At 72.3% G+C, this 922,746-nt stretch carries 761 protein-coding genes, 14 tRNA genes, 1 other RNA gene, 1 pseudogene and 1 riboswitch; of the genes and pseudogenes, 312 read left to right on the forward strand and 465 right to left on the reverse strand.

Going from position 1 to position 922,746, the window contains the following annotated elements; genetic code table 11:
• Window positions 1-77: 77 nt before the first annotated feature.
• From EV372_RS01475 to EV372_RS01560, 17 genes are all read right to left on the reverse strand, one after another.
• Entirely contained in the window at window positions 78-584 is a 507-nt protein-coding gene (locus tag EV372_RS01475) for a MarR family winged helix-turn-helix transcriptional regulator (protein WP_130394505.1), read from the reverse strand.
• A gap of 246 nt (window positions 585-830) precedes the next feature.
• Complete coding sequence (locus EV372_RS01480) at window positions 831-2,057, reverse strand: aminotransferase family protein (RefSeq protein ID WP_130394507.1); 1,227 nt, start codon at window positions 2,055-2,057, stop codon at window positions 831-833.
• Window positions 2,058-2,569: 512 nt separating this feature from the next.
• Window positions 2,570-5,056 (reverse strand): phenylalanine--tRNA ligase subunit beta, encoded by a 2,487-nt coding sequence (pheT, locus tag EV372_RS01485; RefSeq protein WP_130394509.1) that lies wholly within the window; start codon window positions 5,054-5,056, stop codon window positions 2,570-2,572.
• Window positions 5,056-6,174: a phenylalanine--tRNA ligase subunit alpha gene (gene pheS, locus EV372_RS01490; protein WP_071622441.1), complete on the reverse strand. Its 1,119-nt coding sequence runs from the start codon at window positions 6,172-6,174 to the stop codon at window positions 5,056-5,058. Before pheS ends, pheT begins: the two co-directional genes overlap by 1 nt.
• A 186-nt stretch (window positions 6,175-6,360) precedes the next feature.
• On the reverse strand, window positions 6,361-7,584 hold the full coding sequence (locus EV372_RS01495; RefSeq protein ID WP_130394511.1) for a sensor histidine kinase: 1,224 nt from the start codon (window positions 7,582-7,584) through the stop codon (window positions 6,361-6,363).
• Between the two features lie 536 nt (window positions 7,585-8,120).
• Window positions 8,121-8,972, reverse strand: a complete 852-nt coding sequence (locus EV372_RS01500) for a TrmH family RNA methyltransferase (RefSeq protein WP_130394512.1) — start codon at window positions 8,970-8,972, stop codon at window positions 8,121-8,123.
• A gap of 10 nt (window positions 8,973-8,982) precedes the next feature.
• The gene (gene rplT / locus EV372_RS01505; protein ID WP_061082711.1) at window positions 8,983-9,354 is read right to left on the reverse strand and encodes a 50S ribosomal protein L20; all 372 of its coding nucleotides are present in this window, start codon (window positions 9,352-9,354) and stop codon (window positions 8,983-8,985) included.
• Window positions 9,355-9,515: 161 nt separating this feature from the next.
• Window positions 9,516-9,710, reverse strand: a complete 195-nt coding sequence (gene rpmI, locus EV372_RS01510) for a 50S ribosomal protein L35 (protein WP_013154086.1) — start codon at window positions 9,708-9,710, stop codon at window positions 9,516-9,518.
• Window positions 9,711-9,890: 180 nt separating this feature from the next.
• On the reverse strand, window positions 9,891-10,475 hold the full coding sequence (gene infC, locus EV372_RS01515) for a translation initiation factor IF-3 (RefSeq protein ID WP_081461740.1): 585 nt from the start codon (window positions 10,473-10,475) through the stop codon (window positions 9,891-9,893).
• Between the two features lie 400 nt (window positions 10,476-10,875).
• Window positions 10,876-11,712, reverse strand: coding sequence for a shikimate dehydrogenase (locus EV372_RS01520; RefSeq protein ID WP_197044347.1), 837 nt, complete (start codon window positions 11,710-11,712; stop codon window positions 10,876-10,878).
• Window positions 11,713-11,724: 12 nt separating this feature from the next.
• Window positions 11,725-14,283 (reverse strand): endolytic transglycosylase MltG, encoded by a 2,559-nt coding sequence (gene mltG, locus EV372_RS29315; protein ID WP_253794414.1) that lies wholly within the window; start codon window positions 14,281-14,283, stop codon window positions 11,725-11,727.
• Window positions 14,283-14,768, reverse strand: coding sequence for a Holliday junction resolvase RuvX (ruvX, locus tag EV372_RS01530; RefSeq protein WP_130394514.1), 486 nt, complete (start codon window positions 14,766-14,768; stop codon window positions 14,283-14,285). The genes mltG and ruvX overlap by 1 nt, the downstream gene beginning before the upstream one ends.
• Window positions 14,769-15,370: 602 nt before the next feature.
• Window positions 15,371-18,037, reverse strand: a complete 2,667-nt coding sequence (alaS, locus tag EV372_RS01540; RefSeq protein ID WP_130394518.1) for an alanine--tRNA ligase — start codon at window positions 18,035-18,037, stop codon at window positions 15,371-15,373.
• Window positions 18,038-18,349: 312 nt separating this feature from the next.
• Complete coding sequence (locus EV372_RS01545) at window positions 18,350-18,976, reverse strand: hypothetical protein (protein WP_130394520.1); 627 nt, start codon at window positions 18,974-18,976, stop codon at window positions 18,350-18,352.
• A 110-nt stretch (window positions 18,977-19,086) separates the two neighbouring features.
• Window positions 19,087-19,542, reverse strand: a complete 456-nt coding sequence (locus tag EV372_RS01550) for a hypothetical protein (protein WP_486484082.1) — start codon at window positions 19,540-19,542, stop codon at window positions 19,087-19,089.
• Window positions 19,543-19,776: 234 nt separating this feature from the next.
• Window positions 19,777-20,055, reverse strand: a complete 279-nt coding sequence (locus EV372_RS01555) for a hypothetical protein (protein WP_130394524.1) — start codon at window positions 20,053-20,055, stop codon at window positions 19,777-19,779.
• Window positions 20,052-20,444 carry a DUF948 domain-containing protein gene (locus EV372_RS01560; RefSeq protein ID WP_130394526.1) on the reverse strand — a complete coding sequence of 131 codons (393 nt, stop codon included), beginning with the start codon at window positions 20,442-20,444 and terminating at the stop codon, window positions 20,052-20,054. The genes EV372_RS01555 and EV372_RS01560 overlap by 4 nt, the downstream gene beginning before the upstream one ends.
• A gap of 384 nt (window positions 20,445-20,828) precedes the next feature.
• On the opposite strand from EV372_RS01560, the gene EV372_RS01565 reads away from it, so the two are divergent.
• Complete coding sequence (locus EV372_RS01565; RefSeq protein ID WP_130394528.1) at window positions 20,829-22,421, forward strand: serine/threonine-protein kinase; 1,593 nt, start codon at window positions 20,829-20,831, stop codon at window positions 22,419-22,421.
• 96 nt (window positions 22,422-22,517) lie between these two features.
• On the opposite strand, the gene EV372_RS01570 is transcribed toward EV372_RS01565, so the two are convergent.
• From EV372_RS01570 to EV372_RS01585, 4 genes are all read right to left on the reverse strand, one after another.
• Window positions 22,518-23,861 (reverse strand): replication-associated recombination protein A, encoded by a 1,344-nt coding sequence (locus EV372_RS01570; RefSeq protein ID WP_130394530.1) that lies wholly within the window; start codon window positions 23,859-23,861, stop codon window positions 22,518-22,520.
• Window positions 23,862-23,891: 30 nt separating this feature from the next.
• Window positions 23,892-25,922, reverse strand: coding sequence for a SpoIIE family protein phosphatase (locus tag EV372_RS01575; protein ID WP_130394532.1), 2,031 nt, complete (start codon window positions 25,920-25,922; stop codon window positions 23,892-23,894).
• 679 nt (window positions 25,923-26,601) lie between these two features.
• Window positions 26,602-28,356, reverse strand: coding sequence for an aspartate--tRNA ligase (aspS, locus tag EV372_RS01580; protein WP_026338622.1), 1,755 nt, complete (start codon window positions 28,354-28,356; stop codon window positions 26,602-26,604).
• A gap of 278 nt (window positions 28,357-28,634) precedes the next feature.
• Window positions 28,635-29,312: an MBL fold metallo-hydrolase gene (locus EV372_RS01585; protein ID WP_013154107.1), complete on the reverse strand. Its 678-nt coding sequence runs from the start codon at window positions 29,310-29,312 to the stop codon at window positions 28,635-28,637.
• Window positions 29,313-29,764: 452 nt separating this feature from the next.
• On the opposite strand from EV372_RS01585, the gene EV372_RS01590 reads away from it, so the two are divergent.
• Window positions 29,765-30,997 carry a DUF349 domain-containing protein gene (locus tag EV372_RS01590; RefSeq protein WP_130394534.1) on the forward strand — a complete coding sequence of 411 codons (1,233 nt, stop codon included), beginning with the start codon at window positions 29,765-29,767 and terminating at the stop codon, window positions 30,995-30,997.
• A 55-nt stretch (window positions 30,998-31,052) separates the two neighbouring features.
• Here the strand turns inward: EV372_RS01590 and EV372_RS01595 are convergent, their stop codons facing one another.
• The 14 genes from EV372_RS01595 to pyrR form a co-directional block, all read right to left on the reverse strand.
• Entirely contained in the window at window positions 31,053-32,018 is a 966-nt protein-coding gene (locus EV372_RS01595) for a DUF11 domain-containing protein (protein ID WP_130394536.1), read from the reverse strand.
• 178 nt (window positions 32,019-32,196) lie between these two features.
• Window positions 32,197-33,390: a methionine adenosyltransferase gene (gene metK / locus EV372_RS01600; protein ID WP_013154110.1), complete on the reverse strand. Its 1,194-nt coding sequence runs from the start codon at window positions 33,388-33,390 to the stop codon at window positions 32,197-32,199.
• 256 nt (window positions 33,391-33,646) lie between these two features.
• Window positions 33,647-34,840 (reverse strand): bifunctional phosphopantothenoylcysteine decarboxylase/phosphopantothenate--cysteine ligase CoaBC, encoded by a 1,194-nt coding sequence (gene coaBC / locus EV372_RS01605; RefSeq protein WP_130398702.1) that lies wholly within the window; start codon window positions 34,838-34,840, stop codon window positions 33,647-33,649.
• 229 nt (window positions 34,841-35,069) lie between these two features.
• A complete protein-coding gene (gene rpoZ / locus EV372_RS01610; RefSeq protein WP_013154112.1) occupies window positions 35,070-35,336 on the reverse strand; it encodes a DNA-directed RNA polymerase subunit omega in 267 nt (88 codons plus the stop codon).
• Window positions 35,337-35,458: 122 nt separating this feature from the next.
• Window positions 35,459-36,046: a guanylate kinase gene (gene gmk / locus EV372_RS01615; RefSeq protein ID WP_013154113.1), complete on the reverse strand. Its 588-nt coding sequence runs from the start codon at window positions 36,044-36,046 to the stop codon at window positions 35,459-35,461.
• Between the two features lie 466 nt (window positions 36,047-36,512).
• Window positions 36,513-36,836 carry an integration host factor, actinobacterial type gene (gene mihF / locus EV372_RS01620; RefSeq protein WP_017565056.1) on the reverse strand — a complete coding sequence of 108 codons (324 nt, stop codon included), beginning with the start codon at window positions 36,834-36,836 and terminating at the stop codon, window positions 36,513-36,515.
• 409 nt (window positions 36,837-37,245) lie between these two features.
• Window positions 37,246-37,962 carry an orotidine-5'-phosphate decarboxylase gene (gene pyrF, locus EV372_RS01625; RefSeq protein WP_130394538.1) on the reverse strand — a complete coding sequence of 239 codons (717 nt, stop codon included), beginning with the start codon at window positions 37,960-37,962 and terminating at the stop codon, window positions 37,246-37,248.
• Window positions 37,963-38,279: 317 nt separating this feature from the next.
• Complete coding sequence (locus EV372_RS01630) at window positions 38,280-39,221, reverse strand: dihydroorotate dehydrogenase (RefSeq protein WP_019610768.1); 942 nt, start codon at window positions 39,219-39,221, stop codon at window positions 38,280-38,282.
• A gap of 53 nt (window positions 39,222-39,274) precedes the next feature.
• The gene (locus EV372_RS01635; protein ID WP_130394540.1) at window positions 39,275-40,174 is read right to left on the reverse strand and encodes a dihydroorotate dehydrogenase electron transfer subunit; all 900 of its coding nucleotides are present in this window, start codon (window positions 40,172-40,174) and stop codon (window positions 39,275-39,277) included.
• Between the two features lie 296 nt (window positions 40,175-40,470).
• Window positions 40,471-43,773: a carbamoyl-phosphate synthase large subunit gene (gene carB, locus EV372_RS01640; RefSeq protein WP_130394542.1), complete on the reverse strand. Its 3,303-nt coding sequence runs from the start codon at window positions 43,771-43,773 to the stop codon at window positions 40,471-40,473.
• A 16-nt stretch (window positions 43,774-43,789) separates the two neighbouring features.
• Entirely contained in the window at window positions 43,790-44,926 is a 1,137-nt protein-coding gene (carA, locus tag EV372_RS01645) for a glutamine-hydrolyzing carbamoyl-phosphate synthase small subunit (RefSeq protein ID WP_130398703.1), read from the reverse strand.
• Between the two features lie 53 nt (window positions 44,927-44,979).
• Window positions 44,980-46,281 (reverse strand): dihydroorotase, encoded by a 1,302-nt coding sequence (locus EV372_RS01650; protein WP_130394544.1) that lies wholly within the window; start codon window positions 46,279-46,281, stop codon window positions 44,980-44,982.
• A 167-nt stretch (window positions 46,282-46,448) separates the two neighbouring features.
• Window positions 46,449-47,357, reverse strand: a complete 909-nt coding sequence (locus EV372_RS01655; RefSeq protein ID WP_130394546.1) for an aspartate carbamoyltransferase catalytic subunit — start codon at window positions 47,355-47,357, stop codon at window positions 46,449-46,451.
• Complete coding sequence (gene pyrR / locus EV372_RS01660; RefSeq protein ID WP_130394548.1) at window positions 47,357-47,992, reverse strand: bifunctional pyr operon transcriptional regulator/uracil phosphoribosyltransferase PyrR; 636 nt, start codon at window positions 47,990-47,992, stop codon at window positions 47,357-47,359. The genes EV372_RS01655 and pyrR overlap by 1 nt, the downstream gene beginning before the upstream one ends.
• Before the next feature lie 499 nt (window positions 47,993-48,491).
• On the opposite strand from pyrR, the gene bldD reads away from it, so the two are divergent.
• Entirely contained in the window at window positions 48,492-48,986 is a 495-nt protein-coding gene (bldD, locus tag EV372_RS01665) for a transcriptional regulator BldD (protein WP_013154123.1), read from the forward strand.
• A gap of 339 nt (window positions 48,987-49,325) precedes the next feature.
• Window positions 49,326-49,940, forward strand: coding sequence for a GNAT family N-acetyltransferase (locus EV372_RS01670; RefSeq protein WP_197044348.1), 615 nt, complete (start codon window positions 49,326-49,328; stop codon window positions 49,938-49,940).
• On the opposite strand, the gene metF is transcribed toward EV372_RS01670, so the two are convergent.
• The gene (gene metF / locus EV372_RS01675) at window positions 49,873-50,781 is read right to left on the reverse strand and encodes a methylenetetrahydrofolate reductase [NAD(P)H] (protein ID WP_130398705.1); all 909 of its coding nucleotides are present in this window, start codon (window positions 50,779-50,781) and stop codon (window positions 49,873-49,875) included. The genes EV372_RS01670 and metF overlap by 68 nt on opposite strands.
• 294 nt (window positions 50,782-51,075) lie before the next feature.
• On the opposite strand from metF, the gene EV372_RS01680 reads away from it, so the two are divergent.
• The 4 genes from EV372_RS01680 (at window position 51,076) to EV372_RS01695 (ending at window position 55,751) form a co-directional block, all read left to right on the forward strand.
• Window positions 51,076-52,158, forward strand: a complete 1,083-nt coding sequence (locus EV372_RS01680) for a polyprenyl synthetase family protein (RefSeq protein WP_130394550.1) — start codon at window positions 51,076-51,078, stop codon at window positions 52,156-52,158.
• Between the two features lie 115 nt (window positions 52,159-52,273).
• On the forward strand, window positions 52,274-53,602 hold the full coding sequence (locus EV372_RS01685; protein WP_130394552.1) for a DUF418 domain-containing protein: 1,329 nt from the start codon (window positions 52,274-52,276) through the stop codon (window positions 53,600-53,602).
• A 100-nt stretch (window positions 53,603-53,702) separates the two neighbouring features.
• On the forward strand, window positions 53,703-54,596 hold the full coding sequence (locus EV372_RS01690) for an SDR family oxidoreductase (RefSeq protein ID WP_130394554.1): 894 nt from the start codon (window positions 53,703-53,705) through the stop codon (window positions 54,594-54,596).
• Window positions 54,597-54,746: 150 nt separating this feature from the next.
• Window positions 54,747-55,751 (forward strand): zinc-binding dehydrogenase, encoded by a 1,005-nt coding sequence (locus EV372_RS01695; protein WP_130394556.1) that lies wholly within the window; start codon window positions 54,747-54,749, stop codon window positions 55,749-55,751.
• On the opposite strand, the gene thiE is transcribed toward EV372_RS01695, so the two are convergent.
• Both thiE and EV372_RS01705 read right to left on the reverse strand, forming a co-directional pair.
• A complete protein-coding gene (gene thiE, locus EV372_RS01700) occupies window positions 55,748-56,419 on the reverse strand; it encodes a thiamine phosphate synthase (RefSeq protein ID WP_130394558.1) in 672 nt (223 codons plus the stop codon). The two genes, EV372_RS01695 and thiE, sit on opposite strands and share 4 nt — an antisense overlap.
• A gap of 79 nt (window positions 56,420-56,498) precedes the next feature.
• Window positions 56,499-56,852: an Rv2175c family DNA-binding protein gene (locus EV372_RS01705; protein WP_019610781.1), complete on the reverse strand. Its 354-nt coding sequence runs from the start codon at window positions 56,850-56,852 to the stop codon at window positions 56,499-56,501.
• A gap of 82 nt (window positions 56,853-56,934) precedes the next feature.
• A riboswitch (TPP riboswitch) is annotated at window positions 56,935-57,046 on the forward strand.
• Between EV372_RS01705 and thiO the strand changes: the two genes are divergently transcribed.
• The 7 genes from thiO to thiI all read left to right on the forward strand — a co-directional run bounded on the left by thiO (window position 57,015) and on the right by thiI (window position 65,291).
• Window positions 57,015-58,211 carry a glycine oxidase ThiO gene (gene thiO / locus EV372_RS01710; protein ID WP_156095255.1) on the forward strand — a complete coding sequence of 399 codons (1,197 nt, stop codon included), beginning with the start codon at window positions 57,015-57,017 and terminating at the stop codon, window positions 58,209-58,211. It overlaps the preceding riboswitch by 32 nt.
• Window positions 58,212-58,216: 5 nt before the next feature.
• Window positions 58,217-58,423 carry a sulfur carrier protein ThiS gene (gene thiS, locus EV372_RS01715; protein WP_130394562.1) on the forward strand — a complete coding sequence of 69 codons (207 nt, stop codon included), beginning with the start codon at window positions 58,217-58,219 and terminating at the stop codon, window positions 58,421-58,423.
• Window positions 58,424-58,425: 2 nt separating this feature from the next.
• Entirely contained in the window at window positions 58,426-59,184 is a 759-nt protein-coding gene (locus EV372_RS01720) for a thiazole synthase (RefSeq protein WP_130394564.1), read from the forward strand.
• Window positions 59,185-59,628: 444 nt separating this feature from the next.
• Complete coding sequence (pknB, locus tag EV372_RS01725; RefSeq protein WP_130394566.1) at window positions 59,629-61,665, forward strand: Stk1 family PASTA domain-containing Ser/Thr kinase; 2,037 nt, start codon at window positions 59,629-59,631, stop codon at window positions 61,663-61,665.
• Between the two features lie 169 nt (window positions 61,666-61,834).
• Complete coding sequence (locus tag EV372_RS01730; RefSeq protein WP_013154136.1) at window positions 61,835-62,491, forward strand: response regulator; 657 nt, start codon at window positions 61,835-61,837, stop codon at window positions 62,489-62,491.
• Window positions 62,492-62,663: 172 nt separating this feature from the next.
• Complete coding sequence (locus tag EV372_RS01735; protein ID WP_013154137.1) at window positions 62,664-63,689, forward strand: 6-phosphofructokinase; 1,026 nt, start codon at window positions 62,664-62,666, stop codon at window positions 63,687-63,689.
• Window positions 63,690-64,001: 312 nt separating this feature from the next.
• Window positions 64,002-65,291, forward strand: a complete 1,290-nt coding sequence (thiI, locus tag EV372_RS01740; RefSeq protein ID WP_130394568.1) for a tRNA uracil 4-sulfurtransferase ThiI — start codon at window positions 64,002-64,004, stop codon at window positions 65,289-65,291.
• Between the two features lie 76 nt (window positions 65,292-65,367).
• Here the strand turns inward: thiI and aroF are convergent, their stop codons facing one another.
• A complete protein-coding gene (gene aroF / locus EV372_RS01745) occupies window positions 65,368-66,414 on the reverse strand; it encodes a 3-deoxy-7-phosphoheptulonate synthase (RefSeq protein ID WP_130394570.1) in 1,047 nt (348 codons plus the stop codon).
• Window positions 66,415-66,765: 351 nt separating this feature from the next.
• Here aroF and EV372_RS01750 point away from each other — a divergent pair, with 351 nt between their 5' ends.
• The gene (locus EV372_RS01750) at window positions 66,766-67,407 is read left to right on the forward strand and encodes a molybdopterin-dependent oxidoreductase (protein ID WP_130394572.1); all 642 of its coding nucleotides are present in this window, start codon (window positions 66,766-66,768) and stop codon (window positions 67,405-67,407) included.
• A 14-nt stretch (window positions 67,408-67,421) separates the two neighbouring features.
• Here the strand turns inward: EV372_RS01750 and macS are convergent, their stop codons facing one another.
• From macS to EV372_RS01765, 3 genes are read right to left on the reverse strand one after another with little or no spacing between them, the layout of a single operon-like run.
• A complete protein-coding gene (gene macS, locus EV372_RS01755) occupies window positions 67,422-68,612 on the reverse strand; it encodes a MacS family sensor histidine kinase (RefSeq protein WP_275101543.1) in 1,191 nt (396 codons plus the stop codon).
• Between the two features lie 3 nt (window positions 68,613-68,615).
• On the reverse strand, window positions 68,616-69,536 hold the full coding sequence (locus tag EV372_RS01760; protein WP_130394575.1) for a hypothetical protein: 921 nt from the start codon (window positions 69,534-69,536) through the stop codon (window positions 68,616-68,618).
• A complete protein-coding gene (locus EV372_RS01765) occupies window positions 69,533-70,330 on the reverse strand; it encodes an alpha/beta hydrolase (protein ID WP_013154143.1) in 798 nt (265 codons plus the stop codon). The genes EV372_RS01760 and EV372_RS01765 overlap by 4 nt, the downstream gene beginning before the upstream one ends.
• Before the next feature lie 389 nt (window positions 70,331-70,719).
• On the opposite strand from EV372_RS01765, the gene EV372_RS01770 reads away from it, so the two are divergent.
• Window positions 70,720-71,574 (forward strand): lysophospholipid acyltransferase family protein, encoded by an 855-nt coding sequence (locus EV372_RS01770; protein ID WP_130394576.1) that lies wholly within the window; start codon window positions 70,720-70,722, stop codon window positions 71,572-71,574.
• Between the two features lie 84 nt (window positions 71,575-71,658).
• Here EV372_RS01770 and EV372_RS01775 read toward each other — a convergent pair whose 3' ends face one another.
• Both EV372_RS01775 and EV372_RS01780 read right to left on the reverse strand, forming a co-directional pair.
• Window positions 71,659-72,606 (reverse strand): ROK family glucokinase, encoded by a 948-nt coding sequence (locus EV372_RS01775; RefSeq protein ID WP_013154145.1) that lies wholly within the window; start codon window positions 72,604-72,606, stop codon window positions 71,659-71,661.
• 149 nt (window positions 72,607-72,755) lie between these two features.
• Window positions 72,756-73,202 (reverse strand): hypothetical protein, encoded by a 447-nt coding sequence (locus EV372_RS01780; protein WP_130394577.1) that lies wholly within the window; start codon window positions 73,200-73,202, stop codon window positions 72,756-72,758.
• A 415-nt stretch (window positions 73,203-73,617) separates the two neighbouring features.
• Between EV372_RS01780 and EV372_RS01785 the strand changes: the two genes are divergently transcribed.
• Window positions 73,618-75,417 carry an AMP-dependent synthetase/ligase gene (locus EV372_RS01785; RefSeq protein ID WP_130394578.1) on the forward strand — a complete coding sequence of 600 codons (1,800 nt, stop codon included), beginning with the start codon at window positions 73,618-73,620 and terminating at the stop codon, window positions 75,415-75,417.
• 145 nt (window positions 75,418-75,562) lie between these two features.
• Here the strand turns inward: EV372_RS01785 and qcrB (EV372_RS01790) are convergent, their stop codons facing one another.
• From qcrB (EV372_RS01790) to ctaE (EV372_RS01825), 8 genes are all read right to left on the reverse strand, one after another.
• Window positions 75,563-77,218: a cytochrome bc1 complex cytochrome b subunit gene (gene qcrB, locus EV372_RS01790; protein ID WP_130394579.1), complete on the reverse strand. Its 1,656-nt coding sequence runs from the start codon at window positions 77,216-77,218 to the stop codon at window positions 75,563-75,565.
• A gap of 3 nt (window positions 77,219-77,221) precedes the next feature.
• A complete protein-coding gene (gene qcrA / locus EV372_RS01795; RefSeq protein ID WP_486484083.1) occupies window positions 77,222-78,421 on the reverse strand; it encodes a Rieske (2Fe-2S) protein in 1,200 nt (399 codons plus the stop codon).
• A complete protein-coding gene (gene qcrC, locus EV372_RS01800; RefSeq protein ID WP_130394580.1) occupies window positions 78,414-79,349 on the reverse strand; it encodes a cytochrome bc1 complex diheme cytochrome c subunit in 936 nt (311 codons plus the stop codon). The genes qcrA (EV372_RS01795) and qcrC (EV372_RS01800) overlap by 8 nt, the downstream gene beginning before the upstream one ends.
• 17 nt (window positions 79,350-79,366) lie before the next feature.
• Complete coding sequence (gene ctaE, locus EV372_RS01805) at window positions 79,367-80,089, reverse strand: aa3-type cytochrome oxidase subunit III (RefSeq protein ID WP_486484084.1); 723 nt, start codon at window positions 80,087-80,089, stop codon at window positions 79,367-79,369.
• 368 nt (window positions 80,090-80,457) lie between these two features.
• The gene (qcrB, locus tag EV372_RS01810; RefSeq protein ID WP_130394581.1) at window positions 80,458-82,104 is read right to left on the reverse strand and encodes a cytochrome bc1 complex cytochrome b subunit; all 1,647 of its coding nucleotides are present in this window, start codon (window positions 82,102-82,104) and stop codon (window positions 80,458-80,460) included.
• Between the two features lie 3 nt (window positions 82,105-82,107).
• Window positions 82,108-83,229: a cytochrome bc1 complex Rieske iron-sulfur subunit gene (qcrA, locus tag EV372_RS01815; protein ID WP_130394582.1), complete on the reverse strand. Its 1,122-nt coding sequence runs from the start codon at window positions 83,227-83,229 to the stop codon at window positions 82,108-82,110.
• Window positions 83,222-84,157, reverse strand: a complete 936-nt coding sequence (gene qcrC, locus EV372_RS01820) for a cytochrome bc1 complex diheme cytochrome c subunit (protein WP_130394583.1) — start codon at window positions 84,155-84,157, stop codon at window positions 83,222-83,224. Before qcrC (EV372_RS01820) ends, qcrA (EV372_RS01815) begins: the two co-directional genes overlap by 8 nt.
• A gap of 17 nt (window positions 84,158-84,174) precedes the next feature.
• Window positions 84,175-84,801, reverse strand: a complete 627-nt coding sequence (gene ctaE, locus EV372_RS01825) for an aa3-type cytochrome oxidase subunit III (protein WP_013154151.1) — start codon at window positions 84,799-84,801, stop codon at window positions 84,175-84,177.
• Window positions 84,802-85,279: 478 nt separating this feature from the next.
• Between ctaE (EV372_RS01825) and EV372_RS01830 the strand changes: the two genes are divergently transcribed.
• Window positions 85,280-85,720: a response regulator transcription factor gene (locus EV372_RS01830; RefSeq protein WP_130394584.1), complete on the forward strand. Its 441-nt coding sequence runs from the start codon at window positions 85,280-85,282 to the stop codon at window positions 85,718-85,720.
• A gap of 208 nt (window positions 85,721-85,928) precedes the next feature.
• The gene (gene trpD, locus EV372_RS01835; protein ID WP_130394585.1) at window positions 85,929-87,041 is read left to right on the forward strand and encodes an anthranilate phosphoribosyltransferase; all 1,113 of its coding nucleotides are present in this window, start codon (window positions 85,929-85,931) and stop codon (window positions 87,039-87,041) included.
• A gap of 94 nt (window positions 87,042-87,135) precedes the next feature.
• Here the strand turns inward: trpD and EV372_RS01840 are convergent, their stop codons facing one another.
• From EV372_RS01840 to EV372_RS01855, 4 genes are all read right to left on the reverse strand, one after another.
• On the reverse strand, window positions 87,136-87,567 hold the full coding sequence (locus tag EV372_RS01840) for a protein-tyrosine phosphatase family protein (protein WP_130394586.1): 432 nt from the start codon (window positions 87,565-87,567) through the stop codon (window positions 87,136-87,138).
• A 6-nt stretch (window positions 87,568-87,573) separates the two neighbouring features.
• Window positions 87,574-87,849: an Lrp/AsnC family transcriptional regulator gene (locus EV372_RS01845; RefSeq protein WP_130394587.1), complete on the reverse strand. Its 276-nt coding sequence runs from the start codon at window positions 87,847-87,849 to the stop codon at window positions 87,574-87,576.
• Between the two features lie 76 nt (window positions 87,850-87,925).
• Window positions 87,926-88,690, reverse strand: coding sequence for a rhomboid family intramembrane serine protease (locus EV372_RS01850; protein ID WP_013154156.1), 765 nt, complete (start codon window positions 88,688-88,690; stop codon window positions 87,926-87,928).
• On the reverse strand, window positions 88,668-90,455 hold the full coding sequence (locus EV372_RS01855; protein WP_130394588.1) for a DEDD exonuclease domain-containing protein: 1,788 nt from the start codon (window positions 90,453-90,455) through the stop codon (window positions 88,668-88,670). Before EV372_RS01855 ends, EV372_RS01850 begins: the two co-directional genes overlap by 23 nt.
• Window positions 90,456-90,586: 131 nt before the next feature.
• Between EV372_RS01855 and EV372_RS01860 the strand changes: the two genes are divergently transcribed.
• The 5 genes from EV372_RS01860 to EV372_RS01880 all read left to right on the forward strand — a co-directional run bounded on the left by EV372_RS01860 (window position 90,587) and on the right by EV372_RS01880 (window position 96,423).
• Window positions 90,587-90,868 carry a hypothetical protein gene (locus EV372_RS01860; RefSeq protein ID WP_130394589.1) on the forward strand — a complete coding sequence of 94 codons (282 nt, stop codon included), beginning with the start codon at window positions 90,587-90,589 and terminating at the stop codon, window positions 90,866-90,868.
• The gene (locus tag EV372_RS01865; protein ID WP_130394590.1) at window positions 90,865-92,316 is read left to right on the forward strand and encodes an NYN domain-containing protein; all 1,452 of its coding nucleotides are present in this window, start codon (window positions 90,865-90,867) and stop codon (window positions 92,314-92,316) included. Before EV372_RS01860 ends, EV372_RS01865 begins: the two co-directional genes overlap by 4 nt.
• A gap of 367 nt (window positions 92,317-92,683) precedes the next feature.
• Complete coding sequence (locus EV372_RS01870) at window positions 92,684-93,688, forward strand: C40 family peptidase (protein WP_013154160.1); 1,005 nt, start codon at window positions 92,684-92,686, stop codon at window positions 93,686-93,688.
• A 401-nt stretch (window positions 93,689-94,089) separates the two neighbouring features.
• On the forward strand, window positions 94,090-95,136 hold the full coding sequence (locus EV372_RS01875) for a C40 family peptidase (RefSeq protein WP_130394591.1): 1,047 nt from the start codon (window positions 94,090-94,092) through the stop codon (window positions 95,134-95,136).
• Window positions 95,137-95,268: 132 nt separating this feature from the next.
• Window positions 95,269-96,423: a glycosyltransferase family 4 protein gene (locus tag EV372_RS01880; RefSeq protein ID WP_130394592.1), complete on the forward strand. Its 1,155-nt coding sequence runs from the start codon at window positions 95,269-95,271 to the stop codon at window positions 96,421-96,423.
• Here the strand turns inward: EV372_RS01880 and EV372_RS01885 are convergent.
• The 4 genes from EV372_RS01885 to ctaC form a co-directional block, all read right to left on the reverse strand.
• The gene (locus tag EV372_RS01885; protein WP_130394593.1) at window positions 96,420-97,718 is read right to left on the reverse strand and encodes a L,D-transpeptidase; all 1,299 of its coding nucleotides are present in this window, start codon (window positions 97,716-97,718) and stop codon (window positions 96,420-96,422) included. The genes EV372_RS01880 and EV372_RS01885 overlap by 4 nt on opposite strands.
• Window positions 97,719-98,012: 294 nt before the next feature.
• Entirely contained in the window at window positions 98,013-98,438 is a 426-nt protein-coding gene (locus EV372_RS01890) for a cytochrome c oxidase subunit 4 (protein ID WP_013154164.1), read from the reverse strand.
• A gap of 6 nt (window positions 98,439-98,444) precedes the next feature.
• Window positions 98,445-100,121 (reverse strand): aa3-type cytochrome oxidase subunit I, encoded by a 1,677-nt coding sequence (ctaD, locus tag EV372_RS01895; protein WP_130394594.1) that lies wholly within the window; start codon window positions 100,119-100,121, stop codon window positions 98,445-98,447.
• Window positions 100,118-101,179, reverse strand: coding sequence for an aa3-type cytochrome oxidase subunit II (ctaC, locus tag EV372_RS01900; protein WP_436894845.1), 1,062 nt, complete (start codon window positions 101,177-101,179; stop codon window positions 100,118-100,120). Before ctaC ends, ctaD begins: the two co-directional genes overlap by 4 nt.
• A 372-nt stretch (window positions 101,180-101,551) precedes the next feature.
• Between ctaC and EV372_RS01905 the strand changes: the two genes are divergently transcribed.
• Entirely contained in the window at window positions 101,552-101,800 is a 249-nt protein-coding gene (locus EV372_RS01905) for a sulfurtransferase TusA family protein (RefSeq protein WP_019610950.1), read from the forward strand.
• Between the two features lie 257 nt (window positions 101,801-102,057).
• Here EV372_RS01905 and rpsD read toward each other — a convergent pair whose 3' ends face one another.
• From rpsD to EV372_RS01945, 8 genes are all read right to left on the reverse strand, one after another.
• Window positions 102,058-102,669 (reverse strand): 30S ribosomal protein S4, encoded by a 612-nt coding sequence (gene rpsD, locus EV372_RS01910; RefSeq protein WP_047872013.1) that lies wholly within the window; start codon window positions 102,667-102,669, stop codon window positions 102,058-102,060.
• A gap of 332 nt (window positions 102,670-103,001) precedes the next feature.
• Window positions 103,002-103,973, reverse strand: a complete 972-nt coding sequence (locus EV372_RS01915; protein WP_130394595.1) for a carbohydrate kinase family protein — start codon at window positions 103,971-103,973, stop codon at window positions 103,002-103,004.
• A 351-nt stretch (window positions 103,974-104,324) separates the two neighbouring features.
• Window positions 104,325-104,672, reverse strand: a complete 348-nt coding sequence (locus EV372_RS01920; RefSeq protein WP_013154170.1) for a HesB/IscA family protein — start codon at window positions 104,670-104,672, stop codon at window positions 104,325-104,327.
• 381 nt (window positions 104,673-105,053) lie between these two features.
• Window positions 105,054-105,923 carry an ABC transporter ATP-binding protein gene (locus EV372_RS01925; protein ID WP_130394596.1) on the reverse strand — a complete coding sequence of 290 codons (870 nt, stop codon included), beginning with the start codon at window positions 105,921-105,923 and terminating at the stop codon, window positions 105,054-105,056.
• The gene (locus tag EV372_RS01930) at window positions 105,916-106,800 is read right to left on the reverse strand and encodes an ABC transporter ATP-binding protein (RefSeq protein ID WP_071622464.1); all 885 of its coding nucleotides are present in this window, start codon (window positions 106,798-106,800) and stop codon (window positions 105,916-105,918) included. Before EV372_RS01930 ends, EV372_RS01925 begins: the two co-directional genes overlap by 8 nt.
• Window positions 106,790-107,779: a branched-chain amino acid ABC transporter permease gene (locus EV372_RS01935; RefSeq protein ID WP_130394597.1), complete on the reverse strand. Its 990-nt coding sequence runs from the start codon at window positions 107,777-107,779 to the stop codon at window positions 106,790-106,792. The genes EV372_RS01930 and EV372_RS01935 overlap by 11 nt, the downstream gene beginning before the upstream one ends.
• A gap of 11 nt (window positions 107,780-107,790) precedes the next feature.
• Window positions 107,791-109,347, reverse strand: coding sequence for a branched-chain amino acid ABC transporter permease (locus EV372_RS01940; protein ID WP_165435951.1), 1,557 nt, complete (start codon window positions 109,345-109,347; stop codon window positions 107,791-107,793).
• Between the two features lie 403 nt (window positions 109,348-109,750).
• A complete protein-coding gene (locus tag EV372_RS01945; protein WP_197044480.1) occupies window positions 109,751-110,314 on the reverse strand; it encodes an ANTAR domain-containing response regulator in 564 nt (187 codons plus the stop codon).
• Window positions 110,315-110,457: 143 nt separating this feature from the next.
• Here EV372_RS01945 and EV372_RS01950 point away from each other — a divergent pair.
• From EV372_RS01950 to EV372_RS01960, 3 genes are all read left to right on the forward strand, one after another.
• A tRNA-Leu gene (locus EV372_RS01950) sits at window positions 110,458-110,541 on the forward strand.
• Between the two features lie 120 nt (window positions 110,542-110,661).
• Complete coding sequence (locus tag EV372_RS01955) at window positions 110,662-111,456, forward strand: transcriptional regulator (protein ID WP_130394599.1); 795 nt, start codon at window positions 110,662-110,664, stop codon at window positions 111,454-111,456.
• Between the two features lie 209 nt (window positions 111,457-111,665).
• Window positions 111,666-112,655 (forward strand): DUF1266 domain-containing protein, encoded by a 990-nt coding sequence (locus EV372_RS01960; protein WP_130394600.1) that lies wholly within the window; start codon window positions 111,666-111,668, stop codon window positions 112,653-112,655.
• Window positions 112,656-112,779: 124 nt separating this feature from the next.
• Here EV372_RS01960 and pyk read toward each other — a convergent pair whose 3' ends face one another.
• The 5 genes from pyk to gltB form a co-directional block, all read right to left on the reverse strand.
• Entirely contained in the window at window positions 112,780-114,213 is a 1,434-nt protein-coding gene (gene pyk / locus EV372_RS01965) for a pyruvate kinase (protein ID WP_130394601.1), read from the reverse strand.
• A 215-nt stretch (window positions 114,214-114,428) separates the two neighbouring features.
• The gene (locus tag EV372_RS01970; protein ID WP_130398708.1) at window positions 114,429-115,328 is read right to left on the reverse strand and encodes a prenyltransferase; all 900 of its coding nucleotides are present in this window, start codon (window positions 115,326-115,328) and stop codon (window positions 114,429-114,431) included.
• Window positions 115,329-115,402: 74 nt separating this feature from the next.
• Window positions 115,403-115,786: a DUF2784 domain-containing protein gene (locus EV372_RS01975; RefSeq protein WP_130394602.1), complete on the reverse strand. Its 384-nt coding sequence runs from the start codon at window positions 115,784-115,786 to the stop codon at window positions 115,403-115,405.
• A gap of 190 nt (window positions 115,787-115,976) precedes the next feature.
• On the reverse strand, window positions 115,977-117,431 hold the full coding sequence (locus EV372_RS01980; RefSeq protein WP_130394603.1) for a glutamate synthase subunit beta: 1,455 nt from the start codon (window positions 117,429-117,431) through the stop codon (window positions 115,977-115,979).
• 19 nt (window positions 117,432-117,450) lie between these two features.
• On the reverse strand, window positions 117,451-122,001 hold the full coding sequence (gene gltB, locus EV372_RS01985) for a glutamate synthase large subunit (protein WP_130394604.1): 4,551 nt from the start codon (window positions 121,999-122,001) through the stop codon (window positions 117,451-117,453).
• A 588-nt stretch (window positions 122,002-122,589) separates the two neighbouring features.
• Here gltB and EV372_RS01990 point away from each other — a divergent pair.
• Window positions 122,590-124,419 carry a bis-aminopropyl spermidine synthase family protein gene (locus EV372_RS01990; protein ID WP_130394605.1) on the forward strand — a complete coding sequence of 610 codons (1,830 nt, stop codon included), beginning with the start codon at window positions 122,590-122,592 and terminating at the stop codon, window positions 124,417-124,419.
• 143 nt (window positions 124,420-124,562) lie between these two features.
• Here EV372_RS01990 and EV372_RS01995 read toward each other — a convergent pair whose 3' ends face one another.
• The 14 genes from EV372_RS01995 to hisI all read right to left on the reverse strand — a co-directional run bounded on the left by EV372_RS01995 (window position 124,563) and on the right by hisI (window position 136,832).
• Complete coding sequence (locus EV372_RS01995) at window positions 124,563-125,624, reverse strand: hypothetical protein (protein WP_486484085.1); 1,062 nt, start codon at window positions 125,622-125,624, stop codon at window positions 124,563-124,565.
• A 160-nt stretch (window positions 125,625-125,784) separates the two neighbouring features.
• The gene (locus tag EV372_RS02000; protein WP_130394606.1) at window positions 125,785-127,029 is read right to left on the reverse strand and encodes a hypothetical protein; all 1,245 of its coding nucleotides are present in this window, start codon (window positions 127,027-127,029) and stop codon (window positions 125,785-125,787) included.
• A gap of 94 nt (window positions 127,030-127,123) precedes the next feature.
• Entirely contained in the window at window positions 127,124-128,236 is a 1,113-nt protein-coding gene (gene lgt, locus EV372_RS02005) for a prolipoprotein diacylglyceryl transferase (RefSeq protein WP_130394607.1), read from the reverse strand.
• Window positions 128,237-128,291: 55 nt separating this feature from the next.
• Complete coding sequence (locus EV372_RS02010; RefSeq protein ID WP_130394608.1) at window positions 128,292-129,272, reverse strand: DsbA family protein; 981 nt, start codon at window positions 129,270-129,272, stop codon at window positions 128,292-128,294.
• Between the two features lie 45 nt (window positions 129,273-129,317).
• Window positions 129,318-129,830 (reverse strand): MauE/DoxX family redox-associated membrane protein, encoded by a 513-nt coding sequence (locus EV372_RS02015; RefSeq protein WP_130394609.1) that lies wholly within the window; start codon window positions 129,828-129,830, stop codon window positions 129,318-129,320.
• Window positions 129,831-130,452: 622 nt separating this feature from the next.
• Window positions 130,453-131,271 (reverse strand): tryptophan synthase subunit alpha, encoded by an 819-nt coding sequence (gene trpA, locus EV372_RS02020; RefSeq protein ID WP_130394610.1) that lies wholly within the window; start codon window positions 131,269-131,271, stop codon window positions 130,453-130,455.
• A complete protein-coding gene (trpB, locus tag EV372_RS02025) occupies window positions 131,268-132,485 on the reverse strand; it encodes a tryptophan synthase subunit beta (protein ID WP_019610966.1) in 1,218 nt (405 codons plus the stop codon). Before trpB ends, trpA begins: the two co-directional genes overlap by 4 nt.
• 240 nt (window positions 132,486-132,725) lie before the next feature.
• Window positions 132,726-133,532, reverse strand: coding sequence for an indole-3-glycerol phosphate synthase TrpC (trpC, locus tag EV372_RS02030; protein WP_130394611.1), 807 nt, complete (start codon window positions 133,530-133,532; stop codon window positions 132,726-132,728).
• A 222-nt stretch (window positions 133,533-133,754) separates the two neighbouring features.
• Window positions 133,755-134,090 (reverse strand): CD225/dispanin family protein, encoded by a 336-nt coding sequence (locus tag EV372_RS02035; protein ID WP_130394612.1) that lies wholly within the window; start codon window positions 134,088-134,090, stop codon window positions 133,755-133,757.
• Between the two features lie 85 nt (window positions 134,091-134,175).
• Window positions 134,176-134,679 carry a DUF2752 domain-containing protein gene (locus EV372_RS02040; protein ID WP_130394613.1) on the reverse strand — a complete coding sequence of 168 codons (504 nt, stop codon included), beginning with the start codon at window positions 134,677-134,679 and terminating at the stop codon, window positions 134,176-134,178.
• A 118-nt stretch (window positions 134,680-134,797) separates the two neighbouring features.
• The gene (locus EV372_RS02045; protein ID WP_071622474.1) at window positions 134,798-135,199 is read right to left on the reverse strand and encodes a CD225/dispanin family protein; all 402 of its coding nucleotides are present in this window, start codon (window positions 135,197-135,199) and stop codon (window positions 134,798-134,800) included.
• A gap of 267 nt (window positions 135,200-135,466) precedes the next feature.
• The gene (locus EV372_RS02050; RefSeq protein WP_013154194.1) at window positions 135,467-135,799 is read right to left on the reverse strand and encodes an HGxxPAAW family protein; all 333 of its coding nucleotides are present in this window, start codon (window positions 135,797-135,799) and stop codon (window positions 135,467-135,469) included.
• Complete coding sequence (locus EV372_RS02055) at window positions 135,799-136,491, reverse strand: Trp biosynthesis-associated membrane protein (RefSeq protein ID WP_130394614.1); 693 nt, start codon at window positions 136,489-136,491, stop codon at window positions 135,799-135,801. The genes EV372_RS02050 and EV372_RS02055 overlap by 1 nt, the downstream gene beginning before the upstream one ends.
• The gene (gene hisI / locus EV372_RS02060; RefSeq protein ID WP_013154196.1) at window positions 136,488-136,832 is read right to left on the reverse strand and encodes a phosphoribosyl-AMP cyclohydrolase; all 345 of its coding nucleotides are present in this window, start codon (window positions 136,830-136,832) and stop codon (window positions 136,488-136,490) included. Before hisI ends, EV372_RS02055 begins: the two co-directional genes overlap by 4 nt.
• Before the next feature lie 209 nt (window positions 136,833-137,041).
• Between hisI and EV372_RS02065 the strand changes: the two genes are divergently transcribed.
• Entirely contained in the window at window positions 137,042-138,037 is a 996-nt protein-coding gene (locus tag EV372_RS02065; protein WP_130394615.1) for a phosphoheptose isomerase family protein, read from the forward strand.
• A 188-nt stretch (window positions 138,038-138,225) separates the two neighbouring features.
• Here the strand turns inward: EV372_RS02065 and EV372_RS02070 are convergent, their stop codons facing one another.
• The 10 genes from EV372_RS02070 to hisD form a co-directional block, all read right to left on the reverse strand.
• Complete coding sequence (locus tag EV372_RS02070; protein ID WP_130394616.1) at window positions 138,226-140,073, reverse strand: ABC transporter ATP-binding protein; 1,848 nt, start codon at window positions 140,071-140,073, stop codon at window positions 138,226-138,228.
• Entirely contained in the window at window positions 140,070-142,091 is a 2,022-nt protein-coding gene (locus tag EV372_RS02075; RefSeq protein WP_130394617.1) for an ABC transporter ATP-binding protein, read from the reverse strand. Before EV372_RS02075 ends, EV372_RS02070 begins: the two co-directional genes overlap by 4 nt.
• A 330-nt stretch (window positions 142,092-142,421) precedes the next feature.
• Window positions 142,422-143,003, reverse strand: a complete 582-nt coding sequence (locus tag EV372_RS02080) for a peptidoglycan-binding domain-containing protein (RefSeq protein ID WP_019610974.1) — start codon at window positions 143,001-143,003, stop codon at window positions 142,422-142,424.
• Between the two features lie 380 nt (window positions 143,004-143,383).
• Window positions 143,384-144,157: an imidazole glycerol phosphate synthase subunit HisF gene (gene hisF, locus EV372_RS02085; RefSeq protein WP_130394618.1), complete on the reverse strand. Its 774-nt coding sequence runs from the start codon at window positions 144,155-144,157 to the stop codon at window positions 143,384-143,386.
• Entirely contained in the window at window positions 144,154-144,915 is a 762-nt protein-coding gene (priA, locus tag EV372_RS02090; RefSeq protein ID WP_130394619.1) for a bifunctional 1-(5-phosphoribosyl)-5-((5-phosphoribosylamino)methylideneamino)imidazole-4-carboxamide isomerase/phosphoribosylanthranilate isomerase PriA, read from the reverse strand. Before priA ends, hisF begins: the two co-directional genes overlap by 4 nt.
• A gap of 76 nt (window positions 144,916-144,991) precedes the next feature.
• On the reverse strand, window positions 144,992-145,651 hold the full coding sequence (hisH, locus tag EV372_RS02095; RefSeq protein WP_130394620.1) for an imidazole glycerol phosphate synthase subunit HisH: 660 nt from the start codon (window positions 145,649-145,651) through the stop codon (window positions 144,992-144,994).
• A 17-nt stretch (window positions 145,652-145,668) separates the two neighbouring features.
• Window positions 145,669-145,830: a hypothetical protein gene (locus EV372_RS28955; protein ID WP_013154204.1), complete on the reverse strand. Its 162-nt coding sequence runs from the start codon at window positions 145,828-145,830 to the stop codon at window positions 145,669-145,671.
• On the reverse strand, window positions 145,831-146,424 hold the full coding sequence (gene hisB, locus EV372_RS02100) for an imidazoleglycerol-phosphate dehydratase HisB (RefSeq protein WP_026338663.1): 594 nt from the start codon (window positions 146,422-146,424) through the stop codon (window positions 145,831-145,833). It lies immediately after the preceding gene.
• An 87-nt stretch (window positions 146,425-146,511) separates the two neighbouring features.
• The gene (locus EV372_RS02105) at window positions 146,512-147,594 is read right to left on the reverse strand and encodes a histidinol-phosphate transaminase (protein ID WP_130394621.1); all 1,083 of its coding nucleotides are present in this window, start codon (window positions 147,592-147,594) and stop codon (window positions 146,512-146,514) included.
• A 108-nt stretch (window positions 147,595-147,702) separates the two neighbouring features.
• Complete coding sequence (gene hisD, locus EV372_RS02110; RefSeq protein WP_197044349.1) at window positions 147,703-148,998, reverse strand: histidinol dehydrogenase; 1,296 nt, start codon at window positions 148,996-148,998, stop codon at window positions 147,703-147,705.
• A 248-nt stretch (window positions 148,999-149,246) separates the two neighbouring features.
• Here hisD and EV372_RS02115 point away from each other — a divergent pair, with 248 nt between their 5' ends.
• The 4 genes from EV372_RS02115 to EV372_RS02130 all read left to right on the forward strand — a co-directional run bounded on the left by EV372_RS02115 (window position 149,247) and on the right by EV372_RS02130 (window position 153,334).
• Window positions 149,247-149,807: a ferritin gene (locus EV372_RS02115; protein WP_019610981.1), complete on the forward strand. Its 561-nt coding sequence runs from the start codon at window positions 149,247-149,249 to the stop codon at window positions 149,805-149,807.
• A 100-nt stretch (window positions 149,808-149,907) separates the two neighbouring features.
• Window positions 149,908-150,684: an LON peptidase substrate-binding domain-containing protein gene (locus tag EV372_RS02120; protein ID WP_130394622.1), complete on the forward strand. Its 777-nt coding sequence runs from the start codon at window positions 149,908-149,910 to the stop codon at window positions 150,682-150,684.
• A 221-nt stretch (window positions 150,685-150,905) separates the two neighbouring features.
• Entirely contained in the window at window positions 150,906-151,391 is a 486-nt protein-coding gene (ybaK, locus tag EV372_RS02125) for a Cys-tRNA(Pro) deacylase (protein WP_082166789.1), read from the forward strand.
• A 74-nt stretch (window positions 151,392-151,465) separates the two neighbouring features.
• The gene (locus EV372_RS02130; RefSeq protein WP_130394623.1) at window positions 151,466-153,334 is read left to right on the forward strand and encodes an AMP-dependent synthetase/ligase; all 1,869 of its coding nucleotides are present in this window, start codon (window positions 151,466-151,468) and stop codon (window positions 153,332-153,334) included.
• A gap of 20 nt (window positions 153,335-153,354) precedes the next feature.
• Here the strand turns inward: EV372_RS02130 and EV372_RS02135 are convergent, their stop codons facing one another.
• Entirely contained in the window at window positions 153,355-154,068 is a 714-nt protein-coding gene (locus tag EV372_RS02135; RefSeq protein ID WP_130394624.1) for a hypothetical protein, read from the reverse strand.
• 80 nt (window positions 154,069-154,148) lie between these two features.
• Here EV372_RS02135 and EV372_RS02140 point away from each other — a divergent pair, with 80 nt between their 5' ends.
• Complete coding sequence (locus EV372_RS02140) at window positions 154,149-154,688, forward strand: DinB family protein (protein WP_130394625.1); 540 nt, start codon at window positions 154,149-154,151, stop codon at window positions 154,686-154,688.
• Between the two features lie 221 nt (window positions 154,689-154,909).
• Here the strand turns inward: EV372_RS02140 and EV372_RS02145 are convergent, their stop codons facing one another.
• Window positions 154,910-155,758: a PadR family transcriptional regulator gene (locus EV372_RS02145; protein ID WP_130394626.1), complete on the reverse strand. Its 849-nt coding sequence runs from the start codon at window positions 155,756-155,758 to the stop codon at window positions 154,910-154,912.
• Window positions 155,759-155,918: 160 nt separating this feature from the next.
• Window positions 155,919-159,479: a DNA polymerase III subunit alpha gene (gene dnaE / locus EV372_RS02150; RefSeq protein ID WP_130394627.1), complete on the reverse strand. Its 3,561-nt coding sequence runs from the start codon at window positions 159,477-159,479 to the stop codon at window positions 155,919-155,921.
• 747 nt (window positions 159,480-160,226) lie between these two features.
• Between dnaE and EV372_RS02155 the strand changes: the two genes are divergently transcribed.
• Window positions 160,227-161,537, forward strand: a complete 1,311-nt coding sequence (locus tag EV372_RS02155; RefSeq protein WP_130398711.1) for an HNH endonuclease signature motif containing protein — start codon at window positions 160,227-160,229, stop codon at window positions 161,535-161,537.
• 462 nt (window positions 161,538-161,999) lie between these two features.
• Here EV372_RS02155 and EV372_RS02160 read toward each other — a convergent pair whose 3' ends face one another.
• From EV372_RS02160 to EV372_RS02170, 3 genes are all read right to left on the reverse strand, one after another.
• Window positions 162,000-163,268, reverse strand: a complete 1,269-nt coding sequence (locus EV372_RS02160; protein WP_130394628.1) for a globin domain-containing protein — start codon at window positions 163,266-163,268, stop codon at window positions 162,000-162,002.
• A 246-nt stretch (window positions 163,269-163,514) separates the two neighbouring features.
• Window positions 163,515-163,946: an RrF2 family transcriptional regulator gene (locus EV372_RS02165; protein WP_130394629.1), complete on the reverse strand. Its 432-nt coding sequence runs from the start codon at window positions 163,944-163,946 to the stop codon at window positions 163,515-163,517.
• Window positions 163,947-163,973: 27 nt separating this feature from the next.
• The gene (locus tag EV372_RS02170; RefSeq protein WP_486484086.1) at window positions 163,974-165,587 is read right to left on the reverse strand and encodes an MFS transporter; all 1,614 of its coding nucleotides are present in this window, start codon (window positions 165,585-165,587) and stop codon (window positions 163,974-163,976) included.
• A 459-nt stretch (window positions 165,588-166,046) separates the two neighbouring features.
• Here EV372_RS02170 and panB point away from each other — a divergent pair, with 459 nt between their 5' ends.
• The 5 genes from panB to EV372_RS02205 all read left to right on the forward strand — a co-directional run bounded on the left by panB (window position 166,047) and on the right by EV372_RS02205 (window position 170,620).
• Window positions 166,047-166,916, forward strand: coding sequence for a 3-methyl-2-oxobutanoate hydroxymethyltransferase (gene panB, locus EV372_RS02180; RefSeq protein ID WP_130394631.1), 870 nt, complete (start codon window positions 166,047-166,049; stop codon window positions 166,914-166,916).
• 187 nt (window positions 166,917-167,103) lie between these two features.
• Entirely contained in the window at window positions 167,104-168,144 is a 1,041-nt protein-coding gene (locus EV372_RS02185; protein ID WP_130394632.1) for an LLM class F420-dependent oxidoreductase, read from the forward strand.
• Window positions 168,145-168,775: 631 nt separating this feature from the next.
• Window positions 168,776-169,321, forward strand: coding sequence for a hypothetical protein (locus EV372_RS02195; protein ID WP_130394634.1), 546 nt, complete (start codon window positions 168,776-168,778; stop codon window positions 169,319-169,321).
• 35 nt (window positions 169,322-169,356) lie between these two features.
• Window positions 169,357-169,974, forward strand: a complete 618-nt coding sequence (locus tag EV372_RS02200) for a hypothetical protein (RefSeq protein ID WP_130394635.1) — start codon at window positions 169,357-169,359, stop codon at window positions 169,972-169,974.
• A gap of 43 nt (window positions 169,975-170,017) precedes the next feature.
• The gene (locus EV372_RS02205; protein ID WP_130394636.1) at window positions 170,018-170,620 is read left to right on the forward strand and encodes a hypothetical protein; all 603 of its coding nucleotides are present in this window, start codon (window positions 170,018-170,020) and stop codon (window positions 170,618-170,620) included.
• 201 nt (window positions 170,621-170,821) lie between these two features.
• On the opposite strand, the gene npdG is transcribed toward EV372_RS02205, so the two are convergent.
• Window positions 170,822-171,517, reverse strand: coding sequence for an NADPH-dependent F420 reductase (gene npdG / locus EV372_RS02210; protein WP_130394637.1), 696 nt, complete (start codon window positions 171,515-171,517; stop codon window positions 170,822-170,824).
• An 82-nt stretch (window positions 171,518-171,599) separates the two neighbouring features.
• A complete protein-coding gene (locus tag EV372_RS02215; protein ID WP_013154223.1) occupies window positions 171,600-171,791 on the reverse strand; it encodes a hypothetical protein in 192 nt (63 codons plus the stop codon).
• A gap of 144 nt (window positions 171,792-171,935) precedes the next feature.
• Between EV372_RS02215 and map the strand changes: the two genes are divergently transcribed.
• From map to EV372_RS02250, 7 genes are all read left to right on the forward strand, one after another.
• Entirely contained in the window at window positions 171,936-172,787 is an 852-nt protein-coding gene (gene map, locus EV372_RS02220) for a type I methionyl aminopeptidase (RefSeq protein WP_081642986.1), read from the forward strand.
• A gap of 91 nt (window positions 172,788-172,878) precedes the next feature.
• The gene (locus EV372_RS02225; RefSeq protein WP_130394638.1) at window positions 172,879-173,712 is read left to right on the forward strand and encodes a M55 family metallopeptidase; all 834 of its coding nucleotides are present in this window, start codon (window positions 172,879-172,881) and stop codon (window positions 173,710-173,712) included.
• Window positions 173,713-173,866: 154 nt separating this feature from the next.
• Window positions 173,867-175,273 (forward strand): M20/M25/M40 family metallo-hydrolase, encoded by a 1,407-nt coding sequence (locus EV372_RS02230; RefSeq protein ID WP_130394639.1) that lies wholly within the window; start codon window positions 173,867-173,869, stop codon window positions 175,271-175,273.
• Between the two features lie 168 nt (window positions 175,274-175,441).
• Complete coding sequence (locus tag EV372_RS02235) at window positions 175,442-176,419, forward strand: S66 peptidase family protein (protein WP_130394640.1); 978 nt, start codon at window positions 175,442-175,444, stop codon at window positions 176,417-176,419.
• 115 nt (window positions 176,420-176,534) lie between these two features.
• Window positions 176,535-176,822 carry a helix-turn-helix domain-containing protein gene (locus tag EV372_RS02240; RefSeq protein ID WP_094804110.1) on the forward strand — a complete coding sequence of 96 codons (288 nt, stop codon included), beginning with the start codon at window positions 176,535-176,537 and terminating at the stop codon, window positions 176,820-176,822.
• Between the two features lie 120 nt (window positions 176,823-176,942).
• Complete coding sequence (locus tag EV372_RS02245) at window positions 176,943-178,913, forward strand: acyl-CoA dehydrogenase family protein (protein ID WP_130394641.1); 1,971 nt, start codon at window positions 176,943-176,945, stop codon at window positions 178,911-178,913.
• Between the two features lie 162 nt (window positions 178,914-179,075).
• Entirely contained in the window at window positions 179,076-179,696 is a 621-nt protein-coding gene (locus tag EV372_RS02250; RefSeq protein WP_130394642.1) for a PadR family transcriptional regulator, read from the forward strand.
• Window positions 179,697-179,705: 9 nt separating this feature from the next.
• On the opposite strand, the gene EV372_RS02255 is transcribed toward EV372_RS02250, so the two are convergent.
• Window positions 179,706-180,527 (reverse strand): VOC family protein, encoded by an 822-nt coding sequence (locus EV372_RS02255; RefSeq protein WP_130394643.1) that lies wholly within the window; start codon window positions 180,525-180,527, stop codon window positions 179,706-179,708.
• 218 nt (window positions 180,528-180,745) lie between these two features.
• Here EV372_RS02255 and EV372_RS02260 point away from each other — a divergent pair, with 218 nt between their 5' ends.
• Both EV372_RS02260 and EV372_RS02265 read left to right on the forward strand, forming a co-directional pair.
• Window positions 180,746-182,035 (forward strand): MFS transporter, encoded by a 1,290-nt coding sequence (locus EV372_RS02260; protein WP_130394644.1) that lies wholly within the window; start codon window positions 180,746-180,748, stop codon window positions 182,033-182,035.
• A gap of 86 nt (window positions 182,036-182,121) precedes the next feature.
• On the forward strand, window positions 182,122-183,456 hold the full coding sequence (locus EV372_RS02265; RefSeq protein WP_130394645.1) for a GH1 family beta-glucosidase: 1,335 nt from the start codon (window positions 182,122-182,124) through the stop codon (window positions 183,454-183,456).
• A 12-nt stretch (window positions 183,457-183,468) separates the two neighbouring features.
• Here the strand turns inward: EV372_RS02265 and EV372_RS02270 are convergent, their stop codons facing one another.
• The 6 genes from EV372_RS02270 to EV372_RS02295 form a co-directional block, all read right to left on the reverse strand.
• Window positions 183,469-184,038 (reverse strand): hypothetical protein, encoded by a 570-nt coding sequence (locus EV372_RS02270; RefSeq protein WP_130394646.1) that lies wholly within the window; start codon window positions 184,036-184,038, stop codon window positions 183,469-183,471.
• A 96-nt stretch (window positions 184,039-184,134) separates the two neighbouring features.
• The gene (locus EV372_RS02275; RefSeq protein ID WP_130394647.1) at window positions 184,135-184,749 is read right to left on the reverse strand and encodes a TetR/AcrR family transcriptional regulator; all 615 of its coding nucleotides are present in this window, start codon (window positions 184,747-184,749) and stop codon (window positions 184,135-184,137) included.
• Window positions 184,750-184,808: 59 nt separating this feature from the next.
• Window positions 184,809-185,981: an acyl-CoA dehydrogenase family protein gene (locus EV372_RS02280; RefSeq protein ID WP_130394648.1), complete on the reverse strand. Its 1,173-nt coding sequence runs from the start codon at window positions 185,979-185,981 to the stop codon at window positions 184,809-184,811.
• Window positions 185,978-188,077 (reverse strand): ATP-binding protein, encoded by a 2,100-nt coding sequence (locus tag EV372_RS02285; RefSeq protein WP_130394649.1) that lies wholly within the window; start codon window positions 188,075-188,077, stop codon window positions 185,978-185,980. The genes EV372_RS02280 and EV372_RS02285 overlap by 4 nt, the downstream gene beginning before the upstream one ends.
• 7 nt (window positions 188,078-188,084) lie before the next feature.
• On the reverse strand, window positions 188,085-189,683 hold the full coding sequence (locus EV372_RS02290) for a carboxyl transferase domain-containing protein (protein WP_130394650.1): 1,599 nt from the start codon (window positions 189,681-189,683) through the stop codon (window positions 188,085-188,087).
• A gap of 58 nt (window positions 189,684-189,741) precedes the next feature.
• Window positions 189,742-191,514, reverse strand: coding sequence for an acyclic terpene utilization AtuA family protein (locus EV372_RS02295; RefSeq protein ID WP_130394651.1), 1,773 nt, complete (start codon window positions 191,512-191,514; stop codon window positions 189,742-189,744).
• A 150-nt stretch (window positions 191,515-191,664) separates the two neighbouring features.
• Between EV372_RS02295 and EV372_RS02300 the strand changes: the two genes are divergently transcribed.
• Both EV372_RS02300 and EV372_RS02305 read left to right on the forward strand, forming a co-directional pair.
• Window positions 191,665-192,249, forward strand: coding sequence for a hypothetical protein (locus tag EV372_RS02300; protein ID WP_130394652.1), 585 nt, complete (start codon window positions 191,665-191,667; stop codon window positions 192,247-192,249).
• Between the two features lie 51 nt (window positions 192,250-192,300).
• Complete coding sequence (locus EV372_RS02305) at window positions 192,301-192,858, forward strand: hypothetical protein (protein WP_253794501.1); 558 nt, start codon at window positions 192,301-192,303, stop codon at window positions 192,856-192,858.
• 819 nt (window positions 192,859-193,677) lie between these two features.
• Here EV372_RS02305 and EV372_RS02320 read toward each other — a convergent pair.
• The 11 genes from EV372_RS02320 to EV372_RS02370 form a co-directional block, all read right to left on the reverse strand.
• Complete coding sequence (locus EV372_RS02320) at window positions 193,678-194,265, reverse strand: hypothetical protein (protein WP_130394653.1); 588 nt, start codon at window positions 194,263-194,265, stop codon at window positions 193,678-193,680.
• Between the two features lie 232 nt (window positions 194,266-194,497).
• Window positions 194,498-195,793 (reverse strand): thymidine phosphorylase, encoded by a 1,296-nt coding sequence (locus EV372_RS02325; RefSeq protein ID WP_130394654.1) that lies wholly within the window; start codon window positions 195,791-195,793, stop codon window positions 194,498-194,500.
• Window positions 195,794-195,887: 94 nt separating this feature from the next.
• Window positions 195,888-196,316, reverse strand: a complete 429-nt coding sequence (locus tag EV372_RS02330) for a cytidine deaminase (RefSeq protein ID WP_130394655.1) — start codon at window positions 196,314-196,316, stop codon at window positions 195,888-195,890.
• Complete coding sequence (locus EV372_RS02335; protein WP_130394656.1) at window positions 196,295-197,557, reverse strand: ABC transporter permease; 1,263 nt, start codon at window positions 197,555-197,557, stop codon at window positions 196,295-196,297. The genes EV372_RS02330 and EV372_RS02335 overlap by 22 nt, the downstream gene beginning before the upstream one ends.
• On the reverse strand, window positions 197,554-199,140 hold the full coding sequence (locus tag EV372_RS02340; protein ID WP_130394657.1) for an ABC transporter permease: 1,587 nt from the start codon (window positions 199,138-199,140) through the stop codon (window positions 197,554-197,556). The genes EV372_RS02335 and EV372_RS02340 overlap by 4 nt, the downstream gene beginning before the upstream one ends.
• Window positions 199,137-200,735 carry an ABC transporter ATP-binding protein gene (locus EV372_RS02345; RefSeq protein WP_130394658.1) on the reverse strand — a complete coding sequence of 533 codons (1,599 nt, stop codon included), beginning with the start codon at window positions 200,733-200,735 and terminating at the stop codon, window positions 199,137-199,139. The genes EV372_RS02340 and EV372_RS02345 overlap by 4 nt, the downstream gene beginning before the upstream one ends.
• 183 nt (window positions 200,736-200,918) lie before the next feature.
• Complete coding sequence (locus EV372_RS02350; protein WP_130394659.1) at window positions 200,919-201,974, reverse strand: BMP family lipoprotein; 1,056 nt, start codon at window positions 201,972-201,974, stop codon at window positions 200,919-200,921.
• A gap of 351 nt (window positions 201,975-202,325) precedes the next feature.
• The gene (locus EV372_RS02355) at window positions 202,326-203,057 is read right to left on the reverse strand and encodes an alpha/beta fold hydrolase (RefSeq protein ID WP_253794503.1); all 732 of its coding nucleotides are present in this window, start codon (window positions 203,055-203,057) and stop codon (window positions 202,326-202,328) included.
• 134 nt (window positions 203,058-203,191) lie between these two features.
• Window positions 203,192-203,536: a biotin/lipoyl-containing protein gene (locus EV372_RS02360; RefSeq protein ID WP_130394660.1), complete on the reverse strand. Its 345-nt coding sequence runs from the start codon at window positions 203,534-203,536 to the stop codon at window positions 203,192-203,194.
• A gap of 7 nt (window positions 203,537-203,543) precedes the next feature.
• Window positions 203,544-204,563 carry an alpha-ketoacid dehydrogenase subunit beta gene (locus EV372_RS02365; protein WP_130394661.1) on the reverse strand — a complete coding sequence of 340 codons (1,020 nt, stop codon included), beginning with the start codon at window positions 204,561-204,563 and terminating at the stop codon, window positions 203,544-203,546.
• A complete protein-coding gene (locus EV372_RS02370; protein WP_130398714.1) occupies window positions 204,560-205,558 on the reverse strand; it encodes a thiamine pyrophosphate-dependent enzyme in 999 nt (332 codons plus the stop codon). Before EV372_RS02370 ends, EV372_RS02365 begins: the two co-directional genes overlap by 4 nt.
• 883 nt (window positions 205,559-206,441) lie before the next feature.
• Here EV372_RS02370 and EV372_RS02375 point away from each other — a divergent pair.
• On the forward strand, window positions 206,442-206,933 hold the full coding sequence (locus EV372_RS02375; protein ID WP_013154257.1) for an Lrp/AsnC family transcriptional regulator: 492 nt from the start codon (window positions 206,442-206,444) through the stop codon (window positions 206,931-206,933).
• Window positions 206,934-206,942: 9 nt separating this feature from the next.
• On the opposite strand, the gene EV372_RS02380 is transcribed toward EV372_RS02375, so the two are convergent.
• The 5 genes from EV372_RS02380 to deoC all read right to left on the reverse strand — a co-directional run bounded on the left by EV372_RS02380 (window position 206,943) and on the right by deoC (window position 212,925).
• Complete coding sequence (locus EV372_RS02380) at window positions 206,943-208,613, reverse strand: phospho-sugar mutase (RefSeq protein ID WP_130394662.1); 1,671 nt, start codon at window positions 208,611-208,613, stop codon at window positions 206,943-206,945.
• Between the two features lie 11 nt (window positions 208,614-208,624).
• Entirely contained in the window at window positions 208,625-209,422 is a 798-nt protein-coding gene (locus tag EV372_RS02385; RefSeq protein WP_013154259.1) for a purine-nucleoside phosphorylase, read from the reverse strand.
• A gap of 164 nt (window positions 209,423-209,586) precedes the next feature.
• The gene (locus EV372_RS02390) at window positions 209,587-210,549 is read right to left on the reverse strand and encodes an aldehyde dehydrogenase family protein (RefSeq protein WP_130394663.1); all 963 of its coding nucleotides are present in this window, start codon (window positions 210,547-210,549) and stop codon (window positions 209,587-209,589) included.
• On the reverse strand, window positions 210,542-211,972 hold the full coding sequence (locus tag EV372_RS02395) for an aldehyde dehydrogenase family protein (RefSeq protein ID WP_130394664.1): 1,431 nt from the start codon (window positions 211,970-211,972) through the stop codon (window positions 210,542-210,544). Before EV372_RS02395 ends, EV372_RS02390 begins: the two co-directional genes overlap by 8 nt.
• A 5-nt stretch (window positions 211,973-211,977) precedes the next feature.
• Window positions 211,978-212,925, reverse strand: coding sequence for a deoxyribose-phosphate aldolase (gene deoC, locus EV372_RS02400; protein ID WP_013154262.1), 948 nt, complete (start codon window positions 212,923-212,925; stop codon window positions 211,978-211,980).
• A gap of 409 nt (window positions 212,926-213,334) precedes the next feature.
• Between deoC and EV372_RS02405 the strand changes: the two genes are divergently transcribed.
• A complete protein-coding gene (locus EV372_RS02405; RefSeq protein WP_130398715.1) occupies window positions 213,335-213,919 on the forward strand; it encodes a GNAT family N-acetyltransferase in 585 nt (194 codons plus the stop codon).
• 151 nt (window positions 213,920-214,070) lie between these two features.
• Entirely contained in the window at window positions 214,071-214,757 is a 687-nt protein-coding gene (locus EV372_RS02410) for a hypothetical protein (protein WP_130394665.1), read from the forward strand.
• Here EV372_RS02410 and EV372_RS02415 read toward each other — a convergent pair.
• The 5 genes from EV372_RS02415 to EV372_RS02435 form a co-directional block, all read right to left on the reverse strand.
• Entirely contained in the window at window positions 214,735-216,033 is a 1,299-nt protein-coding gene (locus EV372_RS02415; RefSeq protein WP_130394666.1) for a heparan-alpha-glucosaminide N-acetyltransferase domain-containing protein, read from the reverse strand. The genes EV372_RS02410 and EV372_RS02415 overlap by 23 nt on opposite strands.
• An 87-nt stretch (window positions 216,034-216,120) precedes the next feature.
• On the reverse strand, window positions 216,121-218,124 hold the full coding sequence (locus tag EV372_RS02420) for an acetoacetate--CoA ligase (RefSeq protein WP_130394667.1): 2,004 nt from the start codon (window positions 218,122-218,124) through the stop codon (window positions 216,121-216,123).
• Between the two features lie 329 nt (window positions 218,125-218,453).
• Window positions 218,454-219,128 (reverse strand): HAD family hydrolase, encoded by a 675-nt coding sequence (locus tag EV372_RS02425; RefSeq protein ID WP_130394668.1) that lies wholly within the window; start codon window positions 219,126-219,128, stop codon window positions 218,454-218,456.
• 83 nt (window positions 219,129-219,211) lie between these two features.
• Window positions 219,212-219,907, reverse strand: a complete 696-nt coding sequence (locus EV372_RS02430) for a DUF4126 domain-containing protein (RefSeq protein ID WP_130394669.1) — start codon at window positions 219,905-219,907, stop codon at window positions 219,212-219,214.
• A gap of 116 nt (window positions 219,908-220,023) precedes the next feature.
• On the reverse strand, window positions 220,024-220,269 hold the full coding sequence (locus tag EV372_RS02435) for a DUF2630 family protein (RefSeq protein WP_130394670.1): 246 nt from the start codon (window positions 220,267-220,269) through the stop codon (window positions 220,024-220,026).
• Window positions 220,270-220,562: 293 nt separating this feature from the next.
• Here EV372_RS02435 and EV372_RS02440 point away from each other — a divergent pair, with 293 nt between their 5' ends.
• A complete protein-coding gene (locus tag EV372_RS02440) occupies window positions 220,563-220,853 on the forward strand; it encodes a metal-sensitive transcriptional regulator (RefSeq protein ID WP_047869300.1) in 291 nt (96 codons plus the stop codon).
• Window positions 220,854-220,953: 100 nt separating this feature from the next.
• On the opposite strand, the gene EV372_RS02445 is transcribed toward EV372_RS02440, so the two are convergent.
• Entirely contained in the window at window positions 220,954-222,330 is a 1,377-nt protein-coding gene (locus EV372_RS02445; protein WP_130394671.1) for an FAD-dependent oxidoreductase, read from the reverse strand.
• Window positions 222,331-222,633: 303 nt separating this feature from the next.
• Here EV372_RS02445 and EV372_RS02450 point away from each other — a divergent pair, with 303 nt between their 5' ends.
• On the forward strand, window positions 222,634-222,936 hold the full coding sequence (locus tag EV372_RS02450) for a hypothetical protein (protein ID WP_130394672.1): 303 nt from the start codon (window positions 222,634-222,636) through the stop codon (window positions 222,934-222,936).
• A gap of 183 nt (window positions 222,937-223,119) precedes the next feature.
• On the opposite strand, the gene EV372_RS02455 is transcribed toward EV372_RS02450, so the two are convergent.
• Both EV372_RS02455 and EV372_RS02460 read right to left on the reverse strand, forming a co-directional pair.
• Window positions 223,120-223,719, reverse strand: coding sequence for a molybdopterin-dependent oxidoreductase (locus EV372_RS02455; RefSeq protein WP_130394673.1), 600 nt, complete (start codon window positions 223,717-223,719; stop codon window positions 223,120-223,122).
• A 176-nt stretch (window positions 223,720-223,895) separates the two neighbouring features.
• Window positions 223,896-224,480, reverse strand: coding sequence for an SACE_7040 family transcriptional regulator (locus EV372_RS02460; protein ID WP_130394674.1), 585 nt, complete (start codon window positions 224,478-224,480; stop codon window positions 223,896-223,898).
• A 125-nt stretch (window positions 224,481-224,605) separates the two neighbouring features.
• Between EV372_RS02460 and EV372_RS02465 the strand changes: the two genes are divergently transcribed.
• The 5 genes from EV372_RS02465 (at window position 224,606) to EV372_RS28960 (ending at window position 230,836) form a co-directional block, all read left to right on the forward strand.
• The gene (locus EV372_RS02465; RefSeq protein WP_130398716.1) at window positions 224,606-226,216 is read left to right on the forward strand and encodes a carboxyl transferase domain-containing protein; all 1,611 of its coding nucleotides are present in this window, start codon (window positions 224,606-224,608) and stop codon (window positions 226,214-226,216) included.
• Window positions 226,217-226,223: 7 nt separating this feature from the next.
• Window positions 226,224-228,332: an ATP-binding protein gene (locus tag EV372_RS02470; RefSeq protein ID WP_130394675.1), complete on the forward strand. Its 2,109-nt coding sequence runs from the start codon at window positions 226,224-226,226 to the stop codon at window positions 228,330-228,332.
• Entirely contained in the window at window positions 228,329-229,486 is a 1,158-nt protein-coding gene (locus EV372_RS02475) for an acyl-CoA dehydrogenase family protein (RefSeq protein WP_130394676.1), read from the forward strand. Before EV372_RS02470 ends, EV372_RS02475 begins: the two co-directional genes overlap by 4 nt.
• 452 nt (window positions 229,487-229,938) lie before the next feature.
• Complete coding sequence (locus EV372_RS02480; protein ID WP_130394677.1) at window positions 229,939-230,583, forward strand: hypothetical protein; 645 nt, start codon at window positions 229,939-229,941, stop codon at window positions 230,581-230,583.
• 91 nt (window positions 230,584-230,674) lie between these two features.
• Window positions 230,675-230,836, forward strand: a complete 162-nt coding sequence (locus tag EV372_RS28960) for a hypothetical protein (RefSeq protein WP_165435952.1) — start codon at window positions 230,675-230,677, stop codon at window positions 230,834-230,836.
• Window positions 230,837-230,902: 66 nt separating this feature from the next.
• Here the strand turns inward: EV372_RS28960 and thrS are convergent, their stop codons facing one another.
• Window positions 230,903-232,876: a threonine--tRNA ligase gene (gene thrS, locus EV372_RS02485; RefSeq protein WP_130394678.1), complete on the reverse strand. Its 1,974-nt coding sequence runs from the start codon at window positions 232,874-232,876 to the stop codon at window positions 230,903-230,905.
• Window positions 232,877-233,394: 518 nt separating this feature from the next.
• Between thrS and EV372_RS02490 the strand changes: the two genes are divergently transcribed.
• On the forward strand, window positions 233,395-233,733 hold the full coding sequence (locus EV372_RS02490) for a PGPGW domain-containing protein (protein WP_130394679.1): 339 nt from the start codon (window positions 233,395-233,397) through the stop codon (window positions 233,731-233,733).
• Window positions 233,734-233,871: 138 nt separating this feature from the next.
• Here EV372_RS02490 and EV372_RS02495 read toward each other — a convergent pair.
• Window positions 233,872-233,945, reverse strand: a tRNA-Val gene (locus EV372_RS02495).
• 474 nt (window positions 233,946-234,419) lie between these two features.
• On the opposite strand from EV372_RS02495, the gene EV372_RS02500 reads away from it, so the two are divergent.
• Window positions 234,420-234,842, forward strand: a complete 423-nt coding sequence (locus tag EV372_RS02500) for an SsgA family sporulation/cell division regulator (RefSeq protein ID WP_013154284.1) — start codon at window positions 234,420-234,422, stop codon at window positions 234,840-234,842.
• A 103-nt stretch (window positions 234,843-234,945) separates the two neighbouring features.
• Here EV372_RS02500 and EV372_RS02505 read toward each other — a convergent pair whose 3' ends face one another.
• On the reverse strand, window positions 234,946-235,788 hold the full coding sequence (locus EV372_RS02505; RefSeq protein ID WP_130394680.1) for an aminotransferase class IV: 843 nt from the start codon (window positions 235,786-235,788) through the stop codon (window positions 234,946-234,948).
• A 385-nt stretch (window positions 235,789-236,173) separates the two neighbouring features.
• Between EV372_RS02505 and EV372_RS02510 the strand changes: the two genes are divergently transcribed.
• The 6 genes from EV372_RS02510 (at window position 236,174) to EV372_RS28965 (ending at window position 237,603) form a co-directional block, all read left to right on the forward strand.
• Entirely contained in the window at window positions 236,174-236,605 is a 432-nt protein-coding gene (locus tag EV372_RS02510; RefSeq protein ID WP_013154286.1) for a roadblock/LC7 domain-containing protein, read from the forward strand.
• Window positions 236,606-236,761: 156 nt separating this feature from the next.
• Window positions 236,762-236,834: transfer RNA gene (locus EV372_RS02515), tRNA-Gly, on the forward strand.
• A 70-nt stretch (window positions 236,835-236,904) separates the two neighbouring features.
• A tRNA-Gly gene (locus EV372_RS02520) sits at window positions 236,905-236,977 on the forward strand.
• A gap of 47 nt (window positions 236,978-237,024) precedes the next feature.
• Window positions 237,025-237,096 (forward strand) — tRNA-Cys (locus EV372_RS02525).
• 30 nt (window positions 237,097-237,126) lie between these two features.
• A tRNA-Val gene (locus EV372_RS02530) sits at window positions 237,127-237,200 on the forward strand.
• 232 nt (window positions 237,201-237,432) lie between these two features.
• A complete protein-coding gene (locus tag EV372_RS28965; protein WP_165435953.1) occupies window positions 237,433-237,603 on the forward strand; it encodes a hypothetical protein in 171 nt (56 codons plus the stop codon).
• A gap of 51 nt (window positions 237,604-237,654) precedes the next feature.
• Here EV372_RS28965 and EV372_RS02535 read toward each other — a convergent pair whose 3' ends face one another.
• Window positions 237,655-238,386 (reverse strand): GntR family transcriptional regulator, encoded by a 732-nt coding sequence (locus EV372_RS02535; RefSeq protein ID WP_130394681.1) that lies wholly within the window; start codon window positions 238,384-238,386, stop codon window positions 237,655-237,657.
• 125 nt (window positions 238,387-238,511) lie between these two features.
• Between EV372_RS02535 and EV372_RS02540 the strand changes: the two genes are divergently transcribed.
• Window positions 238,512-239,894 (forward strand): MFS transporter, encoded by a 1,383-nt coding sequence (locus tag EV372_RS02540; RefSeq protein ID WP_130394682.1) that lies wholly within the window; start codon window positions 238,512-238,514, stop codon window positions 239,892-239,894.
• A 39-nt stretch (window positions 239,895-239,933) separates the two neighbouring features.
• On the opposite strand, the gene EV372_RS02545 is transcribed toward EV372_RS02540, so the two are convergent.
• Window positions 239,934-241,166 (reverse strand): RNA-guided endonuclease InsQ/TnpB family protein, encoded by a 1,233-nt coding sequence (locus EV372_RS02545; protein WP_197044350.1) that lies wholly within the window; start codon window positions 241,164-241,166, stop codon window positions 239,934-239,936.
• Window positions 241,167-241,288: 122 nt separating this feature from the next.
• Here EV372_RS02545 and EV372_RS02550 point away from each other — a divergent pair, with 122 nt between their 5' ends.
• The 5 genes from EV372_RS02550 (at window position 241,289) to eda (ending at window position 246,801) form a co-directional block, all read left to right on the forward strand.
• A complete protein-coding gene (locus EV372_RS02550; protein WP_130394683.1) occupies window positions 241,289-242,326 on the forward strand; it encodes an L-idonate 5-dehydrogenase in 1,038 nt (345 codons plus the stop codon).
• Between the two features lie 74 nt (window positions 242,327-242,400).
• A complete protein-coding gene (gene manD, locus EV372_RS02555) occupies window positions 242,401-243,612 on the forward strand; it encodes a D-mannonate dehydratase ManD (RefSeq protein WP_130394684.1) in 1,212 nt (403 codons plus the stop codon).
• A complete protein-coding gene (locus tag EV372_RS02560) occupies window positions 243,609-244,574 on the forward strand; it encodes a PfkB family carbohydrate kinase (protein ID WP_130394685.1) in 966 nt (321 codons plus the stop codon). Before manD ends, EV372_RS02560 begins: the two co-directional genes overlap by 4 nt.
• The gene (locus EV372_RS02565) at window positions 244,571-246,025 is read left to right on the forward strand and encodes a mannitol dehydrogenase family protein (RefSeq protein WP_130394686.1); all 1,455 of its coding nucleotides are present in this window, start codon (window positions 244,571-244,573) and stop codon (window positions 246,023-246,025) included. The genes EV372_RS02560 and EV372_RS02565 overlap by 4 nt, the downstream gene beginning before the upstream one ends.
• Before the next feature lie 47 nt (window positions 246,026-246,072).
• Window positions 246,073-246,801 (forward strand): bifunctional 4-hydroxy-2-oxoglutarate aldolase/2-dehydro-3-deoxy-phosphogluconate aldolase, encoded by a 729-nt coding sequence (gene eda, locus EV372_RS02570; RefSeq protein WP_130394687.1) that lies wholly within the window; start codon window positions 246,073-246,075, stop codon window positions 246,799-246,801.
• Here the strand turns inward: eda and EV372_RS02575 are convergent.
• Window positions 246,788-247,348, reverse strand: coding sequence for a hypothetical protein (locus EV372_RS02575; protein WP_130394688.1), 561 nt, complete (start codon window positions 247,346-247,348; stop codon window positions 246,788-246,790). The two genes, eda and EV372_RS02575, sit on opposite strands and share 14 nt — an antisense overlap.
• A gap of 178 nt (window positions 247,349-247,526) precedes the next feature.
• Between EV372_RS02575 and EV372_RS28970 the strand changes: the two genes are divergently transcribed.
• Window positions 247,527-247,673, forward strand: coding sequence for a hypothetical protein (locus tag EV372_RS28970; protein WP_165435954.1), 147 nt, complete (start codon window positions 247,527-247,529; stop codon window positions 247,671-247,673).
• A 31-nt stretch (window positions 247,674-247,704) separates the two neighbouring features.
• On the opposite strand, the gene EV372_RS02580 is transcribed toward EV372_RS28970, so the two are convergent.
• Complete coding sequence (locus EV372_RS02580; protein WP_130394689.1) at window positions 247,705-248,187, reverse strand: hypothetical protein; 483 nt, start codon at window positions 248,185-248,187, stop codon at window positions 247,705-247,707.
• A gap of 357 nt (window positions 248,188-248,544) precedes the next feature.
• Here EV372_RS02580 and EV372_RS02585 point away from each other — a divergent pair, with 357 nt between their 5' ends.
• Window positions 248,545-249,879, forward strand: a complete 1,335-nt coding sequence (locus EV372_RS02585) for a helix-turn-helix domain-containing protein (protein WP_130394690.1) — start codon at window positions 248,545-248,547, stop codon at window positions 249,877-249,879.
• Window positions 249,880-249,901: 22 nt separating this feature from the next.
• On the opposite strand, the gene EV372_RS02590 is transcribed toward EV372_RS02585, so the two are convergent.
• From EV372_RS02590 to EV372_RS02600, 3 genes are all read right to left on the reverse strand, one after another.
• On the reverse strand, window positions 249,902-250,711 hold the full coding sequence (locus EV372_RS02590; protein WP_253794519.1) for a MerR family transcriptional regulator: 810 nt from the start codon (window positions 250,709-250,711) through the stop codon (window positions 249,902-249,904).
• Complete coding sequence (locus EV372_RS02595; protein WP_130394692.1) at window positions 250,704-251,249, reverse strand: VOC family protein; 546 nt, start codon at window positions 251,247-251,249, stop codon at window positions 250,704-250,706. Before EV372_RS02595 ends, EV372_RS02590 begins: the two co-directional genes overlap by 8 nt.
• 166 nt (window positions 251,250-251,415) lie before the next feature.
• Window positions 251,416-252,381 (reverse strand): LLM class F420-dependent oxidoreductase, encoded by a 966-nt coding sequence (locus EV372_RS02600; RefSeq protein WP_130394693.1) that lies wholly within the window; start codon window positions 252,379-252,381, stop codon window positions 251,416-251,418.
• Between the two features lie 298 nt (window positions 252,382-252,679).
• On the opposite strand from EV372_RS02600, the gene EV372_RS02605 reads away from it, so the two are divergent.
• From EV372_RS02605 to EV372_RS02620, 4 genes are all read left to right on the forward strand, one after another.
• Entirely contained in the window at window positions 252,680-253,210 is a 531-nt protein-coding gene (locus tag EV372_RS02605; RefSeq protein ID WP_130394694.1) for a YbhB/YbcL family Raf kinase inhibitor-like protein, read from the forward strand.
• A 281-nt stretch (window positions 253,211-253,491) separates the two neighbouring features.
• Window positions 253,492-254,544 (forward strand): ATP-grasp domain-containing protein, encoded by a 1,053-nt coding sequence (locus tag EV372_RS02610; protein WP_130394695.1) that lies wholly within the window; start codon window positions 253,492-253,494, stop codon window positions 254,542-254,544.
• Window positions 254,541-255,350, forward strand: a complete 810-nt coding sequence (locus tag EV372_RS02615; protein ID WP_130394696.1) for an inositol monophosphatase family protein — start codon at window positions 254,541-254,543, stop codon at window positions 255,348-255,350. The genes EV372_RS02610 and EV372_RS02615 overlap by 4 nt, the downstream gene beginning before the upstream one ends.
• Before the next feature lie 115 nt (window positions 255,351-255,465).
• Window positions 255,466-256,005 (forward strand): DUF1707 SHOCT-like domain-containing protein, encoded by a 540-nt coding sequence (locus EV372_RS02620; protein WP_130394697.1) that lies wholly within the window; start codon window positions 255,466-255,468, stop codon window positions 256,003-256,005.
• A 67-nt stretch (window positions 256,006-256,072) separates the two neighbouring features.
• On the opposite strand, the gene EV372_RS02625 is transcribed toward EV372_RS02620, so the two are convergent.
• A complete protein-coding gene (locus tag EV372_RS02625; protein ID WP_013154305.1) occupies window positions 256,073-256,567 on the reverse strand; it encodes a DUF3145 domain-containing protein in 495 nt (164 codons plus the stop codon).
• Window positions 256,568-256,874: 307 nt separating this feature from the next.
• On the opposite strand from EV372_RS02625, the gene EV372_RS02630 reads away from it, so the two are divergent.
• From EV372_RS02630 to EV372_RS02640, 3 genes are all read left to right on the forward strand, one after another.
• Window positions 256,875-257,522 carry an RNA polymerase sigma factor gene (locus EV372_RS02630; protein ID WP_130394698.1) on the forward strand — a complete coding sequence of 216 codons (648 nt, stop codon included), beginning with the start codon at window positions 256,875-256,877 and terminating at the stop codon, window positions 257,520-257,522.
• Window positions 257,519-257,947 (forward strand): hypothetical protein, encoded by a 429-nt coding sequence (locus EV372_RS02635; protein WP_130394699.1) that lies wholly within the window; start codon window positions 257,519-257,521, stop codon window positions 257,945-257,947. Before EV372_RS02630 ends, EV372_RS02635 begins: the two co-directional genes overlap by 4 nt.
• 248 nt (window positions 257,948-258,195) lie before the next feature.
• The gene (locus EV372_RS02640; RefSeq protein ID WP_130394700.1) at window positions 258,196-260,265 is read left to right on the forward strand and encodes a CHAT domain-containing protein; all 2,070 of its coding nucleotides are present in this window, start codon (window positions 258,196-258,198) and stop codon (window positions 260,263-260,265) included.
• A gap of 5 nt (window positions 260,266-260,270) precedes the next feature.
• On the opposite strand, the gene EV372_RS02645 is transcribed toward EV372_RS02640, so the two are convergent.
• The 4 genes from EV372_RS02645 to EV372_RS02660 form a co-directional block, all read right to left on the reverse strand.
• Window positions 260,271-260,924: an MBL fold metallo-hydrolase gene (locus EV372_RS02645; protein ID WP_019609671.1), complete on the reverse strand. Its 654-nt coding sequence runs from the start codon at window positions 260,922-260,924 to the stop codon at window positions 260,271-260,273.
• A gap of 91 nt (window positions 260,925-261,015) precedes the next feature.
• Window positions 261,016-261,837, reverse strand: a complete 822-nt coding sequence (locus EV372_RS02650; RefSeq protein ID WP_130394701.1) for an enoyl-CoA hydratase-related protein — start codon at window positions 261,835-261,837, stop codon at window positions 261,016-261,018.
• A 312-nt stretch (window positions 261,838-262,149) separates the two neighbouring features.
• Entirely contained in the window at window positions 262,150-262,728 is a 579-nt protein-coding gene (locus tag EV372_RS02655) for a DUF5998 family protein (RefSeq protein WP_019609669.1), read from the reverse strand.
• A gap of 86 nt (window positions 262,729-262,814) precedes the next feature.
• The gene (locus tag EV372_RS02660; RefSeq protein ID WP_019609668.1) at window positions 262,815-265,535 is read right to left on the reverse strand and encodes a bifunctional acetate--CoA ligase family protein/GNAT family N-acetyltransferase; all 2,721 of its coding nucleotides are present in this window, start codon (window positions 265,533-265,535) and stop codon (window positions 262,815-262,817) included.
• Between the two features lie 300 nt (window positions 265,536-265,835).
• Here EV372_RS02660 and EV372_RS02665 point away from each other — a divergent pair, with 300 nt between their 5' ends.
• Window positions 265,836-266,771: a carbohydrate kinase family protein gene (locus EV372_RS02665; protein ID WP_019609667.1), complete on the forward strand. Its 936-nt coding sequence runs from the start codon at window positions 265,836-265,838 to the stop codon at window positions 266,769-266,771.
• A 262-nt stretch (window positions 266,772-267,033) separates the two neighbouring features.
• On the opposite strand, the gene EV372_RS02670 is transcribed toward EV372_RS02665, so the two are convergent.
• Window positions 267,034-269,205: a RecQ family ATP-dependent DNA helicase gene (locus EV372_RS02670; RefSeq protein ID WP_130394702.1), complete on the reverse strand. Its 2,172-nt coding sequence runs from the start codon at window positions 269,203-269,205 to the stop codon at window positions 267,034-267,036.
• 402 nt (window positions 269,206-269,607) lie between these two features.
• Between EV372_RS02670 and EV372_RS02675 the strand changes: the two genes are divergently transcribed.
• The 5 genes from EV372_RS02675 (at window position 269,608) to cds1 (ending at window position 277,651) form a co-directional block, all read left to right on the forward strand.
• The gene (locus EV372_RS02675) at window positions 269,608-272,430 is read left to right on the forward strand and encodes a glycosyl hydrolase (RefSeq protein ID WP_130394703.1); all 2,823 of its coding nucleotides are present in this window, start codon (window positions 269,608-269,610) and stop codon (window positions 272,428-272,430) included.
• Window positions 272,431-272,716: 286 nt separating this feature from the next.
• A complete protein-coding gene (locus EV372_RS02680) occupies window positions 272,717-275,203 on the forward strand; it encodes a DNA gyrase/topoisomerase IV subunit A (RefSeq protein ID WP_130394704.1) in 2,487 nt (828 codons plus the stop codon).
• 84 nt (window positions 275,204-275,287) lie between these two features.
• Window positions 275,288-275,815: a beta-class carbonic anhydrase gene (locus EV372_RS02685; RefSeq protein ID WP_130394705.1), complete on the forward strand. Its 528-nt coding sequence runs from the start codon at window positions 275,288-275,290 to the stop codon at window positions 275,813-275,815.
• A 202-nt stretch (window positions 275,816-276,017) separates the two neighbouring features.
• The gene (locus EV372_RS02690; RefSeq protein ID WP_017565283.1) at window positions 276,018-276,344 is read left to right on the forward strand and encodes a tetratricopeptide repeat protein; all 327 of its coding nucleotides are present in this window, start codon (window positions 276,018-276,020) and stop codon (window positions 276,342-276,344) included.
• Between the two features lie 164 nt (window positions 276,345-276,508).
• Window positions 276,509-277,651 (forward strand): L-cysteine desulfhydrase Cds1, encoded by a 1,143-nt coding sequence (cds1, locus tag EV372_RS02695; RefSeq protein WP_130394706.1) that lies wholly within the window; start codon window positions 276,509-276,511, stop codon window positions 277,649-277,651.
• A gap of 8 nt (window positions 277,652-277,659) precedes the next feature.
• On the opposite strand, the gene EV372_RS02700 is transcribed toward cds1, so the two are convergent.
• Window positions 277,660-279,765, reverse strand: coding sequence for a DNA gyrase/topoisomerase IV subunit B (locus EV372_RS02700; protein ID WP_013154320.1), 2,106 nt, complete (start codon window positions 279,763-279,765; stop codon window positions 277,660-277,662).
• Window positions 279,766-280,120: 355 nt separating this feature from the next.
• Between EV372_RS02700 and EV372_RS02705 the strand changes: the two genes are divergently transcribed.
• Entirely contained in the window at window positions 280,121-280,339 is a 219-nt protein-coding gene (locus EV372_RS02705) for a DUF7455 domain-containing protein (protein ID WP_013154321.1), read from the forward strand.
• 46 nt (window positions 280,340-280,385) lie between these two features.
• On the opposite strand, the gene EV372_RS02710 is transcribed toward EV372_RS02705, so the two are convergent.
• Window positions 280,386-281,063 (reverse strand): GNAT family N-acetyltransferase, encoded by a 678-nt coding sequence (locus EV372_RS02710; RefSeq protein WP_130394707.1) that lies wholly within the window; start codon window positions 281,061-281,063, stop codon window positions 280,386-280,388.
• A 157-nt stretch (window positions 281,064-281,220) separates the two neighbouring features.
• Here EV372_RS02710 and EV372_RS02715 point away from each other — a divergent pair, with 157 nt between their 5' ends.
• Both EV372_RS02715 and yaaA read left to right on the forward strand, forming a co-directional pair.
• Window positions 281,221-281,949 (forward strand): hypothetical protein, encoded by a 729-nt coding sequence (locus EV372_RS02715; RefSeq protein WP_130394708.1) that lies wholly within the window; start codon window positions 281,221-281,223, stop codon window positions 281,947-281,949.
• A 45-nt stretch (window positions 281,950-281,994) separates the two neighbouring features.
• Window positions 281,995-282,735 (forward strand): peroxide stress protein YaaA, encoded by a 741-nt coding sequence (gene yaaA / locus EV372_RS02720; protein WP_130394709.1) that lies wholly within the window; start codon window positions 281,995-281,997, stop codon window positions 282,733-282,735.
• 486 nt (window positions 282,736-283,221) lie between these two features.
• On the opposite strand, the gene EV372_RS02725 is transcribed toward yaaA, so the two are convergent.
• Complete coding sequence (locus EV372_RS02725; RefSeq protein WP_130394710.1) at window positions 283,222-284,937, reverse strand: RNA polymerase sigma factor; 1,716 nt, start codon at window positions 284,935-284,937, stop codon at window positions 283,222-283,224.
• Window positions 284,938-285,303: 366 nt separating this feature from the next.
• Window positions 285,304-287,382, reverse strand: a complete 2,079-nt coding sequence (locus EV372_RS02730) for a SpoIIE family protein phosphatase (protein WP_130394711.1) — start codon at window positions 287,380-287,382, stop codon at window positions 285,304-285,306.
• Window positions 287,383-287,951: 569 nt separating this feature from the next.
• On the opposite strand from EV372_RS02730, the gene EV372_RS02735 reads away from it, so the two are divergent.
• Both EV372_RS02735 and EV372_RS02740 read left to right on the forward strand, forming a co-directional pair.
• On the forward strand, window positions 287,952-288,239 hold the full coding sequence (locus EV372_RS02735; protein ID WP_130394712.1) for a hypothetical protein: 288 nt from the start codon (window positions 287,952-287,954) through the stop codon (window positions 288,237-288,239).
• Window positions 288,240-288,438: 199 nt separating this feature from the next.
• Window positions 288,439-290,055, forward strand: a complete 1,617-nt coding sequence (locus EV372_RS02740; protein ID WP_130398718.1) for a hypothetical protein — start codon at window positions 288,439-288,441, stop codon at window positions 290,053-290,055.
• 40 nt (window positions 290,056-290,095) lie between these two features.
• Here EV372_RS02740 and EV372_RS02745 read toward each other — a convergent pair whose 3' ends face one another.
• From EV372_RS02745 to EV372_RS02760, 4 genes are all read right to left on the reverse strand, one after another.
• Window positions 290,096-290,893, reverse strand: coding sequence for a tyrosine-protein phosphatase (locus EV372_RS02745; protein WP_130394713.1), 798 nt, complete (start codon window positions 290,891-290,893; stop codon window positions 290,096-290,098).
• A gap of 47 nt (window positions 290,894-290,940) precedes the next feature.
• Entirely contained in the window at window positions 290,941-291,675 is a 735-nt protein-coding gene (locus tag EV372_RS02750) for a nucleotidyltransferase family protein (protein ID WP_130394714.1), read from the reverse strand.
• A 41-nt stretch (window positions 291,676-291,716) separates the two neighbouring features.
• Complete coding sequence (locus EV372_RS02755; protein WP_130394715.1) at window positions 291,717-294,188, reverse strand: AAA family ATPase; 2,472 nt, start codon at window positions 294,186-294,188, stop codon at window positions 291,717-291,719.
• 192 nt (window positions 294,189-294,380) lie between these two features.
• Entirely contained in the window at window positions 294,381-295,079 is a 699-nt protein-coding gene (locus EV372_RS02760; RefSeq protein WP_130394716.1) for a ribonuclease HII, read from the reverse strand.
• Between the two features lie 206 nt (window positions 295,080-295,285).
• Here EV372_RS02760 and EV372_RS02765 point away from each other — a divergent pair, with 206 nt between their 5' ends.
• The 3 genes from EV372_RS02765 (at window position 295,286) to EV372_RS02775 (ending at window position 296,994) form a co-directional block, all read left to right on the forward strand.
• Window positions 295,286-295,858, forward strand: a complete 573-nt coding sequence (locus tag EV372_RS02765; RefSeq protein WP_130394717.1) for a DoxX family protein — start codon at window positions 295,286-295,288, stop codon at window positions 295,856-295,858.
• Window positions 295,859-295,936: 78 nt separating this feature from the next.
• Entirely contained in the window at window positions 295,937-296,593 is a 657-nt protein-coding gene (locus EV372_RS02770) for a hypothetical protein (RefSeq protein ID WP_130394718.1), read from the forward strand.
• A 209-nt stretch (window positions 296,594-296,802) separates the two neighbouring features.
• Window positions 296,803-296,994, forward strand: coding sequence for a hypothetical protein (locus EV372_RS02775; protein ID WP_013154335.1), 192 nt, complete (start codon window positions 296,803-296,805; stop codon window positions 296,992-296,994).
• A gap of 145 nt (window positions 296,995-297,139) precedes the next feature.
• On the opposite strand, the gene EV372_RS02780 is transcribed toward EV372_RS02775, so the two are convergent.
• Together EV372_RS02780 and EV372_RS02785 are read right to left on the reverse strand one after the other, a co-directional pair.
• Complete coding sequence (locus tag EV372_RS02780; protein ID WP_130394719.1) at window positions 297,140-298,615, reverse strand: SPFH domain-containing protein; 1,476 nt, start codon at window positions 298,613-298,615, stop codon at window positions 297,140-297,142.
• A complete protein-coding gene (locus EV372_RS02785; RefSeq protein ID WP_130394720.1) occupies window positions 298,616-300,412 on the reverse strand; it encodes an SPFH domain-containing protein in 1,797 nt (598 codons plus the stop codon).
• Between the two features lie 287 nt (window positions 300,413-300,699).
• On the opposite strand from EV372_RS02785, the gene EV372_RS02790 reads away from it, so the two are divergent.
• Entirely contained in the window at window positions 300,700-301,005 is a 306-nt protein-coding gene (locus EV372_RS02790; protein WP_130394721.1) for a hypothetical protein, read from the forward strand.
• 64 nt (window positions 301,006-301,069) lie between these two features.
• Here the strand turns inward: EV372_RS02790 and EV372_RS02795 are convergent, their stop codons facing one another.
• Together EV372_RS02795 and nrdR are read right to left on the reverse strand one after the other, a co-directional pair.
• A complete protein-coding gene (locus EV372_RS02795) occupies window positions 301,070-305,119 on the reverse strand; it encodes a vitamin B12-dependent ribonucleotide reductase (RefSeq protein WP_130394722.1) in 4,050 nt (1,349 codons plus the stop codon).
• Window positions 305,120-305,226: 107 nt separating this feature from the next.
• Window positions 305,227-305,730, reverse strand: a complete 504-nt coding sequence (gene nrdR / locus EV372_RS02800) for a transcriptional regulator NrdR (protein WP_026338404.1) — start codon at window positions 305,728-305,730, stop codon at window positions 305,227-305,229.
• Window positions 305,731-306,385: 655 nt separating this feature from the next.
• On the opposite strand from nrdR, the gene lexA reads away from it, so the two are divergent.
• Together lexA and EV372_RS02810 are read left to right on the forward strand one after the other, a co-directional pair.
• Window positions 306,386-307,105: a transcriptional repressor LexA gene (gene lexA / locus EV372_RS02805; protein WP_013154341.1), complete on the forward strand. Its 720-nt coding sequence runs from the start codon at window positions 306,386-306,388 to the stop codon at window positions 307,103-307,105.
• 108 nt (window positions 307,106-307,213) lie between these two features.
• Window positions 307,214-308,302, forward strand: a complete 1,089-nt coding sequence (locus tag EV372_RS02810) for an alpha/beta hydrolase family protein (RefSeq protein WP_130394723.1) — start codon at window positions 307,214-307,216, stop codon at window positions 308,300-308,302.
• Between the two features lie 13 nt (window positions 308,303-308,315).
• On the opposite strand, the gene EV372_RS02815 is transcribed toward EV372_RS02810, so the two are convergent.
• From EV372_RS02815 to leuS, 3 genes are all read right to left on the reverse strand, one after another.
• On the reverse strand, window positions 308,316-308,942 hold the full coding sequence (locus EV372_RS02815) for a hypothetical protein (protein ID WP_130394724.1): 627 nt from the start codon (window positions 308,940-308,942) through the stop codon (window positions 308,316-308,318).
• Window positions 308,943-309,262: 320 nt separating this feature from the next.
• Window positions 309,263-309,853: a hypothetical protein gene (locus EV372_RS02820; protein ID WP_130394725.1), complete on the reverse strand. Its 591-nt coding sequence runs from the start codon at window positions 309,851-309,853 to the stop codon at window positions 309,263-309,265.
• Between the two features lie 86 nt (window positions 309,854-309,939).
• Complete coding sequence (leuS, locus tag EV372_RS02825; RefSeq protein ID WP_130394726.1) at window positions 309,940-312,435, reverse strand: leucine--tRNA ligase; 2,496 nt, start codon at window positions 312,433-312,435, stop codon at window positions 309,940-309,942.
• Window positions 312,436-312,802: 367 nt separating this feature from the next.
• Between leuS and EV372_RS02830 the strand changes: the two genes are divergently transcribed.
• Window positions 312,803-314,362, forward strand: a complete 1,560-nt coding sequence (locus tag EV372_RS02830) for a long-chain-fatty-acid--CoA ligase (protein WP_130394727.1) — start codon at window positions 312,803-312,805, stop codon at window positions 314,360-314,362.
• Between the two features lie 49 nt (window positions 314,363-314,411).
• Here the strand turns inward: EV372_RS02830 and EV372_RS02835 are convergent, their stop codons facing one another.
• Complete coding sequence (locus EV372_RS02835) at window positions 314,412-315,311, reverse strand: carbohydrate ABC transporter permease (RefSeq protein ID WP_130394728.1); 900 nt, start codon at window positions 315,309-315,311, stop codon at window positions 314,412-314,414.
• Window positions 315,312-315,474: 163 nt separating this feature from the next.
• On the opposite strand from EV372_RS02835, the gene EV372_RS02840 reads away from it, so the two are divergent.
• Window positions 315,475-315,774, forward strand: coding sequence for a hypothetical protein (locus EV372_RS02840; RefSeq protein ID WP_130394729.1), 300 nt, complete (start codon window positions 315,475-315,477; stop codon window positions 315,772-315,774).
• Window positions 315,775-315,797: 23 nt separating this feature from the next.
• Here the strand turns inward: EV372_RS02840 and EV372_RS02845 are convergent, their stop codons facing one another.
• The 5 genes from EV372_RS02845 to EV372_RS02865 form a co-directional block, all read right to left on the reverse strand.
• The gene (locus EV372_RS02845) at window positions 315,798-316,703 is read right to left on the reverse strand and encodes a carbohydrate ABC transporter permease (RefSeq protein WP_130398719.1); all 906 of its coding nucleotides are present in this window, start codon (window positions 316,701-316,703) and stop codon (window positions 315,798-315,800) included.
• A 112-nt stretch (window positions 316,704-316,815) separates the two neighbouring features.
• A complete protein-coding gene (locus tag EV372_RS02850; RefSeq protein ID WP_130394730.1) occupies window positions 316,816-318,099 on the reverse strand; it encodes a sugar ABC transporter substrate-binding protein in 1,284 nt (427 codons plus the stop codon).
• A 195-nt stretch (window positions 318,100-318,294) separates the two neighbouring features.
• On the reverse strand, window positions 318,295-318,780 hold the full coding sequence (locus EV372_RS02855) for a hypothetical protein (RefSeq protein ID WP_130394731.1): 486 nt from the start codon (window positions 318,778-318,780) through the stop codon (window positions 318,295-318,297).
• Window positions 318,781-319,020: 240 nt separating this feature from the next.
• The gene (locus tag EV372_RS02860) at window positions 319,021-320,307 is read right to left on the reverse strand and encodes an SAM-dependent methyltransferase (RefSeq protein ID WP_130394732.1); all 1,287 of its coding nucleotides are present in this window, start codon (window positions 320,305-320,307) and stop codon (window positions 319,021-319,023) included.
• Window positions 320,308-320,376: 69 nt separating this feature from the next.
• Window positions 320,377-321,822: an FAD-binding oxidoreductase gene (locus EV372_RS02865; protein ID WP_130394733.1), complete on the reverse strand. Its 1,446-nt coding sequence runs from the start codon at window positions 321,820-321,822 to the stop codon at window positions 320,377-320,379.
• 253 nt (window positions 321,823-322,075) lie between these two features.
• Here EV372_RS02865 and EV372_RS02870 point away from each other — a divergent pair, with 253 nt between their 5' ends.
• Window positions 322,076-322,861, forward strand: coding sequence for a glutamate racemase (locus EV372_RS02870; RefSeq protein WP_197044351.1), 786 nt, complete (start codon window positions 322,076-322,078; stop codon window positions 322,859-322,861).
• Window positions 322,862-322,980: 119 nt separating this feature from the next.
• Here the strand turns inward: EV372_RS02870 and EV372_RS02875 are convergent, their stop codons facing one another.
• Window positions 322,981-324,498 carry a hypothetical protein gene (locus tag EV372_RS02875; protein WP_130394734.1) on the reverse strand — a complete coding sequence of 506 codons (1,518 nt, stop codon included), beginning with the start codon at window positions 324,496-324,498 and terminating at the stop codon, window positions 322,981-322,983.
• Between the two features lie 227 nt (window positions 324,499-324,725).
• Between EV372_RS02875 and EV372_RS02880 the strand changes: the two genes are divergently transcribed.
• Window positions 324,726-325,073 (forward strand): hypothetical protein, encoded by a 348-nt coding sequence (locus EV372_RS02880; protein WP_019609630.1) that lies wholly within the window; start codon window positions 324,726-324,728, stop codon window positions 325,071-325,073.
• A gap of 183 nt (window positions 325,074-325,256) precedes the next feature.
• Window positions 325,257-325,784 carry a DUF6315 family protein gene (locus EV372_RS02885; protein WP_013154357.1) on the forward strand — a complete coding sequence of 176 codons (528 nt, stop codon included), beginning with the start codon at window positions 325,257-325,259 and terminating at the stop codon, window positions 325,782-325,784.
• A gap of 36 nt (window positions 325,785-325,820) precedes the next feature.
• Here EV372_RS02885 and EV372_RS02890 read toward each other — a convergent pair whose 3' ends face one another.
• The 4 genes from EV372_RS02890 to EV372_RS02905 form a co-directional block, all read right to left on the reverse strand.
• Complete coding sequence (locus EV372_RS02890; protein WP_130394735.1) at window positions 325,821-327,908, reverse strand: ATP-dependent DNA helicase; 2,088 nt, start codon at window positions 327,906-327,908, stop codon at window positions 325,821-325,823.
• Window positions 327,909-327,997: 89 nt separating this feature from the next.
• A complete protein-coding gene (locus tag EV372_RS02895; protein WP_130394736.1) occupies window positions 327,998-328,471 on the reverse strand; it encodes an SRPBCC family protein in 474 nt (157 codons plus the stop codon).
• Window positions 328,468-328,815: an ArsR/SmtB family transcription factor gene (locus EV372_RS02900; RefSeq protein ID WP_130394737.1), complete on the reverse strand. Its 348-nt coding sequence runs from the start codon at window positions 328,813-328,815 to the stop codon at window positions 328,468-328,470. The genes EV372_RS02895 and EV372_RS02900 overlap by 4 nt, the downstream gene beginning before the upstream one ends.
• A gap of 340 nt (window positions 328,816-329,155) precedes the next feature.
• Window positions 329,156-329,228 (reverse strand) — tRNA-Ala (locus tag EV372_RS02905).
• Window positions 329,229-329,386: 158 nt separating this feature from the next.
• On the opposite strand from EV372_RS02905, the gene EV372_RS02910 reads away from it, so the two are divergent.
• Window positions 329,387-329,602, forward strand: coding sequence for a hypothetical protein (locus tag EV372_RS02910; protein ID WP_130394738.1), 216 nt, complete (start codon window positions 329,387-329,389; stop codon window positions 329,600-329,602).
• A 403-nt stretch (window positions 329,603-330,005) separates the two neighbouring features.
• On the opposite strand, the gene EV372_RS02915 is transcribed toward EV372_RS02910, so the two are convergent.
• Window positions 330,006-330,078: transfer RNA gene (locus EV372_RS02915), tRNA-Ala, on the reverse strand.
• A gap of 154 nt (window positions 330,079-330,232) precedes the next feature.
• Here EV372_RS02915 and EV372_RS02920 point away from each other — a divergent pair.
• A complete protein-coding gene (locus tag EV372_RS02920; RefSeq protein WP_017568462.1) occupies window positions 330,233-330,526 on the forward strand; it encodes a GroES family chaperonin in 294 nt (97 codons plus the stop codon).
• A gap of 66 nt (window positions 330,527-330,592) precedes the next feature.
• Here EV372_RS02920 and EV372_RS02925 read toward each other — a convergent pair whose 3' ends face one another.
• On the reverse strand, window positions 330,593-331,192 hold the full coding sequence (locus EV372_RS02925) for a TetR/AcrR family transcriptional regulator (protein ID WP_130394739.1): 600 nt from the start codon (window positions 331,190-331,192) through the stop codon (window positions 330,593-330,595).
• A 138-nt stretch (window positions 331,193-331,330) separates the two neighbouring features.
• On the opposite strand from EV372_RS02925, the gene EV372_RS02930 reads away from it, so the two are divergent.
• Both EV372_RS02930 and EV372_RS02935 read left to right on the forward strand, forming a co-directional pair.
• Window positions 331,331-333,109, forward strand: a complete 1,779-nt coding sequence (locus EV372_RS02930; RefSeq protein ID WP_130398721.1) for an ABC transporter ATP-binding protein — start codon at window positions 331,331-331,333, stop codon at window positions 333,107-333,109.
• A gap of 160 nt (window positions 333,110-333,269) precedes the next feature.
• On the forward strand, window positions 333,270-334,433 hold the full coding sequence (locus tag EV372_RS02935) for an alpha-hydroxy-acid oxidizing protein (RefSeq protein ID WP_130394740.1): 1,164 nt from the start codon (window positions 333,270-333,272) through the stop codon (window positions 334,431-334,433).
• 71 nt (window positions 334,434-334,504) lie between these two features.
• Here the strand turns inward: EV372_RS02935 and EV372_RS02945 are convergent, their stop codons facing one another.
• Genes EV372_RS02945 through EV372_RS02955 form a run of 3 tightly spaced genes read right to left on the reverse strand, consistent with a single transcriptional unit; the run spans window position 334,505 to window position 337,616 of the window.
• A complete protein-coding gene (locus tag EV372_RS02945) occupies window positions 334,505-335,404 on the reverse strand; it encodes a carbohydrate ABC transporter permease (RefSeq protein WP_130394741.1) in 900 nt (299 codons plus the stop codon).
• The gene (locus EV372_RS02950) at window positions 335,401-336,249 is read right to left on the reverse strand and encodes a carbohydrate ABC transporter permease (RefSeq protein ID WP_130398722.1); all 849 of its coding nucleotides are present in this window, start codon (window positions 336,247-336,249) and stop codon (window positions 335,401-335,403) included. The genes EV372_RS02945 and EV372_RS02950 overlap by 4 nt, the downstream gene beginning before the upstream one ends.
• Window positions 336,250-336,305: 56 nt before the next feature.
• Window positions 336,306-337,616: an ABC transporter substrate-binding protein gene (locus EV372_RS02955; RefSeq protein WP_197044352.1), complete on the reverse strand. Its 1,311-nt coding sequence runs from the start codon at window positions 337,614-337,616 to the stop codon at window positions 336,306-336,308.
• A 223-nt stretch (window positions 337,617-337,839) separates the two neighbouring features.
• On the opposite strand from EV372_RS02955, the gene EV372_RS02960 reads away from it, so the two are divergent.
• Together EV372_RS02960 and EV372_RS02965 are read left to right on the forward strand one after the other, a co-directional pair.
• Window positions 337,840-338,859, forward strand: coding sequence for a LacI family DNA-binding transcriptional regulator (locus EV372_RS02960; RefSeq protein WP_197044353.1), 1,020 nt, complete (start codon window positions 337,840-337,842; stop codon window positions 338,857-338,859).
• A 19-nt stretch (window positions 338,860-338,878) separates the two neighbouring features.
• Window positions 338,879-340,501 carry a glycoside hydrolase family 13 protein gene (locus EV372_RS02965; RefSeq protein WP_130394742.1) on the forward strand — a complete coding sequence of 541 codons (1,623 nt, stop codon included), beginning with the start codon at window positions 338,879-338,881 and terminating at the stop codon, window positions 340,499-340,501.
• 261 nt (window positions 340,502-340,762) lie between these two features.
• On the opposite strand, the gene EV372_RS02970 is transcribed toward EV372_RS02965, so the two are convergent.
• From EV372_RS02970 to nadD, 4 genes are all read right to left on the reverse strand, one after another.
• Window positions 340,763-340,835 (reverse strand) — tRNA-Ala (locus EV372_RS02970).
• A 79-nt stretch (window positions 340,836-340,914) separates the two neighbouring features.
• Window positions 340,915-341,538, reverse strand: coding sequence for a histidine phosphatase family protein (locus tag EV372_RS02975; protein ID WP_013154370.1), 624 nt, complete (start codon window positions 341,536-341,538; stop codon window positions 340,915-340,917).
• Between the two features lie 34 nt (window positions 341,539-341,572).
• On the reverse strand, window positions 341,573-341,971 hold the full coding sequence (rsfS, locus tag EV372_RS02980) for a ribosome silencing factor (protein WP_047870575.1): 399 nt from the start codon (window positions 341,969-341,971) through the stop codon (window positions 341,573-341,575).
• Between the two features lie 17 nt (window positions 341,972-341,988).
• Window positions 341,989-342,642, reverse strand: coding sequence for a nicotinate-nucleotide adenylyltransferase (gene nadD / locus EV372_RS02985; protein ID WP_308210315.1), 654 nt, complete (start codon window positions 342,640-342,642; stop codon window positions 341,989-341,991).
• Window positions 342,643-342,873: 231 nt separating this feature from the next.
• Here nadD and EV372_RS02990 point away from each other — a divergent pair, with 231 nt between their 5' ends.
• A complete protein-coding gene (locus EV372_RS02990; protein ID WP_130394743.1) occupies window positions 342,874-343,929 on the forward strand; it encodes a M48 family metallopeptidase in 1,056 nt (351 codons plus the stop codon).
• A gap of 204 nt (window positions 343,930-344,133) precedes the next feature.
• Here the strand turns inward: EV372_RS02990 and EV372_RS02995 are convergent, their stop codons facing one another.
• The 3 genes from EV372_RS02995 to EV372_RS03005 all read right to left on the reverse strand — a co-directional run bounded on the left by EV372_RS02995 (window position 344,134) and on the right by EV372_RS03005 (window position 347,595).
• The gene (locus tag EV372_RS02995) at window positions 344,134-344,865 is read right to left on the reverse strand and encodes an alpha/beta hydrolase family protein (protein WP_130394744.1); all 732 of its coding nucleotides are present in this window, start codon (window positions 344,863-344,865) and stop codon (window positions 344,134-344,136) included.
• Between the two features lie 175 nt (window positions 344,866-345,040).
• Window positions 345,041-346,012 carry a hypothetical protein gene (locus tag EV372_RS03000; protein ID WP_130394745.1) on the reverse strand — a complete coding sequence of 324 codons (972 nt, stop codon included), beginning with the start codon at window positions 346,010-346,012 and terminating at the stop codon, window positions 345,041-345,043.
• Window positions 346,013-346,320: 308 nt separating this feature from the next.
• Window positions 346,321-347,595 (reverse strand): glutamate-5-semialdehyde dehydrogenase, encoded by a 1,275-nt coding sequence (locus EV372_RS03005; protein WP_130394746.1) that lies wholly within the window; start codon window positions 347,593-347,595, stop codon window positions 346,321-346,323.
• Window positions 347,596-348,225: 630 nt separating this feature from the next.
• Here EV372_RS03005 and EV372_RS03010 point away from each other — a divergent pair.
• The 3 genes from EV372_RS03010 to EV372_RS03020 all read left to right on the forward strand — a co-directional run bounded on the left by EV372_RS03010 (window position 348,226) and on the right by EV372_RS03020 (window position 351,068).
• Complete coding sequence (locus EV372_RS03010) at window positions 348,226-349,434, forward strand: phenylacetate--CoA ligase family protein (RefSeq protein ID WP_130394747.1); 1,209 nt, start codon at window positions 348,226-348,228, stop codon at window positions 349,432-349,434.
• Between the two features lie 107 nt (window positions 349,435-349,541).
• Entirely contained in the window at window positions 349,542-350,504 is a 963-nt protein-coding gene (locus EV372_RS03015; RefSeq protein WP_130394748.1) for an aldo/keto reductase, read from the forward strand.
• Window positions 350,505-350,603: 99 nt separating this feature from the next.
• Window positions 350,604-351,068, forward strand: a complete 465-nt coding sequence (locus tag EV372_RS03020) for a MarR family winged helix-turn-helix transcriptional regulator (RefSeq protein ID WP_013154379.1) — start codon at window positions 350,604-350,606, stop codon at window positions 351,066-351,068.
• 284 nt (window positions 351,069-351,352) lie between these two features.
• On the opposite strand, the gene EV372_RS03025 is transcribed toward EV372_RS03020, so the two are convergent.
• The 4 genes from EV372_RS03025 to EV372_RS03040 form a co-directional block, all read right to left on the reverse strand.
• Window positions 351,353-352,408 carry a 3-oxoacyl-ACP synthase III family protein gene (locus EV372_RS03025; RefSeq protein ID WP_130394749.1) on the reverse strand — a complete coding sequence of 352 codons (1,056 nt, stop codon included), beginning with the start codon at window positions 352,406-352,408 and terminating at the stop codon, window positions 351,353-351,355.
• Between the two features lie 85 nt (window positions 352,409-352,493).
• Window positions 352,494-353,243 carry an HAD family hydrolase gene (locus EV372_RS03030; RefSeq protein ID WP_130394750.1) on the reverse strand — a complete coding sequence of 250 codons (750 nt, stop codon included), beginning with the start codon at window positions 353,241-353,243 and terminating at the stop codon, window positions 352,494-352,496.
• Window positions 353,244-353,278: 35 nt separating this feature from the next.
• Window positions 353,279-354,382: a ScbA/BarX family gamma-butyrolactone biosynthesis protein gene (locus EV372_RS03035; RefSeq protein ID WP_130394751.1), complete on the reverse strand. Its 1,104-nt coding sequence runs from the start codon at window positions 354,380-354,382 to the stop codon at window positions 353,279-353,281.
• 175 nt (window positions 354,383-354,557) lie between these two features.
• Window positions 354,558-356,030, reverse strand: a complete 1,473-nt coding sequence (locus EV372_RS03040; RefSeq protein WP_253794529.1) for an MFS transporter — start codon at window positions 356,028-356,030, stop codon at window positions 354,558-354,560.
• 220 nt (window positions 356,031-356,250) lie between these two features.
• On the opposite strand from EV372_RS03040, the gene EV372_RS03045 reads away from it, so the two are divergent.
• The 3 genes from EV372_RS03045 to EV372_RS03055 all read left to right on the forward strand — a co-directional run bounded on the left by EV372_RS03045 (window position 356,251) and on the right by EV372_RS03055 (window position 361,068).
• Window positions 356,251-357,912 (forward strand): FAD-dependent monooxygenase, encoded by a 1,662-nt coding sequence (locus EV372_RS03045; protein WP_130394753.1) that lies wholly within the window; start codon window positions 356,251-356,253, stop codon window positions 357,910-357,912.
• A gap of 573 nt (window positions 357,913-358,485) precedes the next feature.
• Complete coding sequence (locus tag EV372_RS03050; protein ID WP_130398725.1) at window positions 358,486-359,649, forward strand: AMP-dependent synthetase; 1,164 nt, start codon at window positions 358,486-358,488, stop codon at window positions 359,647-359,649.
• Between the two features lie 606 nt (window positions 359,650-360,255).
• On the forward strand, window positions 360,256-361,068 hold the full coding sequence (locus tag EV372_RS03055; protein WP_253794533.1) for a cyclase family protein: 813 nt from the start codon (window positions 360,256-360,258) through the stop codon (window positions 361,066-361,068).
• Between the two features lie 115 nt (window positions 361,069-361,183).
• Here the strand turns inward: EV372_RS03055 and EV372_RS03060 are convergent, their stop codons facing one another.
• From EV372_RS03060 to EV372_RS03140, 17 genes are all read right to left on the reverse strand, one after another.
• Window positions 361,184-361,630 carry a type II toxin-antitoxin system PemK/MazF family toxin gene (locus EV372_RS03060; protein ID WP_130394755.1) on the reverse strand — a complete coding sequence of 149 codons (447 nt, stop codon included), beginning with the start codon at window positions 361,628-361,630 and terminating at the stop codon, window positions 361,184-361,186.
• Between the two features lie 37 nt (window positions 361,631-361,667).
• Window positions 361,668-362,558, reverse strand: a complete 891-nt coding sequence (locus EV372_RS03065; RefSeq protein WP_197044354.1) for an alpha/beta hydrolase fold domain-containing protein — start codon at window positions 362,556-362,558, stop codon at window positions 361,668-361,670.
• Between the two features lie 72 nt (window positions 362,559-362,630).
• Window positions 362,631-363,788, reverse strand: coding sequence for a glutamate 5-kinase (gene proB / locus EV372_RS03070; protein WP_130394756.1), 1,158 nt, complete (start codon window positions 363,786-363,788; stop codon window positions 362,631-362,633).
• A gap of 81 nt (window positions 363,789-363,869) precedes the next feature.
• Window positions 363,870-365,234 (reverse strand): GTPase ObgE, encoded by a 1,365-nt coding sequence (gene obgE, locus EV372_RS03075; protein WP_130394757.1) that lies wholly within the window; start codon window positions 365,232-365,234, stop codon window positions 363,870-363,872.
• A 121-nt stretch (window positions 365,235-365,355) separates the two neighbouring features.
• Entirely contained in the window at window positions 365,356-365,616 is a 261-nt protein-coding gene (gene rpmA, locus EV372_RS03080; RefSeq protein WP_019609598.1) for a 50S ribosomal protein L27, read from the reverse strand.
• Window positions 365,617-365,630: 14 nt separating this feature from the next.
• Entirely contained in the window at window positions 365,631-365,942 is a 312-nt protein-coding gene (rplU, locus tag EV372_RS03085) for a 50S ribosomal protein L21 (RefSeq protein WP_019609597.1), read from the reverse strand.
• 356 nt (window positions 365,943-366,298) lie between these two features.
• The gene (locus tag EV372_RS03090) at window positions 366,299-369,337 is read right to left on the reverse strand and encodes a ribonuclease E/G (protein ID WP_130394758.1); all 3,039 of its coding nucleotides are present in this window, start codon (window positions 369,335-369,337) and stop codon (window positions 366,299-366,301) included.
• Window positions 369,338-369,495: 158 nt separating this feature from the next.
• The gene (locus EV372_RS03095; protein ID WP_019609595.1) at window positions 369,496-370,272 is read right to left on the reverse strand and encodes a TIGR03936 family radical SAM-associated protein; all 777 of its coding nucleotides are present in this window, start codon (window positions 370,270-370,272) and stop codon (window positions 369,496-369,498) included.
• Between the two features lie 670 nt (window positions 370,273-370,942).
• Window positions 370,943-372,880: a TIGR03960 family B12-binding radical SAM protein gene (locus EV372_RS03100; RefSeq protein WP_130394759.1), complete on the reverse strand. Its 1,938-nt coding sequence runs from the start codon at window positions 372,878-372,880 to the stop codon at window positions 370,943-370,945.
• 281 nt (window positions 372,881-373,161) lie between these two features.
• On the reverse strand, window positions 373,162-374,334 hold the full coding sequence (rodA, locus tag EV372_RS03105; RefSeq protein WP_130394760.1) for a rod shape-determining protein RodA: 1,173 nt from the start codon (window positions 374,332-374,334) through the stop codon (window positions 373,162-373,164).
• A gap of 2 nt (window positions 374,335-374,336) precedes the next feature.
• Window positions 374,337-376,487: a penicillin-binding protein 2 gene (gene mrdA / locus EV372_RS03110; protein ID WP_130394761.1), complete on the reverse strand. Its 2,151-nt coding sequence runs from the start codon at window positions 376,485-376,487 to the stop codon at window positions 374,337-374,339.
• Window positions 376,488-376,495: 8 nt separating this feature from the next.
• Window positions 376,496-377,056 (reverse strand): rod shape-determining protein MreD, encoded by a 561-nt coding sequence (gene mreD / locus EV372_RS03115; RefSeq protein WP_130394762.1) that lies wholly within the window; start codon window positions 377,054-377,056, stop codon window positions 376,496-376,498.
• Entirely contained in the window at window positions 377,053-377,949 is an 897-nt protein-coding gene (gene mreC / locus EV372_RS03120; protein ID WP_130394763.1) for a rod shape-determining protein MreC, read from the reverse strand. The genes mreD and mreC overlap by 4 nt, the downstream gene beginning before the upstream one ends.
• 3 nt (window positions 377,950-377,952) lie before the next feature.
• Window positions 377,953-378,987, reverse strand: a complete 1,035-nt coding sequence (locus EV372_RS03125) for a rod shape-determining protein (protein ID WP_013154400.1) — start codon at window positions 378,985-378,987, stop codon at window positions 377,953-377,955.
• 220 nt (window positions 378,988-379,207) lie between these two features.
• Complete coding sequence (ndk, locus tag EV372_RS03130) at window positions 379,208-379,612, reverse strand: nucleoside-diphosphate kinase (RefSeq protein WP_130394764.1); 405 nt, start codon at window positions 379,610-379,612, stop codon at window positions 379,208-379,210.
• Between the two features lie 154 nt (window positions 379,613-379,766).
• Window positions 379,767-380,162: a DUF4233 domain-containing protein gene (locus EV372_RS03135; RefSeq protein WP_130394765.1), complete on the reverse strand. Its 396-nt coding sequence runs from the start codon at window positions 380,160-380,162 to the stop codon at window positions 379,767-379,769.
• 31 nt (window positions 380,163-380,193) lie between these two features.
• Window positions 380,194-381,546: a bifunctional folylpolyglutamate synthase/dihydrofolate synthase gene (locus tag EV372_RS03140; RefSeq protein WP_130394766.1), complete on the reverse strand. Its 1,353-nt coding sequence runs from the start codon at window positions 381,544-381,546 to the stop codon at window positions 380,194-380,196.
• 120 nt (window positions 381,547-381,666) lie between these two features.
• Here EV372_RS03140 and EV372_RS03145 point away from each other — a divergent pair, with 120 nt between their 5' ends.
• Window positions 381,667-383,034: a folylpolyglutamate synthase/dihydrofolate synthase family protein gene (locus EV372_RS03145; protein ID WP_130394767.1), complete on the forward strand. Its 1,368-nt coding sequence runs from the start codon at window positions 381,667-381,669 to the stop codon at window positions 383,032-383,034.
• A gap of 483 nt (window positions 383,035-383,517) precedes the next feature.
• Here the strand turns inward: EV372_RS03145 and EV372_RS03150 are convergent, their stop codons facing one another.
• The 3 genes from EV372_RS03150 to EV372_RS03160 form a co-directional block, all read right to left on the reverse strand.
• Window positions 383,518-384,933, reverse strand: a complete 1,416-nt coding sequence (locus EV372_RS03150) for an LVIVD repeat-containing protein (protein ID WP_130394768.1) — start codon at window positions 384,931-384,933, stop codon at window positions 383,518-383,520.
• A gap of 151 nt (window positions 384,934-385,084) precedes the next feature.
• Window positions 385,085-386,497: a hypothetical protein gene (locus EV372_RS03155; RefSeq protein ID WP_130394769.1), complete on the reverse strand. Its 1,413-nt coding sequence runs from the start codon at window positions 386,495-386,497 to the stop codon at window positions 385,085-385,087.
• A 193-nt stretch (window positions 386,498-386,690) separates the two neighbouring features.
• Entirely contained in the window at window positions 386,691-388,067 is a 1,377-nt protein-coding gene (locus EV372_RS03160; protein ID WP_130394770.1) for an LVIVD repeat-containing protein, read from the reverse strand.
• 309 nt (window positions 388,068-388,376) lie between these two features.
• Between EV372_RS03160 and EV372_RS03165 the strand changes: the two genes are divergently transcribed.
• Window positions 388,377-389,090: a DUF305 domain-containing protein gene (locus EV372_RS03165; protein WP_130394771.1), complete on the forward strand. Its 714-nt coding sequence runs from the start codon at window positions 388,377-388,379 to the stop codon at window positions 389,088-389,090.
• A 215-nt stretch (window positions 389,091-389,305) separates the two neighbouring features.
• Here EV372_RS03165 and clpX read toward each other — a convergent pair whose 3' ends face one another.
• The 5 genes from clpX to EV372_RS03190 form a co-directional block, all read right to left on the reverse strand.
• The gene (gene clpX / locus EV372_RS03170; protein ID WP_013154409.1) at window positions 389,306-390,580 is read right to left on the reverse strand and encodes an ATP-dependent Clp protease ATP-binding subunit ClpX; all 1,275 of its coding nucleotides are present in this window, start codon (window positions 390,578-390,580) and stop codon (window positions 389,306-389,308) included.
• A gap of 285 nt (window positions 390,581-390,865) precedes the next feature.
• Window positions 390,866-391,525 (reverse strand): ATP-dependent Clp protease proteolytic subunit, encoded by a 660-nt coding sequence (locus EV372_RS03175; protein ID WP_047872141.1) that lies wholly within the window; start codon window positions 391,523-391,525, stop codon window positions 390,866-390,868.
• Window positions 391,526-391,573: 48 nt separating this feature from the next.
• Window positions 391,574-392,206 carry a ClpP family protease gene (locus EV372_RS03180; RefSeq protein ID WP_013154411.1) on the reverse strand — a complete coding sequence of 211 codons (633 nt, stop codon included), beginning with the start codon at window positions 392,204-392,206 and terminating at the stop codon, window positions 391,574-391,576.
• A gap of 217 nt (window positions 392,207-392,423) precedes the next feature.
• Entirely contained in the window at window positions 392,424-393,884 is a 1,461-nt protein-coding gene (gene tig, locus EV372_RS03185) for a trigger factor (protein ID WP_130394772.1), read from the reverse strand.
• Window positions 393,885-394,110: 226 nt separating this feature from the next.
• A tRNA-Pro gene (locus EV372_RS03190) sits at window positions 394,111-394,185 on the reverse strand.
• Window positions 394,186-394,302: 117 nt separating this feature from the next.
• Between EV372_RS03190 and EV372_RS03195 the strand changes: the two genes are divergently transcribed.
• The 3 genes from EV372_RS03195 to EV372_RS03205 all read left to right on the forward strand — a co-directional run bounded on the left by EV372_RS03195 (window position 394,303) and on the right by EV372_RS03205 (window position 397,544).
• Window positions 394,303-394,376, forward strand: a tRNA-Gly gene (locus EV372_RS03195).
• A gap of 633 nt (window positions 394,377-395,009) precedes the next feature.
• On the forward strand, window positions 395,010-395,513 hold the full coding sequence (locus EV372_RS03200; RefSeq protein ID WP_130394773.1) for an adenylyltransferase/cytidyltransferase family protein: 504 nt from the start codon (window positions 395,010-395,012) through the stop codon (window positions 395,511-395,513).
• Window positions 395,514-395,681: 168 nt separating this feature from the next.
• Window positions 395,682-397,544, forward strand: a complete 1,863-nt coding sequence (locus EV372_RS03205; protein WP_130398727.1) for an ABC transporter ATP-binding protein — start codon at window positions 395,682-395,684, stop codon at window positions 397,542-397,544.
• A 108-nt stretch (window positions 397,545-397,652) separates the two neighbouring features.
• Here EV372_RS03205 and EV372_RS03210 read toward each other — a convergent pair whose 3' ends face one another.
• From EV372_RS03210 to EV372_RS03245, 10 genes are all read right to left on the reverse strand, one after another.
• A complete protein-coding gene (locus EV372_RS03210; protein WP_130394774.1) occupies window positions 397,653-398,234 on the reverse strand; it encodes a (2Fe-2S) ferredoxin domain-containing protein in 582 nt (193 codons plus the stop codon).
• Window positions 398,235-398,271: 37 nt separating this feature from the next.
• Complete coding sequence (locus EV372_RS03215; protein ID WP_130394775.1) at window positions 398,272-399,219, reverse strand: M23 family metallopeptidase; 948 nt, start codon at window positions 399,217-399,219, stop codon at window positions 398,272-398,274.
• 46 nt (window positions 399,220-399,265) lie between these two features.
• Entirely contained in the window at window positions 399,266-399,508 is a 243-nt protein-coding gene (locus EV372_RS03220; RefSeq protein WP_130394776.1) for an Rv0909 family putative TA system antitoxin, read from the reverse strand.
• Between the two features lie 94 nt (window positions 399,509-399,602).
• The gene (gene mgtE, locus EV372_RS03225) at window positions 399,603-400,946 is read right to left on the reverse strand and encodes a magnesium transporter (RefSeq protein ID WP_130394777.1); all 1,344 of its coding nucleotides are present in this window, start codon (window positions 400,944-400,946) and stop codon (window positions 399,603-399,605) included.
• A gap of 304 nt (window positions 400,947-401,250) precedes the next feature.
• The gene (locus EV372_RS03230; RefSeq protein WP_013154419.1) at window positions 401,251-402,354 is read right to left on the reverse strand and encodes a PP2C family protein-serine/threonine phosphatase; all 1,104 of its coding nucleotides are present in this window, start codon (window positions 402,352-402,354) and stop codon (window positions 401,251-401,253) included.
• Window positions 402,355-403,164: 810 nt separating this feature from the next.
• Window positions 403,165-403,632: a ribose-5-phosphate isomerase gene (locus EV372_RS03235; RefSeq protein WP_130394778.1), complete on the reverse strand. Its 468-nt coding sequence runs from the start codon at window positions 403,630-403,632 to the stop codon at window positions 403,165-403,167.
• Window positions 403,633-403,717: 85 nt separating this feature from the next.
• The gene (locus EV372_RS28975) at window positions 403,718-403,867 is read right to left on the reverse strand and encodes a hypothetical protein (protein ID WP_165435955.1); all 150 of its coding nucleotides are present in this window, start codon (window positions 403,865-403,867) and stop codon (window positions 403,718-403,720) included.
• 188 nt (window positions 403,868-404,055) lie between these two features.
• Window positions 404,056-405,477: an aldehyde dehydrogenase family protein gene (locus EV372_RS03240; RefSeq protein ID WP_130394779.1), complete on the reverse strand. Its 1,422-nt coding sequence runs from the start codon at window positions 405,475-405,477 to the stop codon at window positions 404,056-404,058.
• An 85-nt stretch (window positions 405,478-405,562) separates the two neighbouring features.
• Window positions 405,563-405,718 carry a hypothetical protein gene (locus EV372_RS28980; protein ID WP_013154423.1) on the reverse strand — a complete coding sequence of 52 codons (156 nt, stop codon included), beginning with the start codon at window positions 405,716-405,718 and terminating at the stop codon, window positions 405,563-405,565.
• A gap of 140 nt (window positions 405,719-405,858) precedes the next feature.
• A complete protein-coding gene (locus EV372_RS03245; protein WP_130394780.1) occupies window positions 405,859-406,494 on the reverse strand; it encodes a mycothiol-dependent nitroreductase Rv2466c family protein in 636 nt (211 codons plus the stop codon).
• A 213-nt stretch (window positions 406,495-406,707) separates the two neighbouring features.
• On the opposite strand from EV372_RS03245, the gene pepN reads away from it, so the two are divergent.
• The gene (pepN, locus tag EV372_RS03250; RefSeq protein ID WP_130394781.1) at window positions 406,708-409,254 is read left to right on the forward strand and encodes an aminopeptidase N; all 2,547 of its coding nucleotides are present in this window, start codon (window positions 406,708-406,710) and stop codon (window positions 409,252-409,254) included.
• 173 nt (window positions 409,255-409,427) lie between these two features.
• On the opposite strand, the gene malQ is transcribed toward pepN, so the two are convergent.
• A complete protein-coding gene (gene malQ / locus EV372_RS03255) occupies window positions 409,428-411,461 on the reverse strand; it encodes a 4-alpha-glucanotransferase (protein WP_130394782.1) in 2,034 nt (677 codons plus the stop codon).
• A 195-nt stretch (window positions 411,462-411,656) separates the two neighbouring features.
• On the opposite strand from malQ, the gene EV372_RS03260 reads away from it, so the two are divergent.
• The gene (locus tag EV372_RS03260) at window positions 411,657-412,976 is read left to right on the forward strand and encodes an MFS transporter (RefSeq protein ID WP_130394783.1); all 1,320 of its coding nucleotides are present in this window, start codon (window positions 411,657-411,659) and stop codon (window positions 412,974-412,976) included.
• 91 nt (window positions 412,977-413,067) lie between these two features.
• On the opposite strand, the gene EV372_RS03265 is transcribed toward EV372_RS03260, so the two are convergent.
• A complete protein-coding gene (locus EV372_RS03265; protein WP_130394784.1) occupies window positions 413,068-414,528 on the reverse strand; it encodes an amidase in 1,461 nt (486 codons plus the stop codon).
• A 169-nt stretch (window positions 414,529-414,697) separates the two neighbouring features.
• On the opposite strand from EV372_RS03265, the gene EV372_RS03270 reads away from it, so the two are divergent.
• Together EV372_RS03270 and ilvD are read left to right on the forward strand one after the other, a co-directional pair.
• Window positions 414,698-415,525, forward strand: a complete 828-nt coding sequence (locus EV372_RS03270) for a nuclease-related domain-containing protein (protein WP_275101084.1) — start codon at window positions 414,698-414,700, stop codon at window positions 415,523-415,525.
• A gap of 242 nt (window positions 415,526-415,767) precedes the next feature.
• Window positions 415,768-417,630 carry a dihydroxy-acid dehydratase gene (gene ilvD / locus EV372_RS03275; RefSeq protein ID WP_130394785.1) on the forward strand — a complete coding sequence of 621 codons (1,863 nt, stop codon included), beginning with the start codon at window positions 415,768-415,770 and terminating at the stop codon, window positions 417,628-417,630.
• Window positions 417,631-417,684: 54 nt separating this feature from the next.
• Here the strand turns inward: ilvD and EV372_RS03280 are convergent, their stop codons facing one another.
• Together EV372_RS03280 and EV372_RS03285 are read right to left on the reverse strand one after the other, a co-directional pair.
• A complete protein-coding gene (locus EV372_RS03280; protein ID WP_130394786.1) occupies window positions 417,685-417,888 on the reverse strand; it encodes an FmdB family zinc ribbon protein in 204 nt (67 codons plus the stop codon).
• 120 nt (window positions 417,889-418,008) lie between these two features.
• Window positions 418,009-418,509 carry an HNH endonuclease gene (locus tag EV372_RS03285; RefSeq protein WP_019611059.1) on the reverse strand — a complete coding sequence of 167 codons (501 nt, stop codon included), beginning with the start codon at window positions 418,507-418,509 and terminating at the stop codon, window positions 418,009-418,011.
• Between the two features lie 378 nt (window positions 418,510-418,887).
• Here EV372_RS03285 and EV372_RS03290 point away from each other — a divergent pair, with 378 nt between their 5' ends.
• Together EV372_RS03290 and EV372_RS03295 are read left to right on the forward strand one after the other, a co-directional pair.
• A complete protein-coding gene (locus EV372_RS03290) occupies window positions 418,888-420,981 on the forward strand; it encodes a prolyl oligopeptidase family serine peptidase (RefSeq protein ID WP_130394787.1) in 2,094 nt (697 codons plus the stop codon).
• Between the two features lie 136 nt (window positions 420,982-421,117).
• Window positions 421,118-421,561 carry an acyl-CoA thioesterase gene (locus tag EV372_RS03295; RefSeq protein WP_130394788.1) on the forward strand — a complete coding sequence of 148 codons (444 nt, stop codon included), beginning with the start codon at window positions 421,118-421,120 and terminating at the stop codon, window positions 421,559-421,561.
• A 49-nt stretch (window positions 421,562-421,610) separates the two neighbouring features.
• Here EV372_RS03295 and EV372_RS03300 read toward each other — a convergent pair whose 3' ends face one another.
• From EV372_RS03300 to cobC, 9 genes are all read right to left on the reverse strand, one after another.
• On the reverse strand, window positions 421,611-422,132 hold the full coding sequence (locus tag EV372_RS03300; RefSeq protein ID WP_253794541.1) for a globin: 522 nt from the start codon (window positions 422,130-422,132) through the stop codon (window positions 421,611-421,613).
• 138 nt (window positions 422,133-422,270) lie between these two features.
• Window positions 422,271-423,935 carry an energy-dependent translational throttle protein EttA gene (gene ettA / locus EV372_RS03305; protein ID WP_130394789.1) on the reverse strand — a complete coding sequence of 555 codons (1,665 nt, stop codon included), beginning with the start codon at window positions 423,933-423,935 and terminating at the stop codon, window positions 422,271-422,273.
• 162 nt (window positions 423,936-424,097) lie between these two features.
• Window positions 424,098-425,321, reverse strand: coding sequence for a DUF4192 domain-containing protein (locus EV372_RS03310; protein ID WP_130394790.1), 1,224 nt, complete (start codon window positions 425,319-425,321; stop codon window positions 424,098-424,100).
• Window positions 425,322-425,406: 85 nt separating this feature from the next.
• Window positions 425,407-426,783, reverse strand: coding sequence for a GGDEF domain-containing protein (locus tag EV372_RS03315; RefSeq protein ID WP_130394791.1), 1,377 nt, complete (start codon window positions 426,781-426,783; stop codon window positions 425,407-425,409).
• A 562-nt stretch (window positions 426,784-427,345) separates the two neighbouring features.
• On the reverse strand, window positions 427,346-429,754 hold the full coding sequence (locus tag EV372_RS03320; RefSeq protein ID WP_130394792.1) for a GTPase: 2,409 nt from the start codon (window positions 429,752-429,754) through the stop codon (window positions 427,346-427,348).
• The gene (locus EV372_RS03325; RefSeq protein ID WP_130394793.1) at window positions 429,751-431,646 is read right to left on the reverse strand and encodes a dynamin family protein; all 1,896 of its coding nucleotides are present in this window, start codon (window positions 431,644-431,646) and stop codon (window positions 429,751-429,753) included. The genes EV372_RS03320 and EV372_RS03325 overlap by 4 nt, the downstream gene beginning before the upstream one ends.
• A 70-nt stretch (window positions 431,647-431,716) precedes the next feature.
• Window positions 431,717-432,997 carry a uroporphyrinogen-III C-methyltransferase gene (cobA, locus tag EV372_RS03330; RefSeq protein WP_094804281.1) on the reverse strand — a complete coding sequence of 427 codons (1,281 nt, stop codon included), beginning with the start codon at window positions 432,995-432,997 and terminating at the stop codon, window positions 431,717-431,719.
• Window positions 432,998-433,212: 215 nt separating this feature from the next.
• Window positions 433,213-436,179, reverse strand: coding sequence for a nicotinate-nucleotide--dimethylbenzimidazole phosphoribosyltransferase (gene cobT, locus EV372_RS03335; RefSeq protein WP_130394794.1), 2,967 nt, complete (start codon window positions 436,177-436,179; stop codon window positions 433,213-433,215).
• Between the two features lie 359 nt (window positions 436,180-436,538).
• A complete protein-coding gene (gene cobC, locus EV372_RS03340) occupies window positions 436,539-437,564 on the reverse strand; it encodes an Rv2231c family histidinol phosphate aminotransferase CobC (RefSeq protein ID WP_130398730.1) in 1,026 nt (341 codons plus the stop codon).
• Between the two features lie 204 nt (window positions 437,565-437,768).
• Between cobC and EV372_RS03345 the strand changes: the two genes are divergently transcribed.
• Window positions 437,769-438,869, forward strand: a complete 1,101-nt coding sequence (locus tag EV372_RS03345; protein ID WP_130394795.1) for an N-acetylmuramoyl-L-alanine amidase — start codon at window positions 437,769-437,771, stop codon at window positions 438,867-438,869.
• Window positions 438,870-439,070: 201 nt separating this feature from the next.
• On the forward strand, window positions 439,071-439,622 hold the full coding sequence (locus EV372_RS03350; RefSeq protein WP_197044484.1) for a GNAT family N-acetyltransferase: 552 nt from the start codon (window positions 439,071-439,073) through the stop codon (window positions 439,620-439,622).
• Window positions 439,623-439,862: 240 nt separating this feature from the next.
• Here the strand turns inward: EV372_RS03350 and EV372_RS03355 are convergent, their stop codons facing one another.
• A complete protein-coding gene (locus tag EV372_RS03355) occupies window positions 439,863-440,153 on the reverse strand; it encodes a DUF6504 family protein (RefSeq protein ID WP_013154448.1) in 291 nt (96 codons plus the stop codon).
• A gap of 303 nt (window positions 440,154-440,456) precedes the next feature.
• On the opposite strand from EV372_RS03355, the gene EV372_RS03360 reads away from it, so the two are divergent.
• Both EV372_RS03360 and EV372_RS03365 read left to right on the forward strand, forming a co-directional pair.
• Window positions 440,457-442,769 carry a serine/threonine protein kinase gene (locus tag EV372_RS03360; RefSeq protein ID WP_130394797.1) on the forward strand — a complete coding sequence of 771 codons (2,313 nt, stop codon included), beginning with the start codon at window positions 440,457-440,459 and terminating at the stop codon, window positions 442,767-442,769.
• A gap of 39 nt (window positions 442,770-442,808) precedes the next feature.
• Entirely contained in the window at window positions 442,809-443,774 is a 966-nt protein-coding gene (locus tag EV372_RS03365; protein ID WP_130394798.1) for a quinone oxidoreductase family protein, read from the forward strand.
• Between the two features lie 131 nt (window positions 443,775-443,905).
• Here the strand turns inward: EV372_RS03365 and EV372_RS03370 are convergent, their stop codons facing one another.
• The 3 genes from EV372_RS03370 to EV372_RS03380 form a co-directional block, all read right to left on the reverse strand.
• Window positions 443,906-444,991, reverse strand: coding sequence for an SPFH domain-containing protein (locus EV372_RS03370; RefSeq protein WP_130394799.1), 1,086 nt, complete (start codon window positions 444,989-444,991; stop codon window positions 443,906-443,908).
• 44 nt (window positions 444,992-445,035) lie between these two features.
• Window positions 445,036-445,476, reverse strand: coding sequence for an NfeD family protein (locus EV372_RS03375; RefSeq protein ID WP_013154452.1), 441 nt, complete (start codon window positions 445,474-445,476; stop codon window positions 445,036-445,038).
• 164 nt (window positions 445,477-445,640) lie between these two features.
• Window positions 445,641-448,568, reverse strand: coding sequence for a penicillin acylase family protein (locus EV372_RS03380; RefSeq protein WP_130394800.1), 2,928 nt, complete (start codon window positions 448,566-448,568; stop codon window positions 445,641-445,643).
• Between the two features lie 497 nt (window positions 448,569-449,065).
• Between EV372_RS03380 and EV372_RS03385 the strand changes: the two genes are divergently transcribed.
• Window positions 449,066-449,581 (forward strand): hypothetical protein, encoded by a 516-nt coding sequence (locus EV372_RS03385; protein ID WP_130394801.1) that lies wholly within the window; start codon window positions 449,066-449,068, stop codon window positions 449,579-449,581.
• Between the two features lie 139 nt (window positions 449,582-449,720).
• On the opposite strand, the gene EV372_RS03390 is transcribed toward EV372_RS03385, so the two are convergent.
• Window positions 449,721-450,608 (reverse strand): cobalamin biosynthesis protein, encoded by an 888-nt coding sequence (locus tag EV372_RS03390; RefSeq protein ID WP_130394802.1) that lies wholly within the window; start codon window positions 450,606-450,608, stop codon window positions 449,721-449,723.
• Between the two features lie 543 nt (window positions 450,609-451,151).
• Between EV372_RS03390 and EV372_RS03395 the strand changes: the two genes are divergently transcribed.
• Window positions 451,152-451,227 (forward strand) — tRNA-Arg (locus EV372_RS03395).
• A gap of 657 nt (window positions 451,228-451,884) precedes the next feature.
• Here EV372_RS03395 and EV372_RS03400 read toward each other — a convergent pair.
• The 4 genes from EV372_RS03400 to EV372_RS03415 form a co-directional block, all read right to left on the reverse strand.
• On the reverse strand, window positions 451,885-452,757 hold the full coding sequence (locus tag EV372_RS03400; protein WP_197044355.1) for a hypothetical protein: 873 nt from the start codon (window positions 452,755-452,757) through the stop codon (window positions 451,885-451,887).
• Window positions 452,758-453,637: 880 nt separating this feature from the next.
• A complete protein-coding gene (locus EV372_RS03405; protein WP_165435956.1) occupies window positions 453,638-456,859 on the reverse strand; it encodes an N-6 DNA methylase in 3,222 nt (1,073 codons plus the stop codon).
• Between the two features lie 894 nt (window positions 456,860-457,753).
• Window positions 457,754-459,232: a site-specific integrase gene (locus tag EV372_RS03410; RefSeq protein ID WP_130394804.1), complete on the reverse strand. Its 1,479-nt coding sequence runs from the start codon at window positions 459,230-459,232 to the stop codon at window positions 457,754-457,756.
• Between the two features lie 2,637 nt (window positions 459,233-461,869).
• The gene (locus tag EV372_RS03415; RefSeq protein ID WP_130394805.1) at window positions 461,870-462,607 is read right to left on the reverse strand and encodes a hypothetical protein; all 738 of its coding nucleotides are present in this window, start codon (window positions 462,605-462,607) and stop codon (window positions 461,870-461,872) included.
• A gap of 445 nt (window positions 462,608-463,052) precedes the next feature.
• On the opposite strand from EV372_RS03415, the gene EV372_RS03420 reads away from it, so the two are divergent.
• On the forward strand, window positions 463,053-464,372 hold the full coding sequence (locus tag EV372_RS03420) for an NsdA family TPR-like regulatory protein (RefSeq protein ID WP_370013079.1): 1,320 nt from the start codon (window positions 463,053-463,055) through the stop codon (window positions 464,370-464,372).
• Here the strand turns inward: EV372_RS03420 and EV372_RS03425 are convergent.
• From EV372_RS03425 to EV372_RS03435, 3 genes are all read right to left on the reverse strand, one after another.
• Window positions 464,366-465,313, reverse strand: a complete 948-nt coding sequence (locus EV372_RS03425) for a phosphotransferase enzyme family protein (protein WP_486484142.1) — start codon at window positions 465,311-465,313, stop codon at window positions 464,366-464,368. The two genes, EV372_RS03420 and EV372_RS03425, sit on opposite strands and share 7 nt — an antisense overlap.
• Window positions 465,314-465,578: 265 nt before the next feature.
• A complete protein-coding gene (locus tag EV372_RS03430) occupies window positions 465,579-465,962 on the reverse strand; it encodes a hypothetical protein (RefSeq protein WP_130394808.1) in 384 nt (127 codons plus the stop codon).
• 14 nt (window positions 465,963-465,976) lie between these two features.
• Entirely contained in the window at window positions 465,977-469,123 is a 3,147-nt protein-coding gene (locus tag EV372_RS03435) for a GDSL-type esterase/lipase family protein (protein WP_486484410.1), read from the reverse strand.
• A gap of 1,077 nt (window positions 469,124-470,200) precedes the next feature.
• On the opposite strand from EV372_RS03435, the gene EV372_RS03440 reads away from it, so the two are divergent.
• On the forward strand, window positions 470,201-473,851 hold the full coding sequence (locus EV372_RS03440) for a hypothetical protein (RefSeq protein WP_130394810.1): 3,651 nt from the start codon (window positions 470,201-470,203) through the stop codon (window positions 473,849-473,851).
• A gap of 157 nt (window positions 473,852-474,008) precedes the next feature.
• Here EV372_RS03440 and EV372_RS03445 read toward each other — a convergent pair whose 3' ends face one another.
• Both EV372_RS03445 and EV372_RS03450 read right to left on the reverse strand, forming a co-directional pair.
• Entirely contained in the window at window positions 474,009-475,487 is a 1,479-nt protein-coding gene (locus tag EV372_RS03445) for a site-specific integrase (protein ID WP_130394811.1), read from the reverse strand.
• A 2,663-nt stretch (window positions 475,488-478,150) separates the two neighbouring features.
• On the reverse strand, window positions 478,151-479,047 hold the full coding sequence (locus tag EV372_RS03450) for an FkbM family methyltransferase (protein ID WP_130394812.1): 897 nt from the start codon (window positions 479,045-479,047) through the stop codon (window positions 478,151-478,153).
• 24 nt (window positions 479,048-479,071) lie between these two features.
• On the opposite strand from EV372_RS03450, the gene EV372_RS03455 reads away from it, so the two are divergent.
• Window positions 479,072-479,593, forward strand: a complete 522-nt coding sequence (locus tag EV372_RS03455) for an ATP-binding protein (protein ID WP_486484089.1) — start codon at window positions 479,072-479,074, stop codon at window positions 479,591-479,593.
• On the opposite strand, the gene EV372_RS03460 is transcribed toward EV372_RS03455, so the two are convergent.
• The 6 genes from EV372_RS03460 to EV372_RS03485 all read right to left on the reverse strand — a co-directional run bounded on the left by EV372_RS03460 (window position 479,547) and on the right by EV372_RS03485 (window position 484,486).
• Window positions 479,547-480,440, reverse strand: a complete 894-nt coding sequence (locus tag EV372_RS03460; RefSeq protein WP_130394813.1) for a glycosyltransferase family 2 protein — start codon at window positions 480,438-480,440, stop codon at window positions 479,547-479,549. The genes EV372_RS03455 and EV372_RS03460 overlap by 47 nt on opposite strands.
• Window positions 480,425-481,642 (reverse strand): glycosyltransferase family protein, encoded by a 1,218-nt coding sequence (locus tag EV372_RS03465; protein WP_130394814.1) that lies wholly within the window; start codon window positions 481,640-481,642, stop codon window positions 480,425-480,427. The genes EV372_RS03460 and EV372_RS03465 overlap by 16 nt, the downstream gene beginning before the upstream one ends.
• Window positions 481,639-482,337 (reverse strand): hypothetical protein, encoded by a 699-nt coding sequence (locus EV372_RS03470; RefSeq protein ID WP_130394815.1) that lies wholly within the window; start codon window positions 482,335-482,337, stop codon window positions 481,639-481,641. Before EV372_RS03470 ends, EV372_RS03465 begins: the two co-directional genes overlap by 4 nt.
• The gene (locus EV372_RS03475) at window positions 482,334-483,491 is read right to left on the reverse strand and encodes a glycosyltransferase (RefSeq protein ID WP_130394816.1); all 1,158 of its coding nucleotides are present in this window, start codon (window positions 483,489-483,491) and stop codon (window positions 482,334-482,336) included. The genes EV372_RS03470 and EV372_RS03475 overlap by 4 nt, the downstream gene beginning before the upstream one ends.
• 32 nt (window positions 483,492-483,523) lie before the next feature.
• Window positions 483,524-483,742 carry a BldC family transcriptional regulator gene (locus EV372_RS03480; protein ID WP_130394817.1) on the reverse strand — a complete coding sequence of 73 codons (219 nt, stop codon included), beginning with the start codon at window positions 483,740-483,742 and terminating at the stop codon, window positions 483,524-483,526.
• Window positions 483,743-484,021: 279 nt separating this feature from the next.
• Window positions 484,022-484,486, reverse strand: a complete 465-nt coding sequence (locus tag EV372_RS03485) for an ATP-binding protein (protein ID WP_130394818.1) — start codon at window positions 484,484-484,486, stop codon at window positions 484,022-484,024.
• 330 nt (window positions 484,487-484,816) lie between these two features.
• On the opposite strand from EV372_RS03485, the gene EV372_RS03490 reads away from it, so the two are divergent.
• The 4 genes from EV372_RS03490 to EV372_RS03505 all read left to right on the forward strand — a co-directional run bounded on the left by EV372_RS03490 (window position 484,817) and on the right by EV372_RS03505 (window position 487,893).
• Window positions 484,817-485,689: a helix-turn-helix domain-containing protein gene (locus tag EV372_RS03490; protein WP_465819421.1), complete on the forward strand. Its 873-nt coding sequence runs from the start codon at window positions 484,817-484,819 to the stop codon at window positions 485,687-485,689.
• Window positions 485,689-485,874 (forward strand): DUF397 domain-containing protein, encoded by a 186-nt coding sequence (locus EV372_RS03495; protein WP_130394819.1) that lies wholly within the window; start codon window positions 485,689-485,691, stop codon window positions 485,872-485,874. Before EV372_RS03490 ends, EV372_RS03495 begins: the two co-directional genes overlap by 1 nt.
• 249 nt (window positions 485,875-486,123) lie before the next feature.
• Window positions 486,124-487,062 carry a YaaC family protein gene (locus EV372_RS03500; RefSeq protein ID WP_130394820.1) on the forward strand — a complete coding sequence of 313 codons (939 nt, stop codon included), beginning with the start codon at window positions 486,124-486,126 and terminating at the stop codon, window positions 487,060-487,062.
• A 108-nt stretch (window positions 487,063-487,170) separates the two neighbouring features.
• A complete protein-coding gene (locus tag EV372_RS03505; protein WP_130394821.1) occupies window positions 487,171-487,893 on the forward strand; it encodes a DUF429 domain-containing protein in 723 nt (240 codons plus the stop codon).
• A 103-nt stretch (window positions 487,894-487,996) separates the two neighbouring features.
• On the opposite strand, the gene EV372_RS03510 is transcribed toward EV372_RS03505, so the two are convergent.
• Window positions 487,997-488,638, reverse strand: a complete 642-nt coding sequence (locus tag EV372_RS03510) for a hypothetical protein (RefSeq protein ID WP_130394822.1) — start codon at window positions 488,636-488,638, stop codon at window positions 487,997-487,999.
• 547 nt (window positions 488,639-489,185) lie between these two features.
• On the opposite strand from EV372_RS03510, the gene EV372_RS03515 reads away from it, so the two are divergent.
• The 7 genes from EV372_RS03515 to EV372_RS03545 all read left to right on the forward strand — a co-directional run bounded on the left by EV372_RS03515 (window position 489,186) and on the right by EV372_RS03545 (window position 497,775).
• On the forward strand, window positions 489,186-490,304 hold the full coding sequence (locus EV372_RS03515) for an ABC transporter permease (protein WP_486484090.1): 1,119 nt from the start codon (window positions 489,186-489,188) through the stop codon (window positions 490,302-490,304).
• Window positions 490,301-491,008, forward strand: coding sequence for an ABC transporter ATP-binding protein (locus EV372_RS03520; RefSeq protein ID WP_130394824.1), 708 nt, complete (start codon window positions 490,301-490,303; stop codon window positions 491,006-491,008). Before EV372_RS03515 ends, EV372_RS03520 begins: the two co-directional genes overlap by 4 nt.
• A gap of 14 nt (window positions 491,009-491,022) precedes the next feature.
• Complete coding sequence (locus tag EV372_RS03525) at window positions 491,023-491,619, forward strand: TetR/AcrR family transcriptional regulator (protein ID WP_130394825.1); 597 nt, start codon at window positions 491,023-491,025, stop codon at window positions 491,617-491,619.
• A 344-nt stretch (window positions 491,620-491,963) separates the two neighbouring features.
• On the forward strand, window positions 491,964-492,923 hold the full coding sequence (gene ccsB / locus EV372_RS03530; protein WP_130398734.1) for a c-type cytochrome biogenesis protein CcsB: 960 nt from the start codon (window positions 491,964-491,966) through the stop codon (window positions 492,921-492,923).
• Between the two features lie 1,189 nt (window positions 492,924-494,112).
• Entirely contained in the window at window positions 494,113-495,297 is a 1,185-nt protein-coding gene (locus tag EV372_RS03535) for an FAD-dependent oxidoreductase (protein ID WP_130394826.1), read from the forward strand.
• An 87-nt stretch (window positions 495,298-495,384) separates the two neighbouring features.
• Window positions 495,385-495,939, forward strand: a complete 555-nt coding sequence (locus EV372_RS03540) for a TetR family transcriptional regulator (RefSeq protein ID WP_130394827.1) — start codon at window positions 495,385-495,387, stop codon at window positions 495,937-495,939.
• Between the two features lie 480 nt (window positions 495,940-496,419).
• Window positions 496,420-497,775 (forward strand): FAD-dependent oxidoreductase, encoded by a 1,356-nt coding sequence (locus EV372_RS03545; protein ID WP_130394828.1) that lies wholly within the window; start codon window positions 496,420-496,422, stop codon window positions 497,773-497,775.
• A 397-nt stretch (window positions 497,776-498,172) separates the two neighbouring features.
• Here EV372_RS03545 and EV372_RS03550 read toward each other — a convergent pair whose 3' ends face one another.
• The 3 genes from EV372_RS03550 to EV372_RS03560 all read right to left on the reverse strand — a co-directional run bounded on the left by EV372_RS03550 (window position 498,173) and on the right by EV372_RS03560 (window position 501,491).
• Window positions 498,173-499,726 (reverse strand): MFS transporter, encoded by a 1,554-nt coding sequence (locus tag EV372_RS03550; protein WP_486484091.1) that lies wholly within the window; start codon window positions 499,724-499,726, stop codon window positions 498,173-498,175.
• Window positions 499,723-500,280, reverse strand: a complete 558-nt coding sequence (locus EV372_RS03555; protein WP_130394829.1) for a TetR family transcriptional regulator — start codon at window positions 500,278-500,280, stop codon at window positions 499,723-499,725. The genes EV372_RS03550 and EV372_RS03555 overlap by 4 nt, the downstream gene beginning before the upstream one ends.
• A 344-nt stretch (window positions 500,281-500,624) precedes the next feature.
• Window positions 500,625-501,491: an aminoglycoside phosphotransferase family protein gene (locus tag EV372_RS03560; protein WP_197044357.1), complete on the reverse strand. Its 867-nt coding sequence runs from the start codon at window positions 501,489-501,491 to the stop codon at window positions 500,625-500,627.
• Window positions 501,492-501,803: 312 nt separating this feature from the next.
• Between EV372_RS03560 and EV372_RS03565 the strand changes: the two genes are divergently transcribed.
• Genes EV372_RS03565 through EV372_RS03580 form a run of 4 tightly spaced genes read left to right on the forward strand, consistent with a single transcriptional unit; the run spans window position 501,804 to window position 504,652 of the window.
• Window positions 501,804-502,448 carry a HemK2/MTQ2 family protein methyltransferase gene (locus EV372_RS03565; RefSeq protein WP_130398737.1) on the forward strand — a complete coding sequence of 215 codons (645 nt, stop codon included), beginning with the start codon at window positions 501,804-501,806 and terminating at the stop codon, window positions 502,446-502,448.
• The gene (locus EV372_RS03570; protein WP_130394830.1) at window positions 502,441-502,656 is read left to right on the forward strand and encodes a CDGSH iron-sulfur domain-containing protein; all 216 of its coding nucleotides are present in this window, start codon (window positions 502,441-502,443) and stop codon (window positions 502,654-502,656) included. The genes EV372_RS03565 and EV372_RS03570 overlap by 8 nt, the downstream gene beginning before the upstream one ends.
• On the forward strand, window positions 502,653-503,654 hold the full coding sequence (locus tag EV372_RS03575; RefSeq protein ID WP_130394831.1) for an iron-containing redox enzyme family protein: 1,002 nt from the start codon (window positions 502,653-502,655) through the stop codon (window positions 503,652-503,654). Before EV372_RS03570 ends, EV372_RS03575 begins: the two co-directional genes overlap by 4 nt.
• A complete protein-coding gene (locus EV372_RS03580) occupies window positions 503,651-504,652 on the forward strand; it encodes an L-histidine N(alpha)-methyltransferase (RefSeq protein ID WP_130394832.1) in 1,002 nt (333 codons plus the stop codon). The genes EV372_RS03575 and EV372_RS03580 overlap by 4 nt, the downstream gene beginning before the upstream one ends.
• A gap of 79 nt (window positions 504,653-504,731) precedes the next feature.
• Here the strand turns inward: EV372_RS03580 and EV372_RS03585 are convergent, their stop codons facing one another.
• Window positions 504,732-506,555: a calcineurin-like phosphoesterase family protein gene (locus EV372_RS03585; protein WP_130394833.1), complete on the reverse strand. Its 1,824-nt coding sequence runs from the start codon at window positions 506,553-506,555 to the stop codon at window positions 504,732-504,734.
• Window positions 506,556-507,845: 1,290 nt separating this feature from the next.
• On the opposite strand from EV372_RS03585, the gene EV372_RS03595 reads away from it, so the two are divergent.
• From EV372_RS03595 to EV372_RS03655, 12 genes are all read left to right on the forward strand, one after another.
• Window positions 507,846-508,370, forward strand: a complete 525-nt coding sequence (locus EV372_RS03595) for a PadR family transcriptional regulator (RefSeq protein ID WP_130394834.1) — start codon at window positions 507,846-507,848, stop codon at window positions 508,368-508,370.
• Window positions 508,367-509,083, forward strand: coding sequence for an ABC transporter ATP-binding protein (locus EV372_RS03600; protein WP_130394835.1), 717 nt, complete (start codon window positions 508,367-508,369; stop codon window positions 509,081-509,083). The genes EV372_RS03595 and EV372_RS03600 overlap by 4 nt, the downstream gene beginning before the upstream one ends.
• Window positions 509,080-511,395, forward strand: coding sequence for an FtsX-like permease family protein (locus tag EV372_RS03605; RefSeq protein WP_130394836.1), 2,316 nt, complete (start codon window positions 509,080-509,082; stop codon window positions 511,393-511,395). Before EV372_RS03600 ends, EV372_RS03605 begins: the two co-directional genes overlap by 4 nt.
• Before the next feature lie 590 nt (window positions 511,396-511,985).
• Window positions 511,986-512,270 carry a hypothetical protein gene (locus EV372_RS03610; protein ID WP_130394837.1) on the forward strand — a complete coding sequence of 95 codons (285 nt, stop codon included), beginning with the start codon at window positions 511,986-511,988 and terminating at the stop codon, window positions 512,268-512,270.
• The gene (locus tag EV372_RS03615; RefSeq protein ID WP_130394838.1) at window positions 512,263-513,315 is read left to right on the forward strand and encodes a polyprenyl synthetase family protein; all 1,053 of its coding nucleotides are present in this window, start codon (window positions 512,263-512,265) and stop codon (window positions 513,313-513,315) included. The genes EV372_RS03610 and EV372_RS03615 overlap by 8 nt, the downstream gene beginning before the upstream one ends.
• Before the next feature lie 17 nt (window positions 513,316-513,332).
• Window positions 513,333-514,496 (forward strand): oxygenase MpaB family protein, encoded by a 1,164-nt coding sequence (locus tag EV372_RS03620; protein WP_130394839.1) that lies wholly within the window; start codon window positions 513,333-513,335, stop codon window positions 514,494-514,496.
• A gap of 318 nt (window positions 514,497-514,814) precedes the next feature.
• On the forward strand, window positions 514,815-515,792 hold the full coding sequence (locus tag EV372_RS03630; RefSeq protein WP_130394840.1) for a PfkB family carbohydrate kinase: 978 nt from the start codon (window positions 514,815-514,817) through the stop codon (window positions 515,790-515,792).
• Between the two features lie 316 nt (window positions 515,793-516,108).
• Window positions 516,109-516,942, forward strand: a complete 834-nt coding sequence (locus tag EV372_RS03635; RefSeq protein WP_486484092.1) for a MurR/RpiR family transcriptional regulator — start codon at window positions 516,109-516,111, stop codon at window positions 516,940-516,942.
• A gap of 83 nt (window positions 516,943-517,025) precedes the next feature.
• Window positions 517,026-518,192: a type 2 periplasmic-binding domain-containing protein gene (locus EV372_RS03640; protein WP_130394842.1), complete on the forward strand. Its 1,167-nt coding sequence runs from the start codon at window positions 517,026-517,028 to the stop codon at window positions 518,190-518,192.
• 33 nt (window positions 518,193-518,225) lie between these two features.
• Window positions 518,226-520,004 (forward strand): ABC transporter permease, encoded by a 1,779-nt coding sequence (locus EV372_RS03645; protein WP_130394843.1) that lies wholly within the window; start codon window positions 518,226-518,228, stop codon window positions 520,002-520,004.
• Window positions 520,005-520,042: 38 nt separating this feature from the next.
• The gene (locus EV372_RS03650; protein ID WP_486484093.1) at window positions 520,043-521,155 is read left to right on the forward strand and encodes an ABC transporter ATP-binding protein; all 1,113 of its coding nucleotides are present in this window, start codon (window positions 520,043-520,045) and stop codon (window positions 521,153-521,155) included.
• Window positions 521,152-521,787 carry a histidine phosphatase family protein gene (locus EV372_RS03655; protein WP_130394845.1) on the forward strand — a complete coding sequence of 212 codons (636 nt, stop codon included), beginning with the start codon at window positions 521,152-521,154 and terminating at the stop codon, window positions 521,785-521,787. Before EV372_RS03650 ends, EV372_RS03655 begins: the two co-directional genes overlap by 4 nt.
• Before the next feature lie 284 nt (window positions 521,788-522,071).
• On the opposite strand, the gene argG is transcribed toward EV372_RS03655, so the two are convergent.
• Window positions 522,072-523,520: an argininosuccinate synthase gene (gene argG, locus EV372_RS03660; RefSeq protein ID WP_013154492.1), complete on the reverse strand. Its 1,449-nt coding sequence runs from the start codon at window positions 523,518-523,520 to the stop codon at window positions 522,072-522,074.
• Between the two features lie 529 nt (window positions 523,521-524,049).
• Between argG and EV372_RS03665 the strand changes: the two genes are divergently transcribed.
• A complete protein-coding gene (locus tag EV372_RS03665) occupies window positions 524,050-524,790 on the forward strand; it encodes a class I SAM-dependent DNA methyltransferase (protein WP_130394846.1) in 741 nt (246 codons plus the stop codon).
• A 207-nt stretch (window positions 524,791-524,997) separates the two neighbouring features.
• On the opposite strand, the gene EV372_RS03670 is transcribed toward EV372_RS03665, so the two are convergent.
• On the reverse strand, window positions 524,998-526,077 hold the full coding sequence (locus tag EV372_RS03670; protein WP_130394847.1) for an RNA ligase (ATP): 1,080 nt from the start codon (window positions 526,075-526,077) through the stop codon (window positions 524,998-525,000).
• A gap of 207 nt (window positions 526,078-526,284) precedes the next feature.
• Between EV372_RS03670 and EV372_RS03675 the strand changes: the two genes are divergently transcribed.
• Together EV372_RS03675 and EV372_RS03680 are read left to right on the forward strand one after the other, a co-directional pair.
• Window positions 526,285-526,692, forward strand: coding sequence for a MerR family transcriptional regulator (locus tag EV372_RS03675; RefSeq protein ID WP_019611193.1), 408 nt, complete (start codon window positions 526,285-526,287; stop codon window positions 526,690-526,692).
• A 546-nt stretch (window positions 526,693-527,238) separates the two neighbouring features.
• Window positions 527,239-528,738 carry a SulP family inorganic anion transporter gene (locus EV372_RS03680; RefSeq protein ID WP_130394848.1) on the forward strand — a complete coding sequence of 500 codons (1,500 nt, stop codon included), beginning with the start codon at window positions 527,239-527,241 and terminating at the stop codon, window positions 528,736-528,738.
• Window positions 528,739-528,876: 138 nt separating this feature from the next.
• Here the strand turns inward: EV372_RS03680 and EV372_RS03685 are convergent, their stop codons facing one another.
• From EV372_RS03685 to EV372_RS03700, 4 genes are all read right to left on the reverse strand, one after another.
• Window positions 528,877-529,077: a ferredoxin gene (locus tag EV372_RS03685; RefSeq protein WP_130394849.1), complete on the reverse strand. Its 201-nt coding sequence runs from the start codon at window positions 529,075-529,077 to the stop codon at window positions 528,877-528,879.
• Window positions 529,074-529,766: a TetR/AcrR family transcriptional regulator gene (locus tag EV372_RS03690; RefSeq protein WP_130394850.1), complete on the reverse strand. Its 693-nt coding sequence runs from the start codon at window positions 529,764-529,766 to the stop codon at window positions 529,074-529,076. Before EV372_RS03690 ends, EV372_RS03685 begins: the two co-directional genes overlap by 4 nt.
• On the reverse strand, window positions 529,760-530,980 hold the full coding sequence (locus tag EV372_RS03695; RefSeq protein WP_130394851.1) for a cytochrome P450: 1,221 nt from the start codon (window positions 530,978-530,980) through the stop codon (window positions 529,760-529,762). The genes EV372_RS03690 and EV372_RS03695 overlap by 7 nt, the downstream gene beginning before the upstream one ends.
• Window positions 530,981-531,130: 150 nt before the next feature.
• Window positions 531,131-531,895: an SDR family NAD(P)-dependent oxidoreductase gene (locus EV372_RS03700; protein WP_130394852.1), complete on the reverse strand. Its 765-nt coding sequence runs from the start codon at window positions 531,893-531,895 to the stop codon at window positions 531,131-531,133.
• Window positions 531,896-532,132: 237 nt separating this feature from the next.
• Between EV372_RS03700 and EV372_RS03705 the strand changes: the two genes are divergently transcribed.
• Entirely contained in the window at window positions 532,133-532,675 is a 543-nt protein-coding gene (locus EV372_RS03705) for a zinc ribbon domain-containing protein (protein WP_130394853.1), read from the forward strand.
• 198 nt (window positions 532,676-532,873) lie between these two features.
• The gene (locus tag EV372_RS03710; RefSeq protein ID WP_130394854.1) at window positions 532,874-533,509 is read left to right on the forward strand and encodes a TetR/AcrR family transcriptional regulator; all 636 of its coding nucleotides are present in this window, start codon (window positions 532,874-532,876) and stop codon (window positions 533,507-533,509) included.
• Between the two features lie 191 nt (window positions 533,510-533,700).
• On the opposite strand, the gene EV372_RS03715 is transcribed toward EV372_RS03710, so the two are convergent.
• The 4 genes from EV372_RS03715 to EV372_RS03730 form a co-directional block, all read right to left on the reverse strand.
• Window positions 533,701-535,035, reverse strand: coding sequence for an MFS transporter (locus tag EV372_RS03715; protein WP_253794725.1), 1,335 nt, complete (start codon window positions 535,033-535,035; stop codon window positions 533,701-533,703).
• 142 nt (window positions 535,036-535,177) lie between these two features.
• Complete coding sequence (locus EV372_RS03720) at window positions 535,178-535,711, reverse strand: LeuD/DmdB family oxidoreductase small subunit (protein WP_130394855.1); 534 nt, start codon at window positions 535,709-535,711, stop codon at window positions 535,178-535,180.
• Window positions 535,708-536,976, reverse strand: a complete 1,269-nt coding sequence (locus EV372_RS03725; RefSeq protein WP_253797500.1) for a 3-isopropylmalate dehydratase large subunit — start codon at window positions 536,974-536,976, stop codon at window positions 535,708-535,710. The genes EV372_RS03720 and EV372_RS03725 overlap by 4 nt, the downstream gene beginning before the upstream one ends.
• A gap of 2 nt (window positions 536,977-536,978) precedes the next feature.
• Entirely contained in the window at window positions 536,979-537,851 is an 873-nt protein-coding gene (locus tag EV372_RS03730) for an isocitrate lyase/PEP mutase family protein (RefSeq protein ID WP_130394856.1), read from the reverse strand.
• Window positions 537,852-538,078: 227 nt separating this feature from the next.
• On the opposite strand from EV372_RS03730, the gene EV372_RS03735 reads away from it, so the two are divergent.
• Window positions 538,079-539,689, forward strand: a complete 1,611-nt coding sequence (locus EV372_RS03735) for a long-chain-fatty-acid--CoA ligase (protein ID WP_165435957.1) — start codon at window positions 538,079-538,081, stop codon at window positions 539,687-539,689.
• A gap of 110 nt (window positions 539,690-539,799) precedes the next feature.
• Entirely contained in the window at window positions 539,800-540,624 is an 825-nt protein-coding gene (locus EV372_RS03740) for an IclR family transcriptional regulator (protein ID WP_130394858.1), read from the forward strand.
• A 121-nt stretch (window positions 540,625-540,745) separates the two neighbouring features.
• On the opposite strand, the gene EV372_RS03745 is transcribed toward EV372_RS03740, so the two are convergent.
• The 4 genes from EV372_RS03745 to EV372_RS03760 all read right to left on the reverse strand — a co-directional run bounded on the left by EV372_RS03745 (window position 540,746) and on the right by EV372_RS03760 (window position 546,120).
• Window positions 540,746-542,983, reverse strand: a complete 2,238-nt coding sequence (locus EV372_RS03745) for a rhamnogalacturonan lyase (RefSeq protein ID WP_197044359.1) — start codon at window positions 542,981-542,983, stop codon at window positions 540,746-540,748.
• A 347-nt stretch (window positions 542,984-543,330) separates the two neighbouring features.
• Window positions 543,331-544,356: an NAD(P)-dependent alcohol dehydrogenase gene (locus EV372_RS03750; protein ID WP_019611206.1), complete on the reverse strand. Its 1,026-nt coding sequence runs from the start codon at window positions 544,354-544,356 to the stop codon at window positions 543,331-543,333.
• Window positions 544,353-545,108 carry an iron-sulfur cluster assembly protein gene (locus tag EV372_RS03755; RefSeq protein WP_130394860.1) on the reverse strand — a complete coding sequence of 252 codons (756 nt, stop codon included), beginning with the start codon at window positions 545,106-545,108 and terminating at the stop codon, window positions 544,353-544,355. The genes EV372_RS03750 and EV372_RS03755 overlap by 4 nt, the downstream gene beginning before the upstream one ends.
• A 1-nt stretch (window position 545,109) precedes the next feature.
• Window positions 545,110-546,120 carry an amidohydrolase family protein gene (locus EV372_RS03760; protein WP_130394861.1) on the reverse strand — a complete coding sequence of 337 codons (1,011 nt, stop codon included), beginning with the start codon at window positions 546,118-546,120 and terminating at the stop codon, window positions 545,110-545,112.
• Window positions 546,121-546,328: 208 nt separating this feature from the next.
• On the opposite strand from EV372_RS03760, the gene EV372_RS03765 reads away from it, so the two are divergent.
• The gene (locus tag EV372_RS03765) at window positions 546,329-547,810 is read left to right on the forward strand and encodes an AAA-type ATPase lid domain-containing protein (RefSeq protein WP_253794735.1); all 1,482 of its coding nucleotides are present in this window, start codon (window positions 546,329-546,331) and stop codon (window positions 547,808-547,810) included.
• A 564-nt stretch (window positions 547,811-548,374) separates the two neighbouring features.
• On the opposite strand, the gene EV372_RS03775 is transcribed toward EV372_RS03765, so the two are convergent.
• Together EV372_RS03775 and EV372_RS03780 are read right to left on the reverse strand one after the other, a co-directional pair.
• The gene (locus EV372_RS03775) at window positions 548,375-548,959 is read right to left on the reverse strand and encodes a hypothetical protein (RefSeq protein WP_130394862.1); all 585 of its coding nucleotides are present in this window, start codon (window positions 548,957-548,959) and stop codon (window positions 548,375-548,377) included.
• Between the two features lie 143 nt (window positions 548,960-549,102).
• Window positions 549,103-549,414 carry a hypothetical protein gene (locus tag EV372_RS03780; RefSeq protein WP_130394863.1) on the reverse strand — a complete coding sequence of 104 codons (312 nt, stop codon included), beginning with the start codon at window positions 549,412-549,414 and terminating at the stop codon, window positions 549,103-549,105.
• Between the two features lie 368 nt (window positions 549,415-549,782).
• Between EV372_RS03780 and EV372_RS03785 the strand changes: the two genes are divergently transcribed.
• The 3 genes from EV372_RS03785 (at window position 549,783) to EV372_RS03795 (ending at window position 555,263) form a co-directional block, all read left to right on the forward strand.
• A complete protein-coding gene (locus EV372_RS03785) occupies window positions 549,783-550,034 on the forward strand; it encodes a hypothetical protein (RefSeq protein ID WP_130394864.1) in 252 nt (83 codons plus the stop codon).
• Window positions 550,035-550,969: 935 nt separating this feature from the next.
• Entirely contained in the window at window positions 550,970-552,616 is a 1,647-nt protein-coding gene (locus EV372_RS03790) for a family 10 glycosylhydrolase (protein ID WP_130394865.1), read from the forward strand.
• Between the two features lie 211 nt (window positions 552,617-552,827).
• Window positions 552,828-555,263 carry a GH92 family glycosyl hydrolase gene (locus EV372_RS03795; protein WP_130394866.1) on the forward strand — a complete coding sequence of 812 codons (2,436 nt, stop codon included), beginning with the start codon at window positions 552,828-552,830 and terminating at the stop codon, window positions 555,261-555,263.
• 85 nt (window positions 555,264-555,348) lie between these two features.
• Here the strand turns inward: EV372_RS03795 and EV372_RS03800 are convergent, their stop codons facing one another.
• Both EV372_RS03800 and EV372_RS03805 read right to left on the reverse strand, forming a co-directional pair.
• Window positions 555,349-557,865, reverse strand: a complete 2,517-nt coding sequence (locus EV372_RS03800) for an ABC transporter permease (protein WP_486484143.1) — start codon at window positions 557,863-557,865, stop codon at window positions 555,349-555,351.
• A 307-nt stretch (window positions 557,866-558,172) separates the two neighbouring features.
• Complete coding sequence (locus EV372_RS03805; RefSeq protein ID WP_130394868.1) at window positions 558,173-558,940, reverse strand: ABC transporter ATP-binding protein; 768 nt, start codon at window positions 558,938-558,940, stop codon at window positions 558,173-558,175.
• A gap of 364 nt (window positions 558,941-559,304) precedes the next feature.
• Here EV372_RS03805 and EV372_RS03810 point away from each other — a divergent pair, with 364 nt between their 5' ends.
• On the forward strand, window positions 559,305-560,225 hold the full coding sequence (locus EV372_RS03810) for a carbohydrate kinase family protein (RefSeq protein WP_130394869.1): 921 nt from the start codon (window positions 559,305-559,307) through the stop codon (window positions 560,223-560,225).
• 236 nt (window positions 560,226-560,461) lie between these two features.
• Window positions 560,462-561,256 carry an SDR family NAD(P)-dependent oxidoreductase gene (locus EV372_RS03815; RefSeq protein ID WP_130394870.1) on the forward strand — a complete coding sequence of 265 codons (795 nt, stop codon included), beginning with the start codon at window positions 560,462-560,464 and terminating at the stop codon, window positions 561,254-561,256.
• 68 nt (window positions 561,257-561,324) lie between these two features.
• On the opposite strand, the gene EV372_RS03820 is transcribed toward EV372_RS03815, so the two are convergent.
• Window positions 561,325-562,293 (reverse strand): helix-turn-helix transcriptional regulator, encoded by a 969-nt coding sequence (locus EV372_RS03820; RefSeq protein ID WP_130394871.1) that lies wholly within the window; start codon window positions 562,291-562,293, stop codon window positions 561,325-561,327.
• Between the two features lie 370 nt (window positions 562,294-562,663).
• Here EV372_RS03820 and EV372_RS03825 point away from each other — a divergent pair, with 370 nt between their 5' ends.
• On the forward strand, window positions 562,664-563,032 hold the full coding sequence (locus EV372_RS03825; protein WP_165436055.1) for a hypothetical protein: 369 nt from the start codon (window positions 562,664-562,666) through the stop codon (window positions 563,030-563,032).
• A gap of 214 nt (window positions 563,033-563,246) precedes the next feature.
• Here the strand turns inward: EV372_RS03825 and EV372_RS03830 are convergent, their stop codons facing one another.
• Window positions 563,247-564,749, reverse strand: a complete 1,503-nt coding sequence (locus tag EV372_RS03830) for a nitrilase-related carbon-nitrogen hydrolase (RefSeq protein ID WP_130394873.1) — start codon at window positions 564,747-564,749, stop codon at window positions 563,247-563,249.
• Between the two features lie 379 nt (window positions 564,750-565,128).
• Between EV372_RS03830 and EV372_RS03835 the strand changes: the two genes are divergently transcribed.
• Together EV372_RS03835 and EV372_RS03840 are read left to right on the forward strand one after the other, a co-directional pair.
• Entirely contained in the window at window positions 565,129-566,295 is a 1,167-nt protein-coding gene (locus EV372_RS03835) for a sensor histidine kinase (RefSeq protein WP_130394874.1), read from the forward strand.
• Window positions 566,286-566,930 (forward strand): response regulator transcription factor, encoded by a 645-nt coding sequence (locus EV372_RS03840; protein ID WP_019611223.1) that lies wholly within the window; start codon window positions 566,286-566,288, stop codon window positions 566,928-566,930. Before EV372_RS03835 ends, EV372_RS03840 begins: the two co-directional genes overlap by 10 nt.
• Window positions 566,931-567,078: 148 nt before the next feature.
• On the opposite strand, the gene EV372_RS03845 is transcribed toward EV372_RS03840, so the two are convergent.
• Entirely contained in the window at window positions 567,079-567,777 is a 699-nt protein-coding gene (locus tag EV372_RS03845; RefSeq protein WP_197044360.1) for a lytic polysaccharide monooxygenase, read from the reverse strand.
• Window positions 567,778-568,691: 914 nt separating this feature from the next.
• Between EV372_RS03845 and EV372_RS03850 the strand changes: the two genes are divergently transcribed.
• The 4 genes from EV372_RS03850 (at window position 568,692) to EV372_RS03865 (ending at window position 573,334) form a co-directional block, all read left to right on the forward strand.
• On the forward strand, window positions 568,692-570,467 hold the full coding sequence (locus EV372_RS03850; RefSeq protein ID WP_130394875.1) for a glycoside hydrolase family 6 protein: 1,776 nt from the start codon (window positions 568,692-568,694) through the stop codon (window positions 570,465-570,467).
• 144 nt (window positions 570,468-570,611) lie between these two features.
• Window positions 570,612-571,784, forward strand: coding sequence for an N-methyl-L-tryptophan oxidase (gene solA, locus EV372_RS03855; protein ID WP_130394876.1), 1,173 nt, complete (start codon window positions 570,612-570,614; stop codon window positions 571,782-571,784).
• A 125-nt stretch (window positions 571,785-571,909) separates the two neighbouring features.
• On the forward strand, window positions 571,910-572,716 hold the full coding sequence (locus EV372_RS03860) for an SDR family NAD(P)-dependent oxidoreductase (RefSeq protein WP_130394877.1): 807 nt from the start codon (window positions 571,910-571,912) through the stop codon (window positions 572,714-572,716).
• 186 nt (window positions 572,717-572,902) lie between these two features.
• Window positions 572,903-573,334, forward strand: coding sequence for a VOC family protein (locus EV372_RS03865; protein WP_130394878.1), 432 nt, complete (start codon window positions 572,903-572,905; stop codon window positions 573,332-573,334).
• A gap of 92 nt (window positions 573,335-573,426) precedes the next feature.
• On the opposite strand, the gene EV372_RS03870 is transcribed toward EV372_RS03865, so the two are convergent.
• The gene (locus EV372_RS03870) at window positions 573,427-574,524 is read right to left on the reverse strand and encodes a winged helix DNA-binding domain-containing protein (RefSeq protein ID WP_130394879.1); all 1,098 of its coding nucleotides are present in this window, start codon (window positions 574,522-574,524) and stop codon (window positions 573,427-573,429) included.
• Window positions 574,525-574,741: 217 nt separating this feature from the next.
• Here EV372_RS03870 and EV372_RS03875 point away from each other — a divergent pair, with 217 nt between their 5' ends.
• Window positions 574,742-575,116, forward strand: a complete 375-nt coding sequence (locus EV372_RS03875) for an antibiotic biosynthesis monooxygenase family protein (protein WP_130394880.1) — start codon at window positions 574,742-574,744, stop codon at window positions 575,114-575,116.
• Between the two features lie 40 nt (window positions 575,117-575,156).
• Here the strand turns inward: EV372_RS03875 and EV372_RS03880 are convergent, their stop codons facing one another.
• Window positions 575,157-575,918 (reverse strand): class I SAM-dependent methyltransferase, encoded by a 762-nt coding sequence (locus tag EV372_RS03880; protein WP_130394881.1) that lies wholly within the window; start codon window positions 575,916-575,918, stop codon window positions 575,157-575,159.
• Between the two features lie 95 nt (window positions 575,919-576,013).
• Between EV372_RS03880 and EV372_RS03885 the strand changes: the two genes are divergently transcribed.
• Window positions 576,014-577,456 (forward strand): benzoate/H(+) symporter BenE family transporter, encoded by a 1,443-nt coding sequence (locus tag EV372_RS03885; protein WP_130394882.1) that lies wholly within the window; start codon window positions 576,014-576,016, stop codon window positions 577,454-577,456.
• Window positions 577,457-577,767: 311 nt separating this feature from the next.
• Entirely contained in the window at window positions 577,768-578,709 is a 942-nt protein-coding gene (locus EV372_RS03890) for a GNAT family N-acetyltransferase (RefSeq protein ID WP_130394883.1), read from the forward strand.
• Window positions 578,710-578,901: 192 nt separating this feature from the next.
• On the opposite strand, the gene EV372_RS03895 is transcribed toward EV372_RS03890, so the two are convergent.
• Window positions 578,902-579,675: a nucleotidyltransferase domain-containing protein gene (locus EV372_RS03895; protein ID WP_130394884.1), complete on the reverse strand. Its 774-nt coding sequence runs from the start codon at window positions 579,673-579,675 to the stop codon at window positions 578,902-578,904.
• Window positions 579,676-579,943: 268 nt separating this feature from the next.
• Window positions 579,944-581,140 carry a DUF418 domain-containing protein gene (locus EV372_RS03900; protein WP_130394885.1) on the reverse strand — a complete coding sequence of 399 codons (1,197 nt, stop codon included), beginning with the start codon at window positions 581,138-581,140 and terminating at the stop codon, window positions 579,944-579,946.
• A gap of 96 nt (window positions 581,141-581,236) precedes the next feature.
• On the opposite strand from EV372_RS03900, the gene EV372_RS03905 reads away from it, so the two are divergent.
• Both EV372_RS03905 and EV372_RS03910 read left to right on the forward strand, forming a co-directional pair.
• Window positions 581,237-581,944, forward strand: a complete 708-nt coding sequence (locus EV372_RS03905; protein ID WP_130394886.1) for a TetR/AcrR family transcriptional regulator — start codon at window positions 581,237-581,239, stop codon at window positions 581,942-581,944.
• A gap of 188 nt (window positions 581,945-582,132) precedes the next feature.
• On the forward strand, window positions 582,133-583,035 hold the full coding sequence (locus EV372_RS03910; protein ID WP_130394887.1) for an aminoglycoside 3'-phosphotransferase: 903 nt from the start codon (window positions 582,133-582,135) through the stop codon (window positions 583,033-583,035).
• Window positions 583,036-583,084: 49 nt separating this feature from the next.
• Here the strand turns inward: EV372_RS03910 and EV372_RS03915 are convergent, their stop codons facing one another.
• From EV372_RS03915 to EV372_RS03930, 4 genes are all read right to left on the reverse strand, one after another.
• A complete protein-coding gene (locus EV372_RS03915; RefSeq protein WP_130394888.1) occupies window positions 583,085-584,761 on the reverse strand; it encodes a BCCT family transporter in 1,677 nt (558 codons plus the stop codon).
• A 433-nt stretch (window positions 584,762-585,194) separates the two neighbouring features.
• On the reverse strand, window positions 585,195-586,076 hold the full coding sequence (locus tag EV372_RS03920; protein ID WP_130394889.1) for an alpha/beta fold hydrolase: 882 nt from the start codon (window positions 586,074-586,076) through the stop codon (window positions 585,195-585,197).
• 278 nt (window positions 586,077-586,354) lie between these two features.
• Window positions 586,355-587,173, reverse strand: a complete 819-nt coding sequence (locus tag EV372_RS03925; RefSeq protein WP_130394890.1) for an aldo/keto reductase — start codon at window positions 587,171-587,173, stop codon at window positions 586,355-586,357.
• An 87-nt stretch (window positions 587,174-587,260) separates the two neighbouring features.
• On the reverse strand, window positions 587,261-588,271 hold the full coding sequence (locus EV372_RS03930; protein WP_130394891.1) for an MDR family NADP-dependent oxidoreductase: 1,011 nt from the start codon (window positions 588,269-588,271) through the stop codon (window positions 587,261-587,263).
• 100 nt (window positions 588,272-588,371) lie between these two features.
• Here EV372_RS03930 and EV372_RS03935 point away from each other — a divergent pair, with 100 nt between their 5' ends.
• The 3 genes from EV372_RS03935 (at window position 588,372) to EV372_RS03945 (ending at window position 591,445) form a co-directional block, all read left to right on the forward strand.
• The gene (locus EV372_RS03935; protein WP_253794779.1) at window positions 588,372-589,328 is read left to right on the forward strand and encodes a LysR family transcriptional regulator; all 957 of its coding nucleotides are present in this window, start codon (window positions 588,372-588,374) and stop codon (window positions 589,326-589,328) included.
• A 123-nt stretch (window positions 589,329-589,451) separates the two neighbouring features.
• A complete protein-coding gene (locus EV372_RS03940; protein ID WP_130394892.1) occupies window positions 589,452-590,498 on the forward strand; it encodes an endonuclease/exonuclease/phosphatase family protein in 1,047 nt (348 codons plus the stop codon).
• Between the two features lie 110 nt (window positions 590,499-590,608).
• Entirely contained in the window at window positions 590,609-591,445 is an 837-nt protein-coding gene (locus EV372_RS03945; protein ID WP_130394893.1) for a TIGR03619 family F420-dependent LLM class oxidoreductase, read from the forward strand.
• A 64-nt stretch (window positions 591,446-591,509) separates the two neighbouring features.
• On the opposite strand, the gene EV372_RS03950 is transcribed toward EV372_RS03945, so the two are convergent.
• Entirely contained in the window at window positions 591,510-591,746 is a 237-nt protein-coding gene (locus EV372_RS03950; protein ID WP_130394894.1) for a hypothetical protein, read from the reverse strand.
• A 176-nt stretch (window positions 591,747-591,922) separates the two neighbouring features.
• Between EV372_RS03950 and EV372_RS03955 the strand changes: the two genes are divergently transcribed.
• Together EV372_RS03955 and EV372_RS03960 are read left to right on the forward strand one after the other, a co-directional pair.
• Window positions 591,923-592,552 (forward strand): HAD-IA family hydrolase, encoded by a 630-nt coding sequence (locus EV372_RS03955; RefSeq protein ID WP_094804453.1) that lies wholly within the window; start codon window positions 591,923-591,925, stop codon window positions 592,550-592,552.
• Between the two features lie 141 nt (window positions 592,553-592,693).
• Window positions 592,694-593,152: a GNAT family N-acetyltransferase gene (locus EV372_RS03960; RefSeq protein WP_130394895.1), complete on the forward strand. Its 459-nt coding sequence runs from the start codon at window positions 592,694-592,696 to the stop codon at window positions 593,150-593,152.
• A 169-nt stretch (window positions 593,153-593,321) separates the two neighbouring features.
• On the opposite strand, the gene EV372_RS03965 is transcribed toward EV372_RS03960, so the two are convergent.
• A complete protein-coding gene (locus tag EV372_RS03965) occupies window positions 593,322-594,269 on the reverse strand; it encodes an AraC family transcriptional regulator (protein WP_130394896.1) in 948 nt (315 codons plus the stop codon).
• A gap of 275 nt (window positions 594,270-594,544) precedes the next feature.
• Between EV372_RS03965 and EV372_RS03970 the strand changes: the two genes are divergently transcribed.
• Complete coding sequence (locus EV372_RS03970; protein ID WP_130394897.1) at window positions 594,545-595,369, forward strand: NAD-dependent epimerase/dehydratase family protein; 825 nt, start codon at window positions 594,545-594,547, stop codon at window positions 595,367-595,369.
• A gap of 58 nt (window positions 595,370-595,427) precedes the next feature.
• On the opposite strand, the gene EV372_RS03975 is transcribed toward EV372_RS03970, so the two are convergent.
• The 3 genes from EV372_RS03975 to EV372_RS03985 form a co-directional block, all read right to left on the reverse strand.
• Window positions 595,428-596,423 (reverse strand): LuxR C-terminal-related transcriptional regulator, encoded by a 996-nt coding sequence (locus EV372_RS03975; protein ID WP_486484094.1) that lies wholly within the window; start codon window positions 596,421-596,423, stop codon window positions 595,428-595,430.
• 187 nt (window positions 596,424-596,610) lie between these two features.
• Complete coding sequence (locus EV372_RS03980; RefSeq protein WP_130398744.1) at window positions 596,611-597,180, reverse strand: hypothetical protein; 570 nt, start codon at window positions 597,178-597,180, stop codon at window positions 596,611-596,613.
• A 5-nt stretch (window positions 597,181-597,185) separates the two neighbouring features.
• A complete protein-coding gene (locus EV372_RS03985) occupies window positions 597,186-598,523 on the reverse strand; it encodes an MFS transporter (RefSeq protein WP_130394898.1) in 1,338 nt (445 codons plus the stop codon).
• 70 nt (window positions 598,524-598,593) lie between these two features.
• On the opposite strand from EV372_RS03985, the gene EV372_RS03990 reads away from it, so the two are divergent.
• Window positions 598,594-599,589: a GlxA family transcriptional regulator gene (locus EV372_RS03990; protein WP_130394899.1), complete on the forward strand. Its 996-nt coding sequence runs from the start codon at window positions 598,594-598,596 to the stop codon at window positions 599,587-599,589.
• Window positions 599,590-599,685: 96 nt separating this feature from the next.
• Here the strand turns inward: EV372_RS03990 and ectA are convergent, their stop codons facing one another.
• The 8 genes from ectA to EV372_RS04030 form a co-directional block, all read right to left on the reverse strand.
• Window positions 599,686-600,210 carry a diaminobutyrate acetyltransferase gene (ectA, locus tag EV372_RS03995; RefSeq protein ID WP_130394900.1) on the reverse strand — a complete coding sequence of 175 codons (525 nt, stop codon included), beginning with the start codon at window positions 600,208-600,210 and terminating at the stop codon, window positions 599,686-599,688.
• Between the two features lie 78 nt (window positions 600,211-600,288).
• A complete protein-coding gene (locus tag EV372_RS04000; RefSeq protein ID WP_130394901.1) occupies window positions 600,289-600,693 on the reverse strand; it encodes an ectoine synthase in 405 nt (134 codons plus the stop codon).
• A gap of 38 nt (window positions 600,694-600,731) precedes the next feature.
• Window positions 600,732-600,989 (reverse strand): acyl carrier protein, encoded by a 258-nt coding sequence (locus EV372_RS04005; RefSeq protein WP_130394902.1) that lies wholly within the window; start codon window positions 600,987-600,989, stop codon window positions 600,732-600,734.
• A 90-nt stretch (window positions 600,990-601,079) separates the two neighbouring features.
• Window positions 601,080-602,597: a class I adenylate-forming enzyme family protein gene (locus EV372_RS04010; RefSeq protein ID WP_130394903.1), complete on the reverse strand. Its 1,518-nt coding sequence runs from the start codon at window positions 602,595-602,597 to the stop codon at window positions 601,080-601,082.
• Between the two features lie 122 nt (window positions 602,598-602,719).
• Window positions 602,720-603,190 (reverse strand): 3-aminobutyryl-CoA ammonia lyase, encoded by a 471-nt coding sequence (locus EV372_RS04015; RefSeq protein WP_253794785.1) that lies wholly within the window; start codon window positions 603,188-603,190, stop codon window positions 602,720-602,722.
• Complete coding sequence (locus tag EV372_RS04020; RefSeq protein ID WP_130394904.1) at window positions 603,174-603,608, reverse strand: holo-ACP synthase; 435 nt, start codon at window positions 603,606-603,608, stop codon at window positions 603,174-603,176. Before EV372_RS04020 ends, EV372_RS04015 begins: the two co-directional genes overlap by 17 nt.
• A complete protein-coding gene (locus EV372_RS04025) occupies window positions 603,605-604,873 on the reverse strand; it encodes a type III PLP-dependent enzyme domain-containing protein (protein ID WP_130394905.1) in 1,269 nt (422 codons plus the stop codon). The genes EV372_RS04020 and EV372_RS04025 overlap by 4 nt, the downstream gene beginning before the upstream one ends.
• A 359-nt stretch (window positions 604,874-605,232) precedes the next feature.
• The gene (locus EV372_RS04030) at window positions 605,233-605,547 is read right to left on the reverse strand and encodes a hypothetical protein (protein WP_130394906.1); all 315 of its coding nucleotides are present in this window, start codon (window positions 605,545-605,547) and stop codon (window positions 605,233-605,235) included.
• 175 nt (window positions 605,548-605,722) lie between these two features.
• Here EV372_RS04030 and EV372_RS04035 point away from each other — a divergent pair, with 175 nt between their 5' ends.
• Window positions 605,723-606,331, forward strand: coding sequence for a hypothetical protein (locus EV372_RS04035; RefSeq protein ID WP_130394907.1), 609 nt, complete (start codon window positions 605,723-605,725; stop codon window positions 606,329-606,331).
• Between the two features lie 230 nt (window positions 606,332-606,561).
• Complete coding sequence (locus EV372_RS04040; RefSeq protein ID WP_130394908.1) at window positions 606,562-608,052, forward strand: VWA domain-containing protein; 1,491 nt, start codon at window positions 606,562-606,564, stop codon at window positions 608,050-608,052.
• Here the strand turns inward: EV372_RS04040 and EV372_RS04045 are convergent.
• The 8 genes from EV372_RS04045 to EV372_RS04080 form a co-directional block, all read right to left on the reverse strand.
• Window positions 607,979-608,854: a cytochrome c oxidase assembly protein gene (locus EV372_RS04045; protein ID WP_130394909.1), complete on the reverse strand. Its 876-nt coding sequence runs from the start codon at window positions 608,852-608,854 to the stop codon at window positions 607,979-607,981. The two genes, EV372_RS04040 and EV372_RS04045, sit on opposite strands and share 74 nt — an antisense overlap.
• Window positions 608,855-608,857: 3 nt before the next feature.
• Window positions 608,858-609,358: a DUF2243 domain-containing protein gene (locus EV372_RS04050; RefSeq protein WP_130394910.1), complete on the reverse strand. Its 501-nt coding sequence runs from the start codon at window positions 609,356-609,358 to the stop codon at window positions 608,858-608,860.
• Window positions 609,359-609,567: 209 nt separating this feature from the next.
• On the reverse strand, window positions 609,568-610,053 hold the full coding sequence (locus EV372_RS04055) for a YciE/YciF ferroxidase family protein (protein ID WP_130394911.1): 486 nt from the start codon (window positions 610,051-610,053) through the stop codon (window positions 609,568-609,570).
• Window positions 610,054-610,124: 71 nt separating this feature from the next.
• Window positions 610,125-610,907: a putative hydro-lyase gene (locus tag EV372_RS04060; RefSeq protein WP_130394912.1), complete on the reverse strand. Its 783-nt coding sequence runs from the start codon at window positions 610,905-610,907 to the stop codon at window positions 610,125-610,127.
• A 147-nt stretch (window positions 610,908-611,054) separates the two neighbouring features.
• Window positions 611,055-611,981: a 5-oxoprolinase subunit C family protein gene (locus EV372_RS04065; RefSeq protein ID WP_130398746.1), complete on the reverse strand. Its 927-nt coding sequence runs from the start codon at window positions 611,979-611,981 to the stop codon at window positions 611,055-611,057.
• Window positions 611,982-612,067: 86 nt separating this feature from the next.
• Window positions 612,068-612,685, reverse strand: coding sequence for a 5-oxoprolinase subunit B family protein (locus EV372_RS04070; protein ID WP_130394913.1), 618 nt, complete (start codon window positions 612,683-612,685; stop codon window positions 612,068-612,070).
• 46 nt (window positions 612,686-612,731) lie between these two features.
• Window positions 612,732-613,499 carry a LamB/YcsF family protein gene (locus tag EV372_RS04075; RefSeq protein ID WP_130394914.1) on the reverse strand — a complete coding sequence of 256 codons (768 nt, stop codon included), beginning with the start codon at window positions 613,497-613,499 and terminating at the stop codon, window positions 612,732-612,734.
• Window positions 613,500-613,612: 113 nt separating this feature from the next.
• Window positions 613,613-614,863 (reverse strand): NRAMP family divalent metal transporter, encoded by a 1,251-nt coding sequence (locus EV372_RS04080; RefSeq protein ID WP_130394915.1) that lies wholly within the window; start codon window positions 614,861-614,863, stop codon window positions 613,613-613,615.
• A 335-nt stretch (window positions 614,864-615,198) separates the two neighbouring features.
• On the opposite strand from EV372_RS04080, the gene EV372_RS04085 reads away from it, so the two are divergent.
• Window positions 615,199-615,909, forward strand: a complete 711-nt coding sequence (locus EV372_RS04085) for a GntR family transcriptional regulator (protein WP_130394916.1) — start codon at window positions 615,199-615,201, stop codon at window positions 615,907-615,909.
• Window positions 615,910-615,968: 59 nt separating this feature from the next.
• Here EV372_RS04085 and EV372_RS04090 read toward each other — a convergent pair whose 3' ends face one another.
• Complete coding sequence (locus EV372_RS04090) at window positions 615,969-616,562, reverse strand: DUF4232 domain-containing protein (RefSeq protein WP_253794793.1); 594 nt, start codon at window positions 616,560-616,562, stop codon at window positions 615,969-615,971.
• A gap of 353 nt (window positions 616,563-616,915) precedes the next feature.
• On the opposite strand from EV372_RS04090, the gene EV372_RS04095 reads away from it, so the two are divergent.
• Window positions 616,916-617,500, forward strand: a complete 585-nt coding sequence (locus EV372_RS04095) for a class I SAM-dependent methyltransferase (protein ID WP_130398747.1) — start codon at window positions 616,916-616,918, stop codon at window positions 617,498-617,500.
• A 113-nt stretch (window positions 617,501-617,613) separates the two neighbouring features.
• A complete protein-coding gene (locus tag EV372_RS04100) occupies window positions 617,614-618,402 on the forward strand; it encodes an aminotransferase class IV family protein (protein ID WP_130394918.1) in 789 nt (262 codons plus the stop codon).
• Between the two features lie 94 nt (window positions 618,403-618,496).
• On the opposite strand, the gene EV372_RS04105 is transcribed toward EV372_RS04100, so the two are convergent.
• The 3 genes from EV372_RS04105 to EV372_RS04115 form a co-directional block, all read right to left on the reverse strand.
• Window positions 618,497-620,671 carry an MMPL family transporter gene (locus EV372_RS04105; protein WP_130398748.1) on the reverse strand — a complete coding sequence of 725 codons (2,175 nt, stop codon included), beginning with the start codon at window positions 620,669-620,671 and terminating at the stop codon, window positions 618,497-618,499.
• A gap of 315 nt (window positions 620,672-620,986) precedes the next feature.
• The gene (locus EV372_RS04110; protein ID WP_130394919.1) at window positions 620,987-622,483 is read right to left on the reverse strand and encodes an SDR family oxidoreductase; all 1,497 of its coding nucleotides are present in this window, start codon (window positions 622,481-622,483) and stop codon (window positions 620,987-620,989) included.
• Window positions 622,480-622,977 (reverse strand): DUF4383 domain-containing protein, encoded by a 498-nt coding sequence (locus tag EV372_RS04115; protein ID WP_130394920.1) that lies wholly within the window; start codon window positions 622,975-622,977, stop codon window positions 622,480-622,482. Before EV372_RS04115 ends, EV372_RS04110 begins: the two co-directional genes overlap by 4 nt.
• Window positions 622,978-623,068: 91 nt before the next feature.
• Here EV372_RS04115 and EV372_RS04120 point away from each other — a divergent pair, with 91 nt between their 5' ends.
• The gene (locus tag EV372_RS04120; protein WP_130394921.1) at window positions 623,069-624,100 is read left to right on the forward strand and encodes a MerR family transcriptional regulator; all 1,032 of its coding nucleotides are present in this window, start codon (window positions 623,069-623,071) and stop codon (window positions 624,098-624,100) included.
• On the opposite strand, the gene EV372_RS04125 is transcribed toward EV372_RS04120, so the two are convergent.
• Window positions 624,066-625,292 (reverse strand): lycopene cyclase family protein, encoded by a 1,227-nt coding sequence (locus EV372_RS04125; protein ID WP_130394922.1) that lies wholly within the window; start codon window positions 625,290-625,292, stop codon window positions 624,066-624,068. The genes EV372_RS04120 and EV372_RS04125 overlap by 35 nt on opposite strands.
• 59 nt (window positions 625,293-625,351) lie before the next feature.
• Between EV372_RS04125 and EV372_RS04130 the strand changes: the two genes are divergently transcribed.
• Together EV372_RS04130 and EV372_RS04135 are read left to right on the forward strand one after the other, a co-directional pair.
• On the forward strand, window positions 625,352-626,143 hold the full coding sequence (locus EV372_RS04130) for a class I SAM-dependent methyltransferase (RefSeq protein WP_130394923.1): 792 nt from the start codon (window positions 625,352-625,354) through the stop codon (window positions 626,141-626,143).
• A complete protein-coding gene (locus tag EV372_RS04135) occupies window positions 626,130-627,785 on the forward strand; it encodes an FAD-dependent oxidoreductase (protein WP_130394924.1) in 1,656 nt (551 codons plus the stop codon). The genes EV372_RS04130 and EV372_RS04135 overlap by 14 nt, the downstream gene beginning before the upstream one ends.
• A 22-nt stretch (window positions 627,786-627,807) precedes the next feature.
• On the opposite strand, the gene EV372_RS04140 is transcribed toward EV372_RS04135, so the two are convergent.
• The 4 genes from EV372_RS04140 to EV372_RS04155 form a co-directional block, all read right to left on the reverse strand.
• Entirely contained in the window at window positions 627,808-628,818 is a 1,011-nt protein-coding gene (locus EV372_RS04140; RefSeq protein ID WP_019607964.1) for a DUF5914 domain-containing protein, read from the reverse strand.
• A 50-nt stretch (window positions 628,819-628,868) separates the two neighbouring features.
• Complete coding sequence (locus EV372_RS04145; RefSeq protein WP_130394925.1) at window positions 628,869-629,846, reverse strand: phytoene/squalene synthase family protein; 978 nt, start codon at window positions 629,844-629,846, stop codon at window positions 628,869-628,871.
• Window positions 629,843-631,303 carry a phytoene desaturase family protein gene (gene crtI, locus EV372_RS04150; protein ID WP_130398749.1) on the reverse strand — a complete coding sequence of 487 codons (1,461 nt, stop codon included), beginning with the start codon at window positions 631,301-631,303 and terminating at the stop codon, window positions 629,843-629,845. The genes EV372_RS04145 and crtI overlap by 4 nt, the downstream gene beginning before the upstream one ends.
• 116 nt (window positions 631,304-631,419) lie before the next feature.
• Complete coding sequence (locus EV372_RS04155; RefSeq protein ID WP_130394926.1) at window positions 631,420-632,562, reverse strand: polyprenyl synthetase family protein; 1,143 nt, start codon at window positions 632,560-632,562, stop codon at window positions 631,420-631,422.
• A 178-nt stretch (window positions 632,563-632,740) separates the two neighbouring features.
• Here EV372_RS04155 and EV372_RS04160 point away from each other — a divergent pair, with 178 nt between their 5' ends.
• The 7 genes from EV372_RS04160 (at window position 632,741) to EV372_RS04190 (ending at window position 639,524) form a co-directional block, all read left to right on the forward strand.
• On the forward strand, window positions 632,741-633,262 hold the full coding sequence (locus EV372_RS04160) for a MarR family winged helix-turn-helix transcriptional regulator (protein ID WP_130394927.1): 522 nt from the start codon (window positions 632,741-632,743) through the stop codon (window positions 633,260-633,262).
• 220 nt (window positions 633,263-633,482) lie between these two features.
• A complete protein-coding gene (locus EV372_RS04165) occupies window positions 633,483-635,186 on the forward strand; it encodes a BCCT family transporter (protein WP_275101093.1) in 1,704 nt (567 codons plus the stop codon).
• A 31-nt stretch (window positions 635,187-635,217) separates the two neighbouring features.
• Complete coding sequence (locus tag EV372_RS04170) at window positions 635,218-635,691, forward strand: Hsp20/alpha crystallin family protein (protein ID WP_130394928.1); 474 nt, start codon at window positions 635,218-635,220, stop codon at window positions 635,689-635,691.
• Window positions 635,692-635,853: 162 nt separating this feature from the next.
• Window positions 635,854-636,474 carry a copper chaperone PCu(A)C gene (locus tag EV372_RS04175; RefSeq protein ID WP_130394929.1) on the forward strand — a complete coding sequence of 207 codons (621 nt, stop codon included), beginning with the start codon at window positions 635,854-635,856 and terminating at the stop codon, window positions 636,472-636,474.
• Window positions 636,474-637,679, forward strand: a complete 1,206-nt coding sequence (locus tag EV372_RS04180) for a Dyp-type peroxidase (protein WP_130394930.1) — start codon at window positions 636,474-636,476, stop codon at window positions 637,677-637,679. Before EV372_RS04175 ends, EV372_RS04180 begins: the two co-directional genes overlap by 1 nt.
• 174 nt (window positions 637,680-637,853) lie before the next feature.
• On the forward strand, window positions 637,854-638,414 hold the full coding sequence (locus EV372_RS04185) for a hypothetical protein (protein ID WP_130394931.1): 561 nt from the start codon (window positions 637,854-637,856) through the stop codon (window positions 638,412-638,414).
• A 417-nt stretch (window positions 638,415-638,831) separates the two neighbouring features.
• Window positions 638,832-639,524, forward strand: a complete 693-nt coding sequence (locus EV372_RS04190) for a sigma-70 family RNA polymerase sigma factor (RefSeq protein ID WP_130394932.1) — start codon at window positions 638,832-638,834, stop codon at window positions 639,522-639,524.
• A 90-nt stretch (window positions 639,525-639,614) separates the two neighbouring features.
• Here the strand turns inward: EV372_RS04190 and EV372_RS04195 are convergent, their stop codons facing one another.
• The 4 genes from EV372_RS04195 to EV372_RS04210 all read right to left on the reverse strand — a co-directional run bounded on the left by EV372_RS04195 (window position 639,615) and on the right by EV372_RS04210 (window position 645,162).
• Complete coding sequence (locus tag EV372_RS04195; RefSeq protein ID WP_019607974.1) at window positions 639,615-640,949, reverse strand: M16 family metallopeptidase; 1,335 nt, start codon at window positions 640,947-640,949, stop codon at window positions 639,615-639,617.
• 113 nt (window positions 640,950-641,062) lie between these two features.
• Complete coding sequence (locus EV372_RS04200) at window positions 641,063-643,375, reverse strand: polyribonucleotide nucleotidyltransferase (RefSeq protein WP_130394933.1); 2,313 nt, start codon at window positions 643,373-643,375, stop codon at window positions 641,063-641,065.
• Between the two features lie 305 nt (window positions 643,376-643,680).
• Window positions 643,681-643,950, reverse strand: coding sequence for a 30S ribosomal protein S15 (gene rpsO / locus EV372_RS04205; protein ID WP_013154592.1), 270 nt, complete (start codon window positions 643,948-643,950; stop codon window positions 643,681-643,683).
• A 264-nt stretch (window positions 643,951-644,214) separates the two neighbouring features.
• Window positions 644,215-645,162 carry a bifunctional riboflavin kinase/FAD synthetase gene (locus tag EV372_RS04210; RefSeq protein WP_130394934.1) on the reverse strand — a complete coding sequence of 316 codons (948 nt, stop codon included), beginning with the start codon at window positions 645,160-645,162 and terminating at the stop codon, window positions 644,215-644,217.
• 500 nt (window positions 645,163-645,662) lie between these two features.
• Between EV372_RS04210 and EV372_RS04215 the strand changes: the two genes are divergently transcribed.
• The gene (locus tag EV372_RS04215; protein WP_130394935.1) at window positions 645,663-646,007 is read left to right on the forward strand and encodes a hypothetical protein; all 345 of its coding nucleotides are present in this window, start codon (window positions 645,663-645,665) and stop codon (window positions 646,005-646,007) included.
• A gap of 79 nt (window positions 646,008-646,086) precedes the next feature.
• The gene (locus EV372_RS04220) at window positions 646,087-646,935 is read left to right on the forward strand and encodes an alpha/beta fold hydrolase (protein ID WP_130394936.1); all 849 of its coding nucleotides are present in this window, start codon (window positions 646,087-646,089) and stop codon (window positions 646,933-646,935) included.
• Between the two features lie 10 nt (window positions 646,936-646,945).
• On the opposite strand, the gene truB is transcribed toward EV372_RS04220, so the two are convergent.
• The 7 genes from truB to rimP form a co-directional block, all read right to left on the reverse strand.
• Window positions 646,946-647,833, reverse strand: coding sequence for a tRNA pseudouridine(55) synthase TruB (gene truB, locus EV372_RS04225; protein WP_130394937.1), 888 nt, complete (start codon window positions 647,831-647,833; stop codon window positions 646,946-646,948).
• A 54-nt stretch (window positions 647,834-647,887) separates the two neighbouring features.
• Entirely contained in the window at window positions 647,888-648,331 is a 444-nt protein-coding gene (gene rbfA, locus EV372_RS04230; RefSeq protein ID WP_130394938.1) for a 30S ribosome-binding factor RbfA, read from the reverse strand.
• Between the two features lie 2 nt (window positions 648,332-648,333).
• Window positions 648,334-648,630, reverse strand: a complete 297-nt coding sequence (locus EV372_RS04235; protein WP_013154599.1) for a DUF503 domain-containing protein — start codon at window positions 648,628-648,630, stop codon at window positions 648,334-648,336.
• Between the two features lie 103 nt (window positions 648,631-648,733).
• Window positions 648,734-651,808, reverse strand: a complete 3,075-nt coding sequence (gene infB / locus EV372_RS04240) for a translation initiation factor IF-2 (protein WP_130394939.1) — start codon at window positions 651,806-651,808, stop codon at window positions 648,734-648,736.
• Between the two features lie 212 nt (window positions 651,809-652,020).
• Window positions 652,021-652,344, reverse strand: coding sequence for a YlxR family protein (locus tag EV372_RS04245; protein ID WP_081461755.1), 324 nt, complete (start codon window positions 652,342-652,344; stop codon window positions 652,021-652,023).
• A gap of 13 nt (window positions 652,345-652,357) precedes the next feature.
• A complete protein-coding gene (nusA, locus tag EV372_RS04250) occupies window positions 652,358-653,371 on the reverse strand; it encodes a transcription termination factor NusA (protein WP_130394940.1) in 1,014 nt (337 codons plus the stop codon).
• Window positions 653,372-653,395: 24 nt separating this feature from the next.
• The gene (gene rimP / locus EV372_RS04255; protein WP_130394941.1) at window positions 653,396-653,878 is read right to left on the reverse strand and encodes a ribosome maturation factor RimP; all 483 of its coding nucleotides are present in this window, start codon (window positions 653,876-653,878) and stop codon (window positions 653,396-653,398) included.
• 333 nt (window positions 653,879-654,211) lie between these two features.
• Between rimP and EV372_RS04260 the strand changes: the two genes are divergently transcribed.
• Together EV372_RS04260 and EV372_RS04265 are read left to right on the forward strand one after the other, a co-directional pair.
• Window positions 654,212-654,712: a hypothetical protein gene (locus EV372_RS04260; protein ID WP_130394942.1), complete on the forward strand. Its 501-nt coding sequence runs from the start codon at window positions 654,212-654,214 to the stop codon at window positions 654,710-654,712.
• A 38-nt stretch (window positions 654,713-654,750) separates the two neighbouring features.
• Window positions 654,751-655,203, forward strand: a complete 453-nt coding sequence (locus EV372_RS04265) for a ferritin-like domain-containing protein (protein WP_130394943.1) — start codon at window positions 654,751-654,753, stop codon at window positions 655,201-655,203.
• An 86-nt stretch (window positions 655,204-655,289) separates the two neighbouring features.
• Here the strand turns inward: EV372_RS04265 and EV372_RS04270 are convergent, their stop codons facing one another.
• Window positions 655,290-657,026, reverse strand: coding sequence for a proline--tRNA ligase (locus EV372_RS04270; protein ID WP_130398751.1), 1,737 nt, complete (start codon window positions 657,024-657,026; stop codon window positions 655,290-655,292).
• Between the two features lie 170 nt (window positions 657,027-657,196).
• Between EV372_RS04270 and EV372_RS04275 the strand changes: the two genes are divergently transcribed.
• The 6 genes from EV372_RS04275 (at window position 657,197) to EV372_RS04300 (ending at window position 663,319) form a co-directional block, all read left to right on the forward strand.
• Window positions 657,197-658,066: a spermidine synthase gene (locus EV372_RS04275; RefSeq protein ID WP_486484095.1), complete on the forward strand. Its 870-nt coding sequence runs from the start codon at window positions 657,197-657,199 to the stop codon at window positions 658,064-658,066.
• 97 nt (window positions 658,067-658,163) lie between these two features.
• A complete protein-coding gene (locus EV372_RS04280) occupies window positions 658,164-659,375 on the forward strand; it encodes a sensor histidine kinase (protein WP_130394944.1) in 1,212 nt (403 codons plus the stop codon).
• Window positions 659,372-660,040, forward strand: coding sequence for a response regulator (locus EV372_RS04285; protein ID WP_130394945.1), 669 nt, complete (start codon window positions 659,372-659,374; stop codon window positions 660,038-660,040). The genes EV372_RS04280 and EV372_RS04285 overlap by 4 nt, the downstream gene beginning before the upstream one ends.
• Before the next feature lie 202 nt (window positions 660,041-660,242).
• On the forward strand, window positions 660,243-661,511 hold the full coding sequence (locus EV372_RS04290; RefSeq protein WP_130394946.1) for a cytochrome ubiquinol oxidase subunit I: 1,269 nt from the start codon (window positions 660,243-660,245) through the stop codon (window positions 661,509-661,511).
• Window positions 661,512-661,530: 19 nt separating this feature from the next.
• The gene (locus EV372_RS04295) at window positions 661,531-662,466 is read left to right on the forward strand and encodes a cytochrome d ubiquinol oxidase subunit II (RefSeq protein ID WP_130394947.1); all 936 of its coding nucleotides are present in this window, start codon (window positions 661,531-661,533) and stop codon (window positions 662,464-662,466) included.
• 505 nt (window positions 662,467-662,971) lie between these two features.
• Window positions 662,972-663,319 (forward strand): hypothetical protein, encoded by a 348-nt coding sequence (locus EV372_RS04300; protein WP_130394948.1) that lies wholly within the window; start codon window positions 662,972-662,974, stop codon window positions 663,317-663,319.
• 842 nt (window positions 663,320-664,161) lie between these two features.
• Here EV372_RS04300 and EV372_RS04305 read toward each other — a convergent pair.
• The 3 genes from EV372_RS04305 to EV372_RS04315 all read right to left on the reverse strand — a co-directional run bounded on the left by EV372_RS04305 (window position 664,162) and on the right by EV372_RS04315 (window position 667,756).
• On the reverse strand, window positions 664,162-664,431 hold the full coding sequence (locus EV372_RS04305) for a DUF6406 domain-containing protein (RefSeq protein WP_019607990.1): 270 nt from the start codon (window positions 664,429-664,431) through the stop codon (window positions 664,162-664,164).
• Window positions 664,432-664,609: 178 nt separating this feature from the next.
• Window positions 664,610-667,021: an accessory Sec system translocase SecA2 gene (secA2, locus tag EV372_RS04310; protein WP_130394949.1), complete on the reverse strand. Its 2,412-nt coding sequence runs from the start codon at window positions 667,019-667,021 to the stop codon at window positions 664,610-664,612.
• A gap of 120 nt (window positions 667,022-667,141) precedes the next feature.
• Window positions 667,142-667,756 carry a GTP-binding protein gene (locus EV372_RS04315; protein WP_130394950.1) on the reverse strand — a complete coding sequence of 205 codons (615 nt, stop codon included), beginning with the start codon at window positions 667,754-667,756 and terminating at the stop codon, window positions 667,142-667,144.
• 774 nt (window positions 667,757-668,530) lie between these two features.
• Between EV372_RS04315 and hisS the strand changes: the two genes are divergently transcribed.
• From hisS to EV372_RS04335, 4 genes are all read left to right on the forward strand, one after another.
• Entirely contained in the window at window positions 668,531-669,865 is a 1,335-nt protein-coding gene (hisS, locus tag EV372_RS04320) for a histidine--tRNA ligase (protein ID WP_130394951.1), read from the forward strand.
• A gap of 411 nt (window positions 669,866-670,276) precedes the next feature.
• Window positions 670,277-672,733 carry a LuxR C-terminal-related transcriptional regulator gene (locus EV372_RS04325; protein ID WP_130398753.1) on the forward strand — a complete coding sequence of 819 codons (2,457 nt, stop codon included), beginning with the start codon at window positions 670,277-670,279 and terminating at the stop codon, window positions 672,731-672,733.
• A gap of 167 nt (window positions 672,734-672,900) precedes the next feature.
• A complete protein-coding gene (locus EV372_RS04330) occupies window positions 672,901-675,414 on the forward strand; it encodes a LuxR C-terminal-related transcriptional regulator (protein ID WP_130398754.1) in 2,514 nt (837 codons plus the stop codon).
• 396 nt (window positions 675,415-675,810) lie between these two features.
• Entirely contained in the window at window positions 675,811-676,659 is an 849-nt protein-coding gene (locus tag EV372_RS04335) for an AMP-binding protein (protein ID WP_275101094.1), read from the forward strand.
• Window positions 676,660-676,934: 275 nt separating this feature from the next.
• Here the strand turns inward: EV372_RS04335 and EV372_RS04340 are convergent, their stop codons facing one another.
• Window positions 676,935-677,492 (reverse strand): ATP-binding protein, encoded by a 558-nt coding sequence (locus EV372_RS04340; protein ID WP_130394953.1) that lies wholly within the window; start codon window positions 677,490-677,492, stop codon window positions 676,935-676,937.
• A 351-nt stretch (window positions 677,493-677,843) separates the two neighbouring features.
• Here EV372_RS04340 and EV372_RS04345 point away from each other — a divergent pair, with 351 nt between their 5' ends.
• Complete coding sequence (locus EV372_RS04345; protein WP_130394954.1) at window positions 677,844-678,803, forward strand: ATP-binding protein; 960 nt, start codon at window positions 677,844-677,846, stop codon at window positions 678,801-678,803.
• 14 nt (window positions 678,804-678,817) lie between these two features.
• On the opposite strand, the gene EV372_RS04350 is transcribed toward EV372_RS04345, so the two are convergent.
• The 3 genes from EV372_RS04350 to EV372_RS04360 all read right to left on the reverse strand — a co-directional run bounded on the left by EV372_RS04350 (window position 678,818) and on the right by EV372_RS04360 (window position 682,752).
• Window positions 678,818-680,041 (reverse strand): multidrug effflux MFS transporter, encoded by a 1,224-nt coding sequence (locus EV372_RS04350; RefSeq protein WP_130394955.1) that lies wholly within the window; start codon window positions 680,039-680,041, stop codon window positions 678,818-678,820.
• A gap of 145 nt (window positions 680,042-680,186) precedes the next feature.
• Window positions 680,187-681,020, reverse strand: coding sequence for a GNAT family N-acetyltransferase (locus EV372_RS04355; RefSeq protein WP_130394956.1), 834 nt, complete (start codon window positions 681,018-681,020; stop codon window positions 680,187-680,189).
• A gap of 91 nt (window positions 681,021-681,111) precedes the next feature.
• Complete coding sequence (locus EV372_RS04360) at window positions 681,112-682,752, reverse strand: alpha/beta hydrolase (RefSeq protein WP_165435959.1); 1,641 nt, start codon at window positions 682,750-682,752, stop codon at window positions 681,112-681,114.
• 148 nt (window positions 682,753-682,900) lie between these two features.
• Between EV372_RS04360 and EV372_RS04365 the strand changes: the two genes are divergently transcribed.
• Window positions 682,901-683,365: an Lrp/AsnC family transcriptional regulator gene (locus tag EV372_RS04365; RefSeq protein WP_013154624.1), complete on the forward strand. Its 465-nt coding sequence runs from the start codon at window positions 682,901-682,903 to the stop codon at window positions 683,363-683,365.
• Between the two features lie 154 nt (window positions 683,366-683,519).
• Here the strand turns inward: EV372_RS04365 and EV372_RS04370 are convergent, their stop codons facing one another.
• The 8 genes from EV372_RS04370 to dxr all read right to left on the reverse strand — a co-directional run bounded on the left by EV372_RS04370 (window position 683,520) and on the right by dxr (window position 693,429).
• Window positions 683,520-685,232: a flavin monoamine oxidase family protein gene (locus tag EV372_RS04370; RefSeq protein WP_130394957.1), complete on the reverse strand. Its 1,713-nt coding sequence runs from the start codon at window positions 685,230-685,232 to the stop codon at window positions 683,520-683,522.
• A gap of 179 nt (window positions 685,233-685,411) precedes the next feature.
• A complete protein-coding gene (locus tag EV372_RS04375; protein WP_130394958.1) occupies window positions 685,412-686,218 on the reverse strand; it encodes a carbon-nitrogen hydrolase family protein in 807 nt (268 codons plus the stop codon).
• 238 nt (window positions 686,219-686,456) lie between these two features.
• Complete coding sequence (locus EV372_RS04380) at window positions 686,457-687,941, reverse strand: amino acid permease (protein ID WP_130394959.1); 1,485 nt, start codon at window positions 687,939-687,941, stop codon at window positions 686,457-686,459.
• A gap of 423 nt (window positions 687,942-688,364) precedes the next feature.
• Window positions 688,365-688,556, reverse strand: coding sequence for a DUF1918 domain-containing protein (locus tag EV372_RS04385; RefSeq protein ID WP_130394960.1), 192 nt, complete (start codon window positions 688,554-688,556; stop codon window positions 688,365-688,367).
• 196 nt (window positions 688,557-688,752) lie between these two features.
• On the reverse strand, window positions 688,753-689,187 hold the full coding sequence (locus tag EV372_RS04390; protein WP_130394961.1) for a hypothetical protein: 435 nt from the start codon (window positions 689,185-689,187) through the stop codon (window positions 688,753-688,755).
• Window positions 689,188-689,320: 133 nt separating this feature from the next.
• Window positions 689,321-690,478: a flavodoxin-dependent (E)-4-hydroxy-3-methylbut-2-enyl-diphosphate synthase gene (gene ispG / locus EV372_RS04395; protein ID WP_130394962.1), complete on the reverse strand. Its 1,158-nt coding sequence runs from the start codon at window positions 690,476-690,478 to the stop codon at window positions 689,321-689,323.
• Window positions 690,479-690,831: 353 nt separating this feature from the next.
• Entirely contained in the window at window positions 690,832-692,187 is a 1,356-nt protein-coding gene (locus EV372_RS04400; protein WP_130394963.1) for a M50 family metallopeptidase, read from the reverse strand.
• A gap of 21 nt (window positions 692,188-692,208) precedes the next feature.
• Window positions 692,209-693,429, reverse strand: a complete 1,221-nt coding sequence (dxr, locus tag EV372_RS04405; RefSeq protein ID WP_486484144.1) for a 1-deoxy-D-xylulose-5-phosphate reductoisomerase — start codon at window positions 693,427-693,429, stop codon at window positions 692,209-692,211.
• A 527-nt stretch (window positions 693,430-693,956) separates the two neighbouring features.
• Here dxr and EV372_RS04410 point away from each other — a divergent pair.
• A complete protein-coding gene (locus EV372_RS04410; RefSeq protein ID WP_130394965.1) occupies window positions 693,957-695,642 on the forward strand; it encodes a CocE/NonD family hydrolase in 1,686 nt (561 codons plus the stop codon).
• Between the two features lie 154 nt (window positions 695,643-695,796).
• Window positions 695,797-696,852, forward strand: a complete 1,056-nt coding sequence (locus EV372_RS04415) for a trypsin-like serine protease (protein ID WP_130394966.1) — start codon at window positions 695,797-695,799, stop codon at window positions 696,850-696,852.
• 84 nt (window positions 696,853-696,936) lie between these two features.
• Here EV372_RS04415 and EV372_RS04420 read toward each other — a convergent pair whose 3' ends face one another.
• On the reverse strand, window positions 696,937-698,361 hold the full coding sequence (locus EV372_RS04420; RefSeq protein ID WP_130394967.1) for an aldehyde dehydrogenase family protein: 1,425 nt from the start codon (window positions 698,359-698,361) through the stop codon (window positions 696,937-696,939).
• A gap of 311 nt (window positions 698,362-698,672) precedes the next feature.
• Between EV372_RS04420 and EV372_RS04425 the strand changes: the two genes are divergently transcribed.
• On the forward strand, window positions 698,673-700,481 hold the full coding sequence (locus EV372_RS04425; RefSeq protein ID WP_130394968.1) for a coiled-coil domain-containing protein: 1,809 nt from the start codon (window positions 698,673-698,675) through the stop codon (window positions 700,479-700,481).
• Window positions 700,482-700,527: 46 nt separating this feature from the next.
• Here the strand turns inward: EV372_RS04425 and EV372_RS04430 are convergent, their stop codons facing one another.
• On the reverse strand, window positions 700,528-701,019 hold the full coding sequence (locus EV372_RS04430) for an AAA family ATPase (RefSeq protein WP_130394969.1): 492 nt from the start codon (window positions 701,017-701,019) through the stop codon (window positions 700,528-700,530).
• 74 nt (window positions 701,020-701,093) lie between these two features.
• On the opposite strand from EV372_RS04430, the gene EV372_RS04435 reads away from it, so the two are divergent.
• Window positions 701,094-701,978 carry a 3-methyladenine DNA glycosylase gene (locus EV372_RS04435; RefSeq protein ID WP_130394970.1) on the forward strand — a complete coding sequence of 295 codons (885 nt, stop codon included), beginning with the start codon at window positions 701,094-701,096 and terminating at the stop codon, window positions 701,976-701,978.
• A gap of 58 nt (window positions 701,979-702,036) precedes the next feature.
• On the opposite strand, the gene EV372_RS04440 is transcribed toward EV372_RS04435, so the two are convergent.
• The 6 genes from EV372_RS04440 to EV372_RS04465 form a co-directional block, all read right to left on the reverse strand.
• On the reverse strand, window positions 702,037-702,465 hold the full coding sequence (locus EV372_RS04440) for a thiol-disulfide oxidoreductase DCC family protein (RefSeq protein ID WP_130394971.1): 429 nt from the start codon (window positions 702,463-702,465) through the stop codon (window positions 702,037-702,039).
• 266 nt (window positions 702,466-702,731) lie between these two features.
• The gene (locus EV372_RS04445; RefSeq protein WP_130394972.1) at window positions 702,732-703,838 is read right to left on the reverse strand and encodes an oligopeptide/dipeptide ABC transporter ATP-binding protein; all 1,107 of its coding nucleotides are present in this window, start codon (window positions 703,836-703,838) and stop codon (window positions 702,732-702,734) included.
• Window positions 703,835-704,950: an ABC transporter ATP-binding protein gene (locus tag EV372_RS04450; protein ID WP_130394973.1), complete on the reverse strand. Its 1,116-nt coding sequence runs from the start codon at window positions 704,948-704,950 to the stop codon at window positions 703,835-703,837. Before EV372_RS04450 ends, EV372_RS04445 begins: the two co-directional genes overlap by 4 nt.
• Window position 704,951: 1 nt before the next feature.
• Window positions 704,952-705,995 carry an ABC transporter permease gene (locus EV372_RS04455; RefSeq protein ID WP_130394974.1) on the reverse strand — a complete coding sequence of 348 codons (1,044 nt, stop codon included), beginning with the start codon at window positions 705,993-705,995 and terminating at the stop codon, window positions 704,952-704,954.
• On the reverse strand, window positions 705,995-706,999 hold the full coding sequence (locus tag EV372_RS04460) for an ABC transporter permease (protein WP_130394975.1): 1,005 nt from the start codon (window positions 706,997-706,999) through the stop codon (window positions 705,995-705,997). The genes EV372_RS04455 and EV372_RS04460 overlap by 1 nt, the downstream gene beginning before the upstream one ends.
• A 247-nt stretch (window positions 707,000-707,246) precedes the next feature.
• Window positions 707,247-708,914 carry an ABC transporter substrate-binding protein gene (locus EV372_RS04465; RefSeq protein ID WP_130394976.1) on the reverse strand — a complete coding sequence of 556 codons (1,668 nt, stop codon included), beginning with the start codon at window positions 708,912-708,914 and terminating at the stop codon, window positions 707,247-707,249.
• A 341-nt stretch (window positions 708,915-709,255) separates the two neighbouring features.
• Here EV372_RS04465 and EV372_RS04470 point away from each other — a divergent pair, with 341 nt between their 5' ends.
• Window positions 709,256-709,663 (forward strand): hypothetical protein, encoded by a 408-nt coding sequence (locus EV372_RS04470; RefSeq protein WP_013154645.1) that lies wholly within the window; start codon window positions 709,256-709,258, stop codon window positions 709,661-709,663.
• 326 nt (window positions 709,664-709,989) lie between these two features.
• Here EV372_RS04470 and EV372_RS04480 read toward each other — a convergent pair whose 3' ends face one another.
• Complete coding sequence (locus EV372_RS04480) at window positions 709,990-710,520, reverse strand: gluconokinase (protein ID WP_130394977.1); 531 nt, start codon at window positions 710,518-710,520, stop codon at window positions 709,990-709,992.
• A gap of 137 nt (window positions 710,521-710,657) precedes the next feature.
• Between EV372_RS04480 and EV372_RS04485 the strand changes: the two genes are divergently transcribed.
• Window positions 710,658-711,374: a FadR/GntR family transcriptional regulator gene (locus tag EV372_RS04485; protein ID WP_130394978.1), complete on the forward strand. Its 717-nt coding sequence runs from the start codon at window positions 710,658-710,660 to the stop codon at window positions 711,372-711,374.
• 27 nt (window positions 711,375-711,401) lie between these two features.
• Here the strand turns inward: EV372_RS04485 and EV372_RS04490 are convergent, their stop codons facing one another.
• The 3 genes from EV372_RS04490 to EV372_RS04500 form a co-directional block, all read right to left on the reverse strand.
• Window positions 711,402-712,778, reverse strand: coding sequence for a GntP family permease (locus EV372_RS04490; RefSeq protein WP_130394979.1), 1,377 nt, complete (start codon window positions 712,776-712,778; stop codon window positions 711,402-711,404).
• Window positions 712,779-712,999: 221 nt separating this feature from the next.
• On the reverse strand, window positions 713,000-713,446 hold the full coding sequence (locus tag EV372_RS04495; protein ID WP_253794829.1) for a hypothetical protein: 447 nt from the start codon (window positions 713,444-713,446) through the stop codon (window positions 713,000-713,002).
• Between the two features lie 182 nt (window positions 713,447-713,628).
• Window positions 713,629-714,084, reverse strand: a complete 456-nt coding sequence (locus EV372_RS04500; protein ID WP_253794831.1) for a caspase family protein — start codon at window positions 714,082-714,084, stop codon at window positions 713,629-713,631.
• 239 nt (window positions 714,085-714,323) lie between these two features.
• Between EV372_RS04500 and EV372_RS04505 the strand changes: the two genes are divergently transcribed.
• The 7 genes from EV372_RS04505 to EV372_RS04535 all read left to right on the forward strand — a co-directional run bounded on the left by EV372_RS04505 (window position 714,324) and on the right by EV372_RS04535 (window position 722,143).
• Complete coding sequence (locus EV372_RS04505) at window positions 714,324-714,956, forward strand: DJ-1/PfpI family protein (RefSeq protein WP_019608026.1); 633 nt, start codon at window positions 714,324-714,326, stop codon at window positions 714,954-714,956.
• 2 nt (window positions 714,957-714,958) lie between these two features.
• On the forward strand, window positions 714,959-715,414 hold the full coding sequence (locus EV372_RS04510; protein WP_130394980.1) for a MarR family winged helix-turn-helix transcriptional regulator: 456 nt from the start codon (window positions 714,959-714,961) through the stop codon (window positions 715,412-715,414).
• A gap of 89 nt (window positions 715,415-715,503) precedes the next feature.
• Complete coding sequence (locus EV372_RS04515; RefSeq protein WP_130394981.1) at window positions 715,504-716,508, forward strand: threonine aldolase family protein; 1,005 nt, start codon at window positions 715,504-715,506, stop codon at window positions 716,506-716,508.
• A 143-nt stretch (window positions 716,509-716,651) separates the two neighbouring features.
• Window positions 716,652-717,443, forward strand: a complete 792-nt coding sequence (locus EV372_RS04520) for an IclR family transcriptional regulator (protein ID WP_013154654.1) — start codon at window positions 716,652-716,654, stop codon at window positions 717,441-717,443.
• A gap of 259 nt (window positions 717,444-717,702) precedes the next feature.
• Entirely contained in the window at window positions 717,703-719,202 is a 1,500-nt protein-coding gene (gene glpK / locus EV372_RS04525) for a glycerol kinase GlpK (protein WP_130394982.1), read from the forward strand.
• A gap of 217 nt (window positions 719,203-719,419) precedes the next feature.
• Window positions 719,420-720,172: an MIP/aquaporin family protein gene (locus tag EV372_RS04530; protein WP_130394983.1), complete on the forward strand. Its 753-nt coding sequence runs from the start codon at window positions 719,420-719,422 to the stop codon at window positions 720,170-720,172.
• 402 nt (window positions 720,173-720,574) lie between these two features.
• A complete protein-coding gene (locus EV372_RS04535; RefSeq protein ID WP_130394984.1) occupies window positions 720,575-722,143 on the forward strand; it encodes a glycerol-3-phosphate dehydrogenase/oxidase in 1,569 nt (522 codons plus the stop codon).
• A gap of 85 nt (window positions 722,144-722,228) precedes the next feature.
• Here EV372_RS04535 and EV372_RS04540 read toward each other — a convergent pair whose 3' ends face one another.
• The 10 genes from EV372_RS04540 to EV372_RS04585 form a co-directional block, all read right to left on the reverse strand.
• Window positions 722,229-722,432 (reverse strand): cold-shock protein, encoded by a 204-nt coding sequence (locus tag EV372_RS04540; RefSeq protein ID WP_013154658.1) that lies wholly within the window; start codon window positions 722,430-722,432, stop codon window positions 722,229-722,231.
• Between the two features lie 636 nt (window positions 722,433-723,068).
• Window positions 723,069-723,977, reverse strand: coding sequence for an ATP-binding cassette domain-containing protein (locus EV372_RS04545; protein ID WP_130394985.1), 909 nt, complete (start codon window positions 723,975-723,977; stop codon window positions 723,069-723,071).
• 8 nt (window positions 723,978-723,985) lie between these two features.
• Window positions 723,986-724,942, reverse strand: a complete 957-nt coding sequence (locus EV372_RS04550; RefSeq protein WP_130394986.1) for an ABC transporter ATP-binding protein — start codon at window positions 724,940-724,942, stop codon at window positions 723,986-723,988.
• On the reverse strand, window positions 724,942-725,850 hold the full coding sequence (locus EV372_RS04555) for an ABC transporter permease (RefSeq protein WP_130394987.1): 909 nt from the start codon (window positions 725,848-725,850) through the stop codon (window positions 724,942-724,944). Before EV372_RS04555 ends, EV372_RS04550 begins: the two co-directional genes overlap by 1 nt.
• Window positions 725,847-726,842 (reverse strand): ABC transporter permease, encoded by a 996-nt coding sequence (locus EV372_RS04560; protein WP_130394988.1) that lies wholly within the window; start codon window positions 726,840-726,842, stop codon window positions 725,847-725,849. The genes EV372_RS04555 and EV372_RS04560 overlap by 4 nt, the downstream gene beginning before the upstream one ends.
• Window positions 726,843-727,030: 188 nt before the next feature.
• Entirely contained in the window at window positions 727,031-728,734 is a 1,704-nt protein-coding gene (locus EV372_RS04565) for an ABC transporter substrate-binding protein (RefSeq protein WP_130398756.1), read from the reverse strand.
• 569 nt (window positions 728,735-729,303) lie between these two features.
• A complete protein-coding gene (locus tag EV372_RS04570; RefSeq protein WP_130394989.1) occupies window positions 729,304-730,323 on the reverse strand; it encodes a LacI family DNA-binding transcriptional regulator in 1,020 nt (339 codons plus the stop codon).
• Window positions 730,324-730,444: 121 nt separating this feature from the next.
• Window positions 730,445-731,326, reverse strand: a complete 882-nt coding sequence (locus EV372_RS04575; protein ID WP_130394990.1) for an Fpg/Nei family DNA glycosylase — start codon at window positions 731,324-731,326, stop codon at window positions 730,445-730,447.
• 134 nt (window positions 731,327-731,460) lie between these two features.
• Window positions 731,461-734,568, reverse strand: a complete 3,108-nt coding sequence (locus EV372_RS04580) for a DEAD/DEAH box helicase family protein (protein ID WP_130394991.1) — start codon at window positions 734,566-734,568, stop codon at window positions 731,461-731,463.
• Window positions 734,569-734,726: 158 nt separating this feature from the next.
• Window positions 734,727-736,172 (reverse strand): PucR family transcriptional regulator, encoded by a 1,446-nt coding sequence (locus EV372_RS04585; protein ID WP_130394992.1) that lies wholly within the window; start codon window positions 736,170-736,172, stop codon window positions 734,727-734,729.
• A 248-nt stretch (window positions 736,173-736,420) separates the two neighbouring features.
• Between EV372_RS04585 and gabT the strand changes: the two genes are divergently transcribed.
• Both gabT and EV372_RS04595 read left to right on the forward strand, forming a co-directional pair.
• Window positions 736,421-737,758, forward strand: coding sequence for a 4-aminobutyrate--2-oxoglutarate transaminase (gabT, locus tag EV372_RS04590; RefSeq protein ID WP_130394993.1), 1,338 nt, complete (start codon window positions 736,421-736,423; stop codon window positions 737,756-737,758).
• Window positions 737,759-737,807: 49 nt separating this feature from the next.
• Window positions 737,808-737,954 (forward strand): hypothetical protein, encoded by a 147-nt coding sequence (locus EV372_RS04595; protein WP_253794832.1) that lies wholly within the window; start codon window positions 737,808-737,810, stop codon window positions 737,952-737,954.
• A 14-nt stretch (window positions 737,955-737,968) separates the two neighbouring features.
• Here the strand turns inward: EV372_RS04595 and EV372_RS04600 are convergent, their stop codons facing one another.
• Entirely contained in the window at window positions 737,969-739,573 is a 1,605-nt protein-coding gene (locus tag EV372_RS04600; RefSeq protein ID WP_130394994.1) for a PucR family transcriptional regulator, read from the reverse strand.
• A gap of 198 nt (window positions 739,574-739,771) precedes the next feature.
• Here EV372_RS04600 and EV372_RS04605 point away from each other — a divergent pair, with 198 nt between their 5' ends.
• Together EV372_RS04605 and EV372_RS04610 are read left to right on the forward strand one after the other, a co-directional pair.
• Window positions 739,772-741,058: an aspartate aminotransferase family protein gene (locus EV372_RS04605; protein WP_130394995.1), complete on the forward strand. Its 1,287-nt coding sequence runs from the start codon at window positions 739,772-739,774 to the stop codon at window positions 741,056-741,058.
• 158 nt (window positions 741,059-741,216) lie between these two features.
• Complete coding sequence (locus EV372_RS04610) at window positions 741,217-742,725, forward strand: CoA-acylating methylmalonate-semialdehyde dehydrogenase (RefSeq protein ID WP_130394996.1); 1,509 nt, start codon at window positions 741,217-741,219, stop codon at window positions 742,723-742,725.
• Between the two features lie 241 nt (window positions 742,726-742,966).
• Here the strand turns inward: EV372_RS04610 and EV372_RS04615 are convergent, their stop codons facing one another.
• Both EV372_RS04615 and EV372_RS04620 read right to left on the reverse strand, forming a co-directional pair.
• Window positions 742,967-743,209 (reverse strand): hypothetical protein, encoded by a 243-nt coding sequence (locus EV372_RS04615; protein ID WP_130394997.1) that lies wholly within the window; start codon window positions 743,207-743,209, stop codon window positions 742,967-742,969.
• A 239-nt stretch (window positions 743,210-743,448) separates the two neighbouring features.
• Entirely contained in the window at window positions 743,449-744,264 is an 816-nt protein-coding gene (locus EV372_RS04620) for a carbon-nitrogen hydrolase family protein (RefSeq protein ID WP_130394998.1), read from the reverse strand.
• A gap of 112 nt (window positions 744,265-744,376) precedes the next feature.
• Here EV372_RS04620 and EV372_RS04625 point away from each other — a divergent pair, with 112 nt between their 5' ends.
• From EV372_RS04625 to EV372_RS04635, 3 genes are read left to right on the forward strand one after another with little or no spacing between them, the layout of a single operon-like run.
• Window positions 744,377-745,051, forward strand: a complete 675-nt coding sequence (locus EV372_RS04625) for a TetR/AcrR family transcriptional regulator (RefSeq protein ID WP_130394999.1) — start codon at window positions 744,377-744,379, stop codon at window positions 745,049-745,051.
• Window positions 745,052-745,104: 53 nt separating this feature from the next.
• A complete protein-coding gene (locus EV372_RS04630; RefSeq protein WP_130395000.1) occupies window positions 745,105-746,034 on the forward strand; it encodes an ABC transporter ATP-binding protein in 930 nt (309 codons plus the stop codon).
• Complete coding sequence (locus tag EV372_RS04635) at window positions 746,031-747,632, forward strand: ABC transporter permease (protein ID WP_130395001.1); 1,602 nt, start codon at window positions 746,031-746,033, stop codon at window positions 747,630-747,632. Before EV372_RS04630 ends, EV372_RS04635 begins: the two co-directional genes overlap by 4 nt.
• 76 nt (window positions 747,633-747,708) lie before the next feature.
• On the opposite strand, the gene EV372_RS04640 is transcribed toward EV372_RS04635, so the two are convergent.
• Together EV372_RS04640 and rlmN are read right to left on the reverse strand one after the other, a co-directional pair.
• On the reverse strand, window positions 747,709-748,179 hold the full coding sequence (locus tag EV372_RS04640) for a hypothetical protein (protein ID WP_130395002.1): 471 nt from the start codon (window positions 748,177-748,179) through the stop codon (window positions 747,709-747,711).
• Between the two features lie 31 nt (window positions 748,180-748,210).
• Window positions 748,211-749,308: a dual-specificity RNA methyltransferase RlmN gene (rlmN, locus tag EV372_RS04645; RefSeq protein ID WP_130395003.1), complete on the reverse strand. Its 1,098-nt coding sequence runs from the start codon at window positions 749,306-749,308 to the stop codon at window positions 748,211-748,213.
• A 199-nt stretch (window positions 749,309-749,507) separates the two neighbouring features.
• On the opposite strand from rlmN, the gene EV372_RS04650 reads away from it, so the two are divergent.
• Window positions 749,508-750,593, forward strand: a complete 1,086-nt coding sequence (locus tag EV372_RS04650) for a suppressor of fused domain protein (RefSeq protein ID WP_013154683.1) — start codon at window positions 749,508-749,510, stop codon at window positions 750,591-750,593.
• 93 nt (window positions 750,594-750,686) lie between these two features.
• Window positions 750,687-751,919, forward strand: coding sequence for an MFS transporter (locus EV372_RS04655; RefSeq protein ID WP_130395004.1), 1,233 nt, complete (start codon window positions 750,687-750,689; stop codon window positions 751,917-751,919).
• 22 nt (window positions 751,920-751,941) lie between these two features.
• Here EV372_RS04655 and EV372_RS04660 read toward each other — a convergent pair whose 3' ends face one another.
• Complete coding sequence (locus EV372_RS04660; protein WP_130398757.1) at window positions 751,942-752,316, reverse strand: BlaI/MecI/CopY family transcriptional regulator; 375 nt, start codon at window positions 752,314-752,316, stop codon at window positions 751,942-751,944.
• Between the two features lie 635 nt (window positions 752,317-752,951).
• On the opposite strand from EV372_RS04660, the gene EV372_RS04665 reads away from it, so the two are divergent.
• The 4 genes from EV372_RS04665 (at window position 752,952) to EV372_RS04680 (ending at window position 759,018) form a co-directional block, all read left to right on the forward strand.
• Window positions 752,952-756,611 (forward strand): multifunctional oxoglutarate decarboxylase/oxoglutarate dehydrogenase thiamine pyrophosphate-binding subunit/dihydrolipoyllysine-residue succinyltransferase subunit, encoded by a 3,660-nt coding sequence (locus EV372_RS04665; RefSeq protein WP_130395005.1) that lies wholly within the window; start codon window positions 752,952-752,954, stop codon window positions 756,609-756,611.
• A gap of 146 nt (window positions 756,612-756,757) precedes the next feature.
• Complete coding sequence (locus EV372_RS04670; protein WP_013154687.1) at window positions 756,758-756,937, forward strand: DUF6104 family protein; 180 nt, start codon at window positions 756,758-756,760, stop codon at window positions 756,935-756,937.
• Window positions 756,938-757,125: 188 nt separating this feature from the next.
• The gene (locus tag EV372_RS04675) at window positions 757,126-757,977 is read left to right on the forward strand and encodes a DUF4097 family beta strand repeat-containing protein (RefSeq protein WP_165435961.1); all 852 of its coding nucleotides are present in this window, start codon (window positions 757,126-757,128) and stop codon (window positions 757,975-757,977) included.
• Window positions 757,978-759,018, forward strand: coding sequence for a helix-turn-helix transcriptional regulator (locus tag EV372_RS04680; RefSeq protein ID WP_130395006.1), 1,041 nt, complete (start codon window positions 757,978-757,980; stop codon window positions 759,016-759,018).
• A gap of 69 nt (window positions 759,019-759,087) precedes the next feature.
• Here EV372_RS04680 and EV372_RS04685 read toward each other — a convergent pair whose 3' ends face one another.
• Window positions 759,088-760,218, reverse strand: coding sequence for an NAD(P)-dependent malic enzyme (locus EV372_RS04685; protein WP_049800314.1), 1,131 nt, complete (start codon window positions 760,216-760,218; stop codon window positions 759,088-759,090).
• Between the two features lie 447 nt (window positions 760,219-760,665).
• Here EV372_RS04685 and EV372_RS04690 point away from each other — a divergent pair, with 447 nt between their 5' ends.
• From EV372_RS04690 to EV372_RS04720, 7 genes are all read left to right on the forward strand, one after another.
• Window positions 760,666-761,592 carry an ABC transporter substrate-binding protein gene (locus EV372_RS04690; protein WP_130395007.1) on the forward strand — a complete coding sequence of 309 codons (927 nt, stop codon included), beginning with the start codon at window positions 760,666-760,668 and terminating at the stop codon, window positions 761,590-761,592.
• Between the two features lie 38 nt (window positions 761,593-761,630).
• Window positions 761,631-762,596, forward strand: a complete 966-nt coding sequence (locus EV372_RS04695; protein WP_130395008.1) for an amino acid ABC transporter permease — start codon at window positions 761,631-761,633, stop codon at window positions 762,594-762,596.
• Window positions 762,593-763,414 carry an amino acid ABC transporter ATP-binding protein gene (locus EV372_RS04700; RefSeq protein WP_308210319.1) on the forward strand — a complete coding sequence of 274 codons (822 nt, stop codon included), beginning with the start codon at window positions 762,593-762,595 and terminating at the stop codon, window positions 763,412-763,414. The genes EV372_RS04695 and EV372_RS04700 overlap by 4 nt, the downstream gene beginning before the upstream one ends.
• A gap of 137 nt (window positions 763,415-763,551) precedes the next feature.
• On the forward strand, window positions 763,552-764,139 hold the full coding sequence (locus EV372_RS04705) for a class I SAM-dependent methyltransferase (protein ID WP_130395009.1): 588 nt from the start codon (window positions 763,552-763,554) through the stop codon (window positions 764,137-764,139).
• An 83-nt stretch (window positions 764,140-764,222) separates the two neighbouring features.
• Window positions 764,223-764,705, forward strand: coding sequence for a GNAT family N-acetyltransferase (locus tag EV372_RS04710; protein ID WP_130395010.1), 483 nt, complete (start codon window positions 764,223-764,225; stop codon window positions 764,703-764,705).
• A 125-nt stretch (window positions 764,706-764,830) separates the two neighbouring features.
• On the forward strand, window positions 764,831-765,256 hold the full coding sequence (locus tag EV372_RS04715; protein WP_013154696.1) for an ATP-binding protein: 426 nt from the start codon (window positions 764,831-764,833) through the stop codon (window positions 765,254-765,256).
• Between the two features lie 41 nt (window positions 765,257-765,297).
• Window positions 765,298-766,056: an RNA polymerase sigma factor SigF gene (locus EV372_RS04720; RefSeq protein WP_061080583.1), complete on the forward strand. Its 759-nt coding sequence runs from the start codon at window positions 765,298-765,300 to the stop codon at window positions 766,054-766,056.
• 32 nt (window positions 766,057-766,088) lie between these two features.
• Here EV372_RS04720 and EV372_RS04725 read toward each other — a convergent pair whose 3' ends face one another.
• A complete protein-coding gene (locus tag EV372_RS04725; RefSeq protein WP_071622652.1) occupies window positions 766,089-766,478 on the reverse strand; it encodes a hypothetical protein in 390 nt (129 codons plus the stop codon).
• Window positions 766,479-766,651: 173 nt separating this feature from the next.
• Here EV372_RS04725 and EV372_RS04730 point away from each other — a divergent pair, with 173 nt between their 5' ends.
• Window positions 766,652-767,584 carry a diacylglycerol/lipid kinase family protein gene (locus tag EV372_RS04730; protein ID WP_130395011.1) on the forward strand — a complete coding sequence of 311 codons (933 nt, stop codon included), beginning with the start codon at window positions 766,652-766,654 and terminating at the stop codon, window positions 767,582-767,584.
• A gap of 305 nt (window positions 767,585-767,889) precedes the next feature.
• Complete coding sequence (locus EV372_RS04735; protein WP_013154700.1) at window positions 767,890-768,147, forward strand: WhiB family transcriptional regulator; 258 nt, start codon at window positions 767,890-767,892, stop codon at window positions 768,145-768,147.
• A 191-nt stretch (window positions 768,148-768,338) separates the two neighbouring features.
• Here EV372_RS04735 and EV372_RS04740 read toward each other — a convergent pair whose 3' ends face one another.
• Complete coding sequence (locus tag EV372_RS04740) at window positions 768,339-769,883, reverse strand: sensor histidine kinase (RefSeq protein WP_019608063.1); 1,545 nt, start codon at window positions 769,881-769,883, stop codon at window positions 768,339-768,341.
• A gap of 144 nt (window positions 769,884-770,027) precedes the next feature.
• Here EV372_RS04740 and EV372_RS04745 point away from each other — a divergent pair, with 144 nt between their 5' ends.
• Window positions 770,028-770,768: a GntR family transcriptional regulator gene (locus EV372_RS04745; RefSeq protein WP_013154702.1), complete on the forward strand. Its 741-nt coding sequence runs from the start codon at window positions 770,028-770,030 to the stop codon at window positions 770,766-770,768.
• Window positions 770,769-770,903: 135 nt separating this feature from the next.
• Here EV372_RS04745 and EV372_RS04750 read toward each other — a convergent pair whose 3' ends face one another.
• From EV372_RS04750 to EV372_RS04765, 4 genes are all read right to left on the reverse strand, one after another.
• A complete protein-coding gene (locus EV372_RS04750; protein ID WP_081461757.1) occupies window positions 770,904-772,238 on the reverse strand; it encodes an HD-GYP domain-containing protein in 1,335 nt (444 codons plus the stop codon).
• Window positions 772,238-773,647: an HD-GYP domain-containing protein gene (locus tag EV372_RS04755; RefSeq protein WP_130395012.1), complete on the reverse strand. Its 1,410-nt coding sequence runs from the start codon at window positions 773,645-773,647 to the stop codon at window positions 772,238-772,240. Before EV372_RS04755 ends, EV372_RS04750 begins: the two co-directional genes overlap by 1 nt.
• Window positions 773,648-774,491: 844 nt before the next feature.
• The gene (gene rsrA / locus EV372_RS04760; protein ID WP_019608066.1) at window positions 774,492-774,803 is read right to left on the reverse strand and encodes a mycothiol system anti-sigma-R factor; all 312 of its coding nucleotides are present in this window, start codon (window positions 774,801-774,803) and stop codon (window positions 774,492-774,494) included.
• Entirely contained in the window at window positions 774,800-775,516 is a 717-nt protein-coding gene (locus EV372_RS04765) for a sigma-70 family RNA polymerase sigma factor (protein ID WP_049800385.1), read from the reverse strand. Before EV372_RS04765 ends, rsrA begins: the two co-directional genes overlap by 4 nt.
• A 311-nt stretch (window positions 775,517-775,827) precedes the next feature.
• On the opposite strand from EV372_RS04765, the gene EV372_RS04770 reads away from it, so the two are divergent.
• Entirely contained in the window at window positions 775,828-776,649 is an 822-nt protein-coding gene (locus tag EV372_RS04770; RefSeq protein ID WP_130395013.1) for a methyltransferase domain-containing protein, read from the forward strand.
• A gap of 54 nt (window positions 776,650-776,703) precedes the next feature.
• On the opposite strand, the gene thiC is transcribed toward EV372_RS04770, so the two are convergent.
• The 8 genes from thiC to EV372_RS04810 all read right to left on the reverse strand — a co-directional run bounded on the left by thiC (window position 776,704) and on the right by EV372_RS04810 (window position 791,187).
• The gene (gene thiC, locus EV372_RS04775) at window positions 776,704-778,377 is read right to left on the reverse strand and encodes a phosphomethylpyrimidine synthase ThiC (protein WP_275101096.1); all 1,674 of its coding nucleotides are present in this window, start codon (window positions 778,375-778,377) and stop codon (window positions 776,704-776,706) included.
• Between the two features lie 289 nt (window positions 778,378-778,666).
• Window positions 778,667-779,518, reverse strand: coding sequence for an SOS response-associated peptidase (locus EV372_RS04780; protein ID WP_130395014.1), 852 nt, complete (start codon window positions 779,516-779,518; stop codon window positions 778,667-778,669).
• Window positions 779,519-779,634: 116 nt separating this feature from the next.
• Window positions 779,635-780,672: a cell envelope lipid trafficking protein PgfA gene (pgfA, locus tag EV372_RS04785; protein WP_130395015.1), complete on the reverse strand. Its 1,038-nt coding sequence runs from the start codon at window positions 780,670-780,672 to the stop codon at window positions 779,635-779,637.
• A complete protein-coding gene (locus EV372_RS04790; protein ID WP_130395016.1) occupies window positions 780,669-785,270 on the reverse strand; it encodes an alpha-(1->3)-arabinofuranosyltransferase in 4,602 nt (1,533 codons plus the stop codon). Before EV372_RS04790 ends, pgfA begins: the two co-directional genes overlap by 4 nt.
• Entirely contained in the window at window positions 785,267-786,766 is a 1,500-nt protein-coding gene (locus tag EV372_RS04795) for a glycosyltransferase family 4 protein (protein WP_130395017.1), read from the reverse strand. Before EV372_RS04795 ends, EV372_RS04790 begins: the two co-directional genes overlap by 4 nt.
• A gap of 232 nt (window positions 786,767-786,998) precedes the next feature.
• Window positions 786,999-787,139, reverse strand: coding sequence for a hypothetical protein (locus EV372_RS28985; protein WP_013154713.1), 141 nt, complete (start codon window positions 787,137-787,139; stop codon window positions 786,999-787,001).
• Window positions 787,136-789,304, reverse strand: coding sequence for an MmpA family trehalose lipid delivery protein (locus EV372_RS29215; protein WP_486484096.1), 2,169 nt, complete (start codon window positions 789,302-789,304; stop codon window positions 787,136-787,138). Before EV372_RS29215 ends, EV372_RS28985 begins: the two co-directional genes overlap by 4 nt.
• 41 nt (window positions 789,305-789,345) lie before the next feature.
• A complete protein-coding gene (locus EV372_RS04810; protein WP_130395018.1) occupies window positions 789,346-791,187 on the reverse strand; it encodes an SGNH/GDSL hydrolase family protein in 1,842 nt (613 codons plus the stop codon).
• A gap of 177 nt (window positions 791,188-791,364) precedes the next feature.
• On the opposite strand from EV372_RS04810, the gene EV372_RS04815 reads away from it, so the two are divergent.
• Entirely contained in the window at window positions 791,365-792,258 is an 894-nt protein-coding gene (locus tag EV372_RS04815; protein WP_130395019.1) for a hypothetical protein, read from the forward strand.
• 174 nt (window positions 792,259-792,432) lie between these two features.
• Here the strand turns inward: EV372_RS04815 and EV372_RS04820 are convergent, their stop codons facing one another.
• Window positions 792,433-792,948, reverse strand: coding sequence for an NADPH-dependent FMN reductase (locus tag EV372_RS04820; protein ID WP_130395020.1), 516 nt, complete (start codon window positions 792,946-792,948; stop codon window positions 792,433-792,435).
• Between the two features lie 583 nt (window positions 792,949-793,531).
• Between EV372_RS04820 and nagA the strand changes: the two genes are divergently transcribed.
• From nagA to EV372_RS04840, 3 genes are all read left to right on the forward strand, one after another.
• Window positions 793,532-794,665 (forward strand): N-acetylglucosamine-6-phosphate deacetylase, encoded by a 1,134-nt coding sequence (nagA, locus tag EV372_RS04830; protein ID WP_130395021.1) that lies wholly within the window; start codon window positions 793,532-793,534, stop codon window positions 794,663-794,665.
• A gap of 104 nt (window positions 794,666-794,769) precedes the next feature.
• Window positions 794,770-795,081: a hypothetical protein gene (locus EV372_RS04835; RefSeq protein WP_130395022.1), complete on the forward strand. Its 312-nt coding sequence runs from the start codon at window positions 794,770-794,772 to the stop codon at window positions 795,079-795,081.
• A gap of 167 nt (window positions 795,082-795,248) precedes the next feature.
• Complete coding sequence (locus tag EV372_RS04840; RefSeq protein WP_130395023.1) at window positions 795,249-796,217, forward strand: aldo/keto reductase; 969 nt, start codon at window positions 795,249-795,251, stop codon at window positions 796,215-796,217.
• Window positions 796,218-796,307: 90 nt separating this feature from the next.
• Here EV372_RS04840 and EV372_RS04845 read toward each other — a convergent pair whose 3' ends face one another.
• The 15 genes and pseudogenes from EV372_RS04845 to EV372_RS04915 all read right to left on the reverse strand — a co-directional run bounded on the left by EV372_RS04845 (window position 796,308) and on the right by EV372_RS04915 (window position 815,653).
• Entirely contained in the window at window positions 796,308-797,093 is a 786-nt protein-coding gene (locus EV372_RS04845) for a class I SAM-dependent methyltransferase (protein WP_130395024.1), read from the reverse strand.
• A gap of 499 nt (window positions 797,094-797,592) precedes the next feature.
• Window positions 797,593-797,964, reverse strand: a transfer-messenger RNA (tmRNA) gene (gene ssrA, locus EV372_RS04850).
• Window positions 797,965-798,377: 413 nt separating this feature from the next.
• Window positions 798,378-800,420 (reverse strand): penicillin-binding transpeptidase domain-containing protein, encoded by a 2,043-nt coding sequence (locus EV372_RS04855; RefSeq protein WP_130395025.1) that lies wholly within the window; start codon window positions 800,418-800,420, stop codon window positions 798,378-798,380.
• 23 nt (window positions 800,421-800,443) lie between these two features.
• On the reverse strand, window positions 800,444-800,908 hold the full coding sequence (gene smpB, locus EV372_RS04860; RefSeq protein WP_013154726.1) for an SsrA-binding protein SmpB: 465 nt from the start codon (window positions 800,906-800,908) through the stop codon (window positions 800,444-800,446).
• Between the two features lie 74 nt (window positions 800,909-800,982).
• Complete coding sequence (ftsX, locus tag EV372_RS04865) at window positions 800,983-801,894, reverse strand: permease-like cell division protein FtsX (RefSeq protein ID WP_207232770.1); 912 nt, start codon at window positions 801,892-801,894, stop codon at window positions 800,983-800,985.
• Window positions 801,895-801,951: 57 nt separating this feature from the next.
• A complete protein-coding gene (ftsE, locus tag EV372_RS04870) occupies window positions 801,952-802,641 on the reverse strand; it encodes a cell division ATP-binding protein FtsE (RefSeq protein WP_013154728.1) in 690 nt (229 codons plus the stop codon).
• Between the two features lie 598 nt (window positions 802,642-803,239).
• Window positions 803,240-804,358, reverse strand: a complete 1,119-nt coding sequence (prfB, locus tag EV372_RS04875) for a peptide chain release factor 2 (protein WP_013154729.1) — start codon at window positions 804,356-804,358, stop codon at window positions 803,240-803,242.
• Between the two features lie 113 nt (window positions 804,359-804,471).
• Complete coding sequence (locus EV372_RS04880) at window positions 804,472-809,340, reverse strand: NAD-glutamate dehydrogenase (protein WP_130395027.1); 4,869 nt, start codon at window positions 809,338-809,340, stop codon at window positions 804,472-804,474.
• A gap of 328 nt (window positions 809,341-809,668) precedes the next feature.
• Entirely contained in the window at window positions 809,669-810,364 is a 696-nt protein-coding gene (locus EV372_RS04885) for a haloacid dehalogenase-like hydrolase (RefSeq protein ID WP_130398762.1), read from the reverse strand.
• Between the two features lie 219 nt (window positions 810,365-810,583).
• A complete protein-coding gene (locus tag EV372_RS04890; RefSeq protein WP_130395028.1) occupies window positions 810,584-811,051 on the reverse strand; it encodes a DUF6912 family protein in 468 nt (155 codons plus the stop codon).
• Window positions 811,052-811,106: 55 nt separating this feature from the next.
• A complete protein-coding gene (locus EV372_RS04895; protein WP_130395029.1) occupies window positions 811,107-811,781 on the reverse strand; it encodes an HAD family hydrolase in 675 nt (224 codons plus the stop codon).
• Window positions 811,782-811,894: 113 nt separating this feature from the next.
• A complete protein-coding gene (locus tag EV372_RS04900) occupies window positions 811,895-813,571 on the reverse strand; it encodes a glycoside hydrolase family 3 protein (RefSeq protein ID WP_130395030.1) in 1,677 nt (558 codons plus the stop codon).
• A gap of 152 nt (window positions 813,572-813,723) precedes the next feature.
• Window positions 813,724-814,212, reverse strand: a complete 489-nt coding sequence (locus EV372_RS04905; RefSeq protein WP_130395031.1) for a PTS sugar transporter subunit IIA — start codon at window positions 814,210-814,212, stop codon at window positions 813,724-813,726.
• A 47-nt stretch (window positions 814,213-814,259) separates the two neighbouring features.
• Window positions 814,260-814,508, reverse strand: a pseudogene (locus tag EV372_RS04910) (PTS sugar transporter subunit IIB); the annotation flags it as partial.
• A gap of 101 nt (window positions 814,509-814,609) precedes the next feature.
• Complete coding sequence (locus EV372_RS04915) at window positions 814,610-815,653, reverse strand: SIS domain-containing protein (protein WP_130395033.1); 1,044 nt, start codon at window positions 815,651-815,653, stop codon at window positions 814,610-814,612.
• A gap of 316 nt (window positions 815,654-815,969) precedes the next feature.
• Here EV372_RS04915 and EV372_RS04920 point away from each other — a divergent pair, with 316 nt between their 5' ends.
• The 3 genes from EV372_RS04920 (at window position 815,970) to EV372_RS04930 (ending at window position 819,084) form a co-directional block, all read left to right on the forward strand.
• Window positions 815,970-816,707 carry a GntR family transcriptional regulator gene (locus EV372_RS04920; protein ID WP_013154738.1) on the forward strand — a complete coding sequence of 246 codons (738 nt, stop codon included), beginning with the start codon at window positions 815,970-815,972 and terminating at the stop codon, window positions 816,705-816,707.
• A 42-nt stretch (window positions 816,708-816,749) separates the two neighbouring features.
• On the forward strand, window positions 816,750-818,228 hold the full coding sequence (locus tag EV372_RS04925; protein WP_130395034.1) for a PTS transporter subunit EIIC: 1,479 nt from the start codon (window positions 816,750-816,752) through the stop codon (window positions 818,226-818,228).
• A gap of 115 nt (window positions 818,229-818,343) precedes the next feature.
• Entirely contained in the window at window positions 818,344-819,084 is a 741-nt protein-coding gene (locus EV372_RS04930) for an MBL fold metallo-hydrolase (protein WP_130395035.1), read from the forward strand.
• Window positions 819,085-819,121: 37 nt separating this feature from the next.
• On the opposite strand, the gene EV372_RS04935 is transcribed toward EV372_RS04930, so the two are convergent.
• On the reverse strand, window positions 819,122-819,736 hold the full coding sequence (locus tag EV372_RS04935; RefSeq protein WP_253794856.1) for a LysE family translocator: 615 nt from the start codon (window positions 819,734-819,736) through the stop codon (window positions 819,122-819,124).
• 112 nt (window positions 819,737-819,848) lie between these two features.
• Between EV372_RS04935 and EV372_RS04940 the strand changes: the two genes are divergently transcribed.
• Entirely contained in the window at window positions 819,849-820,301 is a 453-nt protein-coding gene (locus tag EV372_RS04940; RefSeq protein WP_013154742.1) for an Lrp/AsnC family transcriptional regulator, read from the forward strand.
• 142 nt (window positions 820,302-820,443) lie between these two features.
• Here the strand turns inward: EV372_RS04940 and secA are convergent, their stop codons facing one another.
• Window positions 820,444-823,287 (reverse strand): preprotein translocase subunit SecA, encoded by a 2,844-nt coding sequence (secA, locus tag EV372_RS04945; RefSeq protein ID WP_130395037.1) that lies wholly within the window; start codon window positions 823,285-823,287, stop codon window positions 820,444-820,446.
• Between the two features lie 457 nt (window positions 823,288-823,744).
• Here secA and EV372_RS04950 point away from each other — a divergent pair, with 457 nt between their 5' ends.
• Window positions 823,745-824,260 (forward strand): hypothetical protein, encoded by a 516-nt coding sequence (locus EV372_RS04950; protein WP_130395038.1) that lies wholly within the window; start codon window positions 823,745-823,747, stop codon window positions 824,258-824,260.
• A gap of 126 nt (window positions 824,261-824,386) precedes the next feature.
• On the opposite strand, the gene hpf is transcribed toward EV372_RS04950, so the two are convergent.
• From hpf to mtrA, 6 genes are all read right to left on the reverse strand, one after another.
• Complete coding sequence (gene hpf, locus EV372_RS04955; protein WP_130395039.1) at window positions 824,387-825,064, reverse strand: ribosome hibernation-promoting factor, HPF/YfiA family; 678 nt, start codon at window positions 825,062-825,064, stop codon at window positions 824,387-824,389.
• Window positions 825,065-825,806: 742 nt separating this feature from the next.
• Window positions 825,807-826,589, reverse strand: coding sequence for a phosphoribosyltransferase family protein (locus tag EV372_RS04960; protein WP_130395040.1), 783 nt, complete (start codon window positions 826,587-826,589; stop codon window positions 825,807-825,809).
• Window positions 826,590-826,816: 227 nt separating this feature from the next.
• On the reverse strand, window positions 826,817-827,659 hold the full coding sequence (locus EV372_RS04965; RefSeq protein ID WP_130395041.1) for a maleylpyruvate isomerase family mycothiol-dependent enzyme: 843 nt from the start codon (window positions 827,657-827,659) through the stop codon (window positions 826,817-826,819).
• 88 nt (window positions 827,660-827,747) lie between these two features.
• A complete protein-coding gene (locus EV372_RS04970; RefSeq protein WP_130395042.1) occupies window positions 827,748-829,622 on the reverse strand; it encodes an LpqB family beta-propeller domain-containing protein in 1,875 nt (624 codons plus the stop codon).
• Window positions 829,619-831,436 (reverse strand): MtrAB system histidine kinase MtrB, encoded by a 1,818-nt coding sequence (mtrB, locus tag EV372_RS04975; RefSeq protein WP_130395043.1) that lies wholly within the window; start codon window positions 831,434-831,436, stop codon window positions 829,619-829,621. The genes EV372_RS04970 and mtrB overlap by 4 nt, the downstream gene beginning before the upstream one ends.
• Window positions 831,437-831,452: 16 nt before the next feature.
• The gene (gene mtrA / locus EV372_RS04980) at window positions 831,453-832,130 is read right to left on the reverse strand and encodes an MtrAB system response regulator MtrA (RefSeq protein ID WP_013154750.1); all 678 of its coding nucleotides are present in this window, start codon (window positions 832,128-832,130) and stop codon (window positions 831,453-831,455) included.
• Window positions 832,131-832,550: 420 nt separating this feature from the next.
• Between mtrA and EV372_RS04985 the strand changes: the two genes are divergently transcribed.
• Genes EV372_RS04985 through EV372_RS05005 form a run of 5 tightly spaced genes read left to right on the forward strand, consistent with a single transcriptional unit; the run spans window position 832,551 to window position 838,260 of the window.
• The gene (locus tag EV372_RS04985; protein ID WP_130395044.1) at window positions 832,551-834,095 is read left to right on the forward strand and encodes a glycerophosphoryl diester phosphodiesterase membrane domain-containing protein; all 1,545 of its coding nucleotides are present in this window, start codon (window positions 832,551-832,553) and stop codon (window positions 834,093-834,095) included.
• Window positions 834,092-834,715, forward strand: coding sequence for a DUF4129 domain-containing protein (locus EV372_RS04990; protein ID WP_130395045.1), 624 nt, complete (start codon window positions 834,092-834,094; stop codon window positions 834,713-834,715). Before EV372_RS04985 ends, EV372_RS04990 begins: the two co-directional genes overlap by 4 nt.
• Window positions 834,712-835,914: a DUF4350 domain-containing protein gene (locus EV372_RS04995; RefSeq protein WP_130395046.1), complete on the forward strand. Its 1,203-nt coding sequence runs from the start codon at window positions 834,712-834,714 to the stop codon at window positions 835,912-835,914. Before EV372_RS04990 ends, EV372_RS04995 begins: the two co-directional genes overlap by 4 nt.
• Before the next feature lie 58 nt (window positions 835,915-835,972).
• Complete coding sequence (locus EV372_RS05000; RefSeq protein WP_013154754.1) at window positions 835,973-836,956, forward strand: AAA family ATPase; 984 nt, start codon at window positions 835,973-835,975, stop codon at window positions 836,954-836,956.
• Complete coding sequence (locus tag EV372_RS05005; RefSeq protein ID WP_130395047.1) at window positions 836,956-838,260, forward strand: DUF58 domain-containing protein; 1,305 nt, start codon at window positions 836,956-836,958, stop codon at window positions 838,258-838,260. The genes EV372_RS05000 and EV372_RS05005 overlap by 1 nt, the downstream gene beginning before the upstream one ends.
• A gap of 52 nt (window positions 838,261-838,312) precedes the next feature.
• On the opposite strand, the gene EV372_RS05010 is transcribed toward EV372_RS05005, so the two are convergent.
• A complete protein-coding gene (locus EV372_RS05010) occupies window positions 838,313-838,582 on the reverse strand; it encodes a hypothetical protein (protein ID WP_130395048.1) in 270 nt (89 codons plus the stop codon).
• A gap of 62 nt (window positions 838,583-838,644) precedes the next feature.
• On the opposite strand from EV372_RS05010, the gene EV372_RS05015 reads away from it, so the two are divergent.
• The gene (locus tag EV372_RS05015) at window positions 838,645-840,666 is read left to right on the forward strand and encodes a tetratricopeptide repeat protein (RefSeq protein ID WP_130395049.1); all 2,022 of its coding nucleotides are present in this window, start codon (window positions 838,645-838,647) and stop codon (window positions 840,664-840,666) included.
• A gap of 127 nt (window positions 840,667-840,793) precedes the next feature.
• On the opposite strand, the gene EV372_RS05020 is transcribed toward EV372_RS05015, so the two are convergent.
• Window positions 840,794-841,000, reverse strand: a complete 207-nt coding sequence (locus tag EV372_RS05020; protein ID WP_130395050.1) for a DUF397 domain-containing protein — start codon at window positions 840,998-841,000, stop codon at window positions 840,794-840,796.
• Window positions 841,001-841,101: 101 nt separating this feature from the next.
• A complete protein-coding gene (locus EV372_RS05025; RefSeq protein ID WP_130395051.1) occupies window positions 841,102-842,106 on the reverse strand; it encodes a stage II sporulation protein M in 1,005 nt (334 codons plus the stop codon).
• Window positions 842,107-842,268: 162 nt separating this feature from the next.
• Between EV372_RS05025 and EV372_RS05030 the strand changes: the two genes are divergently transcribed.
• Window positions 842,269-843,126, forward strand: coding sequence for an RDD family protein (locus tag EV372_RS05030; RefSeq protein WP_130395052.1), 858 nt, complete (start codon window positions 842,269-842,271; stop codon window positions 843,124-843,126).
• A gap of 102 nt (window positions 843,127-843,228) precedes the next feature.
• Here EV372_RS05030 and ahcY (EV372_RS05035) read toward each other — a convergent pair whose 3' ends face one another.
• Complete coding sequence (gene ahcY / locus EV372_RS05035) at window positions 843,229-844,491, reverse strand: adenosylhomocysteinase (RefSeq protein WP_130395053.1); 1,263 nt, start codon at window positions 844,489-844,491, stop codon at window positions 843,229-843,231.
• Window positions 844,492-844,681: 190 nt separating this feature from the next.
• On the reverse strand, window positions 844,682-846,118 hold the full coding sequence (gene ahcY / locus EV372_RS05040) for an adenosylhomocysteinase (RefSeq protein ID WP_130395054.1): 1,437 nt from the start codon (window positions 846,116-846,118) through the stop codon (window positions 844,682-844,684).
• A 128-nt stretch (window positions 846,119-846,246) separates the two neighbouring features.
• Between ahcY (EV372_RS05040) and EV372_RS05045 the strand changes: the two genes are divergently transcribed.
• Together EV372_RS05045 and EV372_RS05050 are read left to right on the forward strand one after the other, a co-directional pair.
• Window positions 846,247-846,657 (forward strand): MerR family transcriptional regulator, encoded by a 411-nt coding sequence (locus tag EV372_RS05045; protein ID WP_130395055.1) that lies wholly within the window; start codon window positions 846,247-846,249, stop codon window positions 846,655-846,657.
• Between the two features lie 95 nt (window positions 846,658-846,752).
• A complete protein-coding gene (locus EV372_RS05050; RefSeq protein WP_165435963.1) occupies window positions 846,753-847,898 on the forward strand; it encodes a hypothetical protein in 1,146 nt (381 codons plus the stop codon).
• Window positions 847,899-847,925: 27 nt separating this feature from the next.
• Here the strand turns inward: EV372_RS05050 and EV372_RS05055 are convergent, their stop codons facing one another.
• The 4 genes from EV372_RS05055 to EV372_RS05070 all read right to left on the reverse strand — a co-directional run bounded on the left by EV372_RS05055 (window position 847,926) and on the right by EV372_RS05070 (window position 851,576).
• Window positions 847,926-849,293, reverse strand: a complete 1,368-nt coding sequence (locus tag EV372_RS05055) for a serine/threonine-protein kinase (RefSeq protein WP_130395056.1) — start codon at window positions 849,291-849,293, stop codon at window positions 847,926-847,928.
• A gap of 142 nt (window positions 849,294-849,435) precedes the next feature.
• Window positions 849,436-849,612 carry a Trm112 family protein gene (locus tag EV372_RS05060; RefSeq protein WP_013154764.1) on the reverse strand — a complete coding sequence of 59 codons (177 nt, stop codon included), beginning with the start codon at window positions 849,610-849,612 and terminating at the stop codon, window positions 849,436-849,438.
• Between the two features lie 49 nt (window positions 849,613-849,661).
• A complete protein-coding gene (locus EV372_RS05065) occupies window positions 849,662-851,023 on the reverse strand; it encodes a phosphomannomutase/phosphoglucomutase (protein ID WP_130395057.1) in 1,362 nt (453 codons plus the stop codon).
• Window positions 851,024-851,174: 151 nt separating this feature from the next.
• Window positions 851,175-851,576, reverse strand: a complete 402-nt coding sequence (locus tag EV372_RS05070; protein ID WP_026338144.1) for a DUF3499 domain-containing protein — start codon at window positions 851,574-851,576, stop codon at window positions 851,175-851,177.
• 272 nt (window positions 851,577-851,848) lie between these two features.
• Between EV372_RS05070 and EV372_RS05075 the strand changes: the two genes are divergently transcribed.
• On the forward strand, window positions 851,849-852,244 hold the full coding sequence (locus EV372_RS05075; protein ID WP_013154767.1) for a metallopeptidase family protein: 396 nt from the start codon (window positions 851,849-851,851) through the stop codon (window positions 852,242-852,244).
• Between the two features lie 194 nt (window positions 852,245-852,438).
• Window positions 852,439-853,319 (forward strand): IS5 family transposase gene (locus EV372_RS05080; protein WP_486483996.1). Its coding sequence is split into 2 segments (ribosomal slippage): window positions 852,439-852,810 and window positions 852,813-853,319, totalling 879 coding nucleotides; the frame shifts between segments, so codons are not numbered across the junction.
• A 15-nt stretch (window positions 853,320-853,334) separates the two neighbouring features.
• On the opposite strand, the gene EV372_RS05085 is transcribed toward EV372_RS05080, so the two are convergent.
• From EV372_RS05085 to EV372_RS05100, 4 genes are all read right to left on the reverse strand, one after another.
• On the reverse strand, window positions 853,335-854,945 hold the full coding sequence (locus EV372_RS05085) for a DUF5719 family protein (protein ID WP_130395058.1): 1,611 nt from the start codon (window positions 854,943-854,945) through the stop codon (window positions 853,335-853,337).
• A 168-nt stretch (window positions 854,946-855,113) separates the two neighbouring features.
• Window positions 855,114-858,527 carry a glycosyltransferase family 2 protein gene (locus EV372_RS05090; RefSeq protein ID WP_130395059.1) on the reverse strand — a complete coding sequence of 1,138 codons (3,414 nt, stop codon included), beginning with the start codon at window positions 858,525-858,527 and terminating at the stop codon, window positions 855,114-855,116.
• A 419-nt stretch (window positions 858,528-858,946) separates the two neighbouring features.
• Window positions 858,947-859,234 carry a WhiB family transcriptional regulator gene (locus EV372_RS05095; protein WP_013154770.1) on the reverse strand — a complete coding sequence of 96 codons (288 nt, stop codon included), beginning with the start codon at window positions 859,232-859,234 and terminating at the stop codon, window positions 858,947-858,949.
• A gap of 238 nt (window positions 859,235-859,472) precedes the next feature.
• Window positions 859,473-860,786, reverse strand: coding sequence for a hypothetical protein (locus EV372_RS05100; protein ID WP_130395060.1), 1,314 nt, complete (start codon window positions 860,784-860,786; stop codon window positions 859,473-859,475).
• A gap of 240 nt (window positions 860,787-861,026) precedes the next feature.
• Here EV372_RS05100 and cofD point away from each other — a divergent pair, with 240 nt between their 5' ends.
• The 4 genes from cofD to EV372_RS05120 all read left to right on the forward strand — a co-directional run bounded on the left by cofD (window position 861,027) and on the right by EV372_RS05120 (window position 866,620).
• Entirely contained in the window at window positions 861,027-862,016 is a 990-nt protein-coding gene (gene cofD / locus EV372_RS05105) for a 2-phospho-L-lactate transferase (RefSeq protein ID WP_130395061.1), read from the forward strand.
• Window positions 862,013-863,308 carry a coenzyme F420-0:L-glutamate ligase gene (locus EV372_RS05110; protein WP_013154773.1) on the forward strand — a complete coding sequence of 432 codons (1,296 nt, stop codon included), beginning with the start codon at window positions 862,013-862,015 and terminating at the stop codon, window positions 863,306-863,308. Before cofD ends, EV372_RS05110 begins: the two co-directional genes overlap by 4 nt.
• 123 nt (window positions 863,309-863,431) lie before the next feature.
• Window positions 863,432-865,015, forward strand: coding sequence for a Na+/H+ antiporter (locus tag EV372_RS05115; RefSeq protein ID WP_130395062.1), 1,584 nt, complete (start codon window positions 863,432-863,434; stop codon window positions 865,013-865,015).
• Between the two features lie 342 nt (window positions 865,016-865,357).
• Window positions 865,358-866,620: a glycosyl hydrolase family 18 protein gene (locus EV372_RS05120; RefSeq protein ID WP_130395063.1), complete on the forward strand. Its 1,263-nt coding sequence runs from the start codon at window positions 865,358-865,360 to the stop codon at window positions 866,618-866,620.
• A gap of 150 nt (window positions 866,621-866,770) precedes the next feature.
• Here EV372_RS05120 and EV372_RS05125 read toward each other — a convergent pair whose 3' ends face one another.
• The gene (locus EV372_RS05125) at window positions 866,771-869,398 is read right to left on the reverse strand and encodes a bifunctional FO biosynthesis protein CofGH (RefSeq protein WP_130395064.1); all 2,628 of its coding nucleotides are present in this window, start codon (window positions 869,396-869,398) and stop codon (window positions 866,771-866,773) included.
• A 239-nt stretch (window positions 869,399-869,637) separates the two neighbouring features.
• Here EV372_RS05125 and EV372_RS05130 point away from each other — a divergent pair, with 239 nt between their 5' ends.
• The 3 genes from EV372_RS05130 (at window position 869,638) to EV372_RS05140 (ending at window position 872,568) form a co-directional block, all read left to right on the forward strand.
• Window positions 869,638-870,594, forward strand: a complete 957-nt coding sequence (locus EV372_RS05130) for a lysylphosphatidylglycerol synthase domain-containing protein (RefSeq protein WP_130395065.1) — start codon at window positions 869,638-869,640, stop codon at window positions 870,592-870,594.
• 286 nt (window positions 870,595-870,880) lie between these two features.
• A complete protein-coding gene (locus EV372_RS05135; protein WP_130395066.1) occupies window positions 870,881-871,486 on the forward strand; it encodes an RNA polymerase sigma factor in 606 nt (201 codons plus the stop codon).
• Window positions 871,483-872,568 carry a CU044_5270 family protein gene (locus EV372_RS05140; RefSeq protein WP_130395067.1) on the forward strand — a complete coding sequence of 362 codons (1,086 nt, stop codon included), beginning with the start codon at window positions 871,483-871,485 and terminating at the stop codon, window positions 872,566-872,568. Before EV372_RS05135 ends, EV372_RS05140 begins: the two co-directional genes overlap by 4 nt.
• Before the next feature lie 67 nt (window positions 872,569-872,635).
• On the opposite strand, the gene EV372_RS05145 is transcribed toward EV372_RS05140, so the two are convergent.
• From EV372_RS05145 to EV372_RS05155, 3 genes are read right to left on the reverse strand one after another with little or no spacing between them, the layout of a single operon-like run.
• Window positions 872,636-873,754, reverse strand: coding sequence for a glycosyltransferase family 4 protein (locus EV372_RS05145; protein ID WP_130395068.1), 1,119 nt, complete (start codon window positions 873,752-873,754; stop codon window positions 872,636-872,638).
• A complete protein-coding gene (locus EV372_RS05150) occupies window positions 873,751-874,686 on the reverse strand; it encodes a glycosyltransferase family 2 protein (RefSeq protein WP_130395069.1) in 936 nt (311 codons plus the stop codon). The genes EV372_RS05145 and EV372_RS05150 overlap by 4 nt, the downstream gene beginning before the upstream one ends.
• Before the next feature lie 54 nt (window positions 874,687-874,740).
• The gene (locus EV372_RS05155; protein WP_130395070.1) at window positions 874,741-876,789 is read right to left on the reverse strand and encodes a hypothetical protein; all 2,049 of its coding nucleotides are present in this window, start codon (window positions 876,787-876,789) and stop codon (window positions 874,741-874,743) included.
• A 97-nt stretch (window positions 876,790-876,886) separates the two neighbouring features.
• Here EV372_RS05155 and EV372_RS05160 point away from each other — a divergent pair, with 97 nt between their 5' ends.
• Window positions 876,887-877,711 (forward strand): TIGR03089 family protein, encoded by an 825-nt coding sequence (locus tag EV372_RS05160; RefSeq protein ID WP_130395071.1) that lies wholly within the window; start codon window positions 876,887-876,889, stop codon window positions 877,709-877,711.
• A gap of 70 nt (window positions 877,712-877,781) precedes the next feature.
• On the opposite strand, the gene EV372_RS05165 is transcribed toward EV372_RS05160, so the two are convergent.
• Both EV372_RS05165 and EV372_RS05170 read right to left on the reverse strand, forming a co-directional pair.
• Entirely contained in the window at window positions 877,782-878,990 is a 1,209-nt protein-coding gene (locus tag EV372_RS05165) for an amidohydrolase (protein WP_130395072.1), read from the reverse strand.
• 65 nt (window positions 878,991-879,055) lie between these two features.
• Window positions 879,056-879,868, reverse strand: coding sequence for a helix-turn-helix domain-containing protein (locus EV372_RS05170; protein ID WP_130395073.1), 813 nt, complete (start codon window positions 879,866-879,868; stop codon window positions 879,056-879,058).
• Between the two features lie 285 nt (window positions 879,869-880,153).
• On the opposite strand from EV372_RS05170, the gene EV372_RS05175 reads away from it, so the two are divergent.
• On the forward strand, window positions 880,154-880,840 hold the full coding sequence (locus EV372_RS05175; RefSeq protein WP_130395074.1) for a peptidylprolyl isomerase: 687 nt from the start codon (window positions 880,154-880,156) through the stop codon (window positions 880,838-880,840).
• Window positions 880,841-880,870: 30 nt separating this feature from the next.
• Here EV372_RS05175 and EV372_RS05180 read toward each other — a convergent pair whose 3' ends face one another.
• The gene (locus EV372_RS05180) at window positions 880,871-882,046 is read right to left on the reverse strand and encodes a cysteine desulfurase family protein (RefSeq protein WP_130395075.1); all 1,176 of its coding nucleotides are present in this window, start codon (window positions 882,044-882,046) and stop codon (window positions 880,871-880,873) included.
• 203 nt (window positions 882,047-882,249) lie between these two features.
• On the opposite strand from EV372_RS05180, the gene aroA reads away from it, so the two are divergent.
• Genes aroA through EV372_RS05195 form a run of 3 tightly spaced genes read left to right on the forward strand, consistent with a single transcriptional unit; the run spans window position 882,250 to window position 884,896 of the window.
• Window positions 882,250-883,596, forward strand: coding sequence for a 3-phosphoshikimate 1-carboxyvinyltransferase (aroA, locus tag EV372_RS05185; RefSeq protein WP_130395076.1), 1,347 nt, complete (start codon window positions 882,250-882,252; stop codon window positions 883,594-883,596).
• Window positions 883,593-884,618, forward strand: coding sequence for a ribosome small subunit-dependent GTPase A (gene rsgA / locus EV372_RS05190; RefSeq protein ID WP_130395077.1), 1,026 nt, complete (start codon window positions 883,593-883,595; stop codon window positions 884,616-884,618). Before aroA ends, rsgA begins: the two co-directional genes overlap by 4 nt.
• Before the next feature lie 35 nt (window positions 884,619-884,653).
• Window positions 884,654-884,896 carry a hypothetical protein gene (locus tag EV372_RS05195; protein ID WP_130395078.1) on the forward strand — a complete coding sequence of 81 codons (243 nt, stop codon included), beginning with the start codon at window positions 884,654-884,656 and terminating at the stop codon, window positions 884,894-884,896.
• A gap of 9 nt (window positions 884,897-884,905) precedes the next feature.
• On the opposite strand, the gene EV372_RS05200 is transcribed toward EV372_RS05195, so the two are convergent.
• Entirely contained in the window at window positions 884,906-885,262 is a 357-nt protein-coding gene (locus tag EV372_RS05200) for a winged helix-turn-helix transcriptional regulator (RefSeq protein ID WP_130395079.1), read from the reverse strand.
• A 96-nt stretch (window positions 885,263-885,358) separates the two neighbouring features.
• On the opposite strand from EV372_RS05200, the gene EV372_RS05205 reads away from it, so the two are divergent.
• The gene (locus EV372_RS05205) at window positions 885,359-886,249 is read left to right on the forward strand and encodes an NAD(P)-dependent oxidoreductase (protein WP_130395080.1); all 891 of its coding nucleotides are present in this window, start codon (window positions 885,359-885,361) and stop codon (window positions 886,247-886,249) included.
• A gap of 223 nt (window positions 886,250-886,472) precedes the next feature.
• Here the strand turns inward: EV372_RS05205 and EV372_RS05210 are convergent, their stop codons facing one another.
• Window positions 886,473-886,763, reverse strand: a complete 291-nt coding sequence (locus EV372_RS05210) for a DUF2087 domain-containing protein (RefSeq protein ID WP_019608133.1) — start codon at window positions 886,761-886,763, stop codon at window positions 886,473-886,475.
• A 13-nt stretch (window positions 886,764-886,776) separates the two neighbouring features.
• On the reverse strand, window positions 886,777-887,361 hold the full coding sequence (locus EV372_RS05215) for a TetR/AcrR family transcriptional regulator (RefSeq protein ID WP_019608134.1): 585 nt from the start codon (window positions 887,359-887,361) through the stop codon (window positions 886,777-886,779).
• A gap of 154 nt (window positions 887,362-887,515) precedes the next feature.
• Between EV372_RS05215 and hisN the strand changes: the two genes are divergently transcribed.
• From hisN to EV372_RS05240, 5 genes are all read left to right on the forward strand, one after another.
• Window positions 887,516-888,322, forward strand: coding sequence for a histidinol-phosphatase (hisN, locus tag EV372_RS05220; protein ID WP_130395081.1), 807 nt, complete (start codon window positions 887,516-887,518; stop codon window positions 888,320-888,322).
• A 64-nt stretch (window positions 888,323-888,386) separates the two neighbouring features.
• Window positions 888,387-888,902 (forward strand): hypothetical protein, encoded by a 516-nt coding sequence (locus tag EV372_RS05225; protein ID WP_130395082.1) that lies wholly within the window; start codon window positions 888,387-888,389, stop codon window positions 888,900-888,902.
• Window positions 888,903-889,098: 196 nt separating this feature from the next.
• The gene (locus EV372_RS05230) at window positions 889,099-890,355 is read left to right on the forward strand and encodes an ABC transporter permease (RefSeq protein WP_130395083.1); all 1,257 of its coding nucleotides are present in this window, start codon (window positions 889,099-889,101) and stop codon (window positions 890,353-890,355) included.
• Between the two features lie 10 nt (window positions 890,356-890,365).
• Window positions 890,366-891,397, forward strand: a complete 1,032-nt coding sequence (locus tag EV372_RS05235) for a permuted SH3 domain-containing protein (protein WP_130395084.1) — start codon at window positions 890,366-890,368, stop codon at window positions 891,395-891,397.
• Entirely contained in the window at window positions 891,398-892,117 is a 720-nt protein-coding gene (locus tag EV372_RS05240; RefSeq protein ID WP_013154799.1) for an ABC transporter ATP-binding protein, read from the forward strand. It abuts the gene before it with no gap.
• A 181-nt stretch (window positions 892,118-892,298) separates the two neighbouring features.
• On the opposite strand, the gene EV372_RS05245 is transcribed toward EV372_RS05240, so the two are convergent.
• From EV372_RS05245 to EV372_RS05255, 3 genes are all read right to left on the reverse strand, one after another.
• Window positions 892,299-892,375 (reverse strand) — tRNA-Met (locus tag EV372_RS05245).
• A 249-nt stretch (window positions 892,376-892,624) separates the two neighbouring features.
• Window positions 892,625-892,701: transfer RNA gene (locus EV372_RS05250), tRNA-Met, on the reverse strand.
• A 260-nt stretch (window positions 892,702-892,961) separates the two neighbouring features.
• Window positions 892,962-895,919 carry a UPF0182 family membrane protein gene (locus tag EV372_RS05255; RefSeq protein ID WP_130398764.1) on the reverse strand — a complete coding sequence of 986 codons (2,958 nt, stop codon included), beginning with the start codon at window positions 895,917-895,919 and terminating at the stop codon, window positions 892,962-892,964.
• Window positions 895,920-896,216: 297 nt separating this feature from the next.
• On the opposite strand from EV372_RS05255, the gene EV372_RS05260 reads away from it, so the two are divergent.
• Window positions 896,217-896,738 carry a PPA1309 family protein gene (locus EV372_RS05260; RefSeq protein WP_253794887.1) on the forward strand — a complete coding sequence of 174 codons (522 nt, stop codon included), beginning with the start codon at window positions 896,217-896,219 and terminating at the stop codon, window positions 896,736-896,738.
• Window positions 896,739-896,861: 123 nt separating this feature from the next.
• On the opposite strand, the gene EV372_RS05265 is transcribed toward EV372_RS05260, so the two are convergent.
• The 3 genes from EV372_RS05265 to EV372_RS05275 all read right to left on the reverse strand — a co-directional run bounded on the left by EV372_RS05265 (window position 896,862) and on the right by EV372_RS05275 (window position 899,655).
• A complete protein-coding gene (locus EV372_RS05265; protein ID WP_130398766.1) occupies window positions 896,862-897,920 on the reverse strand; it encodes a YlbL family protein in 1,059 nt (352 codons plus the stop codon).
• 90 nt (window positions 897,921-898,010) lie between these two features.
• Window positions 898,011-898,448, reverse strand: a complete 438-nt coding sequence (locus tag EV372_RS05270; protein WP_013154803.1) for a molybdenum cofactor biosynthesis protein MoaE — start codon at window positions 898,446-898,448, stop codon at window positions 898,011-898,013.
• Between the two features lie 139 nt (window positions 898,449-898,587).
• Window positions 898,588-899,655: an NAD-dependent epimerase/dehydratase family protein gene (locus EV372_RS05275; protein ID WP_130395085.1), complete on the reverse strand. Its 1,068-nt coding sequence runs from the start codon at window positions 899,653-899,655 to the stop codon at window positions 898,588-898,590.
• A 123-nt stretch (window positions 899,656-899,778) separates the two neighbouring features.
• Here EV372_RS05275 and EV372_RS05280 point away from each other — a divergent pair, with 123 nt between their 5' ends.
• Together EV372_RS05280 and EV372_RS05285 are read left to right on the forward strand one after the other, a co-directional pair.
• The gene (locus EV372_RS05280; protein ID WP_130395086.1) at window positions 899,779-901,266 is read left to right on the forward strand and encodes a zinc-dependent metalloprotease; all 1,488 of its coding nucleotides are present in this window, start codon (window positions 899,779-899,781) and stop codon (window positions 901,264-901,266) included.
• Window positions 901,267-901,857 (forward strand): NUDIX hydrolase, encoded by a 591-nt coding sequence (locus EV372_RS05285; RefSeq protein ID WP_130395087.1) that lies wholly within the window; start codon window positions 901,267-901,269, stop codon window positions 901,855-901,857.
• A 221-nt stretch (window positions 901,858-902,078) separates the two neighbouring features.
• Here EV372_RS05285 and EV372_RS05290 read toward each other — a convergent pair whose 3' ends face one another.
• From EV372_RS05290 to EV372_RS05315, 7 genes are all read right to left on the reverse strand, one after another.
• Window positions 902,079-902,498: a spore-associated protein A gene (locus EV372_RS05290; protein WP_130395088.1), complete on the reverse strand. Its 420-nt coding sequence runs from the start codon at window positions 902,496-902,498 to the stop codon at window positions 902,079-902,081.
• A 157-nt stretch (window positions 902,499-902,655) separates the two neighbouring features.
• Window positions 902,656-903,231 carry a M48 metallopeptidase family protein gene (locus EV372_RS05295; protein ID WP_130395089.1) on the reverse strand — a complete coding sequence of 192 codons (576 nt, stop codon included), beginning with the start codon at window positions 903,229-903,231 and terminating at the stop codon, window positions 902,656-902,658.
• A gap of 285 nt (window positions 903,232-903,516) precedes the next feature.
• Complete coding sequence (locus EV372_RS28990; protein WP_165435964.1) at window positions 903,517-903,678, reverse strand: hypothetical protein; 162 nt, start codon at window positions 903,676-903,678, stop codon at window positions 903,517-903,519.
• Window positions 903,679-903,732: 54 nt separating this feature from the next.
• Complete coding sequence (locus EV372_RS05300; protein ID WP_013154809.1) at window positions 903,733-904,011, reverse strand: WhiB family transcriptional regulator; 279 nt, start codon at window positions 904,009-904,011, stop codon at window positions 903,733-903,735.
• Between the two features lie 203 nt (window positions 904,012-904,214).
• On the reverse strand, window positions 904,215-904,559 hold the full coding sequence (locus EV372_RS05305) for a hypothetical protein (protein ID WP_130395090.1): 345 nt from the start codon (window positions 904,557-904,559) through the stop codon (window positions 904,215-904,217).
• Window positions 904,560-905,012: 453 nt separating this feature from the next.
• On the reverse strand, window positions 905,013-905,924 hold the full coding sequence (gene tesB / locus EV372_RS05310) for an acyl-CoA thioesterase II (protein WP_130395091.1): 912 nt from the start codon (window positions 905,922-905,924) through the stop codon (window positions 905,013-905,015).
• Window positions 905,917-908,043, reverse strand: coding sequence for an ATP-dependent DNA helicase UvrD2 (locus tag EV372_RS05315; protein ID WP_130395092.1), 2,127 nt, complete (start codon window positions 908,041-908,043; stop codon window positions 905,917-905,919). Before EV372_RS05315 ends, tesB begins: the two co-directional genes overlap by 8 nt.
• A 247-nt stretch (window positions 908,044-908,290) precedes the next feature.
• Between EV372_RS05315 and EV372_RS05320 the strand changes: the two genes are divergently transcribed.
• Together EV372_RS05320 and EV372_RS05325 are read left to right on the forward strand one after the other, a co-directional pair.
• Window positions 908,291-908,551, forward strand: coding sequence for a mycoredoxin (locus tag EV372_RS05320; protein ID WP_019608149.1), 261 nt, complete (start codon window positions 908,291-908,293; stop codon window positions 908,549-908,551).
• 146 nt (window positions 908,552-908,697) lie between these two features.
• A complete protein-coding gene (locus tag EV372_RS05325; RefSeq protein WP_174546883.1) occupies window positions 908,698-909,153 on the forward strand; it encodes an ANTAR domain-containing protein in 456 nt (151 codons plus the stop codon).
• Window positions 909,154-909,296: 143 nt separating this feature from the next.
• Here EV372_RS05325 and nudC read toward each other — a convergent pair whose 3' ends face one another.
• Window positions 909,297-910,247, reverse strand: coding sequence for an NAD(+) diphosphatase (gene nudC, locus EV372_RS05330; RefSeq protein WP_130395093.1), 951 nt, complete (start codon window positions 910,245-910,247; stop codon window positions 909,297-909,299).
• A gap of 165 nt (window positions 910,248-910,412) precedes the next feature.
• A complete protein-coding gene (locus tag EV372_RS05335) occupies window positions 910,413-911,789 on the reverse strand; it encodes a dipeptidase (RefSeq protein WP_130395094.1) in 1,377 nt (458 codons plus the stop codon).
• 225 nt (window positions 911,790-912,014) lie between these two features.
• Between EV372_RS05335 and EV372_RS05340 the strand changes: the two genes are divergently transcribed.
• Window positions 912,015-912,569: an EF-hand domain-containing protein gene (locus tag EV372_RS05340; RefSeq protein ID WP_130395095.1), complete on the forward strand. Its 555-nt coding sequence runs from the start codon at window positions 912,015-912,017 to the stop codon at window positions 912,567-912,569.
• Between the two features lie 401 nt (window positions 912,570-912,970).
• On the opposite strand, the gene EV372_RS05345 is transcribed toward EV372_RS05340, so the two are convergent.
• The 7 genes from EV372_RS05345 to moeZ all read right to left on the reverse strand — a co-directional run bounded on the left by EV372_RS05345 (window position 912,971) and on the right by moeZ (window position 922,685).
• On the reverse strand, window positions 912,971-913,417 hold the full coding sequence (locus EV372_RS05345; RefSeq protein WP_253794891.1) for a TOBE domain-containing protein: 447 nt from the start codon (window positions 913,415-913,417) through the stop codon (window positions 912,971-912,973).
• A gap of 90 nt (window positions 913,418-913,507) precedes the next feature.
• Window positions 913,508-913,783 (reverse strand): GntR family transcriptional regulator, encoded by a 276-nt coding sequence (locus tag EV372_RS05350; RefSeq protein WP_372497228.1) that lies wholly within the window; start codon window positions 913,781-913,783, stop codon window positions 913,508-913,510.
• Window positions 913,784-913,833: 50 nt separating this feature from the next.
• Entirely contained in the window at window positions 913,834-917,286 is a 3,453-nt protein-coding gene (locus EV372_RS05355; protein WP_130395096.1) for an ATP-dependent helicase, read from the reverse strand.
• Entirely contained in the window at window positions 917,279-920,458 is a 3,180-nt protein-coding gene (locus EV372_RS05360; protein ID WP_197044490.1) for an ATP-dependent DNA helicase, read from the reverse strand. Before EV372_RS05360 ends, EV372_RS05355 begins: the two co-directional genes overlap by 8 nt.
• A gap of 86 nt (window positions 920,459-920,544) precedes the next feature.
• Entirely contained in the window at window positions 920,545-920,871 is a 327-nt protein-coding gene (locus EV372_RS05365) for an MGMT family protein (RefSeq protein ID WP_013154827.1), read from the reverse strand.
• Window positions 920,872-920,948: 77 nt separating this feature from the next.
• Complete coding sequence (locus tag EV372_RS05370; protein ID WP_013154828.1) at window positions 920,949-921,335, reverse strand: SPW repeat protein; 387 nt, start codon at window positions 921,333-921,335, stop codon at window positions 920,949-920,951.
• A gap of 186 nt (window positions 921,336-921,521) precedes the next feature.
• On the reverse strand, window positions 921,522-922,685 hold the full coding sequence (moeZ, locus tag EV372_RS05375) for an adenylyltransferase/sulfurtransferase MoeZ (RefSeq protein ID WP_094804702.1): 1,164 nt from the start codon (window positions 922,683-922,685) through the stop codon (window positions 921,522-921,524).
• Window positions 922,686-922,746 lie beyond the last annotated feature (61 nt).

A 922,746-nucleotide genomic window follows, 5' to 3' on the forward strand; every position in this document is an offset into this window, starting at 1 on the left:
CCTCCCCGCCTTCGGGTCCGGTGGGGCACCGGCGGGGCGTGGATTCGGCTACCGAGAGTTCCGAGGCGAACGCGCCGTCAGCAGCAGGAGCTGTCACGGAGCGTACGCGCGATGGCGGCGAGCTGGCGCACCCCGTCCTCGCCGAGCGGGCCCAGGACGTGTTCGCGCAGCCGCTCGACGTGTCTGGTGCGCGCCTGGCCGATGAAGTCCAGGCCGCTGTCGGTGAGGACGGCGTAGACGACCCGGCGGTCCGAGGAGCAGTTCTCCCGCGCCAGGTAGCCCTCGCGCTCCAGGCGGTCCGCGAGCTTGGTGAACCCGCCCGTGCTCAGGCTGACCTCACGGGCCAGGCGGCTCATGGGCAAGCGGTGGCCGGGGGTGCGCTGGAGGCGTATGAGCACCTCGAACCACGGCCCGGCCATGTCCTTGCCGTCCGGGGTGATGCCGCCCAGGAGCTTGGGCTCGACGACGTTCATGGCCTCGTGGACCAGCCCCCATGCGGTGATGAGGTCGTCGTCGCTCGTCGCGCCGCCCGCGTCACCCGCCCCGCTCGCGCTGCCCGCGGCCTCGATCGGCTCTGTGGTCATGTCCGCTCCCTGTCCCTCCCCGGGGCGGACGCCGACGCGCATCCCACCCACAAGAAATATCTTCCCAGTAAATTTTACTCGACGCGGAACGTTTCGCCCAGTGGATTCGTCCCGAACACGTCACACCCGGCGCGCGGAGTCGCGCACCGGGTCGGGAAGGCGGCTGTGGGAAGGGACGGAGGAGGGAGGTCGCGTAACGGGGTTTCCTCCACGGGGCCCCGCCGGGGACACGGCGGGGCCCCGTGGTCAGTGCCGGGCCGCGACCGCGTCCAGCGCGGCCGCCAGGGTGGACACCATGTGGTCGATCTGCTCCCAGGTGATGATGAGCGGCGGCGAGACGAGCAGCGCCGTCGGGATCGGCCGTACGATCACGCCGCGGGCCCGCGCCTCGGCGAACACCTCCTGGGTGGTGATCCCCCGGCCGTTCAGTGCCTCCTCGGTGAGTTCCACCGCGCCCATGACGCCCAGGCCCGAGCGGACCTCCGCCACCATCGGGTGGTCGGCCAGACCGCGCAGGGCGCCGTCCAGCTGGCGCTCGATCTCCAGCGACACCGTGAACAGGTCCTCGCGCTCCAGGATGTCCAGGTTGGCCATCGCCGCCGCGCACGCCGTCGGGTGCCCGGCGTAGGTGGTCCCGTGCAGGAACGGGTTGCCCTCGCCGTTGTAGAAGGGGTCGGCCACGCGTCCGCTGACCACGACGCCGCCCAGCGGCAGGTACCCGCTGGAGACGCCCTTGGCGAAGACGATCATGTCCGGGTCGACACCGAAGCGCTCGATGCCGAACCAGTTCCCCAGCCGGGCGAAACCGCAGATGACGCTGTCCACGACGAACAGCACGCCGTACTTGTGGCAGATCCGCGACACCTCGGCGAAGTAGTTCTCCTCCGGCAGGAAGACCCCGCCCGCGCCGACCACCGGCTCGGCGAAGAAGGCCGCGACCCGCTCGGGGCCGACCCTGAGGATCTCGGCCTCCAGGGCCTCGGCCGAGTCGTGGGGCACCACGGAGGTGTCCTCGACCAGCCTGCCGTAGCCGCTGCGGAACCGGTCCATGCCCGAGATGCTCGTGCCGAACCCGTGCAGACCGTGGTAACCGCCGGTCCGGCTGATCAGGTGGGTGCGCCCGGGCTGGCCGGTCACCGCCCAGTACCGCCGCGCCAGCTTGGCGGCCGTGTCGATGGACTCCCCTCCCCCGCAGGTCAGGATCACCCGCGGGTCGGCCACCGGGGCGTGCGAGGCCAGGCGTTCGCACAGTTCCACGGCGGGCCCGTTGGCGAAGTCCCCGTAGACCGTGTAGGCGTCCAGGGTGCTGATTTGGCGGTGGACCGCGTCCGCGATCTCGGTACGGCCGTGGCCGACGTTGCAGTACCAGAGGCTGGCCGTACCGTCCAGGTAACGGTCGCCGGAGCTGTCCCAGAGCCACACGCCCTCGGCGCGGGCCACCATGAACTCCGGACCCCTGACCACCGTGTTCATATCGCAGAAGGTGTGCCAGAGGCGGCTGGGCTCCCGCTGTTGCGTGGGAGTGAGTGCGGACGAGACAACCGTTTCGGTCATATGGCGACCTCCGAGCCGTGTCATGCGCGAGAGCGCAGTGGAAAACTCAGGTTGATCCAGCCTGCACACGGGCGCCCGTTGGTGGCAGGTGCTTGCAGGCTAAGCGTGGGACCCGCCTCACAGCAAGAGCCAAAACGAAGATCCATGCCCCGAAACACAAACTTCATGCCGGCTACCCTCGGGGGTCGGCGCCAAAACCCTTGCTGGGCTGGAAAAACTCGCCGAAAAACAATCTGGAATCCGGGCCCGCCGCCGGAGCTTTCACCGACACGGCTGGCGTGGCGTGACGGTGTGCGACCTCCGCGCCACACGCGACGCGCGGCCCCGCGTACACACGAGGGCGGGGCCGACCACCCCCGTACTCGGGAAGTGACCGGCCCCGCCCTGGCCCAAACACCCGCGCCTCGGCCGCGCGGAACAGCCCTTCCGCGTCAGCCGCGCAGGACGGCCCCCGTGCGCTCGGTCGCCAGGGCGACGGCCGCGTCGCGGGCCGCTCCGGCCTCCTCCGCCGTCAGCGTCCGGTCGGCGGCCCGGAAGCGCAGGGCGAAGGCCACCGACTTGCTGCCCTCGCCGACCTGGTCGCCGGTGTAGACGTCGAACAGGCGCACGCTCTCCAGCAGTTCACCGGCGCCCTCGGCCAGCGCGGCGCTGACCCGCCCGACCGGCACCGAGGAGTCCACGACCAGGGCCACGTCCTGCGTGGCCACCGGGTACGTGGAGATCTCCGGCGCGGTGACCGGGGTGCGGGCCCGCTCGATCCGGTCGAGTTCGACCTCCACCGCGGCCGTGCGCTCGGGCAGCCCGAAGGCCTGGACGGTGCGCGGGTGCAGCTCTCCGGCGTGGCCCACGAGCAGGCGCTCGCCGTCCACGCGCACGTACAGCGCGGCGCAGCGGCCCGGGTGCCACGGGGCGTGCTGGTCGGCCTCGACCTCCAGCTCGACCCCCGCCACGCGGGCGAGGTCGCGCGCGGTCTGGATCGCGTCGGCCCATCCGGCCTCCCGGCCCGGGCCCCACCATCCGGCGCGTTCGGCGTGGCCGGAGATCACCGCGCCCACCCGGCGCGGCTGGTCCGGCAGGGCCGCCTCGATCCGGGCCAGCTCCTCGGCGTCGGGCCCGCGGTCCACCGCGAGCATGGGCGCGCGGGGGGCACCGGGCCTGGGCCGGTAGACCAGGCCCGTCTCGTACAGGGCCACGTCGGTGAACCCGCGGCCCGTGTTGCGGGCCAGCGCCTTGAACAGCCCCGGCAGCAGCGTGGTGCGCAGCAGCGGCTCGCCCTCGTTGAGCGGGTTGGCCAGGCGCAGGGCGACGCGGCGGTCGTCGTCGGCCGCCAGCTGGAGGCCGTCGAGGTCGCGTTCACCGACGAAGGGGTAGTTCAGCACCTCGTGGAAGCCGGTCCCGGCCAGGGCGCGGCCGACCGCGCGGCGCAGGCGCTGGCTCGCGGTCAGGCCGCGGCCCGAGGCGCGCGGGCGGATCGAGGGGATGTTCTCGTAGCCCTCGAAGCGGATGACCTCCTCGGCGAGGTCGTTGGGGTCGGTGATGTCGGGTCGCCAGCTGGGCGGAACGACCCTCAGCAGGTCCCCGTCGGCCTCCACCTCGCAGCCGACGGCGCGCAGCCAGCGCTGCGTGGTGCCCTCGGGGTAGTCCACACCGGCGACGGCGCCCGCGTGGGAGGCCCGTACCGTGACCGGCTCGCGCGCGGCGGTGCGGTCCAGGTGGGTGTAGGCGGCCTCGACGGTGGCGCCGCCCAGCTCCGCGAGCAGTTCGACCGCGCGGGTGGCGGCGGCCAGCTGCACGGCCGAGTCCACGCCCCGCTCGAAGCGGCGGGAGGACTCCGAGGACAGCTGGTGGCGCCGCGAGGCGCGGGCGATGTGCATCGCGTCGAAGTGCGCGGCCTCGACCAGCACCTCGGTGCTGGTCAGGGAGATCTCCGTGGTCAGGCCGCCCATGACCCCGGCGATGTTGACCGGGCCGCTGTCGTCGGCGATGACGATGTCGTCGGTGTCCAGGGAGCGCTGGACGTGGTCCAGGGTCTCCAGCTTCTCCCCCGCCTCGGCGGCGCGCACCCGCAGGGCGCCCCGCAGTTGGGCGCGGTCCCAGGCGTGCAGCGGCTGACCGAGTTCGAGCATCACGTAGTTGGTGACGTCGACGGCCAGGGAGACGGGGCGCACGCCGCACTGGTGCAGGCGGCGCTTCATCCACAGCGGGCTGGGCGCGTCGGGGTCGAACCCGGTGGCGCCGCGCAGGACGTAGCGGTCGCACAGGGCCGGGTCGATCTCGGCGGGGTGTCCCTCGCCGCCGGACTCGGCGACGGCGACGTCGGCCGGGTCGTGGAAGCCCACCCCGTACAGCGCGGCGGCGTCGCGGGCCACGCCGCGCAGGGACAGCGCGTAGCCGCGGTCGGGCGTGACGGCGATGTCCAGGACGTCCTCGCGCAGGCCGAGCGGCCCGATGGCGTCCTCGCCCACCGCGCCGAAGCCCTCGGGCAGCACGATGATGCCGCTGTGGTCCTCCCACAGGCCCAGCTCGCTGGCCGAGCAGATCATGCCCGCCGACATGCGGCCGTAGGTCTTGCGGGCGCCGATCCGGAAGCCGCCGGGCAGTTCGGCGCCGGGCAGGCAGACCACGACCAGGTCGCCCTCGGAGAAGTTGCGGGCGCCGCAGACGATCTCCTGCGGCTCTCCGGTGCCGTTGGCCCCGCCCACGTCCACCCGGCAGTAGCGGATGGGCTTCTTGAACCCGGTCAGCTCCTCGATCTCCAGCACGCGGCCGTACACGATGGGGCCGGTGATGTCGGAGCCGAGCTCGTCGACGGTCTCGACCTCCAGGCCCGCCAGCGTGAGGCGGCCGGCGAGTTCGCGGGCGGTGGTGCCGACCGGAAGGTCGACGTACTCCCGCAGCCAGCTCAGGGGGACGCGCATCAGTTCTCACTCCCGAACGCCGAGGTGAAGCGGATGTCGCCCTCGACCATGTCGTGCATGTCGCGCACCCCGTGCGCGAACATCAGTGTCCGTTCGATTCCCAGGCCGAAGGCCCAGCCCGTGTAGACCTCGGGGTCCACGCCCGCGGCGGTGAGCACGCGGGGGTTGACCACGCCGCAGCCGCCGATCTCGATCCAGCCCTCGCTGGAGCAGGTGCGGCAGGGCGCGTCCGGGTCGCCCACCGAGGCGCCCCGGCACACGAAGCACTCCATGTCGACCTCGGCGGAGGGCTCGGTGAAGGGGAAGTAGGAGGCGCGGAAGCGCGTGCGCAGCCCCTCGCCGAACACGCCCTCGACGTAGGCGTCGATGGCCCCGCGCAGGTGGGCCAGGGTGACGCCCCGGTCCACGACCAGGCCCTCCAGCTGGTGGAAGACGGGGCTGTGGGTGGCGTCGAGCTCGTCGGTGCGGAAGGTCTTGCCGGGCGCGACCACGTACACCGGCAGCTCCCGCGAGAGCAGGGCGCGGATCTGCACCGGCGAGGTGTGCGTGCGCATGACCAGCCCGGACTCGCCCCCGTCCGGACCCTGCACGAAGAAGGTGTCCTGCATGGTGCGGGCGGGGTGGTCGGGCTTGAAGTTGAGGGCGTCGAAGTTGAACCACTCGGCCTCGACCTCGGGGCCCTCGGCGATCTCGAAGCCCATGCCGACGAAGATGTCGGCCACGCGCTCGGCGACGGTGGTCAGCGGGTGGCGGGAGCCGCGCGGCGCCCGGTCCCAGGGCAGGGTGACGTCGACGCGCTCCTCGATGAGCACGCGCTCGTCGCGCTCGGCCTCCAGGACGGCCTGGCGGGCCTTGAGTGCCTGGCCGACGTCGCGGCGGGCGCCGCCCACGCGCTTTCCCGCGTCGGCCTTGGCCGCGGGGGGGAGGGCGCCGATCTCCCGGTTGGCCAGGGCCAGCGGGGAGCGGTCCGAGGCGTGCGCGAGCCGGACCTCCTTGAGTTCGGCGAGGTCGGCGGCCGCCTCGACGGCGGCCAGCGCCTCCTCGCGCATGCGGGCGACCTCGTCGGGGTGCAGGGAGGTCACCTCGACGGGGTCGAAGGAATTGTTCGGTGCAGACATGGTTGGTTGCCTCGCCGCCGACGTCCCCGGCTTGGAGGACGGGCGGCAGTCACGGTCCGCGGCGGGGCGGACGAAGCCGACAGGAAGAGCACAGGCGGATTTCGGGCGGGCCCGGCCGAGGACGTGTGTCGCCGGGCCCGGGGCACGCCGTTGCGCCCACCGGGGAGGCTGGAGGGTCTGAGTGCCTCAGACGAACTCGGGTGCCCCGGCGGGCATGGTAAATCGGAACTCCGCGCCGCCGCTGGGGGCGCGTCCGACGGTGATCGTGCCGCCGTGGGCCTCGACGAGGCCCTTGACGATGAACAGTCCGAGGCCGGTCCCGCCCCGGCGCTTGCTGCGCCAGAACTGGCGGAAGACGCGCGGAATGGTCTCGGGCGCTATGCCCTGGCCCTCGTCGCGCACCGACACCGCTGTTCCTCCCTCGCAGGGCTCGATCACCACACTGACAGTACCAGCGCCGTGCCGCACCCCGTTTTCCACGAGGTTGGACAGGATCTGCTCGATCTTGTCGGCGTCGAGCCACATGCGCGGCAGCTTCCCCCGGGTCTCGACCCGGAAGCGCTCCTCCGGTTCGCCGGAGGCGACGCGGCCGGCGACGACCCGGCGCACGGCGTCGGGCAGGTCCACCACCTGGCGGCGCACCTCCAACCGGCCCGACTCTATGCGGGAGACGTCGAGCAGGTCGTGGATGAGGCGGGTGACGCGGTCGGCGTCGGCGTTGACCGTCTCCAGCATGAACAGCTTCTGCTTGTCGGTGAGCCGTTCCCACTTGGCGAGCAGGGTCGAGGTGAAGCCCTTGACGCTGGTCAGGGGTGAGCGCAGTTCGTGGGCGACCTCGGAGACCAGGTCGGCGCGGGAGCGCTCGGCGTGCGCGGAGGCGTCCCGCAGGGTGACGACCAGGCGGACCAGCTCTCCCCCGGGGCGGGCGCGCACGTAGCGCGCGGCGACGAGCACCTCGCGGTCGTCGGGCAGCAGGAGGGCGCGCTCGGCCTGGCGGACGCGGTCGCGCGCGCCGCCGTAGGGGTCGCTGGCCTGCCACCAGTCGTTTCCGTCGACGCCCACGAGGGGCAGGACGGCACGGTAGTCGCGGCCCAGGGCGGACTCGGCGGGGATGCCCAGGACCTGGGCGGCCTGGGTGTTGAAGAGTACGACGCGACCACGGGAGTCGGCCACCACGACGCCGTCGGGCAGGTCGTCGGCGTGCAGAGGAGTGCCGCCCGGTCCGGCGGGCGAGCCGCCGTCGACCTCCCACAGGGCCGCGGGGACCCGGTCGTTCGCGCGGGGCCCGGGAGCGTTCTCGGCGGGGACGTCCACGACCGGTCCGGCTCCGTGCCCGGGGTCGTGCGGGGAGTGAGCGGTCCCGCTGCCCGAGTCCTCCGCCGGGTGGTCCACCTGCCGGCCGCTGCCCACGCCTCTCCCCGCCCCCCTTGAAGGTCCACGACCACAGGCTCCTGGGCCGAGAACCGCTGACCGGTCGTGTCCGCAACACCCGTGGACACCACCGCAGGTTGTCTACCCTGCACTTCCACCTGGTACGCCTCGCGACCCGGGAACGGGCGCCCGACGACAGACGAGCGTACAAGCCCCCCTGCGACGGCCCGTCGCCCGGGAACGGGGATCACGGGCCTCAGCGCACGGCGCGTGCTCACACCATGTCGTCAAGCCTGCCTGCCGGGACAGGAAGGACACGGCGTCGCACCCGCGACACGGGTAGCCCGTCGGACCCCACGCGCGACGCGCATGGACCCTCCCGCGATCCCCAGGCCCCGACCCTATAGGCACGCGGTGCCGATGCACGTGCACTTCGGGCGAACCCGGTACCCGGAATCCGCACGGGCACCGGCGGCCGGGCCCGCACGCGGGAGTTCCGCGAACGCGCCCGAACCATTACCCACAGTAACCATCCACGTCGTGAGCTGGGCCGATCCGAACCCCTCCGACCCGGCTCAGGAACGCCGCTGCTGCCGCGCGGTGGTGTAGAGGCAGACCGCGGCCGCGGTGGCCAGATTCAGGCTTTCGGCCCCGCCGTAGATCGGGACGCTGACCGCGCCGTCGGTCAGGGCGACGGTCTCCTCGGGCAGTCCCCAGGCCTCGTTGCCGAACACCCAGCCGACCGGGCCGTCCAGGTCGCCGCTGTCGGCAACGGCGTGCAGGTCGCGCTGGCCGCTGCCGTCCGCGGCCCACACCCGCGCGCCCACGCCGCGCAGGAAGTCGGCGGCGCGCGCCACGGGGACGCCCACGACCACGGGCAGGTGGAACAGGCTTCCGGCGGAGGCCCGCACGCACTTGCCGTTGTAGGGGTCGACGGAGGCGTCGGTGAAGATGACGACGTCGGCCCCGGCCGCGTCGGCGGTGCGCAGCACCGTGCCCGCGTTGCCCGGGTCGCGGACGTGGGAGAGCACGGCCGCGAGGCGGACGTCGCCGACCCGCTCCAGGGGGACGTCGACGAACTCGCAGACGGCGATGACCCCCTGCGGGGTGACCGTCTGGGCCAGTTCCGACATCACGTCCAGGCTGACCCTGTGGGTGGGCACGTCCACCGCGCGGGCGGCGTCCACCAGGTCGATGTGGCGCTGCATGGCCTCCGCGGTGGCGTAGACCTCGACCACGCCGGGGGCGGTCCCTCCGTGGGGGGACCGCCCCTGGGCACCGTCGACCGCCGCGGCCAGGGCCTCGCGCACAGCCTGCGGGCCCTCGGCGAGGAAGCGCCGCTCGCGTTGGCGGAAGGTGCGCTTGGCGAGCCGCCGAACCCCCTTGATCCTGGGTGAGCGGATGCTCGTGAACTCGTGGCTCGCCATCACCGCTCGCTTAGGCCGCGGCCTCGGTGGGGAGGGCCTTCTTGGCCGTCTCCACCAGGCTGGCGAAGGCGGCCTGGTCGTTGACCGCCAGCTCGGCGAGCATACGGCGGTCGACCTCGATGCCGGCCAGCTTCAGACCCTGCATGAAGCGGTTGTAGGTCAGGCCCTGGGCGCGGGAGGCGGCGTTGATGCGCTGGATCCACAGGCGACGGAACTGCCCCTTGCGGTCCTTGCGGTCCCGGTAGGAGTAGGTCATCGAGTGGAGCATCTGCTCCTTGGCCTTGCGGTACAGGCGCGAGCGCTGCCCGCGGTAGCCGCTGGCCCGGTCGAGAACGACCTTGCGCTTCTTCTTGGCGTTGAGAGCCCGCTTCACGCGTGCCACTGGAACTCCCTAGTTGTCTCTTCCGGCGCGCGCGGCGCGCCGACCGGCCCGGCTGCGTCGAACCCGGCGACCGTGTTGCTTCGGTGGTTCCCTCCCGGAGGCCGTCACCGCACCGGCCGTGGCCGGTGGGCGGGCGCTTCCGCGGAGGGGAGGGCCCGGAACTACTTGCCGAGCAGCTTGCGCATGTTCTTGGCGTCCGCGGGGGAGAGCACGGCCTCGTTGCCCAGCTTGCGCTTGCGCTTGGAGGTCTTGTGCTCAAGGATGTGGTTCTTGTTGGCACGGCGGCGCATGATCTTGCCGGAGCCGGTGACCTTGAAGCGGTCCTTGGCCCCACTGTGGGTCTTGTTCTTCGGCATGTCGCCGTCGTCTCCTACTCCGTCGGAGTGCCACCCGCCCTGAGGGGGCGGCTGACACGGTTCTTCCGCTGCTGTGGCGGGGACACCGCGCGTCGGGGCGCCGCATCCGGGCCGTGCGCGCGCAGCCCTTCTCACCACCCGGTCCCTACCGGCGACCGGGCGGTGGAGGACTCCGCGTCGCTAGGCGTCCGTGCTCTGCTCGCGGCGGGTCTTGTCCCCCGCCGCCGCGCGGGCCTCGGCCTTGTGCTCGGACCGCCGCTTGTGCGGGCCGATCACCATGACCATGTTGCGACCGTCCTGCTTGGGCTGCGACTCCACGGTGCCGAGGTCCTGGACGTCCTCGGCCAGGCGCGCCAGCAGTCGGCGGCCCAGCTCGGGCCGGGACTGCTCACGGCCGCGGAACATGATCGTCACCTTGACCTTGTCACCGCTCTTGAGGAACCGCACCACGTGACCCTTCTTGGTCTCGTAGTCGTGCGGGTCGATCTTCGGGCGGAGCTTGATCTCCTTGATGATCGTGTTCGACTGGTTCTTGCGCGACTCACGGGCCTTGACCGCGGACTCGTACTTGAACTTGCCGTAGTCCATCAGCTTGGCGACCGGCGGGCGCGCGGTCGGTGCGACCTCGACGAGGTCGAGGTCGGACTCCTGGGCCAGACGCAGGGCGTCCTGCACGGAGACGATGCCGACCTGCTCGCCGTTGGGTCCGACGAGACGGACCTCGGGCACCCGGATGCGGTCATTGATGCGGGGCTCTGCGCTGATGAGACCCCTCCCTAGCTATGTCGATTACCTGGGACCGGTCGCCCGCCTGGTGGTGGACGGCCATGTGGACCGGGCCGCCCTCGTCCGTCGGGCCGCCGGTCGAGTCGGGGTCCGCATACAGCGAAAACCCCGCCAGCGTGTGCAAGCGGGGTGATCCGACCGGATATTCCCAGCGAGATCGCGCGCGAGGACCGGGCACCCCGGACACGGGTGCTCGGTCGACGGAACGCGGCGCGATCGGTCGCCGGGCCGGAACCTGCGCGGGCGGTACCCGGCAGGTGGGAGGATCATCTCCGCTTGCGGCTCTGGTGTGGGACACACCAGACCAAGTCGATACCTCATCGTACCAGTGTCCGGAGCCCGTTCGTCCCACCCGGGCGGGCGCCCTCTCCGGCCCCGCTCAGGCGGAGACGGAGCGGCGGGCCAGCTCCGCCTCACCGGCCGCGCGCATGGCCTCCACGGGCACGTCGCCCACACCGGTCATCAGGCGGACCTGCTCGACGGCCTGGTGCAGGAGCATGGGGAAGCCGCCGACCACGCGGCCGCCGCGCGCGGCGACGGCCTCGGCGGCGCGGGTGGGCCAGGGCGAGTAGACGACGTCGAACAGGTCCGCGCGCGAGGCGGCGAGCAGGTCGGCGTGGAGGTCGGCCGCCCCCGAGGGCAGGGAGGACACGACCAGGTCCACGTCCAGGTGCTTGTCCACCTCGGCGAGCGGCGCCACCTCCAGCGGGTGGCCCGTGCGGCGGGCCGCGGCGGCCACCTGCCCGGCCCGGGCCGGGTCGCGGGCCAGCACGGTGACCGGCGCGGTCAGGCCGAGCAGGCGCAGTGCGACGAGGGCTGAGGCCGCCGTGGCCCCGGCTCCCAGGACGACCGCGCTGCGGGGGGCGTCGGCCCCGGCCTCGGCCAGGGCCGCGGTGATCCCCGCCACGTCGGTGTTGTGGGCGTGCCACTCACGCCCGCGGCGGACCAGGGTGTTGGCGCCGCCCGCATGGAGGGCCAGGTCGGAGACCGTGTCGGCCAGCTCCAGGGCGCGGCGCTTGAGCGGCATGGTCAGGGACAGCCCGGCCCACTCCCCGCCGAGTCCGGCGAGGAAGGGCGCGAGCCCCTCCTCACCGCACTCGTGCAGGCCGTAGGACCACTCGTCCAGGCCCATCGCCGCGTAGGCGGCGGTGTGCAGGACCGGTGAGAGAGAGTGGGCCACCGGCGAGCCCAGGACGGCGGCGCGCACCGTTCCCATGTCAGCGTCTCCCTACCACTCGGCCTGGTTCTCGGCCACCATCTGGTTGTGCTCCTCCAGGGTCGTGGAGAAGCCGGTGTGACCGTTCTCGGGGTCCACGAGCGCGAAGTAGAGGTAGTCCTCCTCCGCCGGCTCCAGGGCCGCCTCGATGGCGTCCTGCCCGGGGGCCACGAACGGCCCGGCGGGCAGCCCGGTCATGCCGTAGGTGCTGTAGCCGCGCGGGTCGGCCTCGCAGGAGGCGCGCTGCTCGTCGTTGAGGAAGGTGCCCTCCTCACCCAGGACGTAGAAGCACGTGCTGTCCATCTGGAGCTGCATGCCCTCCTCCAGGCGGTTGTGCACGACCGCGGAGATGAGGGGCATGTCCTCCTTGGTGCCGGTCTCGGCCTGGATGATGGCCGCGATCGCCATGATCTCGTTGGCGTCGTAGCCCAGCGCCTCGGCCCTGCCCTCCAGACCGATCTCCTCGGCGACCTGGGTGTGCTGGGTGACCATCGTCTTGAGCACCGAGAGCGCGTCGGCTCCCGGGTCGAAACGGTAGGTGGACGGGAACAGGTAGCCCTCGGGTCCCTCGGTGGCGTAGTCGGGCAGGCCGAGTTCGTCGGTCTGGGCGTAGGCCGCGTCCAGCTCCTCGACACTCAGGTCGGTGGCCTCGGAGATCCTCTCGAAGATCCCGTCCGTGCGCAGCCCCTCGGGGATGGTGACGCGCCCGCCGACGCGGCTGGCCGGGTCGAGCAGGGCGGCCACGGCGGCCTCTCCGCTCATGCCCTGGGCCAGGGAGTAGGTGCCGGGGGCCAGTCCGGAGCCGAGCTCCTCCTCGGGGACGGCGTCCAGCGCGTTGAGGAACGCGCGGGGGCTGGCCACGATCCCGGCCTCGGCGAGGTTCTCTCCCACGACCGAGCCCGCGTCGCCCTGCTCGATGACGAACACGGTCTCGCCGCTGCCCTGGCCGTCGAAGTCGGCGGGCAGGACGTAGGTGCGGATGACGGCGTAGCCGCCGCCCGCCACGACCAGGAGCAGGACCAGGGCCAGCACGATCGTCAGGGCCCGGCTCCTGCGGCGGCGCTTCCTGCCGCCCTTGCCCGCGTTGGCGCGGGCCCTCTTGAGCTCCTTGGCCTTCTTGCGGCTGCTGCGTCCGCCCCCGTAGGCCTCGGCGATGTCGGCGAGGTTGGGCTCCTCGTACTCGTCCTCCTCCTCGGGCTCCTCCTCCGGCTCCTCGCGGCGGCCGCGCCTGCGGCGGCCTCCGCGCCGACCGCCGTCGTCGGCCGCGGACGCGCGGCGGGAACGGCGGGGACGGGGCTCGGGCTCCTCCTCGGGGGCCTCCTCTGGGGCCTCTTCGGCCAGGGGCTCGTCGGGCTCCTCCTCGGGGGCCTCGTCCTCCTGCGGGACCTCCTCCTCCACCGGGGCGCCGCGCCTGCGGCGCCCGCCGCGGCGGCGGCCTCCCCGATCCGCCTCCGCCTGCCTGCGGCGGGAGCGGCGCGAACGCGGCTCGGGGTCCTCCTGCGGCTCCTCGTCCGGGTCCTGGGCCTCGAACGCGCCGGAGTCGGGCTCCGGGGAAGCGGCGAAGGCGTCGGTGCCGGGGAAGGCACCGCTGTCGGCGGGGGCGTCGGAACGCTCGTCCCACGGGTCGCGGTCGGCGCGGGCGCGGCGGCTGCGACGGGCCGGGGGCTCCTCGACCGCGGCGAACGCGCCGGTGTCGGCGGAGCCGCTGACGCCGGGGAAGGTCCCGGAGTCGAAGACGCCGCTGTCCTCGGGGGCGTCGTCCAGGAAGCCGCCGGTGGGCTCGTCGTCGCGCCTGCCGCGCCTGCGGCGCGCGCGGCGGCCGCGGGGCTCCTCCTCGGGGGGCGGAGCCGCGGCGGCGGGGGCCTCGTCGGCCGGGGCGCCGCGCCTGCGGCGCCCTCCGCCGCGGCGGGGCTCCTCGGGCTGGGGCTCGGGTTCGGGCTCGGGCCCGGGGCGGGCGCGGCGGCCGCGCCGGGGCGGCTCCTCCTCCCCGGAGGAAGCCGCCGCGGGGCCCTGCGCGGGCCGGACGGGCGCGGCGGCCTCACCCAGGTTGGCCAGGGCGGCCAGGGCGTCCTGGGTCGGGTCGCCCGCCGGGCCGTCCTGGCGGGAGCGCGCGGGGCCCTGGGGGCGGGGCGATGGGGGTTCCTGGGACCGGGGTGTCTCCTCGGTCTGACGGCGGGGGGCACTGGAGCGGGCGGCGCGTCCACCGCGCAGGGCGTCGGCGGCACCGCCGCGCCGGGTGGGGCCCGAGGGACCGGAGTGGCCGGAAGGACCGGAAGGGCCCGAGGGACCGGAGGGGCCTTCCGCGGGCGGCTCGGCGCGGTGGCGGCGCCCGGGCGGCTGTCCTTCGGGGCTCAGCGGGTCGTACCCGCCGCCGCGGGACGCGTGCCGGGAGGCGCGGAACTCACCCGTGCCGGAGTCCTCGTTCCAGTCCGCCGGTTCGGGGCGCGCCCTGCGGCCGCGCGAGGGCGGCTGCGCGGGCGGGGGGCCGCTGAGCGGGTCGTAGTCGTAACCGCGCTCGCGGTCGGCTCGCCCACGATAGGGAGTGTCGGGGTAATCATCCCTGTCGTTCATCATTCTCCCTGGCTGGAGCGGACGATCTCGCCCGGGGGATGGCCTGTTGACCGTTCCTGGTCCAAGGCGCTCTGGAGGAGCACCGTGGCGGCGGCCTGGTCGATGACCGACCTGCGGGCCCGGCCGCCCTTGGCGCCCTTGGCGGCGAAGGAGGCACCGGAGAGCAGCTGGCTCTGGGCGGTCACCGTGGTGAGGCGTTCGTCGACCAGGCGGACGGGGACGGGGTGCAGGAGGGCGGCGAGCGTGCGCGCGAACTCCCTGGCGGAGCGGGCCGCCGGGCCCTCCTCCCCCGACAGCGAGGCGGGGTAGCCCACCACGACCTCCCGTGCCTGCCGTTCCAGGACCAGCAGGGCGATGCGCTGCGTGTCGCCCTTTCCCCTCCGGATGGTCTCGACCGGGCTGGCGAGCATGCCGCTGGGGTCGCTCGCGGCGACTCCGATGCGTGCGTTGCCGGGGTCGACGGCCAGGCGCACACCGTGCCTCACGAGGACCTCTTCCCGGAACCGGAAGCGGTGCTCGGGCGGGCCGTGCCGTTGCGGACACGGCACCGCGGCTGGGAAATCCTCAACACGGTGGTCCTGTTCGTCAGCTGGATCGCGGGAAAGTCCGCACAGACAGCCGTGTGATCGGCTGTGACGCGCCACAGTATGCCCGATTCGATGACAGCACGCAGCCTCAACGGTGTTGGGCGCCGTGCGGGGCCGCGGGCCGCGTCGGCCGCCTCCTACGGGGCGGTTCCGGCGGGGTCCGGGTCGGACGCGCTCCGTCAGAGTGTAAAACACCCCGGAGCCGGTGCTGCGCGGGCGAACGCCGCCGCGGCACGCGGTCGCCGGGCCCGGGGCGGTTCCCCCGCAGGTGGCGGCGGGTCCGGACCCGGTGGGGGCAAGCGTGCCCGAGCACCGTGGAATCCTCCACACAGTCACGCTTGGTTATGTTACATATTCATTTCGTGTCCATGCGGGGTCCGGTCGGCGCGCCCGGGGAAACGGCCGGGCCGGGTGGTCCTCGTCACGCCGGACACACGTCCGCGCACACGCGTCGGGCGTGCGCGGCACCGGTGCCGCGCACGCCCGTCGAAGCCGTCGGTCTAACCCCTGGCCACGCGCTCCTCGACGGCGCGCAGGGCCTCGTCCACCTTGGTGGCGTCGCTTCCGCCGCCCTGGGCGATGTCGGGCTTGCCGCCGCCACCGCCGCCGAGCGCGCGGGCCGCGATGCCCACCAGCTCGCCCGCCTTGATCCCGGCCTTCTGCGCGGCCTTGTTGGTCGCGATCACCACGACCGGGCGGTCCTTGGGCACGGCGGTCATCGCCACGACCGCGGGCTCGTCCTCGCCGAGGCGGCCGCGCACGTCCAGCACCAGCTTGCGCAGGTCGTCGCCGCTGGCCCCCTCCGGCGCGGGGGCGGCCACGACCAGCGCGGCGCCGTGGCGGCGGGCGCCCTCGGCGATCGAACCGGCCGCCTGGAGCACCTGGGCCGCGCGCAGCTTCTCGATCTCCCGCTCGGCGGCGCGCAGCCGGGAGACCATGGAGTCGATGCGCTCGGGCAGTTCCTCGCGCGGGGTCTTGAGCTGTTCGGACAGCTGCCCGACCAGTGTCGACTCCTTGGACAGGCGCCGGAAGGCGTCCACGCCCACCGCCGCCTCCACGCGGCGCACGCCCGAGCCGATGGAGGACTCGCCGAGCAGCTTGACGATGCCCAGCCTCGCGGTGGAGGGCACGTGGGTCCCGCCGCACAGCTCGACGGAGTAGTCGCTCATCTCCACGACGCGTACGCGGTCGCCGTACTTCTCGCCGAACATGGCCATGGCGCCCATCTTCAGCGCCTCGTCCAGGCTCTTCTCCTCGGTCTGGACCGGGATGTCGCCCGCCAGGACGGTGTTGACCTCCTCCTCGACCTCGGCCAGGCGCTCGCCGCCCAGCGCGCTGTCGGCGGTGAAGTCGAAGCGCAGCTGGCCGGGGCGGTTCTCCGAACCGGCCTGGCCCGCGGACGGGCCCAGCGCGTTGCGCAGCGCCGAGTGGATGAGGTGGGTCGCCGAGTGCGAGCGCTCGATGGCGTGGCGGCGGCCGGTGTCGATGCCCGCGTGCACGGTGTCGTCCAGGACCACCTCCCCGGAGCGGACGGTGCCGCGGTGCACGAACAGGCCGGGCAGCGGCTTCTGCACGTCCTCCACGTCCACCACGCCGCGGCCGTCCACGGTCAGCGTGCCGGTGTCGGCGAGCTGGCCGCCGCTCTCGGCGTAGAACGGGGTGCTGTCCAGGACGATCTCGACCTTGTCCCCCGCACGGGCCGCAGGTGCCGAGACGCCGTCCACGACGATGCCCTTGACGCGCGACTCGCTCTCGGACTCGGTGTAGCCGAGGAAGTCGGTCTCCCCCGCGCCCTCCAGCATCCGCGCGTACAGGGAGATGTCGGCGTTGCCGAGCTTCTTGGACCTGGCGTCGGCCTTGGCGGTGTCCTTCTGGCGCTGCATGAGCTCGCGGAAGGAGGACTCGTCCACGGACAGGCCCTGCTCGGCCGCCATCTCCAGGGTGAGGTCGATGGGGAAGCCGTAGGTGTCGTGGAGCTGGAAGGCGTCCGTCCCGGAGAAGACGGTGCCGCCCCCGGCGCGCGTGCGCTCGGCGGCGCGGCCGAACAGCGCGGTACCCGCCCGCAGGGTCTCGGCGAAGTTGCGCTCTTCGGTGTCGATCACACCGTGGATGACGTCGGCCCGGTCCAGCAGGTCGGGGTAGATGTCCTTCATCGCGTCGATGCTGACCTCGGTCAGCTCGTGCAGGAAGGCGGTCTCGGTGCCCGAGAGCAGGCGCAGGTTGCGGATGGAGCGGCGCAGGATGCGGCGCAGGACGTACCCGGCCTTCTCGTTGCCGGGCCGCACGCCGTCGCCCACGAGCATGACGGCGCTGCGCACGTGGTCGGCGACCACGCGGAGCATGACGTCCTGCTCCTGGCTGTCGCCGTAGCGGGTGCCGGTGAGCTCGGCGGCGCGGTGCAGGACGCGGCCGATGATGTCGGTCTCGTAGATGTTGTCGACGCCCTGCAGGACCGCCGCGAGGCGCTCCAGGCCCAGGCCGGTGTCGATGTTCTTCTTGGGCAGCTCCCCGAGGATGGGGTACTCCTTGCCGCTGCCCTCGCCCCGCTCGTACTGCATGAAGACGAGGTTCCAGATCTCGATGTAGCGGTCCTCGTCGGCCTCGGGGCCGCCGTCGACGCCGTACTCGGGACCGCGGTCGTAGAAGATCTCGGAGCAGGGGCCGCAGGGACCGGGCACGCCCATGTCCCAGTAGTTCTCCTCCTTGCCCATGCGCTGGATGCGCTCGGGCCGCACGCCCACCTTGTCGCGCCAGATCGCCTCGGCCTCGTCGTCGTCGAGGTAGACGGTGACCCACAGCCTCTCGGGGTCGATGCCGAAGCCGCCCTCCTCCACGGGCGTGGTGACCAGCTCCCAGGCCAGCGGGATCGCCCGCTCCTTGAAGTAGTCGCCGAAGGAGAAGTTGCCCAGCATCTGGAAGAACGTGGCGTGCCGGGAGGTCTTGCCGACCTCCTCGATGTCCTTGGTGCGGATGCACTTCTGCACGCTGGTGGCGGTGTCGTGGGGGGGCGTGCGCTGACCCAGGAAGTAGGGCTTGAACGGAACCATGCCTGCGGGCACCAGCAGCAGCGTGGGGTCCTCGGCGATGAGGCTTGCCGAGGGCACGACGGTGTGTCCGTTCTTCTCGAAGAAACTGAGGAAGCGGCGCGCGATCTCTGCCGTCTCCATTGATGCCCTCCTGCTGCTCGGCTCCGCCGCCCTGGGCGACGTGGCTGTCCCTGCCGGGACCGTGGTCACGCGTGGTCGGTAGGCGCCCATCGTAGAGGGAACCGTGATGCCGGCGCGCGCGGTTTGCGGGTGGCCGCCGGGGCCGTCCTGGTCAGGACAACGGCGGCGGCGCGGTTGTTCCCAGGCTATCGCCGCTGGCCACTGACACATCCCCGTGGGAACGGCGAAGGGCCCGGCGGTCTCCCGCCGGGCCCTCGTCCGTCACTCCGGTGAACCGGTACACGGCCGGACCGACCGGCCGCGACCAAGCAGCTAGACGCCGTAGAACGCCCGCACCTTCGGGGCGAACATAAGGCCGGTCATCGTGCCGTGGAAGGCCAGCTGGAGCAGCGCCGTGGGCGGTTCCTCCATGGAGACCGACCCGATGATGCCGGCCACCAGGATCAGCGACGCGACGATGTTGAAGGCGACGACACCCCAGTAGACCCCGGACTTGCGGCGCCCCATGATAGCGGCGAGCCAGGTCGAAGCGATCCCGTAGACCAGCGGGATCAGGGCGACGAAGCCGCCCACGACGCTGAGGAGGCCCAGGGCCGTGGTGAGCGCGGGGTCGGACACCTCGGCCGAGCTACCAGCGGCCGCGCCCAAGCCCACACCGAGCAGGACCATCCCACCCAGGAGCACACCGAAGAGGATGCCGATCGGGCCGCCGATGAACATCAGGACGCGGACTGCGGTGGCCGCTCCCGGCATCGTGTCGGGGTTGCCGGGCGCACCGTCGAAGCGCGGAGGAGGAGGCGGGCCGCCCAGGGCGCCGTAGGGGTGACCGCCAGGGCCCTGCGGCTGGGGGTAGCCGTAGCCGCCCTGGTGGGGGTGCTGCGGCTGCTGAGGGTACGGCGGCTGGCCGGGGCCGGGGCCGGAGGGAGGTGAGGGATGCACCGTGGTCCTCTCTGGGGAAGTGACGTGGACGGCAGGGAGACTCCGCGGAGCGTGACCCGATGACGACGAACCCCGACCTTCGCGCGGGCCTGAAGGGTAGGAGCTGCCGATCAGTACCCGGTGTAGGGGCTGGTCGGCGCGGACGTGTAGTAGTTCCGGCTCGCCGGAACCACCATCAGGACGATCATCCCGATCGCGAAGAGCAGAGGAACGACCGATCCGACGACGCCGGTGAACATGTTGACGAGCAGCAGGAGGGCGGCCAGGGTCTGGAAGACCACGACCGACCAGAGGATGCCGCCGCTGCGTCGGCCCATGAACGAGGCCAGGGCGGTGGAGATGAGGCCGTACACGAACATGACACCGCCCGTGACCGCCAGGACGGCGACGATCTCGGCGGTACCGACGTTGACGCCGGCCTCCTGGACGCTCTCGGCGAATACCTGGCTGAACTCGTTGTCGCCACCGGCCAGCAGGCCGATCAGCAGGATGACGCCGCCGAGGAGCAGGCCGGAGACACCACCGATGAACATGAGCACCCGGACGGTGATCGCGGTGCCCGGCATCTTTTCCGACTTCGGCCCGGGGGCGCCCGGGTATCCGGGCGGACCCTGCTGGTAGGGGTCGTGTCCCCCCTGGGGACCGTAAGGCGGCTGCTGGGGCGGGTACATGGCGTTTCCTCACCTCATCGACTGGTTCGTCCAACCCTACAGACGCACGCCGCAGGGCGACGATTCGCCAATTCGACGCAAAAGTCCATGATCGCCCGATTTCCCCCCCGCACCGGTGGCCACCAGCGGCTACTCGTGGTCGGAGAGCCCCCGGGGCGTACCGTCCGCGGAGCGCAGCGCCCGGCGCCCGGGCGCGTAGCGGCGCATCATCTCCGCCTCCTCCTGCCGGACCGCCTCGGCGAGGTCCTCGTTGAGTTCGCGCAGGGCGCCGCGGTACTCGCTGACCTGGCCCTCCACGCGCTCGGCGATACCGCCCGGGGTGAGGGCCCGCCGGGCGCGGTGGACGCGGTGGACCGCGTAGCCGCCGATGGCGGCCCCCGCGGCGAGGTAGAACAGTCTGCCGATCACCGGTTCGCCTTCCTCCTGCGGGTGCGCACGACCGCCAGGGCCCTGCGCTGGCCGAGGACGCGGCGCACGCCGTAGGACAGCGAGGCCGCCTTCACCAGCGGTCCGGTGATCACCGAGCGGGTCAGCGCGGTCATCGTGGAGACGTCCTCGGAACTGGCCTGCACGTTGGCGGTGATCTCCTCGACCCGTTCCAGCGAGGTGTTGGTGCGCTCCACCGTGGACGCGACGTCGTCCAGCAGGGGCGGGGTGCGGTCCCCCAGTTCCGACACGACCTTGGTCGCCTCGTTGATGAGCTTGATGAGCTTGACGAGCGCCACGCACATGAACGTGGCCAGCACCGCCCAGACCACCGCGGCGACGAGCGCGGCGACCTCTCCTCCGGTAAGCATGCGGGCTCCGTGGACAGATAGAGGGTGACTTCGAGGATGTGCGGCGGCCCCTCGCGCACGCGCCGGGACCGGGGGGCCGGGGGACGCCGGCGACCGCGCCGGACCGGGCGCCGCCAACGGGCGTTCCCGGGCTCGGCGGATCCTCCCCTGTGGTCCGCGCGGGACGGGCCGGTTTCGGCCGACCCTATCGCGTCCCGCCTCCGGGTGGGCGAGGACGCCACGGCGCGTCCGCACCCCCGCGGGATGGCCGCTCCGGGCCACGGGGATCGACGCTCCGCCCGCACCGGGGGACAATCGACCGCGAGCCCGGTCCTTCCGAAAAGCTGACTACGATGTGCGGACACTCAGCCGCCCCTCGGCCCCAGAAGCATCGACAGGACGCTCATGAGCCCTCGTTCTCCCCGAGAGATCTCCGTACTGGTACCGCCGGACCTGGCCCCCCTCTATCCGGACGACCCCTCACGGATCGGTCCCTACCTCGTCCTCGGACGGCTGGGGCAGGGGGGCAGCGGCACCGTCTACGCGGCCGTGGACACCGCCTCCGCGAGCGCGGACGACCGTCTGGTGGCAGTGAAGGTCCTCACATCCGCCGAACTGGAGTCCGCTGACGCCTACCCCGCGCTGGAGCGGCGGCTGCGGGCCCTGTCCAACGTCGACTCCGCGCGCGTGGTCGTCCCCCTGGCCTTCGACAGCGACGCCAACCCCCCGTGGCTGTCCATGCCCTACATGGCGGGCGAGCGGCTGTCCCACTTCGTCACCAAGCGCGGCGGGCTGGGCACCGGAAAGCTGATCGCGCTGGCCACCGGCCTGGCCGAAGGGCTGTCCGCGCTGCACGCGCGCGGCGTGGCGCACGGGTCGCTGCGCCCCAGCGAGATCCTGCTGGAGTCGCGCGGTCCGCACATCATGGAGTGCGCGGTCGTGGCCTCCCCCGAGCGCATGCGCGGGGCGGGGGCGACCTGGCTGAGTCCCGAGCGCTTCCGCGGCGGGGCGGCCACGCCCGCCGCCGACGTGTTCGCCTGGGGCGCCGTGGTCGCCTTCGCCGGGACCGGGCGCCTGCCCTTCGGCCCCGGTGAGCCCGAGGAGATCGCCGAGCGCGCAGCGCAGGGCTCCTTCGACCTGACCGGTCTGGCCAAGGGGCTGCGACCGGTGGTCGGGCGCTCGCTGGACCCCGACCCGGACGGCCGCCCCAGCCTGCGCGAGGTGATCGGCGCGGTCATCGCTGTGTGGCAGGCGCAGAACGCCGCGGAGGGCGGCGGGGGCGCTGCGGGCTCCCCGGCCGGGGGCGCGGCCGCCGCACCGGACCGCGACGAGCTGGCGCGCATCCTGGAGCGCGAGTGGCACGCCGTGGAGCCCCCCGCGCGGGTGCCCGAGGTCATCCGGCTGGAGGGGCGCATGTCCAACCGGCGCCCCACACGGGCCGTGTTCCTGGCCGCGAGCGCGGTGCTAGCGCTGGCGCTGGTCGGCGGCGGCGTGTGGGGCGTCTCGCGGCTGCTCGCCCCCGAGCAGGGGGACGCCCTGGTCGCGGGCGCCGCCGGGGAGGGGTCCGCGTCGCCGAGCCCCGTCGCCGAGGAGGACCCGCTGACCCTGGTGGTGCGGTTCGACCCCGCCGAGCAGGAGTCCCCCGAGACGGGGCCGTGGGTGTACACCCCCGTCGACCGCGAGGACGAGCCGGTCCGCGGCCGGGGCATCCCCAGCCACGCGGCCTGGGCCGAGCAGTGGGACGCGGCCGGGGAGCCCGGCGAGGCCGTCATCGCCCCCGACGCCGAGGTCCTCTGCGCCAAGTTCTGCGCCGCGCCCGAGCACCTGTTCATCGACGAGGAGGGCCGCGGCACCTGGGAGCTGACCGGGAGCGACTTCGTCGACTACCTGTCGTGGGGCCCGGTGGTCATCGTGGAGGTGACCTTCGCCGAATCCGCCGGGGAGGGGGACGAGGGGCCCCGCGAGATCGTGCGGGTCACGGAGCTGTTCACCGACTGACCGCCGCGGCAGGGGCGCCCGCCCGGGCCTCCACGGGGGGCGGGCGGCGCCGGGCCGCCGCACGCGCGCCGGCGCCGAGGGCCGCTGCCCCGGCGCTCAGCCGCGCTGGCCGCCGCCCCGCAGGACCTCCTTGATGCGCTGGAGGACCTCGCCGAAGCGCCGTTCGGCGCCGTGCTGGGTGGGCCGGTAGTACTCGCGGTCGGCGAGGCCGTCGGGGGCGTGCCTCTGGGGGGCGACGCCGCCGGGGAAGTCGTGGGCGTAGCGGTAGCCCTTGCCGTGGCCGAGTTCGGCGGCGCCCCGGTAGTGGCCGTCGCGCAGGTGGGCGGGGACGGGCCCGGCCAGGCCCGCGCGCACGTCGGCCGCGGCGGCGTCGATGGCGGAGACGACCGCGTTGGACTTGGGGGCCAGGCTGATGTGGATGACGGCCTGGGCGAGGTTGATGCGGGCCTCGGGCATGCCGATGAGCTCCACGGCCTGGGCGGCGGCCACGGCGGTCTGGAGGGCGGTGGGGTCGGCCATGCCGACGTCCTCGCTGGCGTGCACGACCACGCGGCGGGCGATGAAGCGGGGGTCCTCCCCCGCCTCGATCATGCGGGCGAGGTAGTGCAGGGCGGCGTCGGGGTCGGAGCCGCGCATGCTCTTGATGAAGGCGCTGACGACGTCGTAGTGCTGGTCACCGGAGCGGTCGTAGCGCACGGCGTGCCGGTCCACGGCGCGTTCGACGTGTTCGGCCGTGATGGTGACCGGCTCCGCGCCGGGGGCGCCGGCGACGAGCGCGGCGGCCTCCAGGTAGGTCAGGGAGCGGCGGCCGTCGCCGCCCGCGAGGCGTACGAGGTGGTCCGCGCCCTCGTCGGAGAGCGTGTAGCGCCCGTCCAGCCCGCGCTCGTCGGCCAGCGCCCGGTCCACCAGGGCGCGGACGTCGGCGTCCTCCAGCGACTCCAGGGACAGCAGCAGCGAACGCGACAGCAGGGGGCTGACCACGGAGAAGAAGGGGTTCTCGGTGGTGGCGCCGATGAAGCTGACCCAGCGGTTCTCCACGGCGGGCAGCAGCGCGTCCTGCTGGGTCTTGTTGAAGCGGTGGACCTCGTCCACGAAGAGCAGGGTGCGGGTGCCGTGCATGCCCATGCGGCGCCGGGCGTCGTCGACGACGGCGCGCACGTCCTTGACCCCGGCGTTGACGGCGGACAGCTCCACGAAGCGGCGCTTGGTGACGCGGCTGACCACAGTGGCCAGGGTGGTCTTGCCGGTACCGGGCGGGCCCCACAGGAACACGGACATGGGCGCGTCGTCCTCGACCAGGCGGCGCAGCGGGCTGCCCTCGCCGAGCAGGTGGCGTTGGCCCACGACCTCGTCGAGGGTGCGGGGGCGCATGCGCACGGCGAGCGGTTCCTGGCCCCTGGCGGCCTCCGCGCCGGCGTCGTCGAAGAGCGTGTCGGACACCTGTCCAGGGTAGGCGGCCGGGGGCACCGGTCAGGTCGTGGTCGCCACGGCGGCGCGGTCCCGCGCGGGCTCGGTGGAGGGGATCATGCGGGTGATGAGCAGGGCGATGTCGTCGCCGCGCCCGGCCGGGGCCATCTCGGCGATGACGTGCGCGGCGGCCTCGGGGTCCTCGTGGTGCTCGGAGAGCGCCGCGCCGACCCGGTCCAGCCCCTCGCCCATGGGCACCTCGGAGCTCTCCACGAGTCCGTCGGAGCACAGCAGCAGGGCGGTGCCGGGCGGGAGCATGCGGGTGGTGACGGCGTACTCGGGGTCGGAGAGCACGCCCAGCGGCGGGCCGGTCTCGGGCTCCCAGAGCTCGTAGCCGCTCCGGGTGGCCAGGACGACCGGCGGCTGTCCGGCCCAGGCCGCCTGCATGACGCCGCTCTCGCGGTCCACGACGAGGTAGCCGCAGGTGGCGAAGACGATCTCGCCGGTCTCGGTGAGCAGGCGGTTGGTCTCGCCCAGGACGACGCCGGGGTCGGACTGGTTGGTGGCGTAGGCGCGGAAGGCCACGCGGATCTGGCCCATGGCGGCCGCCGCCTCGACGCCGTGCCCCTGGACGTCGCCGACCAGGAGGCCGACCTTGTTCTCGGGGAGTTCGATGACGTCGTAGAAGTCGCCGCAGATGCGCCAGTCGGCGCGGGAGGGCAGGTACTTGGTGGCGATGTCCATGTCCGGGAAGCTGGCCACCTGGCGGGGCAGCATGCGGCGCTGGACCGCGTCGGCCAGTTCCAGCTCGGCCTGCTGCGCCTTGATGCGCTGGAGGGCCTGCCCGGCGAGTCCGGCGAAGGTGAGCATGAGCGCCCGCTCGTCGCGGCTGGCGTGGTGGGGGCGGTCCCAGACCATCTGCCACACGCCCAGGGCGACCTTGCCGTCGCCGAAGATGGGCACGGTGGCCCAGGCCTGGCCGCGCACCTGGCGCATGAGTTCGACGGCGGCGGGGAAGCGGCTGATGATCTCGGCGCGGCTCTCGAAGAAGCGGGGCTGGCGGTCCTGGATGACCGCGCCCATGGGGAAGTCGGTGTCGTCGGCGCGGCGGCCGTCTATGCGCTCGATGTTGCTGGTGGCGCTCTTGGCGTGGGCGCTGGGCGAGCTGCGCAGCAGTCCGTTCTCGACGTAGAGGGCGACGGCCTGGACTCCGCCGAAGATGGGCAGGAACTCCTCGCTGAGCAGGTCCATGACCTTGTCGACGGTGGTGGCCGAGACGAGTTTGGAGGACAGCTCGGTGACCAGGCGGCCGTGCTCGGCCTCGGTGCGGCGGCGGTCGGCGAGGCGGCGCACGAGCTGGACGTGCTCGGTGACGTCGTCGACGATGCCCACGAGGCGGTCGGGGGCGCCGGGCACGTAGCGGGCGCGCACGTGCAGGGAGCGCTCGTCGCCGAGGCGGTCGAAGACGCGGAAGCGCTGCTCGTAGTCGCGCCCGGCGAAGGATGCGGAGATGGCGTCGCGCACGCGGGCGATGTCGTCGGGGTGGACGCGTTCCAGGATGCGTTCGAGCTCGCGGTCGTTCCCGGCCAGCAGCGCGCCGAGCGGGGTGGGGCCGAACATCTCGCGCAGGCGTCCGCTGACCGGGTCCAGACTCCACAGCACGGAGTCGGAGTTGTCGGTGCGCAGTTCGCCGATCACGCGCAGGTCGGCCTCCTCGGTGGAGAGCGGGTGCAGCAGGACGACCGCGCGGGCGCCCTCCGGGCCGTCCCCCGGCAGGGGGCGCAGCTCGGCCTCCACCAGGTGGGCGGCCTTGTCGGCGATCTTCAGGCGCAGGCGGGACCGGCGGCCCCAGCGCCCGTCCAGGGCCTCGTGGTGGGCTCGGGCGCCGCGCTGGGCGTCGTCACCGTCGAGGAGGTCGAACCAGGCCCCTCCGGCGAGGTCGGAGGCGTCGCGGCCGAAGAGTTCGGTGAAGGCCAGGTTGGCGTGCACGATCGCGCCGTCGGCCAGGGTGAGCACCATGGGCTCGGGGGCGTGGGAGAACGCCTCCGCGAGAGCGCTCTCGGAACCATCGCCTGAAGCGCGTTTTCCGTTCACGTATGACTCATCCTCATGTCGTCTCGGACGTCACACCCGCGCGCAGGCGCGGTCACCCTTGAAACGTTCCGACCGGCTCATTCTAGTGTCCGGGGCTGGGCCGGATCTGGTGCCGGAACAGGGGCAGGGCCGATGCACGCGTCGTCCGGCGTCCGTGTGACCTGGCTGGACGCGGACCCGCGTGCTCCATCGGCGCGACGGGAGGGCGGTCGATTCCGCACCCGGGGTCGCACCCGAGCGACCACAGGATGGAAATCGTTACGCCCGTGTGACTCAACAGCGCAGAATGCACTCCGCCACCACTTCCGCCCGTGACCGGGGGTGTCCCCGTGAGATACGTGTCCACTCCACAACACGTTCTCATCGCGGCTCGGAAGGGGTGATTCGCCCTCAACGGTAGGGGATGACGGCTGTCCGCGCATCCGTACCGGGGCACCGGGGCCGTGTCCGGCCACGAACACACCCCTCCATGACGCCCGATAACTACCCGTTTTCGCCGAGTGACCGAATGAGACAGGTTGAAAATGGGATGAATTCGGGCACCTCACGGGGACCGCGAAATTCTTCGGTCCCGGAGCGTCCGGGGGCGCGGGCCCGGGGGTCGGCGGTCCCTCCCCGGTACACGCGTCGGGGGCGGCGCGCGCCGTGCGCGCACCGCCCCCGACGGGGCCGACGGCCCCTACTTGCGCTTCTCGCGCTCCTCGGCCTCGGGGTCGGCGTCCACCCCGGCCTCGGCCCGCTGCTCAGCGGTGATCGGCGTGGGCGCGCCCGTCAGCGGGTCGCCGCCCGAGGCGGTCTTGGGGAAGGCGATGACCTCGCGGATGGTCGGCTGACCGGCCAGCAGCATGACGATGCGGTCCCAGCCCACGGCCAGGCCGCCGTGCGGCGGCGGGCCGAACTTGAACGCCTCCAGCAGGAACCCGAACTTCGACTCGGCCTCGGCCTTGCTCAGGCCGATGACGTCGAAGATCCGCTGCTGCATCTCGGCCCGGTGGATACGGATGGAGCCCGAGACCAGCTCGTAGCCGTTGAGCACCAGGTCGAAGGCCCGGGAGTCGGTGGTGCCCGGGTGGTCCTGGAAGTCGGCCTCGTCCTGCACCGCCGGGGCGGTGAAGGGGTGGTGCACCGGCTTCCAGGAGCCCTCCTCGTCGGCCTCCTCGAACAGGGGCATGTCGGTGATCCACAGGATCTCCCACCGGGAGGTGTCGATCAGGCCGCAGCGCCTGCCGATCTCCAGGCGGGCCGCGCCCAGCAGCTCCTGGCTCGCGGTCCGGGCGCCCGCGGCGAAGAACACCGCGTCGCCCGGCGCGGCGCCGACCTGGGCGGCCAGGCCCTCGCGCTCGGCCTCGGAGAGGTTCTTGGCCACCGGGCCGCCCAGGGAGCCGTCCTCCTGGACGAGCACGTAGGCCAGGCCCTTCGCGCCGCGCGAGCGCGCCCACTCCTGCCAGGCGTCCAGCTCCTTGCGGGTCTGGGAGGCGCCGCCCGGCATGACCACGGCACCCACGTAGGGGGCCTTGAAGACCCGGAAGGGGGTGTCGGCGAAGTAGGCGGTGACCTCGACCAGCTCCTGGCCGAAGCGCAGGTCGGGCTTGTCGGAGCCGAAGCGGTCCATGGCCTCGGCGTAGCGCATCCGCGGGAAGCGCTCGGGCAGCTCGACGCCGCGCACCTCGCGCAGCAGGCGGGTGAACAGCTTCTCGCCGACGGCGAAGAGGTCCTCCTCGTCGACGAAGCTCATCTCCAGGTCGATCTGGGTGAACTCCGGCTGGCGGTCCGCGCGCAGGTCCTCGTCGCGGAAGCAGCGGGTGAGCTGGTAGTAGCGCTCCATGCCGCCGACCATGAGCAGCTGCTTGAACAGCTGCGGGGACTGCGGCAGCGCGTACCAGTGGCCCGGCTGGAGGCGGACCGGGACGAGGAAGTCGCGGGCGCCCTCGGGCGTGGAGCGGGTCATGTAGGGGGTCTCCACGTAGGTGAACCCCAGGTCGCGCATGACCTCGTGGGCGACGTAGGTCGCCTTGGAGCGCAGGCGCAGGTTGTCGGCCATCTCCTGGCGGCGGATGTCCAGGTAGCGGTAGCGCAGCCGGGTCTCCTCGGCCACGTCGGCGGCGCTGTCGAGCTGGAAGGGCAGCGGCGCGGCCTCGCTGAGCACCTCGATCTCGTCGGCGACGACCTCGACGGCGCCGGTGGGGATCTCGGGGTTCTCGTTGCCCTCGGGGCGGACCCGGACCGAGCCGGTGACCTTGATGCAGTACTCGGCGCGCAGGTCGTGGGCGAGGTCGTCCTCGCGGACGACGACCTGGACCACCCCGGAGGCCTCGCGCAGGTCGAGGAAGACCACCCCGCCGTGGTCGCGGCGGCGTGCCACCCACCCGGCGAGGACGACGGTCGCGCCTGCGTGCTCGGCGCGCAACGCACCTGCCTCATGCGTGCGTATCAACGGACTACTCCTTCAGCGTCTTTGTTCGTGTCAAGTGTGCCCGACCTGCGCTCGGGTGCGGGCCAGATCCTGCGCACACGGCCTTCGGGCACCCGGTGGGGGGAGGGCCGGGGGAAGGGCGTGCGAAGCCACCGGCGATCCGCCCTCAGGCGGAGCCGGTGCGGGTATCTCGTCCGCCGTGCGACCGCGCGGGCGCGCTCGGGCGGCGGGCGCCTCGGTGGTGTGGGGTGGTCATACGTCGTTCCTGCGGGACGGAGGAGGGCGGCCGGGGCACGGGGTCAGCCGGCGATATCGCGCAGGTAGGGGTTGGTGGCGCGCTCGCGCTCGACGGTGGTGGCCGGTCCGTGGCCGGGCAGGACCTGGGTGGTGTCGGGGCGGCCCAGCACGGCGCTGGCGAGGCTGCGCAGCATGGCGGCGTGGTCGCCGCCGGGGAAGTCGGTGCGGCCGATGGAACCGGCGAAGACCAGGTCCCCGGCGAACATCACGGGGACGCCGTCCTCGGTGGTCACCGTGTACACGACCGACCCGGGGGTGTGGCCGGGGGTGTGCTCGACCCCGAAGTCCAGTCCGGCCAGGGTGAGGGTGTCGCCGCCGCCGACCTCGACCAGGTCGTCGGGCTCGGGGTGGGGGCCCGGGCCCAGCAGGGCGGACAGCTGCGCGGCGAAGCCGGGGTCCACCCCCGCGGCGGGCTCGGTGAGCAGTCCGCGGTCCGCGGCGTGCAGGTGGACGGGGACGCCGTGGCGCGCGCACAGGTCGGCGGCCGACCACACGTGGTCGAAGTGGCCGTGGGTGAGCAGCACCGCGACGGGGGTCAGCCCGTGCTCGGACAGGACCTTGTCGACCTGCTCGGTGGCCTCCTGGCCGGGATCGACGATGACGCAGTCGCCGCCCGGGGCCGGTGCGAGCACGTAGCAGTTCGCGGCGAGGGGCCCGGTGGGAAGTGCGGCGATGAGCACGGCGGATGTCGTCCTGTCCTCGGTCGGGTGCGCGGTCGCGGGGCGGCGGGTCCCGGTCCGGACGCAGCGTCCCCCTGGTGCAGCCTACCGAGGCGGGGCGGGGGCGGCGACCCGGTCGTCGTGCCCGGGTACGCGTTTGATCACCATTCGATCACCGCGCGCGGCTGGCCTCTTTGCCAAACCGCGTGGTAATGCCATATTGGTCACCGTCCTTGGTGCACGCCGGGGCCCCGACCTGCGCCAGCGCTGGGCGGGAGGGCGGCCCGGCCCCATACCCGAGGGCGCGCGGACCCGCGTGATCTGCGCAGACGTGAATTCACGGCGCGGCGCCTCCCACCGGATCGCGGGGATATCGTGCTCAGCACGGTGGTTCCCATCGCGAACCGGCCAGGAGTGCGACGCGACGACCCGAACCCGCCCCACGGCCGGGTTCATGACAGCAGGAGGACACGGTGACCACGGACCCTTGGGGCCGCGTAGACGACGAAGGCACGGTCTACGTGCGCACGAGCGAAGGCGAGCGGGTCGTCGGATCGTGGCAGGCGGGGGCGCCCGAGGAGGCTCTGACCTTCTTCCGGCGCAAGTACGACTCCCTGGTCACCGAGGTGGAGCTGCTGGAGAACCGGCTCCGCAACACCGACCTGTCCGCCTCCGCCGCGATGTCGAACATCGACAAGCTGCGCGACTCGGTCCGGGAGGCCAACGCGGTCGGCGACCTGGAGTCGCTGATGGGGCGCCTGGACGCGCTGGCGGGCCGCGCCGAGGAGCGCAAGGTCGAGCAGAAGCAGGCCCAGGAGCAGGCGCGCGGCCAGGCCCGGGAGGTCAAGGAGCGCATCGTCGCCGAGGCCGAGCGGGTCGCGGTGGAGACGACGCACTGGAAGTCCGGCGGCGAGCGGATGCTCCAGCTCATCGAGGAGTGGAAGAAGGCGCCGCGGGCGGACCGGCCCACCGAGCAGGCGCTGTGGAAGCGCATGTCGGCGGCGCGCAACTCCTTCTCCAAGCGGCGCAAGGCCTACTTCGCCAGCCTGGACCAGGAGCGCGAGTCGGTGCGTGTGGAGAAGGAGCGCATCGTGGTGGAGGCCGAGGCCCTGTCGGGCTCCACCGACTGGGGGGCCACGGCCCGCGCCTACCGCGACCTGATGCAGCGCTGGAAGCGCAGCGGCCGGGCGGACCGGGCGAGCGAGGACAAGCTGTGGGCGCGCTTCAAGGCCGCGCAGGACACCTTCTTCGACGCGCGCAACGCCACCTTCGCCGAGCGCGACGCCGAACTGCGGGTCAACGCCGAGGCCAAGGAGCGGATCCTGGCCGAGGCCCAGGCGGAGATCCCGAAGATCTCCGACCCGCGCCGGGCGCGTGCGCGGCTGCGCGACTTCCAGGACGCCTGGGAGGAGGCCGGTGAGCTGCCGCGCGACGTGCGCGACCAGCTGGAGGGCGCCTTCCGCCAGATCGAGGACGGCGTGCGCCGGGCCGAGGACGCCGAGTGGGAGCGCAGCAACCCCGAGGCGCGGGCCCGCGCCAGGGACACGGTCGCGCAGCTGGCGGCGGCGATCGCCGACCTGGAGGCCAAGCTGGGCAAGGCCAGGGACAGGGGCGACGAGCGCCGGGTCAGGGAGTACGAGGACGCGCTGGAGGCCCGCCGCTCGTGGCTGGCCGAGGCGGAGAAGGCCCTCGACGAGCTGAGCTGAGCCCGTGGACGGGCCGCGCCCCGGGGCGCGGCCCGTCCGCCTGTGCGGCCCCGGATCAGCCGCGCGGTCCGGCGACCGGTTCGGGCTCCTCCGCGGGCGCGTGCGCGGTCTCGGCGGGTACGGGCTCCGGCTCGGCCCGGGGACCGGCCTCGGGCTCCGACACGGGGTCGGGCACGCGTACGGACCCGTGCGCCTCTCGCGCTTCGGTCTCCCCCGCGTCCGGGCCGTGCGCCCGCGCGCTCCGCGCGGCGACGGGGACGGGGTCGGGCGCCGCCCTGTGGACGACCAGCGTCTCCAGCGCGGTCCGCGGCCGGTCGGCGGTCCCCTCCGCCGCGGCGGATACGGTCCCGGCGGGCTCCCGGGCCGCGCTCACGGCGGCCTCCCCCGCTCCGTCGGCGTTCGCGCGGACGGACGCCGTCTGCGCTTCGGGCTCCCCCTCCAGCCGGTTCCGGGTGTCGCGGTGGCGCACCAGGCCGCCGACGCACAGCGCCACCGAGGCCGCGAAGGCCAGTCCCGTGACCACCCACACCGGCGGCACCGCTCCGTGGACGCGGTGCACGGCCGCGTCACAGGAGACCAGCACCGCTCCCGGCTCCGGACGCGCGCAGACCGTGGCGACCGGGTGCTCCCCCCCGCCGCGGACCGCGGTGATCTCGCCCGTGAACCGCATGCTCGCGCGGTCGCCGGGCTCCAGGGACCGCGACCAGGTCACCCGCCCCTCCCCCGGCTCGGCCCCGGACGTCCCCGAGACGTAGCGCACGGTCGGGGGGAGGAACTGCACGATCTCGGCCTCGGACACCGCCTCGCCGCCGTCGTTGCGCACGTTGACCGTGTAGTGGATCCGGTCGCCCGGGCCCGGCCGCCGCGCTTCGGCGCGGGACTCCAGGGCCACGTGCAGGCTGTCCGCGCCGGGCACGACCTCCCCTCCGCCGCCTCCCGACTTGCCGGGTGCGTGGTGGGCGCCGGGCAGGGCGAGCAGGGCCACCAGCCCCACCGCAGACACCGCCGTTGCTACGGCCATGGTCTCCTCCGCGTACGAGCACAGAAATGACATTACGTCTATACGGAATAACACGGAGTAGTCACTTCGATCGTGCGCCATGCGGAGGAACCCGGAACACGCGCGAGGGCGCGCACGGCCGGTGAGGGCCGTGCGCGCCCTGGAGGCCCCTCGCGGGAACCGGTGCCGCGGGTGCGGCTCAGGCGCCCACGAAGGAGCGCAGCGCGGCGGCGCGCTCGGTGCTCTCCCACGTGAACTCGGGCAGCTCACGGCCGAAGTGGCCGTAGGCGGCGGTCCGGGAGTAGATCGGGCGCAGCAGGTCCAGGTCGCGCACGATGGCGGCCGGACGCAGGTCGAAGACCTCCTTGACGGCCTTCTCGATCAGCTCCGGGGCGACCTTCTCGGTGCCGAAGGTCTCGATGAACACGCCGACCGGGTGCGCCTTGCCGATGGCGTAGGCCACCTGGACCTCGGCGCGCTCGGCGAGCTCGGCCGCGACGATGTTCTTGGCGACCCAGCGGGTGGCGTAGGCGGCCGAGCGGTCCACCTTCGACGGGTCCTTGCCGGAGAAGGCGCCGCCGCCGTGGCGGGCGTAGCCGCCGTAGGTGTCCACGATGATCTTGCGGCCCGTGAGACCGGCGTCGCCCATGGGGCCGCCGATCTCGAACCGGCCGGTCGGGTTGACCAGGAGCCGGTAGTCGTCGGACTCCAGGCCGTAGGCGGCCACCACCGGCTCGATCACGTGCTCGCGGATGTCGGGGGCGAGCATCTCGTCGAGGTTGATGTCGGCCGAGTGCTGGCTGGAGACCACGACGGTGTCCAGGCGGACCGGGGTCTGGCCGTCGTACTCGACCGTGACCTGGGTCTTGCCGTCCGGGCGCAGGTAGGGCACCGTGCCGTTGCGGCGGACCCCGGCCAGGCGCTCGGAGAGGGAGTGCGCCAGCTTGATCGGCAGCGGCATGAGCTCGGGGGTCTCGCGGTTGGCGTAGCCGAACATCAGGCCCTGGTCGCCCGCGCCCTGCCGGTTGAGGGCGTCGTCCTCGTTGCCGACGCGCGCCTCGTAGGCGGTGTCGACACCCTGGGCGATGTCGGGGGACTGCGCGTCGATGGAGACGTTGACCCCGCAGGAGTCACCGTCGAACCCCTTGGCGGAGGAGTCGTAGCCGATCTCGAGGATCTTTCCGCGCACGATGGCGGGGATGTCGACGTAGGTCTGTGTGGTGACCTCGCCCGCGATGTGGACCTGACCGGTGGTGATCAGCGTCTCGACCGCGACCCGGCTGCGCGGGTCGTGGGTGAGCATCGCGTCGAGGATCGCGTCACTGATCTGGTCGGCCATCTTGTCGGGATGGCCTTCGGTGACCGACTCGGAGGTGAAAAGGCGGCGGGACACGTTGCGTGACTCCTTGCAGCGGCTGCTGGCTGACATGTGCCGGTGCGGCACGGGCGCCCCCGGCTGCCTGCCGGGGCGGCCAATACCGACCGACGGGGTTGGTTATTGGTCCACTGTAACGGGACTGCTGGGGGCGGGCACCCCGCGGACGACCTCCCCGGTCGCCACGGGTGCACGTTGAAGTCTGACGTACTCCGCGGTGGGAATCCAGTCCTGGACACCCGCTGGTTCGGCCGGGCCGCGCCGGGCGGGCGCTTCAGCCCAGGCGCGGCAGGACCAGGTCCCAGACACGGTCGGCGAGGTCCTCCTTGGGCCCGGTGGGCACGTCCACCGCGCTGCCGTCCGAGCCCAGGATGACGGCCTGGTTGTCCTCGGTGCCGAACGCGCGCCCGCCGCCGACCTGGTTGACCACGAGCAGGTCGCAGCCCTTGCGGGCCAGTTTGGCGCGGCCGTTGGCGATCACGTCGTCGGTCTCGGCGGCGAAGCCCACGACGGTCTGCGCCAGCCCCTCGGCGTCGCGCGAGGCGACCAGCCCGGCGAGGATGTCGGGGTTCTCGGCCAGCTCGATGGGCGCGGGCGTCGCGCCGGGGCTCTTCTTGATCTTGGAGGCGGCGCTGGCGACCGGCCGGAAGTCGGCCACCGCGGCGCTCATCACGATCGCGTCCGCGCCGACGCGCTCGGCCTCCATGGCCTCGGCCAGCTCCACGGCCGAGCCCGCGCGCACGACGCGCACCCCGGCCGGGTCGGGCAGGGAGACGTTGGCGGCGACCAGGGTCACGTCGGCGCCGCGGGCGGCGGCGGTGCGCGCCAGGGCGTACCCCTGCTTGCCCGAGGAGTGGTTGCCCAGGAAGCGGACCGGGTCGACGGCCTCGCGGGTACCGCCCGCGGAGACCACCACGCGCCGTCCGGCCAGGTCGGGGGCGGCGGTGCCGCGGCGCAGCACGAGGCGGGCGGCCTCGAACAGCTCGGAGGGCTCGGGCAGGCGCCCGCGTCCGGTGTCGGCGCCGGTCAGGCGGCCCACCGCCGGGTCGAGGACGACGGCGCCGCGCGAGCGCAGGGTGGCCACGTTGGCCTGTGTGGCGGGGTGCTCCCACATCTCGGTGTGCATCGCGGGCGCGAACACCACCGGACAGCGCGCGGTGAGCAGGGTGTTGGTGAGCAGGTCATCGGCCAGGCCCGCGGCGGCCCTGGCCATGATGTTGGCGGTGGCCGGGGCCACGAACACCAGGTCGGCCTCCTGGCCGATGCGCACGTGCGGGACCTCGTGGACCCCGTCCCACACTCCGGTGGCGACGGGCTGGCCGGACAGGGCGGCCCAGGTGGGCTCACCGACGAAGCGCAGGGCCTCGGCGGTGGGCACGACCCGGACCCGGTGGCCGGACTCGGTCAGGCGGCGCAGCAGTTCGCAGACCTTGTAGGCGGCGATGCCGCCGCCGACGCCGAGGACCACGCGGGGAACGTTTGTGTCACTCACAGAAAGGAGTTCTACCAGCCCCCGGCCGCCCCGCGCGCGCCAGGGGGCGCGGCGGGCGGCGCGCGGAACGCGCGGGTCGCGCGGGAGTCCGCGGGACGAGTCGAGCCGTCAGCGAGGAACGAGCCAGGCGCTGACGAGGACGAAGGGTCCGGTTCTCCGCGCCCCGAGCCCCGTGCGGGCTCGCGAGCACGCGGAGACAGGTGGGTCAGGAACCCTCGTAGGGCTCCGCGGTGAGCAGGCCGGACCTGACCTCGCGCAGGGCGATGGACAGCGACTTCTCCTGGACCTGGGTCTCCACCAGCGGGCCGACGTACTCCAGCAGGCCCTCGCCCAGCTGGGCGTAGTAGGCGTTGATCTGGCGGGCCCGCTTGGAGGCCATGGTGACCAGGCTGTACTTGCTGTCCACCAGTTCCAGCAGATCGTCGATCGGCGGGTTGGTGATGCCTTCGGCGACGGGCTCGGTACCAGCCACTTCATTACCCCCAGGAATGTTCCGCGGCTCGTCGTGGAGCCGCGGTGGACGGACGTTGGGGCGCCGTCGGGACGGTTCCCGGCGCGGCGCGGACGGCGCGGGCCCTCCGGGCCCGGCCGCTATCACACCTTGGGCGCGGTGATCAACGCTAGCAGCTCGTCGCCCACTTCCTGCACGGACGTGTTGACGAGGGTGGTGTCGAACTCCTTCTCGGCGGCCAGCTCGACCCTGGCCACGTCCAGGCGGCGCTGGATCACCTCGTCGGACTCGGTGCCGCGTCCGGTGAGGCGGCGCACCAGCTCCTCCCAGGAGGGCGGGGCGAGGAAGACGTGCAGGGCGTCGGGCATGGACTCGCGCACCTGGCGGGCGCCCTGGAGCTCGATCTCCAGCAGGACGGGCACTCCGGCGCGCAGGCGCTCCTCGACGGGTCGGCGCGGGGTGCCGTAGCGGTTGCCCGCGAACTGGGCCCACTCCAGGAGCTGGTCCTCGGCGACGAGGCGGTCGAACTCCTCGTCGGTGACGAAGTGGTACTGGACGCCGTCCTGTTCGCCCGGGCGGGGGCGGCGCGTGGTGACCGAGACCGAGAGCCACACGTCGGGGTTCTCACGACGCAGGTGGGCCACCACCGTGCTCTTGCCCACACCCGAGGGTCCGGACAGCACGGTCAGCCGCTTCTGCGCCGGGCGGGACTGGGATCCGGGATCGGGCATGTGTGTTCGAGGCTTCCCTTCGGGCCCGCCCGCCACGGGCGGGGCCGTGGCCCTCGCGTCGCGCTCCGGCGGGCCGAAGCCGGTCCGGGCGCCGTCACCGTGCGGGCGGTCTGGTGTGCGGGGTGTCCGCGTACGGTCGCGGGAAGCTCCCTTTATACCACCGGGCTGCGGCAAAGAGTCCTGACCCGCCACGACACACGCCGCGCCCGGGGTAAGCCAAGGGCTGCGGCAAAGAGTCCTGACCCGCCACGACACACGCCGCGCCCGGGGTAAGCAAAGGGCCGCGGCGCGGCGGACGGTCGTGACCTGGGGTCACCCGTCCGCCGACCGCGGCCCGGCCTGGCTCACCGGGGGTCGGCCGCTGTCGCGGCGTGGTGTGCGCCGCGACTGTGGGGGACGCGGCGGACCGGTGCACTGCGTTCAGGTGCTGCTCGGTACTGCTGGGTGCTGCGGGTACTGCCTGGTGCTACTTGGTGAGGTCGCCGAACTCGGCCTCGAGGGCGGCGCGCTGGTTGGTTCCCAGACCGCGGACACGGCGCGACTCGGCGATGTTGAGCCGCTCCATGATCTGCTTGGCCCGGACCTTGCCGACGCCGGGAAGGGATTCGAGCAGAGCCGAAACCTTCATCTTGCCGATGACGTCGTCCTTGAGGCCGTTGGAAAGGACCTCGGACAGCGAGATGCCGCCGTTCTTCAGCTTGTTCTTGACCTCCGCGCGCTCTTTTCTGGCCTTGGCGGCCTTGGCCAGAGCCGCGGTGCGCTGTTCGGGTGTCAGGGGAGGAAGGGCCACGCCGGGTCACCTCGGATTTCTACTCGTTTGTAGAGGGCGGACGCCTGCGCAAGTTAGTAGGTCTGACCCCTGTTAGGCAACGCAAAGTGCCCTTTCAGCGGCTATTTCGTCGAACTAACTACGGGGAGTTGTTATTCGACTGCACTGCGAGACGAAAACCAGGACTTTAGTCCCGATTGGAGGAGGCACGAAGGGTGCCACCAGCGCAGGTCACACAGGGGTGACGCGGGTCACTCTCGGCAGTACCCGGCGGGTTTCGGACACGCCAAATCAGTAACTGACAGTGACCCATAATCGGTCGTGTCAGACTCCCGTGCACCGGTTCGTCTCCCTGATCCGTCGATCCCTTCGCCCAACACCTCCGGACACCGTCGAAGGGCGCCCGCGCGGCCCCCTCCCCCTTCGCTCCCTACACGCGCACACCCGCCCGGCGCACGGCCGCCGCGAGGGAGGCCGCCGCCGCCCCCGGGTCCGGCGCGCGGGTGATGGGACGGCCGATGACCAACAGGTCCGCGCCCGCCGCCACGGCCTCCTCCGGGGTCGCCACGCGCGACTGGTCGCCCCTGTCCGCCCCCGCCGGGCGCACGCCCGGCGTGATGAGGGTGACGTCCGGCCCGACCTCGGAGCGGAGCAGGGCCACCTCCTGGGGCGAGCAGACCAGCGCGCGGGCCCCGGCGCCCACCGCCAGGACCGCCAGGCGCCGCACCGCGTCGCGGGCCGGACCGAGCAGCCCCACCTGCTCCAGGTCGTCCTCGTCCATCGAGGTGAGCACCGTCACGGCGGCGATCCTGGTCTCCGGCGCGGCCTCCACCGCGGCCCGGACCATGTCCGCCCCTCCTGCGGCGTGGACGGTCAGGATCGAGGGCCGCAGGCCCGCGACGCTGCGCGCGGCGCCGGCGACCGTGGCCGGGATGTCGTGCAGCTTCAGGTCGAGGAAGACCCCCACCCGGCTGGCCCCGCGCACCGCGCTGACCACGTCGGGGCCGTAGCGCAGGTACAGCTCCAGTCCCACCTTGACCGTGCTCACGTGCGGCGCGACCGCGGAGGCCCAGGTGGCCGCGGTCTCCAGGTCCCTGGCGTCGAGCGCCACGGCGATGGGCGCGGAGGGCGCGGTGGTCTCGGTCATGTCGGTATCTCCCATCGTGTGCCGCCGACCGGGGTCGGCGCGTGCAAGGCACGGACGTACTTGCGGACGTGCTTACCGCGGCACCTGAGAATGCACGTTCGCTGTCATGTGCACACCATCAAGTGTGCGGTTCCCCGGATGAGCCGCTTCATGCGCCCCACCCGTGTCACTTCCCCGTAACGGCCTCCCAGACGGCCGCAGACGGGACGTAACGGTCAGGACAGTGGTAGAGACCAATTGCGCGTGTTTGGTCGCACAGCGCCATCTGAACGCCGTTCAGGCCGGTCAGGGCCCTTGCGCGCCGCGCGCCCGGCCTGTCACGCCCCCACACCCGTCCGGTGCGCGGCGCCCACCAGGTCGGCGGCCCGCCTCAGCCCGCGGGCCTCCAGCAGCTCGGTGAACTCACGGAGCACGCGGGCGCACGCCGAGGGGTCGGAGAAGTTGACCGTGCCGACCGCCACCGCGGAGGCCCCGGCCGCCATGAACTCCATCACGTCGGCGCCCGTGCGGACCCCGCCCATCCCGATGATGGGCACGTCCGGGAGCGCCTCGTGCACCCGGTAGACGCACCCCACCGCCAGCGGGCGGATCGCGGGCCCCGACAGCCCGCCCATCCCCCCGGCCACCGCCGGGCGCAGCGTGCGGGTGTCCACGGCCATGCCGCGCACGGTGTTGACCATGGACAGCCCGTCCGCGCGCGCCTCCACGCACGCGGCGGCCAGCTCCACCACGTCGGGCACGTCGGCGGCGAGCTTGGCCAGCACCGGCAGCCCCGAACGGGTGTGGGAGCGTACCGTGCGCACCACGGCCGCGGCCTGGGCGGCGTCGTCCACGTAGCGGCGCCCGGCGGGGTCGGACGGGTCCGGGCTGGAGAGGTTGACCTCGATCGCGCTGACCCCGTCGGCGGCGGAGACGCGTCTGGCGAGTTCGCCGAACTCGGCCATGCCGGTGCCCGCGACGGAGACGATCGCCCGTCCGCCGCGGGAGAGCAGCCAGGGCAGGTCCCGTTGGAGGAACACGTCCACGCCCGGGCCCTGCATGCCCGTCGTGCTGAGCATCCCGCTGGGCGTCTCGGCCATGCGCGGGGACGGGCGCCCGGCGTGGGGCTCCAGCATCACCGACTTGGTGGTGACGGCGCCGATCGAGGCGATGTCGAAGAACTGGGCCAGCTCGCGGCCCGCTCCGGCGCACCCGGCGGCGGTGACCACGGGGTTGGGCAGCTCCCAGCCGCCCAGCCGGGTCCTGAGGTCTGCGTTCAACTCTCTCACCCACTGTCTGGTGGTGGACGGGCCCCGGGGCGGGTCCGGGGCCCTCAGGCGATGTCGCGGGCCGTCTCCGCGGCGCGGGCCGCGCTGGAGCCCTTCCAGCCCGGGGCGCCCAGGGCGTCGAAGGGGATCGTGCCCACGTCGTCGAAGCGCACCTGCTCGCCCCGGAAGACCGGGCCGTCCACGCAGGAGCGCACCATGCGGGTGATCCCGTCCTCGCCCACCACCGGGATGACGCAGGTCATGCAGATCCCGGTGCCGCAGGCCATGGTCTCCTCCACCGCCACCTGGACGGGGATGCCGTGGCTGGCCGCCACGGAGGTGACCGCGCGCAGCATCGGCATGGGGCCGCAGGCGTAGACGGCGTCGGACCGGCAGTCCTCGATCACCCGGCCCAGGACGTCGGTGACGCGGCCGCGGGTGCCGAAGGAGCCGTCGTCGGTGGTGAAGGCGGCCGTCTCGGCGATGCGGCGGGCGGTGATGGCGCTGAACACCCGGTCGGCGGAGGCGGCGCCCAGCACGAAGTCCACCCGGCAGCCGCGCCTGCGCAGCGACTGGGCGAGCGGGAACAGCGGGGCGCTGCCCGAGCCCCCGCCCACCAGCACGCAGTTGACCGGCTCGCGGGGCAGCGGGAAGGGGCGGCCCAGGGGGCCGACCACGTCCAGCAGGTCGCGCGAGCGGCGCTCGGAGAGCCAGGCGGTGCCGGTGCCCCGCACCGAGAACAGGAACTCGACGGTGCCGCCGTAGTCGGGCTTGACGTCGTGGATGGCGAAGGGGCGGCGCAGCAGGGTGCTGGAGTGGTCGCCGCCGACCGCCACCGACACGAACTGCCCGGAGCGGAACCGCTCGGCTATGCCCGGGGCGACCACGGTGATGGCGTAGTAGGCGTCCACCCTGCGTACGTTCAGCACGGGGCACCTGGTCTGCACCGGTCCGTTGTCGCTCATCAGGTCGTGGCGCCCGGGCCCGGTGTCGCGGACACCGGGGCGTCGGCGCCGCCCTCCCCCCTCTGGGTTTCCTGCGTCGTCCTGTGCGCCAACCGTATAGGCGGGGGCGCCGTGGACACACCGTCCACGGCGCCCCCGCCCCCGGGCCCGCGCGGACCGGGGCCCGGGGAGACGCCGCTGGGTTCTGTTCTTCGAACCGGCCTCGGCTCGTGGGGGGTCGGTCCGGGCGCCGAGGGCTCCCGTCCTCCGGGCGCCCGAACACGGACCGAAGCGAAGCGGAGGTCCAAAAAACGCTGCTAGGCCCGGCTGGCGGTGAGGGTGCTCGCGTGCTCCTGGAGGGAGCGCACGCCGAGGTCCCCGCGCACCCGCGCCTCGATGGCCTGGACCGCGGCGGCCAGGCCCTGCACGGTGGTCACGCTGGGCACGCCGCGCACCACGGCCGCGGTGCGGATCTCGTAGCCGTCCAGGCGCGGTCCGGCCTGCCCCGCGCTGCCGAAGGGCGTGTTGACGATGAGGTCGACGCCCCCGGAGTGGATGAGCTGCACGATGGTGGGCTCGCCCGCCGGGCCGCTGCCCTCGCTGTGCTTGCGCACCACGGTGGCGTGCACGCCGTTGCGGCGCAGGACCACGGCGGTGCCCTCGGTGGCCAGGATCTCGAAGCCGAGGTCGGCCAGGCGCTTGACCGGGAAGATCATCGAGCGCTTGTCTCGGTTGGCCACCGAGACGAACACCCGGCCCCGTTCGGGCAGGGAGTCGTTGAGGGCCAGCTGCGACTTGGCGTACGCGGCGCCGAACTCGGTGTCCAGGCCCATGACCTCGCCGGTGGAGCGCATCTCGGGGCCGAGGATGGTGTCGACCCCCTCGCCCTTCTTGTCGATGAAGCGGTTGAAGGGCAGCACGGCCTCCTTCACCGACACCGGGGCGTCCACGGGCAGGTCGCCGCCGTCGCCGCGGGCGGGCAGCATGCCCTCCTCGCGCAATTCGGCGATGGTGGCCCCGGCCATGACGCGGGCGGCGGCCTTGGCCAGCGGCACCGCGGTGGCCTTGGACACGAACGGCACGGTGCGCGAGGCGCGCGGGTTGGCCTCCAGGACGTTGAGCACGCCGGAGGCGAGCGCGTACTGGACGTTGATCAGACCGCGCACGCCCGTGCCGCGGGCGATGGCCTCGGTGGAGTAGCGGATGCGCTCGATGTCCTCGCGGCCCAGGGTGATGGAGGGCAGGGTGCACGCCGAGTCGCCGGAGTGGATCCCGGCCTCCTCGATGTGCTCCATGACCCCGCCCAGGTACAGGTCGCGGCCGTCGTAGAGGGCGTCGACGTCGATCTCGATGGCGTCGTCGAGGAAGCGGTCGATGAGCACCGGGTGCTCGGGGCTGACCTCGGCGTTGCGCTCGATGTAGTCGGCGAGCATCGTCTCGCTGTAGACGATCTCCATGCCGCGGCCGCCCAGCACGTAGGAGGGGCGGACCATGACGGGGTAGCCGATCTCGTCCGCGGCGGCCTTGGCCTCGGCGAAGGAGTAGGCGGTGCCGTACTTGGGCGCGGGCAGCCCGGCGTCGGCCAGGACCTTGCCGAACTCGCCGCGGTCCTCGGCCAGGTCGATCGCCTCGGGGCTGGTGCCGATGATGGGCACCCCGGCGTCCTTGAGGCGGCGGGCCAGGCCGAGCGGGGTCTGGCCGCCCAGCTGGACGATGACGCCGACGACCGGTCCGGCGGCCTGCTCGGCGCGCACGACCTCCAGCACGTCCTCCAGGGTGAGCGGCTCGAAGTAGAGCCGGTCGCTGGTGTCGTAGTCGGTGGAGACCGTCTCGGGGTTGCAGTTGACCATCACGGTCTCGTACCCGGCGTCGGAGAGGGCGAAGGAGGCGTGGACGCAGGAGTAGTCGAACTCCACGCCCTGGCCGATCCGGTTGGGTCCCGAGCCCAGGATGATGATCTTGGGGCGGTCGCCCGTGGGGACCTCGGTCTCCTCGTCGTAGCTGGAGTACAGGTAGGGCGTGCTGGCCTCGAACTCGGCGGCGCAGGTGTCCACGGTCAGGTAGACGGGGTGGACGCCCAGGGCGTGGCGCAGCTCGCGGACCACGTCCTCGCTGCGGCCGGTGATCTGGCCGATCTGGAGGTCGGAGAAGCCCAGCCCCTTGACCTGGCGCAGCAGGTCGGCGTCGAGCTTGGGGGCGTCGGCCAGGACGCGGGCCGCCTCCTCCAGGCGCAGCATCTGGTCCACGAACCAGGGGTCGATGCGGGTGGCCTCGTGGACCTCCTCGACGGTGGCCCCGGCGCGCAGGGCCTGCTGGACCTGGCGCAGGCGGTGCTCGGTGGGGGTGGCGGCCAGGCGCAGCAGCTCGTCCTTGTCGCCGGGCTCGCCCTCCCAGGTCAGGCCGACGCCCTTCTTCTCCAGGGAGCGCATGGCCTTCTGGAGGGCCTCGGGGAAGGAGCGGCCGATGGCCATGGCCTCGCCCACCGACTTCATGGTGGTGGTCAGGCCGGGGTCGGCGCCGGGGAACTTCTCGAAGGCGAAGCGGGGCACCTTGACGACGACGTAGTCGAGCGTGGGCTCGAAGCTGGCCGGGGTCTCCCGGGTGATGTCGTTGGGGATCTCGTCCAGGGTGTAGCCGACGGCGAGCTTGGCGGCGATCTTGGCGATCGGGAAGCCGGTGGCCTTGGAGGCCAGCGCCGAGGAGCGCGACACGCGCGGGTTCATCTCGATGACGATGACCCGGCCGGTGGTGGGGTGGACGGCGAACTGGATGTTGCAGCCGCCGGTGTCCACGCCGACCTCGCGGATGACGGCGATGCCGATGTCGCGCAGCTTCTGGTACTCGCGGTCGGTGAGGGTCATGGCGGGGGCGACGGTGATGGAGTCGCCGGTGTGCACGCCCATGGGGTCGAGGTTCTCGATGGAGCAGACGACCACGACGTTGTCGTTGGTGTCGCGCATCAGCTCCAGCTCGTACTCCTTCCAGCCGAGGATGGACTCCTCCAGGAGCACCTCGGTGGTCGGGGAGAGCGCCAGGCCCTGCCCGGCGATGCGGCGCAGTTCGGCCTCGTCGTGGGCGAAGCCCGAGCCCGCGCCGCCCATGGTGAAGGAGGGGCGCACGACGACGGGGTAGGAGAGCTCCTCGGCCGCGGCCAGGCACTCCTCCAGGGTGTGGCAGATGCGCGAGCGGGCGGACTCGCCGCCGATGCGCTCGACGATGCCCTTGAAGCTCTCGCGGTCCTCACCGGACTGGATGGCCTCGATGTTGGCGCCGATGAGCTCGACGCCGTACTTGGCGAGGACGCCCGCCTCGTCCAGGGCGACGGCGGCGTTGAGGGCGGTCTGCCCGCCCAGGGTGGGCAGGAGCGCGTCGGGGCGCTCCTTGGCGATGATCTTCTCGATCATCTCGGTGGTGATCGGCTCCACGTAGGTGGCGTCGGCGATCTCCGGGTCGGTCATGATCGTGGCCGGGTTGGAGTTGACCAGGATGACCCGCAGGCCCTCGGCCCGCAGAACCCGGCAGGCCTGGGTGCCCGAGTAGTCGAACTCGGCCGCCTGCCCGATCACGATCGGGCCGGAGCCGATCACGAGGACGGATGAAAGGTCACTACGGCGCGGCATGCTCTGCTTCCTCTTGCTACTTGGCAGCCGGAGCGGGCTGGGCGGACATCAGGTCGACGAACGCGTCGAAGAGTTCGGCGGCGTCGTGGGGGCCGGCGGCGGCCTCCGGGTGGAACTGGACGCTGAACGCGGGGCGGTCCAGCAGCCGCAGGCCCTCGACGACGCGGTCGTTGAGGCCGATGTGGCTGACCTCGGCCCGGCCGTAGGGGGTGTCGAAGGGCTCGTCGAGGGGGGCCTCGACGGCGAAGCCGTGGTTCTGGCTGGTGATGGCGACCCTGCCGGAGCGGGTGTCGATCACCGGCTGGTTGACGCCCCGGTGCCCGAAGGGCAGCTTGTAGGTGCCCAGGTCCAGGGCGCGGCCCAGGATCTGGTTGCCGAAGCAGATGCCGAAGAGCGGCCTGCCCGCGTCCAGGACTCCGCGCATGGCGGTGACGGGTCCGTCGGCGGTGGCGGGGTCGCCGGGGCCGTTGCTGAAGAACACCCCGTCCGGGTCCAGGGCGAGGATCTCCTCCGCGGTGGCGGTGGAGGGCAGCACGGTGACCCGGCACCCCCGCTCGGCCAGGCGCTGGGGGGTCATGGCCTTGATGCCCAGGTCCACGGCGGCGACGTGGAAGCGGGCGGGCACGCCCTCGGGCGGCAGGACCTCGTAGGGCTCGCCGGTGCTGACCTCGGCGGCCAGGTCGGCCCCGGCCATGGTGGGCTGCTGGCGCACGCGCTCCAGCAGGGCCCGCGGGTCGGTCTCGGTGGTGCTGATGGCGGCGCGCATGACGCCCTTGTCGCGCAGGTGGCGGGTGAGGGCGCGGGTGCCGGTGAGGGCGATGCCGACCACGCCCTGGCGGCGCAGCTCCTCGTCCAGGGTGCGCTCGGCCCGCCAGTTGGAGGTGATGCGGGCGGGCTCGCGCACGACGTACCCGGCGACCCAGACGCGGCCGGACTCGGGGTCGTCGTCGTTGACGCCGGTGTTGCCGATGTGGGGGGCGGTCATCACCACGATCTGGCGGTGGTACGAGGGGTCGGTGAGGGTCTCCTGGTAGCCGGTCATGCCGGTGTTGAAGACCGCCTCGCCGAAGGTCTCCCCGGTGGCGCCGAAGGAGCGGCCGTGGAAGACACGGCCGTCCTCGAGTACCAGAATCGCGGGTCCGCTCTCGGACACGTTCGCCCCCTCCTCCGCCGGGCCGCGGGCGGCCCGGGTGTTCTGTTCTGTGCTCACTGGATCTTCCCCTCCAGGACGGTCGGGGCGCCGCGCAGGAACGTGGCGCGCACCTGGCCGGGCAGGGTCATGCCCCGGAAGGGGGTGTTGCCGCTCTTGCTGACCATGGCCGCGCCGTCCACGTCGACGGCGGCGGCCGGGTCGTACAGGACCACGTTGGCGGGCTGGCCGACCGCCAGGTCACGCCCGTGGTCGTGGACCCGGCCGATGCGGGCCGGTGCCGCGGACATGCGGTCGGCGACGTCGGCCCAGGTCAGAAGACCGGTGTCGACCATCGTGCGCTGCACGACCGCCAACGCCGTCTCCAGGCCGACCATTCCCATGGCGGCGGTGGACCACTCGGTCTCCTTGGCCTCCGCGGGGTGGGGGGCGTGGTCGGTGGCGACGATGTCGATGGTGCCGTCGGCCAGGCCCTCGCGCAGCGCCTGGACGTCCTCGGCGGTGCGCAGGGGCGGGTTGACCTTGTAGACGGGATCGTAGCCCTCCACCAGCTCCTCGGTCAGCAGGAGGTGGTGGGGTGTGACCTCGGCGGTGACGTCGCAGCCGCGGGCCTTGGCCCAGCGGATGATGTCGACCGAGCCCTTGGTCGAGACGTGGCACACGTGCAGGCGCGAGCCCACGTGCTGGGCGAGCAGGCAGTCGCGGGCGATGATCGCCTCCTCGGCGACCGCGGGCCAGCCGGGCAGGCCGAGGCGGTCGGAGACGGAGCCCTCGTTCATCTGGGCGCCCTGGGTCAGGCGCGGCTCCTGGGCGTGCTGGGCGATGACGCCGTCGAATGCCTTGACGTACTCCAGGGCGCGGCGCATGAGCAGGGCGTCGGAGACGCAGATGCCGTCGTCGGAGAAGACGCGCACGCCCGCGGCGGAGTCGGCCATGGCGCCGATCTCGGAGAGGCGCTCCCCGGCCAGGCCGACGGTGACGGCGCCGACGGGGCGCACGTCGCAGTACCCGGCCTCGCGGCCCAGGCGCCAGACCTGTTCGACGACCCCGGCGGTGTCGGCGACGGGGTCGGTGTTGGCCATGGCGTGGACGGCGGTGTAGCCGCCCACGGCGGCGGATCGGGAGCCGGTGGCGACCGTCTCGGCGTCCTCGCGGCCGGGCTCGCGCAGGTGGGTGTGCAGGTCCACCAGACCGGGCAGGGCGATCAGGCCGGTGGCGTCGACGGTCCGGGCGCCCTCGGGGGCGTCCAGGTCCCGGCCGGTCGCGGCGATCCGGCCGTCGGCCAGGAGCAGGTCGACGGGGTCGCCGCCGAGGGGGCGGGCGCCGCGGATCAGGTGCGGTCCGTGGGTGTCGGGCATCGCGGTGTTGGCTTCCTCGTGTTCTGGGATGGGGAGGGGCGGCGCGGGGCCCCGGGGCGCGCCGGCGGGCCGGGCGCGGCGGGGGCCGGGGCCGCCCGGGCCCGTGGCGGGGCCTCGCGTCCCTCGGGTGCGGTGGCGCGGGGCACAGGGGCCCCGCGGCCGGGCTGTCAGGAGCCGCCGAGCAGCAGGTAGAGCACGGCCATGCGCAGGCTGACGCCGTTGGCGACCTGCTCGGTGACGGTGCAGCGGGGCGAGTCGGCGACCTCGGCGGAGATCTCCATGCCGCGGACCATCGGGCCGGGGTGCATGACGATCGCCTCCTCGGGCATGCGGGACAGGCGCTCGCCGTCCAGGCCGTAGTTACGGCTGTACTCGCGCGTGGACGGGAAGAACGACTCGTGCATGCGCTCGGCCTGTACCCGCAGCATCATGACGACGTCGGACTTGGGCAGGACGTCGTCGAGGTCGTAGGAGACCTCGCACGGCCAGGTGTGCACCGAGACCGGCAGCAGGGTGGGCGGCGCGACCAGGGTGACGTGCGCGCCCAGGGTGGTGAGCAGCAGCACGTTGGAGCGGGCGACCCGGCTGTGCAGGATGTCGCCGACGACGGCCACCCGCAGCCCCTCCAGGCGCCCCAGGCGCGAGCGCATGGTGAAGGCGTCCAGCAGGGCCTGGGTGGGGTGTTCGTGGGTGCCGTCGCCCGCGTTGAGGACGGACCCGTCCACCCAGTTGGCGAGGCGGCGGGCGGCGCCGGAGGCGCTGTGCCGGATGACGACGCCGTCGGCGCCCATGGCCTGGAGGGTCAGCGCGGTGTCCTTGAGGCTCTCGCCCTTGGAGACGCTGGAGCCCTTGGCCGAGAAGTTGATGACGTCCGCGGACAGGCGCTTGGCGGCCAGCTCGAAGGAGGTGCGGGTGCGGGTGGAGTCCTCGTAGAAGAGGTTGACCACGGTGCGCCCGCGCAGGGTGGGCAGCTTCTTGACGGAGCGGTCGCCGACCTGGGCGAGTTCGGCGGCGGTGTCCAGGATGAGGGTGGCCTCGTCGCGGGAGAGGTCGCCGGTGGAGAGCAGGTGGCGCATCAGTCGTTCCCCTCGGTGGCGCCGGGGCGGGTGCGGGGGCGGGACGGGCCGAGCAGCACCGCGTCGTGTCCGTCGGTCTCCTCCAGGCGCACGGTGACGCTCTCGCGCAGCGAGGTGGGCAGGTTCTTGCCCACGTAGTCGGCGCGGATGGGCAGCTCGCGGTGGCCTCGGTCGACCAGGACGGCGAGCTGGACGGCGCGGGGGCGCCCCAGGTCGCCGAGGGCGTCCAGGGCGGCGCGGACGGTGCGGCCGGAGAAGAGGACGTCGTCGACGAGGACGACGACGCGGTCGTCGAGCCCGCCCGGGGGGATCTCGGTCCGGCCGAGGGCGCGGACGGGGGCGGAGCGCAGGTCGTCGCGGTACATGGTGATGTCGAGCGAGCCCGCGGGGACGGTGAGGTCCTCCACCCGTTCGATGCGCCGTGCCAGGCGGTGGGCGAGCGGGACCCCGCGCGAGGGGATGCCCAGGAGGGTGACGTCCCGGCCCCCCTTGGTGCGTTCGAGCACCTCGTGGGCGATGCGGGTCAGCGCCCGGTTGATCTCGCTGCCGTCGAGGACGGCGCGGGTGCCCTCGGGCACCTCGGGTGCGGGGGAACCGCCACCGGCGTCACCGGTCGTCGGTTTTTGCGCACGCAAAGTAGTGACTCCCTTCCCTGCCTCACTGAACAGGTCGTTAAAGGATGTCGATCGGATCCACGCTACCAGCGACGTTCGCGACCCCCGTGAGGCGGCCGATGACCCGAGGTCACTAATGTGACTCTGGTCACACCGCAAGCGCACGCGTACCCCCTGAAATGTGGTCATGTCATCACCCAGTGGATACGGCAACGAAGGGGCCGAAACCTGAAATACCCAGGAGGAACGGGCTTTTCGTGCCATCGTGACGCACGACTCCTCCCGCTCGGTCCCGACATGAGAGGTGTCTCACTTACGCACGGTTTGGCCACCGATTAGTCGCGTTTCACACCAACGGCTTGACCTGGAAGGCAGACCCCCCTACCGTCACTGTCTGTAACCACTGCCGGGTGGGGTTGCAACCCGTGACCATCCGCTGGACCGCCCAGGCGGCCCGCCGAGTACGAGCGGACGTCCCCCCACCACGCCAGCCACTGTCACGGCCGGGAGCGACAAGAAGATGCCATCCGAATACGCGAAGTCCCTCGGTGCGCGACTGCGTGCCATCCGCACCCAGCAGGGCCTGTCCCTGCACGGGGTGGAAGAGAAGTCCCACGGCCGCTGGAAGGCCGTCGTGGTGGGCTCCTACGAGCGCGGCGACCGCGCCGTCACCGTCCAGAAGCTCGCCGAGCTGGCGGACTTCTACGGCGTGCCGATGTCGGAGCTGCTGCCGGGCGGCGCGGCTCCCACCCCGCTGGGCCCCACGCCCAAGCTGGTCATCGACCTGGAGCGCATGCAGCAGCTGCCGCAGGAGAAGGCCGGGCCGCTGTCCCGCTACGTCGCCACGATCCAGAGCCAGCGGGGTGACTACAACGGGCGGGTGCTCTCCATCCGCCAGGAGGACCTGCGCTCACTCGCGGTCATCTACGACAAGTCGCCCGGGGACCTGACCGAGGAGCTCATCAACTGGGGCGTCCTCGACCCCGAGGCGCGCCGCGCGGTCGACGCCTTCTGACCGGTACCCGGACACCGGGACGACCGAACAGATCCACACCCGCTCGACGAGAACCGGCGACCCCGCAGGGGCGCCGGTTCTCGTCGTGTCCGCCCGGCCGGGGACTGGCCGGCGGACGGGGCGGAGCGGCGCGGCCGGACGTGGGGCTTCCCCTCCCCAACCCGACCGCGCCGCCCTCCCGCCGGAGGGGGGTCCGACGGAGCGCGTCGAACTCATGTTCGACACGATCCAGTTAACCCCAGGCCGCCGGACCCGTCAAGGACCCCGCCCGGCGGTGCGCGCACCCCGTCCTCGCGCGAATCCCGGGACTCGGCGGGGCCGGGGAACTACCCTTGGCCCGTGGTAGCCGATACCGAGTTGCGCGAGCTGGCCCCGCCCGCCTTCACGCACGCCGTCCCCGCGCTGCTCCAGGTGTACGAGGCCGCCATGCGGCCGCCCCCGGAGCAGTTGCCCGGGCGCGCCTCCGTCATGAGGGGCCACGCCCGCAACCCGGGCTTTCGCGCGGTGGTGGCCGTGCGCGGCGGCCTTCCGGTCGGCTTCGCCTACGGCTTCCACGGGCACGGCGGCCAGTGGTGGCACGACACGGTGGCGGAGGGGCTGCGCGCGGGCGCGGGGATCCGCCAGGCGCGCCGCTGCCTGTCCGACGCGCTGGAGGTCGCCGAGGTGCACGTCCACCCGGACGCGCAGAACCGGGGCGTGGGCCGCGCCCTGCTCCACGCCCTGTGCCGGGACAGGCCGGAGCGCACCGCGGTGCTGTCCACCCGTTCGGGACCCTCCGCGGCGCGCCACCTGTACCGCTCGTGCGGGTTCACCGAGGTGCTGGAGGACTTCCGCTTCCCCGGCAGCCCCGGTCAGCCCTTCTCGATCATGGCCGCCCGGCTCCCCCTCACGGGCTCCGGTGACCGGAGATCTCCCGGTAGATCTGCCTGGTGGCCGTGGACCGGTTCGAGGTGATGAAGTGGATGCCCGGCGCGCCCTCGGCCAGCAGCCGCTCGCACATGCGCTGGGCGTGCTCGATGCCGAAGGCCCGCACGGACTCGGCGTCGTCGCCGAAGGAGGCGAACTTCTCGGCCAGGTCGGCCGGGAAGGGAGCGCCGGAGAGCTGCTCCGAGCGCGGGATGAACGAGGTGCGCACCACCGGGAAGACCTCGGGGATGATCGGCACCTCGCAGCCGCGCGCGGCCACCCGGTCGCGCAGGCGCAGGTAGTCCTCGGGGTCGAAGAACATCTGGGTGATGGCGTAGTCGGCGCCCGCCTCGCACTTGCGCACGAAGTGGTCGGTGTCGGTCTCGACGTCGGCCGAGCGCGGGTGCTTGTAGGGGAAGGCGGCCACGCCCACGCAGAAGTCGCCGCTGTCCTTGATCAGGCGCACCAGCTCCTCGGCGTAGGTCAGCCCCTGGGGGTGGCGGATCCACTCCCCGTCCGGGTCGCCGGGCGGGTCCCCCCGCACGGCGAGCATGTTGGACACGCCCGCGTCGGCGAGGCGGCCGACGAGGTGGCGCAGCTCGGCGACGGAGTGGTCGACCAGGGTCATGTGCGCGACCGGCAGCAGTGTGGTGTCGGTCGCGATGCGCTCGGTGGTCTCCACGGTCAGCCCGCGCGTGCTGCCGCCCGCGCCGTAGGTGACCGAGACGAAGGCGGGGCCGAGGGCCTCGATCTCCCTGATCGCGCGCCACAGGCGCTCCTGCGCCTGGGGCGTGCGGGGCGGGAAGAACTCGAAGGAGAACATCGGCTCGCCCGCGTCGAGGAGTTCGCGGATGTGACGCGGCCTGGGGGCCGGGCCTCGGGGCGCCACAGGGAGTGTCGGTGCAGCCAGCATGCGCACCAGCTTAGGTCAGACACCCCCGCGGCGGAGGCCCCGTCCCATCCTGTGAGACCCGTGGCGCACGCCACTCCCGAACGCCGCTCCCGAGCGGTGCGACGTGCGGGGACGCGGCTCGGCCCCGCACCCGCCGCGGTGCCCCGCGCGTCCGCGCGTCCGCGCGGGCGGCGCCGGTGACGGTGCCGTCCGTGTCGGCGGCCGGCTGGAAGCGGCCCGACGGGGCGGAGCGGGACCGGGCCGCGCCCGACAGCCGATAATCTGCGGGTCATGGTGCCTTCCTCTTCCCCGCCCGCCTCCGCCGTCATGGCGGTCCGCTCCGGTGTGGACCGCGAACTGACCTCGTTCTGCGCCGGCCACCGGGCCCAGCTGCTGGAGATCGGGCAGGAGCTGGCCCCGGCCATGGACGCGCTGGAGGCGATGATCTCCGGCGGCAAGCGCCTGCGGCCGACCTTCTGCTACTGGGGCTGGCGGGGCGCGGGCGGCGCGGCCGAGGACGAGCGGGTGGTGCGGGCCGCGGCCTCCCTGGAGTTCCTCCAGGCGTGCGCGCTCGTCCACGACGACGTGATCGACAACAGCGACACCCGGCGCGGTCTGCCCGCCACGCACAAGCGGCTGGCCAAGCTGCACGCCGACCAGGGGTGGAGCGGCGACAGCGAGGGCTTCGGCCAGGGCGCGGCCATCCTCATCGGCGACCTGTGCCTGGCCTGGTCGGACGAGATGTACCAGGCCAGCGGCTTTCCGCCGGAGGTGCTGGGCCGGGGGCGGCCCCCCTTCGACGCGATGCGCACCGAGGTCATGGCCGGGCAGTACCTGGACACCCTGGAGCAGGTGCGGGGCACCGGCACACGCGAGGCGGCGCTGCGCGTGATGCGCTACAAGTCCGCCAAGTACACGGTGGAGCGCCCGCTGCACCTGGGCGCGGCCCTGGCGGGCCGCCACGAGGAGCTGGCCGGGGTCTACACCGACTACGGCATCCCGCTGGGGATCGCCTTCCAGCTGCGCGACGACGTGCTGGGTGTGTTCGGCGACCCGTCCACCACGGGCAAGCCCGCCGGGGACGACCTGCGCGAGGGCAAGCGGACGCTGGTCGTGGCCGAGACCCTGGCGCGCGCTGGGGCGGCCGACGCCGAGCGGTTCCGCTCGCTGCTGGGGGCGCCGGACCTGTCGGTGGCCTCGGTGGAGTGGATGTGCTCCCTGATCGAGGGCTCGGGCGCGCTGGCCGTGTGCGAGGAGATGATCGCGGAGTACGCCGACCGGGCCGTCGCGGCCCTGGAGAGCCCCGAGCTGGACGCGTCCGCCCGCGAGCCGCTGCGCCAGCTGGTCGTGGCCGCCACCTCGCGCTCCTTCTGAGGGTCCTTCCCTAGGGGACTTTCCCGGGTCCGCGCCCACCGGGGGCCTGTTGTGTCCGCCTGCCCGCTCCGGTTGAATCACTAACACGACATATCGCGAAACCGGGGAGTCTCCCATGTCTGGACACACCGTTTCCCGCGGTCCGACCGGCACGGGGGAGAGAGCCCTCGCACCGGACCTGGCGCGCGGGTTCATGCTCCTGTTCATCGCGCTCGCGAACACGGCCTGGTACCTGTGGGCGCTCCCGTCCAGCGGGGGCGGCGTCCACCCCGAGCCGGGCGGCGTGCTGGACCGGATCGCGCAGTTCGTCATCGTCATGGCGGTGGACATGCGCAGCTATCCGATGTTCGCCTTCCTGTTCGGGTACGGCATGGTGCAGCTGGCCCGGCGCCAGGAGGCGGCGGGCTCCTCCGTGCGGGAGGTGAACGCGCTGCTGCGCCGCCGCAACCTGTGGCTGCTCGCGTTCGGCTTCGTCCACGCCCTGCTGCTGTGGATGGGCGACGTCCTGGGCGCCTACGGCCTGGCAGGGCTGCTCCTGGGCTGGCTGTTCCTGCGGCGCAGGGACGCCACGCTGCTGGTGTGGTCGGGCGTGTTCACCGGGCTGGCCGCCCTGCTGGCGGCGTTCAGCCTGCTGGGCCTGGCCTTCATGCCCGCGGACGCCCCCTCCTCCTCGGCCGCGTTCAGCACGGACCTGATGGCCGACAACATCGGCGACACCTCGATCCTGGGCGCCGCGCTGGCCCGCGTCCTGGACTGGCCGCTGGTCACGCTGGGCCAGGGGCTGCTGGGCATGGTCGTGCCCGCGGCGATCCTGCTCGGCTACTGGGCCGCGCGCCGCCGGTTCCTGGAGGAGCCGGGCGGGCATCTGGGCCCGCTGCGCTGGACCGCGGCCCTGGGCATCGGCGTGGGGTGGCTGGGCGGGCTGCCCCTGGCCCTGACCCAGATCGGGGTCTGGGACCTGTCCCCCGCGCAGGCGGCCATGCTGACCATGCCGCACATGGTGACCGGGCTGGCCTGCGGCCTGGGCTACGTGGCGCTGATCGCGCTGGCGGCGCACCGGATCCAGGGGCGCGGTCGCGCACCGGGCGCGGTGGTCGGCGCGCTGTCGGCGACCGGCAAGCGCTCGCTGTCGGCCTACCTGGCCCAGTCGGTGCTGTGCGCGCCCCTCCTGTCGGCCTGGGGCCTGGGGCTGGGCGGCGAACTCGCCTCGTGGTCGATGGCCCTGTTCGCGGTGGGCGTGTGGCTGGTGACGGTGGCGGCCTCCTACGCCCTGGAGCGCGCGGGCAGGCGCGGACCGGCCGAGGTGCTGCTGCGCCGCCTGGCCTACCGTCGCCCGGTCGCGCGGGGCGCCCGGGAGGCGGAGGAGCCCGGCGACGCGTCGGGTCGCACGGTCGGGCGCGGACGGGTGCGGGGAGCGGCGGACGGCGAGCGTCCCGCGCCCTGACCTCGGCGTCCCGGGGCGCCGACCGCGCCCGCCCCCGTGGCGCAAAAAGGCGCGTGCCGCTCAGCGTCCGGCACGCCCTCGTAACGCAGGATGGGGTGTCATGGGCGACGATCACACGACAAACCACACCATAGGGGTCACGGGGGCGACCGGGGCGCTGGGCGGGCGGGTCGCCGCGCGGATCGCGCGGCTGGGCAGGCCCCAGCGGCTCATCGTACGCGACATCAACCGCGCTCCCGAGTACCCCGGCAGCAGCGCGGCGATGGCGGCCTACGAGGACTCCACGGCCTTCGAGCGGGCCTGCCGGGGGGTGGACACGCTGTTCCTGGTCTCGGCCACCGAGTCCGAGGACCGGATCGACGTCCACGTGAGCGCGGTGGACGCGGCGGTCAAGGCGGGGGTGTCCTGGATCGTCTACCTGTCCTTCCTGCGCGCGGGCCCGGCGTCCACCTTCACGTTCGCGCGCACGCACTTCTTCACCGAGGCGCACATCCGGTCCACAGGGGTGCGGTACACCTTCCTCAGACCCAGCCTGTACCTGGACCTGCTGCCCGACTGGGTGGACGACGGGGGCGTGGTGCGGGGCCCGGCCGGTGACGGCCGGATCGCGTGGGTCTCGCGCGACGACGTGGCGGACGTGGCCACCGCCGTGCTGACCGACCCCGTGGCCGCGCGCGCCTCGCACGACACCAGCCACGACGTCACCGGCCCGGAGGCGCTGTCCCTGGGCGCGACGGCGGAGAGGCTGGGCGTGCTCACCGGACGCTCGGTGCGCTACGTGCCCCAGACCCTGGAGGAGGCGCTGGAGTCGCGCCGCCGCGGCGGCGCCCCCGACTGGGCGGTCGAGGGCTGGGTGACCTCCTACGCCGCGATCGCCGCCGGGGAACTCAACGTGGTCTCGCCCGCCGTCCCCGACCTGACCGGCCATCCCGCCCAGTCCATCGAGGGCTTCCTGCGGCGCCATCCCAGCGCGCTGTCGCACGTCGCGGTCTGACCTCGGCCCCCGCCCTGCGCGCCGTGCCCCCGTGCGGGGTGCTCCCTGTGCCGTGGATCCCTCCGACGCCCGGCCCTTGACCTCAACAAATATTGAGGTAAGAGGCTGGGCGGTGTCGGAAGCAGGCGGTGCGCACCGAGGGAGAACGGCATGCGAGCGGTACAGGTCGAGGAGTTCGGCGGCCCGGAGGTCCTGGTGGTCCGGGACGTGCCCGAGCCCGAGGTGGGACCGGGCCAGGCGCTGGTGGAGGTCGCCGCGGCGAACGTGATGTACCTGGACACCCTGGTCCGCGGCGGCTGGGGGCTGGACTACTTCCCCGTGGCTCCCCCCTACGTCCCCGGCGCGGGCGTGGCCGGGCGGGTGGTCCGGATCGGCCCGGGCGTGGACCCGGGCTGGGAGGGGGCCGCGGTGGTCGCCGACACCGGGCACACGGACGGGACGCCGGAAAGGCCCACCCTACCCGTGGACGGCTACGCCGAACGGGCCGTGGTCCCGGAGTCGGCACTGGTCAGGGTGCCCGAGGAGGTGGACCCCCGGGCGGCGCTGGCCCTGCTGCACGACGGACCGACCGCGCTGGCGCTGGAGCGGGCGGCGGGCTTCGGGCCCAGCACCACGGTCCTGGTCGCCGCGGCCGCCGGAGGGGCGGGCACCCTCGCCGTCCAACTGGCCCGCACGGCCGGGGCCCGGGTCATCGGCGCGGCCAGGGGCGGTGCCAAGCTGGCCCTGGTCCGCGAACTGGGCGCGCAGGAGACCGTGGACTACTCCGAGCCGGGCTGGCCGGAGCGGGTGCGCGCGCTGACCGGCGGCGCCGGGGTCGACGTGGTCCTGGACGGCGCCGGGGGCGCGCTGGGCGCGGCGGCCTTCGGGACCCTGGCCGACGGCGGCCGGTTCGTCGGCTACGGCTCCGCGGGCGGGAGCTTCACGGAGGTGGACGCGGAGGAGGCCGGGCGCCGCGGGATCGAGGTCCTGGGCCTGTTCGACCTCAAGCAGGCCGACGGCGACCGGCAGGACGCCCTGCGGATGGTGCTGGAGATGGCCCGCATGGGCAGGATCACCCCGCACGTGGGGCTGACCCTGCCGCTGGAGCGGGCCGCAGAGGCGCACGCCGCGCTGGAGGGGCGCACGGTGCTCGGCAAGGCCCTGCTGGTGCCCTAGGGCCGGGCGGCGCGGGCCGCCAGGCGCTGGCGCAGAGCGGCGGCGGCGGCCCGGGGGTCCTCCGCCTCCGTGATCGCGCGCACGACCACGACCCGGCGGGCCCCGGCGTCCAGCACGCGGTCGATGTTGTCGGCGTCGATCCCGCCGATGGCGAACCAGGGGCGGTCGGTGCCCAGCGCGGCCGCCTCCTCCACCAGCTCCAGCCCGGCGGCCGGGCGGCCCGGCTTGGTGGGGGTCGCCCAGGTCGGTCCGACGCAGAAGTAGTCGCTGCCGGGCTCCTCGGCGGAGGCGGCCGCGGCGGCGACGTCGTTGTTGGAGCGGCCGATCACGGGGTCGGCACCGATGATGTCGCGGGCCATGGGCACGGGCAGGTCCCGCTGGCCCAGGTGGAGGACGTCGGCGCGCACGGCGCGGGCGATGTCGGCGCGGTCGTTGACCGCGAGCAGGGCGCCGTACCGCTCGCACGCCTCCTTCATCACCTCCAGGGCCGCGATCTCCTCGCGTGCCTCCAGGCCCTTGTCCCGGAGCTGGATGATGTCCACTCCCCCGGCCAGGGCCGCGTCGGCGAACTCGGCCAGGTCGCCCCGACCGGTCCGGGCGTCGGTGCACAGGTACAGAAGCGATGCGTCCAGGCGCTTGCGCAGGCTGGTTCCGTGGCTGGTCCTCACACGGTCCACCCTAGGCCCTGGCGCGTTCGGACCCAAGGGGGAGGGACGCGGCGGCGCGCCCCTCCCCCTTCCGCGCGGACTAGAAGGCCAGGCTCTGGGCCCGGCGGCGCACCTCGGTGCCCCGGTTCTCGCGCATGGCCTGGATCGGCGTGCCCGGCAGGGAGTCGTCGGGGGTGAACAGCCAGCGCAGGGCCTCCTCGGAGGAGAAGCCCGCGTCGGTGAGCAGCAGCAGCGTCCCCGGCAGACCCTTGACCAGGTCGTCGCCGTCGATGAAGGCGGCGGGAATGGAGAGTTCGCCGTCGCGGACCACACCCATCATGCGGTTCTCGCGGATCAGCGTCTTGATCCGGTTCGGGCTCACGCCCAGCGGAGCGGCGGCCTCCTTGAGGGTCAGCCAGTCGCCGATGAGCGTGTCGATGTCGCGTTGTGTCACACCACCAATCTGCCACATCCGCGCACCTCCTTCCCCCCGGCACGGCGCGCGCCGACCACGGGTCCTAGAATGGGGACAGACCCCTACATCCCGCGGGAGCCGGGTGGGACCCGGCTGAGAGGGAGGCTGTGAGCCTCCGACCGCACGAACCTGATCCGGATCATGCCGGCGAAGGGAGTGGAAGCCACAGCCGTGCGCACCTCCAACGATTCCCACCGCGACCGCGTCGTCGTGGTCGGCGGCGGCCTCGTCGGCCGGGTCACCGCCTGGCGCGCCGCCCAACGCGGACTGGGCGTCACCCTGGTCGAGTCCGACCCCGCCCGCGCCGCCTCCACCGTGGCCGCGGGCATGCTGACCCCCGCCACCGAGGCGGCGTTCGGCGAGGAGCCCCTCATGGAGCTGGGCATCCGCTCGGCCCGCATGTACGCGGACTTCGTCGCCGAACTGGAGGAGGCCAGCGGCCTGGACGTCGGACACCGCGCCACCGGCACGCTGCTGGTCGCCTTCGACCGCGACGACCTGGCCGTCCTCACCGAACTGCACGCGCTCCAGCGGAGGCTGGGCATCGCCGCCGAGCGCCTCACCGGCCGCGAGTGCCGCCGCCTGGAGCCCATGCTCGCCCCGTCCGTGCGCGGCGGCGTCCTGGCCCCCGACGACCACTCCGTGGACCCGCGGCGGCTGCTGCGCGCCCTGGCCGCGGCGGGAGAGCGCGCGGGCGTCACCGAGGTCCGCGGGCGGGCCGGGGAGGTCCTCTCCCCCGGCCCCGGGGGCGCGCGGCTGGGCGTGCGCCTGGCCGGGGAGGCCGAGGCGGGGCGGACCCTGCCCGCGCACCAGGTGGTGCTGGCCGCGGGTTGCTGGGGCAACGGCGTCGCGGTCCCCGAACCCGTCGTCCCGCCGCTGCGCCCGGTCAAGGGGCAGCTGCTGCGCGCCCGGGTGCCCGCCGGCGAGCCGCCGCTCGTCAGCCGGACCGTCCGCGGCCTGGTCCGGGGCTTCCCGACCTACCTGGTGCCGCGCGCCGACGGCGAGGTCGTCATCGGCGCCACCCAGGAGGAGCTGGGCCACGACACCTCGCTCACCGTCGGGGGGCTCTGGCAGGTGCTGAGGGACGCGCGCGAACTCGTCCCCGGGGTGAGCGAGCTGGAGGTCACCGAGACCTGCGTCGGGCTGCGCCCCGGCTCCCCCGACAACGAACCCCTCCTGGGGCCCACCCGGGTCCCGGGACTGCACCTGGCCGCCGGGCACTTCCGGCACGGGGTCCTGTTGACCCCGGTGACCGGGGAGGCCATGGCCCGGGCCCTGACCGACGGAGACCTGCCCGAGTACGCCCGCCGTTTCACGGCACGACGCGCAAGTAGGTAGTAGCAGTGGAACTGATCATCAACGGCGACCGCCGCGAGTTCGCCGACGACACGACCGTGGAAGCCGTCGTGCGCGACCTGACCGGCACCGAGGCCCCCGGCGGTGTCGCCGTGGCCGTCAACGACGAGGTGGTGCGCCGGACCTCGTGGGCCGCGAGCCCGCTCAACCAGGGCGACCGCGTGGACGTCCTCACCGCGGTGCAGGGAGGCTGAGCATGAACGACGACCTCGTGATCGCGGGAACCTCCTTCGGGTCCCGGCTGATCACCGGAACCGGCGGAGCGCCCTCCCTGGAGGTCCTGGAGCAGGCCCTGATCGCCTCCGGCACCGAACTGACCACCGTGGCGATGCGCCGTGTCTCCCCCGGCACCCGGGGGTCGGTGTGGGACGTCCTGACCCGCAACAAGATCCGGGCGCTGCCCAACACCGCCGGGTGCTTCACCGCCGTGGACGCGGTGCGCACCGCCCGCCTGGGCCGCGAGGCGCTGGAGACCGACTGGGTCAAGCTGGAGGTGGTGGCGGACGAGCACACGCTGCTGCCCGACCCCGTCGAGCTGCTGGAGGCCGCCGAACAGCTGGTGGACGAGGGCTTCACCGTGCTGCCCTACACCAACGACGACCCCGTGCTGGCCCGGCGCCTGGAGCAGGTGGGCTGCGCCGCGGTGATGCCCCTGGCCGCCCCGATCGGCTCGGGGCTGGGCATCCGCAACCCGCACAACCTGGAGCTGATCGTCGAGCAGGCCGGCGTGCCCGTCATCGTGGACGCGGGGATCGGCACCGCCAGCGACGCCGCCCTGGCCATGGAGCTGGGGTGCGACGCGGTCCTGCTGGCCACGGCCGTGACCCGCGCCCAGGACCCGGTGCGCATGGCCGCCGCGATGCGCGACGCCGTACGCGCGGGCCGCGGCGCGCGCCTGGCGGGCCGCATCCCCGTGCGGCGCTACGCCCAGGCCTCCTCGCCGTCCGTGAGTTAGGCCACCCGGCCCCGCGCTCCGTCCCCGGCCCGCCGCCGACCGGTGCGTCCCACCTGGGGAGTTTGGCGGCGTCCTCTACCGTGGAACGAGTGTGCGGTCCGGCAAGGGCGCATCCCGCACACCACGACCACCCAGGCGCGAGCGTCCCCACCGCCCACGGAGCGGGCCTCACCGGGGACGGGGCGACCCGACGACCGGCGGAGCACACGCCACCGGGACCGGGAGAGCCCCGGCCGGGGTCGGGACCCGTCGTCCGGGGAGACCGAGCAGGCCCCCCGGACGACCCACCGGCCCCACCGGCACCCGAACGGGACGGCGCGACCGCGAACCGCGGGGCAGACCTGGCGTGGGCTTCCGCTATCGTGTCGGTTCGACACCCGGTGTCGGGTACGCGCCACCGGCCGCGACAGCCCGCGCTCCCCGCAGCAAGGACACTACTCCGCCGTGGACATGACGACTTCCGACCCGCTCGTAGGCGCCACCCTGGACCGACGTTACTTCGTGGAGTCCAGGATCGCCGGAGGCGGGATGGCGACCGTCTACGTCGCCCACGACCTGAGGTTGGACCGACGGCTGGCCCTGAAGGTGATGCACCCTTCGCTGGCCCAGGACCCGACCTTCGTGCAGCGCTTCATCAACGAGGCGCACTCCGTCGCCAAGCTCTCCCACCCCAACGTCGTGCAGGTCTTCGACCAGGGTGAGGACCAGGGGCACGTGTTCCTGGCCATGGAGTACGTACCCGGGCGCACCCTGCGCGACCTGCTCAAGTCCCGAGGCAGGCTCGGCGCCCACGACGCCCTGAACGCCATGGCCCCGGTGCTGGCCGCGCTCGGCGCCGCCCACCAGGCGGGCATGGTGCACCGCGACGTCAAGCCCGAGAACGTCCTCATCACCGAGGACGGCCGGGTCAAGGTCGCCGACTTCGGCCTGGCGCGCGCCGTGGAGCAGTCCAACCAGGGGCTGACCCGCACGGGCACCCTCATGGGCACGGCGGCCTACCTGGCCCCCGAGCAGATCGAGAAGGGCGTCGCCGACGCCCGCAGCGACGTGTACGCGGCGGGCATCATGCTCTACGAGCTGCTCACCGGCAGCCAGCCGCACACCGGCGAGACGCCCATCGCGATCGCCTACCAGCACGTCAACGAGGACGTCCCGCGCCCCTCGCACTTCCTGCCCGGCCTGCCCGCGGAGGTCGACGCGCTGGTCACCAAGGCCACCGAGCGCGACCCCAGGTACCGTCCCAGCAACGCGGGCCAGTACCTGGCCAAGGTCCTGGCGGTGCTCAACGGCCTGCCCGCGACTCCTCCCGTCTCGGCCGCTGACCAGGCCCCGCTGACGCCCGTCGCCCCGGCGGCGGCGGCCACGGCCTCGGTGACCGCGCCCCAGCTCATCGCCGGGGGCGCCGGTCCGGGCACCGAGAACGCGACCATGATCGTGGACATGGCCTCCGCCGGCCTCGACGACGGCCGCTACGACGACTACGACCGCGACAAGGACGGGTACGGCGGCGACGACGGGTACGACGACTACCGGGACGGCCCCGACCGGCGCCGCCGCAACCTGCTGATCGGGATCGGCGCGGCGGTCCTGGCGCTCGTCCTGTTCGGCGCGGGCTGGTGGTTCCTGGTCGGCCAGTACGAGAACGTCCCCGACGTGGTGGGCCGCGATCCCGAGGCCGCGAGCCAGATCATCCGCGACGAGGGCCTGCGCTACGACCTGTCCTCCGAGGCCGTCTACAGCGACGCCGAGCCGGGCACGGTCGGCGAGACCGACCCGGAGGTGGGCGCCCGCCTGTCCCCCGACGACGTGGTCACCGTGTACCTGTCCAAGGGCCCGCAGACGGTGGAGATGCCCGACCTGGTCGAGTTGGACGCCGCCGACGCGCTCAAGGAGCTGGAGGACCTGGGCTTCGACCCGGAGGGCATCGTCCAGGAGGACGTGAACTCCACCGAGGTCGAGCCCGGCGCGGTGGTCTCCACCTCCCCCGAGGCGGGCGCGGAGGCCGACCGGGAGGAGCCGGTCACCCTCACCGTCAGCCGGGGCATCCCGGTGCCCCCGGTGGTCGGCGAGGACCTGGACACCGCCCGCCAGATGCTGGAGGGCGAGGGCCTGTCCGTCGAGGTGGTCGAGGAGGAGAGCGCGGACGTCGAGGAGGGCAAGGTCATCCAGCAGAGCCCCGACAGCGGCTCCAGCATCGGCTCCGGCGGCACCGTCACCCTGACCGTCTCCACCGGTCCGCCCGGCGTGGACATCCCCGACGTGGTCGGCATGCGGGTCAACGACGCGCGTGAGGCGCTGGAGGAGGCCGGTTTCAAGGTCAAGGTCGAGCGCGTCTTCGGCGGCCGCGAGGTGGCGCACCAGTCGCACACCGGCAGGGCGCCCGAGGACACCGAGATCACGATCACCGCGACTCCGGGCGGCATCGACCTGGGCGACTTCGGCGAGGGCGGCGGCCGCGGCGGCGACGACGATGACGACTGACCGGCACGGGCGCGCGGCCTGAGCCGGAGGCGAGGGGGCGGGACCGATCGGTCCCGCCCCCTCGCCGTGTGCGGCCGACCCGGCCAGGCGCACGGCCCGCCGCCCGCTCCACCGCCCCGGCCGTCGGCCCGTGTCGTGGGCGCCGCCCGCCCGGGATAGGGTCACCCGCATGGCGAGCGAGGCGATCCGGGTACTGGTGGTGGACGACCACCCCATGTGGCGCGACGCGGTCGCGCGCGACCTCGGCGAGGCCGGCATCGAGGTCGTGGGCACCGCGGGCGACGGCGCCAAGGCGCTGCGCATCGCCCCGGCCGCGCGTCCCACCCTGGCCGTCGTGGACCTGCACCTGCCCGACATGAGCGGGGTCGAGCTGACCGCGGGCCTGGTGGCGCTGTCCCCGCCGCCGCGGGTGCTGGTGCTGTCGGCGAGCGGCGCCAGCGACGACGTCCTGGCCGCGGTGAAGGCCGGGGCCACCGGCTACCTGGTCAAGTCGGCGGGTCGGGAGGAACTGCTGGACGCGGTGCGCCGGGTGCACGCGGGCGAGGCCGTGTACACCCCGGGCCTGGCCGGGCTGGTGCTGGGCGAGTACCGCAGGCTCTCGTCGGCGGACCGCTCCCGGGAGCCGGAGGCGCCCGAGCTGACCCCCCGCGAGACCGAGGTGCTGCGCCTGGTCGCCAAGGGGCTGGCCTACAAGCAGATCGCGCAGCGGCTGGGCATCTCCCACCGCACCGTGCAGAACCACGTGCAGAACACCCTCACCAAGCTGCACCTGCACAACAGGGTGGAGCTGGTGCGCTACGCCATCGACCGGGGCCTGGACGACTGACGCGCCCTCCCGCGCGTCCGCTTCGCGCGGTCCGCGCCCTCTGCCCCGTACGCGCCGGGCGCGTTCACCGCGTATTCTCCTCCCCGGGTTGGCCCCGGATCACCGCTCCCACTATGGTCTAGACCATATGGCGCCATGCGTCGTAAAACACACAACGTCGAGGAGAATCCGTATGCGAGTCGGGGTGCTGACCGGCGGTGGGGACTGCCCTGGTCTGAACGCGGTCATCCGCGCAGTGGTCCGCAAGGGCATCAAGGACTACGGCTACGAGTTCATCGGCTTCCGGGACGGTTGGCGCGGTCCGCTGGAGGGCGACACCATGCCGCTGGACGTGACCGCCGTGCGCGGCATCCTGCCCCGGGGCGGCACGATCCTGGGCTCCTCGCGCACCAACCTCATGAAGATCGAGGGCGGTGTCGAGCGGGTCAAGGACAACATGGCCGGGCTGGGCGTCGACGCCCTGGTCGCCATCGGCGGCGAGGACACCCTCGGCGTGGCCCGCCAGCTGCACGACCGCGGCGTCAACGTCGTCGGCGTGCCCAAGACCATCGACAACGACCTCAACGCGACCGACTACACCTTCGGTTTCGACACGGCCGTGAACATCGCGATGGAGGCGATCGACCGCCTGCACACCACCGCCGAGTCGCACCACCGCGCGCTGGTGGTGGAGGTCATGGGCCGCCACGCCGGATGGATCGCGCTGCACTCGGGCATGGCCGCGGGCGCCAACGTCATCCTCATCCCCGAGCGGCCCTTCGACATCGACGAGGTCGTCAAGCACGTCGAGAGCCGCTTCGAGACCCAGTACGCGCCGATCATCGTGGTCGCCGAGGGCGCGCACCCCAAGGAGGGCCAGATGGAGCTGGCCACCGGGGAGACCGACTCCTTCGGCCACGTGCGCCTGGGCGGCATCGGCCAGCGGCTGGCCGACGAGATCGAGCAGCGCACCGGCAAGGAGGCCCGCTCGGTGGTCCTGGGCCACGTGCAGCGCGGCGGCACGCCCACCGCGTTCGACCGCGTGCTGGCCACCCGTCTGGGCGTGAACGCCATCGAGGCCGTGCACGACAAGGCCTTCGGCAAGATGGTCGGCCTCCAGGGCACGGACATCGTCCGCGTGAACCTGGCCGAGGCCACCGACACCCTCAAGACGGTGCCCTCCTCGCGCTACGAGGAGGCCGAGGTCTTCTTCGGCTAGGCACGCGCGCCCCGCGACCCGGAGCCCCGGGAACCGGATTGTCCCGGGGTCCCCCCGGAAGGACCGGCCGCCGGCCACGCGCGCCGGCCCCCTCCGGAACGGTCCGCGCCCCCTCCCAGCTCCCAGGGAGGGGGCGCGCCGCGTCCCGGGCGGCCTCGGTGTGCCCGCCGCCTCCCTCCCGTCCCGTCCGGGAACGGACGGAGCGGTGGACGGGATGTTCGATACTGGAGGATGGCGATGGACGCTCCCGGCCCCGTCACCGCCACTCCCACCTCACACCGGGACACGAAGGCATCCACCGGAGGTAGCACCATGTCCGCGTCGCTTGAGTCCGCGCCGCTCCCCGCAGCCCTGGCCGGGTCCGACGCCGGGCTCGGCGAGCTCTGCGTGCTCATGAAGCTCGGCGAGATCGTCCTCAAGGGCTCCAACCGCAAGCTGTTCGAGCGGCGGCTGCACAACAACATCCGCGCCTCCGTGCGCGACCTGGGCGAGGTCCGCCTCTCCCAGCGCGGCGCGGGCGTGATCATCGTGCGCAAGCCCGACGCCTCCGACCTGGAGGTCGCCGAGATCGCCGACCGCATGGCCAACGTCATGGGTGTGGTCTGGGTGCACCTGGTCCGCCGCGTGCCCAAGGACCTGGACGCCGTCACCGACATCGGCGTGCGCGTCATGCAGGGCCGCGAGGGCACCTTCGCCGTGCGCGCCCGGCGCCGCGACAAGCGCTTCGAGATGACCTCGTCGGAGCTGGCCGGGTACCTGGGCTCGAAGATCATCGAGGCGCACGGCTACAAGGTCAACCTCAAGCGCCCCGACAACACCCTGTTCGTCGAGGTGGACAAGGACGAGGCGTTCGTGTTCACCGACGGCGTGCCCGGCCAGGGCGGCCTGCCCGCCGGGATGAGCGGCCGCGGCCTGGTGCTGATGTCGGGCGGGATCGACTCCCCCGTCGCCGCGCACCGGATGATCCGGCGCGGGCTCAAGGTCGACTTCCTGCACTTCTCCGGCATGCCGTTCACCGGCCCGGAGTCGATCTACAAGGCCTACAGCCTCGTCCGCCAGCTGGACCGCTACCAGGTGGGCTCGCGGCTGTTCGTCATCCCCTTCGGCAAGGCCCAGCAGCAGCTGAAGAGCTCGGGGATCGAGCGGCTCCAGATCGTCGCCCAGCGCCGCCTCATGCTCAAGACCGCCGAGGCCCTGGCCGACGACCTGGGCGCGGAGTGCCTGGTCACGGGGGACGCGCTGGGCCAGGTGTCCAGCCAGACCATGACCAACCTGACCGCCCTGGACGACGCGGTGGACCTGCCGATCCTGCGTCCGCTCATCGGCATGGACAAGACCGAGATCATGGACCAGGCCCGCCGGATCGGGACCCTGGCCATCTCGGAGCTGCCCGACGAGGACTGCTGCACCATGCTGACCCCGCGCCAGGTGGAGACCGCGGCCAAGATCCCGGACCTGCGCCAGATCGAGAAGCGCCTGGACGCCGAGGAGCTGGCCGAGCACCTGGTCACCACCGCGCAGGTGCACAAGCCCAGCTTCCTGGGCGACGCCGCGCCCAAGCGCGTGGCGCCCGCCTCCGCGTCGGTGGCCGCCACCGCCTAGCCCGGAACGGCGGCGCCCCGGCCCCGCCCCGCGTGCGGGGAGCGGCCGGGGCGCCGTCGTGTTCAGCCCCGAGGTCTCACAGACCGGCCAGTTCGCGGCCCGGCGCCGGGGTCAGGGTGCGGCCGGTCAGGGCGGCCAGGGTGCCCGCCAGGTCGCGCAGCTCGGCCAGGTCCTCGTGCAGGAGGGCCTGCGGGCCGTCGCACAGGGCGTTCTCCGGGTGGGGGTGCACGTCGACGATGACGCCGTCCGCGCCGACCGCCACGGCCGCGCGCGAGAGCGGCAGCACCAGCTCGCGCTTGCCGCCCGAGTGGGACGGGTCGACGATCACCGGCAGATGGGACAGGTTCTGGGCGACCGGGACCGCGCTGATGTCCAGGGTGTTGCGGGTGGCCTTCTCGAAGGTGCGGATGCCGCGCTCGCACAGGACGATGTCGAGGTTGCCGCGCTGGGCGATGTACTCGGCGGCCATCAGCCACTCCTCGATGGTGGCGCTCATGCCGCGCTTGAGCAGGACCGGCTTGCCCGCGTCCCCCACCGCCTGGAGGAGGGCGAAGTTCTGCATGTTGCGGGTGCCGACCTGGAGCATGTCGGCGTAGGAGGCGACCAGCTCCACGTCGGCGGCGTCCACGACCTCGGTGACGATGGGAAGGCCCGTCTCCTCGCGCACGTCGGCGAGGATCCTCAGGCCCTCCTCGCCCAGGCCCTGGAAGGCGTAGGGGGAGGTGCGGGGCTTGTAGGCGCCGCCGCGCAGCAGGGACGCCCCCGCCTCCAGCGCCATCCGGGCCGCGGCCAGGGTCTGCTCGGGGGTCTCGACGGCGCAGGGGCCGGCGATGACGGTGACGTTGTCGCCGCCGATCGGCACTCCGCGCACGCTGACGACGGTGCGGCTGTCGTGGTTCTCGCGGCTGACGAGCTTGTAGGGGGCGGAGATGCGCAGGACGTCGCTGACGCCCGGCTTGGCGGCCAGGCCCAGGTCCTGGAAGCGCTCGACGTCACCGACGAGGCCGATGATCGTGCGGCTCACCCCGCGCGTCACGTAGGCCTCGCCTCCGGCGGAGGAGACCAGCTCGACCAGATCGTCGATGTTCTCGGGGGTGGCGTCCGGCGCCATCACGATGACCATGTGCGTTGTCCCTAGCTGCTTGTCGGTTGGGTGAACGAGCCGACCGGCGCCCGGAACGAGAAAAGCCCCGGGCTCTACCGGCCCGGGGCTCAAGTCGTCTGTGTCAGCGCAGCGCTTTACAGGCGACCGGGGTGTCGGGCCGGTAGCCATAAAAGCGCCAGAAGTTCCGCTGCATGGCTGGAACTATAGCGCACGGTCGCCGCGCGTCCGCACACCCGGGGTGAGTGACCTGTCTCTCGTCGGTGCCTGACAGGATGGCCGCACGCACGTTCTCCCCACGGGGAAGGCGTTCCGCTCCGGCCGACCGGCCGGGCGCGCCGCGGGAGCCCAGAGACGAGCAGGGGGACGGAAGTGTCCGAGGGAACGGACGAGGACGCTACGGGCGGGGCCCGGCCCCGGATGCCTCCCGGGCAGGCGGTGCGCCGCGAGCACAAGCCGCTGCACTACGGCCCGGTGCCCGCCTTCCGCCCGCAGCGGTGGGACCTGCGGGTCACGGGGGCGACCGAGGACCTGGGGGCGTACCGCTGGACGTGGGAGGAGTTCGCGCGGCTGCCGCGCACGGACTCGGTGAGCGACTTCCACTGCGTGATGCGGTTCAGCGTCCCGGACGTGCCCTGGCGCGGGGTGCTCGCCGCGGACCTGGTGGCCGCGGCCCCGCCCGCGCCGGAGGCCACGCACGTGATGGCGTGGGGCGAGTACGGGTACGGCGCGAACCTGCGCATGGACGACTTCCTGGCGGAGGGGGTGCTGCTGGCGACCCACCGCGACGGCGAGCCCCTGGCCCCCGACCACGGCGCGCCGCTGCGCCTGGTGGTGCCGCACCTGTACGGGTGGAAGAGCGTGAAGTGGCTGCGCGCGGTGGAGTACATGACCGCGGACCGCCGCGGTTTCTGGGAGGAGCGCGGCTACCACAACCGGGGCGACCCGTGGCGGGAGCAGCGGTTCTCCCACCAGGAGGGGGAGCGGGGGCCGGGCCGGGCTCCGCGGCGGTGAGCCGTGCGGGGCCCTCAGCTGCGCGGGACCCGCATCTCCACCTCGGTGCCCTGGCCGGGGACCGACACGTACTCGACGGTGCCGCCCAGGTCGCGCACGCGGCCCCGCACGGACTGGGCCACGCCGATGCGGCCCTCGGAGCGGGCCCGCTCCAGGCGGCCGGGCTCGATGCCGGGGCCCTCATCGCGCACGGACACGGTCACCGCGTCGTCCTCGTCCTCCACCAGGACCCAGGCGCGCGTGCCCTCGGGGCAGTGCCGCTCCACGTTGTCCAGGGCGGCGAGCACCGCGGCGGCCAGTTCGGCGGCGGTGTGCGCGGGCAGGACGACGGGCGTGGCGGGCGCGGACACCGACACGCGGGCCGACTCGGCGCGGCGCAGCGGCTCGCGCAGGTCCACCCCGTTCCCGGTTCCGGACGCGGCCGCGCGCCCCGAGGGGGGCTGCGCCGCCCCGCCGGTCCCGTTCAGCCCGTCCGTCCGGCCGGAGGCGTCCTCCGACGATCCGATCGCGACCAGCGCGCGCAGGCGCGCCTCCTGCTCACCGGCCATCCGGCCCAGTTCGGCGGCCTCTCCCCCGGCCTCGGCGCCGCGCCTGCTCACCAGGGACAGCACCTGGAGCACCGAGTCGTGGATCGAGCGGGCCAGCTGCTCGCGCTCGCGGGTGCGCGCCTCCAGCGCGACCGCCTGCGCGAACCGCCGTTCGGCCCGCTCCGACATCCAGGACATGTATCCGACCGCCAGCCCGGCCAGGAGCAGCAGGACCACGCCGCGGGCGGTCGCGGCGGTCACGGCGGCGTCCATGACCGTGCGCAGGGTGAGGTCGGCGAGACCGTAGAGCACGGCGACGGCCGCGGCGGCGCGCCCGCCCCAGATGACGCTGGCCGCCAGCGCGGTGCCCGCGAACCAGTAGCCGCTCAGCGGCGGGGCCTGGGTGAGGTAGAACGGCGTGGCCGCCAGGGCGGTGGCGAACAGGCACGCGAAGGCCACCGCGAGGTCGGCGGTGAGCACGCGCCAGTCGCGCAGGTGCGGGCGGGCGTAGGCGCGGGTGGTGAACGCCGTCCACACGACCATGACCGCCAGCACCGTCCAGGCCAGCCAGGGCCGGGTCAGGTGCTCGTGGTGCTGGACGAGGAGGAACAGGGCGTAGACCAGGGACGCTGCGCGGAAGACGGCGAAGGCGCGCCAGAGGGGGAAGTCGAAGCCCAGGGGTCAGACCACCGCCCCGTTGTCGGGCCCGCCGTCTCCGGGCGGACGGGAGTCGGTCATGCGCAGGATGAGCACGACGAAGCTGACCAGGAAGGCCAGCACCGCGGCGAACATCAGCCAGTTGGGCAGGGAGACGCCGACGAACGCGGCCCCGAACACCAGTACCGGAGCGCCCAGCAGGCACAGCCAGGCGGCGATGCCCACCCGGTCGCCCTGGAGCAGGGGCGGCGGTGGCGGGGGCTCGTAGTGGCCCTCCAGGTCGGCCTCGGCCCGGCGCCGGGCCTCCTCCTCCGCCGTCTCGCGCTCCTGCCCGTCCCCGGCGCCGGCGGCCCCTCCGGCCAGGAGGTCGCCGCCGGAGGAGGCGTCCCCTCCCGGGGCGCTGAGGTTCTCGGCGTCGGGCCAGGCGGCGCGGCGGCGCTGCCCCCGGGTGTCGGCGTCGTCGTAGAAGCGGGCGACCAGGTCGTTCCAGACCTCGTCCTCGTCCTCGGGCCGGGCGGGCGCGGCGTCGGGGTCGACGTTGGCGGGCGGGCCGTCCAGCAGGTCGCCGCCGACCGTCGCGTCGGGGGGCTCGTGCGCCGCGGCGGCCTCCCCGCCCTCCTCGGCGTCGGCGTCGGAGCGGGGCTCGCCGCGCGACGCCAGCAGGTCGGGGGCCGTCCCGGGCCGCCCCTCCAGGTCGGGCAGCTCCGCGCCCAGGACCCTCTCGGCCGCGGCCCGCTCCTCGGCGTCCACGTACAGGTGGTCGGTGGGCGGGTCGTCGGCCTGGCTGCCCGCGGGCTCCAGGACGTCCTCGTCCAGGGGCACGGCGTAGGCGGCGATACCGCTGCGCCGGAGCGCCTCCAGCATGAGGTCGGCGTGCGAGGGCGCGAGCAGGATCAGCGGAACGTAGGCGTCGGCGAGCAGGCCGTTTCCCCGACGTTGCGTCATCGGTCGGCTCCTTCCCCGCTTCTACTGTGCTCTCGCACGAAGGCGAGGCTCCCGTCGAAGACGACGGCGGCGTCATGGTCGAGGGTCGCCACGTGGTAGCTGTCGTGGAGCAGGTGGATCGTCAGCCCGGTGTTGACCGCTCTCCTAGCGAGGATACGCAGACTGCGCGGTCCGACGACGTGGTCCTGGGTGCTTCGGTAGGCCAGGATCGGCGCTCGCAAACCGGACATGCCCTCCTGAACCTCGCGCCACAGCTTCGGGAGTGTCGCCGCGGCCGCGGTGGGGACGCGGTCGTACCCGCCCTCGGTGGTGTCGTCCTTGGAGACGTCGCAGCCCAGGCCGGGCGTGGAGGGCATGATCCGCGAGACCAGGCGGCGGACGGGGGCGATGACGGGCAGGCGCCGGTCCTCCACCGCCAGGGAGGGGTTGACGAGCACGACCCCGCGCACGAGGCCCGGGTGCCTCTGGGCCAGGCGCAGGCTGAGGGCGCCGCCCATGGACAGCCCCATGACGAACACCTCCCCGCAGCGCGAGGCCAGGTCCAGCAGGGCCCGTTCGACCTCGGCGAGCCAGTCGTCGCTGGTGGTGAGGTTCATGTCGTGCCAGACCGTGCCGTGCCCGGGCAGCAGGGGCGCCTCGACGCTGAGTCCGGCGGCGGCCAGGTGCTCGGCCCAGGGGCGCATCGAGTACGGGGAGCCGGTGAAACCGTGGCAGAGCAGGACGCCCGTGTCCGACCCGCGGTGACTGAACGGCTCAGCGCCCGGGATCAGGGGAGGGGCGTCGGTCGGTCTCACGGAGCGGCTCCAGGAATCGTGCGGTGCGCGGGGAACGGGGGTCTGCGGCGACCGGAGCGGAGGCACGGGAAACCCTGGCTCCTGCCGTGAGGCTAACCGTTCGGCGGTCCGTTCGCCATGAGTGCACACTAACGTTCCCCTCCCCGGCGACCGGAGGCAGGCACCCGCCACGCGGGCCGACTGAGTATCCTCTTCTGCGTCGGGCCGACGGCCCGTTCGGGGGCGCTTTGGCACTCGCGCTCACACGGTGGGAGGATGGCGCACGTCAGGCGGCGGCTCCTCCCCCACTCTCCGGGCGCGAGCCCTCCTGACAATGTCGGCAGAGCGGGACGGTGAATCGTGGCAGACCCTGCCCAGTGCTCCCCGCGTGTGCAGGGGTGATCTGAGCGATGTTCTACTGGGTGGTCAAGGCGATCCTGGGGCCGGTCCTGGCCGTACTGTGGCAGCCGCGCGCCGAGGGTGTGGAGAACGTGCCGCGCCGCGGGCCGGCGATCATGGTCAGCAACCACCTGTCCTTCTCCGACCACTTCTTCGGTCCGCTGCCGCTGCCGCGCAAGATCACCTTCCTGGCCAAGGCCGAGTACTTCACCGGCACGGGCGTCAAGGGGCTGCTGAGCCGGGCGTTCTTCACCGGCGTGGGTCAGATCCCCATCGACCGCTCGGGCGGCAAGGCCAGCGAGGCGGCGCTGCGCACGGGCCTGAGGGTGCTCAAGCGCGGCGACCTCCTGGGCATCTACCCCGAGGGCACCCGCTCCCCCGACGGCAAGCTCTACCGCGGCCGGACGGGTGTGGCGCGGCTGGCGCTGGAGGCCAAGGCCCCGGTGGTGCCGATGGCGATGATCAATCTGGAGAAGATCATGCCCCCCGGCCGCACGGTGCCCAAGCTGGGCGTGCGCCCCAAGGTCAAGTTCGGCAAGCCGCTGGACTTCTCCCGCTACCACGGCATGGAGAAGGACCCGCGCGTGCTGCGGGCCGTTACCGACGAGATCATGTACGCGCTGATGGAGCTGTCCGGCCAGGAGTACGTGGACCGCTACGCGCAGTCGGTCAAGGCCGAGCTGGAGGCGGAGGCCAAGGAGGCCAAGCGCGAGCAGCACGCCAGCGACAAGGACCGCAGGAGGACCGAGCGCGAGCGGCGCAAGGGGGAGCGGCGGACCCGCCGCGAGGAGAAGCGGGCGGCGCGCAGGGACAGGCGCGAGGGCGGGGACGCGGACGCCGCGGATCCGACCTCCGCCCAGGAGTAGCCCGCGCGGCGGCCCGACACGCGGACGGCCCCCGCGACCCCCGCCGTGGGGGTCGCGGGGGCCGTCCGCTCCTCGGGGTCCGGGTCAGTGCCGGGCGAGGTCGCCGGCGCCGACGATGCCCGCCTCTCCGCCGAGTTCGGCCAGGCGCACCTCGGCCATGCGGCGCCCGGGGCGGCCCGGGACGTTGCGCGCGAAGGCGGCGCGGACCGGGTCCAGCAGGATGGACCCGGCGTCGGAGACACCGCCGCCCAGGACGAAGCACTCGGGGTCGAGGATGGCGGCGAGGTCGGCCAGGCCGTGTCCGGCCCACTCCCCGACCTTGGCGAAGCACTCCAGGGCGGCCCTGTCCCCCTCCAGCGCCGCCTGGGTGATGACGTGGCCCTCGACCTGGTCGATGACGCCGTCGGCGAGCTTGAGCATGCGCTCGGCGGCCACGGGGTCGGTCAGCGCCAGGTCCTGGGCCTCGGCGACCAGGGCGCGGCCGCTGGCGTACTGCTCCCAGCAGCCGTGGTTGCCGCAGGCGCAGCGGCGCCCGTGCGGGACCATCCGGTAGTGCCCGACCTCGGCGGCCACGCCGTAGCGGCCGCGGTGCAGGGCGCCGCCGATGACCAGGCCACCGCCGATGCCGGTGCCCAGGGTGATGCACACGATGTGGTCGCTGCCGCGCCCGGCGCCGAACCTGGCCTCGGCCCAGGCGGCGGCGTTGGCGTCGTTCTCGATGACCACGGGCAGCCCGACGCGCTCCTGGACGTGGTCCCGGAGGGGCTCGTCGCGCAGGCCGAGGTTGACGGCGACCTGGACGGTGGCGCGGTCCTCGTCCACGAACCCCGCCACCCCCACCCCGACGGCCCGGACGGAGTCGGCGTCCTGTCGGCCGCGCAGCTCCCCGACGGCCCTGGCCACGACGTCGGCCAGGGCCTGCGGGTCGTTGGAGGGGGTGGGGTACTTGACCTTGTCGAGGATCTGCCCTTCGGGGTCGACGACCCCGGCGGCGACCTTGGTCCCGCCGATGTCTACGCCGATGGTCAGCATGGGGGCAGCTCCTTCGTACTTACGCCCGAACTCTGACATAAGTCTCAAGGTTCATGGCAAAGTGTTTTCAGATGATGTATGCCATCTGATTAAACCAGGCGCGAGGCGACCCCCGACACCCCCGGAGTCGAACCGTGATCTCCTCCCGTTCACCCCGCCGTGACCTGGCGTTCCTCGCCTTCCGTCGCCCCTTCGCCACCCTGCGTCCGGTCCTGCGGACGGCGCCCCGCGGCGTCGTCGGCACGGGTCTGTTCCAGGGAGCGCTCGACCACGCCCCAGGTGCGGCCCAGGGCTCCGACCGCGGCCAGTCCGGCGCGGCCGAGGTGTCCGACGACCTCGGGGCCGGACGTGCGCACGATGTCGAGCAGTTCCTCCAGCGGGGGGCGCCGGTCGCCCGTCTCCAGGCGGATGGCCTCCTCCCACACGTCGCCCCTGCTCGGGGGCGGTGAGGTCACGGCGCCCACCCCGCGCTTGACCCCGGCCGTCAGCAGCCTGCGCTGAAGGGTGGTCACCAGCTTCAGCGCGTCGTCGATGAGGTCGGGGTCCTCGCCCCTGCCCGCACCCGGACCGCCGTTGCGACCGGTGTTCTCCGTCATGTCAGCTTCCTCCTTCGCGCCGCGTTCTGCTTCACGGTAACCGGCCCTCCGGGCGCCGGGGAGGTTTCTCAGGGCAGGTTCAGGGGCGAATCAGGGGCGCGGGCTCGGCTACGGGGAGTGAGGCCGAGGGAAACCGCAATGACCGTGAAAACCTACAAAGGACACAAAATTCACATACAGCACATAGTTCTCACGACGTGCGCAAACACTACGTCGGGCGTATAGTCTCGCGTGCGTACGAGGGAGGAATCCGTTCTTTCCTCCGCCCGCGCACCACCGCGTCCGCCGCGCCGGACACGACCCAGGGTCACCGTTGGATACCGAACGACAACGTGTTCTACTCATGAGTAGGGTGGTGTTGTTACGGTCATCACGTCCCGTACTACCCGAACCCGTACACGTCCAGGAGCACCACGTGCGCGAATACAGCTCTCCCGCGAAGGCTGAGATCTCCGACGACGCGCGACTGACCGACACGCTCTACGCGCGCGCGGCCAGCGAGCCCAACGCCGTCACCGCCCGTCGCCAGGAGTCCGGCCAGTGGCACGACGTCACCGTGGCGGAGCTGCACGCCGACATCGCCGCGTACGCCAAGGCCCTGATCGACGCGGGCATCGAGCACGGCGACCGCGTCGCCCTGATGTCGCGCACCCGCTACGAGTGGACGGTCGTCGACTACGCCATCTGGTCCGTCGGCGGCGTGACCGTCCCGATCTACGAGACCTCCTCCGCCGAGCAGATCGAGTGGATCCTCACCGACTCCGGTGCCAAGGCCGCGTTCGTGGAGAACGACGCCCACGCCGAGCGCGTCGATTCGGTCCGCGCCCGGACCCCCGAGCTCGGCCCCGTCTGGCGGTTCGACGACCCCGGGTACGCCGAGCTGCGCTCCGCGGGCTCGGCGGTGAGCGACGAGGCGCTGGAGAAGCGCCGCACCGCGGTCAAGGCCGACGACCTCGCCACCCTCATCTACACCTCGGGCACCACCGGCCGCCCCAAGGGCTGCGAACTCACCCACCGCAACTTCCTCTTCATCTCCCGCAACGCGCTGGAGGGCCCGGCCCGCCAGGTCCTGCGCAGCAAGGAGAACCCCTCCACGCTGCTGTTCCTGCCGCTGGCCCACGTCTTCGCCCGCTTCGTCCAGGTCATGGTGATCGAGGCCAGAGCCACCCTCGGCCACTTCCCCTCCACCGGCCCCGAGCTGATCGAGCAGTTCTCGGCGTTCAGGCCCACCTTCCTGCTCGCGGTCCCCCGCGTGTTCGAGAAGGTCTACACCAAGGCCGAGCAGAAGGCCGCGGCCGAGGGCAAGGGCAAGATCTTCAACGCCGCCGCCGACACCGCCGTCGCCTACAGCAAGGCCCTGGCCACCGGCCGGATCCCCCTGAGCCTCAAGCTCAAGCACACGCTGTTCAGCAAGCTGGTCTACGGCAAGCTCCTGGCCGCCCTGGGCGGCAACGCCGAGTACGCCGTCTCCGGCGGATCCGCGCTGGGCGCGCGTCTGGGCCACTTCTTCCGCGGCATCGGCTTCACCATCATCGAGGGCTACGGCCTCACCGAGACCACCGCCCCCACCTCGGTGAACAGCCCCGAGTTCAACAAGATCGGCACCGTGGGCCAGCCGCTGCCCGGCACCACCATCAGGATCGCCGAGGACGGCGAGATCCTGCTCAAGGGCGACCACATCATGGTCGGCTACTGGAAGAACGAGAAGGCCACCAAGGAGGCCTTCACCGAGGACGGCTTCTACCGCACCGGCGACCTCGGCGCGCTGGACGACGACGGCTTCCTGAGCGTCACCGGACGCAAGAAGGAGATCATCGTGACCGCGGGCGGCAAGAACGTCGCCCCGGCCGTCCTGGAGGACCGCATCCGCGCCCACGCCCTGGTCAGCCAGTGCATGGTGGTCGGCGACAACCGCAAGTTCATCGCCGCGCTGATCACGATCGACCCCGAGTCGTTCGCCCAGTGGCGCGAGGCCAACGGCAAGAGCGGCGAGATCGCCGACCTGACCGGGGACGCGGACCTGAACGCCGCCATCCAGGAGGCCGTGGACAACGCCAACAACGCGGTGTCCAAGGCCGAGGGGATCAAGAAGTTCAAGATCCTGCCCAGCGACTTCACCGAGGAGAGCGGCCAGATGACCGCCTCCCTGAAGGTCAAGCGCCACGTGGTCAGCAAGCAGTGGAGCAAGGAGATCGACGACATCTACGCCGGCTGAGCCCTCCGCCGCTCACACCAGGCACACGGGAGCCGGCCGCCCTCGCACGGGGGCGGCCGGCTCCCGCCGTGTGCGGGCCCGTGCTCCGGGAACACGACGGACCCGGCCGCACCGCGACCGGGTCCGTCACCCACGCGCGGGCGCGCTAGTGGTGGGCCGCCTCCTTCTCCGCCTCCGCGGAGGAGCGGTGCGGGTGGTGGCCGTTGTGCGCGGCCGCCCCCTCCAGGGACACGTCGTCCTTGGTGTACCAACGCGCCAGGGCCTTGCGGAGCCTGCCGCTGCCCTTGCGGGCCTCGGGGTTCTCCACCCCCTTGTCGTTCACGTCGGCGCCGTCGGCCAGGGCCGTCGAGGTGATGACCGGCTTGCTCTCCAGGACGTGCACCGTCTCCGGGGAGCTGTGCTTGTGCACCTCCACGAACTCACCGCTGGGCAGCTGCTGGATGGTGCCGCTCTCGTAGCCGTGCTCCAGGGTCTCCCGGTCACGGCGCTGCAGCCCCAGACAGATCCTCTTGGCGACGAAGAACCCCACCACCGGGCCGACGATGACCAGCACACGGAAGATGTACGTGGTCATGTACAGGCTGATCGAGAAGGTCTCCGAGATGATGTCGTTGGACCCGGACATCCACAGCACACCGTAGAAGATGATCCCGGCCACACCCACACCGGTGCGCACCGGCGCGTTGCGCGGACGGTCGGCGACGTTGTGCGCGCGCTTGTCGCCGGTGATCCACTGCTCGATGAACGGCCACGCGCCCAGGGCGCCGAAGAGCAGGCCCATGATCCCCAGACCGGGGACGAGCACGCCGATGATGAACGGGTAGCCCCCGATGGAGAAGTCGAACCAGTTCGGGAAGATGCGCAGCGCGCCCTCCATGAAGCCCAGGTACCAGTCCGGCTGGAGCCCGGAGGTGATGGACGTCGGACTGAAGGGCCCGAACAGGTGGATCGGGTTGATCTGCACGAACGCGCCCAGGAGCGTGATCACGGCGAACGTGAAGAAGAAGAACCCGCCCGCCTTGACCGCGAAGGCCGGGAACATGGGTGTTCCGATCACGGTCTTGTCCGTGCGCCCGGTACCGGGGTACTGGGTGTGCTTCTGGTGCCACAGGATCATGAAGTGCGCCACGATCAGCCCCAGCAGCAGCGCTGGCAGCGCCAGCACGTGCAGCATGTACAGCCTGGAGATGATGTCCTCGCCGGGGAACTCCCCGCCGAAGAGGAACATCGACAGGTAGGAACCCACCAGGGGGATCGCCAGGACGACGCCCTGGAGGACCCGCACGCCCATGCCCGAGGGCAGGTCGTCGGGCAGCGAGTAGCCGAACAGGCCCTCGATGACGGCGATGGCGAAGATCGCGACGCCGATCAGCCAGTTGATCTCGCGCGGCTTGCGGAACGCGCCGGTGAAGAACACCCGGAGCATGTGCGCGGTCAACGCCGCGACGAAGATCAGCGCGGCCCAGTGGTGGATCTGGCGGACCAGGAGCCCGCCGCGCACCTCGAAGGTGATGTGGAGCGTGGAGGCGTAGGCCTCCGACATCATGACGCCCTGGAGGCGTTCGTAGGAGCCGTCGTAGACGATCTCCGTCATGCTCGGCTTGAACCAGAGCGTGAGGAAGACGCCCGTGAGCAGCAGGATGATGAACGAGTACAGCGCGATCTCGCCCAGCATGAACGACCAGTGGTTCGGGAAGACCTTGCGCAGGTTCTTCTCGCCGGTCTTGGCCAGGTGGAAGCGGTCGTCGATGAAGTTGCCGACGCCGCGAAGCGCCTTGGGTGCTTGCGTGGTCTTACTCATCGGCTAGTCCTTCGCGTATTCCCAGAACGTGGGGCCCGTGGGTTCGTCGAAGTCGCCGGTCGCGATGAGGTAGCCCTCGTCGTCGACGCCGATCGGCAGCTGCGGCAGCGGCCGGTGCGCCGGACCGAACACGACCTCGGCGGCGTTGGAGGCGTCGAACGTCGACTGGTGGCACGGGCACAGGATGCGGTGTGTCGTGCGTTCGTACAGGGCCGCGGGGCAGCCCACGTGGGTGCAGATCTTGGAGTAGGCGACGATGCCGTTGTGCGTCCAGTTCAGACGCGTCTGGCCGTCGGTTCCCTCGATCTCCTCCGTCATCCGCTCCTGCCAGTCCTCCTCGGGGATCTTGATCAGGATGATGACGGTCTTGGCCTGGTCGGTCAGTGAGAGGTGGTGGTGGTCGTCATCGGCGGCGGGCAGGGCCGAGACCATCGCGTTGGGGTCGTTCTCGAAGTCCTCGGGGCGGAGGGGACGGCCGGTCCCCTCCACGACGATGCGGCGACCGTGTTCCCACATCGTCTTCTTCATCAGATCACCCGGAACCGGGCCGGTGTCGCGCAGCAGCACGATCGGCGCCAGCCCCAGCGGCAGCATCGCCAGGATGAGCGTGCGGCGCATCAGCGGACGCTTGGTGAAACCGCTCTCGTCGGCACCCTGCATGAAGAAGGCGCTGAACGAGCCCTTCTCCTTCTCGTCCGAGGGCAGCTCGTCATAGGGAGAGGCCACCTCGTAGTGCGGCATCACCTGACGCGCCCACACCGTCATACCCGCACCGATGCCGAACATCGCCAGCGTCAGCGTGCCGCCCAGCAGCATGTTCGAGTACTGGGCGACCTGCGGATCCGCGATCTCACTGGAACGGAACAGGAAGTAGGCGACCAGGAAGCCGATCCCGCCCAGGAAGGCGATCACGAACCACACCGAGGCCACCTTCTCGCCCCGGCGCTGCGTCTCCTCCGAGCGCGTGTGCGTCTCGGAGGCCTTGTACGGACCCGTGTGCTCGTCCGCCGGGGCCTCGGGGGCATCGGAGACCAGCGGGTTCGCGGTCTTGGGGGTGCCGACGACGCGCTCGGGCTCGGTCCCGCCGGCCGTGGGGGTCGTGCTCACGCGCTCGGAGTGTGTCCCGTTCGTCTGGGGGGTGCCGACCACGCGTTCGGGCGTGGCCTCTCCCCCGCTGCTGTCGTTGCTGTTGTTCTCAGTCATGAGCTCGCTGCTTCGCGGTGATCCAGATCGCGCAGGCAATGATCAAAGCGAGTCCGACGACCCAGCTGATGAGGCCTTCGGCCACCTGCCCGATGCGATTGAGGTGGAAGACGCCACCGGCGTTGGGTTCGGCCTGGAGAGTCTTGATATAGGAGATCAACTCCTGCTTCTCCTCCGGCTCGACCACCGTGTCACTGAACATCGGCATCGCACCCGGACCACTGACCATCGCCTCATAGATCTGACGCGCGGACGCGTCATGAATCTCCGGAGCCCAACGACCATCAGTCAACGCACCGCCACCACCAGACCAACCATGGCAGTGCGCACAGTTGGTCAGATACAGACGCATACCCATGTCGGTGTCGTCGGCGCCCTGAACATACGACTCGTACTCGGCCTCGAACTCCTCGAGCGCGGCCTCGTAGGAAGCCTCGTCCTCGAACTCCCCACGCTCGGGCGCCTCACCCGGAACGTCATAGGGAATATCGGGACCACCGGTCCTGATCTGCGCGTCGTAGTACGCGATCAGATCCTGCAGATCCTCCTCCGACATCGCCATCGGCTTGCGCGGCATCTGCGCGTCGGGGTTCATCGACGGCATACGCCCCGTGCTGACCTGGAAGTCGATGGCCGCGGCACCCGAATCACGGATGTCCGGACCCCGGGTGTACTCCCCGTCCTCGCCGTAACTACCACTGCCGTCGTAGTTGTGACAGGTCGCGCACGTCTGGTTGAAGATGTCCTCGCCGTTGGCCACATCGACCTCGTCCGCCGAGGGAGGACCATCAGCGGCCAGAGTCTGCGCCTGGGCCTGGTCCGCGGTGGGCGCCAAAGCGGCGTACCCCACCCCGAACAGGGCTAGCGCGAGGATGACGACGACATACCCCGCCAGGGGATGCCGCCGCCGCGCGGTAATCCATTTCACGGTTTCCCCGTTTCGGGTTACTGGATGAAGTAGATGGTGAAGAACAAAGCGATCCAGACCACATCGACGAAGTGCCAGTAGTAGGACACGACGATCGCGCTGGTCGCCTGCTGGTGGGTGAAGCGCTTCGCGGCGTACGTACGTCCCAACATGATGAGGAACGCGATCAGCCCACCGATGACGTGGAGTCCGTGGAAGCCCGTGGTCAGGTAGAACATCGACCCGTAAGCGCTCGACTGAAGAGTCAGGCCCCCGTGGAAGATGAGCTCGTAGTACTCGTAGGCCTGCCCAAGGACGAAGAACAGGCCCATGAAGAACGTGATGAAGAACCACATACGCAGCTTCTTGACATCACCGCGCTCGGCGGCCCAAACGCCGGCCTGCGCGGTGAAGCTCGAAGCCACCAGGACCACGGTGATCGCCGACGCCCACGGCACGTTCAGGTGGGTGTCGGGCCACTGCCCCAGGTCGGGGTTTCCGTTGGTCACCGATCGGATCGTGAAGTACATCGCGAACAGCGCAGCGAAGAACATGAGCTCGTTGGCCAACCAAACGATGGTGCCAACGCTCACCAGGTCAGGACGCTTTGCCGCACCATGTGCTGGTGTCGGTGCTGATTTTGGGTTCGCGGTTGCTGTCGCCACGCCAGCATTATTACGGCAACTCGGCAAGGCCCGAATCCGCCCCCCTGTTATCGCCCCTCCGCGACGCCTCGGGGGAGCGGGACCGCCTACGCACACGGGCTTCCCGGCTCCGCGAGCCGGAGAGAGAAACGGAAATTCGACACCTTCTAGGCACGAACAGTGCGCCTACTAAACACGTGTCACGGGCGCCCCAAAAATCACATAATTGTGCGGACCAAAGGCGTGAGGCATGTGCGGGAAAAGAGCGTCGTGGCTGGTCATCATGCTTTACCGGGTGTCCCTTCGGCGCCGGGGCGCGGGCTCGGCGAACCCCAGGCGCGAGGGTGGAAGGGTTCCACGTCACACGGACCCCGTGGAGCGCTCGTCCGGCCGGCGGATCCGGGGTTCCACCCGCGTCGGCCGACAACACGACGGACCCGGTCGCGCCGCGACCGGGTCCGTCGAGGAGGTGGGGGGAGGGAGCCCTAGTGGTGGGCCGCCTCCTTCTCCGCCTCCGCGGAGGAGTGGTGGCCGTTGTGCGCCTCCACCCCCTCCAGGGACACGTCGTCCTTGGTGTACCAACGCGCCAGGGCCTTGCGGAGCCTGCCGCTGCCCTTGCGGGCCTCGGGGTTCTCCACGCCCTTGCCGTCCACGTCGGCGTCGTCCTTCAGGGCCGTCGAGGTGATGACCGGCTTGCTCTCCAGGACGTGCACCGTCTCCGGGGAGCTGTGCTTGTGCACCTCCACGAACTCACCGCTGGGCAGCTGCTGGATGGTGCCGCTCTCGTAGCCGTGCTCCAGGGTCTCCCGGTCACGGCGCTGCAGCCCCAGGCAGATGCGCTTGGTGATGAAGAAGGCCGCGATCGGACCCACGATGACCAGCACGCGGAAGATGTACGTGGTCATGTACAGGCTGATCGAGAAGGTCTCCGAGATGATGTCGTTGGACCCGGCCAACCAGAGCAGACCGTAGAAGGTGATGCCCGTGACGCCCACGGCCGTGCGCACCGGCGCGTTGCGCGGACGGTCGGCGACGTTGTGCGCGCGCTTGTCGCCGGTGATCCACTGCTCGATGAACGGCCACGCGCCCAGGCCTCCGAAGATCAGACCCGGGATGACCAGGCCGGGCACCAGCACACCGGTCGGGATGGCGTACCCGAAGGGCGCGATGTCGAACCAGTTCGGGAAGATGCGCAGCGACCCCTCCATGAAGCCCATGTACCAGTCCGGCTGGAGCCCGGAGGTGATGGACGTCGGGGTGAAGGGCCCGAACAGGTGGATCGGGTTGATCTGCACGAACGCGCTCAGCATGGCGATCACGGCGAACGTGAAGAAGAAGAACCCGCCCGCCTTGACCGCGAAGGCCGGGAACATGGGTGTTCCGACCACGGTCTTGTCCGTGCGCCCGGTACCGGGGTACTGGGTGTGCTTCTGGTGCCACAGGATCATGAAGTGCGCGACGATCAGACCCAGCAGCAGGGCCGGGATCGCCAGCACGTGCAGCATGTACAGCCGCGTGATGATGTCCTCGCCGGGGAACTCCCCGCCGAAGAGGAACATCGACACGTACGGGCCGATGAGCGGCAGCGCCATCATCACGCCCTGGAGGATGCGCACGCCCATGCCCGAGGGCAGGTCGTCGGGCAGCGAGTAGCCGAAGAGGCCCTCCAGCATCGCCAGGACGAAGATCGCGACGCCGATCAGCCAGTTGATCTCGCGCGGCTTGCGGAACGCGCCGGTGAAGAACACCCGGAGCATGTGCACGACGAGCGAGGCCACGAAGATCAGCGCGGCCCAGTGGTGGATCTGGCGGACCAGGAGCCCGCCGCGCACCTCGAAGGTGATGTGGAGCGTGGAGGCGTAGGCCTCCGACATGGGAACGCCCTGGAGGCGTTCGTAGGAGCCGTCGTAGATGACCTCCACCATGCTCGGCTTGAACCAGAGCGTGAGGAAGACACCTGTGAGCAGCAGGATGATGAACGAGTACAGCGCGATCTCGCCCAGCATGAACGACCAGTGGTTCGGGAAGACCTTGCGCAGGTTCTTCTCGCCGGTCTTGGCCAGGTGGAAGCGGTCGTCGATGAAGTTGCCGACGCCGCGAAGCGCCTTGGGTGCTTGCGTGGTCTTACTCATCGGCTAGTCCTTCGCGTAATCCCAGAACGTCGGACCGGGCGGCGCGACGAAGTCGCCGGTCGCGATGAGGTAGCCCTCGTCGTCGACGCCGATCGGCAGCTGCGGCAGCGGCCGGTGCGCCGGACCGAACACGACCTCGGCGGCGTTGGAGGCGTCGAACGTCGACTGGTGGCACGGGCACAGGATGCGGTGCGTCGTGCGTTCGTACAGGGCCGCGGGGCAGCCCACGTGGGTGCAGATCTTGGAGTAGGCGACGATGCCGTTGTGCGTCCAGTTCAGACGCGTCTGGCCGTCGGCGCCCTCGACCTCCTCCGTCATCCGCTCCTGCCAGTCCTCCTCGGGGACCTTGATCAGGAGGATGACGGACTTGGCCTGGTCGTTGAGGCTGATGCCGTGCGGGTAGTGGTCGTCGTCGATCGCGGGCAGGGCGGAGATCATCCCGTTGGGGTCGTTCTCGAAGTCCTCCGCGCGGATGGCGCGGTGGGTGCCCTCGACGTACATCCGGCGGCCGTTGCGCCACGGCGTGGTCTTGAGCTTGTCGCCGGGCAGCGGGCCGGTGTCGCGCAGCAGCACGATCGGCGCCAGCCCCAGCGGCAGCATCGCCAGGATGAGCGTGCGGCGCATCAGCGGACGCTTGGTGAAACCGCTCTCGTCGGCACCCTGCATGAAGAAGGCGCTGAACGAGCCCTTCTCCTTCTCGTCCGAGGGCAGCTCGTCGTAGGGAGAGGCCACCTCGTAGTGCGGCATCACCTGACGCGCCCACACCGTCATACCCGCACCGATGCCGAACATCGCCAGCGTCAGCGTGCCGCCCAGCAGCATGTTCGAGTACTGGGCGATCTGCGGGTCGGCGATCCGGCTCGGACCGAAGAGGAAGTAGGCGACCAGGAAGCCGATCCCGCCCAGGAAGGCGATCACGAACCACACCGAGGCGAGCTTCTCACCCCGGCGCTGCGTCTCCTCCGGCCGCGCGTGCGTCTCGGAGGCCTTGTACGGTCCTTCGTGGACCCCCTCCGAAGTCGTGGAAGCGCCGGAGACCACGGGGTCTCCGGCCTTGGGGGTGCCGACCACGCGTTCGGGCGTGGCCTCTCCCCCGCTGCTGTCGTTGCTGTTGTTCTCAGTCATGAGCTCGCTGCTTCGCGGTGATCCAGATCGCGCAGGCGATGATCAGGGACAGGCCGACGACCCACCCGATCAGACCCTCGGCGACCTGGCCGACACGGTCCAGATCGAAAATGCCACCGGCGTTGGGTTCGGCCTGGAGAGTCTTGATATAGGAGATCAACTCCTGCTTCTCCTCCGGCTCGACCACCGTGTCACTGAACATCGGCATCGCACCCGGACCACTGACCATCGCCTCATAGATCTGACGCGCGGACGCGTCATGAATCTCCGGAGCCCAACGACCATCAGTCAACGCACCGCCACCACCAGACCAACCATGGCAGTGCGCACAGTTGGTCAGATACAGACGCATACCCATGTCGGTGTCGTCGGCGCCCTGAACATACGACTCGTACTCGGCCTCGAACTCCTCGAGCGCGGCCTCGTAGGAAGCCTCGTCCTCGAACTCCCCACGCTCGGGCGCCTCACCCGGAACGTCATAGGGAATATCGGGACCACCGGTCCTGATCTGCGCGTCGTAGTACGCGATCAGATCCTGCAGATCCTCCTCCGACATCGCCATCGGCTTGCGCGGCATCTGCGCGTCGGGGTTCATCGACGGCATACGCCCCGTGCTGACCTGGAAGTCGATGGCCGCGGCACCCGAATCACGGATGTCCGGACCCCGGGTGTACTCCCCGTCCTCGCCGTAACTACCACTGCCGTCGTAGTTGTGACAGGTCGCGCACGTCTGGTTGAAGATGTCCTCGCCGTTGGCCACATCGACCTCGTCCGCCGAGGGAGGACCATCAGCGGCCAGAGTCTGCGCCTGGGCCTGGTCCGCGGTGGGCGCCAAAGCGGCGTACCCCACCCCGAACAGGGCTAGCGCGAGGATGACGACGACATACCCCGCCAGGGGATGCCGCCGCCGCGCGGTAATCCATTTCACGGTTTCCCCGTTTCGGGTTACTGGATGAAGTAGATGGTGAAGAACAAAGCGATCCAGACCACATCGACGAAGTGCCAGTAGTAGGACACGACGATCGCGCTGGTCGCCTGCTGGTGGGTGAAGCGCTTCGCGGCGTACGTACGTCCCAACATGATGAGGAACGCGATCAGCCCACCGATGACGTGGAGTCCGTGGAAGCCCGTGGTCAGGTAGAACATCGACCCGTAAGCGCTCGACTGAAGAGTCAGGCCCCCGTGGAAGATGAGCTCGTAGTACTCGTAGGCCTGCCCAAGGACGAAGAACAGGCCCATGAAGAACGTGATGAAGAACCACATACGCAGCTTCTTGACATCACCGCGCTCGGCGGCCCAAACGCCGGCCTGCGCGGTGAAGCTCGAAGCCACCAGGACCACGGTGATCGCCGACGCCCACGGCACGTTCAGGTGGGTGTCGGGCCACTGCCCCAGGTCGGGGTTTCCGTTGGTCACCGATCGGATCGTGAAGTACATCGCGAACAGCGCAGCGAAGAACATGAGCTCGTTGGCCAACCAAACGATGGTGCCAACGCTCACCAGGTCAGGACGCTTTGCCGCACCATGTGCTGGTGTCGGTGCTGATTTTGGGTTCGCGGTTGCTGTCGCCACGCCAGCATTATTACGGCATCTCAGAGAGGGCCGTACCCGACTCTCCGTAACAGGGCGGGTCAGACCCGGTACGGGGCGCTCTGGGACCCCGCACGGCCTGCTGACACCGGTTGATCGTGACTCGGGCGTTACTGTATCGGCTTTGCCCCTCCAGTCACACCAGTAACATACCCAGAGTGACCGAAATTCGGGATCCCCTGCGGCTGCGGCGATCCAGCGCCTTCCAGGTGACCCCCCGGCCTACGACAGGCTACGGCTAGACATCAAGAAAATCACCTTTTGATAACAGGGCTTGGGGGTCGGGTTAACCCGTGCTCTGAATGTGGTGGCCCAGGTCTCAGTACCTGGCACGCCCCCGGCCCCTCTCCTGTGCAGCGGAGCCGTGAGGCAATACAGTCAGAGGGCATACAGCCAACGAGCGCCTCGGCCGCACCCCCGCGGCGACGGCCGCGGACAGAAGCGATGGGACGGTTGCGCGATGGTGGTCAGCGGTACGGACACGGGTGCCAGGATGCGCGTGCTGGTCTACAGCGACAACGCCGACACCCGCGAGCAGGTGCGGCTGGCGGTCGGCCGGCGCCCCTCGGCCGACGTTCCCCTCGTGGAGTTCGTCGAGTGCGCGACCGCGCCCATGGTCCTGCGCAGGCTGGAGGACACCGACCCCGCCGCGCGCGTGGACGTGGCGATCTTCGACGGCGAGGCCTCCCCCGTCGGCGGGATGGGCCTGTGCCGCCAGGTCAAGGACGAGATCTACCGCTGCCCGCCGGTCCTGCTGCTGGTGGGACGGCGCGACGACGGCTGGCTGGCCACCTGGTCCCAGGCCGAGCAGGTCGTCAGCCACCCGATCGACCCCGTCGCGCTCGCCGAGGCCCTGGCCGAGCTCATGCGCCAGCGGGTCGCGGCGGCCCTGAACGGGTGACACGCGTGCGAGACGGTCTCGGAACGGGCCACCGCGGCGACGCGGAGCCGCGCCGCCGCCGCGCGGTGGGCGCGGCCCTGCACCACGGCGCCGACATCGGGCGATGGCGCGCTCACGCCACGCCCCTTCCCCCCAGCGCCTGAGGGGCGGCCCGCGCGCCGCGCCCCGGCCCCTTCCGTGCCCGTTCCTTCACCGTGGAGCAACCCAGATGAACGTCCCCGCCGCCAACTCCGCCGCCGACTCCGGAGCCGCGAACTCCGACGAACGGTCCGCCGTGACCGAGCGGACCTGGTCCAACCTCATCACCGCCCTGCTGGGCGGGCGGACCCTGAGCGCCGACGACACCGCGTGGGCGATGAACGAGATCATGTCCGAGGCCGCGACCGACGCCCAGATCGCCGGGTTCGCCATCGCGCTGCGCGCCAAGGGCGAGAGCGTGTCGGAGGTGACCGGCCTGGCCCGGGGCATGCTCGACAACGCCGTGCGCATCCACGTCCCCGGACCGACCCTGGACATCGTCGGCACCGGCGGCGACCGCGCGCACACCGTGAACGTGTCCACGATGGCGGCGATCGTGGCCTCGGCCGCGGGCGCCCGCGTGGTCAAGCACGGCAACCGGGCGGCGTCCTCCTCCTGCGGCACCGCCGACGTCCTGGAGCGCCTGGGCGTGGTCCTGGACCTGCCGCCGGAGCTGACCGTGCGGGTGGCCGAGGAGGCGGGCATCGCCTTCTGCTTCGCCCCGGTCTTCCACCCCTCGTTCCGTTTCACCGCCAAGCCCCGCCGCGAGCTGGCGGTGCCCACGGTGTTCAACTTCCTGGGCCCGCTGACCAACCCTGCCCAGCCCACCACCTCGGCCATCGGGGTGTTCGACGAGCGCATGTGCGAGGTGATCGCCGGGGTGTTCGCCCGCCGCGGCTCCTCGGCCCTGGTGTTCCGGGGCGACGACGGGCTGGACGAGCTGACCACCACGACCACCTCCACGGTGTGGGTGGTGGGCGACGGCGAGGCCCGGCGCGAGACGCTCGACCCCGCCGACCTGGGCATCGCCCGCTCGCGTCCGGAGGACCTGCGCGGCGGCGACGTCGGGTTCAACGCCCAGGCCGTGCGCGACCTCCTGGCGGGCCGCACCGGCCCGGTGCGCGACGCCGTGCTGCTCAACGCGGGCGCCGCGCTGGCCGCCGTGGACGGCATCCGGGGCCCCCTGCTGGAGTCGGTGCGCGACGGGTACGAGCGGGCCGCAGCGGCGGTGGACAGCGGCGCCGCCGAGCGCGCGCTGGAGCGCTGGGTGGAGGCCAGCCAGCAGTACGCCAAGGCCCTGTGAACACGCGCCGGGGGCGCGGCGGCGGGGCGACCCGGTGCCGCGCCCCCGGTGTTCGGCCCGCCCGCCGGGGCCGGTGGTCCGCCCGCGGCGGGACTCAGGCCTCGAAGCGGGCCACGAAGCGGCGCTGCCAGGGGGTCTCCACCGCACGCGGCAGGTAGTGCGCGCGGACGTAGGCGACCGCCTCGCGCGCGGGGACCCCGTCCAGCACCGCCAGGCACGCCAGCGCCGTGCCGGTGCGCCCCTGGCCGCCGCCGCAGGCGACCTCGACGCGTTCGGCCCCTGCGCGCTCCCACGCCTCGCGCAGCGCCGCGCCCACGGCCGCGGGGTCGGAGGGCAGACCGAAGTCCCGCCACCGCAGCCAGCGCCCCTCCCAGGGCACGGGCGCCGGTTCGCGGCCCAGCAGGTACAGCCCGAGGTCGGGCGGGGGTCCGGACGGCAGCGGGCGCCTCAGGCCCCGGCCGCGCACCAGCCTGCCCGAGGGCAGGGCGAGCACCCCCGCCTCCCTCGCGCTCCAGGCACCGGCCACGACCGGCTACCAGCCCAGGGCGAAGGCCGACTCCAGGTCGTGCCTGGAGTAGGCCTGGAAGGAGATGTGGGTGTCGGAGGAGAGCACGCCGGGCACCTTGTTCACCCGGCCGGGGATCACCTCGGCCAGGTCCTCGTGCTTGCGCACCCGCACCATGGCGATGAGGTCGACTCCGCCGGTGACCGAGTAGACCTCGCTCACCCCCTCGATCTCCGCGATCGCCCCGGCGACCTCGGGGATGCGGTGGACGTCGGCCTTGATCATGACGATCGCGGTGATCACTGTGCCTCCAGGGCGGTTCCTCGGAAAATGTCGGGACGGGCGCGACGACCGCGCCGGGGCGCACCAGGGCGTATGCCTAGTAGACGTCGGACAGCCGCGTCCCGGAGCGCCATCGCAGCCGGTAGACCACCAGTCCCACGACCACCCCCGCGACGAACCCGTACACGTGCGCCGCGTAGGCGACGCCGCCTCCGGCGCCGGGGGCGCTCGGTGTGGTGACGTAGAGAAGATACTGAAGAGCGAAGTAGCTGCCCACCACGGCCCACCCGGGCAGGCGCATCGGGATCACCCCGAACACCAGCGTGGTCACCCGGCTGCGGAACTGCACGACCAGGTAGGCGCCCAGCACGCCCGAGATGGCCCCGGACGCGCCCACCATCGGCATGGCGGCGTCGACGTCGGTCAGCGCGAAGCCGTAGGCGGCGGCGACCCCGGTGGCCAGGTACAGCCCCGTGAAGCGCAGCTTGCCGATCCGGTCCTCCACCACGGGGCCGAACACGAACAGGTACACCAGGTTGCCGATCAGGTGCCCGGGCCCGCTGTGCAGGAACATCGAGCTGAACACCGAGAACCACACCGGCTTGCCGTCCAGCTGCCCGCACTCGGGGACCGCGTGCGGGACCAGGTCGGTCCGGCCCGTGATCTCGGCGGGCACCGCCCCCCAGTACATGAAGTAGTCCTGGATCGCGCAGAAGCGCTCGAACATGTCCGCCGGGTACCACACCGCGGTCAGCGCCTGCGGCGACACCAGGTAGACGAGGACGTTGACCGCGACCAGCGTGTACGAGACGACGGGGACGCGGCGGACGGGGTAGTCGTCATTGAGCGGAAGCGCGGCCATGGGCCCAGTGTGTCATCCCGGTGTGCGCCTCGGCGCTGCGCAACGGGCATGTCCACTCCCCGTCGATCTCGACCAGCCGCGTGGCGGGGTCGGCGAGCCAGTCCAGGACCAGCTCGGTCTCCCCCGGGAGCGCGCCGGGGCTGGGCCCGTGCCCGGCGGGCACGTACTCGGCGGTGGCCACGAGGGAGGCCAGGAACGCGGCGGGATCGGTGCCCGGGCGCAGCACGGCGCTGGCGGCCAGGCGGCCGTGGCGGACCACGCAGGTCTCCCAGCCCGCGGCGGTGCGGCGGGAGGCGACCAGGTGCGCGACCTCGGCGATGGCCGACAGGCGCTGGGCCCGCCTGGCGCCGCGCAGGAACGCGGTGAGCCGGTCGCGCAGGTGCGCGGCCTCCTCGTAGCGCAGATCGGCGGCGAGTTCGCCGATGCGCGCGGTGTGCGCGTCCACCACGGCGGCGGGGTCCCCGGTCATCGCGACGCGTGCTGCCTCGGCGTGCACCGCGTACTCGGCCTGGCTCTCGCTGCCGTCGCAGGGCGCGCCGCAGCGGCCCAGCTGGGCCACCACGCACGGGCCCGTCCACCGGGCGCCCGAGGTGACCACCTCCGGGGCGACGCGGGTTCCACCGCCGCTTCCGCCCGTGACCTCCTCCGGGGGCCGGAAGGTGTGCGCGCACTGGCGCAGCGGGAAGACGTGGAGCAGGGCCTCCCGGGCCCGCTCGGCCTCGCGGGGCGAGGCGTAGGGCCCGATGTGGGCCGCCCCGTCGCCGCTGACCGTGCGCACCACCGACAGGCGCGGGAAGGCGTCGGCGGTGAGCCGGACCCACGAGGCGCGCTCGGGGTTGCGCGAACGCCGATTGTAGGGCGGTTTGCGTTCGGCGATGATGCGCAGCTCGCGGACGGAGGCCTCCAGCTCGCTGGAGCACACGATGGGGGTCACGCCCGCCACCAGGCCCGCCATCTCACGGATGCGCTGGCGGCTCTCGGCCGCGGTGAAGTAGGTGCGCACCCGGCGGCGCAGGTTCTTGCTCTTGCCGACGTAGAGGCTCTCCCCGCGGGCGTCGGTGAACACGTACACGCCCGGCTCCTCCGGCAGGTCCTCGGCCAGGTGACGCCTGCTGCGCTGGGCCTTGGTGGGCGGCTTGGTGACCGCGCGCAGCTCCTCCACGCTGGACACGCCCATGGGGCGCAGGCGCTCCACGAGCCCGTGCAGGACGCCGACGGTGGCGCGGGCGTCCTCCAGGGCGCGGTGGTTGGGCGCGACCGGGACCCCGAAGTAGGCCGCCAGCGTGGCCAGCCGGTGGTTGCGCGTCTCGCCGCGCGCGAGCACGGCGCGGGCCAGGCGCAGCGTGTCCACGACCGGGTAGCCGGGCCAGTCCGTGCCGTGGCGCTCGCACGCGGCCTTGAGGAAGCCGGTGTCGAAGGGCGCGTTGTGGGCCACCAGCACGGTGTCGGGTTCGGCGTCCAGGAAGGCCAGCAGACGGGGCAGGACCTCCTCCATCGGCGGGGCCGAGGCCACCATCGACTGGGAGATCCCCGTCAGGAGGGTGATGTTGGCCGGTATGGGGGTACCGGGATTGACCAGGGTGGCGAACTCGCCGACGACCTCGCCTCCGCGCACCCTGACCGCGCCGACCTCCGTGATCCGGGAGCCGCTCGCGCTGGTGCCGGTGGTCTCCAGGTCCAGCACCACGAAGGACGCCGCGGCCAACGGCGTACCGAGGTCGCTGATGCTGGTCTGGACGCCGGCGGGCGCCGCTTGTCGTACCACCCGGCCAGGGTAGTCGGCCGTGCGGACAACCTGGCGGAATACGGTCTGACCTGCCCGACATGCAAAGATGTGGGTCATCGGGGCGGCGGCGGGGCCGCCGCCCCTCCAGAGCACCAGACGAGGGAGGAACCGTGGGGATCGCGATGCCGGGTGACAGTGAGCGGTGGCGGTGCACCGGATGCGGCAATCTCACGCGGTTCGACGTGACCCGGACCGTGCGCTCCCAGGACTACGTCCACCTGGACCTGGCCGGTGAGGGCGCGGTCGAGGAGCGCACCGTGCTCTCCGAGACCATCGAGCGGGTGCGGTGCCGCTGGTGCGGCGCCACCGACAGCGTCGAGATCATCGCCCGCCCCGACGCCGACCGGTCGGTCCCCGGTTCCTCGGCGGAGAGCCCGACGGGTCGGGCATGAGCGCCCGCCCCGGCGCGGGCGACGGCTCCGACGGCGGCGATCCGCTGGACGGCGGCGTCCACCCGGCGGAGGACGGCGGCCAGGGCGTCGGCGATGACGGCGATGACGGCGGCGGTGACGGCAACGGCGGTGACGGCGGTGACGGCGGCGAACGGCTGGCCCGGCCGCTGCCCGAGCAGGTGCGCGCCCGGGTCGTCGAGTACGGCTCGGACGTGCTCGGCGGCATGCGCGCGAGCGACCTGCCCCCGCTGCTGCGCAGGGTCGCCAGGTTCGAGCCGCGCCGCAGGGCCCGGCTCGCCGGACCGCAGATCGCCGCCCAGCTGGAGAACGACGAAACCTTCCGCGGCATGGTCGCGGCCCGCGTCGACCAGGTGTGGCCCGAGCTGGCCGAGGGCCTGCGCTCGGGCGTGGTGCCCCCCGCGGCCGACCCCGTGGCCGTGGCCGCCTGCGCCTACCTGCTGCGGCCCCCGGGGTGGCCCGGCATCGTCGAGGACGTCCACCGGGAGCTGGAGCGCCAGACCAGCGCCAAGGAGGCGGACCAGGCCGCGGAGGCCCTGGACGCCGCCCGCCGCCAACTGGACGAGACCCGGCACGACCACCAGGAGGAGCTGGAGCGGCTGCGGTCCCAGATCAAGGCCCAGCGCACCGAGATCGCCGAGCTGCGCCGCAAGGTGCACACCGAGCGGCAGCGGGCCAAGGAGGCCACCGAGCGGGCCTCGCGGGCGCTGACCGAGACGGCCGGACGCGAGTCGGAGTCCGCCGCGCGGGTCAGCGCGCTGGAGTCGCAGAACCGGCGGCTGAGATCGAGGCTGGCCACGGCCGAGGCCCAGCTGGACAACGCACGGCGAGCGGTGCGCGCCGGACGCAACGCCGACGAGGCGCGGCTGCGCGTGCTGCTGGACGTGCTGGTGGAGGCCTCCCACGGCCTGCGCCGCGAATTGGCGCTGCCCACCGTCCTGGACAGCCCCGCCGACCTGGTGGCCGAGACCGAGCAGCAGCGGCGGGTGTCCCTGGGCGGGCTGCCCGACGACGACCCCGGTCTGCTGGAGCACCTGCTCACCGCGCCCCGGGTGCACCTGCTGGTGGACGGCTACAACGTCACCAAGACCGGCTACGGGACCCTCCCCCTGGCCGACCAGCGCACCCGGCTGATGAACTCCCTGGAGGGGCTGGCCAGCCGGACCAAGGCCGAGATCACGTGCGTGTTCGACGGCGCGGACGTGGACACCCCGCCGGTGATGGCGGCGGCGCGCCGCGTGCGGCTGCTGTTCAGCGCTCCCGGGGAGACCGCGGACGAGCTGATCGTGCGGCTGGTGAGCGCCGAACCCCCGGGGCGGCCGATCGCGGTGGTCACCTCCGACCGCGAGATCGTGACGGCGGTGCGCCGCGCCGGGGCCCGCGCGGTGCCCTCGACGATCTTCCTGCGCCGCCTGGAGACGCACGGCTGACGGGGCCGGGCGCCCGCCGCGGGGGCGGGCGCGGCCCGGCCCGGGCGTCACGGGGACACACCCGCCCCAGACGTTACCCGTTCGTTACCCCACTCGGTCCACGGCTCGCTCCCAGGAACGACGCGCCCGCCGCGGACCGCGGCGCGCACTGTGAACACCGGCACGTACGGGGCCCCGTGGTTGAGCTGTGCAGAGCGGTCCGCTAGGTTCTTCCCGGAACGTGAGTGCTCCACCGGACAGCAAGGCCGCGTCTGAGCCCGCCGGTCGGGACCCGCACACTCACCCGCCCGCGCCCCGCGCGGGCCCCGTCCCTGTTCTCCCCGCACCCCTATGCGGACTTGCCCGACCCCAAGGAGCGTGGACCGCCATGAAGAACCCCGGTGGACGACGTACGGCTCGCCGATTCGCCGCCACGACCGGAATCAGCGCGGTCGTCGCGGGCACCATGCTCGTCCCGGGCACCGCCTACGCGGAGCCGACCCAGGACGAGGTCGAAGACAAGATCGAGGAGCTGCGCGAAGAGGTCTCCACCGCGGTCGAGGAGTACAACCAGGCCAAGGAGGACCACGACGTCGCCGAGACCCTCTACGAGGACCTCGACGAGCAGGTCGGCGACGAGGAGGAGCGCTACGAGGAGCTGCGCGGCAAGGTGCAGGAGCTCGCCAGCGCCACCTACCAGTCCGGCGACCTGGACTCCATGGCCAACATCCTCTCCTCCGAGGGCCCCGAGAGCCTGCTGGAGCAGAACGCCGACCTGAACTACCTGTCGGAGGCCCAGAAGGCCCAGCTCGACGAGTTCGGCGCCTCCCACGAGCGTCTGTTCGCCCTCAAGGACGAGGCCGAGGAGGCCCTGGAGGAGGCGGAGACCGCGCTGGAGGAGGCCGAGGAGGCCAAGACCAGCGTCGAGGAGAAGCTGGAGGAGCAGGAGACGCTCCTGGCCCAGTTCCCCGACTCCGACCCGGCCGCCGAGGGCGCCGACAGCAGCGGCGGCCAGTCCTACACCGGCTCCGCCTCGGGCAGCGCGGGCGCGGCCCTGGACTTCGCCTACTCCAAGGTCGGGCTGCCCTACGTCTGGGGCGGTACCGGCCCCAACGGCTACGACTGCTCCGGGCTGGTCCAGGCCGCCTGGCGCGCGGGCGGCGTCGACCTGCCCCGCACCACCTACGCCCAGGCCGAGGTGGGCCAGCGCATCTACGACATGAACGCCCTCCAGCCCGGCGACATCATGTTCTTCTTCGGCGGCCTGACCCACGACGGGCTCTACGCCGGCAACGGCCAGATGGTGCACGCGCCCAGCAGCGGCCGCAACATCGAGGTCGTCGGCCTGGCCGCGTACTGGGCGAGCGAGTTCCAGTTCGCCGTCCGCCCGTAGGCGGTCCTTCTTCGGAGCTTCGCTTCGCTTCGGTCCGTGTCCGGGCGCCCGGACACGGGAACCATCCTCGGAGCACGCAGGGCCGTCACCCGCCGGGTGACGGCCCTGCGCCGTTTAACGGACAACAGCCCGGTTTTCGGACACGCGGCGCCAACCGGTGGAACATCACGAAAAGGTTGAGAGCGACCCGGCGGATGCACTAGTGTTCATCGCCGAGCGCGGTTGCCACCTCATTCACCGCCCCCTGGCGGTGACGGCCGCGCCCCGGTCGGGCCGACCCCACCCCGCGGGTCACGGCCTCCCGCACCCTCCGGCCCCGCCCGGAAGGCCCCCAGCCCCCGCCCGGCACATCCCCCGACCCTTCCCCACGGCATTGGGACAAGGGGAGAAAGGTCTACCACGTGTTGGCATCCCGTCGCGTCCGCAGGCGCCGCACCGCGGCCCTCGCCTCCCTGACCGCAGCCGCCCTGCTGCTGCCCACCGCGGTGGCCCACGCCGATCCGACCGCCGAGGAGGTCCGCGAGGAGATCGAGGCCCTCGAAGAGGAGTACATCGAGCTCAACGCGGCCTACAACGAGGCCAAGGAGACGCACGAGGCCGCCCAGGAGGAGCTGGAGGGCATCCTGGAGGAGGTCGAGGCCGCCGAGGAGAAGGTCGCCGAACTCGGCCTGGGCGCCCGCCAGCTCGCCAGCTCCACCTACACCGGCGTCGACTTCACCTCCTTCCACCACCTGCTCAGCTCCACCGGCCCCGAGGACGCCCTGGCCCACCAGGCCGACCTGGACTACCTGTCGACCCAGAACGACGGCAACCTCGCGCAGTACGTCACCGAGCTGGAGAACCTGGAGGTCCTGGAGGCCGAGGCCAGCGCGACCGAGGAGGAGGCCGCCGAGGCCCTCAAGGAGGCCGAGGAGGCCACCGAGGCCGCCGAGGAGGCCATCGAGGAGCAGGAGGGGCTTCTCTCGGAGCTGACCGCGGAGGAGCAGGCGGCGGCCACCCAGAACGTCGGCCAGACCGGCGGCGGGAGCAGCGCAGGCGGAGGCGGAGGCGGCGGCGGGGGCGGCAGCTACACCGGCCCCGCCACGGGCAGCGCCGCCACGGCACTGAACTTCGCCTACGCCCAGGTCGGCAAGCCCTACGTCTGGGGCGGCACCGGACCCGGCGGCTACGACTGCTCCGGCCTGACCCAGGCCGCCTGGGCCGCCGCCGGCGTCAGCCTGCCCCGCACCACCTACCAGCAGGTCAACGCGGGCCAGCGGGTCTCCTGGGAGAACAAGCAGCCCGGCGACCTGCTCTTCTTCTACCCCGGCGGCAGCGGCCCCGAGCACGTGGGCCTGTACGCGGGCGACAACGTCATGGTGCACGCCTCCACCTCGGCCCGCCCCATCGGCACGGTCACCCTGAACGACTACTACCGCGCCAACTTCGTCACCGCCGTCCGCCCCTGACCGGCGCACGGCTCCCGGTGCCCCGCGACGCACGGCGTCGCGGGGCACCGCCGTCTCCGGGCCCGCCGCGCGCCGCGGCCGGACCCGCGTGGAACACCCCCCGCCAGCCCCGCCGCGCCTAGACTCGCCCCTGTGCCACGAACTCTGATCATCACCAACGACTTCCCGCCCAAGGCCGGCGGCATCGAGGCCTTCGTCCACGAGATGGCCCTGCGCCGCCCCCGCGGATCGGTCGTGGTCTACTGCTCCTCCCCCGCCCGGGCCGACGCCGCCGCCGACCCGCACTTCGACCTGCGCCAGCCCTTCCCCGTCGTGCGCGACGCCGCCCGCGTCCTGCTGCCCACGCCCCGGGTGGCACGGCGGGCACGCGCCATCGCCGACCTGGAGGGCTGCGACACGGTGCTCTACGGCGCCGCGGCACCGCTGGGGCTGCTCGCCGCCGGACTCGGCGAGGGCACCCCCGTCAAGCGCCAGGTGGCCATCAGCCACGGCCACGAGACCTGGTGGGCCACCATGCCCGGATCCCGCGGGGCGCTGCGCCGCATCGGCGACACCACCGACACCGTCACCTACCTGGGCGAGTACACCCGGCGCCACCTGGCCCGGGCCCTGTCCCCCGACGCGGCCGCCCGCATGCGCCAGCTGACGCCCGGCGTGGACACCGAGGCCTTCCGACCCGGCGTCGGCGGCGAGGAGGTCCGCGCGCGTCTGGGCCTGGGCGACCGCCCCGTGGTGCTGTGCGTGTCCCGGCTCGTGCCGCGCAAGGGGCAGGACACCCTGATCCGCGCCTGGCCCCGCGTCCTGGCCGACGTGCCCGACGCGGTCCTGCTCGTCGTCGGCGACGGCCCCCACCGCCGGAGCCTGCTCTCGGCCGCGCGCGGAACGGAGTCGGTGGTCTTCACCGGCTCGGTCCCCCACCGGGACCTGCCGCCCTACTACGACGCCGCCGACGTGTTCGCCATGCCCTGCCGCAGCCGCAAGGGCGGCCTGGAGGCCGAGGGTCTGGGCATCGTCTACCTGGAGGCCTCGGCCTGCGGCCTGCCCGTGGTCGCGGGCGACTCCGGGGGCGCGCCCGCCACGGTCCGGGACGGCGAGACCGGCCTGGTCGTGGACGGATCCCTGCCCGGCCCCTCCGCGCGCGCCCTCATCGGCCTGCTGAAGGACCCCGAGCGCGCCGCCCAGATGGGCGCACGCGGCCGCGCGTGGGTGAGCCGTGAGTGGACCTGGGAGCACACCGCCAGGCGCCTGGACGCCCTCCTGGAGGGCTCCCCGGACCTGCCCGCCTAGTTGCCCTCGCCGTGCACGGAACCGGGGGTGCCCGACCCGTCGGTCACCTGCGGCTCACCGGTGGCGCTGTGGGACAGCCACTCCTCCCAGGACCGCTGCCAAAAACCCCAGCCGTTGTCCCACTCCAGCTCCCGGTCGGTCCCGGTGGTCTCCAGGACGTCGCCCATCAGGGAGTTCTCGTAGAACCAGCGGGCGTCCTCCACCGACATGTTCGTGCAGCCGTTGGAGGTGTTGGCCGACCCGATCCGGTCGTTCCAGGGGGCGGCGTGGGCGAACTCGCCGCTGTTGGAGGTGCGCACCGCCCAGTCCACGTCGAGCTTGTAGTAGTCGGGCGAGTCCTCGGGGATGCCCAGGGTGGCCGCGTCCATGACCAGGGACTCGTACTTCTCCATGGTCAGGTGCGTCCCCGAGGTGGTGGTGTTGAAGCGCTTGGAGGCCTCGCCGTTGCTCACGGGGATGGTGCGCGCGGGCTCGCCGTCGATCTCCACCAGCATCTCGTGGTCGGGCACGTGCATGGTCGAGACCATCTCGCGGCCGACCTCGAACTCCAGGCGGTGGTTCCCGATCCCGTAGACGCCCTCGGAGGCCTCCACCCCCGACAGGCGCAGGTCCACGCTGACCTGCTGGTGGGGCTCCCAGTACTCGCGGGGGCGAAACACCGCGGTCGTGTCTCCGACCCAGTTCCAGGCGCCCTCCACCTCCTGCTCGGAGGTCACCTCCATGGAGTTCTCCACCTGGGCCTTGTTGGTCACCGGCAGGTCGAAGTTGACGATGACCGGCATGCCCACGCCGACGGTGTCGCCGGAGGTGGGGAAGTTCGAGGCCAGTTCGAGGCGCTGGCCGGGCACGGCCTCCTTCGTGGAGAACTCCACGACCGTCTCGGAGGCCTCACCGGCGTCGTCCTCGGCGGTGGCGCGGACGGTGACCGTCGAACCCGGGTCCAGGTTCCAGTCGCTCACCCACCGGGTGCCGTCCTCGCTCAGGGTGCCGGTGAACTCCCACCGCTCGGCGTCCCCGGCCGCTCCGGCGTCCTCGCCCTCCTCCGCGGAGGGGGCCTGCTCGACGCGGACGTCGGTGAGCGAGCCCTCCTCCACCGACACCCGCACCGGGGTGTCGGGGGCGACGGAGGAGGCCCCCTCCTCGGGGGTGACGCTGATCCGCGGCCCGGTCGGGACCTCCTCGCTGGGAGCCGCCGCGGGCTCCTGCCGGGCGGGACCGGTGCAGGCCGTCGCGGCGAGCGCGACCGCGACGGCGGCCGCCGCCAGACCGCGGGGTGTGCGGGCTCGTCCCTTCACGCCAAGGACCTCCAGCGTCCGTTGCGACGGGACCTCGGCGCGCGGGGCGCACCCGTGTCCGCGGTGCCCTGTCAGGTCAAGTGCAGGAAAACCCTACCCTGGCGAAGGGTCACGACACCGGGTGCCCGGGTGGGAGTGCGCGAGGTCATGACGCCGGCACCCGGGCGGCAGCGCCGACGGCCGCGTCACACCGGGTCCGCGTCCCGGGCCGTGGAGACGAAGACGGCCGGACGCGTCCCCTGGACGCGTCCGGCCGTCGGGCTGGGGCCGCCGCGCGGTGCGGCGGCCGTCCCCCTAGTGCTGGAACTCGTTGCGGTAGTACTCGAAGATCCAACCGATGGCGGTGAGGATGATGGCGAAGGCGCCGATGAACACCATCCACCAGCCGATCGCCACGCCCACCGCGGTGAACGCCACCGCCAGCGCCACCCACAGCGGCCACGCGCTGTGCGGGCTGAAGAAGCCGTACTCGCCGGAGTTCTCGGAGATCTCCCCGTCCAGCCGCTCCTCCGCGGGAAGCCCGTGGAAGTGCTCGCTGCGGCGGGCCGCCTGCCAGAGCCAGAAGCCGATCATCCAACCGAAGCCGATGGAGACCACCAGGGCGGTGGTGCCCGTCCACTCGATCGTGCCGGTGTCCTGCCAGGACCAGTACACGTACAGCGCGGCGGCCAGACCGAAGAAGGTCGAGACGCCCATGAACAGATAGGCCTGCGTCTTCATTGCGCCCTACTCCTTCGTGGCGCCCACCGGGACGGCGCCCGGGGCGGCGGCGTGCGGGTGGTTCAGGTCGAACGCGGGACGCTCGGAACGGATCCGCGGCAGCGACGTGAAGTTGTGCCGCGGCGGCGGGCAGGACGTGGCCCACTCCAGCGAGCAGCCGTAGCCCCACGGGTCGTCCACGGTGACCAGCGGCGCCTTCTTGGAGGTGACGTACATGTTCCAGAAGAAGATCAGCGTCGAGGCCGCCAGCACGAACGAGGAGACCGAGGAGATCTGGTTGAGCTCGGTGAAGCCGTCACTGGGCAGGTAGTCGGCGTAGCGGCGCGGGAAGCCGGCGGCGCCCAGCCAGTGCTGCACCAGGAACGTGCCGTGGAAGCCCAGGAAGAGCAGCCAGAAGTGGAACTTGCCCAGCTTCTCGTTGAGCATCTTGCCGGTGAACTTGGGCCACCAGAAGTAGAAGCCCGCGAACATCGCGAAGACCACCGTGCCGAACACCACGTAGTGGAAGTGGGCCACCACGAAGTAGGAGTCGGTGACGTGGAAGTCGATCGGCGGGGAGGCCAGCAGCACACCGGTCAGACCGCCGAACAGGAAGGTCACCAGGAAGCCGATGACGAACAGCATCGGCGTCTCGAAGGTGATCTGGCCCCGCCACATCGTGCCGATCCAGTTGAAGAACTTCACGCCGGTCGGGACCGCGATGAGGAAGCTCATGAACGAGAAGAACGGCAGCAGCACCGCGCCGGTCGGGAACATGTGGTGGGCCCACACGGTGACCGACAGGCCGGTGATGGCGATGGTCGCCGCGACCAGGCTCTTGTAGCCGAAGATCGGCTTGCGGCTGAACACCGGGATGATCTCGGTCACGATGCCGAAGAACGGCAGCGCGATGATGTACACCTCGGGGTGGCCGAAGAACCAGAACAGGTGCTGCCACAGGATGGCGCCGCCGTGCTCGGCGTTGAACACCTGGGTGCCGACCATGCGGTCCGCGCCCAGCGCGATCAGGGCCGCGGTCAGGACCGGGAACGCGATGAGCACCAGCACGCTGGTGAGCAGGGTGTTCCAGGTGAAGATCGGCATGCGGAACATCGTCATACCGGGCGCGCGCATGCACAGGCCGGTGGTGATGAAGTTGACCGCGCCCAAGATGGTGCCCAGACCCGAGACCACCAGGCCCAGGATCCACAGGTCACCGCCCAGACCCGGCGAACGCACCGCGTCCGACAGCGGCGTGTAGGCGAACCAGCCGAAGCTGGCCGCGCCGCCCGGGGTCAGGAACCCGCTGATGGCGATGAGGCTGCCGAACAGGAACAGGTAGTAGCTGAACAGGTTCATCCTCGGGAACGCCACGTCGGGCGAACCGATCTGCAACGGCATGATCACGTTCGAGAACCCGACGAACAGCGGGGTCGCGAACATCAGCAGCATGATCGTGCCGTGCATGGTGAACAGCTGGTTGAACTGCTCGTTGGACATCGCCTGCATGCCCGGGAAGAACAGCTCGACGCGCATGAGCACCGCGAGCAGACCACCGAAGAGGAAGAACACGAAGGAGGTGATCAGGTACATGTACCCGATGACCTTGTGGTCGGTGGACGTCATCCATTTGACGATCATCGACCCCTTGCGCGACGGTGCCTGACCGCCCGCGAGAGTGGGGCTTGGCGTGGTGGTGCTCATGACTGCTCATTCTCCTCGGCGTCGGACGCGCCGGAACCGGTGTCCTGCTCGTCGGTACCGGAGCCCTCGGCCTCGGAGCCGCCGCTGCCGGTGCCCTCCTCGTCGGTGCCGGCGCCCTCGGCGCCCGCACCCTCGGCACCGGAGCCCTCACCGGAGTCCGGCGTGTCGCCGGTGTCGGCGGCCTCCAGCTCGGCCTCCTCGGCGGCCTGCTGCTGCTCGGCGGCCCAGGCGTCGTACTCGTCCTGGGGCAGGACCTGGACGTTGAAGAGCATGCGGGCGTGGTCCACACCGCACAGCTCGGCGCAGCGGCCGACGTACTCGCCCGCGGTGCCCTCGTTGATGTCGGCCTGGAAGGCGTTGTCCCGACCGGGGATGACGTCCATCTTGAAACCGAACTCGGGGATCCAGAACGAGTGGATGACGTCCGGCGAGTGCAGGTCGAAGTGGACGGTCGCGCCCTCGGGCAGCACCAGGGTCGTCTGGGTGGAGGGGTCGGCGGTGCCGTCCGGGTTGGGGATACCCGTCTCGGAGAAGAGCACCTCCCCGCCGTTCTCCTTCTTGTCGTCGAGGTAGTTGAACTGCCAGGCCCATTGGAAGGCCACGACCTCGATGTTGACGTCCGCCGGCTCGTCGGTGTCGAGCAGGATCGCCTGGTCCCGGGCGGTGAAGAAGAACAGCACCGAGATGATGACGATCGGCAGCACGGTGTAGAGCGCTTCGATGGGCATGTTGTACCGCACCTGCGGCGGCAACTGCTCAGAGCGCTTGCGGTGGAAGATGACCGACCAGACGATCAGCCCCCACACGAGAATGCCGACCGCGAAAGCCGCCACCCAGGAGCCCTGCCAGAGCGAGAGAACACGCTCGGCCTGGTTGGTGATCGGCTCCGGCATGCCCAAACGAGTGAGATCGTTCGACGCGCAGCCGGTCGCGGCCAGCCCCAGCACGGCGAGCGCGGCGCCGCGTGGTGCCCATCGGCGCAGGTTGCGGCGCCGATTCTCTTGGCGGGTCGGACTCACGGATTGCCTTCCCAGCGGTGTAGCCCGTGGAACCTCCACGGGCGGCCTAAGTATCCAAAGCTTTTCAGGGGGAAACATTATCGCGAACCGCCCAGCGCCCAGTTCAGGGGCTTGCCTGGTCAGCGTGTTGCCGACCTCCCTGAGCGGAGCTGGCGGCGGTACGTGGAGCCGGGCCCGTTCGCCCGCGGAGGATGACCCTCCCGGCTGGCTACGGAGCGCGGCCCGGCGTTCCCCCGGGCCCTCCTCCCCGATCGCGACCCTTCCGCCTCTCGGGGGCGGCGTGGACGTTTCACGGGGGAGAGAACAAGGTGAGCGTATCGCTGGATTTACGACGCCCTTAACCGGGTTCGCCTTAGGGGCGGGACCAGGTCAGGATGGTCACCACCAGACGACGACACACGGGGGTTTTCCGTGCCCGAGTACCCGCCCCGGCCTCCCCTGGTCACCGTGGAGGCGGTGGGCCGCAAGTGCCCCATCCCGATCATCATGCTCGCCGCCAGGCTGCACGAGGTGCCCATAGGCGCGGTCATCGCGGTCACCGCGGACGACCCCGCCGCCAGCGCGGACATCCCCGCCTGGTGCCGGATGAAGATGCACGAGTTCGTCGCGGAGCAGCCCCTGGCGCGGGGCAGCGCGTTCCACATCCGGCGCATGTACTGACCCGCGCCCGGGGGCGGGGCGGGGAGCGGGGCTGGGCAGGGGGTCAAGAGGAGGACCGAAAACCCGCGCCACACGGCCCGGGAGTTCCGGTTCCGGTGCGATAACGATTCGCGCCCCGCCGAATCCTCGGCGTGGCGCGCTTCACACCACCCCGGACACAGCGAGGCCGCGCGGACCGAGTCCGCGCGGCCTGACCTGCCGCTCCGCGTCGGCCGCCCCCGGGGAGGAGACGGCCGCGCACACGCCGAGGCGGGTGACTAGCGGGCGTAGAACTCCACGACCAGCTGCTCGTCGAAGGGCACCGGGATCTGCTCGCGCTTGGGGCGGTCGACGACCGCGACGCGCAGGTCCTTGTGGCTCACGGCGAGGAATCCGGCGATCTTGTCGTCGGCGTGGACGCCCTCGGCGGCCTCGACGAACGGCACCATGCTGCGGGACTTCTCCCGAACACTGATGATCTGACCCGGCTTGACCTGGTACGACGGGATGTCGACCTTCTTGCCGTCCACGGTGATGTGACCGTGGTTGACGAACTGACGCGCGGCGTAGATCGAGGCGGCCAGACCGGCGCGCAGCACGACCGTGGCCAGACGCAGCTCCAGCTCGGCGAGCATCTCCTCACCGGTGCGCCCCGTGCGCTTCTTCGCGCTCTCGTAGACGCGCAGCATCTGCTTCTCGGTCAGGTCGTAGTACCAGCGCACCTTCTGCTTCTCCGCCTGGCGGACCGCGTAGTCGCTGCTGTTGCGGCGGACGCGGCGGCCGTGCTCACCGGGCGGGTAGGGACGCTTCTCGAAGTAGCTGACCGCCTTACGGGTCAGCGGGGTGCCGGCGCGCCGGGACAACCGCACCTTCGGTCCGGTGTAGCGCATGCAATGTCCTTTCCGGATGAATCCGGGGAATCCCAGGTAAGGCTGGCCTAGATCTGGGAGGCGCTCAACGCGCCCGAGCCCGCGCGGGCGCGCCGGAGCGCGCACAGCGGGACAGGTTCCCCACCGTCGCGGCGACCCGGCGCGGACGGTTTGGGCTGGGTAACCGGCACGCGTTTCAGCGCACCGGCGGGCACGGGGCTCCCCGTGCGGGACACCGGCTCCCAGGGAGCGGCGGCCGTGCGGGGCGCGGCCCGGTCCGGCAGGCGGACACGGGTCGTGCGGGTCGCGGCTACCCACTCTACGGGCTCGCAGGCACCACCCCGACCCGTCGGCTACACGAACGGCGCGACCTCGGCCGAGACCTCGGCGCCGTAGGACTCCTCCAGACGCGCCAGGAGCGAGGCCCCGGTCAGGGTGTACTCCTGCGGCCCGTCCGCCTCCAGGCAGTGCACCGCGGTCGCGTTGCCCACCTGCGCGGCCCGCTCCAGCGGCAGCCCCCACGAGTGCGCGGCCAGGAAACCCGCGCGGAACGCGTCCCCCATACCCGTGGGGTCCACCAGATCCCTCACCACCGCGGCCGGGACGTGCACGCTCGGCTCGCCCGCCCGGTCGATACGCGCCCCCTTGGCGCCCAGCGTGGTGACACGGGTACCCACCCGCTCCAGGACGTCGGCGTCGGACCAGCCCGTCTTCTGCTCGGCCAGCGCCTTCTCGTACTCGTTCGTGAACAGGAAGGCCGCGCCCTCGATCAGGCCCCGCACCTCGGGCCCCTCCATGCGCGCCAGCTGCTGGGAGGGGTCGGCGGCGAAGGCGATACCGCGGGTGCGGCACTCCTCGCTGTGACGCACCATCGCGGCCGGGTCGTCCGCCCCGACCAGCACCAGGTCCAGCCCGCCCAGGCGGTCCGCGATCGGCTGGAGCTCGATGTTGCGGGCCTCGGCCATGGCCCCGGCGTAGAAGGACGCGATCTGGTTCTGGTCCCGGTCCGTGGTGCAGATGAACCGGGCGGTGTGGCGCAGCTCGGAGATGTAGACCGCGGAGGTGTCCACACCGTGGCGGTCCAGCCAGGCGCGGTAGTCCTCGAAGTCGGCCCCGGCCGCACCCACCAGCACCGGGTTGAGGCCGAACCCGCCCATGCCGAAGCAGATGTTGGCCGCGACACCGCCGCGCCGCACGTCCAGCTCGTCGATCAGGAAGGACAGCGACAACTGCTGGATCTGGTCGGGGATGATCTGTTCCGCGAAGCGACCCTCGAAGGACATCAGATGGTCGGTGGCGATGGATCCGGCAACCGCGATACGCACGGGACGAAGGCTCCTTGGTCGGGAGGTGTCGGTCTGCTGACCGGACGGGGCTGCGGGCATGGGAGAGGACGTGCCCGGTTCGGACTGCCCCAGGTTAGTGCAGTGCGCCCGCGGCGTAGAGAACGCCCGCTCGCTCCCGCCCCCGTCCCGCACGCGGAGAACCCCGCGCACGGCAAAAAGGGGGAGGGCGGCACGAACCGCCCTCCCCCCGAAAAACCCTGTCCCCGCCGACCGCGACCCCGGGGCCCGACCCGCCCGACGACCGCTCCCGGGACGCCTCACGCCCCCGACCGCGACCACCGGACGGCTTCGGGCCCACCGGCCCCACAGCCCCCAGCGGGACGACGCCCCCTAGTTGAAGGAGTCACCGCAGGCGCAGGAACCGGTGGCGTTGGGGTTGTCGATGGTGAAACCCTGCTTCTCGATGGTGTCGACGAAGTCGATCGTGGCGCCGATCAGGTAGGGGGAGCTCATCCGGTCGGTGACCACCTCCACACCGCCGAAGTCGCTGACCACGTCGCCGTCGAGCTCGCGCTCGTCGAAGTAGAGCTGGTAACGCAGCCCCGAGCAACCACCGGGCTGAACGGCCACGCGAAGACGCAGGTCGTCCCGCCCCTCCTGCTCAAGGAGCGCCCTGACCTTGCTGGACGCCTCGTCGGTGAGGATGATGCCCTCGGTGGTCTCGCTCTGAACCGTCATGCTGGAAAGCTCCTCTGGAAAGGGGTAGCGGCTGGCCGGCGACCCCCTTGGTCGCGTCTGGACCGGCCCGCCGCGGCGGGTCCCGTCCTCTTCAACGGTTCTCAACGCCCGACACCGGCACCGCATTCCTCGCGCACCGGCCGACACGGGCGTGACAGCGCCGCTGTGTTCTCCCCCGCCCCCGACCCGCACTGCGGGCGGGGCCGCGGACGGGCACGGACGTGCCCGTCCTCCCAGGGTAATTTGTCCCGCCCCGGGACGCCATCTCCCCGCCGGGCCTGTGCACGAAGCCACCCGGCCACCGCGACACGCGCCGCCCCCGCCGCACACAACAGGGAGGGGCGGAGCCCGCCACGGACCCCGCCCCTCCCCCACGGCGACTCAGCCCTTGGCCAGCGTCCCCAGGTACAGCTCGATCACGTTGGGATCGTTCAACAGGTCCGCACCCGTACCGGTGTAGGCGTTGCGCCCCTGGTCCAGCACATAGCCGCGGTCACAGATCTGCAGGCAACGACGCGCGTTCTGCTCCACCATGATCACCGACACACCCGTCCGGTTGACCTCCTTGACCCGCTGGAAGACCTCCTCCTGGTAGATCGGCGACAGGCCCGCGGTCGGCTCGTCCAACAACAGCACCGACGGCTCCATCATCAGCGCACGCCCCATGGCCACCATCTGGCGCTCACCACCCGACAAGGACCCCGCCTTGGCCTTGCGCCGATCCGCCAGCAGCGGGAACAGCTCCGCCACCGCCGCGAACCGCTTCGTGAACGTCCGCGGCCGCAGGAACGCCCCCATCTGGAGGTTCTCCTCGATGGTCAGCGACGGGAACACGTTCTGCGTCTGCGGAACGTAACCCACCCCCCGCTCCACCAGACTGTGCGCCGGCAGACCCGCGATGTCGGCCCCCCGCAGCGTCAGAGCGCCCTCACGCACCGGGATCAGCCCGAACACCGTCTTGATCAGCGTGGACTTACCCGCCCCGTTCGGGCCGATGATCGCCACGACCTCGCCCTCGGACAGCGTCAGGGTGCACCCGTTGAGGATGTTCACCCCCGGCACGTACCCCGCCACCAGCTCCCTGGCCAACAACAGGTAGTCCTCCGGACCACCCACCGGCGCCGCCTCACCGGCCTGCTCCAACACCTCCTCACGGTGCTCCTGCACCGCGGCGGCCTCCTCGGCCTCCACCGGGACCTCGTCCGAAACCTTCGCCACCTTCTCCGGACTCGGCTTCGCGCTCTCAGTCATCACCACTCCCCGGGGCCTCGGCCGTCTCCTCCTGGGCACCCAGGTAGGCGTCGATCACCTGCTGGTTGGACCGGATGTCCGAAGGACGGCCCTCCGCGATCACCTGGCCCTGGGCGAGCACCACGATCCAGTCGCTGATACCCATGATCACGTCCATGTCGTGCTCCACGAAGAGCACCGTCTTGCCCTCGTCGCGCAACGACGTGATGTGCCCCAGCAACGACTGCACCAGCGCCGGGTTCACCCCCGCCATCGGCTCGTCCAGCATGATCATGGTCGGATCGGTCATCAGCGAACGCGCCATCTCCAACAGCTTGCGCTGACCGCCCGAGAGCGAACCCGCCATGTCGTCGCGCTTGTCGATGAGCTTGAACCGCTCCAACAGATCCAGCGCGCGACGCGTGTTCTCCCTCTCCTGCCTCCGCCACACCGGCCGCAGGAACGCACCCGCCATCCGCTCACCGAACTGGCCCGGCGCGCCCAACAGCATGTTGTCCAACACCGTCATCCGGGTCAGCGCCTTGGTCAGCTGGAAGGTCCGCACCATCCCCGCACGCGCCACCTGGTGGCCGCGCCTGCCGTTGATCGGCTTGCCCTGGAAGGTCCAACGCCCCCCGTCCACCCGGTCGAAACCGGTCAACAGGTTGAACAGCGTCGACTTACCCGCACCGTTCGGACCGATCAACGCCGTGATCGTCCCCCGCTGCACCTCCAGGTGACCCACGTCCACCGCGGTCAGACCGCCGAAGGAACGGCGCACACCGTCCGCCACCAGGATCGGATCCGGCTTCGCCGAACCCGGCACAGGCTCCGCACCGGCCACACGGTCGACCCCGACCCCGGACCCGACGCCGCCGCCCACCTTGTCACTTGACATTGATCAGCATCTCCTTGCGGTCGCCGATGAGACCCTGCGGCCGGAAGACGATCAGCAACACCAGCAACAGGCCCACGAAGGCCAGCTGGATCGCACCGTAGTCCGGACCGTCCAGGAACGGCAGCCACCCCATCGAGCCGAAACCCTGGAGCACACCGTCGGTGAAGTTCATCAGGAACCAGAACACCATCGCGCCCAGCACCGGACCGAACACCCGACCGGCACCACCCAGCAGCAGGATCACCCACAGGAAGAACGTCACCTGCGGCTTGAACTGGTCCGGCTGGATCGACGCCTGGTACACGGCCAGCATGCACCCCGCCAGGGCACCCACCAGACCGCCCAGGACCAGCGCCTGCATCTTGTACGCGAACACGTTCTTGCCCAGACTGCGGACCGCGTCCTCGTCCTCCCTGATGCCCTTGATGACACGTCCCCACGGACTGTGCATCAGCACCCACGTCAACCCGGCCATCAACAGCACCAGGCCCCACGTCACCACCAGAACCCACAGGTGGTTGCCGTTGTAGGACAACGCCCCGAAACCGTAACGCTCACCCCCGTCGAACGGGTTGATCGCACGGAAGTCCGACGCCAGGTTCTGCAACCCGTACACACCACCGGTCAGCGGCTCGGCGAAACCCGCCCGGTACACCAGACGGATCACCTCCGCCGCCGCGATCGTCGTGATCGACAGGTAGTCCGCACGCAACCGCAGCGTCGGAATGCCCAACAACAGGGCCATCACGAACGCGCACAACAGACCGACACCGAAACCCACCACCAACGGCAGGTCGAACACCGCCACACTGATGCCCACGCCGTAGGCGCCCACCAGCATGAAACCCACCTGGCCGAAGTTCAACAGCCCGGTGTAACCGAAGTGGAAGTTGAGGCCGATCGCCGCGAGCGCGTAGATCGCCGCGATCGGGCCGAGCGCCGACCGGGTGGACTCGGCGAGGATCGAAAGGATATCCATCGTCTTCTCTCCTAGCCGACCCGCTCACGCCGACCGAGCAGACCCTGGGGCCTGACCAGCAGCATGAGGATCATCAGCGCCAGAGCCCATGCCTGCATGAGCTGGGACGGGAACCACAGGGTGGACAACATCGCCACCAGACCGACCGCCAGGCCGCCGACCATCGCACCGTAGGCCGTGCCGAGACCGCCGAGGATCACCGCGGCGAACATCATCAGCAGCAGACGGAAGCCCATCTCGTACTCCACCACCTGGTTGAGCCCGTAGAGCACACCGCCCAGAGCGGCCAGACCGCCACCGAGCCCCCACACGTACAGCGTGACCCGGTCCACGTCGATACCCGACGACTCCGCCAGGTCCCGGTTGTCCGACACCGCGCGCATCGCCTTGCCGATCCGGGTGAACTGCAACAGACAGGCCACCCCCACCAGCACCACGACCGCCACCGCCATGACCACCAGGTCACGCGGCGGCATCGACACCGGCCCCAGACGCACCATCTCCTGGAGCTGGAAACCCGCGTAACGCTCCCGGCCCGCCCCGAAGAGCACCAGGATCACGTGCCGCACCACCAGCGCCAGACCGATCGAGACGATGAACATCTGGATCATCGCCACGTTGCGGTGCCGCAGCGGACGCCAGATGTAGCGCTCCATCGACCCGCCCAGCACCGCGCCCATCAGCACCGCGACCACCGCGGCCAACCACAGCGGCACGCTCCAACCGACCGCGTCCCCCATCACGCCCAGGACCGTCGCCAGCGCGATACCCGCGAGGATCGACGACCACTGCGCGATGATCAGCACCGTCCGCGACAGCCTGGCCTCCAGGAAGGCGCCGATCAGGACCGCCGCGCCCAACCCCAGGAAGAGCGCCAGCAGCGCGTTGCCCATACCCGCGGCACCCGTGCTGAAGAGCAGCGCGATCATCGCACCGAAGGTCACCAGGTCACCGTGGGCGAAGTTGATCAGCTTCGTGGTGCCGAAGATCAGCGAGAGCCCGATCGCCGAGACCGCGATGACCAGGCCGAACAGCAGACCCGCCGCGGTGAGCTGGAGCACCCGGTCCCCGAAGGAGCCACCGGAGCCGGTGTCGGGCGCCAACGACTCCTCGTCGGCCGCCTCCCCGCCGGAGGAGCCCTCGGTCTCCTCCTGCGAGGGCGAGGCCGACTCCTCCTCGGCCGCGCCCGCCGCCTCCAGGGCGACGATCAACGGCCGCCGGTCGTCCGCCTCGACCTCCACCTCGGTCTCTCCGTCGACGAAGAGGGCCTCGATCACCGCGAACTCCCCGGGGACGGACTCCTGGTCCACCACCACGCGGTAGGTGCCCGGTCCGGGCAGGCCCACTTCCCACATTCCTTCAGAGTCGGTCTCCGCCGCCCCGACCTCGTCCTCGCCGTCGTAGACCGTGATCACGATGCCTTCGACACCCTGGTCCCGGTTCTCCGGATTGAGGATCCGACCGTGCAGCGCTTCACCGCCCTGTTCGTCTGCCGTCGCCGCTGGCCCCGGGATCACCAGGATGGCGGTGATCAGGGCGAGCAACACGGTCACAAGACGTGTGCGCACGCGCGCTCCTTGCGCATCTGAGGGTGGCGGTGGCGAATGCGCGCACGCGCCACCGCTGTCCTTTGCTGTTCGGTGCGGTGAGTTTAGCCCGATTTAGGCAAGTTGTTCAGATGCGCTAATGCCACGTGACCCAACCGTCACCCCATCGTGCGCAAACGAGACCAAACCGGTACACCTGGCGCATTGACCCTGAACATCTGTCTCGTTTCTGCCGCGTTAAGTGCCTGAAATGCATACTTTCTCCGCACCCGGCGTACCGGAGTGATCACAGGAACCGGGGGCAGAGGACCGCGCGCGGGGACGACGAAGGGGGCCGCACCCGGTCGGGTGCGGCCCCCTTCGCTCAGACCGGTTCAGCCCGGCTGGCGCGGACGCGTAAGCGCCGCTTACGGGCGGCGGCTCGCTACTTGCCGCCGAGGGTCTCCACGACCGTCTCGGCGACCCTGCGCATGGTCAGCCGCCGGTCCATCGAGTTCTTCTGGATCCAGCGGAACGCCTCGGGCTCGCTCATCCCGTGGCGGCTCTGGAGCAGGCCCTTGGCCTGTTCGACCAGCTTGCGGGTCTCCAGCCGCTCCTGGAGGCTGGAGACCTCCGACTCCAGCGCCGACAGCTCCGCGTAGCGCGAGGTGGCCATCTCGATGGCGGGCACGAGGTCGGCCTTGTTGAACGGCTTGACCAGGTAGGCCATGGCCCCGGCCTCGCGCGCCCTCTCGACCAGCTCCCTCTGGGAGAAGGCGGTCAGGATCACCACCGGGGCGATGCGCTCGGCGGCGATGCGCTCGGCGGCCGAGAGACCGTCGAGCACGGGCATCTTGATGTCGGTGATCACCAGATCGGGCTTGAGCTCCTGGGCAAGGCGGATCACGGTCTCACCGTCACCGGCCTCCCCCACGACGGCGTAGCCGTCCTCCTCAAGCATCTCCTTGAGGTCCAGGCGGATCAGGGCCTCGTCTTCCGCGATCACCACACGGCTCTGCGTCCTCGTCACGTACACGAGGTTACCGAGATCAGCTAGGATGCTGGACGTCGGGACGGGCATGCGCGTCAATCGTGACACCACTGTTGGCGGAGCACGCTGGCCGGACACCCGGAATCAAACCGGACAAACCAGCCGGAATGGCGAAATAGGTATACGCAGAGGTCTCAAACACCTCGGCTCGAAAGAGCGTGTGGGTTCGAGTCCCACTTCCGGCACCGACAGCATCACACGCACAGAGCCGCCCTCTCCGGGCGGCTCTCGTCATTTAGGGCACACCAACCCTCTGTAGTTAAGCCCTAAACGGGATGTCACAGGCGTGGGCAAGTATGCACGTCATGTACTCACACGACATCGTTGATGAAATACTCGCCGACACCTTCCGCATCAAGGATCAAGGCCTGATCTACCAAGCCACTACGGCTCAGCGCAACGTCTCGGTAGAGGCCACCAGCGGTCGGCTCCTTGCCAACCGACAAGCCTCCCGATCAAAAGACCGAAGCGCCTACTGCCCGGTCTGCGGCACGGGATCACCCGAACCGAAGGCCTACGCCTATCTCCTTGGGCTGTACCTGGGTGACGGCTACATCGGCGGCATACGGAACGGTGTCGACTACCTGTCGATCGTCTGTTGCGACGCATGGCCCGGTCTCAAGAGGGAGTGTGCCGCAGCCATACCCAAGGTCTTCCCTGTCGGCGTCTTTCACGTCCAGCGTCAGGGATGCACCGAGGTCAAGGCCACCTCGAAGCACTGGCGGTGCATCTTCCCCCAACATGGCAAGGGGTTGAAGCACTCCCGAAAGATAGCCCTGAAGCCCTGGCAGTCGGAGATCGTTGACGAGCACCCCGAAGAGTTCATCCGAGGGCTGTTCCACTCGGACGGCTGCCGTGTCTCCAACCGGGTGCGCAAGCGGGTCAAGGACCAGTGGAAGTACTACGAGTACCCGCGCTACTTCTTCTGCAACACCTCACGAGACATCGTCGACCTCCTGACCCACTCTCTCGGTCTCCTGGAGATCGCTTGGAGGAGCCGCGTGGCGCCGAAACCTCCGCACAAGGACGCCATCATCGTCTCCGTCGCACAGAAGGAGGCCGTGGCGCGCATGGACGCCTTCGTCGGACCCAAGTACTGAGGGACCGGACAGACGCGCCAGAACCTGCGTAACTACCCAGCCGGTACCGCCCCAAATAGGCCCTTTGTCACTTTATGCCGGGGCAACCTGGCGGAACCGGTCACATCACGGCCACAACCTGAGTACAACCCGTGGGTTCGGTCGCCTCCGCGGGCTCGCGTCCTTGATCCTGGAGGTCCAGAAGCGATTTCTCAGGAGAGGAGCAGCGGGTGCTGACCGCGGTGGCCGGGATCGTCGGCGCACTGGTTATCGGCGCCTGGGTGGTGGTGGCGTGGGGTTCCCAGCGCCGCCAGCCGTGGCTGCTGACCCCCGTCGCGCTGCTCATCGTCCTTCTCGTGGCCGTCGGCCAGCCGGGCTGGGCGTTCGTGCCCGTCGTGGCGCTGGTCGCCGGTTCCTTCGCCGAACTGGTGGTGGGCTCGCGCGAGTCCCCCACCCTGCGCACCAAGGACCCCGACGCGCCGTTGAGCACGGAGCGCTGGGCGGCGGCCGTGGCGGCGCCGTTCCGGGTGGCGCTGGCCGAGCCCTGGGACGTGGTGGCCCGGCCGTCGCTGCGCCGTCCCTACCAGCGGATGCTGGAGCGCCAGTGGGGGGTGACCGACCGCGAGTCGCTGCTGGAGGCGGTGGACGCCCTGTTGGAGGAGCTGCGCACGGGTCCGAAGCTGGACCTGGTGGTGGATCTGAGCGCGGGGGTGGCCAGGTCGCGTCTGCCGCGTGAGCGGGGCGGGCAGGTGACGGGCGCGCACGTGCGGCTGAGTGGGGAGCAGGTGGCGCGGTTGCGCGCGGTCACGGGGGTGGCCGAGGCGGACGAGACGGTGCTCATCGGCGCCTACCAGTGGTGGAAGTCGGTGCACGTGATCCGGTTGGTGTGCGGGGGCGCGTCGTTGGACTGGTTGAGTCCGGTGGAGACGCAGACGCTGTTGCGTCGGGTGGCCTCGGATCTCCAGCGGCGGTACGCGTCGTGGCAGCAGTTGTCGATGGCCTTCCACGCGGGTTACCTGTTGTGGCCGGAGAAGGGTGTGGAGGGCGACCACGGCGGGACGGACCGGGTGTGGGCGGCGCTGGGTCTGTTGACGGAGGACGAGCGCAGTCCGTGGAACCTGTTGCCGTGGGACATGCCGTTGGAGCGTGTGCTGCCCGAGGGCGGCGCGGCGGCGGGGCCGGAGTCGCGCGGGGACGTGCGCGGGGAGTCGGCGGCCTGAGGGCGCGGCGGCGGGGCCGCACCTGGTCCTGACCCGGTGGGCGGCGCGGCTCATACGCCGTGTCCTCCGGGCCGGACCTGATGCGGCACGTCGGGGGCGCCCGGTGTGGGGCGCCCGGGTGTTGCTACCGCGCCGCGAGGGCGACGGCGTCTCCGAGGCGGTGGACGCGCAGGGAGTTGGTGGAACCGGTGGTTCCGGGCGGGCTGCCGGCGACGATGACGACCTTGTCGCCCTTGTGGTAGTCGCCGAGTTGGAGGAGTTCGGCCTCCACCTGGCGGACCATGTCGTCGGTGTTGTCGACCCAGGGCACGAGGTTGCTCTCGACTCCCCAGGTGAGGGAGAGCACGCCGCGGGTGGTCTCCTCGGTGGTGAAGGCCATCAGCGGGATGGGTGAGCGGTAGCGGGCCAGGCGTCGGGCGGTCTCTCCGGACATGGTGAAGGCGACCAGTGCCTTGGCTCCGACGGTGGCGCCGATCTCGGCGGCGGCGCGGGCGATGGCTCCGCCGGTGGTCTCGGGTACCCGGTTGAGGATGTGCGAGGCGCGCAGGGATTCCTGCTCGGCGGCGCTGACGATGCGGGCCATGGTCTCGACGGTCTCGACGGGGTACTTGCCGACGCTGGTCTCTCCGGAGAGCATGACGGCGTCGGCGCCGTCGAGGACGGCGTTGGCGACGTCGGAGGCCTCGGCGCGGGTGGGCCGGGGTGATCCGATCATGGATTCGAGCATCTGGGTGGCGACGATGACCGGTTTGGCCTTGTCGCGGCAGCGTTCGACGGCGCGTTTTTGCACCATGGGGACGTTTTCGAGGGGGAGTTCGACGCCGAGGTCGCCGCGGGCGACCATGACTCCGTCGAAGACCTCGATGATGTCCTGGAGCCGTTCGACGGCCTGGGGTTTCTCGACCTTGGCGATGAGGGGGACGGTGATGCCCTCCTCGTCCATGATGCGGTGGCACTCCTCGGCGTCGGCGGGGCTGCGGACGAAGGAGAGGGCGACCATGTCGACGCCCTGTCGCAGGGCCCAGCGCAGGTCCGTCTCGTCCTTTTCGGTGAGTGCGGGGACGCTGACGGCGACGCCGGGGAGGTTGAGTCCCTTGTGGTTGGAGACGGTGCCGCCGACGATGACGCGGGTGTGGACGTCGGTGCTGGTGGTCTTGGTGCATTCCAGCGCGATGCGGCCGTCGTCGATGAGGACGCGGTCGCCGGGGCGTACGTCCGCGGGGAGTCCCTTGTAGGTGGTGGAGACGCGGTGGGCGTCTCCGGGGACGTCGTCGGTGGTGATGGTGAACTCGTCGCCGACGTTGAGGTCGACGGGGCCGTCGGCGAAGGTGCCGACGCGGATCTTGGGCCCTTGGAGGTCGGCGAGGACGCCGACTGCTCGTTGTGCGGCCTCAGCGGCGCCTCGCAGGTTGGCGAGGTTGGCGCTGTGGTCGTCGTGGGTTCCGTGGCTGAGGTTGAGTCGGGCGACGTCCAGTCCGGCTTCGACGAGCTTGCGGAGGACTTCCGGGCTCGAGGTGGCGGGACCGAGGGTCGCGACGATTTTTGCTCGACGTGTCACGCATAACACTCTAGAGCGTCTGGAGGATGGAGTGGTCTAAACCAGGTTGCGAATGGACGTATGTGGGGCTGCGGGAAGTCGAACTTCGGGCACCCTGGGTGAGGATTGGTGGCGTTGGGTGGTGCGGGGGTCTTGGCTGGCGGGGGGTGTGGGGTGTGGGGCCCGGCCTCGGCGGGCCCGGTGCGTGCCGGGGCCGGTGGGGCCGGGTGGGGGTGTCAGGTGTCACGGCGGCGGGGTGGGAGGAAGCCCTGGAGGCGGCCGTAGGCGCACAGGATGCGCAGGCGTTGGACGGTGCGCATGCCTTCGCGTTCGAGGGTGGCGGCGGTGTCCCAGTGCTGCCAGGTGGCGTCCCAGCCGCCGTCGGGCCGTTGGGTCTGTTCGAAGAAGTCGAGGTTGCGTCGGATCTCGGCGTCGGTGAACAGGGGTCGGGCGATGTGGTCGGGGTGGGTGGCGATGTCGAGTGCGGTGTGGGCGTGTCGGCGCGGGCTGGGTTTGGGGTCGGTGTCGATGACGGCGCGGATCATGGGGTGGAGTCGGCTGGTGGTGCGCAGGGCGCGGTCGCGGTCGGGGACGTGTTGGAGGAAGGTGCAGATGCCGATGGCCTGGTGGGGGTCGGTCCAGTGCAGGGCGTTGATGCGTTTCCAGCAGTAGGCGGTGGCGTTGTCGCGCCAGGTGTGGCTGATGTTGTGTTTGTGGAGGTATCCGGCGAGGAGTGCGGTGAGTCCGAGGTCGCTGGTGAAGTCGTGGTGCTGCTGCCACCAGGGGGCGGCTTCGGTGTGGCGGACGTTGGGTCGTACGCAGGGCAGGCCGCCGTCGGGGTTGGTGACGGTGGTGAGGTAGCGGCAGATGCCGGTGCCCAGGGTGGTGGGGATGGGGCCGAGGTCATCGAGGTAGCGCAGGGCGATCTCGGTGGCGGCGGGTTGGCTGGTGTGTCCGCGCAGGTCGGGGTCGAGTCCGTTGCCGTAGCCGCCGTCGAGGTTGCGGTAGGCGGAGAGTGCGGAGCGGACGGGTTCGGTGGGGCCGTTCTGGAAGAGGTGGGCGAAGCGGAGCCGGTCGATGAGCCGGGCGTTTCGCATGGTGAAGTGTTCTGCGGCGCGAAGGGAGTCCCAGGTCACAACGGTCATGTCTTCGACGGTACGTCCGTGTGCGGGGCGGGGAAATGGTTGGCGGGGCAATCCATTCGCGATCTTTACGCACGGTCCGGGGTGGTGTTGCGTGTGCGTCTTCGGGTGAGGATGAGGAGTCCTGCCCAGGAGGCGAGGACGGCGAGGGCGACGGTGAGCTGTGCGGTGAGCAGGTGCTCGGCGGGATAGACGATGCCGGTGAGGTAGTGGTCGATGAAGCCTTCGGGGGGCAGTCCTTGTTGTCCGGCGCGTCGGCGGGCCCAGTTCTCGACGTGGGTGAGGGGGCAGGGCCAGCCGATGAGGGTGATGGCGAGTCCGTAGAGGGCGCAGCCGAGGTGGATCCACAGGGTGCGGGGCCACTTCCAGGCGAGGAATCCGCCGAGGGCGAGGTAGGCGAGGAAGGCCAGGTGCACGACCATGGCGGTGTCGGCGATGAGCCGGTAGGTCATCGTCTGGCCTCCTGGGCGTGTGGCGGGTCCTCCTTGTCTCCAGTATCGGCGCCGTCTTGCGTCCGGGCCAGGGGGTGTGGGCGGCTGTGGACGGTTCTGGTGGGATCCCGGATGGCTCGTGGCGTGGGGGGACACGGCGACGCGCCGGGTGCGGAGGGTGTCCTCCGCGCCCGGCGCGTGTGGGTTCCGGTCAGACCAGCGGTCGCGCGGTCGGCGGGATGGTGACCGGCAGTGCGCTGTCGTCGGTGAGGTAGCGGTCGACTCCGGCGGCGGCGGAGCGGCCCTCGGCGATGGCCCAGACGATGAGCGACTGGCCGCGGCCCATGTCTCCGGCGCAGAAGACGCCGTCGACGGTGGTGCGGTAGTCGGCGTCGCGGACGACGTTGCCGCGTCCGTCGAGTTCGACGCCGAGCTGGTCGAGCAGGCCCTCCTTCTGGGGTCCGACGAAGCCCATGGCGAGCGTGACGAGTTCGGCGGGGATCTCGCGCTCGGTGCCCTCGACGGGTTCGAAGCCCTTGTCGGTGCGCTTGACCTCGACGAGCTTGAGGGCGCGGACCTGGCCGTTGTCGTCGCCGAGGAACTCGACGGTGTTGACGGAGTAGATCCGCTTGCCGCCCTCCTCGTGGGCGCTGGTGACCTTGTAGAGCATGGGCATGGTCGGCCAGGGCTGGTTGTCGGGCCGCGTGGCGGGCGGCTTGGGCATGATCTCCAGCTGGGTGACCGAGGCGGCGCCCTGGCGGTGGGCGGTGCCGACGCAGTCGGCGCCGGTGTCGCCGCCGCCGATGACGACGACGTGCTTGCCGCTGGCGCTGATGGCGGGCGTGTCGTAGTCGCCCTCCTGGACCCGGTTGGCCAGGGGCAGGTACTCCATGGCCTGGTGGATGCCGCCGAGTTCGCGGCCCTTGGCGGGCAGGTCGCGCCAGGCGGTGGCGCCGCCGCTGATGACGACGGCGTCGTGGTCGGCGCGCAGCTGGTCGGCGGTGATGTCGGTGCCGACGTCGACTCCGGCGCGGAAGGTGGTGCCCTCGGCGCTCATCTGGGCGAGGCGGCGGTCGATGTGCCGCTTCTCCATCTTGAACTCGGGGATGCCGTAGCGCAGGAGGCCGCCGATGCGGTCGGCGCGTTCGTAGACGGTGACGTCGTGTCCGGCGCGGGTGAGCTGCTGTGCGGCGGCGAGTCCGGCGGGGCCGGAGCCGACGACGGCGACCTTCTTGCCGGTGCGGGTGGTGGGGGGCAGGGGCTTGACCCAGCCCTCCTCCCACGCGCGGTCGATGATGGAGACCTCGACGTTCTTGATGGTGACGGCGGGCTGGTTGATGCCGAGCACGCACGCGGATTCGCACGGGGCGGGGCAGAGCCTGCCGGTGAACTCCGGGAAGTTGTTGGTGGCGTGCAGGCGTTCGATCGCCTCGGCCCAGTCGTGGGTGTGGACGAGGTGGTTCCACTCGGGGATGAGGTTGCCGAGGGGGCAGCCGTTGTGGCAGAAGGGGATGCCGCAGTCCATGCAGCGTGAGGCCTGCTTGGTGACGGTGCCCCGGTCGAAGTCCTCGTAGACCTCGCGCCAGTCCTGGATGCGCACGTCGACGGGTCGGTGCTCGGGGAGCTCTCGCTCGGTGGTCTTCAGGAAGCCCTTGGGGTCGGCCATGTGCCTTCCTCCTCTCGTGTCAGGACTGTGCGGAGGCCATGACGGCCTCGTTGACGTCGCGGCCCTCGCGTTCGGCCTCGGCCTGGGCGAGCAGGACGCGCTTGTAGTCGCGCGGCATGATCTTGGCGATGCGGTCGATGCCGCCGTCGGTGAGGATGCGGTCGGCGACGGCCGATCCGGTCTCGGCGCGGTGGCGGGTGAGGACGTCGGTGAGGAACGCGCGGTCCTCGTCGGTGAGGGCCTCGATCTCGACCATCTCGGTGTTGACGCGTTCGTGGTCCAGGTCCAGGACGTAGGCGATGCCTCCGGACATGCCGGCGGCGAAGTTGCGTCCGGTGCGGCCGAGGACGACGGCGCGGCCGCCGGTCATGTACTCGCAGCCGTGGTCGCCGATGCCCTCGACGACGGCGAGGGCGCCGGAGTTGCGGACGCAGAAGCGTTCGCCGACGACGCCGCGCAGGAGGATCTCTCCGGAGGTGGCGCCGTAGCCGATGACGTTGCCGGCGATGATGTGGTCCTCGGCGACGAGCTGGGAGGCGTTGTCGGGGCGGACGATGACGCGGCCGCCGGACAGGCCCTTGCCGACGTAGTCGTTGGCGTCGCCGGACAGGCGCAGGGTGACGCCCTTGGGTACGAAGGCGCCGAAGGACTGGCCCGCGGATCCGGTGAAGGAGACGTCGATGGTGTCGTCGGGGAGGCCGTTGGCGCCGTGGCGCTTGGTGACCTCGTGTCCGAGCATGGTGCCGACGGTGCGGTTGACGTTGCGTACGGGCAGTTCGAGGCGTACGGGCTGGCCGAAGTCCAGGGCGCCCTCGCTGAGCTGGATGAGGGTGTTGTCCAGGGCCTTCTCCAGGCCGTGGTCCTGGAGGCGCTGCTGGACGCGGTGGTCGCCGGCGCGGGGTTCGACCTCGTGCAGGATGGGCGACAGGTCCAGGCCCTGGGCCTTCCAGTGGGTGACGGCGTCGTCGGTGTCGAGCAGGTCGATGGAGCCGATGGCCTCGTCCAGGCTGCGGAAGCCGAGCTGGGCGAGGTACTCGCGGACCTCCTGGGCGATGAACTCGAAGAAGTTGACGACGTATTCGGCCTTGCCGGAGAAGCGCTCGCGCAGGAGCGGGTTCTGGGTGGCGACGCCGACGGGGCAGGTGTCCAGGTGGCAGACGCGCATCATGACGCAGCCGGAGACGACGAGGGGTGCGGTGGCGAAGCCGTACTCCTCGGCGCCGAGCAGGGCGGCGATGACGACGTCGCGGCCGGTCTTCATCTGGCCGTCGGCCTGGACGACGATGCGGTCGCGCAGGCCGTTGAGCAGCAGGGTCTGCTGGGTTTCGGCGAGGCCGAGTTCCCAGGGGGTGCCCGCGTGCTTGAGGGAGGTCAGCGGCGAGGCGCCGGTGCCTCCGTCGTGGCCGGAGATGAGGACGACGTCGGCGTGTGCCTTGGACACGCCGGCGGCGACGGTGCCCACGCCCGCCTCGGAGACCAGTTTGACGTGGACCCGGGCGGAGGGGTTGGCGTTCTTGAGGTCGTGGATGAGTTGGGCGAGGTCCTCGATGGAGTAGATGTCGTGGTGGGGCGGCGGGGAGATGAGCCCGACGCCGGGGGTGGAGTGGCGGGTCTGGGCGACCCACGGGTAGACCTTGTGGCCGGGCAGCTGGCCGCCCTCGCCGGGCTTGGCGCCCTGGGCCATCTTGATCTGGATGTCGTCGGCGTTGCTGAGGTAGTGCGAGGTGACGCCGAAGCGGCCGGAGGCGACCTGCTTGATGGAGCTGCGGCGCAGGTCTCCGTTGGCGTCGGGGGTGAAGCGGTCGGGGTCCTCGCCGCCCTCGCCGGTGTTGGACTTGCCGCCGAGGCGGTTCATGGCGATGGCGAGGGTCTGGTGGGCCTCGGCGGAGATGGAGCCGTAGGACATGGCTCCGGTGGAGAAGCGCTTGACGATCTCCGAGACGGGTTCGACCTCGTCGACGGGCACGGGTTCGCGCACGCCGTCCTTGAAGCGCAGGAGACCGCGCAGGGTCATGAGCTTCTCGGACTGGTCGTCGATCTGGGAGGTGTACTCCTTGAAGATCTCGTACCGGCGGGTGCGGGTGGAGTGCTGGAGTTTGAAGACGGTCTCGGGGCTGAACAGGTGCGGTTCGCCCTCGCGGCGCCACTGGTACTCGCCGCCGACCTCCAGGCGCCGGTGGGCGCTGGGGTTGGCGGTGTGGGCGCGGCGGTGGCGGATGGCGACCTCCTCGGCGAGGACGTCGAAGCCGACGCCGCCCAGGCGGGAGGTGGTGCCGGTGAAGCAGCGGTCGATGACCTCGGCGCCCAGGCCCAGGGCCTCGAAGATCTGGGCTCCGGTGTAGGAGCTGACCGTGGACACGCCGATCTTGGACATGATCTTCAGGACGCCCTTGCCGTACGCCTTGACGGTGTTGCGGACGGCCTGGTCGGCGTCGACGCCGCCGATGGTGCCGCGCTCGACGAGGTCGCGGACGGTGGCCAGCGCCAGGTAGGGGTTGACCGCGGAGGCGCCGTAGCCGATGAGCAGGGCGACGTGGTGGCATTCGCGCACGTCGGCGGCCTCGATGAGGAGTCCGACCTCGGTGCGGGTCTTCTCGCGGACGAGGTGGTGGTGGACCGAGCCGGTGAGCAGCAGCGAGGGGATGGGCGCGCGGCCGGCGTCGGCGCCGCGGTCGCTGAGCACGAGGATGTGGGCGCCGTCGGCGATGGCGGCGGAGACCTCGGTGTTGATCTGCTCCAGGCGTGCGGAGAGCGCGTCGCCGCCGCCGTCGACGGGGTAGGTGCCGTCGACGGTGAAGCTCTTCAGGGCGGGGTTGCCCTGTCCGGCGGCGACGATGGCGGCCAGTTCGGCCTGGTCGACGACCGGGGTGGGCAGGACGAGGCGCTGGGTGCTGCCGGGTGCGGCGTCGAGGATGTTGTGCTCGGCGCCCAGGAGGGTGGCCAGGCTGGTGACCATCTCCTCGCGGATGGCGTCCAGGGGCGGGTTGGTGACCTGGGCGAAGTTCTGCGAGAAGTAGTCGAAGAGCTGGCGGGAGCGCTCGGAGAGCGCGGCCACCGGGGTGTCGGTGCCCATGGATCCGATGGGTTCGGCGCCGGTGCGGGCCATGGGGGTGAGGATGACGCGCAGTTCCTCCTCGGTGTAGCCGAAGACCTGCTGGGCGCGCTGGAGTTCGGTGACCGGGACGGGCCGGGCGTCGGGCAGGTCGGCCAGGCGCAGGACGCCGGTGTCGATCCACTCCTGGTAGGGGTGCTCGGCGGCGAGTTCGGCCTTGATCTCCTCGTCCTCGACGATGCGCCCCTGGGCGGTGTCGACGACGAAGATGCGGCCGGGCTGGAGGCGTCCCTTGCGCACGATGGCGGCGGGGTCGATGTCCAGGACGCCGGCCTCGCTGGCGAGGACGACGAGGCCGTCCTCGGTGACCCAGTAGCGGCCGGGGCGCAGGCCGTTGCGGTCCAGGACCGCGCCGACGAGGGTGCCGTCGGTGAAGGACACCGAGGCGGGGCCGTCCCAGGGCTCCATGAGGGTGGAGTGGTACTCGTAGAAGGCCCGGACGGCCGGGTCCATCTCGGTGTGGTTCTCCCAGGGCTCGGGGATCATCATGAGCACCGCGTGCGGCAGGGAGCGTCCGCCCAGGTGGAGCAGTTCCAGGGCGTCGTCGAAGGACGCGGTGTCGGAGTCGTCGGGGTCGACGATGGGGAAGATCCGGTCGAGGCGGCCGGGGATGAGGTCGCTGGCGAGCTTGGCCTCGCGCGCCCGCATCATGTTGCGGTTGCCCTTGACGGTGTTGATCTCGCCGTTGTGCGCGACGTAGCGGAACGGGTGGGCGAGCGGCCAGGACGGGAAGGTGTTGGTGGAGAAGCGGGAGTGGACCAGTGCCAGGCCGGAGGCGTAGCGCCGGTCGGACAGGTCGGGGAAGAACGGCTCCAGCTGCGGGGTGGTGAGCATGCCCTTGTAGGCGATGGTGCGCGGGGACAGGCTCGGGAAGTAGACGTCGCTCTCGTGCTCGGCGCGCTTGCGTACGCAGTAGGCGTGGCGCTCCAGCTCGATGCCGGTGAGGCCCTCGGTGGCGGTGCCGGGGGTGCCCGTGATGAAGAGCTGCCCGAAGTAGGGCATGGCCTGGCGGGCGGCGGGGCCGCTGTACTGGGGCTCGAAGGGCAGTTCGCGCCAGCCGAGCAGGGTCAGGCCCTCCTCGGCGACGATGGCGTTGATGCGTTCGACGGCGGCGGCGCGCTCGGCGGCGTCGGCGGGCAGGAACCCGATGCCGGTGGCGTAGGCGCCCGCCTCGGGCAGGGTGAAGTCGCAGACCTCGGTGTAGAGCTCGTGCGGGATCTGGGTGAGGATGCCCGCGCCGTCGCCGTCGTCGGGGTCGGCGCCGGAGGCTCCGCGGTGGTCGAGGTTGCGGAGTACGGTGAGCGCCTTCTCGACGATGTCGTGGCTGCGACGTCCAGTGAGGTCGGCGACGAAGCCCACACCGCAGGCGTCGTGCTCGAAAGCGGGGTCGTACAGGCCCTGGGAAGTGGTCTCGGGGTTCGTTCGGACGGACGAACGCCGCACCTGGCCAGCAGGCATCTACCCTCCTGTCGTCTTGCGTTGGCTTCGTGAAAAGCGCATCCGGGACGACGTTGGCCCTGCTGCGTGCGGATGGAGTTGTGTCGCCGCGTGGTGCGGCGGTGACCGTCGTGTGGGCGCCGTGGCCGCCTCCGTCGTGCGGCCACGTCCTCGTGGTCGCCGGTGGCGGGTGGGGTCGCCCGTGACGGGCAGGTTCCCTTATACATGCCGGTCCAGCCGCGACGTTAATCGCAGGTCTAGACCATGTGGCGCCGCGGTGCGCCGGTGGCCCCTGGCCGCGCCCGGGTGTGTGCGGGCTCGGGCACGGTCCGGGAGAGGTTCCCGGTGCGGGCTGGCCTAGCGGATTTTTCCACGAGGGAACCCCGCTAAACCTCCCAAAGAGGCCGAAACACCAACCTTGGAGGTCGGGAACGTCACTTCGGGCGTGCGGGCGCGACGCGCCGCACGCCCACATTACCCCGGTGTTAACCGCGTCCCCAAGAGGGCGGGGGGCGGGGCCGCGAGTGATATCCCCCTCACCGGGCGGTGCCGCTGACCTGGGTGGCGGTGGGCCGCGCGCCGCCCCGGCGCGCGTGGGACGATCGGTGCATGCACGCGACTCCTCCGGGCCCGGACGGCCCCCCTTCCGCTGCCTCCGGGCGGGTACCGGGCGCGGGCGGCTCCGCTGCCCGCGCCGACCGCTCCCCCGACGGCCCGCCGCCCCTTCCCGAGCCCGCCGCGGAGCTGCTGCGCGCCCACGGCGTGGACGCGCCCCGGCTGCGCCGTGTGCTGGCGCTGCTCTCGGACGGGCGCGAGTGGGAGGCGAACGCGCTGGTGCGCGCCAGCGGTGTCGCGTACGCGCTGGTGTCCTCCCTGGTGGGGGCTCTGGCGGAGGCCGGTGAGCTGTTGCCCGGGGAGGGGCGGGGCCGGGTGCGCCTGGTGCGGCCCGAGCGCTACACGGGCGCGGCCGGGGAGGAGCCCGCCGACCCGGTGGCCCACCTGCTCCCCCGCTACTCCCGGGCGCTGGCGGAGCTGGCGCGGGCCGTGGAGGAGGGGCCCGCCTCGGACCTGGACCTGGACCACGTGGCCGCGACGGCCGAGACCGCGCTGCGCCGGGCGCTGCTGCTGTCCACCCGGTTCGACCTGCGCGACCGCACGCTCCTGTGCGTGGGCGACCACGACCTGACCTCGGTGGCGCTGACCCTGGTGTGCCCGGGCGCCCGGGCGCAGGTCGTGGACATCGACGAACGCGTCCTGGCCCACATCGACGCCCTGGCGGCCGAGCTTGGGCTGGCGGTGCGCACGCACGCCGCGGACCTGCGCCTGGGGTTGCCGCCCGCGGTGCGCGGCGGCGCGGACGTGGTGTTCACCGATCCCCCCTACACGCCCGACGGGGTGGAGCTGTTCGTGCGGCGCGGTGTGGAGGGGATGGCCGATCCCCGCCGGGGCCGGGTGCTGGTGGCCTACGGGGCCAGTGAGACCACCCCGCGGCTGGCCGCGGCCACGCAGGCGCGGCTGGTGCGGATGGACCTGCTGCTGGAGGCGGTGTGGCCGGACTTCAACCGCTACCACGGGGCCGAGTCGATCGGCGCGGCCTCCGACCTGTACGTGCTGCGGCCGCTGGCGCGTACGCTGCCCGCTCCCTCGGGCGAGGCGGCGCGCGTGTACAGCCAGGGCGTGAACGCCAAGGAGGCCCGGGGCGGTCTGGACGCCGACCGGGCCCGTGCCGTGCTGGACCGGGTGGCCGGGGAGGCCGTGGGCGCCGCGGGTCCCGGTGGAGCCGGGCAACCCGGCGGGACCCGTGGGTCCGGGGAGGCCGGGGAGGCCGGGGAGACCGGTGGTGAGCGCGCGCCGACGTTGGTGGGCGCGTGGCCGGGCGAGGTCGCCGGGTCGGGGCGGGTGCGCCTGTCCACGTGGTTGGAGGCGCCCGGGCAGGGCGGCGGACGCGCGGTGGTCAATCTCACGGGCGGGTGGGACCGCTGGGCGGCGCGGGCGGCCCTGGCCGCCGCCGCGGACACCGTGTACGTGCTGGTGCCGTCCTCGGCGGCGTGCGTGCGCGACGAGGCGGGCCAGCGGGGGCTGCGCGCCCTGGTGGAACCGCGCTTCGGGGTGCGGTTCCTGCGCGGGTTCGGCGCGGACGGCCTGACGGCGGTGCGGCTGACCCGGCGTCCGGACGCGGACTCGGCGGTGGACCGGCTGCTGGTGTACGCGCAGGAGAGGGCGCACGGCACGCTCACCGCGACCCTGCGGGCGGGGCTGGTGGAGGTGTCGGCGTGGCGGGAGAGCCCGGTCAACAAGCGCACGGCGCGCCACGCGGTGGCCGCGGCGCCGGAGTGGGTGTCCGGGCACACCCTGCTCGATCTGCCCGAGCACCGCTTCGGCGAGCTTCGCGGGGTGGCCGCCGACCTCCTGGAGCGGGTGGGGTCCTCCCCGGCCTGACGCGGTGACGCCGGGCGCGGCCGCCGGAACGGGCCCGTTCTTCCCGGCTCCGCCGTGGAGGCCCGCGCCGTTGCCGGGGCCGTCGGCGAAGGGGCCCGCGGTGGTGCCGCGGGCCCCTTCGTGTGTGTGTGGGGGGGGGAGGATCAGCCGGTGCCGGTGGTCCCGGTTCCGGGCAGTTCCGTGCCCGTGCCCTCGGTGCTCGTCGTACCGGTGCCCTCGACGCCGTTCACGCCCTCGCCCTCGGTCCCCGTGCCCTCGGTCCCGGTGCCCGTTCCGTCGGTTCCGGTTCCCTCGGTTCCGGTTCCGTCGGTGCCCTCGGTGCCCTCCGTCGTCCCCTCGGTGCCGCCGCCGGTGGTGCCCTCCTGCTGCACCATGCGCCGGTAGAGCGGGTCGCGGAAGTTGGCCAGCGCCACGAGCGGCCCGGAGAGGCTGACCCTGTCCTCCACCGACTCCGAATCGGTGGGCTGCACCCACACCAGGACCAGGTAGTGGCCGCTGACGACCGCGTCGCTGGCGCTGTAGCCGCTGCCCAGGCGGTCGAAGGGCTCGGCGCCGGACGGCGAGAGCACGAAGCCGGGGTCCTGGGCGCCCTCCCCCTCGGGTTCGGCGAGGGCCGCGGCGACCGCGCGGCTGCCCTCGACGTCGGCGAGGTTGAACACGGCCACGACGCCGAAGTAGGTGTCGGACACGTAGGTGGCGCGCCCGGCCTGGGTGCAGTCGGCCTCGGCCAGGGCGGCCTTGGCGGGCTCGCCCCACACCGCGGCGGCGCAGTCCTCGGCCAGGACCGATTCGCCCAGGGTGAAGTCGATGCTCTGGCTGGAGATCTCGGCGTTGCGGTCCCCGAACAGCTCGTTCTCGTTGAGGGGGCGGCTGTCGGCCTCGCGGGTGGCGAGCACCTCGTTCATGCTGCCGGCGTCGACGACCCGGTACACGGCGGGGCGGGTCTGGGGGGCGGCCTGCCCCTCGCCGCCGCCCTCCCCCGCGTTGAGGTACAGGACCACGCCGAGGGCGATCAGCGCCACGACCAGCACTCCGGCCACGATGGCGATGAGGGGGCCCAGGCGCCTGGACTCCTTCTTCCTGCGCCCCCCGGCCCGTCGGCGCCCGCCCTCCAGGGAGGAGCGCCCCTCGGGCTCGGTGTCGGGCTCGCTGGTCTTCCTCCGACGCCCCGCGGGTCCGGACGCCGACGGTTCAGAAGGGGACACCCAATGGACCTTTCCTCTGGATGCGGTCCGGCCCGCGCGTACGCGGGCCGGACCGGTGTGTTCGGGGGTGTTGTGAGGCCGGGAATCCTCGCCGCGCCTCGTGTGACCTCGGGTCGGTCTGTCGCAGATCCTATCGGGGCCTCCGACAGGCCGGGACAGACTACTCCTCGGCCTGCTCCGCCGCCTGGTTCACGGCCACGACCTCCTCGTAGACGTAGCGCGCCGCGTTCATGGAGGCCACGCTCAGCGTCGCCATGTCGGCGTTGTCCCCGGGCGGGGAACCGTCGGTGTCGGCCACCCAGAACACGGCCAGGTAGTGGCCCATGACCTGGGTCGTGGCCTGGCTGTAACCGTCCTGGAGGCCGGGGATCTCGTCGCCGGTCTGCGTGAGCAGGAACCCGGCGCCGCTCTCGGCGTTGGTCGGGTCCAGCTCGCGCTCGACCTCGGCGGCGGCCTCGGCGTTGGCCAGATCGAACAGGGTGAACTGGGCCACGTGCTGCTCGTCGCCGTCGGTGTACACGCCGGAGGCGGCCTGGACGCAGTTGGCGTCGATCAGGCTCTGGCCGAGTTCCTCGCCCCACACCAGGGAGGTGCAGGAGTCGGTGACCGAGCCCTGGCGCAGCTCCAGGTTCACGTCGTCCAGGCCGATCTCGCGGACCGGGTCGAAGACGCTCTCCTCGGTCATCGGTTCGGTGCCCTCGGGGCGCTCGTTGATGGCGCCGAAGACGTCCTCGCGGTTGGGCTCGGACAGGTACAGCTCCGGGGTGAGGGTGCTGTGCCCGTCCGGCGGGGCCACGACCGTGTCGTCCCCGCCCGCGACGGCGCCGCCGTTCCCGGCGAAGAGCTGGTAGGACAGCAGGCCGAGGAGGGCGATCAGCGCGACGCTGAACGCTCCGAGCAGGAGGCCGAGCACGGCGGTGCCGCGCTTGCGCTTGCTCTGCTCGGCGAGGGTGTACACGATCTGGTTGGGCCGGTCGCCCAGGACCGAGACCCTCTTGATCGCGGCGGCGGAGAAGGCCGAGACCTTGTTCACTCCCGTGGCTCCGGCCCGCCTGCCTCCGGCGGCCCGGTCGCCCGGGCTCCTGCGGCGGGAGGAGGTGCGGGCCCCCCGGCCCTTCCTGCGGCGCGAGGCGCGGCCGCCGGTCTCCTCGGCGTCGTCCGCGTCGGCGCCGCCGGTGCCGTCGTCCTCGTCGTAGGCGTCCTCGTCGTAGGACCCGTCGTCATAGGGTCCGTCGTCGTAGCCGTCGTCGGCGGGACGGGTGTGGCCGTACTCCGCGGAGAAGTCCTCCTCGGGGTCGTACCCCTCCTCGTCCCGGTCCAGGATCTGGTCGTCGGTGCGGTCCTCGGTGCGGGCGCTTTGGGCGCGGCGGCCTCTGCGGCCGTACCCGGACTCAGCTCTGCTCACGGTCTTTCTCAATCGTCAACCCGTGGTCTGCTCGAAAGGTACAGGGGCCCAGACGCGTGTCCGGACACGGCCGGTCCACGTGGCTTCCCTGTGTCTACTCGGGCTTCGTCCCGGGTTCGGTTCCCGTGTCCCCGGCGTCCCTGTCGGTCGAGCCCTCGCTACTAGATCGTTCAGGGCTCGGGTGGTATTCCGTCCCCGCCTCCTGTGAGCTGGAGCTTTGCGAACCGACACGCGATTCCTCGCTGTCCAGGGCGCTGTAGACGGTGCTGTCGTCGCGCGTCTCACCCTCGGTTGTGGGCCCGAACACCTGGGTTCCGGCGTCGTGGCCGTGGGGGACGACGGCGCTGGAGAAGGAGTCGATGCGCCGTCCCGCCCACACGAAGTAGGCCAGGGCGGCGAGGAGGACCAGGAGGGATGTCCAGTTGTTCAGGCGCAGGCCCAGGAAGTCGTTGGCCGGGTCCACGCGCAGGTACTCGATCCAGAACCGGCCCGCGCAGTAGCCCGCGACGTAGAGGGCGAACAGGCGTCCGCCCTGGAGGGAGCGCTCGTAGCGGCGGCCCGCCCAGGCCAGCAGGACGGCCAGGCCCAGGCACCACAGGGACTCGTAGAGGAAGGTGGGGTGGTAGGTGCTCACGCCCAGTTCCATGCCCGGGCGCAGGGCGCCGTTGGGGTAGGGGGAGATCTCCACGGCCCAGGGCAGGTCGGTGGGCCTGCCGAACAGCTCCTGGTTGAAGTAGTTGCCCCAGCGGCCCAGGGCCTGGGCCAGGGGGAGGGTGGGGGCGATGGCGAAGGAGAGCTTGGACATGGACAGGCCGCGCTTGCGGGCCACCAGCCACACGCCCAGGGCGCCCATGGGGATGGCTCCCCAGATGCCGAGTCCGCCCTCCCAGATGTACAGGGCGCGGATGGGCTCGCGGCCCTCGGCGAAGTACAGCTGCGCGTCGCTGACGACGTGGTAGAGGCGTCCGCCGACCAGGCCCAGGATCACGGCCCACACGGCCATGTCCATGATGGTGCCCTTCTCACCGCCCATGGCGGCCCAGCGCCGCTCGCTCCACAGCACCGCGACGATGACTCCGGCGAGGATGCACAGGGCGTAGAAGTGGATCTGCAGCGGCCCGATGGGGATGGAGTTGACCTGCGGGCTGGGGAAGGCCGCGAGGGCCCGGCCGAACTCGACCGCGCCCTCCGTGGCTGTCGACGACAATGTCACTGGTCTGCTCTCGGGTTCGCCCCGCGTGCGGGGGTGTCTTCGGGGATGGCTACTCCGCGCCACCCCCGTCGCCTGTGGGTTGGGTGTCGACCTCGCCGGGTTCCGCTGAGGCGATCGCCTCGTTGAGGCCCCGGGCGGTCATGGCGGTGTCGTTGTCGAGCAACTCACCGTTGATGTAGACGGAGGGCGTTCCGCGGAAGGCGTTGTCTCCGCTGTAGCGAGTGTAGGCGTTCCCGGTGGCTTCGATGATCTGGCCTGTGTAGGTCCCCTCCAGGAACGAGGGGTCGTGGCCGTGCTCGGCACCCCAGGCGAGCAGGTCGGACAGCACCATGGTGGCGAGGGTCTCCTCGCCGATCTGCGCCATGGCGTCCTCGGACAGGGCGGGCAGGAACTCCTCGGTGAACCGGGAGACCACGGCGGCCTCGTCGTCCACCCGCTGGTCGAACCGCTCCTGCTGCTCCGGGGTGGGGTCGGTCTCGGCGAACCACTCCTTGAGCTGGTCGACGGTGAAGCCCTCGGTGCGCTCGGTGGGCTGGTGCTCGAAGAGGATGTCGTTGTAGCGCACGAACCGGTCGTGGTCGGCTGCGGCGCGGGCGGCGGCCCCGGCGCGCAGCGAGTTGCTGCTCAGGGGCACCGGCTGCTGGGCGAAGATGCTGACCGGCCGGTAGTGGACGATGGCCTCGCCCTGGGCGGCGTTCTCCTTGAGGACGCCGCCGTTGAGGAGTTCGAACTGGCGGCAGGCGGGGCACTGGTAGTCGGCGTAGACCTCGACGACGGGGGCCGAGGCGCCCTCCTGGGCCATGACGACGCTGCCGTCCTGTTGGAGGGTGGCGGGCGCCAGGGCCCCCTCGTACTCGCCGCTGCGGCGGTCGGCGTTGAGGGCGACGTAGCCGATGCCGACGATGAGCAGCACCGCCGCGGCGGCGACGCCCACCACGATGAGGGTTCTGTTGCGCTTGGCCCTGCGCTTGTCCTTCTCCCTCTCTTCCTTGAGCTTCTCGCGGGAGCGCCTGCGCGCTTCACTGCCCATGTCTTCCCCTGTTCCTCACTGCTGGATACGGTCGGCCGTCCGGGGTCACCGGAACAGGCCGAGTGCGCGGTCGACGGCGAAGGGCGAACGCGGCCAGACCGCGACGAAGGCGCCCATCGCCGCGAAGGCGATGTCGCGGGCGATGGAGAGCCCGTAGGTGGTCTCCTCCGGGTCGACCTGTCCGCCGCCGCCGAAGCAGCCGCAGTCGATGCTCAGGCCCCGGGCCATGGCGGAGAGGATCCCGGCGATGAAGACGACCATGAGCAGCGCGCTGACGGCGCCGACGTAGCGGGTGGCGAGCCCGACCAGGAGCAGGGCGGCCAGGGCGAGTTCGAACAGGGGGAGGGTGTAGCCGATGAACCGCGCGGCCTCGGCGGGGAAGAGGTCGTAGGCCTCGACCGCCTGGACGGACAGGGCCGGGGGGAACTTGGAGACGGCGGCGAGGACCAGGACGGCGGCCAGTCCGACGCGGCAGGCGAGGCTGAGCCAGGGCTGGACGGCCTCCCAGCGCGATCCGGGCGCGGGTTCGGTGGCGGGCGTCTGGTCGGTCGTGTCCATCACTGCGGCCTCCGGGGAGAGAGCGGGCGGGTCATCGGATGTGCGGGGCGGGTGCCCCCGTCTGCGGGCGGGAGCGGGAGCCCCTGCCTCCTTCCGTTCGGTGCGGCCGTGGCCGTGGCGCCCGCCGGAGCGGACGCGGGTCCTTCCATGGAGTCGTCGCCGGGCCGTGCGGGGTTCCCGGGACGCGGGGATGTGGCCACCGCCACCGCGTCGCCGCCCGTCCCCGTGCGCGTCCGGTGCGGACACGGCCCCTGGGGGCGGGCGGGCGTGGGGGGAGGGGGACCTCGCGACCACGGTGCGTGGGCGCGCCGTCGCCCTTCGCGTCGGGTCAGATCCTACTGCTTGTGTTGAGTGCGTGACGCTGTGTCCGGGATTTCGGGCGCAGCGAGCGGCGTCCGCCGGGGCGGAGGGTGCTCCCTCTCCGTCATGAGTACCTTGTCGAAGGGGTGCCGGGGGGTTCTGCGCGAGTCCTCCCACCCGGTTCTCACCGGCTCGACCGTCACCCTGCCCCGCCCTGCGGCGGACGGGCCCCGGGGCGGGAACCGCATGACGAAGGCGGGGGCCGTCCCGTGGACGGCCCCCGCCGGTGTTCACGCGTCCCGCCGGTCACGGGCCCCTCGGGTCAGGTGCGGCCCGAGCGCACGCCCCGCGCCAGTTCCTGGGCGAAGGAGCGGACCGCGACGAGCCCGGTGTCCAGGTCCGGCGCGTCCAGAACGCGCTGGCAGAACCCGGCGCCGACGATCACGCCGTCGGCGTAGGCGGCCACCTCGGCGGCCTGGGCGCCGGTGGAGATGCCCAGGCCCACGCAGACGGGCAGGCCGGAGCCGCGGGTCGCCTCGCGGGTGCGCCGCACCAGCGAGGCGGCGGTGTCGGCGACCTGGGTGCGGGTGCCGGTCACGCCCATGAGCGAGGCGGCGTACACGAAGCCGGTGCACTCGCGCGTGGTCAGGGCCAGGCGCCGGTCGGTGGAGGAGGGCGCGACCAGGAACACCCGGTCCAGGCCGCAGGAGTCGGAGGCGGCCACCCACTCCTCGGACTCCTCGGGGATGAGGTCGGGGGTGATCACCCCGGCCCCGCCCGCCTTGGCCAGGTTCGCGGCGAAGCGCTCGACGCCGTAGCGCTCGATGGGGTTCCAGTAGGACATCACCACGGCGGCGGCGCCGGTGGCGGCGGTGGCCTCCACCACGCGGAACACGTCGTCGGTGGTGGTGCCCGCGGCCAGGGCGCGGTCGGCGGCACGCTGGATGGTGGGGCCGTCCATCATGGGGTCGGAGTAGGGCAGGCCGACCTCGATGACGTCGCAGCCCCCCTCGACCATGGCCTGGATGACCCGGACGGAGGACTCCACGTCGGGGAACCCGGCGGGCAGGTAGCCGATCAGGGCGGCGCGTCCGGCCTCGCGGGCCTCGGCGAGCTTGGTCTGCAGTGCGGTGGCGCTCACGCCTGTCCCTCCGGGTCAACGAGGCCGAAGTAGGCGGCCGCGGTGTCAACGTCCTTGTCGCCGCGCCCGGAGAGGTTCACCAGGATGACGGCGTCCGGGCCGAGGCGCTCGCCGAGCTTGCGGGCGCCGGCCAGGGCGTGCGCGCTCTCTATGGCGGGGATGATGCCCTCGGTGCGGCACAGCAGCCGGAAGGCCTCCATGGCCTCGGCGTCGGTGACCGGCTCGTAGGTGGCGCGGCCGGTGTCGGCGAGGTAGGCGTGCTCAGGGCCCACCGCCGGGTAGTCGAGTCCGGCGGAGATGGAGTGGCTGGGCAGGGTCTGGCCGTACTCGTCCTGGAGCACGAAGGTGCGCGCCCCGTGGAAGACGCCGGGGCTGCCCGCGGTGATGGAGGCGGCGGTGCGGGTGGTCTGCGCCCCCTCTCCCCCGGCCTCGAAGCCGTACAGGGCGACCTCCTCGTCGGGGATGAAGGCCGCGAAGACGGCCATGGCGTTGGAGCCGCCGCCCACGCACGCGGCGACCGCGTCGGGAAGCCTGCCGACGCGCTCCAGGACCTGTTCGCGGGCCTCCTGGCCGACGACGAAGTGCAGGTCGCGCACGAGCTTGGGGAAGGGGTGCGGTCCGGCGACGGTGCCGAACAGGTAGTGGGTGCGGTCGACGTTGGCCACCCAGTCGCGGAAGGCCTCGTTGATGGCGTCCTTGAGGGTGCGGCTGCCGATGGTGACGGGGACGACCTCGGCGCCGAGCATGCGCATGCGGGCGACGTTGAGCGCCTGGCGGCGGGTGTCCTCCTCGCCCATGTAGATCACGCACTCCAGACCGAGCAGGGCGCAGGCGGTGGCGGTGGCCACGCCGTGCTGTCCGGCTCCGGTCTCGGCGATGACGCGGGTCTTGCCCATGCGCCTGGTGAGCAGGGCCTGGCCGAGGACGTTGTTGATCTTGTGGGATCCGGTGTGGTTGAGGTCCTCGCGCTTGAGCAGGATCCGCGCGCCGCCGCAGTGCTCGGAGAAGTTGCGGGCCTCGCTCAGGGCGCTGGGGCGCCCGGTGTAGTCCTTGAGCAGTTCGGCGAGTTCGGCCTGGTACTGGGGGTCCTGCTTGGCCTTCTCCCACTCCGCGGCCACCTCGTCGAGGGCGGCGACGAGGGCTTCGGGCGCGAAGCGGCCGCCGAAGCGGCCGTAGTGCCCGCGCTGGTCGGGCAGGGGTTGGTCGTGGCTCATTGCACGCTCTCCTGGGAAGGGCCGAGCGCGGGGCTCCCCCGGCCTCGCGCCGCGGGGTCCGCGCGCCGACCGGCTGTGCGCCGCCCGGCTCCGGCGGCGCGTTCTGACTGTGGGTCAACGCGGCGGCGGGAACCCGCGGCTCACTGGCGCGGGTTCCCTAGAGCCATCGCCATCTGCGGACGGGGCGCGTCGCCGCCGCGTCCGCTGGTGCCTGCGTCAACCCTCTCACGGTCTGTGCCCCTAGTTCCGGTCCCGCAGGGCGGGGTGGGCCCCGGCGGTGACCAGGTCGGCGACGGCCTCGCGCGGGTTGCGGCCGCGGACGAGGCTCTCGCCGACGAGGACGGCTCCGGCTCCGGCTCCGGCGTAGGCCAGCAGGTCGTGCGGGCCGCGGACACCGGACTCGGCGATCTTGACGACGTCGGAGGGGATGAGGGGGGCGAGCCGGGAGAAGGTGTCCCGGTCCACCTCCAGGGTCTTGAGGTTGCGGGCGTTGACGCCGACGACGGTGGCCCCGGCGTCGAGTGCGCGCGCGACCTCCTCCTCGTCGTGGACCTCCACCAGCGGCATCAGGCCGAGCGAGCGGGCCCGCTCCACCAGGGAGACCAGGGCCTCCTGGGGCAGGGCCGCGACGATGAGCAGCACGGCGGAGGCGCCGAAGACGCGGGCCTCCCACAGCTGGTAGGAGCTGACCACGAAGTCCTTGCGCAGCAGCGGGGTGTCGACCGCCTTGTGGACGGCCTGGAGGTCGGCGAGGCTGCCCTGGAAGCGGCGCTGCTCGGTGAGGACGCTGATCAGGGCGGCGCCGCCGGCCTCGTAGTCGCGGGCCAGGGCCGCGGGGTCGGTGATGGCCGCGAGGGGGCCCTTGGAGGGGCTGGCCCGCTTGACCTCGGCGATGACGTGCACCCCCGGTCGGCGCAGGGCGGCTTCGGCGTCCTTCGGGGTGGGCACCGACCCGGCCTGGGCCTTGAGGCGGTCAAGGGGCAGGTCCTCCTGCCGCTGCGCCAGGTCAGCGCGTACTCCGTCGAGGATCTCGTCGAGCACGCTCACCAGTTACTGCTCCCTCGTGAAAGTGGGCCGGCACGGCGGTGGCCCGGGTGCGGGCTCCTCGCGCGGCGGGATCGGACACCGCCGCACCGTGTTGCTGGTCATCGTATCCACCCGTGGGCGCCGCGGGGCCGCCGACCCCGTCGGAGACCACCACTGCGGCGGTGGCGGAAGCCGGAAAGGGGCTCGTGCACCGGTGTGTCGGCGCAGCGCGCCGGTGGGCGGTCACACGGTCGCCAGTATCCCGATCATGAAGACGAAGTACAGGAGCCAGAACACGGCGTAGAGGGCCAGGAGGATGAAGCAGACCAGGCCGATGATGCCCAGGACCTTGGCGGTGTCGGAGGCGGACTGCGCTCCCGCGTAGTCGCCCGTCTGCCACTTGCTGCTGACCTGGAGCGCGAAGATCAGGCCGATGATGCCGATCACCGGCATGCAACTGACGATGCCCAGGATGTTGAACACCAGGTAGTTCTTGGGGGGTCCGCCGGGGGGCGGGGCGTAGTAGCCGTAGCCGCCGGGAGGGCCGTAACCGCCGTTGGGCGGGGGGCCGTAGTGCATGGGGGAACTCTCCAGAGTCTGTGGTGCGTGTGGTAGCGGGTCCGCTCGTCGGTTCAGATCGCGGGACACCCGTTCCGGTTCTGTGTCACCACCCGGGAAACAGCGGTGTCCCGGGGGCGAGGAAGGAGAACCAGGGCAGGTTTCGGGCCACCCAGTACACGAGGATGAGGACGAGCAGGCCCCAGATGAACCAGGTGGGGGTGAGGCGGCGCGGTCCGCGGCGGAAGCCGAGCGCGTCGGCGAACCAGCGCGCGTAGGACAGCAGCAGGTAGGGGGCCAGGACGAACAGCAGGGGGTTCATGCTGATGGCGCCGAGGATGTCCAGGTTGGTGGTGAGCGCGACCGCGCGCATGGTCCCGCAGCCGGGGCAGAAGGTTCCGGTGAGCAGGAGCCAGGGGCATGTGGGGTAGTTGCCGGGCTCGTTGGGGTCCAGGACGTGGAGGAGCAGGGCGCCGGCCAGGCCCACCGCGCCCAGGGAGACCGGCCAGACGACCGGGTGCACGCGCTCGACGAGGTTCTGGAGGCGGTTGGGGCGAGGCGCGGGCGGCGGGGTCGCCGGAGCGGGGCCGGGGTTCTCGTGGAGGTGCACGGGGCCAGCCTACCGATCACGTGTGCCGTCGGGGGAAAAAGCGGCTCCGCCCTCGTGGTAGCGCGAGGGCGGAGCAGGGATGTGGTGCACGCGGCGCTGCCGTGGCGGCGCCTCGCTACTAGTAGGTGTAGCTGGTGTCGTAGCTGGGAGCGCTACCCACGAGGATCACGATGAAGATGATGTAGAGGATCGTGCCGATCACGCTGAGGATGAACAGCACCAGGCCGATGATGCCCAGGATCTTGGCGGTCTTCGCCGAGGACTCGGCACCGGCGTAGTCACCGGAGGACCACTTGCTGTTGACCTGGATGGCGAAGACCAGGCCGATGATGCCGATCAGCGGGATGCAGCTGATGATCCCCAGGATGTTGTGGATCAGGTAGTTCTTCGGCGCCGGGCCCGAGGGGGGCTGGGCGCCGTAGCCACCGGAGGGCGGGCCGTAGCCGCCGCCCCCGGGGGGACCGTAGCCGCCGCCGGGGGGCGGGCCGGGGTTGCCGGGGGGAGGGGGACCGTAACTCATGCTCGGTACAACTTTCCGGAAGAGGACAAGGGATTTACGCGGCGCACGGAGGAACACTCCGGCCCAACACGGGGCAGGGTTGGATCACCGGATCGCATACACCGCGGGCAGAAAGGAATGATGCCAGATCGGTGAGACTCCCACCGAACCGAACCGACGCGGGAGTCGTGGCCGGTGAGCCGAATCTACCCGCCCCGTGGGACCTTCGTCCATATTTCCGTTATTCACTCGTTGTGAGCTGCGGCTTCCCTGGTGCGCCGGTGTCCGTCAGGCCTTGGTCGCGTCGGGGTCCAGGGCGGGGCCGGGCTGCGCGGCGGCGGGCTCGGGCTGCGCGGCGGCGGACTTGCGGCCGGCCTCCCACTCCTCGCGCGTGGGCGGAACCGGGCGGGGCTCCTTGCGGCCGTAGCCGGCCTTCTTCATGACACCGGCGATCGCGGCGAGCACGACGCTGGCGACGAGGGCGACTGCGGTCCACAGCAGCAGGTCGCCGCCGAGGAAGACGATGACGAAGGCCGCCACGGACCACGCCACGATCCAGGACACGGTGAGGAACCAGGCGGACAGGGTGTTGCCGTGGTCGTCGTGGTGCTCGTCGGCCATCAGGTGTTCTCCTTAGGTTCGGCTGGGCGTGCTGCCCGCGGTGCGTGGGCGGCGCCGTCGGGGTCCGCGGGCGTGGCGCCCGCGGGCTCGGCGTCGAGTGTGGGGTCGTCACCGGCGTCCAGCGACCTCCACAGGTCGGAGGGCGTCTCGGACCGGGTCGCGCGCGGTGCGGCGTCCCGATCGTACCGGGTGCCCATACCAGGCCAGGCAGGGGCTCGCAGTACCGCGACCAGCCCCGCCGCGACCAGGAGGACGGCTCCGGCCACGGCCATGGCGGGCCCCAGGGCCAGCAGGCGGGGGTCGGCGGCCACCTGGGCGGCCCCGGCGGTGTCGGTGGTGCTGTCGGCCATCGCGGCCAGGAGCGCGTCGGGGCGGGTGGCGCCCCAGACGGCGTTGAGGGCGCCCGCTCCGCCCAGGGCGACGAGGAGGCCGACCGCCCGGCGGCCCCATCCCCTGGTGGCGTACAGGCCGGCGATCCCGGCCAGGCCGGCCCAGCCGAAGCCGCTCAGGGCTCCGGTGAGGTCGGTTCCGGTGAGCTCCACGGAGACGGGGGCGACCGGCCCGGGCGCGGTGAGTTCGCCGGTCGCCCACTGGCGTCCGGCGGCGGCGAGCAGGAGTCCGGCCCCGGCGGCCAGGGCGAGCATGGCCAGGCCGTACTCCCGGCGCACGCGGGGCGAGGAGGCCGAACTCACAGGAGTCTCCCGGCGTCGAAGCAGGTGTGGTCGCCGGTGTGGCAGGCGGCGCCCTCCTGGTCGACGCGGACCAGAAGGGTGTCCCCGTCACAGTCGAGTGCGACCGACACCACACGCTGGGTGTGTCCGGAGGTGGCTCCCTTGACCCAGTACTCGCCGCGGCTGCGCGACCAGTAGGTGGCGGAGCCGGTGGTGAGGGTGCGGTGCAGGGCCTCGTCGTCCATCCAGGCGAGCATGAGGACCTCCCCGGTGTCGTGCTGCTGCACGACGGCGGGGACGAGGCCGTCCGGGTTGCGCTTGAGTCGGGCGGCGATGTCCGGGTCGAGGCTGGTGACGCTCATGCACTCCAGGTTATGGCCGCCGCCGGAGCGTCCCGCACCGGGTGTCCCCTGGCGTCGGGGGCGCGGGTCGGGGCGGTGCGGGGGCTGTTCGGGACGGGACGGCGGGGGGCGCGGGGCCGGGGGGCGGTGGGCGCGGGGAGCCGGGGGCCGCGGATGTCCTAGAGTTCGTGCGTCGTCCCTCGCCCTGCCTTCGTACCCTGGGGGGTTTCGTGACCGCCGAGTCCCTGTCCCGCGACCTCGCGGGCAAGCCCGAGGCGCTGATCCGGCTCGCCGAGCGCTTTCCGCGGTGGGATCCCTACGCCGCGCTGCCCGCGCTGCTCGACGACGAGCCCGCCGCGGTGCGCTTCCTGGGCCTGGGCGCGGCGCGGCACGCGTGCGAGGTGGCGGCGACGCGGCTGCGCCGGGCGGGGATCGCGGCGAGCGCGGACTTCTCCTCGTCGGCGGAGGAGCCGCCCGCGGGTCCGGAGACGCTCGTGGTCGCGGTGAGCCTGGGCGGTGGGCAGCGCGAGCTGTACACGGTGCTGGACCGCTACGTGGCGCGGTCGCCGGTGATCGTGCTGGCCCCGTCGGTGGACTCGGTGGTGGGGCGGCAGGCGGATCTGCTGGTGCCGCTGCACGCGGGTGAGGAGGCGAGCGGTGTGGGCTGTCGCGCCTACCAGCACGCGCTGGCCCTGCTCCTGCTGTTGGGGCACCGTCTGGGCGCTCCCCGGACGGGCAACAGCCAGTCCCTGCCGGGGCTGCTGCGCCGCACGGCGAACGCGACGGCTTCGCTGCTGGAGAGCGCGCCGGGGTGGGTGCCTGAGGTCGCCCGGATCCTGGATTCGCCGCACGGGGTGCACATGGTGGCCCCGGCCGAGCGCATGGCGTCGGCCTGGCAGGGGGTGCGGGTGCTGCGCCAGGGGCCGGTGCGGGTGGCGCACGCGTGTGAGACCGGGGAGTGGTCGCACACCGACCGCCACCTGGCGGCGGTGACGGACTACCGGGCGCTGCTGTTCGCGGGTTCGGCCTACGACGAGCGCTTCGCCCAGCACCTGGGGCAGTTGCGGGGGGCGTTCGTGGCGGTGGGCCCCACCCCCGGCCAGGAGCGGATGCCGGAGGCGGAGCTGACCGTGCGCTACCCGGGCGACACCGACCAGGACGTGAGCCTGCTGGTGGAGCCGCTGGTGGCGGAGCTGCTGGCGGCGCACTGGTGGCGCGGCCGGTAGCGCTCTCGGCGGTCAGCGGCGGGCGTCCACAGGCCCGGCCGGGGCGTTGCCCGGGTCCGGGCGGCCCGGGGTGAATGGATCAGGGGGGCCGCCCCGCCGTCGGGACGGACACGGCGCCCCCGGATCGACGCCAGCCCGGCGGGGACGTGCGGGCGCACCCCCTTCCGCCGGCCTGTGGACGGTCCCGGTCAGGCCGAGGAGCGCACCCAGGAGGCGTACAGGTCGGCGTACACGCCGGGCCTGTCCACCAGTTCGGTGTGCGAGCCGCTCTGCACGATGCGCCCGTCGTCGAAGACGAGGACCCGGTCGGCGGCCTCGGCGGTGGAGAGCCGGTGCGCGATGGCCACGGAGGTGCGTCCATGCGTGAGCCGGTCCAGGGCGCGCTGGATGCGCACCTCGGTGTGCGGGTCCACCGCCGAGGTGGCCTCGTCCAGTACCAGCAGGTCGGGGTCGGCGATGTAGGCGCGCACCAGGGCGACGAGCTGCCGCTCCCCCGCCGAGAGCGACTCCCCGCGCTGGCCCACGGGGGTGTCGAGTCCGTGGGCGAGGCTGTCGAGCCACTCGGCCAGCCCCAGTTCGGTGACGGCGGCCTCCAGTTCGGCGTCGGTGCTCTCGGGGCGGGCGAAGCGGATGTTGTCGCCCAGGGAGCTGTCGAAGAGGAAGCCCTCCTGCGGGACCATCACCACGCGGCTGCGCAGGGAGGAGAAGGCCACCTCGCGCAGGTCGACGCCGTCGAGCCGGACGGTGCCCTGGGCGGGGTCCATGAGGCGGGTGAGCAGTTTGACGAAGGTGGTCTTGCCAGAGCCGGTCTCGCCCACCACGGCCACGCGGGTGCCGGGGGTGATCTCGACGCTGACGTCGTCGAGGACGACGGGGCCCTCGGGGTAGGAGTAGGTCACCCCGTCGAAGGAGACCCGGACCGGTCCGCGCGGCAGCACCCGGCCCGCCTCGCCGGGGTCGGCGATGTCGGGGACGGTGTCGAGCACGCCCAGGACGCGGCGCCAGCCCGCGATGGCGTTCTGGGCCTCGTTGAAGATCTCGGTGGCCATCATCATCGGCTGGATGAACAGGGTCATCAGGAACAGGAAGGCGATGAGCTGCCCGGCGGTCAGGCCGCCGTCCAGGCCGAGCCAGACGCCGATGAGGACGACGGCGGTGTTGCCCAGGGCCGCGATGATCTCGGCGAAGGGCGAGACCGCCATGGACAGCCGCTGGGCGCGGATCTGGGAGCGGCGCGTGGTCAGGACGGTGGTGTCGATGCGCTCGGCGGTGCGCCCCTCGGTGCCGTGGGCGCGGATGACGGAGGCGCCCATGACGGTCTCGCCGATGACGCCGAGCATGTCGCCGGTGTTCTCGCGGACCGTGAGGTAGGCCTTGGAGAGCAGTTTCTGGAGCCAGCGCACGCCGAACAGCAGCGGCAGGAAGCAGATCCACACCACGAGGGTGAGCTGCCAGGAGTAGACCGCCATCAGGACGGTGGCGACCAGGAGCTGGCCGCTGCTGACCAGCAGGAGCAGGCCGCCCCACTGCATGAAGGTGCTGATCTGGTCGACGTCGCTGGTGACGCGCGAGACCAGGGCGCCCTTGCGCTCGCTGTTCTGGGTGAGCACGGACAGGTCGTGCACGTGCCGGAAGGCCTTGCGGCGCAGTGTGGCCAGGCCGGACTCGGTGGCCCGGTACAGGCGCACGTTCATCAGGTAGGAGCAGATCATGGTGACCACGAGCAGGGCGGCGCAGACGGTCACCATGCGGGTGACGAAGCCCAGGTCGGGGCCGTTCGCGCCGGTCAGCCCGTTGTCGATGATCTGCTGGACGGCGATGGGCACGATGACCTTGCCGGCGGTGGCCACGACGGCGAAGGCCAGGGTGAGCCACAGGCCGCGGGCGAACTCCGGGGAGAGCCGCAGGCCGCGCCTGAGCGTGTCCATCGCCCCCTCGGAGGAGCGGTGCAGCGACACGGCCGGGTCGTCGGGGGCGCGGCCGGGCCGCTCCTCCCCCTCCCGCTCTCGCTGCTCGTCGCGGGTGGGCGCGCTCATCGGGTGGCCTCCTCGGCGGCGTCGTCACGGGTGGGGCGGGAGGGTTCGAGGGGGCCGGGTTCCTCGGGCAGCGGGTCCGTCTCGGCCTGCCCCTCGGCGGAGGCGCGCTCGTAGGCGGTGACGAGCCTGGTGTAGCCGGGCGAGGTGGTGAGCAGTTCCTCGTGGGTGCCGCGGGCCAGCACGCGTCCGCGTTCCATGTAGACGACCTCGTCGGCGAGTTCGATGGTGGCGCGGCGGTAGGCGACCACGACCACGGTGGCGGCGTCGTCGCGTTCGCGCAGGCCCGCCAGGATCTGCGCCTCGATCTGGGGGTCCACCGCCGAGGTGGCGTCGTCCATGATGAGCAGCCTCGGGCGGCGCACGATCGCGCGGGCCAGGGCCAGGCGCTGGCGCTGGCCTCCGGAGAGGGTGGTGCCCTTCTCGCCGAGCCGGGCGTCGAGTCCGCCCTCCAGCTCGCGGACGAAGCCGTCGGCGCGGGCCAGGCGCAGGGCGGCCCAGACCTGGTCGTCGTCGGCGTCGGCGTCGGCGCCCAGGGTGATGTTGTCGCGGACGCTGTCCTCGAACACGAAGGTGCCCTGGGGCACCAGGGCCGCGTGCCGGGGGATCTGGTCGCGGGCCAGGTCGCGCACGTCGACGCCGTCGAGGGTGACGGTGCCCGTGTCGGCGTCGACCAGGCGCATGAGGACGGTGGTGAGCGTGGACTTGCCCGACCCGGTGGGGCCGACCAGTGCGACGGTGCGTCCGGGGGCGATGTCCAGGTCCACGCCGTTGAGGACGGTGGTGCGCGGCGCGGTGTCGGCGCCGCCGTCCATGAGGTCGCGCGCGCCGCCCCGCTCGTCGTAGGAGTCGGCGTAGGAGAAGGTCACGCCGCGGGCGCTCAGGGCGATGCCGGTGGGGGTGTCCTCCAGGGTGCGGGTGCCGTACTCCATGGCGCCGCCGGAGTTGAGTACGGACTGGACGCGGTCCCAGCCCACGACGCTGCGGGGCAGGTCGCCCAGGATCCACCCGAAGGAGCGGATGGGCAGGGCCAGGAGGGTGAACAGGAAGGCGATCTGAACCAGGTCCCCGGCGTCGATGGCGCCGGTGGACAGCCGCCACATGCCCAGGAGCAGGACGGCGAGCACGCCGAAGTTGGGCAGGGCCTCCATGACCGGGTCGAACATCGAGCGCATCCGGCCGACCTGGATGAGCGCGTCGCGCAGGCGGTGGGCGGCGGAGGTGAAGCGCTCGGTCTCGGTGTCCTCGCGGCCCAGGGTCTTGACGACGAGGGCGCCGTCGAAGGACTCGTGGGCGACGCCGCTGACCTCGGCGCGCAGCGCCTGGGCGCGCGAGGCCATGGGTGAGACGCGCCGTTGGAAGACGACGTTGGCGGCGGCCAGGACCGGGAAGACGACGAAGGCGACCAGGGCCAGGACCGGGTCGGTGGTGAGCATGGCGATGGCCGCGATGACCAGCATGAACACGCTGCCGACGGCCATGGGCAGCGGGGCGAGCGGCTGCCAGGCGGCCTCGACGTCGGCGTTGGCGTTGGACAGCAGCTGTCCGGTGGGGTGGCGGTGGTGCCAGGACAGGGGCAGTTCGAGGTACTTGCGGGCGACGGCGCGGCGGTAGCGGGCCTGCATGCGGAACTGCATGAGCGCGGCGAGCATGCGGCGCATGGCGATGCCGGTGGCCTTGCCCAGTCCCACGCCCATGAGGAGCGCGGCGGCGCCGACGAGGGCGGCGGTGGTGGTGCTGCCCTGTTCGAAGGCGGGGAGGATGGTGGCGTCGGTGAGGTGGCCCAGGACCGAGGCGGAGCCGACGTTGACGGCGGCGTGCAGCATGGCCCCGATGACGGCGGCGAGGAAGACCCACGGTTCGGTGCGGGCGGCGACCCACAGCACCCGCATGCCGCGGGAGAAGACCCCGGTGTGCTCGGCGGCGTCGGTCCCCCGGCGCGCTCCCGGTCCGTCGGCGGCTCCGGGCGGTGCCGTTCCCTCCTCGTTCTCCGGTTCCCTCGTGCTCGTACCCCGCGCCATACGCCCCCCGTTCTCCTCCGTGGCCGGGCAGGCCCGGCGCAGCCCGACACGCGCGCGGCGGCCCCCGGGCATGCCGGAGGGCGCGGACGTGCGCGTGTCGTGTCAACCTATCCAGCGGCACCGACAAGGTTCCACCGGATTGTTTCAGCGCGCGGCGCGACGGGGCTATTCCGTCCGGTTCGGGGTGTGGCGGGGCCGGTTCCGGTCGCGGGCGGGGGCGGGGGCGCGGGGCGGTCGCGCGCGGCGGCGCCCGGGCCCCGAGAGGGTGGGCCCGGGCGCCGCCGGGAGGGGTGCGTCCCGGTCACGGTCGCCGGGACGTCGCGGGGCCGGTCAGCGGGCGTAGTCCTGGTAGCTGATCACGGCGTGGAAGGAGACGGGCCCGAAGATCCCGTCGACGCCGATGCCGAAGTGCTCCTGGGCGGCGCGGACGGCCCGCTCGGTGGCGGGTCCGTAGACGCCGTCGGTGGCCAGGTGGGCGTTGAACTTGGCGTTGAGCTCGCGCTGGATCATGGTGACGACCGGGCCGGTGTCTCCGCGGCGGAACTGGTGCTGGCCGAAGACCAGCTCCTGGAAGTGCTCCCAGGTGTCGGGGTTGAGGTCGCCGTCGTTGTGCAGGCCGAAGGCCTCCTGGTAGGTGACGAGGGTGTCGTGCAGGTCCTGGTCGAACTCCAGGTTCAGCTCGCCGGGGTTGATCTCACCCGAGGAGAGCAGCATCTTGGCGGCGTAGACGTCGATGCTGGAGTCGCCGAGGGTGTACTCGGGCCAGACCTGGGACTCGATGGCGGCGAGGACCTCGGGGGAGGTCTGGTCGAGGTCGTCGGCCAGGGCGGCGGGCGCGGTGGCGAGGGCGGTGGTCGCGGCGAGGGCGGCGGCCGCGAGGAGGGAGGCGGCCCGCCCGGTGGTGGTGGACATGGAGAGGTTCCTTTCCCCTGTGGTCCCTGTGGTCGGTGCTGCGCGGTGGTTCGGTGTTACACACTGTTCGATGTGTGAGACACGCATCACGTTCACAAAATGCACGCCAATGCCACCAAAAGGACATAGTTCTCTGTCCTTGTCCCGTTTTCTCAGCACATGGGCCAACCGATTCGACGGTGTGCGCGTGTACCGGGCCACGGGGCGCGACCGGGTCCCGGCCGGAGGCGGGGCCGCGGAACACGGGGGTTCGGACACGAGCGGGCCGGACACGCAAGGGTCGGACACACAAGGGGCCGGACACGCGAAAGGCCCCCGCGCGCTCGCGTGCGCGCGGAGGCCGTGTACCCGGAAGCGGCCGGGGCCGGGCCCCGCGCCGATCAGCGGACGGGGTGGCCCGCCTCGCGCAGGCTCTTCTTGACGTCGGCGATGGTGAACTGCCCGAAGTGGAAGACCGTCGCGGCCAGCACCGCGTCCGCGCCCGCCTCCACGGCCGGGGCGAAGTGCTCCACCGCGCCCGCGCCTCCGGAGGCGATCAGCGGCACTTCCACCCGCGAGCGCACCGCCCGGATCAGCTCCAGGTCGAAGCCCGACCGGGTGCCGTCGGCGTCCATCGAGTTGAGCAGGATCTCCCCCGCCCCCAGCTCGGCCGCGCGCTCGCACCACTCCAGGGCGTCGACCCCGGCGCTGCGGCGCCCGCCGTGCGTGGTGACCTCGAACCCGCTCGGGGTCGGCCGCCCGTCCTCGCGCACCCGGCGCACGTCGGCGGAGAGCACCAGCACCTGGCGGCCGAAGCGCTCGGCGATCTCCCCGATGAGTTCGGGCCGGGCGATGGCGGCGGTGTTGACGCCCACCTTGTCCGCGCCCGCGCGCAGCAGCCGGTCCACGTCGTCGGGGGTGCGCACCCCGCCGCCCACGGTCAGCGGGATGAACACCTGGTCGGCGGTGCGGCGCACCACGTCGTAGGTGGTCTCGCGGTCGCCGCTGGAGGCGGTGACGTCGAGGAAGGTGAGCTCGTCGGCGCCGTCGGCGTCGTAGGTGCCCGCCAGCTCCACCGGGTCGCCCGCGTCGCGCAGGTTCTCGAAGTTGACGCCCTTGACCACCCGCCCGGCGTCCACGTCCAGGCAGGGGATGACGCGCACCGACACGCTCACGGCCGCACGCTCCCCGCCTCGCGCACCGTGGCCAGGGCGTCCTCCAGGGTGAAGGCGCCCTCGTACAGCGCGGTTCCCATGATGGCGCCCTCCACGCCCAGCGGCACCAGCGTGGCGATCGCCCGCAGGTCCTCCAGGCTGGAGACGCCGCCGCTGGCCACCACCGGCTTGTCGGTGCGCTCGCACACGGTGCGCAGCAGGTCCAGGTTGGGGCCCTTGAGGGTGCCGTCCTTCTGGACGTCGGTGACGACGTAGCGGGCGCAGCCCTCCGACTCCAGGCGCTCCAGGGTCTGCATGAGGTCGCCGCCGTCGCGGGTCCAGCCGCGCGCGGCCAGGGTGGTGCCGCGCACGTCCAGGCCGATCGCGATCCGGTCGCCGTGCTCGGCGATGATCCTGGCGCACCACTCGGGGTTCTCCAGGGCCGCGGTGCCGATGTTGACCCGCCTGCACCCGGTGGACAGGGCCGCGGCCAGCGACTCGTCGTCGCGGATGCCGCCGGACATCTCGACCTTGACGTCGAGGCGGCCCACGATGTCGCGCAGCAGGTCGCGGTTGTGGCCGCGGCCGAACGCGGCGTCCAGGTCCACCAGGTGGATCCACTCGGCACCGGCGGACTGCCAGGCCAGGGCCGCCTCGAAGGGGTCGCCGTACTGCCCGCCGGAGCCCGCCTTGCCCTGGACGAGCTGGACGGCCTGGCCGCCCGCCACGTCCACGGCGGGCAGCAGTTCGAGTACGGGGGTGGTGGTCTCGCCGGTCATGGAGTCATCTCGTTCTCGTCGGTCGGAAGGTCTTCGGGAGCGGTGGCGGGCCGGGCGCGGCCCCGGCGGACACCGGTCAGAGGGTGTCCACCCAGTTGGCCAGGATGCGGGCGCCCGTGTCGCCGGACTTCTCCGGGTGGAACTGGGTGGCCCACAGGGGTCCGTTCTCGACGGCGGCCACGAACGGCTCGCCGTGCTCGGCCCAGGTCACCCCGGGCGCCGGGATGCGCTCGTTGGTGGGCGTGAACTCCCACTCGCGCACGGCGTAGGAGTGCACGAAGTAGAAGCGGTCCTCGGGACCGATCCCGGCGAAGAGCCGGGTGTCCTCGGGTGGGCGGACGGTGTTCCAGCCCATGTGCGGAACGACCGGTGCGCGCAGGCGGTCCACCGTTCCGGGCCACTCGCCGCAGCCCTCGGTGACCTCCTCCTCCGCCTCGGCGTCGGAGTCGGCGCGCTCCACCCCCCGGTCGAAGAGCACCTGCATCCCCACGCAGATGCCCAGGACCGGGCGCCCCCCGGCCACGCGCCTGCCGATGATCCGGTCGCCGCCCGCGGCCCGGAGGCTGGACATGCAGGCGCTGAACGCGCCCACGCCCGGGACGACGAGGCCGTCCGCGTCGAGGGCGGCGTGCGGGTCGGAGGTGACGGTGACGTCGGCTCCGGTGCGCTCCATCGCGCGCTGCGCCGAGCGCAGGTTGCCGGAGCCGTAGTCGAAGACGACCACTCGTGACGGCATGGTGCTGCCCTTCCCCTTCAGAAGTAGTCCAGGCGCAGTACGCCGGAGGCCAGCGCGAGCGCCGTGCATCCGGCCAGGACGACGGCGAGGGGCCGGTTGACCCTCCACAGGGCGTACGCGCCCCCGGCGAGGAAGCCCCCGAGCACGATGAGGGCGATCCCCCACAGGTATCCGTCCATCTACAGGGCGCCCTTGGTGGACGGGATGCCGCTGACGCGCGGGTCGTCCTCGGTGGCCGCGCGCAGGGCGCGGGCCAGCGCCTTGAACTGGCACTCGACGATGTGGTGGGCGTTGCGGCCGTAGGGCACGCGCACGTGCAGGGCGACGCGGGCCTGGGCCACGAACGACTCCAGGATGTGGCGGGTCATGGTGGTGTCGTAGTCACGGCCGATCAGCGGGGCCATGCCCTCGGGCTCGCTGTGCACGAGGTAGGGGCGGCCGGAGACGTCGACGGTGACCTCGGCCAGGGCCTCGTCCAGGGGCACCTTGGCGTCGGCGAAGCGGCGGATGCCGCGCTTGTCGCCCAGGGCCTCGCGGAAGGCCGCGCCCAGGGCCAGGGCGGTGTCCTCCATGGTGTGGTGGGAGTCGATGTGCAGGTCGCCCTCGGTGCGCACGGTCAGGTCGAACAGGCCGTGCTTGGCGAGCTGGTCCAGCATGTGGTCGAAGAAGCCGACGCCGGTGGAGACGTCGGCGACTCCGGTTCCGTCCAGGTCGATCTCGACCAGGACCTTGGTTTCCTTGGTGGTGCGCTCGACGCGTCCGGTGCGGCTCATGGTGGTGGGACTTCCTCGCTCGGTGCGGTGGGTGCGGGGCCCGTCCGGGCCGGGCCCGGCGGCGGTCTCGGGGGCGGCGGGCACGACTCAGCGTCCGGTGGCGCTGAGCAGGGCCCGGCGGAAGGCGGCCATCTCCTCCGGGGTTCCGACGCTGACGCGCAGCCACCCGGGCGGGCCGGTCTCACGGATGAGGACCTGCTGGTCGAGCATGTCCTGCCAGACGCGGGTGCGGTCCTCGAACTCGCCGAACAGGACGAAGTTGGCGTCGGACTCGGCGACCGAGAAGCCGTGCCCGCGCAGCCAGGCGACCAGGGAGTCGCGTTCGGCGCGCAGGTCGGCGACGGCGGCGAGGAGTTCGTCGGCGTGGTCGAGCGCGGTGAGCGCGACCGTCTGGGTGACGGCGGACAGGTGGTAGGGCAGGCGGACCAGCTGGAGGGCCTCGACCACGGCCGGGTGGGCGGCCAGGTAGCCCACGCGCGCCCCGGCCAGGGCGAAGGCCTTGGACATGGTGCGCGAGACGACGAGCCTGGGGTGGTCGGACAGCAGGCTCAGCGCGCTGGGCGTGCCCTCGCGGCGGAACTCGGCGTAGGCCTCGTCCACGACCACGACACCGGGGGCCGCCGCCAGGACGCGCTCTGTGTCGGCCAGCTCCAGGGCGGTGCCGGTGGGGTTGTTGGGCGAGGTGAGGAAGACGACGCTGGGCTGGTGCTCGGCGATGGCGGCCAGGGCGGCGTCCACGTCGACGCGGAAGTCGGCTCCGCGCGGCACGGACACCCAGGCGGTGCCGGTGCCCCGGGAGATGATCGGGTGCATGGAGTAGGACGGCTCGAAGCCCATAGCGGACCGGCCGGGGCCGCCGAAGGCCTGGAGGATCTGCTGGAGGACCTCGTTGGAGCCGTTGGCCGCCCACACCTGGTCGGCGGTCAGGCCGTGGCCGAGGTAGGCGGCCAGGCCCTCGCGCAGGCGGACCGCGTCCCGGTCGGGGTAGCGGTTGAGGCCCAGGGCGGTGTCGGCGACCGCCTCGGCCAGCGCCTTGGCCAGGCGCGACGAGGGCGGGTGCGGGTTCTCGTTGGTGTTGAGCACCACGGGCACGTCCAGCTGCGGCGCGCCGTAGGGCGAGCGGCCGCGCAGGTCGTCGCGCAGGGGCAGGTCGTTCAGGGTGAAGCTCACGGTTGCACGCTCATGGTCGGTCGGAGGCGGGCGGGGCGTGCGGATCGCGGCCGGTGCGGCCGCGGGGCCCGCGCGCCCGGGTTCCCGCCGGGCGGGTGGCCTTCGGGCTCAGGCCGGGTCCGTGCGCGCGGCGACGGCCTCGCCGTGCGCGGGCAGGTCCTCGGCGTTGGCCAGGGCGATGACGTGGTGGGCGACGTCGGTCAGCGCCTCGCGGTCGTACTCGACCACGTGCACGCCGCGCAGGAAGGTCTGCACGCTCAGGCCGCCGGTGTGGCAGGCGCAGCCGCCGGTGGGCAGCACGTGGTTGGACCCGGCCGCGTAGTCGCCCAGGGAGACCGGCGAGAAGTCGCCGACGAAGATCGCGCCCGCGTTGCGCACGCGCGCGGCCCACGCGGCGGCGTCGGCGGTCATGACCTCCAGGTGCTCGGCGGCGTAGGCGTTGACGACGGCGAGGCCGTGGTCGAGGTCGTCGACCAGGACGATGCCGGACTGCGGGCCGGACAGGGCCTCGCGGACGCGGTCGCCGTGCTTGGTGGCGGCCACGCGGGCGGCGAGGCGGTCGGTGACCGCCTCGGCGAGCGCCTCGTCCGGGGTGACCAGGACGGAGGCGGCGACGACGTCGTGCTCGGCCTGGCTGATCAGGTCGGCGGCGACGTAGTCGGGGTTGGCGGTGGCGTCGGCGAGGATCGCGATCTCGGTGGGACCGGCCTCGGCGTCGATGCCGATGACGCCCTTGAGCAGGCGCTTGGCCGCGGCCACCCAGATGTTGCCGGGGCCGGTGACCATGTCGGCGCGCTCACAGGGGCCCGCGCCGTAGGCGAACATGGCGATCGCCTGGGCGCCGCCGACGGCGTAGACCTCGTCGACGCCGAGCAGGGCGCAGGCGGCGAGGATGGTCGGGTGGGGCAGCCCGCCGAAGGCGCTCTGGGGCGGTGAGGTGACCGCCAGGGAGCGCACCCCCGCCTCCTGGGCGGGGACGACGTTCATGACGACGCTGGAGGGGTAGACGGCCCGGCCGCCCGGCACGTAGAGGCCGACGCGGTCGACGGGGATCCACTTCTCGGTGACGGTGCCCCCGGGCACGACGCGGGTGGTGTGGTCGGTGCGGCGCTGGTCGCGGTGGACCGCGCGGGCGCGGCGGATGGACTCCTCCAGCGCGGCGCGCACAGCGGGGTCGAGGCCGTCCAGGGCGGCCTCGATCGCGTCCTTGGGCACGCGGATGTCGGTCAGTCTGACGCCGTCGAAGCGCTCGGTGAGTTCGACCAGGGCCTCGACACCGCGATGGCGCACGTCCTCGCACAGGGGGCGTACGCGCTCGGCGGCGGCCGCCACGTCCAGTTCCGCGCGCGGAAGGGCCTGACGCGGGTCGCCTTGGGTGCCTCGGAGGTCGATTCGACTGATCACGGTCCCAGTCTAGGGGGAAGTGCCCATTCGGTGGGCGGCGCCGTCCGGATGATGGACGCCACACGCGCCACCGGCGGGTACGCGTCGGCCCGGGAGGGTGCCGACGGGGTGGAACACGTTACGCCCGAATAAGTGCGGCCTAAGTTTGGGACACCTAACCTTATTAACCTTCAGAAAGGCTTGCCTAAGAAATTCGAGTCACACTGATAAATGTCGCGAAATGCTTTTCCATGCGTTATCGTGTACTCATGACTTCGAACAAGAGCAGCGATATCGGCCTTTCCAAGTTCCACCGGCTCCTCGTCGACCAGGTGCGGCACGAGTTCACGGCCTCCCACCAGTACGTGGCCATCGCCGCCTGGTTCGACGACCACGACCTGCCCCAGTTGGCGCGGGTCTTCTACGAGCAGTCCCTGGAGGAGCGCGACCACGCGATGATGATCGTGCGGTTCCTCCTGGACACCGACGTCCCGTTCTCCCTCCCGGGCGTGGACGAGATCGAGACCGATTTCGCCGTGCCCCGCGACCTGGTCGCCCTGGCCCTTCGCCAGGAGCGCGAGGTGACCGACCAGTTCCAGCGCCTGGCCAAGGTCGCCCGGGACGAGGACGACTACACCGGCGAGCAGTTCCTCCAGTGGTTCATCCAGGAGCAGACCGAGGAGGTCGCCAAGATGTCGACCCTCCTCAACGTGGTGGACCGCGCCAACGGCAACCTGTTCCACGTGGAGGACTTCGTCGCCCGGGACATGCCCAGCGAGGACAGCGGCAGCCAGGGCGCGCCCGGCACCGCCGGCCCGTCGGTCTCCTGACCCCGGGTCCCGGCCCGCGGGCCTCGGGGGCCGGGACCGGCCGGGGACGCGCCGCCGGTTTCGGCGCCCGCGTTCCCGGCATGAGGGGCATACTGGAACCATGCCCTTGGCCCTGCCGATCTTCCCGTTGAACACCGTGCTGTTCCCCGGTATGACCGTCCCCCTGCACGTCTTCGAGCGGCGCTACCGCCGCCTGGTCGCGGAGCTGCTCGGGCCCACCTTCGCCCAGGGGGACGAGAGCGGGCGCGGCCGGGGCCCGCTCCGGTTCGGCGTCGTGTGGATCGAACTGGGCCAGGAGGTGGCCTCCGAGTCCGGCCAGGGCTCCGGCGGCGCCGACACCGGGATCCCCACCACGGGAGGACCGGGCACCTCGCTGCCCCGGATCAGCGCGACCGGATGCACCGCCCTGGTACGCGACGTGCGCACCTACGAGGACGGCCGCTACGACCTGGTCGTCGAGGGCGGCGCGCGGTTCTCCATCACCGACCTGTCGGAGGTGGACGCCTCCTCCCCCGAGGAGTACTCGACCGCGTCGGTGGCCTTCCTGCCCGAGCCGACCGGCCCGGACGTGGAGGAGCACGCCGAGCGCGTGCGCGATCTGTTCGGGACCTACTCCCAGCGCCTGGCCTCGATCGGGATGTCGCCGGACGCCTCGCCCGAGCTGCCCAAGGACCCCATCGCGCTGTCCTACGCGGTGGCCGCGGCCGCGGTCCTGGACCAGGCGGAGAAGCAGCGGATGCTGGAGGCCGAGGACGCCGCGACCCGGCTGGCCGTGACAGCCCGCTTCCTGCGCCGGGAGAACCGCATCGTGGCCGCTCCCACCCTGCCCAACCTCCCCGCGGGCCCCTTCCTCAACAACGGCGTGTCGTTCAACTAGGGGGCCGAGCGGCGCGTTCACCGGCCCCTTTCCGGGTCGAAGGGCCCGATACCGGTGTCCAACGGAGGAAACACCGGCTTTCCCCGCACGCCTGCGCGCGACCCGGCCCCGTGTTGGCCTAGCCTGCTGTGCGAACCGGTGCGGCGTGCCCGGGGCCCGATCCGGGCTGTTGCGACGCCCGCACCAGCGCGTTCGCGCGCGGAGAAGGAACCAGGTACCCAATGAGCGCAAAAGCCACACCCGCGACCGTGGCCGCCGGACGGACCAAGACCACGTACACGCTGCACCCCTACGAGGTGGACGGCTCCTCGGACGGGCACTCCTACGGCACCGACGCGGCCGACGCGCTCGGTGTCCCCCACGAGCACGTCTTCAAGACCCTGATCGCCGAGGTGGACGGACAGCTCACCGTCGGGGTGGTGCCCGTCAGCACCACGCTCGACCTCAAGGCGCTGGCCGCCGCGGTCGGCGGCAAGAGGGCCGCCATGGCCGACGCGGCACTGGCCGAGAAGGCCACCGGGTACGTGCGCGGCGGGATCAGCCCCCTGGGCCAGCGCAAGCGCCTGCGCACCGTGATCGACGCGTCGGTCACCGAACTGCCCACGGTCTACGTCTCGGCCGGGCGGCGGGGACTCCAGATGGAGCTCAAGCCCCGTGACCTGATCACGCTCACCGAGGCGGTCACCGCGCCCATCGGCGCCTCCTGACCCGCGACGGGGACCGTTTCCGGGGGCGTGCACGGGCTGTTGCCGGGTTAGCTACCCAGGGGTAGTTTCGTGACATGAGTAACATTTCATCCCCCTTTTCCTCCGTCCCCGGTATGTTCCTCTCCCGCGTCGCCGAGTCCCCCGACTCCGAGGCGTTCAGCTACCCCCTTCCCGGCGCGTCCGGCGCCCCCGAGAAGTGGGAGACCCTCACCTGGTCCCAGACCCGCGACCGGGTGCGCGACATCGCGCTGGGCCTGCACGACCTGGGCGTGACCCCCCAGGCCCGGTGCGCGATCGTCTCCAGCACGCGCGTGGAGTGGATCCTCGCCGACATGGCCGTGCTGTGCGCGGGCGGCGCCTCCACCACCGTCTACCCCTCCTCCACCCCGCCCGACTGCGCCTTCATCGTCTCCGACTCGGGCAGCATGGTGGCCTTCGCCGAGAACGACGAGCAGGTCGCCAAGCTGGTCGACCAGCGCGCGCGGATGCCGGGGCTGTCGCGGGTGATCGCCTTCGAGGGCGCGGCCGGGGGCGAGGACGACTGGGTGATGTCCCTGGAGGAGCTGGCCGCCCGGGGCGCCGAACTCCACGACCGGGACCCCGACCTGTTCGAGGCGCTGGTCGCGGCGGTCGCACCCGACCACCTGGCCACGCTGATCTACACCTCCGGCACCACGGGCAGACCCAAGGGCGTGCGGCTGGACCACGCGAACTGGCTCTACGAGTCCCAGGCCATGGCGGACCTGGACACCGAACTGCGCGCGCAGGGCTGGGACCTGATGGGCCCCGACGACGTCCAGTACCTGTGGCTGCCGCTGTCGCACGTGTTCGGCAAGCTCATGCAGGTCAGCCAGCTGCGGATCGGCTTCCGGACCGCCGTGGACGGCCGCCCCGACCGGATCGTGGACAACCTGGCCGTCGTGCGGCCCACCTTCATGGCCGCCGCCCCGCGCATCTTCGAGAAGGTGTACAACCGCGTGGTCATGCAGGCCAGGGAGGGCGGCGCGGCCAGGTACCGGATCTTCCGGTGGGCCGCGGGGGTGGGCGACCGGGTCGCCCGGCTCAAGGAGGAGGGACGCGAACCCACGGGCCTGCTCGCCGCGCAGTACCGGATCGCCGACAGGCTCGTGTTCGCCAGGCTGCGGGCGCGCTTCGGGGAGCGGCTGAAGTTCTTCATCTCCGGCAGCGCGCCGCTGTCCCCCGAGATCGGCCGGTTCTTCTACGGCGCCGGGATCGTCATCCTGGAGGGTTACGGGCTCACCGAGACCAGCGCAGGGACGTTCGTCAACCGGCCCGGCGACGTGCGGTTCGGCACGGTCGGGCTGCCCATGCCCGGCACCGAGGTGCGCATCGCCGAGGACGGCGAGATCCTCATCCGGGGCGGCGGCGTGATGCGCGGCTACCACAACCTCTCCGGCGCCACGGAGGAGGTGCTCACCCCGGAGGGCTGGTTCGCCACCGGGGACATCGGCGCCCTGGAGAACGGCCGCCTGCGCATCACCGACCGCAAGAAGGAGCTGATCAAGACCTCCGGCGGCAAGTACGTGGCGCCCCAGAGCATCGAGAGCCGCTTCAAGGCGCTGTGCCCCTACGTCAGCAACCTGGTCGTGCACGGCGACCGGCGCCCCTACTGCGTGGCGCTGGTGGCCCTGGACCCCGAGGCGATCGACGCGTGGGCGGCGGAGCACGGACTGGGCCACCTCGACTACACGGGCCTGACGCGGGAGCCCAGGGTCCGGGAGATGGTGCAGGAGGCCGTCGACGAGCTCAACAGGGGGCTGCCCCGGCACGAGACCGTGAAGAGGTTCGCGATCCTGCCGAGCGACCTGACTGTCGAGGAGGGCGAGATGACGCCCAGCCTGAAGATGCGGCGGCGGGCGGTCGAGGACAAGTACCGCGACCTGCTCGACGGCATGTACGAGGAGACCGTCCGCCGGTTCTGAGGACGGGAGCGGAGGCCGGGTCAGGGTCGGCCGCGGGGGTCCTCCGGCCCCGCCGGGTCGCGCTCGGCCGGGACCGGCTCGCCGGGGGGCGGGTGGGCCGCCGGACCCGCGCCCGGGCCGGAGCCGACCGGCGCCGCGGGCCCGGCGTGCTCCTCGGACTCCGGGTCCCGCCGTTCGAACACCTGCCGGGGCACGCCGGGCAGGTCGCGGCGCACGAAGCTGATCGCGTCGAGCAGCCCGTACTGGAGCACGAACACCAGGGGCCAGATCAGCAGGAAGGCGGTCGCGTCGAGCTGGAGCCCGGTCTGGACGGTGGCGCCGGGCTCGGCCGCCTCGACGGCGGCGTGCGCCGGTCCGTCCAGGGCCACACCGACGCGCCAGGTGAGCACGGCCCCGCCCAGCGAGCCGAGGAAGCCCGCGACCAGGCAGACCATGCGCAGGTCCTGGAAGCGGCGGCGCGACAGCGGGAACTGGGCCATGTAGGCGGTGTAGCCCGCGACCAGCCCGGTGAGGGCGGTGATGAGGGCGAACCAGCCCTCGCCCGCGAACACGTCCTCGGTGGTTCCGGTGAAGACCTGCCCCCCGCCCAGCGCGGTGCCCTCCGCGCGCGGTGCCAGACCCCACCACAGCGGTCCCAGGACCGCGCCCAGCAGGAGCAGGGCCCCCAGGACGCACGCCCCCACGACCAGTCGGCGTGTCGGCGCCGACCTCTCCCCCCGGTTGCGGTCCGCCATCTCCCCCACTCTCCCGCGCCCCGTCCCGGCCTGCGGAAAACCAGTGGATACGGGGCATAGCCGGAACGGAGAATACCGGCATGAGTGACAAGAACAGCCCTCTGGCCGTCCCCGGAGTCCAGCGTGTCGACCCGCCCAAGGCCGCCGACGAGCGCACCATGCTCACCAGTTGGCTGGACTGGCACCGCGCCACGGTCCACGCCAAGTGCGCCGGGCTGTCCCCCGAACACGCCACCTCCACCCCCCTGCCGACGTCCCCGCTGATGAGCGTGGGAGCGGTCGTCTCCCATCTGCGCTGGGTGGAGCACGCCTGGTTCGAGGTGATCCTGCTGGGGCTGCCCGACGAGGGCTACGCCACCCCGGAGGACCCCGACGCCGAGTGGCGCCGGGGCGCAGAGGTCCCCCTGGCCCGGCTCCTGGAGGAGTACGAGGCCCAGTGCGCCCGTTCCCGGGAGATCACCGCCCGGCTGGAACTGGGTTCGGGCTCGCGGCGCGCGCACCGCGGCGAGGGGCACACCACGCTGCGGTGGGTGCTGGTGCACATGGTCGAGGAGACCGCCCGCCACAACGGCCACCTGGACGTGCTGCGCGAGCTCGCCGACGGAACGACGGGCGAGTAGGTCCGCGCGTCGGTGACAGGGGGCTTCGGGGTGAAAGACGCGCCCCTCGGGCCGAGGCACCGACGCGCCGGGACACCGACCGGCTGGGCGCTGACAGGCGGAGGCGCTGACGAACAGCGGCGCCGACGGACAGGGGCGCGAACAGGCAGGGGTGCCCGGGGACGCGCTCGCGTTCCCGGGCACCCCTGCGTCGTCGCCGTCACCGGTCGGCGCCCGCCGCCTCAGTCCTCGTCGTCCTCCGCCGCGGCGGAGGCGCTGTCGGCCGCCTCCTCCTCGGCGAGGATGAGGTAGAGGCCCCGCCGGGTCTCGGCCAGGAGCCGTTTGGCCCGCTCCAGCTGGTCGGCGCTGCCCGCCTGGGCGACCTGCGCCGCGGCCGCGGTGAGCTGGTGGGCCAGGGCCGCGATCTCCTCGTACCGGGACCGGCTGTCGGCGTAGGCGTCGGCGACCGCCTCCCAGGGCGGAGTGAGCCCGGCGCCGTGCTCCTCCAGGTGGGCGATGCCCTCCTCGGTGAGCCGGTAGGGGCGGCGGCGCCCCTCGCCCTCCTCCTGGACGACCAGACCCTCGTCCTCCAGCTGCTGGAGCATGGGGTAGACCGAGCCCGGGCTGGGCCGCCACATGCCGCCACTGCGCTCGCGGCCCTCGCGGATGATCTCGTAACCGCTGCGCGGCTCCTCCGCGAGCAGCATCAGGATGCCGGTGCGCACGTCACCCCGCTTGGCGCGGTGCCCGCCCCGGCGCCGACCGCCGGGGCCGCCTCCCGGGCCGAACCCCCCGCCCGGCCCGAAACCGCCGGGGCCGAAACCGCCGGGGCCGAAGCCGCCGAAGGGGTGGTCGTGACCGAAGGGCCCTCCTCCCCAGGGCGGCCCTCCCGGCCCCATCGGGGGCTCGGGGGGCGGAGGCGGGCCGGGCGGACCGAACGCGAACCGCCCGCCGCCTCGCGGACCGCGGTGGCCGGGGTGCTCGGGGTGTCCGTGTCGCTCCTCCTCCGGCCGGCGGCTCCAGGGAAGGCGCGGACGGCGCGGTCCGCGCGCCTCCCAGGACCAGGGGCCGGGAATCGCCATGGCGCTCATGATGTCGTCCTCCTCGATTCGTGCGATACAGAGCGACTATCCTGCTCTGTTCTGATAGCTCAAAGATATATCGCTAACTTCGTCCTGGCAAGAGCGGGCACGAAAAAGGTCCCCGCACGCCCGAGGGCGCGCGGGGACCGCGGGGTCTTGGGGACGCTGGTCAGTAGTCGACCGCGAAGGCCCCCAGCAGGCTCTTGACCTCACCGTTGAACTCCGGGGAGATCCGCACCGAGTAGCGGTCCACGGCGTAGACGCGCGACCGGACCGGGTTGTCCACCCGGATCCGCACGGGGGTGTCCCCCTTGTGCGTGGCCAGCACCTGGCGCAGGTCGCCCACCAGCTCGGGGGTGAGGCGCTCCTCCGCGACCGTCAGCAGCACCGGGGGCTCCCCCTCGGTGACGTGCGAGATGTCCAGGATCGACATCTCCGAGGCGAACATCGACCACGTGCCGTCCCGGTCGTTGAGCCGGCCCTTGACGGTGACCGCGGTGTCCTCCAACAGGGCCTGCACGTACAGCGGATAGGTCTTGGGGAAGAAGAGCACCTCCATCGAGGCGTCCAGGTCCTCGACCGTGGCGATCGCCCACTGGTTGCCCGCCTTGTTGGTGCGCTTGTCCACCTTGGAGATCAGGCCGGAGATGCGCACCTCACCGCGTTCGCGGGCCAGCTCGCCCGCCACGATCTGGGCGATGGAGGTGTCGCGCGAGCGGGCCAGCACCCGCTCGGCACCGGCCAGCGGGTGGCTGGAGACGTACAGGCCCAGCATCTCCCGTTCGAAGGCCAGCTTGGTCTTGCGGTCCCACTCCTCGTCACCCCAGTTGATGTTGAGGCCGATGGGGGTGGAGTCGCCGTCGTCACCGCCGCCGAACAGGTCGAACTGGCCGTGCGCCTCCTGCTTCTTGGAGCTGATCATGCCGTCCACCGCCGTCTCGTGGTGGCGGTACAGCTCACGGCGGGGCTGGCCGAGCGAGTCGAAGCCGCCCGCCTTGATCAGCGACTCGATGACGCGCTTGTTGCAGGCCGCCAGCTCGATCTTGGACAGGAAGTCGGTGAAGGAGCTGAACTTGCCCTTCTCCGTGCGGGTCTTGATGATCGAGTTGACGACGTTGGCGCCGACGTTGCGGACCGCGCCCATACCGAAGCGGATGTCCTTGCCCACCGGGGTGAAGCGCAGACCCGACTCGTTGACGTCGGGGGGCAGCACCTTGATGCCCTGGGTCCGGCACTCGGCCAGGTAGACCGCCATCTTGTCCTTGTCGTCGCTGACCGAGGTCAGCAGCGCGGCCATGTAGGCGGCGGGGTGGTTGGCCTTGAGGTAGGCGGTCCAGTAGGAGACCAGGGCGTACCCGGCGGCGTGCGACTTGTTGAACGCGTACCCGGCGAAGGGCAGCATGACGTCCCACAGCGCCTGCGTGGCCTCCTTGGAGAAGCCTCGGGCCTCGGCCCCGGGGAAGAACTTGGCCTCCTCCTCCTCCAGGGCCTCCTTCTTCTTCTTGCCCATCGCGCGGCGCATCAGGTCGGCGCCGCCCAGGGTGTACCCGGCCAGCTGCTGGGCGATGGCCATGATCTGCTCCTGGTAGACGAGCAGGTGGAAGGTCTCCCCCAGGATCGGCTCCAGAGCGTCCTTGAGCTCCGGGTGGATCGGGGTGACCTCCTGGCGGCCGTTCGAGCGGTCGGCGTAGTCGTTGTGCGCGTTCGCGGCCATCGGACCGGGCCGGTACAGCGACAGCACGGCCGCGATGTCGCCGAACTTCTTGGGCTCCATGCGCTTGAGCAGGTTGCGCATCGCGCCGCCGTCCAGCTGGAACACGCCCAGGGTGTCGCCGCGCGAGAGGAGCTGGTAGGTCTTCCTGTCGTCCAGGGGGAGCTTGCCGAGGTCGATGTCGATCCCCTCGGCCTCCTTGATGGACTTGACCGCGTCGTCCATGATCGTGAGGTTGCGCAGGCCCAGGAAGTCCATCTTGAGCAGGCCCATGTCCTCGCACTGAGGGTAGGGAAAGCCCGTGATGATGGCGCCGTCGGTGTCGCGCTTGTGCAGCGGGATGACGTCGAGCAGGGGTTCCTTGGACAGGATGACGCCCGCGGCGTGCACGCCCGTGCCGCGGGTCAGGCCCTCGATACCGCGCGCGGTCTCCATCACCTTGGCGACCTGCGCGTCGTTGTCGATGAGGTTGCGCAGCTCGGTGGTCTCGCCGTAGCGCTCGTGCTCGGTGTTGGTCACCGCCTCCAGCGGGATCTCCTTGCCGCCGACCGCGGCGGGGAAGGCCTTGGTGATCTGGTCGCCCACCGAGTAGGGCATGCCCAGGATGCGCGTGGAGTCCTTGACCGCGGCCTTGGCCTTGATGGTGCCGAAGGTCAGGATCTGCGCGACGCGCTCGGCGCCGTACAGGCGGGTGACGTACTCGATCATCTCCCCGCGCCGACGCTCGTCGAAGTCCAGGTCGACATCGGGCATGGTGACGCGCTCGGGGTTGAGGAACCGCTCGAACAGCAGCCCGTGCTCCAGCGGGTCCAGGTCGGTGATGCCCAGGACGTAGGCGATCATCGACCCCGCCGCCGAGCCGCGCCCCGGGCCCAGCGCGATGCCGTTCTTGCGCGCGTACTGGCAGATGTCGGCGACCACGAGGAAGTAGGCGGGGAAGCCCATCTCGTTGATGATGCCGAGCTCGAAGTCGACCCGCTGGCGGATCTCGCCGTTGATCCCGTCCGGGTAGCGGGTGGGCAGGAGCCGCTCGACCTCCTTGGCCAGCCAGGAGGCCTGGGTCTCCCCCTCGGGCACGGGGAAGACCGGCATCAGGTCGCGGTGGGCGAACACCGCGTCGTAGGCGCCCGGATCGATGCGCTCGGCCACCAGCAGGGTGTTCCTGCACCCCTGCTCCCACTCCTCGAAGTTGAGGATGCCGCGCATCTCCTCCGCGGACTTGAGGTAGTAGCCCGACCCGTTGAACCGGAACCGGGTGGGGTCGTCCAGGTTCTTGCCCACGCCCACCGCCAGCAGCGCGTCGTGCGCGGAGGCCTGGGACTCGTACACGTAGTGGGAGTCGTTGGTCACCAGCGGCGGGATGTCCAGCTCCCGGCCGACCCTGAGCAGGCCGTCGCGGACCTCCTTCTCGATGGGCACGCCGTGGTCCATCAGCTCCAGGAAGACGTTCTCCTTGCCGAAGATGTCCTGGAGCCCGGCCGCGTAGGCGACGGCCTCCTTCTCCTGGCCCAGCCGCAGCCGCGTCTGCACACCGCCCGAGGGGCAGCCGGTGGAGACGATGATGCCCTCGCTGTACTCCGACATCAGTTCCAGGTCCATGCGGGGCTTCATGTAGTAGCCCTCCATGGACGCCAGCGAGGACATCCGGAACAGGTTGCGCAGGCCCTTCTCGTTCTGCGCCAGCATCGTCATGTGCAGGTAGCGGCCGCCGCCGGAGATGTCCTTGCCGCCCTCCGCCGAGGCGTCGTCGGAGCCGCTGGACCGCCCCCAGAAGACCCGCTTCTTGTGGAAGCGCGACTCGGGTGCGACGTAGGCCTCGATGCCGATGATCGGGGTGACGCCGGTGCCCTTGGACTGCTGGTAGAACTCGTAGGCCCCGAACATGTTGCCGTGGTCGGTCATCGCGACCGCGGGCATGCCCAACCGCGCCGCCTCCTTGAACAGGGGCTTGAGTTTGGCGGCCCCGTCGAGCATCGAGTACTCGGTGTGGACGTGCAGATGGGCGAAGGAGTCGGCCATGGCTCGGGTGCCCCCAGGAGGGTCGGTGGACAGGTGGTGACTCCTGAGCCTACGACTTTCCCGCGACACTCGCAGACCCCTGTGGACAACGTGTCCCGTCCGCCTCCCGGAGCCCTCTCCCGTCCCCCGCACGTGCTTCCACGTTTTCCACAGGCGGGGGTTGGGGGTGGGCGTGGGTGGGGTGGTGATGGTTTCCTGGAAATAGGGGGGATCCCACCCAGTGGGCGTTTCGGTATGCCCTTAAGCGCCCCTCGCCCAACGGGGATAAATAATTGAGGGGCAGGGAGGGGCCGCCCACAGGCCTCTCCCCTACGCCATTCCTGCTGGGGGTTGCTGGCAGCAACGAAAGCGCGCCAGCTGCCGCGAAGTGGAATGGTCTTCGGCAAGCGGCTGGCGGTGGGTCGGGGTGGAGGCGGCCGACGAACAGCGGCACCAAAGGCGGGAGCGACCACCGGAGGGCGACCAACGCCCGGGGCGTGGAGGTGGTCGGGCTCTGCGACGTCGGCACCAACGGCAAGAGGGCCCCCCACCCTCGGGCACCGGCCCCGGCCCCTGGGGTTGGGGCGGCTGGCGGTGACACCAATGGCGAGTTCCCGTTCTGGGCACTCGTTTTCGGACACCTTTTGAGCCCGCCTTAATTATGGCCCTTTAATCAAGATCAGCTCCCGGAAAGAAAGGCGTCTAATTCGGGGCTGTGAATAGTGGAGAAAGGGCGGATGCTGGCCTATAATAAGAAGTATGGAGATGATGATCGCAGCGCCCAAGGCGGCCCCCGGGGAATGTTCCCCGGCCGTGGCCGCGCTGGCCGGTGCGCGCGAGGTCATCCACCAGGCGTTGAACGCCGAGCTGCCGCCCGGGGCCGACGAGAGTGCGGCCGAGGAGGTCGCGGCGCTGTGGGCCCAACTGGACCAACTTCGCTACCAGGCGCTCGCGCGGATGGCACGTTTGTACGCGCGCGGCGAGGTGGCCCGCTACAGCGGTTACTCCACGCTGGACAAGTGGATCACCCATCGGTGCAAGGTCCCTACCGCTCAGGCCAAGGATTTGGCCCGTCTGGCCCAGCACGTGCACGAGGAGACGTTGCCTGCCACGGTGGAAGCGGTGGAGGAGGGTGCTCTGGCCTTGGGTGAGGCGGTGGCGATCGCCAAGGCCACCGATAAGGCCGTCCAGACCCGCGATGAGGACCATTTTCCCGATCAGGCGGAGTACCGGCAGGGGTTCGAAGCGGCGCTGGTGGCGGCCAAGCAGGAGCGGCCCGCGTTGTCGGTCAACCAGCTTCAGTCGGTGGCCCGCCAGGTCGCTTACCGTTTGGACCCCCACCGCCTGGACCGTGACCACGAAGCTGCTCACGCCGCCCGTGGCCTGGTCGTGCATGACACCTTCCAGGGCAGCTACCAGTTGCAGGCCTGGGGCGGCTCTGGGGATGCGTTGATCGTGCGTGCGGCCATCGACACCTTCACCACCCCGCCCGGGGAGGGTGACACCCGGTCTCGGTCCCAGCGTGAGCATGACGCGCTTATCGCGGCGCTGCGTTTTGCCACCACCCACACTGGATGTACCAACACTCCGGCTCCGTTGGCGCAGATCCGCATCGTGGTGCCCGTGCAGACCTACCTGGACGCTCAGGGTCAGGAGGTTCCGGCGTTGGACGAGCACGGTCGGGTGATTCCGGTCGGGCTGGTCCACGAACTCGCCGCTGACTCTGAGGTGGTGCGGATGCTCACCGCCCCACCTACCGGACAGGTGCTGGACGTGAGCCACAGCCGCCGCCTGGCCTCAGCCCGCCAACGCACCGCCGCTTTCCACGGGCACAGCACCTGCGCCCACCCGCAAGGGTGTGAGGTGCCGGTCGCCCTCTGCCAAGCCGACCACGTCACCTCCTTCTCGCGGGGTGGGCGCACAGTGGTGGCTAATCTGCAACCGTTGTGCGGGCCGCACAACCGGGCCAAGTACCAACGCGAACTCCGCACACACCCACACCACCACCCAGGACGGGACCGGGGATGGGGAGGAGACCATCCGCCCGACAGGGATCCGGATCCACCGCCCCGCACATGAGACCCCCGGGCCGCGCCGAGCCCCGGCATGCCCGCACCCGGCAAGCGGCCCGGGCCCCGCGCTCACCGTGGTCGCTGCCTCCGTCGCCCGCCCCCGCCCCAGGGGCCGGTACCGCTGCCCGGGGCCCGACAGTCCCGCTGCCTTTGGCGCCAACGCAGCAGAGCCCAGCCGCCCCCGAACCCCGACCGTTGGCCGCCCTCCGCACCACTACGCGGCAGCTGGTGACGCTACCTCCCGCCACCACCAACGGCTAGGGCGTTGAACGGCGCCCCCAGACACCCGCTGCCTTTGGTGCCACCGCAGCAAAGGCCCACCACGCGCGAACAGCAAGCGTTGGTCACCCTCCCAGACCACTACGCGGCAGCTGGCGCCGCTGCCCCCGCCACCACCAGCGGTCTGAACGTCGAAAGGAAGCAGGAACAGCCCACCCGCCCTTCCGCCCCTCACAGCACGCCCAAGCGCTCAGTCCTCGCCCAGCCACAGGTCCGGGCCGAACACCTCGTAGCGGATACGGCGGGCGGGCACCCCGGCGGCGAGCAGCTGGCCACGCACACTGCGCATGAACGGAAGTGGCCCGCACAGGTAGACCTCAGCGCCCTCGGGCAGGTCCACCCCGTCCAGGTCCATCAACCCCCGGACGGTGCCACCGTCGCCCCCACCGCCCTCAGCGCCGCCGCCACCTCCGCCTCCGCCTCCGCCTTCGCCAGCCTCCACGCCGTCGCCCCCGTCCACACCGTCCTCGTACCAGGTCCGGGCGCTCGCACCGGGCAGCGCCCCGACCAGGGCGGCGGTCTCCTCACGGTGGGCGTGCTCCCCCGGGCTGCGGTCGGCGTGCAGGACCACAACCCTGCGGTCGCCGCCCTGCTCGGCGAGCCGGTTCAGCATGGCCACCATCGGCGTGCAGCCGATCCCGGCCGAGACCAGCACGAGGGGGTGATCGCCCTCGGACAGGGTCACGTCACCGGCGGGGGTGGAGACCATGAGGACGTCGCCCGGGACGACGGTGTCGTGCAGCAGGGTGGAGACCTCCCCCGCCGGATCGGCCCCGACCGCGCGCAGGCGCTTGACGGTGATGCGGCGGGACTCGCCGTCCCCGCCGGTCAGCGAGTACTGGCGGGCCTGGCGGACGCCGTCGGGCATGCGGGTGCGGACGCTGACGTACTGGCCGGGCAGGAAGGCGGGGAGCGGTTCGCCGTCCTCGGGTTCGAGGGTGAGGGAGGCGGTGTCGGGGGTCTCCTGGCGGCGCCGCGTGACCCGCCAAGGGCGCCAGACCCCGCGCCCGGTGTGCCCGCGCTCGGCGTACAGGCGGGCCTCCAGGGCGATGAGGGCTCCGGCCATGAGCCAGTAGACCTCGTCCCAGGCCCTGACGACGGCGGGGGTGGCCGCGTCCCCGAGGGTGGAGGCGATGGCGTCGAAGAGGTACTTGTGCACGATGACGTACTGGTCCTCGGTGACCCCGAGGGAGACGTGCTTGTGGGCGATGCGGGAGAGGAGGGCGTCGGGGCGCTCGTCCGGGCGCTCCAGGAGGAGGGTGGCGAAGGCGGCGATCGCCCCGGCCAGGGCCCTGCGCTGTTCGCCCGAGGCCTGGTTGCCCCGGTTGAACAGGCCGTCGAGGAGTTCGGGGCGCTCGCCGAGCATCGTGTCGTAGAAGCGGGCGGTGATGGTGTCCAGGGCTCCGGCCACGGCGGGGACCGTGGCCCGGACGGTGGCGGCTGACTCGGTGGAGAGCATGCGACCTCACTTCGGAGAGGGTGCCTCGGAGCGAAAACTGGTATCTGAAATGCATATTAAATCCGCCTCCGCGGCCCCCTCCTCCGGGGTCGTTCCCGCGCGAAGAAGCCAGGTGGGAACGGTCAGGCGCGGGCAGCCCGGCGGCCTGGAGGACTGCCGAACTACCGGACGACCGGACGACCGGACGACCGGACCAACCGACCACCGGGCCGAAGGGCCGCCGGCCACGGAGCGCCGCCGCGGGCCCTACGGACGCAGCAGGGTCAGCGCGTCACGCGTGGGCGGGGACACCAGGGACTCCACGCTGACGCCGTCGAGCGAGGTGTAGAACGCCTCGTGCGCCTCGCGCAGGGCGCCGCGCAGGCGGCAGGCGGCGCGCAACGGGCAGGGCGGATCGTCCTCGCACCCCGCGAGCTCCCCCGCGCCCTCCAGCTCGCGCACGATCGACCCGACCGAGGCCCGCCGCCCGCTCTCGGTCAGGAGCAGCCCGCCGTTGCGGCCGCGCCGCGCCTCCACCAGTCCCATGTCGGACAGCCGCGCCACGGCCTTGGCCATGTGCGTGTAGGGCACGGAGAGCATCCCGGCGACGGCCCTGGTGGTGAGGAGTTCTCCCTCGTCCGCGACCGCGAGCCGCATGACCAGGCGCAGGGAGACGTCGGTGAAGGCGGTCAGGCGCATGTGTTCAACGTAGGGGACCGGCCCCGGTCACCGCTCCCCCCGGCCGGGGACGGGCGCGGTCCCCGCGGAGGGGCCGCCGTCGTCCTCGGCGTCCAGGGGCCGGTGGCGCCCGGTCTCGCGCGGCATCCAGATCAGGATCACGACCAGCCCGACCACCCCGAAGCACAGCGACACCGTCGCCGCCGTGTGCAGCCCCGACATGAACGCCTCCTTGGCGGGCTCCACCAGGACCCTCCCCCGCTCCCCCAGGCTCCGGGCCAGCGCCAGGGTGCCCTCGATCGACTCCCCCGCCGACCGCAGCCGCTGGTCCGTCACACCCGTCGAGCCCTCGTCGGCGACCTCCTCCAGGGTGGGGGTGATCCCCGCCCGGTACCGGAAGGAGATGACCGCGCCCAGGATCGCGACGCCCATCGCCGTGGCCACCTGCCGGACCGTGTTCTGCACGGCGGAGGCGGCTCCGGCCCTGCCCGGCGGCACCGACGACATGATCGCGTCGGTGGCGGGGGTCAGGACCACGGCCATCGCACCGGCCTGGAGGAAGAAGAACCCGACGATCAGCGGCAGCGGCGTGTCCGGTTCGAGCTGGGTGAAGAAGAGGAAGCTGGAGCACACGCCCAGCACGCCGACCGCGGCGACCACGCGCGGCCCCGCCCAGCGCACGAGCGTCGGGCTGAGCGGCGCCATGATCATCTGCCCCAGCGCGGCGGGCAGCACCAGCAGGCCCGCGACGAACGGGGAGAACTCGCGGACGCTCTGCCAGTAGAAGCTCAGGAAGAAGATGATCCCGGACATGCTGAAGAACAGCAGCATGATGGTGGCCACGGAGACGCTGAACCGCGGGTCGCGGAAGAAGCGCACGTCCAGGGAGGGGTTGGGCGCGCGCGACTCGTGCACCAGGAAGAGCACCAGCACCACCACACCGCCGATGAGCGCGCCGTACACGTCCCAGTCCGCCAGGGAGGCCCGTTCGCCCGCGGTGATGATGCCGTAGATGAGCAGGACCAGGCCGGGGACGGACAGCAGCACCCCCAGCACGTCCAGCCTGCCGGGGTCGGCGTCGCGCGACTCGGGGATCAGGAAGAACACCAGCGCCAGGCCCAGCGCCACGAAGGGCACGTTGACGAGGAAGATCGACCCCCACCAGAAGTTCTCCAGCAGCAGCCCGCCCGCCGAGGGGCCGATGGCCATCGCCAGCCCGACCGCGCCCGCCCAGATCCCGATGGCGCGTGCGCGCTGCTCGGGCGGGAAGACGTTCGCAATGATCGACAGGGTCTGCGGCGTCACCATGGAGGCGCCGAACCCCATGACCGCGCGGGCCAGGATGAGCTGTTCGGGGGTCTGGGAGTAGGCTGACAGCGCCGAGGCCGCGCCGAACACCGTCAGCCCCACCACGATCATGCGGCGGCGCCCCCACCGGTCGCCGAGCACGCCGAAGGTGAACAGCAGGCCCGCGAAGACCAGCGTGTAGGAGTTGATCGCCCAGGCCAGCTGCGACTGGCTGGCGCCCAGGCCCCGCTCGGGGTCGGACAGCACACGCAGCGCCACGTTGAGGATCGTGTTGTCGGCCACGATCACCAGCAGGCAGATGATCAGGACCGCCAGCCCGCCCCACCTGCGCCGGTACGCCGTCTGCGCGTCCACCAACCCACCTCCACCGCCGGGGCCCACCGAAACTCACGCCGATCGGACCGTACCCGCGAACCGCGCCGACCGCGCGCTTCGGGGGGCCGCGAACGGTGTGTCGGCCGTGTTCGCACCGGTTCCGGCGGGAGGAGGTCGGCCGCCTGCGAGACGGTTCCGGCGGGGGCACGGGCCGCTCCCGGCGGAAAGGGGAAGCGTTCCCGTCGGGAAACATCCGACCGTCGGACCGGGTTGTAGCCGGTGCGGAGAGGTGCGGAGCGGGCATGCGATGATGCTTGCGTGCGGTGGCCGCGCCCGGTCGTCCGCGTACGCCGGTTCCCGCCTCCTCCCGCACCCGCCCGGTCCCCCTCGGACCGCCCGCGGCCCCCTCGGCCGCCCAGCGCGCGAGCGCGACAACACCATTCGTCCACATGTCCGGAGACACCCGCGAGGTGCTTCGAGACAACGGAGGGATAGCACATGAGCACCACAGGAAAGCCCCTCGCCCCGACCGGGGCCCCGACAGGAAACACCCTGTACGGCGGGGTCACCAGCCGACGCGTCACCATCCGCGACCTGGCCGCCGCCAAGGGGCGCGGCGAGCGCTGGCCGATGCTGACCGCCTACGACGCGCTCACCGCGCGGGTCTTCGACGAGGCCGGGATCCCGGTCCTGCTGGTCGGCGACTCGGCGGCCAACGTCGTCTACGGCTACGACACCACCGTCCCGGTGACGGTGGACGAACTCCTCCCGCTGACCGCGGCGGTGTCCCGCTCCACCCGGCGGGCGCTCGTCGTGGCCGACCTGCCGTTCGGCTCCTACCAGGCCTCTCCCCAGCAGGCGCTGGAGGCGGCCTCGCGGTTCATGAAGGAGGGCGGGGCCCAGGCGGTGAAGCTGGAGGGCGGCCACGCGGTGGTCCCCCAGGTGGAGCTGCTGGTCTCGGCGGGCGTGCCGGTGATGGCGCACCTGGGCCTGACGCCCCAGTCGGTGAACACCCTGGGCGGCTACCGGGTGCAGGGCCGCGGCGAGGCCGCGGCCGGACTGCTCAAGGACGCCAAGGAGATGGAGCGCGCGGGCGCGTTCGCGGTCGTGCTGGAGTGCGTGCCCGCCGAGCTGGCCGCGCAGGTGACCGAGCAGCTGTCCGTCCCGACCGTGGGCATCGGCGCCGGTCCGTCCACGGACGCCCAGGTGCTGGTGTGGCAGGACATGGCCGGGCTGAGCCCGAAGGTGGCCAAGTTCGTCAAGACCTACGCCAACCTGCACGAGACGCTGCGCGAGGCGGCCTCGGCCTACGCCGACGAGGTCGTCAACGGGGCGTTCCCCGAGGAGCGCCACTCCTACGCCGGTTGAGGGGCGGGGTGAGCCCTCCCCTCTCCGGACGCCGGTGAGCGCCGCCGGTCGGGTCCGCCCGACCGGCGGTGCGGCGCCGGGGGCCCGTGGTACGTGAGCCGGGCAACAGACCGAACCGTACTCGGGAGTAGAGTCGCACCGTACCCAGCGCCGACGGGCCGGGGGTCCGGCCCTCCCGGGAGGACAGATGCGCGTCTCGATGCCGCTCCAGTACGCGGGCGACCCCAAGGCCTCCGTCGACCAGGTGGTCGAACTGGAGAAGGCCGGTCTCGACACCGTGTGGGTCGCCGAGGCCTACGGGTTCGACAGCCCCACCCTGATGGGCTACATCGCCGCCCGCACCGAGACCGTGGCCATCGGCTCGGCGATCCTGCCGCTGTACACCCGCACCCCCACGCTCATCGCGATGACCGCCGCCGGGCTGGACGACCTGTCCGGCGGGCGGGCCATCCTCGGATTGGGCGCCAGCGGCCCGCAGGTCGTCGAGGGCTTCCACGGCGTCCCCTACGTCAAGCCGCTCGCCCGCACCCGCGAGACCATCGAGATCTGCCGCAAGGTCTGGGCGCGCGAGGACCGCCTCACCCACGACGGCACCGTCTTCCAGCTGCCGCTGCCCCCGGAGAGGGGGACCGGCCTCGGCAGGCCGCTCAAGATCATCAACCACCCCGTGCGCCCCCGGATCCCCGTCTACGTGGCCTCCCTGGGCGTGAAGAACGTGGCGCTGACCGCGGAGATCGCCGACGGCTGGCTCCCGCACCTGTTCATCCCCGAGAAGGCCGACAGGGTGTGGGGCGAGGCGCTGGCCGAGGGCAGGGCCAGGCGCGACCCCTCCCTGGGCGGGTTGGAGGTCTCCGCGGGCGGTCTGCTCGCCATCGGCGAGGGCGAGGACACCAAGAAGCTGCTAGACCTCGTACGGCCGATGATCGCCCTGTACGTCGGCGGCATGGGCGCCAAGGGGAAGAACTTCTACAACACGGTCGCCCGCCGCTACGGCTACGAGGAGGCCGCCGAGAAGGTCCAGGACCTGTACCTGGCGGGGAAGAGGGACGAGGCCGCGGCCGCCGTGCCCGAGGAGTTCGTGGAGCTGACCAACATGGTCGGCCCGGAGTCCTACGTGCGCGAGCGCGTGGAGGCCTTCCGGGCCGCCGGGGTGACCCAGCTCAACGTGACCCCCGTGGGTGAGAACCCGGCCGCCCTGGTCGGCAAGGTCAAGGAGTGGGTGTCCTGACCCCTCCCCCGGGTCCTGACGGCGGCCCCGCACCCCTCCCGGGTGCGGGGCCGCCGCCGTTCGTCCCGAGCGCTCCGGTTCCGGAGTGTCACGGAAAACCATGGGAACACACGTGCCACCCCGCGTTCCCACATCGCCTCCGGAAAGGGACGGAGGCGGGGAGGGGAGACCGGAGGAACGCGGAACCGCGTGAACGCGGCTCGCGGGCGCGGGCCCCGCCCGCCCCCGCCGCGTGTGTTTCCCACTCCGCCCCGCCGAGGACGAACACCCGGAGTGACGCCCCCGGGATCATCGAAAACATGTACGTGATGCACGCCACACAAGGAAACCCCACTCCGACCCGCCTGCCCGGGGGGCCTCGCTCCACGCACAGGCGCTCCCGCCCCGAGGACCCTCCTCCGCCCCAGGTCGGGGGCACGGCGCCCGCCGGGCCGGAACGGGGCCCGGCAAACAACCCACCACCGGACGAAAATCGATAAGAACCGACGCCCGTCCGGTATTCGACGGAGAAAAGATTCCTCAGCGGCCGAAGAACCACCGCACGGCCATTCCCTCACCAAGGGTAGTCAATTCACCCCGAACAGTTTTGTTAACCTGCGTTAAGCGACACCCCCAACACCACGGAGAAGGCATGACCTCACCGCACCGGCGGCCACGGGCCGCCGCCCTCGTCGCGGCGTCCGCGGCCGCGGCCCTGGCCGCGACGGTCACGGCGTCACCCGCCGCCGCGAGCGAGCGGCACTGCATCAGCGACACCGGCAGCGGCCAGGAGCGCTGCTTCGCCTCCTTCGACGCGGCGCTCAGGGCCGCGGAGGAGGAGACCGGCCGGACCCTGGAGGAGCAGGAACGCGCCCTGGAGGGGGGCGGCGCCTCCCTCCGGGCGGCCGCCTCCGGGGTCATCATCGGCACCTACTTCGAGCACGAGGACTTCGGCGGGGCCACGTTCACCCTGTACGGCGACGGCCTGTGCACCGGAGGCGACGACACCGAGTTCTGGTTCACCTTCCCCGCCGACTGGCAGAACCTGATCTCCTCGGCCCAGCCCTGGGCCACCTGCGCCCTGTGGCTGCACTCCGGTCCGGACGGGACCGGCGACCGCGACGGCCCCTACCGCGAGAACACGAACTACGTGGGCGACCACATGAACGACCGCGCCGTCTCCACCACCCTGGGCTGACCGGACCCCCGCCCCCGCTCGAAGGGAGAAACCACATGCGACGCACGTCCACCGTGCTCTGCGCCGCCGCCGTCGCCGTGGCGGGCGCGGTCGCCGCGCCCCCGACCGCCGCCCGCGCCGATCACGAGGGCGCCCCCAGCGTGCGCGAGCTGCTGGAGCTGTGCGGCGTGGAGACCGACGTCTGCGAGTTCCACCCCGGTGGCGAGCCCGAGCTCTTCGCCGCCCCGAGCCGCGTGGTGGGCTCGGAGGTGTTCAACTGCACCTCCGGGCGCCAGGACATGGCGGTGATCTGGTCCGACACCACGTCCCAGAGCAACAGCGTCGGCCTGACCCTGACCACCGAGGCCGGGTTCGGCGAGGTCTTCTCGGTGTCCTACGAGCAGTCGTTCGAACACACCTGGACCACCTCGCACACCGAGACGCAGACCACCTACGTCAACACCGCCCCCGGAGAGGTGGGCTGGGTCGAGCGGCAGCCGCGGATGCAGCGCGTCCACGGCACCTACGAGCTGCACTTCCCCGACCGCGAGTGGGGCCACTACGTCTGGTACGCCCCCTTCACGGTGGAGGGGCCCGTCCCCGACTCCCCCGACGACGCCGTCACGCAGAACGTGCGGCCGATGACCGACGCCGAGCGGGCCGCGTGCCCGTGACCCCGATCCCCACGAAAGCCCGACCCCCACGGAAGGCGGAGCGATGAGAACCCTCGCAGCGGGCGCCGCGGCGGGCCTGGCGGCCGTCCTGGCGCTCACCCCCGCGCCGGCCGCGGCCGACCACGAGCGGAACCCGACGGTCCGCGAGCTGCTGGAGCGGTGCGGTGAGGGCACCGACGTGTGCGAGTTCCACCCCTCCGGCCAGCCGGAGTACTTCCAGAACACCTCCGAGCCGGTCGGCTCCCCGGTCTACAACTGCACCGGCCACGAGCAGATGTCCATGGTGGAGTGGTCCGAGACCACGGGCGAGTCCAACAGCGTGAACCTGTCCATGACGGCGACCTTCGGCGCGGTCTTCAAGCAGAGCTTCAGCGTCTCCTACGGCCACGAGTGGAGCTCGTCGCACACCCAGAGCCAGCGCACACAGGTCGTCGCCCAGCCGGGCGAGGTGGCCCGCGTGTACTACGGGCCCCGGATGCAGCGCGTGCACGGCACCTACGAGCTGCACTTCCCCGACCGCGAGTGGGGCCACTACGTCTGGTACGCCCCCTTCACCGCCGAGGGACCGGCCAAGGACCAGGGCAGCACCGTCACCCAGTCCACGCGGCCCATGACCGACGAGGAGCGCGCGACCTACTGCGGCTGAACGCGCACGGCGCGCACGGCGCCGGTCCCCGCGGCGGGGACCGGCGCCGTGCGCGTGCGGGAGCACCGGCGAATCCGCGGTGGCCTCCTCGACCTCCTCGTCCGTGCGCGTGCGCGGGCGGGAGCACCGGGCGACCCGGAGCCGGTCGGGTCCGACGCCCTCCCGCGGGGCCGGGTCGCTCGGGGGCCGCGGCTCCGGGGACTACAGCCCGGTGATGCGGATGCCCGCGTGGGTCTTGTAGCGGCGGTTCACCGCGATGAGGTTGGCGGTCAGGGCCTCGACCTGGTGGGCGTTGCGCAGGCGGCCGCCGAAGACGCCGCGCACCCCCGGGATCCGCTCGGCCAGGGCGCGCACCACGTCGGTGGCCCCGCGGTCCTCGCCCAGCACCAGGACGTCGAGGTCCACCTCCTCGACCTCGGGGTCCAGCAGCACCACGGCGGACACGTGGTGGAAGGCGGCCGTGACACGGCTGTCGGGCAGCACCTCGGCGGCCTGCTGGGCGGCGCTGCCCTCGGCGACGTCGAGGGCGAAGGGGCCCTTCTTGTCGAAGCCGAGGGGGTTGACGCAGTCCACGACGATCTTGCCCGCCAGCGGAGCGGCCAGCTGCTCCAGCAGCTCCCGGTGGCCGTCCCAGGGCACGGCGACGATGACGACGTCGCCCGCGGCGGCGGCCGAGGCGTTGTCCAGGCCGCGCACGTCGATCGGGGCGGCCTCGGCCTCCACCAGTTCCCGGGCGGCCTTGTCGGCGCGCTCGGCGCTGCGCGAGCCGAGGTGGACGGTGTGCCCCGCCAGGGCGAGGCGGCGGGCCAGGCCCCGGCCCTGGTCCCCGGTTCCGCCCAGGACGGCGACGGACAGCCCGGCGATGTCCGCGTCCGCGGACGTGCTCTGTTCAGTCATGCGCCGATCCTGTCAGAGACGCCGGCGGAAGGCGCCCCCGGTACCGCGCCGCGCGGTGGACCGGAGCGCACGCGGGCGGTGTTCACCGCTCCTCCTCGTCGGCCTCGTCCCAGGCCTCGTTGCGCCGGGCGGCGATGGCCAGCGCGCTGGCGGCGGTGGCCTCGTCCGGGTAGGGGCCCATGCGCTCCTTGTTGGGGCATCCGGGGCCGTGCTCCACCCGGTTGTGCCGGAGGCAGTACCACCACTTGTCGTCCAGCTGAGTGTCCTCGCTCACCGTGACTCGCTTTCTACGGGACGCCGCCCGGACGGGAACGTGCTTTCCGGGGGGACCTACCCAGGCCCGGGCGTCCCCTACACCCCTGGGGGAGGGGCATCGTCCAGGACCGCGGGGCCGACCCACGAACTACAATCAGTGTCCATGACTACTCCGCTGGTTCCTGGGCGAATCTCGCCACAACGTTCGGTTCCCTCCCACATCGTCCGCCCGGAGTACGTCGGACGGAAGCACCCCGTGGAGGGGGTTCTGGGCGACGTGCAGACCCCCGAGACCATCGAGCGGATGCGCGTGGTGGGACGGCTGGCGGCCCAGGCGCTGGAGGAGGTCGGCCGCAACGTCCGGCCCGGCGTGACCACCGACGAGCTGGACCGGATCGGCCACGAGTTCCTGCTGGACCACGGGGCCTACCCCAGCCCGCTGGGCTACAAGGGCTACCCCAAGTCGCTGTGCTCCTCGCTCAACGAGGTGATCTGCCACGGCATCCCCGACGACACCGTGGTCTCCGACGGCGACATCGTCAACATCGACATCACCGCCTACCGGGACGGCGTGCACGGCGACACCAACGCCACCTTCCTGGCCGGGAACGTCTCGGAGGAGCACCGGCTGCTGGTCGAGCGCACCCACGAGGCCATGATGCGCGGGATCAAGGCGTGCCGGCCGGGCCGCCAGATCAACGTGATCGGCCGGGTCATCGAGTCCTACGCCAAGCGCTTCGGCTACGGCGTGGTCCGCGACTTCACCGGGCACGGCGTGGGGCCGGAGTTCCACTCGGGTCTGGTGGTGCCGCACTACGACGACCCGCGTGCGGACACGGTCATGGAGCCGGGGATGACCTTCACGATCGAGCCGATGATCACGCTCGGCGGCGTGGAGTACGACATGTGGGACGACGGCTGGACTGCCGTGACGGCCGACCGCAGGTGGACCGCCCAGTTCGAGCACACCCTGGTCATCACCGAGTCCGGCGCGGAGATCCTCACCCTGCCGTGACCGCCGCCCCGGTCCCCTCCCGTACGCCTCCGGGCGGAACGCGGTGTCCGGACGTGGCCACGGCGGGGGACCGGGGCGTAGGGTCGTGCGGGTGAAGATCCTCATCTCCGCCGACATGGAGGGCGCCACGGGCGTCACCTGGCCCGCCGACGTCGAGCCCGGCACCGAGCAGTGGCAGCGCTGCCGCGCCATGTTCACCAGCGACGTCAACGCCGCCGTCGAGGGCCTGCTGGAGGGCGGCGCCACCGAGGTGCTGGTCAACGAGGCGCACGCGACCATGCGCAACCTCCTGCTGGAGGAGCTCAACACCGACGCCACGATGATCACCGGGCGGCACAAGGAGCTGTCCATGGTCGAGGGCGTGCAGTCCGGCGACTGCGACGGCGTGGTGTTCCTCGGCTACCACTGCGGCGCCGGCGACGAGGGCGTGCTGGCGCACACCTACCTGCCCAACGCGGTGACCGGTGTGTGGCTGGACGGCGAACCCGCCAGCGAGGGCCGTCTCAACGCCGCGGTGGTCGCCGAGTACGGCACCCCGGTCATCCTGGTCACGGGGGACGACCGCGCCTGCGAGGACGCCGCGACCTACGCCCCGTTCGCGCGGACGGTCGCGGTCAAGGAGCACGTCAGCCGGTACGCCGCCCGCTGCCGTCCCCCGGCCGCGACCGCGCGGGACATCCGGGCCGGGGCGCGCGCCGCCATGACCCTGGCCGGGCGCCTGGACCCCGTCGGGCCCGGGCCCCGGGCCGTGGAGGTGGAGGTGGACTCCGCTCAGCTGGCCCAGGCCGCCGCCGTCGTCCCCGGCGTCACGCGCACGGGGGTGCGGCGCGTCCGGTACGTCTCCCCGGACGCCTACGAGATGATCCGCTGCTTCAAGGCGGTCACCACGCTCATCTCCAACGCCATGGAGGAGCGCTACGGCTGAGGCCGGGGCCGGGGCCGCGGGGGACCGCCGCCCGCGAATGCCGGGGCGCGGCGGGCGGGGCTGGTAGAACTGTGCCGGGGAGCACCACTTCGTCACCACTGGTCACTAAGGTCCTCCCCCGTTACTGACACCTCAGCGAGAGCGAGGCGCGCTCGTGGGCCACATCGCCACTTCCTTCCCAGAGAGAACCGACGGCTTCCCGGAAGGGGCCGACGGCCTCGCGGCGGCCGGGGAGGACGCCGTCCACCTGGCCCGGGGGCTCCTCCGCCGCGACTCCACCAACCACGGGGGCGGTCAGGGCGACGAACGCGAGGCCGCCGAGTACGTCGCCGAGGCCCTGGGCGACGCCGGACTGGACCCCCTGCTGCTGGAGTCGGCCCCCCGGCGCGCGAACGTGGTCGTGCGCGTTCCCGGCACCGACTCCTCGGCCCCGGCGCTGCTGGTGCACGGCCACCTGGACGTGGTGCCCGCCGACGCGGCCGATTGGACGCTGCCCCCCTTCGCCGGTGAGGTCGCCGACTGCCCGGTCACCGGCGTGCCCGCGCTGTGGGGGCGCGGCGCGGTGGACATGAAGAACACCATCGCCACGGTCACCGCCGTGGTGCGCCACTGGGCGCGCCACGGGCTGCGGCCCCGGCGCGACATCGTGCTGGCCTTCGTCGCCGACGAGGAGGACAGCGCCGCCTACGGCGCCGACTACCTGGTCCGCGAGCACGCCGGACTGTTCGAGGGCTGCACCACCGCGATCGGCGAGGGCGGCGGGGAGACCATCCACGCCCGCACCGCCTCCGGGGAGCCGGTGCGCCTGTACCCGGTGGGCGCGGCCGAGCGCGGCAGCGCCTGGCTGAGCCTGCGCGCCCAGGGCACGGCCGGGCACGGTTCCCGGCCGCCGCGCGACAACGCGATCGGCGCCCTGGCCGCGGCCCTGGCCCGGATCGACGGCTACGAGTGGCCGCTGCACCTGACCCCCGTCACGCGGGCGGCGATCGACGCGATCGCCGCGGCCCTGGAGGTGGAGCGCTTCCCCGGTGACACGGCGACCGCGGAGGCGGTGGACGCCCTGGTCGCCAGCCTGGGGACGGCCGCGCCGCTGATCGGCCCGACCACGCGCAACAGCGCGACGCCCACGATGTTCTCGGCCGGGTACAAGGTGAACGTGGTGCCCGGGGAGGCCACGGCGGGTGTGGACGGCCGGGTGCTGCCCGGCGCGGAGGAGCAGTTCGCCGCGGTCATGGAGGAGCTCACCGGCGACCGGGTGACCTGGGAGTACGCGCACGGTTCGCCGCCGGTGTCCGCGCCCGTGGACTCCCCCGCGTTCGCGGAGCTGCGCGAGGCCCTGCTGCTGCACGACCCCGGGGCCCACGTGGTGCCGGTGTGCCTGTCGGGGGGCACCGACGCCAAGGTGTTCTCCCGGCTGGGCATCGACTGCTACGGCTTCTCGCCCCTGGCGCAGCCCGAGGGCCTGGACTACTCGGGTCTGCTGCACGGTGTGGACGAGCGGGTGCCGCTGGAGGGGCTGAGCTTCGGGGTGCGCGCGCTGGACACCTTCCTGCGCGCCTGAACGGCGAAACCCCCGTCCGGCTGGGAGGCTGGGACTGGGAGGGGCCGGGCTCCGGGAGGCGTGGCCGCGAAGGGTCCGGTCGCGGGAGTGTCCGAGCACCGATGGTGGGGAGAGGCGTCGCGTCCGGTGGCGCGTGGACGAGGGAGAGTGCCCAGGGTGGGAGAGGCGATGACCGAGGTGGCGGACGCGGCGGTGCGGGTCGCGGACGCGCGGGGTGTGCGCGCGCTGGTCCGTCCGCCGCGCCTGCGGGAGGGCGACCGGGTGCGTCTGGTCGCCCCGTGCAGCCCGGTTCCGGCGGAGCGGCTGGAGGCCGCGGTGGGGACGCTGCGCGGCTGGGGGCTGGAGGTGGAGCTGGCCCCGCACGTGCGCGAACGCCACCCGCGGCTGCCCTACCTGGCCGGCGCGGACGCCACGCGGGCCGCCGACCTCCAGGAGGCCTGGTGCGACCCGGACGTGGACGCGGTGCTGTGCGTGCGCGGCGGCGACGGGGCGCACCGGACGGTGGACCTGCTGGACTTCGACGCGATGCGCCGGGCCGAGCCCAAGGCGCTGGTCGGGTTCAGCGACATCACGGCGCTGCACGAGGCGTTCGCGGTGGAGCTGGGCGTGGCCACGGTGCACGGGCCCGTGGTCGGCACGGGGTACTTCGTGGGGGATCCGGTGGCCCAGGAGGAGCTGCGCGCCACCCTGTTCGAGCCCGAGCGGCGGACCGTGCTGACCTCGCCGGGCGCGCACGCGCTGGTGCCGGGGCGGGCCGAGGGGGTGACCTTCGGCGGGAACCTGAGCCTGCTCAACGACGGTCTGGCCACGCCGCACAGCCGCCTGTCGGCCTCCGGCGGCATCCTGCTGCTGGAGGACGTCGGTGAGGACGTGGCCCGGATCGACCGGATGCTCACGCACCTGCTGCGCACGGGGTGGGCGGCCGGGCTGGCCGGGGTGGCCCTGGGTTCGTGGACGGACTGCCCGCCGGGGCCGGAGGTGGTCGCCGAGCTGATGCGCGACCGGCTGGAGCCGCTGGGGGTGCCGGTGCTGTGGGGGCTGGAGTTCGGGCACTGCGCGGCCCAGCTCACGGTTCCGCTGGGGGTGCCCGCCCTGCTCGACGCGGACGGGGGCCGTCTGGAGCTGGCCGTCCCGGGACTGGTCTAGGTTCCCCGCGCCCGGGCGCGGGGGCGGGTCCTGGCCCCGCTTCGTCCCCGCGCCGACGGAACAGCATCACCGGTATTGATATACCGATCCGGCGCCGTGGCGTTAGACTCGTCGCATGGTGCGTGAACCGCTGACCGCAGACCAGATCGAGCGCGGGCGTCTCCTGGGCGCCCTGCTCCGCCGGGCCCGCGCGGAGCGCACGATGGTCGACGTCGCGCGCGAGGCCCGGATCTCGGTCGAGACCCTGCGCAAGATCGAGGGCGGGCGCATCCCCACCCCCACGTTCTTCACGGTCGCGGCGATCGCCGCCGCGCTCGGCCTGTCCCTGGACGAACTCCTGCGCCGGGTGGACGCCGACGCGACCGCCGCCCGGGACCCCGCGACCGCCTCCCTGGCCGTCTGACTTCCCACCCGCCCCTAACGTGGGACGTGTACCCGCGGGTACGGTTCCGTGCTCGACCCGCCCCTTTTCCGGCGGCGGACACGGGCCGGGCCGCGTCAGCCAGGACCACAGGGGGAGCACATGAACGAACAGGCGCTGAGAGTGGACGAGGCCGAGCTGCGCGGCCTGCTCGACGGCCGCTGGGCCCACGTGCGCGAACACATGCGCGACGCCCTGCGGGGAGACCTGTACGCCCCCGTGTACGGGCTGTCGGTGGAGGAGCACCGCGCCCGCACGCTCACCCAGATCAAGGCCCTGGCCAAGACCGACCTGCCCGCCTACGGCTTCCCCGCCTCGGTGGGCGGCCGCGACGACGTCGGCGCGTCCGTGGTCGGCTTCGAGATGCTGGTCAACGACCTGTCGCTCATGGTGAAGATGGGCGTGCAGTGGGGGCTGTTCGGCGGAGCGATCAGCGCCCTGGGCACCGAGTCCCACCACGCCGAGTACCTGCCCGGCGCGATGTCGATGGAGCTGCCCGGCTGCTTCGCGATGACCGAGACCGGCCACGGCTCGGACGTGCAGGGCCTGCGCACCACGGCCGTCTACGACCCCGACACCGAGGAGTTCGTGGTCCACACCCCCGACGAGGCGGCGCGCAAGGACTACATCGGCAACGCGGCCCGCGACGGCCGCCTGGCGGTGGTGTTCGCCCAGCTGAGCACCGGTGGCGAGGAGCACGGCGTGCACGCCCTGGTGGTCCCGATCCGGGACGGGCGGGGCAGGCCGATGCCGGGCGTGCGCATCGGCGACTGCGGCCCCAAGGCCGGGCTCAACGGCGTGGACAACGGGCGGCTGGAGTTCGACCACGTGCGGGTGCCGCGCACCAACCTGCTCAACCGGTACGGGGACGTGGCCGCCGACGGCACCTACTCCAGCCCCATCGAGAGCAAGGGCCGACGCTTCTTCACCATGCTCGGAACCCTGGTCCGGGGCCGGATCAGCGTGGCGGGCGGCGCGGGGAGCGCGGCCAAGGCCGCGCTGACCATCGCGGTGCGCTACGGCGACACCCGCCGCCAGTTCACCCGGCCCGACGGCGAGGGGCGGCCCGAGCGGGAGGTGCGCGTCCTGGACTACCTGGCGCACCAGCGCAAGCTGCTGCCCGCCCTGGCCCGCACCTACGCGCTGCACTTCGCGCAGGAGGAGCTGGTCACCCGGCTGCACGAGCTGTCCCGCTCCCCCGAGCGCGACGAGCACGCCCAGCGCGAACTGGAGTCGCGGGCGGCCGGGCTCAAGGCGGTGGCCACCTGGCACGCCAGCCAGACCATCCAGACCTGCCGGGAGGCGTGCGGCGGCGCCGGGTACCTGTCCGAGAACCGGATTCCGCAGCTCAAGGCCGACTCCGACATCTTCACCACGTTCGAGGGCGACAACACGGTCCTGCTCCAGCAGCTCACCAAGGGCCTGCTGACCAACTTCAAGGACTCGTTCGGCGACATGGACCAGCTGGGGCTGGCCCGGTTCATGGCGGGCAAGGTCTTCGAGACGGTCATCGAGCGCACCGCCGCGATCCCGCTGATCGAGCGGCTCGTCGCGGCCGCCCCGGGGCGCGGCGAGGAGGCCAGCCTGTACAACCGGGGCTGGCAGCTGGAGCTGCTGGAGGACCGCGAGAAGCACGTCATCGAGGGCCTGGCCGCGCGGCTGCGCAGGTCCGGCAGGAACGGCGAGGACGCCTTCGACGTGTTCAACCGCGCCCAGGACCACGTGCTCGCCGCGGGCCGCGCGCACATGGACCGGGTGGTGCTGGAGGCGTTCGTGGCGGGGATCGACCGCTGCGGGGACACCGCGACCGCCAAGCTGCTCAACCGGCTGTGCGACCTGTACGTGATGTCGGTGGTCGAGGAGAACCGCGCGTGGTTCCTGGAGCACGAGCGGCTCTCCACCTCGCGGGCCAAGGCGGTCACCCAGGCGGTCAACGACCTGTGCCGGGGCCTGCGCCCCTACGCCGTGCAGCTGGTGAACGCGTTCGGCCTGCGCGACGAGTGGCTGGCCGCGCCGATCGCGCTGGGCGGCGAGCACGCCCGCCAGGGCGACCCGGTCCCCGGGCGCGGCTGAGAACCCTCCCAAGCGCCGCCCCTCCCCCGTGCCGGCGCCCGCCGGGGCACGGGGGAGGCGGCGCGGGGCGCGGACCGGCGCGGGCGCGTGGATAGGCTGGTCGGAGTCGGACGGCACGGGCCGTCGAACGGTACGGACGCGCTGGTGGGATGAGGGGTGTGGATGTCGGCCATCCGGCTGCTGGTCCTGGGGGCGGTCCGCCTGCGCGGGCGGGCGCACGGCTACCAGGTGCGGGGCGACCTGGAGTCCTGGGGCGCGCACGAGTGGTCCAACGCCAAGCCGGGATCGATCTACCACGCGCTCAAGCAGATGGCCCGGCAGGGGCTGCTGCACGCCCACGAGACCGCGCCGTCCACCGCCGGGGGGCCGCCCAGGACCGAGTACGAGATCACCGGGGAGGGCACCCGGGAGTACTTCGCCCTGCTGCGCCGGGCGGTGTCCTCGCACGACGCGCACACGGACGTGCTCTCGGCCGGTCTGGGCTTCGTCGTCGACCTGCCCCGGCGGGAGGCGGTCGACCTGCTCAGGCGGCGGGTCGAGGGCCTGGAGGAGTGGCGCGGGGGCGTGGTCGCCCACTACGCCCCGGAGGAGGGGCCCGGACAGGCGGGCCACATCGGCGAGATCATGGACATGTGGGTGCACTCCGCGGAGTCGGACGCGGCGTGGACGCGCTCGCTGATCCGGCGGATCGAGGGCGGCGCCTACTCCTTCGCCGGTGAGGGGGGCGACCCCTACGAGGGCGTCCTCACCGGCGAGGAGCCGGGCGCGGCCTCCTCAGGCTGAGGCGGCCCCTCAGTCCCCGTCCGGCTCCGGGGTGCGCGCGCCGAGCCAGTGCCGCAGCGCGGAGGCGTTGCGCAGCTCCCCCTCGACCCTGTTCAGCTCATCGCCGGTGAGGGTGATCGCGCCCAGCCGCTCCCGCCACTCCTGGACGCCCTCCTCCTCGCCGAGGGCGACCGCGAGTTCGATGAGCATGGCCAGCGCCAGCGCCCGCTCCACCGCGGGCGCCCGGTCCCCGTGCCGTCTCAGTCCGGAGCGGATCCGCCGGAAGGCGGCGAGGTCGTCGGTCTTGAAGTCGCGCAGGATCCGCGCGCCGTCCAGGACGCGGGCGAGCCCGTCGAGTTCCCTGGAGCCGCCGTACTCCAGCCTCTCGGGTTCGCCGCGCTGGATGAAGATGAGCGAGTTACCCGAGGGGTCCACGAGAGTGAAGCGGCTGGCGCCCGGCCGGTGGCGCGTGATGCGGGGCAGACCCTTGGCCAGGACCCTGCCGTAGGCCCGGCGCATGGCCTGTGTGAGGGCGGCGTGGTAGGGCGCGACCGCGTCGACCATGACCATGCAGCCGCCGCTGTTCTCCAGCCCCGGGTCCAGGCCCTTCGAGGCGCGGCCGTAGTGCAGCTCGAACCCGCTCCAGCGGAAGGCCAGGTAGAGGTAGGGCCTGGTCTGCTCGTAGGTGACCTCGAAGCCGAGCGCCCGGTAGAACTCCAGGGTCTCCTCGGCCGAGACGCACGGCAGCAGCGGAACGGTCGTCTCGTTGGCCCGCACGGCCGCCTCCGGCCGCCCCTGTCCCGTGTCCCCTTCCGTGCCCCCGCCCGCCCGCGCGGTGTCCGTTCCGGCCACGCGCACCTCCCATTAGTCAAGTTTGATTACTTTGCGAGGGTAGCCCTCCCGGGATCCACTAGTCAAACTTGACCAAGCCATTGGAGCACCGGACCCACCGCCGCGTACGACGGACCCCGGGGCCGCGCCGGTGCGCCGCGAACCGACTCCGCCACGGGTCTTTCCTCGGCGGGGCGACCCCCTTAACATGAGACGCATTCATGTTAGGCAGGTCACACGTGCGCCCACCCCCCGCGCAGCCCTCCCCCGACCCCGCCCCGCGAACGCCCGCCGCGCTCGCCGAACCCACCCGGCCCGTACGCCGCCTGTGGGTGGCCGGGATCAGCCTGGCCAACCTCGGCATGTGGATGGCCTTCTTCGGCCCGCTCCAGGTCCTGCTGCCCGAACAGGTCGGCCTGCTCGCCCCCGACGCCAAGGAGACCGCCCTGGCCTGGGTGACCGGGGCGGGCGCGGCCTGCTCCACCCTGGGCACCCCGCTGGCCGGGGCCCTGTCCGACCGGACCACCGGCCGGTTCGGGCGCCGACGCCCCTGGATCCTGGCCGGTGCGCTCCTGGGCGGTCTGGGCCTGGTGGTGCTCGGCCGACAGGACGGCGTCCTCGGCGTCCTGGTGGGGTGGTCCTTCGTCCAGGCCGCGCTGTCCTGCCTGAACGCGACCCTGCTCGCGGCCGTGCCCGACCACGTGCCGGTCCGCCAGCGCGGCGTGGTCTCGGGGTGGATCGGCGTACCGCAGTCGGCGGGCGTGGTGGTGGCGGTGCTCCTGGTGACCGTGGTGGTCACGGGGATCGCCCCCGGCTACGCCCTCCTCGGCGCGCTGACCGTCCTGTGCGTCCTGCCGTTCGCGCTGCTGTCCCCCGACCCGCCGCTGCCCCGCGAGGCGCGCCCCTCCTGGAGCGGGTTCGCGCGCGGGCTGTGGGTGTCCCCGCGCCGCCACCCCGACTTCGGCTGGGCGTGGCTGACCCGTTTCCTCATGCAGACGGGCAACGCCATGTTCACCCTCTACCTGCTCTACTTCCTCACCGACGCGGTGGGCTACGAGGAGCTGTTCCCCGGCTCCTCGGCCGCGGACGGGCTGCTGGCGCTGATCGCCGTGTACACGGCGGCGGTCGTGGCCACGACCGTGCTGGCCGGCCTGGTCTCGGACCGCATCGGCCGCCGCAGGGGGATGGTGTGCCTGTCCGGAGCGGTCTCGGCGGTGCCCGCCTTCCTGATCGCCGCGTTTCCGACGTGGCCGATGAGCCTGGTGTGCGCGGTGGTGCTGGGGGTCGGCTTCGGCGTCTACCTGTCCGTGGACAACGCCCTGGTCACCGAGGTCCTGCCGAGCGCTGGCGGGCGGGCCAAGGACCTGGGGATCGTCAACATCGCCAGCGCCGGACCGCAGGTCATCGCCCCGGCCCTGGCCGGTCCGATCGTGGTCCACCTGGGCGGCTACCCGGTCCTGTACACCGTGTGCGGGCTGCTCAGCCTGCTGGGCGGGGTGCTGGTGTGGCGGATCCGGGGTGTGGCATGAACGCCCGCAGGTTCCGCCCCGTCCGTCCGGTCCGCCCCCCGACCGCCGATCACCCCGTCAGACCCAGCGAAAGGCAGGTACCGTCCATGTCGTCACCGTTCCTGTGGGGAGTGGCCTCCTCCGCCTTCCAGATCGAGGGCGCCCTCGACGCGGACGGGCGCGGCCCGTCGGTGTGGGACGTCTTCGCCCAGCGTCCGGGCGCGGTCCGCGACGGGCACAGCCCCGCCCCGGCCTGCGACCACTACCACCGGTGGGCCGAGGACGTGGAACTGCTCGACCGGCTCGGGGTGAACGCCTACCGGTTCTCGCTCGCCTGGCCCCGGGTCGTACCGACCGGGCGCGGCGCGGTGAACGGAGCCGGTCTGGACTTCTACGACCGCCTGGTGGACGCGCTGCTGGCCCGGGGGATCACCCCGGTGCCGACGCTGTTCCACTGGGACCTGCCCCAGGCGCTGGAGGAGGCGGGCGGTTGGAGCGCACGCGACACGGCGTACGCGTTCGCCGAGTACGCGGCGGCGGCCGCCGACCGCCTCGGCGACAGGGTGGACCGGTGGATCACCCTGAACGAGCCCCTGGTGCACACCACCTACGGGCACGCGCTCGGCGTCCACGCCCCGGGGCGGACCCTGGCGGTGCCCGAGGTGATGCGGGTGGCCCACCACATGCTGCTCGCGCACGGGCTGGCCTCCGGGGAGCTGCGCTCGCGCGGCCTGGAGGCACTACTCACCAACAACTACTCCCCCGTCAGCCCCGCCACCGGCTCCGAGGCCGACGCCGCCGCCGCGCACGCCTACGACACCCTGCACAACCGGCTGTTCACCGACCCCGTGCTGACCGGCGCCTACCCGGACCTGTCGGCCTTCGGCGTCGCGGAGGTCCCCGGCGTGCGCGAGGGCGACCTGAAGGCGGTGGCGGGCAGCGCGGACGGCCTCGGGGTCAACTACTACAACCCCACCGTGGCCACCGCGCCCGACGAGGGGTCGGGGCTGCCGTTCGGGTTCGGCGAGGTCGCCGGGGCGCCGGTGACCGCGTTCGGGTGGCCGGTGGTGCCCGAGGGGCTGGGCCGGATGATCGACCTGCTGCGTGAGTGCCACGGCGAGGCGCTGCCGCCGCTGTACGTCACCGAGAACGGCTGCTCCTACGAGGACCGGGTCTCCCCCGGCGGGCGGATCGCCGATCCCGAGCGGATCGCCTACCTGGAGGGGCACGTGGCCGCCGTGGAGGCCGCGCGGGAGCGGGGCGCGGACGTGCGCGGGTACTTCGTGTGGACGCTCACCGACAACTTCGAGTGGGCCGAGGGCTACCACCAGCGCTTCGGACTGGTGCACGTGGACCACGCCACCCAGGCGCGCACCCCCAAGGACTCCTTCGCCTGGTACCGGGACCTCGTCGCCGCCAGGACCGCGTCAGCCGGCGCGTGAGGGACCGGGGTCTCAGTCCCCGACGGCGTCCAGAGTGCCGCTGTCGTGGCGTTCGGGGGCCTCCTCGCCGCGCTGGCGGGCGGGCTCCCACCACCACCAGTGCGACTCGGGCACCCAGGAGGGGACCTCCTCCTCGTTGACCGGCCGCGCCCGGCCCGCCACCGCGGTGAGGGCCTCGTCGATGCGCGGCAGGGCCTCCAGGTCGCCCGGGCGCAGGAAGGCCTCCCAGGGCACGAACTCCTCGCCGAGCAGCTCCAGCATGGACCGCCGCCAGCAGGCGGGGCGGTAGGCCTCGTGTTCGCCGTTCTCGGCCGCGGTCTGGGTGCGGACCACGTACAGGCTGAGCCGGTCGGGGTTGCGGCCGCCCACCAGCAGCTCGGCCAGGGTGGCGCTGAACTCCTGGCCGCCCGGGGATCTGCGCTGCGCGGGCGTGGTCGCCCGGTACAGGGCGAAGAGGGCGGCGAAGGCGTTGTCCATCAGGGCGTCGCGGTCCCTGCGGCGCGAGGCGCTCTCGGCGAAGGCGTCCAACGCCCGCCTGGCCAGGTCCGGAAGGTCCCTGCCCGCATCCGCGCTCACCTTCACACCGCCTTGTCCGGTCCGGGGATGACGTTCGGCGCGGGCCCGCGGCCCCGCGCCGCTTCGATGATAAGCACGCTCCGTGCCGTCGAGGTAGCCGGTTCACGGTGCCGGGGTCCGCAGTTGCCCGTCCAGGGTGCGCGCCCACTGGCGCACGATCCGGCGCCGCCGGGGCCCGTCGTCGGTGAGCAGGTTGGCCAGTCCCAGGCCGCGTGCCAGGTCGAGGGTGGCCTGGACGGTCTCGCGGACCCCGGGGACCGACTCGTCCACCCCCAGCAGTTCCACGGCGGCCCGGTGGATCTCCCGGCCCATCCGCTCCTCCATGGGGATGATGCGCTCGCGCAGGACCGGGTCGCTGGCTGCGGCCGACCACAGCTGGAGGGCGGCGCGGAAGTCCGTTCCGGTGAAGGCGTCCACGACCATCTGCACGACCGCCTCGGTGCGGCCGCCGCCCTCGGGGACGGCGGCCGCTCCGCGCCGCAGCTCCGCGCCTCGGCTGTCGAGCATGTGCCGCAGCACGGCCAGGAACAGGTCCTCGCGGGTGGGGAAGTGGTGCTGGGCGGCACCGCGTGACACCCCGGCCCGCCGCGCGACCTCGCCCACGGTGGCGCCGGCCGTGCCCTCCTCGGCCAGACAGGCCACGGCGGCCTCCAGCAGTCGGGCGCGGGTGGCCCGGCTGCGTTCCTGGCGCGGCTCGCGGTCGGCCCCGGTGTCCACGTCGCTGTTTCCCCCTGTCCCCGCGTCCCCGAGGCCGCCCGTGTCCGCGCGCCGACCGCTCAGTACGACCTGGGCAGGCCGAGGGACTGCTGCGCCACGTAGTTGAGCACCATCTCCCGGCTCACCGGCGCGATGCGCGCCAGGCGGGCGGCGGCGATCGCCGACCCCAGCCCGTACTCGCTGGCCAGGCCGTTGCCGCCCAGGGTCTGCACGGCCTGGTCGACCGCGCGCACGCACGCCTCGGCGGCGGCGTACTTGGCCATGTTGGCCGCCTCCCCCGCACCCGCGTCGTCGCCGGAATCGTAGCGGAGCGCCGCGTGCTGGGTCATCAGGCGGGCCTGCTCCAGCTCGATCTTGACCTGCGCCAGCGGGTGGGCCAGCCCCTGGTGGGCGCCGATGGGGGTCTCGCGCCAGACCGTGCGCTCCCTGGCGTAGGCCACCGCCTTGTCCAGGGCGTGGCGGGCGCTGCCCGAGGCCAGGGACGCGGCCATGATGCGCTCGGGGTTGAGCCCGGCGAAGAGCTGAAGGAGCCCGGCCCCGGGGTCGCCGACCAGGGCGTCGGCGGGCAGGCGCACGTCGTCCAGGAACAGCTGGTACTGGTGGTCGGGGCTGACCAGGTCCATCTCGATCCGGCGGGCCTCGAACCCCGGGGCGTCGGTGGGCACCGCGAACAGCGCGGCGGACAGGCGCCCGGTGTCCTCGTCCTGGACGCGTCCGACGACCATGACGGCGTCGGCCACGTCCACGCCGGAGATGAAGGTCTTGCGGCCGTTGAGCACCCAGCCCCCGCCGTCGCGCCGGGCGGTGGTGGTGATGCGGTGGGAGTTGGACCCCGCGTCGGGCTCGGTGATGGCGAAGGCCATGATGGTCTCGCCCGTGGCCAGGCCGGGCAGCCAGCGCGCGCGCTGCTCGGGGGTGCCGAAGCGGGTCAGGACGGTGCCGCAGATGGCCGGGGAGACCACCATCATCAGGGTGGGGCACCCGGCCGCGCTGAGCTCCTCCAGGACGGCGGCCAGGTCGCCGATGCCGCCACCCCCGCCCCCGTACTCCTCGGGGATGTTGACGCCGAGGTAGCCGAGCCCGCCCGCCTCGCGCCACAGTTCGGTGAGGTAGGCGCCCTCCTTGGCGCGGGCCCGGTAGTACTCGGACCCGTACCCCGCGGCGAACGCGGACACGGCGGCGCGCAGGGCGACGCGCTCGGCGGGTTCGTTGAAGGTCATGGCACCGGTCACGGCGTGGCCCCTTCGTAGTCGAGGACGGCGAGGGGCGCCCCGGCGGGCACCCTCTGCCCCGCCGCGACCGGGATCTCCCGGACGGCACCGGCGGCGGGGGCGGTGACGCGGTGCTCCGTCTTCATGGCTTCCATGCGCAGCAGGGTCTGCCCGGGTTCGACCCGCTCGCCCACGGCGACCTCCACGGCGGTGACCGTGCCGGGCATGGGCGCGGGCAGGGCGCCGGGATCGACCGCGGCCTCGGGTTCGGGCAGGGGGTCGACGGGGGTGAGGGTGACCGACCCCAGGGGGGAGTCGACGTGGACGTCGCCGCCCGCGGCGGGGCGGTGGACGTCGAAGGCGCGGCGCAGGCCGTCCGTCTCCAGGACCACCCGGTCGGGCGCGGCCGAGAGCACGCGGACCCCGGCCTGTTCGGGCAGGTAGGTCCCCCTCAGGGTGCGGTAGGCGGTGGTGGTCCGCCTCGCCTCGTCGCCGTCGACGTCGTGCTGGCGGACGAAGGACTGGGAGGGCAGGCCGCGCCAGTTGGCGGGGATCCCGGCGGGGGTGGCGGCGTCGGCGCGGGCGGCCTCGGCGGCGGACAGGGACGCGGCCAGCGCGGCGAGGCGTTCGGTGGCCGGGTCGGCCAGGGGCTGGACGAGGGCGCTGAGGCGGTCGCCGTCCAGGTAGCCGGTGTGCAGCCCCTCGGGACGGGTCTCGGCCCCGGCGAAGGCGGGGTGGCGCAGCGCCCGCACGAGCAGGTCGCGGTTGGTGCCCACCCCGTGCACGCGCGCGGCGGCCAGGGCCGCGGCCAGGCGGCGCAGCGCGTCGCGGCGGTCGCGCCCGTGGGCGACGACCTTGGCGAGCAGGGGGTCGAAGTCGGCGCCGACGGTGTCGCCGGGTTCGACGCCGCTGTCCAGGCGCACCCCGAAGGCGGGAGGCGCGGCGAAGCGGGTGTCGGCGGGGACGTCGAAGGCGTGCAGGACGCCGGTGCGGGGCCGCCAGCCGTCGCGGGGGTCCTCGGCGTACAGGCGGGCCTGGACGGCGTGGCCGCGCGGCGCGGGCGGGCCGCCCCCGGGCAGGGCCTCGCCCTCGGCGACGCGGATCTGCCACTCGACCAGGTCCAGTCCGGTGACGCACTCGGTGACGGGGTGTTCGACCTGGAGCCGGGTGTTCATCTCCAGGAAGACCGGTTCGCCGAAGCCCTCCTCCCCCACGGGGACGAGGAACTCGGCCGTTCCGGCACCGGTGTAGCCGATGGCGCGGGCCAGGCGGCGGGCGGCCTCGTGCAGGCGTTCGCGCAGGTCGTCGGGCAGGCCGGGGGCGGGCGTCTCCTCGACGACCTTCTGGTGGCGGCGCTGGAGGGAGCAGTCGCGCTCGCCCAGGGCCCACACGGTGCCGCGGGTGTCGGCCAGGACCTGCACCTCGACGTGGCGGCCGTGGGGGACGTAGGGCTCGCAGAACACCGCCGGGTCGCCGAAGGCCGAAGCCGCCTCGGCGCGGGCGGCGGCGGCCTCGGCGGGCAGGTCGGCCAGGTCGCGGACCACGCGCATGCCGCGTCCGCCGCCGCCGGAGACCGCCTTGACCAGCACGGGCAGGTGTTCGGGGCGCACCCGCTCGGGGTCCAGGGCGTCGGCGACGGGTACCCCGGCGTCCCGGGCGATGCGTTTGGCCCGGGTCTTGGCGCCCATGCTCTCGACGGCCTCGGCCGGGGGGCCGATCCAGGTCAGCCCGGCGCCGGTGACGGCGCGGGCCAGGGCGGGGTTCTCGGACAGGAAGCCGTAGCCGGGGTGGACGGCGTCGGCGCCGGAGGCGCGGGCGGCGGCCACCACGGCGTCGGGGTCGAGGTAGGCGTCCACGGGGCCGCGTCCCCGGGGCAGGGGCAGGCGCACGGCGGTGTCGGCCTCGGCCACGTGCGCGGCGTCCTCCTCGCCGGGGGCGTGCACGGCGACGGTGGCCACCCCCAGGGAGCGGCAGGTGCGCAGGATCCGGCGGGCGATCTCGCCCCGGTTGGCGACCAGGAGGCGGGTGACGGGGCGCGGCGGCGGGGGCTGGCCGGGGGCCGTGGCAACCGCCTCGGCGGAACCACCGGAGGACACGGCGGAGGGCGTGTGGTTCACGGTCTCCTCACATTCGGAAGACGCCGAAGCGGTCGGTGCCCCGGACGGGGGCGTTGTGGGCGTAGGACAGGCACAGGCCCAGGACGGTGCGGGTGTCGCGGGGGTCGATGACGCCGTCGTCGTAGACCCGCCCGGACAGGAACAGGGGCAGTGACTCGGCCTCGATCTGGCGCTCCACCATCTCCCGAAGGGCGGCGTCCTGGTCCTCGTCGTAGGGCTGTCCCTTCCCCGCCGCGGACTGGCGGGCGACGATGGACAGCACCTCGGCGAGCTGGCGGGGGCCCATGACGGCGGAGCGGGCGCTGGGCCAGGCGAACAGGAAGCGCGGATCGTAGGCCCGCCCGCACATCCCGTAGTGGCCCGCGCCGTAGGAGGCGCCCACGAGCACCGAGAAGTGGGGGACGGTGCTGTTGGAGACGGCGTTGATCATCATCGAGCCGTGCTTGATGATGCCGCCCTGCTCGTACTCGCGGCCGACCATGTAGCCGGTGGTGTTGTGCAGGAACACCAGCGGCGTGTGCGCGCGGTTGGCGAGCTGGATGAACTGGGCGGCCTTCTGGGCCTCGGCGCTGAAGAGCACGCCGTGGTCGTTGGCGAGCACGCCGACGGGGTAGCCGTGCAGGTCGGCCCAGCCGGTGACCAGGCCGCCGCCGTAGGAGGGCTTGAACTCGTCGAACACCGAGCCGTCCACGAGGCGGGCGATGATCTCGCGCGGGTCCACGGGCACGCGCAGGTCGGGCGGCATGATCCCGAGCAGGTCCTCGGCCGGGTAGAGGGGGTCGGGTGCCGACGGGCGCGGGGCGGGCCCCGCCTTGACGTGTCCCAGACGGGCCACGATCCGCCTTCCGACACGGATCGCGTCGTACTCGTCCTCGGCCAGGTGGTCGGCCAGGCCGGAGACCTCGGCGTGCATGCGCGCCCCGCCCAGCGACTCGTCGTCGCTCTCCTCGCCCGTGGCCGCCCGTACCAGCGGCGGCCCGCCCAGGAACACCTTGGAGCGCTCGCGCACCATGACCACGTGGTCGCTCATGCCGGGGATGTAGGCGCCCCCGGCGGTGGAGTTGCCGAAGACCAGCGCGACGGTGGGAATCCCGGCGGCGGACAGGCGGGTCAGGTCGCGGAAGGCGCGACCGCCCGGGATGAAGATCTCCTTCTGGGTGGGCAGGTCGGCGCCGCCGGACTCCACCAGGCTGACCAGCGGCATCCGGTTGCGTTCGGCGATCTCGGCGGCCCGGGCGGTCTTCTTCAGGGTCCACGGGTTGCTGGAGCCGCCGCGCACGGTGGGGTCGTTGGCCACGAGCACGCAGTCCACGCCGGAGACCGCGCCCACGCCGGTGACGAGGCTGGCGCCGACGTGGAAGTCGCTGCCCCAGGCGGCGAGCGGAGACAGCTCCAGGAAGGGGCTGCCCTCGTCCAGGAGGAGTTCGATCCTCTCCCGGGCCAGCAGGCCGCCCCGGGCGCGGTGGCGCTCCACGTAGCGCCGCCCTCCCCCGGCCAGGGCCTTGGCGTGCTCGGCGTCGATCTCGGCGAGCTTGGCGAGCATCGCCTCGCGGGCCTCGGCGAAGGCGGGTGAGGCGGTGTCGAGCCCGCTCCTGAGCACGCTCACGGCTGGCCCCCCTGCGGCAGGGTCTCGGGGAGGGGAACGCTCCCGGTCCTGGGCACGCTCACGGCTGCTCCACCTCCGCCAGCACGGTCTCGGGCAGGGGGAGGCGGCGGGCGCGCAGCCACTCGCCCAGCCCCTTGGCCTGCGGGTCGTCGCCCTCGCGGCGCGCGGTGCCGGGGGCGAGCAGTCCCTCGATCCAGAAGTTGGCGGCGCGCAGGTTGGGCAGCAGGTGCCGGGTGACGCGCAGCTCCGCGGTCTCGGGCAGGAGTTCGCGCAGCAGGTCGGCGGTCAGGGTGGTGGCCAGCCACCGCCAGGCGTTCTCGCCGCGCACCCACACGCCCAGGTTGGCGTCGGCGCCCTTGTCTCCGCTGCGCGCGCCCAGGACCAGGCCGAGCGGGACCGGGCGGGCGGGGCCCTCGGGCAGGGGTTCGGGCAGCGGGGGTTCGGGGACTCCGGCCAGGACGCGGGTGCGGGGCGCGGGCGCGACGGGCACCCTGGCGCCGTCGGGCAGGATCGCGGTGTGGGCGACCTCGGAGGCGGGCACGAGCGCGTGCGCGGCGGCGACCCCGTCGGGGCGGGCCTCGCGCGGCGGCGCGGTGAGGTGGAACCCGGCGTAGCTGCCCAGGGCCAGTTCCACGGCGGCCGCGCCGAAGGAGCGGCCCACGACCGCGGGGTCGTGGTCGCGGGCGACCACGCGCAGGCGTGCGGTGGCCGCGTCCTGGGTGTCGCCGTGGGGGTCCCGGGCGGGCACGAGGGTGAAGCGCAGGTCGTCGGGCGCGCGGTCGGCGAGGGCGGCGCGCATCTGGCGTTCGGCCTGTGCGGCCTTGGCCCGGGCGTCCAGGCCGGTGATCAGGAACTCGACCTCGTTGCGAAAGCCCGTGAGGCTGGTCAGGCCGACCTTGAGGTCGGGGGGCGGTTCCTCGCCGCGGGTTCCGCTGAGCAGGACGCGGTCGGGCCCCTGCCGGGTGAGGCGCACGGTGTCCAGGCGGGCGGTGACGTCGGGGCCGGGGTAGCGGGCTCCGGCGACCTCGTAGACGAGCTGGGCGGTGACGGTCCCGGTGGTGACGGCGCCGCCGGTGCCGGGGTGCTTGGTGATGACCGCGCTGCCGTCGGCGTGGATCTCGGCGAGGGGGAAGCCGGGCCGGTCCAGGTCGCGGCCCTCGCGCAGGAGTTCGGCGGCCAGGGCGTAGTTGCCGCCGGTGGCCTGGGTGCCGCACTCGATGACGTGCCCGGCGACGGTGGCTCCGGCCAGGGCGTCCAGGTCCCCGGGGGTCCAGCCGAAGTGGGCGGCGGCCGGGCCCACGGCCAGGGAGGCGTCGGTGACGCGGCCGGTGACGACGATGTCGGCGCCCGCCTCCAGGCAGGCGGCGATGCCGAAGGCACCCAGGTAGGCGTTGGCGGTCAGGGGGGAGCCCAGGTCGAGTTCCTCTGCGCGGTCGATGAGGTCGTCGCCGGTGACGCAGGCGATGCGGGGTTCGAGGCCGAGCCCGTCGGCGAGTTCGGTGAGCCGGTCGGCGAGGCCGCGCGGGTTGAGGCCGCCCGCGTTGGCGACCACCCTGGTACCGCGTTCCATCACCAGCGCCAGGGTCTCGCGCATCTGGCCCAGGAAGGTCCGGGCGTAGCCGCGGCCGGGGTCGCTGAGCTGGTCGCGGCCGAGGATGGCCATGGTGAGTTCGGCCAGGTAGTCGCCGGTGAGGACGTCCACGCGCCCCTCGGTGAGCATCTCGTGGACGGCGGCGAAGCGGTCCCCGTAGAAACCGGAGGCGTTCGCGACCAGCAGCGGGGGCGCCGGGGCAGCAGCAGCGGTCATGGACACGAGGGTGACACCGATCACACGGGAAAACAAGCACACGTGCTTGTTTTTCCGTACGGACGGGCGGGTCCGGGCGGACACGGCGGGGTGGGCGCGGTATGGCCGAAACCGGCCACGGAGCGTGCGTTACTCCCCCTCGGAGCGGGGGGAGGCGCGCGGTAGTTTGGCGCCGTGAACACCTCGCGAGAAGACACCAACCCCGCCGACGACGCCGCCTCCCCCGAGGGGACGGCGGAGGCGGCGGAGACGACGGAGGCGGCCCCGACAGCGCGGACGTCGGCGGAGGAGACCCCGGAGGCCGGGAGCACCGGTGCCGCCGGGACCGCCGGAACGCGCGGGGAGGCCGGGACCCCGGGGGCGCGTCAGGGGGCCGACGCCAGCGGCGCCTTCATCGCGGGCGCGCCGGTCCGCTCCCCCAGCGGCCTGTTCGCCGCCGAGACCTTCAGCGTCATCGCCCTGATGCTGTTCGTCCTCACCGCGCTGAACACCCGGCTCTTCGAACTCTTCGGCTTCTTCTTCGTGGGCCGGGTCCCCACCGACACCAGCGCCGGGGAGGCGAGCGCGCTCGCGGCCGAGGTGATGGTCGCGGGCGGGCTGAGCGCGCTGACCGTGCTCGCCGGGGCCCTGTCGCTGCTGCGGGGCGGCGCGGCCACGCGGGCGTGGAGCCGCTGGGGCGCCGCCGCGGCCGTGATCGTGGGCACGCTGCTGGTCGTGGTCTCGGTGCTGACCTTCGTCACCCTGCCGTCCGGGTCCTGAACAGGGGTTTCGTAGAAACTCCCTTGGTACTTCGGCGGGTAGGTTGACCGCGTGAGTACATCAGCGGAAGGCAACGACCCGACCGACCCCACCCGGGGGCCCGCACGGGACCCCGGCCGCGAGCCGGAGCCCGGGGCCGACCCGGCCACCGGGACCGGGGTGCCCGCGCAGGAGCCCGCCATGGTGGAGGAGCCCCTGCTGGAACCGGACTCCGGGGTGGCCGCCCCGGAGCGCACCGACCGGCCCAGCGGTGCCCTGGGCGCGGAGACCTTCGCCCTGACCTCGCTGTTCCTGCTCGCTGTGACGGTGCTGTCGAGCCAACTGGTCCAGCTCTTCACCACGGTGGTGCTCATCGGCGACCAGCCGGTGCCCGTGGACCAGGTGTCGCAGTTCTCCGTGCAGCTGCTCATCGGCGGCGGCCTGGCCGCGCTGACGGCGATCCTGGCGGGGCTCGCGCTGGCCCTGGCGAGTTTCCGGACCCGGCCCTGGGCGCGGTGGCTGGCCGCCTCCGTGCTGATCGTGAGCCTGCTGCTGGTGCTGCTGGCGGTCGTGGCCTACGTCATGATGCCCGCGGGCAGCGCGCCCCAGCCCATGCCGATGCCGAACTGATCCGCGCGGGGCGGGGGGAGCCCCGTCCAGCCGCGGGGCGGCGACCGGAGGTCCGGTCGCCGCCCCGCGGCATGGGCGACGACCGCCGAAGTTCGGGAAGCCGTACAGGTGCACTTTCAGGCTTTCCGGCAGAGCGTGGAGTGCCGCCTGCGTGCGGAGGAGGCGTTCCACGAGCACCGGAGAGCGCCGACCTCGCGCCACCCTGCGACGGAAGAACCAGGTCACGCTGCCGTCGGAGACCACCAGGGCTCGGCGCGTCCAGGAGGGCGACGAGACCGAGTTCTCCGTGCCCCCGGAAGGCGAGGTCGTCCCGCGCGGGCTGACCGTCATTCCCTCGGACCAGCGCTGGTTCTGGACCGAGGGAATGGCAGCGGGGAGAGCGGGAGGCCGATGAGCAGGTCCGTGCGGGCGAGGGCGGAACCCTCATGAACCCGGAGGACATGTTCGCCGGCGTAGGGGGCGAGCGTGGAGCGTGCCGGCCTCCCAGCGGCTCCCCCGCTTCCTGCGTGGTCTGAAACGCCTCACCCCCGCTGAGCGGCACAGGTTCCAGAAGGTGGCCCTGGACGCCTTCGTTCCTGATGTCGACGCCCGGGAGTTCCGTCCGGGTCTGCGCGTCAAACGCGTCCGGGGACGCACCGCTCCCGGCGGCGCGACCGTGTACGAGATGACCTGGGCCCCGACGGCCGCGCCGCCCGGCAGTACGGGGCGGGGTCGAACCGGGAGTGGTCCATGTCCTCTGGCGGAGAGTCGGCGGACACGAGGCCTTCGGCCCCTCCTGAACCCGACGGCTGAGCCGTGGGTGGTGCCGGGTTCCGGCCGCTATTCGCCGTCCCCGGCGGCGCCGCCGCAGTTCGTCGCCTCCTCGGAGGCCGCGACGAGTTCGGTGTCGTCCTCGGTGAAGTACGACGGCATGTCGGACGGGAGAGGCAGCTCCGTCACCGTCAGGCCGCCGAGTACGTACAGGCCGCCGAGGTCCTCGGCGGCGTACGTCGGCGCGTTCTCGGCGTACCCGGCCAGCTCCGTCCTCCGCTCCTCCATGTCCGTCCGGTACCGCTCCACCGCTTCGTCCCCGGCGGGCACCGGAGCGGGCGGCAGCGCGGCCGCCGCCTCGTCCAGGTCGGCCAGCGCCTGGTCCGCCTCGGCGAACGCGTCCAGCAGCGGTTGGCGGTCCTCCTCGACGGTCGGGTTCGAGTGGGCCATGGCGGCGAAGGAGTAGGAGAGCAGGTCCGGCATGACCTCGGGAACGGCGCAGAACCCGTCCACCCAGGCGACGAGCTCGGCGTCCGGCCCCGCGTCCGACGGGGACGCGGACGGGTCACCGCCCCCGTCGGCCTCGCGCGCCCCGTCACCGGCGCAGGCGGAAGACACGAACACGACGAGCAGCAACGGCAGCCACCGACGAAACATCGAACCTCCAGGGCACGGCCACGTCTGTCCTGTTGACCCGACGATCCTGTCAGAACACCGCTGGAACGGCTCCGGTTCCGCGTCAGAGCCGCGATGCGTCCGCGTCGTCGTCCTCGCGGTGGTGCCCCACCCGGGGCGGCGGCCCCCGGCACCTCCCCCCGCTCCGACGCCCCGTGGGGCGGCCACCGGCTTCCCGGTGACCGCCCCACGGTCATGGAGACGACCTCAGGGGTCAGGCGATCCTGTCGATCACCAGCGGCCGGGCCCCGTGACCCGCCCCGCCCTCCGGCTCGATGTCGAAGGCGCCCTCCAGCGCCCCGGCCGCCCGCTCGAAGCGCTCCGCCTCGTCCGCGTGCAGCGTGAACAGCGGTTCTCCGGCCTGCACGGACTCCCCCGGCTTGGCGTGCAGGGTCACCCCCGCCCCGAACGACACCGCGTCCTCCTTGCGCGCCCGGCCCGCGCCCAGCCGCCACGCGGCCAGCCCCACCTGGTAGGCGTCCAGCCGGGTCACCGTCCCCGAGGCCGGAGCGAGCACCACCCGGCGCTCGGCGGCCGTCGGCAGCGGCGCGTCCGGGTCCCCGCCCTGCGCCCGGACCAGCCGCTTCCACGACTCCAGAGCGCTGCCGTCCCGCAGCGCCTCGGCCGGGTCCTTGACCCCGCCCTCACCGGGGACGAGCCCGGCCGCGGCCAGCATCTCCCGGGCCAGGGCCACGGTCAGCTCCACCACGTCCGCGGGTCCGCCGCCCGACAGCACCTCCACGGACTCGGCCACCTCCAGGGCGTTGCCCACCTGCCTGCCCAGCGGGACCGACATGTCGGTGAGCAGCGCGACCGTGCGCACGCCGTGGTCGTTCCCGATGTCGACCATCGTGCGGGCCAGCTCGCGCGCGGAGTCGGCGTCCTTCATGAACGCCCCCGACCCCACCTTGACGTCCAGGACCAGCGCGCCGGTGCCCTCGGCGAGCTTCTTGCTCATGATGGACGCGGCGATCAGCGGGATCGACTCGACCGTGCCGGTCACGTCGCGCAGGGCGTAGAGCTTGCGGTCGGCCGGGGCCAGCCCGGACCCGGCCGCGCAGATCACCCCGCCCGTGGAGTCCAGCACCTCCCGCATCTCGCCGGTGGACAGCGAGGCCCGCCACCCGGGGATCGACTCCAGCTTGTCCAGGGTCCCGCCGGTGTGCCCGAGCCCGCGCCCCGACAGCTGCGGTACGGCCGCCCCGCAGGCCGCGACGGTGGGCGTGAGCGGCAGGGTGATCTTGTCGCCCACCCCGCCCGTGGAGTGCTTGTCGGTGGTGGGCCGCGCCAGGTCGGAGAAGTCCAGGCGCTCCCCCGAGGCCAGCATCGCCTCGGTCCAGCGGCTCACCTCGGCCCGGTTCATCCCGCGCAGGAAGATCGCCATGGCCAGCGCCGACATCTGCTCCTCGGCCACCACGCCGCGGGTGTAGGCGTCGATCACCCAGTCGATCTGGCCGGGGCTCAGCTCTCCCCCGTCGCGCTTGGCTCGGATGATCTCGATGACGTCCATGTCATCTCCTCTCGACTGGCGGAAGAAGAAGCGCCTCCCCGGAGGCCGCCGCGCGGGCGGCGTCCGGGGAGGCGCGGCTAACGGAGGAACCCGGTCACGCCAGGCTGTGCGGGCCGAAGGCCTGCGGCAGCACCCGGTCCATGGTCCAGACTCCCTCGGGGGTGTCCACGAGCAGCTGCGGCCCGCCGTGCTCGAACAGGAGCTGGCGGCAGCGCCCGCACGGCATGAGCAGCTCGCCCCGCCCGTCCACGCAGCTGAAGGCCGTCAGACGGCCTCCGCCGGAGGCGTGCAGGGCGCTGACCAGGCCGCACTCGGCGCACAGGCCGAGCCCGTAGGAGGCGTTCTCCACGTTGCAGCCGCTGACGGTGCGGCCGTCGTCGACCAGCGCCGCAGCGCCCACCGGGTACTGGGAGTAGGGCGCGTAGGCGCGGCCCATGGCCTCGCGGGCGGCGGCCCGCAGGGCCTCCCAGTCCACGCTCGCCGGGTCCAGTGGTGCGTCGGTCATGACCGGCTCGCCCTCCACTGCTTGCCGACCCCGGCCGGTGGCCGGAGCCGTTGCGAGGCCAGCGAGAGCACCAGCAGGGTGGCGATGTGCGGGCTGTAGGTGGCCAGCTCGCGCGGCAGCGAGTCGGTGGAGAAGTACCACACGAACAGCAGCACCGCCGTGAGCGCGCCGAAGGCGGCCAGGCCCTTGCGGTCCCGGCGCACCTGCCACACGGCCACGCCCACCAGCGCCACGGCCAGGAGCAGCAGCAGGGCGTGCACCGCCGCGCCGCCGCCGCGCACCTGGAGGGCGTCGGTGTAGCCGAACAGGCCCGCGCCCATGGCCAGGCCGCCCGGGCGCCAGTTGCCGAAGATCATCGCGGCCAGGCCGATGTAGCCGCGGCCGCCGGTCTGGCCCTCCTGGTAGATCTGCGAGGCGACCACGGACAGGAACACTCCGCCCATGCCCGCCAGGCCGCCGGAGACGATCACCGCGACGTACTTGAGGCTGTACACCGGCACGCCCAGGGACTCGGCGGCGTCGGGGTTCTCGCCCACCGAGCGCAGCCGCAGGCCGAACGTGGTCCGCCACAGCACCAGGTAGGTCAGCGGGAACATCAGGATCGCGACGACCGTCAGCGCGGGCATGTTCGTGGTCGCGCCGAGCACCAGCGAGGCCAGGTCGCCGACCAGGAAGATCTCGCTGTCGGCGACCGGCCTGAGGACCTGCGCCACGAGGGGCAGGTCCCACACCGGGAACGAGGGCGCCGGGGGCGACTGGGCCGCGCCCGCGCCGGGCACGTCGGAGTAGACCAGGATCGACAGGTAGCGCATCGCGCCGAGCATGAGGATGTTGATCGCCACGCCGGAGACGATGTGGTCCACCGCGAAGGTCACCGTGGCCACGGCGTGCAGGAGCCCGCCCGCCATACCGGCGAGCACGCCCGCCAGCAGCCCGATCCACGGGTTGCCCGTGGACCAGGCGAAGTAGGCGCCGAACCAGGTGCCCAGGATCATCATGCCTTCAAGGCCGATGTTGATGACGCCCGCGCGTTCGGCCCACAGACCGCCCAGCGCGGCCAGCCCGATGGGCACCGCGAAGGTGATGGTGGTGCTGATGGTTCCCGCGTCGGTGAGCATGTCGTGCCCGGTGATGACCCGCAGTCCCGCCAGGGACACCAGCACCGCGCCGAACAGGGTGAGGATGCGCCAGCGCGCCCACCCCCGGGGCCGGGCGGCGGGTTTGGCCACCGGCTCCATCACGTTGATCTCCTGGCTCACGTGGCCTCCCCTCCGCGCCTGTCCTCGGGTTCGGGGGCGGTGCCCGCGTCGGTGGACCCGTCCGCGGGGGCCGGGGACGTCTCGTCCGCGGGCACCTTCACCGTCTCCGGTGCGGGCGACTCGGCGGTGGTGCCGAGCTGCCTGCCGATCTGCTGCTGCTGGTAGCGGCGGCCCCAGCGGTGCACGACCTCGTAGACCACGACCACGGTGAGGACGATGGTGGCCTGCGAGATGACCGCGATCTCCTGCGGGATGCCGTCGAAGGGCAGGATGCCCGACGCCTGGTTCAGGAAGGCCCAGAACAGGGCGGCGAAGACGATGCCCACGGGGTGGTTGCGGCCCAGCAGCGCGATGGCGATGCCGATGAAGCCGATGCCGGTCGGGAAGTCCAGGGCGTAGTAGTGCGCGCTGCCCAGCAGCTGGGGCAGGCCCACCAGACCGGCGACCATGCCCGAGAAGAGCATGGACAGGAACACCATCTTCTTGACGTTGACGCCGCTGGCCTCGGCCGCGGTCTGCGACTGGCCGGTGGCACGCAGCTCGAAGCCGAAGCGGGTGCGGTTGAGCATCACCCAGTAGCCGATGCCGACGGCCACGGCCAGGAACACGAACCCGAAGATCGTCTCGTCCGAGCCGAGGAAGCCCGCCGGGATGCCGGGCACCCAGGAGGACTCGGGCATCGGCGGGGTGCCGATGTTGTTGGTGCTGATCTCCACCGCGAGGCGGTCGGTGCTCAGCAGGTAGGCGGTGACGCCGGTGGCGATGGAGTTGAGCATGATCGTGGAGATCACCTCGGACACGCCGCGGGTCACCTTGAGGTACCCGGCGATGCCCGCCCACACGCCGCCCACGGCCACGGCCGTGATGACGATGACGATCTGGCTGAGCACCGGCGGCAGCATGATGTAGCCGCCCACGGCGGCCGACAGCAGCGCGGCGAGCCGGTACTGGCCGTCCACGCCGATGTTGAACAGCTTCATCTTGAAGCCGATCGCCACCGCGACCGCCGCCAGGTAGTACGTGGTGCCGTCGTTGACGATGCGCACCAGGCTGTTGGGCCGGGTGCCGTACTCCAGCATCCGCTCGAACGTGGCCAGCGGCGGGATGCCGCTGAAGAACAGCACGGCCGCGGTGACCGCGGTCGCGATGACCCCGGCGGCCAGGACCGCGGCGAAGGACAGCGCCAGCATGGCCGACAGCCGGTGGAACAGCCAGAAGGCCGCGGCGGATCCGACCAGCGCGCCCAGCGCGGCGGCCACCGGTTCGATCAGGGACAGGTCCAGGAACCACGCGGCCAGCAGACCTGCGGCCACCGACAGCACGAGGGCGGTGGGCACCACCAGCGTGTTGTGCAGGACCGTGCCCTCCTCGCGGGCGCCGTCCGCGCCCGCCCGGCGCTCGCGCGGCACCATGGGCCCGGACCAGGCCACGAAGGCGAAGGCCGCGACGACGCCGATGACCAGCGCGGCCCACCACAGCAGCCCTGTGTCCAGGGCGATGGTCAGCACCACGCCCAGGGCGATCGCGACGCCCGCGGCCGCGGGCGCGGGCAGGGTCCTCGCGGGACGGGGGATCCTACTCATGCGCCGCCCTCGCTTCCGTGTCGGTCGGCACCGCTGTCGCCTTCCGTGCTCTGGTCGGCCCGGTGCAGTCCGGCGCCGGTCATGGCCGAGCCCAGCTGTTCGGGTGTGACGGTGGTCGGGTCGGCCTGCGCGACCAGTCGGCCGCGCAGGATGACGTGGAGGGTGTCGGACATGCCGATCAGCTCGTCCAGGTCGGCGGAGACCAGCAGCACGGCCAGGCCCGCGGCCCGGGCGTCGCGCAGCTGCTCCCAGATGGCGGCCTGGGCGCCCACGTCCACGCCCCGGGTGGGGTGGGCGGCGACCAGGAAGCGCGGGGAGCCGCTCATCTCCCGGCCGATGATGAACTTCTGCTGGTTGCCGCCGGACAGGGCGTCGGCGATGACGTCGATGCCCGGGGTGCGCACGTCGTACTCGGCGACGATGCGCTCGGAGTCGGCGCGTGCGCCGGTCCGGTTGATCCAGGGGCCTCGGACGCTGGGCTCCTTGGTCTGGTGGCCGAGGATGCGGTTCTCCCACAGGGGGGACTCCAGCAGCACGCCGTGCCGGTGGCGGTCCTCGGGGATGTAGCCCACACCCGCCTCGCGGATCTTGAGGGTGGGCCAGCCGGTGATGTCCTGCTCCTCCAGGCGGATGCTCCCGGCGGCCAGCGGGCGCATGCCCATGATGGCCTCGATGAGCTCGGACTGGCCGTTGCCCTCGACACCGGCGATGCCGACGATCTCGCCCCGGCGGATGTCGGCGCTCACCCCGTCCACGACGGCGCGGCCGTCGGCGGAGTGCACGGTGACCCCGTCCAGGGACAGCACGACGTGGTCGGTGACGGTGGACTCGCGCAGCTCGGGCACGGGCAGCTCGCCGCCGACCATGAGCGTGGCCAGGTCCCGGGCGGTGGTGGTGCCCGGGTCCGCGGTGGCCACGGTGGTGCCGCGGCGGATCACGGTGATCTCGTCGGCGACGGAGAGCACCTCGTCCAGCTTGTGGGAGATGAAGATGACGGTCAGGCCCTCGCGCTTGAGCTCGCGCAGGTTGTCGAAGAGCTCGTCGACCTCCTGCGGGACCAGGACGGCGGTGGGCTCGTCGAGGATGATGGTCCGCGCGCCGCGGTAGAGGACCTTGAGGATCTCCACGCGCTGGCGGTCGCCCACGCCCAGTTCCTCCATGAGGCGGTCGGGGTCGACCCCCAGGCCGTACTGGCCGGACAGCTCGCGGATGCGCGCGCGGGCGCGGTTGCCGATGCCGTGGCGGCGCTCGGCGCCCAGGACCACGTTCTCCAGCACGGTGAGGTTGTCGGCGAGCATGAAGTGCTGGTGCACCATGCCGATGCCGTTGCGGATGGCGTCGGAGGGCGAGCCGAAGCGCACCTCGCGGCCCTGGACGTAGATGTGTCCCTCGTCCGGCCGGTGCATGCCGTACAGGGTCTTCATCAGCGTGGACTTGCCCGCACCGTTCTCGCCGACGATGGCGTGCACGGTACCGGGAGCCACGCTGATGTCGATGTCGTGGTTGGCCACGACGCCGGGAAAACGCTTGGTGATCCCGCGCAGCTCAACGGCGGGGGGTGCCAGGGCCCCCTCGCCCGATGGCGTGCTGCTCATCTGTCTCCTCGTGGAATGTGCGGTGTGGCGCCGCGGAACCGGCCGGGTCGCGGCCGCTGCCGGACGCCCCGCCGCCGAACGGCAACCGGGGCGGCACCGACCGGGGATCTACCCCGGTCGCTGCCGCCCGTGGATGCTGGCCGCCGCGGGCGACCCCGCGACGACGGTCGCGCGTGGCGCGGTCTACGGCTCGGTCGGGACCTCGATCTCGCCGTCGATGATCTGCTGCTTGATCTCGTCCAGCTGCTCCTGGACGGGGCTGATCGCCTCCTCGTTGGAGGTGGTGTAGTCCACACCGCCGTCGGCGAGCTCGAAGCGCTGGACGCCGCCCTCGACCCCGTCCTCGGTGGCGGCGGAGATCAGCTCGAACACGGCCACGTCCACCTGCTTGATGGCGGAGGTGAGCACGTGCGGCTTCTGGTCCTCGGCGGCGTTCTCGTACTGGTCGCTGTCGACGCCGATGAAGGTGAAGTCGTTGGCCACGGCCGACTCCAGGATGCCGTTGCCCGACGCGCCGGCGGCGTGGTAGATCACGTCCGCGCCGCGGTCGTACTGGGCCTGGGCGGTCTCACGGCCCTTGGCGGGGTCGCTGAAGCCGCTGAAGTCCGGCGGCTGGCTCAGGTAGTCGACCTCGACGGTGATGTCCTCGTTGACGTGCTCCACGCCCGCGGCGTAACCGGCCTCGAACTTGCGGATCAGCGGGGTCTCGACGCCGCCGACGAAGCCGACGTGGTCCTCCTCGGTGGTCAGCGCCGCGGCGGCGCCGGCCAGGAAGGAGGCCTGCTCCTCGGCGAAGACCAGGCTGGTGACGTTGTCGATGTCGGCGATCTCGGAGTCCACGATGGCGAAGTGGACGTCCGGGTACTCCGGCGCGACCGCGCGCACGGCGCCGTCGTAGGCGAACCCGACGGCGATGACGACGTCGTAGCCCTCCTCGGCCATCGTGGCCAGGCGGTCCTCCTTGGCGGACTCGGCCTCGCCGTCGCTGGGCTCGAAGTCGTTGACCTCGACGCCGAGCTCCTCGGCCGCCCGCTCCAGTCCCCGGTAGGCCGAGTCGTTGAAGGAGCGGTCGCCGCGACCGCCGACGTCGTAGGCCAGGCCGACCTGGAGCTCGGAGGCGGACTCCTCGCCGCCGCCCTCGCCGCCACCGCCCTCTTCGGCCGCGCTGTCACACGCGGTGAGGGCGAGCACACCGGCCGCCGCGGCCGCGGCGAACCTGACTGTGTTGCTGCGCTTCACTTCTCACTCCTCTTACGCCCTCTCAGCGGCCAGCATTCGCTCGCGACCGACCTGAGTTCTGCAGCCGGACGATATCCGGTGGCCGAAAGTACATCTAACCAACGGGCGGAGTTGTTATGAAGGCGAGAGCGTAGCGACACGGGTCCTTACCCGAAAGTCGACAAGCGTGCGCCCGAAGCGGTCGGCGGTGTTTCGGGATTGTGTTGCGGGGAAGCCGGTCCCCGCCCCGACACGGCATTACCACGCATGGCTTCGCCCCCTTCACCGGTTGTCACAGCGGCACGTCGGAGGGGGCCGGTCTAGACCGGACTAACCGCGTCGGGCGGCGGGACGGCGGGGCTCCGCCCGGCGTCAGTCGGCCAGGAAGTCCAGCACGGCCTGCCGGAAGTGCCGGGAGGAGACGGCGTTGGCGTGGTCGCGCCCGGGGATCTCCACGTGCGTGCCGCCGCAGCGCTCGGCCAGGGCCGCGGCCCCCTCGGCGAGCGGATCCCGGGCGCCCGAGACCAGCAGCACCGGAAACCCGCTGAGCGGGGGCTCGGCGTCGAAGGGGCGCGAGGCCTGGCCGCGCGCGCAGGCGGCCAGCGCGGCGGGGTCGTTGGAGGGCAGGGCGGCCACCGTCCGGTAGACGTGGTCGAAGGGCGTGTCCCCGGAACCGGGGTCGGACAGATCCGTTCCGGCGAAGGCGTTTTTCGGTCCGAAACCGCCGAGAACCACCCGTCTGACGCGTTCGGGAGCGGTCAGCGCGAGTTCCCAGGCCAGACGCGAACCCATGGAGTAACCGACCACGTCGACCTTGTCCACCGCCAACTCGTCGAGCATGGAGACGAGGTCGGCGACGAAGTGTCCGGGCAGGTAGAAAGCGCTGTCGGTCGGTTTGTCACTGTTTCCGTGACCGCGCAGATCCGGCCCGATCACCCGTAGCCCAGCCGACTCCAGGGCCCGCGTCCACCCGGCGGCCCGCCAATTCATGCCGAAGTCGGTGCCGAAACCGTGCAAGAGAAGCACGGGGGCCCCGCCCCCCTGACCCTGCGGGCGCAAATCCGCATAACGCATTGTCACGCCGTCGGTGAGATTCGCGGACATGAAAACCACCCACCATGTTCTCGAAAAGAAAAGGGAAAAAGGCGGGGCCCGGTCGGATTTTCCTCCGAATGGTGCGCGCCCGGGCGCGCCGCCGTTCGTGTCTTCCTCCGGACGGGCCCCGCGGTCGGCCGCCGTCAGTCCGTGGGGGGCCTGAGCCGCACCCGGCGGGCGGGCCGGGCCTGCTCCTCGGGGACGCGGCCCACGATGCCCGCCCGCGGCGCGTCGCCGGAGGACTGGACCGCGAAGGTCACCAGGGGCGCGCCGACCGGGACCACCTGGTCCTCCCCGGCGTGCAGCTCGACGATCCGGCCCGCCTGGGGCGAGGGGATGACCACCGCGGACTTGGTGGTCTCCACCTCCACCAGGGGGGCGTTGCGCTCGATCTCCTCGCCCACGGCGACCTGCCACTCCAGGACGGTCGCCTCGACCAGCCCCTCGCCCAGGTCGGGGAGGGAGAAGGTGATGTTGTCTTCTGCCATGGTCGCTCTAGTACTCCAGGGTCCGTTGCACCGCGAGCAGGACGCGGTCGATGGTCGGCAGGTACTGCGGCTCCAGGGGACCCGCGGGGTAGGGCACGTCGAACCCGGTGACGCGCTGGACGGGGGCGGACAGGTCGCGGAAGCAGTGCTCGGTGACCAGGGCGGCCACCTCCGCGCCGAGCCCGGCGGTCAGCGGCGCCTCGTGCACGACCACGGCCCGTCCGGTGCGCGCGACGGAGGCGGCCATCCCGGCGGCGTCCAGGGGCTTGAGCCAGCGCAGGTCCAGCACCTCCAGGTCCACGCCGTCCTCGGCGGCCAGCTCGGCCACCTGGACGCAGCGGTGCACCATGGCGCCCCAGGCGATGAGGGTGGCGTGCCTGCCGGGGCGCACGACGCGGCTGGTGCCGATGGGCTCGCTGGGCTCGCGCAGCCGCACGGGCCTGCGGTCCCAGTAGCGGGCCTTGGGCTCCATGTAGACGACGGGGTCGTCGGAGCGCACCGACTGGAGCAGCAGGCTGTAGGCGTCGGCGGGGTCCGAGGGAGCGGCGACCTTGAGGCCGGGGGTGTGGGCGAAGAGCGCCTCCAGGCTCTCGCCGTGGTGCTCGGGCGCCTGGATGCCGCCGAAGGAGGGCAGGCGCAGGGTGATCGGCATGGGGGTCGCGCCGCGGGTGCGGTAGTTCATGCGCGCCACCTGGTTGACGATCTGGTCGATCGCGGGGTAGGCGAAACCGTCGAACTGGAGCTCGGGGACGGGTCGCCAGCCGTTCATGGCCAGGCCGACCGCCATGCCCATGATGGCGGACTCGGCCAGCGGGGTGTCGAAGACGCGCGTGTCCCCGAACTCCTTCTGGAGCCCGTCGGTGACGCGGAAGACCCCGCCCAGGGCGCCCACGTCCTCGCCGAAGACCAGCACGTCGGGGTCCTCGGCGAGCAGGTCGCGCAGGGCGCGGTTGATGGCCTGCTGCATGGACAGCTCGACCACGGGGGCCTCGGCGGCGGTGTCGGCGCGTTCGATCAGCTCGGTCACAGCTCGACCTCTTCCTGCCAGGTGCGGCGCTGCCGGGTCAGCTCCTCGGTGGTCTCCCGGAAGACGTGGGTGAACAGCTCCGACCCGTCCGGTTCGGGCGCGGCGGCCACGCCGTCGCGGATGCGCTCGGCCTCCCGGCGGGCCTCGGCGTCGACCCGGGCGAGTTCGCCCTCGTCGGCGTGCCCGGCGGCGAGCAGGGCCTCGCGCAGCAGGGTGACGGGGTCGCGCTCGCGCCAGCGCTGGGCCTCGGCGTCGTCGCGGTAGCGGCCGGGGTCGTCGGAGGTGGAGTGCGGCTCCACGCGGTAGGTGAGCGCCTCGATGAGGGTGGGCCCCTCGCCGCGGCGGGCCCGGGCGACGGCCTCGGCGGTGGCCTCGTGGACCGCGCCCGCGTCGTTGCCGTCCACCAGCACTCCGGGCATGCCGTAGCCCTCGGCGCGCGCGCTGACCGAGCCGCCCGCGACCTGGCGGTGGTTGGGCACCGACAGCGCCCACTGGTTGTTCTGGCAGAAGAAGACCACGGGGGCGCCGAAGACCCCGGCGAAGTTCATGGCCTCGTGGACGTCGCCCTCGGAGCTGGCGCCGTCGCCGAAGTAGGCCAGGGCCACGCCGTCGTCGCCGCGCAGCCGCTCGCCCACGGCCCAGCCGACCGCGTGCGGGACGGGGCCGCCGACCACGGCGTTGACGGCGCCGAACCGCGAGGCCGCGACGTCGTAGAGGCCGCCGTGCCACAGGGCCCGGTGGGTGGCCATGTAGCCGACCATCTCCACCCCGTAGGCCAGGGCGGAGGCCATCTCCCGGTAGGTGGGGAAGACGAAGTCGCGCGCGGGGTCCAGGGCCGAGGCGCTGGCGACCTGGGCGGCCTCCTGGCCGCGCACGGACACGTAGGCGGGGAAGACGCCCTGGCGCTGGAGGGCGATGGCCTCGGTGTCCAGGTCGCGCGCGGTCCTCATGTGGCGGTAGAGGGCACGGGTGAGCTCGGGCGGCAGGTGGCCCACGGTGACGGCGCCCCGGTCCGCCGGCCCGTGGGGGGCGGGGTCCGGACGCACGGCGCCTCCGTCGGGGGCGGCGGCCCCGGGCCTTGCGCGCAGCGGGTCCTGGGGCGAGGGCGGGCGACTGGCGGGCATGTCGAGCGGCTCCCAACGTGGCCCTGCCCCGCACGGTGGCGCGGTCCGGGCTCCGGGTGGTGTCTGTCCTGCACACAGATTCTCCGGAAGATTCGACACTTTCGCTAGATATCAGCCGCTACTTGATACATATGGGAATGAAATCCGCCATATGGTCCTCTAGCGTCCAGCACGAACCCCGTTCCACCCGAGAAAACGACACACGGGCCTGTACACCCCACGAACGCCCTCGGCCCCCGGGGGAGTGCGAGCCGCGACCGGGAGCGCACGCGGGGTCGCCGGGAGGGGGGTCCACGGTCACGGAACAGCCGCGATCGGCCGCGGCGGGCGCACTTCGCGGCGCCGAGCGCATACGTTCGAGGCACCGGTCATCCGGTCAACGAAACCCCCCGATTTCCCGACACTTGGACCCCACGGAACCCCGCGGCAAGAAGTTCTGTCGTGTTCCGGGCCGCGTGGTGTAGACGCCGCCGGTCCGGGAAACCACCCCATCCACCGACAGCGTCGGCCACGAGTACAGTCGGACTCCCGACGCGCCTCCCCCCGCCCGTCGGACCCCGCGCCAGGGTCCCCGCTCCCGTCCTCCTCCGGCGCCGCCCCCGCGGCGGCCGGAGGGGGTGCCCGAACGCCGCGCATCTCGCCGACTGAGATTCCGATAGACGGAAACAACGTTTACCTGGTAACTCGTTAGCCCCGGTCAACGACGACAGTGAGGGGCTTCGTCCTGAAACAAGAGCACACGAGGAGCACGCACATGGCCATGGGCGACCAGCGGAGGAACGGCCGGCGGCCGGACACGACCGACCAGACGATCCTGAGCGCGCTCGCCAAGGACGCGCGGACCGGGATCACCGAGATCGCCGCACTGGCCAACGTGTCCCGCGCGACGGCCTACAACCGCATCAAGCGGCTCACCGACGAGGGCGTCATCCGCGGCTACTCCGTGGTGACCGACCACTCCAAGATGGGGCTCGGCGTCACCGCGCTCGTCCTCATCTCGGGCAGCCAGCCGGACTGGCGCGCCAACCGGGAGATCCTGTCCTCCTACCCCGAGATCGAGTACTGCTGGTACGTCGTGGGCTCGGCGGACATCGTCCTCCTCGTCCGCGTCGCCAACACCAACCAGCTCCGCGACCTGATCCTCACCCGGTTGCAGTCGCTTCCCGGTGTGACGTCCACCCAGACGCTCACCGTCATCGACGAGGTCGTGCACCGGCCGGTCGTGGAACCCTCCGACGGCGACTGAGCGGCGCCCTCAACCCCCGACAGCCACGGTGACCGAGGCCATCAGCTCGGCGAGCAGGTCCGAGCCCAGTGCGCGGGTGGCCGCCACGTCACCGTCCACATCCAGCACCACCTCGACGTAGGCCTTCAGCTTGGGCTCGGTCCCCGAGGGCCTGAGCGTCACACGTCCCCTGCCCTCCAACCGGAAGCGCAGGGCGTCCGTCGGCGGCAGACCCGCGTGTCCGGCGGCGAAGTCGTCCACCCCCACCACCCGCAGGGGACCGAACGCGGCGGGCGGTTCGGCGCGCAACCGCCGCATCGCCGCGGAGATGACCGACAGGTCCTCCACCCGCACCGACAGCTGGTCGCTCAGGTGCAGGCCGTACCGGCGCGCCTGGTCGTCGAGCAGGTCGAGCAGGGTCGCCCCCCGCCGCCTGGCGCGGGCGGCGAGCGCCGCGGCCACCAGGGCCGCGCTGATCCCGTCCTTGTCCGCGACCGGACGGCCGCCGTCGGCGCCCACGCAGTAGCCCAGCGCCTCCTCGAACGCGAAGACCCGCCGCTGCCCGGGGCCGCCCGCGCGCGCCAGCCACTTGAAGCCGGTGAGGGTCTCCTCGTAGTGCACGCCCCGGTCGCGGGCGATCTTGCCGAGCAGGCTGGAGGAGACGATCGAGGCGGCCACCACCCGGTCGGACCCGCTGGTGTGGTCGAGCACGTACTCGGCCAGCAGCCCGCCCACCTCGTTGCCGGTGAGCAGGCCGTGCCCGGGGACCGCGAGCGCGAGCCGGTCGGCGTCGGGGTCGTTGGCGATGACCAGGTCGGAGCGGTCGGCGGCGCCGGTGGCCAGCGCCATGTCCATGGCACCGGGCTCCTCCGGGTTGGGGAAGTCCACGGTCGGGAAGTCGGGGTCGGGCTCGAACTGGGCGGCGACCACGGACGGGCGGGGGAACCCGGCCCGCCCCATCGCCGCCAGCAGCACCCGGCCGCCCACCCCGTGCATGGCGGTGTAGGTGGTGGCCAGGTCGCGGTCCTCGCCCGGGACCAGCGCGGTGACCGCGTCCAGGTACCGCTCCACCGCCTCCTCCCCCAGCACCGTCCACCCCTCGCCCAGGGGCAGTTCGTCGACCGGGCCCACCGCGTCGATGGCGGCGGAGATCTCGGCGTCGGCCGGGGAGACGATCTGGGTTCCCGCGTCGGCGGCGCCGCCCGCCTTGGCGGCCCCCGCGTAGACCTTGTAGCCGTTGTCCCGGGGCGGGTTGTGGCTGGCGGTGACCATGATCCCGGCGTCGGCGCCCAGGTCGCGGACGGCGAAGGCCAGCACGGGGGTGGGCAGCGGTCCGGGCATGAGGGACACGCGGTGCCCGGCACCGGTGAGGACGGCGGCGCTGTCGCGCGCGAAGTCCGCCGAGCGGTGCCGGGCGTCGTAGCCGATGACCACGTGCCCGGGGCCCTCGCCGAGCCAGGCGGCGATCCCCGCGGCGGCCCGCATGACCACCACCCGGTTCATCCGGTTGGGGCCCGCGCCGAGGGCGCCGCGCAGTCCGGCGGTGCCGAACTCCAGGCGGGCCCCGAAGCGGGAGTCCAGGTCGGCCAGCGCGTCGGCCTCGCCCCGGTCGGCGCGCTCCACCAGTCCCGCCAGCTCCGCGCGCGTGTCGGGGTCGGGGTCCTGGGCGATCCAGCGCCTGGCCCGGGCGAGGTCGGTCATGGGAGCTCCCCTCAGAGCTTGGCGGTGATGTCGGCGAGCAGGCGTCCGACGGTCGCGGCGGCGTCCCGGCCGGTGGCCAGCACGTCCTCGTGGTCGAGGTTGGCCCCCGTGAGCCCGGCCGCGACGTTGGTGACCAGGGACAGGCCCAGGACGCGGGCGCCCGCGGCGCGGGCGGCGATCGCCTCCAGCACGGTGGACATGCCGACCAGGTCGGCGCCCATGGCGCTGAGCATGCGGATCTCGGCGGGCGTCTCGAAGTGCGGGCCGGGCATGGCCGCGTACACGCCCTCGGGCAGGGAGGGGTCCACCGAGCGGGCCAGCTCGCGCAGGGCGGGAGTGTAGGTCTCGGTGAGGTCGACGAAGGTCGCGCCGGTCAGCGGGGACCGCGCGGTCATGTTGAGGTGGTCGGCGATGAGCACCGGGGAGCCCACCGCGTAGGCGGGGTTGATGCCGCCCGCGGCGTTGGTCAGCACGACCGTGGTGGCCCCGGCCGCCACGGCGGTGCGCACGCCGTGCACGACGGCGTCGGTGCCGTGGCCCTCGTACAGGTGGGTGCGGCCCAGGAAGGCGAGCAGGGAGCGGTCGCCCGCCCTGATGCTGCGCACGGTGCCGCTGTGGCCCTCCACGGCCGGGGGCACGAAGCCGGGCAGGTCGGTGGTGGGCAGCTCCTGACCGGAGTCGCCGAGCAGGTCGGCCGCGGAGGCCCACCCCGATCCCATGACCAGGGCGACGTCGTAGGCGTCCACGCCGGTGCGCGAGCGCAGTTCGGCGGCGGCCTCCTCGGCGGCTGCCTGGGGTGTGCGAGTCACAGCGGGTCTCTCCGTTCGTTGGTGCCCGGGAAGGGTTCACGGACGCGGTGCCGTACGCGTGATCCTGCTACCCGCGGCGCGTCCGGGCGGCCCGGACGCGCCGCGGGTACGGGATCGTCGCCGGTGGAACCCGTGTGTCACACCGGCCGCGGCCTCGGCGCCCCCTAGATCCCCACGGGGTGCCAGACCGTCTTGGTCTCCAGGAAGGGCTTCAGGCGCGCGGTGCCGGGGTCGGGGTCGAGCCAGGCCTCCTCGCCGCCGTCGGAGCCGGGGCCCGGGCGCAGCACCCGGGTGAGGGTGTCGGCGGCGGCCCTCTCGAACTCCGCGGCCAGGTCCCCGGCGCCGGTCAGGTCCAGGGCGTTGACGTCGGCGTGCGAGGCCAGGTGGGGGCCCAGCTCCGGCACGCGTCCGGTGAGCAGGTTGACCACGCCGCCCGGCAGGTCGGAGGTGGCCAGCACCTCGGCCAGGTCGATCGCGGCCAGCGGAGCGTCCCCGGAGGTGACCACGACGGCGGTGTTGCCGGTGGCGATCACGGGGGCGACCACGGAGGTCAGGCCGAGCAGCGGCGCGTTCTGGGGGGCGAACACCGCGACCACGCCGGTGGGCTCGGGCGCGGAGTGGTTGTAGTAGGGACCCGAGACGGGGTTGGCGCCGCCCAGGACCTGGGCGACCTTGTCGGTCCAGCCCGCGTAGTACACCCACCGGTCCACGGCGGCGTCGACCACGCGTTCGGCGTCGGCGCGGGAGAGGCCCTGCGCGGCCACGGCCTGGGCGGCGAACTGGTCGCGGCGCCCCTCCAGCATCTCCGCGACCCGGTACAGGATCTGGCCGCGGTTGTAGGCGGTGCGGCCCGACCAGCCGCCGAAGGCCTTGCGCGCGGCGGCCACGGCGTCGCGGGCGTCCTTGCGGGAGGCGAGCGAGGCGTTGGCCAGGTGCTGGCCGCTGGCGGAGGTCACGGGGTAGCTCCTGCCCGATTCCGAGCGGGGGAAGGCCCCGCCCAGGTAGAGCTTGTAGGTCTTGCGGACCGCCAGCCGGGCGGGCGCGGCGGCGTCGGCCGTGCCCTTCGCGGCCTTGACGGCCTTGGCCGCGCTCTTGGCGGTCTTCCGGTTCTCGCGCCGCTCAGCCAAGGTAGGCCTCCAATCCGTGCCGCCCGCCCTCGCGGCCGTATCCCGACTCCTTGTAGCCGCCGAAGGGGCTGGTCGGGTCGAACTTGTTGAACGTGTTGGACCAGATCACTCCGGCGCGCAGGCGTTCGGCGGTCCAGAGCATGCGCGAGCCCTTCTCGGTCCACACCCCGGCGGAGAGGCCGTAGGGGGTGTTGTTGGCCTTGGCCACGGCCTCCTCGGGGGTGCGGAAGGTCAGCACCGAGAGCACGGGGCCGAAGATCTCCTCGCGGGCCACGCGGTGGGACTGGCTGACGCCGGTCAGGACGGTGGGCGCGAACCAGTAGCCGCTCGCGGGCAGCTCGCAGGCGGGCGACCAGCGCTCGGCGCCCTCGGCCTCGCCGGTGTCGGTGAGTTCGCGGATGCGCTCCAGCTGCGCGGCGGAGTTGATCGCGCCGATGTCGGTGTTCTTGTCCAGCGGGTCGCCCAGGCGCAGCCTGGCGATGCGCTCCTTGAGCCGGGGCAGCAGTTCCTCGGCGATCGACTCCTGGACCAGCAGCCGCGAACCCGCGCAGCACACGTGGCCCTGGTTGAAGAAGATGCCCGAGACGATGCCCTCGACCGCCTGGTCCAGGGCCGCGTCGTCGTAGACGATGTTGGCGCCCTTGCCGCCCAGCTCCAGGGTGAGGCGCTTGCCGGTGCCCGCGACCGAGCGGGCGATCTGGCGGCCCACTCCGGTGGAGCCGGTGAAGGCCACCTTGTCGGCGCCCGGGTGCTCCACGAGGGCCCGGCCGGTCTCGCCCGCGCCGGTGAGGATGTTGACCACGCCCGGGGGCAGGTCGGCCTCCTGGCAGATCTCGGCGAAGGCCAGCGCGGTGAGCGGGGTGGTCTCGGCGGGCTTGAGCACGACGGTGTTGCCGGTGGCCAGCGCCGGTGCGACCTTCCAGGCGAGCATGAGCAGCGGGAAGTTCCACGGGATGACCTGGGCGGCCACGCCCAGCGGGCGCGGGTCGGGGCCCAGCCCGGCGTGGGCGAGCTTGTCGGCCCACCCCGCGTGGTAGAAGAAGTGCGCGGCGACCAGCGGCAGGTCGACGTCGCGCGTCTCCTTGATGGGCTTGCCGTTGTCCATCGACTCCAGCACGGCCAGCTCGCGCGAGCGCTCCTGGATGATGCGGGCGATGCGGAACAGGTACTTGCCGCGCTCGGCGCCGGGCATCGGCCCCCAGACGGTGTCGAAGGCGCGGCGGGCGGCGGCGACGGCCCGGTCCACGTCGGCGGGTCCGGCGACGGCGACCCGGGCGAGCTCGGTCTCGTCGGCGGGGTTGAGGGTGGTGAGGTACTCGCCGCCCTCGGCCGGGGTGAAGGCGCCGTCGACGAACAGCTCGTAGTTCTCGCGCAGGGTGACGACGGAGCGGGACTCCGGTGCGGGCGCGTACTCGAAGATCACGGCTCTCAGTCCAGCGTGTAGTAGTCGGGGCCCGGGTAGGTGCCGGTGGACAGCCTGGTGCGCTGCATGAGCAGGTCGTTGAGGAGGCTGGAGGCGCCGATACGGAACAGGTCGGGGGTCAGCCAGTCGGGGCCGGCGACCTCGTTGACCAGGACCAGGTTGCGGATGGCGTCCTTGGTGGTGCGGATGCCGCCCGCGGGCTTGACGCCCACGCGCCTGCCGGTGGCGGCGTGGTGGTCGCGGACCGCCTCCAGCATGACGAGGGTGACCGGCAGGGTGGCGGCCGGGGACACCTTGCCGGTGGAGGTCTTGACGAAGTCGCCCCCGGCCCGGATGGCCAGGTGGGAGGCGCGGCGCACGTTGTCGTAGGTGGCCAGCTCGCCGGTCTCCAGGATGACCTTGAGGTGGGCGGTGCCGCAGGCCTCCTTGACCGCGGCGATCTCCTCGAACACCTTGAGGTAGTCGCCGGACAGGAAGGCGCCGCGGTCGATGACCATGTCGATCTCGCTGGCGCCGTCGGCGACCGCGCGGCGGGTGTCGGCGAGCTTGACCTCCATGGGCGCCCGGCCGGAGGGGAAGGCGGTGGCCACCGAGGCCACGCCGACCCCGGTGCCGCGCAGCGCCTCGACGGCGGTGGCGACCATGTCGGGGTAGACGCACACGGCGCCCACGCGGGGCACGGTGGTGTCGGCGGGGTCGGGGTGGGCGGCCTTGGCGCACAGGGCCCGGACCTTGCCGGGGGTGTCGGCGCCCTCCAGGGTGGTCAGGTCCACCATGGTGATGGCCAGGTCGATGGCCCGGGCCTTGGCGGTGGTCTTGACCGACCGGGTGGACAGGTCCTGGGCGCGGGCTCGCGCGCCGACCTCGTCCACGCCCGGGAGGCCGTGCAGGAACGCGCGGAGTTCGCGGTTGGTCGCCGCCTCGGGCGCGAATGCGGTGTGGGGCACGGGCACCTACAGCTCGTCGGGTTGCTGGCCTGCCCGTCCGCTGTGGCCAGCGGAAACGGGGCTCGCGGCGCGGCGCGCGGGGAGTTCTTCCCCCGGGGCCGGGCCGTCAGGCAGTCACCCTAACGCCGGGCGGAGCCGCCGTCAGCATCCGTCCGGATCGAGCCGCCCAAGGTTGGAGGAGCCTCCAACGCCTGCTCTGGGTATTCGTCGTCCTTTCCTCCAATCCGGCACGGAAAACCCTCAGAAAAGGACATCCGCGCTGTTCTGTCACCGCTGGGATGGACATGCGCGGTCTAGACCGGACCACTCCCTTTTCGCCACGTGGGCGGGATGCGAGACTGGCCCGAATCCTCCCCCCGGCCCGCCCCGCCGGCCCGGGAGCCGGAGGAGCGGACCCGAGGTGACGGGAGCGGTGATGTCGGCCGGAGAGCGGAGCGAGCCACGAGCGGACGGGGCGGAGCCGGTGCGCCTGGTGAGGCTGGACAGGGCCACGCCGGAGGCGGACCTGCTGCGGGAGACCGTGCTGCGCCACCGCCTGCCGCCCGGTCAGCGCGGCCACGTGCGGCTGCCGGTGACCACCCTGCCCGCCGCCGACGCCGACCCGGCACGCACGCCCTTCGCCGTCGTCGGCCCGGGAGCCGTCGCCGACGCCGCCGGGGCGCGGGCGGCCTGCGCGGGCTTCGGCGTGCTGGACCGGGCCGTGCACGCGCGCGACCTGGTACCCGACCCGGCGCGGGCGGTGCTGCTGCGCGCCTTCTACGTCACCACCGCCTGGCAGAACCGGGGCGTGGGAAGGGCCGTGTGCTCTCCGCCGCTGCTGGACCGGTTGGCGGCGCAGGTGGCGCCGGAGGCGGCCGAGCTGGTGCTGTGCGTGGACGAGGCCAACCACGCGGCGGCCCGCGTCTACGGGCGCGCCGGGTTCGTCTTCACCGGCCGCCGCTTCGTGGACGCGGCGGGGGGACCGCAGCTGGTGATGGCCCGCCCGGTGGAGCGGGGCTGAGCGGGGTCAGGGGGGTCCGGCGCGGTCCGGGCCGGGCGGGAGGGGGCGGTGGCCCGGCGAGGAGCCGCCCGGGACCTGCCGAGTCCACTGCCGGGGACGCCCTCTCCCCGTCCTCGCAGGCCCGGGGGAAGGGCTCGTCTAGGCTGGGGACATGGCGGAGTTCCGGATCAGCAGCGATGACGAGCGGGTCGACCTGCGCAGGATGGCGGTGGCCCTGGCCGAGTCCCAGGGGTGGGCGCGCGAGGAGGTCAGCGTCTGGGACAACCGCCGCGGCGAGGTGATCGTGACGGTGGACGACTCCCTGCTGCGCAAACCGGAGGCCGACCCCCTGCACCGCGCCCGGCACACCCCCCGCGACGTGCACGAGGCCTGCGAGACGCTGCGCCGTGAGGAGGCGTCCCTGCGCCGCGTGGACTTTCGCGTGCTGCGCGACGAGACCGCGCGCTTCTTCTCGGCCGGGTGGACCGTCGCCGACGCCCTGCACGCGCTGGGGCACCGCCCCGACGGCGTGCCCTGGCCGAGCGGCCCCGACTACCAGGGCACCGACTGGCTGCACGCCCGCCTGAAGGCGTGGCGCACCCCCGACGGCGACATCCGGCCCTCCAGGTCGCAGGAGGACGCGCAGCTTCGGGTGATCAGCAGGGCGGGGCTGCCCATGGACATCGGCCTGCCCGAGGACGCCGAGGTCGCGCAGCGTCCCGTGGCCAGTCCGGCGGTCGCGCGGTCGGCGGCCGACGACGCGCGCAGGCTCATGCGCCAGAACGCGCGGACCACCACCGACTCCCTGGCCCACCGCGACCGCACCTCGGCCAGGATCACGCGGGGGGATCGTCGCTAGGACGGCGGGGAGGGCGCCCGTGGGCGGCGGATCTTCGCTCCTCCACCAGGGCGACCATGCCGTCGGCGGCCTCGCCCAGGAGGAGTTCGGCCGGTCCCCTGCCCGCCGTCAGCCGCCACAGGGTGGCGAAGGCCAGCGCCCCCAGGACGAAGCCCTCCAGCAGCCACGGCTGGTGCCAGCCGATCCCGCCGGAGGCGGCGATGACCACCGCCAGGGCCAGGATGTGCCCGGTGTAGACGGTCAGCGGCATCCGGCCGACCGAGGTCAGCGGGTACATGAGGACCCGGAAGCGGTCGCACAGGAACATGCACACCACCAGCACCACGAGTCCCTGGCCGACCGCCTCGGCGATCTCGAAGGTGGTACCGGTGTGGGGCGTGCCGACCGCCAGCCACCACCAGGAGTCGGTGGGCACCTGGCCCGAGAGCGACTGCGTCTCCTCCACCACCGCGGCGCGCACCAGGGCCGCCGTCGCCTCGTCGGTCGCCTCCCCGGAGGGCAGGCCGGTCAGGGCGGGGCCGCTGGCCCGCACCAGGCGGTCCATGCCGCCCAGCGGGCCGAGCAGGACCCAGGAGCCGAGGTGGCCGAGCAGGAGCAGGGCCGCGCCGGAGGCCAGCAGGCGCAGCCGCACCGCGGTGGCGGCCAGGTCCAGCCGCCCCAGCGCCATCCCCGCGGTCACGAAGGCCATGAAGGTGATCGCCGGGTAGTAGCCGGTCAGGAGGAACTCGCTGAGCGAGGCCAGCGAGGACGTGCGCGGCGAGGGCGGGAAGACGTCGTCGCGCAGCAGGAACGAGAGCGGCGGGCCGAGCACGGCCAGGGCGCCCGCCACCGTCCACAGCGCGCCCGCGCGCAGCTTGAGCAGGGGCAGGGCCAGCACGAAGAAGCCCGCGTAGTAGGTCAGGATGATGGCGACCGGGACCCCCATGAGGTCCAGTACCAGGCCCAGCACGCCGATGAGCGCCGCGCGGGTGAGGATGCGCACGACGGCCCCGCGCAGGCGGTCGCCGCCGACCGGGTCGGTGCGCCCGGTCATCATGGCCAGGGAGGTCCCCGCCAGGAGGGCGAAGAGCGCCGAGGAGTTGCCGCGCACGACGCCGTGCACGTCCCAGGCGTAGCCCTCGGGCGACAGCAGCCCCATGGACTCCACCCCGAGGTGGACGACGAACATCCCGAACACCGCGAGGGCGCGTGCGGCGTCGATGCCGTCGATCCGGCCCCGGCCCGAGGACGGGCCCGCGGGGGCGGCGGAGGTCTCGCCGGACTGGTTCTGTGTCACGCCCGTCAGGCTATGCCGTCGCCCGCGCGGCAACAACGGGCCGGGGCGCGTGGCCGTCACCGGCCACGCGCCCCGGCGCGGTCGCCGTCAGCCCGCGTTCTCCCGCTCCCCGGCCAGGGTGCTGAAGAAGTCGAGCGCCTCGGGGTTGGCCAGTGAGTCGCGGCTGGCGACCCGGTCGGGCCGCTCCCCCATGAGGATGCGCTTGACCGGCACCTCCAGGACCTTGCCCGACAGGGTCCGGGGCACCGCGCCGATGACGCGGACGCGGTCGGGCACGTGGCGGGGCGAGCAGTCGGTGCGGATGCGGCGGGCGATCTCCCGGGGCAGGTCGCCCTCCAGGTCGGCGCCCTCCCGCAGCACGGTGAACAGCTCGATCCGGGAGGAGCCGTCGGCCTGGGGCACGTCCACGACCAGCGCGTCGACGACCTCGTCCAGGGCCAGGACCGCGCGGTAGATCTCGCTGGTGCCCATGCGCACGCCGCCGCGGTTGATGGTGGAGTCGGAGCGGCCGTAGATGACCGCGGTGCCGCGGTCGGTGATCGCGATCCAGTCGCCGTGCCGCCAGACGCCCGGGTAGACGGAGAAGTAGCTCTCGCGCAGCCGCTCGCCGCTGTCGTCGCCCCACAGGAACAGCGGCATGGACGGGGCGGGTTCGGTGACGACGAGTTCGCCGACCTCGTTGACCAGCTCCTTGCCGTCGGGGTCCCAGGAGGCCACGGCCATGCCCAGGGCCCGGGACTGGATCTCGCCCTCGTGGACGGGCAGGGTCGGGGTGCCGCCGACCAGACAGCTGCACACGTCGGTGCCGCCGGAGGTGGAGAACAGCCACAGGTCCTCGCCGAACTCCTCGTAGACCCAGGAGAAGGCCTCGGGGCTGAGCGGCGAGCCGGTGGAGCCGATGGCCTTGAGCGCGGACAGGTCGCGGCCCCGGCGGGGGTGGACGCCCTCCTTCATGCAGGAGGAGAGGAACCCGGCGCTGGTGCCGAAGACGGTGACCCCGGCCTCGGCGGCCAGGTCCCACAGGGCGCCCAGGTCGGGGGCCGCGGGGCTGCCGTCGTACAGGACGATGGAGGCCTTCGTCAGCAGCACGCTGACCAGGAAGTTCCACATCATCCAGCCGGTGGTGGTGAACCAGAAGACCCGGTCGTGCTCCTGGGCGTCCAGGTGCAGGTGGAGGTTCTTGAGCTGTTCGAGCAGGATGCCGCCGTGCCCGTGGACGATGGCCTTGGGCAGACCGGTGGTGCCCGAGGAGTAGAGCACCCACAGGGGGTGGTCGAAGGGGACGGAGGCGAACTCCAGCTCGGCCCCGGCCCCGGACTCCTCCAGTCGGCCCCAGGACAGGGTGCCGTCGAGGGGCTCTCCGGGGTGGAGGTAGTCGAGCAGGACGGTGTGCTCGACGGTGGGCAGGGCCGCGCGCAGCTCCTCCACGACGGGGCGGCGGTCGAAGTCCCTGCCCCCGTAGCGGTAGCCGTCCACGGCGAGCAGGACCTTGGGCTCGATCTGGGCGAAGCGGTCGATGACGCTGCGCACTCCGAAGTCCGGGGAGCAGGAGGACCACACCGCGCCCAGGGAGGCCGCGGCGTAGAAGGCGGCGACGGTCTCGGGCAGGTTGGGCAGGTAGGCCACGACGCGGTCGCCGGGGCCCACGCCCAGTTCGCGCAGTCCGGCGGCGATGGCTGCGGTGCGGCGGCGCAGGTCGCCCCAGGTCCACTCGCCGAGGCCGCGCAGTTCGGTGGCGTGGCGGATGGCGACGCGGTCGTCGTCGCGGCCCTCGAAGATGTGCCGGGCGTAGTTGAGGGCGGCCCCGGGGAACCACTCGGCTCCGGGCATGGTGCGCTCGCCCAGGACCCGCTCGTAGGGGGTCTCGGAGCGCACGCCGTAGTACTCCCAGACCGACTCCCAGAAGCCGTCGACGTCGGTGACCGACCAGCGCCACAGGGAGTCGTAGTCGAAGGACGCGGCGGAGGCGTCGCCGAAGGCCCGGACCCCCTTCTCGCGCTCGGCCCACCGGGCGAACGCGACGATGTTGGAGGACGCGGCCCTCTCCTCGTCGGGCTTCCAGAGCACCCGGGGCACGCTGTTCTCCGTCATTGGCCCGCCTTCCCATTCGCACTGTGTTCCGCACGGTGTGTTGCCGACCGTGTGTTGCTGTGAGACCCATCTAACAACACCCCATGACGGCGGCGACGGCCCGGCCCCCGGGGTGACGGGGGCCGGGAGGCGGGTCGAGTGCGCAGGTCACCGGTGGGAGGGAACCGGTGTGCGGAGCCCACTGCCGGGCGGTCGCGCGGGCGTGGGCGGCCACCGCTGGCAGGGGCCGCGGGCGGGCGGGAGAGCCGGTGACCGGACCTTTGCCGTGCCCGCGCGGGCGCGCGGCACCCGGGGGGCGGGGGCGGCGGTCCCGGGCCCGGCCGGTGGCCTCAGACGCCGCGCAGCGCGGCCACCGCGGCCGCCGGGGAGTCGACCACCGGGGAGCCGGTGGCCTCCAGGCGGGCGCGGGACATCAGGCCGCTGGTGACGAGGATGGAGCGGGCCCCGGCCTCGCGGGCGGCGCGGGCGTCGTCGTCGATGTCGCCGATCAGCACGACCCGCGCCGGGTCGATGCCCTGGTGTTCGAGGTGGCGCACCAGGTGCTCGGCCTTGGAGTCGTCCTCGGTCTGGAACTGGCGGCCGTCCACCCGGGTGAAGTGCCCGGTCAGGCCGCGCTCCTCGATGAGGGGCACCAGGTGCTCGTGGGAGGCCATGGACAGCAGGGACTGGGTGCCGCCGCCGCGGGTCCACTCCCGGAGGACGTCGGGGACGCCCGCGGTGAGTTCGCAGGAGGGCAGCAGCTCCTGGTAGCTGCTGTCGTAGTGCCGCTCCGCCCGCTCCCACTCGCCCTCCTCGAAGGCCCGGCCGAGGAGCTCCTCGTAGCAGGGGACGAGGGGGCGGCGGAAGACGGAGCGCCAGTGGTCCAGCTCCACGGGGTCGCGGCCGAACAGCTCGCACACGGCGTTCACCGCGGCGAGGTTGGCGTGGTTGTCGTTGAGGAGGGTGCCGTTCCAGTCCCAGACGATGTGGGTGCTGTCGTGTCGGTCGAAAGTCGTCTCAGCCATTGACCGCACTTTACGGGCACCGGCCCCGGTGGGGGAATGCGTCGTGCGCCACCCCGGCCGGGCCCCCGCGCCCGCCGGGCCCCTCACCCGGGGTGGGACTCCCCCGCCGGGTTCGCGCCCTCCGCGCCGGTCCGCGCGCCCGCGTCCGCGCCCTGCGGCCCGGTTCCCCGCGCCTCGCGGCGTTCCCGGCGCAGCCGCCGCCCGCGCCGGGCCGCCCACACGCCCGCCGCCACCATGAGCGGGAACACGACGAGGACGAGGACGGGCACCAGGAGGGCCAGCAGCGAGGTGACGAAGCTGACGGCGTCCTCCAGGAAGGAGGCGACCGGGGCCGCGCACCCGAGGGACACGGAGTTGGCCACCGGCCGGGCCAGGGCCTTGACCGCGTGGAAGGCCAGGGAGACGACCACGCCCGCGACCACCGCCCACCAGGAGACCCCGTCCCCGCCCGCGGCGGCGCCGGAGGCGGCCCCGGTGATCTCGCCGAGCTCCACCGCGGAGGCCCCCGCGCCGAAGGTGATGCCGCCGGAGGTGGGCCGCACCACGGTCTGGAGGACGTCGTTGAAGCTGTCGACCGCGGGGATCTTGTCCGCCGCGAACTCCACGACCAGCAGCACGGTGAGGACCACGAGGGTGACGGGGTGCTCGATCCACTGCCAGGACTCTCCCAGCGGGACCAGGTCGGTGAAGCGTGCGAGCAGTCCGACGAGGAGGAGGGGGATGTAGGCGTTGAGCCCGGCCGCGGAGGCCAGGCCCAACCCGGTCAGTGTGGTGAGCATGCGCTTCCTTCTGTGCTCCCGGCGTGGGGCGCCGTGCGGTCATGCGGTCACCGCCCGGCACCGCTGTACCCGTGTTGACGCTCGCGGAGCACGCGGGGTTTTCGGTCCGGCCCCCCTTACTGCCGGTAGTTCTCGACCTCGGAGACCGGGCGCGGCTCGGCCTCGTCGGGGTCCTGGTCGAACTCCTCTCGGGCCCTGCGCTGGCGGAGCAGGTCCCAGCACTGGTCGAGCGCCTCCTCGACCTGCTTGACGCGGGCGCGCTCCTGCGGGTCCAGCCCCCCGGCGGTGGAGCGGAGCGCGTGCTCCTCGTCGATCAGTCCCCGGATGGTGGCCATGATGTCGTTCTCGGCGCTGTCAGTCATACCGCCATGGTCGGTTCGGGGCGGGGCTGCGGGCAAGGGCCACCACCCCCGCGTTGCCCAGAGCGGACCGGACGTTTACGCGCGGTGACGGCCCCCGCGCACGGCACGCGCGCGCCTCCGGGCAGGGCGACCGGTCCCCGTTCGTCTGGGAAACTCCTACTACGGCCGCGTCGGCGGCGCGGGGCGCGCCCGCGGGGGGCGCACCGGCGGAATGCGTTCCCGGCCCCCGCCGTTGGATACCACGAGGGGGTATGGTAATGGCATCTGAGCAGGAACGACACGGAAGCGGGAGCATGGCTGCGACCCACGGTTACAGTAACGACAAGCAGAGCCACATCAACCGGCTGCGCCGTATCGAGGGTCAGATCCGCGGGTTGCAGCGGATGGTCGAGGACGACCAGTACTGCATCGACATCCTGACCCAGACGTCGGCGGCCAACAAGGCGCTGCGGTCCTTCGCGCTGTCCATGCTCGACGAGCACCTCAAGCACTGCGTGTCCAACGCGGTGGCCAACGGCGGCGAGGAGGCGGACGCGAAGGTGCGCGAGGCCTCCGAGGCGATCGCCCGCCTGGTCCGTTCCTGATCCCGCCGCCCCCGCGCCCGACCGGCCGCGACGGGGCGCCGCGGCCGGTCGGCGGGGCTCTGCGGTCCGGACTCCGGCGGAGAACTCGGACGGCGTCCGGTCAGTGCACGCCGTAGCGCGCGTGCAGGTTCTCCAGCAGGCGCGCGCCCTCCCGGCGGGAGGCCTCCGCGTCCAGGTAGTCGACCGACTCGTTGGCCACGAACGAGGACGGGCGCCCGCCGTCGGCGAACCCCAGGCGCGAGGTGTCGCCGCCGGTGGCCTTGCGGATCCCCCAGTTGGCCAGGATGCGCGCCCGCGCGGTCGCGGAGGGCACCGCCATCAGGTGGTACCCGCGGGTGACGCCCAGCGCGGGCAGCCCGCTCAGCTCCAGCTGCATGACGCGCGCGAGCGCGTCGTTGCCGCTCAGGTCCACGACCAGCCCCATGTCCCGGTGCCGGAACTCCTTCATCGGGCGCCCCAGGATGGACGAGACCACGTTGTCGGCGACGGTGGCCGCCTGGCGCGTGGCGTACTGGGCGGTCGGCGGGCAGTAGTCGCTGTCCTCGTGCGAGAGGTTGGGCACCGCCGCGGCGTCGCCGACGGCGAAGACGTCGTCGAGGCCGGGGACCCGCAGGTCGGCGCCGACCTCCAGGCGCCCCTTCTGGGTGGGCTTGTCCAGGGTCGCCATGAGCGGGCTGGGTGAGACGCCCGCCGTCCAGATGAGGGTGCGGCAGGGCAGGGCGCGGCCGTCGGTGAGCACCACCTTGTCGTCGGTCACCTCGCGCACGCTCACCTTGAGCTTGACCTCGACGCCGATGGAGCGCAGCAGGTCGAGCGCCTTGCGGCCGAGGCGGTCGCCGAGTTCGGGCAGCACCTTGGGCGCGATGTCCACCAGGTGCCAGCGGATCACCGAGCGCAGGTCCGGGTAGCGCTTGGCCGCCTCCTGGCACAGGCGCATGAGCGAGGCCGCGGTCTCGACGCCGGTGTAGCCGCCGCCGACGACGACGAAGCGGCAGCGCTCCTCGCGTTCGGCCGGGTCGCGGCTGTCGTTGGCCAGCTCCAGCTGGGCCAGGACGTGGTCGCGCAGGAGCACCGCCTCGGCCAGCGTCTTGGCGCCGTAGGCGTGCTCGGTCAGACCGGGGATGTCGAAGGCGCGGGTGACCCCGCCGGGCGCCAGGACCAGGCGGTCGTAGCGGACCGGGGCGAGTTCGCCGCTGGGGCGCCGTACGACGACCACGCGGTCCCCCGGGTCCACGCCGACGGCGTGCCCGGGGACGAACCGGGTCTGCCGGGTCAGCCGGTGCACCGACATGGCGACCGACTGCGGCGTGAGCAGTCCCGAGGCCACCTGCGGCAGCAGGGGGCTGTAGAGCATGTAGTCGTGCGGCGCGACGAGGGCGATGTCCGCCGCCCCCGCCGGGATGCGGCGTTCGAGGTGGCGCAGGGTGTGGAGACCACCGAAACCCGCGCCGACCACCACGATACGAGGCCGAGACATAGACAGCGCTCCTTCTGACGTGTCGTGGGGCGGGACGGCTGAGTGCGTCCGTTGGGCCGTTGGACGCAGCACTACCCACAAGACCGCGGCCAATGTATGGCCGGGTCGGCGGATCCGGGAGCCGCCACCCGCGACCTGCCGGGGACTTTGCCCGCCGTTGGCGGCCCCTGGGGAGGGCGGTGCGGCTCCCCCGAGCCGGTCCGAAACACCCGTGCGGGGGGAGTTCGTGATTTCCGTGACTTTATGTAACAAGATAATCACGTCATGCATTGACACCCGACACGAAGGGAGTCGTGAGCGCGTATGCGTGCGTTCACCAGGATCACCGCCGCGACGGTGCTGGCCGCCGGACTGACCGTTGCCGGGGCGGGGGCCGCCATGGCCGCCACCGCGGACCAGGACGACTCGCGCCCCGGAGGGGTGCTCGGTTTCCTCTTCGACGGGGTCTTCGGGGAGGACTCCAAGCCGCCGGTGGTCGACGAGGACCCGGAGACCCCCGCCGAGGAGGTCCCTGGGGCTCCGGCCGAGGAGGCTCCCGCGCAGGACGCCCCCGGGTCTCCGGCGGAGCAGAGCCCGAACACGGGCGGCGCCACGGGCGGCGTGTAGGGCGCGGACGTGGTGCCGGGGCGGGCCGCGAGGGCCCGCCCCGGACCCCGTCAGGGCCCGAGCCGGGTCCGGACGGCCCCGGTGCCGCCCAGGTCCGGCCACACGCTGTCGGGGGTGCGCACCAGCCGCAGGACCAGGGTCCTGGCGCTCGCGGCCTCCCACCGGCCGGCCGCCAGGCCGCCGTCAGTCGCCCTGGTGGCGCTGTTCGCGCCACGGGTCGCCGTGGCCGTGGTACCCGGCCTGCTCCCAGAACCCGGGCTCGTCCTCGTCGAGCAGCCGCAGCCCGCGCACCCACTTGGCCGACTTCCAGAAGTACAGGTGCGGGACCAGCAGCCGGGCGGGGCCGCCGTGTTCGGGGGCCAGCGGTTCCCCGCCGAAGCTGTGCACCACCCAGGCCCGGCCGTCGGTGAGGTCCTGGAGCGGCAGGTTGGCGGTGTAGCCGCCGTGGCTGACCGCCAGGGCGTACCCGGCCGCGGTCTCCACGTCCTCCAGGAGGGTGTCCACGCTGACGCCCGCCCAGTCGGTGTCCAGCCTGGACCAGCGGGTGACGCAGTGGACGTCCACGCGGGGCCGCTCCTGGGGCAGGTCCAGGAACTCGTCCCACGTCCAGGAACGCGTGCCGCCCGCCTCGTCGGCGATCGCGAAGGTCCATTCGGCCGTGTCCACGTGCGGTGTGGGACCGGCCGACAGGACGGGGAGGTCGTGGGTCTCGTACTGCCCCGGGGGCACACGTGAGGGGTCTCCTCCCCTGCGCCCCTGGAAACCCCTGCTCACCACGTTCATGGCGGTCCCCCTCTCCGGTGCCTGGCGCCCTGTCTACCCGGCGGCGGGTCAGCGCAGGGCATGACCGGCGCCAAATCCCGGGATGGGCGGGCCGGGCTCGGCGAACGGGGGCGCCCGGTACCGGAGGAGCACGCGGGTGCCGGGGAACGGCGGCGGAACCGGCTCGGGGCGAACGCTCAGTCGGGCTCGGCCGCGGGGACCGTCAGGGCGGCCCGGCCCATCTCCAGCAGCAGCCGCGCCATGTGCCGCCGCGACAGCTCTCCCCGGCTGTGCGGGGTGGAGTTGAGCAGCCCGAACACGGCGTGCACGGCGGCGCGCAGGACGGTGGCCGAGGCGTCGGGGCGCAGCTCGCCCAGCACCCCCACCCACTGCTCGACGTAGCCGCGCTGGAGGCGGCGCACCCGGCGCCGGTCGGCCTCGGTGAGGTTGCCCAGCTCCCGGTCGTGCACCGTGATCAGGGCTGGCTCGTCCAGGGCGAAGGCGATGTGCCCGCGCAGCAGGGCCTCCAGCGCCTCCTCGGCGCCCGACGCCCGCGCCACCAGCTCGCCGCCCTGGCGCGCCAGGCGTTCGCTGATGTCCACCAGCACCGCACCGAGCAGCGCCTGCTTGCCGCGGAAGTGGCGGTACAGGGCGGGGCCGGTCGTGCCGACGGCACGGCCGAGGTCGTCGATGGACACCCCCCGGTAGCCGTGCTCGGCGAAGAGCCGCGCAGCCGCGCCCAGGAGCGCCGTGCGCCGCTCGCCCGCGGGTCTGGCCCCCATCCGCTCTCCTCCCCTCCCCCGGTACCGCTCCGGACCCTGGACACCCATGTTAGTAGTCACTAACATCCCAGATGTTAATGAGCATTAACACCCCTCCACGAGAGGACACCATGAGCAGGGCATCTGTGCTCGGCACGGCGGTGGACACCGCCGGGCCCGCGTTCGCCGCCAACGACGCGGCGAACCGCGCCCTCGCCCTGGAGCTGCGCGAGCGGACCGCCACCGCGGCCCTGGGCGGCCCGGAGAGGACTCGGACACGGCACGTGGAGCGGGGCAAACTCCTGCCGCGCGACCGCGTGGACCTCCTCCTGGACCCCGGCTCCCCCTTCCTGGAGATCGCCCCCCTGGCCGCGTACGGGCTCTACGGCGCGGACGGACAGGACGCTCCCGGCGCCGGGATGATCGCGGGCGTGGGCCGGGTCATGGGCCGCCCGACCGTCGTGGTCGCCAACGACGCCACGGTCAAGGGCGGCAGCTACTACCCCATGACCGTCAAGAAGCACCTGCGCGCCCAGGAGGTGGCGCTGCACAACCGGCTTCCGTGCGTCTACCTCGCCGACTCCGGGGGCGCGTTCCTGCCCATGCAGGACGACGTCTTCCCCGACCGCGAGCACTTCGGCCGGATCTTCTACAACCAGGCCACGATGTCGCGGATGGGCATCCCGCAGATCGCCGCGGTGCTGGGCTCGTGCACGGCGGGCGGCGCCTACGTCCCGGCGATGAGCGACGAGGCGGTCATCGTGCGCGAGCAGGGCACGATCTTCCTGGGCGGCCCGCCGCTGGTCAAGGCGGCCACCGGCGAGGTCGTCACCGCCGAGGAGCTGGGCGGCGGCGACCTGCACTCGCGGGTGTCGGGGGTCACCGACCACCTGGCCGACGACGACGCGCACGCCCTCACCCTCGTCCGGCGCATCGCCGACACCCTCGGTCCGCCCGAACCGCCCGCGTGGGAGGTGCGCGAGCCCCGTCCCCCGGCGCTGGACCCCGGGGAGCTGTACGGGGTGGTGCCCGCCGACACGCGCACCCCCTACGACGTGCGCGAGGTCATCGGCCGGATCGTGGACGGCAGCGAGTTCACCGAGTTCAAGGCCGAGTACGGCACGACCCTGGTCACCGGGTTCGCGCACCTGCACGGCCACCCGGTCGGGATCGTCGCCAACAACGGCATCCTGTTCGCCGAGTCCGCCCTCAAGGGCGCCCACTTCATCGAGCTGTGCGACCGGCGCGGCGTGCCGCTGGTCTTCCTCCAGAACATCTCCGGGTTCATGGTCGGGCGGGACTACGAGGCGGGCGGCATCGCCAAGCACGGGGCGAAGATGGTCACCGCCGTGGCCTGCGCCCGCGTCCCCAAGTTCACCGTGGTCGTGGGCGGGTCCTTCGGCGCGGGCAACTACAGCATGTGCGGGCGGGCCTACTCGCCCCGGTTCCTGTGGATGTGGCCCAACGCGCGCATCTCGGTGATGGGCGGGGAGCAGGCCGCCTCGGTGCTCTCCACCGTCCGCCGCGACCAGATGGCCGCGCGCGGCCAGGAGTGGTCCGCCGAGGACGAGGAGGCCTTCAAGGCGCCCGTGCGCGACCAGTACGAGGAGCAGGGCAGCCCCTACTACTCCACCGCGCGGTTGTGGGACGACGGCGTCATCGACCCCGCCGACACCCGCGACGTGCTCGCCATGGCCCTGTCCGCCGCCCGCCACGCCCCGCTGGAGCCGGTGGGCTACGGCGTCTTCCGGATGTGAGGAACCCTTGACCACAACGCCACGCACGAACCCGGGTGTGCGCGGGCCCGCGCGCATCATGGTCGCCAACCGGGGCGAGATCGCGCTGCGCGTCATGCGCACCCTGCGCCGCATGGGCATCAGCCCGGCCACCGTGTACACCGACGCCGACGCGAACGCCCCGCACACCCTCGCCGCCGACCTGGCGCTGCGGGTGGAGCACTACCTGGACGCCGAAGCGATCGTCGCCCTGGCCCTGGACTGCGGCGCCACCGGCGTGCATCCCGGTTACGGCTTCCTGTCCGAGAACGCCGGTTTCGCGCGCGCCTGCACCGACGCCGGGCTGGTCTTCGTGGGCCCCCCGGCCTCCGCCATCGAGGCCATGGGCGACAAGATCCGCGCGAAGGACACCGTGGCCGCCGCGGGCGTGCCCGTCCTGGGCGGGTTCACCGAGAAGCCCGGGCGACCCCTGGGCGACGACGAACTCCTGCGCGCGGCGGAGGAGACCGGTTACCCGCTGCTCATCAAGCCCTCCGCAGGGGGCGGCGGCAAGGGCATGCGGTCCGTGCACTCCCCCGACGACCTGGTGGCCGGTGCCGCCGCCGCCCGGCGCGAGGCCCTGGCCTCCTTCGGCGACTCCACCCTGCTGGTGGAGCGGCTGGTGGAGCGGCCCCGCCACATCGAGGTGCAGGTCATGGCCGACGCCCACGGCAACGTCCTGCACCTGGGCGAGCGCGAGTGCAGCCTCCAGCGCCGCCACCAGAAGGTGGTGGAGGAGGCGCCCTCCCCGCTGCTCACCGACGCCCAGCGCGCCACCATGGGCGAGGCCGCCGTGGCCGCGGCCCGCTCGTGCGGGTACGTGGGCGCGGGCACGGTGGAGTTCATCGCCGAGGCGGGGCGGGACGGCGACCTGTCGTTCTCGTTCCTGGAGATGAACACCCGCTTGCAGGTCGAGCACCCGGTCACCGAGGAGGTCGTCGCGGTGCGCGGCGAACGCGGCGTGGACCTGGTGGAACTCCAGGTGCGGGTGGCCTACGGGGAGGCGCTGCCCTTCGCCCAGTCCGACGTGTCCTGGGTCGGGCACGCCGTGGAGTCGCGGATCTACGCCGAGGACGCCGACCGCGGGTTCCTGCCCACCGGCGGGCCGGTCCTGTCCCTCACCGAGCCCCGGGGGCACGAGGTCCGCGTGGACTCGGGCGTCGCCGAGGGCGGGCGGATCACCTCGGACTTCGACCCGATGCTCGCCAAGGTGATCACCTGGGGCGCGGACCGCGCCGAGGCCCTGAACAGGATGGACTCCGCGCTGGCCTCCTACCAGCTGTTGGGCTGCGTGACCAACACCGCCTACCTGCGCCGGCTGCTGCGCCACCCGCGTGTGGTCGCCGGGGACCTGAGCACCGACCTCATCGCCTCCGACCCGCCCGCACCGGCTCCCGAGCGGACGCTCGACGAGGTGTACGCGGCCGCGGCCCTGGACCACCAGCTCGACCTGGAGACGGAGCCGGGCGCCGACCGCTTCGCCGTGCCGGACGGCTGGCGGATGGGCGGCCCCGCCTGGACCCCGTGGCGGCTGCGGCTCTCCGGGCGCGAGGCCGTCGTGGTCCGGGTGCGCCGCGACGGGGAGCGCGGGCGCTACCTGGTGCGCGTGGCGGAGGGGGAGCCCGTCGCGTTCGGGGCCCGGCGCTCCGCCGACGGCACCCGGCTCACCGTCACCGACGGCTGCGCCACCCGCACCTACGCGCGCGCCGACGACCCCGGCACGGCGCACCGCTGGCTGGGCTCGGGCGGCGCCGCCTGGAGCCTGCACGAGGAGCCCGTCGCGGCCGCGCTGCGCGAGGACGACGCCGCCGCCGACGGGACCGTGCGCAGCCCCATGCCCGGCACGGTGCTCTCCGTCGCCGTGCGGGTGGGGCAGGCGGTGAGCGCGGGGACCCCGCTCGCCGTCGTGGAGGCCATGAAGATGGAGCACTCCGTCACCTCACCCGTCGACGGGACCGTCGCGGCCGTGGCGGTGCGCCCCGGCGCGTCCGTGCCCATGGACGCCGTCCTGGTCACCGTCGAACCCGTTCCGAACGCGTCCGCCGACACCCCGTCGGACGCGCCCTCCCCCGCCACCAGCGAGGAGTCGCACGCATGAACCGTCACCAGCTCTCGACCGAGCACGCCGACCTGCGGGCCGCCGTGGAGGAGTTCGCCCGCGGAGAGGTCGCCCCGGTCATCGGCGACTACTACGAGCGGGAGGCCTTCCCGTACGAGATCGTCGCCAAGATGGGCCGGATGGGCCTGTTCGGGCTGCCCTTCCCCGAGGAGCACGGGGGCATGGGCGGCGACTACTTCGCCCTGTGCCTGGCCCTGGAGGAGCTGGCCCGGGTGGACTCCTCGGTGGCGATCACCCTGGAGGCCGGGGTGTCGCTGGGCGCGATGCCGATCTTCCGGTTCGGCACCGAGGACCAGAAGAAGGCGTACCTGCCGCGGCTGACCTCGGGTGAGGCGCTGGGCGCGTTCGGGCTCACCGAGCCCGGCGGCGGGTCCGACGCGGGCGCCACCAGGACCACGGCCCGCCTGGAGGACGGCCAGTGGGTGGTCAACGGGACCAAGTCCTTCATCACCAACTCGGGCACCGACATCACCGCGCTGGTGACCGTCACCGCCGTGACCGGGCGCCGGGAGGACGGGCGGCCGGAGATCTCCTCGATCCTGGTGCCCGCGGGCACGCCGGGCTTCTCCGTGGGCCAGAAGTACTCCAAGGTGGGGTGGAACGCCTCCGACACCAACGAGCTGGTCTTCGAGGACTGCCGGGTGCCCGAGGCGAACCTGGTCGGTGAGCGCGGGCGCGGGTACGCCCAGTTCCTGCGGATCCTGGACGAGGGCCGCATCGCCATCGCGGCGCTGTCGGTGGGCCTGGCGCAGGGCTGCGTGGACGAGAGCGTGCGCTACGCCCACGAGCGGCACGCCTTCGGCAGCGCGATCGGCAGCTACCAGGCGATCCAGTTCAAGATCGCGGAGATGGAGGCGCGCGCGCACACCGCGCGGCTGGCCTACTACGACGCGGCCTCGCGCATGCTGGCGGGCGAGCCCTTCAAGAAGGAGGCGGCCATCGCCAAGCTGGTGGCCTCCAACGCGGCCATGGACAACGCGCGGGACGCCACGCAGGTGTTCGGCGGGTACGGGTTCATGAACGACTACCCCGTGGGCCGCTTCTACCGGGACGCCAAGATCCTGGAGGTGGGCGAGGGCACCAGCGAGGTGCAGAAGATGCTCATCGCCCGCGAGCTGGGCCTGCCCGCCTAGGCAGTCCCCGGGAGCGCCGTGGCCGCGATCGACCCGCGGGGGCGGTCGCGGCACGGACGGGGCGAACGGTGGCCGGTTCCGGACAGTCCTCACCCTCCGTGTCGGGCGCATGACCGCGCACCGCCGGGACCGCGGAGGCGGGAAGGGCTGCGTGGCAGGCGAAGGAGAACGGCCGAGCCGCACGGAGGAAGGCGTTCGCGCAGGTGGTGACCGGGCGGGGACGCGCGGTGACGGTGGCGCCGCGCCCGTTGCGGGTAGACCGTGGGCGGACACCGCGAGGCCGCGAACCCCCAGCGTCACCGCGGAACAACAACAAGGGGTGACAAGCACCCGAAATCAACACAGAATGGACCCGTACGGCCAGCACGGGTCCCCGACTTTCCCGACCCGGCCCGCTCAGGATGGGCTCTTCGCGGCCCACGGCCACCTCACATCCCCCAGCCGGAGGAGACATGGAAGGCGCCCTGTCTGTGATCGCGCTGGTCGCCGTCGTCATGTCGGCCGGCACGATCGCGGTCGCCGCGCACTTCCGCAAGGAACGCTCCACCGAGCTGCGCGGATGGGCGCGTGAACGCGGGTGGACCTACACCGAGCAGCTCCCCAGCCCGCTGGGGGACGCCGTGCTCCCCCGCGCCGCCCTCGGGCCGCACCCGCGCGCCCAGCACGTGCTCACCGGCCGCCGGGGCCAGCACCTGGTCGTGGCCTTCGAGCAGACCCACACCGCGGGCAGGGGCACGGAGCGGGTCCGCCGCGTCCACCGCGTGGTGGCCGTGCGCACCCCCGGACCCAACGCCGAACTACAGATACTGCGCCGGTGGGACCCGGACGCCTCCGACGACGACTTCGCCGGCGCCTTCCACGCGACGGGCAGCGATCCCGCGTTCACCGGGGCCGTGCTCGACAACGTGGTCACCAAGTGGCTGCTGACCGATCCCAGGTCCCGGTCCCTTCCCGTACGCTTCAGCGGGGACTACGTCCTCACGTGGGCGGCCATGCGGCTGGATCCCGACCGGGCCGTGACCGCCGCCGACTACCTGATCGCCCTCGTGGAGCGGGTCCCCGCCGAGGCCTGGAAACGGCGCGCCCCCGGCCGCTGAGCGGCCTCACGCGCACGTCCGGGCACTCGGACCCGCCCGTGAGGCGGATAAAATTCGCCTTGCCCCCGTAGCAACAAGGAGTACCGCCCTCATGAGTGACCCCAACGCGACGCACCGCATCTCGCGCGCGGACCTGTTCCGCGACGACGAGGAGGAGACGACCGCCCCGGACCCCAACGCGACCGCGCGCATCTCCCGAGCGGACCTGTTCCGCGACGACGAGGAGCTCCGGACGCCCGGCGAGCGGCGCTGACCCGAGACGGAGGAGCGCCCACCCGGTGACCCCGGATGGGCGCTCCTCTCGTGTGCGGTTCGGGCGTCAGCGGCGCTCGCGGACGGCGGCGACGATCTCGGCCACCGCCTCGTCCAGCGGCACGCCGTTGTTCTGCGAGCCGTCCCGGTAGCGGAAGGACACCGCGTTCTTGCTGACGTCCTCGTCACCGGCCAGCAGCATGAAGGGCACCTTCTGCTTCTGGGCGTTGCGGATCTTCTTCTGCATGCGGTCGTCGCTGGCATCCACCTCGACGCGGACGCCCTCCGCGCGCAGCCTGGCGGCGAGCTCGCGCAGGTAGGGCACGTGCTCGTCGGCGATGGGGATGCCGACCGCCTGCACCGGCGCCAGCCAGGCCGGGAACGCGCCCGCGTAGTGCTCCAGCAGGACGGCGAAGAAGCGCTCGATGGAGCCGAACAGGGCGCGGTGGATCACCACCGGGCGCTGGCGCGAGCCGTCGGCCGCGGTGTACTCCAGGTCGAAGCGTTCGGGCATGTTGAAGTCCACCTGGATGGTGGACATCTGCCAGGTGCGGCCGATGGCGTCCTTGGCCTGCACCGAGATCTTGGGGCCGTAGAAGGCGGCGCCGGCCGGGTCCAGGACCAGCTCCAGCCCCTGCTTCTGCGCGGCCTCGCGCAGGATCTCGGTGGCCTCCTCCCAGACCTCGTCGGTACCGACGTACTTCTCCGGGTCCTTGGTGGACAGCTCCAGGTAGAAGTCGTCCAGGCCGTAGTCGCGCAGCAGGTCGAGCACGAAGGTCAGCAGCGAGTCGAGCTCGTCGGCCATCTGCTCCTTGGTGCAGTAGATGTGGGAGTCGTCCTGGGTGAAGCCGCGGGCGCGGGTCAGGCCGTGCACCACGCCCGACTTCTCGTACCGGTACACGGTGCCGAACTCGAACAGGCGCAGCGGCAGCTCACGGTAGGAGCGCCCGCGCGCGTCGAAGATCAGGTGGTGCATCGGGCAGTTCATCGGCTTGAGGTAGTAGTCCTGGCCGCCGTCGAGCTGCATGGGGGGGTACATCCCGTCCGCGTACCAGTCCAGGTGCCCCGACTTCTCGAACAGGGCGCCCTTGGTGGCGTGCGGGGTGTAGACGAACTCGTAGCCGTCCTCCTCGTGCCGCCGCCGCGAGTAGTCCTCCATGACCCGGCGGATGGTGCCGCCCTTGGGGTGGAAGACCGCCAGGCCCGAGCCGATCTCGTCCGGGATGGAGAACAGGTCCAGCTCGGAGCCGAGCTTGCGGTGGTCGCGCTTCTCGGCCTCCTCCAGGAAGGTCAGGTGGTCCTTGAGGGCCTCCTTGCTCTCCCAGGCGGTGCCGTAGACGCGCTGCAGCTGCGGGTTGGTCTCCTTGCCGCGCCAGTAGGCGGCGGCGGTGCGCATGAGCTTGAACGCCGGGATGACGCGGGTGGTGGGCAGGTGCGGCCCGCGGCACAGGTCCTTCCAGCACAGCTCGCCGGTGCGCGGGTGGACGTTGTCGTAGATGGTGAGCTCACCGGCGCCCACCTCCACACCGGCGCCCTCGGCGGCCTCGGTGGCGCCGCCCTTGAGCCCGATCAGCTCCAGCTTGTAGGGCTCGGTGGCCAGCTCGGCGCGGGCCTCCTCGTCCGAGACGACGCGGCGGTCGAAGCGCTGCCCCTGCTTGACGATCTGCTGCATCTTCTTCTCGATGCTCTTCAGGTCGGCGGGGGTGAAGGGCTCGGCGACGTCGAAGTCGTAGTAGAAGCCGTTCTCCACGGGCGGGCCGATGCCCAGCTTGGCCTCGGGGAAGAGCTCCTGGACGGCCTGGGCCAGCACGTGCGCGGTGGAGTGGCGCAGGATCGCCCGCCCCTCCTCGGAGTCGATGGCGATCGGCTCGACGGTGTCGCCCTCGTGCAGTTCCCGGGCGAGGTCGCGCGGCTCGCCGTTGACCAGCGCCGCGATGACGGTCCTGCCGTCGGCCTCCAGAGCCTGGCCCGCCGTAGTGTTCGCCGCCACCGCACGCGGGGTTCCGGCGAGGGTGATGTGCAGCTCAGGCGCGGCGGACACGGTGACTCCTAGGAAGACGTGGATGATGTCGAACGCGGACCGGCCGCTGCGCGCGGCCGGGCGTGTACTCCCTCCCGATGCTAGCGGCTCCGGGGCGGGGCCGCCCCGGTTGTCCACAGGCCGCGCGGCCGCGCTGGCGGCGCGGCGGACGTGGTGGGACGGTGGGGTTCCGGTGCCGCGGGCCCGGGGCCCGGCCGGGGATTCGGTCAGGGATTCGGGCTCTTCAGGGCGTACCCGCGTGAACCGTACGCAGGCGGGGCAGGGAACCAGACAGGGGCTGATCTGTCATGGAACGTCACCTTTCGTGGGACTGTCCACACCCTTACGAAAGGCCATTGATCCCGTTGTCAGGATCGGTGAGAATCAACAGATGCCCTGGCCATCGCCCCCAGTCGACCCGAATGCATCCACTCGCTTCGACCGAATACTGTGAGCGCATGTCACCGAGCCCCACCAATGACCAGCCGGCCCCGGAGACATCCCCCACCCGCCGCACCCGCGCGCGCAGGTGGCGGCGGATGCGAGCGCGGCTGCGCCTCTTCCGCAGGCGCATGCACACGCACCCCGCGCTGCGCCTGCCGTGGAGCGTGCTCGTGGGGACCGTCGGCGTCGTCGTGGTCCTGGCCGGGCTGGTCATGATGGTCGTTCCGGGCCCGGGGCTGGCCTCGGTCGTCCTGGGGCTGGTCATCCTCAGCACCGAGTTCCGGTGGGCGCAGAAGGTGGTGCGGCCCGCCCAGGTGTGGTTCCACCGCGCCGAGCGGTACGGAATGCGCCTGAAGGAGGAGTTCTTCCGGCGCCTGCGCGAGCGCAGGGCGGTGCGGCGCGGACGCCCGCTGCCGGACACCCCGTCCGACTAGGCCCCTGGAGCCGGCCGGACCCCGCCGACCACGGCCACGGGTCGCCGGAGCGCCCGCACGAACGGGACAGAGCCCCGTACAGACGAAAACGGCCCCACCGGGGTACCTACCCCCGAGTGGGACCGTCTCAGAGCCGTGTGGGCGATACTGGACTCGAACCAGTGACCTCGTCGGTGTGAACGACGCGCTCTAGCCAACTGAGCTAATCGCCCTGAGCTTCCTGCCTGCCCGCCCTGTCGGCCGGACAAGTAAGACTCTAGCGCACGTTCGGGGGTGCTCGACGCACACGGAAGCCCTCGGCGGACCCCGTTCCATGTGACGGAGGTCACTTTAACCTTTCGAGGGGTTCGCGGGAGTGTCCGCACCCACCCCCGATCCCCGCAGTGATAAGGAGTTCCCGCCCCCGTGGACCCGTCGAACACCACCCCTTCATTACCTCCGCGTGACGTGGGACACCCAACATTGGGAAATCTTTGGTTTGTCCTGGTCATTACAGTGACGAAGGATCGTGGCGCCGCACCGCGGCACGCCGGGCCCGTCGCACGGGCGGCGAGACCTCCGGTCCCACCCACCAAGAAAGCCTCCGTACTCACGTCATGTTCCGCGGGAAGCCGCGTTGGAGCCCGTGAGACGGCAACCGACCCGCGCCGCAACAGCAAGGCCGGACGAGAAAAGGTTTGGCGAACATGAACAGTAGCGACACCACTGCCACCGCCGAGCTGGGCCTGCGGCTCGTGGTCCCCGAACGCACGGCGGTTCCCCTGGTCGCGCGCCTGGACTACAGCGCGGACGACCCGTACGCCATACGGGTGGCCTTCCACACCGGCGAGGACAACCCCGTCGAGTGGATCTTCGCCCGCGAGCTCCTGACCGTCGGCATCGTGCGCCCGGTCGGCGAGGGCGACGTCCGCGTGTGGCCCTCCAAGGACGACAACGGCGACCGCAGTGTGAGCATCGCGCTCTCCTCCCCCTTCGGTCAGGCCGAGTTCGACACCCAGGTCTCTCCCCTGGCCGAGTTCCTCCACCGGACCTACGAGATCGTTCCGGCGGGCCAGGAGGGCCAGTTCGTGAACCTCGACGAGGAGATCCAGCAGCACCTGCACTCCTGACGATCCGCGGGCCCCGGGGCCCTCCGCGGAGCACTCCCGACGGCTGAGGGGGCGGCGCACCACGCGCCGCCCCCTCAGCCGTGTCCGCCCCCGGCCGCGGGGGTCAGGGGTCGATGTCGGCCGCGGAGCGCTCCGCGAACACCGACGCGGCCTTGGCGGTGACCGGCCCGGGCTCGGCCGACACCGTGCGGCCGTCCACGTGCAGGATCGCCTGCACGTCGCGTCCGGTGGAGGTCAGGAAGGCCTCGGTGACCTCGGGGAGGCGCTCCATGGGCACGTCCTCCTCCTCGCCCCCGAACCACTCCAGGACGAGTTCGCGGGTGATCCCCGCCAGCGGGCCCGCCGAGAGCGGCGGGGTGACCAGCCTGCCGTCGAGCACCACGAAGACGTTGCTGCCGGTGCCCTCGCACAGGTTGCCGCTCACGTTGCGAAAGAGCGCCTCGCCGGCGCCGCGCTGCTTGGCGTAGGCCAGGGCGCGCACGTTGTCGGCGTAGGAGGTGGTCTTGAGCCCGGCCAGGGCCCCGAACTCGTTGCGCGGCCAGGGAACCGTCGCCACGTCGGCGTGCGGGGCGATCCCGGGGAAGGGCCCCAGGGCCACGATGGCGGTCTGCTCGCCCGGGGAGCGGTCCGAGCCCAGCGGCCCGGCGCCGTCGGTGACCGTGATGCGCACCCGGGCGTCGGACAGGTCCGGGTTGGCCGCCACCGCGCGGGCGACGCCGTCGGCGATCAGCTCCAGGTCGGGCTCGGCCATGCCCAGCCCCTCCGCGGAGCGGGCCAGCCGCCGGAGGTGGCGGGTGAGGGCGAAGGGGCGGCCGCCGCGGGCCCGCACCGTCTCGAAGACCCCGTCACCCACCGTGATCCCGTGGTCGACCACGGGAATGCGCGCCTCGCTCTGGTCGACGACGGTGCCGCGACCGTACCCGGCACCCGCGATCCACACCTTCATCTGCCACCCCCACGTTCTCAAGAGCCCAGGTAGGGCCGGTGTCTGCACGATCCTCCCACCTCGTCGGCGTGTCCCGGCCCGCTCCTTCCGTAACCTCCGTACGGCGGGTTGGCAAGTCCCGTGACCGGCACCGGCCGCCGGTCCAGCACCTATGCCCGTTTTGCGGAGGTATCGAGACTGGTCACACGGCTCGACGGCCCGGGCGGCCCACCCGGAATCCACCGTGGCGGCCGGACAGATAAGTTACGAATGACTATCATCTGGGCAACGCTTATGCGGGACCGGTGGCAGCCGAGTTCGGAGCTTTCCCCCAAGGCACCCCGGCGGCGGCCCGCAGTGCGCGTGTCCCACGTCACGCACGACCACTGACAGAGCAAAGAGAGACATGACCCCACCGAGTACCGCCCGCGGAGAGCTCAGCTGGTTGCTGGACGATCTCCTCACGCGTGCCTCCGGTACGCAGCACGCCATCGTCCTGTCCACCGACGGACTCCTCATGGCCACCTCCAGCGGACTGGACCGTCCCGCCGCCGAGCACCTGTCCGCGATCGCCTCGGGGCTGCACAGCCTCGCGGGCGGGGCGAGCAAGCAGTTCGCCGCGGGCGGCATCCGCCAGAGCATCATCGAGATGGACCGCGCCTTCCTCTTCGTCGCCGCGGCCGGAGAGGGCGCCTGCATGGCGCTGATGTCGGACTCCGACAGCGACGTGGGCCTGATCGCCTACGAGATGAACAAGGTGATCGAGAGGGTCGGCCAGTACCTCTCGGCGCCTCCCCGACCCGACATGCCCTCCTCGCCGGCCCACGTGGAGAAGTAGCTCCCGCCGCCTCGGCGGGTCGGCGGACCTGCCACGGCGGGGCACGGGTGTGCCCGGCGCGCCCGGCCGATTTCGCGCTTGGCCGGGAATCCGCTAGAGTTCTTAACGCAGCGAGGGGCGCTGACGGGGAAGAACCCCGGAGGCAGGACTCGCCGCGCGGACGTGGCTCAGCTGGTAGAGCATCACCTTGCCAAGGTGAGGGTCGCGGGTTCGAATCCCGTCGTCCGCTCGAACGGAAGCGTTTCGCGTCCCCCGGGTCGCGGAGCGGTTCCGGCTCCGGAGTCCGCTCCGGGGCGCACGCGGACGTGGCTCAGCTGGTAGAGCATCACCTTGCCAAGGTGAGGGTCGCGGGTTCGAATCCCGTCGTCCGCTCGGAGAGGCCCGCATGGGTGTCACTCGACAGCCCCCCATCGCGTTCCGGCGGAGTGGCCGAGTGGTTGAGGCAAGGGACTGCAAATCCCTGCACACGGGTTCGATTCCCGTCTCCGCCTCGCATCAAGCTTCACCTCATCCCCCGATGAGGGCGGTTAGCTCAGTTGGTTAGAGCGCTACCTTGACACGGTAGAGGTCACAGGTTCGAATCCTGTATCGCCCACTTCACTCCGGAGCGGCCCCGCTCGCGCGTAACCGCGCTCGCCGGGTCGCTTCGTCGTTTCTCCTGGGGGACGCCCCCCAGACCCCCGACCTCCCCTCGGGCCAGAGCGCGTGCTCTGGCCCGAGGTGTTTTCCGGGGCGTCCCCCGGGTCGCGGGGGCGCCCGGGACACCAGCTTGGTTACAGGCGCGCACGGAGGGTAGACGAACACCACCCCGACCCCCGGAGGCAACCGTGTTCGCCACCATCGCCGCCGTCCTGTTCGGACTCGCCCTGCTGCTGGAGCTGCTCGGCGAGAACATCCAGGACCTGGTCACCACCACGACCCTCGCCCTCGCCGGGCTGCTGTTCCTCGCGCTGCACGCGGGGGGCTACGGCTCGGGCTGGGGACGCAAGCACCGCTAGGGCCGCGGGCCCGCCGGGGCTCCGAAGCCGTCGGCCGCCGCGGCGCAGGGGCTACCTCAGCGAGGTCACGGTCCTGCGGACGGGACGGCGGGGCTGTCCGTCCGAGAAGAACTCCGGTGACGCGGCCCGGATCCGCCCGACGTCCTCGAACACCGCCCGCAGGTGGGAGCGCAGGGCCTCCACCGCGGTCCCGGTGTCCCCGGCCTCGATCGCGTCCACGACCAGCGTGTGCTGGTCCACCAGCTCCCCGATCGGGCGCGTGTCGATCAGGCTCAGCCGCCGGGCCCGGTCCAGGTGGGCCTTGGCCGCGTTCACCGTCCGCCAGGCGCTCTCGTTGCCCGCCAGCGCCAGCAGTGAGCGGTGGAAGTCCTCGTCGAGCTCGAAGAAGCGGTCGTGGTCGGCGCCGCCGCCCGCCTCCCGCTGCGCGCCGAGCAGGACGCGCAGGTCGCCGACGTGGTCCGCCGAGAAGGGGGGCCGGGCCTGGGCGAGGGAGGTGCACTCCACCGCCTCCCGGATGAACTGCGCCTGCCGGACGCGCTCGGGGTCCACGAGTGAGACGAACGTGCCCACCTGGGGGTAGACCTCCACCAGCCCCTCCTCGCGCAGCAGGATGAGGCTCTCGCGCACGGGCGTCCGGCTCACGGCGAGCTCGGTGGCGAGCTCGTTCTCCGACAGGGGCGTGCCCGGCTTGAGCTCCAGGGTGATGATCGCGCGGCGGATGGTGTCCAGGGTGCGGTCCCGCGCGGACAGCAGTGGTCCCCCGGACCGGGTCTGGTCGGCCATGAGGGGAGTCTACCGGCATTGACGCCACTGGTATGGCAGTGCTTGTATGTCAGTTGCCATCATGTTCACGTACGGTTTCCCCGATACTTCTTCGCAGGTGGAAGCCCTTCACAAAGGACCGGCCGATGACCGAACAGGCACCCCCCGCGCCAGCCGGACAGGGGGAGCGCAGCACCCGGGACCTCACCAAGGCCTCCGTGTCCGGGTGGCTGGGAACCGCCATGGAGTTCATGGACTTCCAGCTCTACTCCCTGGCCGCGGCCCTGGTGTTCAACCAGATCTTCTTCCCCGACCTCAACCCCGCGGTCGGTCTGATCGCGGCGATGGGCACCTACGGCGTCGGGTACGTCGCCCGGCTCGTCGGGGCGGTCTACTTCGGCCGCATGGGCGACCGCCTCGGCCCCAAGAAGGTCCTGTTCATCACCGTCGCACTGATGGGCGTCTCCACCACCCTGATCGGCGCCCTGCCCACCTACCAGCAGGTGGGCCTGCTCGCCCCGGCCCTGCTCGTGGGCCTGCGGCTGATCCAGGGCTTCGGCGCGGGCGCCGAGATCGCGGGCGCCACCGTGATGCTGGCGGAGTACGCCCCGGCCAGGCGTCGGGGATTCATCGCCTCCCTGGTGTGCCTGGGCACCAACTCCGGCACCCTGGGCGCCTCCGCGATCTGGGCGGTCCTGGTGTTCGCGCTCTCCGAGGAGCAGCTGCTGACCTGGGGCTGGCGCCTCCCCTTCCTGGCGAGCTTCCTCCTGCTGCTCCTGGCGCTGTGGATCCGCCTCTCCGTCAAGGAGAGCCCGGTCTTCGAGCAGCGTGAGGACATCGTCGACGGTGTGGCGATGTCCCGGAGCGAACTGGCCGCGGCAGCGGTGGAGGAGGACAGGAGCGGTCTGGAGACCGCCCTGCGCCAGCGCAAGGGCCGCGCGTTCCTGCTCGCCCTCGGCCTGCGCTTCGGGCAGGCGGGCAACTCCGGCATCGTCCAGACCTTCCTCGTCGGCTACCTCAGCGCCAACCTGATGCTCAACGACGCGGTCGGCACGTCCGCGATCGTCTACGGCTCCCTGCTCGGCTTCGTCACCGTCCCCCTGGTCGGCGTGCTCGGCGACCGCTTCGGACGCCGCCCCGTCTACCTCTTCCTGACCGTGGCGAGCATGCTGTTCGCCGTGCCCATGATGCTGATGATCGAGACCGGCGACACCGTGCTCGTGACCGTCGCGATGGTCGTCGGGCTCAACCTGTCGGTCCTGGGCCTGTTCTCCGTGGAGAGCGTCACCATGGCCGAGCTGTTCGGGGCGCGCACCCGGTTCACCCAGCTGGCCCTGGCCAAGGAGATCGGCGGCGTCCTGGCCACCGCGATCGGCCCGGTGCTGGCCGCCACGCTCACCGCCGCCACCGGCTCCTGGTGGCCGCTGTCGGCGATGATCATCACCTACTCCCTGATCACCCTGGCCTCCGCCTACCTGTCCCCCGAGGTGCGCGGACGCGACCTGGTCCGACTGGAGGACGCCGTTTGACTTCCTCTCCTGCCTGAAGGCAGGAGATTCCGGAACCACCTACCGGTGGTTCGAGGTCAACGCCTCGTCACGGGTCGCCCCGTGGCCTTCCTGCTTCACCGCCGGTCGCCCCGTCCGGGAGGACTCCCGTTGAGGTCTCACACCAGCTCCACAGGCAACAACCGCCAGCCCGGCGGCTTCGAGGTTGTTCGCCGCGTTCACATCACGGTCGTGGACCACCCCACACCGGGGGCACGTCCACGTCCGTACGTGCAGCGGCAACGACGCATTGAGGTACCCGCATCCGGGCGTCGAGCACGCCTTAGAGGAAGGAAAGAACCGGTCCACCACGACCAGATCGCGTCCGTACCAGGCGCACTTGTACTCCAGCATGGTGCGCAGCTCACGCCAAGCCGCATCGGAGATCGCTCGGGCGAGTCTGCGGTTCCTGACCATGTTGCGCACGGCCAGGTCCTCGATCACGACCGCTTGGTTCTCGCGGACGAGTCGAGAGGTGAGCTTGTGCAGGAAGTCGCGCCTGCGGTCGGTGATGCGGGCGTGCACCCGCGCCACCTTGCGGCGGGCCCTGTCCCGGTTCGCGCTGCCCTGGGCCTTGCGGGCCAGCGCACGCTGCGCCCGAGCCAACTTCTCCCGGTCGCGTTGCTCGTGGCGGGGGTTGACCACCTTCTCCCCCGTGGACAACGTCACCACCGAGGTGATTCCGGCATCGACACCAACCGCGTCGCGAGTGACCGGGACCTGCTCGATGGTGTCCTCACACAGCAGCGAGACGAACCAGCGCCCGGCCGCGTCTCGCGAGACCGTGACCGTGGAGGGGCGTGCTCCTTCGGGCAGGGGCCGCGACCACACGATGTCCAGGGGTTCGGTCATCTTGGCCAGGGTCAGGTGGCCGTCGCGGTAGCCAAACGCGGACCGGGTGTACTCCGCCGAGGCCCGCGAGGTCTTCTTCGACTTGAACCGCGGATACCGCGCACGCCGGTCGAAGAAGTTGCCGAACGCGGTGTGCAGGTGGCGCAGCGTCTGCTGGAGCGGAACGGAAGAGACCTCGGTGAGGAAGGACAGCTCCTCGGTCCTCTTCCATGCGGTGAGCATGGCCGAGGTGTGGGAGTAACCCACCCGCTCCCGGCGCTGGTGCCAAGCGGTGCTGCGTTCGGCCAGAGCGCGGTTGTAGACCAGGCGCACGCACCCGAACGTGCGCGACAACTCAGCCGCCTGCGCATCACTCGGGTAGAAGCGGTACCGAAACGCCCGCTTCACGCTCTTCCTGGTCATGCCACACACCGTAACGACCGCCCTGCGATCACGTGAGCAGAATCCAACACAAAGCCACAGAAAGGAGAGGGCGTGGATATCCCGTCCTGAAGGACGGGAGGATATCCACGCCCGACAATCAGATGAGGGCTGTGACCGTCCACGGAGCCGAGGACCTGCGCGTCGACGAGCTCCCCGACCCCGTCCCCGGCGAGGGGGAGGTCGTCGTCGCCGTGGAGTGGGGCGGCATCTGCGGGTCCGACCTGGCCTACTGGCGCCACGGCCGCTCGGGGACGGCCGTGCTGCGCGACCCCCTCGTGCTCGGCCACGAGATCGCCGGACGCGTCGCCCGGGTGGGCCCCGGCGTGACCGGCGTCGAGGAGGGGCTGCCCGTCACCGTGCACCCGGCCGAGCTCGTCGGCGACGGGCGCATGCCGGAGCGGCTGGCCGGGCGCACCAACCTCTACCCGAGGGTGCGCTACTTCGGGTCGGCCGCGTTCTCCCCGCACACCGACGGCGGGTTCTGCGACCTCAAGAAGGTCGCGGCCCGACAGCTGCGGCCCCTGCCCGAGGGGGTGGACACCCGCAGCGGGGCACTGGCCGAACCGCTCGCCGTGGCCTGCCACGCCGTCAACCGCGCGTCGGGCGCCGTGGGGGGCGTCGCGGGCCGGGACGTGTTCGTCAACGGCGCGGGGCCGATCGGCTCGCTCGTCGTCGCCGCGCTCCGGCACGCGGGGGCGGCTCGGATCACCGTCGCCGACCTCGGGCGGGCCCCGCTGGAGGTGGCCCGGGCCATGGGCGCCGACGACACGCGCGACCTCTCACGCGGAGACGCGCTGCCCGAGGACGCCGAGCTGGTCTTCGAGGCCTCCGGCGCCCCGGCCGCCCTCGGCGGAGTCCTGCGCGCGACCGCGCGCGGCGGGACCCTCGTCCAGGTGGGCAACCTCCCCGGAACGCAGGCCCCGGCGGCGCTGGGCGAACTCGTCACCAGGGAGATCACCTGGATCGGCTCCTACCGCTTCGTCGAGGAGATCGACGACGCCCTGGCCGCGATGGCCGCCGGTCTGGACGTCACCCCGCTCATGACCCACTCCTTCCCCGTCGGGGAGGCGCACGAGGCGATGCGGACGGCGGCCGATCCCGCCTCCGGCAGCAGCAAGGTCATGCTGCGCTTCGCCTGAGCCGCGCCACGCGGGCGCCCCGCGCTCCCCGACCGGGAGCGGGCGCCTCCCCTCCATCCCAGAAAGGGCATTCCGTGAAGATCACCGACGCACGTGTCGTCGTGTCCTCACCCGGCCGCAACTACGTCACCCTGGTGGTCGAGACCGAGGACGGCGTCACCGGCATCGGCGACGCCACGCTCAACGGCCGCGAACTCGCGGTCGCCTCCTACCTGCGCGACCACGTGTGCCCGCTGCTCGTCGGTCGCGACGCGCGGCGGATCGAGGACACCTGGCAGTACCTGTACAAGGGCGCCTACTGGCGCCGCGGCCCGGTGACGATGACCGCGATCGCCGCGGTGGACGTGGCGCTGTGGGACATCAAGGGCAAGGCCGCGGGCATGCCCCTCTACCAGCTCCTGGGCGGGGCCTCGCGCGAGGGCGTCCTGGTCTACGGGCACGCCAGCGGCACGTCGCTGGACGGGCTCTCCGAGGACTTCCAGCGCCACCTGGACCTGGGCTACCGGGCGATCCGGGTCCAGGCCGCGGTCCCCGGACTGGAGAAGACCTACGGGATCGCCCCGGCGGGCGGCCGGGTGTACGAGCCCGCCAGCGGCAACCGGCCCCAGGAGGACACCTGGGACACCCCGGCCTACCTGGACTTCGCGCCGGCCATGATCGCCCACGTCCGTGAGCAGTTCGGCTACGGCGTGCACCTGCTGCACGACGTGCACCACCGCCTCACCCCGATCGAGGCGGGCCGCCTGGGCGCGGCGCTCGAACCGTACCGGCTGTTCTGGATGGAGGACCCGACCCCGGCCGAGGACCAGTCCGCGTTCCGGACCCTGCGCCAGCACACCACCACCCCCGTGGCGGTGGGCGAGGTGTTCAACTCGATCTGGGACTGCCAGCAGCTCATCACCGAGCGGCTCATCGACTACGTCCGCGCCTCGGTGTCGCACACCGGCGGCATCACCCACCTGCGCCGCGTGTTCTCGCTCGCGGAGCTGTACGGGGTGCGCTCGGGCTCGCACGGCGCCGGTGACCTGTCGCCGGTCGCCATGGCCGCGGCACTCCACCTCGACCTGGCCATCCCCAACTTCGGCATCCAGGAGCACATGGGTCACACCGGCCCCTACGCGGAGGTCTTCCGCACCTCCTACTCCTTCTCGGACGGGTACATGCACCCCGGAGACGCCCCGGGCCTGGGCGTGGAGTTCGACGAGGAGGCCGCGGCCCGCCACCCCTACGAACCCAGGTACCTGCCGGTCAACCGGCGGCTCGACGGAACGGTGCACGACTGGTGAGTACACACGGACTGACGGGTGGGGGCGAGCCGCTGGACGTCGTCGTCCTGGGCGAGGTCCTGCTGGAGGTGGCCACCGACGCCCCCGTCGCGCACGGGGTCCCGGCCAGGCTCGGTGTCTCGGGCGACGCCCTGAACGTCGCCGCGGCGGCGTCCCGGGCCGGGGCCCGGGTCGGTCTGGCCGCCGTCCTGACCGACGACGAGCTCGGGCGGGCGATCGCCGACCGCGTCGCGGAGCTGGGCGTGTCCACCGGCATGCTGCGCTTCCGCCCCGGGCAGCAGGGCGTGTACCTGGTGCACAGCGACCCCGAGGGCGAGCGCGCCTTCTCCTACGCGCGCGCCGGCAGCGTGGGCTCGACCCTGTCCCCCGGGGACCTGGACGAGGAGGCGGTCGGCGCGGCGGGAGCGGTCGTGGCGGGCGGCATCGCCTGCGCGGTCTCCGACAGCGCGCGCCGGGCGGTCCTGACCGCGGCGCGCCTGGCCCGCAGGTTCGTGTTCGACCCCAACCACCGGCCGCGGCTGGCCTCGCGGGAGGAGGGCGCCGCGACCCTCGCGGAGCTGGCCCGGCACGCCCACCTGGTGACCCCCTCCCACCCCGGCGAGACCTCCGCCCTGCTGGACAGCGCCACCCCGTCCGAGGCGGCCCGCCGCCTCCTGGAGGCGGGCGCCCGCAACGTCGCGGTGACCTGCGGGTCGCGCGGCGTCCACCTGGCCACGCCGCAGGAGGAGTCCTGGATCGACGCGGTCCCCGCTCCCCGGGTCCTGGACCAGACCGGCGCGGGGGACGTGTTCGTGGGTACCCTGACCGCGCGGCTGACCCTGGGCGACCCCCTCGCGGAGGCCGCGCGCCTGGCGGCCGCCGCGGCCAGTCTGAGCGTGGGCGGGCGCGGCGGAACCGGTTTCCTGCCGACCCTGGAACAGACCCGCGCGCACGCGCGGGGCGAGAAGGAGGCGACGCGATGACCCGGCTGGACCTGGCGGCGCTGCGGGCCGCGGGGCGCACCACCGCCCTGGACCGCGCCGACCTGCGCACCGGGGTGGTCCACCTCGGGATCGGCGCGTTCTACCGCGCCCACGGCGCGGTCCTGACCGAGGAGGCCATGCTCGCCGCGGGCGAGACCGGATGGGGCATCAGCGCGGTGACCGGGCGCTCGGCCCGGGTGTGGGAGCAGCTGGCCCCGCAGGAGGGCCTGTTCACGGTCACCGAACGCGGTGAGGGCGCCCGCCCCGTACGGGTGGTCTCCTCCGTCCGCGAGACCCTGTCCGGTCCGGCCGACCCGTGGGCGGTGGCGGAGCGCATCGCCCACCCCGGCACCCGGATCGTCACCCTCACGGTCACGGAGAAGGGGTACCTGGCGCACCCGGTCACGGGGCGCCTGGACACCGGCGACCCCCGGGTGCGCGCCGACCTGGACGGCGGCCCGCCGCTCACGCCGGTGGGGCAGATCGCGCGCGGCCTCCAGCTGCGCCAGCTCCGGGACGCCGGTCCGGTGACCGTGCTGTCCTGCGACAACCTGCCCGACAACGGCGAGCTGACGGCCGCGCTGGTCGCCGACTTCGCCGACGCCCTGCCGGGCGCGGAGGGCGAGCGGCTGCGGTCCTGGATCCAGGCGTACGCGGCCTTCCCGAACACGATGGTGGACCGGATCGTCCCGGCCACCACGGCGGCGGACCTGGACGCCGTCGAGGCGGAGCTGGGCCTGCGCGACGAGGCGGCCGTGGTCGCCGAGCCCTTCCACCAGTGGGTGATCCAGGACCGCTTCGCCGGTCCGCGCCCGCGGTGGGAGGCGGCCGGGGCGACGATCACCGACGACGTGCGGCCCTGGGAGGCGGCCAAGCTGCGCGTGCTCAACGCCAGCCACTCCCTGCTCGCCTACCTCGGCCTGTCCGTGGGGCACACGACGATCGCCGCGTGCGCCGCCGACGACGCCGTGGCGACGGCGGCCCACCGCCTCGTCCACGAGGAGGTCCTGCCCTCGCTCACCCTGCCCGAGGGCCTGGACGGCGCGGCCTACTCCGCGTCGGTGCTGCGCCGGTTCGCCAACCCCGCGCTGGGCCACACCACCGCCAAGGTCGGGGCCGACGGCTCCCAGAAGCTCGGCCCCCGCGTCGTGCCCACGGTCCGGGACGTGCTGGCCGGGGGCGGCGAGCCTCGGTGGAGCGCCCTGGTGGTGGCGGCGTGGATGCACCACGTCGCCACGGCCGGTCCCGGGCTGGAGGACCCGCTGGCCGACTCCCTGCGCGCGCTGCTGCCCGCGAGCGGAGGTGCGCGGGAGGTGGTCGCCGCGCTGCTGCGCTCGGAGGTCTTCCCCGGGGACCTGGCGTCCCATCCGGTGTTCACCGAACTGCTGGTCCACTGGTACGGGGTCGTGTCCGCCGGGGGCGGCGCGCTGGCGGCGGAGGTCGCCTCGTGAGCGCGGGCGGCGGGGACGACGTGAGAGACACAGGCCACGGGAGCGGCATGAGCGGCGGGAGCAGGGGAAGCGGCCGGAGCGAGGGGGACGGCGGTATCGGGGCCGTGCTGGCGCTGTCGCCGGTCGTGCCGGTGGTGACGGTGGACTCCCCCGCGCTGGCGGTTCCCCTGGCCGAGGCGCTGCTGGCGGGCGGTGTGGGCGTCGTGGAGGTCACCCTGCGCACGCCCGGCGCCCTGGAGGCGGTCCGGGCGATCGCGGAGGACGTGCCGGACATGGTGGTGGGCGCGGGGACCGTGCTCACCCCCCGCCAGGCCGATGAGGCCGCGGAGGCCGGGGCGCGCTTCCTGGTCACGCCCGGCACCACGGACCGGATGCTGCGCCACCTGGCCGCGAGCGGGGTTCCGGCACTGCCGGGGGTGGCCACCGTCAGCGAGGTGCTGGCCGCCCGCGAGGCGGGGATGTTCGCGCAGAAGCTCTTCCCCGCGTCGGTTCCGGGCACCCCGTTCCTGCGCTCGGTGGCGGGACCGCTCCCCGACGTCGTGTTCTGCCCCACGGGCGGGATCACGGCCGCCACGGCCGCCGACTACCTGGCGCTGGACAACGTGGCGTGCGTCGGGGGGAGCTGGCTGACCCCCGGGGACGCGGTCCGTCAGGGGGACTGGGCGCGGATCACCGGGTTGGCCGCGGAGGCCGTGCGACTGGGCGCGGGCGCCGTCGGGGACGGCCGTACCGGCTCCGTACCGCCTCCCGTCGGCCCGGGCCCTAAGGGCGCGTGACCGGGGCCCGTCGAAGGCCCGGCTTCCCGGGGCGGACCCGCTGGGGGCGCCCGCGGACGCGTCCCCAGGGCTTGAACACCGACAGGGCCATGGCCGCGGCGACCGCGGTGGTGGAGACCAGGGGCGGGAACAGGAGCTGGGCGCCGACGGCGAAGGGCGCCTCCTCGGCGCTGGCGGTGCGGGCCCGCTCCGCCAGCGCGGTGACCTCGGGTGAGAGCAGCAGGACCACGAGGGCCAGCAGCACGGCGTTGGCCGCCAGCTTGAGCAGGACCCACCAGTACCGGACCAGTCCGTACCTGGTCCCCCAGCCGAGGACGATCCCGGACAGCAGGGTGAGGGCGCCGGCCGAGGCCAGCGGCCACGTCGCGAAGGCCGCGAGGGCGACCGCGACGGAGGCGTCGTCGCCGCCGAGCAGCGCGGTGACCACGAGGACGCCCAGGACGAGGTCGAGCCCGAGCCAGCTTCCGGCCGCGGCGATGTGGGTCAGCAGGACGGTCTTGCGGGTGCGGGCGCCCAGGCGCCGTCGGGGGGTCGTCACGGTGTCCATGCGGCCAGTATCCGAGCGCGGGCCCGAGACGGCGTACAGCCCGGGACGTATTCCGGTGTACGCAGGCGCGCGGCCCCTGAGAAGGGTCGCGGTCGGCTCCGGCGCGCGGGCCCGCGCTGACCCCCCGTCCAGGCGAGCCGTGACCCCGCTGGAGCCGCCGTCTGGTAAGCCGGACGGTGTGAACAGTACGAGAGAGTCCGAAAGACAGGGCGAGGGCGGGCGGAGGCCCTCGGCGGGGGAGAGGATCGCCCCGTGGTTGTGGCCGCTGGCGGCGGTGGTGGTCGTGGTCGTGGGCATGGTCCTCGGCTACGCGTTCTTCAGCTGAGCCGGGCGCGGCGCCGCGGACCCGGGCGGCCTCAGGCTCCGCCCGGGGAGGTGCCCGGCAGTCGGGTGGCCACCCACTGGTCGTCGGAGTCGCGGCGCATCTCCAGGGGCCCGTGGTCCTCGCCGGGGTAGACCAGGGCGACCGTGGCGATGGGGACCTCCCCCTCCAGATCGGTGTCCATGGTGACCTCGCCGACCTCGATGCCCTCACCGCCCTGGAGCGTCTCGGCGTAGAGGGGGAAGGCCGCCGGGCAGTCCTCGGCCCCGTGCTCGTCGGCCACCACCGTGCGCGCGGCCTCGTCCATCAGCGCGCAGCCCGCCTCGCCGTCGGCGGCCATGAGGGAGGCGACGAAGCCCTGCGCGGCGCGCCGCACGTGGGTCTCGGCGTCCGGGTCCACCGCGGCCGCGCTCTCCTCGGCCTGTCCGGCGGTCTCCTCCGGGGCCTCCTCACCGGAGCAGGCCGTGGCGGCGAGGAGCAGGGCCAGCAGCGGGGCGGACAGCGGAAGTCGTCTCATGGCGGGCGCCTTTCGAGGGGGCGGGGCGTCGCACCATTGTTACCGCATCGGCCCGCTGCGTGACCAGCGGTGTCCGCGCGCCCCAGGCAGCCCCGGGGGTTGTCGGCGGAGCCGGGCTTCCGACCATCACCAAAAGCCCGCGCTGCAACGGATCCAGGGGTTGTCGGCGGAGCCGGGCTTCCGACCATCACCAAAAGCCCGCGCTGCAACGGATCCAGGGGTTGTCGGCGGAGCCGGGCTTCTGGTGATATGGGAACGCGGTCCCCTCCCGACGGAACCGCTCCGGTCTTTCTGGCGCACAGAGCACGCGCGGGCGTGCCACGGGCGGTTCCGCCGTGCGTCCGCGCCGGAGGTGACATGTCCTACCCCCTGCGGGAGAGCCGTCCGGCGGACCCGTTCGCCCGTATCCCCCCGGAGTTGGGCGCCCGGCTGCGCCCGCTGGTGCCGTCACTGGCGGAGGAGGCCCTGGAGGGCATCCGGCGCCGGGCGGAGTTCCACGCCGCGCCCCTGGAGCCCGCCGACGCCGAGGGTCTGCGGCGGACGGTGGAGGCCGGTCTGCTCGCCTTCCTGGACCGGGTGGAGGGCGACCGCTCCCCCGGACACGCGGACGCGCTGGCCGCCGAGTTCCGGGCCTTCGGCGCGGGCGAGGCCCGGCACGGGCGCACCCTGGAGTGCCTGCACACGGGGATGCGCACGGCGGCGGCTGTGGCCTGGCGGCGGCTGGCCGGCGCGGACGCGCTCACCCGTGACCACATGGCGGTGCTGGGAGAGGCGATCTTCGCTTTCCAGGAGGAGGTCTCGACCGCCGCGGCCGAGGGCCACGCGCGGGTGCGCGGCGCCGGGGCGGACGCGCTGCGCAGGCGTCGGGCGCGGTTGGTGGAGGTGCTGTTGGCCGAGACGGGCGCGCGGCGGGAGGAGCAGGCGGTGCCCGCGCTGGCCCGGGCCGCCCGGTGGCGGCTGCCCGAGCGGGTGGCGGTGGCGCTGCTGTACCGGGGTACGGACGGCGCGGCGGCCCCGATGGGTCCGGCAGACCCTTCGGCGCTGACCCAGGCGGCCGTGGGCGGCCCGTCGGCGGACGCGCTGTCCGCCTCGACGGGGGCGTTCTCACATCTCAGCGCGCTGCCGTCGGACGTGCTCGTGGGCCTGGACCGCGTGGAGCCGTGTGCGGTGGTGCCCGATCCCGAGGGGCCGGGGCGGCTGCGGTCGCTGGAACGCTCGTTGCGCGGTTCCTGCGCGGTGCTGGGCCCGAGCGTGCCCCTGGAGCAGGCGTCGCTGTCGCTGGCCCGGGCCCGTGACCTCGCGGAACTCGTGCGCACGGGCGTGGTGCCGGGCGGGGGCGTGGTGCGGTGGGACGACCACCTGCCCGCGCTGCTGCTGTCGCGCGACCCCGGGCTGGTCGCGGAGATGACGCGGTCCCGGCTCGCTCCGCTGGCGCCGCTGCGCCCGTCGCAGCGGGAGCGGATGGCCGACACCCTGCTGTCCTGGCTGGAGTCGGGGCTCAACGCCAACGAGGCCGCCGAGCGGCTGCGCATCCACCCGCAGACCGTGCGCTACCGGCTGCGCCAGCTGGAGGAGCTGTTCGGCGAACGGCTGCGCGAGCCCGGAGAGCGTTTCGAACTGGAACTGGCCCTGCGGGCCCGCCGTCTGCTCGGTCCCCTGGAGGAGGGGGCGGTGTGGCCGGGCGGCGGGTGACGGGTGTCTTCACGTCACGGGGTCACCGCCAGGTGGCCGTCTCCGGGTCGATCCCGTGAGCGCGGGCGCACTCGTCGACGCTCCGCCGGAACCAGGAGGCCAGCCCGGCCCGGATTCCGTCGTAGTGGGCGGAGAAGCCGGGATCGGACTCGAACATCCTCCCCAGGCACACCTGCATCCGCCGCGTGAGCGGAAAGAAGTGGGAGAACACTTCGCGGTGGCGTTCGACGAGCGCGTCCGCCTCCGGGCTGCCCGGCACGACACCCCGGTCGAGGGCGTCGCCCAGATCGAGCTGCAACGCGGACATCGACGCGGAGAGCGACTGCCACTGCTCCCGCGTGCGCGAAGCGGACTGCTCGGCGAACTGCGCCCATTGCGCGGAACCGCCCCACACGACGCGGGCCTGCCGGGGCCAATGAGCGTCCCAGTGGGCCCCGAAGACCTCCGACTGCGCCTCGTCGTCGAGGAGGATCCCCCGCTCGTGGGCCTCGATCATCCGTTCCAGGCGCTCGTCGTGCCGTCGCAGGTCCCGGATGCGCTCGGCGAGCCGGGCACGCTGCTCACGCAGGGTGGCGCCGATCTCCGCCGTCCGGTCGTCGAGGACCTCACGCACCGCGTCCAGCCCGAGACCGGCCTCCCGGTACGCGACGATCCGGCGCAGCCGTCGCAGGTCAGCGTCGGTGTACTGGCGGTAGCCGGCGGCGGTGCGCGCGGACGGCGACGCCAAGCCGACCTCGTCCCAGTGGTGGAGCGTGCGGACCGTCACCCCCACCAGCCCGGCGGCCGCGCCCACCGTGACACCGTCACCGGTCTCGCGCTCGCGTTCAACCATGGACACCATTGTGACCCCCCTCCGCCGACCCCGGGGCGACGATCCCGACCGAGGCGAGGTCACGCGCCTCGGGGCTGTCGGGATCGAACTCCCGCGCCGCGGTGAACACGACCCGGGCGCCCTCGGGGGTGGTCACCTCGACGTCGCGGGTACGCCACGGCGTGTCCCGCGGCCCGGTCACGCTTCCCGGCGCGAGGTCCGAGCACGCCTCGACCAGCGGATCGACCTCGCTCAGCACGCACAGGAAACTCACGCTCATCGCGGGCGCTCCGGGGGGCTCGACGCCGGCCGCCGCGGGGACGAGCAGGACGTCCTGGAACGCCCACCGGCGCAGGTGGACCACCTGCCCCGGGACGCTGAACAGTTCGACGAAGCCCAACCCCCGCACCCAGAAATCCGTCGACGCCGCCAAGTCCGACGTCGGAACCGTCACGAACACCGGCATCGCGTAGATACCGCGGAACACCTCTGGCGCGACCGCGTCCGGTCCGCGCTCGGACAGGGGGCCCATCTCGAATGCGTCGAAGAAGTCACTCATGCGGTCCACCGTCCCGCCTCACGCGGCGTGAGGGTCAAGCCCGGTCCGCGAAGCGGTTGTCCACAGGCGTCAGATCGGCCTTCCCCGGCCGTTCCGCCGAGGACTGGCGTGGTAAGCGGGGGGTTCCCCGGGCCCTCCCGCTTCGTGCTGCCCTCGCCGCGTCCCCTCAGCCCCGCGGCGCCAGCGCCCGCACCACCGCGGCCGGGTCCGCGTTCGGCGGACCGATCGGCGCGACGACCGGGGTGGTCACCCCGTTGTCGACGTAGGCCCGGATCCGCTCGCGGCAGTACTCGGCGGGGCCGTGCACGATGAGCTCGTCCACCACCGAGTCCGGGATCGCGGCCAGCGCGCCCCTGCGGTCCCCCTCGTCCCACGCCTTCCACATCGGGGTGAGTTCCTCGCGGCCCAGCCACTCGTGGAACGCCCGGTAGACGGGGACGTTGAGGTAGGCCGAGATGGCCCAGCGGCCGATCCCCCGGGCGGTGTCCGGGTCGGTTTCGGGCACGGCGAGGATCCGCGCGACCACCTCCTTGTCCTCGCCGTATCGGCGCACGTGGGGCACCACCGTGCGCACGTCCTCCGGCGAGAGCCAGTTGATGACGGCTCCGTCGCCCTCGCGTCCGGCGAGCCGGAGCATGCCCGGTCGCAGCGCCGCCACCAGCAGCGGGGGCGCCTGCTCGGGGACCGCGCCGAGCGCGAAGCCGTTGACGCTGAAGGTGTCGTAGTCCTCCTTGACCTTCGCACCGGTGAGCGCGGCGCGCAGGAAGCGCACGGTGTCGCGCACCTTCTTGTACGGCTCCTCGAAGGGGATGGAGTTCCACCGCTCCACGATCACGGTGGAGGACGTGCCGACGCCCAGCGCGAAGCGGCCCGGCGCGGCGGCGGCCAGGGCGGCGGCGCTCATCGCCAGGGTGGCCGGTCCGCGCGTGTAGGCGGGCACGATCGCGGTGCCCAGGCGCAGCCGGGGCGCCCACACGCTGGCCAGGGCGAGGGGGGTGAAGGCGTCGCTGCCGTTGGTCTCGGCCGACCAGGCGTCGGTGTAGCCCAGATCCGGCAGCCGCTCGATGAGGGTCCGCTGCTCGGAGAGCGGGACCCCCTCCAGCGGGATGGTGATGCCCCAGCGAGTGGTCATGGCGACTCCCTGTCGGTGTGGAACCGAATCCGGTTCTCGTGCCGTGCTGGCAGCACCGTACCGCCCGGTCGGTCTGTTGTCTCGGGGCGCCTCCCCCTTTCGCGCCGTCGGTGGCCGCGACACCGCCCCCCTCCGGCCCGGCGCACCGCCGCCGCCCTCCCGACACGGCGTGCCGCCCCGGGACGCGCGTGCCCGCTGGGGCGTATGTTCGTAGGGCCCGGACCGGAGCCCCGCCGACGGCGGGCGCCCCCGGCCGGGCCGCACGAGCGCATCCCAGACGAACGAAGGAGGCCCCTTCGTGGCCACGCCACCCTCCCCCTACGACTTCCTGCCCCAGGTCGCGTCGTTCACCGTCACCAGCAACGACGTCGCCGACGGACGGACCCTGCCCCAGGCCCAGGTCAGCGGGATCATGGGCGCCGGAGGCGGGGACGTCTCGCCGCACCTGTCCTGGAGCGGTTTCCCCGAGGGGACGCGCAGCTTCGCCGTCACCTGCTTCGACCCGGACGCACCCACCGCCAGCGGCTTCTGGCACTGGTCGGTGGCCAACATCCCGGCCGACGTCACCGAGCTGGCCGCGGGCGCGGGGGACGGCTCCGGCCTCCCCGAGTCGGCCGTCACCCTGCGCAACGACGCGGGCGGACACCGCTACGTCGGCGCGGCGCCGCCCGCCGGGCACGGCCCGCACCGGTACTTCTTCGTGGTGCACGCGGTGGACGTGCCCCGCCTGGAGGTGGACGCGTCGGCCAGCCCGGCCTTCCTCGGCTTCAACCTGTTCTCGCACGCGCTGGGCCGCGCGATGGTCACCCCCGTCTACGAGGTGGAGTAGCCCGCGCGGGCGGCGCGGGGACCGGACCGGAACCCGGGGCCGCGCGACGCGCCGGGGCGGGCGGGGCGGCGGTACCGCGCCGCCCGCCCCGGCCCTTCCTCCCGGGGCCGGGAGGACACACGCGCAGTGGGCCCCTTCGGTTGTCCTGACAACCGGATTCGGCCATTTGCGGGCCATCGGGCACCCCGAGGTCTAGGCTCGGTAAGCATCCCCCCAGTCCGCCGTCCACGTCGGAAAGGGTTCGACCGGTGCCACAGCAGCCTGCGAGCAAACCAACCGTCGTGGTCACGACAGCGGGGTCGGCGCCCACGCCCGGGACCATCCTCCACCTGCGGGAACAGGGTTTCCGCGTGGTGGCGACCGACGTGGACCCCGCCGCGCCGGGCCTGTACCTGGCCGACCGCGGGTACCTGGTGCCGCCGGGCGACAGCGAGGCCTTCCTGCCCAGGATGCGGACGCTGTGCGCGGCCGAGGGGGCCGTCGCGGTCATCCCCCTGGTGGACGAGGAACTCGTCAGGGTGGGCGAGCTCGCCAAGGACGGCGTGGAGGTGCTGCTGCCCCGCCTGGACTTCGTCACCACCTGCCTGGACAAGTACGTGCTGATGCGCGAACTGGAGGACGCCGGGATCGGCGTGCCGCGCACCTGGCTGGCCTCGGAGTGGCCGAGCGGCGCCGCGGACTCCGCGCACGGCGGACTCATCGTCAAACCGCGCTGCGGGCGCGGGAGCCGCGGGGTGGTGGTCATCGACTCCGTCCGCGACATGGCGCGGGTGGTGTCCGAGGGCGGCTACGCGGCGGACGAGCTGATCGTCCAGGAGCTGGTCGGCGGCCCCGAGTACACGGTGTCCGTGGTGGTGTGGCGGGACGGCGGGGTCCAGGCCGTGGTGCCCAAGGAGGTCGTCCTCAAGCAGGGTGTGACCAGGTACGCGGTGACCCGGCGCCACCGCGAGGTGGACCGCGTCTGCCGGGCGGTCCAGTCCGCGCTGCGCGCCGACGGCCCCTTCAACGTGCAGCTGTGCCTGGACGCGGACGGCAGGCCGAGGATCTTCGAGATCAACCCGCGCTTCTCCTCCACGGCCTCGCTCACCGCGGCGGCCGGGATCGACGAGATCACGGGGCTGCTGCGGCAGGCCGTCGCGGACGGGCCCCGTCTGGAGGACGACTGGCGCGAGGGGGTGGCGATGGTGCGGCGGTGGACGGACGAGTTCGTCAGCGAGGCCGAGTTCACCTCCCACGGCATCTCCCCCGCCCCCGCGGGCGGCACGGAGCTGCCCCGGCAGCTGTCCGCGGGAGGCACGGGACCGGTCCCGGTCGTTCCGGTGCGTGTGCGTTGACCGGCTCCGCGGCAGGGACCGCCGGTGCGCACCCGCTGGCCGAGGCGATGGCGGCGGCGGTCGTGGAGGTCGGCGGTCTGCTGCGGGAGTGGCGCTCCGACGCGGACGCGCGCAACGGGGTGTGGGAGGGGAGCCAGTTCAAGGCCCGGGCCGACGCCATGGCGCACCGGGCCCTGTCCGAGCGGCTCACCGCGATCGACGGCCGGATCCCGGTGGTCAGCGAGGAGGACCCCGAATCGCTGCGCGGTGAGCGGCCGCGCCGGTACTGGCTGATCGACCCCGTCGACGGGACCGCCAGCTACGTCCACGGGTTCCCCGGGTACGTCACGCAGGTCGCGCTGGTGGACGGGGGGCGGCCGGAGGCGGCCGCCGTGTTCGCCCCCGAGACCGCGACCCTCTACACGGCGGTGCGCGGCCGGGGCGCGCGTCGGGACGGACGCCCCCTGCCGCCTCCGCGGCCCGCCCCGCCGGGACGGGGTGTGCTCACCGACAACACCCCGGGGCCGGAGGGGATCGCCCGCAGGGTCGGCGACCGCTTCGGCTACGGCGGGTACCTGGAGAGCGGCAGCATCTCGCTGAAGCTGTGCCTGGTCGCCGAGGGTTCCGCGCACCTGTTCGTCAAGGACGTGCCGGTGCGCGACTGGGACGTGGCGGCGCCCGCCCTGGTCCTGGAGGAGGTGGGCGGCCTGGTCACCCGGCTGGACGGAAGCCCGTTCGACTACCGGGGGCCCTACGAGCACACCGGGCTGGTGGGCGCCGCCGACCCCGCCGTGTGCAGGGCCGTCTCCGACTGGCTGGGCTCCTGAGAACGCGCCCCGGGGCCGTGGACCGGGGGCCGCGACTCACTTTCCGTGTATCCCTTTTCCACACCGGGTGCGGCGCGTATCGTGTGGTCACCAACTCGCGTCTTGGGGGTGGGAAGTGGAGGACGAACGCCTGCCGCTGCACCGGATGCGCGCCTCGGACGCCGAACGCGACCTCACGGTGGACCGCCTCACCACCGCGTTCGTCGAGGGTCGCCTGGACCACGAGGAGTACGACCGCCGGGTCGGTCTGGCGCTGGGCGCGGTGCTGCTCGGCGACCTGCGCCCGCTGACCGCGGACCTGCCGGTGTCCCCGTCCGCGGTGCGCGGGGTCCCGGGCGCGCGGCAGGGCGCCGATCCGCTGTCGGAACCCCTCTCCGGGACGGCCCGCACCGATCCGGGGTCCGGGCGCGACTCGCGGGACGGCCGCGAACCCCCCGACGCGGACGACCTGTCACTCCTGGGCGCCCCCTGGGGCGAGTGGGGCGACGAGTGGCGCTGGTGGACGGGTGTGGCGGTGATCCTGACGAGCGTGTGGGGCGTGGTCAGCCTGATGGGCGGCGAGCTCGTACCCTACTGGCCGCTGGTGCCGCTGGGCATCTGGGCCGCGGTCCTGCTCGCCTCCGCCATCTGGCCCAGCGAGGGGGAGCCGCCCTGACGCGGCGCCCCCGCTCCCGCGCGGGCGGCCGACACCACGGGCGCGGCCGGGACCGCGGCGGGAGGGGTCAGCCCGCGGCGTGGAGCCAGCGCACCGGGGCGCCGTCGCCCGCGTAGCGGAAGGGTTCCAGCTCCTCGTCCCAGGCGCGGCCGGTGAGGCGTTCGATCTCGGCGGCCAGGTCGGTGCCGTCGGCCGCGGCCCGCTCCACGGCCAGGCGCAGTCGGCCCTCGGGCACGAGGACCTCGCCCGCCGCGCTGGTGAGGGCGGTGAACATGCCGAGGGACGGCGTGTAGCTGTAGCGCACGCCGTCGCAGCCGGGCGACCCCTCCTCGGTCACCTCGAACCGCAGGCGCTGCCATGCGTTCAGCGCCGAGGCCACCGAGCCCGCGGTGCCCGGCTTCCCCTGCCAGTTGAGCTCGGCGCGGTGGTTGCCGGGTGCCGCCGGTTGGGCGACCCAGTCGAGTTTCACGGGTACTCCAACGACGCCCGCGACCGCCCACTCGACGTGTGGGCACAGCGCCGCTGGCGCGGAGTGGACGTACAAGACGCCACGTGCGGACACCGAACCTCCTGATACGAACGAGTGCGCTTCCCCGACGCCCTCGTACCACGAGAAGGTTGCATACCCGCCTGAATGCTTTTGCCCCATTGTGCCCCAAGGGCACCTGGAGAACCAGCGCTCACTTTGCTTTTTCCAGCGTTCTCCCCACCTCCGGAAGCCCCAAAAGCTAGCGTGAGCCCCGGCGAGCGGGAGTCCGATCATAGTGGGGGCGGGTGTGCCAGACCAGTCGCACGAGGACATCCATGGCACCCAGGCACCTCCTCAAACCGTACTTTCGACCTTTTCCGGGGAGGAAGCACCCCCGCCTTTGCCGGTTCCGGCCACAACCGGCGGTGATACAGCCGGGCCCAATCCGGACGGGAACCCCGGCGGAGCCGACGCCGCCGCCCCCAGCGACGCCGAACTCGTACGGGGAGCCTGCCGGGGCGAGCACAGGGCCTGGGAGGCCATCGTGGACCGGCACCTGCCGGTCGTGAACGCGATCGCGCGCTCCTACCGCCTGTCCGCCCCGGACCGGGAGGACGCGGTGCAGACGGTGTGGCTCACCCTCAACCAGCAGCTGCCCCGCCTGCACTCCCCCGAGCGGCTCCGCGGCTGGCTGCGCAGGGTCGCCCACGACGCCTGCGGCCGACAGCGCCGCCACAGCGCCCGGGACCAGCCGGTCGACCCCGGGAGCCTCACCCGGCGGGAGCCCCTCTCGGAGGACTCGGGGCCCGAGGCGCAGTACCTGCGCAAGGAGGAGCACGAGGAGCTGCACCGCGCGATCCGGCGGCTCACCGATCCCGGAGAGCGGCGGGCCGCCCTGCGCTACCTCGACGGGGCCGCGGGGCTGCCCGTGCCCCCGGCCCCGTGCGACCCGGGGTCCCGCGACGGCGAGGTCCACCCCCGGACCGCCGCGAACCAGCGCCGCCGCATGCTCCGCAGACTCCGCCGCCTCCTGGAGGAACCCACATGAGCGACCACGACGATCCGGTACGGGCCCTGGCGGGGCGCGCCGCCGCACTGGCCGCCTTCGACCGAGGCGACGACGGCGCCGACATGGCGGCCCTGACCGGGGAGAGGGCTCCGGCGGGCGAGGTGCTGCGCTCGGCGGAGGGGAGCGCGGACGACGTGCTGGTCACCTCCCTGCGCTTCGAGCACGGCGACCTCACCCTGGACGTGCGGGTCCACGCGCGCGGCCGGCTGCGCTCGCTGTCGGGGCTGGCCAGCGGGGAGTACGACCACGCGGTCCTGCGCGTGCGCCGCCCGGGTTCCGGGGAGGAGCTGCGGATCGGCGAGGACGGCGGGTTCGCGCTGTCCGGCCTGGCCCGCGGCCCGATCAGCCTGTCGCTGCTCAGAGCGGGACGCCCTCCGGTGGTGACCGGCTGGTTCACCGTCTGACCAGGCGGACCGCCGGGCAGCCGGACCACCGGGCAGCCGGCTGGTGATCCCATCCGTCACAGAAACGGGGAAGGCCGAACCCGGGTTGCAGACAGACGCGAACCGACTCCTGAGGGTGGCCCTTCGACCGGCTTCGTCCGGGTTCGCCTCAGCCGAGTCGCGCGCAGGCGGACGCGGCCCCTCCCGCGCGCCCTCCCCGCGCTGCTATCACTGTGTGCGGCCCGCCCCCTCGGTGAAAGGCACCGGACGTGTCCCTGCGCGCCCAGCCCTCCCCCCTCTCCCCCGAATCCCCCCTCTCCGCCGCCTGCCCGGACCACCACGCGCTGCGGTCCGGCAGATCCCTGCTCGCCCGCGTGAGCCACGGCGTGCGGCTGGCGCAGGGCGGCATGTTCGAGCAGACCGCGGCCCTGCTGGACGAGGCCCACCGGCGCCTGCTCGGCCACCCCGTGGCCGAGTCCGCGACGGTGATGCCCGGCGTCCTGCTCAACCTGGGCCTGGCGCAGACGCTGTGCGGCCGCTTCCCGCAGGCCGAGGAACACCTGCGCGAGGCCCGGTCCCTGGCACGGGAGCGCCGTCTGCCGCTGATGGGCCTGGTCATCGACCAGAACCTGGGCTGCCTCAGCCTCTACCGGGGCGACGCCCCCGCGGCCATCGCCACCTTCCACGGCCTGACCGACCGGCTGCCCTCCGAACGCCGTGAGGCGCTGCACGTGGACCTGGCCGAGGCTCTGCTGGCCGAGGGCCTGGTGGAGGAGGCGGCGACGGCGCTCGCGGACGGCCCCTGGGCCGGGGGCTCGTCGGCCAACGCCCTGCTGGTGGAGGCCAAGCTGCGGCTGCTGCGGGGCGACCACCGCCACACGGTCGAGCTCACCCGCCGGGTGCGGCACTCCTTCGGCACGGGCTCGCTGTGGTACCGGCTGGCCACCCGCCTGGAGAGGATGGCGCTGCGCGAGGGCCGGACGACCTCCCCCGTGGCCCGGGCCAGGAACGCCCTGGCGGTCCGCGCGCCGCTGGCCGCGCCGCGGCCTTCGGGCAGGGGCGCCGCCCACCTGGCCCTGGACACCCTGGACGCGCACGCCCGACTCGCGCCGGGCCCCTGGCTGGCGGGCGCGGTGAGCGACCCCCACGTCGTCCGCGCGGGCCTGGAGAGCGCCCTGCGCGCGGGGGAGGCGGCCACCGCCCTGGAGTGGGCGGAACTGGCGCGGAGCTGGGCGGCGCCCCACGTCCCCGGTCCCGGCGTACGCACACCCGCGACGGCCTCGCTGGCCGACCGCTACCGTGCGGCGCTGGTCCGCGGCCGCGATCCGCGCGCCCTGGCCCGGCGCCTGGAGTCGGCCCGCTGGCAGGCGCACCACGAGACCCCGGGCGGGCGCCGCGCCCCCGCACCCGCGCCCGTGGCGGGTGCGCTGCTGGAGCGGCTGGGCGAGCGGGCCTTCGTGCGGTACACGCGGGCGGACGGGAAGGCCGTCGCGCTCGTGGCCGCGGCCGGGCGGGTCCACGCCCGCGTCCTGGGGCCGCTCCCGCGGGTGGCCCGTGCGATGGCCCGGTTCGTCCACCCGGTGGCGTCCGCACAGGACGGGTGCGAGGCGCGGGAGGCGGCCGAGGGCGCCGCCCGCGTCCTCCTCGAACCGCTGCTGGCGCTGGTCGGCGACCTTCCGCTGGTCGTGGCCGGCGACTCCTACCTCGGCGATCCCCCCTGGGGCATGCTTCCCGCGCTGCGGGGCCGTCCGCTGAACCTGGTGCCCGGCGCCGGGTTCTGGCTGGACCGGGCGCGCTCCGGGGTACCCGCGCCCCGCCTGCCGGAGCGGGTGCTGCTGGTGGCGGCGCCCGAACCGGACGGGGCGGCGCGCGAGGTCGCCGCGCTGGCCGACGTGTACCCGGGGGCGCGCGTGCTCCGCGCCGAGCGGGCCCTGCGCTCCGACGTCCTGGCCGCCCTCGGCCGGGCCGACCTGGTGCATCTGGCGGGGCACGGGCGGGTCCCCGGCCGCTCGCCCATGCTCGCCTCGGTCGGCCTGGGCGACGGGCCGCTGCTCGCCTGCGACCTGGCCGGGCTGGCCGAGGCCCCGGACACGGTGGTGCTGTCGACCTGCTGGAGCGGCCGGGGCTTCGCGGACCGCGCCGGGGCTCCGCTCGGGTTCACCGGGGCGCTGCTCGCGGCCGGGGTCCGCACGGTGGTGGCCAGCCCTGTCCCCGTCCGGGACGCGGGGACCGCCGGGGCCATGCGGCTGTTCCACCGCACGCTCGCCGCGGGCGTCCCCGCGCCCGAGGCGGTGGCTGTCCACCTCGGGCGGACGGGGTTCTGCTGCTTCGGCGCCTGAGACCTCTACCAGCCGCGCTCGCGCCACTCCCCCAGGTGCGGACGCTCGGCGCCCAGGGTGGTGTCGCGTCCGTGCCCGGGGTAGACCCAGGTGTCGTCGGCCAGCGCCCCGAACACGCGCTCCTCCACGTCCGCGAACAGGACGCGGAAGTCGTCGTCGGACCAGGTGCGGCCGACGCCTCCCGGGAAGAGGGAGTCACCCGTGAACAGGTGGGTGTGGCCCTCGGGGTCGTCGTAGCGCAGGGCGATCGACCCGGGGGTGTGCCCGCGCAGGTGGATGACGGTGAGGTGGCACTCCCCGACCGGGACGCGCGACCCGTGCACGACGGGCTCGTCCACGGAGACGGGGAGTTCGTCGCCGTCGTCGGGATGGGCGACCGTGCGCGCCCCGGTCTGGCCCACGACCTCGGCGAGGGCCTGCCAGTGGTCCTGGTGGCGGTGGGTGGTGACCACCCGTGCCAGGCCCTCCTCGCCGATCAGCTCCAGGATGCGGTCGGGCTCGGCCGCGGCGTCGATGAGGACGGCCTCGCCGGTGCCCTGGCAGCGCAGCAGGTAGGCGTTGTTGTCCATCGGGCCGACGGCCAGCTTGGTGATGGTCAGGTGCGGTAGTCGTCGCAGGTCGGCGGGGCCGCCGACCCTGGTATCTCCGGAGTAGCTCACCCGACCATTGTGGCCCGCGTCCGGGAGCGGACGCACCAGGGTGGCACGGGTGTGCGGCCGCGGCGGCCCGGGCGGGGCGCCGCGGCCGGGGTCACCTGGCCCAGCGGGGCGCGCGCTTGTCGAAGAAGGCGGCGCGGCCCTCGGCGGCGTCCTCGCTGGCGAAGAACTCGGCGGACAGCTCGCCCATCCGGGCGAAGGCCTCGGTGCGCCGGTCCGGGGTCGCGAGCGCGCCCGCTCCCAGTTCGCCCAGGAGTTCCTTGGTGCGCGACAGCGCGCGCGGCGCCGAACCCCGCAGTCCCTGCAGGATCGCGTCCACGGCGTGCGGCATGTCGCGGTCGGGGACGGCCTGGGTGAGGAGGCCGGCCTTGGCGGCGGCGGAGGCGTCGAACAGCTCGCCGGTGAGGAAGTAGCGGCTGAGCTGGCGCGAGTGCATCCGCGCGGACACCGGGACGGAGATGACGGCGGGGACCACGCCGATGCGCACCTCGGTGAAGGCGAACGTGGCGCTCTTGGGCGCCAGGGCGATGTCGGCGGCGGCCACCAGTCCGATGCCCCCGGCGCGGGCCGCGCCGTTGAGCACGGCGACCACCGGTTTGGGGGCGCCCATGATCTGCTCGAAGATCTCGGGGAGCTCGGGCGCCGGTTCGGCCGGGGCGCCCCGCAGTGCCGCGCCGACCTCCTTCAGGTCGGCTCCGGCGCAGAACACCGGGCCGGTGCCGGTGAGCACGATGGCGCGTACCTCGCCGTCGGCCACCGCCTCGGCCAGGGCCGCGGACAGCTGCGCGCGCAGCCTCGCGGACAGGGCGTTGCGGTTGCGGGGGGAGTCGAGGGTGACCGTGGCGATGGAGCGCTCGACGGCCAGGCGTACCAGGGGCGTGTCGTCCGAGGGGGTCGGGGAAGGGTGCTGCGTCATCGCAGGCGGGCCTTTCTCAGGGTCCGTACTCGCGGGTGCTGGAGAGGGGGAACGCGCGCGTGCCTGTCGCGGCGCGCGTGCGCGCCCGGCTCGTGGCCGGACGCGCCCGGCTCTGTGGCGTGGTGCACGAGGCCGGTCCCACCCTAGACAACCGGGCCCTCAGGACACCATGTCCGTGTACATCCCGCTTGTTAAGTCCCGCTCACGGGTGGCCGCGTGTGCGGCGTGACGGTCCGGCGCCCCGGTCCGTCCCCCGCCGTGGGCCGTCCGGCGCGCGGCGCGGACACCGCGCGTCGGAGGGCCCCGGTGGCCTCAGGGGCGGGTGGTCGCCTCGGAGAGGGCGTCGGCGAAGTGCATCATGGCCGACACCGCCCCGGCGCCGTCCGCGGCCTCGCTGACCCTCAGGGTGAGGGGCTCGGCGGTGATCGCGCCGGTGTACCCGTGGTCGAGTTCGCACTCCTCGTCGGCGCAGGCGGCCGGTTCGAGGTCGATGTGGGCGATCGCGCCCCAGTTCACGGACAGGTTGACGCTCAGCACCAGCTCGCTGGGCATACTGCCCGGCGTGTACTGGGCGGGGTTGGGCACCACGCGGGTCAGGGCGACCGACTGGATGTTGCCCAACTGGATGCTGTCGGTGGTGGTGGAGGCGTGCGAGGTGCCGCCGGGCTCGGTGGGCGGGTGCTCGTCGGTGTGGCACACCACGAGGCGGGTCGCGGTCAGCAGCATCACCGTGATGTGCCGCCGCATCTCCATGGCCGGGTCGAAGGTCGCCTCGTGGTGCACGATGAACGCCTCGGCGCCCTCGCTCCCCAGGGCGGTGGCGACGGCGTCGATCACGAGCGCGGGGTAGTACCCGCTGCGCTCGATCTCCGTCCGCCAGTCCGTGGACACGGCGCGTGTTTTCCTCATACTCCTATCCTGCCCCTTTCCCGTGACACTTCGCGACCGGGACGTGAAACGGGATGCCCACCCCATGATCAGAACGTCACCCCGCGCAGTCGCCGGGGCCCGGCGTCGGGCCGCACGTCGGGGGCCTCACGGAGCCAGACGCGCGCGCCCAGCACGTGGGCGCCGGTGGCGTTGACCAGGACCGGGTCCAGGTCGATGTAGCCGATCTCGGGGAAGGCCTCCACCAGGCGCGAGACCCGGACGAGGAGTTCCTCCAGAGCCTCCACGTTGGGCTGCTCGGCGAGCGAGGTCGCGCCGGCGGGCAGCCCGAACAGCAGCGGGGCGGCCCGCACGGCGTGGATGAGGTCGGCGGCGTCCATGTCGGTGAGCGGCGCCAGCCGGAACGCCCGGTCGTCGAGCAGTTCGGCGGTCACGTCCGCCAGCCCGAAGGAGACCACCGATCCGAAGGACTGGTTGTCGCCCGCCCGGATGACCGTGGGCACCCCGGGGGCCACCATGCGCTGCACGACCAGCGAGGCCTCGTCGCCGAAGCGGTCGTGCAGGGCCGCGAAGGCGCTGCGCACGTCGTCGGGGGTGCGCAGGTCGGCGCGGACGAACGTGCCGCCCGCGCGCAGGCGCAGGTCCGGTGAGTCGGCCTTGACCACCGCCGGGTAGCCCAGCTGGCCCGCGGCCACCACGGCCTCCTCCTCCGAGGTCACCGGGATGTCGGGGTAGGCGGCGATGCCGTAGCAGGCCAGCAGGTCGCGGGCGTCCTCGCCGGAGATCGCCGTCTCCTCGTCGTAGCGGCGCTCGCCGCCGAACCAGGCGATCTCCTCCGCCGAGGGCGTGGCGTTCTTGAGCGCGCGGACGATGGTGGCGCGGGCCCGGGCCCCGTCGATGTCGGGCAGCTCGGGGTGGCGTCCGGGCTTGCGGTCGCGCCACTGGGCGTAGCGGGTGGCGTAGGCCAGGGCGCGCACGGCGTCCTCGGGCGAGGGGTAGGAGGGCACCGAGCCGCGCAGGGTCTGGCCCCGGTCTCCGACGCGGCGCAGCTCCTCGGGGATCCCCTGGCGGGCCAGGTAGGTGGTGACGACGGGCTTGGTCGAGTCCAGCGAGCGGGCCCGCAGCACGCGGGCGACGTCGTCGGAGATGGGGTGCAGCGCGGGGACGAACACGACCACGACCGAGTGCACGTCCTCGGCGGCCAGGGCCGTCTCCAGGGCGCGGTCGAAGTCCTCCGCGGTGGCCTGGGGGCCGAGGTTGACCGGGTCGTGCGGCTTGAGCCCCTGACGGACGGCCGCGTCCTTGACCAGCAGCTCCAGGGAGTCGGAGTTGCCGATGATGCCCACGCGGGGCCCCTGGGGCAGGGGCTGGTAGGCGAACACCTGGGCGGCGTCGAACATCTGCGTGATGTCGTCCACCCGCACCACTCCGGCCTGCTGGAACAGCGAGGTGACCGCGTAGTCGGGCAGGGAGAGCCCGCCCGCGGCGTGGCCGGTGGGGGTGGTCCGCGCCGAACCGCCGCTGCGCACCGCCACGACCGGCTTCTGCTTGGCCAGGCGCCGGGCCAGGCGGGTGAACTTGCGCGGGTTGCCCAGCGACTCCAGGTACTGGAGCACCACCTCCGTGGCCGGGTCCTCCTGCCAGTACTGCATGAGGTCGTTGCCGGACACGTCGGCGCGGTTGCCCGCCGAGACGAAGGTGGACAGGCCCATGCCGCGCTCGGCCACGCGCTGGAGGATGGCCCGGCCCAGGGCGCCGGACTGGGAGAAGAACCCGATCGTGCCCGAGGGCGGCAGGTCCGGGGACAGGGTGGCGTTGAGCGAGATCTCGGGGTCGGTGTTGGCGATGCCCAGGCAGTTGGGGCCGACCACGCGCATCCCGGCAGCGCGGGCGGTGCGCACCAGCTCGTCCTGGCGGGCGCGGCCCTCGGGCCCGGTCTCGCCGAACCCGGAGCTGACCACGACCAGGCCGTGCACGCCCTTGTCCGCGCATTGCTCGACCACGTCCACGACCATGTCGGCGCGCACCGCCACGACGGCGAGGTCGACCTGGTCGGGGATGTCCAGGACCGAGGGGTAGGCGCGTACGCCCACGACCGCCTTGGCCTCGGGGTGGACCGGGTAGACCGGGCCCTGGAACTCCCCGCCCAGGAGGTTGCGCAGGGCGGTCTGGCCGATGGTGTGCGCGGTGCGGCTGGCGCCGATGACCGCGACCGAGTTCGGGAAGAGCAGGCGGGCGATGGAGCGCGACTCGGCGCGCTGCTCGCGGGCCCGCATGACCTCGGTGGAGTCGTCGGTGGGCTGGAGGTCCAGGGTGAGGCGGATGACGCCCTCGTCGAAGGTCTGCTGGGCGGTGTACCCGGCCTCGCGGAAGACGTTGATCATGCGCCGGTTCTCGGGCAGCACGTCGGCGATGAAGCGGCGCATCCCGCGTTCGCGCGCGGCCGCGCCGATGTGCTCCAGCATGACCGAGGCCAGGCCGCGGCCCTGGTGGGCGTCCTCCACCACGAAGGCGACCTCCGCCTCCTCCGGCGCCACCTTGTCGTAGCGCACCACGGAGACGAGGGAGTCGGAGATGGTGGCGACCAGTGCCACGCGGTCCTCGTAGTCGACGGTGGTGAAGCGTTTGACGTCGCGGTCGGAGAGCCTGGGGTAGGGCGCGAAGAACCGGTAGTAGATGGTCTCCGGGGAGAGGCGGGAGTGGAACTCGCGGAGCAGGTCGGCGTCTTCGGGGGTGATGGGGCGCAGGTGCGCGGTGCCTCCGTCGGTCAGGACGACGTCGGCTTCCCAGTGGTTCGGGTAGGACTGCACGACTGCGAGACTAGACGACAAACGGCCGAATCCGGGGAAAGTCCGTGCGGGCGGCGCGAAAACCCCGCTCGGGACCGCGCACGGTGTGTCCCCCTGCTCCCGGAGGCGCGGGTCGGGGCCGGTGCCCCGTCCGCGGACCGGATCGGCCGCCCCGTGGGCGTTCGCGGCTCCGCGGGGGTGTCCGGAGGCGGTGTGGCCGGGGTGCTGTCACTTCGTTACACGCCGCTGACGGTTGACCTGTTAACGTCGTGCGAGCACGGATTCTGATAACCCTCGGTGGTGGCTGGCGAAATGACACGAGTGGTCGTGATCGGTGACCTGATGACCGACGCCGTCGCGCGCGCGTTCCACCCGTTGGCCCGCGGCAGCGACACTCCGGCGTCCGTGATCATGTACGGCGGCGGGTCGGGGGCGAACATCGCCTCGTGGCTGGCCGTGGAGGGCACCGACACCACGTTCGTCGGCCGCCGCGGCTCCGACATCACCGGGCGCACCCGTGAGATGGAACTCATGGGCTACGGCCTGGACTCGCGGATGGTGATGGACCCGGAGCGGCCCACCGGCACCTGCGTGGTGATGATCACGCACCGGGGCGACCGGACGATGCTGAGCGACCCGGGCGCCAACGCCCGCCTGCAGCCCGAGGACCTGCCCCGCGACGTGTTCGGCCCGGACGGGCACCTGCACGTGTCGGGCTACACCCTCATCAACGACGACTCCCGGCGCGCCGCCCGGGTGGCGCTGCGGATGGCCCGCGACAGCGGGATGTCGATCTCGGTGGACGGCGGTTCGCACGCGCCGCTGGAGCGCGCGGGCGCGGAGAACTTCCTGGACTGGACGCAGGGCGCGCGTCTGCTGTTCGCCAACGTCGACCAGGCCCGGGTGCTGACCGGCCGGGACGAGCCCGAGGCCGCCGCCAAGGTGCTGACCGCGTGGTACCCCAACGTGGTGCTCAAGCTCGGCGAGCAGGGCGGCCTGTGGGCGTCCAAGACCCGCGACGACTGCGTGACCGCGCCGGCCGAGCCGGTGGACCCGTCCCCGGGTTCGGTGGGCGCCGGTGACGCCTTCATCGCCGGTTTCCTGCCCGCGTGGCTGCTCGGGCGCCACCCCAAGGAGGCGCTGGGCCGGGCGCACCGCCTGGCGGCGCGCGCCCTGCACCAGCCGGGCGCCCGCCCGGACCTGGGCGAGGGCCAGCCGGTGCGCCGCGGCGCACCGCGCGGTCAGCGCATCCGCTGAGCCCAGCGGCCCGGGAACCGAAGAGCCAAGCCCCGGTAACCCGCCCACCCGGCCAACACATCCGCTGAGCCCCTGCCGCCGGGGCCACGGCGGCAGGGCCCGAAGCCCGGGCCCGGACGCCCGCGCGGACCGGACCTTCCTCCACCGGGGCCGACGTCCCTGAAAGCCCTGCGACGCGGGGCCCGGCACGGTCGGTGGACACGTCCGCCCGCGGCGGGACGCTCCCACGGGGCTCCCACTGGAACTCCCGCCCGGCCGCCGCTCACCCCCCTGCGGTGGCCAGGGTGAGCGGCAGCACCTGGGGCGCCCCGGCTCTGCGGAGCAGGGCGGCGCCCACGGTGAGGCTCCAGCCGGTGTCGGTGACGTCGTCGACCAGCAGCACCGGCCCGGGGGTGTGCTCCTGGAGCAGCGCCATCCGCTCGGTGAGCTCCTCCCCCGCCACCAGGGCGGCGTGGACCTGTTCCAGGCGCATGGCGCTGTTGTGCCTGCGCGGCCCGGTGCCCCGCTCGGTGCGGTACCCCAGCGTCCCCACGTGCGCCAGCCGCCCGAGCCGGGACAGCCGTTCGGCCAGGTCGGTGATCATCCCGGGGCGGGTGAGCGAGGGCATCGCCACCACGCCGACGGGGCGCTGGTCCCAGTTCCAGTCGGCCAGGACGCGCACCACGCCCTGGAGCACGCGCTCGTCCACGGGCGCGTCGGGGGCGTCGGCGGCCAGGACGCGGCGCAGCTCGTTGCCCCAGCCGATGTCGGTGAGGCGGCCCAGGGCGCGGCCCTCCCCCGCCCGCAGCTCCTCGGCGATCCTGCCGGACAGGTCCACGCCCAGGGCGGACATCCCGGTCGGCCACTGGCGCCGGGGCGCGATGGGCGTACCGGGCCGGTCCAGGTGCTCGGCCGCGGCCTCGCGCCGGGTGGAGTCGACCTCCGCGGGCCAGTACTCGCCCGTGCACACGTCGCAGCGTCCGCAGGGCGCGGCCTCGGGGTCGTCCAGCTGGCGGCGCAGGAACTCCATCCGGCAGGTGTCCAGGTCGAGGTAGTCGAGCATGGCGCGCTGCTCGCGCTCGCGCGCCCGGCTGACGGCCGCGTACCGCTCGGCGTCGTAGGTCCACGGCTGGCCGGTGGCCTCCCAGCCGCCCCGCACCCGGCGCACGGCCCCGTCCACGTCCAGCACCTTGAGCATCTGCTCCAGGCGGGTGCGGCGCAGGTCCACCCGGGTCTCCAGGTGCGCGACGGACAGCGGTCCGCCCGCCTCGGCGAGCGCGGCCAGGGTCTGGCGCACGGTCTGCTCGGGCGGGAAGGACAGTCCGGCGAAGTACTCCCAGATGCGGGTGTCCTCGCGGCCGGGCAGCAGGACCGCCTCGGCCCGCTGCACGCCGCGCCCGGCGCGGCCGACCTGCTGGTAGTAGGAGATCGGGGACTGCGGGGCGCCCAGGTGGACGACGAAGCCCAGGTCGGGCTTGTCGAAGCCCATGCCCAGCGCGCTGGTGGCGACCAGTGCCTTGACCCGGTTGGCGAGCAGGTCGTCCTCGGCCTCGCGGCGCTCGTCGGGGTCGGTCTGGCCGGTGTAGGCGCGCACCTCCATGCCCTGCTGGGCGAGGAAGCGGGCGGTCTCCTGGGCGGCGCTGACGGTGAGCGCGTAGACGATGCCCGAGCCCTGGATCTTGGGCAGGTGCTCGGCCAGCCAGCTGAGCCGGGCGGTGGGGTCGGGCAGCCTGACGACGGCCAGGCGCAGGCTCTCGCGCTCCAGGGAACCGCGCAGGACCAGGGTGTCCGCGCGCTCGCCGCCCGCCTGGAGCTGTTCGGCCACGTCGCGGGTGACGCGTTCGTTGGCGGTGGCGGTGGTGGCCAGCACCGGGACGCCCTCGGGCAGGTCGTGCAGCAGGGAGCGGATGCGCCGGTAGTCGGGGCGGAAGTCGTGCCCCCAGTCGGAGACGCAGTGGGCCTCGTCGATGACGACCAGGCCGGCGCCCGCGGCCAGCTCGGGCAGGACCCGGTCGCGGAACTCGGGGTTGTTGAGGCGCTCGGGGCTGACCAGCAGGACGTCGACCCGGCCCGCGGCCACGTCGGCGTAGGCGTTCTCCCAGTCGGTGGTGTTGGAGCTGTTGATGGTGCGCGCGTGGATGCCCGCGCGCTCGGCCGCGGCGATCTGGTTGCGCATCAGCGCCAGCAGCGGGGAGACGATGACGGTGGGGCCCGCCCCCTCGGCGCGCCGCAGGGCGGTGGCCACGAAGTACACCGCCGACTTGCCCCATCCGGTGCGCTGGACGACGAGGGCTCTGCGGTGCTCGGCGGCCAGGGCGTGGATGGCGGTCCACTGGTCCTCGCGCAGCCGGGCGGAGTCCCCGGCCAGGGCGCGCAGGTGCGCCTCGGCGCGCTCGCGCAGCGCGCCGTCGGACGCGGTGGTGGGAACGGTGCTGTCAGGGGTGGGTGTGGCCATACGTCCCTTGGTACCAGAGCCGGGGGACGGTCGAGCGGTTGTCCACAGGCCCGGTTCCGCGTGACGGGGAACCGGGCCGCGCCCCCGGCCCGCTCCTCTCGGGGTCGGTCCGCCCCGGAGCGGACACGCGGCCGACCTGGGACGGGGTCCCCCTTGTTACCCCCACGAACACCGCTGGTAACAGAAAGGAAACTTTCCACTTTCCTGGCATTGCGCTCCTCCGGCCAGGACTGAACACTCATTTACCAAGGCTCAGGCCTGGGAGCGCTCCCGTCCGCAGAGGGCGGACGCTCTCCCGCGGAAGCGAGCGAAAGGCGCAGTATGCGGCACCCATGGAGTCGACCGTCCCCCCACCATCCCCCCAACGGACCGACGACAGCACGGCGCGCGCGGTCCCCGCGCATGGGCGTCCTGGCCGCGGCCACGGCCCTGGTCTGCGCCGCGGGCGTGGCCTCCGCCCCTCCGGCGGCCGTGGCCGCCGAGGTCCCCGTCGGATCCGGCGGCTACAGCGACACCCTCCCCGCCGGAGCCCCCGGGCCCTCCGACCTGAACGGCGCCCCGGTCGACCCCAAGGTGACCGGCGACTTCGAGGGGCACGCCCCCACCAACGAGTGGTGGTCGTCGCTGATCTTCCAGCGCTACCCCGACAACCCCCACGGTGAGAACCTCTTCGCGCACCCCGCCAGCTTCCGCCCCCACGAGGGCGGACTGGAGATGGGCTACCCGCGGGACCCCCGACTCGTCGCCGACGGCCTCAAGTACGAGCACCCCCACACCGCCGACCTGTCCCTGGGGGTCCAGGGCCTGTCCTCCCCCGACACCCGGGTCGCCGACCACGGCGACTGGACCGTCACCGCGCACTGGGAGGGCTCCGGCCGGACCCTGCGCGTGACCATCGGCCAGGGCCTGCCCTTCGCCTACGCCGACACCGCGGGCGGCGACGCCCAGGTGACCTTCTCCGGCACCCCCGAGGTCTGGCACCAGGACGGTTCCGTGGTCGGCGCCAGCGTGGGCGACCGGCACTACGCGCTGTTCGCCCCCTCCGACGCCCCCTGGACGCGCTCGGGCGACACCTTCACCGCCCCGACCGGCGCCGAGGGCCACTACTCCGTGGCGGTCCTGCCCTCACCCGAGGACCTGGACACCTTCGCCCCCTACGCCCACTCCTTCGTCACCGACTCCCGCGTGGAGTACGACTACGACGAGGCCGCCGCCACCCTGACCAGCACCTACCGGGTGGAGACCGAGCCGCGCGAGGGGAGCGGGGAGGGCACGCTCATGGCCCTCTACCCGCACCACTGGCGGGAGGCCTCCACCCCCGTCACCGACCTGTCCTACTCCTCCCCCCGGGGCGAGATGCGCGTGGCGCAGGGCGCGAGCTTCACCACCGAGCTGGCCGCCCAGGGCATCCTGCCGAGCCTGCCGACCGTGGACAGCGCCGACCACGACCGCATGCGCCAGCTCATCGACGAGGTCCTGGCCGAGCAGGAGCACTTCCCCGAGCCCGGCGACACCTACTGGGACGGCAAGGCGCTGGGCAGGCTGGCCCAGCTGGTGCCCATCGCCGACTCCATCGGCCACACCGAGGGCCGCGACGCGCTGCTGGACCTGGTCCGCAGCCGTCTGGAGGACTGGTTCACGGCCGGGGGGACCCGCCAGTTCGCCTACGAGGCCGACTGGGGCACCATGCTCGGCTACCCGGACAGCTTCGGCGCCGCCACCGAGGTCAACGACCACGACTTCCACTACGGCTACTTCGTCTCCGCGGCGGCCGTCGTGGCCCGCTACGACAGCGCCTGGGCCGCCGAGGACGCCTGGGGCGGCATGGTCCGCCTGCTGATCCGCGACGTGGCCGAGACCGACCCGAACAGCGACATGTTCCCGCGCCTGCGGTCCTTCTCCCCCTACGCGGGGCACGGATGGGCCTCCGGGCACGCGGGCTTCGCCGCCGGGAACAACCAGGAGTCCTCCTCCGAGGGCATGCACTTCGCCGCCGCCACCGCGCTGTTCGGCGCCCTGACCGGTGACGAGGAGCTGCGCGACCTGGGCGTGTACCTGCACACCACGCAGGCCTCCGCCATCACCCGCTACTGGCAGAACCACGGCGGCGACACCTTCCCCGAGGGCTTCGAGCACGACGTCGTCGGCATGGTGTGGGGCGACGGCGGCGACTACCGCATCTGGTGGGACGGCGGCGACGAGGAGCACTACGGCATCAACTACCTGCCCATCACGGCGAGTTCGCTGTACCTGGGGCACGACCCCGAGCACGCCGGGGCCATGTACGAGTCGCTGGTGGACCGCCTGGGCCGCGAACCGCAGATCTGGCGCGACATCCACTGGGAGCACCGCGCCCTCTCCGACGGCGACGACGCCCTGCGCATGTTCGAGGAGCAGTGGAGCACCTACGAACCGGAGGCGGGCGAGTCCAAGCCGCACACCTACCAGTGGGTCTCGACGCTCGCCGAGGTCGGCACCGTGGACACCTCCGTGACCGCCGACACCGCGCACTACGCCGTCTTCACCGACGGCGGGGAGCGCACGCACGTCGCCTTCAACCCCTCCGGCTCCCCGCTGACGGTCACCTTCTCCGACGGCGTCGAACTGGAGGTGGGACCCCGCTCGCTGGCCTCCACCACGGGCGAGGGCGGCGGCGGTGACCCCGGCGACCCGGGTGATCCGGGTGATCCGGGCGACCCGGGCGACCCCGGCGACCCCGGCGACCCGGGTGAGGGCAACGTCGGCGACGGCGGCCTGCACCTGACCCCCTCCGCGCTCTCCGGCGCCCCGCACGGCTCCGCCGGCGAGATCACCCTGGCCTCCGCGGGGGGACGCAACCAGGACGGCCTGCCGCCGGGCGACCGCGTGGTGCTGCGCGCCGACGACCTGACCGGCACCCACACCGGCGGCGCCACCGCGTTCTCGCTGCCCGTGGACTCGGGTGACGCGGTCGGCAACGCGGTCCAGGTCCGCGTGGTCTACGACCTGGACGGCGACGGCACCGACGACCGCACGGAGACCTACCGCTACTTCGCCACCAACGACCTGAACGGCTGGGAGGAGTACACGCAGGGCCAGGGCGCGGCGAGCGCCGACGGGTCCCTCGGCGACCTGGAGGGCGGCTCCGTCCGCGTCGAGTTGTGGAGCGCCCTGGGCAACGCCTCCTCGCGGGTCCTGGTCGGCCCCGACGGCGGCGCCTCGGTCACGATCCCCTTCACCGACTGACGCCCGGCCCCCGGCGCCCGCGGGGTGCCGGGGGCGCCCTCCGCCCCGCCGCGGGACGCGCCAACCGAAACGGACCGCGCCCGCGGCTCCGTTTCGGGCTTTCCGGGCACGATCGGAGCGTTGTGCGACCGTCCGGCACCCAAGCACAGAAACATCGCGGACCCGCCCACCCCCACACAACCCGCACGTCGCAGCGGCACACACGACGCCGCGTCACGAGGCTCACACCCGTCCGGTGACGCGTCCTTGTACGTTTCAGTCTCTGGCACAGGCCAGAATTACGGACATGGCCCGTACTACTTCCCGTCCCCCCGAGGATCTCGCCGAGAAGATCATCGACATCGACGTCTCCGAGGAGATGCGCGGCAGCTTCCTGGAGTACGCCTACTCGGTCATCTACCAACGCGCGCTACCGGACGCGCGCGACGGTATGAAACCGGTGCAGCGGCGCATCCTCTACCAGATGAACGAGATGGGGCTGCGGCACGACCGCGGCCACGTCAAGTGCGCCCGCGTCGTCGGGGACGTGATGGGCCGTCTCCACCCCCACGGCGACAGCGCCATCTACGACGCGCTCGTGCGCCTGAGCCAGCCCTTCGCCATGCGCGTGCCCCTGGTGGACGGCCACGGCAACTTCGGCTCCCTGGGCGGCGACGACGCGCCGGCCGCCATGCGCTACACCGAGGCGCGCCTGGACCGCGCCGCCGAGCAGCTGGTCGCCTCCATCGACGAGAACGTCGTCGACTTCCGGCCCAACTACGACGGCCAGGAGACCGAGCCCGAGGTCCTGCCCGCCGCCTTCCCGAACCTGCTGGTCAACGGCGCCTCCGGCATCGCGGTGGGCATGGCCACCAACATGGCCCCGCACAACCTGGGCGAGGTCGTCGCGGCCGCCCGCCACCTGATCGCCCACCCCGAGGCCACCCTGGAGGAGCTCACCGAGTTCGTCCCTGGCCCGGACCTGCCCACCGGCGGCACCATCGTCGGCCTGGACGGCATCCGCGACGCCTACCGCAGCGGCCGGGGCACGTTCAAGACCCGGGCCACCGTCTCCATCGAGAAGGTGTCCGCGCGCCGCACCGGCCTGGTGGTCACCGAGCTGCCCTACAGCGTGGGCCCGGAGAAGGTCATCAGCCGGATCAAGGAGCTGGTGCAGTCCAAGAAGCTCCAGGGCATCTCGGACCTGAAGGACCTGACCGACCGCACGCAGGGCCTGCGCCTGGTCATCGAGCTCAAGAACGGCTTCAACCCCGAGGCGGTCCTGGAGGAGCTGTACCGGCTCACGCCGATGGAGGAGTCCTTCGGCATCAACAACGTGGCCCTCGTGGACGGCCAGCCCCAGACGCTGGGGCTGCGCGAACTCCTCGAGGTCTACGTCAACCACCGCCTCGACGTGGTGCGCCGCCGCAGCGAGTTCCGCCGCGCCAAGCGCCAGGAGCGCCTGCACCTGGTGGACGGCCTGCTCGTGGCCCTGCTGGACATCGACCGGGTCATCTCCCTGATCCGCGAGGCCGAGGACACCGCCGCCGCCCGCGAGTCGCTCATGGGCGCCTACGACCTGTCGGAGATCCAGGCCCGCTACATCCTGGAGACCCCGCTGCGGCGCCTGACCCGCTTCGACCGGATGGAGCTGGAGACCGAGCGGGACAAGCTCAACAAGGAGGTCGACGCCCTCACCGCGGTCCTGGAGTCGGACAAGAAGCTGCGCCGCCTGGTCTCCAAGGAGATGGGCGACGTCGCCAAGGAGTTCGCCACCCCGCGTCGCACGCAGCTGCGCGAGAGCGACGGCGTGGCCCGCAGCGCGGTGATCCCGCTGGAGATGGCCGACCAGCCCTGCCACGTGCTCATGGGCGTGGACGGCGCGATCGGCCGCAGCAAGGGACCCTCGGTGCCGCGCGTGTACGAGGGCCTGCGCACCAAGCACGACGCGGTCCACGTGTCCGTCCCCACCACCTCGCGCTCCGCCGTGGGCCTGGTCACCGACCTGGGCCGGATGATCCGCGTGCCGGTGGTGGAGCTGCCGGAGCTGCCCGACGAGGGCGGGGACGGACCGCCGCTGGCCTCGGGGCTGGACGTGTCCGAGTTCGTCCAGCTCGACGGGGACGAACGGGTGGTGTCGGTGGTGTCCATGGACGCCTCGGGCCCCGGCTTCGCCCTGGGCACGCGCGGCGGCGTGGTCAAGCGGGTCTCCCCCGACTACCCGCCCAACAAGGACGACTTCGAGGTCGTGGCGCTCAAGGACGACGACCGCGTCGTGGGCGTCACCCAGCTGTCCACGGGCGAGGAGGACCTGGCCTTCATCACCTCCGAGGCCCAGCTGCTGCGCTTCTCCGCGAGCGCCGTGCGGCCCCAGGGGCGGCCCGCGGGCGGTGTGGCGGGCGTGCGCCTGTCGGAGGGGGCGCGGGTGCTGTGGTTCGGCGCCGTGCCCAGTCCGCAGGACTCGGTGGTGGTCACCGTCTCGGGCTCCTCCGGCGCCCTGGAGGGCACCCAGCCCGGTTCGGCCAAGGTCACGCCCTTCGAGGCCTACCCGGTCAAGGGCCGCGCCACGGGCGGCGTGCGCTGCCACCGCTACCTCAAGGGCGAGGACACCCTGCTGTTCGGATGGATCGGCCGCTCCCCCGCCCGCGCCGCGCGCGCGGACGGCAAGCCGGTCCGCCTGCCCGACCCGGTCGACCGTCGGGACGGGTCCGGTGACGCGCTGCCCCGCGCGATCGTTACTGTAGGTAGCGGACAGACCGACTCCGGGATCACCGTTCCCGGAGCGAAAGCCTGACTCGTCTCGGAGAGCGCCGCGCGCACCGGATCCGTCCGGTGCGCGCGGCGCGTCCGCGACCACGGGACAAGGGAGCGCCTCCACGTGAGCGACAACAGCGGTACTACTTCCTCCAGCGCCTTCGACGATTTCCTACCGGCCAACAAGGCCTACGCCGAGTCCTTCTCCCTCGGCGGGCTCGAACCCGTCGCCGCGCGCGGTCTGGGCCTGGTGACCTGCATGGACTCCAGGATCGAGCCGTTGGACATGCTCGGTCTCAAGCCCGGTGACGCCAAGATCCTGCGCAACGCCGGCGCGCGCGTGACCGACGACACTCTGCGCACCCTGGTGCTGGCGGTGTACCTGCTCGGCGTGGACCGGGTGCTGATCATGCCGCACACCCGCTGCAAGATGGCCTCCGTGGAGAGCGACGACGCCGTTCACGACCTCATCGAGGAGAAGTACGGAGTGGACACGCGCAGCCTGGAGTTCCACACCGACAACGACCAGCTGGGCGCCCTGCGGCACGACCTGGAGCGCATCCGTCACCACCCGCTGCTGCCCGATGACCTGCCGGTCGCGGGCGCGCTGTACGACGTGGACACCGGCCGGATCACCATGACCGACCTGTGACCGCTCCCGTGCGGAGGCGGTGACCGCGGTCGGCCACGTGTGCGCCGCACGTGCGCGGGGATCTCTTCAGTGGGACCGGAAGGCGCGGCAGGCCCCGGTGGGCTCCTGCCCGCGCCTTCGCCCCACACGCCCCACCAGGGAATGCGGCCGGCACGCCGGCCGTTGTGATCCGGGACGGCCCCGCGCCGTCGGAAGGAGCACCGTGGAAGAGAACACCTACGACACCTTCAACCGCGCCCGCATGTTCATGGAACTGGGCGACCCCATCTACGCCGCCCGCACCCTCGAACCGATCGTCGAGGACGAACCCGACAGCCGTTCCCTGCTGGAGCTGCTGGGCCGCGCCTACTTCCACTCCGCACAGCTCAACAAGGCCGAGCGGACCTTCCGCAGGATCATCGAGCTGGACCCGGTGGACAACTGGGCGCACATCGCCCTGGCGCGCACGCTGGAGCGCCAGAGCCGCCACGAGGAGGCGGCCACCTACCGGCGCATGCACGCGGTGATGTCCGGGGGCTCCCTGGACTGAGGGCCCCACCGGTCCGGCGCGCCCGCGTGCGCGCCGAGGACAGGGGAAACCCCTCAGCCGGACCGTCCCCGCGGCCGGGCCGTCTGGACACCCCCTCCCGAGCAGGAGCGAGGCCGGGCCCCTCCGGGCCCGGCCCCTCCCGTGCGCGGGCTACGCTGCTGGGCATGGCATCCTCACCGACAGGTCCGCGGCCGGGCGACGACAGCCCGTGGGTGGACCGGTGCGACGACAGCGCCCGTTCCTGGGCGGACGAGGCGGTACGCAGGGTCGTCGCCGACGCCAACCGCTCGGCCGACACCCACCTGCACGTGTTCCCGCTCCCCCCGGAGTGGGGCATCGATCTGTACCTCAAGGACGAGTCCGTGCACCCCACGGGCAGCCTCAAGCACCGCCTGGCGCGCTCGCTGTTCCTGTACGGGCTGGCCAACGGGTGGATCCGGGAGGGCACCACCATCGTGGAGGCCAGCTCGGGCTCCACCGCGGTGTCGGAGGCCTACTTCGCCCAGCTGGTCGGCCTGGACTTCATCACGGTCATCCCCCGCAGGACCAGCCCGGAGAAGATCGCCCTGATCGAGCGCTACGGCGGCAGGTGCCACTTCGTGGACGCCCCGCCCGCGATGTACGCCGAGGCCGAGCGGCTGGCCGCCGAGACCGGCGGGCACTACATGGACCAGTTCACCTACGCCGAGCGGGCCACGGACTGGCGCGGCAACAACAACATCGCCGAGTCGATCTTCGAGCAGCTGGCCATGGAGCGCCACCCGTGCCCGGAGTGGATCGTGGTGGGCGCGGGCACCGGCGGCACCTCCGCCACCATCGGCCGCTACCTGCACTACCGGCGCCTGGGCACCCGGCTGGCGGTGGTGGACCCGGAGAACTCGGCGTTCTTCCCCGGCTGGGTCACCGGCGCGTCCGACTACGCCACCGGGATGCCCTCCCGGATCGAGGGGATCGGCCGCCCCCGCATGGAGCCGAGCTTCGTGCCGTCGGTGATCGACCTGATGATGCCGGTGCCCGACGCCGCGAGCATCGCCGCGATGCGCCACCTGCACGACCGCACCGGGCTCTCCGCCGGAGGCTCCACGGGCACCAACCTGTGGGGGGTGTGGCACCTGGTGGCCAGGATGCTCCGGGAGGGACGCAGGGGCAGCGTGGTCACCCTGATCTGCGACGGCGGCGAGCGCTACCAGCACAGCTACTACAACGACGCCTGGGTGGCGGAGCGGGACCTGGACCCGGCTCCCTACCGCGCGACCATCGACCGGTTCCTCGCGGAGGGGGTCTGGGATCCTCCCCAGACCCCCTGAAAAACCGGTCAGGTGTCGATGCGGGCCACGTCCAGCTCCTGGGCGCCCTGCTGGATGAAGCGGCGGCGCGGGGCGACCTCGTTGCCCATCAGCAGGTTGAACACGGACGAGGCCTCCTCGGCCTGCTCCACCCGGATCCGGCGCAGGGTTCGGTAACGCGGGTCCATGGTGGTCTCGGCCAGCTGGTCGGCGTCCATCTCGCCCAGGCCCTTGTAGCGCTGCACCGGCTCCTTCCAGGAGATCTTGCGCTTCTCCAGGTCCAGCAGCGTGCGCGAGAGCTCGGCGTCGGAGTAGGTGTAGACGTAGCGGTCCTCGGGCTTGCTGCCGCGCTTGCGCCGGGTGTTGGTCAGCTCGATGCGGTGCAGCGGCGGCACGGCCGCGTACACCCGCCCGGCCTCCAGCATCGGCCGCATGTAGCGGTAGATGAGCGTGAGCAGCAGGCAGCGGATGTGCGCGCCGTCCACGTCGGCGTCGGCCATGAGGATGATCCGGCCGTAGCGGGCCGCGTCGATGTCGAAGGTGCGCCCCGAACCGGCGCCGACCACCTGGAGGATGGCCGCGCACTCGGCGTTCTTGAGCATGTCGGCGACCGAGGACTTCTGCACGTTGAGGATCTTGCCCCGGATCGGCAGCAGCGCCTGGAACTCCGAGTCCCGGGCCAGCTTGGCGGTGCCCAGCGCCGAGTCCCCCTCGACGATGAACAGCTCGCTGTGCTCCAGGCCCTCGCTGCGGCAGTCCACCAGCTTGGCGGGCAGCGCCGAGTTCTCCAGGGCGGTCTTGCGCCGCTGGGTCTCGCGCTGCTGGCGCGCGGCCAGGCGGGCCTTGGCGGCGCCGACCACCTTCTCCAGGACGCTGCGCGCCCTGGCCTTCTCCACCTTCTTGGTGGAGGTCAGGAACTCGCGCAGCTCCTTGCCGACCACCTGGGAGACGATCCTGGTCGCCGCGGAGGTGCCGAGGATCTCCTTGGTCTGGCCCTCGAACTGGGGCTCGGGCAGGCGGACGGTGACGACCGCGGTGAGCCCCTCCTGGGTGTCGTCCTTGGTGACGGGGTCGTCGCTGTTCCTCAGCAGCTTGGTGGTGCGCAGCTGCTCGTTGATCACCCGCACCAGGGCCCGTTCGAAGCCGTTGATGTGGGTGCCGCCCTTGGGGGTGGCGATGACGTTGACGAAGGAGCGCACGGTGGTGTCGTAGCCCGTGCCCCAGCGCAGGGCGACGTCCACGTCCAGGCGGCGCTCGACGTCGGCGGGCACCATGTGCCCCGCGTCGTCCAGGACCGGGACGGTCTCGGTGAAGTTGCCGCTGCCCTGGATGCGCAGCACGTCGCTGACCGGCTCGTCGGGGGCCAGGAAGGTGCAGAACTCGCCGATGCCGCCGTCGAAGCGGAACTCCTCCTCGTGGGCGGGCTCCCCCTCCACGCGCTCGTCGCGCACGGAGAGGGTCAGGCCCGGCACCAGGAACGCGGTCTGGCGGGCCCGGTCCAGCAGCGCCTCGCGGGCGATGTCGGCGTCCTTGAGGAAGATCTGCATGTCCGGCCAGAACCGGATGCGGGTGCCGGTGATCTTCTGGGCCACCTTGCGGACCTGCTCCAGGCCCGAGACCGGCGTGAACTCGGCGTCGGGGCCGGAACCGGCGAAGCGGCCGGGGATGCCCCGGCGGAAGCTGATCGCGTGGGTGCGGCCCTGGCGGTCGACCTCGACGTCCACGCGGGACGACAGGGCGTTGACCACCGAGGCGCCGACGCCGTGCAGGCCGCCGGAGGCGGTGTAGGAGCCGGAGCCGAACTTGCCGCCCGCGTGGAGCTTGGTCATGACCAGTTCCACACCGGACAGGCCGGACTTGGGCTCGGCGTCCACGGGGATTCCGCGTCCGTCGTCGCTCACCGACACCGACCCGTCCGAGTGCAGTGTGACGTCGATCCGGGTGCAGAAGCCGCCCAGGGCCTCGTCCACGGAGTTGTCGATGATCTCCCACATGCAGTGGGTGAGGCCGCGGCTGTCGGTGGACCCGATGTACATGCCCGGCCGTTTGCGCACCGCCTCAAGACCTTCGAGGACCGACAGGTGTCGGGCGGAGTAATCCTCGGGGTCGTGGACGACTGCGGTCAAGGCGGTCACTCGGACATCTCCTGCGTCTTCAGGGCCATCAGGGCGCTGTGCGGTGCGTGCCCTTTGTACCGCGCCGCACTGACGAAATAGGGGGCGGCGTGCCGGTCGCTTGCTACCACCGGGACTCGGCGGGAGGACGGGGGCCTGCCCCGCGCGAGACTACCACCTCCGGTGGATGCGACCTGGATGCTCCCCATTTCCTGGGATGCCGGGCCATGAGGCGGGTACAACAAGGACATGAGACGACATCCAGGCATCAACCAGGCAGATTCCGCTGTCGGCGTACACGGGACCAGGTTGGGAACGTCCTGGTCGGGTTAAATGTTGTCAGAGGTGACTAACGCCGAGTATTGAGGATGGCGAAGTGACTGGAACCCTTGCCCCCACCCAGCCGCTGACGGCTGCTGACCGTTGCGACCGCTGTGGTGCGCAGGCTTACGTCCGGGTGCTGCTGAACTCCGGCGGCGAGCTGCTGTTCTGCGCCCACCACATGCGCAAGCACGACGACTCTCTCCGCAAGATCGCCTCGGACATCCAGGACGAGACCGACAAGCTCACCGAGAGCAAGACGGACGAGCGTTAGCCACAGAGCACAACAGAACAGGCCTGAACACCGGCGGCGGCTCCCCTCAGGAGCCGCCGCCTTCGTGCGCGCCCTCCAGTACACGGCTGTGGTACCGCGACACCTCGGTGAACCCCGCGCGCCCGTACAGCCGCAGCGCCGGAGCGTTGTCGGCGACCACACACAGGTAGGCCCGCCGCGCGCCGCGGTCGTACCCCCAGCGCAGCAGGTCGGCCAACAGCCCGGCGGCCACGCCCCGTCCGCGAGCCGCGGGGTCGGTGAACATGGCGCAGAGCGCCACCGACTCCCCGTCCAGCACCGCCGCGCCCCGGCCCAGGCCCCGTTCGGCCACCCCGTAGGCGGCCTCGACCCGGCCGAGGATGCGCGCGGCTCCGGCGGCCGACCACCCGGGCCCGGGCGAGGCCGCCACCGAGGACGTGCCCGGGGCGTCGGGGCGCGCGCCGAGGCCGCGGGCCAGGACCAGCGAGGGCTCCACCACCGCGTAGCCGTGCTCCGCCAGCCGCCGGTCGACCTCCTCCTCACCCGGCCACACCTGCACGCAGGGCCTCAGGCCGCGCCCGGTGTAGTAGGCGGTGACCTCGGCGACCCGCGCGTCCGGGTCCAGCACGAGCGCGCAGTTGGCCCGCTTGGTGATCCCCTCGGCGAAGCCGAACCGCCAGCCGCCGCGCTCCTCCACCTCGAACGGCGGCCAGTCCCGCGTCACCCGCCGAGCCCACTCGTGCACGCCCGCTCCCCTCTCCCGGAGCCGACGATGCTATCCGGCGGGCCCGCGGAGTCCCCGGCCGCGCCCCCGGTACGGGTAGCCGGGGTGTGCGGACCCCCGGCGGACCGTCGTGGCAGCGTTCCTGACACGGCGCCCTCCCGGTGGTGAGGATGACCGCATGCGTTCCACTCCCCGAGAAAGCCCTCTCGCGTCCGCGTCCCTGAGAACGGCCCTGCTCCGCGACCTGCCCGGGCGAGCCGAGGCCCCCGTGCCCGGTCCCTTCCCCGGCCGCTGGCCGACCGCCGTCTCGCTGGTGGCGGCTCCGCCGCTGCTCCTGGCCGGAGAGCTGCTCAAGGCGCCGCACCACTTCTTCTTCCCGGACCAGATCGCGGCCTACGCCGACGATCCCCTCCAGATGGCGTGGGGGTACGGGCTCTGGTTCACCGGACAGCTGCTCCTGGTGCCGGCCTTCGCCGGGCTGGCCACCGCGATCGCCAGGACCCGGCCCGTACTGGGTGCCGTCACGGGGATCGTGTGCCTGTTCGGGCTGATGGCGGGCGCCTTCTTCGAGGGCGCCAACTTCGTCGCCCTCCAGCTCACCGGCGCCCACTCCCCGGAACTGGCCACCGCGTTCGTCGAGTACCTCTACCCCCGGGTCCACCCCGTGTACGCGGTGGTGTGGGCCCCCAACCTGGGCTGGGCGCTCCTGGCCGCGGGACTGCTCGCGACCCGCTCCGTCGGCGCGGTCCGGTTCCTGTGCGTCCTCTCGATGGCGCTGCACGCCAACGGCATCCTCAAGGGGTTCGTCCCCGTGGGCGCTGTGATGGACGCCCTGCTGTGCGTCGCCTTCGTCACCCTCGCCGTCCAGGTCCTCCGCCACCGGGAACGGGCTCCGCACACGCCCTAGCATGGGCGGGTACCCGACCACCGCCTCCACTGGGAAAGTTCCACCATGCTCATCCTGCTGCCGCCGTCCGAGGGCAAGGCCACCTCCGGCGAGGGCCCCCGCCTGGACCTCGGGACGCTGACCCTTCCGGAGCTGACCGGGGCCCGCGAGCGGGTCATGGCGGCGCTGGCGGACCTGTGCTCGGGGCCCGAGGAGACCGCGCTGGAGACCCTGGGGATCAGCGCCAGGCAGGCCGACGCGCTCAAGCGCAACCTGGACCTGGCCACCGCGCCGACCCTGCGCGCGGCCGACCTGTACACGGGCGTGCTCTACGACCGGCTCGGCCTCCCCGACATCCCCGACGCCCGGGTCCTGATCTTCTCGGGACTGTGGGGAGCGGTCGGGCCCGCCGACCGGCTGCCCCCGTACCGCCTGTCCATGGGTGTGAAGCTGCCGCCCCTGGGCGGTCTGGGCGCCTACTGGCGCCGCGAGGCGGCCGCGTCCCTGGACGAGTTCACCGGGGGACAGCTCCTGGTCGACTGCCGCTCGTCCGCCTACGCCGCCGCCTACGCTCCGGGGACCGGCGTGGCCGTCAGGGTGCTGCGCGAGCGCATGGTGGACGGGGTCGCCAGGCGTACGGTGGTCAGCCACATGGCCAAGGCCACCCGGGGCGACATCGCCCGCTCCCTGCTGCTGGAGGGCGTGGACGCCGCCACCCCCGAGGAGCTGGTGTCGGCCCTGCGCGACCTCGGGCACACCGTGGAACTGCCCGAAGGGCACGTCCTGAACGTCGTCGTCCGCGACTGAGGAACGGCACCGGGGGGCGGCGCCGAGGCAAGGGGCGCGGGCCGCGCGGGCGGGGCCGCGCCCGCGCGCCCGGAGAGGACCTGCGGACACGGGCCTGCGGACACACGGAGAACGGGGAGCGACCAGAGGCCACTCCCCGTAACATAACGACTCGATATCGCGACTTTATGCCGCACCTACAGTACGTGCGGCACCATGGACACCGTCGGATCGGATGACACAGCGCCTCGGACGACACGGTGCCTCGGATGACACAGTGCCCGGGAGAACCAAGGACGCTCCCGAGCGCGACGGGCGCCTCGGAGCACCAACGGGGGCTGCTCCGGCACACGCGGACGTCGCCACAGCCGCGCGGACCTGGGGGTGCCGGTCCCGGGTCGGCGCTCCCCGCCTTCGGGCGGGAGCGCGGACCCGGGACCGGTCCGGTTCTCTTCAGCCGCCGGTCAGCGCGCTACCGCCGCCGACCGGCCGACCACCCGGGTGAACCTAGTCCAGGTAGTCGCGGAGCACCTGCGAACGCGACGGGTGGCGGAGCTTCGACATCGTCTTGCTCTCGATCTGCCGGATGCGCTCACGGGTGACCCCGTAGACCTTGCCGATCTCGTCTAAAGTCTTCGGCTGGCCGTCGGTGAGACCGAAGCGCATGGACACCACGCCCGCCTCGCGCTCGGACAGCGTGTCCAGCACCGAGTGCAGCTGCTCCTGGAGCAGGGTGAAGCTGACCGCCTCGCCCGGCTGGATCGCCTCGGAGTCCTCGATGAGGTCGCCGAACTCGCTGTCGCCGTCCTCGCCCAGCGGGGTGTGCAGGGAGATCGGCTCGCGGCCGTACTTCTGCACCTCGACGACCTTCTCCGGGGTCATGTCGAGTTCCCTGGCCAGCTCCTCCGGGGTGGGCTCGCGGCCCAGGTCCTGGAGCATCTGGCGCTGGACGCGGGCCAGCTTGTTGATGACCTCGACCATGTGCACCGGGATGCGGATGGTGCGCGCCTGGTCGGCCATGGCCCGGGTGATCGCCTGGCGGATCCACCACGTGGCGTAGGTCGAGAACTTGAAGCCCTTGGTGTAGTCGAACTTCTCCACCGCGCGGATCAGACCGAGGTTGCCCTCCTGGATCAGGTCCAGGAAGAGCATGCCGCGGCCGGTGTAGCGCTTGGCGAGCGAGACCACGAGCCGGAGGTTGGCCTCCAGCAGGTGCTTCTTGGCGCGGCCGCCGTCCTCGGCGATCCACTCCAGCTCGTCGCGCAGCTCGACGGTGAGGAGTTCGGCCTCTTCGGCCAGCTTCTCCTCGGCGAACAGGCCGGCCTCGATCCGCTTGGCGAGCTCGACCTCCTGCTCGGCGTTGAGCAGCGGGACCTTGCCGATCTGCTTGAGGTAGTCCTTGACCGGGTCCGCCGTCGCGCCCGCGGCCACGACCTGCGCCGCGGGGGCGTCGTCATCGTCGTCGTAGAGGACGAAGGACTCGTCCTCGTTGGCGGGCTTGGCCGGGGCGCCCACGGCCTCGGGCTTGGCGGGCTTGAGGTCCTTGTCCGCCGGGTCCGGGGTGTCCTCGACCAGCTCCAGCTCGGCGCCGGTGTGCTCGAGGTCGTCCAGGCCGTCCTCGTCCTCGTCGAACTCGCCGTCCGCCGCGAGTCCGAGCTCCTTGGTCGCCGTCTTCTTGGCGGCGGCGGCCTTGAGGCCGGTGGTCTTGGCGGCCGGGCCCTTGGCCGCGGTGGTCTTGGCCGCCTTGGTCGCGGGCTTCTTGGGCGCCGCCTTCTTGGCGGGCTTCTTGGCCGCGGGCTTCTTCTCCGCCCTGGCCTCGTCCCCGGCGTCCTCGGCGGAACCGACCACGGCGGTGACCGTCTCGGTCTGCTCCTGGGCCGCCGCCGCGCGCACGGGCTTGGCGGCCCTGCTCGTCGCGGTGGTCTTGGTGGACCTGGTCGAGGTGGACCGCGTGGCCGCCGTCTTGGTGGTCGCCGCCTTGCGCCGCGGCGCCTTGCGCCGGGAGGAGGCCGACTCGGGTACGAGTACGGTCACGCCCTCCTTCGCGAGGCTGCGGAGCACGGACTGCGCCTGCGACATCGGGATTTCGGCCTCTTCGAAGGCACGGCGCACGTCCTCGGGCTCAAGGAAGCCCTGGGACCGCCCACGCTCGATCAGCTGCTGAATGACGGGCTCTTGCAGTGACTCGGACTGCTTCGAGCGAGTCGAACTGGCAGATGACACAAACACCTCTCGAACGGACGTGTGGCGAGATTGTCGGACCCGGTGGTCCGCCTGGCCGGGACCGGGCACTGCGCCCTCTCCCACCTGCGGCCTGGGATCGTCCCCACTGGAACGGGGAAGCCGTTGGTCTTTCAAGCGTATGCGCTCTCCAGGTTCGTCCCCGTCCAGCGTATGCGCTCCCGGAGGTCTCCCCCGCAGAGGATCACTCCCGCATCGCGGGGCGGAACGGCTTCTTCACTGTAGGCAAGGCAATGGACTTGTTCGTACGGTCTGTCGTCGGTCTGCCGCCGGTTCACCGGCACGGCGCGGACCGGTGCGCACCGGTCCGCCACAGACCGGCGTCCACCAGTTCGCCTCGAACCGGCACTACCGCTCCGGCACGGAGTCGATCACCGGAAGCTGGACGGCGAGCAGCGTGACGTCGTCGTCCTGCTCATACCCATCGAGCATGCTCTCAACAAGGTACTCCAGCATCTGCTGTGGATCGCCCACCACCTCCGGAGGGGCCGAGGACGCCACGTGGACGAGCTCGTCGAGTCCGGAGTAGACGGACCGTTTGCGGTTCTCAACCAGTCCATCGGAGTACAGGGCGACGGTGTTACCGGGTTGGACGAAGAATTTGTGGTGACCCCGCGGGGAGCTGACCCCGAGCGGCGTGTCGGGTTCGGTGTCGAGCAGTGACGGCCGCGCGCCGCCCGCCACGACCAGCGGCGGGAGGTGGCCCGCGTTGCTGAGGTCGAGCTGTCCGGTGACGGGGTCGAGCACGAAGTAGACCAGTGTGGTGACCTGGTCCATACCCTCCGTCGCCGAGAACATGCGGTCCAGGCCGGCCAGGACGTCGGCGGGCTCGGGCATGGAGAAGGCCAGGGCGCGCAGCGCGTTGCGGATGCGGCTCATCCCGGCCGCGGCCGGGATGCCCTTGCCCATGACGTCGCCGAGCACCCCGGCGACGCGGCCGTCGGGCAGCGGGAAGGCGTCGTACCAGTCGCCGCCGACCTGCACGTTCTGCGACCCGGACCGGTAGTAGGCGGCCAGGCGCACGCCGCGCACCTCGGGCAGTTCCTCGGGCAGCAGGCTGCGCTGGAGCTCCTCGGCGGTGTTGTGCTCCTGCTCGTAGAGGGTGGCGCGGCCGATGGCCAGCGCGCACTGTCCGGCCAGGGCCTCCAGGAACACGCGCTCGTCGTCGGAGACCTCGCGCGGGGTGGAGAAGGCGAAGCGCAGCGCGCCGATGGGGCGCCCCGCGGTCATCATCGGCAGCGCGATCCAGGCCCGTTCGGGCGTGGACCCGACGAGTTCGTCGACCTCGGGCGCGCCGTCGAACAGCGCGCCCAGCTCGGCCGGGTTGGCGGCCAGGCGGGGCAGCCGGTCGGCCACCGCCAGGGCGGCGATGTCGGGGTGGTCCGTGGGGAAGGTGGAGCGGGGCAGCCGGTGGGCGTGCGCGGCGGCGATGGTGCGCAGCCGCAGGCGGTCGCGGTCCAGCAGGACGACGCAGGTGTGGTCGGCGCCCACACCGGAGCGGCCGATCTCGGACATGGCGTTGACGACCTCGTCGGCGGTGAGCGCCTCGGCCAGGTCGGATGTGGCCTTCTGGAGGCGGGCGGTGCGCATGGCCGCCTCGCTGAGCTGCTGGTTGAGGCGCTGGCGGAGTTCGTCGGCCTCGCGCTCGTTGGTGATGTCGGCGAGGGTGCCGACCCACTCGGCGGTCCGTGTCCCCTCCATGACCGGGTGGGCCCTGGCCCGGTAGTGGCCGTAGCCGCCCGAGCGGGTGCGCACGCGGAACATGGCGTCGAAGGGGGTGACGTCGAGGACGGAGTCCTCCCAGGCGCGCTCGACGCGGGGGCGGTCCTCGGGGTGGAGGGCGTCGAGCCAGCCCCGGCCCAGGTAGTGCTCCAGCTCCTGACCGGTGACGGCCCGCCACTGGGGGCAGTCCTCGCGGATCTCTCCGCCGGGCCCGGCGGCCCAGACGATCTGGTTGCCCGCCTGGAACAGGGCGCGCAGCCGCTGCTCGTCGCGGCGCAGCGCGGCGCCGTCGACGGGTTCGGCGCCCTCAGCGGCGGGGACCGCGATGAGGGCGACGTACTCCTCGTCCGTGTCCGGTTCGGTGACGGGGAACCAGGTCAGGTCCCACAGCTGCCCGGCGGGGGCGCGGTGGCGCCCGCGGACGGCCTGTCCGCTCTCGCGCGCCCGGGCCAGGCCGGCCCGGTGGTCGGCGGCCGCGTCGCGGTCGCTGTTCTCCTCCAGCAGGTCTCCGGGATCGCGGCCCAGGCACTCGGCGGGGGAGCGCCCCAGGACGTCGGCGGCCAGGCGCTGGTTGATCGTGCCGAGGAGGTCGTCGGGGCCGAGCAGCGCGAACCCGATCGGGGAGTCGGTGAGGAGGGATCTGACCGCGTCGGGGAGTTCCGCCCTGCTGACCCGGGGTGGCGGAATGGACGTCTCGGCGCTCAACTGCTCGACACCTCCGGAACCGTCGATTCCCCAGCCGTGTTTCGTTGGGGGGTGCTGCCTGGGCCGCGCGGCCCCTGTCGACCGGCCGCCCATGGCGTGAAAGCCGGAAGTCGCGCGGCGCCGAAGGTGATCGGGGGGCTCCGCGGCTCCCGGGAGTCACGCTCGATGACTCCTCTCGGCCGCTGTCACGGCTCAAGCATAAGACACAGCCGTCCACACGCAACGGCCGTCGTGGAGGGAGGCCGTCCGCGGACGTGGAAGGTAAACAATAAGCCACCCGCCGGTCGCGTCACAGCGGACGGAGCCTTTCCGCGACGTGTTTTCCGCCAATTCCCGGCGATGGGCGTTCGCGGGAGGTTTGCGTTCTCCACTCGGGACCAGGGGCGTTATACGCCCGAAACACCCTTTTCGCCTTGTTGATCTGCGATGACGGTGGTGTTCGAGTAAACGATGCTTCCCGGAGGTTTTATCAACAGCGTGCCGGGAGAGGGGTTGACACTCCGTCCAGAACAAGTGAAATGGGTGGAGGTCACCGTCCAGGCCATCTCCAGCTAGGGGTGTGAGCGAGAATGCTCCAGACCTTCCCGGTCCAGGATCTCAGTCGGATCTCGGCACGGCTCCACGACGAGTTCAGTGCCCTGTCCCACCGATGTGTCGAACGCTGCGTCAGCGACACCTGGAACTGCGTCGAACACCTGGGCATCACGGTCACGCCGCACCTGGTCGAGCGGGTCGCCCGCGAGCACCTGGAGGCGATGGTGAACTCCGTGCCGCCCTCCCCGCCGGCCAGGAAGCCGGCGCGCAGATCGGCCGCGGGCCTGTTCGGCGGCCACCGGGGCGTACCGCGACCGCGTTGAACCCGACGGTCACCGCCACGGGCGCGGCCTCCCCCCGACGGGAGCCGCGCCCCGGTCGCGCCCTGCGCCGCCGGGGCGCCGCCGTCGGTGCGCGGGAACGGAGGAGCGCGCACCCGGGCTGGCATACGCTCGGATGGTGCCCTCCCCGATGCCTCCGTCCCCAGGTTCCGAACCGGTTCCCCGCGCCGTCTTCGACGAGATGCTGCGCGCCGCCAGAGCCCTGCTGGCCATGCGCCACCCCCTCGACGCCGAGCTGGCCTTCAGCGAGCTGCTCGGTACGTGGTGGGGGGAGCGGGTCCCCGGCGTGGACGTGGAGAGGCTGCTCGGCGAGGGCCTGGTGGCGCACGCCACCGCCTCCGGCAAGCCCGCGGGGCTGGGCGTGCTCGCGGCGGTCACCGCCCTGGGCACCTCGTCCGAGCAGCGGAGCCTGGCCGAACAGGGGATGATCGCGCTCCGCGAGCGCGGCCTCCAGGTACCGGCGTGGGCCTCCCAGCTCGGCGAGGTCACGCCGGTGGCCGTCTACGTCAGCACCGACCAGTTCGGTGACACCGAGGACTTCGTGTGCGTGTTCAGCCGTGACGGCGACCACCCCGGCCACCCGGGCTCGCTGCCGCCCGAGCACGCGCTGATCCTGGTCCTGGACCACAACGGCGGCGGCGTGCTGCGCGACGCCTGGGTGACCACCAAGGTCGAGCAGCTGCTGGAGAGCTGCCGGGCCAGGGCCGAGACGGACGAGTTCGCGCGGTTCACCCAGGTGGAGCTGACCGAGGCGCGCGCCCTGCTGTCACGGGCCCTGGAGCGCACCGAGCAGGTGGTGGCGGGCGCGTCGGCCGACCGGGCCTCGGGGGCGCTCGTGGAGCCGGTGGGACTGAAGGTCTCCGACCTGACCGGGGGGTCGCTGGCCGCGCACTTCGCACTGGCCAACGCGCGGGTGCGGTCCCTGCCCACCCCTCCCGAGGGAGTGGACCCCTTCCCCGCCCCGGTGTGGCGGCGCGACCGGCGCGCGGTGCTGGCCGCCCGCTTCCTGGCCTCGGACGAGGCCGCCGAGCTCTCCGACTCCTACGCGGCGAGCCGCTGCGCCGACCACATCATCGCGCACGGCTGCGACGTGGACGGCGGTCGGCCGATGCGCGTCAGCCCGCGCAAGGTGGAGTCCTTCCTTCTGCACTGGCTGCCCGGCCGGGTGGTGCTGCTGCCCGAGGAGCAGGAGGCCATGCCGCACGTGCTGGCGGCGTGGGTGCGCTGGGCGGGCGGACGCGGCGGGCTGCCGAGGGTGGCGGTGGGCGCGACGCTGGACGCGGTGTGGGAGTCCACCGCGGAGTTCACCCGCACCTACCGCGATCCGGCGCGCCCGCTGGGGCTGCGCCAGGAGGCGGTGCGGCGGCTGATGCCCGACGGCGACTTCTCGGCGCTGGCGCGGCGGATGTTCGCGTTCCCGCTGCTGGCCAGCGAGCTGGTGACGTGGGCGCCGGAGGAGTTCGACCCGGACACGGCCCGGGGCCGAAGAGCGCTGCTGCGCCTGGACCACTACGGCGAGTACGAGGCGGCCACCCCGCACAGCGGCCGCCACTCCAGCGGGCAGGACCGGTGGTACCGGCCGGTGACCGGCGACGACCCCGAGCGGGAGCGGGAGCTGGACCGGCACGAGCGCCTGGCCCGGCGGCTGTGGCACGGCAGGCCCGCGAACCTGTGGGCGGCGGCGCGCCGGATGCTGGACCGGGGTGTGGACCGGCCCGGCGTGCTGGCCGCGCTGGGCGAGGTGCTGGACGCCGCCTCGGGCGAGAGCGACCTGCGCCGCCGGCTGGACGCGCTGTAGGCGGCGCCCGCCCCGGCGCCGCGCCCCCGCCGCACGGCGCCTACTCCAGCATGCGCTCGCGCAGCTGCTCGACGGTGGCGTCGGAGAGCTTGAGGCCCTCGGTGACGTAGGCGTCGAAGGAACCGTGGACCTCGTCCACGTGGGCGAAGGCGGTCTCCAGGTACTCGGCGCGCACCCGCGTCATGGGCACGACCTCCTCCCACTCCAGGGCGCTGTGCCGGGCGAGCCTGCGCATCCACTCGTCGGTGTTGGCCTGGCGCTCGTTGCTGGCCAGGTAGTCGGCGACCACGGCCTCGCGGTCCACCCCCAGCAGGCCGAGCAGCAGGGCGGCGCCCCAGCCGGTGCGGTCCTTGCCCGCGCTGCAGTGGAAGACCAGGGCCGCCGGGCCCCGGGCCACCCGCTCGACCAGCTCGCGGTACCCGGCGAGCGCCTCGGCGTCGGTCACGAGCTCGCGGTAGACGCCGTGCATGAAGCGCTCGGCGGCGCCGTCGGCGAACATGAGGCGGGCCTTCTCGGGGTCGGCCAGGGCCAGGGAGAAGTTGGCGCCGGCCGCCTCGGGGTCCTGCACGGCCACGACCGCGTACTCGGCGCCCTCGGGGACGACGTCGGGAAGGGTCTCGCGCTCGTGCGGGGTGCGCAGGTCGACGAGCTGGCGGATGCCCAGGCCGTTGTAGACGGGCAGCTCGTCCGCGGCGATCGCGTGCAGGGCGTCGGAGCGGTACACGAGCCCGCTGCGGACCGTGCGGCCCGAGGCGGTGCGGTGCCCGCCGAGGTCGCGGAAGTTGGGGGCGCTGGAGAGGAGGAAACCGTCGTTCGTCACCTTGGTGACGATACCCATCCTCCCCGGCGCCCCCTCAGCCGACGTCCGCTCTTCCCCGGCCGGGGTCAGGCGCCCTCGCGCATGGCGGTGATCTGCTCCCCCGCCTCCTTGACGTCCTTGGCGGTGTCCACGCCGCGCCAGAAGCCGTCGATGCGGTAGGCGGCCAGGCGCCCCTCCTTGGCCAGGTCGGGGAAGGTGGAGGACTCGTGGTCGCCCTTGGTGGGCAGCAGCGGGGTGATGCCGGGCTCGAACAGGTACACCCCGGCGTTGATCCACACCGGCAGCAGCGGGCTCTGGGCGAAGCCCTCGATCCGGTCCTGGTCGTCCACGTCCACGATGCCCCAGGTCGTACGGAACTGGGCCAGGGCCAGGGTGGCCAGGCCGCCCCGCTCCCGGTGGTGGGCGGTCATCTCGTCCAGGGGGAACCAGGTGAGCACGTCGCCGTTGAGCGCGAAGTAGGGGGCCTCCGGGTCGTGCAGGCCGGTGGAGGCGAAGCGCAGGGCCCCGCCGCGGCCGAGCGGCTCGTCCTCGACCAGGAGCGTGGTCCGCGGGCCGCCCTCGCGGGCCTCCAGGTGCTCGCGCAGGACCTCGGCCTTGTAGCCGCAGGAGACGACGACGTGTTCGACGCCGTGGCCGGTGAGCCACTCCAGCTGGTAGTCGATGATGGGCCGTCCGGCCACCTCCACCATCGCCTTGGGGCGGGTGTCGGTGTAGGGCCGCAGCCGGGTGGCCTGGCCGCCGGCGAGGATGAGCGCCTGGGTGACGGGGGACGCGGAGGAGGAAGCGGGTGCAGCGGTCATGATCCGGACACTAGCAGCACGCCTGTACGCGCCCCCCGGGTCTACTGCGTCGCCTCGGCGTAGGCCTTGCGGACGTCGGCGCTGGTCAGCACGGTGAGTTCGGCGGCGGTCGCGGCCTCGCCCAGCTCCTGGGACACGCGCAGGTCGCGGTGGGAGCACGCCTTCTCGAACAGGGAGCGGGCGAAGCGGCCGTTGCCGAGCTCGTCGATCCACCCGGCCTCGCACACGTGCGCGAAGATGCTGCGCAGGTCCTCGCGCGCGGTGTCGTCGAAGGCGTCGCCGGTGCGGGCGGCCACGGTCTCGGCGATCTCGGTGAGCTCGTCGGCGGTGTAGGAGGGGAAGCGCACCCGCACGTTGAACCGCGAGGACAGTCCGGCGTTGGAGGCCAGGAACCGCTCCATCTCCGCCGGGTAGCCCGCGAGCACGACCACGAGCCGGGACCGGTCGTCCTCGGCCCGCTTGAGCAGGGTCTGGATGGCCTCGGAGCCGAAGGCGTCGCCGCCGCTGTAGCCGGGGTTGACCAGGGAGTAGGCCTCGTCCACGAACAGCACGCCGCCCAGCGCCCGGTCCACGAGCCGGTTGGTCTTGACCGCCGTGGCGCCCAGGTGCTCGCCGACCAGGTCGGCGCGCTGGGCCTCGACCACGTCGGCGCGGCCGAGCAGGCCCAGCGCAGCGAAGACCCGGCCGAGCACCCGGGCGACGGTGGTCTTGCCGGTGCCGGGCGGGCCGGAGAACACGAAGTGCCGCATGGGCGCCTGGTTGAGCAGCCCCTGCTCCTCGCGGAGCTTGGCCACCCGAAGCTGGGCCACGATGGAGCGGACCTGCTCCTTGACGGGCTCCAGGCCGATCATGGCGTCCAGTTCGGCCAGTGCCTCCCCGATGCCGGGTGCCTCGCCGAAACCGGGCAGGCGCGAGGTCAGCTCCCGGTGGGCGGCCTCCACGTCCGAGGCGCGGACGGTGATGAGGTCCTCGGCCTCGGGCCGGGGCGCGGGCTCGGCGCCGTCCACCCCGGCGGTGACCACGCGCACGTCGCGGGCCTGGGCGGCCTTCTCGACCACCGAGCGGGCGAAGCGGCCGTTGCCGAGCTCGTCGACCACCTCGCGCTGGACCACCTGGTCGAACCTTCGCCGCAGCGCCTGGGCGGCTTCCCCGTCGAGGATGTCGCCGCGCTGGTGGACGAGGGACTCGGCGATGCGGAACAGCTCGTCGGCGGTGTAGCTGGGGAAGCTGATGCGGGTGGCGAAGCGCGAGGCCAGACCGGGGTTGGAGGCCAGGAAGGCGTCCATCTCCTTCTCGTACCCGGCCAGGACGACGACGAGCTGGTCGCGGTCGTCCTCGGCGCGCTTGAGCAGGGTCTGCACGGCCTCGTTGCCGAACCGGTCGGCCTGGCCGTCTCCCTCGTTGACCAGGGAGTAGGCCTCGTCCACGAACAGCACTCCGCCCAGCGCCCGGTCGATGAGCTCGTTGGTCCTGATGGCGGTCGCGCCCAGGTACTCCCCCACGAGGTCGGCCCGCTGGGCCTCGACCACGCGGGAGGTGGGCAGCAGCCCGAAGGAGTGGAAGATGGTCGCCAGGGTGCGGGCGACGCTGGTCTTGCCGGTGCCGGGCGGGCCGGAGAAGACCAGGTGGCGCAGGGGCCGCTCGACGGGGAAGCCCGCGTCGGCGCGCAGGCGGGCCGCCTCGATGGAGGCGGCGATCCCGCGCACCTGCTGTTTGACCGGGTCGAGGCCGACCATGTCCTCCAGTTCGGCCAGGGCCTGGTCGACGGGGACGGGCTCGTCGTCGCTGTCGGCTGCGGAGGCCCCGCGGGAGCCGCTGCCGGTGCGTGCGCGCAGCGGCCGGGTGCGGCCGTCGGCTCCGTCCCGGCCCCCGGGTGCGTTCGCGGGGCCCGCGCCGCCGTTGCGGCGCGAGACGGGCATGGACTTGGCCGTCTCGCGCCGGTTCGCCTCGCTCTCCCGGTGGATCTGACGCGAGGCCGACAGCCGCCACAGCAGGCAGGCGCCCGCGGCGGCGTAGAGCAGGGCGATCCCCCAGGAGGCGGCGAAGGGCTCGACGACCAGCCCGACCAGGGCCAGGGAGAACCCGGCGATGAGCCCGGCGGTCAGCGAGAGCACGGTGGTGTGCCAGACGGGGAACTCGCGCGCCCGCCCGGCGGCCAGGACCACGAGCGGGGGCAGGGGCAGGACCAGCAGAGTGACGGGTTCGCCGGTGAGGGGGATCTGGAAGAGGGGGACGGCCACCGCGAGCCAGAGCACGCACACCATGACGGTGGCGAAGGCGTCGACGGAGCGCATGAGGGCGGCCAGGACCATGAGCAGGACCAGGGCCGCGGTGACCGCGCCGAAGACGGAGGCCCCCGTGACGAGCGCGACGACGGCGACCACGGTCAGCAGGACCAGTGCGGACGCGAGCCGTCGGCCGAGGGGGATCCGGTGGTAGAGGGCGCGCACGCGGTCGAGTCCCGAGGCGCGTCCCGGCTCCGCGGCGGCGGTGGAGCGCATCTCACGCGTCATCCATGAACCTTCCTGGGTGGGGGTCCGTGGCGGTCGGCTCTCCTGACCGGCGGGGTTCGGGTCGGGGGCGGGAGGCGTCGGGGGGCCGACGTCCACAGCCACAGCCTTGCCCCAAGTGGGGCGGATGTCCAGTACGGGACCGCGTGTCGTGCCCCCTGGCCGGGGGCCGCCCGGGGACCGCGGGTCCGGTGCTCACAGCAGGGGGAGCTGCCCGCCGGAAGCGGGGCGGACCCTGCGCAGGTGCTTCCATCGGGGCAGGTCGTCGAGGTAGGACCAGCTCATGCGGTGGTGCGGGGTGGGCCCGGACTCGGCCAGGGCGGCGCGGTGCACGGGCGAGGGGTACCCGGCGGCCCGTTCGAACCCGTAGCCCGGGTGGTCGGCGGCCAGCTCGGCCATGAGGGCGTCGCGGCGGACCTTGGCCAGGATGGCGGCGGCGGCGACGCTGACGCAGGCCAGATCGCCCTTGACGCAGGTGCGCACCCTCCAGGGGCGGCCGATGAAGTCGTGCCTGCCGTCGAGGATGACGGCGTCGGGCCGGGGGGAGAGCGCGTCCAGGGCGCGGCGGGAGGCCCGGTGCAGCGCCTCGGTCATGCCGACCTCGTCGATCTCCTCGGGAGAGGACCAGCCGAAGGCGTGGTCGGCGACCCAGGGGCGCAGCTGGTCGGCGATCTCCCGGCGGCGTTTGGGGGTCAGGCGCTTGGAGTCGGTCAGCCCGGGGGGCGGGGCGCCCTCGCCGGGGACGGCGGCGCAGACCAGGAGCGGTCCGGCCCAGGCGCCGCGGCCCACCTCGTCCACTCCGGCGACCACCCGCGCGCCGGAGGAGCGGAGCTCGTCCTCCAGCTCGTAGGTGGGTACGGCGGGCGGCGGAGGGGAAGCGGATGTGGTCGGCACGGTGTCCACCTTAGGGCGTGCGGCGCGGACGCCGTGCGGGACCCGGGGCGCGGCAGGCCCCGGCCCGCGCGCCCGGGTCCCGAACCGGACGAGGCGGTCCCCGCGCGCCCTTTCACGCGACTCGCCGGACACCACGGCAGGCCAAAGCCCGTGACTTTGTGTAGTTTCCGCTTGTCAGGACCGCCGGCCGCCCGGGAGGAGCGGACATGCAGCGCGCCAGGCCGTACCCGCGGCCACGGATCTCCCGGGGACGCCTCTACGACGTCGTCGCCGCCCTCGTCCGGGTGGGCGTCGGGTGGATGTTCACCGAGTACGGGCTCGCGCTGCGCGGCCGGGAGGCCGCGGTCGCCGCGCACCTGGACGCCGTCGGACTGGGCGTACTGTCCCCGGTCGCCGGGACGCTGCCCGCCCTGCTCGTCGCGCTCTCGATCGCCTTCGCCGTGGGCCTGCTCACATGGCTGACCGGCCCCCTGCTCGCCGTCGCGGCCGTGCTCGGCGCCCTCGCGGCGGGCTCGCCCGACGCGGCGCCCCTCTCCTCGTGGGGAACGACGTCGCTGGTCACGGCGGTGTGCGTACTGATGGCCGTGAGCGGCGGACGCTGGTCCTGGGACCACCTCGTCCTCTCACCGCGCGTCGGCGTGCGACACCGGAAACACCGCCGTCACCCGCCCGCGACCCGGGGGAGGAACGGCGGTGTTTCCTCGCGTCTCCCCGAACACGCGCCGCCACTGCTCTATCCTGTGGAGCAGGCCGTGCTTCGGCGGCCGTATCGACTGTGACGCGGCCCCTTGCGGCCCCTTCTTCCCGTTCGCTCCGGGTCCGCGTCCCCATGACACGGATTCGGTGGAGGGAACGCCATGTCCGCCGCAGCTTCCGGCCCGACCCCTGACAGGTCCCTGGCCAAGCTGATCGAGATCGCGGAGAAGCCGACGCTCGGCCAGCGACTGATCAGCTGGGCCTCCCGTCCGCCCGGCCGGCTCTACATCCCCGCCTGCGGTGTGGTCGGCCTGGTCCTGCTCTTCGAGGACAGTGTGCCCGGCGGGCACCTGCCCACGTTCTTCATCGGCCTGGTGGGCGGCCTGCTGCTCGCCGGGATGGGCGCGCTGCGCCTGGGCATCGCCCTGGCGGTGGCCCGGCCGATGATCCGCCACTACTGGCTGCGCTGGGTGTCCGCGCCGGTGATCGCCGCCGCCGCGATCGGCCTGGCCGTGGCCGACGTCCCGCTCCAGAGCCGGATCAGCGCCTCCTCCGACCAGCTGCTCTCGCTGCGCGAGGACACCGACGGCCGCACCTCCATCCCGCTCAACGGCGAACGGGCGGGGCTGTACTCGCTGCGCAGCGTCTCGGCGTACGAGGGCGTCACCCACTACGCGGTGGAGGGTTCGGGGCTGTTCAGCCCCTCGGGCCTGGCGCACAGCACCGAGCCGATCCCCGAGGGCGTCTTCGTCCCCGGGCAGGGCTCCAGGATCTACGAACACGTGTCGGGCGACTGGTACGTCTGGGTCAACCACTAGACCGCGCCCCGCACCCGTGACCCGCCCGCCGCGCCGCCGCGCGGCGGGCGGCCGCGTCCTTACCGCCGGAAACTGACCCTCACCTTGCCGGTCCTTGTCCCCCTCCAACCCTGCTCTCACCCTCGCCGGGTACACAAGGAGACGCCCCCCGGGGAGAGCCGTCAGGTCCTCCCTCCCCGGCAGCGCCGCCAACCCTGAGGAGAGGCCCCATGCGCGAGTTCGCGCTCACCCTGCACGTGCGCATCCACGACTCGATCACCGCGCTGCGCCGCGCCCACGCGCTCGGCGACGACGACCTGGCCAGTGCGCAGGCGGGCGAGGTCGAGGACCTGGTCGAGATCGCCGCGCGGAACGGGATCGACATCGCCGGGGGCTACTCCTCCCTCTCCCCTGTGGCCTGAGCACCGGCCAGGGGAGGGCCCACGCTCTCCCGCCCCTCTGGGCCCCGGACACACAGGAGGGGCCCGCGACCGCTCCCGGTCGCGGGCCCCTCCCCTGGGTCCGGCTCCTGCCCCGCGGCCGGTCCGCGGGTCAGGAGCCGCCGGGTCAGCGGCGCCCCTGCCCGCCGTACCCCTCTCCGCGCTCGAACTGCTCACGCATCGCGGCACCCTGCTGGCGCTGGTACTCGTCGGCCAGCTGCTGCTGGCGCTCGGCGGCCGCGGCGACCGCTCCCTGCGCGGAGTCCAGGACCTCCCTGGCCCCGCCGGAACCGCCCGAGCCGCCCGAGCCGCCCAGCGGCGCCCGCGCGCCCCGGCCGTCCATCACCTGGGGCAGCAGCTGCGCGGTCAGCAGCGTCGACAGCGCCGAACCGTCCCCCGCGCCCGCCTCGGTCTGCACCACCACCGGACGCGGGGCGCGCCCGGCCAGGGTGGCGCCCACGTCCAGACGGCGACGGGCCAGCTCGTACTCCAGCACCGCCCGGTTGTCCCGGTAGGCCGTGGCCAGGCGCTCCTGCGCCTTCGCCTCGTTCTCGGCGGCCACCAGGTCGGCGCGCCCGCGCGTCTCGATCTCGTAGCGCACCCGCTGCGCCTCGGTCTCCTGCTCCTCCAGCATCTGCGCCACGTCCTTGCGCGCCTTGTTGAGGGAGGCGTTGACCTCGACGATCTTGGCGTCACGGGTCTTCTTGGAGCGCTCGATGTCCATCAGCAGGGTGTCGATCCGGCGCTTGCGCGTCAGCTCCCACTCCTGCTCGTAGGCCACCAGCTCCTTGGCCACCCGCTCCCGGGTGGACAGGTGCTGCTGGTACTGGCTGGGCAGCTGCACGTCGGGGATGTTGCAGCCGGTGATGCGCACACCGTACTTCTCCAGCTGCCCGTTGAGCAGGCGGCGCATGTCCTCGACGTTGGAACCGCGCAGGTCGTAGGCGGACTCGGTGTTGACCAGGCGGCTGCGCTGGCGGATGGCGTCCTGCACCGCGCTGGAGAGCACGAGGTCGAAGTTGCTCGCGCCGATGATCGTCACGAACCGGATCGGGTCGGTGATCTGGAACTTGAGGAAGAACTCGATCGACTTCAGCGGCACGTTCTCCCGCGTGGGGCAGGCCAGGACCGGTGCCGTGTAGGGGATCTCCGTGCGGGTGTCCACCACGAAGTCCACCCGCGACCACGGGTGCCACAGGTAGTGGCGGCCCGGCCCGATCGGCTTCACGATCGCGCCGTACTTGGTGAGGATGCCGTGCGTGCCCTCCTCGATCTCGATGATCGAGCTGCGCCACCACCACAGGCCCGCCGCGACGATGCTGAGGACGCCGACGATCAGGGTCGGCACGGCCAGCACGACGTAGGCGAACCCGAGGAAGAACCCGCCCGCCGAGGCGTTGAGGGCCATCATCAGCGCCGAGCACAGGGCGAACAGGCCGAACCAGACCAGGAAGGTCCACCGCAGGCCCCGGTTGTCGCGCGGGATGACCACGGGGACGATCGCGCCCTGGTCTCCGCCGCGCAGCAGACCGGCCAGGTCGCCCCACGAGGCGAGGGACTCCTTGATGCTGGAGCCGCCTCCGGCGTTCACTGACAGGCTCATCTACTGACCTCCCTCGTCGGGGCCGAAGCCCTGGGTGCCGCGCGACCACGGCGGCGGGGGCGGGTCCTCCAGGGACCGGTGGGGGGCGTCCGAGGGCGGCGGCGCGTCGACCGGCGGCCCGGCGGGGTCCTGCTCCCGCGGGGCCTCGTGCCGACCGTGCGGCTCCCGGGATCCCTGGGGCGCCTCGGACATGCGCTCGTCGATGGCCTGCTCGGAGACGGACTGGCGGATCTCCTCCACCAGCTCCTCCCCCGGGTCCTCGCCCCGGCCCGGCTCGGCCCTGGGGCCGTCGGCGTCCCGCACCAGCGCGCTGATCTCCTGCTCACGCTCGGCGATGCGGCCCCGGATGTCGCCGAGGCGGGAGCGGAGGGCGTCCATGTCCTCCTGCGAGAACAGGGCGGTGTCGGCCTGGCCGATGATCTCCTGGGCGATGCGCAGGTAGTCGACGCTGGCGGCGTCGCCCGACCCGATCCGCAGGACCTGCGGGAGGCTGTCGGCGACCGCCTCCAGCTTGTCCAGGAGGGTCTCGCGGAAGCGGTAGTTGAGGATCTCGGGGGCGTCGGCGGCGCTCACCGCGCGGATGTCCAGGGCCTGGGCCTGCAACAGGGCCGCGTTGGCGTTGGCCTCGGACTGGGCCTCGACGAAGCGCTGGTGGGCCAGGGAGCGGGCCCGGTTGGTCTCGCGCTCCAGGGCGGTGTCCATCTGCGCCTGGTACTGGGCGATGTCGGCCTGGATCGCGGACAGGGTCTCGTTGAGGGTCGCCAGCTCCTTGTTCAGGTCGCCCTCGTTCTGCTCCTTGCGCAGCTGGAGCTCGTACTCGAAGGTGTAGGCGTCCTTGGCGACGCGGACCATCTCCGGCGCCGCCAGGTCCATCCGGTACTCCTGGTTGGAGGGCTCGGCGTGGGTGATGTTGGCGCTGGTCAGCTCCACGATCCCGCTGAACTGGCGGTTGAGCTGCTCCACCAGGCTCTGGGTGTTGTCACCCACCATGTCGTAGATGGCCGAGGCCTGCTGCTCGTAGATGAGGCTCCGCGTGGTCTCGCTGATCGCGTTGTTGAGCTTCTCCTGGAAGCCGTTCACACCGCCCAGCGTGTAGACGAAGTCGGTGGCGTTGACGATCCTGAACTGCACGAACAGGTCGATGGAGGCCTGCACGCCGCTCTTGGTGGGCGCCGAGCGGATCGGCGCGTTGAAGGGGTACTCGCGGGTGGTGTTGACGATGTAGGAGACGCGCTTCCAGGGGTTGAAGAGCGTGACCCGCCCGGCCTGGAAGACGTTCTCCATCTTGCCGAAGCGGGTGACGATGGCCTCGCACCCCTCCGGCACCATCACCATGCCCTGGCGCCACCACATGAACACGGCCACCGCGATGGTGATCAGCCAGTAGTGGACGCCGAAGACGGGGTTGAGCAGGGGGTTGCCACCGCTGACCGCCTGGGGGACCAGGACGGTGACGGCGCCCAGCACACCGAGGGCCACCAGCGCGATGGCCGGGAGCATCGTCACGAAGGTGCGTCCGCGGGGGATGACCATGGGGCAGATCACGTGGACCGGCCCGCCGTCGCCGCGCTCGTAGTAGCTGCGGTTGATCGCCTCGCCCGCGTTGTTGAGGGAGGTGCTCTTCTGCTCGATGCGGGTGCCGACGGAGTCACCCTGTTCACGGGCGGCGACGAAGTCCCGGGGGTCGAGGCCACCGCCCTCGGTGGCCTGTTGCAGCGCGTCGGACACCGCCTGGCGCGGATCGCCCCCCTGGGCGACGGCACCGGCCGCGCCGCGCACGGTCTGCGCGAACGACATAGGCATGGGCTCCTTGGTCGGAGGTCGGGAACTATCGGCTACGACGTCGCGTACCGCGGTCCGGTTCCAGGTGGGGACCTGTTCCGTGACCGGAGGGGCCGTAGCGGACAGCACCAACCTTGTCATGAGAGGCGTCCGGAACCCAGGGCTGTAGACCGGAACGTGACGGGGGCACTCACGCGCGGGACCGGTCCGGGCGGGCCGGATCGCACCGCCGCCGGACGGCGGATAACGTCGTCGGCACACGCGGACACCGGCTCCGGCCGCAGCGAGAGGGGACACCGTCCATGCCCGCAGTACCCAGCTCAGTCCTGACCACCGCGGGCCTGATCGGCGGCTACGCGGTGGCCCGCACGACGGGCAACCGCCCGCTGGGCGGAGCCGTGCTGGCCGCGTTCGGCGCCGCGGCCTTCGAGACCTGGCGCCGCCGCTCGGGGGCGGGCACGGCGGTCGCGCTCACCGGCGTGTACGTGGGGGCCTTCGGGCTCTCCCACCCGCTGGCGAAGAAGGTCGGCGCCTGGCCCGCCGTGCTGGGGGTGACCGCCGTGACCGCCGCGGTCGCGGCCGCCTCCGGGGACTGCGACCGCGGCTGACGCGGGACCGGGGCGACGGGGAGGGGTGCGGCTCCCCCTCCCCGAACCGTCCGCCCGACGCCGGTCAGCTGCAACCGCTGGTGGCCCCGCAGCCCTCGCAGGCGTAGCAGCTGCCCGACGGGCGCATCTTGGTACCGCAGGTCACGCACAGCGGCGCGTCCGCCACGAAACCCTTGCCCTCCATCAGCTCCGCGGTGGAGTGCGCCCGGGTCGGCCGCTCCGCCGCCGCGCGCGGCTCCCGCGCGGAGGCCGCCGGGGCCTCCTCCGAGGCGTCCGCCCCGCGAGTGGCGGCGGACTGGGCGTAGGACTCCACCTGGGTGGCGACCTGCGCGGGGTCCTCGCCCGCCACCTGCGCCTGGCGCTCGGCGGCCGACAGCACCCCCAGCGCGGCGCGCTCCTCGTAGGGCAGGTGGTCCAGGGCCAGGCGGCGGAAGATGTAGTCCACCACCGACTGGGCCATGCGGATGTCGGGGTCGTCGGTCATGCCCGCCGGGTCGAACCGCATGTTCGTGAACTTCTCCACGTAGGTCTCCAGCGGGACCCCGTACTGCAGGGCGATGGAGATCGCGATGGAGAAGGCGTCCATCACCCCGGCCAGGGTCGACCCCTGCTTGCCGAGCTTCATGAACACCTCGCCCAGGCCGTCGTCCGGGTAGGAGCCCGCGGTGATGTAGCCCTCGGCCCCGCCCACGGAGAACGACGTGGTCTCGCTCGGGCGCTTCTTGGGCAGGCGGCGGCGGACCGGACGGGGCGCCTCGACGGCCTCCGCCTCGGGCTCGGCCGCCTTCTCCCTCGTCCCCCCGCTGGACAGCGGCTGGCCCACCTTGCAGTTGTCGCGGTAGACGGCGAGCGCCTTCAGGCCCATCCGCCAGCCCTCGAAGTAGATGTGCTCGAAGTCCTCGACCGAGGCCTCCTCCGGCACGTTCACCGTCTTGGAGATCGCGCCGGACAGGAAGGGCTGCACCGCGGCCATCATCCGCACGTGGCCCATGGGCCGGATGTAGCGGAGCCCCATCGCGCAGTCGAACACCTCGTAGTGCTCGGTGCGCAGGCCGGGCGCGTCCACGACGTGGCCGTTCTCGGAGACGTACTCGACGACGGCCTCGATCTGCTCGTCCTGGTAGCCGAGGTTGCCCAGCGCGCGCGGGATGGCCTGGTTGACGATCTGCATGGAGCCGCCGCCGACCAGCTTCTTGAACTTGACCAGCGAGAAGTCCGGCTCGATGCCGGTGGTGTCGCAGTCCATCATGAAGCCGATGGTCCCCGTGGGCGCGAGAAGGCTCGCCTGGGCGTTGCGCCAGCCGTTGCGCTCGCCGATCCTGAGGCACTCGGCCCACTCGCGGGTGGCCGCGGCGTGGATCGGCTCCTCCAGGGTTCCGACGGTGCGCAGGTCGTCGTTGGCCGCGGCGTGCTTGCGCATGACCCTCTTGTGGGCCCGCTCGTTGCGCCGGTAGCCGTCGTAGGGGCCGACCACCCCGGCCAGCTCGGCGCTGCGCCGGTAGGCGGTACCGGTCATCAGCGAGGTCACGGCAGCGGCGACGGCGCGCCCGCCCTCGGAGTCGTAGGCGTGGCCGGTCGCCATGAGCAGGGCGCCCAGGTTGGCGTAGCCGATGCCGAGCTGCCGGTAGGCGCGGGTGGTCTCGCCGATCTTCTCCGTGGGGAAGTCGGCGAAGGTGATGGAGACGTCCATCGCCGTGATGACCAGCTCGGTGAGCGCGGTGAAGCGCTCCACGTCGAAGGTGTCGTCCTCGCGCAGGAACTTCAGCAGGTTGATCGAGGCCAGGTTGCAGGACGAGTCGTCCAGGGACATGTACTCCGAGCAGTTGGCGACGACGGTGCCGCCCACGATGTAGGAGTGGTTGCGCGGCTCAGTGAGGTTGTATGTGGTCTCGAATCCCGCGGAACGCCTGGAGAACAGGCGTGTAGTCGTCCTCGTCCTGTACATACGGCGGAAGTCCAGCGCCTCTCGGAGCTTCTCGCTCTTTCCCTCCAGGGAGAAGTTGACGAGGGCGGAGAACTCCTGCATGGACTGGGCCGAGATCCGCAGGTCGAAGAACGGACCGTCACTGCCATAGGTGACCGTGGACCCATCCTTGCGAGTGTAGGAGAACGAATCCGGCTTGCCCTCGGATGTCCTGTAGACACGGCTGGCAATGCCAAACGGGGCGAGGAGTTCCTGGACATCGCGCAGGAGCTGGTCCGAACGGCTGCCCAGACCGATGTAGCGCGTTCCGTTGGCCTTCTGGTCCACCGCGCACCCGTCTGCGTCGAACAGCCCTTGGAGGAACTCCAGCACGGTCTCCTCGGGTGCCTCGAAGAGCGACGGCGGCACTGACTTGTCCTCCGCGCGGGCGCCCAGGCCCAGGGCTCGGACGAACTCGACCATCGTGCGACGCGTGATTCTGAGCTGCTGGGTCCCGTTCGGCTGGAGGCTCGGCTTGCTCCGGTGCCCGGTGAGGCGCTCGATGAGCGCCTGGTGCCGAGGAAGGACGTTCTGCTGCTCCTCAGCCGTACCGTAGACGGTCACCACCGCCTGATCACCGACTGAGCCGTCCCCCACGAGCCAGCCGAGGTAGTGCGCGAGGTCGGGATCCTCGTCCCACTTCTCCGGCAGGTACAGAGGACGGACGCTCGGCAAGGCCGCCACCGTCCGTACGGCTTCCAGCGCCGCACGGGGAATCCGCAGCGCCGGGTTCGAACGAGGCGCGTACTGGAAGGAACGGACGACTCGGTCATCGGAGAGCAGCTTCTCAGCGTGCACCCAGCCGCGGTTCTCGGTCCACAGACGGTGGTTGGGGGTGCAGCGCAGGAGAGAGCCGTCAGAGAAACGCAGTTCGAGGATCTCATTGGTCCCCGTGACCATGTACTGGGTGGGGATCGTCGCCACCACAGCGTTCTGGGCGTCCGTCTCAGCGGTGATGTCGTTGGTGTACACGGCGAAGGTCTCGCCTCGGGCCGCGCGCTTGATCAGATCACCGATCGGTATATGTCCGCGATCCGTCAGCACGCGCTGATCAGCCGGAAAACACGGGTTGCTCGCACTGATGCGTCCGCTCTCGGGCGTGGTGTGCCAGTCCTGGATCGTGCCGTCGTACTGGATACCCGGGTCCGCGCACTCCCAGGCGGCCCTGGCCATGCGCTGGAACAGCTCCTTGGCGTCCACCGTGGCGACGACCTCGCCGGTGGTGCGGGAGGTCAGGCCGAAGTCGGAGCCGCTCTCCACGGCGCGCATGAACGCGTCGGAGACCCGCACGGAGTTGTTGGCGTTCTGGTACTGGACGCTGAACATGTCGTCGCCGCCGAGGTCGACGTCGAACCCGGCGTCGCGCAGGGCACGGATCTTGTGCTCCTCGCGGGCCTTGGTCTCGACGAAGTCCTCGATGTCGGGGTGGTCGACGTCCAGTACGACCATCTTGGCGGCCCGGCGGGTGGCGCCGCCGGACTTGATGGTCCCGGCCGAGGCGTCGGCGCCGCGCATGAAGGAGACGGGCCCCGAGGCGGTCCCGCCGGAGGAGAGCAGTTCCTTGCTGGAGCGGATGCGCGACAGGTTCACACCCGCGCCGGACCCGCCCTTGAAGATGATCCCCTCCTCCTTGTACCAGTCCAGGATCGACTCCATGGTGTCGTCCACGGACAGGATGAAACACGCACTGACCTGGGCTTTTGAACTCGTGCCGACGTTGAACCACACCGGGGAGTTGAAGCTGAACAGCTGGTGGGCGAGGGCGTGCTTGAGCTCGTGGTCGAAGACCTCGGCGTCCTCGGCGGAGGCGAAGTAGCCGTGCTCGCGGCCGGTCTCGGTGTAGACGCCGACGACGCGGTCGATGAGCTGTTTGAGGCTCCACTCGCGCTCGGGGGTGCCCACCGCGCCGCGGAAGTACTTGCTCGTCACGATCTGGGTGGCGTTCATCGACCAGGAGGAGGGGAACTCCACCCCGCGCTGCTCGAAGTTGACCGTGCCGTCGCGCCAGTTGGTCATGACGACGTCGCGGCGCTCCCACTCCAGGGAGTCGTAGGGGTGCGTGCCCGGGGTGGTGAAGACGCGCCTCACCTTGATCCCCTTGCGGTTGCCCTTGCTCCTGCGTCCGGCCGGACCGCTGGCGGTCTCCGTCATCGCCGGGTCTCCCCTCACTCGTGGGCACGGTCACCGACCGTGCCCGGCGTCCTTGTCCCGGGGGTGGTGTGGTCCCGTACGCGGTCGGGGTGCGGCCGCGAGGGGCGCTAGCCCGTGGCGGCGCCGCTCCGGCCGCCGGCCCCGGCGCCCCCGTCGGTCTCGGCCTCGCGGTCCTGGCGCAGGCTGGCGATCTCGGCCTCGAAGTCGGAGAGGCTCTCGAAGCCTCGGTAGACGCTGGCGAAGTGCAGGTAGGCGACCTCGTCCAAGTCGCGCATCGGCCCCAGGATGGCCAGGCCGATCTCGTGGGCCGGCACCTCGGCCAGGCCGCGGCCGCGGATCTCCTCCTCGACCTGCTGGCCGAGTTTGGCCAGGGCGTCCTCGGAGACGGGGCGGCCCTGGCAGGCCCGGCGCACCCCGGCGATGATCTTGGTCCTGCTGAAGGGCTCGGTGACCCCCGAGCGCTTGGCCACCATCAGCAGGACGGTCTCCTGGGTGGTGAACCTGCGCTCGCAGACAGGGCAGGACCGGCGGCGTCGGATGGCCGCGCCGTCGTCGGTGGACCTGCTGTCGATCACCCGGGTGTCCGGATGGCGGCAGAACGGACAGTGCACCCTGGTTCACCTGCTTCTCTCACCGAACGACAACGCCTAGGTACCACTAAACCACAACTTCTGGGCAATTGCCCCTGTCGCCACACCAGATGTTGTGGTCGAACCTAGACTTCTTCCCGACCCGCCGCAACCCTGGCACGGGCGTGTCACGGACACGGCCGAAGGGCCGCGCGGCATCGCGGTCCGCGGCGACGGGGTGGGGCGGGGAGGTCGGCGCGGGCGGATCGCTGCGGGGGGCGGCCCGGCACCGCGCTCAAGGATAGCGTCGCCGACCGGAGCCCCCGCGCCCCGGTGGCGGGCGTCGGAAGCCCGGCGCCGCGGGGATTTCGGTCGAGCCCACGCCCCGGGATAAGACCCCCGTGCCTGGCCGGAACCGCTGTCACGGACACGCGTTCGCGCATTCCGGGGACAACAGCGCGTGAACGCGTGTACACACGTAAGTGCAGGCCGGAAATTGTCCGCGAATACGCGCGACGGCAATTGTCCCCAGCCTCGAACGCTTGTTTGATATCACCGTGTGCAACGACTAAAGTTGACCTTGATTTCACACCGGTTTCGCCATCACGTGGACCCCCAGGTCGGCACGGTCGCGGACCGGGGGTGGCCAGTCACACAAGCAGGCCCTGACCGAACCGAATGCCGAGGAGGCCCGGCCGTGCCGGAGGAGAATCCCGGAACCGCAGACACCGCCACCGTTCTCGCACCAGCGGAGAACACGGGCGGGTCCACGCCCGAAGCCCCCAAACTCACCGCGCGCCAGCAGAGCGTGCTGAACTGCATCCAGCGCTATGTCCGGGAGCGGGGTTTCCCCCCGTCGATAAGGGAAATCGGGGAAGCGGTCGGCCTGTCCAGCCCGTCCAGCGTGGCGCACCAGCTCAAGGTCCTCCAGCGCAAGGGTTACCTGCACCGCGACCAGAACCGGCCGCGCGCGGTGGAGCTGCGCACGCCCGGGCGCGCATCGGGGCGGACCCTGGTGCCCGAGGACATCGACCTCTCGCGCGCCGCCGCCGTGCCGCTGGTCGGCCGGATCGCCGCCGGTGGTCCGATCCTGGCCGAGGAGTCGGTGGAGGACGTGCTCGCCCTGCCGCGCCAGCTGGTGGGTGAGGGGCGCCTGTTCATGCTCACCGTGGTCGGCGACTCGATGACCGACGCCGCCATCACCGACGGTGACATGGTGGTGGTGCGCCAGCAGCAGGACGCCAACAACGGCGACATCGTTGCGGCGCTGCTCGACGAGGAGGCGACAGTCAAGGTACTGCGCCGCGAGGAGGGCGGCCACGTGTGGCTGATGCCGCGCAACGAGGCCTACGAGCCGATCAACGGCGACGACGCCACCATCCTCGGCAAGGTGGTCGCGGTCATGCGCCGCGTCTGAAGCGCCCGCGTACCCGCGTCTCCGGTCCCTCTCCCCTCGGAGGGATCGGGGGCGCTTCCCCCTGTGGACGGCGCGGGGCCGACGGGCGCGGGCCGCTAGGCTGAGAAGGTGTTCACACGTGCCTCCTCCCCCGCCGCCCGCTGGCGCACCGCACTGCTCGGTGCGGCGAGCGCCGTCCTGTTGACCGCCTCCTGCGCCCCCGCCGACGACCGGGCCGCCGAGGCGCCGGGGGCCGGCGGCGTCGAGCGCGAGGTGGCCTTCGAGGGCGGCGGGCACGAGGTGTCCGGCACCTTCCGGATGCCCCAGGACGTCTCCGGCACCGTTCCGGGCGCGCTCATCATCTCCGGCAGCGGTCCCACCGACCGCGACGGCAACAGCTCCGTGCGCCCCAACGCCGACACCAACCAGAACCTGTCCCGGGTGCTCGCCGGGGTCGGGGTGGCCTCGCTGCGCTACGACAAGTACGGCAGCGGTCCGGACTTCGAGACGCCGGGTCCCGGAGAAATCACACCCGTGGACCCCGTGGTCTTCGACGAGCAGGTCGCGGCCGCCTACGAGGAACTCGTCGCCCAGCCCGAGGTGGACCCCGGGCGGGTGGTCGTCGTCGGGCACAGCGAGGGCGCCCTGTACGCGCTGCGCGCCCACGAGCTCATCGGTGCGGAGCACCCCTCCCCCGCACTCGTACTCGCCGCGCCTCCCGGTACGCGCTACCTCGACCTGATCGACCGCCAGCTCACCGAGCAGATGCGTACCGTCGAGGCCTCGGGCCAGATCGAGGAGGGGCAGGTGGTCCAGCTGCTCTCCGACGCCCGCGCCGGACGGGCCGCGATCAGGTCCGGGCGTTCGCTCGGCGACGTGGAGATGCCCAGCGGGGGCGTGTTCGGTGTCTACACCCCGGTCAACGAGGACTTCCTGGCCTACATGGACGCCTTCGACCCCGTCGACCTGGCGGAGGACCTGCCCGGGGGCACCCCGGTGCTGGTGCTGTGGGGGGAGCAGGACGCGCAGGTCTCCCGGCAGGACGTGGACCGGCTGATGACCGGTCTGGACGGCGCGCGACGGGTGGACGTCCCCGACACCGACCACATCTTCCGCCGCTACCGGGACGAGCCCGGGGCCACGGTCCTGGACGAACAGCGCCCCTTCGCCGAGGAGGTCGCGCCCGCCCTGGAGGAGTTCCTGGGCGCGGCCTGGTAGCCGCGCCGGGACCTCACTCGGGGATGGAGTCCGGCAGCGCCTCGGTCACGGACAGCGCGAACTCCCCGGCGCCCGCGACCGTGCGCTCCCGGTCGCCCGGGTTCTGCGCGTCGTAGCTGGCCGCCAGGCTGTAACAGGTCTCCAGGTACAGGTTGGACACCCGGGCGCCGACGCAGGCGACCGTGTACGGGTCCTCCTGGACCCAGGCGACCGCCTCCTCGCCGACGCCTTCCAGCTCCTGCGCGTCGTACTGGGAGGTGGTGGTGCGCAGGTTGTCGGCGGCCGTCGTGACGCCGCCCGGGTCGGGGGCTGCCACGGCCACCAGCGTCGCGGTGGCAGGAACCTGTGCGCCGGGGCCGCCGGGGGTCGCCCACCGGCACTGCCAGCCGGAGCCGAACGCCTCCTGCGGGCCGCCGACCGGTTCCTCGACCTCCAACTCGTGGTCGGGCACCAGTTCGTCCAGCGTCCCGGTCTCGGCGACGGAGCACTCGGGCGCCGCCCCGAAGGCGCTCGCCTCCGGGGTGTCGCGCGCCACCACGTACCAGATCGCCCCGGCGGCGAGTACGACCAGCACCAGGGCGGCGGCGACCACGGCGACGGTGGCGCAGCCCCGGCTCTGCGGTTGGACGGAGGCCACCACCTCGGGCGCGGGCTGCTGGAGGTGGGGCTGCTGCCACGGGGATCCCGGGGGCGGCGGATACTGCCCCTGCGGGGCCGGATGGGGGTGGTAGGCCTGTTGTTGCCCGTGGGGTTGTGGTGCCTGAGACGGCGGAGGCTGTTGGTGCCCTTGCGACTGTGGCGGGTGTGATTCCAAGGGACCCTGCTGCCCCTGCGGCTGCTCATGCGTTTGCGGCGTCTGTGGCTGCTCGGATTCACGCTGGCCGTGCGACTGCTGCGGTTGCGGAGGCTGGTGGGTTTCCTGGGGCTGCTCGGGATCCCTCGGGTCGGGGTGCTGGTCGCTCACAGGGCCTCTCCGAGCTGCACGGCGAACTCCACTGCCAGGTCCCGGGCCTCGCCGAAGTCGACCGGCTCGGTGCCGGAGGTCCCGGCGTAGGACACCCGCACCAGCAGGTTGTCGGTGGGAAAGGCCAGTTCGGCGGTACCCGGAGTCTGGCCGCGCCACACCCGGCCCTCCCCTGTGGGCAGTTCCACGGCCTCGCCGCGCACCGGCGCCAGGGCGCTGTAGGCCTCCCTCGCCCGCTGGGCGCCGGTGACCGGTTCCTCCCCCGTGGTGTCGGTGAAACGGGCGGACAGGTCCAGCCGGAGCACACCCTGCGGCCCCTCGGTCAGACCGGCGGAGGACCACGAGCACATGGTGCTGTCGCCGTCCGCCAGGGGACCCCGCTCGGAGGACTCCAGGACCGCGCCGGGCACCAGGCCGGTGACGAGCGCGTCCGAGACCACCGCGCACCCGGGCGCCGCGGCGTGGGCGTCACCGCCCCCGGGCACGCCCGGATCGTCCCCGGACAGCCACAGCCCGCCGCCGATCGCCACCGCGGACAGCACCACCGTGCCCGCGCCGATCACGGCCACCCGCGCGAGGGGACCCACCCGGCCACCGCCTCCCTGTCGGTCACCGAGCCGACCGCACACGGGCGGCGGCCGCTGCGCGCGGCCGCCGCCCCTCGTGTGCCCGGTCAGCCGACGACGATGTTCACCAGCTTGGGCGCGCGCACGACCACCTTGCGGATCTGCTTGTCGCCGATGAAGCCCTGTGCCTTCTCCGAGGCCAGGGCCAGCCGCTCCAGCTCCGCCGGGTCGATGTCGGGCGCCACGGACAGCTTGTCACGGACCTTGCTCTGCACCTGCACCACGCAGGTCACGGACTCCTGCACCAGCAGGGCCGGGTCGACCTCGGGCCAGTTGCCGACGGCGACGCTGCCGCTGCGGCCGAGCTTCTCCCAACCCTCCTCGGCCACGTAGGGCGCGAACAGGGACAGGGAGACGGCCACGGCCTCGGCGGCCTCGCGGACCGCCGGGTCGGCGGCGCCGGGGCCGGAGTCGATGGCCTTGCGGACGGCCGAGACCAGTTCCATGGTGCGGGCGATGGCCACGTTGAACCGGCGGGACTCGACCAGGGCGGTGATCTGGTCGACGGTGCGGTGCGTGGTCCGGCGCAGGTCGGTGTCGCCCTTGGCGGGGTCGGTTCCCGGCGCGCTGGCCGCGCCCGCCTCGCTCATCACCCGGTAGGCGCGGTTGAGGAACTTCTGCGCGGCGACGACGGAGACGTCGGCCCAGTCCACGTCCTCCTCGGGCGGGGAGGCGAAGAGCATGGTCAGCCGGACCGCGTCCACGCCGTAGGCGTCGATCTCCTTGCCCAGGTCCACGCCGTTGCCCAGGGACTTGGACATGGCGCGGCCCTGGTTGATGACCTGGCCCTGGTTGGTCAGGCGGCGGAAGGGCTCGGTGAAGGACACCATGCCCATGTCGTACAGGACCTTGGTGAAGAACCGGGCGTACATCAGGTGGAGCGTGGCGTGCTCCTTGCCGCCGATGTAGTGGTCCACCGGCCCCCACTTCTCCACCGCCTCGGTGTCGAAGGGGGCGGTGTCCAGGCGCGGCGAGCAGTAGCGCAGGAAGTACCAGGACGAGTCCACGAAGGTGTCCATGGTGTCGGTGTCGCGCTCGGCGGGGCCGCCGCAGGAGGGGCAGTCGACGTTGACCCACTCGGTGGCCGCGGCCAGGGGCGAGACGCCCTTGGGGGCCAGCTCGGCGCCCTTGAGTTCGGGCAGGGTCACGGGCAGCTGCTCGTCGGGGACGGGCACCTCGCCGCAGGAGGGGCAGTGGATGATCGGGATGGGGGTGCCCCAGTAGCGCTGGCGGGACAGCAGCCAGTCGCGCAGGCGGTAGTTGATCGTGCCCTGTCCGGTGCCGCGCTCGGCCAGGATCTCGATGATGCGCTCGATGGCCTCGGTCTTGGCCAGGCCGTCCAGCGGACCGGAGTCGCGCAGGACGCCCTCCCCCGCGGTGGCCGTGCCCGTCTCGACGGGGTCGGGCTCGCCGGTCTCCACCACGACCCGGACCGGCAGGTCGAAGGCCAGGGCGAAGTCCAGGTCGCGCTGGTCGTGCGCGGGAACGGCCATGATGGCGCCGTGGCCGTAGTCGGCCAGGACGTAGTCGGCCGCCCACACGGGCATGCGCTCGCCGTTGACGGGGTTGATCGCGTAGCGGCCCAGGAACACGCCGGTCTTGGGGCGCTCGGTGGCCTGGCGCTCGATGTCGGAGAGCTTGGCGACGTCGGCGCGGTAGGCGTCGAAGGCCTCGCGCTGTTCGGGCGCGCACAGCTCGTCGGCCAGGTCGGCGTCGGCGGCCACGACGAAGAAGGTGGCCCCGTAGAGGGTGTCGGGCCGGGTGGTGAAAACGGTGACGGGCTCGTCGCGGCCCTCGATGGCGAAGTGGACGTCGGCTCCGGTGGAGCGGCCGATCCAGTTGCGCTGCATGGCCAGGATCTCGTCCGGCCAGCGGCCGCCGTCGAGCTGGTCCATGTCGTCCAGCAGGCGCTGGGCGTAGTCGGTGATGCGGAAGTACCACTGGTTGAGGCTGCGCCGCACGACGTCGGCTCCGCAGCGCTCGCACCTGCCCTGCACGACCTGCTCGTTGGCCAGCACGGTCTGGTCCTGGGGGCACCAGTTGACGTGGCCGTCCTTGCGGTAGGCCAGTCCGCGCTCGAAGAAGCGGGTGAACAGCCACTGGTTCCAGCGGTAGTACTCGGGGTCGCTGGTGTGCAGGCGGCGCGACCAGTCCACGCTGATGCCGTAGCGCCGGAACGAGGCCGCCTGGGTCTCGATGTTGGCGTAGGTCCACTCGGCGGGGTGGGAGTTGTTCTTGATGGCCGCGTTCTCGGCGGGCAGGCCGAAGGAGTCCCAGCCGACGGGGTGCAGGACGTTGTCGCCGCGCTGGAGGCGGTAGCGGCTGATGACGTCGCCGATGGCGTAGGCCTCCGCGTGGCCCATGTGCAGGTCGCCGGAGGGGTAGGCGAACATGTCGACGATGTAGGAGCGCGGGCGGGTGTCCCCGGGGTCCTCGTCGGCCTGGAACGGAAGCTCAGCGGCCCAGCGCGCCTGCCACTTGTCCTGGAGGGCACGGGCGTCGTAGGTGTCGCCCGTCGTCTGGTCGCCGTCTGCCGCTGTCATCGCCACGTGTTCCTTAGCCGGTTCGGGGTGTACAGCACTCAGGTTAGCGGTTGGCGGGTCGGGGCGCGGACGGGTTCCGCGCAGCCCCGCGCGGGTGCGCCCGGGGGCTGCGGCCGGGGCCCGGAGCCGAAGACGCCCTCCCCCCGCCCCGCGCGGGGCGGGCCCGGCGCCACCGCCTCCCCCCGCTCGGTCACGGGGTCGCGGAGAGCGTGGAGGAAGATCGGTGAGATTACGGACTCCTGACCCCTCCACACCGACCAGCCGGTTTGTTACTCTGCCGTCAAAGTGGCGCAGAACACGCGACACGGGTCACATCATCCCGAATCGTCGCGCATCCACTGGACCCATCTGGCTGCGGGAGGCCCCCATGCTCAACCTGTCCGTGCTCCTGGAGGACGGCGCCCGGTCGGCTCCGGAGAAGGAGTGCCTGGTCTTCGGCGACCTGCGCCTGAACTACGCGATCACCAACATGATCGCCAACCAGGTGGCCAACCTGCTGGTCGCGCGCGGAATCAGGCCGGGGGACCGGATCGCGCTGGCCAGTCCGAACGTGCCCTACTTCCCCTTCGTGTACTTCGGCGCCCTCAAGGCGGGCGCGGTGATCGTGCCGCTGAACGTGCTGCTGACCCCGCGCGAGATCGCCTACCACCTGGAGGACTCCGGGGCCAGAGCCCTCTTCGCCTTCACCGGCACGCCGGAGCTCCCGCTGGGCGAGCGGGCCTTCGAGGCCTTCGGCCAGGTGGACTCCTGCGAGTTCTACGTGGACCTGCCCGCCTCCCCGGGTGCCACGGAGTCGACCATCGACGGAGCCGAGACCTTCTGGAAGGCGCTGGAGGGCCAGCCCGGCGAGTTCGAGACGGTGCAGGCCAGCTCCGACGACACCGCGGTCATCATCTACACCAGCGGCACCACCGGCAAGCCCAAGGGCGCCGAGCTGAGCCACCACAACCTGCTGCTGAACGCGGTCGGCTCGTCCAGACTGGTCGAGCCCCACCCCGACGGCCGCGACGTCGCCCTCGTGGTCCTGCCGCTGTTCCACATCTTCGGCCAGACGGTCATGCTCAACGCGGCCCTGTACCGGCACGGCACGATGGTCCTCATGCCGCGCTTCGACGGCGCCGAGGCGCTCAGGCTCATGGAGAAGGAGGGCGTCACCGCCTTCGCGGGCGTGCCCACCATGTACTGGGGACTGCTGGGCGCGGTCCAGGCCGCCGAGCCGGGAACCTACGACCTGGAGAAGATCGCGGGCAACGTGGTGGACGCGGTCTCCGGCGGCGCCGCCCTGCCCGGCCAGCTCGCCGAGGACTTCACCAAGACCTTCGGCGTGGGCATCAAGGAGGGCTACGGCCTGTCCGAGACCTCCCCGGTGGTGTCGTTCAACAACCCCAAGGTCAAGGCCAAGACCGGCTCCATCGGGCAGCCGGTGTGGGGTGTGGAGATGAAGCTCATCGACCCCGAGTGGAACGAGGCGGAGGAGGAGGGCGAGATCGCGGTGCGCGGGCACTGCGTGATGAAGGGGTACCACAACCGCCCCGAGGTCAACGCGGAGGTGATCCGCGACGGCTGGTTCCGCACCGGGGACATCGCCCGCCGCGACGAGGAGGGCTTCTACTTCATCGTCGACCGGTCCAAGGACATGATCATCCGCGGCGGCTACAACGTCTACCCGCGCGAGGTCGAGGAGGTCCTGATGACCCACGAGGCGGTCAGCCTGGCCGCGGTCGTGGGCGTGCCCCACGACACCCACGGTGAGGAGGTCAAGGCGTTCGTGATCCCCAAGGAGGGCGCCGAGGTCACCGCCGAGGGGCTCGTCGCGTGGGCCAAGGAGCGCCTGGCCGGGTACAAGTACCCGCGCGAGGTGGAGTTCCGCACCGAGCTGCCGATGACCTCCACCGGCAAGATCCTCAAGCGCGAGCTGCGCGGCTGACCTCCCGCGCGGCGGGGTCGGTCCCGTTTCCCGGGGACCGGCCCCGCCCTCATCCCTTGACGGCTCCCTGGACGAGCCCGGAGACCAGGAAGCGCTGCACGAGGACGAAGAAGACCATGACCGGGATGGTGATGAGCGTGGAGGCGGCCATCACGTGCCCCCAGTCGTTGGCGTACTGGCCGAAGAACTGGCGCAGGCCGACCGCCACCGTGTAGTTCTCGCTCTGGGTCATGAAGGTCAGCGCCAGCACGAACTCGTTCCACGCCACGATGAACGAGAAGATGGCCGTGGCCACCAGGCCGGGCGCCACCAGCGGGAACAGCACCCGCCAGAACATCTGGCCCCAGGAGGCCCCGTCGATGTAGGCGGCCTCCTCCACCTCCACGGGCACGGCGGCCACGAAGCCGCGCATCATCCACACCGCCAGCGGCAGGGACAGCGCCACGTAGACCACTCCCAGGCCGAGCATGGTGTTGAGCAGCTGGAGGTCGCGCACCTGGAGGAAGAGCGGGATGACCAGCGCCTCCAGCGGCACCATCTGCACGATGAGGACCATCACCAGCACCGCGGTGCGGAAGCGGAACCGGAAGCGGGCCACCGCCACGGCGGCCAGCAGCGACAGCACGCACGCTCCGGCCACGGTGATGCAGGCGACCGTGAGCGAGTTGAGCATGTACTGGCCGAACCTGGCCTCGGTGAGCACGTAGACGAAGTTGTCCAGGGACAGCCCGGCGGGCAGCAGCGCCCCGGCCCCCGAGGTGGCCCGGTCCGAGAACGCGCTGATGAGCATGAAGTAGACGGGGAAGAGCGTGAACAGCAGCAGGACGGCCACTCCGGCGGACTTGGCCAGGAACCGTCCCGTCCTGCGGACCTCGCCCCTGCGGCGGGCGTCGCGGACGCGGCCCTCCCAGTCGGTGTCGGCGGCGGATGCCTCTGTGCGCGTGACCACGGGCGTTCCTTCCTCAGCGGTGACCGGGACGAATCCGGTTGTTCCGGGCTCGGAGGGGGCCGTTAGACTCCTGCACTGTCCGGGGCGGGACGCCCTTCGCGCCCCGGCGGAGGAGGAGTGATGGCCGTGTCGACAGGGTCGCCGGAGACGGTGGCGTAGCACCGTGCGCGATTCTGCCGGGCCCTCCCCCACCGAGGTCGTCATCAGCTGGATCCCCCACGACGCGCGCTTCCGGGACCGCGCCGTCCGGCACGCCCTGCGCGACCCCAGCGGACGGCTGCTGCACGCCTACGTCGAGAACCTGGTCAACCGCGACAACGACGACGGGCGTCCGCTGGGCGAGTACGACCTGCGGACCATGGGCGCGGTGCGCGAGGACCTGGACCGGCGCTCGCTGGCCTCGGTCGACTGGCGCCGCGTGCGCGACAAGCTCGTGGCGGGGGTCCACGGTCCCGCCCGCTGAGCGGGCCGCGGGGGCCGCCGCGCTCATCGGAGCTCGTCCTCTCGGAAGAGCGCGCGCAGGTAGAACACGGTGATCACCAGGAGCAGCAGGGTGAGCAGCACGGCGATGGCCGAGCCCAGGCCGTAGTCGTTGTGGCCGAAGGAGCGCACGTAGGACCACACGCCGAGGTTGAGCATCTCCGAACCGCCCACGTCGCCGCCGGGCATGAGGTAGATCTGCGCGAACACCTTGAAGTCCCAGATGGTGGAGAGCACGGTGACCACGGCGAACACCGGGCGCAGCACCGGGAAGGTGACGTGCCAGAAGCGCTTCCAGGCGCCCGCGCCGTCGATGCGGGCCGCCTCGTGCAGTTCCGCGGGAACCGTGAGCAGTCCGGCCAGGACCGTGACCGCCACGAACGGGAAGCCCCCGTGCACCACGTTGAGCGTGACGATGGCGTAGAAGAACAGCCGGTCGGCGAACCAGTTGTGCCCGGAGGGCTCCAGCAGGCCCAGGGAGGCCAGGGCCTGGGAGACGACGCCGCTGTCGACGTCGAAGATCCAGATCCACACGTAGGTTCCGCTGACCGCGGGCATGGCCCAGGCGACCATGATGCAGGAGACCACGATGATCCGGGGCACCGGGCGCAGCGTGGCCAGCAGCAGCGCCACCAGCGTGCCCACGACGATGGTGGTGACCACCGCGACCACGGCGAAGACCACCGTGTTGAGCAGGGCGACCCGCCACAGGTAGGGGTCGGTGAGCAGGGCGGCGTAGTTGGCGAGCCCGATGAAGTCGGACTCGCCCGAGACGAGGTTGCGCAGCTGGTACTCGCGGAAGGACAGCCACACGATCCGGGCGAGCGGGAGCAACAGCAGCAGTCCGATGACCGTCAGCGCGGGGGCGAGCAGCACCCAGGGCAGGAGCGCCCTGCGGCCGCGGTGGCCCAGGAGCGGCGCCCGCCGCGGCCGGGGCCGTCGCGAGGACGGCGCGGCGGAGCTGCGGACCTTGGGCCCCGGCTCACTGTCGGCGGTGCCCAACCCGACCGGTGTTCGCACGTGTCTACCCCCCGTTGAGGATGCGCTCGATCTCGTCGGCCGCGTTCTCGGTGGCCTCGTCCACGGTGGCCTCGCCGTTGAGGATGTCCTGCTGCATGCCGACCAGGACCTTCTCGGCCTCGACCTGGGTCCAGGCGGGGGTGACGGGCACGCCCCGGCTGGCCTCGTTGAGCTGGACGGCGAAGGGCTCCAGGATGGGGTCGGCGGAGGCGGAGAAGGTGTCGACCCGGTCGACCACGCCCGGGAAGAAGCCGGTCTCCTCGGACCAGCGCATGCCGAACTCCTCACCGGTCAGGTGCTGGACGTACTGCCAGGCGGCCTCCTCCTGGCCGGTGCCCTCGAAGACCGACAGCAGCGAGCCGCCCGCGAAGGAGGGCATGTACCCGCCGTCCTGGCCGGGCAGGGTGAAGGAGCCCAGCCTGCCCTCCAGGTTGGGGTTGGCCTCCAGGATGGCCTTGGGGTTGGCGCTGCCGAGGATGGCCATGGCGGCCTCCTCCTCCGCGACGGCCTCCATGACGGCGATCTCGTTCCAGTTGACGGCGCCGGTGGTGGAGGTGCCGTCCTCCAGGGCCAGGCCGGTGAAGAACCCGATCCCGGCGCGGGCCTCCTCGCTGTCGATCTCCGAGACCCAGGTGCCGTCGGACTGCTCGACGGCGATCTCCCCGCCGCCGCCCCAGATCCACGGCATGACCGAGTACTGGGCGTCTCCGGGGACGGGGAAGGCGATCATGTCCTCCTCGGCCTCGGACAGGGCCAGGGCGGTCTCGCGCAGCTCCTCCCAGTTCTCGGGGACCTCCAGGCCGTGCTCCTCGAAGACGTCGGTGCGGTAGACGACGGAGCGGATGGAGGCGTACCAGGGGACGCCGTAGACGCCCTCGTCGAGCTGGCCCATCTCCATCAGGCCGGGGATGTACTGGGAGGCGTCGATGTCGTAGCCGGACAGGTCGTGCAGGGCTCCGGCGTCGGCGAAACCGGGGGTGAAGGTGTTGCCGAGCTCGGCGACGTCGGGCATGGTGCCGCCCGCGATGGCGGTGGAGATCTTGTTCTGGGCGTCCTGCCACGGCACGAACTCGACGTTCACCTCGATGCCGGTCTCCTCGGTGAAGGCGGCGTTGGCCTCCTCGAAGAACCCCGTCTCGTCGGGGTTGGTGCCCTGCATGATCCAGACCAGGAGGCCGTCGGAGTCGGAGGCCCCGCCTCCTCCGCCCCCGCACGCCGTCGCGGCCAGGACCAGCGCCGCGACGGCGGCGGGGAGCGGAACGTACTTGTGGGTTCTTCTGCGGGCCATCGGCACGCCTCCCGTTCCTTTCGAGGGTCCCCTCAGGGTTGGTAGGAAACCTACGTAAAGAACCGCGTCGAGTGAAGTAAACCACTACCTTTTGTGTCTGAGCCGTTAGGAGGCTGGACATATCCGGAGTGTCGCGGCCGGTACGGCGTGTCGCACGAGTCCCTTTCGACCCGTTTGTCCCTTTGCTGTGTGCCCTTACTCGGAAAGTCCGGTGACCTGGCGCAGGATGGACAGGAGTTCGGCGCGCTTGTACACGGCCAGGCCGATGGCCGCGCCGAAGGCGGCGAGCATGTGCACGTAGACCATGGGGTCGCCCCGGGTGAAGCGCTCCGCGGCCTCCTCCTCACCGACCGAGTGGGCCTCCCAGGCGGTGGAGACGGCGAACTCCAGTTCGGGCGGGAGCATCTCGGCGACCATGCGGGCGACGGCCTCGCGGGAGTCGGCGGGCTTCCACACCACGCCGGTCTGCTGCACTCGGCGGCCGAGGAAGGCGGCGATGACCTTGAGCTCGGACGTGACGGCCTCGACGTCGTCGGCGGCGCGCGGGACGACCTCGTCGAGCTCCTGCCTGTTGCGGTCGGCGTAGGCCTCGATCAGGTCGATCGCGGTCCGCTTGACGTGGTCGGGCGCGTCGGGCGCGGGCGTGGTCCCGTCGGTGCTGCCGTCGGAGGATGAGGACACGTCGTGGTCCCTTCTGGTGGGTGTGCGGCCGGGGTGTGCCGGGCTGGGGCCCGCCGCTCGCGCGGCGGGGTGTGCGTCCGCCGGACACGCCCCGGGTCCATGATGCCGCGAAGCGGACCCGACCGACCCCTGACAGGCCGAAGGTCCTCCCCCGGCGAACACGGAGGGGGGAGGACCTTCGGCGCGCCCGTGCGGGCGGCGCCCCGTGCGGCGGTCCGCGGCGGCGGGCGGGGCGGCGGGTCAGAACCAGGGGCGCAGCGGCACGTGCGCCTCGGTGCCGTCCAGCTTGACGCCGAGGATCTGGTGCAGCTGCACCACGTCGCGTTCGAAGCCGAGCACGCACCCGGCCATGTAGAGCCGCCAGACCCGGGCGGTGCCCGCACCGACCTCGGCGACCGCCTCGTCCCAGTTGCGGTCCAGGTTGGCGCCCCAGTGGCGCAGGGTCAGGGCGTAGTGCTCGCGCAGGTTCTCCTGGTGGCGGATCTCGAACCCGGCGTCGTTCATGGCGGTCTGGATCCGGCCGGGGCCCTCCAGCTCCCCGTCGGGGAAGACGTAGCGGTTGATGACGCCCCTGCGGTTCAGGGACGGCAGGTCGTTGCGCGGCCGGGTGATGCAGTGGTTGAGCAGACGCCCCCCGGGCACGAGCTTGTCGTTGAGCGAGGCGAAGTAGGAGGGCAGGTTGTCCGCCCCCACGTGCTCGGTCAGGCCGATGGAGCTGATCCGGTCGTAGCTGCCGTCGGGGACGTCGCGGTAGTCCATGTGGCGGACCTCGGCCAGCCCGGACAGCCCCTCCTGGGCGATCCTCTTGGCCGCCCATTCGGCCTGCTCCTTGGACAGGGTGACGCCGAGCGCACGGACCCCGTGCTCGCGGGCGGCGTGCATGACCATGCCGCCCCAGCCGCAGCCCACGTCGAGCAGGCGCATGCCCGGCTCCAGGCCGAGCTTGCGCGAGATCAGTTCGTACTTGCGGAACTGGGCGCTCTCCAGGGCTCCGTCGAAGCGGCCGACCCGGTCCCGGGCCCCGTCCTCGTCGTCGAAGACGGCGCAGGTGTAGGTCATCGACGGACCCAGGACCATCTCGTAGAAGGCGTTGGAGACGTCGTAGTGGTGGTGGATGACCTCGGCGTCGCGCTGCTTGGAGTGGCGCCAGCCCAGTCCGCTGAGGCGGCCCTGGCGCATCTCCTGCGGCGGCGGGGCGACCCGGTTGACGAACTTGACCCAGCCCACCGACCGAGCGATCTCGACCGCGTCGCGCACCGAGACCCCGAACCCGTTGGCGAAGACGAAGTCCGCCATGCGTCTGAGGGCGGTGTACATGTCCCCCTCCAGCACCAGGTGGCCGGAGACGTAGGCCCGGGCCAGGCCGACGGCGTTGGGGGACTGCGCCAGGTAGTTCACCGCGACCGGGGTCCGCACGTGCAGGGCCACGTCGCTGCCGGGGTCCCCCGCGCCGCTGCCGTCGTAGGCGGTGAACCGGATGGGCGCGTCGGGTCCGACGACGCGTTCGAAGATCTCAGCGAGCCGCATTGCTCTGTCCTTCCCTCGTACCGGACGCGGTGGCGTCCCCTCGGATCGCGTCCCGGTGGTCTCGTGCCGTCAGCGGTTGCGTACGCACTTGGCGTACAGGTCGAGCAGCCGTCCCTCGGGGTCGTAGGCCTCCTTGAGCCCGGCGTAGGCGGTGCCGTTGTACAGGCGCCAGAACTCCTCCTCGTCGTAGAAGGAGTCCGAGTACAGGGACTTGTGGCCGCCCAGTTCGGCGACCGTCTCCTCCACCAGGCGGTTGTGGTGGGCCCGGCGCTGCCCCGGCTTCATGTCGACCAGGCCCCAGAAGCCGAAGTTCACGTAGAGGCGGTCGTGGTCGAGCGGGTAGAGCGGCCACACGTGCTCGCCCCCGCCCTGGCCGGGGCGGCGGGGCTCGCGGAGCCGGAGGGGGCACATCCACACGGGGGTCATGCCGATCTCCGCGTGGTAGGTGTCGAGGAACTCGGCGCCGCGTTCGACGCCCACCTCGATGTCCTGGATGAGGGGTTCCTGGGGCCGCCGCCCCCGGTAGTGGTTGAGGAGGCGGGAGAAGTCGGTGCGCCGGTCCCAGGCGACCAGCCTGCGGTAGACGTCGGAGCGCTTGAGGGAGCGCGGCCACAGGGCGCGCACCAGCGGGTGCTGCGTGCCGAAGGCCCGGGAGCACCAGAACCAGTCCGTGTCCCAGCGCCACAGGTAGTCGGCGATGGTGAGGTAGTCGCCGGGGCCGCTGCCCGCGTAGTGCTGGATGGACCGGTAGTAGACCTCCTGGCCGGTGTAGTCGCTGGTCCAGGGGGCCTCGTCGGTGAAGCGGGCCAGGGTCAGGTACAGCTCGTCGGGGCCGAAGGCGACCCCGTCCACGAAGTCGACCGGCTGGCCCCCGTACTCGCGGTCGGCGCAGAGCAGGGCGAGGGCGTCCATGGCCTCGGCGGCCTTGTGGAAGCGCACGTGGCGCAGGTGCACGTACGGGGAGACCGGTTCGAGTTCGACGCGCAGACGCAGGCTGTAGCCCAGGGTCCCGTAGGAGTTGGGGAAGCCGTGGAAGAGGTCGCTGTACTCGTTGTCCCTGGTGGCGGTGACCACGTCGCCGCCTCCGGTGAGGATCTCCATCTCCCGGACGGCCTCGTGCGGCAGGCCGCTGCGGAAGGAGGAGGACTCGATGCCCATGCCGGTGACGGCCCCGCCGAGGGTGATGGTGCGCAGCTGGGGGACGACCGTCGGCATGAGGCCGTGCGGCAGGGTGGCGGCGACGAGGTCCTCGTAGGTGGTCATGCCGCCGACGTCGGCGAGGCGCTCCACGGGGTCGACGGAGATGACACCGGTGAAGGCGGACACGTCCAGGGCCGGGGCGCCGGTGGGCTCGCGGAACCGGAAGAGGTTGGATGTGGGCTTGGCCAGGCGCACCGGTGCCTCCTTGGGCAGGGCCCGGTAGTCGCGGCGCAGCTTGTGGACCGCCGCTATGTGCTCGGCGAGCCCCGTCCGCGTGGAGGTGGCGCTGCCCGTGCCCTGCTGTTGAGGAGTCATCCCAGTTCCCGTTCCGGTGTCGGCGACACGCACTCGCGTGCCGGATCGGCCATGGCCGCCGGGCGGCTGGGACGGCCGATCCACTCAGTTCTACCTATCGGTAACGACTTTGTGCCACCCCATTTGTTCCGTGTCTTCCCCCTACTCGTCCTGCCTGCGGTCGCGTCCGGGACACGGGTGCCGCGGGCGGATCCGACGCCGCCGGGCGGTGCCCCTCCGGTGCGGTGCGGAGGTGGTCGTAGGATCGGGATTCGTGCGTATCGCTCTCGTTGACTCCGGTATCGGCATGCTCTCGACCGCGGCGGCCCTGCGTGTGGCACGGCCGGACGCCGACCTGTTCCTGTCGATGGACCCGGACCACATGCCCTGGGGGCCGCGTACCGCGGACGAGATCGTCGCGCGCGCCCTGGCCGGGGCCAGGGCCGCCCAGGAGGCCGCCGGGGAGGCGGCGCTGGACGCCGTGGTGGTGCCGTGCAACACCGCGTCGGTGCACGGGCTGGCCGAACTGCGCACGGAGTTCGAGCCGGACGTCCCGGTGATCGGTACGGTGCCCGCCATCAAGCCCGCGGCGGCGGCCGGAGGGCCGATCGCGGTGTGGTCCACCGCCGCGACCACGCGCAGCGGCTACCAACGGCAGCTCATCGAGACCTTCGCCCGCGGCGTGGAGGTGACCGCGGTGGCCTGCGCGGGGCTGGCCGAGGCGGTGGAGTCGGCCGACCCGCGGCTGATCGACGACGCGGTGGCCTACGCCGCCGAACTGACCCCCGGCGACGTGCACGGCGTGGTGCTCGGGTGTACGCACTACGACCTGGTGGGCGCGCAGATCTCCGCGGCCCTGGGCGGGCGGGCGGAGCTGTTCACCGCCGCCGGGGCGGTGGCCGCGCAGGCCCTGCGCCGGATCGGCGAGAGGCCCGTGGGCACCGCGCCGGGCCGGGTGCGGGTGCTCGCCAGCGGTCGTCCCTCCCGGCTGCCCGCCGCCGCGCTGTCCTACCCCGCGGGGCGCTCCCTGGCGTCCGGGGCGGGCGCGGCGACCGTGTGAAGGCGCTCCCCCGCTGACGGGCTGGTCGCCGCGACCGTGCGGGGGCGCCCTCGCACTGACGGACTGGTCGCCGCGACCGGGTCAGGGCGTTCCCGGCCGGGGCACCCGCGACCCACCCGTCAGGGGTGGGGCGCCAGGGTCCCCTGCCCGGGGGCGCCGACCCGCACCGGACCGTCCAGCGCGCCGGCGGCGAGGGTGCTCACGAGGGTGCGCACCCCGACGGTGTCGTTGTCGTGCAGGAGGGTCTCCAGCAGGGACAGCGCCGCGCGCTGGTCCCCCGGCTGCTCGCGCACGTGGCGCCACTGGGGCTCGGTGGCCGCGTCCGAGAGCATCAGGGTCCGGCCGACCTGGCCGAGCGCGGTCAGCAGCGGGGTGTCGTGCGGCATCCTCTCCAGGGCGGCGTTGACCTGTTCGGCCTGCTGCTCGGGGTCGACCTCCTCCGCGGGCTGCGCCCGCAGGAAGTCCAGCACCTCCTCGGCCGGGGCCAGAGGCCGGACCGGGGGCATCATCGCGATCATGGCGCGCGCCTCGGCCAGGTCGCCCAGGATCTCCTCGGTGCCCCCCAGTTCCCCGATGAGCCGCTCCGCCCGCTGCGCGGAGCAGGTGGCCACCCAGCGGGCGCCGCGGACCGAGGCCAGGCGGGCGGCGGACAGGGCGAGTTCGGCGCCGCGGCGCGGCGCACCCACCCGCTCGAAGTAGCGCGACCAGGTGGTCACCCGCACTCCCAGCCGCCAGTCGTTGCGCACCGCGCCCTGGCACACCAGGTTCTCCACCGCCTCCACCCACGCGGGCCGCAGACTCGGGTACGCCTCGGCCTCCTCCACGGTGGGCAGGGGGACGATGGCCTCCTGGGGCGGGCAGTGGCCCAGGCGGACCAGCCAGGACAGCAGCCGCGCGCGCTCGAAGCGGATGCGCCGGTGCAGGGCGGCCCGGCGCGGGTTGGCCTCGTCCAGGACCAGTTCCGCCTCCATACGGTCCAGCACCTCCAGCGCCTGGGCGTGCTCGTCCTGGTGGCGCAGGGCTCTGACGAGGGTGAACACCCCGTCGGCGCCGAGCATGGCCGGGCCGGTGGCGGTGTGCTCGTAGCGCCGCAGCTCGTTCTCGGCCCGGTCGGCCATGTCCTCGTCGATGAGCAGGTTCACCCGGGCGAGGGTGAAGGCGGGCCAGGCGGGGGTGCGCTCCCAACCGGCCAGGCGCCGGGTGGAGAGCAGCTCGCGGCGCTGTCCGGTGGTGCCGCGGGCGTCGATGTTGGCGTGGCAGCGCACCAGGGTCTCCAGCAGGGACACCGGGAGCGGGCCGTGGGCCAGGGGCTCGGGTTCGTCGCCGGCAGCAGCGCTCACCTGGGCGAGCGCGCGCCCGCCCTCGGCCAGGGCCCCCACGCGCACGGCCAGGGGCCAGTGCGCCAGGAAGAACAGGGTCGGCGGGCCGAAGACCCCCGGGACCGCGGCCTCGGTCGCGCCCGCCTCGGCGACCAGTCGGCGCGCGGTGCGCAGCGCCGAGCGGGCCACGGCCTCCACACGTACCGGGTCCCCGGCCTCGCAGAGCACGGGCAGGCTCGCGACCGCCTCGGCCAGCTCCGCCTGCCCGGCCGCCCGGAGCCGTCGTGCGGTCTCCCCCGCCCACGTCCACATCGGCATGGTCTGCACCCCCTGTAAGCACCATGTGAGAACAGAACGTAGCAGCGCGGTGACAGGGCTGTCCGGAAAACGCGCAAAGCCGCGGAGCACGGGGATAGGCGTCCTGTCGGGGCCGTCCCGGAGCGCTAGACTCGGGGGCCGTGGCACCCGGCGGGAGCCTTCGCGAGGTCCCGAGCATCCAGCCGCGCCGAGCCGCACCGAGCCGCATCAAGGGGACATGAGCGCCGATGGGATGGCGAGACCGTTTCGGACTCCGCAAGGCCAACCGCAAGGGCAAGGCCCGTTTCGACCGGGAAGCCGAGGATTCGGACATCAAGGCGCTGATCGAGTTCGCCAAGAGCCGGGTGGGTGTGGAGTTCTTCGTCGAACCGGAGACCTTCGCCACGCGGGCCACGGCGGTCGCGGTCGCGACGGACGGCGAGTGGATCCGCCGCCGGTGCGGTTCGCCCGACGTGATCCGCAAGGTGGCCAGGGACCTGGCGACCCCGGCCTACGACGTGCAGATCGTCGGCTACCCGCAGCGGATGCGCGACTGGAGCGCACGCAACAAGCGCGGCCTGTCACTGGACGAGTGAGGGTGCGCGGGCGTACTGGGCGAGCGTAAGACTCGCCACACCGACACGCCGTTGGGGACGGTCCGAAACCCGCGACCGGGTCATTTTGGGCATTGATGACGAGTCCTTGCCGTGACTTCCTCGCCGAACGGGTTCCCTAACGGGCTTCATCCGTCGCATACTCGCCTCGGAGGGGGGACTCTGATGAAGCAGGATCTCACGGCCCTGTGCTGCGACTGCGGCACGATTCGCGAGGTGAGCGACTACCAGAGTGTGGGCGAGGCGCAGTCCGCCTACGGACTGGCCCGCTGCGTCGTCTGGCGCAAGTGCCGCACCTGCGGCTACCGCACCTACCACGCCTACATGCGCGCCGACGAGGACCGCGACGAACTGGAGGACGCCCTGCGACTGGACGGCGCCCTGGCGGCCGAGGCCCTCGACGAGGAGGTGGAGCAGCTGCGGCTGTGCGGGGTCGAGGTCGGGCACGCCCCCGTCCCGGCCATCTGGGACGGCCAGTCCGTGGGCATGGTGACCCAGCGGCTGACCGACCGCGCCTACTCGATCGTGCTGGACCCCGAGGCGTCCGTGGTCTCCCGGCTCAAGCTCATCGACATGATGTGGAACGAACTCCTGGTGGGCGAACACGACGACCGCTGGTTCATCCAGGAGGCGGAGGACGACGGGTCCCCCGCGTACGCGGTCCGGCTGTTCGGCTACCGCACGCGCGGCTGAGGCCGGACCGCGCTCGCGCGACCCGGCCCCGGCGCTCTACCCGGCGGCGGGTTCGGGCTGGCCCGCGAGGCGGCGCAGCGCGGACCTGGCCACCGCCGGATCGGTGGTCCCCCAGTAGGGCGGCAGGGAGGCGCGCAGGAAGCCGCCGTAGCGGGCCGTGGCCAGGCGCGGGTCCAGGACGGCGATGACCCCCCGGTCCTCGGTGGAGCGCAGCAGGCGCCCGGTGCCCTGGGCGAGCAGCAGGGCGGCGTGGGTGGCGGCCACCGACAGGAAGCCGTTGCCCCCGTGCGCGGCGACCGCGCGCTGGCGCGCGGAGGCCAGCGGGTCGTCGGGCCGGGGGAAGGGTATGCGGTCCACGATCACCAGGGACAGCGAGGGTCCGGGCACGTCCACCCCCTGCCACAGCGACAGGGTGCCGAACAGGCAGGACCGCTCCTCCTCCGCGAAGCGGCGCACCAGTTGCCCGGTGGAGTCCTCCCCCTGGCACAGGATCGGTTGGTCCAGGCGCTCGCGGAGTTCCTCTGCGGCCTGCTGGGCGGCGCGCATGGAGGAGAACAGGCCCAGCGCTCGGCCGTCGGCGGCCTCGATGAGTTCGCTGATCTCGTCCAGGTAGGCGGGCGCGAGGCCGTCGCGGCCGGGCGGCGGCAGGTGGGTGGCCACGTAGAGGATGCCCCGGCGGGCGTGCTCGAAGGGCGAGCCGACGTCCAGCGCGCGCCAGCGGGGCTCCCCGGCCGCGCGGTGCGGGCCGTCCTCGTCGTCGTCGGGACCGTCCTCGTCCCGGGGTGCGGCCGGCTCCGGGCCGCGGCCCGCGGCGGCGCGCTCGGCGGCCTCCTGGGCCACCTCGCGGCCCAGGCCCCACTGGTTGGCCAGCGAGGCGAAGGAGCCGCCCAGGGTGAGGGTGGCGGAGGTCAGCACCACGGTGCGGTCGCCGAAGAGCTTCTCGCGCAGCAGTCCGCCCACGCCGAGCGGGGCGACGTGGAGCGCGGGTTGGCGTCCGGGGGCCTTGGTCAGCCAGACGACCTCGGTGCGGTCGCGCAGGGCGGGTTCGAAGGACTCCAGGACGCGCACGGCGGTGTCGTGCACCTCGCCGAGCGCGGCCAGGGCCAGGCGGCGGTCGCTGGCGCCGTCCGGGTCCAGCTCCCCGGGTGAGGGGCCGATGGCGGTGACGCAGGCCGAGGCGGCGTCGCGGGTGGCGGCGACCGCGTTGGCCAGGGCGTCGTCGATGTGGTCCAGGCGTCCGTCGGGCGACTCGGTGAACATCAGGGCGAGGCCGTCGGCGCACTCGGTCAGCCGTTCGCTGCTCCCGGGTTCGACCAGGCGGGCGGCGCGCTTGGCCGCGGCGTTGACGGTGCGCTCGCCCAGGACCCCGGTGGCCACGGAGGTGGCGCGGTCGACGAGTTCGTGCGCCTCGTCGATCATGATCGTGTTGTGCTCGGGCAGGATGTGGTAACCCTGCGACATGTCGATGGAGAGCATGGCGTGGTTGGTGACCACCACGTCCACGCCCTGGGTGGCCTCGCGGGCGAACTCGGCGAAGCACTCCTGGCCGAAGGGGCAGATGCGGGCGCCCATGCACTCGTTGGCGGCCACCGACACCTGGCGCCAGGCCAGGTCGCTGACGCCGGGCACGAGTTCGTCGCGGTCGCCGGTGACGGTGTCCTCGGCCCACTCGTGCAGGCGTGCCACCTGCCGGCCCAGCGAGGAGAGCTGGCGCGGGTCGAACAGCTCGGTGTCCTCGGCCTCCTCGCCAGCGGTCTGGAGCCGGTTGCGGCACAGATAGTTGCGGCGGCCCTTGAGCACGGCGAACGTTGGCTCGCGGGGCAGCATCGGCGTGAGGGCCTTGGCCAGGCGCGGCAGGTCGCGCTCGATGAGCTGGTTCTGCAGGGCGATGGTGGCGGTGGAGACCACCACCGTGCTCTCCTTGGCCATGGCGTGTCTGATCGCGGGCACCAGGTAGGCCAGGGACTTTCCGGTGCCGGTACCGGCCTGGACCACCAGGTGTTCGCGCTTGTCGACCGCCTCGGCCACGGCACCGGCCATGGTCGCCTGGCCCTCGCGGCGGCTGCCGCCCAGGGCGGCGACGGCCGCGTCGAGCAGGGTGGGAACGTCGGGGAGATCTGCCACGGATCGACAGTACCGGCCGTGGAGGACAGGGCGGGCGTTGTCCACAGGCAGGACCGGCCGGGGCCCGGCCGATCCCTCCCGGAGGCGCTTCAGCCCATCGTGGCCAGCAGCTCGTCCAGGGCTTCCATGGACTGCTTCAGGCCGTACTCCATGCCGGACTCGACCATGCCGTCGCGGTCCTCGACGCTCTGGAACACCGTGCTCGACGTGTAGAGGGTGCGGCCGTCCCCCTCCTCCAGGGTGGTGGTCTCCAGGCACACGTGCCCGGGCATGCCCTCGAACTCGAAGGTCTGCACGAAGCGCTCCGGCGCGACGACGTCGTGGACCACGCCGTGGAAGGCGTACTCCTGGCCGTCGGGGGCGCGCTCGACGAACCTCCAGGAACCGCCCCGGCGCAGGTCCGCGTGGTCGATGACGGTCTCGGTCTCCTTGAGCCCCCACCAGCGGGCGAGGCACTCGGCGTCGGTCATGGCCCTGAACACCACGTCGCGGGGCGCGTCGAAGCTGCGCGTGACGACGACGTCGTGCTGTCCGGGCTCTGCGATCACCGTGAGGTCGCTCATGACTGTCCTCCTGTGCTCTGTGTCTGCTGGATTCGGCGGATCTCCGCGTCGAGCCGGTCGAAGCGGTCCTCCCACTGGCGGTGGTAGCGCTCGATCCACCCCGTCGCCTCCTCCAGGGGGGCGGTCTCCAGTCGGCAGGGGCGCCACTGCGCGTCGCGGCCCCGGCTGACCAGGCCCGCCCGCTCCAGCACCTTCAGGTGCCGGGAGACCGCCTGGAGGCTGATGGGGAACGGTTCCGCCAGCTCGTTGACGGTGGCCTCGCCCTCGGCGAGCCTCGCCAGCAGCGTCCGACGGGTCGGGTCGGCCAGTGCGGCGAACGTGAGACTCAACGGGTCGGTCGCCATCTGCGTATTCAACTTTCCTGTTAATCAACCGATACGTTGATTATGATCCACGGCACACCACGGAGTCAAGGGCGAAGATCAAGCGGAAGAAGGCCGGCCGCGTCCCCGGTCACAGGGGGGCACCTCGGAAGGTTCGGCCACCCCTACCCGCAGCCGCCACCACAGGGGGTCCAGAGGCGAAGCCTCACGTTGCGGGAGAACGCCCCACCCACCCCACTGACCACCACGGCCTCAGCCACAGGGGGGGGTACCTCGGGGGGTTCGGGGGGTCTCCCCCCGGAAAGCACCAAGGGCGACCCGGCGAGCGCGTTCACGCGCGAGCAGGGTCGCCCTTCGTCCGTGGAGCTATGGGGATTCGAACCCCAGACCTCCTCCATGCCATGGAGGCGCGCTACCAACTGCGCCATAGCCCCGTGTGCCGTTCGGCAACGGTTCGAGTCTATCGGACGTGTGGGGGTGGGATGACCAGCCTCGGTGTCGGCCACCCCACACGCCCCTGTGCTCCGGAGCAGCCGGGACACGCACCCCGGGACCCTCTTCAACCGCCCCCGGAAGGGGCACATGAGAGGACATGAGCGACAGACCACGGCAGAACCCGGTCGACACCCTGGTCCGCTGGGAGGACCACGGCGCCGTGTGGCGGGTGGTGGGGCGGACCGCCTCCGAGGTGACGGTGGCCCTGTGCCGGTGCGACGGGGGCGAGGAGGTGGAACGCCTGGTCTCCGACGACCCGGCCCTGCTCGCCTTCGTGGACGAACGGCTCGGTTCCCCTCCGCCAGCCTCCTGATCGCCTTCCGGCCCTCGGTTCCAGGCCCGCGCGACTCGCCGGAGGAGGCCCACCGGCATCCGCGCACGGCCGGAGCGGGTGCGGCGGGTTCACGCATCTGCGACGGTCACGGTCCCGAACGGACCGCAACCCCAGCCCAGGGTGGTGGCCTCCACCCTCGACGCTCCGGCGGCGCGCAGGAGGTCGCCGATTCCGCCCCGGGTCCGTGGCTCGCAACGGGAGGAGCGTCTCGGAAAGCCCGGAGGCGAAGCCCCACGTCACGGGAGAGCGTCCCGCCATCCCACCGATTCCCACAACCCCGACCACAGGGGGTACCTCGGGGGGTTCGGGGGGTCTCCCCCCGGAAAGCACCGCGGGCTGCGGCGAGCCGGTCGAAGACCGGCGAGCAGCAGCCCGTGCAACGTGGAGCTATGGGGATTCGAACCCCAGACCTCCTCCATGCCATGGAGGCGCGCTACCAACTGCGCCATAGCCCCTTGTATGCCGGGCGGTTCCCCCGCTCGGCGATGGAATTACTGTACCGGAGGTTGGGAGTGGGTTGCGACCTCGGGGCACTCGGGTGGACGTGCGGTGGCCGGTTTCCGCGCCGAATACCCTGGAGTGGTGCCCGAATCAAAGCTTGAGATCCAGATGCTCCACGACCGCCTGCTGGTGAAGTCGGTCCCGGACAGGACCGAGCGGCGCAGCAGCGCCGGCCTGGTCATCCCGGACACGGTCAAGCTGGCGACCAGGCTCGCGTGGGGAGAGGTCGTCGGCGCCGGGACCAGCGCCCGCCACGTCAAGACCGGGGACCGGGTGCTCTTCGATCCCGAGGAGCAGGGCGAGGTCGAGCTGAACGGCGAGCGCTACGTGATCCTGCGCGAGCGCGACGTGCACGCCGTGGCCAACGAGGCCCCCGAGCGCGGCACCGGCCTGTACCTGTAGCCCCCTCCCCGGCGGGTTCCCCGGCGTGCCGCCCGGGGCGGGCGCCCGTCTTCGCGCCGCCCCGGGTCAGTCGCCCGTGCCGTCGCGGTCGGGGTTCGCGATGGCCTTGACCAGCGAGTGCACGCACAGGTTGAGGGCCTCGTAGGCGGGCGTGCGGCTGACGCTCACGTAGGCCCAGGCCGCGTAGAGCCCCGACCACAGGAGCTGCTGCGCCCATATCGGGGTGATCCTGGGGTCGATGCTGCCGTCGGCGTGGCCGCGCTCGACCAGGGCGAACAGGGCCCGGTCCGCCTCCCCGCACTCCTCCTCCGGCGCCTCGTCCCAGGAGTCGTCGGATCCGAAGGCCAGCATGATCACCTTCTGGAGCCCGAAGTACTCGGGCACGAGGCGCCGGAAGGCCTCCAGTCCGGTGCCCTCGGCGGTGCGCGCCCGTTCGGTGGCCTCGTTGATGAGCTCGTCGGCGTACTCGCCGAGGGCGCACACCAGGTCGGCGCGTTCGGCGAAGTAGCGCTGGAGCGTGCTGCGCGCCACACCCGCGGTTCTGGCCACCTGGGACAGGGGGGCCGAGGAGTTCTCCCCGAGCACCTTCACCGCCGCTTCGAGGATCGCGCGCCGGGTCCGGGCGCGGGTCCTCGTCTCTTCGTCTGGGGGAGCGCTCTTCACCATGCCCTCATCCTAGGCTTGTCGGTAATTGGTTGACAATAATCGGTCACCTATGACCTACTTTGAAACATGACTGATCCATCGAAAGTAGACACCGACTCGAAACCGGGTGCGCCCGAACCCCGGTTCGCCCAGCTCCGGGTGCTGTGGTCGTTCGTGCGCCCGCACCGGAACAAGCTGGCGCTGGGTCTGGTGCTGGCCCTGTTCGGCTCGGCGCTCGAACTCGCCAACCCGATGGTGATCAAGCTGGTCCTGGACACCGTCTCCGGCGGGGGCGGCCTGCTCGTGCCGATCGCCCTGCTGCTGGGCCTGTTCGTGCTGGGCACGGTGTCCGGACTGTGGCACTGGATCCTCCTGGGCACCGTCGCCGAGAAGGTGGTGCTGGACGCGCGCACCTCGCTGGTGCGCCGCTACTTCCGCGCCGCGCTCATCCCGCTGTCGCGCCGCTCCTCCGGCGAACTCGTCACCCGGGCGACCTCCGACACGGTCCTGCTGCGCGAGGCCGCCTCCAGCAGCGTCATCAGCCTCATCAACGGCGGCGTGCTGCTGGTGGGAACGCTGATCATGATGGGTGTGCTGGACTTGTTCCTGCTCACGGTCACCTTCGTCGCGGTGCTCGTGGTCACCGTCCTGTTCCTGACGCTGATGCCCGCCCTGGCCAAGGCGCAGGAGAGGGCGCAGAACTCCCTGGGCCTGATGGGCGGCATGCTCGACGGCGCGCTGCGCGCGGTCCGCACGGTCAAGGTCAGCCGGGCCGAGGAGCGCCTGAGCGGCCAGATCCTCGAACACGCGCGGGAGTCCGCGCGACACGGCGTGCGCTCGGTGCGGCGCGAGGCGGTCGCCTGGACGATCGCGTTCAGCGGGATCCAGCTCGCCATCATCTCCATCCTGGGCGTGGGCGCGCTGCGGGTGTCCTCGGGCGCGATCGACGTCTCCACCCTCATCGCCTTCCTGCTCTACGCGTTCACCCTGATGACCCCGGTCATGGAGCTGTCCCAGAGCGTCACCACCCTCCAGTCGGGCGTGGCCGCGGCCAGGCGCATCCGCGAGGTGGAGGCCATTCCGCTCGAACCCTCCTCCGAGGCTGCGGACACGGACGCGCCGGCGCCCTCCCCCGGCGGGGACCGCGCGGGCGCGCTGCTGGAACTGCGCGGGGTCACCGCCCGGTACGCGCCCGGCGCCGAGTCCGCACTGGACGGGGTGGACCTGGCCGTCCCCCGGCGCGGGCACACCGCGATCGTGGGGCCCTCGGGCGCGGGCAAGACCACCGTGTTCTCGCTGCTGCTGCGCTTCCTCGAACCCGAGGAGGGGCAGCTGTTCCTGGACGGGACCCCCTACCGGGAGCTCACCCCCGGGCAGGTGCGCGGCCGCTTCGCCTACGTGGAGCAGGACACCCCGGTCGTCCCCGGCACCATCCGGGAGAACCTGCTGTTCAGCCACCCCGACGCCACCGAGGAGGAGGTGCGCCGGGTCCTGGGTCAGGTCCGGCTGGCCGACAAGATCGACGCCCTGGAGGAGGGGCTGGACACCCCGCTGGACGCCACGTCCTTCTCCGGGGGCCAGCGCCAGCGCATCGCCCTGGCCCGCGCCCTGCTGCGCTCGCCGGACGTGCTGCTGCTGGACGAGGCCACCTCGCAGGTGGACGCGATCACCGAGGCCGCCATCACCGAGAGCGTGCGCGCCCACGCCGCCCGGGCGGCCGTGGTGACCATCGCGCACCGGCTGTCCACCGTGATCCACGCCGACACCATCGTGCTGATGGAGGACGGACGGGTGCGGGCCAGGGGCACGCACCGGGAGCTGATGGACCGGGACGACCTGTACCGGGAGCTGGTCACGGCACTGCACATCGCCGAGTCCGGGACCGCGGAGCCCGACGCTGACCGGGCCGGGGCGGACCGGGTGACGCCGGTCACGTGAGCGCGCGGTAGCATCCGGCCAGAACCGGTGGGCGCGAGCGGTTCGACGGCCACGGCCGCGGAGGGCACGCCTCCCCGCGGACCGGTCCGTCCTCATTTGCGTCCCGTGCGCCGTGCCCCGCGGTGCCCGTACCCGGCGCCGCGGCGCCAGCGAGGGAATCATGACCGACTTCGCCCAGTACCAGGACGGCGTCTACGCCGACGCGACCAACGGCATCCTGCCCGGGCTGCCCTACCACCACGAGGACCTGCGCGACCTAGCCGAGAGGGCCATGGAGCCGGGTCCGTTCGGCTACGTGGAGGGCTCCGCGGGACGGGAGCGCACCGCCCGCGCCAACGTGGACGCGTTCGCCCGCTACGCGCTGCGCCCGCGCGGCCTGCGGCCGGGCGCCGAGGAGGCCGGAGGGCTGGGGGTCACCCTGTTCGGCAGGGAGTACGCCACGCCGCTGCTGACCGCGCCGATCGGGGTCCTGGAGCAGGTGCACGAGGAGGCGGAGCTCGCCGTGGCCGAGGCCGCCAACGCCGTGGGCGTGCCGATGGTGCTGTCCACGGCCGCCTCCACCCCGATGGAGCGGGTCGCCGAGGCGGTCGACTCCTGGTGGTACCAGTTGTACTGGCCCGGCGACGACGCGCTGGCCGAGTCGTTCGTGCGGCGGGCGACGGCCGCGGGAGCGGAGGCGGTCGTCGTCACCGCCGACACCAAGCGGCTGGGGTGGCGGCCCCGCGACCTGGCGCTGGGCCACCTGCCGTTCCTGCGCAGCCAGGGCACGGCGAACTACTTCAGCGACCCGGAGTTCCGATCCCGGCTCAAGGCCGACCCGGAGCCGGGCGGGGTGTTCACCGAGGCGGTGTTCCACTTCCTGGGCGCGTTCGCCAGCAGGTCCCTGAGCACCGACAACATCGCCCGCATCCGCCGGTGGACGGACCTGCCGGTGCTGGTCAAGGGCGTCGTGCGCGGGGACGAGGCCGCCGACCTGGTGGCGGCGGGCGTGGACGGGATCGTGGTCAGCAACCACGGCGGTCGGCAGGTCGACAACGCCGTGGCGGCGCTGGACGCCCTGCCCGAGGTGGTGGACGCGGTCGGCGGCCGCGCCACGGTGCTGTTCGACTCGGGTGTGCGCTCGGGCGCCGACGTGGCCGTGGCGATGGCGCTGGGAGCCGAGGCCGTGCTGCTGGGGCGGCCGTGGGTGTACGGGCTGGCCGTGGGCGGCGCCGCGGGCGTGGAGCACGTGCTGCGCGCGACGCTGGCCGAGTTGCAGATCACCGCCGAGCTGATGGGCAAGGACGCGAAGGACCTGGACGGGAGCGACGTCGTGCGCCGCTGACGCGGACACGGAGCCGGTCCCGGAGACGCCGTGCGCCGCCGGGACCGGTCCGCTTCCTTCCGGTCGTGCTGTCAGCCCTTGACGGCTCCGGAGGTCAGGCCCGCCACGATCCTGCGTTGCAGGAGCAGGGCGAAGATGATCAGCGGGACCGACACCAGGACCGACGCGGCCATGATCTGCCCGATCGGGTTCTCGTAGCCGACCCGCTGGAAGGTCGCCACGAAGACCGGGACCGTCTGCACGTTCAGGTCGTTCGGGGCGAAGGAGAAGGCCAGCAGGAACTCGTTGGTGGCGTACACGAAGGTCAGGATGGCCGCCGCTCCCACGCCCGGCGCCGCCAGCGGCGCCACCACGCGCAGGAAGGCCTGGAACGGGGTGGCCCCGTCCACCTTCGCCGACTCCTCGATCTCCTTGGGGATGCCCGCGAAGAACGTGGTGAGGATGAAGACGGCCAGCGGCAGGGTCAGCGCCACGTACGGGATGATCATGCCCGCGAAGGAGTTGAGCAGGTTGATCCCGGTCCACTCGTTGAGCTGCAGGTACATCTGGTAGAGCGGGTTGACCAGCGCCACCGGCGGGAACAGTGTCGCGACCAGGGTGGCGGCCAGGATCGCGAACTTGCCCGCCAGCGGCAGCCGGGCCAGGGCGTAGCCCGCCAGCGAGGCCACCGGGATGCAGATCAGCGTGGTCACCGTCGCCACGATCAGCGAGTTGCGCAGCGCGAACTGGAAGCCCTGGTTGAAGATCTCCCGGTAGTTGCTGAAGTCGAAGGGCCCCTGGAAGATGTTCGGATCGGTGATCGCCGCCGATCCCGTCCGCAGGCTGGTCATGCCCATCCACAGGAACGGGAACAGGCACCACAGCAGCACCACGGCCAGCCCGAGCAGCTTGAGGGTGTTGCCCACCGCCGGGTGGACGCGTCGGCGCGGCTTGTGCACCGGACCGCTCGGCCTCACCGTCTCGGCCGTCATCGCTTCTCCTTCCGCGGCGCCTCACCGATCATGTGGCGGCCCATCCGGCTGATGAAGGCCAGGCCGACGAGCATGACGATGACGAACGTGACCGTGGACAACGCGTTGGCGTAGCCCAGGTCCGGGTCCCGGACCAGGTAGCGCTGCGCGTAGACCGACAGGGTGGCCAGCGAGTTCGAGTAGCCGGTGAACACGTACGCGAAGTCGAACATGCGCAGGGCGTCCACCGTGCGGAACAGCAGGGCCACGACGATCGACGGGCGCAGCAGCGGCAGGGTGATGTTCCAGAAGCGCTGGAGCGCGTTGGCCCCGTCCACCCTGGCCGCCTCGTAGTAGTCCTTCGGGATGGTCTGGAGGCCCGCGAGCAGCAGCAGTGCCACGAACGGCGCGGTCTTCCACACGTCGGCGCTGATGATGCCGACCATCGACCAGAACGGGTCGCGCAGCCAGTTGATGTCCGTGCCGAGGACGGCGTTCACGAAGCCCGGGTTGGGGTCGAACATGAACCGCCACACCTGCGCGGCCACGGCGGTCGGGATGACCCACGGGATCAGGATGACCGCGCGGGTCAGGCCCCGGCCGAGGAAGGCCTGGTGCATGATCAGCGCGAAGGCCATCCCGACGAGGAACTCCAGCGACACCGACGCGACCGTGAACACCAGGGTGTTCCAGACGGCGTTGAAGAAGCCGGAGTCGGTCAGGACGCGGACGTAGTTGTCGACGCCGGTGAACTCCTGGCGGAACCCCCGGATCTGGTAGAGGCTCATCCCGATCGCGTAGAAGACCGGGAAGAGCGCGATCACGGCCATGAAGGCGAACGACGGGGCGAGGAAGATCCGCCCCATCGCACGCTCACCCAGGCCCCTGCTCACGCGGACTCTCTGGGTCGTCGCCATGTGGCCTACTCTTGTTCGAGCGCGTCGTTGGCCGCCTGGTCCACCGCCTCCAGGGCCGTGCCGGACTCCTCCTGGCCCCGGAAGGCCGGGTGCAGGTTGTCCTGCACGGCCAGGGACAGCGAGTTGTAGCCGGGCACCGGCGGGCGGGCCTGGGCCTGGGCGAGGATGTCGCCGAGCATCTGGAAGTCGGGGTCGTCGGTGTTCTCGTAGGCGCTCGCCATGGTCGGCGGCAGGCTGTTCTGGAGCAGGATGTCCTGCGCCTCGGGGTCGGTGGCCGCCCACAGGACGAACTCGCGGGCCAGATCCTTGCTGTCGCTCAGCGTGCTGACCGCGTTGTTGAGACCGCCCAGCGCGCTGGTGGTGCCCTCACCGGTGAAGGTGGGCAGCGGGGCGACCGCGAAGTCGTCCGCGACCGCGCTCTCCTCGTCGCCCTCGCCCGCCAGGAGCGGGATGGCGTAGGGCCAGTTGCGCATGTAGACGGCCTCGCCCGCCTGGAACAGGGCGCGCGCGTCGTCCTCGACCATGGTGTCGAAGCCGTCGGCGTAGAACCCGCTCTCGTAGGCCTCGGTCATGAAGTCCAGGGCCGTGGTGGCGGCGTCGCCCTCCAGGAAGGTGCTCTGCTCCTGGGCGTCGTCGAACAGCTGGCCGCCCGCGGACCAGTACAGCTCCAGGAAGTTGACGACGAAGCCCTCGTACTGGTCGCCCTGGCCGACGTAGGCGGAGATGCCCTCCTCCTCGGCGGCCGCCATGCCGGTGTCGTAGAGCTCCTCCCAGGTCGTGGGGGGCTCCTCGATGAGGTCGGTGCGGTAGTAGAGGAACGCGCCGTTGGAGGAGTAGGGCAGTGCGAACAGCTCCTGCTGCCACTGGGAGCTGTCGACGGCCCCCTCCAGGCTGACGCCCTCGACCTCGCCGCGCAGGTCCTCCAGGCTCTCGACGTAGCCGTACTCGGCGAACTCACCGGTCCAGATGACGTCCAGGCCCAGGACGTCGAACTCCCCCGCCTGGTTCTGGAGGTCCTGGAACATGGCCTGGCGCTGCTCGTCGGCGGTGGGGGCCAGGAAGAAGATGTCGACCTGCTGGTCGGGGTTGTTCTCGTTCCACAGGCGCGCGACCTCCTCGTGGATCGCGCGGTCGGCTCCGGTGACCGCCCAGACGAACGCCGGGTCCTCGGCCAGGCCCGCGGTCTCGCCGCCCTCCCCCGCGGTCTCCTCCCCGGGGGGTTCGCCGCAAGCGGTGGCCAGGGTGAGGCTCAGTGCGGCGAGCCCGGCAGCGCATGCGCGCACCTTGTACCCCTTCTGGTGTGAATGCACTGGCATGGCTCTCTCCTTATCGCGCCGGACGAGTGTCGGGGCGCGCGGCGTCGAGTGTGTGCTGGGTCATCCCCCCGTGTTCGTGCGCAAACGATGCCATCGACTGTGTGACCTAGTCAACAGTGAACGCGTTTCGATATACGTCATGCGCGGAGAGGAAGGGCACGCCGTCCGAATGTCCTCATGAAAACGTTGCCATAACCGGGGTCGCGCTCCTACCGTGGACGGCATGGCCAGCCAACCCGCGAGCATGCGGGACGTCGCCCATCGAGCGGGGGTCTCCCTCTCGACGGTCTCCCGTGTGCTGCGCGGGGCCCCCGGGGTCGCCCCGGAGGTGCGCCAGCGCGTCCAGCGGGCCGCGGACGAGCTGGCCTACGTGGTCTCGCGCAACGCCTCGGGCCTGGTCACCGGCCGGACCGGGCGGGTCGCGGTGGTCGTGCCCTTCCTCCAGCCGTGGTTCTTCGGGACGGTCCTGGCGGGGGTCAGCGACGCTCTTCGCGAGGCGGACCTGGACATGCTCGTCTACCAGGTCGGCGAGACGCGGGCCCGGGAGGGCTGGACTCGGGCGCTGCCGCTGCGGCGTAACACCGACGCGGTGGTCACCGTGTCCATGGACCTGTCCGAGGAGGAGTGCCGCCGGCTCGATGACGTGGGTGTGCCCGTGGTGCTGGTCGGTCAGAGGACACTCGATCGGGCCAGCGTGTACATCGACAACCGGGCAGGTGCCGCGGGGGCCACCCGGCACCTGCTCAACCTGGGGCACACGCGCGTGGCCTACATCGCCTCACGGTCCGAGGCCTGGTCCAGCGCCAGCTCGCGGCACCGGTTGGAGGGCTACGGGGCGGCCATGGCGGAGGCGGGGCTGCCGCCGCGGAGCGTGGCCAAGGCCACCGGGTACACGGGCGGTGAGCTGGCCATGGGCGAGCTGCTGTCGGACCACGATCCGCCCACGGCCGTGCTGGCCGAGTTCGACGACCTCGCTCTGGGCGCGTACCGCACGCTGCGCCGCTCGGGCGTGCGCGTGCCGGAGTCGATCTCCCTCATGGGCTTCGACAACCACGACACCGCGGCGGTGATGGACCTGACCACCGTCGACCAGGCCCCCTACGACACCGGGCTGACCGCGGGTCGGCTCACCGTGGGCATCCTCGGCGGGACGGCCGCGCGCCTCCAGGTGGAGATGCCCACCCAGCTCATCCTGAGGCAGTCCACCGCCGCGCCCCGGAGCACGCGCGGCCTGTTCTCCTGACCCACACGGAGGAACCAGCATGCAGCAGTGGTGGCGCGACGCGGTCCTGTACCAGGTCTACCCGCGCAGCTTCGCCGACGCCGACGGGGACGGGACCGGCGACATCGCGGGGATCACCGCGCGCCTGGGCCACGTCGCCGACCTGGGCGCGGACGGGATCTGGCTGTCGCCGTTCTACACCTCGCCGTGGGCGGACGGCGGGTACGACGTGGCCGACTTCCGGGACGTGGACCCGCGCCTGGGCACCCTGGAGGACTTCGACGCGATGGTGGCCGCCGCGCACGCGCTGGGCCTGCGGGTGATGGTCGACATCGTGCCCAACCACACCTCCGAGGAGCACCCGTGGTTCCGGGAGGCGCTGGAGGCCGGTCCCGGGTCGTCCGAGCGGGAGCTGTACGTGTTCCGCGACGGGCGGGGCGCGGACGGGGAGCTGCCGCCGACCAACTGGCGTTCGACGTTCGGCGGCCCGGCGTGGACCCGCCTGGCGGACGGGCAGTGGTACCTGCACATGTTCGCGCCCGAGCAGCCGGACCTGAACTGGGACGACCCGCGGGTGCGCGAGGAGTTCCGCGGCGTCCTGCGGTTCTGGAGCGGGCGCGGGGTGGACGGGTTCCGGATCGATGTGGCGTACGCGCTGGTCAAGGACCTGCGGGAGCCGCTGCGCGACCTGGTGCTGGTGGAGGGCGGCCGGTTCGAGGACATCGCGGCCAACCCGGACCACCCGTTCCTGGACCGGCCCGAGGTGCACGGGGTGTACCGGGACTGGCGGCGGGTCCTGGCGGAGTTCGACCCGCCCCGGGCCACGGTGGGCGAGGTGTGGCTGCCCGGTGACCGGCGGGTGCTGTACACGCGGCCGGACGAGCTGGACCAGGCGTTCAACTTCGATTTCCTGCGGACCGCGTGGGACGCCGACGCCTACCGCGGCGTGATCGACTCCTCGATCACCGAAGCCGCGCGGGTGGGCACGGTGCCCACGTGGGTGATCGGCAACCACGACGTGGTGCGGCCGGTGTCGGTGCTGGGGCTGCCCCCGGGCACCGACCAGAAGGCGTGGCTGCTCTCCGACGGGCGCGACCCGGAGCCGGACCTGGAGCTGGGCACGCGGCGGGCGCGGGCGCTGGCGCTGCTGGAGCTGTCGCTGCCGGGCTCGGCGTACGTGTACCAGGGCGAGGAGCTGGGGCTGCCGGAGGTGGCGGACCTGCCCGCTCAGGCGCTGGAGGACCCGCGGTGGGTGCGCAGCGGGCACACCGACAAGGGGCGGGACGGGTGCCGGGTGCCGCTGCCGTGGACACGGGAAGGAGCGTCGTACGGGTTCGGCGGAGACGTCCCGTGGCTGCCCCAACCCGAAGGATGGGGCCGGTGGTCGGTACGGACCCAGACCGACGACCCCGGGTCCGTGCTCTCCCTGTACCGCCGGGCTCTGGCGCACCGCCGGAAATTCTCCTCGGACGAGACTCTGAGCTGGGACGACACGCTGAACCGGGGGCCGGTGCTGGCCTACTGGCGGGGTGGGGACGTGCTGGTGCTGGTCAACACGGGCGAGGAGGCGGTGGAGCTGCCGCCGGGCCGGGTCCTGGTGGCCAGCACGGAGCTGGACGGGCGGCTCCCGGGAAACACGGCGGTGTGGCTGCGCCGGGAGTGACCGCCCACCCACCCCACCGATTCCCGCGACCCCGACCACAGGGGGGTACCTCGGGGGCGGCCACCGCTACCCACAGCCACCACCGCAGGGGCTGGAGAGGCGAAGCCTCACGTTGCGGCAGAGCACCCCGCCCACCCCACCGACTCCCGCGACCCCGACCACAGGGGGGTACCTCGGGGGGTTCGGGGGGTCTCCCCCCGGTAAACACCAAGGGCGACCCGGCGAGCGCGTTCACGCGCGAGCAGGGTCGCCCTTCGTCCGTGGAGCTATGGGGATTCGAACCCCAGACCTCCTCCATGCCATGGAGGCGCGCTACCAACTGCGCCATAGCCCCTCAAGGGAGTCGATCGGACCTGTGGGGTCCTGCCGACTCCCTGAACCATAGCGGAATCCGGCCCGAACGTCGAAACGGTTCAGGCGTCGTCGCTGAGCACGACCGGCTCGGGGAGGCTGGCCGCGTTGTGCTCCATCAGCCGCCACTGCCCCCGGCGCTCCTGGAGCACCGACCAGCAGCAGTTGCTGATCGGTCCCAGGATCTCGCGCTGTTCGTCGGGGATCCCCAGCAGCCGGGCGATCCCCACTCTGAGGGCGGCGCCGTGGCTGACCACGACGAGCAGCCCCCCGGTCGGGGTCTTGCCCAGTCCGCGTTCGACGGCGGCGCGCATCCGGTCGCCGACCTCGGCGATGAGCTCGCCGTCGGGGATGTCCATCCGCGCGTGTTCGACCGGCCAGCGCGCGGACAGCTCCGCCCCGGTCATCCCCTCCCATGAGCCGCCGAAGCGCTCGCGCAGCCCCTCGTCGAACTCCACGGGCACCCCGGAGGCCCGGGAGAGGTATCCGGCGGTGTCGGCGGCCCTGGTCAGGTCGGAGGCGACGATGACGTCGGGGTTCAACGAGGCGAGCAGCTCCCCCGCCCGCCTGGCCTGGGCGTGGCCGACCGGATCGAGTGCGATGTCGGTCTGCCCCTGGAAGCGGTTCTCCACGTTCCAGGACGTGCGTCCGTGCCGCCAGAACAGCACACGAGGGGTGTCGCTCACGTGGTGTGTCTCTCCGCTCGCAGTGGGGTCGGGGTCAGAACTCGTCCAGCGGCGTGCGCTGGGCGCCGCGCGCGCCCTCGGGGAGGTCGATCTCGGGGCAGTCCTTCCACAGCCGTTCGAGGCCGTAGTAGCCGCGCTCCTCCTCGTGCTGGATGTGCACGACGATGTCGGCGTAGTCCAGCAGGACCCAGCGGCCGTCACGCTCGCCCTCGCGCCGGACCGGCTTGGCCCCGGACTGGAGGCGGAGCTGGTCCTCGACCTCGTCGACGATCGCGCGGACCTGCCGGTCGTTGGGGGCCGAACACAGAACGAAGGCCTCGGTGATGACCAGCTGCTCGCTGACGTCGTAGGCGATGATCTCCTGGGCGAGCTTGTCGGAGGCGGCTTCCGCCGCGACCCTGACCAGCTCCAGTGCCCTGTCGGTGGCTGTCACGTTGTGCTTGCTGCCTTTCAGCTCTCTAGGTAGAGCCCGGTCTTGTTGATGTAGCGGACGATGCCGTCGGGCACCAGGTACCAGATGGGTTCGCCCTTGCGGACGCGTTCCCGGCACTCGGTCGAGGAGATGGCCAGCGCGGGGACCTCCACCAGGGAGACCTTGCCCTCGGGCAGTCCGGTGTCACTGAGGTGGTGACCGGGCCGGTTACAGCCTACGAAATGCGCGAGCTCGAAGAGTTCGTCGACGTTGTGCCAGCTCAGGATGGCGCCCAGCGCGTCCGCCCCGGTGATGAAGTACAGCTCCACGTGGGGGCCGTACTTGGCGCGCATCTCGCGGAGCGTGTCGAGGGTGTAGGTGGGACCCGAACGGTCGATCTCGATGCGGTCCACCCGGAACTGGGGGTTCTCGGCGGTGGCGATGACCGTCATCAGGTAGCGGTCCTCGGAGGGCGTCACCTTGGCCAGGTCCTTCTGCCAGGGCTGGCCGGTGGGGACGAACACCACCTCGTCGAGCCCGAAGAGGTGGGCCACCTCACTGGCCGCCACGAGGTGGCCGTGGTGGATGGGGTCGAAGGTGCCGCCCATGATGCCGACCTTGGTCGGACCGGTTCCTCGCCGGGGCGCGGGGGAGTCCCCGTTGCGGGATGCGTCGGAAGCTGCGTGCGCCACTGTGCGCTCCGTTTCGCCGTGGACGTTGCCGTTGCCGGGATCGGCCAACCGAGATTAGCCGACGGAGGGCACCACCGCTGTCCCCTTCCTCCCTTTTCGGTCCTCGCTCTGGGACAACGAACGCCGCGTCGGGTTCCTTCCCCCGGGCGCGTCGACGGCGCTCGAAAATCGCGTCATATCTCGAAGCCGGAAACCGTGGCCAAGCGCGATCACGGCGCATAGCATGCCGATATGGCCAACACACCAGACCGCGTCCGCGTCCGGCTCTCCGAGATCTCGCCCCGTGCTTACGAACACCCCGCCGACCGTGGCGCCCTGGTCGCGCTGCGCTCTCTGCGCGGGTTCGACGAGGTGTTCAAACGCCTGTCGGGGCTGTTCAACGAGCGCGCCCTGAGACTGATGTTCCTGTCCAGTGCCGTCCGGGTCGGGCCCACCCAGTTCCCTCACGTGTACGACTACGTGCGCGACGCCGCCTACGTCCTGGACATGGACGAGGTCCCCGAGCTCTACATCCAGATGAACCCGAAGCCGAACGCCATGGCGATCGGCAGCAACCGCCCGTTCATCGTGATGACCACGGGCCTGTTCGACCTCCTGGACGCCGAGGAGCAGCGCTTCGTCATCGGCCACGAGGTCGGCCACATCCTCAGCGGCCACGCCGTCTACCGCACCATGCTGCTGGCCCTGATCCGGCTGGCCACCCGCGTGGCGTGGGTGCCGCTGGGCTTCATCGGCATCCAGGCCATCGTGGCCGCGCTGGAGGAGTGGTACCGCAAGTCCGAGCTGTCCTGCGACCGCGCCGGGATCCTCGCCAGCCAGAACCCCGAGGCGGGCAAGCGCGCCCTGATGAAGCTGGCGGGCGGCTCCAAGCTCGTGGAGATGAACCCCGACGCCTTCCTCGAGCAGGCCCGCGAGTACGAGTCCGGCGGCGACGCCCGCGACAGCCTCATCAAGCTGGTCAGCCTGGTCGGGCAGACGCACCCGTTCGCGGTGGTGCGCCTGGCCGAGCTGCACCGGTGGATCGAGGACGGTTCCTACCAGAGCATCGTCAACGGCGACTACCCGCGCCGCTCCACCGACCGCGACGCCAGGGTGGGCGAGGAGGCGCGTAAGGCCGCCGACTCCTACAAGGAGTCCTGGGAGCGCACGGGCGACCCGCTGCTGGGCACCCTGCGCGACGTCGCGGGCAGCGCGGCCAGCGCGGGCGGCAAGATCTTCGACACCGTCGCCGACCGGTGGCGCAACGGTTCCTCCCGCACCAACCAGGGCTCGGGAACCTCTTCCTGACCGGACTCCCCCGGCACCGGCGCTCGGGAACCCGGCACCGGTTCCCGACGCGCGCGGGAAACGGGTGCCCGGCCAGGAGGGGCGGCCCTCGGACGCGGGCCGCCCCTCCGGCGTGTCCGGCGGGTGCGCTCCCTCGCGTGCGGCTCCGCTGATCCGGGGACTCCCGCGCCGCGAGGCGTGGCCGCGCCTTCGGGTGTGTGCGGCTCAGCGCAGGTCGGCGAGGTGGGCGCGCACCCCCCGCCAGGCGGGGTGGGCGGGGTCGATGACCGCGAAGTGGTCGGCTCCGACCGGCTCGTGGTGGTCCACGGTGTCCCCCGCCGCGCGCGCGGCGGCCACGTAGTCGCGGCTGTGCTCGACCGGGACGCGCTGGTCGGCGTCCCCGTGTACGACGAGTTGGGGCACCCCCAGCGGCACGCGCAGCAGCGGCGAGCTGGCGGCGTACACCCGCGCGGAGGGGGCCGGGCCCAGGAACGGCTCCACCGCTCCCTCGCCCAGTCCCTCCCGGGCGCAGCGCTCGGGGTCGGTGACGGGCGCGAGGGCGACCACGGCGCGCACGGGCGTGCGGGGGTGGAGCGCGTTGAGCAGGGCCAGGTGCCCGCCCGCCGAGTGGCCGACGGACACCGTGCGGGACAGGTCGTAGCGGCCGGGCTCGCGGGCCGCGGTCTCGGCGAGGGCCGCCAGGGCGCGGTCGACGTCGTCGAGCGTCTGCGGCCAGCCTCCCCCGTCGTCGCCGGTGCGGCGGTACTCCACGTTCCACACCGCCCACCCGGCGGCGGCCAGGTCGCGGGCCAGCGGGTCCATGAGCCCGGCGTCGAGCCCGTCCCGCCACCAGCCGCCGTGCAGCAGGGCGGCGACGGGCGCGGGCGCGCCGCCCTCCGGTTCCCACAGGTGCGCGATCTGGCTGGGGTGTTCTCCGTAGGACACGGTGGTGGGCACGCGTCGCTCCTCGTCGTCGGGCTGGCCTCCCGCGGACGCTAACAGCCCTCTCCCCGCCGCCCCGCGGCGCGTCCCCACGACGCGCTCCGGCGGGGTCGGGGCCCCGGCACACGGCAGCGCCGACGGCGGGGCCGTCGGCGCTGTCGGGCGTCCTGGCGTGACCGGAAAGCGGGTCCTAGAAGGCGGGACCGGCGGCCATGGCCTCGTCGATGGTCGTGGAGCGGGCCTCCTCGACCTCCTCGACCAGGTCGTCCTCGTGCGCCTCGAACTCCTCGACCACGGCGGCGGAGAAGCTGCGCAGGGCGATCTCCTCGGTGAGGATGTCACCGCGGACGCGGTTGCTCTCACCGATCTGGGCGGTCGGGCTGTTGGCGGAGGTGGACAGGTCACCGCCGACGATGTTGTTGTCGATGTAGACGCCGCCGCTGACGCCGGTGACGCTCAGGTCGCCGTCGACGTAGTTGACGGAGGAGCAGAAGCCCTCCTGCTCCCCGGCGCCGACCGCGACCGGACCCGTGCCGCCGCTGTAGGTGGCCGCGCCGATCACCTCGCTGTCGCAGAGGATGCCGCCGCTGGCGGGGTTGTTGACGGTCAGGGCGCCGCGCACCACGGAGTCGTAGATGTCGGCGTACTCGACACCGTCGGCCTTGACGGCGCCGCCGATACGCGAGCCGGAGACGTAGACGGCGCCGACCTCGGCGTTGATGCTGTGGACGGAGGAGTCCACCACGTAGGCGAAGCCGTCGGTGTTGCCGCCGTCGACCGGGACGGCGCGCAGGGCGGCACCCGTGGAGCTGTCCTCCAGGTAGGTGCCGTAGGAGCCGCGGTTGACCACGCGGTCACCGACGGAGCTCTCCTGGGAGTCGAAGTAGGCGTCCTGCTGGACGGTCACCTTCCCCTCGATCTCACCGCCGATGATGTGCAGGTTGGCACCCTGTCGGACGGTGACGTCGCCCTGGATGACCGTGCCGTCCAGGAAGCAGCTCTTGCCGGCGGGGACCGCGAGGTCCGTGGGCAGGGTGATGGCACCGCCGTGGCCCGAGCAGAGGGTGACCAGGTCAGCCTGGGCGGGGGAGGCCATCAGCGTGACACCACCGACGGCCAGGGCGGTCGTGGCGATGGCAGCGACCTTGCTCCGGAGCTTCATTCGGGGGATTCCTTTCGTTGTGACCGTGGGGGGGCGACACTCCGAGCGATGCGGAGGCGCGCCGTGAGACACCACAGTGAAATTACCGACCAGCCGTCCCTTTGGGAATACGTGCTAGACGAAGATTCGCTTCTGTCCAGGTTTCCAGCGGGAAAACGCTCCAGATGCCAACGACCCCTCGAACCCCGGAAGTCACTCTCGGTCGCACAACGAACACACGCGTCAAGCCGACGCCGCGGGCGGCCCCGCGGCGTGCGGTCCTTCGCGGGCCGGGGCCGCCACCGCGAGGGCGGCCCCGGCGCGTGCGGTTACTTGAGGTGGCCGTCCCCGGTGACCACGTACTTGGTGGAGGTCATCTCGGTCAGCCCCATCGGGCCTCTGGCGTGCAGCTTCTGGGTGGAGATGCCGATCTCCGCGCCGAAGCCGAACTCGCCGCCGTCGGTGAACCTCGTGGAGGCGTTGACCATGACCGCCGCGGAGTCCACCCGGGAGACGAAGTACCGGGAGGTCTTCAGCGAGTCGGTGACGATGGCCTCGGTGTGCTGGGTGGAGTACCTGCGGATGTGGGCCAGCGCCTCGTCGATGGTGGGCACCACGCGCACGGCCAGGTCCATGGACAGGTACTCGGTCGCCCAGTCCTCCTCCGTGGCCTCGACCACCCGGGCCCCGGTCGGGTGGGCGGCGGCGGCCTCCAGCACCCGGGGGTCGCCGTGCACGGTCACGCCGCTCTCGCCGAGGGCCCGCAGCACGCGCGGCAGGAACTCCTCGGCCACGGCCTCGTGAACCAGCAGGGTCTCGGCGGAGTTGCACACCGAGCAGCGCTGCGCCTTGGCGTTGGTGGTGATGGCCACGGCCTTGTCGAGGTCGGCGTCGGCGTCCACGTAGACGTGGCACAGGCCCTCGCCGGTCTCGATGACCGGCACGGTGGAGTCGCGCACCACGGCCTGGATGAGGGAGCCCCCGCCGCGCGGGATGAGCACGTCCACCAGGCCGCGCGCCCGCATGAGCGCGGTGGAGGACTCGCGGGTGCGGCCGGGCACCATCTGGACGGCGTCCACCGGGACCCCGGTGCCCTCCAGGGCGTCCCGCAGGACCCCGACGATGGCGGTGTTGGAGGAGTAGGCCGAGGAGGAGCCGCGCAGCAGGGCGGCGTTGCCGCTCTTGAGGCACAGGGCGGCGGCGTCCACGGTGACGTTGGGGCGGCCCTCGTAGATGATGCCGATGACACCGAGCGGCACCCGGATCTGGCGCAGGTCCAGGCCGTTGGGCAGCACGGATCCGCGCACGGACTCGCCCACCGGATCGGGGAGCTCGACGATCTCGCGGACGGCCTCGGCGATGGCCTCGATCCGCTGCGGGGTGAGGGTGAGCCGGTCGACCATGGCCGGGCTGGTGCCGTCCTCGCGGGCTCGCGCCACGTCCTCGGCGTTGGCCGCGGTGATCTCGTCGGACCGCTTGACCAGGGCGTCGGCGATCGCCAGCAGTGCGGCGTCCTTGACCGCCCGGCTGAGCGGGGCGAGGTCGGCCGCCGCGTCCCTGGCCCGCCCGGCTACCGCGTGGACCTCGCGCTCGATGTCACTCATGGTGCTCTCTCTTGGTTGGGAGGCCATCCCGGCGTAACCGCCCTGCGGCGTCGAAGGGTCTCAGGGGCATGCGCCAGGGTGAACGCTTCCAGCGTATAGCGCGGCCCCGCCGGACGGGGGGTTGTCCACAGGGCGGAGTCGGGCACGCGCGGCCGGGCCGTCCGGCCCGGCCCGCCACCTCGGCGTCCACCGGACGGACGCTGGTACCCGAACCCGAGCCGGTCACCGGGCGTGACGACCCGCAGGCCGCACGTGAGGAAGGTCATATAACGCGGGAGACGACGGTCCGTCTCACGGGAACGCCCCCGACGACGGACGATAACGAAAGGTGTCGACGCGGTCACACGGCCCCGGAGAGCGTCTCGGATATCGTCGCATTCTCTCGAATGGACGCATTCCGAAGGCAGCTGCGGCCCCGCCCCGCCCCGCCGACGACTGGACGACGAAGTCCAGGGAACTTCTGGTCACTTCGGATTCATGGCTCCGCAGCAGTACGAAAGCCCGTGATCGGCCGCATTTGAGTACACCAGGAACGCGAGTGCGAGAATGACAACGAATTTCGGTCCACGAACGACCCTTGGCGGGGCTCCGTCCACGGCACGGGCGCTGGCCCGGCTGTCCAGGATTCCGGTGCTGCGGGAGAAGTACCTCCGCCACACCTCCGGGGCCTCCGCGCCGGAGCTGGCCGACCTCCCCACACTCGACAGGGACGAACTGGGCCGGGCGATCGACACCCTGGTGCGCACCGACCCGTCCGCCCTGACCCGCGCCTCCCTGAACGTCATGGGGGGCACCCGGTCGACCATGCGCCTGGGGGCGGTCCCGGCGGACCTGTACCTGGACGAGATCGCGCCGCACGTGCGCCCCTTCGAACAGGGCGACCTGTTCACCACCCTCGGCACCCCGTTCCACATGCGGGCCTGCCAGGAGCTGCACAACGGACTCGCCGCCAGGGCCGGGGTGCCCACACTCTCCATGGACGCGCCGACCGACCAGATGATCGACGCCTACCTGGACCTGTTCGAGCGCCACGGGGTCAACGCCCTGGGCACCACCCTCGACACCTTCCGGAGCCTGCTCCGTTACTGCGCCGCGTCCGGCCGGGACCTCGGGTTCCTGCGCAAGGTGCTGTGGAGCGGTCCGGCCATGGACGCCGCCACCCGGGCGCTGATCCGGACACACTTTCCCCACCTGCGCACATGGGCGCTCTTCGGCTCGGCGGAGACCTGGATCATCGGGCACAGCGGCCCGGACTGCGCCAACGACACCCTCCACCCGCTCCCCCACCAGTACACGGAGATCGTCGACGGGCGCATGCTGGTGACCGTCACGCACGAGAAGGCGGTCGTCCCGCTGCTGCGCTACGAGACCGGGGTCGCGGCCGAATGGACGGCCTGCCCCTGCGGCCTGCCCGGTCCCGCGGTGCGCACCCACAACCGCATAGACGCCCCGATGGGGCCGCTCAGCCGGGTGGTCTCCCCCCTCGACCTCGTGCCGCTGGCCCTGCGGCTCGACTCGGTGGAGGCGGCCCAGGTCGTCCTGGTCGATCCCCACACCGAGGACGAACGGCTCCACCTGCGGGTCCGGCTGCGCCCGGAGACCAGGTCCGAGCTCTACACCGGCGAGTGGATCCGGCAGCACGTGCTGTCCGAGTCGCTGGGGCTGTCCGAGGTGACGGAGGAGGCTCCGGAGTCCTTCGAGGTCATCGTCTCCCGGCACATGCTGCGGGAACTCCCGGACGGGTCGGCCCCCGAATTCCTGGTGCGCGAGGGGGGACGCCTCCGAACCCATCCGATATCGAGTCAGGGTCAGGGTTCTTATGGTACCTTCTCGGCATAGGTTCAGGAGGGCGGGTCGCACGCGCCGTATGCGGCGCCCAGGTCACACCCCCGGGTAGCAACCTCCCTGAGTCGCGTCGAGCACGACCACCGAGCACAGGAGTGCGCATGCGGACTGTTCCGCTGACCACCGACGGCCCCACCGTGTCCGCCCAGGGGCTGGGCTGCATGGGGATGAGCGAGTTCTACGGCCCGGGAGACGAGGCCGACTCCCTCGCGACCCTGCACCACGCCCTGGACCTGGGCGTCGGCTTCCTCGACACCGCGGACATGTACGGGCACGGGGCCAACGAGGAGTTGGTGGGCAAGGTCGTCCGGGAACGGCGGGAGGAGGTCGTCCTCGCCACCAAGTTCGGGATCGTCCGCGACCGCGGGACGGGTGCCCGCAGCCACCGCGGGGACGCGGAGTACGTCCACACGGCCTGCGACGCCAGCCTCTCCCGCCTGGGCGTCGAGACGATCGACCTCTACTACATGCACCGGCGCGACACCTCGGTCCCCGTCGAGGAGACGGTCGGGGCCATGGCCGAGCTGGTCGCCCAGGGCAAGGTGCGCCACCTGGGGCTGTCCGAGGTGAGCGCCGACGAGCTGCGCGCCGCCCACGCCGTGCACCCGATCGCCGCCGTGCAGACGGAGTGGTCGCTGTGGAGCCGCGACGTAGAGGATTCCGTGGTGGGCGAGTGCGCGCGGCTCGGCGTGGGCTTCGTCCCCTACTCCCCGCTGGGACGCGGCTTCCTCACCGGGGCCCTCCCTCCGGTGGAGGAGTTGTCCGCCGACGACTTCCGCCGCGGCAAGCCGCGCTTCTCCGGCGAGAACGCCGTGCGCAACCAGGATCTGCTCGCCATCGTGCGGCGGGTGGCCGTGGCCCACGGCGCGACCCCGGGCCAGGTCGCCCTGGCGTGGGTCCACGCCCAAGCCGAGCGCTGGGGCCTGCCCGTCGTCCCCATCCCGGGAACCAAGAGGCGCGAACGCCTGGAGGAGAACGTGGGCGGCGCGGACCTGGTCCTCTCCCCGGAGGACCTCGCCGAACTCGACACCATCGCCGACGCCACCGCGGGCGCGCGGTACTGACCCTCCCCCGAGCCGGGGTGGAGCGGACGGCTCCCGGCGCCGGCCTGACGACCGGCCGACGAGCACGGAGGGACAGGCGCTCTGAGATACGATTCCCAGATGACCCAGCTTCCCATGGACCAGCGGATCGGTCATCACCTGAAGCGCGCCGAGCAGGAGCTGATCTCCGCGAAGCACGCTGTTCTGAGGCAGTTCAACCTCTCGGTCCCCCAGTACACGGTCCTGCTCGTGCTCTCGGAGGAGCCCGGGGCCTCAGGTGCGATCCTGGCCCGCAGGTGCCTGGTGACCCCCCAGACGATGTCCTCGGTCCTCGCGACCCTGAGCAGGCGCGAACTGATCGAGCGCAAGCCCCACCCTCTGCACTCCCACATCCTGGAGACGAGGCTCTCCCCCAGCGGACAGGACCTGCTCGCCAAGGCGGACGAGGCCGCGATCCGGGTGGAGATGCGGCTGAGCGAGGCGTTCAGCAGCGAGGAGGAGGGTGAGTTCGTCCGCTTCCTCAGCCGGTGCGCGGAGGTCTCCGCGGAGACCCGCACCGAACTGGCTGACCTGGGCGAGGAGTGACCCCGGTCCGGGCGGGCGCCCCGGCGTCACCGCGCGGGGAGCCGGACGGGGCCCCGCCCCGCCGCTCCGTGGGCGCCCGCCTCCCGCGCCTTCCCGGAGAGGCGCTCGCGGGGGCGCTCCCCGAGGCGTTCTGAAAGGCACCCGGACAGGCGTCCCGGGAAAGGCGTCCGGAAGTGGCCGCGCCCCCACGGTCGGGACACCGACCGCTCACGCACGTCCCGGGATGGAGCGTGCACGGCCCCGGGGACCGAACACGCCCCGCCCGCCCCCCGGCCCGGGAGGGGTCACGCGGGAGCGTGGACCGGAGCCGCCCCCGCGGAGCGGATCGAACGGACCACGGAGGCCGCCCTCGCGGCCACGGGACTCCACCGCACGAGGGCCAGCCCGACGCTCATGCCGCCGCCGAACCCCGCGAGCAGGACGAGGTCGTCCCGTTCGAGCAGCCCGGCGCGGTGCACCGTGTCCAGGGCGACGGGCACCGATCCCGAACCCGTGTTGCCATGGGTCTGCACGGTCAGGTGGAGGTGGGCGTTGTCCAGGCCCAGCGACGGCCAGACGTCCTCGAGCATGGCGCCGTTGGCCTGGTGGGGCACGAAGTGGCGGATCTCCTCCCGGTCCACGCCCAGGCCGTCGAGCATCCGGTGGACCGCCTCGGGCAGCCGCCGGGTGACGTACTCGCGCACGCCGCGGCCCTCCATCGTGAAGAAGTGCCCGCCCTGTCCCAGGGTCTCCGCGGAGGCGGGCAGGCGCGAGCCCCCGGCCGGAACCCTGATCAGGTGGTGGTGGTCCCCGTCGGTGAGCAGCTGCGTCCCCATGACGCCGCCGCGGTCGTGCGCGGGCCCCAGCAGGACCGCGCCCGCGCCGTCGCCGAACAGGACCGCCGTCCTGCGGTCGCCGTAGTCGAGGATCCGGGAGTAGATGTCCGCGCCGATGACCAGCGCGTAGGCCTCCCCGTGCGGCCGCAGCAAGTGCTCGGCCACGGAGAGGGCGTAGACGAACCCGCTGCACACGGCGTTGACGTCGAACGCCGCCGCGGACCGCGCGCCGAGCAGGTGCTGGGTGATGCTGGCCGTCGCGGGCTGGGGGTGGTCCGGGGTGGACGTGGCGACGATGACGTAGGCCAAGCGGTCCGCGGACACACCCGCCTGCGCCAGTGCCCGTCGGCCGGCCGCCGCGGCGAGGTCGGAGGTGGCCTGCTCGGGGGCGGCGCGTCGGCGCTCGCGGATCCCCGTCTTGCGGCGGATCCACTCGTCTGTGACACCGGCGGTGCGGGCGATCGGCTCGTTGCCGACCACTTCGTCCGGCAGGTACGAGCCCGTACCGAGGATGGCGATGGTCATCGTGCTGTCTCCTTCTTGCTGGACTGCGGGGAGGGAAGGGCCCGGGAGCGCCGCCGCACCGCGCGGAGGCGCTCCCGACCCGGCGTCACGCGTTCACCGACGGGAGGGTCGGGGCTCCCTCCGCAGCGCCGGGGCCCGGGCGGTCGGAGCGGACGCGTTCCCATCCGTTGGCCTCGGCGTGCGCGGTGAGCGTCGCGTCCTCGCCGACGGCGACCGGGACTCCCACGGCCGACAGCAGGGCGAGGTCGCTGGAGTGGTCTCCGTAGGCGGTGCACGAGGACAGGGGTACGCCTCTCACCGCCGCGGCGGCCCTGGCGGCGGTCTCCTTCGTCGCGCCGATCATCGGGACGAGGACCTCACCGGTCAGGCGCCCGGCGCGGACGACCGGCCGTGTGCCCAGTGCCCAGTGGGCTCCGGCCTCCTCCGCGATCGGGTCCAGGCAGGCGAAGAAGGAGCCCGAGAGCAGGACGACCAGGTCGCCCTCGGCCCGGTGGCGGCGCAGGCGCTCCAGCACCGGCGTGTGCCAGAAGCCCGGCACGCGCCCGGCCTCGGAGAACCACGCCCGGCCCTCGGCGCGCAGCCCCTCGACGGACTCGCCCGCCATGATGCGGTAGTAGAGGCGGTTGACGTCCTGGCGGGGCACGCCCCGGGCCGCCGCCGCCCTGAGGCGGGCCACGGCTCGTTCGTAGGAGCCGGGCGGCCTGGAGCCGTTCCCGAGGTGGAACTCCAGGAACGAGAACATGCTCTTCGGTCCGATGAGCGTCTCGTCCACGTCGAAGAACGCGATGCCGCGCCCCCGGGTCCCCGGGGTGTGCGCTCCGTTCGCAAGGGTCATGGCTTCTCCTGTCGTAGGGGTCGGCACGGTCCGCTTCACGCGGGGAGGCGGACCAGACCGACCTCGATCCGGCAGATCGACGCGCCCCTCTGGAGCACGTCCACCTCGACGGAGGTCGGGGCGGGTTCCGGGCCGCCGGTGGGCGCGAGGAACTCCACGATTCCGCCCTGCGTGTAGTAGACGCCTTCCTCTCCGGTCCCCTCCGCTTCCGCCGGAGCGGTGACGGCCCGCATCTCGGTCCGGGGCTCCAGTTCGCCGAAGCTGGTGAAGGTGGCGGTGATCTCGGTGGGGTAGGCCTTGGCCGGCGAGGTGCCCCGGACCTCCAGGAGCGTGTTCAGGGCCAGTTGGCGCCCGGCCTCGATCAGGACCATGCCCGGCAGATGGTCTTGGGCGTGGTCGAACAGGCTCGGGTGCTGGGGCAGCACGCGCAGGGAGGCCGACACGGTGTCCCCGGCCCCCGCGAGCCCGGTCAGGACCACGTTGTCGCCGTTCGACCGGCCGACGAGGTAGGGAGCGGGGACCTCCCCGCTGACGGTGAAGTCGAAGGTCTCCGTGGAGGGGACCGGCTCACCGGAGCGGTTGCCCAGGCGCAGCGCCTCGTAGCTCGCCGGGGACTTGAACCGCAGCCCGACGACGGCGTTGCCGACCTCCGTGCCGCCGACGAAGAGTCGGAACCTGGCGTCGTAGCCGACGACGCGTCCTTCCTTGACCCTCTTGTCCCCGACGGAGCAGAGCATGCGGAGGGCGCACGGAGCCGTCCCCACCGTCATCAGCTCGGGGCGCGTGATGGTGATGCCCAAGGTGGTGAGCACGAACTTGTGGTCGAAGGGGACGCCGTAGTGGGTGTGCGCGATGGCCAGCCCCACCTGTCGGCATGCTTCGAGCAGCAGCACGGGGTCGTGGCGGCGGGGGCGGAGCAGGTGGTCGCCGTAATAGGCGTGCGAACGGGGGAGCTGGGCGGCGGCCGCGTGGGCGTCACCGCCGAGGGGCTGGGTGTCGGTGACGAAGACCTCCGCCAACGACTCCCGGTGGACGACGGTGCGGTCAACGGTCCGCTCGTAGTCCAGGGCCGGACCCTCCGGGCCTGCGGTCACGGTGTCGGTGGCGCCGTTGAGGAGGTGGTGCACGGGCATCTGCATGGTATGTCTCACATTCCTCGGGCTTGTGGTCCTGATGTGGGGGCCGCGGGCGGAGAGCGTCTCCCGCGGTGCGTCGGTACGGCGGGTCGGAGGCCGGGGTCCGGGGTCCGGGAGAGGGGCGTTCGGTGGTGGACGGTGGACGGGAGCCCGAGCGGAGGGCCCGCGAGGACACCGCCTAGCGGAGCTCGCGTTCCCTGACGACGAGGAACGTGACCACCGCGCCGACCAGGGCGAGGAGCGCCAGACCCAGGAACGTGGTGTGCATCGCGGAGGTGAGGCTGGCCGAGACGGCGTCCAGCGCGGTCGAGCGGTCCGCCTCGGCGAACTGGCCCAGCGCCGTTTCCAGTCGGCCCTGGGTGGCCTCGCCCGCCAGGGTCCGCTCCTGTTCGGGGTCGGCGAAGGGGAGGTCGAGCGTGTTCAGGGACAGGGTCGCCAACAAGGACCCGGCTCCGGCGATCGCCACGCTCTCCCCGGTGATGCGCATGGTGTTGAAGATGCCCGAGGCCATCCCGGCCCGCTCGACCTCCACGGAGCTGAGCGCCGCGTTGTCCATGACGCCGAAGGCGCTTCCCACCCCCGTGCCGAACAGGGCCAGGGGAGCGGCGAGCGCCGTCCAGTGCTGGCCCGGCTGGAGGGTCATCAACCACAGGGATCCGCCCGCGATGAGCAGGGAGCTGGTGGCGAGCATGACCCGCAGGGGGAGCCTTGCGGCGAGCTGCCCGGCCAGCATCGGCAGGGCGAGCACCGGCAGGGTCAGGGGCAGGAGCAGGGCCCCGGCCTCGGCGGCGCCGAACCCGCCGACGCCCTGGAAGAAGGGCGGCAGGTAGACGAGCAGGACCACGAAGCCGAAGGTGATGGTGAAGGGCTGGCAGACGACCACGACGAACGTGGGCCGCTTGAACAGCGAGAGGTCGAACATCGGGCGCCGGACCTGCGACTCCACCACGATGAAGGCCGCGAGGAAGACGAGGAACCCGACCGCCGACCCGATCGCGCTCAGGCTGAGCCAACCCGCCTCGGCGCCCTGGACGAAGGCGAGGGAGAGCAGGAACAGGCTGGTGCTGAAGGTCATGACTCCGCCCCAGTCCACCGAGGTGGAACCGGGGTCGCTCGACTCCCGGATCGAGCGGACCAGGAGCAGGACGACGGCGGCGAACGCGATGTTCATCAGGAACACCATGCGCCAGTCCAGGAAGTTGACCATCAGCCCGGCGACGAAGGGCCCCATGGCCAGCCCGAAGCCGAAGGAGGTTCCCAGGAGGCCGAAGGCCCGGGCCCGGGCCGCTCCCCGGAAGGAGTCGGCGAGGATCGCCGATCCGCTGGTCATGATGCCCGCGGCGCCGATGCCCTGGACCGCGCGGGCGACGTCGATGACGAGGATGTTGGAGGAGAGACCGATCACCGTGGCCATCGCCGTGAAGACGACGAGGCCGATGACGAGGACCCGGCGCCTGCCGAAGCGGTCGGCGAGTCCGCCGGCGGCGAGCATGAACGCCGCGAAAGTGACGTTGTAGGCGTTCTGGACCCACTGGGCCTCGCCGACGCTGGCGTTCAGGTCGGCCGCGAGCTGGGTGAGCGCCACGGCCGGAGCGGTGACGGCGAGCGGCAGCATCACGCTGGACAGAGCGACGGCGACGAGTGTGGCCACCGCCTGTCCCCTGGTCAACGGGGCGGGAGCACTCCGTGCGCCCTGCCGATCCGTTGCTTCTATCGCCATTCCCCTACCCCTTAATTCGCTTCCTTATAGTCATCCATTCACGGATGAGCATAAGGTGTCTTATGTCCATCGTCAATCTTATAGAACTGGCCGTACGCGGTGGGCCGACCCGGGACACCCGCCGCAACCCGTTCGATCGGAGCTCCCCGAAATGCCGTTGACCAGCGACGACACCGCTTCCACCCGCGCACACAGCGCCCCCTCCGACGTCCTCGTGGTCGGTGCCGGGCCCGTGGGCCTGACCGCCGCGTGCGAGCTCCTGAGACGAGGAGTACGTGTACGGCTCATCGACCGCGCCGAGTCCGCCTCCCCCTTCCCCAAGGCCCTGCTGCTCTGGCCGCGCACCCTCGACCTGCTGGACGACCTGGGCGCCCTGGAATCCACCCGGCGGGCGGGTATCGACATCCGCAGGTTCCGCTACTACTCCTCCGGCGACCCGCTGGCCACGTTCACGTTCCCCGAGCACCTGGCTCCGGTGTGCCTGCCCCAGAACGAGACCGAGCGCGTGCTCACCGAGCGGCTGCACGCGCTCGGCGGGCGCGTCGAACGGGGGGTGCGGCTGCTCGCCCTCGACGGGCTGGACTTCTCCGGCGACATCACCGCGACCGAGGGGGTGACCGCGATCCTCGAACACTCCGACGGGACCGTCGAGCGCTACCACGCGCCCTTCCTCATCGGCGCGGACGGCGCGGGCAGCGCGGTGCGCGCCCAGATCGGCACCGGCTTCGTCGGCAGCACCTACGAGTCGGCGTTCGCCCTCGTGGACTGCCGCATCGAGGGGGAGCTGCCCGTCGACGAGGCGCTCTACTACCAGTCGCCCCGGGGCGCCCTGGTGATCGTCGCCCTGCCCGACGGCGTCTTCCGGTTCTTCGCCAGCCTCCCGCCCGGGGAGAAAGCGGGGGTGGACCTGCTCCAGCGGATCACGGACGAGCAGGGCCCGGGAGGGGTCCGGCTGGTCGACCCGGTGTGGGAGTCCGTGTTCCGCGTGCACCGGCGGCACGCCGACGACTTCCAGCGGGGCCGCGTCTTCCTCGCCGGGGACGCGGCGCACGTGCACAGCCCGGCCGGGGGCCAGGGCCTCAACACCGGGATGCAGGACGCGCAGAACCTGGCCTGGAAGCTGGCCGCGGTGACACAGGGCGAGGCCGGGCCGCGACTGCTCTCCACCTACGGCCCCGAACGCAAGGACGTGGCGCGCCAGGTCGTGCGCGACACCGACATCCAAACACGCGGGTGGATGCTCCAGCACCCCGTGCAGACGGCGGGCCGGGACGCGGCCTTCCGAATCCTGGAACCGGTCATGGAACGCGGATACCTGCCCGTCATGGCGGGTTACCGGTTCCGCTACACACCCGCTCGCCTCACCCAGGAACCCGCCTGGCCCTCCCTGTGCCGGGTGACCGGACGGCTGGCGGGCGCCGTCCGCACCGGCCACGCCCTCCCCCGTTCCCTCGCGGTGGACCTGGGCCTCGCCGGGCACGGGGAGGCCGGGAGCGGGCCGGGGGCCCGCGGGTGGACGCTCGCCGTCACACCCGGCCGCGGACGCACCCGCGACGGGGAGCCGTTCTCCGCGCTCGTCGCCGACCGGCCCCAGGTGCGGACGGTGGCGCTGAGCGCCGACCAGGCCTCGGAGCACCGGCTGTGCTCGGCACCGGGCTACCACCTGGTCCGGCCGGACGGCTACGTCGCCGCCCACGGGCACATGCGGGACCACGCCCGCCTGAGGGTGGAACTGGCCGTGCACCTGGGGACGGCGGACGGTCGGCGACATGCGCCCGGGGCCGCCGGGCAGGCCGCGCCGAGCCGCGCCTGAGAGCCTCCTCCACGCGGCGCCCGGCGGCGGCGACGGCGCTCGGCGCCGCCGGTGGGCCCCGGCGCGGACCGGGGCCCACCGGCGGGGCCGCCGAACCGGCACGGTCACACCGGGCCCTCTCCCCGCGCACGCCGGGTCGTGCCCCGGCGCCTCCCGCGGCGCCGGGGCGGCCGCCTTCACCCCGCGCAGCGGCCAGGAGCGGTGAGCAAGGTCACTCGACCGCATCCGGCCACCGGGGGAACACGCTCCGAGACATCCCCCAACAAGTGCACATGACCTGCGGTGATCACGCGCTCACCAGCAGGGGAAATCTTCACCATGTTCCTCGGTGAGGGAATCTGCTTTACTGTCCAATGGCCTCGACCCTGCCATGCCGACAACGAAGGCATTTCCCCGAGAAGAATTAACGGGAATTCTACATTCATTAACGTCACCGCAGCCGCCCCGGCGGGATGAACGAAATCCCTGACACCCAGAGATGCGAGCACGAGAATGACGATGAATATCGGAGGAAAAGTGGAGGGGCCGCTCTCCCTGGCCCACGCGTTACAGCGCCTGGCGAGGATCCCGTCCATGCGGCGCAAGTACGGCCGTTACCTCGTGCTGGGGCGCAGGCCCCGCCTGGCGGACCTGCCTCCCCTCACCCGTGAGGAGCTCGGCGAGGCCGTCGACACGATGATGCGGGAGTCCCCGGACGAACTCTCCCGGGCCTCGCTCCACCTCACGGGAGGAACAACGTCCACGAGCCGGTTGGGCGCGCTCCCCTCCGACCTCCACGTGGACGAGATCGCCCCGCACCTTCAGCCCTTCGCGCCGGGCGACCTGGTCGCGAGCCTGAGCACTCCGTTCCACATGCGCGCGGCGCACGACCTGCACAACGCGCTCGCCGCACGGGCCGGCGTCCCCACCCTGTCGCTCGACGCCCCGACGGACCAGATGATCGAGCCGTGCCTCGACCTCTTCGAGCGGCACGGGGTGAGCGCCCTCGCCGCCACCCTGGACACCGTCCAGCGCGTCCTGCGCTTCTGCGCCGCGTCCGGGCGGCGCCTGGACTTCCTGCGCAAGGTGCTCTGGAGTGGACCGGCGATGGACGCGGGGACGCGCTCGCTGATCCGCACGCACTTCCCCCACCTGCGCACATGGGCGCTGTTCGGCTCCGCGGAGACCTGGATCATCGGGCACAGCGGGCCCGACTGCGCGATCGACACCTTCCACCCGCTCCCCTACCAGCACACCGAGGTCGTCAACGGACGCATGCTCGTGACCGTCACGCACAGGAAGGCGGTCGTCCCCCTGTTGCGCTACGACACCGGCACCGGGGCCGAGTGGGCGTCGTGCACCTGCGAGCTGCCCGGCCGGCCCCTGCGGACCAACAGCCGCATAGACGCGCCCTACGGTCCGCTCAGCAGTCTGGTGTCCCCCGCCGACCTGGCGTCGCTCGCCCTCCAACTCGACTCGGTGGAAGCCGCCCAGGTGGTCATGATCCGTCCGCACACCGAGAACGAGCGGCTGCGCCTGCGGGTCCGGCTCCGCCCCGGGACGGAGCCGGACCTGTACACCGTCGAGTGGATCCGACACCACGTGGTGTCCGGCTGCCTGGCCCTGGCGGAGGTCATCGAGGAGGCCCCCGAGACCTTCGAGGTGACCCTCTCCCGGCGGCTGCTGGACCAGTCCTCGGACGGCTCGGCGCCGACGATGGTGGTCCGCACCGCGTCCCGGGGCCGCTGCTCCGCGTAACCCGTTCCCGCCACCCGGCCCCCGAACAGGGCCGGGCGGGAATTCACCGGCGCGGCGCGAACGTGGCTCCCGGGAAATACGGCGGGACGCGGACTGTCACGTCGAGGAGAAATTCCCTCCGTTCCCCAGACGGGCGCGGCGGCCCGGAGGGCGGGGCGTACTCCGTTACACACAACGGGTCCGGGGAACGGCGGAAAGCGCCGTGCCGACTCCGGACACGCCCCCACCGCTCCGGCTCTTCCGGCCTCCCCGCCGGAAAACGACACCTCCCGGAACGGGCGCAAGCCTCCGCGTCGGCCCGCCCGCGTGTTCGCCCGCTCACCTTCCGCGGCGAGACCGCCGGTCCGCGCCCACCCTCGACACAAGGCATCGCATGGGACACAGGCTTCACTTTTACATAAGAGATCGTATACTCATTCCAGATCGAACGGACAGCAGACCTGGAAGAGGAACACTGCGATGTGCGGACCCCACGTGATCCACAAGGCCCGGAAGACGTTCATGACCGCATCGGGGCGCGCCCCGGAAACGCCGGGGGGCACGATCACGGCGGAGCGGTCGGCGCCGCCCGCGCGCCCGGCCGGCGCGGGCCTGGGCCGGAGGCGCGTGCTGACCGGTTCGGCGGCCGTCGGCGCCGTGCTCACCGGGATCGGCGCCCTCGGAGGGCCGGTGGAGTCCGCCCACGCCCAGACCATCGCCGGGATCAGCCCGTCGCGGCTGACGGTCACCGACCTCACCCACGTCCTCCACAACGACTTCCCGATCTACCGGCCCTACATCCTCGACCCGAACATCTTCCAGTTCGCCTCGATCGAGGAGGACGGCTTCAACGCGCTCAAGCTGGAGATCGACGAGCACACCGGGACCCACTTCGACGCGCCGTGGCACTTCAACGACAGCGCTGACGCACTGCACACCCACGAGGTGGACCCGCGCGACCTGGTCTGTCCGCTCGTCGTGGTCCGCATCGCCGACCGCGCCGCGAGGCACTACGACGCCCAGGTCACCGTGGCCGACCTACGCCGCTGGGAACGGCGCCACGGTCGCATCCCCCGGGGCGCCCTGGTCGCCATGGACTCCGGATGGAGCGCGCGGGTACTCCAGAGCGAGGAGGCGATGCTCAACCGCGACAGCGACGGCGTCGCCCACTTCCCCGGGTTCGACATCGAGGCGATCGACTGGCTGCTGAGCGCGCGGGACATCGCCGGGATCGCCGTGGACACCCCGAGCTTCGACTACGGGCCCGACTCCGCCTCCAACCCCGAGGCGCACGTGTTCCTCCTCGGGGAGAACAAGTACGCCGTCGAGATGGTCGCCCACCTGGAGACGGCTCCCGAGAGCGGCGCTATGGCGATCGTCGGCGTCGCCAACATCCGGGGCGGTTCCGGCGGCCCCGTACGCCTGTTGGCCCTCTCCTGAGGCGACGGGGGCCGCAGGGCCCCGGCGGCGGTCCTGCGCCCCGGGGCCCGACCGCCCCTCCGGTGGAGACCCGCCCGTCCCCGGGACCCGCGGACGGGCGGCCGCCCTCCGCCGCTCAGCTCCACCCGTAGCGGGCCCGCAGGACGTCGGCGACCATCCAGAACAGCTCCTCGTCCATGACGGCCGCCTCCCGGCGGATGTCGTCCTCGTCGAACTCGAAGAGCCGGTCCACCCGTACGTAGGAGTCGCGCTGCTCCCGGTCCCACGGGCCCGAGCCGACGGGCAGCCAGTCCTGGCGCTCCCACGCGTCGGGGCGCTGGGAGGACAGCATCAGCCCGTGCAGCCGCTCGCCCCGGCGGCCGACCACCAGCAGCGGGCGGTCCTTGCCCCGCCCCGGGTCCTCCTCGTAGGGGACCCACGTCCACACGATCTCGCCCGCGTCGGCGAGTCCGTCGCGCTCGGGCGCGTAGACGAGCCTGGTGGCGCTGGCGGCGGTGGGGATCTCGCGGACCTCGCCCCGGTGGGGGTGGTCCTCGCTTCGGCGCGTCGTTCGTTCGCTCACGTCCGCATCCTAGGGCGTCCGCCCCGCCCGGGAGGTCTCACAGGTCCTGGACGGTGCCGATGATCCGCGCCCGCGCCCGGCTGCCCTCGGGAACCGGGACCAGCGGGTAGACGTGGAAGGCCCCCTCCTCCTCGTGCAGGTCCACCTCTCCCCCGGCCCGCGCGACGAGCGCGCGCAGGCGCCGGGTGTCGGGCAGGAACACGTCGCGGGTACCGATGTAGAGGTCCATGGGCGGCAGGCCGGAGAGCACGCCGTTGACCGGGCTGAGCCGGGGCAGGGACAGGTCGTCGCCGTCCGCCCACACCTTGGCGGCCTCCTTCAGGCCGACCGGGCTGAGCCAGGGGTCCCGGCCCTCCACCTCGGCGATGTCGGGGTTGGACATGGTCAGGTCCGTCCACGGGGAGACCAGGATGAGCCGCGCGGGCTGGGGCAGGCCCTCCCCGGGCAGCGTCTGCGCGAGGGCGAGCGCCAGCCCGGCCCCGGCCGAGTCCCCGGCGAACACCGTGCGCTCCGGCGCGACGTGCTCCAGCAGGTCGCGGTACACGGTGTGGAGGAAGCCGAACGCCTCGCGGTAGGTGTGCTGGGGCGCCAGCCCGTAGATGGGCACCTCCACCCGGCAGCCCACGTCCGCCATGCGCGAGATCAGCACCCAGTGCCAGGGGGAGATCTCGCTGATGTAGGAGCCCCCGTGCACGTACAGGACGGCCTTGTCGGGGTCCTCCTCCCGGTCCCGGGCGAGGACCGTGTAGCTCGCGAAGCCCCCGACCTCCCGCCGGGTGGTCTCGTGGCGCTTGGCGACCCAGTGCGGCGGCTCGGGGTCGTCCTTGGCCTCGTCGATGCGCTCACGCGCGCCCTCGACGGTCTCCATGGGGCGCTTGCGCGCCACCCGGAACGCCACCGCGAGCATTCTCGCCACCAGGCTAGGCATGGGTGTCTTCACTCTCCTCGGGGGTGTCCCCGACATCGCCGCAGAGGTGTCGCGGCGGTCCGGATGCGCGGTCTAGAGCACGACCAGGTCGTCCCGGTGCACCAGCTCGCGCTCGTAGGAGGGGCCCATCTCGCGGGCCAGCCACCGCGTGGACCTGCCCATCAGTTCGGGCACCTCGGCGGCGTCGTAGTTGACCAGTCCGCGGGCGACGACGGCGCCGTCCTCGTCGCACAGGTCCACCGGATCGCCCGCGTTGAAGTCGCCGGTCACCCTGACCACACCGGCCGGGAGCAGGGACGCCTTCTCCCGCACCACCGCCGTGACCGCGCCGGGGTCCAGGACCAGGCTGCCCCGACCCGCCGTGGCGTGCGCCAGCCACAGCTGGCGGGCCGAGGGGCGCCGTCCGCGCGCCGGAGCGAACAGGGTGCCCGCGGGCCCGCCCTCCAGGGCCGTGCGGGCGTTCGCGGCGGAGGTGAGCAGGGTGTGCACGCCCGCCTCCGTGGCGATCCGCGCCGACGCCACCTTGGTGACCATCCCGCCGGTGCCCACGCCCCGCCCGCCCGCGCTGCCGATGTCGATCCCGTCCAGGTCCGCCGGACCGCGCACGAGGCTGACCACCGACGACCCCGGAGCGGAGGGGTTGCCGTCGTACAGGGCGTCCACGTCCGAGAGCAGCACCAGCGCGTCGGCGCGCATCAGGTGCGCCACCAGGGCCGCCAGGCGGTCGTTGTCGCCGAACCGCAGCTCGTGCGTGGCCACGGTGTCGTTCTCGTTGACGATGGGCAGGGCGCCGATGTCCAGCAGGCGGCGCAGCGTGCGCTGGGCGTTGCGGTGCTGCACCCGCCGCATCATGTCCTCGACAGTGAGCAGGACCTGCGCCGCGGTGAGGCCGTGCCCGGCCAGCTCGGCCGTGTACGCGGCCAGCAGCAGCCCCTGGCCCACGCTGGCGGCGGCCTGCTGGGAGGCCAGGTCACGGGGCCTGCGGGCCATGCCGAGCGGGGTCATCCCGGCCGCGACCGCCCCGGAGGAGACCAGGATGACCTCCTGGCCCGCGGCGCGGCGGTCCGCCAGCACCCGGACCAGGTCGCGGATGCGGCAGGAGTCGATCCGGCCGTCGGGTGTGGTCAGGGAGGACGATCCCACCTTGACCACGACCCGGCGCGCGGCGGCCACCGCCGCGCGCCCGGAGGTCTCCGGGGAGTCGGTCTGTTCGATTCCTGCGCTGTGCACCGTGTGGGGCTTTCCATCCAGTGGCGCGGCACCGGGCGCCGCGCTCGTGCCTGTCGGCCGGGCCGTCGGTCCCCGCGCGGGTCAGCCCAGCCGGGCGTCGGACCCGCGCGGGCCGGACGGGACGACCTCTGCGTCCGTGGAGGGGTCCCAGTCGAAGACCACGGAGTCCTCCTCGGTGCCGATGTGCACCTCGGCGCCCTCGGTGGCGCCCGCCTTGGCCAGCTGCTCCTCGATACCGAGGCGGTTGAGGCGCTCGGCGAGGTAGCCGACGGCCTCGTCGTTGGAGAAGTCGGTCTGGCGCACCCAGCGGGCGGGCTTGTCCCCGCGCACCTGGAAGGCGTTGCCGCCCAGCGGCACCACCTGGAAGGGCGCGTCACCGATGGCCTGGGGACGGATCACGACCCGGGTGGGCTCCGCGGGAGGCGCGGCCTCGCGGGCCGCGGCCACCTGCTCGCCCAGGGCGAAGGACAACTCGCGCAGCCCCTCGCGGGAGGCCGCGGAGACCTCCAGGACGCGGTAGCCGCGCTCGACCAGCATCGGGGTGACCATCTCGGCGAGCTCGCGGGCCTCGGGGACATCCACCTTGTTCAGGGCGACCAGGCGCGGCCGGTCGGACAGGTCCACACCGGTGCTGCGGCCGTAGGCGGACAGCTCCGCCTCCAGCGCCTCCAGGTCGCTGACCGGGTCGCGGCCCTGCTCGTAGGTGGCGCAGTCCAGCACGTGCAGGAGGGTGGAGCAGCGCTCGATGTGGCGCAGGAACTCCAGGCCCAGCCCCTTGCCGTCGCTGGCTCCGGGGATGAGGCCGGGCACGTCGGCGATGACGTACTGGACGTTGCCCGCCTCCACCACGCCCAGGTTGGGCACCAGGGTGGTGAACGGGTAGTCGGCGATCTTGGGCCGGGCCGCGGACATGGCGGCGATCAGGGACGACTTGCCCGCGCTGGGGAAGCCCACCAGGCCGACGTCGGCGATGGTCTTCATCTCCAGGCGCACGTCGAAGCCCTGGCCCTCCTCGCCCTTGAGGGCGAAGCCGGGGGCCTTGCGCCGCTTGGTGGCCAGCGCGGCGTTGCCCAGGCCGCCGTGGCCGCCCTCGGCGAGCACCAGCCGCGTGCCGTGGCCGACCAGGTCGGCGACGACCTCGCCGTCCATACGGCTGACCACGGTGCCGTCGGGCACCTTGAGGACGAGGTCCTCGCCCTTGGCCCCGGCGCGGTGGCCGCCCTGGCCGGGCGTGCCGTTGCTGGCGGCGCGGTGCGGGCGGCGCTGGTAGTCCAGCAGGGTCGCGGTCTGGGTGTCGACCTCCAGCACGACGTCCCCGCCGTGGCCGCCGTTGCCGCCGTCCGGACCGCCCAGCGGCTTGAACTTCTCCCGGTGCACGGAGGCACAGCCATGCCCGCCGTTCCCGGCCTTGACGTGCAAGACCGCCTCGTCGACGAAGTCAGGCATAGCTCTCCCCGTTACTCTCCGGCCCCCGTGCGGGGCCTGGACACACACGCGTCATCCAGTGACAACGCAAGGGGCGGGCCAGTGTTCCCTGGCCCGCCCTGTACAACGTCCGCGCGCGTGCCTACTCGGCGGCGACGGGAACGATGTTGACGGCCTTGCGGCCGCGGAAGTTGCCGAACTTGACCTCGCCGGCGACCAGCGCGAACAGCGTGTCGTCTCCACCGCGGCCGACGTTGGCGCCGGGGTGGAACTTGGTGCCGCGCTGACGGATCAGGATCTCACCAGCCGAGACGCTCTGGCCGCCGAAGCGCTTGACGCCGAGGCGCTTGGCGTTCGAGTCACGACCGTTACGGCTGGACGAAGCGCCCTTCTTGTGTGCCATATCTTCCAGGCCTCCTACTTCGCCGCGATGCCGGTGACGCGCACCTGGGTGTGCTTCTGGCGGTGACCCTGGCGCTTCTTGTAACCGGTCTTGTTCTTGTACTTCAGGATGTTGATCTTGGGGCCCTTGGTCTCACCGAGGACCTCGGCGCTGACCGTGTAGCCGCTCAGCTTGTCGACGTCGCTGATGACGTTGTCACCGTCGACGACGAGGATGGGCTGCCATGTGATGGTGGCGCCGGTCTCGTCGGAGACCTTGTCGATGTTCAGGACGTCATCGACAGACACCTTCTCCTGTCGGCCGCCCGCTCGCACGATCGCGTACACCGGGTAACTCTCTTCCTGCTCGCTCAACGAATAATGCTCGGGACCATCCCCGAGACATGAGCCCGGGGTCCGGGTCCGGCCGCACCTGTGCCCAGATCGGCCGGGAGGCCCATCCCCGTGTGGGCGGGGAGGTGCCTCGTTCCACGATCCACTGATCGCCTGTAGCGGGGCGCGGGGATCCGAGGGAAACAAACCCTGCGTGGAGAGCACTTCGGTGTCGGGGCGCGCGATTGTGGTGGAGCGCGCCGACGCACCGTCCCTCAGATTACCATCGGCCCGCCACGGGCCTGTACACGTGCCGTGGTCCGGACCGGGCTGGTGCCGGTCCGGACCACGGCGGGGCTACCGCCCCTGACTCAGCCCGCGTCCACGGCGGTCGGCGGGGTGGCCGCCGCCCTGGTACGCCGGGTACGGCGACGCTTGGGCCGCTCGGCGGCCTCGTCGTCACCGGCCTCGGCGGGCGTCTCGGCGGCGGTCGCGTCCGCCTCGGCGGGGGCGCTCTCACCGCCCGCGGCCTCGGCCTCACCGGTGTCGGCCGCCCCGCGGGCGGTACGACGGGTGGTGCGCCGGGCGCGGGTCTTCTTGGCCGGGGCCTCCTCGGGGGCCTCCTCGGCCTGCTCGGGCTGCGCGGCCTCAGGCGCCTCCTCCGTGGCGGTGATCTCCTCCTGCTCCTCCGCGGCGGCCTCGGCCTTGCGGGAGCGGGAGGCCCGCTTACGGGTCTTCTTGGCGGGCTCGGAGGCCGGGGCCTCGGCCGCCTGCGGGGCCTCGGAGGCCTCCTCGGTCCGCATCGCGTCCGCCTCCGCGGACTCGTCGGCGTCACCGCCCGCCTTCTGGGCCTTCTCCGGCCTGTCGGCCCCGTCGGCCTTCTCCGGCTTGTCGGAGGACGGCTTCTGGGCCTTCTCCGGCTTCTCGGCCGCCTGGTCGGGCTCGCCCTTGCCCTTCTTCTTCTTGCGGCCGTTGCCGTTGCCGCCGCCCTTGCTCTCGACCGGGTCGCTGGCGACCACCAGGCCGCGGCCGTTGCAGTGCTCGCAGCTGTGCGAGAAGGCCTCCAGCAGGCCCTGGCCGACCCGCTTGCGGGTCATCTGGACCAGCCCCAGCGAGGTCACCTCGGCCACCTGGTGCTTGGTGCGGTCGCGCGAGAGGCACTCCAGCATGCGCCGCAGCACCAGGTCGCGGTTGGACTCCAGGACCATGTCGATGAAGTCGATGACGATGATGCCGCCGATGTCGCGCAACCGGAGCTGGCGGACGATCTCCTCGGCCGCCTCCAGGTTGTTCTTGGTGACCGTCTCCTCCAGGTTGCCGCCCTGGCCGGTGAACTTGCCGGTGTTGACGTCGACCACGGTCATGGCCTCGGTGCGGTCGATGACCAGCGAGCCGCCGCTGGGCAGCCAGACCTTGCGCTCCAGGGCCTTGTTGATCTGCTCGTCGACGCGGTAGGCGGCGAAGACGTCGCGGTCCTCGTTCCAGTGCGAGAGGCGCTCGGAGAGGTTGGGGGCCACGTAGTCCACGTACTCGTGGACGGTGGTCCAGGCCTCGTCACCGGACACGACGAGGCTGGAGAAGTCCTCGTTGAACACGTCGCGCACGACCCGCACCGTCAGGTCGGGCTCGCTGTTGAGCAGCGAGGGGGCGTTGGCCGACTTGGACTTGCGCTTGATGGAGTCCCACTGCTTGGCGAGACGGGTGATGTCGCGCTCCAGCTCCTCCTCGCTGGCTCCCTCGGCGGCCGTGCGCACGATGACGCCCGCGCCGGAGGGCATGACCTTCTTGAGGATCTGCTTGAGGCGCGCGCGCTCCTTGTCGGGGAGCTTGCGGCTGATGCCGGTCATCGAACCGCCGGGCACGTACACGAGGTAGCGGCCGGGCAGGCTGATCTGGCTGGTCAGGCGGGCGCCCTTGTGTCCGACGGGGTCCTTGGTGACCTGCACCAGGACCGACTGGCCGGACTTGAGCACCGACTCGATGCGCTTGGGCTGGCCGTCCAGGCCGAAGGAGTCCCAGTTGACCTCGCCCGCGTACAGGACGGCGTTGCGGCCCTTGCCGATGTCGACGAACGCGGCCTCCATAGAGGGCAGCACGTTCTGCACCCGGCCCAGGTACACGTTGCCCACGTAGGAGCGGTGCGTGGCCCGGTCGACGTAGTGCTCGACGAGGATGTCGTCCTCGAGGACGGCGATCTGGGTGCGGTCCTCGACGCGGCGCACCACCAGGTCCCGCTTGACCGACTCCCGCCGCGCCAGGAACTCCGACTCGGTGACGATGGGAGCGCGGCGGCGGCCCTGCTCACGGCCCTCGCGGCGGCGCTGCTTCTTGGCCTCCAGCCGTGTGGAGCCGCGGACCGCCTGGACCTCGTCCTCGATCGGCTTCTCCTGGCGGGGCTCGCGCACCCGGACCACGGTGTTGGGCGGGTCGTCCGGGGTGGCCTCGGGGCCCTCTCCCCCTCCGGAGCGGCGGCGACGGCGGCGGCGACGGCGGCTGCTGCGGTCGTCGGACTCGGCGGCCTCGTCGGCCGCGCCGTCGTCCTCGCCGCGGTCCCTGCCGCCGTGCTGCTCCGCCTTGTCCTCGGCGGACTCGGGGGCCTCGGCGGCCTCGTCCTCGTCCGCGCGGGAGCGGCCGCGCCCCCGGCCTCCGCGACGGCGGCGACGGCGGCTGGGACGGTCGTCGTCCCCGTCGCCGGTCTCCTCCGCGACGGCGGCCTGGGCGGTCTCCTCCTCGGACTCCTCGGGCTCCTCGGGCTCCTCGTCGGCCTCCGCCGGGGCGGTGCCGCGTGCGGGCACGGGGGCGGCGCTGGCCACCGGGGGCTGGAAGAGCAGGGAGGGGGCCTGGAAGACGTTGCCGCCGCCCGCCTCCACGGTCTCCTCGTCCTTGGCGGGCTCGTCGGCCGCCTCGGAGGGCGCGGGCCCGGCGGTCTCCGCGGCCGCGGCGGAGCGGGCGCGCGAACGGCCGCGGCTCCTGGCCGTGGAGGGAGCGGTGTCCCCCGAGGCCGAGGAGGCGCGCGAACGGCGCGGAGCGGCCTCCTCGTCAGCGGAGGCACGGGCCCGGCGCGGGGCGGCGTCCTCGCCAGCGGAGGCGCGCGAACGGCGCGGAGCGGCGTCCTCGTCGGGACGGCCCGCGGCGCGCACGGTGCGCCTGCGCGAGGTGGTGGTCACCGAGGTCTTGACCGTGCCTCCCTCACCGGAACCGGCGAGGGAGGTGACGGGCGCGGAGGGGGGAGTGAAGACGTCGTCGGGTTCGGGGGGTGGTCCGGCGGCGCGGCGGACGCCCTTGGCGGGCGCGGGTGTGGTCACGCGCACCTCACCGCCCCCCGTGGAGGGCGCAGCCGCCGTGTTGTCGGTTGTTTCAGTTGTACCCGCGGTGCCGTCGGCACCGTTGTTGGGCTCGTTGTCGAGCATCCGGGCGGTCTCCCGTCAGAGTCCTCGGGCGCGCCGCGACCTCTCGGTCGGCGGCGCGGCTCACGAGAACTGTCGTCGCTGTGTCAGCGCCGACGGCGCCGGGGCGCCGTCGGGGCAAAGTCCTGTGGTGTCGCCCATGTTCCCCGCTTCGGGGCCGCTCATCCGTGCGGTCCCGCCATGGGCGTTGACGGCCGTGGTGCGTCTTCGCGCCGCTCCTCCGCGTTGTCGTCCGCGGGTCCGGAGCTCGTGTGGGCTTCGGGCCGGTCCTGGGAGAGCGGGTCCGCGATCGCACCTGTCGTCTCGTCCAGCGGCCCCTGCGCCAGCCGGGTCATCATCGGAGATGACGGCGGCGCGAGGTCGGCCACGCGGCGAAGGCCGGTCAGCACGTCGTCCGGTCGAACAGCAGGTGTCGTGTGCCGTACGACCATCCGAAGTATGGCATATGTCGTGTGATGTTCCTCTGGGGCGCGCCCGAGGGATTCAGCGCACACGTCGATACGGACCACCGCCGGCCGTGTGTCGAAGCGGCGACGGCCCTTCTTCGTCATCCGCTCCACCTCGACGCTGTCGGCGGCCAGATAGGCGGCCACCGCCCTGGCGGCGTCGTCGGGGTCGACGCCAGCCATCTCCACGCGCCACTCGGAGGCCTGGAGCCGGTCGGCCAGCCCGGGATGCCGGGCCTCGACGACCTCGACGACGTCGATGCCCTGGGGCATGGCCGCGTCGATGTCGGCTCGGACCCTCTCGGGCGGACGGTGCTCGGCCAGAGTGAGTTCAAGGTACTCCGCCTCGCTGGCGACCCCGGTGGGGGCCGCGCCGGTGTAGGAGACCTTGGGGTGAGGTGAGAAGCCAGCGGAGAAAGCCACGGGCACGGAGGCCCTGCGCAGGGCGCGCTCCAGAGCCCGGGCGATGTCGCGGTGGCTGGCGAACCTCATGCGTCCGCGCTTGGCGTAGTGGACGCGAAGCCGTTGTCCGGGTTTGGCCGTGGAGGGTGAGGTGGTGCCCTCGGATGCGGGGGGCAGCTCAACTCCTTTCCTCATGCCCCCTGGTGCGGTCGGCGGGGCGACCTGAAGGGGCTGTTCCTCGTCCTGTTCAGCGTACGGTGCGCCGTGGTGCACATGCGCCAGCAGGACTACGCATACCGGTATCTCCCCCACTGACCTGCGGTCGAAAAGTCCCCGAGCGGTCGAAGCGGACACCGGAGCCGTGTTCACCACCAGAACGCGGGGTTCGCCGAAAAAAATCCGAAGAAAATCTGGATCCGATGGCAACCCCCCGCGTAGCCCGCGAGTCCTATTACACGTACGGCCCGGCGCGAGCGGGGCGCCGGGCCGTACACCTTCCTCCCCCGGGCCACTCCCCTTCGAGGGTCGAGAGAGCGCCCGGAGCGCGAAATCCTACTTCACCCCCTCCCGGGGCACGTGAGCCGACCCCTGCCCCGGCACGAACACCACGACCCCTGCTCCCACCGATGACCGGTGGGAGCAGGGGTTCGTCCGTGTCCGGCCTCGGCCGGAGACCTCCCGGGCCCGCGCGGCACACCGCCGTGGCCGGAACCGCCCGGTCGCGGGGCGGGGCCCGCCCCGCGAGCGGGCGGCCGTCCGGCTAGACCACGTTGAGCGGCAGCAGCGGGCGGCCCTCCGCGGGGGCGTTGATCTGGATCTCGGTGCCCATGCTCGGGCAGACCCCGCAGTCGTAGCAGGGGTTCCAGCGGCAGTCGTCCACCTCCAGCGACTCCTCGCCGTACAGCGAGTCCTGCCAGTCCTGCCACAGCCACGACCGGTCCAGGCCCGCGTCCAGGTGGTCCCAGGGCAGGACCTCGTCCTCGTCGCGCTCGCGGGTGGTGAACCAGTCCACGTCCACCGGGAGGTCGGCCAGGGCGACCTCGGCGGCCTTGGACCACCGGTCGTAGGAGAAGTGCTCGCTCCAGCCGTCGAACCGGCCCCCCGAGCGCCACACCTCCTCGACCACCCGGCCGACCCTGCGGTCCCCCCGGGAGAGCAGGCCCTCGATGATGGAGGGGCGGCCCTCGTGGTAGCGCAGACCGATCGACTTGCCGTACTTGCGGTCGCCCCGCAGCCTGTCGCGCAGCTTGCGCAGCCGGGCGTCGACGGCCTCGTGCGAGGTCTGCGCCGCCCACTGGAACGGGGTCTGCGGCTTGGGCACGAACCCGCCGATGGACACCGTGCAGCGGATGTCCTTGCGCCCGGTCACCTCACGGCCGGTCCGGATCACCTCGGTGGCCAGGTCGGCGATGGCCAGGACGTCCTCGTCCTCCTCGGTGGGCAGGCCGCACATGAAGTACAGCTTCACCTGCCGCCACCCGGCCGCGTACGCGGCGGTGACGGTGCGGATGAGGTCCTCCTCGGTGACCATCTTGTTGATCACCCGGCGCATCCGCTCGCTGCCGCCCTCCGGCGCGAACGTCAGGCCGGAGCGGCGCCCGTTGCGGGTCAGCTCGTTGGCCAGGTCGATGTTGAACGCGTCCACGCGGGTGGAGGGCAGGGACAGGCCGGTGTTGGTGCCCTCGTAGCGGTCGGCGAGCCCCTTGGCGATCTGCCCGATCTCGCTGTGGTCGGCGCTGGACAGCGACAGCAGCCCCACCTCCTGGAAGCCGGAGGCCTCGACGCCGTCCTCGACCATCTTCGTGACGGTCTCCTTGTTGCGCTCGCGCACCGGTCGGGTGATCATCCCCGCCTGGCAGAACCGGCAGCCGCGCGTGCAGCCGCGGAAGATCTCCACGCTGTAGCGCTCGTGCACGGACTCGGCGGTCGGCACGATCGGCTTCTTGGGGTAGGGCCACTGGTCCAGGTCCATCACGGTGTGCTTCTGCACCGTGCCGGGCACCCCGGGCCGGTTGGGCGTGTAGGAGGCGATCCGCCCGTCCCCGTGGTAGGCCACGTCGAAGAAGCGGGGCACGTACACGCCCCCGGTCGCGGCCAGGCGCAGCAGCAGGCCGTCGCGCCCGCCGGGCTCGCCCTCCTCCTTGAACTCGCGGATGATCTCGGTGATGGCGAGGGTGATCTCCTCGCCGTCGCCCAGGACCACCGCGTCCAGGAAGTCGGCGATCGGCTCGGGGTTGAACGCCGAGTGCCCGCCCGCCAGCACGACCGGGTGGTCGGCGGTGCGGTCGGCCGCGCGCAGCGGGATGCCCGCCAGATCCAGCGCGGTGAGCATGTTGGTGTAGCCCATCTCGCTGGCGAAGCTCAGCCCGAGCACGTCGAAGGCGGCCAGCGGGCGGTGCGAGTCCACGGTGAAGTGGGGCACGCCGTGCTCGCGCATCAGCTTCTCCAGGTCCGGCCACACCGCGTAGGCGCGCTCGGCCAGCACGCCCTCGCGCTCGTTGAGGACCTCGTACAGGATCTGGACGCCCTGGTTGGGCACTCCCACCTCGTAGGCGTCCGGGTACATCAGCGCCCAGCGCACCCGGGTCTCGTCCCATTCCTTGACCACGGAGTTGAGCTCGCCACCGACGTACTGGATGGGCTTGGCCACCTGCGTCAGCAGGGGTTCCAGCCGCGGGAAGAGGCTTTCGACGGACATGGTGTGGGCCTTCGTTCGGCGGACATCGTGTCGGGTGTGCGTGGACCCCCGCCGTCGCGGGGGTCGGCGCGGTGACGCGTGGAGCGCGCCCGCGCTGATGTTCCCAGGCTACCGGCGTCACGGGCCCCGGGCCGCTCCGTCCACAGGCCCGGTCGGACCGCCGCGGGCCCGGCTCCACCCATGCCCCGCCGCTCCCCCGCCGTGACCCGCCCCCGGACGGCGGCGGGGCGGGCCCCGGCGCCTCCGCCGTGCCCGCCCCGCCGGTGCCGTGGTCCGCGCCCCTAGGCGAAGCCCCGGTCCCGGGAGTCGACGCCCAGCACCAGTCCCAGTGCGACCATGTTGGCCACGATCGCGGTACCGCCGTAGGACATGAACGGCAGCGGCAGACCCGTCACCGGAACGACCCCCAGGCCCATCCCGATGTTGATGAAGGCCTGGAACCCGAACCAGGCGACCACTCCCACGCACAGCAGGCGCGGGTAGGGCTGCTCGCACCCCTGGGCGATGCGCAGGATCCGCCACAGGACCAGCGCGAACAGGCCGATGACCACCACCGACCCCACGAACCCCAGTTCCTCGCCCGCCACCGTGAAGATGAAGTCGGTGTGCTGCTCGGGCACGAACTGCCCGTGCGTCTGCTCGCCCTGGAACAGCCCGGTGCCGTTGAACCCGCCCGACCCCACCGCGATCAGCGCCTGGTTGGAGTTGTACCCCGCGCCCTGCGGGTCGGCGGTCGGGTCCATCAGGGTGGCGATGCGGTCCAGCTGGTAGGGCTCCAGCAGGTCGAACCACCACACGCACAGCGCGCCGACCACCCCGCACGCCAGCATGCCCGCCACCCACACGATCGGGGCGCCCGACAGCGTGAGCATGCCCAGGAAGATCGTGACCAGCACCAGCGTGGTGCCCAGGTCCGGCTGCGACATCACCAGTGCCAGCGGCACCGCCAGGACCACCAGGCAGAACACCACGTCCCGCGTCATCGGCCGGGCCTCGCCGTCGCGGGGCTCCCCCAGCAGCGTGGCCAGGACCAGGACCAGCCCGACCTTGGACAGCTCACTGGGCTGGAACTGGAAGCCGCCGACCACGATCCAGCCGCGCGACCCGTTGATCACCTCGCCGAGCGGGGTGAGCACCAGGACCAGCGCGACCACCGTGACCAGGTAGACGATCGGCGCGTACGCGCGGATCGTGCGGTGGTCCACCGCGGCCACCAGAAGGCACAGCGCCCACGCCACGACCAGGTGGAGCAGGTGGCGGCCCAGGTGTTCGGTGGACTCCAGCGGGTCGCTGCCGTCGCCCGGGATGGTCGCCGACCACACCAGCAGCGAACCGATGGCGCACAGGGCCGCCACCGACCCGACCAGCGTCCAGTCCAGTCGGCGCGCCAGGCCCGCCGCGTTGCGTCCGATCTCGGCGCTCCGTGACCCGGGCGCCCCCATGTAGGTGCTCATGGCTACCGATCCAGCAGGTCGATGGAACCGTCGGGACGGATGTCGGGCAGTTGCTCGGGCGGCGCGCCGCCCGGGATCAGCGGCTCCGCGCCGCCGGACGCGTCCTCCTCGACCTCGGCCTCGGCTCCCTGTGCCGGGGAGTCGAACCCGTAGATGCCGTCGTAGATGGCGCGCGCGATGGGCGCCGCGGTCATACCGCCGGTACCGCCCTGGGAGACCAGGACGACGATGGCGAACTGCGGGTCGTCGGCGGGCGCGTAGGAGGCGAACCAGGAGGAGACCTGGCGCCCCTCCACGTCGGCGCTGCCGGTCTTGCCCGCGACGGACACCTCGTCCTGCGGGAACCCGGCGAAGGCGCCGCGGGCGGTGCCCTCCTTGGGGACCGCGGTGAGCGCGGTCTGGAGGTACTCCAGCGTCTCGTCGCTGACCGGGAGCTCGCCGCGCACGACCGGTTCGATCTCGCGCACCCGCGTCCCGTCGGCGGAGACCAGCGCCCTGCCGATGCGCGGCTCGTGGAGCGTGCCGCCGTTGGCGACAGCCGCGTAGGCGCTGGCGAGCTGGAGCGGGGTGACGAGGACGTCCCCCTGGCCGATGGCAAAGTTGACGGCCTCGTTGGCCCGCCACTGGAAGCCCTCCACGCACTGCTCGTAGGCCAGCAGCTTGAGGTAGGCGGCGCGCGACGGGTCGGTCTCGGCGACGTCGGGGTAGCCGTGCTCGCCCCGGTGGCAGTTGTTCTCGCGGGTCTCCTGCCAGAAGGTGCGCTTCCACTCGCGGTCGGGGATGCGCCCGGAGGTCTCGTAGGGCAGGTCGATCCCGGTCGGGGAGCCGAAGCCGAAGCCCTTGGCCATCTCGGCCATCGCCTCGTCGGCCTCGCCGTCGGGGTAGAGCCCGCCGTCGTCCTTCCACATCTGGTAGCCGAAGTTGTAGAAGACGGTGTTGCAGGAGACCACGATGGCCTGGTGCAGGCTGATCGGCCCCTGGCCCTGGCCCTCGTAGTTCTCGTAGTTCTGCCCGGCCAGGTTCACCGAGCCCGGGCAGGCGTAGGTGCTGCGCAGCGAGTAGCCGTTCTCCGCCGCAGCCGCGAGCGAGGAGACCTTGAACGTGGAGCCCGGCGGGTAGGTGCCCTGCACGGCGCGGGAGAGCAGCGGCTCGCCCGCCTCCTCGCTGAGCATCTCGTCGAAGGTCTCCTGGTCGATGCCCCCGCGCCAGATCGCGGGGTCGTAGGTGGGCAGGCTCGCCATGGCCACCACGCCGCCGGTGCGCACGTCCAGGACGATGGCGGCGCCGGAGTCGGCCTTGTAGCGTGGCCGGGCGCCCTCCATCCCCGCGGCCAGCGCCTCCTCGGCGATCTTCTGCACGCCGAGGTCGACGTGGGTGACCAGGTGCATCCCCGCTTCGGGCGGTGTCTCGGAGATGACCTCCATGACCTCGCCGTGGTTGTTCACGCCCAGGACGCGCTTGCCCGCGGTGCCGCGCAGCTGGGCGTCGTAGACCGCCTCCACGCCGTCGCGGCCCACCATGTCGATGCCGGTGAACTGGGTGCGCAGGTCCTCGCGTGCCTCCAGCTCCTCCTGGGTCACCGGTTGCAGGTAGCCCAGCATCTGGGAGCCGTGCTCGCCCTGCGGGTACTCGCGCACGGCGTGGGCCTGGGCGCTGATCCCGGGGAAGCGGTCGGCGCTCTCCATGATCTGGAGGGCGACGGAGGGCTCCACGTCGTCGGCGAGGGTGACGGGCTGGTAGGGCGAGCCGGGCCAGCACGGGCGGCTCACCTCGGGCCCGCACAGGCGCATGCGCTTCTGGAGCTCCTCCAGCGGGACGTCGAGCACCTCGGACAGGTCGGTCAGGACCTTCTCGCCGCCGTCCTCCATGCCCATGATCTCGTGGTAGTCGGCGGAGACCACCAGTTCGGTGCTGTTGTTGACCAGCGGGCGGCCGGTGGTGTCCAGGATCTGCCCCCGCGTGGCGGGGACGAGGAGCTGCTGGTGGTGGTTGGCCACCGCGAGCTCGCGGTAGTGGTCCCACATCGGGATCTGGAGGTACCACAGCCGTACGGCCAGGGCCGCGAAGAGCACCAGCACCAGGATCTGGGCGAGCAGCAGTCCGGCCCGGCCGAGTCTGCGGCCGGGCAGTTCGACGTCGTCGACGGGCGACATGTGCACGTTCACCACCCCCCGGGGGAGACGGGGCCCCGGACGCCGGCGAGCTCGCTGTCGGAGAGCGCCCCCCGCGCCCACAGCAGCGGAAGCGTGACCAGCGGCGAGACCAGGGTGGTCAGGGCGGCGCCGACGAGGGTGTTGACCGCCACGGCGGCCAGCGACACCCGCGGGTCGCCCATGAGCGCACCGACCAGCGCGTAGCCCAGGCCCACACCCACGGCGGTGACGGCGGTGGCGGCCATCAGGGCCCAGACCGAGGGCCTGCCGCCCAGGGCTCCGGCGGAGCCGGTGTTCCTGTGCAGCAGGGCCAGCAGGTAGGCGGCCACGCACAGCACCAGGGCGTAGCGGCCCAGCGCGTGCTCGGCGGGCGGCAGGACGTCCATGGCCAGCCCGGCGGCGAAACCGCACGCCGCGGCGGCGGCGGGGCTGGTGGTCAGGGCGACCGCGACGATCGCCGCGACCACGAGGTCGGGCCCGGCCCCCCACTCGAACGGGAGCCGGTTGACGACGGTGGCCTGGGCGAGCACGGCGACGGCCACCAGGGCCAGGGTCGCTGCGTTCCTCATGAGCGTTCCCCCTTGTCGGGTCGGGGCGGGAGCACGGAGTCGCGCGGGTCCTCCTCGGGCCCCCCGACCACCACGCCCACCACGTCCAGGGACGAGAAGTCCACGGCCGGGGCGATACGTGCGAGGCGGCTGAGCGCGCCGGGCGCCACCTGCACCTCCTCGACGGTGCCGATCGGCACGCCGGGCACGAAGGGCGCGCCCTCGTGCGAGCCGAGCGTGACCAGCCGGTCCCCGGCCTCGACCGGCGCCTGGAGGTCGAACAGCTCCAGGGTCAGTTCGGCGTCGGGGCCGCCGGGGACGGCGCCGCCCCGGACCACGCCGATCTTGCGCGTGGCCTCCAGACGGGCGCCGACGGCGGAGTTGACGTCGGTGGCGAGCATGACGGTGGCGGTGCCCGGACCGGCCTCGATCACCTTGCCCACCAGGCCGGAGCCGTTGACCACGGTCATGTCCGGGCGCACACCCGAGTCGGTCCCGGCGTCGATGGTGACCGTGTCGGCGTAGCCGCGCGCGGTGACGTGGGTGACGGACTGGGCGGGGACGATCTCGTAGCCGCCCAGACCGGCCAGCCCCAGCATCGCGTCGAGCTGCTCGGCGCGCGCCTTGTCGATGCGGGCGGCCCGCAGGTCGTCCTCCAGCTCGGCGTTGGCCTGCTCCAGCTCGGCCACGCGCTCGGATTGGGGGCCGCTGACCAGCCCCTCGTAGAGACCGGACACGGGTCCGGTCGCCCAGGTGACGCCCGCGGCGGCTGGCGCGAAGACGAGTTCGCCGCCCGCGCGGGCCGCGGAGGTGACGGGGTTGGCGCCGGGACGGGCGTCCAGGACGAGCAGGGCCACCGCCACGGCGACGAGCACGGCGAGCAGTACGCGGGATCTGCGTGAGTCGCGGAACACGGGTCACCTCCGCCGCTCGGGGACGAGTACCTGGTGGAGCCGTTCGTAGTTCTCGACGCAGGTGCCCGAGCCGACGGCGACGGAGTCGAGCGCGTTGTCGGCGACGTGGATGGGCATCCCGGTCTCGTGCAGGAGCCTCTCGTCGATGCCGCGGAGCAGCGCTCCGCCGCCGGTGACGGCGATGCCGCGGTCCATGATGTCGCCCGACAGCTCCGGGGGGCACTTGTCCAGGCTGGTGCGGACCGCGTCGACGATGGCGGTGACCGGCTCCTCGATGGCCTGGCGGACGTCGCTCTCGGACAGGACGATGGTCTTGGGCAGCCCGCTGACGAGGTCGCGTCCGCGCACCTCGGCGCGGATCTCCTCGGAACCGGTCGGGTAGGCGGAGCCGATGGCCATCTTCAGCTCCTCGGCGGTGCGCTCCCCGATCATCAGCGAGAACTCCTTCTTGACGAAGGTCGCGATGGCCTGGTCGAGTTCGTCGCCGCCCACGCGGATGGACTGCGAGGTGACGATGCCGCCCATCGAGATCACGGCGACCTCGGTGGTGCCGCCGCCGATGTCCACGACCATGTTCCCGGTCGGCTCGTGGACGGGGAGCCCGGCGCCGATGGCGGCGGCCATGGGCTCCTCGATGATGTAGACCCTGCGCGCGCCGGCCTGGTAGCCCGCCTCCTTGACGGCGCGGTGCTCGACCGAGGTGATACCGCTGGGCACCGCCACGATCAGGCGCGGCTTGGCGAAGTGGCGCCGCCGGTGGATCTTCTGGATGAAGTAGCGCAGCATGCGCTCGGTGATCTCGAAGTCGGCGATGACACCGTCCTTCAGGGGACGGATGGCCGTGATGTTGGTCGGCGTGCGACCGATCATCTGCTTGGCTTCGATGCCGACAGCGACGATTCGGCCCGTTGAGGTGTTGAGCGCGACCACCGACGGCTCGTTCAGAACGATGCCGCGTCCTCGCACGTACACGAGCGTGTTGGCGGTACCCAGGTCGACGGCCATGTCCCGGCCGAGAAAAGCAAGGTTGTTCGGCATGTAACGTCCTCAGAGGCGCCGTGTCGGACGTGGTTGCCCGGGGCGACCATACGTAGTCGTTCCGGCACGATAGGTGTTGAGTCCCCCGTATCGTAACGGTCAGCACTTAGTCCGTTACGCAAACACACCGAATTGTTGCCCCGTCGGCGGACGAACCGACCGAAGTCACCCGTGTCCGCGGGTCCCACATGCCGAAGGACCCGCGGACCGTCCCGTTCCCCTACAGGCCGGGGAAGAAGAGCTTGATCTCGCGCTCGGCGGAGTAGGTGGAGTCCGAGCCGTGCACGATGTTCTGCTGCACCTCCAGCGCGAAGTCGCCGCGGATGGTGCCGGGGGTGGCGGTCACCGGGTCGGTGGCGCCGGCCAGGGCCCGGAACGCCTCCACCGCGCGCTCGCCCTCGACGACCATGGCCACGAGGGGGCCGCCGGTGATGAACTCGACGAGCGAGCCGAAGAACGGGCGCTCGGCGTGCTCCTCGTAGTGCGTCTTGGCGGTCTCGGCGTCGAGCGTGCGCAGCTCCATGGCGACCAGCTTCAGACCCTTGCGCTCGATGCGCGAGATGACCTCGCCGACGATGTTGCGGCGGACGCCGTCCGGCTTGATGAGAACGAGAGTGCGCTCCACGTGCGTGTCAACTCCTCACTGGGGCTCCGCGTGGCGCACGTGGGCACCCGCCCACGGCAGCGGCCGCACGCGGAGGAATCGGGTGGTGGGTCACAGGTGCGGGGGCCGCAGGAGGAGGGTTCTCCCCGGGCCGCCCGCCCGGACCTGCGTCACACTATCGCGTTTGGCGCGTGGGCGCGGAGGCCGCGGTGTCCTCGCCCCGCCCGGCGGCCTCCGCCTCGGCGCGGGCCAGGTGGGCGGCCTTCATCTCGTCGGTGCGGCGGCCCATGATGACGCCGGTCACCCACAGGGAGACGAACACCACGGCGACCAGCACCGCCCCGGAGACCAGGAAGGAGGTGAACAGGAAGGCGGCCTGCAGCGCCCAGGCCGCGTAGTGCGCCCAGCGGTGCTTCTGGAGCCCGGAGAGCACGAGGGCGGCGACGGCCATCCCTCCCCACAGGCTCCCGGCCAGGACCGGGTCCACCCCCTCCAGGGAGATGGCGACGGGGATGAAGAGGCCGATCACGACGACCTCGAACACCAGGATGACGGCGCAGACTACACGCACGGCGGGTTCCCTTCGTAGTAGACCTGGCCCGTCACTCCTGCGCACCGCGCAACAGGTGGACGGCGTCACCGGCGGTGACGACCGATCCGGTGACCAGTACACCGGTGCCGCCGAACTCCCCGCCTTCCTCGGCCAGGCCCACGGCCCGATCGATGGCGTCGTCGAGTCGGGGCTCCACGTGCACGCGTTCCTCACCGAAGATGTGCTGGGCGACGTTGGACAGCCGCTCCGGTTCGAGGGAACGCGGGGAGGAGTTACGGGTGACGACGATCTCGTCGAGCAGTGGTTCGAGGGGTTCGAGGATCCCCTCGACGTCCTTGTCGGCCATGATCGCGACCACCCCGACCAGCCGGGAGAAGGTGAAGGCCTCCTCCACGGCCGCCGCGGTGGCGGTCATCCCGGCCGGGTTGTGCGCCGCGTCGGCGATGATGGTCGGGCTGGTGCGCACGACCTCCATGCGGCCCGGGGAGTCCACTCCCGCGAGGGCCTCGGCGACGATCGCGGGGTCCAGGCCCCCGGCGTCGTCGCCGGAGGAGGCGAACGCCTCGACCGCGGCCAGGGCCACGGCGGCGTTCCCGGCCTGGTGCGCCCCGAACAGGGGCAGGAACAGGTTCTCGTAGTTGCCGGTGAGGCCCTTGACGGCGATCTGCTGGCCGCCGACGGCGATCTCGCGGGAGGTGACGCCGAACTCCAGTCCCTCCCTGGCCACCCGCGCCCCGACCTCCGCGGCGTTGCGGACCAGGGCCTCGGCGGCGGGCAGCGGCTGCTGGGCCAGGACCACCACGGAGTCGGGCTTGATGATGCCCGCCTTCTCCTCGGCGATACCCTCCACCGTGTCGGGCAGGTACTCGGTGTGGTCGATCCCGATGGGGGTCACCACGGCGACGTCTCCGTCGATGACGTTGGTGGCGTCCCACCGGCCGCCCATGCCGACCTCGACGACGGCCACGTCCACGGGGGCGTCGGCGAAGACGGCGTAGGCCATCACCGTGAGGATCTCGAAGAACGACAGCGGTGCGTCGTTCATCGAGTCGGCCATCTCAACGTAGGGGCGGATGTCGTCGTAGGCCGCGACGAACCGCTCCTGGGATACGGGCTCCCCGTCGATGACGATGCGTTCGCGCACGGTGCGCAGGTGCGGGCTGGTGTAGCGGCCCACGCGCAGACCCCGCCCGCGCATGAGCGCGTCGATCATGCGGGCGGTGGAGGTCTTGCCGTTGGTGCCGGTGACGTGGATGGCCCGGAAGCTGCGGTGCGGGTCGCCCAGGAGGTCCAGCAGGGTGCGGACCCGGTCCAGTCGAGGATCGATGTCGGACTCGGGCGCGCGGGCGAGGATCTCCGCGGTCACCTCGGCGTAGCGCTGCTCGGCGCTGGCTTCGCTCACGGTGTCTCGGTGTCTCGTGTGTTCGGGGTGTACACCCGCGCCAGTCTACGCGCCCCCACCTGGGCACGATCCCCGGGTCAGGGAACCGGTGGCCTGTGTCGCGCAGACCATACTGGAACCATGCGAAGCCTTGACCCCTTCTTCTCCGAGTGGGCGCAGCGCCGCCCCGACCGCCCCCGCGACCGCACCGGAAGCCTGGAGCGTGCCACGGCGCTGATGCGCGTGCTCGGGCTGGACACGCGCCGCCCCCCGGTGCTGGGAGTGGTGGGGTCCAAGGGCAAGGGGAGCACGGCGACGACGGCCGCGGCGGCGCTGGCGTCGGCCGGGCTGCGCACGGTCCTGGTCACCGGGCCGAGCTTCCGCTCCTACCGCGAGCGCGTACGGGTGGACGGGACCTCGGTGTCCGACGCCGAACTGGACGTGTTGGGCGCCCGGATCGACGCCGCCCGACGGGAACTGCCGACGGTGGAGGAGTTCGGCGGCCACCTGGCACCGAGCGGGCTGTTCCTCGTGGCGGGGCTGCTGCGCGCCATCGACGTGGGTGCCGACGTGTGCGTGCTGGAGGCCGGGATGGGCGGCCACCGCGACGAACTGCGCCTGGTCGGCCCGGAGGTCGTCGCCCTGGGCAAGGTCTTCGCCGAGCACCTGGGCGTCCTCGGAGACACCGTGGCGCAGATCGCCCGGGAGAAGGCGGGGGTGGCCGGGGAGCGGACCCGCGCGCTGGTGCGCCTGCCGCAGACCCCGGAGGTGGCCGCCGAGGTCGACGCCGCCCTGGCCGAGGCCACCGGGGGCCGGGTCCGGGCCGAGGTGGTCGATCCGGACCTGCCGGGGGTGGAGCCGCCGCCCGCGCTGCGCCCGCCGGGGCTGTCCGCGGCCTCGGGGGTGCTGGGGACGGCCGCCGCGGCGCGGATGCTGGACCACCTGGGCCGCCCGCCCCTGGACCCGGAGCGCCTGCACGCCGTGCTGGGCACCGTCCGACTGCCGGGGAGGCTGTCCCGCCACGCCGTGCCCGCAGGGGCGGCAGAGGCGTCCGGACGGGACGGAGGGGCGTCCGGTCGGGCTGGAGGAGTCTCCGGCGGGGCCGACGGGGACCTGGTGGGGGGCGGCAGCGCGCCGGGCGCGGAGGCGGACGCCGAGGTGGTCGTGGACTCGGCGATCGACCGCAACGGGGTCGCCGCCGCCCTGGCCCACGTCCGCGGGTTGTGGGGCGGGGTGGACCACGTGCTGCTGTGCCTGCCCGACCACAAGGACGTGTCGGGGGCGGTGGAGGTCCTGGGCGGCCTGCCCGTGACCGCGGTGCGCCTGCCCGAGGCCCACCTGCGCTTCGAGCACGCCCTGCCGGGCCACTGGGGCCGCATGGACGCCGCGGCCCTGTCCCCCGCGGCCCTGCGCGCGCTCGGCGGACGCGTGCTGGCCCTGGGCACGGTCTACTTCACCGGTCGGGTCCTGGAGGCCGTGGACGCCCCCACCGACCGCCTCTTCGGCTGAGGCCGGGCGGCCGCGCGGTCCCCGACCGCCCGGCCCCGACCGCCCGCGTCGTCCACAGGTCGGAGGAGGCTCTGGCGGCGCCGGGCACTGGCGCGGGACACTCGAACACGGGGGTGTCGGGGTCCCCCGGCGATGGGGCGCGGCTCCCCCGAGATCGAGCCTACGCCGCCGGGCCCCGGCCCGGAACCGCCCTCCCGCCGCTGTGGAGAACTCCCCCGGGCCCGCTCCGCCTCGGCGTGCGCCTCCCCCTGGGCCCCTTCCCTCCGCCCCGGCGCGCACCTCGCCCCGAGGCCTGCTCCGCCGCAGCGTGCCCTCCCGGGCCCGCTCCGCCTCGGCGCGCCCTCTCCCCGGACCCCTCCGCCCGGCATGACCTCCCCCGGCCGGGGCGGCACGCGGGGCCGCGGCACGGCGACGGGGGCGGTGCCGCGGCACCGCCCCCGCCCGGATCACGGGCTCGGGAAGCCCGTCAGCCCCTACCCGCCGTCAGCGCCGTCCCGGCCGGTAGCTCTCCTGGCTCTGCGGGTTGAACTCCTCCATCCGCACCCGCTCGGCCGCGCGCACGCGCGGGTCGTCGATCCGCAGCACGTCCAGGCCGCGTTCGATGTCGGACGAGTACACGTAGCCGTTGTAGTAGTACGTCGACCAGGTGTCGTTGTCCTGCACACCCTCCTCGACGCGGGAGTCCACGTCGAAGAAGCCGATCTCGCTCGGGGCGCCCGGGTCGTTGAAGTCGATCACCGAGACGCCGCCCTGGTACCACGACTGCACGAAGTAGTCCTGGCCGGGCACCGGGATCAGCGAGCCGTTGTGCGCCACGCACACCTGGTCGCCCTGGTGGCGGTCGATCTTGAAGTAGCTGGCGAATTCCAGCTCCGGCGAGTCGCCGCCGCCCACCTCGTAGATCGCGTTGGCGCCGCGCTGGGGGCCGACCTCCTCGGTGCAGGTCGGGGCGCCGCCTCCGCCGAGCTCGTCGGTGAACAGCACGGTTTGGGCGTCGTTGGTGAAGGTCGCCGAGTGCCAGAACGCGAAGTTCTCGTCCTGGACCACCTCGGTGACGACCGGGTTCACCGGGTCGGAGATGTCCATCAGCACGCCGTCGCCCATGCAGGCGCCCGCGGCGATGTCGCGCTCGGCGTAGACGGTGATGTCGTGGCAGCCCTGGGTGGGCAGCAGCAGCCCGTCCTGCTCGTGGTTGCCGCCCTCGGGGAACAGGACCGGCTCGTTGACGACCGCGGCCTCCTCGGGAGCGTCGTGCGGGACCTCGATGACGGAGATCTTGTCGTGCGGCGGCTGGCAGTTCGGGAAGCGCTCCGAGGGCGAGTACGACGACACGTAGATGAGGTCGCTGTCACCGGTCTTGCTCGGCACCAGCGTGTTGGTGTGCGAACCGCAGTCGGTGCGCACCGCCGACACGTACTGCGGGTTGGCCTTGTCGGAGATGTCGAAGATCCGGATCCCCTCGAAGCCGTCCGGGTCGGTCACCGGGACGGAGGGGGCCCCGCACTCGGTGCCCGCCCGGGGGTAGTCCACCGAGAAGTAGAGCAGGTCGCCGCTCACCGACACGTCGCCCTGGCCGCCCGGGCACAGGACCTCGGAGACGACCTGCGGCTCCTCCGGCTCGGAGATGTCGTAGATGACGAAGCCGTCGTAGTTGCCGCCGATGGCGTAGTCGCCGCTGAACGCCAGGTCGGAGTTGACGTTGCGCACGACCGAGGGCTTGGGCGTGTGGGCGACGTGGGTGATGTTGTCGCTGTGGATGTCTTCGGCGGGCGCCTCGTCCGCCTGGGCGGCGGCCGGGCCGAGGAGCCCGAGGAGCAGGGACGCGGCCGCGGCGGACGCGAGGGCCGCGGTGCGCCGCAGCGCCTTCCTGGCCCGTGGTGCTGCGGGAGGTGCGGGCATGGGTTCTCCTGTGTGCACTAGGGGGTGGGGTGGACGCGCCGGGGCCGCGGCGTACACGGCCGCGGCCCCGGTTCCTCGTCACCCGGCCACGGGCCGGGCGGCGTTCGGGCGGGCGCCCCGGCTCCCCTCGGGGCCCGGGGCGCCCGTGCGGTCAGCGGCCGTTGCCGCGGCCCGGCCGGTACTCGGGCTGGGACTGGGGGTTGAACTCGTCCATCCGCACCTGCTCGGCCACCCGGAAGCGGGGGTCCTCCAGCTTCAGGACGTCGAGCCCGCGGGTGATGTCGGAGGAGTAGACGTAGCCGTTGTAGTAGTAGGCCGACCAGGAGCCGCCCAGGACGAGGTTGTCCTCGCTGATCGGGTCGCGGTCGAAGTGGCCGATCTCCCGGGGGTTGGCCGGGTCGTTGAAGTCGATCACCGAGACGCCGCCCTGGTACCAGGACTGCACGAAGTAGTCGCGTCCGGGGACGGGGATCAGCGAGCCGTTGTGCGCGACGCAGTTCTCGGTGTCGGCCTGGTGGCGGGGCAGCTTGTAGTAGCCCTCGAACTCCAGGTCGGGGGAGTCCTGGCCACCGCCGATGGCGTAGATGGCGTTGGCGCCGCGCTTGGGGCCGACCTCCTCGTTGCAGGTGGCGCCGCCGCCTCCGCCGAGTTCGTCGGTGAACAGCACGGTCTCACCGTTGTTGGTGAAGGTCGCCGAGTGCCAGAACGCGAAGTTGTCGTCCTGGACCACCTCGGTGACGACCGGCGCGGCCGGGTCGGAGATGTCCATCAGCACGCCGTCGCCCATGCAGGCGCCCGCGGCGATGTCGCGCTCGGCGTAGACGGTGATGTCGTGGCAGCCAGCGGTGCCGGTGTTGCCGCCGTCGGGGAAGAGCACCGGGGTGTCGATGACCTTGGCCTCGGACGGTGCGTCGACGGGGATCTCGATGACGGAGATCTTGTCGTGCGGCGGCTGGCAGTTCGGGAAGCGCTCCGAGGGCGAGTAGGAGGAGACGTACACGTACTCGTGCTCGCCGTCCTTGCCCGGCACCAGGGTGTTGGTGTGCGAGCCGCAGTCGGTGCGCACCGCCGACACGTACTGGGGGTTGGCCTTGTCGGAGATGTCGAAGATCCGGATGCCCTCGAAGCCGTCCGGGTCGGTGGTCGGCACCGAGGGCGCGCCGCACTCGGTGCTCGCGCGCGGGTAGTCCACCGAGAAGTAGAGCAGGTCGCCGCTCACCGACACGTCGCCCTGGCCGCCCGGGCACAGGACCTCGGAGACGACCTGCGGCTCCTCCGGCTCGGAGATGTCGTAGATGACGAAGCCGTTGTAGTTGCCGCCGATGGCGTAGTCGCCGCTGAAGGCGAGGTCGGAGTTGAAGTCACTCATGGCCTCGGTCTTCGGGACGTTGGTCACATGGGTGATGTTGGCACTGGTGTCGGCGTCACTGGCGAACTCGTCGTCCGCCGAGGCCGAGGCCGGGCCGAGGAGCCCGACCATGAGCACCGCCGCTCCGGCGAGGGAGACTCCGGTCAGTCCGCGTCTGGCGCGCCGGGAGGTGGGGGTCGGGGGGGATGACGCCATCCTGTGTACTCCTGATTCTGATTGGAGCGAAACAGGAAGAAGGTACACAGTTCAACATCTATATGTATAGGGGGATACAAAAGAAACCTTGTTCTTAACACGGTGTCCAGCTGGCCCGATTCGACTACACAAGGCGCCTAATCCGGGTGCCGCGCGGCGCACCGGAGGGCTCCGGCGCGCCGCGACCGACGGCTCAGCCGGAGGGCGTGGACGGCTGCGACTGCGGGTTGAACTCCTCCATCCGCACCTCCTCGGCCCCCGCCAGGCGGGAGTCGGTGAGCCGGAGCACGTCGAGCCCGCGCATGATGTCGGAGGAGTAGACGTACCCGTTGTAGTAGTAGGCCGACCACGAGCCCGCCGTCGTCAGGGCGTCGGGGTTCCAGGGTCCGCGGTCGAAGTGGCCGATCTCCTCGGGAGCGGCCGGGTCGTTGAGGTCGATCACCGAGACGCCGCCCTGGTACCAGGACTGCACGAAGTAGTCCTGGCCGGGCACCGGGATCAGCGAGCCGTTGTGCGCCACACAGTTCTCAGTTTCGGCCTGGTGGCGGGGCAGTTTGTAGTAGCTCCGAAATTCGAGCTTCGGTTCCGCCCCGCTCTGGTCCAGCGAGTAGACCGCGTTGGCTCCCCGTTCGGGCCCGGTCTCGGCGTCGCAGGTGGCCGCGTGCCCGCCGCCGAGCTCGTCGGTGAAGACCACGGTGCGGGCGTCGTTGGTGAAGGTCGCCGAGTGCCAGAACGCGAAGTTCCCGTCCTGGACCACCTCGGTGACGACCGGGTTCACCGGGTCGGAGATGTCGAGCAGCAGGCCGTCCCCCAGACAGGCCGCGGCGGCCAGGTCCCGCTCGGGGTAGGCGGTGATGTCGTGGCAGCCGGTGGTGGTCCCGTGGCCGCCGTCCGGCAGCAGCACCGGTTCGCTGACCACCCGGGCCGAGGCCGGGTCCGCCAGCGGCACCTCGACGACGGAGATCTTGTCGTGGGGCGGCTGGCAGTTGGGGAAGTCCTTCGAAGGCGAGTACGAGGAGACGTACACGTAGTCGTGCTCGCCGTCCTTGCCCGGCACCAGGGTGTTGGTGTGAGAGCCGCAGTCGGTGCGCACCGCCGACACGTACTGCGGGTTGGCCTTGTCGGAGATGTCGAAGATCCGGATCCCCTCGAAGCCGTCCGGGTCGGTGGCCGACACCGAGGGCGCGCCGCACTCGGTGCCGGCGCGCGGGTAGTCCACCGAGAGGTAGAGCAGGTCGCCGCTCACCGACACGTCGCCCTGGCTCCCGGGGCACACGACCGTGGACACCCGGCTCGGGTTCTCGGGATCGGAGATGTCGTAGACGACGAAGCCGTCGTAGTTGCCCCCGATGGCGTAGTCGCCGCTGAACGCCAGGTCGGAGTTGTAGGACGCGGCGCCGTCCAGCCCCTCCGGCCTGGGCAGGTTGGCCACGTGCACGACGCCTCCGCCGGTGCTCACCCCGTCGGCCCTGGCCCCGGGAACGGCCAGGAGGGCGGTGACCAGGAGGGGTGCCGTTCCGAGCGTCCCCCACCGCAGTCCGTTCGCGTGCCTTCGCGTCTCCGACACCACCGCACACCTCCCGGAAATACACAAAGCATCCAACTGACTACTATGGGTTTTACTCCCTTTCATTGGCAATAACCAGACGAAACGCCGAGAACGGACATTCAACGCTCCAGAAGGCCAAAAGCACACAGAAACCCTCGGGAGTGAGAGGCGCCCAGGCGCCCGCGCCCGGTACCGCGAAGTCGAACGAGATGGCACCAACCCGGGTCCGGGACTGGACAGAACACCCGTCGAGTGAGTAAGAAAGCCCGCAGGACGTTGCCTCAGGGCACAGCGGCCCCGTCCGCACCCCACCCCATCGGAGGACACCTCGTGCGTCGCCTGGTACTCGCGGCCGGAACCGCTCTCGCCCTGCTCGGAGCCTCAGCCTGTACGGATGAGGGGGACGGGCAGGAGCAGGAGTCGGCCAACGTCATCGCCCCCGGCGCGCCCGGGGAGTCCTCCTCCCCCGCCACCGCCGACCAGATCGCCGCCCTCGCCGAGGAGCAGGGCCACAACGAGGCCGACGTCACCTACCTGGTGATGATGATCGAGCACCACTCACAGGCCCTGGAGATGACCGACCTGGTGCCCGAGCGCCACGAGCGCGAGGACATCGAGCTCATCGCCGACCGCATCGCCGACGCCCAGGGCCCGGAGATCACCGCCATGGAGAGCTGGCTGGAGGAGAACATCTTCGGTCCGGCCAGGGAGAACCCGGCGCACCAGAACTTCTGCGGGCTGGAGGGGGACGGCACCCACCACGACGAGAGCGGCGACGTGCCCACCTGCGAGCTGGAGGTCGACCACGGCGACATGCCGGGCATGGCCACCGAGGAGGAGCTGGAGCAGCTGGCGGCGGCCGAGGGCGACGAGTTCGACCGCCTCTTCGTGGAGCTGATGACCGCCCACCACGAGGGCGCGGTCACCATGGCCGAGGAGGCGCTGGCCGAGGGCAAGGACCAGACGGTGATGCGCATGGCCAACGACGTGATCGCCGAGCAGAAGGCCGACATCGCGCGCATGGAGCAGGCGCTGGAGGAGTAGGCCCGGCGGGACCCGCGCGTCCGCCCCGGCGGGGAGGGATCGCGGCCCCCGGCACACGCGAGGGGGCGCCCCGGTCGGGGCGCCCCCTCGCGTGTGCCGGGCCCCGTCCCGCGGGCGGCCTGGCCGCCGGGGAGTGGGACGCGGTTCCGGGGAAGGTACCGCCGGACCCGTCGCAGGCGCGCAGACGCGGTGCGCGGGGTCCGGGAGGGACGCGGCTAGGCGGACTTCTCCTGGCGGGCCCGGCGCAGCTGGGCCCGCGGGACGATGGTGGGGTTGACGTTGTCGATCACGGTCTCCCGCGTAATGATCACCTGACCCACATCCTCACGAGAAGGCACCTCATACATCACCGACAACAACACCTCCTCGATAATCGCCCGCAAACCACGCGCACCCGTACCCCGAATAATCCCCTGCTCAGCAATCGCGTTCAAAGCATCCGGCGTGAACTCCAACTCCACACCATCCAACTCGAACAACCGCTGATACTGCTTCACCAACGCGTTCCGCGGCTCCGTCAAAATCCGGATCAACGCCTCACGATCCAGATCATGCACACTCGTGATCACCGGCAACCGACCCACGAACTCCGGAATCATCCCGAACTTCAACAGATCCTCCGGCATCACCTCACCGAACAACGCCGAACCACCCAGCTCACCCTTGGGACGCAACACCGCGTTGAACCCCATCCCCTGCTGACCCGTCCGCGACTCGATCAACTTCTCCAACCCCGCGAACGCACCACCACAGATGAACAACACATTCGTCGTGTCGATCTGAATGAACTCCTGATGCGGATGCTTGCGACCCCCCTGCGGAGGCACACTCGCCGTCGTCCCCTCCAAGATCTTCAACAACGCCTGCTGCACCCCCTCACCCGACACATCCCGAGTGATCGAGGGATTCTCACTCTTACGCGCGACCTTGTCGACCTCGTCGATGTAGATGATCCCCGTCTCGGCCTTCTTCACGTCATAGTCAGCCGCCTGGATCAACTTGAGCAGGATGTTCTCCACATCCTCCCCCACATACCCCGCCTCCGTCAGCGCCGTCGCGTCCGCGATCGCGAACGGCACGTTCAGGATCCGCGCCAGAGTCTGCGCCAACAACGTCTTGCCCGACCCCGTCGGCCCGAGCAGCAAGATGTTGGACTTGGCGATCTCCACATCCTCCTCGCCCGGACGATCCCCCTCCGAACGCACCCGCTTGTAGTGGTTGTACACCGCCACCGACAACGCCTTCTTGGCCTGCTCCTGACCGATCACATACGAGTCCAGGAACTCGTAGATCTCACGGGGCTTGGGCAACGAGTCCCAGGTGAGCTCGGTGGCGTCGGCGAGTTCCTCTTCGATGATCTCGTTGCACAGATCAATGCACTCATCGCAGATGTACACGCCGGGGCCGGCGATGAGCTTCTTCACCTGCTTCTGGCTCTTGCCGCAGAACGAGCACTTCAACAGGTCCCCGCCGTCGCCGATGCGTGCCACCCAGCCACTCCTCAAAACTAAGGCCGCCCCGTCGGTGCCGCTCGCGCGGGCAACCGCCCGGAAGTCGAAAATCTTCCGTGACCGTCCACAGCGGTGGTCACGGACGAGGCGATCTGTGTGTCGCTCTCCGTCAGACTAAGCGAAAAACCGGACCGGCTTCACCACCGGGCTCCCCCAGGCGGGTCATGGGCCGGTCCGGCCTGCGCTTCACCTTCGCCCGGACGTCCTGCCCGGCGCCGCGTCCGCGCGCCCGGTCAGGCCGTCCGGCTGTGCCGCGGCCCTGCTTCAGGACTTCAGGGAGGCCTTGCGGTAGGGCAGCACGAAGTCGATGATGCCGTAGTCCTTGGCCTCCTCGGCGGTCAGGATCTTGTCCCGCTCGATGTCCTTGGAGACCTTCTCGACGGAGTGCCCGGTGTGGCGGGCCAGGGTGGTCTCCAGCTGCGTACGGATACGGGTGATCTCGTTCGCCTGGATCTCGATGTCGCTGGCCTGGCCGTGCATGCCCTCGGTCGCGGGCTGGTGGATCAGGATGCGGGCGTTGGGCAGCGCGCCGCGCTTGCCCGCCGTCCCGCCCGCGAGCAGGATCGCGGCGGCCGAGGCGGCCTGGCCGATGCACACCGTCTGGATGTCGGGGCGGACGAACTGCATCGTGTCGTAGATCGCCATGAGGGAGGTGAAGGAGCCTCCCGGCGAGTTGATGTACATCTGGATGTCCCGCTCGGAGTCGAGCTGCTCCAGGGTGATGAGCTGGGCCATCAGGTCGTTGGCCGACGTGTCGTCGATCTGGACGCCGACGAAGATGATCCGCTCCTCGAAGAGCTTGTTGTACGGATTCATCTCCTTGACGCCGTAGGACGTCCGCTCCACGTAGGACGGCAGGACGTAGCGACCCTGGGGGGCCATCGAGGCCGCGCCGCCGATGAGACTGGGGTTGAACTCGGTCATTTCACGCCTTCCACGCACTGCGCCGTTCCTGGGATGAGGTCCGACGGATCAACTCTGGGTTCGGCCCTGGGTCACGTCGAGGGTCCCTTCGAGGACCTCGTCGATGAAGCCGTACTCCTTGGACTCCTTGGCCGTGAACCAGCGGTCGCGGTCGGCGTCCTTCTCGATCTGCTCGACCGTCTGGCCCGTGTGCTCGGAGATCTTCTCGATGAACATCTTCTTCACGTAGAGCAGCTGGTCGGCCAGGATGCGGATGTCGGAGGCGGTACCACCGATACCGCCGGACGGCTGGTGCATCATGACGCGGGTGTGCGGCAGCGCGTAGCGCTTGCCCGGCGCTCCGGCGCACAGGAGCATCTGGCCCATGGACGCGGCCATACCGATACCCACGGTGCGCACGTCGTTGGGGATGTACTGCATGACGTCGTAGATCGCCATGCCCGCGGTCACGGAACCACCGGGCGAGTTGATGTACATGGTGATGTCGCGCTGGCGGTCCTCCGCGGACAGCAGCAGCAGCTCACCCACCAGGCGGTTGGCGATCTCGTCATCGACCTGCTGGCCGAGGAAGACGATTCGCTGGCGCAACAGGCGCTGAGGCGTCTGCTCAAGCAAAGGGGAAATCTGCGTCTCCGACGTACGGGCGTCGAAACGCGGGGACTCTTCAAAGGTCGACGGCACTCTCGTCACCTGCTCCGGAATCGAAACGGTTGCGATACAGCGACACTAACGCCGCGCGGCACCGCGCTCGTCCGGTTCGCGCCCCTGTTCGCTTTGAGCGCAGGGTGGCGCGATCTCCGTACAGGGCGTTCTTCCACAGGCGAACACGACGCGGGCCCCGCCCGACCCGGAGGGTCGGACGGGGCCCGTACGCGCGAAGCCCGGGGCTACCCGGGGCCTACTTGGCCTCGTCAGTTTTGGCCTCGTCGGCCTTGGTCTCCTCGGCCTTGGCCTCGTCGGCCGCGTCCGCGGTGTCGCCCTCGGCGTCGTCCTCGACGGCCTCCAGGGCCTCGCCCGCGGCGACGGCGGCGGCCTTGGCGGCCTCCTCCTCGGCGGTCTCCTGCTCGACGACGTTGCCGTCCTCGTCGGTGATCCGGGCGCCGGCCAGGACCAGGTCCATGGCCTTGCCGCGGACGACCTCGGTGAAGGCGACGCGGATCTGGTTGGACTCGACCAGGTGCTGGGCCAGCTGGTCCGGGCTCACGCCCATGCGCTGGGCCTGCTCGAAGACGTACTGGCTGAGCTCGCCCTGGTCGGCGCTCAGGTCCTCCTGGATGGCCAGCTGGTCGAGGATGAACCCGGCCTTGACCGCGGAGCGGGCGCCGGTGGTCAGCTCCTCGTCGAACTCCTCCTCGGTCTTCTCCTGCGACTCGAGGTAGGCCTCCTTGGTGAGGCCGCTCTGCGCGAGCTGCTGCTCCAGGCTCTGGCGGCGGCGGGTGATCTCCTCCTCGACGACCGACTCGGGCAGCGGGATGTCGACGGAGTCGATCAGCTGCTCCAGGGCCTTGTCGCGGGCGGCGGAGAGCTGCTGGAGGCGGCGGACCTCGCCCATGCGGTTGCGCACGTCCGCGCGCAGCTCCTCGATGGTGTCGAACTCCGAGGCCAGCTGGGCGAACTCGTCGTCCAGCTCGGGCAGCTCCTTGACCTTCACGCTGTGCACGGTGACGGTGACGTCCGCCTCCTGGCCCTCGTGCTCACCGCCGACGAGGGTGGTGGAGAAGGTGGCCTCGCCGCCGGCCTCCATGCCGCGCAGGGTCTCGTCGAGGCCCTCCAGCATGGTGTTGGTGCCGACCTCGTAGGAGTAGCCGCTGACCGCGACGTCCTCGAGCTTCTCGCCGTCGATGGCGGCGGACAGGTCGATGGACAGGTGGTCGCCGTCCTCGACGGGGCGGTCCACGCCCACCAGGGTGGAGAAGCGCTCGCGCAGGGTGCCGATCTGCTCGTCGACCTGCTCGTCGGTCACCTCGGCGCTGTCGACGGTGACCTCGATGCCCTTGTAGTCCTCGACCTCGAACTTGGGGCGGACGTCGACCTCGGCCGTGAAGGCGAGCTCGTCGTTGTCCTCCAGCTTGGTGACCTCCACGTCGGGCTGGCCGAGCGCGAAGAGCTCCTCCTTCTGGATGGCTTCGTTGTAGAGCTCCGGAACGGCGTGGTTGACCGCTTCGCTGATCACCGCGCCGCGGCCGACGTAGCGGTCGATCAGCCGCGCCGGCGCCTTGCCGGGCCGGAAGCCCTTGATCCGGACCTGCTTGGCGAGCGACTTGTACGTCACGTCGAAAGCGTGATCGAGCTCCTCGAAGGGCACCTCGATGGTCAGCTTGACCCGGGTGGGGCTCAGCTCCTCGACATCGGTCTTCACGGGGCGGTACTCCTAGGTTTGCCGGCTGGTGTCCGCGTCGGCCCGCAGGCGCACCACACACAACGGCGAAAGGCACGCGCGCACCCCCGGGGTCTTGACGACCGCATCCAGCTGGGGTGCCCTGCGACGGGCTGGGACTTACAGTTTCCTGCTGATCGCACCAAGTCTAGGGCAGATAGACAGGGGGCCACGGCGCGCGGCCGGAGCCGCTGCCACGGTGGTTTCGTCGGGGTGGCGGGATTCGAACCCGCGGCCTCATGCTCCCAAAGCATGCGCGCTAACCAAGCTGCGCTACACCCCGTGTGCCGAACCAAGGATGGCACTCCTGAAAGGTGTGTGCGACCACGGCTCCGGAGACTGTAGTCTTGTCCCCGTCGGCTCCACGAGTCTAGAGGACACTCGAAGTCTCCGGTGCCACGCGGGCGTAGTTCAATGGTAGAACACCAGCCTTCCAAGCTGGCCATGCGAGTTCGATTCTCGTCGCCCGCTCCACTCGAAGTGAGCCGTGTGTCAGGGACACCGGCTCGCTTCGCCATTTCCTCGGGAGACGACCCCCGAACCCCCGCAGCACACTCAGGGTGAGCCGTGCACTCACGCGCCGGCTCGCTTCGCCATTTCTCCGGGGGACGACCCCCGAATTCCCACGCCACACTCGGGGCGAGCCGTGCACCGAAGGTCCCGTCTCACTCCGCCGCTCTCTCCGGAGAACACCCCCCGCCTCCTGTCCGGATTTCGGACGTTTTCGGCATTCCATCGAGTGGATTCTCCAGTGATGTAGCTCACATTCGCGGGCCACTCCCCCGCTCCGAAGGCGAACCGTGTTCGGTCGGCGCGCCCCGAGAAGGAATACCCGTCCTGAACGGATACGTTGACCTTTCGGGCGAGCCCGCGTGCGCGATCGGACCCGGGCGCCCTCAGGCCTGCCGAACGGGTGGTGATGGGCTTCTCTCCCAGCTGAAGCGGGGAGGTTCCTCCCTCGCGGGTCGAGTTTTCTGCTTCGTCGCCGGTTGCCGACCCGGACGTGGTTCTCGTCCGAGCCGACGCGAACCACCGTTTCCCGTCTTGCTCCACAGGAGTCCGATTCCTCCTTAGCCTGAAGGCCAGAGTTTCTTCGGAAGGACCCAGATGACGGACACGGAAGCGACGCAGGGCCCCGGCACCGCGCTGAGCGCCCACTGGTTCGAGCGTCCCGACCCCCTGGTGCGGCCAGCGGTCGTCACCGGGGCCTTCGACGTCCTGCACGTCGGACACGTCCGCTTCCTCCGCTCCATCGCCGACCGGGGGCTGCCCCTGGTGGTGGGTGTGGAGTCCGACGCGCGCGTGCGCGCCTGGAAGGGCCCGGGACGCCCCGTGAACCCGGCGGAGGAGCGCGCCGAGACCGTGGCCGCTCTGGCCTGTGTCACCGGCGCGTTCGTCATCGAGGGACTGCCCGAGGTCGCCGACTGGGCCTCCTACGCCGAGGTGCTGCGCCCCCTGGCGCCCGCCGCCCTGGCCTACACCGCCGGGGACCGCTACACCCAGGCCAAGATCCGCGGCGCCGACGCGCTCGGCGCGCAGGCCTGGGAGCTGCCCTTCACCCCCGGCCGGTCCACCACCGCGGCCCTGGGCCGCCTCGCCCACTCCCTCTAGCACCGGCAGGACCTCCCCGGGCCCGCCGCGACGGCTCGCGGCCCCGCCCGCCCCGTGACGCGTGCGGGCCCCTCCCCGTGCCCCCACGCGGCCTGGGAAGCGGTGCACACGCACCGGTGTTGACGCTTGCGTGGCGAATAGGCAAGCAGAACGAGGCTGTTCATGACAATGATGTCCGGCAGGCCCTCCTACAGGGCCCTGGTCAACGACGGGAGCGCGAAGGGGCAGTCACTGCCCCCCGGAATCACCCGACGCATCATCTCCTACGCCCGCCCGCACTGGCGGGTGATCCTGTGTTTCCTGCTGGTGACGACGGTCGGCGCCGGGATCGTGGTCGCCAACCCGCTCCTGCTCAAGGCCATCATCGACCGCGGCATCCTGACCGGGAACACCGCGCTGGTGGTGTGGCTGGCGCTCGCCGCAGCGGGACTGGCGGTGCTGGAGAGCGGACTGACCCTGCTCGGCAGGTGGCTGTCCTCCCGGATCGGCGAGGGGGTCATCTACCAGCTGCGCACGCAGGTGTTCACCCACGTGCAGCGGATGCCGGTGGCCTTCTTCACCCGTACGCAGACGGGGTCGCTGATCAGCCGTCTGAACACGGACGTGGTGGGCGCGCAGCGTGCGATCACCTCCGTCCTGCAGTCGGTGGTGTCCAACGTGGTGAGCGCGACCGCGGTGATCGTGACGATGATCGCCCTGTCGTGGCAGGTGACGCTGATCGCGCTGGCCCTGGTCCCGCTGTTCGTGGTCCCCGCCAAGGTGATCGGGCGGCGGCTCGCGCACATCTCCCGCGACGCGATGGACACCAACGCGGACATGAGCTCGCTGATGACCGAGCGGTTCAACGTCGGCGGGGCGATGCTGGTCAAGCTGTACGGACGCCCCGAGGAGGAGTCGGCGGGGTTCGCCCGGCGCGCGAGCCGGGTCCGGGACCTGGGCGTGCGCCAGGCGGTGTTCGGTTCGCTGCTGTTCAGCATGCTGGGCCTGATCACGGCGCTGGCCATGGCGATGGTCTACGGGGTCGGCGGCGTGCTGGCGATCGGCGGGGCCTTCGAGGTGGGCACACTGGTGGCTCTGACCACCCTGCTCGCCCGCCTGTACGGGCCCGTGACGACGCTGTCCAACGTGCACGTGGAGATCATGACCGCGCTGGTCTCCTTCGACCGGGTCTTCGAGGTGCTGGACCTGGAGCCGGGCATCAAGGAGAGCCCCGACGCCCGGGACCTGCACGAGGGGCGTCTGGGCGTGGAGTTCGACAACGTGTCGTTCCGCTACCCGGCGGCGAAGGAGTCGTCGGTGGCGTCGCTGGAGCTGACGCCGCAGGCGGCGGTGGACGAGGACACCCAGGTGCTGAGCGGGGTGTCGTTCCGGGCGGAGCCGGGGACGATGGTGGCCCTGGTGGGGCCGTCCGGAGCGGGCAAGACGACGCTGACGCACCTGGTGTCGCGCCTGTACGACCCGACCGAGGGCCGGGTGCTCGTCGGCGGGCTGGACCTGCGCGAGGTGACCGGCGACTCGCTGCGCGAGGCGGTCGGCGTGGTCACCCAGGACGCGCAGCTGTTCCACGACACCGTGGGGGCGAACCTGCGCTACGCCCGGCCGGAGGCGACCGACGCCGAGCTGGAGGAGGTGCTGCGGATGGCGCGGTTGGGCACCCTCCTGGACCAGCTGCCCAACGGGCTGGACACGATGGTCGGTGACCGGGGGTACCGGCTGTCGGGCGGTGAGAAGCAGCGGCTGGCGATCGCGCGTCTGCTGCTGAAGGCGCCGTCGGTGGTGGTGCTGGACGAGGCGACGGCCCACCTGGACTCCGGGTCCGAGGCGGCGGTGCAGGAGGCGCTGTCCGTGGCGCTGGAGGGCCGGACCTCGCTGGTGATCGCGCACCGGCTGGCGACGGTGCGTGAGGCGGACCAGATCCTGGTGCTGGAGGACGGCCGGATCCTGGAGCGCGGCACGCACGACGAACTGCTGGGCCAGGGCGGGCTGTACACGGCGCTGTACCGGACCCAGTTCGCGCCGCAGAGCCGGTAGCGCCCGTGACCGGGGGCCGACCCGGCGGGACGGTTTCCGGCGCGTCCGGGCGGCCGCCTGCCGGGAGCCCCTCCGGCGCCGGGGCGCGGGGCCTCCGGGGGCCCGGGGTCAGTCCCCGCCGGACTTGCCGCCCTTCTTGGGCTTCTTGTCCTTCTTGGCTTTCTTGTCCTTCTTGGACTTCTTGGGCTTCTTCTTCTCGGACTTCTCGTCCTTCTTCTTCCCCCCGCCCTTGTCCGGACGGGCGGCGTCCTCGCGCCGGTCCTTCTTGCGCTCCTTCTTGGCCGCCTTGGAGTGCTTGGGCTTCTTGCGCTTCTTCGGCTTCTTGGCGTCCTTGGAGGTCACGTGGTCGGCCAGGACGGCGGGCAGCGGGGCGATGCCGGGCCCGCCCTCGAAGATCCAGTCGTCGACGGCCTCGACCAGCTTGTCCTCGGTGACCTCCCCCAGCCACACCGGGCGGCCTCCGGCGGCCCGCCCCGCCGAGGACGGCTGGACGACCACCACGTTGGCCTGGAAGCAGATGCCCAGGCACTTGCTGGTGCGGACGGGAACACTGCGGCCGGAGTGGTCGTCGATGGCCCTGAGGCGGGCGAGCTGGGCTTTGTGGTCCACCCCGGGGACCTTCTTCTTGGTACCGCAGCAGCAGCCCCGGCACACCGTGAGCTGGCAGGGACGTCCTTGGGCCGTGTCCACTCTTCTCCCTCCACGCTCCCGTCGAACCCCAGGACCGTTAGGTTCGCCTTACCTCATCAGCGTAATCCGTGTCCGGAACCGCCTGAACAGCGGATACGCCCTCGGGCTCGATGTCCTCCACCGGCGCGCCCCCGTCGCCGGGCCCGGCGACCACCACGGGGCGCCAGGTCTCGGGCAGCCCCGCGCCGCCGTCCCCGCCGTTCCACCCCGGCGCCCACACGAACGGCAGACCGGCGGCGAACACCGGCCCCGGGCGGTCCATGAGCTGCATCCGCACCTGGGGCTCGGTGCAGGCACCGGAGTTCCCGCAGCGGGCCAGTGCCTGACCGGCCCGGACGCGGTCGCCGCGGCGGACCGCCAGCGATCCGCGCTCCAGGTGGCCCAGGAGTACGTAGGCGCCGCCCACGTCGATCACCAGGTGGTTGCCGAGCAGCCCGGCGGGGCCGCGCAGCTCCCGCAGCGCGTTCTCCACGACCGAGCCGAACAGCCAGGGCCAGGAGTTGCGGCTGCGGTGGTCGCGCTGGCTCCCGTGCGCGGCCACCACCGTCCCGTCGGCGGGCGCGTGGACGGGTTGGCCGAAGGCCGGGAAGTCGCCCGGCGGGCGGCTGAGCGGCCGCCAGCCGATGTCGGGGCGGGCGCCCGTGCCGGGTTCGGCGACCAGGCCGAGCGCATGGGTCTGGCCGTAGGCGTGGCTGCCCTGGCTCGGCACACCGTCCACGGGGCTGGTGAGCGCCATCCACCTGCCCCGCACGGGCGGCTCCAGCACCCGGGGCTCGCACCGCACGGTGCCCAGGCGCAGGTACACGGCCAGCGCGGCGGCGAACAGGGATCCGCCCACCCACCAGGAGAGGCCGAGGTAACCGGCGAGGAGGGCGAGGGTGGCCGTCCACATCAGCGGCATGCGCACCCTGGCGAGCAGCAGCGGCCAGCGGGGGACGGGGCGGCCGGAGGGGGACGGGGGGCGGCGCGGGGCGGATGAGGGCATCCCTCATTGTGGACGCCCCGCCCGCCCCGCGCGAAGACGGGCCGCGTTACCTCGGGTTCTCCCCGTCCCGGCGGATCTCCCCGTCCTGCCGGGGCCGGTCGTTCTCCCGAGCGCGCTTGCGCAGGTACTCCGTCGCGGCTCCGGCGCCCCGGTCGATCCTGTCGTCGTGGGCGCCGCCGGTGGCCTTCTTGGCGGCTCTGGCGGCCTTGCCGACCAGGCCCTGGGCGTGTTCGGCGTTGTCGTCGACGGTCTTCTTCAGCCGTTTGAACGCATCTCCGGTACCGGACATGTAATCCTCCCTCGATCCGCCCTGCCCTGTCGCGATACCCGGTTCCCGCCCCGTTCATGCCGGTGGGGCGTCCGGGGCGGGCTCGGGGACCAGGTCAAAGACCCAGGACCACGGTGGCGATGGAGAAGTAGATGAGCAGGCCCGTGGCGTCCACGATGGTGGTCACCATCGGCGAGGACACCACCGCCGGGTCCACGCCCACCTTGCGGGCGAGCAGCGGCATGGACGAGCCGATGGCCGCCGCCCACGTGCACACCGCGATCACCGAACACGCCACCACCACGGCGACGTCCACGCCCACCAGCAGGGAGCCGATGCCCAGGGCCAGCGCGGCCAGGAGGAGTCCCAGCAGCAGGCCGACCCGGGCCTCCTTCCAGATCACCGACGGCAGGTCGCGCACCCGGACCTCGCCCACGGCCAGGGCGCGCACGATCGCGGTGGCCGACTGGGCGCCGACGTTGCCGCCCGTGCCGATGAGCATCGGCACGAACAGGGCCAGGGCGGTGACGGCTTCCAGGGCCGACTCGAAGGCCTGCATCACGTTGACCGTGAGCGTGGCCGCCACGATGAGCAGCATCAGCCACACCGAGCGCGCGCCGACCAGGCGCAGCACCCCGACGGACACGTAGTGCTCGCCGACCGGGCTCGCGCCGGACTGGAGGGCCATGTCCTCGGAGTCGGCGGCCTCGATGACCTCCAGGGCGTCGTCGAAGGTCAGCAGACCCACGAAGCGCTCCTCTGAGTCCACCACCGCCAGGGCGACCAGGTTGGCCTCCTGCATCAGGCGGGCGGCGTCCTCGACCGGTTCCGCGGCGCGCACGCGCGGCGCGAACACGTCCACGATGTCCTTGATCAGTTGTTCGTCGTCGCTGACCACGAGGTCGCCCAGCGTCACCGTCCCGACCATGCGGCGGCCGTCGCTGACCACCGGCAGGGTGTAGATGGTCTCGGCGTCGGCCCCCCGCGCGCGCACGACCTCCAGGGCGCGGCCCACCGTGAGGTCGCGGTGCAGGATGACCGTCTCGGGGGTCATGTACCGGCCGACGGAGTCCTCGGGGTAGCCCAGCAGGGCTGCGGTCATCCTGCGTTCGGCGGGGCTGAGCCCGGCCAGGGCGCGGGTGGCGATCTTGGCCGGCGCCTCGCCGATGAGGCGGGCCCGGTCGTCCGGGTCCATCTCCTCGAGGATCTCGTGGAAGGCCGTGTCGCGCAGCCCGAGCAGGATGGACTGCTGCTGGCCGGGGTCGAGCTCCTCGAAGACCTCCAGCTCGCGGTCCTTGTCCAGGAGCCGGAAGGGGATGATCGCCTCACTGCCGTCCATGCGGGAGAGTTCGTCGGCGATCTCGTAGGGCCTGTGTTCGGCCAACCAGAGCCGGATACCGGTCAGGTCGTTGTTCTCGACCAGATCGATCAGTTCTTCAGCGCGCTCGCCTTCTGACATGCGAAGCACCCCCTCGCATTCTTCTGCGCCCGGTGGGAAGCACCACGGGCGGCACCGGATCCTGGGAAAAGCGGTGGGCCGGTGGTTCCACGGCCCCGCTCCGGTCCCGTTGTCACTGGTGTGGTGAACCGTGCGTCGGATGGGTCTTCCGGGGGCGGAAAGGGCGGGCACGGTGATCCGGGGACGTGTACGGTCTGACCGCCGTACGCGGGACGGGGAGCACCCCGACCCTACCCGTCGGGAGGGTCTGGAGGCACACCGGACGCCTCACCAGCGCGCCAGAAGCCGACCGACGGGCGGCGGGTCAGTCCCGCCAGAGGACGACCAGGGCGCAGTCGTCGTTCTTGTCCCTGCTGAGGGTGTCCACGATCTCGTCCGCCCCGGTGGCGAAACCGCGCGGGACGAGCTGCTCGGCCGCGCCGAGGAGGCGGTCGATCCCGGCGTCGAGGTCCTCGCCCGGGGTCTCGATGAGGCCGTCGGTGCAGAGCATGATGGCGTCGCCGGGCCGGAGCCTGCCCTCGACGGAGGTGTAGGTCATCTCGGGGATGACGCCGAGGACCACGCCCTTGGCCTCGGTGGTGCTCCACAGCCCTCCGCCGCTGTCGTAGTGCAGCGCGGGCGGGTGCCCGGCGGAGGCGATCTGGTACTCGCCGGTGTCCAGGTCCACGCTCAGGTGCACGGCGGTGACGAAGCCCTCGCCACCGCTGTTACGCATGAGGTAGTCGTTGCAGTGGGCCAGGAAGTCGCGGGTGGGGACGGCCCCGATCAGCCCGCTGAAGGCGCCGGAGAGCAGCAGGGCCCGGGTTCCGGCGTCCACGCCCTTGCCGGAGACGTCCACGACGGCCACGTCCAGCCGGTTCTCCCTGCGGATGGAGACGACGAAGTCGCCGCCGAAGGACGAGCCGCCCGCCTGGCGCAGGACGGCGGTGCGCCCCCAGCCCTCGGGCAGCCGGGGCAGCTTGCCCTGGCGGCGCAGGCGGTCGCGCAGGTCCAGCAGCATCATCTCGCCGCTGAGGCCCTGGACGCCGAGGCGCTCGCGCACTCCGGACAGCAGGTAGGACAGCACCGCGGTGACGCCGATGGTGACCAGCAGGCCGGGGCCCACCTGGCCGAAGTCGAGCATGAAGGCGACGAAGACCAGGACGGCGGCGACCACGGCCAGCAGGAAGGCCAGGCTCTTGCGCTTGAGGAGGAGGCCGCCCGCGAGGACGGTGAGGATGGTGGAACTGGGCGGGAACCAGCCGGTGGGACCCCACACGGCGCCGACGCCGATGCCGACGGCCAGGGCGACCAGGGTGATCAGGACGAGCCGGTAACGGAACAGCACCTTGCGCCGGAGCACCGCGACGAGCCGCTGCGCGGTGGAGCGCAGCAGCCGGGTGGTCTTGGCGGTCGGTGTGGGCTTCATGTGTCCCCTGCGTTGCACACCCGCTCACCAGCGGGGGTTCGGTTCTCGGACGGCACGGTCGGGATGGGCGCGGGAGCCGCGTCGCCGCCGGGGGCCGGCGTACGGGGCTGTGTGGGGCACGCCCTGGCCGTGGTTGCCGGAGGTGCCGACCGGAGGGCACCGCCGCGCCGCGGGCAGCGAGGCCCGCAACTGTGCACGAACTGTAGCGCGGGGGGTGTCGCCGTGGCACGTGCAACCAGCAGTGTTCTCCACCCAAACCGAGGATTTGGGTTCAGCCGATAACCGAGCGTGTGGATTCGGGCATCGTTCCGGCGTCCGAAAACCGTTCCGTAAGCCGGGTGTTCATCCCTCTCGGACACTCCCCCGCGGTCGGGCTCCCCGCCGCCGACCGGGTCCGCGCCCCGTCGGCGCGGCCCGCTTCCAGGGTCCCACGGTGCCGCGGCCCGGACCAGGGACTCTCGGCCTCCCGGTCCGCGCCGGATGCCGCCCCGCGCGTACGGACGTCCCCGCTCGCGGTTCGGGCCCCTCGGGGAGCGGTCCACGGGGCCTGGAGGCGGCGGAGGCGGGGCCGCGAACAGGACTTGCGCCGCTGGCGTCCGCTGAGGGTGGTGGGCCACGGTGTGGACGCGGGCCGTCTCACCGGAGACACCACCGTGCCCGTCGGGACCCCGTTTCCGCGTCGCGGGGCACCGGACAAGGAAGGCACCGCGCGTGGCGACCGTTGAGGGTGGTGGCCCGCCCCGCCGCGAAGCGCCCCGGAGGGCGGCGACGGGCGGGCCGAGGCGAAGCGGAGGTCCCCGGGAACCCCGTCTAGGGGAGCGGGGGCAGCTCGCCGGTCTCCTCGTAGGCCGTCAGCATCGCGATGCGGCGGGTGTGCCGTTCCTCGTCGCTGTACGGGGTGGTGAGGAAGACCTCCACGAACCGGGTGGCCTCCTGCGCGGAGTGCATCCTGGCGCCGAGGCTGAGCACGTTGGCGTCGTTGTGCTCACGCGCCAGGCGGGCGGTGTCCTCGCTCCAGGCCAGGGCCGCGCGTACGCCCCTGACCTTGTTCGCGGCGATCTGCTCGCCGTTGCCGGAGCCGCCGATGACGACGCCCAGGGCGCCCTTGTCGGAGGCGGCCCCCTCAGCCGCGCGCAGCACGAAGGGCGGGTAGTCGTCCGCGGCGTCGTAGGCGGCGGGCCCGGCGTCGACGACGTCGTGGCCCTGCTCCCTCAGCCAGGAGACGAGGTGTTCTTTGAGCTCGTAGCCCGCATGATCTGATCCAAGGTAAACACGCACGGGTCCAGTCTGGCAGGTCACGGCGGTGACAAGCGCAGCGCCCCGCTCGCTGGAGCGAGGCGGGGCGCGGTGGTACTCGTGTCCCTCAGATGGAGCCGGAGGCCGCAGCGGCGACGCTCAGCCCGAGGACAGCGAAGAGGGCCATCGAGCCGATGGCGATCACGTTGTAGATGACGATCGCCTTGAGGTCCTTGCCGAGAGGACCTGCCTTGGAGACCGCGGGCTTCTTGCTCAACTTCCACCTCGTTAGGGTTCGACCAGGGATATCCCGTCGGAAATTTTTCCACACCGCACAACGTGGTTCCCACCGGGGCCGATTCCACGCGGGGGGCCGCGGGGGCCGTGAGTCCGCGCACACCCGTCGGCGGGTGCGCGCCACCGGTCGGTGCGCCGGGCTCCGCGGGGCCCGGCACACGCCCGGGGTCACAACTGGATGGCCTTGACCTCGCAGAACTCATCCAGGCCGTGGGCGCCCCACTCCCGGCCGTTGCCGGAGCGCTTGTATCCGCCGAAGGGCGCGCGGGGGTTGAGGGCGCCGCCGTTGACCTCCACCTGTCCGGCCCGCAGGCGCCGGGCGACGGCCAGGCCGCGCTCGGGGTCGCCGGACCACACCGCGGCGTTGAGCCCGTACACGGTGTCGTTGGCGATGGCGACCGCCTCCTCCTCCGTGTCGTAGGGGATCAGCACCAGCACGGGGCCGAAGATCTCCTCCTGGGCGACGCGCATGTCGTTGCTCACGTCGGCGAAGACCGTGGGGTTGACGTAGTAGCCGTTCGGGCGGCCCCGGACCGGTTCGGGGCCGCCGGCGACCAGGCGGGCGCCCTCCTCCACTCCGAGCGCGAGGTAGGAGCGGACCCGCTCCAGCTGGTCGGCGGAGACCAGCGGGCCCATGCGGGTGGCCTCGTCCGCGGGGTCGCCGGGCGCGTACTTGGCCGCGGACTCGGCGGCCAGGGCGACCGCCTCCTCGTAGGAGTCGCGGTGCACCAGCATGCGGGTGAGCGCGTTGCAGCTCTGCCCGGTGTTGCGCATGACGTCGGCGACGCCGCGCTTGACCGCCTTGACCAGGTCGGCGTCGGGCAGGATGACGTTGGGGGACTTGCCGCCCAGCTCCAGTGCGACCTTCTTGACGGTCTCCGCGGCGACCTGGCTGACCCGGGTCCCGGCGCGCGTGGAGCCGGTGAAGGACACCATGTCCACGCGGGGGTGGGCGGCGATGGCCTCGCCCACGACCGGGCCGGTGCCCGACACCAGGTTGAACACGCCCGCGGGCAGGCCCGCCTCGTGGAACACCTCGGTGAGGGCGTAGGCGCTGAGCGGGGCGACCTCGCTGGGCTTGAGGACGACGGTGTTGCCCGCCAGGAGGGCGGGGACGACCTTGAGCACGATCTGGTGGAGCGGGTAGTTCCACGGGGTGATGGCGCCGACCACGCCGACGGGCTCGCGCACGATGAGCGAGTTGCCCACCCGCTCGCCGCCGAAGTAGCGCTCGCCGCTCTCCTCGACCAGGTCGATGTAGGTCTGGAACATGAGGGCGGGCAGGCCCGCCTGGACCTTGCGTGCGAACACGGCGGGGGCGCCCATGTCCCGGGTGAGCTCCGCGGCGATGTCGTCGATGCGGGCGTTGAACAGCTCCAGGGCCTTGGCCAGGTGGGTGACGCGCTGCCCGGGCGTGAGCGCGGACCAGGCGGGCAGGGAGCCTGCTGCCGCCGCGACCGCGGCGTCGACGTCCTCGGCGGCCCCGGCCGGAACGGTGTCGATGACCTGCTCGGTCGCCGGGTTGACCACGTCCAGTGCCTCGCTGGAGGCGGAGTCGCGCCAGGCGCCGTCGATGTAGAGGGATCGCATGGCCCCACTGTCGCAGAACGCGATTCGGGTTGGCCAGCCCGGGGCGCCGGGCCCGTGCTTTCCCCGATGCCGGGGACCCGTCGGATCAGTCCCAGTGCGGGGGGCGCTCCGCGAGGAGGCGCGCGGTGGAGTCGTCGTCGGAGTCGCCCCAGCCGGGGCCCCTCTCGTCGCCGGTGGTGTCGGGCAGGATGTCGAGGTCGTCGAGGAAGTCGACCCTGCGCTCGTCGTCGGGTCCGGACACGGTCCCCCGCCCCCTTCGCGTTCGTCGCGGCGGGCCCCCGCCCGCCGCCGGTGTTCGCCTCCAGTGTGCACCCCCGCGGGCGCGGCGCGGCCGTCCGCCCCGCCGGACCGGAGCACGGGCCCCGGCCCGGCGGACGCGGGTCAGTCGAAGATGGGGTCCCGGGTGCGGGTCCGCTTGAGTTCGAAGAACCCGTCGGTCCCGGCGACCAGGAGCACGCCGTCCCAGAGCCTGCCGGCCGCCTCGCCGCGCGGGATCGGCGTGACGACCGGTCCGAAGAAGGCGGTGTCGGCGACCTGGACCACGGGGGTGCCCACGTCCTCGCCGACCAGCTTCATCGCCTCGGCGTGCGAGGCGCGCAGGGCCTGGTCGTGGTCGGTGGACGCGCCCGCCTCGGCCAGGTCCTCGGGCAGTCCGGCCTCGGCCAGCGCCGCGCGGATCGTGTCCGTGGTGCGCGGTTCGCCGCCGTTGTGGAAGCGGGTGCCCAGGGCCGTGTACAGGCCGCCCAGGACCTCGGGGCCGAAGCGCTGTTCGGCGGCGACGCACACCCGCACCGCCTCCCAGGACCCGTCGATGCTCGCGCGGTAGTCCTCGGGCAGGTCGCGTCCCTCGTTGAGCACGCCCAGGCTCATCACGTGCCAGCGCACGCGGACCGGCCGGACCCTCTCCACCTCGACGAGCCAGCGCGAGGTGATCCAGGCCCACGGGCAGGCGGGGTCGAACCACATGTCCGCGTGGACGGTCTCCTGCCCGTCACCGGGGTCGAAGGTCTGCGTCATCGCTGCTCCTCGGATCGCGAAAAGGTGGGCACACTTCACGTCGTAGGAGTGCAACCCCGGTTATCGGTTGCGCATTCCGTCCCGGCGCGTGGCAGGATCGAGTCGAGTGGAAGACGACCTCCGGCCCCGACGACGCTCCACCCCAGGCGGCGGACTCGCCGTGGTCGGCAACGATCCGGCCGGCGACGACGGCGGCCGTGGAGGGAGCGTGGCGTGGCAGGGAACCTGACACGGGACGAGGCTCGTGAGCGGGCGCGGATTCTCAGCGTCGACTCCTACGCCGTGGAGCTGGACCTGACCACCGGTGCCGAGACCTTCAGGTCCACCACCGTGATCCGGTTCTCCAGTTCGGAGCCCGGGGCGCGGACGTTCGTCGAGCTGGCCGCCCCCGCGATCCGCACGGCGACGCTGAACGGAGCCGAGCTGGACGCGGCCGAGCTGTTCGACGGCGAGCGCCTCGTCCTCCCCGAGGTGGCCTCGGACAACGAGCTGACGGTCGTCGCCGACGCCGTGTACATGCGCACCGGAGAGGGCCTGCACCGGTTCGTGGACCCGGTCGACGACTCGGTGTACCTGTACACCCAGTTCGAGACGGCCGACGCGCACCGCATGTTCGCGTGCTTCGACCAGCCCGACCTGAAGGCGACCTTCGAGCTGACGGTGTTCGCTCCCCCCTCGTGGGAGGTCGTGTCCAACAGCGCGCCCGACGTGGAGCGCGAGGCCGCGGGCGAGGAGCGGGTGCGCTGGCACTTCCCGGCCACGCCGGTGATGTCCACCTACATCACCGCGCTGATCGCGGGCCCCTACCACGTGGTGCGCGACGAGCACGACGGCATCCCGCTGGGGCTGTACTGCCGCGCCTCGCTGGCCGAGCACCTGGACTCCGACGCCCTGTTCGAGGTCACCAAGCAGGGCTTCGACTTCTTCCACGGCCTGTTCGACCTGCGCTACCCGTTCGGCAAGTACGACCAGCTGTTCGTGCCCGAGTTCAACGCGGGCGCCATGGAGAACGCGGGCGCGGTCACGTTCCTGGAGGACTATGTCTTCCGTTCGAGGGTCACCGACGCCCGCTACGAGCGCCGCGCCGAGACGATCCTGCACGAGATGGCGCACATGTGGTTCGGTGACCTGGTCACCATGCGCTGGTGGGACGACCTGTGGCTGAACGAGTCGTTCGCGACCTACGCCAGCGTGTACTGCCAGGCCAACGCCACCAAGTGGACCGACGCCTGGACGACGTTCGCGAACGTGGAGAAGAGCTGGGCGCTGCGCCAGGACCAGCTGCCCTCCACCCATCCGGTCGCCGCCGACATGGTCGACATCCAGGCGGTCGAGGTCAACTTCGACGGCATCACCTACGCCAAGGGCGCCTCGGTGCTCAAGCAGCTCGCGGCGTACGTGGGCGTGGACGCGTTCTTCGCGGGCGTGCGCGCCTACTTCAAGGAGAACGCGTTCGGCAACACCGAGCTGCGGGACCTGCTCAAGCATCTGGAGGCCGCCTCGGGCCGCGACCTGTCGGGCTGGTCGCGCGACTGGCTGGAGACCACGGGCGTCAACACGATGCGCCCGGAGTTCGAGGTGGACGCCGAGGGCCGCTTCACCTCGTTCACCGTGCTCCAGGAGGCCCCGGCCGACCACCCGACGCTGCGCTCGCACCGCCTGGCGATCGGTCTGTACGACCGCACCGACGAGGGCGTCGTGCGCCGCGAGCGCGTGGAGCTGGACGTGCGCGGCGAGCGCACCGAGGTGCCGGAGCTGGTCGGCCGGGTCCGGCCGGACCTGGTCCTGATCAACGACGACGACCTGACCTTCACCAAGGTCCGCCTGGACGAGCGCTCCCTGCGCACCGTGGTGGAGGGCGTCGGCGAGATCCGCGAGTCCCTGCCCCGCGCACTGGCCTTCGGCGCCGCCTGGGACATGACCCGCGACGGCGAGATGGCCGCCCGCGACTACGTCTCCCTGGTCATCTCCGGGATCAGCGGCGTGGACGACGTCATGGTCGCCCAGACCCTGCTGCGCCAGGCCAACTCGGCTCTGCACATGTACGCCGACCCGGCGTGGCGCCCGTTCGGCTTCGAGCAGCTCTCCGAGCGGCTGCGCGAGCTGCTGACCGCGGCCGAGCCGGGCGGCGACCTGCAGCTGGCCTACGCCAACGCGCTGGCCGCCTCGGCGGCGAGCGACGCCCACCTGTCCCTGCTCCAGGGCCTGCTGGACGGCGCGATCACCGTGGACGGGCTGGTCGTGGACACCGACCTGCGGTGGACGCTGCTGCGCCGCCTGGTCGCGACGGGCAAGGCCGGTGAGGCGGAGATCGCCGCCGAACTGGAGCGCGACGCCACCGCGGCCGGGCAGCGCAACGCCGCCGGGGCCCGCGCCGCGATCCCCACCGCCGAGGCCAAGGCCGCGGCGTGGGAGCGGATCGTGGGCGAGGAGCTGGCCAACGCCGAGTTCCGCGCGGTCCTGCTGGGCTTCACCGAGCCGGGCCAGGCCGAGCTGTACCGGCCGTACGTGGAGAGGTACTTCGCGCAGCTGGGCCCGGCCTGGGAGAAGTGGACGGGCGAGTTCGCGCAGACCTTCGCCGAGGTGGTGTACCCGAGCGGTCTGGTGGAGGAGGCGACGCTGGAGCGCACGGACGCCTACATCGCCGAGTCCGACCCGGCCCCGGCGCTGCGCCGCCTGCTGGTCGAGGGCCGCGCGGGGGTGGAGCGGGCCCTGCGCGCCCGGGCCACCGACATCGCCGCGGGCGAGCGTCAGGGGTAGGAAGAGGCCGCGCGCCCGCCCCGCCTGCGACGGCGGAGCGGGCGCGCGCGTGTGTTCGGCCCGGCCGCCCTCCCACCGTGACCTGGTGCTTACAGCGGGGCTCGGCCGCCGAGACCGGCCAGGGCGCGGGCCAGGGCCCCCGCGTCACCTCGGCCACGGTTCCGGACAGCCCGTCAGGGGGCGTGGTCCCGCCGGCCGACCGGCCCGAGGGTGCGGCGGATGCGCGCCACCATGCGCGGGTCGGCGAGCAGTTCGTCCACCAGGACCGGCTCGCCCTCGCCGCTGGTGAGCGGGATGCGCCAGTTCGGGTACTCGTCGCTGGTGCCGGGCTGGTTCTGCATGCGCCGCTCCCCCACCACGTCGGTGAGCGCGATTCCGATCATGCGGGCGGGGGTGGCCACCAGGTAGGCGTGCATGGCCGCCACCACGGCGGCCGGGTCGGCCACGGGGTCCACGTCCCCGTCGAGCAGGCCCAGCTCCACGAGGAGTTCGCGCCAGCGCTCCACCCGCGACTCGGCGTCGGCGCGCTCCTCCTCCACGGGGCGGCCGAGCAGGCCCAGCCGGTCGCGCAGCTCGACGTGCTCGGTGGACAGGAACGACGCCACCGGCGGCAGGTCGTGGGTGGCGACCGTGGCCAGGCAGTCGGTGCGCCACTCCTCCGGCGGGCGCGGGCGGCCGTCGGCGTCCTGCTCGAACCACAGCACGGAGGTGCCCAGGATCCCGCGGTCGGCGAGGTGTTCGCGCACCCACGGCTCCACGGTGCCCAGGTCCTCCCCGACCACGACGGCGTCCGCCCGGTGGGCGGCCAGGGCGAGCGTGCCCACCATGCCCTCGTGGTCGAACCTGACGTAGGTGCCCTCGGCCGCGGAGGCGCCCTCGGGCACGCACCAGAGCCGGAACATGCCCATGACGTGGTCGATGCGGACCCCGCCCGCGTAGCGGAACGCCTGGGCCAGGATCTGGCGGAACGGTTCGTAGCCGCGCCCGGCCAGGCGCCGGGGGTGCCAGGGCGGCTGGCCCCAGTCCTGCCCCTGCTGGTTGAACTCGTCCGGGGGCGCCCCCACGTGCAGGCCGGGCACGAGGGCGTCCCCGTACATCCACGCGTCCGCGCCGCCCGCCTGCACCCCGATGGCCAGGTCGTGCACGATGCCGACGGCCATCCCGCCGGTCTCGGCGGTGGTCTGCGCCTGGGAGAGCTGCTCGTCGAGGATCCACTGGAGCCAGCGGTGGAACTCCACGGCGGGCCACCGGCGCAGGGCCTCCTCTCCGACGTCGCGGCTGTGGACCCCGCGCAGCCCCTGGGGCCAGGTCCGGTAGTCGGTGCCGTGCCGCTCGGCCAGGGCCGACCAGGTGGCGAACTCGACCAGCGGCCGGCCCTCGCGTTCGAGGTAGGCGCGCAGGGAGGCCTCGCGGCCGGGGGCGCGGGGCGACTCGAAGAGGACCTCCAGGGCGGCGCGCTTGGCCCTCCACACGGAGTCGCGGTCGAGGAGGTCGGCGGTGCGGCCGCGTTCGCGCAGCGGCCGGGCCAGGCGCTGGATGCCCTCGCGCTGGGCGGGGTCGAGCCGGGCGTACTCGGGCACGTCCTCGATGCGGATGTAGAGGGGGCTGGCGTAGCGGCGGCTGACCGGCAGGTAGGGCGAGGGCTCCACCGGGGGCAGCGGCTCGGTGGCGTGCACCGGGTTGATCAGGGCGAAGTCGGCGCCCAGGTCGCGCGCGCTCCAGTCGGCGAGCTCGGCGAGGTCGCGCAGGTCGCCGGTGCCCCAGGAGGCGCGGGAGCGCACGCTGTAGACCTGCGCCGTGATCCCCCACAGGCGGGGGTGGTCCCTAAGCGCGCTGGGTTCGATGCGGTCGGGGGCCACGAGCAGGGGCGCGGTGTGCTCGGCGGCTCCGTCGGTGACGCGCAGGGTGTGCACGCCCAGCGGCAGTCCGGGGCCGAAGGGCAGCAGGGAGCCGCCGCAGGTCTCGACGACGCTGTGCGTCCCCTCGGGGAGCACGAGGTCGGGTGCCTTGCCCTCGCGGACGACGACCGCGGGCGGCAGCGGGCCCGGCGCCGCCCCCGCGTCCGGGGCCGCCGGGTCCACGCCCAGGGCGGCCAGGACATGGCGGATGGTGTCGGGACTGACCGGGATCCTGCGCCCCCGCCAGTCCTCGTAGGTCGTCGCGACTCCGTGCTGCTCGGCCAACCGTGCCAGCTGAACGTCCCTCACAGAATCCGATCATGCCCTACCAGGGGCTCCGTACACCGGAGGCCGTTCCGGCGTGGGACCAGAACGTGTCCTGGGTTCGGGCCGATAACGGCTCCCCGCGCGGCGCATCCGGACTGTCCAGCACGTACAAACGGGGGCTCTGCACAGGCCGTCAAAGCGATCGCCCCCTGTCCTCGACATCTGCATAATCGGGGTGTGCTCGCGAACTACCGACGGCTCTTCGCCGTCCCCCACGTGCTTCCCCTGCTGGCCTGGTCGCTGGCCGCGCGCTTCTACATGCCGGGACTGATGATCGCGGTCACCTTCCTGGTGGAGGGGTGGACCGGCTCCTACACCCTGGCCGGGCTGGTCGCGGGCGCCTTCACCCTGGGCATGGCGCTGGTGGGGCCGCTGCGCGGGCGGATGGCCGACCGGGGCGGGACCGACCGGCTGGTGCTGGTGTGCGGCGTGGTGTTCAGCGCGGGGCTGCTGGGCCTGGTCCTGCTGCCCGAGCGGCTGTGGTGGCTCTCGCTCCCGCTGGCGCTGGGCACCGGGCTGTTCGGCTCCCCGGCGAACCAGATCGTGCGGGCGCTGTGGCCGCGGCTGACGCGCGGCCCCGAACGGCAGGCGATCTACGCGGCCGAGGCGACCACCCAGGAGCTGCTCTTCGTCTTCTCCCCGATCCTGACCGCTGGTGTGGTGGCCTTCGCCGGTGCGCGCTGGGCGCTGGTGCTGCTGTCGGCGGTGGCCCTGCTCGGCTCGCTCGGGTTCGCGCTCGGGCTGCGCCGGGCCGGGGTGACCGGCCCCGCGCCGACCGAGGAGGGGGCCGCTGAGGAGCCGTCCGGTCCCCGCCGGAGCCTGCTGCGCAGCCCGGCGCTGGTGGCGCTGTTCCTCATGTGCCTGCTGATGGTCAGCGGGATCATGGGCGTGGACCTGGTGATCGTGGCGTGGGCCAACGAGCTCGGCGCCCCGCAGTACGTGATGGTGCTGGCGTCGGTGTGGGCGCTGGGGTCGCTGGTGGGCGGGGCGATCGCGGGCGCGCTGCGCGGACGCCCCCACCTGGTGCGCCGCTGCTTCGGCTCGGCGCTGGGCGTGGCGGTGCTGGTGCCGTTCGTGCCGCCGATCGCGCAGCTGTCGACACCGCTGCTGGTCACACCGCTGCTGTTCCTGTCCGGTATGGCGCTGGCGCCGACCCTGGCCGCGGTCATGGGCCGTCTGGGCGACCTGGCCCCCGCGCGGCGGCGGGCCGAGGCCTTCGGGTGGATGTCCACGGCGCTGGGCGTGGGCGGGGCGGTGGCCGGTCCGCTGTCCGGCGGCCTGATCGACCTCTTGGGGATCGCGGGCGGTGTGCTGGGCGCCGCGGTGCTGGTGCTGGTGTCGGCGCTGCTGAGCCTGTTCGTGCCCGAGCCGCCCCCCGAGGCCGCCGAGGAGGCGGGCGGTCTCGACCCCGAGGAGGTCGGGGGAAGCGTGCTGGAGGCCCCGCCGGTGCACGGCGCCGCGGCGGGCGCCGAGGCCGCGTCCGACGAACCCCGCTGAGGCGCGGGCCGCCGGAGCGCGCGCTTCGCGCCGCTCCTCGCTGCCGCTGTCGGCGTCGGGTGGTGCCGGTGGCAGGGGGCGGCCCCGGCCGTCACACCGGCGACGCGTCCGGTCGGCCGGTGCGCAGCGGCGGGACGCGGTGGGCCCACGGGCGCGCGCGTTCGAGCTGCGCCGACAGCGACAGCAGGGTGCCCTCGCCGCCCATGCGGCCGGTGAGCATGGCACCGATCGGCAACCCCTCGGGCGACCAGTGCAGGGGGACGCTGACCGAGGGCTGTCCCGAGACGTTGTAGACCGAGGTGAACGGCGCGAACGCGGTCATCCGCCGGAACTCCTCCTCGGGTCCGTCACCGGTGAAGTGCCCCAGCGGGACCGGGGGCGCGGCCAGCACGGGCGAGAGCACCGCGTCGAAGGGTTCGGTCGCGGCGACGAGGGAGCGGACGCCGCGCTGGAGGCGGGCGCAGGCGGCGATGTAGTCGGGCACGGGCGTGGCGCGGGCCCGCTCGCGCAGCCACTGGTTGAGGGGGCTCAGCTCGGCCTCGCGGGCGGGGGCGACCGGCGTGGCCCAGGCCATCGCCGCCCAGACCACGCCGAAGTCCGCCATGAAGGAGCCGCCGAAGTGGGCGTCCCCGGGGGCGGGGACCTCCTCCACCTCGTGTCCGAGGTCGGTCAGGAGGCGGACGGCCTCCTCGTGGGCGGCCAGGACGCGGGGGTGCACGGGGATCTGGGCGGAGCCGGTGGTGGCGTGGCAGCCGATGCGCAGGCGCCCGGGTTCGCGGCCCACGTGGTCGGCGAAGGTCTCGCCCGGCGGCAGGGGCGGGGCGGTGAAGTGGTCGCCCGGTCCGGAGAAGGCCATGGCGTCCAGGAGGAGGGCGGCGTCGCGGACGCCTCGGGTGAGGGGTCCGGCGGTGGACAGGCCCGCGAGGTCGGGTTTGAGGGGTGCGCCGGAGATCCGGCCGCGGGTGGGCTTGAGGCCGAAGAGCCCGCACGCGCTGGCGGGGATGCGGATCGAGCCGCCGCCGTCGCTGCCCTGGGCCACGGGGGCGAGTCCGGCGGCGACGGCCGCCGCGGCGCCTCCGCTGGAGCCGCCCGGGGACAGGTCGGTGTTCCAGGGGTTGCGGGAGGGCGGGGCTACGGCGTTCTCGGTGTAGCAGCTCGACCCGAACTCGGGGGTGTTGGTCTTTCCCGGCAGGACCGCGCCCGCGGCGCGCAGCCGGGCGACCATGCCCGAGTCGGTCGGGGCGACGGCGTCGCGGAAGACCGGTGAGCCCTGGGTGAGGCGGACCCCGGCGACGGGGTCGAGGTCCTTGACGGGCACGGGGAGCCCGAGGAGGGGAGGCAGGGCCTCTGGCGTGTCGGCCATCACCCGGTTCTGCGCGTAACGGGCTTGTTCGAGCGCCTTTTCCGGGGTGACCGTAATGTACGCGCCGATGAGGTGGTCATACCTCTCGGTGCGGTCCAGGAAGTGCTCAGTGATCTCAGTAGGCGACAGCTCACGACTGCGGACCATCGCGAGGAGGCGGTGGGCCGGAAGGTCATGGATCTGGGTCATGGCGAGACAGGTTAGCGGGCACACCGCAGGGCACCACGGTCAGGAGGACCCGCTTCTCCAGAGAGACTGACCGAAGGGTAAGCATTCCCTGTCCCGAGGCGAGCGACACGCTTACGCACCGAGGAACAGGGATACAAAAGTGTGAGAAGTAATGCACTAGGACTCGGATATGGATCGAACTAACCTGTCCGACGTGAAATCGGCTACCAGAGTGAACGGCTCCACTCCAACGTCCGGGGGATCGGACCCCGAAAGGCCCGAATCCCTCTTTTTCCCCAACCAGAGAAAGAAGAAGGACACCTCGGGCGGCAAGGCGGTCTACGGTGCCCTGCGCTCCAACCGTTCCGTCCGCAGGTGGGTGGTACGCGGCGGCGGCGCCGCCGTGGTGGCCGTCCTGATCGGCCTGCTCACCTCCGACTGGCGGATCGGCGTCACCTTCGGCGTCCTCACCCTGGCCGGGGTCATGGTGTACACCTCCCGGCGCGAGTCGGAGATCCCGCGCTGGCGCAAGCCCTCGGCGGCCCAGCGCAAGACCGAGGCGCAGCTCAAGGTGATGAAGCAGCTCGGCTACCGCGTCCTGCACGCGCGCGCGGTGCCCGGCGGCAACGGTCAGATCGACCACTTCATCGTGGGTCGGCGGGGCGCGTTCGCCATCGACTCCGAGTCGTGGGACAAGCGGCTGCCGCTGCGCAACAAGCTGGAGAAGCTCTACCACGGGCGGTTCAGCAAGAATGAGCGCATCGACGAGGCCCTGGAGGAGGCCAAGCGGGCGCAGGACCTGATCAGCGCCGAACTGGGTCGCGAGATCAAGGTGCGCGCGTCGCTGGCCATCTACGGCCCCGGCATGCCCTGGGACAGCCACCGGCTGCGGGGCGTGGACATCATCACCGGCACCAAGGTCCGCAAGTGGCTGCGCAGCGGCCGGGACCGCCTGACCGAGAAGGAGATCGAGGAGATCTACCAGGCCGCGATGAAGGCCCTGCCGCCCAGGTACTGAGACGCCCCCACCCCCCTGACGCCGCTCCGGCCCGGGACGGACCACAGCGCCGTGGCACCCGGGCCCCTCCTGTGTCCAGGGGCTTGTCGCTCCCCCGCACCGGCCGCGACCCGGCCGCGACCCGGCCTCCCCACCACGGGCGTCTCACGATCCGGATGCCCCGTCTTCCAGTACGAGACCAGAGCGGTGCGACGAAGGACTACCATCGAGGGGAAACACCCGTAACGATGGGAGCCCGCCCCATGCCAGCCCTACGCTCACGCACCGTCACCCACGGCAGGAACATGGCCGGCGCGCGCGCCCTCATGCGCGCCACCGGTGTGGAGCGCGAGGACTTCGGCAAGCCCATCGTGGCCGTGGCCAACAGCTTCACCGAGTTCGTCCCGGGCCACGTCCACCTGCGCGAGGTGGCCGAGGTCGTCGCCAACGCCGTCCGCGAGGCGGGCGGTATCCCCCGCGAGTTCAACTCCATCGCCGTGGACGACGGCATCGCCATGGGCCACGGCGGCATGCTCTACTCCCTGCCCAGCCGCGAGCTGATCGCCGACTCGGTCGAGTACATGGTCAACGCGCACTGCGCCGACGCCCTGGTGTGCGTGTCCAACTGCGACAAGATCACCCCGGGCATGCTGCTGGCCGCGCTGCGCCTGAACATCCCCACGGTGTTCGTCTCCGGCGGCCCCATGGAGGCGGGCAAGGTCACGGTGGTCGACGGCACCGCCACCACCGTGCGCAAGCTGGACCTGATCAACCCCATGATCGCCGCGGCCGACGAGAGCGTCTCCCAGGCCGAGCTGGACGAGATGGAGGAGGCCGCCTGCCCGACCTGCGGCTCCTGCTCGGGCATGTTCACCGCCAACTCGATGAACTGCCTCACCGAGGCGATCGGCCTGGCCCTGCCCGGCAACGGCACCGTGCTGGCCACCCACACCGCCCGCCGCGCCCTGTACGAGGACGCCGGACGCCTGGTCGTGGAGGCCGCCAAGCGCTACTACGAGGACGACGACTCCTCCGTCCTGCCGCTGTCCATCGCCACCCCCGAGGCCTTCGGCAACGCCATGGCCCTGGACGTGGCCATGGGCGGCTCCACCAACACGATCCTGCACCTGCTGGCCGCGGCCACCGAGGCGGGCGTCGGCTTCGGTCTGCCCGAGATCGACACGGTCTCACGCCGGGTGCCCTGCCTGTGCAAGGTCGCGCCGAACACCGAGAAGTACCACATCGAGGACGTGCACCGGGCGGGCGGAATCCCCTCCATCCTGGGCGAGCTGGCCCGCGGCGGCCTGCTGGACACCTCCCTGCCCACGGTGCACGGCAAGACGGTCGGCGAGTTCATCGCCGAGTGGGACATCGCCTCCGACACCGTCTCCCCCGAGGCCGTGGAACTGTTCCACGCCGCCCCCGGCGGCAAGCGCACCACGAAGGCCTACTCGCAGGACACCCGCTGGGACACCCTGGACACCGACCGGGAGAAGGGCTGCATCCGCTCCGTCGAGCACGCCTACACCAAGGACGGCGGCCTGGCAGTGCTGTTCGGCAACCTCGCCCCGGACGGCGCGATCGTCAAGACCGCGGGCGTGGAGGAGGAGCTGTGGACCTTCTCCGGACCGGCCAAGGTGTTCGAGTCCCAGGAGGACGCCGTCGACGGCATCCTCAACAAGCGGATCGAGCCCGGTGACGTGGTGGTCATCCGCTACGAGGGCCCCAAGGGCGGTCCGGGCATGCAGGAGATGCTGTACCCGACGAGCTTCCTCAAGGGCCGCGGCCTGGGCAAGGCCTGCGCCCTCATCACCGACGGCCGCTTCTCCGGCGGCACGTCGGGGCTGTCCATCGGCCACGCCTCCCCCGAGGCCGCCGCGGGCGGTGACATCGCACTGGTGGAGGACGGCGACCTCATCAGCATCGACATCCCCAACCGGGGCATCGCGCTGGAGGTCTCCGCGGAGGAGCTCGACGCGCGCCGCGAGCGTCTGCTCAAGGAGCTGGGCCGCTTCAGGCCGCGCGACCGCCAGCGGCCGGTGACCGCGGCTCTGCGCGCCTACGCGGCCATGGCGACCTCGGCCTCGACCGGCGCCGCGCGCGACGTGTCCCAGGTCGAGAGGTAGCAGGTCGAGAAGTAGCGGCCCGGGAGGTGGGGAGCGGCACGGCCGCCTCCGCCCTCAGGAGCAGCAGCCGCCCCCGCAGCACCCTCCGCCGGAGGGCGCGGGGGCGGCCGCGCGTCCGCCCACCGCCACGGTGGACAGCAGCCGGACCGTGTCGGCGTGCCCCTGGGGGCAGGTCGCCGGGTCGCCGGCCCGCGCCATCGGACGGGAGAGCTCGAAGGTGTCGCCGCACTCGCGGCAGCGGAAGTCGTATCTGGGCATGCGGCCAGAATACGTCCGCCCCCGGCGCGTGTGCCATACGACCGCCCCCCGGCGCGCGCCGGGGGGCGGTCGTGGTCGGCGACGGTGCCGGGTGGGACGCGAGGTCCCGGCTCCGCCGGCTCAGGCGGCCAGGTGGGCCATGTACGGCTCCCACTGGGGGTCGCCGTGGAGGTCACCGTTGATCAGACGCCAGTGGGGCCCCTTGGGCACCTTGGGGGTCACGTGCAGCTCCCAGCCGAGTTCGTCCAGGAACTTGTCGGCCTTGCGGTGGTTGCACGGCTTGCACGCGGCGACCACGTTCTCCCACACGTGCGCGCCGCCGCGGCTGCGCGGGATGACGTGGTCGATGGTCTCGGCCTTCTTGCCGCAGTAGCCGCAGGTGTGCCTGTCGCGCCGCATGAGGGCGACCCTGGTGAGGGGCACTCTGCGGCTGTAGGGGACGCTGATGTAGCGTCGGAGCCGGATGACCGACGGCACGTCGTAGGAGCGCGTCGCCGAGTGCAGTATCGCGCCCGCGTCGTCCTGGTGGACGACCTCCGCCTTCTCTCTCAGGACGAGCAGGATCGCCCTGCGCAGGGGCAGTGTCGTCAGTGGTTCGAAGCTGGCGTTGAGCAGCAGCACGTGGCGGCGGGCGGTGCCTGTGCCACCCTCCCGGCTGCTTCGGGCGCTCATCGCGTCGCCCCAGCCGTCGTCTGTGACGGCCGTGTCTCCTCCCCGGCCAGCCGATCGGCCAGCCAGGAGACCTCCCTGTGCACCGATCCGAGGATCGATGGTTCCGTACGCCTTGCCACACGGACCTCCCGGTGGTCCCGCCGAGTTGCGTCCCGCATTCAGTTTGCGTGGTCGGACCGCTCCGGCGCCACCCCAATTTGCGCTGGGCCGCCCAGAAACCGCGTGTTCCCCCTTTTCCCGGCTCCATTGTGCGCTGGCGGCGCTCCTTTTCACACTGGCGCCGCGCCGGACACATCGGGGTGGATGGCGGTGGATAGGGTGCGAAGTATGCGTGAACTCCGCTACCCTCAGGCCGCACGGCTGGACATCATCGAGAACCTGCACGGTCACACGGTCGGTGACCCCTACCGGTGGTTGGAGGACGGCGATTCGGCGCAGACCAAGGAGTGGGCTGCCGCGGAGGACGCCCTGTACACCGAGGTCTCATCGCGGTTCACCACGAGGAACTGGTTCGCCGACCAGGTGCGGTCCCTGCTGGGCGCCGGAAGCGTCGGGGCGCCCGTGTGGCGGGGCGACCGCCGCTTCTTCGTCCGCCGCACCGCCGAACAGGAGCACGGCGTGCTCTACGTCCAGGACGGCGACGGTCCCGAGCGGGTGCTGGTGGACCCCGGGACGCTCGACCCCCAGGGTCTGACCACACTGGACGCCTGGAGGCCCGACCACTCCGGTGCTCTCCTGGCCTACCAGCTCTCCGAGGGCGGCGACGAGGAGTCGGTGCTGCGCGTCGTGGACGTGGCCAGCGGCGACCTGGTGGACGGGCCCGTCGATCGGGTCCGCTACAGCCCGATCGCGTGGCTGCCCGACTCCTCCGCCTTCTACTACGTACGCCGGCTCCCACGGGACCAGGTGCCCGAGGGCGAGGAGAGCTACCACCGCCGCGTCTACCTGCACCGCCTGGGCACCCCCGCGGAGCAGGACACCCTGGTCTTCGGCGAGGGCCGCGACAAGACCGAGTACTTCACCCCGGTCGTGAGCCGGGACGGGCGCTGGCTGGTTCTGCTGGCCAACCGCGGCACCTCGGCGGCCACCGACGCGTGGATCGCCGACCTGTCCGACGGCGGCCTGGACGCGCCGCGCCTGGTCCCCTTCCAGGAGGGCGTGGACGCCTCCCTGTACCCGCACGTGGGCCGGGACGGGCGCCTGTACCTGTTCACCGATCGGGACGCCCCGCGCGGACGCCTGTGCGTGGCCGACCCCGCCGACCCCGGCTACGGGAACTGGACCACCCTGGTCCCGGAGGACCCCGAGTCGGTGCTGGAGGGGTACGCGGTCCTGGACGGCCCCGGGATGGAGCGGCCCGAGCTGCTGGTCTCGCGCAGCCGCCACGCCGTCAGCGAGGTCACCCGGCACGACCTGGCCACCGGCGAGCTCCTGGGCGGGCTGGATATGCCCGGCCTGGGCACCGTGACCGGGCTGGTCGAACGCCCCGAGGGCGGGCACGAGGCGTGGTTCGGCTACACCGACAACACCCACCCCTCGTCGGTGTACCGCTACGACGCGCTCTCGGGCGGGGTGTCGCTGTGGGCCGACGCCCCCGGTGACATCGACCTGCCCGACGTGCGGGTGGAGCAGGTCACCTACACCTCCCGCGACGGCACGGCCGTGCGCATGCTCGTGGTCTCGCCCCAGGCGCCCGCCGAAGGACCGCGGCCGACCATCCTGTACGGCTACGGTGGCTTTCGCATCTCCCTCACGCCCGCCTACTCGGCGGTGGCGCTGGCCTGGGTGCGGGCGGGCGGCGTGTACGCCGTCGCCAACCTGCGCGGCGGACTGGAGGAGGGCGAGGAGTGGCACCGGGCGGGCATGTTCGCCGACAAGCAGAACGTCTTCGACGACTGCGCGGCGGCGGCCGAGCACCTGGTCGCCACCGGGGTGACCGATCCCGGGCACCTGGCCGTCATGGGCGGCAGCAACGGCGGGCTGCTGGTGGGGGCCATGGTCACGCAGCGGCCGGACCTGTTCACCGCCGCGGTCTGCTCGGCCCCGCTGCTGGACATGGTCCGCTACGAGCGGTTCGGGCTGGGCCAGCTGTGGAACGTCGAGTACGGCACCGCCGACGACCCCGAGCAGCTGGGGTGGCTGCTGGGCTACTCGCCGTACCACAACGTGCGCGAGGGCACCCGCTACCCGGCGACGCTGTTCACCGTGTTCGACAACGACACCCGCGTGGACCCGCTGCACGCGCGCAAGCTGTGCGCGCTGATGCAGCACGCCACGGCGGCCGCGCCCGAGGAGCGGCCGATCCTGCTGCGCCGGGAGTCGGAGGTGGGCCACAGCTCGCGGTCGGTGAGCCGCAGCGTGGCGCTCAACTCCGAGCAGCTGGCCTTCCTCGCCCACCACCTGGGGCTCCGCGTGGACTGAGGTCCCCTTCCCGGTGTCCGCCCCGCGAGAGCAACAACACAGGGGGCGGGCACCGGGGGACGCCCGTTCCTCCGTGAAGCGTTGAGACAATCGAGGGGACCGCTCCCCCAGGAGAACAGCGCGAGAGGATCCGGACGTGACACAGACCGAGACCGGAGCCGCCGACACCCGGACGGCCGAGCCCCGGAGGCACGTGCACCTCGCGCAGGTCCGCTACGCCGACCTCGACCCGCAGCACCACGTCAACAACGTGCGGATGCTGACCTACCTGGAGGACGCCCGGGTGTCCTTCCTGCGCTACGGCGGTGCCGTCGAGGGCGACGAGGTCTTCGGCGCCATGGTGGTGGCCCGCCAGGAGGCGGACTACGTGGCCCCGCTGCTGCCCCGTTCCGAGCCGGTGCGCGTGGAGCTGTGGGTGACCGAGGTGCGCAACGCCAGCTTCACGCTGGCCTACGAGATCCGGGACGAGAGCACGGTGTACCTGCGGGCCAGGACGGTGCTCGTCGGCTTCGACGTGCCCACGCAGCGCGCCCGGCGGCTCAACGAGGTCGAGCGCGCCTTCCTCGCCGACTACGCCTGAGCGCCGCGGGGACCGGGCGGCCCGGTCCCGGCGGCCGTTTCGTCCGGGGTCACTTGAGGGAGATGGTGACGGCCTCGCCGTCGTCCCCGTCGTCGCCCTTGGCCGACACCGAGACCCGGGTCGGGTTGGCCACCTCGGGGGCGGTGGTCTCCTCGGGCACGTTGACCATGCTGTGCGCCGCCATGACCATGTACTCCCAGAGCTGGCGCTCCAGGGCCTCGTGCAGGTCCAGGGAGTCCACGGCGGCGCGCATGTGCGTGAGCCACAGGTCGCGCTCGGCGGTGCCGATGCGGAACGGCACGTGCCGCATGCGCAGCCGGGGGTGGCCCCGCTGCTCGTTGTAGGTGCGGGGGCCGCCCCAGTACTGGATGAGGAACAGGCGCAGGCGCTCCTCGGCGGGGCCGAGGTCCTCCTCGGGGTACATGGGCCGCAGCACGGGGTCGTCGGCCACCCCCTCGTAGAAGCGGCGGACCAGGCGGGTGAAGGTCTCCTCACCGCCCACGGCCTCGTAGAACGTCATCTGCACGGGCTCGTCGCCCGCGCTCTGCTGGGAATCGCGCGCGGAAGTCATCGCCACCAGGGTATGCGACCGCCCCGGCCCGGACGAGTCGTCCTCCGGGGCGCGGGAGCGCGAGGGCCCGCGGCCGGATCGGGGATCCCGCCGCGGGCCCTGGGCACCGCTCGGCGCGGGGCGCTCGGCCCCGGCCGGTCAGTCGCGGGTGAGCTTGCGGTGGGTGACCGCGTGCGGGCGCGCGGCGTCCGGGCCCAGGCGCTCGACCTTGTTCTTCTCGTAGGACTCGAAGTTGCCCTCGAACCAGTACCAGTTGGCGTCGCCCTCCCACGCGAGGATGTGCGTGGCGACGCGGTCGAGGAACCAGCGGTCGTGGGAGGTGATCACGGCGCAGCCGGGGAAGTCCAGCAGCGCGTTCTCCAGCGAGCCGAGGGTCTCCACGTCCAGGTCGTTGGTGGGCTCGTCCAGGAGCAGCAGGTTGCCGCCCTGCTTGAGGGTGAGCGCCAGGTTCACGCGGTTGCGCTCACCGCCGGAGAGCACACCGGACGGCTTCTGCTGGTCGGAGCCCTTGAAGCCGAACGCGGCGACGTAGGCGCGGCTGGGGATCTCGACCTTGCCGACCTGGATGAAGGTCTCGCCGTCGGAGACGGTCTCCCAGACGTTCTTGGTGTCGTCGATGCGGCCGCGGTACTGGTCGACGTAGGAGATCTCGACGGTCTCGCCGACGTTGATCCTGCCCTGGTCGGGGGTCTCCTCGCCGACGATCATCTTGAACAGCGTCGTCTTGCCGACACCGTTGGGGCCGATGACGCCGACGATGCCGTTGGGCGGCAGTGAGAAGCTCAGGTCCTCGATGAGCACGCGGTCGTCGAAGCCCTTGGTGAGGTTCTTGACCTCGACCACGGTGTTGCCCAGGCGCGGACCCGGCGGGATCTGGATCTCCTCGAAGTCCAGCTTGCGGGTCTTGTCGGCCTCGGCGGCCATCTCCTCGTAGCGCTGGAGGCGGGCCTTGCTCTTGGTCTGGCGGGCCTTGGCGTTGGAGCGGACCCATTCCAGCTCGTCCTTGAGCCGCTTGGCCTTCTTGGCGTCCTTTTGCCCCTCGACCTTCAGGCGGGTCTGCTTGGTCTCCAGGTAGACGCTGTAGTTGCCCTCGTAGGGGTAGAACTGGCCCCGGTCCAGCTCCAGGATCCACGTGGCGACGTGGTCCAGGAAGTACCTGTCGTGTGTGATCGCGATGATGGTGCCCGGGTACTTGGCCAGGTGCTGCTCCAGCCAGTTCACGCTCTCGGCGTCGAGGTGGTTGGTGGGCTCGTCGAGCAGCAGCAGGTCGGGCTGCTCCAGCAGGAGCTTGCACAGGGCCACGCGGCGCTTCTCGCCGCCGGAGAGCTGGGTGACGGAGGCGTCGCCGGGCGGGCAGCGCAGCGCGTCCATCGCCTGCTCCAGCTGGCTGTCCAGGTCCCAGGCGCCCCGGTGGTCGAGCTGCTCCTGGAGCTTGCCCATCTCCTCGAGCAGGTCGTCGGAGTAGTCCGTCGCCATCTGCTCGGCGATCTCGTTGAAGCGGGTCAGCATCGCCTTGGTCTCGGCGACGCCGTCCTCGACGTTCTCCAGGACGGTCTTGTCCGGGTCGAGGTGGGGTTCCTGCGCGAGCAGGCCGACGGTGAAACCGGGCATGAGCCTCGCCTCGCCGTTGGACGGCTGCTCGATGCCGGCCATGATCTTCAGAAGCGTCGACTTACCCGCACCGTTGGGGCCCACGACGCCGATCTTGGCTCCGGGCAGGAACGACCCCGAAACGTTGTCCAGGACGACTTTGTCGCCGTGCGCCTTGCGCACGTTGTTCATGGTGTAGATGTACTCCGGCATGAGTCCAAGCCTAGGGTGTCGCGGCCAATGCCCCCGCCATGGCCCGGGCCCGCGGGAGCCGGTTCCGGGCGGCGGTCGCGACCGAAAAGGCCGTGGTTCCACGGCCCGAGGCGGCGGGTCCGGTCCCGGGCCTCCCGTCGCGGCCGCGAGGCCGCCGCCCCCTCACTCCCGCGGCCGTTGGCTCCTCGCCCGCAGCCAGCGGGGCGTGAACTCCCGCCAGCGCTCCACGGGCAGCCCCCAGGCCAGGGCCCGGCTCATCAGCACCGCCATCGAATAGCCGGGGTCGGCGGCCAGGGCCACCTCCAGCGCCGCGGCGGCCAGGGGCTCGTCCCCGCGCTGCCAGGCGGCGACCGCCAGCAGCGAGGCGGGCGCCGCCCGCTGGTGCCGGGGCAGGTGGCGGGTGACCCGGGCCCACAGTTGCTGGTGCGCGGGGGCCGCCTCGGCGGTGATGCGCGCCCACGCCTCGTCGCGCACCCGGATCTCACCGAGGTAGACCCCCAGCCAGGCCAGTTCCTCCCGGTCGGTGACGCCCCGGCCCGCCCGTTCGGCCCGCACCGCCGCGAGCACGGCGCTCAGACCGCGGTCGGTGAGCGAGCCCCGCATCCCCTGTTCCAGGAGCCGTCGGGCGTGCGCCTGCACCTCCTCGGCGACCACGTCCATCGCGGCGCGTTCGGAACCGTGCACGGGCCGCAGCACCTCCCGCACCCGCTCGATCTCGGCCGTGACCCCGGAGAGCGGCTGGACCGGGACGATCCCGTGCAGGACCGCGCTGGCCGGGACGGTGGAGCGGTCCACGTTGACCACGGTCCCCTCCACCGGACAGCAGTCGGCCCTGGCACAGGTGTAGGACCAGTACCGGCCGCCGGTGACCCGCAGGGCGTCGACGACGGTCAGGCCTCGGCTCCGGGCGGCGGACAGGATCCTGTCCACGTAGGGCGTGACCCGTTCGGGCGGCCCGTAGGCCACGGCCACCAGGGCGGTGCAGCCCTCCGCGACGGCCATGTCCACGGGGACGACCGCGCGTTCCAACGGGTCGCCGGAGGCGGCCAGGCGGTCCAGGTCCGCGCAGAACGCCGAGTGCACGCCCTTGTCGCGCACGGCGAGGACCACGATCCCCGGATCGGGCGGCGTGCCCACCAGGTAGGGCAGGGTCGCGATGATGTCGGTCGGGTTGGTGAGGGTGAGGGCCGCGCCCGCCGCGGCGGGGCCGGTCGGCCCCGACCCGCCGGGGCTCCGGGGCGGGGGAACGGGGGCGCCGTCACCCGGGGAGCGCCCGGGCGCGGTCGGACGGTCGGACGGGGCGGGACGGTCGGGAGCCCGCGCGGAGTCGAGGGGGCGTCGGGGGTCGGAGGGGCCGAGGGAGTGGTGCGGCTGGTCAGAGTGCATATCTTCACGGTGCGTGATCCGACGGTTCGGGCGCAACGCCCTTCTTCGCGCTGTGGACAACTCCGCCAGACCACGAAACCGCGGGTCAGGGAAGTTCGGTGTGCTCGGTGGGGTCCTTGGGATCCGTTTGACCGGGGATCTCTCCTCCCCGCGGCCCCGGGATCTTGCCGCCGCTCCCGGTGCGCCCGGCGGGCAGGCACACGCGGTTGCGGCCGGTCTCCTTGGCCCGGTAGAGCGCGAGGTCGGCCGCGGTGAGCAGCTCCACCAGGTCGTTGCCGTGGTCGCCGATGACGGCCGCGCCGATCGAGATGGTGATGGACACCGGCACGTCGTCCACCGCGATCTCCATGCGTCCCACCTGGGAGCGCAGGCGCTCGGCGGCCCGCCAGGCCTCGGCGGTGTCGGAGCCGGGCAGCAGCACCACGAACTCCTCTCCGCCGAACCGGCCGAGCAGGTCGGACTGGCGCAGCTGCTGGGCGATGGTGGTGGCGACGCCGAGCAGCACCTGGTCGCCGAACAGGTGCCCGTGGTTGTCGTTGACCCTCTTGAAGTGGTCGATGTCGATGATCAGCACCGCCGCCCTGCCCCGCGAGGAGCGGGCCCTGGCGATCTCCACCGACGCCTCCTGCTCCCAGGTGGGGGCGTTGAGCAGGCCGGTCTTGGGATCGGTCCGTGCGGCCATCTGGAGCTGCTGGTACATCAGGCTGCGCTGGAGCAGCAGCACGGGGGGGACCGCGATGACCAGCAGGAACAGCGACAGGTGCGCGAGGATGGCGACGGTGACGCCGACGCATAACTCGACGGCGTCCACGATGAGGGCCTCGCGGTCCCACATGGGCCGCAGGGTGTGCCCGGGGCCGCTGCTGATCCGCGCGGCCACCGCGACGAGCAGGTTGTTGAGGACGGTGAACCCCGTGCAGCACAGCACGGCGACGAGCACGCCGGGGCCCGTGGTCAGGTACTCGTGCGCGCCGGGGGTGCCGCTGAGCCCGTCGACGAGGCCGCCGCCCCAGATCGAGTGCCAGGTCACCGAGGCCAGGAACCCGGACAGGGCGATGGAGGCGGCGTTGAACACCCGCCGGTGGAGCAGCGCCCGGCGCGTGCGGTACTGGAGCATCAGGAAGACGGGCACCGGGAGGATCAGCGCGTACAGCGGCGGCAGCAGGAGGACCGCCGGAAACCACCAGGCCCCCAGGAAGTCCCGGTTGATCCCGGCCGGCGTGCCGAGGCGGCGGCCCGCCTCCACGCAGAGCACGGCGCCCGTCAGCAGCGCGACCAGGGTGACCAGGTCCATCACCGCCGGGGCGGTCAGCGCCACCGCGCCTCCGAACAGGAACAGCGTCGCGGACACGAGCAGAGCCATGTAGACGATCAGTCCGCGTGGCTGCTGGAGGATCGGCCAGCGCGGACGTTCGTCCTCAGGACGACCGGCCGGCGCGATCGACTTCTCAGAGATGCTCACCGTTGCGCCTCCCTCCTCACATCGCTCTCCACCGTCCGACTCCTACACCCGCCTCTGATGGGTCCACCGCCTCCCACGGTTCTCCCTTCGACGGGGTTGTTTCGCCGCGCGTTCCCTTACGGTGCCAGTCGGTTACGACAACGGGGTGTCGGAGCCCGACAGCGGTGCGGCACGCCAGTCCCGCGACACGCTCCACTTTACATTACGTTGGGTAATAACTTAATTGCTGATTGTGTGATCTCCATGGGTAACGGCTTACGGCCGGGGCACCCGGTTTTCACGGGGTTGGGCTCAGCGGTGATCTAGGGCATCCTGCCGTAGGGACCCTCCACGGTAGCCACTGTGTGGCACGGCGTGTCGACCGCCTGACACCCCGAACGCCTGGGCCCCCAAGGCACTCACTACAAGGAGCACACATGTACAACGGCACTGTCTGGGTCTAGAACCCGTTACAGCTGAGTGAAGATCACCGGGGACGGGCGGCGCGGTGCCGCCCGTCCCCGGCCTCGGAAACGCGATGGGGCTCCGGCCGGGGCTTCAGCGCCCCTCCCGGACCCCGGGCTCAGTCCGCCGTCCTGGCCACCTCGTAGGCCGCCCGGAACGCCCGGTACCTGGCCAGTTCGGCCTCCAGGGGCTCCACCACGCGCAGCCCGGCGATCTCCCGGACCCGGGCGGAGGCCGTGCGCTCCACGTCCTCGCGGCGCTGGACCGCGGCCACCTCGACGAGGTTGCCGCAGCCCACGCCGGTCAGCCAGCCCACCAGCAGGGCCGCGACCACCAGGACGCCGGAGTAGGCGGCGAACACCGGGTCGTCGAACACCACCAGGCCGGTGATGCCGCCGCCCAGCCAGCTCGACAGGGTCACCACGGCCCAGGCCAGGCCCAGGCCCGCGACCGCGAGCAGCGCGTACTGGGCCGCACGGGCGACCTTCCACCACGACGGGCTCCGGTCGGGATCGCCGACCGCCCCGGCCACGGCCTGCCCCAGTTCGGCGGGCAGCTCGGGAACGGCGCCGCGGGCCACGGCGCGCATGCGGCGGCGCCACATCGGGGGCATGCCCTCCGAGATACTGTCGGCGGCCTCGCCCAGCGCGGTCTCCAGTTCGGCCTCGTGCGCGTCCACCGGGCCGCCCACACCGCTGCCGCTGTCGCGGCGCAGGAAGTCCAGCTGGACCGCGGCGAGCGGGTCCTTGCCCAGCCGCAGCGAGCGGCGGGCCACCGGCCAGCCGACCTGGCGTCTGCCGCGCCGGACGTCGTTGGTCTCGGTGACGTCGGCGACCGCCGCCACACCGGCCGCGTTGGCCAGCCCCTCCTGGACGCGGGCGCGCACCTGGGCCGGGACCGACTCGGGCACCGCGCCCTCGCCCTGGAACTCCCCGAAGGGCTCGACCACCTGGTCCAGGTCGGCGGCCAGCCGGTCCACCAGCGCGCGCCGCTCGCGCACCGTCTCGGCGAGGAACTCGCGCAGGTCGCGGATGCCCTGGCCGGTGAGCGTGGACGTGGTGATCACCCGCGGGTGCACCCCCGACTCCGTCTCCAGCAGGCTGCGCAGGTCGGTGAGCAGTTCCTCCAGCTCGTCGGGCTCGACCTTGTCGACCTGGTTGAGGACGGCGACGGTGACCGCGCCGTGCCCGGCCATCTGGGCCAGGTAGCGGTGGTGCACCGCGGCGTCGGCGTACTTCTGCGGGTCGAGCACCCACACCAGCAGGTCCACCGAGCCGATGAGGCGGTCGGCCTCGGCGGTGTGCATGCTGCGGACGGAGTCGTGGTCGGGCAGGTCGAGCAGGACCAGGCCGGTCAGCTCGGAGTTGCCCGTGTCCAGGACGCTGGTGCGCGAGTGGCGGTAGCGGGTCGGGACGCCCAGCCAGCCCAGGAGGGCGTCGGCCCCCTCGTGGCCCCACACGCAGGCGTGCGCCTTGGAGGTGGTGGGCCGGGTGACGCCGGTCTGCGACAGCTGGAGCCCGCACAGGGCGTTGAACAGCGAGGACTTGCCGCTGCCGGTGCCGCCCGCCAAGGCGACCACGGTGTGGTCGCCCGACAGCCGCAGCCGGGCCCCGGCGTGGTCGAGCAGTTGGGTGGACCGGGCGACGAGTTCCTGCGGCAGGTCGTCGCGGCCCAGTTCGGTGAGGGCGGACAGCGCGTCCAGGCGCTCGATCAGCTCGGCCCGGGTGGTGGAGCGGGTGGAGTGCCAGGTGTCGTGGGTGGTGGGACGGTACTCCTCGTCCCCCTCCGCGTCGGCGGCGGTGTCGGCGCCCACGGCGCGGAAGGCGCCGGAGACCGCGGAGGGACCGGGGACGCGGCGGGGCAGCGGTTCGCTCCCCTCCGCGGCGTCGGATCCGGCCGGCGCGGGCTCCTCGGACGCCTCGTGCTCACCCGGTTCAGGGGAGGCCTCCCGGGCACGGGGCGGATCCTGGTCCCCGCCCCCGTCCTCGGGCTGCTGGCCGACGACCGGGAAGGCGCCGGTGGCGCGCCCGGCGATACGGGTGTCGTCGGCGGCCTCGGCGAGGCTGCCCACCCATCCGGCGAGCCCGTCGGGGTCCTCATGGTGGTCCTCGGCGGGGCGGCGGGCCCCCTCGCGCTCCCTGTCGGCGAGGGACCGCGCGTGGCGCCCAGAGCGCCGCTGCGCGGCGGGGGACGGCGCCGGGTCCTCCGGCTCCGCGTCCGTACCGCGCGGAGCGCCCTGGTCGCTCTGGACACCCCGGTGCGGGGCCCCGGCGCCCGAGGGGTCGGGGTAGGCCGCGATGCCGTCGTAGGCGGGATCCTCGGAGCCCGCGTCGGACACGGCGTGGTCGGGGTGCTCGGGCACCGGCACGGTGTACCCGCGCCAGGGCCCGGACGCCGCGTCGCCGCGGGGGCGCCCGTCGTCACCGGCGCCGGACGCGCTCTGTCCGCTCTCGCGGTCCTCGTCCTCGGCGCGGGCGTGCGCACCGGGCTCCCCGTGCGCCTGCGCGGGGTTCCATTGAGTCGTCATCGTGCAATCTCAAGGTTGTACGTGGCCTGGTAGAGCTGGACGGCGGTGTCCTCGGACGGGATCGCGGCAGACGCCAGGGCGCTGTCGAAGGGCACGCGCTCGCGGTCGAGCAGCCCCTGGACGCGCTGGCGCAGGTCGTCCCGTGCCGCTGCGCCAATGCTACGCAGTGACTGGGCGCCGAACAGCCCCTTGAGCAGGCGCTGCGGGGAAGGGCCGGAGGCCTCGGCCGCGTGGGCGCCGCCTCCGGAGCGGGACCGCTCGTAACCGAGCAGGTCGATGATCAGGACCAGGGCGACGACGTCGTGGTCGAAGGTGACGAACCGCGCCACGGAGCGCTTGGTGGCGCCGCTGGCGGTGGTCATCTCGGCGACGCCGCGCTGCCACTCGGTGATCTCCTGGCGGATCTGCTGTGAGAGCAGGCCGGTGCCGGGCTGGTTGAGGGCCTTGGAGGCGAGGTCGCCGCCGCCGGGGACCTCGCGCCACCTGCGCTCGACCTCGTCGGAGGCGCGTTCGCAGGTGGAGACCACCAGGGCCTCCAGGCCGTCGCGGACGGCGCGCTCCAGGGCGCCGACCCGCTGGCCGCGCTCGGCCTGTTCGGCGCGGCCGCCCCGGCGCGTGCGCCTGCCGCGCGGGCGCAGGCTCCTGGTGAGCTCTCCCCCGGCCGCCACCTCCTGCCAGCGGGCCAGCAGCGATCCGCGCAGAAGGGAGCCGTCGGCCAGGCTGGTGTCGACGCGGTCGCGGGCGGCGGCGTAGGAGTCGTCGACGGCGGCGGCGAGGGTGCGCCCGGTCTCGATCTGCGCCTCCACCTGGCGGGCCAGTTCGGGCACCCGCGTCCGGAAGCTGTCGATGACGCCGATGAAGGTGCGCCGTGAGACGCGGTCGCGCTGCTCGGCCTCGCCCGCGACCTCCGCCAGGTAGTCGCGGATGTGGTCGGCGACGTTGGAGGTGAAGCGCTCGCCCCGGATCTGGTCGGTCTCGGGGATGGCGAACCGCGCGGCCGCGCCCAGGCCGTTGGCCTCCAGCATGGCGCCGAAGTGGTCCAGGAGCTGTCGCCTGCCCCTGCGCGGCACCCGGGAGAGCACGACGGCCAGGGAGGTGTCGCGGTCGCGGGCGACCTGGAGGAACTCCCACACGCGCGCGTCGGCGTAGCGGCTGCTGGTGGTGACGAACACCCACAGGTCGGCGGCGTCGAGGAACTTGGCCGCGAACTCGTGGTGCGCGGCGACGGCGGAGTCGACGTCGGGGGTGTCGAGCAGGGCCACGCCCGGGGGCATGGCCTCGGTGGCGGCGAGCACGAGCATGCCGTCCTTGCCCGGCATGGCCAGGCCCTGCTGGCGCACGCGCGGCAGGGAGGGGATGAAGGAGGCTTCGCTGAACCAGTCGACGTCGGCGGGGTTGCAGGCCAGGACGGGGCTGTTGGTGGTGGGGCGGCGCACGCCCGTGGTGGTGACCTGTTCGCCGACCAGGCTGTTGACCAGGGTGGACTTGCCCGCTCCGGTGGATCCGGCGACCGCGATCAGCAGCGGGATGTCAGGGCGGCGGACCCGGGGCAGGACGTAGTCGGAGAGCTGGGCGAGCACGTCCGCCTGGAGGGCGCGGCCCTCCTCGTCACTGGGCAGGCCCTCGGCGAACTCCAGGTCCCGGATGTGCTTGCGCAGTGCTTCCAGGACCTGTTCGAAGTGGTTCTCTTCGGGTTGGGGGGCGCGGTGCTTGGCCGGTCCGGCGGCGAGCGGCACGGTGGGCCCCCGTCGGGCGCTGACGGCCGCGGTGTCCGCCTCGCGCGCGGGTGCGGAGCCCTGGGCGGGCTGTTCGGAGGTGGCGGCCGGTCCGGTTCCGAACCGGTCCGGAGCGCCGGGACCGTTGGTCCCCGGTGCGGCCGACGGCCGGGTCATGATCGGGGTGCCCTCCTCATCGGTGCTGACGGTTCCCGCCGCGGAGCGACGTACGCCGCGGGCGGAGGTCTCACTGGAGATCGCGCCCGGTCGCCAGTCGACGGGTCTCGAACTGGTTTCCCGTGTGCAGTATGTCAAGATCCCGCGCTGTTTTGACCACTTCTCCGATGATCACCACCGCGGGGGGCCGCACTCCGGCCGATCGGGCCGCGGCGGCGATGGTGGCCAGCGTACCGGTGACGGTCCGCTGCCCCGGCAGTGTGGCCTCCTGTACCACCGCCACAGGGGTGTCGGCGGATCTGCCGTGGGAGACGAGGGCCTCGGCGATCGCCTCGATCCGCTCCACCCCCATGAGGACGACGACGGTACCGCCCGCGCGGGCGAGTCCGGCCCAGTCGACCGTGGAGCGCTCGTCCCCGGGGGGCACGTGCGCGGAGACGATGTGCAGGTCCTGGGCCACGCCTCGGTGGGTGGCGGGGATGCCCGCGCTGGCCGGGGCGGCGAGCGCGCTGGTCACACCGGGCACGGCGATGACGGGGATCCCCGCGGCGGCGCAGGCGGCGGCCTCCTCGCCGCCGCGGCCGAAGAGGAAGGAGTCCCCGCCCTTGAGCCGCACCACGAACTTCCCGCGTCCGGCGCGGTCGACCAGGGTCGCGTTGATCTCCTCCTGGGTCATGGACCGGCCGTAGGGGATCTTGGCGGCGTCGACGATCTCGACGTCGGCGGGCAGGCGGTCCAGGAGGGAGGTGGGGGCGAGCCGGTCGACCACCACCACGTCGGCCTGGGAGAGGAGCTGCTGTCCCCGCACCGTGATCAGGCCGGGGTCGCCGGGGCCTCCTCCCACGAGCGCGACGCCGCGCAGGCGCTCGCGTCCGCGGCGGGCGTCGAGGGTGCCGTCGGCGAGGCCGTCGACGACGGCGTCGCGCAGTCCGGCCGAGCGGCGGGGGTCTCCGGAGGCGACGACGCCCACGGTGACCCCGGCCGCGCTGCCGCTGGCGGGGGTCCAGGCGGAGGAGGCGTGGCGGTCGTCGGCGCGCACGCACCACACGCGGGCGTTCTCGGCCTCCTCGGCGACGGCGGCGTTGACGCGGGGGTCGTCGGTAGCGGCGTGCACGAGCCAGTGGGCGGGGGCGTCCGGGCCCGCGACGTCGCCGGGGGCGTAGGGGCGCCGGTGCCAGGTGAGGCGCCCGGCCGAGGCGAGGTCCTCCAGGGCCGCCGAGGCCTCGGGGGAGACGAGGGTGACGCGGGCCCCGGCCTCGATGAGCACGGGGACGCGCCGCTGGGCGACCCTGCCCCCTCCGACGACGAGGACGTCGCGTCCCCGCATGCGCAAACCAAGGAGATAGGTCATGTGTCGCGCCCCTTCGGTCGTCCGTGCCGGTCCCCGGCGACGACGGCGGGGTGCTGGCGGAGGAGGACCGCCAGCCGCCGGCGATAGTTCGGCGATTGCTCCAAAAGTACCTTGTCAAAGAGGTATTACGCGGGTGTAAACGGGTCCCGCGTCGGGGGTGTGAGCCCGCCCGCACCGGGGGCCGGCGCGGGCGGGGGGCGGTGGGCCGCTCCAGGTCAGGAGGCGGTGGAGACGCCCGCGTCGTCGAAGGTGGCGACGTCGTGCAGGACGCGCGCCGCGCTCTGGAGCAGCGGCAGCGCCAGCAGCGCCCCGGAGCCCTCGCCCAGGCGCATCTCCAGGTCGACCAGGGGGCGCAGGCCCAGGTGCTCCAGGGCCAGGCTGTGCCCGGGCTCGCTGGAGCGGTGCCCGGCGAAGCAGGCGCTGAGGGCCTCCGGGGAGATCGCGGCGGCGGCCAGGGCGGCCGATCCGGCGATGACCCCGTCCAGCAGCACCGGAACGCGCAGGGCCGCGCCGCCGAGCACGAACCCCGCCAGGGCGGCGTGCTCCAGGCCGCCCAGGGCGGCCAGGGTGCCGATGGGGTCGGCCGGGTCGACGGGGTGCGCGGCCAGGGCGCGGCGCACCACGTCGACCTTGTGGGCGTACACGGCGTCGTCCACACCGGTGCCCCGTCCGGTGGCGTGCGCGGGGTCGGCTCCGGTGAAGGCGCACACCAGGGCGGCGGCCGGGGTGGTGTTGGCGATGCCCATGTCGCCGGTGACCAGGCAGCGGTTGCCCGCGGAGACCAGGTCGCGGGCGACCTCGATGCCGCACTCCAGTGCCTGGAGGGTCTGCTCGCGGGTGAGCGCGGGCCCCTGGGTGAGGTCGGCGGTGCCGCGCGCGACCTTGCGGGCCAGCAGGCCGGGGGCACGGGGCAGGTCCGCGGCCACGCCGACGTCCACGACGGTGACCTCGGCGCCGACCTGGGCGGCGAAGGCGTTGACGACGGCGCCGCCCTCCAGGAAGTTGTGCACCATCTGGGCGGTGACCTCCTGGGGCCAGTGGGTCACCCCCTGGGCGTGCACGCCGTGGTCGCCCGCGAACACGGCGACGGCGGCCGGGTCGGGGATCGGCGGCGGGCACTGCCCGAAGATCCCGGCCAGCTGGACCGAGACCTCCTCCAGGAAGCCGAGGGAGCCGGGCGGCTTGGTCATCCGGTCCTGGCGGTCCCTGGCCTCCTCCATCGCGCGGGTGTCCAGCGCTCCGACGGCGGTGATGGTCTCCTCCAGCAGGCTCGTGGGTTCCCGGCCGGGCAGACCGCGGCGGCCGTAGCGGTCGTGGTGCACCGCCCAGGACAGGGGGCGCTCCCTGGCCCAGCCGGAGAGGCTGAGCTCGGACTCGGCGGGGAACTCCTCCACGTAGCCGACGCACAGGTAGGCGGCCACGTCCAGGTGGGCGGGGAGTTCGAGGGCGCGCGCGACGTCGCGCTCGTCGACGAAGGTGAGCCAGCCGACGCCCAGGCCCTCGGCGCGCGCGGCGATCCAGAGGTTCTCCACGGCGAGCGCCGCGGCGTGGTCGGCGCTCAGGGGACGGGCGTGGCGGCCCCGGGCGTGCCGTCCTCCCCGTGTGGGGTCGACGGTGACGGCGATGTTCAGGGGCGCGTCGAGGACCGCCTCGGCCTTGAGTCCGGCGAAGGCGCGGGCGCGGACGCCCGGCGGCGCGTGGGCGTGGTCCTCGCGCTCGGCCGCGGCGAGGTCGCCCACGCGGGCGCGCAGGCCGGGGTCCTCGACGACCAGGAAGTCCCAGGGCTGGGAGTCGCCGACGCTGGGGGCCTGGTGGGCGGCCTCCAGGACGCGGATGAGCACGTCGTGGGGCACGGGGTCGGGCAGAAAGCCCGTCCGGACGTCGCGGCGTTCGCGGATGGCCCGGTAGACGGCGGCGCGCTCGGCCTCGCCGTAGGCGTGGACGGAGCCGTTGCCGGCCCGCTCGGGAGCCTGGGCGGTGGACGCGGCCGCGGGCTCGGGGGCGGACTGGACAGGGGGCCCGGTGGGCCTGGGCAGGGGCTCGGCTGGTTCGTGTGCGTGCATGCTCTGCTCCGGCTCGGTGGTCGCGGAGTGCTGGTCCGCGCGTCCGTGGTCTGTGGTCGGTGCTCCGGCGTCCCCGGTCCCCGCCTCCTCCAGGTCGGCGGTGGCCCCGGGCGGGCGGACGGTTCGGGCGGGGTGCGCGGCCGGGCGTGCGGGTGCCGCCGGACGGGTGGGAGCAGCCGGGCGGGCGGAAGCCGCAGGGGGTGCGGACGTGTCCGGGCGGGCGGGCACCTCGGTGTTCGGGGGCTCGGCGGGGAGCGCGGACGCCGCGGTGTGCACGGGTTCGGCGGGGCGCGGGGGCGCCGGCGGTTGGGCGGGGGCGCCCGGGCGTGCGGGCGCCGCCGGACGGACGGGTACGGCCGGACGTACGGGCGTGACCGGGCGGGCGGGTGCGGCGGCTCGGGCGGTCGTCGTGCCGTGCGCGGGCGTGGACGGATGGGCGGGGGCCGCCTCCTGCGGGCGCGCCGCCTTCGCGAGCACCGCCGACCTCGCGAGCGCGGCCGCGTCCGCGAGCGCCGTCGAGGGCTTCGGCTCGGCGGGGGGCTCCTGCTCAGCCGGGGGCTCCGGATCGGCCGGACCGCTGGGCCCCGCCGGATGTTCGGACTCGGCGGAGGGAACGATCCGCTCCGGGCCCACTGGGCTCTCGGGGCTCTCGGGGCTCTCGGGGCTCTCGGGAACCGGACTCGGCACGGCTCCCGGGCTGGCCGCATCGGTCCCGGTGGGGCGCTCGCCGCCGTGGGAGGGAATGACGTCGGGCCGGTGCGGCGACCCGGTCGGCGACGGCGCGTCCACTGCGAACTCGACCGCCGGCTCGGCCTCCGGTCGCGGGGCCGGGGGGATGTCCAGGGGAAGCGCGCCGTAGGGCGAGACCGGGGCGGAGGGGACCCGTGGCGCGGGGTCGGCCGGTGCGGGGGGCCGGGGCCGCTGCCGGAACGGGTTGGCCGTGCCCGAGGAGCCGCGCGGAGGTTGGGCCCGGGCGCCGCGCCCGCTCTCGGGGAGCCCGTCGAACAGGCCGCCGAGGCGGGGACCGGCTCCCGAGGAGGGTCTGCCACCCTTCCAGCGGGACGGCTCGGCTCCGCCCTCCTCGCCGCGCCGGGCGTCCTCGCGGTCGTCTCTGGTCATGATCGCTCCACGCAAGAGGTGTTGTGACGGGCCCGTCTCCGCCTGGTCCGGCATAGACCGGTAAGCGTAGTCCGCCGCTTCCGTGCCGCCCGCACGGGTCCTGCGGACCCGGGGCGGCCGGTACCGACCCGGCCGCCGGAGCTCCCGGGTCATCACCAACTGTGCCAGAGACCGAGCGGGCGCGCGCTGGCTCCGGGAACAGGCCAGACGCGGGAAACAGGGCCGAGGCCGGGAACCCCGTGGGCGTGCTCTGGCCCCGGCAACGGGCTCGATCCAGACGGCGCGACGGCCGGGAGCCCCGGGGGCGCGCCCTGGCTCCGGCGGCCGTCCGCGCGCACGGCCCCGTACGCGGACGCGCCTCACCGGGCGAGCAACTCCCCCAGCGCGTCCGTCAGGACCCGGTGGACGGCGGGTTCGCGGACCGCCACCCGGAACCACTCCGGGCCGAGGCCGGGAAAGGTGTCACCGCGCCGGACGGCGATCCCCCCTTCGCGGAGGCGGGCCCGCAACCGGTCCGCCTCCGGGTCCGCGACCAGCAGGAACGAGGCCCGCGCTCCCGGGACCACCCGCAGGCCCAGGTTCCGCAGGCCCGCGGCGAGGTCGTCGCGGTGCTCGGTCAGGGACCTCGCCCAGGCGTCGGCCTCGGCGAGGGCCTCCGGCCTGCAGCACGCCTCCATCGCGACCAGGGCGGGCGTGGACACCGACCACAGGGGCTGTGCCCCGGAGAACCTGGCCACCAGGTCGGGTTCGGCGAGCAGGTACCCGGCGCGCAGCCCGGCGAGGGACCAGGTCTTGGTGAGGCTGCGCACCACCACCAGGCCCGGCAGGTCCCCGCGGGAGGCCAGCGACTCCGTTTCGCCGGGAACGCAGTCGGCGAAGGCCTCGTCGACGACCAGTACGCGTCCGGGGCGGGCCAGCCCGGCCAGGGCCGCTGCGGGGTGGAGCACGGAGGTCGGATTGGTCGGGTTGCCCACCACGACCAGGTCGGCGTCCTCGGGGACCAGCCTGGGGTCGAGCGTGAAGTCCGGTTCCAGCAGTACCCGGTCCACGGCGTGCCCGGCGGCGCGCAGGGCGGCCTCGGGCTCGGTGAACTGGGGGTGCACGACGACCGCCCGCCGGGGGTTCAGGGTCCGAGCCAGGAGGACGAAGGCCTCGGCCGCCCCGGCGGTGAGCAGGACCTCGCCCGTCTCCCGTCCGTGGCGCCGGGCGACCGCCTCCCGCGCGCGGGAGGGGTCGGGGTAGGCGCCCAGACCGGTCAGCGAGTCGGCGAGGAGCCGCCCCAGCCAGGCGGGCGGCGTCCGGCCCCGCACGTTGACGGCCAGGTCGAGCAGTCCGCCGCCGACCTCGGCGTCACCGTGGTGGCGCAGGTCGTGGCCCGCGCCCATGTACTCCCCCACCCCGTATGTTCCTTTCTTCGCAGGAAAAACATCGCACCATACGGCATCACCAGCCCTTCCTGATAACAGGGGGTGCCTTCGCCACATATTCGGACGTGCCGTTGGTGGCGCGGCTCACGGCCCTGTGTCAGGGTGTGCGCGTTCCCATCCTCAGGGCCCTCCCCCCGCCCGATCCGAGAGAACGGACACACGATGCGAAGGCGTACCCTCCTGGCCGGTGCCACCGCCGCCGCGGGACTGACCGCGCTGGGCACCGCGCTCCCCTCCGCCCGCCCCGCGCAGGCCGACACCGGCGGCGACCGCATCGTCCCCCGCGTGCTGGCGGAGTCCTCCACCTCACACGGACTCGTCCGCCCCGGCCTGCGCTTCGACATGGTGGCCGTCACCGGTGACCCCGGAGAGGCCGACGCGGCGGTCCGCTTCGAGACCGCCGGCGGCCTGGGCTCGTGGAACCCGGTGCACCTGCACACCGGGGGCCGCGACGACCGGGACCCGGTCGCGGCCGCGCTGGTGCGCGCGCCCGAGGGCGCCACCGGTTACGAGACGCGTTCGAGGGGGGAGACCGCGGCCGTGAACCTGCGCGACGGGGAGGGGCTGCGCTTCGGCGGCCCCGCACAGGCGTCGCTGTCCGCGGAGGCCTCCGGCACGCCGCGCGGCCGGATCAGCGTCCCGTTCCGCACCCGCGCGGGCTGGGGCGCCGACGAGTCCTGGCGCTTCGACGACCAGGGCGACGACCTGTGGGAGGCGGAGTTCCACCCCGTGCAGGCGCTGACCGTGCACCACACCGCGATGCCGACCGGGGACGACCACGCGGCGGACGTGCGGGCGGTGTACTACCTGCACGCGGTGCAGCAGCTGTGGGGGGACATCGGCTACCACGTGCTCATCGACCCCGACGGGGTGGTCTACGAGGGCCGCCACTCGGGCGAGGACGGCGTGCCGGTCTTCTCCGGGATCCCGCGGCCGGGGCGGGCCGAGTCGGTGACCGCGGGGCACGCCTACGGGTTCAACCAGGGCAACGTGGGCGTGTGCCTGCTCGGGGACTTCACCGACGAGCTGCCCACGCGGGCGGCGCAGGACTCCCTGGTCGACGTGCTGCGCGTGCTGTGCGCGGTGACCGGCGTGGACCCGGCCGGACAGATCGAGTACGTCAACCCTGGCACGGGCGTGGTCACGCCGGGCGACGCGATCTCCCGGCACCGCGACTGGCTGGAGACCGAGTGCCCGGGCAACGCCTTCTCCGAGGTGTTCGACAGCGCGGTCCGCCAGCGCGTCATCGCGGGCCTGGCCTAGGAACGGCGGACGGGGGTGCCCGCCGGAGCCGCGGTCCGCACGCGGTCCACGGCCGCGCCGACGGGTACTCCCTGGTCGGGGCGGTACCATCCGCCCCTCGGGGCTTGTGGGAAAACCCGGGTGCGGCACTCGGGCTCTGCGCGTATCGTGAGCGCACTCCGACCCGAGGGGAGAGGCGTGACCATCGCACAAGACAGACCGATGCTGCCGTCAGTGATCCTGGAGACCGAGCGCCTGCGGCTGCGCCCGTTCGTCGAGGGCGACGTCGACGACGTGCACGCGTCCTGCACCGACGCCGAACTCCAGCGCTGGCTCCCCCTCCCCCTTCCCGGGGTGCCCTACACCCGGGAGGAGGCCGAGCGGTGGTGCTGTGAGGTGGCCCCCGCCCTGCGCACCAGCGGTGAGGGACAGCAGTGGGCCATGGTCGAGCGGGAGTCCAAGCGGCTCGTGGGCTCGGTGGGCCTGGTGCGTGTCGTGTGGGCGTCGATGAACACCGAGGTCGGGTACTGGGTCTCGCCGTGGGGCCGCGGCCGCGGGTACGCGACGGAGGCCGCCGTGGCCGTCTCCCGCTGGGCGTTGGACCAGGGCTTCCAGCGGGTGGAGATCAAGGCCGCCACCGGCAACACCGGGTCGCGCCGGGTCGCGGAGCGGTCGGGTTTCAGCCTGGAGGGCGTCGAACGCAGCGCGATGCCGCTGCACGAGGGCCGCGCCGACCTGGCGGTGTACAGCCTGCTCCCCGGCGACCTGGGCTGACCGGCGCGCCCCGTCCGCACCGTGCTCCCCAGCCGCGTCGGGCAGCGCCCCGGTCACACCGGTCGTACCGGGGGTGTCCGGCGCCTGCCGCGCGAACGGATACCGTCCGAGCGGGTACCGCGTGCGCGGCGCCACCGGGGGTCGGCGGAGAGGGAGGCGGGCGGGCGCGGGGCGGGCGGCGTCAGCCGGGGTCCGGTGGGGTGAACGGCGAGCGGTCCGGGGGCCGCCCCCGAGCGCGCCCTACCCCCACACGCGGGAGAGCAGCCACCTTCCGGTGGCCGTGTCGTGGCGCAGTTCGTACACCCCCTGGGACTGGGCCGTGCCCGCCTCCACCCGCCAGTGCCTGCGCTCGGGCGCCTGGGACTCACGCGCCGGCGTCCAGTCCATGCGCAGCGTGACCCAGTGTTCGAGGATCCTGCGCACTCCGTACACCCTGCCGTTCCACACGAACCGGGCCGGGCGCCCCTCGTCCTCCACGACGGTCACCTCCGCCCCGTAGTACCGTCCCACGACACTTCCCCTCAGCATCATCCGCCTCCTGTCAGTCCCGGCACACGCCACCGGGACACCCATCCGTGGGGAAGACGCGGCCAGGTGTTCGAACGTGTGTTCTAATCCTAGCGAAAACCGGTGCCTCCGGGGAACCGTTTCGGCGCGAGGGGCATCCCCACGACTGACACGGCGCGTCCGCGCGCCGCTTTCGAACACCCCGCCCCCGGACCCGGGCACCGCGTCCGCGGAAGCCGAGGGCACAGTCAGTCCAGAGCACACCAGCGTGACGGCATCGGTACGCTGTGAGCGCGAACTCCACGATTCATACGAGGACCCCCAACTGTGACGTCGAACGGGCACCAGAGCGGCAAAACCCTGCGCGCGGGGGACCCGCGCGAACTCGACGGTTACCGCATCGTGAGCCGTCTCGGCCGGGGCGGCATGGGCACCGTCTACCTCGCCAGGGACGCCTCCGACCGACCCGTCGCAGTCAAACTCATCCACCCCGACCTGGCTGACGACGAGTCCTTCCGGCTGCGCTTCGCACGCGAGGTCGAGTCCGCGCGCCGCGTGGCCCGCTTCTCCACCGCGGGGGTGATCGGCGCCCGCCTGGAGGGCGATCCCCTCTTCATCGTCTCCGAGTACGTGCCGGGCCCGAACCTGGACGAGGCGGTCCGGGCGGACGGCCCGATGACGGGCGGCACCCTGGAGGGCCTGGCCATGGGCGTGGCCGCGGCGCTCACCGCCATCCACGGCTCCGGCGTGGTCCACCGCGACCTCAAGCCCGCGAACGTACTGCTCTCCCCGGTCGGCCCGAAGGTCATCGACTTCGGCATCGCCCGCGCCCTGGACGAGGCGGCGGACGCGGTCACCCGCTCCAGCCAGCTCATGGGCACCCCCTCGTACATGGCTCCGGAGCTGATCCTGGGCGAGCGGGCCACCGCGGCCGCCGACATCTTCGCGTGGGGCTGCCTGGTGGCCTTCGCCGGTACCGGCACCGCCCCCTTCGACGCCGCCACGGTGCCCGCCGTCCTGCACAACATCTCCTCGGCGCCGCCGCGCCTGGACGGCCTGGACCCGGACCTGTACGACCTGGTCAACGCGGCGCTGGACAAGAACCCGGCCAACCGGCCCACCTCCAAGCAGCTCCTGGCGCGGCTGACCGGCCAGGAGGACCCGCAGGAGGCCGAGGTGGAGCGCACGATCAGCACCTCGTGGGCCCCGCCGAGCAGTTCCCCGGTCCCGGGGCAGCCGCCCCAGGACACCGGGGCCCAGGAGAGCGGGCCCGCGGCGCACCAGACGCCGAGCGGACCGCAGCAGGTGGACGCGCGGCACCCGGACAGCGGGCCGCAGCAGGGCGCCGCGCTCCCGGACGGCGGCCAGCCCCTCCACACGCAGGCCGCGCAGTACAGCCCGTACGCGCCGCCCACCCGCGTCCAGCGCCCGGGACAGCCCCACGTGGTTCAGCAGCCCGGCGTGGAGCGGCACCACGGCGGCCCGGGTCCGCAGCCCCCGGGCCCGCAGCCGGGCAGGGGGCTCGGCGGGTACCCGTCCCAGGGCCAGCCTCCGGTCCACGGCCAGCAGGTCCCCGGCCACTACGCCAGCTCCGGCGGTCAGGCCCCCTGGACGCACCAGGCGCACGGCGGTTACGCGGCCTCGTCCCAGGGCCAGCCCGCCTTCAACGCCTACTCCGGCCCCGGAGGCCCGGGAAACCCCTCCGGACCGGGCGGCCCCGGCGGGGCGGGCCTGCCTCCCGGACGGTCCGGCGGCTCCCCGCGCGGGCGCAGGCGCCTGGTGGTGGTCGGCGCGGCCGCGGGCGCGGTCGTGCTGGTGGCCGCGGCGGGCACGGCGGTCCTGCTCAACGGGGGCCCGGAGATCCCGGAGAACACCGTCTCCGTCTACAACACCGATTTCACCACCGATCCGGGCTGGGTCAGCAGGACCTACGAGCACGAGGACTCCGACGGCTACTGGGCCGAGCGCAGGGGCGTCCTGCTCCAGCTCGACCCCGAGGACAGCCCCAGCCGGGGCGAGGTCGTATCGCTGGACCGCGAGGAGGTCCTGCCGGACGACGTCCTGGTGAGCACCACCGCGTACGTGGTCCAGGGCCCGGAACAGGCGACGTTCGGCGTGCGCTGCTGGGACAACGACGGCGAGGAGTACCGGAGCCAGTACGAGGGGCTGCTGCGCTACGACGGCCAGCGCGCGGAGATCCGCCGGATGCACGAGGGCGAGGGCGACATCACCCTCGGCGAGACCACCGACGTCGCCGGATACACCCCCCAGCCCCTCTTCGACGATGCGGTGCGCGAGGAGTACGGCTACGAGGAGCGCGATCCCCTCGGGTTCGACCACGAGGACATCCCCACCAACACCGTCACCCTCTCCTGCGCCCTGCAGGAGGACGGGGAGGGCGACGAGGTCATGGAGATCTCCCTGTGGGTCAACGGGGAGCACGCCGTGACCGCTGTGGACGAGGAGCCACTCCCCGACGACGCCGAGGCCGTGGAGGACCGCCGCAGGGTCGGCATCGTCACCCGCTCCGGACCGGGCAACGACTTCCTGGGCGTGCTGTACACCGCCTTCTCGGTCCACGAGATCCTCGAGGAGGACCAGTCGGCCAGCCCTCCGTGGCCTCTTCCGGATCCGAGCTGACATGATGCCGGGAACCGACCCGGAAGGAGCAGTGGACCCATGCGTGCCATCGTGATCGAGGAGAACGGCGGGCCCGAGGTGCTGCGGCTGGCCGAGAGGGACGACCCGGCGCCCGGTCCCGGGGAGGTCCTGATCGACGTCGAGGCCCGCGGGGTCAACTTCATCGACATCTACCAGCGCAGCGGCCTGTACGACGTCCCGCTCCCCTACGTCCCGGGGATGGAGGGCGCGGGCGTGGTGGCCGCCGTCGGCGAGGGCGTCACCGACCTGTCCGTGGGGCAGCGGGTCGGCTGGGCGATGGCCCCCGGCGCGTACGCCGAACGGGCCGTGGTCAAGGCCTCGCTGGTCGTCCCCGTCCCCGACGCGGTCTCCGCCGAGCAGGCCGCCGCCCTGCTGCTCCAGGGCATGACCGCCCACTACCTGGTCCGCTCGGTGTACCCGGTGGCCGAGGGCGACACCGTGCTGGTGCACGCGGCCGCGGGCGGCACCGGCCTGCTGGTCACCCAGCTGGCCAAGGAGCGCGGCGCGCGCGTCATCGGCACCGTGTCCACCGAGGAGAAGGAGCGCATCGCCCGTGAGGCGGGCGCGGACGAGGTGGTGCGCTACACCGAGACCCCCGTGGCCGAGGCGGTGCGCGACCTCACCGGCGGCGAGGGGGTGGTCGCGGTCTACGACGGGGTCGGCCGGGACACCTTCGACGCCAGCCTGGCGTCGCTGCGCCCGCGCGGCGTGCTGGCGCTGTTCGGGCAGTCCTCGGGAGAGGTGGCCCCGGTGGACCCGCAGCGGCTCAACTCCGCCGGTTCGGTGTACCTGACCAGGCCCTCGCTGGCCTACTTCGTGGCCGACCGCGAGGAGCTCCTGGGCCGCGCCGGCGACCTGTTCGCGCTGGTGGGCGAGGGCCGTCTGGACGTGCGGATCGGCGGACGCTACCCGCTGTCCGACGCGGGACGGGCCCAGAGCGACCTGGCCTCGCGCCGGACCACCGGCAAGCTCCTGCTGGTCTGAGCCGGGTGGTCGCGGGCCGCGCACAGGCGGGCGGGGGAAGGTGTCACCTCTCCCCCGCCCTCACGGACGGACCGGTCATCCGGTTCTTCGCACGCGACCGTGCGCTCTCTCCCCGTCCTCGCGGACGGACCCTAGTCCTCCTCGCGCGGCCCGGGCGGCCGGGAGCCGCCGAGGGCCGACCCGGCCCGCCGGACGTCGTCGCGGGCGTCGGCCACCGCGCGTTCGGCGGCCTCGGCCGCGTCCACGGCCGCCTGCGCCGAGGAGGACCGGGTGGGATCGGGCGCCGTGAGCTGCGCGGGTCCCCGGGGCTCGGCCTTCTCGTCCTCCTTCTCCGTGGAGGGAACCGTCGGGGCGTTGCCCGCGAAGGCGTGGCTGACGTTCTTGACCGCCTCGGTGAGCTCGCCCGGGATCACCCAGAAGGTGTTGCCGTCGCCCTCGGCCAGGGACGGCAGGGTCTCCAGGTACTTGTAGGCGAGCACCTTGGCGTCGGCGTTGTTGGCGTGCACCGCCTGGAACACGCGCTCGATCGCCTTGGCCTCGCCGTCGGCCCGCAGGATGGCCGCCTGCTGGTCGCCCTGGGCCTCCAGGATGGCCTGCTGGCGGGCGCCCTCCGCCTTGAGGATGCGCGACTGGCGCTCACCCTCGGCGTGGAGGATGGCCGCACGCTTGTCGCGGTCGGCCCGCATCTGCTTCTCCATCGCCTCCTTGATGGTGGGCGGCGGGTCGATGGCCTTGATCTCCACGCGGTTGACGCGGATGCCCCACTTGCCGGTGGTCTCGTCCAGGACCCCGCGCAGGCGGGTGTTGATCTCCTCGCGGGAGGTGAGGGTCTTCTCCAGGTCCATGGAGCCGATGACGTTGCGCAGCGTGGTGACGGTGAGCTGGTCGATGGCCTGGATGTAGTTGGCGACCTCGTAGGCCGCGGCCCTGGGATCGGTGACCTGGTAGTACAGCACGGTGTCGATGTTGACGACCAGGTTGTCCTCGGTGATCACGGGCTGCGGGCGCGAGGTGAACACCTGCTCGCGCAGGTCGAACTTGGAGTTGACGCGGTCCACGCCCGGGATGAGGAAGTTCAGGCCGGGGTTCAGGGTGCGGATGTAGCGGCCGAAGCGCTCGATGTTGTACGCCCTGGCCTGTGGGACGATGCGGATCGCCGACAGGGCGACGGCCACGACGACGACCGCGAGGATGATGAGGGCGATGGTGGGTTCCATGTGCTGGCACCTGGCCTAGGTCGGGGACGTGGCTGTGTCGGGGTTCAGGGCAGTGCTTCGCGCGGGTAGACCACGGCTGTGGCCCCGTCGATCTCCATGACGTCGACGCGTGTGCCCACCGGGATGACGAGGTCCTCGTCGATGCAGCGCGCGGACCACTCCTCCCCGGAGAGCTTGATCCTGCCCCGGTCGGCGCCGACCTCCTGGAGGACGACCGCGGAGCGTCCGACGAGCGCCTGGGCGCCCGACCTGACGACGGGGCCGCCCCTGAGCTGGCGCCGCATGATCGGCCGCACGAGGTAGATCCCGGCCGCCGCGGTGGCGGTGAACCCGATGATCTGCGCGGCCACCGGAAGGCCGATGGCGCCGAGGAGGGCGGCGACCAGCGCCGCGACCGCCAGGAGGCCGAGTACGAACGTGAGGGTGAAGACCTCGACGACCCCCAGGCCCACGGCGAGGATGAGCCAGATCAACCAGGCGTCCATGTTGCTGCGGCCCTCCCGCTCATGTTCGGGTATTCCTTACGCTACCCATACGGACCCGGCGAAGCACGCGATCCGGCTCCAGTGTTCCCCTGCCGTGACACACGGACGCGGCCCCCGCTGGCACCCGCTCGGGGCCACCGCGGGCCGCGTCCGCTCCGCCCGTCCTACCGTCCGCCGGAGAACTGGTAGACGAGCTGGTACGTGGGCCGGTTCTGCCACGCGATCGGCCACATGTTGATGCCGCCGACCGCCTGGTGGATCACCGTGTCCGCGCACAGCTGGTCGCCCGGGTCGCAGTGCTCGTCGCCGGGGTAGACCTCCGCCGCGGGGGTGTCCGCGGCCTGGGCCAGGGTGTCCAGCAGCACCGTACGGCAGGCGTCGGGGTCGCCGCCACCGCAGTAGGCCTCACCCAGTCCGCCCTCCACCTCCTGTCCGAGCACCGTGCGCAGGTCCTTGTCCACGTAGGACCACCAGCCGTACTGGAACGCCGAGCCCCGGTGGGGCTGCGACTGGTTGACGCTTCCGGGCTCGCCTCCTCCGATGGAGCCCGAGGGCGACTCGTCGGTCTGCACGGCCCTGGTGAGCTGGGTGTAGAGGTCCTCGCCCAGACCCGGTTCGAACTGGGCCCGGACCAGCAGCGGCCACCAGGCGTCCAGCGTGCGGACGGCGTCGGCGTGGGAGTAGTACCCGGCGTCGCGGAAGGGCTCGCGGCGCAGGGATCCGGACTCCTGCCAGAGCCGCAGCTCCTCCACGACCGCGGCCAGTTCGGGGTCGTCCACGGCCTCGGTGCCGATCACCTCCAGCAGGAGGGGGAGGACCTCCTGGGCGCGCAGGTCGGCGACCCCGGCCTCCATCATCACCTGGGTCAGGCTGGCGGTGGTGAACTCGTGCCCGTCGGCGACCAGCGCGGAGACGCGGCCGTCGATGAGGTCGCCGCGGTGCACCGGTCCGGTGGCCCAGCCCGAGGTGTAGCCCTGGGCGGGCTTGTTGTTCCAGTTGACGATGTAGTCGGGGTTGACCGCCTGCGGGTGGTCCTCCTGCGGGTGGTAGTCGGCGCCGTTGGTGGCGGGGTCCCAGCCGGACCAGCCCGCGTCGGAGTAGGCGTCCACGGGCAGGTTGGGGTTGGTGCCCTCGGTCCGGACCGGGTTGGCCCCGGAGTTGACGAAGGCGATGTCCTCGTCGTCGACGTAGTGCCAGTTGAAGGCGTAGCCGATGTCCTCGGCCGCGTCCGTGAAGGTCTGCGCCGAGGTGACCTCTCCGGGGTCGTTGAAGCGCTGGAAGCCGATGATGGAGTCGACCTCGCGCATGTAGGTGGAGCGCCGCGTCGTGAACGCGACGGGCTCGCCGTCCACGGTCGCGAAGGAGTGCACCAGGCCGAACTCCGAACGCAGGGAGGTCAGCATGTAGCCGCCCGCCGGCGTGCCGTCGGCGATGGTGGGCGACCACTCGTTGGTGACGCTCAGCTCCTCGAAGGGCACGCAGTCTCCGGCGGTGTCCACGTAGGCGCGCGACCCGGTGGTGGGCGCGGACCCGTCGGTCTCGCACAGTTGGACGGCGAAGGTGTCGGTGACGTCCTGGCCCGCCGAGGTGGCGCTCCAGGCGTAGTCGACGCCGCGCCCCATCTGGACGTAGAAGCTGACGCCCGCGAAGGACGCGCCACGCGCGCTGATACCCGGCCCCTGGAGTTCCTGGAGCATGAGCAGCTGCGGGGAGAAGTAGCCGGTCTGGGGGCCCATCACGGCGACGGGGTTGCCGCTCGCGGTGTGCTCGCCCGAGACGAGCAGGGCGTTGGACATGCCGCGGGGGTCGGTGAAGCCCTCGGGCAGGACGCCGTCGTTGAACACGCCCTCCACCGCGGACAGGTCCTCCTCCTCGATCATCCGCTCCAGCTCGTCGCGCTGCTCCTGGGGCAGGTCCTCGACGGCGGGCGCCTCGGCTCCCTCCTCGGGCTCCCCCACCGTGCTCGCCAGCGGGGCGGGCTGCTCGGCGGTCTCGCCGCTGAGCGCGGAACCGTGCTCGTCGTGGACGATGTCGTAGGGCTCCACGGAGCCGGGGTCGGGCACGGCCTCGCCGACCGGGTCCTCGGGGGTGCCGCCGTAGGGGAACTCGCCCTCGACGCTGACCACGGCCTCGGGGTCGTTCTCCATCCGCCAGGCGCGGTAGAGCTCCGCGCCCTCCTCGGCTCCGTAGCGGTCCCGGAAGTTGGCGAGCACGACGGCCGCCTGGACCTCGCCGCCGCCACCGCCGCCGAAGATGCCGCCCACCATGGCGGCGATGCCGACGACGTCGGTGGGGGTGAAGGGCTCGATCTCCCCGGCGTTGGTGATGGCGTCCTTGTGCCCGGTCAGGACGTACTCTCCGGGGAAGTCGCGGTCGCCGTCGGCCTCCTCGATGTAGGCGTTGACGCCCTCCAGGTAGGCGTCGACGTCGGCGAGGGCCTGTTCACCGCGCTCTCCGGCGGCCGCGACCCGGTCGATCTGCGCCTGCTTGTCCTCCTCGGTGTAGGGGGCGCTGCGCCACAGGTCCTGTTCCAGCCCGCGGTTGCCCTCGGCGCCTCCGGCGAAGGAGGTGAGTTCGCCGCGGCCGACCCGGCGCAGCACGTCCATGAGGAAGAGGCGGTCCTCGGCAGCGGCGTACCCGGCGCCGAACATGGTGCCCTCGCGGGTGGTGCCCTCCACGTGCGGGATGCCGTGGTCGGCGTCGCGGGTGATGGTGACGTCGTCGCGCGGCTGGTACCGGCGCCCCACGTCGTCGGAGTCGACCCCGAAGCCGGCGTCGAGGAAGAAGTCGTCCAACCCCTCCTCGGTGAGGCCGTCGTAGTGGTGGACGAGGTTGTCGTACATGTCCAGCTGGCTGGAGGAGTGCCGCGGCCGGGTGCCGAAGACCTGGTGGCCGAGGATCTCGACGAGCGTGGCGCTGCCGTTCTGGCCGGGGGGAAGGATGTCGTTGCATCCCCCGGGCGCGCAGTAGTCGGGTTCCGGTTCGGCGAGGGCCTGGGGGGCGGCGGGCAGGGCTGCGAGCGTGGCCGCGGCCACCGCCAGGGCGGTACCCGAGGCGCCGGTGCGTAGCCGTCGTCTGAACGAGGGGAACAAGAGCTGTCACCACCTGGGGGTGCGGGCGATGGGTGAGCGCATGCTACGCACGGTTAGGGAAATCGCGAAAGAGATTCACATTTGGACGGGCCAGAGGAACCCCGTACCAGAGAACCGGCGGGTTTGGGGTGACCCGCGCCACAAGCAGCCCGGATTCCGGGGCGCGGACGGGAAAACGCCCGGTACGGGGGCCGGGGCGTGGCCACATCCGGCCACGGCCCCCGGCCGCGGCCCCCGCGGGGCCGTGGGCACGGTCGGAACGGCCCTGGAGGCAGGGCGGTACGGCCCTGGAGGCGGGGCGGTACGGCTGGAAGGGGCCGGGGGAAGGGGCGGCGTCAGCGGGGAGGGGCCCGGGAAACGGGACCGCACAGGCGGGACCGGGCAGGGGGGCATGCGGGACGGGGCAGGCGCTATCGGGCAGGCGGACAGACGGGCGGGTCGGTGCCGGTACCGGGGAAGTGGTGTTGGGCCTCCCCGCCCTTTGACACAATCGCGGCATGAGCGAGTACCCCAACTCCCGCCCGGGGGAACCGTGGTGGCACGAGCCCCACGGTGAGACCCCCGGCTGGGGCCTTCCCCCGCAGCAGCACAACGGCGGGGCCCTGGAGCCCTACGGCTCCCCCACCGGGGGCTACCAGCCCGCCGCCCCCCAACCCCAGCCCGAGGGGGACGTCCCCCTCGGCACCATCGGCGAGATCGCGTTCTCCCGGCACACCGTGATCACCCCCGTCGGGCGCTTCCCGATCAGGGGAACGGTGTGGACGGTGAACGACATGAGCCGCACCGAACGGAACACGCCCACCTGGGCGATCATCGTGGCCATCCTGGTCTTCTGGTGGACCTGTCTGCTCGGACTGCTCTTCCTCCTGGTCAAGGAGCAGAGGACCACCGGGCACGTGCAGGTCACCGTCCAGGGGCACGACAGGCACTACAGCACGACGATCATGGTGACCCACCCGGGCATGGTCGGCCAGATCCACCAGCAGGTGAACTACGCGCGCAACCTGACCTGAGTCGGGCCCGCGCCCGGCGCCGCCCCGGGACCGGACGGCCGTCCGCTTCCGGGGCCGGCGCCCGCGGTCCCGGGGTCCGGGGCTCTGCCGGCCGCGCCGGAGCCCCGCCCCGGGTGTTCACCGAGGCCCGCGGCACGCGTCACCGGGCCACCGCCGCGGCCACGGCCAGGGCCCCGAGGTGGACGGCCCGGGCGAGGCGGACCGCCCGGCGGATGTCGTCGACCCCGGCCCCGGGCCCGTCGCCCATCGCCGGGCGGCGCTCCTCGCGACCCCCGTAGACGTTGGCGCCGCCCAGGGTCCTGCCGAGCGCTCCCGCGAACGCGGCCTCGCACTGCCCGGCGTTCGGGCTGGGGTGCCGGTCGCCGTCGCGCCGCCACACGCGCCACGCCCCGCGCACGTCGCCGCCGACCACGGGCGCGGCCAGGACCGCCAGGAGCGCGGTCAGCCGGGCCGGGCCCCACCCGGCGAGGTCGTCCAGCCGCGCCGAGGCGGATCCGAACCGTTCGTAGCGCTCGTCGCGGTGGCCGACCATGGCGTCGAGGGTGTTGACGGCGCGGAAACCCGCCAGGCCCGCGACCCCGCCCAGGGCTCCCCAGACCAGGGGGCCGACCACGGCGTCGGAGGTGTTCTCCGCGACCGACTCGACCACCGCCCGGGCGACCCCCGCCTCGTCGAGCCCGGAGGGGTCCCTGCCGCACAGGTTCGGCAGGAGTTCCCGCGCCCGCGCGAGGTCGCCCTCCTCCAGGGCCCCGGCGATCCGCTCGGCCTCCCGGCACAGCATGCTGCCGCCGAGCACGGCCCACGTCGTGGCCGCCGTCGCCGCGCCGCCCCGCACCACGGAACCCGCGGCCACCACCGGGAGCACGGCCCCGGCCGCGAACAGGACCCCGCGCGCCCGCGAGTCCCCGTAGACGCGTCGCTCCCACCATCCCGCGGCACGCCCGTACAGGGCGACCGGATGCCCCCTACGCGGGTCGGGCACCGCCTTGTCGAGCAGGAAGCCCGCCACCAGTCCCAGAGATCGCACCCGACCACGTTAGCCGCGTCAAGGAAGTCCCTCGCAACTCCCAAACCACGGCAAACCATGTTTGTCCCTCTGAGTAATAACACATACACAAAGAGCAATAAGCGGCTGACCGCAAGGAGCCCCCGCATGCTGACCGCGCTGGCCGCGCTGTTGGTTTCCGCAGGTCAGTGGTGGATGTTCTGACTCCCCGTCCCACTTTGGGCACCGGGACTTCGCGAAACGCCCGGGGTACAGCACCGCACCAGGAGTTAATCACCGGTAACGTGGTGCGCGAGGCCCATAGCGACCGGTTTGGTGGAGCGCGCGTGGTAACGAGAGGCAACTACGAATCACCGTAGTTGATGAGGCTTTGCCCGACTGTGGGCGACATCGGACGAATACCCTAGAATGTCTGCCCGGGACGCCACCGGCACCACGGCACGGGCCCTTCCGGCCACAGGCCCGCCGACCGGCCCCCGCCCCGCCTCCGGCACGCAACACCCTCCCGCGACCACGTGTCACAGCGTGATCACGACCTGCCATGGCGGGCCACAATTGAATCGAGCACCCGTAGCTCAGTGGATAGAGCACCGGACTTCTAATCCGATGGTCGCAGGTTCGAATCCTGCCGGGTGCGCCACAAAACCCCAGGTCAGACGGGGTGCGCGAGTCGAACAGACGAGGCGCCAGGCCCGGATCGGGGCCTGACATGCTCCCCGTGTGCTCCGCAGTGCAGGGTCCAGTACAGGTGGGCGCCCACCTCGCGGAGCACTTTGCCTGCCGTTGACCCTGCGGGCCCGGGCCGAGGCGGCCCCGTGTCCGCCCACCAGCGCCCCGCAGCCGCGCCAACGACCCCACCCTGGCTGGCATGTACGCCGCATCGCCCGACAGGTCACATACGGCCGTTACAGCCCAAACCCCTTACCCAGCAGAGCCTCTAATAGACCCGGGATGAAACACACGTGAACCTTCTAGCACCGGTGGAGCCTGCTAGCAATAGTCGCCTACGCGTTCACAGCCGTGTGCCGCCTGCGGTAAAACCGCAACCACCCAGCCCTGAAAGAACCGATGGCGTTGCCCTGCAACGAGATCGCCCGCCTACTGCACACTCTGTTCGTTTGCCCGCCGGGTGTGAAGCGCGTGTTGGCCTGGTCGGTGTTCAGACGCGTCTACCAGACGCGATCCCGCGCATGCCACTACCGCAGACAAGAAATCCGGGAATCATGACAAACCGGAACTACAAATGGAGCATTAGACGACGGCCACCAAGTCCTCGCCACGCCCCATGAGGCGATCTCTAACTCGGTTGCTGATGGTGCCTAGGTTTTCCCATTCCAGCAGCCATCCGAACGATCTTGAATACCGCCGCACTTCCCAAGAACGCACCTCCGGCAAAAGGCTGGTTTTCCTTCGTTCCGGCGAGAAGCGCGAGCCCTTCATGTTTCAAATCTTCGAGGCTGGCGGTGATACTGCGTTGGGCATCACGAACTCCGGCGCGAGAGTCCTCGACGTCAAGTGAGATGTCGCTCCAGTCCCGGAAGGACTGAACCGCCTCATCTATGAGATCCTGCTCGTCGTCAGTGCAGTCGTCTGGCTCGATGGTGTCTAGCCATCCATGGCAGTTGGAAAGGATCGGCCAGAGGTCACGGCCTGTCTTCATATAGCTGAGCTGTACGACCCCAAGCTCAGGGTTTTCCCTCGAGATGACGTCGATGATCCTGTCCACCTGCTCTCGCTTGAGTTTACTGATCCTATTTGCAAGCGTTTTGAGATCCCACACCTCAATGACGACGCCTCGGAACCGAGGGCGAAGCTCATTGTCAATGAACTGGTCGACATCACCAGGCAACGTGTCGTTGGTTAGGAAGCGCCATACCTTTACGTCACGGTGCCCCTGGAGGCAACCCTCCAAGTCACCAAAAATCTTCGCCTTGGTTTTATCGATTCGCTCACCACGCGTCGCATGAGCGGCGAAAAATATCCGAGCTTTCGGACAGTATCCATCGTTTTTGGTATCACCCCTCGGACCGGCAGCACGCACCGGTTGGTAGTCACCGGGGTACAACTCCAGGCCGAGTCGATCCATACAGTCCTGAAAGGCGTTGCCCTCCATGCGGAGGAGCTGACCTTCTATGAGCTTGCGCAGCGAGTTGAGATCCATGTCAACCATTACCTCATAGTGCGTACATCCGGCATAGCTAGGTTACGCAGAGCAGGTACCGCTGCGGAACCTTCGACCGCCGAGCAGCCTCTCGGCCATACTCCTGGGCGAATAACACCTCCAAATCAGTCCGCCCAGCGTCTCTCCGTTTGACCTGGGTGATTCGATCCAGGCTGTGAGTGGTGCGCTGGCGCTCGTCTGCTGCCCGCACGCCTTGCCCTCCGAGTTGGCGTGGGCACGGCTCTGGCTCACCGATGAAGTTGACCAAGATGTGGTCACCTCGGTCATCACCGACCTTTCCGGAGATCATCTGACCGGTTTTCCTGCAACCGGACTCGGACCTTAACCCCTATCACCAGGGTTTCGTTATGGTTTTATTGAAGGCTGGTGTGTCCTGCGTTTTTCGGAGCCGTATTTCTGGATCCTGGGACCATGTGACCCCAAGGAGGACACAGTGGGACGTAGCGCAGACCCGGGCACTGCAAGCCTACTCAAGGTGGCACAAAGTCAATGTTCGCCACCCGGACGTGCTCACGGCCCGACGCCGCAAGCGTACCCGCCATATTTCAAACTTGACGGTGCCGACAGGGTAGAGACGGGCATGGCAGACTGCGAGTACAACGGATTTCCTGAAGCAAGCTCTTTGGCCAGAACCGCTCCTAAAAGAGCTTCATTATCATGCATGAAGCTTAGCAGGCATCGTCGCAAGACTGCCACCAATACCGACACCACCTGACCCCGAATTTAAAACAGCCACAGACGGTCATATGCTCGAAATAAACCGGGACCTCCCACATATTAGGCACTACCTTCAAGGTTCTGTCTGGTCGACAACCCATAGCAACGTGCAAGCGGTCCTCGGCCTTCGTGAACCCTCACCAAATACCGCCTAGGCGGGAATTGTCCGCTCGATTTCGTGATCCTTCCCACTGCGGAGCGTCAAAGGTATGCGGTCACCATTTTGCTTTCCCACAGCATTGAGAAGAAAGAGTTCGAGCTGTCGGCAGGTCGGACAGACCTCCACAGTCGCAAAAGGCCATAGAGCCAAGGGCCTGCTAACGCTTCGGTGCTGTACGTACATACGGTCTGGGTGCAGGAGGCCGCTCGGTGATTTCTCGAAGGGTTCCCACTCGGGGTGAGCACCTCGCAAGCTTCGTCCCACGAGTCTGTGTTCTGTTCCTGTGTACTCACACCTCTCGACCCAGTTCCACGACAGGTCGGAGAGCCAAGACGCCGAGTCGAGAAGGCGAATGATCAGCGGTTCCAGAGTCGCAACCTCCTCCTCCAGTTCGTGCTGGGCGCTTACACCGTGTGCGTGCCCGAATGTGTTTCTCTGGCCCTGAATCTGCCTCAACAAATCCAGAGTCCCTCCACCCGAAGGGTCCGCGCTCAGCCCAGGGAGCAACGACTCCGCGTCTTGATCAGATTCCCCCAGTTGTTTGAGCAGGTGCGTCCAGGTCCCGAAAGTGGCACCACGCATCTTACTGAACTGATCATGCACCTCCGCTGGGATGCCAGTGCTCGTGCTCGAGTTCAGGACCGCCGCCGTCATAATACCTAGGGTGCGGGCCACACTTTCACCCAGTTTGAGTAGGGCATCCTTCCTCCGCTCAAGAGAGGCGTGGCTAACTCGCACCTGGCGGGCCAAGGTCGCGATCGGGTACGGGTAACCCCATTCAGCGCGCCATATTGGGTCTTCGAGGGGTTCGGTTAGCCGTGTTATCAGACGTGCCCTTGCCGAGGCATGACGCGCTACCAAAAGGGCTTTCTCTGGAAACCCCTGGGTGTACTCAAAGACGTTAGGATACATGTCCTGAGCGACCTTGGCTAGCGCTTCTCTGCCTTTTTGGAGATCACTAAGTGAGTCATTGAAATAGGCGTCTCGAATAATTTCAGCCGGAACTGCCAGCCCCAGTGTCGGTCGGCCCCGAGTTCCCGAAGCATTCAGGTCTTGGCACCGGAGCCATTCACAGAGTGCCTCGCCAATGCCGTCTTGATGGGGGCGGAAGACCTCCAACTGGGTCAGAGCCTCCCCGAAGCCCACGGGCAGGAGACGCCAGTTCTTGCCGAGCCCCACCACGTCGCCGTCTCTGCATGAGGCCCACCGTTTTTTGGACGCCTCAACGTTACTAGATCCGTTAAGTTCGGATGACGTGGAAACTGTCATGAGACTGGTCGAGTCCAGCAGAGGTAAGCGCTTTAGGTCGGACTGGGAAAGCCGCTTGGGGGTTATCTTACGTGCTACTTGCGCCAGCGTGCTAAATTCCCTTGGCCGAGATCCTCGAAGAAAAATTTCTTCTGGAAATTCGCAACCTTCCTTGAGAGAAGCCGGATCGTACCAGGCTCCCGGGAAATGAGGGTGGATTCGTTTCCGCAGATAGGAATCGACATCCGTTTCCAACGGAACTTTCTCTTTGATGGTTAGCGCAGGGTCGGGACGGGGAGACCCGATGTCGTTCAGTTGGACCTCCCCGGAATTGCAAGTAACCGCAGCAGACTTGATAACAGAATTCAACACCGCTGGGGGAAGGGGTGTTGGCGCATTGATTTTCTTGAGTGATTTCGCGAGATCCCGCTCGAACTCCGCACGGGTGTTCCAACTGACTCCGACTGATCGTTTGAGTGCGGCGACCAGGGCATCCTTCAGAGGGTATTTTTGAACCGGTTTCGTTCGTTCCATGTCCTCGATGCTGCTGTCAGTGACGGCGAACCGTTGCCTGAGCGCGCTCTGGAACACCAGGGTTCGATAACGACAGGTGGAGTTGGGTACGCGGTGGGCTCTGCCATGTTCGTTTGCTACTCTCCCCTCGGGTGCGGTGAGGCAGGCCCGGTACAGGTCGGTAATTGCACGGACCTGTTGCACTGTCGGATCCTTTCTCCTTTTCTCTGATACATGGGACTCCGCTATAGGGCCGTCACGTGCGTCAAGGAAGACGATCTCTCCCCGGGCCTTGCTGTCCTTTCGGTTACTCAACAGCCAGATATGAACAGAAATCATGGTGTACGAGAGGAACCCCGGAGGAAGAGCGATGATCCCCTCCAGCAGGTCTTCGTCCAGGAGCCATTGACGTACCTTCGATTCCGCGGATCCCGCATCCCCGATAGTCGTGTGGTTCGCCGGAAGAACGATCGCCATGCGGGCCCCACCATCTGACGGAGCTCGCATGTGCGCAACCATGTGTTGGAGGAACAGGAACGAGGCCATGTTTCCCTTAGGCACTCCTGCGGGAAAACGCCCCTTCGGTCCCTGTTTAGCCTCTTGAATGATGCTATTCGCTTCTTGGATCTGAAAGCGAGGGAAACCGAGGGGAGAGGAAACCAGATAGTCGAAGCGCATACTTCGGTGCTGGGGATCGGTGAGTGAACTACCAACTCGGAAGGAACTCGGATCTTTGTTTGTCAACAGCGCCCAAGCGCGACTCACTGCGAGAGCATTGGAGTAAATATCCTGGCCGGAGACCCTGACCTCTTGCCAGTTTGGCGTTGCAGACAGCCGCTCCTCGACAGCGGCAAGCAGCGCGCCTGTTCCACCGACAGGATCGTAGACGCTCACAGAGCCTTTCAGACGCGGTGGAGTGAGATCCGCTTCGACGAGTAATGAAGAGACCAGAGCTGACAGACCAGAAAAGGTGTGCTCGGCAGTCGAGTAAGGACCCTTGTCGAACAGGAGATCAAGAAGGGCCAGGAAGAATCTGGACATGTCTTGGTCAGTAAAATGGGACGGGCCTAGGTCGACCCTGGAGAACGCGTCGAGTAGATGATGGATCACTGCCGTTTCCTGTGAGGGCAAGGACGGCAAATTGGAAATAAGGGACTTTATGATATCCGTTACTTCATCGGAAAACCCTTGCGCGAAGCTGGTGACGTGACTTAGGAAAGAAAATTTCGTGTCGTATTGCGCGGATTCCCCATAGCTACCAGAAAAGAGGTTGGGCGCGTCCGCAGATCGCCCTTCGGTAGCCAGAAGTCCGGATTCCCTTAGACAGTCCATGCGCCTGAGCACTGTCAGAGCGATCACAATGTTATGGAAACCGTAACCGAACATCATTTCTGGGCCGTCGCCTACCGCAGATTGCAGATGCTTCATCAGTTCGTGGGGGGTGACGCTCAAGGGAGGCCTTTCAACTTGGAGGGACTGCATTCAGGACGCCCCGCACCACTGCACGGTTGTCCATCAGCATCACGATACAGCTAAGGGGCAGGAGGTTGAGGGTAAGATTTGTGCGAGATTGGGCTCCACGACGGGCGGGCCTGACCTGGGAACGGGCATGTTCGAGCGAACGGGTACCATCACGGCTTTGAGGGCGCCTGCCTGGTCTTTTTTGACGGGTCCGGGTGTTGCACCGATCGGTTCCCTTCGGCGTACCTGGGGACGGCGAGACCGTGCCCGTTGATCACCACCCGGCAGCATCATCGCCGGAGGGCACGCACCTCCGAGTGGCTATGCGTGGACTCACGTTCGAAGACAGTACGGCTGATCTACGCCGCCCGGTGCGAGCCGACACCCAGGAACACCTACCTATGCTCATTAACCTGGTCCACAACCAGTTCCAAGCGCCGGTATTGTTGTTCTGGGGAAATATTCGGAGCACCCGGCAGGATGGCTTCGCAATGATTTAACAAAGCGGCCGTGGCTAACCATCGTTCAGATACCCTCCCAGCCCCGGGCGTTGAAACCAAGGAGACGCTTCGGTCACGCGTGAAGACTCTTCTAACCAACGAGCATTTCAGAACATGAACGAGTTGGAGCGAACGCTAAGGTCGCATCTGTGGTCGGTTTAAAGGCGCCCTGAATTACTGTGGGAGTCAATCTGATCCATCGGCCTGGACCCTGCCCCACTTCCGTCAAACACCTGATTAAAGACCAGCAGCTCTCCCAGGGGACCTTTGATCCGATCGGTTGCCGGCCCCGGGCATGAGGAAACCCCAGGCCAGCCAGGGTGAACCCATGGACTGACCTGGGGTTGGTGGCGCCGTGTGGCTCGGGGTGTGCTCGCCGGTTCGGTTACCCGGCCGTCACCGGAGCCGGGCCGCGCAGCAGCGCGGCGGTGGCCTCGGCCGCCGCTTTGGCCACGTCCGGGAACACCGACTGGTAGGTGTCTTGGGTGAAGTGCGTGGTCGCGTGCCCCAACTCGCTGGACACGATCTTCACGTCCGTGCCTGCGGCCAGCGCCAGCGAGGCGGCCCCGTGGCGGAGCCCGTGCAACGTGATCGGCGGCAACCCGGCGGCCCTGGCGATGCGTAGGAACCAGTCACTGACCTGCCCCGGATGCCAGCCTGCGCCATTCTCCTTGGTGAAGGCCAGGCCACTGTCCACCCACGCCGCCCCGGCCTTGAGTCGGGCCTCGTTCTGGAACCTCCTCCAGGCCCGCAGCACTTTGATGGTGTCGGCGTCCAGGGTGATGGTGCGCTGCCCGGCCGTGCTTTTCGGGGTGGAGGTGATCGTCTCCCACGCGAGTTGTACGACCTGGACGCGGATGTCGATCTGCCCGTCCGTCAGTCGGGTGTTGGCCCAGGGCAGTCCGACCGCTTCTCCTCGCCGCAGGCCCTTGACCGCGATCAGGTGGAACATGGGGTACAGCCACGGGTACTTCCTCGCGTGCACCAGGAAGGCGCGTGTCTGTTCCGGGGTCCACACCATCACCTCCCCCGGCACGGTCCCGTCCTTCTTCCACTGGCGCACCCGGTCCGGTGTCCACACCAGCGGACGCTTCCTCGGACACGACGGCAGCCGCACGTGCGAGGCGATGTTCACCGACACCGGCAGATCCGGACGCCTGACGGCTTCGGACAACGCGCTCCGGAGAGTGGCGCGGATGCGGTGCTTGGTGGACAGCGAGATCACCCGCCGCCCACGCACCGAGGCCCGCACCTTCACATCGTCGGACTCGCGGCACTCCAGGATGTGAGCATTGGCCTCCTCAATCGCCGCGAACATCGCTTCGACATGGCGAGCCTGGAGCTTGTCCACCCGCAGCCGCCCCAGGTGCGGGACGAGGTAGGTGCGGATGTGCCCGGCATAGGAAGCCCGGGTTCCCGCGGCCAAGTCAGGCTTGCCCGCCAACCACTCCCCCAACCACACTTCCACGGTGGGTGGTTCGGCGCGCACGTCCACCGCCATCGCGACCCGCCTGCGCACCTCTTCCAGGTCCGGGAGTGGGCGGCGTTGCTTCAACGCCGCCTGGACCAGGTCAGCGATTTGCACTTCGACCGTGGGATCCTTCTCCGCCAAGCCCATCAAGGCCTTGACGTGCTCCAGCCCTTGACGGGCTTGTTCCTGGGAGGCCAGGCCGACCCGGCGGGCTTGGCGGCGCCCACCCTGGCTGGTTGGGGGAAGCTCGTACTGGAACGCCCACGCCCCATGGGCCGGGTTCCAGCCTCCGGTCCGGCGTTTGAGCTGCGGACACCTTGCCCCCAGTGCCCTGTCGGTGTTCTCGTCGCGGCATCCGCACCGTTTGAACGTGGACCCCTCACGCGCGGCCATGCACGGCCTCACCTTCGTCTCGCTTCCCACGCACACCACATCCGCTACACCCGGCAACCACCGACAGCGAGCCGACCTCGACCACCATGACCGGAGTGCTCACACCCGCACGTCTCACCTCTGAGCTGCGCGAATACGGCGTACGGCCCCGCGTGTGGCGGGGCACCACGCATCCACGCTCGACCTCGTAGAGGTGGTCAAGCGGATTCGACACAACCGCCGTCCGATGGACGCAGGACCCCAACAGATCGTCCGATACGCCCGATATCTCCCCCTTCCTGCCACCACCCTGACTAGGGCCGGTCCAGGGGCCAGCGATGTGGGCCCCACCGAGCCCGCCACACGGCCCGTCCGCGCCGACCGCCCCGTCCCAGGACGCCTGGGGCCCCGCCGCGCGGTGGGGCCGACGTCGGGGCGCTGACAGCCCCACGCCAACCGCCCACATCCCAGAGCCACACCATGGGCTTCGAACCCGCCGCGAACCGTCCCGTTCCCGAACAGTGCTTCTCCTCGCCACCGCGCCTCGACCCTTCCCCGTCGTTGCCGTGTACCTCTTCGCCCTGATGAACCCCTATGAAGACGCGTCAACTGAAGATGCGACACCCAACCTCAGAACCTCACGCGGCTCGGCCTCCGTCACCTCTCACCGCTAACAGACCAGGTTGCGTGAAGCGCGGACCGGGACAACAAAAAACACACGGGCAGAGAGGCAAGAGAGGGCTGCAATGCAGCACCCTGGGTCTGGGCGATCTTGGAGCCTGCAAAGAAGCAAGGGATTAAATACTTCTCTCATGATGAAGACAAAATACTTTCACTGAGAAAGAGGCAAAGAAAGAAGGGTTGCCGCACGAGCAGAGCGCCCGTGGAGGCGGGCGGGGCGGGCGCGCTCGCCCGCGAGCGAGGGCGCCCCGCCCCGCCTACGTGAGGAGAACTACCCACTGGGGTATAAGTCTGGACGGCCGTTGGCCCACCCATATGCCCTCTGAGCTGCACAGCAACATGGTTAAGGGTGGGCCAGCTAAGAGTGGCCCACCCGTTGGCCCAGTCGGTGGCCCATGCGCTGGCCAGGGGTTCACTTCGGGTTCAGTGGAGGTTCGCACCCCACCTTCACGCTTCCAAGGAAGTCGGAGGAAAAGCGCGCATGCACTTCTCGCAGAATCAGCAACCCGCGCTTTACAACTCGGCAGGCGAGAGCAATCCACCCACCTCGACTACACCAGATCAGCTCTCCACGGAAAGAGAACGCAAATGTCACCCGAGAGGAGAGGATCCTTTTTCCATGGCTTCTCAACCAGGAGAAGTCCGCGCGTGGCAGGTGAGCGGACTTGCACGCCCCTGGTCTGGCTCTAGAGGAAGAGAGGGTAGACGAGGCGATCAGGGAAGGAACACAGCGGAGGGGTGGGGGCAGGCACAGGTGGGCGAGGGCCACGGTAGACGTAGGCGGGCGGTTCCGCCCCCGCTTGTCGGGGCGGGCCCGCCCGCCTACGTGAAGAGGACTACCCACTGGGTATAAGTCTGGCTTCCCAACGGCCCACCCGCAGCGGCTCCCACCTGCACTGATAACGCGCGCGAGGTGGGCCGATCAAGCGGCCCACCTACAGGCGGAGGCACAGGCGGAGTCACAGGCCCCTGGAAAGGCGGAGTCACCGGCGGAGTCACAGGCCCTCCAACGGCCCACACCCTGACACAAGGGTCTGGCCCCCGCCACGTGAGACCGGAGCGGCACCGACCCGTGATCACGGTCAGCACCGCCCCGGCGTGGGTTCTTATCCCTCAGGTGGTGATCGCCTGCCAGCGACGCACAAGGTGGGCCAGTTCAGCGAACTCACCCTTGTTGCCGCCCCCAGAGCCGGAAGGTGGTGATGTCGCCGGGCCTCGGCCACCCGCCGTTTCCCTTCCTCGGTTCGCCTGCACGTCTCCCTTGGTGTACGTGCGGGCGACGCGGTCCTCGTGCCGAGCGAGGTAGGGGCGCACCCCGCGCACCCCTTCGTCGTCCTCGCACCACCCACGTGGTCCCGTGTACGGGGTCCGCTGCGGCGGCACCCTCACCGGAGCCTCCCTCGGCTGTTCCTCTCCGGGCCGGGGCCGAGGAACATTCGCGCTCCCCTTGGCCGCAGCCCGCACCGAGACCGGTTCACGGTCTCCCCGCACACGCCGCGAGGGCAGCGGTGGGCGGACCTCGGCCGCCAGTCGTGTACTCGGACCGGTGGGGCCGCAGAACAGCGCGGCGAGCACCACCCCGAGAACCCAGCGCACCTGTTCGCCCCAACCCTGACGGCGCCTGCGGTGCCGCCCGCTATGCTTCTCCACGGTTTCCTCCTGCTGTATCCAGGTGGGAATCACGCCCCGGGCCGGTGTTCTCAGCACCGGTTCGGGGCACCCTTCGTCATGTTTGTCAGCGGCCTCGTGAACGAGGCCGTTTCTTCCTGTGCGGCTGCGGATAAGTGTCAATGGCCCCAGGGCCGTACGCTCCCGGAACTGCGCTTCTCACCCACACCGCACAATTAGTCACAAAGCACCCCAAAGCCCAGCGAATAGGTACCCTTTTCGCTGAGGGTGGTCGATGTTCCCTTGGATGGGCGAGCACCTTCAACCCCAACCACGAAATACGTCCTGCCCCTGTTCGCTGGCCGTCCGTCACTGCTGGCCACGCGTGCGCCCGGACCGGTCGAAGGCGTCGTTCACTTCCAGGTCCTGGGGCGGGAGATGTCGGCGGGAGAGGACCTCTGCTTGGGCTTTGCGTTGCAGGGCTCGGCGTTTGCGCAGCCGGACCAGGTACATCACGTTCTGATGCCGGGCCCCGGGCCGGTCGTAACCCCACAGCTGGGAGGGGGTCTCGCCCTCGTGCCACAGAGCCAGGAACGCGCGGCGGGCCCGCCCCAGCGCGCGGGTGAAGGCAGGCGGGTCCATGTTCAGCGAACGTTCGGCGCGGCGTCGGTCCTCGTGTTCGGCCAAGGCGGTGAGGACCTGGCGGTGGGCTGGTTTCAGTGCGGTCCAGATCTGGGCCAGGGCCAGGCGGTCGACGATGTGGTCCTCGTGGGAGTGGGCGGGGGCCGAGGCGCTGGTCCAGTAGCGCACGAACGCTCGGGAGAGCAGAGTCTTGTCCTTGCCGCCCAAGCCACGGACCTTGAGGTCCTGGTAGTGCTGGGCCTTCATTGCCTTCCAGCCCAGGGCGATCAGCTCCGTCTCCTCCGGGCGTTCGGAGGCGAGTTGGAGGTGTTCGGTGATGGCCTCCCAGGCGGTCTCCGCGCGGTGCGCGGGGTCCATGGCGTCCACCCATCGGCATTCCCGGGCCGCCCACACCGCCAACCGCACCACCTGCACGGCGGTGTACCCGTGCCCCACCGGGTCATCGGCCCGGGGAGGGGGCAGCAACGGACCGAACTCACTCGATCCACGCGGAGCATGCACAACAGGCCTGCTGTGATCGTCCCCTCGTGTCTCCGTTGTCCTCGGTTCAGTCTTCGAAGGTTGCAGGGAATCGCAGTGAGCATGGGTCTGGGTGCTGTGTGGAGGCCTGGGAAGTACTCGATGCGCACTTCGCGCAACGACCGGACCGATCTCAGACGTTCTCGCTGGGGTCATGGGGCCACTGTTGAGAGAAAACGCTGACAACCCCATGACTGTGCGGGCATAGTGGTTATGACAAGTCAGTCATGGTCGGTCGGTATGCGGCCCGCGTAGTGTTCTGTGCCATCCGACGCCCCGAGGTCTCCAGTGGAAGGCGCCCGTGCTCTGCGGAAATTGCGGCCGTCACCGCAGCGACGACTGTTCTTGCGTCCCTGCGCGTTTTTGGCGCATGCCTCAAGTGCGGCAGGCTGTGGCCGACCAGGACGCCAACATGCTGATTCGCCTTCTGTTGAGGCATACAGAACTGGCTCAGGATGCCATCGCGCGGATGGGTGACCTGTCGCAGGCCATGGTTTCCCGAGTCCTGAGCGGACAGCGCGAGTTGCGCAAGCGGGAGACCGTCCAGCGTGTGCTGGAGGGTCTGACTTGCGGGTACGACATCCCTGGGCCGACGATGGAACGCTTCCCGCCTGAACTCGGTTTGGGGCTGAACGGCTCCGGTCAGCAGACCGCTTCGGTTCTCGAACGGGTGACCCGGCTGGACCTGGAGGAAATCCCCGGAGCGGACGCACAACCGCCCTATTCAGCGATCAGTTCGGCCGTACTGTCGTGGTTGGTATCCCACACCCCGTCCGGTTCTGAGGGGTTCCGAGGCGAGAAAGGTCCCGCAGCGAGTATTCGTGCTGCCGCGGCTGCGTTCGCAAGCCTGGACAACCGCTTCGGCGGCGACCACACGCGGATAGCCGCCACGCAGTACCTCAGCGGCACGGTGGTCCCCTTGCTGCGTACGTCATACCCGAGCAGTACAGGGCGATCGGTGTTCGCGGCGTCTGCGGAGTTCGTGCTCTCGCTGGCGTGGATGTCCTACGATGCCCAGCGCAACGGAACGGCCCGACGCTACTTCGTGCAGGCCTTGGACCTGGCGAACCATGCCGAAGATCGCCTGCTAGGGGCGAGTGTATTGTCGGCCATGAGCCACCAGGCCAACTACGTGGGCTCCTATACCGAAGCTCGGGATCTGGCGCGAGCGGCGTTGACCGGAGCCGGGAATCGGGCGACGGCGACTCTGCGGGCGCAGTTCCTGATGATGGAGGCGCGCGCCCATGCATCTCTGAGGGACGAGGGCGCGTGTTCTCGGGCGATGGGCCACGCCGAGCAAGCTTTCAACCAACGCGACCCCGATGCCGATCCGGCGTGGATCGGGTACTTCGACCAAGCGGAGTACTCCGATGAAGTGGCCCACTGCCACCGGGATTTGGGGGAATCCCGTGCAGCTCGACGGTCGGCCGAGCACAGCCTGACCGCCTCCCGTGGTCAGGAGTACGCGCGCAGCCGGGTCTTCACCCGGGTCGTGCTGGCGTCCGCGATGCTCGGGCAGGGCGAGGTCGAGGAGGCCTGCCACTTCGGTGCGGCGGTCGTGCCGCAGGTGCAGGCGACGTCCTCGGCCAGGTGCGCGGGGTACCTGGACACGTTCGTCGATAGTGTGCGCGCTTATCGGGGGCAGCCGGAGGCGGATCGGTTCCTTCAGCAGGCCCGGGCGGCGAAGGTTGTGGGATCCGCGGGTCAGTAGGGATTCCAGGTGCGCTGGCGCCGAGGCTCAGCGAGGTCGGCGATCCGCCGAGCGATCTCAGCGTCGATCTCGGGGCTCTCTCCGCCCTTCTGGGCAAGCCAAGTGATCATCCGCAGCTCCCCGACCTGTTTGTAGAGGGGGTAGCCGTCCCAGGAGGTGACGTCGAACCCGTATACGTCGCAAAAATCGGCGTACTCGGTGTCGGTGTGCCAGTCCAGGTCCCGGTACAGGGCGGTGAGGACCAGATCCCATTCGGGTGGGCCCCAGCAGATGCCGTCCAGGTCGAAGAGCACGACCCCCTGGGGGGTGGTCAGGACGTTGCCGATGTTGGCGTCACCGTGGATGACGTGTGTGCCGAGAGCGGGTGTGACCGTGGGCCAGCGGGCGGCGAGGTCCTGCTGGTGTGTGCGGAGCAGATCGCGCTGGGCGGTGTCGAGCCCGGGGGCGGTGTCGATGCGTTCGGCCACGCGGTGGAAGGGGTCCAGGTCAGGTAGGCCGAGCGACGGTGGTGGGGTGAGGTGGTGCAGGGTGCGCAGCAGCCGGGCCAGTTCCCGTGGGACGGTCCATTCGCCTTGAACCCCTTCCCAGAGGGTGACGAGGAGGCCCTCGGCCAGGACGGGTTGTCTCCCGCTGAGGGGACGGGTCACCGGGAGGGACTGCTCGGCAAGCCAGCGAGCGGCTCGTACTTCTCGGTCGGCCGCCTCCCACCTGTCCGTGGAGCGCTCAACGCGGGCGATCACGTCACCGTCACAGAGCCGGTACACCGCTCGTTCTCCCATCCGGACAAGCTCGGGAGGACTGCCAGTCCGTGAAGCGGGAACCCCCAGGATCCGGGCGGCAACGCTGACAGCGCGAGCGGCACGCTGGAGGAAGTCTTCGGTGTGGGCCACAGGCCCAAGGCTATGCCGGATCGGCTCTGTTGCCCCATGACCACAAGGCATAGGCCGATCGTGGAGGAGGAGTGCGCCAAGTGAGTGACGGGAGGCGATCCCGACACACACCGAGGAGTCCAAAAACTCGACTCTGAAAGACACAGCGCACACCACCTGGTCGAGTCCAGGGGTTAACGTCGCGGACGTGACGCGCGGCCTTGGGCATCAGCACCGAGACCGTCTACGCCTGGCGGCGTCAGAACCGTACCGATCACGGACGGGCCCGGATTGAAACTGTGCCGAGAAGGCGAAACCGACCTCGGTCGTTCCAGGGTCAGATAGAGATCGTCCAGTCGCCGTCGATGCACAGCGGAGGATCGTGGACGAACCTGCGCCCGTCCTGGGACTCCACAATGAGGTACAAGTCATCGCGGCACGGAGTCTCCGCCCACCGGGTGAACGGCCACACGTTCCACGGAAAACCGGGTTCCTCCAGGCCCAGCCCCACCTTCTCCCACTCACCAGGGCCGATGCCCACGTCTTCGAACTCCTCGGGCCTGAAGCCCGTCTGTGCATCCGAGTTCTCACCGAGGACCGTCAGGATGGGCACATCGAGCTCGTTCCTGACCACGAACTCCTGTGTGTCCCGCGTACACCCGCCCAGGGTGAGCATGAGCAGGGCCGCCAGTATGAGACGGGCGACGCCCCTCATCCTCATCCGTCGACCTCCCGTCATTCGTCGGCGCCGCTGATCGGGCCCGTTGGCAAGGCGCCCTCGATGATCGGCGCCGTTCCCTCTGGATACCCCTCCCAGAGCTCCTCCGTAGCAGTCAGCGCCTCGTCCCCGGCCTCCCACGCGAGCTCGGAGCGCTCCTCGCCGGTGGCAGTGACGCCGGGGACGACGACCTGGTTCAAGGTCCCGCTCGGAATCCCAGCACCATAGCCGTTGACCGATGACACTCCCACGTCGTAGCGCATACCCGGTTCCAGACCCGTGATGCGGTAGGAGTTACCGTCGTCGTTGTCGACATAGGCGTTGCGCATGACGGGGTAGTTGCCCAGCGCCTCGATCCAGTAGATCCGGTAGCCCTGCGCGCCGGTGCGCGAGTCCCACCGCACGACCACCTCGGTGCCATCGACCTGGGCGGTGACGTTCGGCGGCCCCGGCAGGGTACGGGGGGAGGCCACGGCCGAGGCGGTGTCACTCACCGGACCGACGTGGTCGTCGCCCCTGGCCGGAGCGACCCGGAACTCGTAGGTGTCGCCATCGCGAACCCAGGTCGAGTAGAAGTAGTCACCTGGCACGGGCAGCGGCAGCAGGAGCCAGTCCTGGTTCTCCGTCACGTTCCGGGTCCACACGTGGTAACCGGCAGCGCCGAACACCCGTGCCCACCCGACCCGGAAGCCCTGGTCGGTGGTCTCCACCTTGATCCAGGCGGGCTTGTCCAAGCTCACGTCCGGCGGGTCGCTTGGCACGGGCCCGTAGGGCGCACCGACGCCGAATTCCCCATGCAGCGCGTCGGCGAAATGCGAGCCGATGAAGTAGTCGCCGCGCGCATTGGGATGCAGACCGTCCCAGGCGTGGCTCACCGGGTCGTAGCCGCTGGAGATGTCCACCAGGTGCACGGGCGATCGGTCGGTGGACAGGGATGCGACCTCGGACTCCAGCAGCCCCGCGTACTCCCGGATCTCCGGGTTGAGCCACTCGAATTCCGGTAGGAGGGTCCTGGTCACCACGTTGGAGATGAGGATCCTGATGTCCGGGTTGGCCGCGCGTGCCTCATCGATCATCGTCCGCGCCGAGGCGACGGTGCCGGGAGCGTCGCTGTAGCCCCAGGTGATGTCGTTGAAGCCGAGCGCTATAAGGAGGTAGTCGGGATCGTGTTCGTTCACGTCCCGCTCGATGGTGTTGTTGGCGTCGGCGAAGGTCCAGCCCCACATGGCGTTGTGGTCGCGGTCGAAGCCGTTGTCGTAGTAGCGCGCGGTGCTGGGGCCGGGGTAGTACTCCTGGGGCGGCGGCTCCAGTCCGTCGAGGATCGCGCGGTTGCGGATGTCGGTGTGGATGTCGTAGGCGCCGGTACGCGGCCCCACGAAATCGGCGGCGACACCGTTGTCGTTCAGGTGCTGGTCGAGGACGTAGCGCCAACTGTGGGAGCCCTCGTTCCCGTGGGTGATGGAGTCGCCGACCACCATGATCTTGGGGCCATCGCCCGACGCGCGCAGGGACGCGTTCCACTGGATCGGGTCGGCGTGAGGGTTCGTGCTGACGTCCGTGCGGGCGATCACGAGCGTAGCCACCTCTCCCGGACGCAGGGAGGCGGTGAGTTCGGTGACGCGTGCGGAGCGGTTGGAGCCCCGTGCCATGTCGATGGGCTCCATGTCCGGGCGGACCACTCCGTCGGACCAGGTCAGCAGCGCGTACTGGTAGTCGCCCACCAGTGCGTCCAACTCGATGTCCAAACGGCCGCCGGACCCGCTGGGCCGCAGCTCCACGTAGGTGGCGCCACCCTGGGTGACCTCGGGCAGGCCCGACCTGGACGTGGACGGACTGATGTTGTGCTCGGCCCGGGGAGGACGCCGACCCGCGAGGCTGCTCTGCCACGTGGTCCGGGCGTGGGGCTCGTCGTAGCCGTCCCGGGCACCGAGGAAGAACGTGGCGTCGGAAGGCACGTCCAAGCGGTGGTTGGCGACCGCGAAGCCGAGCAGGAGGTCGCCCATATCCCGCCCATAGAAATCGACCACCTGCTGAACGGCCTCGATCGGCGTGACGGACTCCTGCTTCAGCGTCCGCCAGGTGTCCAGGACGAAGTTGCCGGAGACCGCCTCTGAGAAGTAGGCGGCGACGACGAAGGCCCCGTACTGCCGGCCACCGCCCAATGATTCGTAGTCGTTGATCGCCAGTTCCGGGTGGTCGAGGAAATCCTCCACGGCGTGCGCGTAGTCGGTGGCGCCGTCTCCCGAGGGAAGGCTCTCTCGCGTCGCCCACTCCGCGGTCGCCTCCATCCACCAGTTGACGGAGGGCAGGACTGCGCTGGCGTCGTTGATGTAGTGGTACTGGAAGACGTGGAAGAGCTCGTGCCGGGGAATGTAGTTGTACATGTCCTCGTTTCGCCCGGAACCCAGCTCCGCCGGGTCCGAGGACAAAGCGATCGGATTGGGACTGAACCCGGGACCCAGCGAAATCGGCGACACATAGGCTTCCCCTTGCGGCGCGAGCCCCAGGAACACACTGATCCGACCATCACCAGCGTGATCGAATCCCATTCCACGGTAGGTCCGGTGGGCGCGTTCAAGCGCGTCGACCACGGTGTCGATCGCGTCCGGTCGACCATTGCCATCGGAATCCTCGTCCGGGACGCCTTCGCCCCATCCGATGTTGTACCAAACCGTGAAGTTATCACTCACAGTCGCGCAAGCGAAGAAGTTCCCGCCGACCTCCTCGTTTTCACCGCAGTCGCTCTCGGCGCTGCGCGAGGTCAGCCCGTCCTCCTGGGCATCGTCGGACACGGCAGGGTCCAACTCGGTGTGCAGCCACGCCCGTGTCTCCTCGGACGCCTCGTCGACATGGCTCAGCACGAACGGCACGTACGACCCGACGTCCAGTTCCCCGTCTTCCTCGGGCGCGTACTCCGGTGGCAGCTCATCGGGGTCGAAGACGGTGAGGTATCCGTATCTCACCAGCTCGTCAACGCTGATGTCTCCGTTTTTCCAGGCTGGAACCACTTTGTCGGCATCACCGAAGTCGGGCGTGACCGCATCGGGAGAGGGTGGGTTCTCCGCGAAGAATTCCTCAGCATGATCACCCAGACCGGGAGACTCGGATTCAGTGCCTTGCTCGGCCAGCACCGGAACCGGAACCGATAGAAGCGCGAAGATCATCGACAAAGCCGTGATCGGAGCGATCTGCGCGCGAAATGGACGGGGATTAGTTCGAGCACGGCCGTGTCGCATGGGCGCCCTTGGATGTGGGGGATACGGGCACGGACACAGTAAGTCGGGAAAAGGCATCGTGTAAAGCAGCACAGCTCAGACGGCTCTCGTGCGAAAATGATCCTCGTTGAGCCAGGTAGCGTGCGGGATGTCTCGCGTGCACCTCGGCCACGTAAGGGTGACGGTAGCCCCGAGAGCTGATACCGCGCTGTTGGCAACGCGAGAGGACCTCGCGAGGTGCCACCGGATGCCACCTGTCCCCGGTTCGTGCTCCGTTCGTGCTCCGCAGTTATGGACTGACACGGCCCCAGGCGGTACCACGCGACCCCAGACAACACCACGGATCGGATGAGGTGACACGAAACGGTACGTAGCGATAAGCCACGGTAAGTAACCAGGGCACTTCTAATCCGATGGTCGCAGGTTCGAATCCTGCCGGGTGCGCCACAAAACCCCAGGTCAGACGGGGTGCGCGAGGACCTCGAAGGAGGTCCTCGTCGTCGTTGGGGCCCTGAAATGCTCCCCGTGTGCTCCCCAGTGCAAGGTCCAGTACAGGTGGAGGCCCACCTCGCGGAGCACTTTGCCATTCTGTGACCCTGTGGGACTGATCCCGGACAGGCCGTGTCCGCCCACCAGCGCCCCACAGCCGCCCCCACACGCGCTATCGGTCCCCACGCCCCGAACGGCCCCACCGGCCACATACGGCCGTTTTCACCGAAACCCCTTACTGCGTAGGGGATCAAGCGCCATAATCAGCTCCACCGACAAGACCGAGTAGGTCTTAGCGGTAACGAGCATGGCCCTAGTAGTCCTGGGCAACGCACCGCGCCTCTGTGAAGGGCTTACCGGTAGAGGTCGGCGCTGCCTTCGAGGTGGCGATGATCATCAGCACCATCGCAGCTCCGGTCTTCGCCGCCATGGCCCACAGTGCCGTTGTCGTTGTGACAACACCGTCCCTATTCCATTCCCGGCCGCCTTCGGGACGACCCCCGGCCTTAGGGCGTGACCAACATGGAGGAACAGTAGATGCCCGATCCGGAAAAGCGGGCATCCTCTCGCCCGACCGTGCGCAACGAGGCAACCGGAGCCACCTCAGGCACGGTAATACAGGCCGGGAGCATTCACGGTGACATCCACCTTCACTCCCCCCAACGCCCCAGCCTCCTCTGGCCTGTCACCAGCGCCTTGATCACCTTTGGCGCCACCCTCACCCTGGCAGTAGTCGTGTGGAGCATCGGCTTCGGAAATCCCCTCGCGGTCACCGCGGGGGGAGCGATCCTGGCCAGCGGCCTACTCGTTATCGGGTGGCTCCTGCGGAAGAGAACACGCGGTTCAGCCTCCCTTCACCCGGCGCTGAACCGCTTGCGCACCCAGGTCCAAGCGCAGTGGAAGAACGAGACGTCCCGCCAGGGTTTGCGTCGGCCGAACCCCCTACGGTTGCGGTGGCGACCGACCTCGGTCCCCGTCGAGCGGGCCTATGCGGAAACCGAACAGCCAGATACCGAGCTCATGCATGGGGAACTGGTCCAAACAGCCGGTGACCTGAGCTCGGCACACGCTCTGGCTACAGCGTTCCAAGACATGTCACGACGACAACTGGTCGTACTCGGTCCCCCGGGAGCGGGCAAGAGCACTCTGGCGGCCTTGTTCACTTTGGCCCTCATCGAACAGGACACGGACCCAGGACCGGTACCGGTGCTGTTGTCGGTGGCCGGATGGGATCCGGCCGAGCGGATCGAGGCCTGGTGCGCCCGACGCATAGCCCAGGACTACCCCGATTTCATCGTGAAGGGCAGCCTCAGCCCGCAGCAGGTGACCGCTCTGCTCCTGAACCGTCACATCGTCACGGTGCTGGACGGGTTGGACGAGATGCCCCGCCCCGTGTTGAGCACAGCGCTCGCCGATCTGGATCGCGCGGCGGAAATCGGTCTACGGATGGTGCTCACCTGCCGCAGCGCAGAATACGAACAGGCTGTCCAAGACCGTGGCGCCCTAGCCCACGCGGCCGTGGTGGACATCGAACCCATCCAGGTCGAGGACACCATCGCTTACCTGACCGAGGCGGAGGTGGCGAACACCCACCGTTGGAGCGCGGTCATCGAACAGATGCGCAAGGAACCCTCCGGGCCACTCGCCCAGGCCTTATCCACCCCACTGATGATCAGCTTGGCCCGTTCGATCTACCGACCATCAACCAGGGACCCTGAAAAGCTCACCGAGTTCACCACGACACCACAGATAACGAACCATCTCCTCGAAGAGTACCTGCCCACGGTATTCACAGATGACGATCACAAAAAAGCCAAAGACTGGCTTTCGTTCTTGTCACGCCACCTACAGGAGAAAGACGGGCCCAACTTCGAATGGTGGCACCTGGCCCGATCCGTACCACACTGGCTACTCCTTTTCCCCATCACCCTTGCCTCAACGGCGTTCGGCTCACTTCTACTCGGACTATTTTCAATCTTCGCCTATTTAGAATATCAGGAAACAACTCCTATCACCGACTTTTTGGAAGGGGCGACTTTCGGGGCCATGCTAGGGGCCACTGTGGGCTTCTTTGGGGGTTTGCGTACCGTACGCAATCTCGAAACATCAGAGCAGATGAGGCCGCACCGTAGATGGTTCGGAGTACTCAGCAACTCGCTTTCTGACCTCCGTGTCCTCGTCTGTGTGCTGTGCACTCCCGTCGCCCTTGTAATTCTCGGGGCGTGGATATCTGGCCACAGCTTCCTTGATGAAATCGCCTCAACCATCGTGATGACACTCTTTCAATTGAAGAATTTCAACATCGAGACATGGCTTTATGCCACCCCCGTTGTTCTTTTTGCCTTTCAGGCGACACTGATCATCAACTTACTGGGGCCTCGCACAGGTACCCCGAAACGCAGTACGCCGAATATGCGCCTCCTGCTCCCCAGCCTGATAGCAGGAATGATGCTGGGATTGGTCTGCTCAGTACTATGGTCCGCAATTATTCTATTTCTTGACGGCCTCCAGGACATTGAATTTTATGCCCTCGTAGCCATCATGATCGGCGTACCCATAGGCATCGTCCGGTGGCTGTCCGTTCCCGTCGAGGAGCGCAAGGCGAGTTCGCCCCTTTCCGTGCTCCGAAGTGATCGTGCAGCACTCTTCACAGCATCTTTGTCAAGCGGGATGTTCACAGTTCTGACCACGATCGCTTTCATCGTTTACAGCAATCGCCAAGCTGAAGATCCAATCGAGGTCACTTCACCCCTTGAAGCGTGGGTGTTAGGTGGTACAGCCGGACTCGGGATTATGGTCGTGATCGTTATCGGCTCTGGTTCGGTATGGCTGCCGTACACGGTCGCCCGACTTTGGCTCGCTTGTCGAGGAAGACTTCCCTGGCGGCTGATGCGTTTCCTGCGCACAGCGCACGAGAAAGGAGTCCTTCGCCAGGTAGGTCCTGCCTACCAGCTCCGCCATGAACTGCTGCGCATACATCTCGCCAGGCAACGGCCCTCGGAACAACATTCGCCCCCGACCCTATGGGCCGCTCCCCATTGGTTCGGTGTTCGTCGGCGATCGTATTTCCGAGTTCGCCCCCGGTGGTATGGCACAGGCACCCTCGCAGTATCAGTGCTTGTTATGGGAACGGCCTCGGGGGTCTATTTCGGTGATGACGTGTTACCGATCGGCACAATAGTGGACGCTGCAGAGTTCAGCCCTGACGGTCAGACGGTAGCTATCACTTCCGGCAACCAGGTGCATCTGTGGGACGTGGAAAACAAAAACATTAAATATACCATTGGTGCCCACCCCTTAATGGCCTTCGTTGACTCACCGGCCGCAGAAGTGGCGTTCAGCCCCGACGGCACCACCCTTGCCACTACCTACAGCTACAGCTACGGAAACAGCGAAAACATCAGGGACACCATCCAAATCTGGGACACCACCACCGATCCACCCACCCCGACCAAAACCCTCGACCATAATACCTGGGTGAATACAATGGCATTCACCCCCAACGGGGATCTTATCGTCGCCACCAGCAGTGACAACATTGTCCAACTGTGGGACACCACCACCGACCAACTCACTCGCACCAAAACCCTCCACCACAACGAACCCGTGTATTCCGTAGCATTCAGCCCCAACGGCGACCTCATCGCCGCCTCCAGCTACGACGAAGAGGAATACAGCAGCACAGTGCTAATATGGGAAACCACCACCGGCAACCTCACCACCAAACCCCTCCCCCACAACAGCGACGTAGAATGGATGGAATTCAGCCCTGACGGCACCACCCTCGCCACCAACAGCTACGACGAGGACGAGCAAAGCAGCACCGCACAAATATGGGACATTACCACTGGCAACCCCACCCAAACTTTCGGAGGACACAGCGACAGCGTGGGATCAGTGGCTTTCAGCCCCGACGGTGCCATTCTCGCCACCGGCAGCCAAGACGGCGCTGACAGCGGTAGCAACAGCACCGCACGGCTGTGGAATATCAGAACCGGCGACGCCATTACCGAGCCCTTTCACCACAAAAGTTGGGTGAACACAGTGGCGTTCAGCCCCGACGGCACTACTCTCGCCACTGGTGGTTGGGACCAAAGCGCACGGCTGTGGGACCTCTGCCGCGAAGTAGCCAGAGCCAAACTCTCACAGGAGCAGCAACAGGCGTGTCACTCCCGAGACGCCGAGTAAGAAGACTGACCAAACTGGGAAGGCCTGACCAGGAGACCTTTGATCCGATCGGTCACCGGCCCCGAGCGCAAGGAAGCCCCAGGCCAGTCGGGGTGAACCCGTGAACTGGCCTGGGGTTGGTGACGCAGTGTGGCTCCTGGTGTGCTCGGCGGTTCGGCTACCCAGCCCTCACCGGAGCCGGACCACGCAGCAGCGCGGCGGTGGCCTCGGCCGCCGCCTTCGCCACGTCCGGAAACACCAACTGATAGGTGTCCTGCGTGAAATGCGTGGTCGCATGCCCCAGCTCACTGGACACGATCTTCACGTCCGTGCCCGCGGCCAGCGCCAGCGAGGCGGCCCCGTGGCGCAGCCCGTGCAACGTGATCGGCGGCAACCCGGCGGCCCTGGCGATGCGCAGAAACCAGTCACTGACCTGCCCCGGATGCCATCCTGCGCCATTCTCCTTGGTGAAAGCCAGGCCGCTGTCCACCCAACCCGTACCGGCCTTGAGCCGGGCCTCGTTCTGGAACCGCCTCCAGGCCCGGAGCACCTTGATGGTGTCCGTATCCAGAGTGATGGTGCGCTGCCCGGCCGCGCTCTTGGGGGTGGAGGTGATCGTCTCCCACGCGAGTTGTACGACCTGGACGCGAATGTCGATCTGCCCGTCGGTCAGCCGGGTGTTGGACCAGGGCAAGCCGACCGCTTCTCCTCGGCGCAGACCCTTGACGGCGACCAGGTGGAACATGGGATACAGCCACGGATACTTCCTCGCGTGCACCAGGAACGTACGCGTCTGCTCCGGGGGCCACACCATCACCTCCCCCGGCACCGTGCCGTCCTTCTTCCACTGACGCACCCGGTCCGGAGTCCACACCAGCGGACGCTTCCTCGGGCAGGAGGGCAGGCGTACGTGCGAGGCGATGTTCACCGACACCGGCAGATCCGGACGCCTGACGGCTTCGGACAACGCACTCCGCAACGTGGCGCGGATGCGGTGCTTGGTCGACAGCGAGATCACCCTCCGCCCCCTGACCGAGGCCCGCACCTTCACGTCGTCGGACTCGCGACATTCGAGGATGTGGTTGTTGGTCTCCTCGATGGCCGCGAACATCGCTTCGACGTGGCGGGCCTGGAGCTTGTCCAGCCGAAGCCTGCCCAGGTGCGGGACGAGGTAGGTGCGGATGTGCCCGGCGTAGGAGGCCCGGGTTCCCGCGGCCAGGTCGGGCTTGCCCTTCAACCACTCCCCCAGCCAGGCGGCGACGGTGGGTGGTTCGGTGCGCACGTCCACCGCCATCGCGACCCGCTTGCGCACCTCCTCCAAGTCCGGGAGTGGGCGGCGTTGCTTCAACGCCGCCTGGACCAGGTCAGCGATCTGCCCCTCCACCACCGGCTCCCTCTCGGCCAGGGCGATGAGCGCCTTGACGTGCTCCAGCCCTTGACGCGCCTGTTCCTGGGAGGCCAAGCCCACCCGTCGGGCCTGGCGGCGCCCGCCCTCACTGGTCGGGGGAAGCTCGTACTGAAACGCCCACGCTCCATGAGCCGAGTTCCATCCCCCGGTCCGGCGCTTGAGCTGCGGACACCTTGCCCCCAACGCCCTGCCGGTGTTCTCGTCACGGCATCCGCACCGTTTGAACGTGGACCCCTCACGCGCGGCCATGCACGGCCTCACCTTCGTCTCGCTTCCCACGCACACCGCACCCGCTGCACCCGGCAAACACCGGCAGCGAGCCGACCTCGGCCACGATGACCGAAGTACTCACACCCACACGACCCACCTCGCTACCACCTCTGACCTGCACGGATACGGCGTACGGCCCCGCGTGTGGCGGGGCACCACGCATCCACGCTCGACCTCGTAGAGGTGGTCAAGCGGATTCAGCACAACCGTCGTCCGATGGGCACACGCCCCGCCCGCCCATCCGATACGCCCGGCATCGCCCTGTTCCTGCCACCGCCCTGCCCCGGGCCGTTCCAGGGGTCAGCGACGCGGGGCCCACCGAGCCCGGCACGCGGCCCGTCCGCGCCGACCGGCCCGCCCCAGGACGCCCGGGGCCCTGCCGCGCGGTGGGGCCGACGTCGGGGCGCTGACAGCCCCACGCCACCCGCCCACAGTCCGGGGTCACACCATGGTCCTGGAACACGCCGCGAACCGTCCCGTTTTCGAGCAGTGCTTCTCCTCGCCACCACGCCTCGACCCTTCCCCGTCGTTGCCGTGGGCCTCTTCGCCCTGATGAACCCCTATGAAGACGCGCCCGATGAAGATGCGACACCCGACCTCAGAACCTCACTCGGCTCAGCCTCCGCCACCTCTCACCGCTGACAGACGAGGTCGCGCGAAGCACAGCGCGGGACAACAAAAAACGCGCGGTAGGAATCAACGGGGAAAGCTGTGATGCAGCGCCCGGAGTTGGTCGATCTTGGGCTCTACACAGGAACAAGGGATCAGCTTTATATCTCACTATAAAGCCGAAAGAATTTCACTGATAAAGAGGCGAAGAAAGAAGGGATACCGCGCGAGCAGAGCACCCGTGGAGGCGGGCGGGGCGGGCGCGCTCGCCCGTGAGCGAGGGCGCCCCGCCCGCCTACGTGAAGAGAACGACCCAATGGGGTATAAGTCTGGACGCCCGTTGGCCCACCCACAGGGGCGCTGACCTGCACAGCAGCACGGGCAGGGGTGGGCCAGCTAAGAGTGGCCCACCCGCTGGCCCAGTCGGTGGCCCATGCGCTGGCCCGGGGTTCACTTCGGGTTCAGTGGAGGTTCACACCCCACCTCCCCGCTTCCAAGGAAGCCAGAGGGAAAGCGCGCATGCGCTTCTCCCAGGCACAGGAAATCGCACTTTGCCACTCGATAAGCGAGAGCGCTCCGGCCACCTCGATCGCACCAGAGCGACTCTTCATGGGAAGGGATCGTGATTGCCATCCGGGAGGAGAAGATCCTTTTTCCATGGCTTCTTGGCCAGGGGAAGCTTGCGCGTGGCAGGTGACAGAACTCGCATGCTCCTGGTCTGGTGAGAGGAAGAGAGGGCAGACCAGGCCGTCAGGGAGAAGTTCCGGCGCAAGGGGGGGGAAGGCAGCCACGGGTGGATCGAGGTCAAGGTACCTGGAGGCGGGCGAGTCCGCCCCCTCTTGTCGGGGCGGGCCCGCCCGCCTACGTGAAGGGGACTACCCACTGGGTATAAGTCTGGCTTTCCAACGACCCACCCAAAGGGCCTTTGACCTGCACTGATAACGCCCAAGAGGTGGGCCGATCAAAGCGGCCCACCCACGGGCGGAGGCACAGGCGGAGTCACAGGCCCCCGGAAAGGCCCAGTCACAGGCGGAGTCACAGGCCCTCCAACGGCCCACACACCCTGACACAAGGTTCTGGCCTCCGCCAAGCGAGGCCGGGGCGGCGCCACCCCCGTAACCACGGTCAGCACCACCCCGGCATGGGTTCTTACGCCTCAGGTCGCGATCGCCTGCCACCGCCGCACCAAGTGGGCCAGCTCAGCGAACTCACCTCCGCTACTACCCCCAGGGGCAGAACGCGGCGATGCCACCAGGCCTCGACCACCCGCCGTTTCCTCACCTCGGTTCGCCTGCACGCCTCCCCTGCTGTGGGCGCGGACGACGCGGTCCTCGTGCCGAGCGAGGTAGGGGCGCACCCCGCACACCCCGTCGTCGTCCTCACACCACCCACGTGGCCCCGTGTACGGGGTCCGCTGCGGCGGCACCCGCACCGGGATCTCCCGCGGCTGTTCCTCTCCGGGCCGAGGCCGCGGAACATCCGTACGCCCCTTGGCCACAGCCCGGACCGAAACCGGTTCGCGGTCTCCCTGCACTCCCCGCACCCGCCGCGAGGGCAGCGGTGAGCAGACCTCGGCCACCGGCCGTGCGCTCGGACCGGTGGGGCCGCAGAACAGTGCGGCGAGCACCGCCCCGAGGACCCAGCGCACCTGTTCGCCCCAACCCTGACGGCGCCTGCGGTGCCGCCCGCTATGCTTCTCCACAGTTTCCTCCTGCTGTATCCAGGTGGGAATCACGCCCCGGGCCGGTGTTCGCAGCACTGGCCCGGGGCACCCTTTTGTTTTGTCAGTGGCCCCGCGAACGAGGCCAGTTCTTCCTGCGGGGTAGCGGGTGAGTGTCAATGGCCCCGAGGTCGTACGCCCCCGGAACTGCGCTTCTCACCCACTCTGTACAATTAGCCACAAAGCACCCCAAAGCCCAGCGAATAGGTGCCCTTTTCGCTGAGGGTGGTCGATGTTCCCTTGGATGGGCGAGAACCTTCAACCCCACCGATCGAAATAGTCACAATGTTCCACTGGACAGCTACGTTCCTGTTCAGAGGTGCTCTGCGTCGATCCGGGAGAACACCAGGTCGCTCATCTCTGTGACCGGTTGCTCCCACCTCTGCGGCGGGATGGGCCTCCTGATCGCGGTGGGGTAGGTAGTCGCGTCGTACTCGTTGACGATGCGGTAGGTGTGAAAGCCCGCTTCCCTCAGCGGCCCGATCACGGCGCTCGGGTCGAGTCCCTGCTTCGCCAGAGCTCGCGGAGTGATCTCGATGATCAGTTCGGCGTCGGACCATAGCGTTTCGAGCGCGGGCAGGAGGCTCCGCACCGCTGCGGCTTCGGCCCCCTCGACGTCGATCTTGATCAGACGTGCGTTTCGGACCTCGGCAGGATCGAGAATTCCCGTGAGCGGCGCGGCGCTGGTGTGGAAGGATTCGTGCACGACACGCGGCCGGACCGTGGAAGTGCCGCCGAGGTTGCCTGGGTCGGCCAGGAACATCTCCACACGTCCGGGTTCCGCCGCGACGGCCTGGCCGACGGTTCGGACGTTGCGCGCACCGTTGAGCAGGATGGTCGTCCGCAGGTGCTGGTGAAAGCTCGGAACGGGTTCGATCGCGGCAACGTGCCCGGTGGGGCCGACGAGGTAGGAGGCGAGCATCGTGTAGTAGCCGATGTTCGCGCCCGCGTCCACGAAGGTGTCCCCGGGTTTGAGGCGGCGGGTGATCCACGCGGTCAGGTGGGGTTCCCAGGTGCCGAAGGTGTAGAGGTAGCGCTGGATGATGTCGCTGGTGGTGACCGGGAACCGGCCTCCGAACCGTGTCTGGGCGAGGGCGGTGACGGGCCTGTGCGTGAGTTCGTGGTCCAGCCACCGGATGGCCCGTGGGGAAACGAGCTCGGGCGTGCGTCGGATCGTTGTTCGTAGGGTTGCTCGGGTGAAGCGGTGCATCGGCTGCTCCGGAAGGGAGGACGTGTGGAACGGGTTCCTGTGGTGTTCCTGCTGGTCGGCTTGACCGGATCGGGAAAGACCACCTACGCGCGGACCGTGCTGGAGCCGCGCGGTGCGGTGCGGTTGTCGGTGGACGAGGAGGTCCACCGGCGGCACGGCCGGTACGGGGTGGACTATCCGGAGTGGGAGTACTTCGAGCGCCAGGCCCCGGTCGTGGAGTGGGTGCGCGAGCGTCTGCTATCGCTGGTGTCCGAGGGCCGCGACGTGGTGGTGGACCACGGTCTGTGGCGGTGTGCTGAGCGGGCCGAGTGGAAGAAGCTGGTGGAGTCGGCGGGGGCGCGGTGGAGGTTGCTGTACTTCCCCGTGGAACACGAGGAGTTGCTGCGGCGACTGTCGGAGCGCAACCGCCGCCAGGACGCCAACGCGTTGACGGTCACGCCGGAGGCGTTGGCGGACTTCGTGGCCAGGTTCGACCCGCCGGAGGATGAGGGCGAGGAGGTCATCGCTCCGGGTTCGTTCCCGCGTGGGCCGGCCGCCAGCGGGTGAGGATCCGGTGGGCTTCGCCCTGCCAGCCGGGCGGGGTGCGGTCGAGGGTGACGGGACGGAATCGGAGCACGGGGTCGGCGGTGTCGATCCGTCCGCCGTTCTGACGCAGGTGTTCCAGGAGTCGGGCTGCCTCGTGGCGGACGGCCGGGCTGGTCTCGGTCCAGGCGCCGGAGGTGAAGCGGTCGATCCGGCGCCGAAGGTCGGCGTCGATTCCGTGCCGCCATTTGAAGTGGTGGACCACCGCGACCGGCCCGTAGGCGGGGTGGTGGCCAGGAGCGCGGTGGTTGCCCGAGGAGACGGTGACTCCGGAGCGGGCCAGGACGATCTTGCGGGGGTCCGCCAGCAGCAGGCGGTGGGTGAGCCAGCCGCCCAGGGGGTAGGCGGCATCCAACCGTGCTCGCGGGTCCTCCCCCACGGTCTCCGCTTCGGGCGGGCGCCATCCGTTCAGGTGTCCGGTGCGGGTGACGCGGTCGAGCATCAGACCGCGCACCACCGTGTGTCCCGCGGTTTCCGCTGCTGTCACGGTGTCGTCGAGGCTGGTGGCGAAGGTGTGGAACTCGTCGCTGTCGGCGATCAGGTGCCACTCGGCGTCGGCGTGGACCCGAAGGCGGTCGCGCAAGCTGGCGTTGGTGGTCTCGTGCCAGGGACCGTGCTCGACCAGTACCGGGGTGACGCCCAGGCGGTCGAGCGTCTCCCGCAGGCGCTGTTCACTTCCCTGCGGTGCGTGCTCGGGCAGGTGGAGTGCGAGGTGGAAGTCGCGGACTCCGAGCGTCCGGTAGTGGTCGACCCAGGCGTGGAGCAGAGATGTCTCGACGGGTCCGATGACGGCGATCAGTGGTGGGGGCATGGCTGTTCCTCCTCGGTGGCCAGGGTCTGGAGAAGCGCGAGCATCCGGGCCGGTGTGCGCAGCCCGAGGTCCTCAGCCGCTGTCGGCAGAGGAGTCAACGGCGGGTGCGTCGCGGCCTCATCGATGGCGTGGGCGAGCGCGACGGGGTTTTGGGGCGGGACGACGGCGGCCCAGGTTCGGACGCGCCCGGTCAGGTCGGGATCGTGGTCGGAGAGCAGAAGCGGGACGCCGAAGCGGGCGCAGTCCGCGACCAGCCCGGACTCCTTGCCCACTCCTGGGTGCCGGATGACGGCGGTGAAACTACTGGCGGCGTAGACCTGCCGGATGTCCGCGGGGTTCAGTGGGCCGGGTAGCGCACGGAGGACGACGCCGGGTGCTCTGGCCATACGGTCGAGCAGGTCCGGATCGGTGGGGCTGCCCGTGACGAGGACGTGCAAGGGCTGGGTGAGGTGTTCCAGAGCGGTGGTCACGGTCGCCATGTCCTTGTGCGGCCACCATCCGCCCACCAGGCACAGGACGGCTTCCCTCTCCGGTAGGCCGAGGGTCTGTCGTGCGCGGGTGCGTTCGCTCGGGCTGATGCGCTCGTCGGGGTTGGCGAGGGCGAAGGGGTGGACCGCGGTCCTGAGTGCGGGGAAGCGTTCGCGTACCTCGTCCTCCACGGACCGCGTCGGGCACAGGGCGAGGACCCGCCTGGGCGGGACAAGACGTCCGAGTGCCCGCACGATGCGGTCCTCGGTGGTGTTGACCTCGTGGACCACGCGCAGGTGCGGTGTCTGGGACAACGCGCGGGCCAGGCTGTGGAGGGCCTCGCTGGCGGTGAGGATCACGGCGGTCTCGGGGGTGCGGCCCAGCAGGTGGCGTGCGGTGTGCAGGGAGGCGGCTTCGGTCAGGCATCGGGCGACCAGGGTGATCTGGTGCGGGAGTCGCCGGTGTGGCAGCAGGTGCCGTGCCCTCGCGGCGGAGCGCTGCGCGCCCTTCCCCAGAGCGAGGAGAAGGCGGGCTTTGACGCCCTCCGGTCGTGTGGCCACTCGGACGCCGTGCTCTTGGAGCAGGGTGTGCACGTGGACGGGCATTCCGTTGAGAGTGATCACCGCGACCTGGTGGCCTGCGGTGGCGGCGGCACGGGCGAGGTGGGTGAGGGCGTGCTGCCAGTGCCCCGCGTGTTCGGTGGCTGGTTCGACCAGCGCCACTGCCCGCCTCACGACCGCTCCTGGGCACAGGCCGCGTCGAACCGGGCGCGCAGCCATACAGGATCGTTCAGACGCTGCCAGGCGGGGGCGTCGTCGGGTGTGCTGCGGGCGAAGGCGGTGCCGTCGCGCGCACCGCGTTGGACCCAACGGGTGAAGCGGCCTCCGGCCGGGGCGGACCAGGCGCGGAGCTGCTCGCGCGTGGTGTCGGTGTCGGCCCCGTACTCGCAGCCGCGGGTGAGCATCGCGACCTCCCGGAAGGCGGCCTTCCAGGCGTGGTAGGAACTCTGGTCGAAACGGGTGGTGCCCGCCACCTGGTCGAGGAACTCCACCCGCCCGGGGAGGGCGGCGAGGACGTCGACGGCCTCGCCCAGGTGGCGGAGGGCGTCGCGGCTGATGAGCTTCATCCCGCCGTAGCCGTAGGCGCGGCCGGTGACCGGGTTGGCGGCCTTCCACACCCGCATGGCCACGTCCTCGTCCAGGGCATCGGGTTCGAGGGTGAAGGTGGTGTGGATGTGGAAGTCGCCGTCAGCGAGGAGGAAGGCGTCGGTGTCGACCAGTTCGGCGGCGAGCCGGTAGGCGCGGCGCATGCCGACCACGCCATGCAGGCGTTTGACCGGGCGCTCCAGGACACGTTCCAGGCGGGTGTGCAGGTCGTTGGCGAGGGGTTCGTCGAAGGAGAGCATCACCGCGTCGGGGCGGGGGTTCACGCGATCGCCTCCAGGTAGCGGGCGGCCACGCGTTCGGGGGCCAGGTGGCGGGTGGAGTCGTGGGCGTGGCGGCTGTGGGCGGACCAGAAAGCGGGGTCCTGGACCAGGCGGTCGGCGAGCTTGACGGCTCCGTCGAGGTCGTGGGGGTCGAAGAGCAGGTCCTGGTGGACGGCCTCGGCCATCCACGCCATCCGGGGCGCGATGACGGGAACGCCCATGGCGTGCAGGTCGATGATCGACATGGACCAGGTGCAGCCGGGGCGCAGGGGTGCGAACCCGAGGGTGCTCTCGGCGAGGAAGGAGCGGTAGCGTTCGCGGTCGCCGCCATCGGTGCAGACGGTGACTCCGGGGGTCGCGGAGAGTCGGGCGAGGGCGTGTTCGGGGCTGGGGTCCAGGGCGATGCGGCTGGGGTCGCGGCGGCCGAAGAGGTCCATGACGCGGAGAGCGAGGCCGTTGGCGGTGACCCGCTGGGCGATGTCGACGAAGTGGCCGGTGCCGTAGTGGCGGTAGAGCCGGTGGTTGTACAGACCTGTCGGGTGCTCGGGAGCGGTGGCGTCGGAGCGGACCAGGCGGGGATCGCGGGGAGGCGGCACGATGTGGACCCGGTCGGCGACGCCGGCCCGGTAGGTGGCCGAGGCCTGGAGAACCCAGTCCCGGGCGGTGCGGGAGTGGACGAGGAGTCGGTCGCAGGCGGCCAGTCCGCTGGCGAAGGCCAGGCGGAGGGGGACTTCGAGGCCGCCGTCGCTGAGGGAGGCGTCCTTGACCAGTTGCCCGTGTTCGTCGACGGAGAAGGGCAGGTAGTGGCAGTAGCCGACGACCTGGGCGTCGCTGCCCGCGTCGAGCATCGCGGTGCGGACGGCGGGGGCGGCCTCGATCTGGTTGACCACGACGGTGTCCGGGCGGGTGGCGCGCAGGAGCTGGGCGAGGTAGCCGACGTCGTGTACGAGGCGCACGCGGTACTTGCTGGTGGCCGCGGGCGGGGGCACCATGTGGCGGACGCGGGTGTCGGTGACCGGGATGGGGCACACCAGCGTGACGTCGTATCCGGCGTCGGTGAGTGCCGGGGTGAGGATGTCGGCGTAGATCCACCCGGAGTCGGCGCTGAGCCGGGAGGCGTTGGAGATGTTGAGCAGGTAGAGCATGGACCTGGACATGAGGGCGCTTTCTTCGTTGTCAGGGCTCAGGGTCAGCGGGTGAGGAAGGTGCTCGCGGTCAGCAATGCGTCCACCTCGTGCTTGAGGAAGCGGCGATGGCCACCGGGGGTTCGGAAGCTGGTGATCCGGCCTTCCTTGGCCCACCGGGAGACGGTCCTGGCGTCCACGCGGAAGGTCTGGGCGACCTCTCCTGGCGTGAGTACGCGGAGGGTTCGGAGAGCGGGTGTCGTCGGTCCAGGGGATAGAGGCAACAGGGGTTCCTCTCTGAAGGTCGTGAGGCGCACGGGGGTACGGCCTGCGCGGCTGGTCCTCGTGTTCCTCGGGAAAAGCCTCGAAGGCGCCGGACAGGGTGTGTGGCGTTACCACCGAGGGTGAGTGCGATCAGCGGACATACGTGCTCGGGGCCGTGGGAGCGGGCGCAGGGGGCTCGTCGGCACGGTGGCCGGGCGGTGGTCCGCCCGCGCTGAAGGGCGCGGGCGGTTTCGTCGTGCGCGGGGCCGTGACGGACGTCCCAGGCCGCGGCGCGGCTGCTATCGCGTGGGCGGGAGGTGGCGGTCGAAGATCCCCCACACGGTGACGGGGCCTCCGGCGCAGCCGTCCCACTCCCAGTACAGGGCGAGCTCGGCCAGGCGTCGCAGCCCGCTCCCCTGCCGTTCGGGGTGCCCTTCAGCGGAAGGGGCCTCGGTGGGAACGGGGAAGGTCAACGGTGTTCCCGGACGGGGTCCGTCGTCGGTCACCGCCAGCTTGAAGGAGAAGGGTTGTTTCTCCAGCCTGATCCGCACGGTCCCGCCCGGCAGGCCGGAGGCGGTGTGCGCCAAGGCGTTGCGGTGGAGGATCGTCACAGCCTCGAGCAGCCGTTTGCGCTGGCTCGCGGGCGAGTTGCAGCGTGGGAACAGCCAGCGGGCGGCCGTGCGGATGTGGTGCGGTTCGTGTCCGAACTCGGCGATCCACATGTTGGGGTCGGCGCAGCGAATGCGGCGAGGCAGCCGCGGCAAGGCGTCGGAAGGACTGGGGGCGTTACCCCGGCTTGTCCCGAGCTGGGTACTCTCCTGCATGTTGTCACCTGGAGTGTCGAGAACGCATGGGTGAGGCCGTGTCCCGGGGCTGCTGTAACAGTCGCCGGGACTTTCTCGTCTGAGGTGGCCCGCGAGCCTCGCCTTCTCTCGATGCGCCACGGCCCTCTGGCCGCACGTATGGCACGCGGGCGCAGCGGTATCGGGTACGAGCTGGGAAGCTCGGACCACCTTGACTCTTCAAGCATGACTAGGGATTCCCAAATGTCAAGGGGAATCCATGATCCCGCTGGGAAGGTTAGGATCAGTATCATGAGACGGATACCGCGCACCCACAGTCCCAGCGTGCGTCGACGGCGGTTGTCCGCCGAGCTGCGCCGCCTACGCTCCCAGCACAAGCTGACGTTGGAGCAGGCCGCGCAGAGCACCCGCATCCCGAAGAGCCGCCTGGGACGGATCGAGACCAGCGACCTGAAGACCGTCAAGGCCACCGACCTGGACGCCTTGTTGGACCTGTACGAGATCACCGACGCGGGAACCCGTGAGGCCATGCACTCCTTGGCGCGTGAGGCGGGAGAGCGGGGCTGGTGGTCGCGGTACCGCGACGTGTTCGGCACGCACGCGCTTCCGGACTTCGAGACGGAAGCCTCGGTGATCCGCACCTACGAATGCCAGGTCGTGCCCGGGCTGCTACAGACCCCGCGCTACGCGGACGCGCTCGCCCGGGGCACCGCGGCCTTGGACGACGCCGAGATCAAGCGGCACGTGGACGCTCGGATGGAACGGCAACAGATCCTGACCCGGTTCTATCCACCGGAGTACTACGCGGTCGTCGACGAGGCCGCCCTGCGCCGCCAACCCCAGGACCTCGACATCATGCGGGAGCAGCTCGAGCACCTGGTGGAGGTGTCGACCCGGCCGAACATCCACATCCACGTCCTGCCGTTCAGCGCGGGGCTGCACGCCGCGACGATCGGCAGCTTCGTCATCATGGACTTCCCCGAACCCCTGGACCCTTCGATCGGGTTCGCCGAAACTCCTACGGATAGTCTGTTCGTAGAGACCGATCCTGAGCTGGCCCGGTACAACGCCATGTGGCACGCGGTGCACAACGCGGCGTCCACCCCGGCTCAGTCACGTGAGTTCCTCCAGGGTGTCCTGGCGGCGTTAGAGAGTGGACACTGATGCACAACCTGTCGTGGCGCAAGTCCTCCTACAGCGGAGGAGGAGCGCAGAACTGCGTCGAGGTGGCGGAGCTGCCGACCGGTTCCGCCGTCCGCGACTCCCAGCACCCCGACGACGCGCAGCTGGCCTTCCCCTCTCCCGAGTGGAGCACCTTCCTCCGCCAGGTGAAGACTCAAGGCCGCTGACTCTCCTACGTCACGTCGGCTCCCGGAACACCCACCGGGGGCCGACGTGCGTCCAGCTCGTCGCATGAACGTTCTGCGGCAGGTGACGGGAGGCGATCCCGGCACACCAGAGCTTCCACACGCTCAGCCTCCGAAGACACGACGAGCTTTTAGGGTGATGGTGTGGACTTCAACGCCGATGCGTGGGCGCACCTCCGAGCCACCCGCGCCAACCCCCCTGCCCCTGCCCGTGGGTGTGACCAGCGACGTGTGACCTACCAGTTCGGACTGGAACAGGCCGAGCAGCTGTTTCGACAGGCGGCCGCGGCTTCACCCGCGACCCGCCCCCTGCCCCTCTTCTACGGCCTCAGCCAAGCCGGGAGAGCGATCGCAGCAGCCACGTCTACGGCCATCGACGACGAATGGAAGCTCACGGGACACGGCATCCACGCCAAGAACTTGTCCGGTCAACTCCCCAATGTGCAGATTTCGACCGGTCCGGCGGACAAGGCAGGCAGCTTCACCCGATTGTCCCAGTTCCTCGGCTCACCTGTCTGGGGCACGACACCCGTGCGTCTGGAGCTGTTGTGGGACTGCCTGCCCGAAGCCGAGGAGTGGCCGCTGTGCCGTTCACTCACCCAGCAACGACGTATCCCGCTCCAGGCCGACTACCGGATTCCCGAGATCGAGCAGCCGATAGTTCGCGCGGTAGTCCGGCCATTGCCGTACTGGGTCGTCTCCTCGTCCCGCTGCCAGCCTCTCTCCGATTACCTAGACGGCTTCCCCGACGTGTTGGGCTACGACGTCGATCGCACCGGACCGGGTGTGGACGCCGATCCCGCCTACCAGCTGCTCGACGATGAGACCGGCGAGGTCACGCTGAAGTGGACAGCAGACCTGGGGGAGCACTACACCGACCGCGTCGAGCTACTCAACGCCAAGACGCGGACCTACCTAGGTGACCGATATTTCTTCCCTGGCCCTGGCCCTGGCACGCCCGGCGCGGACCGCGGCTTGCATCCGCTCATGGCGTGGTGGGCGGTGCTGTACGCCCTGTCGATGCTGGCCCGCTACCAACCGGTCGAGTGGGCGCGACACATCGATGTGAACACCAGCGAGTCTGCCGTACCGATCGAAGAGCTCCTACGCGCAGCTTTAGGCATCCTCCCGGAGCTGATCCGGGAAACCATCGATGAGGTCCGGAGGTAGGCCCCAGTGAGGGCTGCAGCCCGCTACCGCGATCGTGATCACAGCACTGTCCATACGGGTAGCCCCAGTACCAGAACAACGTACGTCGAGGGCACTCCGGAGGTAGGGATGCGCACGATCGGGGTCGACCTGGCCGTTGCAGCCCGCACCACCGCAGCCGCTGAGATCACCTGGGGCAAGCACGGCGCCATCGTCGGGCCTGCGCGCCAAGGATGCACCGATCAGGACCTACTGGACCTGCTGAGCAGTCTGGGCCCCGGCGACCGTGCCGGTATTGACTCCCCCTTCGGCTGGCCGGTCGACTTCGCCAAGGCCGTACACGCACACACCCATCAGGGCCCCTGGCCGGGGCGCGGCCGTGACCGCGCGGAGCACTATGCGGGGCTGCGGTTGCGCCGCACCGACCTGCGTGTGCGCCAGCTGACCGGTGGTCGTCCGTTGTCGGTGTCCTTCGACAAGCTGGGTGCTACCGCCGCTCGCTGGGCGTATCTCGCCGACGCCCTGGCCCGCAGCGGGCGGCCCGTTGATCGGGCCGGGGCCGGCACGGTCGTGGAGGTGTATCCGGCGGCTTCCCGCGTCCAGTGGGGGCTGGGGCCCGAGCGAAGTATGCGGGAACTTCTGGAATCGGCCCGGTTCTTGGAGTGCTCTGAGGAGCACCGGCGTGCCTATGACGCCAGTGAGCACGCTTTCGATGCCCTGATCGCGGCGTTGACCGCGCGTGCCGCTGCCTTCGGGCTCACCGCCCGGGCTGAGGGTGAGGAAGTCGCCCTGGCCGAGCGGGAGGGATGGATTCATCTTCCCGAGGGTGAAAGCCTGGCGCGCCTGGGCTGAGCGGACGCCGCGAGGTGTCGGGCGCGAGGTCGTCCACTGCCCTTGCAGCAGGAGGCCCGTGCCGACGCACCCCGAAGTCCGTGCCGATGCGCGCGGCCACTGGTCACCGGTCCAGGACCGGAATGCTCAACAGCCGGAAGTCGCCCCGGCGGCCCTCCAGGCGCGAGTAGCGCGACCAGGCGCACCTGTATGCGCCGCGCAGTCGGATGGGATCGGTGCGGCCCTTCATAATGCCCCGTCCGGTGTTGGGCCCCCAGGCCCGTACTCCCGCGAGCTGGCTGTCCTCATAGACACGGAAGGCGTCGGCGTTGGTGGCCCGGCCATGGTCGGGACGACTCCAGTAGCCCGGCTCATTGGACAGCACCAGCACGCCGCCGCTCCAGCCCGGCGCGTGGCCGGTCAGCTGTTCCACGCGGCTGATGTCCTTGACCATGTCGTAGCCCCGGACGTCCTGGGCGCCCTGGTTCGCCAGGTCGAAGCGCTCGCCCGCCACCGTGCCGCTCCAGGCGGCCTTGAGGTACTTCAGCTCCAGCGCCAGGTGCCGGTTCTGCTCCGGGGCGGAGATCAACAGGTCCAGGTGTCCCACGGCGGTCTTGACCTCCAGACGCACCCGGAGAGCGGGCTCGAACAGGTGCGCCGTCCAGGCCAGGGCGTGCTGGAAGTCCGCCTCGGAGTGGAACACCGGCCGCGTCCGCTTCAGCTCCTCGAGCCATGCCCCGACACGCAGCCCCCAGTAACCAGCCATGCCGGAGAACTTAGCGGGTGCTGAGCAACCGAGGAAAGCCATCCTTCACCTCAGGGCCCGACCCCAGACAGAGAACCCCGCCCGGAGGGACACCGAACCCGTCCCGCGGACCCACCGCAACCAGGACACACTCTTGCTCCACTGCCCCATCGGTCGTAGCTTCCATAGCCACCCTGAGCAGGAGCCACCACCAAACCCCGGCGGATGACGGGAGGCGATCCCGGCACACAACACTGGTGGCCGCTCAGACACCGGAGGTTTCGCCTGCGTTGCTACCTCGCAGAAGCGATGAGGACAGCTCGTCGCGCTAGGTCCACTTCTGTTGATATCCCTCGCAGTGGCGTTGAAGACCCGTGCCCCATCGGGGTGCGGCCATCGCTCTTCGGTGACGTGCGAGCTCTGGCCAGCCCACCGCCCAGGATCCAACGAGCGCGCCCTGAGGTACCCCCCGAAACTCTTCCCGACATCCCGTCGGTATATTTACCGACGTGGCGTCGGCAAGTGACGCCCTCACATGCACGCAGAGAGGTCCGACATGTTTCTAGCCATGCGCGAACTGTGGTTCGCGCGTTCCCGCTTCGGACTGATGGGGGGAGTCATCTCCCTGATCGCGGTGCTGATGGTGCTGTTGTCGGGGCTGTCCTCGGGCCTTGTGGAGGACGGGGTGTCCGGCCTCCAGCGCCTTCCCGTTCACAGCTTCGCTTTCGACGAGGAAACAGAGATCAGTTCCTCCTTCTCCCGCAGCCGTGTGGACGAGGAGCAGCTCCAGGAGTGGCGTGACCAACCCGATGTCGCTGAGGCCGCGTTCTTCGGCAACCTGCTCGTCAACGCCCGCAGCGACAACGACGTGCCCATCGACCTGGCCCTCTTCGGTGTCGAGGAGGACTCCTTCCTCGCTCCGCGGGCCCACGAAGGCGACGACCTGGGGCAGCGCGACGGCCTGGTCGTCTCCCAGAGCGCGATCAAGGCGGGGATCGCCATCGGCGATGTCCTGACTGTGGACCGGTTGGGCACCGAACTGGAAGTCGTCGGAGCTTTGGAGGACAAACACACCTACGGCCACGTCGACATCGCCTACCTGCCTCTGGAGACCTGGCAGGAGATCTACGCCGGTGTCGCTCCCGAGCAGGAGGCCGATCCCGCCGTCTACACCGAGGCGACCGCCCTGGCCCTGCGTGCGGAATCCGGTGAGGAGATCGACCACTCCGCGGGCGACAGGGCCGCCGGGACGATGAGCCTGCCGCTGGAGGAGACCTTCGCCGCCTCTCCCGGATACAGCGCGGAGACTTCGACCCTGGACCTGATCAAGGCCTTCCTGTACGCGATCTCCGCGTTGGTCATCGGTGTCTTCTTCACCGTCTGGACGATCCAGCGCAAGCATGAGCTGGCCGTGCTGCGCGCGATGGGTGCCTCCACCGGCTACCTCATGCGCGACGGTCTTGGACAGGCGCTGGTCATTCTGGTCGTGTTCTGTGCCCTCGGGCTCGGTGTGGGCATGGGAACCGGTTCCCTGATCACCGGTTCAGGGGTGCCCTTCCTCTTGGAGGGGGCCGCGGTCGCGACGGCGGTGGTCCTGCTGATCGTTCTCGGACTGTTCGGCGCGATGGCCGCGATCATCCGTATTTCCTCGATCGACCCTCTGGCTGCCCTGGGAGGACAGCGATGACCATCACCACAGCATCCAACGCAGAACCCACCGATAGGAACGCCGAGGGACTCCTTCTCGAAGGCGTGACCCTGCGCTTGGGCGATGGGGACACCACCGTCACCGCCCTGGACGACGTGTCCATCGCCGTGCGCCCCGGTGAGCTGGTCGCGGTGGTCGGCCCCTCGGGAGCCGGTAAGTCCAGCCTGCTCGCCGTCGCCGGCGCCCTCACGGTGCCCGACTCCGGCGCCGTTCGTGCCAACGGCAAGGACATCACCGCCTTGTCCAAGCGGGCCCGAGCACGCTTCCGCCGCGACCACATCGGTTTCGTGTTCCAGTCGGGCAACCTGCTCGGCGCCCTCACCGCCACCGATCAGTTGCGCATGATGGCCCACCTTGGACGCGGGGGCGGAAAGCGCGACCCCCAGCGACTCCTGGAAGAGGTCGGCATGGGTGAGAAGGCGAACCGGCGGCCTCATCAGCTCTCCGGTGGGGAACGCCAGCGGGTCGGGATCGCCCGCGCTCTGATGGGTGAGCCCGGGGTCCTGCTCGTGGACGAGCCCACGGCGGCGCTGGACCGTGCCCGCAGTCACGAGATCGTCCGGTTGCTCGCGCAGGAGACCAAACGGTCCGATGTGGCTACGATGATGGTCACCCACGACCACGATGTCCTGGAGTACTGCGACCGGATCGTGCAGATGACGGACGGTCGTCTATCGGAATGAGCACGGAGGGGCTCTTGCCTCGGATCACAGCGGCCACGCTGGCCGACCACCAGGCCAACCAGCGCCGGGCCGTGCTCGACGCGGCGCGGGAGATCTTGGCCGAGGTCGGCGGCGGCGCCCTATCCCTGAGCAAGGTCGCCGCCCGGGTCGGCCTGGCGCGCTCCAGCCTCTACCAGTACTTCGACTCCCGCCAAGATCTGCTCGACGCACTAGTCGAGGATCTGTTCCCCCGCTGGTCGCAACTGGTGACCGGCGCGATGGAAGGGGAACCGTCCCCGGCCCTGCGCGTGCTCGCCTACGCCAACGCCAACCTGCGGTTGGTAGCCGACGGAGAGCACGCGGTGGCCGGAGCGCTGGCCGCCGCCTCACCCGGAGCAGACTTCGCCGAGCGCAGCCGTATGATGCACGACCAACTCGCGGCCCCTCTGACCGAGGCGCTGGAAGCTCTGGGAGTCCCGAACCCGTCGGCCACCGCGGAACTGGTCAACGCCGTAGTCCACAAGGCTTCGCGCATGATCGAGTCCGGTACCTCCCTGGAGGACACCTCGGCGAGGGTCGAAGAAATCCTCCGCCCCTTCCTCACGGACCAGGAGAACCGGCACAGTTCCTGAGTTCGCTCTTTTCGGGCCTACCGGCCCGGGAAGGCGCCAGGATCGACCGTGATCCTTTGAGCCCGTGCGGAGCCCTCTTGTTCCTACCACCGCACAAAAGCAACTTTTCCTATTGACGGCCCTGGGGTGGCTCTGCCGTCCACAGAATCCTGCCTTCCCGGACTGATCGTCGCCGACCGCTAGGAGTAGCGGCGTGTCAGGCATGCCCCGAACGGACCTGTTCCCAAGGTTTCGGGCTGCACGCCGAACCCCGGGTCTTCTCCACTTCGACTTGCGCCGTGCCCGAAACCACCGAAAAGGAAAATGATGTGAACAGCGAAAGCCCCGATCAAATCGCACAGAGCATGGCCTCGGCCAGCGACACCCTGATCATCGCCATGGTGGTGACGTACGCGGTCGCCCTACTCCTCTTCGCTTTGGAGGCTGCCTTCGGCCGACGCACCGAAATCTCAGGAAGTCGGCTCTGGGGTCGAAGGACGCTCCGCTCAGAGCAGGAAAATCGACCCTCAGATGTGATCACCACCGAACGCGCCGAACAAAAGACCACCGCACCCAGAAACGCCCTGGGGCGCTTGGCCCTGGCCATCACAGGAGCGGGATTCCTACTCACTCTGGCGCAGGTCGTCACCCGGGGACTCGCTGCGGGGCGCTGGCCTTGGGGCAATATGTTCGAGTTCGTCGTCACTCTCTGCTTGGTAGCCGTCGGAGGGCTCCTGTACGCCTCCTGGAGATACCGGGCCCGTTTTCTGGGCGTGTTCGTGCTAGTACCGGTGCTGATCCTGTTGGGCATCGGCGTCCGCTGGCTGTACGTCGACCCGGGACCGCTGATCCCAGCGCTGCAGTCCTACTGGGTACCGATCCACGTCCTCGCCGTGAACATCGCGGGCGGCGCCTCCATGGTCTCGGGGGCGGCCGGAGTCACCTATCTCCTCTCGCGCCGGGCTGAGACGAAGCGTGCCCGAGGCGAGAAGGTCGCCGGGATCGCGGGCCGCCTGCCCAGCCCCGAACTGTTGGACCGCATCTCGCACCGGTTCATCCTCTTCGCCTTCCCGCTGTGGACCTTCGGCATCATCGCCGGTTCGATCTGGGCAGACGAGGCCTGGGGCCGTTTCTGGGGCTGGGACCCCAAGGAGGTCTGGTCGTTCATCTCCTGGGTCATCTACGCCGCTTACCTGCACGCGCGGGCGACCGGCGGATGGCGCGGGCCCAAGGCGACGTGGATCAACGTGCTGGGCTTCGCTACCGTCCTGTTTAACTTCTTCGCGGTGAACTACATGTTCAGCGGCCTGCACTCCTACGCCTGAGGAAACCGAGAGGGCTCTTCGCCGCAGGAAGACACGCCTGTGGCGAAAAGCCCTTCCTTTCGGTGAAGAGAACGAGCAGTCCTTACCTCTGCGGCTGGCACGATGATGTTAACTGCCGTAGACGAGGGTCGCCGAGATCCATTCGGCCAGATATTTGAGCTGATCGAAGGCGTCCGTTCCCGAACGGGTCAAAGATGCTGAGGTTCTCGCCCACCACGTCTGCGGCCAAGCGCATCGCGCAGGCTGTTTTGTGCCGGGTGTGATGGAGGGTCATCGGCACGGCCGAGCCCTGAGGAGGTTGGGCGGGTTCTTCGACCGACCGCTACATCAGCAGAAGGATTCACGGCCTCCCCACCAGCCAGTACAACTGAAACCGTTGCTCGCTGACAGAGCACGCACTGCAAGAGCACGAGAGCAATCCTCCGAAAACCTCGCCCTTAACCATCGGATGCTTCCCCCGCTTGCGTGCTCCGTTTGTGCTCCGCAGTTTTGGACCGGGACGTCACCAGGGGACACGGCATGGCACGGGACGGCATCCTGATTCGGATGTTGCCGGACGGAACGGTACGTAGCAACACATGGCGTTACGTGACCACTTCTAATCCGATGGTCGCAGGTTCGAATCCTGCCGGGTGCGCCACAAAATCCCAGTTCAAACGGTATGAGCGGGGAACTCAAGCGAAGTCCTCGCCGTGTTTTCGAGGCTTGTGTGCTCCTGGTGTGCTCCCCAGCACAAGGTGGGGGTCGACCTCGCGGAGCACTTTGCTATCTCATGACCCTGGCAGCCGGGCAGACCGACCCTGTTGGCCGACGCGGGCCGCCTCAAGGCCAGACACGGCTCTCCACCATGGAGGTCATAGCGCCGTGGCGGCTGGAACCCGCACTGCACCCTGAAATGTGGCCGCCGGCCGCTACCCACCCATGACCCGAGCAGGTCAGGCGGGTTTTCGGCGGCGTGGGGAACTGTGGGAACGATGCGGGTAGGGCCTCTCCTCACCGGGATCGCTGCCGATGCGGCATACTCCGACCGCTTCTTCCGGCCTTCGGCGTGCGTCACCGTTCATCAGGTCTCGTCTCTGACGGGGATCGACTCCCCCAGCGTTGGTTTGAGGCAGTGTCCCCCGCCTTGACAGGAGCATCGCCCGACTCCCTAAACTGTACTGACGCGTCAGACTAGTTTGGGGTGGGTATGGGATCCGACAAGACGGACAACGCGCCGGGTTCGGTTCAGCGGCGGGCGCTCGTGGTGGGCTCCGGGATGGCCGGGTGCGCGGCGGCGTGGTGGCTGGAGCACGAGGGCTGGGAGGTCGTGCTCGTCGACAAGGAGGTCGAGCCCTACCCGAGCAGTTATCTGCTGCAGCTGGACGCAGAGGCGGTAAAGGTCCTGCGGCTGATGGGCGGTGAGGAGATCCTCAATGAGGTGACCTTCCCCGCACCGGAGATGTCGGTGCGCTGGGGCGAGCGCCGGGTCCGCGAGTTCAAGGTCGACGGTGCGAGGGATTGGCGGATCGCCCGTCGTTCGGCGCTGCTGCAGAGGCTGTTCGCGCATATTCCGCCCGGTGTCGAGACACGCCTGGGTGTTGGGCTCGAAGCTCTGGAACACCGTGACGAGGACGTCCTGGCCCGGTTCGGTGACGGTTCGACCGAGTCGTTCGACATGGTGGTCGGGGCGGACGGCCTGCACTCGACGGTGCGCCGGCTGACCTTGGCCTCCGAAGAACAGAGCGTGTACCTCAACGGCCGAAGCCACGTATGGATCAACGCTGACGTGCCCATGCCCGAGGGGCGCGCGGTGATCGGCTCCCGCGAAGAGATGCTGTCGCTGATCTACCCGTATCCGGACAGCGGCCAGACCTCGGTCACGGCGGTCGTTCCTTTGCCGGGGGCAACCATGCCCGACATGCGAATACTGGTCGATCGGGTCTGCGACGCGGTCGAACGCCTGGGCCCGGACATGCGCGAGATCGCGGTGGCGGCACGCAAGTCCGAGGACGTCAAGCTGACCAGGTTCTCCCAGGTCCGGTTGCCGCGCTGGTACACACGCCGGGTGGTGCTCCTGGGCGACTCCGCGCACTGCATCGACCCGGTGTCCGGGATGGGCGCGCACGCGTCCCTGCCGGGGGCCAAGGCGCTGGCCGAAGCCCTGCGGAGCACCGATGACCTCACGGTCGCCTTCGCCCGGTTCGAGGCGGAGATGCGGCCCTTCGCCCAGACCGCGCAGAGCATCACGGCTCGGGCCGTCGAGTACAGCACCGGGGCGCCGGGAGGCGGCCGGGCGGCCACCTTGGTCGGAGGCGCCGGAGACCTTGTGGGCACCCTCGGGGCGAGGCTGGCAAGATTCAACAGCCGCAGGAGTGCCGTGCGTCGGGCTTGAGACCCCGCCCCGGCGGGCCGACAGCGGTCATGAGGTCGCATCCCCGGCCATCTGACGATGCCGCCACCGTACGTGAGAGAGGAATCGATGGGACGCACAGCGGGACGAGAGCCCGAGGACACCAAGCGCTTGATCCTGGACGCCGCGCGAGGCGTCGTCGCGAAGCAGGGGGCCCGGGCGACCCTTGACGACGTGGGCGCCATGGCAGGGCTGAGCCGCGGGGCTGTGATCTACCACTACAGCTCGAAGAACGCCCTGTGGACGGCCCTGGCCCACGACGTTCTCGCCCAGTTCCACCGGACGGTCCACGAGCGGCTGGAGGACGGCCGGGCGCCCGGGCGCCTGGCACGCGCCTTCGTCCGCGCCTCGCTGGAGGACGACAGGATCGATGCCGTCGGCGAGCGGTTGTTCCTGCTGGCCGCCCTCTCCGTTACCCCCGGGGTCCCCGAGATCATCGCCGAGGACGGGGCCCGCTGGAAGGCCGAGATGGCCGAGGACGGAATCTCCCTGGGGGCCCGCGCCGTCATCCTCAGTGCCGTCGACGGCGTCGGCATGATGACCGGATGGGGGCTCAAGCCCGATCGCGCCGAGCTGGACGCCCTGCGCGCTGAGCTGGAGAACCTCACCGTCTCCGGCTCCTAGCACCGCGCCGTACGCGTCGGCGGCTACGGCTCGGTGCCGCCCGAGTGTCGCGTGAGCCTGCCGTGGCTCCTCGTCGAACGGTGGTCACGCGCGGGGCGGGCCCGGTGACCGCCCGGACGGCGTGGACACCGTCCGCCCGGGGACAGGAGCGCGCAGACCGAGGAGACGGTCCCCGCCACCATCGGTGGCGCTGTACGGACGCCGGGATGCGCTCGCGTCCCGGCGACCGGCGACCGGGAAGGACACAAGCGCCCCGGCCGGGACCGGGAGTGCGCGTTCGCGGTCCACCGCCACCGGTGGGCCCCGGATGAGGCCCGGACCACGTGTTCCTCCAAGGGGTGGCGGCCGTTGGAGGGATCCTCGTCATGGCCCCTCCCCTGGCCCTTGCCCGGGATGACCCATACGATTGAAACTGTACTGACTCGTCAGTATAGTATTTGGCGCACAACAAGCCGGAACGAACACGAACGGAGCACGACCATGAACAGTGCCAGCACCCGGTTCACCGACGTCGTCGTCGTCGGTGCCGGACTCGCCGGGCTCACGACGGCGGACCAGCTCGCCCGGGAGGGGTACGACACCGTCGTCGTCGAAGGCCGGGACCGTGTCGGCGGCCGGGTCCGCGGGGCCGAGATCGCCGGGGTCCCCGTCGACGCCGGAGCGACCTGGGTTGCTCCGGGCCACACGGCGGTACGCGATCTCGCGAGCCGACTCGGCTACGAGTTCACCCCCCAGTTCCACCAGGGCAAGGGGGTCATCTCCTTCGGCGGCAGGCGCAGGGTCGAGAGCCTCACCGCCCTGGCCCCCTGGTCGATGCTCGACCTCGCGCGGATCATGGGCGTGCTGCAGAAGATGGTCGACGGCCTTCCCGTCTCCTCCCCCTGGGTGCATCCCCGGGCCGACCAGTTCGACTCGATGTCCTTCGGCGCATGGCTGACCTCCAAGCACGCCCTGCAGGACACCCGCAAGTTCATGAACATGCTCAGCCTGGTGCACTGGGGAGCACCCGTCGACGACGTGTCCCTGTTCAATGTGATGCGGTACATCAAGACCCTGGGCGGCATCGAGCACATGCTCTCCGTCGAGGGCGGCGACCAGCAGGACAGGATGCTGGGATCGATGTACACCCTGGTCAGCAGGTTCGCCGACACCCTGGAGTCGGAGGTGATCGTCGGCTCCCCGGTGGAGCGCGTCACCACGGCCGGCGACCGCGTCACGGTCGAGGCCGGCGAGCACACGGTCCAGGCCCGGTACGTCGTCGTGACGGCCTCGCCGGTGCACCGCTCGACCATCGAGTTCACCCCAGCGCTCCCGGAGTCCCACTACGGCCTCTCCCGCAGTTGGCGGCTGGGGTCGCTCAGCAAGGCCTTCGTCGCCTACGACCGCCCCTTCTGGCGGGACCGGGGTCTGTCCGGGGAGGGAATGTCCGACGACGAGACCGTCTTCCTGACCTTCGACGTCAGCCCCGGCGCCGACGGCCCCGGCATCCTCATGGTCTTCTGCGACGGACGCGGGTTCGACGCCTACGACGAGGGCGAGCGCCGACGCCGCGTCATGGAGCACCTCGTCCACCTGTACGGGGAGGCAGCGCGCTACAGCACCGACTACACCGACTTCTCCTGGGCCAACGACACGTTCGCGCCCGGCGGACCGAACCCGGCGGTCGCGCCGAAGGCGTGGACGTCCTTCGGGCGGTTTCTCCGTGAGCCGGTCGGGCGCGTGCACTGGGCGGGTACCGAGACCGCCGACGAGACGTCCGGCACCATGAACGGCGCGATCCTGTCGGGTCGGCGGGCGGCGGCCGAAGTGGCCGCCCGCCTGCACGCCGATCGGTAACGACACCGGCTCGGATCGGTCCCCGGCCCGCCGCGCCCCCTGTCCGTCCACCGCGCCCCGTCGGCTTCGGCTCATGGAGCCGGCAGGAGGCCGGATCAACACGGACAGGGGGGCGGTTCGCGCAAGTGCGGCGGCCGCCGGAGCACCAGGACCGGGCGGAGGCTCCCACCGCGTCCGCCCGTGAGGCCCCGGGGTTCGCGAAGCCGCCCCGCCCCTCCCGGCCTGACCTCGTTTCGCCGCCCGGGTCGGCTCGGCCGCCTCACGGAGGGCGGCGGCGCACCCCCGCCTCGGCGCCGGAGTACAAAAATGCCCCACGGCCGCCGGTGGAACCCGGGCACGACCCTGGGGACCGTCGGTGCCGCGACCGCCCCGGGGTCCACCAGCCGCCGTAAGGAGGTCAGTGCCCCTTGGACACGTCCAGCGTGCGGGGGGTCAGGACGAACACCACGGCTGCGGCGACGAGCATGATCACCCCGCCCACACCGCTGACGAGCATCAGGCCGTGCACGAAGGCCTCCTGTGCCAGGGCCGCGGCCCGCGCCCCATGCGGCCCGAGGGCGGCGAGAACCTGCAGGGCCCCGGCCAGGGACTCCCGCGCCACGGCGACCCCCTGCGCGTCCAGCCCCGCCCCGGTGAGCGCCGACGCCGGCAGTTCGGTGCGGTAGAGGGCGGCGGCGACGCTGCCCAGGACCGCGACACCCAGCACGCTGCCCAACTCGTAGGAGGTCTCCTCGATGGCCGCCGCGCTGCCCGCGTGCTCGGCGGGGCTGCCCGACATGATGATCGCCGAGGCGATGGCCAACGACCCCATGCCCGCGCCGAACAGCACCTGGGCGATGGCCACCGGCGTGTAGGCGAGCGGCTCGGGTGCGAAGGCCAGCACCGCGAAGCCCAGGGCGAACAGCACCAGGCCGCCCACCAGCACGGTACGGGCGCCGATCCGCTGGGCCAGGGCGGGCGCGAGCGGGGAGACCACGGTCGCGGCGACGGCCATCGGCAGCAGCCGCAGGCCCGCCTGGAGCGGGGTCAGGCCCTGGACGAGCTGGAGCCACTGCGCCGCCAACAGCAGGGTGGACCCCAGGGCCAGCGTGGTGAACAGCGCGGCGAGCACACCGGCGGTGAAGGTGGGCGAGGCGAACAGACGCACCCGCAGCAGCGGCTCGTCGCGGCGCAGGCACCGCAGGACGAACCAGGTGAGGGCGGTCGCCGCCACCGCCAGCGCGGCGAGGGCGGGCGCGTCGGCCATCCCCTCCTTGGCCAGGCGTTTGACGGACCAGACCAGGGCCGCCATGCCCGCGATCGACAGCACGGTGGCCAGCGCGTCCCACCGGCCGGGGCGGGGGTTGCGGGCCTCGGGCAGCAGGAGCAGACCCGCCACCACGGCCAGGGCCATGCAGGGCACGTTGACCAGGAACGCCGAGTGCCAGGAGAAGTGCTCCAGCAGCAGCCCGCCCACGACCGGGCCCACCACCGCGCCCAGGGCCGCGACCGCCGACCACACGCCCAGGGCGCGGGCGCGCTCGCCGGGGTCGGTGAACATGCTGCGGATCATGGACAGGGTCGAGGGCATGATCATCGCCCCGCCCACACCCAGCAGGGCGCGCACGGCGATCACCGCCTCCGCGGACTCGGCGACCAGGATCAGCAGGGAGGCCCCGCCGAAGATCGCGAAGCCCGCGAGAAGCGTCCTCCTGCGCCCCCACCGGTCGCCCAGAGTACTCATGGTGACCAGCAGCCCCGCCAGCACCAGGGCGTAGACGTCCACGATCCACAACTGCTGGGCAGAGGTCGGCGCCAGCGCCGCGGTCATCTCGGGCAGGGCCACGTTGAGGATGGTCATGTCCATGACCACCACCAGCAGGCTGGCCGAGAGCACGGCCAGCGCGCTCCAGCGGCGCCGCGCCGACAGGCCCTCGGCGGTGGGTGCGGTGGAGGGGTTCGATGTGCTCACGTCGTGCCCTTGGAGTCGATGCCCATCAGCGCGGCGATCGCCGCACCCAGCTCTTCCTGGTCCAGGGGGATGTCGTTGAGCAGGGCGTACAGGACGGCGCCGTCCATGTACACCGCCGTCGCCCTGGCCGCTCGCGGTGAGGTGTGAGCGGACAGGATCTCGGCCATGCTGTGGACCCACCGCCGCGACAGCGGCCTCAGGTCGGGCTCGTGCACCCCCGCGAAGTACAGAACGTTCTCCCCCAGCACCCGGTCGCGATCGGCCAGGTAGAGGCACAACTGCTCGGCGATGCCCTCCGGCGCTCCCCCGCAGGCGGTCACGGCCGCCGCGATCTCTTCGAGGTCCTCCTCGGTCTGAGCCGCGATGGCCTCCAAAGCGGCGACCCGCAGGTCGTCCAGGGTGGCGAAGTAGTAGGTGGTGGCCCCCAGCGGAACCTGGGCGCGCTCGGCGACCCGCCGATGGGTCAGGGCGGCCGGACCGTGCTCGACCATCTCCTCCACTGCGGCCTCGACGATCGCCCGACGGCGGCCCTCGGGATCCTTGCGCGCGCTCATCCGCGGTTCCGGAGCTGCGTGGAGGCTGCGGTCAGGAACGGCATGGTGCGATCCCCTCTCATTAAGTACAGATGTACAAGTACAAACGTACACAATGAGGGGGACGCCGCTCCGTGTCGTGCGCCACACGGGCCGACGGTCCACGGCCGCGTCCGTCTCGGGCACCGGCTGAGCACGGCGGGAGACCCGGCGGGAGAATCCCTGGTCCGATCGGCCACCGGCTCCGAGCACGGGGAAAGCCCGGGTCGGCGCGGGTGGGCCCGTGCGCCGTCCCGGGGCCGGGGCCGCACCGCCCCCGGTGTGCGGGCGGTTCGCCGCCGTTCCCATGCGGACTTCGGCGGCTCCTACCGGCCGCCCAGCCGCTTGTGCATCGTGTCCAGTGTCGGCCAGGGAGGACCCTCGTGCAGCGCGCGCAGGAGCTCCTCTCCGAATCGCCTCCCGTGGGGGAACTCGTCGCCGCGGTCCCAGCGCCACGCCGCGACCATCGCGAGGACGAGCTGTCGGCACTCGTCCAGCAGCCCCTGGTCGATGTTCGGGTAGTGCTCGCAGACCGCTTCGGGAACGTGGGCGAGGTCGAACTCGACGGGTCCGCGGCAGCACGTCTCCAGGTCGATGAACAACGGGCCGTTCTCCGTGCTGAGCACGTTGCCTGGATGCGGCTCGCCGTGGAGCAGCTGCTCCACGGCGCCGCGCTCCCCGATCGTCCGTCGCAGGCCCGCCAGCCTGCCGCCGAGGAAGACGCGGTCAGCGTCGGCCAGGGCCGGCGAGCGGTCCGGGTCGGCGACGATGTCCTGCGCCCGGGTGATCCGGTCCGTGAACCGCGGGCTCGGCACATCGACCCGGCGCATGCCGGCGTGCAGCAGTTCCAGCGCCCTGGCGCAGGCATCCGGTGGGACGTGGGGTGTCACGGGCTCGTAGTAGGTCCACAGCGTCACGGTGAAGCCGTCGCGCGTGTGCACACGCGGGTCCGCCCGGGGCTCCAGGGGGCACACCGGGGCCCCCGCCGCGACGAGCCGCCGGGCGAGTTCGACCTCGAACCGCGCGACCTCCTGTCCCGCGGGGGCGACCCGGGCGAAGACGTCGCACGGTGTCAGCCGCAGTGCCAGCTTGTTCGAGTTGTGGAGCACGGTCGCGCCGCTGACCGGCAGGCCGAGCGACGCGGCGACCGAGGTCGCGGCCGCCATCGCACGAGTGACGTCGGACATCTCCATGCCCAGATCCTGGCGCACCGGCCGCCGGTAGTCTCCCCGTTTTCCGTGCGGGGCACGGGGTGGCTCGTGCCGCCCTGCGGTCCGACGCGTCCACCGCCGCCCCGACGCGCGCCCCCGGGCCGCACCGCACCGGCCCGGTCGCCCCGCGCGCCGACGTACCGCTGGAAGGCCGAAAAGCTCCTCCCCGGCCCGGGACCACTCGGCGAACGCCCCTCGCGCAAGGGTGTAACCCGCGGTCACCGGTCGTCACGCGAAGGGTCCGTGCGGCGGTTGGAGGGTTCGGGACCGGGTAGTGGTTGCCCCATGCTGCTGATGAGGCCACCGGGTGTGTACCCAGCTCAGGAGGACACCTCCCTGCTCCGTACCGTGCTGCGCCAGCGCGGCCGGGTCGCCGGGCGCTCCGTCCTCGACGTCGGTTCGGGCACCGGGGCGCTGGGCATCGAGGCCTTCCGCGCCGGTGCGGCCAGCCTCACCTCGATCGACCTGTCGCGCCGCTCGGTACTGGCGAGCTGGCTCAACAGCCGACTGCATGGGGTCCCGGCGACGGTCCGGCGCGGCGACCTGTTCGCCCCCGTGGCCCCGCGCCGCTTCGACCTCGTGCTCGCCAACCCGCCCTACATGCCCGCTCCCGGGCGGCGGCTGCCCCGCCACCGGATGGCGAGGTGCTGGGACGCGGGGCCGGACGGGCGGATCCTGCTGGACCGCATCTGCGCGGGGGCGCCCTCGGTGCTCAGCGAGGACGGCGCGCTCCTGCTCGTGCAGTCCGAGCTCGCCGACGAGCAGGCCACGTTGGACCAGCTCAGGAAGGCCGGGCTGGTGCCCGAGGTCCTCGCCAGGGCCCGCATCCCGTTCGGTCCGGTGCTGCGCGCGCGTGCCGCGGCGCTGCGCGCCCGCGGACTGCTCGGCCCCGACCAGACGGAGGAGGAACTCGTGGTCATCGAGGCGTGCCATGGCTGAGGACCGCCGCCGGGTCGTCGTCACCGACGACGGCCCGGTCCTCGTCTACGGCCCGGTCGACGTGGAGGCGCCCGACGGAACGCGCGTGCGCAGCGACCGGGCGGTCACCGCGCTGTGCGTGTGCGGCCGCAGCAGGCGCCGCCCGTTCTGCGACACCAGCCACCGTCGGCGCGTACGCGGTGACGAGGGGAAGGAGTACGGACCATGACCATGACGACGCCGGAGGCTCCGGCGCTGCCAGCCCCCCGCGGTCCGGTCTCCGAGGCGGTTCTGGACGCGCTGCGCGGGAGCCGGACCGGGTTCCCCGCGGTGGACGGGTCCCCGCCCTACGGTGAGGACCTCCAGCTCGCCCTCTACTGCTGCTACGAACTCCACTACCGCGGGTTCGGGGGAGTCGACGCCGACCGCGAGTGGGATCCGGCGCTGCTGACGTTGCGCGCCGAACTGGAGGGGGCCTTCCTCGGCGCGCTCAGGGACGAGGTGGCCCCCGGCTCGGACGTCGGGAGCGAGATCGGCGCGCTCCTGGTCGAGCACGTCGACGCGTTCGGTACCTCCCACCACCTGCGCCGCCACGGGCAGCTGTGGCAGCTGCGCGAGTACGTCGCCCACCGCTCGCTCTACCACCTGAAGGAGGCCGACCCGCAGACCTTCGTCATCCCCCGCCTGCACGGCCCCGCCAAGGCCGCCCTCGTGACCGTGCAGCACGACGAGTACGGCGCGGGGGACCCCGAGCGGACGCACTCCACGCTCTTCGCCGACATGATGGCCGAGCTGGGCCTGTGCGCGGACTACGGCGCCTACCTCGACTCCGCCCCCGCCGAGATGCTGGCCGAGGTCAACTTCATGTCGCTGTGCGGTCTGCACCGCCGGTTGCGCGGAGCGCTGATCGGACAGTTCGCCACCGTCGAACTCACCTCCTCCCCCGGATCGGACCGGCTGGTCAAGGCCATGCGGAGGCTGGGTTGCGGTCCGGCCGCCATCCGGTTCTACGCCGAGCACGTCGAGGCCGACGCGGTGCACGAGCAGCTCCTGCGGCGCGAGGTGATCGCGCCGCTGCTGGACAGCGAACCCGAGCTGGCCCCCGACATCGTGTTCGGCATCCGCGCCAGCACTCTCCTGGCCGCCCGGCTGGAGGAGTACCTCCTGCGGCGGTGGGGCCGCGGCGAGTCGAGCTTCCGCGACGGGACGGACGTGAGGGAACCATGAGAACACCTGGACCAGCGGTGCGGGCCCGTGTGCTTCCGCTCGCCGACAGGGGCGACGCGGTGCCGGACGACACCGTGGTGCGCGACTGCCTGCGGCAGTCACCGCCCCGGCTGCCGCCCTGGCTCGGCTACGACGCGGTCGGCTCCGCACTGTTCGAGCGGATCACCGATCTGCCCACGTACTACCTGACCCGCGTGGAACGCGACCTGTTGGAGCGCCACTCCGCGGAGATCGCCGAACTGCTCGCCTGCGGGCGGATCGCGGAGCTGGGCAGCGGAAGCGCGAAGAAGACACGGCTGCTGCTGGAGAGCTGTCTGCGCCTGCGCGGGACCGCCTACCTGCCGATCGACGTCGACCGGGGCATGCTGGAGTCCAGCGGCGCCGCGTTGTGCGCGGAGCTGGACCGCCTGGAGGTCACGGGCCTGTGGGGACGCTACGAAGCAGGTCTGGACTGGCTGCGCACCCATCCCGGTGAGCCGCTCGCGATCACCTTCCTCGGCAGCAGCTTCGGCAACGCCACCCGTGGGGAACGCGACGCGCTGCTGGGCGAGATCGCCCGGACCCTGCGCCCGGGCGAGGCCTTCCTGGTCTCCGCCGACCTGGACAAGGGCCGCGAGGCCCTGGAGACCTGCTACAACGATCCCGCCGGGTACTCGGCCTTCGCCGACTTCCGGATCAACTACCTCACCCGGTTGAACGACCTCTACGGCGCCGGTTTCCTGCTCGACGACTTCGTCCCGGAGGCGCGTTACGACGCGGACACCACCACCGTGGAGGGGCGCCTTCGCGCCCGGGCCGACCAGGCGGTGCCCGTACCGGGTCTGGGGCTGACCGTGCGCGTACCGCGCGGGCGGTTCCTCAACGTCGGCTACTCGGTGAAGTTCGACGGGCAGGGGCTGGCCGACGAGGTGGGAGCGCACGGTTTCAGCCTGGGAGCCCGGTGGCTGGACCCCGAAGCGCAGTACGGACTCTTCCTCTTCCGCCGTGACGGGGGCTGAACGACCGGCGTGGACGAGCGTCCGAAGGCGAAGGGCCGCCACCCGTGCGGGTGGCGGCCCTCCTGTCGGAGAGGTGCGGCTACCTCCGGCCGATGACCTCGAACTCGAGGACGTCGGTGAACTCGCGGCCGTAGGCGTCGGTCGCGGTCACCTCGGCGGTGTGCTCACCGGTGTGCAGGTTCCTGGGCAGGTCGAACCGCCACAGGTGCATCGTCCGGTTGGCGAGGCTGCCGCCGTGGACGAGCTGCTGCGCGACCGCGTACGGGTCGGAGTACTCGACGCCGACGTTGACGGCCTCACCCCGCATCTGCTGGGTGCGGGTGGCCTCCTGGGCCGGTCGGCCGTCGATGCTGACCTCGACCGTCGAGCCGGTGGAGCCGAAGAAGAAGTTGGTCGTCAGCCAGCTGCCGTGGGCCAGGTCCCTCCGGTCGACCACCAGGGGCTCCTCCAGCTCGGGGGCCTCGCCCACCGGGTCGGCGTTCCACTCCTGGCGCGCCTCGACCCACTCGCGGTAGGTCGGGCTGTTGACGCCCAGCTGCGTCTGCACGTCGTCGGACTCGCCGGTGACGGTGTAGCGCTCCTGGAACCCGTTGCCCTGGATGTCCAGCGTCACCACGCCGGGGCGCCCGCCGTCGCGGCCGATCGCGGTCGGGTAGCCCTCCTCGCCGATCGCGCCGGAGTACCAGTCACCCGAGATCGCGCCCGCGGTGATGTGCGGGAACGGCAGGCCCTCGACACCGAACAGGTCGCGCCAGCCCTTGGCGCTGTCACCGGTCTTGAGGTTCTCGATGCTGTGGCTGTGGCCGGCCACCGCCACGGCGTTGCGGCCCTCCAGCAGCTCGTGCACGCGCCGGACCTGGTCGGTCTGGTGCACCGGGGAGGTGGAGTCGGCGTAGTTGAGCAGACCGATGTGGCTGGCGACCACGACGAGCTTGTCGGGGGCGACGTTGGCCAGGTCGCGCTCCAGCCAGGCGAGCTGGTCCTCGTCGAGGCGGCCGTTGTAGGACGGGTCGCCCTCCGGGTCGGCGCAGTGCGCCTCGATGCCCTCGGGGCTGTCCTCGGCCGCGACACACGGGTACTCGACGGTGTTGAGCGCGATGATGTGCGTGTCGCCGACGTCGTAGGAGTAGTACTCCGGAGCCAGCTGCGCGCGGTAGGTGTCGAAGGAGTGCTCGGAGTTCGGGGCGTCGAAGTCGAGGTCGTGGTTGCCCGGAAGGAAGCGGGCCGGACCGTTGGTCTCGGCGACCAGGTCCTTGATCTCGGGGTAGAGCGACAGGTCGTCGCCGACGACGTCGCCGACGAACAGCGTGCCGCAGCCGGCGTAGTCGTGGCGCGCGGCCAGGTCCGCGATGGCGCCGTCGCGCGCGTACTCGATCTCCTGCCGGTCGTAGGTCTGCAGGTCTCCGGCCATGATGCAGCTCTGCGCGTCGGTGGCGGTCAGCTCGCTCTCCACCAGCGGGAAGTTGACCGCGGACGGCAGGGGTCCGGTCGGCTCGATCCCGCCGTAGCGCAGTTCCGGCGACCCCTCGGGCAGGTGGTTGTAGTGGAACTGCGGGATGTTGTGCTCGTCCATCGGCACCTGGTAGCCCGACGGCTGCGTGATGGACACCGTCATGTTGTCGAACGCGGGCAGTTCGTAACGGCCCTCGCTGTCGGTCAGCACCACGTCGCGGCCGTTGGTGACCATGACGCCGGGCAGGCCGGCCTCCTCTCCGTCACTGGCGCTGTCCCGGTCGGCGTCGACGAACACCTGGCCGGTCAGCACCGCGTCGTCGGCGGCTCCGGTCGGGGTGCGGACCACCTCGACCTCGCCGCGGTAGGCGGTGTCCTCGAAGTTCTCCGAGGGCGCCGCCGCGGCCGGTGCGGACACCGCGGTCAGGGAACCGGCGATGACCGCGGCCATCGAGGCCGCCAGCGCCGCGCGAGAGTAACGGCGTGCCCGCGGAGCACTCGGCGTTCGCGCACGTCGTGAATGTGTCGTTGGCATGCAGTTGCCTCCGGTATGCGGGGGAGGGGGAGCAAAACCGGCCAGGGGGACCGGCGGGAAGCAACCTTTCTAGATATCGCTGAACAAAGGCCCAGTTGTCGGCCAACAGTCGGCCACCAGGTGGTGACCACTGGCGCGGCACACTGATTATTCTCAGCCAGTTCTATCCCCATACGTTGTGAATGGCTAGGGCCGTCCGGGCGTTCCCTGAGATCCCTCCCGGACTGGCTCGGGCCCTGATTTCGGGACGGCCGCGAGGTTCATCCGGACCTCCCGGCACACTTGTCCCCCGAGAAAGTTCCGAAGCCGGGGCCCAGGCGTCGCTGACAAATGTCCGCGCACGTCAGCTAATGTCTACGCACGCCGGCCCGGGAAGCAAGGCGCAACTCCGTCCACGCCGAAAAACCTCGCGGAGCGGCCTCGGACAGCGCCCCGCGACCGCCCCGGACGACACGCCGCCTTCGGCGACGCCACCGGCACCGTGCGGCGTGTGTCGAGGTGAACGGCGGGTGTTCGGAGCCGAGGAACGGCCCCTTCGACCGGTTCCGGCCCCTCCCCCGCGGTCCCCGGGCGGCCCCGTCCCCCGCGACGACACCACGGCCGGGTCCACCCTCGCACGCCGCGATCCTTTCCTGTACCCTCGTCGTGGTCGCTTTTCGGATAAGCGGGAAGGTGCGAGCGAAGATCAGGGCACTGGCTCACATCAGTCTGGCTTCGTCTTTCCGGGGCCATTGCAACTGGCGGAGCATGCCCGCGAACTCGCGCTCCCACTCGGCCCCGCGACACTCCTGCAGTTCCTTCTCACCATCGCCGCTGGCCTGTTCACCTGCAAAGTCGCCACGGGTACCGCTGATCTGCTCGTGAGAATCCTCAGACACAAGGCCGCACAACGGTGGCCGGGCCTGGTGGTGGAAAAGCCGCGTCACCGTTCGGCCGAAACAGGGGAACCCGTTCCGGGGACGGCGGGAACCCGCAACGAGGTCCGCGGCGACGTCGGGGGCGTCGTGGTCCAGGCCGGGCGCGTAGACCGGCTCCACATCCACCCCCGCGGCTGCGCCCCCCTGAAGGACGGCCCGGGGACGGCCGCCGCCGAGCCGCCGGGGAACGACCGCACCTGAGCACGCCCCGAAGACGCGAACCACGCCCGGGATCGGGGCGCCTCGTCCCTTCTCCACCCATCTATACACATTGTGTATAGTCGCCGCCATGTCCATCGGCAACACGCTGCTCGGTCTGCTCGAATCGGGCCCCCGCCACGGGTACGACCTCAAACGCCTCTTCGACGAACGGTTCGGACACGACCGGCCGCTGCACTACGGACAGGTCTACTCGACGATGTCGCGCCTGCTCAGGAACGGCCTGGTCGAGGTGGACGGGGTGGAGACGGGAAGCGGCCCCGAGCGCAAGCGCTACGCCATCACCGACGCCGGTGTCACCGACGTCGGCCGCTGGCTCTCCACGCCGGAGAGCCCCGAGCCCTACCTCCAGAGCACCCTGTACGCCAAGGTCGTGCTGGCTCTGCTGACCGGCCGTGACGCCGCCGGGCTGCTGGACGTCCAGCGGGCCGAGCACCTGCGCCTGATGCGTGAGCTCACCCGCCGCAAGACGGGCGGCGACCTCGCGGACCAGCTCGTCTGCGACCACGCCCTGTTCCACCTGGAGGCCGACATCCGGTGGCTGGAGCTGACCGCCAGCCGCCTGGACCGGCTCGCCGGGGAGGTCCGCGCATGAGCGGCACCACCGCGGCGGAGGGCGCGGGGGCCCTGCTCACCGCCACCAGGCTCCGCAAGTACTTCGGTTCGACCGCCGCGCTGAACGGGACGGACTTCAGCATCGACTCCGGCGAGGTCGTCGCCGTCATGGGCCCGTCCGGATCAGGCAAGTCCACGCTGCTGCACTGCCTGGCGGGCATCCTCGACCTCGACGGCGGAACCGTGCACTACGGCGGGCGCGAGCTGTCGGCCCTGTCCGACGCCGAGCGCAGCAGGCTCCGACGCAGCGACTTCGGCTTCGTCTTCCAGTTCGGCCAGCTCGTCCCCGAGCTGACCTGCGTGGAGAACGTCGCGCTGGCCCTGCGCCTGACCGGCGTCGCCCGCAGGCGGGCGGAGGCCTCCGCGACGGAGTGGATGGCCCGCCTGGAGGTGGACGACGTCCGCGACAAGCGCCCCGGCCAGGTGTCCGGCGGGCAGAGGCAGCGGGTGGCCATCGCGCGGGCGCTGGTGGCCGAACCCCGGCTGCTCTTCGCCGACGAGCCCACCGGCGCGCTGGACTCGCTCAACGGGGAGCGCGCCATGGAGCTGCTCACGGGCGCGGCCCGTGACACCGGGGCCGCGGTCGTCCTGGTCACCCACGACGTCCGGGTCGCTGCCTACTCCGACCGCGAGGTCGTCGTCCGCGACGGCCAGGCCCTCGGCGCCGCCACCGGGCCCATGGGGGCGACGTGATCGGCCGGTGGTACCGCGACCTGGCCATGGGCGCCAGGCTCACCCTGAACGGCGGGTGGACCGGCTGGACCGGGACGCTGCTCACCGCGCTGGGCGTGGGCCTGGGGGTGATGGTGCTCCTGCTGGCCGCCGCGGCGCCCTCGGTGCGCGCGGCGGGCCAGGAGCGGATGGACGCGCGGACACCGGTGTACCTGGGGTGGGGCGCGCCGACCGGCGACGCCGCGGTCCTCGCGGACCCGCGGATCGTGGAGTACCGGGGCGACATGTTCACGGGCATGCTGCTCGAAGCGCCCGAAGACCCGGGGTCGGACGTGCGCCCGCCGGGGATCGACCGGCTGCCGGAGGCGGGCGAGCTCCACGTCTCCCCCGCCCTGCGCGACCTCCTGGACTCCCCCGAGGGCGCCCTGCTCGCCGAGCGGTTCGACGGCGCCCCGGTCACCGGCCTGATCGGCCCCGAAGGGCTGCGGGGGCCGCAGGAGCTCTACTTCTACCTGGGCACGGACACCCTGTCGCAGTCCCCGGTGCCGCACGCCGCCTCCGGCTTCGGCGCGGACCAGCGGGACGGCGGCATGTCCGCCGTCCTCGTCCTGCTCATCGTCGTCATCATCGTGGTGCTGCTGCTGCCGATCGCCGCGTTCGTCCTCACCGCGACGCGCTTCGGGGCCGAGCGGCGCGACCAGCGCCTGGCCGCGCTGCGGCTGGTGGGCGCGGACAGGGCCATGACGCGCAGGATCGCCGCGGGCGAGTCCCTCGTCGGCGCGGTCCTGGGCCTGGTCGTGGGCTCCGGGTTCTTCCTGGCGGCCCGGGCCCTCGCCGACGACGTGCGGCTCCCGGGTTCGGGCGTGCTGCCCGCGGACCTCACTCCGGTGCCGCTGCTCGCCGCCCTCGTGGTGGTGCTCGTCCCGGCCAGCGCCGTCCTGGTGACGCTCCTGGCGCTGCGCGGGGTCGAGGTCGGTCCGCTGGGCGTCTTCCGGGAGGGCGCCGACCGGGGGCGGCGGCTGTGGTGGCGCGTGGCGGTCCTGGCCGTCGGCTGCGCGGTCCTGGCCGTGCTCGGGCGAGGCGTGGACTCCGAGGGCACGGAGTGGGCCGTCGCCGCCGGTGTGGCGGTGACCCTGACGGGGTTCACCCTGCTGCTGCCGTGGGTGGTCGAGGCCGTGGTGGGCCGACTGCGCGGCGGTCCGCTGTCGTGGCAGATGGCCACGCGGCGCCTCCAGCTGAACAGCGGGATCGCGGCCCGCGCCGTCAGCGGAGTCACCCTCGCCGTGGCCGGGGCGATCGCGCTCCAGATGCTGTTCTCCGCGATCAACGCCCAGGTCCCCTCCGACGGCGGCCGGGACCCCGGCCGGGTGGAGATGATCGCCTCGGCCACGGTGGGGAGCCGCGCCGAGGCCGCGGAGTTCGCCCGCCGCGTCGACGGCGCCAGGGGCGTGGAGTCCTCCTCCCCCTTCCTGCTGGCCCACCTCCCCCCGGCGGACGCCCCGCCCGGTGCCGACGACCCGTCGCGGACGCGGACGGTGGTCGTCGCCGACTGCGCGACCCTGGGCGGGCTGATCACGTTCTCCTCGTGCGCCGACGGCGACGCCTTCGTCGCGGGCGGGGAGGCGTCCGCCGTGCGTCCGGGGGACCGGCTGGACCTCGACAACGCCCCCGGGGGCGGTTCCGCCGCCGGGCCCCGTCCCTGGACCGTCCCTCCGGTGCGCGAGGCCCGGGTCGCGGACGACCTGGTCGGGCAGGAGTACCGGGGCCTGTTCGTCACCCCGTCGGCCCTTCCGGTCGAGGAGCTGGAGTACCTCCAGTCCACGGTGTTCGTCACCCTGGACGGGAGCGACCCGGACGCCGCCGAGCACGTGCGCAACCACATCGGGATCGACAGCCCCGGGACCTCTCTGCGCGCCCTCCACCCGGAGGGCGGGGGCACCCTGTTGACGTCCATCGGCGACGCGCTCCGGGCCGGTGCGGTCCTCACCATGCTGGTGATCGGGGCGAGCATGGTCGTCTCCACGGTCGAGCAGCTGCGGGAGCGCAGGCGGCAGCTCTCGGTGCTGATCGCCTTCGGAACCAGCCGTTCCACGCTCGCCGCGTCGGTGCTGTGGCAGACCGCGATCCCGGTGGTACTGGGCCTGGCGATCGCGGTCGGGGGCGGGACCGGGCTCGGGCTCCTCCTGCTGCGGCTGGCTGACCTCCCGGTCACCGACTGGCTGGGGTTCCTCCCGCTCGTGGGCGCCGGATTCGGCGTGATCGCGCTGGTGACGCTGGCGAGCCTGCCCTACCTGTGGCGGATGACGGGTCCCGAGGGCCTGCGTACCGAGTGAGGCCGGGGAGCGCGGCGGGGGGCGTGGATCCGGTGTCCGCGTCCCCGTCGGCCGTTCGGGGGAGGCGGTTCGCGCCGGAGGCCCCCGTCTCGGGAGGAGTGCGGCGACCGGGGGAGACCCGGGACGACCATATCGCCTTTTATCCGACATTGAAGCGAACGCGTTTTCCATGATTCCCGACCGCGAACCCCCTTCAGGATTCACCGGCCCTTGGAAGCGTCCCCGGGATCCAGGGGGGAACCCCGGAGCGAGCCGAATTCCGGCGTTCCGGACCGCCCCCCTTCGGAGTTCGACCCAGCCCCAACCCCGAAGAACACGGCGATGACAACCTGCGACAACACGGACAAACCGCACGGCGCCGCCGGTTTTTATTCACTCCTGTCCGTTTACTCCTCTTACTTCTTTCCGCCAACACTCGCCAAACCGAACCAGATCACACCATTGCGTTGACAAAAACGGCGATGGCCGAAGATGATCACTCCACGAGGGCCCCGGCGGACCTCCGGACGCCCGGACGGTATTCGCCGTAAGCGACGCCGTTTCCGGCCGCGGTCCTTTCCGTGCCGATCGGGAACAGGGGGGTGTACGCCGTGGCGCACACCGATGACGACGCGGGTACCGACCGGGCGCGCGAGCCGCTGCTGGTCGCGGCCGGGGTGGCCGACCTGGCATGCAACCGGATCGGCGCGGCCCTGCGGGGAGCGCGGTCGCTGCTGGGCCGGTCGGACCTGGCCGAGCTGGCCCGGGACGGTCGGCGGGACCTGCGCCAGCGCGGCGAACTGGCGCTGCGGCGGTACGCTCCGACGGCCGAGTCCCACATGGAACTGCTCGCCCGGCGGGCCGCCGCCTCCCGCCCCGGCCACAGCGGTGGCTGAGACCGGGGAGCAGGTCCTGCTCCGGACGCGGGTGGACGCCGAACTCCGGGAGTTCGCGCGCCGGGAGACGGACCGGCTCGTCGCCATCGACGCCGACCTGCTGCCGGTGGCCGAGCAGCTGGACGTGGCGGTGACCGGGGGCAAGCGCCTGCGCGCGTCGTTCTGCTACTGGGGGTGGCGCGCGGCCGGGCAGCCGGACAGCGACGCGCTGGTCAGGGCCGCCGCCGCGATGGAGCTGGTGCACGCCGCGGCCGTCGTCCACGACGACCTCATCGACGAGAGCCCGACACGGCACGGCGTGCCGAGCGCCCACGTCGCCCTGCGCGCGGCGTTCACCGGCAGGCCCCGGCCCCACGCCGGGAGCCGCGCCCTGGCCCTGCTGACCGGGGACCTGCTCATGTCGTGGGCCGCGGAGCTGTTCCTGTGCTGCGGCCTGCCCTCGGCCTACCTGTCCCGCGCCCGTGAGCTGTGGCTGGTCATGGCCCGGGAGCTGATCGCCGGGGAGTGCCTGGAGGTGCTGCGCACCGGCTCCCCGCCCGACACGGGACGCTCGCTCCAGGTGATCCGGTACAAGACGGCCAAGTACACCGTCGAGCACCCCCTGCGCATCGGCGGCGCGCTGGCCGGTGCCCCGGGCGCGGTGATGGAGGCCTTCACCGCCTACGGGCTCCCCCTGGGCGAGGCCTTCCAGCTGCGGGACGACCTGCTGGGGCTGTTCGGCGATCCGGAACTCACGGGCAAGTCGAACCTGGACGACGTCCGGGGCAACCGGCCCACCGTCCTGCTCGCCGAGACCTGGGCGGCCGCCACCGCGGCCGAGCGCCGGGAGCTGAGCGGTCTGCTCGGACGCCGCGGCCTGGACGGCGAGGGCCTGTCCAGGGTGCGGTCGATCATGCGGCGCACCGGGGCGCCCGAGCGCGTCGAGGAGATGATCGACGAGCGCGTCCGGGCCGCGACCGACGCCCTCGACCGCGCCGACCTGCCGGACGGGGCCGCCGCCGCCCTGTCCCAGATGGTGACCTCGGCCGCGGCCCGACACTCCTGACCCCTGAAAGGGATCCCATGTCCTACACACCGGAGTCCATGGACGCGCTGCGGCTCATGGGGGACGAGCTCGCCGACGCGACGGTGCAGACGCTCTTCGAACGCGGGGAGGTCGGCAAGTTCAACACCCTCATGCGCTACTTCTCCACCGCAGGACAGGACCTGCCCGACGGACTGCCCGAGGTCGCCCGCGAGTACCTGCACGCCACGGCCGCGCCGCCCTCCTGGGTCGACTGGGACGAGATGGAGAGGGCACGCCTGTTCTTCATCGACAACAACGTGCACATCTCCACCGCCCTGGCCTTCTCGGCGATGCCCGCCTGCTACGTCATCCCGCACGTGGCCAGACTGCTCAGCGCCACCCACGCCCTGGAGTACCCCTCGCGGCGCATGGCCGAGACGGGGCAGTTCACCGTGTACCTGATGCAGCCCGACGCCTTCGAGGCGGGGGGCCGGTTCGTCCCCTCGGCCCAGAAGGTGCGCCTGCTGCACGCCTCCATCCGCTACCACATGCGCCGTGAGGGCCGCTGGGACGTGGACGCGCTCGGCACGCCGATCTGCCAGGAGGACATGATCGGCGGCCAGATGATCTTCTCCATCCAGGTCCTGGACGCGCTGCACCGGCTGGGCGTGCACATGTCGGTCGAGGGCGCGGAGGCCTACTACTACGCCTGGCGCGTCGTCGGCGCCATGCTCGGCGTCAGCACCGACCACGTCCCGCCCGACGTGGCCAGTGCCCGCGAGTTCTCCGACCTGTACATGACCCGGTACATGGGCCCCTCCGAGGAGGGGGCGCACCTGACCCGCCAGCTCATCGACCTCTACGAGGAGGTCGTGCCCGGAACCCTCGTGGACCCGGTGGTCGCCGCACTCGTCCGCTACCTCATCGGCGACACCTGCGCCGACTGGCTCCAGGTTCCGCGCAGCGCCTGGGACACGGCCGTCAGGGCCTCCCCCGCCCTGCTCGGGATCCTCGAACGCGTCGAGGACAGCTCCCCGCTGGGCGCGTGGGCCCTGGACCGCCTCGGCCACGTCACCACCCACCTGGAGCTGAGCTCCCTCACCCGCGGCAGGGTCATGCAGTACGCCATTCCCGAACGGCTCAAGGACGAGTACGGCGTCCCCTCCCGCGCCCCCCGCGCCCAGCGCTGGACCCCGCCGCCCCCGGTTCCCCAGCTCTAGGTACGGTCGGCCGGTCCCGCTCGCGGACCACCGGGCCGCCCGGTGGTCCCTGTGGCCCCGGTGACCCCTGCGGCCTCGGTGGACCCTGTGGCCCCGGTGAGCCCGGTGGCCCCCGCGAACCCTGTGGTCACGGTGGTTCGTGGTCCCTGCGGTCACGGTGCCCCGGACGACCTTCACGGGGGTTCCCGAACATGGCGGAGCCTGCCGGGGACCGCCCTCCCCCGGCAGCGGCCCACCCGGTGGGACCCCTGCGCGGTCGCCGCTGGGATGATCGCGGGGCCGACGCCACGGTCGGCGCAGTCGAGGGGAGCCCCTGCCGTGACCGGACGCCTCGTGCACGTGGGACCGGTGATCATCGACGTCGTGATGGCGGTCGACGCCCTCCCCCGGGCCGGTGAGGGCGTGTTCGCCTCCTCCGCCCGGACCCTGGTCGGAGGCGGTTTCAACGTCGTCGTCGCCGCCGCGCGCGCGGGCATGGAGGTGGTCTACGCGGGGGCCCACGGAACCGGGCCCCACGGTGACCTGGCCCGTGCCGCGTTGCGCTCCGAAGGGGTGGCGGTGGCGCACGCCCCCTCCCCCGACGCGGACACCGGCTTCTGCGTGGCCCTGGTGGACGGCGACGCCGAACGCACCTTCGTCACCCGGCTGGGCGCCGAGATGGACCTGTCCCTGGACCGGCTGCGCACCCTCCGGCCCGGACCGGGGGACTTCGTCTACACCGTGGGGTACTCGCTGCTGCCCGGACCGCGCGCCGACGATCTGCTCACCTGGATCGGCGGACTCCCGGAGGGGGTGCGTCTGGTCCTGGACCCGGCTCCGGTCGTGGGCGGCATCCCCGGGCCGACCCTGGACCGGGCCCTGGCCCGCGTGGACCTGCTCAGCCTCAGCGCCGCCGAGGCCGCGACCGTGACCGGGCGCTCCGTCCCCGAGGAGGCCGCCGCGCTCCTGCTCCCCCGGATCCGGCCCGGCGGCACGGTGGTCGTGCGCGACTCCGCGCGGGGCTGCGTTGTGGCCGGGGGCGAGAACGGGCCCGGGGCCGGGGACGCCGCTCCCCGGCGGGTGCCCGGTTTTCCCGTGCGCGCCGTGGACACCAACGGAGCGGGCGACGCGCACGTGGGCGTGTTCACCGCCGCCGTGGCCGAGGGCCTGGACCCGCTCGCCGCCGCCCGCAGGGCCAACGCGGCCGCCGCCCTGGCCGTCACCCGCCACGGCCCGGCCACCTGCCCCACCGCCAAGGAGACGGACGCCTTCCTGGAGGAGGCCGAGGGCGACGAGGTCCCCGGCCGGGGCCGGTGAGCCGACCACAAGCGCCGCCGTCCTGAAGCGTGGGCCCCGGCCGGTGTCCTGCCCGGTGCCGGCGCTCCGGCCCCGCCACAGGCACGAGGCCGCGGTGAGGGGCCGGGCGGCGCCGCACCCGTCTTCACCTGCCGGAAGCAACCGCCGGACCCACCGGCGGCTTTCGGGACGCGTCCTGGCCCCCGCCTTGCCGCCGGGCGATCCGCGGGTGAACACCCGGCCGGTTTCCGGGGAGAGGGTGAAGTCCCCATGAACCGAAAATAAAATTGCAGGTAAAGCAGTATACGCAAGAAAACTTGCTTGTATCGTGGGCGCTGTGAACCTCCAGGAACGCATGAGCGAGTACCGCGACCGGCTGACGAAGTCGGACCGGGTCCTCCTCGACGAACTGCTCTCCAACCCCGCCGAGGCCCCCCTGTGGCGGGGCGGGGAGGTGGCCCAGCGCGCGGGGGTCCACCCGGCCGCCGCCACCCGGCTGGCCCAGCGGCTGGGTTACCAGGGCTACCTGGAGCTGCGCGAGGACCTGCGCGAGGCCCACGAGGCACGCCTCAACGGCGCGGGCGACCGGTTCCGGGCCGAGCTCCGGGGCCAGGGCCGGGCCAGCGTGCTGGACATCCTCCTGGCCACCGAGCTCGACTCCCTCGCCGCGGTCGGCAAGCACGTGGACCAGGCCCAGATCGACGAGGTGGCCGACCTCCTCGTCGGCGCGAGGACGGTCTACCTCTTCGCGCGCGGCAACTCCGGGGTCCTGGCCGAACTCCTCGACAGCCGACTGCGGCGGTTCGGGATGCGCCCGGTCAACCTCGTCGGCCCCGGCCGCGAGGTCGCCGAACGCGTCCTGGCGATGTCGGACTCCGACGTCGTCGTGTCGTTCGCGTTCCGCCGCGCTCCGCGAGGCCTCACACAGCTGTACGCATACGCCTCCGAGGTCGGGGCCCGGTCCGTGCTGGTCACGGACACCCTGCACACCCTCGATCCGGCTCCGACCACCGTGCTCTCGGCCCCGCGCGGACACCAGGAGGGCTTCTCCTCCCTGAGCGTCCCGATGATGATCGCGAACGCCGTCGTGCTCACCGTCGCCCAGCGGCACCCCGAGACCATCCTGCCCGCCCTCGACCGCCTGGACGACCTGCTCAACGCGTTCGACTGACGCCGGTCTCCCCATCCCCCGCGACGGCCGGACCACCCCGGCCCCGCTCCCGCCTGCGCGAAAACCGACGCAAAGGACCTGCCATGCGCACTTCGAGACTGCTCTCCGCCTCCGTCGCCCTCCCGCTCGCCGTGACGCTCGCCGCCTGCGGCGGCGGCACCCCCGAGGCCACCGACGCCGGCGAGGCCGCCCAGCCCCACGAACTCGACGACGCCACCCACGAGGAGCTCGTCGAACTGGCCCGGGAGGAGGGGGAGGTCACCGTCTACTCCTTCACCTCGCGCATCGCCTCCGTCGAGGAGGCCTTCGAGGCGCAGTACCCGGGCATCGACCTCATCGGCCACGACATCGCCTCCTCCGAGCAGATCACCCGCCTCCAGTCCGAGGCCCAGGCCGGAACCCCGTCGGCGGACGTCGCCTACGTCTCCGACGCCCCGGTGGTCATCACCGAGCTCGTCTCGGGCGGCATCCTCCAGAACTACGTCCCCCAGCGCGTCGCCGGGACCGTGCCCGAGGAGTACCAGCAGCCGCTGCTGGCCAACCGGCTCTCGACCAAGATCCTCATGTACAACGAGGAGGCCCACCCCGACGGCAGCCCGATCCAGAACCTGTGGCAGCTCACCGAGGAGGAGTGGAACGGCAAGGTCGTCATGGTCGACCCGAGCGTGCGCGGCGACTACCTCGACCTCATGGCGGAGATCGTCCGGCGCTCCGACGAGATGGCGCGGGCCCACCAGGAGCACTTCGGGTCCGAGGTCGAACTCGACGAGGGCGTGGAGAACGCCGGGCAGCAGTTCATCAAGGACCTCTACGCCAACGGCCTGGTCCTGGTCGACGACACCGACAACGTCAACGCGGCCGTGGGAACGACCGGACAGGAGGACCCGCCGGTCGGCATCACCTCCTACTCCGACCGCCGGGACAACGGAGAGGAGGGCTGGGCGCTCCAGGCCTCCCTGGGGACCGCGCCGTCGCTGGGCATCACCTTCCCGGCCTACATCGGCATGGTGCGGGGCTCCGACAGCCCGGCCGCCGCGCGCCTGGTCGCCGACTTCCTCATGGGCGACGGCTCCGCGACCGGCGGTCCCGGATACGAGCCCTTCTACGTCCCCGGCGACTACCCGGTCCGCACGGACGTGGAGATGCCCGAGGACGCCGCGCCCCTGGACGAACTGGGCGCCTGGGACATCGACCCCGGGGAGACCGCCCAGGTCCGCGACGACGTGGCCGACTTCCTCCTGACCCTGTAGAACCCCCGACTCCCCCGTCAGCGAAAGGACGCCATGACGACGGCACCCGCCCCCCGCCGCGCCGCGGTCGGCACCACGGTGGCCCGTGCGCGCACGGCACTGAGGCAGCCCGCCGTGGTGCTGGGAGCCGGCACCCTGCTCGTACTGTTCGTCCTCGTGGTGGCGCCGCTCAGCGGACTGGTCAACACGACCCTCCAGGGCAGCAACCGCGAGGCGTGGGCGGACGTGTTCGCCAGCCCGATGTCGGAGAACCTCCTGTGGAGGCCGATGGGCAACTCGATCCTCATGGGGACCGCCACCGCCGTCTGCTCGACGGTGGTGGGCGGGTTCCTCGCCTGGGTGGTCGTGATGACCCGCGTCCCGGGGCGCAAAACCCTGGGGCTGCTGGCGACGATCCCGTTCGCCCTGCCGAGCTTCGCCCTGGCGCTGGCGTGGGAGTCGGTCTTTCGCAACGACCTGATCGGCGGGTCCACCGGGATCCTGATGAACCTGGGCCTGGACGTCCCGGACTGGCTGGCCTGGGGACCCGTGCCGATCGCCGCGACCCTGACGGCCCACTACTTCTCGCTGTCGTTCCTGCTCGTCGCCGCGGCGCTGGCCAGCGTCAACGGCGACCTCATGGAGGCCGCCGAGATGACCGGGGCCTCCACGCTGCGGGTGGCCCGGGACATCGCCCTGCCGGTCGTGGCCCCGGCGATGGTCTCCGGCGCGCTGCTCGCCTTCGCCGAGGGGGTCTCCAACTTCGTCTCACCGGCCCTGCTCGGCCTGCCGGTGCGGTTCCACACGCTCTCCACCCGGCTGTACGGGGCGATCTCCACCGGTGACGTCGCACGCGGGTACGTGCTCTCGATCGTGCTCATCATCGTCGCCGCGATGATCATGTACGCCTCGACGCGCATCACCGGGGGCAGGCGCAGCTTCGCGACGATCACCGGCAAGGGCGGCCGCCGCCGGGGCGTGGACCTGGGCCCCTGGGGATGGCCGGTGGCCGGGATCGCCTGGCTGCTGGTCACGTGCACCACGGTCGTGCCCGGCCTCGTGCTCGTCCTGAGCTCGCTGACCGTGCGCACGAACGACTTCGCCTCCGGGCTGACCCTGCACTACTGGATCGGCGGCTCGGACCCGGCGCTCGCCCAGGGGCAGCGGGGCGTCCTGAACAACCCGCAGATCCTGGAGGCCACCTGGAACACCGTCCTGCTCGGGGTGTGCGTGGCGGTCGGCGCCGGTGTGCTCGGGCTGCTCATCTCCTACGTCATCACCCGCTCCAACGGCCCGAGGTGGCTGGTGGGGACCATGAGCGTCACCTCGTTCGTGCCCTTCCTCATCCCCGGCATCGCGCTGGGCGCGGCCTTCATCGCGCAGTTCGGGGCGCCCATCGGCCCCCTCCCGAGCCTGTACGGGACGTTCGCGATCCTCGTGCTGGCCGGGATCGCGGCGACGATCCCGTTCTCCGTCCGGTCGGGCACCTCGGCCCTGAGCCAGGTGTCCAGGGACGTCGAGGAGTCCGCGGTGATGGCGGGGGCCGGGCTGATGCGCAGGATCGGCGCGGTCATCGCGCCGCTGACCGCCCGCGGCCTGTTCACCGGCGGGGTGCTGGTGTTCGTCCAGATGGTGCGCGACCTGTCCCTGGTCGTGCTGCTGGCGACCCCGGCGATGCCGGTGCTGGCCGTGCTCACCTACCAGTACTCCTCGGAGAACTTCACCCAGTTGGCCAACGCGGTCACCGTGGTCATCGCGGTGATCTCGGTCGCGGCAACCGTCATCGCGCGGCGCTTCGAGGGCGCCGCCCAACCCTGGAACTCCCCATCATGACCCCAACGCCGCGCGCCCGGCAGGCCGAAAGGACCGACATGCGCTCCGAAACCTCCTCGGCCTCCCTGACCATCACCGACCTGCGCAAGGACTTCGGTGACACCGCGGCCGTGGACGGCGTCTCGATCGACGTCCCGGCGGGCTCCTTCCTCGTGCTGCTCGGCCCGTCCGGCTGCGGGAAGACGACGACCCTGCGGATGCTCGCCGGACTGGAGAACCCCACCGGGGGCGAGATCCGGTTCGGCGACCGCGTCATCGCCCGCGGTGACGGGACCGAGATCGTGCCGCCCGCCGAGCGCGAGGCCGGGCTGGTCTTCCAGTCCTACGCGCTGTGGCCGCACAAGACCGTGCGCCAGAACATCGCCTGGCCGCTGACCGTGGCCAGGTGGTCCAAGGCCGACCGGCGGGCCCGCAGCGAGCAGGTGCTGGCGATGCTGGCGATCGAGGACCTGGCCGACCGCTACCCGGGGGAGATCAGCGGCGGCCAGCAGCAGCGGGTGGCGATCGCCCGCATGATCGCCCCGCAGCCCAAGGTGCTGCTCTTCGACGAACCGCTGTCCAACCTCGACGCGAAACTGCGGGTGGACACCCGGGGAGAGCTGATGCGCGTGCACCGGTCGACCGGCGCCACGAGCGTCTACGTCACGCACGACCAGGTGGAGGCGATGACGATGGCCACGCACATCGCGCTCATGAAGGACGGCCGGATCGAGCAGTTCGGCACACCGCGGGAGCTGCTGGAGTCGCCGCGCACCGCGTTCGCCGCGACGTTCGTCGGCACTCCCCCGGCCAACATCATCGAGTGCCGGGCCGGGGGCGGTCGGCTGTCGGCCCCGGGCGCCGACCTCGGCGCGGCTCCGGCGTCGGTCCCCGACGGGATCGTCCGGGCGATGTACCGGGCGGGTTCGCTCGGGATCGACCGCGACGCGTCCGCGCCCGGGTGCCTGGAGGCGACCTTCGCCGACCAGGTGCCGATGGCCGACAGGTGGGTCGTGGGCGTGGACCTCGCCGACGGAACCCGGGTGAACGTCTCCCGGGACACGCCGGTCGACCTGCGGCCCGGGGACACGGCCGGTCTGCGGCTGCCCGAGGCGCCGGACGCCTACTTCGACGCCGCGGGCGACCGCCTGGACACCGGGGAGGCCCGATGACGCGGCTGGTCCTGGTCCGCCACGGCGAGACCGAGTGGAACGGAGAGCGCCGCCTCCAGGGGCAGCAGGACATCGGGCTGTCGGAGGCCGGACGCCGCCAGGTCGCCGCGCTGGCGGAGACGGTCCGCTACCTGGACCCCGGCTACGTCGTCACCTCCGCGCTGTGCCGCACGCGGGAGACCGCCGAGGTCCTCGGGGTCAGCCCGCACGCGCGCGACCCCCGGCTCAACGAGGCCTACCTGGGCGGGTGGGAGGGGCGGTACTCGGCGCAGATCAAGGAGGAGGACGGCGGTGTGTACGCCGCGTGGCGCGCGGGGCGGTTCCACCCCCCGGGCGCGGAGAGCTTCGGCGAACTCACCGACCGGGTGGTCGAGGGGATCGGCGCCGCCGCCCGCCGGGCGCACGCCGACGGCCACGGGACGCTTCTGGCCGTCACCCACGGAGGGCCGGTGCGGGCCTTCCTCCTGGCCGCAGTCGGGCTCGACCCGGCGCGCACGGTGCCCAGCCACCCGGCCAGTCTGAGCATCCTGGACGTCGACCCCGGGGCGGCGTCCCTCGCCGAACCGGGCGCGGCCAGGCTCCGGCTGTTCAACTACTCCCCGGCGATGTCGCCGCTGGACCCGCCGGACTGACGGGCCGGGGCAGCGGAGCCGGACCCACGGCGCCGCTGCCCTGCGGGACCGGCCGGGCCCGGTGCCCGGAACCGGATTCGCTGCCCGTGTCGGCTTCCGTCCGGGCCCTCGGCTCGGAAGGGCCGGTCGCCGCCGGGGCGGGAACGCTCGTGCGGCGCTCCCGCCCCGGCGACGGATCGGTCCGGCGGCCCCTGCGCACCGGTGCGCGGACCGGAGGCCCGGATCAGTTCCGGGTCGGGGCCCGACCGGCACCCGCGCGCCGGGGCGCGGACCGGGTCCGGGCCTCAGTCGTTGCCGGACTCCATGGCGGCGTGGTCGAGCAGGTCGTCGCTCTCGGGGGCCTGGCCTCGGGAGGCGATCGCCTCGGCGCCGCCCTCGGGCATCGCGCCGATCAGCCCGGTCGAGGCCGCCTGGGCGGCGCCGATCGAGGTCGGGTGCGAGGTGCCGACCATGCCGACCCTGGAGTACTCCTCCAGCTTGGCGCGGGAGTCGGCGATGTCGAGGTTGCGCATGGTCAGCTGACCGATGCGGTCGACCGGGCCGAACGCGGAGTCCTCGGTCCGCTCCATGGACAGCTTGTCCGGGTGGTAGCTGAACGCCGCCCCGGTGGTGTCCATGAGGGAGTAGTCCTCGCCGCGCCGCAGCCGCAGGGTCACCTCGCCGGTGACCGCCGTGCCCACCCAGCGCTGGAGGGCCTCGCGCAGCATCAGCGCCTGGGGCTCCAGCCAGCGGCCCTCGTAGAGCAGCCTGCCGAGCCGTCGGCCGTCGTTGTGGTAGCTGGCGAGGGTGTCCTCGTTGTGGACCGCGTTGACCAGCCGCTCGTAGGCCGCGTGCAGCAGCGCCATGCCCGGGGCCTCGTAGATGCCTCGGCTCTTGGCCTCGATGACGCGGTTCTCGATCTGGTCCGACATGCCCAGGCCGTGTCGGCCGCCGATGGCGTTGACCTCGTTGACCAGGTCCACGGCGGTGGCGAACGTCTTGCCGTTGACGGTCACCGGGCGGCCCTGCTCGAAGCCGATCGTGACGTCCTCGGGGGTGATCTCGACCTCGGGGTCCCAGAACCGCACGCCCATGATGGGCTCGACGATCTCGATGCCGGTGTCGAGGTGTTCGAGCGCCTTGGCCTCGTGCGTGGCGCCCCAGATGTTGGCGTCGGTGGAGTAGGCCTTCTCGGTGCTGTCCCGGTAGGGCAGGCCGTGGGCCAGCAGCCACTCCGACATCTCCTTGCGGCCGCCGAGCTCGTTGACGAAGTCGGCGTCCAGCCACGGCTTGTAGATCCGCAGGGAGGGGTTGGCGAGCAGGCCGTAGCGGTAGAACCGCTCGATGTCGTTGCCCTTGAAGGTGGACCCGTCGCCCCAGATCTGCACGCCGTCCTCAAGCATCGCGCGCACCAGCAGGGTGCCCGTGACGGCCCGCCCGAGGGGGGTGGTGTTGAAGTAGGTGCGGCCGCCGGAGCGGATGTGGAAGGCTCCGCAGGCCAGCGCCGCGAAACCCTCCTCCACCAGCGCCTCCCGGCCGTCCACCAGGCGGGCGCCCTCGGCGCCGTAGGCGGTGGCGCGGCCGGGGACCGAGGCGATGTCGGGTTCGTCGTACTGGCCGATGTCGGCGGTGTAGGCGTACGGGACGGCGCCCTTGTCGCGCATCCACGCGACCGCCACCGAGGTGTCGAGGCCACCGGAGAAGGCGATACCGACGCGCTCGCCGACGGGGAGGGAAGTGAGTACCTTGGACATGGAAATAAGTATGCGCCCTTATGAATGAGCATGCAATCTGGGAAGCCGCATGTCGGTGTGGGATAGATCCCTGACCTGCCGTGCGGGGAGCCGGGGCCGCGGACGTACGGAGGACCGCTGCGGGGGCCGCGCCGGGTGGCGGGGCCGGTGGCACCGGGCCGCGGGCGTGCGGGGTTCCGAGCCGCGCAAGGCGGCGGGGCCGCAGGGGAGACCTCGGCGGCACGGAGCGGACCGGCTCCGGTGCCCGATTCCCCGCCCTGCCCGGGAGCGGGACCACCGTCCACCTGAGATCGAAGCAGAACATCCGGCCCCCACCCTGCCCGGGAACGGGGCCGCCCGACCCGCGACGCGCCGGACGCTCCCGGGCGGTCGCGCCGGACACCCGCCGGACCGCGACCGGACCTTCCTCCGTGGCCGGCACCAGGCGCCCCGGAGGGCGCCCCGGACGCCCTCCAAGGCCGCACACGGCGGCCCGGGCGCCGGGGAAAACCGCGTGCGCCCCGGGAGGACCGCGGGTTAGCGTTCCGGGATGAGCGCACAGGAGAACCACTTCGCGGAGAGCGTCGCGGCGGCCTACGACGAGTCCTCGGCGGAGATGTTCGAGCCCGCCGTCCTGGATCCGGCCGTCGACCTCCTGGAGGAACTGGCCGGTGGCGGCCGGGCCCTGGAACTGGGGATCGGGACGGGACGCGTCGCGCTGCCGCTGGCCCGCCGCGGGGTCGCGGTGCACGGCATCGACCTGTCCGAGGCGATGGTCGAACGGCTCCGGGCCAAACCCGGCGGCGACGCGGTCGGGGTGACGGTCGGCGACTTCGCGACCACCCGGGTGGAGGGCACGTTCTCCGTCGCCTACCTGGTCTTCAACACCATCATGAACCTGACCACGCAGGACGAGCAGGTGGCCTGTTTCCGCAACGCCGCCGACCACCTCGAACCCGGGGGCCACTTCGTCGTCGAGGTCGGCGTCCCCGACCTGCGCAGACTGCCGGAGGGCCAGGACGCCGTGCCGTTCCACGTGGGTTCGAACCGGCTGGGGTTCGACGTCTACGACGTCGCCACGCAGGCGATGAGCTCGCACCACGTCACGGTCGCCGACGGGCGCGGCACGTACCGGTCGGTCCCCTTCCGGTACGTGTGGCCCGCCGAACTCGACCTGATGGCGCGGCTCGCCGGGATGCGCCCGCGCGACCGGTGGGACGGGTGGACACGGGAGCCCTTCACCAGCGCCAGCCGCCAGCACGTCTCGGTCTGGCAGAAGCCCGTCGGCTGAACCCGGGGCGCGGTCGGGCCTCCCCGGCCGCGCCCGGGCGTGGAAGCGGAGACGACGGCCCCCGGATCCCGTCGAACCAGGCCCGTCCCGGCCGGAAGCGGGCGCGCCGGTCGCAGTGCCGCGCCGGCCGCTCCCGGCGTCCGCCCGGCCGTGGGCGCGTGCGGCGGGCGCGCGGGCGCACCGGGAGGTCCGGTGCGCCCGGCGGGCCTACTCGTACTCCGTGCCGCCCCTGCGGGTGAGGTAGGCGTCGGAGACGAACTTGGCGATCGCGCGCCCGCCCAGGACCGGTGAGTAGCGCTCGCGCCGGGGCCGGACCACGACCCCCTCACGCAGGTGCAGGCCGCCGCCGCTCCAGGTCTCCTCCCCCTGCGCCAGCGCGAGCAGCGCCGCCTCGTCGTAGGGGCCGTCGTGGAGCAGAGGCACCGAGGGCAGCCCGACCGACTCCAGCACCTCGGGCAGGTCGGCGGCGTCGATCCAGCTCAGGACGCCGTCCACGTCCAGGGAGACGTCGAAGACCGCGTAACCGGGCTGCTCGCCGCGGCCGGTCTCGCCGTAGGCCAGGTCCTGCACTCCCGCGCCGAACACCTCACCGAACACGCCCACCCGGGCGGCGCCGAACCTCTCCGCCAGCCCGCGCGCGGCCTCGGGCACCCCGTGGGCGGTCAGCGCCCGCCAGTACAGGTTCTTCTCCGCGAACGCCAGCGCCTGGCTCCGGGACCCGTGGCCCTTGGACGAGGCGAGCTCCTCCCCCGTCGCGGCGACCAGGGTGAACAGGCAGGCCGTGCCGTGGATCTTCTCCGTGGCCACGACCGGCTCCCCCGGCTCGAACGCGTCGGGGTAGCGCTTGGCGTTCTCCACCTCGATCCAGCGCAGCAGGTCGGGCGCGTCGACCAGGTCGCCGCCCATGTGCACCGGGACCGGGGGCACCCACTTGGTGATGCCCAGTTCCCCGGCGAAGTCGGCGCCGTCACGGTGTTCCGCCGCCAGGTCGCGGTCGGCCAGCAGCTTCGGGCGGCAGACGATGCCCTGCGACAGCTCCCCGCGCAACCGGACGGCCTTGACCCGGTTGCTCCGGGAGCCCGCGAGCCTGCCCGTCAGGCCGAGTTCGCCGATGAGGTCCTCGGGCAGCAGTGCGCTCTCGGGGATGTAGACGGCCCAGTCGCCGGTGCGGTAGGCCCCCTTGGCCACGACCGCGCGGAACAACCCGACCTGCGCCAGCTCCAGCGCGTCCGCGTTGGGGTGCGGGTGGATCGTCAGCCGCTCGGCGGTGACCCGAAGGGTGGACATGGTGGTTCCTCCGTGTGGGGAGGCGCGTTCGGACCGTGCCTCGGGGGTCGGTCCACTATGTCCGAGCGCCCCGCGGGCCGACAACGGCTTTACGGAGGGGGCGCGCTCGGCGGGGGTCCGGCTCCGCGGAAGGGCACCGCTCCCGACGGCGGGCCGCGCCCCGCCGGAACCGACGTTAGAGTCGGGTGGACGAGAGGGGGTGCCGCGATGTCCGGGGCGCAGCACATGCAGATCGGCGAGGTCGCCGAGCGGACCGGCCTGTCCCTGCGCACGATCCGCTACTACGGCGAGGTCGGCCTGGTCGAGCCCTCCGCGCGCTCCCGCGGCGGCTTCCGGCTCTACACCGAGACGGACGTGGACCGCCTGAACCTCATCAAGCGGATGAAGCCGCTGGAGTTCAGCCTGGAGGAGACCCGCGAGCTGCTGGAGGCCGTCGACCGGCTGGGTTCGGCCGAGACCGGCCCCGAGGAGCGGCGGGCCCTGAGCGAGAGGCTCGACGCCTTCGAGGCGGCCATCGTCGCCCGCTGCCAGGCCCTGCGCGACCAGTTGGCGATGGCCGAGGAGTTCGCCGAGCGGCTGCGCGAGCAGCGCGCCCGCGACAACGCCACCGCCTAGCGCCCGCCGGAACCGAGCCGCCAGCGCCCCGGGACGGGAACCCGCTCCCCCGGCCCCCGCGTCGCGGGTCACCGCACGCCGGCACCGCTCCGGGACGGAAACCGCGCCCCCGCCACCCGCAGGCCGAAACCGCTCCCGCGAGACGCGGACCACGGACACGGCCCCGACCGCCGCCGCCCCGCGCCGCGCCGATGGCCACGGGGCGCCGCCGCCAGTGGGGCGCACACCCCTGCCTGGAGGAACAGCCGCACCCTTCCGTCGTGTGAGGGTTGTCTCAGCCGCGGAGAGCGAATCAGACTCTCACGTAAGAGTAGAGTTTCTCCGGGTCGTCACCCGCGCACGAGCGGAGGACCACCGCACCCTCTTCCCGGCCCGGCCCAGGGGCACGACCGGGCCCGCGGCGACGAAGCCGCACCGGGGCGTCACCGACATCTCCCCGGATCCCCGTGCGCACCAGCGCACCCCGCCTCACCCGGCGCGCGTCCGCGCCGCGCACGAACGCCCGACCCGACACCGCGGTCCTCGTTGTGGGCTGCCCGAAACCCGATGGGTGCCATGAAACTGCCCGTGAAGACCCCCAGGTCCCTCAAGGCCCGGATCCCCGCCGCCGCGCAGCTGCGCGCCGACGTGCTGGCCGGACTGGTCGTCGCCCTGGCCCTGATCCCCGAGGCCATCGCCTTCTCCCTCATCGCCGGGGTCGACCCCCGCGTGGGCCTGTACGCCTCCTTCGTGATGGCCGTGTCCATCGCCTTCCTGGGCGGGCGGCCCGCGATGATCTCCGCCGCCACCGGAGCGATGGCCCTGGTCGCGGCGCCGCTGTCGATGGAGCACGGCGTCGACCACCTGATCGCCGCCACCATCCTGGCGGGGCTCATCCAGGTCGCCCTGGGCCTGCTCGGAGTGGCCAGGCTGATGCGGTTCGTGCCGCCCAGCGTCATGACCGGGTTCATCAACGCCCTGGCCATCCTCATCTTCACGGCCCAGCTGCCCTACCTGGAGGGCGTGGGCGTGCCGGTCTACGCCATGGTGGCCGTGGGCCTGGTCATCGTCTTCGGCCTGCCCCGCCTGACCAAGGCGGTCCCCGCGCCGCTGGTGGCCATCGTCGTGCTCACCGTGGCGGCGCTGGCCCTGGGCATCCCGGCGCAGACGGTCGGGGACATGGGCGAACTGCCCGACACCCTGCCCGTGCCGCTGATCCCGGACGTGCCCTACACGCTGGACACGCTGGTCCTGATCGCCCCCTACTCGCTGACCCTGGCCCTGGTGGGGCTGATGGAGTCGCTGATGACCGCCAAGGTCGTCGACGACCAGACCGAGACCGCCTCGAACCACGGCCGCGAGGCCCGCGGACAGGGCATCGCCAACGTGCTGGTCGGGTTCTTCGGCGGCATGGCCGGGTGCGCGATGATCGGCCAGACCATGATCAACGTCAAGTCCGGGGCCCGCACCCGCGTCTCGACCTTCCTGGCCGGCGTGTTCCTGATCATCCTGTGCGTGGCCCTGGGCGATCTGGTGGGCATGATCCCGGTCGCGGCGCTGGTCGCGGTGATGTTCTTCGTGGCCGTCGTGACCTTCGACTGGCACAGCGTCGCCCCGGCCACCCTGAGGCGGATGCCCTGGACCGAGACCCTGGTCATGGTCATCACCGTCGCCGTGGTCGTGGCCACCCACAACCTGGCCCTGGGCGTGATCGTCGGGGTCGTGGTGTCCATGGTGCTCTTCGCCCGCCGGGCCGCCATGCAGGCCGACGTCACCAGCGTGCTCGACCCCGAGGGCGGCACCCGCGTGTACTCGGTCAACGGCGAGGTGTTCTTCGCCTCCACCGGCGAGCTGGTCAACCGGTTCGACTACGCCGAGGAGGGGCTCGGGCGCGCGGTCATCGACATGTCCAACGCGCACGTGTGGGACTCCTCGGCCGTGGCCGCCCTGGACCAGGTCACCGAGCACTTCCGCAGGCACGGGGTTCGGGTGGAGATCACGGGCCTCAACGGGCCCAGCGCGCACCTGCACCGGGAGCTGTCCGGAACCCTCACCGGCGGCCACTGACCCGGGGCGCCGGGGGCGGCCCGCCGGAACCGCGGCGGGCCGCCCCCGTGTTTCCTCGGGCCGTCCCCCGACCGCGGCACGGCCGGGCGGGACGGGTACGGCCGGTCGCGGGACGCGCACTCCCCCCGCCCGGCGCGGTCAGGCCTCCTCGTCCACGTGGATCGCTCCGGTGGGACACACCTGCCCCGCCTCGCGCACGGCCGGGTACAGGTTCTCCGGCGGCCGTTCGGTGAGCAGTTCGACGATGCCGTCCTCCTCCCGCTGGTCGAACACCTGCGGGGCGAGCAGCACGCACTGACCGGCGCCACAGCACCAGTCCTGGTCGACGGTCACCCTCATGGTCGCTCCTCCTTCGTCGTCGCGGCGTGGTCGTGCCCCTCGGCCGGGGTCGCGGGGGCGAGCCAGATCCCCGTGAGCGCGTCCACCAGTCCGGTCGCCGTGTCCTCCCAGCTGCACCGGGGCGTCGCCGTCTCCTCGGCGAGCGCGCGCTCGCGTTCGGCGCACGTGTGCACGATCAGGTGGCGGGTCATGTCCTCGCGTTCGGCGCGCACCCGCGGCGGCAGGTCGGGCAGGCTGGCGCGCAGGCCGAGGAGGATCCGCCCGAGCGGGGGCGAGGTCAGCGTCTCCTCGGTCATGATCACGCGCAGGCCCGGGTCGGTCGTGACCTGCGCGGAGAAGCGGGCGAACCAGCTCGGGACGCCCAGGTCCGCGAGGTGCCGGGTCACCGGCCGGACCAGGCAGGCGATCCAGTCGCCCGTCCCGGCCGGGTCGCCCGCCTCCTCGACCGCCCGCGCCCACAGCGGTTCGAGACGGTCGGTGTGCGTGCGCACGATCGCGCGCACGAGGTCGGCCCTGGTCCCGAAGTGGTAGCCGACCGCGGTGTTGTTGCCCTGACCGGCGGCCGCGCCGATGCCGCGGTTGGACACCGCGAACAGGCCGTGTTCGGCGAACAGGCGCTCGGCGGTGGACAGGATCAGCTCCCGGGTGGCGCCGGCCCGTTCGGTCCGCGTCCGCGGCACGGTCACCACCGGACCGGGACCTCGCGCAGTCCGCCCACGACCAGGCCGTCGAGTCGCCGCAGCTCCGCCGCGGGGACGGCCAGCTCCAGCGCGGGGAGTCTGCGCAGCAGCACGTCGAGCACGGCCTGGAGTTCGGTGCGGGCCAGCGCCTGGCCCAGGCACGAGTGCGCCCCGGCGCCGAAGCCCAGGTGCGGGTTGGGCACGCGCCCCAGGTCCATCTCGTCCGCGTTCTCGAACGCGCTCTCGTCCCGGTTGGCGGCGCCCATGCTGCACATGACGGTGGTCCCGGCCGGAACGGTGGCGCCGCCGATCTCGGTCTCCTCGGTGATGTAGCGCGGCAGGCCGAGCCCGGAGTTGGCGTCGAAGCGCAGCGCCTCCTCCACGGCGGAGCGCACCAGCGTCCGGTCGGCCAGCAGCCTCTCCCAGCGGCTCCGGTCGTCCAGCAGCATCGCCACCATCTTGCCGATCATGTTGGCGGTGGTCTCGTGCCCGGCGACCAGCAGGCCCATGCTGGTGGCGACCAGCGCGGAGGTGGGCAGGTCGTACCCGGCCTCGGCGGTCTCGGTGATCAGGGAGCTGATCAGGTCCTCGCGCGGCTCCGCCCGCTTGGCCTCGACGTGGCCGCCCATGTACGCGAGGAACTCGGCCTGGGCCCGGTCCATCTCCTCCTGGGTGTAGCGGGTGAGGTTGAGCAGCGCGTCCGACCAGTGGGAGAAGCGGTCGCGGTCGGAGTCGGGCACGCCGAGCATGTCGCAGATGACCCACACCGGCAGGGGGAAGGCCAGGTCCGCCCTGAGGTCGGCCGGGTGGCCGCGTTCCACCATGCCGTCGACGAGCCGGTCGGCCATGGCCTCGATCCCGGGCCGCAGCGCGTTCATGCGCCTGGCGGTGAACCACTTGCCGACCAGCCGCCGCCACTGCCGGTGCTCCTCCCCGCTGTCGGGGACCGCCGCCGCCAGGTCGCTGTTGAACACGCCGCCCGTCGCGCTGGCCGAGACCCGGGCCGCGTCCTCGGCGTCGAGCCGCCGGGTGAAGCGCGGGTCGGAGAGCACCCGCCTGACGTCCTCGTAGCGGGTGACCACCTCCGCCCGGTCGCCGCTGGGCAGCCGTACCCCGGCGACGGGGCACCGCCGCCTCAGGTCGGCCCACTCGGCGGGCGGCTCCAGCGCCTCCGGGCCGGGGAAGGGGTAGTCCGTCAGCCGTTCGGTCCCGTCGGCAGCCACAGCCCTCACTCCTCTGCGTCAGCGGTGCGTACACGTACAGTGAACGTCCGCCGCGCCGTTGAGTCAAGCGACTGACTTAGGAAGCGGGGCGTACGCGTCGGTGCGGCCGACGTCGCGGACCAGGGGCCGGATCCGCGCGCGGCCGCCTCCTCAGACGGCCGACCAGCCGTTGTCCACCGGCAGCACCGCGCCGCTGATGCTGCTCGCCGCGTCGGAGGCCAGGAAGACGACGGCGGCGGCCAGTTCCTCGGCCCGGGCCACGCGTCCCATGTTGGACATGAAGGCGCCGAGGGTGGTCGGGCCGTGGGGCGCGGAGGCGGCGTCGACGGTGATCGAGGTGGCCGTGCCGCCCGGGGCGACGGCGTTGACCCTGATCCCCTTGTCGCGGTACATGACCGCGGTGGACTTGACCAGGCCGACCACGCCGTGCTTGGAGGCGGTGTAGGCGGCCCCGGCGGCGCTGCCGCGCAGGGAGGCCTCCGAGGCCGTGAAGACGACCGACCCCCGGCCCCGCTCCGCCATCAGGGGCAGGACGGCGCGGGTGAGCAGGAAGGGCGCGGTCAGGTTCACCCGCAGGAGCCGCTCCCAGACCGCGTCGGTGACGTCGGCGGTGGCGGACATGTCGTCCATGATCCCGGCGTTGTTGACCAGGACGTCGACGCCGCCGAGGCGTTCGACGGCCGTGGCGACGACCCGGTCCACGACCTCCTGGCCGCTGAGGTCGCCGACCACGGTCTCGGCGGTGCCCCCGGCCGCGCGGATCTCCTCGGCCGCCTCCCGCGCGGTGTCGGCGTTGAGGTCGGCGATGAGGACCCTGGCGCCCTCCTCAGCGAAGCGCAGCGCGCTCGCGCGGCCGATGCCGGAGCCGCCTCCGGTGACGATGACGTTCTTGTCCTTCAGGCCCAGGCCGGTCATGGGAAGCCCTCTCGTTGCCGCTGGTGGCGGCCACGGCGGCCGCTATTGTCACTGTAGGACTTTTTGTCACTCAAGGACAAATATTGTCGTGCCTGGTCCGGACGTCGACCTTGCCCTGGCGATGAACCCCAGGGCCTCAGCCCCAGGAGGAACCGCCGCGTAGACCACACCGACCTGTTAGCAACAGGGGACACATCGGACTGCCTTGGCTGCGTTCTGTCACTGGCCGGGCGCACGATGGTGGGCGTGTCGAAGATCGTCGCGTGGGTCAAGCCCACGCCGTCGCCCGAGCAGGCGGCGGTGCTGGCCTCGACCCTGGGCGCACTCAACGACCACGCCGCCTGGGTGGCGAAGGCGGCCCACGAGCAGGGCAACACCAATCACCAGATCTCGAAGCGCATCGTGGCCGAGGCCGAACGCACCGGGCGCGGTATCTCCCCCGAGGATTTGACGGGGATACGCATCCGGGTACGGCAACGCAGGCCCCAACGGGTCACGCTGCGCACCTGGTCCTTCCACCACCTGGATCAGTTCATCGTCTGCAAGGCGCGCCGCACGGGGGTGCCGGTGGTCTTCGTCGATGCGGCGTACACCTCACAGACGTGCGCTGGGTGTGGCCACGTGGACCACAGGAACCGGGTCGATCAGGCCACCTTCCTCTGCCGGGGCTGCGGTGTCGTTGCACACACGGACCGCAATGCTTCCGCCGACATCGCCGCTCGCGGTCGTGTGGTGCGGAACGCGGGGCGGAAGTCACACGTCCCGCCCGACCACCCCTAGCGGAGTGGTCGGGTCAGACGCGGTGGGCTCCTCCGCATCCAGCGGGGTGGTCCGACCACACGCTCGATCCCTTCGGGACCGAGAAGCTGACTAGAGTGGATCCGCCCAGGCAGCGCGCACACGGGAGGGGGGACGGTCGTGCCGGGACCACCGTCCGCGAAGACGCCCCGCGCACCCTCGGGGCGGGGCCGCCCGCCCATGACCGAGCGGCGCAGGGAGATCGTGCGCACGGAGATCGCGCGCGCGGCCGTGCGGCTGTTCACCGAGAACGGGGTGTCGGGCACCACGGGCGACGACATCGCGCACGCGCTCGGCATCTCCACCAGGACGCTGTGGCGCTACTTCCCCAGCAAGGAGAGCTGCGTCCGGCCGCTGCTGACGACGGGCCTGGAGCACATGGCCGAACGCCTGCGCGCCTGCCCTCCCGGGGTCCCCCTCCTGGAGTACCTGGAGCGGGAGCGGTTCTTCGACGGCGAGCCGCAGGTCGTGGAGGGGCCCGTAGCAGACCTCATCCGGATGACCCGTACCGAACCGGCGCTCATGGCGGTGTGGCTGGAGGTCCACCACTCCGCCGAGTCCGTCTTCGCCGGGATCATCGCCGACCGCACCGGCGAGCCCGCCGACAGCCTGCCCGTCCGCGTCCAGGCGGCCACCCTCAACTCGGCGCTGCGCCTGGCCGCCGAGGAGAGGGCGCGCCTGGGGAACGACGGGCGCGGCCTTCCGCCGGAGGGCGTGGGGCCGCTGCTGCGCACCGCGCTGACCACCGCGGCCCGCGGCCTGCCCGCCTTCGGGCACGGCGGCGGGGACGAGCGCGGGGAGGCGCCCCCGGACTGAGTCCCCTCCGGCCGCCCCGTGCGCGGGGCCCGCGCACGGGGGAGCGCTGGACCGCGAAGGCGGCCCCATACGCGGGGGCCCGCGGGTGCCGCGGAACCGTCTCGTCCTCCGGCCGCCGTGCGCGGGGGCCCGCGACCGGACGGGGCGGCGCTGGGGGCTCCGGCCCGGCGGGCGCAGGGCCGGAGCCGGGATCAGGCCGGGAGCTCCCCGTCGCGGGTGGAGCGGACCGTGAACGCCGTGACCAGGCCGACCACCGCCACCCCCATCACCCAGTACGCCGGGGACACCGGGTCGCCCGTCGAGGCGACCAGCTGGGCCGCGATGTAGGGGGCGGTCCCGCCGGCGACGATGGTGCCGATGTTGAAGCCCAGGGCGACCCCGGTGTAGCGCACGGCCCTCGGGAAGAGTTCGGTGAACAGCGGGAACGCCGGGACCTGGAGCGTCGCGTTGAGGACCATGAACACCAGGTACATCAGCCCGATGACCAGCAGCCCCGAGGCCTGCGACATGACGAGCAGGATGGGGTAGGCCAGGAGGACGTACCCGACGCACCCCGCGGTGAGCACCCTCAGGCGTCCGAAGCGGTCGGCGAGCAGGCCCAGGAACGGCATGCACGCGCAGGCCGCGGCGATCACGGCGGCCGAGAGCCAGTACACGTCCTGGGAGTCGTGGCCCAGGTCGTTGATCAGGTACACGTTCATGTAGGTCAGCCCGACGTACCCCGTGCCGTTGGTGGCGATGGCCAGGCCGACGACCTTGAGGACGGCGCCCGGGTTGCGCCGCAGCACGTCGGTGAAGGGGCTGCGGGCCACCTCCGCCTTGGTCTCCATCTCCCTGAAGTCGGGGGTGTCCTCCAGCTTCAGCCGCGCCCACAGGCACAGCAGGGTCAGCGGGACGCACAGCAGGAACGGGATTCGCCACCCCCAGGCCGTCATCTGCTCGGGGGCGAGGAGTCCGACGACCGCGCCGGTCACGGCGGCCGCGACCGCGAAGCCGAGCGTGGAGCCGGTCGGGGTGAACGCGCCGAAGAAGCCGCGCATGCCGGCCGGGGAGGACTCCGCGATGTAGGTGGCCGAGCCGCCCACCTCGCCTCCGGCGGAGAAGCCCTCGGCCATGCGCACGACCACCAGCAGGATCGGGGCGATGATCCCGGCCTGCGGGTAGGTGGGCAGCATGCCCATCAGGGCGCAGCACACGCCCATGCTGACGACCGTGGAGACCAGCGCGACCTTGCGTCCGGTCCGGTCGCCGAGGCGGCCGAAGAAGATCCCGCCGAGCGGCCGCATGAGGTAGCCGGACCCGAACACGGCGAGGGTGGCCAGCACCGAGGTGGCGGGGTTGGAACTGGGGAAGAACAGCGGGGCGATGACGACGGTCAGGAAACCGTAGACGCTGAACGCGTAGTACTCGATCAGGGTCCCCACCCCGCCGGCGACCGCGGCTCGCAAGGCGGTGCGCCGGTCGCGCACGGGTGCGCCGACGGGGGTCGGTGCCGGGGAGCTCCCGGCGCTGTCTGGAGAGGACAAGGCGATGCCTCCTGGTGAGGACGGGACGTGGGCACCCGTCAGGGGTCCACGGGGAAGGGCGCCTCCCCGTGGGCCGGGGCGGCGGGACGGGACGCCGGTCCGGCGCTCCCGCGTGTCGGTGCGGCGGTCCTGACCTGGCCGGTCAGCCCGCGGTGTGTGTCGAGCGGTGCTCGGACAGGAGCAGGTTCAGGCTCCCTCCCGCCTCGATGACCTTGACCACGCGCTCGGTGAGCGGGTTTCCGGTCAGCTCCGCGTCCCGGTCGGGCAGGCGTACGGACGGGCGCCGCCAGTCGACCTCGACGCGGTCCCACCGCCGGACGGCGCGGGTGATGCCCGGGACGGTCAGCAGCGGCATGCCGTTGTAGGTCTCCCCGCGCCAGAAGCCGGGTGAGAAGGACTCGGCGATCACGGCCGTCACCCCCAGGTTGCGCAGCGCGACGAGCGGGGGGTAGTGCGGGTGCCCGTAGCCGAAGTTGCGGCCCCCGACGACGACGTCGCCGGGGCGCACCTCGTCGACGAACGCGGGGTCGTGGTGCCGCATGCACACGCTCCGCAGCACGTCGGGGTCGTAGTACTTGATGTTCTCCACGCCGATGATGAGGTCGACGTCGAAGTCGTCCCCGAAGATCCAGGCGACGCGTCCCCTGATGACGTCGGGCGGCGGAAGCGGACTCATGGCCCGGTCACCTCCCGCACGTCGCAGATCCGCCCGGTCACGGCGCTGGCGGCGACGGTGTAGGCGGAGCCCATGTAGATGTTGGCGTCGGTGCTGCCCATGCGCCCGGAGATGTTGAGCACGCCCGTGGACACGCAGTTCTCCCCGGCCTCCAGGGGTTTCTGGTAACCGAAGCAGAAGTCGCAGCTGGACTCGGCCACGGCCGCTCCGGCGTCGCGCAGCACGTCCAGCAGTCCCTCCGCCTCGGCCTGGCGGTGGATCGCCGCCGAGGTCGGGACGACGTTGAGCTGCACGCCGTCGGCCACTTTACGGCCCCGCAGCACCCCGGCGGCGGCCCGGATGTCCTCCAGCCTCCCGCTGGCGCAGGAGCCGATGAACGCCTTGGTGACGGGGGTGCCCTCCAGCTCCGAGACCCCCCGCGTGTTCTGGCCCCTGGCCGACCCGGGCAGCACGACCTGCGGCTCCAGCTCCGAGAGGTCGATCTCGTGCACACCGGCGTAGACCGCGTCGGGGTCGCTGTACAGCGGCTCGGGAACGGTGTCGGACACCGTGCGGGCGTACTCCAGCGAGAGTTCGTCCGGGTTGAAGATCGCCGACACCGCGCCGGTGAACATCGCCATCCCGCACAGGCCCTGCCTGCGGTCGATGCTCATCGAGCGCGCTCCGGGGCCGGTGAACTCCATGACCTGGTGGGCGCAGCCGTCGGCGCCGAGCCGGGCGATGATGGCGTGGATGAGGTCGCGGTTGTCCACGCCCTCGGGGAAGGCCCCGGTGAGCTCGAAGCGCACCGACTCCGGCACGTCCAGGAAGATCTGACCGGTGACCCACGCCTCCAGGAGGTCGCGCCGCACCCCCCACCCGAGCGCCCCGAAGGCCCCCAGGCCGCTGATGTGGCCGTCGAAGTGGATGAGGAACCGGCCCGGGAGGGCGTAGCCGAGTTCGGCGGCGACCTGGTGGCCGATCCCCTCGGCCTCGTGCAGGGTGATCCCGTAGAAGTCGCACCAGTCGCGGGTGACCTGGTGGACCTCCGCCTCCTTGGCACTGCCCCGCGTGAGCATGTGGTCGATGAAGACCAGGTAGCGCTCGGGGTCGGCCAGTTCCGTGATGCCGAAGTCGTCGTGCATCTGGCGGAACATCACGTCGGTGTAGCCGGGGAAGTCGTAGGCGATCATGTGGTCGGGCCGGAACGCGCGGTTGTCGCGGGCGCGGACCGTGGCTCCCCCGGCGGCCCGGCCGAGGATCTTCTCGGTGATGGTCAGGCCCATGCTCACTCGCCCCCCTGCGCGGCGGGCAGGTAGTCCCGCTGCGCGGCCTCGACCTCGGCGAACCCGATCAGGTCGACGAACTCGTGGTGCTGGAGCGCGTCGGCGCTCACCTGGGCGGGGGGCTCTCCCCCGGCCAGCCTGCCCAGGGCCCGGCGCATGGCCCCCGTCGCCGCCATCAGCACCTGGGTGGGCAGGAGCGCGAGCGCTACCCCGACCTCCTCCAGTACCCGGGGGGTGAACTCGCGCTCGGTCCAGGTGGACGCGGTGAGCGTGGCGACGAGGGGGACCCCCGCCGCCTCCCGGCACCTCGCCCACTCGTCGACGGTGGAGAAGGTCCTGGTGACCGGCATGATCATGTCGGCCCCGGCGCCGACGTAGGCCTCGGCGCGGCGCAGCGCGTCGTCGCCCGCGGCGTCGGTGCGCGCGATGACGAGGACGTCGTCGCCGACGGCGTCCTTGACCGCGCGTACCTTCCCCGCCCCCTCCTGCGTCGGGACCAGGGGCACCGGGTCGCCGACGCAGAGGGGACAGCGCTTGGGCGACTCCTGGTCCTCCATGAAGACCGCGGCGACCCCGGCGTCGCGGAAACGGCGGCCCGCCCGCGCGGCGTTGACGGCGTTGCCGTACCCGGTGTCGATGTCGGCGATCAGCGGAAGGCCGCTCGCCTCGCGGATCCGGCGGGTCGCGTCGAGGTTCTCCGTCATCGTGTACAGCTCGGCGTCCGGGTAGCCGAGGGAGGCGGAGACGGCGAAGCCCGAGGCGCACAGGGCCGGGAACCCGGCCTGTTCGGCCAGGCGCGCGGTGAGCCCGTCCCAGACCCCCGGCGCGTAGACCACTCCCGCGTCCATCAGCTCCCGTAGTCGCTGGGATTCCATACCGCCTGCCTTTCGTATAGCGGAACGCGTTTCAAAAGGAGGCTAAGGAGGCGTATGATCCTGTGTCAAGGATCACTTCGTTACGTAACTCAGCCGACACTCGACGGGTCTACGTGCTGGAACGCCAACATACCGACCGGGCGGTCCGTGCACGGGTGGCCCCGTGTCCACACCACACGGAACACGTTTCGCACAGAACGGGAGAGTGAACCGCGATGATCTCCGTGATGCAGACCGAACCGCTGGGACTGCACCAGGTCTTCGACCGGGCCGAGACGACCTTCGCCGACCGCGGGATCACCGGCCGGGAGGCGGACGGCGTCCGCACGCTCGACTACGCCGGGCTGTTCGCCGGGGCCCGCGGACTCGCGCGGATCCTGACCGGCCTCGGGCTCCGGCCCGGCGACCGGGTGGCCACCTACGCCTGGAACACCCTGGACCACCTGCGCGCCTACGTCGCGATCCCCGGCTCGGGCATGGTCATGCACACCGTGAACGTCCGCCTCAGCGCCGACGAGATCGCCTACACGCTCGGGCACGCCGGGGACCGCGCGGTGCTCGTGGACGGGTCCCTGTGGGAGGCCTGGTCCGCCGTCGACCTCCCCGACACCGTCGAGCACGTCCTCGTCATGGGCGAGGCCCCCGAACTCCCCTCCTCCCAGGGCGGAGCGCGCGTGCGCCGACTGGAACTCCCCGCGGCCCCCGACCAGCGGAGCTGGTGGCGCCCCCGCGACGAGAACGAGGCGGCGGGCGTGTGTTACACGTCGGGCACCACCGGACGCCCCAAGGCGGTGGTCTACAGCCACCGGTCGGTCTACCTGCACGCGCTCACCCTGTGCACGACCGACGCGTTCGCCATCGGCCACCACGACGTGGTCCTGCCGGTCGTGCCGATGTTCCACGCGAACTCGTGGAACCTGCCCTACGCGGCCCTGGTGTCGGGCGCCGGTCTGGCCCTGCCCGGCCGCCACCTGGACCCGCTCAGCCTCGCGGGCTTCGTGCGCGACGCCGGGGCGACGTTCGCCGCCGGGGTGCCCACCGTGTGGTCCTCCCTGGTCCGGGCGGTGGAGGAGGGCCGGGTGCCCGCCGACGCGCTGGCGACCCTGGACCGGGTCGTCATCGGCGGCTCCTCCGCCTCCGAGAACCTGCTCGACGCGCTCACCGGCCTCGGGGTCCGCCCCGTCCACGCCTGGGGCATGACCGAGTGCTCACCGGTCGGTCTGGTCGCCGTGGAACCGTGCGTCCCCGACGAGGCGGCGCGCGCGGCGGCCCGCCGCACGCAGGGCCGCCCCCTGCCCGGCCTGGCGGTCCGGTCGACGGCCGCCGGAGGGGAGGTCCCCAGGGACGGCTCCTCCGTGGGGGAGCTGGAGATCAGCGGCCCCTTCGTCGTGGACCACTACCACGCCCCCGAGCAGGACGACGGCGCCTCCTTCGACTCCTCCCCCGACGGGCGCCGCTGGCTGCGCACCGGGGACATGGTCACCGTCGACGCGCGGGGGTACGTGACCCTGGTCGACCGCGCCAAGGACATGGTCAAGTCCGGCGGGGAGTGGATCTCCTCGGTCGACCTGGAGAACAGGCTGGCCGCCCACCCGCGGGTGAGGGAGGCGGCCGTCATCGCGGTCCCCGACCCGACCTGGGGCGAGCGGCCCGTCGCGGTCCTGTCCAGCACGGACGGCGGAGAGATCGCCGCGGACGAGCTGCGCGGCTTCCTGGGGGAGGGGTTCGCGCGCTGGCAGCTCCCCGACCGGTTCGTGATGGTGGAGGAGGTCCCCAAGACCAGCGTGGGCAAGTTCGACAAGAAGCGGATGCGCGCGGTGTACGGCAGTGAGAGCTGAACCGGACGGCGGCGCCGCGCCCGCCGGAGCCGGGTCCACGGCGTCGGAAGGCACGCGGTCCGGCCGCTACCCTGACACCGACGGCCGAACGTGCGAGGAGGTCCCCTTCGGTGGCGACGATCGACGGTGAACCGGCCGTGGGACCCAAGGGCGTGGTCAACTCGGTGCTCCGCGCCTGTCGGCTCCTGGAGTGCTTCACCCACGAGCGGCACGCGCTCACCCTGGGCGAGCTGGCCGAGGAGACCGGCCTGAACAAGACCACGGTGCATCGCCTGCTGGCCACGCTGGTCCAGGTCGGCTGGGTCAGCCAGCGCGCGGACGGCGCCTACAAGGTCAACATGCGGCTGTTCGCCGTCGGATCGACCGCGCTCGCCGAACTCAACCTTCGCGACGAGGCCGCTCCCCTGCTGCGCGGCCTGGCCGCGCGCACGGGCCACACGGCCTACCTGATGGTGCCCTCGGAGGACGGCGCGGTCTGCATCGACCTCGTCGAGGGCTCGGGGCCGCTGACGATCAAGAAGATCGCCGTCGGCAGCGTGCTGCCCTTCCACGCCGCGGCGGGGCCGATGACGATGCTGGCCTTCTCCGCCGACCTGCGGGAACGGTGGCTGGCCCGGCCGCTGCGGAGCTTCACCGCGCACACCCTGACCGACGGGCACTCCCTGCGCACGCACCTGGAACGGATCGCGTCCGAGGGCTACACCGTCAGCGACGAGGACTTCCTGGACGACGTGGGCGCCGTGGCCGCCCCCGTCTTCGACTCCTCCGGGGGGCTCGCCGCCACGGTGAGCCTGGGCGGCCCCGCGACGCACTTCCGGGGGTCGGGCCTGGTCGGCCTCATCGCGGCCGTCCGCGAGGCGGCGGCCGAGCTGTCGGTCCAGTTGGGCGCCCGGCCCCGGAGCGGCCCGCCGGAGGCCGGGCCCCCCGTCCGGTAGGAGGCGGCGGCCTGGCCGCCGCCTCCCGCCGATCCGCCCGCCCCGGCTTGCGCCGGGGCGGGTCCTCCCGCCGGGGCCGCCCCCGGTCGGCGTCTCCTCCCGCACCCGTGCCCCCGCCCCCCTACTCCGGGAAGACGGCTTCGGGGACCTCCACCCGCGCCCAGTCGGTGTCCGCGCCCAGGTGGAAGGACGTGTACGCGGGCTGGTTGTAGCCGGTCTGCTGCCGGGCCACGTCCACCCGGTACTGCGGGTCGTGCATGAGGGTGTGCAGCCGGTGTCCGGTCACCTCGGTGCTGGTGAGGATGCGCAGCGCGCCGCTGTCCTCCGTGCGCAGGACCAGCTCCTCGCGCCAGTCCCCGAGCACGTCCGCGACCAGGGCGGGGTTGCCCTTGGTCCCGTTGTTGGTGAGCGTGCCCTGGGCGGTGAGCAGCGTGCCGCGCCGCCAGTCCTCGATCCTCGGGTCCTCGGTCCCCTCGACGATCTGCGTGGTCATGTCGGCGGACCACCTGATGCTCATGTTCGTGCCGGGGGTGCGGTCGCCCAGGAACTCGCCCCCGGCGCTCCACAGGCCCGCCTCGCCCCCGCCGCCGGGCGGCATCGAGGACCACGCCTCCAGGCCGGGGACGTCCGGGTCGACGTCGCCGACCATGCCCCGGCCGGTGTCGGTGCCCGTGTACCCGCCGAACAGCACCTCGCCGGTGGCGGCGTCGCGCATCGCGAAGCCGTACGGCGCGCTCGCGCCGCCCTCGTGCACGGTCCAGACCTCCAGGCCCTCGCGCTCCGGGTCGAGGTCGCCCACGTGCATCGCGTCGCCGTGGCCGAGCTTGGTCGTCTGGCCCTCGATGGCGCTCCCGGGCGGGCCCTCGGCGTGCGAGGAGTACAGCAGCGACCCGTCGTCGTCCAGGGTCGCGGAGCCGTAGACGATCTCCTGGCGTCCATCGGCGTCCAAGTCGGCCACGCCGAAGGAGTGGAAGCCCTGGCCCGCGAGCGTTCCCATGTCGGGGTCGGAGCCCCGGCCGCCGTGCGGGGAGGCGTCGAACGGGTTGTCCATGGGCACGTGCCCGCTGTCCGCGATCCAGCGCAGGCTGATGTCCCGCCCGTCGAAGTCGTAGGCGGCCACGGCCGAGCGCGTGTAGTAGCCCCGGGCGAACACCGCCGACGGGCGGGTGCCGTCCAGGTAGGCCACGCCCGACAGCAGCCGGTCCACCCGGTTGGCGGGTTCGATGCGGGCCATCGCGTAGTCGCCCCACATCAGGCCGTCGTCGCCCCGGCCCGGCTCGTAGCGGACGGTGTCCAGCTCCGCGCCGGTCTCCCCGTCGAACACCGTCAGGTACTCGGGGCCGTGCACGACGAAGCCCTCGAACTCGCGCAGCTCGTTGCGCGCGCTGCGCGAGGGCGCGTACTCGTCGAGGAAGTGGTCCGCGAGGGCCCCGGCGTCCGCCTCGCTCAGGGGGTAGTCGTAGCGGGGTTCCCCGCCGAAGGCCTCCTCCAGGGTGGCGGGCCAGTTCCCGGCCGCCACCTCGGGGTGCTCGTGCCAGCCCCGGAACATCTGCACGACGTGCTCGCGGTAGTCCCCGGCGCTCATCCGGTAGTCGTCGCCGTGATCGACCCCGGCCTCGACGTCCTCCTCGGGCAGGGTGATGTGGTCCCCGACCGCTCCGCCGTCCCCGTCGAAGGTCAGCGTCCGGGTGCCCGGGGCGGTCTTGAGCATGATCTCCGAGCGGCCGTCGCCGTCGAGGTCGTAGACCACGAACTGCGTGTAGTGCGCGCCCGACCGGATGTTGACGCCCAGGTCGATGCGGTGCAGCAGCTCGCCGTCCAGCGTGTAGGTGTCCACGTACGTCGGGCCGGTGTAGCCCCGCTGGGAGACGTCCTTGGAGTTGGTGGGGTCCCACTTGACCACGAACTCGTACTGTCCGTCGCCGTCCACGTCGCCGACGCTGACGTCGTTGGCGGTGTAGCCGTACTCCTCCCCCGCCGGGGTGGTGCCGCCCTCGGGCCTCTGGAGCGGCAGGTCGTGGTGGCCCTCGGCCCACACGGCGGCCTCGTCCTCGGGGCCGGTGCCGGGCCTCCCCCGGGGGACGGGGACCACCCGGTACTCGGAGTCGGCGCCGCCCTCCTCGTCCAGGAAGTTGGTGCTGTCGCGCACGATCGCGATGACGTCGCCGTCCCGGTACACCCGGAACTGCGGGCCCCGGAGCCCGGCGTCGGTGTGCCCGTCGACCTCGGAGACCAGCAGGCGCCAGCTCAGGAAAACGCCTTCCGATGTGTCGACCGCGACCAGGCCGCGATCCAGCCGTTCCAGTTGGATGCCGGAACCGGTGTCCGGCTCGGCCAGGGCGGTGGAACTTGCGGCCATCACCAGGGCGCATACGCCCGCGAGCAGCGGACTCGTTCTTCGGACGGAACGCGGGGGGATCCCCATGGGCACGCCTCCTTGAACAGCGGGGGTGACCCACGTTACAAGGCAAGCGCTTTCCGACCAAGACCTCCCACAGAGCGGACCGCCGCACCGGGACGCACCGGCGGCACGCGAACGGGCGCGGCTGGCACGCCGGACCTCCCCTTCCGCCCTCCGGCGGAGACGGGTCCGTCCCCTCGACGCGGACCGCCCCTCACCTCGGACGGACCCGGCGTGCCGCCGCGGGCCCGGCCGGGCCCGTGAGCCCGGCCGAGTGTTCCCTCCCGGCGTGGTCGAAGGTCCCTCTACGGGACGAGGATCGCGCGACCCCGGATCCGCCCGGCGTCGAGGTCGTCCAGCGCGTCCTGGAAGCGGTCGAGCGGGTACTTGCTGGTGTGCAGCCGCACGTGTCCCCGCGCCGCCAGCACCATCAGCTCGCACAGGTCGTTGTAGGAGCCGACGAGGTTGCCGACGAAGTTGATCTCCGCCGAGATGACGTCGATCGTCGGCACGTCGATGTTCTCGCCGTACCCGACGACGTGGTAGTCCCCGGCGCGGCGCAGGAACCGCACCCCGTCCGAGGTCGCCCCGCCCTCCCCCACGAAGTCGATGACGGTCTCGGCGCCGTGGCCGCCGGTGAGTTCGAGGACCTGCTCGACCTGCGTGCCGTCCGCGACCACTCCGTGGTCCGCGCCGATCGAGGTGGCCAGGGCGACCGCGTCGGCGTTGCGGTCCACCGCGATGATCTCGGCCGCGGTGATCGCCTTGAGCACCTGGATGCCGATGTGCCCGAGGCCCCCGGCGCCGATCACCGCGCAGCGGTCGCCGGGACGCAGGCGGCGCGCGGCCTTGGCCGCCGCGTGGTAGGCGGTCAGCCCGGCGTCGGCGAGCGCGGCCACGTCGGAGGGTTCGAGGGAGTCGTCGATGCGCACCACGCTGCGCGCAGAGGTCTTGAGGTACTCGGCGTAGCCCCCGGCCGTGTCGATGCCGGGGAAGAGGTTGTTCTCGCAGTGGACGTCGTCACCGGAGCGGCAGGCCCGGCACAGGCCGCAGGTGATCAGCGGGTGCACGATGACCTTGTCGCCCTCGGAGACGTTGGTGACGCCGCTGCCCACGGCGTGCACCCAGCCCGCGTTCTCGTGGCCGATCGTGTAGGGCAGGGTGACACCGGACTTCTGAGCCCACTGCCCCTCCAGGATGTGGATGTCGGTGCGGCAGACTCCGGCGCCGCCGATCCTGACGATGACGTCGAAGGGACCGGTGACCTCCGGGGCGGGCACCTCCTCCATGCGCAGGTTCTGGCCGTAGCCGACGACCTGGACTGCCTTCATGACTGCCTCGCTTGAACGGTGAGCGGAAGTGTGTGGGCGGGCGGGGCCTGGTCGGCCTCCGACCCGGGGTAGCGGGTGCGCAGCAGCCCGCGGCAGAAGTGCGAGTTGCCCTCGATGGAGATCCGGGTGGAGCGGGCGAACCTCAGCCGCAGCGGGACCTCCTCGCGGGGGAAGGGGTCGCCGTGGTCGTCCACGAGCACACGCGCGGACGGGTCGCAGTTCAGCCCGAGCGCCGCGCGGCGCCGCAGCAGCGCCCGCCCCGCCCGGTCGTCGGGCAGGTCGGCGAGGGTGAGGTCGTGCAGGTCCTCTTCGGCGAGGCCGGGGTCCGCGCGCAGCAGCAGGGTCAGCGCCCGCTCCATCGCGGCGGCGTGGGCCTTGCGCCGGAAAACCAGGCGCAGCTCCTCCAGGTCCTCCCGCGCCTCGTCCCCGAACGTGCCGCGGTAGCCCGCGTCCGCGGCCAGGCCGCGGTTGATCCTCTCCGAGTCGTGGTGGTCGTCGAGGAGGACCGCGACCTCACGTACGCCGGACAGGTCGGTGAGCACGTCCTTGGCGTCGGAGGCCATGAGGTAGGCGAAGTTGGGCGCGCAGAACGAGGTGGGCAGCCGCAGGTGGACGGTGATCACGCCGTGATCGGCCCTGACGGAGCGGACGAAGCCGAGGTCGGTGACGGGCTCGTCCAGCTCGGGGTCGTACACCGTGTCCAGCGCACGCAGCGCCGCGAGTTCCAGTTCGGCGTTTCCGGGCGGGCGCATGTCAGGCCACCGCCCTGGCGTCGGCGTCGGCCGCCAGACCCAGCCCCTGCGGCACCTCGATGCCGTACATCGCGGCGGCGTTGAGCCCGAGGATCTTCTTCTTCTGATCCACGGTGACCGGCGCGTACTCGGTCATGTCCTCGGGGATCTGGAAGTCCACGAACTTCTCCACCAGCCAGCGCGGGGTCCACAGGGCGTAGTCGCTGGAGAACTGGATGCGGTCCTCGTCCAGCCAGTACAGCAGTTCACCGAGGATCTGCGCGAAGTAGCGCGGCCGCGTGTGGATGAAGGGGATCGCCACGGCCAGGCCCGCGTGCACGTTGGGCTCCTGGGTCGCGATCCAGCAGAAGTCCTCCAGGCGGGGCAGCCCGCAGTGCTCCACCACGAAGTTGAGGTCGGGGAAGTCGGTCGCCGCGTGGTCCACGTCGGCCACGTCGAAGGCGTCGCGGTCCAGCGGCCGGATCGTGGGCCCCTTGTGGACGTGGATGTTGCGAATGCCGAGTTCCTGGCAGGTCTCCAGGTAGCGGTAGGTCCACGGGTCGTCCAGCTTGTACCCGCGCGAGCCCTCCTTCCACTCGGCGGTGTAGAGCTTCACCCCCTGGAGCCCGAACCTCTCGGCGTCGCGGCGCAGCCACTCCAGCCCCTCCTCCTCGAAGCGCGGGTCCCAGCAGTGGTTGTAGGTGAGCTTGTCGGGGTGGGCCTGGGTGAGCGCGAAGGCCTCCTCGGCCTGCCCGAACCCGTTGCGGTAGAAGGCGCCCAGGTGGGCGGGCTGGAAGATGGCGTGGTCGACGTAGCCGTCGGTGAACAGGTCGCGCATCAGGCGCTCGCCGCCGTAGTAGAGGAAGTCCTCGTACGGCCACAGCTCCGACTCCGGGCCGAGGTTGCGGTGGTAGTCGTAGAAGCAGTCGATGAACTGCTTGCCGTGGATGTTGAGCTGGTTCTCGGGACGCGCGTCCCACAGGGCGACGTGCGCGTCCACGACGAAGTAGTTCTCGCCGTCCTTGCTGTACATGCTTCCTCCCACGGGGCCGGGTCGAGTCGGCCGTTTCGCTGGAAGACTAGGGAGACGTACGCAACCCTGGCGTGTGTCGCGTGTCTCAGTTTGAGACAGCCGCTCCGAGGGCTCCGGGACAGGGGCGAGTAACCTGGCCGTCACGCGGCCCGGGTGGGCGTACCGACCGTCCGCCCAGGTCGCGGCCGCAGAACCCCTGGAGGCCGACGTGCACGACCGGACGTGTTCACCGCCCAGACACGCACCCATCGACACCGCCGGACGGACACCGGCGAAAGCCCCGCGGCTGCGCGCCTCGTGGCGGCGCAGCGAGCACTACGGCGTCTCCGCCGAACGGGTGGAGCCCCCGTTCACCGGTTCCGTGGACACGGAGTCGCTGTTCTACGAGTGCGGCAACGAGGTCCTGCGGGGCATCCAGCGGACCATCGCCAACGAACCGGTGAGCCTGATGATCACCGACAGCGAGGGGCTGGTGCTGAGCAGGCTCGCCAACGACGCGGCGATCCTGCACTCGCTGGACCGGGTCCACCTCGCCCCCGGGTTCTCCTACGCCGAACGCGACGCGGGCACCAACGGCCTCGGCCTGGCCCTGGCCGACCGCGCGCCGTCGCTGGTCAGGGCGGAGGAGCACTACTGCACGGGATTGCGCGGGTACACCTGCGCCGCCGCTCCGGTCCTGGACCCGTCCGACGGCACGCTGGTCGGCAGCGTCAACCTGACCACCTGGTCGGAGTCCTCGTCGGCCCTGCTGCTGGCGCTGGCCCAGTCCGCCGCGCAGAGCACGTCCGCGCTCATGCTCGCCCGGGGCACGGGGCGCCGGGTCCAGCCCGCGCCCAGGGGCGCGGTGTTCCGCTTCCGCGCCGCCGGCGGCGGACAGGCCGACGCCTGCGCGTCGCGGCTCTGGCGCGGCGCCGTCGCCGAAGCCCGCGAGGCGGTCGGCGGGCGGACCCTGGCGGTCGTGGGCGAGCCGGGTTCGGGCCGGACCTGCCTGGCCTCGCTCGCGCGGCGGCAGGTCCGCGCCCGGGACAGGGTGCTCAACGCCCGTCCGCCCTCCCCCGAGGACGTGGACTCCTGGCTCACGCTCTGGACTCCCGAACTCGCCAAGGACGACACGTGCGTGATCGTGTCCGGGGTGGAGGCGCTTCCGGCGTGGGGCGCGAGCGAGCTGGCCCGGCTGCTGGCCGGGGCGCGGCGCGAAGGCGGGCGCCCCCAGCCCTTCGTGGTCACGGCGCGGAGCTTCGACGCGCTCCCCGAGGCGCTGCGGGAGCTGGTGGACACGGTGGTCGAGGCCCCGGCCCTGCGCCGCCGCCCGGAGGACGTGCTGCCGCTCGCGCGGCACTTCGCACAGGGGGCCCGGGGGCGGGCGATCGGCCTCACCCCGGCGGCCTCCCGCGCGCTCACCGACTACCACTGGCCGGGCAACGCCACCGAGCTGAAGCGGGCGGTGTGCGACGCGGCGCAGCGCGCGGACGTGGTCGACGTCCACCACCTGCCCGCCGAGGTCTTCCGCAGCAACGGCGGGCGCCGCCTCAGCCGCATCCAGGCCGTGGAACGCGACGAGATCGTCCGCTGCCTGACGGCCCCGGGCGCGACCGTCGTCGGGGCCGCCGCCGAGCTGGGGATGGGGCGGGCGACCGTCTACCGCAAGATGCGCCAGTACAACATCCGGATGCCGCACCAACAGGAGTAGGCGGTTGTCCGGCCGTGGTCGGCGGTGGGCACACCGCTGAGCCGAGCCGAGTCGCGCACGGGCCGGGACCGCTGGTGGCGGTTCCGGCCCGTGGTGGGAGGGACCGGTCAGACCGGTACGGGAGTGACGGTCTCGACGGCCAGGGCGGGCGGCATGAACGGGGCGTTGTGCGGCCGCAGGGCCAGGAGAAGGGCGTCAGCGCTGGCGGCTTCGGGGAGTCCGCTGGGGGTGACCGCCCAGAAGGACTGCGTGGCCTCGCCGTAGCAGACGATTCCCGGCGTGCAGGCACTCCAGACGCCTCGTCCGTCTCTCGGCTCACCCCAGCGAGTTGAGGATGAACAGAAGCAGGGCGGTCAGCGCCACCGAGACCACCAGCGACATGACACAGCCCAGGCGGTTGCTGAAGAAGACGAACACGGCACTCCCTCCACTCTCAGCCACTCCCGAAGGACTGAGCACAGTTGCCGGTCCCCTACCCCGCCCGCCCCATGCCAGCACGAGCGACTCCGGCCGTATTTTCAGCCAAGCCAGAAGAGCAAGGAAGAAAAAGAGAGGCCGACGAAGCTAGTATCCGAGACTCAAAAGATAAAAAAGAACAAGGGATGCGAGCGATGCACAAGCGAGGAAATCCAGATTGAGGTGCAGTGAAGTTACGACGCCAGAACCCTCCACAGCCACAGGCTCGGACTTGCTCCTTTCCACGAAATTCTCGATCTCCCTGGCGCACCTCCGGTTTGTCGGGTAACCAGCGAGCTGACCGACCAAGGAACCCCCCAGATTGAGACACCACCACTTACTACCATCTTCAAGAATAATATCTACACCTCCTTCCCAAAGAACCCTAGAAACGAGTCGAGCAGGGATGGCATGCTTCACCAGGAAGTTTTTAACAACAACAGCATCATCCCGCAGTTCAACATGAGTGAAGTATGAAACCTTCAGGAAAAACCAATAAGCAATGGGATGGAACACGGAGTAGAAGAACCACTCCCATCGGTAAACTCCACTCTCAGAACCGAGGGCTTGCGTTACACCACCAAGCCAAAAAAGCCCGATAAGAAAGCAGGCGGAGATGCCAAAGGAAGCTGTCCACCGGTTCCGCAGTGTCCTGAAAGGCCTCTTCCTCCGAGACCTCGGAAATACAGTCACTAGATCACCCTAGCCAGCCTCTGTCGTTCTGCCGCACCGCGACCATCTGGTCTGCACGCTTGAAGCAGCATGCAGCCTCCTCGTATTCCCGCAGAACCAGAGTCCGCAGGCCAGGAGCGCAGACAGGCGCCAAGCCTGAAATTTTAAAATATATTCACAAAAAAACCATACAAGATGACAGATGTAGCAACTAAATGAATTGCAGCATATGAATTTCTTCCCAGCCCGAACACAACTTCACGGCCCCCCTTCATGAAACCAACCAGAACAGCCTTTGCCGACTCAACAGCCCTGACGAAGGTCACGCCTATGGCAGGGGCAGAAAAAAAGAAACACCAGGCGTAATAGTAGTCTCTGTCCAAATTTGAAACAGAAGTCAGTTGAAAAAGCTGGTAAATTATTTCCGTGATCAATGCCAATGGCAGTACATAAAGCGATGTCAGCATCATGTCCAAGAAGAAAATTTCCTTCGCTTCTCGAACAGAAACGCCCTCCTCCCGAGCACGTCTACGCAGTCTTACTATGAGATCACCCAAACCACCAAGGCCAGGAAACAGCCTTACGTAAATAATCTCCGAAAGGCGCCAGATTCCATACTCAACAAAAATTCTCTTCAATATTTCTTTCGTATCTTGTCGAATCAATTCAGCATCTATGTGCCAGTGGTTTTATAGGGAACGCTCGGAGGGGCGATGTTCAGGAAGCAAGTTCCACTGGTCGTCATTTCTATCGAACGCCCTTTTCAGTGCGCACCAGATCGTACTTGCGTCGTTTCTGGACGAGCATGTCCGGGTCGCGTCTATGCCCGGAAGACAGAGGGCCCGTGCGCACGCCGCAGCAGCCGCTCACCCCCGGCATCATAGACGCATTCGGTCCTGTCCACACCCTCGGTGACGCTGGCCAGCTCACCCTCAGAAACCTTTATGCCGCAGTCAATTCCCAGAAAAAAAGGATCAAAGCGACCAAGAAAAGCGCCAGGATCAGAAACCTAAGCGATCCCGGCGCTTTTTTGCCTTTCCTTTCCGCAATGTACACCCCGAGCATGGCCGCGAAAGCCACAGCATTCAGGGAATAGATAATCAGGCCCAAAATTACCTTCTTAATTGGAAGCTTCTACAGCAACCGAAATCGGGACGCGTCGGATGATAAAACCAACGGGCGCCTCCTCCGCCCCAAGCTTCATGACACTCCACCAGGCAAACCAATACTCCCCACGCATCGATACCCACTGATGTCGTACGTGAAGCAGGTTGCATCGATTGCGGGCCCGGACGCAGCGAAAGCTCGCACCCGGGAGCCAATTCCAGCGACCACGCCATGAATGAAGCCGCCATAACATCAAAACAAATAACCGCAGAAGTGCTCCGATGTCCAAACGGAGAACCGAATCATCGTCAGTGTGACGATATCATCCACACACAGGAGCAGAACAGTCGATCGACTCGGTTCCGGATGGGCTTTCAGTGGCTTCTGGGAGATCCGGCCCAGCAGACGTAGTCGGAACTCTTCGGGGTTCAGCAGACCCCTTCAAGACGAACCGCCGTGGCCCTCACCGCTACCCGACTTCGTCTCTGCTGCTCCTGCGCCTGGTGACGTGCGGCATTTCGACGTTTCTCAGCAGCAGTCCTCGCCGCCCTGATCTTGGCGGCGCGGATACGCGTCGCGCGGATCGCGGCCCGACGGGCCTGGTGGACAGCCCACCCACGGATCTGCGAGAAGGCCTTCCCCAGGAACGGTGGAGCTGGAGGACGAACAGCCTCTCCGGCGGTTCCTGACTCGGCCGGAACCGGATAGAGGAGGCGAAGCGCCGTGAGGCTCCGGGGCGGATCGGCACCACGGGGCTCCCGCGACACATGGGTATCAACCTGACGTAGGAGTCTTGCATCTGCCCGACAAATCATGAAGGTTTTCTCCTAGGGCAGACCCGGACGCCGCGCGCGGTGACCGCACCGGAGCGCGTCCCTTCCGGCTGCTCGCTGTCCGCACGACAGAAGCCGGAAGGAGCCCACGTTGGCGAAACCCCACCGGAACCGTCCCGCTCACCCGCCCGCCCGGGGGGTGGGTCGGCTCTCCCGAACCGCCGCCCTCGCGGCGGTGCTCACCGCGTCGCTGCTCCACGCGCCGCACACGGCGGTTGCCGCCGCTCCGGCCGTTCCGGCGACGAACACCTCCGCCGAGCCGTGCGCGGTCGATCCGCAGGCGCCGCCCAAGCGGCAGATGCGCGCCGAGTGGATCTCCTCGGTGGTCAACATCGACTGGCCCAGCGAGCAGGGCCTCTCACCCGAGGCCCAGCGGGCCGAGCTGATCGACCTGTACGACCGGGCCAAGGCCGACGGGCTCAACGCCGTGTTCGTGCAGATCCGGCCGACCGCCGACGCGTTCTGGCCCTCCCCGCACGAGCCGTGGTCGGAGTGGCTCACCGGCACGCAGGGCACCGACCCCGGGTACGACCCGCTGGAGTTCGCGGTCGGGGAGGCGCACGCCCGCAACCTGGAGTTCCACGGCTGGTTCAACCCCTACCGGGTGGCCATGCACGACGACCCCTCGCGCCTGGTGGCCGACCACCCGGCGCGGGTCAACCCGGACTGGGTCTTCGCCTACGGCGGCAAGCTCTACTACGACCCGGGCATCCCCGAGGTGCGCGCGTTCGTCGTCGAGGCCATGATGCACGCGGTCGAGAACTACGACCTGGACGGCGTCCACTTCGACGACTACTTCTACCCCTACCCGGTGGCGGGCGAGACGGTGCCCGACCAGGACACGTTCGCCGAGTACGGCGGAGGCTTCGGCGACATCGGGGACTGGCGGCGCGACAACGTCAACCGCATGGTCCAGGAGATGGACGAGGCGGTGCACGCCGCCAAGCCGCACGTGAAGTTCGGCATCAGCCCGTTCGGGATCTGGCGCAACGACACCAGCGACCCGAACGGCTCCGACACCGGCGGGTTCGAGTCCTACAGCCAGATCTACGCCGACAGCCGCAGGTGGGTGCGCGAGGGCTGGGTGGACTACATCAACCCGCAGGTCTACTGGGAGATCGGCCTGCCCGTGGCCGACTACGCGGTGCTCGTCCCCTGGTGGGAGCAGGTCACCGAGGGCACCGACGTACACCTCTACATCGGCCAGGCCGCCTACAAGGTCGGCAACGCGGGCGCCTGGTCCGACCCGGACGAGCTCTCCCGGCACCTGGACCTGAACCGCGAGTACCCGGGCGTGGACGGGGACGTCTACTTCAGCGCGAACTCGCTGCGCACCAACGCCAGGGACGCCATGGACGTCGTGGTCGAACAGCACTACGCCAACCCCGCCCTGATCCCGGTCAAGGAGGACCTGGGCGGGGCCGCTCCCGCACCGCCGGTGGTCACCGCCGCCGCCCGGGCCGACGGCGGCACCGAGCTGACCATCCGCCCCGGTCGCGGCGGCAGGCCCGCCTACTACGCGGTCTACGCGCTGGAGGGCGCGCCGGGACGGCAGGAGGTCCCGTGCGACGTGCAGGACGCGCGCGCACTGGTCGGCACGGTGCGCGCGGCCGAGGACGGTGGCGAGACGGTCTTCACCGCGCCCGGCGGCGGTGACGTGACCTACTACGTGACCGCCCTGGACCGGCTGCACCACGAGAGCACGACGAGCAACCCGAGGCACGTGCCCCGGGGGTGACCGACGGACCGCGGGGCCCGGCGCACGCGCGCCGGGCCCCGTCCCCTTCCCCCGCCCCGTGCCGTCCCGGTCCGCACCGTGGTCGGTCCGTGACACCACGGCGACGGACCGGCGAAGAACGCGCCAACTCCCCGCCCGGATCTGGCCACGGCCCGCACCGCTGGGTCAGACTCGCCGGGACCGTTCGCTCCCCCGCTAAGGACCGCAGAGGATGACCCTCCCTCCACGCTCCCCCCGACTCCTGTCCCCGCTGATCGCCCTCGCCGTCGGCGCCGCCCTGCTCTCCCCCGCCCCGGCGGCCTCGGCGTCACCGCTTCCGGCCGAGACGGCCCGGGCCGTGGCCTCGCCCGCCGACTACGTGGACCCGTTCATCGGCTCCACGAACGGCGGCAACACCTACCCCGGCGCGGTCCGGCCGTTCGGGATGATCTCCTGGAGCCCGACCACGACCCGCGGCGACCAGACCGACACCGGCGCGGCCAACGGCTACTCCTACGACGTCACGCGGGTGCGGGGCTTCTCCCTGACCCACGTCAACGGCGCCGGGTGCCACCCCGGGGCCGCCGGTGACGTGCCGATCATGCCGGTCACCGTGCCCGTGGAGAGCTCGCCCAGCGCCGACACCCGCGACGAGGTGTACGCGAGCGACTTCGACCACGCCGACGAGTCCGCCTCCCCCGGCCGCTACACCGTGGCCCTGGAGAACGGGGTGCGCACGGACCTGAGCGTCACCGACCGGGCCGGCGCCGGGGAGTTCGACTTCCCCGAGGGCGACCCCGCCAGCCTGCTCTTCCGCACCTCCAACTCGCTCAACGGCAGCGAGGACGCCGACATCCGCATCGACGCGGAGGCCCGCACGGTGAGCGGTTCGGTGCTCACCGGCGCCTTCTGCGGACAGCGCGCCAACGGCGGGGAGAACAACCGGAACTCCTACTACCGGCTGCACTTCACCGCGCGCTTCGACACCCCCTTCACCGAGGTGGGCACGTGGGAGGACGGCGAGCTGAAGCCGGGGGCCACCACCGCCTCGGGCGGTGAGGGCTACGTCCGCGACCAGCGGCGGGGCCGGGGCTCGGGCGGCTACGTCTCCTTCCCCGAGGGCTCCGACGTGGGCGTACGCGTGGGCATCTCCTACGTCAGCGCGGAGAACGCCGAGGCCAACCTCGCCGCCGAGATCGCCCCCGGGCAGGGCGTGGACGCGGTGGCCGCGTCGGCGCGCGAGGCCTGGGACCGGCGCCTGCGCACGATCAGGGTCGGCGGCGGCACCGAGGACCAGCGCACCGCCTTCTACACGGCGCTGTACCACTCCCTGCTCCAGCCCAACCTGGTGAGCGACGTCGACGGCCGCTACCCGGGCATGGACGGCGAGGCGCACCGCGTGGCGGACGGGCAGGGCGCCCAGTACACGAACTTCTCCGGCTGGGACCAGTACCGCGCGCAGGTCCAGCTGCTCGCGCTGTTGGAGCCCGGGGTGGCCGGGGACTTCGCGCAGTCCCTGCTCAACTTCTCCGAGCAGAACGGCGGCGTGTGGGACCGCTGGGTGCACATCAACGGGCCCACGCACGTGATGACGGGCGACCCCTCGGCCGCGACGCTGGCGACGTTCGCCGCGATGGGCGTGGACGGGTTCGACGCCGAGGCCGCCTACGCCTCACTGCGGACCCAGGCCACCGAGCCGCACCCCGACGGCCTGTCCGACGCCGGGTGCCCGGGCCAGTGCGAGGGCCAGCGCCCGAACCTGGAGCGCTACCTCGAACTGCACTACGCGCCGCAGGACGACTGCCACTGCTGGGGCGGGGCCGCGGAGACGCTGGAGGCCTCCGTGGCCGACAACGCGCTCGCCCAGTGGGCGGAGCGCCTGGGGCGCGGGGACGACGCCGCGATGTTCGCCGAGCGCGGCGGGTACTGGCGCAACGTCTACAACCCCGAGGCCACGCCGGAGGCGGGCTACGCTCAGGCGCGCGACGCCGACGGGTCCTGGGTGAGCCCCTTCGACCCCGGGCGCGACACCGGGTTCGCGCAGGGCACGAGCGCGACCTACACGTGGATGGTGCCGCACGACGTCGGCGGCCTGGCCGAGGCGATGGGCGGCCGGGAGACCGCGGCCGAGCGCCTCGACGGGTTCTTCCGCACCCCCGACGGCGCGTGGTCGGTGGGCGGCGGCGACCCGCTGCGCTACGACCCCACCAACGAGCCGGGCATCCACGCCCCGTGGATGTACAACGCGCTCGGGCAGCCGTGGAAGACGCAGGAGACGGTGCGCGAGATCGTGGACACCCAGTACGGGACGGGGCCGGGCGGCCTGCCCGGCAACGACGACCTGGGCACGATGTCGGCCTGGTACGTGTTCTCGGCCCTGGGGCTGTTCCCGCAGGCGCCGGGGCGCGGCGAGCTGCTGCTGTCGGCTCCGGTGTTCTCCTACGCCAGGATCGCGCCGGGCGGGCGCGAGCCGATCACCGTCGTCGCCCCGAACGCCGGGCCCGACACGCCCTACATCGGTTCGGTGCGCCTGGACGGGCGGGAGCACACGCGCTCCTGGCTGCCGGAGTCCTTCCTCGGCGAGGGCGGGCGCGTCACGCACGTGCTGGTCAGCGAGCCCAACACGGAGTGGGCGACCGCTCCGGAGGACCTGCCGGTCGACCACTGAGGAGGTGGGCGGGCGCCGCGCCCGGGAGCGCGGCGCCCGCCCGTGACCGTCGCGGGGACCGGCGAGCGCCGGGCCCCGCGGCCGCTCACCGGGCGGCGTGCAGCGGGCGGGCGCGCAGGGCCGCGACGGCCGGGACCAGGCTCGCGAGCAGTCCGATGGCCACGACGGTGCCGACCAGCGGCAGGTACTGGTCCAGGGGGACGGCGAGCACCACCGTCCCGCCGCCGACGAGGGCGTGGCCCACGGCGGCCACCCCGGTCAGCGCCGTGGCGGTGCCCAGCGCCACCCCCGCCAGCGACACCGCCAGGGCCTCCCCCGCGACCATCCCGGCGACCTGGGCCCGCGAGGCCCCCACCAGCCGCAGCAGGGCGAAGTTCCGCGCGCGGGCCGAGACGGAGACCACGAGGGCGTTGACCGCGCTCACCCCGGCGAAGCCCGCCACCAGGGCCACCATGAGGTGGGTGATCCACGCGTCCTCCTGGCCGAGCCGGGCCTGGTCCGCGATGTGCCCGGCGCGGTCGCTGACCCGGAGTCCGGGCCCGGCGTCGATCGCCTCCTCCAGCAGGGAGGCCGTCCTCCCGGCGTCGGCCGAGGGGTCGAGCACCACGTACAGGCCGTTGTGCAGGGTGTCGAGCATCCGGGGCGCGACGGCCTCCTCGGGCAGCAGGACGTCGGGGAAGTCGAGCCCCGCCCGGTACAGGACCGACACCCGGACCGTGAACCCGGTGCCGTCGGGGCCGAGCAGCTCCACGGTCCGCCCCGCGCGCCACCCCTGGCTCCGGGCGGTGTCGGCGCGCACGGCGACCCCGCCGGTGCCGAAGTCCTCCCACGCGCCGCCCTCCACCGCCAGGTCGTAGACCCGCGGCACCGCCTCGGGTTCGACCAGGTGGGTGGACAGGTAGGGCCCGCCCGCGGAGGTGACCGTCTGGCGGTAGCCCCCGGCGGAGGCGACCCCGGGCACGCCCTCGGCGGCCTCGGCCGCGGACGCGGGCAGGCCCACGCCCAGGGCCCCGGACACCACCAGGTCGGCGGACAGGCGCTCCCCGTAGGCGCGAAGGCGGGCCTCGGTGGTGGTGGTCTCCTGGAAGAGCAGCAGGCAGGCGACCGCCGTGGTCACCAGCAGGGGCGTCATGACGCCCGCCACCCGGCGGACGTCGGCGCGCGCCTCCCGGTCGGCGACGAGGGAGGCGGCCCTCCTGCGGGTGACCGGGCGCAGCAGGAGCAGCACCGCGTGGACCAGCACCGGGGAGAGCAGGACCGCGGCGGCGACGAGGACCAGCGCGGCCGTGGCGGCGGCGGTCACCGCCACCACGGTCCCGGCCAGGCCCCAGGCCGTCGCGAACAGGGCCGCCGCGCCGCACAGGACCACGGCTCCGAGCACCGGGCGGGCACGGGAGAAGGGAACGGGTTCGGCCTGCGCCGCGCGCATCGCCTCCACGGGCGCGATCCGGCCCGCGGTGAGCGCGGGGCGCCAGGAGGCCGCCAGCGGCACGGCCAGGGCCAGCGCCGCGCCCGCCGCGAGCGGGGGCCAGCCCAGGACCAGCGCGAACCCGTCCGGCAGCGCTCCCAGCTCCGTGAAGAGCCCGGTCAGGAGCAGCGCCAGCGCCGTACCCGCGACGCAGGAGAGCGCGGCGGCCGCGCACCCCAGGACCAGGGCCTCCCCGACGACGAGTCGGCGCACCAGCCCCGGCCGGGCCCCGGCCAGGCGCAGGAGGGCGAACTCCCGGGCACGGTCGCGCACGGTCAGGGAGAGCAGGCCCGCGACCGTGACGGCGGCCACCGCCAGCGCCAGCGCGGCCATGGTGCCCAGGAACCGGCCCATGCCCGAGGCCAGGTCCCGGTTCTCCCCGTCCAGGGCCAGCGCCGTGGAGCGTTCGTCCCCGGTGAGCACCCGGGCGCCGGGCGCGGCCTCCTCGACCGCCCCGGCCAGCCGGTCGGGGCCGGTTCCCTCCCCGGGCCAGAGCACGGCCAGGACCGGGTCCCCGCCCCGACGCGCGGCCTCCGCGGGTGGGAAGAACAGGGCCCGGTCCGGGGCGCCGCCGCGCTCGACGGTTCCGGTGACCAGTACGTCGGCGGTCCCGTCGGAGGTCAGGACCCGCGCGCGGTCGCCGGGGGTGAGCCCGGCGTCGGCGGCGGTGCGGGTGTCGAGGACCACCTCGCCCGCGCTCTCGGGGGCCCGTCCGGTGGCGGGGGTGAGCCCCTCGGCCTCGGCGAGCGCCCAGGAGTGGCCGAAGGAGCGGTCGGAGTGGCCGCCGAGCGTGCGGTCGGCGGTGACCACGTAGGCGGAGAAGGGCGCCTCGACCGCCGTCCGGCGCACGCCGGGGAGGCGCTCCAGTTCCGCCACGGTCTCCGGGTCCAGCCGGGGCGGTTCCCCCAGCGGGGAGGCGGTGATCCCGGCCGCGGCCTCCTCGGGGACGGCCGTCACCACGACCGGCGCGCGCGACAGCGTCCAGGACGTTCCGGCTCCCCCGGCGGCCACCCGCTCGGCCGAGTCCTGGAGGGCGAGGACGGCCGTGGCCAGCCCGGCGCCCAGGGCCACGGTCAGGACCGACAGGACCAGCTGGCGCGCGCGGTCGGCGGCGCCGCGCAGAACCATCCGCATCACGCGGCACCGCCTCCCCCGTCGCTCGGGGCCGCCTCGTGGCGGCGCGGGTCCTCACCCCGGTGGCGCGGGTACCTCGGCCGACCGGTCTGCGCCTTGGGTGGCATGGTGGACGCCGACGCGGGCAGCGCCGCGGGCGGGACCGTGCACGGCACGCCGGATACCGCCCCGGGCGGCGTGGTGGACGGCGCCGTGGGCGATGTCGCGGCCACCGCCTCGGGCGACGCGGCGAGTGCGCCTGTACACGGCCCCGCAGGCATCGCTGCGGCCGCCTCCACGGGTGGCGCGTCGTGGTGCGTCGCGCGGTTCACCGCTCCTCCAGACGTCGGATCCAGGCCGGGACGGAGTCCGCGGTGGGGTCGGCCAGTTCCCCCTGGACGCGGCCGTCGCGCAGCATGAGCACGCGGTCGGCACGGGCGGCGGCGACCGGGTCGTGGGTGACCATGACGACGGTCTGCCCGTGGTCGGAGGCGGCCCGGCGCAGCGCCTCCAGGACACCGGCCCCGGAGCGGGAGTCGAGGTTGCCGGTGGGTTCGTCGGCCAGGAGCACGCTCGGCCGGTGCACCAGGGCGCGGGCGACGGCGACGCGCTGCTGCTGGCCCCCGGAGAGTTCGGAGGGCCGGTGTCCGAGGCGGTCGGCCAGGCCGAGCGAGTCCACGAGGTGGTCGTGCCACGCCTCGTCCCGGGGCAGGCCGGACAGGCGCTGGCCGATGGTGATGTTCTCCCCCGCGGTCAGCGAGGGGAGGAGGTTGAAGGACTGGAAGACGAACCCGAACGCCCGTGCGCGCAGCCGGGTCAGGGCCGGTTCGGCGAGTCCGGTGATCGGCTGGCCCTCGACCGTCACCGTGCCCGCGTCGGGGCGTTCCAGCCCGGCCAGGCAGTGCAGGAGGGTGCTCTTGCCCGAACCGGAGGGGCCCATGACCGCCGTGAACCCTCCCCGGGGAAAGGCCGCGTCCACCCCGGCCAGCGCGTGGACGGGGACGCCTCCCCTCCTGTGGATCCTGGTCAGCCCGGACGCCCGCAGCGCGTGGGGTGCGGCGTCGGCTCCGGCCCGGTCCCGGACGTGCCCGTCCATGGCGAACTCCGCTCGTCTCGTCGTGTGGAAGGGGCGTCGGCGCCCTTGTCCGGCCCCCGCGCAAGAGCCAAACACGGGGGCCGGTCGGCGTCACTGGGCCTGGACGGAGGTCCGGGGGTGGGGCGGTCCCCACCCCCGGAGACCGGCCGGGGCACGGGGACGGGCAGCGCGGACGGGCCTCGTCGGCGGTGCGGACGCGGGCCCCGCCGACGGGTTCGGCGGCACCGGCGGGCAGGGCCCTCGGGCGGGGCGCGCGGCCCCGCTCCCTCCCGACGACCGCGTCCCCTGGCCGCGGTGTCCGGACGTCCCTATGCTTTGCCGGGGCCGCCGTCCCAGGGAGGCGGACAAAGACGAGGGGGAGTCCGTGAAGGACGGATACGACGTGCTGGTGGTGGGGGGCTCGGGCGTCGACACGATCGTCCGTGTGGACGAGCTGGCCCTGCCCGGCGGGGACTCGGTGTTCGTCCCGCCGGTGGTCGACTACGTGGGGCACACCGGCAACGGGGTGGCGCTGGGGTGCCACGCGCTGGGGCTGGCCACCAAGTTCATCGACTACCTGGGAGACGACGCCCAGGGCCGGATGGTGCTCGACTCCTACGCCGAGCAGGGGCTGGACTTCAGCCACACCGTCTCGCCGCACGGCACGCCCCGGGGCGTCAACCTCGTGGACCGGAGCGGGCGCCGCTTCTCCTTCTACGACGGGCGCCACCCGGGCGACCTGCGGCTGCCCCCGGAGTTCTACCTGCCCTTCGTCCGACGGGCCCGGCACGCGCACCTGTCGATCATCGGCCACAACCGGGACATGTACGGGGACCTGGAGCGCCACGGCCTCACCACGTCCACGGACCTGCACGACTGGGACGGGACGGACCCCCACCACCTGCACTACGCGCTGCGCTCGGACGTGGTGTTCATGAGCGCGGCGAGGGTCCGCGACGGGGTCGGGGACGTGCTGCGCGACGTGGTCGGCCGGGGGCGGGCCCGGGTCGCCGTCGCCACCGACGGCGAACGGGGCTGCCACGTCCTGGAACGGGGCTGGGACGCGCCGCGCGGCTTTCCCGCGGTGCGGCCGAACCGGCCGGTGGTGGACAGCAACGGCGCGGGGGACGCGTTCGTGGCCGCCTTCCTCCACGCCTGGCTCGGCGGGGAGCCCGTGGAGCGGTGCGTCCTGGCCGGTGCGGTGGCGGGGGCCTTCACCTGCGGCAGCGCGGGAACGCACACCGAACTGATCGACCTGCCCACGCTGCGCCGTCTGTCCGAGGACGCCGAGTACGCGCCCGTCTGAGGGGGCGGTCGGAAGCGCTTCCGGTGTGGTGCGCGGGGCGGGCCCGTGGACCCTGACGGCCACAGCACCGGCGGCGGGCCCGGTTCCCGCCCGGCGCCCGACCGCCGGACCGGGGCGCGCGGGGTCCACGCGCGTCGCGCGGTCGCCCCGGTCGCCCCGGCCGTCCCGCACGGCCCCGGGCACCGGGCACCGGGTCGCGTTGGGCGGCGGTGCGCGGAGCGACGTAGCGTGACCCCATGGAAATCGATCTGCGTACACGCACGGCCCTGGTGACCGGTTCGACCCAGGGCATCGGCCTGGCCATCGCCACGGCGCTGGCGCGCGCCGGGGCGACGGTGGCGGTCAACGGCCGCGGCGAGGAGAAGGTCGCCCGCGCGGTGGAGGCGGTCACCGAGCGGGTGCCCGGGGCCGCGCTGGTGGCCGCGGCCGCCGACGTGACCACCGAGGAGGGCGTCGACCGGCTCCGCGAGCTGCTCCCCCGGATCGACGTGCTCGTCAACAACCTCGGGATCTTCGGGGCTCAGGACCCGCTCGACATCTCCGACGAGGAGTGGCGGCGCTACTTCGAGGTCAACGTGCTCTCCGCCGTGCGGCTGACCAGGGAGTTCCTGCCCGGGATGACCGAACGCGGGTGGGGCCGGGTGCTCAACATCGCCAGCGACTCGGCGCTGGTGGTCCCGGCCGAGATGATCCACTACGGCATGTCCAAGACGGCGCTGCTCGCGGTCTCGCGGGGGTTCGCCAAGGAGGCCGCGGGCACGGGGGTGACCGTCAACTCGGTGATCGCCGGTCCCACCCACACCGGTGGCGTGGAGGACTTCGTCTACCAGCTCGTCGACCGGGACCTGCCCTGGGAGGAGGCGCAGCGGGAGTTCATGCGCCTGCACCGGCCGCAGTCGCTCCTGCGGCGGCTGATCGAACCCGAGGAGATCGCCAACATGGTCGCCTACCTGAGTTCGCCGCTGGCCTCGGCCACCACGGGGGCCGCCGTGCGGGTGGACGGCGGGTACGTCGACTCCATCGTCCCCTGAGAACGCGCCCGGACGCCGGGCGGGGGCGTCCGGCGTCCGGCGTCCGGCGTCCGGGGACGGCGCCGCTCTCAGCCGGTCGCGTCCACGGACCGGTGGAGCCGGTCGGCGAGCGCCGCGGTGTGGCGGGCGAACTCCGGCGGGCCCTCCACCGTGAAGGCAAGGCCGGTGAGCGCGAGGACGACCGCGAGCCACTCGTGGGAGTCCACGCGGGCGGTGTAGCGCGCCCGGTCGGGTCCGACCGCCTCCAGGTCGCCGTCGATCCGGGAGATCCGCGCCGCCACCTCCCCGGCCGACGCGTCGAACAGGACCGACACCGTGTGCCGGGCCCGCCCCGCCCCGAAGCCCCGCTCCAGGTGGTCGGCCAGCGGTTCCCCCGGCAGCTCCCGGCGGGTGAAGGGCGCCCTCGTGGGGGTGACCCCGGTGATCCGGTCGAGTCGGAAGGTCCGCCAGTCGTCGCGCTCGCGGTCCCAGGCGAACAGGTACCAGCGCCGTCCGGACAGGACCAGCCGGTACGGGTCCGCCTTGCGGCGCAGCTCGCGGCCGTCGCCGCCGCGGTGGAGCATCCGGACCCAGTGCCCGTCCGCGACGGCCTCGCCCAGGTCGGTGAGGACCCGTGTCCGCACGCCCGGCCACACCCGCTGCTCCGGTTCGACCGCCGCGGCCAGGGCTCTCGCCCTGCGGGCCAGGCGCGAGGGCAGTACCCGGCCGAGCCGGGCCAGGGCCCGCTCCGCGCTCTCCTCCACGCCCTCCACCCCGCCGAGCCCGGCGGCGACGATCCGCAGGCCCAGGGCGGCGGCCACGACCTCGTCGTCCTCCAGGAGCAGGGGCGGCACCGCGCGGCCCGCGACCAGCCGGTAGTGGCCTCCGGGGCCGCGGAGGCTCTCCACCGCGTAGCCCAGTTCGCGCAGCCGGTCGATGTCGCGGCGCAGCGACCGGGGGCTGACCTCCAGGGCGGCGGCCAGGTCCGCGCCGGGCCAGGCCCTGCCGGTCTGGAGCAGGGAGAGCAGGCGCAGCATCCGCGCACTCGTGTCGGCCATACGGTCCATTCTCCGGCGGGCTGTGGCCGGATTCCGACCGCGATCCCCCGGTGCGGCGCGGTCGCCGGCCTGGACGGGTGTTCCGGCAATCCGGAACACGCATTTGCGCACGGTCATCGGGGTGACGGAAAGGCACCGGTGGTGTGATCGTGGACACCGTCGGCGTTTTCGTGGAATCGCTCCCCGTCGCTTCGGGCGGAGACCGCGTGCGCTGACCAGCGGTTCCCGGGAGAGGGAACGGCGCAGAAGTCGCGTTGCGCCCCCGCGTGATCACTCTGCGCACCCATTCCTTACTGAGAGTTTACCTGGGCCGGGTAGACATAGACGGAATGGGCCCCCACGGACCTGAGATAAGGATGTGCGCGACGTGATGGACTGGTTGAGCAACCTCTTCGGCGGAGCAGCCGAGGAAGCAGCCCAGGGAGTGTCCGACGCCGTGGGCGGAGTCGGCGAGGCCGTGGGCGGGATCGGTGAGACCCTGGGCGGCGCCGGAGAGGCCGCGCAGGCCTACGGCGAGGAGGCCGTCGGCGGGTTCACCGAAGGTGCCCAGGCCTACGGTGAGGAGGCCGTCGGCGGGTTCACCGAGGGCGCCCAGGCCTACGGCGAGGAGGCCGTGGCCGGTTTCCAGGACAGCGCCACCGAGGCGGTCGGCGGCTTCCAGGACCAGGCGGACACCGTGAGCGGTATCGCGGAGGACCCGGGCGGCGCCGCCGCCGACCACTTCTTCGGCAACAACTGACCTACCGCCCTCCCGGCCCCGGCCGGGAGGGCGCGGCCCGCCCGGAGCACCCGTGCCCGGGCGGGCCGTTCGCGCGCCGCGCCCCGTCAGCCGGGGAACAGCCGGTCCGGACGGTCGTCCGGAGTCCGTTTCCGGCGCCCGGCCGGGAACCGCCTCCGAGTCCGCGCCCGAGCACCAGGACCGCGGCCGCCCTCCCGGCCCCGGGACCCTCGGCTCACTCCCGGCGCGGCCGGGCCACCGAGAGCACGGCGAGCGCGGCCAGGGCGGCGACGCACGTCCAGGCGAAGGCGTCCCCGATCCGGGAGTAGACCGTGGTCACCCCCTCCCGGGGCACCATGGCGACCATGGTCTGCTGCCCGGTGGTGAAGTAGTCGGTCGTCGCCAGCACCCGCCCCTGGTGGTCGGTGGCGTTGGCGCGGCCGCGGCTCGCCTGCCGGAACAGGGCCGAGCCGTTCTCCACCGCGCGGAACACCGCGTTGCGCGCGTGCATCTCCTTGATCCCCTCCCAGGTGTTGGCGCCGACCAGCAGGACGTCCACGCCCCGCGCGCCCGCCTGGCGGACCAGTCCCGGGAAGTCGGCGTCGTAGCAGATGGCCACGGCCAGCCTCCCCGCCGGCGTGTCCGCGACGGGCACCGTGCCGGGCCCCGGCTCATAGGGCTCCAGGACGGGTACCGGCCTGCTCTTGTCGTAGGTCCACACGACCTCGCCGTCCGGGGCGACCATGAGCATCTGGTTGCGGATGTGGGGATCCCGCCCGGTGTAGACCGACATACCGGCGTTGACGTACACCCCGTGGTTCCGGGCCACCTCTCGGATGTCGGCCACCAGCAGGTCGCGGTCCTCCTCCAGGGTGAAGGCCGCCGACTCGGGCCACACCACGACCTCGGCGCCCGCGGCCGCCTCCCTCGCGGTGCTGGCGAGGAGTTCGTCGTTGACGACGCCGAAGCGCTCACGCAGCACGGCCGGATCGGCGGCCCGCAGCGCTTCCAGCGAGTCGTACTCCCGGAAGGTCGGCACCAGCTCCTCCCAGGCGTCCTGCGAGGCGGTGACCCCCGCGACGCGCACGGTGTCGCCCGAGGGCGCCATGAAGATCAGGCGCGCGCCGCCCGCGACGGCGACCAGCGCGACCGCCCCGGCGCAGGCCGCCGCCACCGCGCGGGCCGCGCGGTCGGTCAGGCCGCGTGCCCACAGCAGCGCCGCCGCTGAGCACGCCCAGGCCACCAGGAAGCTCACTCCGTACACACCGGTCACCGAGGCCACCTGGATCAACGGGAGGTTGTCGGCCTGGGTGGCGCCGAGAACCCCGTGGATGGTGCCGAAGGGGGTCACCGAGGCCACCGTGAACTCCACGGCCACGGTGGCGAGCGGGAAGACCAGGCTGGCCCGCCACGGGGCGCGCTCCCCCAGTCGGCGGTACAGGAGGCGGTCGGCGGCGTAGGGGGCCGCGTCGGCCAGGGCCAGGGCCAGCGCGAGCAGGACCAGCGGCGGGGAGAGCAGGTCGGCCAGCCACAGCCAGACCAGCACGGCCGTCGTGCTGGCGGCGAGGACGCCCGACAGGGCGGGCAGCGGTCGGCTGGCGCGTGCGAAGCGCAGCAGCAGGACCGGATAGACCCACGCGAGCAGCGCGATGTCCCAGGCGGCCTGCATCGCGAAGAGGGACAGGGCGGTACCGGCGAGGAGCCGGGCGTAGCGCGGGAGGGTCGGGGGCGCGGTCATGGTTCGGCCTTCGTCTCGGGGAACAGGGGTCTCGGCCGGCCGGCACGGCCACAACGCTAGGGAGCCGCGGCCCCGGCGCCCATGGGGAATCCCGCCCTGTTCGGGACGCGGCTCCCCACCCCGGAATGCGGTGTTCCGCAGTACCCGCGCGCCCGCGGGGTGGCTAGTGTCGACGCTGACGCCGACCGCGGCCTCCCCCGTTCTCCGAGAGCACGGGTTCCGAGGGCACGGGCCCGCGCGCGGACGACCGGGCACGGACAGCCGGAGACGGGTGCCCGGTACGCACCAGCGGACGCGGGCACCGGGCATGGGCAGCCGGGCCCGGATGCCCAGCGCGGACGCCGAAGGCGGCGGCGGTCGGACATCGGAGAGGACGGACGTGACGACGCACGGGGACGCGCATCCGGCGGCAGCGGTGGCGCGCGCCTGGGGCCGGGCCGTGACGGGCGCCGCCGCCGGAGCGGTGACCGCGCTGGCCGAGGCCCTCTTCCTCGCGGCGGTCCTCGCGGCCGCCGTTCCCGCGCTGCCGCTCCTGCTCCGTCCCGCCTCGCACGCGTCCCTGCGCCGGGCGCTGGACGGGGCCGCCCGGCCGCTGGTCTCCCTGGAGCGCGGCCGCCTGTCCGCCCTGTTCGGCGTCGACATCACCGTGCGCCCCGGGACGGCCCGACCGCTGGCCTACCTCGCGGTGCGCTGCCCTGTGGGGCTCTTCGGCGGGCTGGTGCTGGCCTTCTTCGCCGCCGGGCTCTACCTGGCGCTGTCACCGCTGGAGGTGCTCGACGGCAACGACCCCGCGATCGTGCCGATCGGCCTGGCCCTGATGTACCTGAGCGCTCAGGGAACCGTGGGCCTGGTGGGAACGGAACGCTGGCTGGCCCGGCGGTTCCTCGGTCCCAGCCGCCAGGACCTCATGGAGGAGCGGATCGGGGTCCTGGTCGCGACCCGCGCGGGAGTGGTCGCCGCCGTGGACGAGGAGCGCCGCCGGATCGAACGCGACCTGCACGACGGCGTCCAGCAGCGCCTGGTGCTGCTGGGGATGGCGCTGGGCCGGGCCCGCCGCGACCCGGGTTCGGAGCGGGGGCGCGCACTGGTCGAGCAGGCCTACGAGGAGTCCCGCGACGCCCTGCGCGACCTGAAGGAGGTCGCCTGGCGGGTCTACCCGGCCGCGCTCGCCGGGTCGGGGCTGCGGGCCGCGCTGCACGACCTGGTCGGCCGGTCGAGCCTGCCGATCGATCTGGAGTACGGCCTGGAGGACGCGTGCCCGCCGGCCGTGGAGACGGCGGCCTACTTCGTGGTCGCCGAGTCGGTGACCAACGCGGTCAAGCACGCGCGCGCCGAACGGGTCAGCGTGCTGGTCGGCGCGCGGGGCGAGGAGGGAGCGAGGTCCGTGGTGGTGCGGGTACGGGACGACGGGGTGGGCGGGGCCGACCCCGCGGGAACGGGGCTGGCCGGCCTGGCCAGCCGGGTCGAGGCGCTCGACGGCCGGCTGTCGGTGGACAGCCCCGCGGGCGGGCCGACCACGGTCCGGGCGGAGCTGCCGTGCGGGTGATGTTGGCCGAGGACTCGGCACTGCTACGCGAGGGGCTGGTGCGGCTCCTGGAGGACGAGGGGCATCAGGTGCTCGCCTCGGTCGGGGACGCCGACGCCCTGTTGGCGGCGGTCCGCGAGGAGGCGCCCGACGTGGCCGTGGTGGACGTGCGCATGCCGCCCACGCACACCGACGAGGGGTTGCGCGCCGCGCTGCGAATCCGCCGGGAGCAGCCCGGAGTGGGTGTGCTGGTGCTGTCCCAGTACGTGGAGAAGCGGTACGCCACCCGGTTGTTCGGTGAGAACACCACCGGTGTGGGCTACCTGCTCAAGGACCGGGTGGTGGAGGTGGACGAGTTCCTGGAAGCCCTGGTCAGGGTGGGGAGGGGAGGCGCGGCCTTCGACCCGGAGGTGGTGCGCCAGCTGCTCGCGGGCAGCAGCCGCAGGGATCCGCTGGGGCGCCTGACCGAGCGTGAGCGCGACGTCATGGCCCTGATGGCGCAGGGGCACATCAACTCGGCGATCGCGGCGCGGCTGTTCGTGTCGCAGAGCGCGGTGGAGAAGCACGCCAACGCCATCTTCGACAAGCTGGAACTGGGCGACACCAAGGGGTACAGCCGTCGCGTGCTGGCGGTGCTGCGCTACATGGAGGCCTGAGCGCGGGCGGGGCCGGGCACGGGGGCGCCGCGCGGCGGTGAGCGGTGTCCGCCGCGCGGCCGTCGGCCGCGGGTCCGCCGGGGGTGGAGGTCCCGGCGGACCCTGTCCGGAGGAGGGGTCCGGACGGCCGGTCGGTTGGTCGTGGGGATCAGGTGAAGTTCACGTCACTGCACAGGTAGTAGACCTGGTCCATGTGGGAGGCCTGCCAGATCGTGAACACGATGTGGTGGCCGGACCTGCCCGAGGTGCTGACGTCGATGTAGCTGTCCAGCGCGGGCGCGTAGGGACCGGTCTCCTCGACCAGTTCGAGGTCGTCCCAGCCCAGGGCCTGGGTGGTCGGGTCGAAGCCCTGCTCGGTGACGTAGACGCGGAAGTAGTCCGCGCCGTGCTGGGCCTGGTCGTACAGGTGGAGGGTGAAGTCGTCTCCGACGTCGGTGGTCTTCCACAGGCCGACCGCGTCCATCGAGTCGTAGCGGCCGCCCTCGGTGTTGCCGCCGCTGCACAGGGTCCCGTCGGGGATCTGGCCCTGGTGGTCGCCGCCCACGTTGTCGCGGTACAGGCCGTTCCAGTTCCACATGGCGTTGGGGTTGTCCTGCCACGCCTGCCAGCACATGGGGTCTTCCTGCGCCATGTCCGGGTTGAGGTGGTCGCTGCCCCAGCGCTCCCAGCAGCCGTAGTTGCGGCTGGCGGGGTCCACGATCGAGCCGTGCGCGGAGGCGGGGGCGGCCATCGTGGTCAGGGCGACCAGGGGCACGGAGGCCAGGACGAGCGCGCGTGCGGCCCAGGTCCGGCGGGTGGTCCCGGTGCTCTCGGTGGTCTCTGCGGTTTGGGGGGTCGTGCTTTCCATTGCGTTCTCCATCGTTCTCGGCTTGGTCAGCCGATCGACGGGAGCGCTCCCATAGCGCATGTTACCCCTTGGAGCCGAGTCGAAACAGAGCGCGGGGAAAATCCCCGGCGCGCCCTTCGGCGGCCACCGCCTCCGGTGCCCCGGCCGCCCTCAGGAAAGGGCACCGATGCGCGCCACCGCCGCCCGCCCGACCGCCCGACCGCCCGCTCCGACACGGTAGCCGCGCCCAGGCGAGACGGCCGCGGGGAGAGCGCCGACAACGGTGACAGGTCCCCGGGCGCCCCGGATCCGCCACTGCCGCCGGTGGTCCGCCGCGACCCGTCCGGCCGGGTCGATGCCCGACAGCCGGGCCGAGTCTGGGCACCTATCAGCTGGCCGACCCAGGGGGGAGCCGCCCTGGAGGCGGCGGCGGGAGACCTCCTCGCCGAGTACGCGGGGCCGCCGGTTCCGTTCCGGGTCGCGGCCGCCGCGGCGGGGCCGCCCGCCGAGGCCGCCTGGCGACCCCTGGTCCCTACTGACCGGTTGTGAACCAGGTCACTACCTGCGCATTTCCCTTATGTGAACCGCGTACCAGAAATACTCCGGTCATATGGTGTTTACATATCACCATTGTCGGGCTACCGTTCAGGAAAGCGTTCCGGACCCGTAACACTCCGTCGCGGGAACCGGCAACGCCTTCGCACACACTGTTCACATCCATCCCCCTACACCCCCGCTCACCCCGACTGGGAGCGCTCCCAATCCTTCCAGTCCTTTTCGCTCGGCTTTACCCCGGATCTAAGGCACGCGAATGCAGCGCTCACCTCCATAAACGCAGGGAATTGTCCACACCTCCCGTCTGCCGGGCCCGAACTTCCCGGCCCGGCACTTCAGAAGGCTCCTTCTGGCAACCCGCTTCCATAAGGAAAGAAGAGATGAGCACACCCCCCCGTGCCGCGAACCTACGTTCGTGGACACGACGCGGCCTGGCCGCGACCTCCGCCCTGGTGCTCGGCAGCACCCTGGCGGTCGCCTCCTCCGTACCCGCCAGCGCAGCGGCCGGTTGCGAGGTCGACTACCAACTCAACGACTGGGGCTCCGGGTTCACCGCGAGCGTGGAGATCACCAACCTCGGCGACGCGGTCAACGGCTGGACCCTGGAATGGGACTTCGCCGGAAACCAGCGGGTCACCAACTCCTGGAACGGCACCGTCACCCAGAGCGGACAGAGCGTCTCGGCCACCAACGCCGGGCACAACGCCTCGCTCTCCACCGACGGCACGGCCACCTTCGGTTTCCAGGGAAGCTACACCGGAAGCAACGCCGCGCCCACGGCCTTCGAACTCAACGGCGTACTGTGCAGCGGTGACGTCGGGGAGCCGGAGGAGCCGGAGGAGCCGGAGGAGCCCGGGGAGCCCGAGGAGCCTGAGGAGCCCGGCAGCAACGGTCGGGTGGACAATCCGTACGTGGGCGCTGACGTGTACGTCAACCCGATCTGGTCGGCCAACGCCGCCGCCGAGCCCGGCGGGGACGCCGTGGCCGATGAGCCCACCGGGGTGTGGCTGGACCGCATCAGCGCCATCGAGGGCAACGACAGCCCCACCACCGGCAGCATGGGATTGCGCGATCACCTGGACGAGGCCCTGGCCCAGGCCGACGGTGAGCCGCTGGTGTTCCAGGTGGTCATCTACAACCTGCCCGGCCGTGACTGCGCCGCCCTGGCCTCCAACGGCGAGCTGGGCCCGGACGAGATCGACCGGTACAAGAACGACTACATCGATCCCATCGCCGAGATCCTGGCCGATTACGAGGACACCGAGCTGCGGGTGGTGACCACGGTCGAGATCGACTCGCTGCCCAACCTGGTCACCAACGTCTCCCCCCGCGAGACCGCGACCGAGAACTGCGACGAGATGCTGGCCAACGGCAACTACGTCGAGGGGGTGGGCTACGCGCTGGCGCAGCTGGGCGCGATCGACAACGTCTACAACTACGTGGACGCCGGTCACCACGGGTGGATCGGTTGGCAGGACAACTTCACCGCCTCGGCGGCGCTGTTCCATGAGGCGGCCAACGCCGCCGGGGCGACTCCGGCCGATGTGCACGGGTTCATCGCCAACACCGCGAACTACTCGGCTCTGGTGGAGGACAACTTCTCCATCGACCAGACCATCGCGGGTACGCCGGTGCGCCAGTCGGACTGGGTGGACTGGAACCAGTTCACCGACGAGCTGTCCTTCGCCCAGGCTCTGCGCGAGGAGCTGGTGGGTCAGGGCTTCGATTCGGGGATCGGGATGCTCATCGACACCTCCCGTAACGGGTGGGGCGGCCCGGACCGTCCGGACGGGCCGGGGCCGAGCACGGATGTGAACGCCTACGTGGACGGGGGCCGCTACGACCGCCGGATCCAGTCCGGGAACTGGTGCAACCAGTCCGGTGCGGGGTTGGGTGAGCGTCCCCAGGCCGCTCCGGAGCCGGGGATCGACGCCTATGTGTGGATGAAGCCGCCGGGTGAGTCCGACGGGTCCAGCGAGTACATCGAGAACCCCGAGGGCAAGGGGTTCGACCGGATGTGCGACCCGACCTATGAGGGCAACCCGCGCAACGGTTACAACATGAGCGGTGCGCTGCCCGAGGCGCCGATCTCGGGGCACTGGTTCTCCGCGCAGTTCCAGGAGCTGCTGGCCAACGCCCACCCGCCCATCCAGTAACAACTCCCGGATCTCGGCTCCCTTCCGAGACGGGGCGCCCGTCCACCCCTGGGGGTGGGCGGGCGTCCGCCATGCGCGGGCCCTGGGATCATGGGACGGGGCTCCGGGCGGCGGAGCCCCGGACACCTGAGCTGGGGGAAACGCGTGGCGGCACCGTTGGAGACCGACACCGTCGTGGTCGGACTGGGAGCCATGGGGGCGCAGGCCCTGTGGCGCCTGGCCCGGCGCGGTGTGGACGTGATCGGGGTCGAGCAGTTCACGCCCGGGCACGACCGGGGCTCCAGCCACGGCGAGTCCCGCATCATCCGTACCGCCTACATGGAGGGCGCCGCCTACGTGCCGTTCGTGCGATCGGCCTGGCGCGCGTGGTCGGAGCTGGAGGAGGCCTCCGGGACCCGGCTCGTGGTGCGCACCGGCGCCCTGATGCTCGGCGCGCCGGACAGCCCCGCCGTCACCGGGTCGGTCGCCGCCGCCGAACACCACGGCCTCCCCCACCAGGTGCTCTCCCGCGACCAGGTCTCCGAGCGCTTCCCCCAGCACGTACCGCGCCCGGGTGAGGTGGGCGTCTTCGAGGAGGACGCCGGTGTGGTCCTGCCCGAGGCCGCGATCACGGCGGCCGTGCGGCTCGCGCGGGAGGCGGGCGCGCGGGTGCTCACCGGCGCCCGGGCGACCCGCGTCGTCCCCGACCCGGACCGCCCCCGCGTGGTGGTCGGGGACACCGTGATCCGGGCCCGCCGGGTGGTCGTGACCGCCGGGTCCTGGCTGCCGCGGCTGGTGCCCGAGGTGGCGGAGCTGGGCGGCGGCCTGCGGGTGGAGCGGCGGGTGCTGGGCTGGTTCCGCACCACGCGGGATCCGTCCCCGCACGCGCACGGACCGGTGTTCGCCCGGGACGAGGACGACTGCACCTGGTACGGGTTCCCCAGCATGGACGGCGGCCGGACCGTCAAGATCGGTGTGCACGCCGAGGCTCCGGGGAACAGGGGCGAGGGCGCCCAGTGGGGCGAACCGGTCGACCCCGACGCGGGGCCGAGGGAGCCCGACGCCGCCGACGCGCGGCGACTGGGACGGCTGGCCTCCGGACTGAGCGGTGTGGCTCCGCTGCCCGAGCGGATGGTCTCGTGCATGTACACGATGACGCGGGACGAGCACTTCGTCATCGGTCAGCGCCGCGAACTGCCCGGGCTGGTGCTGGCGGGGGGCTTCTCGGGGCACGGCTACAAGTTCGCCTCCGCGGTCGGGGAGGCGCTGGCCGACCTGGCCCAGCACGGGCGCACGGACCTGGCCGTGGACCTGTTCGACCCGCACCGCTGGGACTGAGCCGGGCGGTCGGCGGGCCCCGGGGCGGGGTGCGACCGGCGCGCGCGGGCGTGCGATCATCGCTTCCACGCGCGGCGCGAGCGCGGCCTCCCTCCCCCTCTCAGCCTCCCTCCGGAAGGACCGCCATGAACAGTCCCACCGTCCCGCGGACCGCGCTCGTCACGGGCGCGTCGTCGGGGATCGGCGCCGCCGCGGCCGCCGAGCTGGTCCGCCGCGGCTACCGCGTGTACGGGACCAGCCGCGACCCCGGGGCGGTGGCCGAGCCGGTTCCGGGTGTGGAGTACCTGGCCCTGAACCTGGCCGACGGAGCGTCGGTCGAGGCGTGCGCGACCGCCGCGGGTGACGTGGACGTGCTGGTCAACAACGCCGGGGAGAGCCAGAGCGGGCCCTTCGAGGAACTGCCGCCGGAGGCGGTGGAGCGGTTGTTCCGGATCAACGTGTTCGGCGCGGTGCGGCTCACCCAGCTGCTGCTGCCGGGGATGCGCGCCCGGGGGTACGGGCGCGTGGTGATGGTGGGCTCGATGCTGGCGAGCTTCCCGCTGGCCTACCGGTCCTCCTATGTGGCCTCCAAGGCGGCGCTCAAGGGGTTCGCGAACGCGCTGCGCCGCGAGGTGTCCCCGTACGGGGTGGGGGTGGCCACGGTCGAGCCGGGGTCGATCAACACCGGCATCAGCGAGCGGCGGACCCAGTACCTGCGGGAGGGGTCGCCGTTCGCGGCCGAGTACCGCACCATGCTCAGGGCGCTCGACGCCAACGAGGCGTCGGGGATCACGCCGGGGGCGGTGGCCCGGACCATCGTGCGCGCCGTCGAGGCGGACCCGCCCCGGCCGTTCTACGCGGTGGGCAGCAACGCCCCGGTGGTCTTCGCGCTGCGGCGGCTGTTCCCGCGCTCGCTCGTCCTGCGCGTGGTCGCCCGCAGGCACGGGCTGTAGCCGCGGGTGCGCCCGGGCGGCCCCTGGGGCCCGGGCGTCCTGGGCCCACCAGCGCCCGGCCCCGCGCGGACCCGCCGTGCCCGCGGGGTTCCGGGTGGCGTGTCCCCGGTCCCGGATAGGTTGTCCCGACCACAGGACACCACCCGCCCCGGACCCTTTCGGGGCGGGTACAGCGACGGAGCCGCCGTGAGACAACAGGTTCACTTCATCACTCTGGCCACGGCCGACCTGGACGCCGCCCGCGCGTTCTACCGGGACGGGCTCGGTTGGGAACCGCTCATGGACGTCCCCGGGGAGATCGTCTTCTTCCAGGTCGCGCCGGGGCAGGTCCTGGGCCTGTTCGACGCGGAGAAGTTCGACCGCGACCTGGGGCGCCCTCCCGGCACGACCGGCGTGTCGGGGCTGACGCTGTCGCACAACGTCGACGGCCCCGAGGAGGTCGAGCGGACCGTGGAGGCCATGGCGCGGGCGGGCGCGCGGGTGCTCAAGGCCCCGCAGCCGGGTGAGTTCGGCGGGATCTTCCACGCCCACGTGCAGGATCCCAACGGCGTGGTGTGGGAGATCGCGCACAACCCGGGCTGGCGTGTGGACGAGACCGGCCGGGTCGTGTTCGGCTGAGGTCCGGGCGCCCGCCGGGGACCGCCGCGCCCATCGGAGCGGCGGCGGGCCCCGGCGGCGCCGGGCGGTCGGGGCCCGGCGCCCCGGCCGGTTCACGGTTCCAGGGGGCGCAGGCGGATGTCGTGGCCCTCGGAGTCGGCCGCCGCGAAACGCAGCAGCCGTGCGCCCTCCTCGGTGACCGCCTCCTCCTCGGCCGGGGTGAGCGGTGCGAACAGCCGCACGTCCAGTACGGCGGGGCCGCCGCGCCGGGCCCGCACGATCCGCCACAGCCCGCGCACGAACCCGTCCACGGTCAACGGCGCCTCGACCACGATGTGGGGACGCTGGTGGTCGGCGACGACGCGGGAGCGGTCGTCGTAGGAGACCAGCACGTTGTCGAGCAGCGCCAGGAAGCGGACCGGCGCGGGCGTGTCGGGATCGGGGCGGGGCGCGTCGGGCAGGTCGAACAGCTCGCGGCCGTCCGGGTCGCGCAGGACCCGCAGCCGCGACCGCAGCCCCTCCACGACCGCGCGCATGCGGGTCGTCCCGCTCCAGGCCTGGACGTCCCTGGCGGTGGCCGGGCCGAACGCGGCGAGGTAGCGCAGCACGAGGGTGTCCGGGGAGGGCTCGGCGGCCAGGGGCGCGCCGAGCCACTCCTCGGCGAGGGCGAAGGGTGTTGGGCCGCGCCGCCCCCACGTGCCGTCGGGCGGCGGGTGCAGGACGGGCAGGAGTCCCTGGACCGAACGGGCCAGGGAGACGGGGGCGCGTCCGGGCCAGCGCTCGGCCAGGGCCCGGCCCAGGTCGGGGCGGAGGAGTCCGCCGTCGGCGAGGAGCGCGCGTGCGGCGGCGGCCAGCTCGGCGGGGTCCACACCGGGCAGGTCCCGACCGAAGGCGCCCTTCTGCCAGCGGATCAGCACGGGGTGCAGGGTCGGGCGCAGCCACAGGTAGTCGGCGGCGGTGACCAGGTGCTGGGTGCCCCGCAGGAGGGTGGCGCGCACGACCTCGCGGCTGTGCAGGAGCCCGGTGAGGTCGTCGATCCGAAAGTCCCGGACACGGGACCACAGGCCCACGTAGGGCGGCTCGGGATCCTGCGCCTGGAGCCCGACGAGGTGGTGGACGACCTCGGCGGCGGTGTGGTCGGCGGTCCGGCCGAGGAGCAGTTGGCGGGACAGGGTCGCCCTGTTGAGGGCGCGGCGGTCGAGCGCGGTCATGGACGCGACCCTAGAAGGGGTGGAGGTCATCAACTGTCCTCCACTCGTCCGCCGGGGACGGTCACCGCGTGCGGCCGTGCGGACGGTCGGGGGCACGGGGCGGACGGGGAGCGGGTCGGCCGGTGGAGGGGTGTGTTCGGGGCGGGGCGGCGCGGGCGCCGGCGGAGGTTGTCCTAGGTTGGGCGGGAGGACCGCAGACAACCGAGAGAGGTGCCGCGTGAGCAGCGTCGTCAAGTTCAACGTCCTGACCGTCCCCGAGGGCGCCGGGGCGACCCTGGAGGAGCGTTTCGCCAAGCGGGCCGGGCTCGTGGAGGACCAGCCGGGGTTCGAGGAGTTCCAGCTGCTGCGCCCGGTCGAGGGCACCGACAAGTACCTGGTGTACACCCGGTGGCGGTCCGAGGAGGACTTCCAGAACTGGGTGAACGGCCAGGCCTTCCGCCAGGGGCACGCCCAGGCCGCCGCGGACGCCCAGAAGGAGGGCGCACCGGCCGGGCACGGCCAGGGCCACGGCCACGGGCACGGCGGCCCGGCCGCGACCAACAGCGAGATCTGGGGCTTCGAGGTCGTCCAGCGGGTCTCGGCCCGCTCCTGACCGCCGGAGGCGGGTGCCCGCGCCCCGCGGCCCGGTCGGGTCAGCGGGGCTTGCGGGCCTCGATGAGGAAGCGGGTCGTGGTGGCCCTGAACGACCCCTCGCGCTCGATGTGCTCGTGCATGTCCCGGAGCCGGTCCCGGTAGGCCTCCACGGTGAACCCGGGCACCATCCAGACCACCTTGCGCAGGAAGTACACGACCGCGCCGACGTCGAAGAACTCCGTGCGCAGCCGCTCCATGCGCAGGTCGGTCACCTCCAGCCCGGCCGCCCGCGCCCCCTCGCGCGCCTGGTCCGGATGGCGGGAGGCGCGCGTCTCCTCGGGCTGCGGCCCCAGGAAGAACTCCACGACCTCGAAGACGCTCGCCGGGCCCACCTGCTGGGACAGGTAGGTTCCGCCCGGCGCCAGGACCCGGGCGATCTCCTCCCACCACACGGTCACCGGATGGCGGGAGACCACCAGGTCGAAGGCACCGTCCGCGAAGGGCAGCGGCGGCTCGTCCTCGTCGGCGACGACCACGACCCCCAGCGGATGGAGCAGCCGGGTGGCCGCGGCGATGTTGGGCGGCCAGGACTCCGTCGCCACGGTCAGGGGCGGGCGTTCGGGGATCCCCGCCAACACCTCGCCGCCGCCGGTCTGGATGTCGAGCGCGGCGCTCGCGCGGGCCATGTACCCGGCCATGGTGCGTTGATAGCCCCAGGAGGGGCGCTGTTCCGTGGCCCGGCCCTCCAGCCAGGAGAAGTCCCAGCCGTGCGTCGGCTCCGCGTCGGCTTCGGCGACGAGTGCGTCGAAATCGCGTCCCATGGCGGCATCCTCCCCCGGGCGACGCGGCCGGGTCCAGCAGTTTTCCCTCCCCCGGGCGACGGCGCGGGTCCGGCGGCGCGCGAGGATGGTGGACTATGAGAACCCTCGTCCGTCTTGTCGGCCTCGTGGCACCCGCGCCCGCCGTCGCGGCCGGTCTGATCGCCGTGCTGGTCGGGGTGACCAGTTCGGCGGCGATCGTGTTCACCGCGGCCGAGGCCGCCGGTGCCTCCTCCGAGCAGACCGCCTCGTGGATGCTGGCCCTGGGTGTGGGGATGGCGGTGACCTGTGTGGGGCTGTCCCTGCGCCACCGGGCCCCGATCGTGACCGCCTGGTCCACGCCCGGTGCCGCGCTGCTGGCGGTGGGGCTGGACGGGGTGACGATGGCGCAGGCGGTGGGGGCCTTCCTGTTCTCGGCCGCGCTGATCACCCTGAGCGGTGTCACCGGGTGGTTCGAGAGGGTCATGGACCACGTTCCGGTGCCGCTCGCGGCGGGGCTGCTGGCCGGGGTGCTGCTCCAGTTCGGCATGGGGCTGTTCACGAGCATGGAGGACGACTTCGCGGTCGTGTTCACCATGTTCGCGGCGTACCTGCTGAGCCGCCGGTGGCTGCCGCGCTACGCGGTCATCCTGTCCCTGGTCGCGGGCGGCGTCGCCGCGGCGCTGCGCGGAACCCTGGACCTGGGCGGGGTGACCCCGTCGCTGGCCCGGCCGGTGTTCGTGGCGCCCGAGTTCTCCTGGCAGGTGCTGGTGAGCGTGGGGCTGCCGCTGTTCGTGGTGACCATGGCCTCGCAGAACCTGCCGGGGGTCGCGGTACTGCGGGGCGACGGCTACCGGGTGCCGATCTCGCCGGTGATCGGGTGGACCGGGGCGACCAACCTGGTACTGGCGCCGTTCGGGTGCTTCGGGATGAACCTGGCCGCGATCACCGCCGCCATCTGCACGGGACCGCAGGCGCACCCCGACCGCGAGCGCCGCTACCTGGCCGGGGTGTGGGCGGGGGTCTTCTACCTGTGTGTGGGGGTCTTCGGGGCGACGGTGGCGTCGCTGCTGGCCGCACTGCCGCCGCCGCTGATCCTGGGGATCGCCGGGCTGGGCCTGCTCGGAACGATCGGGGGTTCGCTGGCGTCCGCGCTGGGGGACGAGCGCTCCCGGGAGGCCGCGGTGGTGACCTTCCTGGCGACGGCGTCGGGTTTCACCCTGTTCGGTGTGGGATCGGCCTTCTGGGGTCTGCTGGCGGGCGCGCTGACGCTGGCGGTGACCCGTTCCTGGCGCCGGTCGAGGCACACGGCTTCGGGCGGCGGTGCCGGGCAGGACACCGAAGACGCGCGGGAGGCCGACGGGACCGTGGAGGCCGCGGTGGTCGTCCGGGGAGAGGACGGCGGAGCGCGGGAGGCGGCCGGAACACCGGCGGCCCCGACACAGACGGCCGACGGGGCTCACGAGACGGATGGGTCCAAACAGGCCGGAGAAGACGGAACGATCACCGAGGCGCAGGAGCCCGGTGGTCCCGGTGCGGACAGCCGGTCGGGACGCGGTTGAGGGGTCACCGCCCACGGACCGGGGACGGCCACGCGTGTTCCGGCACCGGTCGGCCCGCGTTCGGAAGTCCGGCACCGCCGGCCGGAGAACGGCCACGAGGGGCAGCGCCGGTCGGCCCGCGACAAAAAGGGTTGCCCGCCGGTCGGAGCGCGGCTATAACAGTCATGGCCCCGACCACAGCGGAACCGGGGCCCCGACGACGAGAGGAGGCGGAGCCGTGTTCACCGCAACCACCGCGCTCGCGCCCTCCCGGGGCGGCCTCGACAGCTGAGTCCCCGGAGCGGCGGGGCGCACGCACCGAAGGTGTCGCCTTGACCGTGCACGACCTGACCATCCGTACGATCACCGGATCCGGGGAGCTCGACCTCTTCAACCGGTTCCCCTACCCCCAGAACTCCGAGTTCGCCGACGACCTCGCCCAGGGGCGCCGTCGCCCCTCGTGGATGTGGGTCGCCCTGGACGGCGACCGCCTCCTGGCCCGCCTCTCCTGGTGGTGCCGGGGCGGTGGCACCTCTCCCCTGCTGCTGGACGTCCTGGACGTGGACGACACCGCCCGGGACGTGGACCGCACGGGGATCCTCGAACACCTGCTGCGCACCGCATCGGCGGCGACCCTGCCCGAAGGCCGGACCCCGCCCGAGTACCTGCGCGTCGTCCCCTCCGACTGGCGCGAGGACGCCGACGAGCGCCGCGCCGTGCGGGAGCGCATGGCCGCCGTCGAACGCACCGGCGGATCGCTCCTGGTGGAGCGGCTGCGCTTCGAGTGGACCCCCGGCGTTCCGGCTCCGGGGCCGGGCGACCGCCTCCGGTTCCGGCCGGTCCGGGACGAGGAGGAGATCCTCGGCCTGATGGTCCGGGCCCTGGAAGGCACTCTGGACGCCCACGACCGCGCCGACCTCGCCCACACCACGGCGGAACGGGTGGCCGCCGACAACTGGAACGGGGAGTTCGCCCGGTACACGACGCCGCGCTCCTGGTGGCGGATCGCGACGCTTCCGGACGGCGAGCCGGTCGGCTTCGTCCTGCCCGCCCGCAACGACTACCACCCGATCATCGGCTACATCGCGGTGCTGCCCGAGCACCGCGGCAACGGGTACATCGACGAGGTCCTCGCCGAGGGCACCCGCGTCCTGGCCCGGGAGGGCGCGGACCGTATCCGCGCCGCCACCGACCTGGGCAACATCCCGATGGCGCGGGCCTTCCAGCGGGCGGGCTACGCCACCCTCAGCGGGGTCGTCAACATGACCTGGTAGGTCAGGACCGGCTGCCCGGAGCAGCGCCGCGCCGTGACCCGGGATCCGGGCCACGGCGCGGCGGTGCACGCCCCCGGCCCGGGCCTGGAACCCGCGGTCGGCCCGAGCCCGGACCGCGCCCCGGGACGGGATCCGGGACGGGATCCGGGGCGCGGACGCTCTGGGCGCGGATCCGGCCCGCGGCGCGAGGACTCAGGCCGTGGCGAGGATCCGTCCGGCCTCGGCGACCGCCGAACCCAGGTCCTGGGGGTCGGCGGTCATTCCGGCGACCACGAAGTCGATCTCCTCCAGTTCCGCCATGGACAGCAGTGCCTTGTCGTTGGTGACCCAGACCCCGCGCTCGGCCAGGACCGCGTGCGCGGCCTGCGAGGCGGCCTGGGCGAGGAGGCCCGCGGTCTGGGCGACCCGGCCGTAGGGGGCGTGGTTGTGCTGGGCGTAGGACAGGGTGGCCGCGGCCGTGCCCCGCCAGACGGGCGGTGCGCTCCTGCGCAGCGCCTCGGGGTAGTCGGGCCGGGGCAGGTCCCCGACGAGGACCCGGCCGATGGCGAGTTCGGCGACGACCAGGTAGGTGGGGATACCCGCCAGGTGGAACATGAGCGGTTCCACCCGGAAGCGTCCCCGCCGCGCTTCGGCGAGCTGGTGCTCGACCACGTCCAGGTCGCGGTAGTGCACGTCCACCGCCCGGCCGTCGATCCGCAACCAGGCGCCGCCGTTGAAGACACCGCCTCCCCAGCCGCCGACCTCCGACACCTCCCCCTCCCAGCCGAGATCCCGCAGTGTCTGCGGGTCGAAGTCGCCCCGGTAGTAGACCGCCAGGTCCCAGTCGCTGTCGGGGCGGTGGGTGCCCTGGGCCCGGGAACCGCCGAGGGTAACCGCCTCGACGGCCGGAAGGGCCGCGAGCCGGTCGGCGGTGGCGGACAGGAAGGTCGCGTCGTCATGTGCGGAGATGGACATGGCGACCATCATCGCGGATGACGTATCCGGTCGGCGATGAGGTTTCCGCCGGGCCGGTGGCCAGCGGAGGCAGCGGCCCCGCCGGTCTCACCGAGCACTTCGGCACCCGGTCGTCTCCGCACCGGCACCCGCCTGAGGCCACCACCGCACAGGCCGCGCCGAACGTTCCCGCCTTCCAGTCTTCTCCTCACCGGCACCCGTCGGAGGCCGCCAGCCGAGCGGAGCGGATGTCAGACGTTCCCGGTCGCGCAGGTCACGACGGGCGTTTCCGAACGTGCGGTCATCTCCGCACCGGTTCGGCCTCAGGCTGCTCCGACCGTACGGTTCTGTACGTCCCCCAGCGCAGGAGGCGTTCGGCCGGGCCCCGGACCCCCGCGCGGCGCATGAGGTCGGCCAGGACCACGGTGGCCGACCAGACGGCGACGCCGAGCAGGACGGCGGCGGTCCCGGACAGCCGTGGCCCCAGGTCGAGGGCGTAGGGCGCGAACAGCACGATCCAGCCCACCGACTGCAACAGGTAACAGGTCATGGAGCGCTGGCCGGTGGCGACCAGGGCCCGCACGACGGGCCCTCCGCGGTCACCGAGGCGGACCGCGACCAGCGCGATGAGCGCGGCGTAGCCGAAACCGCCCGCGTAGCCGGTCAGGACGTGCAGCCAGCCCACACCTGCCTTGAGCACGAACTCGGGCACCCACAGCTCGGTGGCCACCAGGGCCTGCGGCAGTCCGCCGACCACGGCCACCGGAATACCGACAAGGGCGACGCGGCGCAGCAGCCCGAGGTGGAGCTCGGGCTGTTCCATGAGGCGGCGGCGGGCCGCCCAGACTCCGACGAGGAAGGGGAACACCGAACTCGCCACGAGCATCGGGGTCATGACCGGCCAGGTGAACAGGCGTGTGACCATGTCGGCCAGCGGGTCCTGGGTGAGGACCCCGCCCGCCTCGGGGTCGGAGAGCGGGAGGCTGTTCATGACCGCGTAGAACAGCGAGCCCAGGGAGGCCCAGGTGAGGGCGTGGGCGAGCAGGCGCCGGTCACCGGCGTGCAGCAGACCCGCGAACATCAGGGCGATGAGCCCGTAGACCGCGACGATGTCGCCGAAGAAGAGCAGGACCGTGTGCAGGAGCCCGATCAGCACCATCCACCGGCCGCGTCGGCGCACCAGTGAGCGCACCCACGGCTCCGGACGCCCCTCGGCGGTGCGGCGCAGGTGGATCCAGGCGAGCCCGTAGCCGAACAGCGCCGCGAACATGGGGTACCCGCGCGCCTCGGCGAACAGCATCAGCAGGGCGGTGGAGGCGGCGTCGAGGAGGCCGCCCGAGGCGGAGCCCTGACCCGCGGTGGCCATCACCCAGACGATGTGCGCGTGCACGACGGCGATGACCAGCAGCATCACCCCGCGTGCCAGGTCGGGCGCCAGGGAGCGCCGGTCGAGTGCCACGCCCCCGGTCGGAGGCGGCGGGGAGGGGGGAAGGGACATACTGAACTCCGATCACACGGAAGGGGATAGTATTGGATACGGACGCGTATCCAATCCCCTTCTAAGATACGCCATCGTAGCTTAGTTGGGAAGAGCATGGTTGACCGGGAGCGGCCGCGGGTCGACGACGAGGCGCGGGAGACGGCGCCGGACACGCGGGAGGAGGCGCCCCGGGCCACGCGCAGACGCGGGCGGGAGCTGCTGAACGCCATCCACGAGGCGGTCATCCTGGAGGCCGCGGACGTCGGTGTCGCCCGCCTGTCCATGGAGGGGGTCGCCCGCAGGGCGGGCACGGCCAAGACCTCGCTGTACCGGCGCTGGCCCACGCCGGGGGACATCCTGCTGGACGCGATGTACCACACCTACCCGCAGGAGGTCCCCACTCCGGGCGCCGACGACCTGCGCGGGGACCTCGTCAGGGCCCTCATGCTCCTGCGCGACACCATGAACCGGTCCCTGGGGCAGGCGATGTTCTCCGTGGTCGCCGAGGCCAGGCACCACCCCGAGCTCTACGACCGGTTCGTGCGGGAGGTCTTCGACTCCCGTGGGGGGCGCTTCACCCGCACCGTCCTCGAGCACTACGTCGACCACGGCAGGCTCGACCCCTCCCGCGTCACCTCCGTCACCGTCGACATCGGTGAGGCCATGCTCATCAAGTACGCGATGGACCACCAGGGGCCGCCCGACGGGGAGTACGTGGAGAGGATCGTGGACGAGGTGATCCTGCCCGTCCTCGGCCTGGATCCGCGCGCCGCCTCCCCCGCCGCTCCGGAGGAGCGCTCTTCCGCGCCCTCGGACGGTTAGCGCACGCGGCGGCCCGGAGTTCCGCCGACGGGCGCGTCGCCGACGGCGGGCCCGGACCGGGCCGCCCGGCGGAAGCCGCCGGTAGCGCGAACCGCTGGGACCAGGGCGCGCGGTGGGACAGGCCGGTGGTGCCGTCCGTGCCGTAAACCGCTGGGAACCGGGCGGGTGACGGGGCTAGGGTGCGGGGCATGCGCATCCCTCCGTCCGTGGACGCCGCCCGCGCCGAGGAACTCGACGTGGGGCTCTCCGGAGCCCGCGTGGCCCGGCTGTTCGACGCCCGGGACCGGCCCTTCGCGGTGCTCAAGTCGGTGGACGCCGACCGCCCCGACCTGGTGGCCGAACTCCTGGGCCAGGAGCGGCGCCTGCGCTGGCTGGCCGGACGGGGGCTGCCGGTGCCGCACGTGCTGGACTCGGGCGCCTGGGCGGGGCTGCGCTGGCTGACCATGAGCCACCTGGACGGGCGCGCCGCCCACGAGCCCTGGCCCGCCGGGGACCGGTCACGGGTGGTCGACCTGCTCGCCCGGGCCGCCCGCGCGCTGCACCGCGTTCCGGCCGCGGGGTGCCCCTTCGACATGACGCTGTCCGCCCAGCTCGAACGGGCGCGGGAGCGGGTCGCCTCCGGGCTGGTGGAACGCTCCTGGGCCGCCGCGGGCAAGGAGGGGCCGCCCGCCGCCGAGGTGCTCTCCGGGCTGGCCGACCTGGCGCGCGCCCTGGGCCCGGGACGGACCGCGCTGCTCCACGGCGACTACTGCCTGCCCAACGTGCTGCTCGACACCGGCTCCGTGCGCGGCGGTGCGGCACGCGCACACCGGTCCGCGGGCGGGGGCATCGGTCCCGCACGGCCGGACGGTCCCCCGCCCGCCGGGGACGGCCGAGCGGACGGCTGGGCCCTGGTGGACCTGGGGCGGGCCGGGCTGGGGGACCCCCACGCGGACCTGGCCGACATGGTGGGCAGCCTGCTCAGTCCGATGAACCCGCAGTTCGGGCCGCGGGACGCCGAACGGTTCCTGGACGCCTACGGGCGGGAGGACGTCGACCCCGAACGGCTGCGGCTGTGCGCCGGGGTCGGCTCCTTCTTCTGGCCCGTGTGAGGGCCCCGGCCGGAGCGGCCGGGGCACGTGACGGCGCCGTGCCCTCCCCCTACCGTGGACCGCCGTCACCGTTGCCGTGGCCGTGGTCCGCGTTGCGCTCACCGGCGCGGGATCCGGCCTCGCCCAGGCGCCGGTGCCGTCGCTGGATCCTGCGCGCCCTGGTGGCCAGCGGCGCCTTGCGTTCGCGCTGGAGGCCCGACCCCTCCGCGAACTCGGCGTGCAGCGAGCGCACGAGCCCCACCATCATGAAGAAGCCGATCACGAAGAAGGGCAGCCCGAACACGATGATCGTCTGTTGCAGGGCGTCCAGGCCGCCCACACCGGAGGCGGTGAGCACGGTCGCGGCGACGACGCCTTCGGTGATCCCCCAGAACACCCGCTGCCGGGTGGGGTTGTCGCTCTTGCCGGAGCAGAGCATGTCCACCACCAGAGAGGCCGAGTCCGAGGAGGTGGTGAAGAAGATGATGACGATGAGGATGGCCACCACCGACACGAACGTGGTCAGTGGGAAGTGCTCCAGGAAGGCGAACAGGGAGCCGGGGATGTCCTCCTGCGTGACCACCTCGTCCACCAGGCCGCCGCCCTGGTTGCGTTCGATGTCGAAGGCGGACAGGCCGAACACGCTGAACCACACGACGCTGAACGCGGTGGGCGCGGCCAGCACGCCGAGGATGAACTCCCGGATGGTCCGGCCCCTGGAGATGCGGGCGATGAAGATGCCGACGAAGGGCGACCAGGTGATGGTCCACGCCCAGTAGAAGACGGTCCAGGAGCCCTGCCAGCCGGTGTTGGCGAAGGTGTCGTTCCAGAACGACAGCGGGACCAGCATCTCCAGGTAGACGCCGGTGGTCTCGATGATCCCCTTGGCCAGGTAGAGCGTCGAGCCGGCGAGGAAGACGAAGACCAGCAGCCCCACGGCCATGTAGATGTTGATCGTGGACAGCCACTTGATGCCGACGTCGAGGCCGGTGGCCACGGAGATCACGGCGACGGTGGTGACGATCGCGATGAGGATCAGCTGGCTGACGCGGCTCTCCTCCAGGCCGAACAGGGTGTTGAGGCCGCTGTTCATCTGGAGGGTGCCCAGGCCGATGGTGACGGCGACGCCGAACAGCGTTCCCAGGACCGCGACGATGTCGATGGTCCGCCCGATGGGGCCGTTGATCCGGTCCCCGAGGAAGGGCTGGAAGACCGAGCTGACCCGGAAGGGCAGGCCCTTGCGGTACACGAAGTAGGCGAAGGCGAGCCCGGGCAGGCAGAAGATCGTCCAGGTGTGCAGGCCGAAGTGGTAGAGCGTGAAGCCCATCGCCTCCTCGGCCGCCTCGACGGTCTGCGGGTCGACCCCGGAGCGCGGCGGCTCGGCGTAGTGGCTGATGGGTTCGGCCACGCCCCAGAACATCAGGATGCTGCCGATGCCGGCGGCGAACAGCATGGCGAACCAGATGGGGTTGCTGTAGTCGGGCGTGCTCTCCGGCGGTCCCAGTCGTACGCGCCCGAACCTGCTGAACGCGATCCAGATCAGGAAGACGAGGAAGGTGGTCACACCGAGGACGTAGAACCATCCGAGGTTGGTGAGGATCCAGCCGGAGGTGGTTCCGAAGACGGCGTCCACCGTGTCGGTGAAGAAGATCGCGGACACCACGAAAACGATGGTCAACGCGGCGGACACGAAGAAGATCGCCGGGTTCGTCTCGAGCCCCAGCCTTTGCGCCAGCTTTTGGAACATGCCGATTGCTTTCTGGTGATTCGGGGACGTTCGTCGAGGGACAAGGGCCCGTCAGCCCGCACCGACCTCGGGCAAGGATACGTCCTTGGGGCGGGGTTCCCTGTTTATCCTTCCTTTTGCGGAGAGTCGGGAACGTCCTTACCCGCCACCATTAGCAACACACCGAAAACTCGCTGTTTAAATATGCCGAAAGCCACATTAGGCATGTTCTTGGAGGTTTGAGTACGCTACGCGGGCTTTCGCGCGGATACGTACCACCCCGTCACCGCACACGGGAACCGCGGGGAGAAGACCCGGAACGTCGGCCTGGAGCGGGCCGGGCGACGCCTGCGAACCACGCGTCGCGGCGCTCTCCGCCCCCGCGCGGAAGGGGTCGGGGCGCTGGGAAGAGGAGGGCGGGCCCTCCGACGGGCTCCGCCCCCGCACGGAGGGGTCAGGCGTCGAGTGCGCCCAGCAGCTCGCGCACGCGCTCCGGCTGCTCGTACAGCGACAGGTGCCCCGCGCCCTCGATGGTGTGGACGTCGGTGTCGAGGAACCGGCGGGCCGGGCCGTGCAGGCGCGCGGGCGAGAAGAACGGGTCGTGCGACCCGGTCGCGACGGCGACCGGGGTGTGGGCCCAGGCGCGGAAGTGCTCCGCCGGCAACGGGCTGGGGGTGGACCCCGCGCGGCAGTACCGGGCCACCAGGGTCAGCCACTCGGCCTCGGCCCGGTGCTTCTCGCACTCGGTGGCGGGGCCGCTGAGGAACTCCACCAGGCGCCCGCTGGTCTGCTCGTTGGGGTGGATCATCCACGGCAGGGTGGCGCGCATGGACTCGGAGCTGACCCCGGCCGCGGTCAGGCCGGCCGGGTTGAGCAGCAGGATCCCGGCGACCAGCGGGGACGGCGTGGAGGCGAGCGCGATGGCGGCGCCGCGCGAGTGCCCCAGCACGAGGACGGGCCGGTCGGTGATCTGGGGCAGGAGCTCGTCGAGCCACGCGCCGTAGGTCTCGATCCTGGCGCCGCCGACCCTCTGGCTGCAGCTCAGGCCCGGCTGCCCGGGCAGGTCGACCAGCAGCACCGGCCGGTCCGCGGACAGCGCGCGGGCCGCGGGCACCGTGGCGGCCGCGTTGAAGTTGGTACCCGAGAGCACCAGCACCGGGGTGCCGGGGCCGCCCGCGGAGCGGAAGGCCTGCGTGCTGCCCAGACGGGTCTCCACGGGCGGGAGGGGTCCGAGTTCGGGCCACTGGCTCAGGGCTTTGTGACACCAGGCGTGCACGGAGCGCTCGGCGCTGTCGGAGCGGTACACGCGCGCGGTGCGGTGCGGGACGACGGTCATGATCTGCTTCGCCTAAGAGGAGACTGGCCGCCGTCCTTGCTTGTCGGCGCGCCAAGAGAGGACTGTACGCCTCCGTTCGGCACCACGCCACTCGGGGGCGCTCGGAGTGTCCGAACAGACACGCGAATGAGATCCGCACTCGGCACGTGGTGTCCCCGGTTGAGCCGTTCGCCCTGGTCTGAGGGTTTTCGTCCACCCCTTCCCAGCCGTGTCCGGCCCCGCTCCCCCGCCCCCGCGGGGGTGTTCCCGGACCGGGCACCGGCCCGGGAACACGCCGGTCAGCCGACCGTGGCGGGGTCCGAGCCGATCCGGCCGCCCCGGTCGAGAGCCGAGACCCGGTCCATGTCCTCGGCGGACAGCTCGAAGCCGAACACGTCGAAGTTCTCGCGGATCCGGGACGGGGTCACCGACTTGGGGATCACGACGTTGCCGAGCTGGAGGTGCCAGCGCAGCACGACCTGCGCCGCCGACCTGCCGTGCTTCTCGCCGAGGGCGGTCAGCTCCGGGTCCTCCAGCAGCCCCTTGCCCTGGCCCAGCGGGCTCCAGGCCTCGGTGAGGAGGCCGTGGCGGGCGTTGACGGCCCGCATGGCCTCCTGCGAGAAGTAGGGGTGCAGCTCGATCTGGTTGAGGACCGGGACGACGTCGGTCTCCGCGACCAGGCGGTCCAGGGTCTGCTCGGTGAAGTTGGACACGCCGATGGACCTGGCGCGGCCCTCGGCGTGGATGCGCTCCATCGCCTTCCAGCTCTCGACGTAGGCGTCCTGCCTGGGGCAGGGCCAGTGGATCAGGTACAGGTCCACGTAGTCCAGGCCGAGGCGGTCCAGGCTGGCGTCGAAGGCCTTGAGGGTGCTGTCGTATCCCTGCTCCTCGTTCCACAGCTTGGTGGTGACGAACAGCTCCTCGCGGGCGATGCCCGACTCGGCCAGGGCCCGGCCCGTGCCCCGCTCGTTGTCGTAGATCCTGGCGGTGTCGATGCTGCGGTACCCGGTCTCCAGGGCGGTCGCGACCGCGGCCTGGGCCTCGTCGTCGGGAACCTGCCAGACGCCGAACCCGAGTTGGGGCATGGTGAGGCCGTTGTTCAGCGTGACGTGCTGCATGAGCGCCCTTCTGTCGTGGCGGATTCGTTGTTCCTCGTGGGGTGGTCCCCCATGGTGGCCACCTGGAGTGCACTCCAGGCAAGCGGTTCAGGGTGTGAGGTGGACCAGCATCTTGCCCGTGTTGGCGCCCCGCATCATGCCGAGGAAGGCCCGCACGGCGTTGTCGATGCCGTCCACGACGGTCTGCTCGCTGCGCAGCCTGCCGTCGACGATCCACCCCGAGGCGCGCTCGGCGTACTCCTTCATCAGGTGGCCGTGGTCTCCGGCGATGAACCCGCGCAGGGTGAGGCGCTTGCCGACGGCCAGGAAGAGGTTGTCGGGACCGGGCTCGGGCTTGGTGGCGTTGTACTGGGAGATCGCCCCGCACAGGGCGATCCGGCCGTGGTCGCGCATCGCGGCGATGGCGGCCCTCAGGTGGTCGCCGCCGACGTTGTCGAAGTAGACGTCGATCCCCTCGGGCGCGGCCTCGGCGAGCTGCTCCTCCAGGCGTCCCTCGCGGTAGTCGATGGCGGCGTCGAAGCCGAAGTCCTCCAGGAGGCGGCGCTTCTTCTCCGGACCGCCAGCGGAGCCGACCACCCGGGACGCGCCCAGCTGGCGGGCGATCTGGCCGGCGGCGGAGCCGACCGCGCCCGCGGCGCCGGAGACGAACACCACGTCGCCCTCGCGCACCGGGGCGATCTCGGTCAGGCCCGCGTAGGCGGTGAGGCCGATCATGCCCAGCACGCCGAGGTAGGCCTCGGCGGGCGCCAGGGAGGCGTCCACCGCGCGCACGGACTCCGCGGGCAGCAGCGCGTACTCGCGCCATCCGGCCGAGTGCAGGACGGTGGTGCCCACGGGGACGTCGTCGCTGCCGGAGGCGGTGACCACGCCCACGGCGCCGCCGTCCATCGGCTCGCCGAGCCGGAACGGGGGGACGTAGGACTTGGCGTCGTTCATGCGGCCGCGCATGTACGGGTCCACGGACATCCAGTCGTTGCGCACCAGGACCTGTCCGGGACCGGGGTCGGCGACGGTGGTCTCCACGAGGGAGAAGTCGGTGGGCTCGGGCTCGCCGACGGGACGGGCCACCAGGTGGACCTCCCTGCTGGTGACGGACATGACGTGACCTCCGTGACTTCGCTGGGTGTTGGCGCGGTGACCCGCGGACCGAACAGACACTAGTCCGACCACCCATTCACCGACCAATAAAATCGGCGAGGTGAGCTATAGGAATGTCAATGGTTCGGGCACGGCGGCCGATCCGCGGCCCGGCGGGCCGCTCGATCTTCAGCAGTTGAGGACCTTCCTGGCGGTGCACCGGTCGGGGTCCTTCACCGCCGCCGCGCAGTTGCTGCGGCTGTCGCAGCCCACGGTCACCACCCAGATCCGTTCCCTGGAGCGGCGGCTCGGACACCCCCTCTTCGAGCGGCTGCCCCGGGGGGTGGCCCCGACCGCCGAGGCCAACGACCTGGCCGCACGCGTGGCCGGGCCCCTGGACGCGCTGGAGGTGGTCGCCGGGCGCGACGGCGGCGGCGCGTCCGCGTCGCCCGCGCCGCTGCGCGTGGCGGGCCCCGCCGAGGCGCTGCACGCGCTGGTGCTGCCCGCGCTCGCGCCCCTGGTGGAGGGCGGCGTACGGCTGCGCGTGCGCACCGGTCCGGCCGAGGACCTGCTGGAGGAGCTGCGCCGGGACCGGCACGACCTGGTGGTGTCCGCGGTGCGGCCGCGGGGGCGGACCCTGGTCGCCGAACCCCTCGCCGACGAGGAGTTCGTGCTGGTGGCGTCGCCGGCGTGGGCGGACCGGATCGGCCGCGACCGGCTCCTGCGCCAGGGCGCCTCCGCGCTGTGCGCGGTCCCGCTGGTGGCCCACGACGACGAGCTGTCGGTCCTGCGCCGCTACTGGCGTCAGGTGTTCGGGGTGCGGCTGACGTGTGCGCCCGCGGTCACCGCACCCGACCTGCGCGGGGTGATGTCGGCCGTCACGGCGGGGGCGGGGGTGACGGTGCTGCCGCGCCACCTGTGCCGGGAGGCGCTGGCCGAGGGGCGCCTGGTGGCGCTCCTGGCCCCGGAGGAGCCGCCGGTCACCACGCTGTACCTGGTACGGCGCCCGGGGGTGGCGGACAACCCGTGCCTGGAGGAGGTGCACCGGCGCCTGGTGGCGGCCGCCCGCGCCTGCTGAGGGGCCGCCCGGGGGCTCGGTGCCGCCGGGGTCGGGTACGCCGGCGCCCCGAACCCGTGCCGCGGTGGTGTAGTCCTGACCCGTGGAGGGCGGACGGCGGCGTCCGCTCCGGAGAGGACGGCGATGGAACGCGTAGAGGCACCGGGAAGCGGCACGGAACCGGCGGACGGCGAGGCCTCCGGGACCCCTGACCGCTCCCCCGCGGTGACCGTCATGGTCGCGCTGGCCGCCGCGGGGTTCGCGGTGTTCGCCCTGCTGCGGGTCCCGGGCCTGGAACGGGGCTGGCCCCTGGTGCCCGCGCTGGCCTTCACGCCCTACGTGCTGGCCGCCGCGCCGCTGGCGGCGGTGGTGGCCGGGCTGCTGCGGCGCTGGGGGTCCATGGCGGTCCTGACCGCGGTGACGTTGGCGCTGGCCGCCGTGGTCGTGCCCCGCGCGGTGCCGTTCGGCGTGACCTCGGCGGGTGGTCCGGTCGTGCGGATCATGACCCTGAACACGCTCGGCGGCGGCGCCGACGCGGCGCGGGTGGTGTCGCTGGCGCGCGACCGGGAGGTGGACGTGCTCACCCTCCAGGAGGTCACCCCCGACCTGGTGCGCGAGCTGTCCGCCGCCGGGCTGGACGACCTGCTGCCGCACGCCGTCGACCGCTCCGACCCCCGGGGCGTGCACGGGAGCACCGTCCACTCGGCCTTCCCGCTCACCGACACCGGCGGCGGGGAGGCGGGCCACGACACGTTCGCGATGCCGACCGCCGTCGTGCGGCTGCCCGAGGACGGCGACGGCGACGGGGAGGACGACGTGCTGGAGGTGACGTCGGTGCACGTTCCGCCTCCGCTGTCCCCCGCCTACACCGGCTCCTGGCACGGGGTGCTGGAGGGCCTGGCCGAGGTGGGCGACCCGGACACGATGCGGGTCCTGGCCGGGGACTTCAACGCCACGCTCGACCACGCGGCGCTGCGCGAGGTCCTGGACGCGGGGTACCTGAGCTCGGCCGCGGTCCTGGGTGAGGGGCTGGAGCCCACGTGGCCGGTGGGGCGGGCGGTGCCGGGCCTGGCCATCGACCACGTGCTGGTGCACCCCCGGATGGGCGTCGACGGCCTGGAGGTCGTGGAGGTGACCGGCACCGACCACAGGGCGGTGCTGGTCGAGGTGTCCCTGCCCTCGCCCCGGTAGGCGTCCCGGCGTCCCGGCGTCCCGGCGTCCCGGCGTCCCGGCGAGGACGGTACGGGAATAGCCTGGCCCGTCCTCGCCCTCACACCGGCGGCACCGTCTACCGTCACTCCATGAGCGAGTTGACCGAACCGATCACGGGAACGCCCCTCCAGGTGGTCCTGCCCGACGAGTCCGCGCGGATGTCCCCGAGAACCCTCGTCGAACTGGGGGTCCGCGCCGAGGAGCTGGGTGCGGACGCGGTGTGGCTGCCCGACCACCTGCTGCCGCCCGCGCCGTACGGCCGCACCTTCGGCGGCGTGTACGAGCCGCTGGTGACCCTGGCCCACCTGGCGGCCCTGACCCGGCGGATCCGGCTGGGCACGTCGGTGCTGGTGGCACCGATGCGCGACCCGTTCGTGCTGGCGAAGCAGGTGGCGACCCTGGACGCCCTGTCCGAGGGGCGCTTCGTGCTGGGTGTGGGGACCGGCTGGTCGCGCGAGGAGTTCGAGGCCGTGGGGTCGGACTTCGCCACGCGCGGCGCCCGGACCGACGAGACGCTGCGGTTGCTGCGGCACCTGTTCGAGGGCGAGGGGCCGTTCGAGGGGCGTTTCCACTCCTACGAGCGCGGGGTGTTCGCGCCCCGTCCGGCGCGGCGCGTACCCGTGATGGTGGGCGGCACGTCCGACCGGGCGCTGCGGCGGGCCGCCGAGTGGGCCGACGCGTGGCAGGGCGTGGGACTGGACACGGCGGGGTTCGTGGAGGCCCGGAACCGGCTGCGGGAGCTGACCCCGCGGCCGGTGCGCGCGGGAACGCGGATCGCCTGGGCCGGGGGCGAGGAGGAGTTCGAACACGCCGTCGGGCTGTTCCGGGAGCTGACCGCCGCCGGAGCGGACGCGGTGGCGGTGTGGTTCGGCGACGCGGAGGGCTTCGGCGATCGGATGGAGCGGTTCGCGGCGGCGCTGCGCTGACAGAGGGCACCGGGCCGGGCGACGACGCCGCGCCGACCGGCGGTGCCGGGCCGGTGCGGCGTTCCTACTTCTGCCCGCCGAAGAGCCCGCGGCCTCCGTACTTCTTGTGGATGGCCTGCTTGGACACGCCGAGTACCCCGGCGATCTCGGCCCAGGTGGAGCCGCGGTTGCGGGCGCGGCGGACGAGGACGGCCTCGATCCGCTCCATCTCCCTGCGCAGCCGGACGGTGGCGTCCAGACCCACCAGCGGGTCGTCGGCTCCGGTGGTGCGGGCGAGGGCGGTCAGCTGTTCGGCGTCCATGGGTCAACTGTAATTGACATGCCCGTGGTGGCACACCCGTCTCCGGGCGCGTCCTCGTCGGGCAGGCGGAAGGCGGCCGGTTGCCGTGCCGGATCCGGCCGGTCCCCGCTCCCGACGGTCCGGCGGTCGCGGATGGCACCCTGGAGTGCCTGACGAGGACCGGACGAGGGAGTGACGTGGGCGGCTACGACGAGGCGACCGTGCTGTTCGACCTGGACGGCGTGCTGGTGGACTCCACCGCGAGCATCCGCGCGGGACTGACCGCGTGGGCCGTGGAACGCGGCCTGGACGTCGGCGCGGTGCTCGAACACCACCACGGGCGGACCGACGTGGACCTGGCCCGCCTCTTCGCCCCGCACCTGGACCCGCTGGCCGAGGCGCCACGGATCGAGGACCACGAGGCCGCCGCCGGGGACGGCGTCCGGGGCGTGCCCGGCGCACGCGAACTCCTGACCGAACTCGACGCGCACGGACGCCCCTGGGCGATCGTCACGTCCGGGAGCGACCGGATCGCGCGTTCGCGGATCGCGACGGCGGGGCTGCCCCTCCCCCGCGTGCTGGTGACCGCCGACCAGGTGGCCCGGGGCAAGCCCCACCCGGCCCCGTACCTGCTGGGCGCCGAGCGCATGGGGGTCGCCCCCGGGCGGTGCGTGGTGGTGGAGGACTCCGTGAGCGGCGTCCGCTCCGGACTGGACGCGGGGATGCCCGTGGTGGCCGTGGCCTCCACGACCGACCCCGGGGACCTCGCGCACGCGACCACCGTGGTGGCGGACCTCGAAGCCGTGGCCGCTCTGCTGTTCCCGTAAGCTCCGCCCCGGACCGACCCCGCCCGCGACGCGGGCGAGCGCTCCGGGGAGCCGGACCTCCGCTCCCCCGGAACCGCTCGGGCGGGGTCCTGACGACCGCGTCCGGCCGCGCCCGAACGCCTGACGACGAACGGAGCACCCTTGAACGAGGGCATCACCATCGACCGGGCCCGCGCCGAGGACGTGGCGGCGATCGTCGCCATGCTCGCCGACGACGAGCTGGGCGCCCGGCGCGAGGACCCCGGGGACCTGGCCCCCTACCTGGCGGCCTTCGGGGTGATCGACGCCGACCCGCACCAGTTCCTGGCGGTGGCCCGCCGCGGGGTCCGGGTGGTGGGAACCCTCCAGCTGACGTTCCTGCCGGGCCTGTCCCACCGGGGCGCCACCCGCGCCCAGGTGGAGGCGGTGCGGGTGCGCTCCGACGTGCGCGGCGGCGGCCTGGGCACGGACCTGCTGGTCTGGGCCGAGGAGGAGGCCCGCCGCCGGGGAGCCGCCATGCTCCAGCTGACCTCGGACGCCTCGCGAGAGGACGCCCACCGCTTCTACGAGCGGTTGGGGTACACCGCCTCCCACGTCGGCTTCAAGAAGCGGCTCGACTGACCGGACGCGGGACCGGGTGGGCGATCACCCGTCACGCCACAGACCGGCCAGGTCCCCTTCGTCGAAACCGTGCCGACGGGCCGTACCGTCCATGTCGCGCCGTGGGAGCGGGGGGAGCGTGTCCGCGCGCGCGGCGACGAGCGTGGTGAGGGCCGTCCGAGCGCGCTCCTCACCGGTGTCGCGGCACGTGTGCGGCCCGGTACGCGGACGGGCTCGCGCCCGTGTGGTTCTTGAACGCGGAGCTGAACGCGAACGCGCTCCCGTAGCCCACCCGGGCGGCCACGGCCTCCAGGCCAAGCCCCGGGCTGGCGGTGAGCAGGTCGCAGGCCACCGTCAGCCGCCAGGTGCGCAGGTAGGTCATCGGAGGGGTGCCCACGGCCCGCTGGAAGCGCGCGGCCAGAGTGGCGCGGGAGACCGCGCACTCCCCCGCCAGGGCCTCCAGGGTCCAGGGTTCGGCGACGCGCTCGTGGACCAGTTCCAGCGCCCGCGCGACGACGGGGTCGCTGCGGGCGGTGAGCCAGTTGGGCGCGCTGTCGGGGTTGTCCTCCAGCCAGGCGCGCACCGCCATCACCAGCAGACAGTCCAGGAGCCGGTCGTTGAGGCTGGTCTGGGCGACGTGGCCGGTGGTGATCTCGCGGGCGAGCAGCTCCACCAGGGCGGGGTCGACCCGGCCCTCGGGGAGCACCGCCAGCGACGGCAGCGCGGTCAGGGCGAGGCGTCCGACCTCGCTGTCGTCGAGGTAGGCGCCCACGACCATGGTGTCGGTGCCGTCGGGGTCGTTTCCCCAGGTGCCGACGCCGTGGCTCATGGACACGTGGACCTCCGCGCCGTCGCGGGCCACGCACCGCCCACCCGGCAGTGCGGTGACGGTGGGCTCCCGGCCCGGGCTGTCGGCGATCACGTAGGGCTCCGGGCCCCGCACGAGCACCAGGTCGCCGGGACCGGCCTCGGCCTCCTCCCCGCGCGCCGCCACCCAGGAGTGCCCGGAGGTGACCACGACCAGGGTGAGCGCGGCCTCGTCACGGATGTCGATGCCCCAGGGCGGACTCATGACGGTGCGCAGGGTGAAGGCGCCGCGCGCGCGTGGCCCGTCCAGGAGGTGCACGAGGGGGTCCATGGCCTCACCCTAGTGACGCGGACGGGAGGGCGGCGACCTCCCGCCGGACAGGCGGGGTGCCCTCCGGAACGGCGCCGACCGTCCGCCCGGTCAGGTCCGCTCCGGAGCCCTCCGGACCGTTCCGGGGCGCGGGCCGGGGAAGGAGGGGGGACGGAGCGGGGGACGGGGGTGGAGCCCGGGAACGGCGGGAACCGCGCCGGATTTCAGACGAACGCTTATGCACACCAGCTTTCTGGCTATGTTCCGTCCGGCCTGCGACTGGTGGACTGGGAGACATGACCACACAACACGTCCTCGTCACCGGCGGCACCGGCATGACCGGCCGCCGCGTCACCCGCCTGCTGCGCGAGCGCGGCGCCGACGTCCGGGTCGGCTCCCGCTCCGGCCGGCCCCGCTTCGACTGGCACGAACCCGCCACCTGGGACGCCGTCCTGGAGGGGGTCGCCTCCGTCTACCTGTGCTACCACCCAGACCTGGCCTTCCCCGGGGCCAGCGAGACCGTCGCCGCGTTCGCCTCCCGCGCCGCCCGGAGCGGCGTACGGCGCGCGGTGCTGCTGTCCGGCCGCGGAGAGGAGGGGGCCGAGCGCGCGGAACACGCCGTGCGCGCCGTGTTCCCCGGCCTGACCGTGCTGCGCTGCTCGGTCTTCGCGCAGGACTTCTCCGAGAGCTTCCTGCTCGGGCCGGTCCTGGAGGGCACCGTGGCCCTGCCCGTGCCGGACGTGTCCGAGCCGTTCGTCGACCTCGACGACGTCGCCGAGATCGCGGCCCGGGCGCTGACGGAGGACGGGCACGGCGGTGAGCTGTACGAGCTGACCGGCCCCCGGTCCCTGACGTTCACCGAGGCCGCCCGCCTGATCGGCGAGGCCGCCGGGTATCCCGTCGTCTGCCGCCATGTCCCGCCGGAGGAGTTCGTCGCCGGGGCGGTCGCCGCGGGGCTGCCCGCGGAGGTGGCCCACGGTCTGACCGAGCTGTTCGGCGAGATCCTGGACGGCCGCAACTCCGAGCCCGTCGACGGGGTGGAGAAGGCGCTGGGCCGCCCGGCCTCGGACTTCACCGGGTACGTCCGCCGGGCCGGGGCCGCCGGGGCCTGGAAACGCTGAGCGCGTGGGGGCCGGACGCGGCCGTGGAGTTCGGGGCGGGCGTCGAAGGCGGCGCCCCTCACTCGGCGGGCAGATGGTCCTGGCGCACGGCGTTGACACCCGCCTGGAACCGGCTCTTCGCGCCCAGACGCACCATGATCTCCGACGCGAACCTGCGGGCGGTACGGGGGGAGACGCCCAGTCTCCGCGAGATCACCTCGTCCGTGTGCCCCTCGGCGAGCAGGCGCAGCGTCTCGGTCTGCTGGGGCGTCATCCCGTGATCGGTGTCCCTGTTCTGTACGGGCCCCAGCTCACGCGCCTCACGCCAGACGGCCTCGAAGAGCGAGCACAGCGCCGCGACCAGGCCCGGCGTCCTGATCAGGACCGCTCCCTTGGCCGTGTCCTGATCGTCCGCGGCGACGAGGGCGACGCTGCGGTCGCAGACGATCATCCGCGTGGGCAGTGTCGGCGCGGTGCGCACCTGAGCCCCGAGTTCCACGAGGCTCTTGGCGTGGGCCACGCTGCCCGGGTCGTTGGTCAGGCTGTCCAGGTACACGGTCCGCATGCGCACGCCCCTGTCGAGGAGCCTGCGGTTGAGGGGCCGCGCCGCCTTGATGTTCTCCGCGGTCTGCGATCCGCCCGGGGCGAAGGTCAGGAATTCCTCCCGGACCTGCTCGTTGAGCATGCGCAGATTGTCCCGGACCTGTTCCAGGCCCCAGATCACCGTCGGTTCCGATTCCCCGGTCGTGGTGGAACCGCTGTCGGAGAACTGGGCGATCAACTCCATGGCCACCGTCCGGCTCTCCTCCAGACGCTGTTGCTGTCTGGCCAGTTCAGCCTGCTGGTGGGAGAGCAGGAGTTGCATTCCCAGCTCCGGGTTGACCGCGTGCAGTCGCCCGCTCGCCTGGTTCGAGGGCCGGACCAGCGTCAGCTCGTTCAGCAGGTCCAGGGCCCGGCGAATCCGGCCCTCGGAGAGGTCGAGCCCGACCGCGAGTTCGGCCACCCCGTCGTCGGGATGGGAGAGCATACGCCGGTAGACCGCCTCGGCCACGGGTTCGATACCAAGACCGCCCAACTCCGCTTCCCACCCTCGTGAACGCCGCCACGTCCCCATTGGCGGCCGTTTCCAGAACCAATGTTCTTATATCACAAGAAAGGCGATCCTGTACATTTATCCGACGAATGAGAGAATTCGGGTGTTTTGTTGTTAGATAATACTTATTGTGTAGTTCAGAATCGGAAACGGGGCGGCCGGGAACGCATTACCGCTCGGCCGCCCTCCGCCGCAGGTAGCGCGCCCAGTTCACCGCTACGCCGCCGACCGCGGCCAGACACGCCGCGAGGATGAGCGAGGACAGGATCCACTCCCGGGAGCCGTCGGGGCCGTAGACACGGTTGGAGGCCCCCGCGTCCACGGAGGGGATCCGCTCGCCCTCCCGGCAGGTGTCGCGCCCGGCCGCGTGCAGGTAGACCCCGCGCGGCTCCCCTCCCCCGGCACTGGTGAAGGTGCCGTTGCAGGTGCACGACTCGTGCCCGGGGTGCTGGACGCACGTGAGGCTCGACGCGACGAACACACCCGGTACGCCCTCACCGCGAGCCGCGCGCAGCCCCTGTTCCAGTCCGGAGAACCCCACGTAGGCCACCATGGCGACGAGGACCAGCAGGACGACGGAGAACTGCGGTGACGGTCGCCGGGGACTCCCGGCGGCGCGCCCTGGGCCGAACCCGCCGCCGTCCGGACGGGTGTCGTCGGAACCGGTGACGCCGTGGTCGCCGTCGGAGGTCTCGGCGCCACCGCGGATGTCATCGTCACTCGTACCGGTGTCCCTCATGTCGGTCACGCCCTCTCCCCCGCCTCGTCACGGTCCCGCGCGGGCTCCTCGCCCGTGCCGTCCTCGCGGACCTCCTCGTCCGTGCCGCGCGGCAGGCTGAAGGCCAGCAGCCCGGCGACGGCGCACAGGGCGGCGGCCATCAGCCACACCGGGCCGTAGCTTCCGCCCACGTCACGGGTGAAGCCGCCGAAGACCGCCATCGCCCCCGCGCCGACCTGGTGGACGGCGTTGACCCATCCGAAGACGATGGCCCCGTCGGCACCGAAGATCCGACGGCACAGCAGGATGGTCGGGGGCACCGTCGCGACGTCGAGCAGGCCGAACACCACGACGAAGGTCACCATCGCCGCCCCGGCGTTCGGACCGAACAGCACGGGCAGCGCGGCCAGCAGGGCGCCCCGCCCCACGTAGTAGACGACCAGGAGCGCACGCGGGTCCACCCGGTCGGTGAGCCACCCGGACAGGATCGTTCCCACCAGGGAGAACACACCGATCGTCGACACCAGCGCCGCGGCGACCGTGACAGCCATCCCGTGGTCCTGCGCGGCGGGCACGAAGTGGGTCCAGATGATGCCGTTGGTGGTCGCGCCGCACACGGCGAAGGTCCCCGCCAGGATCCAGAACCGGCGGCTGCGTACCGAGGAGAACAGGACCTCCACGGTTCGGCGCGCCGCCCCCCGGTCCGCCCGGGGCCGCTCCACGAAGACCGGGGAGCCGTAGGGGCGCTGCCCCAGGTCGGCCGGGTGGTCACGGAGCACCAGGGCGATGAGGACGATCATCACGCCCGCCGTCATCGCCAGGGTCACGAGGGCCGGACGCCATCCCTGGTTCTCGACGATCCAGGCCAGAGCGGGCAGGAACACCATCTGTCCGAAGGCGCTGGCCCCGGTCAGGGTGCCGATGACCAGCCCGCGGCGTTCGACGAACCAATTGTTGGTCACGGTGGCGGCGAACGTCATCGCCAGGGAGCCGGTACCCGCGCCGATGAGCATCCCCCAGTAGAGGGTGAGCTGCCAGGCGGTGGTCATGACGGTGGTCAGTCCGGCGCCTGCCACGACGGCCCCCAGAGCCACCAGGGCGACGCGGCGGATGCCGAAGCGGTCCATCAGCGCGGCGGCGAACGGGGCGATCAGACCGTAGACGACCATGTTGACCGAGGCCGCCACGCCGATCGTTCCCCGGGGCCACCCGTACTCGGCGTGCAGGGGATCGGTCAGGATCCCGGGCATAGCGGCGAAGGCCGCCGCGGCCACGATGGTCAGGCACGAGACCAGTGCGATCGACCACGCGCGGTGGAACGGGGCACGTGCGGGCTTCCCCACGGAAGCGGTGTTCTCAACCATGGCCCCAGCCTCCTCCGCGGGCCCCTCCCCCGAAAGTGACCTGAAAGCCAATATGCGCAAGAATCAGGCCATGAGGATTTTCTCGCGCCCCGACCGCCACCGCGTGGCCGTCCTGGTCCGGCACGGCCTGCTGCCCATCGAGTCGGGCATCGTCCACCGCCTGTTCGGACAGGCCCGCGGCGCCGACGGGGAACTGCTCTACGAGGTCGTCACCTGCGCGCTGGAGCCGGGGGAGGTCAGCACAGACACCGACTTCACGATCAACGTGGCCCACGGACCGGAGGCCCTCGACGAGGCGGACACGGTGGTCCTGCCCGCCGCCGACGAGGACTACGGCGAACGGCCGCACGCTCCCCTCGCGCCGGCTCTGGCCGCAGCCGTGGCGCGCATCCCGCCGACCGCGCGCGTGGCCTCGATCTGCACCGGGGCGTTCGTACTCGCCGCGGCCGGGCTCCTGGACGGGTGCCGCGTGACCACCCACTGGAAGTCCGCCGGATACTTCCGTGCCATGTACCCGGGCATCGACCTGAACCCGGACGTGCTCTACACCGACAACGGACGTGTGCTGACCGCCGCCGGGGTCGCCTCGGGCATCGACCTGGCCCTGCACATGATCCGTGTCGACCACGGCGCCGCCGTGGCCAACGAGGTGGCGCGCAGCACCGTCGTCCCGCCCCACCGCGACGGCGGCCAGGCCCAGTACATCCGCCGTCCCGTTCCCGCGCCGGAGCGGTCGGCGACGGGCCGGGCGCGCGCCTGGGCGCTGGAACACCTCCACCTCCAGCCGAGCCTGCGGGAGATGGCCCTCAAGGAGTCCATGAGCGTGCGCACCTTCACCCGCCGCTTCCGCGACGAGGTGGGGCTCTCACCCGGCCAGTGGATCGCCCAGCAGCGCCTGGACCGGGCCCGGCAGCTGCTGGAGGAGTCGGACCTGCCGGTGGACGCGGTCGCGCGCGAGGCGGGGTTCGGGACGGCGGCGTCGCTGCGCCAGCACATGCACGACGGGCTGGGGGTGTCGCCCAGCGCCTACCGGCGCACCTTCCGGGGCACCACGCCCGCGGCCTGACCGGGCGGCGGCGCCACCGCGCCGACACCGCGCGCACGAGCACCGGGACGGCGGGGGAGGACCCCGCCGTCCCGGTGCGTCCGGCCGGTCAGCGCGTCACGGCGCGACCGGACCGATCCGGTACAGGGTCTCCTCGTGGTGGCCGTCGCCGAAGTCCGCGCCGCTGAAGAGCACGCTCTTGTCCACGTCGGCGTTCCACCTCTTGGCGAACCGCTTGAGCACCATGACAATCGGCGTGTTGGCCTCGGACACGGTCGCCTCCACGTACCGGGCACCGGTCAGGAGCTCCTGCTCCACGGCGTGGTCGAAGAGCTTCACCCCGAGGAAGGGGATACCGTGCCTGGGTTTGACCGCCTCCTGCCAGACGAAGTAGGTGTCGGGCCGCTCGGGACGACGGTAACCGCTCAGGAAGCCGATGACCTCGCCGTCGAGCTCGGCCACCATCGAGGTCCGCGAGAAGTCGCGGAACCAGATCATGTAGTAGTACTCGCTGTTGTCGTCGAGTTCGTCGGAGGCGCGCACCATCTCCCAGACGGCGCGCGCGTCGGCGGACACGGGTCTGCGGAAGGCGACCCGGTCGCGTGCTGGAGCGGTGGTCGGGGCGTCGGTCGTGGCGGTCATCATATCTCCCTGGGTCTCGGTCGTGTCATGTCGTCCGCTCGGCGGCTGTCGCCGGGGCCGGTCCGGCCGCTGGCCGGGTCAGGCGTCCGCCGTGTCGGTGAGCAGGGGGTAGGCGCCGTTCTCGTCGTGGTCCTCGCGCCCGGTGACCGGGGGGTTGAACACGCAGACGAAGCGGGAGTCACGGGTCGGGCGCAGCGTGTGCCGTTCGTGCCCGTCGAGCAGGTACATGACCCCGGGGGTGATCCAGTGCTTCTCACCGGTCTCGTCGTTGGTCAACTCCATCTCGCCCTCGACGCACAGGACGGCCTCGTAGTGGTTCGCGTACCACAGGGACGTCTCGGTCCCCGCGTACACGGTGGTCTCGTGCAGGGAGAACCCCACGTTCTCCCGGGCGAGCACGATCCGCTTGCTCTCCCAGGTGCCCTTGGCACCCTTGACGTGGCGTTCGGTGTCCTCGATCTCGGCGAGGGAACGGATCAGCATGGCGGCCTCTCTCTGCGGTGGCTCGGTGGGATCGGGGCTCAGACCGCGGGGGCCCGGGTGGACAGGACGAAGTCGGTGAGGGTGTCCACGGACTCGAACACCTCGATCTCCAGGTCCTCCGGGGAGACCTCCAGGCCGATGGACTCCTCCAGACTCATGAGGACCTCCAGCATCGAGGTGGAGTCCAGGTGCAGGTCGTCGAAGAGGCGGACCCCGCCGTCCAGACTGGAGACCTCTCGCTCCAGGGCCTCGGAGAGGGCGGCTTCGAGTGCGGTGATCACGGTGGTGCGCTGCATGTTCGTCTCCTTCGGGTTACTCATGTCGTCGGTGCCGTCCGGTGCTGCTCGTCGCCCGTCGTCGCCGGTGCCGGACGAGCGGTCGTGGTGTCAGTCCCGGCCGCCTCCGTCCGAGATCAGCCGGGCGAGGCGTTCGCGGTCGACCTTGCCGTTGCCGTTGGTGGGCAGGTCGTCGAACCGGGTGCAGAACCGGGGGATCTTGTAGTCCTCGATCTCCGCGCGCATCCTCCGCAGGACCTCCTCCCTGGGAATGGCGGCGATGACCGCGAGCTGGGCGGGCCGGCCGTCGCTCGGCGGCAGGACGACCGCCGACGTCACACCGTCGACCCGGTGGGCGGCGGCCTCCACCTCGGTCGCGCTGACCCGGAAGCCGCGCTCCTTGTAGATGTCGTCCCTGCGGCCGTCGAAGTACAGGTAGCCGTCCTCGTCCTGCCAGCCGTAATCGCCCGTCCGCAGTTCCGGGAAGAGCCCGTCGCGTCGGTGGAAGCGCTCGGCGGTCAGTTCAGCGCGCCGCCAGTAACCGGCCATGACGTTGGGTCCGCGGACCACGATCTGTCCGGTCTCGCCGGCCGGAAGCCGCTCGCCGTCGTCGCCGACGACGAAGACCTCGGTACCGTCCAACGGCAGGCCGCACGAGCCCGGCCGTGCCAGGTCGCCGTCCGGCGGCATGATGGTGGCCCGCTTGCACTCGGTCAGCCCGTACATCACCTGCACCCGCAGCCCGGGCAGGGAACGCCTCAGCGAGGTGACGGTCTTCTCCGAGAGCGCCGCGCCGGTATTGGTGAGCAAGCGCAGGGAGGTGGGCCTGTGCTCGGCGCGCGCCGCCAGCCACGCCAGCCGGTCGGAGACGGCGGGCACCCCGGCCAGGACGGTCGCCCCGCTCTCGACCAGGCTGCGCAGCAGCGGCGGCCCCGACTCGGCTGCGGTGCCGAAGCGCAGCCGCGCCCCGGCCAGCAGTACCAGGTAGACCTGGTAGAGCCCGTAGTCGAAGGACACCGGCAGCGGGCAGTAGACCGTGTCGCCGGGCCGGTAGTTCAGGCGCCGCTGGATGGCGTCGGCGGCGAACAGCACCTGCTGGTGCGTGCTCACCACGGCCTTGGGCCGTGAGGTGGTGCCGGAGGTGTAGATCATGCACACCGGGTCCACCTCCAGGATCCCGGCGGCGCCGGGCTCCGGACCGGAGGAGCGCGGGAGGGGCTCCTCCGACAGGGCGAGCAGCTCCTCCGTGGTCAGGAAGTCCGCCCCCCGTGCGGCGGCCTCGGCGGCGGCCTCGGCGGTGTCGCAGACCACGACCGCGGGTTCGCTGTCGTCGAGGACGTGGGTGAGGGCGCCGCCGCGGACGCCTTCGTGCAGGAGGCTGAACACCCCGCCCGCGCGGGAGACCGCGAAGAGCGCTGTCGTGGCCGCCAACGGGTCCGCGGTGCGCACGACCACACGGTCCATACGCCCCACGCCGCGTGCGCGCAGGTGGCGGGCGATGCGGTCGCTGGCGGCGGCGATGTCGCCGAAGCTGGTGGCCCGGCGGCCGAGTGACAGGGACGGTGTGCGCGGGCTGCGTTCGGCGGCCCGGTCGAGCAGATCGTGCAGGAGGCGCGGCGCGGCGCTCATGAGGACTCCCTACCTTGTTGGGCGGATCGGGCGGACGGGGTTGAGGCGGAGGGGACCGCGCCTCGCGTGGCTTCGGAGGAGCGGCCGTCCGCTCCAGCGGCCCCGGTGGCGGTCTGCCGGCCTCACCGGGCCTCCTTCTCCTTCACCGCTTCGCGCGGGACCACGGTCGTGGCCGTCGCCGAGCACACGAGTCGGGGTTCGGGAAGGAGGCGGGCCGCACTGGGCCGGGTGCCCGGGTCGGCGGCGATCACCTTGTGGGCGCTCAGCTCCACGACCCGGCGCAGCCGGGTCCTGCGCACGAGGCGTCCCCGGACCTCCAGGTAGTCGCCGGGCGCCACGGGGGCCGAGAAGCGCACGTCGACGTAGCCGGCGAGCAGGCCCTCGTCGCCGTCCTCCCGGACGGTGATCTCGGTGACCAGGTCTCCGAAGAGGCGCAGTACGTGGGCGCCCTCCACCACGTTGCCCCCGTAGTAGGCGTCGGCCTCGTTCAGGCGCACCCTCAGGAAGGCGGTCGTCCCGCTGGTCGTGTCGGTTCCCTCCGAGGCGTGGACGGGCGCCTCCGGGTTTCCGGGCCGCTCAGTGACGGTCGGCATGTGCTCCTGGCTCCTTCTTCTCGGTACCGGTCCCCTGCGGGCACAGGGCGACGGCGACGACGACGTTCTCCTTGTGCGCGATCGACAGGGACACGGGAGGCAGTCCCATCCGTCGGGCCCGCCCGAGGAAGACCACCCGGGGCGCGCCCTCCTCCTCGCGGACCACGTGGATCTCGCGCGGAACCACGCCCTGGAACAATCCCCGGCCCAGTGCCTTGAGGACAGCCTCCTTGGCGGCGAATCGTCCCGACAGGAACTCGCTCCTGCGCCGGGAGCCCATACCGGCCGCCTCCGCCACCTCCTCCGGCGCGTAGGCGAAGCGCAGGAACCACGGCCGTTCCAGAAGCCGGTCCAGCTCCCGGCGGTCGAGGACGTCGACGCCCACCCGCGGGACGGTGGTCGGGGTGCGCGCGCTCATCGGATGCGGACGAGGCGCTGCCTGCCCAGCAGGTCCTCGGTGGTGTCGGGGAGCCGCACCAGGTGGGCGCGCCCCCGGTCGACCAGGACCTCGGCGGGGTAGCCATGGCTGAGGAACAGCCCGGGCGAGGCGGTGGGTCCGTAGGCGCCCGAGCGTCCGATGCCGAGCAGGTCCCCCGCGCGTACCTCGGGCAGGGGGACCTTCTTGGCGACGAGGTCGTTGGGGGTGCACAGCGGCCCGGTGACGGAGTACTCGCGGGTGTCGGACCCCTCCGTCGCGCCGAGGCGGCGCACGGGGAAGTTCCGCTTGGCGAAGCTGCCTACGCCCACGGCGGCCATGTGGTGGTTGGTGCCCCCGTCGGCCACGGCGAACAGTTCGCCCATGGACTCCTTGACCTCGCGGACGCGCACCACGTAGGTGCCGGACGCGGCGGTCAGGTAGCGGCCGGACTCCATCATCAGGCGGCAGTGGGGGTTACGGCTCCGAAAGTCCGCGACGGCTTCGCGCATGCCGCGGCCCAGGCCCGCCATGTCCGGATCGTTCTCGTGGGCGAAGTAGGCGACGCCGAGGCCGCCGCCGAAGTCCACCGCGTCCAGGCTGACGCCCAGGTCCGCGGCGAGGGACTCGGCCAGGCCGAGGATGCGCTCGGTGTTGCGGACGACGCTGGTGTGGTCGAGGAACCTCGTACCCATGTAGGCGTGGATCCCCACGACCCTGACCCCGGTGAGGTCGCCCAGGCGTCGCTTGGCGTCGCGGACCGCCGCCTCGTCGATCCCGAACTGGCGGGGTTTGCCGCCCATGGCCAGACCCTGCCCCCGGGCGGTGAAGGAGGGGTTCACCCTGAGCATCACCGGGAAGGGTGCCGAGCCGCGCCGACCGACCAGCGCGTCGAGGCGTTCGACCTCGTCGAGGGACTCGCAGACCAGCGCCGCGATCCCCGCGTCCACACACGCCTCCAGCTCCCCGGTCGACTTGCCGGGGCCGAGGAAGATGACATCCTCGGGCGCGATGCCCGCACGCAGCGCGGTGACGAGTTCGGCGTGGGAACTGACCTCGGCCCCGGCTCCGAGCGAGCCGAGCAGCGCGCAGAGGCTGATGTTCGGGTTGGCCTTGAGGGAGTACATGATGTCGACCCCGTCGGGGAGCGCCCCCGCGAGGGCGGCGTGGGAGCGTTCGACGACCTGGGCGTCGTAGACGAAGAGCGGGGTACCGAACTCCTCGGCCAGGCGTTCGTAGTCGGGTTCGGGGGACTCCGGGTTGGGCACCGTGCAACCTTTCGGCCAGTCGGGGGTGGGGGGTGGTGAGCCGTCGCCCGCGTCTACTGCCAGCCCGAGTCGCCGGAAACGACGGAGGAGGCGTACCGGAACGAACCCGCGGACACGTTTCCGGTCGATTCCTCGGGGATACCGGAAAGAGCGGAAACGAAAATAGGAAAGACCGAGAAAGCGACTACGGAAAGGGCGGGAACCCGAATGCGCATGAGAAACCATCCTTCTGGTCAGCTGCTGCCCTGCGACGTGTTCATTATGGGCACAGCACAGAAAAGAAGTGAAGGTTCCGAAGGTGTCCTAAACGGTCCATGCCCCCTTTCGTCCATCTCTCGGCAGACTCAGTGGGCACACGCCTACACTTCTTCACCAGGCCATTCGCCACCGTCGTCGATGAGGGGCATCTCCGCCCGGAAAAGCTGGTGAGCCGCGAGTCCGGGATGGTGTTCCACGGCCCGGAGCCACAGGAGGACAGCGGTGCGCTCGGCCCGTTCCAGGCAGGGCGCGCGGAGGAAGAGGCCGATCACCGGATCGGCGTCGGACCTTTCGACGACACTCACGTGTTCGAGCCCGTCCTCGCACCGCGCAACGGCGTACATCATTTCCCGGATGCCATTGGGAAACCTCAGGCCACCCGCAGAGGAGAGGAAGGAGAGTTGAACCAGGTACATGATGCGACCTCGACTTGAAAATCACCTCGTCAACCGAGGCGAAACCCTGGGCAGCACAGCAGAGGGTAATCACCTTTCCTAGCAGCTGAAGGATCTTTTTTCAAAGGGACCGGAACGGGTACCGAACCACCAGTGCCCTCGTACCCGTTCACCACATCCACCCCCGGGAGCCCCCGTGAAGCTCTACGCCGAGTACCCCGTGCGCGCGTTCCTCCAGTTCGCCTCCGACCTGCTCGCCGCCGCCTGGGTGTACGCGTGGGTCAGCGCGGCGCTGGCGCTGCGCGAGACCCTCACGGCCCTCAGCCGCCCCGGCGAACTCATGGTGAGCACGGGCGAGGGCTTCAGCGAGCACATGAACGCCGCCGCCGAGCAGGCTCGGCAGGTGCCCCTGGCCGGGGAGGCCCTGGCCACCCCGTTCACCAGCATGAGCGAGACCGGCGAGTCCCTCACCGCCGCCGGGACCTCCTTCCAGGAGACGGTGGCCTCGCTCGCGCTGACCCTGCCGCTGCTGACCGCCGTGCTCCCGCTGCTGCTGCTCGCCGCCACCTGGCTGCCCCTGCGCGCCCGGTGGGTGCGCCACGCCAGCGCCGCCGGGCGGCTGCGCGGGCTCGCGCCCGAGGCCCGGTCCCGGCTGCTGGCCCTGCGCGCCCTGACCTCGGCGTCCCCGTCCCGGTTGGCCGGTACGCACGAGGACCCGGCGGGCGCCTGGCGCTCCGGTGACCGAGAAACCGTGGAGGCGCTGGCCGCCCTGGAGCTGCGCCGTCTGGGCCTGCGCCGGATCTGACGCCCACAGCACCCCGCACCCCGCACCCCGCACCCCGCACCCCGCACCCCGCACCCCGCACCGACAAGGGTCGTCCCGGTCGCGTGACGGCGGGCCCGCACCGGGCCCGGCCGGGCGGCGGGGTCGGACGCGCGGCCCGGAGATGGCCCCATCCGGCCACGCGGGACCGCGCGAACGTCGTCGCCGCTTCCTAGGCTGGAGGGCCACACACCCGACCCCCCGGAGCACGCATGCACCTGTCAGCGCTGTTGGACTTCGACGCCGTCCCCCGGGACACCGACGACGCCGTGTCCGTCCTGGTCGACCTCACCGCCCCCGAACGCGAGGAGGACACCGGGCGCCCGCCCGCGACCCTCCAGGTCGTGCTGGACCGCAGCGGGTCCATGGGCGGAGGACGTCTGGACGGCGCGGTGCGCGCGCTGCTCTCCCTGGTGGAGCGGCTCGCGCCCTCCGACAACTTCGGACTCGTGTCCTTCAACAACCAGGCCCGGGTCGAGGTGCCCTGCGGGCCGTTGGAGGACAAGGCGCGGGTGCGCCGCCTGATCTCCGGGCTGCACGCGTCGGGCGGCACCGACCTGTCCAGCGGGCTGCTGCGCGGCGTGCAGGAGACCCGCCGCGCCGGAGCCGACCGGGGCGGCACACTGCTGCTGATCTCCGACGGGCACGCCAACCAGGGCGTCACCGACCACGACCTGCTCCGTCAGGTGGCGGCCGACGCCTACTCCCACGGGGTCACCACCACGACCCTGGGGTACGGCCTGGGCTACGACGAGGAGCTGCTGGGCGCGGTGGCCGACGGCGGCGCGGGCAGCGCCCTGTTCGCCGAGGACCCCGACACCGCGGGCGGCCTCATCGCCCAGGAGGCCGAGTACCTGCTGGCCAAGACGGCCCAGGCCGTGTCGCTGCGGGTTCCGTCCGGCCCGCCCCTGCGCTCCGTCTCCGTGGTGGGCGAGATGCCCTCCCACCAGCTCGCTGACGGATCGGTGGTGGTCGAGCTGGGCGACTTCCACTCCGGGGAGCGGCGCCGCCTGCTGCTGCGCCTGGAGGTCCGCGGGCTGTCCGCGCCGGGCACCGTCGCCGCGCTGGAGGTCGCCTACGCCGATCCGACCACGCTGGACACCCGCACCGTGTCCCTGTCCGTCGAACTCGACGTGGTCGCGCGGGACGCGGCCGAGGAGCGGGTGCCCCGGCCCGAGGTACGCGCCGAGGAGGTCCTGCAACGGGCGCAGACCGCCAAGAGGAGGGCCAGCGAGGCCATGCGCCGGGGCGACCGCTTCGGCGCGGCGGGTCTGCTGGAGGAGGCGCGGACGGACCTGGCCGACCACATGCCGGCGGCGCCCGCCGGGGCCGGCGGGGCGGGTGCGGCGGCCGCGCCGCCGGAGGTGCTCGCGCAGATGGAGGAACTGCGGCGGATGGCGGGGATGACCCGGACCGGCGACACCTCCCGGGTCTCCAAGTCGCTGTACGCGAGCCAGGCGGGCTACTCGCGCAAGAGCGGCCGTCAGCGCCCGGTGACCGCGCAGGACGGCGGCGAGCGGGCCGGAGGGGACGGGAAGCAGGCGGAGCGGGACCGGACCGGCGGCAGCGGGACCCGGGACGGTGCCTCCGGTCACGGACAGGGCTCCGGTCGCGGTCGCCGCGGTCGCCTCATCCGGGGTCAGCAGACCGACGGCGGACGCCCCACCCCCGACGAAGGCGCTCCTCCCCCGCGGGAGGCATGAGGCGGCCCCGCCCGCGTTCCTTACGCGGCCGGGGAAGCAGCCAGGGACGGCACACCAGGAAGATCAACGCGATCTCCACCGGCGCACCGGCGTAGTACATGAGCTCGGCTCCGGCGCGGGCCTGTTCGGCGGGCACCCCCGGAGGCGGCGCCGCGTAGAGGGACTTGGCCAGGACGTTGTGCGCGGCGACGGCCGCGACCAGGGCGGCGGCCCGCCACGGCGGAGGGAGCCGGTGCGGCGCGGGATCGGGTCCGCCCAGCACCGCGAACGTGAACAGGCACCCGGCGGCCAGCACGTGGGCGTGTACCAGGGCGTGCGCGAGCGGGTCGGTGTGCGTCGCGGCGTACAGACCGGTGCGGTACAGCGCCCACAGGCCTCCGACGCTGAGCAGGCCCGCGACGACCGGATGGGTCACGAACGCGGCGGGCGCCGAACGCAGGACCCGGGAGAGTGTGCGCGCGGCGTCCAGCGGCAGGGTCCGCAGGGCCAGGGTGGCCGGTGCCGCCAGGACCAGCAGGAGCGGGCCGAGCATGCCCAGCAGGACGTGCCCCGCCATGTGGGCGGCGAAGTCGTGGTGGGCCCGCTCGGCCAGGGGGCCCACCAGGGCCGCCCCCACGGCCGCGCACCCCGCCGCCCAGGCCAGGACGCGGACCCGGGACCAGGCGGCGCCCCTGCGGCTCGGCAGGAGCGCCGCGACCGTATAGACCGCCAGGGCCGTGCACACCAGCGCCAGGACGGCCCACGCACCGGGTGCGAGGAGGCCGGGAACCGCGGTGGCGGGTTCGTGCCCGCGGTGGTCCACGGGTCAGGCCCGCCCGGGCTCGGCGCCCGACGCCCCGCGTGCCCGCCTCCGGGACAGGATCCACAGCGCGACACCCGCGACCAGCAGTATCCCGGCGAGGATGTTCCAGGTCAGGTCGTAGGGCACCAGGTTCACGCCGTAGCGGATCTGGTGCAGGCCCATGAGTTTGTGCTGGACCAGCCCGTCGTAGAGCTGGAAGGACCCCGCCCCGGTCAGCCAGCCCGCCGTGAAGGCGAGCCCCCGGAAGCGGCGTTCCCGGCGCAGGGAGGCCACCATGAGCAGGGAGGCCACCGTGGCGAACCAGCTGAAGGCGTGGAAGAGCCCGTCCGACACCAGTCCGACGCCGGTGGTCGAGAGGTCGTAGAAGTGGTGCCAGTGCAGCAGCTGGTGAAAGACCACCTCGTCCACGAACGCCACCGTGCCCAGCCCGAGCAGGACGCCCGCGGCCGTGTTGCGGCCGTGCTCCGTCGGCCGTCGCGCCCCCGCGTGCGCGGATGCCGCCATGGACGCCTCCCTGGGTGTCTCGGCCTCTTCCCGAGGTCTCCTGTTCCCGGGGGCCGGCGCGCCGCCGCCGCGAAGGCGGCGTCACCGGGCCCCGGCCGCCGGGTCGGACGTCCCGCGAGGAAGCGGTCCGCCACGTGGACGCCCCGGGGAGGCGCTGCCTCCTCCGGGGCGTCCGGGTGCCGTCGCGCGGGGCGCGGCCCGCGACGCGGTCAGCGCTCGGCGTCGGCCAGGGCGGTGCGCACCGCGCCCGGGAGCCTCTGCTCCAGGAAGCGGGCCATGTCCTCCTCCTGGTGGAGGATGGCGGTCAGCTTCAGGGCGATCTGCTCCTCGCCGAGCGCGCGGGCGCCCTCGATCAGCGCCCGGTAGGAGGCGATCTCGAAGTGCTCGGCGGCGTAGTCGGAGAGGGCGTTCTTGACCATGGTGTCGCCCGCGGGCTTGTTGGCCATGCCCTGTACGGAACCCATCATTCCGGCCAGGGCGCTCTTGACCTTGGACACGCTGCCGCCCAGGGACTCGATGCATCCCTTGACCGTCGCGGCCTGCTCACGGGTCTCCTCGATGTGCCGCGTGATGCGGGCGTGGACCTCGGGGTCCTTCTCCGCGTCCTTGGCGTGCCTCTCCAGCGTCTCCTCGAGGGACTTCTCCATCGAGTAGGCGTCGTTGAGCCAGGCGATGAGCTGCTCGCGGCTGTTCACACCGTTCCCCTTCGTTCGTCGTGTCGCTCGGCCCTGGGCCCGCGACTACCCCCGGGGTCCGGCGACAAACGTCAGGGCACCTGGTAGGAGGAGTCGCGCACGTCGGTGATCGCCATGTGGCCGGGGGCGTGGCCGATGGCGAACTCCGGGGCGGAGGCCGTCACGGCCGCCTGCGGGGTGACCCCGCACGCCCAGAAGACCGGGATCTCACCGGGGCGCACCTCCACCGCGTCGCCGTAGTCGGGCCGGTCCAGGTCCTCGATGCCCAGCGCGGCGGGGTCGCCCACGTGCACCGGGGCGCCGTGGACCGCCGGGTAGCGCGAGGTGATGCGCACCGCGTCGGCCACCCGGTCGGCGGGGATGGGCCGCATGGACACCACCAGCGGACCGCTGAACCGGCCCGCGGGGCGGCACGGCCGGTTGGTGGCGTACATGGCCACGTTGGTGCCCGCCTCGATGTGGCGCACCGGCACACCGGCCTCCAGGAGGGGCGTCTCGAAGGTGAAGCTGCACCCGATGAGGAAGGCCACCAGGTCGTCGCGCCACAGGTCGGTGACCTCGGTGCGCTCCTCGGCCAGCTTCCCGTCGCGGTAGACCCGGTAGGCGGGCAGGTCCGTGCGCAGGTCGCCGTCGAAGACGGAGGCGTCCACCCGTCCCGGCTCGGTGACGTCCAGGACCGGGCAGGACTTGGGGTTGCGCTGGGCGAACAGCAGGAAGTCGAAGGCCGCCTCGCGGGGCAGCGCGATGAGGTTGGCCTGCGCGTAGCCCGCGCTGTAGCCGGAGGTGGGGACCCGCAGGCCGTCGCGGAACAGCGCGCGGGCCTGGGACGGGGAGAGGTCGGCCGGAGAGGTCATCGGTTCTGCCTTTCGTTCCGGGTGGGACGGACGGGCGGTGTTCCCGCGCCGTGCGGGGGCTCCCGCGCGGCGCCGCGGCCCGTTTCCCGGTGCGGAACCGGGTCCGCGGTCGTGTCGGGCCCCGCCGTTCCGGCGGGGCCCGGCCGGTCAGAGGGTGAAGCGCAGGCGGGTGCCGGGACGCGCCTGGGCCGCCCTGGGCAGGTCCGCCGAACACACGACGGCCACCACCGGGTAACCGCCGGTCACGGGGTGGTCGGCCAGGAACAGCACGGGCTCCCCGCCCGGCGGGATCTGGAGCGACCCCGCGACCATGCCCTCGCTGGGCAGCTCGCCGGAGCGGGCGCGTTCCAGAACGGGGCCGGACAGGCGGGCGCCGACCCTGTCGCTGCGCGGGGTGACCTCGTAGGCGGACGACAGCAGCGTGCGGACGGCCTCCTCGGTGAACCAGTCCTCGCGCGGGCCCAGGACCACCCGCAGGACCTCCTCGGGTCCGCCGACGGGCGGCACGGGGGCGTGGTCCGCGTTCGGGAAGTCCGCGGGCGCGGGACCGACCGGCAGCAGCGCCCCGGGCACGGGCAGGGCGGGGCCCAGCCCGGCCAGGACGTCGGTGCTGCGCGAACCCAGGACCGGCGGGACGTCCACCCCGCCGCGTACGCCCAGGTAGGAGCGGAGTCCGCGGTCGGGCACGCCCATGGTCAGCTCCGCGCCGTCGGGCAGGTGCAGCACCGTGTTGGCGGCGGCGCCCCGTCCGTCCACCCGCAGCGGGGTTTCGGCCCCGGTGACGGCGACGGTCACCGGCCCGCGGGCCCGCACGCGCAGCCCGCCCAGGGTGGCCTCCAGGGCGGCGGCCCCCGCAGGGTTGGCGAGCAGGCGGTTGGCCAGGGCGTAGGAGTGGGCGTCGGCGGCGCCGGAGCGGCCCACGCCCAGGTCGGCGTGGCCGAAGCGGCCCGCGTCCTGGACCGTGGTCATGGGCCCGGTGGCCACGACCTCCAGGGCCGACCGCCCCCTGGCGGCGGTCGGGGCGTGCGCCGCGGTCCCCTCGCGCGGTTCCGACGCCGTCCCCAGACCCGCCACGGCGTTCCTTCCCCGTTCCTGTCCCTGGTCGCGTTCCCGCCCCTGTTCGCGGTCGGATCCCGTCCGGGTCGGCCCCACACGCGTACTCATGAGGCCTCCGCGTCGGTGAAGCGCACGCGCACCCCCGGCCGCAGCAGGCCGGGCGGATCGCGGTCCAGGTCCCAGATCAGGGCCTCGGTGCGGCCCAGCAGCTGCCATCCCCCGGGCGAGCTGCGCGGGTACACCCCCGCGAACTCCCCCGCCAGGGCCACCGAACCGGCGGGCACGCGGGTGCGCGCCTCACCGCGCCGGGGCACGTGCAGGCGCGGGTCGTCGCCGACCATGTAGCCGAACCCGGGCGCGAAGCCGCAGAACGCGACCGTCCAGGTGGCGTTCGTGTGCGCCTCGACCACCCCGCGCCGGGTCAGGCCGGTCAGCTCGGCGACGTCGTCGAGGTCCTCGCCGTCGTAGAACACCGGGATGGTGACGGTGTCGCCGGAGTCCGGTCCGGTCCCGGGGGCCAGCGGCAGTCCGGTGACCGCGGCGGCGACCCCGTCGGGATCGGTGCCGGGTTCGATCCGCAGCAGCAGCGTGCGGGCGGCCGGAACGACGTCGGTGACCCCGGGGAGCGGCCGCGCCCGGAGCGCGGCGCGCAGCGCGATCACCTCGGCGAGGTCGGCGACCTCCACGAGCACACCGCTGTCCGCGCACGTCAGGACACGCACGGCGCCTCCTCGGCGGGGGTCGGGAGCCCCCTCCTCCCGGCAGGGGTCACGCGGCCTCCCCGGTGAACGGCGCGAGGGTGACGCCCTCGGCGCGCAGCCGGTCGGCCACGGCCCGGGCGATGTCCACCGCGCCGGGGCTGTCGCCGTGCACGCACAGGGAGTCGGCCTCGATGACGATCCGGGTGCCGTCCACGGCCTCGACCGGCTCGCCGTGGGCGATGCGCAGGCAGCGCTCGGCGATGGCGGCCGGGTCGTGCAGGACGGCGCCGGGCTCGCGGCGCGAGACCAGCGTGCCCTCCGGGGTGTAGGCGCGGTCGGCGAAGGCCTCGCGGTGCGTGGGCAGCCCGGCCTCCTCGGCCAGGCGCAGGAACTGCGATCCGGGCAGGCCCAGCACGGGCATGGCGGGGTCGAACTCGCGCACCGCGGCGACCACGGCGGCGGCCTGCCCCTCGTGGTGCACGATCGTGTTGTAGAGGGCGCCGTGCGGTTTGACGTAGCGGATCCGGTCCCCGGCCAGGCGGGTGAACGCCGACAGCGCCCCCATCTGGTAGACCACCTCGTCGGTCAGCTCGGCGGGCGGCACGTCGAGGAAGCGGCGGCCGAACCCTGCGAGGTCGCGGTAGCCCACGTGCGCGCCGACGGCCACTCCCCCGGCCGCGGCGTCGAGCGTGGTGCGCCGCAGCACGGACGGGTCACCGGCGTGGAAGCCGCAGGCGACGTTGGCGCTGGTCACGATGGACAGCAGTGCCTTGTCGTCACCGAGTTCCCAGCGGCCGAAGCTCTCGCCGAGGTCGGAGTTGAGGTCGATGCGCAACGTCGGTGCTCCTCGTTCTTTCGTGTTGCCCCTTGCGGGGTTCCCCTACCCCGCCCGGGTGGCGGTCCGGGCGGGGCGGGGGCGGGGGACGGTGGAAGGGCGCGCCCGGCGGGCTACTGCCAGAGGTCGGCGATGCCGCCCAGGGAGCCGATGGCCATGTACACGGTGAGCGCCCAGGCGGCGACGCCGATGACGATCAGCCAGCGCGGGTAGCGGTACCCGCCCAGCAGGTCGCCGGAGCGGCGGGCCGCGACCCACAGCAGGATGCCGAGACCCACCGGCAGGATCACGCCGTTGAGGGCTCCGGCCAGGATCAGCAGCGTGTTCGGGGCCTGCCCGGACAGCAGCAGGATCGCCAGCGAGACGCCGATGAAGACGGTGACCAGGAGGCCCCGGCGCTTCTCCAGCCAGGGGTGGAAGCTCGTGACGAAGGAGATCGAGGTGTAGGAGGCGCCGATGACGGAGCTGACCGCCGCGGCCCACAGGATGACGCCGAACAGGCGCACGCCGACCTCGCCCGCGGCCTGGCGGAAGGCCTCGGCGGAGGGGTTGGCGGACGCCAGGATGTCGGCGCCGCCCGTGACGACGCCGAGGATGGCCAGGAACAGCATCACCCGCATGACGCCGGTGACGATGATGCCGGTCACGGAGGTCTGCGTGATGGCGCGGACGTTCTCGCGTCCGCCCTGGCCCCTCTCGACGAGGCGGTGCACGCCCGCGTAGGTGATGTAGCCGCCGACGGTGCCGCCGATGATGGTGACGGTGGCCAGGAAGACGTCCGCGCCGAACCGCTCGGGCAGGACGGCCTGGCGCAGGGCCTCGCCGACCGGGGGCTGGGACACGAAGGCCACGTAGACGGTCAGCGCGATCATGGCCACGCCCAGCACGACCAGGATGCGGTCCAGGGCCACGCCCAGCCTCTTGACGGCCAGGATGACCACGGCCAGCACCGCGGACAGGACGGCGCCGAGCTGGGTGTCGAACCCGACCATGGCGTTCAGCCCCAGGCCGGTGCCCGCGAGGTTGCCGACGTTGAAGATCAGGCCGCCGAAGACGATGAGCGCGGCGAGCAGGTAGCCCGCGCCGGGGACGACCTTGTTGGCCAGGTCCTGGGCGCGGGTGTTGGCGACGCCGATGACGCGCCAGATGTTCAGCTGGACCGCGATGTCGACCAGGATCGAGATGAGGATGGCGACCGCGAAGGTCGCGCCCAGCTCGGCGGTGAACGTGGTGGTCTGGGTGATGAAGCCGGGGCCGATGGCGCTGGTGGCCATGAGGAACATCGCGCCGAGCAGGCTGCTGCTGATCGCGATCCGCCCGACACGGGGGCGCACCTTCGTGGGCGCGGGGGGTGTGTCACCCATGGGTCACTCCAAGGGGTCCGATGTGGGTCGGTGACGCGATAACCGACCGCGCCATCGTTGGATTGTTGAACGATACTTCAATCCAACAAGAAGGGTAAAGAGTCGGTATGTAAAAAACCCAGGTCACCTGGGTTGCAGAAGCATCTCTTCGCCCCACCTTGCCCAGGAGCGTCATCGGAGGAACCTCCGGAATGCGCGTCCGCGAGTCCGTGGGCGAAGCCGCGCCACGGGCCACCGGTCCGATGAACCGACTTCTGTGGGCTCCCCGCCCTCCCGGGAGTGCTCCGCGTCGGTGACAATGAAGTAACAGACGCCAGTCCCCTTAAGGAGCACCTGTGACGGCCACGGACGCCCGCACCGACCGGACCAGCGGCCGCACGCGCCTCCTCCCCCCGCTGCCCACGCAGGCCGAGCGGGTCGCGGAGCTGCTCCGCGAGTCCCTCATCGACGGCGTGTACCCGCCGGGACAGCGCCTGTCGGAGGAGCGGCTGTGCGAGGAGCTCGGAGTATCCCGCAACACCCTGCGCGAGGCGTTCCGGCTGCTGGTGCGCGAGCGGCTGCTGGTGCACCAGATGCACCGGGGAGTGTTCGTCGGTCTGCCGACCAGCGAGGACGTCCGCGACCTGTTCAAGGCGCGCCGCTCCCTGGAACTCCCCGCGCTGCGGGGCGCGGTGGCCCCGGACGAGGAGGCGGTCCGACTGGTCGGAGCGGCCGTGGACGAGGGCGAGGCCGCGCGCGGACGCGAGGACTGGTGGCGGATGGGGACGGCGAACATGCGCTTCCACCAGGCCGTGGCCGGTCTGGCCGGGAGCGCGCGGGTGAACGAGTTCATGAGCCAGGTACTGGCCGAGACCCGGCTGGTGTTCCACGTGATGGACGCGCCCCGGGAGTTCCACGCTCCGTACCTGGACTGGAACCGCAGGATCCACACCCTGCTGGCCTCCGGGGACGCGTCCGGGGCGGCGGACGAGCTGGCGACCTACCTGGAGACCTCCGAGAACCAGCTGGTCACCGCGTTCACCGCCATGGAACAGCAGCGGAGCTGACTGCGGGGCGGGCGCCGGGACGGGTCGGGCAGCGGCACGGGCCGGGGTTCGGGGGCAGGTCAGGAGGCGCCGTCCGCCCGGACGGACGTGACCGTGAGCTGGTCGCCGGGCACGTCCGGGTCGGCGCAGCCGCGGCCCTGCGCCGCGACGAAGACCGACCCCGTGTTCCGGGGCGGGTAGACGCGCAGACCCCGGGTGTCGGTGGGGTCGCACTCGTCCTCGTCGTAGTTGGCGACCTGGGTGAGCCCCACGGTGGCCGATGCGGTGTCCCCCGGTCGGAGGGTCACGGCGGGGCCCTGTTCCCCCTCGCGCGCGGCGGCGGCACCGACCTGGTCGCCGTCCTCCTCGGTGACGTAGGAGACGCCGGGGTAGCCCTCGATCACGCACGGGGCGTCCGCGGTGTTGGTGAACTCCAGGGGCCGGTAGACCGTCCCGGCCGCTCCCCCGGCCCGTCCGAGGGCGACCTCCAGGTCGCCCGAGCCGCAGACGCGCGCGCTGTCCTCCTCGGCCGTCCCGGTCGCCGCCGGCTCCGGTGCGGAGGTGGGAACCGCCGGGGCGCTCGGGGAACCGCCGCCCCGGGGCGACGCGGTGCTGGTGGGTTCGGTGCCCGCGCCGCCGCCGCTCGCGCCGCACCCCGCCAGAGCGAGTGTCACGGCGGCTCCCGCCGCGAGCGTGGTGACCGGGTACGCGCGTCCTCGTTGTCCGACCATGGGGCCCGCCCTACCCGGACGCGAGGAGCCGACACACGGTTCCCGGGCTTCGGTTCGGAGAGCGCGGAGGGCCGCGAAACGTCCGGTTCCGTGGTCCCCGTGCTCTCCGTCACGGGCGTTCGGTGTCGGGTTCGGTGGGTCGCGCCGGACGTGCGACGCGACTCGCCCTCCTTCCCCGCAGCCGGATGGACCGCACTCCCCAACAGCGAGAACACCCCTCGCCGACCCTCTACCGGGGGTGAAAGGCCCGCGCCGGAGGGCCGGTCTACCTTGAGGCCATGACGAAATACGCGTGGATGTACCGCCTCGGCTTCACCCCCTGGGAGCGCTACGGAGCCGCGGGCGGGGCGGCGCAGCTCGGCGCCCTGCTCGACCGCGAGACGCGGGCGCGTTCGACCGGCCCCGGGCGGGCGCTGGACATCGGCTGCGGACGCGGTCAGTTCACCCCCGAGCTGGCCCGGCGCGGCTGGGAGGCGGTGGGCGTCGACATCGTGCCGGAGGCCGTCGAGGCCGCCCGCCGCAGGGGCCCGGCGGAGGTCGCCTACGTCGTCGGCGACGTGACCGGCCTCGAATCCTCCGGCCTGGGCGCCTTCGACCTCTTCCTCGACATCGGCTGCTTCCAGGGCCTGGACACCGACCAGCGGGCCGCGGAGGGGCGGGGAGTGACGGCCCTGGCCGCGCCGGGGGCCACCCTGCTGATGCTCGCCTTCGGCCCGTCCCGGTACCGGCGGCTCGTCGAGGGCGTCGCACAGGCGCAGATCGAGGCCGCGTTCCCGGGATGGGAGCTCCTCACGGCCGAGGACGCGCGGACCGACGGCCTGGGGTGGCCGATGAACCGGACCTCACCGCGGTGGTACCGCTTCCGCCGCACGACCGGCTGACGCGGACCCCCGCGGCCGGGCCCCGACCCGACCGGCGCGGTGCGCCCGCCGCCCCGGTTCCGGTGGGGGAAACCCCGATGGCGCGGATCCCCGAATGCCATGATGGACACCTCATGGAACTGAACGGACGCCCCGTCAGCACCGGGGAACTCGCGGGCCTGGCCCTGTACGGCTACGGCCACTTCACCACCATGCTCGTCACCGACCTGCGTGTCCGCGGCCTCGACCTGCACATGGACCGCCTGAGCCGCGACTGCCGCACCCTCTTCGGCGTCGAACTCGACATCCCCCGGGTCCGCGAACTCGCGCGGCGCTCCGCGCGCGCCCACCTCTCCCCCTCGGTGGTCCGCGTGACCGTCTTCGACCCCCACATGGACCTGGGCCACCCCTCCGCCCGCCAGCTCCCGCAGATCCTCGTCAGCACCCGCCCCGCGCCGACGGACGCCTCCCCTCCCCCGGTCCGCCTGGGCACCCGCCGCTTCACCCGCGACACCCCGCAGATCAAGAGCACCGGCCTGTTCGGAGCGATCCGCCAGCGCCGCGCCGCCCAGTTGGACGGCTACGACGACGCGCTGTTCATGGGCGTGGACGGCCGCGTCTCGGAGGGTCCCACCTGGAACATCGGCTTCCTGGACGGCGGGGGCCTGGTCTGGCCGCAGGCCCCCTGCCTGCCGGGGGTGACCACGGCGCTGGTCAGCCGGGCCGCCGAGAACCTCGGCATCCCGGTGACCACCCGTCCGATCGCCTCGGCGGCGAGCACCCGCACGGCGGGCGCGTTCATCACCAACGCCGCCACGGGCGTGCGGCAGGTGGCCGCCATCGACGGCGTCCACCTGCCGCAGGCCGCGCTGGTGCGCAAGTTCGCCGCCGCCTACGCGGACCTGCCGGGAGACCCCCTGTAGGGACCTCCGGAGCGCACACGCTGCGCCGTGCCGCGCGCTCGGCGAGCGCCCCACGACGAGGCCGGGTTCGGGGGAGTACGAGGCCGACGCCGCGCTAGTCGCGCTCGGCGGGTTCGCGCTCCTCCGCGCGCCCGGGGGCACGGCCCGCGCGGCCGGGCCACCACACACGGGGCCCGACGTCCAGGGACAGCGCGGGCACCAGCACCGTCCGCACGAGCAGCGCGTCCACCAGCACGCCGAAGGCCACCAGGAACGCCAGCTGGAGCAGGAACAGCAGCGGGATCACCGCCAGAGCCGCGAAGGTCACGGCCAGCACCACCCCGGCGGAGGTGATCACCCCGCCGGTGACGGTGAGCGCGCGCAGCACGCCCTCGCGGTGCCCGTGCAGCAGCGTCTCCTCACGCGCCCGGGACATGAGGAAGATGCTGTAGTCGATCCCCAGCGCCACCAGGAACACGAACGCGAACAGCGGCACCACCGGGTCCGCGCCGGGCAGGCCGAGCACGTGGTCGAACAGCAGCGTTCCCACGCCCAGCGCCGCGGCGAAGGACAGGACGTTCACGGCCATCAGCAGCAGCGGCGCCACCAGGGAGCGCAGCAGCGGGATGAGCACGAGGAAGACCACCACGAGCACCAGCGGCACCACGACCGCGAAGTCGCGCTGGGCGGTGTCCAGGGTGTCCAGGTCGGTGGCGCTCACCCCGCCGACCAGGGCGTCGGCGCCCTCGACGGAGTCCAGTTCGGCGCGCAGGTCGCGCACCGCGTCCACCGCCTCGGCCGACTCGGGGCCGACGGTGAGGACCACCTCGACCAGCACCCGGCCGTCCTCCACCAGGGGCGGCAGGTCGGCGCCGGGCGGGCCGGGCTCGGTCACCGGCGCGGCCGCGTCCACGACGGGCAGGCGTTCGGCGGCCTGGACCACCTCGTCCAGGTGGTCGGCGTCGGCGACCACCAGGGCGGGGGCGGCGCTGGCATCGGAGCCGAAGCCCCGGTCGAGCGCCTCCTGGGCCTCGACCGCCTCCACCTCGGTGCGGAAGACCTCGGCCTGGCCGGTGCCCCCGGCGTCGAACTGGGGGGCGAACACGGCCGCGGCGGCCAGGACGGCGGTGGTGACGATCCAGTACAGGCGCGGCCTGCGCGAGACGGTGGTCGCCAGGCGGCCCCAGAACCGGTGGCTGGCCACGACCTCGTCCAGGGTTCCCTCCGTACGGCCGCCGCTGTGCGGGGCCACGGGCCAGAAGGCGGCGCGTCCGCACAGGGCGAGCACGGCGGGCAGGAAGGTCATCGCCGAGAGCAGGGCCGCGACGACGCCGATCGCCACCACGGGACCGAGGCTGCGGGTGGAGGCCAGGTCGGCGGCGAGCAGGCAGAGCAGGCCGAGGATGACGGTTCCGCCGGAGGCCAGGACGGGGCCGGTCACGCCGCGCACGGCGGCCGTGACGGCCTCGGGCACGCGGTCGCGGACGGCCAGTTCCTCGCGGTAGCGGGCCACGAGCAGCAGCGCGTAGTCGGTGCAGGCGCCCACGACCAGGATGAACAGGATGCCCTGGCTCTGCCCGTTGAGGCTGACCAGGCCGGTGTCGGCGGCCAGGTAGACCAGCGCGCCGGACAGGCCGAGCGCGAGCAGGCAGGCGAGGACGACCAGCACCGGCAGCAGCGGTGAGCGGTAGACGGCCACGAGGATGATCAGCACGGCGGTGATGGCCACGATCAGCAGCGTGGAGTCGATGCCGCCGAAGGCCGCGGCGAGGTCGGCCGCGAAACCGGCGGGGCCGGTGACCTGCGCCTGGAGCCCCGGCACGGGGTCGTCGGCCAGCACCGCGCGCAGGTCCTCGACCGCGTCGCCGGTGTCGGCGGCCGGGTCGAGCGGCACCACGAACTGGGCGACGGAGGGGTCCTCGGTCCCGGGGAAGGGGCCGACGACGCTTCCGGAGACCCAGGGCTCCCCGCCCACGCGCTCGGCGACCGCGGCGACGTCGGCGAGTTCGCCCTCTCCGAGCGCCTCGCCCCCGGCGTCCTCGCGCGAGTACACGACGACGGCCGGGACCGCCTCCTCGCGGTCGAACTCCTCGGCGATCCCACTGACCTCGGTGGACTCGGCGCCCACCGGCAGGAACGCGCCCGGGTCGTTGGTCTGCACCTCGCCGAGCCTGCCCAGGAACATGCCCAGGGGCCCGGCGCCCGCCAGCCACACCAGGGCGACCAGTAGGGCCGCTCCGATCCACCAGCGCGACCGCCTGGCAGGTGGTCTGCCGTTGTCCTTGTCCACGTTCGGGATCCCTCTCACACCGACAGCTTGCTCGAAATTGAAGCATCTCGCTTTTCGAGTTACTTGCGGGCATGACCCTACCCCAGCCCGCTCCCGCCATGCGTCCGCCCCCGTCCGGCGGCGACGTGTCCCCCGTCACCTCTTCTCCGGGGAGCGCGGCCGGGCGCGCTTCCATCCGGACGCGCTTCCGGTCGGGCACCCTTCGGGAGCCCTCCCCCGGGCGGGTCCCTGCGGACAGGGCGCCCCCTCGGCGGCGGTCGGGGCGCCAACGCCGTCGGCCCCGGTCCGCGCGGACCGGGGCCGGGGAGCCGGGCGTCAGCGGCGGGCGGGCGCCTCCCGCGGGGCCGTCCGCTCCGGAGCCGCCTGTTCCGCGGCCGCGACGATGTTGCTGGCCATGGCGCCGAACACGAACCCGTGGAAGGGTGTGACGGCCTTCCAGTACAGGTGCCCCAGCAGACCGCGCGGGCGGAAGAGCGCGCGCTGGTGGTAGACCGTGCGTCCGCGCACACGGGCCACACCCAGTTCGAGCCAGGCCGGTCCGGGCAGGCGCATCTCCGCCCTCAGCCGCAGCAGCTCACCGGGGACGACCTCCTCCACCCGCCAGAAGTCCAGGGAGTCGCCCACCCGCAGCCGCTCCGGGTCGCGCCGCCCCCGGCGCAGGCCCACCCCGCCCACGGCCAGGTCGATCCAGCCGCGCGCGGCCCAGGCCAGGGGCCAGGAGTACCAGCCGTGTTCGCCGCCGATCCCCTCGACGACCCTCCACACCGCCTCCGTTCCGGCGTCGACGTACCGCGCGCGCACGTCGGTGTAGAGGCTGCCGCCCGCCCAGGCGGGGTCGCTCGGCAGGGGGTCGGACGGGGCGCTCGGCCAGGCGGCCGAGGACCAGCGGGTGTCCACGCGCGACTCGTCGACGCGGCGCAGGGCCAGCTCCACGGCCCGGTCGAAGCCGATCCGGTCGTGGTCGTCCAGCAGTTCGGACAGGTCGTCCTCGCCGGCCACCGCGTCGTGGCGCAGCGACTCCACCAGCGGCCGGGCGATCGCGGGCGGTACCGGCGTGACCAGGCCGACCCACAGGCTGGACAGGCCCGGCGAGAGCACGGGGACGGGGATGATCAGCCTCCGGGCGATGCCCGCCGCCCCGGCGAAGCGCTGGATCATCTGAGCGTAGGAGAGCACCTCCGGGCCGCCGATGTCGAAGGTCCGGTTGATCCCCTCCGGGAGTTCGGCGCACCCGACCAGCAGCCGCAGCACGTCGCGCACGGCGATCGGCTGGACGCGGCTGCGCACCCACCGGGGCGTGGTCATCACCGGCAGGCGCTCGGTGAGGTGGCGCAGCATCTCGAAGGAGGCCGAGCCGGAGCCGAGGATCACCGCGGCGCGCAGCACGGCGGTGGGCACGCCCGACTCCAGCAGGATCCGGCCGACCTCCTCGCGCGAGGCCATGTGCGCCGACAGGCCGTCCCCCGGCGGCGCGAGTCCGCCCAGGTAGACCAGGCGGGTCGTGCCCGCCTCCCTCGCCGCGCGGGCGACGTTGCGGGCGGCCCGGGCGTCGGTGCCCGCGAAGTCGCGCCCGCCCGCCATCGAGTGGACCAGGTAGTAGGCGGTGTCGGTACCCGCGAACGCCTCGGCCAGGCCCTCGCCGCTCACCACGTCGCCCCAGACCACCTCCACGCGGTCGCGCCAGGGCTGGTCGCGCAGCTTGTCCGGGGTGCGCGCCAGACAGCGGACGCGGTACCCGGCCGCCAGCAGCTCGGGCACCAGGCGTCCGCCGATGTAGCCGGTGGCCCCGGTGACCAGGACGGACGGCCTCATCCGGTCGCACCGGCCACGCCGTGGCGGCGCGCGCGCCGACGCACGCGCCTGCGGCGGTACGGGTTGTCCTCGGGCAGGCCGCCGCTGACCCGGCCGTACATGCCGAAGGTCATCACCATGATCCCGACGACGAAGCTGAAGACGACGTTGGGCATGGAGAAGGCCAGGATGTTGGGCCCCGCGCCCATCAGGTAGAGGTTCACGAGTCCGCTGGCCACGAACCCCACGCCCACCACCGTGCAGACGGTGGAGGCGAACGAGCCGCCCAGCACGGAGGCGCCCAGCAGCAGTGAGCCGATCGCGACGGACAGGAAGCTCAGCGCGCCGTTGGTGGACAGGCCCGCGACGACCTCCCCCTGGGTGTCGAAGAGCGGGAGCCTGACCACCAGCCCCGCGATGCCGAAGCCCATGAGCACGAGTCCGGTGAGTCCGGCGCCGGCACGGTGGACCACGCTGAGACGGCGGTCGGCCGGGCGCCTGGTGTCCAGATCCATGGTGCTGCCCCTTCCGGTGTTCTCCCAGCTAGAGTTCTACGCGTGTGGTGCGCGACACAAGACGCACCGCTTTCGCAACGCTTGGGGCGCCATGGCCGACGCACTGACACCGGGGGCGACCGCACGTCTGCTCGGGGTCTCGCCCTCCACGCTGCGCAGCTGGGACCGGCGCTACGGCGTGGGGCCGCGCGAGCGCAGCCCGGGCGGGCACCGCCGCTACTCCCCCGCCGACGTGGCGCGCCTGCGCGAGCTGTGCCGCCTGGTCGGCGAGGGCCTGTCACCCTCCTCGGCGGCGGAGTGCGTGCTGGTCCCGGCTCACGGGAGCCCGGCGTCCGCTCCCGCCGCGCCGCGCGTTCCCCGGCAGCGGGGCGCGGGGGCGGCCCGGATGGGCGGGGAGTCCGAAGGGGAGGACGCGGGAAGCGCCCGGCCGGGCGCGGAAGCTCCCGGGAGGGGCGCGCGGCCCCGCTGGCGCCCCGGCGGGGACACCCTGCCGCTGGGTCCGGCCGGGCCCACCCTCCAGGGGACCGCCCGTGCCGCCATGCGCATGGACGCCGAACTCGTGGAGCGCCTGCTGGAGGAGGCGCTGGACGAGTACGGCGTGGTGGCGGCCTGGGAGGACCTGGCGATGCCGCTGCTGTACGGGATGGGCCGCAAGTGGGAGGACACCCGGCGCTACGTGGAGGTGGAGCACCTCCTGTCGTGGTGCGTGTCCTCGGCGCTGCGCCGCGTGGCCGCCCCCGAGGACGCGGACCCGGCGGGCCGTCCCACGGTCCTGGCCTGCGGCCCCGGCCAGATGCACAGTCTCCCGATGGAGGCGCTGGCCGCCGCGCTGCGCGAACGGGGCCTGCCGCGCCGGGTGCTGGGGCCGTGCACGCCCGTGGCTGCGACGGTGCGGGCGGTGCGCCGCACGGGTCCGCGCGCGGTGGTCCTGTGGTCCCACGCCGGAGACGCCGACGACGTCGCGGCGCTGCGGGCGGCGGTGCGCACGGCGGCGGAGTCGGCGCAGGCCACGGCCGTGTACACGGCCGGTCCGGGTTGGCGGTCGCTGGGCGCGGCGCCGGGGCTGGCCGCCGGGCACCTGGGCTCGCTCACCGACGCCGTGCGGGCCCTGGCCCCCGGCTGAGGCTCCCCGCACCGACCCCGCGCAGCGCATACCACGCCTGGTCCAGGCTGGTCAGCGACATGGCCGCGACCGGTGTGCTCAGACCCATCGCCAGTTCCCGGGGCAGGCGCGAGCCACCGTCCAGGAAGGCCAGCACGTCCCCGAGGCGGTTGGCCGCGAACAGCCCGGCGAAGAACTCCGCTCCCCGCACCCGCCCCGTGTCCAGGGCCCGCAGCATGACCGCGTCCATCGCCAGGTGGCGGCGGCGGTGGGGCACCGGCGGTACCGGGGCCCGCCCCCGGGCCAGCGCCCGCGCCACGGCGGCCGTCTGGCGCCGTACACCGCTGAACGTGTACCCGGTCGAGGGCCGGGTGGCGCCGCCCGCCGTCCCCACCCGGAACACGCGCCGCCCCGCGCGGGGTCGGAACCGCGCGTCGGTCATCGGGATGACGCCCTGCTCGGCCGCGGTCACCTCCACGTCCCCCAGCCCGAGCAGGCCGCAGTAGTCCTTGAGCGCGCGCTCGTACTCGGGGGTCGTGAGCGCCTCGCGCCCGAACTCGGTGTACTCCACCAGCGCCTCGCGCGGTGACAGCGGCAGCACGTAGCCGAAGGCCACGCCGTTGGCCGGCTGGGGAGGGCGCAGATCCATGAGCACGGCCGAGGCGGGGTCGAAGGCGTCGTCGGGCGTGCGCACGAACCAGCCGCGGAAGTGCTGGAGCAGGTGCGTGCGCCCGCGCGGGGCGGGCCGGGGCGGACGCGAGTCGAACACCCACGAGGCGGTCAGCTCCCGCCTCCCTCCCCCGGGGCCTCCGGTGCCCCGCACCACGGCGTGCTCGGCGCCGTCGACGACCTCGGTGACCAGCACCGGGAGCTGGTCCACGTGCTCACCGGCCGAGGCGCGCACGTGCGCGTCCACGTCGACCGAGCGCAGCATCTTGTACACGTAGGGCGCCGCCGGGGAGTCGTGGACGGCCCCGTCCGGCCCCACCACGGACAGGTCCCTCCAGCGGGCGGCCAGCAGGTGGTCCCACGGCCCGCCGTCGGGCTCCCAGAAGCACCAGGTGCGGGGCGGAGGGGTGTGCGGCCCGGGTGGCGGTTCCACCAGGGCGACCCGCAGCGGTCGGCCACGTCGGTCGTTGACCCCGCGAAGCTCGTGGGTCAGGGTGAGCCCAGCGGCTCCCCCGCCGATGATCGCCACGTCGTAGTCGGCCATGCCCCCAGCATGCACGGGAAGGACCGCGCCCGCACGCGAACACCCCCCGGGAGGAGAACGTGGACACCACGACGCACGCCATGAAGGACGGCGCGGTCACCGACGAGTTCGACCACGCCGCCGGAGCCTACGACCGGCTCGTGGCCGCCAACCCCGGCTACCACGCGCACCTGCGGGTCTCCGCCCGTCGGCTGGGCCTGCCCTGGGACGGCACGGGGCTGCGCCTGCTCGACCTCGGGTGCGGCACGGGCGCCTCCACCGCCGCCCTGCTGCGCGCCCTGCCCCGGGCCCGGATCGCGGCCGTGGACGCCTCGCCCGGAATGCTGGAGGCGGCCCGCGCCAAGCGGTGGCCGGAGTCCGTCTCCTTCCACCGGGCCAGGGCCGAGGACCTGACCCCCGAGTGGGCCCGGAGGCGTGTGGGGGGTCCGGTGGACGCGGTGTTCGGCGCCTACCTCATCCGCAACTGCCCCGACCCCGACGCCCTGCTCGCGTCCGTGCGCGCGCTGCTCAGACCCGGCGGCCGCGTCGTCCTGCACGAGTACTCCGTGGCCGACTCGGCGTCGGCGCGGGCGGTGTGGTCGGCGGTGTGCTGGGGGGTGGTGATCCCGGCGGGCAAGGCGCTGACCGGCCGGGCGGATCTGTTCCGCTACCTGTGGCGCAGCGTTCTGGAGTTCGACGGCCGGGACGCGCTGCTGGACCGGATGCGCCGCGCGGGCCTGGAGTCGGTGGCCAGCGCGCCGCTGCCGGGCTGGCAGTACGGGGTCACGCACACGTTCGTGGGACGGCGCCCGAACGGCGCTTCGAACGGCGCTCCGGTCCACACTCCGGGAGGCCGCGTTGACGAGCGCTGACGGCGGAGGGCGATCCGGGGCGCGCCCCGGCTCCGACGGGCCCGGCCGTCCCCCCGGCGCCCGCGACCCCCTGGCCGAGGCCGTCCCGCCCGCCCCGCCGACCGGCCCCGCGACCGGCGGGAGGCCCCGCGCCGTCGTGGTGGGCGGCGGCATCGCCGGACTGGCGGCGGCCTGCGCGCTGGCCGAGCGGGACGTGGACGTGACGGTGCTGGAGCGCGAACCCTCGCTCGGGGGGCGGCTGCGCGGCTGGGCCACGACGCTCTCCGACGGTTCGCCCGCGACCATGACCCGCGGGTTCCACGCGTTCTTCCGGCAGTACTACAACCTGCGCGCCCTGCTGCGCCGCGGCGACCCCGGCCTCGGCGCGCTGGTGCCGCTCACGGACTACCCGCTGGTGCACCGGGACGGGCCGCGCGACCGCTTCTCGGGGCTGCCCGCGACCCCGCCGTGGAACGCGGCCGTCCTGGCGGCGACCAGCCCGAGCTTCCCGGCGCGCGACATGGCGCGGGTCAACCTGCCCGCGGCCCTGCAACTGCTCGACGTGGACGTGCCCGGCGTGTACGAGCGGTTCGACCACCTCAGCGCACGCGACCTGCTGGACGCGGTGCGCTTCCCGCCCACGGCACGGCACCTGGCCTTCGAGGTGTTCACCCGCAGCTTCTTCGCCGACCCCGGCGTGCTGTCGGCCGCCGAACTCGCGCTGATGTTCCACGTGTACTTCCTCGGCTCGTCCGAGGGTCTGGTGTTCGACGTTCCGGGCTCGCCGTTCCCGCAGGCGCTGTGGGACCCCCTGGAGCGCTACCTGGCCAAGCGCGGGGTCCGGCTGCGGACCGGCGTGCGGGTCGAGGAGGTGGGCCGGACGCGAGGGAGCGGGGAGACGGAGAGCCGGTTCACGCTGCGCGGGCGCACGGCCGAGGGCGAGGCCTTCGAGGAGGGCGCGGACGCCGTGGTGCTCGCCGCCGACCCCGCCGGAACCCGCGACCTGGTGGCGGCCTCGCCGGAACTGGGCGTACCAGGGCCGGGCGCAACGGAGCTGAGCGGACCGGACTGGCGCGACCGGATGGCCCGGGTGCGCACGGCTCCCCCGTTCCTGGTGTCGCGCTACTGGCTCGACCGGCCCGTGCGCCCGCACCGGCCCGCCTTCCTGGGCACGGCGGGCTACCCCACCCTGGACAACGTCAGCGTGCTGGAACGGTACGAGGACGAGGCCCGCGAGTGGGCCCGGCGCACCGGCGGGTCGGTGGTGGAGCTGCACGCCTACGCGCTGGAGGAGGGGTGCGCTCCCGAGTACGAGCGGCACCGGCTCTGGGAACAGGCCGGGACCGTCTATCCGGAGCTGCGCCGGGCCCGCGCGGTGGACGCCCGGCACGAGCTGCGCGCGGACTGCCCGCTGTTCGCCCCCGGCAGCCACCGGGACCGGTGCGGGGTGACCACACCCGACCCGTTCGTGACGGTGGCGGGCGACCACGTGCGCACCGACCTGCCCGTGGCCCTCATGGAGCGCGCCGCCACCAGCGGCCTGCTCGCGGCCAACGCCCTGCTGTCGCGGTGGGGGCGGCCGGGGCACACGGTGTGGACCGTGCCCCGGCGGGGTCGGTCGGCGCCGCTGCGGGCGCTCGCCCGGTGGTCGAGGAGGTCCTAGAGGCCCCGGCGGTTCCGGCGGGTCAGCCGGGCCAGCGGCCCGTGCTCCTGAGCAGGTACCGGCGCTCCGCGTAGTCCAGGTCGTCCTTCCACAGGCGCCGGGCGGCCATCCGCATCACGGGGCGCACGACCGGCCCCGCCAGCTTGCGGGCCAGCAGGAAGCCGATCCGCTCCGAGCTGGCCACGGTCGCCTCGATGACCGCCGTGCGCGGCACGCCCTTGTCGTCCACGCCCAGCGGGGTGGCGTGCGTCTCCACCACGCTGCCCAGGCCCTCGCCCTCGATGATGCGCATGACCACCGTGCGCGGGTCCGGGCAGCGGAACTCCGCGCGCACCGGCACGCCCCACCGGCCCGCCACCCGGAACCCCACGTCCACCACCATGCGGTCCGGGTCGGGGTCGGCTCCCTTGGGCACCTCGGTCACCTTCAGCCCCACGAACGAGTAGGGGTGGAACCACGAGCCGTGCCAGGGGTCGAGCCGGTTGGCCACCACGTCCTCGGGTTCGCACCGCCCCGCCAGGCTCTCCACCGCCACCAGGCTCCCGGGCAGCGCGGGGCGCTCGGGGACCACCGGCTCGTCCAGGGGCTCCTCACCGCCCTCCCGGTCCAGGCGCACCCACACCAGGACGCCGTCGTCGTGCACCGGATAGGGATCCCACCCAGGGAAGCCGCCGCCGTCCAGCGACAGCCCGTGCCACCGGCACACCAGGCGCCCGGAGTCCACCGCGCCCCGGCACAGCGGCGCGCCCAGGTGCGGGCAGGCGCCCGGCCCCGCGTGCGCGGTCCCGTCCGGGGTGCGCCAGGCCACCAGCTCGGTTCCGGCCACGACGCGCCCGAACGGCCGGTCCGCGCGGACCTCGCTGCTCGCGGCCAGCACGAACCAGTTCCCCGAGGGCCGGGCGAGCGCGCGTTTGAGCGCCGACCCGATGACGGAGGGCGAGCCCTCCCGCCAGGTCGGCTCCTGCTTCTTCCACGTGGTGGCGGGCATGCGGCGCAGGGGAAGCCGCCGCGGTCGCGGGTCGGGCAGTGTCACGGGGTCCTCCAGGTACGTCGGTCGAGGGGGCGGGGACGGACCGCGCGTCCTCAGCCGGTCCGCGGACGCGGCACCCGGCCGCGCAGGGAGCGCGCGATCAGCGACCGCGCGAGGGCGGGTACGGCGGCGGCCGCCTTACGGGTGTCCGAGACGCGGTGCCGGACGCTCCACACGTCGTAGTCGGCCGCACGCACCTCGTCCAGGATCGCGCGGTAGAGCCGGAAGGCGGTGGCGACACACGGGCGCGCCACGGGGGAGAGCATCGCGATGCCCGGTTCGGCCCGCCGGTAGAAGCCCTGGTTGACCTCCACCAGATCGGCGAGGGCCTCCCGCACGCGCGGGTGCTGCTCCCGGGTCCGCGCGCACTGCTCCAGCAGCTCGCGGTCCACGCCGTGCGCGGCCAGCGCCTCCTCCGGCAGGTAGACGCGGCCGCGCCGCAGGTCCTCGGCCACGTCCCGCAGGAAGTTGGTCAGCTGGAAGGCCTCGCCCAGCGCGGCGGCGTGCGGGGCCGCCTCCTCGCGCGGCGCCACCGTGCCCAGGACCGGCAGCACCTGGAGGCCGATCACCGCGGCCGAGCCGTGCATGTACTCGCGCAGGTGCTCCAGATCGCGGTAGCCGGTCACGGTCAGGTCCATGCGCATGGAGGCCATGAACGCGGTGAAGTAGGCGTGCGGCAGCGCGTACCGGTGGACCGTGTGCGCCAGGGCGGACAGCACCGGCTCCGCCTCGGGGTCCCGGGCGGGTTCCCCGTCCAGGACCCGGGCCAGCTCGGCGTCGATGACGTCCAGGCGGGCGGTCTGGTCCGCCACCGTGGCGCCCGGCGGCGGCTCGTCGACGATGTCGTCCACCCACCGCGCGAAGCCGTACAGGGCGTGCACCCCGGGCCGGTGCTCGGGCGGCAGCACCCGTGTGGCCGTGTAGTAGGTGCGCCCGTGGTGGGCGTGCAGGGCCCGGCACCTGAGGTAGGCCTCCCGCAGCGGCCCGTCGGTGATCCCGGCCGCGTCGAGTTCCGCGGCTCCCCCGTTCATCCGACCCCTCCGGTTCTGCGGACCACCTCGGCCGCGGCGAGCTTTCCCGAGATCAGCACGGTCGGCACGCCGACCCCGGGTGCGGTCCCGCACCCGGCCAGGACGGCGTTGGAGGTGCCGGGAACGGTGTTGCGCGGGCGGAACGGCCCCGTCTGGGCGAAGGTGTGCGACAGAGAGAAGGGCGTGCCGTGCGCGAGCCCCTGCCGCGCCCAGTCCGCCGGGGTGACCAGGTGCTCGGTCCGCACGGAGGCGTCCAGCCCCTCCAGCCCGCGCTCCTCCAGGGTCCCGACCAGGCGGTCCCGGTAGCGCGGCCCCTCGCGGTCCCAGTCGATGCGGCCCGCCGCCAGGTTGGGCGCCGGGGCGAGCACGTACAGCAGGTGGCGCCCCTCCGGGGCCAGCGACGGGTCGGTGAGCGTGGGCTGGGTGACCAGCAGGGAGGGGTCGCTCATGGTGCGGCCCTCGCGGATGATCTCGGTGAACGTGCGCTTCCACGCGGCGCCGAAGGAGATGGTGTGGTGGCCCAGTCCCTCCCAGGTGCGGTCGGTGCCCAGGTGCAGCACGACCGCCGAGGGCGAGTAGCGCGCGGCCACGGGGCGCCGGGGCGTGTGGCCGAGCAGCCGGTGGGCGGCGGGCAGGTCCGCGGTGAGCACCACCTGGTCGCAGGCCAGGCGCTCCCCGTCCGCGGTGACGACGGCGCTGACGCGGTCGCCCGCGCGTTCCAGGCGCGCGACCTCCTGGCCGTAGCGGACGGCTCCCCCGGCCTTGGTGACCGCGCCCGCGAGGGCCTCGCCCAGGGCGCGCATCCCTCCCCTGGGGAAGTACACCCCGGCGACGGTGTCCATGTAGGCGATGACGGCGTAGGCGGCCAGGGCGCTCTCCGGCGCCACCCCCGCGTACAGCGACTGGAAGGAGAAGATCCGGCGCAGCCGCTCGTCGCGCACGTGGCGGCCCACGGCCGGGGCCAGCCTGCCGAAGCCGCCCATCGCGGCCAGCCGGAACAGGTCGGGGCGGACCAGGTCCAGCGGGGACCGGAAACGGGCGTCGATGAACGAGCGCATCTCCACCCGGTACAGCCGGGTGAGCCAGTCGCGCAGCCGCAGGTAGCCGTCGGCCTCGCGCTGCCCGGCCACCCGGGCGACCTCGGCGGCCATCGCCTCGCGCTCGGTGTGCACGTCGATCACCGAGCCGTCGGCGAAGGAGGCGCGGTAGGCGGGGCTGAGGGGCACCAGGTCCAGCCGGTCGGCCACGGTCTCGCCGACCGCCCCCAGAGCCTCGTCCAGGAGTTCGGGCATGGTGAGCACCGTGGGGCCGGTGTCGATCTGGAAGCCGTCCAGGTCGAGCCGCCCCGCGCGACCGCCCGGGTGCGCCTCGCGCTCGACCACGACGACCTCGCGCCCCGCGCCCAGCAGGTGCAGGGCGCAGGCCAGGCCGGACAGGCCGGCGCCCACGACGACCACGGGACCGCGTCCGCGCGGCCCGGGTCCGGGCCGGGACGGAGACGACGGCTCGGGGTTCTCCTCAGGCACGGTGGTGCTCCTCTCCGGTGTTGCGGATACCTTCCCCGCCTGGCCGGTCACACACGGTCACGCGCGATCCGGGATGCCAGGCCGCCCAGCCCCTCCAGCACGTGGGCGGGCGCGTCGAGCCCCTCCAGGTGCGCCCGGCCCCGTTCGGCGAGCTCACGGCACCTGTCTCCGACCAGGTCGCGTGCGCCGAGGCGGTCCAGCGCGTCGGCCGCCTCCCCGGGGTCCACGTCCTCGTCGGGCAGGCCGATCCGGTCGAGCAGCCGCAGCGCGGCGTCGTCCCCGCGCTCGCGGGCCAGGCGGGTGCCGGTCACGAGCAGCAGCGTGCACTTGCCCTCGCGGATGTCCTCGCCCACGGGCTTGCCGGTCCGGGAGCTGTCCCCGTAGACGCCGAGCAGGTCGTCCCTGAGCTGGAAGGCGATGCCCACGTCCCTGCCGTAGCCGCGCAGGGCCCCCACCGCCGCCGGATCGGCCCCGGCCATCGCCGCGCCCAGGTGCAGGGGGCGTTCGACGCTGTAGGAGGCCGTCTTGAGCAGGTCCACGCGCAGGGCGGCCTCCTCCGAGCGCTCCCGGCGCGCCTGGGCGCGCACGTCGAGGAACTGCCCGGCCATGATCTCGGTGCGCAGGTCCCGCCACACGGCCCGTGCCCGGACGGGCTCGGGCACGCCCGGCAGGGCCTCGTTGAGCATGTCGTCGGCCCAGACCAGGGCCAGGTCGCCCACGAGGACCGCCAGCGCCTCCCCGTACCGGCGGGAGTCGCCGACGTGGCCTTCCCGCTCGTGTTCGAGGGCGTGCGCGGCGTGCACCGAGGGGCGGCCCCGGCGGGTGGGCGAGCCGTCCATGACGTCGTCGTGGACGAGCGCGCAGGTCTGGACGAGTTCGACCGCGGCGCAGGCCTGGCGGGCGGCGCGGGCCGTCTCCCCCGAAGGGGTGCCTCCGCCCGCGAGCCACCCCCACCAGGCGAGCAGGGGCCGCATCCGCTTGCCGCCGTCCAGGGTGAAGCGGACGGTCGTGCCGGCCAGGTCCCGGCCGAACTCTCCGTCGAGGTCCTCCGAGTGGCGGAGTCTGCGCTCCAGGTAGTCCTTGAGGGACTCCTCCAGGGCGGAGCGCTCATCGGCGTCTGCGGCGTCCGGCGGGCGCGGGTGCCTGTGGGTGTTCAGGATGGGATTGACGGTGTCCTCCCCGGGTAGCATCCGAACAATGCGACTCGGTTTCCATGAATCTTGGCAACCGAAATACTTCCCCCTCTGCGAGGGTCGAACCCTTCGCTGGTGGAGGGGTGCGCCTCCCGGAGAGGGTTCGCGCGTCCCGGTGGCGCTTAGAATTCCAGGAACGGCCGGAGCCACCGGCCACGAACGCGAGAGAGGAACCATGGACACCGCGTCGGCCGCATCCTCTCCCCCCGACTTCGAGGGGTCCGCGGCCGCGGATCCCGAGGTCAGGTCGCGGGCCGAACTCTACGACGCGTTGCAGACCGACGGGCAGCGACTCGCCGTACGGCTCATCCGCATGCTGCACCGGATGGCGGAGCGCTCGGGGATGAACCCGACCGACTTCCAGTGCTACACGCTGCTGCGCGTGGGCGGTTCCATGACACCAGGCGAGATCGCCGACAGCCTGTGCCTGTCCACCGGTTCGGTGACCGGGGTGATCGACCGCCTGGAGGCGCACGGCCTGGCCGAGCGCACCCGCCACCCCGAGGACCGGCGCAAGGTCGCCGTCCGGCTGACCGGCGACGCCGCGCGCGTGGGCCCCGCCACCGCGCCCGGGATGCGCGAGGCGATGACGGCCGCGCACGCGGACTACTCGCTGGAGGAGCTGTCCACGATCACGGACTGGCTGGACCGGATCGGCACGGCTCTGGACCGGCTGTCCGCGAAGACGGAGCCGTGAGGCCGAAGGGGCGGCGGCCGCAGCCGTGAGCATGGCACCCGCAGGGGACGGGGGGAACGAGGGGGACCTCTCCTACCCCGATACGTGCGGACATATGCGGTCATGTGTCCAGTCAGGGCCCATGGCACTGCAAGGGATATTTCGCCGCTCGTAGGACAACACTCCACGATTGCCCGATTGCTTCACGAAACGGCTTCTGGCACCTACCATCCCACGGGACATGTCCGTGGTCCGGTGCCCGCACCGGTCCGTCATCCCCCGACCAGGGAAAGCGACCCTCCGGGGCTGGGAAGGAGCCAGCATCTCATCCCTACGCGAGTACATCCGAGAACACACCAACCCCACGGTCTTCGGGGTTTCCGGGGTCGTGATCCTCGCCTTCGTCGTCGTCGGCATCGTGGCCACCGAGCCGATGCTCGACGCGGCAACCGCCACGCGCGACTGGATCGGGAAGAAGCTGGGCTGGGTCTACGTCCTGTCCACCACCTTCTTCCTGGGACTGGCGATCTTCCTCATGCTGAGCCGGTTCGGGAAGATCCGCCTGGGCCCGGCCGACTCCCGGCCCGAGTTCGGGACGCTGGCCTGGTTCGCCATGCTGTTCACCACCGGCATGGGCATCGGTCTGGTGTTCTGGGGGGTGTCGGAGCCCATCCACCACCTGACCTCACCGCGCTCGGCCGAGTTCGCCACCCCCGAGGGTGAGCCCCCCATGCCCGAGGCGGCGAGCGAGGCGCTGGCCCTGAGCTACTTCCACTGGAGCTTCCACCCCTGGGCCATCTACATCGCGCTCGGCCTGTCGCTGGGCTACTTCGCCTTCCGCAAGGGCCTGCCCCTGCGCCCCGCCTCCGCCCTCTACCCCCTCCTGGGCGACCGGGCCTTCGGCTGGCCCGGCAACATCGTGGACATCCTCGCCATCTTCGGCACGATCTTCGGCCTGGCCACCTCGCTGGGCCTGGGTACCCTCCAGATCAACGGCGGGCTCAACCACGTCTTCGGCATCCCCTCCAACGCCACCGTGCAGTCGGTCATCATCATCCTGATCACCGCCATCGCGCTGGTCAGCGTGCTCTCGGGCATCGACAAGGGCATCCGCCGCCTGTCCATGATCAACCTGTGGCTGGCCTTCCTGCTGCTGGTGGTGGTCTTCGCCCTGGGGCCCAAGCTGTGGATCGCCAGCATCATGACCACGGGCGCGGGCGAGTACCTGAGCAACATCGTCGAGTGGAGCCTGGCCTTCCCGAGCCCGCTCATCGACGAGACGGCGGCCGCCTGGACCACCGCGTGGCCCATCTTCTACTGGGGCTGGTGGATCTCCTGGGCCCCGTTCGTGGGCATCTTCCTGGCCCGGATCTCCTACGGCCGCACCATCCGCGAGTTCGTCATCGGGGCGCTCTTCGCCCCCGTCGCCGTGTCCATCCTGTGGTTCGGCGTGTTCGGCGGCTCCGGCCTGTACTACGAGCTGTTCGGGAACGCCGGCCTGAGCGCGCTGAACGAGGAGGACCGCTCCTTCCGCCTGCTGGAACTGCTGCCCGGCGGACCGCTCATCGGCGGCGTCATCTCCGTCCTGCTGATCATCGTGGTGGCGGTCTTCTTCATCACCTCCTCCGACTCCGGCTCCCTGGTGGTGGACACGCTCGCCAGCGGCGGAAGCCTCAAGCCGGTCAAGGCCCACCGCGCCTTCTGGGCGATCAGCGAGGGCGCGGTCACCCTGATCCTGCTGGTACTGGGCGGGGAGAACGCGCTGTCGGCGCTCCAGGCCGCGTCGGTGGTCACCGGACTGCCCTTCGCTATCATCCTGCTGCTCATGGTCTGGGGCCTGATCAAGGCGCTGTCGGAGGAACCCAGGCCCGGAGGCCCCAGGGAGCAGCGCGCCGAGGACCGCCCCAGGTCCGACCGCTCCCCGGACACGCAGGCGCGCGAGTAGTTTCCCGTCAGAACGAGGAGAGGAGGCCGCCGTGGCGTCGAGGAAGTTCCACAACCCCTTCCACGGTGTGGTGGACATGATCACCGAGATGAACCGCATCTCCGACAGCATGTCCTCGATGGAGACCGGCAACGCCGGTGAGCGCGAGCGCGGGCACGCCGACGCGTGGAGTCCGCCCACCGACATCCTGGCCCGGGGCAACGACCTGATCGTCCGCTGCGAGGTCCCCGGGGTCCAGGAACAGGACGTGGCCGTGAGCCTGAACAACGGCATCCTCACCATCAGCGGCGAGCGCCGCCGGGACGGGGACGACGTCGTCTACTACTCCTCCGAGCGGTTCATGGGCACGTTCCGCCGGGAGATCAGCCTCCCGGAGGCCGTGGACGAGGAGGACATCGAGGCCAGCTACGGCGAGGGGCTGCTGGAGGTGGTGGTGCACGGCGCCGCCAACGCCCGCGGCCCCCGGCGCATCGCCGTCCGCAAGCGGACGCCGAAGAGGTCCTAGACACCGCCGACGGGGCGGGTCCGGCGCGGCCGGGCCCGCCCCGTCGGCGTGCGCGGACCGGATGTGGCGCGGGGTACCCGGACGCCGGGAACCGGACGGCCCCGCGATCCGACCCGTAGGGGGAACGGCCGCGAGAACGCGGCTCGTACCCCCGGAGGGAACATGGACCGCATCCGCACCAGCCGTACCGCATTGGCCGCCTCACTGCTCTGCCTAGGCCTCGCCCTCACCGCCTGCGGCGGGGCGCAGGAGCAGGACGCCGCCCCGGCGGAGGAGGCCGCCGACAGCGCGGCGACCGCCGCCGACGCCTTCTCCGTGACCGACCCCTGGATCAAGGCCGTCACCGCCGAGGAGGGGATGACCGGCGTCTTCGGTGTGCTGGCCAACGGCTCCGACGAGGAGATCACCGTCGTCTCGGCCGACTACGACGCGGCCGGGATGGTCGAGCTGCACGAGGTCGTCTCCGAGGGGACAGACGCCGCCATGCGCGAGAAGGAGGGCGGGTTCCCCATCCCCGCCGGAGGCAGCGCCACCCTGGAGCCCGGCGGCGACCACATCATGCTCATGGAACTGACCGAGGACCTCCAGCCGGGGGCCGAGGCGACCGTCACCGTGGAGTTCTCCGACGGCTCCACCACGGAGTTCACCGCCGCGGTCAAGGACTACGCCGGGGCCAACGAGGAGTACGAGGGCGGCCACGGCGAGGGGCACGGCGACGGGGAGCACGGCTCCGAGGGAGAGGACGGCGGGGCACACGGGGACGAAGGGCACGGGGACCACTGATGGGCGGTGAGTCCCGGCTCAGCCGCAGAGGGCTGCTCCTGGGCGGCGCGGCGGCCGGTGTCGGCGCGGCCGGGGGCGCGCTCGCCCACCGGTGGGCCGCGGAACCGGCGGCGGCCCCCCAGGCGCCCCCGCTCAACGGCACGCTGACCGTGCCGTTCCACGGCGTGCGGCAGGCGGGCGTGGAGACCCCGCCGCAGACGCACGGCACCTTCGTCGCGCTGGACCTGGAACCGGGGACGGACGCGGACGGGGTCGGTCGGCTCCTGCGGCTGCTCAGCGACGACGCGGCCCGCCTGTCCCGGGGCGAGCCCGCCCTGGCCGACACCGAGCCCGAACTCGCCCTGGTCCCGGCCCGGCTCACCACCACGTTCGGGTTCGGGCGGGGTCTGGTGGAGCGGGTGGACCCCGAAGCGGCACCGGAGTGGCTCGGGCCCCTGCCCGAGTTCGGGCACGACCGGCTCGACCCGGCCTGGGGCGGGGCGGACCTGCTGCTCCAGGTGTGCGCGGACGACCCCGTGACCGTCTCCCACGCGGTGCGGATGATGCTCAAGGACGCGCGGGCCTTCGCGCGGGTGCGGTGGACGCAGAGCGGGTTCCGCCGGGCCCACGGATCCCAACCCGAGGGCACCAGCATGCGCAACCTGATGGGGCAGGTGGACGGGACCGTCAACCCGGCGCCGGGAACCGGGGACTTCGACCGGCTGGTCTGGGGCGGGAACCCACCGCCGTGGCTCAGGGGAGGCACGAGCCTGGTGCTGCGCCGCATCGCCACCCACCTGGACACCTGGGACGAGCTGGACCGGCCCGCCCGGGAGGCGGTCATCGGCCGCCGCCTGGACAACGGCGCGCCGCTGACCGGTGGCGAAGAACACGACGAGGCGGACCTGGAGGCCACGGACGCCTCCGGGCTCACCGTCATCGCGGACTTCGCCCACATCAGGCGGGCCCGCACCGACGACCCGGACCAGCGGATCTTCCGGCGCGCCTACAACTACGACGAGCGCGGCTCGGGCGGCGAGGAGGCGGGGCTGCTGTTCGCCTCCTTCCAGGCCGACCCGCTGCGCCAGTTCGTGCCCATCCAGCGGCGCCTGGACGAGCTGGACCTGCTCAACGAGTGGGTGACCGCCGTGGGCTCGGCGGTGTTCGCCGTTCCGCCGGGCTGCGAGGAGGGAGGGTACGTGGGGCAGGCCCTGCTGGAGGGGTGAGCCGCCCCGGGCCCCGGAGAGCGGGGCCCGCTGGAGGAAGCCGCCGATGCGGCGGGGGCGGGAGGCTCCGGGGACCGGACCCGGCCTCCGGGGCCGCGTGGGGGGCGCCCCCGCGGACGACCGCTCGGCCCACCCCCCTGGGCGTGGACCCGAAGCGGGTGCGACGATGAACCCATGACGGAGCGGCCACCCCTGCGCGCGGCCCGCGCCGGGGTGTTCGCCTCGGTGTGCTCCGCCGTGTCCGTGGGCGGCCACGCGCTGTCCTCCGAGCACGCCGTCCCACTGGGCGGACTGCTCGTCGGCGCCGCCCTGGTCTACGTCTCCGCCTGGGCCGCGACCGGCCGCGAGCGCGGACTCGGCGCGATCGCCGGATGGATGGCGTGGGGCCAGCTGGCCCTGCACCTGGTCTTCTCCACGGCCCAGGCGGCGGGCGCCCACGGCGCCCACGCGGCCGACCCCGCCGCCGTCGAGGCCGCGTCGGGCGGCGCCCGGATGCTCGTCGCCCACCTCGTGGCCGGCGCCGTGTGCGCCTGGTGGCTGCGCCAGGGCGAGGCAGCGCTCTTCGCCTACCTGCGCCTGGCCGCCGCCGCGCTGCTGCCCGTCCTGGTGCTCGCGGTCGCGCGGCCGGTGCCCGAACGGGTCCCCTCGGCCCCGCTCCCCGAGCGCCGGACGCCCGCCCCGGCCGCGCCCTACCTCCGGCACAGCCTGGTTCTGCGGGGACCGCCCGCGGCGTAGGCCGTGTTCGACCGCACCACCGGCCGCCGCTCGGCGGTCGGCGCCCGCGAACACGCCCCGGGCCGCTGACCCGGCCCCTACCCGCGCCCGCGCCGCCAGTGCGCCCTCCACCCCGACGGCGGAGTCCGCGGGGACCGGCTCCGAGCCGTCCTCGCGCCGCGCCGTGCCCCGGGGGGAACGGCCGCGCGGTCCCGGCTCCGCCTGAGCGGGCGCGGGTACCCGGGCCAGCGCCCCCACGCCGCGTCCTCCGTACCGCCGCGCCCGCGCGCGCACGTCCGGAGACGCGTCCGGTCCCCCGCGTGCCCAGGACCGGTCCCCCGTCGGGGACCGGCCGCGCACGCTCCCGTCACCGCGCGCACCACCGCCCGAGGCCACCGGCCGCCGGGCCGCTGGTGCACGCCGGAACCCGGAGCACCGATGCCCACCGACACCGTCTTCCAGGATCAGCGCCCGGCACGGGCGCGCCGTTCCCACCCCGACCGCCCGGCGTGCCGTCCGCGGCGCGACCACCGCACCGACCCGCAGGGGCCCGCCCTCCCGGAGGGACCGGCCCGTTCGGAGGAGTCCCCGCACGCGGAGGAACGCGCGCGTGAGCGGGACGCAGAACTCGACCGGCTGGCGCTCGCCGCCCGTGAGGGCTCGGCCGCCGCGCTCGACGCGTTCGTCCGGCGCACCCGTCCCGACGTCGCCCGCTACATCGCCCGCAGGGTCCACCCCGACCGCGTCGAGGAGCTGAGCCAGGAGACCTACCTGCGGGCCCTGCGCGGCCTGCCGCGGTTCGCCGGACGCGCCCCGGCGCGGACCTGGCTGCTGGCCATCGCCCGCAACACCGTCGCCGACCGCTACCGCCACGACGCGGCCCGCCCCGACTGCGTACACCACGCCGACTGGGACCTGCTGCCCGCCCGGGCCGTCCGGTTCGACGAGCACGTGGCCCTGCTGTGCCTGCTGGACGGCCTCGCGGCCGAACGGCGGCAGGCGTTCGTCCTCACCCAGGTGGAGGGCCTGTCCTACGCCGAGGCCGCCCGGCTGGCGGACGTGCCCGTGGGCACGATCCGCTCGCGGGTCGCCCGGGCCCGCGGCGACCTGGTGCGCGGGCTCACCGCCTGAGGGCCGAACACGACGGCCCCGGGCCGCTCCGCGCAGGCGAAGCGGACCGGGGCCGTCTACGTCACAGCGGCACCGTTCCCGGCCAGCCGGTCAGAAGACCCGGTCGGCCGCGTAGGGGCCGATCACGGCCAGCGCGCGCGGCCGCGACAGCAGGTCGGCGGCCACCTCGGCCACCTCCGCGCCGGTCACCGCGTCGAACAGCGCCAGGCTCTCGTCGATCGAGTAGTGCCCGGGCCGGTTCAGCTCGTGCGAGAGCAGCCGCCCCATCCGCGCGTTGGTGCCCTCGCTGCCCAGCACCAGCGACCCCTGGATCTGGCCCTTGGCCCGGGTCAGCTCCTCCTCGGTGATGCCCGAGGCGGCCACCTTCGCCAGCTCCTCGCGGCACACCCCGATGACCTCGTCGGCCTTGTCCGGCAGGCAGCCCGCGTAGATCTGGAAGCTGCCGGTGTCGGCGTAGTCGGCGTTGTAGGCGTGCACCGCGTAGGCCAGGCCGCGCTTCTCACGCACCTCCTGGAACAGGCGCGAGGACATCCCGCCGCCCAGGGCGGCGCTGAGCAGCCGCAGCGCGTGCCACCGCGGGTCGGTGCGGCAGAGCCCCTCCGACCCCAGGATGATGTGCGCCTGCTCGGTCTCGCGCGACTGCACCACCGTGCCGCCGTAGGTGGCGACCGGCGAGCCGCCGATGCGGGGACGCGCGGGGCGGGCGTCCCCGGCCGCGGCCGAGTGCTCGGCGAACAGCGCGCGGACCTGCTCCACCACCCGGTCGTGGTCCAGGCTGCCCGCCGCGGTCACGATCAGCTCGCCGGGCACGTAGGCGTCGCGGTACTGCTCGGCGATGCGGTCGCGGGAGAGCGCCTCGATGGTGTCGGTGGTGCCCAGGATGGGCCGGCCCAGCGGCGAGTCGCCGAAGAAGTGCGCCGCGAAGACGTCGTCCACCAGGTCGGCGGGCTCGTCCTCGTACATGGCGATCTCCTCCAGGATCACGCCCCGCTCGGTCTCCACCTCGCCCTCGTCGAGCACCGAGTTGGCCACCATGTCACCGATGACGTCGACGGCCAGCGGCAGGTCGCGGTCGAGCACCTTCGCGTAGTAGCAGGTGTGCTCCTTGGTGGTGTAGGCGTTGTGGTCGGCGCCCACACCGTCCAGCAGCGCGGAGATCTCCAGCGCCGAGCGCTCCTTGGTCCCCTTGAACAGCAGGTGCTCCAGGAAGTGCGCCGAGCCCGCGTGCGCGGAGTCCTCGTCGCGGGAACCCGTGGTCGCCGAGATCCCGAACGCGGCGGAGCGCACGCCCGGCACGGCCTCGGTGACCACGCGCAGGCCGCCGGGGAGCACCGTGCGGCGCACCAGTCCGGTACCGCCGTCCGGCTCCAGCAGCGTCACGGTCGTGTCCGGGTCCTGCTCGGCGGCGATGGGGACAGAGCTCATGGATCCTTCTTCTTCGTCGGGACGTCGGTGGCCGGTCCACCCGGCGGCTCCGGCCGAGGATACGCGCCGGGGCGGCCGCACCCAAGGTGCGACCGCCCCGGCGTCGGTCAGGATCAGGTGTTCTCCGAACGCCCGCCCGAGCTGCGGCGGCGGCGACGGCGCGGGGCGTCCCCGCCGTTCTTGTCGCCGCCGTCCTCCTCGGCCGGGGAGTCCTCGTCCTCAGCGGCGGGAGCCGCGGGGGCGGCCTGGGCCGACTCGGCCTCCACGACCTCGACCGGGACCAGCGACAGCTTGCCGCGGTCGTCGATCTCGCGGATCTCGACCTGGATCTTCTCGCCGATGCTGATCACGTCGTCGAGGTTCTCGATCCGCTTGCCGCCGTGCAGCTTGCGGATCTGCGAGATGTGCAGCAGGCCGTCCTTGCCGGGCAGCAGCGACACGAACGCGCCGAACGTGGTCGTCTTGACGACGGTGCCCAGGTAGCGGTCGCCGACCTCGGGCATCGTCGGGTTGGCGATCTGGTTGATCGTGTCCCGCGCGGCCTCGGCCGAGGGGCCGTCGGTGGCGCCGATGTAGATCGTGCCGTCGTCCTCGATGGTGATCTCGGCGCCGGTGTCGTCCTGGATCGAGTTGATCATCTTGCCCTTGGGGCCGATGACCTCGCCGATCTTCTCCACCGGGACCTTGACGGTGAGGATGCGCGGAGCGTTCGGGCTCATCTCGGCCGGACGCTCGATGGCCTCCTGCATGACGTCGAGGATGGCCAGGCGGGCGCCGCGGGCCTGCTGGAGCGCGAGCGCCAGCTGCTCGGCGGGGATGCCGTCGAGCTTGGTGTCCAGCTGCAGGGCCGTGATGAGTTCACGGGTGCCGGCGACCTTGAAGTCCATGTCGCCGAACGCGTCCTCGGCGCCCAGGATGTCGGTGAGGGTGACGAACTCGTCGCCCTCGCTGATCAGGCCCATGGCGATGCCCGACACCATCTCCTTGAGGGGCACGCCGGCCGCCATCAGGGACATGGTGGAGGCGCAGACCGAGCCCATCGAGGTGGAGCCGTTGGAGCCCAGGGCCTCCGACACCTGACGGATGGCGTAGGGGAACTCCTCGCGGGCGGGCAGGACCGGGAGCAGGGCGCGCTCGGCGAGGGCGCCGTGCCCGATCTCGCGCCGCTTGGGCGAGCCCACCCGACCGGTCTCACCGGTGGAGTAGGGCGGGAAGTTGTAGTTGTGCATGTAGCGCTTGGTCTTGTCCGGGTTGAGCGTGTCAACCGTCTGCTCCATGCGCAGCATGTTGAGCGTGGTGACACCCATGATCTGGGTCTCGCCGCGCTCGAAGAGGGCCGAGCCGTGCACCCGCGGCAGGACGCCGACCTCGGCGCTCAGCTGGCGGATGTCCTTGGGGCCGCGGCCGTCGATGCGGATCCCGTCGCGCAGCACGCGCTCGCGCATGAGCTGCTTGCTCAGGGAGCGGAAGGCGGCGCCGATCTCCTTCTCGCGGCCCTCGAAGTCCTCGGCGAGCTTCTCGGCGGCCGAGGCCTTGACGCGGTCCAGCTCGGCCTCGCGGTCCTGCTTGTCCGCGATGGTCAGCGCCTTGGACAGCTCCTCGCGGACGGCGCCCTCGACGGCGGCGTACACGTCGTCCTCGTAGTCGAGGAAGATCGGGAACTCGCCCTGCTCGCGGCTGGTCTGGTCGGCGACGGCCTGCTGGGCCTTGCACAGGACCTTGATGAAGGGCTTGGCGGCCTCCAGGCCCTCGGCGACGGTCTGCTCGTTGGGGCCGACGGCCCCTTCGGCGACCAGCTTGAGGGTGCGGACCGTGGACTCGGCCTCCACCATCATGATGGCGACGTCGCCGTCGGCCAGGACGCGACCGGCGACCACCATGTCGAAGGTGGCGTTCTCCAGCTCGGCGTGGGTCGGGAAGCCCACCCACTGGCCGTCGATGAGGGCGACGCGCACGCCGCCGATCGGGCCGGAGAAGGGCAGCCCGGCGATCTGGGTGGACATCGAGGCCGCGTTGATGGCGACGACGTCGTACAGGTGCTCGGGGTGCAGGGCCAGGACCGTCTCGACGATCTGGATCTCGTTGCGCAGGCCCTTCTTGAACGACGGGCGCAGCGGCCGGTCGATCAGGCGGCAGGTGAGGATGGCGTCCTCGGAGGGACGGCCCTCACGCCGGAAGAAGGAGCCGGGGATGCGGCCCGCGGCGTACATGCGCTCCTCGACGTCCACCGTCAGGGGGAAGAAGTCGAGGTTCTCCTTGGGGCGCTTCGAGGCGGTGGTGGCCGACAGGACGACGGTCTCGTCGTCCAGGTACACCGTGGCCGATCCGGCGGCCTGGCGGGCCAGGCGACCGGTCTCGAAGCGGATGGTGCGGGTGCCGAAGGATCCGTTGTCGATGACGGCTTCGGCCGAGTACACGCCCTCCATGGGCGACCTCCTACTACACGTGTTCGCGTTCGTGGCGCCCGGCACGCGAGGCGTGCCGGCGCTCGTTGTTCGTCTTCCCGCGTCCGTGCCCCGGAGTTGATGACGGCCGGTCATCGATCGAAGCCCACGGCATGCCCTGAGGGGAATGTCCGGGGACCACTACCGAGGACCGGCCCCGACTCTGCGCCGGGGTGGGGAGCGGGTGGTTCTCACTGTGGAACTGGGGTGGACGGCGGCATGCGACCACCGTCGTGTCACACCTTACTAACAAAGCGGGAGCGGCCGAAGCCACTCCCGCCGACAACCTAGCGGCGCAGACCCAGACGCTCGATGAGCGAGCGGTAACGGGTGATGTCCTGCTTGGCGATGTACTTGAGCAGACGGCGGCGGCGACCGACCATCAGCAGCAGACCGCGGCGGCTGTGGTGGTCGTGCTTGTGGCCCTTGAGGTGCTCGGTCAGCTCGGTGATGCGGTGCGTGAGCAGCGCGACCTGGACCTCGGGGGAACCGGTGTCACCCTCGCCGGTGGCGTACTCGGCGATGATCTTCTCTTTGGTGGCGGTGTCGATCGACACGTCGCTCCTTCACTGGAAAGTCGGTACGCGGTGTGGAACCCGGTGCGCGACCGGGAACAGACGCGGTGACCGCGCGTACGAACAGTCACCGTCGCGTGTGGTGCGCGGCCCGCCGCCGACGGCGTGGGTGCGCCGCGCTCCCCCGGCGACGGTACGCGCGGAGGCGACCGGCCGTGGGCACACGTGGACAACGACCACCCTACCGCAGAGCACGAGGTGGCTGACCGTGGCCGGGCGCGGGTCGGGTCTCCCCCGCCCCGCGCCCTACCCGGCGCGCAGGACCTCGCGGCAGCGGTCGACGTCGCGGCGCATGGCGACGATCAGCTCGTCGATGCTGTCGAAGCGCTCCTGACCGCGGATGTGCACCGTGAAGTCCACCGTCATGCGCAGCCCGTACAGGTCCAGGTCGTCGCGGTCCAGGGCGTAGGCCTCCACGGTGCGCTCGGCGCCGTCGAACGTGGGGTTGCTGCCCACGGAGATGGCGGCGGGCCAGCGCGACTCCTGCCCGGGGGCGGGCTCGCAGCGGTGGAGCCAGCCCGCGTAGACGCCGTCGCCGGGGACGGCGGTGTCGGGGAGCAGGTCCATGTTGGCGGTGGGGAAGCCCAGCAGTTCGCGGCCGCGCGCGGCGCCGTGCACGACCTCGCCCCCGACCCGGTGGGGACGGCCCAGCAGCTCGGCGGCCCCGGCCACGTCGCCCCCGGCGAGCAGCCCCCGCACGCGCGTGGAGGTGATGGTGTCGCCGTCCGCGACCAGGGCGACCCCGTCGGCGGTGAAGCCGTACTCGGCGCCCAGCGCGGCCAGCGCGGCGACGTCGCCCGAGGCGCGGTGGCCGAAGCGGAAGTCCTCGCCCACGACCACGGCAGCGGCGTGCAGGCGGTCGACCAGGACGCGCCGCACGAACTCCTCCGGGGTCAGGGAGGACAGGTCCTTGGTGAAGGGCAGGACGCACACGGCGTCGGCGCCGTACCCGGCCAGCAGCTCCACCCGCCGCTCCAGGGGGGTGAGCACCGGCGGGGTGGTGCCGCGCAGCACCGTCTGCGGGTGGGGGTCGAAGGTCACCACGGCGACCGGGATGCCGAGTTCGCGCCCGTGCCCGACCGCGGTCTCCAGGATGGCCTGGTGGCCACGGTGCACTCCGTCGAACACGCCGACCGCCACCACGGAGCGCCCCCACCCGGAGGGAACGCCCTCCAGCCCGTCCCATCGCCGCACGTCCGGCTCCCCTGCTCGTCGCTGCTCGTGGTCCGCGCGGAGCCCGTGGCGCCCAGCGCGCCCGGAACCCGCACGAACCAAGGGTGCCACGTCCGCGGGTCCCCCACCGACACAAGGGGTGTGTGGCCCAGCACACGCCGGACCGCGCCCCTCCCCCGGCCGTCCGCCCCCGACGACTCCCGGCAACGTCCACCTCGCGTATTACGACGTATTACGTTACTCGGCGTGGACATAGGGATTCACTGGACGGACGACGACGAAGCGCGCGTCGCTCGCCACGGAGTCCCTCCGCAGGAGGTCGAGGAAGCGGTCGAATTCCCCTACTGGACGTTCGCCGGGCGCGAGGGGACCACCATCCTGCTCGGGCGCACCTACGGTGGAAGATGTCTGGCAGTCGTCCCCGCGGAGTCGACCAGGCACCACCGTTCCTGGTACGTGGTGACCGCCCGGGAGATGACCTCCAAGGAGCGGAGGACATTCCAACGGAAGGTGTGACGACCATGGGTGACAGACGGCTCGACGAACTGGCCGAGTACTACGGCGAACACGACATCAGCGAGGACGTCGAGGCGGCCGAGCTGGAACGGCACGATCCCGCCCCGGGCAACCGGGTCATGGTCGTGTCCTCGGTCCGTCTGCCCGAGCGCACCATGGACCGGCTCCGCGAGGCCGCGGCGGACCAGGACGTGAAACCGACCGCGCTCATGCGCCGTTGGATCGAGGAGCGCCTGGAACTGGAGGAGCGGACCGCGAGGCCCGGCCCCGGACACCTCGGTCTGTTCTCCCAGGTGATGCACCGCGTCGTCCGGGAGGAACTGGAGGACGCCGGTCTCCGCCGCCGCTGAGGCCCGGGCGCGCGCCCGGCCGCTCCGTCCCCGGCGGAGCCGGGTTGGCACACGTGCGCGGTGCGGTTACCGTGCACCGATGGCGATGATCGACACGGGTGCGACCCGACTGGCGTACGACGAGGCCGGCTCCGGTCCCGCGATCGTTTTCGTGCACGCCGGTGTGGCCGACCGGCGCATGTGGGACCACCAGTTCACCGAGTTCGCCAAGACCCACCGGGTGGTCCGCTACGACTGGCGCGGCCGCGGCGGCTCCGCCGACCACGAGGGCCCCGTCGCCCACCACGAGGACCTGCTGGCCCTCATGGACGCCCTGGAGATCGACCGGGCGACCCTGGTCGGCGCGTCCTTCGGGGGCGCCTACTGCGCGGACGCGGCGCTGGCCGCCCCGGAGCGGGTGGAGGCCCTGGCCCTGGTCTGTCCGGGGATGTCGGGGCACGAGTGGCCGGAGGTCTTCGTGCGCGAGGCGCGCAAGATGGTGCTGGGCGCCGTCCCCCACGAACGCCTGGAGGTGTACCGGGCGGGACGCGCCGACCCCGATCCCGGGGACGTGGCGGCGATGGCCGAGGCCCAGGCCCGGTTCACGGTGCTGGGCCCCGGGCGGGCGCCCGAGGACCTGCCGCCGGAGGCCTGGGACCTGGTGCTGCTCATGCTGCGCGAGGTGTTCGCCCGCGAGTGGTCCGGGCCGGTCGCCACCACCCGCTGGCCGGAGCGGCCCGCCAGCGACCGCCTGGGCGAGATCGCCGTGCCGACGCTGGTGGTGAAGGGGCTGTCGGAGATCGCCCAGGTACGGGAGGTCGCGGACCTGTACGCCGGGGGCGTGCCCGGGGCGCGGCTGCTGGAGATGCCCGACACCGGCCACCTGCCGTCCGTGGAGCGCCCCGGCGAGCTGACCGCGGCCCTCGCCCGGTTCCTGGGGACCGCCTGACCTCGCGGGGTCAGGCGGGTTCGAAGACCACCACGGGCTTCATGTGGTCGCGGCGGTTCTCCCCCAGGGCGATGACACGGCCGTCCTGGGCGAAGAGGCCGACCGGGCCGCTTCCGGACCCGTCCGGCTCGATCCGGTTCCCGTGCCGGATCCGCTGCTCCTCGTCCCCGCTCAGGGCGCGCGCCGGGAAGGCCGCGGCCACGGCCTCGGCCAGCGGGACCTGCGTGAACTCCTCGGCCAGCTCGTCCAGCGTGCGCGCCCGGGACAGGTCGTAGGGGCCCACCCTGGTACGCCGCAGCGCCGTCAGGTGCCCGCCCACGCCCAGGTCGGCGCCCATGTCACGGGCCAGCGCACGGATGTAGGTGCCGCTGGAGCAGGTGACGGAGGCGTCCACGTCCACGAACCCCCCGTCGGCGTCAAGGACCCGGCGCACGTCGGTGACCGTGAACTCCGCGACGGTGACCGTGCGGGCCTTGAGGGCCACCTCCTTGCCCTCGCGCGCCGACTTGTAGGCGCGCTTACCGTCCACCTTGATCGCGCTGACCTGGGGCGGAACCTGCTGGATCCGCCCGGTGAGCCTGTCGGCGGCGGCGCGCACGGCCTCCTCGCCGACCCCGGAGGCGTCCGCGCGCACGAGGGGCTCGCCCTCGGCGTCGTCGGTGTTGGTCGTCAGACCGAGGCGGATCGTCGCCTCGTAGACCTTCTCCGTCAGGGTCAGGTGGCCCAGGAGCTTGGTGCCCTTCTCGATGCCCAGCACCAGGACCCCGGTGGCCATCGGGTCCAGGGTTCCCGCGTGGCCGACCCTGCGGGTGCGCGCGAGCCCGCGCGTTTTGGCGACCACGTCGTGAGAGGTCCAGTCGGCGGGCTTGTCGACGACCACGACGCCGCTCTCGGCCATGGTGCTCCCTCGGGGTGAAGGGCGGCGGCGCGGTCCGCGCCGCCGCCGGGGGTGTTACTCGTCCTCGTCGCGCTCGTCCTCGCGGGGCGCCCGGTAGGGGTCGGCCTCGCCCGCGGGCTCGGCGCCGCTGGCCCTCTCGGCCAGCTCCGCGTCCGACTGGCGCGCCTTGAGCAGGAGCTCCTCGATGTGCTGGGCGTTCTCCTGCACCTCGTCGACGACGAAGGCCAGGCTCGGCGTGTGCCGGATGCCGGTCTGGCGTCCCACCTCGCTGCGGATCACGCCCTTGGCGCTCTCCAGGGCGGCGGCGGAGGCGGCCTTCTCGTCCGGGGTGCCGAACACCGTGTAGTACACCGTGGCGTCCCGCAGGTCGGCGGTGATGCGCGCGTCGGTCACGGTGACGAATCCCAGACGCGGGTCCTTGATGCGCCGGTCCAGCATCTCGGCGACGATGCGCTGGATGCGGTCGGCGATCTTGCGCGCGCGTGCGGCGTCAACCATCGTCAGTCTTCCTCTTCGTTGAAGAGCCGCTGCCTGGCGGAGAGCAGCTCCAGTTCGGGACGGCCCGCGACGAAGCTCTCGCAGGAGTCCATCAGCTCCCGGGCGTGCGCCGCCGTCGGCGCGACCACCGCGACACCGATCTTGGCCCGGCGGTACAGGTCCTGGTCGCCCGCCTCGGAGACCGAGACCGAGAACTTGCGGCGCAGCTCGGAGACGACGGGTCGGACCAGCGAACGCTTCTGTTTGAGCGAGTGGACGTCACCGAGAAGGACGTCCAGGGTCAGCGCCCCAACGTACAAGTGATCACCTGTGGTGTGTGGAGGTGTCCGCCGCTGTCGGCGGCGTGAAACGCGGGGCCCCGGCCGCACGGCCGGGGCCCCGTCTGGTCATGCTCCGCGAGGATCAGTCGCGGGGCTTCTCCTGCATCTCGTACGTCTCGATGACGTCCTCGACACGCAGGTCGTTGTAGCCGACGCCGATACCGCACTCGAAGCCCTCGCGGACCTCGGTCGCGTCGTCCTTGAACCGACGCAGGGACTCCACGTTGAGGTTCTCGGAGATGACGACCCCGTCGCGGATGAGCCGCGCCTTGGAGTTGCGGCGGATCAGGCCGCTGCGGACGATCGAACCGGCGATGTTGCCGATCTTCGGCACCTTGAAGACCTCGCGGATCTCCGCGCTGCCGAGCTGGACCTCTTCGTAGATCGGCTTGAGCAGACCCTTGACCGCGGCCTCGACCTCGTCGATGGCCTGGTAGATCACCGAGTAGTACCGGATGTCCACGCCCATGCGGTCGGCCAGCTCGCTGTTCTTGCCCTCGGGCCGAACGTTGAAGCCGACGATGATCGCCTCGGCGGAGGCCGCCAGGTTGATGTCGTTCTGCGTGATCGCGCCGACACCGCGCCCGATGACCCGGATGCTCACCTCGTCGCCACCGGCGTCGATCTTGAGCAGGGACTCCTCCAGCGCCTCGACGGAACCGGACATGTCACCCTTGATGAGGAGGAGCAGCTCGGAGCGCTCGCCCTCCTTCAGGGCGTTCTGCCAGTTGTCGAGGGTGACCCGGCGGGCCGAACGCGCCTGCTGGGCGAAGCGCTCACGCGCCTCGCGCTGCTGGGCGATCTGCCGCGCCACCCGGTCGTCCTTGACGACCAGGAAGTTGTCACCGGCGCTGGGAACGTTGGTCAGACCCAGTACCTGCACCGGACGGGACGGCTCGGCGCTCTGCACGTTCTGGCCGTGCTCGTCGAGCATGGCGCGGACGCGGCCGAAGGCGTCACCGCAGACGATCGAGTCACCGACGTTGAGCGTGCCGCGCTGGACCAGCACCGTGGCCATGGAACCGCGGCCGCGGTCCAGGTAGGCCTCGATGGCCAGACCCTGCGCGTCCATCTCCGGGTTGGCCTGGAGATCGAGCGCGGCGTCGGAGGTCAGCACGATCGACTCGAGCAGGGCGTCGATGTTGTCGCCCTTGAGCGCGGAGATGTCCACGAACTGGACGTCGCCGCCGTACTCCTCGGCCACCAGGCCGTACTCGGTGAGCTGCGCGCGGACCCGCTGCGGGTCGGCGCCCTCGACGTCGATCTTGTTGACCGCGACCACGATCGGCACCTCGGCCGCCTTGGCGTGGTCGATGGCCTCCGCCGTCTGCGGCTTGACGCCGTCGTCGGCGGCCACGACCAGCACCGCGATGTCGGTGACCTTGGCACCGCGGGCACGCATGGCGGTGAACGCCTCGTGACCCGGGGTGTCGATGAAGGTGATCTTGCGCTCTTCGCCGTCCACCTCGGTGGCGACCTGGTAGGCACCGATGTGCTGGGTGATACCGCCGGCCTCGCCGCTGACGACGTTGGTCTTGCGGATGGTGTCCAGCAGTCGGGTCTTACCGTGGTCGACGTGACCCATGACGGTGACCACCGGCGGACGCGGACGCAGGTCCTCCGCGGTGCCCTCGTCCTCACCGAACTCGATGGAGAAGGACTCCAGCAGCTCGCGGTCCTCGTCCTCCGGGCTGACGACCTCGATCCTGTACTTGAGCTCCTCGCCCAGCAGCATCAGGGTCTCGTCCGGAAGGGACTGGGTCGCGGTGACCATCTCACCCAGGTGCATCATCACCTGGACGAGCGACGCCGGGTTGACGTCGATCTTGTCGCCGAAGTCCGACAGCGAGGCGCCGCGGGACAGGCGGATGGTCTGGTCGTTGCCGCTCGGGATCTTGACGCCGCCGAACGACGGGGCCTGGAAGTCGTGGAACTCCTGGCGCCGCTGCTTCTTGGACTTGCGGGCGCGTCCGGGACGGCCGCCGGGGCGTCCGAACGCACCGGCCGTACCGCCGCCGCGACCGCGGCCACCGCCGCCGGGACGGCCACCGAAGCCACCCGGACGACCGCCGCCGCCACCACCGACACCGCCGGGACGCGGACCGGAACCCGCGGGGGCTCCCCCGCGGCCACGGCCACCGCCGCCGCCGGGACGGCCGCCGCCACCGCCGCGACCGCCACCCGCGGGTGCGGCCGGACGGGACGAGGGCATGTTCATCGGGCTGGGGCGCGGACCGCCGGGCCGGGGACCGGGACGCGGGGGACCCGCGGCACCGCCCGGACGCGGAGCGCCCGCCGCACCGCCGGGACGCGGGGCGCGCTGTTCGCCGCCGCCCTGCGGGCCGGGACGCGGACCCGGACGAGGACCGCCCGGACGCGGAGCGCCCGCCGCACCACCGGGACGCGGGGCGCGCTGTTCGCCGCCGCCCTGCGGGCCGGGACGCGGACCCGGACGAGGACCGCCCGGACGCGGAGCACCGCCGCCGGGCCGCGGGGCGGCCGGCTTGGAGCCCATGCCGGAGGCGTTGGACGCGAACGGGTTGTTACCCGGACGGGGACCGGACGGGCGCGGGCCGGGACGGGGCCCGCCGCGCTCGGAACGGTCGCCGCGCTCGGGGCGCTCACCGCGCTCGGGACGGTCGCCGCGCTCGGGGCGCTCACCGCCGCGCTGGGCACGGTCGGGACGGCCACCCTCCGAACGGCCGCCTTCGGGACGACCGCCCTCGGGACGGCCACCCTCGGAACGGCCGCCGGGACCCGCCGGGGCACCGGGCTTGGGGGCGCCGCCGGGGCGGGCGCCAGCCTCGCCGCGGGGAGCCTTGGGGCCGGGCTTGGGCGCGTTCGCACGCGGAGCGGCCTCGCTCTGCGGGCTCGCCTTGGGCGCGGGGCTCGGCCTGGGGCCGGGCTTGGGGGCCGGACCCGGCTTCGGGGCGGCGCCGTTGTCCGCGGCGGGACGCGGGCCGGGCTTGGGAGCCGAACCCTTGCGACCGCCGTCGGAACCGTTGTTGAAAGCTTCCTGGAGGCGTCGTACGACGGGGGCCTCTATGGTCGAGGACGCCGAACGGACGAATTCACCCATCTCGTTGAGCTTGGCCAGAACGGCCTTGCTCTCTACACCGAACTCCTTGGCGAGTTCATATACCCGGACCTTCGCCACTACTCTCCTTCAGCTTCGGTCCGGGACATGGGCTTGTGCCGGACCGTCGTTAGCTCGAGTTACTCATCGCTGCGTACTCATCAGGCGCTCATCGCAATCTCGACCTGCTTCCTCATCGCTACACAACAATGGGCCAGCTTCTGCGTGCCGACACAGCACTGGACGCCGACCTCGGTCCGTACAACCCAGAAGTCGGTCCAGACATTCCAACCCTATCGGGAACGTTGACCCGATCCGCCACGCGGGGCGGCGTCGATCAGGGCCGCCACGGGTGAGACGTCCCACCCGTCGGCGCCCGCTCCCCTCCGGTAGGCGCGTGACCAGGCCCTGCGCCGTTCGGCGAGCTCGAAGCACCGCCGATCGCGGTGCAGGTAGGCGCCGCGCCCCGGAAGACGACCCCGGGTGTCGGGCGTGATGACCGTGCCCTCGGCCACCAGCCGCACGAGGTCGGACTGGACTGCCCGCGACCGACACCCCACGCAGGTACGCACGGGGCGGTCGGGACCGTCATGGGCCACCCTATCGCGTCGAGGCATGAGCGCGACCCGATCAGCCCGTCGCGGCGGTGTCGTCGCCCTCGGCGGCGCCCTCCCGTTCCGGCTCGCCGACGGGCTCGGCGTCGGAGCGGATGTCGATGCGCCAGCCGGTCAGACGTGCGGCCAGACGGGCGTTCTGGCCCTCCTTGCCGATCGCGAGGGACTGCTGGTAGTCGGGCACGATCACGCGGGCGACGCGGGAGGCCATGTCGAGGATTTCCACGGAGTTGACCCGCGCCGGGGACAGGGCGTTGGCGACGAACACGGCCGGGTCCTCGGAGTAGTCGACGATGTCGATCTTCTCCCCGTGGAGTTCGGCCATGACGTTGCGGACGCGGCTGCCGAGCGGGCCGATGCAGGCGCCCTTGGCGTTGACCCCGCCGCGGTTGGAGTGGACGGCCATCTTGGTGCGGTGGCCCGCCTCCCTGGCGATCGCCGCGATCTCCACGGTGCCGTCGGCGATCTCGGGGACCTCCAGCTCGAAGAGCTTGCGCACCAGGTTGGGGTGCGTGCGCGAGAGGGTGACCGAGGGGCCGCGGTGGCCCTTGCGGACCTGCACGACGTAGGCGCGCAGGCGCTCGCCGTGGGTGTAGGTCTCGGTGGGCACCTGCTCCTGCGGCGGCAGGACCGCCTCGATCTTGCCGAGGTCCACCAGCACGTTGCGGGGGTCCTTGCCCTGCTGGATGATGCCGGAGACGATGTCGTGCTCGCGCCCGGCGAACTCGCCCAGGGTCAGCTCGTCCTCGGCGTCGCGCAGACGCTGGAGGATGACCTGCTTGGCGGTGGAGGTCGCGATGCGGCCGAACCCGGTGGGGGTGCCGTCGAACTCGCCGACGGACTCGCCGTCCTCGTCGGTCTCGGCCACCCACACGGTCACGTGGCCGGTGGAGCGGTTGAGCTCGACGCGGGCCCGCTTCTCCGGGCCCTCCTCGCGGTGGTAGGCGATCAGAAGCGCGTCCTCGATGGCCTTGGCCACGAGTTCGACGGAGATGTCCTTCTCGCGTTCCAGGCTGCGCAGAACGCTCATGTCAATGTCCACGGGGCTCCCCCTCTAGTCCGCCGCGTCGGTGTCGGCATCGTGGCGGAATTCCACCTGGACCCTGCCCTTGCCGAGTTCGGCGTGGGTGAAGGTGCGGGGCTGGCCCTCGACGTCCAGGGTGACCCCGTCGTCGTCGGCGCCGGTGACGCGCCCGGTGACCTTGCCTCCCTCGGCGAGGGAGGCGATCACCAGGCGGCCTCGGGAACGGCGCCAGTGCCTCGGCTCGGTCAGCGGACGGTCCACCCCGGGCGAGGTGACCTCCAGGACGTAGGGCTGCGCGCCCATGACGTCGGAGGAGTCCAGCACGGTGTTCACCTCCTGGCTGACCTCGCCGACCGTGTCCAGGTCGACCCCGTTGTCGGAGTCCACGACCACGCGCAGCACCCGTCGCTTGCCGGCCGGTGTGAGTTCGACGGCCTCCAGGTCCAGTCCGGCCTCGGCCAGTACCGGCTCCAGCAGCTCGGCGATGCGCTCCTCGCGCGCCTGCGCTCCCATGTGGTCCTGCTCCTCCAACGGCGAAGATCCCGCCCGCGCGGCCGTCGGGCCGGTGTACGGGGCGGTCCAGCTCTGTACGTAGTCTTCGACTTCAGCGGCCCGCCCCCTGGTGCGGGGACGCGGGCCGACCGCGCGTCGCGTGCGACGGCGGTTGTGCTGCAAGGGTATCCACACCCGGAACCCCTCCAGGTCGCCGTCGGTGGCCGGGGCGCGTCGGCGCGTGGCCTCCGGGGCCCGGCCCACGCGGCGGCGTCCCCCGCGCGGTACGGGACGTGGAAGGATGGGGGCCGGGGGGCCGCCGCGGGCGGCCCCACCGCACGGGAGGGGGAGCGCGTGGGGATCGGCTGTGTCAGCCGTCGCACGGTGCTGGGCGCGACGGCCGCTGTGGGCGCCGTGGGCCTGGCCGGGTGCGGCCGTACCGAGTGGTACCCCTCCGACGTGACCCCGGACGTGTACGTACTGCGGGCGGTGGTCCGGGAGAAGGAGCGGATGATCGCGCGCTACGAGGCCGCGGTCGCCGAGGGGACGGGGCCGGTCGAACTGCTGGAGCGGTTCCTGGAACACCACCTGTCCCACCTGGACGCGCTGCTGGAGTCCCTGCCCGAGGACGCCCCCTCCCCCTCCGCCGAGCCTTCCGGCGGCCCCTCCTCCCCCGAGGAGGCCCCCGTCGCGGAGACGGCGCCGGGGACGGCGGCGCTGCGCGTGCTGGAGGCCGCGGCGACCGGCGCCCGGCTGGACCAGGCGGGCGCCGTCACCGACTCCGCGCTGGCGCAGCTGATCAGCGCGATCGGCGCGTGCGAGGCGGGGCACGCCCACCTGCTGGCCCAGGAGTAGTGGCGGCGCACACCCCCAGACGGAAGGCAGGTAGCAAGGTGAGCGAGAGTCCCGCGTCCGCCGGCGAGGAACCGGACGCCGGCCCCCAGGCGCTGGCAGAGGCGCTGCGCGCCGAACACGCGGCCGTGTACGGGTACGAGTTCATCGGCGGGGCCGCCGAGGACGAGGACCGCCGCGACCGCGCGGGGAGCACCGCCCACGAGCACAAGGCGCTGCGGGACGCGCTGCACGCGGCGGCGGTGGAGCGGGGCGTGGACCCGCCGCCCGCGCTGGCCTCCTACCCGGTCGCCGACGAGTACGGCGACGAGGCCGTCGACGCCTACGCCGCGGGGCTGGAGCAGGCTGCCGCGCGCGCCCACCTGTGGCTGACCGCCTCGCGGGACACCGACCTGCGGGTGACCGGCGCCCGGGCGCTACAGGAGACGACCGTGCGCCTGCTGGAGTGGGGCGGGGCGCTGGACGCCCTGCCCGGTTTCGACGAGGCCGGTTAGCCCGGAAAGCGCCCGCGAAGGAGCGCCTGCGGGCGGGGGGTAGGGCCCGCGGTCTCCTCGCGGGCCCTACCCCCTCCCGTCACCCGCTACGCGCGGCAGGCGGCGACGGCGCGGTCCACGATCTCGGCCAGGGCGACCTCCTCGCGGTCTCCGGTGGCGCGGTCGCGCAGCTCCACCAGGCCGTCCTTGAGGCCGCGGCCGACGATGACGCCGGTGGGGATGCCCAGGAGTTCGGCGTCGGTGAACTTGACGCCGGGCGAGACGCCCTTGCGGTCGTCCACGAGGACGCGCAGGCCCCTGGCCTCCAGCTCCCGGGCGATCCGCAGCGCCTCCTCGATCTGTTCCCCCTTGCCGGTGCCGACCACGTGCACGTCGGCGGGCGCCACCTCGCGCGGCCAGACGACGCCCTTGTCGTCGTGGGACTGCTCGACGACCGCGGCGACGGCGCGCGAGACGCCGATGCCGTAGGAGCCCATGGTGACCCGCCGGGGCTTGCCGTCGGGGCCCAGGGCGTCCACCTGGAAGGCGTCGGTGTACTTGCGGCCCAGCTGGAAGATGTGGCCGATCTCGATGCCGCGCGCGGTGTACAGGGTGCCCCGGCCGTCGGGCGAGGGGTCGCCGTCGCGCACCTCGGCGACGTCGATGGTGCCGTCCGGGACGAAGTCGCGGCCCGCGACCAGGCCGACGACGTGGTGGTCGGCCTCGTCCGCGCCGGTCACCCACGAGGTGCCGGTGACCACCCGGGGGTCGACCAGGTAGCGGACCTTGTTGTCCAGCAGCGCGCGGGGGCCGATGTAGCCCTTGACCAGGAAGGGGTTGGCCGCGAAGTCCGCCTCCTCCAGCAGGGCGACCTCGGCGGGCTCCAGCGCCGCCTCCAGGCGCTTGAGGTCCACCTCGCGGTCGCCGGGCAGGCCGACGGCCAGCAGCTCCCACTCCTCGGCGCCGGGCGCGCGGGTCTTGACCAGGACGTTCTTGAGGGTGTCGGCCTCGCTGAAGTCGCGGCCCAGCCCGGCGCCGTTGAGGAAGTCCACCAGGGTCTGGATGGTGGCGGTGTCCGGGGTGTGGTGGACCGCGGCCTCGGGCAGCCCCTCGACCGGGAGCGCTTCGGGGGCCGGGACGGCCACGGCCTCGACGTTGGCGGCGTAGTCGGACTCCGTGCTGCGCACGAAGGTGTCCTCGCCGGTCGGGGCGACCGCCAGGAACTCCTCCGAGGCCGATCCGCCCATGGCGCCCGACGTGGCCGACACGATCACGTACTCCAGGCCCAGCCGGTCGAAGACGCGGATGTAGGCGGCGCGGTGGTCGGCGTAGGACGCGCGCAGGCCCTCGTCGTCGATGTCGAAGGAGTAGGAGTCCTTCATGTGGAACTCGCGGCCGCGCAGCACGCCCGCGCGGGGACGCGCCTCGTCGCGGAACTTCTCCTGGATCTGGTACAGCGTGACCGGGAAGTCCTTGTAGGAGGAGTACTCCCCCTTGACCAGGAGCGTGAACAGCTCCTCGTGGGTGGGGCCGAGCAGGTAGTCGGCGCCCTTGCGGTCCTTGAGGCGGAACAGGGTGTCGCCGTACTCCTCCCAGCGCCCGGTCGCCTCGTAGTACTCGCGGGGCAGCAGCGCGGGCAGGAGCACCTCCTGGGCGCCGATGGCGTCCATCTCCTCGCGCACGATCCGGGCGACGTTCTCCAGGACGATCTTGCCCAGGGGCAGCCAGGTGTAGACGCCGGGTGCGGCCCGGCGCACGAACCCGCCGCGGACGAGCAGCTTGTGGCTCGGCACCTCGGCGTCCGCCGGGTCCTCACGCAGGGTGCGCAGGAACAGGGTCGACATCCGCAGTAGCACGGCCACTCCTCGTGGGACTTGTGAAAGATGCCAAGGAACTTGCAAAACCTAAAAAGACCTTGGCGACTTAAAAAACCTGGGTTCCCCAGGCTAGCGCGATCACGGACACGCTCGCCCGGGCCTGTGCGTAGTCTTGGGGCCGACGAACGGAGGCGGACGTGGGCAGACGCGGCGCGCGGAGGGAAGCGGCGCCCGGCGGGGACGGCGAGGACGCCGTGCACGACGGGAACCCGGGCACGGAGCTGCTCGCCGACGCCGACCGGCCCGACTCGTGGTTCCTGGTCGTGGACGGTACGCCCCAGTCCCACGTGGACCTGGCCGACCCCTCCTACCTGGACTTCTCCTACATGCGCCGCATCGCGCACGCGGCCGACCTCGTGGCGCCGCCGGAGGAGGCCGTGGACGCCCTGCACCTGGGCGCGGGCGCGCTGACGCTGGCCCGCTACGTGGCGCACACCCGTCCCGGCTCCCGGCAGCGCGCGGTGGACGTGGACGCGCCCCTGGTCGAGATGGTGCGCAGGCGGCTGCCCTGGGACCGCAGGGCGCAGCTGCGCGTGGGCGTCGGCGACGCCCGGGAGTGGATCGCCGCCCGGCACACCGACAGCGCGGACCTGGTGGTCAGCGACGTGTTCGCGGGCGCGCGCACCCCGGCCCGCCTGACGTCGGCGGAGTTCTACGCCGAGCTGGCGCGCGTCCTGCGGCCGACCGGGATGCTGGTGGTCAACATCGGCGACGGCGGGGGCCTGGCCCACACCCGGAGCCAGGTGGCGACCGCGCGCACGGCGCTGCCGCACACGGCGCTGTCGGCGGAGCCGGGCGTGCTGCGCGGGCGGCGGTTCGGCAACCTGGTCCTGACGGCCTCGCACAGCCCCCTGCCCGTGGAGGAGCTGGGCCGCCGCGCGCACCGGGATCCGGAGATGGCCCGCCTTCTGGAGGGCGGGGAGCTGGACCGCTTCGTCTCGGGCCGGTCCCCCGTGCGCGACGCCGACGCCGTCGACTCCCCGGCTCCGCCGGACGGCGTCTTCTAGCCCGGAGGTGGTCTACTCCCCGGGGAGTAGACCACCTCCGGAAAACCCTCCCCCGGGGTGACGGCCTCCCCGAGGGGTCCCCCGTACTGTCGGGGTTGTGGCAGCACTACTCCTCCGCCCCGCGCGCACCGACGTCTGGCTCGCGTTCGGCCTGCTCGCCGCCTCCACGGGCAGCACGGCGCTGGTCAGCGCGCTCCAGCGGGAGGCGGGGGCGGCCGACCCCTGGCCGTGGGGCCACGCGCTGATCCTGGTGGCCTGCCTGGCCGTCCTGTGGCGCACCGCCTATCCGCGCGCGGCCGGGCTGGTGTCGGTCGTCGCCTCCACCGTGTACTACCCCCTGGGCTTCCCCGACGGCGCGGTCATGCTGTGCACCGCCGTCATGCTCTACACCCTGGTGCGCTGGGGGTACCGCGTGTTCGGCTGGACGCTGGGCGTGGGCCAGTTCGTGGCCGTCAACGGCTACGAGTTCCTCATGACGGGGACCTTCCGGCCCGAGGCGGTCGGCATCGTCGGCTGGGTGCTCGTCCTGCTGTGCACGGGCGAGGTCGTGCGCTGGCGGCAGGAGTACCTGCGGGCCGACCACGAGCGCGAGGCCGAGTCCCTGCGCACCCGGGAGGAGGAGCTGCTGCGCCGGGCCTCCGAGGAGCGCGTCCGGCTGGCCCGGGACGTGCACGACACGGTGGCGCACAACATCTCCCTCATCAACGTGCAGGCGGGCACCGCCCTGTACCTGATGGAGACCGAGCCGCAGCGGGCCGCGGAGGCGCTGGCCACCATCAAGCAGACCAGCAAGGACACCCTGGTCGAGCTGCGCGGCATGCTCGGCGTGCTGCGCGCCGTGGACGAGGCCGCGCCGAGGTCGCCGGTCCCCGGACTGGACCGCCTGGAGGAGCTGGCCGAAGGCACCCGCCGCGCGGGGATCGACGTGGTCGTGGAGGTCAGCGGTGTGCCCGGGCACCTGCCCGTGAGCACCGAGTCGGCCGCCTACCGCACGGTCCAGGAGGCGCTGACGAACGTGGTCCGCCACTCCGGGGCCTCCTCGGCGCGGGTGGGCATCGAGCACCGCGCGTCCTCGCTGGTCGTGGAGGTCACCGACGACGGCGCCGGGACGGTCGGGCCGCCGGCGGCGGGCAACGGCATCACCGGGATGCGCGAACGCGCCGCGCTGGTGGGCGGCACGGTGGACGCGGGCCCCCTGCGGGAGGGAGGATTCCGGGTGCGCGCCCGGCTCCCGCTCGACGGCGCCGGACCGGACCGCCGGGCACCGGCCGTCCCCTCCCCCGACACCGACGAAACGAGGCCCCGTTGATCCGGGTACTGCTCGCCGACGACCAGGCGCTGGTACGCGCGGGATTCCGCGCTCTGCTGGACAGCGCCCCCGACATCGAGGTGGTCGCCGAGGCCGCCGACGGCGAGGAGGCCGTCCGGCTGGCCCGCGCCGAACGCCCGGACGTGGTCCTCATGGACATCCGCATGCCCGGTGTGGACGGCCTGGCCGCCGCCGGGCGCATCCTGGCCGATCCCGCCCTGGAGGCGACGCGGGTCGTCATCCTCACCACGTTCGACCTGGACGAGTACATCTTCGAGGCGCTGCGCGCGGGCGCCAGCGGGTTCCTGGTCAAGGACACCGAGCCCGGGGACCTGCTGCGGGCGGTGCGGGTGGTGCACGGCGGCGAGGCGCTGCTGTCGCCGGGCATCACCCGGCGGCTGATCGCCGACTACGCGCGCCGGCCGCCGAGCGCGCCCGACCCGTCGGTCCGGCTGAACGGGCTCACCGAGCGCGAACGCGAGGTGGTCGCCCTGGTCGGCGGCGGCCTGTCCAACGAGGAGATCGCCGCCCACCTCGTGCTCAGCCCGGCCACCGCCAAGACCCACGTGAGCCGGGCCATGGTCAAGCTGGGGGTGCGCGACCGAGCCCAGCTGGTCGTCATCGCCTACGAGACCGCCCTGGTCACCCCGAAGTGGAGCCGGTGAGGACGGACCGCGTGCGCCCGGGAGCGTTCCCGGGGTTCCCCCGGGGCCGCCCCGGGGTCGCCCCCTACGCCCGCGGGAGTACCTCCGCCGCCGCCCCTACCCTCGGAGGGGGCGGCGAGGAGCCCCCGCCTGGACGATGTGCCCGCCCTCGCCGCAGTCGGATGCTTGACCGCGTTCCCACCGCCGAACGCGAGGCCCGACGATGTTCGAAGACCCCCTCCTGCTGGCGCGGCTCCAGTTCGCGCTGACCGCCGCCACCCACTACGTGTTCGTGGCCCTGACCCTCGGGCTGGCCCCCTACCTCCTCGCCACCCAGCTGGTCGCCACCCTGCGCGGCGACCGCTCCCGGATGACCGCCGTGCGGTTCTGGGGCGGCCTGTACCTGGTCAACTACGGGATGGGCGTCCTGTCCGGGCTGGTGATGGAACTCCAGCTCGCGCTGAACTGGAGCGGCCTGCACGGGATGTTCGGCTACACCTTCGCCGCTCCCCTGGCGCTGGAGACGATGACCGCGTTCTTCGTCGAGTCCACGTTCCTGGGTTTGTGGATCCTCGGGTGGGACCGCATGGGCCGGTGGGCGCACCTGGCCTGCTTCGCCGTGGTCACCGCGACGGCGTACGCCTCGGCCTGGTGGGTGCTGGTCTCCAACGGCTTCCTGCGCAATCCCGTCGGCTTCGAGATGGTCGACGGGGTGGCGCACCTGACCGACCCCGTCGCGCTGATGACCAATCCGGCGGCCGTGCTGGCCTTCGGTCACATCGTCACCGGGTCCCTTCTGGTCGGCGCCCTGGTCGTCGCCGCGACCAGCGGCTACCACCTCGTCCGCCGCGACGACGCGCACGGCGTCTTCCGGCGCGGTATCCGCTACGCGACGCTGGTCCTGTGCGTCGTGCCGATGCCCGTGGCGGCCTTCGGCGGGGTGCAGTTCGGGCTGTTCGGCCAGGACCCGCCCACGAGCGGGCTGACCTACACCGCCGAGGAGATCGCGGCGATCGAGGCGGCGCACCCGGGCGGCCCCCTCCTGGAGGCGGCCAACACGACCGGCGACCTGGTGATGATGACGTCGTGGGCGCTGATGTTCCTCCTGGGCCCCCTCATGCTGCTGGCCTGGCCCCTCGGCGGTCTCGACCGCTGGAGGTGGTTCCTCGCCCCGCTGGTGGTGACGCCGTTCCTGCCCTACCTGGCCAGCGTCGGCGGCTGGGTGTTCCGGGAGACCAACCGCCAGCCGTGGACGGTCGTGCACCACCTGACCACGGCCGACGCGGTGACCCCCCTGTCCCCGGCCGCGGCCGCGGCCTCCTTCGGTTTCTTCACCGCCGCCTTCGCGGCCCTGGCCGCCGTCACCTGCTGGCTCCTGGTGCGCTACGCCCGGCGCGGCCCCGAGGGCGGGCCGCTGGCGGAGCAGCGCGCGCAGCCGCCCGAGGACCCCGCGGAGCCCGGTGGGTCCGCCGTCCCCGTCCACACGTACTGAGCCCGGAAGGCCGCACGCCATGGACCTCCTCTCCTCCGCACTCCTCGCCCTGCTCGTCGTGGGCTACCTCGTCCTGGCCGGTGCCGACATCGGCCTGGGCATGCTGATGCCGCGCCTGGCGCGCGGTCCCGAGCAGCGCCGCCGCGTGGTCGCCGCCATCGCCCCCTACTTCCTGGCCTCGGAGGTGTGGCTGGTCGCCGCGGTGGGGGTCCTGGCGGGCCTGTTCCCCGCCCTGGAGCACCACGTGGTCGCCGAACTGTGGCCCGTGCTCGCCGTCCTGCTGGCCGGATGGCTGGTCCGCGACGCGGGGCTGTGGCTGCGCGCCCGCGTGGACGGCGACCGCTGGCGGCTGGTCTGCGACTGCGCGCTCGTCGGGGGCAGTTGGGCCCTGGCCGCCGCGTGGGGCCTGGTGGTGACGGGTCTGCTCGCGGGCGGCCTCACCGCGAGCGCGTTCACACCGCTCTGCGCGGTCGCCGTCGCGGCGCTGTTCGCGTTGCGCGGCGCGGCCTTCGGGGCCGAGCGGCTGGTCGGCCCGGCCGAGTCCGAGAGCGCGGACGTGGCCGCCCGGGACACGCGCCCGCTCGCGCGTCTGGCCCTGGGGGCGGCGGCGCTGGCGGCGGTGGCGGCCGTGCTGCCCGGCGGCCCGGACCTGTCCCCCGGGTCCGCCGCGGCGCTGACCGCGGTGTTGACCGCGGTGCTGCTGACGGCCCTGGTGGCGACGAGCGGCCTGGTGGGGCCGATGCTGTCGCGGCACACGTCGGCGGTGGCGATCGCCGTCCCCGGTCTGCTCGTGGCACTGGCGGCACCGGAGCTGCCCTCGGCGCCGATCCCCTCCACGACCGCGGTGTTCGTGTGGGCGACCCTTGTTCCCGTAATTCCGGTCATGTTCGTCGGCCAGGTTTGGCTCTACCGAATGACACGCCGTCCAGCGGTCGCACCGACCTTCTTCGCCTGATTCCGGTCGGCCCTCCGCACAGGTCAGTGTGCCCCGCGGGAGCCGCGGGGCGTGCCCGGGCCCGGCGGCACCGGCTCCCGTCCCGGTTGGCGGCGGCGGCGAACGGGCACGGTCTCCTGCGGGCAACGCGCCCGTGACGCCCCCTCCCACCGGGGAGGCTCCGGCGTGATCGCGCACGGGTGCTGTCGATCCCCTTGGAGGGACTGTGACTCACCGGATGACCACGACCCCCGACCTGCGTGGGTGCAGCTGCGGTTCGGGCTGCGGCTGCGGCTGTCAGAGCGGCGGCTCCTGCAACTGCGGCGGAGGCTGCGGCTAGCGGGTCCCCGCGTCCACAAGGATCCGTCTCCCCTTCCGGCGGGCCGCCCCTTCCCCCGGGCGGCCCGCCGCCTCCCTTCCCCCTTCTTTCCCGCCCCGCCTCCGCGTGTCGCGACAAGGAGCAATGCTGGGTATACGCTGTGTTACCACGTGAGCCCGCGTATCCACGTGGTGGGGGAGATCAGCGATGTCGCCGTTCACCAGACCAGCATCGGGGAGAGGCCACCCCTCCGAGCACGCGAGGGTGCTCCAGTGCGTTCTGGGCATTCGGGAGCGCTCGGCGCGTGCGGTCCCCTGGGAACCGGACACGGTCGGCATCCCGGCCTCGGGCCGCTCCAGCGCCCTGGCCCGGATCAACGACGTCGCCTTCTACGCGAACGCGCGCGAGGAGGTGTCCGCCCTGGCCGGGATCTGCGTGGACCTGCTGCACCTGCACGCCCCCGACGACGGGGACGAGGACGGGGACCGCTGCCGGGGGTGCCGCCTGGCCTGGCCGTGCCCCACCTTCACCGAACTCTGCCGCCTGCTCGCCTAGCGGCGGAGCACGGGCGGCCGACAGGAGAACGGACGCCGTCCGCCGGAGTCGGGGCGCGATCCGACTTCGACGGACGACCGTCCTCGCCTGCCGTCCGCTGACGCCCCGCGGTCGAGCCGCCGGGCGCCCTCACCGGGGCGGGCACCTCCAGAGACTAATACTGAAACGCGTTCTACCGCAAGACCCGGGGCCACGGATCCCACCACGAGAACCGGGACGGACAGGCCTCCATGCTCGGGAGGAACAGGATCTACTCGACGCCGGGCGGAGAGTCGGGGAAGCGTCGGGACAGCACGCGGCGGACATCCGGCGAAGGAGGCGCGGACGCGCCGGAGCGGGGAAACCGGGCCCCGCGCGCGACGCGAGGGACGGAAGAGACCGCCCCGCCTACGCGGGGCAGCCAGGCCCAGGGGCGGGGGACAGCCCCTGGGACCGGCCTTGGGGCGGCAGGGCGCAGCGGCCCGTGGACTCTCCGGGAGTGGGGGGATCCTCCCTGTGGCCGCTGCCGGGGCGCGCCTTGCTCCACAGACGTTAACGAGGAACCGGTAACGCGAACACCCTCCATCAGATAACCGGAACGTCTCGATTCGCGCTGGCGGGCACGCCGCCCTCATCCGTGACCTGCGCCGATGCTCGTCCTTCACCGGCGCTTCACCTCTGGAGCCCCCGGGTTCCCACGGGTCACACAAGCAACAAAACCCTTGCCAGTCGACGCCCGAAAAGACGGTCGGCCACAAAACCGGAGGTCGGCAATCCCCCTCCGGTAAAAGGTTGCACGGGGTTGCAGCCCCCCACCGGAACAAGGAAAACGAAGGCCCCGGGCGTTCGCCCGGGGCCCGGAGTCAACTTATTCGCGTGGCCAGCAGATATGCGGAGGGAGTATCCGCGTCGACAATGTCGGTCACCCTCCACGCCTGCCCGCCGACGCTGAACACGTCACCCACCCGGACGTCGATCATGGGCGTGGGCCGCCACTCCTTCGGTCCGCCGATCTTGGCGACCGGGTGGCCGTCCTCATCCACCCAGAAACTGCCCCCGCCCACCGGACCGCCCGCGAATCGGTCGTTCCGTCCATAACTGATCTTCTCCTGCGCACCGACCTCGTGGACCACGGTGAATTTCGTCCCAACCGTCTCGGGTTCCGTTGAAAACGCAGCCATGTTAACCCGGACGGAGCAATTGGTGATGCCGTTTTCGGGCTTGTGGGGCGTTTCGAGCAGAGTAGCTGACAAAAGTAATGCGCGGGCCGGGACTTTGGTCCCGACCCGCGCATCCGTCTGCGGGGAATGGTCAGCTCCCGCTTCCCCGGCCGCCCTTGAGCCTGCCCACCAGGGTCTCGAACGCGGAGCTGAACGGGTGGTCGTGCACCATGTACGTCCACGTCATCGACGGGCGCTTGACGCCCACCGAGCTCACGTCCAGCTCGCCGTCCACGACCTCCAGCTCCTCGAAGCTCTCGGCCGCCCTGGCCCGGGCCTCGTCCAGGAAGCCCTTGAAGACCGGCACGGCGTCGCGGTTGAACTCGTCCAGCGGGTCGCGACGGCCCAGGAAGCGCAGGTGGATGCCCTCCCTCAGCTCCGACAGGAAGGCGTTGTGGTCGGTCCAGCCCCGGTCCAGGTGGTAGAGGGTGATGAGGCGGGCCGCCCGGGCGACCTTCTCCTCGTTCGACTCCTCCGCCCCGGCGTCGGCGCCGCTTCCGGCGGCCCCGGCGTTCTCCTCCGCCTCGGCGCCCTCTCCGGTCCCTGGACCCTCCTCGGCCCCGGTTCCCTTCCCGGCCAGCTCCTCCAGCAGCTCCTCGTGCCGCTTCTTGCGGTCCGCCCTGATCTGCCGGTCGCCCTGGTCCCCGGTCAGCACCATCTCCCGGTGCTCCAGGACCACGTCGCGCTGCACGTCGATCAGCTGGTTGTAGCGCCAGGTGTTGCGGTGCACCTCCAGCAGCTGCCCCTCGGCCACGCGCTGCGCGTGGTCGATCATGGCCAGCCAGCCCTGGTCGGTGATCTCACCCTCGGAGGTGGTCTGGTAGCCCGTGGTCTCGGGGGCGTGGTTGACCACCAGGTCGTCGTCCATGCTGACGAAGAAGATGGAGTCGCCCGGGTCGCCCTGGCGCCCCGCGCGGCCGCGCAGCTGACCGTCGAGACGGCTGCTGGGGTAGCGGCCGAAGCCCATCACGTACAGGCCGCCGGTCTCCACCACCCGCTCGCGGTCGGCCATGTCGCTGCCGCCCAGCCGGATGTCGGTGCCGCGCCCGGCCATCTGGGTGGAGACCGTGATGGCGCCGTGGGTGCCCGCCTCCGCGATGATGGCGGCCTCGTCGGCGTCGTTCTTGGCGTTGAGGACCACGCACTCCAGCCCGGCATCGCGCAGACGCCCCGCCAGCAGCTCGGACTCGGCCACGTCCTGGGTGCCGATGAGGATCGGCCGCCCGGACTTGTGGACCTCCTCCACCTTGGCGATGAGGGCGTCCTCCTTCTCCTCGCGCGTGGCGTACAGGCGCGAGCCGTGGTCCTCGCGGACGTTGGGCTTGTTGGAGGGGATGACCGCGACCTCCAGCTCGTAGAACTCGCGGAGCTGTTCGGCGACGGCCATCGCGGTACCGGTCATACCGGCGCGCGTGGGGTAGCGCAGGACGAGCGACTGCACGGTGATGGAGTCCAGCACCTCGCCGGTCTCGCTGAGCGCCACCTTCTCCTTGGCCTCGACCGCGGCCTGGAGGCCGTCCGGCCAGCGCTGGAGCAGGGCGATGCGCCCGCGCGACTCGTTGATGAGGCGGACCTCGCCGTCGCGCACCACGTAGTGGACGTCGCGCTGGAGCAGCACGTGCGCGTGCAGTGCCAGGTTGACCTGCGGCAGGACGGAGGTGTCGTCCTCGGAGTACAGGTCGACCCCGTCCAGCGCCTTCTCCACCGCGTCGATCCCGGCGTCGGTGAGCTGGACGTTGCGCCCCTCGCCGTCGATCTCGTAGTGCAGGCGCGGCTTGAGCCCGCGCACGACGTCGGCCATCTCCACGTCGGCGTCCACGCTCTCCGCGGCCCCGGCCAGGACCAGCGGGACACGGGCCTCGTCGACGAGCACCGAATCGGCCTCGTCGATGATCGCCACGTGCGGCGGCGGCACGACCCGGTCGGCGATGTCGGTGACCATGCGGTCGCGCAGGATGTCGAAGCCCAGCTCGCTGACGGCCGCGTAGGTCACCTCGCAGGAGTAGGCGGCGCGCCGCTCCTGGGGGGTCGAGTCCTCGGTGATCCAGCCCACGGTGACGCCGAGCATGTCGTAGAGGGGGCGCATCCACTCGGCGTCGCGCCGGGCCAGGTAGTCGTTGACGCTGAGCAGGTGCACGCGCCGGCCGCGCAGGGCGAACCCCGCTGCGGCGAGGGCGCCCGCCAGCGTCTTGCCCTCGCCCGTGGCCATCTCGGCGACGTGGCCGTCGAGCAGGGCCATGACACCGAGGAGCTGCACGTCGAAGGGCCGCTCGTCGAGTGAGCGCCGGGCGGCCTCGCGGCCGACCGCGCACAGCGACACGAGGTCGTCGCGCTCGTAGGGGAGTTCGGCGTTGCCGAGTTCGATGGCCTTCTCCGTCAGCTCGGTGTCGCTGAGCTCACGCAGACCATCCTCCTCGGCCTCGATCGCCGACAGGAGCTTGGTATAGGGCCGCAGATCCACCGCACCGGGCTTGCCCAGGAAGCGGCGAACGCCTTCCGCCATTCGTCCGAACACCACCACAGGGTAACGCCGGACACAACCGTTGGAAGAACCCCGGGCGCCCACATGTGCGGACGGTTGCGTCCAAACCGCCCCCCGGTCCGCCACGGGGCGCCCGACGGCTCAGGCGAACTGGCGCTGGTGGCGCTGGCGGGCCTCCACCGCCATGGCGTGCTTGACCAGGGTCACCAGGACCCGGACGACGGAGTTGCGGTCGCGGGCGTCGCAGTGCACGACGGGCACGTCCGGGGTCAGGTCCAGGGCGTCGCGCAGTTCGTCGGCGCTGTGGGGGTTCTCGGGGCCGAACTCGTTGACCGCGACGACGAAGGGCAGCCGGTACTGGCGCTCGAAGTAGTCCAGCGCCTGGAAGGTGTCCTCCAGGCGGCGGGTGTCGGCCAGGATCACGGCGCCCAGCGCACCCCGGACCAGGTCGTCCCACATGAACCAGAAGCGCTGCTGGCCCGGGGTCCCGAACAGGAAGAGGGTCAGGTCGGTGTCCAGCGAGATGCGGCCGAAGTCCATCGCGACCGTGGTGCTCGTCTTGTCCGGGGTGTGGGAGAGGTCGTCCACGCCCGCGCTGGCGGCGGTGACCGCGGCCTCGGTGCGCACCGGCGGGATCTCCGAGACGGCACCGACGAACGTGGTCTTGCCGACCCCGAACCCCCCGGCGACGATGATCTTGGTGGACAACGCGGTGGAGGCGTGGACGTTGTTCGTGCTGTTGACTGGATCGATCACAGTTAGTCCTAGCGGGAGTGCCGGGCCAGCGGGGCGGACGGCGCGCACGGTCCGGTCCTCGGGGTACGCGACCCGCCGGGGTCGGTACCGACGTGGGAGGCACCGTTCCTGGAACCTAACACCGGATGGCCGGTGGGGAAGGCGTTTTGGCTCAGTGGTGCGGCACGCCACACCGGTCGGCTCGTGGGGTCCGCGGCTCCCGGGCAGAGGAGGAGTCGCGGGAGTGGGGTGGCCGTCGCGTGGCGGTGCGTCCTCCGCCCGAAACCGACCGTGAACAGGTAAGCACACACCTGTACCCCGGAAGGTCGACTTTACGACATTGTGAGCGGTCATTTTCGGCCGCTTTCGGCCGCGCCGATCCCTGTCCGGCGGGATCCGCGGAGTCTACGGTGGAGGCAGGGCCCCGCACCGGCAAGTGCGGTCGCGGAGAAGACTCCTGGCACGAGGACGCGACCATCCGCGGGAGCCCCGGCGGCGCCCCGGGTACAGGGCCACCACCGACGTCTCGCTCTTCGACGTCGGTCCGGTCGACACTCCGGTCCGGCGCGTCAGCGCCCCACCGGCCCACAACCGTCCACGTGGGCCGGTGGTGGCCGGACCGCGGCCGACGGACGCGACCGGCGGGTCCGTCCGTCGCGCCACCCTCCCGACCGGGTTCCCCGTAGACTGGGCCAGCCCTCCCCCGCCCGTCGAGCGAACCCGCGCGTACCCACGCGCGCCGCGGCGCGGACGGGGCCAGCAAGCCGAGACGAAACTGTGAGCCGAGAACCCCACATGTCCGATCAGCGCGTCGTCCGACCCACTCCCATCAGCGGTTTCCCCGAGTGGTCCCCTCAGGTCCGGGCCGTGGAGCAGCGCTGGCTGGACCATATCCGCGCCGGGTTCGAGTCCTTCGGCTTCGCGTCGGTGGAGACGCCGTCCGTGGAGAACCTCGACGTGCTGATGGCCAAGGGCGAGACCTCCCAGGAGGTCTACACCCTGCACCGCCTCCAGGCCGACGCCAAGGACGACTCCGACGCCAGGCTCGGGCTGCACTTCGACCTCACCGTGCCCTTCGCCCGGTACGTCGCCCAGCACTTCAACGAGCTGGCCTTCCCCTTCAAGCGCTACCAGATGCAGCGCGTGTGGCGGGGCGAGCGCCCCCAGGAGGGGCGCTTCCGCGAGTTCACCCAGTGCGACATCGACGTCATCAACGTCGACTCCGTCCCGCTGCACTTCGACGCCGAGCTGCCGCGCATCGTGCACCGGGTTCTCAGCGGGCTGGACCTGCCCGCCTGGACGCTCAACGTCAACAACCGCAAGGTCCTCCAGGGCTTCTACGAGGGCCTGGGCATCAAGGACCCGATCGCGGTCATCCGCGCCGTGGACAAGCTGCACAAGATCGGCGACGACGGCGTGCGCGGGATCCTGCTGGCCGACGGCCTGACCGACGAGCAGGCCGACGCCTGCCTCGCGCTGGCCCGCGTCCGGGGCGCCGGGGCCGGCGTCGCCGAGCGGGTCCGCGGGCTCGGGGTCTCCTCCGAGCTGCTCGACGAGGGGCTGGAGGAGCTCTCCTTCGTGCTGGAGGACCTGGCCGACCTGCCCGAGGGCAGCGTCGTGGCCGACCTGTCCATCGCCCGCGGCCTGGACTACTACACGGGCACGGTGTACGAGGCCTCCTTCGACGACGACCCCGGCTACGGGAGCATCTGCGCGGGCGGGCGCTACGACGACCTGGCCGGGCAGTTCATCCGCAGGCGGCTGCCGGGCGTGGGCATCTCCATCGGCCTCACCCGCATCTTCGCCAAGCTCGTCGCCGAGGGCCGGATCGAGGAGGGGCGCGCCTGCCCCACCGACGTGATGGTCGTGGTGCCCGGCGCCGAGCGCCGCAGGGAGGCCCTTCTCACCGGGGAGCTGCTGCGCGGGCGCGGGTTCAACACCGAGGTGTTCCACTCCACCGCCAAGGTCGGCAAGCAGATCCAGTACGCCGCCAAGAAGGGCATCCCCTTCGTGTGGTTCCCGCCGTTCGGCGAGGACGGCGGCCACGAGGTCAAGGACATGGGATCGGGGGAGCAGGGTCCGGCCGACCCCGCCACCTGGGCCCCGAAGGGCCCGGAAAGCGCGGAGTAACCGCTCCATAGCACCTTCCCGTCCGGCGTGGGCGGTTTCTGTCCGCTCATGCCGGAACCGGCCATTCGGAGGACAACCGGGGGCGGCGGGTGCGACACTGGGAACGGCGTTCCCCGCGCCGCCCCCGCAGCGGCGGCGCGGCCTCCCGGGGCCTGCGGTGGATGCTTGCTCAGCCCCTGGGGGTTGTCGTTCAAGCGCCGACGGGGTTCTGGAGGTGCCGGAGGTGGGACTGCGAGGAACGAGCCGTCTCACCGGAGGTGCCGTTGTGCTTGCTTCAACCCGATTCCTGCCCTCGGGGCGCCTGAACACAGGAGGGCTGCGGTCGCAGGCCGTCCGTTGGGGGTGGTGGAGGATGACGGGCGGGAGAAGCGGAGCGGAGCCCCCAAGAAGCACTGCCCAGTGATCGAGGCCATGTCCCCTCCCCGCCACAACCTGCCCCTGTCCGCCGGCGAGTTCATCAGCTTCGTCGGACGCGAGCGCGACATCGTCGACCTGGGCCGCCTCCTGGGCACCGCCCGGATGGTCACGCTGACCGGTACCGGCGGTATCGGCAAGACGCGCCTGGCCCTGCACCTGGCCGAACGCGTCATGCGCCGGTTCCCCGACGGCGTGCGCTTCGTCGACCTGAGCGAGGCCTCCACCCACGACCAGGCGCTGCGCGCGGTCGCGGGCAGCCTCCAGGCGGTGCAGGACGACTCGCGCACCATGACGGACGCCGTCATCACCTCGCTGCGCACCCGCAACCTGCTGCTGCTCCTGGACACCTGCGAGCACGCCGTGGGGCCGATGGCGCAGCTGTGCCAGGCCGTGCTGCGCGACTGCCCCCGGGTGCGCATCCTGGTGACCAGCCGCCAGCCGCTGCACGTTCCCGAGGAGAACATCTGGCGGGTGCCGCCGCTGTCCCTGCCCGCGCGGCCCACCCCCACCGACCCCTACGCGGCCGACCCCGCGCCCATCCCCCGGCGCGACACCCAGCGCTACGAGTCGGTGCGCCTGTTCGTCACCCGCGCGCACGCCGCGCGCGCCGGGTTCGAGATGACCAGGGAGAACTCCGGTTACATCGCGGAGATCTGCCGGATGCTGGACGGCATGCCGCTGGCGATCGAGCTGGCCGCCGCACGGGTGCGGGTGCTGTCGGTGCAGCAGATCCTGCGCCGCCTGGACGACCGCTTCCAGCTGTTGACCAGCGACGGGTCGGAGGACCTGCCGCCGCGCCAGCGGACGCTGCGCGCGGTCCTGGAGTGGAGCCACGACCTGCTCACCGAGCCGGAGCGGCTCCTGCTGCACCGGTTGTCGGTGTTCTCCACCTGGTACCTGGAGGCCGCGGAGGACGTCTGCTCGGGCGAGGGGGTCGACCCCGCCGACATCCTGCCGCTGCACTTCTCCCTGCTGGACAAGTCACTGGTGGTGATGGACGCCGAGGTCGACGGCACCACCCACTACCGGCTGACCGAGACGGTGCGCGCCTACGCCGCCGAGCACCTGGCCGACAGCGGCAGCGAGGACGACCGGTGGGAGCGCTACCTGCGCTTCTGCGTCGCCCGTCTGGAGGAGTGGGCCAAGAGCTGCTGCGCGCCGATGCCGTGGGGGGAGCGCCTGGGGCACCTGCGGCTGCTCGACCACCACCGGGAGAACCACGCCCGCGTGGTGGACTGGGCGCTCTCGCGCGGGCGCGTGGACGAGGCCCTGCGGGTGTGCGTGGCGCTGCGCTCCTACTGGATCGTGCGCGACCTGGCCGCCGAGGGCAGCCGCCTCCTGGAGCGGGCGCTGTCCACCGACTCCGACGCGCAGTCCCCGCACCTGCGGGCGCGCGCCCTGGCCCTGCACGCCGAGCTGCGGCTGGACCTGGACGCGGCGCCGCGCGTGTCCACCCTGGCCCTGTGCGCCCTGGAGTCGGCGCGGGCCTGCCGCGAGGCGGGAGCCGCCGCCTCCGCGCTGGCCACCCTGGCGGCGCTGTGCCTGCGCACCGGAACCCTGGACGAGGGCCAGGAGCACGCCGAGCGGGCCGGGGTGTGGGCCTCCCAGGTCAGCGACCCCATCACCGAGGCGGCCACGCTGGACGTGCTGGCCCAGCTGGCCCGCCGCCGCGGCGAGGCCGAACGGGCCACGGCCCTGCTGGAACACAGCGTCGCGGTGGCCGACAACCTCGGCGACCGCTGGAGCGCGGCCCGCGCCCTGCACGGGCTGGGCTCGATCGCCGCCGAGCGCGGCGACTTCACGCGGGCGCGGGAGCTGTTCTCCGACGCCCTGTCGGTCTTCGGGGAGCTGGAGGCCGCCCCGGCCACCGCGCACTGCGCCCGGGAACTGGGCCGCCTGTACCTGGCCGAGGGAGAGACGCTGCTCGCCCGGGAACCCCTGGCGACGTGCCTGCGGGTGAGCTTCACCTCCGGCCGCAGGCTCGCGGTGGCCCGGGCCCTGGAGGCGTTGGCGGAGCTGGCCCTGGCCGAGGAGGAGGCCGAGCGGGCCGCCGCCCTGGTGGGGGTGGCCGCCGACCTGAGGGCGGTGCTGGACCGCCCCTCGGCCGAGACGCTGCGGCTGCGGTCGGCGGCCGAGCGGCGCGTGGGCGCCACACGCACCGCCGAGGCGTGGAACGCGTGGCGCCCCCTGCCGCTGGAGCAGGTGCTCGACCGCGCGCTGGCCTTCCCCCGGCCGCAGTCCACGGGGCCCTCGGGCCCGGATTCGCTGACTCCCCGGGAGAGGGAGGTGGCCGAACTGGCCGAACAGGGCCTGTCCAACCGCGAGATCGCCGAGCGGCTGACCATCAGCCACGCGACGGCGGCCCGCCACATCGCGAACATCTTCAGAAAACTCTCGATTTCCTCCAGGACGCAGTTGACCGGCTGGGCCGTCCCGGGTGACGGTGGCTGACACGGCCCCGGTCGACGGGACGCACTTGCACAGTGCGCGTGCACCCGCTAAGACAGGAACTCCGGGTACCAGAGCCCACACCAACGACGTCCGCCCCTGCCGACCTTCCCCCCAACCCTGGTGAGAACCTCCCCCTACAGCCCCTACATGTGAAGGCCATGGCACCTTTGACCGCGCCCGCGCGGCACAACCTCCCCCGTCCGGGCACCGGATTCGTGGGCCGTGAGCGGGACCTGAGCGACCTGCTCCGTCTGCTCGGCTCCAGCCGCTCCGTCACGCTGAGCGGAACCGACGGCCTGGGCAAGACGCGTCTGGCGATACGCGTGGCCGAGCAGTCCACCGCGTGGTTCCCCGACGGCGTGTGGATGGTCGGCATGGCGGACGCGCGCACGACCCTGGAGGTGTACGCGCGGGTGGCCGCCGCCGTGGGCGTGGTGGAGGAGCCGGGGCAGCCGCTGTCGGTCACGGTGACCGAGGCACTGTGCGAACGCCACCTGCTGCTGGTGCTGGACGCGTGCGAGCACGCCGTCGAGCAGGTGGCGGAGGTCGGCGAGGCCCTGCTGGCCTCGTGCCCGTCCGTGTCGATCCTGCTCACCAGCGAGACCCCCGTCCGCCTGTCGGGCGGCACCGTGTGGCGGATGACGCCGATGGCGCTGCCACTGCCCGCGCGCAAGGGGCCCCAGCCCGACCCCGCCGGCGCGGAGGCGGTGCGTCTGTTCATGGACCGCGCCCGCGCCCGCGACCCGCGCTTCTCGCTCTCGCGCGAGGAGATGGAGACCGTGACGGAGCTGTGCGACCTGGCGGGCGGCATCCCGTTGGGGATCGAGGCGCTGGGCGCGAGCGCGCCCGGGGTGGGACCCGCCGTGCTGGTCGAGGGGCTGCGCGAGCACCTGTCCTCCCCCGAGGTCCAGCCCGGCCCGGGGCAGGCGGTCCCGCGCAGCGAGATGCTGCCGGTGGTGCTGGACTTCGTGTACCGCGGGCTGCCCGAGGCCGAGCGGGTGCTGCTGCGCCGCCTGTCGGTGTTCCGGGGCTGGAACCTGGAGCTGGCCGAGCAGGTGTGCGCCGACGAGGCGCTGCCCGAACCGGACATCCTCGACCTCGTGACGTCCCTGCTGAACCGCTCCCTGATCACCGTGACCGGCGAGTTCGAGGGCCGGGTGCGCTACCGGCTGCCCGAGGCCGTGCAGAGGTTCGCGCACTCCCGGCTGGTCGCGGCGGGCGAGGCGGAACTGTTCCAGGAGAGGCTCCTGGACCGGATGCTGCGCCTGGCCGAGGACCTGGGCCAGAAGCTGGAGTCGAGCCGGGTCATGCCCTGGAGCGAGCGCGACTCCGGGCGCCAGCGCGTGATCGCCGAGTACGACACGCTGCGCTCCCTGCTGCGCTGGGCGCTGGAGCACGGCGCCGCCGAACCGGGCCTGCGGCTGTGCGTCAGCCTGACCGCGCACTGGGTGAGCCACCAGAGCTACTCCGAGGGAGCGCACTGGATGGATCGCCTGTTGGAGCTGGAGGACGCCGCCAAGGCCCCCTCGCGCGCGCGGGCGCTGGTGGGCCGGGCCCAGCTGGCGCGGGTGCGGCGCGACCACGGGCTGGCGGTCTCGCTGGGCGAGGAGGGCCTGCGGCTGTGCCGCGAGGCCGGGGACGACGTGTTCGTCCGCGTCGCGCTCAACCTGCTCGCCCTGGTCGAGGTGCGCGAGCGCGTGTCGGACCAGGCCGCGGTGCGGGTGGAGGAGGCGCTGAGGCTGTGCCGTGAGTCGGGTGACCTGTGGGGTGAGGCGATCGCCCTGGGCACCCGGGCGGCCCTGGTCGCCCAGCAGGGCGACCACCCCACGGCCGACCACCACTACAACGCCGCGCTGACGCTGCTGCGCGGGATCGACCACCGGTGGGGCGTGGGCGTCACCCTCATGGGCCAGGCGTACGCGGCGGAGGCCAGCGGCGACCTGTTGACGGCGGACCGCTGCTACCGGGAGGCGCTGGACACCCAGAGGCTGATCGGGGCGGTGGCCGAGGAGGCGCGCTGCCTGGCCGGGATCGGCCGGGTCGCGCACGCCCAGGGGTCCACGGGACAGGCCTACGACTACCTGAGCGAGGGGCTGCTGCTGAGCCACTCGACGGGCCAGCGCGCGGACGCGGCGCGCGCCCTGACCGCGATCGCCCGGGTGGCGTTCGGGGCGGGGCTGCGCGAGGGCTCCTGCCGTCTGGCGGGCGCGGCGATGAGCGTGCGCGAGCGGCTGGGGCTGTCCACACACGAGGCGCCGTGGCCGTTCACCGACGTGGAGAAGGTCCGACGGCGCCGCCGCCAGCTGGTGGGCTGGTGGGAGCAGGGCCGGACGCTGGCCCTGTCGAACGCGGTCCGCGAGGGAGAGCAGCTGGCGGAGGAGGCGCGGCGCCCGCCGTCGCGCCGCTCCGCGCCGCCCAGCCGTCCCGCGCGCGGGCGCCAGGAGCGGAGAGGGCCCGCCCCGGACCCGGAGTCGGTGACCCCCGAGGAGCGGCTCACCCCGCGTGAGCTGGAGGTGGCCCTCCTGGTGAGCCGGGGCAGGAGCAACCCGGAGATCGCCCGCGAACTGTTCATCACCCCGTCGACGGCGGCGCGGCACGTGGCCAACATCAACCGCAAGATGGGCTTCCACTCGCGTACGCAGATCACGTCGTGGGTACGCCACCACCAGAGCTCGGACTAAGCTGCCCGATCTGCCCTGTTAAGCCCGGCTCGCCACCGGGAGAACCAGCTTCCGCACCGAATCTACATATGCATGTGCATAGCAATATGCATGTGCATCTGGCTGTGAACGCGCTAGGCTTCAAGCCATGGGACACCACGTTCGTGTCACTGCGGTGGCACGGTCGCTGAGGTCCCGGAAACGGCCGTCGAACACCGGTGTGACACCGGTTTCCGGCGGACGTCAGCCCCGGAGAGGTCTCCGGGGCCGGTGGGAGGCCGCGTCGGCAGGGGTTGCGTCCTGGGGAGGGACACCGCATCCGCCGACCGGTGCGTCGCCGCCGGGTTCGCCACGTGGAGGGGGCGTGACGAGCCCGGACGGCGGTACCGCCGCCGGATGGGCGAACTGGGGGTACGTATGGGGGTAGGGCTGTCTTCAGGAACCGGACGACCGGGGCGCCACCTGCCGCGCCGGGACGACCCGATCGGATCCCTGACCGGGGGCCTGTGCGAGCGGCTCCGGCTGCGGTCCGCGCGGGGGGGGTCGATCCGCGGGGTCGGGCACCGCGTGGACGCCCTGTCGTTCGCCGCCAAGGTGGAGCAGGCCGCCGCGGGGCTCAGCCGCCGGGGCATGTGCTTCGGTGACGTGGTGGGGGTGCTCGCGCCGGTCTCGCCGGACCGGTTCCTGGCCACCTACACGGTGATGGCCGTGGGCGGACGCGCGCTGCCCCTGTCGACCGCGTCCGACCTGGACACCCAGTGCGCGGTGCTCACCGAGACCGACACCCGCCTGCTGCTGGTCAGCGCCGACATGGCGCAGACCGCGCTGGAGCTGGCGGAGCGCTCGCGGGTGCGGCAGGTGATCGCGTTCGGACACGCGCTGGGGACCACGCCCTTCGAGGAGCTGTTGCAGCCCAGTCCCGACGGCAACGGGTACAGCCCGGCGCGCGGTCTGTTCGACAACGGCATCCTGGGCTACGAGGACACCAGCGGGGGGCTCCTGACCACGCTGCACCCGCACAACGACCTCATGGGGCGCTTCTCGGAGCTGCGGGACCTTCTGGAGCTGACCGCCGACGACGTGGTGGCGGTGGACGAGCGCGGCGACGAGGCCACGCGGGTGGCCCTGGTGGCGCTGGCGCTGTGGACCGGGGCCTGCGTGCTGACGGGGGCGGACTGCCCTCCGCCGGAGGGGCGTCAGGTGACGGTGCGCTGCGCGCCCGAACCGGAGCGGATCGGCTACCCGCCGATCGGCGGGGCGTACTGACCCGGACGCGTTCGGGGCAGGCGGATCCGCTGGTGCGGCGGGGGCCAACGGTAAGGCCGTGAATCCGAGCGCCGGCTGAGGCTCGCGGTGCGAACAGCGGCCTCGGGGGCGCCGCGCGGCGGGCGGGGAGACCGCGCCGCGGGCGTCCGCCGGGGGCCGCGCTGGGCGGTGAGGGCAGGGACCGCACTGCGGGGGACCGGTGCCGGGCGAGCCTGAGGGAAGCGGCCCGCCGTGACGGCGGGGGGACGGTCCGGGGACCCCTTCCGGCCACCGCCTCAGTCGTCGACCACCAGCCCCGCCTCCGGCCTCTCCCCCTCGACCCCGGCGGCCTCCCCCGCGTGGTCGTCGATCTCGAACCAGGCCACGTGCGTGGCGTCGCTCCAGTACTCGCCGCTGCGGGTGGCGCAGCTGTCCACGATGAGCTTGCCGCGGCCGAAGTCGTCGCCGTCCTCCCGCGTGTGCTCGCTCTCGCCGTCGCGCGCCCCCTGGTCGGCGATCGCGACGCGCAGGCGCCCGTCGTCGGAGCGGATGAACAGCGTCATGACGCCGCCGCTCTGCCCGGAGCGCGAGTGGAGCAGGGCGTTGGTGGCCAGCTCGCTGACGGCCAGCTCGGCGTCGTCCAGGGAGCCCTCGGAGTGGCCCATGCGGGTGAGGAACTCGCGTACGCGGGAGCGGATGGAGCGCACCGCGGTCAGGTTCCCGGCGCAGCTCCACACCGTGTGGTCGGTGACCCCGCCGGTGAGGTCGCCCGTCTCGACGGTCGGTGCGGTCGGAGCCGTGCCCTCCGGCACCTCCGCGGGCACGTATTCCCGGAGTTGCCTCGCCTCAGCCATCCGGTCACTCCAATCACCCGCGACGGACGCGCGGGTTGCGCCGCCTGCACTCACCTTAGACAAGGGTGTGCTGGCTCCAGAACAGCACACCCGTGTTCTCCCTGTCGGGGATTGGCCACAAAACCCTGTCACGTGTCATCCCCGATATGGACAAAGGAAACAGTCCCGACTCCAGCGACACTCATGTGAGGTGCAACACGTTGGCAATACGCGGCGCGACGGGGCCGTTCGGCTGACAGCACGGATAACAGGAACGATAATCGTTACCATCTCCGGGCCATGGCGGTCCGCCCCGTCGCGGGTGGGCCGCCGCCGTGCGCCCGGCACGCACCCACGTTCCGAAGGGCTCACATGAAGATCGCGTTCGCTGGCAAGGGCGGCAGCGGCAAGACCACCCTCTCCGCGCTGTTCACCCGCTACCTGGCCGCCCAGGGCGTGCCGGTGGTGGCCGTCGACGCCGACATCAACCAGAACCTGGGCGCCGCGCTGGGGGCGTCCGAGGAGGACCTGGCCGCGCTCGCGCCCCTGGGCGCGCACCTGGACGAGATCAAGGAGCTGCTGCGCGGGGACAACCCGCGCATCTCCTCGGCCCGGGAGATGATCAAGACCACGCCGCCGGGCCGCGGGTCGCGCCTGCTGACGGTGACCGGGGACAACCCGCTGCACGCCCGCTTCGGGGCGCCGGTCCGGGGCGCCACGCTCATGGTCACCGGCCCGTTCGCCGAGTCGGACCTGGGCGTGTCCTGCTACCACTCCAAGGTGGGCGCGGCCGAGATGTACCTCAACCACCTGGTGGACGGGGCCGGGGAGTACGTGGTCGTGGACATGACCGCGGGCGCCGACTCCTTCGCCTCGGGGATGTTCACCCGCTTCGACATGACCTTCCTGGTCGCCGAGCCCACCGTGCGCGGCGTGGGCGTGTACCGGCAGTACGCCGGGTACGCCCGCGACCACGAGGTCGCCATCCGGGTGATCGGCAACAAGGTGCAGGACGAGGCGGACGTGGAGTTCCTGCGCGAGCACGTGGGTGACGCTCTGGCGGGGTGGATGACGCACTCGGGGTTCGTGCGCTCGATGGAGAAGGGCCGCCACCCGGAGCTGGCGGACCTGGAGGAGGACAACGTCAAGACCCTGGCCCTGATGCGGGACATGGCCGACGCCGCGCCCAAGGACTGGGAGCGCTTCACCCGGCAGTCGGCCGAGTTCCACCTGCGCAACGCGCGGGCCTGGGGCGACGAGGCCAAGGGCGCGGACCTGGCCGCCCAGCTGGACCCCGACTTCCTCATGGGCCCGGCCGCGCTCACCGGCTGAACACGCGCAGCGGGTCACGGGGCCGGATCGGCCACGCGTCCGCGCACGCGCGGCGAGGTCAGGGCCAGCAGCACGCCCAGGCCCAGGAGGGAGGTGGTGAACAGGACGGCGCCCATCGGCACGGCGGTGCTCTCGTCCAGTCCCACCAGCGGCGCCACCGCCGCGCCGAGCAGCGGGGGCAGCGCGCCCAGCACGGCGCTGGCGCTGCCCGCCCGCCGCTCCTGGCCGCGCATGGCCAGGGCGAAGGAGCTGGTGAGGATCATCCCCATGCACGTCATGTAGACGAAGATCGGCGCCACGAGGGCCACCAGCGGACCGTGCGCCAGCGTCGCCACGAGCAGCACCCCGGTCGCCGCCACCGCGGCGGAGACCGCGCACACCAGGAGGACCCGCTCGCCGAAGCGGGCGCTGAACCGGCCCACCGCCCAGCTCCCGGCGATGATGGCCGCGCCGTTGATCCCGAACAGCACGCCGAAGACCTGCGGCGACACCCCGTACAGGTCCTGGTAGACGAACGGCGTCCCGGCGACGTAGGCGAAGCTGCCGCCGTGCACGAGGCCGACCACCAGCGCGTAGCCGAGGAAGGCGCGGTCCCCCAGCAGCTCCCCCACCGTCCGCAGGGTGCCGCCCACCGTGCCGGGGATGCGCCGCTCCACCGGCAGGGTCTCCTCCAGCCGCAGCGCCACGACCACGACGATCACCGCGCCCAGCAGCGCCAAGGCCAGGAAGACGGCCTCCCAGCCCGCGAAGGACGGCCACAGGATGGCGCCGCCCGCGATCGGCGCCATCAGGGGCGCGACAGCGTTGATCACCATCAGCAGGGCGAAGAACCTGGTCAGTTCGGTCCCGTCGAACACGTCGCGCACGACCGCGCGCGAGAGCACGACCCCGGCCGAGGCGGTGAACCCCTGGAGGAAGCGGGCCAGCACCAGCACGGCGATGTTCGGGGCCAGGGCGCACAGCAGCGACGCCAGAACGAACAGGACCAGGCAGGTGAGGAGCGGGCCGCGGCGCCCCCGGGCGTCGCTGATGGGTCCGACCACCACCTGGCCCGCGGCGAGGCCGACCAGGCAGGCGGTCAGGCTCAGCTGCACGTGGGAGGCGCTGGCCCCCAGGTCCGCGGCGATGTCGGGGAAGGCCGGCAGGTACATGTCGATGTTGAGGGGGCCCAGGACGGCGAGCAGGCCGAGGAGGAGGGCCAGGCCCAGGCGTGCGCGGCCGGTCGGGTTGTGCTGCATGGCGCTCTCTCGTGGGTGGCAGAGGGCGCGGGGCGCCACGGACCTGGGACCAGGCTAACCGGCCGCGGTTCCCCCGTCGGCGGCGCGGGGGCGGACCTGACCAGGGTCCGTCGGGACGCCGTCGGCCGCTCCAGGCGCGGTGCGCTCAGAACAGCACCGACATGACCTCGCCGACCTGGCGGAAGCCCACCTTCCGGTAGGCGGCGCGGGCCGGGGTGTTGAAGTCGTTGACGTAGAGGGTGACGCGGGGCGCGATCTCGGCGAGCGCGTACTCGACCACCGCGGCCATCCCCGCCGTGGAGTGGCCCTGGCCGCGCAGGTCAGGGTGCACCCACACGCCCTGGACCTGGCAGGCGTGCCGGGTGACCGCGCCGATCTCGGCCTTGAACACCACGCGCCCGTCCTCGATGCGGGCGAAGGCCCGGCCGGTGCGCACCAGCTCGGCCACCCGGGCCCGGTAGAGCGCGCCGCCGTCGCCGGAGTCCGGCGGGACGCCGACCTCCTCGGTGAACATGGCCACGCAGGCGGGCACGAGGGTGTTGAGCTCGGACAGCTGGACCCGGCGCACCAGGGGGTCGGCGGGCACCGAGGGCGGACCGCTGATCTCCAGGACGGGCTGGCTGGCCCGGATGACGCGGGCGGGCCCCCACGCCGGGGTGACCTGCTGCCAGAAGTCGCTGACCGCGTCGACGGGCCCGACGATCGAGGAGCAGCGGCGGCCCCTCCACCGGGCGTGGTCGGCGAAGCTGCGGACCGCGGCCGGTCCGGCGTTGACGGGGACGAGGTTGGCACCTGAGTAGCACAGGGCGGTCAGACGCCCCCTCTCCGTGTGCCCCCACACCTCGGCGCCGCCGGAGAGGCCGGTGGCCATCAGGCGGGAGGCGACGAAGACGTTGCCCACGGGGTCGGCGTCCAGGAGCGCGCGAACGGCCTCCCGGTCGCGTTCTCCGAGGATCCGTACCGGCGAGGTCCGCAGCATCGCATCTCCCCCATCTTCCCAGTGCCCTCCTACGGGCGCCGGGGGACGACCAACCAAGCCTTTTCGCGCCGGTTCCAGCCTATTCGACCGGTTACTCCCGCGTCTCGGACTCCACGATCGCGCCCACGTGGTGCCCGGGTACCGGAGCGGGGCGCTCCACCATCGTCCCAGGTGCGTTCTGGGCGGTACGCGGCTGGGGTTCGGGACGTCCCTCACAGGTGACGTCGGGCCCCTCTCCCCCGGCGCGCGCGGGCAGCTCCCCGTCCCGGAGGTAGGCGGTGACGATCTCGTCCACGCAGTCGTTGCCGGTGAGCGAGACGCCGTGGGTGTGGCCGCCCTCCTCGGTCACCAGGACGGATCCGGGCAGGCGCTCGCGCAGGGCGAAGGCCCCCTCGACCGGGGTGGCGCCGTCCTCGGTGGCGTGGACCAGGAGCACGTCTCCCTCGTAGGCGGGGTGCTCGCCGGGACCGTCGCCGACCTGGAACCAGTCGCCGGATCCGGCGCTCCAGGACGCGCACGGAGCGTTGTACCAGGTGTTGTTCCAGCTCATGAAGGGCGCCTCGGCGTGGGACTTCTCGGTGTCGGCGCTCCAGGTGGACCAGTCCCGGGGCCAGTGGGAGTCGGTGCACTGGACGGCGAGGTAGCCGCCGTAACCGCGGTCGGACCCGGCGTTCTCGCCGTAGGCCTCGTACAGGGCGAGCAGGGGTGCGCCGTCGGACTCGGTGATCCGGGCCGAGAGCGCGTCGGCGACCGAGGTCCAGTAGGCGCTGCTGTAGGCGACCACCATGGCCGTGCCCTCCAGCTCGGTGGGGCCGACGGTGCCCTCGGCGGGTTCGTCCGCCAGTTCCGAGCGCAGCGCGTAGTAGGCCTCGGCGACCTGTTCCCCGGTCGTGCCGAGCCCGTAGACGTCGTCGTGGCGGGCGGTCCAGGCGAAGAACGCGTTCGCCGCGCGGTCCAGCGCGCGGTTCTGGGCGAGGTTGCTCTCGTACCAGGGCTTGTCGGGGTCGACCACGCTGTCCAGGACCAGGGAGCGGACGCGGTCGGGGTGGAGCGCGGAGTAGACGGTGCCCAGGTAGCTGCCGTAGGAGTAGCCGAGGTAGTCGATCCGCTCCCGGCCCAGGGCGGCCCGGATGGCGTCCATGTCGTGGGCGGTGTCCACGGTGCGGGTGTGTCCGAGCAGGGGACCGGTGTTGTCCGCGCAGGCCTCGGCGTAGGCCCGGGCGTCGGCGCGCAGCGCCTCCTCTGCGGCGGCGTCGGCGGGCACGGCGTCGGGGCGCACGGGGGTGAAGTGGTCGGGGTCGCAGGTGATGGACGGGGTGGAGGCGCCCACGCCGCGCGGGTCGAAGGAGACGACGTCGTGGGTCTCGCGCAGTTCCGCGGGCATGCGCCAGTGGGTGTAGGAGGCCCACTGGCGTCCGGCGCTGCCGGGTCCCCCGGGGTTGACCAGCAGGGTGTGGCGGGCCTCGCCGCTGGCGGGGACCCGCGAGAGCGCGAGTTCGACGGTGTCGTCCCGGCCGCCGAGCCGCTCGCCGTCGGCGGTGCGGGCGAGGGGGACGGTGAGGGTGGCGCACTCCAGGTTCTCGTCCGCGACGGGCTGGATGTCCTCGCAGGGCGCCCAGTCGATGCCGCCCTGGTCGATGCGGGTGGTCTGCCCGGCCTGAGCGGGGACCGCCGCGACCAGGGAGGCCAGGACCGCCACGGCCGAGACGCCGGCCCGGGTTCGTGCTCGCACTCGTCCACTCCCTCACAGAGATGGTTACTCTATGAATTTTTATCACTTCGGAGAGTGACCAACGGATGCGACACGAAACCCGGGGTGACACACCCCGGTAACATGTGCCCTGCCTCAATCAGACGTGGACAGACGGGGACGAAGCGCAATGCGGCTGGATCGTGTCGATGAGCGGATCATCGCGATACTCGGCGCGGACGCGCGGATGAGCTTCGCCGAGATCGGCCAGCGGGTCGGGCTGAGTCCCTCCGCGGTCAAGCGCCGCGTGGACCGGCTGGTGGAGTCCGGCGCGGTGCGCGGCTTCACGGTGGTGGTGGAGCCCCAGGCCGTGGGGTGGACCACCGAGGCCTTCATCGAGCTGTACTGCCGGGCCCGCACGTCGCCGGGCGAGATCCGGACGGGGCTCGCGGGCTACGCCGAGATCACCTCCGCGTGCACGGTCACCGGTGAGGCGGACGCCATCGTGCAGGTCCGCGCCCGCGACACCCACCACCTGGAGGAGGTCATCGAGCGGCTGGGCGCCGAGCCGTTCGTGGTGCGGACCAAGAGCACGCTCGTGCTCTCGCGCCTGGTGGACCAGCCCATCCTCGCCGGGACGGCCGACCTGCCCTGAGGCGCCTCCCCGCGGCGGGACCGCGGGAAGGCGCCCGAACAGGAAAGAACCGCGCGGAGCGTCCGTCGAGGGTGGTAGCCCGCCTCCGCGCGGAGCGCTCCCGGCGGGCGGTGGTTGGGAGACGGGTGGGCGGAGCCCCCGAAGAGGTACGGCCTCAGTCCTCGGGGAGGGCGACCGGCGCGAGCTCGTCGAACAGGTCGCCGGGGCCCGGGTTGGACGGGTCGGTCCCGCCGCCGAGGTGGTGGACCACGCCCCACACGGCGTTGAGCGCGGTCTGCACGGCCCCCTCGGCCCAGCCCGCCGTCCAGGACACGTCGTCCCCTGCCAGGAACAGGCCGCGGTGGCGCTCCTCCAGGCCGTCCTGGCGGAAGTGCGTGAACAGACGGCGCTGGTAGCGGTAGTGGCCCGGCAGGTTGGCCTTGAACGCGCCCATGAAGTAGGGCTCGTCCTCCCACGACACCGTCACCGGGTCGCCGGTGATGTGCGAGCGGATGTCCACGCCCGGGTAGATCTTGGACAGCGACGAGAGCATGACCTCCAGGCGCTCGTTGGCCGACAGCGGCAGCCACTTGAGCGAGTCGTCGCACCAGGTGTAGGACATGCAGATCGCCGCCGGACCGTCCGGGTCGGACCCCTCCAGCAGGTAGGTGCCCCGGGTCATGCGGTCGGTGAGCGTCATGCTCATGACGTCGCGTCCGGTCTCGGGGTCCCTGTCCCGCCAGAACGCGCGGTCCACCGGCACGAACAGCTTCGAGGACTCCATGTAGTGGGTGCGCTCGATCGCCGTCCAGTGGTCGATGGGCAGCAGGTCCTCGTCGCAGTCGATCTTGGACAGCATCATCCAGCTCTGCGCGGTGAACACGGCCGCCGCGTAGGTGCGGGTGGAGCCCGAGGCGTCGGTGACCGTGATGTTGCCCGCCGGGGAGCCCTTGGCCGCGGTGCGGCGCAGGGCGGTGACGGCCGGACGCGGGCCACCCCCGTGCAGCGAGGCCAGGGTGGTGCCCTGCGCCCAGTGCACGAGCTTGTCCGGGGCGTCCTCCCACAGGCGCAGCGGCAGCTGCTCCACACCGCCCACGATGCCCATGTGGTCGTCGTCGGCGCCGGTGTAGGTGACGCGCAGGATCTCCAGGATGGAGTTGGGGAAGTCGGTGTCCCAGCCGCCGGTCCCGAAGCCCACCTGGCCGAAGATCTCGCGGTGGCGGAAGGAGGCGAAGGCCGGGGAGTCGCACAGGAAGCCGTAGAAGGTCTGGTTGTCGAGCCGGGCGACCAGCTCGTTCCAGATCTCCTTCTGGGTGGCCACGTCGCGCTCGCGGATGGCCTTCTGCATGCGGGTGTGCTGGACGCTGTCCAGGGTCGCGTCCCAGGCGCGGGCCACCTCGCGGTAGACCTCGGGCAGGTCGTCGAGGGAGGTGGCGTAGTGGGACCGCCCCTTGAGGTCGACCACGGTGCTGGGGGTGGCCGGGGAGAGCGGGTTGGGGAACGGCGTCGTCTCCAGGCCCACGCGGTCCACGTAGTGCCAGAAGGCGGTGGAGGAGGGCGGGAAGCGCATGGCGCCCATCTCGGCGACCACGTCGTCGGGGCAGCCCGCGAGCTTCTCGGTGCGCAGCCGCCCGCCGATGCGGTCGGCCTCGTACACGACCGGTTTGAGCCCCATCTTCATCAGCTCGTAGGCGGTGACGATCCCCGACAGCCCGCCGCCGATGACGGCGACCTCGGTGCCGTGGCGCTCCGCCGGGACCTGCCCGAGTCCGGCGGGGTGGTCCAGGTAGGCGTCGTAGGCGAACGGGAAGTCCGGCCCGCACATGTTCAGCGGCGTGTCGTCCTGCGCGGGTGCGGCACCGGCGGCCGTGGGCACGGCAGACGTCATTCTCCAACCCCTCCTTCGTGGGTGCGGTCCGGCGGGGAAGCCGGTGGGTGTCCGTGCGCGGTGGCACGGGAGGTGACGGGCGGGTCAGCGGTTCGGGTGGGTTCGGGGGCGCGGGCGGGTCCGTCCCGGCGCGGGCGTGCGGGGCCGGGCGGCGCGGCGCGGCCCGCCCCGGGCACGGGTCACACGGTGAGCGTCCGGTACAGGGCCGGACGGCGGTCGTCCAGGTAGGACTGCTCGCGGCGGGCGCGGGCGAGGGCGTCCGGGTCGACGTCGCCGACCAGGAACTCCTCGCCGGGACCGGCCCGCAGCGTCTCGGAGCCGTCGGGTGCGACCAGGGTGCTCAGCCCCGCGTAGCGCAGGTCGCCCTCGGCGTCGCAGCGGTTCACGTACGCCAGGTGGATCTGGTTCTCCAGGGCGCGCACCGGCACGATCCGCTCGGCCACCTCGGTGAAGGGCAGCATGAGCGCGGTGGGGACGAGGAGGAGTTCGGTGCCGGCGAGGGCGTGGGCGCGCACGGTCTCGGGGAACTCGACGTCGTAGCAGACCAGCAGGCCGACGCGGATCCCGTCGAGGTCGGCCTGGACCACCGGCTCCGCGCCCGGGGAGAACGCCCCGCGGTCCAGGTCGCCGAACAGGTGGGTCTTGCGGTAGGTCCGGCGGTCGCCGTTGGAGTCCACGATCTGGACGGCGTTGTACACGGCGCCGTCGGCGCGCTCAGGGAAACCGTGGACGATGGCGACGCCGGTGTCGGCGGCGATGGCGGTGACCGCCTGGCTGAGGGGGCCGTCGCGGGGTTCGGCCAGCCGGGCCAGGAGGTCGGGGTCCAGGTTGTAGCCGGTCAGGGACATCTCGGGTCCCACCAGCAGGCGGGCTCCGGCGTCGGCGGCGGCTCTGGCGCGGCCGGCGAGCCGGTCGAGGGCGGCGGCGGGGTCCGCGCCGGGCCCGGTGCCCTGGTCAAGGGCCACGCGCAGGGGTCCGCGTGTCACTGCCTCCCACCTCGCTCTTCTCCGTCGTCTCGGGGCCGCGTCCACTCTAGGCGGGCGAAGGCGCCGAAACAGTGCACCCAAGCCGAGGATTCCCGCGTCTTTTCGGCATGATGCCGCTGTTTCTTGCGTCCGGGGAGGGATTCGCGCGTCATGTGGTGCGCCGGACCCTCCCCCGGGAACACGCGAGGGGGCCGGGGGATCCCCCGGCCCCCGCACGCGCGGTTCCCGACCGGTCCGGCTAGGAGCGGACCTCGCTGGCCTCGGGATCGGTCTCCAGGGCGGAGCGGCGCATGCTGTAGGCGAAGTAGACCGACACGCCGACGGCGAGCCAGACCAGGAAGGCCGCCCACACGCTCATCGACATGCTGAACATGAGGTAGGCGCAGGCCAGCACGCCCAGGACCGGCGTGACCGGCGCCCCCGGCACGCGGAAGGCGCGCGGCAGGTCGGGCCTGCTGCGGCGCAGCACCAGGACGGCCACGTTGACCAGAGCGAAGGCGAAGAGGGTGCCGATGGCGGTGGCGTCGGCGAGTGGCCCGAGCGGGACCAGGGCGGCGAGCACCGCGATGAGCACGGAGGTGATGAGGGTGTTCGTGCGCGGGGTGCCCTTGGCGTCGAGGGTGGAGAAGGCCTTGGGGATGAGCCCGTCGCGCGACATGGCGTAGAGGATGCGGGTCTGACTGTAGAGCACGACTAGGACCACGCTGGCCAGGGCCAGGACCGCGCCGGCCGCGAAGATGACCGCCCACACGGGGGTGCCGGTGACCGCGGTCAAAATGCCCGCCAGGGAGGTCTCGCCGTCGACGAAGCCGGTCCAGTCGAGCGCGCCGACCGCCGCGAAGGCGACCAGGCAGTACAGCGCGGTGACCAGGATCATCGCGAACATGATCGCCCGGGGCAGGTCGCGCTGCGGGTTCTTGGCCTCCTCGCTCGCGGTGGAGACCGAGTCGAAGCCGATGTAGGAGAAGAACAGGGTGGCGCCCGCGGCGCTGACACCGGCCATGCCCATCGGCATGAACGGGGCGAAGTTGCCGTCCTGGACGGCGGTGATCGCGATGGCCACGAACATCACCAGGATGGCGACCTTGACGGCGACCATGACGGCGTTGACGCGGCTGCTCTCGCGGACCCCGGCGAGCAGGGCGAACATGGACAGCAGGACCACGACGGCGGCGGGCAGGTTGATCACGCCGCCCTCCAGGGGACCGGCGAGCACCGCGCCCGGCAGGGACAGGCCGGTGGTGAGCTGGAGGAGCTCGTTGATGTACTCGCCCCAGCCGACGCCGACCGCGGCGACCGACACCCCGTAAGTGAGCATGAGGCACCAGCCGCACACCCAGGCCATGAACTCGCCGATGGTGGCGTAGCTGTAGGAGTAGGCGGAGCCGGAGGCGGGGATCATTCCGGCCATCTCGGCGTAGGCGAGCGCGGAGAACAGCGCGGTGATCCCGGCGAGCACGAACGAGACGATGACGGCCGGTCCGGCGACGGGGACGGCCTCGCCCAGCACGACGAAGATGCCGGTGCCCAGGGTCGCGCCGATGCCGATCATGGACAGCTGCCAGAAGCCCATGTGCCGCTGGAGGCCGCTGCCCTCGGAGTCATGGGTCTCGGCGACGAGCCTCTCGATCGGCTTGCGCCTGGTGAGGCGCTGCCTCAGCGCGGGCGCACCGCCCGGGCCTGCGGCCCCGCGGGTGCCCGCCGGGCTCTTCTGGTCCACCACGTGTTTACTCCTCGTTCATGTACGTGGGCACACCGCTCCCCCGGGGGAGGTACGGCGGGGGGTGGGGGGTCCGGCCGCCGCGCGTCCGGGCGGCCCGAAGCCCTCAGCAACGGTAGCCGCGTTATCTACGTAACATGACCCACATTCGTTGCGTCTGTCCGGTTGAAGCGACGGGTTCGTGCGTGGCCGCGCAAGGAAACGCAGGCTCCTGTGATCGATGCCATACAAAATCACCCTGGGTGACCACCGCCACTTCGGACAGCGAACAGGCTGGTCAGGGGCGCGCTGCGGAGCCACGGGCATGGCGAAGGGCCGGGACCCGTCCGTGCGCGGACGCGTCCCGGCCCTCCTGGCCGTCTCCCGGTTCGGTGCCCGGGATCGTGCGTGGCCGCGGCAGGCGCGCGGGCCGCGCGACAGGTCCCGCTACTCCGACGCCGCGGGCTCGATCACGGAGTCCGGCCCCGGATAGACCAGGGTCTCGTGGCCGTCGGAGAAGCGCACCACGTACGGCGGTTCCCCGTCGGAACCGCGAACCTCGATGACCTCCCCGACCCGCTCCCTCACGCCCGCGGCTCTCCCCCTGATGTGGATCCGGTCCCCCACACTCGCATGCACCGGCAGGCCCTCCCGTTTCTCGCGTGCTCGTCCGAGCGTCACCGCCCACCGGCGGAACGGGATGTTTCTTTCCCGCTCCCACCTGCGCAAACAACGCTCCCCTTTCGCCAGGAAAGGGGAGAAGGGGGTCCGTGCGGGACGTTCCCGCAGCCGGGGCCGATGGTCAGGCGACGCAGTCGTCCGGGGCCCGGGACCCTCAGGGCCGGGCCGCCTCCGACAGGGCGGCCTCCAGGACCCTCCAGTCCCCCGGGTGGGCGGAGACCCGCCGCACCGGGGTGAGGACGCGGGTGCCGTCCTCGGCCAGGCGCACGAGGCGGTCCTGCTCGATCGCGAAAGGCTCGCCCGGCCCCGCCACGACACCGCGCGCGAGCGGGCCGATCCGTCCGGGGCCGGACAGGACCGACCGCCCGCCCGCCAAGCCCTGTTCGAGTCGGAAGTAGGTTCGCCGCGTGTTCACGACCGCGAGGACCAGGAGAGCGGTGCCGACGAGGAGGTTGAGGAGACCCACGACCCGTGGCCACGACCCGCTGGCCACGTTGACCGCCCCGAGCGTCGTGATGCTCCAACCGAGCAGCCCGTAGACGGCGTTGGCGAGGGGGGCGAAGCGTACTTCGACCACGGAGGAGGGCACGAGGGCTCCCGGGAGGGGTGGAGGCGGACCGATCGTCCCCGTGATCATGCCCGTGTCCGGGCACCGGCACAACAGCGAACGGCCGCGCCGACCCGGAAGGGGCGGCGCGGCCGTCGGAGGCGGCGGGAGGGGCTCAGCCGGCCACGGAGACCGTGGGCGCGCCCGACTCGGCGCCGGACTCGCCCATCTCCTCGGCGATGCGCATCGCCTCCTCGATGAGGGTCTCCACGATCTTGGACTCGGGCACGGTCTTGATGACCTCGCCCTTGACGAAGATCTGGCCCTTGCCGTTGCCGGAGGCCACGCCCAGGTCGGCTTCGCGGGCCTCGCCGGGGCCGTTGACGACGCAGCCCATGACGGCCACGCGCAGCGGCACCTCCATGCCCTCCAGACCCGCGGTGACCTCCTCGGCGAGCGTGTACACGTCCACCTGGGCCCGGCCGCAGCTGGGGCAGGAGACGATCTCCAGGCCGCGCTCGCGCAGTCCGAGCGACTCCAGGATCTGGTTGCCGACCTTGACCTCCTCCGCGGGGGGCGCGGACAGGGACACGCGGATGGTGTCGCCGATGCCCTCCGAGAGCAGCGCGCCGAAGGCCACGGCGGACTTGATGGTGCCCTGGAAGGCGGGACCGGCCTCGGTCACGCCCAGGTGCAGCGGGTAGTCGCAGGCCGCGGCGAGCTGGCGGTAGGCGTTGACCATGACCACGGGGTCGTTGTGCTTGACCGAGATCTTGATGTCGCGGAAGCCGTGCTCCTCGAACAGCGAGCACTCCCACAGCGCCGACTCGACCAGGGCCTCCGGCGTGGCCTTGCCGTACTTCTGGAGCAGGCGCTTGTCCAGCGAACCGGCGTTGACGCCGATGCGGATCGGTGTCCCGGCCTCACCGGCCGCCTTGGCGATCTCGGCGACCTTGTCGTCGAACTTCTTGATGTTGCCCGGGTTGACGCGCACGGCCGCGCATCCGGCGTCGATCGCCTGGAACACGTACTTGGGCTGGAAGTGGATGTCGGCGATCACCGGGATCTGCGACTTCCTGGCGATGATCGGCAGGGCGTCGGCGTCGTCGTTGGTGGGCACGGCCACGCGGACGATCTGGCAGCCCGCGGCGGTCAGCTCCGCGATCTGCTGGAGGGTCGCGTTGATGTCGGAGGTACGGGTGGTCGTCATCGACTGCACGGACACCGGGGCGTCCCCGCCGACGGGGACGTTTCCGACCATGATCTGCCGCGTCTTGCGGCGGGTCGCCAGCGGGCGCGGCGGTGCGGCGGGAATACCGAGATCGACGGTCACGCTTGATTCACCTCGTCTGCCGCCGGGGAGGGGGCGGCACTTGATTCGTCCGTTTCGGGAATGGGTGTCCGGCGCAGCGCGCGGGTCCGCGTCCGGGGATCACCGTGTCCGGCGGCCTTGGCTACGCCGTCGTTCCCGGATCGCGCCCCCAGGTTACCCGTACCCGGGGGCGTACCCGGCACGGAAGGCGGGGCGGGCGGACCAGGGTGAACGCCCGGTGCCGCGGGGGTGTCCGCCGACCGTCGCGCGGTCACCGCGACGGTGGACGGGGAAGGACCCGGCACACGCACGGCCTACCGGACCGGCCGGGCGCGGCCCCGTCCCGGCGGCCGGAGGGCCGCCGGGACGGGGGGTCAGCCGAAGAGCCTGACCGGGTTGAACAGGTCGGCCACGAGCAGGACCACGCTGAACACCAGGAAGCAGGCCACGACCACGTAGGCCACCGGTGTCAGCATCGCCACGTCCACCGGGGCGGGTTCGGGTCTGCGGAACAGCTTGGCCCAGCCGCGCTTGAGCCACTCCCAGATGGCGCCGGCCATGTGCCCGCCGTCCAGCGGCAGGATGGGCACCAGGTTGAAGGCGAACAGGAAGAGGTTCACCCCGGCCAGGATCTGGATCATGATCGCGGCGGTGTCGGCCACGGGGAGTCCCTGGGCCATGATCTCGCCGCCGATGCGGGAGATGCCGACGATGCCCACCGGGGAGTCCTGGGTGCGCTGCTCGCCCAGGAAGGCCGCGGCGAACACGTCGGGCACCTTGCTGGGCAGGGCGATGAGGGCCTCGCCGACGCCGATCATCATGTTGCCCATCTCGGCGGCGGACTCGGCGAGGGTGAGCGGGGCGCGCTCGGTGGCGAAGACGATGCCGAGGAAGCCCACGACCTCGGTCTCGTAGACGCGGTAGCCCTGCTCGTCGTAGACCGGTTCGCCGTCGGCGTCGGTCTCGTAGACGAACTCGCCCTCGGCGTCGCGGGCCGGGAGCTCGTTCTCGACGATGTCGACGTTCAGCGGCAGCCGCTCGCCGTCGCGCTCGACCACGATCTCCGTGTCGCCCGTGGACTCGCGGATCTGCCGGTTGGCGGTGCTCCAGTCCGGGGTGGACTCGCCGCCGACGGAGACGATGACGTCGCCGGGCAGCATCCCGGCCTCGGCCGCGGGCGTGGGCGGGGCGTCCTCGCAGTCGGTGACGGAGCTGCCCGCGGGGACCACGCACTCGCTGACCGTGGCGATCTGGGTGGTGCTCTGCGGCACCCCGATGCCCATGAACAGCACGGCGAGCAGGATCGCGGCCAGGATGACGTTCATGCCCGGACCGGCGAACATCACGATGAGGCGCTTCCAGGGAGCCCGCTGGTAGAACTGCCGGTCCTGGTCCTCGGGGGACAGCTCGACGTAGGACGCCTCACGGGCGTCCTCGGCCATGGCCCGCCACCGCGAGAGTTTGCGGGAGCTGCCGTCGGCGCTCTGACGCGAGGGCGGGAGCATGCCGACCATGCGCACGAACCCGCCCAGCGGGACCGCCTTGATGCCGTACTCGGTCTCGCCCCTGCGGACGGACCACAGGGTCTTGCCGAAGCCCACCATGAACTCGGTGCACTTGATCCCGAACATCTTGGCCGTGGACATGTGTCCCAGCTCGTGCCAGGCGATCGAGAACAGCAGGCCGAAGACGAACAGGACGATCCCGACCACGGTCATCAGGGCGACCATGCATCTCTCCTCAGGGCGGTGTCAGGCCTGGCGCGCGAGCAGCTCGCGCGCACGCGTGCGGGCCCAGGTGTCAGCGGCGTACACGTCGTCCAGGCTCAGGTGTCCTCCGCGTGAGGACGCTCCCCCGGCACGTTCTGTTCGCTGGTGCTCCGAGACTACCCGGGAGACGGTGTCCATGATGGCCGGGAACGCGAGGTTTCCCCGGAGGAAGGCGTCGACCGCCTCCTCGTTGGCCGCGTTGTAGACCGCGGGCGCGGTCCCGCCCGCGCTACCGACCTCGCACGCCAGGCGGACGGCGGGGAAGGCCTCGTGGTCCAGGGGCTCGAAGGTCCAGGTGTGGGCGCGGGTCCAGTCCATGCCGGGCGCGGCGTCGGGCACGCGGTCGGGCGCGCCGAGCCCGTAGGCGATGGGGATCATCATGCTGGGCGGGCTGGCCTTGGCGATCGTGGAGCCGTCCACGTACTCGACCATGGAGTGGACGACCGACTGCGGGTGGACGACCACGTCGATCCGGTCGAAGGGCACGTCGAAGAGCAGGTTGGCCTCGATGACCTCCAACCCCTTGTTGACCAGGGTGGCGGAGTTGACGGTGATGACCGGGCCCATGCTCCACGTGGGGTGGTTGAGGGCGTCGGCGGGGGTGACCGAGGCCAGTTCGTCGCGGCCCCGGCCGCGGAAGGGACCCCCGCTGGCGGTGACGACCAGGCGGCGCACCTCGTCGCGGCGGGCGTGGACGTGGCCCTGCGCCGGGCTGGCGAGTTCGCCCTCGGGCAGGTGGGGGAAGCACTGGGCGATGGCGAAGTGCTCGGAGTCGACCGGGACGATCTGCCCGGGCCTGGCGAGTCCGCGCACGAGCGGCCCGCCGATGATGAGGGACTCCTTGTTGGCCAGCGCGAGGGTGCGCCCGGCGCGCAGCGCGGCGAGGGTGGACTCCAGGCCCAGAGCGCCGGTGATGCCGTTGAGCACGACGTCGCACTCGCTCCCGGCCAGCTCGGCGACCCCCTCGGGCCCGGCCAGGACGGTGGCGCGGCTGCCGTGTCCGGCGAGGGCGCGCGCGAGTTCGCCCGCGCGGTCGGGGTCGGCGACGGCGACCAGCGGGACGTCGAGCTCGGCCGCCTGCTTGGCGAGCAGGTCCACACGCCCGCCGCCCGCGGCCAGGCCCACCACGCGGAAGCGTCGGGGGTTGCGCTGGACGATGTCGATGGCCTGGGTTCCGATCGAGCCGGTGGAACCGAGGATCACTGCTGTTCGCTGTTCTTCTCGCACGCCCCCATTGTTCCGCAATCCGCCGGGCGGGGTGCGGGGCCTGTGGACAGGCGCCGGGGCCGGGTCGGAACGCGGTCCGAGGTCCGCCGGAGGGGGCCGGGGAGCCGGTCCGGACGACGCGCACGCGGGGGGAGGCCCTCGCCGCGCGCGGAACACGGGCCGCCCGCCGACGGGGCGCGGAACGACCACTGGCGGGACGGGGCCCGTGGCGCCGGTCACGGGAGCCGTCGGGATCGTGCGTCACCGGGTCTTTACAACCGGTGCCCGGTGACCTAACTTAACCCGTGAGTAAGTTACCCCCCAGTTAGAACGGTCCGTCAGACAACGCGTCCAGACGACGCGAGCACAGCCCGGTGGGACCACCGGGCAGGACAACCCCCGTGAGGCGCTCCCCCCGGACGCCTCCGCCGGGACCCCCGGGTCCCGGCCTCCCCCGATGGCGAGACGGCGCGACGACCCATCGGTCACCCCCACCCCGCCAGTCCCCCCGAGGTTCTCCCGTCATGCGCCCTGCCAGAACCCCCTCCCTCCCCGCGCCCTCCGAGGTCGGACCGCCCCGGACCGGCTCCGGGCTCCGCGCCGCCGCGCGGCTCCTCCCCCGCCTGCTGTCCCTCGCCCTGGCGGCCGTGCTCGCCGCCGCGGTCCTCTCCCCCGCCCCTGCCTCGGCGGCGGTGGGCGCCAGCATCGGCTACGAGACCATCGTCAGCCACGACGGCACCGAGCTCAGGGCCAAGGTCATCACCCCCACCGGGGTCGAGGGCCCGCACCCGCTGCTGGTCATGCCCTCCGCCTGGGGCACGCCCCACCTCCTCTACGTGGGCGCCGCCGCCAGGCTGGCCCACGAGTCCGGCTACCAGGTCGTGGCCTACACCTCGCGCGGCTTCTGGGACTCGGGCGGCGGGATCGGGGTGGCCGGTCCCGAGGACCGCGCCGACGCCAGCGCCGTCATCGACTGGGCGCTGGAGAACACCGACGCCGACCCCGACCGCATCGGCATGGCCGGGATCTCCTACGGGGGCGGCATCAGCCTGCTGACCGCCGCCGAGGACGAGCGGATCCGCGCCGTGGCCTCGCTGAGCGGCTGGGCCGACCTGGCCGTCTCCCTGTACCCCAACGAGACCGTGGACACGCAGTCGGCCGAGCTGCTCCTGCTGGCGGGCAACCTCACCGGCACCCCCGGCGAGGAGCTGGCCGGGATCGAGGCCGCCTACCGGCGCGGCGACATCCAGCCCGCCCTGGACGTGGCCCCGGACCGGTCGGCGGCCACCAAGGTGGACGCCATCAACGCCAACGGCACGGCCGTGATGATGGCGCACGCCTGGAACGACGGCATCTTCCCCGTGGGCCACATCACCGACTTCTACGAGGAACTGGAGGTGCCCAAGCGGCTCATGATCACCCCGGGCGACCACGCCACGCAGGAGCTGTTCGGCGCGGCCGGGCTGCCCAACGAGGTGTGGGAGGCCCTGGGCGACTGGTTCGACCACCACCTGCGCGGCCAGGCCAACGAGGTGGACGCCGAGGGGCCCGTGCACGTCAGGCCCAACAACGGGCGCGGCGGCTGGACCACGCACCCCGACTGGCCGTCGGTCACCGCGAGCACCGACCGGTACTACCTGGCCGAGCCGAGCACCGACTGGTTCCGCTGGCAGAGCAGCGGCGCCATGGAGCCCGAACCCTCCACCGGCTGGGACTACCGCTTCCGCACGGGGATCGCCACCCCGGCCGAGAGCGGCACGGTGATGGTCTCCGGCGCCCTCCAGCAGTTCTTCGACATCCCGACCGGGGTGCTGCTGCCGACGGTGGACCGCTACCGGGCCGCCGTGTGGACCAGTCCCGCCTACCCCGAGGGGGCGCGGGTGGCGGGGACGCCGGAGGTCTCCCTGACGTTCACACCGACCGCTCCGGAGCAGTCGGTGTACGTGTACCTGTACGCGATCGACGGGCGCGGAACGGGTTCCCTGCTGTCGCACGCGCCCCACACCCTGCGCGGGGCCACCCCCGGTGAACCGGTGACGGTGGACACGGAGCTGGCGCCGGTGGTCTGGGACGTGCCCGCGGGGCACCGCCTGGCCGTGGTGGTGGACAGCATGGACGCGCGCTACCAGGACGAGAGCGACATCGGGGACCGGGTGAGCGTGACCTCCCCCGAGGAGGCCCCCGCCCGGGTCACGGTCCCGCTGGCCTGATCGGGCCCCGGGGTCTCCCGTCACGACGGTCCCAGCGCCTTCCGACCGCCTCCGGCACACCCCCGTGCCGGAGGCGGCCCCTTCTTCCCCTACCGCGCACGACACAAACACAAAGTAGTCACTTGGCTACCGAAAGTGTGCGAGGATGCTCGTCATGACCTCGTCCACCGCACACAGGATCCTCGCCCCCCTCGCCGCCGCGGCGGTCGCCGCCGGGGGTCTCTTCCTCGCCGAGCAGCTCCCGGCGCCCGCGTCCGCCGTCACCCAGGCCATCCACTCCCCCGCGGTTCCCGCGATGGAGGACCGCGAGGCCCTGTCGCACGTGGCGGGGCTCTCCCACCAGAGCGCCGCCGTGACCGGCGACCAGCACCAGGCCGTGCTGGACTACTGGACCGAGGAGCGCATGGCCGCCGCCAAGCCCATCACCGGCATGCTGGAGGAGGTCCTTGCGCCCGCCGGGGACGGGTCGGCGCCGGACGGGGGAGTGGAGCACCAGGCCGCGCCGCGCCCCGACAGCCGGGGCGAGCGCTGGACCTCGGGCGGTCTGGTCACCAGGACCACCGGCAAGGTCTACCTGACCATGGACGGGCGCGACTTCACGTGCTCGGCGTCGGTGGTGGACGCGGCGAACCGGAGCACCGTGGTCACCGCCGGGCACTGCGCCAAGGACGGCCGGGGCTCGTGGGCCCGCAACTGGACCTTCGTGCCCGGTCACGCGGACGGGGAGAGCCCCTACGGGCGGTTCACCGCCAGCGACCTGCTGGTGGCGCCCGAGTGGTCGCGCCAGGCCGACGACAGCTACGACTTCGCCATGGTGGTGCTCAACCCCGACGGGGGCACCACCGTCCAGGAGCGGGTGGGCTCCCAGCGGATCGCGTTCGGCACCTGGACCGAGGACAAGGTGCGCGAGGGGGTGCAGGTGTACACGTTCGGGTACCCGTCGGCGGCCCCGTACGAGGGCAGGCACCTGCACTACTGCTCGGGCCGCACCGAGCCCGACACCGGCGGCACCACGGCCAACGGGGTGCGCTGCTCCATGACGCAGGGCTCCAGCGGCGGCCCCTGGTTCGCCGGTTTCGACACCGGTACCGGCCGGGGCACGATCACCTCGGTGGTCAGCTTCAAGTACGCCGACGACCGCAGCGTCCAGTACGGCCCCCGGCTCGGCCAGGAGGCGCGCGAGCTGTACGAGCAGGCCGCCCAGCTGTAGTACCCGCCGGACGAGCGGTGTCCCCCGGCCCCCGTGGCGCGGGGGACACCGCTCGTTCCGCGTCCGGGCCGGTCCCCGGCGGTACTACAGGTCGATTCCGGTCAGGACCAGGACCCGCTCGTAGGACAGGTCGGTCATGGCGGCGCGCACGCCCTCCTTGCCCACACCCGACCCCTTGACGCCTCCGTAGGGCATCTGGTCGGCGCGGAACGTGGGCACGTCGCCGATGACCACGCCGCCCACCTCCAGCTCGCGGTGGGCGCGGAACGCGGTGGTCAGGTCGCGGGTGAACACGCCCGCCTGGAGACCGAAGTCGCTGTCGTTGACCGCGGCGAAGGCGGCGTCGGTGTCGGCCGCGCGCTGGAGGACCAGCACCGGGCCGAAGACCTCCTGGCGCACCACCCGGGAGTCGTCCGGGGCCTCGGCGAGCACGGTCGGCGCCACGGTCACGCCGTCGCGCGTGCCGCCGGTGAGGAGCTTGGCCCCGGCGGTGACGGCCTCCTCGATCCAGGAGGCCACGCGCTCGGCCGCGGCCTCGTCCACCAGCGGGCCCACGTCGGTGGCCGGGTCGGCGGGATCGCCCACGCCGAGGGCCTCCACCCGCTCCACCAGGCGTGGGACGAACTCGTCGTACACGGCGTCCTCGACGATGACGCGCTGCACGCCGATGCACACCTGTCCGGCCTGGTTGTTGCCGAACAGGGCCACCCGCTGGGCCGCCCAGTCCAGGTCGGCGTCGGTGAGCACCACGGCGGCGGCGTTGCCGCCCAGTTCCAGGGTGACGTGCTTGTGCGGGGCCAGGCGGGGCAGCTGCCAGCCGAAGGGGCCGCCGGTGAAGGAGATGACGGGCAGGCGCTCGTCGGTGATGAGGGGGGCGGCGAGCTCGTTGGGCATCGGCAGCACCGACACCATGCCGCCGGGCAGGTCCGTCTCGGCGATGATCTCGCCCAGGATCAGGGCGGTCATCGGAGTGGCGGGGGCGGGCTTGAGGATGATCGGCGCGCCTACGGCGATGGCCGGGGCGACCTTGTGGGCGACGAGGTTGAGGGGGAAGTTGAACGGCGAGATGCCCAGGACCGGCCCCTTGGGGACGCGGCGCACCAGGGCCATGCGGCCGGTGCCGCCCGGGTCGGTGTCCAGGCGCTGGAGCTCACCGCTGTCGCGGCGGGCCTCCTCCGCCGCCCAGCGGAACACGGACACGGCGCGCCCGGCCTCGGCGCGGGCCCACTTGATCGGCTTGCCGCTCTCGGCGGTGATGGTGCGGGCGATCTCCTCGGCGCGCTCGCCGATGCGCCGGGAGACGTGGTCGAGGGCGTCGGCCCGCACGTGGGCGGGCAGGGCGGCGGCCTCGGCGGCGACCGCGTGCGCGGCGGCCACCGCCTCCTCGATCTGCTCGGCGGTGGGCACGGAGACGGTACCCGCGTCCTCGCCGGTGTAGGGGTTGACGACGGTGATCTCGGTGTCGCCGGTCGCGGCGGTGCCGGCCAGCCAGAACGGACGCGTAGACATGCCCGTGACGCTAGTGCCCCCTTCTCCCGCTGTGCCTTGTCCACCGCTGCCAACCCGAAGGCCGGAGTTGGCCACCATGGCGCAAGAACGACGCGCACACGGGTCCGCGCTCCGAACAGGGACGACAGCGGGGGGTGTACACCGGGGTGACGGGCGGTATCGTCTGAGGATCAGACAGCCTGACCGGGGATCTTTGGTCGGCCGACTGGCGCCGGCGACCTCCTTCGTCCACAGTGGTGAGGAGGGCTCTGCCAGCGCGCTCGGCCGGACCCTCGGGTCCGCCACCGCCGACGGGATCCCGGGAGTGCCCATTGCCGCTTGTCTACCGCACGCTCGTCGCGGTCCCGGAGCACGACGGCGACCTGGTCGCCGTCACCTCGACGGTCCTGTCGCGGTGGCTGAGCAAGCGCGGCAACTCGGGCGCGCGCGTGGACTTCTCCGCCTCGGGGCGCCATGAGCTGAGCAACCGCTCCCGCGCCCTGGTCGTGCGGCACGACAACCCCGACGAGGGCCTGTCCTTCCTGCGGCTGACCACCGAGTCCGACAAGACGGACGGCGTGTGGCGGACGGTCGCCACCGCTGTCGTGGACCCGGCGCTGTCCCCGTGGCGGTACGTGTGGATCGACATGACCGTCACCCCCTCCTCTCCGGCGGGTGAGGGCTCCGAGCAGCCCCGGCTGGACGTCATGCCGCCCGAGGCCGCGCGCATGCTCCTGGAGGCGGTGCACGGCCACGACGGCGGCCACCCGCTGCCGCCCGCGCCCCAGATCGTGCGCGGGCGCGACGACGACCTCGTGGACACGCTCGTGGCGACGATCCGCGACCCCCTGCGGCGCATGGCGGTGGTGGCCACCGGCTCGCCCCGCGACGTGACCGTCGCCGACTGGCGCGGGGCCATGGCCGGGGCGCTGTCGCGCTGCACCGGCATGTGCTCGGGGTACGTGCTCGACGACGCCGCCCTGGAGCGCGTCGGAGCGCTCCTGCCGCCGGGCCTGGACGTCCCGCCCGGCGGGGTGCGCACCTTCTTACCGGGGGTGGACCCGCACGACGAGGCGGACGCCGCCCGCCACCCCCGGATGAGCCCGGCCACGCTGGACACCGCGCGCGACGGCGAGCGCATCCGCAACTGGGTGGGCGCCGCCCTCTCGCGGCGGGTGCGCGACAACGCGCTGGAGGTGGACCTGCCCGATCCGCTCCAGGCCGTGGACGCGCTGCTGGAGGAGGAGACCGACGACCTGCGGCGGTCCGTCCCCGGCACGGCGCGGCCGCGGGTGAGCGTGCCCGCGGCCCGGGGCGCGGCCGTCGTGCACCAGGCGGCGCAGGGCGGGGCGGTCCCGGCCGGAGCCGCCTCGGCGCTGGAGCGCGAGGCCCTGGAACAGCAGACCCAGCGGCTGCGGGAGGAGGTCACCCGGCTCGGCGCGCGGGTCAGCGAGCTGGCCGAGGAGCGCCACGGACTCCTGGCCGAGGCCGCCGACCTGAGCGAGGAGCTCGACACCGCGCGCGAACAGGCGCGCGCCGCCCGCTACGAGGCCCGCTGGCTGCGCGAACAGGCGCGCGAGGCCGGGCTGTTCCGGCTGGCCGCGGCGCCCGCGCCGAGCGACCCGCAGCGGCGGCCCCCGGTCAGCGTGCGCGAACTGCTGGAGCGGATCACCGACGACTCGGTCCTGCCGCACCTGTACTTCACCATCGAGGACGCCACGGTCTACGAGCTGTCCGACAGCCGCAAGGAGTCCCTGTGGGTCACCCGCGCGTGGGAGGCGCTGCTGGCCCTGAACGACTACGCGCGCTACCAGTTCGACAACCCCGGCACCGGGCTGGGCTTCCACTCCTACCTGCGCGAGACCCCCGACGGGTACCAGGTGATCCCCATCAAGCGGTTGGCCTCACAGGAGTCGGACCACGTGCGCAACCGGGGCAAGCTCAACGACAAACGCCTGTTCCGGGTGCCCGAGGAGGTGGAGCCGAGCGGGCGGCTGCCCATGTACGCGCACATCAAGCTCGACATCGAGTACGGGATCTGCCCGCGGCTGTACTTCTACCCCCACCTGGGGCCGGGCACCACGAACCGCGTGTACATCGGCTACCTGGGCCGCCACCTGCCCGTGCAGCAGTCGAACTGAGCCCGCCCGGGCACGCGGACCGGAGCCGGTCCCGCGCCGCGGGGTTCTATCCCCCGGTGAGGCGCAGGATCTCGTCGACGACGCGTGCGAGCGGCCTGGTGGCGTCGACGACCGTGCCGTCCCGGGGAACGTCCTCCTTCGTCCGGTGCAGGCGCACGATGAGGTCCCGTTCGGCCTGCCTGCCGCCCCACTCCCCCTCCGGTCTCCCGTCGAGCCGACGGCGCAGCGTCCGCGGGTCGACCTCCAGGACGAACACGCCGTCGAACAGGTCCACGAACTCCGGGAAGTTCCTGGAACCGCCGCAGAAGAACGTCACCGCGCTGCCCCGGTCGGCGACCAGGGACCTGACCCTGTCGACGTGCCAGAGATGGTGCTCGTGCCTCATGCCCTCCGTCGGCTCGCCGGTTCGCGGGTCGCCCTGGTAGGCCAGTTCGAGGTCCCCGTCCACGGCGTGGTACCCGCGCCGCCGCAGTTCCGCGCAGACCGAGCTCTTGCCGGTGCCGGAGACGCCCTCGACCAGATAGTTGCGCACGCCCATCACCGGAGCGTACAAGAACACGTGCGACGCGACGCGGGGGCGGGAGATCCCGCGGCGCGCGTACCCTGGGGGCCGTGACGGAAGCGAGTACGCGGGCCCTGACAGCCCTGCCCGAGGAGCGGTGGCGCGAGCGCGCCGAGCGGCACCGCGACCGCGTGGACGCGCTGGTCGGGGACCACCTGCGGCGCCGCCGGGAGGGCGTGCGCCACCCGGTGGAGGACTTCCTGTTCACCTACTACAACCTCAAGCCCGCGCAGCTGCGGCGCTGGCACCCGGGCGCGGGGACGGTGCTGCTGGGCGAGGGCGCCCGCGCCCGCCTGGACGAGCGGTTCTACACCGCGCTGCCCGGGGGCGCGGTGGGCCTGGACACCGCGGCGTTCCTGGCGGCGCGGCCGGTGCTGGACTTCGTGGAGCGGTTGCTGTCGTCGGTCGCCGGGCGCCCCGCCCACCTGGGCTGCTTCGGGCTGCACGAGTGGGCGATGGTGTACCGGGCCGCAGAGGTGCGGCACGGCCAGGTGCCGCTGCGGCTGGGCCGGGAGGGCACCGACCGGGTCGTGGAGACGCACCGGATCCGGTGCTCGCACTTCGACGCGTTCCGGTTCTTCACCGACGCCGCGCGCCCGCTCAACACGCTCCGGCCCAGCCGGGAACGGCAGGACGAACTGGACCAGCCGGGGTGCCTGCACGCCAACATGGACCTGTACAAGTGGGCGTACAAGCTGGCCCCGGCGGTGCCCTCGGAGCTGGTGGTGGACTGCTTCGAACTCTCGCGGGAGATCCGGACGCTGGACATGCGCGCCTCCCCCTACGACCTGGCGGCGTGGGGGTACGCGCCGGTGCGGATCGAGACCGCCGAGGGCAAGGCGGAGTACATGGAGGCGCAGCGGGGGTTCGCCGAGCGCGGCGCGGTGCTGCGCGGGCGGCTGCTGGAGGTGTGCCGGACCCTGCGCGCGGCCTGAGGTCCGCGGCCGGCCGGACGCGCGGCCGGCGCGGAGGCGGCCGCCGACCGGCCACCGGTCACGGGGGCGCCGGGTCGTCCGTCCTGTCGAGGGGGCCGAGTCCGCATGAGGGGGCTCCTCCGGGGAGGGGGATGCGGTGGCGGTTGGCGGCCACCCAGCGGTAGGCGGCCCGGTTGAGCGCGCGCAGCAGCGGAAGGCGCGCCAGGCGGCCCAGCGGCCGGGTGAGCGGGCGCCCGTGCAGGAGGAGCTCGGCGACGGCGTCGCCGCCCGAGAAGCGGCGTCCGTCCGCGTACACGAACCAGGCGCTGGCGTCGGCCTGCTCCGGCGTCAGCCCCGCGGAGTCCAGGTCGAAGTCCTGCCAGGCCACGAAGCGGCTGCGGGCAAGCAGTCGGTCGCGGGCGAAGACCACCGAGCGCTTGCAGAACCCGCAGTCGCGGTCGTACAGGAACGCCCCGGTGCCGGGGACGGTGTCCAGCGAAGGCCTCATGCCGTCATCGTGCCCGCCCGGGGGCGTCCTCTCCCGGTTCCGGCGGAAGTTCCCGCCGCCCGCCGCGCACGGGGCACGCCCATCTGGGGCTTCGCGCCCCTGCGTGAGCGACCGCACAGCCGCCCGCGTGCGCGGCGCTGGGGCGGCGGCTCCCGACGACGCGGCCCTGCGCCCGGGCGGGCCGCTGTCGTACGAGCCGCCGCACGGTGGCCCGGCACGGCGGGGGCGGCCGCCCGGATCCCGGACGGCCGCCCCCGCCGGTCGGCTCAACCGGTGCCGTGCACGATGCGCTCGGCCATCTCCTCCCTGGGTTGGATCTGGCCCGAGAGGATCTGCTCGGCGTAGTGGCAGGCCACCCTGTGGGCGCCGCCCCCGGCGGCGTTCCCGACCGGGCGCAGTTCGGGCCGCTCGGTGTCGCACCGCTCCTTCTGACGCCACGGGCAGCGGGTGTGGAAGCGGCAGCCCTTGGGCGGGTCGGCGGGCGAGGGCAGGTCTCCCGCCAGCAGGATGCGCTCGCGGCTGTCCTCCACCTCCGGGTCGGGGACCGGCACCGCCGACATGAGGGAGCGCGTGTACGGGTGCATCGGCGTCTCGTACAGGTCGTCGCTGGAGGCCTCCTCCACCAGGCCGCCCAGGTACATCACCCCGACCACGTCGCTGACGTGGCGGACCACGGCCAGGTCGTGCGCGATGACCAGGTAGGTCAGCCCCAGTTCCTCCTGGAGGCTCTCCAGCAGGTTGAGCACCTGGGCCTGGATCGACACGTCCAGCGCCGACACCGGCTCGTCGCAGATGATGAGGTCGGGCTCCAGCACCAGCGCGCGGGCGATGCCGATGCGCTGGCGCTGGCCGCCGGAGAACTCGTGCGGGTAGCGGGTGAGCGCCTTGGCCGACAGGCCCACCCTCTCCAGGGCGTCGACCACGCGCCTGCGCTGGTCCTCGAGGACCAGGGCGCGGCGCTCCCTGCCGCCGGAGGGCCCCTCCCCCGGCGCGGGGCCGCCGATCCCGTGGGTCTGCAAGCCCTCCAGCAGGATGGAACCGATGTTCTGCCGGGGGTTGAGGCTGCCCAGCGGGTCCTGGAACACCATCTGGAGGTTCTTGCGCTGGCGGCGCATAGACTCCTCGTCCAGACCGGCCAGGTCCTGTCCGCCGAAGAGCACCTCGCCCTCGGTGACGTCCACCAGGCGCAGCACCGCGCGGCCCAGGGTGGTCTTGCCGCAGCCGGACTCGCCCACCAGGCCGTAGGTCTGGCCGCTCTCGATCTCCAGGCTGACACCGTCGACCGCGCGCACGTGGCCGATGGTGCGGTCGAAGAACACCCCCTTCCTGATGGGGAAGTGCACCTTGAGGTCGTTGATCCGCAGCAGGCTCATCCCCGCTCCTCCTCGTCGTCGCCGTCCGGACCGCCCGGGCCGTCCAGCGTGGGCCGGTCGGCCGCGTCCGCGTCCCGGATCGGGTTCACGCACCGGTGCACGTGTGCGGCCGCCGGGCCCTCCCCGGATCGGCCGCCCTCCTCCACGCCCGCCGCGGCGCCCACCGCCACGAGCTCCGGCGGCCCCTGGAGGCACTCCATCGTGTAGTGGTCGCAGCGGGGCGCGAACGCGCACCCCTGCGCCCAGGCGATGTTGTCGTTGACCGATCCCCGGATGGGGGTGAGCCGTTCGCCGCGCGGGGCGTCCAGCCGGGGGATGGAGCCCAGCAGGCCGACCGTGTAGGGGTGGGTGGGGTCGGCGAACAGCGGCGCGCGCGGCGCCGTCTCCACCGCCCGCCCCGCGTACAGGACGTTGATGTCGTCGCACAGCCCGGCGACCACGCCCAGGTCGTGCGTGATCATCAGCAGGGCGGTGCCCTCCTCGGTGACCAGGTCCCGGAGCAGCTCCAGGATCTGCGCCTGGATGGTGACGTCCAGGGCGGTGGTGGGCTCGTCGGCGATCATCACGCGGGGGCGGCAGGCCACCGCCATGGCGATGAGCGCGCGCTGGCGCATGCCGCCCGACAGCTGGTGCGGGTACTCGCGCAGCCGCCGCCCGGGGTCGGGGATGCCCACCCGGTCCAGCAGGTCCGCGGCCTCCTTCTCGGCGGCCGAACCGCGCATCCCCCGGTGGCGGCGCAGGATCTCGGTGACCTGGCGGCCGATGGGCACCACGGGGTTGAGGGAGCTGAGCGGATCCTGGAAGATCATCGCCAACTGGGAACCGCGCAGGTCGCGCATCCGTCTCTGCGGCAGCTTCAACAGGTCGACGGGGCCGTCGGGCAACCGCATGACGGCGCTGCCGCCGACCCGCACCCCCCGGTCGGGGAGCAGGCCCATGAGGGCGAGCGAGGTGACGCTCTTGCCGCAGCCGGACTCGCCGACCAGGCCGGTCACCCGGCCCTCCTCCAGGGTGAAGGACACCCCGTCCACGGCCCGCACCTCGTCGGAGCCGCGTCCGCCGAACACCACGGACAGCTCGTCCACCGCCAGCAGCGGCGTGCTGGAACTCATGTCACTTCCTCAGCTTGGGGTCGAGCGCCTCCCGCATCGCCTCACCCAGCAGGGTGAAGCCCAGGGCGGTGACGATGATGGCCAGCGCCGGGTACACGGCCAGCTGCGGCGCGCTGGACAGGAACCGCTGGGCGTCGGCGAGCATGGTCCCCCATTCGGGGAAGGCCGGGTCCGGGTTGCCCAGACCCAGGTAGGACAGGGCCGCCGCGTCGATGATGGCGGTGGCCAGGGTGAGCGTGGACTGCACGATCACCGGGCCGAGCGAGTTCGGCAGGATGTGCACGAGGGCGATCTTGTGTTTGCGCACGCCCAGGGCGCGGGCGGCCAGCACGTAGTCGCGGTTGCCCTGGGAGAGCATCGCGCCGCGCAGGAGGCGGGCGAAGATGGGGATCTGCGCCACGCCGACCGCGAACATGACCGTGGTCAGGCTGGGGCCGACCAGGGCGGCGATGGTGACCGCGAGCAGCAGGGTGGGCAGCGCCAGCATCATGTCGATGACGCGCATGACGGCGTTGTCCACCTGGCGCCCCCAGCGTCCGCCGAGGACCGCGGCGGCCCCGGCCGCGCCGCCGAGCAGCGCGCCGACGCCGAGGCCGACCAGGGTGGCGACCACGCCGACCAGGAGGGTCTGGCGGGCGCCGATCACCATGCGGGAGAACTGGTCGCGGCCGAGGTTGTCCAGGCCCAGCCAGTTCTCGGCGCGCGGGCCGACGAACACGTTGCGGTTGGGGAAGACCTCGTCGCCCCAGCTCTGCGAGACGGGGTCGTAGGGCGCGATGAGCGGTGAGAACAGCGCCACGACGATGAACACCACGACGATCACGGCGCCGGTGATGGCCATGGGGCTGCGGCGCATGCGCTCGAAGGCGGTGCGCCAGATGCCCGCGCCGTGTTCGCCCTCCTCGCGCTGGCCCATGAGTTCGGCCAGCCGGTCCACCCTGGCCGCCTTGCGTCCCAGGAGGGGCGTGCGCTGGGCCGCGGTGCCCTCGGGCTCCGGGGCGCCCGCGGGTTCGGAGCGGTTGTGGGGGCTCGGTGTCGTCGGCATCACTGGGCCCGCACTCTCGGGTCGAGGAGGCTGTAGGAGATGTCCACCAACAGGTTGATGAACACGTACATGGTCGCGATGAGCAGGATGAACCCGGTCAGGACCGGGTAGTCGCGCCCCTGCGTGGCCGCGTAGACGAACGAGCCGATGCCGGGGAAGGCGAAGACGCTCTCGGTGAGCACCGCCCCGGCGAACAGGCTTCCGGTGAGCAGTCCGACGGAGGTGACCACGGGGAGCATGGCGTTGCGCATCACGTGGCGGGTGCGCACGGTGTTGCGGTGCAGCCCCTTGGCGTTGGCGGTGCGCACGTAGTCCTCGCCGACCACCTCCAGCACGCTGGCGCGGGTCATCCGGACGATCACGGCGAGCGGGATCGAGGCCAGCGCGACCCCGGGCAGCACGAGGTGGAGCAGGGCGTCCCACACCACGTCGAGTTCCCCGGTCCGCAGGCCGTCGAGGACGACGAACCCGCTGAGGTCGGTGCGGATCAGGCCCGGGGAGAGCCGGAAGGCGGAGGGGAACATCCCGAGCCGCTCGGCGAAGACCACCTTCAGGATGAAGGCGAGGAAGAACACCGGCGTGCAGATGCCCAGGAGGGATCCGCCCACGGCCGCGAAGTCCAGCACGGAGCCGCGCCTGCGCGCGGCGAGGTAGCCGAGGGGGACGCCGATGACGACCGCGATCAGCATCGCGGTGACCGACAGTTCGAACGTGGCCGGGAAGCGGGTGAGGAACTCCTCGGTGACCGGCCGTCCGGTGGAGAGCGAGGTCCCGAGGTCGCCCTGGAGGATACGGCGCAGGAAGGCCAGGTACTGAACCGTGATCGGTTCGTCCAGGCCGAGGGAACGACGCAGCGCGGCGCGCTGTTCGGCCGTCGCGTCGTCGGGGAGGAGGGCGTACTCCGGTCCGCCCGGCAGCCGTTGCAGCCAGACGAACAGCAGGATCGACAGGCCGCCCAGTGTCGGGATCAGCTGGAGGAGACGCCTGACGATGAATCGCAGCACCTTCGCCGCCTTTCGCCAGTGGTGGGAACGATGGACGCGAAGCGTCCCCCGCCGGGTCGCGGCGGGAGTTCGAGCGGGTGGTTGGGACAGAGGGGCCCGGGCGGCGCGCGTGCGGCGCGCCCCGCCGGGCGGTGCCGCGGCGCGGGGCGCGCGGTCCCCGGCCGGGCCGGGGACCGCGGGCCCCGGGCAGTGGGCGGGCCCGACCGGTGGCCGGTCGGGCCCTTGCCCTCCCCGCGGAGGAGGGGGACTACTTCCAGGAGGCCTCGGCGAACTGCTCCTGGGTCAGCGGGCTGACGTTGGGCGGGTTGACGTCCGCGGAGAAGGCGATGGACGGCGGGGAGCTGGAGATGGGCAGCCCCGGCAGGATGTCCATGATCTGGTTGTTCAGGTCCTGGTAGGCGGCGACGCGCTCCTCCTGGTCCGGGTTGGTGCTCGCCTCCTCCATGGCCTCGAACAGGTCCTCGTCACGGAAGCCGAACTCGCTGTTGTACTGGGAGAACCAGGTGCCGACGAAGTTGTAGGCGTCGTTGTAGTCGCCGGTCCAGCCGAGCAGGTACAGCGGGCACTCACCGGAGTTGGTGCGCGGAACGTACTCGGTCCACTCGTAGGTGACCGGCTCCACGGTGACGCCGACCGCCTCCAGGTCCGCGGCGATGACGTCGAAGATGTCGCGCGGCGCGGGCATGTAGGGGCGGGTGACGTCGGTCGGGTAGCAGAACTCCAGGGTCAGGTCCTCCTGCCCGGCGTCCGCCAGCATCTCCTTGGCCAGTTCGGGGTCGTACTCGTAGGTCTGCACGTCCGGGGACCAGCCGTCGAGGGTGTTGGGGTGGAACTGGGTCGCGACCTCGCCGCCCTCGGGCAGGATCGTGTCGACGATGCGCTGGCGGTCCACGGCGTGGGCGAGGGCCTGGCGCACCTCCAGGTCGGCGAGCGCCTCGCTGGCCTCCTGCTGGTAGGCCATGTACAGGACGTTGAACACGCCGCGGGTGGGCACCTGGAACCCGGCCTCGGTCAGGGGGGCGACGTCGGCGGGGGCGACCAGGTCGTAGCCGTGGATGTCACCCGCCTCCAGGGCCTGGCGGCGGGCGGTCTCGTCGGGGATCGCGCGCAGGATCATCGTCTCGAAGCCCGCGGCCTCGCCCCAGTAGTCGTCGAAGCGCTGGAGGGTCACCTCGGCCTGGTCGTGGTCCCACTCCTGGACGGTGAAGGGCCCGGTGCCCGCGAGGGTTCCGGCCGTCTGGGTGTACTCGGGGAGGGTGAAGTTGCCCTCCTCGCCGGTGATCTCGGCGTCGGCGATGGCCTCCAGGGTGCTGGGGCTCATGATGCCGAACGAGGCGAGGCTGAAGCCGCCGGGGAAGATCGAGGAGTACTCGTCGATCGTGATGACCGCGGTCAGCTCGTCGGTGGCCTCGCAGGAGACGTAGCGGGACTCGGCGAGGTCCTCGCTCTCGTTCTCCGCGAAGCCGCCGAAGATCGACTGCCAGTAATAGGAGTTGTTCGAGCTCTGGAAACCTCCGGTGAGGTTGTACCAGCGGTCGAAGTTGGCGCAGACCGCCTCGGCGTTGAACTCGTCGCCGTCGTGGAACAGGACGCCGTCGCGCAGGTGGAAGGTCCAGACGGTGCCGTCCTCGGACTGCTCCCAGTCCTCGGCGAGTCCTCCGACGATTTCGGTCCCACCCGATTCGTGTTCGAGAAGGGTTTCGAATACCTGCCTGCTGTAACGGAAGGTCTCACCGTCACTGGTGAGGAAGGGGTCGAGGGTTTTGATGTCGCCCGCGGAGGCGAAGACGAAGGGTGCCGACGCGTCGGCCCCTCCGCCCTCGCGGTTACTCTCGGCGCACGCCGTGGCCACCAGCGTGAGCGCCGCCGCGGAGGCCAGGAGGGCCAGCGGCTTTCGGAAAGGCTTCCTGAACATGGTCCACCTCAGTGCGGGGCCCGGCAGGCCCTGGAACGATTGAGTGGACCCTAGACCGCTCCGAGAGCGACTGTGAAGATAGACAGCTGGGTATTAATACAACCGTTTCCCATCTGTGCCGTGATCCATGGGCGCATTTTCGGATACGAGTTGTCGAACAGATGAACGCACTATCACGTGATACTTCACGGCAACACCCCCGTAACCCCGGAAAAAGAATCTTCCTCGCCGCCTGATATCGGATGATCGGATGAAAGGGTGTCTTTTCCGGGGCCGAGAACCCGCCCCGGAGCCCGGACACCGGTGTCGGCGGAGGCACCGGGCGGGCCTATGATCTGCCAATGACCACACCGCTTGACGACGCGGCGCTGACCGCGTTCCTCGAGGGCCAGGAGGCCTCCTGGCTGGCCGAACAGCTGATGCTGGTGGCCGACGAGGATCCCATCACCAGGATCCGGCTGACCGCCGCGGCCGGGTCCGAGAGTGCCGTGGACGAGGCGCGGGCCGCCGTCCTCGCCATCGTCGCGGACCACCTCCCGCAGGAGGCCGCCCAGTCCCCCGACGACGGCGACGCCCTGCACCGGGCGCTGGACCTGCTGGACGACCTGGCCGACTACGGTTTCGAGGACGAGTCGGCCGACATCGCGGACGAGGCCAGGGAGATCTACCTGGGCCGCCACGGGGAGGACGACAGCGACCACCTGGCGCGGCTGCACGCGGCCGCCGACGGCGAGGACGACGAGGAGTAGCGCGGGAGGGGGCCGACGGCGCGCCGTCGGCCCCCTGTCCCTCCGGGCACGCGCGCGACAAGGGCCCGGCCCGCCCTCGGGGCGGTGCGCCACAGGGCGTTGCCACCGCGCCGCACCGGGACGGCCGGGGCCGCCGGGGCCGCGCCCACGAGCGCGGCGGTGACCGTCAGGGCGCGCGGGCCTTCGGCGGCGTCCTCGTGCGCGCCCGAGAGCGTCCGGCCGCCCGCCAGGCAGGCCAGCGGGCCGTACGCGGGGACGGCGGCCACCATCAGGACGCAGGTCTGGCGCACGTCGCGCGGGGGCCGCGCACCGGGGCGGCGCTCCCCTCAGTCCCCGACGACCGGCGCCCCCGCCGGACGCAGCAGCGGCCCCACGTACTCCAGGGCCTGCCCGACGAGGGACTCCACGTCGTCCCTGACGTCGAGTTCGAGGCCGGGCTCGTCCTCCTTCAGCCGTTCGAGGGTGTTGAGCTGCGACTCCAGGAGCGCGGGCGGCATGAAGTGGTCCTGGCGGGCCTCGATCCGCCGCCAGATCACCTCGGCGGAGCCGTGCATGTGCAGGAAGCGCACCCCCGGGGCGGCCCGGCGCAGGACGTCGCGGTAGCTGTGCCTGAGCGCCGAGCAGGCCATGACCGTGGACTGGCCGGCGGCCTCGTGCTCGGCGATCCACCGGGCCAGCTCGTGCAGCCACGGCCAGCGGTCCTCGTCGGTCAGCGGGACGCCCGCCGCCATCTTGTCGATGTTGGCCCGGGGGTGGAAGTCGTCGGCCTCGGCGAAGGGCAGGCCCAGCTGCTTGGCCACACGTTCGGCGACAGTGGTCTTGCCGCTGCCCGAGACCCCCATGAAGACAAAGTGCATGGTTTCTCCGTGTCGTGGTGCCCCTGCGCGGCCGCAAGCGTCACCATTAATAGTGATATCAATCAATCCGGTTAGGCTTCAGCGTGACCCACGGCCGCATGCGGCCAACCGGACGGCCCCGGAGCACGAGGAGAACGATGGCCACGGACCACCGCACACTGCACAACCGCGTGCTGGCGGTGCTCGGACCCGCCATCGCCGCAGGCGAGTACCGGACCGGCCACACCTTCACCCTCCAGGGCCTGGAACAGGACTTCGGCGTCTCCCGGACGGTCGCGCGCGAGGCCGTGCGCGTCCTGGAGTCCATGCGGCTGGTGGTCAGCCGCCCCCGCACCGGCATCCGCGTGCGCCCGCGCCGGGACTGGAGCGTCTTCGACCCCCAGCTCATCCGCTGGCGCCTGGCCGGGCCCGGCCGGATGGAGCAGCTGCGCTCGCTCAACGAACTGCGGGCCGCGCTGGAACCGGGCGCCGCGGCCCTGGCCGCCGAGCGCGGCGACGCCGAGGAGCGGGCCCAGCTGGTCGTGGTCGCCGACCAGATGGTCCGCACCGGGCGCGCCGGTGACCTGGAGACCTTCCTGGAGTTGGACGTCACGTTCCACCGCCGCATCCTGGAGCTGTCCGGCAACGAGATGTTCGTCGGCCTGTCCCAGGTGGTGGCGGAGGTCCTGGTCGGACGCACCTCCTACCACCTGATGCCGCGCAACCCGCGCCCGGAGGCGCTGCGGCTGCACAAGGCCGTGGCCCAGGCGATCAGGGACGGCCTCCCCGACGTGGCGGAGGCCGCGATGCGCTCCATCGTCACCGAGGTGTCCGTCGCGCTGGAGGGCGACCGGGGGGCGGAACCCGCGTCCTGAGCGGACGACCGGGTTCCGCCCGCGCGGTCACAGCACCAGGCTGAGTCCGAGGGCGAGCCCGAAGCCGATGAAGCCGATCAGGGTCTCCATGACCGTCCAGGTCTTGAGCGTCGTCTTGACGTCCATACCCAGGAAACGGCCGACCAGCCAGAACCCGGAGTCGTTGACGTGCGACAGGGCGGTGGCCCCGGAGGCGATCGCGATGACGATCAGGGCCAGGTCGATCGAGGAGAGTCCCGAGGTGGCCGCCACGGCCGGGGCGATCAGACCCGCCGCCGTGGTGATGGCGACGGTGGCCGAGCCCTGGGCGACGCGCAGCGCGAGCGCGATGACGAAGGCGGCGACGATCACCGGCAGGCCGGTGGACTCCAGGCTGTCGGCGAGGGCGTCGCCGATGCCGCTGGTGCGCAGCACGCCGCCGAACATGCCGCCCGCGCCGGTGATGAGGATGATGGCGCAGACCGGGCCGAGCGCGCCGCCGACGATCTCCTCCACCCGCTGGCGGGTGAAGCGGCCGGGGCTGAGCACGAGCATCGCGAAGAGCACGGTGATGAGCAGCGCGATCGGGGTCTGCCCGAGCAGCTGGAGGATCTGCACCCACGTGGCCTCGGCGGGCACCGCGCCCGTGGAGACGAGCGTGGTCATACCGGTGTTGGCGAAGATCAGCAGCATCGGCAGCAGGAGGACGGCCAGCACGGTCACCAGGCGCGGCGGGTTCTCGTGCTTGACGGTGCCGTCGGACATGATGTCCTCGGGAACCGGCAGCTCCCACTTCCTCCCGGCCCACAGGCCGAACAGGTAACTGGCCAGGTACCAGGTGGGGACGGCCAGGATGGTGCCGGTCAGCAGCACCAGGCCCATGTCCGCCCCGACCTCCACGGCCGCGGTGACCGGGCCGGGGTGCGGGGGCACGAAGGCGTGCATGACCGCGAAGGCCCCCGCGGTGGGCAGCGCGTACATGAGCACGGATCCGCCGACGCGGCGGGCCACGCTGAAGACGATCGGCAGCATGACGATGAGGCCGACGTCGAAGAAGATCGGGAAGCCGAAGAGCAGGGAGGCGACGCCGAGCGCGAGCGGCGCGCGCTTCTCACCGAAGAGCCTGATCAGCGCCCCGGCCAGGACGGCCGCGCCTCCGGTGATCTCCAGCAGGCGGCCGATCATCACGCCGAGCCCGACGAGCAGGGCGACGCTGGCGAGGGTGCTCCCGAAGCCGTCCAGGAGGGTGGGCACCACCCCGGAGACGGGGATGCCCGTGGCCAGGGCGGTCAGGACGCTGACCAGGATGAGCGCCACGAACGCGTGCAGCTTGAGGCGGATGATCAGGAACAGCAGGAGGGCGATGGCTCCCGCAGCGATCCCGAGAAGGGGTCCCGTCCCGTAGACGGGTTCGAAGTTCTCCACGACGGAGCCTTCCGTGGGTGTGCGGTGGTGCTGAGCTGTACGGGAGTACGGCTCCGACCTGCTCTGGGGGCAGGCTCCGAGAATGGTAATACCATTTGTGAGGTTATGTGAACACCGGCGTTCCGTTCTGTTACGCCCGCGAGACCTGCGTCACCGCAAACCCGACCCACCAGCAGCTTCCGGGGCACGGGTGACATGCGACACACCGGCGCGTTCGGTCGTCACTCCGTGAGCCCGGCGGCCACCGCCAGCCCCACCTCCCCGGACGTGAGGTAGGGCGAGGCGTCGTGCGCCTTCGGCCCGTTGTCCACCGGCAGGTCCGCCACGCCGCCGAACAGCGGGTCGAGCTCCTTGACCAGGGCGACCACGTCGCGCCGGTCGGCCACGTTGGTCCACGTGCGCACCGCCGGCGGACGGGTGCCGCGGCCCTTCTCGGGGGAGGGCAGGAGGCGGTCGAAGATCAGCCCCGCGATCCCGAGGGGGGACCCGATCGTCACGAGGTCGAGGAACGGAGCCGGTCCGGAGGCGGGGGCCGGATCGTCGGAGGGAGCCCGGGAGGCGGCGCACAGGGCCTCGTAGGCGACCACGCTGCCGAGCGAGTGCGCGACGACGAGGCGGGTGTCGGGGCCGATCCCGGCGAGGACCCGCCGCTGGGCCGCCGCCCTCACGGCGGGGTCGGTGAGGTAGGCGCGGACCTGCGATGAGCAGTCCTCCGTCCCCGGTGCCGGCGATGTCCGCCGCGCGCGACCGTTTCCCGGCGTCGCCGAACGGCCCGGCGACCGGTTCGCGGGTCCGCAGGTCCCACACCCGGACCGTGCCGTCGGCTGATGCGCTGGCGAGCAGGTGCCGGTCACCGATACACGCGGTACGGATCCGGCCGCGTCGGAGGCGCCCGCCCCGGCCGAGCAGGTGTCCAGGATGAGCAGCAGTCTGCGCAGCCCCCCTCGCACAGGATCCGGACCAGGTCCTCGGTGGCCAGGGCGGTCGAGGCGGGGGTGTCCCAGCAGCACAGGTAGTGCCGGTCCCTGTCGGGCGCGTATCCGTGGCCCGCGAAATACAGGACGACGACGTCCTCCTCGCCCAGTTCGGCATCGGCGACCCAGCGGCGGATCTTCTCGCGGATGTCGTTGGCGCTCCCGTAGTCGCCGATCCCCTCCAGAACGGATTCGTAGCCGAAGCCGGTGAACAGGTTCCGGACGGCGAGAACATCTTCTCCGACGCCGGTCAGCTGCTCCTCTCTGGACAGGTGCTGGTACCTGGAAACACCGACGGCAAGGAAGAAACGACGGCCGGTTCCGCTCGGCAAGGGGGCAACCTCTCGGTTTTCTTCAGGGGGTTTTATGCACTTGTCGAAGGCCCGAAAAAGCGCGCCAGGCGCTGTCTGATCCATTATGCCCGTGGGAGCTCCGGGGCCCCACCCCTGTGGAAAAGCGCAAACACCCACATAGGACTCACCCTTCACGTGGGAGCCCACGGAGGGAACCCTCCCGGGCCGATCGCCTTTCGGCCATTGACAGCTCCCTGTCAAGATGACAGCATGCTGTCATGATCGAAGACACCAGGCAGACCGTCCACCTCGCCGTGTACGACCAGCTGGCGGACTGGGAGATCGGGCACACCACCGCGACCATCCGGGGCGGCGACTGGCAGCGCGACCCCGGGCGCTACGACGTGGTGACCGTCGGCCTCACCGGCGCGCCCGTCACGACCGCGGGCGGGCTGACCATCCTGCCGGACATCACCCTGCCCCAGCTCAAGCCCTCCTCCAGCGCGATGCTGATCCTGCCGGGGGCCGACGGCTGGGACCTGGACCCCGAGGCCTTCTCGCCGTTCGCCTCGGCGGCCGGGATCTGGCTCGACGCCGGAGTGCCGGTGGCGGCCATCTGCGGCGCCACGGCCGGGCTCGCCCGGGAGGGGCTCCTGGACTACCGCGACCACACCAGCGCCGCGCCCGAGTACCTGCTGGCCACCGGCTACGCCGGGATGCGCCGCTACCGCTCCGCGCTCGCGGTCTCCGACGGCGGCCTCATCACGGCCGGGCCCACCGCGCCGCTGGAGTTCGCCCGGGAGGTCTTCGCGGCCCTGGACCTGTACACGCCCCGCGTCCTCGACGCGTGGTACCGGCTGCACGCCGAGCACGACCCCGGCGCCTACCACGTGCTGCTGGAGGGGGCCTGAGCATGGCCCCTGCCGAGGACAGACACTCCGACCTGCTCACCGGGACGGCGCTCACCGTCTTCCGCCTCAACGGGCAGTTCCTGTCGGTGGCCGAGGAGCTGGCCCGCACCGCCGGACTGACCGCCGCGCGCTGGCAGGTGCTCGGCGCGGTGACCCGCGACCCCCTGCCGGTGTCGGCGGTCGCGCGCCGCTTCGGCACCACGCGGCAGAGCGTGCAGCGCATCGCCGACCTGCTGGTGGAGCAGGGGCTGGCCGAGTACCGGCCGAACCCGGCGCACAGCCGCGCCAAGCTGCTCGCCGCCACCGGGGAGGGCCTGGACGCCCTGCGCCGGATCAGCCCCGACCACGACCGGGTGGCCAAGGCCCTGGTCGCCGAGCTGGGCGAGGAGGACAGCGCCCGTGTACTGGAGGCGCTGCGCCGGCTCTCACGTGCCCTGGACCGGATCGGGAGCGACTGAGCGGCGGGCAGTATCGTCGGGCGGACACCCCGTCCGCCCCGGGTCCGCCCCCCGCCCGAGGGCACGCGTCCCACCAGGAGGAAGACGCCATGATCGACCTGCGTTCCGACACCGTCACCAGACCCACCCCGGCCATGCGCAGGGCCATGGCCGAGGCCGAGGTGGGCGACGACGTGTGGGGCGAGGACCCGACCGTGCGGGAGCTGGAGGAGGAGACCGCCGGGCTGCTGGGCCGGGAGGCCGCGCTGTACGTGCCGTCCGGGCACATGGCCAACCAGCTCGGGCTGTACGTGTCCACCCGCAGCGGCGAGGAGGTGTGGGCGCACGAGAACCACCACCTCATCGGCGACGAGCAGGGCGCGACCGCGGTGCTGGCCCGGGCCCTGCCGCGCCTGTACTCGGACGGGCTCTGCCCCACCGACGCGGTGCTGGAGTCGTGGATCGCCGGCCGGGGCGACGTCCACCGGGCCGAGCCCGCCCTGGTGTGGCTGGAGAACACCTTCACCGGCCGCGTCGTGCCGCTGGCCGAACAGCGCCGGGTCACCGGGTTCGCGCACCGGCACGGGCTGCGCGCGCACCTGGACGGGGCGCGGCTGTGGAACGCGGCCGCCGCCCTGGACGCCGCTCCCGCCGAGGTCGCGGACGGGTTCGACACGGTGTCTGTGTGCTTCTCCAAGGGCCTGGGCGCCCCGGTGGGCTCGGCGCTGGTCGGGGACGCCGACACGGTGCGCAGGGCCCGGCGCGGGCGCAAGCTGCTGGGCGCGGGGATGCGCCAGGCCGGGATCATCGCGGCCGGGGCCCTGTACGCGCTGCGCCACCACCGCAAGCGGGTGGCCGAGGACCACGAGCGCGCCGCGGAGCTGGCCCGGCTGATCTCCGAGCGGTCCGGGCTGGCCGTGCGTGCGCAGACCAACATGGTGCTGGTGCCCACCCCAGCCGGACAGGGCGCGCGCTACGCCGAGGCCTTCGCCCGCCACGGGGTCGCGGGGCTGGGCATCGGCGACGCCGTGCGCCTGGTGGTGCACCTGGAGACCACCGACCGCGACGTCGAGGAGGCCGCCCGGGGCGTGGCCGAGGCCGCCGCCGAGCTGTGACCCCGGCGGCCGGGCGCGGCGGTCGGCCGACCTAGACTGTGCCGATCGCCTGACCGCCCGGCTGCCGCGGGCGTGCCACGCGTCACAACGCGTAGTAGCATTTCGCGTATGACATTGTCGTACTAGAGAGTGGTAGCACCGCAATGCCGGGAAGAATCCAGTCGATCGAACGCGCGGCAGCCATTCTCCGGATCCTGGCCACCGGCGCACGCGGGCTCAGCCTGGCGGAGATCTCCCGGTCCCTGGAGCTGCCCAAGGGCACCGTGCTCGGCATCCTGCGCACCCTCCAGCACGTGGGCTTCGTCGAGCAGGACCCCGAGTCGGGCCGCTACCGCCTGGGCGGGGGCATGCTCAGCCTGGGCACCCGCTACCTGGACGGCAACGAGCTGCGCACCCGCGCCCTGAACTGGGCGGACAGCCTGGCCTCGCGCAGCGGCGAGAGCGTGCGGATCGGCACGCTGCACAAGCACCAGGTGCTCGTGGTCCACCACGTGTTCCGCCCCGACGCCTCCCAGCAGACCCTGGACGTGGGCACCCTGCTGCCGCTGCACGCCACCGCCATCGGCAAGGTCATCATGGCCTTCGACCCCCTGGCGGCCCCCGAGGAGGACCCGGCCGTGGTCGAGAGCGGCGGGGCCCCGGCCCTGACCTCCTTCACCCGGCACACCGTCACCTCCCCCGCCGCGCTGGAGCGCCAGCTCGACCAGGTGCGCGACGACGGCTGGGCGTGGGAGGCCGAGGAACTCGTGGACGGCGAGGTCTCCATCGCCGCCCCCATCCGCGACCGGCGCGGCACGACCGTCGGCGCCATCGGGGTGCGCGGCGCCGTCGAGCGCCTGCGCGGCGAGGGGGGCAGGCCCGACATGGAGCAGGTCTCCTACGTGCGCGACGCGGCGCGGGCCATCTCCCGGGAACTCGGCGTCACCCCCTACTGAGGTCGCACCACCGTTCTCCCACCGCCGCGCGGAAGGCCTCCCGCGCGGCGGCTTCCGGCGTTGGCCCGCGCCTGGCAGCGTTGCCGTCGAGAGGACGTGACGCACGCGACACGATTGCGTCACACGGCCTTGACATGGGAAGGAAAGACGGATGAAACTAACGGCTACTCATACGTCAATGTCGTACAACGTGCGGGTTTAATCCGAAACCGTGTGCGTCCGGCCCCGTCCCGAGCCCCACCCTGAAGGCGAGCACCCGATGAGTCAGCAGTACGTCGCCGCGATCGACCAGGGCACCACGTCGAGCCGCTGCATCCTCTTCGACCGCGACGGACGTATCGTCTCGGTCGACCAACGCGAACACAGGCAGATCTTCCCCAAGCCGGGCTGGGTCGAACACGACGCCATGGAGATCTGGACCAACGTCGAGGCGGTCATCAAGGGAGCCCTGGACAAGAACGACATCACCCCCGACCAGATCGCGGCCGTCGGCATCACCAACCAGCGCGAGACCACCCTGGTCTGGGACCGCGAGACGGGCGAGCCGGTCCACAACGCCATCGTCTGGCAGGACACCCGCACCGACGACCTGGTCCGCGAGCTGGGCGGCGAGGAGGGCCAGGACCGCTTCCGCGACCGGTGCGGCCTGCCGCTGGCCACCTACTTCTCCGGCCCCAAGCTGCGCTGGCTGCTGGACAACGTCGACGGCCTGCGCGAACGCGCCGAGCGCGGCGAGGTCCTGTTCGGCACCATGGACACCTGGATCATCTGGAAGCTGACCGGCCGCCACGTCACCGACGTGACCAACGCCAGCCGCACCATGCTGATGAACCTGTCCACCCTCCAGTGGGACCCCGAGATCCTGGAGGCCATCGGCGTCCCCGAGGGCGTCCTGCCCGAGATCCGGTCGTCGTCGGAGGTCTACGGCGAGGCCAGGGGCTACCTGGCCGGAACCCCCGTCGCCTCCTCCCTCGGCGACCAGCACGCCGCCCTGTTCGGCCAGACCTGCTTCGACCCGGGCGACGTCAAGGGCACCTACGGCACCGGCACCTTCCTGGTGATGAACACCGGCACCGAGCCGGTGACCTCCGAGAACGGCCTGCTCACCACGCTGGGCTACAAGCTCGGCGACGAACCGGCCGTGTACGCCCTGGAGGGCTCCATCGCGGTGACCGGCTCCCTCGTGCAGTGGCTGCGCGACAACCTGGGCCTGATCTCCACCGCGCCCGAGATCGAGACGCTGGCGCGCACCGTGGAGGACAACGGCGGCTGCTACATCGTGCCCGCCTTCTCCGGCCTGTTCGCCCCGCACTGGCGCAGCGACGCGCGCGGCGTCATGGCGGGCCTGACCGGCTACGTCAACAAGGGCCACATCGCCCGCGCCGTCCTGGAGGCCACCGCGTGGCAGACCCGCGAGGTCGTCGACGCGATGAACGCCGACGCGCCCACGGAACTGACCACGCTCAAGGTGGACGGCGGCATGACCGCCGACAACCTGCTCATGCAGATCCTGTCCGACGTGCTCGACACCGAGGTCGTGCGTCCCATGGTCGCCGAGACCACCTGCCTGGGCGCCGCCTACGCCGCGGGGCTGGCGGTGGGCTACTGGCCCGACGTCGAGACGCTGCGCGCCAACTGGCACAAGGCCGCCGAGTGGACTCCCAAGATGGAGCCCGCCGTGCGCGAGCGCGAGTACCGCAACTGGAACAAGGCCGTGCGCCGCACCCTGGACTGGGTCGAGCACGAGGACGCCCAGTAGCGCGGGGGCGGCGTCACCCCACCGAACGACCGGTCCCCAGGAGCCCCGGCTGCCACCTTCGGCTCCCGGGAACCGGCCCGCGGGGCGCCGTGCGCGCTCCGCTCCATCCCATTCCTGTGACGGGTGCGTCCTATTAAACCCCCCGCCTCCGGCCCGGCGCCGGTCGGCGGGGGCCAGGCCCCCGTGACCCGGCTCCCCTGACGGGGCGGAGGTCCCCATGGTCTATCTGGCAGAGTTCGTCGGTACGGCGATCCTGATCCTGCTCGGCGGCGGTGTCGTCGCCGGTGTCTCGCTCGCGCGCTCCAAGGCCCTCAACGGCGGCTGGATCGTCGTCACCTTCGGCTGGGGCATGGCGGTCGCGATGGCCGTCTACGTCGTCGGCGCCACCAGCGGCGCCCACATCAACCCCGCCGTCACGCTGGGCCTGGCCAGCATCGGCGACTTCCCGTGGTCCCAGGTGCCCGGGTACATGCTGGCCCAGCTGGCGGGCGCGTTCACCGGCGCCGTCCTGGTCTACCTGGCCTACCTTCCGCACTGGAAGGTCACTGACGACCCGGACGCGAAGCTGGGCGTGTTCAGCACCGCTCCGGCCGTGCGCAACCTGGTGGCCAACTTCGTCACCGAGGTCATCGGCACCGCGATGCTGCTCCTGGGCGTGCTGGGCATCGGCGCGAACTCCGGCTTCGTCTCCATCGAGGGCGGGGCCGACCTGAGCGGCCTGTTCACCAACGGCCTCGCGCCGCTGCTGATCGGCCTGCTGGTGCTGGCGATCGGCCTGTCCCTGGGCGGCCCGACGGGGTACGCCATCAACCCGGCCCGCGACCTGGGGCCGCGCATCGCGCACGCGGTGCTGCCGATCCCGGGCAAGGGCCCCTCCGACTGGGGGTACGCCTGGATCCCGGTGGTCGGCCCCCTGGTGGGCGGCGTGATCGGCGCGTGGATCTGGAAGCTCACCGGGTTCGGCGCCTGAGCTCCGCCGGCCGGGGACGGTGTGACCGCCGCCCCCGGCCGGCCCCGCCACGACCGCCCGGGCTCCCCGGGCCCCGCGAAGCCCCGGGGTGTCGCGCGCACGCGTGACACTCCGGGGCTTCGCCGTGCGCGCCCTCCGCGCGGGCCGACCGTGTGATTGGCCAACGAAGTGCGACAATGCCGCATCTCATGAACCCCATGCGTTGGCCCGGCTCCCCTGGGCAACACGCGTCAAGCTCGCCTTCGCCCTGGACCACCCCTGGAGCTGTTTTCTCCGCCGGATCACCCCCTCTTCTTCACCAGCGTTCGGCATTGTCGTATTATGAAGGCGATACATCGCCTGAAACGTGGAGACTGTTCAGGTGCACGCGAGGCCCCCTCCATCCCTCCGAGGAGCACAGCCATGACCGTCAGCGCCAGCAAGAACCGCATCGCCTCGTCGCGCTCGCGCACACGCGACGAACTCACCCGGGGGACCTTCGACCTGCTGGTCGTCGGAGGCGGGATCCTCGGGACCTCCGTCGCCTGGACCGCCACCCAGGCGGGTCTGCGCGTGGCCATGGTCGACTCCGGCGACTTCGCCGGAGCCACCTCCAGCGCCTCCTCCAAGCTGGTGCACGGCGGACTGCGCTACCTCCAGAGCGGCCAGGTGCGCCTGGTCGCCGAGAACCACCGCGAGCGCCGGTCCCTGGCCTCGGAGGTGGCACCGCACCTGGTCAACCACATGCCGTTCCTGGTCCCGATCTACTCCGGCGGCCCACACGGGGCCGCGAAGATGGGCGCCGGGGTGTTCCTGTACTCGGCCCTGTCGGCCTTCGGCGACGGCATGGGCCGCCTGCTCTCCCCCGCCCAGGCGCGACGGCTCGCCCCGGGCCTGCGCACCGACGGCCTGCGGTCGGTGGCCGCCTACAGCGACCACCAGATGAACGACAGCCGGATGGCCGTCATGAGCGTGCGCGCCGCCGTGGACGCGGGCGCGGTGGTACTCAACCACGCCGAGGTCGTGGGGCTGCGCACCACCCGGGGCCGGGTCACCGGCGCCGACCTGCGCGACCGTGTCGACGGCGGGGAGTTCGGCATCGACGCGCGACTGGTCCTCAACGCGACCGGCCCGTGGGTGGACCGGCTGCGGAGCATGGAGGACCCCTCCGCGGCGCCCAGCGTCCGCCTGTCCAAGGGCGCGCACCTGGTGCTGCGGACCCCCGAGCCCTGGCGCGCCGCGCTGACCATCCCCGTGGACAAGTACCGGGTGTCGTTCGCGATCCCGTGGGAGGGCAGGCTGCTGCTGGGCACCACCGACGAGGAGTACACCGGGGACCCGGCCGACGTGTCGGTCGTGCCCGCCGACGTGGAGCAGATCCTGGGCGAGGCCGCGCTGGGCATCGACGCGCCCTACCTGGACGCCTCCCACGTCGACTACTCCTTCGCGGGGCTGCGGGTGCTGCCCGGCGGGCCCGGCGGCACCAGCTCGGCCAAGCGGGAGACCGTGGTCACCCAGGGGCGGGGCGGAATGCTCTCGGTGGCGGGCGGCAAGTGGACGACCTACCGCCACATCGGCCGCGCCGTCCTCAAGGAGCTGCGCAAGGTCAGCGCCGTGCCGCTGGCGGAGGACATGGCCGACCCCCTGCGCACGGTGCCGCTGCCCGGACTGGCCAGCCCGGACGCGGTGGCCCAGCGGCTGATCACCGACCGCGCGCCCGGCGCGCCCCTGGACCCGCTGGTCGCCCGCCACCTGGCGTCGCACTACGGGAGCCTGGCCATGGACATCGCGGCGATGGTGCGCGAGGAGCCGCGGCTGGGCGAGCGCATCCACCCCGACGGCCCCGACATCTGGGCGCAGGTGGTCTTCGCCCGCGACCGCGAGTGGGCGGTGAACGCGGACGACGTGCTGCGCCGCCGCACCACGGTGACCGTGCGGGGGCTGGACACACCCGAGGTGCGTCAGCGCACCGAGGCCCTGCTGGAGGGATGAGCCCCCTCCCCCGCGGGGGCCGGACACGCGAACGCCCCGGAAGGCGGAGCCTTCCGGGGCGTTACGCGAGGTTATCGCGTGCTGGTTAGAGCGCGACGACGTTCTCGGCCTGCGGGCCACGCGTGCCCTGGACGACCTCGAACTCCACGCGCTGGTTCTCCTCCAGGTTACGGAAGCCCGTGCCCTGGATGGCGCTGTAGTGAACGAAGGCGTCGGGGCCGCCGCCGTCGGGGGAGATGAAGCCGAAGCCCTTCTCGCCGTTGAACCACTTCACAGTTCCCTGAGCCATGTTCTCTCCTTCAGCTCGGTGTACACGGACGCAGACTCACGTCCGCGAATTGCCGCGAGCCGGACTTCCTTGAAGAAACCGCCCGCCGGTCACAAACTCCGCGGGCAAGACACCAACTGCGAAATTCAACGACTAACAATCACTTTGAACGTACCACAGACAGGTCGGCCAGCGAAGGATTCCGATGTGGCAACCCGCACGGCCCGCCGGGGAATACCGGCGGACCCTCCAGGGTACACGTGTGCCGCATGTGAACGCGCACCGGGACTTCGCCTCCCGTTCGGACCGGCGTCGCCGACACGTCGTCAGCGCACCTCAGGACGGGTGCGCCCGTGACCGCGTCCGCGTCCGGGGCGGCCCCGCCCGAGGCCGCGCAGGTGTGCGGCCCACCGGTCCGCGGGGGCCGGGGAGGTGCCCGCCGACGCCCTCCGGAACGGGCCCGTCGGCGCCCGGAACCGGACCCCGCGAGAGGCTCCGAGGCCGTGCGGACACCCGTGGCACACCACCGGCCTTCCGGGTCCGCGCGTCGAATTGCGGCTCCGGGCGGCCGCTGTCGGAAGCGCGCGGGGAGGGCCGGAAAGCACCGAGGCGCCCGCGGGGGGTGGACGGGCGCCGGGATGAGGGGAAACGGGCGGCTCAGCCCTGGTCGATCCCCACGAAGTGGCCCTCCTCCGCCTCGATCAGCGGAGCGGAGTCCTCGTCGGGCGCCGTCGGCAGGACGACGTCCTCGGGGGGGTTGGCCGCGAGTTCGGCGTCGACCTCGGCCCAGGTGCGGTGCAGCTGCGGCACGCAGGACAGCAGGTGACGGCTGTAGGGGTGCAGCGGGTTGTCGAAGACCCTGGCCGTCGGACCCATCTCGGCGATCGCGCCCTTGCGCAGGATCACCGACTTGTCGCTGACGTAGTTGCCCAGCGACAGGTCGTGGGTGACGAACAGGATGCCCAGGCCGCGCTCCTTGAGGTCGGCGAGCAGGTTGAGCACGTCGATGCGCGTGGAGGCGTCGAGCATGCTGATGATCTCGTCGGCGACCAGCAGCTTGATGTCCAGCAGCAGCGCCCGCGCGATCAGCAGGCGCTGCAACTGGCCGCCGCTGAGCTGGTGCGGGTACTTGTTGAGGACGTTGCCCGGGTCCAGGCGCACCGTGGCGATCGCGGCCAGCACCTTGTCCCGCCACTCCGTCTCCGGGGTCTTCGGGAAGTAGGAGGTGCGGACCATCTCGAAGACGCGGTCGGCCTTGAAGATGGGGTTGAAGCAGCTGAACGGGTCCTGGAAGACCCCCTGCACGCGGCGGTAGTACTCCTTGCGCGCGGCGTGGCCCTTGATGGTGGTGATGTCGGTGCCCTCGAAGGTGATGCTCCCCGAGGTCGGCTTGAACAGGCCCAGCACCATCTTGCCGAGGGTGCTCTTGCCGCTGCCGCTCTCACCGATCAGCGAGACGACCTCGCCCGCCTCCACCGTGAGGCTCACGTCGCGGACGGCGCGCAGGCGGTCCCCGCCGAACGCGCCCACCTTGTACACCTTGTGCACGTGGCTGAGTTCCAGCACGGTCTACCTCACCCCGTCTTCCAGCAGGCGGCCCAGTGGCCGGGTTCGATCTCCACCAGCGGCGGCTTTTCGGAGCACTTGGAGAACGCCATCGGGCAGCGGTCCTTGAACCGGCAGCCGGTGGGCGGGTTGAGCAGACCCGGCGGGGTGCCGGGGATGCCCGCCAGGCGGCCCCCTTGCACGGTGGAGGTGGAGCCGACCTCGGGCAGCGCCCCGATGAGCATCTGGGTGTAGGGGTGCTTGGGCTCGTTGATGATGGTGCCCGCGGGCGCCTTCTCCACGATGTGGCCCGCGTACATCACCATGATCGTGTCCGCCATCTGGTACACGAGCGAGATGTCGTGGGTCACGAAGACCATGCTCTTGATGTAGCCCCGGTCGCGGAACTCCACCATCGACTCGGCGACGGAGCGCTGGGTGGACACGTCCAGGGCCGAGGTGACCTCGTCGGCGATCAGCAGCGACGGGTTGAGCAGGGTCGAGATGACCATGACGACGCGCTGCTTCATGCCGCCGGACAGCTCGATCGGGAACCGGTTGAGCACGTCGGTGTCCAGGCCGACCAGTTCCAGGCGGCGGTGGAGCTCCTCGGTGACGTCGGCGGGCCGCACGCCGCGGGCGCGCAGCAGCTCGTTGATCATCTTCCCGATCTTGCGGGTCGGGTTGAGCGCGCTCATCGCGTACTGCGGGATGAGCGAGATCTCGTGGTACCGCAGGGGCACCATCGCGCGGTCGTCGGCGATGGGCACGTCCTTGCCGTCCAGCTCGATCGTGCCGCCGACGTGGCGCATCCGCGAGTCCAGGCGGATCAGGCTCTTGCCCAGGGTGGTCTTGCCGCAGCCGGACTCGCCGGCCAGGCCCATGATCTCCCCGTCGGCGAGGTCGAACGTGACGCCGTCGAGGGCGTGGACGTCCCCGCGCAGGGTCTGGTAGTAGACCTTCAGGTCCTTGACGCGCAGGGTCATCACAGCTCCCGCAGCTTGGGGTTGAAGACCTCGTCCAACCCGACGTTGAGGATGTACAGCGAGCCCACGATCACGGTGATGCCGAGACCCGGCGGGATGAACCACCACCACATGCCGAGGGTGAGCGCGCTCCAGGCGACGGCGCTCTCCAGCATCAGGCCGAGGGACACGCCGTTGGAGGGGCCGAGGCCGATGAAGTCCAGACCGGCCGCGGTGAGGACCGCGCCGCCGAACAGCAGGATGAAGGACATCACCAGGTACGAGCTCATGTTGGGCGCGATCTCGGTGGTGATGATCTTCCAGGTGCGCCGACCGCTCAGCCGGGCCAGGTCCACGTAGTCGCGGGTGGCCAGGGACAGCGCCTGCGAACGGACCGCGCGGGCCGCCCACGGCCAGGCGGTCAGACCGATGAACAGGCCCTGCACGAACAGGCCGCGCGCGTCCAGGTAGGCGATCGCGACGATGAGCACGACCATCGCGGGCAGCACCAGGACCACGTTCGTGATCATGTTGAGGATCTCGTCGATGATCCCGCCCTTGTACCCGGCGACGAAGCCGACCGCCGTGCCGATGACGAAGGCGACGCCGCCGCCGAACAGGCCGATGATGAACGTGGCGCGCACGCCGTGCACGAACTGGGCCCAGATGTCCTGGCCGAACGTGGTGGTGCCCAGCCAGTACTCGCCGTTGGGCGGCTGCATCTGCGGGCCGACGTACTCGTTGGGGCTGTCGCTGACGAAGAGGGGGCCGACAATCCCGAGCAGCAGGAAGGCCAGGACGATGCTCGAGCCGATGAGCAGCTTGGGGTTGCGCCGGGCGAAGTACAGGGCCTCGGAGCCCTTGCGCCCGGCCGGTTCGGGGGCGTCCGCCTTCTCGGCGGTGCCCGGAGCTCCGGCGACGTTCGTCATGAGGAGCCTCCCGTCATCTGGACCCGGGTGCGCGGGTCGATCAGCACGTAGACGATGTCGATGATGAAGTTGGCGATCAGCACGCCGACGACCACGAACAGGAAGACGCCCTGGAGCAGGAAGAAGTCGCGGCTGTCCAGGGAGTCCAGGATGAGCTTGCCGAGGCCGGGGTAGTTGAACACGATCTCGGTGAGCAGGGAGCCCGCGATGATCGTGCCCAGCTGGACGGCCAGACCCGTGATCTGCGGCAGCATGGCGTTGCGGAACGCGTAGCGCCGGACCAGCTTGCGCGGCGCGCCGAGGGCCTGGAGGTAGTTGGAGTAGTCCGCGTCCAGCTCGTAGATGATCATGTTGCGCATGCCGATCGCCCAGCCGCCGAGCGCCACCAGGAACATGGACAGGAACGGCAGGAACCAGTGGGTGATCAGGTTGGAGATGAACAGCCAGCTGAACTCGGGGCGCAGGGAGAAGCTGTAGCCGCCCGAGGCCGGGAAGATCCCGGCGACGATGCCCAGGCTCCAGGCCAGCAGCAGGGCCAGCCACATGTACGGCGTGGCGGTGAGGATGTAGCCGACCGGCAGGACCGTGTTGTCCAGGGCCTTGCTGCGGGCGGCGAAGGCGCCGAAGCGGTTGCCGATGACCCAGCTGAGCAGGATCGCGGGGAGCAGCAGTCCCAGGGTGAAGGGGACCGCCCTCAGGATGACGTCGAGGACCGGCTCGGGGTAGAGCATCACGCTGATGCCCAGGTCCCCCTTGAACAGACCCGCCCAGAAGCTCAGGTACTGCTCGTGCAGCGGCTTGTCGAGGCCGAAGACCTCCTCGTAGTAGGCGGTCATGGCCGCCAGGGCCTCGGGGTCGCCCACCGAGGCTCGGGAGAGCATGCTGCGGATGGGGTCGCCGGGCATGAAACGCGGAATCATCCAGTTGATGGTGACCGCGACGATGAACGTAAGCAGGTAGACGAAGAGCTTACGACCGATATAGCGCCACACACGTTCCTCCAGGTGATGGCGGCGGACAGTCGAGTGGCCCCGGAGGGGCGCGGCACGGATCCTGGGTGGTGTTCCGTGCCGCGCCCGCTCTCCTGGGGCGTCCCCCGGCCGGGCTCTTTCGCGCCGTGCCTCGGCCGGGGTCGGGGAGTGGTCAGCGGGGTGGACGGGGGAGAGCCGCTCCCCCGCTTCTACTCGACCGGTTCGATGGAGGCGAGGGTCTCGACTCCGCCGAGCTCGTACCAGCCCTCCCACATCACCGCGGGGGTGCTGGGCGCGCCCTCCGCCTCACTGGGCCAGTTGGTCCAGGCGGCGTTGTTGGCCTGCGACCACTGGCCGTTGTACCAGAGCGGGATGGTCGGCAGCTCGGCCAGGAAGTGCTCCTGGAGCTGCGAGGTGACCTCGGCGGCGGCCTCGACGTCGTCGGCGGGGACCCGGGCGAGCTCCTCGGTGAGGGCCCACGCCTCGTCGCTCTCGTAGCGGTGGAAGTTCACCGTGGTCTGCTGGTCCTGGACGGGCAGCTGGTAGAGGTAGTCGTAGTAGGTCCACGGCGAGTTGCTCAGCTGCCGGGCGTTGTTGATGACCAGGTCGAACTCGCCCGCGTTGCGGTTGTCGTTGAGCAGGCCCTCGTCGGGGAACTCGGCCGTGATGTTGATGCCGACGTCCTGGGCGTTCTGCTCGATGAGGCGGGCGGCCTCCATCCAGTCGGTCCAGCCGGAGGGCACCGCGAGGGTCAGGGCGATGGGCTCGCCGTCGGGCGTCTCGACGAAGCCGTCGCCGTCCTCGTCCATGTAGCCGGCCTCCTCCAGGATGGCCACGGCCTCGTCCGCGTCGAAGGTGAAGCCCTCGCGCTCGACCAGCTCGTGGTCGATGTAGGCGTCCCACTCGGGCAGCAGGCCCGTGGGGTTGGCCGGCTGGACCAGGTTGGCGTACGGGCCCTCGACGATCTGGGTGATGTTGATCGAGTGGGCCAGGGCCTGGCGGAACGCCGTGTCGTTGAGCGGCTCACGGGTGTGGTTCGGGATGAGCCACGCCGTGTTGGCGCTCTTCATGTACGGGGGGCCGTCGTAGAAGCTGGTGATGGTCTCGTTGCTGTTGAGGACCTGGTCGATGCCGGGCAGGAAGTTGTTGGAGAGGTCGACCTCGCCCTGGTTCAGCATGCCCATCGTGACCTCGTTGGAGGCGTTGACGATGTCGACGATGTAGCGGGCGTCCATCGTCATGTCGAGGGCTTCGGCGGCCCACCACTCGTCGTTGCGCTCCCAGACCATGCGGTCGTCGGTGTGCGACTCGTAGACGTAGGGGCCGGTACCGACGGGGTTCTCGTTGGCGCTGTCGGTGATCTGGGTCTCCTCCATGTCGGCCCAGATGTGGTCCGGGACGATGGGGTTGGAGTAGGCCCAGTTCATCCACTCCTGCGGACGGCTCTCCGAGAAGGTGACGGTGACCGTGCGCTCGTCGGTGGCCTCGACGCTCTCGACGTAGTCCCAGACGTTGCTGTAGGGAACGCCGCTGATCTGGCCGAGCTCCAGCGTGGTGACCACGTCCTGGGCGACCAGGGGCTCACCGTCGTTCCACGTGACGCCCTCGCGCAGGGTGATCACGTGCTCGGTCTCCGAGGTCCACTCGTCGCTCTCGGCGAGCCAGTGGACGTACTCGCCCGCATCCGGGTCGTAGTGGAAGAGCGACTCGTAGACCAGGCCGTTGGTGCCGACCGCGAACTGGCCCCGCATCATCGGGTTCCAGCTGGTCGGTGCCGACCACGCCGTGCCCGTGGTGTACAGGGTCTCGTTCCTGGGGTACTGACCCGAACCGCCCTCGCTGTTCCCGTCGCCACCCGAGCAGGCGCTGACCGCGAGGGCCAGGGCCGCGAGTGCCGCCGGAAGCCGCAGCATTCTCATCTCGACTCCTCCTTGTCACCCGGCCGGCCTATGGGGGGAGTCCCCTCCGTGAGACCGGAAGGGTTGGGAGCGCTCCCAGTGGTGAGCGCACGAGACCGTTGCTGAACCGGGTAAGTGACGTTAACAACAACACGTCCGCAGGAAGGGCGTCAATGCCCGACACTTCGCTGTTATTCGCTTGTAACAGCACAGATGCGGGTATGTCAGTAAGTTCGGCGGCGCTGAACCGGTTCCGCACGGGCGTTCTCGCTCCCTCGGGGGCCTGTCGGCGTGGGGCGTTACGCGCCGCAGCCTTCCACAGCTGGTGAGGAGGTGGCAGCACCCTCACGGTCACCTTTTGGACACCAAAGCCGCAGAGACCGCCGAGGCAACTCACGTCCCTGTTTTCACATCGTTAACAACCACCACGGTGCACGCCGCGAACCCCGGCATCCGCGCCACGAGGGGCTTACGGGCCCTCACGCGGTGTACGCGCCGGACGGGGCGCGAGGCCCGCCGGACCGCACGCCCGGGAGCCGCGGACCGTCTCCCCCGGGTGCGGGCGGCCGGCGGGGAGCGCCGGGTCACGCGCCCAGGGGGCCGGTGCTGCCCCGCGGAAGCAGCTCTCCGCGTGAGGTCTCGCTGTTGGCCACCGGCTTGCCCTCGATCGTCCTGGCCAGCATCAGCGCGGCCTGGCGGCCGTAGGACACGATGTCGCGCACTATGGCGGTCAGCGAGGGTCGGACCAGGCGGCACAGCACCGAGTCGTCCCAGGCCACGATGGACAGCTGCGAGGGCACGTCCACGCCCATCTCGTGGGCCACGCCCAGCCCGGCCACGGCCATGAGGTCGTTGTCGTAGATCAGGGCGGTGGGCCGGTCGGTGGCGGCCAGCAGCTTGCGCGTGGTCCTGGTGCCCCCCTCGCCGGTGTAGTCGGCGTGCACCCAACGGGCCTCGCTGAGCCCGGCCTGGGCCGCGGCGTCCAGGAAGGCGTGGGTGCGCACGCGGGTGTGCACGAACTTCTCCGGGCCCGCCACCTGGACGATGCGCCGGTGGCCGAGGGCGGCCAGGTAGTGGACGACCTCGCGCATGGCGGTGGCGTCGTCGGTGTACAGGTACGGCAGGGAGCCCACGCCCTCGGGTCCGCCGAGGACGACGGCGGGCAGCGGGAGCTCCTCGACGACCTGGACGCGCGGGTCGCCCACGCGCAGGTCCACCATGATCACGCCGTCCACCCGGCGTTCGGACGACCAGCGCCGGTAGGCCGCGATCTCGGCGCCCATGTCCTCGGTGACCTGTAACAACAGGTCGACCCCCGAGGTGGCCAGCTCGGCCTCGATCCCCGAGACCAGCTGCATGAAGAAGGGTTCCAGACCGAGGGAGTGGGCGGGGCGGTCGACCACCAGGCCGACCGCCCCGATCCGGCCGCCGGGGGCGAGTGCGCGCGCCGGGCTGCTGGGCGCCCAGCCGAGGTCGCTGGCGATCGCCAGGATGCGTCTTCGGGTCTCCTCCGAGACCCCCGGACGCCCGTTGAGCGCGTAGGACACGGCCCCCTTGGACACCCCCGCGGCCTTGGCGATGTCCATGATGGTCGGACGCCGCATCAAACCCCCCATTCGTCCCCCTGATCACACAACGCTGAACCGGTTAAGCAGACGGTTCGGGATTGTACTGCATGACCTCGGCGTCGAACCCGACAAATGGGTACTTAACTCGCGAAAGCCCTCAAACTCCCTGGCATCGGGGGCACCAGTAGAGGGTGCGTCCGGCCAGTTCCGCGGAGGCGACCGGCGAGGAGCACACCCGGCAGGGCTCACCGGTCCGGTAGCACACGTAGAGGCTGTCGGGCCGGGGCACGGGACGCGCGTCCGGGTCGGGGCGGTGCTCGGGCAGGGTGGTGATGATGTAGCCGTCCCGCACGCCGTCGCGGAGCAGGCCCGACAGGTCGTCCCACAGCCGCGACCACTGGTCGGCCGTGAGGTCGCGGCCCGGGGTCATCGGGTCCAGCCCCGCCCGGAACAGCGACTCCGCGCGGTAGATGTTGCCGATGCCCGCCACGACGTCCTGGCGCATGAGGAGCGCGGCGATGCTGGTCCGGGAGCGGCTGATCACGCGCCAGGCCCGCTCGGGGTCGGCGTCGTCGCGCAGGGGGTCGGGGCCCAGCCTGTCCTGGACGGCGCGCTTGTCGTCCTCGGTGACGACCTCGCAGGCGGAGGGGCCGCGCAGGTCGGCCCAGCCGGAGGAGTTGACCAGCCGGGCGCGCACCGCCCCGACGGGTTCGGGCGCCACGACGAAGCCCTCGGCGTCGCGCAGCAGCTCCCGGCGGGCGCCGCCCGCGGCCCGCGGGGCGCCCAGGTGGCGTTCGCCGTCGGCGTCGCCGAAGGACCAGGCGCCGTACAGGCCCAGGTGGACCCGCAGCCACTCCCCCGAGTCGAACCCGAGGAAGAGGTGCTTGCCGTGGGCCTCGCTCTCGGTGAGGACCCGGCCGTCGATCCGGGCGGCGCCGTCGGCGAAGCGCCCCTGCGGGCTGCTGGCGCGTACCGCGCCGCCGCCGAAGGTCTTGTCGAAGTGCGCTGCCAGGCGGTGCAGCGTGTGGCCCTCGGGCACCGGTCCCCTCCTCCTCCGTCCGTCCGGGGCCGCGGCGTGAACACCGCTTTCCGGACATCCGGCTCCAGGGTAGTGCGCCCGGCCCCTCCGCCGGTCCGGTCGGCGTCCGGCGCCGGCGGGGGCCGCCCGGCGGGTCAGTGGGCGGTGAGGATCTCCTTCACCAGGGCGCTCGGGTCGGCCAGGCAGCGCCAGGCGGGCACCACGACCACGGGGTCTCCCGTGGTGCGGTTGAGCGTCTCCCCCCGGGCGAGCAGCCAGCGCAGGGAGCGGCCGTCGGGCTCCCGGTCGAGCAGGAGCAGCAGGCGGCGGGAGCCGAACCGGACCACCATGTCGGCGGCCCAACCCTCACCCGTCTGCTGGAGGGTCACCTCCGCCCCCACCCCGCGCAGCTCCCTGACCAGCGCGGAGGCCGCCGCGTCGGTCCGTCCCGCGCGGCCCCCGGCCGCCGACGCCTCCAGCTCGCCCAGCGGGCCGTCGTCGCCCGACCAGTACCCGCGGTCGCCCACCACCACGAGCCGCTGGCGGGTGCGGGTGAGCACCGACGACCACAGGTGGCCCATCCGGCGCACACGCCGCTCGGCGACGGCGGGCGCCCCGGAGGCCAGCGTCGGCGTCAGGACGGTGACGTCCGCCGGATCCTGGTCGTCCGCCAACAGGTCCGGTCCGCCCACCCGCACCTCGTGGCGCAGGACGCGCTTGCGCAGCAGGCGGCGCACCAGGGCCGCCTGGGGCTGGGTCGGCGCGACCACCGCGACCACCCGGCCCCGGGGCAGGTGCTCGTCGAGCTCGTCCACCACCACCGCCACCCGGTAGGCCTCGTCCCGGTTGACGAAGGACGCCCCGGGCGCGGCCTCGCAGGCCCCGGCGACGTCGCGCCACTCGAACGCGGGGCCGCCCGAGGGGTCGGGGAGGGTGCGCACCGCGAGCCTGCCCCCGTAGCAGTGCCGCGACGCGGCCCCGGCGAGCTGGGGCGGCGCCCCGTCGTGCTCGTCCAGCCACCGCATGGGCGGCGCCGCCCGGTACAGGGCGCGCATCGCCGAACCGCCGCCGTAGCGCAGGCCCCGGTCGTCCAACTGGCCCGCGACCAGGCCCGCGGCTGCCAGCGCGCGGCGCTCCTCGTCCGGTTCCAGCACGCTCACCGGCCCCGGGTGCGCGGGGTCGCCGAACACCACGGCGCGGTTGGCGCGGTAGAGCACCGGCAGCAGTTCGGCCAGCCGGGTGCGCTCGGCCCCGACCACGACGGCCAGGTCGAACAGGCCCGCCCGGGGTTGCAGCGCCCGGACCTGGTCGGTGCGGCACACCCACGCGGGCAGGGTGTCGAGCAGCGCGCCCGGGCCCGGCCAGCCGTGGCCGCCGTGCCAGTTGAGGCTCTCCAGGCGGTGCTCGATGGCGGCGCGGCCCCGCCACAGCCGGGGGTCGCCGACCGCGCGCAGGCAGGCGGAGCTGGACCTGCGGTGCCGGGCGAGGGCGTCGGCCAGGTCGGCGGTGAGCGCGTTCAGCGGCGCGCAGCGGGTCCGCCGGTCCACGGCCGCGCGCCACTCGCCCTCCAGGCGGGCGACCGCGCGCAGGCGGGCGAGGCTGTCGGGGTCGGTGTCCACGCCCAGTTCACGGCGGACGGCGCCGCGGTGCGCCAGCCCGGCGAGGCCCCCGGCTGCCGCGCGCTCGGCCCGGTGCAGCCAGTACTCGGGGCCGCCCCGCTCCGGGGTGAAGAGGGAGTCGGGGTCCCACCCCTGGGCGACGACCCGGCCGCGTTCCTCGGCCAGGCGGGCGAGCGCGTGGCCGCCGGAGGCCATGGTGTCCATGGCCCGCCACGCCTCGCGGACCGCCGTCCAGTCCGCGGCCAGGTCCGCCCAGTGGACGGTGGGGTCCTCCCCGCCGGGCCCGGCGGGGGCCGCGGGCAGGCTCCGGGAGTGCTCGGTGAGGAGCCGGGTGAGCAGCACGGCCTCGGCCGTGCGCCGTTCCTCTCCGCCCACGCGCACGACGGGGTGCCCGGGGGAGGCGTCCGCGCGCAGGCGCACCGCGGCGACGTCGGCCTCGGTGCGCCCGCACACCAGGACGCGCTGGCCGTTGCTGACGGCGGTGCGCACGAGGGCGTCGACCAGGTCGTGCACGCCGCTTCCGGGCGGGGCGGCGGCCACGGTGAGCTGCTCGCGCATGGCCGCGCACAGGACCGCGTACTGGGACTGGTCGAGGGCGGTCGCCGAGATCGGGACGGGGGGCTCCGCGGCGTCCCCGCCGGGGTCGGCGCAACCGCGGCGGTGCGCGGCGCGGGAACAGCGGAAGAGCCGTCCGGGCGCCGCCGGGCCGGGGGCCGCGGCCGTCCCGGAGGGCTGTCCGAGCAGGGCCTCCAGGGCGGTCCCGCTGACGTCCTCGGGGTCGAGGCCGTCGCGGCCGGAGGGGTCGAGGTCGGCCAGGACGCCCTCGACGCCGACGGTTTCGCGCTCGTCGGCGTCGTGGCGTCCCCCGGGTCCGGCCCGGAAGAGCACGGCGACGTTGTGGGCGCCGTCCATCGCGGTACGCGGGGCGCCGCGGGTGCCCAGGGGGGCGATGTCGTCCACCCGCTCGATCTCCAGGCCCGCGAGCAGCACCCGGACCCTGGCGGCGAGGTCGGCGACGGCCGCGGGGCGCCGCAGGGGGTCGGGCGCCCCGGAGCGCAGCCGGGTCCGCAGTTCGAACAGGTCCTCGGGGTCGGTGAGGCCGAGGCGTTCCAGGAGCGCGGGGTTGACGTCGGGCGGGCCGACCGCGCGGACCAGCGTGTCCCCGGACCCGGCGGGGGCGTCCGCGGCCTCGTCCGCGACGCGCACGTCGACGGTGAGCAGGGGCAGGGCCACCCGGTCCCCGCCCTCCCCCAGGACCACGAGCGGGTAGCCGTAGCGCGCGGCCTGGCCGCGGTCGTGGGCCGCGCGCAGGACGCGGACGGACTCCGGGCGCAGCGCAAGCGTCTCCCCGACCCCGCTGAAGAGCACCTCGGGGCCCGGGGGCAGGCACGCGCAGCTGTCGGAGCCCAGGTCGCCGACCGGGACGACGTGGGTGTGCACCGCCTCGCGGCGCAGGCAGGCGCGCAGGTAGGCCAGCAGGGAGCGCACCTCGGAACGGTCGATCGGGGGCTTCCAGCGCAGCGAGGCCGTGCCGACGCCCGACCGGCCGCCGAGCGCCCCGGGGAGGGGGCTGGTGGCTCCCGGCGGCGCCCCCGGCACGCCCGCGTGCCCGACCTCGTCCTCGTCGTCCCGCAGTGACCTCAACGTCTCCCCCACACGGCTGTGTCATCGGCCGACCGCCCGCCGACAGCAAGCCATTGTGGTGGATGGACCGGTCCCGGACCCCGCGAACACCGGAACCCGTCACCACTTTCACTCCGGGTGACGACTCCGGGTGACGGCGCCCGGGGAGCGGGGGGCGGTCAGTCGGCGGTGCCGTGGACGCGCAGGGCGATCCACAGCTCGGCGCGGTAGTCGGGGTCGTCCAGGTCGCCGGGCAGCAGGTCGCGGATGCGCCGCATGCGGTAGCGCAGCGTGTGCCGGTGGATCCCCAGGGCCTCCGACGCCGCGTCCCACCGGCCCGAGGCCGCGAGGTAGGCGCGCAGCGAGGCGAGCAGTTCGGCCGAGGTGCGCTGGCGCAGCAGCGGGGCGAGCAGGTCCCCGGCCATGCGGGCGCCGGCGGGGGTGTCGGCCAGCCCGAGCAGTCCGCCGGGCAGGTCGCCGACGCGGAGCAGCCCCTCGCCCGCGTCGCGCGCGGCGGCCAGCGCGCGTTCGGCCTGGGACAGCGCCGCGGACAGTTCCGCGTAGGGGGACGGGTCGCTCACCCCGACCGGCCCCTCCAGGACCTCGGCGAGCACGCCCGTTCCGGTGTCGGCGGGGGCCAGCAGCAGGACGCGGCCGTCGTGCTCGGTGACCAGGACGCCCTCGGGCGGCTGCGCGGGCCCGGCCCCGTCGGCGGCCGCCACGAGGACGGGTTCGGCGGGAAGGACCCCGCGCAGCCGCTCCGCCCCCGGGTGCAGGGGGTCCAGAGCCCCGGTGAGCAGCGCCGCGAGCACCCCCTCGCGCACCCGGGCCGCGGCGTCGTGCGCGGTGCGCTCCAGTTCGAGGGAGAGCAGCGACACCGCCGCGTTGACCAGCGTGCGCTCGTCCGAGCCGAGGCGCCCGCCGGTGCCCACGGCCAGGAACCCGCGGACCCGGCGGCCGGTGGCCAGGGGCTGCACGGAGACGTGTTCGCCGCCCGAGGTGAGGGAGACGCTGGCGCGCACGCCCGCCTCGCGCAGCCGGTCCAGCTCCTCGGCCAGTCCGGCGGCGCGGGGGGAGGCCCCCGCGGGGGCGGCGTGCCGGGGGGCGCCGTCGGCGGACAGCAGCAGCACCCAGGCGCCGAGTTCGCGGGCCAGCCGGTCCACGATCGCCGACTCACCGGTGAGCGCGGCGCGGGTGAGGTCGCGCTGGGCGGCGAAGGCCCGGCTCAGCCCCTCGTACTCCTCCTTGGCCAGGAGCCGGGACACCTCCTTGCCGATCGCGATGAAGGGCGTCTCCCGGGCCACCTCCAGCAGGGTGAGGCCGAACTCGGCGGCGGCCTCGCGGAGCGGTTCGGGGGTGCGCTCCAGGACCACGCCGACCGCGAAGCCCAGCGCGGTGACGCGGCGCTCGGCCAGGCGGCGCGTGTAGTCGCGCAGGTCGGGGACGCCGGTGGCCCAGCGCACGCCGGTGGTGAGCAGGAGTTCACCGCCCGCCAGGTAGGGCGTGGGGTCCTCCAGCTCGCTGACCGCGACCCACTCCACCCGCCGGTCCAGGTTCTCCTGGCCGGTGAGCAGGTTCAGGCGCAGGCGGGGCGTGCGCATCAGGGCCCCCAGGGTCGGTGGCATCGGCTTCCCCTCCACTTCGGCCGCCGGTCGAGGCGGTTCGGCGCGGTCGGCGGGACCGGACGCGGGCCGTCCTCCCCCCGCTCCAGCGGACCCGCTTCGTGCGAACCCTGACGCGCTGGCGCAAGGCCCAGCCCTGATTATCCACCTTGTCCATGTGGGGGCGGTTCCGCGCGCCCTAGTGTCATCCCAGGTCGGGGAGCCCACCCCCGGCCTCTCCGATCCCGTCCACCGCAGAAGGAGGCAGCCGCATGGCAGCGACCGAGGTCGCCCAGTCCCGCCGGATCGTCACCGAGATCCCCGGCCCCAAGTCCCGCGCGATCCAGGAGCGCCGCCGTTCGGCCGTCGCCCAGGGCGTGGGCAGCGTCCTGCCGGTCTACGTCGAGCGCGCGGGCGGCGGCATCGTCGAGGACGTCGACGGCAACGCGCTGATCGACTTCGGCTCCGGCATCGCCGTGACCAACGTCGGCAACGCCGACCCGCGCGTGGTGGAGCGCGCCGCCGAACAGCTCGGCCGGTTCACGCACACCTGCTTCATGGTCAACCCGTACGAGGCGTACGTGGACGTGTGCGAGGCGCTCAACCGGATCACGCCGGGCGACCACGAGAAGCGCTCGATCCTGCTCAACTCGGGCGCCGAGGCGGTCGAGAACGCGGTGAAGATCGCCCGCAGCGCGACCGGCCGCCAGGCGGTCGTGGTGTTCGACCACGCCTACCACGGCCGCACCAACCTCACCATGGGGCTGACCGCCAAGAACATGCCCTACAAGCAGGGCTTCGGGCCGTTCGCCGGTGAGATCCACCGGATGCCGATGGCCTACCCGTACCGCTGGCCGACGGGCCCGGACAACTGCGGCCCCGAGGCGGCGGCCATGGTCATCGAGCAGATCACCAAGCAGATCGGCGCCCAGAACGTGGCGGCCGTGGTGATCGAGCCGATCCAGGGCGAGGGCGGCTTCATCGAGCCCGCCCCCGGCTTCCTGCCCGCGGTGGTGGAGTTCTGCCGCGCCAACGGCATCGTGTTCGTCGCCGACGAGGTGCAGACCGGTTTCGCCCGCACCGGCCACATGTTCGCCAGCGAGCACGAGGGCGTGGTCCCGGACCTGATCACGACCGCCAAGGGCATCGCGGGCGGCCTGCCGCTGGCCGCGGTGACCGGCCGCGCCGAGCTGATGGACGCCGTGCACGGCGGCGGCCTGGGCGGCACCTACGGCGGCAACCCGGCCGCGTGCGCCGCCGCGCTGGCCGCCCTGTCGGCGATCGAGTCCGACGGCCTGGTGGAGCGCGCCCGTGAGATCGGCGAGCTGATGCTGGGCCGTCTGCGCGAGCTGGCCGCCAAGTACGAGATCATCGGCGACGTGCGCGGACGCGGCGCGATGATCGCGATCGAGCTGGTCCAGGACGCCGACCGCACGCCCGCACCCGAGGCGCTGGCCGAGGTCCTGTCCTACTGCCACTCCCGCGGCCTGGTCCTGCTGAGCGCGGGCACCTACGGCAACGTGATCCGCATGCTGCCGCCGCTCGTGATCGGCGACGAGCTGCTGCACGAGGGCCTGGACATCCTGGAGGAGGCCTTCGCCCAGCTGTAGTCCCCCGTGCGGCGGGCGGCGCGTGCGCGGGCCGGTCACCGTCCGCCGGATGGACGGCGTGTGCGCGCCGGCCCTGGTGTGCCCGCGCGCGGGCGAGGACACCGTGACCGCGTCGCTGTACCTGGACGCCCACGGCAAGAGCCTGGCGTCGGCCCTGCTGGGGATGGGGTTGGAGGAGGCGCCCGGGGCGCGCTGACCGCGGGCGCCGGGTCAGCGCTCGTCGCGGACCGAGTCCAGCGACAGCAGCGCCACGTGCAGGGACAGGCAGGTCTCCACCGAGTCCAGGTCCGCGCCCAGGACGTGGGCGACGCGCCGCAGCCGGTCGTAGAACGCCGGGCGGGACAGGTGCGCCCGCCCGGCGGCGAGCGCCTTGTTGCGGCCCGCGCCCAGGTAGTGGCGGAGCATGTCGGTCAGGTCGCCGCCGTGCCGCGCGTCGTGGTCCAGCAGCGGCCCCAGCTCGCGCTCGACGTAGGTCTGGAGCCGCTCGTCGTCGCGGAACAGGTGGAGCAGACCGCGCAGGTGCAGGTCGGGCAGCCGGTAGAAGGGGCGCTGGTCGCTCTGGCGGATGGCCACGTCACCGACCTGGCGCGCCTCCAGGAAGGAGCGCCGCACCTCCCGGACGCCGTCCGCGGAGGAGCCCACGGCCAGTACGGCGCCGCCGCCCACGGCGGTGCGGATGCGGTCGGCGAGCATGTGCAGGGTCGGGTCCAGGCGCTGGCGGCCCGGGAGCGCGAGCAGGATGCCCACGCGCAGGTCGTCGAGCGAGCCCACCAGGGCGGGCAGGCGCAGCTCGCGGCAGGCGCGCGCGGCGCCCTCGGCGGTGTCGGACAGGCGCGCCTGGGCGGCCAGCCCGGTTCCGCTCTCGCGCAGGCGCAGCACGAGCCCCACCAGTTCGCGGCCGTTGAGCGGCACGCCCACGGCGCGGGCCCGCACCAGCGCCTCCTCCGGGTCGGAGTAGGCGCGGTCGATGATGCCCGCGATGATCGTGCGGTGCGTCTGCCGCTCCAGGCTCTCCTGGTGGCGCTCCAGCAGCCTGACCAGCGCGAGGGTGGTGGCGGCGCGTTCGATGAGCATGCTCTGGCGCGGGGTGGGGTTGGCCCCGACGACGAGGATCAGCCGCCCCCAGTCCTGGCCGCGCGCCCCGACCGTGGTGACCAGCCAGCCGTTGGCGGGCGTGTGGACGGTGCGCGAGCCCGAGCGGGCCGCGCGCGAACGGCTCTCCCAGGAGGTGAGCAGGGTTTCGGGCTCCTCGCCGTTGAGGTCGCAGGCCAGCACCTGGTGGGTGAGGTTCTCCAGGACCACGGGGCAGCCGGAGAGCTGGGCGACCTCGTACAGGATGCGTCCGGTGTCGGCGCCCTCCACGGAGAGCCGGGTGAAGACCGAGTGCAGCTTCTCCGACTCGCGCAGCTCCTCCAGCTGTTCGTTGACCACCCGGACGTGCACGGCCTCGGTGATCTCCACGAAGCGGGCGTCGCGGTCGAGCAGGACCACCGGCACGCCCGCCTCGCGCGCGGCGTCGAGGAAGGCGGGCGGGAGCTCGGCGTGGTACTTGCGGCCCAGTTCGACCGCGATGCCGCTGACCCCGGCCGCGGCGAGGTCGTCGATGTAGCGGCGCAGCGCCTCGGGGTCGTCGGGCATGGCGATGCCGGTGCTGAGGACCAGCTCGCCGCCGCGGAGCAGATGGGCGAGGTCGGTGACCTCGGCGATGTGCACCCAGCGCACGGCCACGTCCAGCCGGTCCGGGCACGCCACGACCCGGGGGCGGGCGCGCTGGAGGGCGGGCAGCTGGAGGACCTCGGCGAGGGTGGGAAGCACGGCTTCCATCCTAGGAGGCGGGCACCGGACGCAGTGTCAGGCATCCGGCCGCCGGGCTTACACGGTGTATCGCGCCGCCCGAGCCCGGCCCGGGGGCGGAGGTCGGGCGCGGAGGGACGTACGCGTCGTCGGCCCGGCCGACACCTTGTCACCATGCTGGTCCTGGCCAAGTCCGGCGCTCGGGGCGAGACTGGGTGCATGTCGGAACTTCTCTCACGCCACCGCGCGGTCATGCCCTCCTGGCTCCCCCTGTACTACGAGTCCCCGCTGGAGATCACCGGCGGCAAGGGCGCCCGTGTCACGGACGCCGACGGCAACACCTACCTGGACTTCTTCACCGGCATCGTGACCAACATGCTCGGCTACGACGTGGCCGAGGTGCGCGAGGCCGTCGAGCGCCAGATCGCCAGGGGGGTCGTGCACACCTCCACCCTCTACCTCATCCGCGGCCAGGTGGAGCTGGCGGAGAAGATCGCCCGCCTGTCGGGCATCCCGGACGCGAAGGTGTTCTTCACCAACTCCGGCACCGAGGCCAACGAGACCGCCCTGCTGCTGGCCACGTACGCGCGCGGCAGCGACGAGGTGCTGGCGATGCGCGGCAGCTACCACGGGCGCTCGTTCGGCACGGTGGCGGTGACCGGCAACCGGGCGTGGAAGAACTCCTCCCTGTCGCCGCTGAACGTGCACTACCTGCACGGCACCGACCACGCGTCTCCGGCCTTCCGGGGGATGACCGACCGGGAGTACGTCGAGGCGTGCGTGGCCGACCTGCGCGACGTGCTGGACACCACGGCGCCGAACGTGGCGTGCCTGATCGCCGAGCCCGTGCAGGGCGTGGGCGGGTTCGCGATGCCGCCGGACGGCCTGTACGCCGCCTACAAGGAGGTGCTGGACGAGCACGGCATCCTGTTCGTGTCCGACGAGGTGCAGACCGGCTGGGGGCGCACGGGCACGAGCTTCTTCGGCATCGGCAACCACGGGGTGGTCCCGGACGCCATGACCTTCGCCAAGGGCCTGGGCAACGGGTTCGCCGTGGGCGGCGTGGTGGCGCGCGGCGACCTGATGGACCGGCTGGGCGCACTGGGCGTGGCCACCTTCGGCGGCAACCCGGTGTCGATGGCGGCGGCGGGGGCGACCCTGGACTACGTGCTGGAGCACGACCTCCAGGGCAACGCGCGACGGCAGGGCGCGCTGATCCTGGAGGGGCTCAGCGCGCTGACCTCGCTGCCGAGCGTGCGCGACGTGCGCGGCAAGGGGCTGATGTTCGCCGTGGAGATGATGGACCCCGCCACCGGCGCGCCGTCCTCACCCCTGGCCGGGAGGGTGCTGGAGGCCACCCGCGAGCGCGGCCTGCTGGTGGGCAAGGGCGGCGTGCACGGCAACGTGCTGCGGATGGCGCCGCCGATGACGCTGTCGCAGGAGGAGGCCGTGGAGGGCCGCGACGTGCTGCTGGACGCGGTGCGCACGGTGGACGCCGGGGTCTGAGGGGAGCCGACCGGGCCCGGGGGTCGCCGCGCACGGCCGCGGAGGCGGGCAGCACGACGCTGGCGGCCCCCGGGGACCCCCCGTATCAAGCAAACCGCGCCGGGGCGCGGCGCACCGGCCCCGACCGCACGCCTGTGGACAAGGAAGAGAGCGGCAGCATGAGCAAGCACGTCACCCACTGGATCGGCGGGGCCGCCCACGAGGGGCCGGCCCGGCGCACGGGGGACATCTACGACCCTGCCTCCGGACGGGTCACCGGCGCGGTCGACCTCGCCGGGCGGCAGGAGGTCGACGCGGCGGTGACGGCCGCGCGGGAGGCCTTCCCGGGGTGGCGCGACACCCCGCTGTCCCGGCGGGTGCAGGTCCTGTTCCGCTTCCGCGAGCTGCTCAGCGCCAGCGCCGACCGGCTGGCGGAGCTGATCAGCGCGGAGCACGGCAAGGTCTTCTCCGACGCCCGCGGCGAGGTGGCCCGCGGCCTGGAGGTCGTCGACTTCGCCTGCGGCGTCCCGCACCTGCTCAAGGGCGGCTACTCCGAGAACGTGTCCACGGGCGTGGACGCCTACTCGATCCTCCAGCCTCTCGGCGTGGTCGCCGGGATCACGCCGTTCAACTTCCCGGCGATGGTGCCGATGTGGATGTTCCCGGTGGCCCTGGCCTGCGGCAACGCGTTCGTGCTCAAGCCCAGCGAGAAGGACCCCTCCGCGTCGGTGCTGCTGGCCGGTCTGTGGGCCGAGGCGGGGCTGCCCGAGGGCGTGTTCAACGTGGTGCACGGCGACAAGGAGGCGGTGGACGCCCTCCTGGAGCACCCGGACGTGGCGGCGGTCAGCTTCGTGGGCTCCACCCCGATCGCGCGGTACGTCTACCGGACCGCCGCCGAGCACGGCAAGCGCGTGCAGGCCCTGGGCGGGGCCAAGAACCACATGGTGGTGCTGCCCGACGCCGACCTGGACCTGGCCGCGGACGCGGCGGTCTCGGCCGGGTTCGGCTCGGCGGGCGAGCGGTGCATGGCCATCTCCGCGGTGGCCGTGGTGGACTCGGTGGCCGACGAGCTGGTGGAGCGGATCCGCGAGCGGGTGGCGCGCCTGCGCGTGGGCCCCGGCGACGACGAGCGCAGCGAGATGGGGCCGCTCGTCACCAGGGAGCACCGCGACAGGGTGGCCTCCTACCTGGAGTCGGGGGTGCGCGAGGGCGCGACCCTGGCGGTCGACGGCCGTGCGCACCCGGTGTCGGGCGGGAGCCCGGACGGGTTCTGGCTGGGACCGTCGCTGCTGGACCACGTCGGCCCCGAGATGTCGTGCTACCGGGACGAGATCTTCGGCCCGGTGCTGAGCGTGGTGCGCGTGGGCGGCTACGACGAGGCGGTCAAGCTCATCAACGCCAGCCCCTACGGCAACGGCACGGCGGTCTTCACCAACGACGGGGGCGCCGCCCGGCGGTTCCAGAACGAGGTCGAGGTCGGCATGGTGGGGATCAACGTCCCCATCCCGGTGCCGATGGCCTACTACTCCTTCGGCGGCTGGAAGCAGTCCCTGTTCGGCGACTCACACGCGCACGGCACGGAGGGTGTCCACTTCTACACCCGCACCAAGGCGGTCACGGCCCGGTGGAGCGACCCGGGCCAGCGGCCCGAAGGGGGCGTCGACCTGGGGTTCCCCACCAACGGTTGACTCGGTTTCCGCGAAAATACCGGACGGATCTGCCTCACTGTCGGTCGGCGGTGAACGACACGGAGTATCGTTGTCATCGGACGCCCCTCACGGGGCGTGGTCGGCGCCGGCAGCCGACGCACGAACCATCCGGGAAGGGCGCGCTCATTTCCCCTCCTCCCCAATGGAAGCGGGCGCGCCAACGGAAGCGCTCCGGGTCCGCCTCTCCCCCTGGACCCGGAGCGCGACCGTCCACGCACCGCTAGCGCACCGCGAACAGCCGCTCCTCGGCGGCCATCCGGGGCTCCGCGCCGACGAGGTCGGCGCACTCCTCACAACCGAATACCGCGCTCCCGTCCGGGAGCTCGCCGAGCACCCGGCGGGGCCGGGGCCACTTGGTGTGGCAGACGACGCAGGCATCCCCCATGCACTGCGCCCAGCTCAGCGAGTCCGGATCGTAGACCTCGACGTCGATCGCGGGCCGCGTATCTGGTTCGCACATCATGCTCGTTCCGCGCAATGTCCTTGCTCCCCCCGTGGTTTAGGACAGTCTGGCGGGCCGATAGTTACCGGCTCTTTATTGAATCAGAAGCTTTGGGCACCTGGAATGGTTCGGACCGATCTACATCACACCATGCACGGGAATCATAACCCTAAGTGATGATGCCTGGGAAGACCCTGTCTTGCCGGATGGGATTCATCTGTTTTGACCGGTTAGCTGCGGGGCGGTAGTGATCCGGGACCTCAGTCCTCGGCCCGCACAGAGACCGAAAAACGGCGCAGGGAGAGTGCCGGATTGAGCTCCCGCACCTCCTGCACCCGGGAGGCCGAAACCCCGGCCGAGGCGACCGCGAAGGTCTGCTCACCCAGCGCCGCGAGCGGTGTCCCCATGGGATCGACCACCATGCTGTTGCCCGCGCCCGTGGGCGCCGCCTGCCCGGAGGCGGCCACGTACACGGTGTTCTCGATGGCGCGCGCCCGGGCCAGGGTCCGCCAGTGCTCCTCCTTCAGCGGGCCGGGAACCCACTGCGCGGCCAGCAGCACCACGTGCGCCCCGGCCTCGGCGATGCGCCGCGTCACCTCGGGAAAGCGCAGGTCGTAGCAGGTCTGAAGACCGAACACCACGCCGTCCACGGTGAAGGTCTCGGGCTCCTCGATCGGGCCGGGACGCAGCACGTCCGACTCCCGGGCCCCGAAGGCGTCGTACAGGTGGATCTTGCGGTAGTGCGCGACCCGCTCGCCCCGCGGCGACAGCGCCACCAGCGTGTTGGTGAAGTGGGTGGCGTCGGCGCCGTCCTCGGCCTCACCGACCCCCAGCACCAGGTGCACGCCCTCCCGCCGGGCGGTGTCGGCCGCCCCGGAGACGAAGGGGCCGTCCAGGGGCTCGGCCGCCGCCACGTAGCGCTGGTCGACGCGGCCCGCGGTGAACATCGTGTACTCGGGGAACAGGACCACCTCGGCCCCGTCCGCCGCGGCGCGGGCGGTCAGCTCCGCCACCGAGCGCTGGTTGCGCGCCTTGTCCTGACCGGGGGCGAACTGGGCGACCGCGACCTGCACCATCGAACCTCTCCTCGTCGGCGTGGGGCGCCCGGGGCGCCGTGCACCGAGTGTACGGCCACTCCCGCGGCCACCCCCTTGCCGAAAGGCTGAACAAGCGTTTAATGTATTGAACATGAGTTCAACCGACCGTCCGGACCGGCCCCATGGGGAGTCCGACCTCACGGCGCGCGCCAGGATCCGCGACGCGGCGATCGCCTGCTTCGGCCAGCGCGGGTTCGGCGTGAGCGTGCGGGCGATCGCCGAACAGGCCGGGGTCTCCCCCGGGCTGGTGATCCATCACTTCGGCTCCAAGGACAAGCTCCGGCGGGCCTGCGACGACCACGTCACCGCGGCCGTCAACGAGGTCAAGACGGACACGGTCACCAGCCACGACGGGCAGACCTTCCTCCACCAGCTCGCGACGATGGAGCAGTACACCCCGCTCCTGGCCTACGTCGTCCGCTCCATGCAGGCCGGGGGCCCGCTCGCGGCCTCGCTCTTCGAGCGCATGGTGGCCGACATCGAGGTCTACCTCGCCGCGGGCGAGGCCGAGGGCACCATCCGCCCGAGCCGGGACCCGGCCCGGCGAGCCCGCTACCTGGCCGCCAACTCCCTCGGGTCGCTGCTGCTGTTCCTCACGCTGGGGCGCTTCGAGGAGGAGGTCGACTTCGCCCGGGTCGCGCGCGAGTGGTCGCGGGAGTACATGCTCCCGACCCTGGAGCTGTACACCGAGGGCCTGCTCACCGAGCGCACGATCCTCGACGCCTACCTCCTGTACGTCGGCGATCCCCCCGAGGATCCCCGCTGACCGCCCCGAACCCCCGTCCCCGACCCCCACCACGCACGGAGGGAACGACGACCATGACACCAACCGCCATCGAGGTCCGCGGCGTCGACAAGAGCTTCGGCCGCTTCCAGGCCCTGGACAAGCTGGACCTGACCGTCCGCACGGGCCAGGTCTCGGGCTTCCTCGGGCCCAACGGCTCCGGGAAGTCCACCACCATCCGCGTCCTGCTCGGTCTGCTCAGGGCCGACGCCGGGACGGTGAGCCTGCTCGGCGGCGACCCCTGGCGGGACGCCGTCGCCCTGCACCGGCGCCTGGCCTACGTGCCCGGCGACGTCACCCTGTGGCCCAACCTGACCGGAGGGCAGGCGATCGACCTGCTCGGGCGGCTGCGCGGCGGACTCGACCCCGCACGCCGCCGGGAGCTGCTGGCCCGCTTCGAGCTGGACCCGACCAAGAAGGCGCGCGCCTACTCCAAGGGCAACCGGCAGAAGGTCGCCCTGGTCGCCGCCCTGGCCTCCGACGCCGAACTGCTCATCCTCGACGAGCCCACCTCCGGCCTGGACCCGCTCATGGAGGCCGTGTTCACCGAGTGCGTCCTGGAGGCCAAGGCCCGGGGCCGCACCGTACTGCTCTCCAGCCACATCCTCTCCGAGGTGGAGAAGCTGTGCGACACCGTCACCATCATCCGCAGGGGGCACGCGGTGGAGTCGGGCACCCTGGACGACCTGCGCCACCTCACCCGCTCCGCCGTGCGCGCCACCGTCACCGGGGACGCGCGGGTCCTGGAGGGCACCCAGGGGGTGCACAACCTGCGGCTCGACGGCGACACCGTCGCCTTCGACGTGGACAACACCCGCATGGGCGCCGTCATGGGCACGCTCACCGGCCTCGGTATCCGCTCCCTGGTGAGCAACCCGCCCTCCCTGGAGGAGCTGTTCCTGCGCCACTACGGCGACGAGCTGGCCGAGCGCGGGGCCGACCGGAACGGGGGGAGGGCCGCATGAACGCGTTCACCGGCACCGGCGCCCTCATCCGGTTCGTCCTGCGCCGCGACCGCGTCCGGCTGACGGTCTGGACCCTGGCCCTGGTCGGCACCGTCGCCGCGACCGTCCCGGCACTGGACGCGATGTTCACCACCGACGCCCAGCGCCAGGCCCGGGCGGCGCTCATGCGGACCCCCACGGGAATCCTCTTCGGCGGCCCCGGGTACGGGCTGGACGACTACCAGCTCGGCCCGATGGTGGTCAACGAGCTGACCATGAGCGTGCTCATCGGCCTGGCGGTCATGAGCGTCCTGCACGTGGTCCGGCACACCCGCGCCGAGGAGGAGAGCGGCCGCGCCGAACTGCTGCGCGCCAGCGTCCTCGGGTCGGGCGCGCAGATGACCGCCGCCCTGGTCACGGTCTCGGTCGTCAACCTGGTCATCGGCGGCCTGACCGCGCTGGCCATGGCGGGCAGCGGTCTGGCGGCCGCCGACTCGGCGGCCTACGGCCTGGGGCTGGCCCTGGCCGGGATCTCCTTCGGCGCCGTCGCCGCCGTGTGCGCGCAGGTCGCGGAGCACGGCCGCGGCGCGGCGGGCCTGGCCTTCCTGGTCACCGGCGTGCTGTTCCTGTCCCGGGTCGTCGGCGACACGGCCGAGGAGGGCGGCAACGCGCTGTCCTGGCTGTCGCCGTTCGCCTGGGTCCAGCAGACCCGCGTGTTCGACGACCTGCGCTGGTGGCCGCTGGCGCTGTACGCGGTCCTGGTCGCGGTGCTCTTCGCGCTGGCCTACGCCCTGGCGGACCGGCGCGACCTGGGCGCGGGCCTGGTCCCCTCCCGGCCCGGTCCGGCCGGCGCGGGCAGGCTGCTCGGCGGAGTCTTCGCGCTGCACCTGCACCAGCAGCGCGGGGCGATCCTGGCCTGGACGGCCGCGGCCCTCCTCTTCGCCCTGGCCTTCGGCGCGGTGGTCACGGAGGTGGACGACATGCTGGAGGAGATCCCCGACATGGTGGCCATCGTGGGCGGCGGCGGAGCCGACGACGTCGTCGGGGGCTTCCTCGGCGTCATGGGCGGCTACGTGCTGATGGCCGCGTCGGCCTACGCGGTCGTCTCAGTGCTGCGGGCCCGGACCGAGGAGGTCTCGGGGCGCGCGGAGCTGACCCTGTCCGCGGCCGTGGGGCGGGCCCGCTGGCTCGGCGGCGCCCTGCTGGTCAGCGCCCTGTCCTCTGCGCTGATCGTGGTGGCGGGCGGCGTCGGCACGGGGCTGGGCGCGTCCGCCGCCCTGTCGGACCCCTCCTGGACCTGGACGACGACCGGGGCCGCCCTGGCCCAGCTGCCGGTGGCCCTGCTGTTCGCCGGGCTGACCGGGCTGCTGGTGGGGACGGCTCCGCGCCTGGTCCCCCTGGTGTGGGCGTGGCTGGGCTACAGCCTCCTGGTCACCATGTTCGGTGTCCTGCTCGACCTGGACGACCTGCTGCTGGACATGAGCGCGTTCGAGCTGCTGCCCCAGCCGCCGACGGAGGAGTTCGACGCCGTCCGGTTCGCCGCCGTGCTGGGGGCCGCGCTCGCGGCCAACGCGATCGCACTGGCGGGCTTTCGCCGCCGGGACCTGGCCAGCGTCTGACGGGGACGCGGTCCGGGGGCCGTCGGACCGGGAACCGGTCCGGCGGGCCCCGGGCCGCGGGAGGTGCGGACCGCGCTCAGGGCAGGAAGGACAGCCCCCAGGCGGGTGCGAACACCACGACCAGGAAGCGCGCGGTGCGGGTGACGAAGGTGATCAGGGCGAACAGCACGACGTTCATCCGCACCACCCCGGCCAGAACCGACACCACCACGAACGGCGGGACGCTGGCGAAGGAGCTCACCGCCACCAGGCCCGCGCCCCAGGCGGGCCGCTCCTCCGCCCTGCGCCGCCAGCCCTCGGCACGTGCGGCCCACTTGCCCGGCGTGGCGCTCCTGCGGCGGATCCACGGCGCGGAGAGCGTCCCGCGCCCGGCGTAGTAGTAGGGCAGCTTTCCCAGGGTCTGCCCGACCCCGGCCGCCACCGCCATGGCGACCAGGGCGCCGTCGTCCATCGCGATGACGGCGCCCACCAGGTAGACCTCGATGTTGAGGACCGGGACGAGCCCGGAGACGAGGGCGACCGCGAAGGCCAGCGCCGTCTCGATCACCCCGTGCTCCCGGGCGCCGTGGGCGGGCCGGTCAGTTCTCGGCCGCCGCGAGCTGCCCGCACGCGCCGTCGATCTCCTGTCCGCGGGTGTCGCGGACGGTCACCGCCACCCCGTGCGACTCCAGCCGCCGCACGAACTCGCGCTCGTCCTCGGGACGCGAGGCCGTCCACTTGGACCCCGGGGTGGGGTTGAGCGGGATGAGGTTGACGTGCACCAGGTGGCCCTTGAGGAGCTTGCCCAGCAGGTCGGCCCGCCAGGCCTGGTCGTTGATGTCCTTGATCAACGCGTACTCGATGGAGACCCGGCGGCCCGTGGTGCCCGCGTAGCGCCAGGCGGCGTCCAGGACCTCGTCGACCTTCCAGCGGGTGTTGATGGGCACCAGCTCGTCGCGCAGCTCGTCGTCGGGGGCGTGCAGGGAGATCGCGAGGCGGACCTGCATCCTCTCGTCGATGAGCTTGTTGATCGCGGGCACCAGGCCGACCGTGGACACGGTGACCCCGCGCTGGGAGATGCCCAGGCCGTTGGGGACGGGGTCGGTGATGCGGCGCACCGACTGGAGCACGCGCTTGTAGTTGGCCATGGGCTCGCCCATGCCCATGAACACGATGTTGCTGATGCGGCCCGGGCCGCCGGCGACCTCGCCGTCGGCCAGGTCGCGGGCGCTGGCGACCACCTGGTCGATGATCTCCCCGGTGGAGAGGTTGCGGGTCAGGCCCGCCTGGCCGGTGGCGCAGAACGGGCAGTTCATGCCGCACCCGGCCTGGGAGGAGATGCACAGGGTGACGCGGTCCGGGTAGCGCATGAGCACCGACTCGAACAGCACCCCGTCGAACGCCTTCCACAGGGTCTTGCGGGTCATGCCGTTGTCGCAGGTGATGTGGCGCACGGGCGTGAGCAGGGTGGGCAGCAGCGCCTCGCCGAGCCGCTCCCGGGAGGAGGCGGGCAGGTCGGTCATGGCCGAGGTGTCCGACACCAGGGAGCCGAAGTAGTGCTGGGCGAGCTGCTTGGCCCGGAAGGGCTTCTCCCCCAGCTCGCGGACGACCTCGGCCCGCTCGTCGGGGCTGAGGTCGGCCAGGTGCCGGGGAGGTTTGGCACGACGGGGTGCGACAAAGGTGAGCTCGGCGGGCATACACAGTCCGTAGGAAGTGGAGTCGGTGGTCTGGCGCCCGGGCGCGGACGGCGGCGGGAACGTGTCGTTATACGACTTATACGCCGCCGCGGTGCAGCTCCGCCTGTCAGGGCACTACCGTCGATTCTACGCACTGCGCGGACGGTCCTGACGGGTCCGTCCGGCTACGACGACCGGGGATCGGTGTGTGGGAGGGCCGGTGACAGGGATCGACGTCCTGCTCGACGAGATCAGCCCGTACCAGAGCCGACGCGTCGTCGTCGAGTGTGACTCCCACACCACGGCCGCCTACCTGCTGGACGCGCGCGGGCGCATCCGCGTCCCGGTGTGGCTGGCCAACCACGAGATCGCGCCGCGCACGAGCGAGTCCGGCGGGCTGTACGAGGGCCGGGCCCCGCTCATGCCCGAGGCCTACACCAAGCACCCGCAGGGCCGCCCCCGCTTCGACCCCGACCGCCTGCGCGCCGTGTGGTTCGAGGAGGGCGACGGGGTCGCCCTGGTGGACGAGGAGGGGCTGCTGGCCGTCATCCCGGGCTGGGCGGAGGCCGACAGCGGGCTGCCGGGGTACGCGCGCGAGGCGATCGGCCGCAGCGCCTACGCCTGGGAGCTGGACTCGGTGCGCGGGCAGCTGTGGCCGCGCGTGGTGCACGCCGAGGCCTACTGGGACTGGCGGCGCGCCTCGGGCGCCTGGCGCAGCGTGCAGCGCACGGTGCTCAGCCACCTCAACCGCAACGTGGGCGAGCCCGGGCACTACTGGGACGTCTCCGACGGCCACCCGCCGCTGCTGCGCGTGTCGGAGCGCCCGCCCACCGCGGACCGCCCGTACACGGTGCTGTCCACGGTCGGGATGTGCGGTCAGCGCATGCCCACCCTGGACCGCTACATGGCCAACACCTCACAGCACGCCCGGGTGGAGCTGGCCCTGGCCACGACGCTGCCCGCGCACCACGCCGCCCGCGTCTTCCGGTGGATCGGCGCCTTCCCCTGGCGGGCGGTGACCTGGTTCGGCACCGGGCACACCGTCAAGTGGCTGGACAACCCCGAGGACCGGGCCATGCGCGGCGGCGCGGGGGCCGTGCTGCTCCTGGAGGACCCCTCCGCCCTGGTCACCCGCCCCGAGCACCGGCCGCCGGACACCGCAGGGCTGTCCTTCCAGGGCGACCCCGTGCGGTGGCTGTGGATCGTGCCGATCACGCGCCCCGAGCACCTGTTCGCCAAGGAGCACGACAGCGCCACCCTGGTGGAGAAGCTGGCCGCCGAGGGCCGCAGCTGGGTGCTGGGTTAGCCCGGGTCCCGGGCACCGCGCGAAAACCCGTTGACACCCCCGAGGCCGGAACGGGATCGTCGCTGCCGTTCGGACGAGCGGGGACGGGGGGCCATGGCGCGCACAGGCGGCGCGGGCGCGGGACTGACCGCCCCGCTGGGGCACCCGGCCTTCCGCGGACTGGTCGCGGGCCGGACCCTGATGGCCCTGGGCAACGGCATGGCGTCGGTGGCGCTGGCCTTCGCCGTGCTGGACGTGACCGGCTCGCTGACGGGCGTGGGACTGGTGGTGGGCGCGCGCTCGGTGGCGAACGTGGCGCTGCTCCTGCTCGGCGGCGTCATCGCCGACCGGCTGCCGCGCGCGCTGGTGCTCCAGGGCGGGTGCGCCCTGGCCGCGTTCTCCCAGGCGGCCCTGGGCGCGCTCCTGCTGACGGGCACCGCCTCGCTGCCGCTGATGATCGCGCTGAGCCTGGTCAACGGCGCCGCCGCGGCGGTGAACCTGCCCGCCTCCGCGGCTCTGACACCGCAGACCGTGCCCCGGGAGCTGCTGCGCCAGGCCAACGCGGCGATGGGCGTGGGCGTCCAGGGCGGGATGTTCCTGGGGATGTCGGCGGGCGGCGTCGTGGTGGGTCTGCTGGGCGCGGGCTGGGCGATCACGGCGGACGCGGCGCTGTTCGCCTGCGCCGGGGCGGCCTTCCTGTCCGTGCGGGCGGCCCGGGCGGACGGGCCGGTGGACACCGGGGACGCGAACGTGCTGCGCGACCTGCGGGAGGGGTGGAGCGAGTTCGTGTCGCGGCCCTGGGTCTGGATCATCGTGCTCCAGTTCATGGTCGTCAACGCGGGCTGGTCGGCGGCCACGGCCGTGCTGGGTCCGGGCATCGCCGACGAGACCTTCGGCCGGACCGCGTGGGGCCTGCTCATGGCGGCCAACAGCGTCGGGCTGCTGGCGGGCGGCGTGCTGGCGGCCCGCTGGCAGCCGCGGCGGGCGCTGGTCTACGGCACGGCCCTGATGACGGCGCACGCCGTGCCCTTCCTGGCCCTGACCGGACCCTCGCCGCTGCCGGTGCTGTTCGCCGCGATGTTCCTGGCGGGCGTGGCGGTACAGCAGTTCGACGTGGCCTGGGAGGTCGCCGTCCAGGAGAACGTGCCGAAGGAGAAGCTGTCGCGGGTGTACTCCTACGACGCGCTGGGCTCGTTCGTGGCGATGCCCCTCGGGCAGGTCGCGATCGGCCCGTTCGCCGAGCGCTTCGGCCCGGCCCCGGCCCTGGTGCTGGTGGCCTCGCTGACGCTGCTGGCCACCCTGGCCGCGGTCTCCTCGCGCAGCGTGCGCACCCTGACCCGCTCCTAGGACGTGTCCGGCGGGCTCCCCGCTAGCTGGCGACGCCGCGCCGGTCCCGGGCCTGGGCCAGCACGCGGTGGAGGCGCGCCACCTCCTCGTCGCTGAAGCGCTCCACGAAGCGCAGCAGGGTGGCGCCGGGGTCGGGCCCGGTGCTGAGGACCTCGTCCATCATCCGCGCGGTGTACTCGGCGTGCGACTCGCGCGGCCAGTACGTCCAGGCGCGGCCGGTCTTCTCCCGGTCCAGCAGCCCCTTGGTGAAGAGGATGTTGGCCACCGTCATGACAGTCGTGTAGGCCACGTCGCGGTCGTAGACCATGTTCTCGCGGACCTGGCGCACGGACATCGGCTCCTCGGACCGCCACAGCGCGTCCATGATGGCCGCCTCCAGTTCACCCAGACCCCTCATGGCCTCCCCGCCCGTCGCGTCCTCGGTTCCGAGGATCGTAGACACGAGGGGGCCTCCCGCGTGGGAGAACTCCGGAGAGCACACAGATCCGCACATCCTCGGCACCGGTCACCGGCGTTTCACCAGCGAACGCGCGTCCGCGCGCGAGGGAAAGAGCGTTCGCGGCCGGGCCCGGGCCCCTCCCGCCCGCTGGGAAGACCGGCGGAGGGAGCCCGGCCGTCCTGCCCGGCCGCTCGCACCCCCTCCGACGGAGGACCGCCCCGGCCGGTTCCCCGAGGAGCACCGTGTTACACGCCACATCCGGCGTGGCCGGACGCGGCCAACAACTTCACATCGTGAAACCCCTGCAAAACCCCGCAAATCAGGCGCTCTCGCGACTCTGGGCTTTGTTACTCGCACGTAGTGGCAGTGTCGATGTGAAAGATTGTTACCTATCTCCTAGTTTCCACACGGTCAGCGTTCCCCGTGCGGAGGCCGGTACAAGTAGCCTTGTACCCGACGAGTGCTGGCCAGGCCAGATGCTTCTCCGTATGCGCGGAACAGCTCCCGCGTTCGTTTCTTGAGCCCGCCTTGCCAGCAGCCACCCGTCTTCCTACACATTCACAAGCGAGCTGCGGAAGTGGGCGATCTCCGCCGTGTCGTCTGAGGCGTCTCAACCCCTGACAGATTTCGGTCCCAACGAGTGGTTGGTCGAGGAGCTTTATCAGAAGTACTTGAACGACCCGAACTCCGTTGACAAGGCCTGGTGGAACTTCTTCGCGGACTACAAGCCCGCGGAGACTGCTGGCGCGAAGGGCGGGAGCGGCGCGAAGGCGCAGGGCGAGAAGGCCCCCGCGGCCTCCGCCCCTAAGAAGAAGCCGACCGCCCCCGCGGCCCCGGCCCCGTCCGCCAAGCCGAAGAGCAAGGACGACAAGGAGGGCAAGGACGAGGCCCTCCAGGTCAAGCAGGAGCGTCTGCGCGGCGCACCCGCGCGGACCGCGACCAACATGGAGTCGAGCCTGGGCCTGCCCACCGCCACCAGCGTGCGCGCGGTGCCGGTCAAGCTGCTCTTCGACAACCGCATCGTCATCAACAACCACCTCCGGCGCGGCCGTGGCGGGAAGGTCTCCTTCACCCACCTCATCGGTTACGCCATGGTCAAGGCCCTCAAGGCCCTGCCGGAGATGAACCACTCCTACGTGGAGGTGGACGGCAAGCCCGGTGTCGCCAAGCCCGAGCACGTGAACTTCGGCCTGGCGATCGACCTCCAGAAGCCCGACGGCTCCCGGCAGCTGGTCGTGCCCTCCATCAAGAAGTCCGACGAGATGGACTTCACGGAGTTCTGGAGCGGTTACGAGGACCTGGTCCGCAAGGCCCGCAGCAACAAGCTGGGCGTGCCGGACTTCCAGGGCACCACCATCAGCCTCACCAACCCCGGCGGCATCGGCACCGTGCACTCGGTCCCGCGCCTGATGCCGGGCCAGGGCACCATCCTGGGCGTGGGCGCGATGGAGTACCCGGCCGAGTTCCAGGGCGCCTCCTCCGACACCCTGGCCGAGCTGGGCATCAGCAAGGTCATGACGCTGACCTCCACCTACGACCACCGCATCATCCAGGGTGCGCAGTCCGGCGAGTTCCTGCGCCGGATCCACCAGCTGCTGCTGGGCGAGGACGGTTTCTACGACGAGATCTTCAACTCGCTGCGCATCCCCTACGAGCCGGTGCGCTGGGTGCAGGACATCCACGTCAACAAGGCCACCCAGCTCGACAAGACCACCCGGGTCCAGGAGCTGATCCACGCCTACCGCGTGCGCGGCCACCTGATGGCCGACACCAACCCGCTCGACCACGAGCAGCGCAAGCACCCCGACCTGGACGTGCTCGAACACGGCCTCACCCTGTGGGACCTGGACCGCGAGTTCCCCACCGGGGGCTTCGGCGGCAAGCAGGTCATGAAGCTGCGCGACGTGCTGGGCGTGCTGCGCGACACCTACTGCCGCACGGTGGGTATCGAGTACATGCACATCCAGAGCCCGGAGGAGCGGGAGTGGATCCAGGCGCACGTCGAGCGCGAGCACGAGAAGCTCGACCGCGACGAGCAGCTGCACATCCTGCACCGGCTCAACAGCGCCGAGGCCTTCGAGACCTTCCTCCAGACCAAGTACGTGGGCCAGAAGCGCTTCTCCCTGGAGGGCGGCGAGTCGCTGATCCCGCTGCTGGACGGCGTGATCTCCAAGGCCGCCAAGGCCGAGCTGGACGAGGCCGTCATCGGCATGGCCCACCGCGGCCGCCTGAACGTGCTGGCCAACATCTGCGGCAAGTCCTACGCGCAGATCTTCGGTGAGTTCGAGGGCAACCTCGACCCGCGCAGCGCGCACGGCTCGGGCGACGTCAAGTACCACCTGGGCACCGAGGGCACCTTCGAGACCCACGACGGCCAGAAGATCCGCATCTCGCTGGCCGCCAACCCGTCCCACCTGGAGACGGTCGACCCGGTCGCCGAGGGCATCGTCCGCGCCAAGCAGGACGTGCTCAACAAGGGCCCGCAGGGCTTCACCGTCCTGCCGATCCTCATCCACGGCGACGCCGCGTTCGCCGGGCAGGGCGTGGTCGCCGAGACGCTGAACCTGTCGCAGCTGCGCGGCTACCGGACCGGCGGCACGGTGCACGTCATCGTGAACAACCAGGTGGGCTTCACCACCTCGCCGTCCGACAGCCGCTCCAGCGTCTACGCCACGGACGTGGCGCGGATGGTGCAGGCGCCGATCTTCCACGTCAACGGGGACGACCCCGAGGCCGTGGTCCGGGTCGCGCACCTGGCCTTCGCCTACCGCCAGGCGTTCAACAAGGACGTCGTCATCGACCTGGTCTGCTACCGGCGCCGCGGCCACAACGAGGGCGACAACCCCGCCTTCACCCAGCCGCTGATGTACGACGTCATCGACGCCAAGCGCTCCACCCGCAAGCTGTTCACCGAGGCCCTCATCGGCCGCGGCGACATCACGGTGGAGGAGGCGGAGTCGGCGCTGCGCGACTACCAGTCGGAGCTGGAGCGGGCCTTCACCGAGACCCGCGAGGTCGAGAAGAAGCCGATCGAGCCCGGCGCCGTGGTCAAGCCCGAGGTGTTCACCGAGGGCCGCCTGGAGCACTCCGCCGTCGAGACGGCGATCAGCACCGAGACGGTCAAGCGGGTCATCGACACCCAGGTGTCGCTGCCCGAGGGCTTCACGCCGCACCCGCGGCTGGCCCCCCAGCTCTCGCGCCGCGCGACGATGGTCGAGACCGACGCGATCGACTGGGCCACCGGTGAGCTGCTGGCCTTCGGGTCGCTGCTGCTGGACGGCCACCCCGTCCGCCTCATCGGCCAGGACAGCCGCCGCGGCACCTTCGGCCAGCGCCACGCCACGCTGATGGACCGCGAGACCGGCGAGACCCACACGCCGCTCAAGCAGTTCGACGACGGCATCACCCGGTTCCACGTGCACGACTCCCTGCTGAGCGAGTACGCGGCCCTGGGCTTCGAGTACGGCTACTCGCTGACCCGTCCCGACGCCCTGGTGATGTGGGAGGCGCAGTTCGGCGACTTCGTCAACGGCGCGCAGACCATCATCGACGAGTACATCAGCGCGGGCGAGCAGAAGTGGGGACAGCGCTCCAGCGTGACCCTGCTGCTGCCGCACGGCTACGAGGGCCAGGGGCCGGACCACTCCTCCGCCCGCATCGAGCGGTTCCTGCAGCAGTGCGCGCAGGAGAACATGACGGTGGCCCACCCCAGCACCCCGGCGAGCTACTTCCACCTGCTGCGCTGGCAGGCCAAGTCGCCGCTGGAGCGCCCGCTGGTGGTGTTCACGCCCAAGTCGCTGCTGCGCCTGAAGGCCGCCACCTCGGCCGCCGCGGACTTCACCTCGGGCCACTTCGAGCCGCTGATCAAGGACGACTCGATCGCGCCGGACAAGGTGCGGCGCGTGGTGCTGTGCTCGGGCAAGATCTACTACGACCTGGACGCGGCGCGCCGCAAGAGCGGTGACAAGCACACCGCGATCATCCGGGCGGAGCGGCTCTACCCGCTGCCGATCGAGGAGATCCGCGAGCAGCTCAAGGCCTACCCCAACGCGGGCGAGGTCCTGTGGGTGCAGGAGGAGCCGGCGAACATGGGCCCGTGGCCCTTCGTCGCGCTGGTCTTCTCCGAGCAGCTGGACCGCCCGTTCACCCGGATCTCGCGTCCGGCCTCCTCCGCGCCCGCGGCCGGTTCGGCCAAGCGCCACGAGGCCGAGCAGCGGGCACTGGTGGACACGGTCTTCCCGCCCGCCGACTAGCGGCCGGAAGAGGCGAGGGGCGTACCGGGTCCTACAGGAGTCGGCGCCGCCAGCGAGGAACGAGCAAGGCGCCGGCGACGACGGAGGGCCCGGTTCTCCGCGCCCCGAGCCCCGGTGCGAGCCTGCGAGCACGTAGAGGGAAGAGCGTGTACTACACCGATCGCGGAATCGAGGAGTTGGAGAACCGCCGCGGCGGCGAGGAGGTCAGCTTCGCCTGGCTCGCCGAGCAGCTGCGGGCGTTCACCGACATGAACCCCGAGTTCGAGACCCCGGTCGACCGGCTGGCCACGTGGCTGGCGCGGCTGGACGACGAGGACGACGAGTAGGGACCGCCTGTGGGGCCCGGGTCAGCGCGACCCGGGCCCCTTCGCGTGCCCGGGGTACCGCCCGCGGCGGCCTCGGGGTTTGCCCGGAGGTCTCCCTGAAACACCCCGCGAACCCGCGACATATCTTGAGTTCGCCGCAGACGCGACATATCGTGAGACCACGGAGCGAGCGAAAGGGGCCGAGCACGATGGCACGTTGGACCATCGACAGGCCGATGACCCAGACCCTGGACGGCATCGTCGCGTTGCGGGTCCGGATCATCGGAGGCCAGGTCAACATTCTTCCCACCGACGACCCGGTCACCTTCGAGGTCACCGACATCGTCGGTGAACCCCTCCTGGTCACACAGGAGGCGGGCATCCTCACCATCCACTACGAGGACCTCACCGGCCAGGGGTTCCTGGACCGGCTGCGGCCGGTCCAGCTCAACAGCTACAAGAGCGTGCAGCACCGCAGGGCCACCGTGAACCTGCGGCTGCCCAAGGACTGCCCGGTCGAGGTCACCACGGCCAGCGCGCCGATCGTCGCCGCCGGGCTCAGCGCCCGCAGTCAGCTGCGGACCGCGACCGGGGAGATCACCCTGGACGACGTCTCGGGCGAGACCGAGATCAACACCGTCTCGGGGAGCACCGCCGTGCGCGACCCCCACGGCAACCTCAAGTTCAACAGCGTGAGCGGCCAGCTGGCGGTGGCGGGCGGACGGCTGTCCGCGCTGAGCGCCAAGACCGTCTCCGGTCAGCTGCTGGTCGACACCGGCGTCGCCCCGGCGGGACGGGTCCGGCTCACCTCGGTCTCGGGCGAGATCGCCCTGCGGGTGCCCTCCGAGACCTCGGCGACCGTGGAGCTGCGCACCGCGGCGGCGCCCGCCAAGTCCGACTTCGGGCTGGACCGGCGCAGCGCCCCGGCCAGGACGATCCTGAGCGGGAGGATCGGCAGCGGCGTCGATCCCGCCTCCATCACCACCAACTCCGCGTCCGGTCGGACGGCGCTGCTGCGGCGCGCGCCCGAGGCGCCGGCCGCGATCCCCGAGGGGGCCTGAATGAGCACCATCTTCGGCCACGGCAGACTACGGCTGTACCTGCTCAAGCTGCTGGACGAGAACCCGCGGCACGGCTACGAGATCATCAGCCTGCTCCGCGACCGCTTCCTCGGCGTGTACTCGCCCTCTCCCGGCACGATCTACCCCCGGCTGGCCCGGCTGGAGGAGGAGGGGCTGGTCACCCACACCGAGGAGGGCGGACGCAAGGTCTACAGCCTCACCGACAAGGGCCGCGAGGAGCTGCGCGAGCGCGAGAACGACCTGAACGACCTGGAGCGGGAGATCACCGACTCGGTGCGCGACATCGCCCGCGCGGTCAAGCAGGACGTGCGCGCGACGATCAGCTCGCTGCGCGACGAGCTCAAGTTCGCCTCCGGGGGCGCGCGCCGCTCCGGAACCGAGGCCCCGGGCGGACCCGCCGGGACCGCTGAGGCCGCCGGGACCGCGGACTCCACCGCCTCGGAGGAGGCCGGTCGGAGCGGGGAGGGGTCGGACGCGTCCGGGAAGGAGTCCGGCGAGCGCGGCGAGCAGTCCGGGCCGGGCTGCGAGGACGGCTCGCGCTGGTCCCGCGAGTGGGAGCGCTTCACGCAGGGCTTCGGCGCGTTCGGCGCCGCCTGGGGCGGCAGGCGCGATTCCGAGCGCCCGTCGCAGGGCCCGGAGTTCGAGCGCGCGCTGCACGACTTCGGCGACCGCGTGCGCGACGTGGTCCGCGAGGCGGGACACGTCGGAGAGGCCGCCGCCACCGACCTGCGGCGCATCCTGGACGACACGGTCGAGGTGATCCGCCGGGACGTGCGGCGCTGGGGCCCGCCCGCCGACCGAGCGGAGGGAACCGGGGACGGGGCCGACGGGACCGCTCCCGCCGGGGAGGGGACCGCCCCCGGGACGGGGAAGGAGGAGCCCACCACCACGGAGGGACCCGCCGCCACCGAGCGGCCGGGGCCCGCCGAGGACGGGCCCGCTCCGGAGGGCGGGACGCGTCCGAGGCCGTCCGCCGATCCCTGGAGCGAGGCGGTCGACGACCCCGGCGACGGCAGGTAGACCCGTACGGCGAGGGGCCCGGAGGGCGGCGCGGGGGCGCGCCCTCCGGGCCCCGTCGTGTCCGGGTCCCTAGCCGCGGACGACGCCGTCCTCACGGGCCTGGGCGGCGACCGCTGCGGCGACCGCCGGGGCCACCCTCTCGTCGAAGGGGCTGGGGATGATGTAGTCGGCGGAGAGCTTGTCGCCCACCAGGTCGGCCAGCGCGGTGGCGGCGGCCAGCTTCATGTTCTCGGTGATGTCCGTGGCCCCCGCGTCGAAGGCTCCCCGGAACACGCCCGGGAAGGCCAGGACGTTGTTGATCTGGTTGGGGAAGTCGCTGCGCCCGGTGGCGACCACGCTCGCGTGCCTGCGGGCGACGTCCGGGTGCACCTCCGGGTTGGGGTTGGCCATCGCGAAGATGATCGCGTCGTCGGCCATGGTGGCGACCACGGACTCGGGGACCTCTCCCGCGGACAGGCCGATGAACACGTCGGCCCCCTCCAGCGCGCTCTCGATGGACCCGCGCAGCCCCGCCCGGTTGCTGATGGAGGCCAGCTCCCGCTTGACGGGGGTCAGGCCCTCGCGGCCTTCGTAGATCATGCCCTTGGAGTCGGCCACGGCGATGTCGCCGATCCCGCCGTCGACGAGCATCTTGGTGACGGCCACGCCCGCGGCGCCCGCGCCGGAGACCACGGCGCGCAGGTCGGCCAGGGTGCGCCCGGTGAACCGGGCGGCGTTGCGCAGCGCGGCCACGGTGACGATGGCGGTGCCGTGCTGGTCGTCGTGGAAGACCGGGATGTCCAGGCGCTCGCGCAGCTGCCGCTCGATCTCGAAGCAGCGGGGCGCGGAGATGTCCTCCAGGTTGATCCCGCCGAAGGAGGGCGCCATGCGCACGACGGTCTCGACGATCTCGTCGACCCCGGTGCAGCCCAGCGCGATCGGCACGGAGTCGACACCGGCGAACTGCTTGAACAGCAGCGACTTGCCCTCCATGACCGGCAGGGAGGCCTCGGCGCCGATGTCGCCCAGGCCCAGGACAGCGGTGCCGTCGGTGACGACGGCGACCAGGTTGCTCTTCCAGGTGTAGGTGTCGACGAGTTCGGGGGACTCGGCGATGGCGTCGCAGACGCGGGCGACGCCGGGGGTGTAGGCGAGGGAGAGTCCCTCCTGGTCGCGGACGTCCACGGACGAGGTCACGTGGAGCTTGCCGCCGCGGTGCATGGCGAAGGCGGGATCGTCGTCACGACGCGGGTTCTGGGAACGCGAAACAGTGGTCACGGCTGAAAACCCCTCAGGTCTTGCGTGTTCCACCCGCCGTCGGCCATGACGGGGGCGGACCTGGCGGTGGTGCGGACCGCGCGCGAAGACGTGACGATTGCTAGGGGGCCCTCCTCGGCGCCGGTCGGCCATGACCGGTGGTGTCGCCGGGGAGAGTCGTTCTTCGCCGGACTCCTATACGAGTTGCTGCGCGGCCGCCTCTCACGGGGATGACCCGTTACGCAATCCTCTCACAACGGTGACCACAGGAACATCGCGGGTGTGCACGATGGGACGGCACCGGCTTCTGAGTGTTAAAAGAAGATTGTCCTGAATGTCGTTCCGGCTCGGGCGGTCGGGTCACGAACCCGCCCCCACCAGGCGTTACGCGCCCCCGAAGGAGACCCCGCGATGGCTCTGCACAAGTCCCTGCCCACGCCGTTCGCCCTCGGCGCCCTGTCCCTCGCCGGCGTCCTGGCGCTGACCGCCTGCGGCGGCGGGGACGGCGGAGGCGCGGAGGAGTCGGCCGCCCCCGAGGCGCCCTCCGTCGAGGTCGACGAGGAGCTCGCCGCGCTCGTGCCCGCCGACGTCGCCGAGGCCGGGACCGTCACGATCGGCGTCGAGGCCTCCTACCCGCCCGGCGAGTACCTGGACGCCGACGGCGAGACCGTCCTCGGCTTCAACGTGGACCTCGTCAACGCCGCCCTGGCCAAGCTCGGCCTGGAGGCGACGTGGGAGCCCACCGCCTTCGACTCCATCATCATCGGTGTGGACACGGGGACCTACGACCTGGGCTCCTCCTCCTTCACGGTCACCGAGGAGCGCATGGAGCAGGTCAACATGATCAGCTACTTCTCCTCGGGCACCCAGTGGTTCGCCCAGGCGGGCAACCCCCAGGGCGTGGACCCCGACAACGCCTGCGGCATGCGGATCGCGGTGCAGTCCAACACCACGCACGACACCGACATCGAGGAGCGCAGCGCGGCCTGCGTCGACGCCGGTGAGGACGCCATCACCATCCAGAAGTTCGAGAGCCAGCCGCTGGCCACCGAGACGGTCGTCTCCGGCGTCAACGACGCCTCGCTCGCCGACATGCCGACCTCGGCCTACGCTCTGGAGCAGACCGGCGAGGGCGTCCTGGAGTTCATCGGCGAGCAGTACAACGCCGCCCCCTACGGCATCCTCACCAACAAGGAGGACGCGGAGCTGGCCGAGGCCGTGGCCGCCGCCTTCAACGCGCTCATCGAGGACGGCACCTACGCCGAGGTCCTGGGCGAGTGGGGCGTGGACTCCGGCGGCATGGAGTCCGCCGAGGTGAACCCCGACGTCGCCGAGTGAGCAGGCCGACCGACACCCACTGAGCGAAAGACCGACCCTTGTCCTCACCGACCGAACCGACGGACGGCCCGGTGTCGAAGACCTCGACACCGGGCCGTCCGGCCGACCACGTCACCGCCGTCCCCGTGCGCTACCCCGAGCGGTGGGTCGCCGCCGGGGTCATCCTCGTCCTCGCGGCCATGTTCGTGCACATGCTGTTCACGAACGACGCCTTCAACTGGCCGTTCATGTTCGACCACATGTTCTCCGAGCCGGTCGTGCGCGGCGTGTGGATCACCCTCAGCGCCACCGTGCTGTCGATGGTCATCGGCGTCGTCCTGGGCATCGTCCTGGCGGTGATGCGGCTGTCGGGCAACCCCGTCCTGGTGGCCGTCTCCTGGCTGTACACCTGGTTCTTCCGGGGCGTGCCCCGCCTGGTGCTGGCGGTGCTCTTCGGCAACATCGCCATCCTGTACCAGACCATCGCGTTCGGGCTGCCCTTCGACAACTACTGGATGCCGTGGCTGGGCCTGGAGGGCGACGCCCGCTTCTTCGAGATCGACACCCGCACCGTGCTGAGCGGCTACACCGCCGGCCTGCTGGCCCTGTCGCTGTCCGAGGGCGCCTACATGGCCGAGATCATCCGCGCGGGCCTTCAGTCGGTCAACAAGGGCCAGACCGAGGCCGCGCAGGCGCTGGGCATGGGCAAGGGCCGGGTCCTGCGCCGGATCACCCTGCCGCAGGCGATGCGGGTGGTCGTGCCGCCCACGGGCAACGAGACCATCGCCATGCTCAAGGACACGGCGCTGCTGGCCTACGTGCCGGTGACCATCGAGCTGTTCTACCAGCTCCAGGCCATCGGCTCCCGGACCTACCAGATCTTCCCGATGCTGGTCGCCGCGTGCCTGTGGTACCTGGCCATCACCAGCGTCCTGATGGTGGGCCAGTACTTCCTCGAACGCAGGTTCAACCCCGGCCAGTACGGCAGTATCCGCGACCGCATCGCCGGAGGGGCGCACAGGTGAGCGACAAGACGAAGGACCCGGGCGTCGTGGAGACCGCCGAGGGCGCCACGCTGCCCGCCGACGCGCTCGTCGTGGCGGAGAACGTGCGCAAGAGCTTCGGCCGCCTGGAGGTGCTCAAGGGCATCGACCTCCAGGTCGGGCGCGGCGAGGTCATGTGCGTGATCGGCCCGTCCGGGTCGGGCAAGTCCACGTTCCTGCGCTGCGTCAACCACCTGGAGAAGCTCACCGCCGGACGGCTGTGGGTCAACGGCGAGCTGATGGGCTACCGGCAAAAGCGCGGCAGGCTCTACGAGCTGCGCGACAACGAGATCGCCGCCCAGCGCAGCGACATCGGCATGGTCTTCCAGCGCTTCAACCTGTTCCCGCACCTGAGCGTCCTGGGCAACATCACCGAGGCGCCCGTGCAGGTCAAGCGGATCCCCCGGAGCCAGGCCAACGCCAAGGCCATGGAGCTGCTGGAGCGGGTGGGCCTGCCCGACAAGGCCGACGCCTACCCCGACCAGCTCTCCGGCGGCCAGCAGCAGCGCGTGGCCATCGCCCGCGCGCTGGCCATGGAACCGTCGCTGATGCTGTTCGACGAGCCCACCAGCGCCCTGGACCCGGAGCTGGTCGGTGAGGTCCTGGACGTCATGCGCGACCTGGCCCGGGGCGGGATGACCATGGTGGTCGTCACCCACGAGATGGGGTTCGCCCGCGAGGTCGGCGACTCCCTGGTCTTCATGGACGACGGCCTGGTCGTGGAGTCGGGCACGCCCGCCGAGGTGCTCTCCAACCCGCGCCAGGAGCGCACCCGGGCGTTCCTGTCCAAGGTGCTCTGAGGGCTCCGGGGGGCCGCCGCGACCCCGCCCCCGGGCGCGGCGGCCGGTACCGGCCGGGGAAACACCCCCGGATCCCTTGACCGCGCGGCGGCGCGTCGCCAGAGTCGTGGTGTACGCGCCCCGCTCGGGAGAGGCACATGGACGCTCGCACGGACCACACACGCAGGCGCTGGGACCGCATGGCCGCCTACTGCGAGCACAGCGAGCGCTTCCAGAGCCCCGCCATGCGCCGCACCCGCGAGATCCTGTGCGCCGGGGCGCGCGGCGAGACGCTGGAGGTGGCGGTCGGGACGGGCCGCAACCTCGCCCACTACCCGCCGCAGGTGCGCCTCACCGCCGTCGACGTCAGCCCGCGCATGCTCGAACGCGCCCGCGACAGGGCCGAGGAGCTGGGCAGGGCCGTGCGCTTCGTGGAGGGCGACGCCCAGGAGCTGGACTTCCCCGACCGGGCCTTCGACACCGTCCTGTGCACGCTGGCGATGTGCGCCGTCCCCGACCAGGCGCGCGCCCTGGCGGAGATGTACCGCGTGCTGACGCCGGGCGGCAGGCTCCTGATGGTCGACCACATCGAGTACGCCCGCATGCCGGGGCGGCTGCTGGAGCGGCGCCGGGAGAACCCGCGCCGCCTGCCCCGGGAGGTCGCCGTCGAGGCCGGGTTCGAGGTCGTCCACCACGACCGGCTGTTCCTGGGACTGGTGGAGCGGGTGGTCGCCCACCGGCCCTGAGCGGGCCCGTAGCGCGGGGGCGCCCCGCCGCAGCGCATACCCTGGGGGCGACCGTGTCCCCGCCGCGCGCCCGAGGTGGTCCGATGATCCGTCCCGCACGTCCCGACGACGTTCCCGTCATCCACGCCCTGGTGTGCGAACTCGCCGAGTACGAGAAGGAGCCGGACGCGGTCGTCGCCACCGAGCAGGACCTGCGCACCGCCCTCTTCGGACCGGACGCGGCGGTGTTCGCGCACGTGGCCCAGGAGGACGGGGACGGCCCGGTCGTCGGGTTCGCGCTGTGGTTTCGCAACTACTCCACCTGGACCGGCAGGCACGGCATCTACCTGGAGGACCTGTACGTGCGCCCCGGGGCGCGCGGTCGGGGACACGGCCTGGCCCTGCTGCGGACCCTGGCGCGGATCTGCGTGGAGCGCGGCTACACCCGGCTGGAGTGGTCGGTACTGGACTGGAACGAGCCCTCGATACGGTTCTACGAGTCCCTGGGCTCGCACCCCATGGACGGGTGGACGGTCCGCCGTCTGGACGGCGGCGCGCTGGACGCACTGGGCTCCGAGGAGCCCTGAGACCGGCCGTCCGTCCGGCCTTTCGCCCCGGATCGTGTGGACACGATCCGTTCGCCCTGCGTCAGTGGCAGGGTAAACCAGATACATTGCTCTCAAGCGGCAACCCCGCCCCCCGAAGGAGGGACGTGACCGAAGAAACCGCTGTGCCCACGGCCGACGCCATCGGCGTCCGGGACGCTGTCACCGTCAACATGCCCGCGGACAGCGCCTACTTGTCCGTTCTGCGGACGGCGACGGCGGGTCTGGCCGCGCGACTGGACTTCACCCTCGACGAGATCGAGGATTTGAGGATCGGTGTCGACGAGGCCTGCGCCATGCTCCTCTCCCAGGCGCTGCCGGGCACGGAACTGACCACGGAATTCGAACTCACCCCCGACGGGATGCGCATCTCCGTCTCGGTGCTCACCGCGGACGGGCGCCTTCCCGCCCGCGACACCTTCGCCTGGACCGTCCTGTCCGCTCTCGCGGGAGAGGTCGACGCGGGGGTCGGACCGGACGACCGTGTCCACATCGTCCTGTACAAACGCCGCGGCACACTGGAGTCGGCGTGAGCGAGAGGGGGCCCGCTCTGACAGCGAAGACCGAGCACGCGGTGCCCGACAGGGCCCGCGCGAGAGAGTTGTTCGAGCGCCTCGGCGAACTCGAGGCGGACTCCGAGGAGCGCCGGCGGATCCGCGACGAGCTGGTGGAGCTCCACCTGCCCTTGGTGGAGTACCTGGCCCGCCGCTTCCGCAACCGCGGCGAGTGGCTGGACGACCTCACCCAGGTGGCCACGATCGGGCTGATCAAGTCCATCGACCGGTTCGACCTGGAGCGCGGGGTGGAGTTCTCCACCTACGCCACCCCCACCATCGTCGGTGAGATCAAGCGGCACTTCCGCGACAAGGGCTGGGCGGTGCGGGTTCCCCGCCGCCTCCAGGAGCTGAAGCTCTCGCTCACCAAGGCGGTCAGCGACCTGTCGCAGCGGGAGGGGCGCTCCCCGACCGTCGCCGAGCTCGCGGCGCACCTGCAGATGACCGAGGAGGAGGTGCTGGAGGGCCTGGAGTCCGCCAACGCCTACTCGACGGTGTCGCTGGACGCGCCCGACAGCGGGGACGAGGACGCGCCCGCGGTGGCCGACTCACTGGGCATCGTGGACGAGTCCCTGGAGGGCGTGGAGTACCGGGAGTCACTCAAGCCGCTCCTGGAGCAGCTTCCGCCGCGGGAGAAGCGCATCCTGCTGCTGCGCTTCTTCGGCAACATGACGCAGTCGCAGATCGCCCAGGAGCTGGGGATCTCGCAGATGCACGTGTCCCGTCTGCTGGCCCGCACCCTGGCGCAGCTGCGCCAGGCGCTGACCACCGACGACTGACACCCGAGCGGTCGCCGCGGGCGGCCGCGGCGCTACTTCCCCCGCTCGTCGGGGAAGAGCGCCGCGGTCGTCGGCGGCGAGAGCACGGCGGCGGAGGCGCACACCGCCACGGCCGCGAGCACCGCGGCGAACGCGTACTGCTCGCTGGTGAACATGTAGTAGGCCACCACGGCCAGGAAGAGCTGGGTGACGAACACCGGCGTGCGCGCCCAGTCCCGCAGCTGCCAGAGCCCGCGTGCGACGAAGACCAGCAGCGCGCCCGCGCCCAGCCCCAGGGCGGTCAGGGGGATCGCGCTGGTCAGGTCGCTGGCCCGACCGGTGATCGCGGTGAACAGGCTGTAGACCCCGCTGGCCGCGGCGGCCAGCCCGATCAGGGCCTCCAAGGCGGCGGCGATGACGATGGTGACGGGACGCGAAGACACCTGACGAGCCTATACGCGCTCCGGGGGTCCCTCCCCTCGGCCCCGGCTTCGCACACACGGCGCCCGCCCGCGCGGGAGGAGCGCCGCGCGCGGCGTCCCCTGAGGGCGGCGGCGGGCTACGGGCGGGCCGAAGCGGAGCGGGGGCCCCGGGAGTTACGCCCTAGACTGGCGTGGTGCGCGCCCTTCTCATCATGAATCCCCAGGCCACCACGACCACGTCACGCACGCGTGAGGTGATCATGGGCGCCCTGGCGTCGGAGCTGGACGTCACCGTGTCCGAGACCGAGTACCGCGACCACGCGGGCGAGCTGGCCCGCGAGGCGGCCGGGAACGGATACGAGCTGGTGCTGAGCCTGGGCGGCGACGGCACCGTCAACGAGGTGGTCAACGGCCTCCTGACCACCCCCGAGGGGCTCAGGCGCCCCCGCTACGCGGTGATCCCCGGCGGCAGCGCCAACGTCTTCATCCGCGCCCTGGGCGTGCCCGGCGACCCGGTGGAGGCCACCGGCGTCGTACTGGAGGCGGTCCGCGAGGGCCGCGAGCGCGAGATCAACCTCGGCCGGATCACCAGCGACCAGGACGACCGCTACTTCACTTTCTGTGCTGGTTTCGGCTGGGACGCCGACGTGGTCCAGCAGGTGGAGAACGAGCGCGCCAACGGGCGCAAGGCCACTCCCGCGCTGTACGCGGAAGTGGCGGTAAAGCTGTTCTTCCAGGGGGATATCCGCGATCCGTCACTAAGCGTGGTCAGCCACGGAAGGTCCCTTGTGGGGGCGTATTTCGCGCTCGTCACCAACACCACGCCCTGGACCTACGCGGGGGCGCTGCCGCTTCAGCCGACCCCGTCCTCGCGTTTCGATCTGGGCCTGGACGCTTTCGCGCTGACCCACTCCTCGCACGCGCTCACGGGGTGGATCCTTTCCCAAATGTTCTTCCCCAAAGGCCTTCCCGCACGTGGGGACGGCTACGTGACGTGGCATGACCAGGACTCTCTCCAGATCACGTCATCCCACCCCAGGGCCTTCCAAATCGACGGCGAATACCTGGGAGACCGCGAACAGGTCAACTTCCACTCTGTACCGAAGGCATTACGAATCGTCTGTTAATTGCGCCGAAAGACGCCATTCCGAGCCACTGTGACGCACCCGACACGCCGAACAGGACCTTTGGCCTCGGCAGCTCTTGCATGGGCCGAACGATCCTGTCACGCTCAAGTTATCGCCGCGAGTTACAGGCGAGTTAATTGGGGCGCTTCCCACATGGCCGTGGGATGAAACCTGGACGGCCCTCGGCCCGAACACCCCTTCCGATGGAATCCATCCATCGGGCGCCCTTCGCCCGTTACGGACGCGCACAAGATCGTGAAAAGCTTCACAAGCCCCCGATCGCCTCACCGTGAGGAGTGGACCGCATGGACTGGCGCCATGACGCAGCCTGCCGTGACGAAGACCCCGAACTCTTCTTCCCCATCGGGAACTTCGGCCCCGCACTGATCCAGATCGAAGAGGCCAAGGCGGTCTGCAACCGCTGCCCGGTCAGCTCCGCCTGTCTGCGCTGGGCCCTGGAGAGCGGCCAGGACGGCGGCGTCTGGGGCGGTACCAGCGAGGACGAGCGGCGCGCGCTCAAGAAGCGCCGCGGTAGCGCCTACCGCACCATGGTCCGCAGCTGAGGCCCCGCACACGCTAGGGCCCCGAGGGTTCCCCGAAGACCCCAAGAAGTCCCGGGAGGCCCCGAGGAGCTCCGGAAGGCCCCGAGGAGTCCCCGCGCGGCGCGGCGGGGACGGCGCCCGGGGCCGTCGCGGGCCGGTGCTTCCGCCGACCCCTCGGAGCGGGCCCGCGCGTGGTCCGCGCGAGCCCCGTCTCAGGGCAGCTCCCCCTCCTCGTGCTCCAGAGGCAGGCTGATCGCCACCTCGGTCCCGCCGCTCTCCTTGGGCTTGATCGCCAGGGTTCCCCCCAGCTCGCCCACGATGAGGGTCCGCACGATCTGCAGGCCCAGGCTCGTGGTGCCCTCCAGGTCGAAGTCCTCGGGCAGCCCCCCGCCGTCGTCGGAGACGGCCAGCTCCAGGCTGCTCGGCCCCGGGTAGCCCGGCTGCGCGTCGAACCGGCGCACCCGCACCTCGATCCGCCCCGGCCCCTGTCCCAGGCCGTGCTCCACGGCGTTCTGCACCAGCTCGGCCAGGACCATCGACAGCGGTGTCGCCACCAGAGCGTTCAGCAGGCCGAAACCGCCGATCCGGCGCGGCACCACCGCGGTGCCCGTGGAGGAGACCTCCGCCGCCATCTGGATCACCCGGTCGGCGATGTCGTCGAAGTCCACCACCTCGTCGGGGGTGTGCGAGAGCATCTCGTGCACGATCGCGATGGACCCGACCCGGCCCACCGCCTCGTCCAGCGCCGCCCGCGCCTCGGGCACGTCCAGGCGCCGCGCCTGGAGGCGCAGCAGGGCGGCGACCGTCTGGAGGTTGTTCTTCACCCGGTGGTGGATCTCCCGGATGGTGGCGTCCTTGGTCATCAGCTCGCGCTCGCGGCGGCGCAGCTCGGTGACGTCGCGCACCATCACCAGGGCGCCGATGCGCACCCCGTCGATGACCAGGGGAATGGCGCGCAGCTGCACGGTGACCCCGCGCGCGTCCACCTCGGCCTCCTGCGGCGCCCGGCCGCTCGCCGTGTAGGTCAGCGCCTCGTCGCGCGCCTCGCCCGGGGCCGCCAGCTCCAGCGTGGTGCGGTCCAGGCGCGCCCCCACCAGGTCGGCGGTCAGGCCGAGCCTGCGGTAGGCCGACAGGGCGTTGGGGCTGGCGTAGACCACCTCGCCGTTCTGGTCCAGGCGCAGCAGCCCGTCGCCGACCCTGGGCGAGCGCACCATCAGGGGCCCCTGGTCGCTGAACGGGAACGCGCCCTCGGCGATCATCTGGGCCAGGTCGCCCGCGCTCTGCAGGTAGGTCAGCTCCAGGCGGCTGGGCGTGCGCGCCGAGCTGAGGTTGGTGCTGCGCTGGATGACCCCGATGAGGTTGCCCTGGCGGCGCACCGGAATGGTCTCCTCGCGCACCGGGACACCGCCCGACCAGTCCGGGTCGCCGTCGCGGCAGATGCGCCCCTCCTCCCAGGCGCGGTCGATCAGGGCCCTGCGCCCGATCACGCGCGGCGCCGAACGGGACGTGACATCGGTCATGTCGTCGCGCAGGACGGTCTCGACCAGGTCGTCCTGGAAGGCGGTGGGCCCGGTGGTGGGACGCATCTGGGCGATGGCCACCCAGCCGTCGTCCTCGCGCAGACGCACCCACAGCACGAGATCGGCGAAGGACAGGTCCGCCAGGAGCTGCCAGTCCGAGACCAGGGAGTGGAACCACTCCAGGTCGGCCTGCTTGAGTGACGTGTGTCGCCAGATGAGATCACTGAGGTGAGGCACTCACAAATCATCCCATGAAGGCGTGCATACTCAAGAGGTACGCACTCGACCAGTGGTCCACACCAATCGGCGGCTGCCACCCCCGCCGTGCCGACCACACCGGGAGGGTTGTGCGGCAAGCGCGGGACTCGGCGAAGGAGACTGATGACTGGTCAGCGCACACTGGACGGCAACCCCCGGGTGCCGAAGTACTACCAGGTGAAGAAGCAGCTCCTGGAACTGATCGAGGCGATGCCCGCGGGCAACCCGGTCCCCCCGGAGCGCGCCCTGGCGACCCAGTTCGGCACCTCGCGGACCACCGTGCGCCAGGCGCTCACCGAGATGGTGGTCGAGGGCCGTCTGCTGCGCATCCAGGGCAAGGGCACCTTCGTGGCCAAGCCGAAGGTGGCACAGGTCCTGCAACTGACCAGCTACACCCAGGAGATGCGCGCGCACGGTCTGCACCCCGCCACGCGCATCCTGGACGTGAGCTACATCAACGCCGACGACCAGCTCGCCGAGCTGCTGGCCATCCGCTCCGGCGGGCGCGTGCTGCGCATCGAGCGGCTGCGGTTGGCCAACGGCGAGCCGATGGCCGTGGAGACGGCCCACCTGGCCGCGCGGCGCTTTCCGGGACTGCGTCGGCAGCTGGACCGCTACGCGTCGCTCTACGAGGCTCTGGCGAGCGCCTACGACGTCTCCCTGGCCGAGGCGGAGGCCTCGATCGAGACCGTCCTGGCCACGCCCAACGAGGCGCGGCTGCTGGGCGTGGACGTGGGCCTGCCGCTGGTGCTGCACTGCCAGCACAGCTTCGACGGCGACGGGCACCCGGTGGAGTGGGTGCGCTCGCTCTACCGGGGCGACCGGTACAAGTTCGTCACACGCCTGCGCCCGCCCCGGGACTGACCCCCGTGCGGGCGGCGCCGGAGCAGGGCGGTCGGCGCGCCCGCGCCCGCCCCGGGGCCGTCCGGCCGTGACACGGCCCGCGCCCGGCCGCCGCCGGGGCCGAGCCGGTGCTCCCCGCCGGACGGACCCCGCGGGTCAGAGCCGGGAGAGCACCGTGGCCAGCGCGTCCACCACGCGGGGGTCGTACTCGCTGTCGGTGTCCATGCGCAGGCGCTCCAGGACCGCCGTGCGGCGCTCGGCGTCGCCGTTGTCGCCCACGAGGTCGTCGAAGGCGTTGGCCACCTTGATGATCCGGCTGCCCAGCGGCGGGACCCCCTCGTCGCCGTCCCCGGCGAGGGGCTCGCACTGGCGGCGGACGGTCTCGGCCACGTTGTCCAGGACGCCGGTCTCCCGGATGATCGCCGAACCCAGCTCGGCGATGCGCCGCTGCTCCCTGGGCGAGGCGAGCACGGTGGCGCCTCCCGCGATGGGCTCGCGCAGGGACAGCTGGCCGATGTCGTGCATCAGGGCGGCGTACTCCAGCTCCAGCAGCTCGGCCTCCGCCAGACCCAGCTCGCAGGCGATCCCGTGCGCCAGCTGGCTGACCCGGCGCGAGTGCCCGTTCTCCACGTAGCCGCCCACCTCGGTGACCCGCGACAGCGCCCGGACCGTCTCCAGGTAGGTGCGGCGCACCTCCGCGTGGCGGCGGAAGGCCACCTGCGACACCAGCAGCGGGGCGATGAACACCAGCAGCCCGCCCAGGCCGGTCACCGTGCAGGCCAGCGCGATCAGCACGCCGCTGGAGCCGATCGCGGCACCGGTGGCGAACTGGGCGCGCAGCTCGTCGCGGACCGCGACGGAGGGGCTGGTGCGCAGGCGCTCGGCCCGCAGCACCGCCGCCAGCAGGGAGTCCGCCGCCCAGACGAGCATGACCAGCGCCGCCATCAGCAGCGTGGCCGTCACCGACGGGCCCGACAGGTGGAGCTGGTCGGCCAGCGGCCGGAAGGCGATCGCCAGCGCCGCCGCGACGAGCACCCTGCGGGCCACGTCCTCCACCCGGGGGCTGCGGCCCACGGCGATGTGCGGCAGCTCGCCCAGCGCCACCCCCAGGGCGACCACCGCCACCACCTGCCAGGCGGAGTGGTGCAGCGGCCCGGAGCCCAGCGACAGCAGGAACGCATAGCTGATCGCGCCGGCCGAGGCGATGGGGGCCACCTCCCGGTGGCCCGGCAGAGTGATCCTCGCCAGCTCACCGGCCGCGACGACCAGGCAGAACGCCAGCGCCACGTGGGGTTCCACGACCCCGGTCGAGGCCGTCCACACCAGCGCGGCCAGGGCGCCCGAGCCCACGGAGCCGACCAGCGCCGCGCGCACCGGCCGGGAGGTCCGCCAGACCGGCCCGCGCGGGCGCTGGTGGTTGAGGGCTCCGCCCTCGGGACCGCTGAGCACGGGTCCGGACGACCGGGCCCCGTCCGACTGTCTCTGCGTCATCATCGTTCACGCCCGCCCGTCACTGCCTCGGCGGAGGCCGCGGCGTCCGCGGAGGCGGCCTCGTCGGCCACCGCCCCTGCGGAGGACGGCTCCCCGGCGGCGCTCTCCTCGGCGGACGCGTCGGCGGGCACCTCCTCCGGTCCCCCGGCCCGGCCGGACTCCTCCACGGAGCGTTCGGCCGCCTCCGACCCGTAGCAGCCGCCCGGAGGCTCGGCGATGTCGGGTGTCTCCCAGCCCTCGCGTTCGACGGCGCGCACGAGCGCCTCGACCATCCTGGGGTCGAACTGGGTCCCGGCGCAGGCCCGCAGCTCGGCGACGGCGTCCTCCACCGACCACGCCCTGCGGTAGGAGCGCGTGGAGGTGAGGCAGTCGAAGACGTCGGCGACGCTGATGATGCGCGCGGACTCGGGGATCTCCATCCCGACCAGGCCCATGGGGTACCCGCGCCCGTCCAGGCGCTCGTGGTGGTGCCGGATCCCGGCCAGCGCCTCGTCCAGGAAGCTGATCTCCCGCACGATCTCGTAGCCGCGCGTGGGGTGCAGCTTGATGGCCGCGTACTCGTCGTCGGTGAGCTTGCCGGTCTTCTGCAGCACCTTGGTGGGCACTCCGAGCTTGCCGATGTCGTGCAGCATCCCGGCGTAGCGGATCTTCTGCACCCGGTCGGCGGGCATGCCCAGTTCGCGGGCGATCATGGCGGCGCCCTCGGCCACGCGCATGCAGTGGCCCCGGGTGTAGTAGTCCTTGGTCTCCACCGCCTGGCACAGGGTGGCCAGGGTGGCCTCGTGCGCGCGCGCCTCGTCCAGCTGCTGGGCGAAGGTCCAGCGCGCGATGAACAGCGGGAGCAGCACCAGCAGCGGTGCGATGAGGCCGACCCCGCCCCAGACCGCGGCGATGGCCAGGCCGAGCATCTGGTAGCCCATGGAGGACAGCTCGACCCCCACCAGCGGACGCCAGTCGAACCGGCCCCGCGAGCCGCCGGGGCGCACGACGCCCAGGGTCCACATCAGGACGGCCACGAGCGCCGAGTTGACCAGGGAGTGGGTCAGGACGGCGGCGACGTAGGGGAGGACGATGGCCGGGAAGTCCTCCCGGCCGGGTTCTCCCACCGTTCCGCCGAGCAGAAGGTAGACGTGTCCGGCCGCGTAGGCCGCCAGTGCGAACTGTGCTCCGTTGAACGCCCTCTTGACGAGGTTCTGCCTGCGGATGGCGAAGCAGGAGGCGAAACCGACCACCGCCGCCCCGACCGGTCCGACCAGGACGACGGCGGCCAGGGAGACCGCCGAACTCGGCGAGATCCCCGCCTTGACGCCCGTCAGGACCGCCGTACTGATCGACTCCGCGACCACGAAGAGAATCGCGATCAGGACCAGTGTGTGCAGATCCAGGCCCGAGTAGGGACCGATGAGCATGATGGTGACAGCACTGACAACGATGATTCCGACGTAGACACGCGCGCCCCCAGGAAGAGCCCGCACCCCCGTTCACCCCCCGCCGATGACGACCGGACTGTCATGGTTTCACCGGTTCTGTTCTACCACCAGGACCATCCACTGAAGGCGGTTACCACCCAAAGAACACCCATCACCGCGTGGAGCATGCCGACGAACACCGTTGTCCCCTCTCCCCCGACGCGCGCGCACCGCCGTTATCCCCGGGCACGCCGCGTAAATTACCCCATTCGTTGGATATGGCGTCCAGTTTAACGGGCAACGACAGCGCCCCGATTACCCCCAACCCGAACTACCGTCACCACAACCCCTCCCACTGGCACCAAGTTCCGGAATATGGAATTACGAATTCAATTAGCAGTGCGCTTCGATTACCCTGCGTAACCACGCCCTTGGGCACGGGAGCGTGTGAAGATCCACCGCCTGGGCGCTTGCCCTGCCGTCCACCGACCAGAGCCACCAGGTACGACTACCCCAGGTAACCAGACGGAACGAACCCCGGAGCCGGACAGAAAAAACATTCCGAGTGGGTCACGACCAGGAACGGCCCGGGCGTGCCGGGCGTGTCGGGGAAGGAGCCGGGAACACGACCGGGAAGCACCTGACCAAAAACCCGACAGGCACGGGGAATGCGGCATGACATTCCCACAAAAGTGCATAAAAGCCACACATCACTTCAGAGACTGCCAATAACGGAACAGGGCACAAAATCCAACAAAAAGGTGGCGGAAGCTGGAATTCCAGCTTCCGCCACCAGGTGTGCCAGGTTTCGTCCGATACCGGGCCCGGTCGTGCCCGGCCTCCCTCAGGAGGGCGCGGTGCCCGGGCTTTCCAGGCGCGCCTCCCGGGCCAACTGCTCCGTGCGCGCCCGGGCCAGGCGGTTGAGCACCTTGTCCCTCAGGTCCATGGGCACCGGATCACAGCCGCAGTGCTTGGCCACGAGCTTCTTCACCGCCTCCTCGAGCCCGTACTCGTCGAGGCAGGGCCCGCACCCGTCCAGGTGCTCGCGCACCTGTTCGTAGTTGCCCTCCTCCAGCTCACCGTCGATGTAGGTGTAGAGCTTGGCGAGCACCTCGCTGCACGGGGTGTCGCTGTGTTCGCCGTGGCCGCCGCTCATTGCCGGTCTCCTCGATCCGAGACGTCCTGTCCCCGTCCGCGCGGGGACGTCCCCGAGGCCACCGCGCCGGCCTCGGCCGCCGCCCTCGCCGGCAGGAACCCCCGCTCCACCGCGTACTCCTCCAGCATCGACCTGAGCTGGCGGCGCCCGCGGTGCAGCCGGGACATGACCGTCCCGATGGGCGTCCCCATGATCTCGGCGACCTCCTTGTACGCGAAGCCCTCGACGTCGGCGAGGTACACCGCGATCCGGAAGTCCTCGGGCAGCTCCTGGAGCGCCCGTTTGACGTCGGTGTCGGGGAGGTGTTCGAGCGCCTCGGCCTCAGCCGACTTCAGGCCCGCCGCGGTGTGCGACGCGGCCTGCGCCAGCTGCCAGTCCTCGACGTCCTCGGTCCCCGCCTGCTTCGGTTCGCGCTGCTTCTTGCGGTAGGAGTTGATGAAGGTGTTGGTGAGGATGCGGTAGAGCCACGCCTTGAGGTTCGTTCCCTGCCTGAACTGGTGGAACGAACCGAACGCCTTGGCGAAGGTCTCCTGTACGAGATCCTCCGCGTCGGCGGGGTTACGGGTCATCCGCAGCGCCGCGGAGTAGAGCTGGTCGAGGAAGGGAAGCACGTCCCTCTCGAAGCGCTCTTCCCGTTCCTCGGCTGTCTCCTGCTCCTGGCCCTGTTCCAAGCCCGTCGGCCTCCTCGCGCTGGTCCCGGTTGGGGCGTCCATACCCCAACGATACGGTCCCATGGCACGGACCCGCGCATCGGCGCCGCGTGGCGCCGACACCGTCTCCTCGCGCTCCAGGCACGTCCCGGCTGTCGGCATGGTCTGTCGGCCCTCCCCCGCATACTCGCGTGTGGCGCGCCCGGACGCTGCTGCTCCGGGCGCGGTGTAGGGGAGAACAACGCTTCGCCCGAGCTGATTCCGCGCCGCGGAGGGACGAAGGTCCCTCCTTCGGCGAACTTTGTCGTTTACCTCCGTCACCGGAGGTGAGGCATGGCAGAGTGCGGGTAGGACACCTGGAGGATGGGAGAGGAGTGCACGTGCGACCGTCCCCGACCCCGGCCTCCGACCGCCCCCGTCCCACGGCGGCCCAGTTCGCCACCCCCGACCGCCTGTCGGACTACTGGCGGTTCTACTGGGCGGTCGCCGAGGCGCAGGTCGCCCGGTGGCTCCCCGACACCCCCTCCCTGCTGCTCGACCTCTCCGGCGCGGACTACCAGGGCGCCCCGCGCGCCGTGGCCGCCGGACACGACGTGGTCACCCTGCTGCCGTCGGTGGACGTGGCGGTGCGCCGCCCGCTGACCCTGGTGAACGGGCGCGCGGTGGTGCCCCGGCCCGCCCGGCGCGGACGGCTGCGCCACGTGGTGGGCGACTCCGCCTTCCTGCGCAGCTTCGCCCCGGGCTCCTTCGACGGGGTCATCGCCGACAACCGGGTGCTGTCCCGGCACCTGGCCACCGAGGAGGCGCTGGCCCAGGTCAGCCGGGTGCTGCGCCCGGGGGGCCGCGCCCTGCTGTGCGTGGACTCGGTGGTACTGGGCATGGCCATGCTGGCCGAGCAGGACCGCTGGCCCGAGCTGAGCCACGCGCCCGACGCGGACGTGCTCCTGGTGCCCTGGCCGGACGGCTCCATCACACGGTGCTTCACGGCCGAGCAGCTCACCGAGGCGGTCGCCGAGGCCGGTCTGGAGTTGGAGTGGGTCAAGCCCCGCACGGTGCTGTCCGCCTCCACGGTGGAGATGATGCTGGCGCGCGACCCGAGGTCGATGGGACGCCTGGTGGAGATGGAACTGCGCGCCACCGAGTCCGACGACTACGTGGGCGTGCACCTGGTGGCGAGCGCGCGCAAGCCCGGTTAGGGCGGGGACGCCGCCGCGCCCCCGCCCCGTCGCTCACTGGTGCTCCGCGGCCTCCTAGTCCGCCAGGGGCAGGTAGACCCGCTTACCCTGCTCGGCGAACTCCGCGGACTTGTCGGCCATGCCCTTCTCGATGGCGGCCACCGTCTCCAGCCCGTGCTCCTCGGCGTACCTGCGCACGTCCTGCGTGATCTTCATGGAGCAGAACTTCGGCCCGCACATGGAGCAGAAGTGCGCGGTCTTGGCGGGTTCGGCGGGCAGGGTCTGGTCGTGGAAGGACTGCGCGGTCTCGGGGTCCAGGGCCAGGTGGAACTGGTCCTGCCAGCGGAACTCGAACCGCGCCTTGGACAGCTCGTCGTCCCACTCCTGCGCCCGGGGGTGCCCCTTGGCCAGGTCGGCGGCGTGCGCGGCGAGCTTGTAGGTGATCACGCCGGTCTTGACGTCGTCCCGGTCGGGCAGCCCCAGGTGCTCCTTGGGGGTGACGTAGCACAGCATCGCCGTACCGAGCCAGCCGATCTGGGCGGCGCCGATCGCGGAGGTGATGTGGTCGTAGCCGGGCGCGACGTCGGTGGCCAGGGGGCCGAGCGTGTAGAACGGCGCCTCGCCGCACAGCTCCTCCTCCAGGCGCACGTTCTCCGCGATCTTGTGCATCGGCACGTGCCCGGGCCCCTCGATCATCACCTGCACGTCGTGCGCGCGGGCGATGTGGGTGAGTTCGCCCAGGGTGCGCAGTTCGGCGAACTGGGCCTCGTCGTTGGCGTCGGCGATCGACCCCGGCCGCAGCCCGTCGCCGAGGGAGAAGGTGACGTCGTACTCCCGGAGGATCTCGCACAGCTCCTCGTAGTGGGTGTACAGGAAGCTCTCCCGGTGGTGGGCCAGGCACCAGGCCGCCATGATGGAGCCGCCGCGCGAGACGATGCCGGTGACCCGGCGGGCGGTGAGCGGCACGTAGCGCAGCAGCACGCCCGCGTGGACGGTCATGTAGTCCACGCCCTGCTCGCACTGCTCGATGACGGTGTCGCGGTAGACCTCCCAGCTCAGCGCCGCCGGGTCGCCGTTGACCTTCTCCAGGGCCTGGTAGATGGGTACGGTCCCGATCGGGACGGGCGAGTTGCGCAGGATGCGCTCGCGGGTCTCGTGGATGCGCTTGCCGGTGGACAGGTCCATGACGGTGTCGGCCCCCCAGCGGGTGGCCCACACCATCTTCTCCACCTCCTCGGGAACGGAGGAGGTGACGGCGGAGTTGCCGATGTTGGCGTTGATCTTGACCAGGAAGTTCTTGCCGATGATCATCGGCTCGGACTCGGGGTGGCACCGGTTGGCGGGGATGACCGCCCGGCCCACGGCCACCTCCTGGCGGACGAACTCGGGGTCCACGCCCTCCCGGGCGGCCACGAACCGCATCTCGGGGGTGATGGTCCCGGCCTTGGCGTGGGCCAGCTGGGTGGTCGCGCCGCCGGGCTGGGCGGGGGCGTGGGCCCACTCCCCGCGGGTGGGGGCCAGGCCCCGGTGGACGTCGATGTGCGCGGTGTCGTCGGTGTACGGACCCGAGGTGTCGTACAGGTCGAAGTGGCTGCCGTTGCTGAGTTCCACCCGGCGCTGCGGGACGCGGAGGGTGTGCCCCTCGGGGGTGGCGACCTCCCGGTAGACCTTGCGTGATCCCATGATGGGACCGGTGGTCACCCGGTGGTCGGGGGTGGAACGGACGTCGCGGCCGTCGAGAGCCGTCATGGCATGCCTCCCTACGTCGGAATTACCCGAACAGGTTCTGCGGTCGGCGACACCGTTGAGTCGCCCTCTCAGCCCGCCATGGCGCGAGCTCCCGCGTTGCGTATGAAGATGTGGGGACGCCTGGGGCGCCCCGGGCACGCGGGACCGGGGCGTGCCCGGTCCGTGTGGCCCCGGACACTCTATCCGTCGGCCGCGCGGGGCTGTCCACCGTCCCGGGGATAGAAAAGTGTCTCCCGCACGCCACCCCCGACGGCGCGGTCGGCTCGGGGCCGTGCCGCGCTCCCCCGGGTCAGAAGAGCGTCTGCGGCTCGTCTCCCCCGGTGTCGGAGAGCGGTTCGAGCAGGTCGGGGCGGTTGTTCTTGATGCTGTTGACGTCGGTGGAGACCTCGTCCACCTCGAAGCGGTCGGCGGGGGTCTCCCGGAGCAGGTGGGCCAGCTCGTCGGCCCCGGTCGCCGGGTCCAGCCAGGCCGCCCAGTCCTCGGGGGGCACGACGACGGGCATGCGCTCGTGGATGTGGGCGAGTTCGGGGGCGGCCTCGGTGGTGACGACGGCGCAGCTCCACACCCACGCGGCGGGGTCGTCCTCGGCCGCCTCCGGGTCGCGCCAGCGCTCGAAGATCCCCGCCAGGGCCAGGGGCCGGTCGTCGGGGTAGTGGATGGAGTAGGGCTTCTTGTCCGCCTTGGCCTTGCGCTTCTTGTGGTGGGGGTCGGTGACCGGCGAGGTGCTGGCCTGCACGGTCCCGTCCCTGCCGATCAGCTGCCACTCGTAGTAGGCGTCGGCGGGCAGCAGGCAGCGGCGGCGCCGGAAGGCCGTGCGGAAGGCGGGCTTGTCGGCGATGGTCTCGCTGCGGGCGTTGATCATCCGGTAGCCGATGTTGCGGTCCTTGGCCCAGGAGGGCACCAGGCCCCAGCGCAGGGTGTGCAGGGAGCGGGGTCCCGGCTCGCCCCGGTCCTCGCCCTGCGGGGGCGGTCCGAGCACCGCGTACACGGGCCTGCCGGGCGAGATGTTGTAGTCAGGGTCCAGCTCCTCCAGCGGCGGCCACGCCCGGGGATCGGTCTCCTCGGGAAGGGCCTGCTCGGGCAGGCCGAAGGCGAGCTGCAACTGGTGCACGTTCCTGGACTGGGCATAACGACCGCACATGGGTGTGATCCTACGGTCGAAACGGCTCGTTCTCTCCCGGAACACCCGTATCCGCCGGTGTTTCCCGTCCCGGGGCGCCGGGCGCGGCTCGAACGGCCCGCCGGTTCCGCCGGGCCTCAGCCCGACGCCGGCGCGGCGGGCTCCCCCTCCGCGCGTTCGGGCCCCCGCCCCGCTCCCCCGTCCGCGTCCCGGCCCCGCCGGGCCCGGACCAGGCCGACCAGCACGACCAGACCGCCGAGCGGGGCCAGCGTCCACGGCGCCCACGAGGAGAGGGCGCGCAGCAGCACCGAGCGCACGCGGGCCTGCTCGGCCTGGGCCGCGACCTGCTGCTCGGCCAGGACCAGCTGCGCGTACAGCAGGGGCGCCTCGCCGCTGTCGTTCTGCGGACGCAGGGTCTCCGCGCGGGTCTCGTGGGCGTTGACCACGATCCCGCTGACCGGTTCCACCCAGAACGTCCGGCTGACCTCCAGCCAGCGGGTGGCGGTGACCGTGCCCGTGGCCCCGGGGCGGAACAGGGAGGCGGGCACCGGGCGGGCCGAGTCGGGCACCTGGGTGGACTCGATCCACTGGCTGTACCGGCGCACCGGTACCCCCGCCACCTCCTCCCACTCCTGGAACTCCAGCATCGGCGCGGAGCGCACCTCGGCGTCGTAGAAGGGGTACTCGCCCTCCCCGTCCCCGGGCGGCCAGAAGTACACCAGCCCCGCCTGCCGCACCGCCCGGTCGCCGTCGACGTGCTCACCGCAGCAGTTGACCGCCCGGCCGGTCTCCCGGTCGACGATGACGCGGCGGCTCCAGTGGTCGATCATCCGGTCGGGCACGGAGGTGTCCACGGACATCTCCCACGCCGACCAGTCGCCGCCGTGCGCGGAGGCGTCCACCCGGGTGACCCGGCTGAGCTCGGCCGACTCCACCCACGACCACGTGGAGGTGTCCAGGTAACCGGCGTCCTCGTCCAGCATGCGGATGTCGAACTCGGCCTCGGCGGGCAGCGGGGCCATCCGCTCGTACACGTAGAGCGGGAGCAGGGCGGCCAGGGTGAGCAGGAAGGCGCCCACGGCCACCAGCAGGGTGCCGCGGGGCAGGGAGCGCCCCGGTCGGCGCTCGGGGCCGACCTGGCTGGAGGCGGCCTCCCCGACGCCGAGCGCGCTCATGTCCGGGCCTCCTCGGGGTCGTTCTCCCACCGGTCGTCGTCCGAGGGCCCCCCGTTGTGGGAAGCACCGTCGGCCTCATCACTCACAGGAGTCGCCGACCTCTCGGTGACACCGTTGGTCCCACTGGCCTCGGCACCATCAGACCCGTATCTCTCGGGAGCCGCGTGGACCCCAGCGGCACCGTTAGCCCCGACAACGACGGCACCACCGGCCATATCGGCCGCATCGACCGCACCGCCGGACGGAGCGGACCCGTTCGCCCCGCCGCCACCGGCGTTCGCGGCGGCCCCCCGGGCTCGGACCGACGGCGGATCGGCGTCGGCGTCCTCGCCGTCGCCCGGCTGGCCCAGGGCCAGCACGAGCCGGGCCAGCGCGGGCAGGCACAGCAGCTGGGAGACCCAGCCGCGCAGCGCTCCCCCGAACACCTCGGTCACCTCGTGGAAGGGCATGTACAGCGCCAGATAGGTGCCCGCGCCCATGGCCAGCCCGGCCAGCGCCAACGACACCGCCACCGGCCAGGGCCCCGCCAGAAGCGGCAGCGTCCGCCCGCCCATGGAGGGCCGCCCCGGCTTGGCGTGCCGCAGCCTCCGGGGCGCCCGGCGCCCCAGCCACCACATGCACGCCAGGATCACCGCGACCAGGGCGGCACCGACCGCACCGGCCACCCACACCCCGTAGGCCAGGCCCAGCGGCAGCACGACCCGCCGCCCCAGCCATCCGGGCCCGGCGTCGGGCAGGGCGCGGGCGCCCCGCGGGGCCGCGTCCCCGGCCGCCGCTCCCCCGGGCAGCAGGCGCCTGGGCCACAGGGCGGCGACCACCAGCACCGCGGCCAGCGCGGCGCCCACGGCCAGGGCCCGGTGGTAGGCGGTGTCGGGCGCGTAGGTCAGGGTGACGGTGCCCGCGCTGCCCGCGGGCAGCACCCAGGCCTGCTTCCAGCCCTCCAGCCGGATAGGCTCCAGGGCGGCGTCCGCCCCCTCCAGGCGGGCCCGCCAGCCCTCGTTGAAGTTCTCGTTGACCACCAGCAGGCTGTCCTCGGCGACGTCCACGTCGAAGCGGCGCTCGCCCGGACCCCAGGCGTGCACCTGCTCCACCTCGGCCATGGTGACCTCGGGGCGGTCCGAGACGGGGTCGGCGGACTCCACCAGCGCCGAGCGCACCTCGTAGCGGTTGCCCGGATCGACCACGATCCGGTTCTCGCCCCCGGCCAGGTCCAGGTCGGTGCAGCTCTCGTAGCGCAGCGGACGGCCGGTGAGCTGGTCGGCGAGGCTGCCCCGGCTGATCCGCGTCTCCACCCGCTGGTCGTTGACCCGCAGCGTGGGGCCCAGGCCGCACGCGGTGGAGGCGTCGCCCTCGGGCAGCGGCTCCACCGGCTCCACCCCGGGCAGGGTGACCGTGCCGATCTCCAGGGCCTGCCCCTCGGGGCGTTCGAAGGTCACCCGCAGCGACTCCGCGGTGAACTCGGCGAAGTCCACCCGGCCGCTGCCGTCCAGCCACCCCTCGCGCACGGTGCCGCCTCCCTCCACGGTCACCCGGATCGGCCGCAGCACGCTGTCGGCGCGCGGGAACTCCACCTCCAGGTGCCCGATCTCGGTGGGCGCGCCCAGCTCGATGTCGAGCCAGGGGTTCTTCTCCTCCGGGTCCGGATACCAGACCGTGCTCTCGTCGTCGTCCAGCGCGCCCCGGCCCATCGCGGCGGGGTGCTGCACGGCCGTGGAGGAGGCCGTCACGTGCGGGTGGGGGCTGGCCCGGTTGGCGGCGTTCTCCGCCTCCCGGGGGTCGGTGAGCACGACCTCGCCCGAGACCGTGTGCGGGGCGGAGGCCGACTCCGCCGACAGCTCGAACGTGCGGTCCAGGCGGCGCGCGTCCTCGCCCCGCACCTGGAGGTCGGGGTTGCACACCCACACGTGCGAGCCCTCCATGCAGCCGGGCGCGGTACCGGTGGAGCCGGTGAACAGCAGGGTCCCGGCGTCGGCGGGGCCGGGGACCCGCAGCGTGCGGGCCGGTTCCAGGCCGGGCACGGAGATCGAGGCGACACCCACCCGGGTGCCGAACCGGTACTCCGGCTCCCAGGCCAGCTCGTCCACGCGCACGCGCAGTGTGGTGGTCGCGCCGGGCGGGGCCGTCAGCTCCTGGGGCTCCTCAGTCTCGGCGACGGGCACCCGCGCCTCGCCGCCGTCGGTGACGAGGGTGACCCGGGAGGGCGGCGGCTCGCCGGGCAGGTGCTCGAAGGCGACGCTGAGCCCGGTCAGGTCCTGGGGCTCCTCGAACTCGACCTCGATCCACTCCCCCAGGGCGCCGGTGAAGGCGCTGGACCGCCAGGAGGTGGTGAGGTCGTCGTCGAGCGCGGCGTGCGGAGCGTGCCCCGGGTCGCGGTCGGCGGCGCGCGCCCCCGCCCCGCTCTCGGTGGAGGAGGCGCGCACCGAGGCGATCCCGACGTCCTCGGCGTGGGCGACGTGGTCCTCCCACGCCGGGTCGAGGACGTCGGGGGCGGGGACGTCGCGTTCGAGCTCCTGGTCCTCGGTGAGGGTGGCCGACACGTTGCGGCGCACGTCGGAGTAGACCACCTCGCGGCGGCGGGCGGTGTCGGTGACGATCGTGTCCTGGGCGGCGACCTCCCCGGCTCCGGGGTCGTCCCCGAGCAGGATCGGGCGGTCGTCGTCGACCACCCCCTGTTCGGCCAGGTGGAGCACGGACTCGGGGCCGCCGGTGACCCGCAGCGCCCCGTCGGCGGGCACGGTGCCGACGGTGGGCGCGGCGTCCTCCACCTCGTAGACGCTCAGCGCCCGGTAGGGCTGGTCGAACCACTGGGAGGCGGACTGGTGGTCCAGCGAGCCGATGACCGGGCCGAACTCGGCGGCCCGGGTGATGCCCGGCGAGTCGGCCAGGGCCTGGTGGACGCGGGCGGGCCAGCCGCCGTTGTTGCCGGTGCGCTGGAGGTCGTTGCGCACGAGGAGGTGGGTGACGCCCATGCGCGCGAAGGTGTCGGCGAGCCCGGCGGAGCCGCGTCCCGAGGAGACGCGCTGGTCGATCTCGTGGGTGACGCGGGAGACGCCCGCCGAGCCCCACGGGATGATCTGGTGGTTGGTCCAGGGCCCCTCGAACAGCGGTTGCAGGGGTTCGTCCATGGGGCGGCCCCACTCGTACTCGCCGCGCGCCGAACCGGGCAGGGCCATGGTCATGCCGCGCTCGTCGGCGCGCGCCTCCAGCCAGTCGGTGGCCTCGTACCAGTAGTCGGGGATCTGCGCGAAGCCGCCCGCGGGGGCGATCCCGACGGTTCCGACGGGCACGAGGGTGCCCGCGAGGACGGCGGCGGTGGCGCCCGCGACGGTGCGGCGCACGCGTCCGGGCACGGGCGTGCCCCTGCGGTCGGCCAGGTCCCGGGCCACCACCACGGGCAGGTGGGCCAGGCCCAGCACCAGGGGCAGGCGCACGAGCGCGTCGAACTTGTGCACGTTGCGGAACGGGGAGAGGAGGCCGTCGAACAGCTCGCGCATGGTCCCCGCGAAGGGGCCCGTGAGGTCGCCGGTGAAGCCCGCGACGATGACCGCGGTGCCGGTGAGGAGGCTGGCGATGAGGAAGAGCCGTTCGGGGGTGCGCCGGTTGACCAGCCCGGCCAGGCCCAGCCCCGCCACCAGCGCGGTGACCGCGATCAGCCAGGGGGTGGTGGACAGCTCCGCCCCCGAGGGCAGCGCGGTGTTGCCCTGGTCGGGCAGGAAGCCCATCCAGTTGGAGGTGCCGCGCAGCGCGTTGAGCAGCGAGGTGACGCCGGTGGTGACGGCGGCGTCCTCGGTGTAGGGCATGAACGAGAACACGTACCGCGCCATGAGGAGCAGCGGCGCGACGTACCAGAACGAGGCCAGGACCAGCGCGACCGTCCACCAGGCCATCAGGCGCCACTTGCGCGGACCGTTCGCCCGGGTGAGCAGGTAGAGCCCCGGCACGACCAGGACGGCCAGTTCGGAGGCGGCGTTGGTGCCGCCGCACAGCAGGAAGGCCAGCCCCGACAGCAGGGCCATGCGGGCGGGCGAGCGGCCGTGCCGGGCCCCGAGCACGAGCGGCAGCAGGATCCACGGCATGAGCAGCATGGGCTGCAACTCGGCGGAGTTGTACGACAGCAGCGTCAGCACGCGGGGGGCCAGCGCGTAGGCGACCCCGGCCAGGATGCGGGTGTTGACGGTGCCGATGCCCAGCGCCCCGGCGACCTTGTACACGCCGGTGAACGCGGCGACGAGCAGGACGGCCATCCACAGGCGCTGGATGAGCCAGTCGGGCATGCCGAGCAGGTCGAACAGCAGGTGGAAGGGGCCGTTGGGGAAGAAGTACCCGTAGGCCTGGTTCTGGATCTGGCCGAAGTAGGAGGCGTCCCACAGGTGCAGGGCGCGCTCCATGAACCCCAGGGGGTCGGCCGTCAGGTCGAGCTTGGTGTCGCTGACGATCCTGCCGGGGTCGATGCTGGCGGCCAGCGCTCCCAGGAGCAGGCACACCGTGAGGACCTTCAGCCGGGCCAGGAGGCGGGGATCGGCGCCGCCGGGGCCGGTGGAAGGTGGTGTGCGGGAATCCTCCGGTTCGCGCCTGGCGGTGGATTCCGTCGGTGTCACGTCTTCGCTTTCCTGCCTGCTGCCGGGTTCCGGGCGGCGGGGGCGCCCGGGTCGTCGGAGGTGAGGGGGTCGGGGACGGGGACGCCCGGTGTGGGGGCGGTGCCGGGAGCGGGGACGGGGGCGTCGGTGGCGGGGGTGTCCGGTTCCGCGGCGCCGGGCAGGCCCAGCTCCCTCGCGACGAGCCGGGTCATCCGCGCGCCGCTGGCCTCCCACGTGAACCGGGACGCCCACGCGCGGCAGGCGCGGCGGACGGCTTCGGCCCGGCGGGGGTCGGACAGCTCCTCCAGGGCGCGCGCGACCACGTCGGCGAGTTCCTCGCCCTCGCGCACGAGCCACCCGGTCTCACCGTCGCGGACCGAGTCGCGGAGTCCGTCCACATCGTAGGCCACGGTGGGCACGCCGAGACGGGCCGCCTCGATGACGGTCAGGCCCCAGCCCTCGAACTCGGATGCGGTGACGTGGAGGTGGCACGAGGCCAGGACGCTGTTCTTGTCCTCCTCGGGCAGGAAGCCGTGCAGGCGGACGCGGTCGCCCGTGCCGTCGCGCGCGACCTGCTCCGCCAGGGGTTCGCCCTCGGGGCCGCGGCCGATGATGTGCACCTTCAGGTCGGGGTGCTCCTCGCGCAGCGCGCGGGCGAGGTCGACCACCCGCGAGACCCGCTTCTGGACGACCAGGCGGCCCAGGCTGACCACGGCCGGGCGGCCCATGTCGGCGGGGGCGGGCGCGTCGTCGAGGGGCTTCTGGGGCCCGGGGAGTCCGCCGTTGTGGATGATCTCGATCGGCGCGCGCCAGCCCAGCTTCTCGCGCATGGCCCGGCGGGAGGACTCCGAGACGGTGACGGTGGTGCAGCGGCGGTAGACGCGCGAGGCCACGGCCGACTCCAGCATGCGGCCCAACCAGGCGACGGGCGCCGGGAAGTAGGCGTTGAACTGGAGGTCGTGGACGTGGTGGACGACGCTGACCACCCGCGTGCTGCGGCGCAGGACGAGGCGGCACAGGAAGGGGACGCCGTTCATGCAGTCGAAGGCGAGCTGGTACTCGCGGCGCCACAGGGCCAGCCACGCCATGACGCGCGGGTAGACGGTGAACCTGCCGCCCATGCGGCGGATGACGATCCCGTCCCTGGTCTCCACGCGCGCTTGGTCGGGCTCGCGGCTGGTGAGGAAGGTGACGATGGCCCCGCGTTCGGCCAGGTGGCGGCTGATCCGCCAGGAGTACTCCTCGGCTCCCCCCGCGGTGGACTGCCAGGGGTCGCGCCAGTTGACCATGACCAGGCGGACCCCGTCCAGGCGCGGCCCGAGGTCGGTGGGGACGTCCGGGGCGGCGGAGGTGCCCGTGCCGAACGGGGCGCCAGGGACGGCGGGGACGTCCGGGCCGACGGGTGCGCCCGTGCCGGTCGGGACCTGGACGGGGACGACGGCGGCCGGGGCCTCGGTGACCGCGGGCAGGCCCGGTTCCGCCTCCTGGCGGATCCGGTGGACCTTCTGGAAGACCACACGCTCTCCTTCCGCGCGGTGTCCGGCCGGACCGCGCGCCGCTACCTCGCGCGCGCGGGTGAACACGCACGGCGACCCCCTGGGGGAAGGGTGGAGCGCACGCCGAACGGGCCCGTGGGCCGGACGTCGGTGGTGGTGGGCGGCCGGGGGAGGGTACCCGGGGCCGCGGGATCGGGGAGTGGGGCGCCCCGCCGGGGGCGGAGCGCCCGCGAACCTCCGCCGTACGGCCGCCCTAGCGGTCGCCGTAGTTGTAGAGGGTTTCGTTCACCGGTTCCGCGGTGGCGGTCGAGTCCGTGGCGAGGCTGGTGGCCACGAAGGTGGCACCTCCCGCCAGGGCCGCACCGATGACGCAGGCGGCGATTACCTTGATCACTTGGGGATCTCCTTCCGCGCGCCCGATCCCGCGCTGGGTCCGGAGCGCTGGAAAACGAGACTAGAACCTGATCTAGCCATAGACCAGATGATTGCCCCAACTGTAACTAACCCGCCGGTAACTTCCAACCCCGGAATGCCAGCTTTGTCGGCCTTTACATGCTGGTCCCGCACCCGGAGAAGCACCATGTTGGGGCCCTCCACCACCACGGCCAAGCCCTCCACACCCGACCAGAACTGGTTATCGGCCGGTGCGGACACCGCCACGTACCGCACCCCCAGCCCGCCCAGCGCCGCGGCGTCCAACCGCTCGGGCAGGCCCGTCTCCGGGTCGGGCCCGAGCACCCCGGCGACGCGCCGCGCCCGCGCGTCCTCCCCGGTCACGACCACCTCTCCCCCGTCCGGGGTGCCCACGACCAGGTCGTCGTTCCACAGGGTGCGCCGGTCGAAGAGCTTGGTCGCCGGGTCCAGGACGACCGTGGCCCGCCCCGACCAGTCGGGGCCGCGGTAGGCGCTCCAGGGCAGCACCAGCACCGCCCCGGGCCGGTCGTCGGCGGCCACCGCCTCCTGCGCCGCCAGCCACTCCCCGGGGTAGTCCACCGGGGCCAACCGGCCGCTCGCGCCCCACAGCAACCCCGGCAGCACCACCACCGGCAGCAGCGCCACGAACACCGCGAGCCCCGTCCGCAGCGCGGCACCCTGCCGTCCGGCCAGCCACCACACGCACGCGCCGAGGCCGAGCGCCTGGACCAGGGACAGCGGGGCCACGTAGAGCTGTCCGTCGCGCAGGGGCCCGAACCCCGGCCAGGCGGAGACCAGCCAGACCAGCAGCGCACGCCCCGGACCGGTGGCCCCCAGCAGGGCGATCAGCAGGCCCAGGGCGGCGGCCGCCGAAAGACCGGGGCCGAACCCCGGCCGCTCCCGGCGCAGCAACCACACCCAGCCCGCCAACGCCAGCAGACACAGCAGCAGGCGGGCCGCGGCCGTCACCGGCTCGCCGTAGCCCGACGGAACCGCACCGGAGTTCCACACCCCGCCCAGGAGCAGCAGGGAGCCGAGGACCCCGAACGGGGTGTCCGAACGGGCCGAGAAAGCCGCCACCCCGGCCGGGTCCGTACCCGCCCCGCTGGCCAGGGACGGAAGCAGCCAGGGCAGGGAGACCACCACCAGCGCCAGCGCGAACAGCGACGCCCGCCCCCACCAGCGCGGCGCGCGCGGGTGCGAGGGAGTCACGGGAGAGGCGCTCTGAGCCTCCCAGGGGACAGGAGGAACCCGAGTCGCCCAGGGAGCCGCAGGGGTCACAGAACCCGAAGAGCTCATAGGACCCACAGAAGCCGCAGAGTCCACAGGGTCCACAGGGTCTGAGGGGGCCGCAGAGACAGGGGGAACCGAAGGAGGCGAAGGAGTTCCAGAAGGCTGCCTACGTCGAGGGTCCCGAGGGGTCGGAGTGGTCCGGGATGTTCGGGAGACACGGCTCTGACGCGACGCGCGCGGGCGGGCGGTGAGGGCGACGGGACCGGCGGTGAGGGCGGTCAGCACCACCGACGAGAACCCGCCGACCGCGGCGGGCACCAGCGCGCGCACCAGCCCGGCGAACCCCGAGCCCGGCCGCACCCTCGCCAGACGGACGGCGGCCCCCACCACCCACGGCAGCCCCGCGTAGCCCAGCAGCATCGCCCACTGGCCCAACAGCAGCCGCTCGGCCACGAACGGGTTCCACACGTAGGCCGTCCCGGCGGCGGCCGACGCCACCAGGGCCCCGGCGCCGCCGCGGGGCAGCACCCGCAGCACCAGGCGCGCGGCACCGGCCCCGCCCACGGCGAACACCGCCAGCAGCGCCAGCGACTGCACCGCGTCCCCGGGCAGGACCGCGGACAGCGCCGCCGCCACGGCGTCACTGGGAATCGCGCGGGGGAACCCGTCCGCGCCCCGCAGCACCGTGCCCAGCGACAGGTCGGGCACGAACACCATGTCGTAGCGCAGCACGTACCCGGGCCCCAGCGCGGGACCGAGCGCCAGCACACCGGCCAGCAGTCCCACGGCCCACGGCAGCAGACGGGGCAGCAGCCGGACTCCCCCTTCTCCTCGGGCGCCCCTTCCCCGCCGGGCGCCCCTTCCTCCCAGGGCCCCCCGCACTCGCCGGACCATCAGCCCTGTGAACGACACCGTCGACCTCCGCCCCTGGAAAGCAACCCCTCAGTCCGCCGTCAGCCCCGCGCGAGCAGAACGCTGTCGGAGTAGCCGCCCTCCACGTAGTCGCGGTAGGAGCGGACCACGAGTTCGTAGGGGCCAGACACCGTCACCGACCAGCGCGGCTCCTCCCCCGCCGGGCCCAGCGTGCGCCACCCCCGCCCGTCCCCGGGGCCGAGCCCGTCGCGGCGCTCGCAGTCCGGCCCGGGCGTGACGGGCTCGGGTTCCGGCACGGACGGCGTGGGAGCCGGAGTGGGCGTGGGGGTGGGCCGCGGACGGGGGTCCGCGTCGGGCACGGGGTCGGACGGCCCGTCGCTGGGGACGGGCGATTCGACGGGTTCCTCCGAGGCGTGCTCACCCTCCAGCGACGCGTACGGGCCGCCGCCGTCCACGGGCACCCGCCGGTCGTCGGCACCCCCGCAGTCCAGCGCGCGCACCCACACCTCGTAGTGGGAGGCCTCCCCGACCTCCTCCCACTCCACGGCCGCCCCGCCGTCGACGACGCGCAGCCAGGACGGCCCCGGCGGCGGATCGTCGTCCCACACCCACTGGAGGGGCTCGGACTCCACCCCCTCGTCCCGGCCCTTGAACGAGCGCACCACGAACTCGTAGCGGGCTCCGCTGAAGAGCGCCCCCACCAGCACGGAACGGCTGTCCCCGTCGGCGCGCACGTCCACGGGGAGCACGACGGCCTCGTCCGGGTCCGGTCCCACGCGCCGCTGCACCACCCGGTAGCCGGTCGCGCCGGGCACGGTCTCCCAACTGAGCACGAGGCCGTCCTCGGACTCCTCCGCCACGGGCTCGGGCGCGGTCGTGGGCCCCACCGCCGGTTCCGGCAGCGGCCGCCGGTAGGTCGGGCCGACCCCCAGCGGTTCGGCGAGCGCGTCGGCGAAGGCCGCCGCGATCCGCAGCTCGCCGCGCGCGTTGGGGTGCGCCTCGTCCCAGTTGTCACTGGCCGGGGCGTACCCGTCGGCGACCCGCGCGACCACCACGGGCGATTCGCTGGAGGTGAGCTGCGCGGCGAGGTCCACCAGACCCATGTTGAACCGGTCGATCTCGGCGTTGGCCCGCGGGTCCTCCACCGGCGGGAGCTCACCGAGGACGAACCGGGTCTGCCCCCGCACGACGCGCACCGTGGACACCGTCTCGCCCACCCCCTCCAGCGCGCTGTCGGCGTCCTCGCCCGCCAGGATGTCCTCGGTACCGGCCAGGAGGAGCAGGTAGTGCGGCCGGTACTCGGCGGCCACCCGCGCGGCCCCGGTGGACAGGTCCTGCGCGGTGGTGCCCCAGCGGGCGGCGTGGTCGGTGTCGAAGTCGGGGTCGGCGTAGTCCTGGTTGCCGAACTCGCGGTCCGCCAACCCGTACACGCCGTCGTAGGGGCCGACGAAGTCCACCTCCACCCCGGCCTCGCGCAGGTGGGACCACAGGCGGTAGCGCCAGGTGTAGTCGCCGCTGCTGCCCTGGGAGAGCGAGTCGCCGACGACCATGACGCGCAGTTCGCCGTCCGGCGGGCCCGGCACGGTGACGGGCTCCTCGGCGCGCCCGCCCTCCGCGGCGCCTCCCCCGGAGCCGCTCTGGATCAGCAGCAGGGTGACCGCCATCGCCGAGAGCATGACGCCGAGCAGCCCGAGGGGCCCGGGCTCGAAACGGGAGTGGCTGTCCCAGCGGGGCCGGAGCAACGGGAGGCGGAGCCGTCGGGGCCACCGGTCCAGGAGCGACGCCAGACGCGGCGCTCGCGGGCGGTCCCGCCCCGGTTCGCCGGGCCGGGACCTGCGCGGTCCGGGCCAGCGGAACCGAAGCCTGCCGAAGCGGTCGGCCACGCGTGACCACCACACGGAGCGTTCGTCGGATCCGCGCACCGCGCCCCCTGCGTTCCCAGAACGGGTTCTACCCCCGACAGGGGGCTCGTCAGACAAGACTAGAACTGGTTATATATAATTCGTCAACTCGCTGCGGCCGAGCGGAACCGCCTACACCGACGTTAGCGGCCGCCCCCGCCCTCTCGACTCCGCGCCCCGACGGAAAGCAGGACCCCCGTGACCGGACTCCTGGTGGCCCTGCTGTCCGCGGTGGTCTACACCGTCGGCCTGACCGTGGAACAGCGCGCCCTGCACGGCGCGGAGTCGATCTCGGTCAACCGCCCCCTCCACCTGGCCCGGGTCCTGCTCACCAACCCCCGCTGGGTGCTCGGCTGCCTCTTCGCCGCCCTGGGCAGCGTCGGCCTGATCGTCTCGCTCGGCCTGGCGCCCGTGTCCGTGGCCCAGCCCGCCTTCGCCGCCGGGGTCGCGTGCGGCATCCTCGTCATCACCCTCGTCCTGGGCGAGCGCGTCACGCGGGGCGAGTACGTGGCCCTCGGCATCATGCCGGTCGCGCTCGGCCTGCTCAGCCTGTCCACCGCCGAGGGCGCCGAGACCGGCACCACCGCCGACGCACCGCTGCTCATCACCGTCAGCCTGCTCACCGTCGCGGTGTGCCTGGTCGTCGTGGGCCTGGCCGGCGGACGCGGCCGCTACGTGTCCGCCGCCGCCCTGGGCGCGGCCGCGGGCTTCGCCCAGGGCAGCGCGGGCCTCCAGGGCAAGGGGCTGGGCGGCCTGCTGGCCGACCACGGCCTGTGGGACGCGATCGTCCCCGCGCTGCTGTCGCCCTACCCCTACCTGTACGCGGTGGGCTGGGCGGTGGGCATCGTCCTCTTCCAGACCTCGCTCCAGCGCTCGCGCACCTCCATCACCGCCCCGGTGTCCAACGTCGTGGGCAACGTGTTCATGGTCGTCATGGGCACGATCCTGTTCGGCGAGCGGCTGCCCGACGACCCCGTCATGCTGGCCCTGCGCGTGGGCGGATTCGCCCTCACCCTCGTCGTGGTCGTCCTGGTCCGCGGCAACGTGGCGGCCGCCGAGGCGGACACCAGCCGCAAACGCGCCCACGCCTAGACCGCGCGCGGGCGCGCGCAGGAGGCGGACGTGCGCCGGGACGGCGTGCCGCCCCCGCCAAGACGAGGAAACGGCGTGCGGCCCCCGCGGAGGCCGGGGAGAGGGCGGGACACTCCTGCGCGTCTCCCCCGCCGCCACGGACCCGCCGCTACGGGACCGCCACGGCGACCCCGGTCAGACGGCCACCGACACGGCCTCGCGCAGGCCCGGGGCGGCGACGTCGGCCCACGCCCGCACCACGCTGTCGGGCTGGCCGGTCTCCCCCTCGGCCAGGATCAGGCCGGGCTCGGCCACCCAGGCGCCCAGGTCGGCCAGCAGGATACGCAGGTCCTCCTCGATGCCCCGGCTGTTGCGCAGGTCCTCCACGACCGCCAGCGGAACCGCGACCGTGTGGCCCAGTCCCAGCTCGGGCAAGCGGTCGAGGAAGACCTTCAGCAGCCCGGTGTAGGTGCCGTGCGCCTGCGGGGAGGCCACGAGCAGGACGTCGCTCTCGCGCACCTTCGCCAGAGCTGCCTCGACGGCGGCGGAGGTCTCCGAGAGCAGTTCGGCGCCGAGTTCGGCGATGTCGATGACGTCGGGGCGGGAGTCGACACCCGCGCGGGCGGCGACCTCGGAGGCCGCGCGCAGGGCGGCGTCGCGGACGGAGGAACGGATCTGGGGGGCGGCGACGAGCACGGTGAAGCGGGTCATGCGAGAACTCCTGGGTTCGAACAGAGCGAGCCGGGATCGGAGGAGACACCAGCCGGGGAGGACGGCGGGTCGGTTGACACCGGAAGGAGGGGTGACGAACGTCCTTGGACTCTCGCGGTTCCTCGCCTCCGACACGGGGGAGCGGACCACGCTGTCCGAAAACCGCCCGTGTCGGGCCTGGCAGGTCTGCTGCGGCGACCGCGGGGCGGTCCCCGCAGAACCCAGGGGAAGAGATGAGCGTCCGGTGTCTGCGACAGGGCACGTGCGACGGGGCACGAGAGGCGCGGGGCGAAACCCCGCAGGGCGCTAGCTACGACAGAGCGCGCTCGCCTGCTGTCTCAGATCGACATGCAGGCGCTGGACAAGCAGCTCACCGGCGGACATGTCTCCATCATGAAGCGCCCCGGCCGTTATCGTCAATGCGTGCGCGCGCACCACGGTGGGCGGTCCACCCCTCGGACAGCCGTCCCAGGAAGCGGGATCGCCCAGCTCCGCAGGCAATACGGAAGCCCGCGGTGACGGCTCCGAAGGCCTGTGTAATGTGCGACACACACCGACGAGACGAGCACGAGGAACCCCTCACATGGCCCACACCCCCGTCACACTCACCAACGCGCGCGTCGTGACCCCCGACGGGGTCCACGAGGGATGGCTGAGGATCGAGAACGGCCGCGTGGCCGCGCTGGGTTCGGACGAGCCCGTTCCCGGCGGCCGCGACCTCGGCGGCGCCTGGGTCGTCCCCGGCATGGTGGACACCCACGTCCACGGCGGCGCCGGGCACGCGTTCACCGAGACCGACCCCGAGGGCGTCCGTGAGACGATCGCGTTCAACCGCTCCCGGGGCGTGACCGCGCTGGTGGGCGGCCTCGTGGCGGCCACCCCGGAGGACACCCTGCTCCAGGTGGCGGCGCTTGCCGAACTGTGCGACGCGGGCGAGCTGGCGGGCATCTACCTGGAGGGCCCCTTCATCTCCCGGGCCAGGTGCGGAGCGCACGACCCCGACCTGCTCCGCGACCCCGACACCGCCGAGTTCGACCGCTGGCTCAAGGCCGGGCGGGGGCACGTGCGCATGGTGACGGTGGCCCCGGAGCTGCCCGGGGCACTGGACCTGATCGGCGCGGCGGCCTCCTCCGGCGTGGTGGCGGCGGTGGGGCACACCGAGGCCACCTACGAGCAGACGCTGGCGGCCTTCGACGCGGGGGCGTCGGTGGCCACCCACCTGTACAACGCGATGCGTCCGCTGGGCCACCGCGACCCGGGGCCGATCGCCGCCGCGCTGGGCGACGAGCGCGTGACGGTCGAGCTGATCCTGGACAACGTGCACGTCCACCCGGGAGCGGCCGGGCTGGTCTTCGACGCCGCGGGCGCGGACAGGGTGTCCCTGGTGACGGACGCGATGTCGGCGACGGGCCTGGGCGACGGCGAGTACACGCTGGGCGACCTGCGGGTGCGGGTGAGCGGCGGCGAGGCGCGCCTGGCGGAGAGCGGCACGATCGCCTCCAGCACGATCGTCCTGCCCCAGGCTGTGCGCAACGCCGCGCTGGGCCTGGGCGTCGGCGTGCCCGAGGCCGTGCGGTCGGCGTCGTCGGTTCCGGCCGCGGCGCTGGGGCTGGACGGGGTGGGCCGGATCGAGGTCGGGGGGCGCGCCGACCTCGTCGTGCTCGACGACGACCTCGAAGTCCGCGAGGTGGTGTACGAGGGCGCCTGGGTGGAGTAACGGCGTGTCGTAACCGCGTTACGGACTAGTAATATAACCCTGGGTGACAATGGCGACAGGGCATCGAGGAGAGCCACCACGCTCGACACGAAAGGATCTGCGCCATGGCCAAGTCGAGACAGACGAGGGACGAGCAGCCGACCCGTGTGCCCTCCGAGGAGCACGAGCACCTCGGCAAACTCGCCGCGGAACTGTCCCGTTACGACGTACGGGCGGACGTGGTCGACGAACAGTCGTCGCCGTGCCTGCGCGTGCGCAACCCGTCATCCGCGTGTGCGGTTGAGGACGTGGTCTGTGAGCGCCGAGAGCACGACTACGCGTTCATCGCCTCGTTCGGGGTCTACCTCGGCAGCAGTGGGAGTCTCGGCGTCACGGCCCACAAGGTCGCCTGGCTCGTGGGGGCCACCGAGGCGTGACGGCTACGCGGGACGGGTGCGGTGCGACCGGCACCGCACCCGTCCGCGTATCGGCCTGGCGTCCCCACGGAGCTTTACGACGTAGATTCCTGGAGGCCGTGCGGGAGGCCCGCACCCCGGCACCCTAGAGTCGTGCCGTCCCCATCCCCTCGACGGAAGGCGAGCCCGTGGACTACGTCAAGCTGGGCCGGACCGGACTCGACGTCTCCCGCGTCACCCTCGGCTGCATGAGTTACGGGGACCCCGCCAGGGGCACCCACGACTGGACCCTGGACGAGGAGGCCAGCAGGCCCTTCATCCGCCAGGCGGTCGAGGCGGGCGTCAACTTCTTCGACACCGCCAACACCTACTCGGACGGCAGCAGCGAGGAGATCGTCGGCCGGGCCCTGGCCGAGTACGCCGACCGCGACGAGATCGTGCTGGCCACCAAGGTGTTCGGCCGCACCCGCCCGGGCCCCAACGGCGGCGGGCTCTCGCGCAAGGCGATCCTCACCGAGATCGACCACAGCCTGCGGCGCCTGGGCACCGACTACGTGGACCTGTACCAGATCCACCGCTGGGACCCCACCACGCCGATCGAGGAGACCGTCGAGGCCCTGCACGACGTGGTCAGGGCGGGCAAGGCGCGCTACGTGGGCGCCTCCTCGATGCACGCCTGGCAGTTCGCCAAGGCGCTGAGGGTCGCCGACGTCAACGGCTGGACCAGGTTCGCCACCATGCAGAACCACTACAACCTGCTCTACCGCGAGGAGGAGCGGGAGATGCTGCCCCTGTGCGCGGACGAGGGCATCGGGGTCATCCCGTGGAGCCCCCTGGCGCGCGGTCGGCTCACCCGCGCGTGGGAGGAGGAGACGGCGCGCAGCCGCGGTGACGCGTTCGGCTCGCGGCTGTACGCGGAGGCGGACCGGTCGATCGCGGACGCCGTCGGCGCGGTCGCCCAGAGGCGCGGGGTACCCCGTGCGCGGATCGCCCTGGCCTGGGTGTCGCGGAATCCCGCGGTGACCTCGCCGATCATCGGCGCCACCAGGCCGCACCACCTGGACGACGCGATCGCGTCGCTGTCGCTGGAGCTGACCGACGAGGAGGTGGCGGAGCTGGAGCGACACTACACGCCGCGCCCGGTCTCCGGCTTCTGACACCGCCCGGCGCGGGGCCGTCCGCGGCCCCGCGCCCACGGCACGCGCCGAGGACGCCCGAGCCGTCCCGGAGCCCGCGGAGGCGCCCGGTCAGCCGCGCGCGGTGACGCGGATCTTGGACTGGCCGTGCGGGCGCTTCTCCCAGTCCTCCATGAACCGGGCCGACAGTCCGTGCTTCTCCGCGAGGGTGATCAGCGTTTCGGTCCGGTAGTAGAAGTCCTCCCGCAGCACCTGGTGCTCGGCTCCCTCGGTCCGGTCGTAGGTGAAGTCGAAGAACCCGCCCGGCGCCAGGATCCGCTCGACGTTGGCCAGGCACTCGTCGATCACCTCGATGGGCGAGTGCGAGAACACGCTGTGCGCGTGGACGACGTCGAAGTGGCCCTCCGGCAGGAAGGAGAAGGTCAGGTCCCGGGTGATGGTCAGGTGCGGCAGCTTCTCCTGCAACCCGCGCTCGGCCAGCACGCCCTTGGCGGCGATGAGGATGTCCGGGGAGATGTCGATCCCGTAGTAGCCGCCCGGGTCGAGGTAGTCGATCAGCCGCCATCCGGCGCGCAGGTTCCCGCAGCCGATGTCGAGCATCCGGTGCTCCGGTCTGAGACCGTGTTCGACCAGGTAGTCGAACTGCATCTGCCCCAGCGCCAGCCAGCGCTCCTGGCTCTGGCTGCCCACGGCCGACCTGGGGTCGCGGGCGGCGTCGGAGGCCATCACCGCCCGGTAGTAGTCCACGTGGTCGCGGTGGGTCAGGCGCAGCCGCAGGTCACGGGCGGAGCGGCGCACGTACGGCACCACCTTGCCGGGGTTGCGCAGCGCGTAGCGCACCTTGTGCACCAGGGAGGATCGGTTGGCGTTGAGGGAGGCGGCTGTCTTCTTCGGCATCGGAAGGCTCTCGGTCGAAGGCTTTCGCTCACCCGCGGATACGGGGGGCCGGGGGGTCAAAGAGGATAACGCTTTCGTCGCGGCCCCGGTTCACCGCCTCGGATCCGACCGTACCCGGAAAGTCACCGGGAGTGCGGTACCTCCGCCCTCCCGAAGCGCCCGGGTCCCCGCGACCAGGAGGTCGGGCGAAGCCGTGCCCCGAGAAGACGAAAGGCCGCACCGGCAGCAGCCGAGCGGCCCACAGGGGTTCCGGAAGAGCATCGCGGACAGCCCCGCCCACAGGGGGCACCTCAGAAAGCTCGGGCCCCGAGAAGCATCGCGGACAGCCCCGCCCCATGCGGCGAAGCCTCACGTCGTCAGGAACACCCCCCACCCCGCCGACCAGAACGGCCCCGACCACAGGGGGGTACCTCGGGGGGATCGGGGGTCTCCCCCCGGAAAACACGAAGGACGACCCGGCGAGGCGGCCGAGGGCCGCCGAGCAGGGTCGTCCTGAGTCCTGTGGAGGTGGCGGGAATCGAACCCGCGTCCTTCAGCACCGAGCCAGGGCTTCTCCGGGTGCAGTCCGCGCTGTCGTTCTACTCGGCCTCAGCGCTTGCACGGACACATCGCTGACAGGCCCAGCCACGAAGATGTCCCGCTCAGGCCCCGTGGCCTGATCTGAGCGGTAAGTCATCTAGCTGATGCCGGGATCTGGGCCGATGACGAGCCCAGGCCGACAGAGACGCTATCGCTTAGGCAGCGAGAGCGAACTCAGTGCGCTTAGAATTGGCACTTGTGTTTACGCGAATGCAGGATTAACGAGGTCACAAACGCAACCCTCGACCCGCTTCCCCTGGAACGACTACCGAAGTCGAAACCGATCACCCCCTGTGGAATTGTCACGGCCTCCCCGCCAGGCGGGGCGGCCGACATGCGAGCGGCGAACGCTCGCGCGTCCGTCACTCTACCTGTTGAACAGTACAGGGGCCAAGCTGATTCCCGGTAGCGGAGGGAAAACCGCGGCCGCCGGGCCCGGACGGGGAGAAACCCCCGCGGGCGCGGACGCAAGAGGTGGTCGACGCGGCCCGCGGGGGCGGTCGGCAGGGTCGGGCCGACCTTGGGAAACGACAGGATCTCCCCCGAGATGAGGTCCTGCCCCTCACTGGTCCGCTACCCCCTGTCGCGGCCCAGTCATAGGGGAAGACGCGGGCGGACCCCCGGGAGGTTGCCCGAGGGTCCGCTCTTTGCCGGGTTCTGCCCTGTCCGGAAGAAACGATGACCGGAGCCGCCGACCGGTGGGCCCTACCAGCCGGTCTCCTCCGTGCCCGTCAGGTCGGCCTGGTTGGTCGGCCCCGTCGGTCCGGTCTGCGTCGGATCCGTCTGCTCCGAGGGCAGGCCCACGCCCTCGGTGGTCGTGGGACCGCCGGGCAGCTGCTCGCCGGTGGTCGGCCCGGCGGGTGCCTCCTCGGGCACCCCGTTGGCCATCCCGTTGAGGAAGGAGCCCGCGGCGTTCACCGCGTGCTGTGACACCAGGGTCGTCGCCGGGTCGGCCTCGGCCAGGACGGCGAAGGCCACGTCGTCCTTGTAGCCGACGAACCAGTGCAGCGAGGTGTCGCCCTGCTCCACGCGGGCCGCCTGCCCGTAGACCTCTCCCCCGGTGGCGAGAAGCTCGGGCATGCGGTTGGTCACCGCGTCGCGCAGCCCGGTGCGGACCACCTCCAGGTGGGCGTCGTCCAGGGTGGCGGCCCCGATCGGGTCCGGGCCCTCCTCGGGCACCAGGGCCGGAGCGTTCCACGTGCCGTCCGCGACCGTGGCGGCGACCAGGGCCATGGACAGCGGGCTGACCCGCACGCCGTGCTCGCCGATCATGGCCGCGGCCACGTTCTCCTCACCGTCCTCCACGGCCACCGAACCCGAGGAGGCCGGGACGGGCAGCTGCCAATCGGCGCCGATGCCCATCCGTCCGGCGGTCTCGGCGATCGCCTCCGGGCCCACCTCGGCGCCCAGGCCCGCGAAGCCGACGTTGCAGCTGAAGGTGATGTTGCGGGCCAGGGTGGCCTGGTCGAGCAGGGCCCCGCCGCCCGGGTTGACGAAGGTGCGTCCGCCGATCTCCGCGGAGTAGCCGCAGGGCACCTCGCTCTCGGGGGTGGCCGCGCCCGACTCCAGGGCGGCCAGGGCGGTGACCATGCCGAAGGTGCTGCCCGGCAGGTAGGAGCCGGTGAAGGCGTTGTCGTCCGCGGTGCTGCCCGAGGCGCTGGCAGCGGCCAGGACCTCGCCGCTGCCGGTGTCGACCGCCACCAGGTAGCCGTTGCCCGGCACCGTCGCCAGCGCGTTCTCGGCGGCCCGCTGCACGTCCAGGTCCAGGGTGGTGTCGATGGCCCCGCTGAGCGAGCCCTCCCACGCCTGCAGGACGTCGGTGACCTGTCCGTCCTGGTCCAGGGAGACCACCTGGGTGGTGCCCGAACCGGCCAGCTCGTGCTGGAAGATGTTCTGGAGCCCGTTCAGGCCGACGGTGTCGCCCGCCTGGTAGGAGCCGGGCACGCGGGAGGAGACCCGGTGCTCGGCGGTCCCGGCGACCTCGCCCAGCAGGAACGGCGACACCGAGGGCGTCAGGTTGACCTGGACCTCCTGGGTGTCCACTCCGGAGATCCGCGAGGCCTCGCTCAGCAGCGTCTCGTCCACGCTGGAGCCGCGCATGAGCACCAGCGGCTGGAACTGCTCGGGCGGCGCGGAGCGCACCCGGTTCAGGAGCGGGTCGGGGTCCTCGTCGAGGAGTTCGGCGAGCTGGGTGACCCCGGCCTCCTTGTCCTCCATGTCCGCGGGGTAGACGCCGAAGGCCGTCACGCTGTCCGCGGTGACCAGCGGCTCGCCCTCGCGGTCGAGGATCTGGCCGCGCTCCTGGCTCTCGTAGCTGACCGCGAGGCGCTCCTGCTCGCTCAGGTCGGGGTGCAGCACGCTCGTGGACCAGGAGATGCGCCAGCCGTCGGGGCCCCACTCCAGGGGCATGCGCCCGGTGTAGTTCCAGGTCGGGTCGCCGATGCCGAGGTCGGCGTTGACGCCGAACTCGGCCTGCGCCGAATCGCCCTCGCGGGAGATGGGTCCGAGCTGGAACCGCAGGGAGGCCAGGTCGAGCTGCTCGCGCATGTCCGTGAGGGCCGCGGACACCTGTGCGGGGTCTCCGTCGGTGTAGGCGGCGGCGGTCTCGTGGTCACCGTCCTGCCAGGCGAGCAGGAAGGACCTGACCGCCACCTCCGGACTGGGGTGCGGTGTGCACGCGGCCAGGGCGGCGGCGAGGAGCAGGCCGCTGCCGGCGGCCGTGAACCGGCCGAGGGGACGGGGGGACACCGTGTGTGTTCCTTTCGGGTGCCTCATCGACGGCGGCGCAGGGCGCGTTCCATGTCGCGCTTCGCCTCGCGCTCGGCGATGTCGTGGCGCTTGTCGTACTCACGCTTACCGCGGGCCAGAGCGATCTCCACCTTGGCGCGCCCGTCACTGAAGTACAGGGACAGCGGGACGAGCGTGAAGCCGGGTTCCCGGGTCTTGCCGATCAGCCGGGAGATCTGCTCGCGGTGCAGGAGTAGCTTACGCGATCGTCGGGCGGCGTGGTTGGTCCAGGTTCCCTGGGAGTACTCGGGGATGTGGACGTTCTCCAGCCACACCTCGCCGTCGTTGATGTGCGCGAAGCCGTCCACGAGGGAGGCGCGGCCCTGCCGCAGCGACTTGACCTCGGTACCGGTGAGGACGAGGCCCGCCTCGTAGGTCTCGTCGATGTGGTAGTCGTGCCGGGCCCGGCGGTTCTGCGCGATGAGCTTGCGCCCGGTCTCCCGTGCCACAGATGTGTCCCTTCATACGTCCGGGGGGCACGAGGCCCCCCGGTGTCGAATCCTCCCCGCCCCAGGCGGCCGCGTCAGATCTTGAGGTAGCGGCGCAGGGTGAGGAACGAGGTGATGGTGCACAGCAGGATGCCGAGGATCATCGAGACGCCGATGACGTACATCAGCGAACCCGCGCCCAGGGCCACGTCGAACTGGAACCAGTCCTCGATCTGCGTGAGCAGGGTGTAGCGGGTGGCCACGATGAAGCCGGAGGCGATCAGACCGCCGATGAGACCGGCGACCGCGCCCTCCAGCAGGAACGGCAGCTGGATGTAGAAGTTCGACGCGCCGACCAGACGCATGATGCCGGTCTCCCGGCGGCGGCTGTAGGCCGACAGCCGGATGGTGTTGCCGATCAGCAGCGCGGCGGCGGCCAGCTGGACCCCCGCGAGCACGAGGGCGGCCGCGCGCAGGCCGTCCAGCAGCCCGAAGAACTGCTCCAGCACGATCTCGTCGTCGGAGATGCTGTCGACGCCCGGGGCGCCCTCCACCGCGGAGCGCACGGTCTGGTACTGGGAGGGGTCGGTGAGCTGCACCCGGTAGTTGTCCGGGATGTCGCCCTCCTGCGCGGCGTTGGCCAGCGCCTCGTTGGAGGGGCCCAGCCGGTCCTGGAAGTCCTGCCAGGCCTCGGCCGAGGTGAGGTAGGTGTACTCCTGCACCTGGGCCAGGCCGTCGAGGGTCTGCTCCACTGCCTGGCGGTCCTCGTCGGTGGCCGGACCGTTCTCCTGGCAGGCCGTGGTGGGCGAGATCTCGGTGCACATGTAGACGGTGAGCGTGATCCGCTCGTCCCAGTAACTGCGCATCTCGGAGACCTGCTGGTTGACCAGTAGACCGGCGCCGAAAAGAGTCAGTGAGATGGCCACCGTCGTGATGACCGCGATGGTCATCGTCAGGTTTCGGCGAAGGCCGATCCACGTCTCGGAGAGAACGAATTGTGCTCGCATGATCTGTTAAAGGTCCATCCTTCGGGGCTTCGCCGCGCCGGTCCTCGCAGCGGGAGGTCAGTACGCCTGGCCGTAGACGCCGCGCGTCTGGTCGCGCACTACCAAGCCCTCTTCAAGCTCGATCACGCGCTTGCGCATCGAGTCGACGATGGCGGCGTCGTGGGTCGCCATGACGACGGTGGTGCCCGTGCGGTTGATTCGGTCCAGCACCTTCATGATGCCGATGGAGGTCGCGGGGTCGATGTTGCCCGTGGGCTCGTCGGCCAGCAGGATCTGGGGACGGTTGACGAACGCGCGGGCGATGGCCACGCGCTGCTGCTCACCGCCGGAGAGTTCGTTGGGCATCCGCCCGGCCTTGCCCTCCAGGCCGACGAGTTCGACCACCTCGGGGACGACCTTGCGGATGAAGCGGCGGGGCTTGCCGATGACCTCCAGCGCGAAGGCGACGTTCTCGAAGACGTTCTTGTTCGGCAGCAGGCGAAAGTCCTGGAAGACACAGCCGATACGGCGGCGCAGGTGGGGGACCTTCCAGTTGGACAGGCGCGCCAGGTCCTTGCCGGCGACGTGCACACGTCCCTTGTCGGGCTTCTCCTCCTTGAGGACCAAGCGGAGGAAGGTCGACTTGCCGGAGCCGGACGGGCCGACCAGGAAGACGAACTCGCCCTTGTCTACGTCAATGGAAACGCCGTCGAGCGCGGGGCGCTTCTGGGTCGGGTAGACCTTGGTGACGTTATCGAAGTGGATCACAGGCGCATCACAAGGTTCTCGAAGGTATGGGCACCCGCAGTGGAGGGCACTCCGCGCGGGATCGTACCGGCCACATGGCCAACCGACAGTGTAGAGGGGGGAGCGGCCCGGATTGTCCCGGTCGCCTCACACCCGAAGATCAGTGCACCATCGGACAACAGCCTCGAGCATATCGGAGGCGTCAACCGATGATAACGTTCACATATAGCATTTTCGGTAAAACTGCGGAGACGTGATCATCACCATTGGGACACAATGACCACATGTGTCCCGCCTGCTCACCCGGGGTGCCGCCGCCGCGACCGGGCGTGTCCTCGGCCCCCTCCGGCACCGGCCCGGCCGCGGGAAGCCCCGGCGCCCGCGGGCGCCGGGGCGCGCGTCCGGCTCGCGGCCGCGTCCCCGGGCGGGGCGGCGGCGCGGTGACCGCACCGCGGCGCCTACGACGGGTTCGCTCGTGCCCACCCGCCGCCCGCCACCACCCTCGACGGACGCCTGCGGCGCGGTTCCCCCACGGAAAACCCGCCTCCGCCACCTCCGGAACCCCGTCGGCGCCCGAACCGACCCCCCGCACAGCCGAGGCCGGTTCAGAAAACGGAACCTAGGCGTCCTCGGAACGCTCCCGGCTGCGCATCCAGCGGATCTCGGCGTCGATGAACTCGTCGATGTCCCCGTCCAGCACACCCGAGGTGTTGCCGGTCTCGGCGCCGGTGCGCACGTCCTTGACGCTCTGGTAGGGGTGCAGGACGTAGTTGCGCATCTGGGTGCCCCAGCTGCTCACCGAGTCGCCGCGGATCTCGTCCAGCGCCGCCTGCTCCTCCTCGCGCTTGCGCGCCAGCAGCTTGGCCTGGAGCATCGACATGGCCGTGGCCTTGTTCTGCAGCTGCGACCGCTCGTTCTGGCAGGACACCACGATGCCGGTCGGCAGGTGGGTGATGCGCACCGCCGAGTCGGTGGTGTTGACGCCCTGGCCGCCGGGGCCGCTGGAGCGGTACACGTCCACCCGCAGGTCGCCGTCGTCGATCTCGATGTGGTCGCTCTGCTCCACCACCGGGACGACGTCCACGCCCGCGAACGAGGTCTGGCGCCGGTTCTGGTTGTCGAACGGCGAGATGCGCACCAGGCGGTGCGTGCCGTGCTCGCCGCGCAGGGTGCCGTAGGCGAACGGGGTCTTGACGGCGAAGGAGGTGGACTTGATGCCCGCCTCCTCGGCGTAGGAGGTCTCGTAGACGTCCGTGGGGTAGCCGTGCCGCTCGGCCCAGCGCAGGTACATGCGCTGGAGCATCTGCGCCCAGTCCGCGGCGTCCACGCCGCCCGCCTGGGAGTTGATCGTGACGATGGCCTCGCGCTCGTCGTGCGGCCCGTTGAGGAGGGTGCGCACCTCCAGCTCGCCGATCTCCTTGCGCAGCTGGTCGAGCTCGCGGTCGGCCTCGACCCTGGTGTCGGCGTCGTCCTCGGCCTCGGCCAGCTCGTAGAGCACGCCGAGGTCGTCGAGCCGCTGGCCGATGCCGTTGATCTTGTTGACCATGGACTCCAGGCTGGAGAGCTGGCGCGTCACCTTCTGCGCGTTGTCCTGGTCGGCCCACAGCTCGGGGTCCGCGGACTGCTCGCGCAGTTCGGCGATCTGGGTGTGCATGGCCTCCAGGTCCAACACGGCGCTGACGCTCGCCAGGGTCGCCGCGAGGTCCTTGATCTTCTCTGCTGGGTCCAGTTCTGCCACGGACCCCAGTGTAGGCCCCAAACAGGGGACGGGCTCCCCGCGCGCACCGGCGCGGGGAGCCCGTCGGGGTCGGACGGCGGGGCCGGGCCCTGGTGGGCCGCCCCTCCGGGGCGTCAGTCCACCAGGCCGCGGAAGGACCGCAGCGCCACGGACAGCGTGGCCAGGTCGAAGCGCTCGTTCTCCTGGATCTCCGACAGCGTGATCCCGGCGCGCTGCACCCGGTCGCGGTTCTGGTCGATCCACGCGGCGATCAGCTCGGAGGGCTCCTGCGCCGGACCGCTCTCCAGAACCCGCGCGGTCAGGTCGGCGTGCGCCGCGTACAGGTCGTCGCGCAGCGAGGAGCGCGCCGTCGTCACCCACCGGTCGTCGCGCGGCAGGTCGATGATGCGCTCGCGCCACCAGCTGATGTTGAGCCGGTCGGCCAGCTCGAAGTAGAGCTCGGCGACCTTCTCCACCGGGCGACCGGTGCGCTGGGCGATCTCCACCAGGTCCAGCGTGGAGTAGGCGGGCACCATCACGGCCACCTGCTCGGCCAGCTCGGTCGGCACGCCCATCGACGTGTAGCGGTCGCGGCGCTCGACGAAGGCCTCGCGGTCGCGTCCCCGCAGCAGCTCGACCAGCTGCGGCAGCACCTCTCCCACGCCGTCGGCGAAGTAGCCGATCTCGCTGCTGATGTCGAAGGGGAAGGTGCGGTTGCGCAGCAGCCACCGGGCGGAGCGCTCGGCGAGCTTGCGCGCCTCCAGCAGCAGGACGAGCTGGCTGTCCATCGAGATCTCGTGGTCCAGCTCCTCCAGCCTGCTCCAGAACCGGCGCAGCCCCAGCACGTCCTGCACCACCAGGTAGGCGCGGGCGATGTCGGCGGAGCTGGAGCCCAGTTCCTCGTTGAGCCGGAACGCGAAGGTCAGACCGGAGCGGTTGACCATCTGGTTGACGACCTGGTTGACGATGATCTCCCGGCGCAGCGGGTGGGAGTGCACTCCCTCGGCGAAGCGCTCCGACCGCAGGGGCGTCGGGAAGTACGCCGTCAGGGTGTCGGTCAGGTAGGGGTCCTCGGCCAGGTCGGACAGGTCGAGCTGGTCCTTGAGGCTGATCTTGGTGTACGACAGCAGCGTGGCGAACTCCGGGCTGGTCAGGCCCCTGCCCGCCGCGCGCCGCTCCGCGATCGTCTTGTCGGAGGGCAGGTCCTCCTGCTTGCGCTTGAGCACCCTGGTGCGCTCCAGGTGGCGCATGTACCGGCCGTGGACGTGCAGCATCTGGCCGTCCTGCTTGCGCGCGGCGGCCAGCACGGTGTTCTGCGCGTCGTTGTTGTCCAGGACCAGCTCGGCGACCTCGTCGGTCATGTCGATGAACAGCTGGTCGCGGTCGGCCTTGTCCAGCTTGCCCGACCGCACCTCGCGGTCCAGCATGATCTTGATGTTGACCTCGTGGTCGGAGGTGTCCACGCCGGCGGAGTTGTCGATGAAGTCGGTGTTGATCCGGCCGCCCGCGCGGGCGAACTCGATCCGCGCGTCCTGGGTCAGGCCCAGGTTGCCGCCCTCACCGACCACCTTGACGCGCAGCTCGCTGGCGTCCACGCGCAGCTGGTCGTTGGCCTTGTCGCCCGCGTCCGCGTGCGTCTCGGTGCTGGCCTTGACGTAGGTGCCGATGCCGCCGTTCCACAGCAGGTCGACGGGCGAGGTGAGCACGCACCGGATCAGCTCGTCCGGTGTGAGGCTGTGCACCCCCTCCTCGATGCCCAGGGCCTCGCGCACCTGCGGCGTGATCGGCACGGACTTGGCCGTGCGCGGGTGCACGCCGCCGCCCTCGGAGATGAGCTTGGGGTCGTAGTCCTCCCAGGTGCTGCGGGGCAGGTCGAAGACGCGCTTGCGCTCCACCCAGGAGGTGTACGGGTCGGGGTCGGGGTCCAGGAAGACGTGGCGGTGGTCGAAGGCCGCGATCAGCCGGATCTGCTGGGAGAGCAGCATGCCGTTGCCGAACACGTCGCCGGACATGTCGCCGATGCCGACGACGGTGAACGGCTCCTCCTGCACGTTCACGCCCATCTCGCGGAAGTGGAACCGGACCGACTCCCAGGCGCCGCGCGCGGTGATGCCCATGGCCTTGTGGTCGTAGCCGACCGAGCCGCCGGAGGCGAAGGCGTCGCCGAGCCAGAAGCCGCGCTCGGTGGAGATGGCGTTGGCGGTGTCGGAGAAGGTGGCGGTGCCCTTGTCGGCGGCGACCACGAGGTAGGAGTCGTCGCCGTCGTGCAGGACGGTGCGCTCGGGGTGCACGATCTCGCCGTCCACGAGGTTGTCGGTGACGTCGAGCAGGCCGCTGATGAACTGCTTGTAGCAGGCCACGACCTCGGCCATCACCTCGTCGCGGGTGCCGTTCTGGGGCAGCCGCTTGCACACGAAGCCGCCCTTGGCGCCGCTGGGGACGATGACGGAGTTCTTGACCATCTGGGCCTTGACCAGGCCCAGGATCTCGGTGCGGAAGTCCTCGAAGCGGTCCGACCAGCGCAGCCCGCCGCGCGCGACCGCGCCGAAGCGCAGGTGCACGCCCTCCACGCGCGGGGAGTAGACGTACATCTCGAACCGGGGCCGCGGGTGGGGCAGGTCCGGGATCTCCTGCGGGTCGAGCTTGAGCACCAGGTAGGGGTGGCCCTGGTAGTGGTTGGTGCGCAGGGTGGCGCGGATGGCCGCCAGGAACGAGCGCAGGATGCGGTCGTGGTCCAGGCTGGCCACGGCCTCCAGTTCGCCCTCGACCTTGCCGACGAGGACCTCGGCGCGCTCGTCGCGGCCCTCGCCGGGCTGGTCGGGGTCGAAGCGGGTCTCGAACAGCTCGACCAGCAGGTTGGCGATCCCGACGTTGGCCACCAGAACGTCGGCCAGGTACTCGGGCGTGAACGTGGATCCGGTCTGGCGCAGGTACTTGGCGTAGGCGCGCAGCACGGTGAGCTGGCGCCAGTCGAGGCCGGCCCGCACCACCAGGGCGTTGAAGCGGTCGCTCTCGCCCAGGTCGCGCCAGGAGGCGTCGAAGGCCTCCTCGAACAGGCACTTGAGGCGCTCGGGGGCCAGGTCGGACTCGGGGATCGGGCCGAGGCCGAAGTCGTAGATCCACACCCGGCCCACGTCCCGGACGGTGACGTCGTAGGGCCACTCGTCGACGACCTCCACGCCCAGGTTCTCCAGGACGGGCAGGACGCGCGAGAGCGAGATGGGCTCGCCGATCCGGTAGAGGCGGAACCGCCAGCAGCCGGGGTCGGCGTCCTCGCGCTGGTACAGGACCGCGGAGAACTCCCCGTGGCGCCGACCGGGGTCGGTGCGGGCGAGGAGCTTCTCCAGCTCGCGGATGTCGCCCGCCGCCGTGGCGGGGCTGTTGTCGACCTTGTAGGCCTCGGTGAGGCCGCCCGAGTAGCGCTCCTTGAACTCGGTGGCGCGCACGGGGCCGAAGGCCGAGGCGAGGGCGTCGTCGAAGTCCAGGTCCCAGGAGCGGGCCGCCTCGCGGACCTTCTCCTCCAGGGCGACCTGGTCGATGTCGGCGAGGGTGCGCCCGTGCTGGGCGCGGGCCACCAGGTACAGGCGGGCCAGCGGGGCGGCCCCGATGAGCACGTTGTGGTCCATCGTGGCGCCGTGGAAGGCCTCGGCGAGGACGTCCTGGATGTCCAGGCGCACCCGGGTGCTGTACTGGTCCCGCGGCATGTACACGAAGCAGGACATGTACCGGCCGCCGTAGGGGTCGCGGCGCATGAACAGCTTGGTGCCGCGCCGGTCGCGCAGGCGCAGGACCCCGCGGACGATGTTGTACAGCTCGCCCACGGGGATCTGGAGGAGTTCCTCTCGGGGGAAGGTCTCCAGCAGTTCGATGAGGTCCTTGCCGTCGTAGCTGTCGGCCTCGAACCCGGCCAGGGCCAGCACCTCGGCCTGCTTGCGGCGCATGATGGGGATCTGGGCGATGCTGGTGGTGCTGGCCTGGGAGGTGAACAGGCCGAGGAACCGGCGCTCGCCGACGATGTTGCCCTGGGCGTCGAACTTCTTGACGCCGATGTAGTCCAGGTACTTGGGGCGGTGGACCGTGGCGCGCGAGTTGGCCTTGGTCAGGACCAGGACGTAGGGCTCGCGGGCCTTGCCGCGGATCTCGGGGGGCAGGGCCGCGAAGCTGGTGGAGGCGGGCGAGTCCATGCGCAGGACGCCCAGGCCCGATCCGGGCTCGGGGCGCAGGGAGTCGTCGCCGTTCTCGTCGGTGACCAGGGTGTACTCGCGGTAGCCCATGAAGGTGAAGTGGCGGCCCGCGATCCAGCGCAGGAAGTCGACGCTCTCGCCGATCTCGCGCGGGTCCACTCCCCCGGCCGCGAGCCGGTCGGGGTAGGCCGCCAGCTCGTCGGCGATCCGGATGGCCCGGTCGCTCATCTTGCCGGCGTCCTCGTCCACGTAGCGCACGTCGGCCAGGACGGACTCGACCCGGGCGGTGATCTCGCGCAGACGCTCGGGGTCGGGCTGCGGGTCGATCTCGATGTGCATCCAGGACTCGTCGATCGGCAGCAGGCCCTCGCCGCCGGCCTCCGGCTCCACCCGGACCAGGCGGCCCTCCAGGTCGCGGCCGACGGTCATCTGGGGGTGGATGATCAGCCGGACCCCGGCACCGAGGTCGCTGAGGGCCATGGTGACGGAGGAGACGAGGAAGGGGGCGTTGTCGGTGACGATCTCCACGACGCCGGTCTGCTGGTCCCAGCCGTCGCGCTCGGCGTCGGGGGTGTAGACGCGGACCTTGGCCCGTCCGGCGGCGCGCCGGGCGCCGAAGGAGCGGTGGGCCTCGGCCGCGCCGCAGATCTGCTCGGGGGAACGGCCGCTGATCTCCTCGGGGTCCGTGTGCCGGTAGTACACGGGGAGGAAGCGGCGGACGGCGTCGGCCTCCTCGGGGCTGATGCGCGCCCCGGGGGACCACTTGGCGGCCGCCTCACTGAGCAGCTTCTGGAGCTGGACGTCGGATTGCCCGGACATAGGGATCTCTCACTCCTTTGTGAGCAACGTCGCACGAGTGCCGGCGGAACGACCGGTCATATGACCTGTGAACTTCTGGGCCACTGCGTGATTCGGTGTGAACTCCCTGGGCCGCAAGGAGCCCACGACCGTGGTGGTTCGGATTGGGGTCGCGGGGCGCCGGACCTCGTTGTCCCCGCCCCGCCCGGTGCCAAGGCTACTGGCTTTCGGGCCCGGGGGCAGGACCAACACCGTTACAGGGCGGTTGCGGAGTGTTAGAAACAGATTGCGGTGATCGGTGACTGCGTACACGGGCCACCACCTACCCCCGAACAGGGGGGACATGTCGTTACCGAGCCGTTGCCTGGTGGACCGCGGTCATCACGGCCCGGGGGTCGGTCAGGTCGGGCAGGACGACGACCGCTCCGGCCTCGCGCAGCTGGCCCTCGGTGGTCGAGCCGTTGAGCACCGCGACCGGGGTCGCGCCGCCGATCACGGCGGCGCGCACGTCCGGGGCGGAGTCGGTGATGAAGACCGTCTCCTCCTCGGAGTAGACCCGGCCGCCCTCGCCCGAGGCGTGCAGGCGGATGGACTGGATGAGGCTGGACTTGGGGTAGTTGACCGAGCCGTAGCCGCCGATGGCCAGGTTGAGGTAGGTGTCCAGTCCGAAGGCGACCAGTTTGGCCGTGGCGTTGGCGCGGGTGCTGCCGCTGACCACGGTCTGGACGGTGTCGGGCATGGAGGTCACCGCCGCCAGCGAGGCCGCGGCGCCGGGCATGACGCGGCCCTTGGAGAGCAGCTCGTCCGAGCGGTTGCCGAAGGACTCCTCCAGGGCGTCGAGGAACTCGCCCAGGGAGCCGGTGTCGGGTTCGACGTCGACGTAGTTGCGGGCGCAGAACTCGAAGAACATCTCCGAATCGGTCCGGCCCGCCGACGAGGTCAGGTAGACGAGGGGCTCACCGGTGACCTTCTCGAAGGCCTCGGCGTAGGCCGCCCTCGTCACCCGTCCCACGTCGAGGAGGGTGAGGTCGATGTTCCATAGCACCAGGCGGCTGATGGCGAACTCCTCGGGGCGCGACGGGGTGGGGCCCCTCCATCTTGCCGTATGGGCGCACAAGGGCGGAAACCTCCGTCCGGGTCCTGCCGGGAGGCGGGAGGGCGGTCGCGCCGGGTCGGCCCCCGGGGGCCGGGATCCACGTCCCCGACGGCCGAGGTGGGCACGCCTTCGCGCCCCCGCCCCATCAGCGGGCCTCCGGCCGTCGGCCTACGGCCGCGTGGTCGAGGCCTCCTCGACGAGGTAGCGCAGCTCCTGGACCGCGAACCACATCAGTTCGTGGTCCTCCACCGCGCCCGAACCGGGGCCCTGGACGGCCGACGCCACGTCCGCGACGGCGTCGGCGTCGTCCACGTGCGCCGACGCCAGCTTCTTGATCGGAACGGCCCCGGTGACCCTCACCCGGACCACGCCCCGACCCGCGCGGCCCGCGCGCTCGACGACCTGGTCGGGCATGTTCGCGGCCAGCACCACCCGTCGCCGGGGAGCGCCGGAGTCGGCCGCCAGCAGCGCCAGCGACTCCCCGGCGGCGGCGTACATGGCCTCGTACTCCGCCTCCTCCACGTCCTCGTCCGGGCCGGGGTCGGCCGCGAACGCGGTCAGCGGCACGCCCTCCAGGCGCCCCTCCTCCAGCAGGCGAGCCAGGGCGGGGATGGTGCTGGGCAGGAAGACGTACATGCGAGCGGCTCTCCAGGATGCGGGATGGACACACCAAGTGTGCCAAACCCCGGGCTCAGGCCGCCCGCTCCCCGGGCACCGGGGGCGCGCCGTCGCCGTCCGGCGCCAGGAAGCGCTCCAGCTCCAGCCGCGTGGTGTCCACGTCGGTGTGCAGGATGCCGGTCATCCCGAGTTCCTCGGCCGTGCGGACGTTGTGCTCCAGGTCGTCGATGAACACGCAGTCCTCGGGACGCAGGCCGATCCGCTCGCAGGTGTGCAGGTAGATACGGTGCTCGGGCTTGCGCATCCCCACCTCGCCCGAGATCACCACCGCGTCGAAGGTGGTGTCGAAGTGCTCACGGGGGTAGCAGTTGCCCCAGGAGTTGGACAGCAGGGCGGTCACGGCCCCGGCGGTCCTGGCCTGGCGCAGGGCCTCGTACATGTCGTGCACGGGGTCGAACTCGCAGAACATGCGGTCGATCAGCCCCTCGGCCACCACCGGACCGCCGTGCGTGCAGCGCAGCAGGGCCGCCAGCTCGCGCTCGAACGCGCAGGTGTCGATCTCGCCCCGTTCCAGCGCGTGCACGAGGTTCTCCCCCTCGACGCTGCCGTCGAAGTAGGGCCGCATGACCTCGTGGTAGTGCTCGACGTCGATGCGGTCGGCGTGCAGCCAGGCCCGGATGCCCACGGGCAGCGGCGGCGTGAGGACACCGCCCCAGTCGCAGATGACCCCTCGCCGGGTGCCGTCCATCCGATCCCCTCCTCCGGTCGTCGGTGACCTCTCCCCCCAGACGCCCGCGGGTCGGGCGGGGAAGCGTTCTTCCCGTTCCCCGCCCGTTTCAACCCCCGGCGAAACCCGGCCGGTCAGGTGGTCAGCCCGGTCCCGATCTCCACGTCGGCCGCGGGGATGTCCACCGGCAGCTTGCCGGAGGGCTTCACCTGTCCGGCGACGACCCGCGCGGCGGCCGCCCGAGACACGTCCATGGACGAGTACACCGCCACGAACGCCTCCGCCTCCGGGAAGGCCGCCAGGTCGTAGGGCGTGCCCTGGGACACCACGACCACCGGCAGCCCCTCGGCGCGCGCGGCCTGGACCAGGCCGCTCTGCTCCGAGGCCCCGCTGCCGCCCCCGGTGCCCACGACCACGGCGTCGGCCCCGCTCTCCACCACGTCGATCCCGGCCTCGGTGAGCGCGGCCGCGATCTGCTCCGCGCCCGCCCCCTGGACGCGGACTCCGCTGCCCTCGGCCAGGGGCAGCAGGTCACCCTCGTTGCGCAGCAGGGTCGCGGAGGCGTCCGCCACGCGCTGGGCGGCCTCGGCGTGCCCGGGGTCCTCCAGGACCGCCGCGGCGCCCTGCGCGTCCACCGGTTCGGCCTCCAGGATCCCGCGCTTCTCCTTGAGCGCCAGGACGCGCAGCACGGACTCGTCGATGCGCTCCTCGGTCAGGCGGCCCTGATCGACGGCCTCGCGGATCGCGGACACCGCGGCGGCGGGGTCCGGCGGCATGAGCAGCTGGTCCACGCCCGCCTCCAGCACGCGCACGGCGATCTCGCCGTCGGAGTGGCGCTGGCGCACGCCCTCCATGTTGAGGGCGTCGGTGGTCACCACGCCGTCGTAGCCCAGCTCGCCGCGGAGGATGCCGTCGATCAGCTCCGGGGAGATGGTGGCGGGCTCGGGGTCCTCGCTCCCGTCCAGCTGCGGCATGAGCACGTGGGCGGTCATGATGGCGTCCACGTCCGCGTCGATGGCCGCCCGGAACGGCGGCAGGTGCTCGGCCTCCCACTGCTCGCGCGGCATGTCGATGACGGGCAGGCCGCTGTGGCTGTCCACGTCGGTGTCGCCGTGCCCGGGGAAGTGCTTGACCACCGACACCACACCGGCGCCGGAGTAGGCGTCCGACTCGGCGACGGCCATCCGCGCGACCAGGTCGGGGTCGGAGCCGAAGGAGCGGATGCCGATCACCGGGTTGCCGGGGTCGGTGTTGACGTCGGCGTCGGGCGCGTAGTTGAGGTTGACGCCCAGGGCGGTGAGCTCCTCGGCGGTGGTGGAGGCGCGCAGCTCGGCCAGCTCGGTGTCGCGGGTGGCGCCGACGGCCATCGCGTCGGGGAAGCGGGTGCCCACGGGCAGCCGGGCCACCAGGCCCTGCTCCTGGTCGATGCCGACGAACAGCGCAACGCCCTGCCCCTGGTCGGCGGCGAGGTCCTGCACGCCCGCCGACATGGTGGCGATCTGCTCGGCGTCGGTGAGGTTGGCGTCGAAGTAGATGAGGCCGCCGGGCCGGTAGGCCTCGATCTGGACGGCGTTCTCGGCGGCCGAGGTGCCCTGGGCGGTCAGGACCAGGAGCTGGCCGATCTTGTCGTCCAGGTCCATCTCGGACAGCAGCCGGGGGGCGAGCACGGGCTCGAAGGGTTCGGCCTCGGCCGACGGCTGGGTTGCGCGGTCCTCCTGCGAGGAACCCACCTCCTCTGTGGTGCATGCGGTGGCGATCAGTGCGAGTCCCACGCAGGCCGGGGCCAGGGCGTGCGGAACGGACAGTTTCATGGCGGACTTCATCTCCGGCGAAATCGTGGGTTCGCCGCCGGAGAATACCCGTTGTGGCAGGCCCAGAGGCGGAACCGCCGCCACGCGGGCGCGCGTGGCGGCGGTTCGGGGCCGCGTCGGGCGTGGTGCGCGGACCCGGGTCCGCGCGCCTTTCAGGCCCAGGTGAAGAGGGCGTCCCCCCGGTCGACCGAGCCGCTGGCCACCTCGCCCAGCGCGTCGGACGAGGCGTCCAGGGCGACCACCGGGACCACCGACGGCCTCCCCTGCGCGGCCACAGAACCCGGCGACCAGCGGACCACCGGGGTGCCCGCCTCGACCTCGTCGCCCTCGGCGGCCAGGAGGGTGAACCCCTCCCCCGCCATCTGGACGGTGTCGATGCCCAGGTGGACGAGCACGCCCCGGCGGTGGTCGGGCGCCATCACCACGAACGCGTGGGGATGCAGCTTGACCAGGGTCCCCGCGATGGGGGACACGGCGTCCTGGACGCCCTCCTGCCCGCCCTCCTGGCCGGGCTCGGGGTGGACGGCGACCCCGGGGCCGACCATCGACTGGGAGAAGACGGGGTCGGGCACCGTTTCGAGGGACAGCGCCGTTCCGGGCACGGGGGAGAGTACGCGCAGCGTACCGATCACGTCTGGCATGGGGGGTGTCTTCCCTCCCTGGAGGGTTTGATCCTTCCTGGCGGGGCCTATTCGAGCAGGTCCCGAATGTCGTCGGTGAGGGCGTCGGCCTCGGGACCGACCACCACCTGGACGACGTTGCCCGAGACCAGCACGCCGTGGGCTCCGGATGCCTGGAGGGCCTTCTCGTCCACGAGACCGGGGTCGGCCACCTCGGTGCGCAGCCGGGTGATGCAGGCCTCGATGTCCTCGATGTTGTCCGCGCCGCCCAGACCGGCGACGATCGCCGCTGCCTTGTCCGCCATGTGTCCTCCGTGTTCTGCCGTGGAACGGGGTGTACCCGAAACCTGAGGGCGAGCTTAGGGGCGGCGCACCGCGCGCACCAGGGTCGGGGTCCGGACGGGGTGTTGTGCTCCGCTCAGGAGGTCTGCGTGACCTTGTTCAGGCCGCGCGGGACGTCGGGGTTGTAGCCCAGGCGGCGGGCCAGGCGCTCGGTGAGCAGCTGGGCGGGGACGATGAGGTTCATCGGGGACACCCACTCGGGCATGTCGGGGACCGGCACGGACACGTCGCTGGCGGCGGCCAGGGCGTCGCCGCCGCCGAAGCCGAAGACCGGCGCCCCGGCGGAGCGGACGCGCTCGGCGAGGGAGACCGTGCCCTGGAGGGTCGGGCCGGTGGGCGCGGCCACCAGCAGCGCGGGGGTGCGCGGGTCCACCACGGCGATGGGGCCGTGCAGCAGGTCGGCGTAGGACAGGCCCATGGCGTGGAGGTAGCAGGCCTCCTTGAGCTTGAGGGCCGCCTCCAGCGCGGTGGAGAAGGCCATGCCGCGGCCGGAGATGACCGCTCCCTGCACGGCGACCATCCGCTCGACGATCTCCTCCAGGGCGTCCGAGGGCGCCGCGAGGGTCTCCTCGATGCCCTCGGAGACGCGGGTCAGGTCGCCGGGGTCCAGGTCGGCGCCCAGGCCCAGGGCCAGGACGGCGAGGGCGGCCAGCTGGGTGCTGTAGGTCTTGGTGGCGGGTACCGCGACCTCGCTCCCGGCCCGGGTGACCAGGGCGACGTCGGCCTCGCGGGCCAGCGGGGACTCCGCGCCGTTGGTGACGCCGACGGTGCGCGCGCCGCAGTCGGCGGCCCAGCGCATGGTCTCGACGATCTCCTCGGTCTTGCCGGACTGGGAGATCGCGACGGCCAGGACGTCGGACAGGTCGATCCGCGCCCCGTAGGTGGTGGCGATGGACGGCGAGCCCAGGGTGGCCAGGCGTCCGGTGTGCGCCTGGAGGAGGTAGCTGCCGTAGACCGCCGCGTTGTCGGAGGAGCCGCGGGCGATGAACAGCACGTGCCTGGTGCGGCGGCCCAGGGCCTCGATCTCGGGGCGCAGCGGCAGGAGTTCGGCGAAGGTGCGGCGCAGCGCCTCCGGCTGTTCGGCGATCTCGGAACGCATCACGCTCGTGGTGGTGGTCATGGAGGGCCCTTCCTGTGGGTGGCGCGGGCGGTGGACGCGGCGGAGCGCGCGCCTCGGCTGGCGGACGGCGGACAGGGGGTCGCGCGGGTGGTCCGGACTCCCGGGCGGACCCCTCGGTCTGCCCTGATAACAGGTGCGAACCGCCTGCCCTTGGGTGGATTGACACGCGGTCGGAGCTGTGGTCTAGTCCGGACTATACCAGTCGCGCCCGAATCGTCCCGGAGGTGCCCGGGCCGGGTGCGCCGGACACGCAGGGCCCGTCCGCGCTAAGGTCTGACGCCAACTCCACCCGCCGACCGAGAAGGCCACCCGCTCCATGTCGATCGACCCCAGCAACCCGCTGCCCAAGTACAGCCAACTGCGCGACCTGCTCCTGGACTGGATCACCGCGGCGGGGCTGGGCGTGGACGACATGATCCCCTCCGAGCGCGAGCTCAGCGCCACCTACGGGCTCTCGCGGATGACCGTCCGCCAGACCATCGACCTTCTGGTGGCCGAGGGGCGGCTGTACCGGGTCCCCGGCAAGGGGACCTTCATCGCCCGCCCCAAGATCGAGATGTCCCTGGTGCTGGCCTCCTTCAGCGAGGACATGCGCGCACGCGGCTTCGAACCTGGGGCCCGCGAGCTGATCCGCCAGGTCATCCCGGCGAGCGGGCACACCGCGCGCATGCTCGACATCGCGCCGGGCACCCTGGTGCACCACATCGAGCGCATGCGCACCGCCGACGACGAGCCGATGGCCGTGGAGCGCTCCAACATCCCCGCCGCCATGGTCCCGGGCCTGGAGGACTACGACCTCGCCGAACGGTCCCTCTACGAGGTGCTGGAAAACGAGTTCGACATCCTGTTGGATTCCGGGGAACAGACCATCGAGGCCGGGATCTGCGACTCGGCCGACTCCCGACTCCTCGGCCTGCCAGCTGGGAGCCCGGTGCTGGTGATGCAGCGCCGGAGCTTCGCCAACGGACAGTGCGTGGAACTGGCGCTGTCCACCTACCGTGCCGACCGCTACCAGCTGCACTCCCGGCTGGACCCCCGGCGGCACGGCGACTGAAGTCCCGCGCCCACGAGGCGCGTGCCCGAGGAAGGACCCCCCATGAGTTCGGACCAGACCCCGACACCGACCGCGTCGCAGCCCCCGGGCGGCGGCGCGGGCCGGTCCAAGCGCGGCTCGTCCACGCTCGCCGTCCTGCAAAGGCTCGGCCGCAGCCTGATGATGCCCATCGCGGTCCTGCCCGCCGCCGCGATCCTGCTCCGCCTGGGCCAGCCCGACCTGCTCGGCGCCGACGGCCTGGCCGGGCTCTCCGGGATGGGCTGGATGGAGCCGGTCGCGGGCGCCGTCGGCATGGCGGGCGACGCGGTCTTCCAGGCCCTGCCGCTGCTGTTCGCGATCGGTGTGGCGATCGGGTTCGCCAAGCGCGCCGACGGTTCGACCGCCCTGGCCGCGGTCGTGGGCTACCTGGTGTTCGACCGGGTGGCCACCTGGACGATGGTGACCTTCGACGGCGCCACGGGCGACCTGGGGTCGCGGCTGACCACGTACCCGCTGGCGGTGGACCCGGTCACACGCCAGCCCGTCACCGACCCCGAGGCCGTCAACGCGGTCATGCCGGTGATCAACCACGCGGTGAAGAACCCGACCGACGTGCTCGGCGGCATCGCGGTGGGTCTGGTGGCGGCCCTGCTGTGGCAGCGCTACCACCGGATCAAGCTGCCGACCTGGCTGGGCTTCTTCGGCGGCCGCAGGTTCGTGCCGATCGTGACGGCGCTGGCCGGTCTGGTGATGGGCGTGGTGCTCGGCCTGGTCTGGCCGGTCGTGGGCGGATGGATCCAGGACCTGGGCGAGGGCATCATCGGCGCGGGCGCGGTGGGAGCCGGAGCCTACGGGGTGATCAACCGCCTGCTGCTGCCGCTGGGCCTGCACCACGTGGTGAACTCGTTCATCTGGTTCGTGTCGGGCACCTACACCGCTCCCGACGGCACCGTGGCGCACGGCGAGATCACCCGCTACTTCGCCGGCGACCCGGACGCGGGCGGTCTGCTGTCCGGGTTCTTCCCGGTGCTGATGTTCGGCCTGCCCGGTGCGGCGCTGGCGATGTGGCTGGCCACGCCCAAGGCCCGGCGGACGCAGATCGGGTCGATCATGATCCCCGCGGCGCTGACGGCCTTCGCGACGGGCATCACCGAGCCGGTGGAGTTCGCGTTCATCTTCGTGGCCCCGGCGCTGTTCGCGGTGCACGTGGTGCTGACCGGCGTCTCGATGGCGGTGCTCAACGCGCTGGACGCCCAGTTGGGCTTCGGGTTCTCGGCGGGTCTGATCGACATGCTGTTGAACGCCACCAAGGGCAACACCCAGGGGCTGGGAGTGATCCTGTTGGTGGGCCTGGTGTACTTCGCGGCCTACTTCGGGATCTTCTACCTGCTCATCACCCGCTTCAACCTGCCCACACCGGGCCGGGAGCGCGATCCGGACGAGCCGGGCGAGACCGTGCGGGCGCGCACCGAGGCCGACACGGGCGGGGACCCGCCGGGGACCGGGGGGTCGGCCAAGGGCGGGACGGGCTCGTCCGGCTGACCCGCCGGGACGCCCGCGGGCCCGCGGCCCGAGACCCGTGCACGGGTTTCGGGCCGCTCGTGTCGGGGCATCCGACGCACCAGACCGGATTCATCGGCCTCCCGGGAGGTGGGCGATGTTCAGGAAGGACGTGGCGGAGGGCATCCACTGCGTGCGGGACGGGTACGTCAACTGGTTCATCGTCGAGGACGAAGGGCTGCTGACGATCGTCGACGCCGGGGTGGGGGGCTCGTGGGACTCCCTGCGGCGGGCCCTGATGCTGCTCGGGCGGCGGCCCCGGGACATACGCGCCCTGGTGCTGACGCACGGGCACTTCGACCACCTCGGGTTCGCGGAACGGCTCAGGTCCCAGATGGGCGTTCCCGTCCACATACACGAGAACGACGTTCCGCTCACACGGCATCCCCGCCAGTACGGGCACGCGCGCGCCCGCACCCCCTACTTCCTGACGCAGGTGAAGGCCTTTCCGATGGTCGCCTCGTTCGTGGGGCGGCGGGCGTGGTGGCCGAAGCCGGTCAGGGAGGTACACCGCTTCCGGGACGGCGAACTGCCGGTGCCCGGGGCGCCGCGGGCCGTTCCCACCCCGGGTCACACACTCGGCCACTGCGCCCTGCACTTCCCGGACCGCGGAGCGGTCATCGCCGGCGACGCCGTGGTGACCCTCAACCCGTACCGAGGCACGCACGGACCGCAGATCGTGTCGGGAGCGGCGACCGCGGACGAGGAGCGCGCGCTGGCGTCGTTGGGCGCGATCGCGGACACGGGCGCGCGGACCGTGCTCGTGGGGCACGGCGAGGAGTGGCGGGACGGTGCGGAGAGGATGGCCGAGCTCGCCCTTCGGCACGGCCCCTCCTGACACCGCCACGGCGTCGCGGGGACGGTCGGCCCGCGCCCTAGAGGAGGCGTTCGGCCAGCAGGCCCGCGCCGATGACGATCATGGCGGCCCCGGAGAAGCGGCTGACGGCGCGCGCGGCGGCGGGGCGGGTTCCCAGCACCGTGCGGGCGAGCACGCCCACGCACAGGTAGACCGCCCCGCAGCTGGCCGTGTGCACCAGGCCCAGGGTGCCGATCTGCGCGGCCATCGGCCACCCGCCCGCGGGGTCGGTGAACTGCGGCAGCAGGGCCAGGAACAGCAGCAGCGCCTTGGGGTTGAGACCGCTGACGCCGGTGCCGGTCAGCACCCGCGAGCCCCAGGAGGAGGGCACCGCCGCGCCGCCCGCTCCGGGCACCGCCGGACGGGCCAGGGTGGCCGCTCCGAGCCACACCAGGTAGACGGCGCCCGCCAGGGTCAGGCCGGTGAGCACGGCCGGTGTGCTGGCCACCAGCGCCGCGACCCCGCCCGCCACGACCCCGGTGAGGGCGACGTAGCCCAGCAGCAGCCCGGACACCGCCGGGAGCACCGAGCGGTCCCTCAGCCCGGCGGAGATGGTGTAGGCCCAGTCCGCCCCCGGTACCAGGATCAGCAGGACCGACACCGTCCAGAACGCCGCGACCGAAGCCGGTTCCACGGCCACCCCTCTCCTCGAAACTCCTGTTCAGAGGGGAAGAGTAGTCATAAAACGCCCGAAAATGGTTCTACTTCTTGCGGCTGGAACCGCCCTTGGTGGAAGAATCTCCTCCATGGACAACGTCGACCGGAAGATTCTTGCGGAGCTCCAGGAGGACGGCCGTCTGAGCGTCACCGAACTGGCCCACCGCGTCGGACTCAGCGTCTCCCCGTGCCATCGCAGACTGCGCGAACTCGAACGCGCCGGAGTGGTCAGCGGGTACCGCGCGGTCGTGGACGCCGAGGCGGTGGGGCTGGGCTTCCAGGCGCTGGTCTTCGTCACCATGCGCCAGGAGGACCGGGACACCGTCGCGGCCTTCGAGCGGGCGGTCGAGGACATCCCCCAGGTCGTCCAGGCCGAGCGCCTGTTCGGCGACCCCGACTACCTGCTGCGCGTGGTCAGCGCCGACCTGGCCGCCTTCCGCGTGCTCTACGACGAGTCGCTGGCCACCCTGCCCGGCGTCCAGCACCTGAGTTCGACGCTGGTGATGAAGCACGTCGTGCGGGAGCGGCCCCTGCCCGCCTGAACCCGGGCGCCCGTGTCCGGGCGGCGGACCGGAGTCCAGGACACGCCCGCGCAGCGGTCGGCGGACGCGCTCGGGCGCGGCTCCCGCGGGAGCCGCGCCCGAGCGCGTTGCGTTCCGGCTGCCGCCGGGGCCTACCGTCCGCCTACTTGGCGGCCGGGTCGCCGTGGCACTTCTTGTACTTCTTGCCGGAGCCGCACGGGCAGGGCGCGTTGCGCGCCGTGCCGGAGTACTCGTCGACCGTCTCGCTGTGGCGCTCGACGGTGCCGTCCTCACTCGGCGCGGAGTACTGGAGCCGGTTGGGCTGGTCCTCGCCGAAGCCGGGAACGACCACGTCCTCGGCGGGCTCGGCCTCCTCCACCGGGGAGGCGGCGTCCTCGGCCTCCTCGTCCTCCTCCACCGCGGTCGCGACGGCGGTCGCGCTGGCGGAGCCGCCGACGGCCGCCGCGGTCTTGGCCGCCGCGGCGGTGGTGAGGGCGGGCTCCTCCTTCTTGCGGACCTGCACCTCGACGTTGAAGAGGTAGCCGACGGACTCCTCCTTGATGGCCTCCAGCATCTGCTGGAACATGTCGAATCCCTCGCGCTGGAACTCGATCAGCGGGTTGCGCTGCGCCATGGCGCGCAGCCCGATGCCCTCCTGGAGGTAGTCCATCTCGTAGAGGTGCTCACGCCACTTGCGGTCCATGACCTGGAGGATGACCCGGCGCTCGACCTCGCGCATGGCCTCCTCGCCCAGCTCGGCCTCACGGGCCTCGTAGGCGGTGTTGGCGTCCTCCACCACGCGGTCCGCGATCACCTCGGTGGTCAGCGTGTGCAGGTCGCCGTTCTCCTCGATGAACTCGTCGACGGTGAAGCTGATCGGGTAGACCTGCTTGAACGCCCGCCAGAGCTTGTCGAGGTCCCAGTCGCTGGGGTCGCCGCTGGCGGTCTCCTCCACGACGTAGCCGCGCAGGACCTCCTCCAGCATGCTCATGACCTGGTCGCGCAGGTCCTGGCCCTCCAGGACCTTGCGGCGCTCGGCGTAGATGACCTTGCGCTGGCGGTTGAGGACCTCGTCGTACTTGAGGACGTTCTTGCGGATCTCGAAGTTCTGCGTCTCGACCTGGCCCTGCGCGGAGGCGATCGCCTTGCTGACCATGCCGGACTCGATGGGCTGGTCGTCCGGGATGTTCAGCTGGTTCATGAACGCCTCCAGACGGCTGCTGTTGAACAGGCGCAGCAGGTCGTCCTGGAGGGAGAGGTAGAAGCGGGAGATGCCGGGGTCGCCCTGACGGCCGGAGCGGCCGCGGAGCTGGTTGTCGATGCGCCGCGACTCGTGGCGCTCGGTGCCGAGCACGTACAGGCCGCCGGCCTCGACGACCTTCTCGTGCTCCTCCTCGTAGTCGGCCTTGGCCTTCTCCAGCGCCTCGGGCCAGGCGGCCTCGTACTCCTCGGGGGTCTCCAGCGGGCTCAGGCCGCGGCTCTGGAGCTCCTCGTCGGCGAGGAAGTCGGGGTTGCCGCCCAGCATGATGTCGGTACCGCGACCGGCCATGTTGGTGGCGACGGTGACCGCGCCGAGCTTGCCCGCGCGGGCGATGATCGCGGCCTCACGGGCGTGGTTCTTGGCGTTGAGGACCTCGTGGGGCACGCCCTCGCGCTTGAGCATCCGGGACAGCAGCTCGGACTTCTCGACGCTGGTGGTACCGACCAGGACGGGCTGCCCGGCCTCGTGGCGCTCGGCGATGTCCTCGGCGAGCGCCTGGAACTTGGCGTCCTCGTGCTTGTAGACGACGTCCTTGACGTCCTGGCGGACCATCGGCTTGTTGGTGGGGATGGGCACCACGCCGACGTTGTAGGTCTGGGTGAACTCCGCCGCCTCGGTCTGGGCGGTACCGGTCATGCCGGCGAGCTTCTCGTAGAGGCGGAAGTAGTTCTGGAGGGTGACCTTGGCGAGAGTCTGGTTCTCGTCCTTGATCTTGACGCGCTCCTTGGCCTCGATGGCCTGGTGCATGCCCTCGTTGTAGCGGCGGCCCGCGAGGACGCGGCCGGTGAACTCGTCGACGATGAGGACCTCACCGTCCTTGACGATGTACTCCTTGTCCCGCTTGTACAGCTCCTTGGCCTTGAGCGAGTTGTTGAGGAAGCTGATGAGCGGGGTGTTGACGGCCTCGTAGAGGTTGTCGATGCCCAGCCAGTCCTCGACCTTGGCCACGCCGGACTCGGTGATGCCGACGGTGCGCTTCTTCTCGTCGACCTCGTAGTCCTCCTCGCGCTTGAGGCGCGGGGCGATCTTGGCGAACTCGGCGTACCACCGGGAGTTCTGCTCCGAGGGGCCGCTGATGATCAGCGGGGTGCGGGCCTCGTCGATGAGGATGGAGTCGACCTCGTCGACCAGGGCGAAGTAGTGCTCGCGCTGGACGGTGTCCTTGAGCGAGAGCGCCATGTTGTCGCGCAGGTAGTCGAAGCCGAACTCGTTGTTCGTGCCGTAGGTGATGTCGGCCTGGTAGGCGCTGCGGCGGTCGGCCGCGGTCATCTGCGGTCCTACGACGCCGACCTCGAGGCCGAGGAACTGGTAGATGCGGCCCATGTTCTGGGCGTCGCGCTTGGCCAGGTAGTCGTTGGTCGTGATGACGTGGACGCCCTTGCCCGCGAGCGCGTTGAGGTAGACCGCGAGGGTACCGGTCAGGGTCTTGCCCTCACCGGTCTTCATCTCGGCGATGTTGCCGAGGTGCAGTGCGGCGCCGCCCATGATCTGGACGTCGAAGTGGCGCTGGCCCAGGGTGCGCTTGGCCGCCTCCCGGACGGTGGCGAAGGCCTCGGGGAGCAGGTCGTCCAGGGACTCCCCGTCCTCGTAGCGCTCCTTGTACTCCCCGGTGAGGTCGCGCAGCTCCTCGTCGGTGAGGTCGACGTAGTCTTCCTCGAGCGAGTTGACCTGGTCCTTCAGCTTGTTGAGTCGGCGCAGGATCTTTCCCTCACCCGCGCGCAGGAGCTTGTCGAGTATCCCTGGCACTTCCTATGCGCTCCTCGCAGATCGCGGTTGGCTCCACCCACGTGGAGTTCAGATCTAGGCCCGCTGACCGCTTTCCCGTGGCCGCGGAGGACGGCGGGGGTTCCTGGGCCCTCGGCCCTACATCCTAGAGGACACGAACCCTACGCCCACCCTCTCAGGTGGAGCGGCCCGTCCGCACGTTTCCCTGTGCGCAACGAAGAGAACCAACCGATATGTTCCCGCATGTCACAGACCTGGCAGAGGGGTCGGAAGGTTTTTGGCGACGTCCCGGTACCAGGGGGGATCGGATACCGGCGCGGACGGGGCGCCGGGCGCGTGCGCCGACCGCCTCCCCGTGCTTTCGGCGCGGGCACCGATGGCTCCCGGCTTTCGTGGGTAGGCACGTGGTAGGAGGTCGCACCGCGGCCGAACGGCCGCGGACGGACCGGACGCGAACGTGTTCCCAGGGGGGATCACCATGCGAACGAACCGAGACAAGAAGGACCGCGGGGCACGGGGCGGCGAGGCGGGGGACATGTCGGCCCCCTCCCCGCGTTCTCCCGACGACGTGGCCAAGGAGGTCGTCGGGGAGTCGCCCGTACTGCGGCGCGACCCGGTGGCCGACGACCCCGCGCTGGCCTGGGAGAAGGAGCATCCCGACAGCGACAGCCGTTTCGGGCGCATCCGGGGCTTCCAGCACCAGGGCGGCAGTCTCGCACCGAGCAACAGCCATCGCGGGCGCGTGTCGTCGTGGGCGGCGGTCCTGCTGGCGTGCGTCGGGTTCGTCGTGGGCGGGGTCGGCGTCGCCATGGGGATGTCCGTGGTCCTGCTGGTGATCGCCGCGGTCCTGCTGGTGGCGGCGGCCGTCGTGGCCCTGGTCTTCGACCTGATGAGCGACGTCGTCCTCGACACGCCCCGGGCCGAGCCCGAGGAGCCGCACGACACCCCGCTGCACCGGATCAAGCAGGAGGAGGCCGAGCACCGGTCCGAGTAGGCGCGGGCCGGGGGCCCGACCGGCCGGGACGGGCGCGGGGAGGGAGCGCACACCGCCGCGGCGGGTCCGATCGGACCCGCCGCGGCTCCGTGTGCGGGGGGATCCGTCGAGGGCGGTGGCGAACGTCTAGTCGACCAGTCGGAGGACGCCGTAGTTGAAGCCCTTGCGCCGGTAGACGACGCTCGGGGCGTCCTTGACCTCGTCATGGAAGAGGTAGAAGTCGTGACCCACGAGTTCCATCTCCATGAGCGCCTGGTCGATGCTCATGGGCTTGGCCCTGTGGAACTTCTCCCGGACGACGACGGGAACCTCTCCCTGGGTGTCGAGTTCGACGAACTCGTCGGAGAACCTTCCGTCCACCTCGGTGCCGTTGACGTCCTCCTCTCCGCTGCGCCGCTGGGTGGGGGGAGCCTGCGTCGCGGTGGCGGTGGCGGACGAGGGCAGGTCTCCGGGGAGGCCGGCGGTGGCCGACGCGACGGAGACGGGGGCGTGGTTGCCCCGGTGGACCTTGCGCCGGTCCGCGGACTTGCGCAGGCGGGCCTCGATCTTGTCGAGGGCGAGGTCGAGGGCGCCGTACCGGTCCGAGGCGGCGGCCTCGCTGCGAATGACCGGACCGTTGGTCCGGATGGTCAGCTCAACCCGCTCGCAGACGTCGGCGAGCTTGGGGTTGCGCTCTTTGGACACCTCCACGTCGACGGTCATGCCCTTCTTCTCCCACTTGGAGAGCCTGTCGAGCTTGTTGTCGACGTGCTGACGGAACTTCTCACTCACACCGGTGCGTCGACCCTTGACGATGATGTCCATAGGACCCCCTTCATCGCGTGGCCGCCGGAAGACGACGGCCAGGCTGGCTCTGCGTCCCTTCCGCCATCAGGGGGGCGGGAGGGGTGTCGCGCGCTAGCCCCCTTCCGCTGGTGCCCCTGTTCGGTGGGGGGCACGGCTCGGTTGGAGATGCGTATACCCACCAGCGGGGGTGTCATCACGCGCACCGGGTGCGCGATTGGCGAAGGCCGCCGCGGTGGGGGAAAGGACTGCCGGAACCGACGGTACGGGGCGCCCCTCGAAGAACCGCAGGTCGCCCGGGGCCGCGGCGGGACGCGCGCGGCGGGGACGCGAGGGGATCGTCTCCGGGGGTTCGCCGTTGGCGAACCCCCGGACGATGGGATGCCACCCGTCCGGCCGACCTGGTCTTCGTCCCCACATCCGCCTGCTGAGAGTGTCGCCGCTCTTGATCGCGACTACTGCTCTTCTCCCTGTCATGAGGGACATCTGGACCCTCCGCGGGGCAGGGCTTACCTCTAAGGCGCACCGTGATCGGTCGACGAAAAGTCGCCTTACGTGGGCCGTTTCGCCTGCGCCTGGCATCGGCTTGCCGGAGCGGCGCCCCGGTGTTCCCGGGAGCTCGCAGACTCCGACGCAACCACGGACCCGGACGGGTGCCATACCGTGACCGTAACCTGTCCTGGCGAGGATGTCAGGTAGCAGCCACCCTCCCAACTCACCGGTAACTGCCTCAAACCCCTTCGTACATGGACTTTTCGCCTGTTCACGAGGGTTCGTAAAACCTTCTTGCACCGTCCGCCTCCTTCTCGCGGGAAGGACCTCCGACAGCGCCGGGCAGGCGTTCGAGGAGGACCACCGCGCCCGCCACGGGGATCCCGCGGGCCCGCAGCGCGCGGGTGGCCTCGGCCACCGTGGCGCCCGTGGTGAGGACGTCGTCCACCACGACCGCGCTCCTCCCGGCCCCCGGGCCGGACCGCGCGCCGGAAACCGCGCCGAGGGCCCGGGGAAGCGGGCGGTCCGCGACCAGGGTGCCCGCACGGTTGGCCAGGCGCTCGGCCCTCCCCAGGCCTGCCTGGCGCCTGGGGCGGCTCCGGTAGCGCAGCAGGGGCGCCACCCTCCCCGCGCCCGCTCCGCCCGCCTGCGCCAGGCAGGCGCGCGCCAGCCTGGTGACCGGCGCCCGGGGGTCGTCCGGCGGGCCGCGCCCGGGCACGGGGACGAGCAGGGTGTCCGGGCGGGCCAGGCCGGACGCGGTGTGGGCGGCGGCCAGCCACCCGCCCAGGGGCGCGGCCAGGGCGTCCGCGCCGCCCTCCTTGTAGGTGAGCAGCACCCCGCGGTGCCGCCCCGCGTAGGGTCCGGCCGCCCAGACGGGCGGGCAGCCGGGCCTGGGCGCGCACCGGTGGGGTCGGCGCCGCAGCGCGGTGAGGCAGGGCGCGCACAGCGGCCCCGAGGGGCCCGCGCACGCCGCGCAGGGCTGCGGCAGGAGCAGGTCGAGCAGCGCGCCGAGCATCCACCGCAGCACGCCCGCGGGGTGCGTCCGTTCGTCCATACCCCAAGGTTCGGTGCCCGGGGCGGCCCCCGCCAGCCCCTTCCCGAACCTGTGGACAGCGCTCCCGGCGGCCTCCTCCACGCCCCTCACCGGCTCCCGCTCCGGCACTGGCTCCGCGGTCCCGGCGTCGCGGCCGAGGTTCGGAGGCGGTACGGGAGGAGCCCTCCCAGGGCGCGGGGCCGGCCGGCACGCGGACCGGCGACGTCGGTCCGGGCCGGTCCGCGCGGTCAGCGGATGATCGACACGATGCGGCAGCAGGCCCGGGCCAGGTCGGGGTCGCCCGAGAGGACGCCCCTGGCCTCGGCCTCCTCGGGTTCGATCCCCCGCACGCACAGCCGCCAGGCGGTCTCGAAGTCCCAGCGCACGGCCGCCGCGGGCGGGCCGGAGTCCCCCGCTCCGACGGGGGCCAGCGTCCACCCGGCTCCGGCTCGGGTGACGGTCCACTCGCCGCCGTCCGGGCCGTCCACGGCCACGCTCACCCGGGTTCCGGTCCGCGCCGGGGCGTCGCGCAGGGTGTGCGGCAGAGCGCGCATGAAGGTGTCCAGCACCAGGGAGCCCGCGGGCCCGGGGTCGGTGGCCCGCCCGGCGGCGTGCCGGATCTGCTGCCGGTGGGCCCAGTTCTCGGTGAGTTCGCGGGCGCAGTCCAGCCAGACCGGCGCCGGGTCGGCACCCGCCCAGGAGACGGCGACGCCCGGGGCGTGCGGGTCCGCGGAGCGCCAGAGCCGCGCGAGCTCGCGTCCGGTCATCTCCAGCGTCTGGACCAGCGCCTGCGGGCTGATCCTGGCGGTGGCCCGCACCCACTCCTGGTTGTTGCGGTGGATGAACGCCGCCAGCGGTTCCCCCGGCGCCGGTGCCGGGGCCGCCCGGTAGCGGTCGCGCATCCCCGCGATGCGCCAGTAGTCGTCGCCGAGCAGGTGGGCGGCCACGTCGCGCGCGCTCCACCCGGTCACGGCCTCGGCCTGCCACTCGTCGGGGGTCAGGCCGCGCAGGAGCGCGAGGAGGTCCTCCCGCTCCCCGGCGAAGTGGGGGCGTGCGTCGATCGGCGTACCCAGCCGCGTCAGGTCGTCCATGGCGCCACCCTTCCAGGCCCGCGCGCCGGGCGCACCCCGGTTTCACCGCGGGCGTGCGGCCGGAGTCCGACCGCACGCCCGCGGGGCCTCAGCCCGGGAAGGCGGGCGAGCCGCCCTCCACGACGCTCTGCCAGTTGAGCGGGTCGCTGGACACCCAGATGTTGCCGTCGTCCGAACCGGCCACCAGGGGCTGGCCCGGGGCTCCGGAGACGGTCACCATGCTGGCGACGGGGGTTCCGGCGCTGGCGGGCGGCGTGCCGCCGTCCAGCGACACCAGGAGGGCCTGGCTCGTACCGCCCTCGCGGGTGCCGAGCACGACCAACTGGTCGCCCGAGCGCCAGGAGATGTCGGTGACGTCCTCCAGCTCGCGGGCCAGGGTCACGAACGACTCCACGGAGACCTGCCCGTCGGCGTCCTGCACCACGCGGCCCACCTGGAGCGAGCGGCGCCCGTCCACCTCGGTCACCACCGCGGCGCGGGTGCCGTCCCGGGAGATCCGGAACTGCACCAGCGGCCTGTCGCGCAGGTCGGACACGTCCACGCGGACCACCTCGTGGCCGTCGCGCAGCAGCCACAGGTCCGTCGGGCCCGGGGAGGGCGGCGGCCCGTTGAGGTTGGGGCTCTCGGCGTCGGAGTCCTCCCGCGCCTCCTCGCCGTCCTCCCCGTCCTCGTCGTCGACCTCCTCGACCACCCACAGGTCGCCGTTGACGTCCCAGGACAGCTCGGTGAAGACCCCGTCGGACAGGACCTCCCGGACGTCGGCGCCCGGGGTGGCCTGGCTCGTGACGACCCCGCGGCCGCCCGTGGTGACCCCGGCGATGGTCTGCTCGTCCAGCGACACCGCGAACCTCCCCAGGGGGACCTCGCCCGAGCCCAGGGGACCGGGCACCGGCTCGCCGCTGCCGAACGTGTCGGTGTCCCAGTCCGAGGCCGACCACAGCTGGCCCTCGTGGGAGTAGTAGACGCGGACGCCGGGCGAGGTCGCGCCGGGGCTGACCTCCGACCAGTAGGTGCTGCCCGGGCGCGGCCGGTCGGCGCTCTCGCCCTCGGCTCCGGGGAAGTCCACCTCGTTGCCGTTCACCCGCAGCGTGAACTCCTGGATCTCCGGCAGCTGGCGCAGGGTCCAGGCGATCTGGGCGCCCATGCCGAACTCGTCGGCCTGGCCGGGGGCGGTCACGCTGACGCTCGCCCGGTCCTCCTCCACCTCCACCTCGGGATCGGCGTCCTCGGCGAAGGAGGAGTGCACGGAGGGGTCCAGCCAGGCGCTGGGGCCGCGGACGAGCCTGTGCAGCAGGCGCTTGGTGAGCTCGTCGTTGCTGACGGGCAGGTAGACCGGGTCCGGGACCAGGGCGTTCTCGTCGGGGTTGAAGTAGTAGAGGTTGAACGGGCGGTGGGTGCGCTCCACGTCGAGCTGGCTGAGGATGAGCTCGTCGGGCAGGCTCTGGATGCGCCACTCGCCCTCGGGGTCCTCGTCCTCCCGGGCCAGGACGAAGGTCTCGTCGAGCAGGCGCCCGGAGTCGCCGGAGACGTACCTGCCGTCCTCGTCGATCGTGGCCACCAGCGAGCTGCGCATCCGCACGGTGGCGGTGAGCCCGTCTCCGCTGATCTCGGTGTCGAGGTCGACGGTGTCGTGGCCGGGGAAGACCTTGACCGTCCCGTCCGGGTTCCACGACTGGTCCGTGCTCGACAGCATGTAGCTGCGGGCGGCCTCGTAGTCCTGCTCGAAGCTGCCCATGTCCTTGAGGAAGTCGCTGACCAGGCCCTCCGGCGCCACGCCCTCCTGGGGCCCGGCGGGCAGCAGGCGCACGTAGCCGCCGTAGGGGTCGCCCTCGGACTCGTTGCCGTCGCTGGCCACGACCGGGCCGGTGGTGGGGACGGTCGCGCAGGCGGCCATGGACACGACCGCCACGGCCGCGGCCAGGCAGGCGCGCGCGGCGCGGCCGAACCGGTGCGGTGTCCTCACAGCTTCTCCTCGTCCTCGCGCTGCTCGGCGCGGACGGCGGCCGCGCCCTCCTCCGCGGCGTCCGCGGCGTTCCTGGCGGGCACCTTCTCGGCGCGGGCGGCGCCGTTGCCGTTCTCACCCTTGTCGGCGAAGGTGGTGTAGGTGCGGCCCAGCGCGAACTCCGGCGGCACCAGCGGCAGGGGGGAGCCGCGCAGCTCGCTGCCGGAGCGGCGCGGCAGGGACAGGCGGAACTGGGAGCCCTGGCCGGGCTGGCCCCACGCCTGGAGCCAGCCGCCGTGCAGGGTGGCGTCCTCCTTGGCGATGGAGAGCCCGAGGCCGGTGCCGCCGGTGGTGCGCACCCGGGCCGGGTCGGCGCGCCAGAAGCGGTCGAAGCACAGGTGCTCCTCCCCCTCCTTGAGGCCCACCCCGTAGTCGCGCACGGCCACGGCGACCGCGTCGCGGTCGCACGCGGCGGTGACCACCACGTCGCGGCCCTCGCTGTGCTCGATGGCGTTGACCACCAGGTTGCGCAGGATGCGGTTGATGCGGCGGCCGTCGTACTCGGCGGTGCAGGGGTCGGTGGGCAGGCGCAGCACGACCTTGATGCCGCGCCGCTCGGCGATCTGCTCGGCGTCGCCGACGGCCTTCATGACGGCGTCGCGGATGTCGAGCGACTCGGTGCCCAGGGTGGCGGCCCCGGCGTCGTGGCGGCTGATCTCCAGCAGGTCGGAGAGCAGTTCCTCGAACCGCTCCACCTGGCTCTGCAGCAGCTCCACCGAGCGGCGCATGGTGGGGTCGAGCTCCTCGCGCTCGTCGAAGAGCACGTCCCCGGCCATCTTGATGGTGGTCAGCGGGGTGCGCAGCTCGTGGGAGACGTCGGAGACGAACTGGCGCTGGAGCTTGGACAGCTCCTCCAGCTCCTGGATCTTCTCCTGGAGGTTGCCCGCCATGTCGTTGAAGGACAGGGCGAGCCGGGCGAGGTCGTCCTCGCCGTGCACGGCCATGCGTTCGGTGAGGTCGCCCGAGGAGAGGCGTTCGGCGGACTGGGCGGCCGAGCGGACCGGGCTGACCACTTGCCGGGTGATGACGAAGGCGATCAGGCCCAGGAGGATGACCAGCAGCACGCCCACCAGGCCGACCGTGCCCTGGACCAGGTCGAGGATCTGCTGCTCGTGCTGGAGCGGGAAGATGTAGTACAGCTCGTAGGCGCGCGTGAGCTGCGCGCCGACCACCAGCGCGGGCTCCTCGCCCTGGTCGGTGGTGATGCGCGTGTACGTGTGGTACTGCTGCTCGTCCACCTCGGACTCGTGGACCTGGTTGATGAGCCGCTGCGGGACGCTGCCCTCGCCGGTGGCCCAGCCGACCTCTCCGCCCACCGAGGGCAGGATGACCACGCTGTACAGCCCGGTGTCGCCGCTGCGGCTGGTGAGCTCGTTGGCGAGGTTGTACATGAGCCGGTTGCGGTCGCCCGACTCGTTCTCCTGGAGCTCCGCGGACGCGTAGTTGAGCCCGGCGCGGTGGTCGGTGACGGCCGTGGAGATCTTGGCGTCGAGCAGGCCGCCGCGCACCTGGGAGATGAGCACGTACCCCAGGCCCACCATGACCACCAGGGACAGCACCAGGGTGGTGGAGATGACCCGCAGGTGCAGCGAGCGGCGCCAGTTGCTGTGGACGCCGCGCACCAGGGCGCGGGCGGCGCGCTGGGCGAGCGCGTAGGAGCGGGTGAGCCCCGTGCCGCCGTCGCGCCAGCGCCCTCCGGCCGCGGGCGGCCCGGAGGGCGGGATCTGGGTGTCGGAGGCGGTCCCCCGCTCCTCCTCTGGTGTGGCTGCGGTCATGTGCGGCTCGGGAGGATCAGGCGGTTCCGGCCTTGTAGCCGACGCCGCGGACGGTCACGACGACCTCGGGGTGCTCCGGGTCCTTCTCGATCTTGGCGCGCAGGCGCTGCACGTGGACGTTGACCAGGCGGGTGTCGGCGGCGTGCCGGTAGCCCCAGACCTGCTCCAGCAGCACCTCGCGGGTGAAGACCTGGCGCGGCTTGCGGGCCAGGGCGACCAGGAGGTCGAACTCCAGCGGGGTGAGGCTGATCTGCTCGCCGTCGCGGCGCACGGCGTGCCCGGCGACGTCGATGGTGATGTCCCCGATCTGGAGCACCTCGGGCGCGGGCTCCTCGGTGCGGCGCAGGCGCACGCGGACACGGGCCACGAGCTCCTTGGGCTTGAAGGGCTTGACGATGTAGTCGTCGGCGCCCGACTCCAGCCCGAGGACGATGTCGATGGTGTCGCTCTTGGCGGTGAGCATCACGATGGGCACGCCGGACTCGGCGCGGATCTGACGGCAGACGTCGATCCCGTCGGCGCCGGGGAGCATCAGGTCGAGGAGGACCAGGTCGGGCTTGGTCTCGCGGAAGGCCTCCAGTGCCTTGTCCCCGTCGTGCACGAACGAGGGCTCGAACCCCTCTCCACGCAGAACGATGCCCAGCATCTCAGCGAGGGCGAGGTCGTCGTCGACAACCAGTACACGTCCCTTCATCGGTGCGTCCGGCGCCGGGCGTCGGACCCGCGGGCGGGTACGGCGGCGCCTACTCCTCTCTCTGGAAACACTCAAGCGGCATGAACGTTCGGTGCGCCCCGAAACGCAAGAAACTGCTTCGTCCTCCCCCCACCTTGCCATCTTCGGGCGGGATCGGGAGAGTGGTCGGTGTTTTTCGGTCTGCGGGAACCGTTTCGGCCTGCGGCGCGTCGACCCTGGTGACCTGGCACGCGAACCTTCGCGACCCGGCCTGTTGGTAACAGAAAGCATACAAAAGGAATGAAGTGGGTCGGTTGCGCCTGCATACGCCCGAACATCGCGGGCACCGGTGGAACCGGCGGGTAGGTTGGTTCACCAGAGGCCGAAAACCGCGGAAGCGTGCTCGCGCAGCGTAACCGAACCCCATGGAGGGCGGGGCAGATGACCCAGGAGGACGACCACCGGGACACGTCGGGGAACCCCCCGGACGGACCGGACGGCGGCGGGGCTTCCGAGGCCGCTCCCCCGCCCGCGTCCGGCGGATGGGCCGCCCCCGGCCAGGAGGGTCCGTCCTCCGCCTCCTCCGCGCCCTCCGACGCGCGGCCGGACTCCGCGCCGGCCGGTCAGACGCCCCAGGGACAGCCGAACCTTGCCCCTCCCGGGCAGACCCCCGGGTACGGGCAGCAGGGCTACGGGCAGGCGCCCTCCGGGCAGCAGCCCGGATACGGACAGTACGGCCAGTACGCCTCCGGCCAGCAGCCGTCCCACGGCGGCGGCTACGGACAGCAGCCCGCGTACGGGCAGCATCCGGGATACGGACAGTACGGCCACGGCCAGCAGGCGCAGTGGCAGCAGTCCGGATACGGCCAGCAGCCGGGCTACGGACAGTACGGTCAGCAACCCGGTTACGGACAGCCGGGATACGGAGCACAGGCCGGATACGGCCAACAGCCCCCTTACGGGCAGCCGCGCGCACTCAAGCCCGGTGTGGTCGCGCTCCGGCCGATGACGCTCGGGGACATCCTCAACGGCGCGTTCAGCCTCATCCGCAACAACCCCAAGACCACCGTCGGACTCGCACTGGTCGTCATGGCTGTCGCGAGCATCATCAGCTCGGTCGGTTTCAGCGGCTACATGTCCGACTACGGGGCCTTCCTCGACCAGTTGATGGCCGACCCCGCGTCCGTCGACCCCAACGACCCCTTCCCGTTCAGCGGCTGGTCCCTCATAGCCCTGTACGGTGGCGGCCTGCTGACCCAGGCCGGCATCATCCTCGTCACCGGCCTGCTCACGGCCGTGGTCGGCATGGCGGTCCTCGGCCGCAAGCTCAGCCCGTCCGAGGCCTGGGCCGCCGTACGCGATCGGATCTGGACCGTTGTCGGCCTCGCGCTGCTGCAACTGGTGACCATCTTCGTCCTCTACATGGTCGCCACGGTCGGGGTCGTCGTCTTCTTCATCGGTGTCTTCGTGGCCATCGCGGAGAGCCAGGGCATCGGCATCATCGTCGTGATCGCCTCAATGCTGGGAATCGCTGGCGGCATCGCCTTGGTCGCCTGGATCTACATCCGCATCTACTTCGCCATACCGGTCGCGGTACTCGAACGCGTCGGCGCGGGCACGGCCTTGACCCGCTCGTGGCGTCTGACCCAGGGCAGGTGGTGGCGGACCTTCGGCATCTCGCTGCTGGCCTTCGTTCTGATGACCCTTGTCAGCAGCCTGCTGAGCACACCCTTCGGCATCGTCTCGGTGGTCCCCACCTTCATCGCGCCCGGTGCCGCCTGGGCCGCCGTCGTGGCGGGCGCCGTCATCTACGTGGGCAACGTCGTGGTCTACGCGCTCACCGCGCCCTTCACCGTGGGAGTGAAAACCCTCCTTTACGTGGACGCGCGGATGCGCAGCGAGGGCCTGGACCTGAAGCTGCACAACGCGGCCCAGGCGGGCTACGAGGCGGGCCCGGAGATCTACCTGCCGGAGCCGCGGACGTGAGGGCACCCGCCGTCGGGGAGGTGACCCGGGAGGAGGGGCAGCGGCGCGCCGTCGAGGAGCTGAGCGACCCCCTGTACGGGGAGCAGGAGCCCTCCCTGTGGGACCGCTTCCTCTCCTGGCTCGAAGAGCTCCTGGCGGACCTGGTCTCCCAGGCGCCGGACGCCCTCGGCGGCTGGACGGTCCTCGGACCGCTGCTGGTGGTCGTCGCGGTCCTGCTGGTCTGGCTGGTCCTCTGGCTGCGCCCGACCCGGAGCCGCCGCGCGGGCGCGCCCGTGCACGAGGGCGCGCCGCTGGACGCGGCCGACCACCGGGCCGCCGCCGACCGGCACGAGAAGGCCGGTGAGTTCGCGGCCGCCGTCACGGAGAGGCTGAGGGCCATCAGCGTGGACCTGGAGGAACGGGCGATCATCACGCCGCGCGCGGGGCGCACCGCGACCGAACTGGCGGCGGAGGCCTCCGCCGTGCTGACCACGGAGGCCGAGGGGCTGAGCGAGGGCGCGCGGATCTTCAACGACGTGGCCTACGGCGACCGTCCGGCGACCGCCGACTCCGCCCGCGTCCTGCGCGAGCTGGACACGCGGCTCAGGGCCGCCCGGCCCGTCGGGGAAGTGAGCCGATGACGGCCACCGCTCCCCCGCGCTCCCCCGACCGCGCGCCGTCCCGGGAGGCCCCGCGCCTCCTGCGGGTGTGGCGCTCGGTCCGGGTCCCGGCAGCCGTGGTGGCCGCGCTCGTCACGGTCTCGGTGCTGCTGTCGCTGGGCAGCGAGCAGTTCCCCACCGGCCACCTGGAGCCCGGCTCCATCGCCCCGGACGGCACGCGGGCCCTGGTGAACGTGCTGGAGGAGGACCGCGACGTGCACGTGGTGCGCTCCTCCTCCGCCGCCGAGGAGGCCGTGGCCGACGCCGGGGACGACGCCGTGCTCGCGGTCTTCCTGGACCACCGCCTGCTCCCCGAGGAGCTGGACTCGCTGGCCGCGCTCGACGTGGACACCGTCCTGGTGCGGCCGTCCACCCGGTCCCTGGAGGCGTTCGCCCCCGGAGTGACGATGACCGGCCGGGAGGAGCCCGAGGGGTTCCCCACGCCGGAGACCCCCTACGCCCCCGGGTGCGGGCTGTCGGCCGCCGAGGCCGCGGGCGAGGCCTACGTCGCCGGTGAGCTGTACACGGCCGGTTCCGGCTCGGACGCCGTGGGCTGCTACCCGGGCGGCGGCGGCGACGCCCTGGTCCGGGTGGAGCGGGACGGGGCCGCCACGACCGTGCTGGGCACCGGCAGGCCGCTGACCAACACCGCGCTCTCCGCCGGGGGCAACGCCGCGCTGGCGATGAACCTGCTGGCCGCCGAGGACGTGGTGTGGCTGCGCCCCGACCCGCCCCAGCAGGAGGGCGGCTCCGGGCTCTGGCAGCTGCTGCCGCTGGGTCTGCGCTGGTCCCTGGTGCCGCTGGTGGCCGCGTTGGCGCTGCTCGCCCTGTGGCAGGGGCGCCGGATGGGCGCCCTGGTGCCCGAGTCGCTGCCCGTGGTGGTGCGCGCCTCGGAGACCACCGAGGGGCGCGCGGGGCTGTACCAGTCGCGCAGGGCCCGGGACCGGGCCGCGGCCGCACTGCGGTCGGGGTTCGTGGACCGGGTCGCACCCAAGCTCGGGCTGGGCGCGGACGCCGCGCCCGACACGGTCGTGGCGGCGGTCGCCTCGCGGACCGGTGACGACCCCGCCCACCTGCGGGCCCTGCTCCACCCCGGGCAGCCCGACCCCTACGCGGGCGACGACGACATGCTGGTCAGGCTCGCCGACGAACTCGACGAGCGCGCCCGGAGGCTCCGGTGACCCTGAGCCGCGGGGACCAGCGAACGACCACTGAGGTATCGAGAGAGGTAGACGGCACGTGAGCGCCTTCACACCCGAGGCACTGCCATCAGCCGACGAGGCGCGCGCGGCCCTGGTCGCCCTGCGCCGCGAGGTGGCCAAGGCGGTCGTGGGCCAGGACGAGACGGTGACCGCGATGGTCGTGGCGCTGCTGTGCCGCGGCCACGTGCTGATGGAGGGCGTGCCCGGCGTCGCCAAGACGCTGCTGGTGCGCACCCTCGCGGCGGCGCTGTCCCTGGACCACAAGCGGGTGCAGTTCACCCCGGACCTGATGCCGGGCGACGTGACGGGCTCGCTGGTCTACGACCAGCACACCGCGAAGTTCGAGTTCATGGAGGGGCCGGTCTTCACCAACCTGCTGCTCGCGGACGAGATCAACCGGACCCCGCCCAAGACCCAGGCGTCGCTGCTGGAGGCGATGGAGGAGCGCCAGGTGACCGTGGAGGGCAGGCCGTCCGCGCTGCCCGACCCGTTCATGGTGGCCGCCACCCAGAACCCGGTGGAGTACGAGGGCACCTACCCGCTGCCCGAGGCCCAGCTGGACCGGTTCCTGCTCAAGGTGACCGTCCCGCTGCCCGAGCGGGCGGCCGAGGTGGAGATGCTGGGCCGCCACGCGGCCGGTTTCGACCCGGGTGACCTGGCCGCGGCCGGGGTCACCGCGGTGGCGGGCGCGGCGGAGCTGCGCGCGGCCCGGCTGGCCGTGGAGCGCGTGCGGGTGGCACCCGAGGTCCTGGGCTACATCGTGGACCTGTGCCGGGCCACCCGGCAGTCCCCGTCCCTCCAGCTGGGCGCGTCCCCGCGCGGCGCCACGGCGCTGCTGCGCACCAGCCGGGCGTGGTCATGGCTGTCGGGCCGCGACTACGTCACCCCCGACGACGTGAAGGCGCTGGCCAAGGGCACGCTGCGGCACCGGATCTCGCTGCGTCCCGAGGCCGAGCTGGAGGGGGCGACCACAGACGGAATCCTGGACGGTGTGCTCGCCTCCGTCCCGGTGCCGCGCTGATGGTGGTCACCGGCCGGGCGGTGCTGCTGGCGCTGGCGGCCACGGTCGCGGTGGCGCTGTCCGGTCTGATCGGCGCCGCGGCCGCGGCCTCGGCCCTGGGCGTGCTGGCGGTGCTGCTCGCCCTGGACGTCGTGCTGGCGGCGAGCCCCAAGGCGGTGCTGCTGTCCCGGGAGGGCGACACGTCGCTGCGCCTGGGCGACTCGGCGACGGTGTACGTGACCGTCGCCAACCCCACGCGGCGGGCGCTGCGGGGGTCGGTGCGCGACGCCTGGCCGCCGAGCGCGCACGCCGCGCCGCGCAGCCAGCCGCTGCGGGTACCGGCCGGGGAGCGGCGCCGGGTGAGGACCGTCCTGACCCCGACGCGGCGCGGCGACGCCCGGGCCGCGGGCGTGACCGTGCGCAGCCTGGGGCCGCTGGGGCTGGCGGGCAGGCAGCGGACGCAGCCCGCGCCGTGGACCGTGCGCACGCTGCCGCCCTTCCACAGCAGGCGCCACCTGCCGGGCAAGCTGTCCCGGCTGCGCGAGCTGGAGGGGCAGCACACGGCGATGGTGCGCGGGCAGGGCAGCGAGTTCGACTCCCTGCGCGACTACGTGCCCGGCGACGACGTGCGGTCGATCGACTGGCGGGCCACCGCCCGCGGCGACGGCGTGGTGGTGCGCACGTGGCGGCCCGAGAGGGACCGGCGCATCCTCATCGTGCTGGACACCGGGCGCACGTCGGCCGGGCGGGTGGGCGACACCCCGCGCCTGGACCACGCCATGGACGCCGCGCTGCTGCTGGCCGCGCTGGCGGGCAGGGCGGGCGACCGGGTGGACTTCCTGGCCTACGACCGGCGCACGCGCGCGCAGGTGCGCTCGTCGGGCAAGGGCGGCCAGCAGGTGGGCCGGATCGTGGAGGCCATGGCGCCGCTGGAGGCGGAGCTGGTGGAGTCCGACCCGGCGGGCCTGGTGGGGACCGTCCTGGGCACGCAGGGGCGGGCCCGGCGGCTGGTGGTGCTGCTGACCGACCTGAACGCCGCGTCGCTGGAGGAGGGGCTGCTGCCGAGGCTGCCGGTACTCACCTCCCGGCACCTGCTGCTGGTCGCCGCGGTCAACGATCCGGCGGTGGAGCTGATGGCCGCCGAGCGGGGCAGCGCGGACGCGCTGTACCGGGCTGCGGCCGCGGAGCGGACGCTGGGCGAGCGGCGCCGGGTGACCGCCGAGCTGCGCCGGATGGGTGTGGAGGTGGTCGACGCCGACCCCGAGCACATCGCGCCCGCGTTGGCCGACGCCTACATCAACCTCAAGGCGCAGGGCAGGCTGTAGAAACGCGGTCCCGGGGCCGTCCCTCACACGGGACGGCCCCGGCCGTCGCCCGTCACAGGAGGCCCGGGGCCGGACGGCGCCCCCTGTCGGTCCCGTCCGTCACCTCAGCGATACGGGCGGGTTCGGCCTTGTCGGCCTTGTCATGGACGAGCCGCTCGGCGTCCTCCCGTGCCTGGGCGTACAGCCGGTCCTCGTACGCCCGGTGGATGGTCTCCCTGAGAACCGCGGAGCGGTCACGGCCCCGGGCCGGCTCGCGCGGTCCCTGTTCGGTGCGTTCGTCCAGGCGGGCACTCGTCGTTGTCGCACGCGGAGTGCGCGGCATTCCGTGTTCCGCGTTTCGGGGGAACCCGGGGGCTTCCCCGGGGCGGAGCCCGGGCGTGCAGTATGGAGGGCATGACCTCTCCCCCCGGGGCCCACGGCAACGCCTCCTCCGGCGCCGTCCACGGCCAACTGCTCCAGGTGCGCGACATCCACGGCGGCGTGACCCTCCACGCGCCCGCTCCCGCTCCGCCGCCGCTCGCCGACGTGTCCCTGGACCCGCCGAGGCTGGCGACGGCCGTACGGGGGCGTGAGGGGCTTCTGGAGGCCTTGGGTGAAGCGATGGAGGCCGGTGCGCCGGTTCCGCACGTGCTGACCGGGCCGGGCGGGTTCGGCAAGACCACGGTGGCGGCGGCGCTGGCCGAGCGGGCGCGTCGCGACGAGTGGACGGTGTTCTGGGTGCGGCCCGGAAGCGTGGCGTCGAGCATGGTCGAGGCCGCCGTGGAGGTGGGCGGCTCCCGGCAGGAGGCCGAGCAGGTGAAGGGGGCGCGGCGCCAGGCGGCCCGGTGGGTGTGGCGGCACCTGGACGCGGCGGCGCGGCCCTGGCTGCTGGTGATCGACAACGCCGACCGGCCCGAGGAGCTGGACCCCGAGAACCGGCCCGGAGACCAGTTGGGGTGGATGCGGGCGAGTCCGGGCGGGTTCGTGCTGGTGACCAGCCGGGTGGACGACCCCGCGCAGTGGGCGCCCGCGCGGGTGCACCGGATCGGGGAGCTGGAGGGGTCGGCGGCGTCCGAGGCCCTGGCCGACCACGCGGGGGCGGGCGGCGCGGCGGGACTCGCGGGCGCGGAGGAGCTGGCCCGGCGGTTGGGCGGGGTGCCGCTGGCGCTGTCGCTGGCCGGGCGGATCCTGGCCACGCACCGGGTGCTGTTCCCGGACGCGCACGCGCTGCTGGCGCGGCTCGGGGAGGGCGTCGGGGTTCTGGACGAGCTGGCTGCGCCCCTGGTCGGAGGCGTCGGGGCGGAGCGGGGGCTGCTGTCGGGGGTGTGGGGGCTGTCCCTGCGCCTGGTGGAGGAGCGCGAGCCCAGGGCGGTGCCGCTGTTGAAGCTGTTGGCGGTGCTGGGCCCCGATGCCAGTGAGGTTCCGCTGCGCAGGCTGCCACTGTCGGAGCTGGACGGCGGTGTGCTGGGGTCCCCGACCGACGCGGACCTGGCCAGGGCGGTGAACGCGCTGGTGGTGCACGGGCTGGTCTCGGTCGTCTCACCGCGGGGGGAGGCCGCGCTGCGGCTGCACCCGCTGGTGTCGGAGACCGTGCGCGCGGGGTTCGGGGAGGAGGACTTGGCACTGGTCGATGAGGCGCAACGGCTGCTCGCCTGGCAGCGCGACCGGGATCTGGGCTTCGAACTCCGCGCCCACGCGGCCGTCACCGACCTCCTCCGGTCGCGGTCCCACGTGGGTCCCTCCGTCATCGACAGCATGGCCTCCGGAGCCCGCAGCCTGATGCTGCTCAGCCTCACGGACGAGGCCCTCGGCATCCTGGAGAACACGGTCGCGGAGGCGGTGGAGGTGCTCGGGAACTCCCACCCTGCGACGCTCCGCGCCCGGCACGCGCTAGGAGACGCTCTGCGTGAGCAGGAGCGGATCGAGGAGGCCGAGGAGGTCTACCGGTCGGTGTACCGCGAGCGTGAGGCCGCTCTCGGGCCCGTGCACTCCGAGACCCTGAGCACCCGCCACCAGGTCGCCCTGATGGCCGGTCTGCGCGGTGATCTGGGCACCGCCGAGGAGGGGTTCCGAGCTGTCTGGGAGGCCCATGGGGAACGGGAGGAGGAAGGGACCGCGCTGCACGCGCTGGAGAACCTGTCCTACGTATGGATGCTCAGAGGTGACCCGGACGCAGCGGAGGAGGGGTTTCGTCGTGTGCTGCGGGTGCGTTCACGTGACCTGGGTGCCGCGCATCCTCTGACGGTGTCAGCCGAGTTCAACGTGGCTCGGAACGCGTTCGAGCGAGGCGAGTACGCGCGGGCGGCGGAGGTGTTCGAACGAGTGGCCGGAGCCCGAAAGTCGTTGCTGGGCGAGGACCACCCCAAAACTCTGTTGGCCTGCGAGTGGCGGGATCGGGCCTTCGGGAAAGCGCAGGCAGGCGGGTGAGGGCCACGGCGTTATCCACAGGTCACGCCAGGGACTGCCGATCCTGACCGGCCCCACCGTACTGTTGGAAACAAGGGGGTCCCCCACGGCCGTCCACCTTGTGCTGCCCCTCGTGAGGCGGGGACGGTTACCCCTCCATAGCACCGGAACCGGTACAGAGGGAGCGAATCAGGACGGACCACTCGCCTTGGGCGACCGCGAGGCTTCCCGCAGTGGGTGCGAGCGAGTCGCGGACACGCACACAGTTTCCTGAGCGGTCGAAGGCCGCCTCCACACAGCTGTCGGCGAAACTGCTGTGAGAACTCTTGAACCAGTGCGGGGATTCGGTGTCCATGGCCCGGATGATGGCACGACACCGCCCACCGGAACAGCCCGTGGCCTCAAGCGGCCAGAGAACGGACGGCTCGGCGCGCGCGGCGAACCGTTCCGGGGGCCTCAGGCCACCGGGACGGCGGCGGGGGCGTTCTCCAGGTCTCCTGTCTCGCCCTCCTGGTAGGCCTTCCTGCCCACCGTGAACACGTAGACCAGGAACAGCACCTCCGCCAGCACGCCGATGCCCAGCGCCACCGGGATCGGGATGACCCCGGCCGCGGCGTTGCCGGTCACCACGCCCTCGATGAGCCCGGAGACGAGCAGCACCACCACCAGCCCCAGGGCCACCGCGATGGCGGCGCGCCCCTCCTCGCCCAGGGCGCGCATGCGGGTGCGGTCGCCGGGCGCGATGATCGTCCACCCCAGCTTGAGGCCCACTCCACCCGCGACGAAGACGGCGGTCAGCTCCAGCAGCCCGTGCGGCAGGAGCAGCCCGAAGAACACGTCGCCCTGGCCGTGGGCGAGCATGATCCCGGCGGCGACGCCCACGTTCACCGCGTTCATCAGCAGCACCGCCAGGGTCGGCAGCCCCAGGGCCACACCGAAGATGATGGCCTGCGCCGACACCCACGCGTTGTTGGTCCACACCTGGGCGGCGAACGAGCCCCGGGGGTTCTCCATGTAGTAGTTCGCGAAGTCGTGGTCGACGTACTGGGCCATGAAGTCCGGCGTGCCCAGGGCGTGCAGCACGTCGGGCTCGGACACGATCCACAGGGCGGTGACCGCCGCGATCGCGACCATGCCCGCGCTGGTGCCGATCCACCACCACCGCAGCCGGTACAGCACCGCCGGGAAGACGCGGGTGAAGAACCCGCCGACGTCGCGCCACGCGGAGGCGTGCGCGCCGGTCACCGCCGAGCGGGCCCGGGCCACCAGCGCGGACAGCCTGCCCACCAGCGCCGGGTCCTGCCCGGAGGAGCGCACCACCGACAGGTGGGTGGACACCCGCTGGTAGAGCTCGACGAGTTCGTCGATCTCCTCACCGTCCAGCGAGCGGCGCCTGCGCACCAGTCGGTCCAGCCGTTCCCACTCCGGGGCGTGCGCCGCGGCGAACACGTCGATATCCACGCAGGGAACCCTATCCGTTCCGCGCGCGGTCCGGCTCTGGCGCCGGTCGGCGAGGTCCCGTCGACCCGTCCGTCCGGATGCGCTCCCGACTCCGCTGCGAACAGCCGTCCCGTGTGCCGGGTAGTGTCGGGAGGACGGTTTCAGACAGTCCCGAGGGAGCGAGTGCTGGTGTCCTATCCCGGCAACGGCGACGCCCGCGCCGACGTGTACGGCGTGACACCCCTGGTCACGGGTGACGCCGTGGTCCTGGACCTGCGTCCGGCCGGTTTCGCCACCAGGGCCGCGGCTCTGGCCATCGACGCCCTGGTCCAGGTCATCGCCCTGATCGCGCTGAGCGTCCTGGTCACCTGGATCGGCAGGGGCCTGGACCCCGCGATCACCGCGGCCGTGTCGCTGTCGAGCGTGATCCTGATCCTGGTCGGCTACCCGGCCGTCTTCGAGACCGTGAGCCGGGGGCGCTCCCTGGGCAAGATGGCCCTGGGCCTGCGCGTGGTCGGCACCGACGGCTCCCCCGAGCGGTTCCGCCAGGCGCTGGGCCGGGCGCTGGCCGCGTTCGTGGAGATCTGGCTGACGAGCGGCGTGGTCGCGCTGATCACGTCGATGATCAACCGCGACGGCCGCCGCGTGGGCGACTTCGTGGCCGGGACGATGGTGGTGGAGGAGCGCGGCGGCAGGCCGCGCGAGGAGGTCGTCCCGATGCCCCCGCACCTGGCGGCCTGGGCGGCCAACACCGAGCTGTCGCGGCTGTCCCCGGAGACCGCGGCGGCGGCGCGCCAGTACGTGCTCCGGTACGGGGAGCTGGCCGAGCACACCCGCCACGAGATGGGCGTCCGGCTGGCCGACGCGGTGGCCGCGCAGATCAGCCCGCCCCCGCCGCCGGGGACCACACCGCCCTACTTCCTGGCCGCGGTGCTCGCCGAGCGTCGGCGCCGCCACGAGATGGCCGCCCAGCGCGCCCAGCCCGGACACCCGCGGGGCGGCCCCCAGCAGCAGTGGTACGGCCCGCACTCCTCCCGGTGAACCCGGACACGCAAAGACCCGATCCGATCCCCGTTCCGGCGACGGTCGCCGCGACCGCGCTGAGCGCCGCCCGAGGCGACCGGTCGGGCGCGGGAGCGCCCGTCAGGCGTGCCAGGAGCGCAGGTAGGCCTCCTGCCCGGGGGTGAGCGCGTCGATGCGCACCCCCAGCGCGGCCAGTTCGAGCCGGGCCACCTCGGTGTCGGTCTCGGCTGGCACCTCCACCACGCCCGGCTCCAGGCCTGAGGCGTTGCGGGCCAGCCAGGCCGTGGTCAGGGCCTGCACCGCGAAGGACAGGTCCATCACGGCGGCCGGGTGCCCCTCGGCGGCGCCGAGGTTGACCAGGCGCCCCTCGGACAGCAGGAGCAGGCGGCGCCCGTCGGCCAGCACGTACTCGTCGGCCTGCTCGCGCACGCCCCGGTTGACCTCCACGGCCCGGCTCTCCAGGGCGTTCAGGTCGATCTCCAGGTCGAAGTGGCCGGAGTTGGCCAGGATCGCGCCGTCCTTCATCAGGTCCAGGTGCTCGGCGCGGACGACGTCGCGGTTGCCGGTGACGGTGACGAACACGTCCCCGGCGGGGGCCGCCTCCTCCATGGTGGTGACGGTGTAGCCCTGCATGACCGCGTCCAGGGCCTTGACCGGGTCGACCTCGGTGACGACCACGCGGGCGCCCATGCCGCGGGCGCGCTCGGCCAGGCCCCGCCCGCAGTAGCCGAACCCCGCGACGACCACCGTGCGCCCGGCGAGCAGCGCGTTGGTGGCCCGCAGGATGCCGTCGATGGTGGACTGGCCGGTGCCGTACCGGTTGTCGAACATGCGCTTGGTGGCGGTGTCGTTGACCGCGACCATGGGCAGCCGCAGTTCGCCCTCGGCGCTCATCCGGCGCAGCCGGATCACGCCGGTGGTGGTCTGCTCGCAGCCGCCCAGCACGCCGTCGAGGAGGTCGGGGCGGGCCAGGTGGGCCGTGTTGACCAGGTCGCACCCGTCGTCGAGCAGCAGGTGCGGCCGCGACTCCAGGACCGTGACCAGGTTCCGGTCATAGGCCGCCGGGTCCATTCCGGCCCAGGCGTGGACCGAGACCCCGTACTCGGTGACCAGGGCGGCGGCGGTGTCGTCCTGGGTGGACAGCGGGTTGGACGCCGCCAGCCACACGTTCGCCCCTCCCGCGCGCAGGGCCCGCAGCAGGTTGGCGGTCTCGGCGGTCACGTGCAGGCACGCGGCCACGCGCAGGCCGTCCAGGGGGCGTTCGGCGGCGAAGCGCTCGCGCACGCTGCGCAGCACGGGCATGGAGCGCTCCGCCCAGTCCACGCGGCGGACCCCGGCCCCGGAGAGGCCGAGATCCGCCACCTGGTGGGAGGGGGGTGTCATGTGCTGTCGGGCTCCTGCTCTCTCGGTCGGTTCGACCCCTGGGGGTCGTGTTCGGGCGCCCACGGGGTTCTGGAGGATTCGTAGGTGGGACTGCGAGGAACGAGCCGTCACACCGGAGAATCCGAGGGTTCCCGTGTTCGAGGCGCCCGAACACTGGGCGAAGCGGAGCGGAGCCCCAGGGAAGCGCCGCCTAGTAGCGGTAGTGGTCGGGCTTGTAGGGGCCCGAGACGTCCACGCCGATGTAGGCGGCCTGCTCCTTGGTGAGCTGGGTCAGCTTGACGCCGAGCGCGTCCAGGTGCAGCCGGGCGACCTTCTCGTCGAGGATCTTGGGCAGCGTGTACACGTCGGTCGGGTACTCGTCGGGCTTGGTGAACAGCTCGATCTGCGCGATGACCTGGTTGGTGAAGCTGTTGGACATCACGAAGCTGGGGTGGCCGGTGGCGTTGCCCAGGTTGAGCAGGCGGCCCTCGGAGAGCACCAGGACGGACTTGCCGTCGGAGAAGGTCCACTCGTGGACCTGCGGCTTGATCTCCTTCTTGACCACGCCGGGGACCCTGGCCAGGCCCGCCATGTCGATCTCGTTGTCGAAGTGGCCGACGTTGCCGACGATCGCCTGGTGCTTCATCCGGGTGATCTGGTCGGCCATGATCACGTTGAAGTTGCCGGTGGTGGTGATGAAGATGTCACCGGTCTCCAGCACGTCCTCCAGAAGCGTGACCTGGTAGCCGTCCATGGCCGCCTGGAGGGCGTTGATCGGGTCGATCTCGGTGACGACCACGCGGGCGCCCTGGCCGCGCAGGGCCTCGGCCGCGCCCTTGCCGACGTCGCCGTAACCGCACACCACGGCGACCTTGCCGCCGATGAGCACGTCGGTGGCGCGCATGATGCCGTCCGGCAGCGAGTGGCGGATGCCGTACTTGTTGTCGAACTTGCTCTTGGTGACCGAGTCGTTGACGTTGATCGCGGGGAAGGCCAGGGTGCCCTCACGGCGCATCTCGTACAGGCGCAGGACACCGGTGGTGGTCTCCTCGGTGACGCCCTGGATCCGCTCGGCGATCCGGGTCCACTTGGTGTTGTCGCGCTCCAGGCTGGCGCTGAGCAGGCGCAGCACGACGCCCATCTCCTCGCTGTCGGCGCTGTCGGGGTCGGGGACCGCGCCCGCCTTCTCGTACTCGGCGCCCTTGTGGACGAGCATGGTGGCGTCGCCGCCGTCGTCCAGGATCATGTTGGGGCCCTCGGCGCCCGGCCAGGTCAGCGCCTGCTCGGTGCACCACCAGTACTCCTCCAGGGTCTCGCCCTTCCAGGCGAAGACCGGCACACCCTTGGGGTCCTCGGCGGTGCCGTCGGGGCCGACGACGACCGCGGCGGCGGCGTGGTCCTGGGTGGAGAAGATGTTGCAGCTGACCCAGCGCACCTCGGCGCCCAGGGCGACCAGGGTCTCGATGAGGACCGCGGTCTGGACGGTCATGTGCAGCGAGCCCATGATGCGCGCGCCCTGGAGGGGCTTGCTGTCCCCGTACTCGGCGCGGGTGGCCATGAGGCCGGGCATCTCGTGCTCGGCGAGCCGGATCTCGTCGCGTCCGAAGGCGGCCAGGGAGAGATCGGCGACCTTGAAGTCGAAAGCCATGCGTTCCTCACTCGTGATGGTCGTGGCTCACCCGATTCTAGGGCCGCGACCGGGATCACCGTGCGAAATTGACATTTCACCGTCAGGTTCGCGCTCCTTTGCGGGGAGGGTCCGTTAGGGTCGCGTGCATGGCCGCCCTCGACGACGACCCGACCCCCTCCGGCCTCCGGACGCGCGGCCCCGTGCCGATCTCCGCGGCCGCCGACCGTGTGGGCACCACCGCGCGGATGCTGCGCTACCGCGAGGGCCTGGGCCTGCTGCCCCGCACCCAGGAGCAGCCCACCGGGCGCGGGCACCGGCACCGCCGGTTCACGGAGGAGGACCTGCGCACGATCGCGGTGGGCCTGGAGCTGGAGCGCGAGTTCGACATCCCGCCCGCCGCGCTGGCCTTCGCCCTGCGGGTGCTGGCCGAGCCCGAGGTGCTGGCGCGGGTGCGCTCGCACGGGGAGCGTCTGGGCAGGCTCGCCGCGGCGCCCGCCCGCGCGCTGGACTTCGAGAAGCAGAAGGCGATGCGGCTGCTGCACGGCCGCCGCCCCTGAACACTCCCGGTTTACGCTCCGACGCGTCCGGTAGCGGCCACAGGTCGGGGCCCGAGACAGGTTTTGGCCAACTGCCCACTGGCTACGGAAGACACGTGGATACCCTACGTTGCGGTGCGGACCTGGACCGGATTCCGGCCCTGGTGCGCGAGGACCTCATGGACGTCGACCGGCTGCGGGCCATCTGGGCCCAGCACCGGCAGAGCCAGCCCCGGCAGGCCAGGGACGCGGCGCGGCGCGAGCTGACCGGCCGCCGGGTGCGGGCGCTGGGCGGCGGGCCCGCCCTGGAGGAGCTGGTGGTCTCCGCCGCGGCGGACGGGGCCTCCGGGCGTCAGTTCACCGCAGCGTTCGTCCTGGAGCTGGCCGAGCGCGCCAGGAACCTGCCCGAGGACTGCCCCGCGCGCTCTCCCCAGCGCCCCGTGGACTCCGAGCAGGCGCTGCGGCTGGCGCGGGCCGCCTCGGTGCCCGCCCATCCGGTGGTGCGCGCCGCCCAGACCTACGCCGAGGCCGTGGCGGTGCTGGCCGAGCTGGACCCCGAGCGCCCCGGGGGCACGCACGCGTGGGCGCTGCCGTGGCTGCTGGCGTCCCTGGTGCTGCGGCGGGCGGACTTCCCGCCGCTGCTGCCCGACCCCCTGGCGCCGCCGTGGAGCGGGCGCGACGCCGACGAGCGCCTGGCCGGGATGGTCCGCCACTTCGCGCGCCTGGTGACCGGCACGCTGCTCGACGAGCTGAGCTGGACCCCCGAGCACGTCCCCGAACCCCGCTCCCCCGTGTCGCCGCTGGCGGCGGTGACGCGCCGCCGCGTCCTGGACTACGTGCGCTCGCGCCGGAGCTCGCTGGCCATGATCCTGCGGGCGCTGGACCCCGCGGCGCGCACGTCGGTGTACTCGGGCGGTTCGGACGACGCCGAGCCCGGGACCGCCTCGGAGGTGGTGGTCCGCAACCTGCTCACGCCGGGGGCCGCGCACTGGTGGACGGCGCTGGAGCTGACGGTGGGCGGGGCGTCCCTGGCGCTGTTCGTGGTGGTCCAGGAGGTGGGCCGCCCCCGGACGGGGGTGCTCGCGGTCACCGCGGACGCGCGCCTGACCACCCCGGAGGGGACGCGCGACGCGCTGGGCATGTCCGGCGCCGACGGCGTGACCGTGATGCCCACGGACTGTGTGGACGACCGCTGGCCCCAGGTGCGCGACCTCGTGGACGAGGCCGTGTCACGAGCCATGAACGAGCTCACCCGGGTCTGAGCGGTCAGCGCCGCTGGTGGCCGGGGGTCAGCCGCTGATGGCCAGCAGGAGCAGCACCAGCAGCAGGATCACGATGGTGATGAGCACCGCCGGGATCACCCAGCTCTGCTGGAGCACCGAGTTCTGCTCGACGGGGCGCGGCATGGGCTGCTGCGCGCCGGGGCGGGCGTAGGTCTGGTTGGGGTTCATGCCCGTGGCCATGGGGTTGGCGCCCGCGTGCGGGCCGTGGGGCATGCCGGGCGGCGGGGGCGGGTAGACGGGGGCGCCCGGGCGCGGGTTGGACGTGCCCGGGTGGCCGGGGATCCCGGGCCTGGGGTTGGAGGTGCCGGGGTGGACGAAGCCGTGGCGGGGGTCGGAGCCCATGGGGTGCCCCGGCATGCCCGGACGGGGGTTGGAGGCGCCGGGCTGCGCGTACCCCGCGGCGCCTGCCTGCGGACCGCTGTGCGGCTGCTGGGGGCCCGTGTGCGGCTGCTGCGGCCCGGTGTGCGGCCGGTAGGGCATCTGGGCGCCGGTGAACAGGCCGGTCTGGGCGATCTGCTCGCCCTGCTTGACGGCGTCGTCGGTGGAGGGGCCGGAGGCCTCGGGGCCCTCGTGGCCCAGCAGGCGCATGAGGAGGGTCTGGGCGTTGGGCCGGTTGTCCGGGTTCTTGTCCAGGCAGGACTCGACGATGGGGCGCAGGGCCTCGTCCATGCCGGTCAGGTCCGGGGGCGCGCTGACCACGCGGTGGACGACCGCCGGGACGGTGTCGGAGCCGAACGGCGCCCGCCCGGTGGAGGCGAAGGCGATGACACAGCCCCAGGCGAAGATGTCGCACTTGTCGGTGATGCCGCGGCCCTCGATCTGCTCGGGCGCCATGTAGGAGGGCGTGCCGACGATCGAGTTGGTCATGGTGGCGGTGCCGTCGTCGATCCGGGCGATGCCGAAGTCGATGACGCGGGGGCCGTCCGGGCCGATCAGCACGTTGCCGGGCTTGAAGTCGCGGTGGACGATGCCCGCCTTGTGGATGGCGACCAGGGCGGTGGCGGTGGTGATGGCGAGCCGCTGGAGGGTGGAGCCCTTCTGGGTGGCGCCCTTGGCGATGGTCTCCTGGAGGTCCTTGCCCGGCACGAACTCGCTGACCACGTAGGGCGGGTCTCCGTCGAGCCGGGCGTCGATGATCGCGGCGGTGCAGAAGGAGGCGACCTTCTGCGCCGCCCGGACCTCCTTCTCGAACCGCTTGCGCAGGTCGCTGTCGCGCGACCACTGGTCGTTGAGGACCTTGACCGCGTACTGCTCGCCGCCGGAGTCCTCGGCGAGGTAGACGATTCCCTGGCCGCCCTTGCCCAGCCGCCCTGTCACGCTGTACTCGCCGAACGAGGAGGGGTCGCTCGGCAGTAGCGGTTCGGGACCGGGCATCGGTGTCCTCCGGGAGATTAGGGGTGAGGGGGCGCGCAGCACCAGGGTACGGGTTGCGGGGAACGCGGTGGTGCGTCCCGTCGTGCCCCGTTACCCCGGCGCAACCGTTATGACTGCTGGAACGCCCGGGGCGTTCCCGGTCTCACCCGATTTTTCGCGCCTCGTCGACCAGCAGGACCGGGATGCCGTCCCGGATGGGGTAGGCCAGGCCGCTCTCGTCGCAGACCAGCTCGTCGGTCTCGGGGTCGTGGCGCAGCGGGGCCTGGCTCTGCGGGCAGGCCAGGATCTCCAGCAGCCAGCCGTCGATCTTCGTGCTCATGTCCTCGTTCCTCTGCAGTGGGGTGTCCCTCTGCCCCCATGATGCCTGGTCAGGCGCGGACGACGGCCAGGACCTCGTCGCGCAGACCGGCCATGGAGGCCTCGTCGGGGGCCTCGACGTTGAGCCGCAGCAGCGGTTCGGTGTTGGAGGCGCGCACGTTGAACCACGACCCGTCGGGGAGGGAGACGGTCAGGCCGTCGAGTTCGTCGACGGTGACGCCGTCCCGCCCGGCGAAGGCCTCGCGTACCGCGGCCATCCGCCCGGGGGCGTCGGCGACCTTGGAGTTGACCTCCCCGGACCCGGCGTAGCGCGAGTAGGCCTCGGCGATCCGGGAGAGGGGGCGGTCGTCGTTGCCCAGCACCCGCAGGACGTGCATCGCGGCGAGCATACCGGTGTCGGCGCGCCAGAAGTCGCGGAAGTAGTAGTGGGCGGAGTGCTCCCCGCCGAAGATCGCGCCCGTCTCGGCCATGGTGGCCTTGATGAAGGAGTGCCCGACCCGGGTGCGGACGGGCTTGCCGCCGTTCTCGCGGACGATCTCGGGCACGGCCCGGGAGGTGATGAGGTTGTGGATGATCGTGGCGCCCGGCTCGCGCTCCAGCTCCTGGGCGGCCACCAGGGCGGTGACGGCCGAGGGCGGAACGGCGTCGCCGTTCTCGTCCACGACGAAGCAGCGGTCGGCGTCGCCGTCGAAGGCCAGGCCGATGTCGGCGCCGCTCTCGCGGACCTTCGCCTGGAGGTCCACCAGGTTGTCGGGGTCCAGGGGGTTGGCCGGGTGGTTGGGGAAGGTGCCGTCCAGCTCGAAGTAGAGGGGGACGACCTCCAGCGGCAGGCCCTCCAGGACGGCGGGGACCGTGTGGCCGCCCATGCCGTTGCCCGCGTCCACCGCGACCCTGAGCGGGCGGATGCCCGAGAGGTCGACCAGTTCGCGCAGGTAGTCCGCGTACCCCGCCAGCAGGTCGCGGTGCGTGACCGTTCCCGCGGGGCCGTCGTGGGCGGGCGCTCCCCCCTCCAGGATCTCCTCGGCCAGGCGGCGGATCTCGTCCAGGCCCGTCTCGCCGCTGATGGGCGCGGCCCCGGCCCGGCACATCTTGATGCCGTTGTACTCGGCGGGGTTGTGGCTGGCGGTGAACATGGCGCCGGGCAGGTCCAGGTGGCCCGAGCCGTAGTAGAGCAGGTCGGTGGAGCCGAGCCCGGCGAAGACCACGTCCAGGCCCTGACCGGTGACGCCCTCGGCGAAGGCGGTGGCCAGCTCGGGCGAGGAGGGGCGCATGTCGTGGGAGACCACCACGGCCTCCCCGCCGACCACACGGGCGAAGGCCGCTCCGATCGCCCGCGCGATGTCGGCGTTGAAGGTGTCGGGGATCACGCCCCGCACGTCGTATGCCTTGAAGATGCTTGCGAGGTCAGCCACGTCTTCTCCGGCCAGGTCGGTCCTGCTTGGGTTCGGTCCCGCGCGGCCGGGCCGCGCGCGGTACAAAACTAGCAAGGCGTCCCCGCGAACCCCCGCACCGCCGCCGGTTCGTGCCCGGGCCGGCTCCCCGACGCGGTGGGGGCGGCGCCGTCTACCCGCCGGAGTGCCGGGGGGGCTGCTGTTCGCCGCGCCCCGGATCGGATCTGACCACGCGCAGGTGGCCCCGGCGCAGCGTCCCGGTCCCCTCGCCGATCTCGTCGGAGGGGTCCTTGCGGGCAGGCGGGCGGGCCGCCTCACGTACGGCGTCGGCGAGGGCCTCCAGGTCGTCGCTGCCCGGGCCGCCGCCCGTCGTCTCGACCGGGAGTCGGACGACCTCCCAGCCGCGCGGTGCCGTCAGCCGGTCGGCGTGCACGGCGCAGAGGTCGTAGCAGTGCGGTTCCACGTAGGCGGCGAGCGGGCCGAGGACGGCCGTCGAGTCCGCGTAGACGTACGTGAGCGTGAAGACGGCAGGCTGTCTGCAGGCGGTACGGGAGCAGCGTCGAACAGGGCTCACAGCGTTCGACTGTATGCCTTTACTGAGGGACACGCCAGCATCGTTCCATGAGCTGGCCCGTTCGCGCTCGTCCGCGGGCTCCGCGCGCCGCCCTCCGCCACTCTCCCCGGGGGTCGGCGCACCCCCTCCGATCCGTCCCCCGCCACCGTCCGGCGGCCCGCTCCTCGGGCGAGTGAGCGCTTTCGCCCCGGGAGGGACTACGCGCGGGGCCCGTGATGGCTTAGTCTCGAAGTGTGCGACGAGTGCGCCTTTCCAGTGGCCAACCAGACCGAGTGCGGCGCCGGGACCGCCGCGGCCGAGGCATCCGCGGTCCTCTCGTGCCCTCTGACCTGCCGGTTTTCCGTAGCCGGGCGCAGGCCTTCGACGACCTTGTCCTGGACGCCGTCGAACGCCTCGAACGCCTGTGGGCGCGGGAGCTGGCCAATGTCGACTTCCTCGTGGAGGACGTCCCCCCTGTCGAGCCCCGCGGCCCCCTGACCGAGGCGATCCCCTTCTCCCGTTTGGAGACCGATCCCTCCGGCCGGGCCAGGATCGTGGTGTACCGGCGTCCGGTGGAGATCCGGACGAAGGATCCGGAGGAGATGGCCCTCCTCGTCCACGAGACGGTCGTCGAGGAGGTCGCCAACCTGCTCGGCGTGGAACCGGAGTCGGTGGACCCCGAGGGCTGACCGGGCCGGTCCGGGTCCCGTCGGGGCCGCCCGGACGCGTCGGCCCCGGCCGGCGCGGCTAGGGGCTGTTTGGGAACCCTCGCGGGAGCGGGTGAAAGCACCAAAGCAGTAACAACGGGCATGTCGCCCAGCACACGAACGAAGCCTCCGGTAGACGGGTCAACGACCAAGAAGACAAGTCCGCCGGAGGCTTCGTGCCGACCCTACCCGGACCCGGGCGCGGTGACCTCACCGACGCCCAGTGGGCCCTACTCGAACCCCTGCTGCCCGCCTCCTCAACGGGCCGCCCGCCCCAACGCTGCAAGCGCACCCTGATCAACGGCATCCGCTGGCGGGTGCGGGTCGGCGCTCCCTGGCGCGATCTACCCGAACGCTACGGCCCCTGGCAGACGGTCTACGACCTGTTCCGCCGCTGGAGCCTGGACGGCACCTGGGCGCAGATCCTGGCCTCTTTGCAGTCGATCGCCGACGCGGCGGGCCTGATCACCTGGCAGGTCAACGTCGACTCCACCATCGTGCGCGCCCACCAGCACGCCGCCGGGGCCGCGAAAAAGGGGAGCAAGAAGATCACGGAACGGATGAGCCCGCCGACCACGCCCTGGGACGCTCACGCGGCGGGTGGACCACCAAAATCCATCTGGCCTGCGAACAGGCTCAAAAGCCCGTGTCCGTGGTGATCACCGCCGGTCAGCGTGGAGACGCTCCCCAGTTCGAGCCCGTCATGGGCCGTATCCGCGTCGTGGGGCGGGGGCGCAGTGGTCCGGCGCGCACCCGGCCGGTACGGGTGCGCGCCGATAAGGCCTACAGCTCGAAGAAGATCCGCTCCTACCTGCGCGCACGCAAGATCAAGGCGACGATCCCAGAGCCTGCCGACCGGGTTCGCAATCGCGAACGCAAGGGACGGCGCGGGGGACGTCCTCCCGCTTTCGACAAGGCCGACTATCGGGCCCGTCACGCGGTGGAGTGCGGGATCAACCGGCTCAAACGCAATCGGGCGGTGGCCACGCGCTATGACAAGCTCGCGCTTCGCTACGAGGCCACCGTCCAGATCGCGGTCATCAACGAATGGCTCTGACTTACCAAACAGGCCCTAGGGGACCACCCCCACCATGCTGTCGCGTACCACCGGGAGTTCGATCCGCACCGGCGCGGGCGTCACCGGCAGCACGCCCAGGCCGTCCCCGCCGCCGCGCAGCACGCGGGCGGCGTGGACGGGCTCGGAACCGTCCAGGACCTCCAGGCGGACCGCGTAGCCGTCCTCGGGCGCGGTGCCCGGAGGCGCCTGCCAGCCGTCGTCCCCGCCGAACACGGTGGTGGTCCCGGCGGTGACCCGCACGCGCACGGCGTCGCCCTGGGTGGCGTCGGCGCCGATGGGAGTGGCCATGAGCGTGGCGTCGCCCCCGACCGCGGTCAGGAGCAGCTCGGTGTCGGCGCCCTCGGGGACGTCGGGCAGGACCGCGGTGGTGTCCAGCGGGAAGCCGAGCGGCGGCACCGCGGAGGTGTAGGCCGCCTCGACCACCTCGACGTCGTCCCCCTCCCCGGTGACCGCCTCGGCGGCGACACCGGCGACCACGGGCGCGTCCGCCTCCACCACGACCGCGCCGGGCTCCCCGGCCAGGACGGCCTCCAGGCTGAGCCAGGCGGAGGCGGCCGGGGGCACGCTGAAGGTCAGCGGATCGTCGGCGGTGGCGCCCTGTGCTTCCCCGTCCTGTCCGCCCTCCTCCCGCGTCTCGTCCGTCTCCTCCTCCGGGGCCGGGGTGACGGTGTGCACGCGCACCTGGACGGGTTCGTCGCCCGGCGCGGCCACGTGCAGGCGGCGACGGCCGTCGCCGCCTGGAACCCCGGGGATCACGTGCTCCCGGGCGGGCGCGGCCGTGGGCGGGACCCAGTCGGCGGTGCCGGAGGAGTGCTCGGCGAGCAGGGAGGCCGCGACCCGTCCCGTGCTGGTGCGCACGTGGACTCCGACGGCGCTGGTGCCGCCGACCAGTTCGGTCAGGTCCAGCTCGGTCGCCGTCGCCGCGGGCAGGGCGATGCCCCTGCTCTCCTCGGAGGAGGAGGGGCCGCCCTCGGTGTAGACGTCCACGCTGACCGTGGCCCGGGAGTCCTCGGGGTTGGCCAGGTGCACGGTGAGCGCGTCGAGTCGCATGCCCTCGATGCCGTCGCCGCCGGGGAGGGCGAACCAGGTTCCGACGGAGGGTTCGAGGCAGCGGACCTCGGTGGCCGAGCCGTCGGAGAGGGTGGTCTGGGCGGTGTCGAGCCCGGAGGCCAGGGAGCCCTCGGCGCGCACGGCGGTGGGGGCGCCGGTTCCGGCGGTGTCGGTGTTCCACACGCGGCCGGGCTCGGTCAGCTCCTCGCCGACGGTGCCGCCCCGGGTACCGTCCGCGTCGCCGCCGTCCCCACCGGCCTCACCGTCCCCGGTGTCCTCGGCGTCCTCCCCGGGGGCCTCGGGAACCGACTCGGCCCACAGTTCGCCCTCGTCGTCACGGCTCACCCTCGGAGCGAACGCGGCCACGGAGCTGTCCCCCGACTCGTGCGGGGCGGGGCACACCCGCACCGCGTGGTCGGGCCGCACGGTCCCGGGGGCGGTGACGCCCAGCTCCGCGGTGATCGGCCCGGTCGCGAACGCGATCCCGAACAGCGCGGCCAGGGCCAGCGAGACCAGCCCGAACAGCGCGAACCGGTTCTCCACGATCAGGCGCACGGTCTGGTCCTCCCGCTCGGTACCGGACGCCTGGCGGGCCTGGTCGGCCCGGTCGTCCCGGTCGTCCCGGTGTCCTCGTCTGCTGCTCCCCGGCGCGGCGCCCCCGGTCGCGGGGCCGCCGTCCGCACACCGCCCTCCGGGCTCCCCCGGCGTGCCCTCCTCCCGTGGTCAGCGGTCACGGCGCCGCTCCCCCCTGCGCACGCCGCGGGTGCCCCGGCGGCGGCCCCCGCCCCGCACGGCGGGCAGCGCGCCGGTGTCCTCCTCGGACGCGGAACCGGGCGGGACGCCGTCCTCCGGCGCGCCCGCTCCGGCGTCCCCGTCCGGGCGTACGCCGGAGTCCTCACCGCCGGGCCGCGACCGGCCGGGCCTGGCGCGTGAGCCCCGGCGCGAGGACGCCCGGGACCTCCCCGAGCGCCGCAACCGCTCCGGCCGCCTCGGGCGGGGCGTGGGCGTGGCCTCGATCAGCCGCGCCTCCTCCTCGGTCCGCACACCCGGCGCGGCGAGGACCGCGACCACCGTGAGCAGGACCCCCTGCGTGAGCAGCCAGGCCGCGTGGACGTAGTCGGTGTGCCAGACGCGCAGGTCGCCGCCCTCCACGGGCAGCGCCCAGGCCTGGGTTCCGTTCTGGGTGGGGACGGGGTCCAGTTCGACGCCGTCCAGGCTGGCGCGCCAGCCGCTGTCGGCGGCCTCGGCCAGGGCGAGCCGCCGCCCGGTGCCGCCCTCGGGGACCGGGGCGCTCACCTCGTCCGCGTCCCCGCGCACCGCGAGGACCTCGGTTTCGACGCCGTCCTCGGAGACCACCCGCAGCGCGCCGGTGGGGGTGGACAGCCTCCAGAGCGCGTAGTGGCGCGACAGCGACTGCCGCTCCAGCCCCGGCGTGCCGTCCAGGGTGTCGACCATGGTGACGTCGGCGGGCCCGCTGATCCGCGGGCGCGGGTAGAGCACGTACTGGATGCCGAAGTCGGCCAGGGTGTACATCTGGTCGCCGCCCTGGCCCACGGTGAGTTCGGCCACGGCCCGGTCCATCGCCCCGCGGATCCCGCTCTCGGGCACGAGTTGCTCCTCTCCCAGACGGGGTTCGCGTCCGCGCACGACCAGGTAGTCCACGCCGCCCTCGCCGTCGGCGGTGACCACGAGGGTGCGCGGCCGGGTCCCCGCCCCGTCGTCCCCGCCGCCCTCGACGGTCCCGGCTCCGGTCAGCGCGCCGGGGACGACGGGTTCGGCGTGCGCGGTGACCGGTCCCCGCACGCCCTCCCACATCCACACGCCCGCGGCGCAGACGGGGGTCGCCAGGGCGAGCAGTCCCACGGCGAGCGCGAAGACCCGCCTGGGTCCGCCCAGGCGCACCATGTCGCCGAAGGAGCGCGCGGCGGTCGCCGCCGACAGCAGCACCGCCGTGGCGGCGAAGGTCAGGGCGACCCCGGGCCAGACCGGCGCCGGGGGGCCGCCGTAGTAGGGCTCGACGACCACCCGGCTGGTCAGGATGGCCACGAGGATCCCGAACAGGGCGAGCGACCACCCCGCCGCGGCCAGCATCCGGTTGCGGAGCAGCAGCAGGGAGCACAGCGCGGCCACGGCGAACCCGGCCGTGACCCAGAACGGCGGTGTCCCGGGGCCGCCCGGCGAGAGCATGAGCAGTTCCTGCGGGGTTGGGCCCGGCGCCGACAGCCCGGGGCGGTGCAGCCCCGCCTCCAGCAGCCACAGGCTGGGGTGCAGGAGCAGTTCGAGCGTCCACGGCATCAGCAGCACGAGCGGGACGGCCAGGCCCAGCGCGACGCTGACGTAGATCCGGCGGCCCACGTGGCCGAAGGCGACGGCCACCAGCACGCCGGTGACCAGTGACAGAAGCCACACCATCGGCACGAACGCGGTGGCGACCGTCAGGACCAGGCCCACCCCCCAGGCCGCGCGGCGCGAGGGCTTGGGCGGCATCGACACCAGCCGCACCAGCAGCAGTCCCAGCACCGGCAGCAGGACGTGGACCAGGGCGGTGCCCAGGCGGCCCTGGGCGACCGCGCCGGTGGCCACCGGCAGCAGCGCGTAGGCCGCGGCCATCCACAGGCGGGCGGGGCCGAAGCCCAGCACCTCGCGGGCGAGCAGGTAGGCGGTCAGCCCGGACAGGGGCACGCAGCCCAGCAGGAGGACCGTGACGGCCAGCCAGGGCTTGCCCAGGGTGAGCGTGGACAGCAGGGCGAGCAGTCCGACGTAGGGCGGGACGGGGTCGGCCGCGCCGAGCCCGCTGTCGGGGCTGCCGGACAGGTACAGGTTCCACAGGTCGCCCGCGCCGCCCGCGACCGGGGGCAGGGCGCCGCCCGCCAGGAGGTCGCCCAGGAGCAGGGAGCGCTCGGCGACGAGGGCCACCGCGGCCAGGGCCAGGACCAGCAGCGCCCCGGGCCGCAGGAGCACGCTGCGCACGAAGCCGGCGGTGTCCGTGGGGATCTCGTCCTCGTCCTCGGCGGCGGGCGGCGCGGTGACGGCCTGGTGGCGGCCGGGGGTGTTGCGCACGGGCTCCCCGGACAGGATCCCGGTGAGCACGTCGTGGACCTGGCGTACGGCCACGCCGCGCGCGAGGAAGGGCCGGATGGCGCTGTAGGTGCGGCGGCGGTCGCGGCGGCGCCGGAAGCGGGCGCGCATCAGCCGGAGCGGCCGCAGGTAGACCAGGGTGATCGCGGCGGCCTCGTCCAGGGCGTTGGCGGGCTGCTTGATGAGCAGGTACCCCACCACGCGCAGCAGCGAGGCCACGGAGTTGCGCAGCAGCGCGGCCACCATGCCGCCCAGGGGCAGGTTGGCCAGCAGCACGAAGACGGCGTGGCGGCGGTCCACCCGGCGCGGGTGGTTGCGGGTGGCGGAGATGGGTCGGCGGCGCCGGGCGGAGGCCTCGGCGTGGTAGGCGACCGCGTCGGTGACGAGCACGGCGCGCAGTCCGGCACCGCCCACCCGCCAGCAGAAGTCGATGTCGTCGCGGAACAGCGGCAGGGAGGGGTCGAAGCCGCCGAGGCGGTCCCACACGTCGCGGCGCACGAGCATGCCCGCGCTGGAGACCGCCAGGACCTGGCGTGTGCCGTCGTGCTGGCCGTGGTCGAACTCGCGCTGCTCCAGGCCGGTCTCGCGGCGGCCCGCGCCGTCGATGGTCACGCCCGCCTCCACCAGGAGGCGGCGGTCGAACCAGTCGCGCAGCTTGGGGCCCAGGACGGCGGCGCGGGGGTCCTGGTCGGCGGCGTCCAGCAGGTGGGCGAGGGCGTCCCGGTCCGGGGTGAGGTCGTCGTGGATCAGCCAGATCCACTCGGTGGCGTCCTCGTCGAAGCCGCGTACGGCGCTGGTGGAGCGCGGCAGTTCCAGGGCGGCGCGGACGGCGTCGCCGTACCCGGTGTCGGCGGGCAGCCCCACGACGGCGTCGGCGGGCAGGAAGCGGGCCAGGACCTCGGCGCTGTCGTCGGTGCTGCCGGTGTCGGCGGCGACGGCCCGCTGCACGGGCCAGGACTGGCCGCGCAGCGCCTGCATCGTCTCGGGCAGCCAGCGGGCGCCGTCGTGGGAGACGATGACCGCGGTGACGACGTGTCGGGCGAAATCCTGGTCAGGCACGGCTGTGGTGGGTTCTCTCCGGGAGGGGGCGCGGCCCCGATCGGGTCCGGGGGTCCGGCCGGGCGGGGCCGACGGGCGCGACCGCGCTCCGGACGCGGTCCGCGCGCGGGACGTCGCGGCCGACCGCGGCCCTCGTGACCTCCTGGGGGCCGGACAGGGCCCGCGCGGGACATCACCCTACGCCACTCGGCACCATTACGGGCCTATTCGTCACACGCCGCTGCGGCCGACCATATCGGAGCATTCACACCACGACGGGGAGGCCCTATTCGAACACACATCCGAATAGGGTCCGGCATATCCGGGCATTACAGCCCCCGGCCGCACCGCGGACACAATCGCCGCGCGCCGGGGAAGGGGCCGAACATGAAAAACGCGCGCCCGGGCTCGCGGCCCGGACGCGCGTCTCACACGCGGCCCTACAGCATCTCCGCCAGGAAATCGAAATCTCCCCCGGCGGCTTTCTTCAGCCTGCGGCGCTCGCGTTCGGAGAGTCCCCCCCAGATGCCGAAGCGCTCATCGTGCTCCAGCGCGTATTCCAGGCACTCCGCGCGTACCTCGCACGACTGGCAGACCTTCTTGGCTTCCCGCGTCGAGCCGCCCTTCTCGGGGAAGAACGCCTCCGGGTCGGTCTGCGCGCACAGGGCACGCTCCTGCCAGCCCAGATCCTCATCCGAGCCGTGCGCCAGCGGGATGACCTCGCTCATGCGCACCTCCTGTTGCCCCCCATAGATGTCCCCGGCCCTTTTCGTCCCCCGGGCCGGGTGGAATCCCACCTTGAAATTACACGTGGGTCGCTTGCTGAGAGTCAAGCGCCCTGCGTGGTAATCCACTGAATATCATGTAACGAACCGCCAACGGCAGCCCGGTGATGTCCGTTCTGCGGATTACCACGCAATTCACGTCCTTCCGAGGCGGTGGGGAGCGCGGGCCGACGGAGCCGGGTCAGCGCTTGTCCTCGCCGCCGTACCACCCCTGCTGGTCACCGGTTCCGCCCTGTCCCTGCTGGTCAGAGCCGTATCCGGTGCCCGCTCCGTACTGCCCTCCGTACGATCCCCCGCCCTGGCCGGGCGTCTGGTTGCCGTTGTTCTCACCGGAGTTAAAGAAAGGATCAAGATTGCTGTCGGCCGGGGTGTCCTGCGCCTGCTGCCCCTGGTCAGCGCCCTGGTACCAGCCGTACTGGATCGCGTCCTGGGCGGCCTGCTCGCCGGAGGCGGGCTGCTGCTCGGTGCTCTGCGGGGCGTACTGGGACGGGTCGTAGGCGTACTCGCCCGGCTGGCCGTAGGCGGGCTGCTGGCCCGGGGCGTCGGTGCCGTACTGCTGGCCGTAGGACTGCTGGGCGCCCGTGCCGTACTGCTGCTGGGCGGGGTCGGTCCCGTACTGCTGACCGTAGGCCTGCTGGGCCGGGTCCACGCCGTACTGCTGGCCGTACTGCTGGGAGGCGTCGTAGCCCTGCTGGACGGGCTGCTGCCCGGAGGCGTCGGTGCCGTACTGGTGGCCGTAGGACTGCTGGGCGCCCGTGCCGTACTGCTGCTGGGCGGGGTCGGTCCCGTACTGCTGGGCCGGGGCGTCGGTGCCGTACTGCTGGCCGTAGGACTGCTGGGCGCCGGTCCCGTACTGCTGCTGGGCGGGGTCGGTCCCGTACTGCTGACCGTAGGCCTGCTGCGCGGGGTCCACGCCGTACTGCTGGGCGGCGCTCTGGGTGGGGTCGGCGGGCTGGCCCGGGTAGGCCGGCTGGGCGAAGGACTGCTGCGCGCCGGTGGCGGGCGGGAACTGCTGCGGGTAGGCGTTCTGCGGCCGCACCACCCTGGGGACCAGGGTGGGGTCGTTGAAGGCCTTGAGCGCGGCGAAGCCGAAGATGCCGAGAACCGCGCCCTGGGCGACGGTCCCCAGCATCCGGGCGAAGCCGTGGCCGATGTTGATCGCGTCGATGAAGCCGCAGATCACCGTGATCAGGCAGAACAGCAGGCCCACACCGGTGACGATCATCGCGGTCAGCACGACCGGGGAGGCGCCCGCCCTGGTCCTCTCACTGGTCAGCACGAGGGCCACGGCGACGGCGACCAGGATCGTGATGGTCACACCGAAGAAGTTGGCGGAGCCCGCGTCGTACATGGCCGAGGCGAAGGACGTCTCCGAGCGCCAGCCGCTGGATCGGACGATCACCTGGATGAGCCCGGAGAGCATGAGCACGCCCGCGGCTGCAAGCAGGACCCAGGCCCCCGGAAGGCGCAGGCGTTCTAGCGTTTCGTTCTTCAAGAGAGGTTCCCCATCTACTGCTGCTTCGCCGTCGGGTCGTTGGGAACGGCGTCGGGCTGTCACGTGTGGATCGGCCGCGTCCGGGCATGGACGTGGGGACACCGGGCGGGGCCGAAGAGTGGGATGGCGACCGAGGCCACGGAGTTCACGGATCTCCGGTACCGGAACGGTCACACACGGATCATGCCCACGGCGGGGCAGACGACCCATACACGCCCCCAGACTGCCAGACTTGGACGCATGCGGATAGTCGTACCGGCTGGCGGTATCGGCGGCGCGCGGTTCCTCCGCGGCCTCAGGGCGGCGCTCGGAACCGTGGCGTCGGCCACCGAAGAGCACACCACAGACAGCAGCGTCACCGTCATCGGCAACACCGGTGACGACATCACCCTGTTCGGGCTGAGGATCTGTCCGGACCTGGACACGGTGATGTACACCCTCGGCGGGGGGATCAACGAGGAGCAGGGCTGGGGCCGGACCGACGAGTCCTTCACCGTCAAGGAGGAGCTCGCCGCCTACGGCATGAAGCCCACCTGGTTCGGCCTGGGCGACCGCGACACCGCCACCCACATCGTGCGGACGCAGATGCTCGCCGCCGGGTTCCCCCTCTCGGCGGTCACCGAGGCGCTGTGCGACCGCTGGCGTCCGGGCGTGCGGCTGCTGCCGATGACCGACGACCAGGTCGAGACGCACGTGGTCGTCGACGACGGCGAGGGGCGCCGGGCCATCCACTTCCAGGAGTGGTGGATCCGGCACCGCGCGGCGCTGCCCGCCGAACGGATCGTCAGCGTCGGAGCCGAGACGGCCAAGCCCGCGCCCGGCGTGCTGGAGGCGATCGCCGAGGCCGACGCCGTGATCCTGCCCCCGTCCAACCCGGTGGTCAGCGTGGGATCGGTCCTGGGCGTCCCCGGGATCCGCGAGGCCATGGCGGCCAAGACCGTGGTGGGCGTCTCCCCCATCATCGGCGGAGCGCCGGTGCGCGGCATGGCCGACGCCTGCCTGAGCGCGATCGGGGTGGAGACCAGCGCGGGCGCGGTCGCCGCGCACCTGGGCGCCGACCTGCTGGACGGCTGGCTGGTGGACGAGGCCGACGCGGGCACCGAGGTGGAGGGGATCGAGGTGCGCTCACGTCCCCTGTACATGAGCGACCCCGCCGCCACCGAGGCGCTCGCGCGGGCGGCCGTGGACCTGGCCGTGGAGCTGGCGCAGAGGCGGGGAGGCGGCGAGTGAGCACCGAACTGCGCGTACGCGGGCTCGGCGGCATCCCCGAGGTGCGGTCGGGCGACGACCTGTCGGCCCTGGTCGCCGAGGCGGTGGCCGCCTCCGGGACCGCGCTGGCCGACGGGGACATCCTCGTGGTCACCTCCAAGATCGTGAGCAAGGCCGAGGGCCGCGCCCGCCGCATGGACCGGGAGGAGGCCGTCGCCTCCGAGACCGTCCGGGTGGTGGCCCGCACGGGCAGGACCGGGATCATGCAGACCCGGCAGGGGCTGGTCATGGCCGCCGCGGGGGTGGACGCCTCCAACGTCGAGCCCGGCACCGTGCTGCTGCTGCCCGAGGACTCCGACGCCTCCGCCCGCGCGCTGCGCGCCGGGCTGCGCGAGCGCCTGGGCGTGAACGTCGGTGTGATCGTGTCCGACACCTTCGGGCGGCCGTGGCGGATCGGTCAGACCGACGTGGCCATCGGCGCCGCCGGGCTGTCCGCCGTGCAGGACCTGCGCGGCACCGCCGACACCCACGGCAACCTCATGGAGGCGACCGTCAACGCGGTGGCCGACGAGATCGCCGGGGCGGGCGAACTGGTCAAGGGCAAGACGAACGGGGTCCCGGTCGCGGTGGTCAGCGGACTGGGCGGCCTGGTCACCGAGGAGGACGGTCCGGGGGCGGCGGTGCTGATCCGCACGCCCGAGGCCGACCTGTTCCGGTACGGGTCGCGGGACGTGGTCCCGGCCCGGCGGACGGTGCGCTCGTTCACCGACGCGCCGGTGGATCCGGCGGCGGTGCGGCGGGCTGTGGCCGCTGCGGTGACGGCTCCCGCGCCGCACCACACCACGCCGTGGCGCTTCGTGCTGGTGGAGTCGGCGCACACGCGCAAGCGGCTGCTGGACGCGATGCTCGCGGCGTGGGTGGCGGACCTGCGCGGTGACGGGTTCAGCGAGGAGCAGATCGCCCGGCGCACGCGGCGCGGCGACGTGCTGCGCGGCGCGCCGTACCTGGTGGTGCCCTTCCTGGTGGCCGACGGGGCGCACCCCTACCCGGACGCGCGCCGGGCCGACGCCGAGCGGTCGATGTTCCTGGTGGCGATGGGCGCCGGGGTGCAGAACCTGCTGGTGGGGCTGGCCGTGGAGGGGCTGGGATCGGCTTGGGTCTCCTCGACCATGTTCTGCGCGGACGTGGTGCGCGAGGTGCTGGAGGTGCCCGAGGAGTGGCGGCCGATGGGCGCGGTGGCCGTGGGGCACGCGGCCGAGGCGCCGAAGGAGAGGCCGCCGCGCGACCCGGAGGACTTCGTCGCCGTGCGTTAGCGGACCGGCAGGTGACGCGGTGGTCGCCGGGGGCCTCTCCCCCGGCGACCGGCGCGTCAGGGCGACCGGCGGGCCCCGGCAGCGCCATGCTGGTGCGTGCGGGGATCGGCGGGGAGGTGCGGGGTGTCCGTCGAGGAGTACGTGGTCGCCACGCTGGTGATCGTGGTCGCGGTGATCTGCGGCCGACTGGTCGCGGGGCGGCTGCGGGTGCCGGGCGCGGTCGTGCTGGTGCTGCTGGGCATGGTCCTGGGGCTCGTGCCCTGGCTGCACTCGCTGTCGATCTCCCCCCAGGTCATCCTGCTGGTGTTCCTGCCCCCGCTGATCTACAACGCCGCGTTCTTCTCCTCTCCCAAGGACATGCGCGAGCTGGCGCGCCCCATCGTGGTGCTGGCGGTGGGGGTGACGCTGCTGACGGCCTTCGGCCTGGCGGGGATCGTCCACCTGCTGATGCCGTCGGTGGGGTGGCCCGCGGCGATCGCCCTGGGCGCCGCCGTCGCGCCGACCGACGCCGTGGCGGCCTCGGCGATCCTCAAGCGGGTGGGCACCCCGCGCCGGGTGCTGACCCTCCTGGAGGGCGAGTCCCTCATCAACGACGGGGTCGCGCTGACCCTGTTCAGCCTGGCCGTGACCGCCATGGCGCACCCGCTCACGCCCGAGGAGGGCCTGGTCGAGCTGGTGAAGGTCGTGGCGGGCGGCCTGGTCTACGGCGCCGTGGTGGCCCTGGCGGTGTCGTGGTCGCGGACCCGCATGCGGGATCCGTCCCTCCAGCTGATGGTCGTGCTGATCACGCCGTTCGCGGCCTACATCCCGGCGGAGATGGCGGGGTTCTCCGGGGTGCTGGCGGCGGTGGTCGCCGGTTTCTACCTGGGCACGCGCGGCGAGGGCCTGCTGCCGCCGCGGGTGCGGGTGAACGGGCAGACGATCTGGGGCGCCCTCGTGGGGCTGTTGGAGTCGATGCTGTTCGTGGTGCTGGGGTTGCAGCTGGACTCGGTGGTCACGGCGGTGCGGGACCAGTTCGCCTTCCTGGACCTGGTGTGGGTGGCACTGGCGACGACGGCCGCGGCGGTCGCCCTGCGCATGGGGCTGATGCTGGTGGTGATCCCGCTGCACCGGATCCCGCCGTTCTCGAAACTGGAGGGCGCCGACCTGCGGGAGCGGTTGGTCGTCGGGTGGAGCGGGATGCGCGGGGCGGTGTCGCTGGCGATCGCCCTGTCCCTGCCCGCGGCGCTGGGCGGTGAACCGTTCACCGAGCGGGGCGCGCTGGTGTTCGTGGCGGGGGTCGTGGTGCTCGGGACGCTGGTGGGACAGGGGATGACGCTGCCGCTGCTGCTGCGCAAGCTGGGCATGGCGCGCGAGGGCGCGCGGCGGATGGAGTTCCTGCGGGCGGACGAGCAGATGAGCTGCGCGGCGCTGAGCAAGGTGGACGAGCTGCTGCGGGAGGGCGAGGTGGACGACCGCACCGCCGACTCGCTGCGCGCGGTGTACACGCGGCGCGTCTCTCAGGTGCGGGGGCTGATGGACGCCGCGGACGGGCGGGCGCGCGAACGGGTGGACAGCGGCAGGGCCGTGCACGCGCAGATCACGCAGGCGCGCAGGGACGCGCTGGTGTCGATGTACCGGGAGGGCGACATCGACCACGCCGTGTTCCAGGAGATGAGCCGGGACCTGGACATCCGGGACACGGGGGCGGGTCCGTACGGCTCGTGAGTCGCGGGGCGGCCGGGGCCGGGTCCGCCTCCTCCGTGGGAGCCAGGGCCTCCGGGGCCGTTCCGCACGCCGCGTGTGAATGTGTGGGAACCAGAGACCGCGGGGCGCGGACGTCCGCGCGGGCGCGCACGGACTGTGACGAGCGGTGGACGCGGTGGCCGCCTCTCCTGGTGCTGAAGAGGCTTTTGAGGCTGGGGAAAAGCACTGAGGCCCCCAGAAAAACTACAAACTTTCCTTACCGTTTCCGTTGACGCGGCCGCGTGACAACTTTAAAGTTTCCTAACAATTAGCGGCTCACAGAGCCCCTTCGTCACCCCCGCTCGACGACAGGAGCAACCCCCGATGCCCGAACACCGCCTCAGGAAGGCCCCCAGGGCCGCGAAGGCCGCGCTGACCGGCGCCCTCGCCCTCCTGACCGCCGGACTCCTCGCCGGTTTCAGCCAGCTCTCCCCCGCGCCCGCCGAGGTCGAGACCGTGTCCGACAGCGACTCCGCCCGGGTCCAGCAGACCGGCCAGTGGCTCACCGGGTACTGGCACAACTTCGACAACGGCTCCACCGTGATGCCGCTGTCGGAGATCCCCTCCGAGTACAACCTGGTGGCCGTCGCCTTCGCCGACAACCACCCCACCCTCGACGGCGGAATCACGTTCAACCTGGCCAGCGGCGAGCTGGGCGGCTACACCGACCAGCAGTTCCGCGACGACATCGCGGCCATCCAGGCCGAGGGCCGCAAGGTCATCATCTCCGTGGGCGGCGAGCGCGGCCACGTGGACGTCGCCAACGCCACCCAGGCGGACAACTTCGCCGACACCGTGTACCAGCTGATGCAGGACTACGGCTTCGACGGGGTCGACATCGACCTGGAGCACGGCATCAACGCCCAGTACATGTCCCAGGCCCTGCACGACCTGAGCGGCCGGGCCGGGTCGGACCTGATCATCACGATGGCGCCGCAGACCATCGACTTCCAGAGCCCCGACCGGGAGTACTACAAGCTCGCGTCGGACATCTCCGACATCCTCACCATCGTCAACATGCAGTACTACAACTCCGGCTCGATGCTGGGGTGTGACGGCCAGGTGTACCACCAGGGCACCCCGGACTTCCTCGCCGCGCTGGCCTGCATCCAGCTGGAGATGGGCCTGAGCCCGGACCAGGTGGGCCTCGGGCTGCCCGCCGTGCAGTCCGCCGCCGGGGGCGGGTACATGGCGCCCAGCCAGGTCGTGCGCGCCCTGGACTGCCTGGAGGCCGGGACCGACTGCGGCTCCTTCTCCCCCGCCACCCCGTACGGCCCCATCGGCGGTGTGATGACCTGGTCCATCAACTGGGACGCCACCAGCGGCTACGCCTTCGCCGAGACCATCTCGGCGCGCCTGGCCACCGGCCCCGGCAGCGGCGGCGGGCCCACCGAGGAGCCGACCGAGGAGCCCACCGAGCAGCCCGGCGACTGCACCGCCGCGGCCTGGACGGCCGACAGCGTCTACACCGGCGGCGACGTGGTCTCCCACGGGGGCTCGGAGTACCGCGCCCAGTGGTGGACCCGCGGCGAGGAGCCGGGCACCACCGGCGAGTGGGGCGTCTGGAGGCTCGTCGGCACCTGCTGACCCGAGGCCGCGCGGGAGGGTCCCCACCCCTTCCGTCACGCGCGGCTCCCCGGCGGCCCGTCGCACACTCCCCACGGGTGACGGGCCGCCGGCCCCCACGAGGAGGGGGTGAAGCGCCGTCCCCCGGCGCTTCACCCCCTCCTCCGGCGTCTAGACCAGCGGCAGTGAGGGGCGCCGGACGCTGGGGGCCACGCCGTCGCTGGCCTCGGCCGCGCGCTGGCGCTCCCGCGGCACCGGACCGTAGGTCGTGGTGCGCTGGCGGACGGGGCGGCCCGTCGGCTCGACCAGGGCGCGGATGTCGCTGATGGTCTTGAACGACCCCTGCCCCGACCCGGCCATCCGGCTGATGGTCTCCTCCATCAGGGTGCCGCCGACGTCGTTCACCCCGCCCGAGAGCAGCTGGCGGCAGGTGTCCTCGGCGAGCTTGACCCACGAGCACTGGATGTTGTCGATGTGCCCGTGCAGCAGCAGGCGGGCCAGGGCGTGCACGGCGCGGTTCTCCCGGACGGTCGGCCCGGTGCGGGCCAGCCCGGCCAGGTAGATGGGCGCGTTGGTGTGCACGAACGGCAGCAGGACGAACTCGGTGAACCCCCGGCGGCCGTTGCGCTCCACCGACCGCTCCTGGAGGGAGCGCAGGAGCTTGATGTGCGCCACCCAGTGCCTGGGCGAGTCCACGTGCCCGTACATCATCGTGGACGTGGTGGGGATGCCCAGGTCGTGCGCGGACGTGATGACGTCGATCCACTCGGCCGCGGGCAGCTTGCCCTTGGTGAGGATCCAGCGGACCTCGTCGTCGAGGATCTCGGCGGCGGTGCCCGGCACGGAGCCGAGTCCGGCCTCGCGGGCGCGCAGCAGCCACTCGCGGACCGGCAGGTTGGTGCGCGCCGCCCCGTTGACCACCTCCATCGGGCTGAACGCGTGGACGTGCATGTCCGGGACGCGCTCGCGCACGGCGGCGGCGATGTCGAAGTAGGCGGTGCCGGGCAGGTCCGGGTGGATGCCGCCCTGCATGCACACCTCGGTCGCCCCGGCCTTCCAGGCCTCCTCGGCCCGGTCGGCGACCTGCTCCAGGGAGAGCGTGTAGGCGTCGGCGTCGGTGCGGCGCTGGGCGAACGCGCAGAAGCGGCAGCCGGTGTAGCAGACGTTGGTGAAGTTGATGTTCCTGGTCACGACGTAGGTGACGTCGTCGCCGACCGCGTCCCGGCGCACCCGGTCGGCCAGGTCGGTCAGCGCCTCCAACTCGGCCCCGTCGGCGTGCAGCAGGGCGAGCGCCTCGTCGTCGGACAGCCCCGCGGGATCGGACTCGGCGCTGCGCAGGGCCGCCGCGATGTCGGGGTCGAACCTGCGCGGCACGGCCCCCTCGCGGTCCACGCCGGAGCGCAGCTCGTCCCAGTCCCCGTAGACGGCGTCGAAGTCGCCGCGGCGGTCGGCGGTGCGCCCCTCGGCGTCGATCCCCGTGTGCAGGTCGGTGCGGCCGGAGGAGACCAGCACCGCCTCGGGCTCCTGCCAGGGGCGGCCCACCACAGGCGCGTCCTCGCGGGCCAGGCCGGTCTCGGGGTCGGCGAGGGCGGCCACGTGCCCGGCCACGCGCGGGTCCAGCCAGGGCTCCCCGGCCAGGACGTACTCGGGGTAGACGGTGAGCCGCTCGCGCAGGGCGAAGCCGTGGGCGGCGGTGCGCGCGGCCAGGTCGTCGATCTGCGGCCAGGGCCGCTCCGGGTTGACGTGGTCGGGGGTGAGCGGGGAGACGCCGCCCCAGTCGTCGATCCCCGCGCGCAGCATCAGCCCGTACTCGTCCACGCCCCCGTGCTCGGCGCCGATGAGGTTGGGCGGCGCCTGCACGTGCGCCCTGGGCCCCATGACCAGGCGGGTGACGGCGATGGCGGCGGCCATCTCCTCGCGTTCGGCGTCGGGCCGGTGCATCATCGCGGTCGCGGGCTTGGCGCGGAAGTTCTGCACGATGACCTCCTGGACGCCGCCGTAGCGCCGGGAGGCGCCGCGCATCGCGAAGATCGACTCGGCGCGCTCGGCGGTGTTCTCACCGATGCCCAGGAGGATGCCGGTGGTGAAGGGGACGCTGGAGCGCCCGGCGTCCTCCAGCACGCGCAGCCGTACCGCCGGGTCCTTGTCCGGGCTGCCGTAGTGGGCCTGGCCCTTCTCGGTGAACAGCCGGGTGGAGGTGGTCTCCAGCATCATCCCCATGGAGGGGGCGACGGGCTTGAGGCGCTGGAGGTCGGCCCAGGTGAGCACGCCCGGGTTCAGGTGCGGGAGCAGGCCGGTCTCCTCCAGCACCATGACGGCCATGGCCCGCACGTAGGACAGGGTGTCGTCGTACCCGTGGGCGTTGAGCCACTCGGCGGCCTGCTTCCAGCGGTCCTCGGGCCGGTCGCCGAGCGTGAACAGGGCCTCCTTGCAGCCCATCCCGGCGCCCCGCCGGGCGATGTCCAGGACCTCGTCGGGCGACAGGAACGGGGCGTCGAGGCGGCCGGGCACCGTGGCGAACGTGCAGTAGTGGCAGCGGTCGCGGCACAGGCGGGTCAGGGGGACGAACACCTTGCGGCTGTAGGTGACGACCCCGGGGCGGCCCGCGGCCTCCAGTCCGGCGTCGCGCACTCTTCCGGCGTGTTCGAGGAGGACGTCCAGGTCCTCGCCCCTGGCGTGCAGGAGCACCTCGGCCTCGGTGACGTCGAGGGTCTTGCCGTCCCGGGCGCGGGCCAGGGCCCTGCGCATGGCGGACGGGGTCGGGGAGGGGACGGGGGCCGGGTCGTTCGCACCACTCATAGGGCGCAACCCTACGCCCCGGTCCTTTCGCGCGCGCGGGCGCACCACCGGCGGCGCCGGATGTGTGCGGGGCGTCACCGCCGGGTTCCGCCGCTGGTCGGGAGTGCGGGAGGGGCCTCGAGGGCGTGGTGGGGCCCGTGGGCCAGGAGTGCACGATGTGGCCCGCTGGTCCGGAACGTCCACGGGGGCCGGTGGGTGCGCGGGCGGCGTAGGGTCGGCACGTACGGGAGGGAGGCCACGTGCTGAGTCGGCTGCGCAGTAGCCCGTGGGTGCGGTTGGCGCTGTTGCTGGTGGTGTGCGTGTGCGTGGGGCTGGCCCTGCGCGCGAACTGGGCACAGGCCCGGGACGCCGCGGCGGCGCTGCCCCTGTGGGTGCTGCCCGCGGCGGTGCTGACGGGCATGGCGGGGCTCACCGCGCAGATGCTCGCCTGGCGCGCGCTGCTGGCCGGGATGGGCTCCCCCCTGCCCCGCCGCACGGCGGCCCGCGTCATGTTCGTGGGGCAGCTCGGCAAGTACCTGCCGGGTTCGGTGTGGGCCTTCGTGGCCCAGGTGGAGCTGGCCCGGGACTGGAACGTGCCGCGCACGCGCGGTGCGGCGGCGACCCTGCTCGCGGTGGGGGTGACGGTCGCGGCCGGTCTGGCGGTCGCGGCGGTGGCCCTGCCGCTGTCGTCGGCGGAGGCGGCCCGCCGCTGGTGGTGGGCGCTGGCGCTGGCGCCCCTGCTGCTCGCCGCGCTGCACCCGCGCGTGGTCGGCTGGGGGATCCGGCTGGCGGCCCGCCCCTTCGCCCGGTTCCGCGAGGTCGCCGAGGCCGGGCCCCTGGACGTGCGCGGGAGGTCCATGGCCGCGGCCGTGGGGTGGACCCTGGCGGCGTGGGTGCCCCTGGGCCTGCACGTGTGGCTGCTGACCTGGGCGGTGGGCGGCGAGGCGCTGCGGTCGATCGGTCCGGCGGTGGGCGCCTACGCGCTGGCGTGGACGCTGGGGCTGCTGGTGGTGTTCGCCCCGGCGGGCCTGGGGGTGCGCGAGGCGGTGCTGGTGGTGGCGCTGGCACCGGTGGTGGACGCCGGAGCCGCGCTGGTGGTGGCGGTGCTGTCGCGGCTGGTGATGACCGTGGCGGACGTGGCCTGGGCGGGGCTGTCGGTGCTGCTGTCCCGACGGGCCGTGCCGGGGCCGGAGGCCGTGCCCGGACCGCGTCCCTGACCCGGTCCGCTCCGCCCCGGGCGCGCCCGGGGTGACGGGTGCGCCCGAACCGCGCGGGAACGGAGGCGCCGGAGTGATGCCCGGGACCAGGCGTCCGCGAGTGGCGGCCGGGGACCGACCGCGATGGTCGGACCGGTGGTCCGGACGTGACGACCGCGCGGCAGCGGCCCGGGAGTGACGAGCGGCACACCCGAAACCCCGGACAGTCCGCGAACCCTCCTCCCCGGATCGGGCTACCACGGGTGTGAGACCGCCCCCGACAGAACCCGAAGCGATGGGATCCCCCATGCCCCCTGCCGCCTCCCGGGCCGGTGCGCCCGACGGCGCGGAGACCGACGCGTCCGTCATCCTGCGATCGTTGGAGGAACCGGCGCGCTTCGGCGAGGTCTTCCGCCGCCACGCGCCCGCCCTGCACCGCTACGCCGCCCGGCGGCTGGGCGGCCCGGACGCCGACGACGTGGTGGCCGAGACCTTCCACACCGCCTTCCGCAAACGCCACCGCTACGACCCGGGGCGGCCCGACGCCCGCCCCTGGCTGTGGCGGATCGCCGCCAACCTGGTACGGCGCCACCACCGCACGGAGACGCGCCACTACCGGGCCCTGGCCCGTACCGGGGTGGACCCCGTCCTGGAGGGCTTCGCCGACCGCGCGGTCGCGCGCGTGGACGCCACAGCGCTGTCCGGCGACCTGGCCGCCGCCCTGGCACGGCTCTCCAGGGGGGACCGCGACGTCCTGCTCCTGATCGCCTGGGGAGAGCTGACCTACGAGGAGACCGCCCTGGTGCTCGGCATTCCCGTGGGCACCGTGCGCTCCCGCCTCCACCGCGCCCGCAAGCGCGTGCGCACCGCCCTCGGTCCCGCCCTGCCGACCCACGAGGAGAGCCGCCCATGAACGAGATGGAGATCCTGCGCCGCATGCGGGCGGGCGTCCCCGAACCCGGTGTCGAGGAGCTGAGGATGCGCACCGGCTGGCGGCCGGGCGGCGGTCGGCCGCCGTCCCGTTCCCGCCCGGTCGCCCTGCTGCCCCTGGCGCTGTCCGGCGCCGCCGTGCTCGTGGCGGCCGCCGTGTTCGCCTTCCTGGTCCTGGGCCCGGTCGGCGCCCCGGAGCCGGACTCGGTCGCGGTGGGGCCCGGCCCCTCCTCCTCCGAGGAGCCCGGGGACGCCTCCGACGCGAGGGAGGTGATGGAGCCCGTCATCGAGGCCGCACGCTCCCAGGAGGCCGACGGCGGAGCCTGGTACGTACGCACCGTCCGCGGCGGCTCCCGGAGCGCGGGTGCCGGGGAGGAGCAGTACGGGATCTACGGGCTCCAGACCTGGGAGACGTGGACGGTCATGGAGGAGGGGGTCACCACGGACCGGGTGGTATCGGCCGACTGGTCCCTGCTGCGGCAGGAGGACCGGGACGCCTGGGAACGCGACGGCCGCCCCACCTACTGGCCCTCCGACCCCGAGACCCTGAGCGGGGAGGTCCCTCCGGACCTGTCCGACCTCGGCCCTCCCGACGAGGGCCGACCCGTGGCGTACGCCCTCGGCACCCAGGTGCTGACGTTCGAGGAGCTGCAGGCCCTGCCCCCGGACCCGGAGGAGCTGTCGGAGCTGCTGTCCACCTCCGAGGAGGCCGCGGTGGACGAGAACGCGGCGTCCATCGCGCTCATGCTGGAGTACCCGTTTCCGCCCGAGGTGCGGGCGGGCGTGTACACCGTGCTCGCGCGGCTCCCCGGGGCCCGTCCGCTGGAGGGCGTGACCGACCTGTCGGGACGGCCCGCCGTCGGCCTGGCCTACGGCGTCGGCCCGGGGGAGTCGGGTGCGTACGAGCAGCGCCTCCTCTTCGACCCGGAGACGGGCGCGCTGCTGTCCGACGAGCTGGTCGTGATCGAGCCCGCGGCCTCGGACTCCGCCTGGCTGGGGCCCGGAGACGTGGCCAGCTACCGGCTCCACGAGTCCATGGGCTGGACGGACGAGCGGCCCGAGTGACCGCGCGGGCCCCGGTTCCCCGTCGCTCGGGCCCGGGGCCGCTCCGCGTCCTCCCCGGCGTACGGGTTCAGGCCCCGAGCAGCCGCTCGGTGTAGGCCCGCCAGTACGGCTCGGTTTCCACCGGGCGGACCCCGGCGCGCAGCCGCTCGGGCTCCCCCGGCGCGTAGAACTCCCCCAGCGCGCGGGCCAGGTCGGCGGCGTCGCCCGGCGCGCACAGCAGGCCGTCGACCCCCTCGCGCACGTGGTCGGGGAGGGTTCCGGCCCGGGTGGCCACCACCGGCACCCCGTGCTCGTGCGCCAGCCACACGTTCTGGGTGGCGGTGGCGGTGCGGTAGGGCAGCACCACCGCGTCGGCCGAGGCGAACAGCTCCGGCAGCTCGGCCGCGGGGACGTACCCGTCCCGCAGCCGCACCCGGTCGGCGATCCCCAGCCGGGCGGCCAGTTCCCCCAGCTCCGCCGTGCCGCCCCAGAACTCCCCGGCCACGGTGAGCGCCACGTCCCCGGGCGCTCCGTCGGCCAGGGCGCGCAGCAGCAGGTCCACCCCCTTGTAGGGGCGGACGATGCCCAGGAACAGCAGGTGCCGCCGCTCCCCCGGCGCCGGGGCGACCGCGCCGCCGGTCTCGGGCAGGTGCGGGGGCATCCGGGCGACCACGGGCCGCCGCGCCCCGAGCGCCCTGAGCCCCTCGGCCAGGCGCGCCTGCTCGGGCGAGTGGGCGACCACGCCGTCCACCCTCCGCAGCAGGGCCCGCACGAGGGACACGTCCACGGCACGCCGTTCGTGGGGCAGCACGTTGTGGCACAGCGCCACCACCCGCGCTCCCCCGGAACGCCGCACGGAGCGCACCCCGGCGAGGACGCCGAGGTAGGCGGGCACCTGCACCGGGGAGAACAGGGTGAGCACCACCAGGTCGGCCTCGCGGGCCAGGCGCCGCCCCGTCCGCCACCACCCGTCCGGCCGGTACCAGGCCAGCTCGTGGCGGGTGCCGGGATAGGGCTCGCCCTCGGGGACCTCGATGGTCTGCCGTCCGGGGTAGAGGGCGGCCGGGTACTGCGCCCGCCAGGACTCCACGGCCGTGGGGTGGCCCAGTGCGCTCAGCCGGTGCGCCAGCTCGGTGGTGTGCCGGGCACCGCCGCCCTTGTAGGGGTGGGCGGGCCCGACCAGGGCCACCCGCGCCGCCGGGCTCACGCGCTCTCCCTGGAGCGCACGATGAGGTCGGCCAGCAGGGCGATCGCCGCGATGATCAGCCCCGTCATGAGGATCATGACGGTGTTGTTGGGGATGTAGAGCGGGTTGCGCACCTGGTCGAAGACGAACTTGACGGTGCCGACCCCCAGCAGCACCAGGGAGGGCGGCATGAGCACCTTGAGCGGGTTGAAGTACATCACCATGCGCAGCACCTGGAGGATGTAGCGGTAGGCGTCGCCCACGAAGTGGAACTTGGACGTGCCCGCGCGCTTGGCGTACTCGATCGGCACGTACCTGACCGGGTGCTGGTTGGACAGGAAGGCCAGCGTGATGGTGGTGACGCAGGAGAACCCGGGCGGCAGCAGCCGCAGGTAGGGGCGGGCGACCTCGCGGCGGAACACGCGCAGCCCCGAGTTGAGGTCGGGGATGCGGGTGTTGGTGAGGCGTTCGGCGATCTTGCGGATGACCCACTTGGCGGGCACCCGCAGGGCCTTGTGGCTGCCCATCTCCTGCGTGCGCGCGCCCACGACCTGGTCGGTCCCGGGGTCCTCCTCCAGCATGCCGACCAGCTCGGGGATGCGCTCGTTGGGGTAGCTCATGTCGGCGTCGGTCCACACGACGAACTCGCCGCGGGCCCGCTGGCTGCCGATCCGGCGGACGGTGCCCGACCCGCCGTTGTGCCCGAACGCGATGACGCGCATGTGCGGGTAGAGGGGCTCCACCTCGCGCAGCCGGGCCAGGGTCGCGTCGGTGGAGGCGTCGTCCACGGCCAGCAGCTCGTAGGAGTACCCGGAGGCGTCCATGGCGCCGCAGATCCGTTTGACCTCGTCGACGACGTGGTTCTCCTCGTTGTAGCAGGGGAGCACGATGGTGACGCGGACCGGCTGGTCCTCGCCGTGCTGCCTGGGTGCGTCGTCGCTTCTGTGGCTCATGGGTTCTTCTTCGACGGGATCGGGGCGGGTTCGGGAGGGGGCCGGGCCGGGCACTCATCCCCCGTCGGGGAACACGTACACCCACACGTTTCCCCTGAAGGCCCAGGAACCGGTCGGCGGTTCCATGAGGGTACTCGGGTCCATCCGGGCGTTCACGTGGAAGGGGCGCTCGGGCTCGGCCTCGCCGCCCGTGAGGTCCTCCAGGACCTGCCAGTCGGAGGCGGCGAGCACGGCGTCGCGGTCGCGCTCGTGGATCTCGGAGACCACGCGGTCCACGTCCCCGGGGGTCGGCTCGTCCATGGACGCGGTGGGCACCCCGCAGACGTTGCGCAGCAGCGGCATGTAGTTCCCGGCCATGTCGGAGTCGACCACGACCACCGAGGCGTCCTCCGACAGCGCCGCGCAGAGCCGGTGCGCGGCGGCGACGCTGCCGACGTCCTGTCTGTACCCCATGATCCCGGCCGCCGTGCCCGCGGTGGGGACGATCAGCGCCACCGAGGCGCTGGCGGCGACCACGACGGGGAGGGCGCGGGCCGCCGCCGTGCTCCGGCCGGAGTGGGCGGCCACGGCGCAGTAGCGGGTGAGCCAGGCCAGGAACCAGACGGCGAACAGGATGAACGCCGGGATGACCAGGGCGATCAGGCGTCTGCTGGCCCAGGGGTGGTCGGGGGTGATGGCGGGCCGCAGCAGGGTGGTGCCGACCGTCCACACCAGCAGCATGGCGGGCAGCAGCCACTGGGGGTCGCGCCGCTGGAAGAGGCGGCGCAGCACGTGGGCGACGCCGAGCGAGGCGAACAGGACCGCGGCCAGGCCCACGTACCAGCCCACCCAGTACAGGCTCATGTCGTAGTAGGTGCGGCTGCCCTCGACGGGCAGGCCCTCGCGCTGCTGGACGTAGGCGACCCATCCGTCGGTGAAGTCGCTGCCGTGCCCGTAGTCCGGCCACAGCAGGGGGCGGACGGCGAACAGCACCATGGCGAGCAGGGCGAGCGCGGCCACCGCGTCGGGCAGTCGGCGCACGCGTTCCACGCGCGGAACGCCGTGGCGCCACAAGGCGGCGGTGGCAGCGACGGTGACGGCGATGACGACGGCGCTGATGAGCAGCAGGGGGTTGAGGGAGTCGGAGAGGTACTCCAAGTAGGGCAGGGACAGCCCGTACCCGGCGTACAGGCCCAGCCCCACGCCCGCGGCCAGCCCGCCCAGCAGCGGCAGGGCCTGTCCCCGGCGGGCGAGCAGCAGCAGACCGACGAACCCGACCACGGGCAGCAGGTCGCGGATCGCGTCGATGCGCACCACCAGCCCCAGGCCGAACGCCAGTCCCGCCACGGCGGCCAACGTGTGCGCGGCCGACCACCGGTCGGTGATCCGGGTGCGCCGCACGAGCGCGTCGTAGGCCAGGACCAGGCCGCCCAGCAGCAGGATCTGGGTGACCGGCTCGCTGTAGGTGAAGCGGCTGACCCACTGCTGGGGCAGGCACACGGCCAGGACCAGGGCGGCCAGGGGCGCCCAGCGGATCCCGACCAGGCGCGCGGTGAGCCCGGCGAAGGTGAGCACGCCCAGCGCGCCCAGGACCGGCGTCGTGACGAGCATCCCGTCGAGCCCGCCCAGCCAGTAGCCGATGGCGGTCACCAGGGGCGCACCGGCCATGAACTGCGGCCAGATGGCGTCGCCGCGCTGGTAGTGGGCCAGGCTCTGGTAGCTGAGCGAGGGGTCGTCGCCCGCGATCAGCTCGCGCTGCTGCGGGATGGGCAGGAACCCGTTCTCGGCGATCCACGCCGTGTACATGGCGTAGGAGGCGGGGTCGCGGCGGATGACCAGGGCCTCGGCGTGGTAGGCGATCTGCACGGCGGCGAAGGCGACCGTGATCAGCACGACGAGGACGACCGGCCACCAGGGCGCGTCCTCCTCCTCTGGCGGGTCCGGGATGAGCCGGGGCACCAGGAGGCAGGCCGCGAGCACGGCGGGCGTTCCGAGGACGGCTGCCGTCAGCGGGGTGAGGGAGCCCAGGGCCAGGAGGGGGAAGGCCACCAGGAGCCAGGCCGAGACGGCGATCGCGGGGAGCGCGGTGGCACGGGCGAGGAACCGTCCGGGGAGCAAGCGCATGGGGCAACTCTGACAGCTCCCCGGCACCAACGCACACCCGTGGCGGCTCGCGCGCGGGGTCCGCGCGGACCCCGCGTGACGCCCTAGAGTGGCGGGCATGTCCGAAACTCCCGCGCAGCTGTGGCGCGCCCTGGTCTCCGACGACCCCTCCCGCCCCTTCGTGACCTCCTACGACGCCTCGGGCGGCCGGGTGGAGCTGTCGCGCGCCACCTTCGACAACTGGGTGTCCAAGACCGCGAACATGCTGGTGGACGGCTTGGGGGCGCAGCCGGACGACCGGGTGGTACTGGCCCTGCCGGTGCACTGGCAGTCGCTGGTGTGGCTGGTCTCGTGCTGGTCGGTGGGGGCCGTGGCGGAGTTCGCGCGGCCCGGCGCGGACCTGCCCGAGGGCGCCCAGGTCGCCGTGGCCGACGCCGACCGCCTGGAGGCCGCCCTGGACAGCGGCGCCGAGGAGGTGGTGGGCACGTCTCTGCACCCGTTGGGGCTGCCGCTGGCCGAGGTGCCGCCCATGGTGCTCGACTACTCGGTGGAGGTGCGCGGGCACGGCGACCACTTCTCGCCCTACCCCGTGGACCCGGGGGCGCCCGCGCTGCGCGGGCTCGGCGTCCGGACCGGCGCGGAGCTGACCGCCGGGGGCCGCGACTGGGCGCGGCGGTGGGAGCTGGACGCCGAGGACCGGGTGGCGCTGTTCGCCGAACCCGACGCCCCGCTGACCCTGCTCGGGGAGGGAGCGGAGCTGCTGCTGGCCCCGGTCGCGGCGGGCGCGCCGCTCGTCCTGACGCCGCTGGGCTCCGCGGACCCGGACGAGGTGCTGCGCAGGACCGGCATGGAGAAGGTCACCGTGGCGGTGCGCGGGGCCGAGGGGTCCGGTGGCGCGGCGCTGCCGGACGGGGCCCCCTTCCGGACGGTGGGGCTCTCCTAGGGGACGTGTCCCCCGGGCTCCTGGGCGGCGCGTCCGGCGACCCGGGGTCGGGGGGTCCCGGCGCGGCCGTTCAGCCCTCGCGGTAGTAGGCGTCGAGCACGGTGCGCTCGCGTGTGGCCTCGTCGTAGGTGTAGACCTCGCGGCCCTCGACGAACACGCGCAGGGCGCGGCTCATCACGTCCAGCGGGTCGCCCGACCACACGACCACGTCGGCGTCCAGGCCCGGCTTGAGGGAGCCGACCCGGTCGGAGATGCCCATGATCTCGGCGGGGTTGACCGTGAGGGCGCGGATCGCGGAGCGCGGGTCCATGCCCTCCTTGACGCACAGGGTGGCCTGGTGGACCAGGAACTCGATCGGGACGACCGGGTGGTCGGTGGTCAGGGCGACCTTGACGCCCGCCCGGTCGAGGATGCCGGGGTTGGCCAGGGTCTTGTTGTTGACCTCCACCTTGGAGCGGCTGGTCATGAGCGGGCCGGTGATGACGGGGATGCCGCGCGCGGCGATCTCGTCGGCCAGCAGGTGGCCCTCGGTGCAGTGGTTGATGATCAACCGGTAGCCGAACTCGTCGGACAGGCGCATCGCGGTGTGGATGTCGTCGGCGCGGTGCGTGTGCTGGCACCACGGGAGTTCGCCGTCCAGGACCCGGACCAGCACCTCCAGGGTGGTGTCCCGCTCGAACGGGGTGCCCTCCGAGGCCGCGTGCTCGCGCCTGGCCCGGTAGTCCTGGGCCTTGGTGAAGGCGTCGCGGATGACGGCGGCCACGCCCTGGCGGGTGGAGGGCAGCTTGTCCTTGTTGCCGTAGACCCGCTTGGGGTTCTCGCCCAGGGCGCTCTTGACGCTGGCCGGGTGCCGGATCAGGCGGTCCTCCATGCTGCGGCCCCAGCACTTGATGGCCACGGTCTGGCCGCCGATGGGGTTGCCCGAACCGGGTTTGACGACCGAGCTGGTGACGCCTCCGGACAGGGCGTCGGCGAAGCCGCGGTCGGCGGGGTTGATGGCGTCCAGCGCGCGCATGCGGGCGCCGTTGGGGTCGGTCATCTCGTTGGTGTCGTCACCGGCCCAGCCGATGCCCTCCTCGTCGATGCCGATGTGGCCGTGGGCCTCCACGAAGCCGGGGAGCACCCACTTGCCGGAGGCGTCGACGACGGTGGCCCCCTCGGGGACCGTGACGTCGGCGCCGACGGCGGCGATCCGGCCGTCGGAGATGAGGACGGTGCCCCCGTCGATGGGGTCTCCGTCGACGGGAACGACGTATCCGGATGTGATCGCGATATCCATGGCGGGCAACCTAGCCCATCACGGGGCGTATCCCCAAGCCCTCCGGGGCTCGGGCGGGCGGCCCGCTACCCCGTCGGCCAGCGGGCGGTGAGCAGCTCCGACCCCGGCGTGAGTTCCACGGTCGCGGCCTCGATGGCGTCGCGCACCGTGGTGCAGCGGCCCACCTGCTCGGGATCGGCGGTCAGGTCCCCGCCCTCTGCCGCGAACGCGTAGACCATGCTGGGCCGGTCGGCGAACTCCATCAGCCGGAAGGCGCCGCCCAGACCGGGGTGGTTCGGGGTCTGCTCGGGGATGACGCCCATGGTGACGATGCCCGCCTCGATCAGGTCGGCGAGGAAGTCGCGCTGGGCGTTGAGGACGGCGGCGCCGCCCTGCGGCCGCTGGAGGGCCGACTCGTTGAGGACCACCCGCAGCACGGGCCCCTCCGTCCCGGTCATCGCGGCCCGGTGGGCCATCTCCTCCTCCACCATCTCCTCGACCTCGTCCGGGGACAGGTCCGGATGGCGCGGGCGCAGCACCGCGCGCGAGTACTCGCGGGTGCGCAGGAACGCCGGGACCGCCATGGGCTGGTGCTCCCAGAGGTGGGTGGCGTGGACGCCCAGCTCGCGCTGGTCGCCGAACTCGTTGGGGAAGGCCTCGGCCTGGAGGGTGATCGCCCAGGCGTCCACGAGCTGGTGTTCGGCGCCCAGGGCGGTGTCCACCCGTTCGACCAGCGAGCGGGCCGGCCGGCAGTGCGCGCTCTCCACCTCGCGGAGCTTGTCGTCGGTCACCCCGACCGTCGCGGCGAGTTCGGCGCGTGAGACCCCCCTGTCGGAGCGCGCGCGCAGTACCCTCGCGGCGAAGGGGAGCCACATCGCGGACGGCAGTGCGGTGTTCAATCCACTTCCCTCCCTCCAGCGCCAGGCGGGGCCTCGCTCCCGGCACACCGCCGGCGCCCCGCCCCGTCCTTCTTCCGACCCTCTCCCGTGCCGGGGTCGCCGGTCAAGCGACCGGACGGGTACGGCGATCCGTGACAAGTCATCGGGGCCTCGCGGCGGAGGGGCCCCGGGGGCGGACCGTGGTCGCGCCATGACGGAAAGCCAACCCGCTGACGAGGGCGCTTCCCCCGGCCGAGTAGCCTGTGTGCCGCCCAGCCGCGATCCTCATTTTCCGGAAGTGAACCGATGAAGCTTCTGCCCCTCCCGGCGACAGCCCTCCTGGCCTGCACCGCCCTGCTCGCCGCCTCCGCCTGCGCCAACGGCGCCGCAGCCCCGGCCGACCAGGGCGGATCGGAGGGCGGCGGCACACCGGAGGAGACCGCCTCCGAGCAGACCGGCGGCCCCGCCGAGGTGGACGTCACCGGAGTCGAGGGCGCCACGCTGCACACCAGCGAGGGCGACATCGAACTGGAGCTGTTCCCCGAGGAGGCGCCCGTCACAGTGGCCAACTTCGTGGGCCTGGCCGAGGGCGAGGGCGTGCCCAACCCCGCGACGGGCGAGGCCGCGTTCTACGACGGCACCGTGTTCCACCGGGTGATCGACAACTTCATGATCCAGGGCGGCGACCCGCAGGGCACCGGTCAGGGCGGCCCGGGCTACACCTTCGAGGACGAGTTCGACTCCGGCCGCGAGTTCTCCGAGCCGGGCGTGCTGGCCATGGCCAACCGCGGCCCGAACACCAACGGCTCGCAGTTCTTCATCACCGTCGAGCCCACCCCGCACCTGAACGGCATGCACACGATCTTCGGGCACGTCGCGGACGAGGCGTCCATGGAGGTGGTGAACGGCATCGCCAACGTCGAGACCGACATGAACGACCGCCCCACCCAGGACGTGACCATCGAGTCCGTCACCGTGCACCGCGCGGAGTAGACGGCCCGTGTCCGGGGCCGCCGCGTCCGCCTAGCGGCGTCTGGCGCGGGCGGCCCTGGCCCGCTCCACGGCCGGTCCGATGGCCCGCGCCAGCGCCGCCACGTCCTCCCGGGTGGAGGTGCGGCCCAGCGACAGGCGCAGGCTGCTCAGCGCGGTCCCGGCGTCGGCGCCCATCTCCAGCAGCACGTGGCTGGGCTGGGCCACCCCCGCCGAGCAGGCCGAGCCGGTCGAGCAGGAGATGCCCTTGGCGTCCAGGAGCATGAGCAGCGCGTCCCCCTCGCAGCCGGGGAAGGAGATGTGCGAGATCCCCGGCAGCCTGCGCGCGGGGTCGCCGTTGACGACCGCGTCGGGGACCGCGTCGCGGACCCGCTCCTCCAGCTCGTCGCGCAGGCCCGCCAGGTGCTTGGCGTGCTCCTCGCGTTCGGCGACCGCCAGGTGGACGGCCGTGGCCAGTCCGCGCAGCAGCGGCGGGGACAGGGTGCCCGAGCGGATGTCGCGCTCCTGGCCGCCGCCGTGCAGGACCGGCACCGGGGCCAGGCCGCGCGCGACAAGCAGCGCGCCCGCGCCCACCGGTCCTCCGAGCTTGTGGCCGCTGACCGTCAGCGCGCTCACCCCGCTCCCGGCGAAGTCGACCGGTTCCACGCCCACGGCCTGGACGGCGTCGGTGTGGAAGGGGATGCCGTACTCGGCGGCGACGGCGGCCAGCTCCCGGACCGGCTGCACCGTGCCCACCTCGTTGTTGGCCCACATGACCGACACGAGCGCGACCGCCCCGGGGCCGGAGCCGCCCTCGATCGTCTCCCGCAGGGCCTCGGGGTCCACCCGGCCCAGCGCGTCCACGGGGATCTTCTCGTGCACGGCCCCCTGGTGCTCGGCCATCCAGTGCGCGGGGTCGAGGGCGGCGTGGTGCTCGACGGCACTGGTGAGAATCCTGGGCCTGCGGGCGTCGGCCGTGTTGCGCGCCCAGTACAGGCCCTTGACGGCGATGTTGTCCGACTCGGTGCCGCCCCCGGTGAAGACCACCTCGTGCGGGGTCGAGCCGAGCGCCCCGGCCAGGCGTTCGCGCGCCTCCTCCACCGTGCGGCGCGCGGCGCGCCCGTGGCCGTGCAGGGACGACGGGTTCCCGAGGGCGCCGAGCTCGGCCGCGACGTCGGCGGCGACCTCGGGGCGCACGTCGGTCGTGGCAGCGTGATCCAGATACACCATGGCCTGACAAGGATACGTCCGTCCCGGGTCGTCCGGCCTCTTCGGGCCCGTGGCCGCACGCGCCGCCGGGCCGACCGCCGGACCGGCCCGCGCACGCGCCGCCGGACCAGCCGCCGAAGCGGCCGCCCGCTCGCCACCGACGCGTTGTCCACAGGCGGGAAGGCGTTCCCCTGCGGCCGCGCCGCTCCCGATAACCTTGTGTCATGCCTGAGTCCGCGTCCTCGCAGCCCGTCCAGTCCGGCCAGAACCCCGAGACCGCACCGTCCCCGAGCCCGGCCGGGGCCCCCGGCGGGCACTGGCCCGCGCCCACGGCCGAGCGGCCGGTGCGCGCCCGGCTGTCGCTGCCGGGGTCCAAGTCGATGACCAACCGCGCGCTGGTCCTGGCCGCCCTGTCGGAGACGCCGTGCCTGGTGCGCCGCCCGCTGGTCAGCCGGGACAGCGAGCTGATGGCGGGTTCCCTGCGCGCCCTGGGTGTGGGAATCACCACCGAGGGGGAGGACATGGCGGTCACCCCCGCCCCGCTGCGCGGCCCGGCCTCCGTCGACGTCGGCAACGCGGGCACGGTGATGCGGTTCGTGCCGCCGGTGGCGGCCCTGGCCTCGGGCACGGTGGAGTTCGACGGCGACCCGCGCGCCCGCGAGCGGCCCGTGGGCGAGCTGCTGGCCGCCCTGCGCGCCCTGGGCGCCGACATCGACGACGGCGGCCGCGGCGCGCTGCCGATGGCCGTGCACGGCACCGGCGCCGTGCGCGGCGGCGAGGTGACGCTCGACGCGTCCGGCTCCTCCCAGTTCGTGTCGGCCCTGCTCCTGAGCGGCGCCCGCTTCACCGAGGGCGTGCACGTGCGCCACTCCGGTCCGCCCGTGCCCTCCCAGCCGCACCTGGACATGACCGTGGAGATGCTGCGCGCGGCCGGGGTCACCGTGTCCACCGCCGACAACTCCTGGAGGGTCGAGCCGGGGCCGGTCAAGGTCTCCGACATCACCGTGGAGCCCGACCTGTCCAACGCCGCGCCCTTCCTGGCCGCCGCCCTGGTCACCGGGGGCGAGGTGGCGATCGAGGGGTGGCCGGAGCACACCACCCAGCCCGGCGACGAGCTGCGTTCGCTGTTCACCCGGATGGGCGGAGAGGTCTCCCGCTCGCCCGAGGGGCTGCTCACCCTGCGCGGCACCGGCCGGATCCTGGGCATCGACGCCGACCTGCGCGACGTGGGCGAGCTCACGCCCACCGTGGCCGCCGTGGCCGCGCTCGCCACGACCCCCTCCCGGCTGACCGGCATCGCGCACCTGCGCCGCCACGAGACCGACCGGATCGCCGCGCTGGCCGCCGAGATCAACCGGCTGGGCGGCGACGCCGAGGAGCTGCCCGACGGGCTGGTCATCAACCCGCGCCCGATGCGCGGCGGGGTGTTCCACTCCTACGACGACCACCGGATGGCCACCTCGGGGGCGGTGATCGGGCTCGCGGTGCCCGGTGTGGAGGTGGAGAACATCGCCACCACGCGCAAGACCCTGCCCGACTTCCCGGGCCTGTGGGCGGAGGCCCTGGCATGAGCCGCACGCGGGGCGGGGGACGCCACCTGGACGAGGACGACATCCGCGTGCGCGCCCGGGGCGGTTCGCGCCCCCGCACCCGCACCCGGCCCAAGCACGAGAACGCCGTGGAGGGCCTGGTCACCGCCGTGGACCGGGGCCGGTACCGCTGCCTGGTCAACGGCGTTCCCGTCGTGGCGATGAAGGCCCGCGAGCTGGGCCGCGGCTCGATCGTGGTCGGCGACCGCGTCGACGTGGTCGGCGACCTGTCCGGCAGACCCGACACCCTGGCCCGCGTCGTGCGGGTCAGGGAGCGGGCGTCCGTGCTCAGACGCACGGCCGACGACACCGACCCGGTCGAGCGGGTGATCGTGGCCAACGCCGACCAGCTGGCGATCGTCTGCGCCCTGGCCGACCCCGCGCCGCAGCCGCGCTTCGTGGACCGCTGCCTGGTCGCCGCCTACGACGCCGGGCTCGTCCCCCTGCTGTGCCTGACCAAGGCCGACCTGGCCGACCCGGACGAGCTGGTGCGGGTGTACGCGCCCCTGGGCGTGCCCTACGAGGTGCTCGACCCCGAGAGCGGCCTGGACGGCCTGCGCGCCCGTCTGGCCGAGCGCACCACCGTGCTCGTGGGTTCCTCCGGGGTGGGCAAGTCCACCCTGGTCAACCGGCTCGTCCCCGGCACCGACCGGGCCGTGGGCCACGTCAACGCCGTCACCGGACGGGGCCGCCACACCTCCACGTCCGCCGCCGCGCTGCCCTTCGAGGGCGGCTGGCTGATCGACACCCCGGGCGTGCGCAGCTTCGGCCTGGCCCACATCGACCCCGAGGACATCGTCGAGGGCTTCGCCGACCTGGCCGAGGCCGCCGAGGACTGCCCCGCCGGGTGCTCCCACCAGTCCGACGCCCCCGACTGCGCGATCCAGGCCGCGCTGGAGCGGGGTCGACTCGACCCGGACCGCGTGGCCTCCCTGCGCCGCCTGCTCACCAGCCGCGAGGGGGACAGCGGGGACGCGGGGGGCACCGACGAGAACGACTCCTGACCGGCGCCACCCCCCTGTTTCCGGAGGAACCCCCCATGAAGGACGACGACAGACGTACGAGCGCGGTGAACGTCGCGGGAGCCGCCGGCGCCCTCCTCGTGATGGCGGCGGTGCTCCTGGACATATGGATGGGCAACGGCGGGCCGGACCTGACGGTCCTCGCCTACGTGCTCCTCGGGCTCGCCGTCGTCGCGGTCGCCTGGCAGGCGGTCCTCCTCGTACGGCCCCTCCGGCGTCGGGGCTCCCCGGAAAAGCACTCCGTCGAACGGAGCGGCTAACCCAGGGCGTCAGCGCCGGTGGGCGTCCACCGGCTCGGCGGCGCCGAGGACGTGCGCGCGGCCCCAGGCCCCGAGCGGGGCCAGGGCCTCGTTCAGGGACTCCCCCAGCGGGGTGAGCGAGTACTCGACCCGGGGCGGCACCTCACCGAAGTCCTCCCGGTGCACGATCCCGTCCTGCTCCAGCTCGCGCAGGTGGGAGGCCAGGACCTTCTCGGTGACGCCGTCGAGCGTCCGGCGCAGCTCGCCGAAGCGGCGCGGCTCCTCCTCCAGCGCCCACAGGATCAGCACCTTCCACCTGCCGCCGATGACGTCCATCGCCGCGTCGATGCCGCAGTGGTACGCGCCGGGCCTCCGTGCGCCGACCATCGCCCCTCCCTCCCACCAGCACGCTTACCCCGAGGTGCGCACGCACTTCGAAGTGCGTACTTGTCGGGGCTCCGACGGGCGACGAGCCTAGTGCACATGAACGCACACGACACCGACAAGCCCCGCGTCGCCCTGCTCGGGCTCGGGGACATGGGCACCGCCCTCGCCCGCGCCTGGCTCGCCGCCGGGTACCCGCTGACCGTCTGGAACCGGACCCCGTCCCGAGCCGAGCCGCTGGCCCGGGAGGGCGCCGACGTCGCCGCGACGGCGGCCGGGGCGGTCGCCTCCGCCCGCCTGGTGGTGGCCTGCCTGCTCGACGACCACTCCGTGGGCGCGGCGCTGGCCGACGCCGACCTGGCGGACCGGGACCTGTTCAACCTCACCACCGGGACTCCGGAGCAGTCACGGGCCCGCGCGGAGTGGGCGCGCGGGCGCGGCGCCCGCTTCGTCAGCGGTGGCGTCATGGCCGTTCCGCCGATGATCGGCGTCCCCGGCTCGGGCGGGTACGTGTTCTACAGCGGTTCCGAGGAGGCCTTCGCCGAGCACGAGACGGCCCTGTCCGCCGTGACCGGGACCGTGTTCGTCGGCGGGGACGCCGGGCTGGCCGACCTGTACGACGTGGCCCTGCTCAGCGCGATGAGCGGCATGTTCGCCGGGGTCGCGCACGCCTTCGCCCTGGTTCGCGGCGAGGACGTGCCCCTGAAGGGGTTCGGGTCCCTGCTGGCGGACTGGCTGGGCGCGATGACCCTCGGCGTCCACACCACCGCGGAGCACCTGGAGAGCGGTGACTACACCACGGGCGTCGTGTCCAACCTCGCCATGCGGGTGAGGGGCAACCGAACCCTGCTGCGCACCGCCGAGGAGCAGGGGGTGAGCACCGAACTCCTCGCACCGTACGCGGAGCTGATGGAGCGCCGCCTCGCCCGGGGCCACGCAGACGAGGACGATACGGGGGTGGTGGACCTGCTCGCCGCGCCCCGCCGCTGAACGCGGGCGGACAGCGCTCACCGGGCGGCCGCACCGGCTTCCACCGGCTGCGGCCGCCCCGGTGCCGGACCGGGGCGGCGGTGGCCGGAGGGGTTCGCCGTGCCGGTGCTCCGCGGCGTGGCCTCGTACCTGTAGCGGGGTTCGGACGCCGACACCGGCTAGGAGCGCCGGATCATTGCAGCCCGGAGACCCTGGAACCGCACCGGCGACACTTCCGCCCGGTTCAGACCTCCACGGTCCCGCCGCAGCGCCAGTACCGGGTGCGGTCGCGCTCCATGAACCCCTCGTCGACCAGGCCGCGGCGCAGTACCGCCACGTTGGCGCTGAACCCGCTCAGGACCGCGTTGACCTCGGCCTCGCTGTAGCGCACCCCCGGTTCGAAGGCCCGGGCCACCTGGTCGAGCAGGACCAGCCGGGCGGTGCGGCGGACCGGGATCGCGGTGATCCGCCCGTCGGCCATGCAGGCGCGCAGCACCTCCCGGCGCTCGCTCTCCGTCAGCGGACCCTCCACCACGCCGCCACCTCCCTCAGCGGCCGACCATCAGCATCCCGTGCACGACCGTCTCGACCCTGCGCGCGGCCTCGTCGGGGTCGATGGGCTGCAGCGAGTAGGACACCGTCAGGCGCAGGGCGACGTCGGCCGCGACCTCGGCGGCGGAGTCGGCCAGCTCCGGGTAGCGCTCCCCCAGCAGGGCGGTGATGCGCTCGCCCAGGACGCCCAGCAGCGGCTCGGCGCGCGTGGTGAGCACCGGCAGGAGCCCGTGGTCCCCGGTCACCACCGCGCGCAGCAGCGGGTTGTCGCGGGCGGACAGCAGCACCAGGCGCGTGGCCCGGCTCACCGCGTGCGGCGGGTTCTCGCCCTCCTCCTCCAGGAGGCGCACCACCCGGTCCAGCAGAGCGTTGACCTCGCGCACCACGACGGCCTGGAGCAGGCCCTCCTTGCTGCCGAACACGTTGTACAGGGTCTGGCGCGACACCCGGGCGACCGCCGCGATGTCGGCCATGCGCCGGTCGGACCAACCACCCGAGACGACCTCGGCGTAGGCGGCGTCCAGCAACCGCTCCCGCGCCGAGGTGCCCTCGGCGCGCCCCTGCCGGTTCGCGGTGTCCATGTCCCCATCCTCGCATCCGCCGCCGCGGACGACACCCCTGACGCCCCGCCCGGCCGCCGCTCCCGCGGTCCCGGGCGGTCGGGACCTAACACTCTGGTCACGCGTGTGCGCCCCTTTGGCCATGTTCGTGCCCGTGAGGGTAGCGTTACCGGTCATGGTGTCCTTTGACGATGACCTCCGGCTGGCCCACGTGCTCGCCGACGCTGCCGACGACATCGCGCTCAAGCGCTTCCGGGCGCTCGACCTCGTCGTCGACACCAAACCCGACTTCACCCACGTCACCGAGGCCGACCGGATGGTGGAGGAGACGCTGCGCGGCGTGCTCTCCCGCGCCCGGCCACGCGACGCCGTGGTGGGCGAGGAGTACGGCAAGACGGGCAACAGCAACCGGGTGTGGGTCATCGACCCCATCGACGGCACCGCGAACTACGTCCGCGGCGTCCCGGTGTGGGCGACCCTGATCGCCCTGCTGGAGGGGGACCGTCCCGTGGTGGGCGTGGTCTCGGCCCCGGCGCTGTACCGCCGCTGGTGGGCCTCCCGGGGCGGCGGCACCTGGCAGGGCCGCAGCCTGTCCAAGGCCTCGCGCTGCCACGTGTCCAAGGTGTCGGAGCTGTCGGAGGCCTCGCTGAGCTTCTCCTCGCTGACCGGCTGGGAGAAGCAGGACCGCCTCGACTCCTTCCTCGGCCTGACCCGCTCGGTCTGGCGCACCCGCGCCTACGGCGACTTCTGGTCGCACGTGATGGTCGCCGAGGGCGTCGTGGACATCTCCGCCGAGCCCGAGCTGTCGCTGTGGGACGCCGCGCCGCTGCCCGTCATCCTGGAGGAGGCTGGCGGACGGGCCACCAACCTGCGCGGCGAGGACTTCGAGGACGGCGGCCCCCTGGTGTGCACCAACGGGGCGATGCACGACCAAGTGCTGACCTGGCTCAACGGCGGCCCCACCCCGCTGCGCCGCGTCTGAGCCCCGCCCCCGATAACGACAGTCGGCACACGCTTGAGCACTGTACGTAGTAACGTGCGGTGGTGTGCTGAACACGACACCCCTGCGGGCCCTCCTGTGCGCGGCCGCGGTCCTGCTGGCCACCGCCTGCGGCGGTGGCCACGGGCACGGTCCCGAACAGCTGCGCGAGATGATCGCCGACACCGTGCGCTCCTCCGTACGGGGTGAGGGCCCCGGCCTGGGCGTCCCCGACACCGCGTTCGACCCCGCCAGGTACCTGTGCGTGCCCGCCGTGGACAGCCGGACCGCCCGCCTCTGGCGCACCGAGGCGCCGCGCACGGCCGCGGACGGCCCCGTCGAACTGGGCGTCCTGGCGCCGGAGGACGCGGACACCGACTCGGTGACCGTCTCCGTCATCGGACCCCGCGGCCGCACCGCCGCCACCGAGGCGGCGGTCTCCCCCGGCGAGTGGACGCGCGTGCGCTACCCCCACGACTTCGAGGGCGCCGAGGGCGCCCCCTCCGCCGGAGTGCACACGGTGGTCTGGTCGGACACCGGCTCCGGGGCACCGCTCACCTGCGACGGCTTCGAGGCGGTCTGAGGGGCCGGTCGCGCCGCGCCCCCGGCCACCCCTCCCCCCTGCGGACAGCCCGAAACGACGGCCCGGAATTCGTGCCGCCGGGCTGAACCGAAACCGCCCCCTTCCACGATGAGTCTGGTGAAACCCCGCCACCCCCGCGGGTATCCCGCCGCCGTCGCGGCGTCCGGATCTCACAGACATCACGGGAAGGGGCCGAATGCTGCGTTCCCTCACAGCCGGGATCGTGCTGGCCTTCGCCGGTTCACGGGCCAACGTGGCCCGGACCATCCTGTCCTGCGCGGGCATCGTCGTCGGTGTCGGCGCGCTGGTCCTCGTGGTCAGCGCCAGCGACTTCGGCCAGCGCTTCGCCACCGCCTACAGCGAGGCCAACGCGGGCCGCCCGGCGACCCTGGAGGTCACCGTGCACGGCCGGGTCACCGACCGCGCCGCCTTCGAACAGGACCTGGTCCGGGCGGGCGGCCAGGACATCTCGATCTACCACAGGCCCTCCCAGGTCCCCTCGATCCGCTCCGGCGGCTCCGTCCTGCCCGACGTGGAGTTCCTCGGCGTGGACCCCACCCTGGGCGACATCCGGCGGATGAACCTGGCCGAGGGCCGCTGGTTCACCGAGGCCGACACCGAGTCGCTGGCCCCGGTCATGGTCGTCAACGAGGAACTCGCGAACGCGCTGGGCGACCTCACCCGCGTCCAGGTCGGCACCGACCAGTGGACGGACGTGCGCGTCATCGGCGTCCTGGAGGGCTCCGCGCTGGACATGGGCTGGTACAGCGCCTACCTGCTGCGCGCCCCCGCCTCCGAGGAACTGCTCTTCGGGACCTCCACCGGCGCCCAGGAGCAGGAGGAGTCGGGCGACCCGTTCCTCATGGGCGACATGACCACCTACCAGGTGCGGATCGACCCGGGCGACCCCGCGGCGCAGGACCCGTGGGGCGAGGTCTTCTCCGAGCGGCTGGCGTCGGTGTCCTGGCGCTGGGGCGTGGAGGACCGGGAGGCCGTCATGGCCTACCGCACGGACTACGCCGAGGAGGTCGGCCAGGTCATCACCTACATGTCCTGGGGTCTGACCGGCATCGCCGCCGTCACCCTCACCACCGGCCTGCTGGGCGTGCTCAACGTGGGACTGGTCACCGTGCGCGAGCGCCGCCGCGAACTGGCCACCTACCGCGCCCTGGGCGCGAGCCGGTTCACCCTGTTCGTGGCCGTGGTCATGGAGTCGGTCGTGGTGTCCCTGGTGGCCGGGCTCATCGCGCTCGCCGCCTGCTGGGCCCTGCTGGCCGCTGTCGGCGCGGTGCTGGGCGGCCTCGTGTCGCTGCCCGCCGACGTCCCCCTCGTCATCCCCGCGTCCGGAGTACTCGTCGGCCTGGGCAGCGCCGCCCTCGTCGGGATGCTGGCCGGGATCATCCCCGCGATGCGGGCGCTGCGCGCGTCCGTGGTCGCCGGACTCCGGGAATAGGAGACATCACGTGAAGAAGTGGATCATCATCGGCGCGGTCCTGGTCCTCGTGGGAGGACTGACCGGTGCCGGCTACCTCCTGGTGTCCCGTCTGGGCGGCCCGGACCCCGGAGGGGACGCTGGCTTGCAGGAGGCCGCCCTGGACGTGGGCGGGGCCCCGGTCGAGGTGGTGCTGGGCGAGGTCAGCTCCGTGCTGGTGCTGGACGCCGTCGTCCGGGCCGAACCCGGCGAGGCGGTCGAGGCCCGCAACGGGGGCACGGTCTCCCACCTGTGGGTGGGCGAGGGCGCCGAGGTCGACCAGGGCGCCCCGGTGGTCAACGTGAAGGTGCCCGCCGAGGGCGCGCCCGCCACCGGGGAGGACGGCCAGGTCCCCGACGCCCCCACGACCGAGGAGGTCACCCTGTACGCGCCCGCCGCCGGAACGGTGTCGGGGCTGGAGGACGTCATGGTCGGCGACGTGCTGGAGCCCGGCGCGGTGGTGGCCACGGTCGCCCCCGAGGAGTTCCGCGCCGTCGCGTCGATCCCGCCCAACGACCTCTACCGGTTCTACGAGGACCCCGAGGACATCCTGCTCCAGATCGACCGGGGGCCGCCCGCCGCCGCGTGCGAGTTCCTGTCCCTGGGCACGGCCGGGGGCGGCGTCCCCGTCCCCGGGGCCGGGGACGGGGAGGGCGCCGAGGACGCCGGCGGGGGTGGCGGCGGGGCCGAACTGGCCTGCCGCGTGCCCGCCGACCTGGAGGTCTTCGAGGGCGTCCAGGGCCAGCTGTCGGTCAGCACCGGCGCGGCCGCGAACGCGATCGTCGTCCCCGTGACCGCGGTGCGCGGCACCGCCGGGTCGGGCGAGGTCGTGGTGGTGGGCGAGGACGGCACCGAGGAGACCCGCGAGGTGGTGCTGGGCGTCTCCGACGGGTCCTCCGTGGAGGTCACCGAGGGGCTGAGCATCGGCGAGACGGTCCTGGACCCGATCCCGCTCGACCCCCGGTTCGACGTGCCCGGCGCGTACGACCCCGAGGACGAGTTCGCCGAGGAGGGTGAGGGCTAGATGTCCGTCGACGCACCGGCCCCCGAGGCCGCGCCGCGCCACGCCCGCCCGGCGCCCCTGCTGGACGTGGCGGGGATGACTCGGCACTTCACGGTGTCGGGGGCCCGGATCGACGTGCTGCGCGACTGCACGTTCCGGGTGGGGCGGGGCGAGGTGGTGGCGATCGTCGGCCAGTCCGGCTCGGGCAAGTCCACGCTGCTCAACGTGCTGGGCCTGCTCGACCGGCCCAGCGGCGGCACGTACACGTTCGACGGCGTGGACACCACCCGCCTGGGCGAGGGGCCGAGGTCGCGCCTGCGCGGCGAGGGGATCGGCTTCGTGTTCCAGCAGTTCCACCTGCTGGAGCGGCGGACCGCCCTGGCCAACGTCGGCGTGCCGATGGTGCTCGGCGGTGTTCCGCTGCTGCGCCGCCGGGCGCGGGCCCGCGAACTGCTGGAGGCGGTGGGGCTGGGGCACCGGCTGCACTCGCAGCCGCACCAGCTCTCCGGCGGTGAGCAGCAGCGTGTGGCCCTGGCGCGGGCGCTGAGCCGGGAACCCGCACTGATCCTCGCCGACGAGCCCACGGGCGCCCTGGACGCCGCCAGCAGCACCATGATCATGGACCAGCTGCTGGAACAGGCCCGGATCCGCGACGCGGCGGTGGTCGTGGTGACCCACGACCCCAAGGTGGCCGAGCGGGCCGACCGGGTGGTCGAACTCGTGGAGGGCCGTACCCGCTGAGCGCGCGCCGCCCGGGAGACCGGGCGGCGCACCGCCGCTCGGGCACACGGGCACACGGGCACACGGGCACACGGGCACACGGGCACACGGGCACACGGGCACACGGGCACACGGGCACACGGGCACACGGGCACACGGGCACACGAAAAACGCCGGGCGCGAAATGCGCCCGGCGTTTTGCTGGTAGCGGGGACAGGATTTGAACCTGCGACCTCTGGGTTATGAGCCCAGCGAGCTACCGAACTGCTCCACCCCGCGTCGTGATCTCTATTTTAGGGTGTTTGGCCCCTGGTGGCAAATCGGTTTTCCCTGCGTTTCCGCGTGGAAAACCGGTGGAGATCCCACCCTTCGGCAGTCGGTTTCCCGACCGCCTTCGGCAATCCTACCAGCGCTTGCACCCTGGTCCGACCGCCCGGACTCCCCTGGAGGAGCCCGCCTTCCGTTCCCCTCCGCAAAAGGAGGGATCCGGAAAACCGACGGACCCGGGATTTCTCCCGGGTCCGGGTCTGGTAGCGGGGACAGGATTTGAACCTGCGACCTCTGGGTTATGAGCCCAGCGAGCTACCGAACTGCTCCACCCCGCGTCGTTGTGTCTACACAGTAGCGCGCCCCGGACTGAAACCCAAATCGGCGGACCTGGACGCGTCAGCGGGCCCGCCAAACCCCGGCGAACGCCGGACGCGGTGCCCGCCCGCGGGCCCGGCCCGCCCCGACGGCCGCCGCCCCCGGCTCCGGCGTCCGGGGAGCGCGCGGGCCCCCGGACACGACTCCCGGGAACGCCGAGGGGGCGGGGGCCCGAGGACCCCCGCCCCCTCACGGAACGGTCACCGCCGCAGGGCGGGGCTCAGTTCTCGTCCAGCTGCTGCTGGATGTCCTCCAGCGCCTCACGCAGGCGGTCGTTGGCCTCCTCGTTGGACTGCTGGGCCTCTTCCCAGGCCTCGACGGCCTCGTTGAGGGACTGGGTGAGGTCCTCGTTGCCCCCACCGCCGCCTCCGCCGCCGCCACCGGCCTCGGACTCGGACTCCTCCTCGGGAGTCTGCTCGGCGCCCTCCTCGGGGGCCGCGCCCTCTCCGTCGAAGAGGTTGCTGAGCGCGTCCGGCAGGCTGTTGCCGATGGCCACCTCGTCACCGAAGCCGACCATGACCTGCTGGAGCAGCGGGAAGGAGGCGGCTCCGCCGCCGCCCGCCTGCACGTACAGCGGCTCGACGTAGAGCAGGCCCCCGGCGAAGGGCAGTGTGAGCAGGTTGCCCCGCGTCACCTCCGCGTTGGACTGCTCCAGCGGCAGCAGCACCTCGCGGACGTCGGCGTCGGCGTCGAAGGCGTTCTGCACCTGCCCCGGACCGAGGATCACCGTGCTCCGCGGCAGCTCCAGCAGCTTGAGCTGGCCGTAGTCCTCGGAGCGCGGATCGCTGTCCACCGCCATGAAGGCCGCCAGGTTCTCACGGCCGCGCGGCACGAACGTGCTGGTCAGCGAGAAGGTGGACTCCTCACCCGGGTACTGGATGGTCTGCCGGTAGGGCGGCTCGGGAGCATCGGTCTCGCTGGTCGGGTCGCTGGGGACCGACCAGAAGTCCTGACCGCCGTAGTAGGCCGCGGCGTCCGTCACGTGGTACTCGCGCATGATCTGGCGCTGCACCTTGAACAGGTCGTCCGGGTAGCGCAGGTGGTCGATGAGCTCCTCGCTCATCTGGTCCCTGCTGACGACGGCCCCGGGGAAGGCGTCCATCCAGGTCTGGAGGACCGGGTCCGCCTCGTCCCACGCGTACAGGGTGACGGTGCCGTCGTAGGCGTCGACGGTGGCCTTCACCGAGTTGCGGATGTAGTTGACCTCGTTGCCCGGCAGCGCGCCCACCTGCTGGGCCGAGCCGTCGGTGAAGGTGTCGGTCACCGCCTGGGTGAAGTCGATCCGGTTGGCGTACGGGTAGCCGTCGGACGTGGTGTAGGCGTCCACGATCCACACGACCCGGCCGTCGACGACCGCCGGGTAGGGGCGGCTGTCCGTGGTCAGGTACGGGGCCACCTTCTCCACGCGCTCCACCGGGTCGCGCTCGTAGATGATGCGCGAGTCGTTGGTGATGGCGCTGTTGAGCAGGATGTTGGGTTCCTGGTACTTGATCGCGTACAGGATCCGGTCGAAGAAGCTGGCCAGCTGGACGCCGCCGTCACCGTCGTAGCGGTTGTAGGCCTGCGAGTCGCTGCCCTCCTCACCGCCCCCGGCGCCCTCGCCGCCGCCCTCACCCTCGGCGGGGGCCTCCTCGGCGGTCTGCTCCGCGGCCTCCTGGTCCGCGTCGGCCGGGGCGCGCGCCTCGTCCGGGCTCGGGGAGACCTCGACCTCGACGGCGTCCTCCGGGGTCGGGACGTCGCCCGTCTCCTCCTCTGCGTCGAGGGGGTAGTCGTACTCCTCCTCGGCCTGCACGATCGCGTACTCGGCGCCCTCGCGGCCGTAGTAGATGCGCGGCTCGTACTCGCCGACGACGTCGCTGAGCTCACCGCGCGGAGGGATGTTGTACTCGGTGAAGACCGGGCGTCCCTCGGCGTCGATCTGGGTGCCCGCGGCGGCGACCATGCCGTAGCCGTGGGTGTAGATCAGGTGCCGGTTGAGCCAGTTGTCCTGGTCGGCGGGCGGCCCGTCCAGCTCGCGGACGGCCACGATCGTGTCGATCAGGTTGCCCTCGGAGTTCGGGTAGCGGTCGACCTCCAGCACCTCGGGGAACTGGTAGAAGCCGCGGACCTGCTGCATCTGCTGGAAGGTCTGCGAGACGACGGAGGGGTCGACCAGGCGCACGGTGGTGTCCTGGGACTCCTCCACCAGGTCCTGGGCGCTGAGCTCGGTGGTGGCGTCGTAGGCCTGCACCTCGGCGTCGTCGATGCCGTAGGCCTGGCGCGTGTACTCGATGTTGCGCTCGATGTAGGGGCTCTCCAGGCGCTGCTCGTTGGGCGCGACCTGGAAGCGCTGGACGATCTCGGGGTAGGCCACGCCGACCAGCACCGCGGACAGCACCAGCAGTCCGAGGCTGGCCATGGGCACCATGATGTTCTTGAAGTAGATGTTGGCGAAGAACAGCACGGCGCAGATGACCGAGATGACCGTGAGGATGAGCAGCGCGGTCTTGACGGCGTTCACGTCGGTGTACGAGGCGCCGAAGGTGTAGCCGCGCTCGGAGAAGACCAGGCCGTAGCGGTCCAGCCAGTAGGAACCGCCGCGCAGCAGCACGAACAGGCCCAGCAGCACCGACAGGTGCACGCGGGCCGAGGGGGTGGCGCGCTGGCCGGAGTCGTTCTGGAGGCGGACCCCGCCGTACAGGTAGTGCACGATCACCGCGGCGATGAACGCCAGGACGACCGCCGCGTACAGGTAGCCGAGCAGGATGCGCAGGAACGGGTAGGTGAACGCGAAGAAGGCCACGTCCATGCCGAACTCGGGGTCGTTCACCCCGAAGTCGGTGCTGTTCACGAACTGGAGGTAGGACCGCCAGTCACCGCTGGCCGCGGCTCCGGCCAGCAGCGCGAGGGCGCCCACGGCGATCCAGAAGAACAGCTTGCGGTGCGGGTCGATGGACTGCCGGTAGCGGTCCAGGCCCTGCTGCTCCAGGCTCATCGGTCGGATGCCGGGCCGGGAGCGGTAGGCGAAGAAGATGCTGGCGCCGACGATGACGGCCATCACCAGTCCGGCGACGGCGAACAGCAGCACGCGGGTCCACAGTTCGGTCAGGAAGACCGAGGTGTAGCCGACGGATTCGAACCACTTGAAGTCGGTCCAGAAATTCGCGGCGAGCATCAGTCCCGCGATGATGACGACCACGGTCGCCGCGACTGGCGCGAGCAACCTTGATCGGCGAGGCATACGCGCAGGTGGTGCGCCGGGCGATCGGAAGCTCACGCCTCCCCCTCGTTCTGGCTTGGTAGGTGCGTATGGGTGCGCGTGTGGCGCTCTGTTACTGAAAACTTAATCGGTGGCCTCCGGGTTCCCGAAACGGCCCTCGTCCGGGTGACAAGGCTGCATCGTTGCTGTATCGGAGTCGCATCCGGAAGGCCACGTGGCGACCCTACTGTCCGAAAACAGGGGCGTCGCGCTTCCCGCATCGGTCACTATGGAAACGTGTCGAACATTCGCGAAGCCGTCATGGACCTCGAACGCCACGCCGCCGAGCAGGGCTGGGACCGGCCGCTGGGCCTGTACGCCCTGGTGCCGACCGCGGAGCTGCTGCGGGCGGAGCCCGCGCTGGCCGGTCTGCTGGGCATCGACTCCCCCGCCGACCCCGACGAGCTGACCCCCGTCGAGCAGGAGCAGCTGCCCGCCGACGTCCCGCTGGAGGAGGCGCTGGGCCGCATCCTGTGGCCGGAGGGCGTGGCCGGGTGCGCGCTGGTGATGGAGCGCCTGGTGGTCAAGGGCACGGACGAGACCCTGGCCCCGGACGAGCGGCCGGGCTCCTCCGGCCGCGAGACCGAGGAGATCCGCATGGTCGCCGGTGTGCTGCGCGACGGCTCGCGGCACTGCGCGATGCGCATGCGCAGCCACGACAGCGAGTCGGAGGTGCTCAACGGGGCTGACCTCATCCCGGCGCTGACCTCCGCGCTGGCGCTGACCCTGGACCTGGACGAGGAGTCCGGGCAGGACTGATCCGGGCCCGCGGGTTGCGCGTTCCCCGGGCGCGCGCCCGGGGAACGCGGGTGCGCGCCCGGGGAGCCCCCCTGTCCAGGACGCCCGGGCACGGAACCCGGCCCGGGCCGGGCGCCGCGCCCCCTACTCGCAGCGCGGCAGCTCGCCCTCGCCGGTGCGGATGGTCTCCAGGGCCGCGACCGCGTCGTCGAGGGTCTCCACCCGGACCACCTCCAGTTCGCCGTAGGCGGCCGACTGGGCGACCTGGGAGCAGCTGTCGGCGGCCACGAGGAAGTACTCGGCTCCGTCGCGCTGGGCGCTGACCATCTTCTGCGGGATGCCGCTGATCCCGCCCACCTGGCCGTCGGCGGTGATGGTGCCCGACCCGGCGACGGCCGCGCCGCCGGTGAGGCCCTCCTCGCTGAGCCGGTCCATGATCCCGAGCGCGAACATCATGCCCGCGCTGGGCCCGCCGATGTCGCCGATCGTGATCTCCACGTCCACGGGGAAGTCGGTCTCGTCGGCGATGAGCACGCCGATCGCGGCGCCGCCGGAGTCGCCCTCCTCGCTGGCGACCTCCACCTCGACGGTCTCGCCGTCGCGCTCCAGGGTGAGTCCGACCGGGTCGCCGGGCTCGCGGTCGCCGACCATCTCCACGACCGCGGCGCTGCCGGCGGGGACGTCGGGGTCTCCGCCCCGGGTGGGCACCGGCTCGCCGTCCACGGCCACGACCGTGTCGCCCGCCTCCACCACGCCGTGCGCGGGCATGCCCTCGAGGGTGCCGCTGACCACGGGGACCGCCTCGTACTCCATGCCGAGCTGGGTGAGCGCGGCGGCGGTGGCGTCGGTCTGCGAATCGTTCATCTGCACCGTCTGGCGCTCGGTGACCTCCTCGGGCGTGCGCCCGGCGGGGAAGAGCAGCTCCTCGGGCAGGACCGCCTGGGTGGGCGAGAGCCAGGCGGTGACGACGGTGAGGAAGTCGAGCCGGTGCCCGGGCCCGCCCGCGTACTGCACGGTCACCATGGACAGGGTGCCGTCGTGCTCGTAGCTGTCGGCGCCCTCGATCTCGATGACCTGCCCGCGGTCGGTCCGCCCGACCGTGTTGACGGTCAGGCCCGGCGCGGCGACCAGGTAGGGCACGGGCAGGTGGAGGCTGCCGATCCCGAGCCCGACGAGGAGGACGAGCGCGACAACGAGGGTCATGGCACGACGAAGCATGCTCCCCAGCCTATTGCCGCGTCCGGACCGGCGGGGGTCCGCCCTTCCTCCCGCCCTCCCGCCCGCCGTGGGCGGTCAGGGGGCGCCCACCCACTCGCTGCGGCCGTCCTCGAAGTCCTGCTGCTTCCAGATGGGTACCTGGGCCTTGAGGTCGTCGATGAGGCGGCGGCAGGCCTCGAAGGCCTCCTGCCGGTGCGCGGCGGCGGCGGCCACGACCACCGCGATGTCGCCGATCTCCAGCTGGCCGACCCGGTGCGTCGCGGCCATCCGCACCACGGGGCGGCCCGGGACGGAGGTGTCGCTGAGGACCTTCTCCATGACGACGCGCAGCTGGGCCTCCACCGTCGGGTGGGCGGAGTAGGCCAGGCGGGCGACGTCACGGCCGTGGTCGTGGTCGCGGACGGTGCCGACGAAGACCGCGGTGCCGCCCGCGCGCGGGTCGGAGACCGCGGCGAGGACCTCGTCCACCGACAGGGGGGTGTCGCGTACTGACGCGAGAGTGATCTCTTCCACGTCATGACCGTATCAACCGCTTGTTCCCCCATGTGGGGACACGGGTGCGCGTTCCGACGCACGCGCACGGGCTCCGGGCCAGGGGGGCCGGGGGGTGCGTCGGCGCGCCGTCGATACGCGTGCCACGCGGCCCCGGACCTCACGCCCCCTTGCGTTTGCGCAGGTGGCGGATGGCGGCGGCGGTGCCGATGGCCGCCGCGGCGGCTCCGGCGGCGCCCGCGGCGGTGATGGTGACCTCCTTGCGGCCCAGGCTGCGGCCGACCAGGGCGGGCCTGCCGCTGCGGGACTCCAGCAGGGCGGCCAGGGCGGACTCGTTGTCGTGGGCGGGCTTCCACCCGGCCTCGCGCAGCACCGCGCAGTCCACCACGCACGGGTAGACGAGGAACTTCAGCTCGCCCTCGGCCGCCGGGGTGATCCGGGCCTGGTGGAGGCGGCGGACGGCGCCGAAGGCCAGGTTGGCGGGCACCTCGAAGTGCTTCATCCCGGCGACGGCCTCCACCTCGTCCTGGGTGAGGGAGCCCTCGCTGGCCACGGCGACCACGCCCTCGGGCCCGTCCACCCCGTGCAGGGCGCAGAAGGCCAGGGCACTGACCAGGTCGTCCTCGTGGCAGAACTGCCAGTGCTGTTCGTGCCCCTTGACGGTGAGCAGGCGCGGGGCGGAGAAGTGGCGGCTGAGGAGGGTGTCGAGCCCGGGCCCCACGAGCGGGGCGGGGCGCACGACGGTGACGGCGAGGCTGGGGTGGGCCCGGCGGGCGCGCTCGGCGAGGGCCTCGATCTCGGCGAAGTCGCCCATGAGCCCCTCGCTGTTGTCGGACACGCGCGGCGTGTTCTCCGCCAGGGGCAGGGGGCTGTCGGGGGCGGCCCCGTAGACCATGGTGCTGGTGACCAGGATGACGCGGGGGACCCCCGAGGCCGCGGCTGCGGTCAGGACCGTCTGGGCCGCGCGGATGTTGTGCGCGCGGCGCCGCGCGGGCCGGGTCTCCAGGGAGCGGTCGTCGGCGGTGTGCACGAGCACGTCCACCCCGCCGAGGCGGGAGACCAGCCCGGGGTCGCACACGTCGGCGATGCGCCAGGTGACGCCGCGCAGGTCGGCGAGCTCGGAGTCGATGGCGACGACCTCGCGCAGGCGCGCGGAACTCTCCGGCGCGGCCAGGCGTTGCACGAGGAGCCGGCCCACCCCGGAGGCGGCACCGGTGACAGCGACCACCGTGCCCGCTCCCACGGAGGGGCTGTGCTCTGGGCGAACCTGGCTGCTTTCGGTATTCACTCCGGGCGACTCCCAGCTAACGTGACAGTGGAGACCAAACCTAATCCTGCCTGAGGTCTGATTGTGAGCGACCTGCCATTCGGTTTCAGCATGCCGAACGATCCCGATGACGAGTCCGGACGCCGTTCTGGCGACTCCGGCTCGGGTGCCGGCAGCGGCGGCCCGGGCGGAGGAGGATCCGGAACGCCGGACGGCTTCCCGTTCGGCGACCCGCAGCAGATGGCCAACATGCTGCGTCAGTTCGCCGACATGATGTCGGCCCAACCCGATCCCGCTTCCGGTTCCGGCGGCGACCAGAGGTCGTCGTCCGGTGTGAACTGGGCCATGGCCAAGGACGTCGCGCGCCAGACGGTCGCCCAGGAGGGCGACCCGAGCGTCCCGGCGTCCGACTACGCCAGGGTCGAGGAGGCCCTGCGCCTGGCCGACCTGTGGCTCGACCAGGCTACCGACCTGCCGTCGGGCGTCCACACCGCCCAGGCATGGAGCCGGTCGGAGTGGATCGAGCGGACGATGGACTCGTGGGCGCAGCTGTGCGACCCGCTGACCAGCAAGACCGTCCGCTCGATGGGGCAGAACCTGCCCGAGGAGATGCAGTCCGTGGCCGGTCCGCTGCTGGGCATGATCCAGCAGATGGGCAGCATGATGGTCGGCCGCCAGGCGGGCCAGGCCGTGGGCGAGCTGTCCCGCGAGGTGGTCGGCACCGCCGACATCGGACTGCCCCTGGCCGGTGAGGGCCGTGCGGCGCTGCTGCCCTCCGGCGTGGCGCGCTTCAGCGAGGGCCTGGAGGTCCCCGAGGACGAGGTGCGCCTGTACCTGGCCGCCCGCGAGGCGGCCGTGCACCGGCTGTACTCGCACGTGCCGTGGCTGCGCTCGCACGTGTCCCGGCTGGTCAACGAGTACGCGGACGGGATGTCCTTCGACATCAGCGGTCTGGAGGACCGGCTCGGTGAGATCGACCTCACCAACCCCGAGGCGCTCCAGGAGGCCCTGGGCGGTGTCGGGGGCGAGGGACTGTTCCAGCCCGAGGACACCCCGCAGCAGAAGGCGGCGCTGGCCCGGTTGGAGACCACCCTGGCGCTGATCGAGGGCTGGGTGGCCACCGTGGTCTCGTCCGCGGTGTCGGGCCGTCTGCCGCAGGCGGACGCCCTGGCCGAGGCGACCCGGCGCCGCCGGGCGACCGGCGGGCCCGCCGAGCACACGTTCGCCGCCCTGGTCGGCCTGGAGCTGCGCCCGCGCCGCCTGCGCGAGGCGTCCGCGCTGTGGTCCGCCCTGGAGGAGGCGCGCGGTGTGGAGGGCCGGGACGCGGTCTGGGAGCACCCGGACCTGATGCCCACCGGCGACGACCTGGACGATCCGGAGGCCTTCGTGCGCGGGGGCGGTGACGGGTTCGGCGACGCCGACTTCGACATCTCCTCGCTGACCGGGGACGCTCCCGGCCGGGAGAGGGCGGGGACCGACGGGGACGCGTCCGGGGAGGGTCCCTCCGACGAGGGCGCCCCCGGCGGTGACCGGGACGGCGACGGGGACGACGACCGGCGAGAGGGCGCGTAGGTGTCGCTGCACGCGGACGCCCGGGCGGTGCTGGGCGCGTGGACCGCGCCCGACGCCCGGCAGGAGGAGCTGCGCCGCTCCTACCTCGACCACCTGGACGCGCACGGGGACGCGATGTGGCGCTCCTGCCTGCCCGGCCACGTGACGGCCAGCACGGCGATCATCTCCGCCGACGGCTCGCGGGCGGTGCTCACCCTGCACCGGATCCACCGGATCTGGTTGCAGACCGGCGGGCACTGCGAGCCGGAGGACGCCACCCTGGGCGCGGCGGCGCTGCGCGAGGCGACCGAGGAGTCGGGCATCCGGGGGCTCACCCTGCTGCCCGAGCCCGTCGGGCTGGACCGCCACGCGGTGCCCTGCGGGGGCGGCAGCTTCCACCTGGACGTGCAGTACGCGGCGGTCGCCCCCGAGGACGCGGTGCTGGTGCGCGACCCCGACGAGTCGGCCGACCTGGGCTGGTTCCCGGTGGACGACCTGCCCGAGCCCTCCGACGAGGTGTGCCGTTCGCTGGTGCGCGCCGCCGCCGAGGCGGTGGGGCGCCGCCTGCGGGCGTCCGACCGCCCCCTGGGCGCGGACCCGGGCACGCGCTGACCTGAGAAGCGGCGGCGTGCTGGAGGGGGCGCCAGCCCCGTCCCGGCGGTCCCACGGCACACGACGGCCCCGACCCGGTCACGGGTTCCAACGGTCCCCGCGGCACCCCGGATTCCGGGGTGCCGCGGGGACCGTGGTTCTTTGGGGGGCCGAAGGCGGGGTCCTTCGGGGCGCTGGACCGGGAGGACGGCGGTGTCCCGGGCGGGGCCGTACGCGTCGGGTCAGCCGCAGTTCGTGGCGTAGCGCTCGGTGGCCTGGTTGCCGATGAGCCCCCGCCAGTCGACGCAGGAGCCGCTGGCGTACACGTACACCGGACCGGCGTAGTAGCTGTACTCGCCCGTGTCCGACACGAACGAGTTGCCGTCCCCCGCCCGGCGCAGGCCCGCGCTCATGGGCATGGCGAAGCCGTCGCTGTCGGCGCTGCGGACGGTGACCACGCAGTTGTAGCCGTTGGAGCTGTTGTAGGTGAGGAACACGGTTCCCAGGTCGAAGCGGATCGGGGCCGAGTTGACCACCGAGTAGCCCGAGCCGCAGGCGCCGTTGTAGGCGGCGGCGCTGGCCGGAGAGGCCGTGACGACACCGGCGGCCAGGAGCGTCAGGGTCGCGGCGGCGGTAGCCAGGGTCTTCTTGAGCGTCCTCATGGGGGTGTCCGTTCCGGTTCGGTGGGGCCCGTGGCCCGCGTGACCGCAGAAAAATACCCCGAAACACACGGGAAAAGGAAAGCGATAAAGGCGGAAAAGGCCTTTTGTCCCTGTCCGTATCGGTGACAGCTCCCGCCCCACCGTCGCGCGGCCGGGCTCACTCGTCGAAGGCGACCTCGGCGGCGTCGAGCTCCTCCTCGTCCTCCCCGACTCCGAAGGGGTCGTCGGACTCGGCGCGGGAGGCGGCGCTGAAGCCCTCCAGGTAGCCGCGGGCCCGCTCGGCCTTGGGGTAGCGGCGCACCAGGTCCCAGAACTCCCGGCCGTGGTGCGGGATGAACAGGTGCGCGAGTTCGTGGATGAGCACGTAGTCCACGACCCAGGAGGGCATTCCGGCGACGCGGCGGGAGATGCGGATCGTGCGGGTCTCGGGGGTGCACGACCCCCAGCGCGAGTTCTGGTTGTCCACCCAGCGCACGCTCTCGGGGAGTTCGGTGCCGTCCAGATAGCGGCGGGCCAGTTCGAGCGCGCGCTCGTGGAGTTCGGCGTCGCCGGGGTTGCGACGCCCCTCGCGGGCTTCGAGTCGTTGCAGCATGCGGCCCACCCAGCGCTTTTCCTCTGCGCGGGAGAACGTCGCGGGCACGAGGACGACCGTGGTGTCCCCGTCCCTGTAGGCCGACACCGTGCGTCGGCGACGAGGACTGCGTCGTACCTCGATTTTGGTGTTCGAGGGCACGAAGTTTACGGTAGCCGAGCGAGGCGCTCCAGCACAGGTGTGTCCTGTCCTGTTATGTCGCCGATCTTGCGTCTTCTCCGGATCCCGGAACGTCACCGAAAAACACGTTCCCTTAGCACATTCCGCCCTGACCAGGGTCCTTTTTCGGCTGTGGGACGGGCCACGGAGGGGCCCGCCGAGATGTTCCGGTGCTCTTTCGGATACACAAAAGAGACCGGACGGTGACCCTCGGAGGAGCCCCGCCCGGCCCCGTGATCAGCTCAGGGCGCCGTGCGTCCCGTCACGTCAACACAGACGTGACCACGCGATTTCCATGAGCGCCTGTTCGGCACGGCGCTCCTCGCGCTGGCGGGCGCGCAGCTGGCGGGCGGTGAGCCTTCTGCCCTGCTGTTCACGCGTTTCGACGTCGGTCCGCTCGACCACGCGCATGATTTCCATCATCATCATCCGTCTTCGTCCTTCGGGTCTTGTGGGGGTCGGGTGAGGCTGTGGCTGGAACGGTCAGGCCGCGACCGGGGCGGGGTTCTTCCGGGGGCGGCCCCTGGGGCGCTTGCGCGCCACGACCTGTCCGGAGACGAGCAGCTGCCCGCCCCAGACGCCCCAGGGCTCACCGCGCTCCAGAGCGTCGGCCAGGCACTGCTCCCGCACGGGGCACGCGCCGCAGACGGCCTTGGCCGCCTCGACGTCGGCGGGCGCCTCGGCGAAGAACAGGTCGGGCTCCAGGCGGCAGGGAACTTCGGTGTCGCCCAGCCAGGGCGTTTCCAGGACCGACGCAAGCATCGGTGCCCTCCAAGATCTTTGATCGTTTCGTACAACGCGGTCGGTGACTGGTCACCGGAACCGGTCCGGTGGGGGACCTGGACTTGCGATGCCGCCGCCCTCTCCCTCGTCCCTGGGGGACGGGGAGCTGGCGAAGATACAAAGAAAGCCGCGGCCCCTGTCGGGGTCCGCGGCCACGGTCGAAGCTCTCGGCCTGTCCTGCTCTAGGCCGGAATCCTCCGTGGACACTCCCCCGATGCGCCATACGGGCGCTGGGTAGCTTCTGCTGCGTGCTTCGTCTGGCGCTTGCCGCGATCAAGGGCGAGCCCGGACTCGACGGACACACCACTGCCGTCGCCGAGGACGGTCCGCTCGACCTGGGACACCATCAACGGGGAGCGGGACCCGGGGACCCCGGTGCCGCCGTTGCCGATGGTGGCCTCGCCGAAGAAGGCGAAGACGTCCGTGTGACCGCGCAGGAGGTTGCCCTGAACAGCGGTCGGGGACAGCTGACGCGACGGCATGGCGAAGCCGGCGACGAAGCCTGTGGTCTCCGTGATGCTGGTCATTGGATCGGGCACCTCCTTCACTTTCGGGCGGCGGGATCTTGCACCCGCGCCGGGAGCGGTCATTGCGACGGGGTACACACTATGGTCTGGCGCGGAAAGAGGGCAACCCATTTTTGACCTGCGCAAACGTCCGCATCCGGTCAGGGGTTCGCGGGAATGCCGCGGCGCCCGGAAGCGTTGCCTTTGGGCATCCCCCGAGCGCCCTGCCGACACCCCGCCCGCGACGCGGGGAGGCCCCGGCCACGGCGGGCGGCCTGAGCAGCCTCCTCCGTCCCGACGTCCGGGGCGGGGCGGCGGTTGCCCGCCGTGGTGCCCGGAAGGGCGCCCGGGCCGGCCTCATCCGCCGTGATCTCGTACGCACGGCGAGGCCGGATGCTCCGACCTCGCCCCAGGTACAGGATCACCGCAGGTCAAAACCCCCGCTTCGCACCGGCTGCGGTTCCGGCCGGTCCGCTAGAACGGTTCCGGAAGGGTGTCGGACCAGCCCTCGGCGTCCACCACCCGGATCAGTCCCTCCTGCACCACCGAGCACACGAGTTCGCCCTCGCGGGTGTAGACCAGCCCGCGCGCCAGACCGCGGGCGCCCTGGGCGGTCGGCGCCTCCTGCGCGTACAGCAGCCACTCGTCGGCGCGGAACGGCCGGTGGAACCACATCGCGTGGTCCAGGCTGGCCATGGAGATCCCCGCGAAGGAGCGGCCGTGGCGCAGCAGCACGGTGTCCAGCAGGGTCATGTCCGAGGCGTAGGTCATCAGGCACACGTGGGTGAGGCGGTCGTCGGGCAGTTCGCCGTCCACCTTGAGCCACACCGGGTTGTTGGCGGTGCGCAGCCGCGGGTCGCGCTCGGCCTCGTAGGACAGCGGCCCCACCGGGCGCAGCTCGATGGGGTGCCAGCGCACGAACCCGGGCACGCGGCCGAAGGCCTCCTGCAGGCGCTCGCGCGTGCTCGGCAGCTCCTCCGGCGGCGGGACGTCGGGCATCGGGATCCGGTGGTCCAGGCCCGGCTCCTCCTTGTGGAAGGAGGCCGACAGGGTGAAGATCGGCTTGCCGTGCTGGATGGCCACCACCCGCCTGGTGGTGAAGGAGCGGCCGTCCCGGACGCGGTCCACCTCGTAGACGATGGGCACCGAGGGGTCGCCGGGGCGTATGAAGTACGCGTGCAGGGAGTGCACGTAGCGTTCGGCGGGGACGGTGCGCCCCGCCGCGACCAGCGCCTGGCCCGCGACCTGGCCGCCGAACACCCGTTGGGGGCCCTCCTCGGGGCTGCTGCCCCGGAAGATGTCGTCCTCGATCCGCTCCAGGTCCAGCACGGTCAGCAGGTCGGCGAGGGACTGGCCCCGCGCCTGCGCGTCGGCGCTCTCACTCATCCGCCGTTTCCTCCCCCTCGTCCTCGGTCCGGCGGTCCATGACGTCCGCCGGGTCCGCGCCCGCCACCAGCGCCAGTACCGCCTCACCGTAGCGATCGAGCTTGACCGCGCCGACACCGGACACCGCCGCCAGCTGGGTGAGGCTGCCGGGCTCCTGCTCGGCGACGGCCTGGAGGGTGGCGTCGGTGAAGATCACGTAGGCGGGCACCTTCTGCTCCTGCGCGCACGCGCGGCGCCAGTCGCGCAGCCGCTCCAGCAGGGCCTCGTCGTAGCTGGAGGGGCAGTCCAGGCAGCGGCCCAGCTTGCGCTCGGCCGCGTCGGTGAGGGTGGCCGAGCACACCCGGCAGCGGGTCACGCCGCCCTTGCGGCGCTCGGCGCGCCGGGAGGCGGTGGACGGGGAGGCGGGGCGCAGGCCGTCGAGGAAGCGGGAGGGCTTGCGGGTCTTCCTGCCGCCGGGCGAGCGGGCCAGGGACCACGACATCGCCAGGTGCTCGCGGGCCCGCGTGACGCCCACGTAGAACAGGCGGCGCTCCTCCTCCACCTGCTCGTCGGTCTCGGCGTAGATGATCGGCATCATGCCCTCGGTGAGGCCGACCAGGAAGACGGCGTCCCACTCCAGGCCCTTGGCCGCGTGCAGGGAGGCGATGGTGACGCCCTCGAAGCCGGGCGCGTGCTCGGTGGCCATGCGCACGTCGAGCTCGTCCACGAGGTCGGCCATGGTCACCGGCGTGCCGTCGGGCCTCGGCGCGGCGGCCATGTCCTCGGCCAGCTGGGCCAGCGCGGCCAGCGACTCCCAGCGTTCGCGGGCCTGGCGCCCCTCGGGCGCGCTCTCGGTCAGGCCGAGCTGTCCGAGCAGCTGGCGGACGGTGCGCACCAGGGGCTCGGCCTCCTCCCCCGCCGCCCCGTGCCGGGCGCCGCGCAGGGTGTGCACGGCCTGCTTGATCTCGGGGCGCTCGAAGAACCGGGTGGTCCCGCGCATCGTGAACGGCACGCCCTCGTCGGTCAGCGCCTGCTCGTAGGAGGCCGACTGGCCGTTGGTGCGCACCAGCACCGCGATCTCGCTGGCCGGGGTGCCGCCCTCCAGCAGGACGCTGATCTTGCGGGCGACCCCGGTGGCCTCGGCGGGCTCGTCGTCGTACTCCTGGTACATGGGGTCGGGGCCGTCGGGGCGCTGGGCCTGGAGGGTCAGGTGCTGGGCGGAGGTCGTGCCGCGCGCCTGGGCGATGACGTGGTTGGCCACCCGCACGACCTGGGGGGTGGAGCGGTAGTCGCGGACCAGCTGGACCACGGTGGCGTGCGGGTAGCGGGCGCCGAACCCGGTCAGGTAGCCGGGGGTGGCCCCGGCGAAGGAGTAGATGGTCTGGCTGGGGTCGCCGACCACGCACAGGTCGTCGCGGTCGCCCAGCCAGGCGTCCAGGAGCAGGCGCTGGAGCGGGTTGACGTCCTGGAACTCGTCGACGACGAAGTACCGGTACTGCTCGCGCACGCGCTGGGCGATGGCCGGGTACTCGGTGATCATGCCGGCGGTGAGTTCGAGCATGGACTCGAAGTCGAGGAGGTTGTGCTCGCGGCGCAGGTCCTCGTAGGCCTCGAAGACCCGGGCCACCTCGCCCGCGGGCAGCGGGGGCTGGCGGCCCGCCTTGACCACGGCCTTGTCGTAGTCGGTGGGGCGCACCTGGGTGACCTTGGACCACTCGATCTCGCCGGCCAGGTCGCGCAGGCCGTTGCGGTCGGGCTGGAGGCCCACCGAGTGGGCGGCGCGGGAGACCACCGGGAGCTTGCTCTCGATGAGGGTGGGCTTCTCGCCGCCCACGACCTGGGGCCAGAAGAAGGAGAGCTGGCGCAGGGCGGCGGCGTGGAAGGTGCGGGCCTGCACACGGGGGGCGCCCAGGGCGCGCAGCCGGCCGCGCATCTCCCCGGCGGCGCGCGCGGTGAAGGTGACCGCGAGGACCTGCTGCTCGGCGACCACACCGCTGGAGACCGCGTACGCGATGCGGTGGGTGATGGCCCGGGTCTTGCCCGTCCCGGCACCGGCCAGGATGCACACGGGGCCGCGCAGCGCGCGTGCGGCCTGGGTCTGCTCCGGGTCCAGTCCCTCCAGGACGCGGTCGGGATCCATGGTGCTCCTGCGTAGGGTCGGGGTGGATGGGGTCCCAGTCTCTCAAGTATCGGCCGTGACGGGGAGCGGATCGGACCCCGCGCCCGCCGCCGGGGCCGCGGGAGGCACATCAGACATTCCAGAACCAGTTGGTCCTGTGAGGCGTCCCACGTTGTGTCACGCGGTCCCGGGAAGCGGTCCGGTCCCCTCGGTGTTGAGATGACCGGACCGACCCATCGACCGTAGACGAGAGAAGGACGTGAGCGACATGACGAGCGCGGCGACCGAACAGTTCACGATGTACACCACCCCCTGGTGCGGGTACTGCAAGCGGCTCAAGAGCCAGCTCGCCCGCGAGGGGATCACCGGTCGTGAGGTGAACATCGAGGAGCACCCGGAGGCCGCGGAACTGGTCATGAAGGCCAACAACGGCAACCAGACGGTTCCGACGCTGGTCTTCAGTGACGGTGCGGCGATGACCAACCCGTCGCTCGCTCAGGTGAAGCAGAAACTGGCCGAGCTGTCGTAGGACGGTACGCGGGCCGCGGGCCGCGCCCCAGGGCGGGTCCCGCGGCCCGCACCGCGGGGCCCGCCTTCGGCGGTGCACCTCCGACGGCGCTCGGGTCACCAAGGACTCGGACGATGACGACGGGGAGTGTGGAGTTGGGGGAGGACATGAGGCCTCATGACATTGCGGTCGCCGACACGGTGGACACCGGTGTGGTCCGCCGCACCCCGGCCGGGTGGCGGGTGGGCGACGGCGAGGAGGTGCCCGACCTGGTGAGCGCGATGGTCCTGGCGGACCTGCTGACCGGCGAGTCGGGGACCCGGACCCCGCGTTCCCAGGCGCCCGGCCGGGCCCCGGAGGGCGCTTCGGAGGTGGAGCGGCTGCGGCACACCATCGCGCAGCTGGAGCACGCGCTTCAGTCGCGCGTGGTGGTGGAGCAGGCGATCGGGGTCCTGGCGGAGCGGCACACGATGGCGCCCCGCGAGGCCTTCGAGCGGCTGCGCTCCTCGGCGCGCTCGCGCGGGCGCAAGGTGGCGGACCTGGCGCGGGACGTGGTGGAGAGCAGCACGAGCCCCCTCACCGTGCTGCCCGACGAACTGGGCGCCTCCCCCGGTTCGCGCTAGCGCGGCGACGGGCCGGGCGGGGCCCCGAGCCAAACCCTGAGAAGGCCCCGGCCCCGCCCCGGGCGCGCCCCCGTTCCCCGGAACCGGCCCCGCGGGCGGCGGCCCCGGCCGCCGCGGGGCCGGGAGCGGCCGTCGGTCCGGGGTCACCAGCCGCCGGGGAGCTCCGCGCCGTACCAGTGCTCGATGAGGGTGCGGGCGATCGAGACCCGCCCCGGCAGCGCGATCTCCTCCGCGTGCACGGCCTCGGCCAGTTCGGGGCGGGTGAACCACCGGGTGACGCCGATCTCGTCGTCGGTGCGCTCGGTCTCGCCCACGGCCCGCGCGGTGTAGCCCACCATCAGGCTGCGCGGGAAGGGCCAGGGCTGCGAGGACAGGTAGCGCGGGCGCTCGACCACGATCCCCGCCTCCTCGGCGACCTCGCGGACCACGGCCTGCTCCAGCGACTCCCCCGCGTCCACGAACCCGGCCAGCACCGAGAAGCGGCGGGCGTCCCAGTTCGGGTTGTTGCCGAGCAGCATCTCCTCGCGGCCGTCGCGCTCGCGGTGCACCAGCATGATCACCGCCGGGTCCATCCGGGGGTACTGCTCGGTGCCCTCCCGTTCGCACACGCGCACGTGCCCGGCCGCGGCCGGGGTGGTGCGGGAGCCGCAGCGGGGGCAGAACCCGTGGGTGGCGTTCCAGTTCGCGAGGGCGACGGCCCGGGTCATCAGCCCGGTGTCGCGGTCGCCCAGGAGCGCGCCGATCTCGCGCAGGGAGGCCGGGGCGGTCCGTTCGGTGGCGGTGAGCTCCCGGCCGGAGCGGACCGCGAAGTAGGCGTCCCGTCCGTCGGTGCCCAGCAGGTAGCGCTCGCCCTCGGGCGCCTCGTCCGGGGGGACCAGGACCAGTTGGGGGTCGTCCCCGGTGGTGATCAGGGCCCGGGACTGCTTGGCCATGACGGCCCGCCAACCGTGGGTGACGGGGTCCCCGCCCTCCAGGACCAGCACCCGGGTGCCGGGGGCCGCCCACGCCTCGGCCAGCCACTCCCCGTCCAGGCGCCGGTGCGCGGCGGGGTCGACGGAGAAGCGGGAGAGGGAGGGAATCGCGTCGGCGTCCATGGGTCCTTCCGGGTCGGCGGGCCGCCTGGCGGGGCCCGTGTCCACAACGTGCATAACACCCGTCGGGGCCGCGCGCATCCTGGCGCGGCCCCCGTGCGGGGCGGGTCCCCCGTGGGCGGGTCGGCACCGTGCGCGGAGCGGGCCCCGGCGCCGCGCGGTCACGGCTCAGCCGAGGCCGCCGAGCTCCTCCCACAGGTACGCGGCGCTCTCGGCCCCCTTGAGCAGCAGGGGGATCTCCACCTTCTCGTTGGGGGCGTGGATGCGGTCCTCGTCCAGGCCGACGGCGAGGAAGACCAGCGGCGCCCCGAGGATGTCGGCGATGTCGGCCTCGGGGCCGCTGCCGCCCTCGCGGGTGAACAGGACCTGGGTGCCGAAGGCGCGCTCCATGGCCGAGCGGGCCGCCTTCAGCGCGGTGGAGGACAGGTCGGAGGCGCAGGCGCGCACGCCCGGCCCGCCGAACTCCGTCTCGGCGCGCAGGCCCTCGGGGACGGCCGCCTCGACGTGGGCGCGGACGCGGTCCTGCACGTGCAGCGGGTCCTGGCCGGGCACCAGGCGGAAGCTGACCTTGGCGTGCGCGGAGCGCGGGACGATGGTCTTGCCGCCCGAGCCGGTGTGGCCGCCCCACATGCCGTTGATCTCGGCGGTCGGGCGCAGCCAGATCCGCTCCAGCGTGCTGTAGCCCTTCTCACCCCAGGTGGCGGTGGAGGCGGCGGTGGCCAGCCACTCGCGCTCGTCGAAGGGCAGCCGGGAGATGAGTTCGCGCTCCTCCTGGCTGGCCTCGACGACCCCGTCGTAGAAGCCGGGGACCGCCACCCGGCCGTCCTCGTCGTGCAGGCCGGACAGCAGGTCGCTCATGGCCTTGAGCGGGTTGGGCACGGCGCCGCCGAAGGAGCCGCTGTGCAGGTCTCGCTCGGGGCCGTACAGGCTGATCTCCACGTCGGTGACGCCGCGCATGCCCACGCACATGGACGGGGTGTCGGCCGCCCACATGGTGGTGTCGGAGATGACGACGACGTCGCAGGCCAGGCGGTCGCGGTGGGCGCGCATCAGGTCGGCGAAGTGGACCGAGCCCGACTCCTCCTCGCCCTCCACGAGCAGCTTGACCGTGACGGGCGGGGCGTCGGCGCCGGAGGCGGCCAGGGCGGCGCGCACGCCGAGGGCGTGGAAGAGCACCTGCCCCTTGTCGTCGGAGGCCCCGCGCGCGAACAGGGAGGTGCCGCGCTCGGTGGGCACGAACGGGTCGGTCTCCCACTCCTGGACCGGGTCGACGGGCTGGACGTCGTGGTGTCCGTAGACGAGCACCGTGGGGGCGTCGGGGTCGGCGGCGGGCCACTCGGCGAACACGGCGGGCAGGCCGGGGGTCTGCCACACCTCGACGGTGGGGAAGCCGGTCGCGGTGAGGTGGTCGGCGAGCCACCGGGCGGAGCGGACCACGTCGGGGTGGTGCGCGGGGTCGGCGGAGATGGAGGGGATCGCCAGCCACTCCTTGAGGGAGGAGACGAACTCGTCCCGGTGTGCCTCGATGTGGGCGCGTACGTCCATGGGACCGTCCTTGCTCGACGTCGTTGTCGGGAACGAGCCTAGGACCTGCGTGAACCGTCCCGGCACGCGGCCCAGGAGCCCCGCACGCCCGTCCCCGGCCCGCTCCGGGGGGGGCTCCGCCGCCCGGACGGCCCGGCGGCGGAGCCGCGGGGGCCGGGGAACTCTTCGGCTCACGGGACACTCGAAGGTGCAGGGGCGGGACGCGCCCGCCCGCCGACGAGAGGAATGCACGTGGACACCGTTCCCGCCACCGCGGTCGCCGAGAGGTTCGGCCGCCTCTTCGACACGCTGGACACCGACCGCGACGGGGCCATCACCTGGGACGACTACCAGCGCCTGCTCGACCGCTACACGAAGGGGTACGCGCTGGACCTGAGCGACCGCCGGGCCCAGGCCGTCCACGCCTCCTACCAGATGCTCTGGCTGGAGCTGCTGCGCCACGGCTCGCCCACCCGGGCGCGGCTGGACCGGGAGGCGTTCGTCGCGGCGATGCACGCGGCCTCCGAGGACCGCAGCCGGTTCAACATGACCGAGGGCGTGGCCGAGGCGGTCTTCGACCTGCTCGACACCGACGACGGCGGGTCGATCAGCGAGGCGGAGTACGTCCGGTACGCCGAGGTCCTGGGGGCCTCCTCCTCCGACGCCCTGGACCGGTTCAGGGCCCTGGACACCGACGGCGACGGGTTCATCGGCCGCGCGGAGTTCGTCCTGTCGGCCCGGGAGTACCTCTTCGGCGAGGACTCCCATGCCCCGGGCGGTTTCGTCTTCGGCGTGATCTGAACCCTCCCGCCGGTCCCGCGCGCGGTTCCTCCGGCACGCGGGACCGGCGGCCCCGCTGCCGGGGAAGGGCACGAACGCCACGACCAGGGCCAGGAGGAAGCCCAGGACCAGGCAGCCCAGCGTGGCGGTGACCGCGATGAACACGGTGGTGGCCAGCGCGGACCGGAAGGACTCCGAGCCCAGGACGTCGGCGTGGTGGGCGGGGGTGGGCCCGCCGCCGGGCGCGGTGACCGACTCCAGGGCGACAAGGACGAGCGGGTACAGGAACACCAGGGCGAGCAGCGCGACGGGCGGCACCGCCCACACCCACACGGGGAGGGCACGGGGCGCCCGGGCCGGGGCGCCCCCGCCCGCGGGGGGCGCGGACGCGGTGCCCGCCGGGGTCGGCGCGGTCCGGACGCTCACGAGGCCTCCTCATCCGGCAGCAGGACGGCGTCCCGGCGGGCGAAGCCGAGCGTGACCGCCGCACCGGTCTCGGGCGGGGTCCGCATCTCCCGGAGTTTGGCGGTGACGGGGACGCCGTCGACCAGGGCGGTGATCCGGTGGGTGGAGCCGCGCCACTGGACGTCGGTGACCCGGCCCTCCAGGGTGTGCTCGCCCCCGCCGAGGGTGAGCCGGTGCGGGCGCAGGCACACGCGCAGCCCGTCACCGTCGCCGGTGCCGGGCGGCAGGTCGCCGGGGTCGGCCTCCAGGGCGGCCCCGCAGCAGTGCACGCGCCCGTCGGCCAGTCGGGCGGGCAGCAGGTTGGCGCCGCCGACGAAGCGGGCGGTGAACGGCGTCCGGGGGCGCTGGTAGAGGCGCTCGGGCGTGTCGCAGTCGCGCAGCCGGGCCCGGTCCAGGACCGCCACCCGGTCGGCCGGGGTGAGCGCCTCGCTCTGGTCGTGGGTGACGTACAGGATCGTGACGTCGGGCAGTTCGCGGTGCAGGCGGGCACTCGATCAATTCACAAATTCGCCAGACAAGCAGCGGCGGCTGAGCCTGCCCTCCAGCAGGAGGTCGCGCAGCGCCTGGCGGACCGTCTCGCGGGCCGCGCCGAAGCGCTCGGCCAGCTCGCGTTCGGTGGGCAGCGGCTGGCCCACCACCAGCCCGGACACCAGCTCGGTGAGCTGTATCCGGACCGCGTAGTACTTGGGGACGCGCCCGTGCTCGGGGACGCCCGCGCGCACGGGGGCGCCGCTGTCCTGGGGGATTCCTGGGATCGACACGCGGGTCATTGTCCACCACACCGGTGAACGGACGGCGACCCGCGGCGGTGGCGGACCTCTCACCCGGGTTCGGGGACGGCCTCGATGAGCGCGGCCAGCCCCTCGGCGTCGAGCAGGTCCGCGGGGCGCACGGTCAGGCCGGCCCGCACGTAGTGGAAGGCGGCGCTCACCTCCTCCAGGGCGACCCCGGCCAGGTCGGCCCAGGCCAGCCGGTAGGCGGCCAGCTGCACGCCCACGGCGCGGCGCTCGGGGCCGTTGCCGGGCGGACTCCCCGTCTTCCAGTCCACCACGTCGTAGCGGCCGGAGGCGGGGTCGTGGAAGACCGCGTCCATGCGCCCCCGCACGAGCCGGTCGCCGATGACCGTCTCGAAGGGCACCTCCACCTCGACGGGCACGCGCGAGCCCCACTCGCTCTCCTCGAAGCGGCTCTGGAGGTCGGCGAGGTCCTCGTCCTGACCCGCCGTCTCGTCGGCGGCGCCGGGCAGCTCGTCCAGCAGGGCGGCGCGCTGGCCGAACCGCTGCTCCAGCCAGGCGTGGAACGCGGTGCCCCGGCGCGTGTGCGGCGCGGGCGGGCGCGGCAGCGGCCTGCGGATCTGCCGGGCCAGGGCGGAGGGGTCGCGGGCCAGCCACACCATGGACGACACCGACAGGTGCGCGGGCAGCTCGACCTCGACCGTGCCGTTCCCGGTCCCCGGCCCCTCGGCGCGGCGGTGGGCGAGCAGCAGTTCGGTGTCGCGCTCCCAGCCCCCGATGCGGCGGCGCAGCCCGGGCGGCGGCGCGGCCTCCTCCGCGGGGTCGGCCTCCCCCGCGAGCAGGCGGGCGCGGGCGCGCTCGACCATGGCCGCGCCCTCGGCGATCTGGGCGCGGCGGTCGCGCGGCCGGTCCGGTTCGGCGCCCTCCTCCGGGGGGCCGGAGCCGTCGTCCTCCCGCGGCGGCCACACGGCCGTGCCGTCGTCCTCCTCCTCGTAGGGGTTGTCGTCGGGGTCGGGTCTGGGCTCCCAGTGCTCGACCTTCCCGGCGCCGCCCTCGCAGGCGAGGCGGATCTCCTCCAGGAACGGGGAGGGCCCGCGCTCGCTCGCGGCGTCGGTGCCCCACCAGTGGCCGGTGCACAGCAGGGCGAAGGAGGCGCGGGTGACGGCGACGTAGGCCAGCCGCCGCTCCTCCAGCAGGTGGCGCTCGCGTTCGGCCTCCTTGAACGCGTCGATGCCCTTCTTGTCCACCGCCAGGAGTTCGGGCAGGTTCTGGCGGTCGCCGCGCAGCCGGTAGGGCAGCAGGTGCTCGCCCTTGATCCACATGTCGCCCTCGGACAGGCTCGTGGGGAACAGCGGGGCGTACTTTCCGCCGCTGACGCCGGGCACGACCACCACGGGCCACTGGAGCCCCTTGGAGGCGTGCACGGTCATGAGCTTGACGGTGTCGCTCCCGCCGACGCGCTCGCCGGGGGCCAGGCCGCTCTCCCGTTCCGAGGCGGCCCTGAGGTAGCTGAGGAAGCTGCCGAGGGTGGGGTCCTCGCTGCTCCCGGCGAAACGGACCGCGTGGTCGACGAAGGCGTCCAGGTCGGCGCGGGCGGACAGGGGGTCGCGGCCGCTGCGGGCGCCCACCTCGATGTCCAGGCCGAGCATCCGCTCGGTCTCGGTGACCAGGTCGGGCAGCGGCTGGCCCACGAGCTTGCGCAGGGAGCGCAGCTCCTCGGCGAGGCGGCCCAGGCGCTCGTAGGCGGTCGCGGAGTACCTCTCGGCGGGGCCGGGGTCGTCCACGGCGTCCACCAGGCTGCCGCTCTCGGCGGTCAGGTCCAGGACCGTGCGGCGCAGGATGTCGTCCTCGGCGCTCTGCTCGGGCTCGGGCGCGGTGAGGTCGCGCCGGGTCTGGCGGGCCAGCTCGGCGGCGCGGGCCCCGAGGGCGGCCAGGTCGCGCGGGCCGATCCGCCAGCGCGGCCCGGTGAGGAGGCGGGCGAGCTCGTTGCCCGCGGACGCGTCGTGGACCACGCGCAGGGTGGCGATGATGTCGCGGACCTCGGGCACCATCATGAGCCCGCCCAGGCCGACCACCTCCACCGGGATGTCCAGCGCCTCCAGGGCCTCCCGGATGGCCGGGAACTGCGAGCGCTTGCGGCACAGCACGGCGACGTCGCCGGGGCTGACGCCGCCGTCCGCGGCGCCGCCCGACTCCCCCGGCGGCCAGGGCAGCCCGTCGGGGGCGGTCGTGGCGCTGCCCGCCCGGCCGGGGGCGGCGCGCAGGTAGCCGGCGACCTGCTCGGCGATCCACCGCGCCTCCTCCCGCTGCCCGATGAACAGACCGGTCCGGACGGCGCCGCGGCCGCGCCGGGCCGGGCCGGGGTAGAGCACGGGCACCTCGGCGCTCTCCGCGCGCAGCGGCTCGGAGATGTGCTTGGCCACCTCCAGGATCCTCTCGCCGTTGCGGAAGCTGGTGGCCAGGCGGCGCACGGACGCGGCCCGGCCCGGGGCGGCCGGGAAGTCGTTGGGGAAGTTGGCGAGGTTGGCGGCGATGGCCCCGCGCCAGCCGTAGATGGACTGGCAGGGGTCCCCGACGGCGGTCACCGCGTGGCCCTCGCCGAACAGCGCGCGCAGCAGCACGAGCTGGGCGTGGCTGGTGTCCTGGTACTCGTCCAGCAGCACCACGCGGAAGCGGCCCCGCTCGATGAGGCCGACCTCCGGGTGGTTCTGGGCGATGCGCGCGGCCAGGGACACCTGGTCGCCGAAGTCCATGGCCTCGCGCACGTGCTTGGCGTGCTCGTAGCCCTCCACGAGCGGCAGGAGCTGTTCGCGGCGCAGCTGGGCGTTGAGCAGGTTGCGGGTGGGCACCGCGGGTTTGCGCGGCAGGGCGTCGACGGCCGCGCGCAACCACCGGCCGATGCCGCGCACCTGCTCGGTGGTGGTGAGGTGGTCGGCGATCTGCCCGGACAGCTCCAGGACCCGGCGGGTGACGGTGTCGGCCCCGACCGTGATCAGGTCCATGGGGCCGTCGTACTCGCCGACGACGCGGGCGGCGATCTGCCAGGCCTGCCCCTCGCTGAGCAGGCGGGAGGTGGGCTCGACGGCCTCGCGCAGGGCGTGGTCGGCGACGATGCGCCCGGCGTAGGCGTTGTAGGTGGACACGGTGGGCTCGCCGTCGAGCAGCTCCTCGGGCAGCTGTTCGGTGGCGCGCAGCTGCTCCAGGCGTTTGCGCACGCGCTCGGCCAGCTCTGCGGTGGCCTTGCGGGTGAAGGTCAGGCCGAGGACCTGCTCGGGGCGCACGTGGCCGTTGGCGACCAGCCACACCACGCGCGAGGCCATGGTCTCGCTCTTGCCGGACCCCGCGCCCGCGATGACCACGCCCGGCTCCAGCGGGGCGCAGATGACCTCGGACTGCTCGGCGGTGGGCTCGGGCTGGCCGAGGAGGCGGGCGAGCTCCGGGGGCGAGAAGCGGGGAGGAGAAGCGGGAGCGGGTTCGGGTTCGGGGTGGGGGCGGGACGGGGACCGGCGGGGGTGGGGGTGGGGGTGGGTTTCAGACATGTCTGCCCTCGTCCTGAACCGGGCAGCAGGCGCGCACGGCGCACGACCTGCATCCCTTGTTGCGTGTCGCGGTGAAGCGGGACCCGCCCATGCCGGTGGCGACCTCGCGCACCAGCGTCCCGGCCCATCCGGGATCGGGGTCCTCGCTCAGGGGCGGCTGGGGTTGTTCCCGGGCCTTCTGGATCTTCTCGCCGACCTGCACGAGCGCGGCGCCGCCCGGCTCGGTGAGGCCGAGCTTGGCGAAGGCGCCCTTGAGCACGGCCATCTGGTAGACGCCGAGCTGGGGGTGGCGGGCCAGGTCGTCGGCCTTGTTCTTCCCGGTCTTGATGTCCACGACCACGGCCCTGCCCTGGTCGTCGCGTTCGAGGCGGTCCACGCGGCCGGTGATCTCGATGCCGCCCACGTCCACCCGGAAGCCCTCCTCGGTGACGACGAGTTCGCGGTCGTTGGCGGCCTCCCAGTCCACGAGCTTGCGGACCATCGTGTCGGCGCGGTCGCGCTGCGCCCTGGCCTGCCAGGGGCCGCCGAAGTCCAGGTCGGCCCAGATCTCGTCCATGCGCCCGCTGATCTCGTCGGGGGTGCTGCCCTGGGCGACCAGGACGGCGACCGCGTGCACGACGGTGCCCAGGGCCGAGGCGGAGTCGCCGGAGGAGGCCCCGGCGGCGCGTTCGAGGAGCCAGCGCAGCTGGCAGTTGGTGAAGCTCTCCACCTGGGAGGGCGAGACGCGGATGGTGTCCTCCTCCTCGGCCAGGGGCCGGTCGTCGGTGAAGGGGGTGAGCGCGTACCACTCCGCGGGGTCGGCGCCGCGCACGCCCTCCTCGGCCAGGCGGGCCAGGTGGGTGGCGGCGGCCTCGCGCAGCGGTTCGGGCGCGCCGGGGTCGGTGACCACCGAGCGCAGGTCGGCGACGAGCGAGGGCAGGGACAGCCAGCGCAGACCGGTGCTGACCGGCTCGGGCTCGCCCACGCCCATCTCGGTCAGGAAGCGCGAGGGCCGCTCGTCGGTGTCCTCCCCGCCCACGGCGGTCACCACCAGGGTGCGGCGGGCGCGGGTGAGGGCCACGTAGAACAGGCGGCGCTCCTCGTCCAGGAGTTTGGAGGCCAGGGCCGCTCCGGAGGAGTCGGCGGAGTGCACGTCGGTGTCCACGAGTTCCTCCACGCCGAGCAGGGAACCGCGCAGGCGCAGGTCGGGCCAGTCGCCCTCCTGGGCTCCGGCGACCACGACCAGGCCCCACTCCAGGCCCTTGGAGCGGTGGGCGGTGAGGATGCGCACCGCCTCGCCCTCGGGCGCGCGCTCGGCGAGGCTGTCGCCGGGGATCTCCTGGGCGGCGAGGTCCTCCAGGAACCCCGCGGGGCTGCCGGGGGGCAACCGGTCGCAGTAGCGGGCGGCGCTCTCGAACAGGGCGACCACGGCGTCCAGGTCGCGGTCGGCGGCGGCGCCCCGGCGGCCCCCGGCCAGGCTGGCGCGCAGCAGGCGGTCGGCCAGGCCGCTGTCGCGCCACAGCTCCCACAGGACCTGTTCGGCGTCGGCCCCCCTGGCGTTCAGGTCGCGGACGGTGCGCAGCGCCTGGGCGACACGGGTGGCGGGCGCGGCGACCTCGGGGTCGACGAGGGTGAGCTCGGCCGGGTCGCGCAGGGCGTCCACGAGCAGCTGTGAGGAGGGCCGGTAGGCGCTGCCCCCCTCGGGGTCCGCCTCCTCCCGGGCGCCTTCCCGCGAGGCGTCCCCTTCCGGGGCGCCGCCGTGGGCGCGGTCCAGGTCCAAACGGCGCAGCGCGCGCACGAGCCTGCGCAGCCGTACCGTGTCGGCCTCGCCGAAAGGGCTGGTGAGCAGTTCGCGCGCGGCGTCGTCGTCCAGCTCGGCCGGGGCCAGCCCGTAGCGGATCAGCGCGAGCATGGGGCGCACGATGGGCTCGGCGGCCACGGGCAGGTCGTCGGCGCCGACCGCGACCGGGACCGAGGCGGCGGTCAGGGCGCGGCGCAGCACCGGCAGCTGGCGGGTGGAGGAGCGCACCAGCACGGCCATGTCCGACCACGGGACGCCGTCCACCAGGTGGGCGCGGCGCAGGGTGTCGGCGATGACCGCGGCCTCCTGGGCGGCGCTGTCGGCCAGCAGCACGCGGACCTCGCCGTCGGGCACGCCCTCGGCGGGGGCCAGGTCGCGGTGCTCGTTGACGTGGCCGCGGGCGGAGGCGACCGCGGGCAGGCGGCGGGTCAGGCCGCGCGAGGCCGACAGCAGGGCGCGGCCGCTGCGGCGGCAGGTGCGCAGCGCGACCACGGGCGCCTCGGTGCGCCGCGCGGTCGGGAAGCGGCGCGGGAAGTCGAGGATGCCCCGCACCTCGGCGCCGCGGAAGGCGTAGATGGACTGGTCGGGGTCGCCGACCGCGACCAGGTCGCGGCCGTCCCCGGCCAGGGCGCGCAGGAGTTCCTCCTGGGCGGGGTCGGTGTCCTGGTACTCGTCGACGAACACCGCCTCGTGGGTGGCGCGCTCGCGCTCGCGGACCCCGGGGTCGGAGAGCAGGTTGGCGGCGACGCGCACGAGTTCGGCGTAGTTGAGGGTGGGCACCGGGGCGATGTCGAACCGGCCGGTGTAGCGGTCCAGGAACCCGGCCGCGGCCACCCAGTCGTCGCGGTCGCGGTCGCGGCCGAGCGCGGCCAGCTCGTCCGGGCCCATGCCGCGTTCCTGGGCGCGCATGAGGAAGTCGCGCAGCTCCTCGGCGAACCCGCGGGTCTCCAGGGCGGGGCGCAGGCGCTCGGGCCAGTCCGCGGCGCCGTCCAGGGCCTCGCCCCGCAGGAGTTCGCGGACCTCCATGAGCTGCTCGGGTCCCGAGAGCAGGCGCGGCGGCAGGTCGCCCATGCGCTGGAACTCGCGCCGGATCAGGGCGTAGGCGTAGCTGTGGAAGGTCAGGGCCAGCGGTTCGCGGGTGGTGCGGCGCAGCCGGGCGGTGATGCGCTCGCGCAGCTCCTGGGCGGCCTTGCGGCTGAAGGTGAGCACCAGCACGCGCGAGGGGTCCGTGCCCCGGTGGTCGATGCGGTCCACGACCGACTCGACGATCGTGGTGGTCTTGCCTGTCCCGGGACCGGCGAGCACCAGCAGGGGCCCGCCCTCGTGCTCGACCACGCGCCGCTGGTTCTCGTCCAGCACCGGCGGCGGCTGCACCTGGTGGGCGCGCCGCACGAGACGGTACGGAGATGTGTTCACACCCCCCAGTTCACCAGAGGGTGGCGACCATCCCGCACGTCATCCCCGCCACAGCGGACCGCTCAGCCCCCGCCCTCCCCGTCCCAGCGGGCCCTGCGCATGTCCACGCGATCGCTCGCGGGGCGCATGGGCGTGCCCTCCGCCGCGTAGTGGGACAGGGCGCGGACCTCGTTGCAGGAGGGCGGTCTGCCGTCCGCGCGCACCACGCGCCACCAGGCCACCGCACCGCCCCAGGAGGACATGACCGAGCCGACCTGGCGGGGTCCTCCCCTGCCGACGTACTCGGCGATGTCGCCGTAGGCCATCACCCGTCCCGGCGGGATCCGCTCGACCACCGCCAGGACCTCCTCGGCGTAGTCGTCCGGCCCGCCCTCCGCGTCCTCGAACACAGGCGGCAGCCTACCGGGGACCGCCGACACGGCGGGGCCCGCCGCGGAGGCGGCCCCGGCGTGCGCGCGGTGTCCGGTCAGGCGGTGACCTGGTCGCCGTGCGCGCCCCAGGCGAGTTCGGGGTCGCGCCTGCGGGCCTGGCGCGCCTTGACGAGGCCGAACGCCCCCAGCAGCGCCACGACGGCGCCGAGGATCCACGCCGTCCAGGCGGCGGCGGTGAGGTCGGTGAAGCCCAGCAGCCACGGCATCACGAAGACCAGGACGCCGATCGCGAGGACGCCCGCCTCGCTCGACAGCGCCCCCGGCCGGGTGATGGAGACCACCGAGGCCACGATGACGCCCAGTCCGAGGACGAACATCGCTCCCCCGCCGAAGCCGTACATCCCGTGCCAGATCCAGCTCAGTCCCAGGGCCAGGCCGGCGAGGATCGCCACCCAGTCCGCCCAGCGTCCCCTGCGTCCCATGGAGCCACCTCCCGAGGAGCGGGCCGCCGTCGGCCGACGGCCCCTGTCCGGACCCCTACCCATCCGGCGGGCTGAGCAGGCACGACGGCGGAACGCGGGGCGGGTCGGGGGCCGGGGCGCGAACGCGGCGGGGCGGCGCCGGAAGTCGCCTCCCGGCACCGCCCCGTCCCCCGTCGGGCCCGTCCGTCAGTACTCGGGCAGGCTCGGGTCGACCTGGTTGATCCAGGCCAGGACGCCGCCGCCCACGTGGACGGCGTCGGAGAACCCGGCCGCGTGCACCGCGGCCAGCGCCTCGGCGGAGCGGACGCCCGACTTGCAGTGCAGGACGATGCGCCGGTCCTGCGGCAGCCGCTCCAGGGCCTTGCCGTTGAGGAACTCGCCCTTGGGGATGAGCGTGGCGCCCGGGATGCTGACGATCTCGTACTCGTTCTTCTCCCGGACGTCCACGAGGAAGATCTCCTCGGGCTTGTTGTCCAGCAGGTCCTTGAGCTCGCCCGCGGTGATCGTGGAACCGGCGGCGGCCTCGGTGGCCTCCTCCGACACGGCGCCGCAGAACGCCTCGTAGTCGATGAGCTCGGTGACCGGCTCGGTGTCGGGGTCCTTGCGGACCTTGACCTCGCGCCAGGTCATCTCCAGGGCGTCGAAGATGAGCAGGCGGCCCACCAGCGGCTCACCGATGCCGGTGATCAGCTTGATGGCCTCGTTCACCATGACCGAGCCGATGGAGGCGCACAGCACGCCCAGGACGCCGCCCTCGGCGCAGGAGGGCACCATGCCGGGCGGCGGGGGCTCGGGGTACAGGTCGCGGTACTGCGGCCCGTACTCGTTCCAGAAGACGCTGACCTGGCCGTCGAAGCGGTAGATCGAACCCCACACGTACGGCTTGTCGAGGATGACGCAGGCGTCGTTGACCAGGTACCGGGTCGCGAAGTTGTCGGTGCCGTCCAGGACCAGGTCGTAGTCGGCGAAGATCTCCAGCGCGTTGTCCGAGTCCAGGCGCTCCTGGTGCAGGATGACGCGGACGCCCGGGTTGATCTCCTTGACGCTGTCCCGGGCGGACTCGGCCTTGGGGCGGCCGACGTCGCTCTGTCCGTGGATGACCTGGCGCTGGAGGTTGGACTCGTCGACGACGTCGAAGTCGATGATGCCGAGCGTGCCCACGCCCGCGGCGGCCAGGTAGAGCAGCGCCGGGGAGCCCAGGCCGCCCGCGCCGACGACCAGGACCTTGGCGTTCTTCAGGCGCTTCTGCCCGTCCATACCCACGTCGGGGATGATCAGGTGACGCGAGTAACGGCGCACCTCGTCCACGGTCAGCTCGTCAGCTGGTTCCACCAGCGGCGGCAGCGACACGGTGACTCCTCATGTCTGTTCGGGTTGCTTCGCACCGCCCGTACCGCGGGGGCCACCGGGC

The sequence above is a fragment of the Nocardiopsis sp. CNZ308 genome (assembly GCF_004217075.1).

Coding starts and splice junctions, on each gene's coding strand:
- EV372_RS05005 (WP_130395047.1), top strand. CDS start 836,956: ATGGTGGTCACCGGCCGGGCGGTGCTGCTGGCGCTGGCGGCCACGGTC.
- EV372_RS03100 (WP_130394759.1), bottom strand. CDS start 372,880: ATGTCCGTCGAAAGCCTCTTCCCGCGGCTGGAACCCCTGCTGACGCAG.
- EV372_RS03915 (WP_130394888.1), bottom strand. CDS start 584,761: ATGTTCCAAAAGCTGGCGCAAAGGCTGGGGCTCGAGACGAACCCGGCG.
- EV372_RS05265 (WP_130398766.1), bottom strand. CDS start 897,920: ATGACCCTCGTTGTCGCGCTCGTCCTCCTCGTCGGGCTCGGGATCGGC.
- EV372_RS04195 (WP_019607974.1), bottom strand. CDS start 640,949: ATGAGCTCTGTCCCCATCGCCGCCGAGCAGGACCCGGACACGACCGTG.
- rlmN (WP_130395003.1), bottom strand. CDS start 749,308: ATGCCCGCCGAGCTCACCTTTGTCGCACCCCGTCGTGCCAAACCTCCC.
- nudC (WP_130395093.1), bottom strand. CDS start 910,247: ATGGACGCCGACGCGATTCCCTCCCTCTCCCGCTTCTCCGTCGACCCC.
- bldD (WP_013154123.1), top strand. CDS start 48,492: ATGCCATCCGAATACGCGAAGTCCCTCGGTGCGCGACTGCGTGCCATC.
- EV372_RS05195 (WP_130395078.1), top strand. CDS start 884,654: ATGAAGGACGACGACAGACGTACGAGCGCGGTGAACGTCGCGGGAGCC.
- EV372_RS02860 (WP_130394732.1), bottom strand. CDS start 320,307: ATGCGGCTCGCTGAGATCTTCGAACGCGTCGTCGGACCCGACGCGCCC.
- EV372_RS04095 (WP_130398747.1), top strand. CDS start 616,916: ATGTACCGCCTCGGCTTCACCCCCTGGGAGCGCTACGGAGCCGCGGGC.
- EV372_RS04145 (WP_130394925.1), bottom strand. CDS start 629,846: ATGAACGGGGGAGCCGCGGAACTCGACGCGGCCGGGATCACCGACGGG.
- EV372_RS01955 (WP_130394599.1), top strand. CDS start 110,662: ATGTACTCACACGACATCGTTGATGAAATACTCGCCGACACCTTCCGC.
- EV372_RS02130 (WP_130394623.1), top strand. CDS start 151,466: ATGAGTAACATTTCATCCCCCTTTTCCTCCGTCCCCGGTATGTTCCTC.
- hisN (WP_130395081.1), top strand. CDS start 887,516: ATGGTGTCCTTTGACGATGACCTCCGGCTGGCCCACGTGCTCGCCGAC.
- EV372_RS03540 (WP_130394827.1), top strand. CDS start 495,385: ATGGGACGCACAGCGGGACGAGAGCCCGAGGACACCAAGCGCTTGATC.
- EV372_RS03090 (WP_130394758.1), bottom strand. CDS start 369,337: ATGCTCGACAACGAGCCCAACAACGGTGCCGACGGCACCGCGGGTACA.
- EV372_RS01760 (WP_130394575.1), bottom strand. CDS start 69,536: ATGACGCAACGTCGGGGAAACGGCCTGCTCGCCGACGCCTACGTTCCG.
- EV372_RS02500 (WP_013154284.1), top strand. CDS start 234,420: ATGAACAGTAGCGACACCACTGCCACCGCCGAGCTGGGCCTGCGGCTC.
- ilvD (WP_130394785.1), top strand. CDS start 415,768: ATGCCAGCCCTACGCTCACGCACCGTCACCCACGGCAGGAACATGGCC.
- EV372_RS02880 (WP_019609630.1), top strand. CDS start 324,726: ATGGGATGGCGAGACCGTTTCGGACTCCGCAAGGCCAACCGCAAGGGC.
- EV372_RS04410 (WP_130394965.1), top strand. CDS start 693,957: ATGCGCCCTGCCAGAACCCCCTCCCTCCCCGCGCCCTCCGAGGTCGGA.
- EV372_RS04470 (WP_013154645.1), top strand. CDS start 709,256: ATGACCACACCGCTTGACGACGCGGCGCTGACCGCGTTCCTCGAGGGC.
- EV372_RS04155 (WP_130394926.1), bottom strand. CDS start 632,562: ATGCTACCCGGGGAGGACACCGTCAATCCCATCCTGAACACCCACAGG.
- EV372_RS03510 (WP_130394822.1), bottom strand. CDS start 488,638: ATGGCTGGTTACTGGGGGCTGCGTGTCGGGGCATGGCTCGAGGAGCTG.
- EV372_RS28955 (WP_013154204.1), bottom strand. CDS start 145,830: ATGGACGGATACCTGTGGGGGATCGCCCTCATCGTGCTCGGGGGCTTC.
- hisI (WP_013154196.1), bottom strand. CDS start 136,832: ATGAGCGTCACCAGCCTCGACCCGGACATCGCCGCCCGACTCAAGCGC.
- EV372_RS03520 (WP_130394824.1), top strand. CDS start 490,301: ATGACCATCACCACAGCATCCAACGCAGAACCCACCGATAGGAACGCC.
- EV372_RS04570 (WP_130394989.1), bottom strand. CDS start 730,323: ATGCGGCGTCCGACCATCATGGACATCGCCAAGGCCGCGGGGGTGTCC.
- EV372_RS02750 (WP_130394714.1), bottom strand. CDS start 291,675: ATGACCGCTGCACCCGCTTCCTCCTCCGCGTCCCCCGTCACCCAGGCG.
- EV372_RS04845 (WP_130395024.1), bottom strand. CDS start 797,093: ATGCCGAAGAAGACAGCCGCCTCCCTCAACGCCAACCGATCCTCCCTG.
- EV372_RS02675 (WP_130394703.1), top strand. CDS start 269,608: ATGGGCGTCCTGGCCGCGGCCACGGCCCTGGTCTGCGCCGCGGGCGTG.
- EV372_RS05020 (WP_130395050.1), bottom strand. CDS start 841,000: ATGGACACCGAATCCCCGCACTGGTTCAAGAGTTCTCACAGCAGTTTC.
- EV372_RS03925 (WP_130394890.1), bottom strand. CDS start 587,173: ATGCAGCACGTCACGCTGAACAACGGCCTCACCATGCCCCAACTCGGG.
- EV372_RS03440 (WP_130394810.1), top strand. CDS start 470,201: ATGCCCGATCCGGAAAAGCGGGCATCCTCTCGCCCGACCGTGCGCAAC.
- EV372_RS04440 (WP_130394971.1), bottom strand. CDS start 702,465: ATGAGGCCTTCGCTGGACACCGTCCCCGGCACCGGGGCGTTCCTGTAC.
- leuS (WP_130394726.1), bottom strand. CDS start 312,435: ATGACAGCGGCAGACGGCGACCAGACGACGGGCGACACCTACGACGCC.
- EV372_RS03200 (WP_130394773.1), top strand. CDS start 395,010: ATGACGGACACGGAAGCGACGCAGGGCCCCGGCACCGCGCTGAGCGCC.
- EV372_RS04040 (WP_130394908.1), top strand. CDS start 606,562: ATGCACCTGTCAGCGCTGTTGGACTTCGACGCCGTCCCCCGGGACACC.
- EV372_RS04745 (WP_013154702.1), top strand. CDS start 770,028: ATGACTGGTCAGCGCACACTGGACGGCAACCCCCGGGTGCCGAAGTAC.
- nagA (WP_130395021.1), top strand. CDS start 793,532: ATGGCCCACACCCCCGTCACACTCACCAACGCGCGCGTCGTGACCCCC.
- EV372_RS02490 (WP_130394679.1), top strand. CDS start 233,395: ATGCGAGCGCGGCTGCGCCTCTTCCGCAGGCGCATGCACACGCACCCC.
- EV372_RS02080 (WP_019610974.1), bottom strand. CDS start 143,003: ATGTCCACCACCACCGGGCGGGCCGCCTCCCTCCTCGCGGCCGCCGCC.
- EV372_RS03230 (WP_013154419.1), bottom strand. CDS start 402,354: ATGAAGCCCACACCGACCGCCAAGACCACCCGGCTGCTGCGCTCCACC.
- EV372_RS02345 (WP_130394658.1), bottom strand. CDS start 200,735: ATGAGCAGCACGCCATCGGGCGAGGGGGCCCTGGCACCCCCCGCCGTT.
- EV372_RS01680 (WP_130394550.1), top strand. CDS start 51,076: ATGGTGCCTTCCTCTTCCCCGCCCGCCTCCGCCGTCATGGCGGTCCGC.
- EV372_RS04005 (WP_130394902.1), bottom strand. CDS start 600,989: ATGCAGCGCACCACCGTGATCACCGCACTCGAAGCCGCCCTCTCCGAG.
- rimP (WP_130394941.1), bottom strand. CDS start 653,878: ATGGGAGCGCAGGCGCGCGAGGAGCGCATCGCCGAGCTGCTGGAGCCG.
- EV372_RS03730 (WP_130394856.1), bottom strand. CDS start 537,851: ATGGAATCCCAGCGACTACGGGAGCTGATGGACGCGGGAGTGGTCTAC.
- EV372_RS03665 (WP_130394846.1), top strand. CDS start 524,050: ATGAGCGCACAGGAGAACCACTTCGCGGAGAGCGTCGCGGCGGCCTAC.
- EV372_RS02410 (WP_130394665.1), top strand. CDS start 214,071: ATGGCGGAGTTCCGGATCAGCAGCGATGACGAGCGGGTCGACCTGCGC.
- EV372_RS03505 (WP_130394821.1), top strand. CDS start 487,171: ATGCGCACGATCGGGGTCGACCTGGCCGTTGCAGCCCGCACCACCGCA.
- EV372_RS04295 (WP_130394947.1), top strand. CDS start 661,531: ATGGACCTCCTCTCCTCCGCACTCCTCGCCCTGCTCGTCGTGGGCTAC.
- EV372_RS04400 (WP_130394963.1), bottom strand. CDS start 692,187: ATGGTCGCCCTGATGACCGTGGTCGGGATCGTCCTGTTCGTCTTCGGC.
- EV372_RS04835 (WP_130395022.1), top strand. CDS start 794,770: ATGGCCAAGTCGAGACAGACGAGGGACGAGCAGCCGACCCGTGTGCCC.
- EV372_RS01770 (WP_130394576.1), top strand. CDS start 70,720: ATGTTCTACTGGGTGGTCAAGGCGATCCTGGGGCCGGTCCTGGCCGTA.
- EV372_RS01925 (WP_130394596.1), bottom strand. CDS start 105,923: ATGACTGAGAGCGCGAAGCCGAGTCCGGAGAAGGTGGCGAAGGTTTCG.
- EV372_RS04215 (WP_130394935.1), top strand. CDS start 645,663: ATGGGTGACAGACGGCTCGACGAACTGGCCGAGTACTACGGCGAACAC.
- EV372_RS02235 (WP_130394640.1), top strand. CDS start 175,442: ATGACCGAGGTGGCGGACGCGGCGGTGCGGGTCGCGGACGCGCGGGGT.
- EV372_RS04080 (WP_130394915.1), bottom strand. CDS start 614,863: ATGGGTGACACACCCCCCGCGCCCACGAAGGTGCGCCCCCGTGTCGGG.
- EV372_RS02575 (WP_130394688.1), bottom strand. CDS start 247,348: ATGGACACCGTGACGACCCCCCGACGGCGCCTGGGCGCCCGCACCCGC.
- EV372_RS05200 (WP_130395079.1), bottom strand. CDS start 885,262: ATGGTCGGCGCACGGAGGCCCGGCGCGTACCACTGCGGCATCGACGCG.
- ybaK (WP_082166789.1), top strand. CDS start 150,906: ATGAGCGCAAAAGCCACACCCGCGACCGTGGCCGCCGGACGGACCAAG.
- EV372_RS03155 (WP_130394769.1), bottom strand. CDS start 386,497: ATGGCGTCATCCCCCCCGACCCCCACCTCCCGGCGCGCCAGACGCGGA.
- EV372_RS02195 (WP_130394634.1), top strand. CDS start 168,776: ATGACCTCACCGCACCGGCGGCCACGGGCCGCCGCCCTCGTCGCGGCG.
- EV372_RS01830 (WP_130394584.1), top strand. CDS start 85,280: ATGGTGGTCAGCGGTACGGACACGGGTGCCAGGATGCGCGTGCTGGTC.
- EV372_RS04340 (WP_130394953.1), bottom strand. CDS start 677,492: ATGGCTGAGGCGAGGCAACTCCGGGAATACGTGCCCGCGGAGGTGCCG.
- EV372_RS03265 (WP_130394784.1), bottom strand. CDS start 414,528: ATGACCCAGATCCATGACCTTCCGGCCCACCGCCTCCTCGCGATGGTC.
- EV372_RS03570 (WP_130394830.1), top strand. CDS start 502,441: ATGGCTGAGGACCGCCGCCGGGTCGTCGTCACCGACGACGGCCCGGTC.
- EV372_RS03905 (WP_130394886.1), top strand. CDS start 581,237: ATGGTTGACCGGGAGCGGCCGCGGGTCGACGACGAGGCGCGGGAGACG.
- argG (WP_013154492.1), bottom strand. CDS start 523,520: ATGTCCAAGGTACTCACTTCCCTCCCCGTCGGCGAGCGCGTCGGTATC.
- EV372_RS02635 (WP_130394699.1), top strand. CDS start 257,519: ATGAGCGACCACGACGATCCGGTACGGGCCCTGGCGGGGCGCGCCGCC.
- EV372_RS02135 (WP_130394624.1), bottom strand. CDS start 154,068: ATGGCGGACCGCAACCGGGGGGAGAGGTCGGCGCCGACACGCCGACTG.
- EV372_RS03045 (WP_130394753.1), top strand. CDS start 356,251: ATGCCGTTGACCAGCGACGACACCGCTTCCACCCGCGCACACAGCGCC.
- EV372_RS03215 (WP_130394775.1), bottom strand. CDS start 399,219: ATGCCCTCATCCGCCCCGCGCCGCCCCCCGTCCCCCTCCGGCCGCCCC.
- EV372_RS05120 (WP_130395063.1), top strand. CDS start 865,358: ATGCCCGAACACCGCCTCAGGAAGGCCCCCAGGGCCGCGAAGGCCGCG.
- EV372_RS03585 (WP_130394833.1), bottom strand. CDS start 506,555: ATGGCCGCGGTCATCGCCGGTTCCCTGACCGCGGTGTCCGCACCGGCC.
- EV372_RS03600 (WP_130394835.1), top strand. CDS start 508,367: ATGAGCGGCACCACCGCGGCGGAGGGCGCGGGGGCCCTGCTCACCGCC.
- cobC (WP_130398730.1), bottom strand. CDS start 437,564: ATGGGCGCGGGCCACGACCTGCGCCACCACGGTGACGCCGAGGTCGGC.
- EV372_RS04610 (WP_130394996.1), top strand. CDS start 741,217: ATGAGCAAGCACGTCACCCACTGGATCGGCGGGGCCGCCCACGAGGGG.
- EV372_RS04735 (WP_013154700.1), top strand. CDS start 767,890: ATGGACTGGCGCCATGACGCAGCCTGCCGTGACGAAGACCCCGAACTC.
- EV372_RS28960 (WP_165435952.1), top strand. CDS start 230,675: ATGAGTGACCCCAACGCGACGCACCGCATCTCGCGCGCGGACCTGTTC.
- EV372_RS03910 (WP_130394887.1), top strand. CDS start 582,133: ATGCGCATCCCTCCGTCCGTGGACGCCGCCCGCGCCGAGGAACTCGAC.
- EV372_RS04300 (WP_130394948.1), top strand. CDS start 662,972: ATGTCGCCGTTCACCAGACCAGCATCGGGGAGAGGCCACCCCTCCGAG.
- rsrA (WP_019608066.1), bottom strand. CDS start 774,803: ATGAGCGGCGGCCACGGCGAACACAGCGACACCCCGTGCAGCGAGGTG.
- EV372_RS02435 (WP_130394670.1), bottom strand. CDS start 220,269: ATGACTGACAGCGCCGAGAACGACATCATGGCCACCATCCGGGGACTG.
- ctaD (WP_130394594.1), bottom strand. CDS start 100,121: ATGAGCACCACCACGCCAAGCCCCACTCTCGCGGGCGGTCAGGCACCG.
- EV372_RS02580 (WP_130394689.1), bottom strand. CDS start 248,187: ATGAGACGACTTCCGCTGTCCGCCCCGCTGCTGGCCCTGCTCCTCGCC.
- EV372_RS04200 (WP_130394933.1), bottom strand. CDS start 643,375: ATGGAGGGCGTGTACTCGGCCGAAGCCGTCATCGACAACGGATCCTTC.
- EV372_RS04555 (WP_130394987.1), bottom strand. CDS start 725,850: ATGACGAACGTCGCCGGAGCTCCGGGCACCGCCGAGAAGGCGGACGCC.
- EV372_RS04960 (WP_130395040.1), bottom strand. CDS start 826,589: ATGGACGAACGGACGCACCCCGCGGGCGTGCTGCGGTGGATGCTCGGC.
- EV372_RS02595 (WP_130394692.1), bottom strand. CDS start 251,249: ATGAGTGACTTCTTCGACGCATTCGAGATGGGCCCCCTGTCCGAGCGC.
- EV372_RS04655 (WP_130395004.1), top strand. CDS start 750,687: ATGGCGCGCACAGGCGGCGCGGGCGCGGGACTGACCGCCCCGCTGGGG.
- EV372_RS03645 (WP_130394843.1), top strand. CDS start 518,226: ATGACGACGGCACCCGCCCCCCGCCGCGCCGCGGTCGGCACCACGGTG.
- EV372_RS28990 (WP_165435964.1), bottom strand. CDS start 903,678: ATGATGATGATGGAAATCATGCGCGTGGTCGAGCGGACCGACGTCGAA.
- EV372_RS05215 (WP_019608134.1), bottom strand. CDS start 887,361: ATGGACACCGCGAACCGGCAGGGGCGCGCCGAGGGCACCTCGGCGCGG.
- rpsD (WP_047872013.1), bottom strand. CDS start 102,669: ATGCGCTACACCGGACCGAAGGTGCGGTTGTCCCGGCGCGCCGGCACC.
- EV372_RS03375 (WP_013154452.1), bottom strand. CDS start 445,476: ATGGACGCCTGGTTGATCTGGCTCATCCTCGCCGTGGGCCTGGGGGTC.
- EV372_RS03670 (WP_130394847.1), bottom strand. CDS start 526,077: ATGTCCACCCTTCGGGTCACCGCCGAGCGGCTGACGATCCACCCGCAC.
- mtrA (WP_013154750.1), bottom strand. CDS start 832,130: ATGAAGGGACGTGTACTGGTTGTCGACGACGACCTCGCCCTCGCTGAG.
- EV372_RS02600 (WP_130394693.1), bottom strand. CDS start 252,381: ATGACCACTCGCTGGGGCATCACCATCCCGCTGGAGGGGGTCCCGCTC.
- pheT (WP_130394509.1), bottom strand. CDS start 5,056: ATGCGCGTCCCCCTGAGCTGGCTGCGGGAGTACGTCGACCTTCCGGTC.
- qcrA (WP_130394582.1), bottom strand. CDS start 83,229: ATGACTGAGAACAACAGCAACGACAGCAGCGGGGGAGAGGCCACGCCC.
- EV372_RS05175 (WP_130395074.1), top strand. CDS start 880,154: ATGAAGCTTCTGCCCCTCCCGGCGACAGCCCTCCTGGCCTGCACCGCC.
- EV372_RS03495 (WP_130394819.1), top strand. CDS start 485,689: ATGCACAACCTGTCGTGGCGCAAGTCCTCCTACAGCGGAGGAGGAGCG.
- EV372_RS04165 (WP_275101093.1), top strand. CDS start 633,483: ATGTCCGTGGTCCGGTGCCCGCACCGGTCCGTCATCCCCCGACCAGGG.
- EV372_RS03990 (WP_130394899.1), top strand. CDS start 598,594: ATGAGGATTTTCTCGCGCCCCGACCGCCACCGCGTGGCCGTCCTGGTC.
- EV372_RS02790 (WP_130394721.1), top strand. CDS start 300,700: ATGCCCGCAGTACCCAGCTCAGTCCTGACCACCGCGGGCCTGATCGGC.
- EV372_RS04160 (WP_130394927.1), top strand. CDS start 632,741: ATGGACACCGCGTCGGCCGCATCCTCTCCCCCCGACTTCGAGGGGTCC.
- EV372_RS01870 (WP_013154160.1), top strand. CDS start 92,684: ATGAAGAACCCCGGTGGACGACGTACGGCTCGCCGATTCGCCGCCACG.
- EV372_RS03950 (WP_130394894.1), bottom strand. CDS start 591,746: ATGGACGCCGAACAGCTGACCGCCCTCGCCCGCACCACCGGAGCCGAC.
- EV372_RS02510 (WP_013154286.1), top strand. CDS start 236,174: ATGACCCCACCGAGTACCGCCCGCGGAGAGCTCAGCTGGTTGCTGGAC.
- EV372_RS02565 (WP_130394686.1), top strand. CDS start 244,571: ATGACCCGGCTGGACCTGGCGGCGCTGCGGGCCGCGGGGCGCACCACC.
- EV372_RS04585 (WP_130394992.1), bottom strand. CDS start 736,172: ATGCCACCGACCCTGGGGGCCCTGATGCGCACGCCCCGCCTGCGCCTG.
- EV372_RS03850 (WP_130394875.1), top strand. CDS start 568,692: ATGAGCACACCCCCCCGTGCCGCGAACCTACGTTCGTGGACACGACGC.
- EV372_RS03050 (WP_130398725.1), top strand. CDS start 358,486: ATGCGGCGCAAGTACGGCCGTTACCTCGTGCTGGGGCGCAGGCCCCGC.
- EV372_RS04620 (WP_130394998.1), bottom strand. CDS start 744,264: ATGGTGCAGGTCGCGGTCGCCCAGTTCGCCCCCGGTCAGGACAAGGCG.
- pgfA (WP_130395015.1), bottom strand. CDS start 780,672: ATGAGCGCGCTCGGCGTCGGGGAGGCCGCCTCCAGCCAGGTCGGCCCC.
- EV372_RS05180 (WP_130395075.1), bottom strand. CDS start 882,046: ATGGTGTATCTGGATCACGCTGCCACGACCGACGTGCGCCCCGAGGTC.
- EV372_RS05335 (WP_130395094.1), bottom strand. CDS start 911,789: ATGGACGTACGCGCCCACATCGAGGCACACCGGGACGAGTTCGTCTCC.
- EV372_RS01720 (WP_130394564.1), top strand. CDS start 58,426: ATGAACGACGACCTCGTGATCGCGGGAACCTCCTTCGGGTCCCGGCTG.
- EV372_RS04445 (WP_130394972.1), bottom strand. CDS start 703,838: ATGAGCCTGCTGCGGATCAACGACCTCAAGGTGCACTTCCCCATCAGG.
- EV372_RS04365 (WP_013154624.1), top strand. CDS start 682,901: ATGCGGCTGGATCGTGTCGATGAGCGGATCATCGCGATACTCGGCGCG.
- EV372_RS02735 (WP_130394712.1), top strand. CDS start 287,952: ATGCTCCAGACCTTCCCGGTCCAGGATCTCAGTCGGATCTCGGCACGG.
- EV372_RS02925 (WP_130394739.1), bottom strand. CDS start 331,192: ATGGTGAAGAGCGCTCCCCCAGACGAAGAGACGAGGACCCGCGCCCGG.
- mgtE (WP_130394777.1), bottom strand. CDS start 400,946: ATGTCAGAAGGCGAGCGCGCTGAAGAACTGATCGATCTGGTCGAGAAC.
- EV372_RS05165 (WP_130395072.1), bottom strand. CDS start 878,990: ATGGATATCGCGATCACATCCGGATACGTCGTTCCCGTCGACGGAGAC.
- EV372_RS03680 (WP_130394848.1), top strand. CDS start 527,239: ATGGGTGCCATGAAACTGCCCGTGAAGACCCCCAGGTCCCTCAAGGCC.
- EV372_RS02990 (WP_130394743.1), top strand. CDS start 342,874: ATGGCCAACACACCAGACCGCGTCCGCGTCCGGCTCTCCGAGATCTCG.
- EV372_RS01565 (WP_130394528.1), top strand. CDS start 20,829: ATGAGCCCTCGTTCTCCCCGAGAGATCTCCGTACTGGTACCGCCGGAC.
- rbfA (WP_130394938.1), bottom strand. CDS start 648,331: ATGGTTGACGCCGCACGCGCGCGCAAGATCGCCGACCGCATCCAGCGC.
- EV372_RS01990 (WP_130394605.1), top strand. CDS start 122,590: ATGCACGCGACTCCTCCGGGCCCGGACGGCCCCCCTTCCGCTGCCTCC.
- EV372_RS02185 (WP_130394632.1), top strand. CDS start 167,104: ATGCGCGTCTCGATGCCGCTCCAGTACGCGGGCGACCCCAAGGCCTCC.
- EV372_RS04115 (WP_130394920.1), bottom strand. CDS start 622,977: ATGGATCTGGACACCAGGCGCCCGGCCGACCGCCGTCTCAGCGTGGTC.
- EV372_RS04920 (WP_013154738.1), top strand. CDS start 815,970: ATGTCGATCGACCCCAGCAACCCGCTGCCCAAGTACAGCCAACTGCGC.
- EV372_RS01975 (WP_130394602.1), bottom strand. CDS start 115,786: ATGACCTACCGGCTCATCGCCGACACCGCCATGGTCGTGCACCTGGCC.
- EV372_RS01690 (WP_130394554.1), top strand. CDS start 53,703: ATGGGCGACGATCACACGACAAACCACACCATAGGGGTCACGGGGGCG.
- EV372_RS04190 (WP_130394932.1), top strand. CDS start 638,832: ATGCCCACCGACACCGTCTTCCAGGATCAGCGCCCGGCACGGGCGCGC.
- EV372_RS05015 (WP_130395049.1), top strand. CDS start 838,645: ATGGAGGGCATGACCTCTCCCCCCGGGGCCCACGGCAACGCCTCCTCC.
- eda (WP_130394687.1), top strand. CDS start 246,073: ATGAGCGGCGGGAGCAGGGGAAGCGGCCGGAGCGAGGGGGACGGCGGT.
- EV372_RS05095 (WP_013154770.1), bottom strand. CDS start 859,234: ATGAGCGAGGTCATCCCGCTGGCGCACGGCTCGGATGAGGATCTGGGC.
- EV372_RS04370 (WP_130394957.1), bottom strand. CDS start 685,232: ATGACGTCTGCCGTGCCCACGGCCGCCGGTGCCGCACCCGCGCAGGAC.
- EV372_RS03435 (WP_486484410.1), bottom strand. CDS start 469,123: ATGATCTTCGCGCTTCTATCGGTTCCGGTTCCGGTGCTGGCCGAGCAA.
- EV372_RS04015 (WP_253794785.1), bottom strand. CDS start 603,190: ATGCCGACCGTCACTGAGCGGCCCGGAAACCCGGAGGCGCCCGTCCAC.
- EV372_RS05340 (WP_130395095.1), top strand. CDS start 912,015: ATGCACGTGGACACCGTTCCCGCCACCGCGGTCGCCGAGAGGTTCGGC.
- EV372_RS01520 (WP_197044347.1), bottom strand. CDS start 11,712: ATGGGAACGGTGCGCGCCGCCGTCCTGGGCTCGCCGGTGGCCCACTCT.
- EV372_RS03895 (WP_130394884.1), bottom strand. CDS start 579,675: ATGATGGTCGCCATGTCCATCTCCGCACATGACGACGCGACCTTCCTG.
- EV372_RS04635 (WP_130395001.1), top strand. CDS start 746,031: ATGAACGCGTTCACCGGCACCGGCGCCCTCATCCGGTTCGTCCTGCGC.
- EV372_RS03490 (WP_465819421.1), top strand. CDS start 484,817: ATGAGACGGATACCGCGCACCCACAGTCCCAGCGTGCGTCGACGGCGG.
- EV372_RS02455 (WP_130394673.1), bottom strand. CDS start 223,719: ATGAACGTGGTGAGCAGGGGTTTCCAGGGGCGCAGGGGAGGAGACCCC.
- EV372_RS04000 (WP_130394901.1), bottom strand. CDS start 600,693: ATGCTGATCCGTTCCCTCGCCGAGATCGAGGACACCGAACGCCACGTC.
- EV372_RS04450 (WP_130394973.1), bottom strand. CDS start 704,950: ATGAGTTCCAGCACGCCGCTGCTGGCGGTGGACGAGCTGTCCGTGGTG.
- EV372_RS02420 (WP_130394667.1), bottom strand. CDS start 218,124: ATGACGGAGAACAGCGTGCCCCGGGTGCTCTGGAAGCCCGACGAGGAG.
- EV372_RS04335 (WP_275101094.1), top strand. CDS start 675,811: ATGGGGGTAGGGCTGTCTTCAGGAACCGGACGACCGGGGCGCCACCTG.
- ettA (WP_130394789.1), bottom strand. CDS start 423,935: ATGCCGGAGTACATCTACACCATGAACAACGTGCGCAAGGCGCACGGC.
- EV372_RS05055 (WP_130395056.1), bottom strand. CDS start 849,293: ATGCCCGGTCCCGAACCGCTACTGCCGAGCGACCCCTCCTCGTTCGGC.
- EV372_RS04880 (WP_130395027.1), bottom strand. CDS start 809,340: ATGTCCGGGCAATCCGACGTCCAGCTCCAGAAGCTGCTCAGTGAGGCG.
- EV372_RS04595 (WP_253794832.1), top strand. CDS start 737,808: ATGGACGGCGTGTGCGCGCCGGCCCTGGTGTGCCCGCGCGCGGGCGAG.
- EV372_RS05230 (WP_130395083.1), top strand. CDS start 889,099: ATGCTGCGTTCCCTCACAGCCGGGATCGTGCTGGCCTTCGCCGGTTCA.
- EV372_RS02770 (WP_130394718.1), top strand. CDS start 295,937: ATGTCCGCCGCAGCTTCCGGCCCGACCCCTGACAGGTCCCTGGCCAAG.
- EV372_RS04895 (WP_130395029.1), bottom strand. CDS start 811,781: ATGGACGGCACCCGGCGAGGGGTCATCTGCGACTGGGGCGGTGTCCTC.
- EV372_RS03515 (WP_486484090.1), top strand. CDS start 489,186: ATGCGCGAACTGTGGTTCGCGCGTTCCCGCTTCGGACTGATGGGGGGA.
- EV372_RS03310 (WP_130394790.1), bottom strand. CDS start 425,321: ATGCACTCTGACCAGCCGCACCACTCCCTCGGCCCCTCCGACCCCCGA.
- EV372_RS03820 (WP_130394871.1), bottom strand. CDS start 562,293: ATGGCCGACACGAGTGCGCGGATGCTGCGCCTGCTCTCCCTGCTCCAG.
- EV372_RS04050 (WP_130394910.1), bottom strand. CDS start 609,358: ATGGCGGCATCCGCGCACGCGGGGGCGCGACGGCCGACGGAGCACGGC.
- EV372_RS01480 (WP_130394507.1), bottom strand. CDS start 2,057: ATGAACACGGTGGTCAGGGGTCCGGAGTTCATGGTGGCCCGCGCCGAG.
- EV372_RS03860 (WP_130394877.1), top strand. CDS start 571,910: ATGAACAGTCCCACCGTCCCGCGGACCGCGCTCGTCACGGGCGCGTCG.
- gltB (WP_130394604.1), bottom strand. CDS start 122,001: ATGCCTGCTGGCCAGGTGCGGCGTTCGTCCGTCCGAACGAACCCCGAG.
- EV372_RS03825 (WP_165436055.1), top strand. CDS start 562,664: ATGGACTGGTTGAGCAACCTCTTCGGCGGAGCAGCCGAGGAAGCAGCC.
- EV372_RS04710 (WP_130395010.1), top strand. CDS start 764,223: ATGATCCGTCCCGCACGTCCCGACGACGTTCCCGTCATCCACGCCCTG.
- EV372_RS04125 (WP_130394922.1), bottom strand. CDS start 625,292: ATGGCCGACTACGACGTGGCGATCATCGGCGGGGGAGCCGCTGGGCTC.
- EV372_RS01730 (WP_013154136.1), top strand. CDS start 61,835: ATGGCGAGCGAGGCGATCCGGGTACTGGTGGTGGACGACCACCCCATG.
- EV372_RS04430 (WP_130394969.1), bottom strand. CDS start 701,019: ATGGGCGTGCGCAACTATCTGGTCGAGGGCGTCTCCGGCACCGGCAAG.
- priA (WP_130394619.1), bottom strand. CDS start 144,915: ATGACCGGCGAGACCACCACCCCCGTACTCGAACTGCTGCCCGCCGTG.
- EV372_RS04520 (WP_013154654.1), top strand. CDS start 716,652: ATGCCGGGAAGAATCCAGTCGATCGAACGCGCGGCAGCCATTCTCCGG.
- EV372_RS03970 (WP_130394897.1), top strand. CDS start 594,545: ATGACCACACAACACGTCCTCGTCACCGGCGGCACCGGCATGACCGGC.
- EV372_RS02015 (WP_130394609.1), bottom strand. CDS start 129,830: ATGGACACGACCGACCAGACGCCCGCCACCGAACCCGCGCCCGGATCG.
- EV372_RS02960 (WP_197044353.1), top strand. CDS start 337,840: ATGGCCAGCCAACCCGCGAGCATGCGGGACGTCGCCCATCGAGCGGGG.
- EV372_RS03205 (WP_130398727.1), top strand. CDS start 395,682: ATGATGTCCGGCAGGCCCTCCTACAGGGCCCTGGTCAACGACGGGAGC.
- hisB (WP_026338663.1), bottom strand. CDS start 146,424: ATGAGCCGCACCGGACGCGTCGAGCGCACCACCAAGGAAACCAAGGTC.
- EV372_RS04675 (WP_165435961.1), top strand. CDS start 757,126: ATGGCACGTTGGACCATCGACAGGCCGATGACCCAGACCCTGGACGGC.
- EV372_RS03870 (WP_130394879.1), bottom strand. CDS start 574,524: ATGACCGCGCTCGACCGCCGCGCCCTCAACAGGGCGACCCTGTCCCGC.
- EV372_RS04535 (WP_130394984.1), top strand. CDS start 720,575: ATGACCGTCAGCGCCAGCAAGAACCGCATCGCCTCGTCGCGCTCGCGC.
- EV372_RS02460 (WP_130394674.1), bottom strand. CDS start 224,480: ATGGGGGCCAGACCCGCGGGCGAGCGGCGCACGGCGCTCCTGGGCGCG.
- EV372_RS03965 (WP_130394896.1), bottom strand. CDS start 594,269: ATGGACCCCCTCGTGCACCTCCTGGACGGGCCACGCGCGCGCGGCGCC.
- EV372_RS04185 (WP_130394931.1), top strand. CDS start 637,854: ATGACGGAGCGGCCACCCCTGCGCGCGGCCCGCGCCGGGGTGTTCGCC.
- EV372_RS03535 (WP_130394826.1), top strand. CDS start 494,113: ATGGGATCCGACAAGACGGACAACGCGCCGGGTTCGGTTCAGCGGCGG.
- EV372_RS03005 (WP_130394746.1), bottom strand. CDS start 347,595: ATGAGTGACATCGAGCGCGAGGTCCACGCGGTAGCCGGGCGGGCCAGG.
- EV372_RS02545 (WP_197044350.1), bottom strand. CDS start 241,166: ATGACCAGGAAGAGCGTGAAGCGGGCGTTTCGGTACCGCTTCTACCCG.
- EV372_RS04020 (WP_130394904.1), bottom strand. CDS start 603,608: ATGAGCGCGCGCACCCCGACCACCGTCCCGCGGGTGGGCGTCGACGTC.
- EV372_RS05155 (WP_130395070.1), bottom strand. CDS start 876,789: ATGCGCTTGCTCCCCGGACGGTTCCTCGCCCGTGCCACCGCGCTCCCC.
- EV372_RS04685 (WP_049800314.1), bottom strand. CDS start 760,218: ATGCACCGCGGCGGCAAGCTCCACGTGACCTCGTCCGTGGACGTCCGC.
- EV372_RS03365 (WP_130394798.1), top strand. CDS start 442,809: ATGCGTGCCATCGTGATCGAGGAGAACGGCGGGCCCGAGGTGCTGCGG.
- EV372_RS03845 (WP_197044360.1), bottom strand. CDS start 567,777: ATGGAAAGCACGACCCCCCAAACCGCAGAGACCACCGAGAGCACCGGG.
- EV372_RS03370 (WP_130394799.1), bottom strand. CDS start 444,991: ATGGAACCCACCATCGCCCTCATCATCCTCGCGGTCGTCGTCGTGGCC.
- cds1 (WP_130394706.1), top strand. CDS start 276,509: ATGGCATCCTCACCGACAGGTCCGCGGCCGGGCGACGACAGCCCGTGG.
- EV372_RS01935 (WP_130394597.1), bottom strand. CDS start 107,779: ATGGATATCCTTTCGATCCTCGCCGAGTCCACCCGGTCGGCGCTCGGC.
- EV372_RS02670 (WP_130394702.1), bottom strand. CDS start 269,205: ATGGCCACACCCACCCCTGACAGCACCGTTCCCACCACCGCGTCCGAC.
- EV372_RS02250 (WP_130394642.1), top strand. CDS start 179,076: ATGTCGGCCATCCGGCTGCTGGTCCTGGGGGCGGTCCGCCTGCGCGGG.
- trpB (WP_019610966.1), bottom strand. CDS start 132,485: ATGAGCCACGACCAACCCCTGCCCGACCAGCGCGGGCACTACGGCCGC.
- EV372_RS04550 (WP_130394986.1), bottom strand. CDS start 724,942: ATGACCCTGCGCGTCAAGGACCTGAAGGTCTACTACCAGACCCTGCGC.
- EV372_RS02475 (WP_130394676.1), top strand. CDS start 228,329: ATGAACCGTCACCAGCTCTCGACCGAGCACGCCGACCTGCGGGCCGCC.
- EV372_RS04180 (WP_130394930.1), top strand. CDS start 636,474: ATGGGCGGTGAGTCCCGGCTCAGCCGCAGAGGGCTGCTCCTGGGCGGC.
- EV372_RS03920 (WP_130394889.1), bottom strand. CDS start 586,076: ATGACCGTCGTCCCGCACCGCACCGCGCGCGTGTACCGCTCCGACAGC.
- gmk (WP_013154113.1), bottom strand. CDS start 36,046: ATGCCCGATCCCGGATCCCAGTCCCGCCCGGCGCAGAAGCGGCTGACC.
- ahcY (WP_130395054.1), bottom strand. CDS start 846,118: ATGGCTTTCGACTTCAAGGTCGCCGATCTCTCCCTGGCCGCCTTCGGA.
- EV372_RS02120 (WP_130394622.1), top strand. CDS start 149,908: ATGCCCTTGGCCCTGCCGATCTTCCCGTTGAACACCGTGCTGTTCCCC.
- nusA (WP_130394940.1), bottom strand. CDS start 653,371: ATGAGCGTTCTGCGCAGCCTGGAACGCGAGAAGGACATCTCCGTCGAA.
- EV372_RS04780 (WP_130395014.1), bottom strand. CDS start 779,518: ATGTGCGGTCGTTATGCCCAGTCCAGGAACGTGCACCAGTTGCAGCTC.
- EV372_RS04505 (WP_019608026.1), top strand. CDS start 714,324: ATGATCGAAGACACCAGGCAGACCGTCCACCTCGCCGTGTACGACCAG.
- EV372_RS03030 (WP_130394750.1), bottom strand. CDS start 353,243: ATGACCCTTGCGAACGGAGCGCACACCCCGGGGACCCGGGGGCGCGGC.
- EV372_RS02585 (WP_130394690.1), top strand. CDS start 248,545: ATGTCCTACCCCCTGCGGGAGAGCCGTCCGGCGGACCCGTTCGCCCGT.
- EV372_RS03245 (WP_130394780.1), bottom strand. CDS start 406,494: ATGACGCAGACCTTCGACCCCGGTGACGGGCAGGAGACCGTCCACGCG.
- EV372_RS04565 (WP_130398756.1), bottom strand. CDS start 728,734: ATGCTGCGGCTTCCGGCGGCACTCGCGGCCCTGGCCCTCGCGGTCAGC.
- EV372_RS04625 (WP_130394999.1), top strand. CDS start 744,377: ATGAGTTCAACCGACCGTCCGGACCGGCCCCATGGGGAGTCCGACCTC.
- EV372_RS03735 (WP_165435957.1), top strand. CDS start 538,079: ATGCAGACCGAACCGCTGGGACTGCACCAGGTCTTCGACCGGGCCGAG.
- EV372_RS05045 (WP_130395055.1), top strand. CDS start 846,247: ATGGCCGCCCTCGACGACGACCCGACCCCCTCCGGCCTCCGGACGCGC.
- EV372_RS02405 (WP_130398715.1), top strand. CDS start 213,335: ATGTCGGCCGGAGAGCGGAGCGAGCCACGAGCGGACGGGGCGGAGCCG.
- EV372_RS03795 (WP_130394866.1), top strand. CDS start 552,828: ATGACCCTCCCTCCACGCTCCCCCCGACTCCTGTCCCCGCTGATCGCC.
- EV372_RS04965 (WP_130395041.1), bottom strand. CDS start 827,659: ATGGACGACCTGACGCGGCTGGGTACGCCGATCGACGCACGCCCCCAC.
- EV372_RS05135 (WP_130395066.1), top strand. CDS start 870,881: ATGCCCCCTGCCGCCTCCCGGGCCGGTGCGCCCGACGGCGCGGAGACC.
- EV372_RS03320 (WP_130394792.1), bottom strand. CDS start 429,754: ATGACGACTCAATGGAACCCCGCGCAGGCGCACGGGGAGCCCGGTGCG.
- EV372_RS03025 (WP_130394749.1), bottom strand. CDS start 352,408: ATGACCATCGCCATCCTCGGTACGGGCTCGTACCTGCCGGACGAAGTG.
- EV372_RS03145 (WP_130394767.1), top strand. CDS start 381,667: ATGCGAAGCCTTGACCCCTTCTTCTCCGAGTGGGCGCAGCGCCGCCCC.
- EV372_RS01850 (WP_013154156.1), bottom strand. CDS start 88,690: ATGGCCGCGCTTCCGCTCAATGACGACTACCCCGTCCGCCGCGTCCCC.
- EV372_RS03685 (WP_130394849.1), bottom strand. CDS start 529,077: ATGAGGGTGACCGTCGACCAGGACTGGTGCTGTGGCGCCGGTCAGTGC.
- EV372_RS04890 (WP_130395028.1), bottom strand. CDS start 811,051: ATGTACGTCTTCCTGCCCAGCACCATCCCCGCCCTGGCTCGCCTGCTG.
- EV372_RS05160 (WP_130395071.1), top strand. CDS start 876,887: ATGTCCGAAACTCCCGCGCAGCTGTGGCGCGCCCTGGTCTCCGACGAC.
- EV372_RS04940 (WP_013154742.1), top strand. CDS start 819,849: ATGGACAACGTCGACCGGAAGATTCTTGCGGAGCTCCAGGAGGACGGC.
- EV372_RS03065 (WP_197044354.1), bottom strand. CDS start 362,558: ATGCCTAGCCTGGTGGCGAGAATGCTCGCGGTGGCGTTCCGGGTGGCG.
- EV372_RS03930 (WP_130394891.1), bottom strand. CDS start 588,271: ATGTCCGTCACCAGCAGGGAGGTCCACCTGGTGGCCCGTCCCGTCGGC.
- EV372_RS01775 (WP_013154145.1), bottom strand. CDS start 72,606: ATGCTGACCATCGGCGTAGACATCGGCGGGACCAAGGTCGCCGCCGGG.
- EV372_RS01595 (WP_130394536.1), bottom strand. CDS start 32,018: ATGGCCGTAGCAACGGCGGTGTCTGCGGTGGGGCTGGTGGCCCTGCTC.
- ccsB (WP_130398734.1), top strand. CDS start 491,964: ATGGCCTCGGCCAGCGACACCCTGATCATCGCCATGGTGGTGACGTAC.
- EV372_RS02450 (WP_130394672.1), top strand. CDS start 222,634: ATGCGTGCGTTCACCAGGATCACCGCCGCGACGGTGCTGGCCGCCGGA.
- EV372_RS02445 (WP_130394671.1), bottom strand. CDS start 222,330: ATGTCTCGGCCTCGTATCGTGGTGGTCGGCGCGGGTTTCGGTGGTCTC.
- EV372_RS04540 (WP_013154658.1), bottom strand. CDS start 722,432: ATGGCTCAGGGAACTGTGAAGTGGTTCAACGGCGAGAAGGGCTTCGGC.
- EV372_RS04915 (WP_130395033.1), bottom strand. CDS start 815,653: ATGACCACCACCACGAGCGTGATGCGTTCCGAGATCGCCGAACAGCCG.
- EV372_RS05350 (WP_372497228.1), bottom strand. CDS start 913,783: ATGACCCGCGTGTCGATCCCAGGAATCCCCCAGGACAGCGGCGCCCCC.
- EV372_RS03445 (WP_130394811.1), bottom strand. CDS start 475,487: ATGGCCGCGCGTGAGGGGTCCACGTTCAAACGGTGCGGATGCCGTGAC.
- EV372_RS01635 (WP_130394540.1), bottom strand. CDS start 40,174: ATGAGCGACAACGGACCGGTGCAGACCAGGTGCCCCGTGCTGAACGTA.
- EV372_RS05305 (WP_130395090.1), bottom strand. CDS start 904,559: ATGACCAGCATCACGGAGACCACAGGCTTCGTCGCCGGCTTCGCCATG.
- EV372_RS04345 (WP_130394954.1), top strand. CDS start 677,844: ATGAAGATCGCGTTCGCTGGCAAGGGCGGCAGCGGCAAGACCACCCTC.
- EV372_RS05300 (WP_013154809.1), bottom strand. CDS start 904,011: ATGCTTGCGTCGGTCCTGGAAACGCCCTGGCTGGGCGACACCGAAGTT.
- truB (WP_130394937.1), bottom strand. CDS start 647,833: ATGGCCGAGAGCGGCGTCGTGGTCGTCGACAAGCCCGCCGACTGGACC.
- npdG (WP_130394637.1), bottom strand. CDS start 171,517: ATGACTGAACAGAGCACGTCCGCGGACGCGGACATCGCCGGGCTGTCC.
- EV372_RS04900 (WP_130395030.1), bottom strand. CDS start 813,571: ATGAAACTGTCCGTTCCGCACGCCCTGGCCCCGGCCTGCGTGGGACTC.
- glpK (WP_130394982.1), top strand. CDS start 717,703: ATGAGTCAGCAGTACGTCGCCGCGATCGACCAGGGCACCACGTCGAGC.
- EV372_RS02140 (WP_130394625.1), top strand. CDS start 154,149: ATGAGTGACAAGAACAGCCCTCTGGCCGTCCCCGGAGTCCAGCGTGTC.
- EV372_RS02715 (WP_130394708.1), top strand. CDS start 281,221: ATGCGTTCCACTCCCCGAGAAAGCCCTCTCGCGTCCGCGTCCCTGAGA.
- EV372_RS02830 (WP_130394727.1), top strand. CDS start 312,803: ATGCTCAACCTGTCCGTGCTCCTGGAGGACGGCGCCCGGTCGGCTCCG.
- EV372_RS03385 (WP_130394801.1), top strand. CDS start 449,066: ATGAGCGAGTACCCCAACTCCCGCCCGGGGGAACCGTGGTGGCACGAG.
- EV372_RS04030 (WP_130394906.1), bottom strand. CDS start 605,547: ATGTACCTGGTTCAACTCTCCTTCCTCTCCTCTGCGGGTGGCCTGAGG.
- pyrF (WP_130394538.1), bottom strand. CDS start 37,962: ATGACCGAGACCACCGCGCCCTCCGCGCCCATCGCCGTGGCGCTCGAC.
- EV372_RS03240 (WP_130394779.1), bottom strand. CDS start 405,477: ATGCGATCCCTCTACATCGACGGCGCCTGGCGCGACTCCGCCTCCAGC.
- EV372_RS03885 (WP_130394882.1), top strand. CDS start 576,014: ATGAGAACCCTCGTCCGTCTTGTCGGCCTCGTGGCACCCGCGCCCGCC.
- EV372_RS02965 (WP_130394742.1), top strand. CDS start 338,879: ATGCAGCAGTGGTGGCGCGACGCGGTCCTGTACCAGGTCTACCCGCGC.
- EV372_RS04270 (WP_130398751.1), bottom strand. CDS start 657,026: ATGTCGACCCTGTTCCTGCGCACCCTGCGTGAGGACCCGGCGGACGCC.
- qcrB (WP_130394581.1), bottom strand. CDS start 82,104: ATGAGTAAGACCACGCAAGCACCCAAGGCGCTTCGCGGCGTCGGCAAC.
- EV372_RS04465 (WP_130394976.1), bottom strand. CDS start 708,914: ATGTTCAGGAAGCCTTTCCGAAAGCCGCTGGCCCTCCTGGCCTCCGCG.
- EV372_RS03460 (WP_130394813.1), bottom strand. CDS start 480,440: ATGCCCCCACCACTGATCGCCGTCATCGGACCCGTCGAGACATCTCTG.
- EV372_RS03545 (WP_130394828.1), top strand. CDS start 496,420: ATGAACAGTGCCAGCACCCGGTTCACCGACGTCGTCGTCGTCGGTGCC.
- EV372_RS03620 (WP_130394839.1), top strand. CDS start 513,333: ATGTCCTACACACCGGAGTCCATGGACGCGCTGCGGCTCATGGGGGAC.
- EV372_RS02205 (WP_130394636.1), top strand. CDS start 170,018: ATGAGAACCCTCGCAGCGGGCGCCGCGGCGGGCCTGGCGGCCGTCCTG.
- EV372_RS02375 (WP_013154257.1), top strand. CDS start 206,442: ATGGCCATGGGCGACCAGCGGAGGAACGGCCGGCGGCCGGACACGACC.
- EV372_RS03815 (WP_130394870.1), top strand. CDS start 560,462: ATGGAAATCGATCTGCGTACACGCACGGCCCTGGTGACCGGTTCGACC.
- rpmI (WP_013154086.1), bottom strand. CDS start 9,710: ATGCCGAAGAACAAGACCCACAGTGGGGCCAAGGACCGCTTCAAGGTC.
- EV372_RS04515 (WP_130394981.1), top strand. CDS start 715,504: ATGATCGACCTGCGTTCCGACACCGTCACCAGACCCACCCCGGCCATG.
- EV372_RS02380 (WP_130394662.1), bottom strand. CDS start 208,613: ATGACCGACCTCGCCCGGGCCAGGCGCTGGATCGCCCAGGACCCCGAC.
- EV372_RS02920 (WP_017568462.1), top strand. CDS start 330,233: ATGCTCCACGACCGCCTGCTGGTGAAGTCGGTCCCGGACAGGACCGAG.
- EV372_RS03355 (WP_013154448.1), bottom strand. CDS start 440,153: ATGATGCTGAGGGGAAGTGTCGTGGGACGGTACTACGGGGCGGAGGTG.
- secA2 (WP_130394949.1), bottom strand. CDS start 667,021: ATGGCGGAAGGCGTTCGCCGCTTCCTGGGCAAGCCCGGTGCGGTGGAT.
- EV372_RS02320 (WP_130394653.1), bottom strand. CDS start 194,265: ATGTTTCGTCGGTGGCTGCCGTTGCTGCTCGTCGTGTTCGTGTCTTCC.
- EV372_RS03650 (WP_486484093.1), top strand. CDS start 520,043: ATGCGCTCCGAAACCTCCTCGGCCTCCCTGACCATCACCGACCTGCGC.
- EV372_RS03580 (WP_130394832.1), top strand. CDS start 503,651: ATGAGAACACCTGGACCAGCGGTGCGGGCCCGTGTGCTTCCGCTCGCC.
- EV372_RS05325 (WP_174546883.1), top strand. CDS start 908,698: ATGAGGCCTCATGACATTGCGGTCGCCGACACGGTGGACACCGGTGTG.
- EV372_RS04630 (WP_130395000.1), top strand. CDS start 745,105: ATGACACCAACCGCCATCGAGGTCCGCGGCGTCGACAAGAGCTTCGGC.
- EV372_RS04010 (WP_130394903.1), bottom strand. CDS start 602,597: ATGAGCGCCGCGCCGCGCCTCCTGCACGATCTGCTCGACCGGGCCGCC.
- EV372_RS03640 (WP_130394842.1), top strand. CDS start 517,026: ATGCGCACTTCGAGACTGCTCTCCGCCTCCGTCGCCCTCCCGCTCGCC.
- EV372_RS02540 (WP_130394682.1), top strand. CDS start 238,512: ATGACCGAACAGGCACCCCCCGCGCCAGCCGGACAGGGGGAGCGCAGC.
- EV372_RS04930 (WP_130395035.1), top strand. CDS start 818,344: ATGTTCAGGAAGGACGTGGCGGAGGGCATCCACTGCGTGCGGGACGGG.
- EV372_RS04680 (WP_130395006.1), top strand. CDS start 757,978: ATGAGCACCATCTTCGGCCACGGCAGACTACGGCTGTACCTGCTCAAG.
- EV372_RS03900 (WP_130394885.1), bottom strand. CDS start 581,140: ATGTCCCTTCCCCCCTCCCCGCCGCCTCCGACCGGGGGCGTGGCACTC.
- EV372_RS01695 (WP_130394556.1), top strand. CDS start 54,747: ATGCGAGCGGTACAGGTCGAGGAGTTCGGCGGCCCGGAGGTCCTGGTG.
- EV372_RS01930 (WP_071622464.1), bottom strand. CDS start 106,800: ATGTCAAGTGACAAGGTGGGCGGCGGCGTCGGGTCCGGGGTCGGGGTC.
- EV372_RS04290 (WP_130394946.1), top strand. CDS start 660,243: ATGTTCGAAGACCCCCTCCTGCTGGCGCGGCTCCAGTTCGCGCTGACC.
- trpD (WP_130394585.1), top strand. CDS start 85,929: ATGAACGTCCCCGCCGCCAACTCCGCCGCCGACTCCGGAGCCGCGAAC.
- EV372_RS03430 (WP_130394808.1), bottom strand. CDS start 465,962: ATGAGGATGAGGGGCGTCGCCCGTCTCATACTGGCGGCCCTGCTCATG.
- EV372_RS03400 (WP_197044355.1), bottom strand. CDS start 452,757: ATGGTTGACATGGATCTCAACTCGCTGCGCAAGCTCATAGAAGGTCAG.
- EV372_RS04925 (WP_130395034.1), top strand. CDS start 816,750: ATGAGTTCGGACCAGACCCCGACACCGACCGCGTCGCAGCCCCCGGGC.
- EV372_RS03595 (WP_130394834.1), top strand. CDS start 507,846: ATGTCCATCGGCAACACGCTGCTCGGTCTGCTCGAATCGGGCCCCCGC.
- EV372_RS05240 (WP_013154799.1), top strand. CDS start 891,398: ATGTCCGTCGACGCACCGGCCCCCGAGGCCGCGCCGCGCCACGCCCGC.
- EV372_RS03020 (WP_013154379.1), top strand. CDS start 350,604: ATGACCCAGCTTCCCATGGACCAGCGGATCGGTCATCACCTGAAGCGC.
- EV372_RS03555 (WP_130394829.1), bottom strand. CDS start 500,280: ATGAGCGCGCGCAAGGATCCCGAGGGCCGCCGTCGGGCGATCGTCGAG.
- EV372_RS01780 (WP_130394577.1), bottom strand. CDS start 73,202: ATGACGGAGAACACCGGTCGCAACGGCGGTCCGGGTGCGGGCAGGGGC.
- EV372_RS03175 (WP_047872141.1), bottom strand. CDS start 391,525: ATGACCGAGTTCAACCCCAGTCTCATCGGCGGCGCGGCCTCGATGGCC.
- EV372_RS03280 (WP_130394786.1), bottom strand. CDS start 417,888: ATGCCCAGATACGACTTCCGCTGCCGCGAGTGCGGCGACACCTTCGAG.
- EV372_RS02165 (WP_130394629.1), bottom strand. CDS start 163,946: ATGCGCCTGACCGCCTTCACCGACGTCTCCCTGCGCCTGGTCATGCGG.
- EV372_RS02010 (WP_130394608.1), bottom strand. CDS start 129,272: ATGGGCAGTGAAGCGCGCAGGCGCTCCCGCGAGAAGCTCAAGGAAGAG.
- EV372_RS02360 (WP_130394660.1), bottom strand. CDS start 203,536: ATGGCAGAAGACAACATCACCTTCTCCCTCCCCGACCTGGGCGAGGGG.
- EV372_RS03655 (WP_130394845.1), top strand. CDS start 521,152: ATGACGCGGCTGGTCCTGGTCCGCCACGGCGAGACCGAGTGGAACGGA.
- EV372_RS02550 (WP_130394683.1), top strand. CDS start 241,289: ATGAGGGCTGTGACCGTCCACGGAGCCGAGGACCTGCGCGTCGACGAG.
- EV372_RS03125 (WP_013154400.1), bottom strand. CDS start 378,987: ATGCCGAACAACCTTGCTTTTCTCGGCCGGGACATGGCCGTCGACCTG.
- EV372_RS01650 (WP_130394544.1), bottom strand. CDS start 46,281: ATGCCCGACACCCACGGACCGCACCTGATCCGCGGCGCCCGCCCCCTC.
- EV372_RS02245 (WP_130394641.1), top strand. CDS start 176,943: ATGAACGAACAGGCGCTGAGAGTGGACGAGGCCGAGCTGCGCGGCCTG.
- EV372_RS03755 (WP_130394860.1), bottom strand. CDS start 545,108: ATGCGCCCGCCCGGAAACGCCGAACTGGAACTCGCGGCGCTGCGTGCG.
- EV372_RS02200 (WP_130394635.1), top strand. CDS start 169,357: ATGCGACGCACGTCCACCGTGCTCTGCGCCGCCGCCGTCGCCGTGGCG.
- EV372_RS01980 (WP_130394603.1), bottom strand. CDS start 117,431: ATGGCCGACCCCAAGGGCTTCCTGAAGACCACCGAGCGAGAGCTCCCC.
- EV372_RS02070 (WP_130394616.1), bottom strand. CDS start 140,073: ATGAGCGCGCCCACCCGCGACGAGCAGCGAGAGCGGGAGGGGGAGGAG.
- EV372_RS02955 (WP_197044352.1), bottom strand. CDS start 337,616: ATGCCAGTGCATTCACACCAGAAGGGGTACAAGGTGCGCGCATGCGCT.
- rsgA (WP_130395077.1), top strand. CDS start 883,593: ATGAGCCGCACGCGGGGCGGGGGACGCCACCTGGACGAGGACGACATC.
- EV372_RS02755 (WP_130394715.1), bottom strand. CDS start 294,188: ATGACGCGTGAGATGCGCTCCACCGCCGCCGCGGAGCCGGGACGCGCC.
- EV372_RS03015 (WP_130394748.1), top strand. CDS start 349,542: ATGCGGACTGTTCCGCTGACCACCGACGGCCCCACCGTGTCCGCCCAG.
- EV372_RS02265 (WP_130394645.1), top strand. CDS start 182,122: ATGTCGTCACCGTTCCTGTGGGGAGTGGCCTCCTCCGCCTTCCAGATC.
- EV372_RS04820 (WP_130395020.1), bottom strand. CDS start 792,948: ATGACCCGCTTCACCGTGCTCGTCGCCGCCCCCCAGATCCGTTCCTCC.
- EV372_RS02900 (WP_130394737.1), bottom strand. CDS start 328,815: ATGGCGACCGACCCGTTGAGTCTCACGTTCGCCGCACTGGCCGACCCG.
- EV372_RS02035 (WP_130394612.1), bottom strand. CDS start 134,090: ATGCACTACGGCCCCCCGCCCAACGGCGGTTACGGCCCTCCCGGCGGC.
- EV372_RS04120 (WP_130394921.1), top strand. CDS start 623,069: ATGGCCGACGCACTGACACCGGGGGCGACCGCACGTCTGCTCGGGGTC.
- EV372_RS02240 (WP_094804110.1), top strand. CDS start 176,535: ATGGTGCGTGAACCGCTGACCGCAGACCAGATCGAGCGCGGGCGTCTC.
- carB (WP_130394542.1), bottom strand. CDS start 43,773: ATGCCGCGCCGTAGTGACCTTTCATCCGTCCTCGTGATCGGCTCCGGC.
- map (WP_081642986.1), top strand. CDS start 171,936: ATGACTACTCCGCTGGTTCCTGGGCGAATCTCGCCACAACGTTCGGTT.
- EV372_RS02875 (WP_130394734.1), bottom strand. CDS start 324,498: ATGCCGATGTGGACGTGGGCGGGGGAGACCGCACGACGGCTCCGGGCG.
- hpf (WP_130395039.1), bottom strand. CDS start 825,064: ATGGACATCATCGTCAAGGGTCGACGCACCGGTGTGAGTGAGAAGTTC.
- pheS (WP_071622441.1), bottom strand. CDS start 6,174: ATGTCTGCACCGAACAATTCCTTCGACCCCGTCGAGGTGACCTCCCTG.
- hisS (WP_130394951.1), top strand. CDS start 668,531: ATGTCCGATCAGCGCGTCGTCCGACCCACTCCCATCAGCGGTTTCCCC.
- EV372_RS03290 (WP_130394787.1), top strand. CDS start 418,888: ATGCGTGAACTCCGCTACCCTCAGGCCGCACGGCTGGACATCATCGAG.
- qcrA (WP_486484083.1), bottom strand. CDS start 78,421: ATGACTGAGAACAACAGCAACGACAGCAGCGGGGGAGAGGCCACGCCC.
- EV372_RS02885 (WP_013154357.1), top strand. CDS start 325,257: ATGAAGCAGGATCTCACGGCCCTGTGCTGCGACTGCGGCACGATTCGC.
- tesB (WP_130395091.1), bottom strand. CDS start 905,924: ATGAGTGAGAGCGCCGACGCGCAGGCGCGGGGCCAGTCCCTCGCCGAC.
- EV372_RS05290 (WP_130395088.1), bottom strand. CDS start 902,498: ATGAGGACGCTCAAGAAGACCCTGGCTACCGCCGCCGCGACCCTGACG.
- EV372_RS02160 (WP_130394628.1), bottom strand. CDS start 163,268: ATGCTCTCCACCGAGTCAGCCGCCACCGTCCGGGCCACGGTCCCCGCC.
- EV372_RS02050 (WP_013154194.1), bottom strand. CDS start 135,799: ATGGCCGACGAGCACCACGACGACCACGGCAACACCCTGTCCGCCTGG.
- EV372_RS02355 (WP_253794503.1), bottom strand. CDS start 203,057: ATGTCCGCGAATCTCACCGACGGCGTGACAATGCGTTATGCGGATTTG.
- EV372_RS02145 (WP_130394626.1), bottom strand. CDS start 155,758: ATGAGCGCCATGGCGATTCCCGGCCCCTGGTCCTGGGAGGCGCGCGGA.
- EV372_RS04750 (WP_081461757.1), bottom strand. CDS start 772,238: ATGACGCAGAGACAGTCGGACGGGGCCCGGTCGTCCGGACCCGTGCTC.
- EV372_RS03700 (WP_130394852.1), bottom strand. CDS start 531,895: ATGACCGGCCTGGGCCTGAAGGACAAGAACGTCATCGTCACCGGAGGC.
- EV372_RS02045 (WP_071622474.1), bottom strand. CDS start 135,199: ATGAGTTACGGTCCCCCTCCCCCCGGCAACCCCGGCCCGCCCCCCGGC.
- EV372_RS04690 (WP_130395007.1), top strand. CDS start 760,666: ATGGCTCTGCACAAGTCCCTGCCCACGCCGTTCGCCCTCGGCGCCCTG.
- EV372_RS04455 (WP_130394974.1), bottom strand. CDS start 705,995: ATGCCGACGACACCGAGCCCCCACAACCGCTCCGAACCCGCGGGCGCC.
- EV372_RS02425 (WP_130394668.1), bottom strand. CDS start 219,128: ATGGCTGAGACGACTTTCGACCGACACGACAGCACCCACATCGTCTGG.
- mreD (WP_130394762.1), bottom strand. CDS start 377,056: ATGAGGAACGCAGCGACCCTGGCCCTGGTGGCCGTCGCCGTGCTCGCC.
- EV372_RS04245 (WP_081461755.1), bottom strand. CDS start 652,344: ATGCCTCGACGCGATAGGGTGGCCCATGACGGTCCCGACCGCCCCGTG.
- EV372_RS03350 (WP_197044484.1), top strand. CDS start 439,071: ATGCTGCCGTCAGTGATCCTGGAGACCGAGCGCCTGCGGCTGCGCCCG.
- EV372_RS04510 (WP_130394980.1), top strand. CDS start 714,959: ATGGCCCCTGCCGAGGACAGACACTCCGACCTGCTCACCGGGACGGCG.
- EV372_RS03450 (WP_130394812.1), bottom strand. CDS start 479,047: ATGCACCGCTTCACCCGAGCAACCCTACGAACAACGATCCGACGCACG.
- EV372_RS04480 (WP_130394977.1), bottom strand. CDS start 710,520: ATGCACTTTGTCTTCATGGGGGTCTCGGGCAGCGGCAAGACCACTGTC.
- EV372_RS02745 (WP_130394713.1), bottom strand. CDS start 290,893: ATGGGTATCGTCACCAAGGTGACGAACGACGGTTTCCTCCTCTCCAGC.
- EV372_RS03985 (WP_130394898.1), bottom strand. CDS start 598,523: ATGGTTGAGAACACCGCTTCCGTGGGGAAGCCCGCACGTGCCCCGTTC.
- EV372_RS05370 (WP_013154828.1), bottom strand. CDS start 921,335: ATGGGACGCAGGGGACGCTGGGCGGACTGGGTGGCGATCCTCGCCGGC.
- EV372_RS04995 (WP_130395046.1), top strand. CDS start 834,712: ATGACGGCCACCGCTCCCCCGCGCTCCCCCGACCGCGCGCCGTCCCGG.
- EV372_RS01685 (WP_130394552.1), top strand. CDS start 52,274: ATGTCTGGACACACCGTTTCCCGCGGTCCGACCGGCACGGGGGAGAGA.
- EV372_RS05150 (WP_130395069.1), bottom strand. CDS start 874,686: ATGAGCCACAGAAGCGACGACGCACCCAGGCAGCACGGCGAGGACCAG.
- EV372_RS02935 (WP_130394740.1), top strand. CDS start 333,270: ATGACCGACTTCGCCCAGTACCAGGACGGCGTCTACGCCGACGCGACC.
- EV372_RS04100 (WP_130394918.1), top strand. CDS start 617,614: ATGGAACTGAACGGACGCCCCGTCAGCACCGGGGAACTCGCGGGCCTG.
- EV372_RS01890 (WP_013154164.1), bottom strand. CDS start 98,438: ATGAAGACGCAGGCCTATCTGTTCATGGGCGTCTCGACCTTCTTCGGT.
- EV372_RS02680 (WP_130394704.1), top strand. CDS start 272,717: ATGGCCCGTACTACTTCCCGTCCCCCCGAGGATCTCGCCGAGAAGATC.
- EV372_RS03345 (WP_130394795.1), top strand. CDS start 437,769: ATGCGAAGGCGTACCCTCCTGGCCGGTGCCACCGCCGCCGCGGGACTG.
- gabT (WP_130394993.1), top strand. CDS start 736,421: ATGGCAGCGACCGAGGTCGCCCAGTCCCGCCGGATCGTCACCGAGATC.
- EV372_RS05140 (WP_130395067.1), top strand. CDS start 871,483: ATGAACGAGATGGAGATCCTGCGCCGCATGCGGGCGGGCGTCCCCGAA.
- EV372_RS05205 (WP_130395080.1), top strand. CDS start 885,359: ATGAACGCACACGACACCGACAAGCCCCGCGTCGCCCTGCTCGGGCTC.
- mltG (WP_253794414.1), bottom strand. CDS start 14,283: ATGAACGACAGGGATGATTACCCCGACACTCCCTATCGTGGGCGAGCC.
- EV372_RS02850 (WP_130394730.1), bottom strand. CDS start 318,099: ATGGCCCGCAGAAGAACCCACAAGTACGTTCCGCTCCCCGCCGCCGTC.
- thiC (WP_275101096.1), bottom strand. CDS start 778,377: ATGACGGCTCTCGACGGCCGCGACGTCCGTTCCACCCCCGACCACCGG.
- EV372_RS04060 (WP_130394912.1), bottom strand. CDS start 610,907: ATGACCTCTCCGGCCGACCTCTCCCCGTCCCAGGCCCGCGCGCTGTTC.
- rodA (WP_130394760.1), bottom strand. CDS start 374,334: ATGAGCACCTACATGGGGGCGCCCGGGTCACGGAGCGCCGAGATCGGA.
- EV372_RS03830 (WP_130394873.1), bottom strand. CDS start 564,749: ATGACCGCGCCCCCGACCCTCCCGCGCTACGCCCGGCTCCTCGCCGGT.
- EV372_RS05060 (WP_013154764.1), bottom strand. CDS start 849,612: ATGAGCACGAAGATCGACGGCTGGCTGCTGGAGATCCTGGCCTGCCCG.
- EV372_RS05355 (WP_130395096.1), bottom strand. CDS start 917,286: ATGTCTGAAACCCACCCCCACCCCCACCCCCGCCGGTCCCCGTCCCGC.
- EV372_RS02075 (WP_130394617.1), bottom strand. CDS start 142,091: ATGGCGCGGGGTACGAGCACGAGGGAACCGGAGAACGAGGAGGGAACG.
- EV372_RS02910 (WP_130394738.1), top strand. CDS start 329,387: ATGAGCGACAGACCACGGCAGAACCCGGTCGACACCCTGGTCCGCTGG.
- cobA (WP_094804281.1), bottom strand. CDS start 432,997: ATGACCTATCTCCTTGGTTTGCGCATGCGGGGACGCGACGTCCTCGTC.
- EV372_RS03560 (WP_197044357.1), bottom strand. CDS start 501,491: ATGGAGATGTCCGACGTCACTCGTGCGATGGCGGCCGCGACCTCGGTC.
- EV372_RS04415 (WP_130394966.1), top strand. CDS start 695,797: ATGACCTCGTCCACCGCACACAGGATCCTCGCCCCCCTCGCCGCCGCG.
- EV372_RS02340 (WP_130394657.1), bottom strand. CDS start 199,140: ATGAGTAGGATCCCCCGTCCCGCGAGGACCCTGCCCGCGCCCGCGGCC.
- EV372_RS04605 (WP_130394995.1), top strand. CDS start 739,772: ATGTCGGAACTTCTCTCACGCCACCGCGCGGTCATGCCCTCCTGGCTC.
- EV372_RS03565 (WP_130398737.1), top strand. CDS start 501,804: ATGAGGCCACCGGGTGTGTACCCAGCTCAGGAGGACACCTCCCTGCTC.
- EV372_RS03880 (WP_130394881.1), bottom strand. CDS start 575,918: ATGGGACGCGATTTCGACGCACTCGTCGCCGAAGCCGACGCGGAGCCG.
- EV372_RS03475 (WP_130394816.1), bottom strand. CDS start 483,491: ATGTCCAGGTCCATGCTCTACCTGCTCAACATCTCCAACGCCTCCCGG.
- EV372_RS04355 (WP_130394956.1), bottom strand. CDS start 681,020: ATGCTGCGGACCTCGCCGGTACGGATCCTCGGAGAACGCGACCGGGAG.
- EV372_RS02535 (WP_130394681.1), bottom strand. CDS start 238,386: ATGGCCGACCAGACCCGGTCCGGGGGACCACTGCTGTCCGCGCGGGAC.
- EV372_RS03220 (WP_130394776.1), bottom strand. CDS start 399,508: ATGTCCGGTACCGGAGATGCGTTCAAACGGCTGAAGAAGACCGTCGAC.
- ahcY (WP_130395053.1), bottom strand. CDS start 844,491: ATGACACCCCCCTCCCACCAGGTGGCGGATCTCGGCCTCTCCGGGGCC.
- EV372_RS05010 (WP_130395048.1), bottom strand. CDS start 838,582: ATGCCGCGCACTCCGCGTGCGACAACGACGAGTGCCCGCCTGGACGAA.
- EV372_RS04985 (WP_130395044.1), top strand. CDS start 832,551: ATGACCCAGGAGGACGACCACCGGGACACGTCGGGGAACCCCCCGGAC.
- EV372_RS05315 (WP_130395092.1), bottom strand. CDS start 908,043: ATGGATCCCGACCGCGTCCTGGAGGGACTGGACCCGGAGCAGACCCAG.
- EV372_RS02115 (WP_019610981.1), top strand. CDS start 149,247: ATGACTTCGAACAAGAGCAGCGATATCGGCCTTTCCAAGTTCCACCGG.
- EV372_RS03760 (WP_130394861.1), bottom strand. CDS start 546,120: ATGTACAGCAAGGACGGCGAGAACTACTTCGTCGTGGACGCGCACGTC.
- qcrB (WP_130394579.1), bottom strand. CDS start 77,218: ATGAGTAAGACCACGCAAGCACCCAAGGCGCTTCGCGGCGTCGGCAAC.
- EV372_RS03800 (WP_486484143.1), bottom strand. CDS start 557,865: ATGCGGATGGTTCTGCGCGGCGCCGCCGACCGCGCGCGCCAGCTGGTC.
- EV372_RS03035 (WP_130394751.1), bottom strand. CDS start 354,382: ATGCAGATGCCCGTGCACCACCTCCTCAACGGCGCCACCGACACCGTG.
- EV372_RS01735 (WP_013154137.1), top strand. CDS start 62,664: ATGCGAGTCGGGGTGCTGACCGGCGGTGGGGACTGCCCTGGTCTGAAC.
- EV372_RS03705 (WP_130394853.1), top strand. CDS start 532,133: ATGGTGGGCGTGTCGAAGATCGTCGCGTGGGTCAAGCCCACGCCGTCG.
- EV372_RS02785 (WP_130394720.1), bottom strand. CDS start 300,412: ATGTCGTTCGCGCAGACCGTGCGCGGCGCGGCCGGTGCCGTCGCCCAG.
- EV372_RS04350 (WP_130394955.1), bottom strand. CDS start 680,041: ATGCAGCACAACCCGACCGGCCGCGCACGCCTGGGCCTGGCCCTCCTC.
- EV372_RS02505 (WP_130394680.1), bottom strand. CDS start 235,788: ATGAAGGTGTGGATCGCGGGTGCCGGGTACGGTCGCGGCACCGTCGTC.
- EV372_RS03980 (WP_130398744.1), bottom strand. CDS start 597,180: ATGAGGGACACCGGTACGAGTGACGATGACATCCGCGGTGGCGCCGAG.
- EV372_RS04110 (WP_130394919.1), bottom strand. CDS start 622,483: ATGAGGCCGTCCGTCCTGGTCACCGGGGCCACCGGCTACATCGGCGGA.
- EV372_RS03095 (WP_019609595.1), bottom strand. CDS start 370,272: ATGAGGTTCGCCAGCCACCGCGACATCGCCCGGGCTCTGGAGCGCGCC.
- EV372_RS03750 (WP_019611206.1), bottom strand. CDS start 544,356: ATGAAGGCAGTCCAGGTCGTCGGCTACGGCCAGAACCTGCGCATGGAG.
- EV372_RS02950 (WP_130398722.1), bottom strand. CDS start 336,249: ATGGGGCGGATCTTCCTCGCCCCGTCGTTCGCCTTCATGGCCGTGATC.
- EV372_RS01655 (WP_130394546.1), bottom strand. CDS start 47,357: ATGCGCCACCTGCTCTCCACCGGCGACCTCTCCCGCGACGAGGCCACC.
- EV372_RS05125 (WP_130395064.1), bottom strand. CDS start 869,398: ATGAGTGGTGCGAACGACCCGGCCCCCGTCCCCTCCCCGACCCCGTCC.
- mtrB (WP_130395043.1), bottom strand. CDS start 831,436: ATGACCGCAGCCACACCAGAGGAGGAGCGGGGGACCGCCTCCGACACC.
- EV372_RS04530 (WP_130394983.1), top strand. CDS start 719,420: ATGGTCTATCTGGCAGAGTTCGTCGGTACGGCGATCCTGATCCTGCTC.
- EV372_RS04420 (WP_130394967.1), bottom strand. CDS start 698,361: ATGTCTACGCGTCCGTTCTGGCTGGCCGGCACCGCCGCGACCGGCGAC.
- EV372_RS04905 (WP_130395031.1), bottom strand. CDS start 814,212: ATGCCAGACGTGATCGGTACGCTGCGCGTACTCTCCCCCGTGCCCGGA.
- EV372_RS01865 (WP_130394590.1), top strand. CDS start 90,865: ATGAGCGCCCGCCCCGGCGCGGGCGACGGCTCCGACGGCGGCGATCCG.
- panB (WP_130394631.1), top strand. CDS start 166,047: ATGAGCACCACAGGAAAGCCCCTCGCCCCGACCGGGGCCCCGACAGGA.
- EV372_RS03300 (WP_253794541.1), bottom strand. CDS start 422,132: ATGACTTCCGCGCGCGATTCCCAGCAGAGCGCGGGCGACGAGCCCGTG.
- EV372_RS02480 (WP_130394677.1), top strand. CDS start 229,939: ATGGAAGGCGCCCTGTCTGTGATCGCGCTGGTCGCCGTCGTCATGTCG.
- EV372_RS03675 (WP_019611193.1), top strand. CDS start 526,285: ATGTCCGGGGCGCAGCACATGCAGATCGGCGAGGTCGCCGAGCGGACC.
- EV372_RS03725 (WP_253797500.1), bottom strand. CDS start 536,976: ATGGGCCTGACCATCACCGAGAAGATCCTCGGCCGGGCCGCCGGGGGA.
- EV372_RS01920 (WP_013154170.1), bottom strand. CDS start 104,672: ATGACGGTTCAGAGCGAGACCACCGAGGGCATCATCCTCACCGACGAG.
- EV372_RS03745 (WP_197044359.1), bottom strand. CDS start 542,983: ATGGCCGCAAGTTCCACCGCCCTGGCCGAGCCGGACACCGGTTCCGGC.
- dnaE (WP_130394627.1), bottom strand. CDS start 159,479: ATGGCCGACTCCTTCGCCCATCTGCACGTCCACACCGAGTACTCGATG.
- EV372_RS04175 (WP_130394929.1), top strand. CDS start 635,854: ATGGACCGCATCCGCACCAGCCGTACCGCATTGGCCGCCTCACTGCTC.
- ectA (WP_130394900.1), bottom strand. CDS start 600,210: ATGACCGCCACGACCGACGCCCCGACCACCGCTCCAGCACGCGACCGG.
- thiO (WP_156095255.1), top strand. CDS start 57,015: ATGCCGGCGAAGGGAGTGGAAGCCACAGCCGTGCGCACCTCCAACGAT.
- EV372_RS02155 (WP_130398711.1), top strand. CDS start 160,227: ATGATCGCAGCGCCCAAGGCGGCCCCCGGGGAATGTTCCCCGGCCGTG.
- EV372_RS04705 (WP_130395009.1), top strand. CDS start 763,552: ATGGACGCTCGCACGGACCACACACGCAGGCGCTGGGACCGCATGGCC.
- EV372_RS04485 (WP_130394978.1), top strand. CDS start 710,658: ATGGCCACGGACCACCGCACACTGCACAACCGCGTGCTGGCGGTGCTC.
- EV372_RS02945 (WP_130394741.1), bottom strand. CDS start 335,404: ATGACGGCCGAGACGGTGAGGCCGAGCGGTCCGGTGCACAAGCCGCGC.
- EV372_RS01500 (WP_130394512.1), bottom strand. CDS start 8,972: ATGGCGAGCCACGAGTTCACGAGCATCCGCTCACCCAGGATCAAGGGG.
- EV372_RS02775 (WP_013154335.1), top strand. CDS start 296,803: ATGCGCGAGTTCGCGCTCACCCTGCACGTGCGCATCCACGACTCGATC.
- EV372_RS04325 (WP_130398753.1), top strand. CDS start 670,277: ATGTCCCCTCCCCGCCACAACCTGCCCCTGTCCGCCGGCGAGTTCATC.
- EV372_RS01560 (WP_130394526.1), bottom strand. CDS start 20,444: ATGCTTACCGGAGGAGAGGTCGCCGCGCTCGTCGCCGCGGTGGTCTGG.
- EV372_RS03425 (WP_486484142.1), bottom strand. CDS start 465,313: ATGCCTTGTGGTCATGGGGCAACAGAGCCGATCCGGCATAGCCTTGGG.
- EV372_RS02430 (WP_130394669.1), bottom strand. CDS start 219,907: ATGCTCACCACACTGACCGGGTTGGGCCTGGCCTCCGCGGCCGGGCTC.
- EV372_RS04615 (WP_130394997.1), bottom strand. CDS start 743,209: ATGATGTGCGAACCAGATACGCGGCCCGCGATCGACGTCGAGGTCTAC.
- EV372_RS02895 (WP_130394736.1), bottom strand. CDS start 328,471: ATGAGCGACCTCACGGTGATCGCAGAGCCCGGACAGCACGACGTCGTC.
- EV372_RS04660 (WP_130398757.1), bottom strand. CDS start 752,316: ATGAGGGGTCTGGGTGAACTGGAGGCGGCCATCATGGACGCGCTGTGG.
- EV372_RS04220 (WP_130394936.1), top strand. CDS start 646,087: ATGGCGATGATCGACACGGGTGCGACCCGACTGGCGTACGACGAGGCC.
- aroA (WP_130395076.1), top strand. CDS start 882,250: ATGCCTGAGTCCGCGTCCTCGCAGCCCGTCCAGTCCGGCCAGAACCCC.
- cofD (WP_130395061.1), top strand. CDS start 861,027: ATGCGGATAGTCGTACCGGCTGGCGGTATCGGCGGCGCGCGGTTCCTC.
- EV372_RS02440 (WP_047869300.1), top strand. CDS start 220,563: ATGGCTGCGACCCACGGTTACAGTAACGACAAGCAGAGCCACATCAAC.
- EV372_RS04950 (WP_130395038.1), top strand. CDS start 823,745: ATGCGAACGAACCGAGACAAGAAGGACCGCGGGGCACGGGGCGGCGAG.
- EV372_RS02740 (WP_130398718.1), top strand. CDS start 288,439: ATGCTGCGCGCCGCCAGAGCCCTGCTGGCCATGCGCCACCCCCTCGAC.
- EV372_RS03270 (WP_275101084.1), top strand. CDS start 414,698: ATGGATCGAACTAACCTGTCCGACGTGAAATCGGCTACCAGAGTGAAC.
- EV372_RS03720 (WP_130394855.1), bottom strand. CDS start 535,711: ATGAGTCCGCTTCCGCCGCCCGACGTCATCAGGGGACGCGTCGCCTGG.
- thiI (WP_130394568.1), top strand. CDS start 64,002: ATGTCCGCGTCGCTTGAGTCCGCGCCGCTCCCCGCAGCCCTGGCCGGG.
- EV372_RS02795 (WP_130394722.1), bottom strand. CDS start 305,119: ATGACGGAGACCGCCAGCGGTCCGGCCGGACGCAGGAGCAAGGGCAAC.
- EV372_RS03945 (WP_130394893.1), top strand. CDS start 590,609: ATGAGCGAGTTGACCGAACCGATCACGGGAACGCCCCTCCAGGTGGTC.
- EV372_RS01550 (WP_486484082.1), bottom strand. CDS start 19,542: ATGCCGGGCACCGCGATCACCGTCCGGGTGCTCATGTTCATCGGTGGT.
- EV372_RS01475 (WP_130394505.1), bottom strand. CDS start 584: ATGACCACAGAGCCGATCGAGGCCGCGGGCAGCGCGAGCGGGGCGGGT.
- EV372_RS02325 (WP_130394654.1), bottom strand. CDS start 195,793: ATGGACGTCATCGAGATCATCCGAGCCAAGCGCGACGGGGGAGAGCTG.
- alaS (WP_130394518.1), bottom strand. CDS start 18,037: ATGGAGACGGCAGAGATCGCGCGCCGCTTCCTCAGTTTCTTCGAGAAG.
- EV372_RS03940 (WP_130394892.1), top strand. CDS start 589,452: ATGGAACGCGTAGAGGCACCGGGAAGCGGCACGGAACCGGCGGACGGC.
- aroF (WP_130394570.1), bottom strand. CDS start 66,414: ATGGTCATCGTGATGGCGCCGGACGCCACCCCCGAGAACATCGACGAT.
- EV372_RS03000 (WP_130394745.1), bottom strand. CDS start 346,012: ATGAAGCTCCGGAGCAAGGTCGCTGCCATCGCCACGACCGCCCTGGCC.
- EV372_RS03410 (WP_130394804.1), bottom strand. CDS start 459,232: ATGGCCGCGCGTGAGGGGTCCACGTTCAAACGGTGCGGATGCCGCGAC.
- EV372_RS02650 (WP_130394701.1), bottom strand. CDS start 261,837: ATGACGCAGCACCCTTCCCCGACCCCCTCGGACGACACGCCCCTGGTA.
- hisH (WP_130394620.1), bottom strand. CDS start 145,651: ATGCCGTCACGAGTGGTCGTCTTCGACTACGGCTCCGGCAACCTGCGC.
- EV372_RS04755 (WP_130395012.1), bottom strand. CDS start 773,647: ATGCTCATCGGTCCCTACTCGGGCCTGGATCTGCACACACTGGTCCTG.
- EV372_RS03150 (WP_130394768.1), bottom strand. CDS start 384,933: ATGCCCGCACCTCCCGCAGCACCACGGGCCAGGAAGGCGCTGCGGCGC.
- EV372_RS04765 (WP_049800385.1), bottom strand. CDS start 775,516: ATGGACGCCCCAACCGGGACCAGCGCGAGGAGGCCGACGGGCTTGGAA.
- EV372_RS02780 (WP_130394719.1), bottom strand. CDS start 298,615: ATGAGCCTGTCAGTGAACGCCGGAGGCGGCTCCAGCATCAAGGAGTCC.
- mrdA (WP_130394761.1), bottom strand. CDS start 376,487: ATGTCGCCCGTCGACGACGTCGAACTGCCCGGCCGCAGACTCGGCCGG.
- EV372_RS02590 (WP_253794519.1), bottom strand. CDS start 250,711: ATGGTTGAACGCGAGCGCGAGACCGGTGACGGTGTCACGGTGGGCGCG.
- EV372_RS03710 (WP_130394854.1), top strand. CDS start 532,874: ATGACCGAGCGGCGCAGGGAGATCGTGCGCACGGAGATCGCGCGCGCG.
- EV372_RS03805 (WP_130394868.1), bottom strand. CDS start 558,940: ATGGACGGGCACGTCCGGGACCGGGCCGGAGCCGACGCCGCACCCCAC.
- EV372_RS03575 (WP_130394831.1), top strand. CDS start 502,653: ATGACCATGACGACGCCGGAGGCTCCGGCGCTGCCAGCCCCCCGCGGT.
- EV372_RS03325 (WP_130394793.1), bottom strand. CDS start 431,646: ATGACCCGGCCGTCGGCCGCACCGGGGACCAACGGTCCCGGCGCTCCG.
- yaaA (WP_130394709.1), top strand. CDS start 281,995: ATGCTCATCCTGCTGCCGCCGTCCGAGGGCAAGGCCACCTCCGGCGAG.
- EV372_RS05320 (WP_019608149.1), top strand. CDS start 908,291: ATGACGAGCGCGGCGACCGAACAGTTCACGATGTACACCACCCCCTGG.
- cobT (WP_130394794.1), bottom strand. CDS start 436,179: ATGACCAGAGACGACCGCGAGGACGCCCGGCGCGGCGAGGAGGGCGGA.
- EV372_RS02865 (WP_130394733.1), bottom strand. CDS start 321,822: ATGACTCCTCAACAGCAGGGCACGGGCAGCGCCACCTCCACGCGGACG.
- obgE (WP_130394757.1), bottom strand. CDS start 365,234: ATGCCTGACTTCGTCGACGAGGCGGTCTTGCACGTCAAGGCCGGGAAC.
- rpmA (WP_019609598.1), bottom strand. CDS start 365,616: ATGGCACACAAGAAGGGCGCTTCGTCCAGCCGTAACGGTCGTGACTCG.
- ftsX (WP_207232770.1), bottom strand. CDS start 801,894: ATGCGAGCACAATTCGTTCTCTCCGAGACGTGGATCGGCCTTCGCCGA.
- EV372_RS02765 (WP_130394717.1), top strand. CDS start 295,286: ATGCAGCGCGCCAGGCCGTACCCGCGGCCACGGATCTCCCGGGGACGC.